At 43.0% G+C, this 922,746-nt stretch carries 826 protein-coding genes, 11 tRNA genes, 2 other RNA genes, 9 pseudogenes and 1 riboswitch (2 of these 849 cut by a window edge); of the genes and pseudogenes, 467 read left to right on the top strand and 381 right to left on the bottom strand.

Annotated elements, in window-relative coordinates; all coding sequences use genetic code 11:
• Window positions 1–380, top strand: the 3' end of a protein-coding gene (gene hemH / locus H1R16_RS04755) for a ferrochelatase (RefSeq protein ID WP_181887800.1). 652 nt of this gene lie to the left of the window's left edge; the window shows 380 of its 1,032 coding nt (coding positions 653–1,032); the start codon falls outside the window, past its left edge; it ends in the stop codon at window positions 378–380.
• Between the two features lies 1 nt (window position 381).
• Here hemH and H1R16_RS04750 read toward each other — a convergent pair whose 3' ends face one another.
• A complete protein-coding gene (locus H1R16_RS04750; RefSeq protein WP_181887663.1) occupies window positions 382–1,587 on the bottom strand; it encodes a type IX secretion system plug protein in 1,206 nt (401 codons plus the stop codon).
• Between the two features lie 93 nt (window positions 1,588–1,680).
• On the opposite strand from H1R16_RS04750, the gene H1R16_RS04745 reads away from it, so the two are divergent.
• Entirely contained in the window at window positions 1,681–2,319 is a 639-nt protein-coding gene (locus H1R16_RS04745; protein ID WP_181887662.1) for an MBL fold metallo-hydrolase, read from the top strand.
• Between the two features lie 32 nt (window positions 2,320–2,351).
• Here H1R16_RS04745 and H1R16_RS04740 read toward each other — a convergent pair whose 3' ends face one another.
• The gene (locus H1R16_RS04740) at window positions 2,352–2,909 is read right to left on the bottom strand and encodes a thioredoxin family protein (RefSeq protein ID WP_181887661.1); all 558 of its coding nucleotides are present in this window, start codon (window positions 2,907–2,909) and stop codon (window positions 2,352–2,354) included.
• A gap of 5 nt (window positions 2,910–2,914) precedes the next feature.
• Window positions 2,915–3,829: a tRNA (adenosine(37)-N6)-dimethylallyltransferase MiaA gene (miaA, locus tag H1R16_RS04735; protein ID WP_181887660.1), complete on the bottom strand. Its 915-nt coding sequence runs from the start codon at window positions 3,827–3,829 to the stop codon at window positions 2,915–2,917.
• A 107-nt stretch (window positions 3,830–3,936) separates the two neighbouring features.
• Here miaA and H1R16_RS04730 point away from each other — a divergent pair, with 107 nt between their 5' ends.
• The 12 genes from H1R16_RS04730 to H1R16_RS04675 all read left to right on the top strand — a co-directional run bounded on the left by H1R16_RS04730 (window position 3,937) and on the right by H1R16_RS04675 (window position 11,778).
• The gene (locus tag H1R16_RS04730; RefSeq protein WP_181887659.1) at window positions 3,937–4,794 is read left to right on the top strand and encodes a YicC/YloC family endoribonuclease; all 858 of its coding nucleotides are present in this window, start codon (window positions 3,937–3,939) and stop codon (window positions 4,792–4,794) included.
• A gap of 21 nt (window positions 4,795–4,815) precedes the next feature.
• On the top strand, window positions 4,816–5,379 hold the full coding sequence (gene gmk, locus H1R16_RS04725; RefSeq protein WP_181887658.1) for a guanylate kinase: 564 nt from the start codon (window positions 4,816–4,818) through the stop codon (window positions 5,377–5,379).
• A complete protein-coding gene (locus tag H1R16_RS04720; protein WP_181887657.1) occupies window positions 5,376–6,107 on the top strand; it encodes a Rossmann-fold NAD(P)-binding domain-containing protein in 732 nt (243 codons plus the stop codon). Before gmk ends, H1R16_RS04720 begins: the two co-directional genes overlap by 4 nt.
• A 1-nt stretch (window position 6,108) precedes the next feature.
• Window positions 6,109–7,128: a quinolinate synthase NadA gene (gene nadA / locus H1R16_RS04715; protein ID WP_181887656.1), complete on the top strand. Its 1,020-nt coding sequence runs from the start codon at window positions 6,109–6,111 to the stop codon at window positions 7,126–7,128.
• 114 nt (window positions 7,129–7,242) lie between these two features.
• Entirely contained in the window at window positions 7,243–7,605 is a 363-nt protein-coding gene (gene folB / locus H1R16_RS04710; RefSeq protein ID WP_181887655.1) for a dihydroneopterin aldolase, read from the top strand.
• A 102-nt stretch (window positions 7,606–7,707) separates the two neighbouring features.
• Window positions 7,708–7,781: transfer RNA gene (locus H1R16_RS04705), tRNA-Cys, on the top strand.
• Window positions 7,782–7,912: 131 nt separating this feature from the next.
• Entirely contained in the window at window positions 7,913–8,452 is a 540-nt protein-coding gene (locus H1R16_RS04700) for a glycine zipper domain-containing protein (RefSeq protein WP_181887654.1), read from the top strand.
• 116 nt (window positions 8,453–8,568) lie between these two features.
• Window positions 8,569–9,660, top strand: coding sequence for a chorismate synthase (gene aroC, locus H1R16_RS04695; RefSeq protein WP_181887653.1), 1,092 nt, complete (start codon window positions 8,569–8,571; stop codon window positions 9,658–9,660).
• 1 nt (window position 9,661) lies between these two features.
• On the top strand, window positions 9,662–10,225 hold the full coding sequence (locus H1R16_RS04690; RefSeq protein ID WP_181887652.1) for a thioredoxin family protein: 564 nt from the start codon (window positions 9,662–9,664) through the stop codon (window positions 10,223–10,225).
• A gap of 2 nt (window positions 10,226–10,227) precedes the next feature.
• Window positions 10,228–10,788: a TlpA family protein disulfide reductase gene (locus H1R16_RS04685; RefSeq protein WP_181887651.1), complete on the top strand. Its 561-nt coding sequence runs from the start codon at window positions 10,228–10,230 to the stop codon at window positions 10,786–10,788.
• A gap of 226 nt (window positions 10,789–11,014) precedes the next feature.
• The gene (locus tag H1R16_RS12350) at window positions 11,015–11,212 is read left to right on the top strand and encodes a YkvA family protein (RefSeq protein ID WP_318028043.1); all 198 of its coding nucleotides are present in this window, start codon (window positions 11,015–11,017) and stop codon (window positions 11,210–11,212) included.
• 110 nt (window positions 11,213–11,322) lie between these two features.
• A complete protein-coding gene (locus H1R16_RS04675; protein ID WP_181887649.1) occupies window positions 11,323–11,778 on the top strand; it encodes a DUF1801 domain-containing protein in 456 nt (151 codons plus the stop codon).
• A 9-nt stretch (window positions 11,779–11,787) separates the two neighbouring features.
• On the opposite strand, the gene H1R16_RS04670 is transcribed toward H1R16_RS04675, so the two are convergent.
• The 8 genes from H1R16_RS04670 to H1R16_RS04635 are packed head-to-tail and all read right to left on the bottom strand — an operon-like array spanning window position 11,788 to window position 18,062.
• Window positions 11,788–12,159 (bottom strand): DUF7009 family protein, encoded by a 372-nt coding sequence (locus H1R16_RS04670; RefSeq protein WP_181887648.1) that lies wholly within the window; start codon window positions 12,157–12,159, stop codon window positions 11,788–11,790.
• Window positions 12,160–12,175: 16 nt separating this feature from the next.
• A complete protein-coding gene (gene fdhD, locus H1R16_RS04665) occupies window positions 12,176–12,997 on the bottom strand; it encodes a formate dehydrogenase accessory sulfurtransferase FdhD (RefSeq protein ID WP_181887647.1) in 822 nt (273 codons plus the stop codon).
• Between the two features lie 13 nt (window positions 12,998–13,010).
• Entirely contained in the window at window positions 13,011–14,096 is a 1,086-nt protein-coding gene (locus H1R16_RS04660) for an NTP transferase domain-containing protein (protein WP_181887646.1), read from the bottom strand.
• Between the two features lie 20 nt (window positions 14,097–14,116).
• Complete coding sequence (locus H1R16_RS04655; RefSeq protein WP_181887645.1) at window positions 14,117–15,118, bottom strand: hypothetical protein; 1,002 nt, start codon at window positions 15,116–15,118, stop codon at window positions 14,117–14,119.
• Between the two features lie 37 nt (window positions 15,119–15,155).
• Entirely contained in the window at window positions 15,156–16,463 is a 1,308-nt protein-coding gene (gene murA / locus H1R16_RS04650; RefSeq protein ID WP_181887644.1) for a UDP-N-acetylglucosamine 1-carboxyvinyltransferase, read from the bottom strand.
• Window positions 16,463–17,113 (bottom strand): DUF4290 domain-containing protein, encoded by a 651-nt coding sequence (locus H1R16_RS04645; protein ID WP_181887643.1) that lies wholly within the window; start codon window positions 17,111–17,113, stop codon window positions 16,463–16,465. The genes murA and H1R16_RS04645 overlap by 1 nt, the downstream gene beginning before the upstream one ends.
• Window positions 17,114–17,169: 56 nt before the next feature.
• Window positions 17,170–17,580, bottom strand: coding sequence for a thiol-disulfide oxidoreductase DCC family protein (locus tag H1R16_RS04640; protein ID WP_181887642.1), 411 nt, complete (start codon window positions 17,578–17,580; stop codon window positions 17,170–17,172).
• Between the two features lie 2 nt (window positions 17,581–17,582).
• On the bottom strand, window positions 17,583–18,062 hold the full coding sequence (locus H1R16_RS04635) for a heme-binding domain-containing protein (RefSeq protein ID WP_181887641.1): 480 nt from the start codon (window positions 18,060–18,062) through the stop codon (window positions 17,583–17,585).
• Window positions 18,063–18,200: 138 nt separating this feature from the next.
• Here H1R16_RS04635 and der point away from each other — a divergent pair, with 138 nt between their 5' ends.
• The 3 genes from der (at window position 18,201) to upp (ending at window position 20,628) form a co-directional block, all read left to right on the top strand.
• Window positions 18,201–19,511 carry a ribosome biogenesis GTPase Der gene (der, locus tag H1R16_RS04630; protein ID WP_181887640.1) on the top strand — a complete coding sequence of 437 codons (1,311 nt, stop codon included), beginning with the start codon at window positions 18,201–18,203 and terminating at the stop codon, window positions 19,509–19,511.
• Window positions 19,512–19,563: 52 nt separating this feature from the next.
• The gene (locus H1R16_RS04625) at window positions 19,564–19,884 is read left to right on the top strand and encodes a four helix bundle protein (RefSeq protein WP_181887639.1); all 321 of its coding nucleotides are present in this window, start codon (window positions 19,564–19,566) and stop codon (window positions 19,882–19,884) included.
• 93 nt (window positions 19,885–19,977) lie between these two features.
• Window positions 19,978–20,628: a uracil phosphoribosyltransferase gene (gene upp, locus H1R16_RS04620; protein WP_181887638.1), complete on the top strand. Its 651-nt coding sequence runs from the start codon at window positions 19,978–19,980 to the stop codon at window positions 20,626–20,628.
• A 16-nt stretch (window positions 20,629–20,644) separates the two neighbouring features.
• Here upp and H1R16_RS04615 read toward each other — a convergent pair whose 3' ends face one another.
• A complete protein-coding gene (locus H1R16_RS04615) occupies window positions 20,645–21,298 on the bottom strand; it encodes a ComF family protein (protein ID WP_181887637.1) in 654 nt (217 codons plus the stop codon).
• Window positions 21,299–21,398: 100 nt separating this feature from the next.
• Here H1R16_RS04615 and H1R16_RS04610 point away from each other — a divergent pair, with 100 nt between their 5' ends.
• The 11 genes from H1R16_RS04610 to H1R16_RS04560 all read left to right on the top strand — a co-directional run bounded on the left by H1R16_RS04610 (window position 21,399) and on the right by H1R16_RS04560 (window position 33,095).
• Window positions 21,399–21,848, top strand: a complete 450-nt coding sequence (locus H1R16_RS04610; RefSeq protein ID WP_181887636.1) for a 6-pyruvoyl trahydropterin synthase family protein — start codon at window positions 21,399–21,401, stop codon at window positions 21,846–21,848.
• A 280-nt stretch (window positions 21,849–22,128) separates the two neighbouring features.
• Entirely contained in the window at window positions 22,129–22,953 is an 825-nt protein-coding gene (locus H1R16_RS04605; RefSeq protein ID WP_181887635.1) for a UDP-2,3-diacylglucosamine diphosphatase, read from the top strand.
• Window positions 22,940–23,320 (top strand): GxxExxY protein, encoded by a 381-nt coding sequence (locus H1R16_RS04600; RefSeq protein WP_181887634.1) that lies wholly within the window; start codon window positions 22,940–22,942, stop codon window positions 23,318–23,320. Before H1R16_RS04605 ends, H1R16_RS04600 begins: the two co-directional genes overlap by 14 nt.
• A gap of 134 nt (window positions 23,321–23,454) precedes the next feature.
• Complete coding sequence (locus H1R16_RS04595; protein ID WP_181887633.1) at window positions 23,455–24,498, top strand: LuxE/PaaK family acyltransferase; 1,044 nt, start codon at window positions 23,455–23,457, stop codon at window positions 24,496–24,498.
• Between the two features lie 14 nt (window positions 24,499–24,512).
• A complete protein-coding gene (locus H1R16_RS04590) occupies window positions 24,513–25,052 on the top strand; it encodes a hypothetical protein (protein ID WP_181887632.1) in 540 nt (179 codons plus the stop codon).
• Window positions 25,053–25,132: 80 nt separating this feature from the next.
• Window positions 25,133–25,867: a DUF4230 domain-containing protein gene (locus tag H1R16_RS04585; RefSeq protein ID WP_181887631.1), complete on the top strand. Its 735-nt coding sequence runs from the start codon at window positions 25,133–25,135 to the stop codon at window positions 25,865–25,867.
• A gap of 473 nt (window positions 25,868–26,340) precedes the next feature.
• On the top strand, window positions 26,341–28,278 hold the full coding sequence (locus H1R16_RS04580) for an ABC-F family ATP-binding cassette domain-containing protein (protein ID WP_181887630.1): 1,938 nt from the start codon (window positions 26,341–26,343) through the stop codon (window positions 28,276–28,278).
• A 47-nt stretch (window positions 28,279–28,325) separates the two neighbouring features.
• Complete coding sequence (locus H1R16_RS04575; RefSeq protein WP_181887629.1) at window positions 28,326–28,652, top strand: hypothetical protein; 327 nt, start codon at window positions 28,326–28,328, stop codon at window positions 28,650–28,652.
• 75 nt (window positions 28,653–28,727) lie between these two features.
• A complete protein-coding gene (locus tag H1R16_RS04570; RefSeq protein WP_181887628.1) occupies window positions 28,728–31,115 on the top strand; it encodes a TonB-dependent receptor in 2,388 nt (795 codons plus the stop codon).
• Window positions 31,116–31,126: 11 nt separating this feature from the next.
• On the top strand, window positions 31,127–31,672 hold the full coding sequence (locus H1R16_RS04565; protein ID WP_181887627.1) for a hypothetical protein: 546 nt from the start codon (window positions 31,127–31,129) through the stop codon (window positions 31,670–31,672).
• Window positions 31,673–31,757: 85 nt separating this feature from the next.
• Complete coding sequence (locus H1R16_RS04560; protein WP_181887626.1) at window positions 31,758–33,095, top strand: trigger factor; 1,338 nt, start codon at window positions 31,758–31,760, stop codon at window positions 33,093–33,095.
• 86 nt (window positions 33,096–33,181) lie between these two features.
• Here H1R16_RS04560 and H1R16_RS12295 read toward each other — a convergent pair whose 3' ends face one another.
• Window positions 33,182–33,307 carry a hypothetical protein gene (locus H1R16_RS12295; RefSeq protein ID WP_259370316.1) on the bottom strand — a complete coding sequence of 42 codons (126 nt, stop codon included), beginning with the start codon at window positions 33,305–33,307 and terminating at the stop codon, window positions 33,182–33,184.
• Between the two features lie 278 nt (window positions 33,308–33,585).
• Between H1R16_RS12295 and H1R16_RS04555 the strand changes: the two genes are divergently transcribed.
• The 6 genes from H1R16_RS04555 to H1R16_RS04535 all read left to right on the top strand — a co-directional run bounded on the left by H1R16_RS04555 (window position 33,586) and on the right by H1R16_RS04535 (window position 37,977).
• The gene (locus H1R16_RS04555) at window positions 33,586–35,160 is read left to right on the top strand and encodes a hypothetical protein (protein WP_181887625.1); all 1,575 of its coding nucleotides are present in this window, start codon (window positions 33,586–33,588) and stop codon (window positions 35,158–35,160) included.
• Between the two features lie 5 nt (window positions 35,161–35,165).
• Window positions 35,166–35,624, top strand: coding sequence for a hypothetical protein (locus H1R16_RS04550; protein WP_181887624.1), 459 nt, complete (start codon window positions 35,166–35,168; stop codon window positions 35,622–35,624).
• A gap of 95 nt (window positions 35,625–35,719) precedes the next feature.
• Window positions 35,720–36,709, top strand: a complete 990-nt coding sequence (locus H1R16_RS04545; protein WP_181887623.1) for a T9SS type A sorting domain-containing protein — start codon at window positions 35,720–35,722, stop codon at window positions 36,707–36,709.
• Between the two features lie 85 nt (window positions 36,710–36,794).
• On the top strand, window positions 36,795–36,917 hold the full coding sequence (locus H1R16_RS12290; RefSeq protein ID WP_259370315.1) for a hypothetical protein: 123 nt from the start codon (window positions 36,795–36,797) through the stop codon (window positions 36,915–36,917).
• Window positions 36,918–36,988: 71 nt separating this feature from the next.
• Window positions 36,989–37,282 carry a transposase gene (locus tag H1R16_RS04540; RefSeq protein ID WP_181887622.1) on the top strand — a complete coding sequence of 98 codons (294 nt, stop codon included), beginning with the start codon at window positions 36,989–36,991 and terminating at the stop codon, window positions 37,280–37,282.
• The gene (locus tag H1R16_RS04535; RefSeq protein ID WP_181887621.1) at window positions 37,279–37,977 is read left to right on the top strand and encodes an IS3 family transposase; all 699 of its coding nucleotides are present in this window, start codon (window positions 37,279–37,281) and stop codon (window positions 37,975–37,977) included. Before H1R16_RS04540 ends, H1R16_RS04535 begins: the two co-directional genes overlap by 4 nt.
• Before the next feature lie 263 nt (window positions 37,978–38,240).
• Here the strand turns inward: H1R16_RS04535 and H1R16_RS04530 are convergent, their stop codons facing one another.
• From H1R16_RS04530 to H1R16_RS04520, 3 genes are read right to left on the bottom strand one after another with little or no spacing between them, the layout of a single operon-like run.
• Window positions 38,241–38,885: an MgtC/SapB family protein gene (locus H1R16_RS04530; RefSeq protein WP_181887620.1), complete on the bottom strand. Its 645-nt coding sequence runs from the start codon at window positions 38,883–38,885 to the stop codon at window positions 38,241–38,243.
• 22 nt (window positions 38,886–38,907) lie between these two features.
• Window positions 38,908–39,492 carry a DUF3109 family protein gene (locus tag H1R16_RS04525; RefSeq protein ID WP_181887619.1) on the bottom strand — a complete coding sequence of 195 codons (585 nt, stop codon included), beginning with the start codon at window positions 39,490–39,492 and terminating at the stop codon, window positions 38,908–38,910.
• 11 nt (window positions 39,493–39,503) lie between these two features.
• On the bottom strand, window positions 39,504–40,400 hold the full coding sequence (locus H1R16_RS04520) for a DUF6427 family protein (RefSeq protein WP_181887618.1): 897 nt from the start codon (window positions 40,398–40,400) through the stop codon (window positions 39,504–39,506).
• A 41-nt stretch (window positions 40,401–40,441) separates the two neighbouring features.
• On the opposite strand from H1R16_RS04520, the gene H1R16_RS04515 reads away from it, so the two are divergent.
• Window positions 40,442–40,672, top strand: coding sequence for a hypothetical protein (locus tag H1R16_RS04515; protein ID WP_181887617.1), 231 nt, complete (start codon window positions 40,442–40,444; stop codon window positions 40,670–40,672).
• Window positions 40,673–40,748: 76 nt separating this feature from the next.
• Here the strand turns inward: H1R16_RS04515 and H1R16_RS04510 are convergent, their stop codons facing one another.
• From H1R16_RS04510 to H1R16_RS04490, 5 genes are read right to left on the bottom strand one after another with little or no spacing between them, the layout of a single operon-like run.
• Window positions 40,749–41,186 carry a universal stress protein gene (locus H1R16_RS04510; RefSeq protein ID WP_181887616.1) on the bottom strand — a complete coding sequence of 146 codons (438 nt, stop codon included), beginning with the start codon at window positions 41,184–41,186 and terminating at the stop codon, window positions 40,749–40,751.
• Between the two features lie 58 nt (window positions 41,187–41,244).
• Window positions 41,245–41,853, bottom strand: coding sequence for a fumarylacetoacetate hydrolase family protein (locus H1R16_RS04505; protein ID WP_181887615.1), 609 nt, complete (start codon window positions 41,851–41,853; stop codon window positions 41,245–41,247).
• 15 nt (window positions 41,854–41,868) lie between these two features.
• Window positions 41,869–42,291, bottom strand: coding sequence for a putative signal transducing protein (locus H1R16_RS04500; RefSeq protein ID WP_181887614.1), 423 nt, complete (start codon window positions 42,289–42,291; stop codon window positions 41,869–41,871).
• Window positions 42,292–42,296: 5 nt separating this feature from the next.
• On the bottom strand, window positions 42,297–43,061 hold the full coding sequence (locus H1R16_RS04495) for a 3'-5' exonuclease (protein WP_181887613.1): 765 nt from the start codon (window positions 43,059–43,061) through the stop codon (window positions 42,297–42,299).
• A gap of 24 nt (window positions 43,062–43,085) precedes the next feature.
• Complete coding sequence (locus H1R16_RS04490; RefSeq protein WP_181887612.1) at window positions 43,086–43,799, bottom strand: CDP-alcohol phosphatidyltransferase family protein; 714 nt, start codon at window positions 43,797–43,799, stop codon at window positions 43,086–43,088.
• A 91-nt stretch (window positions 43,800–43,890) separates the two neighbouring features.
• On the opposite strand from H1R16_RS04490, the gene H1R16_RS04485 reads away from it, so the two are divergent.
• From H1R16_RS04485 to H1R16_RS04435, 11 genes are all read left to right on the top strand, one after another.
• Complete coding sequence (locus H1R16_RS04485) at window positions 43,891–45,819, top strand: LTA synthase family protein (protein WP_181887611.1); 1,929 nt, start codon at window positions 43,891–43,893, stop codon at window positions 45,817–45,819.
• 132 nt (window positions 45,820–45,951) lie between these two features.
• Window positions 45,952–46,371 (top strand): DUF2147 domain-containing protein, encoded by a 420-nt coding sequence (locus H1R16_RS04480; protein ID WP_181887610.1) that lies wholly within the window; start codon window positions 45,952–45,954, stop codon window positions 46,369–46,371.
• Between the two features lie 107 nt (window positions 46,372–46,478).
• Window positions 46,479–47,462, top strand: a complete 984-nt coding sequence (locus H1R16_RS04475) for a pyruvate dehydrogenase complex E1 component subunit beta (RefSeq protein WP_181887609.1) — start codon at window positions 46,479–46,481, stop codon at window positions 47,460–47,462.
• Between the two features lie 96 nt (window positions 47,463–47,558).
• Window positions 47,559–49,550, top strand: a complete 1,992-nt coding sequence (locus H1R16_RS04470) for a KUP/HAK/KT family potassium transporter (protein ID WP_181887608.1) — start codon at window positions 47,559–47,561, stop codon at window positions 49,548–49,550.
• Window positions 49,551–49,619: 69 nt separating this feature from the next.
• Entirely contained in the window at window positions 49,620–50,093 is a 474-nt protein-coding gene (locus H1R16_RS04465; RefSeq protein WP_181887607.1) for a Fur family transcriptional regulator, read from the top strand.
• Window positions 50,093–51,826: an OstA-like protein gene (locus H1R16_RS04460; protein ID WP_181887606.1), complete on the top strand. Its 1,734-nt coding sequence runs from the start codon at window positions 50,093–50,095 to the stop codon at window positions 51,824–51,826. The genes H1R16_RS04465 and H1R16_RS04460 overlap by 1 nt, the downstream gene beginning before the upstream one ends.
• A gap of 240 nt (window positions 51,827–52,066) precedes the next feature.
• Window positions 52,067–53,653 (top strand): hypothetical protein, encoded by a 1,587-nt coding sequence (locus H1R16_RS04455; protein ID WP_181887605.1) that lies wholly within the window; start codon window positions 52,067–52,069, stop codon window positions 53,651–53,653.
• 15 nt (window positions 53,654–53,668) lie between these two features.
• Window positions 53,669–54,226, top strand: coding sequence for a DUF6705 family protein (locus tag H1R16_RS04450; RefSeq protein WP_181887604.1), 558 nt, complete (start codon window positions 53,669–53,671; stop codon window positions 54,224–54,226).
• Window positions 54,227–54,265: 39 nt separating this feature from the next.
• Entirely contained in the window at window positions 54,266–55,441 is a 1,176-nt protein-coding gene (locus tag H1R16_RS04445) for an aspartate aminotransferase family protein (RefSeq protein ID WP_181887603.1), read from the top strand.
• A gap of 75 nt (window positions 55,442–55,516) precedes the next feature.
• Window positions 55,517–55,903 (top strand): START-like domain-containing protein, encoded by a 387-nt coding sequence (locus tag H1R16_RS04440; RefSeq protein ID WP_181887602.1) that lies wholly within the window; start codon window positions 55,517–55,519, stop codon window positions 55,901–55,903.
• 71 nt (window positions 55,904–55,974) lie between these two features.
• The gene (locus tag H1R16_RS04435; protein ID WP_181887601.1) at window positions 55,975–56,784 is read left to right on the top strand and encodes an aminotransferase class IV; all 810 of its coding nucleotides are present in this window, start codon (window positions 55,975–55,977) and stop codon (window positions 56,782–56,784) included.
• 140 nt (window positions 56,785–56,924) lie between these two features.
• Here H1R16_RS04435 and H1R16_RS04430 read toward each other — a convergent pair whose 3' ends face one another.
• Complete coding sequence (locus H1R16_RS04430; RefSeq protein ID WP_396652425.1) at window positions 56,925–57,473, bottom strand: YqgE/AlgH family protein; 549 nt, start codon at window positions 57,471–57,473, stop codon at window positions 56,925–56,927.
• 44 nt (window positions 57,474–57,517) lie between these two features.
• On the opposite strand from H1R16_RS04430, the gene pdxH reads away from it, so the two are divergent.
• Entirely contained in the window at window positions 57,518–58,162 is a 645-nt protein-coding gene (pdxH, locus tag H1R16_RS04425; protein WP_181887599.1) for a pyridoxamine 5'-phosphate oxidase, read from the top strand.
• A gap of 67 nt (window positions 58,163–58,229) precedes the next feature.
• Here the strand turns inward: pdxH and H1R16_RS04420 are convergent, their stop codons facing one another.
• Window positions 58,230–58,514, bottom strand: coding sequence for an HU family DNA-binding protein (locus tag H1R16_RS04420; RefSeq protein WP_158064704.1), 285 nt, complete (start codon window positions 58,512–58,514; stop codon window positions 58,230–58,232).
• A gap of 396 nt (window positions 58,515–58,910) precedes the next feature.
• Here H1R16_RS04420 and panD point away from each other — a divergent pair, with 396 nt between their 5' ends.
• A complete protein-coding gene (gene panD, locus H1R16_RS04415) occupies window positions 58,911–59,261 on the top strand; it encodes an aspartate 1-decarboxylase (protein ID WP_158064703.1) in 351 nt (116 codons plus the stop codon).
• Window positions 59,262–59,348: 87 nt separating this feature from the next.
• On the top strand, window positions 59,349–60,335 hold the full coding sequence (locus tag H1R16_RS04410) for a lysylphosphatidylglycerol synthase transmembrane domain-containing protein (protein ID WP_396652432.1): 987 nt from the start codon (window positions 59,349–59,351) through the stop codon (window positions 60,333–60,335).
• Between the two features lie 56 nt (window positions 60,336–60,391).
• Here the strand turns inward: H1R16_RS04410 and H1R16_RS04405 are convergent, their stop codons facing one another.
• On the bottom strand, window positions 60,392–62,407 hold the full coding sequence (locus H1R16_RS04405; RefSeq protein ID WP_181887597.1) for a M3 family metallopeptidase: 2,016 nt from the start codon (window positions 62,405–62,407) through the stop codon (window positions 60,392–60,394).
• Window positions 62,408–62,508: 101 nt separating this feature from the next.
• On the opposite strand from H1R16_RS04405, the gene H1R16_RS04400 reads away from it, so the two are divergent.
• From H1R16_RS04400 to rpoN, 8 genes and pseudogenes are all read left to right on the top strand, one after another.
• A complete protein-coding gene (locus tag H1R16_RS04400) occupies window positions 62,509–63,027 on the top strand; it encodes an SRPBCC family protein (RefSeq protein WP_228451097.1) in 519 nt (172 codons plus the stop codon).
• Window positions 63,028–63,092: 65 nt separating this feature from the next.
• On the top strand, window positions 63,093–63,542 hold the full coding sequence (locus tag H1R16_RS04395) for a copper resistance protein CopD (RefSeq protein ID WP_181887596.1): 450 nt from the start codon (window positions 63,093–63,095) through the stop codon (window positions 63,540–63,542).
• Window positions 63,543–63,631: 89 nt separating this feature from the next.
• Complete coding sequence (locus H1R16_RS04390) at window positions 63,632–64,081, top strand: hypothetical protein (RefSeq protein WP_181887595.1); 450 nt, start codon at window positions 63,632–63,634, stop codon at window positions 64,079–64,081.
• A gap of 63 nt (window positions 64,082–64,144) precedes the next feature.
• Window positions 64,145–64,675 carry a nitroreductase family protein gene (locus H1R16_RS04385; RefSeq protein ID WP_181887594.1) on the top strand — a complete coding sequence of 177 codons (531 nt, stop codon included), beginning with the start codon at window positions 64,145–64,147 and terminating at the stop codon, window positions 64,673–64,675.
• A 97-nt stretch (window positions 64,676–64,772) separates the two neighbouring features.
• A pseudogene (locus H1R16_RS04380) lies at window positions 64,773–65,351 on the top strand (30S ribosomal protein S16); the annotation flags it as partial.
• 297 nt (window positions 65,352–65,648) lie between these two features.
• The gene (rimM, locus tag H1R16_RS04375; protein ID WP_181887592.1) at window positions 65,649–66,191 is read left to right on the top strand and encodes a ribosome maturation factor RimM; all 543 of its coding nucleotides are present in this window, start codon (window positions 65,649–65,651) and stop codon (window positions 66,189–66,191) included.
• Between the two features lie 115 nt (window positions 66,192–66,306).
• Window positions 66,307–67,755, top strand: a complete 1,449-nt coding sequence (gene asnS / locus H1R16_RS04370; RefSeq protein WP_181887591.1) for an asparagine--tRNA ligase — start codon at window positions 66,307–66,309, stop codon at window positions 67,753–67,755.
• A 92-nt stretch (window positions 67,756–67,847) separates the two neighbouring features.
• Window positions 67,848–69,323, top strand: a complete 1,476-nt coding sequence (gene rpoN / locus H1R16_RS04365; RefSeq protein ID WP_181887590.1) for an RNA polymerase factor sigma-54 — start codon at window positions 67,848–67,850, stop codon at window positions 69,321–69,323.
• Between the two features lie 105 nt (window positions 69,324–69,428).
• Here the strand turns inward: rpoN and H1R16_RS04360 are convergent, their stop codons facing one another.
• Window positions 69,429–70,109 carry a beta-carotene 15,15'-monooxygenase gene (locus H1R16_RS04360; RefSeq protein ID WP_181887589.1) on the bottom strand — a complete coding sequence of 227 codons (681 nt, stop codon included), beginning with the start codon at window positions 70,107–70,109 and terminating at the stop codon, window positions 69,429–69,431.
• Window positions 70,102–70,605, bottom strand: coding sequence for an RNA polymerase sigma factor (locus H1R16_RS04355; protein ID WP_187350463.1), 504 nt, complete (start codon window positions 70,603–70,605; stop codon window positions 70,102–70,104). The genes H1R16_RS04360 and H1R16_RS04355 overlap by 8 nt, the downstream gene beginning before the upstream one ends.
• 140 nt (window positions 70,606–70,745) lie before the next feature.
• Here H1R16_RS04355 and rnpB point away from each other — a divergent pair.
• Window positions 70,746–71,053, top strand: an RNA gene (gene rnpB, locus H1R16_RS04350) — RNase P RNA component class A.
• A gap of 34 nt (window positions 71,054–71,087) precedes the next feature.
• Window positions 71,088–72,203: a T9SS type A sorting domain-containing protein gene (locus H1R16_RS04345; RefSeq protein ID WP_181887588.1), complete on the top strand. Its 1,116-nt coding sequence runs from the start codon at window positions 71,088–71,090 to the stop codon at window positions 72,201–72,203.
• 113 nt (window positions 72,204–72,316) lie between these two features.
• On the opposite strand, the gene H1R16_RS04340 is transcribed toward H1R16_RS04345, so the two are convergent.
• Window positions 72,317–73,186 carry a PPK2 family polyphosphate kinase gene (locus H1R16_RS04340; protein ID WP_181887587.1) on the bottom strand — a complete coding sequence of 290 codons (870 nt, stop codon included), beginning with the start codon at window positions 73,184–73,186 and terminating at the stop codon, window positions 72,317–72,319.
• 78 nt (window positions 73,187–73,264) lie between these two features.
• Complete coding sequence (locus H1R16_RS04335; protein WP_181887586.1) at window positions 73,265–73,747, bottom strand: DUF1573 domain-containing protein; 483 nt, start codon at window positions 73,745–73,747, stop codon at window positions 73,265–73,267.
• 126 nt (window positions 73,748–73,873) lie between these two features.
• Here H1R16_RS04335 and H1R16_RS04330 point away from each other — a divergent pair, with 126 nt between their 5' ends.
• The 6 genes from H1R16_RS04330 (at window position 73,874) to H1R16_RS04305 (ending at window position 80,350) form a co-directional block, all read left to right on the top strand.
• Complete coding sequence (locus H1R16_RS04330; protein ID WP_181887585.1) at window positions 73,874–76,492, top strand: valine--tRNA ligase; 2,619 nt, start codon at window positions 73,874–73,876, stop codon at window positions 76,490–76,492.
• A 9-nt stretch (window positions 76,493–76,501) separates the two neighbouring features.
• The gene (locus H1R16_RS04325; protein ID WP_181887584.1) at window positions 76,502–77,140 is read left to right on the top strand and encodes a DUF4241 domain-containing protein; all 639 of its coding nucleotides are present in this window, start codon (window positions 76,502–76,504) and stop codon (window positions 77,138–77,140) included.
• Between the two features lie 54 nt (window positions 77,141–77,194).
• Window positions 77,195–78,103, top strand: a complete 909-nt coding sequence (locus tag H1R16_RS04320) for a ribokinase (RefSeq protein WP_181887583.1) — start codon at window positions 77,195–77,197, stop codon at window positions 78,101–78,103.
• A 64-nt stretch (window positions 78,104–78,167) separates the two neighbouring features.
• Window positions 78,168–79,016, top strand: a complete 849-nt coding sequence (locus H1R16_RS04315) for an alpha/beta hydrolase family protein (RefSeq protein ID WP_181887582.1) — start codon at window positions 78,168–78,170, stop codon at window positions 79,014–79,016.
• 22 nt (window positions 79,017–79,038) lie between these two features.
• Window positions 79,039–79,716, top strand: a complete 678-nt coding sequence (locus H1R16_RS04310; protein ID WP_181887581.1) for an HD domain-containing protein — start codon at window positions 79,039–79,041, stop codon at window positions 79,714–79,716.
• A gap of 40 nt (window positions 79,717–79,756) precedes the next feature.
• Window positions 79,757–80,350, top strand: a complete 594-nt coding sequence (locus H1R16_RS04305) for a hypothetical protein (protein ID WP_181887580.1) — start codon at window positions 79,757–79,759, stop codon at window positions 80,348–80,350.
• Window positions 80,351–80,398: 48 nt separating this feature from the next.
• Here H1R16_RS04305 and H1R16_RS04300 read toward each other — a convergent pair whose 3' ends face one another.
• The 4 genes from H1R16_RS04300 to H1R16_RS04285 form a co-directional block, all read right to left on the bottom strand.
• The gene (locus H1R16_RS04300) at window positions 80,399–81,595 is read right to left on the bottom strand and encodes an efflux RND transporter periplasmic adaptor subunit (RefSeq protein ID WP_181887579.1); all 1,197 of its coding nucleotides are present in this window, start codon (window positions 81,593–81,595) and stop codon (window positions 80,399–80,401) included.
• A 453-nt stretch (window positions 81,596–82,048) separates the two neighbouring features.
• On the bottom strand, window positions 82,049–83,317 hold the full coding sequence (locus tag H1R16_RS04295; RefSeq protein WP_181887578.1) for an ABC transporter permease: 1,269 nt from the start codon (window positions 83,315–83,317) through the stop codon (window positions 82,049–82,051).
• Between the two features lie 70 nt (window positions 83,318–83,387).
• On the bottom strand, window positions 83,388–84,620 hold the full coding sequence (locus H1R16_RS04290; protein ID WP_181887577.1) for an ABC transporter permease: 1,233 nt from the start codon (window positions 84,618–84,620) through the stop codon (window positions 83,388–83,390).
• Between the two features lie 143 nt (window positions 84,621–84,763).
• Window positions 84,764–85,456 carry an ABC transporter ATP-binding protein gene (locus H1R16_RS04285; protein ID WP_181887576.1) on the bottom strand — a complete coding sequence of 231 codons (693 nt, stop codon included), beginning with the start codon at window positions 85,454–85,456 and terminating at the stop codon, window positions 84,764–84,766.
• Between the two features lie 383 nt (window positions 85,457–85,839).
• Here H1R16_RS04285 and H1R16_RS04280 point away from each other — a divergent pair, with 383 nt between their 5' ends.
• The 3 genes from H1R16_RS04280 (at window position 85,840) to H1R16_RS04270 (ending at window position 89,665) form a co-directional block, all read left to right on the top strand.
• Window positions 85,840–86,814: a ribonucleotide-diphosphate reductase subunit beta gene (locus H1R16_RS04280; protein ID WP_181887575.1), complete on the top strand. Its 975-nt coding sequence runs from the start codon at window positions 85,840–85,842 to the stop codon at window positions 86,812–86,814.
• Window positions 86,815–87,236: 422 nt separating this feature from the next.
• Window positions 87,237–87,575, top strand: a complete 339-nt coding sequence (locus H1R16_RS04275) for a hypothetical protein (protein WP_181887574.1) — start codon at window positions 87,237–87,239, stop codon at window positions 87,573–87,575.
• A 431-nt stretch (window positions 87,576–88,006) separates the two neighbouring features.
• Window positions 88,007–89,665, top strand: coding sequence for a ribonucleoside-diphosphate reductase subunit alpha (locus H1R16_RS04270; RefSeq protein WP_181887573.1), 1,659 nt, complete (start codon window positions 88,007–88,009; stop codon window positions 89,663–89,665).
• Window positions 89,666–90,412: 747 nt separating this feature from the next.
• On the opposite strand, the gene H1R16_RS04265 is transcribed toward H1R16_RS04270, so the two are convergent.
• Entirely contained in the window at window positions 90,413–90,709 is a 297-nt protein-coding gene (locus tag H1R16_RS04265) for a hypothetical protein (RefSeq protein ID WP_181887572.1), read from the bottom strand.
• Between the two features lie 369 nt (window positions 90,710–91,078).
• On the opposite strand from H1R16_RS04265, the gene glyA reads away from it, so the two are divergent.
• The 43 genes from glyA (at window position 91,079) to H1R16_RS04055 (ending at window position 136,378) form a co-directional block, all read left to right on the top strand.
• The gene (gene glyA / locus H1R16_RS04260) at window positions 91,079–92,347 is read left to right on the top strand and encodes a serine hydroxymethyltransferase (RefSeq protein WP_181887571.1); all 1,269 of its coding nucleotides are present in this window, start codon (window positions 91,079–91,081) and stop codon (window positions 92,345–92,347) included.
• Window positions 92,348–92,502: 155 nt separating this feature from the next.
• A complete protein-coding gene (locus tag H1R16_RS04255; RefSeq protein ID WP_228451096.1) occupies window positions 92,503–92,796 on the top strand; it encodes a four helix bundle protein in 294 nt (97 codons plus the stop codon).
• 268 nt (window positions 92,797–93,064) lie between these two features.
• Window positions 93,065–93,526, top strand: a complete 462-nt coding sequence (locus H1R16_RS04250; RefSeq protein WP_181887570.1) for a regulatory protein RecX — start codon at window positions 93,065–93,067, stop codon at window positions 93,524–93,526.
• A gap of 1,383 nt (window positions 93,527–94,909) precedes the next feature.
• Entirely contained in the window at window positions 94,910–95,989 is a 1,080-nt protein-coding gene (locus H1R16_RS04245; RefSeq protein WP_181887569.1) for a hypothetical protein, read from the top strand.
• A 55-nt stretch (window positions 95,990–96,044) separates the two neighbouring features.
• A complete protein-coding gene (locus tag H1R16_RS04240; protein WP_181887568.1) occupies window positions 96,045–96,773 on the top strand; it encodes a YciE/YciF ferroxidase family protein in 729 nt (242 codons plus the stop codon).
• Window positions 96,774–97,268: 495 nt separating this feature from the next.
• The gene (locus H1R16_RS04235; protein WP_181887567.1) at window positions 97,269–97,505 is read left to right on the top strand and encodes a hypothetical protein; all 237 of its coding nucleotides are present in this window, start codon (window positions 97,269–97,271) and stop codon (window positions 97,503–97,505) included.
• Window positions 97,506–98,095: 590 nt separating this feature from the next.
• The gene (locus H1R16_RS04230; protein ID WP_181887566.1) at window positions 98,096–98,470 is read left to right on the top strand and encodes a hypothetical protein; all 375 of its coding nucleotides are present in this window, start codon (window positions 98,096–98,098) and stop codon (window positions 98,468–98,470) included.
• Window positions 98,471–98,522: 52 nt separating this feature from the next.
• Window positions 98,523–99,530 (top strand): TQO small subunit DoxD, encoded by a 1,008-nt coding sequence (locus tag H1R16_RS04225; RefSeq protein ID WP_181887565.1) that lies wholly within the window; start codon window positions 98,523–98,525, stop codon window positions 99,528–99,530.
• Window positions 99,531–99,914: 384 nt separating this feature from the next.
• Window positions 99,915–100,178 (top strand): hypothetical protein, encoded by a 264-nt coding sequence (locus H1R16_RS04220; protein WP_181887564.1) that lies wholly within the window; start codon window positions 99,915–99,917, stop codon window positions 100,176–100,178.
• Between the two features lie 252 nt (window positions 100,179–100,430).
• Entirely contained in the window at window positions 100,431–101,147 is a 717-nt protein-coding gene (locus tag H1R16_RS04215) for a polysaccharide biosynthesis/export family protein (RefSeq protein ID WP_228451095.1), read from the top strand.
• A 4-nt stretch (window positions 101,148–101,151) separates the two neighbouring features.
• Window positions 101,152–103,488: a GumC family protein gene (locus tag H1R16_RS04210; RefSeq protein ID WP_181887562.1), complete on the top strand. Its 2,337-nt coding sequence runs from the start codon at window positions 101,152–101,154 to the stop codon at window positions 103,486–103,488.
• Window positions 103,489–103,492: 4 nt separating this feature from the next.
• Window positions 103,493–104,467: an SDR family oxidoreductase gene (locus H1R16_RS04205; RefSeq protein WP_181887561.1), complete on the top strand. Its 975-nt coding sequence runs from the start codon at window positions 103,493–103,495 to the stop codon at window positions 104,465–104,467.
• A gap of 38 nt (window positions 104,468–104,505) precedes the next feature.
• The gene (locus H1R16_RS04200; RefSeq protein WP_181887560.1) at window positions 104,506–105,795 is read left to right on the top strand and encodes a nucleotide sugar dehydrogenase; all 1,290 of its coding nucleotides are present in this window, start codon (window positions 104,506–104,508) and stop codon (window positions 105,793–105,795) included.
• Window positions 105,796–105,826: 31 nt separating this feature from the next.
• Entirely contained in the window at window positions 105,827–106,858 is a 1,032-nt protein-coding gene (locus H1R16_RS04195) for a polysaccharide biosynthesis protein (protein ID WP_181887559.1), read from the top strand.
• Window positions 106,859–106,958: 100 nt separating this feature from the next.
• Window positions 106,959–107,453: a cupin domain-containing protein gene (locus H1R16_RS04190; protein WP_228451094.1), complete on the top strand. Its 495-nt coding sequence runs from the start codon at window positions 106,959–106,961 to the stop codon at window positions 107,451–107,453.
• A 14-nt stretch (window positions 107,454–107,467) separates the two neighbouring features.
• Window positions 107,468–108,586, top strand: a complete 1,119-nt coding sequence (locus H1R16_RS04185) for a polysaccharide biosynthesis C-terminal domain-containing protein (RefSeq protein ID WP_181887558.1) — start codon at window positions 107,468–107,470, stop codon at window positions 108,584–108,586.
• 296 nt (window positions 108,587–108,882) lie between these two features.
• A complete protein-coding gene (locus H1R16_RS04180) occupies window positions 108,883–109,185 on the top strand; it encodes a GxxExxY protein (RefSeq protein ID WP_318028044.1) in 303 nt (100 codons plus the stop codon).
• Window positions 109,186–109,534: 349 nt separating this feature from the next.
• Entirely contained in the window at window positions 109,535–110,743 is a 1,209-nt protein-coding gene (wecB, locus tag H1R16_RS04175; RefSeq protein ID WP_181887557.1) for a non-hydrolyzing UDP-N-acetylglucosamine 2-epimerase, read from the top strand.
• A gap of 45 nt (window positions 110,744–110,788) precedes the next feature.
• Entirely contained in the window at window positions 110,789–111,976 is a 1,188-nt protein-coding gene (locus H1R16_RS04170; protein WP_181887556.1) for a UDP-N-acetylglucosamine 4,6-dehydratase, read from the top strand.
• 44 nt (window positions 111,977–112,020) lie between these two features.
• Window positions 112,021–113,538 (top strand): lipopolysaccharide biosynthesis protein, encoded by a 1,518-nt coding sequence (locus H1R16_RS04165; RefSeq protein ID WP_181887555.1) that lies wholly within the window; start codon window positions 112,021–112,023, stop codon window positions 113,536–113,538.
• A complete protein-coding gene (locus H1R16_RS04160; protein ID WP_181887554.1) occupies window positions 113,535–114,461 on the top strand; it encodes a glycosyl transferase in 927 nt (308 codons plus the stop codon). The genes H1R16_RS04165 and H1R16_RS04160 overlap by 4 nt, the downstream gene beginning before the upstream one ends.
• A 1-nt stretch (window position 114,462) precedes the next feature.
• A complete protein-coding gene (locus H1R16_RS04155; protein WP_181887553.1) occupies window positions 114,463–115,587 on the top strand; it encodes a DegT/DnrJ/EryC1/StrS family aminotransferase in 1,125 nt (374 codons plus the stop codon).
• On the top strand, window positions 115,587–116,771 hold the full coding sequence (locus tag H1R16_RS04150; protein ID WP_181887552.1) for an ATP-grasp domain-containing protein: 1,185 nt from the start codon (window positions 115,587–115,589) through the stop codon (window positions 116,769–116,771). The genes H1R16_RS04155 and H1R16_RS04150 overlap by 1 nt, the downstream gene beginning before the upstream one ends.
• 13 nt (window positions 116,772–116,784) lie before the next feature.
• Window positions 116,785–117,318, top strand: a complete 534-nt coding sequence (locus tag H1R16_RS04145; RefSeq protein ID WP_181887551.1) for a GNAT family N-acetyltransferase — start codon at window positions 116,785–116,787, stop codon at window positions 117,316–117,318.
• A gap of 89 nt (window positions 117,319–117,407) precedes the next feature.
• Window positions 117,408–119,144: an HAD-IIIC family phosphatase gene (locus H1R16_RS04140; RefSeq protein ID WP_181887550.1), complete on the top strand. Its 1,737-nt coding sequence runs from the start codon at window positions 117,408–117,410 to the stop codon at window positions 119,142–119,144.
• On the top strand, window positions 119,128–119,352 hold the full coding sequence (locus H1R16_RS04135) for an acyl carrier protein (RefSeq protein WP_181887549.1): 225 nt from the start codon (window positions 119,128–119,130) through the stop codon (window positions 119,350–119,352). Before H1R16_RS04140 ends, H1R16_RS04135 begins: the two co-directional genes overlap by 17 nt.
• 225 nt (window positions 119,353–119,577) lie before the next feature.
• A complete protein-coding gene (locus tag H1R16_RS04130) occupies window positions 119,578–120,177 on the top strand; it encodes a polysaccharide deacetylase family protein (protein WP_182035791.1) in 600 nt (199 codons plus the stop codon).
• Window positions 120,178–120,197: 20 nt separating this feature from the next.
• Window positions 120,198–121,115 (top strand): UDP-3-O-(3-hydroxymyristoyl)glucosamine N-acyltransferase, encoded by a 918-nt coding sequence (locus H1R16_RS04125; RefSeq protein ID WP_181887547.1) that lies wholly within the window; start codon window positions 120,198–120,200, stop codon window positions 121,113–121,115.
• A gap of 1 nt (window position 121,116) precedes the next feature.
• Entirely contained in the window at window positions 121,117–122,394 is a 1,278-nt protein-coding gene (locus H1R16_RS04120; protein WP_181887546.1) for a glycosyltransferase, read from the top strand.
• Complete coding sequence (locus H1R16_RS04115) at window positions 122,384–123,496, top strand: EpsG family protein (protein WP_181887545.1); 1,113 nt, start codon at window positions 122,384–122,386, stop codon at window positions 123,494–123,496. Before H1R16_RS04120 ends, H1R16_RS04115 begins: the two co-directional genes overlap by 11 nt.
• Before the next feature lie 92 nt (window positions 123,497–123,588).
• Window positions 123,589–124,644, top strand: a complete 1,056-nt coding sequence (locus H1R16_RS04110; RefSeq protein ID WP_181887544.1) for a nucleotidyltransferase family protein — start codon at window positions 123,589–123,591, stop codon at window positions 124,642–124,644.
• 129 nt (window positions 124,645–124,773) lie between these two features.
• Window positions 124,774–126,072 carry a glycosyltransferase family protein gene (locus H1R16_RS04105; protein ID WP_181887543.1) on the top strand — a complete coding sequence of 433 codons (1,299 nt, stop codon included), beginning with the start codon at window positions 124,774–124,776 and terminating at the stop codon, window positions 126,070–126,072.
• A 165-nt stretch (window positions 126,073–126,237) separates the two neighbouring features.
• Window positions 126,238–127,002: a formyl transferase gene (locus H1R16_RS04100; protein WP_181887542.1), complete on the top strand. Its 765-nt coding sequence runs from the start codon at window positions 126,238–126,240 to the stop codon at window positions 127,000–127,002.
• 3 nt (window positions 127,003–127,005) lie between these two features.
• Window positions 127,006–127,962, top strand: coding sequence for a polysaccharide deacetylase family protein (locus H1R16_RS04095; RefSeq protein ID WP_181887541.1), 957 nt, complete (start codon window positions 127,006–127,008; stop codon window positions 127,960–127,962).
• Window positions 127,959–129,188, top strand: a complete 1,230-nt coding sequence (locus tag H1R16_RS04090; RefSeq protein WP_181887540.1) for a glycosyltransferase family 4 protein — start codon at window positions 127,959–127,961, stop codon at window positions 129,186–129,188. Before H1R16_RS04095 ends, H1R16_RS04090 begins: the two co-directional genes overlap by 4 nt.
• Before the next feature lie 238 nt (window positions 129,189–129,426).
• Window positions 129,427–130,371 carry a glycosyltransferase family 2 protein gene (locus H1R16_RS04085; RefSeq protein ID WP_181887539.1) on the top strand — a complete coding sequence of 315 codons (945 nt, stop codon included), beginning with the start codon at window positions 129,427–129,429 and terminating at the stop codon, window positions 130,369–130,371.
• A complete protein-coding gene (locus tag H1R16_RS12230) occupies window positions 130,368–131,030 on the top strand; it encodes a hypothetical protein (protein WP_228451391.1) in 663 nt (220 codons plus the stop codon). The genes H1R16_RS04085 and H1R16_RS12230 overlap by 4 nt, the downstream gene beginning before the upstream one ends.
• Window positions 131,031–131,084: 54 nt before the next feature.
• Window positions 131,085–131,723, top strand: coding sequence for a glycosyltransferase family protein (locus H1R16_RS12225; RefSeq protein ID WP_228451390.1), 639 nt, complete (start codon window positions 131,085–131,087; stop codon window positions 131,721–131,723).
• Window positions 131,724–131,725: 2 nt separating this feature from the next.
• Window positions 131,726–132,910, top strand: coding sequence for a glycosyltransferase (locus H1R16_RS04075; RefSeq protein ID WP_181887538.1), 1,185 nt, complete (start codon window positions 131,726–131,728; stop codon window positions 132,908–132,910).
• Between the two features lie 5 nt (window positions 132,911–132,915).
• On the top strand, window positions 132,916–133,992 hold the full coding sequence (locus tag H1R16_RS04070; RefSeq protein ID WP_181887537.1) for a GNAT family N-acetyltransferase: 1,077 nt from the start codon (window positions 132,916–132,918) through the stop codon (window positions 133,990–133,992).
• 17 nt (window positions 133,993–134,009) lie between these two features.
• On the top strand, window positions 134,010–134,900 hold the full coding sequence (locus tag H1R16_RS04065) for a polysaccharide deacetylase family protein (protein WP_181887536.1): 891 nt from the start codon (window positions 134,010–134,012) through the stop codon (window positions 134,898–134,900).
• A gap of 282 nt (window positions 134,901–135,182) precedes the next feature.
• Window positions 135,183–135,791, top strand: coding sequence for a sugar transferase (locus H1R16_RS04060; protein ID WP_181887535.1), 609 nt, complete (start codon window positions 135,183–135,185; stop codon window positions 135,789–135,791).
• Complete coding sequence (locus H1R16_RS04055; protein ID WP_181887534.1) at window positions 135,788–136,378, top strand: acetyltransferase; 591 nt, start codon at window positions 135,788–135,790, stop codon at window positions 136,376–136,378. Before H1R16_RS04060 ends, H1R16_RS04055 begins: the two co-directional genes overlap by 4 nt.
• A 134-nt stretch (window positions 136,379–136,512) precedes the next feature.
• Here the strand turns inward: H1R16_RS04055 and H1R16_RS04050 are convergent, their stop codons facing one another.
• Window positions 136,513–136,758, bottom strand: coding sequence for a helix-turn-helix domain-containing protein (locus H1R16_RS04050; protein ID WP_181887533.1), 246 nt, complete (start codon window positions 136,756–136,758; stop codon window positions 136,513–136,515).
• Window positions 136,759–136,839: 81 nt separating this feature from the next.
• Here H1R16_RS04050 and H1R16_RS04045 point away from each other — a divergent pair, with 81 nt between their 5' ends.
• Window positions 136,840–137,232: a VOC family protein gene (locus H1R16_RS04045; protein ID WP_181887532.1), complete on the top strand. Its 393-nt coding sequence runs from the start codon at window positions 136,840–136,842 to the stop codon at window positions 137,230–137,232.
• Window positions 137,233–137,773: 541 nt separating this feature from the next.
• Here H1R16_RS04045 and H1R16_RS04040 read toward each other — a convergent pair.
• Window positions 137,774–139,606, bottom strand: coding sequence for a helix-turn-helix transcriptional regulator (locus tag H1R16_RS04040; protein WP_182035789.1), 1,833 nt, complete (start codon window positions 139,604–139,606; stop codon window positions 137,774–137,776).
• Window positions 139,607–139,821: 215 nt separating this feature from the next.
• Here H1R16_RS04040 and H1R16_RS04035 point away from each other — a divergent pair, with 215 nt between their 5' ends.
• The 20 genes from H1R16_RS04035 to H1R16_RS03940 all read left to right on the top strand — a co-directional run bounded on the left by H1R16_RS04035 (window position 139,822) and on the right by H1R16_RS03940 (window position 165,430).
• Window positions 139,822–140,040 (top strand): hypothetical protein, encoded by a 219-nt coding sequence (locus H1R16_RS04035; RefSeq protein ID WP_181887530.1) that lies wholly within the window; start codon window positions 139,822–139,824, stop codon window positions 140,038–140,040.
• Window positions 140,041–140,089: 49 nt separating this feature from the next.
• Window positions 140,090–143,683, top strand: a complete 3,594-nt coding sequence (locus H1R16_RS04030) for a hypothetical protein (RefSeq protein WP_181887529.1) — start codon at window positions 140,090–140,092, stop codon at window positions 143,681–143,683.
• 4 nt (window positions 143,684–143,687) lie between these two features.
• The gene (locus H1R16_RS04025) at window positions 143,688–143,909 is read left to right on the top strand and encodes a hypothetical protein (protein ID WP_181887528.1); all 222 of its coding nucleotides are present in this window, start codon (window positions 143,688–143,690) and stop codon (window positions 143,907–143,909) included.
• Between the two features lie 427 nt (window positions 143,910–144,336).
• A complete protein-coding gene (locus H1R16_RS04020) occupies window positions 144,337–145,494 on the top strand; it encodes an aminotransferase class V-fold PLP-dependent enzyme (protein ID WP_181887527.1) in 1,158 nt (385 codons plus the stop codon).
• Between the two features lie 68 nt (window positions 145,495–145,562).
• Window positions 145,563–147,497, top strand: coding sequence for a polysaccharide biosynthesis protein (locus tag H1R16_RS04015; RefSeq protein ID WP_181887526.1), 1,935 nt, complete (start codon window positions 145,563–145,565; stop codon window positions 147,495–147,497).
• Between the two features lie 1,325 nt (window positions 147,498–148,822).
• Window positions 148,823–149,869 carry a Gfo/Idh/MocA family protein gene (locus H1R16_RS04010; RefSeq protein ID WP_181887525.1) on the top strand — a complete coding sequence of 349 codons (1,047 nt, stop codon included), beginning with the start codon at window positions 148,823–148,825 and terminating at the stop codon, window positions 149,867–149,869.
• Between the two features lie 79 nt (window positions 149,870–149,948).
• Entirely contained in the window at window positions 149,949–150,737 is a 789-nt protein-coding gene (locus tag H1R16_RS04005; protein WP_181887524.1) for a polysaccharide biosynthesis/export family protein, read from the top strand.
• A 21-nt stretch (window positions 150,738–150,758) separates the two neighbouring features.
• On the top strand, window positions 150,759–153,125 hold the full coding sequence (locus H1R16_RS04000; protein ID WP_181887523.1) for a GumC family protein: 2,367 nt from the start codon (window positions 150,759–150,761) through the stop codon (window positions 153,123–153,125).
• Window positions 153,122–154,246 carry a non-hydrolyzing UDP-N-acetylglucosamine 2-epimerase gene (wecB, locus tag H1R16_RS03995; protein ID WP_181887522.1) on the top strand — a complete coding sequence of 375 codons (1,125 nt, stop codon included), beginning with the start codon at window positions 153,122–153,124 and terminating at the stop codon, window positions 154,244–154,246. The genes H1R16_RS04000 and wecB (H1R16_RS03995) overlap by 4 nt, the downstream gene beginning before the upstream one ends.
• The gene (locus tag H1R16_RS03990) at window positions 154,239–155,555 is read left to right on the top strand and encodes an oligosaccharide flippase family protein (RefSeq protein ID WP_228451389.1); all 1,317 of its coding nucleotides are present in this window, start codon (window positions 154,239–154,241) and stop codon (window positions 155,553–155,555) included. Before wecB (H1R16_RS03995) ends, H1R16_RS03990 begins: the two co-directional genes overlap by 8 nt.
• Before the next feature lie 20 nt (window positions 155,556–155,575).
• Window positions 155,576–156,664 carry a glycosyltransferase family protein gene (locus tag H1R16_RS03985; protein ID WP_181887520.1) on the top strand — a complete coding sequence of 363 codons (1,089 nt, stop codon included), beginning with the start codon at window positions 155,576–155,578 and terminating at the stop codon, window positions 156,662–156,664.
• Between the two features lie 77 nt (window positions 156,665–156,741).
• Complete coding sequence (locus H1R16_RS03980; protein ID WP_181887519.1) at window positions 156,742–157,782, top strand: EpsG family protein; 1,041 nt, start codon at window positions 156,742–156,744, stop codon at window positions 157,780–157,782.
• The gene (locus H1R16_RS03975; protein ID WP_181887518.1) at window positions 157,757–158,575 is read left to right on the top strand and encodes a glycosyltransferase family A protein; all 819 of its coding nucleotides are present in this window, start codon (window positions 157,757–157,759) and stop codon (window positions 158,573–158,575) included. Before H1R16_RS03980 ends, H1R16_RS03975 begins: the two co-directional genes overlap by 26 nt.
• Entirely contained in the window at window positions 158,565–159,749 is a 1,185-nt protein-coding gene (locus H1R16_RS03970; RefSeq protein ID WP_182035787.1) for a glycoside hydrolase family protein, read from the top strand. The genes H1R16_RS03975 and H1R16_RS03970 overlap by 11 nt, the downstream gene beginning before the upstream one ends.
• A gap of 13 nt (window positions 159,750–159,762) precedes the next feature.
• The gene (locus H1R16_RS03965) at window positions 159,763–160,884 is read left to right on the top strand and encodes a glycosyltransferase (protein ID WP_181887516.1); all 1,122 of its coding nucleotides are present in this window, start codon (window positions 159,763–159,765) and stop codon (window positions 160,882–160,884) included.
• The gene (locus H1R16_RS03960; protein ID WP_187350462.1) at window positions 160,881–161,774 is read left to right on the top strand and encodes an NAD-dependent epimerase/dehydratase family protein; all 894 of its coding nucleotides are present in this window, start codon (window positions 160,881–160,883) and stop codon (window positions 161,772–161,774) included. Before H1R16_RS03965 ends, H1R16_RS03960 begins: the two co-directional genes overlap by 4 nt.
• A gap of 3 nt (window positions 161,775–161,777) precedes the next feature.
• The gene (locus H1R16_RS03955; protein WP_181887515.1) at window positions 161,778–162,755 is read left to right on the top strand and encodes an MraY family glycosyltransferase; all 978 of its coding nucleotides are present in this window, start codon (window positions 161,778–161,780) and stop codon (window positions 162,753–162,755) included.
• Entirely contained in the window at window positions 162,752–163,297 is a 546-nt protein-coding gene (gene rfbC, locus H1R16_RS03950) for a dTDP-4-dehydrorhamnose 3,5-epimerase (protein WP_181887514.1), read from the top strand. Before H1R16_RS03955 ends, rfbC begins: the two co-directional genes overlap by 4 nt.
• Window positions 163,298–163,420: 123 nt before the next feature.
• Window positions 163,421–164,725, top strand: coding sequence for a 30S ribosomal protein S12 methylthiotransferase RimO (rimO, locus tag H1R16_RS03945; protein ID WP_181887513.1), 1,305 nt, complete (start codon window positions 163,421–163,423; stop codon window positions 164,723–164,725).
• Window positions 164,726–165,052: 327 nt separating this feature from the next.
• Complete coding sequence (locus H1R16_RS03940; RefSeq protein ID WP_181887512.1) at window positions 165,053–165,430, top strand: septal ring lytic transglycosylase RlpA family protein; 378 nt, start codon at window positions 165,053–165,055, stop codon at window positions 165,428–165,430.
• 74 nt (window positions 165,431–165,504) lie between these two features.
• Here the strand turns inward: H1R16_RS03940 and H1R16_RS03935 are convergent, their stop codons facing one another.
• The 6 genes from H1R16_RS03935 to H1R16_RS03910 all read right to left on the bottom strand — a co-directional run bounded on the left by H1R16_RS03935 (window position 165,505) and on the right by H1R16_RS03910 (window position 170,469).
• Window positions 165,505–166,035, bottom strand: coding sequence for a hypothetical protein (locus tag H1R16_RS03935; protein WP_181887511.1), 531 nt, complete (start codon window positions 166,033–166,035; stop codon window positions 165,505–165,507).
• A gap of 1 nt (window position 166,036) precedes the next feature.
• Window positions 166,037–166,489: a hypothetical protein gene (locus H1R16_RS03930; RefSeq protein WP_181887510.1), complete on the bottom strand. Its 453-nt coding sequence runs from the start codon at window positions 166,487–166,489 to the stop codon at window positions 166,037–166,039.
• Window positions 166,486–167,298, bottom strand: a complete 813-nt coding sequence (locus H1R16_RS03925) for a lysophospholipid acyltransferase family protein (RefSeq protein WP_181887509.1) — start codon at window positions 167,296–167,298, stop codon at window positions 166,486–166,488. The genes H1R16_RS03930 and H1R16_RS03925 overlap by 4 nt, the downstream gene beginning before the upstream one ends.
• Before the next feature lie 24 nt (window positions 167,299–167,322).
• Window positions 167,323–167,952 (bottom strand): NUDIX hydrolase, encoded by a 630-nt coding sequence (locus H1R16_RS03920; protein WP_181887508.1) that lies wholly within the window; start codon window positions 167,950–167,952, stop codon window positions 167,323–167,325.
• A gap of 359 nt (window positions 167,953–168,311) precedes the next feature.
• Window positions 168,312–169,871: an Rne/Rng family ribonuclease gene (locus H1R16_RS03915; protein ID WP_181887507.1), complete on the bottom strand. Its 1,560-nt coding sequence runs from the start codon at window positions 169,869–169,871 to the stop codon at window positions 168,312–168,314.
• Between the two features lie 301 nt (window positions 169,872–170,172).
• A complete protein-coding gene (locus tag H1R16_RS03910; RefSeq protein WP_181887506.1) occupies window positions 170,173–170,469 on the bottom strand; it encodes an HU family DNA-binding protein in 297 nt (98 codons plus the stop codon).
• Between the two features lie 47 nt (window positions 170,470–170,516).
• Between H1R16_RS03910 and mutY the strand changes: the two genes are divergently transcribed.
• The 5 genes from mutY to H1R16_RS03885 all read left to right on the top strand — a co-directional run bounded on the left by mutY (window position 170,517) and on the right by H1R16_RS03885 (window position 175,682).
• Window positions 170,517–171,557, top strand: coding sequence for an A/G-specific adenine glycosylase (gene mutY / locus H1R16_RS03905; protein ID WP_181887505.1), 1,041 nt, complete (start codon window positions 170,517–170,519; stop codon window positions 171,555–171,557).
• 73 nt (window positions 171,558–171,630) lie between these two features.
• The gene (gene gldD, locus H1R16_RS03900) at window positions 171,631–172,191 is read left to right on the top strand and encodes a gliding motility lipoprotein GldD (protein WP_181887504.1); all 561 of its coding nucleotides are present in this window, start codon (window positions 171,631–171,633) and stop codon (window positions 172,189–172,191) included.
• A 38-nt stretch (window positions 172,192–172,229) separates the two neighbouring features.
• Window positions 172,230–173,150, top strand: coding sequence for a PfkB family carbohydrate kinase (locus H1R16_RS03895; RefSeq protein WP_181887503.1), 921 nt, complete (start codon window positions 172,230–172,232; stop codon window positions 173,148–173,150).
• 80 nt (window positions 173,151–173,230) lie between these two features.
• Entirely contained in the window at window positions 173,231–174,595 is a 1,365-nt protein-coding gene (locus H1R16_RS03890) for a peptidylprolyl isomerase (protein WP_181887502.1), read from the top strand.
• 103 nt (window positions 174,596–174,698) lie between these two features.
• The gene (locus tag H1R16_RS03885) at window positions 174,699–175,682 is read left to right on the top strand and encodes an NAD(P)H-dependent flavin oxidoreductase (RefSeq protein WP_181887501.1); all 984 of its coding nucleotides are present in this window, start codon (window positions 174,699–174,701) and stop codon (window positions 175,680–175,682) included.
• 106 nt (window positions 175,683–175,788) lie between these two features.
• Here the strand turns inward: H1R16_RS03885 and H1R16_RS03880 are convergent, their stop codons facing one another.
• Complete coding sequence (locus tag H1R16_RS03880) at window positions 175,789–176,079, bottom strand: rhodanese-like domain-containing protein (RefSeq protein ID WP_181887500.1); 291 nt, start codon at window positions 176,077–176,079, stop codon at window positions 175,789–175,791.
• A gap of 65 nt (window positions 176,080–176,144) precedes the next feature.
• Between H1R16_RS03880 and queG the strand changes: the two genes are divergently transcribed.
• Both queG and H1R16_RS03870 read left to right on the top strand, forming a co-directional pair.
• On the top strand, window positions 176,145–177,086 hold the full coding sequence (gene queG, locus H1R16_RS03875) for a tRNA epoxyqueuosine(34) reductase QueG (RefSeq protein ID WP_181887499.1): 942 nt from the start codon (window positions 176,145–176,147) through the stop codon (window positions 177,084–177,086).
• A 297-nt stretch (window positions 177,087–177,383) separates the two neighbouring features.
• Window positions 177,384–178,061: a TIGR02117 family protein gene (locus H1R16_RS03870; RefSeq protein WP_181887498.1), complete on the top strand. Its 678-nt coding sequence runs from the start codon at window positions 177,384–177,386 to the stop codon at window positions 178,059–178,061.
• A 33-nt stretch (window positions 178,062–178,094) separates the two neighbouring features.
• Here the strand turns inward: H1R16_RS03870 and H1R16_RS03865 are convergent, their stop codons facing one another.
• The 6 genes from H1R16_RS03865 to H1R16_RS03840 all read right to left on the bottom strand — a co-directional run bounded on the left by H1R16_RS03865 (window position 178,095) and on the right by H1R16_RS03840 (window position 182,446).
• Window positions 178,095–178,598, bottom strand: coding sequence for a hypothetical protein (locus H1R16_RS03865; RefSeq protein ID WP_181887497.1), 504 nt, complete (start codon window positions 178,596–178,598; stop codon window positions 178,095–178,097).
• Between the two features lie 59 nt (window positions 178,599–178,657).
• Complete coding sequence (locus tag H1R16_RS03860; protein WP_181887496.1) at window positions 178,658–179,992, bottom strand: hypothetical protein; 1,335 nt, start codon at window positions 179,990–179,992, stop codon at window positions 178,658–178,660.
• A 30-nt stretch (window positions 179,993–180,022) separates the two neighbouring features.
• Window positions 180,023–180,553, bottom strand: a complete 531-nt coding sequence (locus H1R16_RS03855) for a YceI family protein (protein WP_181887495.1) — start codon at window positions 180,551–180,553, stop codon at window positions 180,023–180,025.
• Window positions 180,554–180,961: 408 nt separating this feature from the next.
• A tRNA-Leu gene (locus H1R16_RS03850) sits at window positions 180,962–181,043 on the bottom strand.
• A gap of 65 nt (window positions 181,044–181,108) precedes the next feature.
• Window positions 181,109–181,873, bottom strand: coding sequence for an MBL fold metallo-hydrolase (locus tag H1R16_RS03845; RefSeq protein ID WP_181887794.1), 765 nt, complete (start codon window positions 181,871–181,873; stop codon window positions 181,109–181,111).
• 72 nt (window positions 181,874–181,945) lie between these two features.
• A complete protein-coding gene (locus H1R16_RS03840) occupies window positions 181,946–182,446 on the bottom strand; it encodes a CinA family protein (protein WP_181887494.1) in 501 nt (166 codons plus the stop codon).
• A gap of 86 nt (window positions 182,447–182,532) precedes the next feature.
• On the opposite strand from H1R16_RS03840, the gene H1R16_RS03835 reads away from it, so the two are divergent.
• The 6 genes from H1R16_RS03835 (at window position 182,533) to H1R16_RS03810 (ending at window position 188,212) form a co-directional block, all read left to right on the top strand.
• The gene (locus H1R16_RS03835; RefSeq protein WP_181887493.1) at window positions 182,533–184,038 is read left to right on the top strand and encodes an FAD-dependent oxidoreductase; all 1,506 of its coding nucleotides are present in this window, start codon (window positions 182,533–182,535) and stop codon (window positions 184,036–184,038) included.
• A gap of 9 nt (window positions 184,039–184,047) precedes the next feature.
• Window positions 184,048–184,278 carry a hypothetical protein gene (locus tag H1R16_RS03830; protein WP_181887492.1) on the top strand — a complete coding sequence of 77 codons (231 nt, stop codon included), beginning with the start codon at window positions 184,048–184,050 and terminating at the stop codon, window positions 184,276–184,278.
• Between the two features lie 9 nt (window positions 184,279–184,287).
• On the top strand, window positions 184,288–185,133 hold the full coding sequence (locus H1R16_RS03825) for an aldo/keto reductase (protein ID WP_181887491.1): 846 nt from the start codon (window positions 184,288–184,290) through the stop codon (window positions 185,131–185,133).
• Between the two features lie 10 nt (window positions 185,134–185,143).
• A complete protein-coding gene (locus H1R16_RS03820) occupies window positions 185,144–186,142 on the top strand; it encodes an SDR family oxidoreductase (RefSeq protein ID WP_181887490.1) in 999 nt (332 codons plus the stop codon).
• A 171-nt stretch (window positions 186,143–186,313) separates the two neighbouring features.
• A complete protein-coding gene (locus tag H1R16_RS03815; protein WP_181887489.1) occupies window positions 186,314–187,750 on the top strand; it encodes a TonB-dependent receptor in 1,437 nt (478 codons plus the stop codon).
• Between the two features lie 12 nt (window positions 187,751–187,762).
• Window positions 187,763–188,212 (top strand): GAF domain-containing protein, encoded by a 450-nt coding sequence (locus H1R16_RS03810; protein ID WP_181887488.1) that lies wholly within the window; start codon window positions 187,763–187,765, stop codon window positions 188,210–188,212.
• 12 nt (window positions 188,213–188,224) lie between these two features.
• On the opposite strand, the gene H1R16_RS03805 is transcribed toward H1R16_RS03810, so the two are convergent.
• The 3 genes from H1R16_RS03805 to H1R16_RS03795 form a co-directional block, all read right to left on the bottom strand.
• Entirely contained in the window at window positions 188,225–188,962 is a 738-nt protein-coding gene (locus tag H1R16_RS03805) for a helical backbone metal receptor (RefSeq protein WP_181887487.1), read from the bottom strand.
• A 9-nt stretch (window positions 188,963–188,971) separates the two neighbouring features.
• Window positions 188,972–190,303, bottom strand: coding sequence for a magnesium transporter (gene mgtE / locus H1R16_RS03800; RefSeq protein WP_181887486.1), 1,332 nt, complete (start codon window positions 190,301–190,303; stop codon window positions 188,972–188,974).
• A gap of 81 nt (window positions 190,304–190,384) precedes the next feature.
• On the bottom strand, window positions 190,385–190,942 hold the full coding sequence (locus tag H1R16_RS03795) for a pyruvate decarboxylase (protein ID WP_181887485.1): 558 nt from the start codon (window positions 190,940–190,942) through the stop codon (window positions 190,385–190,387).
• Window positions 190,943–191,114: 172 nt separating this feature from the next.
• Between H1R16_RS03795 and rpsO the strand changes: the two genes are divergently transcribed.
• Window positions 191,115–191,384: a 30S ribosomal protein S15 gene (gene rpsO / locus H1R16_RS03790; RefSeq protein ID WP_158064597.1), complete on the top strand. Its 270-nt coding sequence runs from the start codon at window positions 191,115–191,117 to the stop codon at window positions 191,382–191,384.
• 46 nt (window positions 191,385–191,430) lie between these two features.
• On the opposite strand, the gene H1R16_RS03785 is transcribed toward rpsO, so the two are convergent.
• Window positions 191,431–191,790, bottom strand: coding sequence for a DUF4260 domain-containing protein (locus H1R16_RS03785; RefSeq protein ID WP_181887484.1), 360 nt, complete (start codon window positions 191,788–191,790; stop codon window positions 191,431–191,433).
• A 160-nt stretch (window positions 191,791–191,950) separates the two neighbouring features.
• Here H1R16_RS03785 and H1R16_RS03780 point away from each other — a divergent pair, with 160 nt between their 5' ends.
• Window positions 191,951–194,293, top strand: coding sequence for a polyribonucleotide nucleotidyltransferase (locus H1R16_RS03780; RefSeq protein WP_181887483.1), 2,343 nt, complete (start codon window positions 191,951–191,953; stop codon window positions 194,291–194,293).
• Between the two features lie 735 nt (window positions 194,294–195,028).
• On the opposite strand, the gene H1R16_RS03775 is transcribed toward H1R16_RS03780, so the two are convergent.
• Window positions 195,029–195,481: a transposase gene (locus H1R16_RS03775; protein WP_181887482.1), complete on the bottom strand. Its 453-nt coding sequence runs from the start codon at window positions 195,479–195,481 to the stop codon at window positions 195,029–195,031.
• A gap of 428 nt (window positions 195,482–195,909) precedes the next feature.
• Complete coding sequence (locus H1R16_RS03770; protein ID WP_181887481.1) at window positions 195,910–197,163, bottom strand: hypothetical protein; 1,254 nt, start codon at window positions 197,161–197,163, stop codon at window positions 195,910–195,912.
• A 182-nt stretch (window positions 197,164–197,345) separates the two neighbouring features.
• Here H1R16_RS03770 and H1R16_RS03765 point away from each other — a divergent pair, with 182 nt between their 5' ends.
• A complete protein-coding gene (locus H1R16_RS03765; protein ID WP_181887480.1) occupies window positions 197,346–197,681 on the top strand; it encodes a HopJ type III effector protein in 336 nt (111 codons plus the stop codon).
• Between the two features lie 190 nt (window positions 197,682–197,871).
• Here H1R16_RS03765 and H1R16_RS03760 read toward each other — a convergent pair whose 3' ends face one another.
• The gene (locus tag H1R16_RS03760; protein WP_181887479.1) at window positions 197,872–199,248 is read right to left on the bottom strand and encodes an RtcB family protein; all 1,377 of its coding nucleotides are present in this window, start codon (window positions 199,246–199,248) and stop codon (window positions 197,872–197,874) included.
• Between the two features lie 119 nt (window positions 199,249–199,367).
• Here H1R16_RS03760 and H1R16_RS03755 point away from each other — a divergent pair, with 119 nt between their 5' ends.
• From H1R16_RS03755 to H1R16_RS03720, 9 genes are all read left to right on the top strand, one after another.
• Window positions 199,368–200,366: a helix-turn-helix transcriptional regulator gene (locus H1R16_RS03755; RefSeq protein ID WP_181887478.1), complete on the top strand. Its 999-nt coding sequence runs from the start codon at window positions 199,368–199,370 to the stop codon at window positions 200,364–200,366.
• A gap of 793 nt (window positions 200,367–201,159) precedes the next feature.
• Complete coding sequence (locus tag H1R16_RS12285; protein ID WP_259370314.1) at window positions 201,160–201,282, top strand: hypothetical protein; 123 nt, start codon at window positions 201,160–201,162, stop codon at window positions 201,280–201,282.
• 147 nt (window positions 201,283–201,429) lie between these two features.
• On the top strand, window positions 201,430–202,347 hold the full coding sequence (locus H1R16_RS03750; RefSeq protein WP_181887477.1) for a lysozyme family protein: 918 nt from the start codon (window positions 201,430–201,432) through the stop codon (window positions 202,345–202,347).
• 104 nt (window positions 202,348–202,451) lie between these two features.
• Complete coding sequence (locus H1R16_RS03745) at window positions 202,452–204,128, top strand: formate--tetrahydrofolate ligase (protein ID WP_181887476.1); 1,677 nt, start codon at window positions 202,452–202,454, stop codon at window positions 204,126–204,128.
• 190 nt (window positions 204,129–204,318) lie between these two features.
• Window positions 204,319–204,906 carry a hypothetical protein gene (locus H1R16_RS03740; RefSeq protein ID WP_181887475.1) on the top strand — a complete coding sequence of 196 codons (588 nt, stop codon included), beginning with the start codon at window positions 204,319–204,321 and terminating at the stop codon, window positions 204,904–204,906.
• Window positions 204,907–205,000: 94 nt separating this feature from the next.
• Window positions 205,001–206,053 (top strand): glucokinase, encoded by a 1,053-nt coding sequence (locus tag H1R16_RS03735; RefSeq protein WP_181887474.1) that lies wholly within the window; start codon window positions 205,001–205,003, stop codon window positions 206,051–206,053.
• Window positions 206,054–206,200: 147 nt separating this feature from the next.
• Window positions 206,201–206,794, top strand: a complete 594-nt coding sequence (locus tag H1R16_RS03730) for a YceI family protein (protein WP_181887473.1) — start codon at window positions 206,201–206,203, stop codon at window positions 206,792–206,794.
• Between the two features lie 58 nt (window positions 206,795–206,852).
• A complete protein-coding gene (locus H1R16_RS03725) occupies window positions 206,853–207,503 on the top strand; it encodes an alpha/beta hydrolase family protein (RefSeq protein WP_181887472.1) in 651 nt (216 codons plus the stop codon).
• A gap of 192 nt (window positions 207,504–207,695) precedes the next feature.
• A complete protein-coding gene (locus H1R16_RS03720; protein WP_181887471.1) occupies window positions 207,696–209,114 on the top strand; it encodes an L-serine ammonia-lyase in 1,419 nt (472 codons plus the stop codon).
• Between the two features lie 71 nt (window positions 209,115–209,185).
• Here the strand turns inward: H1R16_RS03720 and H1R16_RS03715 are convergent, their stop codons facing one another.
• The 3 genes from H1R16_RS03715 to tsaE are packed head-to-tail and all read right to left on the bottom strand — an operon-like array spanning window position 209,186 to window position 211,216.
• Complete coding sequence (locus tag H1R16_RS03715) at window positions 209,186–209,554, bottom strand: DUF4258 domain-containing protein (RefSeq protein WP_181887470.1); 369 nt, start codon at window positions 209,552–209,554, stop codon at window positions 209,186–209,188.
• A gap of 3 nt (window positions 209,555–209,557) precedes the next feature.
• Window positions 209,558–210,751, bottom strand: coding sequence for an alanine dehydrogenase (locus tag H1R16_RS03710; RefSeq protein ID WP_181887469.1), 1,194 nt, complete (start codon window positions 210,749–210,751; stop codon window positions 209,558–209,560).
• Between the two features lie 57 nt (window positions 210,752–210,808).
• On the bottom strand, window positions 210,809–211,216 hold the full coding sequence (gene tsaE, locus H1R16_RS03705; RefSeq protein ID WP_181887468.1) for a tRNA (adenosine(37)-N6)-threonylcarbamoyltransferase complex ATPase subunit type 1 TsaE: 408 nt from the start codon (window positions 211,214–211,216) through the stop codon (window positions 210,809–210,811).
• Window positions 211,217–211,307: 91 nt separating this feature from the next.
• On the opposite strand from tsaE, the gene dnaG reads away from it, so the two are divergent.
• Complete coding sequence (gene dnaG / locus H1R16_RS03700; RefSeq protein ID WP_181887467.1) at window positions 211,308–213,224, top strand: DNA primase; 1,917 nt, start codon at window positions 211,308–211,310, stop codon at window positions 213,222–213,224.
• Between the two features lie 91 nt (window positions 213,225–213,315).
• On the top strand, window positions 213,316–213,999 hold the full coding sequence (gene clpP / locus H1R16_RS03695; RefSeq protein WP_181887466.1) for an ATP-dependent Clp endopeptidase proteolytic subunit ClpP: 684 nt from the start codon (window positions 213,316–213,318) through the stop codon (window positions 213,997–213,999).
• 79 nt (window positions 214,000–214,078) lie between these two features.
• Here the strand turns inward: clpP and tpiA are convergent, their stop codons facing one another.
• From tpiA to H1R16_RS03675, 4 genes are read right to left on the bottom strand one after another with little or no spacing between them, the layout of a single operon-like run.
• Entirely contained in the window at window positions 214,079–214,840 is a 762-nt protein-coding gene (gene tpiA, locus H1R16_RS03690; RefSeq protein WP_181887465.1) for a triose-phosphate isomerase, read from the bottom strand.
• An 18-nt stretch (window positions 214,841–214,858) separates the two neighbouring features.
• Window positions 214,859–215,206 (bottom strand): tellurite resistance TerB family protein, encoded by a 348-nt coding sequence (locus tag H1R16_RS03685; RefSeq protein ID WP_181887464.1) that lies wholly within the window; start codon window positions 215,204–215,206, stop codon window positions 214,859–214,861.
• Window positions 215,207–215,244: 38 nt separating this feature from the next.
• A complete protein-coding gene (locus H1R16_RS03680; protein WP_181887463.1) occupies window positions 215,245–216,339 on the bottom strand; it encodes a BT_3928 family protein in 1,095 nt (364 codons plus the stop codon).
• Between the two features lie 5 nt (window positions 216,340–216,344).
• Window positions 216,345–216,911 carry a DUF1599 domain-containing protein gene (locus H1R16_RS03675; RefSeq protein WP_181887462.1) on the bottom strand — a complete coding sequence of 189 codons (567 nt, stop codon included), beginning with the start codon at window positions 216,909–216,911 and terminating at the stop codon, window positions 216,345–216,347.
• Window positions 216,912–216,988: 77 nt separating this feature from the next.
• Between H1R16_RS03675 and folP the strand changes: the two genes are divergently transcribed.
• Window positions 216,989–217,834 carry a dihydropteroate synthase gene (gene folP / locus H1R16_RS03670; protein WP_228451091.1) on the top strand — a complete coding sequence of 282 codons (846 nt, stop codon included), beginning with the start codon at window positions 216,989–216,991 and terminating at the stop codon, window positions 217,832–217,834.
• On the opposite strand, the gene H1R16_RS03665 is transcribed toward folP, so the two are convergent.
• Complete coding sequence (locus H1R16_RS03665; protein ID WP_181887461.1) at window positions 217,831–218,067, bottom strand: hypothetical protein; 237 nt, start codon at window positions 218,065–218,067, stop codon at window positions 217,831–217,833. The two genes, folP and H1R16_RS03665, sit on opposite strands and share 4 nt — an antisense overlap.
• Window positions 218,068–218,110: 43 nt before the next feature.
• The gene (locus H1R16_RS03660) at window positions 218,111–220,549 is read right to left on the bottom strand and encodes a hypothetical protein (protein WP_181887460.1); all 2,439 of its coding nucleotides are present in this window, start codon (window positions 220,547–220,549) and stop codon (window positions 218,111–218,113) included.
• Window positions 220,550–220,646: 97 nt separating this feature from the next.
• On the opposite strand from H1R16_RS03660, the gene H1R16_RS03655 reads away from it, so the two are divergent.
• Entirely contained in the window at window positions 220,647–221,246 is a 600-nt protein-coding gene (locus H1R16_RS03655) for a DUF5715 family protein (protein WP_181887459.1), read from the top strand.
• Between the two features lie 54 nt (window positions 221,247–221,300).
• Here the strand turns inward: H1R16_RS03655 and alaS are convergent, their stop codons facing one another.
• Window positions 221,301–223,958 (bottom strand): alanine--tRNA ligase, encoded by a 2,658-nt coding sequence (gene alaS / locus H1R16_RS03650; RefSeq protein WP_181887458.1) that lies wholly within the window; start codon window positions 223,956–223,958, stop codon window positions 221,301–221,303.
• Between the two features lie 272 nt (window positions 223,959–224,230).
• Here alaS and H1R16_RS03645 point away from each other — a divergent pair, with 272 nt between their 5' ends.
• From H1R16_RS03645 to H1R16_RS03635, 3 genes are all read left to right on the top strand, one after another.
• Window positions 224,231–225,583 (top strand): AAA family ATPase, encoded by a 1,353-nt coding sequence (locus tag H1R16_RS03645; protein ID WP_181887457.1) that lies wholly within the window; start codon window positions 224,231–224,233, stop codon window positions 225,581–225,583.
• A gap of 150 nt (window positions 225,584–225,733) precedes the next feature.
• Entirely contained in the window at window positions 225,734–226,846 is a 1,113-nt protein-coding gene (gene prfB, locus H1R16_RS03640; protein WP_181887456.1) for a peptide chain release factor 2, read from the top strand.
• 65 nt (window positions 226,847–226,911) lie between these two features.
• Entirely contained in the window at window positions 226,912–227,604 is a 693-nt protein-coding gene (locus tag H1R16_RS03635) for a DedA family protein (RefSeq protein WP_181887455.1), read from the top strand.
• A 24-nt stretch (window positions 227,605–227,628) separates the two neighbouring features.
• Here H1R16_RS03635 and H1R16_RS03630 read toward each other — a convergent pair whose 3' ends face one another.
• The 4 genes from H1R16_RS03630 to H1R16_RS03615 all read right to left on the bottom strand — a co-directional run bounded on the left by H1R16_RS03630 (window position 227,629) and on the right by H1R16_RS03615 (window position 231,768).
• A complete protein-coding gene (locus H1R16_RS03630) occupies window positions 227,629–228,492 on the bottom strand; it encodes an alpha/beta hydrolase (RefSeq protein WP_181887454.1) in 864 nt (287 codons plus the stop codon).
• An 81-nt stretch (window positions 228,493–228,573) separates the two neighbouring features.
• A complete protein-coding gene (dnaJ, locus tag H1R16_RS03625) occupies window positions 228,574–229,698 on the bottom strand; it encodes a molecular chaperone DnaJ (protein ID WP_181887453.1) in 1,125 nt (374 codons plus the stop codon).
• A gap of 73 nt (window positions 229,699–229,771) precedes the next feature.
• Window positions 229,772–230,311 (bottom strand): nucleotide exchange factor GrpE, encoded by a 540-nt coding sequence (locus tag H1R16_RS03620; protein ID WP_181887452.1) that lies wholly within the window; start codon window positions 230,309–230,311, stop codon window positions 229,772–229,774.
• A gap of 119 nt (window positions 230,312–230,430) precedes the next feature.
• Window positions 230,431–231,768: an Nramp family divalent metal transporter gene (locus H1R16_RS03615; protein WP_181887451.1), complete on the bottom strand. Its 1,338-nt coding sequence runs from the start codon at window positions 231,766–231,768 to the stop codon at window positions 230,431–230,433.
• A 350-nt stretch (window positions 231,769–232,118) separates the two neighbouring features.
• Between H1R16_RS03615 and dnaE the strand changes: the two genes are divergently transcribed.
• Window positions 232,119–236,756 (top strand): DNA polymerase III subunit alpha, encoded by a 4,638-nt coding sequence (gene dnaE, locus H1R16_RS03610; RefSeq protein WP_181887450.1) that lies wholly within the window; start codon window positions 232,119–232,121, stop codon window positions 236,754–236,756.
• 127 nt (window positions 236,757–236,883) lie between these two features.
• Complete coding sequence (locus H1R16_RS03605) at window positions 236,884–237,543, top strand: response regulator transcription factor (RefSeq protein ID WP_181887449.1); 660 nt, start codon at window positions 236,884–236,886, stop codon at window positions 237,541–237,543.
• A 110-nt stretch (window positions 237,544–237,653) separates the two neighbouring features.
• Here the strand turns inward: H1R16_RS03605 and H1R16_RS03600 are convergent, their stop codons facing one another.
• From H1R16_RS03600 to H1R16_RS03575, 6 genes are all read right to left on the bottom strand, one after another.
• Window positions 237,654–239,153, bottom strand: a complete 1,500-nt coding sequence (locus H1R16_RS03600; protein ID WP_181887448.1) for a carboxypeptidase-like regulatory domain-containing protein — start codon at window positions 239,151–239,153, stop codon at window positions 237,654–237,656.
• Between the two features lie 4 nt (window positions 239,154–239,157).
• Entirely contained in the window at window positions 239,158–240,528 is a 1,371-nt protein-coding gene (locus H1R16_RS03595; RefSeq protein ID WP_181887447.1) for a CsgG/HfaB family protein, read from the bottom strand.
• An 18-nt stretch (window positions 240,529–240,546) separates the two neighbouring features.
• Entirely contained in the window at window positions 240,547–240,957 is a 411-nt protein-coding gene (locus H1R16_RS03590; RefSeq protein WP_181887446.1) for a curli production assembly/transport component CsgF, read from the bottom strand.
• 5 nt (window positions 240,958–240,962) lie between these two features.
• Entirely contained in the window at window positions 240,963–241,679 is a 717-nt protein-coding gene (csgH, locus tag H1R16_RS03585; protein ID WP_181887445.1) for a curli-like amyloid fiber formation chaperone CsgH, read from the bottom strand.
• Between the two features lie 10 nt (window positions 241,680–241,689).
• Window positions 241,690–242,091, bottom strand: coding sequence for a hypothetical protein (locus H1R16_RS03580; protein WP_181887444.1), 402 nt, complete (start codon window positions 242,089–242,091; stop codon window positions 241,690–241,692).
• 567 nt (window positions 242,092–242,658) lie between these two features.
• Window positions 242,659–243,318 carry a hypothetical protein gene (locus H1R16_RS03575; protein ID WP_181887443.1) on the bottom strand — a complete coding sequence of 220 codons (660 nt, stop codon included), beginning with the start codon at window positions 243,316–243,318 and terminating at the stop codon, window positions 242,659–242,661.
• Window positions 243,319–243,698: 380 nt separating this feature from the next.
• On the opposite strand from H1R16_RS03575, the gene H1R16_RS03570 reads away from it, so the two are divergent.
• From H1R16_RS03570 to H1R16_RS03510, 13 genes are all read left to right on the top strand, one after another.
• A complete protein-coding gene (locus H1R16_RS03570; RefSeq protein WP_181887442.1) occupies window positions 243,699–244,298 on the top strand; it encodes a TetR/AcrR family transcriptional regulator in 600 nt (199 codons plus the stop codon).
• Window positions 244,298–245,635, top strand: coding sequence for a TolC family protein (locus tag H1R16_RS03565; protein ID WP_181887441.1), 1,338 nt, complete (start codon window positions 244,298–244,300; stop codon window positions 245,633–245,635). Before H1R16_RS03570 ends, H1R16_RS03565 begins: the two co-directional genes overlap by 1 nt.
• 7 nt (window positions 245,636–245,642) lie before the next feature.
• Window positions 245,643–246,698 (top strand): efflux RND transporter periplasmic adaptor subunit, encoded by a 1,056-nt coding sequence (locus H1R16_RS03560; RefSeq protein ID WP_181887440.1) that lies wholly within the window; start codon window positions 245,643–245,645, stop codon window positions 246,696–246,698.
• A gap of 23 nt (window positions 246,699–246,721) precedes the next feature.
• A complete protein-coding gene (locus tag H1R16_RS03555; RefSeq protein ID WP_181887439.1) occupies window positions 246,722–249,877 on the top strand; it encodes an efflux RND transporter permease subunit in 3,156 nt (1,051 codons plus the stop codon).
• Between the two features lie 212 nt (window positions 249,878–250,089).
• Entirely contained in the window at window positions 250,090–252,966 is a 2,877-nt protein-coding gene (locus H1R16_RS03550) for a fibronectin type III domain-containing protein (RefSeq protein WP_181887438.1), read from the top strand.
• A 744-nt stretch (window positions 252,967–253,710) separates the two neighbouring features.
• Window positions 253,711–256,554 (top strand): fibronectin type III domain-containing protein, encoded by a 2,844-nt coding sequence (locus H1R16_RS03545; RefSeq protein ID WP_181887437.1) that lies wholly within the window; start codon window positions 253,711–253,713, stop codon window positions 256,552–256,554.
• Window positions 256,555–256,847: 293 nt separating this feature from the next.
• Window positions 256,848–258,935 (top strand): Ig-like domain-containing protein, encoded by a 2,088-nt coding sequence (locus H1R16_RS03540; protein ID WP_181887436.1) that lies wholly within the window; start codon window positions 256,848–256,850, stop codon window positions 258,933–258,935.
• Between the two features lie 243 nt (window positions 258,936–259,178).
• On the top strand, window positions 259,179–262,457 hold the full coding sequence (locus tag H1R16_RS03535) for a T9SS type A sorting domain-containing protein (protein WP_181887435.1): 3,279 nt from the start codon (window positions 259,179–259,181) through the stop codon (window positions 262,455–262,457).
• A gap of 275 nt (window positions 262,458–262,732) precedes the next feature.
• Window positions 262,733–266,407, top strand: coding sequence for a fibronectin type III domain-containing protein (locus tag H1R16_RS03530; RefSeq protein WP_181887434.1), 3,675 nt, complete (start codon window positions 262,733–262,735; stop codon window positions 266,405–266,407).
• 260 nt (window positions 266,408–266,667) lie between these two features.
• Complete coding sequence (locus H1R16_RS03525; protein WP_181887433.1) at window positions 266,668–268,956, top strand: T9SS type A sorting domain-containing protein; 2,289 nt, start codon at window positions 266,668–266,670, stop codon at window positions 268,954–268,956.
• Between the two features lie 240 nt (window positions 268,957–269,196).
• Entirely contained in the window at window positions 269,197–271,614 is a 2,418-nt protein-coding gene (locus H1R16_RS03520; protein WP_181887432.1) for a GEVED domain-containing protein, read from the top strand.
• Between the two features lie 280 nt (window positions 271,615–271,894).
• Window positions 271,895–274,633: a T9SS type A sorting domain-containing protein gene (locus H1R16_RS03515; protein WP_181887431.1), complete on the top strand. Its 2,739-nt coding sequence runs from the start codon at window positions 271,895–271,897 to the stop codon at window positions 274,631–274,633.
• Window positions 274,634–274,746: 113 nt separating this feature from the next.
• A complete protein-coding gene (locus H1R16_RS03510) occupies window positions 274,747–276,852 on the top strand; it encodes an Ig-like domain-containing protein (RefSeq protein ID WP_181887430.1) in 2,106 nt (701 codons plus the stop codon).
• Between the two features lie 185 nt (window positions 276,853–277,037).
• On the opposite strand, the gene H1R16_RS03505 is transcribed toward H1R16_RS03510, so the two are convergent.
• Complete coding sequence (locus H1R16_RS03505) at window positions 277,038–277,910, bottom strand: ion transporter (protein WP_181887429.1); 873 nt, start codon at window positions 277,908–277,910, stop codon at window positions 277,038–277,040.
• Between the two features lie 48 nt (window positions 277,911–277,958).
• Here H1R16_RS03505 and H1R16_RS03500 point away from each other — a divergent pair.
• Window positions 277,959–279,057: pseudogene (locus H1R16_RS03500) on the top strand (Nif3-like dinuclear metal center hexameric protein).
• 3 nt (window positions 279,058–279,060) lie between these two features.
• Window positions 279,061–279,840: a zinc ribbon domain-containing protein gene (locus H1R16_RS03495; protein ID WP_181887427.1), complete on the top strand. Its 780-nt coding sequence runs from the start codon at window positions 279,061–279,063 to the stop codon at window positions 279,838–279,840.
• A gap of 68 nt (window positions 279,841–279,908) precedes the next feature.
• Here H1R16_RS03495 and H1R16_RS03490 read toward each other — a convergent pair whose 3' ends face one another.
• Window positions 279,909–281,690, bottom strand: coding sequence for an AMP-dependent synthetase/ligase (locus tag H1R16_RS03490; protein ID WP_181887426.1), 1,782 nt, complete (start codon window positions 281,688–281,690; stop codon window positions 279,909–279,911).
• A gap of 130 nt (window positions 281,691–281,820) precedes the next feature.
• Here H1R16_RS03490 and H1R16_RS03485 point away from each other — a divergent pair, with 130 nt between their 5' ends.
• From H1R16_RS03485 to H1R16_RS03470, 4 genes are all read left to right on the top strand, one after another.
• Window positions 281,821–282,963 carry an acyl-CoA dehydrogenase gene (locus H1R16_RS03485; protein ID WP_181887425.1) on the top strand — a complete coding sequence of 381 codons (1,143 nt, stop codon included), beginning with the start codon at window positions 281,821–281,823 and terminating at the stop codon, window positions 282,961–282,963.
• A 43-nt stretch (window positions 282,964–283,006) separates the two neighbouring features.
• Window positions 283,007–283,408, top strand: a complete 402-nt coding sequence (locus H1R16_RS03480; RefSeq protein WP_181887424.1) for a hypothetical protein — start codon at window positions 283,007–283,009, stop codon at window positions 283,406–283,408.
• 49 nt (window positions 283,409–283,457) lie between these two features.
• The gene (locus tag H1R16_RS03475) at window positions 283,458–283,694 is read left to right on the top strand and encodes a hypothetical protein (RefSeq protein ID WP_181887423.1); all 237 of its coding nucleotides are present in this window, start codon (window positions 283,458–283,460) and stop codon (window positions 283,692–283,694) included.
• Window positions 283,695–283,778: 84 nt separating this feature from the next.
• Window positions 283,779–284,156 carry a hypothetical protein gene (locus tag H1R16_RS03470; protein WP_181887422.1) on the top strand — a complete coding sequence of 126 codons (378 nt, stop codon included), beginning with the start codon at window positions 283,779–283,781 and terminating at the stop codon, window positions 284,154–284,156.
• Window positions 284,157–284,242: 86 nt separating this feature from the next.
• Here the strand turns inward: H1R16_RS03470 and H1R16_RS03465 are convergent, their stop codons facing one another.
• The 11 genes from H1R16_RS03465 to H1R16_RS03415 all read right to left on the bottom strand — a co-directional run bounded on the left by H1R16_RS03465 (window position 284,243) and on the right by H1R16_RS03415 (window position 297,682).
• Window positions 284,243–285,418, bottom strand: coding sequence for a hypothetical protein (locus H1R16_RS03465; protein WP_181887421.1), 1,176 nt, complete (start codon window positions 285,416–285,418; stop codon window positions 284,243–284,245).
• Between the two features lie 174 nt (window positions 285,419–285,592).
• Window positions 285,593–286,324, bottom strand: a complete 732-nt coding sequence (locus H1R16_RS03460; RefSeq protein WP_181887420.1) for a hypothetical protein — start codon at window positions 286,322–286,324, stop codon at window positions 285,593–285,595.
• Window positions 286,325–286,568: 244 nt separating this feature from the next.
• Window positions 286,569–288,476, bottom strand: coding sequence for an acetate--CoA ligase (gene acs, locus H1R16_RS03455; protein ID WP_181887419.1), 1,908 nt, complete (start codon window positions 288,474–288,476; stop codon window positions 286,569–286,571).
• Between the two features lie 145 nt (window positions 288,477–288,621).
• A complete protein-coding gene (locus H1R16_RS03450) occupies window positions 288,622–290,520 on the bottom strand; it encodes an AMP-binding protein (protein WP_181887418.1) in 1,899 nt (632 codons plus the stop codon).
• A gap of 10 nt (window positions 290,521–290,530) precedes the next feature.
• A complete protein-coding gene (locus H1R16_RS03445) occupies window positions 290,531–290,893 on the bottom strand; it encodes a response regulator transcription factor (protein WP_181887417.1) in 363 nt (120 codons plus the stop codon).
• On the bottom strand, window positions 290,893–293,544 hold the full coding sequence (locus H1R16_RS03440; protein ID WP_181887416.1) for an ATP-binding protein: 2,652 nt from the start codon (window positions 293,542–293,544) through the stop codon (window positions 290,893–290,895). Before H1R16_RS03440 ends, H1R16_RS03445 begins: the two co-directional genes overlap by 1 nt.
• Window positions 293,537–293,731: a hypothetical protein gene (locus H1R16_RS03435; protein WP_181887415.1), complete on the bottom strand. Its 195-nt coding sequence runs from the start codon at window positions 293,729–293,731 to the stop codon at window positions 293,537–293,539. The genes H1R16_RS03440 and H1R16_RS03435 overlap by 8 nt, the downstream gene beginning before the upstream one ends.
• Window positions 293,732–293,791: 60 nt before the next feature.
• Window positions 293,792–294,019 (bottom strand): DUF6814 family protein, encoded by a 228-nt coding sequence (locus H1R16_RS03430; protein WP_181887414.1) that lies wholly within the window; start codon window positions 294,017–294,019, stop codon window positions 293,792–293,794.
• Between the two features lie 86 nt (window positions 294,020–294,105).
• Window positions 294,106–295,704 (bottom strand): MFS transporter, encoded by a 1,599-nt coding sequence (locus tag H1R16_RS03425; protein WP_228451090.1) that lies wholly within the window; start codon window positions 295,702–295,704, stop codon window positions 294,106–294,108.
• Window positions 295,705–295,792: 88 nt separating this feature from the next.
• The gene (locus H1R16_RS03420) at window positions 295,793–297,112 is read right to left on the bottom strand and encodes a hypothetical protein (protein ID WP_181887413.1); all 1,320 of its coding nucleotides are present in this window, start codon (window positions 297,110–297,112) and stop codon (window positions 295,793–295,795) included.
• A 153-nt stretch (window positions 297,113–297,265) separates the two neighbouring features.
• Window positions 297,266–297,682: a transposase-like zinc-binding domain-containing protein gene (locus tag H1R16_RS03415; RefSeq protein WP_181887412.1), complete on the bottom strand. Its 417-nt coding sequence runs from the start codon at window positions 297,680–297,682 to the stop codon at window positions 297,266–297,268.
• A gap of 255 nt (window positions 297,683–297,937) precedes the next feature.
• Between H1R16_RS03415 and H1R16_RS03410 the strand changes: the two genes are divergently transcribed.
• The 6 genes from H1R16_RS03410 to H1R16_RS03385 all read left to right on the top strand — a co-directional run bounded on the left by H1R16_RS03410 (window position 297,938) and on the right by H1R16_RS03385 (window position 305,298).
• Window positions 297,938–298,828: an aspartate carbamoyltransferase catalytic subunit gene (locus H1R16_RS03410; protein WP_181887411.1), complete on the top strand. Its 891-nt coding sequence runs from the start codon at window positions 297,938–297,940 to the stop codon at window positions 298,826–298,828.
• A 121-nt stretch (window positions 298,829–298,949) separates the two neighbouring features.
• Window positions 298,950–300,056 carry a carbamoyl phosphate synthase small subunit gene (locus H1R16_RS03405; RefSeq protein WP_181887410.1) on the top strand — a complete coding sequence of 369 codons (1,107 nt, stop codon included), beginning with the start codon at window positions 298,950–298,952 and terminating at the stop codon, window positions 300,054–300,056.
• Window positions 300,049–300,408 carry a four helix bundle protein gene (locus H1R16_RS03400; RefSeq protein WP_181887409.1) on the top strand — a complete coding sequence of 120 codons (360 nt, stop codon included), beginning with the start codon at window positions 300,049–300,051 and terminating at the stop codon, window positions 300,406–300,408. The genes H1R16_RS03405 and H1R16_RS03400 overlap by 8 nt, the downstream gene beginning before the upstream one ends.
• A 34-nt stretch (window positions 300,409–300,442) precedes the next feature.
• Complete coding sequence (gene carB / locus H1R16_RS03395) at window positions 300,443–303,625, top strand: carbamoyl-phosphate synthase large subunit (RefSeq protein WP_181887408.1); 3,183 nt, start codon at window positions 300,443–300,445, stop codon at window positions 303,623–303,625.
• 376 nt (window positions 303,626–304,001) lie between these two features.
• The gene (locus H1R16_RS03390) at window positions 304,002–304,601 is read left to right on the top strand and encodes a hypothetical protein (protein ID WP_181887407.1); all 600 of its coding nucleotides are present in this window, start codon (window positions 304,002–304,004) and stop codon (window positions 304,599–304,601) included.
• Window positions 304,602–304,710: 109 nt separating this feature from the next.
• Window positions 304,711–305,298, top strand: a complete 588-nt coding sequence (locus tag H1R16_RS03385) for a DUF2911 domain-containing protein (RefSeq protein ID WP_181887406.1) — start codon at window positions 304,711–304,713, stop codon at window positions 305,296–305,298.
• On the opposite strand, the gene H1R16_RS03380 is transcribed toward H1R16_RS03385, so the two are convergent.
• The 4 genes from H1R16_RS03380 to H1R16_RS03365 all read right to left on the bottom strand — a co-directional run bounded on the left by H1R16_RS03380 (window position 305,299) and on the right by H1R16_RS03365 (window position 306,980).
• A complete protein-coding gene (locus H1R16_RS03380; protein ID WP_187350461.1) occupies window positions 305,299–305,811 on the bottom strand; it encodes a GNAT family N-acetyltransferase in 513 nt (170 codons plus the stop codon).
• A 66-nt stretch (window positions 305,812–305,877) separates the two neighbouring features.
• Entirely contained in the window at window positions 305,878–306,093 is a 216-nt protein-coding gene (locus H1R16_RS03375; RefSeq protein ID WP_181887405.1) for a DUF2007 domain-containing protein, read from the bottom strand.
• Window positions 306,094–306,162: 69 nt separating this feature from the next.
• Entirely contained in the window at window positions 306,163–306,675 is a 513-nt protein-coding gene (locus tag H1R16_RS03370; RefSeq protein WP_181887404.1) for a hypothetical protein, read from the bottom strand.
• 220 nt (window positions 306,676–306,895) lie between these two features.
• Window positions 306,896–306,980, bottom strand: a tRNA-Ser gene (locus H1R16_RS03365).
• A 367-nt stretch (window positions 306,981–307,347) separates the two neighbouring features.
• On the opposite strand from H1R16_RS03365, the gene H1R16_RS03360 reads away from it, so the two are divergent.
• The 5 genes from H1R16_RS03360 to H1R16_RS03340 are packed head-to-tail and all read left to right on the top strand — an operon-like array spanning window position 307,348 to window position 314,249.
• On the top strand, window positions 307,348–307,791 hold the full coding sequence (locus H1R16_RS03360) for a transcriptional regulator (protein WP_181887403.1): 444 nt from the start codon (window positions 307,348–307,350) through the stop codon (window positions 307,789–307,791).
• Window position 307,792: 1 nt separating this feature from the next.
• Window positions 307,793–309,022 (top strand): efflux RND transporter periplasmic adaptor subunit, encoded by a 1,230-nt coding sequence (locus tag H1R16_RS03355; RefSeq protein ID WP_181887402.1) that lies wholly within the window; start codon window positions 307,793–307,795, stop codon window positions 309,020–309,022.
• A gap of 9 nt (window positions 309,023–309,031) precedes the next feature.
• Entirely contained in the window at window positions 309,032–312,178 is a 3,147-nt protein-coding gene (locus H1R16_RS03350; protein WP_181887401.1) for an efflux RND transporter permease subunit, read from the top strand.
• A gap of 40 nt (window positions 312,179–312,218) precedes the next feature.
• Window positions 312,219–313,634: an efflux transporter outer membrane subunit gene (locus H1R16_RS03345; protein ID WP_187350460.1), complete on the top strand. Its 1,416-nt coding sequence runs from the start codon at window positions 312,219–312,221 to the stop codon at window positions 313,632–313,634.
• 27 nt (window positions 313,635–313,661) lie between these two features.
• Window positions 313,662–314,249 carry a Crp/Fnr family transcriptional regulator gene (locus H1R16_RS03340; protein ID WP_181887400.1) on the top strand — a complete coding sequence of 196 codons (588 nt, stop codon included), beginning with the start codon at window positions 313,662–313,664 and terminating at the stop codon, window positions 314,247–314,249.
• A 44-nt stretch (window positions 314,250–314,293) separates the two neighbouring features.
• On the opposite strand, the gene H1R16_RS03335 is transcribed toward H1R16_RS03340, so the two are convergent.
• Window positions 314,294–315,160, bottom strand: coding sequence for a sigma-70 family RNA polymerase sigma factor (locus H1R16_RS03335; RefSeq protein ID WP_158064467.1), 867 nt, complete (start codon window positions 315,158–315,160; stop codon window positions 314,294–314,296).
• Window positions 315,161–315,447: 287 nt separating this feature from the next.
• On the opposite strand from H1R16_RS03335, the gene amaB reads away from it, so the two are divergent.
• Window positions 315,448–316,998: an L-piperidine-6-carboxylate dehydrogenase gene (gene amaB / locus H1R16_RS03330; protein ID WP_181887399.1), complete on the top strand. Its 1,551-nt coding sequence runs from the start codon at window positions 315,448–315,450 to the stop codon at window positions 316,996–316,998.
• A gap of 71 nt (window positions 316,999–317,069) precedes the next feature.
• Entirely contained in the window at window positions 317,070–318,407 is a 1,338-nt protein-coding gene (lat, locus tag H1R16_RS03325; RefSeq protein WP_181887398.1) for an L-lysine 6-transaminase, read from the top strand.
• Window positions 318,408–318,440: 33 nt separating this feature from the next.
• On the opposite strand, the gene H1R16_RS03320 is transcribed toward lat, so the two are convergent.
• Window positions 318,441–319,583: a methionine aminotransferase gene (locus tag H1R16_RS03320; RefSeq protein ID WP_181887397.1), complete on the bottom strand. Its 1,143-nt coding sequence runs from the start codon at window positions 319,581–319,583 to the stop codon at window positions 318,441–318,443.
• A 232-nt stretch (window positions 319,584–319,815) separates the two neighbouring features.
• On the opposite strand from H1R16_RS03320, the gene typA reads away from it, so the two are divergent.
• The 4 genes from typA (at window position 319,816) to H1R16_RS03300 (ending at window position 325,286) form a co-directional block, all read left to right on the top strand.
• Window positions 319,816–321,621 carry a translational GTPase TypA gene (gene typA / locus H1R16_RS03315; protein WP_181887396.1) on the top strand — a complete coding sequence of 602 codons (1,806 nt, stop codon included), beginning with the start codon at window positions 319,816–319,818 and terminating at the stop codon, window positions 321,619–321,621.
• A gap of 796 nt (window positions 321,622–322,417) precedes the next feature.
• Window positions 322,418–323,329, top strand: a complete 912-nt coding sequence (locus H1R16_RS03310; protein WP_181887395.1) for a hypothetical protein — start codon at window positions 322,418–322,420, stop codon at window positions 323,327–323,329.
• Between the two features lie 349 nt (window positions 323,330–323,678).
• On the top strand, window positions 323,679–324,782 hold the full coding sequence (locus H1R16_RS03305; RefSeq protein WP_181887394.1) for a DUF262 domain-containing protein: 1,104 nt from the start codon (window positions 323,679–323,681) through the stop codon (window positions 324,780–324,782).
• A gap of 3 nt (window positions 324,783–324,785) precedes the next feature.
• Complete coding sequence (locus tag H1R16_RS03300; protein WP_181887393.1) at window positions 324,786–325,286, top strand: endoribonuclease; 501 nt, start codon at window positions 324,786–324,788, stop codon at window positions 325,284–325,286.
• A gap of 90 nt (window positions 325,287–325,376) precedes the next feature.
• On the opposite strand, the pseudogene H1R16_RS12220 reads toward H1R16_RS03300, so the two are convergent.
• Window positions 325,377–326,977 (bottom strand): annotated as a pseudogene (locus tag H1R16_RS12220) (IS1182 family transposase).
• A gap of 310 nt (window positions 326,978–327,287) precedes the next feature.
• Here H1R16_RS12220 and H1R16_RS03290 point away from each other — a divergent pair.
• The 19 genes from H1R16_RS03290 (at window position 327,288) to H1R16_RS03200 (ending at window position 346,661) form a co-directional block, all read left to right on the top strand.
• Window positions 327,288–327,908 (top strand): hypothetical protein, encoded by a 621-nt coding sequence (locus H1R16_RS03290; RefSeq protein ID WP_181888006.1) that lies wholly within the window; start codon window positions 327,288–327,290, stop codon window positions 327,906–327,908.
• A gap of 133 nt (window positions 327,909–328,041) precedes the next feature.
• Window positions 328,042–329,172 (top strand): hypothetical protein, encoded by a 1,131-nt coding sequence (locus H1R16_RS03285; protein ID WP_181888005.1) that lies wholly within the window; start codon window positions 328,042–328,044, stop codon window positions 329,170–329,172.
• A 332-nt stretch (window positions 329,173–329,504) separates the two neighbouring features.
• A complete protein-coding gene (locus H1R16_RS12395; protein WP_182035785.1) occupies window positions 329,505–329,783 on the top strand; it encodes a DUF3784 domain-containing protein in 279 nt (92 codons plus the stop codon).
• Window positions 329,708–330,217: a hypothetical protein gene (locus H1R16_RS03275; protein WP_182035783.1), complete on the top strand. Its 510-nt coding sequence runs from the start codon at window positions 329,708–329,710 to the stop codon at window positions 330,215–330,217. Before H1R16_RS12395 ends, H1R16_RS03275 begins: the two co-directional genes overlap by 76 nt.
• 132 nt (window positions 330,218–330,349) lie before the next feature.
• Window positions 330,350–330,832: a hypothetical protein gene (locus tag H1R16_RS12210; RefSeq protein WP_228451386.1), complete on the top strand. Its 483-nt coding sequence runs from the start codon at window positions 330,350–330,352 to the stop codon at window positions 330,830–330,832.
• 450 nt (window positions 330,833–331,282) lie between these two features.
• Window positions 331,283–331,726 carry a hypothetical protein gene (locus H1R16_RS03265; RefSeq protein WP_181885675.1) on the top strand — a complete coding sequence of 148 codons (444 nt, stop codon included), beginning with the start codon at window positions 331,283–331,285 and terminating at the stop codon, window positions 331,724–331,726.
• A gap of 331 nt (window positions 331,727–332,057) precedes the next feature.
• Window positions 332,058–332,606: a hypothetical protein gene (locus H1R16_RS03260; RefSeq protein ID WP_181885676.1), complete on the top strand. Its 549-nt coding sequence runs from the start codon at window positions 332,058–332,060 to the stop codon at window positions 332,604–332,606.
• 344 nt (window positions 332,607–332,950) lie between these two features.
• Window positions 332,951–333,376 carry a hypothetical protein gene (locus H1R16_RS03255; protein ID WP_181885677.1) on the top strand — a complete coding sequence of 142 codons (426 nt, stop codon included), beginning with the start codon at window positions 332,951–332,953 and terminating at the stop codon, window positions 333,374–333,376.
• Between the two features lie 453 nt (window positions 333,377–333,829).
• Window positions 333,830–334,045 (top strand): hypothetical protein, encoded by a 216-nt coding sequence (locus H1R16_RS03250; RefSeq protein WP_181885678.1) that lies wholly within the window; start codon window positions 333,830–333,832, stop codon window positions 334,043–334,045.
• Window positions 334,046–334,430: 385 nt separating this feature from the next.
• The gene (locus tag H1R16_RS03245; RefSeq protein ID WP_181885679.1) at window positions 334,431–335,930 is read left to right on the top strand and encodes a hypothetical protein; all 1,500 of its coding nucleotides are present in this window, start codon (window positions 334,431–334,433) and stop codon (window positions 335,928–335,930) included.
• 213 nt (window positions 335,931–336,143) lie between these two features.
• On the top strand, window positions 336,144–336,560 hold the full coding sequence (locus H1R16_RS03240; RefSeq protein WP_181885680.1) for a lipocalin-like domain-containing protein: 417 nt from the start codon (window positions 336,144–336,146) through the stop codon (window positions 336,558–336,560).
• A 192-nt stretch (window positions 336,561–336,752) separates the two neighbouring features.
• Entirely contained in the window at window positions 336,753–337,313 is a 561-nt protein-coding gene (locus H1R16_RS03235; protein ID WP_181885681.1) for a hypothetical protein, read from the top strand.
• A gap of 270 nt (window positions 337,314–337,583) precedes the next feature.
• Window positions 337,584–338,105 carry a hypothetical protein gene (locus H1R16_RS03230; protein WP_181885682.1) on the top strand — a complete coding sequence of 174 codons (522 nt, stop codon included), beginning with the start codon at window positions 337,584–337,586 and terminating at the stop codon, window positions 338,103–338,105.
• A gap of 912 nt (window positions 338,106–339,017) precedes the next feature.
• Window positions 339,018–339,461 (top strand): 2-dehydro-3-deoxyphosphooctonate aldolase, encoded by a 444-nt coding sequence (locus H1R16_RS03225; RefSeq protein WP_228451021.1) that lies wholly within the window; start codon window positions 339,018–339,020, stop codon window positions 339,459–339,461.
• Window positions 339,462–339,556: 95 nt separating this feature from the next.
• Complete coding sequence (locus H1R16_RS03220; protein WP_181885683.1) at window positions 339,557–340,663, top strand: M23 family metallopeptidase; 1,107 nt, start codon at window positions 339,557–339,559, stop codon at window positions 340,661–340,663.
• A 277-nt stretch (window positions 340,664–340,940) separates the two neighbouring features.
• Window positions 340,941–342,506 carry a glycoside hydrolase family 10 protein gene (locus tag H1R16_RS03215; protein WP_181885684.1) on the top strand — a complete coding sequence of 522 codons (1,566 nt, stop codon included), beginning with the start codon at window positions 340,941–340,943 and terminating at the stop codon, window positions 342,504–342,506.
• 69 nt (window positions 342,507–342,575) lie between these two features.
• Window positions 342,576–343,340 carry a TIGR02757 family protein gene (locus H1R16_RS03210; protein WP_181885685.1) on the top strand — a complete coding sequence of 255 codons (765 nt, stop codon included), beginning with the start codon at window positions 342,576–342,578 and terminating at the stop codon, window positions 343,338–343,340.
• Between the two features lie 16 nt (window positions 343,341–343,356).
• Window positions 343,357–343,896: a DUF1003 domain-containing protein gene (locus tag H1R16_RS03205; RefSeq protein WP_181885686.1), complete on the top strand. Its 540-nt coding sequence runs from the start codon at window positions 343,357–343,359 to the stop codon at window positions 343,894–343,896.
• A 134-nt stretch (window positions 343,897–344,030) separates the two neighbouring features.
• Window positions 344,031–346,661, top strand: coding sequence for a choice-of-anchor L domain-containing protein (locus tag H1R16_RS03200; protein ID WP_181885687.1), 2,631 nt, complete (start codon window positions 344,031–344,033; stop codon window positions 346,659–346,661).
• 160 nt (window positions 346,662–346,821) lie between these two features.
• Here H1R16_RS03200 and rsmA read toward each other — a convergent pair whose 3' ends face one another.
• A complete protein-coding gene (gene rsmA, locus H1R16_RS03195; protein ID WP_181885688.1) occupies window positions 346,822–347,592 on the bottom strand; it encodes a 16S rRNA (adenine(1518)-N(6)/adenine(1519)-N(6))-dimethyltransferase RsmA in 771 nt (256 codons plus the stop codon).
• A gap of 162 nt (window positions 347,593–347,754) precedes the next feature.
• Between rsmA and H1R16_RS03190 the strand changes: the two genes are divergently transcribed.
• From H1R16_RS03190 to rluF, 5 genes are all read left to right on the top strand, one after another.
• Entirely contained in the window at window positions 347,755–348,651 is an 897-nt protein-coding gene (locus tag H1R16_RS03190) for a cell division protein FtsX (protein ID WP_181885689.1), read from the top strand.
• A 1-nt stretch (window position 348,652) separates the two neighbouring features.
• Window positions 348,653–348,949, top strand: a complete 297-nt coding sequence (locus tag H1R16_RS03185) for a DUF3098 domain-containing protein (protein ID WP_181885690.1) — start codon at window positions 348,653–348,655, stop codon at window positions 348,947–348,949.
• A 30-nt stretch (window positions 348,950–348,979) separates the two neighbouring features.
• Window positions 348,980–349,795 carry an undecaprenyl-diphosphate phosphatase gene (locus H1R16_RS03180; RefSeq protein ID WP_181885691.1) on the top strand — a complete coding sequence of 272 codons (816 nt, stop codon included), beginning with the start codon at window positions 348,980–348,982 and terminating at the stop codon, window positions 349,793–349,795.
• A gap of 397 nt (window positions 349,796–350,192) precedes the next feature.
• On the top strand, window positions 350,193–350,894 hold the full coding sequence (gene truB, locus H1R16_RS03175) for a tRNA pseudouridine(55) synthase TruB (RefSeq protein ID WP_181885692.1): 702 nt from the start codon (window positions 350,193–350,195) through the stop codon (window positions 350,892–350,894).
• Window positions 350,895–350,923: 29 nt separating this feature from the next.
• The gene (gene rluF, locus H1R16_RS03170; RefSeq protein WP_181885693.1) at window positions 350,924–351,646 is read left to right on the top strand and encodes a 23S rRNA pseudouridine(2604) synthase RluF; all 723 of its coding nucleotides are present in this window, start codon (window positions 350,924–350,926) and stop codon (window positions 351,644–351,646) included.
• Between the two features lie 20 nt (window positions 351,647–351,666).
• On the opposite strand, the gene H1R16_RS03165 is transcribed toward rluF, so the two are convergent.
• The 3 genes from H1R16_RS03165 to H1R16_RS03155 form a co-directional block, all read right to left on the bottom strand.
• Entirely contained in the window at window positions 351,667–353,046 is a 1,380-nt protein-coding gene (locus H1R16_RS03165) for a helix-hairpin-helix domain-containing protein (RefSeq protein ID WP_181885694.1), read from the bottom strand.
• 85 nt (window positions 353,047–353,131) lie between these two features.
• Complete coding sequence (locus tag H1R16_RS03160) at window positions 353,132–353,476, bottom strand: MerR family transcriptional regulator (protein WP_181885695.1); 345 nt, start codon at window positions 353,474–353,476, stop codon at window positions 353,132–353,134.
• 44 nt (window positions 353,477–353,520) lie between these two features.
• A complete protein-coding gene (locus H1R16_RS03155; protein WP_181885696.1) occupies window positions 353,521–354,828 on the bottom strand; it encodes a DEAD/DEAH box helicase in 1,308 nt (435 codons plus the stop codon).
• A gap of 244 nt (window positions 354,829–355,072) precedes the next feature.
• Here H1R16_RS03155 and rpsA point away from each other — a divergent pair, with 244 nt between their 5' ends.
• Window positions 355,073–356,857, top strand: coding sequence for a 30S ribosomal protein S1 (gene rpsA / locus H1R16_RS03150; protein WP_181885697.1), 1,785 nt, complete (start codon window positions 355,073–355,075; stop codon window positions 356,855–356,857).
• 105 nt (window positions 356,858–356,962) lie between these two features.
• A complete protein-coding gene (locus H1R16_RS03145; RefSeq protein WP_181885698.1) occupies window positions 356,963–359,512 on the top strand; it encodes a T9SS-dependent M36 family metallopeptidase in 2,550 nt (849 codons plus the stop codon).
• A gap of 69 nt (window positions 359,513–359,581) precedes the next feature.
• Here H1R16_RS03145 and H1R16_RS03140 read toward each other — a convergent pair whose 3' ends face one another.
• Entirely contained in the window at window positions 359,582–361,378 is a 1,797-nt protein-coding gene (locus tag H1R16_RS03140; protein WP_181885699.1) for a hypothetical protein, read from the bottom strand.
• Between the two features lie 238 nt (window positions 361,379–361,616).
• Window positions 361,617–361,970 (bottom strand): 50S ribosomal protein L19, encoded by a 354-nt coding sequence (gene rplS, locus H1R16_RS03135; RefSeq protein ID WP_181885700.1) that lies wholly within the window; start codon window positions 361,968–361,970, stop codon window positions 361,617–361,619.
• Between the two features lie 281 nt (window positions 361,971–362,251).
• Between rplS and H1R16_RS03130 the strand changes: the two genes are divergently transcribed.
• Entirely contained in the window at window positions 362,252–362,956 is a 705-nt protein-coding gene (locus tag H1R16_RS03130) for a CoA transferase subunit A (protein WP_181885701.1), read from the top strand.
• Between the two features lie 424 nt (window positions 362,957–363,380).
• On the opposite strand, the gene H1R16_RS03125 is transcribed toward H1R16_RS03130, so the two are convergent.
• The gene (locus tag H1R16_RS03125) at window positions 363,381–365,165 is read right to left on the bottom strand and encodes an ABC transporter ATP-binding protein (RefSeq protein ID WP_181885702.1); all 1,785 of its coding nucleotides are present in this window, start codon (window positions 365,163–365,165) and stop codon (window positions 363,381–363,383) included.
• 120 nt (window positions 365,166–365,285) lie between these two features.
• Here H1R16_RS03125 and H1R16_RS03120 point away from each other — a divergent pair, with 120 nt between their 5' ends.
• Window positions 365,286–365,939 carry a CoA transferase subunit B gene (locus H1R16_RS03120; protein ID WP_181885703.1) on the top strand — a complete coding sequence of 218 codons (654 nt, stop codon included), beginning with the start codon at window positions 365,286–365,288 and terminating at the stop codon, window positions 365,937–365,939.
• 98 nt (window positions 365,940–366,037) lie between these two features.
• Window positions 366,038–366,400 (top strand): cupin domain-containing protein, encoded by a 363-nt coding sequence (locus tag H1R16_RS03115; protein WP_181885704.1) that lies wholly within the window; start codon window positions 366,038–366,040, stop codon window positions 366,398–366,400.
• Window positions 366,401–366,669: 269 nt separating this feature from the next.
• On the opposite strand, the gene H1R16_RS03110 is transcribed toward H1R16_RS03115, so the two are convergent.
• Window positions 366,670–367,443: an exodeoxyribonuclease III gene (locus H1R16_RS03110; RefSeq protein WP_181885705.1), complete on the bottom strand. Its 774-nt coding sequence runs from the start codon at window positions 367,441–367,443 to the stop codon at window positions 366,670–366,672.
• A 255-nt stretch (window positions 367,444–367,698) separates the two neighbouring features.
• Here H1R16_RS03110 and cphA (H1R16_RS03105) point away from each other — a divergent pair, with 255 nt between their 5' ends.
• Complete coding sequence (gene cphA / locus H1R16_RS03105) at window positions 367,699–369,960, top strand: cyanophycin synthetase (RefSeq protein ID WP_181885706.1); 2,262 nt, start codon at window positions 367,699–367,701, stop codon at window positions 369,958–369,960.
• A gap of 38 nt (window positions 369,961–369,998) precedes the next feature.
• The gene (locus H1R16_RS03100) at window positions 369,999–370,835 is read left to right on the top strand and encodes a cyanophycinase (RefSeq protein WP_181885707.1); all 837 of its coding nucleotides are present in this window, start codon (window positions 369,999–370,001) and stop codon (window positions 370,833–370,835) included.
• 112 nt (window positions 370,836–370,947) lie between these two features.
• On the opposite strand, the gene H1R16_RS03095 is transcribed toward H1R16_RS03100, so the two are convergent.
• Complete coding sequence (locus H1R16_RS03095) at window positions 370,948–371,760, bottom strand: SDR family NAD(P)-dependent oxidoreductase (RefSeq protein WP_181885708.1); 813 nt, start codon at window positions 371,758–371,760, stop codon at window positions 370,948–370,950.
• A 222-nt stretch (window positions 371,761–371,982) separates the two neighbouring features.
• Between H1R16_RS03095 and H1R16_RS03090 the strand changes: the two genes are divergently transcribed.
• Window positions 371,983–373,113: a cytochrome-c peroxidase gene (locus H1R16_RS03090; protein ID WP_181885709.1), complete on the top strand. Its 1,131-nt coding sequence runs from the start codon at window positions 371,983–371,985 to the stop codon at window positions 373,111–373,113.
• 15 nt (window positions 373,114–373,128) lie between these two features.
• A complete protein-coding gene (locus H1R16_RS03085; RefSeq protein ID WP_181885710.1) occupies window positions 373,129–373,617 on the top strand; it encodes a DUF4920 domain-containing protein in 489 nt (162 codons plus the stop codon).
• A 180-nt stretch (window positions 373,618–373,797) separates the two neighbouring features.
• Here H1R16_RS03085 and H1R16_RS03080 read toward each other — a convergent pair whose 3' ends face one another.
• Together H1R16_RS03080 and H1R16_RS03075 are read right to left on the bottom strand one after the other, a co-directional pair.
• The gene (locus tag H1R16_RS03080) at window positions 373,798–374,571 is read right to left on the bottom strand and encodes a sulfite exporter TauE/SafE family protein (protein WP_181886749.1); all 774 of its coding nucleotides are present in this window, start codon (window positions 374,569–374,571) and stop codon (window positions 373,798–373,800) included.
• 173 nt (window positions 374,572–374,744) lie between these two features.
• Complete coding sequence (locus tag H1R16_RS03075; RefSeq protein ID WP_181885711.1) at window positions 374,745–376,904, bottom strand: outer membrane beta-barrel family protein; 2,160 nt, start codon at window positions 376,902–376,904, stop codon at window positions 374,745–374,747.
• Window positions 376,905–377,132: 228 nt separating this feature from the next.
• Here H1R16_RS03075 and H1R16_RS03070 point away from each other — a divergent pair, with 228 nt between their 5' ends.
• Window positions 377,133–377,567, top strand: coding sequence for a hypothetical protein (locus tag H1R16_RS03070; RefSeq protein ID WP_181885712.1), 435 nt, complete (start codon window positions 377,133–377,135; stop codon window positions 377,565–377,567).
• Window positions 377,568–377,729: 162 nt separating this feature from the next.
• The gene (locus H1R16_RS03065) at window positions 377,730–378,299 is read left to right on the top strand and encodes a dihydrofolate reductase family protein (RefSeq protein WP_181885713.1); all 570 of its coding nucleotides are present in this window, start codon (window positions 377,730–377,732) and stop codon (window positions 378,297–378,299) included.
• A gap of 57 nt (window positions 378,300–378,356) precedes the next feature.
• Here the strand turns inward: H1R16_RS03065 and pncA are convergent, their stop codons facing one another.
• Window positions 378,357–378,962 (bottom strand): bifunctional nicotinamidase/pyrazinamidase, encoded by a 606-nt coding sequence (gene pncA, locus H1R16_RS03060; protein ID WP_181885714.1) that lies wholly within the window; start codon window positions 378,960–378,962, stop codon window positions 378,357–378,359.
• Between the two features lie 124 nt (window positions 378,963–379,086).
• Between pncA and H1R16_RS03055 the strand changes: the two genes are divergently transcribed.
• The 15 genes from H1R16_RS03055 to H1R16_RS02985 all read left to right on the top strand — a co-directional run bounded on the left by H1R16_RS03055 (window position 379,087) and on the right by H1R16_RS02985 (window position 395,212).
• The gene (locus tag H1R16_RS03055; RefSeq protein ID WP_181885715.1) at window positions 379,087–379,623 is read left to right on the top strand and encodes a YfiT family bacillithiol transferase; all 537 of its coding nucleotides are present in this window, start codon (window positions 379,087–379,089) and stop codon (window positions 379,621–379,623) included.
• Complete coding sequence (locus tag H1R16_RS03050; RefSeq protein ID WP_181885716.1) at window positions 379,623–380,081, top strand: DUF1569 domain-containing protein; 459 nt, start codon at window positions 379,623–379,625, stop codon at window positions 380,079–380,081. Before H1R16_RS03055 ends, H1R16_RS03050 begins: the two co-directional genes overlap by 1 nt.
• Window positions 380,078–380,458, top strand: coding sequence for a bacillithiol system redox-active protein YtxJ (gene ytxJ / locus H1R16_RS03045; RefSeq protein ID WP_181885717.1), 381 nt, complete (start codon window positions 380,078–380,080; stop codon window positions 380,456–380,458). Before H1R16_RS03050 ends, ytxJ begins: the two co-directional genes overlap by 4 nt.
• A 38-nt stretch (window positions 380,459–380,496) precedes the next feature.
• A tRNA-Ala gene (locus H1R16_RS03040) sits at window positions 380,497–380,570 on the top strand.
• Window positions 380,571–381,327: 757 nt separating this feature from the next.
• Entirely contained in the window at window positions 381,328–381,870 is a 543-nt protein-coding gene (locus H1R16_RS03035; protein WP_181885718.1) for a peptidoglycan-binding protein LysM, read from the top strand.
• Between the two features lie 201 nt (window positions 381,871–382,071).
• Window positions 382,072–382,614 carry a peptidoglycan-binding protein LysM gene (locus H1R16_RS03030; protein WP_181885719.1) on the top strand — a complete coding sequence of 181 codons (543 nt, stop codon included), beginning with the start codon at window positions 382,072–382,074 and terminating at the stop codon, window positions 382,612–382,614.
• A gap of 200 nt (window positions 382,615–382,814) precedes the next feature.
• Window positions 382,815–383,360 carry a peptidoglycan-binding protein LysM gene (locus H1R16_RS03025; RefSeq protein WP_181885720.1) on the top strand — a complete coding sequence of 182 codons (546 nt, stop codon included), beginning with the start codon at window positions 382,815–382,817 and terminating at the stop codon, window positions 383,358–383,360.
• A 197-nt stretch (window positions 383,361–383,557) separates the two neighbouring features.
• Complete coding sequence (locus tag H1R16_RS03020) at window positions 383,558–384,109, top strand: peptidoglycan-binding protein LysM (protein WP_181885721.1); 552 nt, start codon at window positions 383,558–383,560, stop codon at window positions 384,107–384,109.
• Between the two features lie 202 nt (window positions 384,110–384,311).
• Window positions 384,312–385,112 (top strand): Fn3-like domain-containing protein, encoded by an 801-nt coding sequence (locus H1R16_RS03015; RefSeq protein WP_228451022.1) that lies wholly within the window; start codon window positions 384,312–384,314, stop codon window positions 385,110–385,112.
• Window positions 385,113–385,121: 9 nt separating this feature from the next.
• Window positions 385,122–387,926: a collagen binding domain-containing protein gene (locus tag H1R16_RS03010; RefSeq protein ID WP_181885722.1), complete on the top strand. Its 2,805-nt coding sequence runs from the start codon at window positions 385,122–385,124 to the stop codon at window positions 387,924–387,926.
• Window positions 387,927–387,936: 10 nt separating this feature from the next.
• Complete coding sequence (locus H1R16_RS03005; RefSeq protein ID WP_181885723.1) at window positions 387,937–389,367, top strand: hypothetical protein; 1,431 nt, start codon at window positions 387,937–387,939, stop codon at window positions 389,365–389,367.
• A 28-nt stretch (window positions 389,368–389,395) separates the two neighbouring features.
• On the top strand, window positions 389,396–392,143 hold the full coding sequence (locus tag H1R16_RS03000; RefSeq protein ID WP_181885724.1) for a PAS domain-containing hybrid sensor histidine kinase/response regulator: 2,748 nt from the start codon (window positions 389,396–389,398) through the stop codon (window positions 392,141–392,143).
• A gap of 48 nt (window positions 392,144–392,191) precedes the next feature.
• Window positions 392,192–392,926, top strand: coding sequence for a sensor histidine kinase (locus H1R16_RS02995; protein WP_181885725.1), 735 nt, complete (start codon window positions 392,192–392,194; stop codon window positions 392,924–392,926).
• Window positions 392,923–393,570, top strand: coding sequence for a response regulator transcription factor (locus H1R16_RS02990; RefSeq protein WP_181885726.1), 648 nt, complete (start codon window positions 392,923–392,925; stop codon window positions 393,568–393,570). The genes H1R16_RS02995 and H1R16_RS02990 overlap by 4 nt, the downstream gene beginning before the upstream one ends.
• A gap of 1,120 nt (window positions 393,571–394,690) precedes the next feature.
• The gene (locus tag H1R16_RS02985) at window positions 394,691–395,212 is read left to right on the top strand and encodes an alpha/beta hydrolase family protein (protein ID WP_181885727.1); all 522 of its coding nucleotides are present in this window, start codon (window positions 394,691–394,693) and stop codon (window positions 395,210–395,212) included.
• A 190-nt stretch (window positions 395,213–395,402) separates the two neighbouring features.
• On the opposite strand, the gene H1R16_RS02980 is transcribed toward H1R16_RS02985, so the two are convergent.
• Window positions 395,403–395,582 (bottom strand): SLOG family protein, encoded by a 180-nt coding sequence (locus H1R16_RS02980; RefSeq protein WP_181885728.1) that lies wholly within the window; start codon window positions 395,580–395,582, stop codon window positions 395,403–395,405.
• 305 nt (window positions 395,583–395,887) lie between these two features.
• On the opposite strand from H1R16_RS02980, the gene H1R16_RS02975 reads away from it, so the two are divergent.
• The 10 genes from H1R16_RS02975 to H1R16_RS02930 all read left to right on the top strand — a co-directional run bounded on the left by H1R16_RS02975 (window position 395,888) and on the right by H1R16_RS02930 (window position 409,865).
• Complete coding sequence (locus H1R16_RS02975; RefSeq protein WP_181885729.1) at window positions 395,888–396,160, top strand: hypothetical protein; 273 nt, start codon at window positions 395,888–395,890, stop codon at window positions 396,158–396,160.
• Window positions 396,161–396,174: 14 nt separating this feature from the next.
• A complete protein-coding gene (locus H1R16_RS02970) occupies window positions 396,175–397,227 on the top strand; it encodes a hypothetical protein (RefSeq protein WP_181885730.1) in 1,053 nt (350 codons plus the stop codon).
• Complete coding sequence (locus H1R16_RS02965; protein WP_181885731.1) at window positions 397,227–399,818, top strand: HsdM family class I SAM-dependent methyltransferase; 2,592 nt, start codon at window positions 397,227–397,229, stop codon at window positions 399,816–399,818. The genes H1R16_RS02970 and H1R16_RS02965 overlap by 1 nt, the downstream gene beginning before the upstream one ends.
• On the top strand, window positions 399,812–400,969 hold the full coding sequence (locus tag H1R16_RS02960; protein ID WP_181885732.1) for a restriction endonuclease subunit S: 1,158 nt from the start codon (window positions 399,812–399,814) through the stop codon (window positions 400,967–400,969). Before H1R16_RS02965 ends, H1R16_RS02960 begins: the two co-directional genes overlap by 7 nt.
• Window positions 400,970–400,989: 20 nt before the next feature.
• Window positions 400,990–402,786 (top strand): DUF262 domain-containing protein, encoded by a 1,797-nt coding sequence (locus tag H1R16_RS02955; protein WP_181885733.1) that lies wholly within the window; start codon window positions 400,990–400,992, stop codon window positions 402,784–402,786.
• The gene (locus H1R16_RS02950) at window positions 402,773–405,250 is read left to right on the top strand and encodes a GmrSD restriction endonuclease domain-containing protein (RefSeq protein ID WP_181885734.1); all 2,478 of its coding nucleotides are present in this window, start codon (window positions 402,773–402,775) and stop codon (window positions 405,248–405,250) included. The genes H1R16_RS02955 and H1R16_RS02950 overlap by 14 nt, the downstream gene beginning before the upstream one ends.
• Window positions 405,243–408,293: a type I restriction endonuclease subunit R gene (locus H1R16_RS02945; RefSeq protein WP_181885735.1), complete on the top strand. Its 3,051-nt coding sequence runs from the start codon at window positions 405,243–405,245 to the stop codon at window positions 408,291–408,293. The genes H1R16_RS02950 and H1R16_RS02945 overlap by 8 nt, the downstream gene beginning before the upstream one ends.
• Complete coding sequence (locus H1R16_RS02940; protein ID WP_181885736.1) at window positions 408,293–408,988, top strand: M48 family metallopeptidase; 696 nt, start codon at window positions 408,293–408,295, stop codon at window positions 408,986–408,988. The genes H1R16_RS02945 and H1R16_RS02940 overlap by 1 nt, the downstream gene beginning before the upstream one ends.
• A 101-nt stretch (window positions 408,989–409,089) precedes the next feature.
• Entirely contained in the window at window positions 409,090–409,536 is a 447-nt protein-coding gene (locus tag H1R16_RS02935) for a hypothetical protein (protein ID WP_181885737.1), read from the top strand.
• Between the two features lie 14 nt (window positions 409,537–409,550).
• The gene (locus tag H1R16_RS02930; RefSeq protein ID WP_181885738.1) at window positions 409,551–409,865 is read left to right on the top strand and encodes a hypothetical protein; all 315 of its coding nucleotides are present in this window, start codon (window positions 409,551–409,553) and stop codon (window positions 409,863–409,865) included.
• 199 nt (window positions 409,866–410,064) lie between these two features.
• On the opposite strand, the gene H1R16_RS02925 is transcribed toward H1R16_RS02930, so the two are convergent.
• Window positions 410,065–410,472, bottom strand: coding sequence for a hypothetical protein (locus tag H1R16_RS02925; RefSeq protein ID WP_181885739.1), 408 nt, complete (start codon window positions 410,470–410,472; stop codon window positions 410,065–410,067).
• Window positions 410,436–410,942 carry a WG repeat-containing protein gene (locus H1R16_RS02920; protein WP_181885740.1) on the bottom strand — a complete coding sequence of 169 codons (507 nt, stop codon included), beginning with the start codon at window positions 410,940–410,942 and terminating at the stop codon, window positions 410,436–410,438. The genes H1R16_RS02925 and H1R16_RS02920 overlap by 37 nt, the downstream gene beginning before the upstream one ends.
• Window positions 410,943–411,056: 114 nt before the next feature.
• Between H1R16_RS02920 and H1R16_RS02915 the strand changes: the two genes are divergently transcribed.
• The 3 genes from H1R16_RS02915 (at window position 411,057) to H1R16_RS02905 (ending at window position 413,308) form a co-directional block, all read left to right on the top strand.
• Entirely contained in the window at window positions 411,057–411,233 is a 177-nt protein-coding gene (locus tag H1R16_RS02915; RefSeq protein ID WP_181885741.1) for a hypothetical protein, read from the top strand.
• Window positions 411,234–411,404: 171 nt separating this feature from the next.
• Complete coding sequence (locus H1R16_RS02910) at window positions 411,405–412,337, top strand: helix-turn-helix transcriptional regulator (protein ID WP_181885742.1); 933 nt, start codon at window positions 411,405–411,407, stop codon at window positions 412,335–412,337.
• 56 nt (window positions 412,338–412,393) lie between these two features.
• Entirely contained in the window at window positions 412,394–413,308 is a 915-nt protein-coding gene (locus H1R16_RS02905) for a WG repeat-containing protein (protein ID WP_181885743.1), read from the top strand.
• A 5-nt stretch (window positions 413,309–413,313) separates the two neighbouring features.
• Here H1R16_RS02905 and H1R16_RS02900 read toward each other — a convergent pair whose 3' ends face one another.
• Together H1R16_RS02900 and H1R16_RS02895 are read right to left on the bottom strand one after the other, a co-directional pair.
• Complete coding sequence (locus H1R16_RS02900; protein WP_181885744.1) at window positions 413,314–413,841, bottom strand: DNA-3-methyladenine glycosylase; 528 nt, start codon at window positions 413,839–413,841, stop codon at window positions 413,314–413,316.
• Window positions 413,842–414,055: 214 nt separating this feature from the next.
• Entirely contained in the window at window positions 414,056–416,095 is a 2,040-nt protein-coding gene (locus H1R16_RS02895) for a dipeptidyl-peptidase 3 family protein (RefSeq protein WP_181885745.1), read from the bottom strand.
• 236 nt (window positions 416,096–416,331) lie between these two features.
• Here H1R16_RS02895 and H1R16_RS02890 point away from each other — a divergent pair, with 236 nt between their 5' ends.
• Together H1R16_RS02890 and H1R16_RS02885 are read left to right on the top strand one after the other, a co-directional pair.
• Window positions 416,332–417,045 (top strand): 3-ketoacyl-ACP reductase, encoded by a 714-nt coding sequence (locus H1R16_RS02890; protein WP_181885746.1) that lies wholly within the window; start codon window positions 416,332–416,334, stop codon window positions 417,043–417,045.
• 813 nt (window positions 417,046–417,858) lie between these two features.
• Window positions 417,859–418,425, top strand: coding sequence for a YceI family protein (locus tag H1R16_RS02885; protein ID WP_181885747.1), 567 nt, complete (start codon window positions 417,859–417,861; stop codon window positions 418,423–418,425).
• A gap of 67 nt (window positions 418,426–418,492) precedes the next feature.
• Here H1R16_RS02885 and H1R16_RS02880 read toward each other — a convergent pair whose 3' ends face one another.
• On the bottom strand, window positions 418,493–420,088 hold the full coding sequence (locus H1R16_RS02880; RefSeq protein WP_181885748.1) for a peptide chain release factor 3: 1,596 nt from the start codon (window positions 420,086–420,088) through the stop codon (window positions 418,493–418,495).
• A gap of 124 nt (window positions 420,089–420,212) precedes the next feature.
• Here H1R16_RS02880 and H1R16_RS02875 point away from each other — a divergent pair, with 124 nt between their 5' ends.
• The 5 genes from H1R16_RS02875 (at window position 420,213) to ychF (ending at window position 424,416) form a co-directional block, all read left to right on the top strand.
• Window positions 420,213–421,046, top strand: coding sequence for a CPBP family intramembrane glutamic endopeptidase (locus tag H1R16_RS02875; RefSeq protein WP_181885749.1), 834 nt, complete (start codon window positions 420,213–420,215; stop codon window positions 421,044–421,046).
• 20 nt (window positions 421,047–421,066) lie between these two features.
• On the top strand, window positions 421,067–421,636 hold the full coding sequence (rdgB, locus tag H1R16_RS02870; RefSeq protein WP_181885750.1) for an RdgB/HAM1 family non-canonical purine NTP pyrophosphatase: 570 nt from the start codon (window positions 421,067–421,069) through the stop codon (window positions 421,634–421,636).
• Between the two features lie 72 nt (window positions 421,637–421,708).
• Window positions 421,709–422,626: a ribonuclease Z gene (locus H1R16_RS02865; protein ID WP_181885751.1), complete on the top strand. Its 918-nt coding sequence runs from the start codon at window positions 421,709–421,711 to the stop codon at window positions 422,624–422,626.
• A gap of 159 nt (window positions 422,627–422,785) precedes the next feature.
• Complete coding sequence (locus H1R16_RS02860) at window positions 422,786–423,148, top strand: RNA recognition motif domain-containing protein (RefSeq protein ID WP_181885752.1); 363 nt, start codon at window positions 422,786–422,788, stop codon at window positions 423,146–423,148.
• Between the two features lie 176 nt (window positions 423,149–423,324).
• Window positions 423,325–424,416 (top strand): redox-regulated ATPase YchF, encoded by a 1,092-nt coding sequence (ychF, locus tag H1R16_RS02855; RefSeq protein WP_181885753.1) that lies wholly within the window; start codon window positions 423,325–423,327, stop codon window positions 424,414–424,416.
• 106 nt (window positions 424,417–424,522) lie between these two features.
• Here the strand turns inward: ychF and H1R16_RS02850 are convergent, their stop codons facing one another.
• Complete coding sequence (locus tag H1R16_RS02850) at window positions 424,523–425,017, bottom strand: VOC family protein (protein ID WP_181885754.1); 495 nt, start codon at window positions 425,015–425,017, stop codon at window positions 424,523–424,525.
• Between the two features lie 150 nt (window positions 425,018–425,167).
• Between H1R16_RS02850 and H1R16_RS02845 the strand changes: the two genes are divergently transcribed.
• Together H1R16_RS02845 and H1R16_RS02840 are read left to right on the top strand one after the other, a co-directional pair.
• Window positions 425,168–425,635 (top strand): DUF2147 domain-containing protein, encoded by a 468-nt coding sequence (locus tag H1R16_RS02845; protein WP_181885755.1) that lies wholly within the window; start codon window positions 425,168–425,170, stop codon window positions 425,633–425,635.
• Between the two features lie 14 nt (window positions 425,636–425,649).
• Entirely contained in the window at window positions 425,650–425,994 is a 345-nt protein-coding gene (locus tag H1R16_RS02840) for a phage holin family protein (RefSeq protein WP_181885756.1), read from the top strand.
• A 76-nt stretch (window positions 425,995–426,070) separates the two neighbouring features.
• Here the strand turns inward: H1R16_RS02840 and H1R16_RS02835 are convergent, their stop codons facing one another.
• On the bottom strand, window positions 426,071–427,975 hold the full coding sequence (locus H1R16_RS02835; RefSeq protein WP_181885757.1) for a TonB-dependent receptor plug domain-containing protein: 1,905 nt from the start codon (window positions 427,973–427,975) through the stop codon (window positions 426,071–426,073).
• 102 nt (window positions 427,976–428,077) lie between these two features.
• Window positions 428,078–428,276, bottom strand: a riboswitch (cobalamin riboswitch).
• Window positions 428,277–428,368: 92 nt separating this feature from the next.
• A complete protein-coding gene (gene cdd, locus H1R16_RS02830; RefSeq protein WP_181885758.1) occupies window positions 428,369–428,848 on the bottom strand; it encodes a cytidine deaminase in 480 nt (159 codons plus the stop codon).
• A gap of 139 nt (window positions 428,849–428,987) precedes the next feature.
• Here cdd and namA point away from each other — a divergent pair, with 139 nt between their 5' ends.
• From namA to H1R16_RS02815, 3 genes are read left to right on the top strand one after another with little or no spacing between them, the layout of a single operon-like run.
• Window positions 428,988–430,034, top strand: a complete 1,047-nt coding sequence (namA, locus tag H1R16_RS02825) for an NADPH dehydrogenase NamA (RefSeq protein ID WP_181885759.1) — start codon at window positions 428,988–428,990, stop codon at window positions 430,032–430,034.
• A gap of 49 nt (window positions 430,035–430,083) precedes the next feature.
• Complete coding sequence (locus H1R16_RS02820) at window positions 430,084–430,374, top strand: DUF2752 domain-containing protein (protein ID WP_181885760.1); 291 nt, start codon at window positions 430,084–430,086, stop codon at window positions 430,372–430,374.
• A 19-nt stretch (window positions 430,375–430,393) separates the two neighbouring features.
• On the top strand, window positions 430,394–430,726 hold the full coding sequence (locus H1R16_RS02815) for a CCC motif membrane protein (RefSeq protein ID WP_181885761.1): 333 nt from the start codon (window positions 430,394–430,396) through the stop codon (window positions 430,724–430,726).
• 73 nt (window positions 430,727–430,799) lie between these two features.
• Here H1R16_RS02815 and H1R16_RS02810 read toward each other — a convergent pair whose 3' ends face one another.
• Both H1R16_RS02810 and H1R16_RS02805 read right to left on the bottom strand, forming a co-directional pair.
• Window positions 430,800–431,324 (bottom strand): DUF4136 domain-containing protein, encoded by a 525-nt coding sequence (locus tag H1R16_RS02810; protein ID WP_181885762.1) that lies wholly within the window; start codon window positions 431,322–431,324, stop codon window positions 430,800–430,802.
• Between the two features lie 6 nt (window positions 431,325–431,330).
• A complete protein-coding gene (locus tag H1R16_RS02805) occupies window positions 431,331–431,507 on the bottom strand; it encodes a DUF5522 domain-containing protein (RefSeq protein WP_181885763.1) in 177 nt (58 codons plus the stop codon).
• Between the two features lie 39 nt (window positions 431,508–431,546).
• Between H1R16_RS02805 and H1R16_RS02800 the strand changes: the two genes are divergently transcribed.
• Window positions 431,547–431,888 carry a hypothetical protein gene (locus H1R16_RS02800; RefSeq protein ID WP_181885764.1) on the top strand — a complete coding sequence of 114 codons (342 nt, stop codon included), beginning with the start codon at window positions 431,547–431,549 and terminating at the stop codon, window positions 431,886–431,888.
• A 49-nt stretch (window positions 431,889–431,937) separates the two neighbouring features.
• Here the strand turns inward: H1R16_RS02800 and H1R16_RS02795 are convergent, their stop codons facing one another.
• From H1R16_RS02795 to H1R16_RS02775, 5 genes are all read right to left on the bottom strand, one after another.
• On the bottom strand, window positions 431,938–432,612 hold the full coding sequence (locus H1R16_RS02795; RefSeq protein WP_181885765.1) for a hypothetical protein: 675 nt from the start codon (window positions 432,610–432,612) through the stop codon (window positions 431,938–431,940).
• 395 nt (window positions 432,613–433,007) lie between these two features.
• Window positions 433,008–433,484, bottom strand: coding sequence for a thioredoxin family protein (locus tag H1R16_RS02790; protein WP_181885766.1), 477 nt, complete (start codon window positions 433,482–433,484; stop codon window positions 433,008–433,010).
• A gap of 1 nt (window position 433,485) precedes the next feature.
• Complete coding sequence (locus H1R16_RS02785; RefSeq protein ID WP_181885767.1) at window positions 433,486–435,585, bottom strand: TonB-dependent receptor plug domain-containing protein; 2,100 nt, start codon at window positions 435,583–435,585, stop codon at window positions 433,486–433,488.
• A gap of 202 nt (window positions 435,586–435,787) precedes the next feature.
• Window positions 435,788–436,540, bottom strand: a complete 753-nt coding sequence (locus H1R16_RS02780) for a dihydrodipicolinate reductase C-terminal domain-containing protein (RefSeq protein ID WP_181885768.1) — start codon at window positions 436,538–436,540, stop codon at window positions 435,788–435,790.
• A gap of 233 nt (window positions 436,541–436,773) precedes the next feature.
• The gene (locus tag H1R16_RS02775) at window positions 436,774–437,553 is read right to left on the bottom strand and encodes a hypothetical protein (RefSeq protein ID WP_181885769.1); all 780 of its coding nucleotides are present in this window, start codon (window positions 437,551–437,553) and stop codon (window positions 436,774–436,776) included.
• Between the two features lie 127 nt (window positions 437,554–437,680).
• Here H1R16_RS02775 and H1R16_RS02770 point away from each other — a divergent pair, with 127 nt between their 5' ends.
• The 3 genes from H1R16_RS02770 to hemL are packed head-to-tail and all read left to right on the top strand — an operon-like array spanning window position 437,681 to window position 440,991.
• The gene (locus H1R16_RS02770; protein ID WP_181885770.1) at window positions 437,681–438,592 is read left to right on the top strand and encodes a 1-aminocyclopropane-1-carboxylate deaminase/D-cysteine desulfhydrase; all 912 of its coding nucleotides are present in this window, start codon (window positions 437,681–437,683) and stop codon (window positions 438,590–438,592) included.
• A 19-nt stretch (window positions 438,593–438,611) separates the two neighbouring features.
• On the top strand, window positions 438,612–439,664 hold the full coding sequence (locus H1R16_RS02765) for a glucosaminidase domain-containing protein (protein ID WP_181885771.1): 1,053 nt from the start codon (window positions 438,612–438,614) through the stop codon (window positions 439,662–439,664).
• Window positions 439,665–439,701: 37 nt separating this feature from the next.
• On the top strand, window positions 439,702–440,991 hold the full coding sequence (gene hemL / locus H1R16_RS02760; RefSeq protein ID WP_181885772.1) for a glutamate-1-semialdehyde 2,1-aminomutase: 1,290 nt from the start codon (window positions 439,702–439,704) through the stop codon (window positions 440,989–440,991).
• Window positions 440,992–441,042: 51 nt separating this feature from the next.
• Here the strand turns inward: hemL and H1R16_RS02755 are convergent, their stop codons facing one another.
• The 3 genes from H1R16_RS02755 to H1R16_RS02745 form a co-directional block, all read right to left on the bottom strand.
• Complete coding sequence (locus tag H1R16_RS02755; protein ID WP_181885773.1) at window positions 441,043–441,426, bottom strand: hypothetical protein; 384 nt, start codon at window positions 441,424–441,426, stop codon at window positions 441,043–441,045.
• Between the two features lie 184 nt (window positions 441,427–441,610).
• Window positions 441,611–442,792, bottom strand: coding sequence for a hypothetical protein (locus H1R16_RS02750; protein ID WP_181885774.1), 1,182 nt, complete (start codon window positions 442,790–442,792; stop codon window positions 441,611–441,613).
• A gap of 35 nt (window positions 442,793–442,827) precedes the next feature.
• Window positions 442,828–445,368, bottom strand: a complete 2,541-nt coding sequence (locus tag H1R16_RS02745; protein ID WP_181885775.1) for a TonB-dependent receptor domain-containing protein — start codon at window positions 445,366–445,368, stop codon at window positions 442,828–442,830.
• A gap of 192 nt (window positions 445,369–445,560) precedes the next feature.
• Between H1R16_RS02745 and H1R16_RS02740 the strand changes: the two genes are divergently transcribed.
• From H1R16_RS02740 to H1R16_RS02725, 4 genes are all read left to right on the top strand, one after another.
• Complete coding sequence (locus tag H1R16_RS02740; protein WP_181885776.1) at window positions 445,561–446,241, top strand: response regulator transcription factor; 681 nt, start codon at window positions 445,561–445,563, stop codon at window positions 446,239–446,241.
• 21 nt (window positions 446,242–446,262) lie between these two features.
• The gene (locus H1R16_RS02735) at window positions 446,263–447,297 is read left to right on the top strand and encodes a sensor histidine kinase (RefSeq protein WP_228451023.1); all 1,035 of its coding nucleotides are present in this window, start codon (window positions 446,263–446,265) and stop codon (window positions 447,295–447,297) included.
• A gap of 120 nt (window positions 447,298–447,417) precedes the next feature.
• On the top strand, window positions 447,418–447,996 hold the full coding sequence (locus H1R16_RS02730) for an IS1096 element passenger TnpR family protein (RefSeq protein WP_181885777.1): 579 nt from the start codon (window positions 447,418–447,420) through the stop codon (window positions 447,994–447,996).
• A gap of 99 nt (window positions 447,997–448,095) precedes the next feature.
• On the top strand, window positions 448,096–449,415 hold the full coding sequence (locus tag H1R16_RS02725) for an alpha-amylase family glycosyl hydrolase (protein ID WP_228451024.1): 1,320 nt from the start codon (window positions 448,096–448,098) through the stop codon (window positions 449,413–449,415).
• Window positions 449,416–449,431: 16 nt separating this feature from the next.
• On the opposite strand, the gene H1R16_RS02720 is transcribed toward H1R16_RS02725, so the two are convergent.
• Window positions 449,432–450,883: an FAD-dependent oxidoreductase gene (locus H1R16_RS02720; RefSeq protein WP_181885778.1), complete on the bottom strand. Its 1,452-nt coding sequence runs from the start codon at window positions 450,881–450,883 to the stop codon at window positions 449,432–449,434.
• A gap of 227 nt (window positions 450,884–451,110) precedes the next feature.
• On the opposite strand from H1R16_RS02720, the gene H1R16_RS02715 reads away from it, so the two are divergent.
• Window positions 451,111–451,557 (top strand): KTSC domain-containing protein, encoded by a 447-nt coding sequence (locus H1R16_RS02715; protein ID WP_181885779.1) that lies wholly within the window; start codon window positions 451,111–451,113, stop codon window positions 451,555–451,557.
• Between the two features lie 82 nt (window positions 451,558–451,639).
• On the opposite strand, the gene H1R16_RS02710 is transcribed toward H1R16_RS02715, so the two are convergent.
• From H1R16_RS02710 to H1R16_RS02680, 7 genes are all read right to left on the bottom strand, one after another.
• Window positions 451,640–453,094: a sigma 54-interacting transcriptional regulator gene (locus H1R16_RS02710; protein ID WP_181885780.1), complete on the bottom strand. Its 1,455-nt coding sequence runs from the start codon at window positions 453,092–453,094 to the stop codon at window positions 451,640–451,642.
• A 322-nt stretch (window positions 453,095–453,416) separates the two neighbouring features.
• Complete coding sequence (locus H1R16_RS02705) at window positions 453,417–454,556, bottom strand: vWA domain-containing protein (protein ID WP_181885781.1); 1,140 nt, start codon at window positions 454,554–454,556, stop codon at window positions 453,417–453,419.
• Window positions 454,557–454,667: 111 nt separating this feature from the next.
• Window positions 454,668–455,660, bottom strand: coding sequence for a 23S rRNA (adenine(1618)-N(6))-methyltransferase RlmF (rlmF, locus tag H1R16_RS02700; protein WP_181885782.1), 993 nt, complete (start codon window positions 455,658–455,660; stop codon window positions 454,668–454,670).
• A 90-nt stretch (window positions 455,661–455,750) separates the two neighbouring features.
• A complete protein-coding gene (locus H1R16_RS02695; protein ID WP_181885783.1) occupies window positions 455,751–457,070 on the bottom strand; it encodes an alpha-amylase family glycosyl hydrolase in 1,320 nt (439 codons plus the stop codon).
• 97 nt (window positions 457,071–457,167) lie between these two features.
• Window positions 457,168–457,725 (bottom strand): YdeI/OmpD-associated family protein, encoded by a 558-nt coding sequence (locus tag H1R16_RS02690; RefSeq protein ID WP_181885784.1) that lies wholly within the window; start codon window positions 457,723–457,725, stop codon window positions 457,168–457,170.
• A gap of 122 nt (window positions 457,726–457,847) precedes the next feature.
• Entirely contained in the window at window positions 457,848–458,600 is a 753-nt protein-coding gene (locus tag H1R16_RS02685) for a hypothetical protein (RefSeq protein WP_181885785.1), read from the bottom strand.
• Between the two features lie 81 nt (window positions 458,601–458,681).
• The gene (locus H1R16_RS02680; protein ID WP_181885786.1) at window positions 458,682–459,140 is read right to left on the bottom strand and encodes an Lrp/AsnC family transcriptional regulator; all 459 of its coding nucleotides are present in this window, start codon (window positions 459,138–459,140) and stop codon (window positions 458,682–458,684) included.
• 149 nt (window positions 459,141–459,289) lie between these two features.
• Between H1R16_RS02680 and H1R16_RS02675 the strand changes: the two genes are divergently transcribed.
• From H1R16_RS02675 to H1R16_RS02650, 6 genes and pseudogenes are all read left to right on the top strand, one after another.
• The gene (locus H1R16_RS02675) at window positions 459,290–460,507 is read left to right on the top strand and encodes an aminotransferase class I/II-fold pyridoxal phosphate-dependent enzyme (RefSeq protein WP_181885787.1); all 1,218 of its coding nucleotides are present in this window, start codon (window positions 459,290–459,292) and stop codon (window positions 460,505–460,507) included.
• Window positions 460,508–460,635: 128 nt separating this feature from the next.
• Window positions 460,636–461,226: a Crp/Fnr family transcriptional regulator gene (locus tag H1R16_RS02670; protein WP_181885788.1), complete on the top strand. Its 591-nt coding sequence runs from the start codon at window positions 460,636–460,638 to the stop codon at window positions 461,224–461,226.
• A gap of 93 nt (window positions 461,227–461,319) precedes the next feature.
• Window positions 461,320–463,053 (top strand): annotated as a pseudogene (locus H1R16_RS02665) (cbb3-type cytochrome c oxidase subunit I).
• Entirely contained in the window at window positions 463,053–464,042 is a 990-nt protein-coding gene (locus tag H1R16_RS02660) for a cytochrome c (RefSeq protein ID WP_181885789.1), read from the top strand. The pseudogene H1R16_RS02665 and the gene H1R16_RS02660 overlap by 1 nt, the downstream one beginning before the upstream one ends.
• Before the next feature lies 1 nt (window position 464,043).
• Entirely contained in the window at window positions 464,044–464,304 is a 261-nt protein-coding gene (locus H1R16_RS02655; RefSeq protein WP_181885790.1) for a hypothetical protein, read from the top strand.
• An 11-nt stretch (window positions 464,305–464,315) separates the two neighbouring features.
• On the top strand, window positions 464,316–464,717 hold the full coding sequence (locus tag H1R16_RS02650) for a cytochrome C (protein ID WP_181885791.1): 402 nt from the start codon (window positions 464,316–464,318) through the stop codon (window positions 464,715–464,717).
• A 4-nt stretch (window positions 464,718–464,721) separates the two neighbouring features.
• Here the strand turns inward: H1R16_RS02650 and H1R16_RS02645 are convergent, their stop codons facing one another.
• A complete protein-coding gene (locus tag H1R16_RS02645) occupies window positions 464,722–465,213 on the bottom strand; it encodes a YcxB family protein (RefSeq protein WP_181885792.1) in 492 nt (163 codons plus the stop codon).
• A gap of 203 nt (window positions 465,214–465,416) precedes the next feature.
• Between H1R16_RS02645 and H1R16_RS02640 the strand changes: the two genes are divergently transcribed.
• Window positions 465,417–465,983 (top strand): YciE/YciF ferroxidase family protein, encoded by a 567-nt coding sequence (locus H1R16_RS02640; protein WP_181885793.1) that lies wholly within the window; start codon window positions 465,417–465,419, stop codon window positions 465,981–465,983.
• Between the two features lie 23 nt (window positions 465,984–466,006).
• The gene (locus H1R16_RS02635; protein ID WP_181885794.1) at window positions 466,007–468,142 is read left to right on the top strand and encodes a catalase; all 2,136 of its coding nucleotides are present in this window, start codon (window positions 466,007–466,009) and stop codon (window positions 468,140–468,142) included.
• An 87-nt stretch (window positions 468,143–468,229) separates the two neighbouring features.
• Here the strand turns inward: H1R16_RS02635 and H1R16_RS02630 are convergent, their stop codons facing one another.
• The 9 genes from H1R16_RS02630 to H1R16_RS02590 form a co-directional block, all read right to left on the bottom strand.
• Window positions 468,230–468,730, bottom strand: coding sequence for a DUF6691 family protein (locus tag H1R16_RS02630; RefSeq protein ID WP_181885795.1), 501 nt, complete (start codon window positions 468,728–468,730; stop codon window positions 468,230–468,232).
• 13 nt (window positions 468,731–468,743) lie between these two features.
• Complete coding sequence (locus H1R16_RS02625; protein WP_181885796.1) at window positions 468,744–469,301, bottom strand: YeeE/YedE family protein; 558 nt, start codon at window positions 469,299–469,301, stop codon at window positions 468,744–468,746.
• Window positions 469,302–469,622, bottom strand: a complete 321-nt coding sequence (locus H1R16_RS02620) for a rhodanese-like domain-containing protein (RefSeq protein ID WP_181885797.1) — start codon at window positions 469,620–469,622, stop codon at window positions 469,302–469,304. It lies immediately after the preceding gene.
• A gap of 22 nt (window positions 469,623–469,644) precedes the next feature.
• A complete protein-coding gene (locus H1R16_RS02615) occupies window positions 469,645–470,442 on the bottom strand; it encodes a sulfite exporter TauE/SafE family protein (protein WP_181885798.1) in 798 nt (265 codons plus the stop codon).
• A 58-nt stretch (window positions 470,443–470,500) separates the two neighbouring features.
• Window positions 470,501–471,124: a Crp/Fnr family transcriptional regulator gene (locus tag H1R16_RS02610; protein WP_181885799.1), complete on the bottom strand. Its 624-nt coding sequence runs from the start codon at window positions 471,122–471,124 to the stop codon at window positions 470,501–470,503.
• A gap of 80 nt (window positions 471,125–471,204) precedes the next feature.
• Window positions 471,205–472,269 carry an ACR3 family arsenite efflux transporter gene (gene arsB / locus H1R16_RS02605; RefSeq protein WP_181885800.1) on the bottom strand — a complete coding sequence of 355 codons (1,065 nt, stop codon included), beginning with the start codon at window positions 472,267–472,269 and terminating at the stop codon, window positions 471,205–471,207.
• Window positions 472,256–472,894 (bottom strand): arsenate-mycothiol transferase ArsC, encoded by a 639-nt coding sequence (locus tag H1R16_RS02600; RefSeq protein WP_181885801.1) that lies wholly within the window; start codon window positions 472,892–472,894, stop codon window positions 472,256–472,258. The genes arsB and H1R16_RS02600 overlap by 14 nt, the downstream gene beginning before the upstream one ends.
• A gap of 54 nt (window positions 472,895–472,948) precedes the next feature.
• Window positions 472,949–473,413: a DUF6428 family protein gene (locus tag H1R16_RS02595; RefSeq protein WP_181885802.1), complete on the bottom strand. Its 465-nt coding sequence runs from the start codon at window positions 473,411–473,413 to the stop codon at window positions 472,949–472,951.
• A 21-nt stretch (window positions 473,414–473,434) separates the two neighbouring features.
• Window positions 473,435–473,773: an ArsR/SmtB family transcription factor gene (locus H1R16_RS02590; protein WP_181885803.1), complete on the bottom strand. Its 339-nt coding sequence runs from the start codon at window positions 473,771–473,773 to the stop codon at window positions 473,435–473,437.
• 207 nt (window positions 473,774–473,980) lie between these two features.
• Here H1R16_RS02590 and H1R16_RS02585 point away from each other — a divergent pair, with 207 nt between their 5' ends.
• Window positions 473,981–474,574 carry a DUF4142 domain-containing protein gene (locus tag H1R16_RS02585; protein ID WP_181885804.1) on the top strand — a complete coding sequence of 198 codons (594 nt, stop codon included), beginning with the start codon at window positions 473,981–473,983 and terminating at the stop codon, window positions 474,572–474,574.
• Window positions 474,575–474,655: 81 nt separating this feature from the next.
• Here H1R16_RS02585 and H1R16_RS02580 read toward each other — a convergent pair whose 3' ends face one another.
• The 6 genes from H1R16_RS02580 to H1R16_RS02555 all read right to left on the bottom strand — a co-directional run bounded on the left by H1R16_RS02580 (window position 474,656) and on the right by H1R16_RS02555 (window position 481,280).
• A complete protein-coding gene (locus H1R16_RS02580; RefSeq protein ID WP_181885805.1) occupies window positions 474,656–474,883 on the bottom strand; it encodes a hypothetical protein in 228 nt (75 codons plus the stop codon).
• 444 nt (window positions 474,884–475,327) lie between these two features.
• A complete protein-coding gene (locus tag H1R16_RS02575; protein WP_181885806.1) occupies window positions 475,328–476,002 on the bottom strand; it encodes a YceI family protein in 675 nt (224 codons plus the stop codon).
• A 64-nt stretch (window positions 476,003–476,066) separates the two neighbouring features.
• Complete coding sequence (locus H1R16_RS02570; protein ID WP_181885807.1) at window positions 476,067–477,134, bottom strand: AI-2E family transporter; 1,068 nt, start codon at window positions 477,132–477,134, stop codon at window positions 476,067–476,069.
• Between the two features lie 31 nt (window positions 477,135–477,165).
• Window positions 477,166–479,817: a cation-translocating P-type ATPase gene (locus H1R16_RS02565; protein WP_181885808.1), complete on the bottom strand. Its 2,652-nt coding sequence runs from the start codon at window positions 479,815–479,817 to the stop codon at window positions 477,166–477,168.
• Window positions 479,818–479,938: 121 nt separating this feature from the next.
• Complete coding sequence (locus H1R16_RS02560; protein ID WP_181885809.1) at window positions 479,939–480,484, bottom strand: NADPH-dependent FMN reductase; 546 nt, start codon at window positions 480,482–480,484, stop codon at window positions 479,939–479,941.
• Window positions 480,485–480,524: 40 nt separating this feature from the next.
• Complete coding sequence (locus H1R16_RS02555) at window positions 480,525–481,280, bottom strand: SDR family NAD(P)-dependent oxidoreductase (RefSeq protein WP_181885810.1); 756 nt, start codon at window positions 481,278–481,280, stop codon at window positions 480,525–480,527.
• Between the two features lie 504 nt (window positions 481,281–481,784).
• Between H1R16_RS02555 and H1R16_RS02550 the strand changes: the two genes are divergently transcribed.
• The gene (locus H1R16_RS02550; protein WP_181885811.1) at window positions 481,785–482,474 is read left to right on the top strand and encodes a DedA family protein; all 690 of its coding nucleotides are present in this window, start codon (window positions 481,785–481,787) and stop codon (window positions 482,472–482,474) included.
• Here the strand turns inward: H1R16_RS02550 and H1R16_RS02545 are convergent.
• Window positions 482,471–482,755 carry a hypothetical protein gene (locus H1R16_RS02545; protein WP_181885812.1) on the bottom strand — a complete coding sequence of 95 codons (285 nt, stop codon included), beginning with the start codon at window positions 482,753–482,755 and terminating at the stop codon, window positions 482,471–482,473. The two genes, H1R16_RS02550 and H1R16_RS02545, sit on opposite strands and share 4 nt — an antisense overlap.
• 169 nt (window positions 482,756–482,924) lie before the next feature.
• On the opposite strand from H1R16_RS02545, the gene H1R16_RS02540 reads away from it, so the two are divergent.
• Complete coding sequence (locus tag H1R16_RS02540) at window positions 482,925–483,308, top strand: hypothetical protein (protein ID WP_181885813.1); 384 nt, start codon at window positions 482,925–482,927, stop codon at window positions 483,306–483,308.
• Window positions 483,309–483,375: 67 nt separating this feature from the next.
• On the opposite strand, the gene H1R16_RS02535 is transcribed toward H1R16_RS02540, so the two are convergent.
• The 7 genes from H1R16_RS02535 to H1R16_RS02505 form a co-directional block, all read right to left on the bottom strand.
• A complete protein-coding gene (locus H1R16_RS02535) occupies window positions 483,376–483,858 on the bottom strand; it encodes an adenylyltransferase/cytidyltransferase family protein (RefSeq protein WP_181885814.1) in 483 nt (160 codons plus the stop codon).
• A 12-nt stretch (window positions 483,859–483,870) separates the two neighbouring features.
• A complete protein-coding gene (locus tag H1R16_RS02530; RefSeq protein WP_181885815.1) occupies window positions 483,871–485,001 on the bottom strand; it encodes a hypothetical protein in 1,131 nt (376 codons plus the stop codon).
• Window positions 484,998–486,122 (bottom strand): UDP-galactopyranose mutase, encoded by a 1,125-nt coding sequence (gene glf, locus H1R16_RS02525; protein WP_181885816.1) that lies wholly within the window; start codon window positions 486,120–486,122, stop codon window positions 484,998–485,000. Before glf ends, H1R16_RS02530 begins: the two co-directional genes overlap by 4 nt.
• Complete coding sequence (locus H1R16_RS02520) at window positions 486,119–487,207, bottom strand: glycosyltransferase (RefSeq protein WP_181885817.1); 1,089 nt, start codon at window positions 487,205–487,207, stop codon at window positions 486,119–486,121. The genes glf and H1R16_RS02520 overlap by 4 nt, the downstream gene beginning before the upstream one ends.
• A 417-nt stretch (window positions 487,208–487,624) precedes the next feature.
• Window positions 487,625–487,706, bottom strand: a tRNA-Leu gene (locus H1R16_RS02515).
• Between the two features lie 135 nt (window positions 487,707–487,841).
• Window positions 487,842–488,342, bottom strand: a complete 501-nt coding sequence (locus H1R16_RS02510) for an FKBP-type peptidyl-prolyl cis-trans isomerase (protein WP_181885818.1) — start codon at window positions 488,340–488,342, stop codon at window positions 487,842–487,844.
• A 173-nt stretch (window positions 488,343–488,515) separates the two neighbouring features.
• Entirely contained in the window at window positions 488,516–490,639 is a 2,124-nt protein-coding gene (locus H1R16_RS02505) for a type IA DNA topoisomerase (RefSeq protein ID WP_181885819.1), read from the bottom strand.
• Window positions 490,640–490,857: 218 nt separating this feature from the next.
• Between H1R16_RS02505 and katG the strand changes: the two genes are divergently transcribed.
• The 7 genes and pseudogenes from katG to H1R16_RS02475 all read left to right on the top strand — a co-directional run bounded on the left by katG (window position 490,858) and on the right by H1R16_RS02475 (window position 496,254).
• Window positions 490,858–493,188 carry a catalase/peroxidase HPI gene (gene katG, locus H1R16_RS02500; protein ID WP_228451025.1) on the top strand — a complete coding sequence of 777 codons (2,331 nt, stop codon included), beginning with the start codon at window positions 490,858–490,860 and terminating at the stop codon, window positions 493,186–493,188.
• Window positions 493,189–493,396: 208 nt separating this feature from the next.
• Window positions 493,397–494,029, top strand: coding sequence for an NAD(P)H-dependent oxidoreductase (locus H1R16_RS02495; RefSeq protein WP_181885820.1), 633 nt, complete (start codon window positions 493,397–493,399; stop codon window positions 494,027–494,029).
• 14 nt (window positions 494,030–494,043) lie between these two features.
• Window positions 494,044–494,478 carry a MarR family winged helix-turn-helix transcriptional regulator gene (locus H1R16_RS02490; protein WP_181885821.1) on the top strand — a complete coding sequence of 145 codons (435 nt, stop codon included), beginning with the start codon at window positions 494,044–494,046 and terminating at the stop codon, window positions 494,476–494,478.
• Between the two features lie 2 nt (window positions 494,479–494,480).
• A complete protein-coding gene (locus H1R16_RS02485) occupies window positions 494,481–494,906 on the top strand; it encodes an organic hydroperoxide resistance protein (protein ID WP_181885822.1) in 426 nt (141 codons plus the stop codon).
• A gap of 177 nt (window positions 494,907–495,083) precedes the next feature.
• The gene (locus H1R16_RS02480) at window positions 495,084–495,419 is read left to right on the top strand and encodes a hypothetical protein (protein ID WP_181885823.1); all 336 of its coding nucleotides are present in this window, start codon (window positions 495,084–495,086) and stop codon (window positions 495,417–495,419) included.
• Window positions 495,420–495,555: 136 nt separating this feature from the next.
• A pseudogene (locus tag H1R16_RS12435) lies at window positions 495,556–495,672 on the top strand (organic hydroperoxide resistance protein); the annotation flags it as partial.
• Window positions 495,673–495,804: 132 nt separating this feature from the next.
• Window positions 495,805–496,254, top strand: a complete 450-nt coding sequence (locus tag H1R16_RS02475) for a hypothetical protein (RefSeq protein WP_228451026.1) — start codon at window positions 495,805–495,807, stop codon at window positions 496,252–496,254.
• A 471-nt stretch (window positions 496,255–496,725) separates the two neighbouring features.
• Here the strand turns inward: H1R16_RS02475 and H1R16_RS02470 are convergent, their stop codons facing one another.
• The 17 genes from H1R16_RS02470 to H1R16_RS02395 all read right to left on the bottom strand — a co-directional run bounded on the left by H1R16_RS02470 (window position 496,726) and on the right by H1R16_RS02395 (window position 511,496).
• Window positions 496,726–498,255, bottom strand: a complete 1,530-nt coding sequence (locus H1R16_RS02470) for a SulP family inorganic anion transporter (RefSeq protein WP_181885824.1) — start codon at window positions 498,253–498,255, stop codon at window positions 496,726–496,728.
• Window positions 498,256–498,331: 76 nt separating this feature from the next.
• The gene (locus H1R16_RS02465; protein WP_181885825.1) at window positions 498,332–498,934 is read right to left on the bottom strand and encodes a TlpA family protein disulfide reductase; all 603 of its coding nucleotides are present in this window, start codon (window positions 498,932–498,934) and stop codon (window positions 498,332–498,334) included.
• Between the two features lie 63 nt (window positions 498,935–498,997).
• Window positions 498,998–499,126 (bottom strand): thioredoxin family protein, encoded by a 129-nt coding sequence (locus tag H1R16_RS12345; RefSeq protein ID WP_318028042.1) that lies wholly within the window; start codon window positions 499,124–499,126, stop codon window positions 498,998–499,000.
• Window positions 499,127–499,129: 3 nt separating this feature from the next.
• Window positions 499,130–499,294 (bottom strand): thioredoxin family protein, encoded by a 165-nt coding sequence (locus H1R16_RS12340; RefSeq protein WP_318028041.1) that lies wholly within the window; start codon window positions 499,292–499,294, stop codon window positions 499,130–499,132.
• Window positions 499,295–499,310: 16 nt separating this feature from the next.
• Entirely contained in the window at window positions 499,311–499,547 is a 237-nt protein-coding gene (locus tag H1R16_RS02455) for a hypothetical protein (protein ID WP_181885826.1), read from the bottom strand.
• 9 nt (window positions 499,548–499,556) lie between these two features.
• Entirely contained in the window at window positions 499,557–500,948 is a 1,392-nt protein-coding gene (locus H1R16_RS02450; protein ID WP_181885827.1) for an MBL fold metallo-hydrolase, read from the bottom strand.
• A 121-nt stretch (window positions 500,949–501,069) separates the two neighbouring features.
• Window positions 501,070–501,210 carry a helix-turn-helix domain-containing protein gene (locus H1R16_RS12390; protein WP_182035780.1) on the bottom strand — a complete coding sequence of 47 codons (141 nt, stop codon included), beginning with the start codon at window positions 501,208–501,210 and terminating at the stop codon, window positions 501,070–501,072.
• Complete coding sequence (locus tag H1R16_RS02440) at window positions 501,170–501,955, bottom strand: hypothetical protein (protein WP_182035778.1); 786 nt, start codon at window positions 501,953–501,955, stop codon at window positions 501,170–501,172. The genes H1R16_RS12390 and H1R16_RS02440 overlap by 41 nt, the downstream gene beginning before the upstream one ends.
• Window positions 501,956–502,004: 49 nt before the next feature.
• On the bottom strand, window positions 502,005–503,144 hold the full coding sequence (locus H1R16_RS02435) for an alanine racemase (protein WP_181885829.1): 1,140 nt from the start codon (window positions 503,142–503,144) through the stop codon (window positions 502,005–502,007).
• Window positions 503,144–503,590, bottom strand: a complete 447-nt coding sequence (locus H1R16_RS02430; RefSeq protein ID WP_228451027.1) for a GNAT family N-acetyltransferase — start codon at window positions 503,588–503,590, stop codon at window positions 503,144–503,146. Before H1R16_RS02430 ends, H1R16_RS02435 begins: the two co-directional genes overlap by 1 nt.
• Window positions 503,591–503,596: 6 nt before the next feature.
• On the bottom strand, window positions 503,597–504,499 hold the full coding sequence (locus H1R16_RS02425; protein WP_181885830.1) for a universal stress protein: 903 nt from the start codon (window positions 504,497–504,499) through the stop codon (window positions 503,597–503,599).
• A 177-nt stretch (window positions 504,500–504,676) separates the two neighbouring features.
• Window positions 504,677–505,528 (bottom strand): GLPGLI family protein, encoded by an 852-nt coding sequence (locus H1R16_RS02420; RefSeq protein WP_181885831.1) that lies wholly within the window; start codon window positions 505,526–505,528, stop codon window positions 504,677–504,679.
• A gap of 86 nt (window positions 505,529–505,614) precedes the next feature.
• The gene (locus H1R16_RS02415; protein ID WP_181885832.1) at window positions 505,615–506,268 is read right to left on the bottom strand and encodes a DNA alkylation repair protein; all 654 of its coding nucleotides are present in this window, start codon (window positions 506,266–506,268) and stop codon (window positions 505,615–505,617) included.
• A 96-nt stretch (window positions 506,269–506,364) separates the two neighbouring features.
• Window positions 506,365–507,750 (bottom strand): glycosyltransferase, encoded by a 1,386-nt coding sequence (locus H1R16_RS02410; protein WP_181885833.1) that lies wholly within the window; start codon window positions 507,748–507,750, stop codon window positions 506,365–506,367.
• 108 nt (window positions 507,751–507,858) lie between these two features.
• Window positions 507,859–508,509, bottom strand: a complete 651-nt coding sequence (locus tag H1R16_RS02405; RefSeq protein ID WP_181885834.1) for a response regulator — start codon at window positions 508,507–508,509, stop codon at window positions 507,859–507,861.
• Window positions 508,506–510,212 (bottom strand): ATP-binding protein, encoded by a 1,707-nt coding sequence (locus H1R16_RS02400; protein WP_181885835.1) that lies wholly within the window; start codon window positions 510,210–510,212, stop codon window positions 508,506–508,508. The genes H1R16_RS02405 and H1R16_RS02400 overlap by 4 nt, the downstream gene beginning before the upstream one ends.
• 225 nt (window positions 510,213–510,437) lie before the next feature.
• Window positions 510,438–511,496, bottom strand: a complete 1,059-nt coding sequence (locus H1R16_RS02395; RefSeq protein ID WP_181885836.1) for a hypothetical protein — start codon at window positions 511,494–511,496, stop codon at window positions 510,438–510,440.
• Window positions 511,497–512,025: 529 nt separating this feature from the next.
• On the opposite strand from H1R16_RS02395, the gene H1R16_RS02390 reads away from it, so the two are divergent.
• The gene (locus H1R16_RS02390; protein WP_181885837.1) at window positions 512,026–512,448 is read left to right on the top strand and encodes a hypothetical protein; all 423 of its coding nucleotides are present in this window, start codon (window positions 512,026–512,028) and stop codon (window positions 512,446–512,448) included.
• Window positions 512,449–512,744: 296 nt separating this feature from the next.
• Here the strand turns inward: H1R16_RS02390 and H1R16_RS02385 are convergent, their stop codons facing one another.
• The 8 genes from H1R16_RS02385 to H1R16_RS02350 all read right to left on the bottom strand — a co-directional run bounded on the left by H1R16_RS02385 (window position 512,745) and on the right by H1R16_RS02350 (window position 520,390).
• Window positions 512,745–514,337 (bottom strand): MFS transporter, encoded by a 1,593-nt coding sequence (locus H1R16_RS02385; protein WP_181885838.1) that lies wholly within the window; start codon window positions 514,335–514,337, stop codon window positions 512,745–512,747.
• The gene (locus H1R16_RS02380; RefSeq protein WP_181885839.1) at window positions 514,338–515,504 is read right to left on the bottom strand and encodes an HlyD family secretion protein; all 1,167 of its coding nucleotides are present in this window, start codon (window positions 515,502–515,504) and stop codon (window positions 514,338–514,340) included.
• Between the two features lie 12 nt (window positions 515,505–515,516).
• Window positions 515,517–516,827, bottom strand: a complete 1,311-nt coding sequence (locus tag H1R16_RS02375) for a TolC family protein (protein ID WP_181885840.1) — start codon at window positions 516,825–516,827, stop codon at window positions 515,517–515,519.
• Between the two features lie 91 nt (window positions 516,828–516,918).
• Window positions 516,919–517,752, bottom strand: a complete 834-nt coding sequence (locus H1R16_RS02370) for a helix-turn-helix domain-containing protein (protein ID WP_181885841.1) — start codon at window positions 517,750–517,752, stop codon at window positions 516,919–516,921.
• A 159-nt stretch (window positions 517,753–517,911) separates the two neighbouring features.
• Entirely contained in the window at window positions 517,912–518,679 is a 768-nt protein-coding gene (locus H1R16_RS02365; protein ID WP_181885842.1) for an META domain-containing protein, read from the bottom strand.
• A 139-nt stretch (window positions 518,680–518,818) separates the two neighbouring features.
• Entirely contained in the window at window positions 518,819–519,217 is a 399-nt protein-coding gene (gene uraH, locus H1R16_RS02360; protein ID WP_181885843.1) for a hydroxyisourate hydrolase, read from the bottom strand.
• Between the two features lie 16 nt (window positions 519,218–519,233).
• Window positions 519,234–519,755, bottom strand: coding sequence for a GlcG/HbpS family heme-binding protein (locus H1R16_RS02355; protein WP_181885844.1), 522 nt, complete (start codon window positions 519,753–519,755; stop codon window positions 519,234–519,236).
• A 65-nt stretch (window positions 519,756–519,820) separates the two neighbouring features.
• Window positions 519,821–520,390: a Crp/Fnr family transcriptional regulator gene (locus tag H1R16_RS02350; protein WP_181885845.1), complete on the bottom strand. Its 570-nt coding sequence runs from the start codon at window positions 520,388–520,390 to the stop codon at window positions 519,821–519,823.
• 319 nt (window positions 520,391–520,709) lie between these two features.
• On the opposite strand from H1R16_RS02350, the gene H1R16_RS02345 reads away from it, so the two are divergent.
• Window positions 520,710–523,721, top strand: a complete 3,012-nt coding sequence (locus tag H1R16_RS02345) for a DEAD/DEAH box helicase (RefSeq protein ID WP_228451028.1) — start codon at window positions 520,710–520,712, stop codon at window positions 523,719–523,721.
• Window positions 523,722–523,837: 116 nt separating this feature from the next.
• Window positions 523,838–524,614, top strand: coding sequence for a glycosyltransferase family 32 protein (locus H1R16_RS02340; RefSeq protein WP_181885846.1), 777 nt, complete (start codon window positions 523,838–523,840; stop codon window positions 524,612–524,614).
• Between the two features lie 5 nt (window positions 524,615–524,619).
• On the opposite strand, the gene H1R16_RS02335 is transcribed toward H1R16_RS02340, so the two are convergent.
• The 11 genes from H1R16_RS02335 to H1R16_RS02285 all read right to left on the bottom strand — a co-directional run bounded on the left by H1R16_RS02335 (window position 524,620) and on the right by H1R16_RS02285 (window position 535,110).
• Complete coding sequence (locus H1R16_RS02335) at window positions 524,620–524,847, bottom strand: helix-turn-helix domain-containing protein (RefSeq protein WP_181885847.1); 228 nt, start codon at window positions 524,845–524,847, stop codon at window positions 524,620–524,622.
• Window positions 524,848–524,850: 3 nt separating this feature from the next.
• Window positions 524,851–525,387: a DUF2975 domain-containing protein gene (locus tag H1R16_RS02330; RefSeq protein ID WP_181885848.1), complete on the bottom strand. Its 537-nt coding sequence runs from the start codon at window positions 525,385–525,387 to the stop codon at window positions 524,851–524,853.
• A 434-nt stretch (window positions 525,388–525,821) separates the two neighbouring features.
• The gene (locus tag H1R16_RS02325; protein ID WP_181885849.1) at window positions 525,822–526,184 is read right to left on the bottom strand and encodes a response regulator; all 363 of its coding nucleotides are present in this window, start codon (window positions 526,182–526,184) and stop codon (window positions 525,822–525,824) included.
• Window positions 526,185–526,195: 11 nt separating this feature from the next.
• Complete coding sequence (locus H1R16_RS02320) at window positions 526,196–526,762, bottom strand: chemotaxis protein CheB (protein WP_181885850.1); 567 nt, start codon at window positions 526,760–526,762, stop codon at window positions 526,196–526,198.
• Window positions 526,749–527,582: a CheR family methyltransferase gene (locus H1R16_RS02315; RefSeq protein ID WP_228451385.1), complete on the bottom strand. Its 834-nt coding sequence runs from the start codon at window positions 527,580–527,582 to the stop codon at window positions 526,749–526,751. The genes H1R16_RS02320 and H1R16_RS02315 overlap by 14 nt, the downstream gene beginning before the upstream one ends.
• Window positions 527,582–527,956: a response regulator gene (locus tag H1R16_RS02310; RefSeq protein WP_181885851.1), complete on the bottom strand. Its 375-nt coding sequence runs from the start codon at window positions 527,954–527,956 to the stop codon at window positions 527,582–527,584. The genes H1R16_RS02315 and H1R16_RS02310 overlap by 1 nt, the downstream gene beginning before the upstream one ends.
• A gap of 9 nt (window positions 527,957–527,965) precedes the next feature.
• On the bottom strand, window positions 527,966–531,541 hold the full coding sequence (locus tag H1R16_RS02305; protein WP_181885852.1) for a response regulator: 3,576 nt from the start codon (window positions 531,539–531,541) through the stop codon (window positions 527,966–527,968).
• Window positions 531,531–532,676, bottom strand: coding sequence for a hybrid sensor histidine kinase/response regulator (locus tag H1R16_RS02300; RefSeq protein WP_181885853.1), 1,146 nt, complete (start codon window positions 532,674–532,676; stop codon window positions 531,531–531,533). The genes H1R16_RS02305 and H1R16_RS02300 overlap by 11 nt, the downstream gene beginning before the upstream one ends.
• 152 nt (window positions 532,677–532,828) lie before the next feature.
• Window positions 532,829–533,716, bottom strand: coding sequence for a peptide chain release factor N(5)-glutamine methyltransferase (gene prmC, locus H1R16_RS02295; protein WP_181885854.1), 888 nt, complete (start codon window positions 533,714–533,716; stop codon window positions 532,829–532,831).
• Entirely contained in the window at window positions 533,716–534,474 is a 759-nt protein-coding gene (gene yaaA / locus H1R16_RS02290; protein WP_181885855.1) for a peroxide stress protein YaaA, read from the bottom strand. Before yaaA ends, prmC begins: the two co-directional genes overlap by 1 nt.
• Before the next feature lie 24 nt (window positions 534,475–534,498).
• The gene (locus tag H1R16_RS02285; protein WP_181885856.1) at window positions 534,499–535,110 is read right to left on the bottom strand and encodes an L-threonylcarbamoyladenylate synthase; all 612 of its coding nucleotides are present in this window, start codon (window positions 535,108–535,110) and stop codon (window positions 534,499–534,501) included.
• 87 nt (window positions 535,111–535,197) lie between these two features.
• On the opposite strand from H1R16_RS02285, the gene H1R16_RS02280 reads away from it, so the two are divergent.
• Window positions 535,198–535,270: transfer RNA gene (locus H1R16_RS02280), tRNA-Met, on the top strand.
• 581 nt (window positions 535,271–535,851) lie between these two features.
• On the opposite strand, the gene H1R16_RS02275 is transcribed toward H1R16_RS02280, so the two are convergent.
• The 13 genes and pseudogenes from H1R16_RS02275 to H1R16_RS02215 form a co-directional block, all read right to left on the bottom strand.
• Complete coding sequence (locus H1R16_RS02275) at window positions 535,852–536,568, bottom strand: DUF2071 domain-containing protein (protein WP_181885857.1); 717 nt, start codon at window positions 536,566–536,568, stop codon at window positions 535,852–535,854.
• A 38-nt stretch (window positions 536,569–536,606) separates the two neighbouring features.
• Entirely contained in the window at window positions 536,607–537,086 is a 480-nt protein-coding gene (locus H1R16_RS02270) for a hypothetical protein (RefSeq protein WP_228451029.1), read from the bottom strand.
• On the bottom strand, window positions 537,065–537,469 hold the full coding sequence (locus H1R16_RS02265; protein ID WP_181885858.1) for a DUF1801 domain-containing protein: 405 nt from the start codon (window positions 537,467–537,469) through the stop codon (window positions 537,065–537,067). The genes H1R16_RS02270 and H1R16_RS02265 overlap by 22 nt, the downstream gene beginning before the upstream one ends.
• A 132-nt stretch (window positions 537,470–537,601) precedes the next feature.
• A complete protein-coding gene (gene chrA, locus H1R16_RS02260; RefSeq protein WP_181885859.1) occupies window positions 537,602–538,732 on the bottom strand; it encodes a chromate efflux transporter in 1,131 nt (376 codons plus the stop codon).
• Window positions 538,711–539,112: pseudogene (locus H1R16_RS02255) on the bottom strand (DoxX family protein). The gene chrA and the pseudogene H1R16_RS02255 overlap by 22 nt, the downstream one beginning before the upstream one ends.
• A 48-nt stretch (window positions 539,113–539,160) precedes the next feature.
• The gene (locus tag H1R16_RS02250; protein WP_181885860.1) at window positions 539,161–539,784 is read right to left on the bottom strand and encodes a class I SAM-dependent methyltransferase; all 624 of its coding nucleotides are present in this window, start codon (window positions 539,782–539,784) and stop codon (window positions 539,161–539,163) included.
• Window positions 539,785–540,026: 242 nt separating this feature from the next.
• Window positions 540,027–540,332 carry a hypothetical protein gene (locus H1R16_RS02245; protein WP_181885861.1) on the bottom strand — a complete coding sequence of 102 codons (306 nt, stop codon included), beginning with the start codon at window positions 540,330–540,332 and terminating at the stop codon, window positions 540,027–540,029.
• Window positions 540,333–540,477: 145 nt separating this feature from the next.
• On the bottom strand, window positions 540,478–540,972 hold the full coding sequence (locus tag H1R16_RS02240; protein WP_181885862.1) for a DUF3592 domain-containing protein: 495 nt from the start codon (window positions 540,970–540,972) through the stop codon (window positions 540,478–540,480).
• A gap of 325 nt (window positions 540,973–541,297) precedes the next feature.
• Window positions 541,298–541,972, bottom strand: coding sequence for a hypothetical protein (locus H1R16_RS02235; protein ID WP_181885863.1), 675 nt, complete (start codon window positions 541,970–541,972; stop codon window positions 541,298–541,300).
• Window positions 541,973–541,976: 4 nt separating this feature from the next.
• Complete coding sequence (locus H1R16_RS02230; protein ID WP_181885864.1) at window positions 541,977–542,483, bottom strand: RNA polymerase sigma factor; 507 nt, start codon at window positions 542,481–542,483, stop codon at window positions 541,977–541,979.
• Window positions 542,483–543,538 carry an alpha/beta hydrolase gene (locus tag H1R16_RS02225; RefSeq protein ID WP_181885865.1) on the bottom strand — a complete coding sequence of 352 codons (1,056 nt, stop codon included), beginning with the start codon at window positions 543,536–543,538 and terminating at the stop codon, window positions 542,483–542,485. Before H1R16_RS02225 ends, H1R16_RS02230 begins: the two co-directional genes overlap by 1 nt.
• A gap of 466 nt (window positions 543,539–544,004) precedes the next feature.
• On the bottom strand, window positions 544,005–544,706 hold the full coding sequence (locus H1R16_RS02220) for a hypothetical protein (protein WP_181885866.1): 702 nt from the start codon (window positions 544,704–544,706) through the stop codon (window positions 544,005–544,007).
• 316 nt (window positions 544,707–545,022) lie between these two features.
• Window positions 545,023–545,649: a hypothetical protein gene (locus H1R16_RS02215; RefSeq protein ID WP_182035776.1), complete on the bottom strand. Its 627-nt coding sequence runs from the start codon at window positions 545,647–545,649 to the stop codon at window positions 545,023–545,025.
• A gap of 222 nt (window positions 545,650–545,871) precedes the next feature.
• Between H1R16_RS02215 and H1R16_RS02210 the strand changes: the two genes are divergently transcribed.
• The 7 genes from H1R16_RS02210 to H1R16_RS02180 all read left to right on the top strand — a co-directional run bounded on the left by H1R16_RS02210 (window position 545,872) and on the right by H1R16_RS02180 (window position 553,307).
• A complete protein-coding gene (locus tag H1R16_RS02210; protein WP_181885868.1) occupies window positions 545,872–546,312 on the top strand; it encodes a hypothetical protein in 441 nt (146 codons plus the stop codon).
• 49 nt (window positions 546,313–546,361) lie between these two features.
• Window positions 546,362–547,156, top strand: a complete 795-nt coding sequence (locus H1R16_RS02205; RefSeq protein WP_181885869.1) for a thymidylate synthase — start codon at window positions 546,362–546,364, stop codon at window positions 547,154–547,156.
• A 175-nt stretch (window positions 547,157–547,331) separates the two neighbouring features.
• The gene (locus tag H1R16_RS02200; RefSeq protein WP_181885870.1) at window positions 547,332–548,651 is read left to right on the top strand and encodes a serine hydrolase domain-containing protein; all 1,320 of its coding nucleotides are present in this window, start codon (window positions 547,332–547,334) and stop codon (window positions 548,649–548,651) included.
• Window positions 548,648–548,875 carry a DUF4252 domain-containing protein gene (locus tag H1R16_RS02195; RefSeq protein ID WP_181885871.1) on the top strand — a complete coding sequence of 76 codons (228 nt, stop codon included), beginning with the start codon at window positions 548,648–548,650 and terminating at the stop codon, window positions 548,873–548,875. Before H1R16_RS02200 ends, H1R16_RS02195 begins: the two co-directional genes overlap by 4 nt.
• Before the next feature lie 20 nt (window positions 548,876–548,895).
• On the top strand, window positions 548,896–551,403 hold the full coding sequence (locus H1R16_RS02190; protein ID WP_181885872.1) for a M1 family metallopeptidase: 2,508 nt from the start codon (window positions 548,896–548,898) through the stop codon (window positions 551,401–551,403).
• A gap of 277 nt (window positions 551,404–551,680) precedes the next feature.
• Window positions 551,681–552,232: a hypothetical protein gene (locus H1R16_RS02185; protein WP_181885873.1), complete on the top strand. Its 552-nt coding sequence runs from the start codon at window positions 551,681–551,683 to the stop codon at window positions 552,230–552,232.
• Between the two features lie 235 nt (window positions 552,233–552,467).
• Entirely contained in the window at window positions 552,468–553,307 is an 840-nt protein-coding gene (locus H1R16_RS02180) for an MBL fold metallo-hydrolase (protein ID WP_181885874.1), read from the top strand.
• Window positions 553,308–553,368: 61 nt separating this feature from the next.
• On the opposite strand, the gene H1R16_RS02175 is transcribed toward H1R16_RS02180, so the two are convergent.
• Both H1R16_RS02175 and H1R16_RS02170 read right to left on the bottom strand, forming a co-directional pair.
• Window positions 553,369–554,886: a carbon-nitrogen hydrolase family protein gene (locus H1R16_RS02175; protein ID WP_181885875.1), complete on the bottom strand. Its 1,518-nt coding sequence runs from the start codon at window positions 554,884–554,886 to the stop codon at window positions 553,369–553,371.
• A 74-nt stretch (window positions 554,887–554,960) separates the two neighbouring features.
• Complete coding sequence (locus H1R16_RS02170) at window positions 554,961–556,190, bottom strand: dicarboxylate/amino acid:cation symporter (protein ID WP_181885876.1); 1,230 nt, start codon at window positions 556,188–556,190, stop codon at window positions 554,961–554,963.
• A 72-nt stretch (window positions 556,191–556,262) separates the two neighbouring features.
• Here H1R16_RS02170 and H1R16_RS02165 point away from each other — a divergent pair, with 72 nt between their 5' ends.
• Window positions 556,263–557,183 (top strand): DnaJ C-terminal domain-containing protein, encoded by a 921-nt coding sequence (locus tag H1R16_RS02165; protein ID WP_181885877.1) that lies wholly within the window; start codon window positions 556,263–556,265, stop codon window positions 557,181–557,183.
• Window positions 557,180–557,479 (top strand): chaperone modulator CbpM, encoded by a 300-nt coding sequence (locus H1R16_RS02160; RefSeq protein WP_181885878.1) that lies wholly within the window; start codon window positions 557,180–557,182, stop codon window positions 557,477–557,479. The genes H1R16_RS02165 and H1R16_RS02160 overlap by 4 nt, the downstream gene beginning before the upstream one ends.
• Before the next feature lie 90 nt (window positions 557,480–557,569).
• Here H1R16_RS02160 and H1R16_RS02155 read toward each other — a convergent pair whose 3' ends face one another.
• Window positions 557,570–558,553, bottom strand: coding sequence for a PLP-dependent cysteine synthase family protein (locus H1R16_RS02155; protein ID WP_181885879.1), 984 nt, complete (start codon window positions 558,551–558,553; stop codon window positions 557,570–557,572).
• Between the two features lie 17 nt (window positions 558,554–558,570).
• On the bottom strand, window positions 558,571–559,800 hold the full coding sequence (locus H1R16_RS02150; protein ID WP_181885880.1) for an ABC transporter permease: 1,230 nt from the start codon (window positions 559,798–559,800) through the stop codon (window positions 558,571–558,573).
• 4 nt (window positions 559,801–559,804) lie between these two features.
• On the opposite strand from H1R16_RS02150, the gene H1R16_RS02145 reads away from it, so the two are divergent.
• Complete coding sequence (locus tag H1R16_RS02145; protein ID WP_181886758.1) at window positions 559,805–560,992, top strand: exo-beta-N-acetylmuramidase NamZ family protein; 1,188 nt, start codon at window positions 559,805–559,807, stop codon at window positions 560,990–560,992.
• The gene (locus tag H1R16_RS02140; RefSeq protein ID WP_181885881.1) at window positions 560,982–562,178 is read left to right on the top strand and encodes an aspartyl protease family protein; all 1,197 of its coding nucleotides are present in this window, start codon (window positions 560,982–560,984) and stop codon (window positions 562,176–562,178) included. Before H1R16_RS02145 ends, H1R16_RS02140 begins: the two co-directional genes overlap by 11 nt.
• Window positions 562,179–562,184: 6 nt before the next feature.
• Here H1R16_RS02140 and H1R16_RS02135 read toward each other — a convergent pair whose 3' ends face one another.
• From H1R16_RS02135 to H1R16_RS02125, 3 genes are read right to left on the bottom strand one after another with little or no spacing between them, the layout of a single operon-like run.
• Window positions 562,185–562,388 carry a hypothetical protein gene (locus H1R16_RS02135; protein WP_181885882.1) on the bottom strand — a complete coding sequence of 68 codons (204 nt, stop codon included), beginning with the start codon at window positions 562,386–562,388 and terminating at the stop codon, window positions 562,185–562,187.
• Complete coding sequence (locus H1R16_RS02130) at window positions 562,388–563,005, bottom strand: DUF3575 domain-containing protein (RefSeq protein ID WP_181885883.1); 618 nt, start codon at window positions 563,003–563,005, stop codon at window positions 562,388–562,390. Before H1R16_RS02130 ends, H1R16_RS02135 begins: the two co-directional genes overlap by 1 nt.
• Window positions 563,006–563,010: 5 nt before the next feature.
• Window positions 563,011–564,183 carry a thioredoxin family protein gene (locus H1R16_RS02125; RefSeq protein ID WP_181885884.1) on the bottom strand — a complete coding sequence of 391 codons (1,173 nt, stop codon included), beginning with the start codon at window positions 564,181–564,183 and terminating at the stop codon, window positions 563,011–563,013.
• A 456-nt stretch (window positions 564,184–564,639) separates the two neighbouring features.
• Between H1R16_RS02125 and H1R16_RS02120 the strand changes: the two genes are divergently transcribed.
• From H1R16_RS02120 to H1R16_RS02100, 5 genes are all read left to right on the top strand, one after another.
• Complete coding sequence (locus H1R16_RS02120; protein WP_181885885.1) at window positions 564,640–566,238, top strand: ice-binding family protein; 1,599 nt, start codon at window positions 564,640–564,642, stop codon at window positions 566,236–566,238.
• A 399-nt stretch (window positions 566,239–566,637) separates the two neighbouring features.
• Window positions 566,638–566,898: a hypothetical protein gene (locus tag H1R16_RS02115; RefSeq protein WP_181885886.1), complete on the top strand. Its 261-nt coding sequence runs from the start codon at window positions 566,638–566,640 to the stop codon at window positions 566,896–566,898.
• A gap of 32 nt (window positions 566,899–566,930) precedes the next feature.
• Window positions 566,931–567,365, top strand: a complete 435-nt coding sequence (locus H1R16_RS02110) for a hypothetical protein (RefSeq protein ID WP_181885887.1) — start codon at window positions 566,931–566,933, stop codon at window positions 567,363–567,365.
• An 8-nt stretch (window positions 567,366–567,373) separates the two neighbouring features.
• Window positions 567,374–570,256 carry an EVE domain-containing protein gene (locus tag H1R16_RS02105; RefSeq protein ID WP_181885888.1) on the top strand — a complete coding sequence of 961 codons (2,883 nt, stop codon included), beginning with the start codon at window positions 567,374–567,376 and terminating at the stop codon, window positions 570,254–570,256.
• A 4-nt stretch (window positions 570,257–570,260) separates the two neighbouring features.
• The gene (locus H1R16_RS02100; RefSeq protein WP_181885889.1) at window positions 570,261–571,520 is read left to right on the top strand and encodes an McrC family protein; all 1,260 of its coding nucleotides are present in this window, start codon (window positions 570,261–570,263) and stop codon (window positions 571,518–571,520) included.
• A gap of 188 nt (window positions 571,521–571,708) precedes the next feature.
• On the opposite strand, the gene H1R16_RS02095 is transcribed toward H1R16_RS02100, so the two are convergent.
• The 3 genes from H1R16_RS02095 to H1R16_RS02085 form a co-directional block, all read right to left on the bottom strand.
• Window positions 571,709–571,781: transfer RNA gene (locus H1R16_RS02095), tRNA-Phe, on the bottom strand.
• An 86-nt stretch (window positions 571,782–571,867) separates the two neighbouring features.
• Window positions 571,868–573,718 (bottom strand): lysophospholipid acyltransferase family protein, encoded by a 1,851-nt coding sequence (locus H1R16_RS02090; RefSeq protein ID WP_181885890.1) that lies wholly within the window; start codon window positions 573,716–573,718, stop codon window positions 571,868–571,870.
• A gap of 22 nt (window positions 573,719–573,740) precedes the next feature.
• A complete protein-coding gene (locus H1R16_RS02085; protein WP_181885891.1) occupies window positions 573,741–574,979 on the bottom strand; it encodes an aspartate kinase in 1,239 nt (412 codons plus the stop codon).
• Window positions 574,980–575,189: 210 nt separating this feature from the next.
• Here H1R16_RS02085 and fbp point away from each other — a divergent pair, with 210 nt between their 5' ends.
• Both fbp and menC read left to right on the top strand, forming a co-directional pair.
• On the top strand, window positions 575,190–576,209 hold the full coding sequence (gene fbp / locus H1R16_RS02080) for a class 1 fructose-bisphosphatase (RefSeq protein ID WP_181885892.1): 1,020 nt from the start codon (window positions 575,190–575,192) through the stop codon (window positions 576,207–576,209).
• A gap of 64 nt (window positions 576,210–576,273) precedes the next feature.
• On the top strand, window positions 576,274–577,308 hold the full coding sequence (gene menC, locus H1R16_RS02075; RefSeq protein ID WP_181885893.1) for an o-succinylbenzoate synthase: 1,035 nt from the start codon (window positions 576,274–576,276) through the stop codon (window positions 577,306–577,308).
• Window positions 577,309–577,338: 30 nt separating this feature from the next.
• On the opposite strand, the pseudogene H1R16_RS02070 reads toward menC, so the two are convergent.
• The 9 genes and pseudogenes from H1R16_RS02070 to H1R16_RS02030 all read right to left on the bottom strand — a co-directional run bounded on the left by H1R16_RS02070 (window position 577,339) and on the right by H1R16_RS02030 (window position 587,447).
• Window positions 577,339–578,339, bottom strand: a pseudogene (locus H1R16_RS02070) (alpha/beta fold hydrolase).
• Window positions 578,340–578,399: 60 nt separating this feature from the next.
• Window positions 578,400–579,161 (bottom strand): tryptophan-rich sensory protein, encoded by a 762-nt coding sequence (locus H1R16_RS02065; protein ID WP_181885894.1) that lies wholly within the window; start codon window positions 579,159–579,161, stop codon window positions 578,400–578,402.
• A gap of 84 nt (window positions 579,162–579,245) precedes the next feature.
• The gene (locus tag H1R16_RS02060) at window positions 579,246–580,361 is read right to left on the bottom strand and encodes an MBL fold metallo-hydrolase (protein WP_181885895.1); all 1,116 of its coding nucleotides are present in this window, start codon (window positions 580,359–580,361) and stop codon (window positions 579,246–579,248) included.
• Window positions 580,362–580,531: 170 nt separating this feature from the next.
• Complete coding sequence (locus H1R16_RS02055; protein WP_158064218.1) at window positions 580,532–581,065, bottom strand: lipocalin family protein; 534 nt, start codon at window positions 581,063–581,065, stop codon at window positions 580,532–580,534.
• Window positions 581,066–581,075: 10 nt separating this feature from the next.
• The gene (locus H1R16_RS02050; RefSeq protein WP_181885896.1) at window positions 581,076–581,594 is read right to left on the bottom strand and encodes a pyridoxamine 5'-phosphate oxidase family protein; all 519 of its coding nucleotides are present in this window, start codon (window positions 581,592–581,594) and stop codon (window positions 581,076–581,078) included.
• A gap of 124 nt (window positions 581,595–581,718) precedes the next feature.
• Window positions 581,719–582,363, bottom strand: coding sequence for a ligase-associated DNA damage response endonuclease PdeM (pdeM, locus tag H1R16_RS02045; protein ID WP_181885897.1), 645 nt, complete (start codon window positions 582,361–582,363; stop codon window positions 581,719–581,721).
• On the bottom strand, window positions 582,360–584,813 hold the full coding sequence (locus H1R16_RS02040) for a ligase-associated DNA damage response DEXH box helicase (RefSeq protein ID WP_181885898.1): 2,454 nt from the start codon (window positions 584,811–584,813) through the stop codon (window positions 582,360–582,362). Before H1R16_RS02040 ends, pdeM begins: the two co-directional genes overlap by 4 nt.
• Before the next feature lie 25 nt (window positions 584,814–584,838).
• A complete protein-coding gene (locus tag H1R16_RS02035) occupies window positions 584,839–586,419 on the bottom strand; it encodes an ATP-dependent DNA ligase (protein ID WP_181885899.1) in 1,581 nt (526 codons plus the stop codon).
• On the bottom strand, window positions 586,419–587,447 hold the full coding sequence (locus tag H1R16_RS02030; protein WP_181885900.1) for a ligase-associated DNA damage response exonuclease: 1,029 nt from the start codon (window positions 587,445–587,447) through the stop codon (window positions 586,419–586,421). Before H1R16_RS02030 ends, H1R16_RS02035 begins: the two co-directional genes overlap by 1 nt.
• A 133-nt stretch (window positions 587,448–587,580) precedes the next feature.
• Between H1R16_RS02030 and H1R16_RS02025 the strand changes: the two genes are divergently transcribed.
• The 3 genes from H1R16_RS02025 (at window position 587,581) to H1R16_RS02015 (ending at window position 591,531) form a co-directional block, all read left to right on the top strand.
• Complete coding sequence (locus tag H1R16_RS02025) at window positions 587,581–589,665, top strand: M13 family metallopeptidase (protein WP_181885901.1); 2,085 nt, start codon at window positions 587,581–587,583, stop codon at window positions 589,663–589,665.
• 152 nt (window positions 589,666–589,817) lie between these two features.
• Window positions 589,818–590,660, top strand: a complete 843-nt coding sequence (locus tag H1R16_RS02020) for an alpha/beta hydrolase family protein (protein WP_181885902.1) — start codon at window positions 589,818–589,820, stop codon at window positions 590,658–590,660.
• 43 nt (window positions 590,661–590,703) lie between these two features.
• Window positions 590,704–591,531, top strand: a complete 828-nt coding sequence (locus H1R16_RS02015; protein ID WP_181885903.1) for a TerC family protein — start codon at window positions 590,704–590,706, stop codon at window positions 591,529–591,531.
• 47 nt (window positions 591,532–591,578) lie between these two features.
• Here H1R16_RS02015 and H1R16_RS02010 read toward each other — a convergent pair whose 3' ends face one another.
• From H1R16_RS02010 to H1R16_RS01975, 8 genes are all read right to left on the bottom strand, one after another.
• Complete coding sequence (locus tag H1R16_RS02010) at window positions 591,579–592,400, bottom strand: flavin reductase family protein (protein ID WP_181885904.1); 822 nt, start codon at window positions 592,398–592,400, stop codon at window positions 591,579–591,581.
• A gap of 32 nt (window positions 592,401–592,432) precedes the next feature.
• Window positions 592,433–593,680 carry a fumarylacetoacetase gene (gene fahA / locus H1R16_RS02005; protein ID WP_181885905.1) on the bottom strand — a complete coding sequence of 416 codons (1,248 nt, stop codon included), beginning with the start codon at window positions 593,678–593,680 and terminating at the stop codon, window positions 592,433–592,435.
• A 74-nt stretch (window positions 593,681–593,754) separates the two neighbouring features.
• Window positions 593,755–594,213 carry a hypothetical protein gene (locus H1R16_RS02000; protein WP_181885906.1) on the bottom strand — a complete coding sequence of 153 codons (459 nt, stop codon included), beginning with the start codon at window positions 594,211–594,213 and terminating at the stop codon, window positions 593,755–593,757.
• 29 nt (window positions 594,214–594,242) lie between these two features.
• On the bottom strand, window positions 594,243–595,373 hold the full coding sequence (gene hppD / locus H1R16_RS01995) for a 4-hydroxyphenylpyruvate dioxygenase (RefSeq protein ID WP_181885907.1): 1,131 nt from the start codon (window positions 595,371–595,373) through the stop codon (window positions 594,243–594,245).
• A gap of 138 nt (window positions 595,374–595,511) precedes the next feature.
• Window positions 595,512–596,789, bottom strand: coding sequence for an acetyl-CoA hydrolase/transferase family protein (locus H1R16_RS01990; RefSeq protein WP_181885908.1), 1,278 nt, complete (start codon window positions 596,787–596,789; stop codon window positions 595,512–595,514).
• Window positions 596,790–597,032: 243 nt separating this feature from the next.
• Window positions 597,033–598,220, bottom strand: a complete 1,188-nt coding sequence (locus H1R16_RS01985; RefSeq protein WP_181885909.1) for a homogentisate 1,2-dioxygenase — start codon at window positions 598,218–598,220, stop codon at window positions 597,033–597,035.
• A gap of 109 nt (window positions 598,221–598,329) precedes the next feature.
• Window positions 598,330–598,872: a helix-turn-helix transcriptional regulator gene (locus H1R16_RS01980; protein ID WP_181885910.1), complete on the bottom strand. Its 543-nt coding sequence runs from the start codon at window positions 598,870–598,872 to the stop codon at window positions 598,330–598,332.
• A gap of 147 nt (window positions 598,873–599,019) precedes the next feature.
• Complete coding sequence (locus H1R16_RS01975; RefSeq protein ID WP_181885911.1) at window positions 599,020–600,111, bottom strand: TerC/Alx family metal homeostasis membrane protein; 1,092 nt, start codon at window positions 600,109–600,111, stop codon at window positions 599,020–599,022.
• A gap of 352 nt (window positions 600,112–600,463) precedes the next feature.
• Between H1R16_RS01975 and H1R16_RS01970 the strand changes: the two genes are divergently transcribed.
• The 7 genes from H1R16_RS01970 to H1R16_RS01940 all read left to right on the top strand — a co-directional run bounded on the left by H1R16_RS01970 (window position 600,464) and on the right by H1R16_RS01940 (window position 606,790).
• Complete coding sequence (locus H1R16_RS01970) at window positions 600,464–601,570, top strand: M14 family zinc carboxypeptidase (protein WP_181885912.1); 1,107 nt, start codon at window positions 600,464–600,466, stop codon at window positions 601,568–601,570.
• A gap of 98 nt (window positions 601,571–601,668) precedes the next feature.
• Window positions 601,669–603,087, top strand: coding sequence for an APC family permease (locus H1R16_RS01965; protein WP_181885913.1), 1,419 nt, complete (start codon window positions 601,669–601,671; stop codon window positions 603,085–603,087).
• Between the two features lie 55 nt (window positions 603,088–603,142).
• Window positions 603,143–603,682, top strand: coding sequence for a C40 family peptidase (locus H1R16_RS01960; protein WP_181885914.1), 540 nt, complete (start codon window positions 603,143–603,145; stop codon window positions 603,680–603,682).
• 12 nt (window positions 603,683–603,694) lie between these two features.
• Entirely contained in the window at window positions 603,695–604,132 is a 438-nt protein-coding gene (locus tag H1R16_RS01955; protein ID WP_181885915.1) for a PH domain-containing protein, read from the top strand.
• 56 nt (window positions 604,133–604,188) lie between these two features.
• A complete protein-coding gene (locus tag H1R16_RS01950) occupies window positions 604,189–605,001 on the top strand; it encodes a 2,3,4,5-tetrahydropyridine-2,6-dicarboxylate N-succinyltransferase (RefSeq protein ID WP_181885916.1) in 813 nt (270 codons plus the stop codon).
• Between the two features lie 14 nt (window positions 605,002–605,015).
• Window positions 605,016–605,681, top strand: a complete 666-nt coding sequence (locus H1R16_RS01945) for a glycosyltransferase family 32 protein (RefSeq protein ID WP_181885917.1) — start codon at window positions 605,016–605,018, stop codon at window positions 605,679–605,681.
• Entirely contained in the window at window positions 605,678–606,790 is a 1,113-nt protein-coding gene (locus H1R16_RS01940) for a glycosyltransferase family 4 protein (protein WP_181885918.1), read from the top strand. Before H1R16_RS01945 ends, H1R16_RS01940 begins: the two co-directional genes overlap by 4 nt.
• A gap of 21 nt (window positions 606,791–606,811) precedes the next feature.
• Here the strand turns inward: H1R16_RS01940 and H1R16_RS01935 are convergent, their stop codons facing one another.
• The 3 genes from H1R16_RS01935 to rpmI form a co-directional block, all read right to left on the bottom strand.
• Window positions 606,812–607,996 (bottom strand): M28 family peptidase, encoded by a 1,185-nt coding sequence (locus tag H1R16_RS01935; RefSeq protein ID WP_181885919.1) that lies wholly within the window; start codon window positions 607,994–607,996, stop codon window positions 606,812–606,814.
• 77 nt (window positions 607,997–608,073) lie between these two features.
• The gene (rplT, locus tag H1R16_RS01930; protein ID WP_181885920.1) at window positions 608,074–608,418 is read right to left on the bottom strand and encodes a 50S ribosomal protein L20; all 345 of its coding nucleotides are present in this window, start codon (window positions 608,416–608,418) and stop codon (window positions 608,074–608,076) included.
• Window positions 608,419–608,535: 117 nt separating this feature from the next.
• Window positions 608,536–608,733, bottom strand: a complete 198-nt coding sequence (gene rpmI / locus H1R16_RS01925; protein WP_034716458.1) for a 50S ribosomal protein L35 — start codon at window positions 608,731–608,733, stop codon at window positions 608,536–608,538.
• Window positions 608,734–609,126: 393 nt separating this feature from the next.
• Between rpmI and H1R16_RS01920 the strand changes: the two genes are divergently transcribed.
• Window positions 609,127–609,825, top strand: coding sequence for a hypothetical protein (locus H1R16_RS01920; RefSeq protein WP_181885921.1), 699 nt, complete (start codon window positions 609,127–609,129; stop codon window positions 609,823–609,825).
• 5 nt (window positions 609,826–609,830) lie between these two features.
• On the top strand, window positions 609,831–610,700 hold the full coding sequence (locus H1R16_RS01915; protein WP_181885922.1) for a hypothetical protein: 870 nt from the start codon (window positions 609,831–609,833) through the stop codon (window positions 610,698–610,700).
• Window positions 610,701–610,927: 227 nt separating this feature from the next.
• Here the strand turns inward: H1R16_RS01915 and infC are convergent, their stop codons facing one another.
• The 8 genes from infC to H1R16_RS01875 all read right to left on the bottom strand — a co-directional run bounded on the left by infC (window position 610,928) and on the right by H1R16_RS01875 (window position 617,370).
• A complete protein-coding gene (gene infC / locus H1R16_RS01910) occupies window positions 610,928–611,434 on the bottom strand; it encodes a translation initiation factor IF-3 (RefSeq protein WP_181885923.1) in 507 nt (168 codons plus the stop codon).
• Between the two features lie 98 nt (window positions 611,435–611,532).
• Window positions 611,533–613,470, bottom strand: a complete 1,938-nt coding sequence (thrS, locus tag H1R16_RS01905) for a threonine--tRNA ligase (protein WP_181885924.1) — start codon at window positions 613,468–613,470, stop codon at window positions 611,533–611,535.
• Window positions 613,471–613,598: 128 nt separating this feature from the next.
• On the bottom strand, window positions 613,599–613,796 hold the full coding sequence (locus H1R16_RS01900) for a hypothetical protein (RefSeq protein WP_181885925.1): 198 nt from the start codon (window positions 613,794–613,796) through the stop codon (window positions 613,599–613,601).
• Window positions 613,797–613,863: 67 nt separating this feature from the next.
• Window positions 613,864–614,478: a DUF4230 domain-containing protein gene (locus H1R16_RS01895; protein ID WP_228451030.1), complete on the bottom strand. Its 615-nt coding sequence runs from the start codon at window positions 614,476–614,478 to the stop codon at window positions 613,864–613,866.
• A 16-nt stretch (window positions 614,479–614,494) separates the two neighbouring features.
• A complete protein-coding gene (locus H1R16_RS01890; protein ID WP_181885926.1) occupies window positions 614,495–615,031 on the bottom strand; it encodes a thioredoxin family protein in 537 nt (178 codons plus the stop codon).
• 1 nt (window position 615,032) lies between these two features.
• The gene (locus tag H1R16_RS01885; RefSeq protein ID WP_181885927.1) at window positions 615,033–615,500 is read right to left on the bottom strand and encodes a pyrophosphohydrolase domain-containing protein; all 468 of its coding nucleotides are present in this window, start codon (window positions 615,498–615,500) and stop codon (window positions 615,033–615,035) included.
• Window positions 615,501–615,603: 103 nt separating this feature from the next.
• A complete protein-coding gene (locus H1R16_RS01880) occupies window positions 615,604–616,053 on the bottom strand; it encodes a hypothetical protein (RefSeq protein ID WP_181885928.1) in 450 nt (149 codons plus the stop codon).
• Between the two features lie 189 nt (window positions 616,054–616,242).
• Window positions 616,243–617,370, bottom strand: a complete 1,128-nt coding sequence (locus H1R16_RS01875; protein WP_396652431.1) for an acyl-CoA dehydrogenase family protein — start codon at window positions 617,368–617,370, stop codon at window positions 616,243–616,245.
• Between the two features lie 223 nt (window positions 617,371–617,593).
• On the opposite strand from H1R16_RS01875, the gene H1R16_RS01870 reads away from it, so the two are divergent.
• Entirely contained in the window at window positions 617,594–619,438 is a 1,845-nt protein-coding gene (locus tag H1R16_RS01870; RefSeq protein WP_228451031.1) for an endonuclease, read from the top strand.
• A gap of 30 nt (window positions 619,439–619,468) precedes the next feature.
• Here H1R16_RS01870 and H1R16_RS01865 read toward each other — a convergent pair whose 3' ends face one another.
• The 3 genes from H1R16_RS01865 to H1R16_RS01855 all read right to left on the bottom strand — a co-directional run bounded on the left by H1R16_RS01865 (window position 619,469) and on the right by H1R16_RS01855 (window position 622,825).
• Entirely contained in the window at window positions 619,469–620,812 is a 1,344-nt protein-coding gene (locus H1R16_RS01865; RefSeq protein WP_181885931.1) for an MATE family efflux transporter, read from the bottom strand.
• Window positions 620,813–620,874: 62 nt separating this feature from the next.
• Window positions 620,875–622,059 (bottom strand): sigma-54-dependent transcriptional regulator, encoded by a 1,185-nt coding sequence (locus tag H1R16_RS01860; protein WP_181885932.1) that lies wholly within the window; start codon window positions 622,057–622,059, stop codon window positions 620,875–620,877.
• A gap of 97 nt (window positions 622,060–622,156) precedes the next feature.
• Window positions 622,157–622,825 carry a YggS family pyridoxal phosphate-dependent enzyme gene (locus tag H1R16_RS01855; protein WP_181885933.1) on the bottom strand — a complete coding sequence of 223 codons (669 nt, stop codon included), beginning with the start codon at window positions 622,823–622,825 and terminating at the stop codon, window positions 622,157–622,159.
• Window positions 622,826–622,894: 69 nt separating this feature from the next.
• On the opposite strand from H1R16_RS01855, the gene H1R16_RS01850 reads away from it, so the two are divergent.
• The 4 genes from H1R16_RS01850 to H1R16_RS01835 are packed head-to-tail and all read left to right on the top strand — an operon-like array spanning window position 622,895 to window position 625,387.
• A complete protein-coding gene (locus H1R16_RS01850) occupies window positions 622,895–623,284 on the top strand; it encodes a hypothetical protein (RefSeq protein WP_181885934.1) in 390 nt (129 codons plus the stop codon).
• A 9-nt stretch (window positions 623,285–623,293) separates the two neighbouring features.
• Entirely contained in the window at window positions 623,294–623,968 is a 675-nt protein-coding gene (locus H1R16_RS01845) for a hypothetical protein (RefSeq protein WP_181885935.1), read from the top strand.
• Window positions 623,965–624,738 carry a sensor histidine kinase gene (locus tag H1R16_RS01840; protein WP_181885936.1) on the top strand — a complete coding sequence of 258 codons (774 nt, stop codon included), beginning with the start codon at window positions 623,965–623,967 and terminating at the stop codon, window positions 624,736–624,738. The genes H1R16_RS01845 and H1R16_RS01840 overlap by 4 nt, the downstream gene beginning before the upstream one ends.
• 4 nt (window positions 624,739–624,742) lie before the next feature.
• Entirely contained in the window at window positions 624,743–625,387 is a 645-nt protein-coding gene (locus H1R16_RS01835) for a response regulator transcription factor (RefSeq protein WP_181885937.1), read from the top strand.
• A gap of 136 nt (window positions 625,388–625,523) precedes the next feature.
• Here the strand turns inward: H1R16_RS01835 and H1R16_RS01830 are convergent, their stop codons facing one another.
• From H1R16_RS01830 to H1R16_RS01775, 13 genes and pseudogenes are all read right to left on the bottom strand, one after another.
• Window positions 625,524–626,213: an SIR2 family NAD-dependent protein deacylase gene (locus H1R16_RS01830; protein ID WP_181885938.1), complete on the bottom strand. Its 690-nt coding sequence runs from the start codon at window positions 626,211–626,213 to the stop codon at window positions 625,524–625,526.
• Window positions 626,210–626,935 carry a DUF72 domain-containing protein gene (locus tag H1R16_RS01825; RefSeq protein ID WP_181885939.1) on the bottom strand — a complete coding sequence of 242 codons (726 nt, stop codon included), beginning with the start codon at window positions 626,933–626,935 and terminating at the stop codon, window positions 626,210–626,212. The genes H1R16_RS01830 and H1R16_RS01825 overlap by 4 nt, the downstream gene beginning before the upstream one ends.
• Window positions 626,925–627,527 carry a hypothetical protein gene (locus tag H1R16_RS01820; RefSeq protein ID WP_181885940.1) on the bottom strand — a complete coding sequence of 201 codons (603 nt, stop codon included), beginning with the start codon at window positions 627,525–627,527 and terminating at the stop codon, window positions 626,925–626,927. The genes H1R16_RS01825 and H1R16_RS01820 overlap by 11 nt, the downstream gene beginning before the upstream one ends.
• A gap of 16 nt (window positions 627,528–627,543) precedes the next feature.
• Window positions 627,544–628,080, bottom strand: coding sequence for a type 1 glutamine amidotransferase domain-containing protein (locus H1R16_RS01815; RefSeq protein WP_181885941.1), 537 nt, complete (start codon window positions 628,078–628,080; stop codon window positions 627,544–627,546).
• Window positions 628,081–628,131: 51 nt separating this feature from the next.
• Window positions 628,132–628,662 (bottom strand): ferritin-like domain-containing protein, encoded by a 531-nt coding sequence (locus tag H1R16_RS01810; RefSeq protein WP_181885942.1) that lies wholly within the window; start codon window positions 628,660–628,662, stop codon window positions 628,132–628,134.
• A gap of 34 nt (window positions 628,663–628,696) precedes the next feature.
• On the bottom strand, window positions 628,697–631,255 hold the full coding sequence (locus tag H1R16_RS01805) for a copper-transporting P-type ATPase (RefSeq protein WP_181885943.1): 2,559 nt from the start codon (window positions 631,253–631,255) through the stop codon (window positions 628,697–628,699).
• Between the two features lie 76 nt (window positions 631,256–631,331).
• Complete coding sequence (locus H1R16_RS01800; RefSeq protein ID WP_181885944.1) at window positions 631,332–631,892, bottom strand: helix-turn-helix domain-containing protein; 561 nt, start codon at window positions 631,890–631,892, stop codon at window positions 631,332–631,334.
• A complete protein-coding gene (locus H1R16_RS01795) occupies window positions 631,892–632,287 on the bottom strand; it encodes an acyl-CoA thioesterase (protein WP_181885945.1) in 396 nt (131 codons plus the stop codon). Before H1R16_RS01795 ends, H1R16_RS01800 begins: the two co-directional genes overlap by 1 nt.
• Before the next feature lie 59 nt (window positions 632,288–632,346).
• On the bottom strand, window positions 632,347–632,421 hold the full coding sequence (locus tag H1R16_RS12385; protein ID WP_396652430.1) for a hypothetical protein: 75 nt from the start codon (window positions 632,419–632,421) through the stop codon (window positions 632,347–632,349).
• A gap of 553 nt (window positions 632,422–632,974) precedes the next feature.
• Window positions 632,975–633,115 (bottom strand): annotated as a pseudogene (locus H1R16_RS12380) (hypothetical protein); the annotation flags it as partial.
• Between the two features lie 870 nt (window positions 633,116–633,985).
• Window positions 633,986–635,767 (bottom strand): DUF4153 domain-containing protein, encoded by a 1,782-nt coding sequence (locus tag H1R16_RS01785; protein WP_181885947.1) that lies wholly within the window; start codon window positions 635,765–635,767, stop codon window positions 633,986–633,988.
• A 21-nt stretch (window positions 635,768–635,788) separates the two neighbouring features.
• On the bottom strand, window positions 635,789–636,232 hold the full coding sequence (locus H1R16_RS01780; RefSeq protein WP_181885948.1) for a BlaI/MecI/CopY family transcriptional regulator: 444 nt from the start codon (window positions 636,230–636,232) through the stop codon (window positions 635,789–635,791).
• Window positions 636,233–636,248: 16 nt separating this feature from the next.
• Window positions 636,249–636,884, bottom strand: coding sequence for a phosphatase PAP2 family protein (locus H1R16_RS01775; protein WP_228451032.1), 636 nt, complete (start codon window positions 636,882–636,884; stop codon window positions 636,249–636,251).
• A gap of 80 nt (window positions 636,885–636,964) precedes the next feature.
• On the opposite strand from H1R16_RS01775, the gene pdhA reads away from it, so the two are divergent.
• The 13 genes from pdhA to H1R16_RS01710 all read left to right on the top strand — a co-directional run bounded on the left by pdhA (window position 636,965) and on the right by H1R16_RS01710 (window position 654,928).
• Complete coding sequence (gene pdhA / locus H1R16_RS01770; RefSeq protein WP_181885949.1) at window positions 636,965–637,969, top strand: pyruvate dehydrogenase (acetyl-transferring) E1 component subunit alpha; 1,005 nt, start codon at window positions 636,965–636,967, stop codon at window positions 637,967–637,969.
• 76 nt (window positions 637,970–638,045) lie between these two features.
• Window positions 638,046–639,737 (top strand): pyruvate dehydrogenase complex dihydrolipoamide acetyltransferase, encoded by a 1,692-nt coding sequence (locus tag H1R16_RS01765; RefSeq protein WP_181885950.1) that lies wholly within the window; start codon window positions 638,046–638,048, stop codon window positions 639,735–639,737.
• A 95-nt stretch (window positions 639,738–639,832) separates the two neighbouring features.
• Window positions 639,833–640,501 carry an ABC transporter ATP-binding protein gene (locus H1R16_RS01760; RefSeq protein ID WP_181885951.1) on the top strand — a complete coding sequence of 223 codons (669 nt, stop codon included), beginning with the start codon at window positions 639,833–639,835 and terminating at the stop codon, window positions 640,499–640,501.
• Between the two features lie 77 nt (window positions 640,502–640,578).
• Window positions 640,579–641,256, top strand: coding sequence for a RadC family protein (radC, locus tag H1R16_RS01755; protein WP_181885952.1), 678 nt, complete (start codon window positions 640,579–640,581; stop codon window positions 641,254–641,256).
• Window positions 641,253–642,140, top strand: a complete 888-nt coding sequence (locus H1R16_RS01750) for a GNAT family N-acetyltransferase (protein ID WP_181885953.1) — start codon at window positions 641,253–641,255, stop codon at window positions 642,138–642,140. Before radC ends, H1R16_RS01750 begins: the two co-directional genes overlap by 4 nt.
• A 24-nt stretch (window positions 642,141–642,164) precedes the next feature.
• Complete coding sequence (locus tag H1R16_RS01745) at window positions 642,165–642,932, top strand: class I SAM-dependent methyltransferase (protein ID WP_181885954.1); 768 nt, start codon at window positions 642,165–642,167, stop codon at window positions 642,930–642,932.
• A gap of 103 nt (window positions 642,933–643,035) precedes the next feature.
• Complete coding sequence (locus tag H1R16_RS01740; RefSeq protein ID WP_181885955.1) at window positions 643,036–643,563, top strand: DUF7935 family protein; 528 nt, start codon at window positions 643,036–643,038, stop codon at window positions 643,561–643,563.
• 24 nt (window positions 643,564–643,587) lie between these two features.
• Window positions 643,588–644,199 (top strand): inorganic pyrophosphatase, encoded by a 612-nt coding sequence (locus H1R16_RS01735; protein ID WP_181885956.1) that lies wholly within the window; start codon window positions 643,588–643,590, stop codon window positions 644,197–644,199.
• Between the two features lie 149 nt (window positions 644,200–644,348).
• A complete protein-coding gene (locus H1R16_RS01730) occupies window positions 644,349–647,105 on the top strand; it encodes a sodium-translocating pyrophosphatase (protein ID WP_228451060.1) in 2,757 nt (918 codons plus the stop codon).
• 350 nt (window positions 647,106–647,455) lie between these two features.
• Entirely contained in the window at window positions 647,456–648,616 is a 1,161-nt protein-coding gene (locus H1R16_RS01725; protein WP_181885958.1) for a MotA/TolQ/ExbB proton channel family protein, read from the top strand.
• Window positions 648,609–649,316: an OmpA/MotB family protein gene (locus H1R16_RS01720; RefSeq protein ID WP_181885959.1), complete on the top strand. Its 708-nt coding sequence runs from the start codon at window positions 648,609–648,611 to the stop codon at window positions 649,314–649,316. Before H1R16_RS01725 ends, H1R16_RS01720 begins: the two co-directional genes overlap by 8 nt.
• On the top strand, window positions 649,313–650,056 hold the full coding sequence (locus tag H1R16_RS01715) for an HNH endonuclease (protein WP_181885960.1): 744 nt from the start codon (window positions 649,313–649,315) through the stop codon (window positions 650,054–650,056). The genes H1R16_RS01720 and H1R16_RS01715 overlap by 4 nt, the downstream gene beginning before the upstream one ends.
• Before the next feature lie 33 nt (window positions 650,057–650,089).
• Window positions 650,090–654,928 (top strand): AAA domain-containing protein, encoded by a 4,839-nt coding sequence (locus H1R16_RS01710; RefSeq protein WP_181885961.1) that lies wholly within the window; start codon window positions 650,090–650,092, stop codon window positions 654,926–654,928.
• Between the two features lie 806 nt (window positions 654,929–655,734).
• On the opposite strand, the gene H1R16_RS01705 is transcribed toward H1R16_RS01710, so the two are convergent.
• Complete coding sequence (locus tag H1R16_RS01705) at window positions 655,735–656,910, bottom strand: aminotransferase class I/II-fold pyridoxal phosphate-dependent enzyme (RefSeq protein ID WP_181885962.1); 1,176 nt, start codon at window positions 656,908–656,910, stop codon at window positions 655,735–655,737.
• A gap of 156 nt (window positions 656,911–657,066) precedes the next feature.
• On the opposite strand from H1R16_RS01705, the gene H1R16_RS01700 reads away from it, so the two are divergent.
• On the top strand, window positions 657,067–658,071 hold the full coding sequence (locus H1R16_RS01700; RefSeq protein ID WP_181885963.1) for a M28 family metallopeptidase: 1,005 nt from the start codon (window positions 657,067–657,069) through the stop codon (window positions 658,069–658,071).
• A 69-nt stretch (window positions 658,072–658,140) separates the two neighbouring features.
• Here the strand turns inward: H1R16_RS01700 and H1R16_RS01695 are convergent.
• The 3 genes from H1R16_RS01695 to uvrA all read right to left on the bottom strand — a co-directional run bounded on the left by H1R16_RS01695 (window position 658,141) and on the right by uvrA (window position 662,293).
• Window positions 658,141–658,212: transfer RNA gene (locus H1R16_RS01695), tRNA-Arg, on the bottom strand.
• Window positions 658,213–658,599: 387 nt separating this feature from the next.
• The gene (locus H1R16_RS01690; protein WP_181885964.1) at window positions 658,600–659,505 is read right to left on the bottom strand and encodes a CPBP family intramembrane glutamic endopeptidase; all 906 of its coding nucleotides are present in this window, start codon (window positions 659,503–659,505) and stop codon (window positions 658,600–658,602) included.
• 1 nt (window position 659,506) lies between these two features.
• Window positions 659,507–662,293 carry an excinuclease ABC subunit UvrA gene (uvrA, locus tag H1R16_RS01685; RefSeq protein WP_181885965.1) on the bottom strand — a complete coding sequence of 929 codons (2,787 nt, stop codon included), beginning with the start codon at window positions 662,291–662,293 and terminating at the stop codon, window positions 659,507–659,509.
• A 252-nt stretch (window positions 662,294–662,545) separates the two neighbouring features.
• On the opposite strand from uvrA, the gene H1R16_RS01680 reads away from it, so the two are divergent.
• Window positions 662,546–664,354, top strand: coding sequence for a TonB-dependent receptor (locus H1R16_RS01680; protein WP_181885966.1), 1,809 nt, complete (start codon window positions 662,546–662,548; stop codon window positions 664,352–664,354).
• 18 nt (window positions 664,355–664,372) lie between these two features.
• Here H1R16_RS01680 and H1R16_RS01675 read toward each other — a convergent pair whose 3' ends face one another.
• A complete protein-coding gene (locus H1R16_RS01675; protein WP_181885967.1) occupies window positions 664,373–664,813 on the bottom strand; it encodes a phosphohydrolase in 441 nt (146 codons plus the stop codon).
• 7 nt (window positions 664,814–664,820) lie between these two features.
• Entirely contained in the window at window positions 664,821–667,079 is a 2,259-nt protein-coding gene (locus H1R16_RS01670; RefSeq protein WP_181885968.1) for a cation:proton antiporter domain-containing protein, read from the bottom strand.
• Between the two features lie 269 nt (window positions 667,080–667,348).
• Here H1R16_RS01670 and H1R16_RS01665 point away from each other — a divergent pair, with 269 nt between their 5' ends.
• The 6 genes from H1R16_RS01665 (at window position 667,349) to H1R16_RS01640 (ending at window position 672,107) form a co-directional block, all read left to right on the top strand.
• Window positions 667,349–667,585, top strand: coding sequence for a YdcH family protein (locus H1R16_RS01665; RefSeq protein ID WP_181885969.1), 237 nt, complete (start codon window positions 667,349–667,351; stop codon window positions 667,583–667,585).
• 211 nt (window positions 667,586–667,796) lie between these two features.
• A complete protein-coding gene (gene dnaX, locus H1R16_RS01660) occupies window positions 667,797–668,882 on the top strand; it encodes a DNA polymerase III subunit gamma/tau (protein WP_181885970.1) in 1,086 nt (361 codons plus the stop codon).
• A 188-nt stretch (window positions 668,883–669,070) separates the two neighbouring features.
• Window positions 669,071–669,466, top strand: a complete 396-nt coding sequence (locus H1R16_RS01655) for a hypothetical protein (RefSeq protein ID WP_228451033.1) — start codon at window positions 669,071–669,073, stop codon at window positions 669,464–669,466.
• 19 nt (window positions 669,467–669,485) lie between these two features.
• A complete protein-coding gene (locus H1R16_RS01650) occupies window positions 669,486–670,565 on the top strand; it encodes a chorismate mutase (protein ID WP_181885971.1) in 1,080 nt (359 codons plus the stop codon).
• A 9-nt stretch (window positions 670,566–670,574) separates the two neighbouring features.
• Entirely contained in the window at window positions 670,575–671,507 is a 933-nt protein-coding gene (gene rsgA, locus H1R16_RS01645; RefSeq protein WP_181885972.1) for a ribosome small subunit-dependent GTPase A, read from the top strand.
• Between the two features lie 183 nt (window positions 671,508–671,690).
• Window positions 671,691–672,107, top strand: coding sequence for a nucleoside-diphosphate kinase (locus H1R16_RS01640; RefSeq protein ID WP_181885973.1), 417 nt, complete (start codon window positions 671,691–671,693; stop codon window positions 672,105–672,107).
• 117 nt (window positions 672,108–672,224) lie between these two features.
• On the opposite strand, the gene H1R16_RS01635 is transcribed toward H1R16_RS01640, so the two are convergent.
• From H1R16_RS01635 to H1R16_RS01625, 3 genes are all read right to left on the bottom strand, one after another.
• Complete coding sequence (locus H1R16_RS01635; protein ID WP_181885974.1) at window positions 672,225–672,524, bottom strand: hypothetical protein; 300 nt, start codon at window positions 672,522–672,524, stop codon at window positions 672,225–672,227.
• Window positions 672,525–672,598: 74 nt separating this feature from the next.
• On the bottom strand, window positions 672,599–673,249 hold the full coding sequence (rpe, locus tag H1R16_RS01630) for a ribulose-phosphate 3-epimerase (protein ID WP_181885975.1): 651 nt from the start codon (window positions 673,247–673,249) through the stop codon (window positions 672,599–672,601).
• Window positions 673,250–673,256: 7 nt separating this feature from the next.
• The gene (locus H1R16_RS01625; RefSeq protein ID WP_181885976.1) at window positions 673,257–674,339 is read right to left on the bottom strand and encodes a M28 family peptidase; all 1,083 of its coding nucleotides are present in this window, start codon (window positions 674,337–674,339) and stop codon (window positions 673,257–673,259) included.
• Window positions 674,340–674,392: 53 nt separating this feature from the next.
• Here H1R16_RS01625 and H1R16_RS01620 point away from each other — a divergent pair, with 53 nt between their 5' ends.
• Window positions 674,393–675,094 (top strand): DUF4294 domain-containing protein, encoded by a 702-nt coding sequence (locus H1R16_RS01620; RefSeq protein ID WP_181885977.1) that lies wholly within the window; start codon window positions 674,393–674,395, stop codon window positions 675,092–675,094.
• On the opposite strand, the gene H1R16_RS01615 is transcribed toward H1R16_RS01620, so the two are convergent.
• Both H1R16_RS01615 and mnmD read right to left on the bottom strand, forming a co-directional pair.
• Window positions 675,095–675,514 (bottom strand): NUDIX domain-containing protein, encoded by a 420-nt coding sequence (locus H1R16_RS01615; RefSeq protein ID WP_181885978.1) that lies wholly within the window; start codon window positions 675,512–675,514, stop codon window positions 675,095–675,097. It abuts the gene before it with no gap.
• Between the two features lie 26 nt (window positions 675,515–675,540).
• Window positions 675,541–676,233 carry a tRNA (5-methylaminomethyl-2-thiouridine)(34)-methyltransferase MnmD gene (mnmD, locus tag H1R16_RS01610; RefSeq protein WP_181885979.1) on the bottom strand — a complete coding sequence of 231 codons (693 nt, stop codon included), beginning with the start codon at window positions 676,231–676,233 and terminating at the stop codon, window positions 675,541–675,543.
• Between the two features lie 84 nt (window positions 676,234–676,317).
• Here mnmD and H1R16_RS01605 point away from each other — a divergent pair, with 84 nt between their 5' ends.
• Both H1R16_RS01605 and H1R16_RS01600 read left to right on the top strand, forming a co-directional pair.
• A complete protein-coding gene (locus H1R16_RS01605) occupies window positions 676,318–677,391 on the top strand; it encodes a branched-chain amino acid aminotransferase (protein ID WP_181885980.1) in 1,074 nt (357 codons plus the stop codon).
• A 186-nt stretch (window positions 677,392–677,577) separates the two neighbouring features.
• Window positions 677,578–678,615, top strand: coding sequence for a peptidylprolyl isomerase (locus tag H1R16_RS01600; RefSeq protein ID WP_181885981.1), 1,038 nt, complete (start codon window positions 677,578–677,580; stop codon window positions 678,613–678,615).
• Window positions 678,616–678,705: 90 nt separating this feature from the next.
• Here the strand turns inward: H1R16_RS01600 and H1R16_RS01595 are convergent, their stop codons facing one another.
• The 5 genes from H1R16_RS01595 to H1R16_RS01575 all read right to left on the bottom strand — a co-directional run bounded on the left by H1R16_RS01595 (window position 678,706) and on the right by H1R16_RS01575 (window position 683,859).
• The gene (locus H1R16_RS01595; RefSeq protein ID WP_181885982.1) at window positions 678,706–680,088 is read right to left on the bottom strand and encodes a M20/M25/M40 family metallo-hydrolase; all 1,383 of its coding nucleotides are present in this window, start codon (window positions 680,086–680,088) and stop codon (window positions 678,706–678,708) included.
• Window positions 680,089–680,120: 32 nt separating this feature from the next.
• A complete protein-coding gene (locus tag H1R16_RS01590; RefSeq protein ID WP_181885983.1) occupies window positions 680,121–681,362 on the bottom strand; it encodes a DUF1015 domain-containing protein in 1,242 nt (413 codons plus the stop codon).
• A 2-nt stretch (window positions 681,363–681,364) separates the two neighbouring features.
• Entirely contained in the window at window positions 681,365–682,327 is a 963-nt protein-coding gene (locus tag H1R16_RS01585; protein ID WP_181885984.1) for a D-2-hydroxyacid dehydrogenase, read from the bottom strand.
• Between the two features lie 37 nt (window positions 682,328–682,364).
• Window positions 682,365–683,423: a 3-phosphoserine/phosphohydroxythreonine transaminase gene (serC, locus tag H1R16_RS01580; RefSeq protein ID WP_181886762.1), complete on the bottom strand. Its 1,059-nt coding sequence runs from the start codon at window positions 683,421–683,423 to the stop codon at window positions 682,365–682,367.
• 85 nt (window positions 683,424–683,508) lie between these two features.
• Window positions 683,509–683,859 (bottom strand): 4Fe-4S binding protein, encoded by a 351-nt coding sequence (locus H1R16_RS01575; protein WP_181885985.1) that lies wholly within the window; start codon window positions 683,857–683,859, stop codon window positions 683,509–683,511.
• Between the two features lie 221 nt (window positions 683,860–684,080).
• Here H1R16_RS01575 and H1R16_RS01570 point away from each other — a divergent pair, with 221 nt between their 5' ends.
• A complete protein-coding gene (locus H1R16_RS01570; RefSeq protein ID WP_181885986.1) occupies window positions 684,081–685,115 on the top strand; it encodes an acyl-CoA reductase in 1,035 nt (344 codons plus the stop codon).
• A gap of 75 nt (window positions 685,116–685,190) precedes the next feature.
• Here H1R16_RS01570 and H1R16_RS01565 read toward each other — a convergent pair whose 3' ends face one another.
• The 4 genes from H1R16_RS01565 to H1R16_RS01550 form a co-directional block, all read right to left on the bottom strand.
• Window positions 685,191–685,439 (bottom strand): DUF6952 family protein, encoded by a 249-nt coding sequence (locus H1R16_RS01565; RefSeq protein ID WP_181885987.1) that lies wholly within the window; start codon window positions 685,437–685,439, stop codon window positions 685,191–685,193.
• On the bottom strand, window positions 685,439–685,747 hold the full coding sequence (locus H1R16_RS01560) for a thioredoxin family protein (protein WP_181885988.1): 309 nt from the start codon (window positions 685,745–685,747) through the stop codon (window positions 685,439–685,441). Before H1R16_RS01560 ends, H1R16_RS01565 begins: the two co-directional genes overlap by 1 nt.
• 20 nt (window positions 685,748–685,767) lie before the next feature.
• On the bottom strand, window positions 685,768–686,406 hold the full coding sequence (locus H1R16_RS01555) for a peroxiredoxin (RefSeq protein ID WP_181885989.1): 639 nt from the start codon (window positions 686,404–686,406) through the stop codon (window positions 685,768–685,770).
• Between the two features lie 98 nt (window positions 686,407–686,504).
• A complete protein-coding gene (locus H1R16_RS01550; protein ID WP_181885990.1) occupies window positions 686,505–687,728 on the bottom strand; it encodes a pyridoxal phosphate-dependent aminotransferase in 1,224 nt (407 codons plus the stop codon).
• 90 nt (window positions 687,729–687,818) lie between these two features.
• Here H1R16_RS01550 and rsmG point away from each other — a divergent pair, with 90 nt between their 5' ends.
• Both rsmG and H1R16_RS01540 read left to right on the top strand, forming a co-directional pair.
• A complete protein-coding gene (rsmG, locus tag H1R16_RS01545; RefSeq protein ID WP_181885991.1) occupies window positions 687,819–688,454 on the top strand; it encodes a 16S rRNA (guanine(527)-N(7))-methyltransferase RsmG in 636 nt (211 codons plus the stop codon).
• A 17-nt stretch (window positions 688,455–688,471) separates the two neighbouring features.
• Window positions 688,472–691,183 carry a PD-(D/E)XK nuclease family protein gene (locus tag H1R16_RS01540; protein ID WP_181885992.1) on the top strand — a complete coding sequence of 904 codons (2,712 nt, stop codon included), beginning with the start codon at window positions 688,472–688,474 and terminating at the stop codon, window positions 691,181–691,183.
• Between the two features lies 1 nt (window position 691,184).
• Here the strand turns inward: H1R16_RS01540 and H1R16_RS01535 are convergent, their stop codons facing one another.
• Window positions 691,185–692,789, bottom strand: a complete 1,605-nt coding sequence (locus tag H1R16_RS01535; RefSeq protein ID WP_181885993.1) for a S8 family peptidase — start codon at window positions 692,787–692,789, stop codon at window positions 691,185–691,187.
• A 53-nt stretch (window positions 692,790–692,842) separates the two neighbouring features.
• Here H1R16_RS01535 and H1R16_RS01530 point away from each other — a divergent pair, with 53 nt between their 5' ends.
• From H1R16_RS01530 to H1R16_RS01510, 5 genes are all read left to right on the top strand, one after another.
• A complete protein-coding gene (locus H1R16_RS01530) occupies window positions 692,843–693,979 on the top strand; it encodes a DegT/DnrJ/EryC1/StrS family aminotransferase (protein WP_181885994.1) in 1,137 nt (378 codons plus the stop codon).
• Between the two features lie 83 nt (window positions 693,980–694,062).
• On the top strand, window positions 694,063–697,959 hold the full coding sequence (locus H1R16_RS01525; RefSeq protein WP_181885995.1) for a response regulator: 3,897 nt from the start codon (window positions 694,063–694,065) through the stop codon (window positions 697,957–697,959).
• Between the two features lie 9 nt (window positions 697,960–697,968).
• On the top strand, window positions 697,969–698,325 hold the full coding sequence (locus tag H1R16_RS01520) for a response regulator transcription factor (RefSeq protein WP_181885996.1): 357 nt from the start codon (window positions 697,969–697,971) through the stop codon (window positions 698,323–698,325).
• Between the two features lies 1 nt (window position 698,326).
• Window positions 698,327–699,388, top strand: a complete 1,062-nt coding sequence (locus H1R16_RS01515; protein ID WP_182035772.1) for a HEAT repeat domain-containing protein — start codon at window positions 698,327–698,329, stop codon at window positions 699,386–699,388.
• Entirely contained in the window at window positions 699,385–702,798 is a 3,414-nt protein-coding gene (locus tag H1R16_RS01510; protein WP_181885998.1) for a sulfatase-like hydrolase/transferase, read from the top strand. Before H1R16_RS01515 ends, H1R16_RS01510 begins: the two co-directional genes overlap by 4 nt.
• A 36-nt stretch (window positions 702,799–702,834) precedes the next feature.
• On the opposite strand, the gene H1R16_RS01505 is transcribed toward H1R16_RS01510, so the two are convergent.
• The gene (locus H1R16_RS01505) at window positions 702,835–704,103 is read right to left on the bottom strand and encodes a YaiO family outer membrane beta-barrel protein (RefSeq protein WP_181885999.1); all 1,269 of its coding nucleotides are present in this window, start codon (window positions 704,101–704,103) and stop codon (window positions 702,835–702,837) included.
• Window positions 704,104–704,224: 121 nt separating this feature from the next.
• On the opposite strand from H1R16_RS01505, the gene H1R16_RS01500 reads away from it, so the two are divergent.
• The 6 genes from H1R16_RS01500 to H1R16_RS01475 all read left to right on the top strand — a co-directional run bounded on the left by H1R16_RS01500 (window position 704,225) and on the right by H1R16_RS01475 (window position 714,661).
• Window positions 704,225–706,441 (top strand): DUF4838 domain-containing protein, encoded by a 2,217-nt coding sequence (locus H1R16_RS01500; protein ID WP_181886000.1) that lies wholly within the window; start codon window positions 704,225–704,227, stop codon window positions 706,439–706,441.
• A 212-nt stretch (window positions 706,442–706,653) separates the two neighbouring features.
• The gene (locus H1R16_RS01495; protein ID WP_181886001.1) at window positions 706,654–709,380 is read left to right on the top strand and encodes a sensor histidine kinase; all 2,727 of its coding nucleotides are present in this window, start codon (window positions 706,654–706,656) and stop codon (window positions 709,378–709,380) included.
• 43 nt (window positions 709,381–709,423) lie between these two features.
• A complete protein-coding gene (locus H1R16_RS01490) occupies window positions 709,424–710,083 on the top strand; it encodes a response regulator transcription factor (RefSeq protein WP_181886002.1) in 660 nt (219 codons plus the stop codon).
• Between the two features lie 202 nt (window positions 710,084–710,285).
• Entirely contained in the window at window positions 710,286–711,305 is a 1,020-nt protein-coding gene (gene galE / locus H1R16_RS01485; RefSeq protein WP_181886003.1) for a UDP-glucose 4-epimerase GalE, read from the top strand.
• A gap of 1,511 nt (window positions 711,306–712,816) precedes the next feature.
• Window positions 712,817–713,467 carry a hypothetical protein gene (locus H1R16_RS01480; RefSeq protein WP_181886004.1) on the top strand — a complete coding sequence of 217 codons (651 nt, stop codon included), beginning with the start codon at window positions 712,817–712,819 and terminating at the stop codon, window positions 713,465–713,467.
• 540 nt (window positions 713,468–714,007) lie between these two features.
• A complete protein-coding gene (locus H1R16_RS01475; protein ID WP_181886005.1) occupies window positions 714,008–714,661 on the top strand; it encodes a hypothetical protein in 654 nt (217 codons plus the stop codon).
• A gap of 63 nt (window positions 714,662–714,724) precedes the next feature.
• On the opposite strand, the gene H1R16_RS01470 is transcribed toward H1R16_RS01475, so the two are convergent.
• Together H1R16_RS01470 and H1R16_RS01465 are read right to left on the bottom strand one after the other, a co-directional pair.
• Window positions 714,725–715,066 carry a hypothetical protein gene (locus H1R16_RS01470; protein WP_181886006.1) on the bottom strand — a complete coding sequence of 114 codons (342 nt, stop codon included), beginning with the start codon at window positions 715,064–715,066 and terminating at the stop codon, window positions 714,725–714,727.
• A 102-nt stretch (window positions 715,067–715,168) separates the two neighbouring features.
• Window positions 715,169–716,347, bottom strand: coding sequence for a hypothetical protein (locus H1R16_RS01465; protein WP_181886007.1), 1,179 nt, complete (start codon window positions 716,345–716,347; stop codon window positions 715,169–715,171).
• Between the two features lie 499 nt (window positions 716,348–716,846).
• Between H1R16_RS01465 and H1R16_RS01460 the strand changes: the two genes are divergently transcribed.
• Window positions 716,847–717,257, top strand: a complete 411-nt coding sequence (locus H1R16_RS01460; protein ID WP_181886008.1) for a helix-turn-helix domain-containing protein — start codon at window positions 716,847–716,849, stop codon at window positions 717,255–717,257.
• A gap of 190 nt (window positions 717,258–717,447) precedes the next feature.
• On the opposite strand, the gene H1R16_RS01455 is transcribed toward H1R16_RS01460, so the two are convergent.
• From H1R16_RS01455 to pnuC, 20 genes are all read right to left on the bottom strand, one after another.
• On the bottom strand, window positions 717,448–717,651 hold the full coding sequence (locus H1R16_RS01455) for a hypothetical protein (RefSeq protein ID WP_181886009.1): 204 nt from the start codon (window positions 717,649–717,651) through the stop codon (window positions 717,448–717,450).
• 378 nt (window positions 717,652–718,029) lie between these two features.
• Window positions 718,030–721,830: an ATP-dependent DNA helicase gene (locus H1R16_RS01450; protein WP_181886010.1), complete on the bottom strand. Its 3,801-nt coding sequence runs from the start codon at window positions 721,828–721,830 to the stop codon at window positions 718,030–718,032.
• A 69-nt stretch (window positions 721,831–721,899) separates the two neighbouring features.
• Window positions 721,900–728,787 (bottom strand): AAA domain-containing protein, encoded by a 6,888-nt coding sequence (locus tag H1R16_RS01445; RefSeq protein WP_181886011.1) that lies wholly within the window; start codon window positions 728,785–728,787, stop codon window positions 721,900–721,902.
• A 193-nt stretch (window positions 728,788–728,980) separates the two neighbouring features.
• Window positions 728,981–729,601, bottom strand: coding sequence for a hypothetical protein (locus H1R16_RS01440; RefSeq protein WP_181886012.1), 621 nt, complete (start codon window positions 729,599–729,601; stop codon window positions 728,981–728,983).
• Entirely contained in the window at window positions 729,591–730,784 is a 1,194-nt protein-coding gene (locus tag H1R16_RS01435) for a PglZ domain-containing protein (RefSeq protein WP_181886013.1), read from the bottom strand. The genes H1R16_RS01440 and H1R16_RS01435 overlap by 11 nt, the downstream gene beginning before the upstream one ends.
• A gap of 253 nt (window positions 730,785–731,037) precedes the next feature.
• Window positions 731,038–733,809 (bottom strand): DEAD/DEAH box helicase, encoded by a 2,772-nt coding sequence (locus H1R16_RS01430; RefSeq protein ID WP_181886014.1) that lies wholly within the window; start codon window positions 733,807–733,809, stop codon window positions 731,038–731,040.
• A gap of 4 nt (window positions 733,810–733,813) precedes the next feature.
• Window positions 733,814–735,118 carry a type II toxin-antitoxin system HipA family toxin gene (locus tag H1R16_RS01425; protein ID WP_181886015.1) on the bottom strand — a complete coding sequence of 435 codons (1,305 nt, stop codon included), beginning with the start codon at window positions 735,116–735,118 and terminating at the stop codon, window positions 733,814–733,816.
• Complete coding sequence (locus tag H1R16_RS01420; protein ID WP_181886016.1) at window positions 735,118–735,471, bottom strand: helix-turn-helix domain-containing protein; 354 nt, start codon at window positions 735,469–735,471, stop codon at window positions 735,118–735,120. Before H1R16_RS01420 ends, H1R16_RS01425 begins: the two co-directional genes overlap by 1 nt.
• A gap of 126 nt (window positions 735,472–735,597) precedes the next feature.
• Complete coding sequence (locus H1R16_RS01415) at window positions 735,598–738,231, bottom strand: DNA methylase (RefSeq protein ID WP_181886017.1); 2,634 nt, start codon at window positions 738,229–738,231, stop codon at window positions 735,598–735,600.
• A 61-nt stretch (window positions 738,232–738,292) separates the two neighbouring features.
• Window positions 738,293–738,727, bottom strand: a complete 435-nt coding sequence (locus H1R16_RS01410; protein WP_181886018.1) for a hypothetical protein — start codon at window positions 738,725–738,727, stop codon at window positions 738,293–738,295.
• Between the two features lie 2 nt (window positions 738,728–738,729).
• Window positions 738,730–739,116 (bottom strand): helix-turn-helix domain-containing protein, encoded by a 387-nt coding sequence (locus H1R16_RS01405; protein ID WP_181886019.1) that lies wholly within the window; start codon window positions 739,114–739,116, stop codon window positions 738,730–738,732.
• An 8-nt stretch (window positions 739,117–739,124) separates the two neighbouring features.
• Window positions 739,125–739,667, bottom strand: coding sequence for a hypothetical protein (locus tag H1R16_RS01400; protein WP_181886020.1), 543 nt, complete (start codon window positions 739,665–739,667; stop codon window positions 739,125–739,127).
• 26 nt (window positions 739,668–739,693) lie between these two features.
• Entirely contained in the window at window positions 739,694–743,353 is a 3,660-nt protein-coding gene (locus H1R16_RS01395) for a DUF6079 family protein (protein ID WP_181886021.1), read from the bottom strand.
• A complete protein-coding gene (locus H1R16_RS01390; protein ID WP_181886022.1) occupies window positions 743,350–743,751 on the bottom strand; it encodes a hypothetical protein in 402 nt (133 codons plus the stop codon). Before H1R16_RS01390 ends, H1R16_RS01395 begins: the two co-directional genes overlap by 4 nt.
• Before the next feature lie 365 nt (window positions 743,752–744,116).
• Complete coding sequence (locus H1R16_RS01385) at window positions 744,117–745,112, bottom strand: VapE domain-containing protein (protein ID WP_228451034.1); 996 nt, start codon at window positions 745,110–745,112, stop codon at window positions 744,117–744,119.
• Between the two features lie 181 nt (window positions 745,113–745,293).
• Window positions 745,294–747,816 (bottom strand): TonB-dependent receptor, encoded by a 2,523-nt coding sequence (locus H1R16_RS01380; protein WP_181886023.1) that lies wholly within the window; start codon window positions 747,814–747,816, stop codon window positions 745,294–745,296.
• Between the two features lie 168 nt (window positions 747,817–747,984).
• On the bottom strand, window positions 747,985–749,010 hold the full coding sequence (mltG, locus tag H1R16_RS01375; RefSeq protein WP_181886024.1) for an endolytic transglycosylase MltG: 1,026 nt from the start codon (window positions 749,008–749,010) through the stop codon (window positions 747,985–747,987).
• Window positions 749,011–749,344: 334 nt separating this feature from the next.
• A complete protein-coding gene (locus tag H1R16_RS01370) occupies window positions 749,345–749,716 on the bottom strand; it encodes a hypothetical protein (protein ID WP_181886025.1) in 372 nt (123 codons plus the stop codon).
• Between the two features lie 45 nt (window positions 749,717–749,761).
• Window positions 749,762–750,538 (bottom strand): diaminopimelate epimerase, encoded by a 777-nt coding sequence (dapF, locus tag H1R16_RS01365; RefSeq protein WP_181886026.1) that lies wholly within the window; start codon window positions 750,536–750,538, stop codon window positions 749,762–749,764.
• A gap of 54 nt (window positions 750,539–750,592) precedes the next feature.
• Window positions 750,593–751,276, bottom strand: coding sequence for a nicotinamide riboside transporter PnuC (gene pnuC / locus H1R16_RS01360; protein WP_181886764.1), 684 nt, complete (start codon window positions 751,274–751,276; stop codon window positions 750,593–750,595).
• A gap of 182 nt (window positions 751,277–751,458) precedes the next feature.
• Here pnuC and H1R16_RS01355 point away from each other — a divergent pair, with 182 nt between their 5' ends.
• The 4 genes from H1R16_RS01355 to H1R16_RS01340 all read left to right on the top strand — a co-directional run bounded on the left by H1R16_RS01355 (window position 751,459) and on the right by H1R16_RS01340 (window position 756,487).
• Entirely contained in the window at window positions 751,459–752,937 is a 1,479-nt protein-coding gene (locus tag H1R16_RS01355) for an amino acid permease (RefSeq protein ID WP_181886027.1), read from the top strand.
• Between the two features lie 41 nt (window positions 752,938–752,978).
• Complete coding sequence (locus H1R16_RS01350) at window positions 752,979–754,007, top strand: WD40/YVTN/BNR-like repeat-containing protein (RefSeq protein ID WP_181886028.1); 1,029 nt, start codon at window positions 752,979–752,981, stop codon at window positions 754,005–754,007.
• A 107-nt stretch (window positions 754,008–754,114) separates the two neighbouring features.
• A complete protein-coding gene (gene hemN, locus H1R16_RS01345) occupies window positions 754,115–755,494 on the top strand; it encodes an oxygen-independent coproporphyrinogen III oxidase (RefSeq protein ID WP_181886029.1) in 1,380 nt (459 codons plus the stop codon).
• 120 nt (window positions 755,495–755,614) lie between these two features.
• Window positions 755,615–756,487, top strand: a complete 873-nt coding sequence (locus H1R16_RS01340) for a tetratricopeptide repeat protein (protein WP_181886030.1) — start codon at window positions 755,615–755,617, stop codon at window positions 756,485–756,487.
• 203 nt (window positions 756,488–756,690) lie between these two features.
• Here the strand turns inward: H1R16_RS01340 and H1R16_RS01335 are convergent, their stop codons facing one another.
• Complete coding sequence (locus H1R16_RS01335) at window positions 756,691–758,049, bottom strand: PQQ-dependent sugar dehydrogenase (protein WP_181886031.1); 1,359 nt, start codon at window positions 758,047–758,049, stop codon at window positions 756,691–756,693.
• A gap of 205 nt (window positions 758,050–758,254) precedes the next feature.
• Between H1R16_RS01335 and secD the strand changes: the two genes are divergently transcribed.
• From secD to H1R16_RS01310, 5 genes are all read left to right on the top strand, one after another.
• Window positions 758,255–761,167, top strand: a complete 2,913-nt coding sequence (gene secD, locus H1R16_RS01330; protein WP_181886032.1) for a protein translocase subunit SecD — start codon at window positions 758,255–758,257, stop codon at window positions 761,165–761,167.
• A gap of 138 nt (window positions 761,168–761,305) precedes the next feature.
• The gene (locus H1R16_RS01325) at window positions 761,306–762,535 is read left to right on the top strand and encodes a TCR/Tet family MFS transporter (RefSeq protein WP_181886033.1); all 1,230 of its coding nucleotides are present in this window, start codon (window positions 761,306–761,308) and stop codon (window positions 762,533–762,535) included.
• Window positions 762,536–762,669: 134 nt separating this feature from the next.
• Complete coding sequence (locus tag H1R16_RS01320) at window positions 762,670–762,987, top strand: Sec-independent protein translocase subunit TatA/TatB (protein WP_181886034.1); 318 nt, start codon at window positions 762,670–762,672, stop codon at window positions 762,985–762,987.
• 4 nt (window positions 762,988–762,991) lie between these two features.
• Window positions 762,992–763,552 (top strand): phosphatase PAP2 family protein, encoded by a 561-nt coding sequence (locus H1R16_RS01315; protein WP_181886035.1) that lies wholly within the window; start codon window positions 762,992–762,994, stop codon window positions 763,550–763,552.
• Between the two features lie 4 nt (window positions 763,553–763,556).
• Window positions 763,557–764,372: a tetratricopeptide repeat protein gene (locus H1R16_RS01310; RefSeq protein WP_228451035.1), complete on the top strand. Its 816-nt coding sequence runs from the start codon at window positions 763,557–763,559 to the stop codon at window positions 764,370–764,372.
• 10 nt (window positions 764,373–764,382) lie between these two features.
• Here the strand turns inward: H1R16_RS01310 and H1R16_RS01305 are convergent, their stop codons facing one another.
• On the bottom strand, window positions 764,383–764,856 hold the full coding sequence (locus H1R16_RS01305; RefSeq protein ID WP_181886036.1) for a 23S rRNA (pseudouridine(1915)-N(3))-methyltransferase RlmH: 474 nt from the start codon (window positions 764,854–764,856) through the stop codon (window positions 764,383–764,385).
• Between the two features lie 30 nt (window positions 764,857–764,886).
• On the opposite strand from H1R16_RS01305, the gene H1R16_RS01300 reads away from it, so the two are divergent.
• Window positions 764,887–765,906, top strand: a complete 1,020-nt coding sequence (locus tag H1R16_RS01300) for a YihY/virulence factor BrkB family protein (protein WP_181886037.1) — start codon at window positions 764,887–764,889, stop codon at window positions 765,904–765,906.
• 2 nt (window positions 765,907–765,908) lie between these two features.
• Here H1R16_RS01300 and nhaA read toward each other — a convergent pair whose 3' ends face one another.
• The 4 genes from nhaA to H1R16_RS01280 all read right to left on the bottom strand — a co-directional run bounded on the left by nhaA (window position 765,909) and on the right by H1R16_RS01280 (window position 770,409).
• Entirely contained in the window at window positions 765,909–767,057 is a 1,149-nt protein-coding gene (gene nhaA / locus H1R16_RS01295; RefSeq protein WP_181886038.1) for a Na+/H+ antiporter NhaA, read from the bottom strand.
• A gap of 11 nt (window positions 767,058–767,068) precedes the next feature.
• Window positions 767,069–769,273, bottom strand: a complete 2,205-nt coding sequence (locus H1R16_RS01290) for a RelA/SpoT family protein (protein WP_181886039.1) — start codon at window positions 769,271–769,273, stop codon at window positions 767,069–767,071.
• 103 nt (window positions 769,274–769,376) lie between these two features.
• The gene (locus tag H1R16_RS01285; RefSeq protein WP_181886040.1) at window positions 769,377–769,742 is read right to left on the bottom strand and encodes a hypothetical protein; all 366 of its coding nucleotides are present in this window, start codon (window positions 769,740–769,742) and stop codon (window positions 769,377–769,379) included.
• Between the two features lie 133 nt (window positions 769,743–769,875).
• Complete coding sequence (locus H1R16_RS01280; protein WP_181886041.1) at window positions 769,876–770,409, bottom strand: DUF421 domain-containing protein; 534 nt, start codon at window positions 770,407–770,409, stop codon at window positions 769,876–769,878.
• Window positions 770,410–770,606: 197 nt separating this feature from the next.
• Between H1R16_RS01280 and H1R16_RS01275 the strand changes: the two genes are divergently transcribed.
• The 6 genes from H1R16_RS01275 to H1R16_RS01250 all read left to right on the top strand — a co-directional run bounded on the left by H1R16_RS01275 (window position 770,607) and on the right by H1R16_RS01250 (window position 776,004).
• A complete protein-coding gene (locus tag H1R16_RS01275; RefSeq protein ID WP_181886042.1) occupies window positions 770,607–770,867 on the top strand; it encodes a hypothetical protein in 261 nt (86 codons plus the stop codon).
• Window positions 770,868–771,096: 229 nt separating this feature from the next.
• The gene (locus H1R16_RS01270) at window positions 771,097–771,936 is read left to right on the top strand and encodes a 1,4-dihydroxy-2-naphthoyl-CoA synthase (RefSeq protein WP_181886043.1); all 840 of its coding nucleotides are present in this window, start codon (window positions 771,097–771,099) and stop codon (window positions 771,934–771,936) included.
• An 18-nt stretch (window positions 771,937–771,954) separates the two neighbouring features.
• On the top strand, window positions 771,955–772,578 hold the full coding sequence (locus tag H1R16_RS01265; RefSeq protein ID WP_181886044.1) for a PH domain-containing protein: 624 nt from the start codon (window positions 771,955–771,957) through the stop codon (window positions 772,576–772,578).
• Window positions 772,559–774,070, top strand: coding sequence for a PH domain-containing protein (locus H1R16_RS01260; RefSeq protein WP_181886045.1), 1,512 nt, complete (start codon window positions 772,559–772,561; stop codon window positions 774,068–774,070). The genes H1R16_RS01265 and H1R16_RS01260 overlap by 20 nt, the downstream gene beginning before the upstream one ends.
• A gap of 35 nt (window positions 774,071–774,105) precedes the next feature.
• Window positions 774,106–775,035, top strand: a complete 930-nt coding sequence (gene menA, locus H1R16_RS01255; protein WP_181886046.1) for a 1,4-dihydroxy-2-naphthoate octaprenyltransferase — start codon at window positions 774,106–774,108, stop codon at window positions 775,033–775,035.
• Between the two features lie 282 nt (window positions 775,036–775,317).
• The gene (locus H1R16_RS01250) at window positions 775,318–776,004 is read left to right on the top strand and encodes a metal-dependent hydrolase (RefSeq protein WP_181886047.1); all 687 of its coding nucleotides are present in this window, start codon (window positions 775,318–775,320) and stop codon (window positions 776,002–776,004) included.
• 2 nt (window positions 776,005–776,006) lie between these two features.
• Here the strand turns inward: H1R16_RS01250 and ffs are convergent.
• Window positions 776,007–776,104, bottom strand: an RNA gene (gene ffs / locus H1R16_RS01245) — signal recognition particle sRNA small type.
• A 47-nt stretch (window positions 776,105–776,151) separates the two neighbouring features.
• Here ffs and H1R16_RS01240 point away from each other — a divergent pair.
• From H1R16_RS01240 to H1R16_RS01205, 8 genes and pseudogenes are all read left to right on the top strand, one after another.
• Window positions 776,152–776,727 carry a DUF4199 domain-containing protein gene (locus H1R16_RS01240; protein ID WP_181886048.1) on the top strand — a complete coding sequence of 192 codons (576 nt, stop codon included), beginning with the start codon at window positions 776,152–776,154 and terminating at the stop codon, window positions 776,725–776,727.
• Between the two features lie 23 nt (window positions 776,728–776,750).
• Window positions 776,751–777,701, top strand: a complete 951-nt coding sequence (locus H1R16_RS01235; RefSeq protein ID WP_181886049.1) for a glycosyltransferase family 2 protein — start codon at window positions 776,751–776,753, stop codon at window positions 777,699–777,701.
• A 24-nt stretch (window positions 777,702–777,725) separates the two neighbouring features.
• Window positions 777,726–778,427: a GIN domain-containing protein gene (locus H1R16_RS01230; RefSeq protein ID WP_181886050.1), complete on the top strand. Its 702-nt coding sequence runs from the start codon at window positions 777,726–777,728 to the stop codon at window positions 778,425–778,427.
• A gap of 150 nt (window positions 778,428–778,577) precedes the next feature.
• Window positions 778,578–778,841: pseudogene (locus H1R16_RS01225) on the top strand (four helix bundle protein); the annotation flags it as partial.
• A gap of 95 nt (window positions 778,842–778,936) precedes the next feature.
• Window positions 778,937–780,655 (top strand): phospho-sugar mutase, encoded by a 1,719-nt coding sequence (locus tag H1R16_RS01220; RefSeq protein WP_181886051.1) that lies wholly within the window; start codon window positions 778,937–778,939, stop codon window positions 780,653–780,655.
• 56 nt (window positions 780,656–780,711) lie between these two features.
• Window positions 780,712–781,455: a 3-deoxy-manno-octulosonate cytidylyltransferase gene (gene kdsB, locus H1R16_RS01215; protein ID WP_181886052.1), complete on the top strand. Its 744-nt coding sequence runs from the start codon at window positions 780,712–780,714 to the stop codon at window positions 781,453–781,455.
• Window positions 781,456–781,492: 37 nt separating this feature from the next.
• Window positions 781,493–782,155 (top strand): histidine kinase, encoded by a 663-nt coding sequence (locus tag H1R16_RS01210; protein ID WP_181886053.1) that lies wholly within the window; start codon window positions 781,493–781,495, stop codon window positions 782,153–782,155.
• 11 nt (window positions 782,156–782,166) lie between these two features.
• Window positions 782,167–782,736, top strand: a complete 570-nt coding sequence (locus H1R16_RS01205; protein WP_181886054.1) for a glutathione peroxidase — start codon at window positions 782,167–782,169, stop codon at window positions 782,734–782,736.
• 15 nt (window positions 782,737–782,751) lie between these two features.
• On the opposite strand, the gene H1R16_RS01200 is transcribed toward H1R16_RS01205, so the two are convergent.
• A complete protein-coding gene (locus H1R16_RS01200; protein WP_181886055.1) occupies window positions 782,752–783,408 on the bottom strand; it encodes an NAD(P)H-binding protein in 657 nt (218 codons plus the stop codon).
• A gap of 79 nt (window positions 783,409–783,487) precedes the next feature.
• Between H1R16_RS01200 and H1R16_RS01195 the strand changes: the two genes are divergently transcribed.
• Window positions 783,488–783,841, top strand: a complete 354-nt coding sequence (locus H1R16_RS01195) for an MmcQ/YjbR family DNA-binding protein (RefSeq protein WP_181886056.1) — start codon at window positions 783,488–783,490, stop codon at window positions 783,839–783,841.
• On the opposite strand, the gene H1R16_RS01190 is transcribed toward H1R16_RS01195, so the two are convergent.
• Entirely contained in the window at window positions 783,838–784,758 is a 921-nt protein-coding gene (locus H1R16_RS01190; RefSeq protein ID WP_181886057.1) for a bifunctional riboflavin kinase/FAD synthetase, read from the bottom strand. The two genes, H1R16_RS01195 and H1R16_RS01190, sit on opposite strands and share 4 nt — an antisense overlap.
• Before the next feature lie 102 nt (window positions 784,759–784,860).
• Between H1R16_RS01190 and atpD the strand changes: the two genes are divergently transcribed.
• Both atpD and H1R16_RS01180 read left to right on the top strand, forming a co-directional pair.
• Window positions 784,861–786,369, top strand: a complete 1,509-nt coding sequence (gene atpD, locus H1R16_RS01185; RefSeq protein WP_181886058.1) for a F0F1 ATP synthase subunit beta — start codon at window positions 784,861–784,863, stop codon at window positions 786,367–786,369.
• Between the two features lie 76 nt (window positions 786,370–786,445).
• Window positions 786,446–786,727, top strand: a complete 282-nt coding sequence (locus H1R16_RS01180) for a FoF1 ATP synthase subunit delta/epsilon (RefSeq protein ID WP_158064034.1) — start codon at window positions 786,446–786,448, stop codon at window positions 786,725–786,727.
• Between the two features lie 49 nt (window positions 786,728–786,776).
• Here the strand turns inward: H1R16_RS01180 and H1R16_RS01175 are convergent, their stop codons facing one another.
• From H1R16_RS01175 to H1R16_RS01165, 3 genes are all read right to left on the bottom strand, one after another.
• The gene (locus H1R16_RS01175; RefSeq protein ID WP_181886059.1) at window positions 786,777–787,943 is read right to left on the bottom strand and encodes an alpha/beta hydrolase; all 1,167 of its coding nucleotides are present in this window, start codon (window positions 787,941–787,943) and stop codon (window positions 786,777–786,779) included.
• A 158-nt stretch (window positions 787,944–788,101) separates the two neighbouring features.
• The gene (locus tag H1R16_RS01170; protein ID WP_181886060.1) at window positions 788,102–789,376 is read right to left on the bottom strand and encodes an aminotransferase class I/II-fold pyridoxal phosphate-dependent enzyme; all 1,275 of its coding nucleotides are present in this window, start codon (window positions 789,374–789,376) and stop codon (window positions 788,102–788,104) included.
• A 103-nt stretch (window positions 789,377–789,479) separates the two neighbouring features.
• A complete protein-coding gene (locus tag H1R16_RS01165) occupies window positions 789,480–790,517 on the bottom strand; it encodes a PLP-dependent cysteine synthase family protein (RefSeq protein WP_181886061.1) in 1,038 nt (345 codons plus the stop codon).
• Between the two features lie 202 nt (window positions 790,518–790,719).
• On the opposite strand from H1R16_RS01165, the gene H1R16_RS01160 reads away from it, so the two are divergent.
• The 6 genes from H1R16_RS01160 (at window position 790,720) to H1R16_RS01135 (ending at window position 799,239) form a co-directional block, all read left to right on the top strand.
• A complete protein-coding gene (locus H1R16_RS01160) occupies window positions 790,720–794,205 on the top strand; it encodes a glycosyltransferase family 117 protein (protein ID WP_181886062.1) in 3,486 nt (1,161 codons plus the stop codon).
• Between the two features lie 83 nt (window positions 794,206–794,288).
• A complete protein-coding gene (locus tag H1R16_RS01155) occupies window positions 794,289–794,816 on the top strand; it encodes a DUF1697 domain-containing protein (protein WP_181886063.1) in 528 nt (175 codons plus the stop codon).
• On the top strand, window positions 794,813–795,685 hold the full coding sequence (locus H1R16_RS01150; RefSeq protein ID WP_181886064.1) for a hypothetical protein: 873 nt from the start codon (window positions 794,813–794,815) through the stop codon (window positions 795,683–795,685). The genes H1R16_RS01155 and H1R16_RS01150 overlap by 4 nt, the downstream gene beginning before the upstream one ends.
• On the top strand, window positions 795,666–796,475 hold the full coding sequence (gene kdsA / locus H1R16_RS01145) for a 3-deoxy-8-phosphooctulonate synthase (protein ID WP_181886065.1): 810 nt from the start codon (window positions 795,666–795,668) through the stop codon (window positions 796,473–796,475). The genes H1R16_RS01150 and kdsA overlap by 20 nt, the downstream gene beginning before the upstream one ends.
• Window positions 796,476–796,559: 84 nt before the next feature.
• A complete protein-coding gene (locus H1R16_RS01140; RefSeq protein ID WP_181886766.1) occupies window positions 796,560–798,740 on the top strand; it encodes a TonB-dependent receptor plug domain-containing protein in 2,181 nt (726 codons plus the stop codon).
• A gap of 10 nt (window positions 798,741–798,750) precedes the next feature.
• Entirely contained in the window at window positions 798,751–799,239 is a 489-nt protein-coding gene (locus H1R16_RS01135) for an SRPBCC family protein (protein WP_181886066.1), read from the top strand.
• Between the two features lie 239 nt (window positions 799,240–799,478).
• Here the strand turns inward: H1R16_RS01135 and H1R16_RS01130 are convergent, their stop codons facing one another.
• The gene (locus tag H1R16_RS01130) at window positions 799,479–800,837 is read right to left on the bottom strand and encodes a serine hydrolase domain-containing protein (protein ID WP_181886067.1); all 1,359 of its coding nucleotides are present in this window, start codon (window positions 800,835–800,837) and stop codon (window positions 799,479–799,481) included.
• A 192-nt stretch (window positions 800,838–801,029) separates the two neighbouring features.
• On the opposite strand from H1R16_RS01130, the gene H1R16_RS01125 reads away from it, so the two are divergent.
• The 5 genes from H1R16_RS01125 (at window position 801,030) to H1R16_RS01105 (ending at window position 804,652) form a co-directional block, all read left to right on the top strand.
• Window positions 801,030–802,079 (top strand): sensor histidine kinase, encoded by a 1,050-nt coding sequence (locus tag H1R16_RS01125; protein WP_181886068.1) that lies wholly within the window; start codon window positions 801,030–801,032, stop codon window positions 802,077–802,079.
• 3 nt (window positions 802,080–802,082) lie between these two features.
• The gene (locus H1R16_RS01120) at window positions 802,083–802,796 is read left to right on the top strand and encodes a LytR/AlgR family response regulator transcription factor (protein ID WP_181886069.1); all 714 of its coding nucleotides are present in this window, start codon (window positions 802,083–802,085) and stop codon (window positions 802,794–802,796) included.
• Between the two features lie 119 nt (window positions 802,797–802,915).
• Window positions 802,916–803,413 (top strand): hypothetical protein, encoded by a 498-nt coding sequence (locus H1R16_RS01115; RefSeq protein ID WP_181886070.1) that lies wholly within the window; start codon window positions 802,916–802,918, stop codon window positions 803,411–803,413.
• 179 nt (window positions 803,414–803,592) lie between these two features.
• A complete protein-coding gene (locus H1R16_RS01110) occupies window positions 803,593–804,156 on the top strand; it encodes a YciE/YciF ferroxidase family protein (RefSeq protein WP_181886071.1) in 564 nt (187 codons plus the stop codon).
• A gap of 49 nt (window positions 804,157–804,205) precedes the next feature.
• Window positions 804,206–804,652, top strand: a complete 447-nt coding sequence (locus H1R16_RS01105; protein WP_181886072.1) for a PepSY-like domain-containing protein — start codon at window positions 804,206–804,208, stop codon at window positions 804,650–804,652.
• 95 nt (window positions 804,653–804,747) lie between these two features.
• Here the strand turns inward: H1R16_RS01105 and H1R16_RS01100 are convergent, their stop codons facing one another.
• Window positions 804,748–805,623, bottom strand: coding sequence for a universal stress protein (locus tag H1R16_RS01100; RefSeq protein ID WP_181886073.1), 876 nt, complete (start codon window positions 805,621–805,623; stop codon window positions 804,748–804,750).
• A gap of 300 nt (window positions 805,624–805,923) precedes the next feature.
• On the opposite strand from H1R16_RS01100, the gene H1R16_RS01095 reads away from it, so the two are divergent.
• Both H1R16_RS01095 and H1R16_RS01090 read left to right on the top strand, forming a co-directional pair.
• Window positions 805,924–807,075, top strand: coding sequence for a zinc-dependent alcohol dehydrogenase (locus H1R16_RS01095; protein WP_181886074.1), 1,152 nt, complete (start codon window positions 805,924–805,926; stop codon window positions 807,073–807,075).
• Between the two features lie 30 nt (window positions 807,076–807,105).
• Complete coding sequence (locus tag H1R16_RS01090; RefSeq protein WP_181886075.1) at window positions 807,106–807,651, top strand: hypothetical protein; 546 nt, start codon at window positions 807,106–807,108, stop codon at window positions 807,649–807,651.
• A 112-nt stretch (window positions 807,652–807,763) separates the two neighbouring features.
• On the opposite strand, the gene cphA (H1R16_RS01085) is transcribed toward H1R16_RS01090, so the two are convergent.
• Window positions 807,764–810,391: a cyanophycin synthetase gene (cphA, locus tag H1R16_RS01085; protein WP_181886076.1), complete on the bottom strand. Its 2,628-nt coding sequence runs from the start codon at window positions 810,389–810,391 to the stop codon at window positions 807,764–807,766.
• Window positions 810,392–810,624: 233 nt separating this feature from the next.
• On the opposite strand from cphA (H1R16_RS01085), the gene H1R16_RS01080 reads away from it, so the two are divergent.
• The 3 genes from H1R16_RS01080 (at window position 810,625) to H1R16_RS01070 (ending at window position 812,796) form a co-directional block, all read left to right on the top strand.
• On the top strand, window positions 810,625–811,506 hold the full coding sequence (locus tag H1R16_RS01080) for a cyanophycinase (RefSeq protein ID WP_181886077.1): 882 nt from the start codon (window positions 810,625–810,627) through the stop codon (window positions 811,504–811,506).
• 45 nt (window positions 811,507–811,551) lie between these two features.
• Window positions 811,552–812,394 (top strand): isoaspartyl peptidase/L-asparaginase, encoded by an 843-nt coding sequence (locus tag H1R16_RS01075; RefSeq protein WP_181886078.1) that lies wholly within the window; start codon window positions 811,552–811,554, stop codon window positions 812,392–812,394.
• 132 nt (window positions 812,395–812,526) lie between these two features.
• Window positions 812,527–812,796 carry a YtxH domain-containing protein gene (locus H1R16_RS01070; protein WP_181886079.1) on the top strand — a complete coding sequence of 90 codons (270 nt, stop codon included), beginning with the start codon at window positions 812,527–812,529 and terminating at the stop codon, window positions 812,794–812,796.
• 16 nt (window positions 812,797–812,812) lie between these two features.
• Here H1R16_RS01070 and H1R16_RS01065 read toward each other — a convergent pair whose 3' ends face one another.
• From H1R16_RS01065 to H1R16_RS01050, 4 genes are all read right to left on the bottom strand, one after another.
• Window positions 812,813–813,628, bottom strand: coding sequence for a class I SAM-dependent methyltransferase (locus H1R16_RS01065; RefSeq protein ID WP_181886080.1), 816 nt, complete (start codon window positions 813,626–813,628; stop codon window positions 812,813–812,815).
• Window positions 813,629–813,681: 53 nt separating this feature from the next.
• Window positions 813,682–815,031 carry a histidine--tRNA ligase gene (gene hisS, locus H1R16_RS01060; protein ID WP_181886081.1) on the bottom strand — a complete coding sequence of 450 codons (1,350 nt, stop codon included), beginning with the start codon at window positions 815,029–815,031 and terminating at the stop codon, window positions 813,682–813,684.
• Between the two features lie 211 nt (window positions 815,032–815,242).
• Entirely contained in the window at window positions 815,243–815,689 is a 447-nt protein-coding gene (locus H1R16_RS01055) for an HRDC domain-containing protein (protein ID WP_181886082.1), read from the bottom strand.
• A gap of 84 nt (window positions 815,690–815,773) precedes the next feature.
• Entirely contained in the window at window positions 815,774–816,100 is a 327-nt protein-coding gene (locus tag H1R16_RS01050; protein ID WP_181886083.1) for a single-stranded DNA-binding protein, read from the bottom strand.
• Window positions 816,101–816,415: 315 nt separating this feature from the next.
• Between H1R16_RS01050 and H1R16_RS01045 the strand changes: the two genes are divergently transcribed.
• Window positions 816,416–817,360, top strand: a complete 945-nt coding sequence (locus tag H1R16_RS01045; RefSeq protein ID WP_181886084.1) for an ABC transporter ATP-binding protein — start codon at window positions 816,416–816,418, stop codon at window positions 817,358–817,360.
• A 26-nt stretch (window positions 817,361–817,386) separates the two neighbouring features.
• Window positions 817,387–818,697, top strand: coding sequence for an ABC transporter permease (locus H1R16_RS01040; RefSeq protein WP_181886085.1), 1,311 nt, complete (start codon window positions 817,387–817,389; stop codon window positions 818,695–818,697).
• Between the two features lie 76 nt (window positions 818,698–818,773).
• Here H1R16_RS01040 and H1R16_RS01035 read toward each other — a convergent pair whose 3' ends face one another.
• From H1R16_RS01035 to H1R16_RS01000, 8 genes are all read right to left on the bottom strand, one after another.
• Window positions 818,774–819,217 carry a VOC family protein gene (locus tag H1R16_RS01035; protein ID WP_181886086.1) on the bottom strand — a complete coding sequence of 148 codons (444 nt, stop codon included), beginning with the start codon at window positions 819,215–819,217 and terminating at the stop codon, window positions 818,774–818,776.
• Between the two features lie 58 nt (window positions 819,218–819,275).
• Complete coding sequence (locus tag H1R16_RS01030) at window positions 819,276–819,815, bottom strand: SRPBCC family protein (RefSeq protein WP_181886087.1); 540 nt, start codon at window positions 819,813–819,815, stop codon at window positions 819,276–819,278.
• Between the two features lie 13 nt (window positions 819,816–819,828).
• A complete protein-coding gene (locus H1R16_RS01025; protein WP_181886088.1) occupies window positions 819,829–820,200 on the bottom strand; it encodes a VOC family protein in 372 nt (123 codons plus the stop codon).
• Between the two features lies 1 nt (window position 820,201).
• Entirely contained in the window at window positions 820,202–820,612 is a 411-nt protein-coding gene (locus H1R16_RS01020) for a hypothetical protein (protein WP_181886089.1), read from the bottom strand.
• A 2-nt stretch (window positions 820,613–820,614) separates the two neighbouring features.
• Window positions 820,615–821,103, bottom strand: coding sequence for a hypothetical protein (locus H1R16_RS01015; RefSeq protein WP_181886090.1), 489 nt, complete (start codon window positions 821,101–821,103; stop codon window positions 820,615–820,617).
• 11 nt (window positions 821,104–821,114) lie between these two features.
• A complete protein-coding gene (locus H1R16_RS01010; protein ID WP_181886091.1) occupies window positions 821,115–821,570 on the bottom strand; it encodes a DUF1569 domain-containing protein in 456 nt (151 codons plus the stop codon).
• Between the two features lie 126 nt (window positions 821,571–821,696).
• Window positions 821,697–823,466 carry a TonB-dependent receptor gene (locus H1R16_RS01005; protein ID WP_181886092.1) on the bottom strand — a complete coding sequence of 590 codons (1,770 nt, stop codon included), beginning with the start codon at window positions 823,464–823,466 and terminating at the stop codon, window positions 821,697–821,699.
• 68 nt (window positions 823,467–823,534) lie between these two features.
• A complete protein-coding gene (locus H1R16_RS01000; RefSeq protein ID WP_181886093.1) occupies window positions 823,535–826,495 on the bottom strand; it encodes a tetratricopeptide repeat protein in 2,961 nt (986 codons plus the stop codon).
• Window positions 826,496–826,725: 230 nt separating this feature from the next.
• Between H1R16_RS01000 and H1R16_RS00995 the strand changes: the two genes are divergently transcribed.
• The 3 genes from H1R16_RS00995 (at window position 826,726) to H1R16_RS00985 (ending at window position 829,367) form a co-directional block, all read left to right on the top strand.
• The gene (locus H1R16_RS00995; protein ID WP_181886094.1) at window positions 826,726–826,944 is read left to right on the top strand and encodes a hypothetical protein; all 219 of its coding nucleotides are present in this window, start codon (window positions 826,726–826,728) and stop codon (window positions 826,942–826,944) included.
• A 360-nt stretch (window positions 826,945–827,304) separates the two neighbouring features.
• Window positions 827,305–828,990 (top strand): APC family permease, encoded by a 1,686-nt coding sequence (locus H1R16_RS00990; protein WP_181886095.1) that lies wholly within the window; start codon window positions 827,305–827,307, stop codon window positions 828,988–828,990.
• 47 nt (window positions 828,991–829,037) lie between these two features.
• Window positions 829,038–829,367, top strand: a complete 330-nt coding sequence (locus H1R16_RS00985) for a DUF962 domain-containing protein (RefSeq protein WP_181886096.1) — start codon at window positions 829,038–829,040, stop codon at window positions 829,365–829,367.
• Between the two features lie 15 nt (window positions 829,368–829,382).
• Here the strand turns inward: H1R16_RS00985 and crcB are convergent, their stop codons facing one another.
• The 12 genes from crcB to H1R16_RS00925 all read right to left on the bottom strand — a co-directional run bounded on the left by crcB (window position 829,383) and on the right by H1R16_RS00925 (window position 838,471).
• Window positions 829,383–829,745, bottom strand: a complete 363-nt coding sequence (gene crcB, locus H1R16_RS00980) for a fluoride efflux transporter CrcB (RefSeq protein WP_181886097.1) — start codon at window positions 829,743–829,745, stop codon at window positions 829,383–829,385.
• A gap of 27 nt (window positions 829,746–829,772) precedes the next feature.
• The gene (gene trxB, locus H1R16_RS00975; RefSeq protein ID WP_181886098.1) at window positions 829,773–830,714 is read right to left on the bottom strand and encodes a thioredoxin-disulfide reductase; all 942 of its coding nucleotides are present in this window, start codon (window positions 830,712–830,714) and stop codon (window positions 829,773–829,775) included.
• Between the two features lie 115 nt (window positions 830,715–830,829).
• Entirely contained in the window at window positions 830,830–831,138 is a 309-nt protein-coding gene (locus H1R16_RS00970; RefSeq protein ID WP_181886099.1) for an ATP-dependent Clp protease adaptor ClpS, read from the bottom strand.
• 11 nt (window positions 831,139–831,149) lie between these two features.
• Window positions 831,150–832,508: a hemolysin family protein gene (locus tag H1R16_RS00965; RefSeq protein ID WP_181886100.1), complete on the bottom strand. Its 1,359-nt coding sequence runs from the start codon at window positions 832,506–832,508 to the stop codon at window positions 831,150–831,152.
• Between the two features lie 163 nt (window positions 832,509–832,671).
• Window positions 832,672–833,529, bottom strand: coding sequence for an ATP synthase F1 subunit gamma (gene atpG, locus H1R16_RS00960; protein ID WP_181886101.1), 858 nt, complete (start codon window positions 833,527–833,529; stop codon window positions 832,672–832,674).
• Between the two features lie 70 nt (window positions 833,530–833,599).
• A complete protein-coding gene (gene atpA, locus H1R16_RS00955; protein WP_181886102.1) occupies window positions 833,600–835,177 on the bottom strand; it encodes a F0F1 ATP synthase subunit alpha in 1,578 nt (525 codons plus the stop codon).
• Window positions 835,178–835,195: 18 nt separating this feature from the next.
• Window positions 835,196–835,735, bottom strand: a complete 540-nt coding sequence (atpH, locus tag H1R16_RS00950) for an ATP synthase F1 subunit delta (RefSeq protein WP_181886103.1) — start codon at window positions 835,733–835,735, stop codon at window positions 835,196–835,198.
• A 1-nt stretch (window position 835,736) separates the two neighbouring features.
• Window positions 835,737–836,234, bottom strand: a complete 498-nt coding sequence (gene atpF / locus H1R16_RS00945; RefSeq protein WP_181886104.1) for a F0F1 ATP synthase subunit B — start codon at window positions 836,232–836,234, stop codon at window positions 835,737–835,739.
• 97 nt (window positions 836,235–836,331) lie between these two features.
• Window positions 836,332–836,526 carry an ATP synthase F0 subunit C gene (gene atpE / locus H1R16_RS00940; protein WP_012782425.1) on the bottom strand — a complete coding sequence of 65 codons (195 nt, stop codon included), beginning with the start codon at window positions 836,524–836,526 and terminating at the stop codon, window positions 836,332–836,334.
• A 100-nt stretch (window positions 836,527–836,626) separates the two neighbouring features.
• Window positions 836,627–837,733, bottom strand: a complete 1,107-nt coding sequence (gene atpB / locus H1R16_RS00935) for a F0F1 ATP synthase subunit A (RefSeq protein WP_181886105.1) — start codon at window positions 837,731–837,733, stop codon at window positions 836,627–836,629.
• Window positions 837,734–837,795: 62 nt separating this feature from the next.
• On the bottom strand, window positions 837,796–838,194 hold the full coding sequence (locus H1R16_RS00930) for a hypothetical protein (protein ID WP_181886106.1): 399 nt from the start codon (window positions 838,192–838,194) through the stop codon (window positions 837,796–837,798).
• On the bottom strand, window positions 838,184–838,471 hold the full coding sequence (locus tag H1R16_RS00925) for an AtpZ/AtpI family protein (RefSeq protein WP_181886107.1): 288 nt from the start codon (window positions 838,469–838,471) through the stop codon (window positions 838,184–838,186). The genes H1R16_RS00930 and H1R16_RS00925 overlap by 11 nt, the downstream gene beginning before the upstream one ends.
• A gap of 85 nt (window positions 838,472–838,556) precedes the next feature.
• Here H1R16_RS00925 and ffh point away from each other — a divergent pair, with 85 nt between their 5' ends.
• Window positions 838,557–839,924 carry a signal recognition particle protein gene (ffh, locus tag H1R16_RS00920; protein WP_182035769.1) on the top strand — a complete coding sequence of 456 codons (1,368 nt, stop codon included), beginning with the start codon at window positions 838,557–838,559 and terminating at the stop codon, window positions 839,922–839,924.
• 83 nt (window positions 839,925–840,007) lie between these two features.
• Here the strand turns inward: ffh and H1R16_RS00915 are convergent, their stop codons facing one another.
• The 6 genes from H1R16_RS00915 to H1R16_RS00890 form a co-directional block, all read right to left on the bottom strand.
• Complete coding sequence (locus H1R16_RS00915) at window positions 840,008–840,682, bottom strand: porin family protein (protein WP_181886109.1); 675 nt, start codon at window positions 840,680–840,682, stop codon at window positions 840,008–840,010.
• 142 nt (window positions 840,683–840,824) lie between these two features.
• A complete protein-coding gene (locus tag H1R16_RS00910; RefSeq protein WP_181886110.1) occupies window positions 840,825–841,439 on the bottom strand; it encodes an outer membrane protein in 615 nt (204 codons plus the stop codon).
• Between the two features lie 274 nt (window positions 841,440–841,713).
• Window positions 841,714–842,265 (bottom strand): porin family protein, encoded by a 552-nt coding sequence (locus H1R16_RS00905; protein ID WP_181886111.1) that lies wholly within the window; start codon window positions 842,263–842,265, stop codon window positions 841,714–841,716.
• 202 nt (window positions 842,266–842,467) lie between these two features.
• The gene (locus H1R16_RS00900) at window positions 842,468–843,040 is read right to left on the bottom strand and encodes a DUF3575 domain-containing protein (RefSeq protein WP_181886112.1); all 573 of its coding nucleotides are present in this window, start codon (window positions 843,038–843,040) and stop codon (window positions 842,468–842,470) included.
• Between the two features lie 125 nt (window positions 843,041–843,165).
• Window positions 843,166–843,672 carry an outer membrane beta-barrel protein gene (locus tag H1R16_RS00895; RefSeq protein WP_181886113.1) on the bottom strand — a complete coding sequence of 169 codons (507 nt, stop codon included), beginning with the start codon at window positions 843,670–843,672 and terminating at the stop codon, window positions 843,166–843,168.
• Between the two features lie 140 nt (window positions 843,673–843,812).
• A complete protein-coding gene (locus H1R16_RS00890) occupies window positions 843,813–844,772 on the bottom strand; it encodes a PhoH family protein (RefSeq protein ID WP_181886114.1) in 960 nt (319 codons plus the stop codon).
• Window positions 844,773–844,911: 139 nt separating this feature from the next.
• Here H1R16_RS00890 and H1R16_RS00885 point away from each other — a divergent pair, with 139 nt between their 5' ends.
• The 7 genes from H1R16_RS00885 to H1R16_RS00855 all read left to right on the top strand — a co-directional run bounded on the left by H1R16_RS00885 (window position 844,912) and on the right by H1R16_RS00855 (window position 851,692).
• The gene (locus tag H1R16_RS00885; RefSeq protein ID WP_181886115.1) at window positions 844,912–845,739 is read left to right on the top strand and encodes an SAM hydrolase/SAM-dependent halogenase family protein; all 828 of its coding nucleotides are present in this window, start codon (window positions 844,912–844,914) and stop codon (window positions 845,737–845,739) included.
• 62 nt (window positions 845,740–845,801) lie between these two features.
• Window positions 845,802–847,118 carry a dihydrolipoamide acetyltransferase family protein gene (locus tag H1R16_RS00880; protein ID WP_181886116.1) on the top strand — a complete coding sequence of 439 codons (1,317 nt, stop codon included), beginning with the start codon at window positions 845,802–845,804 and terminating at the stop codon, window positions 847,116–847,118.
• Between the two features lie 177 nt (window positions 847,119–847,295).
• Window positions 847,296–848,690 (top strand): chloride channel protein, encoded by a 1,395-nt coding sequence (locus H1R16_RS00875; RefSeq protein WP_187350421.1) that lies wholly within the window; start codon window positions 847,296–847,298, stop codon window positions 848,688–848,690.
• Window positions 848,691–848,760: 70 nt separating this feature from the next.
• Window positions 848,761–849,102, top strand: a complete 342-nt coding sequence (gene rpsF, locus H1R16_RS00870; protein WP_181886117.1) for a 30S ribosomal protein S6 — start codon at window positions 848,761–848,763, stop codon at window positions 849,100–849,102.
• Between the two features lie 25 nt (window positions 849,103–849,127).
• Entirely contained in the window at window positions 849,128–849,430 is a 303-nt protein-coding gene (gene rpsR / locus H1R16_RS00865) for a 30S ribosomal protein S18 (RefSeq protein WP_158064086.1), read from the top strand.
• Window positions 849,431–849,585: 155 nt separating this feature from the next.
• Window positions 849,586–850,110: a 50S ribosomal protein L9 gene (rplI, locus tag H1R16_RS00860; RefSeq protein ID WP_181886118.1), complete on the top strand. Its 525-nt coding sequence runs from the start codon at window positions 849,586–849,588 to the stop codon at window positions 850,108–850,110.
• Between the two features lie 223 nt (window positions 850,111–850,333).
• A complete protein-coding gene (locus H1R16_RS00855) occupies window positions 850,334–851,692 on the top strand; it encodes an aldehyde dehydrogenase (protein ID WP_181886119.1) in 1,359 nt (452 codons plus the stop codon).
• A gap of 12 nt (window positions 851,693–851,704) precedes the next feature.
• On the opposite strand, the gene H1R16_RS00850 is transcribed toward H1R16_RS00855, so the two are convergent.
• Window positions 851,705–852,442 carry a TrmH family RNA methyltransferase gene (locus H1R16_RS00850; RefSeq protein WP_181886120.1) on the bottom strand — a complete coding sequence of 246 codons (738 nt, stop codon included), beginning with the start codon at window positions 852,440–852,442 and terminating at the stop codon, window positions 851,705–851,707.
• On the opposite strand from H1R16_RS00850, the gene H1R16_RS12430 reads away from it, so the two are divergent.
• Window positions 852,428–852,718 (top strand): hypothetical protein, encoded by a 291-nt coding sequence (locus H1R16_RS12430; protein WP_455565273.1) that lies wholly within the window; start codon window positions 852,428–852,430, stop codon window positions 852,716–852,718. The genes H1R16_RS00850 and H1R16_RS12430 overlap by 15 nt on opposite strands.
• Window positions 852,715–855,006: a translocation and assembly module lipoprotein TamL gene (gene tamL, locus H1R16_RS00845; RefSeq protein WP_455565272.1), complete on the top strand. Its 2,292-nt coding sequence runs from the start codon at window positions 852,715–852,717 to the stop codon at window positions 855,004–855,006. Before H1R16_RS12430 ends, tamL begins: the two co-directional genes overlap by 4 nt.
• A 5-nt stretch (window positions 855,007–855,011) precedes the next feature.
• On the opposite strand, the gene H1R16_RS00840 is transcribed toward tamL, so the two are convergent.
• Together H1R16_RS00840 and H1R16_RS00835 are read right to left on the bottom strand one after the other, a co-directional pair.
• Window positions 855,012–855,566, bottom strand: coding sequence for a SanA/YdcF family protein (locus tag H1R16_RS00840; RefSeq protein ID WP_181886768.1), 555 nt, complete (start codon window positions 855,564–855,566; stop codon window positions 855,012–855,014).
• A gap of 77 nt (window positions 855,567–855,643) precedes the next feature.
• The gene (locus tag H1R16_RS00835) at window positions 855,644–856,780 is read right to left on the bottom strand and encodes a 2Fe-2S iron-sulfur cluster-binding protein (RefSeq protein WP_181886122.1); all 1,137 of its coding nucleotides are present in this window, start codon (window positions 856,778–856,780) and stop codon (window positions 855,644–855,646) included.
• Between the two features lie 27 nt (window positions 856,781–856,807).
• Here H1R16_RS00835 and H1R16_RS00830 point away from each other — a divergent pair, with 27 nt between their 5' ends.
• The 9 genes from H1R16_RS00830 (at window position 856,808) to H1R16_RS00790 (ending at window position 866,231) form a co-directional block, all read left to right on the top strand.
• A complete protein-coding gene (locus H1R16_RS00830) occupies window positions 856,808–857,368 on the top strand; it encodes a TlpA family protein disulfide reductase (RefSeq protein WP_181886123.1) in 561 nt (186 codons plus the stop codon).
• A gap of 107 nt (window positions 857,369–857,475) precedes the next feature.
• Window positions 857,476–858,396: an iron chelate uptake ABC transporter family permease subunit gene (locus tag H1R16_RS00825; protein WP_396652419.1), complete on the top strand. Its 921-nt coding sequence runs from the start codon at window positions 857,476–857,478 to the stop codon at window positions 858,394–858,396.
• Between the two features lie 23 nt (window positions 858,397–858,419).
• On the top strand, window positions 858,420–859,343 hold the full coding sequence (locus tag H1R16_RS00820; RefSeq protein WP_181886125.1) for an ABC transporter ATP-binding protein: 924 nt from the start codon (window positions 858,420–858,422) through the stop codon (window positions 859,341–859,343).
• A 163-nt stretch (window positions 859,344–859,506) separates the two neighbouring features.
• The gene (locus tag H1R16_RS00815; RefSeq protein ID WP_181886126.1) at window positions 859,507–859,959 is read left to right on the top strand and encodes a MarR family winged helix-turn-helix transcriptional regulator; all 453 of its coding nucleotides are present in this window, start codon (window positions 859,507–859,509) and stop codon (window positions 859,957–859,959) included.
• A gap of 51 nt (window positions 859,960–860,010) precedes the next feature.
• Entirely contained in the window at window positions 860,011–862,404 is a 2,394-nt protein-coding gene (locus H1R16_RS00810) for a 3-hydroxyacyl-CoA dehydrogenase/enoyl-CoA hydratase family protein (RefSeq protein WP_181886127.1), read from the top strand.
• A gap of 28 nt (window positions 862,405–862,432) precedes the next feature.
• Window positions 862,433–862,795 (top strand): four helix bundle protein, encoded by a 363-nt coding sequence (locus H1R16_RS00805; protein ID WP_181886128.1) that lies wholly within the window; start codon window positions 862,433–862,435, stop codon window positions 862,793–862,795.
• Between the two features lie 45 nt (window positions 862,796–862,840).
• The gene (locus tag H1R16_RS00800; protein ID WP_181886129.1) at window positions 862,841–864,019 is read left to right on the top strand and encodes a thiolase family protein; all 1,179 of its coding nucleotides are present in this window, start codon (window positions 862,841–862,843) and stop codon (window positions 864,017–864,019) included.
• A gap of 33 nt (window positions 864,020–864,052) precedes the next feature.
• Window positions 864,053–864,334, top strand: a complete 282-nt coding sequence (locus H1R16_RS00795) for a four helix bundle protein (RefSeq protein WP_181886130.1) — start codon at window positions 864,053–864,055, stop codon at window positions 864,332–864,334.
• Between the two features lie 118 nt (window positions 864,335–864,452).
• Window positions 864,453–866,231 (top strand): acyl-CoA dehydrogenase family protein, encoded by a 1,779-nt coding sequence (locus H1R16_RS00790; protein WP_181886131.1) that lies wholly within the window; start codon window positions 864,453–864,455, stop codon window positions 866,229–866,231.
• A 336-nt stretch (window positions 866,232–866,567) separates the two neighbouring features.
• Here the strand turns inward: H1R16_RS00790 and H1R16_RS00785 are convergent.
• The 3 genes from H1R16_RS00785 to H1R16_RS00775 all read right to left on the bottom strand — a co-directional run bounded on the left by H1R16_RS00785 (window position 866,568) and on the right by H1R16_RS00775 (window position 873,318).
• Window positions 866,568–866,639: transfer RNA gene (locus H1R16_RS00785), tRNA-Arg, on the bottom strand.
• Window positions 866,640–866,753: 114 nt separating this feature from the next.
• A complete protein-coding gene (locus tag H1R16_RS00780; protein WP_181886132.1) occupies window positions 866,754–867,326 on the bottom strand; it encodes a hypothetical protein in 573 nt (190 codons plus the stop codon).
• A 112-nt stretch (window positions 867,327–867,438) separates the two neighbouring features.
• The gene (locus H1R16_RS00775) at window positions 867,439–873,318 is read right to left on the bottom strand and encodes an alpha-2-macroglobulin family protein (RefSeq protein ID WP_181886133.1); all 5,880 of its coding nucleotides are present in this window, start codon (window positions 873,316–873,318) and stop codon (window positions 867,439–867,441) included.
• A gap of 59 nt (window positions 873,319–873,377) precedes the next feature.
• Here H1R16_RS00775 and H1R16_RS00770 point away from each other — a divergent pair, with 59 nt between their 5' ends.
• Genes H1R16_RS00770 through H1R16_RS00760 form a run of 3 tightly spaced genes read left to right on the top strand, consistent with a single transcriptional unit; the run spans window position 873,378 to window position 875,546 of the window.
• The gene (locus H1R16_RS00770) at window positions 873,378–874,133 is read left to right on the top strand and encodes a UbiA prenyltransferase family protein (protein ID WP_181886134.1); all 756 of its coding nucleotides are present in this window, start codon (window positions 873,378–873,380) and stop codon (window positions 874,131–874,133) included.
• Between the two features lie 3 nt (window positions 874,134–874,136).
• Window positions 874,137–875,216, top strand: a complete 1,080-nt coding sequence (gene recF / locus H1R16_RS00765; RefSeq protein WP_181886135.1) for a DNA replication/repair protein RecF — start codon at window positions 874,137–874,139, stop codon at window positions 875,214–875,216.
• Window positions 875,217–875,252: 36 nt separating this feature from the next.
• Window positions 875,253–875,546, top strand: a complete 294-nt coding sequence (locus H1R16_RS00760; RefSeq protein WP_181886136.1) for a hypothetical protein — start codon at window positions 875,253–875,255, stop codon at window positions 875,544–875,546.
• Here the strand turns inward: H1R16_RS00760 and H1R16_RS00755 are convergent.
• From H1R16_RS00755 to H1R16_RS00745, 3 genes are all read right to left on the bottom strand, one after another.
• Entirely contained in the window at window positions 875,524–877,557 is a 2,034-nt protein-coding gene (locus H1R16_RS00755; RefSeq protein ID WP_181886137.1) for a recombinase, read from the bottom strand. The two genes, H1R16_RS00760 and H1R16_RS00755, sit on opposite strands and share 23 nt — an antisense overlap.
• A gap of 14 nt (window positions 877,558–877,571) precedes the next feature.
• Window positions 877,572–878,216, bottom strand: a complete 645-nt coding sequence (gene mtgA / locus H1R16_RS00750) for a monofunctional biosynthetic peptidoglycan transglycosylase (protein WP_181886138.1) — start codon at window positions 878,214–878,216, stop codon at window positions 877,572–877,574.
• 67 nt (window positions 878,217–878,283) lie between these two features.
• Window positions 878,284–879,330, bottom strand: a complete 1,047-nt coding sequence (locus H1R16_RS00745) for an ABC transporter substrate-binding protein (RefSeq protein WP_181886139.1) — start codon at window positions 879,328–879,330, stop codon at window positions 878,284–878,286.
• Window positions 879,331–879,375: 45 nt separating this feature from the next.
• Between H1R16_RS00745 and H1R16_RS00740 the strand changes: the two genes are divergently transcribed.
• From H1R16_RS00740 to H1R16_RS00730, 3 genes are all read left to right on the top strand, one after another.
• Window positions 879,376–879,449, top strand: a tRNA-Arg gene (locus tag H1R16_RS00740).
• A 143-nt stretch (window positions 879,450–879,592) separates the two neighbouring features.
• A complete protein-coding gene (locus H1R16_RS00735; RefSeq protein ID WP_181886140.1) occupies window positions 879,593–880,132 on the top strand; it encodes a hypothetical protein in 540 nt (179 codons plus the stop codon).
• Window positions 880,133–880,205: 73 nt separating this feature from the next.
• Entirely contained in the window at window positions 880,206–880,937 is a 732-nt protein-coding gene (locus H1R16_RS00730; protein ID WP_181886141.1) for an ABC transporter ATP-binding protein, read from the top strand.
• Between the two features lie 97 nt (window positions 880,938–881,034).
• Here the strand turns inward: H1R16_RS00730 and lpdA are convergent, their stop codons facing one another.
• From lpdA to H1R16_RS00715, 3 genes are all read right to left on the bottom strand, one after another.
• A complete protein-coding gene (lpdA, locus tag H1R16_RS00725) occupies window positions 881,035–882,426 on the bottom strand; it encodes a dihydrolipoyl dehydrogenase (RefSeq protein ID WP_181886142.1) in 1,392 nt (463 codons plus the stop codon).
• A gap of 98 nt (window positions 882,427–882,524) precedes the next feature.
• Complete coding sequence (locus H1R16_RS00720) at window positions 882,525–883,169, bottom strand: DUF305 domain-containing protein (RefSeq protein WP_181886143.1); 645 nt, start codon at window positions 883,167–883,169, stop codon at window positions 882,525–882,527.
• 124 nt (window positions 883,170–883,293) lie between these two features.
• Window positions 883,294–885,723: an alpha-ketoacid dehydrogenase subunit alpha/beta gene (locus H1R16_RS00715; RefSeq protein WP_181886769.1), complete on the bottom strand. Its 2,430-nt coding sequence runs from the start codon at window positions 885,721–885,723 to the stop codon at window positions 883,294–883,296.
• A 486-nt stretch (window positions 885,724–886,209) separates the two neighbouring features.
• On the opposite strand from H1R16_RS00715, the gene H1R16_RS00710 reads away from it, so the two are divergent.
• Together H1R16_RS00710 and H1R16_RS00705 are read left to right on the top strand one after the other, a co-directional pair.
• Window positions 886,210–887,880: a C1 family peptidase gene (locus H1R16_RS00710; protein ID WP_181886144.1), complete on the top strand. Its 1,671-nt coding sequence runs from the start codon at window positions 886,210–886,212 to the stop codon at window positions 887,878–887,880.
• Between the two features lie 55 nt (window positions 887,881–887,935).
• Complete coding sequence (locus H1R16_RS00705) at window positions 887,936–888,355, top strand: hypothetical protein (protein ID WP_181886145.1); 420 nt, start codon at window positions 887,936–887,938, stop codon at window positions 888,353–888,355.
• Window positions 888,356–888,456: 101 nt separating this feature from the next.
• Here H1R16_RS00705 and H1R16_RS00700 read toward each other — a convergent pair whose 3' ends face one another.
• Window positions 888,457–889,434, bottom strand: a complete 978-nt coding sequence (locus H1R16_RS00700) for a polyprenyl synthetase family protein (protein WP_181886146.1) — start codon at window positions 889,432–889,434, stop codon at window positions 888,457–888,459.
• A gap of 113 nt (window positions 889,435–889,547) precedes the next feature.
• Between H1R16_RS00700 and H1R16_RS12335 the strand changes: the two genes are divergently transcribed.
• Complete coding sequence (locus H1R16_RS12335; RefSeq protein ID WP_181886147.1) at window positions 889,548–890,936, top strand: peptidoglycan DD-metalloendopeptidase family protein; 1,389 nt, start codon at window positions 889,548–889,550, stop codon at window positions 890,934–890,936.
• Window positions 890,937–890,952: 16 nt separating this feature from the next.
• Here the strand turns inward: H1R16_RS12335 and H1R16_RS00690 are convergent, their stop codons facing one another.
• The 8 genes from H1R16_RS00690 to H1R16_RS00655 all read right to left on the bottom strand — a co-directional run bounded on the left by H1R16_RS00690 (window position 890,953) and on the right by H1R16_RS00655 (window position 897,098).
• Window positions 890,953–891,834: a YncE family protein gene (locus H1R16_RS00690; protein ID WP_181886148.1), complete on the bottom strand. Its 882-nt coding sequence runs from the start codon at window positions 891,832–891,834 to the stop codon at window positions 890,953–890,955.
• Window positions 891,831–892,547, bottom strand: coding sequence for a YoaK family protein (locus H1R16_RS00685; protein WP_181886149.1), 717 nt, complete (start codon window positions 892,545–892,547; stop codon window positions 891,831–891,833). Before H1R16_RS00685 ends, H1R16_RS00690 begins: the two co-directional genes overlap by 4 nt.
• The gene (gene rlmN, locus H1R16_RS00680; RefSeq protein ID WP_181886150.1) at window positions 892,547–893,581 is read right to left on the bottom strand and encodes a 23S rRNA (adenine(2503)-C(2))-methyltransferase RlmN; all 1,035 of its coding nucleotides are present in this window, start codon (window positions 893,579–893,581) and stop codon (window positions 892,547–892,549) included. Before rlmN ends, H1R16_RS00685 begins: the two co-directional genes overlap by 1 nt.
• Window positions 893,582–893,620: 39 nt before the next feature.
• A complete protein-coding gene (locus tag H1R16_RS00675) occupies window positions 893,621–893,968 on the bottom strand; it encodes a four helix bundle protein (RefSeq protein WP_181886151.1) in 348 nt (115 codons plus the stop codon).
• Window positions 893,969–894,054: 86 nt separating this feature from the next.
• Window positions 894,055–895,104, bottom strand: a complete 1,050-nt coding sequence (queA, locus tag H1R16_RS00670; RefSeq protein ID WP_181886152.1) for a tRNA preQ1(34) S-adenosylmethionine ribosyltransferase-isomerase QueA — start codon at window positions 895,102–895,104, stop codon at window positions 894,055–894,057.
• A 103-nt stretch (window positions 895,105–895,207) separates the two neighbouring features.
• Window positions 895,208–895,885 (bottom strand): hypothetical protein, encoded by a 678-nt coding sequence (locus H1R16_RS00665; protein WP_181886153.1) that lies wholly within the window; start codon window positions 895,883–895,885, stop codon window positions 895,208–895,210.
• 33 nt (window positions 895,886–895,918) lie between these two features.
• Entirely contained in the window at window positions 895,919–896,617 is a 699-nt protein-coding gene (locus tag H1R16_RS00660) for a hypothetical protein (protein WP_181886154.1), read from the bottom strand.
• The gene (locus H1R16_RS00655; RefSeq protein WP_181886155.1) at window positions 896,610–897,098 is read right to left on the bottom strand and encodes a DNA-deoxyinosine glycosylase; all 489 of its coding nucleotides are present in this window, start codon (window positions 897,096–897,098) and stop codon (window positions 896,610–896,612) included. Before H1R16_RS00655 ends, H1R16_RS00660 begins: the two co-directional genes overlap by 8 nt.
• An 82-nt stretch (window positions 897,099–897,180) precedes the next feature.
• On the opposite strand from H1R16_RS00655, the gene H1R16_RS00650 reads away from it, so the two are divergent.
• Window positions 897,181–897,729: a hypothetical protein gene (locus H1R16_RS00650; RefSeq protein WP_181886156.1), complete on the top strand. Its 549-nt coding sequence runs from the start codon at window positions 897,181–897,183 to the stop codon at window positions 897,727–897,729.
• Window positions 897,730–897,816: 87 nt separating this feature from the next.
• On the opposite strand, the gene H1R16_RS00645 is transcribed toward H1R16_RS00650, so the two are convergent.
• On the bottom strand, window positions 897,817–899,811 hold the full coding sequence (locus H1R16_RS00645) for a S9 family peptidase (protein WP_181886157.1): 1,995 nt from the start codon (window positions 899,809–899,811) through the stop codon (window positions 897,817–897,819).
• 170 nt (window positions 899,812–899,981) lie between these two features.
• Between H1R16_RS00645 and ppk1 the strand changes: the two genes are divergently transcribed.
• The 3 genes from ppk1 (at window position 899,982) to H1R16_RS00630 (ending at window position 903,418) form a co-directional block, all read left to right on the top strand.
• Window positions 899,982–902,045 carry a polyphosphate kinase 1 gene (ppk1, locus tag H1R16_RS00640; protein ID WP_181886158.1) on the top strand — a complete coding sequence of 688 codons (2,064 nt, stop codon included), beginning with the start codon at window positions 899,982–899,984 and terminating at the stop codon, window positions 902,043–902,045.
• Between the two features lie 4 nt (window positions 902,046–902,049).
• Window positions 902,050–902,937, top strand: a complete 888-nt coding sequence (locus H1R16_RS00635) for a Ppx/GppA phosphatase family protein (RefSeq protein WP_181886159.1) — start codon at window positions 902,050–902,052, stop codon at window positions 902,935–902,937.
• Between the two features lie 67 nt (window positions 902,938–903,004).
• Entirely contained in the window at window positions 903,005–903,418 is a 414-nt protein-coding gene (locus tag H1R16_RS00630; RefSeq protein ID WP_181886160.1) for a hypothetical protein, read from the top strand.
• A gap of 673 nt (window positions 903,419–904,091) precedes the next feature.
• On the opposite strand, the gene H1R16_RS00625 is transcribed toward H1R16_RS00630, so the two are convergent.
• Window positions 904,092–904,940, bottom strand: a complete 849-nt coding sequence (locus H1R16_RS00625) for a hypothetical protein (RefSeq protein WP_181886161.1) — start codon at window positions 904,938–904,940, stop codon at window positions 904,092–904,094.
• Between the two features lie 166 nt (window positions 904,941–905,106).
• On the bottom strand, window positions 905,107–905,799 hold the full coding sequence (gene pepE, locus H1R16_RS00620; protein WP_181886162.1) for a dipeptidase PepE: 693 nt from the start codon (window positions 905,797–905,799) through the stop codon (window positions 905,107–905,109).
• Between the two features lie 466 nt (window positions 905,800–906,265).
• Here pepE and fsa point away from each other — a divergent pair, with 466 nt between their 5' ends.
• The 3 genes from fsa to H1R16_RS12375 all read left to right on the top strand — a co-directional run bounded on the left by fsa (window position 906,266) and on the right by H1R16_RS12375 (window position 910,938).
• On the top strand, window positions 906,266–906,919 hold the full coding sequence (fsa, locus tag H1R16_RS00615; protein ID WP_181886163.1) for a fructose-6-phosphate aldolase: 654 nt from the start codon (window positions 906,266–906,268) through the stop codon (window positions 906,917–906,919).
• Window positions 906,920–907,839: 920 nt separating this feature from the next.
• Window positions 907,840–909,228, top strand: a complete 1,389-nt coding sequence (locus H1R16_RS00610) for a flavin-containing monooxygenase (protein WP_181886164.1) — start codon at window positions 907,840–907,842, stop codon at window positions 909,226–909,228.
• A gap of 1,509 nt (window positions 909,229–910,737) precedes the next feature.
• A complete protein-coding gene (locus H1R16_RS12375; protein ID WP_396652418.1) occupies window positions 910,738–910,938 on the top strand; it encodes a PLDc N-terminal domain-containing protein in 201 nt (66 codons plus the stop codon).
• Between the two features lie 454 nt (window positions 910,939–911,392).
• Here H1R16_RS12375 and H1R16_RS00600 read toward each other — a convergent pair.
• From H1R16_RS00600 to H1R16_RS00580, 5 genes are all read right to left on the bottom strand, one after another.
• Window positions 911,393–911,465 (bottom strand) — tRNA-Met (locus H1R16_RS00600).
• 120 nt (window positions 911,466–911,585) lie between these two features.
• Window positions 911,586–913,172, bottom strand: coding sequence for a calcineurin-like phosphoesterase C-terminal domain-containing protein (locus H1R16_RS00595; protein ID WP_181886166.1), 1,587 nt, complete (start codon window positions 913,170–913,172; stop codon window positions 911,586–911,588).
• 3 nt (window positions 913,173–913,175) lie between these two features.
• Window positions 913,176–913,928, bottom strand: a complete 753-nt coding sequence (locus H1R16_RS00590) for a glycerophosphodiester phosphodiesterase (protein WP_228451036.1) — start codon at window positions 913,926–913,928, stop codon at window positions 913,176–913,178.
• Complete coding sequence (locus H1R16_RS00585) at window positions 913,925–915,379, bottom strand: SusD/RagB family nutrient-binding outer membrane lipoprotein (RefSeq protein WP_181886167.1); 1,455 nt, start codon at window positions 915,377–915,379, stop codon at window positions 913,925–913,927. Before H1R16_RS00585 ends, H1R16_RS00590 begins: the two co-directional genes overlap by 4 nt.
• A 44-nt stretch (window positions 915,380–915,423) precedes the next feature.
• On the bottom strand, window positions 915,424–918,405 hold the full coding sequence (locus tag H1R16_RS00580; protein WP_181886168.1) for a SusC/RagA family TonB-linked outer membrane protein: 2,982 nt from the start codon (window positions 918,403–918,405) through the stop codon (window positions 915,424–915,426).
• Between the two features lie 418 nt (window positions 918,406–918,823).
• On the opposite strand from H1R16_RS00580, the gene H1R16_RS00575 reads away from it, so the two are divergent.
• Both H1R16_RS00575 and H1R16_RS00570 read left to right on the top strand, forming a co-directional pair.
• Entirely contained in the window at window positions 918,824–919,993 is a 1,170-nt protein-coding gene (locus tag H1R16_RS00575) for a hypothetical protein (RefSeq protein WP_181886169.1), read from the top strand.
• Entirely contained in the window at window positions 919,993–920,859 is an 867-nt protein-coding gene (locus H1R16_RS00570) for a DMT family transporter (protein WP_181886170.1), read from the top strand. The genes H1R16_RS00575 and H1R16_RS00570 overlap by 1 nt, the downstream gene beginning before the upstream one ends.
• 8 nt (window positions 920,860–920,867) lie before the next feature.
• Here the strand turns inward: H1R16_RS00570 and H1R16_RS00565 are convergent, their stop codons facing one another.
• Window positions 920,868–921,821: a T9SS type A sorting domain-containing protein gene (locus tag H1R16_RS00565; RefSeq protein WP_181886171.1), complete on the bottom strand. Its 954-nt coding sequence runs from the start codon at window positions 921,819–921,821 to the stop codon at window positions 920,868–920,870.
• 282 nt (window positions 921,822–922,103) lie between these two features.
• A protein-coding gene (gene mnmE / locus H1R16_RS00560; RefSeq protein WP_181886172.1) for a tRNA uridine-5-carboxymethylaminomethyl(34) synthesis GTPase MnmE crosses the window boundary here: on the bottom strand, window positions 922,104–922,746 show its 3' end. 746 nt of this gene lie beyond the right edge of the window; the window shows 643 of its 1,389 coding nt (coding positions 747–1,389); its start codon lies off the right edge, out of view — the gene reads right to left on this strand; its stop codon occupies window positions 922,104–922,106.

The raw sequence follows: 922,746 nt of genomic DNA, 5'->3' as shown, positions 1-922,746 counted from the left end.
CGAGTCATCAGTTCTGCTACAGACATCAGTGTTTTAAAACCACCGAGACTGTCATCCAAAAACTGAATATACCAAAAGAAAAGACCATAGTGACTTTCCAGTCCAGACTGGGCAATGACAAATGGATTGAACCGTATACTGACGAGACCCTCGAAAATTTACCAAAGAAAGGCGTAAAGAATCTGGCCATTGTGTGTCCTGCCTTTGTTTCCGACTGCCTGGAAACCCTGGAGGAAATCTCTGTTGAAGGGAAGGAAGAATTCATGCATGCCGGCGGCGAGAATTTCCACTACATACCCTGTCTCAATGATGAAGACCGGTGGATTGAGGTGGTGAAGACCCTTTGCGAAGAGCGACTGGACGATTTTTTCCTGGTTTAAACTACCTTACCGGTGTCCGGAATTCGCCGTAACCCATCAGGCCGTCATAGTTGCGGCCGAACGGCGTATAGTACAGATAGGCCTGATAAAGGTTTTCGGTTTGCCAGAAGTTACCGTTGATCTCGCCAAAGTTTAACTGCCCGCCGGGCGCCTTTGTTGCCAGAATATAGTTGTAGAATCCCTGTTTCAGGTATATTTTTGCAACATACATTCCTCTGCTTTCATCGTAAACCATCTGGCTCTCTTTGCCGGCCGTAAAATCATTGAAGGCACCTAATACATAGATTTCCCTGTCCATCTTGTGTGATTCCAGGGTGAAATGTACCCAGGAATAATCGGCTTCGTTATCAGCATTCCGTTCTATTCCCACATCATTTCTGCGGAAATAAAAGGCGCCGTTCACATCGGGCTGGTATTGGTAGTTTTCTGGGTAGGCCCAAACCGGATAAAGATAGGTATAGTTGGTGCCCTCTATCTGCTCCGTACCCGATACCATATCTATCGCCTGATCTATAATCTTGTTGTCGAAATAATAAAACTCCATATTTCCCGGAAACGCAAGATTCATTTGCTGAAACATAATCCGGTTTCCCAAAGTTGTAGTAGGTCGCAGATTATGGAGAGACATATTTGAATTGTTGTTTTGAACCACCGAAAGACTTACGGAATTTATATTTTGAAGCAGTGCCGGTCCGCTGGCCTGAACCTCAACTCTCTGATTAACGTGGGGGTTTCTGACGTCGGTTGTTCTGCTTACAATCACTCCCACTTCTGCAGCTGCTTCCACCACAGAAAATCTTTTTGTAAAAACCGGTCGGCTGGCACTGTCTCTATAAACAATCAGCTCAAAATTTCCTGATATTTTAGGTTGAATTTTTTCATTTGGAAACGTCAGCGTATAGTTTGTATACTTCTGTAAAGTGTTGAATGAGTATTTAAACTGATCTATCAGCGCGTTCAGGCTTCCGTTCGCATATTCGGTAAAAAATAGTCCGTCTTCCTGCCAATTGCGGTCCAGATGCCGGATCGTGTATCTGTATGGAGTGCTTGAATTGGAAAAATCGTCAAACTTGAGTATGAGCCTGTCATTAAAACCGATTACCGGCGTCTCATCATTGGTCTGAGGATTGAAAAGCTGTATGCCGCGGATGTCCTGCCCGAAAAGGAAAGCAGACAGAAACATAAATGTTAAAGTTAATGATTTCATCCCCACGAAGATAACGAAAATTACACCAACCGCTGAAAGCCGGTTCGGCGCTAGTAAGGGAATTTGTACTTTTGCTTTTTATAAAATAACACAATGCTTCATATAAAATCTTTCGCCTTTAATCCGTTTTCCGAAAATACGTATGTCATTTACAATGATGAACGTCTGGCGTTTATTGTAGATCCCGGTAATTTCAGCGATGCGGAAACAGATCAGCTTCAGAATTTTATATCAGAAAATAAGTTAACAGTCCGGAATATACTGCTAACCCATGCGCATATCGACCATGTATTGGGTTTGCAGTGGTCGCACGATACGTATAAAGTTCCCGTGATGATTCACGAAATTGAGAAAGAGATCCTGGACCGCAATCCGATGGATGCCAACCGGTTTGGTTTCTTTTTTAAACCTTTCAGCGGCGAACTGGTATTCCTGAAAGAAAACGAGGTCATTTCTCTTGGCGATGATCAGCTTCAGCTAATACATGTGCCTGGACATTCGCCGGGAAGTATGGCCTATTACTCTAAAGAAAGCAGTCTGACTGTTTCCGGCGATGTTCTGTTCGAAGGAAGTATTGGACGCACAGATTTATATAAAGGCAATCACGAGCAGCTTATCGCCAGTGTGAGCGAAAAGCTTTTTACACTGCCCGATGAAACCAAGGTGTACAGCGGTCACGGTAATCCAACCACGATAGGATTTGAAAAGCAGTATAATCCTTTCTTCAGATAAAATAAACGCACCTAATCAGGTGCGTTCGGTTTTTATTTCCATTTGATGTTGCAGCCCATACTCGGCCGCTGCATTTCTTCCTGAGGTGCGCCCGCAAGAAGATTTTCGAAAGCTACGATCAAATCTTCACCGGTGATTTCCTTCTGATTACCCGGCCTGCTGTCGTCCATCTGACCACGGTAAACAAGATCCAGTTTGTCATCAAAAAAGAAGAAATCCGGTGTACAGGCGGCATCGTACGCTTTTGCAATTGCCTGGCTCTCGTCGTACAGATATGGAAAGTCGAATTTTCTCTCCACCTGAAACTCCGCCATCTTCTCCGGTGCATCTGCCGGATACTTTTCAGCATCATTCGCATTGATCGCAATGAACTCAATTCCTTTATCATTGTAATCTTCATAGAGTTCCGCCAGCTTGTCAATCACATGAAGTACAAAAGGGCAGTGATTGCACATAAAAATTACAAGGGTTCCTTTTTCACCTTTCAGTTCCTCCAGAGACTGAAGTTCATTGGAGTGTGATGGGTTAGGAAGTTCGAAGAAGGGAGCCTTAGTCCCCAGCTCAAGCATATTGGAAGGTGTATTTGCCATTACTTTCAGTTTTTTGGTTTGATATTGTGATTCAGAAGCAAAGATAAGGATTCCTGCAGTGAATTTTCGTAGTTTACCCATTGGATATCCTCTTCCTTCCGGTACCAGGTAAGCTGCCTTTTTGCAAACCTCCTGGAATTTTTCCTTACTTCGTCCAGAGCGAAATCAAGCGTCCACTGGCCATCTAAATGTTTGAAAAGCTCTGTGTAACCAACAGTTTGCAGTGCGGTGAGGTCGCGGTAGGGAAGAAGTGACTGAACTTCCTTCAGCAGGCCTTTTTCCATCATCAGTGTAACTCTTTCGTTAATGCGCTCGTAAATGATTTCCCGCGGCGCTCCAATGCCGATGCGGATCATTTCAAAACCGCGTGGCTCTGGTGGCTCTGCAATATTTTCAGTATAGGTTTTCCCCGTCTGCCAAATCACATCCAAAGCCCGGAACAGCCGGCGGTGATTATCTCTGTCCACGACCTCAAAGTAGGCCGGATCCTCTTTTTGAAGTAAATCCTGTAATGCTTCAATACCGTGTTCTTTAAAAATCGCTTCAAGTTTCTGCTGATTTTCCGCATTAGCCTCAGGCAGACTGTTCAGGCCTTCAATTACGGCTTTTTCGTACATCATGCTGCCGCCCACAAGAACGGCAACCTCATGTTTTCTGAAAAGTTCAGAAATCCGTTGGAGCGCGTCCCGTTCGTACTGACCAATGGAATAATAATCCTGCACGGAAAGGTTGCCTATAAAATGATGAGGTACCGCTGCTAACTCTTCAGCAGAAGGCGCGGCCGTGCCAATGGGCATTTCACGGAAGAACTGCCGTGAGTCGCAGGAGATAATTTCAGTGCCGAAATGTTTTGCAATATTTATCGCAAGCGCGGTTTTTCCTATACCAGTAGTGCCTACAATGGAAATTAACTTTTTCACACTGCAAATTTCCTTAATTTTTTTCAGAAATGCACGGTCCCGAATTAGCCGCGCCGAGTCCGCAGTTTCCCTCAATAATCTTTATCTTTGTTACCTAATTCTATTCTATGATTTTATCCATGACCGGCTTCGGCAGAAGCGAAGGGGTCTTAGAAGGCAAGAAAATAACAGTTGATATCAAATCTCTGAACAGTAAGTCTTTTGATCTGAATATCAAGATGCCGCAGCGCTATAAAGAAAAGGAGTTCGAAATTCGTAAGGTACTGAATGACCGTATTATGCGTGGTAAGGTAGACTGTTATATCAATCTGGAAACTACAAACACGTCCGGAGATACAAGTATCAATTCTGAACTTGTAAAATCATATATGTCCCAACTGAAAGCAGTTGCAGGCGATGGACCTGATTTTGAATATCTTAAGATGGCCATCAGAATGCCCGATGCTACCACAGCAAAGAATGACGAGGTTGATGACAGTGAATGGGTATTGATTAATCAGCTTGTAGACCAGGCTTTAACAAAATTCGAAGAATTCCGTAAGACCGAAGGCGATATTCTGCACGAAGAGCTTAAACGGAACATTCATAATATAGAAACCTATCTTTCCATGGTGGTGCCTTACGAAGGAATCCGTCTGGAAGCCGTGAAGGAGCGGTATCAGAACACGCTTAAGGAGTTCGGAAATATAGATGAGACGCGTTTTTATCAGGAATTGGCCTATTACACTGAGAAACTTGATATTTCCGAAGAAAAAGTGCGCCTGGTGCAGCACCTGAAGTATTACACCGAAGTAATGAAGAACGAAAACCTGAACGGTAAAAAGTTAGGTTTCATCTCTCAAGAAATCGGACGCGAGATCAATACGCTGGGTTCCAAGGCAAACCATGCAGAAATCCAGAAACTGGTCGTTATGATGAAAGATGACCTGGAGAAGATTAAAGAGCAGACCTTAAACGTTTTATAAAAAAATACTTATCGCAATCAGATGCAAAAAGTTATCATATTCTCAGCACCTTCCGGCAGCGGTAAAACGACTTTGGTAAAGCATTGCCTGGAAACTTTTCCGCAACTGTCATTCTCAGTTTCCTGTACCACGCGCCGTCCGCGAGGCGAGGAGAAAGACGGTGTGGATTATCATTTCCTTACACCCGACGATTTCCGTGCACGCATAGCCGAAAATGCTTTTGTGGAGTTCGAGGAAGTGTATGAGGACAAATATTACGGCACCCTGAAATCTGAAGTGGAGCGCATTTGGGACGAAAAAAAGATTGTCATTTTTGATGTTGATGTTAAAGGTGGCATCTCCCTTAAAAAATACTTTGATGATAAGGCAATATCAATTTTCATTATGCCTCCGTCTATTGAAGAGCTGGAAAGGAGACTCAATCTGCGTGCTACCGATGATGCTGAAACTATTGTGAGCCGTTTGGCGAAAGCAGGAGAAGAAATGACGTATAAAGATCACTTTGATGAGATTTTGGTCAATGACGATCTGCAGGTTGCCAAAGATGCCGTAGTAAAGGTGATTGAAAATTTCCTGGCCTCATGAAAATTGCCATCGTGGGTTGCGGTTGGGTAGGGGTTCGGCTGGCTGCTTTTTTGAAGGAAAAAAATCATCAGGTCATTGTGACCACTACCACAACGGATAAATTAGAGTATCTAAGGTTGGTAGCCCCGGAAGCTTATCTATTTGATTTTACTAATCCTCAGGAAGTTCCGGAACTTAACGCTGCAGATCTGGTGATTTTCAGCATGCCGGTGGCAAAAGACAGTTGGCTTGAAGGCTTCAGGAAATCGAAGTTTAATACAAAACAAACCGTCTTTTTTAGTTCTACCGGCGTTTATCCTCAGCAAAATGGTGTATTCACCGAAGATCATACTGAAAATCTGAGAGAAGATATTGTAAAAGCCGAAGAAACGGTACTGGCGAAATTTCCGCAAACCATAGTTCTCCGTTTGGGCGGAATAATGGGAGACGAAAGATCCCTGCAGAATTTCTACCGAACTAAATCCCCGGCGAATCCTGAAAAGAAAGCGAACCATATCCATTTTGAGGATATACTTCAGGCCATCGATGTTCTCATCACCAGCCCGCGCGGCGGCGAGACCTATAATCTGGTTGCTCCCGAGCATCCCACGCTTGGAGAAATTTTAAAAACTGGATCAGATACTACATCAGCAGATTCATATGATAACGGGCAACGAATCATAAGCTCTCAAAAGCTGATCAGCGATTTTAATTTTAAATTTAAACATCCCAATCCTAAATATTTCTAGTATGAGTACCGAATTTTTAGATAAAGCAAAAGCAAATCTTCCTGTTAGGGGATTCCTTAATATTGAAAATGTAGTCATTCCACAGGGCGAAGCTTTGGTGCAGGCCATTCTGGACCTTAAAAAGGAAAAAAATGCCGTAATTCTTGCGCATTACTACCAGCCACCTGCTATCCAGGATATCGCCGATTTTCTGGGTGACTCTCTGCAGTTGGCCCGTCAGGCAAAGGATACTGATGCAGATATGATCGCTTTCTGCGGTGTACATTTCATGGCCGAAGCTGCCAAAATCCTGAACCCAACCAAAAAAGTAGTACTTCCCGATACTCAGGCAGGCTGCTCACTGGCTGATGGCTGCAGCGGCGAAGGTCTACGTGCTATGCGTGCCAAACACCCTAATGCCCTTATCGCAACTTACATAAACTGTAATGCTGAAACAAAAGCCGAATCTGACATCATAGTTACAAGTTCCAATGCGGAAACCATTATCAGGTCACTTCCTGCGGACAGACCCATCATCTTTGCTCCCGATAAAAATCTGGGTGCATGGCTAACCAAGAAAACCGGTCGTGATATGATTCTATGGGACGGTAGCTGTATCGTGCACGAAGCGTTCTCCATGGAAAGGATTGCTACCCAACTTGCTCAGAATCCGGACGCTAAACTTATCGCACATCCGGAAAGTGAATCCGCAGTATTGGATTTGGCTCATTTCATCGGTTCCACCTCAGCGTTGCTTAATTATGTTGAAAAAGACGACAGCCAGAAGTTTATTGTAGCAACCGAAGAAGGAATTCTGCATGAGATGAAAAAGCGTGCTCCACACAAAGAACTGATTCCTGCATTGGTTTTTGATGAAAGCTGTAACTGCTCCGAATGTTTTTATATGAAGCGGAACACGATGGAAAAACTTTATCTGTGCATGAAGTATGAATTACCTGAAATCCTGATTGACGAAGAGTTGCGCCTGAAGGCATTAAGACCTATCGAGGCTATGCTTGAAATGAGTAAGACGATAAAGTAATATGTTGATTTGATGATTTGCTGAGGTCGGGGTGTTAAGGCAACCTGATCTGATGACAGAAACCACCAGCTTAAAAAAGTTCATCAAATATTAATCAATCATAAGAATAAGGAAATGAGCTCAAAAATACTGCTGGAAAATCTGAAGATATACGCTTACCATGGCGTACTTCCGGAAGAAACGCTTACCGGAACCTATTATTTGCTTAATGTTGAACTGCATGCCGATCTCTGGAAGGCTTCAGAAAGCGATGACCTTTTGGATACCATTAATTACGCTGAAATAAACTCCATTATCCATGAAGAGATGATGGTTCCTTCCAAACTGCTGGAACACGTAATCGGACGGATTATCGGCAGACTGGAGCGGAAGTATCAACAACTCACTTATGTTCGAGTTAAGCTTACCAAAACTAACCCGCCTATGCAGGGTGAGATGGATGGAGTAAGCGTGGAGATGGAAAAGAGTTTCATCTAAATCTGTCAGCTGTCGAATACGTGGTACAGAAGTGCTTTTACGAGATATTTTCAGAAATAATTTTTTAAAATTAAATAAAAGGCTATATTTGCACACCCAAATGGTTCTTTGGCCGAGTGGCTAGGCAGTGGTCTGCAACACCACGTACAGCGGTTCGAATCCGCTAGGAACCTCCAAACCAGCAGATTTCACTGCTGGTTTTTTGCTTTTAGGAACATTTAAACTATTTAACATTTCCTTAACAGTGCTTTGGTGCTACATTTGGCATGGTATGGCCGAAGAAGAAGTTGAATTAAAAAATTGAGTTATGAAAAATATAATTGCAGCAGGTGCAGTATCCCTTATGATGCTGACGGCCTGTCAAAAAGATGATAAATTAGCCGAAAAATCAGTTGAACAGCAGAAAATTGAATTTCAGCAGCGTCAGTTAGAGATCGAAAAGCAGAAATTAGCTATTGAAAAAGAAAGAATGGCTTATGAAACTCAAAAAAAAGCAGACAGTGTTGCACAAGTGCAACAGGCCCGTCAGGCTTCGGCCGCCTCTGCTAAAACAAATGTAGTGCGCGAAACGCGTACAGTTTACGTGGACAACACACCACGTTATTCCAATAACAGTGGATCCTCATCCGGTAATTCCGGTGCCGTTCAGCAGGCTCCCCAGAAACAGGGGATCAGCCATACCGCTAAAGGTACTGTTGTAGGTGCTGTTACAGGTGCTGCTGCAGGTGCATTGCTTAACAAGAAGAACAGAGGTGGTGGTGCCGTTGTAGGTGGTATTATCGGTGGTGCCAGTGGTTATGTGATCGGACGTCAGGTAGATAAAAAGCAGGGACGTATCCCTCAATAAATTATGTAGATTTAATAGTGAAAGCCGCTTTTTGCGGCTTTTTTTTTGGCGGGGCATCTACATATACCCATTCATTCTATGCAGGGCAACTCAGGGCTTTTCATTAACTTTGTGCTATGATCAATCTCGGAAATTTTCTAACCCTGTCTACATTTGGTGAGAGTCACGGTACTGCCTATGGTGGAGTGATTACTAATTTTCCTGCCGGACTTAAGCCTGATTTCCAGGAAATACAGCGTCAGTTGGACCGCAGACGACCGGGACAGTCCACGATTGTAACGCAGCGGAAAGAAAATGATTCGGTGAAATTTCTCTCGGGTGTATTTAATGGAACTACAACGGGTACGCCCATAGGTTTTATCATCGAAAATGAAAATCAAAAGAGTCAGGATTACGATCATCTGGCAAATGTCTACCGACCAAGCCATGCCGATTTTACTTACGACCGTAAATTTGGCATAAGGGATTATCGTGGCGGAGGCAAATCATCAGCCCGAGAAACTGTGAATTGGGTAGTGGCAGGTAGTCTGGCCCGGCAAATTCTGCCGTCTGATGTCCAGATTCAGGCCTACGTATCGTCAGTTGGTGAGATTTTCTGCGAAAAACCCTATCAGGATCTGGATTTGTCTAAAACAGATGACAATGATGTCCGCTGTCCTGATCCAGCCACTGCAGAAAGAATGATTACAAGGATTAAGGAGATTAAAAAAGAAGGCAACACGATCGGAGGGACCATTACCTGTGTGATTAAAAACCTGCCCGCAGGTGTTGGCGAGCCGGTATTTGGTAAACTCCAGGCCGAACTTGCAAAAGCGATGCTGAACATCAATGCCGCCAAAGGCTTTGAATACGGAAGCGGTTTTTGCGGTGCCAGAATGACCGGTATGGATCACAACGATTTGTTTAACGAAGATTTCACTACTAAAAGTAATCTTTCAGGCGGTATTCAGGGTGGAATATCCAATGGGATGGATATTTATTTCCGTGTAGCCTTTAAGCCGGTTGCGACAGTGTTACGCGACCAGCAAAGCGTGAACAGTTCCGGTAGTACCGTTACTGTCGCAGGAAAAGGTCGGCACGATGCCTGCGTTTTACCCAGAGCGGTGCCAGTGGTGGAAAATCTGGCGGCTTTCGTGCTTGCAGATCTTTTTTTAATCAACAAGCTGAGGAAATTCAATAATCAACAGTCTGAAAATAATAGAATTTAATATGGAAGAATACTGGAAAGCGGGCATTTCGTTTGAAGAATACTTAAAAATCGCAGAGGAGAGAGTAGAAGTGCCTAAGACAGAGGCGGATCATGAAATGATGGAGTACTATAAACTGGGTCTCCAGCGAATGAACAGAACTTTGAAAACACTTCATTTTGACCCACTTCAGTACGAAACATTACGCGAAAAGAATTTTCAGGGAAGAATTCTGATTATCTCCGAAGCCTGGTGTGGTGATGCAAGTGCTACTGTGCCGGCCGTGGTACGGTTTTTTGAAGGTTATAATGAGGTAAGGATTTTCCTGCGTGACAGCGACCCCTCATTAATTAATCAGTTCCTCACAGCCGGAACCCAATCCATCCCGAAAATTTTAATTCTAAACGAAGATTTCTCTGTAAAGGCAGTCTGGGGACCACGCCCAGCCTTCGGCAATGAGCTTCTTAAAAAATTTAAAACTCAGCCAGACACCTATCCACGGGAAGAGTTTTATAATGACCTTCAGGTATATTATGCCAAGAACCGGGGCACGGATGTCATTGATGAAATTTTAAAACTGATTTGAAAATGAAATTTTTACGAAAGAATTTAATTTTTATTATACTCCTTGTTGTTGCAGGAATTGCTGTTGCTGTACCCAACGTACGCAATTACATCCAGGAACAGTTTATTCCGGTCGCAACCGTTCAGGAGGCAGTAACTGTAGATGATGCTGACTATGACGTAAAACTGAAGGGAATAAACACAACCAGCACCAACCTGAAGAATTTCAAAGGGGAAAAGTTGGTTTTCCTTAATTTTTGGGGCACCTGGTGTAAACCTTGCCGCGAGGAATGGCCCTCTATACAGAAACTTTACGACTCCAAAAAAGATGACATGGATTTCGTGCTGATTGCCATGATGGATAAGGAAGAAGATGTGCGGAAATTCCTTCAGGAAAATAATTATACGGTCCCTGTGTACATAGCCGAAAGCCCAATTAACGGAAAGATCCTTCCAAAAGTATTTCCCACCACATTTATCCTGGATTCTAACGGCCGCATACTTCAAAGGGAGACTGCAACAAAGGACTGGAATACAGAGGCTGTGCATTCATTTATTGATAAATTTATTCCGGCGAAAAAATAATTTTATAAGTTTATTAACAGGTTTCAAACCACCATTGGCAGGTTAATTGTTTATTTCGTACCCTAGAAATACATAACACAATAATGAAATATTCTAAAATTGAACTGGCTAAGCAAGCCATTAAGCACAAAGGTTTTATAAAAAAGATTCCGGACATCATCCGAATGTTAATTATTGGAGAAAAGGACAGTATCCAGTCAATGCAATCGACATTATTTTACCGCTGTTGGGGCTTTTATATGTTATTTCTCCAATTGACCTTCTGCCAGAAATCGCTATTCCCGTACTTGGAGTGGCCGATGATCTGGCGGTTCTCTCATTGGCACTACCCAAATTACTGAAGGAAGTAGATAGATTTCTTCTTTGGGAAGCCGAAAAAATAGGCAATATCAGGAATATATCCGACGCTGAAATCATAGACTAATCACCATATATAGCCCGCTGAAGCGGGCTTTTTTTGTTTACTGCCTTATATGTTGTGGCCTGAAAGAATAAATAATAATGTAGAAAAAACTATTTTTATAAAAATTTACAATGAGAATAGAATCAGTAAGTGTGGAAGATTATCTGACTAAGGTACCGGATGAAAGAAAACCTGCAATGCAGAAACTTTATGAAACTGTGAAAGAAAACCTTCCGCCGGACTTTGAAGAAGCTGTAAGTTATGGGATGATGGGTTGGAATGTTCCGCTTTCAGTTTATCCAAACGGTTATCACTGCACTCCCGGCGAACCTCTGCCGTTTCTGGGTATAGCCTCCCAAAAGAATTTCATTGCTTTTTATCACATGGGAATGTATGCCAATCCCGAACTCCACGACTGGTTTGTAGCCGAGTATCCCAAACACTGCAAGCGCAAGCTGGATATGGGGAAATCCTGCATCAGATTTAAAAAACCGGACGAAATTCCTTTTGAACTTATGGGACAACTGGTACAGAAAATGACTGCTCAGGACTGGATTGACCTTTATGAAGAAAAATTGCGGAAGTAACCGAGTAGTTTAGCAGGAGGTTTTTGGATTATCATACATATCCGACTGATCTTCAGAAGTTGTGTCCAGACACTTAAGATCTTTTTCCACAAGCAGGAACAGTCCGCCTTCTTCACCGTTATCGACATAATCCTGCACTCCGATTTCGTCTGTATAGATCAGGATACAAAGTTTATCATGTGGCAGATGCACGGTCATGTTACCATCCGCAAATGTGCAGTGCATCTTTGGCGCTTCTGTATTCTTCTGTAAGATATAGGTGAAGATATTTCGCGGTGAAACTACTGTTGATTCTGTTACTTTACCTGTTTCCCTGAGTGCCTGTACATCTCTTTTAGTCAGTCGTAACCGAATGCTGTTTCCTTTTATTCTTATTTTCATGAGTTAAATATAAGAATTAGAACTTTACACGGTCAGCCCCTGAATAGATATTTGCGTTTCCGTTCTTTAGGAATCCGATCAGTGTGATGCCGAATTTTTCTGCAGTTTCCACCGCCAGTGAGCTGGGTGCTCCAATGGCGCACACCACAGGAATCCCAGCCATTGCGGCTTTTTGGATGAGTTCAAAACTCGCCCGGCCGCTAAGCAGCAGAATCCGGTCCTGCAAAAAGAAAGTTTCACCCTCTGATTTCAACAACTCAGCACCAATAAGTTTGTCCAGAGCGTTGTGCCTACCAACATCTTCACGAAGCGAGATCAATTCTCCCTGAAAGTCAAATAAGGCAGAGGCGTGGATTCCTCCTGTAGAATTGAAGGTTTCCTGAGCTGCCCGCAACTTATCGGGAAGCGTGAAGATGTGCTGCATATTGACTTTTGCATCTTTACGCCGGTCCGTTATTCTGCAAACCTGCATAATGGCCTCAATGCTTTCCTTGCCGCAAACACCGCAGCTGCTGGTGGTATAAAAGTTACGTTTAACTTTCTGCAGGTCGTGCGAGGCTCCGGGCTTAAGCCGGACCGTGATCTGATTCTCGCCCATGCTTTGGTGAGGTGGATTATTGAGGTCGTTAGCTGATAAAATGATGCCTTCGGTAAAGAGGAAGCCTGTTGCCAGCTCGCCGTCATTGCCGGGAGTTCTCATGGTAACAGAAAGCTGCGTTGTTTCGCCATTTGCGCTTACCGATATTTCCAGCGGTTCTTCCACTGCCAGCACATCATTCACTGAGGCGGTTTGTTTTCCGAAATTCTGCACTTTGCTGATGATTACGTCCTTGGTCATGCCTATTTTTTTTTTACGTATCGGTTAAACCGAGATGCTCCAGATGCGAAGTTAGCTTTTGAAATTCATCCTGAGTGTTTACGTTAAGCATAAAACTCATATCCGGCAGTTCCACCTTATCAGTGCGAATCGCTCTGAGAAATTTGTTTAAGGAATTTCCTCCGCCCGAAGTAAATTTTTTCAGTTTTGCTACCGCTGCCGGTTCCAGAATAGAAACCAAAGGCTCTGTGCGGCCCTCGATCGTGAAACAAACTGCTTCCGCTGTGAAGTTTCTTGCGTTATACAGCGCGATCAGATGCTCCGTTTTCAATAGCGGATAGTCTACTGCCACTATAAAACAGCCCTGATCCCGGCCCTCCATGCAACTAAGTATACCGGTGAGCGGACCTTTGCTGCTGTATTTTTCCTTATCTGTCACAAGAGTACCTGAATGATTTTCCGGCCAGCTTGCCACCTGATTTTCATTAACGGAAATCAAAACTTCATCACAGAAGAGATTCAGCATTTGATGCAGCAATTTCCATTGCGGTAAATCACCAAACTGCAAAACGGCTTTATCCATTTTCATCCGCGAACTTTCGCCACCACAAAGCACAATGCCAGCAAGGGGAGGGAAGCTATTTCCGTTAAAGAATAATCGCGGAAGGATTTTAGAATTATTAAGCCCGTATTTATTTACAAACTGTTCTGTGAGGGCGGCTCTGACTACGAACAAGAGTTTAGCACGGTGTGGTCCGTTATTCTGAAGAATTTGGGTTATAAGTTGGTGAAAACCCTTTTCCTGCTTCAGCTCAAGCGGTCCAGTTTCATCAATGATGATCCACTCAAGGTTGGATTGAAACAGACTGAGAACAGATTTGCCAGCCCAATCAAATGCGTCTTCGTTAAACGTGAATCGGCCAACTTTTAGAGTACCTTCCTGTGATTCCATCAGGCACTCGTCGCCTGAGCCAACATTTACAAAATGTCGTTTTCCGTTAATTACCGGAGATACTATTCCGCCAACATTGGGTGAATTTTTTGCCCAGTCGGCCAGCAAAGTAGTTTTGCCGGAGCCTGTGTCACCGGAGAAAATAAATATATTGCCACTGAAAGCCATCAGTTAAATATAATGAATTTTCAGTCTTCAGCGAACAGCGCGAGTGCCATCCACGTAAGAAGGAAAATCTTAATCTTTTTGAAAGGTGAGCGCTCAGCTTCGGCATAGGATAAAGCTGTTTTAGCATGGTTCCTGAAGGTAGGTACGAAGGCAAGTACAGCCTGAAGTTTTCCCTGTCTTTTCTCTTTTGTACTGTCTTTCCACCGCGTCAGAAAGTAGGTAAACAGCGGGTTTATAATCAGATAGATCAGTGCCAGCGCGGCCACTGTGCGCAGAAGTGAATACACCGCCTTATGAACCGAACCTGAAAATGCAAACACCATAACGATGAAAAAAAGTATCGAAATAATACCCAAGAGTTTCATTTTAGGGTTTTTCCGCCGTTTTGGAATTTCGGCGGCAGTTGCTGTTACAGTTTCAGTGTGCAACTGTTCTGCTCTTGTCCGGATGGCACCGGGAAATGATATGGAATATACTCCAGCTAGGATGCCTCCACAAAAATAGATCAGACAGTATCCACCCACAATAAGAAGGGGTAGGTGTTCCAGGCCCTGAAGCCCAAACTGCTTTGCCAGTGAAGTAAAAAATTCCTGAAAGGCCTCCCAAAGATTTTTACCGAAAATTAAAATCAGCATCAGAAGTTTCTGCAGGGCGCTTTCCATTAACGCAATAATACCGTAGAAAACAGATGACAGATAATTCACCCTGAAAAGCGAGTAGATAAGCGCGCCGGCCAGACCCTGAAACAGAACCGCGACATAAGCTGTGAACGGCGAATGCGGACTGGCAATGGCTTTTATGAGAACAACAGTTAGGGTAGCCTGCACGATGGTCCTGAACTTTCTTTCGGAGTGTGTCGCTATAAAAGTAACGATCATCACCGCAAAACTGCCCAGAATCAATCCGCTGAAAGGGAGTTTCATTGCGTGAAATATGCCGCCCAAACCGCTTTCGCTTACTGCCCAAAGTGCGGTAAGCCTGGTAATAAGGTTTGAAGCTGAATATTCCGAGGTCTTTGCCATTGACAAAAAAATGCAGCCTGATGCTGCATTGATGAATTTAAATCCTAATGATATCGGCACCGATTGCCCTGAGGCGGCCGTCTATATTTTCGTATCCGCGGTCTATCTGCTCAATATTCTGAATGATGGACTGTCCGGTTGCCGAAAGTGCTGCGATCAAAAGTGCATTGCCCGCTCTGATATCCGGGGAAACCATCGAAGTTCCGCGCAATGGTGATTCATGGTTGAGTCCTACTACGGTAGCACGGTGCGGATCACACAGGATAATCTGTGCACCCATATCAATCAGTTTATCTACAAAGAACAGCCTGGACTCAAACATTTTTTGATGTACAAGTACAGTTCCGTGCGCCTGGGTGGCAACTACCAGAACTATCGACAGTAAGTCAGGCGTAAAGCCCGGCCAAGGTGCATCTGAAACAGTTAATATGGAACCGTCTATAAATTTCTGGATTTTGTACTGTTCCTGAGCCGGAATGTAAATATCTTCACCGGATCTGTCCAACTGGATCCCCAGTTTTCTGAAGGTGTTCGGGATGACGCCAAGATGGTCCCATTCCACATTTTTAATGGTGATTTCAGACTTCGTCATAGCGGCCAGTCCGATCCACGAACCTATTTCCACCATATCAGGCAGCATGGTATGTTCGGTACCACCAAGATAATTAACCCCTTCAATAGTCAGTAAGTTGGAGCCTATACCGGAAATTTTTGCTCCCATACGGTTCAGCATATTGCAAAGTTGCTGCAGGTAAGGTTCGCAGGCTGCATTGTAAATCCTGGTCTCGCCTTTAGCGAGTACAGCGGCCATAATGATATTTGCCGTACCTGTAACGGACGCTTCTTCCAGCAGGATGAATTTCCCTGTAAGCTGCTTGGCTTTCAGGCAGTACCAGGCTTCTTCTTCATCATAACGGAACTCTGCTCCCAGTTCCACAAAACCCTGAAAGTGGGTGTCCAGACGCCGGCGTCCTATCTTATCTCCACCAGGTGTAGGCATATATCCCTCTCCGAATCTGGCCAGCATTGGCCCCAGCAGCATGATGGAACCCCGCAGTTTTGCGCCGTCTTTCTTGAATTCTGCAGATTTAATATAGTCAAAGTTTACGCTGTCGGCTTTAAATGAGTAGTCACCGTGAGCGTGCTTAGTAATCTTAACACCGAAGTCGGCCAGGATTTCGATCAGCCGGTTTACATCATGGATGTCCGGTATGTTTTTTACTCGGACTTCCTCCTCTGTAAGCAAAATGGCACACAGAATCTGTAGTGCCTCATTTTTTGCGCCCTGCGGAGTAATTTCGCCCTGCAACTGTTTTCCTCCCCGTATCTGAAATGTTCCGCTCATTATTTCCTTCTGTTTTGGTTCTGTTGGTTTCGGTGACGGTTAGGATTTTTTGAATGTTGAGTTGGCCCCTGGCCTTTCTGGTTTTTATTGCGGCTGGTACTGTGATAAATCTTGCTTTTTTCCAGCGATTCAAGCCCTGTCAGATCCAGTCTGTCTTCCGAAAGTTCTTTCAGATGCCTGAAGATCACATCATCCGTAACATGTTCTTTGTTGTAGATGTTATAGGACTTCTTCATATTGTTGGCAATGACTTCAATCAGTGCTTCTTTTTCCTCTCCCTCTTCAAGTTCAATGGCTTTCTCAATCAGTTGAAGTATGCTTTTGCCGTAAAATTTAAAATCGCCCTGCAACTTTGGATATTCCATCCTCTTTGGTTTTTCGGCCAGCTGTTCGCGGGTTGGAATAGGGTAGGGTGAGGTTACTTCCAGGTCATAATCTGCCAGAATAAAAAGGTGATCCCAAAGTTTATGTTTGTAATTGTCTTCATCGCGAAGCTGGGGGTTTCTCTGACCCATAAAATCCACGATTGCCACCGCCATTTCATCGCGCTCTTCTCTGTTCTCAAGTTCCTTGCAGCGCTCTACGAGCTGTTGTATAATGCGGCCGTATTCCGGCATATGAAGTTGTGTTCGGTCGGTGTTGTATTCCATAGCTGCAAATATAAGGTTTTGTTGGAAGTTAAATTCCGGAGCAGAAAACAATAAAATCAGGAAATGATTTTTTTACGTTGTTCGGGCGTGGGCAGCAAACAGCTTTCGGTAGCCAGTTTCTGCCTGTTGGCAGCTATTTTGTCGTAAATAACATCAGTGAGCGCTACCGGCAGAAAATTTAACCTGGCCAGGAATCCGTAAGTACCGCCAAGGATTTTAGCAATCTCAACGACAGCTTTGGATTTAACAAGGTAAAAGCCCTGTGGCTTCCATAAATACAGTGTGTTGAAATCCTGAGTTTCAAGACCTCTCTCTTTTAGAAATTCCTGCCCGAACGGGGACTGAAGTGAGGCAAACATAAAGCGGTCTTTCTCATCTTTTTCCAGAATCCACTGAACCCAAAAATTGCAGAAGCCGCAATCGCCGTCATAAAGAACATAATATTTTGTTGGATCGGTATTTTGCATAATTATTTTATCTCTTCCGGTGGCAGGTTGTTCTGCATCCGGATGTCATTTTCCATCAGTTTGAAATATTTTACAAGTTCGTTACGCTGTTCGGTAGTGAACTGTGCTTCAGGATGTCCCAGGACGTAAGAATCCAGCGGCATTTCTCCTGACTGCAGCATTTCAACGGTTTCATAAAGTTTGTGTGCCTGGCGTTTAGGCTCGTAGGTGGCAAAGGTGGAGAAATTCAGTTTTTTACGGCCCTCGTCTATATGCGACTTCAAAAACCATGCTACCGGCTGAATATTGGTATACCAGGGATATTTAGTTTCGTTGGAGTGGCAGTCATAACAACCGTTGCGGATGAGTGCCGCAGTGCTTTCAGGCGTATTCTTGATGGTCAGGAAGTCCATGCCCTTATTCATAGGAGGATTTTCCCTGTCAATCGGAAAAAACTGAATGATTATAAAGGCAACCAGAAGGACAACAAGTACTTTTTTCATATTGAAATAATCTAAGGTGAATTTACGAATTTAAAGGTAAAAAACCGGATATTCCGATTTAAACCTATCTTTGCAAAAATTTTTGGGCTTCAAGAGTTGAAGTAACCCATTAATAATTGTATTATTAAACAAAATTTCATGAGCAATATAGTTGCAATCGTTGGGCGCCCCAACGTAGGAAAATCCACACTGTTTAACCGTTTACTGGAAAGAAGAGAAGCCATAGTTGATGCTACTTCCGGAGTTACCCGCGACCGTCATTACGGAAAGTCGGACTGGAACGGGGTTGAATTTACGGTTATTGATACAGGTGGTTACGAGGTAAATACGGAAGATGTATTTCAGGAAGAAATCTCCAAGCAGGTACAGTTGGCAATTGATGAGGCCACCTCCATCATATTCATGCTTAATGTGGATGAAGGTCTTACGGATACCGACCAGGAAATTTTTGAAATGCTGCGCCGTTCCAACAAACCGATCTATATCACCATAAATAAAGTAGATTCCGCCAAAGAAGAATTGGCGGCCACAGAATTTTACCAATTGGGTATCGACAGATATTTCACAATGTCATCGGCTTCAGGTTCCGGAACAGGTGAACTTCTGGACGCAATTGTGAAGGAATTTCCAACAACCGATTATAAGGACCCGTTTGAAGGTCTGCCTAAAATTACGATTGCCGGCCGTCCGAACGTTGGTAAATCGACCCTTACAAACGCATTGCTGGATGTGGAGAGAAATATCGTTACCGATATCGCGGGTACTACCAGAGACTCCATTCAGACGCTTTATAATAAATTCGGCTACGAATTCGTACTTGTGGATACGGCAGGTATGAGACGTAAAGCGAAGGTAAAGGAAGATCTGGAATTTTACTCGGTTATGCGTTCTGTACGTTCAATTGAGTATTCCGACGTTGTCATTATTATGGTTGATGCCACCTTAGGTTGGGAATCACAGGATATGAACATTTTCGGTCTGGCACAAAAGAACCGTAAAGGTATTGTGATTGTGGTGAACAAGTGGGATTTGGTAGAAGATAAAAGTACCAATACTACCCGCGATTTCGAAAATCAGATCAAAGAGCGCATCGGCCAGTTTACCGATATTCCGATTCTTTTCGTATCCGCACTTACCAAGCAGAGGATTTTAAAAGCTGTGGAGATGGCGATGGAGGTTTATGAGAACCGCGCGAAGAAAATCAAGACTTCAAAGCTTAATGAAGTGATGCTCCCCGTTTTTGAACATACTCCGCCACCGGCAACCAAAGGTAAGTTTGTTAAAATTAAATATTGTGTACAGTTGCCCACGCCAAGCCCGCAGTTTGTATTTTTCTGCAACCTGCCTCAATATGTGAAGGAACCGTACAAACGTTTTGCTGAAAACCAGCTTCGCAAGCATTTTGGATTTACCGGTGTACCAATCGAGGTGTATTTCCGTCAGAAATAGGCAGATTTGATGATGTGTTCATTTGGTAATGTGCTGTTAAAACGGACAGCAAATGGAAGCCAGGAATGAAATATTAGAATTGAGTGTTCGATTCGCTTTAGACATCATTGCATTCACTGACGTTCTTGAAATCAAAAAGAAGTATGTAATTGCAAATCAACTGCTGAAGTCCGGCACTTCAATCGGAGCAAATGTTCATGAGGCACAAAGTGCAGAAAGCAGGGCAGATTTTATTCATAAGATGAAAGTGGCTGATAAGGAGGCAAAGGAGACTGGCTATTGGCTTTTGCTTTGTGAAAAACCACCGGGTTTACCTTCTGCTGAAAATTTGCAAATAAACTTACTCAGCATTCAGAAACTCTTATCAAAATAATATCAACTTCAAAAAAAGATATTTAGGTGTTTAGAGTGGAAGTCACTTGTATCGCATGATCAAATCATCCAATTATCAAATCATCACATCATTATGACTACAGTTTTATCACACCAATTTTCCCTCGTTAATACCTGGATTAATGAGCTCCGCAACGTAGAAGTTCAAAATGACCGATTGAAGTTCCGTAGGAATATGGAACGTATTGGCGAGATAGCAGCATTCGAAATAAGTAAGCATCTGGCGCAGAAAGAAATTGAAATTACCACACCTCTGGATAAAATTCGGGTAAAGGAAATTGCTGTACAACCTGTGCTTACAACCATTTTGCGTGCCGGCGTACCTTTGTTTCAGGGCATTTTAAATTATTTTGATAAAGCCGACTGCGGTTTTGTGGCCGCGTACCGTAAGCATGACGCGAATGATTATTTTTCAATTAAACAGGATTATCTAACCTGTCCCAATATTGACGGTCGGCCGCTTATCGTGGCGGATCCAATGTTGGCCACAGGTGCAAGTCTTATAGAAGCCATCAAGCATCTGCTCAATCACGGTAAACCTTCCCAGCTGCATATTGTAGCAGCTATTGCTTCAAAGCAGGGAATGGAAACTATCCGTGCTGAGTATCCGGACGCTTATATCTGGGTGGGTGTTGTTGATGAAAGTCTGACGCCCAAAGGGTATATAAGCCCGGGATTGGGCGATGCCGGAGATCTTTCGTATGGTGAAAAACTTCAGCGCTGATTACTCAATTCTTCCGTTACTCATCAACAGCCATTACAAGAACTGAAACGGTGTTATTACCGGCTTTCAGGATTTCCCAGGCTACCGAACTCATGGTATTGCCGGTTGTAAATACATCGTCAATGATCAGCAGGTGTCTGTTTTCAATTGTTTTCGTAACGGAAAATAAACCTTCTGTGCCGGTGCGGTGCAACTTGTCTTTTTTGGCCTGAGCCTTAAGGTAATGGTTACGTTTTACAAGTTGATGATCAAAGGCAATGTTGAAGTGCGCTGCCAGCGTCTCGGTGAAAAGATGAAGCTGATTATAACCGCGTTCACGAAGTTTTTTTGGATGTAAAGGCACTGTAATGATCAGATCCGGCGCATCATCAGCAAAATCCAGACGTTCACACACCCAGCCGGCTAAAACTTTTCCTACTATTTCCCGCTTGCCATACTTCAGCTGATGTACGATTTTCCGGCTCAGGCTGTCCTCTTCAAACTGCATCAGGGCGAAAGCATGTTTTACAGGGAAGAGCAGGCTGCATCTTTCGGTGAGGGAATTAGGTGTTGTGAATTCCTGATGTGTGAAATTTACCTGCTCTATGCAAATGCCGCAAACCAGCTCCTGTGCAGCAATAATTCTGTTGCACTGAAGGCAGCGGTTGGGAAAAAGCAGGTCAGGCAGCATCTTCAGCCAGTTTCACCATTAAAAGTACAAAATAATATTTTCGTTGGACCCGCGCTCTTTGCTGAAACGCATGTACTTTAACTTTCATTATCTTTGCCGCATGATTAGAATCACCAAGATATTCACTTTCGAAACCGCTCATGTCCTTTATAATTATGACGGTAAATGCAAGAACATGCATGGCCATTCCTACAAGTTATTTGTTACGGTAAAGGGAAATCCAATCAATGATTTAGATCATCCCAAAAATGGTATGGTGGTGGATTTTGGCGACATCAAAAAAATTGTAAAATCTGAAATTATTGATCTTTGGGACCATGCGGTGCTCGTGAACGGTGCTTCTCCACAGCGGGATTTGGGCGAGGATCTGGAGCAGAAAGGGCATAAAGTGATATTCTGTAATTACCAGCCTACCTGCGAAAATATGCTGTACGAAATAGCAGCCAAAGTAAAAGGCCGCCTTCCTGAAGGAGTTTCACTTGCTTATCTTAAACTTCATGAAACCGAAAATTCCTATGGCGAATGGTTTGCTGAAGATCAGAGCGAGTAAAGTAAAAAGAGCCAGGTAAAAAGAACCATGTAATAATGCCACGTAAACAATGAGGACAGATTAAAATGTGGTAGGTGCAAAATTTGACTGTAATGGTGTAATTCAGACCGTGGAGACCGACTAATGATCAGTAACAACCTTTCTGATCTCCGTGTGATCGTCGGGATTTTTCGCACTTTAGATTAACGGATAAAGGTTTTGAAAAGCTTAACCGTTTGCAGCTATCAACTTAGTGAACCTTGTGAAGCCTTTGTGCCTTTGTGGTTAAAGCGACTAAAAAATGAATAAAATAGATCTTCTTCCCGGAAAAAAAATATACTTTGCCTCCGACCAGCATTTTGGCGCGCCCAATGCCAAAGAGAGCAAGGTGCGCGAAGAGAAATTCATCCGCTGGCTTAACGAAATTAAGGCTGATGCGCAGGTGCTGTTTTTAATGGGCGACCTTTTCGATTTCTGGCACGAGTGGAACCACGTGATTCCCAAAGGTTACGTGCGGGTGTTGGGAAAGTTGGCCGAACTTAAAGACTCAGGAATTGAACTCTTTATGTTTGTCGGAAACCACGATCTGTGGATGAAGAATTATTTTGAAGACGAAATCGGATGCAGGGTTTTCTTTGATAAGCAATACTTCGAAATCAACGGTCACAATTTTCTACTCGCACATGGCGATGGCTTGGGACCTGGCGACAAAGGTTATAAAAGGATGAAAAAACTCTTCACCAATCCTCTTGCGCAGTGGGCATTCAAATGGCTGCATCCCGACATCGCGATGAAGGTGGCCATCTATTTTTCAACAAAAAACAAAATGATCTCGGGCGAGGAGGACAAGGAATTCCTGGGTGAGGATAAGGAGTTTCTGATCATCTATTCGAAGGAGAAGTTGAGAACGGAAAAGATTGATTATTTCGTGTATGGTCACCGGCATTTACCAATGGTTATAGATTTAAACAGCAATGAAAACAAAGCGAAATACGTGAATCTGGGCGATTGGATCTCTTATTTTACATATGGAGTTTTCGAAAATGAGTTTAAATTGAAGACTTTCGAACAGCCTAACCACAAAGTCCACAATGGTTTACACAAGGACCACAATGAACGAAAATGAAATTTCAAAAATTATTTTTGATGCAGGGCTTAAGGTTCACAAAGCCTTAGGTCCCGGTCTGCTTGAGTCTGCGTATGAAGAATGTTTGTATTACGAATTGTTACAAACCGGTCTTTACGTGGAAAAACAAAAACCAATGCCCCTCATTTATGAGGAAGTTAAAATGGATGTAGGATATCGTATCGACATCGTGGTTGAAAATAAAGTTGTAATCGAAGTAAAATCTGTAGATGCTTTAAACGAAGTTCATTTAGCTCAGGTCCTTACCTATCTTAAATTAAGTAACTGTAAATTGGGAATGCTTATTAATTTTAATACACTTTTGTTCAAAAATGGAGTCAAAAGAGTAATCAATGGCTATTTATAATCCTTGGTGACCTCTGTGTGAAATCCTTGTGATCTTTGTGGTTAAAGAAAAAAAGCTTGTTAACCCTGTGGTTAAAATGTCACACCTTAACTGTGCCCCTTTTGTAAAATCTTTGTGAACCTTGTGGTTAAATCATGCAAAATATTTTCAACATAAAAACAGAATCCGAATTCCGGCAGGCCTGCCTGGAAACATTCCGCTATCAATATCAATACATTGAGATCTACAGGAAGTTTGTAGGTTACTTAAACATTGATCCGCAAACGGTAGATGCTGTCGAAAAAATCCCCTTCCTGCCCATTGAAATGTTTAAAAATCATGTGGTCACTGACAGGAACTTGCCTGCAGAAAAGTATTTTCAAAGTTCAGGTACCACCCAGCTTAACCGCTCCAAACATTATATCGCTGATTTCAACCTTTACGAAGAGAGCATTTACCGCAGTTTCAGCACATTTATAGGCGCGCCGGAGGACTATATCTTTCTCGGCCTGCTGCCCAATTACTCAGAAAACCCACATTCCTCACTGATTTATATGGTCGATTTCCTGATGAAGAAATCCGGCAAGCCCGAAAACGGCTACTTTCTTTACAATCACGCGGAATTATTTGACCTTCTGTCACAGCTTTCTCTTCAAAACAAAAAAGTAATCCTTTTCGGGGTCTCCTTCGCATTGTTGGATTTCCTGGATTTCTGTAAAACTCCACCTCAAAACCACTCCAACACTCAAATACTCAACAACTCAAATACACTTACAGTAATAGAAACCGGCGGGATGAAAGGCCGAAAGGAAGAAATGACGAAAGACGAGTTGCTCAGAATTCTTCAAAAAGGATTCAGGACCGATAAGATATTTTCCGAATATTCAATGACCGAACTGCTGTCCCAGGCGTATTCGCTGGGTGAAAATATTTACGGAACACCTTCCTGGATGCGGATTTTAGTGCGGAATACTGAAGATCCTTTTTCCTATGTGGAAGCGGGCAGGACCGGTTCCCTCAACATCATCGACCTGGCCAACCGGCATTCCTGCAGCTTTATCGCTACGCAGGATTTGGGCAAAACCGTAAACGGTTTTGAGATGGCTTCATCAACTCCGTCTCTTCGCAATGACAAATTTCAGGTGTTGGGCCGCATAGACCATTCGGACATCCGTGGCTGCAGCTTATTGATCACATAATTTTAAATTTGAGCATGCTTAAAATAGAGGAACTTACCTATAACTTTATTTCTCAGTTTTATGATTTTGAGAAAGATTTGGTCCTGACCAATCATTTCCACTCCGATTGGGAGGCAGATATCCTAGTGGTAAATTCCGAAGGTTTTAGCCACGAATTTGAGATTAAATATTCGAAGAGCGATTTCAGGAACGATTTCAAGAAGAATTATCAGAACGCCAAAACAAAAGAGAAGTTCCTGAAACACGACAAGATTTCCTGTGGCGATTACATCTGCAATCAGTTCAGCTTCCTGCTGCCCATGGGACTCATTGACCCCAGCCAGGTGCCGGACCATTGCGGCATCATTGAGTTTTATCACAATCCCGACAAATGGGAAACAACATTTAATGAGGTGCGCAAACCGCGGCAGGTACATCAGGAAAAATTTTGGAACCTTGTAGATAAAGACCTTATGCTTAAGATGATGGCCAGAAACCTGTATTATAAAAAACTGGAGGCGAAGGGTAAGCTGGAAGAACTTATCCTGCCACCGGGCTTCCTGCAAAAGAAATAGTCAGCAGATCCCGGAAATGTAGCATTGGTTTTGATGTAAAGCAGGAGTAAAATCCTACCTTTACTTCTAAACAACTAAAAATGACGTCTAAAAAGTTTAAGATCATCCTTTGGTTCCTGGGCATTCTGGCTGCAGTTTTTCTCGTAATATTTCTTTACCAACTTACCCAAAGTGAATCCATAAACTCCATAATGACGCTGCTGATGTTGCTCCTGGGACTGATTCTGGGCGGAGCCATCGCTTTTTTAGCTTCAAAAAAACTGACTTTACAGCCACCCGTAATTACCGAAAGTTCGCACACCATTGCCGAAAGCATGCGCAAGGTCTTTAAGATTGTTTCTGCCGAGGGTCAGTTTCAGGAAATTTATAATTATGAAGAAACCACCAAGCTGCTCAATTTCATCCCTTCCAAAAAGAAGGCTTTGGTAATAGTTCAGGCAAAGATTCTGGTGGGGTATGATTTTGAAAAACTGAAGTGGGAAGTTGATGAGGGTACGCGCAAGGTCAGGCTGGTCGATTTTCCGGCACCGGAAATCCTTTCTACCGAAACCGACTATAAGTATTACAATATGGAGGAGCAGTTCTTCAACCTTTTCAGCAAGGAAGATTTAGCTAAAATCCAGCAGAACAGCAAGCATCAGGTCATAGAAGCGGCAAAAAAATCGCACCTGCCGCAAGTGGCTGCGGAACAAATGCGTACGCTGATGACCGAACTGTTAAGTTCCAAAAATTTCCTGCTGGAAAATCCCGGCAGCATTACCGAGAAAAAGAACCAGTTGGCATTAAAAGATGGGTCGGGTGTCGGACCGGCTTAATTAATATCTCTTAATTTAAACTGATATAGTAACAGGCCTGCCAGGATCCGTTACTAAATACTTGTACCTTACTTTTTCCCCGTAAAATAGTAATCCGAACAGTGCCGGGGCGCGCTTTTCCAGGACTTTGCTGTCCTTGCGAGGCGGACGTACTGGCCAAAGTCGCGACGGATGACGAAGCAATGCACATGGTGGCCAAAGCGGCCACCGGACTGCAGGCATTTTTTTGATGTGAAATTCTTATAATTTTTACAGTGAAATCTATAAAGTGACCTTTGCACAAACCTTCTAAATTTGTACACAGGTAATAAAGGCAAACCCAGTTGGCCATTATTGCTCACTCAAATAAACATTAAAAAATAAACAGGTATGAAAGCCATCCAAATTCGGGTGGCTTTTATTTTGCCCGAAAAGTGCTTCAAAATCACTACTTTTGCAGCCTGCAAACTTCACCCTAAAATCCACCATCAGTTATGCTGTCAGTTCAGGGCCTCGGCCTTCACCATTCAGGAAATTATCTCTTCCGCGACGTCAACTTTACCATAAAAAAAGCCGATAAAATTGGCCTGGTAGGAAAGAACGGCGCGGGTAAATCTACTTTATTGAAAATACTTTCAGGAGAAATAAACTTCTTTGAGGGGAGTGTAGTGCCGGATGGAAACATTACCATGGGCTTCCTGAAGCAGGACCTTGAATTTGTAAAGGGCCGCACCGTTTGGGAAGAGACCAAGCAGGCTTTTGAGCAGATCAACAGCTGGAAAAATGAACTGGAAGAGGTGAACCACCAGCTCGCCACACGCACCGATTATGAAAGTGATGGGTACCATGACCTCATAAGCCGCATGACCGACCTTAACGACATCCTGCATCATCATGATGCCTATAACCTGGAAGGCGATATGGAAAAGGTCCTGCTGGGTCTGGGTTTCCGGGCCGATGACTTTCACCGCCTGACCGATCATTTTTCCGGCGGATGGCGAATGAGAATTGAACTTGCCAAACTTCTGTTGCAAAATAATGACCTGCTGTTACTGGATGAGCCTACCAACCACCTGGATATGGAATCCATTATCTGGCTGGAAAATTTCCTCACGGATTACAGCGGCGCCATTGTCCTCGTAAGTCACGATAAGCAGTTTATGACTTCGGTGTGTAACCGTACGTTTGATGTAAACAACAGAAAGGTAGATGATTATAAGGCCAATTATTCCAAATACCTGGAACTGAGGAAGGAAAGACGCGAAAAACTGGAGCAGGCCAAGAAGAATCAGGATTCTGAGATTAAGCAGATGGAGGACAACATCAATAAATTCCGGGCTTCCGCTACCAAAGCTTCCTTCGCGCAGTCTCTGATCAAGAGACTGGACAAGCTGGAGCGTATTGAGCTGGACAATGAAGATGTTTCCAAATTCAATATCCGTTTTGTACAGTCGGTGGTGCCCGGCAAAGTCGTTTTTGAAGCTGAAAACCTGGGAAAAGCCTATGGCGAAAAGCAGATTTTTGATGAAGTTGATTTCTTCATAGAACGCGGCGACAGGATTGCGCTCCTGGGACAGAACGGACAGGGTAAAACTACGCTTGCCAAGATACTTTCCGGCGATATAAAGGATTATACCGGCTCCTGGAAATTGGGTCACAATGTTAATATTGGCTACTTTGCCCAAAATCAGGAAGAGGTGCTTACACCAAATAAAACCGTACTTCAGGAGGCGGAAGATGCGGCTACCGAAGAAACCAGGCCGCGCGTGCGCGATCTTTTGGGAAGTTTCCTTTTTACCGGTGAAGATGTTGATAAAAAAACGCAGGTCCTTTCCGGGGGCGAACGTAACCGTCTGGCGCTTTGTAAACTGTTGCTGAAGCCCTTCAACACGCTCATTATGGATGAGCCTACCAATCACCTGGATATCCAGTCCAAAGAGATTATTAAAATCGCTTTGCAGAAGTTTGAAGGAACGCTGATCGTTATTTCCCACGACCGTGAATTCCTGCAGGGTCTGGCCGATAAGATTTTTGAATTCCGCGACGGCCGCATGAAGGAGTTTCTGGGTTCTGTGGATGAGTACCTGAGCTATCGCGAGAAGGAAAGTCTGCGCGAGATTTCTATGGAGAAAGCCAAGCTTGAGGTGAAGAATCAGGAAATGAAGTCCAAAGCTGTCGCCGAACCTGAAGCAGTGGCTGCCCAGCAGCCTTCTAACGTGTTTGTGAGTAAGGAGCAGAAGCAGCTTCAGAACAAACTGAAGAAGACCGAGGAAAAAATAGGTGATTACGAAAAGGAAATTAAGAACCTGGAGGAAATTTTTGCCAAAAGCAATCCCAATGAGCAGGAACTTGCGAAGTATGAAGCACTGAAGGTCGAACTTCAGGAAAACCTTGATTTGTGGGAAGAACTTGCCCTGCAGGTTGAAGAATAAATAATTATTTTTACGTTGTGAAGTTAACAGGCATAAACAGACGCATAATGTCGGCACTCCTCGCGAGTGTTTACGTTTTCGTGGCTTTTTTTGCCGTACATCTGCATCAGCATAAGAGCAGTCTGGAATTCCGCGACTTCCAGTTGCAGAAAGCCGCTGACTCGCTTACCGATTCCGGGGCAGTGCTGGACTACAGCGACTGTTTGGCGTGCCATCTGCTGCACGACAGCAGCAACCTGGTTCCACAGGAATTTCAGTTCTATATCTACAATATAAAAGCTGTTCAGGAAACGACCTGTCAGGCTTTTTCCGATATTTCAACGCAATGGACTGCCGTAGTTACACTGCGTGGTCCACCGTCTGTTTTCATTTAACAAAAGTAAACGTATACCCAGACTCCTCCAGGAGCCGGGCATGCATTCATCCATTACTTACTTTAAAAATTTACAATGAAAACGACAATCAATCTGTTGTTAATCTTCTTTGGATTAACACTCTATACCGCACAAACCGGTTTCCGTGTACAGGGAACTGTGTTCGACTTCCATGACAAAACAATCCTTGCAAACGCAAAAATTACCCTGGGCAAACAGACAGCTCAATCTGATGCGCAGGGCAAATTTATTTTTGAAACGGTTCCGGCAGGAACCTACGATCTAAGCGTTACGCATCCTGAATGCAACCTCTTTTCTGAACAGATTACGGTAAACAAAGACCTTCACCTGACCATAAATCTGGAGCATCACGCCGAAATCATTGAAGAGATTGTTCTGCAGGGCGGTCACCGTTCCACAGGTTCTTTGGTGGTGCGAACGCTGGAAAGGGAAGAGATAACCCGTAACTCCAGTGAAAACCTGGGGAATGTTTTGAGCCGCATCTCCGGCGTGGGTGCGCTGAAGACGGGAAACAACGTAAGTAAACCCATCATCCACGGACTTTACGGCAGCCGGATCTCCATCCTTAATAATGGCGTGAAGATGGCCGAGCAGGAATGGGGAGTAGAGCATGCTCCCAATGTGGATATTAACGGTTTCGATCATATTGACGTGGTGAAAGGAGCGTCAGCACTAAAATATGGGAGCGATGCCATTGGCGGTGTCATTGTGCTTCAACCTGAAATCTTCCGGCGGGCAGATACACTCCGCGGACATCTGAACCTCTCCGGTATCTCAAACGGGCGCGGCGCTGCGTTTGATGCTGCGCTTGTAAAGACGTGGGAAAACGGTTGGTTTGCTGCGGCAAATGGCGGTTATAAAAAGTTTGGCGACCTGGAAAGTCCGGATTATCCGTTATGGAATACAGGAACGGTCGCGAGCTCTTTTAATTTACGTGCAGGAAAGGAAGAATTTATGAAGGGTTTCAGCCTCAACTATGTTCTTACCGATCAGGAAGTAGGCATCTACAGGGGATCTCACATTGGTAATCTGGAAGATTTCTACAGAGCCATTACTGGTGGCACACCTGTATATCAGCGTGATTTCAGTTATGACATTGATTATCCAAAACAGGAGATCCAGCATCATTTGGCCAGGATTTCCGGGTACAGAAGGTTTGAACATTTAGGTAAACTTTCCGCAGATTACAGTTTCCAGTATAACCGAAGAAAGGAATATGACATCCGCCGCGAAGCTTTTTCTGATTTACCGTCGCTTGACCTGGAATTGTTCACCAATCAGTTTAACATGAATCAACTGTTGGAAAGGGAAAAGTGGAGTCTGGAAAACGGAATTGACCTGATGTACCAGTATAACTATTCAAGTGCTGAGACCATGGCGAAACGACTGGTGCCTAATTATCACAGATACTCAGCCGGGGTATATTCAGTAATGAAGTATAAAGCGTCGGCCGCACTGAGGCTGGAAGCCGGTTTGCGTTACGACTATAACCGCTACAAGGTGAAAATGTGGTATGACCATCACGAGTGGGAAGACCGTTTTGAAGATCTTTATCCGCAGTTTTTCCAGTATGAAAGTGAAAGCGGACGGGCGTTCACGATACCGGTTTTGGATTTCCAAAACTTCTCTTATAACGCAGGTCTTGAATTTGGCAAAAGCAAAATGCTGAATATTAAGCTAAATTATGCTAAAGTAGCCCGTACGCCAAACATTGCGGAACTTTTTGCCAGCGGACTGCACCATTCAGCCGCGGTAATTGAAGTTGGCGACATGAGTCTCGAAAATGAAACCGGCCATCAGGTGAATCTGAATATCAGTTCAGAGCTTGATCTTTTAAATGGTCTGAAGTTTTCTGTAAATCCTTATTTGTTCACCTCCAACAACTTCATCAATCAGGTTCCCACAGGACTTCAGAATACGATCCGCGGTATTTTCCCGGTTTGGACCTATGCACAGATAAAAGCCGTTATGTATGGTTTAGACCTGGACGTGGAGTTGGGAATTACTAAAGATCTTCTGTACAAAGGAAGTTTCGCCTATGTGTATGGTGATGATAAAAGCAACGCTCAGCCGCTGATCCTGATGCAGCCGGCCAACTTCTCAAACAGTCTGGAATTCAGGCATAAGGAATGGCAGAACTTTTACATCAGCGTATCCAATCAAACTGTTTTAAAACAGGATAGATTTCCCTTATACAATCCCGAAATCACCATTCAGGAGGATGGAATTGAAATTACCCGCGAACTGGACCTTTCCACACCGCCGCCGGCGTATTCGCTCTGGGGTCTGCAGGCGGGCATCAACCTGCACAAAAATCTTTCTGCAGGTCTTACCGTTACCAATCTATTTGATGTGACGTACAGGGATTACCTGAACCGCATGCGATATTTTTCGCCGGAAATGGGCCGCAACATCATCCTGAATCTAAAATTTAATTTTTAATTATGTTACCAATGAAAATTTTACTCAAATATATTTTACCTGTTGTTTTACTTTTGTTTTTACAGTCGTGCAGCCGGGCTGATGAGAATGAAGACGTCTTTACGCAGGAGGAGATCTCGGCCATTGAACTTACTGTGGTGGACGAGCTTAGCGGGGCTTCCAGTACTTACACTTATATCGCGAACTCTGCCTTCCAGCCTGCGATCTTACTGCAGGATGGCAGAAGCTATTTGGTTTCTGTGGCCTTCCGGAACGGTGCGGAGGATATCACTGATGAAATTATAGACGAAAGGGATGAGCATTTTCTGATTTTTGGTTTTACCGATACAGATATCACACTTACAAGGTTGGATGATGATTTGAGGACAGACGGCAAACGTCTTGGCGTGAAGAGCAGATGGCAGGTTAACAACACTGTAACGGGCAGCACTCCAAAACTGAATCTGGCCCTGATCCATGATGCCGCTGATGTTTCAGAGGATCAGATGGGTACCGCATGGGGAAGTGTAACCGGTGGCGAAACGGACGCGGTGGCTGTTTTTTCCATTACCGACTGATTTTTAGCAGATTTTAGCATGGATATGCCAAATCTTTATCAAATAAAATTCATACTTTTGCAACTCTAAAAATTTCGATATAACAATGAATGTAACAGCAAAAAACCACGATGAGGTTAGTGCTTTACTTACCGTAACGGTAGACAGAGCAGATTATAAAGACAAGGTAGAAAAACAACTTCACAATTACGCGAAAAATGCGCAGGTACCCGGTTTCAGAAAAGGTAAAGTGCCTATGAGCCTGGTGAAGAGACAGTATGAAGCTCCTATCGCCTTTGAAGAGATCAATAAGTTGGTTAACGACAGTCTGAACAATTACATCAACGAAAATAATTTAAAAATGGTGGGCCAGCCGGTACCGCTTCCGGTAAACGATTTTGACCACACTGCTGAACAGCTTTCAGTTGCCTTTGAAGTGGGTTATGAGCCGGAAATGACCATTGACCTTTCCAAATATGAAGCAGCACACTACAAAGTAGAGGCTTCAGACAAAGAAATTACAAAGTCCATCGAAAACATGCAGAAGCGTTTCGCCGAGCAGGTTCCGCAGGATGACATCACTGATGACAGCTTTATCGCACTTGAAATCACTCAGGTAGTTGAAGAAGATGCTGAAGGTGCACACAACCACCCGCCAAAGAATGTTACCATCAATGCTGAAAGCAAGGAGGCATTTGACCTGGTGAAGTCCCTGAAAATGGACGGTTCTGTAAAGGTTTCTAAAGCGGACCTTACTGAAAAGGAAGAACTGGCCAAGCAGTTGGGCTTCAGCAAAGCAGAAATTGAGCATTTGCACCACGATGAGGTAGAGGTGAAAGTGAAAGATTTCTACGGACTGAACAATCACGAACTGAACCAGGAACTTTTTGATAAAGTGTACGGTGAAGGAAACATCAAGTCTGAAGAAGAACTTAAGGAGAAAGTAAAGTCTGAACTTGATGAATATTTCCAGCAGAACGCGGATATTCATTTCGTAAACAACATACTGGAGCAGATCACAGAGAAAGAAGAAGTTCAGCTACCTGAAACTTTCCTTACAAAGTGGTTGGTATTCAGCAACGAGAACATCAAAACTGAAGAACAGGCCAAAGGAGTACTGGAAAATGAAAGAGCTGCCATCAAGCACCAGATCATTGAAGGTAAACTGATGAATGACAACGAGATCAAGCTTGATTACGAAGATGTATTGGCTCAGGCTGAACAGTTGGTTAGAAACCAGTTGGCGATTTACGGAATTCACCACCTTCCGGACGAGGAGGTACAGAAATATGCTGTAGAAATGCTGAAAGACCAGGAGCAGGTACGTCAGATTTCTTCAGAAGTTGCAATGGCAAAACTGAAAGATGTGATCCTTGAAAAAGCGACTAAGACTGAAACGCCAATTTCTCATGATGAGTTTATGGAAATGGTGAAGCAGGGATAATATCCTACAAAGCTTATTTTAAAAAATCCGTCCGGCAGTTTACTGCCGGACGGATTTTATTTTAAAAACAGCTGTTTATAATTATCTTAGAAACTGAAATACTGCAAATCCCTGTTCTTAACAAGATAGTCTTCAAGCCTGCCCAGTTCCTTAGCCGAGATAAATATTTCCAGTGTCAGTGTCAGGCTTTCCCCTTCTTTTTCCAGGCTCAATTGGTTGGTCTCTCGCTAGGTTTTGATGTCAATTTGAATGGTAAATTCTTAACAAAACTTTAACATTTGTTTAAGTTTTTGTTTGCTTTTAATAAATAGCTTAGTGTTATAAAACATAATATAATGATAAACAAAAAAACAAACAAACAGGCAGTGTGCAGTTCCCTTCTAACGGCAGTTTGTTCTCTATTTTTAGCCGCCACGAGTTTGCTGGTTAATTCTTGTAAGGACGAATTTTTGAACCCAGAGCTAAAAACGAGGAAAACTTTACTTCTTCCATGACTGCCCGTACATTTTCCGGCGACTCTCTGATTTTACAAAACCCGTATTCGGTGACGAATATGGAAGATGCCTTACAGAAAATAAAAGATGAGAACCCAGATTTCCCTATCCGCGATTTTGCCATACAGGAAACGCACCGCTACCTGAAATTTAAACCTAACACGGAGGAAGAGGTAGGCTTGTTGAAGCAGGATTCGACCATTCATTATTTCGATTACCGTATGGATTGCGAATATGCCGAAGGCTTTCTGGAAAACAGGGTTCCTGATGCCGACTCCATTTCGGTGTATTATACCGCTGTTCCTATAGGTAAAGCCTTGCCCAACGTAGATTATGAGGTGCTGAGTCATCTTTATATCCCCGAGCAGGATGCCTATTTTGATGCGGTGGAAAATATGGAAAGTTATCCCATTACGAATGTGGTAGATAACACCACCGATTTGTTTTACCATTTGCTCTACAATGCTTTTGCCCAAACCGGAAACGAGGAAGAGCTTTTAGCAGAACCTGAACCCAATGCAAGAGGACTGTTTTCTATATTTGCAACAAAGTGGTACCCCAGCGGGAATATAAAAGTAAACGACGATGTGGCAGGAGTAAAACCGGTAACAGGTGCACAGGTCCTCATGCGGCAGTGGTTTACGGTAAGACAAGGGATTACTGACGGCAACGGAAATTTTTCCACAGGGGACGTACGCGGAAAAGCACGGTATGTTATTCAGTGGGAAAGACATAATTACAGTGTACGTGATGGATCTTTTTTTCAGGCAGAAACACACGGGCCGAATGTAAAGCAACAATCCTGGCATACGACTATAAGTGGTGGTAAGGACGAATATCATTCATTAATTCACCAAGCAGCGCATGACTTCTACTATGGAAATAGATTTGCTCTTATATCACCTCCAATAAATAATCATTTTTATAATTTTGGAAAACAGACCCAGATAAAAATTGCAGGTAGATTATCCAACTCTGGTCCGACTTCTTCTTATTCACATTTAAGAAGTGAAATTACATTTGGACTATCAGCTCAAGTTCATATAAAAGATTATGGAAAACCATCTGATCAAGTATATGGTACTACAATTCATGAATTAAGCCATGCTTTGCATTCTGTAAAAGATAGATCATCTTATAACGATATCGTACAAGACTCTTTTTTATCTGGAAACACACAGGTGAGAAAAAGGAATCGTAGATTATTGGAGAGTTGGCCAACTGCAGTGGAAATCTTGATGACATTAGAAAGGTATAAAGTAAGGTATAATATTACTAATTACAGCGTTTACTCTAATTATCAAATAATTAACTATCAGAAAAGAAAAATTTCAGAAGAAAACTTGTATACATCAGGAATATATGACATGACGGATGAGATAGATCAAAGAAGAATTTACGGATCCGAATATCCCATTGATCAAGTTAAAGGATATACTATAAAAGAGTTGGAAAATGCTCTGTCAGGAGCAAGGTATTGGAATGACTACAGGGATAAAGTTAAAGCAATGTACCCTAATAAACCTACAAGACCTTTTATTGACGAATTATTCGCTAACTGGCAAGATTAAATATTATGAAATCACTTATATTATTAAGTTTCATATTGCTGCTGAGTCAATGTAGAACAGATCAGGGAGATACAAAATATTATGAATATTCTATAAAAAACAAGTCCAACTCTAAAATTGACCTAATACCCTATTTTAACGGTCAAGTTAATTATAACTCAAAAATTTCAATTGTGCAGGATGGAAGTATTGCTTTAAAAAAAGAAGTTGATCCCCCTTACAATGACGGCTTGTTAATGTCAAGTTTTTTTGTAACTCCTACGTCTGGTATATTGACTCATGTAGAAGTTGTTTTTGATAATTCCAAAAGAGTTATTTATCAAGATTGTACAGAATCAAATCAATGCTTTAACCAGCCTAGGAATATTTATAATCCTATATATAACAATGAGCTAAAAGTAACATATATCATAACTCCGGAAGACTATCAGAATGCGATAAGTTGTGGTGGAAACTGTTATTAATTAATATTTTTTAAAAACCTCACGTTTAAAGCGTGAGGTAAATTCTTCAAAAAAAATTTTTATTTTCACACTATCAATCTATAAAAAAATATAATATGAAAAAAATTTTACAATCTCTGTTTGTAGTAATGCTGATGCCGTTCATGCACGCACAAATCTACAATTTCAGTCTGCTTTCATCACCTTATGTTGCACTGACGGCTTCAACTTCGGTTACAAACGGTACAGTTTGGACTTCGTGGTCAGGAATTAGCGCAACAGCAAATATTGGTTTCAACTTCGTAGCAAATGGTAACCTGAATACCAACGCGTTGCACTTTGATACAAATTTTGTCCCGACCGTTGTCTTTTCAAATCAGCCAAATCCCAATACCGGTTTCATTTTCGCCCCAATAATTGCTGATACTGCCGACAGAGGATTCGTAAGCGGAACTTCACAATCAAATATTTCCTACAAAACGGAAGGAAATGTAGGAAGCAGAATTTTTAAACTTGAATGGAGCAACATGGGCTTTTATAATGAAATTATCAGCGATAATGTTTCTTCCGATTTTATCAATATACAGCTTTGGCTATACGAAGGTTCCAATATTATTGAATATCGTTTTGGAGCAAGCAATATTTCCAACCCCGCGCAAAGTTTTGACGGCGATCCTGGTTTTGGCTGCGGTTTATATCCCCAATTCGACTTTAATACAGGGGAAATTATAGGAAGTGCTTATGCATTAAGCGGCAATGGGAGCAGTCCAACATTTGCTTACACGCCAAATTACGAAGTATATGTTACCTCTGCACCTGCAAGCGGTACTGTTTACAGATTTGCGCCATCCGCCCTTTCAACAAATGAAACAAACACTTCCACGGCGGCAGAAATTTTTCCTACTATTGTAGATGATAGCTTTAATATAAAACCAAGATCTGGTAGTAAAATTAAATCAGTTACCGTTTTTGACATGTCAGGAAGGATGATTATCAATACTAAAAAAACAGACAGAATTTCTATGTCCGGAGTCGCAAAAGGAATTTATAATGTTGTTGTGGAAACAGATTCAGGAAATACCTCCTCAAGAATTATTAAAAGATAACGTTAAATTTAAATGCTTTCGTGTCGCGGATATTTAATGCGCGACGTCTCTTTATAAATGCCAATGTCTTTAAAATCCGGCATTCATGAAAAACTCAATACTTTTATCGGGTAGAAAAATTACAGTTTGTATTGATATCTTTGAGAAACAACAAAATCCAAACGGTGATTTCGCACGACCACTTATGGAATTGGTGAAGCAGGGATAATATAATACCCCCGCAAATTTGGACCACTTGACTAATTGAAAAAAAAGTTTAATTTTAATCAAGTGAAAATTATGAAAAGAAGCAGAAGAAAATTCGATTCCTCTTTCAAGGCACAAGTTGCCGTTGAGGCACTGAAAGAGCGGCAAACACTCTCAGAACTGGCCGTTAAGTTTGATTTGCATCCCAATCAGATCTCGCAATGGAAGCAGGAGTTTTTGGAGAACTCCTCGCTTGTATTTGAGCAGAAAACCAAATCATCGACCTCTGGTAACGATGTGGATGTGGATAAGCTGTATTCCAAGATAGGGGAATTACAGATGGAGAAAGACTTTTTAAAAAAAAGTTTATCCAGGTTAGGTCTATGATTGATTCCAAGCTTTTAATTGACCGCAAACATGCTCTGAGTATCCGTAAACAATGTGAGGTTCTAGAAATAAACCGTTCCGGATTTTACTATGAGCCCAAAGGCGAACCGCAGGTGAATCTGGAAATCATGGAGATCATGGACAAGCATATCCTGGAAGAACCCACTGCCGGAGTCCTGACCATGCAATCCATGCTGGAGGACAGGGGAATCCACATTGGTTATGAGCGTGTAAGACGGCTGATGAGATTGGCTAGCATCAAACCAATCTATCCCCGCAGGCATTTAACGCAATGGAAAAAGAACGAATATATTTACCCCTATTTGCTTCGGAATCTCGCTATAACGGAGAAAAATCAGGTTTGGGAGATTGACATTACTTACATTCCCATGGCAAAGGGATTTATGTATCTAACAGCAATTATCGATGTTTACAGCCGCTATATCGTTGGCTGGGGACTGAGTAACTCGCTCGATGCCGATTCCTCTCTAAGGGTAGTAAAAGATGCGATCCGGGACCACGGTAAACCATCGATCCTGAACAGTGATCAGGGCAGCCAATTTACCTGCAGAGAGTACGTTGAGTATCTCAAAGACCAGCATATCCAAATAAGTATGGATGGCAAAGGACGCGCGCTGGACAACATTTATATCGAACGATTTTGGCGAACTATAAGTATCAGCACATCTATTTAAATCCTGCAGAATCCGGCATTGACCTTTTTATTGGTATTAAAAAATGGATTGAAAAATATCATTACAAAGCCCATCAGGGAATTGATAGAAAAAAGCCAGCTAGTATGTATAAAACGGCAGCCTGATTCAACTAAGAAATGATCAAAAGTGGTCTAGTGATGTCGAGGTATTTTATAATATACTATAAAGCTTATTTTAAAAAATCCGTCCGGCAGTTTACTGCCGGACGGATTTTGTTTTTGAAACAGCTGTTTCCAATTATCTTAGAAACTGAAATACTGCAAATCCCTGTTCTTAACAAGATAGTCTTCAAGCCTGCCCAGTTCCTTAGCCGAGATAAATATTTCCAGTGTCAGTGTCAGGCTTTCCCCTTCTTTTTCCAGGCCTATTTCGTTGGCTTCCCGAGCTATATTTGCAATCTCGCTTACAATTCCAGACTTGCCTGAAAAATTTTCTGAGGATATCTTAAGTTTCAGAATTTTGCTGTGATGCTGCGGCATCAAACTGCTGGTGAAATATTTTGCGGTGTTGATCACAATCATCGCTGCTAACAGAAATGTGAAAGCCATATAAATTTCACCAAAACCAATAGACATTCCCACGGCAGCGGCAATCCAGATTACACCGGCTGTTGTAAGGCCATACACATTAAAACCTTCCTTGAAGATAACGCCGGCGCCCAGAAAGCCTATACCGCTTACAATGTAGGAGGCAATCCTGGTTGGGTCGCCAACGCCGGAAAGTTTGTAGGAAAGGATGGAAAAAAGGGTGGAACCAAGGCAAATCACCGTAATGGTCTTCAGTCCTGCAGACTTGTCTTTCATCTCCCGCTCGAAGCCCAAAATCAGTCCTGCGGCTACCGAGAACAGTGCTTTATATACATCAAGGAGTTCAAAATGTTCAGACATCAAATCTTATTTAGTTAATTCTTCAGCTGCTGAATTCCTTCTTCCATTCTTCCGCAGCTTCCGAAAGTGTAAGGTAGAAGTTTTCACCATACTTACGGATTAACGGTGTTTTCAGGAATTTGTAAACAGGTACCTGCAATTCTTTGCCCAAAACACAGGCATCACTGCAAATTGGCCATTCGTGATAGTTCAGCGCCGTAAAAGTGGAGTATTCGGTTACACGGATCGGGTAGAGATGGCAGGAAATCGGTTTTTGCCAAACTACAGCACCGTCCTCATACGCCTTCTCGATTCCGCACTTGGTAATTCCTCTGTCGTCAAAGATCACATAGGCACATTCGGCACCGTTTACCATAGGAGTTACATAATCACCGTCATGCGGATCTATGGTCCAGGTTCCCTGTTCTTCCAGTGCTTTTACACCTTCGGGGCGCAGGTAAGGTTTTACCTTATCAAAAATATCTTCAAGGATTTTGGTCTCCTCCTTATCCAGTGGTGCGCCCACATCGCCTTCTACGCAGCAGGCACCCTTACATTTGGTTAAGTTGCAAACAAATTCTTCGGAAAATATTTCCTCAGAAATTAATTTATCGTCAATCTGTATCATGTTCGTAAAATTTATTGATAGCCGGCAATTTTAAAGGCAATCACACATCCAATGATTATCCACAGGCCCAGTTCTTTCTGCCACTCTCTTTTGGTGAAACGCAGAAAACGGCTTAATATGATGCTTGCCGGCAGCGCCAGCAGCAAAAGGTATTCATAGTGGTTTCCCATGTAAAGCACAACGGTGATTAGCTGTGCGATAAAGAAAAGGAGCATGAAGGAATATTTAAATTTGCTGATCGGGCTTTTCTTGTTGTAATGTATAAAGTGGTCAAAAATGGCATACGCCATCATTAGCATCACAGGCAGGAGATAAAGAAGTTGGTCATATTCCCTGTGAAATTTAAATGCTGTAAAAGGGAAGTAGGCATCATTCCATGAATGATAGCCCATGAAATTCATAACCGGGAAGTAACTCAAAGCAATTAGGATCACTCCGTAAATCAGGCGGAAAATATGCAGGCCGATTCGGTTAGACGTTCCAAGAATATGGAACAGAGCAAATATAGCCATGGGCCATGTAGCCGGCAGGAATATATAATTTACGGCCAGAATAGCGCCCACAATAAGGTAGGATTTCCGCCTGAAATCATCATTCATACTTGTCATAATGAGGATAAGGAACGAGTTGGTAAACAGTGCTACCGCAATTCCAATGTCCAGTCCGCCGGGGAAGAACGCAAAAATAAAAAATGTGTAAAGAAAGAGTGGCAGATGGGTTTGGTAGGTCAGACCGATTGTATTGAATCCAAAGTATCCCAGCGCGATTCCTGCAACTGTTATAAGGGTGGGTATCAGCGATAAACTGTTGAGGCTAAAAACATTAAATGCAACTACAGACAAAAGCAGGAAACCAATATAGACGGGGATTGAAAAAATATTGCTTTCTTTTGAAAGTAATCTGAACATTTTTCTTAAATTTGTGCAAAGTTAATCTAAAAAAGAAAATAATGACGTCTATATTCCTCTTCTTAAGCGATGTTTTCACCTGGGCCTTTGGTTTTTTTGAAGCTTTCGGTTATGTCTTGAACTGGATACTTTTCATCGTTGCATCAATCATTTTCATTTATTGGTGCTGGGAGCTTGTTGTTCCTTTGGGAAATAACAAAGACAGGGATTACAAGTCTCCTTCTAAGGTAAAACGTCCTTATTACGACACTGAAATTTACAAGAAAGGTTAAATAAATTGATTATAGATAAAAACCCGTTTTTCCAGGAAAAGCGGGTTTTTATTTTTGTTGAGTTTATCTGCTTAACTTACTTATGACAGGGAATCACTAATACAGGAACAGGCGAACTTTTAGTCAGGTCTTTGGTCAGGCTACCTACAAAAACATCATAAATGCCACTGCGGCCGTGCGAACCCATTACAATATATGAAGCATTTTTCTCCGCTGCATATTCCAGAATAATATCTCTGGCAATACCCTGGCGAAGCAAATGTTCACACTCCACACCCTGGGATGTTATCTGTTGCTGCATGCGGTCCAGTTGTTTCAGTTCCTCATTAATTTCGTTCTGCTCTACTTCGGGAAAATACTGAAAACCCATATCACCGATGGCGAAACCAATATCTGATGGAGCCACATGAATCAGAAAGATTTTCCCTCTGTTTTCTTTAGCAAACTTAACTGCCCCCGCTATAAGCACATCTGCTGTCTCTGTAAAATCAATCGGTAAAACGATATTAACCATGATGCAAAAAATTTTGTAGTTTAAAGTTAAGTAATTTTTGCGAAAGATGCAGGTCCAATTACTGAATTCTAAGATCCATTACCCGCTGTCCATCCAGAAATGCCTCCAGAATATCATTTTCTTCCACTTTGCCCACACCTTTCGGAGTGCCTGTAAAAATAAGGTCGCCTTTTTTCAGAGTGAAGTACTTTGAAACGAATGCGATGATTTCTTCCGGTGAAAACAGCATCATCGAGGTATTCCCGGCCTGTACCTCGGTTTTGTTTCTGTTAAGTGAAAAATTCAGGTTTTTGAGGTCGAAATCACCTTTGGGATAAAAGTTAGAGAGTGCTGCGGAACCGTCAAAACCTTTGGCAAGTTCCCAGGGCAGTCCCTTCGCCTTCAGTTCACTTTGCAGGTCGCGGGCAGTGAAATCTATTCCCAGACCAATTTCACTGAAATAATCCCCGGCCCTTTCAGCCTGAATGTATTTCCCCACTTTCGATATTTTAAGCACAACCTCCAGTTCATAATGAATGTCCGTGGAGAATTCAGGAATATAAAAATCCAGACCCTTCTTCAGAACCGCCGAATCTGGTTTTATAAAGATCACAGGTTTTTCCGGGACCTCGTTGCCAAGTTCCCGGGCATGCTCCGCATAGTTCCGGCCTATACAAATGATTTTCATAGTATTCTGTAGTTTTTAAGCTTTGAATTCGTGGTCGCAGTAATAGCAGTGATAAATATTGCTCCTTCCTTTCAGCGGCAGCCCGATAAGAAGCAGCGAAATACCGAACAGTCCACCAGGGTTCTCGTCCCGGTAAAGATGGTTGGATCCGCACTTGGGACAAACCATGTCGAATTCAGGATTTGGGATAGTGTGTTCCACATCGAGGCGTGATTGATCATTCTGCAGGAAATTTTCCAGGATCTCAGCTGCTTTCTCCCTCTGATCTTCAAATACCTGCAGCTGTATGCCACCCAGCGCCTGAGACAGGAGCCAGTCTGACTGAATGGTTTGCTCATTGGCAATAAAGCTTTCAATACCGTGATTCGCCAGAATCTGCTTGTCGCGGTTTGCCTCTATGCTGTTGCTGTAAAACTTGAATTTAACCAAAGAAGCCATGATCTCTAAAATTTGCTTCTGAGTTGGATGCCGGTAAGTACCTTTTTGGTATACAGCGGAAAATCGGCATTCTGGATCCAGCCGTAATAGCCCAGATCTTTCTGGAAAACATCCTTCACGCGCTGACCTTTATATTTTCCGAAGGTAAAAATCTCTTTCTCGTCCTCATCAAAAGCGATAAAACCCGCCAGGTCCGCAAATCTTGAATGGTGCGAAAATTCACTCAGTCCGGCAATTTCGTTTGGCAATTCCTCATAATGGGCCACCTGCGCGTCAAGCACTTCAAATGTGGCCAGTACATCAGCCTCTGCCGAGTGAGCGTTCGTAAGTTCCTTGCGGCAGTAAAACTTATAGGCCGCTGTAAGGTTTCTCGGTTCCATTTTGTGGAAAATGGTCTGTGCATCCACCAGTTTGAATTTACTGAGGTCAAAATCAATTCCTGACCGCAGAAGCTCTTCAGCCAGCAGCGGAACATCAAACCTGTTGGAGTTAAAGCCTCCCAGGTCGCAACCTGTGATCATTTCCATAACCTTTGGTGCGATTTCAGCAAATTTAGGTGAATCTTTTACATCGTCATCACTGATCCCATGTACGGCAGTAGATTCCTTTGGGATGTACATGCCGGGGTTTACGAGCCATGTACGGCTCTCGCGCGAGGCATCAGGATGAACTTTCAGTATGCTTATTTCAACAATCCTGTCTTTCGCCACGTTGGTTCCGGTGGTTTCCAGATCGAAGATGCAGAGCGGTTTATATAGTTTTAAATTCATTGTATTGTTGTTAATAAGAAAGCGTTATCTGAGCTGTTTCCGGAAAATCACTGAAATAACCATATAGTAAACTACTGCCAAAGGAATCCCCACAGTTCCAAATATAACAAGCAGCAGAATGCCACCAACTAATAAGGCGATCTTAGGATAATTATCTGCCGGTCTCATTGATTTAAACTTCATGGCAACCATTTTCAGAGGACTGACAAGCAGCCACGAGGACAGCGCCGTAAGAAGCAGAAGCAGCATCGGATTTTCAAAGAGGAAACTGAAACTTGCGTTTTCCATATGAGCATAGTAAAGTCCCAGGATCAAAACGGTGTTGGAGGGCGTATTTAGGCCTTTAAAATAGTATTTCTGCTCATCATCAATATTGAAAATGGCAAGTCGCAGACAGGAGAAGACAGTGATGAAGAAGGCCAGATACTTAATTTCGAACGGCAGCATTATGCCCATGAAATCATAGCCGAAGGGTTCCAGTGCTTTGTACATCACGACTCCCGGCAGTAATCCGAAACTCACCATATCTGCAAGGCTGTCCAACTGACCACCAAGGTTAGAGGCTGTTTTGGTGAGTCTGGCAATGAATCCGTCAAAGAAATCCAGGATCAGGCTTATGATAATACATACTGCAGCTGTACCGTAATTGCCGTCGAGTAATTGGATGACACCTATTGAGCCGGAAAAAAGATTCCCCAGCGTAAAAATGTTAGCGAGATTTGTTTTCAGAAAACCCATACCAGCAAAAATAAGCTTTTTATCCCGTTATCAACTTTAGCGTGCTGCCTGATATGTAATCGGGATATTAATTTAATGTAAATTTGCCGCTATGAATTTTTTCAGGGAATTTAGGTCCGGGGAAGTGCTGGTACTGGCTTACAGGCTTCTGCTCGTGTATTTCTTTTATCAGGTGGCGCGCCTGCTTTTCTATTTTTATAACAGTGATCTTATTAAAGTAGAAAGCCTGTCGGATTATTTTAATATAGCTTACAGGGGCATAGCCTTTGACACAACAGCAATCCTGTATGTAAATGCGCTCTTTATTCTGCTGAGCTTACTGCCGTTGGTCATTAATACCAAAGGTTATTATCAGAAAATACTGTTCTGGGTCTATTTCATTACCAATGGTATTGCTTACGGAATGAATTTCGGCGATTTTATTTATTACCGTTTCAGTCAGGCAAGGCTTACTACCGCAGCTATGCATGTAGCGCAGCATGAAACCAACCTGATGAAGGTGTTTTTCGTCTCTGTACTTCAGAATCCTTCTGTACTTATCCTGTTTGCTGTAATTATGGCTGTATGGGTTTGGCTTTACCGTAAAGTTAAGGTTGAAGCGCGCAAACCTGTTAGGTTGATTCCCTACTTTATTTTGTCGGTAATTGTATTGTGTTTAACAGCAGTGCTGGCCGTGGGAGGGATACGCGGAGATTTTAAACATTCCACCCGTCCAATAAATCTTGTAGATGCCAACCGGCATGTGAAAAACCCGGTGCAGGCTAATCTTGTACTGAACAGTGTTTTCTCATTTTTCCGTACGCTCGGAAGCAATAACTTTGAACTTGTTAAGTATGTTGATGACGAATTTATACAGCAAAATGTCCATCCTTATAAGCAGTATACACGTAAGGTGACCAACCGGCCTAATGTTGTGATACTGATTGTAGAATCTTTCGGCAGGGAATATTCCGGCGCATTTAACACTCATAAGGATATTGATGATTATATTTCTTACACTCCTTTCATTGACAGTCTGGCCGCTGAAAGTCTTATTTTCCCCAATTCCTATGCGAATGGCCGGCAGTCTATCCACGGGATGAGCAGCATACTTGCCGGAATCCCAAGTTTAACCGATGCGTTTACAAGTTCACCCTATTCCAATCAGAAGATTCAGAGCATAGTTTCAGTGTGTAATGAGCTGGGTTACGACACATCGTTTTATCACGGGGCTCCTAACGGCTCGATGGGATTCCAGGGTTTTGCAGGTATTTTAGGTTTTAAAGATTATTTCGGGAAGAATGAATACAATAACGATGCGGACTTTGACGGTATGTGGGCGATCTGGGACGAGCCTTTTCTGCAGTATTTTGCCAATAATACCGGCAAGACGCAACCGTTTATGTCTACAGTATTCACAGCTTCATCACATCATCCCTTTACAGTTCCGGAAAAATACATAGGTAAATTCCGCCCCGGCTCCGTAGAAATGCACATCCCGATGCAGTATACGGACATGGCGATCCGCAAATATTTTGAATCAGTAAAAAGCAAGCCCTGGTTTAAGAATACTATCTTCGTCATAACCGGAGATCATCCCAATAAAGTTCATTATCCCGAGTATGAGAAAATGATGAACCGTTTTGCCGTACCTATCCTTTTTTATTCGCCCAATCCGGAGTATAATCTGAAAGGAGTAAATATGGAGCTGGCACAACAGATGGATATTTACCCCACCCTGGCCGACCTGATTGGATATAACAAAAAAATCCGCAGTTGGGGCAGAAGCCTGGTGTCGGAGCAAAAGTTTGAGCCCTTCATCGTAAATTCTGATGCTGTGAACAACCAGATAATGACCAATGACTATATCTACAGATTTGACGGTAAGGAAGTGCACGGTATTTATGATATCAACGATCTGAATATGGACAACAATCTGAAGGGTAAAGTAAACAACCGTAAAGCGGCTGCCGGTGAGAAACTGGTCAAAGGCTGGTACCAGGATTATATGGACCGCGTAATTAACAGAAAACTGAAATGAAACGGCGGGCAGCGGCAATCTTGATTGGAAAAGACATAATCGCTGTGATGTGAATAATAAAAAAGTTGGAACTTAACATTTTTTGATTATTTTTATCAAAAGATAAATCAATACAAAAAATACTTATAGATTATGAAAAAGTTTGCTTTTGCTTTCGCAGCCCTTTTTGTGGGTGTACTTTCATTCGCACAGATTGAAGGTAAATGGAAGACCATAGATGATGAAACCGGTAAGGCTAAATCCATTGTAGAAATTACGAAAAATTCCAAGGGACAATATATAGGGAAAATCGTACAGCTTTTGGCGAAACCCGAAAATAACAGCTGTGTAAAATGTACGGACGACCGTAAGAATAAACCTTTGATTGGACTGGAAATAATCCGCGGACTGAATAAAGACGGCAACGAGTTTACAGGCGGAACCATTACTGACCCAAAAAGCGGCAAAACTTATAAATGTACAATCAAACGCGAAGGCGACAAGCTGAACGTTAGAGGTTATGTAGGTTTTTCTCTCATTGGAAGAACGCAAACCTGGCAAAAAGTAAACTAAGCATTCACGGCTTAAAATAATGAAACAGGGCTTCGGGCTCTGTTTTTTTTGTTTAAGGATTCAATAAAAATTCAGTAATTTTGTGCACTAATAAATTTAATGCAAATATGGCAGAATATACTTTCCGGGAAGTGATTGCGCAGGCAATGAGCGAGGAAATGCGTAAAGACGAATCCATTTTCCTGATGGGTGAAGAGGTGGCAGAATATAACGGAGCTTACAAAGCTTCCAAAGGTATGCTGGACGAATTTGGTGCTAAAAGAGTAATCGATACCCCAATTGCTGAGCTTGGTTTTACAGGTATCGCAGTAGGCGCGGCTATGAACGGCAACCGTCCCATCGTGGAATATATGACCTTCAACTTTGCCATGGTAGGTATAGACCAGATTATAAATAATGCTGCCAAGATCCGCCAGATGAGCGGTGGCCAGTGGAACTGTCCTATCGTTTTCCGTGGGCCTACAGCTTCTGCAGGACAGCTTGGGGCTACCCACAGCCAGGCTTTCGAATCCTGGTATGCTAACTGTCCCGGACTTAAGGTAGTGGTTCCTTCGAATCCTTATGATGCGAAAGGACTTCTGAAAACTGCAATTCAGGACAATGACCCGGTAATCTTCATGGAGTCTGAGCAGATGTATGGAGATAAGATGGAGATTCCTGAAGAAGAATATTACCTGCCAATCGGTAAAGCAGATATCAAGAGAGAAGGTACAGATATTACCCTGGTTTCATTTGGCAAGATTATGAAGCTGGCAATGCAGGCTGCCGAAGATATGGAAAAAGAAGGGGTTTCCGTTGAGGTAATCGACCTTAGGACTGTTCGTCCGCTGGATTACGATACGGTTCTGGAATCAGTGAAGAAGACCAACCGTCTTGTTATTTTGGAGGAAGCCTGGCCATTTGGTTCAGTAGCTACCGAAATTACTTATATGGTACAGCAAAAAGCATTTGATTATCTGGATGCGCCAATCAAGAGAATCACTACTCCTGATGCGCCGGCCCCTTATTCCTCAGCACTTTTTGCCGAATGGTTCCCCAAACTGGAAACAGTGAAAGCTGAAATTAAGAAAGCAATGTACATCAAGGCATAAAATAGATAAAAACTCTCGAAAGGGAGTTTTTTCATTTATAAATAGTCTCATAAACAGGTGGTTTAATAGAATACCTTTGCCGATATTTTTTTTGAAATGAATTCATTAGCTGGTGGTCATCAATTTGACCTTAAAAAACTCTCTTTTATGGGAGTTTTGGTCTCTCTGGGAATTGTTTTTGGAGATATCGGTACTTCGCCACTATACGTGATGAAGGCCATAGTTGGTGCGCGCGAAGATTCGGCTTCACTTCCTTTGGATGAATATATTGAAGGTGCACTTTCCTGTATCATCTGGACACTTACGCTGCAGACTACACTGAAGTATGTGATCATTGCACTACGGGCCGATAACAAGGGGGAAGGAGGGATTCTGGCCCTTTATTCTCTGGTCAAGAAATTCAGGAAGCGATGGCTGTACCTTATTGCAATCATTGGAGGGGCTACGTTGGTGGCAGACAGTGTGATAACGCCTTCCCTAACGGTGATGTCGGCGATTGAGGGGCTTAAAATCTATAATCCGGAAACTCCCGTGGTCCTCATAACCTGCGGTATCCTGCTGGTCATATTTGTGGTACAGCAGTTCGGCACCAGCTTCATCGGGAAATTTTTTGGCCCTGTAATGGTGATTTGGTTCCTGGCGTTGGGTATTTTCGGGTCTATGCATATCTCGGATCATATTGAGATTTTCAAATCTTTCAATCCCTATTACGCTTATCAGCTTATTACTCATTCTCCGAGTGCAATAGTTATTCTGGGTGCCGTATTTCTGTGTACCACCGGTGCGGAAGCCCTGTATTCTGACCTAGGCCATTGTGGAATTAAGAACATCAGGATAAGCTGGATCTTCGTAAAGGTGATGCTGATACTGAATTATCTGGGACAGGGTGCCTGGTTGCTGGACAATATTGATACGGTGCAGGCGAAAGGTCTCAATCCTTTTTTCGCAATCATGCCGGAATATCTTATCCTTCCGGGAGTGGTACTGGCATCAGCAGCTGCAATTATTGCAAGCCAGGCCGTAATTACAGGCTCTTTTACCATGTTTACCGAGGCCATGTCCATTAATTTCTGGCCAAACCAAAAGATTGATTATCCTTCCGGTGTTAAAGGGCAAATGTACATCCCACGTATTAACTGGGGCCTTTTGCTTATGTGTATCATTGTGGTACTCTATTTTCAGGAGTCCGGTAAAATGGAAGCTGCGTATGGTCTTACCATCACCATTACGATGCTTATGACCACTGTGCTTTTACTATTCTGGCTGAGACGTAGAAGGGTACACCCCTTACTCATGCTTCTTTTCGGTGGAACCTATCTGTTCATTGAACTTGGTTTTTTCAGTGCGAACGTCATTAAGTTTTTTGATGGTGGCTGGCTGACCATAGTGCTGGGTGGGTTCATCGGCGTTTGTATGTATGCCTGGTACAACGGCCGGCGAATCAAGAATAACTTTATAAAATTTGTGAGTTTTGACAAGTATGTTCCCATAATCAAGGAAATGAAACTGGATGAGACCATCCCTAAATACGCTACCAACCTTGCATATCTGAGCCGTGCAAAACGAGAAAATGAGATTGAGGCAAAGATCATTTATTCCATCCTTCGCCGCCAGCCCAAACGTGCGGACCATTACTTTATACTGAATATCGTAAATCAGGAAGACCCTTTCACATTCAAATACTCAGTGGAGGAAATCGTGGCGGGCACCATTTACAGGGTCAACTTTATGCTTGGTTTTAAGGTAGACCGTCGCATCAATGATTATTTTGATGATGTACTGAAGGACCTTATGGCAGAAGGTGTAATCCCCTCCCGAAGCAGTTATCCTTCACTGCGGGCCCACAATATTCCGCCTGACCTTAAGTATGTAATTATCGACAATACCTACATTAACGATACGCTGCTTACCATCAAGGAAAAGATTACGCTGAACATCTACAACTTCGTAAAATATATTGGCAGCGACGATTTCAAAGCCTGGGGTGTTTCAAGACACAATGTCGTAGTTGAATCTGCGCCGCTGCTGGACCAGCATATCATCGTAAAAAAAATACAGCAGGTTGATTTCAAAAGGTCGGAAGGCTGACGGGATACGCTTCCCCACTGTTTTTCAGTGTCAAAGAAAAAAGTGATAAATTTGCAGCAAACAGCAGCAATGGATTCCGTACAGAAAGATAAAAATGTAGAACAGATTAAAGATGTCCTTAGGCAATACCTTCAGGAAAAAGGATTCCGTAACACGCCGGAGCGCTACACCATTCTGGAGGAAATTTATTCCCTGGACCATCATTTCAATGTAGATGATTTGTATCTGCTTATGATGCAGAAGAAATATCACGTGTCCAAAGCCACCATTTACAATACCATCGAGATCTTTCTGGATGCCGGCCTCATCCGCAAGCACCAATTTGGCGAAAAGACCCTGAGCACATCATCCTACGAGAAATCTTATTTCGATAAGCAACACGACCACCTGGTAATATACAAGCGCGACTCCGACAAGGAAATTGCAGAAATCATCGAGTTCTGTGACCCTCGGATACAGGGAATCAAACAGTCTATCGAAGATGCCTTTGGTGTAAATATTAATTCTCACTCGCTTTACTTCTACGGTACCAAAAAAGATTGATGAAGAAACTTCTTGCGATTTTCCTATTTGCTTCGGTGCAGCTTATGGCGCAAATTACCACCAGGCCCACGGATCCTCTTGTAAAGGACCCTTTCTTCAGTCAGCAGCAGGCGCAGCAGAAGACAGGCGAGAAGGTAAAGCTCGTTCACGCCGATTTTGTAAAGAAAGACCCCACCAAGTTTAACGGAAATACTTTTTTTGAAGGAAATGTACAGTTTGACCATCAGGGTTCTGTAGTTACCTCCGATTTTGTGATCTGGTACGAAAAGGAGAATTTTGTAAAAGCACTTGGACATGTTAAACTTGTAAATGCCGATGGTTCCGTAATCACAGCCGGCGAAATGGAATACGACGGAAATACCCAGCGAGGTATCGCCAAAAAGGATGTGGTCCTTACAGATCCCAAACAGACCATCCGTACAGAAACCCTTTACTATGACAGGATTTCGAACAAAGCTTACTTCAATACCGGAGGTACCATCACGGATGGACAGGGTATTATGTACGCGAAGTCGGCTACCTATAATATCGCGACCAAACTCATTGACTTTACAGGTAATGTAAAGATCGAGAACAACCAGTATATTGTGGACGGCACCAACATCGTGCAGAACCAGAATACCAATGTGGCTACTTTTAACGGTCCTACAACCATCATTAACAGAGATAACCCGTCCAACAGAGTCTATACCGAAAGCGGTACCTACAACCAGAACACCAAGGAAGTATGGCTTAACAAAAACTCTACGATTTACTATAACAACAAAACGCTGGTAGGTGACAGGATGTACTTCAACCAAATCACCGGTTTTGGTACAGCTACAGGAAATGTAACCCTGAACGATCCGCAGGAACGCCGTTATATTAAAGGTGGTTATGGCGAAATTTACGAGAAAATCGATTCGGCCATGGTTACTGAGAGGGCCTATGCCGTAAAAATCCTGGAGAACGACTCCATTTACTTTTCAGCAAACCGAATTCTGGCCTACCAGAAAATGGACTCAACGAATGTAAAAAAGAGTTTCCTGCGCGCCTACCGTCAGGCACGTTTCTTCAAATCGAATATACAGTCCCGTTCAGACTCGCTCAGTTTCAATGAAACCGACGGTGTGCTGCATCTGGCCGGCAGTCCTATTGCATGGAGTGGAGCCAAACAGGTTTCGGGAGATAAGATTGAAGCCTATTTCGATACCGAAAATGAGTACATCGACTCGCTGAAGGTCATTGGAAACGCTTTTGCCATCAGTAAAGCCGATTCACTGAACCTGAAGGACGAATTCAACCAGGTTAAAGGTAAGCTGATGACCGTTTATTATAAAGAAAACCAAGTGAACCTGGCCAATGTCATTGGTAATGCGCAGGCAGTTACTTATGCCGACGATCAAAACGAAAGGACCCGCGAAACAGAAAGGATTGGCGTGGCACTTTCAACCTGTGGGATCATTGAAGCCCTTTTCGAAGAGCGGAGAGTTCAGATTGTATCCTGCAATATCGGTGCATTAACGGATATCTATCCTATGAGCAAGATCTCCAAAGAGATGAGGTTTCTGCAGGGTTTCAACTGGAATACTAAAGACCGCCTGCTCAAGTGGCAGGATATTTTCGTGGACACGCCCAACTACGAAGAAGTTCAGTATACTGAAGATAATCCGTTCTTCGATGCGGCACAGGCCGAAGTAGACCGCGCCCGCGCCGAAGAAGAAGCCAAGAAACCCAAAAGGGTCAGGAGGTAACTCCATCTTTGCACTTTCTTCTTTATTCTTTGTCTTTTGTCTTGTTTTCAGGGCGCCTTTTTCCGCCCTCCGTTCCCGCTTTTATTCCGCTTTGCTCCATAAAAAGAGCTCCACTCAGGTCGGGGCGCGGGTACTCTTGAGTTTTCAAAGAGGTGCAGTTCAGCGAAGTTTGGATCTCAAGGAAATTATTTTGAAAAAGTAAGTTGTGTATTAGCAACAACTAATACCTAAACTAATTAAATGAAGAACAAAATTTACTTACTCTTACTGTTTATGGTTCTTGCGGCTTGCCGTAGCGATTACTTGCAGGATGCAGAGCACAGGAATGTACAGCTTACTGAAGGTCTAATCACCAGGATTATCTCTCTGAATGAAAGTAAGCACAGAACAAGATTACTTTCGGAGTTATCCAACTCTAAGGAAATGCTGTCAAAACCTTCTATAAAAAACACTTTGGGAAAAACAGTGAATTACGGAGATAGTGTATCTATTAACACAGATCATGTAGTTTATATTGAGAATGGAAATTATCACAACTACATCTTCAAGATTAACAGGACGAACTCCCAAGTGAATGAACCTATTGAAAATTTACTTCTTACACCACTTCCTGATGGGAGCTATAAGGAATATTTAATTGAATATTTTATCACTGAGCAGGAGCAGCAGTTATTTGAAAGTGGAGCTTGGCCTATTCCACAAAATAAAATAAAAATGAGGCAACTTACATCAGGGACATACAACAATGGAGGGTTAATCCAAACCTTAAGCCTTCAAAACTGTCAGATGGTTTTTGTGGGATCTTATTATACCGTCTGTGATGGACGCCTAAAGCACAGTAATGGTGAAGCGTCTGCTCCCAATGGGCCATGTGAAGCTGACCATCCATCTACCTTTGTTATATTATATCAGGAACAGTGCGAAAGTATTGATGAACCGCCACCAATAGGCAGTACGCCAACAGTTCCCGGAACACCGGGTGATACTCCTGGCGGTGGCGGAGAAACGTGTCCAGATTGCCCTCCTACAGAACCAACAGAGTGTATACAGATTCCCACCGATCCTACCGACCCTTCAACCGGTATTGGTGAGAATGGCTGTACCCCTGTTTTACCGATAATACCGATTTTAACTGATCCCAAACCACAGACGCCGTGCGATAACACGAAAACATTAATGCAACGGCCGGAAATTAAGGCACATACTGAAAGCTTAGACAGTCAATCTAAGGCTAAAAATGAAAAAGGCTATAACGTAAGTATAACAGGTTTCGTATCACCATTGATTGATGGCGAAGAGCATCGCGTTAATCTCGGATCGGCTACCGGTCAGCAGGGAGGCGGACACAACCATACACCGGATGGCATCAAAATGTTTTCTGCTACCGATATTGGTGCAAAATTACTGAGCTACGTTGTAAATTATCAGGAAAGCGACTATCAAAATGCTTTCTTTCAAATGGTAGGGTCAGATGCAAGTGGCTCGTGCCCAGGTGGCTGGTGCTATAGGAATTACATTATACGTTTTACAGGTAATGCACAGGATTTAAATATTTTTTTAAAAGCTAATTATGATTTTAAGGAATTGATAAATCAACAAAAAAGAAGAGAACTGTATCTTCAAACAAATTCGTCGAATACAGTATCACCTTACAGCAATATTTTGACTAACGAAGGTCTTGAGAAGTTTTTCTTTGAAACATTAAAATTGATGAATAAGCAAGGTAAAGTGATGTTACAAAGAATTGAAAAAAATAATAACAATTATACGGTATCTAATATAACCCCAAACCCTGACGGTTCGATAAATGCTGTACCTTGCCCATAATTTAAAATTTTTACTATGAAAAAATTACTTTATTTAGCCTTATTTTTAATTTGTATAGCATGCAAAGCTCAAACTGTTGCTTTTAATACGAGTCTGGACGATATACCAGATGGAGCATATGTGAAAGATTTAAATAACGAATTAGACCCATTCATAGGAGAGTATAAAGTAACATATGAAGGAAGGGAGACAACTTTATTTATCAGTAAAGTTTCTCAAAAGCCAATCGCGTATGGAAATAAAAATTACTTTCAAGATGTTTTAATAGTGAAATTCATTGTTAAAAATTTCTCTGGTACCGTTTTACAGGATACTCAAAATATTGCAACAACAACAAATGAAATAGAAAGCATCACCTTTATTCCCCAAATTCAATCACTTGGTTTTTCGTATTCGGGCAATAATTGCAGCATTGGAAACGGATTGATCTATATGAAAAAGATCAGTCCTACTCAGATTTCCTGGACGTACAACCCCCAAACAACCGCCATTGATGACGTAAGCTGTCCGCCAAATGTGGACAAAAAGATTTACCTGCCTGATACCAAGGATTTAATCTTCACCAAACAATAATCGAAACCGCTACCCGGCGGTTTTTCTTATTTTTGCACCATGCAAAACGATTTCTTTAAATACCAGGCTCAGACCACCCAATTTGCGGCCGGTTTCGAAGTGGAAAAGGCCGAAGGGAGCTATATTTACGGCAAAGACGGCCGGAAATACCTGGATTTTGTAGCCGGAGTTTCTGCCAATACTCTTGGTCATTCACATCCCAAAATCATTTCAGCCATTAAAGACCAGGCCGATAAATACCTGCACGTTATGGTCTACGGCGAATATGCCCAGGAAATGCCCGTGAAACTCTGCAGATTGCTGGCTGAATCTACACCCGATCCGCTGGAGGTCACTTACCTCGTGAATTCAGGTGCGGAAGCGATAGACGGCGCCCTGAAACTGGCCAAAAGATATACGGGGAGGGAAGAAATCGTTTCCTTTCACAATTCCTACCATGGAAACACCCACGGCGCACTCTCGGTTTCAGGCAACGAATACCACAAACGCGAATTCCGGCCGCTGCTGCCGTTGGTAGACTTCATCGAGTTCAATAAAGAAGAAGATCTGGAGAATATTACGCACAAAACGGCTTGCGTCCTTCTGGAAACCATACAGGGAGCGGCCGGATTCATTCTCCCAGAAGGGGATTATCTGAAAAAACTGAAATCGCGTTGCGAAGAGGTAGGGGCATTGCTGATCCTGGACGAAATCCAGCCGGGTTTCGGGAGGACAGGTAAACTCTTTGCCTTTGAACACTATGGAATTGTACCCGACATCCTGGTCATGGGAAAAGGTATGGGCGGTGGCGTTCCGGTAGGTGCCTTTATGAGTTCACGCAGGATAATGGAAAGTCTGTCGCACTCGCCCAAATTGGGACATATTACGACCTTTGGCGGCAATCCGCTTATTGCAGCCGCCAGCCATGCTACTTTGAAGGAAGTTCTTGAGAGTGGCCTGATGGCTGAGGTTGCTGAAAAAGAAAAACTTTTCCGCGAATTGCTGGTACACCCAAAAATTAAAAATATCAATGGTAAAGGCCTGATGCTGGCCGTAAATCTGGGTCAGCCTGAGTATACGCTGCAGGTGGCAAAACGCTGCATGGAAGAAGGTTTGGTGGTCTTCTGGCAACTTTACCGCAATGAATACCTTAGGATTTCCCCACCCCTAACTTTAAGTTTTGATGAAATTCGCCTCGGTTGCCAAATAATTACCGACGTTTTAGATGAAGCGTAGAAAAATCATATCCATTCTGTTGCATGGTTGCGTTTTTAATTTATATATTGCGCAACAATAAAAAAAAAGAACAGTATGGCAAAGCAGAAAGTGCAGTACGAATATCCAATGCACTGTCTTTCAGAGATTTTATACGAATATCTTGCGAGTGCCGAAGGGCTCTCCGAGTGGTTTGCCGATGACGTAACTGAGAAGGGAGATGATTTCTTTTTTAGCTGGGGAGATGGCCCTGAAGAGAAGGCAACCCTGATCCGATACAAGCCCGAAAGTTTTGTGCGTTTCCGGTGGGAAGAGGATGAGGGGACCAAGAATTTCTTTGAAATGACCATTGTCATAGATGAAATTACAGAAGATCTGTCGCTTAATATCACCGATTTTTGCGATCCGGGCGATGAAGAGGAGAACAGACTGTACTGGGACAACCTGATCGAGAACCTGCAGATTAAACTGGGCGCAGCATAAAACAATATTCAAATAACTGAAAAACTATGGACGAGCGATCGTTCATTTTGTTTTTTATAAAATATACTGAAATGATTCAAAATACACCTTTGCTCCCTGTTAATGATTCACCGGTAAACCGTGCGTTCCTGCATGGTGATGCGGTAAAGGTTACTTTTTTCGTGCGCAACGGACAGCTGATCATGGCCGAAGAATGCTATTTTTTCCTGATGGCCTCAATGCGCAAGATGCGGATGAACATACCCCTTGGTTATACACTGGATTTCTTCCAGAATATCTTAACGGAGAACACACTGCAGCGGGGAATTCATGATGCCTCCGTTCATATGATGGTTTACCGCCAAAGCGGTACAGAAAAAATTGACAAAGTGCCTGTGGCTTTCCACTTAGATGTCGAAACATGCGGTGATGTGCTGCAGCTTCACGGAGGAATAGAGCTGGATCTCATTAAGGAAATCAGCGTAAACACCCATTTGCTGAGCAACATCAGAGTTCATTGCCCGGAGAATATTTATGCGGAGATTTACGCCCGCGATAATGATCTGGACGATGTAATCCTGCTGAATCCTCATAAACGTATTGCCCGCACGGTATCAGGAAACCTGTTGTTTCTGGAGGGTAAAATAATTAAGATACCGAAACAGTCGGAAGGGGCCTACATTTCACCTCTGATGGAAAATCTGGTCACCTTTATCCATAAAAATGGACTTGCCGAGATCCGGGAGGAAGAACTGATCGCCTTTGAAAGTCAGAAATCTGAAGAAATTTTGCTCGTATCAGATTCTAAAGGCCTCTATCCTGTTCAGAAAATCCGGAATAAAACCTTTACAAACGCACGTTTTGCACAAATCATTGAGCTGTGGCAGAGTTCGTTTCAGTAAGTAGTTTTTGAAATTGACAAACCCGGTAACCAACTTTTGTCAGGTACCGGGTTTTACTTAATGTGTTACCAACTAAACGCAAATTATGTAACATAAATTGTGCGTTGCTTGGTTAAATTATAACATAATTATCGTATTCTTTAATTAAGGGAGATATTCTGCGGTGCATTGGCCCAGATCAGGAATTCGCCACCCAGGTTCTGCATGATTTTTTTCCAGAGATTATGGTCATTGGACAGTGTGTAATCCAGGTCATAGATGTCCACAACAGTCCAGTACTTTCTCTGTACCTCGCCTTCCAGCTGCATGGCTGCCCAACCGGAGTAACCTGAAAATACTTTTACATCATTCACATCCAAACGATTACTGAGCAGTTGCTCAATAATGGTTTCGGTATCTTCGGTCAGATAATAGTTTTCGTTGATTTTTAGGTGATAATCATTAACTGCCTGGCCTTTTACAATAAAGAAGGTTTTATCGTTTTCTACAGGACCGCCTTCGTAAACTTCAACGTCAAAACCCAACAGCTGCGCAACGCCGCGGCTTACATCTTCATTCTTTTTATTAAGAATAAGTCCGAAGGCTCCGTTCTCGCTGTGGTCTACCATGAGCACAACCGACCTCGAAAAAATATCACCCGACACATCAGGTGTGGATATTAAAATTTTACCTTTGTAGGAATTCATCACATTTTCTTTTTGAAGCTTGGCTTCAATCAAAAATAGAAAAAATAATGGAAAACCTACACGATAAAAGGAAAATTTACGAACAGTCCGAATTACTGGAAAGTCAGATAAAACTGAATCCTATGGAGCAGTTCCGCGACTGGTTTGTGGATGCAGGTGCACATCCTGGCATCTCCGAGGCCAACGCAATGGCGGTGTCTACCGTTGAAGCCGACGGCTGTCCCCGTACACGCATGGTCCTACTGAAGTCCTACACCTGGGAAGGTTTTATTTTCTATACCAATTATAAGAGCCGCAAAGGGCAGGCAATTGAATCCACCAAGCGGGCTTGCCTCCATTTTTTCTGGCCCCCGCTGGAGCGGCAGATAATTATAAAGGCCGAGCTGGAAAGACTTCCGGAAAACCTCAGTGACGGTTATTTTGCATCCCGCCCGCGTGGAAGCCAACTGGGTGCGGTGGTATCACCACAGAGCGATGTCATTCCGGATAGAAACTATTTGGAAGAAAAATTAACTGCGCTGGAGCAGTTTTATGAGGGAAGGGAAATTCCCAGACCCGAAAACTGGGGTGGATATATGGCCAAACCTTATGAAATTGAGTTTTGGCAGGGTAGACCTAACCGCCTGCACGACCGGATTATCTATAATTTTCAGTCCGATTTTGACTGGACCGTCAAACGGTTGGCACCATAATCTGTAACTCTTAAAAGCAAAAAACCTCACCCTAAGGTGAGGTTTCAGTATATTAAATAATCTGAAATTATTTATTTCCGGAAACAGCAGTAGCCAGGTCAGCACCAGCTTTAAATTTCGCCACTTTCTTTGCAGCAATGTTAATTGGCTTTTTAGTTGCTGGGTTAATACCCTGTCTTGCAGCTCTTTCAGCTACAGAAAAAGTTCCGAATCCAACCAGCGAAACTTTACCATCCTTCTGCTGCAAAGTGTTCATTACGTTAGACATGAAGGATTCTAATGCAGCTTTAGCTGCTACTTTGGTGATACCGGCATCGTTTGCCATTGCCTCAATTAGTTCAGACTTGTTCATAATTTTAATATTAAAATGTTAGTATTTACTTGGTTATATAAGCAAATATAAAACAAAATTCAATATGCGCAAATTTTTAAGGATTAATTGAATAAACATTTATTAAAAGATAGGTAAATCTTAAAAAATGATAATATTGCTTTTGACGGTTTATAAGCGTTTGCACGAATCAGAAAATTGTCTCTTGCCCGCAGGTACAATGTTTTTAACTATCTGTACTTTTTTTATACTGTTTTATGAATTCCTAAAACATATTAATTATTTACCTGATGAGGCATAAGAGCGTTCAAATCGACATTAATCGGCTGGTTTCCATAGTATATTGCAATATCTGTTGGCGTTCTACGATAATATTCCGTTTGGAATTATATTGATAATTATTAATAAATTTGCAGAATGCTTATTGAAGTTTTTAAATCCAAGATCCACCGTGTCCGGGTAACCGAATCAGATCTTAATTATATAGGAAGCATTACCATTGATGAGGATTTGCTGGAGGCGTCCGGAATTATGGTAGGCGAGCGGGTATATATCGTTAATGTGAACAATGGCGAAAGGTTTGACACTTATGCCATTAAGGGCAAAAGAAAATCCGGTGAGGTTTGCCTGAATGGCCCTGCGGCAAGGAGAGTTCAGCGCGGCGACATTATTATCATCATAGCGTATGCCCAAATGACGCCTGAGGAAGCACGTGATTTCCAGCCTAAGATTGTGTTCCCAGATGAAAATACCAACCTTCTAACTTAACTTCATTATTTGGAAACATCGATCAAAAAAAATCCTGTGAAACTTATACTGACCATTGCCCTCTCGGTGGCAGTGGCTGTTTTTTTTATGTGGCTGGCGTTCCGGGGTCTTAATTTCGGAGAGATAAAAGGTTATTTTGCGAAAGCGAATTACTTCTGGGTAGCTGTTGCTGCTGTTTTCGGTATTCTGGCCTACTGGTTCCGCGCCATACGCTGGAATTTGCTGCTGGAACCTATGGGTTACCGCATTTCGAATTCCAATTCACTCTGGACCATTTCTTTTGGTTACCTGATGAACCTTACGATCCCACGTAGTGGCGAGCTTGCCCGGTCTACGGCTCTATATGGTGTGGAACAGGTTCCGGTGGATAAGTCTTTCGGTACCATTATTCTGGAACGTATCGTAGATCTCATCTGCATGATGGGTTTCCTGCTGCTTACTTTCATCTTTAAATACGAGGCTATATTTGCGTTTTTCAACCATGTTACCCAGAGCAATGACAGCTCGGCCCAATCCTCCAACTTCTGGATCTGGCTGATATTGACTGTCGGGGTCACAGGTGCTGTTTTGTTCTTTCTATTGCGGTCCGCACTGGAAAAAATTGCAATCTTCGGGAAGATCTATAAGATTGTGGACGGTTTGCTGCAGGGGTTAACGTCAATCTTTCGCCTGAAGCAGCCTGTACGTTTCTTTATCTATTCATTTGCTATCTGGATCTGCTATTTTCTGGCTGCTTACCTTGTATGTTTCTCACTACCTGAAACATCGGCATTCGGTGTGGCTGACGGCTTTTTCATCATCGTGGTTGGGACTTTAGGAATGATGATTCCGGCCTCGGGAGGGATAGGTGCCTTTCACTTCGCATTAAAAGTCGGAATAGGCGCACTTTTTCTTTCGGAAGGCAAATCATTTGAGGAGGGTGCTGCTGTAGGTCTGGCTTATGCCTTTATTTCGCATACCATGCAGTTGGTCATTATGGCGGTTATGGGCTTTATTTCGATTCCTGTCCTGGCTAAAAGCCGAAGCGAAGCGCTTCGTAAGAGAACATTAAACACGTCCGAAAAGGCAAGCTGATTTTCGGAACAGTTGTAAGATAAAAAGAGACGGCACCAAGCCGTCTCTTCAGTTTTCTATCCGAAAGCTCTTTTAAGTAAACTTTCTACTTTTGGCTCGCTTCCGCGAAATTCTTTGTAGAGTTCCATTGGGTCTTTTGTTCCGCCGGCCGCAAGTAAACGGCGGTATTTGGCCGCGGTTTCAGGATTGAAGATTCCGTTTTCTTTGAAATATTGGAAGGCATCCGCATCCAGGACTTCGGCCCATTTATAGGAATAATATCCTGCGGAATATCCACCCTGAAAAATGTGTGAGAAAGCTGGACTTGTAGCTGTCTCAGGATTTGCCGGGTAAAGATTTGTTCCCTCGGTTTCCTTCACTTCGAAAGTTTTAACATCACCAATCTTTTCCGGGGTGCTGTGATAGGCCATATCCAGTTTGCCCAGGCCAATCTGCCTTAAGGTTTGATATCCTTCCATAAAATTCTTGGAGTCTGAGATTTTCTGAATTTTATCATCCGGCAGCGTTTCGCCCGTCTGATAATGCCTTGCAAATGTTTTCAGGAAGTCTGGTTCGTAGCAGAAGTTTTCCAGAAACTGGGACGGCAGTTCCACGAAATCCCATTTAACTGATGTTCCCGACAGGTTAGGGTAAGTGGTATCGGCCAAAACTCCATGCAGCGCATGACCAAATTCGTGGAAAAGGGTTGTTACTTCTTGGAACGTGAGCAAACTGGGTGTTTCTGCGCTTGGTTTGGAAAAATTACAAACCACGGAAATATGCGGACGGATGTTTTGGCCTGCTTCTCTGTATTGGTTTCTGAAACTCGTCATCCATGCGCCGGCCCTCTTACCTTTCCGCGGAAAATAGTCAGTGTACAGTAGTGCCTTGAATTCGCCGTTTTCAAATATCTCATACGTTTTTACCTCCTCATGATATTTCTGTACGTCGTGGGTCTCTCTGAATTCAAGTCCGAAGAGTTTATCCGCCAATGTGAAGACCGCTTCTTCCACCTTTTCCAGCTGGAAGTAAGGTTTCAGTTCCTCATCGTCAATATCGAATTTCTTTTTCCTAAGTTTTTCCGCATAGAAACTGTGGTCATAGCTATGCATCTCATCAATCCCGTCAGCTTTTGCAAGTTCTTTCAGTTCGGCTATCTCTTTTTCAGCATAAGGTCTTGCCTTTTCCAGAAGTTCGTTCAGGAAGTTTAAGACCTGACCGGGTGATTTGGCCATCCTTTCTTCCAGCACAAATTCTGAATAATTTGCATATCCAAGCAAACGGGCTTTCTCCTGCTTCAGCGCTATGATTTCGCGGATAAGTTCCTGATTGTCAAATTCATTATTGTTAAAGGATTTCTTGCCGTATGCCAGGGCGAGTTCCTTTCGGAGGTCACGGTTTTCGGCATAGGTCATTGCCGGCAGATAGCTGGGGAACTGCAATGTGATCACATATCCATCCAGGTCCCGGGATTTTGCTTCTTCACGGTACTGCTGAAGAATGGCCTCCGGAATGCCTTTGAGCTCATTTTCGTCTGTGATGTGTTTAAAGTAGTTATTGGTTTCAGCCAATACATTTTGCCCAAACTGCAGCGATTTTTTAGAAAGTTCAATGCTGATTTCTTTAAATCTTTCCTTGTCGGCACCATTCAGAAGTGCACCGCTCCGTACAAATCCTTTGTAGGTGTCGTTTAGCAGCATCTGCTGTTCTTCGTCCAGATTATATTTTTCCTTTTCATCATAGACTTTTTTAATCTTTTCAAAAAGGACTTCATTCTGCGATATTCTTGCCGAATATTCAGTCAACATTGGTGATACTTCCTGGGCAATCTTCTGGATTTCATCATTTGTTTCCGCCGAATTCAGGTTGAAGAAAATTCCCGAAACCACATCCAACTGCTTTCCGGAATAGGATAGGGCTTCAATGACATTTTCAAATGTGGGTTCAGCATCATTGTTAAGGATTCCGTTTATTTCCTCTTCGGAGGTTTTTATGAGTTCCTGAAACGCAGGTAAAAAATGTTCTTCTTTAATTTCGGCAAACGGTGCTGAGGAGTGTATGGTTTGGAAGGGTTCTGACAAAGGGTTCTTCATTGTATAAATCTTAATTTAATAGAATTAATAAGCTGTAACATGCTTTTCGAGGTAAAAATACTCAAAATAATAATTTTACATTTGTGTTAAACTAATCAACTATGAAAACTTTCCTGAAGATCATCGTGGCCATCCTGGCTGTCCTTCTTATTGTCATGTTTGCCATTGGCAAAGATTACCATTTTGAAAAATCAATTACCATAAACGCTCCTGCCGAAAAAGTATACCAAAACATCAGTTCGATGAGATCTTTCAATAACTGGAATCCCTGGATGAAGCTGGATCCGAATATGAAAATTGATTATTCCGGGAACAGCGGACAGCTGGGTGACCAGTATTGTTGGGATGGAAACGATGATGCCGGCGCGGGTTGTCATATCATTACCGCATTGGTGCCTAACCAAAAACAGAGCACAAAGATGCTTTTTTCCAGACCTTTTGAAAGTGATGCTACATCCAATATCATATTAACTCCGCAGGGAAGTACCACCAAAGTGACCTGGGATATGGACTGCGAACTGGACTATCCGATGAACCTGATGTCCATTTTTATGGACGGCCAGATGGATAAGTCCTACGGTAGCGGTCTTGAAACACTGAAGCAGCTTTCAGAAAAATAAAATACCGTCTGCTGGCTATGATTCTGGTCATACCTACTTTAATCTACAGCATGTAACTTTGCAGAATGTCGCATCATTTCCTTTTAATTTTACATCTGCTCGGTGCCGCCGTTTGGGTAGGCGGACACCTTGTACTTGCTTTGGGTATCCTTCCTGAAGTCCTGAAGAAGCGTGATCCTGAACTCCTGCTCGCTTTCGAAAGAAAATATGAAAAGATCGGTATTCCCGCACTACTGATAATGGTAGTCACAGGAATTTGGATGGCATACCAGTTTGGGGTTGATGTGTCGCAGTGGTTTCATTTTGCAAATCCTGTAGAAACTGCCGTTTCGGTAAAGCTCACTTTGCTTTTCACGACCATACTTTTTGCATTAAGCGCCAATATCTTTGTACTCCCGAAGCTAAGTACCCGAACCCTGCCTGTTATGGCTTTTCACATCATCTGTGTAACGGTGATTGGGATCCTGATGCTTATTGTCGGCAGTTTTTTCCGCTACGGCGGCCTGAGCTTCTAAAATAAAAGTGCACATTTTTTGTTTTAAAAAGGATTAATTTTAACTGGTGAGATTCCGATTACGGATGACTGCTGTATTGATGTTTTTTTATGCAGAAGGCTGTTTACAACAAAAATGAGTTGCGTACGTATGTGCAGGAAATGCTGTCCGGCAAGGTGAAGACTCTTGAATTTTACCTGAATTTCACGCTGGAAGCCAGCCGCGACATTAAGAAAACAAGTAAGTATGATTCCATACGGGAAGAAATTCAAAGCGAGATTTACCATCTGGACCGTCAGATGGCTGCCCTTAAAAGTATGCAGCGCGAAATGCAGCGTGTCCTTAACAAAGGAACGGTAGCTGCAGGTGTGGGTTCACTTGTCATCACCAATAAGGCCAGATTTTATATTTCAGTTTCAGTGGGTGAATTCTTTTTTGAAGGTGACCGGTTTTACGCAATTTCAGAAAAAAGCCCGATGGCGCAAATCATGAAGGGCAAGAAAGCGGGGGATGAGTTTACCCTTAACAATATTCACCAGCGTATTGAAGAGGTGTTGTAAAGTGACGCAAAACTCCTTTTCTTTCATACATCCCTGTCGGTAAAAGTTCACTAATTTTGTCTGATGGATAAAAGTCAGATATTAAAAGAGATCATAGAATCACGGAAAAGCACTTTTCCAAAAGATTACACCGGGGAAACTCTTTCACCGGGCGTGCTTCAGTCCATACTGGATTCGGCGAAGTTCGTTCCTAATCACAAAAGGACGAAACCATGGCGTTTCCGCGTGTTTACCGATGAAGCCAAGAATGATCTTGGGATTAAACTTGCTGAGATTTACCGTGAAACAACAGCGCCCGCTTCATTCCTTCAGAAAAAATATGACGATATACCTGCCAAGGTAAATAAAGCCGGTGCCATTATCAGTATTTCGGTGGCGTTCAGTGGTTTGGTACCGGAATGGGAGGAGATTGCTGCGGTGGCAATGGGAGTGCAGAATATGTATCTGACCTGTACCGCTAATACTATAGGCTGCTATTGGAGTTCGCCGGGCCTGATCAGGTATCTGGACGGTTATCTGGAACTTGCAGAGAATGAAACGTGTTATGGTCTTTTCTATCTGGGAGCACTTGAATCTGAACAGAATGAAATCTGATATTTTTTTTTATTGCGTAAGTGTTCAATTCCACAAAATTGGTTATCTTTGCACACTTAATATTTAACGGGACGAGTTCCCACAAAATCAAACATTTATGTCAGTAAAAATCAGATTACAAAGACACGGTAAAAAAGGAAAGCCTTTTTTCCACATCGTAGTTGCCGATGCAAGAGCAAAAAGAGATGGTAAATTCATCGAGAAAATCGGTACTTACAATCCAATTACTAACCCAGCAACCATCGAACTTAATGTTGATGCAGCTGTACAGTGGTTAAACAACGGTGCTCAGCCTACGGATACTGCAAGAGCAATTCTTTCTTACAAAGGGGCCCTTTACAAAAAACACCTTATGGGTGGTGTAGCTAAAGGTGCTTTTGACGAAGCTGAAGCAGAGAAGAGATTCGGTGCCTGGTTGGAAACTAAAGAAAAGCAGGTAAGCGGTAAAACTGATGGTTTGGCTAAATCTAAAGCAGATGCTAAGCAGGCAGCTTTGGAAGCAGAAGCTAAAGTAAACCAGGCAAGAGTTGATGCAGCAGCGAAAGTTGAGGCAGATGCAAAAGCGGAAGCTGATGCAAAACTTGCAGAGGAAAAAGCAGCAGCTGATGCGAAAGCAGCAGAAGAAAAAGCAGCTGAAGATGCTAAAAATGCTGAAGCAGCAGAAGAGACTGCTGAAAAATCAGTTGTTGAAAATGTAGCAGAAACAATTGGTGGTGCAGCAGCAGCAGTAGTTGGTGCTGTAGATTCCGTAAAGGAAACTGTAGCAAATGTTACTGAGAAAATTGCAGATGCAGTAGCTCCTAAAAAAGAAGACGGTGAAGCTGCAGACGAAGCGAAAGCTTAATCTTATCTCACTGGATAAAGTACAGAAGACGCCTTTGAGGCGTCTTTTTTATTTTAAACAGTATATTTGCAATGCTGTTGGCGGCGTAAGGTTAACTCCGAAACCGTCAGCGAATCATAAATAATAAAAATGAAAAAAGAAGACTGTTATTATCTGGGAAAGATTACCCGGACCCACGGACTGGCTGGAAATGTAATTCTGAAACTGGATACCGATCAGGCAGATCACTATAATAAACTGGAAGGCCTATTTGTAGAAGTGAACGGTCTGTTGGTGCCCTTTTTTGTAGAGAAACAGCAGTGGAGCCGAGACAATACCAAAATTGTGTATTTTAAGAATGCCAACCTTGCAATGGCAGAACAACTGGTGAACAAGAATGTCTTTATGCCGCTCATCACTCTTCCTGAACTCACAGGAAACCAGTTTTATTATCATGAAGTCCTTGGCTTTGAAATCCGTGATGAGCAGGGCAATTCCTGCGGAACCGTTAAGGAAATAAATGACCAGATTGCGCAGCATTACTTTATTCTTGATTTGCAGGGTAAAGAGGTGATTATCCCGGTGATTAAAGACTGGATCGTAGAGGTCAACCGCACAGATAAGATAATCACGATGCAGCTTCCTGATGGTTTGCTGGAAGTGTATACCACCCCCGCAGTGAAAGATGAATGATAATTGTGCCGAAGGCAGATGAACATCTTCCGGGCGCACTACTTAAAATTAGACGAATCCAGCCCGCAAAAATGAGCCAAAAGTGCTATATTTGCTAGAACTGACTAAGACAGCAATGAAAAAAATGATCATTAAAGAACTCCTCGGAGACTACAAAAAAATACTTCATCACGATATTACTGTACAGGGCTGGGTGCGGGCATTCCGCTCCAACCGTTTCATCGCACTTAACGATGGATCTACAATGGCGAACCTTCAGATAGTTGTGGATTTCGAAAATTTTGATAAAGACACCATCAGTAAAATCAGCGTAGCCTCTTCACTGAAAATTACAGGTGAAGTGGTGGAAAGCCAGGGAAGCGGACAGGTCATTGAAATCATCGCCAAAAAAATTGTTATTTTAGGTGATAATTTTACTGAAGAGCGCGACAAGACCATCCTTCAGCCTAAAAAACATTCACTGGAAGTGCTTCGGGAGCAGGCTCATCTGCGTTTCCGGACCAATTTGTTTTCGGCAGTGTTCCGAGTTCGCAGTGCCGTTAGTTTTGCGATTCACGAATTCTATAACAAAAACCATTTCTTCTACATCAATACACCGATCATCACAGGCGCAGATGCCGAAGGTGCCGGTGAGATGTTTAGCGTAACCAATTTCGACCTCAACAATATCCCAAGAAATGAGGAGGGAGAAATAGACTATACTGAAGATTTCTTCGGAAAGAAAACCAACCTTACCGTATCTGGTCAGCTTGAAGCGGAAACTGCAGCTATGGGATTAGGCAGGGTTTATACCTTTGGACCCACTTTCCGTGCCGAAAATTCCAACACGACGCGTCACCTTGCCGAATTCTGGATGGTGGAGCCCGAAGTAGCCTTCAATAACCTTGAAAACAATATCGACCTGGCAGAGGATTTCCTGAAATACGTCATCAGCTATGTTCTGAAGAACTGTGCCGAAGACCTTGAGTTCCTGAACAGCCGATTTGCTGACGAACAAAAACAGAAGCCCGAAAAGGACCGTGCAAAAGAAGGTTTGATTGAAAAACTGGAAAACGTTATCAAAAAACGCTTTATGCGGGTTTCCTATACGGAAGCTATCGAGATCCTGATGAACTCCAAAGAGAACAAAAAGGGTAAATTCCAGTATCCTGTAGACCGTTGGGGAATTGACCTGCAGAGCGAGCATGAGCGCTTCCTGGTGGAAAAACATTTTGAAAGCCCTGTGGTTCTTTTCGATTATCCAAAGGAGATCAAGGCTTTCTATATGCGCTTGAACGATGATAATAAAACCGTTGCGGCTATGGATGTCCTGTTTCCGGGCATTGGTGAGATCATCGGTGGTTCGCAGCGGGAAGAAAGGCTGGATGTCCTGAAAGCGAAAATGCAGGATATGAACGTGGATGAGCATGAGCTTTGGTGGTATATGGACACCCGAAAATTCGGTTCCGTACCACATGCCGGTTTTGGTTTGGGTCTGGAAAGATTAGTTCTGTTTGTAACAGGTATGACCAACATCCGTGACGTAATCCCATTCCCGCGAACGCCCAAGAATGCAGAGTTTTAACAGAATCTTGTAAGAATATAGAATTAATCTGTAATCGCTGAAATTAATCAATCCCTACTTTTGCTACGCACAAATAATTTGCAGAAAAGAATATGCTGAAACAAAACCTTCAACTCAGACTCGGACAAAAACTTGCCCCCCAACAGATACAGCTTATGAAGCTCATACAGCTGCATACGCTGGAGTTTGAGGAAGAGCTGGAACGCGAACTGGAAGAAAATCCAGCACTTGAAAGAAAGGATGAAGATAATGACGGCAAGGAAGAGCCGGTTGCTGAATATGAAGATGAAGGAAACAGCAGTATTGATACTGATTTTGACGTAAATGAGTATCTTTTTGATGATGAACCCAGCTATAAGACCTCTTCCAGTAACTATTCGGCCGATGATGAGGAATTCGATAATGAAAGTTTGCTTACAGAAGGTCAGTCGCTTTATGATTACCTGCTGGAGCAAATCCGCCTGATTAACATTGAAAATGATGATCTTAAAATTGCTGAGTATATCATTGGAAACCTTGATACCGACGGTTATCTTCGCCGCGAACTGAAAGCAATTGTAGATGATCTGGCATTTTCTCAGGGAATTTATACTACAAAGGAAAATGTAGAGGATATCCTGGATAACTATGTTCAGAAACTGGATCCACCCGGAGTTGGTGCCCGTAACCTTCAGGAATGCCTGCTTCTGCAGATTGAGAAGAAAGTAACTGCCGATAAGGCGATTACTTTGGCGGCCAATATCCTCCGTAATCAGTTCGATGCCCTTACCAATAAGCACTACAACAAGATCATGCAGAAGTATGATGTGGACGAGGACGACCTGAAGGATGCACTGGACGAAATATCCAGACTTTCACCAAGAGTGGGCGGAAATTTTGATACACAAACGATCACAATCAACCAGGAAATTATTCCGGATTTTGTGATTCAGGTAAATGAGAAAAAAAATGGGGAGCAACCTGAGGTTATTCCTTTGCTTAACAGTAAGAATGCACCGTCACTTCGTGTATCCGATGAATATAAGGACATCCTGTCTACCTACTCACATGACAAGAAATCGGCGGAGCACAAGCAGGCAGCATTGTTTATAAAGCAAAAGCTGGATGCAGCAAAGTGGTATATAGACGCCATTAACCAACGTCAGAACACGCTTCTACAAACGATTACAGCTATTGTAAAACTTCAGAAAGAGTACTTTATCACCGGTGACGATAAGTCGTTGAGACCAATGATTCTGAAGGATGTAGCCGATATAACCGGTTTTGATATATCGACCATATCCCGTGTGGTCAAAAGTAAATATGCAGATACACCTAACGGAATCATCTACCTGAAAGACCTCTTCTCCGACAGTCTGACCAATGATGACGGTGAGGAAGTGTCAACTAAGGAAATTAAAATGCACCTTATGGAAGCCATAGACAGGGAAAATAAGCGTAAACCTTATACTGATGACGCTCTGGTAGGTATCCTGAAGGAAAAAGGCTACAATATTGCCCGCCGTACCATTGCAAAATACCGGGAGCAGCTTAATATTCCGGTAGCCAGGCTTAGGAAGGAACTTTAAAAATTTAACCATAAATAAATATCCGTCTCAGTTTGGGACGGATACTTTTTTTGATTTGTAATTTTTGCTGAATGTACTGCGGGGGCAATTAAACCAAAAATTTACTTATTCACCATCGGTGCTGTTTTCAATGTCTTTCAGCTGACTAAGGTTACGTCCCAGTTTCTTCATAATGATGCCGTAAACGATTCGGTAATATAGCCAGATCAGACCTACGCTTCCCAGTGTCGCAATACCAATTCCGGTAAGGAAACCAACTAAAGTAGGTTGCCCCAGAGTGATGTTCTGTACCGAAAGCGTACGGAAAATAAAAACGGTCAGAATACCTGTAAACAATATCAGCAAAAGAATATTGGCCAGGATAAAATGGTTTACAGTCCTGCGGAAAACTATGATTTGCAGAATAAATTTCTTAAGGTTAGCCTCCAGATTTATGCGACGGTAGTTTTGATAAAATTTTACAACAAAAAAGCCTGTAATCAGAAAACTCACAGCTTTCAGTAAATTATATAAGTGTGAAAACTCCTGCTGCAGTTCGGGCGTTTTTTGTACACCAAGTTTTTCTATGGCTGAAATGAAGCTGTTGGTTTCTTCACTTTTAAAGATGTAGAACACAGACAGCCCGGTGAAGAACAGGAATTCTATCACGCTGATCCACAGGATATATTTTACATAATTGCGCGATTTATGATTCAGCATTTCCAGAATATCAGAGTTGCCATATTTTGGCCGAACTTCCTGTTCCTGCCATGTTTTTTTTAAATCGTCTAAATTAAAGTCAGGCATGTTTCTCCATTAGTTCTTTTAATCTCTTCTTCAGGCGGTTCATTTTCACCCGTGCATTCACCTCAGAAATTCCAAGGTTTTCTGATATGTCCCGGTAGGGCAGGTCGTCCAGATACATCATTACAATGGCCCTTTCCACCTTTGGAAGCATTTTAATTACTTTGTAAAGCAATGTTATTTGCTGCTGTTTTTCTTCATCGTCCTCCAGATAATCATTGTAGTGAAAATCCATCAGTTCATCGGTCTTTGGAGAGCGGGTTTTTTTTCGGAACAAAGTAATTGCCGTATTCAGGGCTACCCTGTACATCCACGTGGAAATCTTGCTCCCGCCTTTGAATGTGTCGTAACTGCGCCACAGTTGTAACACAATTTCCTGAAAAAGGTCTTCTTCATCTTCCAGCGAGTTGGTATAGAGCCGCGAAATCTTAATAATCAGTCCCTGATTATCCTTTATTAATTTAGCAAATTCCTGCTCCTTTGTGATCACTGTTGGCATTATTTTCTGCACACGAAGATAATTATTTGATTCTATTCCGCTATTGCTGTATGAATCTTTTTTAGTTGATTAGTTCGTTCCCTGTCAGCGCGGATGTAATCTGTTGTGGCGAGTCGCAAATTTCGTATCTTTGCGCTCCACAAGAAGAGCAGCCTGTTGATTCCCGTTTAGGCGGGGGTAGGAAAGTCCGGACACCACAGGGCAGCAAAGCGGGTAACGCCCGCCGGTCGTGAGATCAGGACCAGTGCAACAGAAAGTATGTATATTAATTTATAGTGAAACCAGGTAAACTCTTTGCGGTGCAATGTTAAGTATATCATCAGTTAAGGGTGGCCCGTCCGTTGATGAGGGGTAAACAGCTAAAGTTTTGCAGCAATGTAAAGCGCAGATAAATAACAGGCAGCCGCTCCGGCGGTTACAGAATCCGGCTTACAGCTTTTCTTGTGGTTTTAATTATTTTTCGTATTTTTAATAAAAAAAATATGAAAACATTCTCTACTTTGTTACAATTAGCCGCGTTTTCCCTTACTATTTCTAATTTTAGTGCGCAGCAAAGCGTTTTAGTTCTCAACTCATCCACAGACACCGTCTACAAACTGGACGCTGTTACGGGTGCAGTAGTCAATGCCAATTTTATTTCATTGCCCAGCGGTACATCCAAAGGCATTGCCCAGGTAAATGACAAGATTTGGATTGCCGATCAGATTGCCGATGATATCTATATCTATAATTTTGACGGATCTCCGCATTCTACATTATTGGGCGATGTGGTGGGTTTGGACAATATTCGCGGGCTTAATGTTGTAAACAATGAAGTTTGGGTTACCAATGCCGGCAGCAATAACGGAGCTACCGCCAACTCAATACGCCGACTGTCGATGACAGGCGCCCCGCTGGGCTATTACACAACGGTAACGTCTCCTTTTGATGTGGTGGACAACGGAAGTGCTGCATTCGTTTCATCTTTTTCCAGTCCTTCCGAAATCCAGATTCTGGGATACGACGGGACTGTGATGGGTTCTCTGCTTCCCGGGCCGGTACTTGCAAACATCGAGCAGATGAATTTTAATTCTGAAGGCAATTTGGTGGTGGCCACATTTGCGAACCACAGCGCCTCTGGTAATAATCGCGGAATTTATGTAATTAATCCAACTACGGGCGCCATACTCAATTCCTGGCCTACACCAGGTTCCAGTGGCAACGCCGGTGTCCTGCAATTGGGGAATGGTAACTATCTCTACTCAAATGGAGCTGGTCTTCATATTCTTGATCCTACCACAGGAACACACAGTTCAATTTATACAAGCGGAGCATTTCAGTATATGGCTAAGATTAACGAAAGCCCACTCTCTGTACGCGAAGCACAAAATCAGGACTTTAAAGTGTATCCGAATCCTGCAGCAGATATTCTTTATGTAACGGCCAAACAGAAAATAAAGCATATAAATATTTTCAGTGCCGAGGGTCGTTTGGTCAGCCGTATTGAGGGCTCTGCAGATTCAATGGAAATTCCGGTTACCTCAATGACTCCAGGCGTTTATTTTATTGAGATCCATACAGGCAATCAGGTGAAAAGTTCGAAGTTCATTAAGAAGTAACTTCAGCCACCCGGCAGCTACAGAATCCGGTCAGCACCGATTCCTGTCATTTTACTAAAAATCTCATTGAGCAGAAATTAAGGTTTCTGCTTTTTTTTCTATGTACGTCTCAACTACTCACTTTCCAGCTGCTGTCTGGCGTTTTCCAAGGCTTTCAGGTCATTTTCTGATAGTTTAGGGAACTTCAGATTCATATCCTCTAAAGCATCAATGATAATCTGCACCGCAGCCACACGCGCAAACCATTTGTCATCTCCCGGAATTACGAACCATGGCGCATGATCTTTTGAGGTTTCATTTATGGCCTTCTCATAAACAGTCATGTAATTATTCCAAAGTGCACGCTCGGGTAAATCTCCCGCGGAAAATTTCCAGTTTTTATCTTTTTCCTCTATACGGTCCAGTAGTCTTTTTTTCTGTTCCTTTTTTGAAATGTTCAGAAATATCTTTATAATGGTGGTGCCGTTTTCAGCCAGGTGCTTTTCAAAATTGCGTATGCTTTCGTAGCGGTTATCCCAGAATTTATTATCAAATTCATCTTTGGATTTCCACACTTTTTCATTCAGATTGTATTCCGGGTGGACTTTGCAAACCAGCACACTTTCATAATGGCTCCTGTTAAAGATGCCGATTTTGCCCTTTGCCGGTAAAGCCATATAATGGCGCCACAGAAAATCGTGGGAATATTCCTTTTCACTGGGCGTTTTAAAGCTGGTGACTTCGCAGCCCTGTGGATTAACCCCGCTAAAAACATGTTCGATAAGGGAATCTTTGCCGGCTGCATCCATAGCCTGCAGGACAATAAGCAGTGATTTACTGCCGTCAGCATAAAGTTTTTCCTGAAGTTCGCGAAGTTTTATTTTTTCCTGCTCCAAAAGGTTTTTTCCGTCTGCTTTGGTCAGTTCGCCTTTGTATTCCGTATCCAGCTTACTGATATCCACAGCATCTTTAACAAGAAAATTTTCACTGAAGTCTGATTTCATATGCATTCTGTTTCAAATAAAGGTAACAAAAAAACCGCTCCAAAACTGAAACGGTTGTTGATTAGGGAAGGTGATTAATTAAGCAGTTGCTTTTTTGGTCTTCTTCACCATTTTTTTAGATTTTTTTAATGCTGCATTCTTCTCAGCTTCGGCTTTTTTCAGTTCAGCTTCAGTAAGAACTTTTGGTTCCGGAGCGTTCGGATCAACATTAACTTTAATGTGGATCACAGATCTCTGGTTTTCAGGGTCATTGGAGAATACCTCGATAAGTTTCTGAGTTGCGCCCAGATTTTTGGTATCGTAATGAACCTTAATCTGACCTGTTTTACCGGGAAGAATAGGCTCCCTGCTGAAATCAGGTGTAGTACAGCCACAAGAAGGCTTTACGCTGGAAATGATAAGGGGCTTGTCACCTGTATTTTTTACTGTGAAAACTCTGTTTCCGTCGGCACCTGGCTTAACAGTTCCGTAGTCAAGTACAGTATTGTCAAAAGTAATAGTTTGAGCGGATGCGAAAGCAACTGTTCCTAAAATTGCAAAACCTGCAAATAATTTTTTCATATTGATAATGTTTGATATGAATTTTGATTCAAATTAGATAGCAAAGTTAAAAATAAATTTAAATAAACTTAAGAAATTTTTCTTTTGCCTATTTTTGCAGCATTAACGCCAAAACTAGCGAGCATAATGCAGATTTCAGAAAAATACAGTCCCCGGGAAACTGAGTCCAAATGGTACAGTTACTGGCTGGAGAATAATTATTTTCATTCCGAACCCAACGAAAAACCACCTTATACGATAGTAATACCACCACCAAATGTTACTGGTATCCTGCACATGGGTCATATGCTGAACAATACCATTCAGGATGTGCTCGTACGCCGCGCGCGCATGCAGGGCTTCAACGCCTGCTGGGTACCGGGTACGGACCACGCTTCCATTGCAACAGAAGCAAAGGTGGTGGCAAAACTGAAATCCGAAGGAATCAGCAAATCAGATATTACCAGAGAAGAATTCCTGAAGCACGCCTGGGCATGGACCGATGAGTATGGAGGCACCATCCTGGAACAACTTAAGAAGTTGGGCTGCTCCTGCGACTGGGAGCGCACACGTTTTACTCTGGAACCCAAGATGTCTGAGCAGGTGATTAAATCCTTTGTTGATCTTTACAACAAGGGAATGATTTACCGCGGTTACCGTATGGTAAACTGGGATCCCGAGGCCAAGACCAATATTTCGGATGAAGAGGTAATCTTTAAAGAGCAGAACGGTAAACTGTACTACCTGAAATATAAGGTTGAAGGATCTGAAGAGTACCTTTCTGTAGCAACTACACGCCCAGAGACTATATTTGGCGATATGGCGGTTTGTGTGAACCCTGATGATGAGAGGTATGCGCATCTGAAAGGCAAAAATGTTATTGTACCAATAGTAAACAGGACAGTTCCTGTAATTGAGGATGATTATGTTGATATTGAATTCGGAACGGGCGCACTGAAAATTACACCTGCACACGATATCAATGACTACGAGATTGGTAAGCGTCATAACCTGACCATCATAGATTCACTGGACGATGATGCCAACCTGAATTCCCACGGACAGCATTATGCAGGCAAAAACCGATTCGAGGTGCGCAAGCTTATCGCGAAGGAACTGGAGGAGAAAGGTTTATTACTTAAGGCTGAGGATTATGTAAATAAAGTGGGGACTTCAGAACGTACAGGCGCTGTAATTGAGCCTAAAGTTTCTGTACAGTGGTTCCTGAGAATGTCTGACCTTGCCAAACCTGCACTGGATGTAGTAATGGACGACAAGGTGAAGTTTCATCCTGAAAAATTTAAGAATACCTATAAATACTGGATGGAGAACATCCGCGACTGGAATATCTCCCGACAGCTGTGGTGGGGCCAGCAAATCCCGGCTTATTTCTATGGCGATGGCGAAAATGATTTCGTTGTAGCTGAGAATTTCGAAGAGGCGCTGCAGTTGGCAAAAGAGAAATCCGGAAATAATAATCTGCAGTCTTCTGATCTACGTCAGGATGAAGACGCGCTCGATACCTGGTTCTCGGCCTGGCTCTGGCCTATGTCCGTTTTCAACGGTTTGCTGGATAATGACAATAAAGAGATTGATTACTATTATCCCACTTCCGACCTTGTAACCGGTCCGGACATTATATTCTTCTGGGTGGCCAGGATGATTATGGCTGGGCAGGAGTTCAGAGGCGAGGTGCCCTTTAAAAATGTATATTTTACAGGTATTGTTCGGGATAAGCAGCGCCGGAAAATGTCCAAGTCTTTGGGTAACTCACCGGACCCTATTGAACTGATTGAAAAATATGGTGCCGATGGGGTGCGTGTTGGTATATTGTTGAGTTCGGCGGCAGGAAATGATCTTCTTTTTGATGAAGAACTTATGCTGCAGGGACGTAATTTCGCCACAAAAATCTGGAATGCCTACCGCTTGATTCAGGGTTGGACCAAAGATGATGCTATAAAGGCTTCTGAAGCGGATAAGCAAGCCATCGACTGGTTTGGTCACCAAATGGATAAAACCATCCTGGAGATTGAGGATCAGTTTGCGAAGTTCCGAATATCAGACGGTCTTCACCTTTTGTATAAACTGATCTGGGACGATTTCTGTTCCTGGTATCTGGAGGCCATCAAGCCTGGTTTTGGCGAGTCCATTTCCACCGAAGTGTATCAGCAGACTATCGTTTATTTCGAGAGTCTGATGAAGCTGTTGCATCCATTCATGCCATTCCTAACAGAGGAGCTTTGGCAGAATATTGCGCCGCGTACGACTGAGGAGGCACTTGTAATTGCACAGCAGCCAAAATCAACGGAGTTTAGTTCTGAAATTCTTAACCAGTTTGAAACCACGAAGGAATTGGTAGCCGGTGTACGTAACTACCGTCAAAGCAAGGGGATTTCGCCCCGCGAGGCCGTAGAAGTTTTTACCAATGCTGAATCCTTTCCAAATAAAGATCTTATCATAAAACTGGCCAATATCTCGGCCGTACATTTTGCCTCGAAAACAGACGAGCCAAGTTTTACCTTCCTGGTGGGTGGTACGGAAGTGTCGATTCCACTGAGCGAAAGTCTGGATCTGGAAGAAGAGAAGCGCAAAACTGAAGAGGAGATTGCCTATCTTCAGGGATTCCTGAAATCTGTGGAAAAGAAACTTTCCAATGAGAAGTTTATGGCAGGCGCACCACAGCAGGTGGTAGATAATGAACTGAAGAAGCAGAAAGACGCACAGGAAAAAATTGTGCTGCTTACCAGCAAACTGAAAACTTTATAAGCAGCCATTATGAAGCATATAGAAAATATCAGCCGGCTCTTCACCAAGGATTTTGTGGAAAATCCGCTCATTGAATCATTTGAAGTCGGCGACATTCACCTGCCTAGCGGGCACCTGGTAGCATGCGATCCCGTAATCACCAGTGACATGGTTCCGTTTAACACGGTTTTCCCGAAGGGATCCTTTCCTGTACTTCTTCATAAAGAAAAAGAGAGCAACTGTGTAGCCTATGCTGAAATACGTTTCGGGAGTTCCGCAATAACATCCTGGAAAATGGCGACCACCGCCGGACAGGAATTAAAGGAACTTAAGGGTGAAGAAATCTTTGGTTATCCGGTAGAAAGCGGCATGGGCAGCTTTATGGATCTTGAAACTCAGGATTGCCTTAATCATCTGGAAAACACACTGTATCACAGGAAAGGTGCCGATTTCATGGGGATCTACGAAGAGTTTTTCCATGATCATTTTTTTGATGAGAACGGAGCCATAGATCAATATGCTTTCCTGAAACCGAACGACGAGCGCGGAGGTACTGTTTTCGCCTTCGAGGCAGGTTATGGAGAAGGTTTTTATGCAAGCTATATTGGTTTCAGCGGCGATAACCGGCCGGTAAAGATTGTAACCGAGTTCATAGAGGTTACCGGGTAGCATTCCGGCATACCATTGGTTTAGAATGATTACTTTTGTTATTAAACCTGAATCATGAATTTAAGTACTGAAAAACCAAAAATAGTTGTTGTAGGAAGTTCATCCCTGGATCTTGTATTCGCTACGGAACGGCATCCAAAGCCCAACGAAACCGTAATGGCCGAAAAAACTGAACGTTTTTTCGGTGGCAAAGGTGCTAACCAGGCAGTGGGTACTGCCCGTTTGGGAGCCAGTGTAAGTTTTGTGAGTTGTGTAGGTGCGGATGATGCTGGACGGGAGGTTTTCCGCAATCTGAAAGCCGAAGGAATCAATGTAGATCTTGTAAATGTAACTTCCGAAGCGGACACAGGTACCGCTTTTGTAACTTCGGCTGAAGGCCGGAATACGATCGTGGTAGTGCCGGGTGCTAATGTTTATCTTACTGCAGACCAAATCCAGAAAGCCGAATCGCTGATTGAAGCAGCTGACCTTGTTTTGCTTCAGTTGGAAATCCCCATGGAAGCTGTTGAATTTACAGTAGGCCTGGCACAGAAGTACAATACAAAAGTTCTGGTTTATGCGGCACCGGCTGCACGGCTTTCTGCCCAGGTACAGGATTATGCATCTTTTATTGTTGCCAAGAGCAGTGATTTGGCGATTATTTTTGGCGATGACAATGTGGAGGATATCCTGAAGCACAATCCGAACAAACTTTTTATACGCGATGATACCAACGTAACCACTTATTACAGCGGTTCGGAGATGAAATATTACCGAAATGACCATCAGGATATGCAGTACAGAATTGGGATGGGCGATGCGTTTACATCAGGATTTGCCGTGGCCTACTGCCATGGTAATTCAATTGGCGACTGTGTTCGTTTCGGCACTGATGTTTCGCTGAGAGTTGCGCTGAACCAGGGGTCTCAGGCAGGCTTGCCTTTTTTGGAAGACATGAGTTCAGATGCCTCCGAAATTATATAGCCTTGGGTTTCACATTGTTTTAACATCCCATTTCACAGCATTTTACATCTTCCTATAAAATTTAATGGAATCATTCACTCTGAAGACCAAGGACGGTTTCGGAATTTCTGCCACGTGCTTTCGACCTGAATTCTGCAGTAAAAAACTCCTGCTTATCAATTCGGCGACTGGCGTGAAGCAGCAGGTTTATTTTTCTCTAGCCAAATACATGGCATCCTTCGGATATACGGTTCTAACCTATGATTACCGTGGAATTGGCCAGTCCAAGCCAGCTTCACTGCGCTCATTCCGGGCCACAATGCGCGATTGGGGTTCCCTGGATTACCGGACGCTTACCGACTATATACAATTCCAGTTTCCTGAGTTCGAAAAATACTGTTTGGGTCATTCTGTAGGCGCCCTGATTTTGGGGATGAATCCGGAGTCCGCAATATTTAACAGATTTGTATTTGTAAGTACCCAGAAAGCATTTGTGGGTAATCTGGATTTTCGTACTGCAACTTTAGGTTACATAGGTTTCGCGCTGCTGCTCCCTGCGACTACAGCGCTGTGGGGCTATTTCCCGGCGCACCGTTTTGGCTTGGGTGAAAGTCTTCCGAAAGGATCTGCCCACGACTGGCGCACCCTGGTCATTAACAGGAAATCCACCAACAAACTGCTTGAACGGAACGGTGAAAACTTCGCCAGCTCACTGAATCAGGAGGTGTTGGTGGTTAGGGCCGAAGACGACACGTGGCTCACCGAGAAAGCCGTTAGAAAACTGATGGAGGAAACCTATCCGAATATGAATCCAACCTACCGCCTTTTAGCAACGACTGAGAGTAAGCAGGGGGAAATAGGACATATTAATTTCTTCAGGAGTTATAACCGGAACCTGTGGAAAGTTGTATTGGATTATCTGGAAAGGGATTGATAAATTATAAATTTAGATGCTGATGAATACAGGAATTGAGAGGACAGTGCGTTTTGTAAAAGAACAGTTAAAGGGTGCCGAGGCAGGCCACGATTGGTTTCATGTGGAAAGGGTGTGGAAACTGGCCGTAATCATAGCCCAATCTGAAGCATGTGACCGTGAGGTCGTGGAGCTGGCCGCACTTCTGCATGATATTGCTGATCCAAAATTTCACGGTGGTGATGAGCAGCTTGCGATTACCATTGCCCAAAATCATCTGAAGGATATTGAGCTGGATCCGGCTACTATGGAGTCTGTGCTTTACATCATCAGAAATATGTCCTTTAAAAACAGTCTGGAATCTTCTGATGAACAGCTTTCGGATATTCGCGAAATGAGAGTCCCGCTGCGGGAACTTCATGTTGTACAGGATGCCGACCGACTGGATGCCATAGGTGCGATCGGTATCGCGCGCACATTCAATTTCGGGGGTTTTAAAAATAATCTGCTGCATCATCCGCAGATGGCACCGCGTCTCCAAATGACCAAAGAGGAGTACAAAAAGAATACAGGTACCACTATCAATCATTTTTACGAAAAACTGCTGTTGCTGAAAGACCGTATGAACACTCAAAAAGGCAGGGAACTTGCAGAAGGCAGGCATACTTTTATGGAAACCTTCCTGCAGCAGTTTCTGGAAGAGTGGGAGGCAGCCCGCTGATAAAGCTCGTGCACGGCCAATTTGCTTATATTTGCAGCAGATGGAAAACTATACTTTTATCATTTTCTTGTTGCTGTGTCTGGCGTTACCGCTCTCGCTGATACGGAAGGGCAGTTTTGCTGTTTCGGCCAAAATTGCGCGCATGGTTATAGTACTGGGTGCCATGGCTTATTATACAGTATGGTTTGTTAAACGCAGTAAGTATCCGTTCGTTATGGATGCCATGGCAGTGCAGATCATTAACAAATTACCGCAGGCGCTGGATTTTTATGTGGTCCGTGTAAACAATACCGATTCAGCGGGTGAACCCTATAACCTGAAACATGCTGGCCGGATCCGACCGGAACATTACCAGCTGGAATATCTGAAGATGGATCATTCCGATGAATTCTGGATTGCAGGCTACCTCGGGAAAAAAAATATGGTCTACTTTTCCCAACATGCGGTACCTAACCGCGACAGCGACCAGGTGGTTGAGGTTCATAACTACATCAACCAGAGCCAGAAGCTCAGTAAGACCGCCGGTCTTCTGATAGACGCGCAGAAAATGAGGAATAACAGAAGCAGTGTGTACGTAACACTCAGCCTTCTGCTTATTTTCCTGAACGGGGTGCTGCTGCTGCGCAGACAATAAAAAAAATGCCCTGAAAATCTTCAGGACATTTTATTTATGCATAACGGTTTACTTACCTTTCTGTTCTTTCAGTGCTTCCTTATCCTTATTGCTTGGATTCCAGACTTTAACCTCAGCATTTTTATCAATGCCGGACTTGATCTGAACGTTGATGCCGTCGCTTGCACCCAGTGTAACATACACTTTCTTAAAGGTGCCGTTGGCCTGTTTTACTTCCACAAAGGGAACATCCTTCCCGTTTTTCTTCTCATACTGTATAAGCGCTTCATCCAGTAGGAGGGCATTCTTCTGAGAACTTAGCACGATTTCGCCATTGGCCGAAAAGCCAGCACGGATATATTCGTTGTTCGGATTGAAAACATCACCTTCCACCGGGAATTTTATAGTACCGCTTTGGTCTTTACCTTTAGGGGCAATCATGGTAAGCCGGCCCGGGAATTTCTTATTCTGCAAAGCTCCGATCACCACATTCATATTCATTCCTTCTTTCAGTTTTCCAGCCTGCGCTTCATCAATCTCTCCCTGAAAAATCAGTGAATTCAGGTCGGCAATGGCCGCTATCGTGGTACCGGAATTAAATGAATTGGCTTCAATAACCTGGCTACCTACTTTTACCGGTACTTCCAGTACGGTTCCGTTGGCTTTAGAGCGGATCTGGGTAGTGGCAAGGCTCTGCAGTTCCGGTGTTACGCCGGTTCTTGCGATCTGAAGGTTTTTCTGAGCCGTTGTAAGTTGCTGTCTCGCGTTTCGCAGCTGGATCTGCGCCGACTGCAGCTGCTGTTGTGCGGCCAGATATTCCTGTCTGGAAATAACACCCTGATTAAACAGCCTTTCCTGCATGCCGAACTGCTTTTGTTGGTTATCCAGGTTCAACTGTGCATTACTGATCTGAAGCTGTGCACCGTTAATTTCCTGCTGGGAGGCATTTACATTTTGGATATTCGGGACAATACGAATGGTGGCAATAAGCTGCCCTACAGTAACACGGTCGCCTTCATCAACCAAAACCTTATCCACAATACCCGACATATTTGGTTTGATTTCAATTTCCTCCCGCGGAACAATTTTTCCTGTAGCCATCACCTTGTCTTCCATATTCTGCACCATTGGTTTTTTGGTGAGGAAAGTCTCGCTTTGGGAAGAATTTGATTTGATGAGATAGCCGACGCCCGCAAAAAGCGCGCCCGCCACCAGAAGGCCCAGTATGATGTAGAGCACCCTTTTTCCGGTAATTTTCTTTTTCATATATCGTTTTATTTAATGTTACAATTTTTGGTACGCAGTTTCCGGCTTTTATCTAACCTGGGAGCACACAGAGCTTTTACAGAGGGTATAGAGGTTTTAATTTTACATACACATTCATCGCTTCTGGCTCTGATTTAACCACTAAGAACACAAAGGCTGCACAAAGAACACAAAGTTAAATCCAACTGCTCCCTTGTGCCATCCCGAAGGGATAAGTCCCAACACCCTCCGAAGTCTTTTTTTTCTTGCTTCTTCCTCCTAATGAGAGTCTGACATCTGATATCTAAAATCTCGGCTCTCAGTTCTTACTTAACCACAGAGAACACAGCGCTTATACAGAGTACACAGAGTATAATTCAAAATACATAATTCAAAATTCAAAATCTAAAATCTGACATCTTTAATCTAACCTATTAACTCTGTCTGATCTCCTTATCCACTTTCAGCTACCCGCTACTCACTGCGAAGTGCCTCAATAGGCTTAATTTTAACAGCTCGCTGTGCAGGGATCATACCGACTATAAGACCCAGGGTCACCATAATGCTCATTGCTGCAAAAACATTCCCATAATCTACTGTGGGATTGTAAAACGGGATATCTTCCTGGTTCCGTGTGATCATATCGAGAATCATCAACAGTAGAATTCCGAATATAAACCCAAGTATTCCGGAAGTGAGGGTAATTACCACGCTTTCCAGCAGGATCTGGTTACGGACCTCGGCCGGTTTTGCACCGATCGCCCGTCGGATCCCTATTTCCTTAGTTCTTTCCTTTACAGTGATAAGCAGGATGTTGGAGATGGCAATTACTCCCGCCAGAATGGTAAGCGTACCAACAACTATGGTGAGCAGCTGCATCCCGTCCAGGAAGCCGGTAAGTTTTTTAAATTCCTTGCCCAGATTAAAACTGCCGAAAGCGTTCGTATCTTCCGGCGATACGTTGTATTTCTGCTTCAAAACATCCTTTACTTTGTTTTCTACAATTGCAACATCTGCATCAGGCTTGCTCACAATGGAGAAGACATCTACTTTATCGCCGGCATTGAACATTTTCATGTAAGTAGTAAGGGGGATATAGGCGGTTTGCGCATTTTCCATGGGACTGGCCCTTTTCACCGAAAATACACCGATGACATTAAAGAATGTTCCCCGCACATTAATGCTTTGGCCAATGGGATTTTCATTTTTCTTGTGGTCAAAAAAGTTTTTGTAAATTTCCTCACCTATGACAATCACGTTTTTGTTAAGAGCCAGATCCGCATCATTCAGATACCTGCCGAAGAGCAGTTTTTTTTCAGAAATCTTATTGCCGATTGGTGAATCCCCGTTTAGAGAGTAAGTGCCGTTTTTGCCCGTTCGCGACATCAGTTCTCCCATACTTCCGAAACTTCCTCTGGAACTTTGCGGCGAAATATAATCTATCTCCGGAATCCGGGCGGTGAGTATTTCTATATCATTTCGGTCCAGCTCCATCTGGCGGCCTTTGGCAAAACCGGCGTACGGAATGTTCGTATTCTGTGCCCAAAGAAAAATACTGTTTGTGGCGAATCCGGAGAACAGTTTATCAAATCCATTCTCCATGCCTTTTGCGGCGCCCAGCAAAGATACGTACAGGAACATCCCCCAAGCCACACCAATCATGGTAAGGAAGGTTCGCAGCTTATTAGATCGAAGTGAATGATAGATCTCCTGCCAGGTGTCTTTTTTGAAAACGATATTCATCCGATACGGTGTTTCGACTTTTTTTTGTTATTGTACAAAGTATAATTTTCTAAGTACTGTTTCTGTAATATTATTCTGCTCTCAGGGCTTCAATAGGTTTTATTTTGCTCGCGCGGTACGAAGGTACAAAGCCGGCAATTAATCCGGCTAGGATCAGGCATACAAAAGCGACGATAATGAGGCCCCAACCTACACTCGGGTCTTTGATGAAATAAGCTTCCAGGCCGTCGCCGATAAGTTCGAGCGTAAGAACGCCCAAACCCACACCTATGAAACCCGAAATCACTGTAATGACAATACTTTCCTGAATGATCAGCGCAATAATGCTGTTGGGTTTGGCACCAATGGCTTTCCGTACACCAATTTCCTGGGTCCTTTCCTTTACGATGTAAACCATGATGTTGCTGATGCCGATGATGCCGGCCAGCAGGGTGCCCATGCCGATAAATCCCACTACAAGCGTCAGGATAAACAGGAACTGAAAACTGTTTTTGGTGTTTTCTGCATTGTTACGCACCCTGATGGCATTTTCATCATCGGGTGAGACTTTATGTCTGGCCTTGACCTGTTTTTCAATTTCCTCACCATACTCTATAGCCTGATCGGGTGTCAGGTTCTGGTTGTAGGTAAGCTGAATGGAGTTTACGGTATCAGAACCTTTTTTCATTTGCTGCAGCGTACTGATCGGGATGGTAATCATCCTTTCCTCAAAATCGCCGCCGCCTTCGTCAGAAAAAACGCCTATCACCTTGAACATGGTGCCGTTAATTTCCAGGTCCCTGCCAATAGGACTGCCGTCTTTTATAAGGTCGCGCTGTACCATCCGGCCTATAACGGCCACATTCTGCCTGCGCTGCAGGTCTCCCGGGCTTATATACCTGCCGTCCACCAATTGTCTGTTTTCAATAAATTTCTCGTCGCCGGTGGTACCGCTGATCTGATAGTTGCCGCTTTCACGGCCATACTTTACCATCATGCCCGTGCTGTATTTTGGGGCTGAGTATTCCACCTTGCCGGGATCTATGGCAATGATTTCATCATAATCATCGTTCTTGAAAACAACCTGCCTGTCCGACTGCAGTCCACCGTAAGCAACTGTTGTTTTCCCGGAAAATATAGCGATAAGGTTTTGGGCGTCGCGGGCAAAACCTTCGGTAAAGGCGTTTTTCAGTCCCGAACCGATGCCAAAGAGTACGATAAATATATACAGGCCCAACGCCACCGTAAAACCGGAGAGCACTGTTCTCAGTACATTGCTTCGTATGGAGGCGAATATTTCCTGCCAGCGGTCCAGATCAAACATGTTTATTAGAGGGGATTAGTTGTTGAGTGGTTAAGTAGTAAAATTGTTAAGTTGTTGAGTCGTAAGTTTGTAAAATCGTGAAGTTGTTTAGGCGTTCAATTGATTGGTAAGCTGCTATATTGGAAACTGGCAAATTATCAGATTTATGCGAGGACCCGCTGGGTGATGTACTCGTCGCTTTCAATAATGCCGTCTTTCAGGATTACATTTCTTTTCGTTTCGGCAGCAACGTCCGGCTCGTGGGTAACCACGATAATCGTTTTCCCCTCGCGGTTGATGTCCTGCAGCAGTTTCATAATATCGTAAGTAGTGTTACTGTCCAGTGCTCCCGTAGGTTCATCGGCCAGGATGATCTTGGGATCTGTAATCAGTGCGCGGGCTATAGCCACACGCTGCTTCTGTCCGCCGGAGAGTTCGTTAGGCAGGTGGTTGGCCCATTGTGCCAGACCTACTTTTTCCAGATATTCCATCGCTTTCAGGTTCCGTTCCTTTCGGTTCACATTCTGATAGTACAGCGGCAAGGCCACGTTTTCCAGGGCAGTTTTGTAGGCGATGAGGTTAAATGACTGAAATACAAAACCCAGAAAACGGCTTCGGTATTCCGCTGCTTTGACTTCGGAAAGGTCCTCAATTGGAATTCCGTCCAGGGTGTAAGTTCCGGAATCTTTTTCATCCAGAATACCAATGATGTTAAGCAGCGTAGATTTTCCCGAACCCGAGCTGCCCATAATGGAGACGAATTCGCCGGCACCGATTTCAAGGTTGATGCCCTTCAGGACGTGAAGTTTACTCTTGCCCGTATCATACGATTTATGGAGATTCTGAATACTTAACATATAACGGTTTGCTTGCTATATAAGTATCTGCAGGATCTTATTTGTTACAAAGCGCCCGTTTAAACGAATTCTGGAAGCTGTTTAATGTAGATCGCTTATTCCACTTGAAGAATTAAGAGTCTGTTTGATTTATGACATCTGATTTAGGCGAAGCGGAGCTATAAAAAGGCTGTAACATGCATCAGCAGACACTTCTGTGCTTTTGTGGAAAACTTTTACGTTTATACGTCAGCTATGCCTTTCACGGTAGGGAAGTATTATCTATTTTTGTTTTCGCCGCAAATCCTGTTGACTGTACCTTAATGACCTGACAGTCAGTTACATGGATAAACGGGTATTTATTATAATTACTATTTTTAACACGATATAAACTGAGTCACTTTATGGGGATTTTTGAAAAGAGAGTAAGTTATAAGCCATTTGAGTATCCGGAAGTACTGCAGTTTGTAGATGCGATCAACAAATCTTTCTGGGTGCATTCCGAAGTGGACTTTACTGCCGATGTGCAGGATTTCCAGTCGCAGCTGGAGCCACATGAAAAAAACGCTGTAAAAAATGCATTGCTGGCCATCGCGCAGATTGAGGTTTCGGTAAAGACTTTCTGGGGAAATCTGTATAACCATATGCCCAAGCCTGAGCTTAACGGCCTTGGTTCCACCTTTGCCGAGTGTGAGTTCCGCCACTCTGAAGCGTACTCGCGTCTGCTGGAAGTGTTGGGTTATAATGATGCGTTCACGCAGGTGATCGAGATTCCGGCCATTAAGAAAAGGATTGATTTCCTGAGCAATGTGCTAAAGCATGCCAATTCCACCACACCTAAAGAGTATGTGTCATCGCTGCTGCTGTTCAGCATACTGATTGAAAACGTTTCGCTGTTCTCGCAGTTTGCCATTATACTGTCTTTTACAAGATTTAAAGGATACATGAAAAATGTGTCCAATATAATAGCGTGGACTTCTGTGGATGAGCAGATCCATGCAAACGCAGGCATTTACCTCATCAACAAGATCCGTGAAGAGCAGCCGGAGCTGCTTACAGATTCTGATATCGACGATATTTACACGCTTGTCGATCATTCCATCCAGGTAGAAGAAGAGATCCTGGACTGGATCTTTGAGATGGGCGATCTAGATAATTTCAGTAAGGAAGACCTGCTGAACTTTATGAAGTTCCGTGTGGATGACAGCCTGAAGAAAATCAGCATGAAAACCCGTTATAACATCACTCCTGAACAGTTTAAGCCCATGGTTTGGTTTGAGGAGGAAGTCTTCGCGAACTCCATGGACGATTTCTTTGCCAAGAGACCGGTGGATTATACAAAACACGACAAGAGTATTACGGAGAACGATTTGTTTTAGGGATGGGTAAACCTTCAAGGTTTCGAAGAGTCAAGGCAAAAGTAAAAAGACAAATGTAAAAAGGTAAGGCGTAGCCAGGATTTCTGATTTTGATGAAAGAAGGAAGAGAAAAGAATAAAGATAAGGGGAGTGAAGACCTACGGTTTTTTAGTGTTCTCTTTGAAAATGTTAAACCTTGAAGGTTTAACAAAGTAACATGGAAATGAACTCGGAGCCGGAAGGAAGAGTTAAATGTTGACGCTGTGTTCTCTTTAGTTAGATTTCTGAGGAAATAATAAAGATTAAAGAACAAAGACTTCGGATGCCATGGCTTCGAACAGCTGATTTTCTGACATCTCAGGTTTTTATTAATAGTAAGTATATTGCCTAAAGCCTAAAGCCTAAAGCCTAAAGCGTATTCTTACAGCATTAAAAGAAAAACAATGATTAATATACAGGTAAAATATACGGTGAAACCGGAGTTTTCGGACACGAACCGAGAAAATATTGAACTCTTTTTGGAGTCTTTCCGGGAATTGGACCACACGAAATTCCGCTATCAGATCTTTGTGGAAGAGGACGGACTGACCTTTTGCCACCATTCGGCCTATCTGAATGAGGATATCCAGAAGCAACTCCTGGCTATGCCTTTATTCCTGGAATTTCAGCGTCAGCGCGACGCTAATTTGGCAGACACCCCGGAAATGAAGGTTCTGAAGTTTCAGGGAAGTGCCGGAAGTTTTGACAATGTTTTTGGGAATTTTGAGGATCCGGAGGGATAGGGTTAGAGCCAAGAGCCAAGAACCAAGGCAAAAGTAAAAAGTGAGGCGAGCGACATTTCCTAAACTTACATGGCTGTCATTGCGAGGAGCGGACGGAGGGAGCGACGTGGCAATCCCAAAGTAGGATCTGTTAAGAGGTTAGAAGGTTAGGAGGACAGAGCCAGGAACCCAGAGGCAGGAACCAGGATTTTGGATTTAGCTCTGTGCGCTCTGTGGTTAAATAAAACAGTGAACAGATCACCAGGCAAAGTAATAGCCCCGATCGCAGCGGCATCCTTTTTTGGTGACTGAGCGAAGCCGAAGTCACTAAAAAAGATACAGCGGAGAGCGGGCTGACAAATGAAAGACGGCAGTAAGCAAACTGCTTCAAAAAGATAGAAATTAGTAATAAATAAACAACGCGGGATTGCTTCGCTGCACTCGCAATGACGATGGAAGAACAAAAAAACGATATCTGGTGGCTCAATGAAGAGTCCGAACAAATGCTGAACCGCGGATACCTTTTGAAAGGTGAAACCGTGAAAGGCGCTATAGAACGTATAACCACTGCAGCGGCAAAAAGGCTCTATAAGCCCGAACTTCAACCCGCTTTTGAGGAAATGATCACCAAAGGGTGGATCAGTTTCTCATCACCGGTGTGGGCCAATATGGGTACGCAGCGCGGACTGCCGATTTCCTGTTTCAACGTGCATGTGCCCGACAATATTGAGGGCATCACCCATAAACTGGGCGAGGTGATTATGCAGACCAAGATTGGCGGAGGTACCTCCGGTTATTTCGGGGAGCTGCGTAACCGCGGTACTGCTGTTACTGACAACGGAAAATCGTCCGGAGCGGTTTCCTTTATGAAGCTTTACGATACTGCGATGGATGTGGTTTCCCAAGGCGGCGTTCGGAGAGGTGCTTTTGCGGCCTATCTTGATGTAGACCATGGCGATATTGAGGAATTTCTGTCCATCAAAGACATTGGAAGCCCGATCCAGAACCTCTTTACGGGTATCTGTGTACCGGATTACTGGATGCAGGACATGATAGACGGCGATATGGACAAGCGCAAGATCTGGGCACGTGTGCTGGAAAGCCGCCAGCAAAAAGGTCTGCCCTACATTCTGTTCTCCGATAATGTGAACCGGAACAAACCGCAGGTCTACAAGGATTTGGGCATGACGATTAACGCCAGTAACCTCTGCTCCGAGATTATGCTGCCTTCCAGTGAGGAGGAATCTTTCATCTGCTGCCTTTCTTCAATGAACCTGGAGCTGTATGATGAATGGAAGGATACCAACGCTGTAAAACTGGCCATTTACTTCCTGGATGCTGTACTTTCCGAATTCATTGAGAAAACGGAAGGCAACTATTATCTTACCGGTGCCAGAAACTTCGCGTTGAGACATAGAGCTCTGGGATTAGGTGTTCTGGGTTATCACTCTTACCTTCAGAAAAATATGATTCCGTTCGAAAGTTTCGAAGCTACTCAGTTCAATGCACGGGCTTTCAAACAGATTAAGGAACAGTCCCTGCAGGCATCGCAGGAGTTGGCCAATATTTACGGTGAGCCAGAAATCCTGAAAGGCTACGGCATGCGTAATACCACTACAATGGCTATCGCGCCTACGACTTCCAGTTCCGCAATTCTGGGTCAGACTTCTCCGGGAATCGAGCCGTTTGCGTCCAATTACTATAAGGCCGGACTTGCCAAAGGTAATTTCATGCGTAAGAACAAGTACCTGGCGAAGCTGCTTCAGGAGAAAGGAATTGACAATGAGGAAACATGGAGAACAATTATGCTGAACCATGGTTCTGTGCAACATCTGGCTGAGCTTACCGACGAGGAAAAAGCGGTGTTCAAAACCTTCCGAGAGATTTCTCCGATGGAAATTATCTCGCAGGCGGCGCAGCGTCAGCAGTATATCGATCAGGCACAGTCGCTGAACCTTCAGATCCCGTCTACAATGCCGGTGAAGGATGTGAACTATCTCTATATTGAAGCCTGGAAGAAAGGTGTTAAGACCCTGTACTACCAGAGAAGTTCTTCGGTTTCGAAGGAGATGATGGTGAATTTTGTGACGTGCTCATCGTGTGAGGCGTAAACAGAGACAGGAGATTGAGAGACTTGAGATAAGAGACAAGATTTCAGATGTCAGATTTGAAATTAGAGGAAAGAGAAAAGATGTTAGATTTCAGATATCAGATTTTGGATTATGAATTAAACTCTGTGTGCTCTGTAAAAGCTCTGTGTTCTCTGTGGTTGGATTAGAGAAAAGAATCAAGAGCCAAGAACCAAGATTTCTAATCTTGAGGAAAGAGAAAAGAGGAAAGAAAAAAGATAAGGCCGCGGAGATTTTTTGCGGCTTTCTTTGTGTCCTTTGTGGCAGATCTTTGCGTTCCTTGTGGTTAAGAGACAGGAGACAGGAGACAGGAGCCAAGAGACAGGAGACAGGAGCCAAGATTTAAATTTTGGATTATGAATTATGGATTTTGAATTAAGCTCTATGTGCACTTTGAAAGCTTTGTGTTCCTTGTGGTTAAGAGCCAGGAGCCAGGAGCCAGGAGCCAAGAGTCAAGATTTGAATTTTGGATTATGAATTTTTTTCTGTGATCTCCGTATAAGCTCTGTGTTCTCTGTGGTTAGGTAAAACCAGAAACCAGTAACCTAGAGCCAAAAGCTTTTTAAGCTGGGCAAAAATCAATGGACAAGTAAATGAAAAAACCGCAGAGAATTTCTGCGGTTTTTGTGTTTTGTACGGTGGGTTTTTCAGGTCCTGTTTTACATTAGAGCAGAGGCCACCAGCACTCCCTTTGGTAACCTATATGGTGACTGTAATTGCGGTAATTTCTTAGGCCAGAAACTCTATTTCTTTGTCCTTGAAATCAGTTCCGTCAACTAATTTGCCCATCGTCTTGATCATCTTGCGGCGGAGTTTGGCAAGTTTACGGACATTCTTGTCCTCGCTGTAATCAAAGATGCTGTCCTCAAATGAGAAGGTATCGCCTTTTTCGAAGGTAATATCATTTTTCTTCAACTCCTTCAGCAGCATCAGGTTCGTCATTGTTTCAAGCAATTCATGTTCCGTAAAGGCCAGTGTTTTAAGAGATTTAATAAGCTCCTTTTTGTATTTCTTTTTGAATTTCATCTGTAATTTTAAGTTAGTAAAGATATTCAATTTTTTTGGACTGCGAAGGCAGGAGTTCGGTGATTGAGTGATTGAGTGATTGAGTGGTTGGGAGTGGTGGTGTTAGGAGGTTAAGGTTAGGAGGAAAGAGGGTATAAAAAGTCAGGTGTATTCTTTTCGTCTTTCTTCTTTGCTCTTTCCCCTTGTTCTTTGTCCTTTCCTCGCCCTTCATTTCCACCATCGCGAAATTTTGCGTAAATTTGGAAAAAAGATTGAGGAGATCATCAAGCTATATAGCTGAGTTAAAGTTCGGTATGTTTGCCCTTTAGGAATACATCTTCATAACCTGAAATCTTTTATTGACACAGTTTAAAATTTAAAATTATTATAATGCAAGACCCAATTTTTGACCTCATTGAACAGGAAAGAAAAAGACAGACCCACGGAATAGAACTTATCGCCTCGGAAAATTTTGTTTCCGATAATGTGATGAAGGCTATGGGAAGTGTGCTTACCAACAAATATGCGGAAGGTTACCCGGGAAAGAGATATTATGGGGGATGTGAGGTTGTAGATGAGGTGGAGAACCTGGCTATTTCGAGAGCGAAGGAACTTTTTGGGGTGGATTATGTAAACGTGCAGCCACACTCCGGTTCGCAGGCTAATGCCGCTGTGTACCTGGCCGTTCTTAAACCGGGTGATTCCATCCTGGGACTGGACCTGTCAATGGGCGGTCACCTTACCCACGGAAGTTTTGTAAATTTTTCTGGTATACAGTATAACGCGAATTTCTACGGAGTGAACCGTGAGGACGGTCTTATTGATTACGATGCCATGCGTCAGAAAGCTCTGGAAGTAAAGCCAAAGATGATCATCGCAGGTTTTTCAGCCTACTCCCGCGACCTTGATTATAAGAAATTCCGCGAAGTTGCAGATGAGGTTGGCGCCACACTTTGGGCAGATATTGCACACCCGGCAGGACTAATTGCCAAAGGTTTACTGAACAGTCCTTTTGAACACTGTCACGTAGTGACCACGACTACCCACAAAACCCTGCGCGGGCCGCGTGGCGGACTTATTATGATGGGTAAAGATTACGAAAATACTTACGGACATAAAACACCTAAGGGGGAAACTAAAATGATGAGTGCCGTTCTGGACAGTGCTGTATTCCCCGGAACCCAGGGTGGACCTTTGGAGCATGTTATCGCTGCCAAAGCTGTTGCGTTCGGTGAAGCCCTTGATCCAAAATTCGAGGTGTACACAAAACAGGTAGTTGCCAATGCAAAGGCTCTTGCAAAAGCTATGATTGCCAACGGATTTGATATTGTAAGCGGAGGTACGGACAACCATCTTATGCTTGTAGACCTTAGAAATAAGAATGTTAACGGTAAGGAAACCGAAAAAGCATTGGTAAAGGCAGATATTACCTGCAATAAAAATATGGTTCCTTTTGATGATAAATCTGCGTTTACCACTTCAGGAATCCGTTTGGGTACTGCAGCTATCACCACCCGCGGAATGAAGGAAGAGGATATGGAAACCATTGCCAAACTTATCAATGATGTTGTAATGAACCTGAAGGATGAGGAGGTGATTTCCAGAGTCCGTAAGGAAGTTAATGAGCTGATGGATTCAAGACCGTTGTTTCAGTACTAATGTTGAGGTTAAGGTTGAGGCTGAGTTGAGGTTAAGGTTAAGGTTAAGCGGAGCGATCAACAGTTCATCCTTAGTTTTCATTTTAACCTCAAACCCTGCACTCAGCGGAGCTGTAATCTGAAGTTCAACCTAATACTTAAGCTTAACCTCATCTTATGTTCACTGATTTCACACAGATGCCCGTCTGGAAGAATGCAATGGAAATCGCGATTGAGGTTTACGATATTTCAGAGTCGTTACCGCGAAGGGAAGATTATGCGCTGACTTCCCAGATTCGCAGGTCAGCTGAAAGTATTTCTGCAAATATTTCAGAAGGATTTGGTCGCGGCGGTGATAAGGAGAAATCGCAGTTTTATAAGATTGCCAGAGGTTCAGCAATGAAACCAAAAGCCATCTACTGTATGGGAGCCGGGTACACTATTTCGACGTACAAAAAACGGAAAGCGTAATTTCAATGCTGGATTCAGTAATTTTTGAGCCCAATAAAATCATTAAAACGCTGGATAACAAGAGGGTAAAGTAAAAATAGGTTGAAGTTAAGGCTGAGGGTAAGGGTGAGGCGTAGGTTAGGGCTAAGGTTGAATTTGAGCAGTTTGGATGTAGATTTCCCCATTGTAATTTCATCTTGTCTTGGGCAGCGATAACGGTTTCTGTTTCAATATCACACCACCCTCAATAGTCGTAACCCACTTAACCTTAATCTTAACCTTTACCTGCATGCAACATAAATCCTATACATTTTCGGAGATTAAACAGAAGATGGTAAACTACTGCGTTTATCAGGACAGGTGCCATCAGGAGGTAGAGCAGAAGATGCGCGACTTTCTTCTAATTCCGGAGGCTAAGGAAGAGATTCTGCTTTATCTTATGGAGGAGAATTATCTTAATGAAGAACGTTTTGCACGAAGCTACATCCGCGGTAAGTTTTATATAAAATCCTGGGGAAGGAACAAGATTCTGAACCACCTCAAATTCAAAGGGGTGCCCGAGAAACTGGTGCGCAGCTGCTTCGATGAGATTCATCCTGAGGATTATGAGAAGACCCTGCGAAAAATCTATGATTCATATTTTGAAAAGCAAACCGGCAAGGAATACCAGCGCAAATCCAAAACAGTAAAATATCTCATGGGACGTGGGTTTGAGTACGGTGAGATTTTGGAGGTGGTTGGGGAGTCGTAAAGCTGTTGAGTTGTAAAGTTGTAAAGTCGTAAAGCTGTTGAGGTGTAAATTTCCTGTAAAACTTTTTGAGCACAGGGGTTTTAACCACAAAGAGCACAAAGTATTCACAAGGTGCACAAAGGGTTTCGAGGAGGAGAGCCAGGGCAAAAGGAAAAAGGAGGAAAGATGAAAGAGCAAAGATGCTAGATATCAGACATGAGATTTTAGACGTTAGATTCCAGATATCAGATATCAGACTTTTTTAGAACCAAGAACCAGGAAGCAAGATCTAACCACAAAGGTTATTTTAAGGAACACAAAGGGGTTTTGAGGGGAGAAGAGCCAAGGCAAAAGTAAAAAGTAAAAAGTGGGTTTAAATTTACCACGGAGGCACAGAGGAGGCGCAGAGGGAACGGAGGAAGAGCCACGGCAAAAGGGAAAAGGAAAAAGTGCTTCCGACGGTGTCCGAAGAGACCCCTGCGGGACGTAAGAGCCAGGGCAAAAGTAAAAAGTAAAAAGTGGGTTTAAATTTACCACGGAGGCACAGAGGAGGCGCAGAGGGAACGGAGGAATTACGAAGCAGATTCTTGTTTGTTGCTTTTAATCACGGATTTTTTTAACCACAAAGAGCACAATTTTTTTTTAAGGAACACAAAGGGGCTTCGAGGGGAGAAGAGCCAGGGCAAAAGTAAAAAGTAAAAAGTAAAAAGTGGGTTTAATTTTACCACGGAGATACGGAGGAGGCGCAGAGGAATCGGAGAAAGAGATAAGGCAAAAGGAAAAAGGAGGAAAGAGCAAAGAGCCAAGATGCTAGATATCAGATTTTAGACGTTAGATATCAGATATCAGATTTCAGACTTTTTTAGAATCAAGAACCAAGAACCAGGAGCAAGGTTTCAGATTATAGATTTGAATTAGCGCTGTGTGCTCTGTAAATCCCGATTTAACCGAAATTGTAGAACTTATACTGTTAAAATATGTTAAAACATTTCCTTGTTATAGGAAAGTAATATATAGAAATAATTAATTAAATATTTATATTATTCGAAAGGCAATTTTATAGAATTTTTAGCACCAAACTGTCTGTTTAGGAGGTTGAAAAACTTGTGTTAAAATAAATTCTGCACTTCTCTACAGGTTCTTTTTTCAATTTTTTAAAGGCGAAGATGACAGTTCGGATACGACCGGAACTGTTATGGTTGGCATTATAATGGGATTATTCCTCAATTTAAGGTGGATTAACTGCATATTGCATAATTGCATTGTCGACACAGAATTAGCTTTTGTATTAAACATATTTTAATTATTACGTATTATGTAGCGTTGATATTTAACATAAATAATTTGTGATTGCTTAAATGCTATATTAATTTAGCAAAACCAAAACAATCAAAAATTATTATTATGAACAACAGAAGAAATTACGGTAATGAAGACAACTGGTCTTCACGCGGTGGAAACGAAAATCAGAGGAACGAGAATTATGATAGTCGCAGCTCCCATGCTGGGGGGAACGGTTCGCAGCGAAACTCTGGAAATGAGAGCTATTATGAAGGCAGTGGCTTTGGACAGGAGAACCGGCACGGTGCACAGGAAGGGCGCCACAATGACCGCTATTCCAATGACTGGGACAATAACGACAATTCCTACGACAGAGGAAACAGGGGGATGTCGGGTGAGTCCAGCGGGATGAACCGCGGATTCGGACGGTCGGAAAGCGACTGGGATGATGAGTCCAGATGGGGGAACCAAGGTTTAAACTACGGCGGTGGCTCAGAAAACAGCCGCTATTCCAACAGTGGAGGTAACCGTGGCAGAAATAATCAAAATGACTACGGCCGTGATCAGTGGGGTTCCGGCAGAGGCGGTTCGCACGGCAGTGACGACAATAACAGGTACGGTTCGCAGGGAAATTTTGACAGCGGGCGGCAAAGTTCCGGTGGCGGATACGGCGACTCCCGAAATCAGGACTACCGCAACTCTGGGTCACAAGACGACTGGGATTATGGCAGGGGCGGCTCACAGGAAGGCGGTCATGCGCATTTCGGAGGTGCACACGGCGGAAGCCGCGGAAGCGACAGTTTCGACAGGCACCATGACTCTCAGTACGGCAGTTCCTACGGAGACCGCAGGGGACGTGGCGGCAATGAAATGTATGGAAGCGAAGGATACAGCAGCGGCAGATCCGGCAGTGACGGTTCCTACGAACGGCAGCAGGGCAACCGTGGTGGTCAAGGTTCGCAGTCCTGGCAGTCCGGCCGGGGCGGGTCCGGCGGCAGCAATGCCTCCAGCAATGAGTATTCCGGTAACCGCGGTGGCTGGGGTTCGGAGCATGACCAGTCTTCATCGCGTGGATCTTCTGAGAACTGGTCGGACCGAGGCAATACGGGCGGATACGGCGGCTCGCAGGAAAGGTCAGGACGCCGGGGTGGATTCGGAAGCCGGAGCAATGAGAACGGAAATAACAACAGCAGCCGTCATTAACTATATCTGGCCGGCTGCGTGAGCAAGCCCGCCTTTTTTCATTAAAATTACTACAATGAGCAATACAAATCAAAAAGACAGGCTATCGGGAACTACTCCTGCCGAAACGTCGGCGGAATCCGCTAATAAAGATGAGCAGACTACCAGTTCAGAAAGCAATAAGACGCAGCATGAGGAAAAACAGGATGGCAGCAACAGTACATCATCTGCATCAGCTTTAGAGACAGAAAAAGACGGTCCTCTTTATAAGTTCTTCACCAATGGGCTGAAGGATATTTATTTTGCTGAAAAGGAAATCAAAGAGGCTCTGAAGAAAATGCAGGAAGCTGCTACCACCGAAGAGCTGAAGGAGGCCTTTGAAGATCATGAACTGCAGACTATGAAACATATTTCACGTCTGGAGAAGGTTTTCCGCTTGATGGGTGAAGATCCTGAAGCGAAGAAGTGTGAAGCCATACTGGGCATTCTGCGTGAGGGTGAAACCGTAACAGAAGAGACCGAAGAGGGAAGTATGACACGTGACGCGGCATTAATCATTGCTGCCCAGAAAGTTGAACATTACGAAATAGCCAGTTATGGTGGCCTGGCGGCACTTGCCGAGACGCTGGGGCTGAGTGATGCTTCCAACCTTTTACATAGAACACTGGAAGAGGAGGAAAGGACGGACCATACACTTACCGACATAGCTGAAAGCTTTATCAATTTCGCCGCAAAAGAGGATGATAATGAGGTGCAAGAAAGCGGCTCCCGCCACAAAGGCAGCAGGCAGACAGCGGGTTATTGAATTTAATTTAGATAATTGATTAAGCAGGGACTTCGGAAGGAGTTCCTGCTTTTTTGATTTCAGATATGGTTGGATGAAAGATCAAAGAAGCTATTCATCAGATATCAGATTTCAGACTTTTATTTAGAGGCGAAAAGCAGGATTTTGAATTTTGGATGTTGAATTTTGAATTATGGATTCTTCCTAGTGTACGTGGGGTCATCTTTGTGTGCCTTGTGGTTGGATTAGATGGTGGATATCAGACATGAGATTTTAGACGTTAGATATCAGATATCAGACTTTTTTTTAGAACCAGGAACCAAGATTCAGATTATAGATTTGAATTTAGCGCTGTGTGCTCTGTAAAACCACTGTGTGCTCCGTGGTTATATAACCCCGAAGGGGTGTTATTTTTATAAATTAAGGAAACTCCGATGATTAAGAACCCGACGGGATGATATTATAATTGCCCGGTTGCAGGGATTTTTAACCACAAATAGCACGAATTTTCACAAGGTGCACGAAGAAGAGGGGAGAAGAGCCAAGGCTATAGGAAAAAGGAGAAAAGATGAAAGAGCAAAGATGCTAGATATCAGACAGGAGATTTCAGACTTTTTTAGAACTAAGAACCAGGAAGCAAGATCTAACCACAGAGTTTACAAAGGTTATTTTAAGGAACACAAAGGGGTTTTGAGGGGAGAAGAGCCAGGGCAAAAGGAAAAAGGAGGAAAGATGAAAGAGCAAAGATGCTAGATATCAGACATGGTATTTTAGACGTTAGATTTCAGATATCAGATTCCAGACTTATTTTAGAACCAAGAACCAAGAACCAGGAAGCAAGATTTCAGATTATAGATTTGAATTAGCGCTGTGTGCTCTGTAAAACCACTGTGTGCTCCGTGGTTAGATAACCCCGAAGGGGTGTTATTTTATAAATTAAGGAAAATCCGATGATTAAGAACCCCGACGGGATGATATTATAATTACCCGGTTGCAGAGATTTTTAACCACAAAGAGCACGAAGGTTTTCAAAAGGCACAAAGGGTTTTGAGGGGAGAAGAGCCAGGGCAAAAGTAAAAAGTAAAAAGTGGTTTAATTTTACCACGGAGGAAGGGAGGAGGCGCAGAGGGAACGGAGGAATTGCGAACCGGATTCCTGTGTGTTGCTTTTTTTGCTTCCGTTTTTAATAGGAATGAGCCCACCTTGCTTAAGGCAAGGTTTATCTACGCAAAATATTCGAGGCCGTATTCCCCGGAACGGAACCCGGTCCATGGGCAATGTCAGAAATTAAGTTGTGCCGGTTTGCGAATGCTGTTGAAAAATTATACTGTACCTTTGCAGCAATGCCAAGACGGGGACTATACAAGACCATTTGCCGCCAGCTTATACTGTTGGGCTTCCTTATTTTTGCCAGCAGTCCGTGTTCCGTAAAAGAGGTCTTGCTCAATACAGCAAATTCCGAATATGCCAGACCGCTGAGTAACACAAAGGCCACCGTTCCTGGTGGTTACTGCGTGTATTTCCCGGGTGATCTTCTACCAACTTCGGCTGTTTCTAAATCCAAAGCAAAATCTCAGGACCAACTCTCTGATTTTGTATTCAATCAATCTTTTGAGGTATTTTCACCCACGGTTTATAACCGGTACTCAAATATATTTTCAGGTGACAGTCCACCCCGATATATTTTATACAAACGTCTTAAAATTTATACAGCATAGGGTTATTCTTACACGCTGCTAATTTTTTACGTTTAATAAAATATAACATTCAATGAAAATTTATACTGAAAGTACGGCCACTCCGGCTGGACTTATTACATTATCCCTGCGGTGGGTTATAGGCTGGACTTATTTCTCGGCATTCTGGCGACGCTTGATTTTAGATAATAAACTTATACCCGATGAGGCAGGTTATATAGGAGAAAAGTTTAACCATTTTCTGCCCAACGCGCTGGGCATCAAACCTATAATTGAATATCTGGTGTCTCACCCTGATGCTTTGCAAACCTCAATGGTTGTCTTTACAATGATTGAAGCGATTGTGGGCTTGCTGCTGATATTAGGGCTGTTTACACGGCTGATGAGTATTGGTGTCTTCTTTCTTGCTCTGGGAATTCTGCTCGGTTCGGGTTGGTTAGGAACCACCTGTCTGGACGAGTGGCAAATCGGAGTACTCGGGATCGCAAGCGGTTTTGTTCTTTTTCTGTCGGGCAGCGACCACTATTCACTGGACCGTATTCTAATTAACAGATCTGTTAGCTTTACAAACAGGAAATGGTTTGCTTTCCTGGGTTCGGGCCGGCTTCCTGTAAAAAATACTGCGCCAAAAGTATTGGCTATGTCCCTCATTATATTCGGACTGACGCTCTTTACCAATCAGTATTTTCACGGTGGTGTATTTGGCACTCTTCATAATAAGTCTGTCCGACCTAAGGTTGAAATTTCCAATATACAGCAACATGGTGACCAACTCTCTTTTCAGCTGTTCCGGACCGAAGGTGCTGACGTATACGGTTCCTTTTTGATTGCTATACAAATTGTGGACGGCAATGGTCACACCGTTAAAGACATGGATCAAAATCAATTAGCTGAATTCCCAGCGGAAAACATCCGAAATTATTATGTGGCAAAGATTAAACCGGGGAAGCACAGTTTAATTTTACCTTTAGGTGCCAAGGCAGATCTCAGCATCAGCCTGTCCGGGCTTCCAATCGGAGATGACTATATGCTAAAGCTGGTTGACATCAGTGGTATTGAATGGTCTGTTCCTATTAAATAACGTTTCATCCTAACAAGAAGGCGGGCTGTCATTTGAGTATGACAGCCCGCTTTGTTATCAGTTCAACAAGTTTCAAATTTCAGTTCAGGACCCATACAGAGCAAAGATTTTAGATGATGGTGTTTGGCTGGCGGTTTAGTGGCCGGGAGAAATTTAAATGGTCAGCATACCGATTTATTCGTGATGCATTAAAACTTACAAGAACACATTATAGAGCGGTTATAAACAGAGTTCGATCCTTTAATTCATCATAATGGTTAATAGATTTATATAGTGAGCATATTTTCAAAAATTTGTTTGCCCATTTTTGACCAAAACAGCTTTGTTTTGAAAATAACGCAAAATATCTAGCAGATTAATGCTATTTTTGTCACAAACTAAATAATGATGTTATTAAATTTATTCCGTACACGTGAGAAAAATCTTATGTTTGGCGAAGATGAGTGGACCAAAATGGAATCCAAAAACAGTTATCTTCTTTCTTTGGACCTGGGCCGTCTCAGAATCCGAAACAGTACCCGTTTTGTTCTTTTTGTCCTACAGGGCAGCCGCTATGTTTTTCTGTCCGAAGGTTCCGAAATTGTTAAGGGAACCAACCTTCAGTATATATCCCATTTTCCCTTTGAAGGCAAAGTCCTTATCAAGTAACATCCATCTTCCTTCCGTAGCTACTTTGTCGGGTCTTCTCTTTGCAGCGTTTCCATCTCCACCTTTGCTGTAAATATCTGGCATTATGCATTTTCATTTTAACCACCAAAAAAATGTTTTCGGCACGAACCGGCATTCGGCATACTTTATATATCTTTGCATGAATTTACGTTTATGATGAAAAATAGTTTATATATTCTATTGCTCTTGCTGTTATTTAGTTCCTGCAAGCCAAAGGAGAACATGGTCTATATGGACACGGACCGTGCGCTAACGGAGCAGCAGGTTCAGCAGGCGGTTTTTGAGGGCTCCCGCCTTCAGACCGGTGATCTGCTTGATATTAAAGTGACTGCTTTCGATGAATATGCGGTGCGGCCTTTCAACCTGCACTCCATGAATCAGGTGAGCACGCCGGGGGAATCTCAAAACACTCAGGCTGCGCAAACGGCTCCGCAAGGCTACGTGATTGATAATGAAGGGTATCTTTCATTTCCGGTATTAGGACGAATTTTTGTAAAAGGCATGACTATGGCGCAGCTGCGTACCGATCTTGAGCAGCGTTTGAGGCAATACCTTTCGGACCCAATGGTTTCGATACGCCAACTCAATTTTAATATAACTGTTCTTGGTGAGGTAAAAAGTCCGGGCCAGTATACCAGCCCTACGGATAAGGTAACTGTGTTTCAGGCATTGGGCATGGCCGGAGACATGACTGATTTTGGTGACCGTACTAAAGTAAGGATTATCCGCCACGAGGATGGTGCTGATGCCACCTATGTGCTGGATTTTACCGATAAGAATATTACAGCATCACCTTACTACTATATGCAGCAGAATGATGTTCTGTATGTGGAACCCGATGACATCAAGAAAAAGTCTGCCAATGTAGATCCGAACCGTAATCTGGCCTTTCAGATAGGAGGTGTAGTTCTGGGTCTTGCTTCGATACTGATTACCTTATTACGATAACCGAATGGATTTAACAGAAAAACAAGAGCAGCGAAAAGACAGCGGCGAAATTAAAAGGCAGATTCAGCGCTATCTCCGCTGGTGGCCTCTATTTGTAATCAGTGTATTGCTGGGACTTACACTGGCGTGGATCTATTTACGCTACACCACGCCTCAGTATATGAGTAAGGCTTCGCTGTATGTAAAGAGTGATAACGGTAAGCAGGGTGGGCTGACAGGACTTTCGGATTTCCAGAACATGACACTGCCTTCCGGAATCATGAGTAACGAGGTGGATAATGAACTTTCGGTTATCAAATCAAAACCACTCCTTTATAATGTGGTGAAAGCATTGAAACTGGAGGTGAGACTGGTAAACGAAGGTAACGTAAAGGAAGCTGATCTTTATGAGAACAGTCCGGTTCAGGGAGAAATTAATTCGCTGAAGAACCAAAGGTCTTTCAGCAGTGCGACGTATACTGTTGAACCTGCAGGTACTGGGTTTGTTCTGAAAGCCGAGAAGAAAGAGTTTCGTGGTACTTTTGGTAAACCGCTCGTTTTGGATTTCGGTTCCATAACCCTACAAAGAAGGCAGGAAGTAGTATTCAATGCCCCTTTAAAACTTATTATTACCCATCCTAAACTGGTTGCAGACCAGCTGGAAGCTTCCATTGCAGTTGTCATTCCACAGAAAAAATCGTCAATTATGGAGCTGAGCCGTGTGGGTATCAAGCCTCAACGTTCCGAGGATATTCTTAATGAATTGATCCGTCAGTACAACGGCGACGCCATCAAAGATAAGAACGCTGAAGCAGTTGCGACTGCCAATTTCATTGATGAAAGGCTTGACCTGATTACCAAGGAACTGGGTGGTATTGAAAGCCGTAAGGAAAACTTCAAGGCTGCCAACAAAATTGCTGACCTTCAGGCACAGGCTGAGTTAAGTATGCAGAATGCCAGTGAGAACACAAAGAAGCTCATGGATATTGGAACTCAGCTGGAAATGGTTGATTCGGTACTCCGAATTGCCAATTCATCCAATAATGATCAGCTCCTTCCTACAAATGTTGGAATGCCATCCGGCCTGGACGGTGTGATTGAGGAATATAACCAGTTGGTACTTACACGCAACAGGACTCTCAGACAGGCAACACCTTCCAACCCGGCAGTACAGCAGTTCAACAGGGATATAAGTTCGATGAGGAATCTTATCAGGGATAATTTAAGAAAATCCCGTATGAGTCTGCAGGTTGCCAGAGGGCAGGTTCAAAATCAGATTAACGAGTCGGGAGTGGCTATCAGTAAATTTCCTCAGCAGGAAAGGGTATTCCGTGATATCGAAAGACAGCAAAACTTAAAAGAGGCCCTTTTTCTTTACCTTCTTCAGAAAAGAGAAGAAACATCTATCGCCCTTTCTGTAAATACTCCTAAAGCGAAAGTAGTTAATCCTGCTTACACGCTGGCTGCACCTGTAGCCCCTAAAACCAATACGATCTATTTGATTGCTGCACTTATCGCACTTGTAATTCCAGCGGCATTCCTTTATACTAAATTTGCTCTTGACACTTATATTCACAGCCGCCGCGACATCCGTCAGTTGTTGCCCGATATTCCGGTAGTGGGCGAGATTCCGCATGCGGACGATGGTGAGGGAGCCCTGGTAAAGCAGAATGACTTTACCTCATTTGCTGAATCCTTCAGGATTATGCTTACAAATATGAAGTTTGTACTGAGGAAACCGGAGCAGGACAAGGCCGCGGTAATTATGGTCTCATCTTCAGTAAAGGGCGAAGGTAAAACTACTATTGCTGTAAATACGGCTCTTTCGCTTGCCCAAAACCGCAAAGTACTTCTGATAGGAGCGGATATCCGTAATCCACAGTTCAAGAGATTTATGAATCTGTCCTCTGTGGGGCTGACCGATTTCCTGGCCTCTGATGATGTGAGTGCCGAAAGCTATATTGAGCAGTCTGCACTGAACCCGAAACTTGATGTAATCCCAAGCGGAAGTATTGCACCAAACCCGACAGAACTCCTAGCTGATCCGAAATTTGGAGTGGCTGTTGAAAGCCTTAAGGATCGCTACGATTATATCGTGATCGATACGGCTCCAATGCTGATGGTTAGTGATACCTTTAACCTCCTTGAATATATGGATCTGATGCTTTATGTAATGCGGGCTGAACATACAGACAGGGATATGCTTGAATTTGCAGACCAGATTCGCCGCGAGAATGCACAGGGAAGATTTGCAGTTATACTTAACGATGTGAAAGATATGCATTTAAGCTACGGTAATAAATATGGATACGGATATTATACTGAAGGTCCGCGTAGAAAAAAATGGTACCAATTTTTTTAAATTAATGAAAAGAATACTTATAACCGGTGGAGCCGGGTTCATTGGTTCCAATTTATGTGATTATTTTATTAGTAAAGGATACGAAGTTACCTGTTTAGATAATCTGTCCACTGGACACCTTCACAACATCTCAGAATTAGTTTTACACCCCTCCTTCACTTTTATTCAGGGTGATATTAGGGACTTAGAAACTTGCAAAAGGGCCTGTGAGGGAAAGGATTTTGTTTTACATCAAGCTGCTCTGGGTTCAGTTCCCAGATCAATCAACGATCCCATAACCAGTAATGATGTAAATGTCAGCGGTTTTTTAAATATGTTATGCAGCGCACGGGATGCTAAAATCAAACGATTTGTATATGCCGCCTCCTCATCCACATACGGTGATTCTAAAAGCCTTCCTAAAGTTGAAGATGTAATCGGAAAGCCCCTTTCCCCCTATGCAATAACCAAATATGTTAATGAACTCTATGCTGACATTTTTTCCAAAACATATGGATTAGAATGTATTGGTCTACGATATTTTAATGTTTTTGGTCGCAGACAGGATCCAAAAGGAGCATATGCGGCTGTGATTCCAAAATTTGTGATTCAACTGATGAATCACGAATCACCTACAATTAACGGCGGTGGCGATTACTCCCGCGACTTTACGTACATCGATAATGTAATCCAGATGAATGAACTGGCAATGCTGGCAAAAGATTCACACGCTATCAATACTGTTTATAACACTGCGGTAGGTGATCGAACAACAATATTAGAAATGACTGAGCTACTTAAGGAGTTTCTTGGAGAGTATGATCCTGCAATTAAACAGATCGACATTTTGCACGGTCCGGTGCGTCCTGGAGATGTCCCACACTCAAAAGCCAGCATTGATAAAGCTGCAGAATTATTAGGGTATGTGCCCAGTCACAATTTCGCCAAAGGTCTAAAAGAGGCAGTCAGCTGGTATTATGAAAATCTGAAGAGTACTTAAGGTATCCAAATTAATAATGAAAACACAAAAAGAAAAGAATGACGCATAAAGTAGCGGTTATCGGTCTTGGCTATGTCGGCCTGCCCCTTGCACGATTATTTGCAACCAGATATCCTGTAGTTGGTTTTGATATTAACTCGAAAAGAGTAGCAGAACTTAACAATGGATTTGATGAAACATTAGAAGTTTCGCCAGAACTACTACAATCCTCACTAATTAAAAAGCATCCGTTTGCAGCTGAGGAATCTACTGTTGGATTATTTTGTACAGATACTATCAATGATATCGCACAGGCAAATATCTATATTATAACTGTACCGACGCCTGTCGATAAAAATAACCGTCCTATCCTAACTCCACTTATAAAGGCAAGTGAAACTGTAGGCAAGGTGCTTAAAAAAGGAGATATTGTAATTTATGAATCTACTGTTTATCCCGGTGCTACAGAGGAAGATTGCATTCCGGTTGTTGAACGGGTAAGTGGAATGACGTACAATGTTGATTTCTTTGCCGGCTATTCTCCAGAAAGAATTAATCCAGGTGATAAGGAACATACTGTAGAAAAAATTTTAAAAGTGACATCGGGTTCTAATAAGGAGATTGGCGACATTGTCAATAATCTTTATGGAACTGTAATCACAGCAGGTACTCATCTTGCACCTACAATTAAAGTAGCCGAGGCTGCGAAGGTGATCGAAAACTCCCAACGAGATATTAATATTGCCTTTGTCAATGAATTAGCTAAGATTTTTAATCTCATGGATATTGATACCCACGCTGTATTAGAGGCCGCAGGTACAAAATGGAATTTTCTTCCTTTCAAGCCCGGTTTGGTCGGCGGTCACTGTATTGGGGTAGATCCCTATTATTTGGCTCAGAAAGCGCAGGAGTACGGTTATCACCCAGAAATTATTCTGGCTGGAAGAAGGATAAATGATTCGATGGGCGAATACGTGGCATCACAGGTTATCAAAACTATGATAAAGAAAGGTATTGAGATGCATGGAGCAGAAATTTTAATGCTCGGAGTAACATTTAAAGAGAATTGCCCGGATGTCCGAAATACACGAATCGTTGATGTTGTGAAGGCCTTGGAAAGTTACAGTATTTCCGTGGCAATATTTGATCCATGGGCCAATCCGGAAGAGGTTGCTCATGAATATGGACTGAAATGTACCCGAGAAATTCCATTGCAGCGTTATGACGCAATTGTTTTGGGGGTAGCACATCAAGAATTTACTAATCTGGATCTTAAGTCGCATCTGAAGCAAAAACATGTCATTTATGATGTAAAAGGCACGCTGGCCGAGAGCGATTCCCGATTATAAAAGATTGAATAACCCCATTGAAAACACACAGATGAAAATTCAGAATAAAGTATTACTTATTACCGGCGGTACGGGCTCTTTCGGGAGTGCAGTACTCAACCGTTTCCTTCATACGGACCATTTCCGCGAAATCCGGATTTTTTCCCGTGACGAAAAGAAGCAGGATGACATGCGCGTCCAGTATAAAAACGATAAAATAAAATATTATATAGGCGATGTCCGGGATTACGCAAGTGTAGAACCTGCGACCCGCGGTGTTGATTATGTCTTTCATGCGGCCGCCCTTAAGCAGGTTCCTTCCTGCGAATTCTTCCCAATGCAGGCAGTGAAAACCAATGTGGAGGGAACGCAGAATGTTATCAGAGCGTCTGCTGTTAATAAGGTGCAGAAGGTGATATGTTTGAGTACAGACAAAGCTGCATACCCGATCAATGCGATGGGGATTTCAAAAGCCATGATGGAGAAGGTAGCGGTTGCCGAGTCACGCAGCCTTACTGAAACTGTGGTTTGTCTTACACGCTACGGAAACGTTATGGGCTCCCGAGGTTCTGTTATTCCTCTTTTCCTTAACCAAATAAAGAAAGGTGAGAAAATCACGGTTACCGATCCCAATATGTCCAGGTTCTTTATGTCTCTGGAAGATGCGGTAGATCTGGTGCTTTTCGCTTTTGAAAATGCAAATCCCGGTGATCTCTTCGTGAACAAGGCACCTGCGGGTAAGATTGGTGATCTTGCACAGGCTCTGATGGAGCTTACAGGGAAGGAAGTTCCTGTGAAGGTAATCGGTACCAGACACGGAGAGAAACTTTATGAAACCCTCTGTACGCGCGAAGAAATGCTTCATGCCGAAGATATGGGAGACTTTTACCGGATTCCGGCCGATAACCGCGACCTTAATTACGCAAAATATTTTTCTGAAGGCGAACGCGATATTTCCAAAATAGAAGATTATCACTCCCACAACACAGAACAGCAGGGCGTGGAGGGACTGAAAAAGTTGATTTACACGCTGCCGCTTATACGTAAGGAAGTGTTTGGGGAGGATCCTGCTTTTTATGTGTAAGGGGTGATTGGTTGTTTGGTGCCCTGATAGCTATCGGGGGGTGAATGGTGATTGGAACTGGAAATCAATTAAATACAAGGAAAAATTAGTTAAAATATAAATGAACAGCCGTAAAGAGCAGCAAGAAACGCGTCTCCCGCAAACAGGCACCGGTGTACAATCTCCTGACAACGGCCCTGTGCAACCCACCCTCCTGAAAGGAAACCGCCACCAGGACCCGCGCGGTACCCTGCGGTATAACAATGATTTTTCACTTCCCGGCGTCCGAAGGGTGTATACCATTCAAAATGCAGATACCGATTTTGTACGCGCCTGGCAGGGGCACAGGATTGAGCAGCGCTGGTTTTCAGCTTTAACAGGCAGTTTTCTTATAAAACTGATTTGTGTAGACAACTGGGATAATCCATCGGCAGACTTAGAGCCATCAGAATTCCTGCTGGAGGCAGATACACTGGATGTACTGCATGTGCCACCCGGCTATATATCGTCCATCCAGGCCAGACAGGACAATGCCATGCTTCTGGTTTTTGCAGATTACGAGTTGGGCGTGAGCCAGGACGAACACAGGTTCCCGGCAGATTATTTTAACAAATGAGAAAACACACATTGATGAAGAAAATTGGAATTACAGGACAAAACGGATTCGTAGGTTCCCACCTTTATAATACGCTGGGTCTTACGCCGGATATGTTTGAAAGAGTAGATTTCCAGAAAGATTTTTTTGAGGACGAGGAAAAACTGGACGCCTTTGTTGCGCAGTGCGACGTGATCGTACATCTGGCCGCCATGAACCGTCATCCAGATCCGGAATTTATATACAGTACCAATGTTTCGCTGGCGCAGCGCCTTGCAGATTCTCTGCAGCGCACCGGCTCCAAGGCACATGTGCTGTTTTCCTCCTCTTCCCAAGAGGAGAGGGACAACCTGTACGGCAAATCGAAAAAAGAGGGCAGAAAACTGCTTGCAGACTGGGCCAATACGAACGGGGGAACCTTCACCGGAATGATTATTCCGAACGTTTTCGGACCGTTTGGGCAGCCCAACTATAACTCCTTTGTGGCTACATTCTGTCATAAGTTAACGCATAACGAAACACCAACCATTGATGTGGACGGTGAGGTGAAGCTTATTTATGTGGGCGAACTTGTGCAGGAAATTTTAGATCAGATCGCATCAGGCACCACCTCTGAAGAATATATTGTTCCCTCTACAAAAACAATCAAGGTTTCGGAAGTTCTGCAGAAGCTTGAGGAGTACAGAACACTTTACTTTGAAGGCGGTGAAATTCCGAAACTGGAAACAGCCTTTGATTATCAGCTTTTCAATACCTACCGTTCCTATATAGACCACAAAACCCATTATCCTGTAAAATTTACACAGCACACCGATCCCCGTGGCGCATTTGTAGAGGTGATCAGACTTGGAATTGGCGGACAGTGCTCGTTTTCAACCACTGTACCCGGGATTACGCGTGGTAACCATTTTCACACACGGAAAATTGAAAGGTTTGCAGTTATAAAAGGAAAAGCTTTAATTCAGCTGAGAAAAATTGACAGCGACGAAGTTATGGATTTCTATCTGGATGGCAGCGAGCCCGCTTATGTAGATATGCCCATCTGGTATACACACAATATAAAGAACATAGGCAACGAGGAACTTTATACCATTTTCTGGATCAATGAACCGTTTGATCCCGTAGACGCAGATACGTACTTCCTGGAGGTATGATTTCACACAGATTACCGCAAATTTTCATTTTGATTTTCGCGGATGGCCAATATATAACTGCTGAGAATTAATTTATAGAATTATGGATGAAGAAGAAATGTCTTATCTGATTAGGGATTGTATATTTTTGGAAGTGTGATTTCACGCAGATTGCCGCAAATTAGGCAGCAGATTTTCGCGGATGCTTTGATAAAACTGACTTGAGTGCAAGTTTTTAAAATATGAATGAAAACGAAATTTCATATATAATTAGAGGTTGTATATTTAAAGTTTATAATGCAGTTGGTCCCGGATAGCTGGAATCAGCGTATGAGAAAGCACTTGCTTTTGAGCTGGAAAATGCGGGGTTAAAAATAATGATGCAGGTGGGGTTGCCGTTTCAGTATGAAACAATAATTCTGGAGGTAGGGTATAGGATAGATATTTTAGTAGAAGATAAAGTAATCATAGAAATCAAATCAGTTGAGGCATTAACCGATGTTCATTTCAAGCAGCTTACAACCTATCTGAAACTATCCGGAAAAAAGTTAGGATTATTAGTTAATTTTAACACCTCAAAAATCGACACTTCAATAAAAAGAATTGTCAATAATTTATAGAAAAATTGAACTGAATAAATCTGCGCTCACCTGCGGAATAAATCTGTGAGGATCAGCGAGAAAAATAAGAGTGTCTTTGGAACTGGCTGCGTAGTTTCACGCAGATTGCGCGGATTATTAAAGCAGATTTTCGCTAATGGACATGACTGATATTATTTAGTAACTAGAATTATCTCACTACCTATTTAAGACGTTACGCGAAAAAGTTAGGAATATTGGTTAATTTTAACACTTAAAAAATCGACACTTCAATAAATAGAATTGTCAATAATTTATAAAAATTACAACTGAATAAATCTGCGTTGATTTGCGCAAGCAATCTGCGGGAATCAGCGAGAAACAAACAATAATGAAGAAACTAAAAGTAATGACGGTGGTGGGGACCCGTCCGGAAATCATAAGATTATCCCGCGTCCTTATGGCCCTCGACAATTCTGAAGCTATTGAGCATATCATCGTACACACAGGACAGAATTATGACTACGAGCTTAACCAGATTTTCTTTGATGATTTAGGCCTCCGTAAGCCTGATTACTTTCTGGAAGCCGCGGGCAAAACAGCCACCGAAACCATAGGAAATATACTTATTAAGATTGATCCTTTGCTGGAAGAAGTGGCCCCGGATGCTTTTTTGGTTTTGGGTGATACCAATTCCTGCCTCTGTGCCATTCCTGCCAAGAAGAGACAAATCCCGATCTTCCATATGGAAGCAGGGAACCGCTGCTTCGACCAGCGCGTGCCGGAGGAAACCAACCGCAAAATTGTTGACCACACCGCCGATATCAACTTAACTTACAGCGATATCGCCAGAGAATACTTACTGAGGGAAGGATTACCGGCCGACCGTATCATTAAGACGGGGTCGCCCATGTTTGAGGTGCTGAACCACTACCTGCCTAAGATAGAAGCCTCTGCAGTACTTGATAAACTGGAATTGGAAGAAGGAAAGTATTTTGTCATATCCTCGCACCGTGAGGAGAATATCAATTCAGAGAAAAACTTCCGCGGACTGATGGACTCGCTGAATGCCATTGCTGAAACTTACGGCTATCCGGTAATCGTATCCACACACCCGCGCACCAAGAATATGATCGATAAAATGAAGCTGGAAATGCATCCGCTCATCCAGTTATTGAAGCCTCTGGGTTTCCATGATTATAACGCGCTTCAGAAAAGATCCTTCGCTGTTCTTTCCGACTCGGGTACTATTTCCGAGGAATCTTCTATCCTTAACTTCCGCGCGCTTAACATCCGTCAGGCACACGAAAGACCGGAAGCCATGGAGGAAGCCAGCGTCATGATGGTGGGGCTTTCGCCGGAGCGCATCCTGCAGGGCATCATACAGTTACAGACACAGGTCGTTGGTTCAAGAAATACGCATACCACCAACCACCAATCACCAACCACCAATCACCAACCACCAATCACCAGTCACCAGTCACCAACCCCCAATTTCCGTCCCGTTGCCGACTATTCCATGCCGAACGTTTCGGAAAAGATGGTCAGGATCATCCTTAGTTATACCGATTATGTGAATAGGGTAGTTTGGAGTAAATAATCCATTTCAAAGCAATTACAGTAACAAAACACAAGAAGAGAAAAAATGAATATACTTCAGTTAATAGGCAGGGAACACGAACTTTTTAAAGAAGATATTTCCGCCCATTCCGGTGAACTGGAACAGGCCGTTTCCGGCAGCAGATTCCTGGTTTTAGGAGGTGCCGGATCAATCGGACAGGCTGTGACCAAGGAAATCTTCAAAAGGAATCCGCTTAAGCTTCACGTAGTAGACATCAGTGAGAACAATATGGTGGAACTGGTGCGTGACCTCCGGAGTACCCACGGCTATATTGACGGTGATTTCCAGACTTTTGCGCTGGACATAGGATCTGTGGAATATGACGCCTTCTGGAATGCTGACGGCGGATACGATTATGTCCTGAACCTGTCAGCACTGAAGCATGTAAGAAGTGAGAAAGATCCTTACACCATGATGCGGATGATTGACGTGAATGTATTCAATACGGAAAAGACCATCAGGCAGTCAGTGGAAAAAGGGGTGAAGAAGTATTTCTGTGTCTCCACCGATAAAGCGGCCAATCCAGCCAATATGATGGGTGCCTCTAAAAGAATAATGGAGATGTATCTGATGAAACTTTCTGCAGAAATCAATATCTCTACCGCACGTTTTGCCAATGTTGCGTTTTCCGACGGATCATTGCTTCACGGTTTCAACCAGCGTATCCAGAAAAGGCAGCCCATCGTGGCGCCAAACGATATTAAGAGATATTTCGTAACACCCCAGGAATCAGGCGAACTATGCCTGATGTCTACCATTTTTGGTGAAAACCGCGATATCTTCTTTCCAAAACTCAGTGAGAACCTGCACCTCATCACCTTCTCGGATATCGCGACACGCTATCTGGCAGAATTGGGTTACACGCCTTATCTGTGCAGTTCTGAGGACGAAGCGCGTGAGTTGGTGCATACCCTTCCCGCCCAGGGACAGTGGCCCTGTCTGTTTACAGCCAGCGATACTACAGGTGAAAAGGATTTCGAGGAGTTCTTCACCGACCGCGAGGAGCTGGACATGGACCGTTTCCCTAATTTAGGAATTGTAAAAAACGAGCCGCTTTACGACCGCGAGCTTATCAATCATTTTACAGCCACAATCAAGAATATGAAAGATAAAGCTGCCTGGACAAAAGATGAGATCGTTCAGCTTTTCTTTACCATGATTCCGGATTTCGGTTATGTGGAAAAGGGAAAGTACCTGGATTCAAAAATGTAATCAATTTATTCCTGGTACCCCCAACTAATAGCCAAAATTAATTCATGCAGAACAGCAGCAGGCAAATAAAGATCGGAGGAATGATCTCCTACTTTACCATTGCCTTTTCCATAATAGCCGGCCTTATCTATACCCCCTGGATGATTTCCATCATCGGCCAGGCAGATTTTGGGCTGTATACACTGGCCACTTCACTGGTTACTATGGTTACCATTGACTTAGGGCTTTCTGCGGCAGTTACCCGTTTTGTGTCCAAGTATAAGGCACAGAATGATACCCACGGTATTTCCAGATTCATGGGTATTGCTTACAAACTTTTTATTGGCCTGGCAGTCATCTTCCTTTTGCTGCTTACCGTAATGTACTTTAATGTAGAGCATATTTTTGTTAAGCTTAATCCGGATGAATTAGGAAAAGTTAAGGTTCTTTTGGCGGTAGCGGGACTTTATTCGGTCATTTCCTTCCCATTTCAACCTTTGGACGGTTTACTGTTCTCCGGCGAATGGTTTATTTTCCATAAAATTACCGGTCTTGTCCATAAAGTTTTAAATATTGTCCTGATGGTAGGCGCACTGATAATGGGCTACGGACTATATTCTCTGGTGGTAGTTAACGCGGGCCTGGGAATTCTGCTGATTATCTGGAAACTTTATTTCCTGAAGAAAAAGGATTGGACGCCTATCAACTGGAAGGGATTTGACTCTGTATTAGTGAAAGAGATATTTTCTTTCTCACTTTGGGTGATGGTGATTTCCATTGCGCAAAGGCTCATCCTAAATATTACCCCTAGTGTGCTGGGCATGACGTCTGGCAGTAAAGAAATCGCCATATTTTCAGCAGCGATGACCATTGAGGGTTATGTCTGGACATTTGCGACTGTATTTGGAAGTATGTTTCTACCAAAAGTAGCTCAGATCATCTATAAAGATGATGGCGGTCCGGAAGCAATTCAGGAACTCATGATCAAGGTAGGCAGAATTCAGTTTATTATGCTGGGCGCTATCGTATCTATATTCCTGGTGGCGGGTAAGGGGTTCTTTCTGAACTGGCTTGGTGCTGATTTTGAGCGATCCTATCTGGTTGCGGTATTTCTTATACTGCCGGGATTACTTACGATACCACAGGAAATTGCATCCACTGCATTAGTCGCTTCCAACAAAGTTAAGTTTAATGCCTATTCCAAAATCATTATTGCTGCAGTTTCTGTAGTTTTATCTTATTTACTTTCACTTAGGTTCGGATCTACCGGGGCCGGATTTGCGATTTTTATTGGGAATATTGTCGGTGGCGTAATTGTGATGAATATTATTTACGTTCGGGTATTGAAAATCAATATCTGGAAATTTTTTAAACAGTGCCAAGTCAAAATGGCATTACCATTTATATTAGTAGTTTTTATTGGATTAGCTTTAAACTATTTTTTTCCTTCCATATCATGGACCGCTACAATTGTTAAATCAGTTGTTTTGGGATTAATATATTGTTTTGCAGCCTATTTCTTAGCTTTGAATAACTATGAGAAAGACCTTGTTTTGGGCGTAATTAAAAGAAAGATACAATGATGAATACAGATTTTAACGTACCTGTTTTGCTTATAGGTTTTAACCGGCCGGATGTAATGCGCCAGTCGTTTGAATATATTCGGAATGCACGGCCTGCAAAGCTTTACGTGGCAATCGATGGTGCCCGGGACTATAAAATGGGGGAGGACCAACTCGTTACTGCCGTAAAGGAGATCGTATCTAAAGTGGACTGGGAATGTGAAACCCATTACAGGTTTAATGATCAGAACCGTGGTGCAGAATTAACAATATCCTCTGCTGTGTCCTGGGTTCTGGAAAATGAGGAATTCGTTATCGTTTTGGAAGACGACATTATTGCACCCATGTCATTTTTAAAGTTTGCGCAGGATATGCTGCTCCGCTACAGAAACAGCAATGAAGTTTATATGATAAGCAGCTGTCAGACCACCCCAATTGATATGCCGAATAATGAAGATTATCTCTTCGGGATTTACGGACATATTTGGGGTTGGGCTACCTGGAAAAGAGCCTGGAACCGCTTCGATTTAAACGTAGATGATTTCGATAAGTATCTAAATAACGAGGAACTTTCAAAACTGACCCAGAATGAAGAGGAAAAAAAGTTATGGCGTTCTACCTTAAAAGAAATGAAAAAAAGAGGTGCCGGTAAAAATACCTGGGATATCTGCTGGAGCTATATCCGGTTTAAAGAAAACGGCTTATCTATAATACCAAAGGTGCATCTGTCCTCAAACATTGGTGCGGAAGGTCTTCACAGTAAGGGCCAGACCGCCGAACATTACAGGCCTTTTGATGCTAACTTCACCGCAAAGATTCACCCAAAGGAAGTTGCGCGGAACCTCAATTACGATAACTATCATTTTAATAACCATATTAACCGGCGTCCCAACATCGTTCAGCGTGCGGTCGGTAAAATTCTAAGAACACTCAAACTCAATTAGTATGTACAAAATCCCGCTTTTCGACCTTAACTTCGACGAAAAAGAAGAACAGGCTGCCCTGGAAACCATTCAGTCCAAATGGATCTCTACCGGTCCAAAGACTGCCGCTTTCGAGGCGAAGTTTGCCGGTATGCTTTCTGTAAAGCATGCCATCGCACTGTCCAACTGTACCGTAAGTCTGCATCTTGCACTAAAACTTGTGGGCGTGGAGGCTGGTGATGAGGTCATCTGTCCTTCGCTTACCTTTGTGGCCACCGTAAATGCCATCCGCTATGTAAACGCTGTACCTGTTTTTGGCGATGTGGTGAGCTATGAAAATCCTACGATCTCTGCCGAAGACATCAGAAAAAAAATTACACCTAAAACCAAAGCCATCATCGTAATGCATTATGGCGGATTTGCCTGCGATATGGACACCATAATGGCCATTGCCAAAGAGCATGACCTGAAGGTGATTGAAGATGCCTGCCACGGACCGTTGGCCGAGTATAAACGCCGTAAGCTGGGTACAATCGGCGATGTGGGCTGTTTCAGTTTCTTCTCCAACAAGAATATCAGCACAGGTGAGGGCGGTATGCTGATTACCAATAACGATGATTATGCTGCCCGCACCAAACTGCTGAGATCTCACGGAATGACTTCCATGTCTTACGAAAGAGCAAAAGGTCACTCAACGGCTTATGACGTAGTCGAACTTGGTTATAATTACAGGATGGACGATATCCATTCGTCAATTGGTATTGTGCAGCTGGATAAGATTCAGGCCGACCTGGAGAAAAGGGCAGAAGTAAGGACAGCGTACCTGAACGCCCTGAATGATGTATCGGGAATCATTATACCGTTTGCAGATTACACCGATTTTAACTCCAATTATATCTTCCCGATCGTACTTACTGACGGCGATGCCGAAAGAAGGGATGCCATACGCGCACAGCTGGCTGAAGCAGGTATTCAGACCAGTATGCATTACCCTGCAGTACACCATTTTTCCATCTATCAGGAATTTGCCAGCGAATTGCCGGTAACCGATTTTTTGGTCGACCACCTTATCACTCTGCCTATGTACTCCAAACTTACAGTAGAGCAGGTAAACTATATTTCGGAAACACTTAAGAAACTTATCTGATGAAGGATAATATCCTTGTTTTTGGGGGCGGAACCCTGCAGTGCTCCATTATCAACCGCATTAAACTGGCGGGATATACCAGCATCGTAATCGATCCCGATCCGAATGCACCCGGAAAAGAACTGGCAGATGTTTTCATCCCGGTGGGCGGTCAGGATTATGACGCCACTCTGGACCTTGCAAAACAGTACCGGCTAAAGGGGTTAGTTACCGCAGCTACGGACAAGCCCATCCTGATGATGTGCCGGATTGCGGAAGAACTGGACCTGCCTTTTCCATCGTACCAAAGCTGCGACACGGTACTGGACAAGGCTAAATTCAAGGAATTTCTTAAGGAAAACAACCTGCCGCACGCCAAAGGTCAGATGTTTACCGGTGAGGTTGATGTTAAAGGTTTAGATTTTACCTTTCCCGTAATTACAAAACCGGTGGTCAATTCAGGCAGCCGTGGCGTCATCAAAGCTCACAATAAAGAAGAGCTGGCGCTGGCCATTAAAGAAACACTGCAGCATTCCCGTGATGGCAATTACCTTATTGAGGAATATATCGAAGGTGATGAGATCAGCGTGGAAGCCTTGGTACAGCACGGTAAAGTGCATATCCTGCAGCTTACCGACAAAATTGTGACGCCACCGCCGTATAATGTGGAATTGGGTCATATCCAACCTTCCCGCTTTATGGAGTTGAAGCCTGAAATCGAAGCCCTGATCCAGAAAATTGTTGATTATAGCGGATTGAACAACTGTGCCTTACATCCTGAACTGAAAATTAACAGTGGTAAAGTAACGGTGATTGAGATCGGACCCCGCCTGGGCGGCGATTTTATCACCTCAGATTTGGTACCTTTGTCCACAGGAGTAAGTATTGAAGATCAGCTTCTGCGTATCGCTACCGGGCGTGATATTGAATTTACGCGGAAAGAGGCAGCGGCAATGGTGTCTTTCTTTGATTTTGGAGAAAGATTTACAGTAAAAAATGCTCTGGACAAGGAACTGATTCTAAAGGATTTTCCAGGCATTACCTCTCTGCATTTAGATAAGAAAATAGGAGAAGAAACCAACAGGATCACTGACAGTCTAAACAGATATGGACATCTGATTTTGACAGGTACTCATCGTGATAATCTGTCGGAGCAGAAAGATAAAATTACTGCTCTTATTGATCAGTGCTTATTCGGCAATTAAAAAAAACACAACTATGTTAAAAGGAGAAAAAGTAATACTTCGGCCTCTAAAAATAGAGGATTTAGATAAAACCCATGAGTGGCGTAATAATCTGGAACTGGTTAAGCTGACACAGGGAATCCGCTTTCCAAAAACAAAGGAAATGGATCGGGAATGGTTTGATTACGTGCTTAATGATAAAAGTAACAGAAATATTTATCTGGGAATTGATGAAATTGAATCAGGTGAATTTTCTGGAATTATATCACTCAATACTATCGATTGGATTTCTGGTACCTGTACTTACGGTTTGATTGTAGGCGATAATGAGAAGCAGGGTAAGGGTTATACTAAAGAGGCGGCTAAGCTTCTGTTTAGATATGCCTTTAATGTCCTGAACCTTAGGAAAATTCAGGCACAAATAATAGCTATTAACAGACCCGCAATTATACTTCACAAATTAATGGGTGGGTTTAAGCAGGAAGCTCTGTTTAAGGAGCATATATATGCAGACGGGAAATATGAGGACATGGTTATTATGGCCTTATTGAAGAATGACTTTAAATAAAAACAGCAGCTCAGAAAACTGCCGGTTCAAAGCTGCGATTAATTATGCAATACAAAGAATGGTAGTTGAAACAGAGCAAAAATACTAATATGGAAAATTTAACCTATTCGGAAATATTGCAACAGAATGTGGCATTAAGAAAAAATCTGGAAGCGAATCCAGGTTATAAAATTTCAGTCCTGTCCAACATTATCGTTCATCAACTGAAGGAGATAATGGAGTATGATTTACGGTTGGAAAAAATTAATGCTTCGCTGGAATTTGGCGATTTCGATAATATTGTTCAGGACAGTGCAAAAGTAGAAGATTCAAATGCTGTCGTAATATTTTGGGAGCTCTGTAATTTGGTTGAAGGCTTATATCTGAAAATTGAACAATTGACTGAGGAACGCCTTGAAGAACTGGTGCAGAAAACCTGTTTGGAAATAGATTTGACATTCAGAAACTTAAAAAGTTCTTCCCTGGTAATATTCCATAAGTTTACACCTTCAGTATTTTCATTCCAAGCAGTACCAAACAGTAATTTGGAAGTGTTAGCGGATAGATTAAACAGTTTTGTAGTTGAAAATAAGCCGGATAATGTCATCCTTGTGAATATTGAAAAGGTATTTAATAAAATCGGTCTGAACAGAAGTGTTAATTTTAGACATTTTTACTCATCACAGGCGCTCTATAGTATTGATTTTTTTAAAAATTACGCACAACTTGTAAAACCAATTTTCACAGCGGCAAACGGTAAAACGAAGAAGGCACTGATCTTTGACTGTGATAACACACTTTGGAGAGGGATCCTTGGTGAAGATGGTTTTGAGAAGATTCAAATGTCTGCCCATTTTAGTCCAGGTGTAATATTTCACGAAATACAGAGTCTCGCAGTAGCACTTAGCCGAAAGGGTGTATTAATAGGCTTATGCAGTAAGAATAATCCGGGCGATGTGGATCAGGTGGTGCAAGAGCATCCTGACATGCTGATCAGAGAGGAAATAATTACAATTAAAAAGGTCAATTGGACTGATAAAGCGATGAATCTTCGGCAAATCGCTTCTGACCTTAATATAGGTTTGGACAGTATTGTATTTGTAGATGACTCCTCTTTTGAAACCAATTTAATAAAAGAACAAATCCCTGAAATTACAGTACTCCAGGTACCTGAGAAAATCTATGAATATCCGGATATGCTGCGCTCTAATTTGGGCTTGTTCTTTAACAACAATGTAACACAGGAGGATTTACTTAAAGCAAAAATTTATAAAGAGCAGTCAGAAAGGGAAGATTCAAAAAAGAGTTTCTCAAAGATAGAAGATTATTTAACATCATTGGATTTAAGTGTTAAAATCTTTAAAGATGATAGAGAACTTATACCAAGAATGTCACAACTTACCCAAAAGACAAACCAATTTAACCTGACTACAAAGCGATATACTGATATCGATATCCAAGGCTTTGTTGCATCCGGCGATTATGCGGTTTACGCCTGGTCTGTTTCCGATAAATTTGGTGATAACGGTCTTACAGGTCTTAGTATTGTGGATTTAACCAAAGAACTGCTCCATATTGATACCTTCCTGATGAGTTGCAGAATAATAGGCCGAAATATTGAATATAAAGTGATGGATTACATCATACGTGATCTCAGAAATACGAACTATGGTTCAATTTCAGCCATTTATACAGCAACACCAAAGAACATGCAAGTTGCAGAATTTTATGAAAACTGCTCTTTTGATAAGGAGAATGGGAGTGACGGAGCGTACAAATTAAACTTAGATAACTACAGGGAAAGTAATATTAATTATATTAAAATAGAAAATGGAAACAAGAATTAAAAATGTAATGGCCTCAGTGTTTGAGATGCCTGCTGAACAAATAAACGCCGAGTCATCCCCGGATAATATCGAAAACTGGGATTCGCTAAAGCACTTAAATTTAGTAGTCGCTTTGGAGGAGGAGTTTGATATTGAGTTTGATGATGATGAAGCTCTGGAATTGATGAGCTTTTCCTCAATCTACGACCTGGTCAAAGCAAAGGCGTGAGCAACAGCAGTAAATGAGATTAATCGGAATCAAAATCTTTTTAAGTAATAGGAGATGAATTATAGCGAAAAATATAAATTCAGTGATTTTACCCTTAGTAATTACTGCCGATTACTATCTCTTGGGTTAGCAAATTATGAATTCCGGTCATTTGATCAGGAATATGTACCAAGATCAATACTTTTACGGCATGATTTGGAATTTTCGATCCCTATCGCGGTGCGAATGGCGGAAATTGAGGCCGAGTTGGGTATTAAATCAACCTATTTTATCCAGCTGCACAGCGAATGGTATAATCTGCTGGAAAGAAGAAGTTTTGAAGGGATTAAGCAAATTCAAAGCCTTGGGCATCAGTTAGGTCTTCACTTCGACAGTCGCTTCTGGAACATTACCGATGAATCGCAACTGGACAAAGCTATTGAATTCGATAAAGAGATTTTGGAGAAGTATTTCGACACAGAACTGAAAGCATTTTCATTTCATAACAATACTGATTTTACCCTTTCCTGCCGCAAGGAGAAATATGGTGGACTTCTGAATGTGTATTCTGATTATTTTAGAGGCAAGTATGCATATAATGCGGACTCTCTTGGTCACTGGCGTTTTGAAAGGATGGAAGACCGCCTGACAGAGGCTAAGGAATTAGCACTGCAACTTCTGTTTCACGACGGCATGTGGCAGGAGGAAGTGCTGCCGCCGCGCCAGCGTGTATTTAAAGTAATAGATGACCGTGCAAAATGGATGAAAGAAACATACGACATTCACCTGGCTGCCATCGGTCAGAAGAATATTGACTGGGATGGCGATATAAACGGTAACGACTGAGTAAAAAAACACAAACAGAAATGACAGTAAAAAAAATAAGCCTGGAGCAAATACTGAATGCTCTTCAAGCAGTTAGTCCAACTGTTCACGGTCCTGTGGAAGATGTGTTCGCAGATCATATTGCAGACCCAAAAAAAACGACAGCTACGACGCTTGATTGGGTGAACTCCATTAAAACTAATAAACAGGAAATCGCCGAGGGTACGCCCGCAAAAGTGATTCTGGCAGACGCTGAAGTAGTATACAGTGATGCTATGAAGGCTGCCGGGAAAACCCTTATTATAGTGCCTAATCCCAAGATGGCTTTTTCCCTGGTAGCTAACGAGTTTTTTGTGGAAAAGGAAGAGCCGGGTATTCATCCGACGGCAGTTATCCATCCCGAAGCCGAAATTGGTCCAGACGTTTATATCGGGCCTTACGTTCATATCGGCAAAGCAAAAATCGGTAAGGGTACTGTAATTTCTGCCTATGTGAGAATTTATGATAAGGTGACGATCGGTGAAAACTGTTTCTTCAAGGAAGGTGCTGTAATAGGGGGCGCCGGTTTCGGTTATGAGAAAGACAGCCAGGGCAACCGTTTCCGTTTTCCTCAGATTGGCGGTGTGATCATAGGTAACTACGTGGAAGTGGGCGGGAATACCTGCATAGATCGCGGCGCATTATCTGACACCGTTATAGGCGATCATACCAAAATTGATAACCTCTGTCACATTTCGCATAATGTGGATTTGGGCAGGAACGTAATGGTCATCGCCTGCTCAGAGATCTCCGGCTCCTGTGTCCTGGGGGATGATGTTTGGGTAGGTCCCAATACCTCCATCCGCGATCACCGCAAGGTGGGAGCGGGCGCACTTTTGGGCATGGGCTCGGTAGTGGTAAAAGATGTTCCTGCCGATGAGGTTTGGACAGGCAATCCCGCAAAACTGTTAAACAGGTAGTATGGCGGGTAAAATTAAGGTCGCCATGATCTGTTCCTTTTCCAACCCGATGGTAAGGAAACATTATTCCACAAAGGTAAATCCGCTGTTGCGCTACATTCTGGCTAAAAAAGGCCAGTCCACCAACGAGAATATAGATTCGGCGGTCTGGAACACCAACGCGATCCGGGAGTTCGAGAAAATTGAAGAGGTGGAACTTCACGTCATTACTCCGGTACGCTATCTCTCTGAAAAAGAAGTGCAGTTTACAATAAACGGCATCCATTACCATTTCTTCCGGGAAGAGAACAGCGGACTCATCAGCCAGATTTACTATCAGCTTGTCACCAAACATAAATCCCTGTTTCCCGGTAACCGCAGTTATATTAAGAAGTATATCCGCAAGATCAAACCGGACATCGTGCACGTGATCGGTGCGGAGAATCCCCAGTATTCCCTGGGTCTGCTGGATGTACCTGAAAATATACCCACTATACTGCAGCTGCAGGCTTTGCTGGAAAGGCTGGTCCCTGTAACTCAGGAACCTCTGGAGAAAGTTAGTTTTGCTTATAAAGGAAGACTGGAAAGACAACTGATTCAGCGGGCAGATTATATAGGAACGGAGGTTAAGGAATTCCGGGATTATATACTTAGTGAAATCAAGCCGGACGTCCGTTTTCTCAATATATCCATAGCCATGGGTAAGGATATTGACCTTAGTGAAACAGAAAAGCGCTACGATTTTGTTTATTTCGCAGCTGGAATAAATAAGGCCGGTGATGATGCGCTGAAAGCTTTTGCCATCGCCCAGAAAAAACATCCTCAAATTACGCTGCATTTTGTTGGTGGTTATGACGCCGCCTTCCGCAAAGAACTGGATGATATTATTGAAGCCAATGGACTTCGGGAAAATGTTACCTTTGCAGGCAGGTTACCTACGCTGGACGATGTGATTACAGAAATACGCAAAGCCAAATATGCGCTGCTGCCTCTAAAAATGGATTTTGTACCAAATACCATTCGTGAAGCCATGAGCAACGGGCTGCCCGTAATTACAACGGTTACAGAAGGTGGTACCACAGAACTTAACAGAGAAAGCGAGACGGTTCTGCTGAGTGCACAGGGAGATTACGGCGCGATGGCTGCTAATATAGACCGTTTACTAGCAGAACCGGAACTGCCAGAAACGCTGAAAGGCAATGCCGCGAAACTGGAAGCGCAGCAAACCAATAATTATGAGATGATGCTAAAGTGGACTGAAGCTTATAAGCGCATTAAACGTGACGTAAATGAGTATTAATTTTATAATCTTTCCTCTTATTATTCTTCTGGGATTATTTCTGGGAGCCGCTGACAGTGCCAGAAACAGAAAGACCTTTATCATCCTTGTCAGTTTTATACTTCTTCTGGAAACCTCCCTTCGCAGCTTAAGTGTGGGTTCTGATACCATGAATTATTACGATATTTATAATGACGTGCAGGGCAAATCGTGGGGTATGATATGGGATGAATTTATTGGGAGGTATTTCTACAACACCAACGAAAGTGATATTGGCTATTGGATCTTTCAAAAAATGATAAGTATGGTCGCAATAAACTGGCAGATGTTTGTCTTTATTGCCAACCTGTTCTTTTTTGTACCGCTGGGCAGATTAATGTACCGATACAGCAGCAGTATGACAGAACTTGTATTTGCGTACATTCTGTATGTAGCAATGTTTCACATTATTTCGCTCTCCGGCGGCCGCCAGTTATATGCCATTGGTTTGAGCATAATGGCCTATATGTCTATGACGGAAAGAAAATATAAAATGGCCTTGCTTTATATTTTTCTGGGCATGTTTATTCACATGACTGCCCTGTTATTTCTTTTGCCTTTACTGCTAAGCAGAATAAATCCTAAATATCTCAAAACAATACACTTGTTTTCTTTTGCGATGGTTCCTGTCGTGCTTATTTTTACCAATCAAATTATAGTGCTCATGGGATCAAGCATTGGGGTTGATAAATATGCCAACTATGGGATGAGTGAAGTGCAGGGGGGGGCCACCACATTTATGTCCCTCCTGCTGCTGGTGTCACTTTTTTGTTATTTAACAATTAAAAAGACGGAACTGCAAAACAGCCGTGCGTTGGCAAATATTTACCTAATGCTGCCCTTATTCACCTTTTTTGGGCCGCTTATTTATTCCAACGGGTCCATGATCCGCATCAGCATGTATTTTCATCTCTATATAATGCTGTTGATCCCTTTGGCCGTAAACAGATATACTAAAGGCTTTCCACGGACTGTAACTTACAGTGTACTGATCATTGCTGTTATGGCATTAGCTCTTCGGGATGGAGGTCTTATCTATTATTTTTATTGGGAAGAGCCTCATTTGCTGTACAATTTAGGTTAGATCTTTTAACCTGTACAGGACATGGTACAAACCAGACTATTGCTGCGGTGCACGCCAGGTATAAACAGTAACACAAACATGAAAATAAATAAATGAACAGAAAGACTTTAGACCTCAGCATTGATTCCGGAAGAACGATACTTCAGGTACTGGAAAAAATGGATCACGAGAGAGTAAAATCGCTTATTGTAAACAGGGAGGACCGTTTTTTCGGAATGATTACCATTGGTGACCTGCAGCGAGCTATTATAAAAGGTCACAGCCTGACGGAAGCCATTGATCCCATTGTTGATACCCATAAAATATATGCGACAGTAGATGATGATATGGAGGTTGTGAAAGCCAAAATGCACCGTCTGCGCGCCGAATTCATGCCTTTAGTCTCCGCTTCGGGTGAACTGCTGGACGTTTATTACTGGCAGGATCTCTTTGAGATGCACCAAAGTGAAGCCAGGGAAAAAATTGACCTGCCCGTAGTTATTATGGCCGGCGGCCAGGGTACCCGATTAAGACCTCTTACCAACGTGATTCCAAAGCCGCTGATCCCGCTCAATGAGAAAACCATCCTGGAGTTGATCCTGGATCAGTTCTGCGCCATAGGCTGCACCAGGTTTTATATGTCAGTTAATTATAAATATGAGATCTTAAAGTACTATCTTGATAATCTGGAAATCAAATACAATGTGGATTTCTTTAAAGAGGAAATACCTCTCGGAACCATCGGCAGTGTGTCACTGCTTAAAGATAAGATTACAACTCCCTTTTTTGTCTCCAACTGCGATATCCTTATAGACCAGGACTACCGCGATGTTTATGATTATCATGTAAGGAACAAAAATAAAATTACAATTGTTGCAGCGGTAAAGACTTACCGTATCCCATACGGTGTGGTGGAATCCGGCGAGAACGGCACGTTGGAAAGCCTGTCTGAAAAGCCGGACATCAGCTATATGATCAATACGGGGGTCTACCTGCTGGATCCTGAACTTATAGATGACATCCCAGAAAACCAGTTCTTCCATATCACTGAACTTATTGAAAAGACCCGCAGCGCCGGTGGCAGGGTAGGCTGTTTTCCGGTAAGCGAAAAATCGTGGACAGATATTGGCGACTGGAGCGAATACCTTAAGTTCATAAAGAAGAATTAGCAGGTTTCAACACATCAACAGTTACAATATTAACTCTTACCTGCTAAAAAAGTAAATTGTCTGATGCTCAAATCATAAATCTAACTATAAATATTAACTTTTTTAAGTTAATTGACATTGTCTAATGGAATGGAAGAAAACAATAAGAATATTTTAGTAATTTCCGTACATACATGGAATGATGAAGGAGGATCAAACACACTTCAGAATCTTTTTAAACAGTTTGACCCCGCCAATATCTACTCCGTATATACGAGAGCTGATTTTCCTAAATCAAAATTCTGTAATAATTTTTATCAGATAAGGGAAATCTCACTCCTACGTCGTCTATTCATTCGTAAAGAGAAAGTTGGTAGTGTTGTGCCTTCTAACAGCGCTAAAGAAAATGTTAAAACTTTGCAGGAGAATAAGGTCAAGAAGATATATAAACAAGTTAGCAGTCCACTATTCACTTTTATGCGGGAATTGCTGTGGCTCACCGATTATTGGAAAGAAGAGTCGCTGAAAAATTATATAAAGAATTCTAATGCCGATACTGTTTTTATTTTGGTCTCTTCGGTCATTTATTCAAATAGAATTGCATTATATGCTAAAGAACTTTTACCAAAAAGTAAAGTAGTTATTTATTTTGTGGATGACAGTTATACATACGCAGCTGCTGCAAAATCATTTTTTGGAATATGGCACCGGTATATGTTGAGAAGCACACTAAAAAAACTAGTACAAAAAGCATCTGATGTATTTGTTATTTCACCAAAAATGAAACGGGAGTTTGATCGATCATTTAGTATAAGCACCAAAATATTGACTAAAAGTATTGATCCAATTACTATAAAAAATTCCACAAATAATTTGTCAAATAATAAAATAATTAAACTGCTGTATGTTGGAAACTTATTGTATGGGAGAAATACTGAATTGTTTAACTTGGCCCAACACATAAGCGAATATAATACAAAATATGGAGTAAAATTCCAGTTTGACATTTACACGCAAACGACCCCGTCTACCGCAGATATTAGTAAATTTAATAAGTATCAGAATTGTTCACTTAATAAACCAGTTCCTTACTCTGAGGTAGAACGACTACAATCACAATATGATATACTGATTTATCCAGAATCCTTTCGAGCTAGATATATAAGAATTACAAGGTTATCTTTTTCGACAAAAGCAACAGACTATTTAGCTAGTGGAAAAATGATATGGGCTATTGGTCCCAAACATATTGCCCCTATGGAATACTTCGCTACTAATCATTGTGCACTAGTGTCCACTTCCCGCGCAACCATTTTCAAGGATCTGGGAAAAATTGCAAATGATAAAGTGAATAGTGAGGAATTGATAAAAAATGCTAGAAAATGTTGCATGTTATTTCATGATGAGGAGCAACAAGGATTGATATTCCGCAACGCAGTTTATAATTAGTTGTACTCTGTAAGGGTTAAGTGAACAATATTTTACGTATTATAAATTCGAAATTACGACACAACTTCTAATATCTTTCTTTAATTTATCAGATAGAGTTCGAGAAGTTTATAAATTTCATTGATGTTGGTAAACAAAACATCATGCACCATAATTTAGTAGCAAATGAAAATAATAATGCTTGCTGGTAAAGGCAAAAGCACTGCTTACATATACAACGGAATTACTCAAAATATTGACATCGAAGCTGTCTTGATAGCAGATGCAACTCCTGCCATACAGCTTATAAAGCGTCGCATTAAAAAGTTAGGGTTTGTAACAGTGATCAACCAACTGTTGTTTCAGACTGTACTGAGCAAAACCATTGCCTTTTTTTCAAAGCGACTTATAGAATGCCGAAAAAAACAGTTGAACCTCAGGGATCAACCTATTCCTGCTGAGAAGATATTGGACGTAGGTTTTGTAAATTCAGATATCTGTCTTAAGACAATTATAGATCTAAATCCAGATGTAATTATAGTAAATGGTACTTCTATTATCAAGAAAAAAATTCTTGAAGCAACGGATGCAATATTTATTAATACGCATGTAGGTATTACGCCACAGTATAGGGGAGTACATGGCGGTTATTGGGCATTGCGTAATCATGATAGCCAAAATTTTGGTGTAACTGTTCATAAAGTAGATTCTGGCATCGATACAGGTGATGTTATTTATCAATCTACATGTGCTGTTACAAAAAAGGATAATTTTTTAACATATCCTTTGTACCAATATGCATTAGCTATCCCATTACTAGTGAAAACCATTGAAAATATAAAACGGAACCAACTCGTGACAGCTAAAAAAGAAAATGTGAAAAGTAAATTGTATTATCACCCCACAATGACTGATTATATTTATGGTTGGTTTAAAGATAACATTAAGTAGAGCATGAAAGGTAAATTTATTATATCATTAGATTTTGAGCTTCACTGGGGAGCAGTTGAAAAATGGGATCTTAAAGACATGTCTCAATATTTTTTGAATACAAGAACTTCTATCCCAGATGTGCTAAGACTTTTTGAAGAAAATAACATAAATGCGACTTGGGCGACAGTAGGATTCTTATTTGCTAAAAATAAAGAACAACTGCTGGAGTTTGCACCATTGCAAAAACCTTCTTATAATAAGAGTAAACTCAACTATTATAACCACTTCGACCAGATTGGTGATAATGAAAATGAAGACCCATATCATTATGGCTATAGTCTAATAGAAAAAATAGTAAAATCGCAAGGCCAAGAATTGGCTACGCATACTTTTGCACATTATTATTGCACCGAAGAAGGTCAAAATGTTGAGCAGTTTAGCGCGGATTTAGTGGCGGCGCAGAATATTGCGCAGCATAACTTTGGGGTAAAACTGAGTGCGTTGGTATTTCCAAGAAATCAATATAACAATGAATATCTTGAACAGGCAGCGAAGAATGGCATCAAGGTAGTTCGCTCAAATCCGGATGTTTGGTTTTGGAAAAATCAGAAAAGGAAGGAGGTTCAGTTGTTTAGGGCATTAGATACACTTGTTCCAATTAGTAAAACTCTGGCGTTTGAAGAGAATCAGGTAATACGCAAGAATGGTATCACAGAATTGCCTGCAAGCCGATTTTTTAGACCTTATGTACATCGAGAGAAAGTTGTACAAAATTTGAAACTTTATAGGATACTGAATGAAATGACTCATGCTGCAAAGAATAATTTATGCTATCATCTATGGTGGCATCCACATAATTTCGGAAACAATGTACAGACAAATTTAATGCAACTTGCCATAATTATTAAACATTATCGCAAACTTAATGAAGATTTTGGCTTCCTCTCAGTAACAATGGAAAGTTTTAAGATACAATGAAAAAGCTAGTAAGAATCACCACGGTACCCATTTCCCTTAATAAGTTACTGGGACCGCAGCTGGAGTTTATGGACAATCATTTTAATGTAATTGCTGTATCTGCCGATGAGGAAAAACTGCGTGAAGTGGCTTCAAAATACAAGGTAGATTATCATCACGTAGAAATGACCAGGGAAATCACTCCTTTACAGGATTTGAAAGCCCTCTGGAATCTCTACAGATTTCTGAAAAGGGAGAAACCTGCCATTGTTCATACCCACACTCCCAAAGCCGGTACGGTAGGTATGCTGGCGGCAAAACTGGCTGGAGTGCCTCACCGTCTGCATACGGTGGCCGGTATGCCACTAATGGAAACAAGTGGTTTCAAAAGAAAGGTGCTGGATTTTGTAGAAAAAATTACCTACGCAGCAGCTACAAAGCTGTATCCAAACTCCAAAGGACTCTGCGATTTTATCCGGGATAACAGATATACCCACGATGAAAAATTAAAGGTGATAGCTAACGGCTCTTCCAACGGAATTGATACCACCTATTTTTCACCGGAAGCTATTAAAGAAGAGCAAAGCCAGAAAAACCGGCAGCGCCTGGGACTGAAGGGTACGGATTTCGTGTTTGTATTTGTCGGCCGCCTGGTGGGTGATAAGGGCATCAATGAGTTAGTTACCGCCTTTAAGCAATTGGAAACAGATGCCAGAGAGGCTGCTGATAATGGTAGACATAAAGAAAAGTACTGCGACTGTGCCCTCTGCTACTCTTCAAACAATGCGAAACTGTTACTGGTGGGTCCACTGGAAACTGAACTGGATCCGCTGTCTCCTGAAACATTGGCGGAAATAGAATATAACCCCAATATACTGACCGTGGGCTATCAGTCTGATGTTCGGCAGTTTCTGGCTATAAGCAATGCCCTTGTGTTTCCGAGTTACCGCGAAGGATTCCCGAATGTGGTGATGCAGGCAGGTGCCATGCAGTTGCCGGCAATTGTAACCGACATTAACGGTTGTAATGAAATTATTATAGAAGGAAATAACGGAACAATTATTCCCGTTAAAGATGCGGTGGCTTTAAAGACAGCGATGTACAGAATGCTGGCGGACTGCAAGTGGCGGATTAATCTGCAATTTAATTCCAGGGAAATGATCACCTCGCGCTACGAACAGAAGGTGGTGTGGAAAGCACTTTTGCAGGAATACAAATCACTGATACATCTTAACAATAAAAACTAACTGGATTCAGTACGGATAGAAATTGTTTGTTTTAGTAATGAGCTAAGCACTTGATGCTAAGCATACCGATGATTAATATATAACTCTTTTTATCTAGTTGTTTTTTGCGATATTCCTCATGGGCATGTAGCCAATACCCGCTATTTTGTGCCCTTCAGAAATCTTCCTTATATTTAGTATTGGAAACATAGCCGTATAGGATTATCTTCGGCACGTATTTGATAACTTTATTGGAAGAATGGAAAACATAGTCATATCTGTTATAGTACCTGTCTATAAAGTAGAAAAATACCTACACAACTGTATCAAAAGTGTTTTAAACCAGTCTCATTCCAATTTGGAACTGATTCTGGTGAACGACGGGTCGCCGGATGGCAGCCGTCAGATTTGTGATGAGTTTGCGGCGAAAGACCGCCGCATCAAAGTTATTCACAAAGAAAATGGTGGTCTCTCCAGCGCACGTAATGCCGGGCTGGAGGTGGCCACAGGCGAGTATATCAGTTTTTTGGACAGCGATGATTTCTGGCATGAGGATTATCTGAAAATCATGCTGAATCTGTGTCTGGAGCATCATGCGGATATTGCACAGTGCGCGCTGACACGCGGCAGTGCTTCTGTCTTTCCTGCGGACAGGCATAAAGAAAAAACGCACACCTTTGACAATCATTCCATATTCCTGCAGGGCGCGGCAAATATTATCGTGTGCGCAAAACTTTACAGGAATCATGTAATCGGTGATTTAAGGATGCCTGAGGGGCTCATTAATGAGGATGATTTCACCACCTGGAAATTCTATTTTAAAGCAGATAAAATTGCAGTTACCTCCCGGCCCCTTTATTATTATACCATAAATGATTCGAGTATAATGGCTACGCAGGGAAAAAAACCCAACCTTAATTTTATAGAGGCTTATAAAGAACGTATTGAGTTCTTTCAGGATACTATGCATAAGGATCTGGAAGACTGTTCACGGGCTCACCTTTGCAAATCCATGCTGCTTTCCAGCATAAACAGTAATTTAACCGAAGACCAGAAATTTACGGTGCAGCAAACCTTTACCGCAAACTGGAATAAAGTGAAAGCGTCACCTTATGTACCGCTTAATCTAAAAGTGCTGTTCTCAATGTATTCCGTCACTCCAGACATTACCCGCAGTCTTGTGAAAAAACTGTATAAGGCATGAGTAAACTGAAGATTCTGATCATAGCCGATGAGGTTTGGAATGACCGGATACACGGTAATAATGTGCTTACCAACTGGTTTACAGGTTTCGACGCGGAGTTTGCGGAAGTTTACTGCAGTCCCGGTGCGCCTTCCAATCCGGTATGTACACGTTATTTTCAGGTTACTGATGCTATGATGGCAAAATCACTCATGGGCAAACGGGCCGGTCATGCGTTTGAAACCGAAATCCTGGAAATGCAGGCCTCTGAAGTTGCTCCTGCCGCAGAGCCAATACCTGAAAAGTTTTACAGTACGATGAAATCCCTTGCCGGCGAGCCGTTAAGAGCCGTGCGCGATATGATATGGCTTACCGGCAGATATAATCAGGAAGCATTGAAAAAAATTATTGATGATTTTCAACCTGATGTAGTTTTTTGTCCGCGTCTACTTTCGCCTAAACTGATGCGGCTTGAGAAAATCATATCAAAAATGACCACGGCACCTTTCGTGGCTTTTACTGCAGACGATGAAGCTTCGATGATGCAGGTAAGCTACTCACCTCTTTATTGGATTAAACGCCTGCTCTTTAGATCGGCCTTTAAAAATCATGTAAAATTATATAAGCATTACTTCACTTTTTCAGCGGAACAGGCCTGTGACTACAATGCTCAAATATGACATTTCATTTCTACATCTACCCTTTATAAAAGTGGCGATTTCAGCCACAACTTTGTGAAAAAAGAAGTGAACGATCCGATCAAACTTGTGTATGCCGGCCGGCTGTACTGCAACCGGTGGAAAACACTTGCAGCAGTGGCCGACGCCCTAAAAGTAATTAATGTTGATGGCATCCGGATGACGCTCGATATCTATACCCAGGAGAAGGTAACGGATGAGCACCGTAAGGAAATCCTGACATCGGAGGCGGTGAAAATTCATGACCGTGTATCACCTCAGGAACTGACGGAAATTTACAGAGAGGCCGATGTAGCGCTCCATGTGGAATCCTTTGAAAAGAAATACCGTTACGCAACACGGGTGTCTTTTTCCACCAAAATAATAGATCTCATGTCCTCCACCTGTGCCATCCTTGCTATCTGTTGGGACCGGCATGCCGGCTTTCAGTATCTGCAGGAGCATGATGCCGCTTTTTGTGTGGATGAGGTGACTAAAATTGAACCACAGCTTCTGCAATTGGCCATGCAACCCGAACTCATAACTGAGTATGCGCGGAAAGCCTGGAATTGCGGTAAGCAGAATCATCAGCGTGAGCTTATTCAGGATGAATTGATGAATGTTTTTAAAAGGATTATGCAACAACATAAAGGAGGCGCATTAATATCAGATAATTCTGATTCAGCTAAATTATAAGAATGCCGGAGATAATGAACCATAATTACCCACGCAAAGTAAGGGCACTTGAAATCATCAATCTGTTTTCTTCTGCCAAAATTTTTATTGGCGGGCAGTTTCGCTATTTTAAAGAACATGGTGTGGATATGCATCTGATATGCAGCCCCGACGCTGAACTGGATGATTTCGCAAAGGAGCAGCAGCTCAAAAGCTATGAGGCAATAGAGCTGAACCGCCAGCTCAGCCCGATGAAAGATCTGGCCGCACTTTACCGGATCTGTAAGTTTATTAAACGTAATAAAGTAAATGTCCTGATCGGGCATCAGCCAAAAGGTACATTGCTCACCGTATTGGCGGGCCGTATTATGGGCGTACCAAAAATCATACTCTTCGCACACGGGACTTTTTATGAAACGGAAACAGGGCTCAGGAAGGCAATATTCATTAATCTCGAACGGTTCCTGTCCTTTTTTTCGCACAAAGTTGTCTGTGTAAGTCCTTTTGTGATGCAGATTCGTGAGGAACTGAAAATTGACCTGCCCGGTAAACGTGTAATTCTGGGCAGTGGCACCTGTGGAGGGATAGATACTGAATCCAAATACCATCCCGACCTGATAATGAAGGAGCAGTTTCAAAATATACAGACTGGCTATGGTTTTCTTCCTTCCGATTTTGTAATTGGATTTTCCGGCAGGCTCGTTCGCGATAAAGGCATCATGGAACTTGTTGATGCCTACCGTATCCTTGTAGATAAACATCCGGAAAAATCAATTAAGCTGCTTCTGGTGGGCGATTACGAAGAGCGGGATGCGATCCCTGAATCTTATGTGAACATTATAGATGGTGATCCAAGTATTATAAAAACCGGATTTATTAGAGAAGGTATGGAGTATTATTACCCGTTAATGTCTGTACTCGTACTTCCGTCATACCGTGACGGTTTTGGACTGAGTCTGATTGAGGCTTCAGCCATGCAGGTACCGGTTTTAGCGAGTGACATTACGGGTTGCAGGGATGCCATAAAGGAAAATGTGAGCGGGCACTATATAAAAATTGAACCGTCAGACATTGCGTCAAAGATTGAAATGTATTTCGATGCCGGTTTGGCTGTAACTATAGGAAAATCAGGTCGCCAGTGGGTGCGGGAGCACTTTGATCATGAGGTTGTCTGGCCTCATATGCGGGAGGTGCTTCAAAGTAAATAACAGATATGAGTATGCTAGAATTTCAGAAGTTTGATTACAATGTGTCACTGGACCGGCAGCAAAAGCTGTTTGCTGAATGTTTCCCCGAGGTATTTGATGACGCGCACACCAGTATTTCTTATTCTACTGATAAGTATAAATGGCTTTTCCAGTCCTATCCCGCTGCCACCAAATCTTATGAGTACGCCGCGATGATAAAGGACGACTTGGTGGGCTATTATGCCGCGCTGCCCTTTGTTTATAAAATAGGTAACAGGACTTACAGTTCAGGGATGGTTTGCGGGGTAATGACCAGCCCAAAGCAGAGAAAAGCAGGGATATTCACCAAACTTGGTAACTTTGCAGCTGAAGAGCAAACGAAAGCCGGTGTGGATTTCAACCTTACATTTCCCATCCGCAAGGCGGTGATGCCCGGTTTTATGCGGATGGGTTGGGAAGTGGGTTTTGATATGCCTCTGTATATCAAATTCCTGAAACTGAACTCACTGTTGCAGCGTAAGAAATTAGGGGTGTTGGCTCCCGTGTTTAATATAGGTGCTGCACTGTACAGCACAGCATTCAGGAAAAAGAATAATGCGGATATTAAAATTGTTACGTTTAAAAAGTTTGAAGAGATCAGTGGGTACGGTGAGTTTGTTAAAGCGTATGAGCAGGCTACACCTAATACACTAAAGAAAGATGCTGCGTTCAGCAAGTGGCGTTATGGTGCGCCGGGCGCCGAATATCTGTTCCTTTGCGCTTACAGAGCGGACCGGCTTATCGGTTTTGTTTCACTGCGGGCTATGGTGCGGGAGGGCGTTCCTTCTTATGGCATCGTTGATTTTATGTACACAGAAGGAGTTTGCCTGAATAATCTGTACAACGCGATGGAAGAACGTGCAAGAGCAAATGGAATTGAAGCCATAATGACGATGATGAGTAAGTTCTCTGCAGGAAAATACCGTATATTGTCCCACGGTTTTTTAAAGAGTCCGTTTAAGTTCCATTTTATTTTCAAGAATTTGTCAGGAAAAATTGAACAGCAGGAAATGTTTAGTGAGAAAGACTGGCACCTTATGTTTGTAGATACAGATGACCTTTAATGAACAACACAACACAAATGAACATTCTTACTTTTGACATTGAGGAGTGGTACCTGGAGAAGGTCTACCATGGAGGCCGCGCGGAGAAATATGCTGAGTTCGACCGTTTTCTGAATATTATACTGGATTTACTGGACGAAGTGAATACAAATGCTACGTTTTTTTGTGTGGGAAAGATGGCACTTGATTTCCCGGAGATCGTTAGGAAAATTTTTGAACGAGGACATGAGGTGGGCTGTCATTCTGATAAGCATATGTGGCTGAACAAACTAAGCAGAGAGGAAACATTTGAAGATACCCGTACAGCTGTGGATGCTCTTGAACAGTGTACGGGTGAGAAGATTCTCAGTTACCGGGCACCCGCATTCTCCATAGGGAAAAATAACAGTTGGGCCTTTGAGGTTCTATGTCAGTGTGGCATTACGCGCGACGCATCCATTTTTCCGGCGGCACGTGACTTTGGAGGATTTGAATCCTTTAAGTATAAGGAGCCTACCTATATTTCATATAATAATCATACATTAAAAGAGTTCCCTGTCTCTACAGTTACATTGTTGGGAAGCAAGCTTGTATATTCAGGAGGAGGTTATTTTCGGTTTTTTCCGCTTTCATTTATCCGTAATCAGATGAGATCCAATTCTTATTCGATGACCTACTTTCACATCGGCGATTTAATACCGGAAATTAATAAATTAATGTCGCGCAGCGAATATGAAGAGTATTTTATGGAAAACGGCAATTTATTTAACCGGTACATAAGGTACCTTAAAAGTAATTTTGGCACCAAGGGTGCCTGTGAAAAATTAGTCCAGTTGGTTAAAGGAGTGAATTTTGTAAGTGTTGAGCAGGCTGATTTAGATATCGAGTGGAGTTTAGCTCCTGTAATGGATTTGACCGATCTGAAATAAGTACAGAGTAATCTCCTCTGTAATAACATTACCTAAAGATGGTGCCTTGCCCTGTACTATCACGTTATTTTATTAGAAATCGCAATGAAAATACGGAGCGAACTGATAATGAAAGCGAGTGTGAATGATTATATTTGCACATTAGTACTTACAGAGTCTCCTTTACAAATTCTAAAATGGCACAAAGTAACCATCAGTTAAAGCGGAATTGAATTGTTTTTCAAGATCCTAAATTGGTCAACTCGAGAAGAATCCGATAACTCTGCAGCCAACGACAACTCCATGTATAGAAATTATATTAAGCGCCTTCTAGATTTCATGACTGCACTTGCAGGCTTGGTTATTCTCAGTCCACTTTTAATAGTAGTTATAATCGGTCTTACTCTCGTCAACAGCGGCAAGCCATTTTTCCTGCAAAGGAGACCGGGAAAAGGGGGACGGATTTTCAAAATTGTTAAATTCAAGACCATGACGGATGGAAGGGATGCAGCCGGAAACCTGTTGCCAGATGCGCAGCGTTTGACTCCGGTCGGAAACTTTGTACGCAAAACTTCACTTGATGAAATTCCACAGCTGATTAATGTACTGAAGGGCGATATGTCCCTTATAGGGCCGAGGCCTTTGCTTCCGGAATATTTACCTTTATACAGCCCGCAACAGGCCAGGCGTCATGAAGTAAGACCGGGTATTACCGGTTGGGCCCAGGTAAACGGGCGGAATGCGGTAAGCTGGGAAGATAAATTTATAATGGATGTTTGGTATGTGGACCATGTAAGTCCAGGACTGGACTTACAAATTCTGATGATGACCGTACAGAAGGTTTTCAAATCAGAAGGCATCAGTGCTGAAGGACAGGCTACTGCAGAACGTTTTAAAGGAAATGCGATATGATTTTAATCGGTGCAAGCGGTCATGCCAAGGTGATTCTGGATATTCTTTTTAAGAATGAAATCACGGTGGACAGAATACTGGATGCCAATCCTCCCGTAACGGAGCTGTTTGGTGTTCCGGTAAACCTTGATGATGGAGCACAGCTATCAAAAGAAACCAAAGCCGTTATCGCTGTAGGTAATAACCTGATCCGCAAAAAGATTGCGGAATCCAGGTTGTTGCAGTATATGCCTGCGGTTCATCCCCGAAGTACGGTTTCCCCCTTTGCCAAAATAGGTACAGGTACCGTGGTTATGGCTAACGCGGTGATTAATCCAGACGCTTTAGTAGGAAAGCACTGCATTATTAATACCGGTGCAGTGATTGAGCACGACTGTGTACTGGAGGATTATGTGCATATTTCACCAAATGCCGCACTTGCAGGAAACGTTACTGTGGGCGAATGTAGCCAGATCGGTATTGGAGCTGTGGTGCTTCAGGGAATTAAGATCGGAAATAATGTTACAGTCGGTGCCGGTGCAGTGATTATCCGCGATATTCCTGATCGAGTAACTGTTGTCGGAAATCCAGGCAGGATAATTAAATAGTTTTGTGAAAGAGCCAAGGCAAAAGTAAAAAGGCAAAAACCAAAAGTGGTCCGAGCATCAAAAATCAAGAGCCAGGAATCAAGATTCAAAATCCAAAATCCAAAATTCCTAATCTAAAATCCACAATCCCCAATTTAAATCGGTTCGTCATCATTCAGCCTCTTCAGGAAGTAGGTAGGGGAGATGTGGTAGCGTTCCTGGAAGTTTTTGGAGAAACTCTGTGCGGTGCTGTAGCCAAGTTTGTTGGCGGTTTCCTGTATGCTGAGCTGCCGGGTTTTCGGCCTGCTTTTCCACATATGAATGACTTCATTTAAACGGAGTGTGTTGAGGTAGGCGTTAAAGTATTGTCGAAAATTACATTTTTGTGTGCTATCATTCATGCAGAAATCTATTCGTAAACGCCAAATCATGTATTTTTGCGGTTAATTTTATTAAATTAACATTAATAAAAAGTAAAAACTATGACCGTACACCATTATGGATTAGCGACTAAATCAATTGAAAAAAGTATCAAATCATTTATAGCCTTAGGATATGAAGCCTGTTCTGATATTATTTTCGACCCGCTACAGGGGGTTAATCTTTTATTTTTAAAAAATGAGAATGATCATTTTATCGAACTGGTAGAACCCGCGGCTACTGAAAATCCGGTTTCCAAAATCTTATCGAAAAATGGATCATCATTATATCACATTTGCTACACTGTTGACCACTTGGACCAAAAGATTGAAGAACTTAAAAGTAACCGTTTTAAGCTTGTATTACCTCCTACGCCCGCAGTAGCATTTGAGGGAAGAAAAATATGTTTTCTTTATCATCCAAGTTTGGGACTTATTGAGCTTTTGGAAAAATAGCTTTAAGGAATGTTCTTTTCCCTGCTGTGTACATGTGAAAATTATTTCGTCGCTTTCATATGAAGTTACTGCGATAGTTCATCTAAAAAGGAAGCCTTCTGCTAACTTGTTGGAAATCTGTTCGGATTATTCGGATTTAAAATGATAAGATGATATTGTTTCTAGACGCAAAAGCTAAGGATTTCTTTGTTCAGCCGAGAAGATGTCATATAGTCAGAAATGCTTCCGATACTTAATGCTTTGTTTCCTCTGTGCAACCTTGGTCCAGTCTGTGGTTAAATGAGAGCTGAAAGCTGAATGCATGGAGCCAGAAGATAAAGACAAAAGTAAATAGTAAAGTTTGGAAGAAAGAGAAAAGGAGAAAGATGAAAGAACCAAGAATCAAGATAGGGTCGCGGAGATTTTCTTAGGCTTTCTTTGTGTTCCTTGTGAAAGTCTTTGTGAACTTTGTGGTTAGATGAGAGCTGAGAGCTGAGAGTCAGGAGCCAAGATTGATAATCCACAATTCAAAATTCAAAATTCAAAATCTAAAATCCCCAATTTAAATCGGTTCGTCATCATTCAGCCTTTTCAGGAAGTAGGTAGGGGAGATGTGGTAGCGTTCCTGGAAGTTTTTGGAGAAACTCTGTGCGGTGCTGTAGCCAAGTTTGTTGGCGGTTTCCTGTATGCTGAGCTGCCGTGTTTTCGGCCTGCTTTTCCACATATGAATGACTTCATTTAAACGGAGTGTGTTGAGGTAGGCGTTAAAGCTTTGACCCATGTTCTGGTTAAGCACCTTAGAAAGGTAAGAACTGTTTGTACCACACCGGGAAGCCAGGGCAGTAAGTGTCAAGTTCTTTTTCATATACCCCTTTTCCTGCTCGAAATGATGCAGTTTATCCACAATCTGCTCCACCAGCAGCGGATTGAGGTCGCCCACATTCTTCACATCATTCTGAACCGGCACTGTTTCTTCCGGCTCAAATTCTTTTTCCTCCACCACAGGTGCCGGCACCGTTTCGTGCAGTCCTTCAGTTTGCGGTTTGTAGGCTTCAGCTTCGTTCGGTTCTGCAGCTTGCTCTGCTTCACGGCCAGTGGCGTCGGCCTGGGGAATCGCCGAAAACTCTTCATAGAGCTTTTTATAATAATTTCTCCGGCGGTAGTAACGTAAGGCGATGAATATTGAAACACAGGCAATTAAGAGTGAGACACCACTTATAATCCCCGACTGTATCCGGTCGGAAACCAATCTGTTCTGCAGCTGTTCCTTCTCTTCCTGAAGAAGTTTATTGTCGTAGCGGCTGCTGAGCTGCTGGAAAAGTTCTTTATAGTTCTTTTCGTACAGGGTGTTGATCTGCAGCAGTTTATTTACATACTCCAGTTGCTTCTGCACATTGCCTGTATTCTTATGATATTCATAGAGTGTTTCAAAGGCAGGTCTGAACTGGGGGTCAATCTTACCGGTTTTCTGGAATTCTTCGTCCAGCATCGTAAGATATTTTAAGGCCTCAGGATGTTTGCCGGCCTTATAATAGCTCATGCCGAGGTAAAACTTCTCGGTGAGATGTTTCCAGTTATCCGAGTACAGGGTGAGGGCATGGTTTAATTTGCTGATGGCGAGCGGATAGTTTTTCCTGTAATAGGCGTCTATTCCTTCTGAACCTACGAAATAGGGCCGGAACTGCGGCATTTTTTCATCTTCAATAAAGGAAATGCCTTCTGCCACAAGCTTTTTATTATCTGCAAACTCGCCAAGCTTGGACTGTGTATCCAAAAGGGCGATAAGGGAGTGCATATAATAGTTTCGATAATCTGTATCATCCACATTTTCACCGTGGTTTTTCCTGAAAAATTCTAATGCTTCCTCAATTAATACCTTTGCTTCTTCATTCTGTCCGAGGTAATTTCGGATTCGTGCAATATTAAGGTTTAAAACATTAGCCAGATATGGACTGTTTTTTATGGACAGGTGTGTTTGCGCCTGCACATAACTTAGTAAGGCTATGTTATAATCTTCATTAAGCTCATGAAGTGTACCATTAGTCATTAAAGCATCGCCCAGGATATTAGGTTGACTAATTTCTTTTGCAGTACGGAGCATACTGTCAGCATAGGCCATTTTTTTCCGGTTAGCTGCGTATTTTGTACCCAAGACATATGCCCGGTAAATCTTTAAGTGATTATTTTCTGATTTCGCTTTCAGTGAGTACAGATCTATAAATTTCTGAACCTGGTCCGGTTCATACTGTACCGCTGAAATTTGTTTTTCCAGTTCGGAGTAAAGTGATTCATCAGCTAAATTCCTATTTTGCCCATTTACCACCATAGCGAAAGCCATAATCAAGCTAATGACTATGCGGGAGAAAAAATTACGGCTGTATTTTGATGTTTTCAAGCAGGGGGTGCTGATTACTATCGGTAAATATATAAAAAAGTTCGTATTGAGCGTACCTTAAGCCTATGTATTAACTTTTATCTAAGGGATTTATTTACCTATTTACCGTTAGATTTTTATAATAATACCATTATTTTTTATGATAATACCGCTCCAAACGGCTCATGGTTTTTGATTAATGAAAAAGAGCTATACATTTGAAAAAAATAATTGAAATGAAAAAATTAATTGCAATCTCAGCGTGTGTTAGTCTATTAGTATTATCGTCCTGCCGTAATGATCAGGCTGAGGAAATGTTTGAAGAAACGAATCCATCAGGTAATGTTTTTCTGGATGGAGGTGACTCTGCAATGTCTACAGCGAGAGATTCGGTCGCAGTACCTCCTACATCAATTATTGATGACAATGATCCTGTAATCCCGCCAAGAAAATAATTACGGTATGTTTTTGTGACCCCCATCAATCCCCCTTGAAAACTGAGCGATGAAATTTAATAACCAAAAACTCCGGAATTATGATCCGGGTGTAGGCGAAGAGCTGCTGGAAGACCGCACGAGACTGTGGATCAGCATACTTCTTTCCCAAGCCCGTGGACCCATACCCCCAGCTGACCTTTTGGATATGCTGCCGCTGGAGGTGCGCGAAGACCGAGCCTACGCTATGTCGGCTATCCGGCACCTTTACCGTTCCCTGGAAACGCTGGAAATAGGTCACGCTACATTAAGAGAGTTCCTGCTAAAAAGGCATTCTGCCTTTATGCTGGAAGGAAACGATTTGCTGCTGCAGTTTTCCCGTGACTATCCGGACCGTCCCTATTCCGTAGCCAATACGCTGTATCATGACGCGCTCTCAGCGTACCCGCTAAATGCAGTACTGGACTGTACCCAGGATTGGGCAGACCGGGCCGCACTGTACCACGTAAATCCTGAGTGGATTCTGGAGGATGTTAAACGCGCAGCAGAACTGGCTGTTAAAATGCAGCTGCCGGCGGAATCAGTTAGGCTGGCCCTCCTGTTAAAGAGATTAAACGTGCGGTACCGGACAACGTTTGCTGAATTTAGGGAAGAACTGGCCAGCGCCCTCATAGCGCAGAAAAAGTTTGGAGAAGTATTGCTGTACCTTACAAGGAATAACGCTTTACAGGTGACCGCGGACCGCGCCTTTCATTTTCTTGGTAAACTGTATGCCTGCGAAGCCTGGGCAGAGGCCGCACAACTGCGGACAGCCATAGACCAGCAGTTCCGAAGTGAACTTGATGACAGTTTACGGTCGGCCCTGTATTATGCGGCCATGGAAGCAAAAACACCCTGGAATGCACCTGTATTTGCTCCTGATCCCTGCACCTACCCGGATATGGAATGGAGTGCAGCGCAAACCGTACAGCTGATCTGGGATCACTGTGTGGCGTGGAATGACCCACTTATGCTAACCTACGGTGAGCTGTTAAGCAGCGGCGAAGACCTGGATAACTTACTGGACTGTGCTGAAGATCATTCAAGAATCGCTTCCTACGCGAAATCCCTATTGGAATTCGGGAGGGTTTTCGGCGGGGAAACTATGCAGCGTTTGCCGGTGAATGCAGTACTGCGTACCATGACCGCGAACCTGGAAGCAATGATCCGTATTTACGGAGCACCACAGTGTGCGTCGGAACGGGCAATACTAATCACACCACTTATTCATAACAGTACTGATACGGCATTGCTGCGTGACCTGATGACGCAGTATCTATATGAGCATACCTCCACCTCCCTGTGGACGCCCAACCGTGTGGACGTTGATTTCGAGAGCTATGAGCGCATGAGTCTGGCGGCAATTTGCAGAGGATACCTGCATGATGGCGCTATGCCTGAAGTAAAAGCCAAGAAGTGGCATGCGAAGTCGTGGCAAACAGATCTGCAGCAACTTATTAATGAAGTTTACTTTTTAGAGGGTGCAGCCCAATATCAGAAGGCCAGCCGAGGTATGGAAACAGAAAAACTGCAGAACTGTCTGTTACAGCTTGTTCCTACGATGCGATTTACTCTGGATTCCAGAAGCCAGTGGGAGCGAAGCTACCAACTGCCGGAGCAGGTATTCCCCCTACTTTGGGAAAAACTGATCTCCCTTACCCATGGACTTGTGCCTGATGACTTGCCTCAATTACTGCAGGAAATGTGTAACGGCTGCACCGGTCAGCTTGGCCTTTACAGCGAAGGATTCAGAAAAGTGATGGCAGCGACCGCTGTGGCACTGCTGCCGGCCAAAGTAGACAGAAAATTTGTGCTGCAGCTGATGGAACGGTGGCAGGAACATGTACTTTCCGGCATACAAAACCGTTGGGAAAGATGTGAAGAACTGATTAGCATAACAGAATGCTGCGGCCTCTATAATGATAAAGACAAAGCTGCCTTCAGCTGGCAGCGAATGCTGGAAAGTTCCATGGGTCCTTTTTGGCGTGGTGAATCCCAATTCGGTCTGATTACTGAAACTCTTAAGCATTTCCCCACCGCATCGGGTACGGCCCTTCAGAATTTTGCCGCCATCCTGGATTCTGCGGCCGGTGAGATGACGTTTCCCAATGCGGTAAAGCCTTTCAAAGAAGAGTTTGCAGGAATACTTACGGCAGCGGGAATGACGGAAAAAGCATTAGCGTACTATAAATTTGAAGTTTTACCACCACCGGAAGTAGTACTGATGAATGCAGAAAGTTCCACGTTTGATGCACCCACCCGTGGAGCAGGCTACCGCCCGGGAGCTGCCAATCTTCGTGAGAGCAGTGCACTGCTGGAAATTCTGGAACACCTGGACTGTGATCCCTACCTGAAATGGGGTTTGTGCAGTCTGTTTGTACCAACAACCGCAAGCGCGCGGGAAGTACAGTTGTACGGAAGCGGAATGGCAGATATCCTTAATGAAATTGAAACTTTAAAAGACGGCAAAACTGACCAGATCTGTGAAGACTGGACGCTCAGGCTTTCCCGATCTCTGGACCGTAAAACACTTCGCAAGCTGGCAGGCGTACTCATGCTGAGACTCTCGCCAACGAACTATGCCCGAATTGAAGGTTTTATTCAGGTCAATGAGCCCATGATCCTGGAGGATACGGGCAGCACAGGACCGTTTGAAGGTTCTTTAAACGGAGTGAAACATGGGGAAGAAATCGGTGTAAGCAGGCAGGGATCGCATTGGGTTCAGCATGTACTGAGTCCGGCGGACGATTATGGCTTTGATACCGAAGCACTTTGCTCTGGATTAGAGCAGTTACTGAATGCTGAAGCCGGCGAGTTGCCAGGTGAAGAATTGCTGGATGTCATCAGCAAACATTTCCACTACCTGGTCCGTCCTGATAAGGCTTCTACCGATAAATACAGTTGGCTGAACCGTTCAGAACAATCAGTTTCCGGTAGCCAGATGGCTTTGCGGCTGCTGATCTGGCACCTGAACCATCCCGACAATGCGGTAAGTATCCGTGCCGAAGAAACGCTGATCACCCTGGTATCCGCGGTTCCACAAACCGTAAAGGAGTTGCTGGAACAGTGTATAGAGGACCGACCGGAACCCGCGACTGAACTGTGCAGTATGGTTTTGTATCAGGCCTCTGTAAAATACCCATCTGTGACTGGTGCAGCACTGCAGAAGTTTCCATCAATCATTGGCAGTGCAGCAGCCATACGGCATTTAAGCATCCGTAAAAATTTAATGGATGCGGGAACTGAACTTAAGCGTGCGGGCTTTACGGAACTTAGCACTGCCGTACACAGCAACTTACAGGAGACTGTGGCGGTAGCAGGTGAACCCTATGTACCTCATCTGGCATTTGCATCACTACAGGATGTGCTGGATGACCTGCAGTCCGGTCATTTTCTGGACCAGCAGTTTTCAGAAAATATTACAAAACTAATGGGTGACTACTGTTTCCCCCTAACGCACAATAAGGTGAAGATGTCCGATTGGTATGTACGCCGGAGTTTTAACCGCGAACAGTGGCTTTCCGGCAGTTACAATCATTTTGTAAAGCATGCACTTAATAATGCTGTGGCACACAGGATTACGAGAGAAAATATAGAATCAGTATATGAAATTGTAAATGAATAATATTATGAACCAAAATAAAGACAGAAGAAGCGATACGAGAGCAGGATTGGAAAGGGAACTGAATATCATGTATGAAAATGCGGACAAAACAGGCTCGGGACGTATCTATTTTGAAAGCCGTGGAATAAAACACGGTGCCAATGGAAGACTGAATCTGAGTTCTCTGGTTACTGCGACCAATCAAGCAGAAGTGCAGACGGCTGCAAAACTAAGAATAACCGCCTAACCGGCCATAACAAAACCTTAGTTTATTATCCTGTCCGCAACCCCCATTGTCGGCAGGTAAATAAATTACTGTATTATAATTGTTTCAAAGGGCATTTTTAGGAATGCCCTTTTTTCCGCACTGTACTCAAAATTACTACAACAGGCATTACCGCGGGACATATCAGAGAGGGACTTTATGCCAGACAGATTAATCTTAGAGGATTTTATAATTTATTAGGGTAAAAAATGTAATTTTGTGGGCTTACAGTGAACTTTACTTTATAGGTGCATGATTGTAATCAAATCCGTTAGGAATACCTTTTTTGAAATTATGCCAACAGCGAGGCTGTTGGGCTTTCGCCCGTCCCCGCAAATTACTGTAGATTCCCTGCTCAGCCCGGCAAAGATTGCTGAGCTGGTGGCCCCATATTCTAAAAAAACACTTGATGAATCCTAAAATTTTACTCTCCACACCGCATATGGGCGGAAATGAACTGAAGTATATCCACCAGGCATTTACTGACAACTGGGTGGCACCGCTTGGTGCGAATGTTAATGGTTTTGAGTCGGATCTGGAAGAATATCTTGGAAACGGATCTCATGTAGCGGTAACGAGTGCGGGTACCGCAGCCCTTCATTTGGCTCTTGTCATGCTGGACATCGGTCCGGGCGACGAGGTATTCTGTCAGTCCATGACCTTTGCTGCTTCGGCCAATCCCATTGCTTATGTGGGGGCAACGCCCGTTTTCATAGACAGTGAAAAGGATACCTGGAATATATGTCCGGAAGCCCTGCAGGAGGCGCTGGCAGACCGTGCGAAAAAAGGAAAACTACCCAAAGCTGTGATCATAGTACATCTGTACGGCATGCCGGCGAAAATGGATGAACTTATTTCTGTCTGTAATGAGTATGGTGTCCCCATGCTGGAGGATGCTGCTGAAGCTTTAGGCAGCACTTACAAAGGAGTCAAATGCGGCACCTTTGGTCAGATGGCCATCCTTAGTTTTAACGGCAATAAAATCATTACCACTTCAGGAGGCGGCGCGCTGGTAACCAAAGATCCGTTGCTCAAAAAGAAAAGTATTTTCCTGGGCACCCAGGCACGTGATGCAGCAGCGCATTATGAACATACCCATATTGGCTACAATTACCGTCTCAGTAATATATCGGCAGGTATCGGCCGCGGACAGATGGAAGTTTTGGATGAAAGGGTAGCCGCCAGAAAAAGGAACCAGTCCTTCTATGCCAATCTTTTCAAGGATGTAGACGGAATTGAGGTTTTTACTGAACCTAATGAGGATTTTTTCTCCAATCACTGGCTAACTTCCATACTTGTGGATCCAGCGAAAACCGGATTTACCCGTGAGGACTTAAGGCTTAGAATGCTGAACAAAGGAATTGAGTCGCGTCCATTATGGAAGCCTATGCATATGCAGCCGGTATTCCGCGGCACCGATTTCTTCGGTAGCAGTGTTTCTGAAGAACTATTCAGAGACGGCCTCTGCATGCCCTCGGGCTCCAATCTCGGGGCCGCCGAACATGAACGTATTGCTGAAGCCATACAAACAATGGTGCCTGAAGTAGCGTGGTCTCCTTCTGTATAATTTAAAAAAAAACACACACAATTATTGATGAAAAACGATCTTTTAACCCAAACCTTAATACGAAGAATATGAAGCTTCGGAGATTTGGAAACAAAATATATGGCGGGGATACTTTAATTAACCTTACAGATATCCGTTATCTGCCGCGGTGGGTAGTACTGATTCTCGATCTGTGCTTTGTGGCCGCTGCTGTGTATTTTTCCTGTTATGTAATTGAGAAATTGACCTATAGTGTTCAGTCGGTATTTTACGGACGGAATTATATGTATTTTCTTATTCTGGGCATAAGCGTATTCTTCATGTTTATATTTCGCACCTTTACAGGGATTATACGCCATTCCACATTTATAGACCTGTTTAAACTGTTTATGGCCACCTTCTGCACTACTTTTAGCGTAGGTGTTGGAAGTTTTTTATTTTATCTGGTCACAAATGAGCGACTGATTTATATGTCCATTCCTTTTTCGGCCATATTCTTCACAACCTCATTCATTTTCCTCTTTATATTCCGCCTGGCGGTAAAGGAGTTTTTTTACTATGCCCGGGAATACCGGCGCAGTGCGCAGCGTACAAGAATCTGGGTACTGGGAATAGATGAACAGGCTGTGGCAGTAGCGCGTGCCGTACTGGATAACCCTAATCTGCCCTATCATATTGCAGGCTTCCTGACCCAACGGAATGATTCGGCCCGTGCCAGTTTGCTGGGTAAACCCATTTACAGTAAGGATAAGATTGAGAATACCAGCAAGGAGGACCTTATGCTGGACGGTATCCTGGTGGTAAAGGAGATGATGTCCAAGGAAGAGCTTAATCAGTGGGTGGCCTTCTTTTTGGAAAAAGACCTGCAGGTTTATAAAGCACCCACCCTGCAGCAATTGAGGAACAATGACCCTGATGCCTCAATAAAATCCCTTCAGATTGAAGACTTGCTGAACCGAAAGGCTATCAAGATTGAGAATGACGAGATCAAAAGCCGTCATTTCGGAAAGATCATCCTGGTAACGGGAGGAGCAGGTTCCATAGGTAGTGAGATTGTAAGGCAGGTGGCGCAGTACGAACCTGCACTTATCGTGGTACTGGACCAGGCAGAAACACCACTATACGAGACAGAACTGGAACTGAGAACGAACTTCCCTAAAGTTAATTTTAAGTTCGTGCTGGCTGATATCTCCAACCGACACCGCCTGGAGCCGCTTTTTCAAAAGTATCATTTTGCAATGGTCTATCACGCAGCTGCTTATAAACATGTGCCGCTGATTGAAGAAAACCCGCATGAATCCATCCTGGTCAATGTTCTGGGATCTAAAAATCTGGCGTTCCTGTCCAGCCGCTATGAGGTAAACCGTTTTGTAATGATTTCTACCGATAAGGCTGTAAATCCGACCAATGTAATGGGAGCATCCAAGAGAACTGCGGAACTTTACGTTCAGGCACTTCAGGAGGTGGATAATAATAAAACCAAGTTCATCACTACGCGCTTTGGGAATGTTTTGGGTTCCAACGGTTCCGTAATACCGCATTTTAAGAAGCAGATTGAAAAAGGCGGACCTATCACCATCACACATCCCGATATTGTACGTTATTTCATGACTATTCCTGAGGCCTGCGAACTTGTTATGGAGGCCGGTACTATGGGTAATGGCGGTGAGATCTTTGTTTTTGACATGGGTGAACCTGTTAAAATACTTGATTTGGCGGAGCGGATGATTAAACTTTCCGGCTTGGAACCCGACCTTGATATTAAAATTGTGTTCACGGGTTTAAGACCGGGCGAAAAACTTTACGAAGAGTTATTAACCGACGGTACCAAGACGCTGCAGACCCACCACGAGAAAATACTTATTTCGAAGGATGCCTGCCTGCCGTTCGATCAGATAGACGGGCTGACCAACTTAGTAATCAAAGCGGCCCTTCGCAGGGACAAAGTGGATGTGGTAAGAAACCTGAAGAATATCGTTCCGGAGTTCATAAGTAACAATTCCGTGTATGAGGCACTGGATTAAGGGGGTCAGAGGGTAGAGCCGGGATTCACGAGCCGAGACTGTAAAGTTGTAAAGGCGTAAAGGCGTAAAGTTGTAGGGGAGTTGGGAGAATTTACTGCCTGGCTCTCATTCAATCTTGGTTCTTTCCTCTTTGCTCTTTTATCTTATTTAACCACAGAGTATACAGAGGCTGAACAGAGGACACAGAGTTAAGTTACCCGTGGATTTTGGATTATTTATTTTGAATCAGACTTTAAAACCGTCTTACCTTAAAACAGATTGTTAGCCTTGGATCCTGGTAATCAGCTCATGTTTAACCACAAAGGCACAAAGAGTAGACAAAGAAAGAACCGCAGAAATCTCCGCGGCACTGTCTTTGTTCTTTCCTCTTTGCTCTTTTATCTTATTTAACCACAGAGTATACAGAGGCTGAACAGAGGACACAGAGTTAAGTTACCCGTGTATTTTGGATTATTTATTTTGAATCAGACGTTAAAACCGTCTTACCTTAAAACAGATTGTTAGCCCTGGATCCTGGTAATCAGCTAATGTTTAACCACAAAGGCACAAAGAGGACACAAAGAAAGAACTGCCAAAAATCTCCGCGGCACTGTCTTTATTCTTTCCTCTTTGCTCTTTTTTCTTAATTAACCACAGAGTACACAGAGGCTGAATGGAGGACACAGAGTTAAGTTAATTGTGAATTTTGGATTATTGATTTTGAATCAGACTTGATCAGCTTGCGTCCAACCGTCTTACCTTAAAACAGTTTGTTAGCCCTGGATCCTGGTAATCAGCTCATGTTTAACCACAAAGTACACCAAGGGTACACAAAGAAAAACCGCCAAAAATCTCCGCGGCACTGTCTTTATTCTTTCCTCTTTGCTCTTTTATTTAATTTAACCACAGATTATACAGAGGCTGAACGGAGGACACAGAGTTAAGTTACCCGTGGATTTTGGATTATTGATTTTGAATCAGACTTGAAACCGTCTAACCTTAAAACAGATTGTTAGCCCTGGATCCTGGTAAATACCTCATATTTAACCACAAAGGGCACAAAGAGGACACAAAGAGTACACAGAGAAAGAACCGCAGAAATCTCCGCGGCACTGTCTTTATTCTTTCCTCTTTGCTCTTTTATCTTATTTAACCACAGAGTATACAGAGGCTGAACGGAGGACACAGAGTTAAGTTACCCGTGGATTTTGGATTATTTATTTTGAATCAGACTTGATCATCTTGCGTCCAACTGTCAACCAAACTTCTGCCCTGATTTTGCTTCGTTCTGCACATTTTTATTTATATTTAGACCCCTGTAAGGGACGAAAGTTTAATGAGATAAAATGTCGGAGAAGATAAGGATTGCCGTAGTGGGATGCGGACATATAGGCAAGAGACATGCTGAGATGATCAGCCGTAATGAAGACTGTGTACTTACTGCATTGGTTGATGTAAAGCCCCAGGAAGAGTTGGGTATTATGCCTTATGGCGTTCCTTTTTTTTCGTCGCTTGAGCAGTTGCTGGCTTCAGATGCAGATCCTGATGTAATCACTATTGCCACCCCCAATGGCCTTCACTATAACCAGGCTCTCAAGGTCCTGGAATCGGGCCGTCATGTAGTTGTAGAAAAACCCGTAACACTTCACAGGGAACATGCAGCACATCTGATTGCGGTGGCTAAGGAACGTGACCGGAGACTATTCCTGGTGATGCAGAACCGTTATTCGCCCCCGGCTGTCTGGCTTAAGGAAATGATTTCAGGCCGCCAATTGGGAAAGCTTTATATGATTCAGCTGAACTGCTACTGGAACCGGGACGAGCGTTATTATGCTCCGGGCTCCTGGCGCGGAACCAAAGAACTGGACGGTGGCACCCTGTATACTCAATTCTCACATTTCATTGATATTATGTACTGGCTTTTTGGCGATGTGAAACATATTGATTCGTGGTTTGCAGACTTTAACCACAGTCGGCTTACGGAGTTTGAGGACAGCGGCATGATACGTTTAGAGTTTGAAAACGGTGCTATGGGGTGCCTGAACTTTTCCACTTCGGTATGGAACAGGAACCTTGAAAGCTCGCTGACCGTGATTGCAGAGAACGGTTCCGTAAAAATTGGCGGACAGTATATGGATAAAGTGGAAGTTTGTCATATTAAAGACTATGACATGCCGGAACTTGCTCCCACCAATCCGGAGAACGACTACGGGTCCTATAAGGGCTCGGCCTTAAACCATCATTTTATTTTCGAAAACATTGTGGACGTGCTTAGGGGAAATGCAGAGCAGGCCATGGATCCCGCCGACGGCCTGAGCGTAGTGGATCTTATTGGCCGAATGTACACCGCCGGACGGAGAACGTCGGCTTCCGGCCGGGGTCAGTTTAACTGAGCAACATGCGCGCAGAGCCAACAGATAAGCCTTGCCATTAAATAAATCAATATCGTATATTTGCCTCTTAACTTGAAATATGAACAGAATCATTGGTGTGCTGCTTTTTATGTTTTTCCTGCAGTCCTGTACGACGCGCAAGCCAGAAAAGCAAAGTGAACTGAATTATCTGCAGAATGCCAAGCAGATAGCAACGCAGGCAGCTTTAAATAATGCGCAGGCGACCATACAGAAAGGGGACCAGCTAGTCATCTTCGTTTCGGCCAAGAACATGGAGGTAGTAAGGCCGTTCAACCAGGGATATTACACAGCGCAGACCCCTGCTCCCACGGCTGCACCCAACGTGGAGCGTACCTATCTTGTAGATTCCGAAGGAAATATCGATTTCCCAATTTTGGGAACACTAAGTACTACCGGAAAGAGTGTGGAAACTCTAAAGGCAGAACTTAACGAAAGTATCTCACACTATGTAAAAAACCCTGTGATTACCGTCAGACTCGCTAATTTCAAGGTGACGGTACTGGGCGAGGTGGCCCGTCCGGGGCAGTACACTATTCCTGAAGGTCAGACTACGCTGTTAAACGCACTTGGACTTGCGGGAGACCTGACTATTTACGGAAAGCGTGATGATATCCTGATGGTTCGCAACGTAAACGGCGTGATTACCGAGGAAAGGCTGAATCTTCTGGAGGCCAACTTCATCAACTCGCCGTATTTCCAGCTAAAGCAGGGTGACGTGATTTATGTTTCGGCAAATCAAACAAAAGAAAAAGTAGCGCGGCTGGATCCCAACACAGGTACCTATATTGCCATAGCGGGCACCCTTATCGGCCTGGCGGGTATCTTCATCACCATTTTCAAGAATTAACATTTTTTTAGTCTGAACTACATGAGTGTAACATCAAATACAGAAGTGCAGACTTCTGAGGAGGTAAACATCAATGAAATTATAAAACCTTACCTCCGCAAATGGTGGTGGTTTGTGCTTTCGGCAGTCACTTTGCTGGCTATAGCCGTTTTTTATATTAAAACCGCTACTCCCGTTTACAATATAACCTCTACCGTACTTATAAAAGACACCAAGAAGGCGCCGTCATCAGATATGGCTATGCTTTCTGATCTGAGCGGAATGGGCTCCATGGGCACCAACAGCATTGAAAATGAAATTGAAGTACTCAAATCCAAGAAACTTATGCAGGATGTGGTTACTTCGCTGGGCCTGCAAACTGTTCTTTTAAATAAAAACGGTCTTACAACCACTGAACTCTACGGCTCGTCTGCTCCTTTAATTATTAAGCTTATTTCTGAGAAGAACAGTGACAAAAAATCATTTGCACCTCTTCTTCTGCGCCTTACAGGCAGTAAGGTCGAACTTGAATCGGAAGATCTGCCTAAACCTGTAGTAACTGGCTTAGGGAAAACAATCAGCCTGCCTTTTGCAAATATCATGATTCTTAAAAACCCCGAATATGATGCGGCAAATAAGGAGGACATTGGGGAACTGCAAATCATCTACAGGAGCACTGTCAAAACCGTGAACGACTTCCAGAAGATGACCCTGATAGACCTGGTGGATAAAGATGCAACTGTGGTGGAACTTAAACTGGATTATCCGGATATAGGTAAAGGAAAGCAAATCATCAATAAACTGGTAGAATCCTATAATGCGGATGCAATAAACGATAAGAATTCGGAATCCAAGAAAACGAAGGACTTTATTGATGACCGGATAAGGATCATTGCGAATGAACTCGGTGAGGTAGAAAGCCAAAAAGAGCAGTTTAAGGTAGCAAATAATATTACAGATATCCCCACAGAAGCCAGTTTAGCTTTAGGAAGTTCGGCCAATGCCCGGGCACAGCTCCTTGAAACAGAAACACAGCTTGCACTTACCGGTGACCTGATATCCTATATGTCTCGACTTGGCAATAACCAAACCCTGCCTTCCAGCGTTGGCCTAAGTAATCCCACCGCTTCGGCGAATATACAGGCCTACAACCAGCTTATACTGGAACGTAATAATCTGCTGGAGAACGCTACACCCCAAAACCCGCTCATTACAGACCTTAACCGTCAGATAGCGGCACTGCGGGCATCGGTGATGGATAACCTGATTAAGAACCGAACCGCGCTGCAGGCATCCAGAGATCAGATAGCCGGAGAGCAAAATGTCATAAGTTCAAAAATCCGCAGGATTCCAGCGCAGGAAAAACTGTTCCGAAGCATTGAAAGGCAACAGCAAACCAAGGAGAACCTGTACCTCCTGCTTTTGGAGAAGAGGGAGGAAGCGGCAATATCACTAGCCATAACGGCGCCAAAAGCAAGAATAATAGATAAAGCGTATCCATCAGAAAAGCCTGTAGCACCCAAGAAGATGATTGTACTGGGCGCTGCACTTCTTTTAGGACTTCTGGTGCCCTTTGTCTTTATTTATCTGAAGGAACTGCTTAACAATAAAATCCGCTCTAAGCATGATTTGGAAAAACTGTCGCATGCTCCAATTCTGGGCGAGCTGCCGCAGGTGGAAAGAGGGCAGAGTGAACTTGTGGGTCAGAACGACCTGTCGCCCATGGCAGAAGCTTTCAGGATTATTATTACCAACCTGAATTTCATGCTGCCGAAGAAGGACAGAGGAAAAGTCATTTTTGTCTCCTCGTCGGTAAAAGGGGAAGGAAAGACCTTTGTATCAGTAAATCTTGCCCTCACGCTGGCTACTCCAAAGCACAAGGTCCTTATAATAGGTTCCGATATCCGTAATCCACAACTGCAGCGCTACAATCCCGCGCGGAAGGGTTTGGCAGGACTTACTGAATTCCTTCATGATGAGGATACTGCAGTGAACGATATTATACATGTGAGCAGTTTCAATCCGTACTGTGACGTGATTTATTCCGGAAGCATTCCGCCTAATCCAACAGAACTCCTGTCGAGCGGCCGGTACGAGCAGCTTATAGAGCAGGTAAAACCGTATTATGATTATGTAATCCTGGATACAGCACCACTGATGCTGGTAACCGATACCTTCCTGTTTGCGGAGATGGCCGATGCCACGCTGTATGTGACGCGATCAGCGTATACCGAGAAAGGCCTCATTGATTTTGCCAATAAGCAGATTGACGCCAAAAAGATTAAGAACGTGGCTTTTGTGCTGAATGATGTGGAGAAATCCTACTTTGGGTATGGTAATAAGTATGGTTACGGATATGCGGCAGTGGAGAAAAGTTTCTGGCAGAGACTTAAGAACAGGATCCTATGAAAAAAATATTAATTATTTTCGGCACCCGGCCTGAGGCCATAAAGATGGCTCCACTTGTGAAATACTTTAGAACGCAACCGGGATTTCAAACAAAAGTTTGTGTTACTGCGCAGCATCGTGAGATGCTTGATCAGGTTCTAGACTTCTTTGAGATCAAACCAGATTTTGATCTCAATCTGATGAAACCTAATCAGAATCTTTATTCTCTAACTTCAGAAATTATATTAGGATTAAAAGAAATATTAGACAGTTACGTTCCAGATTTCGTCTTTGTACACGGCGACACCACCACGTCTATGGCCGCCGCGATCGCATCATTTTATTCAGGGGCTAAAGTCTGCCATGTGGAAGCAGGATTAAGGACCTTTAACAAAAAAGCACCCTTTCCTGAAGAAATTAACAGGCAAATTACGGGTAGGATTGCTGACTACCATTTCGCCCCTACAGATCAATCAAAAGCGAATTTAATTGCAGAAAACATTGATCCCAAAACTATCATTGTAACAGGAAATACTGTAATTGATGCCTTATTGTATAGCTCCCAAAAAGTAAAATTGGAAGATAGTGAAGATATTCGCAAGCTGCGAGAATTGTTAAATGACTCCAAAAAACTTATTCTGGTTACTGGTCATAGAAGAGAAAATCACGGACAGGGCTTTTTAAACATCAGCGGGGCACTCCGACAAATTGCAGAAGAACATTCCGAAATACAGATAGTCTACCCCGTGCATCTCAATCCAAATGTTCGGAAGCCAGTATATGACATGCTGAGGGGAGTTAGTAACATCATACTTATAGAGCCGCAATCTTACCCTGCGTTTGTCTGGTTAATGGACCGCTCGTATCTAATCCTCACGGATTCGGGCGGTGTACAGGAAGAAGCACCGAGTCTAAGTAAGCCCGTTTTAGTAATGCGTGACACTACAGAGCGTCCTGAAGCAGTGGAGGCAGGTACCGTGATTCTTGTAGGCACAGACAAAGACAAAATTGTTGCCGAAACACGGATGTTGCTAAAGGACGAGGCTCGCTATCAGCAAATGAGTGCTTTGCACAATCCTTACGGTGACGGAAATGCCTGTAGAAGAATTGTGGAATATTTAGCTTCCGAGTGCTGTGAGTAAATTGCTAAACCTTATCAATGGTAGAATTAAAGCAGTCTTATCTTCCGAATTAAATAAGAGAATTTTCCATCATAGTTTTTGGATACTTACTGGTAATATCCTGTCTAAACTTTCGTTGTTGGTGGCGACGATCCTCGTGACTCAGCATTTGGGTAAACACGAGTATGGTGAGTTTGGCATAATAAAGTCTACCATCCTGATGTTTGCTATGTTCGCCGGGATGGAACTTGGAATTACTGCCACCAAGTATATTTCTCAATATCGTTTTACCGACAAACAAAAGGTAGAAAGAATTGTTGGGTTATCAACTTTTTTTGCCCTAATCATTAGTATAATCATAGGAATATCGGTCTATTTTTATGCTCAGGAAATTGCGATGATGATTAAAGCTCCTCAAATAATCACTGAAATAAGAATAAGTGCTTTTATACTGTTCTTTTCGTCACTGAACGGCATACAGAGTGGTATACTTGCGGGTCTTGAAAATTTTAAACAGCTCTCAATCAATAACGCTGTTGCGGGCGTAGTTTCTTCAATTGCGATGGTTGTTGCTTCTAGATATCTTGGATTGCAAGCGGTTGTTGTAGCTTTTGGACTGAATTATTTGTTTCTTTTTATCCTAAATTTCCGGACACTGAACCGAGAATTTTATAAGATTTTTTCTATTAGTATTTTTAAGAAAGATAATTTTAAGGAGAGCCAAGTGCTGTGGAAGTTCAGCTTTCCTGCTATATTTGCCGGAATAATGGTAGGTCCGGTTACGTGGCTCTGTAATTATTTTTTGATTCAGGAACATAACGGTTTCGAGCAAATGGCTGATTTTGACATCGCTCACCAATGGAGAAGCACCATATTGTTCATTCCAACCGCTTTAGCACAGATTGCTTTACCATTACTATCACAAAGTGTAGACAGAAAAAGCGATTATAAACACATTTTGAATAAAAACATAAAGCTGAATTTTTTTATAGCTTTTGGAATAGTCACCATATTAATCCTGATTTCACCAGTAATCATCAGACTGTACAGTGATAATTACCAAGACGCGCTTGTTCCGCTCATTATTATGTTTGTTACAACGGGTTTTATTGCGGTAAATAATGTGGTAGGTCAAGCGATTGCAAGTCAGGGAAAAATGTGGCTTGGGTTGTTAGTGAATTTTATTTGGGCCGGAACTCTCATTGGCACTTGCATGCTTTTCGTGTCACATTTGAAATTGGGAGCAACTGGTTTAGCTGTAGCATATTTGTTAAGTTATGTAGTTCACACACTTATTCAGTTTTTATACATTAAAAAAATAGTTAGGTAAATGTTTTTAACTTGTACGGAATGGATAACAAAGAAATAGTTGTATTGCATAAGACTAGTGTATCGGACTTTCCGCCGATTTTATCATTATTAAGATACCTAAAGAAAAACGGTTACCGGGTTCATCTTGTCTTGGGTTACGAAAGAACAGAAGCCATGCGGCAAGAATTGCATGAGATGTGCGAGACTCTTCATATCACTAACATAGTTCCTTCAAAAAACAAGATACTTTACTGGTTGAAAATCCGAAGAACATTCTGGAGAATTATTAACGAAAACAATTATACTTCAAAACTTATTTGGTTACCGGCAGCAGATACTACCTTAGCTTTAGGCAGCAAATTACTGAACTGTAACTATGTTTTAAATTTGTATGAGCTGTTTGATGATGAACCCCTATATTTAAAGAGACTGAAGAAATTCGCGCTTAAAGCGAAAATGGTAATATGCTCTAATGATGAAAGAGCGCACATCCTTAGAGTCTGGTGGAAATTGCCACATACGCCAAAAGTAATTCTAAACAAACCCTATACTGGTATTAGCGGTAGAAATCTGCCGCTTCCAAAAGATATAGAAGACAAAATCAGAACTTTGGATGGCACCAAGATCATTATTTATCAGGGAATGATACGACCGGAAAGAGATTTGGAGGGCCTGTGCAAGGTCCTAACCGAACGTCCGGAATTTTCTCTTATTGTGATGGGGCCAGAAACACAGTATCTCCAGAAGCTTCTCGCTATAAATCCAGCTATACTTTATATACCTTTTGTTGCGCCGCCTTATCATTTACATATTACCAGCCATGCGCACATCGGTGTATTGTCTTATGACCACTCTAGCCTGAACAATATTTTCTGCGCTCCAAATAAGTTGTGGGAGTTTTCTAATTTTGAGCTTCCAATGCTTGGCAACAACATCCCTGGGCTTTACAATACCATTGAGACAAACAAGATGGGAAGATGTGCCGATTTTATTGATAGGGAATCTGTTATTTCTGCTCTGTCGGACATAATCGAGAATTATGATGATTATGCATCGCGGGCTTCGGAATTTTATAATTCCTATGATTACGATGCAGAACTTTCCAGAATTTTAAGCAAACTGGGTTAGAGGTGTGGTATAATCTGAACTTCGTTAATCAAACCGACGTATGCCGTTCTCAGTAATATAAAAAGCAGTAAAAAAACATGTTATACTATCTTCTTCCCTCGGTGATTTTAATGGTTATGGTGTCGATGATGTATATTTCAAAATTGAAATTAAAATCATACGCAACATTTCTGTTCTTAGCATGTTTGCCTGCTATTGTTATCTCGGTACTGAGTGGAGATTCCGGTACGGATAAGGAATCATATTACGGCTGGATCGGGAACAGCTTTAATGGAAACAGTGAGAAAGTTACTTATGAACCTGGCTTTAAGTACCTGAGTTTACTTCTATCTTATATCTATCCGAGCGTTTATTTTATTATTCCTGCAATAGCCTTACTGACTACCTTAATACTTATAAAATCCTATTCAAACAGTAAGTATCAACTGCTTATTTTTACCTTCTTACTTTTTCCCTACTTCTATTTTGATATGACTATGAATGGCCTTAGGTATGGATTGAGCTTTGCACTCGTTTCGTTGGCCGCACATCAATTAAGCAAACCTAAAAAGAATAGTTTTCTATTTTTTGTTTTTGCACTTCTTGCAGTCAGCATGCAATATTCCTCTTTTCTTATGGTGGTTCTTATCTATCTTTCACAAGTCAACTTTAAGAAAATCCATCTACTTTTTTTAGTAGTAGTGGGTTACGCGGTGGTAAGTATCCTGGACTTCGAGTATTTTGACAATAAGGTTGATGTTTACAATGACATAAGCCGTCCTTCCGGTATTTCGGGATTATCTCCGCTGATCCTCTTTTTTACTGTATTTTTATTTAACTGGTACCTTCAAAAAAAATTAAGTTGGATATATTTTGTAATTTTAGGGCTTGAAATTTTATCTTTTCTTTTGTCACTGAAATCCTATTCAGGTTTACGCTTTCAAACGCTGATGATGTTCACACTTTTAATATTTATCGCACATTTTCAGACAGTACAGGTGTTGCGGAAGCGCTTACTGGCTGTGTTTTTTATGATCGCCTGCCTTAGTCTTTCGCTGAAAATGCGAAATTTCATGAACGAAGAAAAATTCGTAGAAACACCATTTATTCCATATGAGTTCTTTTGGGAAAGAAGGTAATGGCTGTGTTTCAGTTATAATGCCTGTGTATAATGCAGAATTGACAGTACTCCAGTCTGTGCAATCAGTAGTATTGCAGTCTTATACTGACTGGGAACTGTATATTATTGATGATGGCTCATTAGATGATTCACCTAAAATTATAAAAGATTTTATTGCAGCATCCGACCAGGATATTCAAAAGAAAATTTTTTATACAAAGAAGGAAAATGAAGGTCCGTCTAAAGCAAGAAATCTAGGTATAGAGAAATCCTCCGGACAATTTATTGCTTTTCTGGATTCGGATGATATGTGGGTACGGGACAAACTTGAAATTCAAGTGAGATACGCTAACTTATATCCTGAGGTGGGTGTAATTTCCGGTGGTTACAACAGAAGTGTGGTTAAAACAGGGGGCAAGTTTGTTTTTATTTCATTCGCACAGTTGCTTCAGCGCAATTATTTTAATACTCCAACGGTTTTGCTGAGCCGTAAAAAGCTTGGTGAAAGCCGTTTCTCAGAAAACCAGAAATATTCAGAAGATTACAGGTTGTGGCTGGAGCTGACTTATAGATATAGAGGAATTTATCTTCATGAAACTGTCGCCAGAAGCATAACAGGAAAATTAAGTTACGGCATTAGCGGCCTTTCATCCAATTTATGGCTGATGGAAAAGGGCGAATTATCGAACTTCTATTTTTTATGGAAGACGAAAAGAATAAAGGGGAGCCAGTTTATTCTAACCAGTTCGTTATCTTTAATAAAATTTTTAAGACGAATATTAATTTTAGCGGTAAAACAAAATGATATTTAGATACATCTTGATAATTCTGCTACTTGGCACTCAAGGGTACGATAGCCAAGTTGATAATACTCCGTATATACAGAATCTAATCAATCAAGCCAGAAAAGGAAGCGTGATCGACGGGCAGAACAAAACATATTATGTTACTTCGCTATGGCTAAAATCCGACATAGAACTTAAAAATTTTGTCTTATATGCGATTCCCACACAAGAGTCTGACGTTAGCGTAATTAGCATTGGCAACGACCTGCATACTAATAAATACAATAGATCAACAGAAGCACAGGAAGCATTCGTCGCGTCTCAAACCTATCCCGGGATTCAGAATATTGTTTTGGATAATATCATAATCGACGGCAACAGAGCACTACAACCTGCATTGGAAGTAAGAGATGGGGGTAAGCACGGCATCTCTATCAAGGGCTTCAGCAATAATATCACAATAAAAAATGTGACTGCAAGAAACTGCGTCACTGATGGCATTGCGCTGTACCGAGGACTACACACTACTTTGGATAGAGGGGTTGAGGTTTTCGCAATCCGGAATATCCGCATAGATAACTTTCAAGCGTTTAATAATCGGCGACATGGAGGCTCCGGAGATTCTATAGAAAATTTCAGATGCACAAATTCCCGGTTTGAAAACAATGGCCTAGATGTTTGGGGTAAATTTTCCGGTGCAAAACCAGCCGTTTTTAATGGCAATGTTTACGGAAACGGATGGATTATGGAAGGTTATGGCTTAGGTTCAGGAATACGCAATATCATATTTGATCAGTGCTCTTTTATAAGCAACGCTGCCAGCGGATTACTCTTTTACGACGTGGCCAACTCTTCTGACCGTAATTTTATTTTCAGGGATAAAATTAAAATTCTCAATTCTACGCTAGACAGTGGTGTTCAAAATCCCACAGGAGACTTTGGACTGATCTTTACAAGCAATATAGAGAATAAAAAAAACCATATGAAACTGTACAATCAGGTGTTGGTTTCAAATACTACTATCACAGGAAAAATCTTATTGAGGTCTGTACAGAATGTACATCTGCTGGATGTAAATATCATAACTCGAGACGAAACGCACGGACTTCTCGATTACGCTGATAATGTTTCCTATCTCTTTACTACGAACAAAAAAACAATTTTCACCTGGGAACATTATAATGGTAAGAACATACAGTAAAACAATTATTTTCGTGATAACAGATTACGGGAGTTTTAATAATTTTTTGGCAGAGATAGCCATCGAGCTTTCGCGAAAAAACTATAAAATACATATATTCACCGGTAAGGAAAAAGTGATTAAAGTCGAGGATAAATATAACTATGACGAATACGGAATCTGTTTTCATTTTTTTAAATTTCCCCGCAGCTTTAACCTTTTTAATCACTTTAAGGTTTCCACTGAAATCCAGAGGAGTATAAAGGAAATTAATCCAGATATAGTGAGCATTCATTTCACAACTGGTATTTTTACAACAATTCTTAATGGCAAATTACCATATCGTACGATTGGCACTTTTCACGGTCTCGGCTATCCAACTATCGAAAATTTCATAAAAAAACAAATTTTTAAAGTCGTGGAGATTTTTTCGACAAGTAGGCTAGATCAGGTATGGGTGCTAAATAAGTCTGACCAGAATTTACTGAACACAATGTTTGATAATGTATTTCTGCTGCCTACTAATGGGCTAGGTTGTGACCTGACAAAATTTAATCCTGAAAATTATCGCAGCAGCAAAGGAAGTTTGAGAGAACAATACAATATAAAAGAATCTGATATTGTTATTTCTTTTACAGGGAGATATGTTAATTTTAAGGGTTATGATATAGTTATTAAGACCTTTAGATATCTTGAGAACAACTTTAAAAATATTAAGCTGGTTACCATGGGTGGACCAGATAGTATACATCCAACTGGTCTTAATAGGGAAGAGGAAGAATATCTTACCAATAACCCCAATATTATAGACGTTGGTTTCACAGATAACGTTCAGGAATTTCTTGCATTTACTAATATTTTCTTTTTTCCCAGTAAGAAGGAAGGGGTTCCGGTTTGTATCGTAGAGGCACTCGCTATGGTAATTCCGGTTATCACATTTGATGCGCGAGGTTGTAATGATCTTGTTCAGGACAATGTTACAGGAATTCTCATGCCTTTAGATGCGCAGCCCCAGGATTTCGCAGAAAAAATTAGCGAACTGCTTAAGGATGAAACAATTCTCAGTGAATTTCGCAGAAATATTGTCGCTATCCGTGATCAACTTTCGCGTAAGCACTTTTTGGAACATCAACTTAATTATTTCGAATCATTATGATAACCATCACAGGCGCCACCGGCTTTGTTGGATCCAATTTATCAGTTTTCCTGAATGAAAAAGATGCGACTGTGCTTCCGCTTTCGCTCAGGAATAGTGAGTGGCCAGAACTGCTGGACAGGAATTCGCAGGTGCTGATTCATCTGGCCGGAAAAGCTCATGATACGGCCAACGTAGCGTGTGATGACGATTATTATAAGATCAATACAGAACTGACCAAAATCCTTTTCAATGAATTTTTGGAATCCGATATCCGGGACTTTTTCTATTTCAGCAGCGTAAAGGCCGCTGCGGATACTGTAACAGGTATCCTGGATGAAAAGCAGAGGCCTGATCCTCAAACTGCCTACGGCAAATCCAAGCGACTGGCCGAGGAGTATTTGCTTTCGCAGCAACTGCCCGCGGGCAAACGTCTGTTCATTATCCGGCCCTGTATGGTACACGGGCCCGGTAACAAAGGCAACCTGAATCTGCTGTATAAAGTGGTATCACGTAATATCCCCTGGCCCCTGGCAGCATATGAGAACAGCCGCAGTTTTCTAACTATCGACAACCTTAATTTTCTGGTCTGGCAAATGATACAAAAGGAGTTGCCCTCCGGCGTATATCATTTTGCTGATGATCAGCCCGTTGCTACTAACAAGCTGGTTAAACTCATTGGGGAGGCCACAGGAAAACCTGTAAAACTTTGGAATATCCCGCAGAAATTAATATCTTTCGCTGCTCAAAGCGGAGACTTTCTGGCTCTGCCGCTTACCACGGAACGGTTAAAGAAACTGACTGAAAGCTACGTAGTAAGCAATGCTAAAATAAAGAAGGTATTGGGCATAGAAAATCTGCCGGTTGCCGCAGAAGACGGTCTTTTGAAGACCCTGAAAAGTTTTAATTAACAGATGGAGTATATCATCATCGCGGCTGCAGTACTGCTGTTCAGCCTTGTATATTTTCGGATTGCCAATCATTATCATATCGTTGACAAACCGAACAGGCGCAGCGCCCACAGTGAGGTTACCATTCGGGGTGGTGGTGTCGTATATCCATTCGTATTTCTGGTATACCTTGCGTATGGTCAGATTTTCTCTGAGGTACATCCGGAAGACTATATGCTTTTTGGTCTGGGGCTTTTTCTGGTTTGTGCCGTAAGTTTCATTGACGACCTTCGCGGTCTTTCCTCCAAAGTCCGGCTTATCTTCCAGTTTATGGCCGTGCTGTTCCTCTTTTATTTCATTGAAGCCGCACCCAATACTCCTGCTTTCCTTATTCCTGTTGCGGTAGTTGTTACGATGGGAGTCCTGAACGCTTTCAATTTTATGGACGGCATAAACGGGATGTCCGGTCTATACAGTTTGGTAACCCTTCTCAGTCTTTATTATATTAACAGTTCACTGACTGCATTTACCGATGCAGACTTCATCGTTTACCCAGCAATAGCCAGTATTGTATTTCTTTTTTTTAATTTCAGAAAGAAGGCTGTGTGTTTTATGGGCGATGTAGGAAGCATGGGAGTTGCCTTCTGGATTGCGGCACTTGCCGGAACGCTTATTATCGCAACCGGCGAACTGAAATGGATACTTCTGCTGGCCGTATATGGAGTAGAAACGGTAATTACAATTATTGAAAGGCTGCGTTTAGGCGAGAATATCTTTAAAGCGCACCGCAGGCATCTGTATCAGCTGTTTGCCAACGATAAAGGATATTCACATATTGCAGTGAGCGCTGCGTATGCGGGAATCCAGCTTGTAATTAATATATTAGTTATTTTCTCTGACCTGGCCGGATCTGTACTTATTCCTGTGGTCATGGTGCTTTCTGTTGCCGCTTATGTACTGGTTAAAAGGCAGGTCAAAAAACAAATATCCGGATCACTATGAAAATAAGACCCACTCCTCTGCAGGACTGTTATATCCTCGAGCCTTCCATTTTTACAGACGAACGCGGGTACTTCTACGAAAAGTTCAACGAAAAGAAATTTGAGGAGCTGACGGGTATGAACGGGCACTTCGTGCAGGACAATATATCAAAATCTTCTTATGGCGTGCTTCGTGGCCTGCATCTCCAGAAGGGTGATCATGCCCAGGCGAAACTTGTTTCCTGCCTGGAGGGAAGTGTTTGGGACGTTGCTGTGGACCTTAGGCCGGATTCAGCCACCTTTGGCAAATGGTACGGAATAGAACTCACCGCTGAAAACAAACTTCAGTTTTATGTGCCCCGCGGTTTTGGACACGGATTTTCTGTGCTGTCGGAAACGGCCGTTTTTGCCTATAAATGTGATAATTTTTATAATAAAGAATCAGAAGGCGGTGTGCTTTGGAATGACCCGGACCTGGCTATCGACTGGAAGCTACCTGCATCCGACGTTATCCTGTCTGATAAAGACCTCATTCAGCCGCACTTCGCTGAAAGAAATTTTTAATTTCATCTCTCTAAGAATCAGCGTCCTGATTCTTTTTTTTATTGCTAAATTTGCACGCCCGTATTCCAGGAGTTCAGATATGCGGCATAACCCCCGGACAGGTCCGGATTTAACAGAATATAGATGCGCACAAAATCAACAGGCAGGAAGAAAATCAATATTGTAACCCTTGGATGTTCCAAAAACGTGTACGACTCCGAAGTGCTTATGGGTCAGCTGGAAGCAAACGGTAAAGAAGTGGTTCACGAAGACCGCGGAGACATAGTGGTGATTAATACCTGCGGATTTATAGATAATGCCAAGGAAGAATCCATAAACACTATTCTGGACTTCGTGGAGGCCAAGAAAAGGGGAGAGGTGGAGCAGGTCTTCGTTACCGGCTGCCTTTCCGAAAGATATAAGCCGGACCTCATACGCGAAATTCCGGATGTAGACCAGTATTTCGGTACACGCGACCTCCCATTGCTGCTTAAACATCTGGGTGCAGATTACCGCCAGGAACTTGTGGGCGAACGTCTTACTACCACACCAAGACATTATGCATACCTGAAAATTGCCGAGGGCTGCGACAGGCCGTGTTCTTTCTGTGCCATCCCGCTTATGAGAGGCAAGAATGTTTCAACACCCATCGAGAATCTTGTAATTGAGGCTGAAAAGCTGGCGAAGAAAGGTGTCAAGGAACTTATCCTTATCGCGCAGGATCTTACTTACTACGGTCTGGACATCTATAAGAAACGTGCACTTGGTGATTTGCTGCTGAGGCTTGTAACTGTTGAAGGTATTGAATGGATTCGCCTTCATTATGCCTTTCCGACCGGTTTTCCGGAGGATGTACTGGAAATCATTAAGAATGAGCCAAAGGTTTGCAACTATATAGATATACCGCTTCAGCATATAAATTCGGACATACTTAAAGCAATGAAGCGCGGAACCTCGCATGAGAAAACCAATGCGCTGCTGGACAAATTCAGATTTATGGTGCCGGATATGGCCATTCGTACTACGCTTATTGTCGGTTTCCCGGGCGAAACGGAAGAACGCTTCCAGGAGTTGAAGGAGTGGGTCCGTACACAGCGTTTTGACCGACTGGGCTGCTTCACCTATTCCCATGAGGAAAATACCACGGCTTATGTTTTGGAAGATGATGTGCCGCAGGAAGTGAAAGAAGCCCGTGTAGAAGAAATCATGGAACTTCAGTCGCAGATTTCGTGGGAGAAGAACCAGGAGCGTATCGGTAAGGTGTACCGCTGTATCTTCGACAGGAAAGAAGGAAACTATTTTATTGGACGTACCGAGTTCGATTCGCCGGATGTGGATAATACAGTACTTGTAGAAGCCACAAACGAGGTTTATATCCCAATCGGTGAGTTTGCAGATGTTCTTATTACCTCTGCAGAAGAGTTTGACCTCTATGGTACGCTTGTTTAGGAAAATTCAAAAATCAGGCATTTTATTGCATAAAACTAAAAGAACTTCTGGTGATTCAGAAGTTCTTTTTATGTATTTAAAAGCTTAAAAGCCAAGTGTTTAATAATATAAAGCGGGCTTAAAATGAGTAAAAACAGTTAAAATTATTAACGTTTTAAGTCTCATTTTAACACAATTTAACAGTGTTTGTCAACGGCCTGTAAATAGGCGCTCGCAAGGTTCTTTAACATAAAATTAAGAGAGCATTAAGACAGTTTAACACTTTGATACTTGCAGGATTCAGATTCCTGATACCTTTGCCCCATCAAAACCAATAAAACCTTCAAAATGATGAAAAGATTATTTCTCGTAATCATAATGATGATTTCAGCTCTTGGCCTTTATTCTTTCAAGAATGATACCAATGATAACGATGAGGTGAAAACAAGTTATGCATCCTATTACCACGACAAATTTAACGGACGGAAAACCGCAAGCGGTGAAAAGTTCAGCAACTCAAAATTAACTGCAGCGCACCGCACGCTTCCTTTTGGTACTAAGGTGAAGGTAACCAACCTTAGAAATGACCAAAGTGTTGTAGTAGTCATAAACGACAGAGGACCTTTTACTGCCTCACGCGCACTGGACCTTTCCAAAGCGGCATTTGATGAGATTGGCAATCTGGACCGCGGTACAATGCCTATAGAATACGAAATACTTGATTAAATAATTGAAGATCATGTAAGAAGCCAACCCCAGACGGGTTGGCTTTTTTTATTTTTTAAAACATGTTGAAAGTATCAGCTAAGCGCAGTCTCACTGTAGTTCATCAGCGCTTCATAAAAAGCTTCTTCCATAATGCCGGTCTGCTGGCACAGTAATCTTACACCTTCCAGATGATCAAGCAGCTCCGGGTTGCTTATTAAGAGCGGTACAGGCCCCATTTCTGTCTCCAATGAAGTTGTGCCTGCCGCGAATGTATAAACACCCGCAGCATAAGCTATACGGCGGCTGTAAACAGAAGAAGTTTCCAGGTCAATGCTTTTTTCAGCCGTTTCGGGAAAAATATAAACGCCGCCGGCAACAATTGCGTTCAGCAGCATATCCTCTTCAGCCTTTAAGGTGTTTAGGAGGATATTGGGGTTGAATGAAGCGGCCGTTTCCGAATCTTCTGTAATCAGCAGTGCGAAATCGTTACAAGATGAGGGACTGGACCCGGATTCAATTACGTCAATTTCTTTCCCGTGGAAATCCTGTATGTACCGGAACAGAGAACCAGCAGCCCGCCCTAATATCAAAATTCGTGTTTTAGCCAGGTAGGACTCCCACATATCACTTAGCTGGTATTAACTGCGTTTTAGAAGCTATAAGGTCCTGAAAGGCCTTCACTACGCTTTCCCACCTTTGCTGGTGGGCAGGCATTATAAAACTTGCGTCCGATTTGCTGGCCGTATTGGATCCTTTTTTCACAACAATAGCAGTGGCGATATTGTCATAGAGCTTTTTCCGGTCCTCCTGTATCATGCGAAAGTTATTGGTGGTAAGAACCTCTTCCAATACCCTGATTTCTTCGGGTGACAATTTAAAATCCTTTTTTACTTTCTTTCCATGACCCTCGAAGGAATAATGGGCTGTATTTCCTTTAATAAGGAAATTTTCATAAACCGGAGCGTATCCACCGCTGCGTGAATAACTATAATCGAAATCGGAGTATTTTTTGTGAGCGTTACATGATGTTAGAAGTAGCAATACAAAAAGCGGAATTATCTGTCTGATTTTATTCATTGCAGTTCATTTATTTCGTTTTCAACCTGTTTTTTGGCCTTAAGCTCTTTTTCATATTCATGAAGTAGATTAAACTCTTCTGTCTGCTCAATGGCGGTCATGATTTTTACAAGAATCTGCTGTGCATTTTCGTTGTCATAGTCAATTTCAAGTGGCGCTTTGAATTCAAGAGTCGGCTTAACTCCGGTAACTTTTATCCGGAGTCCTTTTTTATCGAACGCCCGGCGGAAGCCATTTATTTTAATTGGGATAACAATTGGCCTTTGATTTTTTACGAGCTTGGCTGTTCCGCGGCGCCCCTGGGCAAATGCGGAGGTTGTTCCCTGCGGGAAAGTGATAACCCAACCATTGTCCAGAGCCTTCATTATATTATCCACTTCCTTCAGGTCCACGTGGCGATTCACGTTCTGTCCCTCTGCCCGCCAGGTCCTTTTCACGGTAATGGCTCCTGCCATCCTGAATATGCGCGCAAGGATTCCCGATTTCATGGTTTCCTCCGCAGCTACATAGTAGAAATCGACTTTGGGATTCAGCAGGTACACAGGATTCTTGATGGTATTGTGAAAGCCGTTATTCACCGCACAGAAAACATGATACATGGCCGCAACATCTGCAAAATACGTCTGATGGTTGGAGACGAACAGTACATTGCTGTCCGGAAGGTTAGCCAAATGCTCCGTACCGGTAATCTTGAGCTTGTTAAAACCGTTGAAACGGCGGTAGGAAATCATACCTACGATAAAGACGATCAGTCTTTTAATAATATACAGATTGCCAAAGGCATCAGTGAAAATATTTTTCTTCGCCATTATCACTAAACATAATCTGCGAATTTACAATTTTTTCAGCAATGTGCTGAATTCGCTTAGAATCATTGAAGTGGCGCCCCAAATCATATAACCGTTAAAGGATATTACAGGAACCTCTACACCGTTTGATCCGGGGAGTACTGCCATGGTGGGCTGCTCGGCAAGGTTTAAGAGTGATGAGACGGGAAATTCTATCAGTTCTACTGCTTCGGTTTCCTGCAGGATGAAAGTAGGGTTTTTGCGGGTATACGACACAAAGGGCCTCACATAGAAGTTACTTGGCGGAATATAGATTGGCGACATTTCCCTGATTGTTCGTAAATAATGCTGTTCTATACCCATTTCTTCTGAAGTTTCGCGTTTGGCTGTATGCTCAAAGTCGCGGTCTGACTCCTCCTTTTTTCCACCCGGCAGGGAGATCTGGCCGCTGTGCCGGTCGCGCTCATTCGTACTTCGGACGATAAGTGGGAAAAACCACTGGTTGTCCTTCAGGTAAAGAACTATGTTCACTGCCGCAAATTTAGGTGCGCGGTTCATTATCTCTTCATAAGAAAACAGCGGTCTGTAAGGTGGCGAATACACCGCATGCGCGTTCTCGCCTTCCAGTTCGGCCTGCTGAATCCTGGTGATCAAATCTCTTGCATAAAGTCCCATAGTACAAATTTAAGAAATTGAAGACAGATAACAGAAGGGCCAGGACTCAGGAACCAAGAGCCACTGAGTCAGGATTTTATATTTCAGACTGACAATTTAGCTATGTGGTGAAAGAGAGATGAAAGAGAAAAGAATAAAGATGAAAGATAAGCAAAAGGCTAATATTCACACTGCCTAACATTTTAACCTCCAACAGCGTACGACTAACTATTTTACAGTTTGCCACTTGATGTTAACAACTTCGGAGCGTTAAAAGAAATAAAAGTAACAGTTTAAAATACAAAATCAGCAAAAAAAAATCTCCCGCAAGGGCGGGAGACCATGTTCTATCAATTATCAGCAGATGAACTTTGCAGCCATCAGTTGGAATAGCTCATAAGCTCCTCCTTATCTGCGTTAATAAGTTTGTATTCCAGATATTTAAATGAATCACGCGGAATGATGGTTACCCATTTTTTGTATTTAAGGTACCATTTGGTCTGTATGCTCATAAGGCCTTTGGTAAGATAAGCTTCTACAAATGGATGCACATGCAGGAAAATCTTTCCCTTTTCAGTCTGCATCAGCGTACGGATCATCTCTTCCATACGTTCTACCACCACTATGGGTGCCAGGATTTCGCCGGCAGCATTAGGGTTTTCCTCTTTGGTTTCAATTTGGTTTTCTGGTCGGGTTCTCTGTCTGGTTAACTGTATAAGTCCGAATTTGCTTGGTGGCAAAATTTTATGTCTGGCCTTATCGCGGCTCATCTCGGTTTTCAGATGTTCAAAAAGCTCGCGTCGGTGGTCCGCATTTACCATATCAATAAAATCGACCACAATAATGCCGCCCATATCCCGCAGTCGCAGTTGGCGGGCAATCTCAGTTGCTGCCATTCGGTTCACATGCAGCGCATGTTCGCGGTTGCCTGCAGCTCCCGAGCTGATGTTGTTACCGGAGTTCACGTCTATAACGTGCAGTGCTTCGGTGTGTTCTATAACAAGATAGGCTCCTTTGGACGAAGGAATATTTACGTGTTTGCCAAAACTTTGCTTAAGCTGCTTTTCTACATTATAATACTCCAGCAGTGGAGTAGGCTTGTCGTAAAACTGGACGATGTTCTTCCTTTCCGGCGCAATGACTTCCAGATAGGCCTTCATGTCCTCCACCATTTCCTCGTCATCGCAAATAATAGATACAAAATCGGCATTGAAATTATCCCTTAGGATTGCAGAGGCTTTTCCTTCCTCGCTCAGGATTTTACCGGGAACTTTGTTCTTCTGTATATTGCGGAATGTGTTTTCCCATTTCTGAACCAGTTGGTTCATGTCATTGTGGAGCTCGGCCACTTTCTTACCCTCGGCTACGGTACGTATTATTACACCAAAACCTTCCGGTTTAATACTTTCAATAAGTGTCTTAAGGCGGTCACGCTCTTCGGCACTTTCAATCTTTTTGGAAATGGAAACACTTTTGTCAAAAGGAATCAGTACGAGAAAACGTCCTGTGAGGGAGATCTGTGTAGAAATCCGCGGTCCTTTTGTGGAAATAGGTTCTTTTGTGATCTGTAGGATTACACTGTCGTCCTTGTTAAGGACTTTATCGATGATGCCGTTTTTATTGATTTCCGGCTGAATTTCAAAGTTCTTCAGCGAAGAGTCCTGCTGCTTGCGGGCAATCGTATCTTTCAGGAATTTTTTGTAGGTCAGATACTGCGGACCCAGGTCCTGGTAATGCAGAAATGCATCCTTATCATAACCAATGCCTACAAAGGCAGCGTTCAGATTGGGAGCCAGTTTTTTCACTTTACCGATAAAAAGATCGCCTACCACAAAGTCGCTTTTGTCCTCCTCTTCGTGGAGTTCAAACAGACGGCCATCTTCCAGCAAGGCAATTTTGGACCGCTCACCTTCATGTGATATTATCAGTTCTTTCTTCATTTCATAGCTACTTGTATTTCATTAAAACATAAAACTCCTTAACCCGCCAGTACAATCAGTATACTTTTGTCTCAAGTACGGCTGACGGGAAATAGTTTTAAAACAAAAATATAGCTGGTGAACGTTTTATAAAAATAAAAACACCAACTATATCCTATATTATCTTAACAGAAAAGCTTATTTCTTCTTCTTGTGTCTGTTAGCTCTTCTTCTTTTCTTTCTTTTGTGTGTGGCTACCTTGTGTCTTTTTCTTTTTTTTCCGCTTGGCATATTGAATAAATTTTAAATATTATTACTCTTTTTAGTTATTGTTTACAGCTACTCTGGTTTTTACCTTTTCAGTGAAAGTCTTGGATGGCTTAAATGCCGGGATATTATGTGCGGGAATTTCAATTGCAGTGTTCTTGGATATGTTCCTTCCCGTTTTTGCAGCTCTGGTCTTGATGATGAAAGAACCGAAACCTCTTAAATATACATTGTCTCCTTTGTACATCGCACTTCTTATCTCGTGCATGAAAGCTTCTACAACTTTCTGAGTATCACCTTTCTCTGTCCCCAATTTAGTTGAGATGGTATTTACCAATTCTGCCTTTGTCATTTTCTTTTTTTCTTTTTAATTTTGGTGTGCAAATATAAAACTAATTTTTGAAAAACTACAAACAAAACGCTGATTTTCTTTACCTTGGTAAGGCGCTGCTGGCTTGGTACGGGATTTACGGACGCGATTTACCATTCAGAAAAACAAAGGATCCCTATAAGATATGGATATGCGAAATTATCTTTCAGCAAACGCGGATTCAGCAGGGCCTGGATCACTACAATAAATTTATTGAACGCTTTCCGGATGTGGCCTCCCTGGCAGCAGCCGAAACCGACGAAGTCCTTTTGTACTGGAAAGGGCTGGGATATTATTCCAGGGCACTGAACCTGCAAAAGGCTGCGGTGCAGATTATGACTGAATTTGGAGGCGTCTTCCCAGATAATTATAATGACATACTGTCGTTGCGTGGGGTAGGGCCTTATACCGCGGCGGCAGTGTCCAGTATCTGCTTCGGCATGCATATCCCTGCCGTTGACGGGAATTTCTACCGGGTGCTTTCCAGGGTTTTTGCAGATGATACCGATATTTCACACAGCAGCTCCTTTGCTTACTTTTCGGAACTTGCTCTCAGGTTGATGCCACCAGGTGAAGCCGGAACCTTTAATGAAGCTGTAATGGACCTGGGATCGGAAATCTGCAGGCCGCGAAATCCGCTTTGTGACCAATGTCCCCTGCAGAAAGACTGCCGTGCATTCCAGCTTGGCCGGACAGCAGAATTTCCTGTGAAAACAAAAAAAACGGCTGTTAAGGAACTTAAACTTACCTACTACTTTGTCAGATTTGGTAATGAAATACTGATTCGCCGGCGAGCTGAAGATCATATCTGGAAAAAGCTGTACGAATTTCCGGATGAAGTGCCGGTCAACTTACTGCCGGTTGTAATGGAAACCAATACTGTATATCATAAACTGTCTCACCGTAATTTAAGCATTGATTTTGTTGATGTTTTTCCGGAAAAACGTACAGAATTTGAGGCGTTGGCGCAGGCTGGCAGCTATCAGATCGTAACGCTGGAACAGAGCTTACTGCACTCTTTTCCGAAGCCTCTGGAGAATTATATTGCGGCGCAGGTTGCCAGGCCCTGATTATAGTGTGTTTTTCAGAACTTCTTACTGGCTGATGCTTCCGGATTACGTATAAAAAAGGTATTTTTGCCAAATGTTTAAAAAACTAATTCTTCTTTTACCAGCAGTACTGCTGGTTTCATGCGGTAAGGATTCGGTTCCGAAGCCCAGGGGAGACCTTCGTCTGGAGTATCCGGAGCCAAAATATGTGAAGTTTGCGGAGCCCTGTCCTTTTACATTTGAATATTCAGATTTTTCTGAAATTACCGATGCCAAAAAGCAGAGAAACTGCTGGTATTACATTAACTATAACGGGATGAAGGGCAAGGTTTTCCTTACTTATTACCCCATTAAGGGCGACTTCGAAGCTCATGTAAAGGAATCGGAAAAAATGGTCTATGAACATACCGTAAAGGCCAGTTCAATCGAGACCAAGTCTTTCCAATATCCGGAGAAGAAGGTTTTCGGAAATTTTTATGAATTAAAAGGGCAGAGTGCCTCCAATCTTCAGTTTTATATTACAGACAGTACACGGCATTTCGTAACAGCGTATCTGTACTTCAACTCGCGGCCAAAACCCGATTCCCTGGCACCGGCTGTAGATTACGTGAAGCGGGATATGCTGCACCTTATCGATACCTTTGAGTGGAAGTAGCCCCGCGCAACCTTAACAATAATAAACAAGAACAGATAATGAAATTACTCGTAGTAGGCAGTGTGGCCTTTGATGCTATAGAAACTCCTTTCGGAAAAACAGATAAAATTCTTGGTGGAGCTGCCACCTATATCGGCCTTGCCGCTTCTCTTATGAAAGTAAAGTCCGGTATTGTATCCGTTGTTGGTGGAGATTTTCCGGATACTTATATGAACTTGCTGCAATCCCGGGGCGTAAACACAGAAGGTATCGAAGTTATTGCTGACGGCAAGACTTTCTTCTGGAGCGGTAAATATCACAACGACCTTAATTCCCGCGATACTTTGGTCACCGAAGTGAACGTGCTGGAAAACTTTGATCCAAAAATACCTGCTTCAATGGAGGATGCCGAAGTTTTGCTGCTTGGAAATCTTCACCCGGGTGTACAGCTTTCAGTGCTGGAGAAAATGAAAAACAGGCCAAAGCTTGTAATTCTGGATACCATGAATTTCTGGATGGATTCTGCAATGGAGATCTTGATGCAGATGATTGCAAAAACAGATGTAATCACGATCAATGATGAGGAAGCCAGACAGCTTTCCGGTGAATATTCCCTGGTGAAGGCGGCTAAGAAGATTCATGCAATGGGTCCGGCCTTTGTGATCATTAAGAAAGGTGAACACGGAGCGCTGCTTTTCCACGATGACCGAATCTTTGCCATCCCGGCCATGCCGCTGGAGGAGGTGTTTGATCCAACCGGTGCCGGCGATACCTTTGCCGGCGGTTTTGCCTCTTATTTGGTAAAGAAAGGCAAATTTGATTTCGAAACTATGAAATCCGCACTTATCGCAGGATCTGCGCTGGCATCCTTTACAGTGGAAAAATTCGGTACCGAAAGGCTGCAGGAAATTACCGAAGTTGAACTTGGGGAACGGATTCTTCAGTTTAAGGAACTTACAACATTCGAAACCGAGGTTTAAATATTAAGAAATTATTATAACAAAAAGTTAAGCATAATTGAAGCAGAGTTCTAAATTTGCAGATTGATTAATCACGACTTATGACAAACAAAATAAAATTTTCCCTTATTCTGGGAATATTCTTCACCTTTTTATCTGTGTCCTTGTCGGCTCAGCTGGAAAAAGGTAAACTGGTAGACGGTATTGCAGCGGTAATCGGAAACGAAATTATCCTGGAATCCGATATTGAGGAACAGATAAACTATGCCGCCCAGCAGGGAACGGCTGCGGCTAATAAATGCCAGGTGATGGAAAGCATCTTAAACAATAAAATCGTTGTTTACGAAGCGAAAAGAGATACCCTGATTGAGAACCGTACTGAAGCCATTAAGGAAAATGCCAATCTGAAATATAACCAGATTTTGGGACAGTTTCCGGATGAGAAAACCATGCTTGCAGCCTATAAGTTCCGTACAGGATACGAAATGAAGACTGCAATTGAAAAAATAGACAGCGACCAATATTATGGTCAGGCAAAGTACCAGAGCATTACCCAGAAGGCAGACGTTACCCCAAATGAAGTTACCGATTTTTACAATACCTATAAACTGCAGCTGCCTGAGGTTAAAGATGAGGTTACGCTGGCTCAGATCAGTATCTATCCTAAACTTACCGAATCTCATAAAGAGGAAATCATAGGCAGACTGAAAAAGATCAAGCAGGATATCCTGAACGGCGAAAGTTTCGAAAGTCAGGCAAGGATTTACTCAGAAGATCCGGGTTCGGCACCTAACGGGGGACTGATGAAGAATATTTCTAAGGGACAGATGGTGAAACCGTTTGAAGCGGCCGCACTTAACCTTCAGGAAGGTGAAATATCTGATCCTATAGAGTCTGAATTTGGCTATCACATTATAAAACTTGAACGCAGAGCCGGAAAAATGTACGATGCAAGACATATCCTTATTGCTACTACACCCACTGCCGACGAGATTGAAACCGCCAAAAAAGAACTTGACGTCATCAAAACTTCCATTGAGCAGGGTAAAATTACCTTTAAGGATGCGGCTTTCAAACATTCAGATGATAAGAGAACAAAATTCAACGCCGGAATATTAACAGATAATGCCGGATCCGACCGTATGGAAAGACTGTCACTGTCTCCTACGCTTGGTTATCAGGTTGCCGGTCTTAATAAAGGCGATATCACTGATGTGTTTGAAGATGAACTGAACCGGCGCAAAGCGGTGAGCATTGTAAAGATTGAAGAGGTGATTCCAGCGCACCAGCTAACTATTGAAACCGACTATGACCGCATTAAGCAACTGGCCCTGAACAAGAAACGTAACGAAATGGTAGAGAAATGGATTAAGCAAAGAATACCAAATATCTTTATCTCGATAGATAACCGGTATGCTGACTGCAGTTTCCAGCCCGAACTTAAGAAATCAATATTGACGAAATAATAAATGTCTCCGAAAATTTTTCGGAGATTTTTTTGTCTGAAAATCGCGCCTTTAGGAATGTGTTGGTCTTCTTTAAACCGTATATTTCTTTTATTTTTGTTGAATGAGCAATTTTATTGACTTCGGCGTAGCCGAAAAGATGTATCGGGAATCCCAAAACAGGATTTCCAGACTATTCAATATAAAGTATCCCATCGTGCAGGGTGGCATGATCTGGCATTCAGGATGGAAACTGGCCTCTGCAGTCTCCAATTGCGGTGGGCTGGGTCTTATAGGTGCCGGCAGCATGTATCCGGATGTGCTGCGGGATCATATCCGTAAATGTAAAACAGCAACGGACAGGCCGTTTGGTGTTAATGTTCCGATGCTGTATCCGAACCTGGATGAAGTTATTGATATTATTCTGGAAGAAGGAGTGGAAATCATATTTACATCGGCCGGTAATCCTAGAACTTATACCGAAACCCTTAAGAAAGAAGGGTTGAAAGTGGCCCATGTTGTCTCATCAACCAAGTTTGCGCTGAAATGCCAGGAAGCCGGAGTTGATGCAGTTGTAGCTGAAGGTTTTGAAGCCGGCGGTCATAACGGTCGCGACGAAACCACCACCTTATGTCTTATCCCTAATGTTCGCAAACATATTGATATACCACTTATAGCCGCGGGTGGAATCGCGCTCGGTTCACAGCTGAAAGCTGCTATGATATTGGGTGCCGACGGTGTGCAGATTGGGTCCCGTTTTGCAGCAACTGTGGAAGCAAGTGGTCATGAGGCATGGAAGGAAAAAATTACGGGACTTAATGAGGGCGATACACAACTTACTCTAAAAGAGCTGGCACCCGTACGCCTGGTGAAGAACAAGTTCTTTAGGGATATTGAAAGGCTTTATGAGACCGGAAGAGACACGGAAGCACTTACTGCCACTTTGGGCCGGGCCAGGGCAAAGCGCGGGATGTTTGAGGGCGATCTAGAAGAAGGCGAACTGGAAATCGGTCAGGTCTCTGCAGTAATCGATGAGGTATTACCCGTTGAGACCGTATTTGCACATCTGCTGAAGGAATTTGAAGCAGCCGGTAATCCGACACTTTAGAATGACTTCTATTATAAAAAAAACCTGCTTCAATGGTGATGCAGGTTTTTATACCTATGAATTACCTGTTAAAGTAATCTATAAGTGCAATTTGCGATAATTTCTCTTAGTTCTGCTCCAGAGCGGTTTTCATATCACCGTAACCACCGCCGTTATAGACGTTGGTCATGCCCTGCGATTTGAAATAATCCACTGCTTTACCGCTGCGGTTACCGCTTCTGCAGAAGAAGATGATGTTTCCGTTCAGATTGGTAATTTCCTGCTTGCGCTCTTCCAGTTCGCCAAGTGGAATATTACGGGCATCTTCAATCTTGCCGTCCATTTCCAGTTCCATTGGTTCGCGCACATCGATCAGGTGGTAGTCGCCGGAGCCTAAAATTTCGTTTATCGAATCCATTTTAATAGTTTTAAAATTGTTTGTAATCTCACAAATGTAGCAAATTATGTTAAATTTGCCTTCCAATGCACTCCTCAAACCAAGAAAAACTTTCACAGCTTGTTAAATCCAAAGCAAAAGCATTCGGATTTCAGAACTGCGGCATCTCACGCGCCGGTTTTCTTGAGGAAGATGCCCGCCCGCTGGAGGAATGGCTTAAAAAGGATTACCATGGTAAGATGGGTTATATGGAGAACCATTTCGACAAAAGACTGGACCCAAGTCTGCTGGTGCACGGCGCCAAATCGGTGATCTCACTCTCCTATAATTACTTCCCTGCGCAGAAGATTCCCAGTCATGATAATTTCAAGATTTCCAAATATGCCTATGGTCAGGATTATCATGAAGTTATCAAAGAAATCATGGCTGAAATGGTGTCGGAACTCCGTACAGAGATTGGCGACTTCAGTTGCCGCGTATTTACAGACTCAGCGCCGGTGCTGGAGAGGAGCTGGGCCCGTAAATCCGGTATAGGCTGGGTGGGTAAGAATGCAAACCTGATTACCAAACAGAGTGGTTCATTTTATTTTTTAGCCGAAATTATTTCTGACCTGGACCTGGCAGAAGACCACCCGACCACTGACCACTGCGGCACCTGTCGAAAGTGTATCGACGCATGTCCTACAGACGCGATCGTATCCGATAAAATTATTGACGGCAGTAAATGTATTTCCTACGCAACGATCGAACTCAGGGAAGCGATTCCGGACCACTTCCGCGACCGTATGCAGGACTGGATGTTCGGTTGTGATATTTGCCAGGATGTATGTCCGTGGAACCGTTTTTCTGTACCACATTCGCAGGAGAAATTCGAACCAAATGAAAAGCTGAAGAATTTTACAAAAAAAGACTGGCAGGAACTGGACCAGGAACTTTTTTCTGAAGTTTTCCGTAAATCACCGGTCAAAAGAGCCAAATTTGCAGGTTTGAAACGGAATATTTCGTTTCTGGGAAGTTTAGAAAGTTAGAAGTTTAGAAAGTTAGAAGGTGCCAACGACCAGACCAGTCTTAAATCGTTAGATTGGTAAATTGGTCCAAAGTCTGAAATCTGAAATCTGGTGTCTGATATCTTGACTCTTGAGTCTTATCTAACCACACAGAGCACAGAGTAGGCACAGAGAGCACGAAATTAAAATCCCTAAAATTGTGTTGTTGTTAAATCGTAAATCCGTGAAGCCGTAAATTTGTTAAACCGTTAGATTGTTAAATTGTTACACAGGCTGAAATCTGATGTCTGAAATCTGAAATCCCGACTCTTCCCTACTATGAAAAAACTCTTACTCACCATACTTAAAATTATCGGCTCTATTGTAGCCGTTGTGCTTGTTTATGTTGTTCTTGCATTAGCGTTACCTTTGATTCCTGTAGGGGCGGATGAGGTTTCAGAATCTAAAACAGTAGAGGTATACCTGCTGACCAATGGAGTGCATACCGATATAGTGGTGCCCGTTACCAACCAATATATGGACTGGCGGACAGAAATCCCTGTCAGTGATACAAAAGCAGGTTCCGGCAACTTTAAGTATCTGTCAGTTGGTTGGGGCGACAAAGGTTTTTATCTGGATACACCCACCTGGGCGGAACTCAAGGTTTCCACTGCATTGAAGGCAGCATTTTGGCTCAGCGAATCGGCCATGCACTGCACTTTTTATAACAAAATGGTGGTGGGTAAAGATTGTAAGCGGATTATGATCACTGCCGGGCAGTACGCCGAGCTTGTAAACTTTATCAAAAATAAGTTTGACCGTGACGCTTACGGAAAGCCGGTCTTAATACCAACTGATGCCGTATACGGCAGTAACGATGCTTTCTACGATGCGAAAGGAAGTTACAGTTTTCTGGATACCTGTAATACCTGGACTAACAGAGGGCTTAAAGTTGCCGGACAAAAAGCTGCATTGTGGACGGCTTCTGACTTTGGAATCTTCTACCACTATAGGTAACTGACTGGTCCTTGGCGAATATGCTTTGCCTGTCTACAAATTTTTCAGTTTCATTGTAAGTTCCAGGTGGTCTTTTACCACAATGGTGCCGCCCATTTTGGTGGGAGGGACAATTCCAAAATCGCTGAAACGTACTGTTTCATTGCCTGTAAGCATATTTTTATTCTCGAAGAAGGTTACAGTATAAAAGCGTTTACGGTTCAGAATCTTTACTTCCACTATGGCGCTGTAGTAACTGTTTGCGTTTTTTTTGAATTCAATAAACCGTACCGTAAAATGCGGATGCTGCTCAGAATTTAAAATTTTACGGAAGTCGTTGGTCATCATCTTATTCCGGCAGTCGAAATCGGCTACCTTAAGCTGAAGGACTGGAAGTTTGGTTTCGGAACTGAAACTGCCTGCCGGTTTGGCAATGCTTGTGTTGGTACACTTAAAAGTGTTCACGTTGGTCTTTCCCAGGATTTCCACCGTGTTTTCCTGAGCCGGTAACAAGCCGGAAATCAGGAGCAGAATGAGGATTACCGTATTTTTCATCATTTTAAAGGTATAAAAAAGGGACAAATTAATGTCCCCTTCACTGAAAATTGAATTTAATATTAGAAACCTATGGTCGCTTCAACCATCAGTCCTTTGAATTCGCCGCCTCTTAGTGCGCTTGTTGCACCCCAAACTGCGCTGTCGTTATAGTTTTGCTGAACGTACTCTACCTTTGCCAGGATGTTTTTCGTCATGAAATAACCACCGCCAATGTTGAACCGGTCAATCTTTCTTTCGTCGGAAACGTCGTCGTCCTTACCGCTGATGGTATTGTAGCGGCCACCTACGTAGAACTGCTCCTTGCCGCCAAATCTGTAAAGTAATTCTGCTGCAAGCTGCGTGTAGTCGCCATCAGTTGGTCTCATGGTCATCCCGCTGGCTTTGTTTCCTGTTACGTGTTCAAAAGCTCCGAAGAATTCCAGTCCCTGGTACTTAACGAACGGGTTGATCTGTACCGCTTTCATTTTTTTGAATCCCGGGTTGAAACGTCCAGTTGCGTAGTTGTTGGTTCCCATAAGGTCGTTCTGGGTAAGCAGGGTGTAGTAATATCTTGATCCTGCACGGTCGGAGCTGTAAAGGTAGCCACCTGTGCTAAGTCCGTTGGTCTGGATGAAGGATCCTGTAAGTCTCACTCTAAGGTCGGTGCTTACCTGCTTGTCCCAACCAATCTTTGCATAAACTGAAGGAGAGTTGGAGTTGGTTCCTTTTACGGCTGTTTGGTTCAGTTTACCGTTGGAAACCCCAAGCATACCAATGAAGTTATTGTATAATAAGTAACCTTCACCAAAAGCTTCCGTAGAGAAATTGTCCATGATGAAGTTTCCTACGAACGGGTTGTTAATGGCTTCAGCATTATCAGTTCTTCTGAAATGGTAATCACCGTAGTTTATTTCGTCCATACCCACCTTTACTCTGGCGTGCTTCATAATGTTTGCCGCAAAACCTTCGGAAATGAAATCCAGGTCATCTACCTGAATGTATCCTCCTTTTACCCACGCTTCGTTGTGGTGGCGTGCAGAAAGATAAGTTCTGAGGTGCATTTTAATCCCTTTTCCAAGATAAGCGTTGATATCCAGATTAGCTGTTGGCAGGTTGAAGTCGCTGCCCATTACCTGAAGTGTGTTTGGAACAGCTGTAGTTCCCACATTACCCAAAGAAGGTGCGTTGGTACTGTGATCCAGAGCCTGGAACTGAAGTGCGAAATCGCCGCCTACAGAAACTTTAACGCCGTCGTAGGCAGGTGAAGTTCCTTTTGGGTCTTCAAATACGTTACGCTGGGCTTTTTCCGGTGCCAGATAATCACGCATTGAAGTGCTGGTATCTTCCTGAGCGATTAACGCTCCGCCTGACATGAGTAAGGCTAATACTGATGTTTTTAAAACTGAAGTTCTCATTTTGCTGATATTTTAATGTTTATTAATTGACTAGTTGGCAGTAATGTTTACAGTAACTGTAATTGCATCTCCTGTTTTTACTCCCATGAATCCCGGTCTGTCCATACCGTAATCAGAAAGGTTCATCTTCTCCGTACCGGTTATGGTGTAGGAAGCACCGTTTTTAACTACTGTTACAGGAATAGAAGCGTTTTTGGTTACCCCTGCAATTGTCATTTTTCCGGTTACAGCCCCTTTTCCGATATTCATTGAAGTTGCGGTAAAGGTGATGTTGGGATGTTTGGAAGCCTGAAGTGCATCATAAGCCTTGTTATCCATCATCTTTCCTTTGGTACTTTTCAGGTTTTTTGCGGGCATTACAAATTTTACGTTAGTAATGGTGTTTCCGCTTACATTTCCGCTGAAGGTAGCAGTATTAGAGGTCATTGTCCAGTCATGCATAGGGGAAGTTCCGTCTACACTGACTTTTACACTCTTTCCTGTGATTGCCTGAGCGTTTACCAATCCGGTGATTAGTCCGAAGGCTAAAACGAGGAGTTTGATTGTTGCTAAATTTTTCATGATATCTAATATTAAATTGTTATTCTCTGTTTCAATTTTCTTATACAAATGTACAGCGATAATTTGCAATTCTTCATTTACAGTTACTTTTTCTTACATGATTAATATCAAATACTCTTAATAAATTAAATTAGATTCAATTTTAGCCGGTAAAAACTGTGAAATAGGTAAATTTAATCCCCTGTTGGAGTTCTATTCGCAACTGTATCGCAGAAAGATTGTGGAAGTTTTAAATATGACGAATGTCAGTATGACGGATATCAGCCTGATAACTGCATTTTTCACATTGAAAATGACTATTTTATCGTAAGTTCAGCAAAAAAAAGGGTAATATTTTAACTGTCAGTGAATTGACAGATACTTAGCAGATACATAAAAAAAGCAACCTGTAAACAGATTGCTTTTTTGTACCCAGCGCCGGAATCGAACCGGCACACCTTGCGGTACTAGAGTTTGAGTCTAGCGCGTCTACCAATTCCGCCAGCTGGGCATCAATTTGGTGTGCAAATATAAGATAAAAATTAAATCCTTAAAATTTAATTACTGCAATTTGTGCTAAAATTCCAGCACAAGGCCGTCTGTTGCGAGATGAATGCCGTCCGGCAGAAGCGCTTCCTCCACATCATGCAGTCCAAACATGTGGCTTATATGAGTAAGGTATAGATTACGGGGTTTCAGTTCACTGTGGAGTGTACGAATGTCTTCCAGAATGAAATGGGCCGGGTGAGGTTCTGTTTTTCTGATGCAGTTCAGGATGAGGAAATCAAGATTCATGAGATTTTCCTTTTCTTGGGGACTTATATAACTTGCATCAGTTATATAGGCAAGATTCTTTATTTTGAAACCGACTATCTCCAGTTTATGATGCAAAACGTGAACAGGTTTTATATCCACATCAAACAGGGAAAAGTCACTGTTAATTTCGTGCAGTTCAAAAGATGGAGCCCCCGGATATCTGACTTCAGCAAAGGCATAGGGAAATCGGCTCTTTACTTCCTCCGCCACACGTTTTTGACAGTACAAAGGCATGTCAGTCCTGTTGCGAAAAATCAGCGGACGTACATCGTCCAGGCCAATAACATGGTCGTTGTGTTCATGAGTCAGCAGGATAGCATCCAAATGGTCTTCATTGTTCAGAATCATCTGTTGCCGGAAGTCGGGCCCGCAGTCAATCAGTATTTTTCGGCCGCTTTCCGAAGTTATCATTGCAGATGAGCGGAAGCGCCTGTTTTTTGGGTTGTCAGAAGTGCATACTTCACATTTACATCCAATTACCGGAATGCCCTGGGATGTCCCTGTGCCTAAAAATTTAAGTGTCATCATATTCAACTCATGCGTGGTGCACAAATGTATAGAAAAAGAGCCTGTTCACGAATCACTTTGCCACCACCTTTACATTTTATTTAGAATACTAATCAGATTGTGGAGGAGTTTTTCAGTGTAGATTTGCTGGTTATCAGCTAAGGTAGCTCCAGTCTTTCCGGTTATTTTTTTGGAAAGCAAAATTTCTTCACCGGCAGCTATGGCTATATAGGCAAAACAGGAATCGATTCCCTCTTCGGGTACCGTACGTGCGTAGCCTGTGATGGACAGGCCAATTTCCGAATTGAATTTTGATGAGACGGCTATCGCCATTTGTTCTGCAATCTGTTTTGAAACGGCATTGCATGCCTCTGCAGCTATAGGATTCACCTGCAAATGGATGGCCTTTTGTGCACTGTTATAAGCCGTTATGCCACCCTGGAAGAAACCCATGGCGTTTTCCGCCTGCGAAATAACATTCTGAATTAGTCCGGCAGTACAGCTTTCGGCGACTGCCAATGTTAACTTTTTTTTTAACATCTGCTCACTCAGTTGGGCAAGATTCTTGTTGTCAGTAAGGTCGTTTTCCATACGAAAAGCATAATTAAAATTTTAACTCAATCAAGCTACGCTCACTCCAAAGTGAACGCGCAAGTCATCAACAAAAATAATTCCAAATGAAAAGAGACGGTCGTAACAAAAGCCTTTGGGTAAACGGACTTCATATCCACGAAAATTCACCAGTAGAACAGGAATTCTTTGATGCTGTAATTGTAGGTGCAGGTATTACAGGACTCACGCTGGCACTGGAACTTCAGCAGCGGGGGAAAAACTGTTTGGTGCTGGAGCAGAACAATATCGGTTTTGGGACCACTGGCGGAACCACCGCACATATCAATAATTTTTTTGATGAATCCTATGACCGGATAATCAGCAAATTTGGAGAAGACCGCGCCCAAACGATAGCAGATAACGCCAGCCGTGTCTCGGGCATCATTAAAAACAATATAGACCGTTACGGTATAGACTGTGAATATGAGGAATGCAGCTTTTATCTTTTCAGTGCCGAGAAAAAGCAGGACAGGCAGTTGGAGAATATTGCGAAAGCTCATGATGCGCTGGATATTCCGACAATGGAAGTCGATACTGTTCCATTTACTGTGCCCTTCCGTAAAGCTATTGAGATTAAGGGACAGGCGCAGTTTCACCCGCTGAGATATATTGAAGGTCTGGCGAAGGCATTTCAGGAACTGGGCGGTAAGTTGCTCACTGGATATCTGGTTACCGATTATTCTGTTGCTGAAGATAAATTGAAAATAACAACATCCGGCGGACTTAGCTTTATGGCAGAGGATCTGATTTGGGCTACTCATATTCCTCCTGGAATTAACCGTTTCAATGCTCTTTGTGCACCTTACCGGAGTTATGCGCTGGCTGCCAAACTTCCTTATGAGGTCACGGAGTTCGCACAGGCCGCTGATCTTTATGATCCTTACCACTATATGCGCTATCATAAGATCGGACATGAATCTTATATAATAGTGGGCGGTTTCGACCACAAAACGGGTCATGAAGAGGATACTGAAAAACCCATGGCACAGCTTGTAGAGTATACGCGGGAACATTTCAAGGTCTCTGAAATCTCAGCAACCTGGTCTTCTCAGTTTTACGCCCCGGCTGATGGGCTTCCCTATATTGGCAAAATGCCTGGGGATGATCATGTATATGTGGCTACAGGCTATAATGGTAACGGTATGACGTGGAGCACACTTGCCGGAACCGTTCTGGCCGATCTTATAGAAGGCAAGGATAATGAACTTGCTGATATTGTTTCACCTTCACGTATAGAAATAGCGGCCAGTGCCAAGGAATTTGTAAAGGAGAATATAGATGCTGTATTCCATTTGGTAAAGGACCAGTTTACAAGTGATAAAAAGGCCGAACTTGATGGTATTGAGAAAGGGGATGGACAGGTCATTGATTATAACGGTAAGAAAGTTGCTGCTTTCCGGGACGATTTGGGGGCTGTTAAGCTTCTGGATGCCCATTGTCCGCATATGGGATGTGTTGTTAAATTCAATAAGACTGAAAAAAGCTGGGACTGTCCCTGCCATGGTTCCCGCTTTGATACAGAAGGAGCCGTACTTACGATTCCTGCGCAGCAAGGCCTTAAACAGTTATAAAATAGAACTATGGAAAATTCAGAAATAAAGACACCGCGGGGTACGTGCACAACAATTCCGGGTGAGAGTACCACAATAAACCATAATTTGGGCACAACCGACATTATTGTAGCATTGTATAATGTGGCCACCGGCAATGAATTAAACAGCGGAATTACAATTGTAGATGAGAATTCTGTAAGAATTACAACCGCCAGCGGCGCACCGGATCAGATCCGCGTGGTAATTATGGGTTTTTAATTCCGACAAATGACAGAGAGTATAAGGCTGAACGACGGTTTATTGCTGCCACCTGTCGGATTCGGAACCTACAAAGCAGAAAGTACAGCTGAGGCAGTGCGCACGGCGGTTGAGTGCGGATACAGGCTTATAGACACTGCATCGGTCTATGGCAATGAAACGGAAGTAGGGCAGGGCTTAGAGTCCTCCGGAGTGAACCGCGGTAATCTTTTCGTTACCTCAAAAGTATGGCGTACAGATTTGGGATATAACGCAGCAAAAAAAGCCTTTGAAGCTTCATTAAAACGACTTTCTCTGGATTATTTGGATCTTTATCTCATCCACTGGCCGGCGAACTCCAGGAATTTTGATGATTGGGCAGACGTAAATTCAGAAACGTGGTGCGCACTCGAAGACTTACAGCAGGAGGGCCTGATAAAATCTATCGGAGTAAGTAATTTCTGGCCGGAGCATCTGGAAAAGCTTTTGAAGAGGGCACGCGTGGTACCCGCCGTAAATCAATTGGAATTTCATCCCGGTTACCAACAGCGTATAATTATTGAACTATGCAGGCAGCATAATATTACGGTTCAGGCCTGGTCACCGCTGGCGCGCGGACGGCTCGCTGAAGATGAGGTTTTAAACGTGGTGGCGTCCAAATATGGTAAAAGCGTTTCCCAGATTATATTGCGCTGGACCGTGCAGCAGAATATCATCCCAATTCCAAAGTCGGCCAACAGTAACCGTATCAAAGAGAATATTGACATTTTTGATTTTGAACTCAGTGCCGAAGATATGTCCCATATCAGTGCGATACCCCAAAAAGGATTCAGCGGCGAAAGGCCGGATTTATGGCCTGACCGTCAACGTACGTAAAATTAAACTTATGAAAGATACTTACACCTCAACCTTAAACGGTAGAACAGTCGTAATAACAGGAGCCAGCAGCGGAGTTGGCCGCGCAACAGCGGAAGCATTCGCACGCGAGGGCTGCAATATAGTATTGGCGGCACGTGGCCGCGAGGCACTCGACGAAACAGCACAACTTTGCCGTGACCTTGGAGCCGTGGCCCTGGCGGTGCCTACAGATGTGTCAGTCGCCACCCAGGTTCAGCAGCTCGCTGAAACAGCACTTCAGTTCAATGGCCGGATTGATGTTTGGGTAAATAACGCCGGCGTGATGGCCACCGGTATGCTGGAGGATATGCCGGTAGAAGCCATAGACCAGATTATCAAAACCAATCTTCTGGGATACCTGCACGGTGCGCATACTGTAATACCCGTATTTAAAAAGCAGCAGGACGGTGTACTGATTAACAATATTTCAATTGGTGGCTGGATGCCCGCACCGTACGGAACTGCATACTCTGCGTCTAAGTATGGGGTACGCGGCATGGTGGAAAGTCTGCAGGGCGAAGTGTCCAATTTCCCGAATATTCATGTTTGCGCCATGTATCCAGCGATTCAGAGGTCTACCGGAAATATGCATTCGGCAAAATATTCAGGATTCAGTTCCAAAATTCCGCCAATTTCGTTTGATCCGCGCGAACTTGCCGCCGCGATGGTACAGACAGCCAAGTATCCCCGTAAGGAAGTATACACGGACTGGTCATCTGTTCTTTTTAAAACAGTGTACAGGATGTTTCCAAAAACGGTAATTAACACAGGTTCTGCCGTTATGCGTCTGATGATGAAGAAAGATACCAGTGGGACCAACGGAAATATCCTTAACCCTTCTGCAGAACCGCACCGTATTTATGGTGAGACCATGCTGCCGCCACCATCCAGGACTTCCAAACTTCTTATGGTGTCAGGGTTGTTGGCAGCCGGTGCTTATATGCTTTGGAACCGGTCTCAACCCGAGGGCAAAAAGCAACTCAAGTAGAGTCCCGAGCAATATGGTTTCACTGTTACTGCCCGCTGACGGATATCGCAGCATCACAGAACTCAGTGCCTGCTGCGATTGGGGAGTTTAGCAAGTCACGGTTATAAGCCTGTGAAGCCTTAGCGGTTTGCAGAATGCCCTAATTATCCGTAATTTTGCAAAAAAATTACAATGTCTTTAATCCAGCAAAAACTAACTCCAAAGCAGAAAGCATTAGCCATTAACCTGGATTCTAATATATACGGGACTTTTGCAGAAATAGGTGCAGGTCAGGAAACTGTACGGCACTTCTTCCGGGCCGGCGGCGCTTCCAAAACGATCGCAAAGGCAATGTCCGCCTATGACAAGGATTTTTCAGATGCTATTTACGGTAAAGAAGCTCATAACCGCTATGTAACACAGCATAGGCTGAGAAAGATGTTGCGGTACGAAGTTTCACTGATTGAAGAGCGGCTTTCGCGTGACGATAATCCCGGCAGAAGGTTTTTTTCCTATGCCAATACGGTAACCACAATTAATTTTGATAAAACCCTTAAAGGGCACGGCTGGGTAGGTGTACGCTTCCAGCGTGACGAGGATGAAGGTTACAGCGAAGTGGTTCTGCATGTGAAATTTAAGGAAAATAATACCACTCTACAGCAGGAAACACTTGGGAATTTAGGTGTAAACCTTATTTACGGTGCTTTCTTTTATAACGATAATCCACGCCGGCTGATCTCCTCTTTATATGATGACATCGCACTGGACGACCTTGAAATTGATATGATTGACTTCATGGGACCTGCATTCGCTTATGTTGATAACAGGCTGATGAGCCTGCAGCTGGTGAAAAACGGTATGACGGACGCGGTGATTTTTACGCCTGGCGGAAAGAATATGCTGCCGGCAGATCTGCTTTACCGTAAGAATATCTTTGCGGTACGTGGCAGTTTCAGACCTGTAACCAAGGTAAACATAGACATGTTCGAAAGCGGACTGAAAATGTTTATGGAAGATGCAGACTGTACCGAGAAGGAGACCGAAGTTCTTTTTGAGATCACAATCTCCAACCTGAAAGGTGATGGCGATATAGACGAGCGTGACTTTCTGGACAGGGTAGATGTGCTTGCGAACCTGGGGTACACAGTCATTATTTCGAACTTCTCAGAATATTACAGGCTTATCAATTATTTTGCGGGATATACCGGCCTTAAAATCGGTATCGGAATGGGTGTAAACAACCTTCTGATGGTGTTCGACGAGAATTATTACAAAAATCTTTCCGGAGGAATCCTGGAGGCCTTTGGCAAGTTTTTCCGAAACGATATGACGGTTTATCTATATCCTTACAAAGACCCTGAAACCCATGAAATCCTGACTTCCAATAACCTTAGGGTCAATGAAAACCTGAAACAGCTCTATAAGTTCTTTAAACACAATAACAGGATTAAGGATATTGAAACTTATCAGCGGCAGTATGCGGAGATCTATTCCCGCGAAATATTGCGGATGATTTCCGAAAACGAAAGCGGTTGGGAAGTTCAGGTACCGGATGGCGTAGCCGATCTTATAAAGGACCGCGGCATGTTCGGATATAAGAACGAAGTAGAATTAAAGGAATTTACCTAAATTTAAAGTACCATGTCTGAAATAAAAAAACGCCTTTCCACTATACTGGAAAGCCCTCATTTCCCTACAGAAGAAAAACTTCAGAAGATCTGTCATCTGCTGGATCAGGAGATTCATTATTTTAACTGGACAGGTTTTTACTTCCGTAACGGTGATAAAGATGAACTGATCCTGGGTCCTTATGTAGGGGCAGAGACAGATCACACGGTCATTCCTTTCGGAAAGGGAATCTGCGGACAGGTGGCGGTTTCCGGCGAAACATTTGTAGTTCCCGATGTCCATGACCAGGACAATTATCTTTCCTGTTCCATTGATACCAAAGCGGAAATTGTGGTTCCTATTATTAAAGATGGCGAGAATATAGGACAGATTGACATCGATTCCCACAAGCTTGACCCTTTTACAGCTGAAGACCGTGAAATGCTGGAGTGGTTATGCGCCGAGGTGGCGAAAATCCTGTAGTCTAATGTGGTCTTAGTCGAAAGGCTCCTCTAATCCGCCTGTCAACTGGTGGAAATAGGAACCGTATTGCAATATCCTGGTGCCGTACCATGAGAAGGCTTCGCCATCAGCAAGCATTATAGTGGCGTTCGGAAGTTGTTCCTGCAGCTCAGCAATATGCTTTTGTTTGAAAGGATAGGGTTCCGATGACAGAAGTACAAGTTCTGCAGTTTGGAGTTCAGAAAATTCAACTGTTGGATATCTCAGCTGTTTTCCGAAAATATTCAATAAACCAAGACGGCTCATTATGTCGTGGATGAAGGTGTCGCCACCAACGGTCATATAAGGATCTTTCCAGATAAGGTAGGCGGTCGGGATGGATTTTCCGGGTTTTATTCCACCGAAAATATTATCTGTCTTTTGGATGAAGTGTGTGGCTTCATCAGGTTTGTGCAGCACCTGCCCAAGTTCGTGCAGGAAAGATTTGTGATCTTCCAGAGTCTTAATGTCTGTTACCCAGACCCTGAATTCTTTTTCGAGTTCAAGTACCTGTTCCCTGTCATTCTCCTCTTTATTGGCGATGATAAGGTCGGGTTTCAGCGCTTTAATTTTGTCAGGTCTAAGATTCTTTGTGCCACCAATGACCGGTACTTCTTTCACCCGATCTGCCGGATGGATACAGAATTTTGTTCTGCCCACGATTTCAGAATGATCCAGACCAAAGTCGAAGAGGGTTTGGGTGATAGACGGAACAAGTGAGACAATCCGCATAGCCGTGTTTTAAAGGATTTTACCGGTCAGGAAGAGACCTGCAATTGAAAAATAGATAATCAGACCGGTTACGTCTACAAGTGTGGCAACAAATGGTGCCGATGAGGTTGCGGGATCGAGTTTGAATTTCTTCAGGATAAAAGGCACCATTGACCCGGAAAGTGTACCCCAGAGAACGATCATGGCCAAGGAAATCCCGGCACTTATACCAACGAAGAACCAGTGTTCGCCATAGTCGAACCAGCCCCATTCGTGCCAGAGCATGATTCTGAAAAAACCGATTATTCCCAAAAATGTTCCCAGGACCAGTCCTGTGGTCACCTCTTTTTTCATCACCGTCCACCAGTCTTTGAGTGTAATCTCCTGAAGAGCCATGGCACGGATAATAAGCGTGGCGGCCTGCGATCCGGAGTTACCGCCACTGGAAATAATTAAAGGGATAAACAGAGCCAGCACCACGGCTTTTTCAATCTCATTTTCATAAAAGCCCATAACCGTAGCCGTGATAAGCTGAAGGAAGAAAAGTACGATAAGCCAAAGTCCTCTTTTCTTAATCATCTCGAACCAATGGGTTTGGATATAAGGGTCGTCCAAAGCGTCCATACCCCCGAATTTCTGAATGTCTTCGGTATTTTGCTGTTCTACCTGATCCAGGATATCATCAATTGTCACAATTCCAACCAATACGCCGGCTTCGGTGATAATTGGCAGTGCGTTTCTGTCGTATTTTTCAAAATACTGAACCGCATCTTCACGTGAGGTCGTAGTCTTAATGGCTACAAAGTGATGGTCTGTAAGTTCGGAAACAAGCTGGTCCTCATCTGCCAAAAGCAGGTTACGGATGTCCAGGTCATCAATAAGATGGTTACGTTCATCTACTACATACAGGTAATTGAGCGTCTCCACTTTCTTGCCTACCTTCTTGATTTGCTCGAAGCATTTCTTTACTGTCCATTCATTCCGGATCTGAATGTAGTAGGGCGTCATCATCCTGGCGATACTGTCTTCATCGTAGCCCAAAAGTTTGAGGGCAATGCGCCTTTCCTGCGGATTCAGCAGGTTTATGGAATACTTGATGAGCTCGTCCGGGAAATCCTCAAAGAGTTCGGTCCTGTCGTCGGGAGTCATGCCGTTCAGGATCTCGGATACTTCCTCGTTACCGATACTGCGTATGGTTTCCTCCTGGAAGTCGGCATCCAGGTGGGAAAAAACAGCGGCTTTAAATTTCTTGGGAACTTTCAGGAACTCCAGCAAACGTTCATCCGCGCGCAGGTCGCTTAACCTTTCGGCGATATCCGCGGGGTTTATTGAAATCTCATTATCGTTTACAGTAGTATTCACTGCTGCAAAAATAGCTGAAATATTCCGATAATGTACAGTCTGGCAATGTGCGTGATTTTGTGTCCCGCGCTGAAATTTGGTTTATTTCTTACGTTTTATATTCTGACTCAACTCTCTCAGTACACCGTTGGTCCCGATGCGGATCGAGTTTTGTGCAGAACCCATGATTCGGGCATTTTTGCGGAAGGTGTCATACGAGCTTTCAGAAACAAAATTTCCTTCAGCATCATAGAGTTTCATACTTACAACCACCTGGCTGGAAAATACAAACTGCCCCAGACCTACTTTAAAAAACTTTACATGTGGAATTACCGCGTGCGTTGCGTTGTTATTGATGCAGATTTCCCGAATGGTATTGCGGTCGGCATCCTCATAGGTCACAGGCATATCCACACGAACCATCCTGCGGTTGCGGTTATTTACATAACTGTCCGATACTGCTGAAAAGAAAGCTTCGTTGGTTGCGTCCTTAATCTCGGCAACATCGGGATAGATAGAAGGAGTAAAATAAATGATATTCTGGCTTTCACGGTTGCCTGTACGCTGCTCGGTATTTATTACAATATCCTGAGCTGCAATTTCGGATAACCCCGTAATAAGCAATAAAATAAAGGTGGAAAGTGTAAATCTGTAAAACATGATAGGATATGTGCAAATATACAGCCAAGCTTAACATGTAAAACATCTTTTTTAAGAAAATATTAACGTTTTAATTTATTTTTGGTTGAATGAATTAAATCTAAGATTGCCAGTTCATAAAAAAGGTGTACTTTTGCACCTCGATACATAATAATCATTAAATAATATTTGCATGTACTTAACATCAGAGAAAAAAGCAGAAATCTTCGCTAAACACGGAGGAAAAGCAGAAAACACAGGTTCTGCAGAAGGTCAGATAGCACTGTTTACCTTCAGAATTAATCACCTTACAGGTCACCTGAAGGCTAACCATAAAGATTTCAACACAGAGAGATCACTTGTAAAGCTGGTAGGTAAAAGAAAAAGACTTCTTGATTATCTGAAAGCTAAAGATATTACCAGATACAGAGCGATTATCGCTGAACTGGGAATCAGAAAATAATCTTTCTGCCAAAACAAATAAGCAACTCCGAAATGAGTTGCTTTTTTTATGTCCTTTTTTTTCCGATTTTACCTAAATGCGTAAATTGAAAGCTGTCCGTATACTTCAATCCGTAACCCAGCAGGCGGTCAAACGAGGAATGGGAAAACATCATGATACCAGCCAACTCCAGTTCTGCTGTTGAAAAGTAACTTCCGGCTAAATAAAGTAACACCGCCACGCCGAAATGATGGAAGAGATTGTAAGTCCACGCGCCGGCTTTGGGGCCAAACAGATAGGCCGCCATTGAGACATCCGGCAGAAAGAAGAGTGCTGCAAACCACCACCATGACCAATCTGTGGCCGCAAAGGCGCAAACTCCCAGAAGCAGAAGTGCGGCGTACTCCAGGTTCAGTATAAACTTCATATCGTTTATCAATGAGTCCGTATGAATATCAATCCGTTACCTGTCCCTGTACTTTCGCTGAAAATTTAATGTAAAAAACCGTATATTTGCTCTCGAAAATTTAAATAGATTAAATAAAGTAACCGCACTCAATACGGAGTGCCCAAGACGAACAGATTTTATGAATGCTCCACAAGCAATTATTGAAAAAATTCAATTAAAGGATGGTAGAGAGATCACCATCGAGACAGGGAAACTGGCCAAGCAGGCCAACGGATCTGTAGTAGTAAGAATGGGCGGAACGATGCTTCTGGCAACCGTTGTAGCCAACAAAGATGCAAGCCCGGGCGTGGATTTTCTTCCACTGACGGTAGATTACAGAGAGAAATTCTATTCAGGAGGTAAAATCCCCGGAAACTTTTTCCGTAGAGAAGCCAGACCATCTGACGAGGAAATTTTAACGATGAGACTGGTAGACCGCGTTTTGCGTCCGCTTTTCCCGGACGATTTCCACGCTGAAGTTCAGGTGATGATTTCCCTGATTTCTTATGATAAAGAATGTATGCCTGAAGCACTGGCTGGTTTAGCCGCTTCTGCTGCCATCGCAATCACGGATATCCCGTTCAACGGACCGATGTCTGAAGTAACGGTAGCCAGAATTGACGGACAGTTAGTTGTAAATCCAAGCAGGGAGAATCTGGATAAAGCAGACCTTAACATCCTTGTAGGTGCTACCAAAGACTCTATCGTAATGGTAGAAGGTGTGATGGACGAGATTACCGAAGAGGAAATGATCGAAGCCATTAAATTCGCACACGAAGAAATTAAAGTTCAGGTTGAAGCGCAGGAAAGACTTGCTGAAAGAGTAGGCAAATCTTTACCGAAAAGAGAATACACCCACGAAAACCACGACGAAGAAATTCGTGAAAAGGTTTGGAAAGATACTTTCGACAAAGTTTACGAAGTAGCCAAGACACCTTCTGCAAAAGAAGAAAGACACGATAACTTCAAGGCTGTTCTGGAGGAGTTCTTAGCTCAGTATTCAGAAGAAGAACTGGAAACAGTTAAGCCGTTCGCCAAGATCTATTTCCACGATGTGGAGAAAGAGGCAATGCGTCAAATGATCCTGAACGAGAAAATCCGTCTGGATGGCCGTACGCCGGAAACTATCCGTCCGATCTGGTCAGAAGTGGATTACCTGCCGGGAGCTCACGGATCTGCAGTATTCACCAGAGGTGAAACTCAGTCTTTAACAGCTGTAACTTTAGGTTCAGTGAAAGATGCCAATATGGTAGATTCAGTGGCCATCAATTACGACGAGAAATTTTTCCTTCACTATAACTTCCCACCATTCTCAACAGGTGAGGCAAGACCTTTAAGAGGTACATCAAGAAGGGAAGTAGGACACGGAAACCTTGCACAGCGTGCGCTTTCCAGAATTATTCCGGCAGAAAACCCATATACGATCCGTATTGTTTCCGATATCCTTGAATCTAACGGTTCATCTTCAATGGCAACGGTTTGCGCCGGAACATTGGCTCTGATGGATGCGGGTGTACAGATCACGAAACCGGTTTCAGGTATTGCTATGGGATTGGTAACTGATCCTGAATCAGGTAAATTCACTGTACTTTCTGATATCTTAGGAGACGAAGATCACTTAGGTGATATGGATTTTAAAGTAACCGGAACGGCAGACGGAATCACGGCTTGCCAGATGGATATCAAGATCCAGGGACTTTCTATGGACATCATGGAAACGGCATTGAAACAAGCGAGAGAAGGCCGTCTTCATATCCTTGGCGAAATGTTGAAGACCTTGGATGCACCAAGAGTTGACGTTAAACCGCACGCTCCGAAAATGGAAGTACTCGAGATTCCTAAAGAATTCATCGGTGGCGTTATCGGACCTGGCGGAAAAATAATTCAGCAGATGCAGAAAGATTTCCAGACCGTTATTGCGATCGAAGAAATCGGTGAGATCGGTAGAATTGAAATCTCCGGCGTAAGCAGAGAGAATATCAACGCGACCATCGCAGCCATTAACGAAATTACTTTCGTGCCGACTGTAGGCGAAGTTTACAACGGTAGAGTAGTGAAAGTAATGGATTTCGGTGCGTTCGTAGCAATTGCGAAAGGCACTGAAGGTTTGCTTCACATCTCCGAAATCGAGTGGGCAAGACTTGACAAAGTTCCTTACAACGAGGGCGATATGGTGGAAGTGAAATTCATGGGTTATGATGACCGTAAGAAAATGAAGCTTTCAAGAAAAGTACTTCTCGAAAGACCTCCAAGAACTGAACGTAAGGAAGGTGAAGGCGATAACCGCGAAAACCGCGACAGCCGTCCGCCAAGAAACGACCGCAGAGACGGTGGCGACAGAAGAAGAGACGACAACTTCAACCGCAGCAATAACAGACCCGAGCACAGTGGCCGCCAGACTGAAAAACCAGCAGGAGAAGACACCTTCAAGCCGCTGAACGAAAGTGAAAATACAGACGATGTGAAGCCGGAAGGTTTTTAATCTGAAGACACGATAATAATGAAACCACCTCGATTTGAGGTGGTTTTTTTTGTACCCCGAATTGCATTCGGGGTGAAGCATATGCGACTCCTTCGGAGTCGCGCGATGTGCACACCGTATTGTGCTTCGCTGCCAGCCCCGCACCCCGCCACCCCGAACTGCGTTCGGGACTACACGAATTCGACTCCTACGGAGTCGGCGATGTGTGCAAACCGGAATATTGCGATGCCTTGCCACTATGTCGCTGCTTCGTTACCTTCCCCGAACTTCGCTGCTCTTGTACGGGGCTACGCAAAGTAAACTCCTACGGAGTTTGTGTGTGCAGCCATCAGCTCTATAGGAGTTGCACTTACGTCGCACCGAACGGATATCCGGGCTTACGCATCGAGCGTTCACCACCCGACTCCGTAGGAGTCGAAGGTTCATAACCTGTACAAGCGAAGCGCCGTGCGGTGACTACGCGCCCACGTCAAACACACACACACAAACACACACACACACACACGCACACACACAGCGCCGCACACACCGACTCCGTAGGAGTCGAACGTGCATATCTTCGAACACCGTTCGGGGAAACCGTGACGTAGGGAAACCGTGACGTAGGGAAACCGTTCGGGAACACCGTTGGCAACTCTGGGTTGTGGTAGGGAAACCGTTCCGGCGCGCTGGACCCACCGTCCGCTGCGGGAGTCACACGCCACCCGCACCACCCACACCGAACTCCGTAGGAGTTCAATTATCAACCCAGAACCATTTGATGTCATCTTCGATTTCGGCGTCCTTCCACAAACGGTGAATTTCATCCTGGAAACTTTCGTTTCTGTGGTGGGTCTGCTGGTTTTTAATGTAGTTAATCAACATGTCTTTCTCCCTGATGGAGTAGGTGAACGCGCAATACTTAATGCCCCACCCGCGAAAATCCGGGAAAAGACCGGATTGTTTCATCCATTTCGAGGAAGCTACTTTAATATCTTTCACCAGATCCGCCAGGGCGACGGAGGGATGCAGGTCAAAAAGGATGTGCACGTGTTCTTCCATGCCGTTAATGCGGTATAGAACGCAGTTTTTGTTTTTAAGAATACCCCAGATGTAACGGTACAGTTCCGGGGCCTGGCTTAACGGAATTGTTTTACCGCTTGCTTTAGTACGGAAAACGAGGTGATACAGAATTCGGGTGTATGCCATGGCAAAAATTTCTGCTTATTGTGATGGAACAACCTTAAGGGACGCTATCGATACAGAACAAGCTTGTCAAGGTTTAAAACCTTGACAAGGTTAAACGCCGTGATCTGCTGGAGGAGTTTCTGAAGGTTCGCCACATTGCGCGCGTACTTCTGAGTGTGATGCCATCTTGTTGTGTTTTAGGTTGTTGAGAAGTAAATGTAGAAATTATTTTGGGAATGGCTGAGGTTTTTTTTTGTTGGTTGGGAAAAAAAAACTCCGAAGTGGGGAGACTTCGGAGGGATGTGTTTTGGTAAGCTTAAAGTTGGGAGGGTTTGCGGAGCTGGGGTATTTGTAAAGGCAGACTTATTAGCCAAACTTTTTCTGCCCGCAAACACAAATCTAATTTGAAGTTTCAAGCCTGCTTGTAAAATATCATTTTACAGTAGATTTTATAAGCCAATTTCTTGTCTTAATTCCTCAATATTTTGATCTGATAACCAAATCAAAAATCCTTTATCTACGATATTTAGCTTGAGATTACTATTATCGTAGTCTATAATAATTGGTATGGTATTCTTTTTTACCTGAAGGGAGGCAATTGACTTTAAAGCCTGCGTCAAATTTCCAGGATTTAGGTCTTGTTTTCTAGGATGTTCTGCTTGCAGTAATGTGTTAATTTCACTTCTTTTTAGACCTTTTTCTAACCTATCAATATCTGCTTTTAAAATTGCATACATTATCCATTTGTGCATTTCTAGTTCAGTAGATTGAAAACCCTCTGAAATATTAGTAATCAAATTATTGTATCTACCAGAATGTTGGGAAATTACTTTTGAAATTATTGCATCTAAATTTCCGCAATTAATTTCTATTTTTTCTTCGCATTGTTCTCGTACTCCATTTTCTATGCATAATTCATAACACACTTCTTGTACAATGTAAACATTATTTAAACTCTTTTCAATTAAACTCTTTTTATAGATTTCTGCGATTTCGATATTTAGCAGATCACAGCCAATTTGCATTAATAACATTAAATTTTCATCAGTCCACTCATCCGCATTAACAGATTTTATTCTTCCAGATAAATCTCCGTTCAAAGCGATAAGTCTATTTTCTTCTAACCACACACCAACTATAATAAATGTTATGTCCGAATTTTCATGAAAAGCTTTAAGTTCTATAGCAAAATCAACTTGTGTTTCGTCTTTTAAATAATGGAAATCTTCAATAACTATATACTTATCGAATTTCATGCTTTTTAACGCCTTAATTACGTCATTAACATCTTCAGGATCTAATTCTAAAGGTTTGTATTCTTTTGCATTTCCTTTTTCGCCTTCTGCTTCAGTTTCAAAATTCGCTTTCCCGAATAAGTCCCATCCAAATCCAACTTTAACTTTAGCCTTACCATTTATAGTTTTGGTTTCAGAAACTTGTACTGTAAATCCTGCTTGCTTTAAGATATTGACATTTAGACTATATAAGTCCATTCTGTGATCACAATGCACAGTAATATACTCATTGTCTTCAAGATTCTTCTTCCGCAGACAAGTTTTTCCTTGTTTTGAGCTTCCAAATATGACAATATGGTGTCCTCTGTTTAAGGAATCTGTAAACACAGTATCTGCTTCCCTTTGAACATAATTTAAAGGAACTTCTCTCTGAATACCAAAAACGTCTTTAGTCAAAAAATTATCCATACTCTTGTATTAAAATTACCGCTAACTTCTATATAAATCATATTATAATGCCAATAAATTTGTTGCGTTGTATTGATCCATGAATCTAATATTTGTTACCAACCAAATATATGCAAGTTTCGATAATTATGACTCACGAAGATTCGCTAAATAATTGGAACCACGAAAAATAAAAAATTAAAATGCTCCTAGACCAACTCAAAACCTCCCCCGAAACCATCAACTTTAAAGAAGTGCTTGCCTACATTGACCAGCATTACACCTTCAGCCCAACAAAATTTACCAACGCTAATGCGCTGAATGAAGCGGGTGAAAATAACGGTTCGTGCAAGATTTTCAGTTTTGCAAAACTTAAAGGGCTGAACGAAGAGGAAACGCTGGCGCTGTTCGGGGATTTCTACCGGACGGGTGTGCTTCAAAATCCTGAGGGTACAGACCACCGGAACATCCGCAACTTTATGCTATCCGGCTGGGAGGGAATTGCTTTTGAAGGTGAGGCATTGAAAAAAAGAGACTAGATGCCACATGTGATAGCAAGAAATCTTGCAATTGTCTGAAGGGTTGTCGCAGTAATATCGGGATGAAGCGCAGAGTAGTCCTGAAAGTTTCCGGTAAACTGGTGAACACCTGGTGATGGAAAGACGTAATGTTTCTAATGAGGTAAAATCTTTATTTATACTTTAAACCACCGATGATCCGGTGGTTTTCTTACTTTCTGAATTTCTTCTTCTTTTTCCAGGGTGCGTTTTTCCTGATGTCGCCGGCCATAATACAGCCGTAGGGCATCACTTCGTCTATGACTTCGCAAAGACCAAATTCTTCAATCTGAGACCGTACAGCGGCGGCACTTTTGTAGGCGCTGGGCAGCTCGGAAATATCGATGTCTTTGGTGAAGAAACGAACATCCAGACCTTTGGTTTCCTCATGGAAAATTTCCTCAGTCGTTTTGTGCGCCAGTGACTTCTTATGCTGGGTGCGGCTGAAGTTCCGTCCCGCTCCGTGCGGTGCGAAGCCCAGGTTACGGCTGTTGGTTTTGCCCTGAACAATAAGTACGGGTTCGGCCATGTTCAGCGGTATAAGGCGTGGCCCGGTAACGTCCGGCATAAAGCGGTCCTCCAGTGGCGTGGCACCTTTTGCATGGTAGAAAGTATCGCCGTCCCGGAACACGAAGTTGTGCTCGTTCCAGTATCGGTCCTGCGCCTGCACGCCAAGCTTCTCCATGGTGGCGCCGTGAATGTTTTCATGGTTTTCCTTGGTCCATTTGCGGATCAGCTGCAAAGCTTCCCAGTATTCCTGACCTTCGTCCGTTTCAAATGGGATCCAGGCGTTTTCGCGCAGGGTGGCCGGTGAAAGTTCATCGCGGAAACGGTTGGCCACCTTCATACCTTTATCGTAAAGCCGGGCCCCGGGTCCGCGGGAACCGTGGTGGGTGATAAGTATGGTGTTCCCTGTCTTCTTTGATGTTCCTACGAAAAGGAAATGGTTTCCGTCGCCCTGGGTACCCATATGCGAGCGCGCCGCACTGATGAGTTGTTCGTCTTTCAGGAAATCATTCTGCCTGAAAGCTTCCAGCAATTCCATTGAAACGGGCATCTCTGTGGAACGGTCGCGGCCGCCTGGTCCGAAATGGGTAATGGAATGGGCGGCGTCCAGTACTTTTTTAGGATCGGCATTACCCAGATCGGTAAGCATCACGGAACAGCAGATGTCGGCACTGTGAAATCCGGGGTGTATCGCTTTATGCGCAGCTACCACTCCGCCCACGGGAATATTTCCGTCGGGACCTGTGGGGCAGGCGTCGGGCATCAGGGCGCCGGCAATTAGGGTTGGCGTTTTCAGCAACGTCTTCATGGTCTGCACCACCTTCGCTACATTGTCGGCTTCATTCTCATTTTCGGCCCTTATGTTTACGGCGAAATCCAGTGATTCCTGTAACGGCAGAGGTTCGGGTGAATTATATTGTGCTAAGTATTTTATCATTTCTGAATGTTCAAGTTGGTTATCATTAATATGGTCCAAAGCTTCCGCAAACCATTTTTTCGGCCTGTAGCCTAAGTCGATCAATTCCTTTCCTGTTATTTTCATAGGTTTATTTTATAGTGCAAAGTAATACTCCTGCTGCGCAGTCATTTTGCGCACTTAAAAAATTTTTCTATTTTTATTACTGTCAATGCGAAAAGCAGGCTCAAAAAAACTCACAGGCTATGGCTTCAAACAAAAATGCGCTGATACGCTATAAAACCCTGGACCGCTGTCTCCGGAACACGTACCGGAAGTACACTTTGGAAGATCTGATGGAAGAATGTTCTGAAGCCCTTTTTGAATATGAAGGAAAGGAATCTTTTGTAAGCAGACGAACCGTTCAGCTGGACCTTCAGAATATGCGGAGTTCCAGGTTTGGTTACGAAGCACCAATTGAAGTGTTCGACAGGAAATATTACCGCTACAGCGACCCGGATTACAGTATTCATAAGATTGAGGTAAACAGCAGCGACCTGTTGGCCATGAACAATGCCATACAGATCCTGAAGCAGTTCAAGGACTTCTCCATGTTTAAGGACATGGACGGGGTGATACAGAAGCTTGAGGATTCGGTACATTCCGCGGGTCAGAAGTCGGTGATTCATCTGGACAAGAACGAGCAGCTAACAGGTCTGGAATTTATAGATCCGCTTTATCAGGCCATCATCAACGGGCAGGCGCTCAGGATTCTCTATCAGAGTTTTAAGGCCCGGGATGCTACCTATCTCACTGTGCATCCGCAACTTCTGAAAGAGTATAACAACCGCTGGTTCCTGATCTGCTGGCATAAAAACAGGATGTTCAACCTGGCGCTGGACCGCATAAAAGAGGTAGAGACCGACCTTAAGACCGAATATGAATATAAAGACTTTGACGCCGACAGCTATTTTGCCGATGTGGTAGGGGTAACCGTTTTGGAATCGCAGCGCCCTCAGGAGGTCGTTTTTAAAGTAGATCACAGCAATGCACCTTATATAAAGACTAAACCCATTCATCACAGTCAGCAGATTCTGTCTGAAGATAATGATGGCATAACCTTCAGCATCAGAGTTCAGCTAAATCCGGAGTTGGAGCGTGTTATTTTAGGTATGGGCAGTTCGCTTACTGTAATTAGTCCGGCCAGCCTGCGCACCAGGATTTTAGAGAATCTAAAGACGGCGGTGGGTAACTATGGGGAATAGTTACGAGCCCGGATGCAGCATTTCTGATTTAGAGGAAAGAAGAAAGAGAAAAGAATAAAGACACTTCGGCGGAGATTTTCTGCGGATTTCCTTGTGTTCCCTGTGAAGGACTTAGTGTACTTTGTGGTTAAGTGGGCCAAGAATCAACATGTGAGACTGCAGATTTTGGTAAAGATGAAAGAACAAAGAGAAAAGAATAAAGATATTGCGGCGTAGATTTTCTGGGGATTTCTTTGTGTTCCCTGTGAAAGACTTAGTGTACTTTGTGGTTAAGTAAGCCAAGAATCAACATGTCAGCCTGCAGATTTTGGTAAAGAGGAAAGAAGAAAGAGAAAAGAATAAAGATATTGCGGCGGAGATTTTCTGCAGATTTCCTTGTGTTCCCTGTGAAAGACTTAGTGTACATTGTGGTTAAGTGAGCCCAGAATCAACTGTCAGACTGCAGATTTTGGTAAAGAGGAAAGAACAAAGAGAAAAGAATAAAGATATTGCGGCGGAGATTTTCTGCGGATTTCCTTGTGTTCCCTGTGAAAGACTTAGTGTACTTTGTGGTTAAGTGAGCCAAGAATCAAGAGCTAGGAGCCAATATATAAGATATCAGATGGGAGATTGAAACAAAGAGGAAAGAACAATGAGTCAGATTTTAGTTAGATTTCAGACTAACAATTTTTTATGTACCAATTTACCAGCGTAGCAATTTACGATCCCTATTAACCCAATCATGTTCCAGTATCTATTCTAATTTTTTTTGGCGCACATCTTGTAAAGCTATCCTCAACAAAAAATCACTATTATGAATCCAGTACTGTTAAGAAGAATCCTGATGTGGGTTGCACCGTTGGCCATTGGTTATTTCATGAAGAAATATGAAGCCAGACAATCCAAGAAAAGCGCGCAAAAAGCTGGAGCCAGATAGCTTCAAATAATTTAAATCATTAACCGGACGAAATTAAGTCCGGTTTTTTTTTATTCAATAAGGGTGTTTTACCTTATATACTCTTCATGCTCCTTTATAATTTTACAAGGTAAAAGCGTTTCAAGAATAACCCTTAAACCTATAGCCATGCCTCAAAATCCATTAGAAACCAGAATTAAGGCGATCCAGAAAAAGCTCGCTGTAAGTCTAACCGGTACTTATGATATGGAAACCTGTAATGCGCTGGAGAAAGTGCTGGGCTTACTGGTATCAGACCTTTCTCTTCCCGACAAAAAGAAAAATATACAGAAAGGCCTGGGATTTACGGGACGGGATATTGACGGTATCTTCGGTGTGAATACTACTACCCGGATAGAGCTGTTCCTGGACGAAAAAGTTCCGCCTTTGCCAAAAGGTGCCAGTATGGTCATTTCAAAAAGTTCGCTGCAGCTGGTTCTGGAAAGTGAAATCTCTTCCAAATCCATGTACAATTCCAAATATAAATTTCCCATCTGGCCTCATGGTGCCAGTGGCGTTACAATAGGCATTGGGTATGACATGGGTTACAGTACGAATGCGCAGTTCGAAAAGGATTGGCGTGCGCTGCTGGGAGATGCAAAATTTAACAAGCTCAAACCGGCTGTAGGTTTACACGGCGAGCGGGCACGTGCCGCACTTACCTCATCAGTAAAATCCGTTGAGATTCCTTACGACGATGCGCTGCAGGTGTTCTATGCGACTTCTGTTCCGGTTTACGCCCGGTCTACTGCCAAAGCTTATCCCGGGGTGGAACTTCTGCCACCCGATGCTCAGGGTGCTTTGCTTTCTCTGGTTTATAACCGCGGCGCCAGCCTGGAGGGACCAAGGCGTTCCGAAATGAAGAAGATTGCGGTTTGGGTGAAAGTAAAAAACCTTTCCAAAATAGGAGCTGAAATCCGTGCGATGAAACGTTTGTGGGCCGGAGATCCAAAGATGAAAGGCCTGCTTACGCGCAGGGACAGAGAAGCTGCTTTAGTAGAAAACGCGCGCTATTTCCTGAAACCCGATGAGTATATTTTTGCGTAAATCTTTACTTTCTCCACGGGGTATCATGATTTAAATCTGCTGTAGCCATCCTTCTATTTTGAAGTTATTTGGTTAAATTTGGTAGATAACCAAAACAATTGACCATGAGCTTCCCTACAGATTTAGAAATTGCCCAGAATGCTGATATTCAGCACATCAGAAAAATAGCTGCCAAAATCGGAATTGCAGAAGACGACCTGGAGTATTACGGTAAGTACAAAGCCAAAATTCCACTGTCCTATATTGATGAACAAAAGGTGGCTCAATCCAAACTAATCCTTGTATCGGCAATAAACCCCACTCCGGCCGGCGAAGGAAAAACCACGGTATCTGTAGGTTTATGTGACGGTTTGAACAGAATCGGTAAAAAAGCTATAGCTGTTCTGCGTGAACCGTCCTTAGGTCCCGTTTTCGGAATAAAAGGAGGAGCGGCCGGTGGCGGTTATGCGCAGGTAATTCCAATGGTTGACATCAACCTGCATTTTACAGGCGATTTTTCGGCTATTGAAAAAGCGAACAATCTGCTGGCCGCACTTATCGATAATAATATTCAGAACAGGAAATTTTCACTCAATATCGATCCGCGTACCATTGTGTGGAAACGGGTAATGGATATGAACGACCGTGCCCTCCGGAATATTATCATAGGATTAGGCGGAACGGCAAGCGGAGTTCCCCGTGAAGATGGTTTCAATATCACACCGGCTTCTGAGGTCATGGCTATTCTTTGTATGAGCGAAAATTTCGAAGACCTAAAAACCAGGCTTGGAAATATTTTTATAGGCTATACTTTTGACAAAAAACCAGTGTATGCCAGAGACCTTAAGGCCGAAGCTGCCATGGCCATCCTGCTGCGTGACGCCATAAAGCCCAATCTGGTGCAGACGCTGGAGGGAAATCCCGCCATCCTGCACGGCGGACCTTTTGCCAATATTGCGCAGGGAACCAATACAATCATAGCGACAAAGACAGGCATGTCGCTGGCAGAGTATACCGTTACCGAAGCCGGATTCGGTGCCGACCTGGGTGCCGAGAAGTTCCTACATATAAAATGCCGTTCGGCCGGTTTCAAGCCTGCTGCTATGGTGATCGTGACAACAGTTCGTGCCATGCGCTATCATGGTGGTGCAAAAAAAGGCTTCTTCGAAAGTCCTGACCTGGCCTCGGTACAGTTGGGTATTGATAACCTGAAGAAACATGTTGAGAATTATATTAAACTTAACCTGAAGCCGGTGGTTGCGATAAATCATTTTGCCACAGATTCTCCCGAAGAAATAGCTTTTATTCAGGAGGAGTGCAGTAAGATAGGTGTAAAAGCTATTGTGGCCCATGAATTCACACAGGGTGGTGCCGGTATGACGGAACTCGCAGAGGAAGTCGTGAATGCAGCCGAAAACTACGGCAACGATTTCCAGATGCTGTACGAGGTTAATGAAAAGGTGGAAGTTAAGATTGATAGGATAGCTACGGAGATTTATGGCGCGGATGGTGTGGTGTATTCAACAAAAGCAAAGAATGACCTGAAAGTAATTTGTGACCTTGGGCTGGATCATCTGCCGATCTGTATGGCAAAGACCCAGAAATCACTGTCCGATAATGAAAGAAAGATCGGCCGGCCTGCGGGATTCAAGATTAACGTACGTGAATTTGAATTTGCGGCAGGGGCGGGCTTTATCATTCCGATTCTTGGAGATATGATGCGAATGCCGGGACTGCCAAATGTTCCTGCGTCAGAAGGTATGGATATAGATAAGTTCGGAAATATAACCGGCCTCAGCTAGATCTTTTCACGGTTCATAACGTACTGGCAGAATTAAATGTTTGTTTAAATAAATATGTGGTATAGTTAATTGAATATCAGTTTTTTAGATTTATAATACTATGTTGTGAGGAATATTCTCAGTAGTTTTGGCATACTTTTTACAAGATACCAGCCAACATAAAAAATCAACAACATTAAAATTTAAGATTATGAAGACGATTACAAAAGCAGTATTGGGATTTGGTATCCTTGCTTCCGGACTTACATTTGCGCAGGAAACAGAAAAATTTGATAATCCAGGCATGAAGAATATGATTAAGATTGGTGCAACTGTCGGAATCGCAGTCCCTCAGGAAAATGCATCCGCAGCAGTAGGACTGGATGTTGCCTATCAAAATCTGGTTACTCCGGGATTTGGACTGGGTGTAGCTACCGGTTATACACATTATTTCGGTAGAAGCAACGGAGGTATGGAAAACAATGATTTCGGTGTAGTACCGGTTGCAGGTCTTATCCGTATTTATCCAAAAGATACAGGTTTCTATTTCGGAACTGATCTTGGTTACGGATTTATAGTAGGTGATGAGGCTGTAGCCTCAAATGATATCACAAATACACAAAGACCGGATGGAGGCTTATACCTTAAGCCGGAAATCGGATACCACAATAATGACTGGAACTTCTCTTTACACTACCAAAAAGTATTTACGGGTGATAACGGTGAGATAGGCAGTCAGAAATTCAGTGCAGGATCTTTAGGTCTGGGTGTTTCTTACAATATTCCGTTGGGTCAATAATTTAAGCCCGCACATTTATAAGCCTTTTCAATTTTATTTGAAAAGGTTTTTTATTTATTTAAAACATTTTTATCTTTGATCAAATCACATACATATGGTCGCAAGCGCAAATTTTCCATTATACCTCCCAGGTATAAAGAGCAGCAATAATCAGGGTATCAGCATTCTGTCCGCCGATGTGCGGGAGAAGGAAACCGTGGTTGCACTGTACAGGACCGAAGGCGAAAAGGCTGTACATACCGCCGAAAAGACCTATCAGACGGTAGAATTCAATTCTTTCTCTGAAATCATCAACCTTTTTGTTCAGGAAAATCAGCTATCAGATATTAAAAGGCTTGCGGTGGGTGTGCCAGGACCTGTGATCAATAATCAGGGAATATCAGTGAGGCTACCTTGGATCCTGGATCATAATGAAATCTCCGAACGCACCGGAATCTCCCAGGTTTTCCTTATTAATGACCTGGAAGCTACTGCTTATGGTTTGGCTGATCTTTCGCCATCCTGCCTGATGAAAATATTTAAATCCGACGTACTTACCACAGGAAACGTGGCCATATTAGCACCGGGCAGCGGTTTGGGTGAAGCAGGACTGTTTTATGACGGAGAACGCCTGCGGCCGTTTGCTACGGAAGGAGGTCATTCCGAATTTTCGCCGAGGACCAATGTGGAGGTGGAATTCTATCAGTTCCTGAATAAAATTTATGGTATCGTAAGCTGGGAAAATGTGCTTTCCAGAAATGGGCTCTTTAATATATACCGTTTTCTGCGTGATGAGAAAAGGCATCCCCAGTCTGAGAAACTGCTGGCCAGACTTAGAACGGACAGCGATTTTGCTACCGTGCTGTACGAATCTGCAGTTGAGGACAACGAGCAGATCTCGCGAATTGCACTGAATACCTATCTGGAGTTCCTGGCCCGCGAAGCAAACAGCCTTGTCCTGAAGTTAAAAGCTACGGGCGGTCTGCTTATTGGTGGCGAACTTCCACTTCTGTTTAAGGATTATATTGATAAGGACAGACTTTACCAAAAGTTCATGATAAGTGATAAAATGGAAAGAGTAATGAAGGATATTCCTATTTATATGATACTGAGCGATAAAATGGTACTTACGGGTGGGGCCTACTATGCCGCATTTTCAACAGATTAAACACTTTTGTATTTAACATAATGATTAAACTTCAATCCAAGGGTTGAGGTTTTTTTGTTGGTTAATTATTGGAACAGCACCAAATGTTAAAAAACTTATAATTATAGAGCAGAATTGTTATATTTGTTTATTGATAAAAAAGAAAGAATGAGAAAATTATTTTTACTGACGTTATTATTGTTCAGCGTAATTGTATTGGCGCAAAGAAAAAAATCCAAAGGCGTACAGATTTCTAAAGTTCAGACTTCCGATATCCGCTGGTGGGGTTACAAGGTTGTGAAAAGTGAAGCAACTACCCATTCGGGTTTTGTAAAACTAAAAAGCGGAAAGTTTATTTTTGAAGATAAATTACTGACCGGCGGTGAGTTTACTCTTGATATGCGAAGCCTTACCAACACAGATCTAACAGGTGAAGATCAGGAAAAGCTGACCAATCATCTAAGAAGTTCCGATTTTTTTGATGTGAAAAAGCACCCTACAGCTAAATTTATTATCACGAAAATCCTTCCTTCTAAAAATACAGAGTATAACTACCTTGTATACGGTAACTTAACCCTGAAAGGAACGCGCAAAACGATTTCATTCCCTGCAAAGATCCGTACCAACGACCGTTTTGTTGAATTTGAGTCGGCTAAGTTTTCACTTAACCGTCAGGATTATAAAGCATTTTACAAATCGTCAATCCGCGACTACCTGATCAAGGATCAGATTGATGTTCAGATAAAGCTTACAGCTAATTAAGAAACATAGTAATATCAATTATTGGAGCAGAATTTCTGCTCCTTTTTTATTTTTGTGTATGGATCGCAGCAAACTTTATATTATAAGTGGTCTGGGTGCAGATTTCAAGGTACTGCAACGCCTGCAGTTTCCGGAGCATCTGGAAGTTGTCTTTCTGGACTGGCTCATACCGGTAAAGGATGAGCCGTTTGCAGATTATGTATGGAGAATGGCGGAGCGCATAGATGATTCCGAACCGTTTTACCTTCTGGGGTATTCATTTGGCGGCATACTTGTTCAGGAAATTGACAGGATAAAACCAGCAGAAAAAATCGTTATCCTTGGCAGCATTAAATCATCTGATGAGAAATCAAGGATTATCAGACTGGGAAAAATGACTCGGATACCTCAATATTTGCCTCAGCAGTTTTATAATGGTGGAACGATAAGGCTCTATTCTTACTTCCGAAAGATGTTTGACCGCAAAAATCCTAAAATCCTTCAATACTTTACGGTGCGGGACGCTTACTACCTGAAGTGGTGTGTGGCCAGGATCGTGGAATGGCAGGCACCCGCAAATCCCAAGGTTATCCAGATTCTGGGGGACAGTGACATTGTCTTTCCGGTTAAAAATTCGCGTCCGGATTATATTATCCGTGGCGGCACCCATCTCTTTCCGGCAACCAAACATAAAGAAGTTTCGCAGCTACTGGCAAAGATACTTACATAAAAATGCTCATTTCCGTTGGAAAATGAGCAAAAACACAAATGATGAAAAAAAGGTCTTTTTGCTGTAGCAGCAATCATGTAAAAGTACGCTGATGCAGTTTGCTGAGTTTATATTATTTTGCACGGATGTTGTATAATACACCTGTAAGTATTTCCTTTTTAGGACTATATTTGCATAACAATACTATTTAAAATGCAGTCAATTTCGGTTTTTGAAATCATAAAAGTAGGCATTGGCCCTTCCAGCTCACATACAATGGGACCCTGGAATGCAGCCGAAAACTTCCTGCGCCAGATCCGCGCAGACTATCGCCTTTCGGACGTAGCTGAGGTGTACGTTGAGTTCTTCGGATCATTGGCTAAGACAGGTATAGGTCACGGTACAGATATCGCCGGTATGCTTGGACTGTCCGGTGAAGATTATCAAAAAATTGATACCACTACAATTAATGAAAAAATAGACAGGATACGTACAGAAGAGTTGTTATATCTGGGCGGAGAGAAGACGATTCCGTTTGTCTACGGCAAACATTTAATCCTGAATATGAAAAAGTCCCTTGATTTCCATCCCAACGGAATGATTTTCCGCGCGGTCTTTGCCGACGGGTCCGAACTTATTCAGGACTATTACTCAATTGGCGGTGGTTTTATAGCGACCAAAAATGAGAATTCAATGGAAAAAAGCTGTATAAGGACACTTTATCCCTGTCACAGCGGTCGCGATGTACTGGAAAATATTAAGAAACTTGGACTGTCCAGCGTTTCAGATCTGGTATTTCTTAATGAGGAATCGTGGCGCAGCCGTGAGGAAACAGAAAATGCAGCCCTTTATATTTGGGATCAGATATGTGAATGTATCTATAAAGGCGTCAACCAAGAAGGTATTCTCCCGGGTGGCCTGAAAGTCTCCCGCCGGGCGGCTGCCCTAAACCGTAAACTGTTGGGCGACCTGCAGTACAGCACTCAGGAAGAGTGGCTTGAATATGTTAAAAGTGCCGATGGCACCTTTACAACGATCAATAAGTGGGTTTCCTGCTTTGCTCTGGCAGTTAATGAAGAGAATGCCGGCTTTGGCCGTATTATTACGGCACCGACCAACGGGGCCAGTGGTGTGATCCCTGCTGTTCTTATGTACGCGCAGGCCTTCACACAGCATAATACTAAAGAAGACATTATCCGATTCATTCTGGTAGCAGGTGAAATAGGAACCCTATTTAAGAAAAATGCTACCATTTCCGCTGCAATGGGTGGCTGTCAGGCAGAAGTAGGCGTCTCTTCAGCAATGGCCGCGGCAGGACTTACCGAAATTATGGGCGGCACCCCTGCCCAGGTTTTAATGGCGGCCGAGATTGCAATGGAACATCACCTGGGACTAACCTGCGACCCTGTGGCCGGGCTTGTGCAGATTCCGTGTATAGAACGTAATTCCATGGGAGCCATTAAGGCTATTACGGCAGCAAACATAGCTATTGAATCTGATCCGGAAAAGGCGCGCGTAACCCTGGATGAGGTGATTCAGAGTATGTGGGAAACCGCTCAGAGCATGAACGACCGTTTCAAGGAAACCTCAGAAGGCGGCCTCGCAATTGCGGTTAATGTAGCTGAATGTTAATTTGATACGTACTTATAATAAGAAAGCAGGCCGGTGATTCCAGCCTGCTTTTTTCGTTAGCACGGTTTAAGCTAAAGTTCTTTCAGTTCTGAAAAGGTAGCTGATTCTTTACATTTTTCAAAAACTAGTTCATAACGCGGATTTTTTTCAGGATAGACAACCGTGTACTGCGGACAGGGCTTTTGCTGGGCTTTACTTCTGTCAAAGTCGACATGTCCGTTAGTCACGATGCTGTCTCTCAGAAACTGTTCGCTTACTTTCTGGGATGCCATCTGCTGGCGGAAATGATCTGTGTAGGTGAAATCCTTGGAAAGGGTTTCTGCGATTACCCGGCTGTTTGGCAAATAACCACTGCAGCTTACGCCTTTCTGATTCAAAATGAAAAATACGACTATAAGTCCGGGCACAAGGCCAATCAGGAAAAATTTAATTTTTCTCAAGTTTTAAAACATTAATAAGTTAATATCATGATAGGGAAGTCCGAAGAGGTCACAGATCACTTTTTTAGTATGCCGGCCGCGGTACATGTATAGGCTTTGTTTCATCTCATTTTTATGGATGAACATATTCTCAATGCCGCCTTCTTTGTCATAGCTCAGCAGATAACTCAGGAAAAAGTTGGAAATCGCCTTGCTCGTTGTACGCGGAATCCGGGAAGTCAGGTTAGGTAACCCGCAGTGAATAACGCCGTGCTTTATGATATAGGGATCTGCAAGGGAGGTAATTTCGGTGGTCTCTACAACCTTGCCATAATCCACAGTTACGTCTATGATAACGCTGCCTTTTTTCATCTGAACAACCATGTCTTCCGTCACCACAGGCTGCATGCACGTCCGGGGCAGTGCTCCAATCACCACATCTGCGCGCCTCACACTTTTTGAAAGTTCCTTGGGATCAATTATGGAAGTTGGGACCCGTCCGTCTATCATCATATGAAGGCGGCGAAGTTTGGAAAGCGAATTGTCAAATACTTTTACGCTGGCGCCAAGGCCCAGAGCGGCTTTAACCGCAAATTCGCCTACAATACCGGCACCAATGACCACTACTTCAGTTGGTCTTACGCCGGTGATTCCGCCCAGCATATTCCCGTTGGAAAGTGCCAGCAGTTCCGAGCTGTAGAGGATAGAGGCAGTGCCCGCAATCTCACCGATGAGCCTTACCAGCGGTAGTTGCTTGTATTCATCGGAGATAAATTCAAACGCAATCGCATTGATTTTCTTTTCGGCAAGTTTGCGGAAGTATGCGGGTGAGCGCAGATTAATCTGTAATGCAGAGATCAGATGAGCATTAGGTTTCAGCATATCAATCTCATCTTCACATGGCGGGTTTATCTTTAAGACAAGGTCCTGACCAAAGGCTTCGGCGGCACTTTGAGTGATGCGGGCCCCGGCTTCGGCGTATTGAACATCTGTAAAAAAGGAACCTTTTCCACTTTCAGATTCTATAACGATTTCATGGCCGTGGTTTACCAAAACCTGTACAGCATCCGGGGTTAAACAGGTTCGGCGCTCATTTAAAGAAGTCTCTCTGGGAACGCCAATGGTGAATTTGGATTCCTTTTTCAAGACTTCCAGTTTCTCCTCCACAGGCATCAGTTCCTCTTCTCTAAATGGAGTAAAAATGTTTCCGCTGCTCATTCTTATTTGCTTGATTAGTGGTTATAATGCAATATTATTCAGGTACAAAGATAGGCCTTATTTAAAAATTACTTTCCTGCCCGTATCGCTATTTTCAATTAGCATTTCATGGTGAGGTACGCCGGTAAATTCCGGGGCGTAAATTTCCGGCCACTCTATAATGCAGAGCCAGGCATTGTCCAGATACTCGTCTATTCCAATATCATATACTTCCTCAATTGTTTTCATCCGATAAAGGTCAAAGTGAAATATACTTCCCTGGTTTACACTGTATTCATTAACAATCGCATAGGTGGGCGAAGAAACTTCATCCTTACTCCCAAGCGTATTCAGGAGATATTTAGTGAAGGTGGTTTTTCCTGCACCCAGATTGCCCTTCAGCAGAAGGATGTTGTACTCCAGCGATTGGGCGACCTGATCTGCAACCAGCTGCCATTCGTCTACATTGTTGACTGTCCATTCCATACCAGTAATTTAGGGTCAAAAGTAAGGATTTTAGAGGAGGTGGTATAATGCCGGGGCCCTGTTTTACAAAGTAATTTGCTATTTTTACCGAATGATTTCCAAGCAGACCATCGATAAAATATTCTCCACCATCCGGGTAGAGGAAATCATTGGTGAGTATGTTCAGTTGAAACGTGCAGGTTCCAATTTTAAAGGGTTAAGCCCGTTCCACGACGAAAAATCGCCCAGTTTTGTAGTATCGCCCAGCAAGCAGATCTGGAAGGATTTCTCTTCCGGTAAAGGGGGTACAGCTATTTCTTTCCTGATGGAAATTGAAAGTTTTACCTATCCGGAAGCGCTGCGCCATGCCGCAAAAAAGTATGGGATTGAGATTGAGGAATCGATCCAGGAGCAAACCGAGGAGCAGAAAGCTGCACAGACGGAGCGTGACCTGCTTTACAAAATTCATGAAGTAGCAAATACTTTTTTTCAGGAACAGCTTTATGATACAGAGGAGGGCAGGAATGTAGGTTTGGCTTACTTCCGCGAGCGTGAGTTGAAGGACTCAATCGTGAGGAAGTTTCAATTGGGTTATTCGCCGGAACAGAAAGATGCATTCACAGAATATGCGCTGGAGAAAGGATACTCAAAGGAAATACTGTTAAGTTCCGGCCTTTCCATCTTTCCGGATAATACGCCGGGCGGAATAGACAGGTTTCGGGAGCGTGTAATATTTCCCATCCAGAGTTTTTCCGGTCGGGTGCTGGGTTTTGGAGCCAGGCTGCTGAGAAATAATGTAAAGACAGCCAAATACCTTAACTCACCAGAAACAGAGATTTACCATAAGTCTGCCGTACTTTATGGACTGAATCACAGTAAACAGGCAATTTCCAAAAACAACCTTTGCCTGCTGGTGGAAGGGTATATGGATGTTATTGCCATGCATCAGGCCGGAATAGAGAATGTGGTTTCCAGTTCCGGGACTGCACTTACAACTGCCCAAATCAAACTGATAAAAAGGCTTACTGAAAACGTAACCATCCTCTTCGACGGTGATGCTGCCGGCATTAAAGCAAGCTTCCGCAGCATAGACCTTCTTCTTGCCGAAGGCATGAACATACGTGTACTCCTGTTTCCGGATGGTGACGACCCGGACAGTTTTGCCCGTAAGCATCCGCAGCAATATGTAGAGCAATTTATCCGTAACGAAGCCAAGGATTTCATAGCATTCAAATCCGAGATCCTGCTTAAAGATGCCGGCAATGATACTATTAAAAAGGCGGAGGCAATTAGAGATATAGTAAAGTCGGTCTCATTTGTGACCAACGCGCTGAAGCAGGAGGTCTACCTGAAGGAAATTTCCGGTAAATTTCGTCTGAGCGAGCAAAGTCTCTTTAATGAACTGGGACTTCAGAAGCAGGTTAGTCAGCCGCAGTTTAAATCGGAACCTGCAAAGCCGGCGGCCAAAATGGAACTGGTTCCGGAACAGGCGGCCAATGTAAATCCACTTCTTATTCTGGAGGAAAAGCTTGTTGAACTTATGCTTAAATACGGTGATCAGGTTCTTCAAAGAACAACCGAGTCGGGTGAAAATTATGAAATAACGGTTATTGAGGAGGTGATGGACCATCTGTCTGAAGACGGTTATGAGATACAGTCTGAAATCAACCGAAAAATTGTGCAGGAAATTGCGGAGGGAATTTCGCAGAATGAGCTAAGGTCAGGAAAATTTTTCTTTGGACTTATGGATGAAGAACTTACAGGTCATGTTGCAGACGCGCTTTTCGAACAGTATGAAAACAGTGACTGGAGCAAACATAATATTTACTTCAGTCAGGAAGAGGAAGTGGTTCCGAAACTGTTAAAGGATGTACTGATTCGGCATAAAAGAGAATTTGTGGTTCACCTGATCCGCGAGATTAAAGATTCGCTTGCTGATGGGGGAGACCATACAGAAGACTATATTAAAATTGTAAAACTAAACGAACTCCGCAAGGAAATGGATATCGAACTGTACCGAATATTGTGACAGTTTGGCTATATTTATGCGGGGTATGATTTTTGGAAATCCTGTACCGCGGCTCGTATGCTGCATCACTTTAACAAAATAAAAATTAAATATGGATATTAAAAAAGATTTCAGGGATTTCTCGGTAAAGCATTTGGGAAACAGCGGTTTGGCTACCGATCAGTATATGGGTATGTTTAATCCAACTAACCTTACGCCTTATATTATGGAAGAAAGACGTCTGAACGTTGCTCAGATGGATGTTTTCTCCAGACTGATGATGGACAGGATAATCTTCCTGGGTACCGGAATTGACGATCAGGTTGCTAATATCGTAACTGCACAGTTGCTTTTCCTGGAAAGTTCTGACGCTTCCAAAGACATACAGATCTACATTAACTCACCGGGAGGCAGTGTTTATGCAGGTTTGGGGATTTACGATACTATGCAGATAATCAAGCCTGATGTTGCAACCATCTGTACCGGTATGGCCGCAAGTATGGGTGCGGTACTTCTAGTTGCTGGTGAGAAGGGTAAAAGATCGGCCCTGAAGCACTCCAGAGTGATGATTCACCAGCCAAGCGGTGGAGCACAGGGTGTTGCTTCGGATATGGAGATTAACCTGCGGGAGATGCTTAAACTGAAAAAGGAACTTTACGACATTATTTCCGAGCATTCCGGACAGACTTACGAATGGGTGGAGAAAGCATCGGACCGTGATTACTGGATGACGAGTACTGAAGCCAAGGAATACGGCATGGTAGACGAAGTTCTTCAGAGAAAAACTGAGAAGTAAAAGCACCGGTTTATGCAAATAAATAATCCGTTTCAGTAATCTGAAACGGATTATTTTTATTACAGTATTCAGGAAATGGTTAGGAATTGAATCCCTCGATTATTTTCGCAAAATCATCCATTTTCAGAGCTGCACCTCCAATAAGACCTCCGTCAATATCAGGCTGGGAGAAAATTTCTTTCGCATTGTCCGGTTTTACAGATCCACCATAAAGGATGGAAATCTCATCGGCAACTTCCTGACCGTATTTTGCCGCAATCAGGCTTCTGATGTGGGCATGGATTTCCTGTGCCTGTTCCGGGCTGGCAGTTTCGCCGGTACCGATAGCCCAAACCGGTTCGTACGCAATAACTACTTTCTTAATCTCATCTGCCGAAAGTGTAAAAAGAGCTTCTTCTGTTTGGTTCTTCACCACATCCAGATGCTGTCCGGATTTTCTCTGATCCAGAGTTTCTCCGTTACAGTAAATTGGAATCAGTCCCAAATCCAGCGCCATCTTCACTTTTTTATTACAGGCCTCGTCGGTTTCACCATGATATTGTCTGCGTTCCGAGTGACCTACAAGGGTTCCTGTAGCTTCAATGGACTCCAGCATGGCTGCAGAAAGTTCACCAGTATAGGCACCGCTTTCCTGCCCGCTCATATCCTGTGCAAAAACGCCGATTTCGTTGTTTTCGTAAAGATCCCTGGCCATCATCAGGTATAGGGAAGGCGGAGCGATCCATACGTCGCAGTTGGTTGCATTATTTTTTTTATACTCCAGTAATTGAAACATAAGTTGCTGCGCTTCAATTACATTTTTGTTCATTTTCCAGTTTCCTGCAACAATGTTTTTTCTCATAAGTGGTAATTTTAAAACTTAAGAATTCCAGTGGTTTTTTAAAAGGCTGTAAAATTGATGTTCTTTCTCGCTCACCTCGTCATCGGCTTTGATTAGAGATTTTGCAAATTCCTTAAAGTTTTCCCGCTCTTCAGGTGTAGAGTCGTCCAGGAAACATTTTGCATGGAATTCAAAGTGATCTTTCCATTCTTCAGGTCTTAAAGATGCGATAATATCCAATTCGTCATCAAGGTTCATACGGAAAGGAAATTCCTCTGCCAGATATTCCTGAATTTTAAGGCCTTCTGCCGGTGCAAATTCATTGTCTACGGCAGACAGGATCATCAGAAGGTGGTAGCCGGCAATCGACTTATTTGATTTTAGCATTTTGTATATTTTTATAGTTTATTATTAATGTTCAGCAATTAATCTTTCAGGAAATCTTCAGCCGACTTTTTGTCAGTAATTTTCCCTTTGTTTAAGATAAGAACGGACGGATTGCTGCGTGCAATTGTCTTGATTGCGGTGCCGTCCATCAGTCCGTTTGATATCTTGTTAAATGTTTTCGGCGATGTGGAAACTCCCAAAACAAAGGTTCCTTGCTGCTCCAGGGCCTTGCTTTCGGCCTTTGCAATAACCTCCGGATCTGCATGTGCCGGATGGTAGCAAAATATCAGTATGGCTCGCGGAGCTTCCAAAACCTGTGCCGTAAGGTCGTTCCCGCCTGTATCTTCAATGCGGAACTTAGCTATTTCGGAAGAGTAGCCTTCTTTCACCAGTTTGGATTCGGTTTTATCTTCCTGAATTTTCCACGGTGAGCCTTCTGCCCAATATTTTCTGTCCAGTATATATTCTCCGTCGTCTACCTGTTTTATTTCGGAAGTTTGGGTATTCAGCAGGGTGTAAAACGTCTTGTACACAGACGGATCCGCGTCTATTTTTTTTCTTTCAGCGTTGATATCGGTTCCTATACTGTAATCGCGAAAATCCACGAGAGGTTCATGCGCTATACCCCAGTAGATAATAAAAACCATTATCAGGGACGCTACAGAAAATGCTATATTTTTAGGTGAACTTTTACCTTCCGGTTCATCAAGTTCATTGCGGTACATCCACCAAAGAATCAGCAGTCCAACCAGAAGCGCAATGTCTTTCCAGAAACTTTGCCATGGCAGCATTTTGAGCGCTTCTCCAAAACATCCGCAGTCAGTAACCACATTAAAATAGGCGGAATAGAATGTCAGAAATCCGAAGAAGACACACAGTGCGGTAAGGGCAGCAAGTGTAAACTTCAGACGTGTCTTAAGAAGAAGCATAAAGCCTAAAACCAGCTCAAGAACAACAACCAGGATGGCCAGTGGAAGCGCCTGTTTTTCCAAAAACGGCATGTTGAAAACCGCCGGCGAAAAATATTCCTCCAGTTTGAACGAGAAGCCCACAACATCCACGGCTTTTACAAAACCTGAAATCAGGAATATAAGAGCAACAACAATGCGCAGTAAGTGGCTGAAATAATTCATTATTTTTAGGTTAAGGTAAATTCTGTTTTGCTGTTTTGTTCTTCAAGTCTGATCAGAGCAAAGACGGCGTAGTTCAGCATGTCATAATAATTTGCATCCAGGCCTTCAGAAACCAATGTCTGCCCGCCGTTATCCTCAATCTGTTTGGTGCGCAGCACTTTCTGATAAATAAGATCGGTAATTGAAGAAATCCGCATCTCTCTCCACGCCTCGCCGTAGTCATGGTTTTTTTTCTCCATCAGGGCCAGGGCGCTGTCGGTAAACCGGTCATAAAGTGTTATTATATCATCCGTATCTTCGTCCAGAGAATCGGTTACGCCTTTTTCAAGCTGGATTAGGCCGATAACAGAATAGTTCACAATGGCAATGAAATTCTCTTCCTGAGTTTCACCTACCTTTGAAAGTCCGCTGGTCTGGAAATTCCTGAGGCTTTTTACTTTGATGTAAATCTGATCCGTGAGCGACGGTGTCCTGAGTACCCGGAATGAAGGTCCGTAATCGCTAAGTTTTTTAGTGAAAAGGTTTCTGCAGGATTGGATAACGGAAATGAACTGTTGAGAGGTATTTACCATTTTTTTCTAAACTCCTCAAAGATACAAAATTGCTTTCAGGTGGCTGGATTGCGCATTTAGTTTTTTACTTTTGCCCTATGAATACTGCACTTCCGGCCATGCCGCACAGCATTAACTGCCGCGGTAAACTTGTAGACCTTTCCCGACCGCTCATTATGGGAATCCTGAATATGACACCGGATTCATTTTCCGACGGGGGCAAATTTAACAGTGAAAAGTCGGCGCTGCTTCATGCCGGGAAGATGATGGGGGAGGGAGCGTCTATCATAGATATTGGACCGCAGTCTACACGGCCAAAGGCTGATTTTCTGACCGCGGCAGAAGAGATTAAAAGGCTTGGCAAAATTATCTCCCTTATAAAATCTGAGTTTCCGGAACTGCTTATCTCTCTGGATACTTTCTATGCCGAAACGGTGAAATTTGGTTTTGACGAGGGCATTGATATTGTTAATGATATTTCTGCAGGCCAGTTTGACAGTCAGATGATTGAAACAGTATTAAAAACCGGTCTGCCGTATATTTTAATGCATGTTAATCCGGATTACGCCAGCATGCACGAGAAAATAAAGTACGATGATATTACCTGCGATGTAAACCGTTTTCTGCTTGAAAAGGCAGATGAATTGTTGAAAACAGGGATGAAGGATATCATCCTGGATCCCGGCTTTGGATTTGGAAAGGGTATCACCGACCAATACAAACTGCTGGATGAAAGCCAGTACATCGGCTTAGGAAAATTCCCTGTGCTTATCGGGATTTCCCGCAAATCATTCATCTACAAACAGCTTGGAAAAGGACCTAATGAGGTCACAGAGGAAACTCAGCAGTTGCACCGTAAAGTTCTGGAAAAGGGGGCCAGCATCCTGAGGGTTCATGATGTTGCGGCAACCAAAGTAGCCGTAGATCAGTTTCTCCGCAACTAGTTCATGCCCGATAACTTATCGGCATATTCCTGAGCGAATTTTTCTCTGTCTGCGTTCAGTTTTTCCAGACTGTCCGGCAAAACGTAGCTGAACAGCACCTTTTCTTCATCATCAAGAAAAATAAGTTCCTTTTCTTCACCATCAATCATTTGGGAAAAAATTTCCCACATTGGTGTATCCCGCAGCTTCAGCATTTCAAAAAATCCGGTGGCTTTAATCTGTACAGTCTTCATGCCGCAAAAATAGGTATTTGGTGGTACCCAGCCAACCGGTCAATTAGAAACCAAGCAGTTTGAATTTAAGCTGTACCGCAAAATTGTCCGAAAATTTCGGCGTATTGTAGTAGCCCACCCGGTAAAAGAGTCCAAGGTTAAAATAGCTTGAAAGGAAGTTATTCCATTCCAGTCCTACTTCCTGATACAGGTGATCCAGTTTCTTAAACTCAAACTGATGGAATTCAGGATCCTTCATATTTCCGATGACGCTTCGGTGTATCACATCGAAACTGGAAGAGTTTTGCCCGATGCTTTTGAAATACCAGGGAATACGGTGAGTGAAATACTGCCCGATAAATTTGTCGTTAAAGTACTGGCCTCCCTTCATTGTAGAAAATCCAAGATAGGAGGTCAGATTAAACTTGAAATTGCTGCTTCCGGCTAACCCGTTCATTGTGTAGTGGTGCCAGATGGGTGCATCGCCGAGCATAATTCCTCCGTAAATACGGATTCCGGTAACGCCCAACCGGTTTTTGAAATTATGATTGAAGAGCATGTCCAGTTTTCCGAACGAAAAATCGCCACCCAACGCTTCAAATGCCTGCTCATAGTTAAGGAAAAGTTCGGGGTATTTTTTTTCTGTGGTGAATTTACCCTGCGGCGTCATGATGTTTTTGGAGAAAGGGGAAAATTTGAGCGACAGAAGCGCAGAGGTGTTTTCAAATTCATTTCCGAGACCTTTGTAGCTGTACGGAAAAGCAGACTCCTCAGATTGTCTTCTTACAGCAAGTTTCATACTTACTGAATTGGAAACATCGTAGTCATAGGATAGTTTTGCTCCTTCGAACAGATAAAAACGGTCGTTGTTGATCGCGATGCCGGAGTTGTTCAGTTTCATCCGGAAATCCCAGAAATTCTCGCTGAAGCGGCCGGCTGCCATTACGTCATTGTAATATTCGGCACGGATCACTGATGTTCTTTCCAGTGAAGTAGTAAAGTCAATACCTGCACCATACTTAATTCCGCGGTCCTTAAAGCCATATGCAATGTAGGCATCAGGAGAAATGTAAGGATTGAACTTTTCGTTCAGTTTTGCAGCTATTCCCAATCGGATTCCCTCGTATAAATTATAGCCGATAAGCTTTCCAAGATCAAAGTCTACCTGGCGGTAGCGGAATTTTCCCCGCGCCAGTCCCGCAAGTTGCCCGGCTCTCCGGTCAATATTGTATTTTTGGCCCAAACTGTCTATCACTTCATAAGTATTCTGTTCGCGGGAGGATAAGGGTTCCTTTCTGTACTGCTGAAGCAGGCTGCCGTCCGAATTTTTCACTGAAAATGTATATCCGCGGAAGTCGCTTGCCTTATCATCGGTTGGGGATTCGTGATCAAAATAGGCAGAGGTTACAAATGCATAAGTGCGGAAGTTATCCGGTGTTTTATCTTGTGCGGCAGACCTGTCACTAACCTTAGCCTTACTTTTATCCTTGGATTCAGGCTCCATGTTCATATTCGTAAGTTTCATTTTAAGGTTCTCCGACTGCAGGAACCATTTGCCGTATATGAGTTGCCAGATGCTGGTGATGGTGCCGTCGCTTTTAATTTTGCTGTTGCTTTCAATCTTTTTCAAGCCGTAAGTTGCCGCATCAACATATAGGTAGCCGTTAAATTTGCGGCGCTGAACGGGTTGGCGGTAGGTGACCTCGCGAAAACTGATCACGTAGTTTTTCCGGCCTTCAATATCAATGGAATCGGTGAGGAAATAACGGTAAAGGTTACGGTTCTCCTCGCGGATTTCCTTTGGCATCCGGTTACGGTTACTCTGTACAGCCATCAGTTCATAAAGTGGCTCATTGAGGCCTGCAACACGGTTATCCAGGACGTTTATCTTTTCGCCGTACTTTTTGCTGTACAGAAATTCCTGCGCTCTTTCCCAGAGGAAAAGTTTGCTGTTTGCAAAAACTTCCTTTACAGTTACAGCGGTATCCTCAGGCTGCTTTTTTGTCATGGAAAAACGGTCCATCATTTTCATCATGGAACTGAGGGACTGGTTATAATACTGCAGACTGTCTTCGTCTATATCTACCGAAATCTTTTCATATGATTTATAACGGTACGAGTCCAGGCTGGAGGGCATATTGTCTGCATAACTGTCATTAACCAGCTTCAGGATCGCAAGAGCGCGGGGATCACTTTTATCGGTGATTATTACTTCTTCAATAGATTTTGTATTCGGATCAGTTTTGGAAAGTCCCACCTGTATCACCTTATCAACAACGGCATTTTCCCGATCGTAACCGCTCGCTTTAATGTCGATCTGGCGGCATTTGGTCCGGAATGTAAGTTCGCCCTTCGCATCGGTATAGCCCAAAATCTGATCATTACAAAGTACAGCGGCACGCCTTACCGGTACTTCTGTGCCGGTCTCTGAAACCATGATTTTAGACTGTGCCAGGTGCAGAGCCGGTAATAAACACAGGATTATAAGTAAATAATTTTTCATTTATATAATGTAAGTTTCGGTTAGGAACATCGGTTTCCGGACAAAAGTAAATAAGAAATCGCAAAAATTTCCGTTATCAGTATTTTTAAGACAGTACATGAAAAAAATCTTTCTGATGTTAATGCTCACAGGCTCTGCGCAGGTTATTATGGCTCAAAAGTGCTATAATCTGGATGAGCTTTTGCGGACAAAAGTCCATCCGGTATATGAAAAGCATTTGCAGGCATCAAGGAAGTTTAATATCAAAGTTTTAAAAGATACCAAAACGCTTACCAAATACAAGCAGAATGGTAAACTATCTCCGGTAAAATCGCTGGGGAAAGGGTACAGGATCCAAAATTTAAGTCACAGTAAGCCTGTTCTGGTTCATGAAGCTAAAAATACGCTAAAGGAAATCGCAAAAAAATTCAGCGCAAAAAGTAAAGGCAGTACGCTTACACTGACCTCTATGACACGTACGCTGGAAGACCAGTGCCGGCTCCGAAAGGTTAATCCGAATGCAAGCGTGGGACTGAGTTCGCATAACTACGGCAATTCCTTTGATATTTCATATGTGCGTTTCAACGACCGGCTGGCGGTAAACAGCCGTCTGGACAAAATACTTGAAAATGTACTAAAAGAGTTTGAAAAGTCCGGCAAAATTTACTTCATTAAAGAAAAGCAGCAAAACTGCTATCATATAACGGTCAGGGCTTAAGACCACAACTAAAAATTCCCGGCAGTGACCGGGAACTTTGTTGATAATTATGTTTTATAGTGCCAAAGCTTTTTCATAGGCACGCTCCAGACCGCTCATATCTTTACCTCCGGCCGTTGCGAAGCCGGGATTTCCGCCACCGCCGCCCTGAATTTCTCTGGCAAGGTCTTTCACGATATTTCCGGCGTGGTATTTTCTTTCCAGATTCTGGGAAACTCCAACAGTAATCATTGGTTTTTCTCCTGCATCGGAAATAATTACGATCAGTGCATCTTCCGTTTCCTTTTTAAGCTGGAATACGATGTCCTTTACACTGGCCGCGTCCATGGATACTTTTTTTACAAGCAGTTTCTTATCTCCCGCAACAGTGAAATCATTTTTCCAGTTTGCAGTTTCGCCTTTGGCTTTCTCTTTCTTATAGCTTTCCACTTCGGATTTTAAACCTGCGTTTTCCTCCAGCAGTTTTTCCACTGCTTTAGTCAGATCTTTGGTCTTCAGCAAAGCTGAAATCTGCTTTACTTGTGTTTCCAGATTTCGGAAATATTCCGCGGATCTGTCGCCGGAAATAGCTTCAATCCTCCTGATGCCGGCAGCGGTAGAACTTTCGCTCTGTATTTTAAAATGTCCGATCTCGCTGGTGTTGCTCACGTGCGTGCCTCCGCAAAGTTCCCGGGAAGTTCCGAACTGGATCATACGTACACTGTCGCCGTACTTTTCGCCAAAAAGAGCCATCGCGCCTTTTTCCATGGCCTCAGCAATCGGGATATCACGGAATTCCTCCAGACTGATATTTTCTTTTATTTTCGAATTTACTTTCTCTTCTACAAGAGCGATCTCCTCCTCACTCATTTTTGAGAAGTGTGAAAAGTCGAAACGCAGATAGTCCGGACCTACATTTGAACCTTTCTGTTCAACGTGCGTGCCCAAAACCTCACGCAGGGCTTCATGCAGCAAATGCGTTACGGAGTGGTTGGCCTGGGTGTTTTTTCTTTCAGAAGTATTAACTTTCGCATAAAAAACCGCTCCGGCGTCTTTAGGCAGCTCTTTTATCAGTGAAACGATAAGGTTATTTTCCTTTTTGGTTTCCAGTACTTCAATAAGGTCTGCACAGCTGGTGACATCTGTAAGGCTTGGATTAGAAATGTCAAATCCTTCGGTATAGCTTGGTATAAGTATGCCTTTATCGCCTACCTGGCCACCGCCTTCCGGATAGAATGGTGATTTTGCCAAAACAATCTGGTAAAATTCACCGTCTTTGTTTTCAACTTTACGGTAGCGGGTGATGTATGTTTCTGTTTCAGTTAGGTCATAACCCACAAAAGCTTCCTGTTTTTCTTCCAGAATCACCCAGTCATGCACTTTCTGAGCTGATGATTTACGGGAGCGCTGCTTTTGTTTTGTCATTTCCTCATCAAAGCCGGGTTCGTCTACAGTCAGTCCTTTTTCTTCGGCGATGATGCGCGAAAGGTCTGCCGGAAAGCCGTAGGTATCATACAGTTCAAAAACTTCTGCGCCGGGGAGCGTTTTCTCGTTTCTGCTGAGTGTTTCGTTTATGATGAGGTCAATTCTCTTCAGCCCATGTTCAATGGTCTTCAGGAAGGAAGTTTCTTCTTCGCGAATCACTTCGGTAACCAGTTTTTCCTGTTTTTCCATTTCGGGGAAAAAGTTGCCCATTTCGTTTTTCAAAACAGCAACAAGCTGGTACAGGAATGGCTCCGTCATGCCCAAAAACCGGTATGAGTAGGAGATAGCCCTTCTCAGGATACGGCGGATCACGTAACCCGCGCCACCGTTAGAAGGTAACTGTCCGTCGGCAATCGCAAATGAAACCGCACGGATGTGATCTACAAGTACGCGGATGGCAATGTCCTTTTCGTCTTCTAGTACCCCTGTATATTTTTTACCGGAAACTTCTTCCACTTTAGCAATAAGTGGCGTGAAAACATCGGTGTCGTAATTGGATTTTTTTCCCTGCAGGGCCATACAAAGCCTTTCGAAGCCCATGCCCGTATCCACATGCTGAGCCGGAAGTTTCTCCAGGCTGCCGTCTGCCTTACGGTTGAATTCCATGAAGACGAGGTTCCAGATCTCCACAACCTGAGGGTGGTCATTATTTACAAGTTCCAGTGCGTTAACCGCAGCCTTCTCTTCTTCACTTCTAAGGTCTACATGGATCTCGGAGCAGGGACCGCAGGGTCCGCTTTCGCCCATTTCCCAGAAGTTATCTTTCTTATTTCCGTTGATGATCCGGCTTTCGTCAATATGCGCTTTCCAGAAATTATATGCATCCTGGTCGCGGCCCAGATTTTCAGTGGCATCGCCTTCAAAGATGGTCACGTACAGATTTTCCTTTGGAATCTTATAGACCTCAGTCAGCAGTTCCCAGGCGTAATCAATAGCTTCTTTTTTGAAATAGTCTCCGAAAGACCAGTTTCCCAGCATCTCGAACATCGTATGGTGGTAAGTGTCACGACCTACATCGTCCAAATCATTATGCTTTCCCGAAACGCGCAGACATTTCTGAGTATCAGCGATGCGTGGAGCTTTAGGTTCTTTGTAACCTAGGAAATAATCTTTGAACTGGGTCATCCCGGAGTTAGAGAACATCAGGGTGGGGTCGTCTTTCAATACAATTGGAGCTGACGGTACGATTAGGTGACCTTTGGCATTAAAGAAATCTAAAAACTGCTGGCGGATCTTTTGTGAAGTCATAGTTTAGGATTTATGCTGAAAGCAATGGGCTCAGGCATTTTTTTGTAAGATGGCAAATTTAAGGAAGATATTATATATTTCGGCGAAAAGTAACTAAAATCAGTACCGCTTCATCAGGAAAGAGCAGTATCCATAAAAATTTAAAAGTGCATTATCAACGTTAGCATGAAACTGTCAGGGAATAATAATTGCTCATGACAAAGCGAACAGTTTCTTTTTTCAATCATACCTTTATCAGAAAAAGGAATATTATGTAATCTTACCAAATCTGTATGAAACTCAACGAACTCGCAAAAGACCTGAATATATCCACCGAAAGCTTTATGAAATTTATCCAGGATTTCGATCTTGAACTTTCGGAGTGTATGTCTACACAAATGGAAGTGAAACCAGACTTTGAGCGTTTCGCACGCGAAAACGCAGATTTCCTGAAACGGTATCAGGCCGATCTGGACCACAGCAAGTCGGTTAGTGATATTGCTCAAACCATAAACCAACCTGAGGAAAAGGTGGAGGAAATCATAAAAAAAGAAAAACCAAAGCTGTATGACAACGGTATCTTCCGCTCTTCGGTGTCCAGTTTTGGCATCGACAATAAACTGGGTGGTAATTACAAGTTTGTCTATGATTACTTCGGTAAGAAATCCGGTTTGAAGGAGCGGGATTTCATTGGCTACCGGGATCTTTTCTTTTACATATCCAGAAGTCTGGAACCTTTTATTAACAAAGAACAGATACTGAACTGGGGTATACACAAGCCGGCGGGAATAATCCTTTACGGCCCTCCGGGCAGTGGAAAGATTTTCTGGGCCAATAAAATTGCCGAAATCATCGGTTATACATTCACTGAAGTAAAAAAGCATTACCTGGGTACATCATTTGTGGACGGGCGGCAGACCAGTTTCAACGATTTCCTGATCCAGATGATGAAGGACGAAAAGGTGCTTCTTTTTATGGATGATTTTGACCAGATTATGCGGCAGCGCAGTGAAAAAGTGTCGGTGAACTCCTGTGATGAAGCTACAAAGGAAATCATCCTGCACTCTGTAAGCCGGTTTGAGGAAGAAGATTTATTGATGATAGGCTCCGCAAACTCGCTGTCACTAATTGACAAGGAGGTACTGGCACCCGGCAGGTTCGATGTGCTGATACCGGTATTTCCGCCCAATGCACGGGAAAGGTCGGAAATGATACTTTATCATATGACCGAAAATCTACCCGAAGATTCACTTCTTTTGAAAATTTTGCGGAATAATAAGGCGGATCACAGACCATTTTGGACTGAGGTGGCTTCACAGATGAAAGTTTTCAGCAATACCATGATCGTGGACTTTACCCAAAGCCTTAAAATCAGGATCAGAAATCAGTATCTGAAAGACAGCAATGAAAGTATGAAACTGGACACCAAACTGCTGAACAGCGCATTGCGCGATGCAAGGGTTAAACTTACCGATGAATATCTGGACCGGATAGAACAGTTTATCATAGATGTCTCCAATACTAATTTCGACGATTTCCCCACACGGGTACGGCAACTCAGTAAGGAACTTAACAGCTATAAAATCGTAGAGAAACCAAGGAAGACAATCGGGTTCACCCATAATACGGACGACCCGAAAAAATAGTACTCAATGCGGCCACACAATGCCTTTAATACTGTAGTACAATTGCTCAGAGCAACTTTACGTACAGTGGTCCAGTAATTATGCGTTATACCGGATTGGTATATCTGATTTGCTTAATAAATCTTAAATTTGCCCACCTAAATTCCCCCTGTGATTACACAAGAACAACTTAAGCCTCTAAAGTCCAGAATTGAAGACCTGTATAAATACCTGCAGATCGAGAAGAAGAAGATTGAAATAGCCAATGATGAAGAGAAAACTGTTTCGCCGGAATTTTGGGACAATCCAAAGGAAGCAGAAGTTTTCATGAAGCAACTTCGCTCCCGCAAGAAATGGGTGAATGATTACGAAGAAATTTTCAGCAGATTTGAAGATATCCTGGTTCTTGCTGATTTCGCTAAAGAAGATCCCGATTCAGAAAAGGAACTGGACGAAGCCTATCCGGCTCTCGTAGAGAAAATTGAAGATCTGGAATTTAAAAATATGCTTTCCAATGAAGGCGATGAACTTTCGGCAGTACTTCAGATCACGGCCGGCGCCGGAGGTACAGAAAGCTGCGACTGGGCTTCGATGCTTATGCGTATGTATACAATGTGGGCAGAGAAACAGGGCTATAAACTCCGGGAACTTAACTTTCAGGAAGGCGATGTAGCCGGCGTGAAAACCGTGACACTGGAAATTGACGGCGAGTTTGCCTTCGGTTACCTTCGCGGCGAGAACGGCGTGCACCGCCTGGTACGCATCTCACCTTTCGACTCCAATGCTAAGCGCCATACGAGTTTTGTGTCGGTGTACGTTTATCCTCTCGTAGATGATACCATTGAGATCAACATCAATCCGGCAGATATCTCCTTTGAGACCATGCGCTCAAGTGGTGCGGGTGGGCAGAACGTAAACAAGGTGGAGACGGCAGTAAGACTAAGACATGCACCTACTGGAATCATCATTGAAAACTCCGAAAGCCGTTCGCAGCTTCAGAATAAAGAAAAGGCGATGCAACTGCTGCGTTCGCGCCTTTACGAAATGGAACTTGAGGAAAGAATGAAGGCCCGGAACGAAATCGAGGCCGGAAAAATGAAAATTGAGTGGGGCAGCCAGATTCGCAATTATGTGATGCATCCGTATAAACTTGTGAAAGATGTACGGTCGGGATTTGAGACATCCGACGTAGATGGTGTGATGAACGGTAATATTACCCCCTTCCTGAAAGCCTTCCTTATGGCTGATGGTACATCAATTTCTGATGACGACATGACGTTCTAAGTTTTGGGAAACTTTAACAACGCATACATTCTCAAAAAAACATCTCGTTTATTATCTTTGCGAATATGGAACACTTTGAGAGCTGGCGGGACCTTTTGAACCCCGAATTTTATATAAAGATGGGCGGATTCTGGCTCATTTTGTTCATCGTCTTTGCAGAAACAGGTCTCTTTGTAGGTTTTTTCCTTCCGGGCGACAGTTTGCTTTTTGTATCCGGAATTTATGCTGTTGAAATTGTGAACGAAAGTATCGGTTCTACCGGTAATGATCTCCTTGATACTACAATTTTGGCCTCGTGCATTGCTGTTGCGGCTATTATCGGAAACCAGGTAGGTTACTGGTTCGGCAGAAAGGCCGGACCTTCACTGTACAAAAGAGAAGACAGTTTCTTTTTCAAAAAGAAATATTTGAAACAGGCACATGATTTTTTTGAACAACATGGTGCCCTGGCTGTGATTATGGCAAGGTTTCTTCCTGTAGTCCGTACATTTACCCCCATTGTGGCCGGAATTGTGAACATGGATAGGAGAAAGTTCCTTTTTGATAATGTTGTGGGAGCCGTTCTCTGGTCCTTTTCGCTGATCTTTGCAGGACATTACCTGGATAAACTTTTCATTGAACAGTTTGATATTGACCTGAAGGCACATCTGGAACTGATCATCCTTGTTATAGTTCTTATAACAACTTTACCGCTGGTAATGAAGTTTTTCTTCAACAAGCATAAGGACCCGGACTTTGATCCTCAGAATCCTGAATAAAAATTAAGACCTGCTTTCCGCGGGTCATTTTTTTATCCAATCCAGAATGGCTGGCAAGATGATACTGTCCCGCTTATATTTGCTGAAAAACCGTGGGGTGTGACCTGTATTTTTCATATATATCAGCCTGTGCGGCACACCTTTGCGCGAAAGCATGGAGTCCAGTGTAATTGCCTGGTTCCGGTTTACAAGATAATCTGAATCGCCATGAAAAAGAAGTGTAGGAACATCCGATATATGATAAATGGGGCTGGCTTCCTTAAAACTGTGTGAGATGTTTTTACGGCTGAATTTGCTGCCCACCATCGTTTGCAAAGTCGGTGCGCTGTACCAGCTGTGCAGTGACCTGGTGTATTTTGAACTGTAAAAATCAGTTGGGGCACTCAGACTGATGATCTTTTGAGTCTTTTGAGGATTTTGGTAACCATAAAGCAGAGCCAGGTGGGCACCGGCGCTTTCGCCCAGCAGGATGTAGTTGTCCGGCCTCAGATTTGCTTTCGGCGCCAGCGTGTTAAACTTTTTTTGAGCCAGGGCGATATCTTCCAACTGCTCCTTATAGGTAATTCTGTGCTTTGTGGAGGCATGCCTGTAATCAATATTTATGGTTGGAATCTTATGGTAATGCAGATATTTCTGAATCATGATCATATGCTCCTTGCGGCCATATTTCCAGGCGCCACCATGAATAATCATAACCGTTGGACTGCCCGGCATATACTGTGCTGGCAGGAAAATATCCATTACCTGCTTTTTATGGATTCCATACGGCAGGTTCAGGACTTTTTGCTCGCCGTAATTCCCAACCCATACCCGATACTTATTATTGCAGGACAGCAGCGTGCCTACCGTCATCAGGCCCAAGGTATATCTAAGTATTAAACGATTCATTTTACCACAGTATTAATACAAAACTAGTAATAAATGTCATGTAAAAAATTAAAGAGACCTTATGGCCTCCTTAATTTTACTTCAGTTGAAAAGATCTCTTACCTTATCAAAAAATGTTTTTTCCTTGCCCGAAGGTTCTGCCACCATTTCGCCGCGCTTAAGTTGGTTCTCAAAAAATTCGCGCTGTTCTCCCGAAAGGTTTTGAGGTGTCCATACATTTACATGCACGAACATATCACCTTTACCGTAACTGTCAATACTTGGCAGTCCCTTGCCATTTAAGCGGAGAATTTTGCCGGATTGTGTGCCGGGGTCCACCTTAATCTTCACTTTGCCGCCGACTGTAGGGATTTCCTTTTGAGTTCCCAGTGCAGCTTCAGCAAATGAAATGTATAATTCCTGGTGCAGATTGTCTCCTTCACGTTTGATCGCTGAATCGGTTTCTTCTTCTACAACCACCAACAGGTCACCAGGCGTGCCACCGAAAGGTGCATCGTTTCCTTTACCTCTCACGTTAAGCTGTATACCCTCGCGGGCTCCGGCAGGAATGTTAATCGTTACTTCTACATCATCTTTAATAAGACCCTGTGAATTGGCTCCGGCCGGAATTTTATCGGCAACTTTCCCGATTCCCTGGCAGGTTCCGCAGTGGGTTTGGGTCTGCATCTGGCCGAACATCGTATTCATGACCTTCACCTGCACACCGCTACCGTTACAGGTGCCGCATGTTTTGCTGGTGGCTCCCGGTGCAAGTTTCATTTTCTTAACCTTGATGGTCTTTTGCGTTCCGTTCACCATTTCCTCCAGGTTCAGTTTGATCCTGACGCGAAGGTTGCTGCCACGCAGCTGTTGGCGCTGTGCGCTACCACCGCCAAATCCGCCTCCACCAAACTGACCGCCGAAAATATCTCCAAACTGACTGAAGATATCTTCCATATTCATTCCGCCGCCGCCAAAGCCACCACCGAATCCTCCGGCTCCGCCCATACCGGCGTGCCCGTATTGGTCGTAACGTGCTTTTTTATTGTCGTCGCTAAGTACTTCGTAGGCTTCTGCAGCTTCTTTAAACTTTTCTTCAGCCTCCTTATCGCCAGGATTTTTATCCGGGTGATATTTCAGAGCCATTTTGCGGTACGCTTTCTTTATTTCATCAGCCGAAGCACCTTTGGATATTCCCAGTACTTCGTAGTAATCTCGTTTAGACATGTTCTGTTGTATGTTTCTTCCGGTTACAGAATCAGCTGTGGCTTATGCCCGCTTTTATATAACCGTGTGATTGTTAGTTTCCGGTTACTACTTTTGCAAAACGTATTACCTTATCGTGGAGGGTATAACCTGTTTCAATAACGTCGACTATTTTACCCTTCAAATCGTCGCTAGGCGCAGGGATCTGGGTTATGGCTTCATGGAAATCCACATTAAAATTATCGCCAGCCTGTACGGTCATAGGCTTAAGACCTTTTTCGGACAATCTGTTCTGGAATTTCTGATAGATAAGTTCTACACCCTGCAGCTCTGCTTCCAGACCGCTTTTACTCATTTCCTTAAGCGCGCGCTCGAAATCGTCCAGGATACCCAGCATAGAAACCATCATTTCCTGATTTGCAAACTGGAAATAATCCATTTTCTCCTTTGCAGTTCTTTTCTTATAATTTTCAAATTCTGCAAACAAACGGATATAACGGTCTTTTTCTTCTGCCAAAAGTTCTTCTGCATTTTTCTCCGTTGTCACATTTTCAGTGTTCTGTTCTGTATTTTCAGTACTCTGCTCCTCAGCTTCATTAAGCACTTCCTTCTGAATATCTTCGTTTTCCGACATATTTTTAAAATTTATACCATCGGATTCACAAAGATATTGCCAAAGGTACTTAGAGGACAATTCGGCAGGATTTGTAAATCCTTAATCGGCCTTACTGTTGAAATTCTTCAGAAAGAAATTCAGCCCATAAAGAATGTTTCATAAAGCAAATAAAGATTCAGGATTATAATGATAAAGGCGATGATCCAAATCAGGATTTTAAGCCAAAGTTTATTCGCAAATTCGCCCATTTTCAATTTGGAACCTGTAAACATAACAAGAGGTACTACTGCAAAACTCAGTTGCATAGACAGGATTACCTGGCTTAAAAGGAGCAGGTCTGTGGTTCCGCGCTCTCCGTAAATGATGGTCACTATCAGCGCAGGAATAACGGCGATCAACCTTGTAACCAACCGCCGCAGCCAGGGTTTGAGCCTGATATTCAGAAAACCTTCCATTACGATCTGTCCTGCTAACGTTCCTGTTAATGTTGAGTTCTGCCCGGAGGCCAATAGCGCTACAGCAAAAAATATACTGGCCAGGGTAGTCCCCAGAATTGGAGCAAGCATTTTGTGCGCGTCATGGATGTCGGCCACGTCACGGTTTCCGGTGGTATGGAACGTTGCCGCTGCCACAATAAGGATGGCTGCATTGATGAAGAAGGCCAGTAGCAATGCTACTGTACTGTCTATTGTAGCAAATTTTATGGCTTCCTTTTTACCTTCAGAAGTCCGCTCGTAGTTTCTGGTCTGAACAATGCTGCTGTGCAGGTACAGGTTATGCGGCATGACCGTGGCGCCAAGGATACCTATGGCAATGTACAGCATGGAAGGATTTGTTATAACCTCTTTTTGCGGTACAAGTCCACTCAGAATTGGAAAAATATCTGGTTTGCTAAGGATAATCTCATAAGCAAAACAGCCTAAAATAATGAAGATAAGTCCTGCTACAATACTTTCGATCACGCGGAAGCCTTTGGCCTGGAGGAATAAAATTAAAAAGACGTCAACAACTGTGATTACTACACCCCAGGTAAGTGGAATGCCAAACAGGAGATTAAGAGCTATGGCTGAACCTATCACTTCAGCAAGGTCACATGCAGCGATAGCAATCTCACACAGAACCCAAAGTATAAAATTTACAGTAGGACTGAAGTGGTCTCTACACGCTTGCGCAAGATCCCTTTCGGCTACTATTCCCAATTTTAGAGAAAGGTGCTGAAGGATGATCGCAAAAATATTGGAAATCAGAATGACAGACAGAAGCGTGTATCCAAACTGGGCACCTCCTGCAATATCGGTGGCCCAATTGCCCGGATCCATATATCCCACGGCAACCATCATTCCTGGGCCCGTGAAGGCCATCAGCTTTCGCCAAAAACCGGCATTCTTAGGAATGTTGATGCTGGAAAATACCTCAGGCAACGAGTCGGCTGAGCGCTCCCGTCGCCAGGCTTTTGGATTTGAGTTGAAAAACATTTCGTTCTTGTTAGATTAGTCTAACAAAAATAGGTAAATTGTACTTATGATTAAGAGAATGTTTAAATAATGTTAAACCCAGACCATTAATCTATTTATCCAATTATCGTTTTAGTTTCTTGAACTCCTATATGAATTAATCAATCGCACAGAAGTAAAGATTATTTGCAACATTGTTCGGTGGGCTGGGCAAATTACAATGGTGCAAATGGCATTTACTTTCAGTTTTTATTCTCAGCATTTCAAATTCAACAGTAATTTTCCAATCTCTTTCAATGTGAAATATCACAACAAGCTAAGTTTTTTTTAAAGAAATTTTAAGCTAATTTTACCGAAATTTCATCTGAATAATGTTCTTAATATTCGATACTGAAACAACCGGTTTACCACAAAATTTCAATGCTCCGATTTCCGATTCGCAGAACTGGCCCAGAATGGTTCAGATTGCGTGGCAGCTACACGACCGTAATGGTAATTTAATTGAAAATCAGGATTATATCATCAAGCCGGAAGGTTATGATATACCCTTTAATGCGACCAGAATCCATGGTATCTCCACAAAAATGGCTCATGAACTTGGGCGTAATCTGGGTGAAGTATTACTGGAATTTCAACAGGTGCTGGAGAGGGCTGAGGTAGTAGCAGGACACAATATAGATTTCGACTACAAGATTGCCGGTGCAGAATTTTTCCGGCTAGATATTCAGAACAATCTGCAGGAAAAACCTGCGGCAGACACGATGGAGCTTGGTACTCCGTTTTGTCAGTTGGGCGGCGGCAAAAACGGCCGGTATAAATCCCCAAAACTGGAGGAGCTGTACGAGAAACTTTATGGTAATCGGTTTGATGAGGCACACAATGCCGCTGCCGACGTAAATGCAACAGCGCAGGTCTTCTTTGAGATGATCCGTATCGGGATTGTACCCGCACAGCTTCTGCGAATAACCGACCACGAACTCCAGGAATTTATTACCGGTCATCCCGAACCTTTTGCACCGTTCCCCATCGTGATCAGGCGTCAGGTTGCTGCCTTTAAGAAGAAGAAAACGGTCGATTTTGGCGAGTCTGACGAAATCGAACTGGGCGAATACTTTAACTTCCATAACCACAGTATATATTCCTCGCTTCAGGCTTCAACCAATATTTCAGATTTGGTCAGCAAAGCCTTACAGAATGATTTTCCGGCTGTAGGTCTTGTTGATCTGGGGAATATGATGGGTGCTTTTAAATTTGTTTCTGAAGTGGAAAAAGCAAATGATACCATCAGGAAAAATTATGAGGAATATATTAAACGGAAAGAGAAGGCAGAAGCGGAAGACCAGGAGTTTTCGATGATTGAGCCCCGCCGTAAGCCTCTCCTTGCGGTAATCGGATGTGAATTTTATATATCAGACCGGCCGGAGCAAAAGCAGTTTACCAAAGACGATCCAGACCGAAGAACACATGTAGTATTGCTGGCAAAAAATTTTGACGGTTACCGTAACCTCGCAAAGTTATCCAGCCTTGGATATGTGAACGGTTTTTATTTCGGTGTACCGCGTATTTCCAAAGCCATGATCTCTGAGTATAAGGATAATCTTATTGCCCTCACAGCTGGGGCTGCAGGAGATGTGCCTAATACCATACTTGAATTTGGGGAAACAAAAGGGGAGGAGGCATTCCGGTGGTGGAAGGAAACCTTTGGCGATGACTTTTATGTGCAAATTCAGAACCACCAGGTGGACGAAGAGGAGCACTTGAACGAGGTTCTCCTGCAGTTCGCAGATAAATATGAGGTGAAGATTCTGGCACAGAATGAAACGTTTTACACTGAAAAGGAAGATGCTCATATCCAGGATATCCTGTATTGTATCAAAGACGGTGAAAAGCTAAGTTCTCCTGTGGGCCGTGGTTTCGGCAAAAGACGCGGTCTGCCGTCAAGGGAATTCTACATTAAGGATCCTGATGAATTAAGACAGGCATTCAATCAGTTTCCCGATGCATTTGCTGCTTATTCAGAACTGTTAGAAAAATTTTCGCCATATACATTAAAACGTGATGTACTTCTGCCTGAATTTGATATTCCAGAGGAATTTTTGCGTGAAGATGACCTTCTGGACGGCGGAAAGCGCGGTGAAAATGCCTATTTGCGACACCTTACGTATGAGGGTGCCGCTAAAAGATATGAAGTAATAACGGATGAGATACGCGAACGTCTTGATTTTGAGCTGGAAGTAATTGCAAAGACAGGTTACCCAGGTTACTTTCTGATTGTTCAGGATTTCTGTAACGAGGCGCGTAAAATGGGCGTTTGGGTAGGCCCGGGGCGTGGCTCGGCGGCCGGATCGGCTGTTGCTTATTGCACCGGTATCACCAATGTGGATCCCATCGCCTATGATCTGCTTTTTGAGCGTTTCCTAAATCCTGAAAGGATTTCGATGCCTGATATTGATATCGATTTCGATGACGAAGGACGTGACAGAATTATAAAATGGGTTGTAGACAAATATGGCAAAACCAATGTTGCGCAAATTATTACCTATTCGGTATTAGGAGGTAAATCCGCTATCAAGGACGCCGGGCGGGTGCTGGATCTGTCTATTCCTGAAACCAATAATATAGCCAAGTTAGTCCCGTCCACACCGGGTATGAATATAGCCAAAGCTTTTGCCAAGTTCGAAAAGCTGGGGGATGAAGACCGGATTCTGGCTCAGGAAATGAAGGACATTCTGGCCAACCCGGAAGACAGCCGTTATGAGGTGCTTGCTGCAGCACAGAAAATGGAAGGGTGCATCCGCAACACCGGAATTCATGCCTGTGGTGTAATCATCACACCTGAAGATATTTCCAATCTCGTACCGATTACCATTGCCTCCAAAGATGCGGACATCCTGGTGTCACAGTTTGATAACTCGGTTGCTGAAAATGCGGGGCTGCTGAAGATGGACTTCCTGGGGCTCAGGACGCTCACGATCATCAAACATGCCATTAAGCTTATCAGTGAAAGACATGGAATTGATATCAATCCGGATGAAATTCCACTTGATGATGCCCGTACGTACCAACTCTTCAAGGAAGGCCGAACTGTTGGGATATTTCAGTATGAAAGCCCGGGAATGCAGAAGTATATGCGTGAGCTCAAGCCTACCAAGTTTGCCGATCTTATTGCAATGAATGCCCTGTACAGGCCGGGTCCTATTAAGTACATTCCAAACTTCATTAACCGTAAGCATGGGACAGAGGAAATCGTATACGACCTTCCTGAAACAGAGGAATATCTGAAGGAAACCTATGGTATTACGGTATATCAGGAGCAGGTAATGCTGCTGTCGCAGAAACTGGCCAATTTTACAAAAGGTGAGGCTGATACTTTACGGAAAGCTATGGGTAAAAAGGACCGTGCTACTTTGGATAAAATGTATCCAAAATTCCTGGAAGGCGGCGAAAAAAACAACCTGGATGTAGACAGACTCAACAAAATCTGGAAGGACTGGGAGGCATTTGCAGAATATGCGTTTAACAAGTCCCACTCTACATGCTACGCGCTTATTGCCTATCAGACAGCATATTTAAAGGCAAATTATCCAGCTGAATATATGTCCAGTGTGATGACGAATAACCTGAATAATACCAAGCAGATCACCATGTTTATGGAAGACTGTAAAAATATGGGGGTTGATGTTTTGGGGCCGGATGTAAATGAATCACAATACGAGTTTTCGGTTAATGACAAAGGACAGATCAGGTTCGGCCTGGGTGCTATAAAAGGCATAGGCGAGGGCCCAAGTGAGGCAATAGTTATTACCCGCAAAGAACAGGCGTACAGCGATATATATGATTTTTTCCAGCGGATACCTTCATCCCAAATCAACAAGCGGGTGGCGGAAAGTTTGGTAATGGCGGGAGCCTTTGATGAGGTGGATAAATATCACAGAGCGCAGTATTTTGACATCGATAATAATGGAAAAACAAATCTTGAAAGACTTCTTCGCTATGGCCAAAGTTTCCAGGACAGCCGTAACGAAATTGAAAATTCACTGTTTGCTGATTTCGCAGAAGAAGTCAGGATTGAGCCGCCAAAAATCAATCCCGCGCCAGAATGGCCAAATATGTACCTGCTGAACAAAGAGAAGGAAATTATTGGTTTTTATCTTTCTGCACATCCATTGGACGAGTTTAAATATCAGTACCGTTTTATACAGGGTGCACTGGGACGAAACAGTATTTTGGGTGGTCGGCCTGAAGACGGATTGCAAACACTTGATCCTGTAATTATTCCTGTAGAAATGGGTGATGAAGAAGGTGATGAGGTTGTAGATCTGATTATAGATGACGGCGATGAAATTGTGGAAGAAGAGCAGAAAAATGTGGAGGCAAAAGGGAATTTCAACTTCCTGAATCTTGATGAAATTGATGCTTTTCGGGATAAGGTTTTTGGTCCGGACCAGATCCGTCTTTTTGAGGAAATCCAGGATTACAGGGAAAAGCAGAAATTCAACAATAATTCAAAAGAGTACATGGTGGCAGGACTCATAACAGAATATACCGTCCGGGACGGACGTAACAGCGGGGAAAAGATTGCATTTATAACGCTGGAAGACTATTCCGGCAGTTACTCCTTCCGGCTTGGAGACCGCGATTATCTGCGTCTTCGGGATAAGATTGATGTACAGCGTTTTCTGATTTTTAAGATAAAATTTACGATTTCCAGGGATGGACGCGTATTTGTAAATGTTACGGAGGTCAGCGAACTGAAGGAGGCTTTTGAGCAATTCGCTAAAAGTATGACGGTGGTGCTTGATGTAAATCATCTTCGGCGCGATGATTTGGAATTTCTTAAAGAAACCCTGAGCGGCCTCAATGGAAACCAAAAGCTGGGCTTCTACGTTAAAAATCCAGAGGATCAAAGTCATCTGGAGGTCCTGAGCCTGCAGACCCATGTAAATATCAGCGGAGACCTCATCGAAGTCTTTAATGAAATGCAGCGACACGAGGTGTTTTTAAATTAAATATTATTAAACGCCTATCGGTGTCGTTGAACCTTTATAATTGTTAATATTATGAAAATTAGCGTAAAATATCATTAATAAATTAGGCTGGTGTTGTAATATTTATTAATTTAGTAAAAACAACACAATGATGAAAAAAGAAACAATTATTTACAGTGAACATGGGCTCTGTCTGAGTTTTATGGTCAATTCCCTTCGGGATCAAGGATTTCATGATCAGTATGAAATCCTTAAAACCAGTTCTTTAAGCGAGGTTCGGGAGTTGGTAAGCGAAAATTCGCATATCCTGCTGCTGTATTTAAACAGCATGAATATGGTGGAGGCTCTGGACCTGGTGGAAAAGGCACTTTCAATTAATGCGGATTTAAAGATTATTGTTATTTCAGTTAAGTCTGAAATGAAAATGGTGAAGAGATTCTTTGACAGGGGGGTTAAAGGTTATCTTGGAAGAGACACGGATTATGAAGAGTTTCACAAGGCTTTGGCACAAATCATTGATGGACATGTGTACATCAGTAATGATTCAAAAGAAGCTTTGGTCAATTTTATATGCAGTGTGGATGATGAAAAAGAAAAATCAGGTCCCCGTAACAGCGAACTTACCGCACGTGAACTTGATGTGCTTAATCTAATCTGTGATGGTTTACGTACGAAAGCGATTGCAGAGAAGCTTTTCATCAGTACGCACACTGTGGAATCGCACCGCAGAAATATACTGCTGAAATTTAACATCAACAGTTCTTCGCAGCTGGTGAAATATGCTCTTGAAAACAGCCTGGTAAACTAAATTGTAGTACCACATAAACTCATAAAGAAGGCAGAGGATTCTAAATCCTCTGCCTTCTTTTTTTAAGAAAAAAAGTTGAGGAATTTCTTCCTCAACTCCCCTTGAAAACATCACTCCCAATCCGGCATTTCTGCGTTCGGGAATAAAGCTGTGCGTTCATTATCCTGCAGGGTAATTTTATAAATATTCCTGGGGGATATATTATCATTAGATGTGTTTGTAAAGATGATTTCGGCATTATTTGGCGAGAATCGCGGATCCAGGTCGTTCGTACCGCTAACTTTGGAAGTTACCGCAGACCAGTCCTTTCGTGTGTCATTCTGCAAGTTGTACACGAAGATCCGGCTGTCCAGCTGGCGGTAATTTGGTTCCTGATGACCGGATACATCGTACGTATAAAGCAATTGATTTCCGTCTACCGAGAAATTAAGGCCGCCTGCGGCTCCGGAAACATTTTGCAGGACTGTATGTAGGGTATTTCCGACCATGTCGATTACATAAATCTTTACATTATACCCATGGACGTCATTTGTTTTAATCGCAATCTTGCTGCCGTCATAACTCCAGTCGCACTCTGTGATGAAACTGCCGTCCGGTGTGGTATAGATAAGTTGCAGCCCACTGCCGTCTTTATTGATTCGGTACAGATTGTTGAAATTTGGGTAGATGAATTCCTGTACATTGCTTCTCCAGGAAAAATCCAGTTCATTGCTGTTAAAGCCCGCCACAGGAACGGTTGTTACCTGGAAAACATCGGAACCGTCTGGCTTGGCTGTAAACAGATGAATGTTACCTCCCACATTTCTGAGAAATGCGACCAGATTGGCATTTTGGTTCAGACGCGGACGGTAACTGCTAAGTGTAGTTGGAGTTAGTGAGAAATTCACATTGGTTTCATTAGACGAAACAATATAATAGTTTCCGTTGCTGTTCTTTTTAACATAGTGAAAACGGTTGTTGGGCATTGCGCTTGTCTTGAAACGGAATACTGTACTGTTTGCCGGTGGATTTACACCATCGCTTACCTGTACCTGCCAATAATAGGTAACTCCATATTTCAGATTTTCGAGATAATAGTGATTCGCTGTAAGATCATTTATTTCAATAATGTTCTGGTCGAAGTCGTTTTTTACAGTTAACTTATACTTCAGCACATCGGCAGTATCAGGGTCGGTGCTCGTCCATGAAAGATCCACTGCTAAAGGCTGATCTACTGCATTATCAATTGGGCTTATCAACTGAGGCACTGTTGGCGGGGCATTGTTGGACGTGTCGTCACTCATTTCAAAAACAATGGATACAGTTTGCTGATCACTCTTTAAATTTACTCCCTGTAGGTTCGCCAGGTAGCCGGTTATTTCTGCGCGTACAGAGTAATCGCCCAGCGGAACGTTCTCAATCAGGAAAGAACCGTCATCTTTCGTAAACACAGTTTCGGTAGAAGGACTTGTAGAAATCTTTACATTCTGTAAAGGTTGGTTGGTGCCTTTTTTTATCACTACACCTTTAATGTTACCAACCTGTGCCTTATCAATAAGTTCTTCACTGCACGAGATCATAAGAAGTGAAAGAATAAGTGCAATAATGCTATATATAATAATGTTTTTCATGGTTTTATTTTTTAACGTTTTTGTTGCCGAAGTAAAAATTTAAGCCTGCTCCTACGCGCACCGCATGGTCCTTCCTGGACCCGCGGACCAGGTCGTCCCAGTCGTCGGTAAAGCCAAGGTCATATTGGGCCATAAGACGTACGGCCAGATTACGGCTCATAAGATATTCCAGTCCGCCTCCTAACTGTGCTTTGTATCTTGGATTATCGGGAAACAGAACCATGCCCGCACCTGCATATACAAAAGGCGAAAACTTGTACTTTGGCATCATCAGATATTCCAGATTGAATTCAGATGTTAAACCTGACTTGCTTACAATGCCGGTGTTTTCCAAGGTCATCACGCCCACATTAAGCTCTGCATTCAGGTGGTTTGTCAGGAAGTGCTTGTAACCTATCTTGCCTCCTAAAGTAGTTTTGGCTCTGGTATAGTCTCCTTTAATCTGGAGCGCATCTGCATAACCAAAAATGGCGCTTCTAGGCCGCTGGCTGGAAAGTGCACTGCCATCTGCGAAGCGGTCATTAGTTATTTTCTTCTCGCTTTTGTACGCCGCAATAATATTGGTAAAATCGTTAGGGTCTTTTAGCTTGCTGGCCCAAAGATTATCCTGAACTCCTTCAATTATTAGTGACAGGACGGCCTTTTCAATAGCCTCCGTTACCGCCAGATGTACCGGTTCATTCTGTGTAATCCCTATATCTGACTCCATTAACCGTTCAGTATCAATAAACCTGAAGAAATTGCCGTTCACGCTTGTTGACAGGATTGTTTTGGATGTATAAACAGTTTTTAATATTTCCCCTGTTGCAGTGGAAACAGCACGTAGATAAACCGTGATTCTGTCCTGTCTGTATTGAGCACTTGCACCCAGTCCAAAATACCTGGCTCCTACACCACCTGTCATCACATTTGTATCGTAGGAAATAACACCACCTTCCAGGATTATGCCCGCAAACAATAGTGGTGGTAATAATGCAGCATCTCCTTCAGACCCTGAATATTCTTTACGTGTACTGCGGATTATCTGTCTTTCATTCAGTAAGTTTCCAATGTTTTCCCGCTCTATGGCCTTAAACCAGCGGCTGTCTTCCAGCGCTTTCAACAAGATTGTTGTAGTTCCCTGTGGCACTGCTGTACTCCAGCTGGCACCGTTTTCAGCCGCTTTATACTGGCCGGTTTGATCTCTGAATTTATATACTCCAACGACAACTTTGTCTTTAGGGGCCGGTAAGTTTCTGATTTCTGGCGTGTAAGGGGTTATTTCGCCCATCGTTGATTTCTCCCTGTCTGTAGGAATGCTGAAGAGGGTACAGCTAACCAGAAAGAAGGAAACAAGGCAAAGTGATGCCTGCTTTATTTCGTGATATGTTTTCATGTGTTTTCAAGGTTTTTGTTAGCTTCCGGGAATCAGGATCTCAGACTGTTCACCGGTGCTGGTATTTAGAATGTTGATAAGAAGCCCCTGACCTGTCTGGATGACTTCAAGATACATCGAACCAAAGACGTAGGTACCGGGTTTTAAATCACCGTCGCCAAACTGGTCTCCCATAAGTTTTCTTGATATTTCATTCAGAAGCTGTCTGTTCAGGTTATCTGTAAAGTTGTTTAATGAATTTAGTGAGGATAACCCCCGACTGCTTGAACTGTTGTCAAACTGATTTTGTGCACTGGCCGAACTTTGAAGCCATTGGTAATTAAATGTTTCTCCTCCAAAGGCAGGGTTGATTGGCTTGTACACAAACTGTTGAGCATTCGTATAGCCCGTTACGAAAAATATTAGAAAGAGATATATTATTTTTTTCATGGTTATTAGTATTTAAATTCTTTTTCACGAAGATTTTGGTTAGCATTATAGTCTGCCAGGTAATTCAGGGCACTTTCTGCTTCTTCCTCCAGGGCTTCTTCATCTGGTTTTGAGAGAAAACTGTAAATTACCAGGTCATCCACAGTAACGGTTATCCTGCTGTTTCGTCCAAATGAAGGAAGTTCTGTAATTATGACTGTGCCATCATACTTTTCCGGTATTTGGTTGTACTTTTTAAAAAATGATTCATAAAACAGCTGTCCCATACGGGTTTTCGTCTCGTCAATTGTAAGCCCGCTTAACTCCAGGTCTTTTTCCGGTATAAAGGTTACCTCAGCTGTAAACTGACCCGCATTGATTTCCAAACTGTCTTTCGCAACTGTGCGGTCAGACTCTTCATCTTTTAGGAATAAAAAGATCTTAAGCCCATCACTTTTAGCTAAGTTCACATTGGTTTCAGAGAGTATTCGGGTTTCGTTGGGTTTTAAAGAGAATTTCCCGCTTTGTTTATTGGATGATGTTCCTGACTTTCCTTTTTTCAGGGTTATAAGTATGTAATTCAAGTCCTTGAAGGTCTGTGAGCTGCTTATTGCTGCCGCTTTTATTTTAATCTGACCTTCATTGTTTTCTGTGATTATTTTTCCCGAAACGTTTTCCGCTGTCTGGGCGTGGAAGATTGTACTGAGAAAAAGAACACTCAGAACTGCGAGGAGAGTTTTCATTTTCAAGGGTTTAGTTGTTTCTCATAAGAATTGTCATGTCATCAGCATTAATATTCATTTTCATTCCGTCTGAGATGCTGTTGCTGCCTTCTATATTGATGAGATTGTTTGAACCTCGAATAGAAATATCGGCTTTTCCAGGATAAGAATTGATGTTCTGATACAGGGTGGTATTATTATCTCCCAGCTGGAAAATATTGATCATTGCAGCTGAAGTATCAGTAATTTCAATAAAGTTGTTATTCCCGATTTGCGCAGCAACAGTTGTTGAGGCTGGGTTTAAATTGGCCGTTGCTATCTGTCCGTAATAGTCCAGAACATTATTGCTGTTGATTTCGTAAAGCGGAACTTCCTGTGCAAAACTCATCTGTAGGTTCAGCAGAATTAAAATGAACGTTATTGCTTTTTTCATGATTGTAGGTATTTGGACTAGAACTGCCCGTATGTCGTTCTACACATGGACGCCGGCGTAATCCAGTTCAGCTTGCCGGTATTATCAGTGAATGAATTAACTGAACCTGACTGCTTAGTCAGTTTCGTTACATAGTGTCCTGGATCTGATTCGTAAATCTGCTCCCTGTATGGAAGTGGAGGGGGTTTTGCAATTACAGACGTTCCGGCTGGAGGTCTTTCTGCGCTTGTTCTTTTTTTCATGTTTTCAAAGGTTTAAGGGTTTTTATATACACAAATTTAGCCTATGATTATATATCGCAAATCCCCGCTGGAAGGGACTTCCTAAATCTCCCCAAAAACAGTTAGATGATGGGGTAAATAACCTATTGACATTAATTTAAAAACAAGACACTTGAAATTTTGTTCTCATTCCGGTTTGTCATTCTGAAATCGCATTTCAGTCAAATGTAAATCTCCATCCAATACTTAAATTACATGTTGGCAGAGGAACAGTTTTGTAGTGAAATTCAAAGCAAAAAAAATCCGTCCCAATTTGAGACGGATTCGCAATTTATATCAGGATTTATTAATCCATTTGGGTAACTGTCATTACATTTCCTGTTCCATTCTGGAAACCGGTGTGCATCTGATTGGTTCCCATCTGATCAAGCTTAGCCTTGTTTTCCCAACCATCCTGACGGTGGTAATTCTGATTTGAATTTCCGGTTTGCCAATTTTCAATTCTGTTGTCATTACCATACTGCTCAGTAGTAGCTACGTTACCAACAGTGTACTGTTGCACCCCTGAATAGTTTCTGTCACCAACCTGAGTCATGTATGACCTGTTACTAGTATCCCATTGCAACTGCAAAACTTCGTTGTCAGTACCATTTTGTCTGCTCCACGCAATCTGGCCACCTAGTGCCTGCTTCTGGTTAACTTTGGCCTTGTTTCTTAAACCAACCTGCCATGCATCGTTGCTGTTGTCATAACCTTCCTGATCAATCTCCAGATAGTTGTCGGTTCCTTGACTCACAGCGACACTGCGGTTTAAATAACCGTCCTGTGCAATGTAAGCCTTGTTAATAGTTCCGTCCTGAAGTAAATTGTTGTCGTTCTGAATTCCATCCTGTAAAAGACCGGAGACGTTTTCAGTTCCATACTGTCTGGAATAATCAACATTTGATTGTGCGTAAGTAAAACCTACTGCCATTAGTGCAATTGCACCTGTAACTAATTTTTTCATGTTTAAAAAATTTATTTGGTTAGTTTGTGTTACAAATGTAGTATCACCTTAGATGCAGCAAATCCCTTCAACTGTGGATTTCGTAAATATCAGCAGAATGCGTTAGATAAACGGGGTTATTCACGGTAATTCCTTAGTCAATTTATAATTAGACAAATCCTTAGACTCCACATTTTGTGGTGATTACGTTTTTCTTCTCATTTCACAGAATTAGCTCAAATTATCGGCTTTTTACAAATTACCTGGACTTTTTAGAAACTTAGAAAGGTTGGTTGGTCATTTTATCTATAAAATCTATTATAATTATCGTGAATAAACTAGGAAACTAATTTGGTTTATAAGTTTCCTAAAGCGTATCTTTGCCCAACCAAAATCACATAATGGATAAAACTTTTCTGGAAAAGGTTGCGGAACTCTTCATAGAGAACGGTGCAAAAACCCTCACAATGGATGATATCGCAAAGGAATTTGGGATGTCCAAAAAAACCTTATATCAAAAATACTCTAATAAGGAGGCTCTGCTGGAAGATGTTCTGGAGTATAAACTTACTGAAGTCATCGAGAAGCTAAGTGAACTGGATTATCAGATTGAAAATGCCGTGGAACGTATGTACTGCCGTGATGAGCAGATAGAGAAGGCCGCCAGATCCAATAATTCACTTTTGATCCGCCAGTTATTAAAATACTATCCTGCAATTTTTAACAAACACATGATGAATTTTTCTGAAAGGTTCAGTTCGGTGCTGGTGCAGAATATAAAGCGTGGCCGTGAACAGGGTTTTTACAGAATGGACTTCGATGCGGACCTTTATGCCAGTATTTATTTCCAGATGGTCATGTCCTATGACAGTTCACCGTTCCTGGATACTACAAAGACAGACAGGACAGAGTACAGTAATGTAGCGCTTAATTTTTATATGAACGCCATTACCACCGAGCTTGGGAAACAACAGTTAATAAAATATAACAATTTAAAATAATGAAGAAATTAATTTTTGGCTTTATACTGTCTGCAGGACTGCTTAATGCTCAGGATGCTGAACTTCTGACACTGCCGGAGGCAATAACTTATGCTTTGGAACATAAAGCTGAGGCCGAGAAAGCCCGATTGGATATCCGTAAAGGCGATGCACAGATTGCAGAAGTGAAATCCAATGCGTACCCAAACATCAGTTTTAACAGTTCCACCAGTTATAACCCTCTGCTGCAGGAATCCGTTTTGCCGGGTGAGATATTCGGAGCACCGGGTCAGCAGGTGAAGGTGGCCTTTGGCCAGAAGTGGACGTCAAGTAATATGGTACAGCTCACACAGAACCTCTTCAATCAGTCGGTTTTTGTAGGCCTGAAAGCAGCCAGATCAACTAAGGAATTTTATCTGATCAATGCGAAATTGACCGAGGAGCAGATCATAGAGAAAGTGGCCAATGCTTACTTTCAGGTATATCAGGCGGATCAGATGCTGACTAATGCCAAAAGCAACCTTGAAATTACTAACCAAACTATTAAAGTAATTAAAGGATTATATGATGCAGGATTGGCCCGCAAAATTGACTATGACAGGGTAGTGGTGGCACGAAATAACGTAAGTTCCGGAGTAAAGCAGCTTGAAAATACGGTCGATCTGGCTGAAAACGCACTCAAGTTTATGATTGGGATGCCTATGAATGAGGAAATAGAACTTCCGGAGCAGACTTTTGAACCTTCTTTGCTGCCGGACCGCAGTGCAGACTTTGCAGCCCGTACCGAAATTCAGCTGGTTAACAAGCAGATTGAACTGCTGGAATGGCAGAAAAAAGCAACGGAGGCCGAATATTATCCTACGGTAGCACTTTCAGCAAACTATGGATTTCTGGGGCAGGGCGATAAAATGCCCTGGTGGAACGGTAAGGAAAATGGCGTATTCTGGTCCGATATGGCTTCTGTAGGTCTTAACATACGGGTTCCTATTTTCAACGGTTTTGCTACAAAATCACGTGTGGAACTAAACATGATTGAAATTGAAAAGGCACAGGCAGATTTAAGGGAAACGCAGTTAGGTCTGGATCTTCAGCATAAAAACGCAGTCACTGAACTGGATAATAATATGACCATGATTTCCATGCAGGAAGAAAATGTGGTATTGGCAGATCAAGTACTTTCCAATACGCGCAGCAATTACCAGCACGGTTTGGCCACCTTAAATGATATCCTGGATGCTGAGCGTGATCTTACCGAAGCAAAGAATAATTTAACAAAAGCTAAACTTGATTATAAACTCGCTGAGATTGACTTGCTTAAATCTCAGGGAAAATTAAAAACATTAACAGATATTAATTAATTAAACTATGAAAAAGAATACAATCATCAGCATACTGGCCGTTCTGGGGATCGGTATCGTATTTTACTTCATCCTTCAGAATAATAAAAAGAAGAATGAGGAACAGGTAGCTGTAGTAGCAGAGAAGAACACAAATGTGGCGGTGCGTACCACGCTTGTAAAGCAGGAGGAAATAAGCGGTGAGTTTATGGTGAACGGTACCTTTCTTCCGAACAGACAGGCACAGGTTTCAGCAGAAATGGGTGGGCAGCTTATCTCCCTTAATGTAAGAGAGGGCAGCTATGTACGTGCAGGACAAAGCATTGGAAGGCTGGCAGGCGAGAAGCTTAATGTAAATGTATCGGGTGCCAAAGCCAATCTGGATAATGCGGTAATGGCCCTAAACCGTTACGAGCAGGCATATAAGACCGGTGGTGTAACCGCACTGCAGCTTGATCAGGCAAGATTGCAGGTTAAGAATGCCAGAACCCAGCTTCAGTCTGCAAACCTGCAGTCTGGCGATACCAACGTAATTTCTAAAGTGAGCGGGATCGTAAATCAGAAGTTCGTAGAGGTAGGAACTGTGCTTAATCCGGGTACACCTATAGTAGAGGTGGTGGATATTTCCTCTGTTAAACTTAAGGTTGATGTAGATCAGTCCCTGGTGAGTCAGTTATCCGTAGGCAGCAGCGTAAAGGTACAGCCTGATGTAATTGAAGGTGCCCTGGACGGAAGAATCACCTTCATTGCGCCATCAGCTTCCGGAGCGCTTAAGTTCCCTGTAGAAATTACTGTTCCTAATTCCTTCAACAAACTGAAAGCAGGAATGTACGGAACTGCAGTCTTCAGCAGAAGCGGCAGTGGCAGTGTACTTACCATTCCACGTGAGGCATTTGTAGGCAGTGTAAGTGATAATACAGTATTTGTTGTCCGCAATAACGTAGCCCACCTGACCAAAATTCAGGGCGGTGTAAATTACGGAGACCGTGTAGAAGTGATCAGTGGCCTGAAAGCAGGAGACGAAGTTGTTACCAGCGGTCAGATCAACCTGACGGACAAAACGCCTATCCGTAAACTGATATAATAATCGAGTAAGCATATATATAAATGAAATTAGCAGAAGTATCGATTAAACGACCCAGCCTGGTGATTGTAATGCTCGCATTACTGATCATTGGAGGGCTTTTCAGCTACTCGCAGCTGAACTACGAACTTATCCCGAAATTTGAAGTGAAGGTAGTAACCGTCGCTACGGTTTATCCTGGTGCATCACCTTCGGAAGTGGAAAATACGGTTTCACGAAAGATTGAAGATGCCGTGTCGGCACTGGAGGGTGTCAAGAAAATACAGTCCAAGTCCTATGAAAGTCTGTCGGTAGTCATCATTCAGTTTAATAATGATGCCGATGTGGATTTTGCCCTAAACGAGGCACAGCGTAAAATTAATGCCATCCGCTCAGATTTGCCTGAGGATATAGATGAACCTTCACTTACCCAGTTTTCACTGTCGGACATGCCGATTGTTAGGATGGGGGTTACCGGTAACCTGACCGAGAATGAATTGTATGACCTTATTGACCAGAGAATTCAGCCGGTCTTTTCCAGAATCCCCGGGGTATCCAATGTAGATATCGTTGGTGGCCAGGAAAGGGAAATCAGAATCAACCTCAACCAGGCCAAAATGGAAGGGTACGGAATTACAATTCCGGAGGTACAGCAAACTATAACGATGTCCAACCTCGATTTCCCTACCGGAAGTCTGAAGACGCGTGAAAACAGTACGCTGATCCGTCTTGCGGGTAAAATCAGTTCTGTAGAAGAACTGCGGAACCTGACCATCTCATCCAAAAACGGACAGAATATCCGTCTTTCAGATATCGCTGAGGTTCAGGATACGCAGAAGGTAGCCGATAAAATCGCCAGGATTAACCAGGAAAATACAATGATGCTCCAGGTGCAGAAGCAGACTGATGCGAATGCGGTAGAAGTGAGCCGTCTGGTTCAGGAGAAAATTGCACAGATTGAAGAGCAGTATAAGGGTAACAACATTAAGATTACTGTAGCCAGTGATACTTCTACCTTCACTTTGGCCGCTGCGAATGCTGTAATTAAAGATTTACTTATCGCCATCGCGCTTGTAGCGTTTGTAATGATGTTCTTCCTGCACAGTTTCCGTAATGCCCTTATCGTAATGGTAGCCATCCCGACTTCGCTTATTGCGACCTTTATAGGGATGTACATTCTGGGTTACAGTCTTAACCTTATGAGTTTGCTCGGACTTTCGCTGGTTGTTGGTATTCTTGTGGATGATGCGATCGTGGTTATCGAAAACATTCACCGCCACATGGAAATGGGTAAAAACAAAGTCCGCGCGTCTTATGACGGTGCTAAGGAAATTGGTTTTACCGTGACCGCAATTACGCTTGTAATCGTGGTGGTGTTCCTGCCGATTGCGATGAGTTCCGGTTTGGTATCCGACATTATCTCGCAGTTCTGTGTTACCGTAATTATTGCTACCATGCTGTCTTTGCTGGTATCCTTTACGGTGGTGCCATGGCTTTTCTCTCGCTACGGCAAACTGGAAGTGATAGAAAAAACCACATTCTTCGGAAAGATCCTGTATAAATTTGAAGACGGCCTTACCTGGTTTACACACAAGATCGAGGGTATCTTAAAGTGGAGTTTGGTAAACAAGCTGAAAACCTTCGCCATAACCATTGTGCTGTTTATCAGTGCTATTGCGATGGCGGTAATGGGTTATATTGGTTCGGACTTTTTCCCGGGTACCGATAAAGGAGAATTCCTGGTGCAGATCGAGATGCCGAAAGATACCTCGCTGGAAGAGACTAACTTCATTACCCAGGCAGCTGAAAAGCACCTGGCTAAAAAACCGGAGATCGTGAAGATGATTACCTCTGTAGGTTCGGTAAGTGGGGGCATGGGTGCCATGCAGTCTACCAATTACAAATCTGAGATCAGTGTAGAACTTGTTCCTAAAGCAGAACGTGCAGATGATACCAAAGTGTACGCTGCCAAACTGAAACGCGATCTGGAGAAGGTTTTGGTAGGAGCGAAGGTCACTACGGTTCCTGTTGGATTTATGGGAGCTGAACAGGCTCCGCTGCAAATGACAGTTACGGGTACTACAATGGAAGACGCGATGGCTTACGCCAAAACTGCCGAGGCACAATTGAGAACAATAGACGGAGCTTCTGAAATTAAGCTGAGTGTGGAAGAAGGTAACCCTGAAATTTCAGTTACGGTAGACAGGGATAAAATGACTTCACTTGGACTGAATGTAGCCTCCGTGGGTCAGACCCTTAGAACGGCATTTAGTGGTAATACCGATAATAAGTTCCGTACGGGTAACAATGAGTACGATATCAATATCATTCTTGATGAAGCCAACCGAACCAGTATTGACGATGTAAGAAATATCAACTTCGTGAATCAGGACGGTATGAGAATACAGCTTGCGCAGTTTGCAGATATCAACTTTACCTCCGGACCGGCATTGCTGGAAAGATATGACAGATCTCCTTCGGTTACCGTACAGGCACAAACCGTAGGTAAGACCACGGGTACTGTGGCTGCGGAATGGGAAACCAAGATGGCCGAAATTAAAAAGCCTGCCGGTGTAAACTGGGTCTGGGGCGGAAACATGGAAAACCAGAGTGAAGGTTTCGGAACCTTGGGAGTTGCTCTTCTTGCCGCTATCATGTTAGTATATATGATTATGGTGGTGCTCTATAATGACTTCCTGAAACCGTTTATCGTACTCTTTTCCATTCCGCTTTCATTTATCGGTGCACTTTGGGCGCTGGCGCTTACCAATCAGAGTTTAAATATCTTTACGATATTAGGTATCATCATGCTGATTGGTCTGGTGGCCAAGAATGCAATTCTTCTTGTCGATTTTGCCAATCACAGGGTAGATAAAGGTGAGAGTATCGAGAATGCACTTATCCAGGCCAACCATGCCAGGTTGAGACCTATCCTTATGACCACTATAGCCATGGTATTCGGTATGTTGCCAATTGCACTCGCCTCCGGCGCCGCTGCAGAGATGAACAATGGTTTGGCTATCGTAATTATCGGAGGTCTTATTTCCTCCCTGTTCCTGACCCTGATTATTGTCCCGGTGGTATACCTTATTATGGTACGACTGGAAAACAGGTTCAGCAAAAAAGAAAAGACTGATTATGAAGAGGAGATGGTTGCAGATTATAAGCATATCCATCCGGAAAATGAGTTGGAATTTTAGAAACGGTAACTCTATAACAGCACCCCTGAAAATTTTCTTTCAGGGGTGCTTTTTTTTAAAATAATTCCATAAGTGCTATTCTAGGCATAAAAACAGGGTCTTGAAATTTGTTGAATTCGCATCATAATTACCTTCTGTTAGCTGGTTTACGGGCTTTTTGGCGCTTTATTTTGAAAATCCTATATTTATAGCCAACCAATTAATTAAAGCTTATGAGTAAAAATTACAGAGAAAAAACGAGACTTTTGAGGGGCAGAATACGCAGTATGCTGGCCGGTTTGAGTGTGTTACTGCTTTCGGCAGCTATTGGGACGAAATTACAGGCACAGGTAAGTGCCTATTTATTCTCTCAGAGTATGGGAACGTTTACTCCGATTACAGGAGGAACAGTATTAGGAACAGCTACAGGAAATACATCAACTACTAATCTTAACAGTCAGGTTTATTCTGTAACTCTACCTTTTGCATTTAATTTTAACCAGCAAAGCTACACGGAGTTAAATGTCTCTACGAACGGCTTTGTCACCTTTGGGGCTACCGCGCCAAGTGCAACTTTATCTTCACCTATCTCATCCTCCATCGCTTATGAGGGCGCCATTGCAGCGTTTGCACGCGACTTAACATCTTTCTATAATATTGCAGGACGCACCGGAAACATCAGTTGGGAAACAGTCGGTACTGCTCCAAACAGGGAAGTGGTTATCCAATGGACGGATTTCAGACCAACCAATACCACTTCAACGACGAGTGTGTATTCATTTTCTTTCCAGATAAGACTGCAGGAGACTACGAACATTATTTCCACGGTATATACCAGCGGATCATATTTAGTAGGTTCCACCTCATATTCATCATCCGTCAACCAGATCGGTCTGCGGGGAGCCACAAACTCCGATTTTAATAACCGGTATAACCCAACCGGAACTTTATTCATTAATTCTGAAGCAGGAACCTCCAACGGTTTGGATCAGTCTTTCAGCACGGTAAATGTTCCCCCCGGAATGCCCACGGACGGCCTTACCTATACCTGGACACCGCCTACCTGTTATTCGCCGGTTTCATTTACACCCGGACCAGTGACCGTGGGTACAGCAGTGGTAAACTGGACGGCGCCTGCTCAGCTTCCTGCCGCCGGTTACGATATTTATTATAATACTACCGGCGTTGCACCGGATTCATCAACGGTATTGGATGGAACAAATTCTTTATCTGTATCAAGTTCGGCCCTTTCAGCTACCCTTTCCGGGCTTAGCTCCGGCACTCAGTATTATATCTGGATACGTGGTAAATGTTCCTCCACCGATTTCGGAAACTGGTCATCAGGAATTACATTGAGTACCGAGTGTGTACCCTTGAATGCGCCTTATACCCAGAATTTCGACACTGCACCCGTCGGTAGCAGTACCAATAATACTGCTCCGGTGTGCTGGACCTATTCCGAAGAATCAGGGTCTGCTGCTTACGGTTATGTATCCACCAGTAATTCAGTTTCAGCTCCGCACAGCTTTTATATGTACAACAGCTCTGACACTACCGGTAATATTCTGTTGATTTCACCTCAGACATTAAACCTGGCTGACGGAACAAAGTGGGTGAAATTTTCAGCCAGGGGAAGTGGCAGCGCCTCTATCCTTGAAGTAGGAACCCTGGACAGCCCATCCAATCTGGGCAGTCTTTCACTTTTAACTACAATTCCCTTAACGAATTCGCATCAGGAATATACGGTAGTGATTCCTGCCGGCACACATCAGTATTTGGTATTCAGACATGGGCTAGGCGGTACTTACCGTGGCATCTATATGGATGATATCACCGTTGAAGATGCTCCCACCTGCTTTGAACCTACTGCACTTTCTGTAACTGCAGGAAGCGTAACCGGTACCGGTGGTACCATTAGCTGGGCGGCTCCCTCCACGCCGGCTACCGGATATGAAATCTATTACAGTACAGATCCTACAGCTCCTGTAGCCGGTACCGTACTGGACGGTACCAACTCACTCTCTGTGGTTGGCACAACCGCAACCCTTTCCGGACTTAATCCATCAACAGTATATTATGTATGGGTAAGGTCTGTGTGCTCGGCTTCGGACAAGAGTGTCTGGACACCCACCGCGGTAACAATGGTTACTCTTTGTCAGCCACCGGGTATATCTGCCACAACAGTAACACCGGTACCCGTATGTGTAGGCGGAACGGCTACCATAACCGCAACGGCAGATGCTGGGGCACAGATTAACTGGTATGCAAATGCTGCGGATACAACTCCGTTAGCCACGGGAACTACCTTTACTACGGGACCACTGAATGTGACCACAGATTTCTATGTGTCTTCCGGATCAGGAAGTACGGGAAATGTGGGTCCGGCAAGTCCATCATCACTTGGAACCATCAGTGCCTCTAATTATGCCATCGGTACCTATTACCAGATTTTTGATGTTGTTACGCCAGTTACTTTAAACACTGTAGATGTTTTTCCCGCCACTACTGTAGCCATCGGTACTGCATCTTCAATTGAGATCAGGGACAGCAGTGGTGCAACTTTGGTTTCAGTTCCGTACACAGTTTCGGTGAACGATGGAGTGACACCACAAACTGTAGCTCTGAACTACCTTCTGCCGGTCGGCACGGGTTACAGGATCGGGCAGGGAGTAGGTATTAATCTTCAGCGTAATACTTCCGGTGCCACCTATCCCTTCACTTCACCCGCGATCAATGTAACGGGAAATAACTTTACCTCCGGTCCTGACTACTGGTACTATATCTATAACTGGAATTATTCAACTGGTTGCGAGAGTGCTAAATCTGTAGTAACTGTTACGGTGGACCCTAACTGTACAATGGGAACCTCTGAGGCAGGAAACACTAACGAACCGGTGATCTATCCTAATCCATTTATGGATATTGTAAACATCTCCGACGTGAAGGATTTGAAAACTGTCACAGTGCTTGATATGTCAGGCAGAATGGTGAAGACTATTGCCAATCCTGGACGACAGATTAATCTTTCTGAATTGAAAGCCGGAATGTATATCCTTAAACTGGATTACAAAGATGGGACTTCCAAGTCAGTGAAAGCAATTAAAAAGTAATCTTATTTATATTGGATCTTGAGCGGCCTCCAATGAGGCCGCTTTTTTGTGGAATTCTAAGCTACTGCTGCTCTTTTTAGTTAGGTAAAATGATCCCCCAGATTTCACAGCTGGCTGAAATTATAAAGCAGATCACAGTGAACTACATAGCGCGGAGGGCTGAAGATAGGGTTTAGTGCCCAGATAGGGTTGTTTTTTATCAGTTCAGCACCCACGAAGACGGTTTTTAGCTGCTAATCTTTCTCCACCTAAAAACATATATTCAATGGTCGGGCCATCGCAGTTATCGGGACTAATACGAAGGAGAAAGCGGATTAGATGGGAGAGAGGGCTACTAGGTACGACCGTATTCATGCGGAAAACAAGTGGGATTTCACAACATGATAAATGACAGAATTTGATAATGCACCTGAATCTTTCTGGGTTATGTTCTAAAGAGGCTTTCTTCAGTATTTTAGAAAGTGCCAAAAATTAATAAGCATTCATTGCTGTAGCCTGTTCAGCATCTTTGGTCGCGGGATAAATTGTAGTCATACGGGCATTTTGCCGGGAAAGCCATTTTTTAACAGTGCATTTTTAATCTGTAAAAATATGCGCATAGACCTCTGCTCCCAGTTAATTACAGCAGATTATTCTTTTTCCTAATTTATCTTAAAAGCATTGGTTGTTTGAGATTATGATACTTGAATTTATCCATATGTAAAATATTTCTTATATTTAACTTGAATATTTAAACTTAATAAAATGATAAAATTTTACCAGGAAAAGAATCATGGACTTCGGAAAAGGGTAAGCACCCTTCTTACCGGGGTCGGTGTACTACTGCTCACATCAGCTACCGCGCTCAATATGAATGCGCAGGTCAGTGCTTACAGCTTTGCGCAAAGTAGCGGTGTGTTTTTTCCGCTTACCGGGGGAACAGTTTTAGCAACTGCCACGGGAAACACTTCAACTACGAATCTGAACAGCGCGATCTATCCGGTTACGCTGCCTTTCAGCTTTCAGTTTAACAATCAGAGTTACACCTCTCTGAATGTTTCAACAAATGGCTTTATCACTTTTGGTGCTACGGCCCCAACAACAAGTTACTCCACGCCAATATCCGGATCGACAGCTTATGATGGTGCAGTTTCGGCTTTTGGGCGGGATATCAGTTCGTTTTATGATGTCGCAGGCCGTACTGGAGATATCCGCTGGGAAACCTTAGGTACTGCTCCTAACCGTGAGGTAGTAATACAATGGACCAATTTCCGGCCAACAAGTTTAACCGGAATCACATCTGTTTACAGTTTTTCATTTCAAATCAGGCTTAAGGAGACTAGCAATGTAGTTGCTGTAGTGTATTCGCAGGGTGATTATCTGGTGGGTTCTACATCTTATTCGTCGGCAATAAACCAGGTAGGGCTTCGCGGTATGACTAATGCCGATTTTAATAACCGGTTCAATGCAGCTGCTACCCCTTATACCGGTTCAGTACCAGGGACCAGCAACAGTGATGACCAGGCATTCAACACTACTGTTGCGGTTCCAGGCATGCCCTCAGACGGATTAACTTATACCTGGACTCCTCCTACTTGCTACGCACCTACTACCATTGCCTTAGGTGCTGTCGGCCTTAATGCAGCGCAAATTGACTGGACTGCATCCGCGCAGGTTCCTGCCATGGGGTATGAGATTTACTTTAACACAACAGGCGTTGCCCCTGATGCTTCAACTGTCTTAGACGGTTCCAACTCTGTAAGCGTTGCCGCTGGCTCACTTTCAGGAACCATCTCCGGACTTACTTCCGGGACACAATATTATGTTTGGGTTCGAGGTAAATGCAGCGCAACAGACAGCAGTAACTGGTCATCTGTACTAAGTTTTGCAACAACCTGTAACGCAGTGTCGGCACCTTACTATGAAAGTTTTGATTCTACTCCCGTAGGTTCCACCACAAATCCAAATGCGCCTGCGTGTTGGTCTTATCTGGAAACTGCAGGCTCTGCAGGTTCGGGTTATATTAGTACTTCAAATGCACTTTCAGCTCCTCATAGTTATGTGCTTGCTAACGGAGCAGATACTACGGGTGATGTAATGCTGGTTTCTCCTCAGACTTCCAACCTTTCCGACGGGACCAGACAGGTTAGATTTTCGGTTCGTGCAGGTGGCAATAACTATACTATGGATGTAGGAACTCTATCCGATCCGTCAAATCCCGGAACCTTTAATGTTATATCTACTGTTTCGCTAACCCAAACCTATGTTGAACATATAGTTGCTCTGCCTGCAGCTTCTAACCAGTATGTTGCATTCAGACATGGTTTGGGCGGAAGCAGCCGTACGGTATATCTGGATGATATTTTCGTAGAGAAAATACCGACCTGTTTTGAACCTACAAATCTGGCGGTTACTGCCGGATCCGCCACAACTGACGGAGGTGTTCTTACTTGGACAGCACCCACCACAGTAGCTGTGAGTTACGAACTTTATTTCAGTACTGATCCCACAGCTCCGGTAGATACTACTGTACTGAACAGTTCAAATTCCCTCTCTGTGGCTGGTACTACAGCAACCCTGTCTGGATTAGCTCCGGCTACAATTTATTATATATGGGTAAGATCTGTGTGCTCTGCTACGGATAAGAGTGTCTGGACTCCGGTATCGGTTACGCTTGCGACGTTATGTCAGACCCCATTAATCACCGGCACTACAGGAACTGTAATTTGCAGCGGTACCGCAACTTTAAGTGCCACGGGCTCTGCCGGAACTACGCTTAACTGGTATGATGCCGCAACAGGAGGAAACCAGGTAGGTACAGGGGGTACTTTTACTACACCGGCACTAACCGCCACTACAAACTATTGGGTATCAGCTGCTACATCAGGAAGTCCCACATATGTTGGTCCTGTATCTCCGGCACTATTGGGTACCAGCTCCAATACCAATACAAATTGGAACCTACTGTTTACTGTTTCATCTAATATTACGTTGAATTCTGTTGATGTGTTTTCCGGCACCGCAGGTCAGGCCGGAGTTATTGAAATTCTGGATGCAAATGATGTAGTTGTGGGTTCTTATCCTTTTACAACTTCAGGAGCAGGAGCATCCACACCACAAACAATCCCCTTAAATATAGCATTAGCTCCCGGTAATTATTCAATGAAGAGAACAGGAGCAGCTAATCTGTATCGAAATTCAGTGGGTGCCACTTTTCCATACAGTACTCCGGAGTTAACGATTACCGGAACGACATTTGTAAATTATCCTGCGTACTATTTTTATTTCTATAATCTGAACTTTACAGGCTACTGCGAATCACCAAGGACAATGGTTACTGCCACGGTGGACTGTACCATGGGAACTTCGGAAGCACACAGCGCTGGAGATGTGAAAGTATATCCAAATCCGTTTACTGAGGTTATAAATATTTCAGAGATCCGCGATGTACAGTCCATTACGGTTCTGGATATGTCCGGAAGGCTGGTAAAGACTTTAGACAGACCTGCAGCCCAAATTAATTTATCTGAATTAAACGCTGGATTGTACCTTATCAACCTTAAATATAAGGATGGCTCTTCGAAGAGCATAAAAGCAGTGAAAAAGTAGTAATTTTTATACTGCTATAAACAGTGCAGGAGGCTGTCTCAGAACGAGGCAGCCTCTTTTTTGCAATATGTAAATGGATTTATATGATCTGAATTTTTATCGTCTTGCGGACTCCCTTGAAAAAAAAGAGATTCCATACTGAGTCCTAATCTCGTATACGTAAAGAAGAGATTGTGTCTAAAATTTTGCGGATAAATTCATGAATGGAGTGTTGCCATGACCTTTTAATAAAAAAGACCAGGTTTATGGTAAAAAAGTTTATCTTTATTCGCTAATTAATAATAAAAATATAGATGGAAAAATTTTACATGATGAAGGGTATGCCACAAAAAAGGCGCTCTTTTTTTGCCGGTATTTTATCGGCAGTTTTGTTCACGATTGGGGGAAATGTGCTACACGCACAGGTGAGTTCTTACGCGTTTCAGCAGAGCAACGGTACTTTTACGCCGGTAACGGGCGGGACGGTTCTGGGTACCGCAACCGGAAATACTTCAACGACCAACCTAAACAGTGCTATCTATCCTGTTACACTGCCCTTTGCCTTCCAGTTTAACGGGCAGAGTTATTCTGCGCTGAACGTTTCAACAAACGGCTTTATAACCTTCGGCGCCACGACTCCTATCGCCAGCTATTCCACACCTATTTCGGGCAGCACTGCTTATGAGGGTGCGGTGTCGGCATTTGGCCGGGACATCAGTTCCTTTTTTAATGTTGCCGGACAGACTGGTGATATCCGTTGGGAGACCATAGGAACAGCGCCAAATAGAGAAGTGGTGATCCAGTGGACTAATTTCCGACCAACCAGTGTGGCTACCATCACAACCGTATATAGTTTTTCCTTTCAAATCAGATTGCAGGAAACCTCTAACAAGGTTGCTGTGGTATATAGTTCAGGATCCTACCTTGTGGGTTCCACGAGTTATAGTTCCGCAGTTAATCAGGTCGGGCTTCGCGGAGCAACAAATACAGATTTTAACAATAGATTCAATGATACCTCCACATCATATAACAGCTCGGCAGCAGGTACTGCAAATGGTGATGACCAGGCCTTCCACACAGTAAATGCCACACCAGGAATGCCCGCTTCGGGCCTTACTTACACCTGGACTCCACCGTCCTGCTATCTGCCTTCAAGTCTTCAGGTTACTCCTGGATCTCCCACTACCAGCAGTGGGGTGATGACGTGGACTTCTTCCGCAAGTACCGCATCCGGATACGAATTGTATTACAGCACCACTAATGTAGCACCCACTGCCTCGACTGTTCTGGATGCAACCAACTCTGTATCTGTTTCCGGCACCACTGCGACCATTTCAGGACTTACCCCATTAACCACTTATTATGTTTGGATCAGAACGGTATGCTCTTCCACAGATAAAAGTATCTGGTCTCCTGTGGCAATTACCTTAAGTACACTTTGTTCGCCACCAGCAATTACCGGTACCAGTGTTACTCCCACTCCGGTGTGTCTGGGTGGAACGGCAACTTTAACTGCAGCCGCAGATGCCGCAGCCACCGTATACTGGTACGCGGATGCTTCCACAACTACGCCGCTTAGTACCGGACCTACCTATACCACACCTGTCCTAACTGCAACCACCAGTTATTGGGTATCGGCGGGAGTAGGTTCAACGGGAACCGTTGGTAAAGATGTGCCTGTATCCACCAGCACCAACAACGGGTTTAGTGACGTGGGTTTAATGTTTGATGCGTTCAGCAATTTTACACTGGTATCGGTAGACGTATACCCTGTCTCTACTACCTCCACCTCCGGTACAGTTACCATTGCCTTAAAGAACTCGGCAGGGGTGGAACTACAGTCTTACACAGCAAATGTTACGGTATCTCCAACCGGAGCACTGAATACTATACCACTTAATTTTGCAGTACCTTCAGGCATTGGCCACCGTTTAGTCGTGACGGCAGCTTCAGGAATGACAGGTTTGATCCGTGAAAGCAGCACCGGTTTCGCTTATCCTTATATCTTGCCTGGTTTTGCAAGTATTAATTCGGCATATACTTCCGGTGCGTCCAACCTTTATTATTATTATCTGTACAACTGGTCTGTATCCGCCATATGCGAATCTGCACGGACTATGGTTACTGCCACTTACGACAGTACCTGCACCATGGGAACTTCTGAAGCCGATAGCGCTGGAAGTATCAAAGTGTATCCGAATCCGTTTACTGATGTAGTAAACATTTCAGATGCGAAAGACCTGAAATCAGTTTCTGTACTCGATATGTCCGGCAGAATGGTGAAGTCCGTGGCCAATCCGGGAAGACAGCTCAATTTAGGTGAGTTGAAATCCGGAATTTATATTCTTAAGCTTGATTTTAAGGAGGGATCAGTGCAAAATATTAAAGTAATCAAGAAGTAATTTCTTCTATTTTTGCTTATTGATCAGACAGCCTTCGGGCTGTCTTTTTTTATTCAACAGCTCCATTGCCTTCACACCCCATCACCTCTGTAACGAATGACAAAAGTTCAAACATATGGTTATTTTAATAGACTTCTTCTATCGGATAAGGTGCGTAGGTATAGTTAATTCAAATAATGTGAAATAAAATTGCGTTTTTTAGATTTTAATGTATATTTACGTCTTAATACAAACAAAAAACAGATGAAAAAATTCAGACTTTTTTATGCTCTGCTGATAGGCCTCATGTCTAGTCAGCTGTATGTTGCGCAGAATTTTACGCTACCGGATTGTTCTTCACCATTGGGATCGAACATTTATGGACCAATGAACAGTGTGACAACTGCTAACAGTAAAAACCGAACCGCCTTTATTATTCCGGCCAGCCAACTCTTGGATGTTGCGAACGGAACGCTAACGTCAACCTATTTTAAGAGGTTTTCATCTACCACTACTTTGCCAGCGGGAACCACTTTCAGTATTTACCTGAAGAATACCCCTGCTGTAGATTTTGCAACTGCACCTTCATGGTCTGCAGAAATCACCACGGCAACCCTGGTGTACACTGGAGATCCGTCTGCCATTGTGGGAAGCACTGCAGGATATAAGCAGTTTCCGCACACCACCAATTTTACTTATACAGCGGGCAGTAACCTTGCGGTATTTGTGGAATATGTTCAAACTACCGGTCCTACTGCCGCAATAACCTGGGAGTATGAGTACACCGGACCATGTATTAATACCGGTAACAGTAACACAACACGGTACCTAAATACCACGGGTGCTTTATCTGATGCTCTGACCAATGCAAATTACAGACGTCCAAAAATGGCCTTCGATGTGCTGGCTACTGCGCCACCAGCGTGTACAACCATCACTGCTCCAAGCGCCGGTGCTGTAAATGTAGTTAACGGAAGTTCCCTGACGTGGAACGCGGCTGCATTTGCTGCGGGATATAAACTTTATATTGGAACGACCCCTGGTGGGACTGATATTGTGAACGGTACAAACCTGGGAAATGTAACCAGCTACACCTTTACCGGATTGCTGCCTTCTACTACCTATTATGCCCGAATTGTCCCAACCAACGCAATTGGAGACGCTACTGGCTGTACTGAAATCTCATTTTCAACGCCGGCCACGCCTTCAAATAATGAATGTGCAACAGCTGTGGCATTAACCGTAAATGCAAACGACGCCTGCGCAGCACCGGTTGCCGGCAATACCTTAGGTGCCACCGAATCAATGGCAGCAGCACCCTGCACTGGTAATGCAGACGATGACGTGTGGTATTCATTTGTGGCAACCTCCACTTCGCATATCATTTCATTATCCAATGTGGTGTCCACGGGCGCAACTGCTACAACAGACATGTACTATCAGGTACTTAGCGGCGCATGCGGAACAATGACAAGTATTCTCTGTTCAGATGCCAACGCTAATCTGGCCGGCGGACTGACCGTTGGGCAAACCTATTATGTACGGGTATACACTGTAGCAGGGCCCGGTGGCAGTGCAAGTTTCAGTATTTGTGTAACTACACCACCACCACCACCGGCAAATGATAACTGTATTACTGCAGTCGTCCTTATTCCAAGTGCTATATCAACGTGTGCCACTCCGGTTTCCGGAACCACCCTTGGTGCCACGGATTCAGGTGTAGCGGTTACCCCGTGTACCGGTACTGCTGACGATGATGTCTGGTATTCCTTTGTGGCCACCAGCACTTCCCATATGGTAGTAGTTTCCAATATTCTGTCTGTTGGAGCGGTTAATTCAACGTCTTTCTATGTACAGGTGATGACAGGTTCCTGCGGTACCCTAACCAGCGTAGCATGTGACACTACTGCAGCAACCCCGGTTTCACTGACTGCCCTGACTGTAGGTCAAACCTATTATGTCAGACTGTATAACTCCAATATTGGTGTGACTTATGCGAATTCCTTTGATATCTGTATCATTACCCCAGTGGTTCCTGCTAACAACGATTGTGCAAGCGCGGTCATGCTTACAGCAAGTTCCACCGGTACCTGTGCTGCGGCTGTATCAGGAACTACATTAGGTGCCACTGCCTCTGCGGATGCTCTGGCACCCTGTACCGGTACCGCTGATGATGATGTTTGGTATTCATTTGTTGCCACAAGTACAGCACATACTGTAACCCTTTCCAATGTGGTTTCGGTGGGTACCACTTCCAGCACCTCACTCAATCTTCAGGTACTTGGAGGAACCTGTGGTTCGCTGACAAATATCCTGTGCGACACCACAGCTGCTTCACCGGCAGTACTAACCGGCTTAACGGTTGGTAGTACATATTATGTGCGGGTTTATAATTCTGGTACCGGTTCATTGACTAATGCCAATTCATTCGATATTTGTGTAACCACATCTGCGCCTGTACCGGCCAATGATGAGTGTGCTACAGCCACAACATTGACTCCAAGTACTACGGCTGCATGTACACCAACAAGCGGAACGACTGTGAGTGCAACGGCCAGTACCGGAACTGCACCTACCTGCAATGCGACAGGAATTGATGATGATGTTTGGTATAAGTTTACAGCAACTTCTGCAACTCACATGGTCCAGGTTAATTACAGCGATAATGCGACTACCACTCAGGTGTACTCAGGAACGTGCGGCAGTTTAACTGCTCTCAGTTGCTTCGGCGGAGCCTTTGGAAATTCCAATGTACTCATGACCGGGCTTTCCGTAGGAACCGAGTATTATGTACGGGTATTTTCAACTTCAGCAGTTTTGGGAGTGTATTCCAATTTCCAGATTTGTATTACAACACCATCTGTACCAACCAATGATACCTGTGCGGGCGCTACTGCAATAGCATGTAACGGAACTGTGACCGGTAACAATGCCCTGGCGACAGATGATACATTACCTGCTTCCGCCTGCGGAAGTGCCACGGGAGCTAACTTCAAAGGAGTGTGGCATACCCTCACCGCCACGTCAAACGGCCCGATTACCCTGAGTGCCTGCGGGACTGAGTTCGATGCCTATTTGCGGGTATACAGTGGTGACTGTACTACACAGGTATGCGTTTCTAATGTATCGGGCACTGGGTATGCCGACTCTGGCTGTCCTGCACCGAATCTTTATAACGCGCCAACACTTACCTTTACTGCAACTGCGGGAACAACTTATTATATTCTTCTTACAGGCTTTGCGGCAACAAGGATAGGAAACTACAGCATTACTGCCACCTGTTCTACTTTAAGTACTTCGCAGGTCATAGCAGGTGCTGAAAAAGTAACTGTTTACCCTAATCCGTTCACCGATATGGTCCATATCTCCGATGTCAAGGATTTAAAAGCGGTAACTGTAGTCGATATGTCCGGAAGAATGGTAAAAACAATTGCCAATCCGGGTAGACAGATCAACTTGGGTGAACTGAAATCCGGCCTCTATATCCTGAAACTGGATTATAAAGGCGGAACTGTGAAAACAGTGAAGGTAATTAAGAAGTAGTTAGAAATCAGTTAAATATTGGAAGCAGTCGTTTTGAAAACGGCTGCTTTTTTTTGTGTTTTGTAGGTTTTGCTTACAATTGATTAATCATTAAAATACTCACAATTGAAATTATAAATACATAATTGATAAATTCGTAAATTATTATCTCATTTAACTTAGTTACAATTATATATTTAGTTAAAATTTTTTATTTTATAAGTTAAAATTAGCGGTATTGTATGTATTTCAATAAATGATGTATATTTACCCTCGAATTTAAACTTTTAACATTTATGAAAAACTTTTACAAAAAAGTACCGCGCACTTCCCGATGGCGGTACTTCAGCAGTATGTTGCTGATGGTTCTTACCGCGTCGCTCGGTAATGTGAAAGCGCAGGTCAGCGCATACACCTTTTCGCAAAGTAATGGTGCTTTTTCAAGTATTGCAGCCAGTGGTACGGTGGTAGCGGGTAGTGAAGCTACTACATCAACAACCAACGACACGTCGGGTTGGACGGTTACTATACCTTTTGATTTCAATTTTAACGGTAACAACTACAATTCAGTTTATGTGAACTCTAACGGCGGAGCTACATTTGGAGCTGTAACGAACACCGGTTCTTCACTTATATCTGCTACAACAGCTTATGATGGAGCTATAAGTGTAATGAACCGGGATTTGTGGGGAGCTTTCATTACTTCCGGTGTTACAACGAACGGATCAAATGTGATAACGAATGTGGTTTCAATGCAGGGGATTGAAGTTGGCAAGGCATTAAATGCTGTTAACGGAATCCCAACAGGTGCAACCGTCACCGCATTTGATGCAACTGCAGGAACCATCACAATGTCTGCACCTGCAACCAGTAGTTCAAGTGCAGCTGTGGTTAGATATGGCAGTGGCATTGTTTATACTGCTACCGAAGGTACTGCCCCGAACCGGGTGTTTGTGATTGAATGGAAGGGATATAATGATTATGGGAGTGCCGCTTCCGATAGCAATCATCTGAATTTTCAACTGAGGCTTGCCGAAACCAGTAATATTGTGTCAGCGGTTTATGGACCGTCCTATATTTTTAGTACCGGTTCCAAAACAAATCAGATTGGTTTACGAGGGTTTGCTAACTCTGATTATAATAACAGGGCAGGCACTGTGTCCAACCCTTGGAATGCGACAAATGCCGGGACCAGTAATTCTGCTACCGTTGCAAGAAACAATACCAATTTTCCTGCTTCTGGTCTCACTTTCAACTGGACTCCTCCAATCTGTATAGCGCCGGGCATCGTAACATTTGGAATACCGTCATCCAGCTCAGTATCTTTAAGCTGGCCTGCTTTACCGGCTGCATCCAGCTACACTATTTATTATAGCACAACCAATACAGCGCCTACAGCTGCAACGGTTTTAGATGCTACTAATTCAGTTACTGTTACAGCTCCTGCTTCAACGGGTACTATTGCAGGTCTTAACCCTTCAACCCAGTATTACGTATGGCTTCGGACTAACTGTACTGCCCCTGATCAGAGCGTCTGGTCAGCCAAAGGGAGTTTTGTTACAGCATGTCCTGCGGTAACTGCACCATGGACTTATACTGTTGAATCTGCTGCAAATACTACAAGTGCAGTTATTGCAGACTGTTGGTTCACAAACCCCGGCGGAACTACAACACTTTACAGGTGGAATGTTGATGGGTCGGGTTCTACGCCTTCTTCAGATACAGGGCCTGCATCTGCATATAGCGGCGTTAGGTATTTTTATACTGAAGCATCAGAGGGTTCAACCGGAAGTATTGCGGAACTGTACACTCCAAATGTAAATGTAACCGCATTAACAAATCCTTCATTACAGTTTTACTACCATATGTATGGAGCCACCATGGGAGCTTTGCATGTGGATGTGTTTGATGGTGCTGCATGGACCAATGATATGCTTGTTTTAACAGGCCAGCAAAACACTTCTTTAACAGATCCCTGGAAGTTAGCGATTGTGGATTTAGGTGTTCTCAACATCACTGGTGATGTAAAAGTCCGCTTCAGAGCAGTTAGAGGAACTGATTTCTATGGAGACTTGGCCATTGATGATATTAGCTTTATGGAAGCACCTAGCTGCTTTATCCCTACAGCTTTAACAGTGGATTCATTTACAGCAGTAACAGCCACTGTATCATGGACAGCACCTGCTAGTGTTCCTTCCGCCGGCTATAATGTGTATTACAGTACTGTTAATACGGCTCCAACTGCGTCCACTGTTCTTGATGCTACAAATTCTGTATCCTCAACTACAGTGTCCGCAACAATTCCGGGTTTAGTACCAAACACTACTTATTATATTTGGGTAGCATCCAACTGTGGGACGTCACAAAGTACCTGGGTTGGTCCTGTTAGTATTTACACAGGTTACTGTTCACCAGCTCCAAGTTCTGTGGACGGACAGGGAATTATCAATGTAACCTTCGGTTCCGGAACAAATGTGGTGAATAACACCACTGCCGCAGAAACCGGAAATTATGGAAATTACAGCGCCATGGTAGGAGATATTCCCGCAGGTGTTGCTTCGCAGGTAAATATTACCTACGCTACAGGTTATTCCTACGGCACAAAAATCTGGATCGATCTTAATAATGATTTGATTTTTAATGACGCCACGGAATTGCTGTACACAGGTTTGTCAACATCAGCTGATCCGACCACTTTATCAGCACTGATTACCATACCTGCTACAACTGCGCCTGGTACTTACAGAATGAGAATTGGGGGTACCGATAATGATGCTGGTCCTAGCTCGTCGTGCTATACAGGTACATATGGTGCTTTTGAGGATTATACCGTAAATGTCACTCCTCCACCATCCTGTTTGCCTCCAACCGGTATTACCGTGGATGCCGCATCAATTACCTCAACAGGTGCGAATGTTAATGTAACTGTATCCTCACCAGCTCCGGCGAATGGCTATACAGTTTACTACAGTACAGTAAATACGGCTCCAACCTCGTCCACAGTATTAGATGCAACCAACTCTGCCGGAAGCACCACAAATACAGTGGCGTTAAGTGCGCTTACTCCATCTTCTACTTATTTTGTGTGGGTTCGTGCCAACTGCTCTGCTACCGACTTGAGTGATTGGGTAGCCGGACCGTCTTTTAACACATTATGCGCACCTGTAGCTGCACCATATACACAATCGTTCAGTTCAGGATCTTTGCCTAACTGCTGGTCTAATGTGAATCCAACCAGTACCTCTACGAACGCAAATGCTTTCTGGAAATTCTCCGGAACTGCAGATTATGGTGCTGTTATTGCAAACAGCACTAAGCCTGGAGGCACTTTCGCCTGGGTAGACGCAAGTTCACCTTACACCGGTGAGCATACAGTGCAGCTGATCAGCCCTCAAATAGACCTCACGGGACTTACAAATCCTTACCTGCAGTTTGAATGGTTTAAAAATCATTTGGATGCACCAGCAGGTTCATTGCCAAGCTATGACAATAATAAACTGCTTGTGCACGTAACAACCGATGGAACCACCTGGACGCAGATATTTGCGGACGATACAAATTCCAGCGTATGGCGTACTGTAGGAATTCCTCTGGCGTCTTCCTATGTAGGTGCTACAGTAAGATTTCGCTTTACTGTGGACAAAGATGTAGCTGGAAACGGATACTTCTATGATGATCTTCTGTTAGACGAGATTTCTGTATTGCAGAATCCAAATCTTGCTACAGGTGAGGTAGTTTCCAACACTAAGGAGGTGAAGGTGTATCCGAATCCATTTACAGATGTGGTGAACATCTCCGATGTGAAGGACCTGAAATCAGTTTCTGTAGTAGATATGTCCGGAAGAATGGTAAAAACAATTGCCAATCCGGGAAGGCAAATCAACCTAAGTGAACTTAAGGCAGGTCTGTATATCCTAAAACTGGATTATAAAGACGGAACTGTACAAACAGTGAAGGCAATTAAGAAATAATTCTTAATATTTTATTAAACTTAAGGCAGCTGGAAACAGCTGCTTTTTTTATGCAATAAGTTTTCGTCAATAGAGATAACAAATGCTGTATGCCGCAGTATAGATGTACAGCATTCATTTAAATGTAAACATTTGTTTATGTTATTGCGTATTAAATATCCGTTACACGTTTCTGATAAAGGTTTTTTGATTTTTAACGAAAATTATTCATTTTTATAAAAAAGATGTATATTTAGTTTCACATTATAAAAAACAAGATTATGAAAAAACTCTTTATCATTCTGACGATTATGCTGCTTTCAGGCGTCGGGCTCAAAGCCCAGAACGACTGCGTTACAGCGGTTCCGATTGCATCCCTGCCGTTTTCCAGCGGCACTCAGACGACCTGTGGCAAGGTAAATGATTACCCTGCGGGGTCCTTTTGTAATGCGAGTTATGGCGGCGGCGAAGACTATGTTTATTCTATTGCTGTGACCACAGCACCTGTCACTTTAAAATTTACTATGGGTGGGGCGGCTACGTGGAAAATAGTATCTGTGCACTCTGCGTGTCCTCCTACAGCTGCAAACTGCCTGGGGTCTGTTGCCTCGAGTACAGGAGTGGGTGAGGGGTTCATTCACATTCCCAGCAACGGTACGTATTATGTTTATGTGGATACCTGGCCAGCTCCGGCATGTGGAGAGTTTACGCTGGATATTTCAGTTGCGCCACCGGCGCCGAATTGTGCCACTTTAGCGGCTCCTGCCAATGGTACCGTGCTTACGACCAACATCCCTACATTGTCATGGACACCGGCTGCAGGAGGTCCGGTACCAACAGGGTATAAAGTTTACCTCGGTACTGTTAATCCGCCTACAACAGTGGCAGCCACAGTTAACTTTCCTGCCACTTCGTATACGCCTACCGTTCCGCTCTTATACAGTACAACTTATTACTGGTATGTAGTTCCAACTGAAGGGGGTAACGATGCCCTGGGTTGCAATACAACAATTTGGTCCTTTACCACGCCAGCTGCGCCAGCCGCACCAGCGAATGACAACTGTACTGGAGCTATCATGCTCACGGCCAATGCAGGTTCCAGTTGCGCATCGGCGGTAGCAGGCACAACACTATCTGCGACCAGCTCCGGAGTTCCCCTGGGCACCTGTACCGGAACTGCGGATGACGATGTATGGTATTCTTTCATGGCTACCTCTGCAACACATAACATAGTGATTTCAAATGTTGCATCTGTTGGTACAACCTCATCTACATCTTTGTATTCGCAGGTATTCAGTGGTAGTTGTGCAGGTTTAACCAGTCTAATATGTGATACGTCTGCAGCCACTCCAACTGCCCTAGTCGGATTAACAATAGGAACCATTTACTATGTCCGGGTATATAACAGTAACACCGGATCTACAGCCTATGCAAACACCTTTAACATTTGCGTTATCACTCCCGTAGTGCCACCTAATGATAACTGCGACGCTGCAGTCGTGCTTACGCCCAGTGCTTCAGGGACCTGTGCAACTCTTACTGCAGGGACCACTCTGGGCGCAACAAGTTCAGGTATTGCGCCAGCGCCGTGCACCGGTACAGCCGATGATGACGTATGGTATTCATTTGTTGCCACAAATGTTACCCATTTGGTGAACCTGTCTAATGTGGTTTCCGTCGGTACCGGTACAAATAGCACCTCGCTGTATCTGCAGGCCTTCAGCGGCGCATGCGGTACTCTTACAAGTATCCTCTGTGATACTTCGGCGGCAAGTGCGGCCCAGCTAACCGGATTGACGGTAGGCAATACCTATTATGTGCGGGTTTATAACAGCAATGGTGCGGGCTATGCCAATTCGTTCAATATTTGTGTTACCCTCCCGCCTTCCCCTCCTGCAAACGATAATTGCACGAGCCCGGTTGCACTTACACCCGGCGCTACTTTTGCACAAAATGCACTTACAACGACCAGTCTTGGTGCAACCACCGACGGCGCTCCGCAGTCCTGTCAGACCAGTGCGGATAATAACGTTTGGTATTCCGTAGTAGTTCCAGCATCGGGTAGCATTACTATTGCTACAGGACCCGTAGCCGGATCGCCGATGACCGATACTGTCCTGAATGTGTTTAGCGGAACCTGCGGTACACTTACTCCGGTTACCGGTGGTTGTAATGACGATAATTTAGGCGACGCTTTTTCCACCGTAAACCTTACAGGACAAACAGCAGGGTCTACACTCCTCATCAGCGTACTGAAATGGAATGGCGGCTCTCCGCAGGACGGACCGTTCCAGATCTCAGCCTATGACGGATCTCTGGGAACTCTTGATCCTGCCGCTGAGGTTAAAGAAGTGAAAGTGTATCCAAATCCATTTACGGAATTCGTTCATTTTGCAGATGCAAAAGATCTCAAATCAATATCCGTCATGGACATGTCCGGTAGAATAGTGAAAACCGTTTCAAATCCGGGACGACAAATCAGTTTAGGCGAACTGAAAGCCGGACTTTATATCCTGAAGCTGGATTATAAAAACGGAACTTCCAAATCTGTGAAAGCGATTAAGAAGTAATTAGTAAATAGTATTTATGAGCTGTCTCACCAATGGGTGGGGCAGCTTTTTTTTGTTATCTCAGATTCAGCTGTTATCGGTAAACAATCACGTAATCTAATCTAAATTTTTTATCTATTAAAATATGATATGTTAATCATTTTGCAAAATACCCGTATAATAAATAAAAAAAAGGCTTAAATTCCTGGGAATATTAAATAGATTTTCTATATTAGCTATAAATACAAAAAATTTGATAAAATGAAGAGAATTTATCTATTGGCGGCACTGGGCTTAACCATGGCGCAGTTTTCAGCACAAACTTATTGTCTCCCGGAGTTTGCAAGTGGCTGCAGTGGGGGAGATATGATAGACAGCTTTACGGTCCCGGCGGCAGGATTCGCCCATACTGATACGGGTTGTTCAGCGGGATCCTACGAAGATTTTAGCAGTACCCTCACTTTAACCCTACAGCCTTCTCTGCCGTACGATTTTACAGTTACCCACGACTATAGCGGTCAATATGTGAGCATTTGGGCCGATTTTAATAATGACGGAACCTTTGATCCCACAACGGAATTAATAGGTTCAGGTTCAAGTGGATCAGGAATGCAGACAGCTTCCACGATTACTGTACCGGCAGGCACTCCTGTAGGCACTTACAGAATGCGTGTAGCTGATCGTTGGAATAGTGCACCCATTCCCTGTAACGTATCAGGATATGGAGAGGCACATGACTACACGCTGGCCGTTACCGCCCCGCCCAGCTGCATAGTCCCAGGGAATTTTGCAGCATCAAATATTTTACCTACTTCAGCAGTGCTGACGTGGACTGCACCAACCACTCCTCCTGCTAATGGCTATACGGTGTACTACAGCACTGTAAATGCGGCGCCTACCGCTACTACGGTTTTGGATGCCACCAATTCCTTGAGCACCCCTAACCTGACCGCAACTTTAAATGGCCTTAATCCAACTACTACCTATTATGCATGGATCCGGACAAATTGTACAACCACGGATCAGAGTATCTGGGTTGCTTCAACAGGTTCCTTTACTACGCTTTGTGCAACATTTACTCCAAACTACAGCAATGATTTTAGCACTTTTCCAGGTGCGTGCTGGTCTCAGGCCACCGGTGGTGCACCTGCTACAGGACCAGGAACCGGAACAAGCACTTATTGGTATGATGATGGATTCCTTAACAATGGAAATACCGGTGCAGCAAAGTTCAATATTTATTCCACTGACAGAACAGGATGGCTGATATCCCCGGTATTTGATTTGTCAGCAGGTGGTTACCGTGTTAAATTTGACTATGGCGTTACCGAATATGCCGATATTACACCAAGTGCGCTGGGTTCTGATGATTTGGTTCAATTCCTAATTTCCACTGATGGCGGTGTAACCTGGACTGTTCTTCAGACCTGGGATGCCACCAATTCCCCATCCAACACTACGAACACTTATACCTATAATCTGACCACCTATACTGGTAACAGTACTCGGTTCGCATTATATGTAACTTCGGGTACCACAAATGATGCCGAGGATCTGGATTTCTTCACAGATAATTTTGCGGTGGAGGCCATCCCAACCTGTGACAGTACTACAAATATACTGGTAGATGCTGCTACGGTTACCGCTACCGGTGGATCCATCACATTTACTCCTTCTGTCAGTACGCCAGCCGGCGGTTATCAGGTGTATTTCAGTACTGTAAATAGTGCACCTACCGGTGCAACCGTATTAACCCCTGCAAATTCCGTCACTACGGCTTCGTCACCGGCTATTATTACCGGCCTGTCCGCTGCGACCACGTATTATGTTTGGGTTCGCTCTGTATGTTCAGCCAATGATATGAGCGTCTGGACAGGAGGTGTTCAACTAACAACTGCCTGTGCGACCATTACCCCAGCATACACCAATGATTTCAGCGCATTCCCGGGCGTCTGCTGGGAGCAGGCTTCAGGAGGCACTCCAGCAACAGGACCTACAGGTACAAGTGCGAACTGGTATAATGACGGCTTCCTGAACTCGGGCCCAAGTGGTGCGGCAGGAATTAATCTTTATTCGGATTTCACGACAGGCTGGTTAATGTCCCCTACATTCGATCTTTCTGCAGGACCTTATACCTTAACATTTGATTATGGACTTGTTGAATGGGCCGATACCACATCCGGAGTACTGGGCAGTGACGACCAGGTTCAGGTCCTGATGTCTACCAATGGTGGATCCACCTGGACAGTACTGCATACCTGGGATGCTTCCTCTGCGATCAGTAACACCTCCACAACGTATGCTTATGTGGTAAACGGAGGTACAAACCAAACCAAATTTGCTATTTATGCAACCGAAGGAAGCACCAATGACGCCGAAGATGTGGAATTCTTTGTTGATAACTTCGGACTTGCAGCAGGCGCTTTAGGAGTTGGGGAGATTACTGCAGATAGTAAAGAGGTAAAAGTATATCCAAACCCATTCACCGACGTTGTGAACATCACGGAGGCGAAAGACCTGAAATCAGTGACCGTAATTGATATGTCCGGAAGGTTGGTGAAAACAATTGCCAATCCTGGAAGACAGATTAACTTAAGTGAACTGAAAGCCGGACTTTATATTCTGAAACTGGATTATAAAGACGGAACGTCCAAATCTGTGAAAGCAATTAAGAAGTAATTTAAACGAACTAAACGGGAAGGACAGCTGGCAACAGCTGTCCTTTTTTTTGTGGTTAAATTTAACTGTTATCCGCGGCGCACAATCCCAGATTCGCAAAAAATTATAGATGGCGTTAGATGTCCCGCTCTCCTGGAGTTAAAAAAAAGTAATTATTCTTCAATGTAAATTAGATACTGAAGTAATTATTACTTAATAATATTTGCATTAAATAAACACTTTAATTAGGTGCAATGTACTAAAATGTTATAAATTAGCTTAAACCAAATAATTCACAATTATGAAGAAAGTATTACTATCATGCTTTTTGTCCCTCGGGCTCGGAGCATCTGCACAGACCTACTGCACGCCGTCGTATTCGGATGGATGTGATGATGGAGACCAGATTAACAGTTTTTCAATTCCTGCTGCAGGCTTCAGCCATGTGAACACAGGATGTTCTGCCGGCCAGTACGGTGATTTTCATTCCACCCACACCATAAATTTGTCCGCCTCGGTGGCGTATAACTTTACGGTTACACATGACTACGGCTACCAGACTGTTAGGGTATGGGCTGATTTTAATAATGACGGCAGTTTTGATTCATCTGAACTCATCGGCAGCGGGGCCAGTCCTCAAACGGGTGCCAGCACTCAAACTTCATCTACAGTAACCGTCCCCGCGTCGACGCCTTTGGGTAACTACCGCCTGAGAATAGCAACAAAATACGATTATGACGGCACCGAACCGCCGGAACCTTGCGATAATACGGATGGTTTTGGCGAAGTACATGATTATACCCTGGCTGTTACTGTGCCGCCGTCATGCGTAGCCCCAAGTGCCCTGAACACAACTACTGTTTCCAGCTCAGGCCTGCAGGTAACGTGGACGGCTCCTGCAACGGCTCCTGCTAACGGGTATGATATTTACTATAGCGCAACGAACACACCGCCTGTTGCTGCAACAGTCCCAAGTAGTAATGCTGCGTCTTCACCTGCAGCGTTGAGCAGTCTTGCGCCGGCAACCACCTATTATGTTTGGGTGCGCTCCAGATGCAGCACAGCCGATCAAAGTGTCTGGGTTGCCGCCGGATCCGCAGCGACATCGTGTGCCCCGCTTGCTGCTCCTTTCTATGAATCTTTCAGTTCCGGTACTTTACCTAACTGCTGGACAAATATAAATCCTACCACTACTTCTACCAGTACCAATGCATTCTGGAAATTTTCCGGAAATCCCGAATATGGAGCAAGTCCGGTAAATAACGGAAGAACCGCGGGTACCTTTGCCTGGGTTGATGCAAGTTCACCCTATACAGGAGAACACCAGGTCCAGTTAACCACTCCTGAAATTAATTTGACAGGACTTACCAATCCGTATGTTCAGTTTGAATGGTACAAAAATCACCTTACTTCTGCTACAGGAACCCTGCCTCCGTATGATAATAACAAGCTTACGGTACATGTGACCAGCGACGGCACTACCTGGAACCAGATTTTTACCAACGACACCAACGCCAGTAACTGGAGACTGGAAGGAATTCCTTTAGGTGCTGCGTATGCAGGAGCCACAATTCGTGTGAGGTTCACCGTGGATAAGGATGCTGCAGGAAACGGTTATTTTTACGATGATCTTCTGTTGGATGAGGTGCGCGTGATGGAAACACCTACATGCCTTCAGCCTACCGGAGTCGCAGTTTCGAATGTGACCAGTTTCAGTGCAGATTTTGTATGGAATGCCACTGCCCCCGTTCCTGGCAATGGTTATGATTTCTATTACAGCACAAGTAACACCCCGCCTACTGCAGCCACAGTGCCAACCGCTGCCGGACTTGCCACACCTGCGTACTCGTTGACTGGTCTATTACCTTCAACCCTGTATTATGTTTGGGTTAGGTCCAATTGCAGTAGCAGTACACAGAGTCTTTGGTCTGCCGGCCCTTCTTTTACAACAATCTCCTTCTGTCCGGTAGTAACCGCGCCTGCTAATGGAGTTACCGGAGCTTCCCTTACTCCAACAATAACCTGGAATGCGATGCCCGGTGCTACCTCCTATATAATAACAATGGGATCAACGTCAGGCGGAACAGATATACTTAATGCTGTTAATGTGGGTAATGTAACTACTTACACGCTTACTGCACCACTTGCGAACAGTACAACTTATTATTATACAGTTAATGCGAGTAATGGCACCGTACTTTCTCAGTCCTGTGCTGTCCGGAGCTTCACTACAGTTTGTGCTTCAATTCTCCCAAATTATACAAATAACTTCAACACATTCCCGGGTAGCTGCTGGTCTGTAGCTTCGGGCGGTAGTCCTGCAACTGGTCCTACGGGTACTGGAAGTGGCATTTCCTTTAACTGGAGGGCTATGGTTTTCCTTACCGGAACAACCGGCGCCGGCGCTACTTCAATTAATCTCTACAGTTCCGGTCGTGCCGGTTGGTTAATCAGTCCGGTCTTCAATCTTTCTGCAGGCGGCACAAAAACTCTGACGTTTGATTACGGGATTACCGAGTACGGAAGTGCAAATCCAAGCCCTATGGGATCAGATGACGTTATAAATGTGCTGATGTCCACTGATGGTGGTGCAACCTGGACTACAATCCAAACCTGGACCGCAGCAGATAATATAGATAACAGTTCGCATCCATACAGCTATACTATACCGGCTGCTTCTGCTACTTCCCAGGTGATGTTTGCCTTTTATGGCACGGACGGAACAGTTTCCGATGGCGAAGATTTCGAGTTCTATGTGGATAATTTTATGATTACCGACAGTTCACTGTCCACGTCTGAAATCATAACAGATTCAAAAGAGGTAAGAGTTTATCCAAATCCGTTTACTGACGTTCTTAATATAACAGATGCGCAGAACCTGAAATCGGTTTCGGTTGTTGACATGTCCGGAAGATTGGTGAAGACTATTGCCAATCCTGGAAGACAGATTAACTTAAGTGAACTGAAAGCTGGACTTTATATCCTGAAATTGGATTACAAAGACGGGACTTCCAAATCTGTGAAAGCAATTAAGAAGTAAATATTTTAAACTGAAGCGGCGATTTTCGCCGCTTTTTTTTATTTTTCTGCAATGTAATGGTTGCTAGATCAGTAAGATAAAAAAGCAATGTAATCTAATTTAGAATTTATAATATGAGAAAAATCGATCAGCGAAGTAGTAGTCCCCAAACAACTCGGTGGGGAAAATTTTTGACAGTTGTGCTGGGACTGCTGGCAGCGTTTAATGTACACGCTCAGGTGAGTCTTTACAACTTTACGCAAAGTACTGCGGTATATACCGAAATTACTACTCCGACGGAGTTGGGTAAAGCCGTTGACAATACCTCCGCAGGTAGTCTGAACAGTAATGTGTACAATCTGACGCTCCCGTTTACCTTTAATTTCAACGCGCAGGATTATACCAATCTAAACGTTTCTTCAAATGGTTTTATCACCTTTGGAAGTACTCCGCCGGCGGCCACTACCACGACTCCGATATCGGGAAGCGTTGCGTACGAAGGCGCAGTCTCCGCCTTTGGTGGTGACCTGAATTCGTATTTCGACACTACGAATGCGGGATCAATTACCTGGGGTACAGAAGGAACAGCACCAAACAGGATTGCAGTCATTCAATGGCGTAATTTCAGACCGGTAAACAGTACATCCACCACCAATGTATATCTCCTGTCATTTCAGATCAGGCTGCATGAAAGTTCCAACAGAATATCTGTAGTGTACGGAGGCGGACAGTATCTTACAGGATCCACCGCTATTACTGCTACCAGACAGGTCGGTCTAAGGGGAGCCGGTAATTCAGATTATAATAACAGGCTCAGCAGTACTTCCGTACTTTTTGATGCCTCCACTGCCGGCACTGCCAATAACAGCACACAGGCAGTGAATACACAGGTAAACCCGCCGGGAATGCCGCCGTCCGGACTTACCTATACCTGGGATCCTCCTACATGTCTCATGCCGTCCGGTTTGAGTGCGGGTAATATAACCCAGACGGGAGCTTCACTAACATGGAATGCTTCGGTGACACCTCCTGCCAATGGCTACGATATTTATTATAACACCACCGGCACCGCACCTGTTGCCGCAACATCACCTGCTGTTTCGGGTGTTACAGGTCTGGGTTATCAGCTTACATCTGCTCTCACTCCAGCTACCACCTATTACGTTTGGATACGCTCCAATTGTTCGGCCGGCGATCAAAGTGTCTGGACAGTGCAGCCCGTAATTTTTTCAACCAGTTGCGTGCCGCCCGCTATTTTGCAGACAACCGGTGACACTGTATGTCTGAATGAACCTGCAGTGCTTAATGCGACTGCACAGGCAGGCGCCACTGTAAACTGGTATGCGTCTTCAGCAGGAGGGTCGCCATTAGCGACGGGCAATGTCTTTACTACGCCTGCCGTTACTGCCACCACGTCCTATTGGGTAAGCGCTTCACAGGGTGCCGCAGGACCTGTCGGGAAAACCGCACCGGAAACGGGAGCGACCGGAGGAGCTGGTACCACATTATTTGGATTGGTATTCGATGTGTTTGCACCCGTAACTATTGAAACAGTAACCATTTACCCTGTAAGCGCAACTTCAGCCACAGGAACAGTTATTATTGATGTACTTAATTCCGCTGGAGCAATCGTGCATTCTGCTACAGTAAATGTTACAGGTTCGCCTGTTTCGGCACCTGTCCCGCAAGTAGTGAATTTAGGATTTGCAATTGCTCCCGGTATCAGTTATAAAATGAGACCACGCAGTATGAGCGGATTCTCACAACTCTTGTTTGACCCCGCTGCTGTGGCGCCTACCGGAGGATATGCATATCCGTTTACTTTCCCGGGACTTCTAACAATAAACACAAGTACTCTTACAGCAGCTAATACTCCGCGAAATGACCTGTATTATTATTTCTACAACTGGCAGCTTTCTTCGGTATGTGAATCAGCCCTGCAGGAAGTGATAGCCACGCTTGATTCTAGCCCAAACTGTAGTATGGGTGTTAGCGATCTTGCGGACTCGTATGTACCAATCGAGATCAGTCCGAATCCAATGACAGATTATGCCACTGTTAACACAAAAGCTACAGTTACAAAGGTGGAATTCTACTCAATGACCGGTGGTCTGGCCCTGTCTCAAAGCGGCAGAACGATCACAACTGTAGATGTGCGCAGACTGGCTGCCGGAAATTATGTGGCCGTACTGACATTACAGGACGGAACTCAATATTCAAGAAAAGTGATTAAAAAGTAAAAGCTTTCGTATTCACTAAAATTGAACGGCCTCTTTTTGAGGCTGTTTTTTTATGTCTGAGGAAACCAAAGCAAATTGAGATTATTTACAATTTTATGGAGTGTTTTTTTGTCGCTCGGACGGGGACAGTTGAAATTATTCTCGGTATTAAAGTGTGTAAATACCTAATGGAGTTGCTTCAGTACCTACTGATTTCCCACATTTCGTCCAGGGATTGCGGTCTTTTCGCCGCAGCGTTTGCAGTAATTCGCATCATCGTCAATATCATCATTCATGCAGCGGCTGCATACTTTTTCAAAATTCTGTCTTTTATTTCTCATTTCGGCGGTCACTATTCCCGTAGGAACAGCAATTATCGAGTAACCGGCAAGCATCAGAAGGATGGCGAAAAATTTACCCAGCGGGGTAGTAGGTGATACATCCCCGTAGCCTACCGTAGTTACAGTAACTACAGCCCAGTAGATGCTTTGCGGGATACTTTCAAAACCTTCCTTGTGTCCTTCTACCATGTACATCATGGAGCCTACAATCACCGAAAATATCATCAGGAAAAGCAGGAAGATGTAAATTTTACGCGAGCTGTTCTTCAATGCACGTACAATAAGGTAACCGTCATTCATGAAATCCAGCAGGTTCAGGATCCTGAAAATACGAAGGATACGCAGCATCCTGATGATAAGGAAAAACTTGGTTACAGGCAGCAGAAGGCTCAGGAAAAAAGGAACAATTGCAAGTAAGTCAATGATTCCGAAAAAGCTGAAAATATATTCACGTTTATTACGGATTGTGATAATCCGAAGAATGTATTCGGCAGTAAAAAAAAGTGAAATCGTCCATTCCAACACAACAAACAGGGTGTGGAATCTGAGGTCAAAGGAGGGTACACTCTCCATCATAACGATGAAGGTGCTCAGGAAGATCAGGATGAGCAGGCAAATGTCAAACAGTTTACCTAAAGGAGTATCAGCACGGTAGATGATCCTGAAAAGCTGCCGCTTCCATTTTTTTCTCTCCGGAATGAAATCGTGCTCCTTTTCAATGGCGTTGTGCGGTTCCATATGGCTCTGTTTGGAATTTATCCTTATTTTCGTTACAAACTTAATGAAATGAAGTTAAAGGAGGTGATTTTTGAAATTGAAAATATATTTTCAATGAAACAGGCGGAAGCCTTTGATAATGTGGGTCTGCTCTGCGGTAATCCTGAAAGGGAAATTACAGGAATGCTGGTGTGCCATGACGCGCTGGAAAGTGTAGTGGATGAAGCTGTAGAGTCAGCTGCGAACCTGATCATTACTTTTCACCCAATCATATTTTCAGGTCTTAAATCGCTCACCGGCAAAAACTATGTGGAAAGGGCTGTTATGAAGGCCATAGAAAATAGGATTGCCATTTATGCGATACACACAGCATTCGATAATGATTATTTCGGCGTCAATTTTGGGATCTGCCAAAAGCTGGGGCTTAAAGACCAGAAAATACTCATGCCAAAAAAGGAAAATCTGAAGAAGCTGGAGGTCATGGTTCCCAGTGAACACGCTGATGCCGTCAGAGAAGCTCTTTTTTTCTGCCGGAGCAGGCGGAATTGGATTCTACGACCAGTGCAGCTTCAGCCATACCGGCACCGGAACATTCAGGCCTTTGCCGGGTTCCGATCCCTTTTCGGGTAGCCAGGGCTTCCGCAGCAGCGTGTCGGAAGAAAAGCTGTCGGTTATTTTTGAATCCTATAAGCAGAGCAGAACCGTTGCGGCGATGAAGAAAGCACATCCCTATGAGGAGGTGGCCTATAATATTATCCGGCTGGAGAATGAAAACCAGTACTCGGGCCTGGGCCGCTACGGCGAATTTGATGAACCGATGAGCAGCGCAGACTTCCTGCGGTTTGTAAAGGAAAAATTTAACCTTCCTGTAATTCGCCACAGTAATTTGGTTTCGGAACAAATCAAAAGGGTAGGTGTATTGGGCGGCAGTGGTGCCTCCGGAATAAGTGCAGCACTGGCAGTTGGTTGCGATGCATACATTACAGGTGACGTGAAGTACCATGATTTCTTTGGTGCAGAGAATAAAATGGTGATTTGTGATATCGGTCATTATGAATCGGAACAGTTTGTAACTCAACAATTATTTGACATTTTGTCGGAAAAATTTCGTAAATTTGCAGTCTCAAAATCAATCAGGAATACCAATCCTGTTAATTACTTTTTATAATATATGGCTAAGAAAAACGTAGAAATTTCTGTTGAAGAAAAATTAAGGGCGCTGTATGACCTTCAGATTATTGATTCCAGATTAGACGATATCCGCAACACCAGGGGAGAACTTCCTATTGAAGTGGAAGATCTGGAGATTGAGATCGAAGGTTTGGAAAAAAGAGCGGAGAAGTTTCAGGCTGAGATTAAAGAGCAGAACGACGAGATCAATACCAAGAGGGAAGTAATTAACCATGCTAATTCCCTTATTGAAAAATATAAATCGCAGCAGGATAACGTACGCAACAACAAGGAATTTGAATCCCTGGATAAGGAGATTGAATTTCAGGAACTTGAAATCCAGCTGGCTGATAAAAGAATCAATGAGTTTGAGGCCAAGATCTCCCATAAAAATGAGACTATGGACGAGCTTAACAACAAGATCGAGCAGTTGAAGAGTCACCTTAAATTCAAGAAAGAAGAACTTGAAAACCTTGTGGCTGAAACACAGAAAGAGGAAGATTTTCTTGTTGAGAAATCAGCAGAATTCTCCAAGAATATCGATGAGCGTTTGTTGGCTTCTTATAACAGGATCCGTTCGAGCTCCACAACCGGTCTGGCTGTAGTGGGTCTGGAAAGAGGCGCGCCTAAGGGTTCATTCTTTACCGTGCCGCCACAGAAGCAAATGGAAATCGCACAGCGTAAGAAAATCATCATTGACGAGCATTCAGGAAAGATCCTTATTGATGATGAAATGGTAAACGAAGAAAATGAGAAGATGCAGGACATCATCAAATTCTAGTTTTGTTTTCCAATATATAGTAAAAAAGCCCGCTGCAGCGGGCTTTTTCAATATTAATAATTGATGTCCTATTTACTGTTATGACCATACATACTGTTGTACAGGTCTGAAAAATGTTCCTTAATCGCTTTCCGCTTCAGTTTCATGGTAGGGGTGAGCAGGCCATCGTCAATAGACCAAACTTCTGGTGTAAGTTCGAATCTTTTGATTTGCTCCCAGCTGCCCAGTTTGGTATTCAGATAATCAATTTCCTTACCTATCCTGTCTTTAAGCTCCCTGCTTTGTGAAATCTCCTGCGGCGTGCTTCCTATGTCCAGTTTGTGACGCTCGGCCCAGTGTTTGGCAAAATTAAAATCAGGCTGTACAAAAGCACAGGGCATTTTTTCACCGTCGCCAACTACCATAATCTGCTCAATGAATTTTGAAGCCTTTGCCTGGTTTTCGATTACCTGCGGTGCGATATATTTCCCACCGGAGGTCTTGAACATTTCCTTTTTACGGTCAGTGATCTTCAGGAAGCCCTCATTGTCTATATGTCCAATGTCACCGGTGCGGAAAAATCCGTCCTCCGTGAAAACTTCGCTGTTAAGCTGTTCATTCTTAAAATAACCTTTGAATACGGACGGACCTTTTACTGTGATCTCACCATCTTCCTGAATTTTCACTTCCAGATTATCCAGTACATGGCCTACGGTTCCGATCTTCATCTTTTCAAAAGAGTTAACAGAAATCACGGGAGATGTTTCAGTAAGTCCATAACCTTCCAGAATCGGAATGCCCGCATTTTGGAACATTTTGTTAAGCCTTTCAGAAAGGGCAGCAGAGCCTGATACCAAGGTGATGATGTTACCACCCAAGCCTTCTCTCCATTTGGAAAATACCAGCTTATCCGCAATTACCTCCAAAAGTCCGGAGGGCTTGCCAATGTTTTTTTTGTTCTTGTTTACACCCAGCGCCCACAGAAAAATCTTGGATTTCAGACCACCTGCGCTGGTGCCTTTATCGTAAATCTTATCGTATACTTTTTCTATAAGGCGCGGTACAACGCTCATATAATGAGGCTTGACTTCTTTAATATTATCGCCCATTTTTTCGATGCTTTCGGCGAAGTAAATGCTGAAACCGTTATACTGAAAAAGGTAAAAAAGCATCCTCTCAAAAATATGGCAGATGGGGAGGAAGCTCAGTACTCTGGAATCTTTATAGTCCAGCCTTTTGTCGCGGGGAATACGCTTGTCTGAGGCCAGAACATTCGAAACTATATTAAGGTGCGTAAGCATAACCCCTTTTGGTTTGCCCGTGGTTCCGGACGTGTAAATGATGGTCGCAAGATCTTCCGGATTTATGGTTGCCGAAAGATCTGTTACCTCACGCTGGTTGGCTTCGTCACTACCCAGGTCCAGCACCTCCTGCCAGTTAGCCGCCCCTTCAATAGAGTCGAAAGTAAAGATGCCCTGCAGCGAAGGCACTTCCGGTTTGGCAGTTTTAACCTTCTGCAGCAGATCGCGGTCTGAGACAAAGCAGTATTTAACCTCGGCATCATTAAATATATAAACATAATCATCGGCAGAGATTGTAGGATAAACCGGCACGCTTATAGCGCCAATCTGCGAAATGCCCAGATCCATCACAGCCCACTCTGTACGGGTAGCAGTCGTTATCAGAGCGATCTTGTCGCCGGGCTTAATTCCCAGTTTCAGAAGTCCGCGGGAAATTCTGTTTCCAAGGTTCACATACTCCTTACTTGAGGTTTTTTGCCATTCCCCGTTATATTTTGTGACAAACATATCGTCCTGCGGAAATTTTTCAGTGGCGTGATGTGCAATATCAAATAATCTTCTGATGGACATACTGTAGTTTTTAGGTTAAATTCTCAATCGTATTGGTAAATATATTCTTTTTCGGCCAGATCTCCAATATGAAACAAATTTCCATGTTGGATCAAAAAACCGTAAATTTGCAGGCAAACAAAAATCCATTATGAACTTTAATTTATCAGAAGAGCATTTGATGATACAGCAGGCAGCCCGGGACTTTGCACAGGCTGAACTGCTGCCCGGTGTTATCGAAAGAGACAATGCTCAGAAATTTCCGCACGAACAGGTTAAGAAAATGGGGGAACTCGGTTTTCTTGGGATGATGGTGGACCCTAAATACGGCGGTGCCGGTATGGACAGCATTTCCTACGTTTTGGCTATGGAGGAGATTGCCAAAGTTGATGCTTCGGCGGCTGTAGTGATGTCAGTAAATAACTCTCTGGTATGTGCCGGTCTTGAAAAATACTGCAACGAAGATCAGAAAATGAAATATCTGTACCCGCTGGCCAGCGGTGAGGTGATCGGAGCTTTCGCTCTTTCTGAGCCTGAAGCCGGTTCGGATGCTACGTCCCAGAAAACTACGGCTGTAGATATGGGTGACCATTATATCCTGAACGGAACCAAGAACTGGATTACAAACGGGGGCAATGCCACTTATTATATCGTTATTGCACAAACCGATCCTGAGAAAAAACATAAAGGAATTAACGCTTTTATCGTAGAGAAAGGATGGAAAGGTTTCGAGATCGGTCCGAAAGAGGACAAACTTGGAATCCGTGGGAGCGATACGCACTCACTTCTTTTTACCGATGTTAAAGTACCTAAGGAAAACAGAATTGGTGAGGACGGATTTGGATTCAACTTTGCTATGGGTGTCCTGAACGGCGGGCGTATCGGTATCGCTTCCCAGGCTTTGGGTATCGCTTCCGGGGCGTACGAACTGGCACTGAAATATGCTAAGGAGAGAAAAGCATTCGGTACGGAGATCATCAACCACCAGGCTATTGCCTTTAAACTTGCTGATATGGCTACGCAGATTACTGCAGCCCGAATGCTGTGTCTGAAAGCTGCTTTTGAGAAAGATGAAGGTAAAGATATCGGTGAAATCGGAGCTATGGCAAAACTGTATTCCTCACAGGTCGCTATGGATACTACCATTGAAGCAGTGCAGATCCACGGCGGATACGGTTATGTGAAGGAGTACCATGTGGAGCGCATGATGCGTGATGCAAAGATTACCCAGATTTACGAAGGAACTTCAGAGATCCAGAGAATCGTTATCTCCAGAAGCATCGCTAAGAAATAACTGATTTAAAAGTCAGTCCTGAGAACCACATAAAAAGACAGCTATGGCCGAATATCAGTTTGAAGAGAAAAAAGGAGGTTACGGAAAGATCCTTATATGGGTGCTGCTTATTATTTTCCTTTTTGGCGGAGTATTCGTCTGGTATAAATACTATTTTGTATTTGGTGAAGGGGTGAAATCCGGCTATCTGAATTACGCGGTGAAGAAGGGCTATGTTTTCAAAACCTATGAAGGTAAGATTATTCAGGAAGGTTTTGGTAAAGGCCGGACAGGTGCGCTCACCAGTTATGAGTTTGAATTTTCTGTAGATGATCCCCAGGTTTTCAAACAATTGGAGGAAAACAGCGGAAAACACTTCGACCTTCATTATAAGGAGTATAACGGGGCCATTCCATGGCGAGGCAATACCAAATATGTGGTAGACAGGATTGTCAATATGAAATAAGAACAGCAATCCCTTCGAGAATTCGGAGGGATTTTTTTAAATTATTAAAATGAAAGAGTACTTTATAAAACGTGAAGGCATTATTCGGCTTTTGTCCCTGATCGCTATAACCATTTCGGTTTTTGTGGATCAGCCGGCCCTGAAAATTGGTTTGCTCGTGCTGGGAATCGGCGGACTGATAACCCTGGCCTGGTTCCGCAAACAAATGGTAACTTTAATTATTTTCTGCATCCTGTTTGTGGCTACACTAATTGTTTATTACCTGAAATCCACGGGCACCATCTGATCAGGCGCAAAGGCAAGTTTAACAAACCTTAACAGGACCTTTGCATTATTGTTGTACATCTGCAGTCAATAAACAATTAAAAAGATGAACAACCAAAAATTAGCCGGTCTGTGGATCGATACCGAAAAGGCTATTGTAGCCAAGAATCATGATGAACAGTCAGCATCAGAATTTTTTCTCTGCAATCCCGTGAAGCATGAAATTCAGCATGGAAACTCTAACGAGCATACTGGAAACAACGCTGAACAGACTAACAAGCGCAAATTTTTTAAGGAGATAGCAGAATTACTTGTAAATACAGAAAAGGTGCTTATTACAGGTCCCGGAACCATTCAGGAAGAACTAAAAAGTCACCTGCTTTCAACTCCTGAGTATAAAGATCTGGATATTACACTGCAAACATCCCAACAGATGGGTGACCAACAAGTGTTGGAGACTGTAAAATCGCATTTCGGAAATTAATTTTTCTTACATTTTTGCAGAATCCCTTCAGCGACAACTGAAGGGATTTTCTGTGTATCCGTAAAAGGAGCAGTACCATTATTAATTTATTTGGGGCGGTACTTCTCATAGGGATCTGTATCGGTTTTTTCAGCGGGTGGATTAACTTCTTCGGCCTTTTTTACAGGATGGGTTTCAATAAATTCCTCCTGTGGCACCTCCTCTACATAAGGTTTAGGTGTTTCTTCAAATTGCCTGTTTTTGTTTCTGCCACGCATAAAATACCAAATCAATGCACCGATGACGAGCACCGGCCAAAAGGGTAACAACGCAAGCAGGACTTTGCCTAAAACATCAAACCCTTTCATAAACGCTCCGGAAGCACTGTTGTCATTTGTTGGTGTAGAATCAGGCTCTTTTTCCGCCAGGATATCGGTCATGGCTTCCTGACGCTTCTCACTCAGGATAAATTCCAGGCTGGACATACGGTTTGGGTCGTAATCAGTTCCGGAACTTTCCACACTTCTGGTAGTCAGCGTGCCCAGGCGGTCGGGTAAATGAGTGGCTGCTTCATCAAAATATTGGGTCGGAATCGTCACGCGGATCACCTGCTTCCTGTCGCCGTTTATATCTTCAAATTTTTCTGAAACAATACCTCCCTGAAACCTTTTTAGCGCCAGCGAAAGGTCATCCCGTGAGTTACTGAGGTCATACACGGTGATTTCCATCACACCCGTTTTTGTAATCGGATTTGTAATCATTGGAGCGGCTTCAGCCACAGATGGCGATACTGTATTATTGTCTGGCGCAACAGATTTTTCCTCAGCCTTTTCCTCAGTCTTTTCAGGCTGCGTACTTTGTCGGGCCGACTTAGAAACCTTGTCAATAGTCTTTGAGATGGTGGAAAGCACATCAATCGGGTTGGAGGTCTCCTTAAGCACTCTGCCTGCAGAATCAACTGTCTTAAGTACATCGGAACCTTTCTGGATATCCCTTCTGGCATTTTTAAGTACGGCATTCAGGGAGTCAAGGCTTTTCGCGTTGTCCTGAATCACTTTGCCAACGCTTTCCTTGGTCTTTTCAATCTCCGGAACGATAATCTTATTGAATTTTGCGGTATCCCTTACAATTTTAGAAATGGAATCCAGCGTACGAACGCCGTCGTTGGCACGCGTAAAGAGGCTGTCGGCATTTTTTATGGTATCACTGGTTTGCTGCATCTCCGATTTGGAGCAGGAAATCACCGCAGTTCCCAAAGCCAGTGTGTATAGTAAGTTTTTCATTTATAACAGATAACGGGTGCAGTTAATCAAAATGTATTCCTAAGTTGAGTACTAAGTAATTATGATATCTAGACAGTTTCACTTAGACCATCTCGATTACTTTCAAGTCCTGCGTCATGCCATAATTGCTTAAAGGTTAATATAATTTTCCCACCAAATAGTTGTTTACTGAAATTATTGAATTAGCAGCCGAATGTTTCTGGTTCTGTCTTCAATCTTTTGAAAGTACTCATCATATTCAACTTTTTGGGTTAAGTCCAAAAACAATACTTTTTTACGAAAACTGTTAATCTTAACTAATTCAATCTTATTTAGCGTGAACCTGCCATCACCTAAATAATAACTTAGATTTCTATCGGATTCAGTGTCGAAGATCTCTAGCATAAAATCATTATAACGTACAAAAGGAGCTACAATAAAAGACTTATCTGGCGAAAATTGAGGTTCATTAAATACATGATAAATTTTTTTGCTGTTGATATTTAACAGGTAATAGCCACCGCTATCCATAAAATAGTATTTGAAAATATAAAATTCATCAAGTTTAGAGTCAAGCATTAGGTTGCCATCAACTATAATTGATGTAGAATCATTATCTCGTTTTGTACCGGCTGTACATATTTTGAAAACCCTCGGTTTAAACGTCTCTTTTTCAACTTTTAAGCATTGTCCCTCGATATAACCAGGGAATAATTTACTTAACTCCTCAAAATCAGCTTTACCTGTTATTTTTATTGGTTGCAGTAATGGCAGCGAATTTTTGATTACTTCCTTATAATAATTTTCGCTGTAGGTGCTAATTACAAAGCTGCCTTTAGATTCTATGTTCTGCTTGAAAAATTCCAACTTTTGAGCTGGCAATAGTTGAAACAGAAGTATGAGTATTATTATAGTATTTTTGTTCATCAGCTAATGTTTGGTTTATTTGATCGTTTGCCCAGTGTCGGAGTATTTAAATTACTTACGATTGCTGGTTTTCTCATGAAACTCTTTAATTATTCCTTTCTTTAAGAGAAAAATAGCGCATCGTAAGGAATATATTGATTACTGTAGTTGATTAATTAGGTCTGAAAGTACTAAAATATCATAAACAATCGGGTAAGAGGATTTTATACAAATCAATAAATTACCAACCACCAACCACCATTCACTAAATCCTCTCCTCTTTTATTTCCTCCACAATCTCCGGATTCAGCAGGGTAGAGGTGTCGCCAAAGTTGGCAAAATCTCCTTCTGCAATTTTCCTTAAAATCCTCCGCATAATTTTGCCTGAACGTGTTTTTGGCAAGGCAGACACGAACTGAATCTTATCCAGTTTAGCAATCGGTCCCACTGTATCGCTGATTACCTGGTTAATTTCCTTTCTCAAGTTGTCGCGGTCGCGGCTCTCGCCCACATCTTTCAAAATGACATACCCATAGAGCGCGCTTCCTTTGATGTCGTGCGGATAACCTACAATCGCCGATTCTGCCACCGCAGGATGCTGGTTGATGCTGTCCTCTATGGGTGCAGTTCCGAGGTTGTGCCCGGAAACAATAATCACATCATCTACACGTCCCGTAATTCTGTAGTAGCCCACTTCATCGCGCAGGGCACCGTCGCCGGTGAAATATTTACCCGGAAATGCCGTGAAGTAGGTTTCCTTATACCGCTGATGATCGCCCCAGATCGTTCTCGCGATTCCGGGCCACGGAAAACGGATACAGAGGTTGCCGTCAACCTGATTTCCGGTGATTTCATTCCGTTTATCATCCATCAAAACCGGCTGAATTCCCGGAAGTGGAAGGGTAGCGTAGGTCGGTTTGGTTGGCGTTACAAACGGAATCGGCGAAATCATAATGCCGCCGGTCTCAGTTTGCCACCAGGTATCCACAATCGGGCATTTCTTTTTGCCCACATGGTCGTTGTACCAGTGCCAGGCCTCATCGTTAATGGGTTCGCCCACGGAACCTATAATGCGCAGACTGGAAAGGTCATGTTTCTCTACCCACTCATAAGACTCCTTGGCCAGCGAGCGGATTGCAGTCGGAGCTGTGTAAAACTGGGTGACTTTGTGTTTTTCAATCACTTCCCAGAAACGGTCGGGTTCCGGGTACGTAGGAACACCTTCGAAGATTACCGTCGTAGCGCCGTTTGCGAGCGGTCCGTAGAGGATGTACGAGTGCCCTGTGATCCAGCCAATGTCCGCTGTGCACCAGTAAATATCGTTTTCCCTGTAATTAAATACGTTCTTGAAAGTATACGCCGTGTAAACCATATAACCGGCCGTGGTGTGCAACATGCCTTTGGGTTTTCCAGTGGAGCCGGAAGTGTACAGAATGAACAGTGGATCTTCGGCATCCATTATCACCGAAATGAAATCTGAAGCGGCTTTTTCGTAAAGCGGTTCCAGCCAGAAGTCGCGTCCTTCCTTCATTTTTACGTTGCCGCCGGTTCTTTTCACAACCAAAACTTTCTCCACAGTCGGGCAGCTTTCCACGGCTTCGTCGATAATTCCTTTGAGATCGATGGCTTTGTTACCGCGGTAACTTCCGTCCGAACAGATTATCAGTTTTGCCTGGCAGTCATTCACACGTGAAGTCACCGCCGAGGCAGAGAATCCAGCAAATATCACCGAATGCACTGCTCCCAGGCGCGCGCAGGCAAGCATCATCACGGCAAGTTCAGGAATCATCGGCAGATAAATGCAGACCCGGTCGCCCTTTTCAATGCCCATATCGCGCAGCACATTGGCCATTTTGCAGACTCTGTCGCGCAGTTCGGAATACGAAATATGCTGTGCCTCTTCGGTCGGATCGTTGGGTTCCCAGATAATCGCGGTCTTGTCGCCGCGGGTGTTCAGGTGGCGGTCTATGCAGTTCTTGGTGATGTTGAGTTTGGCATTTTTAAACCATTTAATTTTGGCCTCATGCATGTCATATTCCACCACTTTTCTCCATCGCTGGTACCACACGAAGTTTTCGTCAGCAATTTTATCCCAGAATTTCTTGGGGTTTTTGATCGATTTTTTATACTGTTTAAAATAATCCGGTAGATCATCTATAAAATAATTTTTCATAATTTTTAATTTTTTATTCTGCTTTTATTCAGGAGCTTTTTCCTGCTATGCGCTCATACTCCTCCCCGCCTGCGGCGGGTGCGGGGTAACCGCTCCTATCAGGGCTAAGGAGCCTGGGTAGCCAAATCCTGTTCAGGTATCTAAGTTAGATTTTTTCTTTTTTATACAAGTCCATCATTTGCTGAAGTTCTTCCACAATGGATTCATCATCTATGGTGGATGGCATCTGGTATTCCTTCCCATCCAGCATGGTGCGGATCAGTTTTCTTAAAATTTTTCCGGAACGTGTTTTCGGAAGTCTGTTTACGACCATGGCATTCTTAAGACAGGCCACTGCGCCTATTTTCTCTCTTACCAAATTCACAATATCCTTTTCCAGCTGCTCCTGATCTGCTTTGGAGCCCGATTTTAAGACCGCGATGGCAAAAGGAACCTGACCTTTCAGATCATCATCAATTCCCACCACGCAGCATTCGGCGACCTCCTTGTGCGCCGATACCACTTCCTCCATTTCTGAGGTGGAAAGCCGGTGTCCGGCCACATTAATCACATCGTCCACGCGTCCGGTAACGAACACATAACCGTCTTCATCTTTAATCGCGCCATCACCGGAGAAATAATATCCCGGAAACCTGGAGAGATAGCCGAATTTAAACCGTTCGGGATCGCCCCAAACTCCGGTCATGGCTCCCGGAGCCAGCGGAAGTTTAATAACCAGATATCCTTCGTGGTGCGCTTCCAGTTCGTAACCTTCTTCGCTGAAAATTTTGATGTCATAACCGGGAATTGGTTTTCCTGCGGAGGCTCGTTTAATTTTAACATCTTCCACACCGGGCATTAAGCCCAACATCGGCCAGCCGGATTCGGTTTGCCACCAGTGATCAATTGCGGGAACGCCCACAAATTCCTCGTACCAGTCCAAGGTAGCCACATCGCAGCGTTCGCCGGCCAAAAACTGGGTTCTGAGGGAAGATAAATCGTATTTCTTTACAAACTCGCCTTCAGGATCTTCTTTTTTAATAGCTCTGATTGCCGTAGGAGCGGTAAACATGACCGAAACTTTATGTTCCTCAATGACACGCCAGAAAGTACCAGCATCCGGAGTGCCAATAGGTTTTCCTTCAAAAATAACCGTAGTGTTTCTATTGATGAGCGGAGCATAAACCGAGAAACTGTGGCCCACAGCCCAACCGATATCAGAGGCGGCCCAGAAGGTTTCGCCTTCATTTGCGCCGTAAATATTTTTAATCGCAAATTTCATCGCGACTGCATGACCTCCATTGTCGCGAACCACGCCCTTTGGTTTTCCGGTGGTTCCAGAGGTATAAAGAATATAGAGTGGGTGGTTAGATTCTACGGGGACACACTCCACAGGTTCCGATTCTGCGATCAGTTTATCAAAATCAGTCAGACCGTCAGCTTTATGATTAATTCTGTTGCCCAACAGTTTGCGGTCGAACGCAACAATATGCTCGGGTTTGTGCTCGGAAAGTGAAATGGCTTCTTTAACAAAAGGCAAATACGGAATCCGGCGCGCCACCTCCATACCGGAACTTGCGGTAATGATGGCTTTCGGATTACAGTCATCGATCCTGATGGCCAGTTCTGTAGGTGCAAAACCACCAAAAACCACGGAATGCGTTACGCCCAATCTCGCACATGCCAGCATGGCAAATAATGACTCGGGAATCATAGGCATATAAACAATAGCGGTATCGCCTTTTTGCAACCCTAAGTTTTGCAATCCTCCCGCCAGTTTAGCAACCTTTTCCCGAACTTCGCTGTAGGTGTATTTAATGATTCTGGAGGTTACCGGTGAATCGTAAATAATAGCTGCCTGATCGCCGAAACCATCATTAATATGCTTGTCCAGAGCCAGATAACAGGTGTTTAACTCTCCGTCTGTGTACCAGGTCGGATAGTTTTCACCGTCGTTCGTAAGTATTTGGGTCGGTTTTTTGAACCATTCAATATTTTCGGCCTGTGCTGCCCAAAATTCTTCTTTATTGTCCACACTTTCGCGGAACATTTCCTGCGCTTTCATATTTTCAGTTTTATTTAATTAGATTTTCTACCTGTTCTGTAAGTTTTTTAATGGAGTAGGGCTTTGTAACGTACGCATCGGCACCCAGTTCCAATCCTTGGGCAATATCGCCCTCACCGCTTTTTGCTGAAAGGAATATGACTTTTATATTGGAATAAGCTTCGTTCTTTCGGATTTCTGCCAGGGTAGTATATCCGTCCACGTTCGGCATCATAATATCGAGCAGAATAATATCCGGAATTTCGGTTTTCAGGATTTCCAATACTTCGGAGCCGTCCCGCGCGATAAATACCTCGTAACCTGCTTTGCGGAAGGCATATTCCAGCGTCATTATAATTTTATGTTCGTCGTCTGCAATTAGTATCTTTTTCATTATGTATCATTTTTAGTGGGCAAAAAAATCTCGAAGGTTACCCCGATTTCTTTGTTTTTAGCTTTAATGGTTCCGCCATGCGCATTAATTATCCGTTTACAAATTGCCAGTCCCAAACCGCTCCCTACAGGTTTCAGGAGATTCTGATTTTTACTTTGGTAAAACTTTTCGAAAACGAACTCCAGATCTTCTTCCGGAATCATTTTTCCCGTATTGAAAACCGATATCTTTAGTCTGCCTTCTTTTTCCTGCAATTTAGTCTGTATCATTCCCTGTTCATTGGTGAATTTCAGTGCGTTCCCCAGGATATTCTGGAACACCTGAATCATCTTCATCTCATCATATTCATAAGTTTCATTATTAAGTAAATTCACTTCGGAGTGGTGCAGGTGTTTCTGATCAAACAGGTGCAGTAAAGGTTTTAGTGATTTATGGTAGGTTTCAACTATGTTTTTCCTGTCAATATTAAGCGGCATAGTTCCGGCTTCCAGTTTATCCAGGTACAGGATGTCATTAATGATTTCGGCAAGCCTGTCACTTTCGGAAATAATATTGCCCAAAAAGTCTTTTTTAATCTCTGCAGGCATATCTTCATCATCCAAAAGCAATTCGCTGGTTGCGCGGATGGCGGTAAGGGGAGTGCGCAGTTCGTGTGCTACGGAATCCAGAAAATCGTCTTTCTGTTTGTCTTTTATCACCAGTGTTTCATTCGCATTCTGCAACTCTTCCGAAAGTTTGCTCAGCTGTTGCGAATGCTCGGTGAGCTGCTTGTTCATGGAGATGTTCTCTTTTGATTCTTCCAGAATTTTAAGAACCTCAGGCAAGGTAATTTTATCCTCCTGAGTTACCCCTTCAATTAATATTTTAGCTGAAGCAGTACCGATTCTTCCGCTGAGTAAATTCTCTGAAAACTTAATGAATCGCGAATCTGCACTGTCGTTTTCATCAGAAATATTGTACTTTAGATTAAAGATCTTCAGCGCCTGTCGGGTTTTTTTCTCACCTAAAAAGCGGGTCAGAATTTTGCGGATATCGGAAATGTTGGCGGTGCCTTTCCAGATATAGGCGTTTTCATGATTCTGAATATAATCGTTAATGTCAACATAAAGTTCCGCAAAGTTTCTTTCTCTGTAATTACCCGCGGTGAGGGACGAAACGATCATAAAAAGTCCACTGTTTATAAGCAAACTCCAGAAAAAAACATTGGCAACCGGCGAAAGATAGTTCAGTTTAAAAAAATTAAATACTGCTGAATTCTGATAAGTAGTTTCGAAATAATGGGGCAAAATAAGATTGAAATAACAGATCAACATACCCACAATTAGGCCACTTACCGCGCCGGAGAAGCTCCCCCGCCGCCAGAAAATCGCACCAAAAAATGAAGGTGCCAGCTGTGCAATCATCACAAAAGCAATAAGTCCCACAGAAAATAAGGATGCACTGCTAATGAGGAATTTGTAGAACAGGAATCCAACGATAATCAATGAGAAAATACTGAATTTGCGGATATTGACGATCGTTCTGTTGTTGGAATATTCGGTCTCGGTTTTCAAACTGTTTAGCCAGCCGTAGGGAATAATAATGTTATTGGACAGCATTATAGACAGTGAAATACTCGAAATAATAATCATGGAAATACAGGCACTCAAGCCGCCCAGAAATACCATTCCGGCAATTAGTATATTCCCGAATTTCTGCGGAATAAGGATCGAATAAAACTCCGGATTAACATTTTCGCCTAAAAATAGGATCTTGCCACCCCAAGCGATCGGAAACACGAAGATATTCATCAGCAATAAATAAAGCGGGAATAACCAAATCGCTGTTTTTAGGTGCTTTTCTGTTCTGTTTTCCACGATGGTTGTGTGAAACTGCCTTGGAAGCATGAAAATCGCCGTCATGGAAAGCATGCTCATCAGAAAAAAATTAAAGCCGCCTTCTAAACCGTTGATGGTATTTTTCTGAGCAAAATCAGGAAGTTTGGAAGCTTGTTCGTAGATATCATTAAAACCGTTAAATACGCCGTACACCACAAAAATCCCCAGTACAATAAAGAAGATCAGTTTCAGGAAGCTTTCAAACGCTACTGCAGAAATAATCCCCAGTCTTTTTTCGGAAGCATCCACATATTTAGTTCCGTAATAGGCGGAAAATATGGCGATAATCACCACGACATAGGTTGCGGTATCAAGAAAAATATTATCCGAATTTGCCGTAGCTGTCATTAAATGAAAGGTATCGGAGATCGCTTTAATCTGAAGTCCGATGTATGGAATTACCGCCAGCATACATACAATTGCGACCAGTGCTCCCAGAAACCGGCTGTTACCATAGCGCAGAGAAATGAAATCGGCAATACTGCTTATTTTATGAACCCGCGATATCCTGATAATTTTGGTATTAATATAAATCCAGGAAGGAATGATGATTACCGGACCTAAGTAAACTGCCAGATACTCCAAACCCTGGTTGGAAGCCACGCCTATACTGCCGTAATATGTCCACGCCGAACAGTACACCGCTAATGAAAGGGAGTAGATGTAAGGATTGTTTACCCAGAAATTGCTCTTCCTTTTTTCCGCCCAGAAAGCGATAAAGAAAAGCAGCCCCAAAGACAGGATGACGAGCAAAAATAAAATCGGACTACTCATTATACTTCCGGAATATTAAAAATGACAGTAAGCTGGAGGCAAACCATACCGCAAAAAGGTAGGCATAAATAGCTGGCAGGCCCATGAAAGACTTTGTGCCGTTGAACAGAAGTAAAACCGGTGCATTGAGCATCACAAATAATGTGATGCTCAAAATAACCAGTTTTTGTTTGTGTCTGTTTTTCATTTGGAAATTTGGAAAGATCAGTATATGATTTAATGGCCATTCATCTTGGCATGGGCCGCTTTAGATCTTATCCTCAGAATATTCCCCTTTGAATGAGTACCAGCCAAAAACGGCCAGTCCGCCCACGATGATAGGCACCAGAATGACCAGGATAATCCATCCAAAAACGTTGTCTTCCTGCTTGTCCGACATTATTTTCGGAAGTCCGAAGACTGTTAAACCATAGTATGCTACCACCACTGCGAGCAGCAGCCATACAATTCCTAATATTTTTTTTACTGAATCCATTTTATTGTTTTTTAAAGTTAATGAAATTCCGGAAACCGTGAGGCTGGTTTAGCTTGAAGGGATCTCCGGAAGCTGTCTTATTCTGTTTAATGCTGGTCTTCTTCCAGACTTTTGTTCTTGGTTTTCAGGTATAGCGTACCAATGACCAAACAGACGGCGGCTACAATAATCGGATACCAAAGTCCCTGGAGATACCATTCCGGATGCCCTGCATCTTTGCCCGAGGTCACCAGGTAAGTTGCCACGGCCGGCAGCAGTCCGCCGAAGATTCCGTTACCGATATGATAAGGCAGCGACATGGAGGTGTAGCGGATGCGGATGGGGAACATCTCCACCAAAAATGCTGCTATAGGACCGTAAACCATTGTTACAAAGACCACCTGTACAAACACCAGGAATATGAGTAACCATCGGGTATCCGGATTCACCGTGATGCTTTCTTTTACTAAAGGCGCTTCCGCTTTTCCGTTGGTTATTACCGGTCCGGTGGCAGCCCAATGTACTATACTGTCGCGTTTCAGTAAGGTGCCGTCGGTAAAGGTTTTTTCGGTATGAAAACTGATAAGGCTGTCGCCGGCAATTTTTTCATGTGCAATGGCGGTTCTTTTCTCTACAAGACCTTTGGGTCCCAGCACCTTTTCTTCTATGTTTACGGAATTGTACATTGTTTTGTAGATGGGTCTGTAGGCGATGATGGCGATCAACATACCAATCATCATAATGGGTTTTCGTCCTACCTTATCGGACAGCCACCCGAAGAGAATAAAGAGCGGAGTTCCCAGGAAGAGCGCCAGAGCCATCATAGAATCTACCTGCGCCGATTCGAGATTCATTACTTTCTGCATGAAACTCATGGCGTAAAACTGACCGGTGTACCAAATGACACCCTGACCCATTACGGCTCCGAATAAAGCTAGCAATACAAATTTAAAGTTGAGTTTGTTACCAAAACTTTCTTTCAGCGGATTGGTTGAGGTTTTTCCCTCTTTTTTAGCCTTTGCGAACAGTGGTGATTCCTTCATGTTTCTGCGGATCACATAGGATACACCCACCATCAGGATTGAAATCCAGAACGGAATTCTCCAGCCCCATCCGTCAAATTCTTCAGGAGTTAAAGATGTTTTAGTTACCAGAATTACAATCAGTGAAATGAACAGTCCGGCGGTTGCGGTAGTCTGAATCCAGGACGTCCAGTAGCCTCGTCGGTGAGGCTGGGAGTACTCGGCAACATAGGTTGCAGCGCCACCATATTCGCCACCCAGGGCAAGTCCCTGTAAAAGTCTGAGGATTAAAACCAGTACGGGAGCCGCATAACCAATGGTTTCAAAGCTGGGTACACAACCGATCAGGAATGTGGAGAAACCCATAATGAGTAGGGTAACAAGAAAGGTGTATTTTCTGCCGATGATATCTCCCAGTCTGCCAAAAAACAGTGCACCGAAAGGTCTTACTACGAAACCTGCTGCAAAGGTGGCCAGGGTAGAGAGAAATGCCGCAGTGGGGTTATCTGCCGGGAAGAATTTTGTGGCCAATACCACTGCTAAACTTCCGAAAATATAGAAGTCATACCATTCAATAAGAGTTCCTAAAGATGAGGCCATAATAACGCCCCAAATCGTTTTGTTCTTTTTTTTCTCTGCGACGTAAGCATCATGCTCGTGCTGGGTTTTAAATTTTTTGCTCATGACTGTATTTGGTTTTTTTTATTGAAATTTCTCTTCGATCAAGCGGGTAAGGTTTTTCTTAAGATTTTTTGTGCGGATACTCTATAACCTAGAAAGAGTACATAACTCTAAGTGTACCGCGCAGATTTCCAACAGCTTTCATGTTGTTTTCTGCAGTAGCTGTGCGGCTTGTATCACCCCAATTCGCTGCGGTATATTCCACTTCCGGGGTAATGTTGAATTTGTTCTGCTTGAAGTCCACACGAGCAGAGGCGCGCCAAACATCATCCAGAATTCTGCTGCCGGACATGCCTCTCACATAAAGATTTTTGTAGCCGGCATCAACTCCGGAATTTTTGGTGTAACCGAAAAACGCACCGGGTGCTATTTTAGGATGTGCACTTGCAACGTCGAACCAAAAAGCGGAAGTTTTAGTGGGTTTGTAAGATTCGGGATTATTAGGGTTGTCATAGCCTGCAAAACCTCCAATCATTACTAAGTGATGCAGGTTTCCACCAGTGATGCCGTAGGCTTTGGCAATAATCTTATCGTTGGCATACTTAAAATAGCCGAAAAACATTTCTGAATTTACATGCTCATCTGAGGCTAAGCCACCAGACTCTATAACAGGCTTTAAGGATTGATATTCCGCACCGGCACCGGCTGTAACGGTTTTGCCTTTGTATTGCAGTTGTCCATGAACTGTTGGGATTGCGGAATTGAAGGTAGCGGAGTTCGTGGAAGCACCCAGCGCATTTGCCGTTTGAAATTCACGGTCCTTATAAGCTACAAGACTGAAGGATAATTCCGGTGTGATTTTCTGAGTAACCTTTACCTGTCCAGCCCAACCAAAAGGATTGAACATAATTCCGGTATTGAAATTAGCAACCCCTGGAAAAACTTCGGGAACAAATGTGGGATACCAGGTCTGCCCGAAAGTGACGGCTGTTTTTGGCCAGGTAAGGGTCGCGGAAGCATGCCGCAAACGAAGCAATCCCGAACTTCCGGAGCCTGCTGAGGTTTTATTGAGTTCAGTATTTCCGAAAAAGTCGGCCTCAATATTTCCGGTGGCTTTTGCTCCCCACACATCCTGACCTCTGAATCTGACGCCAACACGTGAAGTAATTGCCAGAAAATTGCTTGCACCGGTATCATTAATGTCCTTTCCGTTGGCATCCAGCTTTTCATCCAAAGGATACAGATTAAGGTTATATTCTCTGGAATAAGCAGATTGTCGGCTGTCGAAACTGTATTCTGTTCTAACCCAACCGTAAACGGAGACGTCCCACTCTTTAGGTTTCTTGGCTTCAGCCTCCAGAGCTTCAATTCTTTTTAAAAGGTCTGAAGTGGAACCCGTGTCCTGTGCTTTCAGCGGAATATTCAGTAGTAAAACTGGAAGGATTCCTAATAAAACGGTGGATTTCTTCATTGGGAAATAATTTTTAGTGTGTTTCTTTGACAGAACGAAAGTGAAACTAAAAATCTATTTGAAGAAATTCAATATATATTTATGCTAAAGGTATAGTTCGAAATGTTGGAGTATTGATCCTGTTAACCTGAGGGGATTTTATGTGTTTGTATCTTACTTTTTGAAACGTTCCCACTTGATCATCATGTATTTATCGCCAAATTCAGTAATAATCAGTCCGGAACCTTTAAGGTTATCTTCCAGTTTCATGAAATCCAGCAGCTCACTCTGCTTAAAGACTTTGTACGTGGTATGAAACTCCGAATGTGGCGGCCTCTTAATGTTGTATTTCTTAATCCAGGAACTTATTGTAACATGCGAAACACCCAGGATTCGCTCAATCTCGCGGTAGGAGAGTCCTTCCAAATAGAGTTGTAACGCCTTGGTAACGTAATAGTCATCAATCTGTTTCCCCAGCTTTTTTACTGTGAAATAGTAATTGCAGTTGCGGCAAAGGAACCTTTGTCTTTCCTTTACGATACCGCTTTTAACCACATTTTCCTGCAGACACTTAGGACAGATGTTGCTCATAACTATATCTTTTTAGCAAATATATATCAAATTAGCATAATGATGTATGTTTTTTGTCACGTTGGTTTACTATGGACTCTATTTTAGCCCAATACTGTTTTTATTTTCCGATATAAATTATATCTTTGCAGCTAATGAAAAGAACATTTCCATTAGACGATTTACACAAAGGCAGCGATGCCGGTAACTACCATATTTATTTTATTTAACGAAGTCCTTTGGCTTCGTTTTTTTTTGACCTTAACTTACAGAACTATGCTAACAACCACAGACTTAACGGTAGAAAAGATCAACTCTTTACTGAAAACCGCGGAAGAATTTGCTCAGGGCAACACGCTGAAGGCTGCTGACGAAATTTACGTCTCCAACCTGTTCTTTGAAGACAGCACACGTACAAAAACAAGTTTTGATATCGCACAGCGCCGGTTGGGACTTAACGTAGTTCCGTTTGATGTAACCTCCAGCTCTGTAAACAAAGGTGAATCTCTTTACGACACCGTACGCACCCTGGAAAGTCTGGGCATTAATCTGGCAGTAATACGCCACGGAAAGGACAAGTACTATGAGGAACTTAAAGATGTCAAGTTAGCGCTTATCAACGGTGGCGATGGCAGTGGAAACCATCCTACACAAACTATTCTGGACCTGATGACCATTCATCAGGAATTCGGAAAATTTAAAGGCCTGAAAGTGGGCATCGTGGGCGATGTGAAACACAGCCGTGTAGCCAATTCAAACGCTGAAGCCTTAAGGAAGATGGGTGCAAAAGTCTATTTTTCCGGTCCGGAAAAGTGGTTTGACGAGGGCACGATTATCAATGGTACCTATCTGCCCATAGACGACCTTGTAAAGGAAGTGGATGTTTTGATGCTGCTTCGCATCCAGCATGAAAGACACGGTGAAAAAATGAAAATTTCACTGGAGTCATATCATAAAAAGTTCGGTCTCACCCTGGACCGCGAGAAAGCAATGAAGAAAGAAGCAATTATTATGCATCCGGCACCCATTAACAGAGGCGTTGAAATCGCAGATGAACTTGTGGAAAGTGTCCGCTCACGTATCTTTAAGCAAATGGAAAATGGTGTATATGCACGTATGGCAATCTTGAAAGAAGCGCTGGAAGAGAAAGGGTTTAAGTTTAAATAGAAATTAGATATCAGATATCAGATGTCGGATGTCAGCAGTCTGATATCAGGGTTTATAATAAGCAGGAATAAGAGTTTTTCAGTCTGAAATCTGAAGTCTGAAATCTCACATCTAAAAAAGAATGAAAAAGAAATTAATATTAGAATCAGGGGAGGTGTTTCACGGTACCGGTTTTGGGGCCAACCTGGAAACCGATGGCGAGGTGGTGTTCAACACCGGTATGACTGGCTATCAGGAGCTTATTTCGGATCCGTCCTATTGCGGACAGATAGTTTGCATGACCTATCCGCTCATCGGAAATTATGGTATTAACCGTGACGATTACGAAAGCATTGAACCAGCGATCAAAGGACTGATTGTAAAGGAGCTATGCGACCTGCCCTCCAACTTCCGTAACCAGCTTACCCTGGACGAGTTTTTTGCCAAGAAGAACCTGTCAGGTATCAGTGGGATCGATACAAGAAGACTTACCCGCATCCTAAGAAGCAAAGGTGTGCTCAAAGGAAAGATAGTGAGCAGTGATGCAGATGACAGTACAGTAATTGAGAGCCTGAAGAATACCACTTTCCCAACTGATCAGGTTGCCAGCGTTTCTACAAAAACTGCTTATGCAAGTCCGGGAAGAGGGCTGAAAGTGGTGCTTGTAGATTTCGGCTCCAAACTGGGGATTCTTCGCGAGCTTACCCAGCGTGACTGCGATGTTACTGTTGTCTCGCAGGATGTAACCGCTGAAGAAATCCTGCTTATGAACCCGGACGGTGTGATGCTGTCCAATGGTCCCGGTGACCCGGAAGATGTAAAAGGTGCTTCAGAACTCATCAACGGTTTGCTTGGTAAAGTTCCGATTTTCGGAATCTGCCTGGGCCACCAGCTTATCGCACTGGCATGTGGAGCGAAAACTTTCAAACTGAAGTTCGGTCACCGTGGTGGCAACCATCCGGTGTTGGACCTTCAGAAAAATAAAGTGGCCATCACCTCGCAGAACCACGGTTATGCCGTAGATCAGGAATCATTGAAGAACACTGACCTGGAGGAAACCCACATCGCACTGAACGACAGAACCAATGAAGGACTGAAACATAAAATCCACCCCTGCTTCTCCGTACAGTACCACCCCGAAGCCAGCCCCGGCCCGGAGGATGCCAATTATCTGTTTGATGAATTCCTGGAATTAATGCATGGCTTTAAGAGCCAAGAGCCAAGAGCCAAGAATCAAGAATATGCATAATTTTGAGAGATTGGTTTTCTGGCAAAAGTCTATTGGCTTTGCAAAAAAGATTTATCTGACCTCGCAGAATATTGCTTCTGACGAAAAATTTGGTTTAATCTCTCAAATGAAACGCGCTGTAGTCTCAATTCCTTCAAATATAGCGGAGGGCTCGGGTAGAAACAGCGACAGGGAGTTCAACCATTTTCTGGCAATTTCACTTGGTTCTGCCTTTGAGATCCAGACGCAACTGATCTTGGCCAAAGAACTTGAATTACTGAACGCAGAGACAGCCAATGAACTATTAAATGAGGTGTCCGAAATTCAAAGAATGATATACTCCTTTAAAAATAACCTTCAATTAAAGTCTTGAATCTTGGTTCTTGGCTCTTGAATCTTAAATAAAAATGAAAAGAAACGACATAAAAACTATACTTGTTATCGGCTCCGGTCCAATTATTATTGGGCAGGCGGCAGAATTTGATTATGCCGGAACCCAGGCCTGTTTGGCCCTTAGGGAAGAAGGCTATAAGGTAATCCTTATCAATTCCAACCCCGCCACTATTATGACGGACGTTGAAATTGCCGATAAAGTGTATATTGAGCCTATCTCACTCCCCTTCGTGAGCCATATCATCCGTAAGGAGCGTCCCGACGCGCTGCTGCCCACACTGGGCGGACAGACCGGCCTGAACATGGCTGTGGAATTGGAGAAATCCGGAATCCTGGAGGAGTGCAAAGTGGAAGTATTAGGTACCAAACTATCAGCCATCAATCAGGCTGAAGACCGTGACCTTTTCCGCGAGCTTATGCGCGAACTTAACGAGCCTGTGCCGGACTCAGACATTGTAAATACCGTTCGGGGCGCTCTTGAATTTGCACATAATATCGGTTATCCCGTAATCGTACGTCCTGCCTTCACCATGGGTGGAACCGGCGGCGGAATTGCCCATAATGACGATGAACTTAAGGAAATCGCTAGTTTCGGACTGAAATATTCGCCTGTAACCCAGTGTCTGATCGAAAAATCAATTGCTGGTTTCAAGGAGATAGAATATGAGGTGATGCGCGATAAAAACGATAACGCCATCGTGGTCTGCAATATGGAAAATATCGACCCCGTGGGTGTCCATACCGGAGATTCGATCGTTGTGGCGCCTTCGCAAACACTTTCCGACCGTGAATATCAGATGCTGCGGAATTCTTCACTTAAAATTATCCGTGCTTTGGGAATTGAAGGTGGCTGTAACGTGCAGCTGGCTCTGGATCCGCACTCATTCGACTATTATATCATTGAAGTAAACCCAAGAGTTTCCCGTTCATCGGCATTGGCCAGTAAGGCCACCGGTTATCCGATTGCCAAGATCGCAGCTAAAATTGCGGTAGGACTTACCCTGGACGAGATCATGAATCCGGTAACAGGAAAGACTTACGCATGTTTCGAGCCTGCTCTTGATTATGTGGTAACCAAATTCCCAAGGTTTCCTTTTGATAAATTCGAAACTGCCGACCGCCGACTTTCAACTCAAATGAAAGCTACGGGAGAGGTAATGGCCATCGGCCGTAACTTTGAAGAGTCTTTGCAAAAGGCCATCCGCTCACTGGAAGCAGGCCTCAGACATATCGGTCTGAAAACAAAACAGGCAGAAGCGTTGACCGAAGAAGAAATTGAAAGACGGATCCGCGTTTGTGATGATGAACGTCTTTTCATCATCGGCGATGCTTTAAGAAGAGGCTACGATTGGGAAAAGATTGTGGAGTGGAGTAAAATCGACAAGTTTTTTATCTGGAAGATCAAGAAACTGATCGACTTCGAAAAAACAATAACCGATAATAAATTCAATACCGAAATACTTCTTGAGGCCAAGAAATTAGGCTTCGCCGACTTACATATCGCCCATCTTTGGGAATCTGACCAGAAGGCTATATTCGATTTCAGAAAGAACAACGGTGTTATGCCGGTGTATAAAATGGTCGATACCTGTGCCGCTGAGTTCGAAAGTGCTACACCGTACTTTTACGGAACGTATGAGGAAGAGAACGAAAGCATCCCTTCTGACCGCGAGAAGGTTATCGTTCTTGGCTCCGGACCAATCCGTATCGGTCAGGGTGTGGAGTTCGACTACGCGACAGTTCACTCCGTATGGGCAATAAAGGAGATGGGTTACGAGGCTATCATCATCAACAATAATCCCGAAACTGTTTCCACAGATTTCTCTATCTCGGATAAACTTTACTTTGAGCCGCTTACCGAGGAAGATGTAATGAACATCATAGAACTTGAAAAACCTAAAGGTGTAGTAGTGCAGTTTGGCGGACAAACAGCAATTAACCTGGCTGATAAGTTAGCTGCTCACGGTGTTCAGATCCTCGGGACTTCACTGGAAGACCTGGACCGCGCCGAAAACCGTAACAAGTTTGAAGCGGCCCTGCAGGAAATGGGTATTCCGCAACCGTTGGGTAAAACCTGCTTCACAAAAGAAGAAGCGCTAGTGATTGCCAATGAAATCGGCTTCCCGGTATTGGTAAGACCAAGTTATGTACTGGGCGGCCGTGCGATGGAAATCGTTTACGACGAGAAAGAACTGGATTACTACATGACCAACGCCGTAAAGGAAAATTCGGAGCACCCGATTCTTATCGACCGTTACCTTACCGGTAAAGAGGTGGAGGTAGATGCCATTTCCGATGGTGAAACCGTCGTTATTCCGGGGATTATGGAACATATTGAGAGAGCCGGTGTTCACTCCGGTGACTCCATCGCTGTTTATCCGCCTCAGAACATCACCCAGCAGCAGATTGATACTCTTGTTGATTACACCGAAAGACTTGCGCTGGGCCTCAATGTAATTGGCCTTATGAACATCCAGTTTGTTCTGGCCGATGGCGAAGTGTATGTGATTGAGGTAAACCCAAGGTCTAGCCGGACAGTACCTTTCCTTTCAAAGATCACTGAAATACCTATGGCCAATCTGGCTACGAAGGTTATTCTGGGTCAGAAACTGAAAGATTTAGGATTTGAATCCGGTTTAGCACCTGTAAAGGAAGGAGTTTATGTAAAAGTTCCGGTATTCTCCTTCTCGAAACTGACCAAAGTGGACATCTCCCTGGGACCGGAGATGAAGTCTACAGGTGAAGTAATGGGTAAAGACACCACGCTGGAGAAAGCACTGTACAAAGGCCTTATCGGTTCCGGCCGCAAGATGCCGCTGCACGGCGCAATCCTGTTTACCGTGGCCGATAAGGACAAGGAAGACGCTTGTGAAATCGCCAGACGTTTTCAGGAAATTGGCTTTAAGATCTGGGCCACCGAGGGAACGGCCAACTACTTTGAAGAACGTGGTGTGCGCACTAAGATCGGTTACAAGATTGAGGAAAACCCGGAGATCAATCTCATCGACCTGATCCAGACCGGCAAGGTTCAGTACATCGTAAACACGATGACCAAAGGAAAACAATCCGAAAGAGACGGTTTCCAGATCCGGAGAACTTCGGTGGAGAACGGTGTGCCGTGTCTTACGTCCATGGATACTGTAGAAGCCATTCTGAAGGTGATTGAAAGCATGAGCTTTAAGATGGAGAAGATGTAAATCTAATGAGATATATAAATCAGGACGCGCCCCACAGGGCGCGTTTTTTTGGTTGGAATGTTGGCGAAATAATTCACGAAAGGGAATTAATTAAATTCCCGTATGATACTTGTTTTGTATAATTAAAACTGAGGTGTTGGCCTGACGTTTCCCAAATTTGTAGATTGGTTAAATATTTATCGTAACTTTTTGTTACCAAATTTATATTTGAAACATTAGCTGAAAATCATAAGTCAATGCATTTAATATAAATTACCGGGTAAATGTTAAGTTCAAGGTAGTCTGACCACAATATCAGATACCAAGATTATTAACGAGAATAACTTTGCCAAAGTTCCAAACTTTGGCAAAGTTGAACTCTAATTGAAAGAAAGTGATGGACATTAGATTAGACAACCTGGAACCTGGATTCTTTTATCATATATTCAATCGCGGCATTAATGGTGGGGAGGTATTTTTAAATGATGATAACAGGCTTTTCTTTCTCCAGAAAGTTTCATTATATCTTTTACCCGTTGCTGAGATATATGCCTACTGTCTGATGCCTAACCATTTTCATTTCGTGATAAGAATAAAGGAGTGGACTGAAAACAACTTTGCCAAAGTTCCAAACTTTGGCAAAGTTGAGCAGGGTCTCCATGCAGAGAAGTCAATAGCAAGTAAACAGCTTGCTAAGCTGATCAGTAGTTACACGCAAGCTTTTAACAAGGACCACAATCGGCACGGAAGTATATTCGAAAGGCCTTTCAAAAGAAAGCGTATTACTTCGGAGGATTACCTTCGAAAAGCTATAGTATATATTCATAGAAACCCTATAAATATAGGCGAAAACATGGAGGAGTATCGATTTTCGTCCTTTAGGAGAATCATCTCAGAATCAAAAACAGCAGTGCAGGCAGATGAAGTCCTGACAGTATTTGGAACAGTCGACAATTTTAAATATCTACATCGTTGCGAAAATGATTACGAAATATAACTTTGCCAAAGTTCGAAACTTTGGCAAAGTTTTAAGCCAGTAAAAAAACTCCGACTGAATGTGGTTCTCCTTTCCTGCGAAATTTTCTATCTTTAAAAAAAAATATATCATGAAGAAACTATTAGTAAGCGCATTTATTGTAGCCTCCTTTTCGGCGTACGCGCAGTACAGCCTGCCCGCAAAGAGCCCGAGACAGACGGTTGAGCAGCAGTTTTCAACATCAAAAATTACAGTGGATTATGGCAGGCCCGGCGTTAGAGGACGTAAAGTTTTAGGCGAACTTGTGCCTTACGGAAAGGTGTGGCGAGCCGGTGCCAACGGTGCTACCAAAGTAACTTTCGCACAGGCTGTAAATTTTGGCGGTAAAACAGTACCCGCCGGAACCTATGGTCTGTTTATAAACCCAACCGACAAGGAATGGAAAATCATTTTAAATAAAGATGCCCAACAGTGGGGCGCTTATGAATACGATGAAAAACTGAATGTATCGGAGGTATCCGTGCCGGTTCAGAAAATGACTGAAAAGCAGGAATGGTTTGAGATTGAACTTAACCCTGTTGATGATCATGCCCTGGATATGGTGATTAAATGGGACATGACCAGGGTGACGGTTCCGGTGAAGGTGGCCAAGCCTGAGGCGGTTTCACGGATAGTGGAAAAACTGCGCGAAATCAATACGATTGAGCGTGAGAAATAGTTATCGCAATAATTTCTCAAAAGCTTTGCGTGCGCTGCCGCGGAAGTACACTTCGCCACAGTACACGTAATCCAGATTATTAAAGATTTTCAGCATGGCTGCGTTATCATAATTGGTATCGGCGCGGATGCTGAAAATTTTGTTTTTAAGCGCAAGATGCTCAACCTCTTTCAGAATGGAAGTTGCCACGCCGGTTCCGGCCGTCTCACGGGCTACCGCCAGGCGGTGAACTACATAGAAATCACCATCGCTATGCCACTGGCCCTCAATTTCATCGTAGGCCGGTTCAGTGTTTAGAATAATGGCTACATATCCAATGAGTTCGTCGCCGGAATCATAAACATAACCCTGGTCCTGCGCAATATCGTTTTCTACGGTTTGCAGGTTAGGGTAGCCGTCCTGCCACTGCGCGGAGCCCTGTTCTTTTCGCAGTTGTATGGCGCCGCTCAGGATGTCCCAGATTATTGGAGCATCGTCTGGATTTGCTTTTCGGAGGGTGGGAGTAAGAGACAATATAAAAGTAAAAAGTAAAAAGAAACAAGTAAAAAGAGGAAAGAGAAAAGAGGCGATGGTGACTATCTATTCGCTTTGGTTTTCCTGAAGCCAGGCGTCGATGATTTCAAAAGCCTTCGCTTCGTCAGGAAGATCTACAAAAAGGGTAGCCAGACCATTATCTTCCTTGGGATGATCTGCTCCGGAATCTGTGACGGCTATTTTTGCATCTTCCAGCAACGCCTTTATTATGCTGATTTCCTTTTCTGATTCACTTTCAAAAACGGGCACCGGATTTTTCATAGATTGAATTTTTGAGGACTAATTTAGCGAAAATTTCTAATGCTGAATAGTAGGCTTTGTGAACTTGCTTTAAAATTTATTCTCCAGTAAATCCTTGGCTAAACTGGCAGTCTTTAATTTTTTGTTATTTAAAATGTATTTTAGGTCTGACGCATTGTCTACCATAAGCTGCCTGTTATAATAATTGATGTGCTCCAAAATTCCGAATACATTCGCAATAATGGCCCACAACATTAAATTACCGTTCAGCGTCCAGTTATTAAGATAAAGTTGGATCACCAATACCAATGGTATCAAAGCAATCATCACAAGATTACTCCTTTTTGAGTTTCTGAAGAAGTTTAAATTTTTATTCCGGTCAAAAGTCCGTCCTGTGAGCGTATAAAGTTTCAGCTTCCAGTAATGTTGCCCCTGATACAAAATGGAAATACAAAGTACCAGACCATACAGCAGAAACAGTATATCGGAAAACGGTTTGTTAAAAATCAGCCAGACCGCGATTAATGGAAAGGTGATAAGCGCGTGCATCATTTCCATTGGATAATACCATTTTAACCTCTTAATCAAATTTCTTTTAGACATATTAAAACATATTAATTTCAGTTTTTCCCGAAACAAGGCGTTAATGGGATCTACTTTGCGGAAATGGAAAGCTTAGCTTGGGGCGATCCTATTCGGGAATGTGCAAAGAAAGCCAATGCGCCCGAAACGCTTTTTTTTTATTTCTGCCCACTTTCAAAAGCTGAACTTTTGACGCCAGCGAAATAAAAAAAACCGAAACGTGAGTTTCGGTTTTTCTTTGCGGAGAAAGAGGGATTCGAACCCCCGGACCTGTTACAGTCAACAGTTTTCAAGACTGCCGCAATCGACCACTCTGCCATTTCTCCAGGTTTTGGTCTGCTGTTTTCAGTGGTGCAAATATAGACTTCTTCCCAAAACCTGCAAAATATTTCTGTAAAAAATTTTTTGTCGGTTGAGGTGGTGCCTGGTGACTGGTAGTTAGTGGTTGGTCAATGGTGGTTTGGAGTGGAGGAGTGTTTTACTTTTCCTCGCGACAGATAATTAAATTACCCCGTAACCATGTCGCCAGTAGCCAAATACTCAAATACTCAAATACTCAATTACTCAAATATTCAAAATTCATAATCCAACATCCACAATTCAAAATTGACGCTAACTGATTTCATCTATTACTACAATATGGTTCGGTTTTTCCCGAACCATTTATTACTTTTGTGGAATAAGCCCGATTTAATGCCCAAAACCCTGAAGATTGACCAGCAGATTTTCCAGAATCTGGTCACCTTTTACAGCGAAACTTTTAACCTGCCGCCACTTGCGGCCAAGATTTATGCCTACCTGCTCTTCGACTTCGAGAAGAAGGGAATCAGTTTTGATGAGTTCGTTGAGATTTTCTGTGCCAGCAAAAGTTCGGTTTCGTCCAATATCAGCATTCTGTTTACAATGCAGCTCATTCAGGATTTCAATAAAATCAACGAAAGGAAGCGCTATTTTGTGGTCAACGATAACTTCCTGAAGTTGCGCTATACCCAAATCATTGAGCGCCTGAGCAAGGAAATTGAAATTCTGGACAGTATTCAGGAATTCCGCGGGCAAAGTGATGATAAGTATATGGTGTACAAAGAGCTTATGACCACCAACATCAACAATATCAAGAATTCATTAAGCAAACTATAAAATGCAGAACAAAATAATACTTTTCAGTCTTGCAGCCCTGGCTGTGACTGCGTGCAAGAAAACCGACGACAAACCGCCACAGGGTCCGAAAGCAGTTTCTACAGTACAGGTAGAAACGCGTAATGTGACCGCCTATTCAGAATATCCGGCCTCCATTCAGGGTCGTGTGAACAATGAGGTGAGAGCGAAGATTCAGGGTTATATAACGCAAGTTCTGGTAGATGAAGGTCAGTATGTAACCAAAGGGCAGCCGCTTTTCCGTCTCGAAACCAATTCATTGAGTCAGACCGCAGCCGCTGCTAATGCCGGAATCGGTGCGGCGCGCTCCAATGTTTCTGCCGCACAAGCCAGTGTGACTGCTGCCCAGGCCGGGGTAAACGCCGCAAAGGTTGAAGTGGACAAACTTCGTCCGCTGGTCGAGAAAAATATTATCAGTTCCGTACAGCTGCAAACCGCACAGGCCAACCTGGCCAGGGCTCAGGCCCAGCTTCAGCAGGCCATCGCCGCCAAGCAGCAGGCCGGTGCCGGTGTTTCTCAGGCGCAGGCTACCTATCAGGGTGTGCGCGAAAACATTAACTATTCTGTAATCCGATCTCCGATTTCGGGTGTGCTGGGCAAAATTAACATGAGAAACGGAAGTCTTGTAGGACCGTCTGACCCGATGCCGATTTCCACAGTTTCGGACACAAGCGGTCTCTACGCTTATTTCTCCATGAACGAAAGAGAATATCTTGACTTTCTGAAAAACTCATATGGTTCGTCAATGGCAGAAAAGCTTAAAAATATGCCGCTGGTGGAACTTGTTCTTGCCAATGGCGAAGTCTACAAGGAAAAAGGCAGGATAGAAGCGGTGACAGGGGCTATTGACCCTGCTACCGGAAGTATTCAGTTCCGTGTGTCGCTTCCTAATCCTGATAAACTGCTGAGCAATGGCAACAGTGGAACCATCCGCGTTCCGCGTCTTTACGACGGTGTTTTGGTAGTTCCGGAGAGTGCCACCTACGAGCAGCAGGGCCTTGTTTATGTGTATAAGGTAGAGAAGGATACTGCTAAATCCGCTGTTATCGATGTTACAGACCGCGCCGGAAATATGGTCATCATTAAAAGTGGTGCCAGAAAAGGTGAAACTGTAGTAGCTGAGGGAACAGGTGGACTGAAATCGGGAACTCCTGTAAAACCAACACCGGTTAAGTTTGACGACATTGTGAATTCGATAAAGCCAATATTCTAAGTAACTGGTATGATTAAAAAATTTATAAACAGACCGGTACTTTCCACGGTTATATCCATCCTGATTGTCATCCTCGGTATCCTGGGTCTTGTGGCCCTGCCGGTGACACAGTATCCGGATATCGCGCCGCCAACGGTCCGGATCTCGGCCAATTATACGGGTGCCAATGCGCAAACCGTGATGAACAGTGTAATCATTCCGATAGAAGAGCAGGTGAACGGGGTAGAAGGAATGGATTATATTTCCTCTTCGGCCGGAAACAACGGTTCGGCTTCTATTCAGGTATTTTTTAAACAGGGCATCGACCCGGATATTGCCGCGGTTAACGTGCAGAATCAGGTGCAGCGGGCTTTGCCTTTGCTGCCTTCCGAGGTTACACGTTCGGGTGTGCAGGTGAACAAACAACAGACCAGTGCGCTGATGTTCCTTTCCTTTTATACCTCCAATCCCGATCTGGATGAGGTATGGCTGCAGAATTATATGAACATCAACATTATTCCGGCCATAAAAAGGGTCAATGGTGTTGGTGATGCTTCGGCTTTTGGCGGAAAAACCTATTCCATGAGAATCTGGCTGGATCCTGCTAAAATGGCGGCCTATGGATTGGAGCCCTCAGAAGTTTCAGAAGTCATCAGTGAGCAGTCACGTGAGGCAGCTGCCGGACAGTTGGGCGAAAACAGCGGGAGCTCCTTCCAGTACGTAATTACCTACAAAGGAAAACATGACGAGGTGGAAGAGTATGAAAACATTGTGGTACGTGCTCTGGGCAACGGTGAATATCTTAGGCTGAAAGATGTAGCCGATATTAAACTGGATGCGCTTTCCTACGGCGGTATTGGCGAAAATAACGGCCGACGTTCGGTAAGTATGGGTATTTTCCAGACTCCGGGCTCCAATGCTCAGAATATCATTAAGGACATTAAAATCTTACTCGAGGAAACCGAAAAAACACTTCCCGAAGGCATTGGCTACAGCATTAACTTTGATACCAATGACTTCCTGGAGGCCTCCATCAGTAAAGTAATCACAACGCTTATTGAAGCCTTTATTCTGGTATTTCTGGTAGTATTTCTTTTTTTGCAGGATTTCCGTTCAACCTTGATTCCGGCCATTGCGGTACCTGTGTCCATTATCGGAACTTTATTTTTCCTGAATTTACTGGGCTATTCGCTGAACCTGCTTACGCTCTTTGCACTCGTTCTCGCTATCGGTATTGTGGTGGATGATGCCATTGTGGTAGTGGAAGCCGTTCACGCGAAACTGGAACAGGGATATACCGATGCGAAGAAGGCAACTGTTTCGGCCATGGACGAGATTACCGGTGCTATTATTTCCATCACGCTGGTTATGGCGGCGGTATTTATTCCGGTTACATTCCTGCAGGGACCCACAGGGGTTTTCTATCAGCAGTTCGGTATCACGCTTATCATTGCAATCCTGATTTCTGCAGTAAACGCTTTAACGTTAAGTCCGGTTTTATGTTCCCTTTTCCTTAAGCCGTCGGCACATCATCATAAAGCTTACTCTGACATGAATTTCGGGCAGAAGTTCTTCGCGAAATTCAATATTGGTTTCCGCGCGGTGACAAATAAGTATGGCCGGTCCTTCGTATACCTGCTGCGCCATAAGTGGATTACCCTGCTTATATTTGCCGCCGGTGCCCTGACATTCTGGTGGGCCAATTCCACAATGCCTACAGGGTTTATTCCGAAGGAAGACCGTGGGATTATCTTTACCGATATCCAGTTGCCTCCGGGTTCCTCCATGGAGCGTACCTACAATGTGCTGAAGGATCTGCAGGAAGAAGCGCGGAAAATTCCCGGTGTTCAGAATGTAACTTTTACAGCCAGCCGTGGATTTATGTCAGGACAGGGTTCCAATGTAGGGCAGGCTTTTATAAGACTTAAACCTTTTGACGAAAGAGGTAAAGAAGACGGTCAGGATGTAGAAACTATTACCAAAAAACTTTTTGGTTTGGCTGGAAATTATCCGGATGCTAAAATCGTATTTTTCTCACCACCAAGTGTTCCCGGCTTCGGTCAAAGCGACGGTTTCTCGGCAGTGCTGCTGGATAAATCAGGTGGAGAATTAACAGAGCTTAATGCGGTGACTCAGGAATTCATAGGTTCACTTATGCAGAGACCGGAAATTCAGTTTGCCTCTACAAGTTTTAATACGAATTATCCACAATACGAAATGGTGATCAACGTGCCGCGTGCCAAGGAAAGTGGTGTATCAGTAAATAATATCCTGAGTACCATGCAGGGTTATATCGGTGGGATTTATTCTTCTGACTTTACCAAATACGGTAAGCAGTTCCGGGTAATGATACAGGCGCTTCCGGACAACAGGAAATCTCCGAACAACCTGAACGGACTGTATGTAAAGACCAATAGTGGAGCTATGGCACCTATATCGCAGTTCCTTACACTGCAACGTTCTTTCGGTCCGCAGTCTATTGAGCGCTATAACCTTTTTACCTCTGTAAGTATCAGCGGATCTACCAATCCAGGATTTTCCACGGGAGATGCCATTAAGGCTGTACAGGAAACAGCTGGCAACCTTCCCGGTGATTATGATGTGGAATTTACCGGCCTTACCAAGGAGGAAATGAGTGCCGGGTCTCAAACCTATATCATCTTTCTGCTTAGCTTCATTTTTGTCTATTTCATCCTGGCAGCGCAGTATGAAAGTTATATCCTTCCGTTTGCGGTGATCATCTCATTACCGCTGGGGGTAATTGGAGCCTACTTTGGACAGCGGGTTTTCGGTCTGGAAAACAATATTTATTTCCAGATTGCCATCATCATGCTTATCGGTCTTCTGGCCAAAAATGCAATTCTTATTGTTGAATTTGCCCTGCAGCGCCGTCATCATGGTGAAACTCTTGCCATGTCTGCCATTAATGCAGCGAAAGCCAGGTTAAGACCTATCCTGATGACTTCATTCGCCTTTATTTTTGGGATGCTGCCGCTGGTATTTGCAAGCGGTATCGGATCGGTGGGTAACAGGTCCATCGGAACCGGTGCGGCCATGGGTCTTCTGATTGGGACCTTCTTCGGACTTCTGGCCATTCCCGTGCTTTTTGTAATCTTCCAGGCGCTGCATGAAAGAATAGTTCCTATAAAAGAGGATAAAGTCAACTTAAGCGAATAGTATTTACGGTTTTAGCCTTAACAGAGTTAAATTATAACTGATGACAAATATTTTAAAAATTAAATATACAGTAGTATCCCTTTCAGCGGCTTTGGTACTGACCTCATGCGTTGCAAAACAACCTTATGACAGGGAAGTTCTGGGTGTGAACGAGAACGTTTTCCGTACAGACCGCATTGCTGTCGACAGTTCCAGTATTGCTACCGTGTCCTGGCGGGAAATCTTTACAGATCCTTTGCTTCAGAATCACATACAGAAAGGTTTGGATAATAACCTGGACATCAGGATCGCTCTTCAAAATATTTCAATTGCCGAATCTTATCTGAAACAGCGCAAGGCTGCTTATCAGCCTACGTTGTCTGTAGGGCCCAGCTACACCTTCCAAACCCAGTCCCTGAATACTCAGATGGGACAGATTGCCGGCGGAACAAGGCGCTATATTAACGTATTAGGACTGGCTGGTGATGTTTCCTGGGATGCGGATTTGTGGGGAAGGCTTAAAGCCGAGCAAAAGGCACAGCTGGCGGCTTATCTGGGAAATGTTGCCGCACACCGCGAAGTTAAGACCGATTTGGTGGCGGCTATCGCATCCGCATACTACCAGTTGCTTACTTTTGATGAGCAAAAGAGGATTATTAACGAAACGATAGCATTGCGAAATAAAAACCTGGAAACTACCAGAGCTCTTAAGGAGTCTGGAATCCTTACAGAGGTTGCTGTTCAGCAAAGTGAAGCGCTGGTGTTTAATGCCCAGGCACTCCTGCTTGATATCGATGTGCAGATTTCAATCCTCGAGAATACGATAAGCCTTCTTATGGGTGAGCCGTCCCAAAGTATTGCCCGCTCCTCCATCAGACAACAGCAAATGCCCGCCAGTTTCCCTCTGGGGTACTCGGCCAGCCTGCTGTCCAACAGGGGAGACGTCATGCAGGCCGAAGCGCGCCTGATCCAGGCTTACGAACTTACAGATGCTGCTCGTGCAGAGTTTTATCCGAGTTTGCGGATATCTGGAAGCACAGGGTTGCAGAGTATTGAACTTGATAAATTTTTCAGTATCAACTCTATTTTTGCTACAGTAGTTGGAAGTCTGGTGCAGCCTGTCCTCAACCAGAGGCAGATCCGGACAAATTATGAGGTCAGTCTTTACAACAGACAGATTGCCTATCTGAATTTCAGAAAATCGCTGCTGAACGCCGGCAAGGAAGTTTCGGACGCACTGAAAGTCTATGAAACCCAGGATCAGTTTATCGCCCTGAAGCAAAAGGAAGTTGCCGCTTACCGCAACTCGGTTAATTATTCTCAGGAACTTGTAAATTACGGAATGGCCAATTATCTGGAAGTGCTGAACTCCAGTGTGAATGCACTTAATGCAGAACTGAACATTTCCAATGCACAGTATACAAAGCTGAGGTCGGCGGTGGAACTGTATCAGGCACTGGGCGGCGGATGGAGATAATTCCTTATATTTGGTTAAAATTACATCATGGACAATATTGAACATTATCTTTCGGAAGTACTGGAGATTCCGGTAGCTGATGTTTCCATGTGTGGATCGCACTATACGGTGCGTAATTTCCAAAAGGGGGATTTGCTCTTAAGTGCGGGTGAGGTTTGCAGGTCCACTTATTTTGTAGAGGAAGGTTTGCTGCGGATGTTTTCCACAGATCAGAACGGTAAGGAACACATCATTCAGTTCGCACCGGAGAAGTGGCTGATGTCCGACCGGAGTTCACTCTATTTCAATGAAAAGTCCAATTATTATATTGAGGCTGTTGAAAATTCGAAAGTGCTGCTGCTGACGCCTGATTTTTTTCAAAACCTCAACCTTCAGTTCCCCGGCACCATTGCGAATAATGACCTTCTGTTACAGAAACACATCCGTAACCTTCAGAACCGCGTGAACTCTTTGCTTTCTGATACGGCGCAGGAGCGCTATCTGGATTTCATCAAGATGTATCCGGACCTTATGCAGCGCGTACCGCAATGGATGGTGGCATCTTACCTTGGTATTACACCTGAAAGTCTGAGCAGGGTGAGGAAGGATTTGGTGAAAAAGAGTGCTGATAAATAAAAAAGGAACCTTTTGAGGTTCCTTTGAAGTTGTAATCGGTTTGGTTATTTACCCAAATAAGATTTCAGGATCTTACTTCTGGTATTGTGCTTAAGTCTCTTGATCGCTTTTTCTTTTATCTGACGGACTCTCTCTCTTGTAAGGTCGAAAGTTTCGCCGATTTCTTCCAAAGTCATCGGATGTTTTCCGTTCAGACCGAAATAAAGACGTACAAGATCTGCCTCTCTTGGAGTAAGCGTCTGTAAAGCTCTTTCAATCTCAATCTGCAGGGATTCCAGCATCAGGTCTTTGTCCGGACTTGGCGATTCACCGGATCTCAATACATCATAAAGGTTGGAATCTTCTCCTTCTACAAGCGGTGCATCCATAGAAAGGTGTCTTCCGCTGTTTTTCATGGATTCCTTAATGTCCTCTTCGCTCATATCCAGCACTTCTGCCAGTTCTTCCGGGGATGGTGGTCTTTCGTTCTCCTGCTCCAGGTGAGCGTAAGCCTTGTTGATTTTGTTGATGGAACCAATCTTGTTTAGAGGAAGCCTCACAATCCTGGACTGCTCTGCCAGTGCCTGAAGGATAGACTGTCTGATCCACCAAACTGCGTACGAAATAAATTTAAAACCTCTGGTTTCATCGTACCTTTTGGCGGCTTTCATCAATCCCAGGTTTCCCTCATTGATAAGGTCGGGAAGGGAGAGTCCCTGGTTTTGGTACTGCTTGGATACGGAAACCACGAAACGAAGGTTGGCCTTAATAAGTTTTTCCAGTGCGGCACGGTCGCCGGCGCGGATCTTTTGTGCTAAATCAACCTCTTCGTCGGCGGTAATCAGTTCTACTTTTCCGATTTCCTGAAGATACTTGTCCAGTGACGCGGTTTCCCTGTTGGTAACCTGCTTGGTAATTTTTAACTGTCTCATGTACAATAAACACCCGTTTAACGTCGGGCTCTAATTACATATACGTTATGCAGCCCTTAAAGGTTACAAATATTTAAAAAATTGTGGGCTGATTTCGTCTCATTAATATTTGTCTGTGTCCTGCCGGTTTACGTGATTCATAATCCATTGGTTATGATACTGAATATAAACTAAAGATTAAGTCTGAAATGTGCGGTGTAGACCCTTGTTTCGCCAAATCGCGTAAAGCATTTTTTTGCCGTTCCACCAAATCTGCGTATCTTTAAGCGCATATGAAAACAGATAATATGAGTAAAACACATAAGGACTACGGTATTGGGCAGTCCCTGAAGAATTTAGGAATTTCAAGTGAAAATATAGGCGTTTCCACAGGAACGCAAACCTTTGCAAACGGAGATGTCATTGAAAGTTATTCGCCAACGGATGGCCAGCTTATCGCCAAAATTAAATCCGGATCGGTAGAAGATTATGAAACTGTAATGGCTGCCGCCAAAGCTGCTTTTCCGGAGTTCCGGTTAATGCCGGCACCGAAAAGAGGAGAACTTGTAAGACAGTTCGGTAATAAATTAAGAGAGAAAAAAGACGATTTGGGCAAACTCGTTTCCTATGAAATGGGCAAATCCCTTCAGGAAGGTTTAGGCGAGGTTCAGGAAATGATTGATATCTGCGACTTCGCGGTAGGTCTTTCCCGTCAGCTGCATGGCTTTACGATGCACTCCGAAAGACCTTTGCACCGTATGTATGAACAGTATCATCCGCTTGGAGTTGTTGGGGTGATCTCAGCCTTTAACTTCCCGGTAGCTGTGTGGAGCTGGAATACAGCCCTTAGCTGGATCTGCGGTAATGTAACTGTTTGGAAACCGTCTGAGAAAGTTGGCCTTTGCGCTTTAGCCTGCCAGAACATCATTGCTGAGGTTCTGAAAGAAAATGATATGCCTGAAGGGATTTCAGGAATGATCGTTGGCGATCATACGATCGGTGAGAAACTGGTTGCTGATAAAAGAACAGCGCTTGTATCCTTTACCGGCTCTACCCGTGTCGGACGAATGGTAGGAACCAAGGTGGCTGAGCGTTTCGGAAAATCCATCCTGGAACTTGGCGGAAACAATGCCATCATTATCTCCGAACATGCGGATCTGGATATGTCCATCATCGGAGCTGTATTCGGAGCTGTAGGAACTGCCGGGCAGAGATGTACTTCTACAAGAAGACTGATCATTCATTCTTCGGTTTATGACGAGGTTAAAAACCGTCTCGTTAAGGCTTACGGACAGCTTAAAATCGGGAATCCACTGGATGAAAATAACCATGTAGGACCGCTTATTGACACCGATGCGGTTTCACAGTACATGGAATCTATTGAAAAGTGTAAGCAGGAAGGCGGAAAGTTCATCGTGGAAGGCGGTGTGCTGGAAGGCGGTAACTATGAGTCCGGCTGCTACGTAAAGCCATGTATTGCTGAGGTTGAAAACAGTTTTGAAATCGTACAGCACGAAACCTTTGCACCTATCCTTTATATCATGAAATATGATGATCTGGACGAAGCTATTGAAATGCAGAATGATGTTCCGCAGGGACTTAGCTCAGCAATTATGACACAGAATCTTTGCGAAGCCGAACTTTTCCTTTCGCATTCCGGATCAGACTGCGGTATTGCCAATGTAAACATCGGTACTTCCGGTGCTGAGATCGGTGGTGCATTCGGTGGTGAAAAAGAAACAGGCGGCGGACGCGAATCGGGATCTGATGTCTGGAAGTATTATATGAGAAGGCAGACCAACACCATCAATTACAGTACGACTTTGCCGCTGGCTCAGGGTATTAAATTCGATATCTAAAAAAAGCAGCCATCAAATCACAAAATATTATTTCACTTAGCTATCGCAGCTATCAAAACAATCAGTAAAAAATGAACAACACAATCGCTCAACAACCGGAGACTACCAATAAAGTAAAAAACACACTTGCCAGACACATCCTTGCCGACGGCTTCGATTTCGTTATGGATATTGAAAAATCTCATGGTTCCTATATCGCCGACAAACGAAGCGGGACGGAATTCCTGGATATGTTTTCTATGTTCGCCTCAGCATCTATCGGCTATAATCACCCATATCTCGTACAGCATTCCGACTGGCTGGGCAGGATGGCCATTAACAAACCAACACTTGCAGATGTGTATTCCGAAGAATACGCGGAATTTATGGAGGTTTTCGAAAGAGTAGCCATTCCGCAGGAGTTACAGTACTGTTTCTTTATTGAGGGAGGAACTTTGGCGGTAGAGAATGCCATGAAGGCCTGCTTCGACTGGAAAACGCGTAAGAATTTTGAAAAAGAGCTGACTGTTGAAGGTGATATCTGTATCCACTTCCGTCAGTCATTCCATGGACGCAGCGGTTATACGCTCAGTCTGACCAATACCTCAGACCCAAGGAAACATATGTACTTCCCGAAGTTTGACTGGCCCAGAATCATCAATCCTTATTTAACTTTCCCGGTAACGGAGGAAAATCTGGAGACAACAATCAAGAATGAGCACCTGGCGCTTTTGAATATTGAAGAAGCTATTTTGGCAAATCCAAACAGGGTAGCCTGCATCATCATCGAACCCATTCAGGCAGAAGGTGGCGACAACCATTTCCGCGATGAGTTCTTTACAGGTTTAAGAAAACTGTGTGACGAAAACGAGGTACTTTTGATTTTTGATGAAGTGCAAACCGGAATTGGAATCACGGGTAAGATGTGGGCGTTCCAGCATTTTACATCTAAGCCGGATATTATTTCCTTTGGAAAGAAAGCGCAGGTGTGCGGGGTTCTTGCCAATAAGGAGAAGTTTGATGAGATTCCCGACAATGTATTCCGCGAAAGCTCCCGTATTAACTCTACGTTCGGTGGAAACTTCATCGATATGATGCGTTTCAAGCTGGTACTGGAAGTAATTGAAAAAGAAAACCTTTGTGAAAACGCCAGGGTAGTAGGTGATTACCTGCTGACAGGATTGCAGGATCTGGTGGCAAAATATCCGCAGCAACTTTCAAATGCCAGAGGCAGAGGGCTTATGTGTGCCGTTGACCTTACGGATGGTGCGCAGCGCGATGCAGTACGCGACGAACTGTACCGCCAGAACCTGATTATTCTGGGTTGCGGAGACCAGTCACTTCGTTTCCGCCCGCATCTGAACGTAACCAAAGAGGAAATTCAGCTGGCGCTGGATAAAATTGAAGATGTAATCAGTCAAATAGCGTAATATACGAAGCCGGAAATTTTTTTCCGGCTTTTTTTATAAAAGGTTTCTAAGGAATTCGGCGGCGTTATCTATGGTCTCCTCTTTTTTAGCAAAGCAGAATCTCACCTTACCGGTATTCTGCCCGTTATGAAAAAACGCCGAAACAGGCACGGTACACACTTTTTTCTCCTTCGTAAGCCAAACAGCAAAATCTCTGTCACCCAAATCTGACAGATTATGGTACTCCATGGTCTGGAAATATCCACCCTCTGCTTTCCCGGTAATCGTGAAAGGCAAACCGCTGAAGGCTGAGATCAGATAATCCCTTTTATTCTGCATCATCCGGCTGTTCGCAGCTGCGTCAAAAACTTCCAGATATCCGGCCAGTGCGTATTGAGCAGGAACATTTACACAAAAACTTAAATATTGGTGCACTCTGAGGAAGGCATAGTTCAGTTCTTCACTTGCCAGTACATATCCAACTTTCCAGCCTGTTGCATGGAACATTTTGCCAAATGAAAACACAGCATAACTCCGGTTGCGGAGATGCGGATGATGCATCACGCTCGTGAATACATTTTCGTCATAGCACAGAAGGTCGTAAACTTCATCCGAAATTACGATGATCTCCGTATCCTTTACAATTTGCCACAATGCTTCCCAATCCTTTTCTGTCCAGATATTTCCTGAGGGATTGTGCGGCGAATTTATAATGATCGCCCGGGTTTGCAGCGTAACCGCATTTTTTATCATTTCAAAGTCAGGTCTGAAATCTTTATCCAGGCTAACAAACACCGGTTTACCTCCATTAACCTCTATGGCCGGCACATAACTGTCATAGCTGGGTTCCAGAACAATCACATCGTCGCCGGGTTTCAGTATTGTTGCCAGCGCACAGTAAATACCATAGGTGGCACCGGGTGTGATGATGATTTCGGAAGAATGTAGGTCCAGAGGTTTCTTTCTGCGCGCATTAAAAGTCACCAGATTTTCCGTAAGAAGCGGAACGCCGGTAAGCGGTGCATACTGATTATGATTATCCGAAGTTGCCTTACCCAGTAGTTCTTTAAGTTTTGGGTCGATTTCAAAGTCCGGGAAGCCCTGCGACAGGTTTACGGCGCCGTATTGCTGCGCCAGGGCCGTCATTTCCGAAAATATGCTGATGTCTTTACCACTGTGCTTCCGCTCAATTGTCATATAACTTGTTTTTACCAAATGTACATTTTTTTTTACCTAATCTTTCCCGATATTTGTTAGAGAATCAATACTTCTGTTTTAAGAGCAAAGAGCCCTGTTTCACATTGTCCGTTCATTTTTCTTTCTCCTGAAATCATTTCATTATCAATGTATTAACTCACTTTAAATCTTTTAACCATATACTTTCCACTCTCAAATAAAAAAACTACTTTTGCACCGTCAAAAAATATTTATGCAAAACATTAGAAATATCGCAATCATTGCGCACGTTGACCACGGTAAGACCACTTTGGTTGACAAAATTATTCACGCAACCAGCATTTTCAGGGAAAATCAGGAATCAGGCGATTTAATTATGGATAATAACGATCTTGAAAGAGAGCGTGGTATTACCATTTTATCCAAAAACATATCGGTGGCTTATAAAGACACCAAAATTAACGTAATTGATACCCCTGGTCACGCCGACTTTGGTGGTGAGGTAGAAAGAGTCCTGAAAATGGCCGACGGTGTTTTGCTTTTGGTAGATGCCTTTGAAGGACCAATGCCACAGACGCGTTTCGTATTACAGAAAGCACTGGAACTGGGTCTTAGACCGGTTGTAGTAATCAATAAAGTAGATAAACCAAACTGCCGTCCGGACGAGGTTCATGACCAGGTGTTCGACCTGTTCTTCAACCTGGACGCCACAGAGGAGCAGCTGGATTTCCCAACTTTCTACGGTTCTTCCAAGCAGGGATGGTTCAACACTTCCCTGGAGCAAACCGACAATATTTTCCCGCTTCTAGACGGAATCCTGCAATATGTTCCGGCACCGGAAGCTAAAGAAGGCCCCCTTAGAATGCAGATCACTTCCCTGGATTTCTCTTCATTCCTTGGTAGGATTGCCATTGGTAAGATCACTCAGGGTTCTGTAAAGGAATCCGAATGGATAGGTCTGGCGCAGGAAGACGGTACCATCATCAAAGGAAAAGTAAAGGAACTTTATGTTTTCGAAGGTCTGGGCAAGAAGAAAGTTCAGGAAGTGAAAGCAGGTGATATCTGTGCAATTGTTGGATTTGACAAATTCCAGATCAGTGATTCATTTGTAGACCTTGAGAATCCGGATCCGTTGCCACGTACAGCGATTGATGAGCCTACCCTTAACATGACATTCTCCATCAACAACTCACCGTTCTTCGGGAAAGACGGAAAGTATGTAACTTCCAATCACCTTAAAGAAAGGCTGATGAAGGAGCTGGAGAAAAACCTGGCACTTCGTGTGGAATTAACTGAAGATGCCAACACATTCCTGGTATTCGGACGTGGTATCCTTCACCTTTCCGTTCTTATCGAAACGATGAGAAGAGAGGGTTATGAAATGACCATCGGTCAGCCTCAGGTGATCCTTAAGGAAATTGACGGTGTGAAATGTGAGCCTTATGAATCTTTGGTAGTAGACGTTCCGGAAGAGTACGCTTCACGTGTGATCGACCTTGCGACGCAAAGAAAAGGGGATCTTCATATTATGGAAACCAAAGGGGAGATGCAGCACCTGGAAATCGAGATTCCTTCCAGAGGATTGATCGGTCTGAGATCGCAGATGCTTACGGCTACAGCCGGTGAAGCTATTATGGCGCACCGTTTTACAGAATATAAGCCTTATAAAGGTGCTATTCCAGGAAGGCTTGTAGGCGTATTGGTTAGCAAGACTCAGGGTCCGGCTACCGAATATTCCATTGCAAAACTGCAGGACAGAGGTAAATTCTTTGTTGATCCGGGTGAGGAAATCTACGGCGGTATGATTATCGGCGAGCAAAACAAGCCGGGCGACCTTGTTGTAAACATTGTAGAAGCCAAGCAGCTTAACAACATGCGTGCTTCAGGAAAGGATAAAGACGGAAACATCGCTCCAAAAACCCTGTTCTCACTGGAAGAATGTATGGAATACATCCAGGCTGATGAGGCCATTGAGGTAACTCCAAACTTCATCCGTATGCGTAAGAAAGTCCTTTCTGAAGAAGAAAGAAAGAGAATTGAAAGAAACGCGAAAGGATAATTCCTTCCGTATATATCATTTGTGCCCCGGTTTACCGGGGCATTTTTTTGTTGTTTAGCAGCGAGACCTGTTATTTAACAGCAGCATGAATGTCTTCGTGACGTGTCTTCCTGAGAAAAACGAAGTGGTTTTTTGGAGTGTTTCTGTAAGCAATTTTGTGTTTTGAAGTAGTACTTCAATTATTCAGAATACGCATGAATTGTAATAAAGCACAATGTTCACAAATACGCTTATGATTGCTAACCGGCCTGTCATCAGGCACAGGTTTGCTGAACAGTAAGTTTTAAAGAAAGGTATTAGAAAACTTAGCGATTTTATTTAGCTGAAAAACTTACCGGATGTCCCGAGGCTTTATAATACTACAGCGAATGACTTGCGCTGTAAAGCGATATCTTTTTCTGAAAAGTCCAAATACCCTATGCGCATTTTGGGTATGTTAATATTTGCAAATAAATGTGGAAATTCTATTTGAACAATATAAAATGCGCACTTCGAATATAGGCATAAGGCTTTAATATTCAGGAAGTTATTTGGACTGCATAAGTTTTTTGTATAAGGGGTGCATTGCATCAGATAATATACATATATTTACGTGATGTGCAAAAGTTTCCGCTCCGCTCCAACTTTTGCACATCGAAGCGCGGATTACATCCGCAGCTGTGTCAAAGCGTTTTCGCTGTCGCAAAAACCTTCAACACATCTGCGGATTGGCAAAATTCCCTCAGGAAAGCAAGCTTTCAGAGGAAACTTCGCCAATCCGCGCTTCGTTATCTGCTATACAATTCAAAGCGCAAATATGAAAATAATATTAGGTTTTTTACTTTTCTTAATTATTAATAAATATAAAGGACAAGAATATTTACAATATTATCGAATAATAAATGATGCGGAGATATCAAGTTTGGACAGAAATTTTGAGAAGGCAGACATTCTGTATCAAAAGGCATTTCAGTTGGTTAAAAAGCCTTTTAAAGAAGACTATCTTTTTGCTGCGATTAATTCCGAAAGGCTAAATGAAGATGAAAAAACTTTTCGCTATTTAAGCATAGGAATTCAGAATGGATTAACTCTTAGTAGGATTACGCCCAAATTATCCTCTTTTAAGAAATCTGTGTATTGGAAAGTTCTAAAAAACAGATATATGAGTTTACATGAAAAACATTTGCAGACCCTAAATATTACCTTAAGAAAAGAAATTGAGGAAATGATTAAAAATGATCAAAAAGTAAGAAATCCTATTTTTGGAACCAATAAAAAAATGAAAATTATAGATCTCCAAAATTTTCAAAAACTCAAAGAAATTATTAGATTAAATGATAATAAATGGCCGGGCTTCTCTATGATTGGAGAAATTAGCCCAAAAGGGAAATATGATGTAACTGATAACATTGTGTTAATCTCTCTACATTTTGATAGAGAACAGACTGAACAACTTCAAAGTTATATGCTTGAAGCGGTGCTGAACGGAGAAATGTATCCATATCAGTATGCAAGAGTTATAGATTATACAATTGGAAATAACCTTAGTAAGGTCGCCGAAAACTTCGTCAAAAATAAAAACTATATTGAAACTTGTTTTTTATATGGAACTTATTTAAATGCTAATATTTGCGATTGCAAAAATGCTGAAGCGGAAAGAGTAAAGATTGGTTTTGAACCATTAAAAGATTATTATAGAAAAGTTAAATCTGGATATAAATGCCTTTAGCCAGGTACATCAGATAACAAGGCATTTCTATTAGCGGGGCGGAAGTTTCTATCATCAAGATTTTTGCTAATTGTTCAATTTTTTATATTTACCAAGACTTGTTATAAAAAGTCCCCGCCAACAGAAATACCCAACCGATGTGCAAAAGTTTCCGCTCCGCTCCAACTTTTGCACATCGAAGCGCGGATTACATCCGCAGCTGTGTCAAAGCGTTTTCGCTGTCGCAAAAACCTTCAACACATCTGCGGATTGGCAAAATTCCCTCAGGAAAGCAAGCTTCCAGAGGAAACTTCGCCAATCCGCGCTTCGTTGGCAGTAATTATAAAACGACAAAACATCAAGACGAAATATGGCAAATAAACTTTTAGAATTAGACGAACAACTTGAAAAGTTAGAATCTGAGCAATTAGACACGGACGACAATAATGAAGTACCACCAGACGATATTGTTGCGTTTAATGAATTGCGTTCTTGTGCCGACTTGTTGCGTATGCACAAAGAAGGTCAATTAGACATTCAACCAGACTTTCAACGCGAAATCATTTGGTCTCCCACTATGCAAACAAGGCTAATTGATTCACTTGTGAAGCAGCTTCCTATACCGAGTTTGTGTATTAGTCTTGATTACAAAACACAAGAACGATTTGTTATAGACGGACTTCAACGAATTGCAAGCACAGTTAAATTTCTTGACACAGAACCAACCAAAGAATGGAAACTTGCAAAATTGGAAGACATTGACGACAGAATTTCCGGAAAAAGCAATCTTACCATAAAAAGTAAATATCCTGACTTGTTCAACAAGGTAGAAAACACAGTTATCCCAATAACAGTGCTTCGTTGTAATTACTCAAAGAAAAGTCATATGGAATATCTTTTTACGATTTTTCATCGCCTTAATACTGGTGGAGCAAAACTGACAAATCAAGAAATTAGAAATTGTATATACAACGGAACATTTAATGCGTTCTTAAAAGAAGCTGTTGAATATGAAAACTACTTAAAATTATTCAGTGTTGATAGTGAAAAGAAAGACCGTTTTGCTAATGAAGAACTCGTTTTGAGATTTCTTTCTTTCACATACAATCTTGAAAAGTATAAAGGACAACTTTCAAAATTTCTCAATGATTTTATGGATTCATATCGTAAAACATCACCAGAAAACATTGAAAAATTCAGAGAACTTTTTCAACGAACAATAGATTTGATTTATACAAAAATTTTAGGCTCAAAACCGTTACCAACACTTAGCAAAGCCACAACAGAGGCGTTATTTGTTGGTGTTGCTAAAAACCTTGAAAACCTTGAGAGTGAAACATCTGATAAATTAAAAGAGAGATATACATCTTTAAGAGAAAATGAATTGTTCTCTGTCAATAGTTTAAAAGAAGGCTTAGCTCAAAAAGATAAAGTCATAACCCGTTTTAATAAATCTATTGAAATATTTGGATAATTTATGATTGCAGTTTCTTACATAGATAACACCTTAAAGGAGTTAGATAAATTATACAATACTTCTTCTAGTCAAAAAAAAGCAATTTATTTTTCAAAATTAGCACTCATCGAACTTTGTGGTTGGATAGAAGAAACAGTTGACGATATTGTTCTACGACATTCTAAAAGACATTTAAAAGAAACGGACAATAAAACATATTGTAAAGAGTCAATAGTTAAACCTAATTATGGTTTTGAATACAAAAGAAACATTCGTCCAATGTTAATTAGTTTAATTGGACTTATAGAAGTTGAAAAATTAGAAAAGGAACTTGAAAAAACTGGGCAAATAACAGCATTGAAAGGACATCTTGGGAATATTAAAGATAGTAGAAATTTAGCGGCACATACTTATTTGAAAGGTGTAACAAGAAATTTTAATGCGCCTTCAAGAACAATTGGAGACTTTAATAGAATAAAACCAATACTTGAAAAAATTGACCAAGAACTTAGAAAAAAATAACTACTGCCAACATCGGTAACCGTTGCGCAACCTAAGATTTAAGCGTCACGGTCGGACAGTTCAATAAAAAACAACCTCTTTTAAAGCGATTTAAAGGAGGTTTTTGTTTTCAGCGGTAAAAGTTTTCGGATTTTCCGGTGGCTTAAATTTGAACAGGTGAAGCCGTGGCGAGGAGGTACCGCCAAACCCAAACTTCCCTTTTGGAAGGTTCATGATTTGAATGTTGCGGTGAATTTTGCGGGTAATAAACTTCAGGTATTTTTTCAGGTTGTAGGTCAGCGCAGCCATCAGGACGTGTTTGTTGGCTTGACTCATGCCGCGGGAATTAATCCGTTTCATGTTGTGATGGTTGATGAGGGTTCCCAGCACCGGCTCTACGCGCGAACTCCGCCGCTTGGTAAGGAAACGTGTGTAATTGGGATCGCGCCGCAGTTTTTCGTGCGTTTCATCGTACAGGGGTTTGTGGATGCTGTCTTCTATCTTCTTGAACTTCGTGACCTTGCCGCAACACTCCGCTCTCAGCGGGCAGTCACTACAGGCGCGCTCGCTGCTGCGGTAACTCTTCTTTCGGTAACCCTTGCTGTCGGTCAGGATTCTTTTGAAGGGCAAAACGGCATGGTTTCCGCCTTTTTGGGTGCAGTGGTAATAATCTTCTTCTTCACTTTCTCCTTTTACAAATTCAAACCCTTCCCGCTCGGGCTTGTATTGCCCGAAGTTTGGGATGTAGGCATTGATGCCTCTTTCTTTGCAGTACTTTAAAGACTCGCCGCTGCTGTAGCCGGCATCGGCTAGGACTTCTTCGGTCTGCATTTGGTTAAGGGAAAGATTTTCAAGCGTCTGGTTCATAATCTCCGGGAAGATCACGCTGTCTTTGCTGCCCGAAGTACTCGCGCAGGCGCCGGTAATTACATGATGCGCATCGTCCACAGCCAGCTGTCCGGAATAATTTAACTGGCGTGCTTTACCGGGTTTTACCGAGATTTTCGCATCGGGATCGGTTGGGCTGTAATGGGTGTGGTTGCTCAGGTATTTGGGGCGGATGGTATTGCCGTCCTCGTCTTTTCTTTCGCTTCTATTGTTGCCGGGCATGCCTTTGTAGGCTTCTTCTTTCCAGGCGTGGTGCTGCTCCACCAGTTTCTTTGGGTGGATGTGGTTTTAAATGCGCTGTTTTCTTCCAGCTCATCCACGAACGCCGAAGCATCCTCCAGAACTTCTTTTTCCACCAAAGAGTCCATACTTGCATTGGCTTTGATGAAGGCCGAGTCCACGGCCTGCCGTTTGCCCCGGACCATTCCTTTCTCCACACAAAGCGAAAGGACTTTCCTGAAGAGTTCCAGAAAAAGTTCCTCACCAAAAAGCTGCCGTGTACGGCTCAGCGTGGAATGCCAGGGAAGTTCCTCGTCCAGGTCATACCCCAGAAAGAGGCGCACATCCAGGCTGTTGCTGCAATACCGCAGTAAAGCCCGGTCGCTGTTGATGTTGTTGAGATAGCCTACCAGCAGGATCTTAAAGAAAACCACGGGATCAATGCTGGCCTGACCTTCTTTCCCGTAATAGTTTCTGGTGGCTTTGTAGAGAAAATCCAAACCGAGTTCAGACTGGATTTTCCTGTAGAAATTATCTTCCGGCACCAAGGCGTCCAGACTCAGCTGATAGAAGATCTTCGGTGTGAATTTTTTCTTTCCCTGCATAATTAAAATTAGAAAAAATATTCTGCATATACAACTGTTTTTCAACTATTTATAACAATATAAATGCGGTTTAAGCTGCAGTCCACCCTTTTTAAGTATATTTGATTGAAGTTGTGCAACAGGCACAAGGGTTTTGCAATAGTGGGGCGAAACTGCAAAGTTCAACGGCAGTTCTTCGGTTCAACTTTTGTGCAAAATTGAAGATTTGTGCTTCGATTGCCCCACCATCGCAAAGCCCCGAAACGTTAGCGGTCATGCTTTGACGACAGTGAAAACCGAACAATAGTGCGAGAAATGAACAAACCAAACAATGCCTGAATTAAGTAACATACAGACATATGAAAAGCTAAACGGTGCGGACTATCAGTTGATACTCGATAGGTTCAAATCTGTTTTGCAACGGCTTGACTTATGGAATGATGAAGTCAAGCAAGCGTTTGACGAATTTGTATGGAAAGTTGAAGATGACGGTTTTGTTTACTCTTCAATTACTCAACTCGGACATTTCAAAACAAAGTTCTCTGACATTTTAGTTAGACCGCTTGTAATGGTTTACACTCCAGTGATAGACAAAACAAATACAGACAATTGGATTGCGTGCGACCTTTTAATTGAAGCGGAAAAGTTGCGGAGTTTTGAAACTGGTAACTATCACAAAACGACCTACGACTTTGTTAAAGCCCTGACTTTGGAAATGCACAAAGAATTTAAGCAGACAGGAATTTACTTCACAGATGAGGCACAGGACGGACAGGACTTTGACGGATTTCGTAATATCAACAAAGAAAAACTTTGGCAGTTTGACTATGCAATTATTCCTTTGACTTTAGAGCAAACATATTCTACGCCACCGTTGACACATAAAATTATTCGCCACAACAACTATTTAGAAGCATGGTATATAGACAGATGGAAACCAAACGAAAAATAGCACGAACCGCTAACAGCACCTACAAGAAATTGGCGGTTCTGTGCTTAAATGAAGCTTTGTGCTTCGTATCAAGTGCAGTGGTGGCAGACAGTTTTCGTCTCCGAAATCGCCAACTTCTTGTAGCTGCAAAACGATGTGCAAAAGTTTCCGCTCCGCTCCAACTTTTGCACATCGAAGCGCGGATTACATCCGCAGCTGTGTCAAAGCGTTTTCGCTGTCGCAAAAACCTTCAACACATCTGCGGATTGGCAAAATTCCCTCAGGAAAGCAAGCTTCCAGAGGAAACTTCGCCAATCCGCGCTTCGTTATGCACAAGGCTAAGAAACCTCAAACAAATATAGAAAGCTTGACAAAAAAAGAATTGAAATACGAACGCAGACTAATTGCTTTTATCGACATACTCGGTTTTAAAGACATTGTAAAGCAATCCGAGACCGACACTTCAAAAATTGAATTAATCTATTCGGTTCTTGAATACTTAAAGGATTGGGAAAAGACAGAAAAATGGGACTTGAAGTTCGTTGAAATTGAAGAAAGCGCACAATATAAAGGTGTGAATAATTTTGACCTACGTGGAAAAACAAATACAACTACATTTTCCGACAGTATTGTTGTTTCTGTTAAGGTTGACGATAATGTCAATGAAATGGCATCAACGTTAATAGTTAACCTAGCATATATCGGAACTGTGCTTTTAGAAAAAGGAATTCTATTTCGTGGCGGACTGACAATTGGAAATATTATTCACGTAGACAATGGTACTGTTTTCGGTCAAGGATTAATTGACGCATTTATGCTTGAGACTCGAAGTGCCAAATATCCAAGAATTGTTCTTTCGGACAAGTTACTGAATGAATTAAACTACCCTATAGAAACAAAAAGAAATAGCTATCCGTATCACCAATATTTAGACAGGTACGATGACGGTTGTGTTGGTTTTCACCAATTAATATACTATCAAGTAATAGAAATTTGGACTGAAATGACACCTGAATTATTAACTGAATCACTAAGCAAAGTGCGTAAAGTTATTATAAACGGACTTGACTCAAGTTTTGAGAAACCGGAAGTTTTTGAAAAATTTAAGTGGCTGAAAGAACAATATAACAAATTGATTATTCTTAATGACTTCGATTTCGAGACAAAAACCGAAGAACATATAAAGCAAAAAATAAGAGAACTTAATGACGGAATTGCAGGTCAAAACATTCACTATTCTTACACCGACAACTTCTATGAAAACCGTAGAAATGACAAGGGCTGAAAAAAGCCCAGTGCATAACAGGCGTTTGGCTCAATGGCGGGTGCCGTGAACATTCTACCTCGCATCAACTTTTGTGGTGTATTGACAGTTTTGTGCTCCGAAATCCGCCACTGCGCCAAGCGCCAAAACGATGTGCAAAAGTTGGAGCGGAGCGGAAACTTTTGCACATCGAAGCGCGGATTACATCCGCAGCTGTGTCAAAGCGTTTTCGCTGTCGCAAAAACCTTCAACACATCTGCGGATTGGCAAAATTCCCTCAGGAAAGCAAGCTTTCAGAGGAAACTTCGCCAATCCGCGCTTCGTTGGCCACAATTATAAAAAACTGACAGACAATGGATATACTTAATTTGATAGTTGGATTATTCATGATTGGGATTGGATTTTTAGTTAAATCCGCACCCGAATTGATTGCGGGATATAACACTATGCCCAAAGACAAAAAGAAAAATGTTGACATTGAAGGTTTATCGACTTTTATGCGCAATGGATTAATCATTATAGGATTGTCAATTATAATCGGATATTATTTATTCAAATGGATTGGTTTTACAATGATTGCCAATTCAATGATTTTGATAGTGACTTTAGTCGGGGTAACAATTTGGTTATAAATGCTCAGAAATTTGACAAAAACAAGACTAAGAAATCTAAACTGACATATTTTATTCTTGGATTGGTATTTTTATTCGTGATTGGGGTAATAACTTATGGATTTATCCCTTCAAAGACAATTTACGATAATGATACGATTCGATTTTCAGGAATGTACGGATTTGATATAAGTATTGGCGAAATTGATAATGTTGAGCTTTCTAATGAATTACCGACAATTAAAATGCGGACTAATGGATTTAGTTTCGGTAATATCAAAAAAGGGTTTTTCAAGCTTGATAAATTTGGCAAAAGTAGATTGTTAATTCATTCTGATTTATTTCCATATTTGATAATGACCAAAAATAATGGGGACAAAATTATCATCAATTTCAAAGATAAAATTGAAACAGAAAAGACATTCAACAAGATTAAAACAATGATAGACAAATAAATAACTGTGGCCAACATACAATATAGCCAATAAGGGTTTCAGAGGTATGCGAAGGTTTGTAGCCCGCTTCAACTTTTCGTGTAACTTGACTGGAAATCGCCCGCAAACCCTTACTGGCCATATTGTCAAACGATGTGCAAAAGTTTCCGCTCCGCTCCAACTTTTGCACATCGAAGCGCGGATTACATCCGCAGCTGTGTCAAAGCGTTTTCGCTGTCGCAAAAACCTTCAACACATCTGCGGATTGGCAAAATTCCCTCAGGAAAGCAAGCTTTCAGAGGAAACTTCGCCAATCCGCGCTTCGTTGCCGGCAAGCCATCGGGACAGGACAGAAACAAAAATGATTTAATAATGAAAACGGACACTATTGACAAGCAAAATGAACAAAAGAGAAATTGGGTGACTCATCCGACAAAGAGAAACCTTTTGATTATCGTGACAATGTGGTTTGTGGGAAATAGTTTATTAATTCTTTCAACGACAGACCTATTTACAGAGAGTTTTTTCAATAAGAAATATATAATTATTTATGCCATGATGATTATGTCTACGTGGACAACTTTCAAAGTCATTCGAAACTATTCCAAGACAAGAGAAACAATTGAACAAACATAATTAACAACTACGCAGACAATTTTGTGTACATCGACACAGACTTATCTCCGCGACAATAACGAAGGGAAATACAAATATGGACTGACCATTACGTCACAGTGGACGAAATGGCCAGCCGGCAACAAAATGTTTGCTTAATGGCGGTCGACAAAGTCGACCTTAGTGTTGCGCTTTTTACTATCTTTATTCCCAGCGGACAAATCCTGCGGATTTATCCGCCACTAAGCAAACACCAAAACGATGTGCAAAAGTTTCCGCTCCGCTCCAACTTTTGCACATCGAAGCGCGGATTACATCCGCAGCTGTGTCAAAGCGTTTTCGCTGTCGCAAAAACCTTCAACACATCTGCGGATTGGCAAAATTCCCTCAGGAAAGCAAGCTTTCAGAGGAAACTTCGCCAATCCGCGCTTCGTTATCTGCAAGCCATAACAAACCGCCAACATTGAGATTTTGAAAAATAAATATCTTCTTACCTCGTCAATTGCTTTATTTTTAGCAGTACTCTTTTATTTTTTTGTTTTATACTCTCCTGAAAGACAGATTAGAAAAACTGTTGCTGAATATTGGGAATGTCTTGATCACAACCACTTCAACGAATCCGTTGAACTATTTACTTACGGAAGTGAATATTATGGTATGATGTCAATGCAATTTTACCAGTTGAAAAAAAACTATCCAAAAATCAAATCTCAAATAACACCCCTTAATGAAGTTAAAATACAGGACACTATTATTTTCGGAACAAAAAGAAAATTTGTCAGATATAAATTTGTAAACAAAAATCCCGAAATCAAGCCAATGAAAATTACTTTTATCTTTTGGAGGAAAACTGGATACGACAAAATTCACAGTCCAATTTATTTAAAAAACTTTATGGATTGGGGTGATAAATAGAAACGCCTGCAGATAACAAGGCATTTCTATTAGCGGGGTTGAAGTTTACATTTTGAAGAGTTTTGCTAATTGTTTTTTGATATATTTACAAAGACCTGTTATAAAAATCCCCGCCAACAGAAATACCCAACCGATGTGCAAAAGTTTCCGCTCCGCTCCAACTTTTGCACATCGAAGCGCGGATTACATCCGCAGCTGTGTCAAAGCGTTTTCGCTGTCGCAAAAACCTTCAACACATCTGCGGATTGGCAAAATTCCCTCAGGAAAGCAAGCTTTCAGACGAAACTTCGCCAATCCGCGCTTCGTTACCAGCAATTTTACAAAGACCGGTATGAAATATATAATTTCATCTTTATTATTAATATTCTTGAACGGTTGTAAAAATTCGGCAAAAGAAGAAAATAGCGAATTAAACCAAATAGTAAAAGCAGTAACATTAGACGCTAAACCTTTTAACGATTCTAACATCTTCATTAAAGATTCACTAAAGCAACTTGTAATTTACATTCCTACTAAAGATGAAATAGAACAAAGAATTCCCCCACCTCCACCTGGCAAAACAACTAGTATTTTGCGTTTACTAGACTTTAAGAAAAATTATACAAAAAATGATTCTTTAAAATTATTAAGCCAAAATAATTATCCGTTAAAGAAAATAGTTCTTGATAAATCAATAAATCCGAATATTAAAATCTGGAATAAGAGTTCTAAAGAAAAAATATTTTTATCCTTTTCCAATCCAATATATTTTGAGGATAATTTCGCGTATATTGAAGTTGGATATTATGAATATGGATTTAGTTCGGGCAGAGCATATTTGTTGAAAAAGCAAAATGAAGTCTGGAAAATAATTGGCGAAGAACCCTTGTGGATAACATAAAAACTGCTGGTAACACGGTATTTCTACAAGCGGGTATGAAGTTTTCATCGAAGATTATCGCGATTAATTCAATTTTTAGAAAGTAGAAGGTTTTCGTATTTTTAGCCCGCCTGCAGAAATACCCAACCGATGTGCAAAAGTTTCCGCTCCGCTCCAACTTTTGCACATCGAAGCGCGGATTACATCCGCAGCTGTGTCAAAGCGTTTTCGCTGTCGCAAAAATCTTCAACACATCTGCGGATTGGCAAAATTCCCTCAGGAAAGCAAGCTTTCAGAGGAAACTTCGCCAATCCGCGCTTCGTTAGCCGTCATTTAAAAAAAAGCACGTTCCTAAATAGAAATACATGAAAACATTAATTACTCTTTTGACGCTTTTTATTTTATCAAGTTGTAATTTTAATAGTACTTATCAAAATCGTGAAAATGATAAAATTGATGCTGAAAAAATCACACACAAATTTTATTATTCCCAAACTTATGGAAACAAAAATGACGCTCTAAACCTTTTCAGTGAAAAATTTTTTGCAGTAACAAACAGAGATAAATTGAATGAAATGATTTCAAGTTCTGAAAATGATTTTGGAAAAATTACTGAATATAATCTTAAAAATTGGGAAACGTTAATAGTTAAAGGCAGCAATCCTAAAAGCGAATATCTTCTGACCTACGATGTAAGAAGAGAAAAGGAACCAACGCAAGAAACTTTTTCAATGATTAAAGAAAACGGGATAATTAAAATTATCGGTTATAGAATTACAAAATTATACTGATATAAAACGACGGCTAACATGCTATTTCTATTAGCGGGGTTGAAGTTTATATCATCAAGGTTTTTGCTAGTTGTTCTTTTTGTTATATTTACAAAAACCAGTTATAATAATCCCCGCCAACAGAAATACCCGGCCGATGTGCAAAAGTTTCCGCTCCGCTCCAACTTTTGCACATCGAAGCGCGGATTACATCCGCAGCTGTGTCAAAGCGTTTTCGCTGTCGCAAAAACCTTCAACACATCTGCGGATTGGCAAAATTCCCTCAGGAAAGCAAGCTTTTAGAGGAAACTTCGCCAATCCGCGCTTCGTTAGCTGTAATGCAACAAAAATCTCGTCAAGTAACATGTAATTGAAATTTTATTATTCTCTGAAAAAATTAGGAATGAATTAAAAATTTTAAAACGTTCCTAACGATGTGTTAGCATTAAAAACTCAAAATACTTGAACTTATTTATGAATGAAAATGTACAAATAATTTTAATTATTCTTTCTTCCATACTTCTAATTAGTTGGACAATTTTTGACGGTCTAAAATTAGGTCGAAAAATCAAACGCAAAAAAGCAGCTGATAAAAAAGATGAAATCAAAGCACTTAGAAATTACGGGAGCGAAAATATGCTAATAAGCTCATTAGAAATTATCGGTAGTTTTTTGAAGAAAATATTTTAAAAAGCACTACAGCTAATAACTAAGCTTTCGTTGGGCTTGAAAAGCCAGCAATGAAAGCCCGTTAGATCCTTCTCTGCGCTCTGGACAGGCTCACCTTCGGTAGCTTTTCAGCGGGATTTCAGCAGTCTATAGAGTTTTCGTTTTAAGAATTTAGATATACAAAGCAGTTTTTAGAAGGACTGCTTTTGTGTCAATTTAAATGACCCGCTTATCTCCGCTGCCATAATATCTGTGTTTGGGAAAGGAAAAAAGAAAAATGGCCGCAGTGAAAATGATACAGAAACAAATCACTAAATTTGGTCTGACTGACAAAGATATTAACATCGCATTTGGTGATAAATCAACATACTAAATTAACGTAAGTCAGAATATTAAAAACTATGTAATGAAACATATTATACTTCTTTTTTTTTTTAATTTCATATTTTTCTCTTGCAGAAACGAAGAAATTGAATCTACAAAACCAAAGTTTGAAATAACAGTAAATAATGTAACGAATAACAGCATATCTATCAATTACAATATTCAAAATATTAATTCAGAAAAATACCTGATTTGCAGTCAATCTGAAGATTTTGATATTCAAAATTATCAAGTAAAAATTCCTATTCAAAGTAATGAAGGAACTTTAACTGTTAGCAATCTTATAGCTAACAAGAAATACTATATAAAAGGATGGTATGCTTCGGGTTACAGTAACACAATTACATCAAATACAAAGGAATTTACGTTTACCACTACTACTGACAAAAATTTAGGATTAAATCCTGATAATGGAAATTTTATATACCTAATGCATAGCGAATTAGATCCTAGCAAATCTTATCTCTACATTATAACCAGACAAATTCAACAATATCCCACTCAGGCAAAAAAAATAGTATTACATAAAATCGATTTAAACGGCAATTTATTATGGAGCAAGTTAATTCAAGATTCAGATTCTCCTAGCGTAAGTCTAAAACATAATGGTCATAAAATTCAATTTTTATCAGATAATAATATTGCAGTTATAACAGGAAAATCAAATCAAAAAGCAACAATAATTACAAAAATTAATCCAATAAACGGCGATGAAATATGGAAAAAAGAATTTCCTTTAATTGATGCTGACGGATATCAAGGTACTACAATCTTTGGTTATTCATATCATAATAATGTAATTAAGATTATTACTGGACCAGGAGATTGGCATAATTCTGAAGAAGTATTTATTGATAATAATGGGAACGTTCTTTCTCAAAGAACAATTATTCAAAATCCAAATAATCAAGGAGTCAGCAATGGAAAATACATGAACGATGGCTCTGTAGTTTCAATATCCGCACAAAATAAGTCATCTCAGAATACACTTTGGACAGTTGAAGGTTGTATTAGAAAATTCGATTTTTCTAATTCAACATCAAATACGCTTTGGTCAAAATATTATGGTGATTATGGTGGAGATGATGGTTTTGAAAATTATTTTATTAAAAATAATCACTTTTACATTGATGGATTTTATGGTGGCAATAGTGGTTATTCTGATAAACAACATTGGATTTTAAAAACAGATTTTGATGGTAATATAATTTGGCAAAATAAATTACCTGCAAAACAATACTTTATATATCAAGGCTTGGATTTTTTCTCGGATAATCAAAAAAATTTATACTCGCTAATGAATGAAATAGCCACACAGTACAATGTAATTACTTTAACAAAATTTGATGAAAATGGAAATTTTATTTGGGAATGGAGTGACGGAATTGGATATAATACTGATCCATTTATTGCAAACCGTGCATTTGAAATAAATAATAATGAATTTATAATTCTTGGTGATCGTTCAACAAATCAAACTGGTATTGGCCATATTAGATTATTAAGAATTAAAGTTGATTAAAAACTACGGCTAATAACTAAGCTTTCGTTGGGCTTGAAAAGCCCACAATGAAAGCCCGTTAGATCCTTCGCTGCGCTACAACTTTTGCACATCGAAGCGCGGATTAGCAAAATTCCATCAGGAAAGCAAGCTTTCAGAGGAAACTTCGCCAATCCGCGCTCCGTTACCAGAAAGTGTATTAAAAATTCCGCTTAAAAGTAGATTTTACGAAACATGTTTATAAAATTTTATAGCGCACTTGCAATCCTGTTTGTTTTAAGTAGTTGTACTTCAATTAAAAATAATGCTGTTGGAACGTGGAAATTAATTGCCGAAATAAACTCTGAAAATCCTTATGCAAATAGGTCATCATTGAAAGAAACAAAAATCGTAAGTGATGGGTTATTGACTCTAAATAAAGATAGTACTTTCACTTCAAATCTAAGTTTATGTAATGGATATAATGAAGGCGGAATATATGCTTCTAAAGGAAAATACACTTTTAAAAAAAATAGAAATCCTGACAAATTATTTCGGATAGAATGTCCAGGAATTTATCCTATTCATTATTTTATAATTAAAGAAAAAAAGTTGGAGTTGTATTTTCCATCTTTTGGGAGTGGTTACAGAATTAAAATTTTCGAAAGATAATTTATTATTGAACTAACAATTGGGCAAAACACCTTCTGCTTACTTGGTATTTCTATAAGCGTGGGTGGAAGTTACATTATAAAGATTTTCGCTAGTTGTTCATTTCGTTATATTTACATAAACCCAGTTGTAATATTCCCGCCAACAGAAATACCCAACCGTTGTCCGCAATTTTCCAAAAATCCCGCTTAAATGAAATATTTGATTATCATTTTTCTTTTCACTGTTTATGCCTGCAAAAAAGATACTGACAGAGTGGAGGAAATGTCTGCAAATAATGGTAAAATTTATGTGAAGAAATATTTCAAAAATAATTCAAAAAGTAAAATGGAGGTTTATGATAAAAACACCAATAAACTTCTAACCGTCACAGAATTTGACAAAGAAACAATTACAAAAATTGTAGAATTTTATCCAAATCTGAGGAAAAAATTAATAGCAACACTTTTGAAAGAACCTAATTATTTTGGAGTGAAAAATTATTCGGAAAATGGAAAAAAGGAAAGTGAAGGCTCTCTTCTATATAATTATAAAAACGCTAATTTAAGTCCAGTGAGTGATTGGTTGTTTTACAATAAACAAACAGGTGAAATTGATTCAATTGGACATTATTTTAGTGACGAAGAAACTTCCTTACTTGTGGAAGTGGAAAGAATAGAAAACAAAAAAATAACTACGATTAAATATTTCGAAGTAAAGCCAAAAGATACTTTGAGTGATTCAATAACTTGGGAAGTGAAGAGGATCCGCTAAAGAAACTGCATACAATAACTAAGCTTCGTCTTATCCGAAGGACACGAAATCGAAGGGTTCGCCGGAGCCAAATGAATTAACAATCATCAATTCCATTAAAAAAGATAATAATTAATTGATAAAGCCCGTTAGATCCTTCGCTCCGCTAAAACTTTTGCACATCGGAGCGCGGATTAGCAAAATTCCCTCACGAAAGCAAGCTTTCAGAGGAAACTTCGCCAATCCGCGCTCCGTTACCAGCAACCCTAACGGACGACAAACGACAACTTAGTGAAGAAGAAAAAATATATCGGACAATTAGTTTCTGTAAAATTCACAGACAGAATAACACCCATTTATGGTTATGTTGTTGACTACAATGACGACTGGACTTTAATGAAATACAATCCTGTCGACTACATAATTGACGGCTACATTATTTTCAGACACAAAAACATTGAAGGTTGTCGCAGGGACACAGACGAAAAATGGAGAGAAAAAGTAATTAATTTAAAAGGACTTCAACCAACGGACAAAGACATTATTCCGCTGACCGACCTTGAAACAATTCTAAAATATTTAACTGACAACTTTGGCGTTTTTCAGGTTTATACAAAATCAGAAACAGCTTGTTATTTAGGACAACTAAAATCCATTGACAAAAAAGAACTTGTAATGGACGACTTAAACCCAAAAGGGAAATGGGAAGGGCAAATGAAATTAAGAACTAGCGACATTAGAACAATTGAGTTTGACACAGACTATATCAACTCACTTAAACTTGTTTCGACAACTAAACCGACAAAGAAATAATGAGCAGACTTCACGACACAGAAAGAAAGGCAGCTGGTAACAGCACATTTGCAATAGGCGAGGTTTCGTGCTCCGCAGACAGTTTTGTGGTAGCCGAAAGTTTTGTGCTCTGAATAAACATTTGTGCTGAAAAGGCCGCCCATCGCAAATCTGCAAAACGTTAGTGGTCAGTTTCGAGCGATAGTAACCAAAAGAAAAAACATCCTAAAATGGAGAAAATACAATTACATTCAAAATTTACATTTTTAAGACAATATATTCTTCCAATTTGGATAATAATTTTAGGTTTATTTTTCCTTTATTCATCAATCGTTGAAAAAAAATGGATTGCTGCAATAATAATTTTATTCGTAATTAATGGAATTGTATATACGGTTAGAAAATTTTTATTCCCTTAGAAAAATGTTTTCCTCGATAAAGCAAACGCAAAAATTTTAGTTGAATACCGAAATGAAATTATTGAAATTCCTGTTACACAAATTCGCAAAATTGAGGAACAAAGTAGACTCGGAAAAATAATTAACGTTCAACTAAACTCGAAAATGAATTTCGGTTCTGAATTCATATTTATGCCAAAAAACAAAAATGTGATGCGTGAAATATTGGAAACGAAAAAATAATTAAATAAAAACCGAACTGCTAATAACAAAGCTTTCGTTTCGCTCCGTACAGGCTCACCTTTGGGAGCTTTCCGCCGCCTATGTTGAACCCGTCAATCACCTCCGTAACGTCTGTTTCTGCATTAGAAAAGATAAATCGTCACAGCCAAAAGAATACAGAAGCAAATCACTACATTTGGTCTTGATCGCCAAAGATATTAAATCACACCTGGCAGATTATTAATAGCATAATTTAACATAGTCAGAATTTTAAACAGACTGTACAATGATAAAGCATATAATATAAAAACATATGAATAGATACATTTACTTAACATCTTTGTTAGTGTTGTTTTCGTGCTCAACTTCGAAACAAATAGTTAAAACTAACTTGATAGATCATCAGACATTTGAATTACTTGAAATTTCTGATGACCCTACGTATGGATATTCGGAAAAAAACCCAATTCAAGTTGGTGGAGTTGATAACCAATCAGGTCCATTAAATGAACGTCGATTTTTGAATGCTCTGGCGGGTCCAAACGGTGAAGAAGTGGTGTATTTTAGATCAGGAAGTTGCTGTCCAATTAAAAGCAAAAATGACCCATTAGGATTTGGACAAGTGATGTTAGATAATTATCGACTAGCTTGGAAAGGTTCAAACGACACTGTATCAATATATATTAATATGTACGACTATGGTTCACTTAAAGCTCCTAAAGGATTTACAATCAAAAAATTAAACATCAGCAAATAACTAACCTTCAGCTTCGCACCGTTCGGCAGCCTCGGGTCGTCTCACTCCGCCTTAATCCATTCCCTCTGCGGCTGAATTTTTGCTTTAAAGCCAGCATGTACAGACTGAAACCCGCAATTTTTCTGTTGATTATTCTGATGACTTTCACTTCCTGCGATGGTCTGAAAGAATCGATGAGTAAAGTTTTTGATACCTCTGCGCGTACAAAGTACGAAAGGCAGTTTTCCGGCCCGGACAGCTTAATGACGAAGTGGAAAGGAGAATACACCCGGGCAGCCGGAAACAGTCTTGAAATTTCAGACGGTTTTACTTTTACAGCATTTTCAGCTAATAATGACCTGCACGCCTATGGATATTCTCTGCCGCTAACTCAGGGAGATGATTTAAGGATAACGCTGAGAAGTCACAATCCCCAGACTAAGTTTTTTATTGATGTGTACGGCGCGGATTCTTCGGCCGAAACTCCGAAAAGTGAACTCCTGAAAAACGGTCAGTTTACCAAAGTTATAGAACGTACAGGCGTTTACAGGATAATTATTCAGCCAGAAATCGTGCATCAGGGTGATTTCACGGTCAGTATTTACACACAGCCATCACTGGGTTTTCCAGTGGCCGGGAAGGGTAATAAAGATGCCCGGAGTTTTTGGGGTGCCGACCGCGACAGCGGCGCCCGAAGTCATGAAGGTGTAGATATATTCGCAAAACGCGGAACACCGGTTGTGGCCGCAACCGATGGATATATAACCAGGACAGGAAACTCCGGCCTGGGTGGCAAACAGGTCTGGCAGCGCGACGGTATTTTTGGCTATTCATATTATTATGCTCATCTGGACAGCATTATTACTGCAGACGGCCGGCAGGTAAAAGCGGGCGATACCCTCGGCCTTGTAGGCAGTACCGGCAATGCGGAAGGTGGGGCGCCCCATTTGCATTTCGGTATTTACGGCAGTGGAGGAGCTGTAGATCCTTTTCCCTTTATCCGCCAGAGAACCGCACCTAAAGCAACAGAGGTAGCGCGCCCGTCAGGCTCTGTCGTAAAAGCCGGCACAAATATACGGTCGGGACCAGACACTGATTATGAGATCTTATCTGTAACCGCCGAATTATCCGAAGCAAAGGTTCTGGCAGGCAACGGAAAATGGTTTCACATCCGGTTGGAGAATGGAGCAGAGGGTTTTGTGAGCGCTTCCGGAATCAAATGATTATTCCGACTATCATAATCATAACTCTTTGGTTACGGACCAAATATTTTAAAATTTATATATTAGCTTAAACAAAATAAATATGGATACTGATTTCAGCTGGGATTTATTCCTTTTTCAGTCTGCTTTCTTCATCGTTGGACTGTTTCTGTTGTTCTTTTTAGTGAAATTTGCCGTACGTCTCTATAAACGGCTGCAGTAAGTATGTACTGTTTACAGATTTCTGCACCATGTCCACGCCAGGTACTAACCGTTTTTTAAATAGTATTTTTGTCAGATGAACGTCCGCCATCTTAAACTATCTCTTTTTCTTACAGTCGCAACTGTTGTTTCCTGCGCCACACAGCAAACTGATATAAGTTCAACATCAGGGGCTGGATCCAACGGTGCGGTTAAAAATGCACCTGTAAAAACAGTTACTGCGCCGGTACCTGTGCCGGTGGTTTTACCGGAAGTTAAGCGTGAGTTTCGCGGTGCGTGGATTGCCACGGTAGCAAACATCAACTGGCCTACACGAAATAACCTTAGTTCTGAGCAGCAGAAGGCTGAGGCCATCCGCTTGCTGGATCTTTTGCAGGACCTCAATTTTAATGCGGTTATCTTTCAGGCGCGCCCGTCTGCCGATGCGCTTTACAATAGTTCCTACGAACCCTGGTCCTACTTCCTTACGGGACAGACCGGTAAAGGACCTGGTTATGATCCGCTGGAATTCTGGATCACCGAATCTCATAAAAGAGGTATGGAGCTGCACGTCTGGCTTAATCCCTACCGTGCTTTTCATACTACAGGTGGTGCAGTGACCGCAGAATCAATGGTGAAAAGAATGCCGTCAGAAATTGTTAAGCTTAGGAACGGAACCTATTGGTTCGATCCGGCAAATCCCAAAACACAGGATCATGTTTCCAATGTGGTAAAAGATATTGTAAAACGATATGACATAGACGGACTTCACTTTGACGACTATTTCTACCCCTACCGCGAATATAACGGTGGCAAAGATTTTCCGGATGATAAGTCCTGGAATACCTATCTGGCTTCAGGCGGAACACTCTCACGTGCCGACTGGCGCCGCGGGAATGTGAACAAGTTTATCAAACGCATTTATGATGAAATTAAGGTTGAAAAAAACCATGTGAAGTTTGGTATATCACCATTCGGGATTTGGAAGCCGGGTTTCCCTGCAGATATTACCGGATCCTCCCAATATGATGAGCTTTTTGCTGATGCCAAACTTTGGCTGAATGAAGGTTGGGTGGATTATTTTTCGCCACAGCTTTACTGGAAGGAAGAGGGACCGCAGCGTTTCAGTTCGCTTCTTAAATGGTGGGATTCCGAGAATCTCCGTAAGCGTCATCTCTGGCCCGGACTTAATACTGTAGGAATAAAAGGGGTGTCTGATAAATCTGCGGAAATTGTAGGTCAGATTAAAACTTCAAGGAATATTTTAAAGGAAAGTGATGGTGAAATCCATTACAGTGTTGCCGGATTGCTGCAGAATCCAGAGATGGTTAATGCTCTGAAAAATGGTCCTTACCACGATAAGGCATTAGTTCCGCGTACACCCTGGCTTAAAACAACTATTCTGGACAAACCGTTGCTTAAATATTCAAACGGCGGCTCAACAGCCCTGGTCGAGTGGTCCGCAAAAGATATGCAGAAAGTGAAACGCTGGGTACTGTACACCCGATACGGTGACCAGTGGGAAACTGAGATTCTTGACCTGGCAGACCGGTCCCGCAGTTTGGCACTAAATAAGGCAGGTAAAAAGCTGCAGGCTGTAACAGTCCGTGCAGTGGACCGTTTGGGTAACGAAAGTGCTTACGAAGTAAAGTCAATAGATTAACAGCAAGTACTTGCGCAGTTCATCTGTATATAGGATAAGCGGTGATTATTTGTCCGCTGTAAACAAAGTATGAATTTTACTGAACTGAAGGATTTCCTGGACCTTAAGGCCGATCTTTATAATCACCCGGATTTTATTGAAAACGATCCTATTCAGATTCCGCACCGTTTCTCCTTAAAACAGGATATAGAAATCTCTGGATTTCTAACCGCTACCATTTCCTGGGGCAACCGTAAATCTATACTGAAGTCGGCAGGTAAGATTCTGGATTTTATGGATGGTTCTCCCTATGATTTCGTTAAGAATTTTAAAGAGGCAGACCTGCTGCCGCTGACGGAAAAAAGCATACACCGCACTTTCAACGGCGAAGACCTTAGTCACTTTATCCGGAACCTGGGGCGGATTTACCAGCAAACTGATACGTTGGAAGACCTGTTCCTGCTACAGGAGGGCGAGACTGACTTTTACCACAGCCTGGAACGTTTCAGAACCGATTTTCTTGGAATAACCAGTCACCGCTCGGCCAAGCATGTCAGTTCTACATACAAAAATTCTTCGGCGAAGAGACTTATGATGTACCTTCGCTGGATGGTCAGGCAGGACAGCCGGCAGGTGGATTTTGGACTGTGGACACGCCTGAAACCCGCGTTTTTATCAATACCGCTTGATGTTCACACAGGTAATATGGGCAGGCAGCTTAAACTGATTTCCCGTAAGCAGAATGACTGGAAAACCGTAGCCGAAATGGATGTAATGTTGAGGAAAATGGACAGTGCCGATCCTGCCCGCTATGATTTTGCACTTTTCGGGATGGGCGTAAACGGTGAATTTTAACAAAAGGAATTTAACAATGAAAGTAACAGAACGAGCCGCTGAGAAGATAACTGTATTGGAAGGAATCGCAAACGCAGTGATGTGGTGGATTGGGTCCATACCATCTCTTATCGTTCATACCCTTTTGTTTCTTACCGCTTTTATGCTCCCCATTTTTAATCTGGTAGATTTCGATAAGATGCTGCTGGTACTGACTACTGTACTTTCACTGGAAGCCATTTATCTTGCCATCTTCATCCAGATGTCTGTGAACCGCAGTTCCGAACATATTGAAGTGCTGAGGGATGACGTTATGGAGATTCAGGAAGATATTGAAGATATACAGGAAGATATAGAAGAGATTTCCGAAGACATCGAGGAGATCAGTGATGATATTGAGGATATTCAGGAGGACATTGAGGATATCGCGGAAGATGAAGATGAGGAAGCTCCCATTGAACGTGCTAAAAATGTGATGCTGAAAAGCCATGTAACCACAAATAAAACAGCTATCAAAACATTGCGTGACAAAATTAAAGAATTGGAAGACCAGATTGAGAATCTTAAAACCGAGTAATACAGCCTTATTCAGGGCATAATAAATATGTTGTCCGTATCATATCAGCTGCATTGCCGGCTTTTTGTAAAATTTACGGTGCTGTGACAGGCGATAATCAAAATATATACTATATTTGTTTAAAACTTGTCAAAATGCTTAATTATCGATTAAAAAACTACTTTAGTATTTCTTTTATTGCGCTGAGCCTGCTGACCACTACCTCAGTGTTTGGTCAGAAAACGCGGCCACCGGCAATGAAAGAAATAAATCCATTAGCCAAAGCCGGGGATTTCATTGATGTGAATGTGGCCCCTTATCCAGAGTCCAACTTTACCCCCGCTCAACTCGTAACAGATGTATTAGTGGGCGCGTCGCCTACGTGCGGGACTCCCAATATTTCGAACGTGACTATTTCGCCGAATCAGCCGGTAACGGATAATAATCGTTTTTGGGGCTATTTCAATAAAGGAACGTCGCAGTTTCCATTTGATGAAGGGATCGTACTGACAACAGGATTTGCACGTAAAGCCGGGAATCTTGCCGAAACTTTCACACTTGGCGATGTTACAGGAACAAACAGTGATCCGGACTTGGTAGCCGCAACCAATCCATCAGCAGCACTTCATAATGCTGTAGTTCTGGAATTTGATTTCGTACCAGCCAGCACACAAATGAAGTTTAACTACATTTTTGCCTCAGAAGAATATGATGGCGGGTTCCCCTGTCTGGGTTATGATGATGCATTTGCTTTACTTCTGAAACCAAATACACCGGGGGCAACCTATACAAATATTGCAGTACTTCCCGGAGGAGCCGGCCCGGTAACAGCCACTAATATCGTTCCTGCAAGCTTTTCATGCGGACCGATTAATGCGCAGTACTTCGGCTCGCTGCCTCCTAACCAAACCAATTATTACGGCCGTACCATACCGCTGGAAGCAACAGCAACAGTTATTCCGGGTCAGTCCTACCATATTAAGATGGTAATTGCCGATGCCAGGGACAGTGGCTATGATTCAGCTGTATTCCTGGAGGCCGGCTCATTTGATATTGGTGTTCAGATTCTTAACCCAAATGGCGTTGCCTTACCGGCAGAGGTGGAAATGTGTGATAACACGCCCCAGTCCCTTACTGCTTCAGTACAGGTACCGGGAGCTACATATCAGTGGTCTTTGAACGGTAATATCATTTCCGGGGCTACCAATCCTACATATGTGGCAACTGCACCGGGTGTCTATTCGATCCAGGTTTTTGTTCCCGGAAATCAGTGTCCTGGCGAGGCTTCAGTGACTATCCTTGGTGGAACTTCTCCGGTGGTCAACAATATTACCTTTACCCAGTGTTATGCACCGGGTAATGTAAATTTCAACCTGAATCTTACTACGACCGCTATAAGCAGTACGCCTGGAGTTACGTACGCCTTTTATGAGGATCTGGCAGATGCTCAAGCTCAGAATGCGAACGTTATTGCAAATCCGGGAGCCTTTTCAAGTCCTGGTAACGTAACAGTTTATGCTTTGGTGAAATCAGGATTCTGTCCTAAAATAGCTGAAATTCAGTTGGTGAAGGCTCCACAGATTACCGTGGATATCGCTCCGCCACCAGCCATTAACTGTACGAATCCGCAGGTAACCTTGCTTGCGACCAGTTCTACCTATCCGGCAGGCTCCGTATTCAGTTGGGTTGCAACAAATGGTGGATATATTTTCTCCGGCGCCAATACACTTACACCGGTGGTGGCTGCAGGTGGAAATTACACATTGACCATTACAAAAGCTTACCAGCCAGGAGATGTTGTATGTTCTGCAACAGGAACGGTAACGGTTCAGGAGAACTTTACCCCACCTACGGTTACTGTATCGGCAAGTGACATGAAAGTGTGCGCAGGCTATCCTGTAGTGCTTACTGCCACGGGGGGTGCCACCTACGTATGGAACACCAATGCTTCACCGTTAAATGTGATTACCGTGGCTCCCACACAGACTACAACTTATACGGTTTATTCAGTTGGTGCAAACGGATGTCAGTCTACCAATCCTGCAACAATAACTATCGAAGTAATTCCTGCTATAACCACAACACTGCAGCCTGTAGCTGGTCAGATTTGTGTGGGCGACAGCATCATCCTGGATGCAGGTGCAGGCCCGGCATATACTTACGAGTGGAAGGATGAAGATGATATAGTTATCGGAAATTCGCAAACCGTAACAGTAGATGAAATGGGGATCTATACGGTAACTATCGGTAATGGAGAATGTACAGCAACCTTCTCAACACAGGTGGTGCAGGCACAGATTCCACAGGTGATCAATGCAGATTTCCAGACCAATACACTTACCCTTACGGCCAGTAATCCTAGTAACGGACCGCTTGAATATTCTATTGACAACGGATTTACGTGGCAGGATTCCAATGTATTCACTAACGTGGCTGCAAACATTACCCTTAACCTTCAGGTTCGTGTGAAACATACAAGTTGCGTAGGGGAACTGCCTTTCTTTACGCTTCACATACAAAATGTGATTACGCCAAACGGAGATGGTGTGAATGACGTACTGGATCTTAGCGGAATCAGCCGCTACAAAGACTTCGGAGCTTCAGTATACGACCGTTACGGAAAAGAAATCTGGAGAGCGACTAAAGATGCAGCTATCTGGACAGGAAGATTCCAAAGTAAGACATTGCCAACTTCTACTTATTGGTATCAGGTTAAGTATGAGGATCCTGCAAACAAGAATCCAATTAACAAAACTGGCTGGATCATGTTGAAAAACAGGGAATAAATCAAATCACTTTATAATGAAGGCTGTCTCACAATGAGTGAAGACAGCCTTTTTTTATTTTTGTTAAAGAAGACGGGAAGGGAAGGCCGCCGGGTCCCGCACTTATTTATTACCTAATACCTTAGCTCGTTAAATTCAAAATAGTATATACCGGGATAATTTATTTCTGGCTTTTCCAAAGACTTGCGAACGAAATAAAGTCTTCAATAGAAAGTTCTTCAGCTCGTTTATCCATGAACTCATGATCCTGAAGAACTTCCGGAATTTCCAGTATTTTCAGCGAGTTGGACAGCTTTTTCCGTCTTTGGTTGAAGCCGGCTTTAACGATCTGTTTGAAGAGATGTTCGTTGCCCTCCAGACCTGGCTTTAGATTGCGTGTGAGTCGGATTACGCCTGATTTCACCTTCGGCGGTGGGTTGAAGACGTTCTCGTGAACGGTGAAAAGATATTCAACATCATAATAAGCCTGAACAAGGACCGACAGTATTCCGTAGCTTTTGGTCCTCGGTACAGCTGCCGTCCTTTCCGCCACTTCCTTCTGAAACATTCCCACCATTTCCGGAATGATCATATGATGGTCTATGATCTTAAACAGGATTTGAGATGATATGTTATACGGGAAATTGCCGATAACGGCGGTTTGCTGTTGACCCGAAAACTCAAAATCGGTTTTCAGGAAATCCCCTATGAAGGTTTGGTCTTCAACAGTGCCGTAATTTTTCTTCAGGTAAGTGATGGATTCTTCGTCAATTTCTGCAAGAAATATTTTGCGGTCTGTTTCCAGCAGGTACTTGGTCAGTACACCCATACCTGGACCTACCTCCACGATGGTTTCATAACCGGAACCGGTAAGACCGTTCACTATGTCTTTTGCAATGTTTTCGTCCGTAAGGAAGTGTTGTCCGAGGTGTTTTTTTGCCCGTACGCTCATGTAGTTTTATTTTTATTGGGAAGTATGCACCTTAAAGCGGCTGCTGTACTTTAATGAATGGATGCTTACTTCGCTGATTTTGTGTTTTCTTAACACTCATTTTTCAGCATCGCCGGACAAATTTCGGAAGTTTTTTTCTATTTTAGCCAAAAATTTTGATGAATGGCGAGAACAGTGGAGGATTTTAACAAAAGAAGGCTTAGGTCTAGTAACATCACTGTGGTTGTAAGTATTGCGCTGGTGCTTTTTCTGGTCGGACTTTCCGGTCTGATTCTGATAAACGCTCAAAAATACTCCGATTATCTCAAGGAGCAGTTGGTGGTTAATGCTTATTTCGACCAGGATTATGACGCAAAGGATTCCCTGAAGCTCGCAAGTCAGGAGCTGGAAGCTGTGGAGAAGATTAAGGCACTTGCACCTGTAAAGAAAGCAACTTACATCAGCCGTATGCAAGCCAGCAGGGAAGCGAGGGTCAGTCTGGGTATCGATACCGAAAAACTTTTTGATGCGCATATCTTTCCGTCTTCTGTAGAGATTGCGTTAAAACCGGAATATGTGGATCCAGCTAAAGTAAATGACGCCATAAAGCAAATTTCCACAGTACCTGGTATCGTGGATGTGAAGAACAATTCGGAATCACAGCAGATTTACGAAAACCTGAACAAAATTCTGAAATGGATTCTTGCTTTCTCCATTCTCTTTCTGATTCTTGCAATAGTACTGATCAATAATTCCATCAGGCTGAAAATATTTTCAAAGAGATTTATCATCAAGACCATGCAGCTTGTAGGCGCTAAAAGAAGGTTTATCCTGATGCCTTTCGTGAAGGAAGCTATATTACTTGGTGTTTTAGGGGCTGTCCTCGGAATCATGGCTCTGTTCGGAGTATGGTACTATTTTACATCAACAATCCAGACACCATTTGTTCAGGATACCAACCAATTTGTGCTGCTTGTAGGATTAATTGCACTTATCGGAATATTCATCACTGTACTGAGCACAATATTCGCAACCTGGAGATTCCTGAGGTCTAATATCGACGATTTATACTATACTTAAAATGGCAAAGAAAACAGCAAAATTCTCCGCTGACTCTTTCGGTACGACCGAAAACAAACCCCAAAGTCCATTTTACTTTGGTAAGGAAAACTACAGATGGATGTTCATAGGTCTGGGACTTACAATCCTGGGATTTCTGCTGATGATGGGTGCCGATGCCAATACTGTAGACGGAAAATTTGATCCCAACAGCTGGAATGAAGATATTTTTTCCTTCCGCAGGATTCGTCTGGCGCCGTTTCTGGTGGTTGCCGGATTTGCCGTTCAGGTATACGCTATCCTGAAGCGGAACAGGTAATGCCTGCAAATTTCTAAAATCAATTTTTATATGGATTTAATCAGAGCAATTGTAATTGCAATTGTGGAAGGACTTACCGAGTACCTGCCTGTATCATCTACCGCTCACATGATCTTTACAAGTTCACTTTTCGGTATTCAGGAAGACGAGTTTGTAAAGATGTTTCAGGTTTCAATACAGTTTGGGGCTATTCTGGCGGTCGTGTTTCTTTACTGGAAGAAATTTCTTGACTTCTCTAACATAAAATTTTATCTGAAGCTTGCTGTAGCCGTAATTCCCGCTTTGGTCTTAGGTTATCTTTTTGATGATATGATTGAATCGGTTCTGGGCGATCCAGTACCTATTGCGGTCGTGCTTATTCTGGGCGGTATTGTACTTCTCTTCGTTGATAAATTCTTTACTACCCATACGGTGCATGACGAAAAGGAAATCACTTACAAGAAGGCCTTTACCATTGGTCTGTGGCAGTGTTTGGCCATGATGCCGGGTGTAAGCCGCAGTGCCGCTTCCATCATAGGAGGGATGCAGCAAAAACTTACCCGGGTTGCAGCCGCCGAATTTTCATTCTTCCTGGCCGTTCCCACCATGCTGGCAGTGACCACCTATTCTATTTTCCTTAAGAAGTGGAACCACCACGGTGTGGACCAGAAAGGATACGAAATGATTTTCGCGAGTTCGGAAAACACGATGAGCTTTTTTGTTGGGAATGTAGTTGCCTTTGTAGTGGCTGTGATTGCCATTAAGTTCTTTATTGGTGTCCTTACGAAGTACGGTTTCAAGCCCTGGGGCTGGTACCGCATCATTGTGGGAATTGTATTGCTGATTTATTTTACACAGTTTCAGTGATCAGCAGAAAGCTTTTTCGAAGCAAAATAGTGTATTGGATATCTGCTGTATTCTTCACACTTTATGGATTTCTCTCTATAGTAAGTGTTATTTCTAAACTACGGGATGGAACGGATTATTCCATAATATCATTTGCTATACTAATGGTTTTATCCATTGTGATTGCTGTAATGGTGTTTCATAAGGAGAAGAACACGATTCGTATGATAAATCTGTTTATATGCTTGCTTATTCCTGTTTCCCTATGGGATAGCATTAGCATTTACGAGACTCACTATATATATCATCCTGAGGTCTTATGGTCAGTGTTAGGTATGATTGTTTATCTTTATTTTGTAAACAAGTTGAGGTATAATCATCGTATAGCAGACGAAATTAATGAGATAGGAGCAAACAAATGAACACAGAAGATTTACTTGCCGGACAGGTTATTTTACTCGACAAACCGCTGGACTGGACGAGTTTTCAGGCGGTGAATAAACTCAAGTACAAACTTAAGAACGAATTCAAACTCCCGAAGAAGTTCAAGATCGGTCATGCCGGCACTTTGGATCCGCGCGCCACAGGTCTGCTGATTGTATGCACAGGAAAATTCACCAAGAACATCCAGGAAATTCAGGATGCACCTAAAGAATATCTCACCGAGATCAAAATTGGCGTTCAAACCGAATCTTACGACACCGAAAAGCCGGAAATACTGCCTCAGGACTTTTCACATATCTCAGAAGAAATTATCAACGAAACTTTAGGTAAATTTGTAGGCGAGATTGAGCAGAAACCACCCGTTTTTTCGGCCATAAAGATTGAGGGTCAGCGCGCCTACGATCTTGCAAGGAAGGGGCAGGAAGTGGAAATGAAAGCAAGGAAAACGACCATTCATTATCTGAACGGAATTGAGATAGACCTGCCGTTTGTCCGCTTCACAGTTGGATGCTCAAAAGGAACCTACATCCGCAGCCTGGCGCACGATATCGGTCAGGAACTTGGAGTGGGGGCGTACCTTACCAACCTCCGCCGCACGAAGATCGGGGATTATTCGGTTAAGGACGCCTCTGAAAAAATGCTGGAGAACGACTTCCGCTTTTCTGAAAATACATAATTATAGTATTAATTCCTGATTTCTCAAACATGGAAAAGACCCGCATCAACAAATATCTTTCGGAAGTTGGCTTCTGCTCGCGTCGGGAGGCCGACCGCATGCTTGAGCAGGGCCGAATCACTGTAAATGGCACTGTTCCGGAAATGGGAACAAAAGTCTCGGACCAGGACGAAATTCTTGTTGACGGAGTTTCCATCCGCAAAACTGAAGAAGATCATGTTTATATTGCTTTAAACAAACCTGTAGGAATTGTTTGTACTACCGATACAAAAAGGGAGAAAGACAATATCATTGACTTTCTGAACCATCCGAAAAGGATTTTCCCAATCGGTCGTCTGGACAAACCCAGTGAAGGTCTTATTCTGCTTACTTCCGACGGTGACATCGTAAATAAAATCCTGCGTGCACGTAATAACCACGGAAAAGAATATATAGTAAGGGTGGACAAGCCTATAACTCCGCAGTTCCTGCACAAAATGCGCAACGGGATTCCCATCCTGGGCACAGTCACAAACAAATGTGAAGTGGAGCAGATTGATACGCTCTCTTTCCGCATAGTCCTTACACAGGGGCTCAACAGGCAGATACGCCGTATGTGCGAGTATTTGGGATATGAAGTAAAGAAACTGAAAAGGATTCGTATCATGAACATCAAACTGGACCTGCCGGTAGGAAAATGGAGGGACCTCACAGAAGCGGAGCTGTCCGAACTTAACTCTCTTCTTAGTGATTCGCCAAAAACTATAGACTAATCTTCCTTCTACACCGTGGCTCATTTGAGGTACAGCTTCATTTTTGCCAAATATTCCGGTTTCGCATTGACCAGTTTCCAGATTTTCTTTTCATCTGAATTGCTGAGTCTGTAATAAATGATTTTATCTGCTGAATATCTGAAATAGGGATGTGTCTTCAGCCAGCTTTCAGGCGCTTCGGCCAAAGTGTACCTTTCCACTTTTGAAAGGTTCAGTGGTGATATATCAATTAATTTTTGTGCAAGTTCACGGTCGATGTCATAACTTTCAAAAACCTGATTTTTCGCCGCAAAGCCTCCAAGCTTTTTACGGAAGGAAACGTAGTTTCGCGCGGCTCTTTCATCAAAACCAAACTCAATGAGCTGGTCAGCGGTTATTTCGTTAATGTCAACTTTGCTGAAATCTGTTGCAGGCCCTGAAATCTGACCTTGGTTGCCTGCAGAACCGTTCCGTTTGCCTATATTTTCTGGATTAAGGTGGATGAAAGGCTCCAGTTCTGCAAATTTCTGTTCCGAAATCACAAAGCAGTTTCGGATGTCCTCCTTGGTTTTAAAACTGCCTTTCAGTATCCGTTGACGGTAGTTCATGATTACATTTGCCTGTTTCTCGGAAAATCCCAAGCCTATCCAGCCCTGCATATCCAGCAGGTTAGGATCGAACTCCGATATTTTAGTTGCCACTGTATTTCGTGCTTCAGAACGGGAGAAACCGTTTCGACCTCCGGAAGCCGCATTTGTAGCCGTTCCCTTTTCCGGCAGTATCAGATAAGGTTCAAGTCTGGCGTAGTTTTCTTCGCTTATAATAAAGCATTCTTTAAACTTCTCTTTGCTTATGAAACTTCCACCCAGATAGGAGCGGTATTTAAGAATTGCAGAAGCCTGTTTTCCGCTGAAACCAAGCTTTTCCCAGTCCTGCTGGCTATAGGTGTCCGGATTAAATTTCCCTGGTATTGTAATCGTCTTTTTGGATGAAAAGTTGGAACGCCCGGGTTTATAAGAGAAGCCTGCATTTCTCACGGCCGATGTCCCTTTTTCCGGCAGCAAAAGATAAGGTTCCAGTTCTTCGTACCTGCTATCGGAAACGGCGTAGCATTTTTTAAACTGTTCCTTTGATGTAAAGGTGCCGCCAACCACCTGTCTGTACTTAAGAATAGTGGCAGCCTGCTTTTCCGAAAAACCAAGCGCCATCCACTGACCTGCATCAAGCTCATTCGGGTCGAATTCCGAAAGCACAATGCTTTTACCGGATTCAACCTCTGCAAATTCAGGAACGCCGTGACGTTCTGTTTCGGCAGGTATACTGCCTCGGTATGCCGCTAAAGCTGCGACAACCGCCAATACAAGAATGCAGATAATTATAAAGTGCTTCCTGGCTATTGTGAATTGTAGGGTAGAGTTCATCTGTCTAATTTTATGTAAAATTAGCAGCGCTCTAAATTGATTTTCAAGGGGAAAACACCTTATTTTTTACGGGAAAAACACCTTTTTACTGCTCGGGTTTATCGGATAGGGATTCTTTAAGTTTTTGAAGTTCAGCTTTCACAAATTCAAGACGGTCAATGATCGATATTGTTTCGGAAATCTTGCTGTTAGTGGTCAGTGCCACACGCGCGCCGTCCAGAGTATAGCCTTTCTCCTTAACCAGATGATAGATGATCTTAAGATTTGTGAGATCTTCCGGAGTGAAATAACGGTTACCTTTTTTGTTTTTCTTTGGCCTGAGGATGGGAAACTCCTGTTCCCAATAACGGATTAGGGACGTGTTCACATCAAAAGCACGTGCAACCTCACCAATGGAATAATAGAGTTTGTCCGGCAGGTTAATCTTCATAACAGAAATGTGTCTTTTTCAAAGATAAATAAATTCAGCTAAAATCAATATGCTACTTCCATTTTGACCTTTTTGCCTTTTAACTTCTCATCCTGCAGTTTCTTCAGTACCGCGTTCACCTTTTTCCTGTCTACTGCCACATACGAAGTTGTGTCCTTTACTTCAATGATTCCTATATCCGACATTTCGAGACCGCCTTTCTTAATCAGATAGCCCACAACATCCACTTTATTTACTTTGTCCTTCTTTCCGGCACTTATATAAATGGTTTGAAAGGGTGTAGGTGAGGGTACCCGGTTGCTTTCGGAAACATTTTCTTCGGGTGTGTTACTTTTTATAAAAGGAAAATTTTCATCTTCGGTCATGATAAGGTAGGAGAAACCCTTGGCATTCATCCGTGCGGTACGGCCGTTACGGTGTACAAAAGCGTCTTCTTTGGGAGGTAACTGATAATGCACAATAGATTCAACCTCCGGAATATCCAGGCCGCGTGCAGCCAGGTCAGTCGTAATCAGAATTCTGGCCGAGTCATTACGGAATTTCAGAAGCGCACGTTCACGCTCGTCCTGTTCCATTCCGCCATGAAAGGTCTCGCGCGAAATTCCTTTTTCACGCAGAAGCTCCGAGATCCTGTCTACTGCATCCCGGTGGTTACAGAAAATCAGGGTTCTTTTATTTCCGATTTTACAGATCAGCTGGAATAAGGTATCCAGTTTTTCCTCGGAGGTGGTCATCACCTTTCGGAGCTGAACATTAGGTTTGGATTCGTGTACCTTCAGGAAATTAATCTGCTTAGGTTTACTGAGACCTGTGAAAGACGGTATCTGCTCCATAGCTGTGGCGGAAGTCAGTATTCGTTGTGACAGATTAGACATAGACTGAACAATGTATTCCATATCTTCCTGGAAGCCGAGTTCCAGAGACTTGTCGAACTCGTCCAGTACAACTGTTTTTATTGTTGAAGGATCAAAATTGTTATTTCGGATATGATAAGTTATCCTGCCGGGGGTCCCGATTAGGACAGCCGGTGCCTGGGTAAGATTGTTTACTTCGATCTTTTTGTCGTGTCCGCCATAGCAAACGGTGACTTTATGATCGCTTCCTATGGATTTGAACACCTGCTCAATCTGCAGGGCAAGTTCGCGGGCCGGAACCAATATCAGCGCCTGAATGCCGGATTTGGAAGGGTTCAGGTCTCTTAAAATTGGTAAAAGAAAAGCCAGGGTTTTCCCGGAACCGGTGGGCGATAACAGGATGACGTCGTTGCCGTTTTCGGTCGCAGTATAGGTTGATTTCTGCATCTGGTTCATGTCAGAAATCTGGAGTTTTGTATAAATAGGTTGTAAATCCATGTCGCAAAGATAATCCAATCCTTTCGGTAAACTGTACACCTGTAGACACTCCTTTTTGTGTACCGTTTATTTTAGCGCATATTAAAGAATAAGTTATTGCAGATCCTGCTTATTTTTGTACTTTTGCAAAACTTTTTGTGCGGACTTTTGGCAAAGTTAAAACAGTAACAACTAACATCTTCCGTATTTTTCATCATGCACATTAAGCCAATGGTTGAAAGAGAAGGGATACAAATTTTTTATTATGTCTGAAAATAAAGACGCGGTTCTTATGAACCAAAACGTAACACCTGAGCAGTTTGACTGGGATTCTTTCGAGTCCGGACTTGATGCAGATGCAAGAAAGGAAAAGAGCGATCTTGAAGAAATCTACAACGGATCTCTTACCAGCCTTGCAGACAATGATGTATTGACAGGTAAAGTAGTTAGACTGACTGACAAAGAGGCGATCGTTGACATCAACTTTAAGTCAGAAGGGGTGATTTCGCTTAACGAATTCCGTTACAACAGCGGCCTGAAAGTAGGTGACGAAGTTGAAGTAATGGTAGACAGAAGAGAGGACAAAAGCGGACAGCTTCAGTTATCTCACAAAAAAGCCAGAACACTTAAGGCTTGGGACAGAGTGAACGAGCTTCACGAAACCGGCGAAATCGTAAACGGTTACGTAAAATCAAGAACAAAAGGTGGTATGATCGTGGATATTCACGGTATCGAAGCCTTCTTACCAGGATCTCAGATTGATGTTAAGCCTATTAAGGATTACGATCAGTTCGTAGGTAAAACAATGGAATTCAAAGTGGTTAAGATTAACCCGGAGTTCAAGAACGTTGTTGTATCTCACAAAGCGCTTATTGAAGCGGATCTTGAAGGTCAGAAAAAAGAAATTATCGCTCAGCTTGAAAAAGGTCAGGTTCTGGAAGGAACTGTTAAGAACATCACTTCTTACGGTGTGTTTGTGGACCTTGGTGGTGTTGATGGACTTATCCACATCACTGACCTTTCATGGAGCCGTGTTAACCATCCGTCAGAAATTCTTGAAGACGGTGCAACGGTTAAGGTGGTTATCCTTGATTTCGATGATGAGAAAACAAGAATTCAGCTTGGTATGAAGCAGCTTGAAGCTCACCCATGGGATGCGCTTTCTGCCGACATGAAAGTTGGAGATAAAGTAAAAGGTAAAGTTGTTGTCCTTGCAGACTATGGTGCATTCGTAGAAATCGCTCCGGGTGTTGAAGGTCTGATCCACGTTTCCGAAATGTCATGGTCTACTCACCTGAGAAGCGCCGGTGATTTCGTAAAAGTTGGTGACGAGGTTGAAGCAGAAGTTCTTACACTGGACAGAAGCGACAGAAAGATATCTCTTGGTATCAAGCAGCTTAACAAAGATCCTTGGGAAAATATCGAATCTAAATACCCTGTTGGTTCCCAGCATGTAGGTACCGTTAGAAACTTTACAAACTTTGGTGTTTTTGTTGAATTGGAAGAAGGAATTGACGGTTTGATCTATATCTCCGATCTTTCCTGGACTAAGAAAATCAAACATCCATCTGAGTTCTGCGCAGTAGGAGACAAGCTGGACGTTATCGTTCTTGAACTTGACACTGCTTCCAGAAGACTTTCTTTAGGACACAAGCAGCTTCAGGAAAATCCTTGGGATAAGTTTGAAACCAAGTATGCTGAAGGAACTGTACATTCAGGAAAAACCACAGATGTATTCGACAAAGGAGCTCAGGTTCAGTTTGAAGATGCAGAAGTTGAAGCTTTCTGTCCGTCCAGACTTCTTGAAAAAGAAGACGGTTCTAAAATCAAGAAAGGTGAAGAGGCTCAGTTCAAAGTAATTGAATTCAACAAAGAATTCAAGAGAGTTGTAGTTTCCCACACAGGAATTTTCAGAGACGAAGAGAAGAGAAATACACGTGAGTCTAACTCCAGACCACAGGTAACTTCTACAGGTAACGAAGAGAGAGCTACTCTTGGAGATATCGACGCTCTGGCTGAACTTAAAAAGAGAATGGAAGGCGGCGAATAAGCTTTTCAGACTTTATATACTTAACCACCTCGTAAGGGGTGGTTTTTTTATGACTGTAAGTGTGAGTATCGCTAAATATTGTAAATTCGGTATTATTTCGCGACTATGAAAAAACGTATACTTTCGGCTTCACTTCTGCTTACTTTTGGTTTTCTGCAGGCTCAGGATCACCGGAGAATAATAGGAGATTTTCTCTGGAAAGATCCTTCGGCACGCAGTACCGGCCGGATTCCGGACTTTGTTATTCAGCAGGAAGATTATTCCAGGTCCATGAAGGGTACGGTAATTAAAATGCAGCAAACAGTTAATGAGATCCCTGTCTACAACAATGTCGCTACTGCACTGGTGAAAGAGGGTAAGGTTACCTATTTCTCTGATAATCTGGCGCAGTCATACACTGTTCTGAAGCAGAATATAAATCTGAAAGATCCCCAAACGCTATTGCATTCAGCTTTTAGTCAGCTGAATATTCAAAATCCGGAATTGTATCAGGTAGCGGATTTTAATGATTCTGATACCGGAAACGTTGCGAAGCACCGCCGGGTATACTTCAGTAAGGATGGAACTCTCATTTTATGTTATGAGTTTCATTTTCATGAAGCCGGCAGCAGTACGTATTGGGATATTCTTGTTGATGCTGCTACGGGAAGTATTCTGCATAAGCAGAACCTGACTTTATCCTGTACATTTAATCACGATGGAAAATCTAAACCCGCTGCACCGGCAGGGATTGATGCGCACAATACAGCTAAGTTCTCTGCCGCTTCGCCGGACAATGCCTCCTATAATGTGTTTGCCTTACCGGTTGAAAGTCCCAATTTCGGCTCGCGCTCAATTGTATCGAATCCCTGGTTTGCGGATGCTTCGCCCGAAGGTTGGCATTCAGACGGTAGCGGCCACTATACCACAACCCGTGGTAATAATATCTATGCTTATGATGATGTTGCCGGCAGTAACAGTCCCGGTTTCTCTCCGGATGGCGGGTCGGGGAGAATTTTCGATTTTCCTTTTGCCACCGGCCAGCCGGCACAAAACAGCCTTTCCGCGGCCATCACCAATGTTTTTTATACGGCGAACAAAACCCATGATATCTTTTACAGATTGGGATTCACTGAGAGTGCGCGTAATTTTCAAACCAATAATTTTGGCAAAGGTGGTGTTGGGAATGATGCTGTACTGGCTGAAGCTCAGGACAGTTCGGATCTCAATAACTCCAACTTCTTTACTCCGCCCGACGGTACCAATCCGCGAATGCAGATGTTCCTCTGGACGCCTTCATTTGTGCAGCGGCTTTTCTACAACAGTCCTGCAAGTGCAGTTCCGAGGCAGCCCAACACCAGGGTAGCAGAATTCGGTCCTCAGTTAACGCCGGCAGGCATTACTGGTGATGTTGTTCTTTCGCCTGTTATTGATGCATGTACGCCACTAATGCCTACATCCATGGTAGGCAAAATAGGCCTTGCCGAGCGGGGAAACTGCAATTTTACTGTTAAGGTGAAGAATATTCAGGAAGCGGGAGCTGTAGGAGCGATTATCTACAACAATCCGGGAGCAACAAATTTTGGTAATATGGGCGGAGCAGACGCCACAATCAGTATTCCGTCGGTTCTGATTGAAAATCCTGAAGGTGAATTTATTAAATCCACACTTTCCAGCGGAACACCTGTTAATGTCACGCTTAAGCATGATTCGGCTACGGATCAGTATGCTGATGCGGCTTTTGACAACGGAATCATTATCCACGAGTATGCTCACGGAATCACCAACCGTCTCACGGGAAATGGATACTCCTGCCTGAACAAAGAGATTTCCAGCGAGCAGATGGGCGAGGGGTGGTCCGATTTCTTTGCTCTCATGCTTACCAACCAACCCAATGCAACCGCTTCGGTACCAAGGTCAGTTGCCACTTATGCCGGGGGACAGAACGCCGCCGGAATTGGCATCCGTCCGCAGTTTTACTCACCGGATTTCGGGATCAATAATTATACATACGCCAGAACAAACGGTATGGAGTTCCTGGAAGATGGGGTAATGACGCCGGATGTCCATTCTATTGGATTCGTTTGGGCCACCATTTTATGGGACCTTCACTGGAAATATGCTGAAAAGTATGGCTATGCTGCCGATGTGATGACCAGTTCAGCCAGCGGAAGTACACGAGTCCTTCAAACGGTAGTGGACGGAGTTAAGCTTCAGGAATGTAATCCGACTTTTCCGTCTGGTCGTGATGCCATAATTGCTGCCGATATAGCCAGCACCGGTGGCGCAAACCGCTGTATGATCTGGGAAACATTTGCCAAACGCGGTGTGGGATTAGATGCATCGGCAGGCAGTAAAGGCAGTATAAATGACCAGACTGAAGATTTTACCATACCTGATGAATGTAAGACCGGCCACGTGCCGGATAGCGGATTCACTCTTTATCCGAATCCAGCTGATAACCGATATTACATCAACTTCCCGATAAGTATGCTTGGGAAGATGAGTATTGAAGTTTATGATTCATCCGGCAGACTGGTAAGTTCACAGGAAAAACTTGTGGTGAATGTGAAGCAGCAATTCTCCTCCAGTCACCTGCTGAATGGGGTATACTTCATAAAGATTAAAGGCACCGGCGGGGATAAGGTTTTGAAACTCGTAGTGGCAAAGAAGTAGTACGACCGAGGTCAAAAAAAATCGGCGGGACCATCATTGATCCCGCCGAAACTTTTATAAATATTGGTTTTAAGAAGCCTGCATCTTCAGCAGTACAGATTCACATGAAGAGAGTTGCGCCTGAATCAGCGGTCTGTCCTTGCTGAAAAATTTTGATTCAGCAAAAAGATCTTTATAGTACGAGATTCCAAGCAGAAGATTGGATTTAAAAGCTTCCCATTTCTTGATTTGCTGTGCTGTCATTTCCCCGCCGGTTTGCAGCTGTGCGGACAGGTTTTCAATATAAAGATTCAGTTCTTTAAGCATAACATTAGGACGTTCCGAATGGTTTTCAGCGGATTTTTCACCATAAATATGCTGGATCATCTCTTTCAGCGAATAGGTTTTGGAGAAATAAGCAATATTGGGTCCCGGACAAACTACAACTCCCTGTGCCTGACCTTTCACCGGCAGACCAAGTTCAATATAGGATGAGTTAGCCAGGCCTACACACAGACAGGATTTTTCGGTAATTGTTCCGAAAGCATTGTTGTAATTTTCTGGCGAAAGTTCGGTTTTACGCTCATTCAGTTCCTCTATTTTTCTGTCCTGATATTTACGGGAGGCAGTGCAGATTCCTTCAGCCTCATATTCCTTGCTGAGTGCCAGATATTTTTTGGGGCAGGAACTTCCGGCCTTACCGGAGTCTGCACGTTTGCTTTTAAGTATTTCGTTGCTGGTTCCGCGCAGCGTATTAAACGGCACGCCCAAAGGTGAGATGTTGCTTAGGTACAGATCTTCTTCTTTGGCTTTTGCAAGGAGTTCTCTGGTTTCCGGATCTACAGATGTGGCTTCCGGCACCAACAGGAAGGGTGATCCCCAGCCCACAGAATCCATTTGGTAGTGTTCCAGCAGGAACTGATGTTCTTCTGCAGTACCTACGCCTCCCTGAACGGTATATTTCACCTTTGGAATTTCTGACGGAATAACTTTACCTTTCGCTTCCAGCGCCTTCACAAGCAGGTCGTAGGCAGTATGTTCAAGTTCAGTACGGCGGCTCCTGAATTCTGCCAGAATGGGACCCATCAGATGTCCTTCTGTCGCAAACGCATGTCCGCCACAGTTAAGACCGGATTCTATTCTGAATTCCGAAATCCAGATGCCTTTTTTAGCCAGAAGATTAGCCTGTACGGTAGCCGAACGGAAATCACTTACCTTCAGGATTATTTTCTTGTTAAAGGCGCCGTTCTCATCCGGATAGAAATCGTCAAAAGCTTCGATATAACTGTAAAGACGCGGATTCATTCCTGCGGAAAATACCACCGATGACTTCGTTGTACTCGCGGCAAATCCGCGCAGCGCGGCATGGGCATCGTTGTAAATAACAGGTAGCTGTTCCTTGCCGCTGAAGTTGTCCTTGTCCACCTTTGTCATGATATTTACATCGATGCTGCCCGGACTGAAATACTCGTCCAGGACCGACCTTATTTCGCTGATGTTCTGTTTTCCCGCGGTTACCGCCTGCTGCAGTTTCTGTTTTAAACCGGAAGTGGAAGGTAAGATGGACATAAACTCCTCCAGTTTACTCTGTTTCTCGGTAAGCTCCTGCTTATAGCTTTCAAATTTTTCAGTGATCACAGAATCCATCATATTCAGATAATTCGTGATGCGCTTTGCACGGAAATCCTCCATCTTCTGTGTAACTTCCTGATAGGGACGTTTAAATTTGCCTGAATAGAAAGCGTTCATTTTTTCAATCAGGTCATCATCCATAATGGAGATTACAGAATCAATCCCGTACTGGGCAACGCGCAGTGGGCTGTCGATAGTGAAGGCCAGACCCATTACGGGGATGTGAAAAGTGTGGGCATGTTTAATGTCTGTCATAAAAATTTCATGGTTTTATTAATGTAGCACTGGAATACACCTTACATTGGCATACCAGTTAATAAATATGTTATGGTTTACACAAATATATCCAATCCTCAGGCTCCGGCTAGAAATACCTTAAATGACATTTATCTGTTTGCGGTAATTTATACCTGTTACAATTAATTTCTGAGAATATAGTAAAACGAAAAAACCACCGGAAATTCCGGTGGTTTTCTTATTATAACAGTCTGAATTATTTCTTGTAAGAAGCGTCCTTAATTCTCGCTTTTTTACCTCTAAGGTCGCGGAAGTAATAGATTCTTGCTCTTCTAACTTTACCTTTTCTGTCAATTTCAATTTTCTGAAGTGCTGGAAGATTGATTGGGAATACTCTTTCTACACCTACATCACCGCTCATTTTTCTGATGGTGAAAGTCTTTGTAGCACCAGTTCCTCTTAACTGGATTACGGTACCTTTAAAGAACTGAGTTCTTGTTTTAGCACCTTCCTTAATTTCGTAATAAACGGTGATGGTGTCACCAGCTTTGAATTCCGGGAATTCTTTTTTAGCAATGTACTTCTCCTGTACGTACTTTAATAAATCCATTTTTATAAATAAAAAATTTTTGTCAAGCTAAGCAACATTCACGTCCTTCGTCAGAGGTTGGTTAACAGGCTGCAAAAATAGAATAATTTCTGCTCCCGGACAAAAAGTTATACAATAAAATACGTAAATCCATCCTGATTTATAACTTTTTGCAGTTTCTAACCTGATATTGGAGACTTCAGCTGACTTCTTCCTGATTGAATTTTCCAAACAGCGGTTGCAAGGCCGGTAAAATTCCGAAAAAATCCTTAATTTTATTGGCAGAAAAATCAGACCTTAATATGATCGATAAAAGAGTAAAGAACGCGCAGGAAGCCATAGAAGGTATTAAAGACGGAATGACCCTGATGCTGGGTGGATTTGGTCTTTGCGGAATCCCGGAAAATACCATCAGTGCATTGGTGGAGAGCAATATCACCGATTTGACCTGTATATCCAATAATGCCGGAGTTGATGATTTTGGGTTAGGACTTTTGCTGCAGAAAAGGCAGATTAAGAAAATGATTTCTTCCTATGTTGGCGAGAATGCTGAGTTCGAACGTCAGATGCTTTCCGGTGAACTGGAAGTTGAACTTGTTCCGCAGGGAACACTGGCCGAAAGAAGTCGTGCAGCCCAGGCTGGCATCCCCGCATTTTACACTCCTGCCGGTTACGGAACAGAGGTGGCCGAAGGCAAGGAGACTAAAGAATTCCACGGCAAGATGCATATTCTGGAGCACGCGTTCGAAGCTGATTTTTCAATCGTAAAGGCCTGGAAAGGTGATCATGCGGGTAACCTGATATTCAAGGGATCGGCCCGTAACTTCAACGCACCTATGGCAGGTGCCGGCAAGGTAACGATCGCTGAAGTGGAGGAGTTGGTAGAACCCGGACAACTGGATCCCAATGAAATCCATATTCCCGGAATTATGGTTCAGCGCATTTTTCAGGGCGAAAAATTTGAGAAAAGAATAGAACAGAGAACAGTTAGAAAGCGCGAAGCGTAAATTGATTTATACTACAATACAAGGGAACGGGCTTTCGCCCGTTTTTTTTTATGGGAGCTATTAGTCCTCATCCGATCAGTCATAATGCACAGAGACCTTATTCTTTAGGATTATCAGGGGTCGTGATTGATTTTAGCAGTGCATAAGCAGCAATGCTAATATAGATGGTAACGCCCAGTATATGATGTAGTATGTATTATCCTGGGACGCATCCCAATTCCGCAGGTATCTGTACAGCACAATCAATCCTCCAAGGATCATCCAGATCGGTATAACTCTATTTTACTTTGCTTTCATGGCCGGCATCTTTTTAATAAAGATATTGTAAAGTTTTCAAAGCTAGAGCTATTTCGCATTTTCTATTTTTTTGTATATAATTGAATTACTTTACTGCATTAGCTAACACAGTCTTTTAACCGGTGTCCTACTTTCTTTCACCAATCTGCTGTCTCCACATCGCATAATACAGACCTTTCTCGGAAATAAGGTCCAGGTGCGAACCGGTTTCAATTACATTGCCGCGTTCCAGAACATAAATGCGGTCTGCATGCATAATGGTGCTCAAACGGTGGGCAATAAGTACGGTAATCTGGTCTTTTTCGCGCGAAATATCCCTGATGGTCGCTGTAATTTCCTCTTCGGTAATGCTGTCCAGGGCAGAAGTAGCTTCATCAAAAATAAGAAGGTGTGGTTTGCGTAAAAGTGCTCTTGCAATGGCAATACGTTGCTTTTCGCCGCCACTAAGTTTTAATCCGCCTTCGCCAATTACGGTTTCAATCCCGTTTTCTGCACGCTGCAGAAGTCCGGTACAGCTTGCCTTCTTCAATGCCATGTTCAGATCTTCCTCTGTAGCTTCGGGATTTACAAACAATAAGTTTTCGCGGATGGTGCCTGCAAAAAGCTGTGTATCCTGGGTTACGAAACCAATCTGATTCCGCAGCTCATCAAAGTCAAAGGCTTTGCCGTCTTTCCGGTTGTAAAGTATGTTTCCTTCTTTCGGCCGGTACAGTCCGACAAGGAGTTTTACCAGTGTGCTCTTTCCCGAACCACTGGGACCCACAAATGCAATGGTTTCGCCGCTTTGCACCCGAAAAGAAATTCCGTTAAGCGCTTTATAGTGTGCGGTCTTATGCTGGAAAGCAACTTTCTGGAATTCCAGATCCTCAATTGCGCCAATGTGTTCCGGTTGTAATGGTTTTTCCTCGGCGGGTTTCTCCATCAGCCTGTCGAAATTGTTCAGTGAGGCCTGGGCCTCGCGGTAAGAAATAATGATGTTTCCGATTTCCTGCATCGGCCCGAAAATAAAGAAGCCGTAAAACATTAGTGACAGGTACTGTCCGGGTGTCACAATGTCCCGGAAAATAAGGAACAGCAATGTGAAGGTGATCATTTGCTGCAGGAAATTAACCATAGTTCCCTGTATGAAACTTAACGAACGGATACGCTTTACCTTTTTAAGTTCCAGACCCAGAATCTTATAGGTGTTGCTGTTCAGCCGCTTAACTTCCTGTCCTGTTAAACCCAGACTTTTTACGATTTCAATGTTCCGCAGACTTTCGGTGGTGCTGCCCGCCAGGCTGGTTGTTTCGCCCACGATTGTTTTCTGGATGTTCTTGATTCTTTTGCTGAGCAAATTTGTAACGAAGGCAATCAGGAATATCCCAACAGTGTATACCGGCATGATGGACCAGTGCAGCTGGATGGCGTAAATGGATACGAAGATGATGCTTACCAGTATTCCGAAAAACACATTGATGAAACTGGTGATGAACTTCACCGTGTCCTCCCGAACTTTGGTCAGGATGGACAGGGTCTCACCGCTCCGCTGGTCTTCAAATTCCTGATAGGGCAGCGCCATGGAATGCTGCAGTCCGTCAGTAAAAATCTTGGCACCGTATTTCTGGGTGATCACACTAACTGTATAGTCCTGCAGCGCCTTCGCTATCCGGCTAACCATGGCTGTACCTATAAGTAGTCCCAGGAAGTAAAATACTCCGTTATACACCGCACTGCCGTACAGATACTCGTTCAGTGTCCGTGGAAGTGTGCCTTCGGCATCGAAAGTATGCGGATGGGTTACAAGTTCATCCAGGATATTACCGGTGATGGCTGGTGCGAACAGCGAAAATACCTGATTTATAGTTGTTAGCAGTAGCGACAGCGCAATCAGCCATTTATGTGGTTTAAGGTAATGGAAGAGGGTTTTCATTCAGGAATAAAAGTATGTGCAAAAATACTTATAAATCCGCTTTAACATACTACCAACTAAATCTGCGGGGATTTCCGTATTATTTCCAAATTGAGTAAATTGCCCTGAAAAAGTAGAAGCATGCTCACAAAAGAACAAATCGCACAGAGAATATCGAAAGAAGTTAAGGACGGTTATTACGTAAACCTGGGAATAGGGATTCCAACACTGGTGGCCAATTATGTGCCTGAGAATATTTCTGTGGAGTTCCAAAGTGAAAACGGTGTTCTGGGTATGGGGCCTTTTCCCTTTGAGGGCGAGGAAGATGCAGACCTCATCAATGCCGGAAAGCAGACGATTACGACCCTCCCGGGAGCCTCTTTCTTTGATTCCGCTTTCAGTTTCGGCATGATACGCAGCCAGAAAGTAGATCTTACCATACTGGGAGCCATGGAAGTTGCTGAAAACGGCGATATTGCCAACTGGAAAATTCCGGGTAAGATGGTGAAGGGCATGGGCGGTGCGATGGACCTTGTAGCCTCAGCGGAAAATATTATCGTGGCCATGATGCATGTGAATAAAGCCGGTGAAAGTAAAATTCTGAAAAAATGTACCCTGCCTTTAACAGGGGTAGGTTGCGTAAAGAAAGTAGTGACCGAACTGGCAGTACTGGACATTACGCCCAACGGATTCAAACTGCTGGAGCGTGCTCCGGGTGTAAGTGTGGAAGATATTGTAAAAGCAACCGAAGCAGATCTGATCATTGAAGGTGATATTCCGGAAATGCAGTTCTAAAGCTAAACTGATCATACAGAAGATCCTTTTCATAATTGAGAAGGATTTTTTTGTTAAATTTGAAATGGCAGGCAAAAAGTAACCGGCTTTCATTCACGATGAAGAAATATAAAATCCAGAAATCTCCGGTCGTAGTACCAACCATTGACGGAAAACTAATTCAAGAGATCTGGGGTAATTCCACCGACAACCCGGAAATCTCCATTGCACATATGGTAGCACCACCGCATTGGAGTGAGCCACACCAGACTCCCGGTTTTGATGAATTTACCTACATCATTAAAGGAAAGAAGCAGTTCGAAATTGACGGTGAAATCCTGGTCCTGGAGGCTGGCCAAAGCATCAGAATAGAAAAGGGCGCGCGCATCCGCTACAGCAATCCGTTTGATGAAGAGTGTGAATACTTAGCCATCTGTCTTCCGGCCTTTTCAATGGATTTGGTCAACCGTGAAATGGAGTGATTTAGTAATCGGGTGCTGGAGTTCCGCAGGACCGGCAAAACCCCGAAGGGGTGACATTATTATAGACCGGCAAAACCCCCAAGGGGTGACATTATTCTAACGTCATCAATATCGGATCGGTTCAAACCCCGAAGGGGTGACATTATTATAGACCTGCGCAAAACCCCGAAGGGGTGACATGATTACAACGCAAAAATTTTCAATATCCTGAAACGCGGCAATCGGGATATTTTATTTATTTTCAACCTCCTCACCGGCATTCTGCAAATTTAATTCTGCGCCGCATTTAATTCAACCATGACCGGACAATGGTCGGAATGCTTTACCTCTTTTAGTATTACTGCGCGGCTCAGCCTTTCCTTCATGCTGTACGTCACGAAATTATAATCGAGACGCCATCCCTTATTGCGCTCGCGTGAATTCTGCCTGTAGCTCCACCAGGAATAATTATCAGGCTGGTCATTGAAGAACCGGAAACTGTCAATAAGTTCACATTCATCAATAAATCTCGATAGCCATTCACGCTCTATAGGAAGAAATCCGGACACATTTTTAAGACCGGCAGGGTTGTGGATGTCTATCTCTTTGTGGCAGATGTTGAAATCTCCGCTAATGATTAGGTTTGGGATTGTTTTCCTGAGTTCCTTAATATAGTCCAGGAAATCATCACAAAATTCAAGCTTAAAACCTAACCGGTCCGCGTTGGAGGCAGAGGGTACATAGACTGAAATGACGGAGAACTCCTCAAAATCTGTCCGGATAATCCGACCTTCATTATCATAATGCTCGATTCCACAACCATACTCTACGTGCTTCGGTTTTATTTTCGAAGCAATGCCAACTCCGGAATATCCTTTGCGCTGCGCACAGTGCCAGTAACTGTGATAACCCAGCTTTTCCAAACTTTCAATATCTATTTGGTCATTACCCGCTTTGCTTTCCTGTATGCAGATGATATCAGGATCCGCAACTTTCAGCCAACCCAGGAAATCTTTGGTAAAAGCTGCGCGGATACCGTTCACGTTGTAAGAGATGATTTTCATGTCTGCAAAAATACGGAAGACTTCTAATCCCTCACTAATTATTTTATTTGCATAAGTGGGCCAGGAGCATATTTTTAACCTTGAGCTGGCACTTTGTTTGATGACCGTTAGCCAGAACATAGGGGTTTACGATAGATCTTTTTCGGTTAACGGAGATCTTTGTCTTTACCCGGTAATTTGGTTTTATGCGTATACCAGTTACAAATGTGCAGGGTTTTTCAGCAGCAGATGTATGTATAAATTATTTTTTATAACATGAATCAAACATCTAATACCATACAGACTAAAAAAGGTGAGGATATACCCCAAAATCCTCTGCAGTTGAACGGTTCGAAGTACTGCAGCTTATCTGGCAGTACATTAGCAAAACTTCGGTCTACGGCACGGTTGGGGCCCAGTACGCTAAGTATAATAAAAGAAGCGGAAAGTCGTGGAATACCTTGGCGGCGGATGAATGACTGTTCAAAAATCCTGTTTGGTTACGGAAAGAATCAACAGATTATCCGCGCCACAATTACCGGTCAAAGCTCATGTGTGGCAGTAGAGCTGGCTGACAGTAAGTATGAAACCAAAAAGATACTCCAAAGCGCTGGAATACCGGTGCCCGAAGGGCAGGTTTGCAGCAGTCCGGATGATCTGCGCAAAGCTTTAACCTGTTTAGGTTTCCCTCTGGTAATTAAACCAATGAAAGCCAACCATGGAAAAGGAGTTTCTGTTCAAATTAGTGATGAAGTAAGGGCAGATGAAGCATTTTTGTATGCGCAGAAATTTGGTTCTGAGGTTATTGTGGAGCGCTGTATATCGGGACATGATCACCGTTTGCTGGTCGTGAACGGTAAATTAGTGGCAGCAGCCCGACGAATTCCAGCGCACATTAGAGGCGACGGGACTTCTACGGTCCATCAGCTTATTACCAAGGTGAACAGCCAGCCGGAACGGGGAGACGGACACGAAGCCAAATTGACTAAAATCATCTTCGACTGCGATACTGTGAAAATTCTGCAGCAAATAGGATATAATGAGGATACAGTCGTGCCCGCCGGGGAGACTGTTTATCTGAAATCAACGGCCAACCTCAGTACAGGCGGCATTGCCGCTGATGTGACCGATGAAGTGCATTCGGAGAACCGTTTTATTGCAGAACGTATCGCGGCCCTGATTGGCCTCGATGTATGCGGAATCGATATAATCGCTCCCGATCTTAAAGCACCGCTGTCACATAACGGGGGCGCTGTAATTGAAGTAAATGCTGCGCCTGGCTTCCGTATGCATCTGAAGCCCTCTGTTGGTCAGCCACGTAATGTTGCGGCAGCAGTGGTAGATATGCTGTACCCTCCGGGATCCGAAATACGTATACCCATTTTCGCGGTCACGGGTACAAACGGTAAAACCACTACCACCAGACTTCTGGCGCATATAGTTCAATCTGCAGGACATTCGCCGGGCTATACAACTACCGATGGTATTTATATTTCCGGGCATAAGATTGTGAGCGGCGACTGCTCAGGTCCATCAAGTGCTTCCATAATTCTTGCAGACCCCCTTGTAGATTTCGCAGTGTTGGAAACCGCGCGTGGGGGAATGCTGCGTTCCGGTCTTGCCTTTGACTATTGCGATGTAGCCATTCTGACCAATATCGCCGCAGATCATCTCGGTCTTAGGAATATTAATACACTGGAAGAACTCGCTGAAGTGAAGGCTGCTCTGCTGCGGAGTGTAAAAAAGTCCGGCTGGGCAATACTTAATGCCGAAGATGAGCACTGTGTCCGGGTGGCCGGAACCTTGGACTGCAATATTGCGTACTTCGCTCTGGACAGCAGGAACGCAGTTATCCGGCAACATATTAAGGACGGTGGTTGGGCAGTAACCGTTGAGCAGGAAAAAGTTGTTGTCCATCATAATCGTCGGTCCACCATTATCGCCACTGTAAAAGAAATTCCCCTTACCATGTGCGGAACTGCCCGGTGTATGACTGCAAACGTACTGGCCGCTGTGGCCGCTGCATTTTGCTATGGTTTTAGTGTTGGTCATATTAGGATGGCGCTCAAAACATTCCTGCCAGGGCCGGATCAGACACCTGGCCGGATGAATTTGTTTCAGGTCGGTACTTGTTCTGTCCTCGTGGATTATGCTCACAATCCTCACGGTATGAAGGAAGTACAGCATTATCTCAGCCACATTACCGGACGCCGGAAAGTAGGCATTATTGCAGGGGTAGGCGACCGTAGGGACTGTGACATCCTGGAGCTGGCAGAAATCGCGGCCAGGTGCTTTGACCATATTATTGTCCGTCAGGACAATGATCTGCGCGGAAGGTCTTTAAACGAAATGAACCTGCTGATGGTTCAGGGAATCAGGCAGGCAGACACGGGGGTGACAGTTGACCTTATTCCAGACGAAAAAGAAGCCATAAGGTATGCTCTGGCAACAGCACAGGAGGGCGATTATATTGTGGCGCTCAGCGACAATTATAAGGAGGTTATTGAAGTAATAAGCAAATCGGTAACGGACAGATAAGCACTGTTTATAGTGTATGTTATTTAACCAGTATAAATATGAAAGGAAAAGTATTGGCAATAGGAGGTGCCGAAAATCAGAAAAGCAGCAGAGACCGGTTTTCAGACACAACAATTCTGGAACGTTTCATTTCAGAATCACGTCTTAAAAAACGTTCACGTATAGAAATCATTACCTCAGCATCATCTATTCCGGAAGAAATGGGCCGGGACTATTTAAAAGCCTTCGCTAAACTTGGCGCAGAAAATTGTGGTGTTTTAGTCATGGAGTCACGCACTGACGCCGAGAATCCCAAAATACTGAAACGTCTGAAGGACGCGGATGCGGTGTTTGCTACCGGTGGATCTCAACTAGCGCTGACTTCCACAATTGGAGGTACTGCATTTTACGCCCTCCTTATTGAAAAACTTGAAGATTCCGATTTTTTATATGCCGGGACTTCTGCGGGTGCCGCGGCCGCTTCGGAAATTATGATAATTGAAGGTGGAAGTACAGAAGCGGCGTACAAAGGCGAGGTCATTGCGACCACGGGTCTGCGCCTGATTAATAATATTGTTTTTGATACTCATTTCATAGAAAGGGGCCGCATTGCCCGGCTCTTTGAAGTTGTCGTTAGTAACCCCAACATACTCGGGGTTGGCCTGGAGGAAAATACAGCCCTGCTTATTCACCGAGACAAGATGGAAGCTATAGGTCCGGGAATGGCGATCCTCCTTGATGGCCGCACGATCTCCAAAAGCAATCTGTTAGAAGTAGTTACCGGCGCTCCTCTTTCTATAGAGAATATGACCCTGCACCTGATGAGTCAGCATGATATTTTTAATTTAAAGACGATGCAGCTAGACATAAAAAGTCCGCCGGAGGCGGAGGTATAATTGTGTAAAATCTTTATTGATTTCGATGCTGAGGAACAGTTTACCTGTTTGTAATTATTTTAAAGATGAAATTCAGGGTGCAACACCCTGAATTTCCTTGTAAATATGTAATCTACTGCTTTGCAGGTTCCTCGCCATCCGCTGGAGCCTGATCTTTATAACTTTTCTCAGCTAGTTTGGAATCAGGAGTAATAGCTGCGGAAGCAGCCTGGAGTTTATTTTTTAAGCCCGCGATAACCATGTCATCATCTGCCATCAAAGCATCATAACCCGCTTTGGCTACATCCGCAGGATCCGCCAGTTTCCCTTCTTTCACAATTTTGGAATCAAGCATCTGCGCTTTTCTGAAGAAATCTGTGTCAGTAGGCCCTGGCAGGAGAGCGGTTACTACAATGCCATGGTCTTTAACTTCTGACCGCAGGGCTTCGGTGAATGACTGTACGAAAGCTTTAGTACCGTGATATACAGATTGCCATGCGCCCGGATATTTAGAGGCTATTGAAGAAGTGTTCAGTATTTTTCCGCTTCCGGCTGTAATCATGTCTTTAAGGAAAAGTTTTGTAAGAATAACAAGGCTGCATATGTTAAGATGGATGATGGACAGCTCCATTTCCAACTCGGTGTCTTTAAATTCTCCATACCAACCATGCCCGGCATTGTTAACTAATGTGTCTACCACCAGGTTTCGGGCAGTAATTTCCTCATGGAGCTGTTTAGCCTGCTCCATATCAAAAAGGTCTTTCGAAATGGTGATGACGTCAATATTGCCAATATCCCGCAATTCCGCGGCGGCCTTTGAAAGTTCGTCTTCATGCCGCGCTGCAATAATCAGATTGTGGCCGTCTTTGGCAAAACATTTCGCCAGTTCCAGCCCGATACCGGTACTTCCGCCGGTAATAAGGGTGTAGGTTTTTTGTCTTTCCATTATGTTTGTTTTAGGCTGAAAGTCAACAGAAATTATGCCATCAGAACAGTTGAAAATCTGCTGATTTTAATTGAAAATATGAATACTATATGCTTAACAAACCCACCTATTTCGGTATAGAAATGCTATCAGGAAATTTTCTAACTTTGCACTCCAGTTACAGGACCGGATAAACTACAGTACAAATACCATCGCTTTGGGCTGGTTTTTTTGAGGATAGATATGAAATACTTTCTTGTTATTTTGGCCGTATTGGGCATACTTTACTCTTTTTCCGGAACAGAAAAGATAGAACGTACCTACTCAGCTATCGATCTTCGGGAACTGTACGGGAGTGGTGATCCCACCCGCTGGCCGCAGGCGCATCTTTTTGATGAAGCTATTGAAGGGTTTCAGGATATCGGTCCGCTTCCCCAACCTGTATTCCCAAAAGATAATCCCTACTCCAAGGAAAAGGAAGAACTGGGCAAGATGCTTTTTTTTGATCCGCGCCTTTCCGGATCAGGGCAGATTTCCTGCACCAATTGCCACGATCCTGAAATGATGTGGGCCGACGGCCGGCGTGTCTCTTTCGGCCACGATAAGCAAACCGGAACACGTAATGCACCCACAGTGCTCAATATTGTCTATGCTACCCAACTTTTCTGGGATGGACGTGCAAAAGACCTGGAAGCACAGGCCAAAATTCCGATTGAAAATCCGGTGGAAATGAATATGCACAGCCGGCTGGCAGTACGCAGGATTGCGAAAATCGAAGGGTATAAAGACCTCTTCAAGGCAGCTTTTGGAGATAGTAAGGTCAATGAAGACCGGATTGTAAAGGCAATTGCCACTTTTGAGCGCTCGCTGGTGAGTCCGCCCAGCCGTTTTGATAAGTTTGTAAGCGGACAGAAGAATGCGCTTTCTGATTCCGAAGTTCGCGGACTGCACCTGTTCCGTACCAAGGCCAACTGCATCAACTGTCATAATACTCCTTATTTTTCCGATCAGAAATTCCATAACCTGGGTCTTACTTACTTCGCAAGGGAATATCAGGACCTCGGTCTTTATGAAATTACGAAGAAGAGGGAAGATGTGGGGAAATTTAAGACACCCACACTAAGAGAGATAAGCCAAACGGCACCGTATATGCACAACGGACTGTTTCCGAATATCCGCGGTGTCCTGAACATGTATAATGCCGGAATGCCTGATGAAAAGGGCAATAAGCAGGATCCGCTGTTTCCGAAAAAATCCGGGATGCTCACTACTTTAAATCTTTCTGAAGAAGATTTTGTAGATATTGAAAACTTCTTAAATTCGCTTCACAGTTATAAGTATAAAATGAGGGCTCCGGTCCTCCCCACCAAATAATTTAAATTTAAATTCATGAAAAAGTTATTATTGGCCACAATGGTCGCCGTAATGGGAGTTGTCGCCAGCGCGCAGCAGAAACTGAATATTCCCGAAGCCGTAAAAGGTCAGCAGTACGGATCTGGGGTCACTGAAGAGCAGACATTCGATGTGTACAGCACCGGCAGGATAAAGAAAGCTCTGGAAAAGTCCGATAAGCTCGATGATATCATTATTCAGGCTAAGGTGAGCGAAGTGTGCGAGAAAAAGGGCTGCTGGTTAACACTTGTAGATAATGACACGCGCTTTTTTGTAAAAATGAAGGATTATGCTTTCTTTCTGCCTCAGTCAATGGTAGGGAAAACGGTTCTTTTACATGCAAATGCTGAAAAGAAAACAACTTCTGTTAAGGAACTGCAGCATTATGCTGAAGATTCGGGAACCAGTAAAGAAGATATCGCCAAGATTACAGAACCACAAACTGAAATCCGTGTGCTTGCACGCGGCATTAAAGTCGTGGATTAATCTTTTTAAATTCAACGGAATCAGAAACGTCTTCTTTGAAGGCGTTTTTTTATGCCGAACAGTCAGCGGAACATCACTTTTACGATCAGACCTTCAACAGTTTCAATCTTCTTACGATTTCAAATTCCCATGTATTTGAACTTTTTAAACCATTTGAACAACTTAAACCCATTAACTAACCTAAAAATCCACCACCAGCACCTCATACCCAAACCTTCCGATGGACAGGATCAGGATGAAAATAAAGAGATAACGGATAAACCAGTTGCCTTTCCTGATGGCCAGCTGCGCACCTACCAGCCCTCCTGCAGCATTACAGACTGCCATGGGCAGGGCAATGGCCCAAATGATTTTACCTTTTATAAGGAAGAGGCAGATGGAGCCGGCATTGGTAGCCAGGTTAATGAGTTTTGCGTTGGCATTGGCTTTCAGGAAATCCATTCCCAGCAGGGTCACGAACGCCAGGATGAAAAAAGTGCCCGTAGCCGGACCTATGAATCCGTCGTAGAAACCCACCGCAATACTCGCGATGCAGCCGTTGATGATGGCCGTGTGGTAAGGCATCTTCTTCTCTTTAGCATTGCCGAAATCCTTTTTAAAGATGGTGTAAATGGCCAGGACTATCAGCACGAAGAGTAATACCGGTTTCATAAACTCATTGCTGACTACAGTTAGAAGCTGCGATCCCAGAAAGGCTGAAATAAAAGCCAGCAGCGCCATGAAAATAAGAAGTTTCCAGTCTATTTTCACTTTTCGGAGGTATTGCGATGTTGCCAGAGCTGTCCCGCTGAAGGCCGGAACCTTCAGCGAACCTATCACCGTTGCTACCGGGATATTTGGTAAAAAGGCCAGAGCCAGCGGCGTCTGTATCAGTCCGCCGCCGCCAACTACAGCGTCAATAAAGCCTGCAGCAAAGGCCGCGAGGCAAAGGTAAATCAGGATTTCTGTTTCCAGCACGTCAGCAATTTTAACATGCAAAGGTAAACCTTAATAACCTTCCGCGGGATGACCGGCGAGCTGCACTTTTTAGATGCAACAGAATGCATAGGGCATGACCTGCATATTTCCTTTAAGTTAATAGCCATATTTACAAAAGTAACAGTCGTAAGTCGTCTCAGCAAAAATTCTTACTGGCCTTTACCTCCGCCACTTTCCTTTTCCACATTCGTTTTGCTGCTTTCCTTAACCTTCTGGTTACCGAACCTTTTAACAAAAGTAAGGTGCGCACCATACCAATCCCATTTATTTACACTTCGGAATGTACCGATGGGGGAATACGTGATGAAATCATTTCCGGGCCGGCGGAAGATATTATTGAACCGGATACCGGCTTCCATCTGTGTGGCAGGAAATAGTTTGGTGGCTCCAAAGCTGTGGAAGAAGTTCATTTTATTGCCCATGGAGTTACCCCAGTTCTGGGAGTGCAGACCCATCCATCCGTTGATGTTGATATTTTTGCTGAAAAGATTGGTATACGAAAAATTGGTTGAGCCGCTAAAATTGGTAATGTAATCCTGCAGACCCACAAAGTTATTACGCTGCCTGAAATCACTGTTGTCCACATAGGTAAGTCCCAGGTTGAAATTTACATTCAGTTTGTTTTTCAGGAAGTTCTGATTGGTATTGGCATAAAGGGAATAGTTGTTCACCCGACCGTAAAATGTAGCCGGCATCATGATTGTCTTTCCGTCTTCCACTGTGTACGAGGTCCAATAATCCTGGTTGGTAGAATTGAAGTTTGCCGAAAGGAAATATTTCTTGTAAAGACCCAGCTTCAGCCCGAAACGGTCGTTGGGGTTAGGCTCCAGTTCCATATTTCCGCGCTGGTAAATGCCGTTGTCTGAAGGCATCAGAAAGGGATTGAACTCTGTAAACCAGGGACGCCATAAACTGTGCTTGTAGGTAGCAGTAAGATTATAGTTTTCGTTAAAGGAGTATTTGACGAGCAGGTCCGGCAACAGGGCGCCATAGGAATCGGTCCTTTCTACAGCGCCAACATCCTGTTTAACAGTGAAGTTAATATGCTCATAGCGTAATCCTATCCTGGTTTCAAGTTTTTTGAAGAACGTCTTGCTGAAGTTGGCATAAAGCGAGTTCAGGTTTTCTTCGTAGCGAAAGGTATTCGTCCTGGTATTATCCGGTATCCAGGCACTGCTTTGCTGATTAAAATAGTCAAATGGCATCACATTGTTCCGAAAATTCATTTTCCCGCCAAATTCAAGCAGATTGCCATCCTTATCAACCGGCTGTGAGTAATCCAGTTTCACATAATATTCACGGTTCAGGTTTTCGGAAACTGTTTTTATTCCTTCATAACCGGCCGGATCCCAAAGCGTGCTCTGTATTCTGGTACTTTCATTACCGGAATAGTTGATGCCGGTATTAATATCCAAAATCCTGTTTTTCACTTTATCGTAGTACTTGTAGAAGAGATTGCTGCCCGCAAAAAGGCTGCTGCCGTTTGCATTTATGTTGTTGGTGTATGAATTCTGAAGTACATCGTTCAGGAAATACTGACCGTCAGCCACAGCATCATAGCTGTTTTTGGATCCGTAATACTGCGCCACAAGTCCAACGTTGTTCTTTTCATCCAGTTCTAACTCAGTCGTGGACGTGGCTGATGGCGATTTTCCGTGGCTGTTGTTTTCTGCACTGATTCTGGTAAGCGAGTTATCAGCATAGATAAAGTTTTCGTTAAAAGATTCGTTTACACTGTTGGTGTTATTGAAACTTCCGCTGAGGGACTGTGTAAATCCTTTCCGGTGGTAATTAAGATTGGCATTGGAAGACTGCGAATTCTTAAAACTCTGCGAATTCCCTAGTGAAACGCTGCCCTTTATGCCTTCATTCTCGCTCCTTTTCAGCACAATATTGATTACTGCACCGCCGGTTTCATATTTGGCAGATGGGGTAGTGATCACTTCAATCTTCATCAGATTATCTGCGGCAATGGTCTTCAGGTATTCCTTAAGTTCCTTGCCTGTAAAAACCGATTTTCTGTCATTGATGTAAACGGTTACTGCATTTCCCTCAGCCTGAACATTGTCATTATTGTCAATGTTCACAAGCGGTGTCATCCGCAAAACATCCCAGGTACTGTTCCCGGTAAGGATGGAACTGTTGGCTACATTAAATACCGTGCGGTCCGCTTTGCTTTCAATGGTAGGTTTTCGTGCAATAACTACTACCTCTTCTATACTTTTGGTTTGTACAGTGTCGGCAACAGTCTCCTGGGCCGAAGCCAGGATCCCGCAAAGCAGGATGGCGGCAAATAATTTTTTTTTCATTGGCTATAGTTTGCCCTCAATTAGACAACCGAAGGTACTGTCCTGTTACATTTGGTGACGGAAATTTGTCGTAGCGGCAGCTTACCGGCCCATAATTTTCAGAGGAGAGGGACAATGGAACCCGGAGGGTGAGTTGAAAAGGGTTTTTTAGTCATACACTGTGTTTTGTTATTCTGTATCAGCAGACTAATCCGGAATATGCTAACTTTACCCCATTAAATACTAAAGATGAAAATTAAATTGATTGCTTTCTCCGCACTATACGCAGCAGCTACGTTGGTACAGTCCTGCAGCAGCAACACCACCCCCGAAATGCAGAAGTACGAGGCCCGTCAGAGTATACTGGAAGTGAACACCAGGATAAACGAGCTGAAGATGGAGTATGAAAAGGAGCGCGTAAAGAACGAAAACCTGAGAAAGGAAGCCCGTGAACTGAGTGAAAAAGCAGAGACCAAAACAGACCGTTTCAGCGTAGGTAAAGATGCGGAATCGGTAGCAGACCGTGCCGCGAGTACCCGTAAGTCATTGAAAAAAGCGGAAAAAGCCGTAAATGAACTGCTGAAAAGTGACCGGAAACTGGAAAAGCTACAGCAGAAAATTACAAAGGAGCAGGGAAAAGCAGCAGGACTGGAAAGACAGATTGAGTACGTGAAACCTCAATAGGTTGCATATGGTCAGCTAACATTGAGTTTTAAACGCGTAACGATTGTCCTTTTTCTTTTCTGACATTTTATCCACTTTGAATTTGCGGTAAAGTTCAGTTTCAGTAGTTTGTCGGGGCGGTTAACCATTCTCAATTGCTTTCGGAAACCAATCCAATCTGCCATGAGAAAAACAATAGCAGTCATTAACCTGACCCTGGACGGAGTCAGCGACCATACAGCCGGAATTCCGGACTCGGAGCTGCATCAGCATTATACCGCTTTGCTTAATGAGTGCGGTGTAATACTGTACGGCCGCACGACGTACGAACTTATGGAATACTGGCGGGAAATACTTGAAAAACCTGGGGATGATTCTTCAATGAACAGTTTCGCTCAGGCCATTCATCATATTCCAAAAGTGGTGTTTTCGCGCACACTCAGAAATTGTTCGGATATGTGGGAAACAGCACAGGTGGCAACACGAAGTCTGGAAGATGAGGTAAAAGCACTGAAGAAGGTGGCTAACAAGGATATTCTGGTGGGCAGCCCCAGTCTGATCATTCAGCTTTTGAACCTGAACCTGATTGATGAATGTCAGTTTTGCATTCATCCTGTTATAGCGGCCAGCGGCGCGCGCCTTTTTGATAGTGTCAGCCGGAGAACGCTGCTGAAATTACTCAAGGCAAAAATACTCGGTAACGGCTCGGTAATCCTGTACTATGAACCGGTCAGCAATCATAGCACAGGATAATGCAGCCCTTTTTCGTTAAATTTTTTAGATAGGGATCTGTGTCTGATTAACAGGTGCTTATCCCAGTACTGTTACGGAATTTTCAAGCATTTCATAAATGGCGTCGCGGCCGTTTTCAGGCTTTACATTCACCGCTTTCGTGCCGTGAAAATGAAGGCAGGTAATAAAGCCGGCCTGTACGGCATCAAGACAGGTGGCCTTCACGCAATAGTCCAGAGCCAAACCAGCAATTTCAACAAGTTGAATATCGTGGTATTTCAGGAAATCCTCCAAACCGGTTTTCATAAAATGGTTATTATCCTGAAAGGCACTGTAACTGTCGAATTCTGCATTTTTTCCTTTTTGAATGATGTGTGTCACTTTAGACTGGTCAAGATCCGGGTGAAACTCTGCGCCTGCTGTGCCCTGCACACAATGGTCGGGCCACATAAACTGAGGGATTCCGTTCAGGTTGATTTTTTCACCAACTTTCCGGTTATTTGTGGAGGCAAAACTTTTATGGTCAGCAGGATGCCAGTCCTGACTAAGGACCACCTGGTCATATTGGTTATCTTTCAGTAAAAGATTTATGTAAGGGACGATCTGCCCGGCACCCGGTACGGCCAGCGCACCGCCTTCGCAAAAATCATTCTGTACATCTACTATTATCAGGGCTTTTTTCATTCGGTTAAAGTATAAATTAATTCGCTTATCTTGTAAGCAGCAACTGGCGCTGCTCTTGTTAAATTTACGGCGGTAATCGCAAAAGTTCAGCCAAAGCGTTTACAGATGCCAAAACGTCCAGCTTATGAATAATATGGAAGAATACAGATTCCCATTGGGAAAATATGAACCCGCAGGAGAGATCAGTGATGCCGATGTAGACGATTACATCCGTGTCCTCAAGGATTTTCCCGGCCGCCTGAAGAATATCGTAGAGTCCTGGACAGACGATATGCTGGATACGCCCTACCGCCCGGGTGGATGGACGGTCCGGCAGTTGGTGAATCATATGGCCGACAGCCATATGAACAGTTATATTCGGTTTAAACTTGCACTTACCGAGGATAACCCCGTTATTAAACCATATAATGAAGCCAGGTGGGCCGAACTACAGGACAGTTTTACGATAGACATTAAACCGGCATTGCGGATCCTGAAAGGCTTGCACCAGCGATGGGTATATGAGTTGAAAGCTTTAACCAACCGCGAACTGGAACGCACCTTCGTGCACCCTGAGCAACAGAAAAAAATAACACTTCGTGAGAGTCTGGCTTTCTACGCCTGGCACTGCAGCCATCATCTTGCCCATATTGAAAATCTGAAAAAAGAGAAGGGCTGGTAATGCTGAACAGTCTGCACCGCCTCTGTGACCAGGACGAACTTAAGCAGCGTCTTTCCTGCCTGGCAGAAGATGCTTCTCCCACATGGGGGCGTATGAATGCCACGCAAATGCTGAAGCACTGCCGCCTTGTGCTTGAGATTCCACTGGGGAAAGTTACGGTTCCGGCACCGCCGCGCATCATACGCTTCATTGGGATAGTGACTAAAAATGAAATGAAACTTTTCAACAACGGTATTCCCCGCAATATGCCTACTTTTGCTGAGTTGCGTGCTTACGAATGTGCAAATTTCGAAAGCGAAATGGTAGAACTTTTGCATACTCTGGATCAGTACTGCGAATTTGCAGATGCTGAAAAACTTCCGGATTTACACCCATTATTCGGCAAGATGCAACCAAAAGACTGGGGTTTTCTGGAGTACAAACATTTACATCATCACTTAAAACAATTTGGATTATGAGTTTACTAAACAGACTATTCGGAGGGAATGACAGTCAAGGGGAAGAAAAAGACCGGGCTTTTTGGAAAATCCTGACTTCCGAACAGATGCTGGAAGATGCTGTAAAGAAATCGCATGAGAAAAAGGTGGTGCTGTTCAAACATTCCACCAGATGCTTCATCAGCCAGACCGTTTTGAAAAATTTTGAAAGGGAAGTGAAATCGTCTGATAAGGACGCCGAGTATTATTTTCTCGATTTGCTGGCCTTCCGTAATTTGTCCAACAGGATTTCCGAACTCTTTGATATTGAGCACCAAAGCCCGCAAATGATTGTGCTGGAGAACGGCAAGGCCATAAAAAATGCGTCTCATAACAGTATTTCGCTGGATTTAGTTTAGATATTTAAAAAAAATAAGTATTATTGCAGAACCAAAACGGGGGATTAGCTCATCTGGCTAGAGCGTTAGACTGGCAGTCTAAAGGTGGTCGGTTCGATCCCGATATCCTCCACAATAACTACGGCACTTACAGGCAACTGTGAGTGTTTCTTTTGTGCTTAAGATCGCTGGAGATAATTTATGTGAGAATTGTGCAATTCGTTGCGCCTTTGTGTTTTATAGAACCAAGAACCAAGAGCCAAGATTTCCGAGCTGCGTTTGCGACTTGACGATGATACTCCTTTGCAACTCTGTCCGCTCTCCATGTTAAAAACGTCTCGCCTGAATTCAAAATTCAACATCCATAACTCAAAACCGCCGTGCTCTTCGTGCTTTCTCTGTGTCTCTGTGGTTTATAGAACCAAGATTTCAGACCTCAGATTTCCGACTTGCTTTTTTGCGGTTTGACGATTATACGCCATTGCAACCCTTTACGCTCTCCGTGTTAAAAACGTCTGGCCTGAACTCAAAATTCAAAATCCAACATCCATAATTCAAAACCGCAGTGCTCTTCGTGCTTTCGCTGTATCTCTGTGGTTAGATGGTTAGAAAGTCTACCCGGTAATTCAAAATCCAAAATCCACAATTCATAATAAAGAACGTTCTACTACATCCTGCTAACTGTTTACGTATAACTTTTAAATTAGTTGACCCGATGCCTTCATAAATTTATTACTAAAACTGCAAGAAAGTGCATTTATACCGTAAATATTTACAGCAAATTTCATCCATAAATGCTTTGTGAATACAGATAATGTTATTAGATTTGATTTAATGAACATCCTAAGGATATATTAATCGGAATGACGCCTTATTTTAATACTCCCTGCATGAAAAAACAATTCCTTTTTGCTTCGCTGGTTCTGATAAAGGTCGCATTAGGTACAAATCACGTACAGGCGCAAAATTCTGAGTCGGTTACCGCGGCAGTCAGCATTAATTTAGCTGACGTTATTTCAATGGATGTGGGAACTGCCGCTTCAGAAGGAAGTGTTAATTTCAATTATGCGAATACGGCAGATTATAATTCTGCCCAGAATGTGACTGTTCCCAACAGTTTGGTTATCATTTCATCCAAAAACTTCGACGTTAAGGTAAAATCTGAGGGCGCCAATTTTGTAAGTGGCTCAAACGCTATCCCGGTTGATGTTCTAAAGGTAAAGGCAGTATCAGGTGGAACCTTAATGGGAACTATGAATGAGGTTACATTGTCAACTGCTGACCAGGTATTGGTGAGTAATGCGGCTTTGGGATACAGACAGTCTTTAAATATTGCCTATTCTATTTCAGCCGAAAAAGCCTCAAAGGTCCTCCTTGGAAAGCCTAAGGGAACTTACGTCCAAAAGGTTATTTATACCGCCACAGCATTATAAGCAGAAAACAAAGTTTATACAGCCCTCAGCACTTGAAGTGTTGAGGGCTTTTGTTTTTAATTGCTTTGCGATAATCTGTGTAGTTATTTTACTACACCAACTTCCAATTTCCACTACAAAGAAGCTTTGATCGCCGCTGTAAATTTGCAGTATCAAAAGAGAACAACTAAACAAACAGTAACAAATCAAATTAAAAATATCATGAAAAAATCATTCGCAATCGCAGCCTTAACCTTTGGAGTAATTGTATTAGGAACTAACACTGTTCAGGCTCAAAACACGACCGCCACTACAACAGCTACAATTACACTAGGTGATGTAATTTCTATCGACGCGGGAAGTAGTGCGATTGGTGGAACAGTGGCTTTTAATTATGCTACAGCGGCAGATTATAATTCAGCTCAAACAGTTACTCAGGATAACGCGATTAAAGTAACGTCAACAAAGAACTTCACTGTAAATGTAAAAGCGGAGGGTGCGAATTTCCAGAATGGAGTCAACCTAATTCCGGTAAATGTTTTAACGATTAAAGCTGCAACTGGAGGAAACATGGCAGGAACACAAAACACTGTAGTGTTATCTACAACTAATCAGCCGTTAATTGTAAATGCGCCACTTGGAAGCGCCAGAACGTTGAACATAGATTACACCATTCCTGCGGCGAAATCTTCATCTTCTGATATCTTAGGTAAACCTGCAGGTGTATACACTCAGAAAGTTATTTATACCGCCACAGCATTATAATTAAGCACCAATATTTATATGAGCCCTTGATACTTTATAATGTAGAGGGCTTATTTTTTAAGCGAGTACCGAATCTGTAGTTATTTTACTACATCAACTTCCAATTTCCACTACAAAGAAGCTTTGATCGCCGCTGTAAATTTGCAGTATCAAGAGAGAACAACTAAACAAACAGTAACAAAATCAAAATTAAAAATATTATGAAAAATTCATTTGCAATCGCAGTCTTAACATTCGGAGCAATCGTATTAGGAACCAACACTGTTCAGGCTCAAAACCATAATGCTACTACAACCGCAAAAATTACCCTGGGCGATGTTATCTCTATCGACGCAGGAAGTACTGCAATTGATGGTGCAATTGCCTTTAACTATGCTACCGCAGCGGATTATAACACCGTACAAACTGTGGCTCAGGCGAACGCTTTGAAAGTAACTTCAACGAAGGCATTTGATGTAAAAGTAAAAGCAGGTGGTGCAGATTTTCTAAATGGAACCAATAAAATTCCGGTTAATGTTTTGACAATCAAAGCCGCTGCAGCTCCCGGTTCAATGGGTGGAACAAAATCTGATGTTAACTTATCTACAGCCGACCAGACTTTAGTGGCAGATGCTCCACTTGGAAGCGCATTAACGTTGAACCTGGATTATACCATTCCTGCAGCGAAATCGTCTTCAGCTGACATTCTGGGAAAACCCGCGGGAACTTATACACAAACAGTAATTTATACTGCGACCGCTAAGTAAGCACACTAATCAACAGCATTTTACGCCCTCAGCATGCAAATGTTGAGGGTTTTTAATTGGATAAATAAGCCATGTAGTTATTTTACTACATCAACTTCCAATTTGCACTACAAAGAAACTTTTAAAGCCGCTGTAAATTTGCAGTGTTCAAAAGAGGACAACTAAACAAACAGTAACAAATAAAAATTAAAAATATCATGAAAAATCAATTCGCAATTGCAGCCTTAACTTTCGGAGCCATCGTATTAGGAACTAATGTTCAGGCGCAGAATTCTACCGCTACTACAACTGTAAATATTACCCTAAGTGATGTGATCTCTATCGACGCGGGAAGTACTGCAATTACGGGTGTGGTTGCATTTAATTATGCTACTGCTGCGGATTACAATTCAGAGAAAACAGTTCCTCAGGCAAACGCTTTGAAAATAACTTCAACTAAGCCCTTTAATGTGAAAGTAAAAGCCGGTGGCGCGAATTTCGTTCACGGCACCACTGCAACCAACATCATCCCAGTAGATGTTTTAACAATTAAAGCTGCCAGCAATGCCGGAACCATGGGCGGAACAAAAAGTGCTGTAGTTTTGTCTTCATCAGACCAGAATTTAGTTACAAATGCTCCACTTGGAAGTGCCTTAACACTGAACCTGGATTATACGATTCCTGCAGCGCAGTCATCATCTGCCAAGATCCTGGGTAAACCGGCCGGAACTTATACGCAAACTGTTACTTATACTGCCACTGCTTTGTAATTAAAGTCAACTGACACAAGCCCTCAGCATGTTAGGTGCTGAGGGTTTTTCTTTTTAAAAGTCGTGTAGTTATTTTACTACAATCACTTCCAATTTGCACTACAAACAAACTTTGTTGACCGCTGTAAATTTGCAGTGTTCAAAGAGGACTTTTATTTAGGTTTCAGTAGTTTTGGCAATTCTTTATTTTAACAAAATTATCATGCGCAAGTTTATTCACCTTTTCACTTTCTTCCTTATCCTCGCAGGTACCTCGTCACTTTTGGCACAGAGTATCTCTATGTCGCCTACGCGTCTGTTTTTCACAGGTAATCCCGGGGAAAAAGTAACACAAACGGTTACGCTTCACAACAGTTCGGATAAGGACTATGTTTTTAACCTCAATTATAAAGATTGGGTTAGGGAAGAAGACGGCAATAAAGTTTATCTTGAGGCAGGCAGTTCAAAAATTTCAAATGCTGCCTGGGTTTCCACACTCGAGAACTCCGTAACAGTTCCCGCGGGAGCCAAAAAGGAGATTACTGTAACCATGCAGATTCCGGCTAACGCGCCAAAGTCGGTTACCAACAGCATGTTATTTTTTACTCAGCTTCCTCAGCAGGCCGATCAGGCACGTGTTCAGAACGGAATTGGTATCATTACCTTATTTGAAGTGGGACTTCATATCTTTTATACGCCACCGGGAAACAGCGTAAAAAGTCTGGATATTACCAATATTGCAGAGGTTAGTACTGATAATTCAGCAGGCAGAAAGGTAGCCGTAAGCATTCAGAATGACGGAAACACAATTAACGATGCCACGGTGGAATTTGAACTGACCGACACTGACACCGGTAAGGAAATAAAACTACCTGCCATTTCAATCTCCATGCTGCCAAATACCAATCAGCTGGTTAAGTTTTCTTTGCCAGAGAATATTTCAGGAAACTTCCTGGGCGTAGCCATCATTAAAATGGCAGGCTCCAATGATTTACGTGTAGGCGAAAAAAACTTTAAATTCTAAAATCACGTGTTGAGACCACAAAATGAGATACCAGCTTCGGTCCTTAGAAGAGCAGCCTTTTTCTTGGCCTTTGTTCTTCTGAACTTTTCTTTCGCCTTTGCGCAGGAAAAGAAGGTGGTGGAAATTCATTTTGAAAATGAGACCGTAACAGTGGAGAAAGGTTCCACTTTTACCAATTTTCTGGTTATTCAGAATAACAGTTCTGAAGAGATTACCATTCAGAATATAATGCCTCAGGAAAAATATCCGGGTTTGCTGTTATATCCTAAAAGTGATTTTACTCTGGGTGCCGGTCAGTCCAAACGTCTGCCGGTAAAACTCATTGCCAATCTGGAATTCATGAAACTGAGATCCAATGAGATCAGGTTCAATATTTCTTATACTGCTTCAACGTACGCCCAAACTGAGAGTGCTTCTTTCTTTGTTAAAAAAGACGAAAACAAAAACATCGCGGTTTACACGGCTTCTTACGAGAATTTCATCAATCCTGCCGAGCCACACTCTTCCATTCGGCTATATGTGGAAAATCAGGGTTACAGTAAACGGACCGTTAAAATCGATCTGCAATCCATTCCCGATGGCCTGGAGATGATACCTGCACAGCAAACGTTATCTCTGGAAGGTCTTGAAAAGCAGATGGTTGAAATCAGAATCGCGGTAAGAAAACAGAATACACTTTTCCCGGAATTCAACATTAATGCGGTAGCAACCGATCTTGCCGATAATGAAATCGTGGGCAGCAATACTGTTCATCTTGTAATTTTGTCAAACAACAGACAGATTGCACGCGGAAACGAAACCGTGAGCGGAAGTAATTTTGCCGAAGTGGGTTACAACGAAAACAGTTCAGGTTTCAATTATCTTCAGCTACGCGGAAACACAGCGTTTGCGGTAGCTCCAAATATGAGCGCACGGCTGAATCTGGGGGCAGATTATTTTCTTGAAGAAGGACGTTATAACCTCTATGATACCTGGCTGGAAGTTGAGAGAAAAAATACGGTTCTGCGTGTGGGAAACATTAATGGCAACGATTACGATTATGCCGTTTATGGCCGCGGTGGCAAAATTTCAACCAGGCTCGGAACAACCGGTCAGGTGGAGATTTTGGCTGTGGAGAATAACTTTAACCTTTATGGTAATTACTTCCAGCAGGCAGAAGGCTCTAAAATGGCAGGTGCAAAGTATAGTTTTGGAAACGGTAAAACATTCAATGGTAAAGCTTCCTATATATTCGACCATGATCCGCGCTTTGGTGTAGACACACAGGTAGCCAATGCGGTTTCCTCTTTTTTAATTACTGAAAAACAAAGTGTACGGGTGGAGGCGGGCTTAAGCCACGAAAAAGGCCTAACCAACAAAGACGAAAATGCCGGTGCTTCCATGGGATTTAATTACAGTGGCACACTGGGAAAATGGGATATTCAGTCGGATAATTCATTTGCCACAAAAAGTTATGCAGGCCTTAAGCGTGGGTCATTTTTCTCAAACCAGCGTGTTGGTCTCCGGGTTACAGACTCGCAGCGCGCCTTTGTACAATATCAGAACTCGCAGGTGGACCCGGAATTTCTGAGCTTTCAGAGTGCACCTGTTCAAGCCGGAAATGCCGAAAATGTCCGCTATTACTTCAACAGTACCGAAGCTTTAGGAACAGGTTACCAGGTTTCTCTTAAGGATTGGAATTTCCTGATAGCTCCTAAGGTCGAAAGACAGAAAACAGCCAATTTTTACAATTCGCAGGAGCTCTTTTCTTACCGTTTGGAAACAAATATCGGTACTGCATTAGGTGCGCACGGATTAAATCTGACCGCAGAATATTCCTACTCGAAAGAGAACGAAAATCCCGATTGGTTCAACAGTCTTAAAACGACGTTATCGTACAGGTATAAATCCTTTTCATTGAACGGAACCGCGCAGTGGAACGCCACCAATGTCTTTGATCTGAATTCCTTTTACGATGTGGACCGTAATTTTGCCAATTACAACGTATATGCCTCCTATAATTTTCAGATGCTTGGTAATGATCTTATTGGATCATTTTCGGCCGGCACCTCTTATTCTGAACTTTATAAAAACCTGAACAGCAATGTAACCGGAAATCTGGAATATAAAATTTCACCTTCTTGGTCGTCTACAGGTTATTTTAATTTTTCGGGTTATAAATCCAATGCGGCTTTTGGAAGCAGCGGCAGTTATTACCAGTACCGTGTTGGAATCAAAAAATATTTTGCCTCAGCCACCGCTCCTGGAAATCATAAAGTAACTGTCCAGTTGTTTGAGGATAAAAACTATAACGGGCTTCTGGAAGCAGGCGAACCGGTACTTGCCGGTGAAATTGTGAAACTGGACAGTTTTGTGGCAATGACAGATAAAAACGGAAAAGTGGTGTTCCAGAATGTGCCCCAAGGCACTTACATACTTAAGGTAAACGAGAGCGCCGGTGCCCGCCTTATGATGGATCCTGTAATGATGGTAAGCAGCAATATTAACCGTAAAGTAGGTTTGGTGAAAAACATCAGGCTGACTGGTAAACTGACAGAGATTAGGCAGGCTTACGATGTTTTGGAGACTGATGTAACAGGTATCGTGGTGTATGCGAAAAGTGAGGACGGCACGGTACATACCTCTGTTGTAAACCAGAATAATGAGTTTGAATTCTTCCTGAAAGACGGAAAATACGAAGTTTATATCGAAAATGACAAATACAGCTACACGCAGCCTGTACAAACTGTTCAGGTAACCAAAGAAGGTTTTACAGATACCGTGGTTTTTGAATATAAGAAGAAAGACACCACCATAAAGGTGAAAAAGTTTTAATTTTAGAGATATGAAAGCAATCAGGGGTTTTATAATAGTGATCTTTACCATCTGCTGCGGGTCAACAGTGACGAAAGCGCAGGATGTGTACCTATCAATTCCTGAGGATAATATTTTTAACAGGTCTGAATTTACTTCATTGCCCACAACTGTAATGAACACAAGCAGAACAAACTGGGATTATGCTTTTTTTGGATTAGGTCCGGTAAGTCCTACATTTACCTCTACGTCAGGTGCAAATTTTATTCAGTCATCTTCCTCATTGACCTTACCCAATACTGTTCTTCTTTGGCAGCTGGAAAGTATGGGCGGTCAAATGCCATCTACTGGATATTTGGGTTATTTACCGGGGTTTCAGTCCTTTAGTACAGGGGCGGTAAGATGGTTTGAGCCGCCGTCATCGGTACTTGGCGGCGGATTTAACCGCGGAAATATTAATTTCACGTTCAAGATTCCTGCAGCTCAGTTTGCTGCGAACGCATTTCAGGCGGGTAATTACTCCATGAATATTACTCAGAATTATGATTTTACACCGCGTAATTTCAGAACTGTTTTAGTTATTCCGGCCTCCGTCCGATGGCTAACAGCCTCTCCCACAAAGTATATTGAAATATCTTCTCTGAATGACTACCGGATTACAGGCACGCGGGTTTTGGGAAATTTAGGTAATGCCGAAATCGGGCATACGGTTGATTTTAATTTATGGGCGAAAGCTGCTGCAAACAATATACAGTTCGTTTCCTCCAAAGGAACCCAGGGAACCAGAAATATAGCCACTATTAAATTGGGCAGCAATGGCTCAGCACTTACAACCAAAGCTTTATCGTCCACTTTTCAGAATTTTTCGGCGGCTAATTTCAATGTAATACCCGGAAACAGAAACAGTTTCATTCCGGAACTTTATGTTTCTGCAGAAGATCTTAAAACCCACTTTTTTGAAGCCGGAACGTATACTTTTGAACTGAACTTTAGTGCCAGAAGTACAGATAACTCAATAAACAGCCTGCAAAATACCGCCGTTCAGTTAAAGGTGCTTCCACGGTCTGAGATCACCATCCCAAGTTCCGGACAAAATGTAAATTTCAACTTTAATACCGCTGCCCATTACGCCAATGGGCAGTCGCAGACGATTCAAAAACAAATCAAATTGTCCAACAATGAGAGTTTCGAACTCTACGTAAAGTCAGACGAAAATTACTTTAAAAAAGGCGGCGTTCAGACCGCCATTAACTCCAATATTTTACAGATTGGGCTGGAGGGAAGTTCTGCAAACGTGCCCCTATCCAAAACCCCGCAAAAAATACTGACGAACGGAACCCCGGTATTGGACCGCGAACTCAATGTTAGATACACCATTCCACCCGCAGGTGCTCAAACTTTGGTCGGGAAGGAAAGCAGCACTTACTCTGTCAATGTCTACTACAGTTTTACAGCAATTTAAGTACACTTCCTAACAATATCTTCTCCTTATGGACAACCTCAATTCTACTAATCCGGACCAATCCGCGACTGATAAATTACATACGTTCGAGAAAAAATATGCCGATGTTTTTGAGTTTTTGGTTTTTTCGGCCGCTAAAATGACCAACATGGAGCATTGCAGTTTGAGTATTACCATAGAAGAGCAGGTTTATATTCTTGCTTCTACCGAGGCGTCTGTTACCAGAATTTATCCCGTCAATCCTCATTTTGAAATGAATGATGACGATTCTGTTTATCTGCCTGAACATGCGGATCTTAAATTCCGTAGAAGTTATCCCGTTTCGGGTCTTGATGGCAAGATGACCGGACATCTGAATTTATTTGCCAACCAGGTGCAAGACTTTGATGACGAAGTTCAGCAGATCATTGAAAAGGTTGTAAGGCAGGCCTCAAAATGGTTTTTTTATAAAGAACAGGAACAGCAGCTGAACAGTTATGATGCACTTTTCGAAACCTCGAACGATTTGTTGGGCGTTTTTTCGTTGGACGGAAAATTCGTGAAATTAAATCCGGCCTTTTCGAAAATGCTTGGATGGAGCGACGAACAGTTTATGAGCAGAGGTTTTATCGAATTTGTTCATCCGGAAGACAGGAAAAATACTTTACAAGTAATAAATACATTGGCACAGGGTGATTCTTTAGTGAACTTCACCAACAGATACATCATCAAATCCGGAGCGGTGAGATGGATAGAATGGACCTGTACTCCTGAACTGCAGTCCGGATTGGTGTACACCATCGGAAGGGACGTTACAGAATTTACCACCAAACAAAAATTACTCGAAAGAAATGAACAGAAATACCGTGATCCTTTTGAAAAAAACCAGGGAATAATCAGTATACATGATGACGAAGGTTATCTTTTGGATGTAAATGAAGCCGGCCTTAAGGCTTCTGGTTATTTACGAGAAGAGTTGAAGCACCTTAATCTTTACGATCTCATCATCCCGGAAAAACATCAAAATGTAAAAGCGTATCTGAGCCAGATCAAAACTTCAGGTCAGGCAATAGGTGAAATGACCATCCGTAAGAAAAACGGAGAAAAAGCAGTTTGGCACTTTATGAGTGCGATAGACGAAGATGTGGATGGTAAAGTACAGGTAATTGCTAATGCAGTGGATATCACTGAAAGAAAAAAAATGGAAAATGAAATTGTTGCCGCAAAAGAGTTTGCCGAAAAAGCGTATGTGCTGAAATCGGAGTTCGTGGCCAACATGAGTCATGAGATCAGAACGCCTTTAAATGGAATTATCGGCTTTACAGAACTCCTTCTGGAAACCAAACTGGACGATACACAGAGGCAGTATCTCGACATTATCAACCAGTCCGGCGTGTCGTTGTACAGCATCATCAATGATATTTTAGACTTCTCAAAATTGGAAAATCAAAAACTTAAGCTCAACCTTGATAAAGTGGAGATTGAAGAACTGGTTTCAGAATCCTTCAATATGGTTGCGTACAGCAATACCAAAAAGCAGCTGGAAATGCTTATTGATATAGACGATGCCATCCCCAGATATATCTGGACGGATGAGTTGCGCCTGAAACAGGTGTTCGTAAACCTCCTGAGCAATGCATTAAAATTCACCGAAGAAGGAGAGATTGTTTTATATGTTCGGGTTTTAGATGATTTGGACGGTGGAAAGAAACGGTTTCGGTTTGGAGTCCGCGATACCGGTATCGGAATCAACCGCGAAAAACAGGCGGAAATCTTCAACGCCTTTTCGCAGGAAGACGGTTCTATTACCAAAAGATATGGCGGTACAGGTCTGGGACTAACGATCTCTAACCAGATTTTGGAACTGGCCGGTAGTATTTTACAGCTGGAAAGCGAGCAGGGAAAGGGCAGCGATTTTTTCTTCGATATTGATTTTGATACCGAGCAGGAGGAATATGATCTTAGCTTAACTGATATCAAGCGTGTGCTGGTGGTAGACGATAACGAAAACAACCGCAAAATCCTGAAAAGGATGCTGGAACGTAAAAATATCGAAGTAACGGAATGCGACAGCGGCCTTAAAGCCTTGCTTTTAATCATGGACAAGTCCGAATTCGATGTAATTATTATGGATTATCATATGCCGGTCATGGATGGTGTGGAAACCATCAGGAAAATGAAAGAAATTATGCCGGAAGCTACCCACGCAGCACCGTATATTGTCTTGTACAGTTCGTCCGATGATGGTAATTTACAGGAGGCGTGCGACGAGCTGGAGATAGAAAACAGGCTTGTCAAACCGATTCGCATGAAGCAGATGTATCAGGTTTTAGCGGGCTTAAAGAATTCTGAAAAGAAAAAACCGGAGCAGGTCAAGATTGTCGAAACTGAAGTCCTGAAGAACGAAGTAAAAATCCTGATTGCCGAGGATAATACAATTAATATGCTGCTCACCAAGACCTATTTAAAGGATATTCTTCCGCAGGCTTTGATCATCGAAGCCAAAGATGGGGTGGAAGCAGTTGAACTTTACGGGAAAGAGAACGCGGACCTTATTTTAATGGACATCCAGATGCCCAATCTCAACGGTTTGGAAGCCACCAAAAAGATCAGACTGCTGGAAAGAGATGTTGAAATCCCAATTATTGCACTCACGGCCGGCGGTCTTCCGGGCGAAAAAGAAAGGTGTTTGCAAGCCGGAATGTCAGATTTCTTAACCAAACCTTTGTTAAAACAAAGCCTTTCGGATATGATCAGAAAATGGTTTGGCAAAGAAATGGATAAGGGCAACGCATAAATGAAGCTTTAAATAATATTGAAGTATTTTTGCATTCCTGCCTTATTTATGAATGACACTATCAACGACCTGCATTCCAAGATCGAAAACCTGAAAAATGAGATCAGTTTTAAGAACGGACTGATTTCCATTTTGTCGCATGACTCCAGGTCAATGTTCGGTAATTTTCTGTGGCTCACCGCAGCGCTGGAACAGGAAACCATTACTAAAGAAGATTTTTTTAAGATGTTGCCCCAGGTAAAGAGCGATGCGCAGAAAAACCTGCAAACCGTTCAGGACAGCACCGCCTGGCTGAAAACACAGTACGGTGATTTTAAAATAAAACCTGAGAAAATCGCCGTGATCGGACTCTTTCAGCATCTTGAAGAAAAATACGCTGGCGGTTTAAAAGAAAAAAACCTCAGTTTCCGTTTTCAGGGCGACACCAGTGCATTTATTGAGACAGACCGAATTCTGATTGAATTTGTGCTGGACAAGATTCTAAATAACGCGGTGAAATATTCAATGCCCGGCCAGGATATTTACTTAAATGTAATTACAGAAGAAGCTCAGGTGATACTTTCTGTGACCGACTCCGGAACGGGAATGGACGAAAAGTTTTTAGCAAACATTTACACTTATGATAATCCCGTATTCCAGGGAACCGCGGGCGAGACAGGCGTGGGGTTGAGTTTGAAAATTGTTAAAAATTTCATATCCTTGATGCAGGGAAGCATTGAAATCATTTCGTCTGCAGATAAAGGCACCACTGTATCCCTTTTTTTACCAAAAATGAATGAATGAAGGAGTTAAAAGAAAATGTACGCATTATAGTAGCAGATGATCACGGTATTGTTCGTATGGGTTTAATACAGACGCTTAAACGTCTCCTGCCTGAGGCTGTAATTACCGAGGTGGAGGATTTTAAATCGATGTACAGAGTCATTTCGGACCAACAGCAGGACCTGGCCATTATGGATGTTAATATGCCTAACGGTACTGTTCAGGAAGCCATAGATTTCATAAAAATTAAGCAGCCCAAGCTGAAGATTCTCATATTCTCCTCCCAGGACGAAGAATTATACGCTTTGCGCTATCTGAAGATGGGTGCTGGTGGTTATCTGAGCAAGCAAAGTCCTGGCGCAGCCATTGAGACGGCTTTAAACTCAATGCTCACCACCGGCCGCTATGCCAGTGAAGCCGTAAAGGAAGCCATGTTTTTTGAATCTGTGAGTGGCAACACCAAAACTTCCCCTGTCGAAATACTCTCTGACCGTGAACTCCAAATTGCCAACAAACTCGCCGAAGGGCTTCCGCTCAAAGAAATTTCCAATCAGCTGAACCTTCATTCATCCACCATCAGCACCTATAAAAACCGGCTCTTCGAGAAACTTCAGATAAAGTCCATACCTGAACTTGTTGAGATTCTCAGGATGTATAATCAGTAAGAAATGAGATGTCAGACTTGAGATATGAGATATCAGATATCAGACATCGCACATTATTTTACCGCCGTAAGGTTGGGTTATTAGAAAGTTGGAAGGTTAGAACGTTTATGCACAGATCCAAAATCCAAAATCCATAACTCAAAATCCTTAATCCAAAATTCACCACCTCCGTGCTCCCTGTAGATCCTCTGTGTCGCTGTGGTTAGATCGAACCAAGAACCAAGAACCCAGATTTTAGACATCAGATTTCAGATTTCAGACCTTAGAAATTGGATATTAGGTACCGCCGTAATTTGCGTTGTTGAAAGATTAGAAAGTTTGAAGGTTAGGATGTTATAAAGTTGACGGTCCACAGATTTAAAATCCAAAATTCAAAATCCAAAATTCACCACTCCGTGCTCGCTGTACATCCTCTGTGTCTCTGTGGTTTAGTAGAATTAAGAGCAAAGAACCAAGAACCAAGATTTCAGACTTGCGTTATATGACTTAACGACTTAACGATTTTGCGCCCTTTTCAACCCATTGTTTACTAGGTAGTTATATAGAGCCAAGAGTCAAGATTTCAGACTTCCGTTTTGCAACTTAACGGCTTGACGATTTTACGCCTTTTTGAACCTTTATGCTCTCTGCAGTTAAATTTCCTGGCGGTAATTCAAAATCTAAAATTCAACATCCAAAATTTAAATCTCCGTGCTCGCTGTACATCCTCTGTGTCTCTGTGGTTTATAGATCCAAGATCCAAGAACCCAGATTTTAGACATCAGATTTCAGATTTCAGACCTTAGAAATTGGATATTAGGTACCACCGTAATTTGCGTTGTTAAAAGATTAGAAAGTTTGAAGGTTAGGATGTTATAAAGTTGACGGTCCACAGATTTAAAATCCATAATTCAAAATCCAACATTCAAAATCTCCGTGCTCGCTGTGCATCCTCTGTATCTCTGTGGTTAAACAGAAAAGGGCATAATTGGACAATAAATCGGCAGTTGCGTTTTCTTAATATTGTGATGTTGCGACGGCGGCGATGCTACACCATTTTTAAACGTCACATCCTGTCGGCATGCACATGTATTTTTGTCAAAATGATAGTTTAATCAATGATTAAGATATAACAAGCAGTATGAAGAAAACACTTTTATACATCCACGGCTATGGATCGGACCATAATTCACGCAAGTTCCTGGACTTAAAAAATTATTTTGGCCAAGAATATACTTACCACTGTTTGGAATGGATGGTGGAATCCGATATTAAATACCTGCTAAGGCTGGCTTTGAAAAAATGTGAGAACATCAGTCAGCTCGCCATCATTGGCGATTCCACTGGTGCTAACCTGGCTTATCAGCTGCGGGAGTTGCGCAAGGTGCCTGCGGATCAGCTTATCCTCCTTAGTCCGCTCCTCGATATTACTGCGCGTTTACGGGATATCCCGTTTCCAAAAGCATTTGAGGATCAACTTATAAAAATAACCAAACCGCAAAATGCCCTGATTATCGCCTCACGTGAAGATGAGGTAATTAACCAAACCGGCATTTTTAACCAGACCAATAATCAATTTGTACTGCATGAGGTAAAGGACGGGCACAGACTTCAAAAGTTTCAGGAGTATTTGCCGGTGATAAAAAACTACCTCAGCAAGTAAAGTAAGTTCCAGATTTATCATGAAGCGCCCGCTTAAACCTTTTAAAATTCGCTTTTGGAATCTAAAAAGGGAATGGACCCGGCATTCCTTTTCTTTATTGCTCAACCTGATTGTATTTAAAAGTATAAATAATTTTGCCCAGTTTTTCCGCTTTGTTAAGTGCATCCCGGGTGCCGTGCGAACGTCCGTCCTAAACAGCATATACAATATCTGAATTTTCAATGATCTCCGAATTTCTTACACAAGGTGCGGCACGACCAAACATTTTATAATCCGGACGGTACACCACCATGGGACGCCCAATGTCTTTAGCATACCGCTCAGCCAAGGTATCGGCACCTTTTGCACCCCCGGACACGATGCATTCCACAAAACTTAATCAAAATCCATAATTCAAAATCCAAAACCCATAATTCAAATTCCATATTCAAAATCTCCGTGCCCTTTATGCATCCTCTGTGTATCAGTGGTTAAGCTGTCAGCTAAAATCCAAAATTCAAAATTCAAAATTTCAAATTCACAATATTAACCGTCATCCTTTGTCTTTGTACCTGCCTACATTTGTATATAAACGCCACGGAAAGTCCGCTGACGGTGCAGATAATACAATCTTTACTCCTTACTGTTTTCCAGCTGGCTGATTTTAATTAGATTTGTTAAAAACACAAAATAACAATGATGAAACCGGAACTTTATTTCAGCGGCAGCTATACCATTGATCTGTCTCAGATCAAAGCCATCAAAAAAGATTACGACACCGTAACCATCATCTTTGAATTGAAAACCCGCGCCGAGTTCGGGATTAATCCCTTTACAGAAACGGAAGAAATAATTCTGGTTTCTGAAACTCCGGTTTCTACGATGCCCTACAGCAGTACCGACTCCATGAATGCTTATTATGACGAAGTGGTGGTGGCGTGGAAAGAGTATCTGATTGAAAATTCCTAAATCTGTAAATCCTTATGAAATATATCGAAAATCTCCTACAGGAAATGACGGTGGCACAAAAAACCCCTTTGCAAAAAATATTAGGTCTAAAAGATACCAATTCCGAAGAAATTCTTAAAAAGCTTTCGAAAATATTGCTCCCGGCAAAAGGATTATGGCAGGATCCTATTAATTACCGCAGTTTTATGGAAAAAATTGCTGTGAAAAATAATTTGTCATTTATCGCTCATAAAAACATTCCTGAATTAGAAAAAAATCTTTATCTGAATCTTTTTAAAACCGAATATCAAAAACTATCTGATGTTGAAAAAGAGCAGATGGCTGTCGAAATGGAAAAAGCTGGATTGGACCGGAACCAAATTGCGACATTGGGAGGTATATCTGCTTTAGGCGCCGCACAGCTTTCCGGGTTTGGAATTTATATACTTGCTTCTTCTACGGTTGGAGCAATCAGCTCCGTCTTGGGGATTACCCTTCCATTTGCAGTATATACAGGCATGTCGTCAGCAATTTCGTTTGTTATTGGTCCTTTGGGCTTCTTAGTGATGGGAGTAATGCTTTACCGGAGTTTCAGACATGTGAAGAGTTGGGAAGAAGCCGAAGAGATTTTCCGGGCGTCCTGGAAAGAAATGGTAAATCTCGCAAAGGGAGATTATGACCGTGCTACTTTAGCTTTTAAATATATAGCCGCTTCCAGAATCGTACTCGAAAAAACTTTTAATGAAGAATCTGCGGAGGTGAAGCACCATATAGAGCTGGAAATAAAGCAAATTGCATCAATACAGGAAGAAATTACCAGAAAAACTGATGCGATTAATGAGATACATAAGTCTGTGGGCATCCAAAAAACCAATGCCCGAAATCTAGAATATGAAATAAGACGCAAGGAGCAGGAACTGCAGTTGGTTAATAATAAACTCGCCAGTCTGCATGGGCAGATTTCTAATGTTGAACGTGAAAAGAATAATCTCCGAGATAAAACGACTTTAAAACAAAATGAAATTCAGTCGTATAACGAAAAGATTAAACAGATAAAAAACAAAACAGATAAAATCAACACCCTTTAATGGCCATTAAAAAATCCGAATTATACAGTTCCCTGTGGGCTTCCTGTGATGAACTCCGCGGCGGTATGGACGCCTCTCAATACAAAGATTATGTACTTACGATGCTTTTCGTGAAGTACATTTCCGATAAATATAAAAACGATCCCTTTGGAGCGATTACGGTTCCCGAAGGTGCCTCGTTTGATGACATGGTCGCCCTGATCGGCAATCCAGAAATCGGCGACAAGATCAATAAGCAGGTCCTGAACCCGATCAAGGAAGCCAACAAGCTTAATGAATTCCCCGATTTCAACGATGAGTCGAAACTCGGTAAAGGCAAAGACCTTGTGGATACGGTGTCAAACCTAGTGCGGATCTTCAATGATCCCAGTCTGGACTTTTCAGGCAACTCAGCGGAAGGAGACGATATCCTGGGAGACGCCTATGAATACCTGATGCGGCATTTCGCCACGGAAAGCGGAAAGTCCAAAGGGCAGTTTTACACGCCGGCGGAGGTTTCGCGGGTTCTTGCAAAGGTTATTGGCATTACTCCAAATAATTCCACCCACCAGACCATGGCATATGACCCGACCTGCGGCTCGGGCTCGCTACTGCTGAAGGTGATGAACGAAGCCGGAAAGAACATCGACCTCTACGGACAGGAAAAGGAAACCACGACGGCCAACCTTGCGCACATGAACATGATCCTGCACGGTGCGGAAACGGCAACTATTATTGCCGATAATACTTTGTCGCGGCCTGCTTATACAACTACAATTCCGGTTGATACTTCTAAACCTATAAAAGAAGATGGAGTTTCAATTTTATCAGGCACAACGAACTCAGCTACGATTTTAAAACAATTCGACTATGTGGTGGCGAATCCGCCTTTCTCGCTGAAAAGCTGGAGCAACGGTGTAAATCCCGACAGCGATGAGTTTAACCGGTTTTCGCTGGGGGTACCGCCGGAAAAAAATGGCGACTATGCCTTCCTGCTGCACATCATCCAGTCGCTGAAATCGACAGGAAAGGCCGCGGTGGTGCTGCCGCACGGCGTGCTCTTCCGCGGAAATGCCGAAGGCGAGATCCGTAAGAATATCCTGAAGAAGGGCTATATAAAAGGCATTGTCGGTTTGCCCGCCAACCTCTTTTACGGCACCGGAATTCCCGCCTGCATCATTGTGCTCGATAAAGACCATGCCGCACACCGCAAAGGCATCTTTATGGTGGATGCGAGCAAAGGTTTTGTGAAAGACGGCAACAAAAACCGCCTGCGGGAACAGGATATCCGCAAGATTACGGATGTATTTATCCAACAGGCCGAAGTACCCAAATACAGCCGCATGGTCTCGATGACAGAGATTGCGGATGCCAAAAATGATTACAACCTCAACATCCCGCGCTATATCGATACGCAGGAAGCCGAAGACATTCAGAATATTGAAGCCCACCTGCAGGGCGGCATCCCGCTGGCAGATATTGAAGTCCTGAAAGCGTATTGGCAGGTATTTCCGAACCTCAACAAAACCCTCTTTTCGCCTTTGCGCGAAGGTTTTGTAGAACTTCAGGTGCCGTCTCAGGAGCTTAGGCAGCGCATCTTTGACCATCCCGAATTTGTCGCCTTCAATACGGCCGTGCAAAAGGACTTTGATAAGTGGCTGAAGGCACAAAAGAAAATCTGGAACGAACTTGCTGAAGGCAGTCATCCCAAAGAAGTCATTGACGGAGCCAGCGCTGAGTTGCTTGAAACCTTTAAGGACAATGCCCTGATCGATACCTACGACCTTTACCAGCACCTGATGCAGTACTGGAATGAGGTGATGCAGGACGATGTGTATTCGATAGCGATGGACGGCTGGAAGGCGGGTAACGAATACCAGCGCCTGGTGATTAAAGCCAAGCCCGATAAAAACGGCAAGACCAAGGCCGATAAGGAAGTCGCAGGGCTAGCCGGACTTGAGGGCCGCATGATCAGTCCGCAGCTGTTGATTTCGGTGTACTTTCAGGAGGAGCAGGCGGAAATTACCGCGCTGGAACAGGCCGTGGAAAATGCCAAAGCGAGAATGGCTGAAATTGAGGAAGAGCAGAATGCAGAGGACGGACTGTTTGCCGACCTCGAAAAAGTCAACGCCGCGGAAGTAACAAAACTGCTTAAAGAATTGAAAAGCCGTAAAAAAGCCACTCCGACTTCGCTCAGTGAACGGAGTGGGAAAGAAACCCCGCTTGCGATGGTCGCAGAAGAACAGGCTGAGTATACCAGGACCGTCAATGACACCGAAGTTCTCAAAGATTATCTGGAGCAGGACAAAGTGGCGAAAGATGCCGCGAGAAAGGTAAAGGAACAGCTTGCCGCGCTTGAAAAAGCCGTGGAAGCCAAATATCCTACATTGAGCGAAGCCGAAAGTAAGGAAATTGTGATTACGCGCAAATGGCAGGCGCATCTGCAGCAGGCGTTGCAGCAGGAGCAGGAAGGCATCAGCCAGAATTTGACGCAGCGCATCAAGGATTTGGCAGAACGCTATGCCACACCGCTGCGCACGCTGGCAGCTGAGGTACAGGAAGCCTCCGCAAAAGTGACCGCGCACCTTCAAAAAATGGGCTGGGTATGGTAAAGGGCATGAAGCAGACGGAGATTGGGTTGATTCCGGAGGATTGGGAGGTGAGAGAATTAGGAGAAGTTGGAGCTGTTAGAATGTGCAAGAGAATTTTCCAGCACCAGACCGTGGAGTACGGAGAAATCCCTTTCTTTAAAATCGGAACTTTTGGGAAAGAGCCTGATGCATTTATCAGCCGAAAATTATTTGAAGAATTTAAAACTAAGTTTAGCTATCCAAAAGTAGGTGATATACTAATTTCTGCGGCAGGTACTATAGGAAGAACCGTAGTTTATGATGGAGAAGAGCGATATTATCAAGATTCTAATATAGTATGGATAGATAATGAAGAACACATCATATCTAATCACCTACTGAAATATGTTTTAGATATTGTGAGCTATAATACTGAAGGGGGAACTATTCAAAGATTGTATAACAATATTCTACGAAGCACCAAATTTGTTTGTCCGCCCCTTCCCGAGCAGGAGGCCATAGCCGGCGCTTTAAGTGATGCCGATGCGTGGATTGAAAGTCTGGAGCAGCTCATCGCCAAAAAACGCATGATCAAACAGGGCGCCATGCAGGAACTGCTGACACCGAAAGAGGGGTGGGAGGTGAAGAAGTTGGGGGAAGTTTTTAAATTAAAACAAGGTGTACAATGTGGAGTTGAAAAGCAATTTAAAAACCATAGTAAAGGGCTTGTTAGATTTATTCGAATTGTAGATGTCACGCAAAGCAATACTGAAGCAAGATTCATAAGTGATCCTGGAATTGAGCACCGTCTTAATTTTAACGACCTATTTATGGTGCGGTATGGAGCACCTGGTGTTGTTGGATTTAATTATGAAGGAGTAATTGCAAATAATCTTTTTAGATTAATTCCAAAACGGGAAATTGTTAATTCATATTTCAAATATTTATTTGATTTCATGAAACCCACTCTAGAAGAGATAAGTAGTTCGTCTACAATGGCCGCTTTGAATTTCACAACGTTAAATAATGTCGACTTATCTTTTCCATCCCTTATTGAACAAACGCGCATTGCCACCATTTTATCGGATATGGATGCCGATCTGGCAGCCCTGGAGCAGCAACTCCACAAAGCCCGCCAGATCAAACAGGGCATGATGCAGGAACTGCTGACGGGGAGGGTGAGGTTGGTGTGAGGGAAAATAAAAATAAAGGAATGACCATAGAAAATAATTTAGAAATTTCGGAATTGCTAAGTCTCTCAGATATCGAAAAACGATGTCCCAGTATTATATATTACATTGCAGATTATCAGCGTGGTTACCGATGGCAAAAAATACATGTATTACAATTATTAAAAGATATTGCAGAAAATCCAGCTGGTAAAACATATTGTTTACAGCCAGTCATGGTTGCGCGGGATTTGCAAAATAATGAAAAGTACGAAGTTATTGACGGACAGCAGCGCATTACTACAGTTTTCATTATTCTGAAAGTACTTGAAAAAATGGGTGTTTCAAGGACGCCATTGCAGATAGAATATGCGACAAGAATATCATGTATCGCATTTCTAAAAAATATTAATATACATGATCTTGTTTTTGATGAGAGTCAAATTGATAAACAATGGAATCTACTGCCAGAGGATCAAAAAAATGTTGATAATTACAATATTTTCTCCGCCTATCAGAATACTGCACAATGGCTGCACGATAAACATAAGTCTGGTAGGGATTTTCTGAATGAATTTCATTCAAAGCTTCTTCATGATCTTAAAGTAATTTGGTATCCCGTATTAGTTAACGAAACTTCAAATGCCAAAAAACTTTTCCGCGATTTGAACAGCGGAAAAATTAGATTAACGTCAGCAGACTTAATACGTGCTCTTTTCGTTCTCAATTTTCAGAATGGAAAAGAAAATATAGCACAAAGAAATCAGAATAAAACAGAGTTTTCCAATCAGTGGAACTTGATTGAACGAAATCTGAATAATGATTCGCTATGGTTTTTTATTACCAGCGGAACGGAAGAAAAATATCTCACAAGAATAGGGCTGCTGTTTGATATCGTTACCGAAAGTCCTGACGAGAATATATACACTTCTTATCTAAAATATGCTGAGAAGAAGACGGCGTTGGAGTGGCAAAAAATAGTCGATATTTTTCAGAAAACAAAAGAATGGTACAATCATGAAAAATACTATCATCGCATTGGTTTTTTGGTGAATTCAGGGTTGAACAGTTTTTATGAAATTGCCAATACATATTTGAAAGAATACCACAATAAACCGAAATCGGAGTTTTATAACTATTTAAATGAAATGGTTCTTGATTATATCAAAATAAATAATTCCGACGCAATTAATTACAAAAAGAACCGCGTGGCGTGCAGAAATATTTTAATGTTGTACAATATTCTGCTACATGAAAAGGACTTTCCAGGACAAAAATTTCCATTTGATAAGTATGTGAATGAATCGTGGAGCCTAGAACACATTCATCCCCAAAACCCCCAAGATTTTAAATCATTAGACGATTTAAAATTCTGGTTGGAAGATACTCTCAAAATTCTGTCCAACAAGGACAAAACAGAATTAGATGAAAACGCAGCATTACCAATTATTAATATTATCAATAATTTGCTCGAAAACTTCTTTGAGTACACATCGTATACAGAAAAACTTAGAGAGAAAGTACGGGAAATACGAGACAGTGTAGAAAATGAAACCAGGGTCCATTCAATTGGAAATCTTGCTCTGTTAGATAAAGGAACAAACAGCAGAATAGGGAATGGTGTTTTCCGCGATAAACGCGATGCTGTGCTAAAAATAGTAAAAGTAACCGAAGAAAATAAAAGACTGGAACTTGAAAAAAATTATGTTCCTTATGGAACTACTAACTGTTTCCTTAAAAGACATACTTCCAAAGACACACTCCAAAACGAGTATTGGAGTGAGAATGATATGGAGCATTATGCTGAAAATGTAAAAATGATTTTAAATGGGTGCAAATAAATATACATTTAAAGAATTACTGGACGAATGCACAGTGGAAATTCCGGTATTGCAGCGCGATTACGTTCAGGGAAATAGCAAAAATAAAAAAGCAGAAACTATAGGAAAAGACTTTGCAACTTTTCTTGTTTCTGAACTGCGAAAAGAAAATCCTGCAGAAATTTTACTGAGTTTTGTTTATGGTAAGAAAGTGAATGATGACGAAGCGGATACTGTAGAAAAAAATCGTGAAAATCTTGAGATGCTATTGGAGACCGTTTCACAATTTGCAGGACAAAACGGATTTGTACTAAGCCGGGAAATCCGCAGAAAAGATGAGCAGAGAAATACTTTTGTGCCTTTCGACGGTCAACAGCGTTTGACGACACTGTTCCTGCTGCATTTCCTTGTGTACGTCTATGTGCGAAATGATGCGGAATGGCTAATGAATTTTTTATATAAAACACGAAATACGTCGCGAGATTTTCTGGACGCATTGCGCCACAACAAAAACGATTTCAGAAAAGAAAACTGGAATCAGGATTTCACACAATATATTGAAGACAGGCCGTGGTTTTTTGAAGAATGGAAAGAAGATCCTACAGTAGCAAGCATGATATCAATGCTTGAGAAATTCAGAAGTGAAATTAGTAACAATAATTTAGAACAAAGCATTCACAATATATTTAAAAATCTTGAAGCTGAAAGCATTCTTACTTTTGATTACCTTGACATTGAAGAACATGATCTTGATGACATACTATATATAAAAATGAATGCATCAGGACTTGATTTAACCGATTTTGAAAAATTCAAATCCTGGCTGATTGAAACCGTAGAGGAAAGTAATTCCCAACGTGACAAAACATGTAAGAATCCAATAAAGTTGTCCGTGTCAGACTGGAAAGAACAACTAGATACAGATTGGTATGACCTTTTTTGGAAACATAATAAAGGAAATACCGATGCGTCTCTCTATAGTTTCTTTAAGCAGATGATTCTATTCAAAGTAATTTCACAAAAAATTCCATTTAAAACACCGAAAGAGGACGTAGAAGTAGCAAGAAAAAAACTTGAGGACAAGAAAAAAGAAATTTACTCTGTTTTGAATAGTAATGAAACAGTGCAGTTTGATTTTTTTTTAAAGAATAGACTGATTAGTAATGAGTATTTGAATTTCATTTTCAATATTTTGAAATTTCTACTTTCAAAAGACTTTGTCAAGGCTGAAACTGTAATTTTAAAATACTGGAATGATACTTTTTTTCAAGAGATTAAATCATTTTCCGAAATTCTTGTTAATAGATTTACTTACAGTTCGGCAGATAATAAAGATCGTTTTAATCTTACTGACAGAACTTTTGTTTTTGCAGTTTTACACTATTTCAACATCTTATCCGAAAAAGGGGAAAGTTATGACGATGATCGGTTCCGGGATTGGATACGTGTTATCAGAAATCTCGTGTATAATTCTACGATTGATGATCCGTCAAGGTTTTTTGAAGCGGTTCAAAGTATCGTGGATTTTGGGGATAAATGTTTGATAGCAAGAGATCATCTAACGCACGAGAAATTTATTGCCTTTTTTTCTGAAATTCAAAGGAGGGAGGAAGTTAGAAAAAATTCATCTGATTTTGTGTACTGGCAAGACGATTTTGTAGAAGCTGAAAAAAATAAATATTTTTATGGGCAGATTGCTTTTCTTATCGACATGAGTACCAGTGAGGGAGTTCCCAATTTGGAAAGCTTTAGAAAATATTTTAAAGCATTGGCTAAAATATTCTCAGAGGAAAATCTTAAAATGCAGTTTCTAATTAGCAGAGCTTTTTTAACTAAATCAATAAAATGGATACCAGGACATGAGACCGACCGATGGTTACTATGTCGTAATGCCTTTGGAAACGCGCGTGAAAGGAATGAGAATTGGCGTAAAGTTTTTAATCATGAAAATATAGAACAAGGGACGGAATTTTTGAAGGGTTTTATCAATGATAATCTGTCTGACCTAAATCTGGAAAATATTATTATGAAACGGAAATCTTCAGTAAATGACTGGAGAAGATTATTGTTGGAATATCCAGAAGAATTACAATACTGTTCACAAGGTCTTATTAAGTACAACGAGGGAGGAAATTATATACGTCTATTAGGTTCATCGCAGATAAATCATAACCATAGAGAATTGCGTACATCTATCTTGTTCAATCAATATTTAAGAAAATTTTTTGCCCTCGACGATAATGATTACAAGCATCAGCGCTCAGATGTGGGATGCTATATTGAAATGAAACACAACGAAGCATTATTACGCATAAGATTTGGTTATAAAACACATGTTTTTGAAGTCTTTGAAATTACTTTAAAGGAGGATGATACCAGTGAAGAAAAGACAATTCCACCTGAAGATTTAAGCAACATTTACCCTGAACTGGATCAACAGATAAAAAAAATGAATACTTTTATTGTAAAACAGAACCATGATTAACCCCATCGAACGCATTACCCAAAACCGAATTATCAAGCTTTTCAAAGATGAGCTGGGCTATGTCTATTACGGCAACTGGGAAAAGCGTGAACACAACAGCAATGTGGAGGGAGAAATCCTGGAGCGCAACCTTCTCAAGAGAGGCTACGCTGAAACACTGACGGACAAAGCGGTAAAAGAAGTGTATGACATGGCAACGACCAACGCAGGGAACATCTACACCCGCAACAAGGCCATGTATTCTCTGCTGCGCTATGGGGTGAAGGCAAGACCGGAACTGGGTGAGCAGTTTGATACGATCTTTCCTATCGACTGGCTTAACTGGGAGCAAAATGAATTCGGGATCGCGGAAGAAGTGACGCTCACCAAAGGGGAACACACACGGCGTCCGGATATCGTGCTCTACATCAACGGAATCGCCGTCGGGGTGTTGGAACTAAAACGCGGCACCACTGATGTGGCGGAAAGTGTGAACCAGTCGATCTCCAACCAGAAACTGCTGTTCAACGAGTGGTTTTATACTACGGTGCAGCTCATTATGGCCGGCAACAATACCCAGGGTCTTCGTTACGGCACCATTGAAACACAGGCAAAATATTATCTCGCCTGGAAGGAAGATGAAGACGATAATGAAGGATACAAACTGGACAAATACCTGAAGAAACTCTGCGACAAGGAAAGACTCACCGACCTGATCTACAACGGGGTGGTCTTTGATGCAGGCGTTAAAAAGTTGCCGCGGCCCCACCAGTATTTTGGGCTGAAGGCTTCGCAGGACTTTGTAAAGAGAAAAGAGGGTGGAATTATCTGGCATACCCAGGGTTCCGGGAAATCGCTTATGATGGTGATGCTCGGCAAATGGATTCTGGAGAATGTGCCGAACTCGCGCATCGTGATCCTGACCGACCGTACCGAACTGGATGATCAGATTGAACGCGTCTTCAAAGACGTCGGCGAAACCGATGTGGCCAAGACCAAATCCGGCAGGGAACTGCTGCACTTTCTGACCTCCTCGCGTCCGCGGCTGGTGTGCTCCCTTATTCATAAATTCGGAAACCGGAACGAAACCGATTTCGATGCTTTTATCAAAGAACTGGAGGAGAATCCGGTTCAGACCCAGGGCGAAATCTTCGTCTTCATCGATGAATGTCACCGTACCCAAAGCGGCAAACTCAATCAGGTGATGAAAGCGGTGCTGCACAATGCGGTTTTCATCGGATTTACGGGAACACCGCTATTGAAGCAAGACAAGAAAACTACGATGGAAGTCTTCGGCAGATACATCCATACTTACAAATTCAATGAAGCGGTAGAAGACGGCGTGGTGAAAGACCTCATGTATGAAGGCCGGTCCATCGAACAGAACCTGACTTCGCAAACCAAAGTAGATCAGTGGTTCGAAGCGAAAACTGCAGGACTGAACGACTTCCAGAAAAATGAACTGAAGAAAAAGTGGGGAACAATGCAGAACGTCCTCAGTTCAAAAAGCCGCATGGAGAAAATCGTAGCGGATATCCTCATGGACTTCACCACAAAACCCCGCCTTAAATCACAGATGGGAAATGCTATTCTGGTGGCGTCAAGTATTTATGAAGCCTGTAAATACTACAATCTTTTCCTGAATACGGAATTGAAAAACCGCTGTGCCATCATCACTTCCTATAATCCGAATGCCAGTGATGTTTCGCTCGAAGACACAGGTGCCGACAATGAAACCGACCGCCAGTACATTTACAATACCTACACCGAGTTGCTAAAAAACGTAAGCCCTAGCGGTAATAAGTCGAAGACCGAAACGTATGAAACGGAGAGCAAGGAGCAGTTCAGAAAAGAACCTGCCCGCATGAAACTGCTTATCGTAGTATCCAAACTGCTGACGGGTTTTGATGCGCCGCCGTGCTCCTATATCTACATCGACAAGAAGATGCAGGACCATACGCTGTTTCAGGCCATCTGCCGCGTAAACCGGCTGGATACTGAGGACAAAGATTATGGGTATATCGTGGACTATATGGAACTTTTTGGTAATGTGACCGATGCCATTAATGTCTATACTTCAGAACTCGATTCCGAAGGCTTTACCAAAGATGAGGTGGAAGTGCAGCTGAAAGACCGCCTTAAAATCGCTACCGACCGTCTGATGACTGCACTGGAAACAGTGGAAAGCATCTGCGAAAACGTTTCACCGCCAAAAAGTGATCTGGAATATATCCATTATTTCTGCGGAAACACAGAGAATCCTGATGACCTGAAAGCCAATGAATATAAACGGATGGCGCTGTACAAAGCCATTGTAGAGTACATCCGCGCCTACGCCGGACTAAAGGCTGATTTCGCGAATACTTCATTCAGCGAGGCAGAAATTAAACGCTTCCATCAGAAAATGGAGGATTACCTGAGTCTGCGCGAGATCATCAGAAAGGCCAGTGGTGAGACCATTGACCTGAAAGCGTACGAGGCTGATATGCGTTTTCTGATTGATACCTATATAAGAGCGGAAGAATCAGAGAACATTTCACCTTTTGAAGATATTTCGCTGTTGGATCTGATAGAGACCAATATGGATAAAGCCATTGACACTTTACCGCTGGGAATAAAAGGAAACAGGGAAGCAGTGGCAGAGACCATTGAAAATAATGTGCGGAGCAAGATTGTAGAGGAGCATCTTCTGGATCCAAAATACTTCGACCAGATGTCGGTGCTTTTGCAGGAACTGATTGAGCGCCGGAAAGCGGAAACCATATCCTATCAGGAATACCTTAAAGAAATGGCGGAACTTATCCGTCAGGTGAACCAGGGGAAGCATGACGATATACCAACTTCCATAGACACGAAAGGTAAGGTGGCCTTATACCACACACTCGAAAACGAAGAACTGGCATTGGTCTGCGACCGTGCGGTGCAGTATGCCAAGCAGGAAGGATTCCGGGAAAACCTTGCAAAGCAGAAACTTGTAAAAAAAGCCATTTTTGAGGTTGTTAAGGATGTGAACAAAGTGGAGGAAATCTACAAAATCATTGAAGCCCACAAAGAAGATTACTGATGAAGACCGAGCTGCTGCAGATTGGTTCCGTAGAAATTGAGGTGAAATTTAAGCCAATCAAGAACCTTCACCTGAGTGTGCATCCGCCTTATGGTCATGTGACCATCTCATCGCCGGAGATCTATGATCTGGAGAAGGTGAAGATTTATGCGGCTACGAAACTCGGTTGGATTAAAAAAGAGCAGAAAAAGTTTTTGACCCAGGAGCGGGAGGAGCCGCGCGATTTTATCACCCAGGAAAGTCATTTCTTTTTCGGAAACCGTTATCTTCTCAAACTCATTCCAGCCACACGGAATAAGGTTGAAATTAAGGGAAAGAAGCTGTTTCTGTATACTACGGATCCTGATAACGCCGCATTAAACAGAAAAACGCTGTATTCCTTTTACCGTCGTGAACTCAGGAAAAAAATTGTAGAATTCACCGCATTTTATAGTGGACAAATGAATATTGATATTCCAGAGTTTAAAATCCGAACCATGAAAACAAAGTGGGGCAGCTGCGCCACCGATTCCGGAAGACTTTGGTTTAACATTGAGCTAGCGAAGAAGCCATTGGAATGCCTTGAATACATAGTGGTTCACGAAATGGTACATCTGATGGAGCGTAATCACAATAAGCGTTTCGTGCTGTTGATGGATCAGTATTATCCAAACTGGCAGGTGCAGAAAAAGGTGCTGAATGAGTTGCCATTGTAATGACATAAATAAAGTAATTTTCCACCACTTGCAGAATTTTCAATTGGCCCTGATAACCGCCATACCTTGTCCCTCAACTCTTTCATCTTTGCAATTCACAAATGATGAAAACAAAGATGTATAATCCTCAACTTTTTGAAACCAGAGCTGCACTGCTGAATTCACTTCTTACCCTCAACGAGCTGGAAAGCCGGAGGCAGAAGGCAGAAGCTGATCAGGATTATCACCTGATGAAATCAGTAACCTTGGTGTTGGATGGACTAAGAACAGACATAGAGAATTTGGCAGACAGGCATCGGGAACTTGAAGCAGAATTGAATGTTGAATCGGTCTTCGGTGAACTGAGTGAGTTTATTTTACCCAGGACCGAACCGGATTTCTGTAACAGCGATGTTTTTCAGCGTATACTGGACGGAATTAACGAGTTATTTGATTCCGAAATGAAAGAACTGTCCCGAAGAAAAGACCGTGAGAACTACTTTGAATTGGTGGCAATTCAGCAGAAATTCAGCACCCGACTTAATTATGATGGAGATGAAGTCCGTTAAAAGTTTAAAGAATTATGAGGCGAACACTTAAGGCAAATCAAACTCAACATGATATCCCGGAATCGCTCGAGTCCTATCTGAATAACCAGGGCAATCTTTACCCCCGTAACCAGGAAGAAGCTATGCTGGAAGCAATATGGACAGAAAATGATGAGGCGCCTGCGTTGACTAAATCTTTCCTTCAGAAATTGTATAAACTCAAATACTCGCAGGAGATGCCGTCTGAGGAACTGGGCGAGCTGGCTGTTTTCATTATTCACTTTGTTCGGAAAACCCCAAAAGACCGGTTAGCTAAGTTTTTGGCTTACACCCTGAACAGTAAGATTTAGGAGGTTAATCACAGAACGCTGTAATGATATCTGCCAACGGGCGGTGGGTTTCTTTTTTTGTCCCAGCCGGCTTAACCTTGTCAGGGTTTCAAACCCTGACAAGGTTTCTTTTTACAACCTACATTCGTTCGCAGGGCTGGTGTTATAGAACTAAGATTCTTTCAACGTGTCGTAATTTGACCTTGGTTTACAAAGTAATTTAACGGACCCAAATCAGCTTATCTATCCGTTCGCGGATTTCTGAACTATCGCTGTCAGCCGGTAAATCGTACTCAACAGGAATTCGCTTTCCGGAACGATCAGCGAAAAAATGGCGCTCGCCTTCGCTGAGGTTTTCTGTATTCCAGTATCTCGATATTTCTGCCCTGCCGTTTTGTGGATTATAATTCCAGATTTTTACATCGGAAACAAATGGATGGATCTGCTTTTTGTTACGGACAATAAGGCGGAATTCAATCTTTTGGTGGGCTCGTGTACAAAACTTAAACATTTCAGCCGGAAAGGCTTGGTCGTGACCAAAAAAGGGAGGATAGAACAAGGGTTCTGCCTCGCCTATGCAATAACCGTCACCTACAATCTCAGTATATTCATACTCAAAATCCAGCACTGTTTCCTGCTGCCAGTTGATGACTCCGTATTTGCCGTTCCTGCAAATAGCGATTTCTTTATTGCTGAAGTTGCTGATGTATTATAGTCAAAGGGCAGGAGGATTTCATTACGCAGGCTGAGGATGCCGTACCTGCCTTCTTTTACGGCGGTTACTTTTCCATCGGCCGGAAACTTACAGTCGTCATACTCCAGAAGGATCAGCGTTTTATTGGAGCGGCTTATCAGTCCCCATTTTCCGTTCTGCCTCACCCTGGCGTATACGTCAGTAAACACTGCGAAATGGTCATAAATGAGCGGAATGATAACTTCTCCATTTGGGTTAATGAAGCCTCCCAGGCCATCAACATAAACAAATCCGTATCCGCATTCATCGAAATAAATAAGGTCTTCCCAACAGTTAGGTTTGTGGCCGTGTTCGTTGCAATAAATAGGGGTAGGCTCAGTCTGGTGGAGTTGAAGGGTTTGCATTTCAGACATTTTTTATCAATAATAGCAAAGTTGCCGGCCAAAGAAAGGCCTTTATATAATTCTTTAAAGGTCGCATTTCGGCGTTACCTGATTTTATCTTTGAATAAAAACAAAATGAACAAACTGATTTCACATTTCTTTGAAAGGGTGCCTGAGGACGAACCTACATGCGCGCTGGAGTATTCAATTGGCGAAAAGATATTGAGGACTTTTTATAAGAGTCTGCTGATTGCCATTCCGGTTGGTTTTATAGTGTTGGTTACTTCAGTTCTGGTTGCGGCTATTGTGTAGTTAAAAGATACAAGGCAATAGGCAAAAGGCAAAAAGGCTTCCGACGGTGTCGGAAGAGATCCCTCCTCCGTCGGGATGACAGCGACGGAAGAGGAAAGACAAAAGTAAAAAGTTAACCGTCTCAAAATGTCGTTTTGCTGCTGTATATTTACAGCTTAATAAACACAGATTATGGCAAAGAATGAACAGATCCTGAGACTAAAACTGATTGAAGTTCTGTTAAGGGAAAGGAAAGAAAACGGCGCTTCTTATGAGGAGATTGAGGCGTACCTTGAAAAGCAATTTGCTTCGAAAGACCTGGGTTCGGAACTCAGGTTCAGTAAAAAAACTTTTGAGCGCGATAAGAAAGCCATCTCCGAGATTATGGGATTTGATATTTCTTATTCCAGAAAGAACAATGCGTACTTCATCGGTGATGAGGAATTGGAGCAGTCGCAGGACAGCGTCTTCGATAACCTTTTGCTGGTGCAGGCGTACCGTGCGACTCGTGACCGCAGCGACATTATGTTTTTCGAAGACAGGAAGTCCAGGGGTTTGCAGCACCTTCATGGCCTGGTGCACGCGATTATAAACCGACGGCTGATCAGCCTTCGCTATCAGAGTTTTTCGGAATCGGAGGGAAAGGACAGGGTGCTGGAACCTTATGCGCTTAAGGAATTCCGTTACCGCTGGTATCTTTTGGCGCGGGATTCCGACAAAAATGATTCAGCCCAGCCCAATGGAATTGTGAAGGCCTATGGACTGGACCGTATCTCCGGTCTTGAGATTAAGAAAACCACTTTCCAAAGGACCGGTTTTGATGTAAAGGAGGAGTACCGCAATCTTTTTGGAATTATTTCGCCAAATGACCATAAACTGGAGGAAATTGTGCTGAGTTTCGATGCCCATCAGGGCCAGTATATCAAGTCATTGCCGCTGCATCATTCGCAGGAAATTATTCAGGATGATGAAACCGAACTCCGAGTCCGTCTCAACATTTATCCTACTTACGATTTCAAGCAGGAAGTATTGTCGTATGGTAACCGCGTACGGGTCATCAGTCCGGCCGGTTTCCGTAACGGGGTTAAAAAAGAAATTCAGGAGATGCTTGCGTTTTATGAGTAATCATCCTCACGATGAGTAAAGATTTATAGTTTAATCCATTTTTAAAGATAATTCAAATGATGAAAAAAATATATCCTTGGGAAGTCAATGATTTCTCAAGCCCAGGCGATGAGGTGCCACATCACACAGAATGGGACAAGGTAACCGATTTTGATGAGGAAGGCTACGGCTGGGTGAGTACCGATAGTGGCTGGGGCTTCGTCAACCGCGATGGATATCTCGTTATTCCGGATGAATATGATCTGACTTTTTATCCGCACTTCCAAAACGGTCTTTGCAGGGCGATCAAAAATGGGAAATATGGTATTTTTGACCGTGATAATAATGCGGTAATACCTTTTATTTATGATACAGTGTTCGGAGATTTTGACAAAAGTGATCCTGTTTTGGCGGCATCCCTAAACGGGAAATGGGGTTTAATGGATTTAAAGCAAAACGAAATACTGCCTTTCGTATATGATTATATTACTGGCTTTAATGATCATCACATTGCTGTCCGATTAGGCGAGTACTTCGGAGTGGTTGATTACGGGCAAAATACGGTAATGAATTTTAAATGGGATTATCTTCATCTTCTGGATGGTAATTTTTCCGTTGGAAAGGCGCTTGAGATTTATTTTGATAAAGATAAAATAGATTCTCTGGGGAGTTACAGTTCTGAAAATTATAAGGATGTAGGACACCGCTACCAGAAAATAAAGTATGGCATCATCAACAGGGACGGAAAAGTGATTTATCCCTTTATATCTGATTCACCCATACAGGTATTCAATCCCGCCAGCGGGCGTGCAAAAATCTCTTTGAATCACTTTGAAAATCCTGCTGCAGACGTTGACTACCTTAGTTTTGTAGCCGATATGGAAGGTAACCGAATACCGTTCGATCCACCTATAAAAGAGGAGGAGTGGATTGATGCTTTCCACAAAAGCTGTCATGAACTCATTTGGGGCAAAGGCACCTGGCCATATTAATCACCTCAGCTAATTCCCGGCTCCAGCACAAACCGCCACGGCATATTCTTCCAGATCTCACCGGCATAATCTACCCCGATACGGGGACCTGCGCTCACACGCCCTTCCATCACAGTGTCTTCGATCCACAGCCGTTCCGAAGTGGCCAGGTCTTCGCCATAAAAGCTTTTATCGAGTTCCAGCAGATTGCCGATTCGCCCCGGTCCGCTTACAGTACTAAGACCGCGGATAAGCACCGCTTCAGGCTGCCCGGCCTTTCCGGTGACGATGTTCAGCAGCCAGTAGCGCCCGTATATCAGGTAAACATAGACTAAGCCGCCTTCCCCAAACATCAATTCCGTGCGCGGGGTCCGGCCTTTGCTGGCATGACTTGCCAGATCGTCGCTGCCGAAATAAGCTTCGGTTTCCGTGATCTGCGCACGCAGTTCGCGCCCGTCCGGAAATTTACGGACCAGGGTTTTACCCAGGAGGGCCTGTGCCAGATGTACTGCACTATGTTTTTGAAAATAGGAGTTAGGAATGCGTTTAGCCATTTGCAGAATAGGTAGAAGGGTGAAATGATGATAAAATCGAGTAGAAACCTTCAAATTATGTACCCTTCGAATATGTTGCCACACCCTTTATAGTTGGTAAGATCATTTCAGAAGCAAAAAACCGCTTCATCACGGGATGAAACGGTTTGGTAAGTTTGCGGTTATAATTTGCCGGACTCCCGGATTTCAAAAGGTGGCCTCAGCCTCCGCATTTTTAATTCTGGTCCGGCAGGAAACTGTACTCTTTAGAATAGCGCAGCATCTGCTCCGCAAAGGTTTCCGGATATTGCAACACATAATCAGTTACATTGCCGGCGCTGTTTTTAACCGGTGTAATATAAGGATTCACAAAACCGCGGTACGGCGCCTCCTTATACTGCGCGTTGCGCGCCAGCACTTCTTTGTGGATGGTCTGATCTACTTTAACACCGTAATTTTCAACAAGCTTCTGGGCGGCATTGTAATCGCCTTCCGATTTAATGCGCTGTGTCTCACGCAGCAACTGGCCGAACAGATCGTGCAGTTTATCGTAGTCGGTAATATTGAAATAGGTCTTGCCGTTTCGTGTAATTTTTTCAATCACATTGTCATTTTTCCCCTTTTCATAAACCCATGCGCTCACCCACTGGCGGTTCCGCATATGCGATTCTTCAATGTCAGCTCCCGGTTCCAGACGTACCAGTTGCATCATAAGCCCGTTGCGGATATAATTGTCATAAGAAGCTTTGCCCACGCCTTTCCAGTCATCCGTGAGTCCGAGTTCCTGAAGTTTTGGATTGTAAAGGAAGTAGAGTCCTACAAGGTCAGCACGGCCTTCTTCCAGTGTTGATGCGTAGCTTTTCAGCGTCTCTTTAGGCGTTCCCACACCCGGATTGAGCTGACCTGAAGCGTGGCCCACTACCTCGTGAAGGGCAGTGTGCAGTTTGCTGGAAAGTTCGCCATACTTCTGTGCGAGGCGCAGTTCTTCGTCATCATTCACGAATTCCTTAAGACGTCCGGAACCGGCTGCTTTATCATACGCGTCGATGATATTTCCGAGTGAAACGGATTTTGAACCGTGTTCAGCGCGGATCCAGTCCGCATTCGGAAGGTTCACACCGATGGCCGTGCTTGGTGATGCATCACCGGATTCCGAGGCTACAATTACCGTCTTATAGCTGACGCCTACCACATTTTTCTTCTTATGTTGTGGCATGAGCGGAGAGTTGTCTTCAAACCACTGCGCCTGCTTTGAAAGGACTTCCATCTTTTTGGACATGTCGAAATCCTTTATCTGTACCACGCTTTCATAAGAGCCTTTGTGCCCCATGGGGTCGCTGTACACTTCGATGAAACCGTTGATATAGTCAATGTTCCCTTCAGTGGCATCCACCCAGGCTACGTTGTAATCGTCCCAGGTTTTAAGGTCGCCGCTTTTGTAATATTTAATGAGCAGGTCTAATGCATTTGCCTGCTTCTGGTTTTCAGCCGCGCCTTTTGCTTTTTCAAGCCAGCCCGTGATCTGGTCGATGGCCGCGCCGTACATGCCGCCGCTTTTCCACACCTTCTCGGTCAGCTTACCGTTTTCTTTAACGAGTTTGGAGTTGAGTCCTGTTGAAAGCGGCCGTTGCGGATCCTTGCTTTTCATATTGGAGTAAAAGCGGTCTGCTTCATCAGCGCTGATGCCGTCACCGTAGAAATTAACGGCTGAACCTTCCAATAGTCCTTTGCTGAGGTCCAGGTTCACTTTTTTGCTGTCTTTATCATTAAAGAGTACATCAGCCACGGCTGTATTCAGCGTAGTATTGGTCTCTTTTAAAAGTTGATCCAGATAGACGCGGGAAAATGCCGGCTTCATCTTGTCGTTGGAGTAGTGGTGGTGAATACCGTTCGCGAACCAGATGCGTTTAAGATAAATCTCAAAGTTCTGCCAGTCCTGTGTGGTTTTGTCGCCCTTGTAATTCTGATAAACCTTTTCCAGGGCCCGGCGGATGGTCAGGTTGTTTTTATAGTTCTGGTCCCAGATGATATCGCGGCCTGCGTAACCGGCCTGGCTCAGGTAGTACACGTATTCTTTTTCTTTTAAAGTCAGATCATTCCAGCTTGGCACGTCGTACCGCAAAACTTCAATGTCTGCAAAACGGTCAATGCTGTTCTGTCCCTTTGGGGTGCTCTGTTCCTGAGGTGCGCTTTCAGCGGCGGCATTCTGTTGTGCCGTGCAGGATAATACCAGCGTAGCAGCCAGTGCGAGCAGCGTTATTTTGGTTCTGTTCATATTGATTATTTTAACAAAGATATTTATTTCAGTTGACTCAGTCGGACGGTCGGTACCGTTCCGTCTGACAGCTTTGAGAATTATCAGAATATTTAGGCAGTAATATCCAACATAGTGCGCTGAATTATCGAAATCGGTCTTTCAGGATTAAATGACATCGCGCCGCTGACAGGATTCAGGAGGAGACTTTTTTTTAACCGGCGTTGAATCCGTAAATTTGTGCAAAATACTTTATTATGAATTTAAAAGGTAAAAATGCTGTGATTACAGGTGGCGGACGAGGACTGGGTAAGGCAGTTGCCACAGCGCTGGCCAATGAAGGCGTTAATATAGGCCTGACCGGCCGTAATGAAGAAAACCTGAAAACAGTAGCCGCTGAGTTGAAGGCTCTGGGTGTAAAAGCAACCTACGCTGTGTTCAGCGTCGATGACGAAGCGCAGGTAAAAGAGGGTATCGAAACCCTGGCCCGCGAACTTGGTGGTATCGATATTTTGGTGAATAATGCCGGTATAGGCGATTTTGGGAAACTGAATGACATGTCCACTGAAACCTGGGAGCAGGTGATCAAAACCAATCTGTTCGGAGTGTATTACGCGGCAAAAGCCGTATATCCTTATATGAAAGAGGCTGGTGCGGGCGACATTGTAAACGTAGCTTCAACCGCCGGACTCAAAGGCGGCCCGAACATGTCGGCATATGCCGCATCCAAAGCCGCAGTGATATCGCTTTCCCAATCCATGATGGCGGAATGGCGCAAAGAAAACATCCGTGTCATCACCCTCACGCCAAGTACCATTGCCTCAGATATGTCCATCCAGGGCGGACTTACAGACGGTAATCCAGATAAAGTGCTGCAGCCGGAAGATTTCGCCGAGTGGGTACGCGATATCCTGAAAATGAACCGCCGCGCGATGATTGCCAGCGGCTCTATTTTCTCTACAAATCCGTAACATTGAGGAATAAGAGTACGGCTGCTTAACCCACTTGAACTTTAATCCCTGCCTTGGTGACAGATTTTTAATGTTGAATTTCTAATGTTGAATTCAGCTGGACTTTTTACGCACATTAATTACAAAGGCATATAGTTTTGCACATAGAGCACAAATTATATTTTGGAACTTTCGTAATCGCGTAATCGCGTAACCCCATAACCTTCTAACTTTCTAACCCTCTTCCTCTTGTCTGATATCTGATGTCTGATGTCTGAAATCTGATATCTGAAATCTTATGTCTGAAATCTGATATCCGAAATTTTGGTTCTATTAAACCACAGAGACACAGAGGATGCGCGAAGGCCACGGAGAGCGCAAAGCTTTGCAAAGGTGTAAAAGTCGTCAAGTTGAAAACTCAAATCTGTAGTCTGAGATTTAAGGTCTGACATAAGAAGTCTAAGATCTGAAATCCTGCGTGCAGAATCTGCTTTGGGTTGGCCGCGTCGCTCCCTGCGGCCGTTCTTCGCAAGGAATGTAATGTAAGTCTGGTGAAAAATTTTGTCACCCCTACATTGTTATGTAATTATAGCGTACCTACGGTACGCCCTGCACTTCCGTGCAATCATGCCTGCGCATATACTATTCTTACGGAATATTTTTCTGGAAGTACCCTGAATCTTTCTGGTGTCCCGAGTCTGAATTTGAAATCTGAAATCTTTTTTTCTTGGCTCCTCGTACCTCGCATCCCGAACACGTTCACAACCATCCCCTTTGCCATTCCTCCCGGAAACCGTATTTTTGCTCCATAATTTTAATAAACAATTCAGAAAAATGAAAAAACTGGCACTTGCATTCGTAATGCTTTCTGCAGTAGCTACTGCTCAGACCAAAAAAGTCCTGACCTCAGATATCAACTGGTGGGGCTATAAAGTGGCTAAAACCGAATCTTCGTCCCACTACGGCGACCTGAAAGTGAAAGAGGGAAATGTGCAGATGAAGAATAACGCCATTACCGGCGGAACTTTCGTGCTGGACATGAACTCCATCAACGCTACAGATGTTACCGGGACCACTCAGCAGAAACTTAACGGCCACCTGAAGAACGGCGATTTCTTTGAAACAGATAAATATCCTACAGCGGTATTTAAGATCAGCAGTGTGAAGAAATCCGGCAACGCCGCTTTTCCGCATCTCGTAACAGGTACACTGAACGCTAAAGGAAAAACCAATGAGGTATCGTTTCCGGCAAAGATCGCAATGAATAAGGGAGTGCTCACATTCTCTTCCGATAAATTCTCTATCGACAGACAGAAATGGGACATTGCTTACCAGTCTTCAATGAAGGATGTGGTGGTAAAAGATGATATTGACCTGCAGATTAATTTTACAGCGAAATAATTTTTCTGCAAAGCAAAAACAGGCGGCCCCATTTATGCGGCCGCCTGTTTTTTTTATCTGTCTTTAATTAATGATCCCTGAACTCACTTACAAAATGCAGTTTTACATTCGGGAATTTTTCCTGAGTCATGTGGATGGTAAATGACGAGTCGGCCAGGAAGACCGGTTGGTCATACTTGTCACGGGCCAGGAATCGCTGCTTCAGTCTGGCGAACTCTTTGAACTCTTCCGATTTTTCATCAGCTTCTATCCAACAGGCTTTGTGAATGGAAAGCGGTTCATAGGTACATTTCGCACCATATTCGTGCTCCAGCCTGTACTGGATTACTTCATATTGCAGGGCACCTACGGTTCCGATGATTTTCCGTCCGTTCATGCCCATAGTGAACAGCTGCGCCACACCTTCATCCATAAGCTGGTCTATACCTTTAGCCAGTTGCTTGGCTTTTAGCGGATCGTCATTATTTATATAACGGAAGTGCTCCGGCGAGAAGCTCGGCACTCCTTTGAAACTTATTTTTTCGCCGCTCGTGAGTGTATCACCGATCCGGAAATTGCCCGTATCATGCAGTCCTACGATGTCACCCGGGAAACTTTCGTCCACAACTTCTTTTTTATCGGCGAAGAAGGCATTTGGCGAGGAAAACTTCATCTTCTTGTTTTCTCTTACCAGCAAGTAGTTTTCATTTCGTTTAAAAGTACCCGAAACAATCTTCACAAAGGCCAGACGGTCGCGGTGTTTGGGGTCCATATTCGCGTGGATCTTAAATACGAAACCTGTGAAATCTTTTTCTTCAGGTTTTACGATGCGGGTTTCACTTTCCTTGGGCTGGGGCATGGGGGCAATATCGATAAACGCGTCCAGAAGTTCACGTACCCCGAAGTTATTCAGTGCCGAACCGAAGAAAACAGGCTGTAAATCCCCGTTCAGGTAATCCTCGCGGTTGAATTCCGGATAGACGGACTGTATAAGTTCCAGTTCCTCGCGTAAAGTAGCAGCGGCTTTTGCACCGATTACTTCGTCTATTTGAGGGTCAGAAATATCATCGAATTTTATGGTATCGCCTACGCGCTGTTTCTTTTCTTCAACGAAGAGCTGGATATTGTTTTCCCAGATATTATAAATCCCCTGGAAATCGGACCCCATACCAATCGGCAGCGAAAGCGGCACAACAGTTAAACCCAGTTTCTGCTCAACTTCATCCAGAAGATCAAAAGCATCCTTACCTTCGCGGTCCAGTTTGTTGATGAAGACCAGCATCGGGATATTACGCATGCGGCAAACCTGTACCAGCTTTTCGGTCTGTTCCTCAACTCCTTTGGCTACATCGATCACTACAATTACCGAGTCTACGGCTGTAAGCGTTCGGTAGGTATCTTCAGCAAAATCCTTATGCCCCGGTGTATCCAGGATATTGATTTTATGGTCACGGTAGTTAAATGCCAGTACCGAGGTCGCCACAGAGATTCCTCTCTGTCTTTCAATCTCCATAAAGTCGGACGTAGCACCTTTTTTTATCTTATTTGATTTTACGGCTCCCGCTTCCTGTATTGCTCCACCAAAAAGGAGAAGTTTCTCGGTCAGCGTGGTTTTACCGGCATCCGGATGAGAAATGATACCGAAGGTTTTCCGTTTTTGTATTTCTTTGATTAAATCTGACATATAGAAAATTGTGGCTGCAAAAATCGTGATTTTTAATGACATGTGAAAGTTGTAAGCTAGCGCGGCATCAATCCGGCTCAGCTCTTATTGTCAAAACCTTATATTTGCCGAAAATCATTTGCCAATGCCCGAATTAACCGATAAAGTTGAACCTCACTATACTTTTGGATGGCGGGGCGCTGTAGTACTTATTATGGGCGCAATGCTGCCGGTGATCCTCCTGAATGTAGGCGTTTTTCTTGCGGAAACTGTATTTGGCGTTCACATTCAGCAAAACGATCTTTACCTCATTCTTTCCAATGCAGTTCTTTGGATGGGTGCCATCTGGGCATTTGATTATTTTGAATGCCGCGCGGTCACAGGTCGGCCACTGAGGTTTAATCTGGATCCGATGAACATCAGAACTTATGCTCTAATCTTTCCTTTAATGTTCGGCATGATGCTTATCGCCGAATTCCTGAGCGGTCAGCTGCCCGTTACAGGTCCTTTTTTTGGACCCATGTATGAAGTCTTTACAGAGCTAATGGAACAGATGACGCAGAATACAGTCACTTTAGTGATACTTGCGGTAATCATGGCTCCTGTTTTTGAAGAGGTTGTATTTCGCGGAATCATACAGAAAGGTCTGATCAATAAAGGAATGAAGCCCATGACGGCAATTTGGATATCCGCTGTGGTCTTTGGGATTGTTCATGCCAACCCGTGGCAGTTTATAGGCGCCGTTCTGCTGGGTTATGTGCTCGGAATGGTGTACCACCGGACGAAATCACTGCTGATGCCTGTACTGCTGCATGCCTTTAATAATTTGCTTTCGGTGCTTCTGCTCACTTACAGTGATACTGAAAGTTTTTCGGAAGCTTTTGCGGTGTCAGAATATTTGTTACTGGCCGTGGGAATTTTAATAGTTGCACTGTTCCACTACCTGTTTGCCAAAAAGTACAGCCAGGCATTAAACTAATCTAAACCAAAACCCTCCCTATGGAATTACTCGTTGCCACGCATAATCAGCATAAAAAAGAAGAAATACAGCAGATCCTGCAGGGTCTGTTCGAAGTAAAAAGCCTTACAGATTACGACCTTCATGATGAGATTGTGGAAGACGGCCAAACCTTTCATGAGAACGCGCTTATAAAAGCTAAATACTGTTTCGATAAAACAGGTATCCCAAGTTTGGGCGACGATTCCGGTCTGGTAGTAGACGCCCTGGACGGCAGACCTGGAATCTATTCAGCACGTTATGCCTCTAACCATGATTTCCCGAAGAATATAGCCAAAGTTCTGGAAGAAATGGATGGTAATACCAACCGAAGTGCCTATTTTGTGACCGTTTTGTGCTATTACACCTCGGAAGGTGCTCAGTATTACGAAGGCCGCGCTTACGGTAATCTCCTTACCGAAAACAAAGGCAGACAGGGCTTTGGCTACGATCCGATTTTTGTTCCCGAAGGTTACGGAATGACGTTTGCTGAAATGGAACCGGAACACAAAAACCGGATCAGCCACCGCAAGCAGGCTCTGGACGCTTTTTTGGCCGATATGGAGAAGTAACTTTAGGACAATTCTATCTTCAGTCACGGCATAAATCTTTCATATATTTACGCGTTTTAAATTACTTTAACCTTGAGTACCTTTCTGACCATTTTGGGATACAATTCTGCAATCCCGACTGTAAATTCTTCACCAACTGCGCAGTTCCTGGAGATGGAGGAACGCCATTTCCTCATAGACTGTGGTGAGGGTACGCAGGTGCAGCTGCGCAAAGCTAAGGCGCGCTTTTCCAAAATCAACCATATATTTATTTCGCACCTCCATGGTGACCATTTCTTCGGATTGCCGGGACTGATATCTTCATTCCGGCTGCTCGGCCGGGAAACGCCTATCCACATTTATGGACCTAAAGGCATAAAGGAGATGCTGGAAACCATCTTCCGCATCTCGCAAACGCACAGAGGTTTTGAAATCATATACCACGAGTTGGAAAGTAAGGTTTCGGTTAAGATCTATGAGGACAACCGGCTGGAGGTTTTTACAATCCCACTGGATCATAGAATTTACTGTAACGGCTACCTTTTCCGCGAAAAGCCAAAGGACCGACATCTGAATATGGCGGAAATCGCCAAGTATCCTGAAATTGAGATTTGCGATTACCATAATCTGAAACTGGGTAAAGATTTTACGCTGAGCGACGGTTATATACTGAAGAATGAAAAACTGACCCTGGAACCCAGTAAATCCGTGAGCTATGCCTTCTGCAGCGATACGCGCTATCTGGAAAGCATAGTGCCTGTAATTGATGGGGTAGACGTGCTTTATCATGAGTCCACTTTCCTGCACGATTTGAAGGAGATGGCCGACTATACGGGGCATACTACTGCGCTGGAAGCCGCCAGGATTGCGCGGAAGGCTAACGTCGGTAAACTGATCCTGGGACATTTCTCCAACCGATATGGAGACCTGAAGGTATTTACGGATGAAGCACGAACCGTCTTTTCCGAATCTTACCTGCCAAAAGCACTGGAACCTATAAAAATTGGCTAAAGCGCATGCCGGACAAACTTTTTAATAAGTATAATTTTATTTTGATAAATAAAATATTATTGTATCTTGCAGCAAATTATTTAAAGAGAAATTCAATCAAAGTTCCTTTGTTCATTGTTGGTTTCCGCTTAACTAATCAACATTTTTATTTATATTATTATGAACATTTTTATTTCAAATCTTAACTATTCAGTAGTTGAGTCCGAGTTGCAGGCGTTATTCGAAAATTATGGTGACGTAGATTCTGCAAAAGTGATTTCAGACAGAGAAACCGGTAGAAGCAGAGGCTTTGGTTTCGTAGAAATGCCAAACAATGAGGAGGCATTAAAAGCAATCGAGGAACTTAACCAAAAGGAATTCAAGCAAAAAGTACTTAACGTATCCGAAGCTCGTCCGAAAGAGGACAGACCAAGAGGTTTTGGCGGCGGCGGTAACGGCGGTGGCGGTTATAACAGAGGCGGTGGCAACAGCGGCGGCGGTTATAACAGAGGTGGCGACAACGACAGAAGAAGAGAGTGGTAGTTTTATACCGCACATGATATATAGAGTCCGGCTTTGCCGGACTTTTTTGTTTTACAGTACATTAATTGCCGGCCAATGCGATTTTCAATTCACAATATATCCCTATCTTTGCACACATTATTTTTAAGGTTGAATCCGGGCTTCCGGCCAGACCGAAATTTTCTAATTCCTCTTTTATGAAATGTGGTATCGTAGGACTTCCGAATGTAGGTAAGTCAACTCTTTTTAACTGCTTAAGCAACGCCAAAGCACAGTCTGCCAATTATCCATTCTGCACCATAGAACCCAACCTGGGAACTGTTTCTGTGCCGGACGAAAGGCTTTTTGAGTTGGAAAAATTAGTGAATCCCGAGCGTGTGCTGCCTGCAGTAGTGGAGATCGTGGATATCGCCGGTTTGGTAAAAGGTGCGAGTAAGGGAGAAGGTCTTGGAAACCAGTTTCTGGCCAACATCCGCGAATGTGAAGCCATTATCCATGTTTTAAGATGCTTTGAAAACGGAAACATCATCCACGTAGAAGGTTCTGTGGATCCGATGCGCGATAAAGAGATCATTGATATCGAACTTCAGCTGAAGGACCTGGAAACGGTTGCTAAGGCGGTGGATAAAGCCAGGAAATTCATTAAATCCGGTAAAAAGGAGGACGTCCTGAACTATGAAACACTGCAAAACCTGCAGAAATTCCTCGAAGACGGACGCAACGCCCGGGAATTTGAAACCAATGACCATACAAAAGCCATTATTGATGACGTACAGCTGCTTACCAACAAGCCTGTACTCTACGTTTGTAATGTAGACGAAAATTCAATTAAGAACGGTAACGAATGGATTGCGAAGATTGAGGAGATGGCTAAGCGTGAAAATGCTGAGGTTGTTGTTCTTGCCGCTCAGATTGAAGCCGATATCAACGAACTGGAAACATTTGACGAAAGGAAAATGTTCCTGGACGAGATGGGTCTGGACGAACCGGGTGTAAATAAACTGATCCGTAAAGCCTATGACCTTCTTCAGCTGCAGACCTATTTTACGGCAGGAGTGAAGGAAGTCCGTGCCTGGACCATCGGCAAAGGGTGGACAGCACCGCAGGCCGCCGGCGTAATCCATACGGATTTCGAAAAAGGATTTATCCGCGCCGAGGTTATCAATTATAACGACTATGTAACCTATGGTTCCGAAGCCAAGGTAAAGGAAGCCGGTAAAATGGGCGTTGAAGGCAAAGAATACATCGTTCAGGACGGCGATATCATGCACTTCCGTTTTAACGTGTAATTATTCTTCAAAACAAAAAAATAAAGCCACTGGAAATATTTCCGGTGGCTTTGTTATGCATAATCCAACCTATGCGGGACACCGGACTTTTGATTTCAGAATAAAATTATATTTCCAACTCAGACAGCAAATCCTGCAGGTCAAGCGGCCGGGTGTACATTTCCAGTGAGCCGTCGGCTTTTTGTGGCCATAACTCAGGAGCACGGTCCCAGTAGAGCTCTACACCATTGCCGTCGGGGTCATCCAGATACAGCGCCTCAGAAACACCATGGTCGCTGGCGCCAGTGAGCGGATAACCTGAAGTCCTTAACCTTTTGAATATCTTTGCCAAATCCTTTCGCTCGGGATAGACAATCGCAGTATGATAAAGTCCGACACCCTCGCGCGGAGCATGTGGCATGTCTTTGCTGTGCCACGTATTTAAACCGATATGATGGTGATAGCCACCTGCCGATATAAATGCGGCCTGCTCGCCGTACATTGTTGTAATTTCAAAGCCCAGCAATCCACTGTAGAATGCCAGGGCGCGCTGCAAATCGGCTACCTTCAGGTGCACATGTCCAATTCTGGCGCCGTCCGGAATAATGTAATTGGTTTCCATTAGTAGTAGTGTTTACTTGATACATCAAAAGGGATGCAAATTAATACCCTCAAAAAAAATGCTTAGTTTTAAGATGTGATAAGTAACAGAATCAGCATCAATATCAGTTTAAGTATACCGCCATGGCAGAAAGATTGCATACAGTTTAGCATGTTTTCAAAAATATACGCTTTTATCTTCCTGTTCTCATTTTCGCTTTTCTATACACAGACCCGTGGCGATCGCGTTCTGGGCACCTGGCTGGCAACAGATCATTCGGTCGCTGTTGGTATTTTTAAATCCGGTAGCGAGTATAAAGCTAAAATTTTATGGTTCGATCCTGATTTGGGAAGCGGCACTCCGCTGCATACCCGTTTGGATCACCGAAATCCAAAACCGGAACTTCGCAAAAGAAAAATCATAGGTATGGAAATCCTGGAGGGCCTTGTATACAATGCAAAGAATCAAATATGGGAGAAAGGAAAGATCTATGATGCCAGTTCCGGAAAGTTTTGGGATTCCACCGCCCACCTCACCGCAGATGGTCTGCTTAAGGTGCGTGGATTCTGGAAGTTTTCCTGGATGGGCAAAAGTCTTACCTTCAAAAGAACAAATCTTACTAACTTTACGAAACTATAAAATAACTGTAAACTATGAGGATTATTATCAATTTACTAGTAACCGCCGTGGTTGCCTTTTTCCTGACTAAAATTCTTTCCGGTGTACACATTGACGGGTTTTCCACAGCCATTGTCTTTGCCATCGTACTGGGCATTCTTAACCTGATCGTTTCACCCATCCTGAAACTGCTTGGACTACCGCTTACGATCATCACGCTCGGACTTTTTTCACTGGTCATTAACGCCGTTGTAATCCTGATCGCCGACTATTTTATTGACGGTATGCACATAGACGGGTTCTGGTGGGCCTTTATATTCAGTATTGCACTGTCCCTGATTACTTCGCTGGTGAGCGGTATTTTCTCCTCGGACGACTGATCAGACTAAATAGTAAACAAATGCGCGGCGCAAAAATGAAATTTTGCGCCGCGCTTATTTACCTGTCAGTAACTCATCAGAACCTGTAACTGAAACCTGCGGTGTAGTTTCGCCTCTTGGTGGTAAATCCTACCACATCAGTGTAGCTTGTGTTAAACAGATTGCCGATATTCCCGAAAACTTCGAAGGATTTCCCAAGTTTCTGATTTAGATTCAGGTTCAAAAGGTGATAGGCATCAAGATTAACATCTACGCGCTCAAAGTTCTCATTGAAATAATAATCGGTACGTTTGGAAACAAACTGATGCGTAAGTGCTATACGTGTACCTGCCAAGGGTGCAATGTCAATATAGGAATTCACCCGGTTCTTTGGTACCCTCAGTCTTGTTGCCTCTTTTTCCTTTTCAACAAAACTGTAGTTACCGCCTAGTTTAACCTGATCAGTAATTCTGTAGTCAAAGCCCAATTCAAATCCCTTAATCAGGTTTTCGTCTACATTGACAAAATTACCTGTGAAATCAGGATTCGTTACATAAGCAAAAACATCTTTCTCCTCAGTCAGGAAAGCAGTAGCGTTAAAAACCATGCTACGGTCTTTGTTTCCAACACTCAGATCAACTTCGTGCGTGCTGTTCCGCTCCGGTTTTAGATCAAAATTTGCAGTGGTATACGGCAGTGTACCGTAGGTCTGGTATAGGGTAGGTGCAATAAACGCAGTTGCGAATGAGTAGCCCAGTTTGTAATACATGCTCCCGCTTTCCTTCAGGTAATAGGGATTTACACTGTACACAAAATGATTTCCGAATTTGGAATTGTTGGTCATTCTCGAACCGGCATCCACGTGGAAGTCCATATAATTTACACTGGCTTTGGCGAAAATATCAGTGTTATAAAGTTCAGTATCCGCTTTAATAAGGTCTTCCTGCATTTCAGAACTTCCCCATGGCAGGCTGCTTGATCCCAGTTGCTGTCTTTCGTGCTGAACTCCCGCTGTGATGCTGAAACGGTCGGAAATTGTATAGTTATTGAAAAGCTCGGCGAAAAGGTTGTTGCCACCGTAAAAATATTCGTCGCGGTAAGCGTCATTCGCATAGCCCTGAATCGTTCTGTCGGTGTTGGTATACCGTAAGTTGGCCACCAGCTGACCTTTGTCATACTTAAAATCTGCATTGGCACCAACGAATTTCTGGTTATCATCACCACGACTCATGCCGTCCGCAAATGCTCCTGCATCATACTCGAAAATATGGTGGTTCCAGCCCGCCTGCATGTTTGCACTTACGCGCGAACCCCGGTAGCCTACGGTTGCAGAGGCATTTTGTTTTTCAAAACCGTCTTTGTCAAATCCCGGACCTTCAGCGGACGAAAAACCATCTGACTTCTCATTGAATCCGGAAAGCTGATAGTTAAAACCGCTGATATTCCCACGCACAGCTGCATTTTGGGCAAATGTTCCGTAGGAACCGCCTCTGGCCGAAACTTCACCTTCCACAGTTTTCTTTGAGTTCTTTTGGGTGCGGATATTAATTACGGCACCGGCTGCATTGGAACCGTACAGAACAGATGATGCTCCGCTCAGTACTTCTATGCTCTCCACATTTTCAAGCGCGAGCAGCCTGAGGTCCGTGGCACTGTAGTCATTACCGGTAACATCTTTTAGCGGCACACCGTCCAGCAGAACAAGGATATTGCCTAATTTTCCGCCTCTGATCTTGCTGAATTTAGGTTCCTGTGCATTGTTTGCACTTCCGCTGACCTGGATTCCCGCTACCTGCTGCAGCACTTCTGCTACATTCTGCCCCTGAAATTTCTCCAGGTCCTCTTGGGTCAGCAGTTTCACATTCTTGCCGGTCTTGTAAAGCTGCTGCGGCACCTTGGAAGCAACGGTTACTTCGTCAATCTGGGTTACATCCTGTTGTTGGGACATTGCGTGCGAACTGACGACAAGCAAGGCTCCAACAAAAATTACTCTTTTCTTCATGAAAAAAATTTAAGTTAAAGTAAATGCCTACCGGAAAAAATAAAGTGTAAACGACCGGGGGGAAACCCTCAGTAATCCGACTTTTCCTCCGAAAGCGATTAAAAAAAAACAGTATTTCAGCAAGGTCTCCTGACTTTCACATTTGTTTTGCCTTCCCGTTTCCAGTGGCATTTGTTAAACAAATATTTTGCTTTTAGAGGTCTAAAACCTCTATTGGCGTGTGATTTACAGTTGCGGGGACAGTTCACGGATTGCACGTGATTCCCTTTTCTGAAAGTGGCGCAAAGATAATCTTTATTTTAGGTTGAAGAATATATGAGCCGCAAAATGTCGCACAGGCAGGCACAACTGGCGGAATGTCAGAGGAATAGAATACTGTTTTTGTTAAATAATTTACAGAAAACTAGAGTCAAAGGAGAAAGGAAGCAGGTCGCGAACTGATGAAGTCTTGAAGATTTGACCGCTGAGTGAAGTAAAGTAGATTTCTATTTTTTCTCCCTGCAGAGCTTCATACTCCAGAATGGACTGCCGGCACGAACCGCAGGGTGGGATAGGGGTGGATCCAAGAGGCGAATCGGGAGCGCCTATTACAAAAAGTTTTTTCATTTTCACGCCGGGATAGTTTGCGGAAGTCCAGTAAATCGTGGTTCTTTCGGCGCATAACCCTGATGGATATGCCGCATTCTCCTGGTTGCTTCCGGTAACGATTTCACCGTTTTCCAACAGGACCGCGCAGCCCACCTTGAAGTGAGAGTAGGGCGCATACGCCGATTCCCTTACTTTTTTGGCCGCCTCGAACAGTTGTTTTTCGGTCTCATTCAGTTCGGAATAACCGGCGATTTCCTCAAACAGGATCTTGATTTCTTTTTGCATGCAGTGAAAATAGGAAAGTAAAGGTAACTGTTTTTACTTTAAAATAGGTGCAGTCGGTAGATTGCCTCAATTGCGGTGCAATTCGCAAATTCCTGCCGTAATCACTAACTTTACACTTTAACAAAAATTAAATTCAGATATGCTTTATACTCCGATAAAATTCCGGAACCTTGAACTGAAAAACCGCTGGGTGATGTCGCCCATGTGTATGTATTCCTGTGAAGATGGTTTGGCCAGTGATTTCCATACCGTTCACTATGGCAGCCGCGCTCAGGGCGGTACAGGGCTGCTAATCGTAGAGGCCACCGGCGTGGTGCCCGAAGGTAGAATCACTAACGGTTGCATGGGTATCTGGAATGATGATCAGGCAGAAAAACTTAGGAAGATCGTAAATTTTGTACATGAAAATTCAGGGAGTAAGATCGGTATTCAGCTGGCTCATGCCGGCCGAAAAGCATCTACCTGGAACGGAAAGCAAATCTCTCTGGAGGAAGGTTGGGCAACGGTAGCACCTTCTCCTATTCCTTATGAAGAAAGTGAGCGTACGCCGCACGAGCTTACCGCTGAAGAAATTGCCGGTCTCGTTCAGGCTTTCCGCGATGCTGCGAAAAGAGCCCTTGATGCCGGTTTTGACCTTATTGAAATCCACGCCGCGCACGGCTATCTGATTCACCAGTTTCTTTCGCCATTATCCAATGTCCGGACAGACAGTTATGGCGGCAGTTTTGAGAACCGCAGCCGATTCCTGCTCGAAATTGTTGAGGCTGTTCAGGAGCTCCTGGACGATGATCATCCGCTGTTCGTGCGCATTTCTGCTACCGAATATGCCGAAAACGGCTGGGACCTGGAGGAAAGTGTGCAGCTTGCGAAAATTATGAAGGAAAAAGGAGTGGATCTGATTGATGTTTCAAGTGGCGGAAACATTCACGGTGCACGTATCTCCGTCTTTGATGGCTACCAGGTTCCTTTTGCCGAAAAGATTAAAAAAGAAGCAAATATTCCTGCCGGTGCTGTGGGTCTTATTACCAGTGCCGCACAGGCGGAGGAGATTCTTCAGCAAGAAAAAGCCGATCTTATTTTTGTGGCCCGGGAAATCCTGAGGAATCCCTATTTGGCGATTCAGGGCGCGCTTGATTCCAACGCCGACTGTCCTTTTCCGCACCAATATGAACGTGCGAAGATTTGATGTGTCAGAAGCAAAAAAAGTTGTATTATTGAAAGCATAAAATTTAAAGATGGCTGCGGAAGATTATATGGTTTCCTGCCTGAATAAAAAGATATTCGGCATTGAGTGTTTTGGCTGCGGCGCACAGCGCGCGATGCTTATGGTTTGGGAAGGCAGATTTGCGGAAGCTTTCCAGCTGTTTCCGGCAGTATATACGCTGATCGTTTTCGGTATTACTGTAGCCCTGCATTTTCTGGATAAAAAAAGAAATTATGCTTCTGCGCTGGTGATCATGGCCATTCTGAACTCAGTAATCATGGTTATTTCTTACTTTATGCGCAATGATTTCCTGTTTAAATAAACAACTTAAATAATAAACTATGAACGAACAGAAACTACCAAATTCCACGCTTGTGCTTGTACTGGGTATCATTTCCATCCTGGGATGCTGCTGCTACGGTATTATTGGACTGGTGTGCGGCATTGTAGGTCTTGTGCTGGCTAAAAAAGATGAAGCACTGTACCTGGCCAATCCAACACTTTACACCGATTTTCAAACCTTGAAGACCGGAAAGATTCTTTGTTATGTGGGTATTGCACTGAGCGCTCTTACAGTAATTTACATGGTAATCCTGATAATGACTGTTGGACTGGACGCACTTTCAGACCAGGAGCTTATGCAGGAAAGGTTACGTGACCTGATGGGTCAGTAAAGAAAGTACTGTCAAAGTAAAAGACCGCTCCAGTCAATGGGGCGGTCTTTCTGTTTACTATAAAATACTGTTGCTATTTTTTTGGCGGATAATTGGCCATTATTTCAGCTACAATTTGCGGAATTTGTTTTTGCTTGGATCGCGGTGAGTCTACCGAAATACCACTGCCGATTCCCTGCCAAACCAGTTTGTTGGATTTGGCATCTATAAGGTCAATGATCAGTGCACCTTCGTTATGGTTGGAAGTCCACGTGCGGCTCATGCCTACGCCCCAACCGAAAGGTCCGCCCCACCCGTACATGCCGTAAGGATTCCTGCTTTGGATGTCTTTAATCTTTTTGTGGTTAGCTTTCACATTAATAATGAGATCCGGGTTTTCCGAAACGCTGAGCCCTTTGGTTTGCAGTTGGCGGGAAACTTCGTTCAGAACACGGTCTTTGTCAATATCGTTAAGCTTAAGGTCATCAATTCTTAATTTATAGGTTCTGTAAGTGTTGAAGCTTGCGGTTTCAGCATAATCGGAACGTACGTTGAAAGGGCTGCAGGAAGTAAGTCCCAGCGTAGCCGAAGCTAGAATCAATAGAAGATATTTTTTCATAACTGCTTATTTTTTAATTGGTTTCTTGAAGGTGTCAGTTTTCTTATCGTATCCGTACGGGCAGTGTTTGCAGCCGCTTTTGCAGCAGTATCCGCGCTTCAGATGATAAGTTTCGGTAAAGACTTTATAACCCTGTTCGTTATAATAAAAGTCCTCGTTCTCTTTGATTGGATTGATTGGCATTGGTTAAAAAAGAAAAGCTGAAAATTTTATCTTTGTGCCATGATCATTATCTGGACATGGCTTCTCAAAAATACAAAAATTTCAGGGATCACCCTTTATCCCTTTATTTTCCTGAGAAATCCTGAGCTCCGCCGCAACCGAACCCTGCTGAACCACGAGAAAATACACCTGCGCCAGCAACTGGAACTATTTATCGTTTTCTTCTACCTTTGGTATGTCCTTGAGTATTTTTACTGGTATATGCGGCTCCGTAACGGCCACCGTGCTTACCAGTCCATTTCCTTTGAACGTGAAGCCTACAGCTATGAACACGACTTTAACTACCTGCGCAGACGAAAACTTTGGGGATTCTGGAAGTTTGTAGGAAAGACTTCAGCTTGAATAAACCCCAATGGAGTTGTATGGCAAGCCCAAAATGAACTGACCGTGATTATTCGGTTTCCTCCTCTTTCGGCAAAAGGCATTCGCCTTCAAATTCCGGAGCTAAGATATCCTGTTTGTTTAACCAATATTCTGAAGTAATCAACGTAAAACTTATGGAATCTTCTGTATTTAATTCCCAGATAACCGCTTCTGCTTCAGTAAATTTCTGGTCGGTGCTCATCTGTTCGGTAAATAACCTTTTGATTAGATTTCCGTCAGAAAGTCCATTATTAAAAGATTTAAGTACCATCTCCTTTGTAATTTCTCCCTCATAGCCCTCGCTGGAAACCATGGAAAAATCTGCCACTATTGCTTTTGCATTAGGGAATTTCCCGTTATATGCCTTATGCAGCAATTGGTTAATATTAAAGAGATCGTAATGCAAATCAATTTCCGGGTACTCTTCAGATACTTTGTCTAAAAGCATGTCATTGGATATCTGAGCGATCTGACCTTCATTCAGTCGTTCAGAAAGTTTATAGTTTAAAACGATTGCGGCCGCTTCATTCGGTTCGAAATCTGTAATGGCCATCTGCAGCATTTCGTTTAGATTCTCCGGTTTCAGGGTGCCCGCATCAGGAAAATTAAACCGTTCCATTAAATTGATATAGTCCTGATTCTGCCAATACCCCGTAATCTCTTCTACTGTTTTAATGCTCTCTACTGTAATTTTGAACTTCATCTTTATTTATTTCCCTACCTACTCTTAAGCTTTTCGGCATACGCTCCTTTTAAATGGTTGGTCATTTTGATTTCAGCACTTAGGTCGTGCCCGTAGTTGAACAGAGCCATAAGCCGGCCAAAAGTTGGTTTTGCACGCGATTAAGTTTTTTTGTGCGCAGAAAGTATATAACTGGTGTTTATCCCGGATGAAATGTACAAATAGTTGAACCATTCATAAAGCTTGAATTTGATTACAAGGTCATTTAGGGCAGGCAAACGTAGAGTTGAATAGCTATCTCACAGTTGTCGTACCTTATCTGTTAATCAAATACAGTTAAATAATGTTCACACCAGTCATTGCCTGTACCCTTTGCTCCAGCGGATTTCCAGCTGGGAAAACTTAGTAACTGACCATCACTTTTTGAAATGGCCCAGTAACTCCAGCAGTTCATGACTTTTCAGATAGCCGCTGTACCGGTACAGAACTTGATTATTTTCATCAAGAATAACCATCGTTGGGTAGGAGAGTTTTCCGTTTACGGCACCCAAATGAAACGCCAGCTCATGTGTTCCGGTGCCCGCGCCCGTGGGTGCAAACCAGTAGGTTTTTCCCTCCCATTTAATTGGTTTCGTATACCCGCCATTGAGTTCTGCAAAGTAAAAACCTGACTCAATCTTTGTGGCTACGTTAGCATTACCGAAGACCTTTTTCTTCATCAGTCTGCAGTAGCTGCACCAGTTGGCAGTTATAAATATAATCAGCGGACGGGCCGCTTCGGAACGGCGGATTTGTGCTTCTTCCAGTGCATGTTTATCAGTGCTTTCATTATTGCTTTGCGAAAACATCATCGTAGGAAGTAAAAACAGAATAAATGCGGCAGCCAATTTCATATCAGTCCAGTTTAAACCTGACACCCAGGAATCCACGTATTCCCTGGTTGGGTGCGTACACATAGGTGGGATCAAAGGTGAGTGCGTACGGATTTTCCGGTGTGGCGACTGCCTGGCCCGAAGGATCGAACACCACGTTTTGGTCAAACGGGTCATGGCTTCGCGCGATCAGGAAAGGGTTTCCGCGGTTCGGTGTCCAGTTCAGCAGGTTTTTTATCCCAGCATAAATTTCCCACTTCTTCAGGCCATCATAGGTTATCTGCATATTCTGTATGCTCCACCACGGTGATCTGGGTTTCCGTGGGTCCAAAGCGCCTAAAAGCGGCAGGTGCATGGGACTGTATACGTTTCCGGTATAATCCAGTAACAGATTAGAATTTCGGATCCTGTAAGATATAGCCCATGTACCGGTAAAGTTCTCAGTAAGCAACTGATGTTTTCGCACGTCGTTTTCAGTTAGTGTGTTGTCCATAAGTGTCGCACCCAGGATCAATTTCACACCGCTGCTGTGGTTCAGGTCCGCATTCAGGCTCAGTCCGCGACTTACTGCATGGCCTTTCAGATTATCGTAAATGATTTTGTTAAAGTCGGTTTCGTAATCAGGCACTATCCGGTTGGTAAAGTAAGTGTAAAAAGCTGTTGCTTCCAGATTGATAAACGTCCCTGACTCCTGATAGATTTTCTTTGTGTAATTTAGATTGGCGTTATAGGATTGCTCAGGTTTCAACCCGGTCAGGATCAGAATGTCCCGTGACCCTGTGAGTGCTGCATGGTCTTCCGTAAAGAGATTAACCACACGGAAGCCGGTTCCGGCATTGAATCTCAGGATATTCTCTTCGTTAGGTGCCCACTTGTAAGCAAATCTTGGCGTGAGGATGGATCCGTGGCTTTGATTATAATCATACCGAAGACCCGCCAGGACACTGTGACTGCTGTTGAGTTTTATTTCATCCTGGATAAAGACGCCCGGCAAAAGCACTTTTTCGGGCTGATTGGTATTGGATTGATTTACCGTGGCCGGGGTATTGTCATCATAATAAGTGTAACGCACTGCTGCACCTGCAAGCAGGTCATGTTTTCCAAAAAGGCGGTCCCAGGCCAGCTGTCCGAAGGCGACTTTCTGATTCGCAATATAACTTAACGTTCCGTAGCGGCTGTCCTGGTCATGGTTTACAAAGGAGAAACCCAGATTCATGCTCTCCCGAACCGGTAGTTGGTAGGCGCCAAAGAGTTCTCCACGGTTAGTATAAATGCTCTCGCCATAAATTTCGTTTCCGCCGCGGTAGGAACGGTTCCAGCGTACATCGCCGCCCCAGCGGTCTTCGTACAGATATCTTGCCGCAACGCTGAAAAGTCTGTTTTCAGGACGCCTGAAATCCCATTTCTGAAATACCGATATCCGATTCTGAAGCGGAACATCGGTAAACTGATCTTTGTTGTTATCAGTGGTCTCATTAGAACTGTAATAATTGACGCCGGTGAGCACGCTGATGCCTTTTCCTGCCTTCATACGGAACCCCAGATCAATATTATGCTCAGACCAGGTGGTCGACATCACGTCGGCGCTGAAAGTCGGTGCGTTTTCCGCTTTTTTGGTGATAATGTTAATGATGCCACCCACCGCTTCACTTCCGTAAAGCGAGGAGGCGGGGCCTTTCACAATTTCAATCCTCTCGACCAGGGAATTTGGAATTCCGGTGAGACCATACACGGTACCCAAAGAACTAACCATTGGCATTCCGTCAATCAGTACCATGGTATAAGGGCCTTCCAGACCGTTGATGTGTATGTCGCCGGTACTGCAGATATTACAGTTCAGTTGTGGCCGCACTCCATTTACATTCTGAAGCGCATCAAAGATATTAGGTGTTGGATTTTTCCTGAAGAATGCCGGTGAGTAAACCTCTACCGGTATTGGACTGTCTAACCGCCTTACCGGTTTCATAGTGCCGGAAATTACCACCTCGTCTATTGAAGAAGCGGTCTTTTCCGCTATCGTATCTGGAGTGGAGACTACCAGCGACGTGCTGTCTGCTGGAATGCTTTGAGAATAATACATCACCGGCAGAAATACCATTTGAAAGAGTAACCTTAATTTCATCTGTAAAGTTTGAGTTGTAAATCTACAAAAGTTAGACAACTCTAACAAATAGAAATTGCTTTACTGTTTTGGTGCTGACAGCAAAATATTTACATCAGTGATTAAGGCGAAAATGCTGTTGATTTAGGCATCGGTCCAGTATCGTCCCAAAGAGAAAGTAGAAGTCACGCATTCTGGGTAAGCAGGAATCGGACGATTTTATCTAATTCGTAGAGAAATACGGCAGTAGAATGTCCTCGAAATTATAAAGGCCACTGGTTTTGTCGGTCAGGTTACCTGCCACAAACAGCACTCCGTTACCAAAGGCATCCCGTGAAATGGATTCATGCGTAAGTCTTACCGTTTGATAGGGGAAGCCAAATACCACCTCATGCTTGCCCACGATTCCCCCTGCGCGTACAGAGTTGATCTCTGACTTCTCAACATCTAAAGCTTCAGCAATCTTGGCTGCAGTTCCGGAAATTCCGTCCTTTTCTTTAAAATGTTCTTCAACGATCACGATGTCAACATCAGGAGCAATTTTTTTCAGGAATTTGGCTGCGAACAGCAGATAGTTTACGCCCAGTGTTATATTTGGGCTCCAGAATACCACCGTTTGAGCAGCGAGCTCTTGCAGCAACTGCAGTTCCTCTTCTTTATAATGGGAGACTGCAGAAATGATTTTGATGCCACGCTCCGCTGCATAGTGACCATAGGTGTGAATCCCTGAATCCGAGGAGAAGTCGATAATAATATCCACAGGATGTTTATCCAGAAGGTCGGGCACGGTCATGCTGGCACTGGAAACGATGAGTCCGGAATCCTCAGAATCTACGCCAAGAAATTCGGCTGCATTTCTGTTTTCGAGTAGGGTACTGCGTTTGAGCACCCATTGCAGCTGAAAATTTTTATTTTGCAGAATTACATTTGCAACTGCTTTTCCTGTCTTTCCAAAACCAAGTAAACCTATTTTCATATATCTCTTTTTATACCGTTACGCAGGGGTTATTTCACTAAACGCTTCGTAAATATAAGGATTTGAAGTTTTATGACGAATTCAATTCCCGTTGGAGAGTTGTGCATGTTTTCGCCTACTGCATGCTGTCGCCTGACAATTCGTTAGAGAATTAGGTTCTATAAACAGGAAATCTGGACGTTGAATTTATAAATGCTTTTACAATTGCAGTATAAATATCATTATCGTAAATATTACTTCTCAGGCAACCATAATCCCACAGGATTATCGGTTGATATTAGTCCCTGCATCGTATTATTACCGATAAGTGATTTATTAGCCTGAAAGTGAATATTGTATTCCTTAAGTTTTAAACCAACTGAAACTAGCGTAATTGGTGATTCTTGCCTTAATTTGCCGGAACAAAACTCGCCCACTTTATTAACTAAGGAACTTACATCAGGAATCTCTACAAATGAAATTTTTATAAAGTTTCCGTTTGTAAAATCAACCTTTAAAGATTTACCGTTAGGTGGACATTCTACATCTTTTATGTGCTTCGCTATCTTCCAGGAATTATTCTCGATACGGAAGTATGTCTGTTGATCGCCATCAAACAGTTCGATGTTTAAAGCTTTAAATCCTTCATCTACATTCTCAAACCATACAAGTCGATTTTTGCCTAAGGCTATTTCTGCGTACTTGTTCTTATAATAAAAGTTCCCGCCTGCGTTTAGTAAAAATTCATTTCTTAAGTAATTAAATCTACCACTAATTTCTTCGTGATTTATTGTGCTATTGCGCCTTTTTAATTCGTGGAGCTGTTTTGTTGTCCATGCACCACCATCCGCTTGTCGATGGTGTAGGGGACAAAGTGCAATCATACCGTTTACTCTATGATGATTTTCCAAGTGCCATGGCGGATCAAAATGATGATATTCCAGATATGGAACGCTACAATTTTCTGCCGAGCACATGAATTTGGATTCATCACGTAATTGCTTGATGACACTTTTGGGAGGATATCTATTCATAATCTTAATTTACGAGCTCTAATTTAGCTTAAAGTTTAAATAGTATTCAGTTGTCTCCATGAAGCGGCACTTTTCAATTTCCGTTCTATTTTCTTTTTGATTGCAATCTTTTTCCCAACTTTGCCGGATGATTTTTCCTGAAACGGACATCCCAATTACCGAAATTCCTCTGGAAAACAGCGATGTGCGCCTTTTCATAAAAAGGGAAGATCTTATCCATCCTGAAATTTCAGGGAATAAATACTGGAAACTTTTCTACAATATCAACAGATATATGGCACAGAAGCCGGCAAATCCACGTTTGATTACTTTCGGTGGAGCTTTTTCCAACCATATTGCCGCAGTTGGTGCACTGGGAAACAGCGAAAATATACCAACAACCGGAATTATACGTGGTGATGAGCTAGCCGATAAATGGCAGGATAACCCAACACTGAGTTTCGCCGCGGCAAAGGGAATGACCTTTCGGTTTGTTTCCAGACAACAATACCGCAACAAGCCGGAACTGACTGAAATGCTGCTGCAGGAATTTCCGGAAGCCGTGGTGATACCGGAAGGAGGGACCAATGAATTGGCTGTAAACGGCGTCCAGCACATGCTGAATGAGCAAACAAAAAGTTTTGATTATCTTTGCTGCGCCGTTGGCACCGGCGGTACTGTGGCCGGGATATCAAAGTTTGCAACAGCAAATCAGAAGATCTTGGGATTTAAGACAGTAAATGATAACTCGCTTGAGGAGTCTGTATTAAGTTTTTCAGGTAAAAGAAATTTTACGCTGATTAGCGGAATAAATGATGCTTACGGCAAAATAACTGACGAAAATATTCGTTTTATAAATGTTTTTGCAGAGAAATACGGTATACAGCTGGACCCTGTGTATACAGGCAAGCTGATGCAGCATATTTTTGACCTGATAGAAGCAGGATATTTTCCTAAAGGAAGTAAAATTCTGGCTTTCCATACAGGTGGAATGCAGGGTATAGAAGGGGCAAATCTCCTGCTGAGCAGGAAGGGCCGACCACTAATTAAAACATATTAAGTTGAGTAAACAACCGCTTATGAGAAAAATATTTATTGCTTTAGCACTGATTATTTTATCACAAATTCAGGGCCAAACCTGGACCACCGACGAACAATATATTCAAAGATTTGCACCGTATGCGGTAGAGGAAATGGAAAAGTTTAAAATTCCGGCCTCAATTACCTTGGCACAGGGACTTCTGGAAACCGGTGCGGGACAAAGCCGGCTTGCAAAGGAAGGTAATAACCATTTCGGAATTAAATGCAAGGATGAATGGACGGGGAAAACGATGAGGCATAATGATGATGCTCCAAACGAATGTTTCCGCGTTTATGAGGATGTGCGCCAAAGCTACGAAGACCATTCACGCTTCCTGGCCGAAAGAAAATACTACGTCAATCTTTTTAAACTCGACATCAAAGATTATAAGGGATGGGCGCACGGTCTGAAAAAGGCTGGTTACGCCACTAATCCAAGATATGCCCAAATCCTTCTTTCAATCATAGAAAGACACAAACTTTACGAGTACGATAATACCGACTCCAAATCTGTCTATGCAGCTTTGCTAAGCAGATATCCGTCCCTACAGGACGACCGTACTTTCCTGGCACAGATGAACCCAGGCCGGAAGTCAACGGCTGACAGCCAGGCTAAAACTATTAAGGTACGTTACGAGCAGACATCCTATGCAACGCAACAGAAGAAAGTTCAGCAACTGAAGAACAGCGATCTTCTGAAGGAGGTACTGGTCAAGAATCATCCCAACGGCGGAATGAAATACCTTGTAGTTCCGGCGGATATGGATCTTATGCAGATTGCTGATAAATTCGGCATCAGCGAAAGCCGCCTGATGAAATGGAATGATATGAACAGCGGCAAACTGAAGCAGAACGATATCGTTTTTCTGGAGTCTAAAAGTGCCGAAGGAAATGTTCCTGCCTATAAAGCCGAGGTTGGCGAAGATATGCATGCTATCGCCCAGAAATTCGGCGTAAGGCTGGATAAACTTTTGGCCAAAAACCGTATGGAAGACGGTAAGAAGGTCCGTGCCGGAGACCTTGTATTCCTGCAGGGACGCAAGCCAAGATAGTTGAGAGGCCCTTTTCACATTACTTAAAAATAAACTGATGATATATCAAAGAAGTTCTGCGCTTTTTACCGAAGCGCAGCGCTATATTCCGGGCGGCGTTAATTCGCCCGTCCGTGCTTTCAAATCTGTGGGTGGAGTGCCAGTCTTTATGAAATCTGCAAAAGGAGCTTATCTTACAGATGAAGACGGCCGTACTTATATAGATTATATCAATTCCTGGGGACCTGCGATTGTAGGCCATACCCATCCGGTAGTTCTGGAGGCGATCCAGAAGCAGGCTGAGAAAGGATTTTCCTTTGGTACACCTACAGAATTGGAGACTGAAGTCGCCAGATTCATAGTGAATAATGTTCCCAATGTAGAGCAGATCCGTATGGTATCTTCCGGAACCGAAGCCTGTATGAGTGCGGTCCGTTTGGCCAGAGGTTTTACGCAGAGAGATAAAATCGTAAAGTTCGAAGGATGTTATCATGGACATTCCGATTCTTTCCTGATTAAAGCGGGAAGCGGTGCGGTAACTTTCGGCAATCCGAATTCACCGGGGATCACCCAGGGAACAGCCAGGGATACTTTACTTGCACGTTATAACGATATTGAGCAGGTTCAGGATCTTTTCCGACATAACGAAGGTGAAATAGCCGCAGTGATCATTGAACCTGTGGCTGGGAATATGGGCTGCGTTTTACCTGAAAATAATTTCCTGCAGGAACTGAGAAAGGTATGTGATGCAAATGGTGCCTTATTGATTTTCGATGAAGTAATGACCGGTTTCAGACTGGCTTTCGGTGGTGCGCAGGAGGCGTTTGGCGTAAAAGCGGACCTGGTGACTTACGGAAAGGTGATAGGCGGTGGACTTCCGGTAGGAGCTTTTGCGGGAAGGAATGAGATTATGGACCATTTGGCACCTAAAGGTGCGGTATATCAGGCCGGAACCTTAAGCGGAAATCCATTGGCCATGCGTGCAGGATTGGAAACGCTTAAGCTTATAAAAAATGATGCCGGTTTCTACGACCGCATCAACAAAACAACGGAAACCCTTGATTTTGAAATTGGTAAGATACTGAACAGTAAGGATATTCAACACCGAATTAACAGGAAAGGTTCTATGATGAGCGTTTTTTTCCATATTGCCGCTGTTTCAGATTTTGATGAGGCGCAACGTGCCAACCATTCGCTTTTTAACAATTTCTTCCATCATATGCTGAAAAACGGAATCTACCTGCCGCCAAGTGGCTACGAAACCTATTTCATCAGTGATGCAGTGAAAGAGGAGGAAATCAATCGAACTCTGGAGGCTGTTCAAAGTTTTGAATACTCAAACAAATAATAAAACCGGTTCCCCTGGGAGCCGGTTTCGTTTTTCTCATCATCAAAATATCTAGCGGGAGGCTATGGCGATCTGAACCGGCAACACATAAATATACGTTCTTTCGCGCTGTCCCTTAAACCGGAACTGCAGGTCACTTAATGCATTTTCAAGGTTTTTGTTGATGTATTTGCAGCTGCTTTCGGCATGTACGTTTTCGATTTTCCCGGTAGCCGAAATTTCAAACTTCACTACGGTATTAGTTGTGCCTTCGGTAAGTTGTGCATCAGCAAAATCGAAATTCTGCTGTATTATGTTCCTGAGTTGTGTAAAATCTTCATTATTTGATATCCTGACTTCCTCAATTAAATTATTTTGCTGTGCTTTTACAGATCCTGCAAAGCCCAATAACAGTAAAGTTACCAGCGCTGCTGTTTTAATCATTCTCTTTTTCATATTTCATTTATTTTGGGTCCTGCATATTTATTAATTCAAAGTAAGATAATTATTGTTGAATTAACAAAAGATTCATATTAAATTAACATTGGAGCCGAAAAAGTTAATATAGGATTCTGTTTAAAACGAAAAAACACCGGATGTTCCGGTGTCTTGGTGATATGAATGAAAGAAAAAAAGTTCGTTAAAACAGTCCGCTCCAGCCTGTAGCCCATGACGGGAGTCCTGTCCCGTTGCTTCCTCCTGCTCCTGTAGCTGCAGCATTTACAGTAAATGTGCCCGGAAGTACCGGCACAGTAACACCAGGAGTGGTACCTACCGCCGTAGCTTTCGCTGATGCTTCGGTTTGTACATTGTCAAATTTGACGTTGGTAATTTTGCCACCACCGTTGAAGAAGGTCACGGACTGGTCATGTTCTACATTGATACCGGTTTTCCAGCCCGAAAGAACAACATTGTCTATTGTTGCATAGGTTCCCTCTCTAAGCTTTATCCCGTCAGCCTCACCTGTAAGTGCGCCTATGAATGTTGCGTTCTTGATTGTAGGGTTCGATCTTGGGTTTGCATCTCTGTTGTTTGAATTGTTATCCGCTTCAATCCCTCTATTCCCTGTATTGTCCGCTCTTCTTTTGGTATAAACTCCGCTTACAGTACCGTTCCAGCCTTCTGTCCAGTCGAAAGCATCATCTTCATTACCTACAGAAAGGATATTGGTTGCATTTACAGTTCCGCCAAAGAATTCAATGCCGTCATCCGAACCGTTTACAACAGCCAGATTGTTTATTTGAGTACCATTGCCCACTGCGAACAGAGAAAGTCCGTTAAACTCTTTTTCAGCGGTGAAGATGGCTCCGGCATATTCTATTCGCACGAAGTTCAGCACGCCGGAGTTATCATTGGCTATGGTTCCGCCGTATGTTGCATTTCCTACTTCAGACATTGCTGTGGTTCCTTTATTTATTGGTGCGCGTCCGCAGATAACAACACCTCCCCAGGCACCGGGAGTAGCATTGGATGCCGTAAATACTACAGGAGCAGCGGCAGTACCGTTGGCAAAGATTTGTCCGCCCTGTTCCACTGTAATATAGGCTGATGTTCCGCCTGTGGCCTCAATTCTTGTTCCGGCAGGAATGATCAGCTTGCCGCCTTCTTTTACGCTTACCGCGCCGGTAAGTTTATAGACTTTAGAGGGATCCAGGGTAACCACATTTCCTGAAGTGATTTCTCCTTTGAAATTGCCCGGTTCAAAACTTCCTGCAGGTGAAGTGATTATGGGATCGTCGTCATTGCTGCAGGACTGCACTGCCAATGTGCTGGTGCTCAGAATAAGTGCTGCTGCCATTACTTTCAGATTGTTCTTTTTCATAGTAAAACTTTTTTTAGATTATTTTGGTTTTAATTTTAAAACTGATAGGATATACCGATTCCGGCGCTGATTCCTTTTTTGTAGTCCCTTACCACTACATCACCGTTGCCGTTGGCCTGAACGCGGGTGAAGTTTGTGTTGAGTAAATTTTTTGCACTGGCCGAAATGCCCAGACCGTTATTCAGGGAGAACCTTACCGTAGCGTCCAGAAGGTTCACGGATTTGTCTACCAGGTTTCCTTTGCTTTCATAACCCAAGGCATAAATATTATCCGAAATATGAGAGAGGGAGAGTACCACATCCATTGTGTTACGGTTCCACTTCTGCTCCCAGCCAAGGTTAACGTTGGCAAGAAAATCGGAAGCGCCCTGCATTTTGTCTTTTGTGCTGATAAATGAGACAGCAACCCTGGAGTTTGGGTTTTCCCTGTCTACCTTCCCGGCATCCAGTTTCTGTTCTGTGTTCAGATAAGTGGCATTCATAAACGTGTACAGTCTTGAATTTCCGTGTGTATACAGATCTTTTCTGAATTCGGCCTCTACACCGAAGATCATTCCGCTGTCGCCAGTATTAACAAACGAAACTGAATTGGAGGAGGAGTTTACAGTCACCCTGGAAATGGGATCTGTAATGTATTTACCAAATACTGTGGCTGATATCAGTTCGCCTCTTTTAGGGAACCATTCCCATTTAATGTCCAGATTGTAATTATCTGCCGGGTTCAGGTCGGTATTTCCAAAGCTGAGTTCATCTATATCTTCGTATTCAAAAGGGGCAACTTCCAGCAGAAGTGGGGTGGTATAGGTCTTTGATGCGGAGAGTCGGAGGTTGTGCAGGTCGTTCAGACTGTATTTCACGTTCAGCGCAGGCAGAATCTTAGAATAGTTCTTATCTACATCACCGTCCTGGATACTTGTATTATACAGAATCGACTGCTGCAGGTTTTCGTAGCTTACACCCAGCTGGGCAGTCAGCTTTTCGCCTGCTTTAAATTCAGCATTGGCAAAGGCACCGTGATTCATCACTTCAGACTGATAATATTGTGGAACCAGGGCCATCTCGTCGGCACCAACAATTCCGCGGAAAGTTCTGATGTCGAAGAATGCACCTGACTGGTAATTGTCATAGTTAAAGAATGCACCATAATCTTCGGGAGTTACATAATAATTTCCCGGTGCCAGTTTTACACGAAAATTGTACTGTGTAGCTCGGAAATCAGAATCCTTGAAACGACCCCGATATCCTACTGTAAACTTCAGCATGTCATTTAGCTGATAGTCTCCGTGAATATTGCCCACATAATCATTCTCCAGTAACCGGTCGAAATACCTGTGATTTGCACCGGCATTTCCGGCAATAAAGTGATATAAACCGGTGTTCCTGTTTTGAACCGAGATGTTTTGCTGTCTGTCGGGTCTTCTGCTGTCCAGGCGGTTGTAGCCAACATTCCACGAAAGTTTAAGAGGTTCGGTAATGCGGTGCTCACCTGCCACCTGGTTAATCCACAGGTCATTGGTTTTGTAGGCAGCCCTCCTAAGGTGGGCAGTTTCATTTGCGCGATCCTCATTGGTGTCCCGAATATAGCCTTCGTAAAATCCGAGTTTCTGCTCAGTAGTATGTATATAGTTGGTGGTCGCTTTTACAGTATGATTGCTGTTGATGCGGTAATTTAGGTTCAGCAAACCGGTTGTGTTGGTATCGTAGGTAAATTCCTGACCCAATAGGTCTTTTAATGGTGCTCCCGAATTATCAACTGAACGTACGATGCCTTCAGTAAAATTGTAATCATTGTCAAAGTTGCCGAATCCGAAAACACTCAGTTTACCTTCTTCGCCAATTGTGAAAGACCTGCCAAAGTCCACCCCAAGGGATGAATTGATGGGAGTAAATGTTTCTTCGTTCTGCCAGCCTGTATTAAAGGCGTAACCGAATTGGGCAATTTTAGCATTTTTGGGTTTGTTAATTTGCTTAAAGCCCAGATAGTCCGGCCCGTTCTGTAGGTAAAAGTTAGGCTTGGAAAACGCATTAAAATTAACCGATGAACCTATATTTACTTTAAAATAAGGCTTTCCGGTGTATATTTTAGACACGATGTCCACATTGGCCCCGGCCATATCGCCCCAAAGTCTGGGATTGTATACTTTTTCGAGTCCTACGAAATCAATCATATCTGTCTTTACGATGCCGAGGTCAATATTTTTATAAGCCGGGTCATTGGATGGGATAGGCAGACCATTCATAGTTGTAGAGTTACTTCTGTCGCCCAGTCCGCGAATGAAAACCTGACCGCTGCCTTCCTGTTTTTGAGCGCCGGTCGCTTTGGTTACTGCCACTGATACGTCGCTGACGCCTTGCTTCTCCAACTGTACAGCGCCAACTCTTTCTATTACTTCAGCCGATTTTCGCTGCAGGCTGATCAGGTTGCTTTCAGCACCTTTTTTTATGCTGCCGCGAAGGACTACACCTTCGATCTCTTTCTCTTTCTTAAGCGAGTCATTCGGAGCCTGCTGGCCGGAAAGTGCCTGTGCGGTTCCCAAAAGGAACATTACTCCTGCACTTAGTTTAGTGATTTTCATTTCTTGGTTTTAACTTGTTTTTCTTTCAGTGCAAAGGTCTTCTGAACTCGTCGAAATGCTGTATACGCAGTTTTAAGTTTGTTTTAATAAATGATGAACACCTAGATGCGAATGTTAACTTTGCGTGAATAAAGGCCCTCCACCCAAGCCACGTATTAATTTTTAGTAATTTTGAAAGGATAAAAGCTGAAGATGAGTACTAAAAAAATTTTACTGATTGATGATGAACAGGACATCCTGGAAATCCTGTCTTATAACCTTGAAAAGGAAGGTTATGAGGTGGTTACTGCCAGTAGTGGTGAAGAAGGTATTGAGATAGCCCGCAAACTGGTGCCGGACCTGATTCTTTTGGATGTCATGATGCCCGGAAAAGACGGAATTGAAACATGCCAGGAACTCAGACAGATTAAATCTCTTCAGAAAACACTCATTGTTTTTCTGTCCGCACGCAGTGAAGAATTTTCGCAGTTGGCAGGATATCAGGCCGGCGGAAATGATTATATTGTAAAAATCATCAAGCCAAAAGTTCTCATTTCCAAAGTAAATGCGCTGCTGCAGTTAACTTCCCACGTAAGTGAAAAAGCAAAGCTGATCGAGGTTGGAGATCTTGTTATAGACAGAGACAACTTTAAGGTGTCACGAAACGGCCAGGCTTTTCTTTTGCCAAAAAAGGAGTTTGACCTTCTTTACCTGCTGGCCTCCAACACGGACAAAGTTTTCAAACGAGAAGAAATACTGGATCAGGTTTGGGGCAGTGACGTTGTAGTTGGGGAAAGGACGATTGATGTCCATATACGCCGGTTGCGGGAGAAATTGGGACTTAACGCGATCCAGACACTTAAAGGAATTGGTTACAAACTCATCGTAGCTTAACATTTACCGAAAATTATCAAATTGAAATTCAGGGAATTAACATTCATTGCCTCACTGTTCATGACGCTGGTGATGGTTTTTGTGGCGTTGGCATTCAATCTCTCGCAGGTTCAGCTGGCCGAAGACCGGGACCGTTTTTATCTGGTTATGGGACTCTGTGTCATAATCATGTTAGGCATTAATTATTTCGTGCTCGAATTCCTGTTCGGTTACTATGGCAAAAAGCAAATCAAACGTATAAGTACAATTCTCCCGCAGGGTATAATTCCAACGGACGAGAGTGAAATGAGCTTTACTCAGTTAGGGGAGAAAGTTTCAGAACTCTCCCAAAGAAATGCAAGCGAGATCGATACGATGAAGGGCATGGCCACGTACCGGAAGGAATACATCGGCAATGTATCACACGAGCTCAAAACTCCGCTGTTTTCCATTCAGGGATATGTGGAAACACTGATTGAGGGGGGAGTCGAGAACCTGGCCATCCGCGATAAGTACCTGGACCGGATTGATAAATCGGTGGAAAGACTGCTTGATATCGTGAAAGACCTGGATATGCTGAACCAGTTTGAGTATGGCGAGATCAACCTTAATATAACCTCCTTCGACCTGAACCTCCTGATCCGCGAGATCATGGATATGCTGGACCTGGAAGCGGAGAAGAAAGAAGCACGGATGCAGCTGCAGACCTCACATACCGTAATTATGGTAAGGGCAGACCGGCAGCGGATCAGTCAGGTACTTATCAACCTCATCTCCAATGCCATCTACTATTCCAACCGCGAAAATGCCCTCATAACGGTACGTACCAATAAACTTCGCTCCAAAGTGCTTGTTGAGGTAGCCGATAACGGAATGGGGATCAAGAAAGAGCTACTCCCAAGAATTTTTGAAAGGTTTTACCGCGTTGAATCTTCCAGAAGCCGCCGGGGCGGAGGTTCCGGGTTAGGTCTGGCTATCGTAAAACATATTCTGGAAGCTCACAATGAAGCCGTATCCGTACACAGCGTATATCTGGAAGGGACAACTTTCACTTTTATGTTGGAAACAGAGCCTTAAACAGCGTGGAATGTAGTAAAATATTTTAAAAAAAAAGATTTTTAAAACTTTTCGCTCCGCTCACAATTATCCTATATTTGTACCGTTAACATTCTGAAAAACTAATACAAGAAAGCGATAATGGTTTATAAAATCCGCGTAATTTTAGATACCAAGGACAACATTTTCCGTGATATCGAAATCAAAGGAAAGCAAACACTCTGGAACCTTCATTTAGGCATTAAAAGTGCCTTTAGCCTTCAGGGCGAAGAACTTTCTGCCTTCAATCTGCTGGAGTCAGACGGCACCATTATAAAGTCAGTTCCGCTGGAAGATATGACGGACGAAGGGGATGGTGAGATCATGTCAGACGTCTATATAGATGAAGCCTTTGAGACCGATGGCGACCGCGCTCAGTTTCAGTACGGACTGTTGGATCTTTGGGAATTCTTCTGCGAACTGGTGGAGGTTGTAGATGAAAAACCTGCAGTAAACTATCCAATCACCGTTTTCCGTTTCGGAGCCGTACCACTAAAGGCTCCCGGTAAAAGTAGCGGTAAGAATAAGAAACCTGTGATGCCATTATTCAACGATGATGACGATTTTGCCTTTAACGACGATTTTGAAGAGGGCGATTTCGCCGATGAAGATGATGATTTTGATGATGAAGATGCGCTGGATTTTGCGGATGAGCCTCTTGATGACGACGATGAAGATTAAGAATTAACCATATCCCTGCAGATGCAGGGTTTTTTTGTTCTTTATTTTTAAGTACTAATTATTAGATTTGTGTAAGACATTACAAAGTGATAGCAAAGTTTGCGGAAAGCAACTGTAAATAACTACCTGATTCCATTTCCAATGACTATACCATGTACGTGGAAACACACTACCAATATTTACGAAGTAAACCTGCGTCAGTACACTCCTGAAGGTACCTTCAAAGCATTTGCGGCACAACTTTCCCGGCTGAAGGATATGGGTGTGGAAACCCTCTGGTTTATGCCAATCACTCCCGTCGCACAGAAAAACAAGAAAGGCAGCCTGGGCAGCCAGTATGCTGCCGCGGATTACACTTCTATAAACCCGGAATTTGGCTCCCTGAAAGATTTTAAAGATCTTGTTGAAGAGGTGCATAGTATGGGTTTTAAAATCATAATAGACTGGGTGGCCAACCATACGGGCTGGGACCATGTGTGGACACTTTCGAATCCTGAATTCTACCGGAAGAATCCCGATACCGGTGATTTTCAGACTGCTTCCGGTATGGACGATATTATTGAGCTGAATTATTCAAATCACGAAATGCGGTTGGCAATGATCGAGGCCATGAAATTTTGGGTGAGGGAAACCAATATAGACGGTTTTCGCTGCGACCTTGCCGCCTGGGTGCAGCTGGACTTCTGGCAGCAGGCCAGAACTGCAGTAGAACAACTGAAACCATTGTTCTGGCTTGGCGAATTTGATGAACTCGATCATCCCGAATACGGAAAAGTCTTCGATGCCAGCTACGTTTGGAACTGGATGCACAGGACTAAGGACTTCTGTGACGGTAATCTTAGCTTCGTCGAGCTCAAAGATCTGCTCGTCAGATATTCAGAAATCGGCGACGGATCCATGCGCGCCTGGTTCACATCCAATCATGACGAAAACACATGGAACGGCACGGAGTATGAAAAATACGGGATCTTTGCACAGGCGCTGGCTGTATTTTCAGTGACCTGGAACGGCGTGCCGCTCATCTATAACGGGCAGGAAATCCCTTTACGCACAAAAAGGCTGGAGTTTTTTGAGAAGGATACAATACCCTGGACGGACACCTTTGAACTCCATGATTTTTATAAGAAGCTCCTGACTCTGAAGAGCACTCATCCGGCTTTGCGGGGTGGCGATTCGAACGTGTGCACGTATTTGCTGAAGACTGCTGTTGATGACAGGGTTTTGGTTTATATGAGGGTAAATGGCGAAGCCTCTGTGCTTACTGTGATTAGTTTTTCCAGGGAACAGATAAGTTTCAATATTAACGGTGAGTCTCTGTCTGGAACTTACACTGAACTTTTTACCGGTTCAAAAAAGAATTTTTCCAGCGACACAGGTTTTGTTCTGGAACCTGGCGGATTTTCAGTCTTTTACAGTTAAGCTGTAATGTACTGTACTAAAATTCCCTGTTTCTTTTCAGGACTTTACCCCGCGGTTCATCAGCAGCATAAAGCGCCAGTTCCGAATGCAGGAAATCAGCTGCGGCGGCCGAATCTTCAACCTTAACGGCACTTCGCTGCAGCATTTCAAGCTCAAAATTTATGAGAACACTTTTTCTGATACCTTTTTCACGCCAGTCTTTTTGTCCGGAACAGCCTTTCGCAATCGCGCGTGCCAGGGCCAATGCATCCAGCAAAGCCTGGTTGGCTCCCTGACCTTTGAATGGGCTCATAGGGTGAGCTGCATCGCCGATAAGTGTGACGGAATCTGCCTTCGCCAAATGCTCCGGAGTGAGTAGCGCACGGTCATAAACCGGATAGCCTGAAATCTTTGAAACTTCGGTTGCCTGCAGAATCTGCGGGATAGGGTCGTGCCACGGTGTTCTTCTCAAGGCTTCTTCTTTTAACGCTTCAGCCCCGTTCAGCCTTAATTTTTTAGCGTTATCTTCGGAAATAGGGAAGCTGAGCTGCCACATCACCGATGTTTTATCGTAAGGCATTATATAAATGCGCTCCTTGCCATTAGCCGTCTGGAAAATGGTAGCCGAATCCAAAAGCATACGGTCGCAGTCTGTAATGTCATCCAGCTTACAGATACCCAAAATCACAATGCAGCCCAGATAACGGAGCGACAAAATGTCTTCACCGATCAAAAGTCTTCTTACGGCACTTCGTATACCGTCGGCACCGACCACTAAATCTGCTTTTTCGGTAATTTTATGATCCTTAACGTTAAAATGCAGGTCGATTTGTTTATCAGCACTTTGACTAAGTGCTGAAAGTTCATATCCCCATTTTATATTGTCTGTGTTCTGCAGCTGACTCATCAGTGCTGCCCGTAAGTTTTGGCGAGCAATATGGACGTTGGTACGTCTGCTACCGGCTTTTTCGTTTGTTCCCAGCCATTTCCGCATGCCCCATTCACCAACTATATCACCTGCCGGAGTGTGAACTACATGTCTTGTAGAGACTACACCTTCTTCGAGTTTTATTATTCCGAAGCCATCCATCGCTTTGCTGGCCTGTTGCAGGGTGAGTCCGTAGCCTTGCGACCTGTCGCTGAAACTGTTGTCTTTTTCGTAAAGTATGAAAGGGATTCCGCGGTGCAGGCAGGCCACCGCCAGTGCAACACCACCGATGCCGCCACCAATGATGGCCACATTTGGGAATTTTTCGCTGTCGGGAACAGGAAACGTTTCTGAAGCCAGTAAACCCGTGCCGGAACAGCTGAAACAGGTAGATAGATGAGGCTCAGGTTTTACGGGACAGGGACCGGTAGCTCCATCACTGCGCCATTTTTCCAGAGCTTTTTCATATCGGATCCGCACACTCTTTCGAATGCGCTGCTTTTTCTTTCCCATACCGCCGCAGTCATTGCAGGCGATCCGGTATATTAATTCCGAATTCATTTACTATTTGAAGAAGAACAGGTGACAAGACCTTTTGTGGGGTTAAAAACAGTGCGCAAAGGTATTCATTCTGCAAAAATAAATCTGTAATTTATTATCATTCCAGCTATTAAAAATTAAAAGCCTAATTTTGCACTCCGAAATTCAGACAGGAACTGTGGTTGTCATTTCAAACAGCAATATGCCGAAAGCCTCTCTTTATTCAACAAATCACGATATTATTTTTTATGAAAAGAATTGGCGAACACCGCAAGCTGCTTGGCGTAGACAAGATGGTAACCCTGAAAGAACTGAAAACCATTTACAGAAATACAATGAAGGAGGCACATCCTGACAAATTTGTGAATGATGAAAACGGTCGCGTAGAGGCAGAAGCCACAAGTAAGTCAGTAATTGAAGCCTACCACTTTCTGGTAAGTATTAACCCGGAGACTCAGGAAAAATACAAAGAGGAGTACGGCGAAACTACATCCAAATCCAATATCCAGGATTTTGAGTACGAAAAGCAGATACTTAAAATACAGCATCTGAACGGCAAGATGTACGAATACATCGGAGTTCCCCGCAACACTTATATTAAAATGGTAAATGCAGATTCTCCAAGCAGGTTTGCCAGACGTCATATCTATGGAAACTTTATCCACCGAAAGGCTGGTGAAGCTATGGCGGACTAGTACCTCTGTGCAGATACAATTTAAACCTCTTCCGAACATTGTTGGGAAGAGGTTTATTATTATAATGAAACCTTAATTTTGTTTATCTGCTGTAATATTTGCCAATTCCGGGAGCATCGTACGTGAAGCTGTTTTCAGCTTCAGATTTGTCAAGTTTCTTATTCACAGTAAGTGCCCAAAGAACAAGTTCCATGCAGAAATTGCGTTCGGTGTCGTTCAAATCTCCCGTATTTTCATCTACCAGTCTAACCAGTGGCTTAACAGTATTCAGTTTGCCGTTGTAGTCCCTGTCGGAATCACTGTAGTTCAATTGCAGCTGATTCTCATCAAACCACTGAATAAGATCGGTATAAGGGGTTTTCACACCTTGTTTCTCAAGTTTGCCAATTCTTGGGAAAATCGTTTCAAACTGGCTCATCACGGCCTGGTCTATCAGGATTTTTGCCACATGGTCGGCACCTTCCTGTTCACCTTCGTACACGAGTTCAATTTTTCCTGTAATAGACGGAATTACGGACATGAAATCAAGTAAACGGATTGCAGTACGCTCCAGATTACCTTCAATAAGGCGAAGCTTGGCCGCAGCCATCAGGTTTTCCATCGCGCTGATCGTAAGCCTGGCGCTCACTCCACTTTTGGCATCAACAAACTCACTGTTCCGGGCGGCAAAAGCGATTTCTTCCAGCAGGTCTTTAGCTAATTCGGGCACTTCGATAGTTTCCCTGTCGCTCAGCGATACGCGTGCTTCCTGTTCCGTAATTTGTCTGGCTAAGGCTATGGACTGAGGGTAATGCGTGAATATTTGCGAACCGATTCTGTCTTTCAGCGGAGTAACTATGCTGCCGCGGTTGGTGTAATCTTCCGGGTTCGCTGTAAATACAAACTGAATATCCAAAGGCATCCTGAGTTGGAATCCGCGAATCTGGATGTCGCCTTCCTGCAAAATGTTGAAAAGTGACACCTGGATACGCGCCTGCAGATCGGGAAGCTCATTAAGAACAAAAATGCAGCGGTTGGCACGAGGAATCATACCGTAATGTAAAACGCGCTCATCTGAATACGGAAGTTTGAGTGTCGCGGCTTTTATTGGGTCAATATCACCAATGAGATCGGCAACATTCACATCCGGTGTGGCAAGTTTTTCAAAGAAGCGATCGTTACGGTGAACCCAGGAAATGGGAGTGTCATCGCCCAGCTCATCAACAAGGTCACGGGCGTATTTTGAAATAGTCTGGAATGGACTGTCATTAATTTCTGAACCTTTTACGATTGGCATATATTCATCCAGCAGGCTTACCATCCTTCGGGCAATACGCGTTTTTGCCTGGCCGCGCAGACCCAGAAGATTAATATGGTGTCCGGCCAGCAGCGCCTTTTTGAGTTGAGGAATAACAGTATCTTCATAACCCCAAAGCCCTTCAAATACAGGCTCCTTCGCCTTTATCTTTGCAATAAGGTTATGCTGAATTTCTTCACTGATGGTTTTATGCGTATATCCTGATTTCTTTAATTCGCCGAATGTTGTATTTTCTTTCATGCTGTATTTTTTTTATTGAGATGTTAGAAGTTAGATGTTAGATTTCAGACTGTTGAATTAAGAGCCAAGAGTCAGGATTTGCAATTTTGATTGTGAATTATGGATTTTGAATTTGCTTTGTTTCCTCCGTCTGTATACTCCTTGTGGGCATTATTGTTAAATCAGAACTGACCGCTGAACGCTGAATTGAATGCGGAGTGCAGGATTTCAGATGTCAGATTTCAAATGGGGAACGTGCATTGTATTCATTTTACAAACTTTTCATTCTCATTTCTAAATTCTAACTTCTAACTTCTAAAATCTAACATCTGATATCTAGAATCTAAATCCTCCTGATTCTGTTTCTTTCATAATCCTCAAAAATCATCTCACCCAAATTGGTTAATCCCGTAAGGAACGCCTTACCCTGGTTCTGAGCTGTGAAGGCTTCCACAAACCGCCGCAGATAGAGATCCTGTGCAATCATGAAAGTGGTGATAGGAATCTTGAGCCGGCGCGCCTGAGCAGCTTTGTTCAGGCATTGGTTCACGATCATCTCGTCCAGGCCTACGCTGTTCATATAAAATTCTCCTGTTGGCAACTTTATACAGCTCGGTTTGCCATCGGTTATCATAAAAATCTGTTTGTTGGTGTTCCTTTTACGCCGCAGGATGTCCATGGCAAGTTCCAGTCCGGCAACTGTATTTGTATGATACGGACCAACCTGAAGGTACGGAAGGTCTTTTATTTTAATAGGCCAAGCCTCATTACCGAAGACAATGATATCAATAGAATCCTTTGGATATTTCCGTTTGATAAGTTCCACCAGCGCCATGGCCACCTTTTTGGCCGGAGTGATGCGGTCTTCGCCATATAGAATCATAGAATGGCTGATGTCTATCATCAGCACGGTACTCATCTGTGCCTTATGATGCGTTTCTTCCACCATAAGATCATCTTCTGTCAGCCTTAAATCTGCGATGCCGTTGTTGATCTGCGCATTTTTAAGACTTTCAGTCATATTGATGTTCGAAAGTTCATCGCCGTACTGAAAGTTGCGGTTTTCGCCATCCCTTTCGTCGCCTACACCCGCTTTCGAAGTCCGGTGGTTTCCGATCCCGGTTTTTTTCAGTTTGCCGAAAATCTGATCCAACGCGAACTCACGAAGTGCTTTTTCAAGTTTTGGAGTAACAATATTTTTGCCTTTACCGGTGCCCGCGTTGCCGTCTTCGGGTTTAATCTCTTCCTTAATATATCCCCGTTTTTTTAAGTCTTCTTCGAAATCTTCAACAGTATATTCGTCCGTGAAGATATCATACTCTTTGTCCAGCATCTCCAGCCACTCAAAAGCCTCTTCCAGGTCGCCTGATGTATGAGTAAGCAGATCTTTGAAAACATCAAAAATCCGGTCAAAGTTTGAAACCTCTTCCGGACTGTGTTTTTTAAAAATAAATCCTTTCCTGTTTAGATGGATACGGCTCATAATTGTACTGATGAAGTTCAACCAAGTTAGGAAAACTTATTCCTTTACAACCCATGAAAAATAGATAATGGGTATATCCGTCATGGATTAAATCCTGAAAACCTGTTGAATTTAGTCATCATTATTTAACTCTTTAACGCTTTTGTCCTCTGTTTTATTATCTTTCCAACGGCTTTCCCGCCATTCTTTCTGTTCTTCTCTTGTCAGGAAAGTCCAGGCTACAATGCGGCTTACTTTGTTGCCTGTGCCCATCGGAATTGTTTTCCTGTATACAATCCCGGCTTCTTCCAGGGCGCTGTATACTTTTTTAAGGTTAGATTCCTTTGATACCAGAGTGGTAAACCAATAGCAGTTTTTTCCAAAAGTTCGGCTTTCATCAATCATTTTTCGGATGAAGGCTATTTCGCCACCTGGATAAATGAGTTCCTGACTGATTCCCGCAAAATTGAGATCTGTATCTGTGGGTTGCTTACCTGTGAGGTTACGGACCTTTCTTTGTGAGCCTTTTTCAGCTTCATCGGCAGAGGAGTGAAAAGGTGGATTACATAATGTAAAATCAATCCGTTCATCTTCACCTATAATTCCCCTGAAAATATTTTCAGAATCAGACTGCAGGCGGATAGCAACCTTTTCCTTTAGCTGCTCATTTGTCTCAACAATACTGCTTGCTGAATCTGCAGATTTTGAATCTGCATCGGAGCCGATAAAGTTCCAGCCATATTCAGTGACGCCAATAATTGGGTAAATACAGTTAGCACCTACGCCCACATCAAGGACAGTAATTTTTTCACCTTCCGGAATGTTTCCGAAATTACTCTGACCAAGCAAATCGGCCATATAATGAGGATAATCCGCGCGTCCCGGAATTGGTGGGCAAAGGTTTTCAGCCGGGAAATCCCAGTTCCTGATGCCGTAATAATGATTTAGTAAGGCTTTGTTCAGCAGTTTTACGGCTTCAGGGCTGGCGAAATCGACAGAATCGTCGCCATATTTATTTGGTTTAATATGGTTTGAAAGTGCAGGCTCAGCCTCTTTCAGCGCATTTAAGTCGTAACGTTCACGGTTTTTATTTCGGATATGAAGTCTCGTTTTCTCTGTGGACATGAATTGTATTTTGAAGTTTACAAAGATGCGGCTTAAAAATTAAAATTCCCGAATCTGGGCGGACTATGATGAGGAAAGTTAGCAGTTACCCTAATTATGCAGAACCAAAAAGTCCCATGGTTTCATCTGTAGCCTTAACCTATCCGAAACTTCAACCTGCATTCCGGAGAAAAGAACGTTGTAGATGCCGGTGTCGTAGGAAGTTTCAAAATTTACCTGAACTTCGTTTCCACTCAAATTAAAAAAGGCCAGTACTTTATCGCCAATCTTCTCACGTACAAATGATATAACCTCATCCGGTCTGTCGTTCATTATCCGCACCATTTCGCCACCATGCCTTCCGTTCCAGAGTGCTTGATTTTGGTGTTTGAGGCGAAAAAGAGTTGTATATAGATCTGCATTTTGGTGTGCCTGCCAGTCTATTGGGTCCTTATCGAAAAATTTAAGTGACCGGTTTAGCCCAGCTTCCTGGCCGTTGTGAACCATTGGCATTCCATCCATCAATATGGTGAACACTGTTGCGGACTTCAACGCAGGACCAAAGTTCGCTTCGGTTGTGCCTTCCCAGGCATTTTTGTCATGATTGTCGATGAAATTCAGCCTGATGCCTTCTTTTGGAAAAATGGAGACATGCTCTGCCAAATACGCTTCGGCCAGGGTTTTGGCATTGCTGCGCCCCCGAGCAATCTGGTGCAGATGGTTCCATAAGGTCCAGTTGTAGGTGGCGTCGAAGGCTTTACGGTGCAGCTCTTTATCCTCGGCTTCTGCCAGCATGAAAACCGGCTTGATGGCATCCAGTTCCGCTCTGGCATTTTCCCAGAAATCAACAGGCACAAAACTGGCCACATCGCACCGGAAACCGTCAATATTAAATTCCCTGACCCAATATTTCAGTGCTTCGGTCATGTATTTCCGGAGTTCCGGCTGGCTGTAATCAAACTCGATAATATCATCGTAATCCCGCCATAGTGTGGAGCGGAATTTGCCGTTTCTGGCCTTAACATACCACTCCGGATGTTCAGCAGCAAGGGCATTGTCCCAACTGCTGTGGTTGGCCACCCAATCCAGAATGATATACATTCCATGTGAATGAACAGCCTGAACTAAACTTCGCAGGTCCGCTTCAGTTCCAAACTCCGTGTTGACTTTTTTATAGTCCTGAACGGAATAGGGACTGCCCAGGTTTCCTTTCCGGTTCACCGCGCCTATTGGATGTATAGGCATTAACCAAATAATATCTATCCCTAATTTCCTGAGTCGTGGCAGTTGCTCTTCGACCTCTTTAAAAGTTCCTTCAGCGGAAAACTGCCTGGTGTTCACCTGATAGATTGTGGCATTTTTTACCCAGTCCGGATTTTCTATCCGGACATATTTTTTTGGCTGATAAGAATCGGGTGATAATTGGTTCATGATTAGTAGACTGGAAGCAACATTACATATCAAAATTAAGGCAATATTAATTGCGAAGGCGGCAGAATGTAATAAATGATTAAAAATCTGCGAATAATTACTGCAGCCTCTCCTGTTTCAGACTCGCTTCAATAACCTTCTTCAGACGGTCAGTACGTGTAGTTTCCCGTTTTGCAGTCATTATCCAGTGAATAATCACTTTACGGTAGGAGGGAGGCTGCTTACAGAAGAACTCCCAGGCCACGGGATTATCAGCAAATATAGTTTCCATTTCTGTCGGAAATTCCTCCGCAGGTTTTTCATGCGAATAGATACCGGAACGGCTGTCGTTTTTTTTGCTGAAAGCTTTAAGTCCCGCTGGTTCCATAAGCCCTGCGGCGCTTAGTTCCGCAACTTTTCTAACGTTTACGGCACTCCAGATGCTGTCTGGCCGTCGGGGAGTAAAACGGATCGTATAGCTTTCAGTATCAACAGACTTGCGGATGCCGTCTATCCAGCCAAAACAGAGGGCCTGGTCTACAGATTCTGACCATGACATTGATGGTTTTCCACTTCTTACTTTGTAGAATCCAACAAGAAGTTCCTTTTCTTTGTCATGGTTTTTAGCCAGCCAGGCACGGAATTGCGTGGAACTTGCAAAGAATTTTACTTCCATAGACCAACTTTCTTACGAATGTAAATAAATTCTGGCAGTATACATCTTTATAAAAACTGTGGTTGCACATGTTTTTTAAACCGATGCGATTAACTACTCTTAGAAAAACTTATCCCGGGCAATTAGCCGGCACTATTTGCTGCAGGCGTTTTTTTTCTGCCGTCCCAGATGCTCACGAGTTTAGCGATAATCACATCGCCACCGGCGTAAAAAAATACGGCACCCATAGGAGGATTGGCTGCAGGGATTGCGCCAAAGGTTTCGGGAACCCATTTCCAGCAGTTAAAACCTGTACCCAACAATTCGATAAAAATAACACAAAAGGCTATGAAGTAATAGAGCGGGTCATACTTCTTACGCCGCAGAATTAAAAAGAAAAATACACTGAAGATGAGTGTAAAAATATCATTAAAGAAAAGGACCGGTATGAGGAAAATCAGGATAAAAAGGAGGGGAAACACCTTCTTTAGCAGAGTTTTGTTAGTGAGTGCCCACCCGGTATTCGCATAAATATAGCCTGAGGCGTATACTATTGCATGTCCGAGAGGCACATAAAGAGGTATATGGACAGTGCGGTAGTGATACATTCCAAGCAGGCTGCAGAATATAAGTTCTCCGATATAGGAGATTATCACCATTGTGAAAATTAGTTTTCTGAGTTCAGTTCCGGAAACATAAAAGAGCCAAAGAAAATAAACTAAAGTTAGCCCATTTGCCAGCCAGCGTCCGTTGAAGCCGTAATCATTCAGAAACAAATCAGAATCCAGCCAAAGGACCAGGGGTGTCAGGATCAGGAAAAGCCACCCGGCCATTGTCATATTTGCTTTGGTCGGACTGCTATTGATGAAAAGTTGGAAGGATTTAAAATCTTTCAAGGGTCTGCGTTGCGTTTAAGCTGCAAAAATAGGATTTCTTTGTGATGAAGGGTGTTTCGTTTTTGTGCCACCAGGAAAGCGTTACAGTGCAACGGTCGTGGTTGTTTTCACTTCCTTAATCGTAAACGCGCTTTGTGTGCTGGCGATATGCTGCAGGTTGGTTAGTTTACTCACCATAAATTCACGGTACTCAGATATATCTTTTACTATGATTTTCAGGATATAATCGTAATCACCACTTACATGAAAGCACTCCAGGACCTCCGGGAATTTGCTGATTTCACGCTCAAACTGAGTAATGAATTCCTTGCTGTGCTGGATCAGTTTCACATGACAAATCACCAGAAAATCGCGGTCAATCTTTTTCCTGTTTACCATTGCCACATATCCGTCAATCACTTCAAGTCTTTCAAGTTTTTTAATTCGCTCAAATACGGCAGTTACCGAAAGACTGAGCTCCGTCGCAAGGCTTTTAGTTGTTCTTTTTGAGTTTTGCTGCAGTAAATTGAGGAGTTGTCTGTCTTTATGATCCAGATTCATCGGAAAAATTTTTGGTCCGGGAATATTTTCTTTTTCAAATATAGAATATAAATCTACATAGAAACGAATCCTAATTTAATTTTTCTGATTATTCTCATCTACATTGTTTATTAGATTGGATTTTGACAATTTTATGGAAAATAGAAAATATGAAAGAATTCAGTGCAGTAAACAACATTCAGGACCTTCAGTTCTTCGGAGAGTTCGGTGGTGTAAATCCGTCCATTTCGGACAGTTCTACTTATACATTCCTTACGGCCAAAGCCATGTCGGATACCTTCGAGGGGAAAACAGAAGGTTGTTATTTATACTCCCGGCATACATCTCCAAGTAACCTCTATCTGTCTCAGGCACTTGCGCAGATGGAAGGAACCGAAAGTGCGAATGTAACAGCATCAGGGATGGGGGCCATCACATCCGTATTACTTCAGGTGTGCAAGTCAGGAGATCATATTGTTTCCAGCCGCACTATTTATGGCGGAACGTATGCATTCATGAAAAATTTCCTGCCTGGTCTTAAAATCGATACTTCTTTTGTTGATATTACCAATCTTGAGGCAGTAGAAGCATCCATCACCGAAAATACCCGCATGATTTACTGCGAAACAGTAAGTAACCCACTTCTTGAAGTGGCAGACCTTACCGCACTTTCAGAGCTTGCGAAAAAGCATAATTTGCAGTTGGTGGTCGATAATACATTTTCGCCGCTCATGGTATCGCCAAATTTGTTGGGTGCTGATGTTACTATTCACAGTCTCACCAAGTTCATAAACGGTAGCAGCGATGCGGTAGGCGGTGCAATATGCGGAACAGAAGATTTCATTAACCGGCTGAAAGATGTGAACAGCGGGGCGTGCATGCTGCTAGGTCCTACCATGGACAGCCTGCGTGCTGCAAGTATTCTTAAGAATCTACGGACTCTTCATTTACGGATGAAAAAACACAGCGAGAACGCACAGTATCTGGCTGAAAGATGGGAAGAGGATGGACTGAAGGTAAAATACCCCGGTTTGCAGAGTCATCCGCAACATGAGCTTTTTTCAGAAATGATGAATGAAGATTACGGCTTCGGCGGTCTTATAGCCCTGGACGTAAAGACTGTTGAGAAGGCAAATGAACTTATGGAAGCCATGCAGGAAGCTAATCTGGGTTATCTGGCTGTAAGTCTTGGGTTCTATAAAACACTTTTCTGTGCTTCCGGTACATCTACATCATCCGAGATTCCTGAGGACGAACAAAAGGAAATGGGTCTTTCACCAGGACTCATCCGTTTTTCCATCGGTCTGGACCATGACATTGAGCGCACCTATCTTAAGATGCGGGAATGTATGGAGAAAACCGGTGTGTTGCAGCTTGCAAACAGCTAAACTTAAGCTTCCGAAAGGGAGCTTTTTTATTTTATTTACCGGCGGTCCGGTTGTCAGCTGTTGAGGCAATTGTACTGTTAATTCGAATGGCGGTGCCTGCTCTTCAAATCAATTCGCTATCTTTAAGCATGATTCCTGCAGAACTGTTAAAAAGTTATGATGCTACGGTCCACACGTATGAAACCGGCGATTATATTTATGAAAAGCACTCGTTGGGTCTGCATTATTTTCAGATTGTTTCCGGACAGGTAAAGCTGAGCAATACCAGTGAGGACGGTAAGGAATTTATTCAGCATATCTTTGAAACAGGCCAGTGTTTTGGCGAAGCCTTACTGTTTCTGGACAGGTCTTATCCTACCGACGCAGCAGCGCTGAGCGCGAGCACCGTGCTGGAGCTTCCAAAAGACCGCTTTTTTGAACTTCTGCATGCTCATCCTCAATATTCGCTGGCCATTAACAGGACTCTGGCACAACGGCTTTATTATAAAATGCTGATGTCCCAGAATCTTTTCTCCAAAGACCCGCACGTCCGTCTCAGCGGTCTGATGGATTATTTCAAACAAATGCACTCCACCTGCACAAGTCTTTATTGCCTTCCGCTTACCCGGCAGCAAATGGCAAACCTTACCGGACTTCGGGTGGAGACGGTAATCCGTACAGTGAAAATGATGGAAAAGGAAGGGCAGCTTCAGATAAATGACCGTAAAATTTACTATTAAAACAGGAATGCTCTTATGATTAAGGTCATAAGACGATACCGTAAGTCCGTGTACATTTAAGGATCCCAAAGCAGTGGATCTTTAACAGACATCATGGACAAACTTCTGAACGAGCCAGGTTTGCAGCTCACCATCATTCTCCTTTCCGTACCCATTATTTTTGCGCTGATCCTTATGCTGGTCAGAATCAACCGGATCATTTCAAACACTTTAAAAACAAAAGAATTAAAAGGCATCTACAAAAAGATCAGAAACCTTCAACCGACCGAAATCACTCAACTGGAGGAGCGCCGCCTTGAACTGGAGTTCCAATTGGCAGGAGACGAACTTTCGCCGAACAGAAGTGTTCAGGATCCCAAAGGCTTGATAGATCAGGCGACCGAAGTGCATGACATCCGTTTTCTGCATACCAAGAGGGAATCTAAAGGGAAGGTACAGATTCCGGCTGAAGAGAGGCAGCTCATTCTCTGGTATCTGGGCTGTGCCATCTTCTGGCTTTTCGTGGGTACTTCCGTGGGATTCTATCTTGGAATAAAATTCGTTGCCCCGGATGCCGACCACATCAGTTGGTTAAGCTTCGGGAGATTAAGACCCGTGCATACCAATATGGTCTTTCGGGGTTGGGCTTCCATGGCAATGGTTGGCTTTTCCTATTATGTGGTTCCGCGTGTCGGGAATACAAGGATTTTCAGTCTTAAATCCGGATACTATACGCTGATTTTAATGAATAGTGCAGTACTCCTGGGCAGCATCCTGCTCGTGGCCGGTGTAAACAACAGCGGCGGCGAATACAGGGAATATATCTGGCCGGTCATGGCGCTTTTTGCGGGCGGCATCATCATTACGGTGTATAATCTTTTTAAGACCATTGCGTTCAGGAAGACCGAAGAGATTTACGTCTCCAACTGGTACATCGTCTCAGCAATGATGTTTGTAATTACGATTCTGATTGTTGCCTATCTTCCCTTCTGGCAACAGGGCCTTGGCGAGACCATTGTTCAGGGCTATTTTATGCATCAGGGCGTGGGCATGTGGTTTATGTTCCTTAACCTCGGACTTATGTACTATTTTCTGCCTCAGGAACTGAACAGCCCCGTTTATTCATACAGCCTCAGTATTCTGGCCTTCTGGACCCAGATTTTGTTCTATACCCTTATTGGTACGCATCACTTTATCTTCAGTGCCATTCCGTGGTGGATGCAGACCGTGGCGATTGTGGCCAGTGTAGGGATGGTGATTCCCGTTGCCGCCGGCAGCGTGAACTTTATGATGACGATACGCGGCTCCTGGCACCGCCTGAAACTCAGTTATGTGCTTCCGTTTTAGGTGGTTTCGATCATCTTTTATTTTACAGGTTCCATGCAGGGAACCGTGGAGGCCTTCCGAAGTACAAACCTGCTGTGGCATTTTACCGATTTCACAGTGGCCCACTCGCACCTTACGATGTACGGCATCATCACGTTCATGCTGTTTTCTTTTACCTATACGTTGGTTCCGCGAATAACCTCCTACCAGCCGCCAAGTCTCGCGGTGGGCCTCCATTTCTGGCTCGCGCTTATCGGAGTACTGGTGTACACCATTTCGCTGATGATCGGCAGTACGTTGAAGGGTATACAGTGGATGGATAAACAGCCCTTTATTGAAAGTGTGGTTACGATGGTTCCATACTGGCTGTGGCGCGCGATCGGAGGCACCATGATGTGGATTTCGCATATTGTATTTGCGTACAACTTCTACCGGATGATCAAACCCCGAAGGGAAATCTACCTGCCGCAAACTCCGGCAGATATGCTGGAAATCATTCAACATAAAAAAGCGAACGTCTGATGGATTTCTTTAACAACCATAAAAAACTGTTCTCCGCCGCACTGACATTCTTTCTGGTGCTCACGCTGATTATCTGCATTCTGCCGGCGCTGAATAATGAAAAAATTAACCAACCTTTACCCGGTACTGCAGCACTCACTGAAAGTGAGAACAATGGGAAAGCTGTTTATATAAGAGAAGGCTGCGTAGCCTGCCATACTCAGCAGGTACGGAATGTGGACATGGATGCGGTATTTGGGTCGCGCCCCAGCATGGCTGCAGATTATGCCCGGAACCGGAGACTGAATCTTTTTCAGAATACCGCCACCCTGATGGGAACGGAGAGAACAGGACCCGACCTTACAAGTATAGGAACACGGCAGCCCAGTAAAGAGTGGCAGTACGCTCATTTATACAACCCACGTTCTGTGGTTCCGGAATCCATAATGCCGTCCTACAAATGGTTGTTCCTGGTAAAGGAGGATCTGGGGCCCGGCGATGTGGAGGTGAGTGTGCCTGCAGCCTTCAGGGCAGGGCTTACCGGGAAAATAATCCCATCAAAGGATGCGCAGGATTTGGTCGCATATCTGCTGAGTCTGAAGCAAACCGATTTACCTGATAATATAGCATCTGGAGAATTTTTATATAAAAAAGAGAAGGGAACTACAGCAAATGCCGGCGGGAGAACTCTTCCTGATGGAAGTGCACTGTTCACAGCAAATTGTGCAAGCTGCCATCAGGCGGGTGGCGAAGGTTTGCCGGGCGCTTTTCCTCCGCTGAAAGGAAGCCCCGTGGTGCTGGGAGACAATCTGGAGCTTTTTGTAACCATCATTATGAAAGGGTACGACCCACGGCCGGAATTTGCCGCAATGCCGGCGGTGGGTGCCAACGCAGGGCTTAAACCCGAAGAAGTAGCCGCACTCATCAATCACGAACGCAGCAGTTGGGGAAATAATGGAGATCCCGTAACCGCGGAACAGGTGCAGGCCATAATGGATAAAATTGAATAAGATGAAAAACACGCTTTTAACACTTATAATCTTATTGCTGGGCTCGGCATGGTACAGGGCCTGTGATGCCTGCAAACTGCAGCAGCCCGAAATTACTCAGGAACTTACCCATGGAACCGGCCCCAGTTCGAACTGGGACTGGGTAATCGTGATTATCATTGCCGTCATTACGCTGTACACCCTTTTTTACTCACTTAAATACCTGATTAAGCCCGGCGAAAAAAGCAGCAAACACATCAAGAATACCGTACTGGAATTTTAAAAAATAAATAAATGCCTGAACACAATGCCTTGGTTCTGCTGTATATAGACGATGAATCCAATCCTGTGGCCGAATTGCAGACCCCGGTCATATTTAACCTGGATACCACAAAACTGACTGACGGTTTTCATACTCTGAAGATCGTGAGTAAATTCGACCGGAAGGAAGGTGTAAAGGTGATAAACTTTTCCGTGCGAAACGGGCCAATCATTCATATAGAAGGACTTTCCGATAATGAAACTGTAAGCGGAACCTTGCCGTTGATGCTTAATGCCTATGATACCGGAAGGAACCAGAGTTTTATCATTAAAGGAAGCGAAAATCCACGCACCATTCCCGTTTGGGTCTGGGTAATTGCGCTGGTATTTGTTGCCTGGGCCGCTTTCTATCTGGTGACGAATTTTAGTCTTTGATTTATCATTTATGTTGGTTCTTTTCGGCCTTTGCCATAATAGACCGGAGCCTGGTAATTTCCTCCTCGGTCAGACTTCTTTTAGGGATGATGATCGCCGAAAGGTTATTCTGGTAAATCAGGAACCATCTTTTCAGTTCACTGAATCTGTAAATCTGCACCCACTGGATCTCCATGTAAAAGCTTTGTCCACGGATTTTAATCAGGTCGTCAGTAATCTCCATATCCAGCGTTTCCCGTAGCTGGTTGCTGGAATGATAATTACTGTGTATCGTAATGAAAACAATGAAAGGTTGTACCACAGCGATGAGAATCAGCGTAATGTATTGGTAAATGATTGGTGTAGGAAGCGTAGTTATGTGAAGGTGATGAATGATTATCCACAGAAGCAGGATAACAGCTACTCCAATCAGCACACGAAGCATCGGTTTTTGATAGGTAAGTTTGAACATCAATTGCAGATACTGCATAAATGATACATTGGTTTTCAGCTTCATCCTCGCAGATTAGTGGTTTTTATTCTTTATTGCAAGTTTTGTTCCCACTTGTCCTGAGTTGGTCCACATGCATAAATTCATCTTCAGCCGAATGAAAAAAAGCCTTTTTGGTTTGATAATTGATGCTCTTCGGGAAGCGGATTCAGTTCACTGAGTCTGTTTCTAAAGTGCTCAAACACAAACATTAACAAAATATTAATTCAATGGAAAAGAAAAAACCGACAACAGAGAATGAGTCTGCGAAGGCTGAAGCTATGCAGCTGCGAGACCTTTTTATAGATGGTCTGAAGGACATCTATTATGCAGAAAATGCATTGGTAAAAGCCCTTCCGGAAATGTATGAGAAAGCTTCCAATCACAAACTCAAAACTGCCATTAAGGATCACCTTCTGCAGACCCAGCAGCAGGTTGTGCGTCTGGAGCAAGCGTTTGCCTCCATGGACATGAAAGCAGAAGGTAAGAAATGTCCGGCTATTGAGGGAATTCTGGAAGAAGGACGTGAAACAGTGGCTAGCGCTGCTGAGGGTCCTGTACGCGATGCCGCAATTATAGGCAGTTCACAAAAAGTGGAACATTACGAGATTGCCAGCTATGGTACACTATGCGCCTATGCAAAAGTTCTTAACGAAAGGCCAGCACTGGATCTGCTTCTGCGTACGCTGGGTGAAGAAAAGAAGTCCGACTGTCTGCTCACCATCATCGCCGACACCAACCTTAATTCGCAGGCAGCTGGCGGCAAGCATCAGTCCAAAGACCTTAACGCCGTTTAATCCAAACTCCAATCACAGACATTATGAAAGTAAACGAACAGGAGCCATTCGAGAATGGAGCCAACCCAAAACTCGAACAGTTAGGAAAATATAAAGTGGATGATCATGGCGAATTTATGACCACAGATCACGGCGTAAAGATTAATGACGACCAAAATACCCTGAAGGTCGGTGAGCGTGGTCCGTCCCTCCTGGAGGATTTTATCTTCCGCGAAAAAATGACTCATTTTGACCACGAAAGGATCCCGGAAAGAATCGTTCATGCGAGAGGTTCCGGTGCCCACGGGGAATTTCAGCTTTATAAATCAATGGCAAAGTACACCAAAGCGAAATTCCTGAATGATACCGGTATAAAAACGCCTGTATTTGTACGCTTTTCCACAGTACAGGGAAGCCGCGGATCTACGGATTTACCACGGGATATTCGCGGATTTGCCGTGAAATTCTATACTCAGGAAGGTAATTATGATCTCGTAGGTAACAATACGCCCGTGTTCTTCATCCAGGATGCAATGAAGTTTCCGGATCTTGTGCACGCGGTGAAGCCGGAACCGGATAATGAGATTCCGCAGGCGGCATCGGCCCATGACACGTTCTGGGATTTTATTTCTTTGATGCCCGAAGCGATGCACAATATTATGTGGCTGATGAGTGACCGTGCGATCCCAAGAACCCTCCGTTCTATGGAAGGATTCGGTATCCATACTTTCAGATTCATAAACGAAGAAGGCGAATCTCACTTTGTTAAGTTTCATTGGAAACCACTTCAGGGAGTGTTAGGACTTGCCTGGGACGAAGCTCAGCGACTGGCCGGGAAAGATACCGATTATCACCGCCGCGATCTTTGGGATGCCATCGATCAGGGACTTTACCCTGAGTGGGAACTTGGTGTTCAGATTGTTAAGCAGGAAGATGAGCATAAATTCCCGTTTGACCTTTTGGATGCCACCAAAATGATTCCGGAAGAAATGGTACCGGTGGAAATCATCGGAAAGATGACACTAAACCGAAATCCCGACAATTTCTTTGCTGAAACGGAGCAGGTGGCCTTCCACCCGGGTCATATTGTACCGGGTATCGATTTTACTAATGATCCTTTGCTTCAGGGCAGGTTATTCTCCTATACCGATACCCAGCTGTCCAGATTGGGTGGCCCTAACTTCCATGAAATACCGATTAACCGCTCGATACCGGATGTAACCAATAATCAGCGGGACGGTATTCACCGTATGCAGATCCCCAAGGGAAAAGTGTCTTACCATCCAAATTCCATGGCTCAGGGATGTCCGTTCCAGGCCATGATGAAAGAAGGAGGCTTTACTTCGTTTGAGGAACGCGTCGATTCCAACAAAATCCGCAGGAGGAGCAAGAGTTTCTTCGATCATTTCAGTCAGCCCAAACTTTTCTATAACAGTATGACCATACATGAGAAGCGACACATTCAGAATGCTTTCTCATTTGAACTTGGTAAAGTGCAGCGTGTGCCGATCCGCCAGCGTATGGTGGATATGTTATTGGAAGTTGATGCTGATCTGGCCAATATGGTAGGCGAGCATCTCGGCCTTGTACCACGCAGACTGCCACAGCCAATTACGGGAAGCATACCGGCCGACGGAGATCCGGCGGAACATCATTCCATCGAAGTTGAACTTCCTATTTCCGAAGCCCCGTCAGTAAGTATGGCGAATAAACTTCCGACAAACATTAAGGCCAGAAGAATTGCACTGCTTACTGCGAACGGAGTGAATGATGACGCATTTACCAAAACTCAGAAAGTTCTTTGTGAACTTGGTGCCATTGTACAGATCATCGCACCGCGACATGGTTTCGTAACTACTAAAAAAGGTGATGAGTATCCGGTATGCGACAGCCTGCTGACTACAGATTCAGTAATCTTTGATGCTGTTTATGTAGCTGGGGGCGACAGTGTGAAAACCTTAATGGAACACGCGGGTGCAATTCATTTTATTGCTGAAGCCTACAAGCACTGCAAGCCAATTGCTGCGGATGATAACGGTACGGAGTTGCTGAAGAAAGCCATTCCGGGGCTTAAAGATCCGGAAGACGGTATAGTGACCGACGGAAATCTTGAACAGTTTGTAGGGGATATTATCCTGCACAGGTTCTGGGACCGGGAGATGAATCCGATTCCAGCCTAGTTTTTAAACATAAAAGTAATCCGCCAATCTGAAAAGATGAGGCGGATTTTCTGTTTAATCTTAGGTGATTATGAAGGTCATTCATTTTTAATGAGGTAATTTTTCACGGAAATATCCGTAAATCCAGGTCCCGGCAATAGCACTCAACAGCGTGACGGCAACAGCTGTGGCGCCGGTACCTATCTGTGCGAAAAGCGGCCCGGGACAGGCGCCGGTAAGTGCCCAGCCCAAGCCGAAAATCAGCCCACCATAAATCTGTCCTTTATTAAATTTCTTGTCATGGAATACGATTTCCTCTCCGTAGATTGTTTTTGCCCTGAATTTTTTAATCAGAAAAATAGAAGCCATGGCCACAAGGATTGCCGAGCCGATGATTCCGTACATATGAAAAGACTGCAGCCTGAACATCTCCTGAATCCTGAACCAGCTGATGACTTCGGCTTTGATGAAAACTATTCCGAAAAAAACACCCACTGTCAGATATTTAAGGTTGTGGTACCAGCGGTGTTCCAGCGCACTTTCGTTCACGCACATGGTATCCAGTGACCTTACTTCAAGGTCGGCATTATTGTATGTTGGTTTTTGCATTTCCTTTTAAATTTTAGAGTGATAAGATCAGGGGTAAAATGAAGTTGGCCATAATAAATCCTCCAATCATAAAAAAGACGGTAGCGATAAGGCTTGGAAGCTGAAGGTTGGCAATGCCCATAATGGAATGTCCGCTGGTGCATCCGCCTGCATAGCGGGTTCCGAAGCCTACCAGCAAGCCGCCACCCACCATCATGATAAGGCCGCGCGCGGTGAATAGGGATTCCCAGTTCATAAGTTCAACCGGTACCAAATTGCTGTAATCTGTGATGCCGTAGCCTGCCAGTTCCTGCACAAGATCGGGATGAACATTTACCGCCTGTGGGCTGCTTAATAATGTTACGGATATAATACCGCCAATGAGAATACCAAGTACAAAAACCAGGTTCCAGATCTCTTTTTGCCAGTTATATTTAAAGAAAGGGATACCCGATGGCAAACATGAGGCACAGATGTGACGTAGCGAAGAGGAGATTCCGAATGATTTATTTCCGAGAATAAGCAGGGCAGGAACTGTGAGTCCAATCAGTGGTCCGGCCACATACCATGGCCATGATAATAAATCTGTCATTTAATTTTGCTTTAACAGGTTTTGAATATTATGTAGGCTGCCGCCGTTATATACCTTGGAAACACCTGCCTGATCCAGAATGATTTTAGCCTGGCTGCTTCGGTTGCCGCTGCGGCAGAAAACGACGATGTTTCCCTTTCCGGCAAAACGCCTCAGATCTTTCGAAACAGTGTTCAATGGGATGTTCACAGCGCCCTTAACGGAGCCACCCTGAAATTCTTCGCGGGTGCGCACATCTACAAGTAAAGGCTTGTTTTTCATGATTTCCTTAAATTCAGACCTATCGGGAGCTGAAAAAAGATTTTTTAATAAGTTGAACATATTTATAATATTTAAATTTTAATTAAAAGTCTGTAATTTCCTTCAGGAGAATATACACGCCCATTAGCAGGACAAAATAGCCAAATGCAGGCTTTAATTTTTTGCCATCGGTTCTGGCCGAAAAATACATGCCCGCAAAAAGTCCGGCTATGGCCAGTAAGGCGATTTTTATGATTAAGGCCCACTCGATGCTAAACTGCGTGATGGAAACACTGAATCCAAAAAGTGAATTGACCGCGATGATGAATAGGGAAGTACCGATGGCTTTTCGGATGTCCAAACCCAACAAGTTTACCAGCGCGGGGATAATGATAAATCCGCCACCGGCGCCCAGCATTCCGGTAGTTAGGCCTGTTGCAGCACCATAGGCCAGGATAGCAAGCACATTTTTTTTAACCGGCCTTTCTTCGTCACAATCTTCTCCCCGGCATTTTTTTATCATACTGTAGGATGCCGCTACCATTAAGATGGCAAAGGTGATCATCAGGAACATATCCTTACTGAGCAGCCAGTTATCCACAAATAGTATTTCCTCCGGCACGGCGGGAAAAATATATAAGCGCGTAAGATAAACTGTAATTACAGACGGCATACCAAAGAACAATGCGGTACGGAGATCTACCTGCCCTTTGCGGAAAAAAGAAACCGAGCCCACCATGCTGGTGACACCTACTATAAAAAGTGAGTAGAACGTCGCTATAGCTGCATCCAGCCGAAAGAGATAAACCAGCACCGGGACCGTGAGTATGCTGCCGCCGCCGCCAATAAGCCCTAATGAAATTCCGATAAGAAGTGAAGCTGCGTAACCCAGTATTTCCATGATGATTTTTTGATGCTGCAAAATTGCATCATCCGGAAAACGCACACCGCTACTTAGGTTACATTAGCGTGATTTTGTTTCGGCCCAGCTGAAGGTGCCCGTGTTCTTCAAGCTGTTTCAGGAGCCTGGAGACCACCACACGTGCAGTGCCCAGTTCATTGGCCAGCTGTTCATGAGTTACCTGGAGGGTATTGCTGCCTGTAACCTGCTTCTTTTTCTGCAGCAAATCGAGGAGCCGCTCGTCTACTTTTTTAAAAGCGATGGCATTTACAATCTCCAGAAGTTCTTCAAACCTCTTATGATATAGTCTGAAAATATAATCCAGCCATTCCGGATATTCCCGAATGAACAGGGATACCTTTTCCACAGGAAGAAAAAGGATTTCCGCATCTTCTTCCACTTCGGCGCGGACTTTACTTCTTTCATCATGAAGTCCTCCCAGAAAGGACATAATGCAGCTTTCACCGGGTTTTATGTAGTACAGAAGTATTTCGCGACCGTCCTCTTCGGTACGCATCACCTTAAGTGTCCCGCGTGTAACAATCGGAATGGCCCGGATAAGTGAGTTCTCGTCCAAAATCATTTCTCCGGCCTTATAATTGCGCACCGTGCTGAACTGAGTAAGTTTGGAAATCAGTTCGGGTGCGTTTTTTAATTCAATAATCTGTTCCAGTGATTGCATACCTCAAATATAGCCAATTTAAGGAGCATGTGACGGTCTTCCTTTTTAATATTATATGCAAAAATAGCTGAAGACTGCAACTAACTGTTTTTATACCACCTTTTTTTCAGCCAGAAAGCTACGCTCACCAGGGCAATCAGGGCGGGTACTTCCACCAACGGGCCAATTACCCCAGCAAATGCCTGACCGGAATTGATACCGTAAACGCCTATGGCTACGGCAATTGCTAACTCAAAATTATTTCCCGCAGCAGTGAAGGATATAGCTGCATTTTTGGAATAATCGGCGCCCAGTTTTTTACCTGCAAAAAAACTGATCAGAAACATGAGTGCAAAATAGATAACCAGGGGTATTGCGATTCGAAGTACATCAAATGGAATCTGTACAATCATTTCGCCTTTAAGGCTGAACATGATAACAATCGTGAACAGCAGCGCGATTAAAGTAATTGGAGAAACTTTTGGAATAAAAGCGCCGTTATACCATTCCTCACCTTTGGCTTTTAACAGAAAATATCGGGTCAGAAATCCCAGGACAAAAGGAATTCCCAGATAAATTGCCACACTTTCGGCGATCTGAACGATTGTGATATCGACCTCAGAGCCGGTGATTCCGAACAGTGGAGGTAAAACCGTAATGAATAGGTAGGCATAAATACTGTAGAAAATCACCTGAAAAATACTGTTGATGGCTACAAGTCCTGCGGCATATTCGCGGTTTCCTTCGGCAAGCTCGTTCCACACCATTACCATTGCGATGCACCTGGCCAGGCCGATCAGAATCAATCCGATCATGTATTCGGGATAACCGTGCAGGAAAATGATGGCCAATGCAAACATGAGAATAGGACCTATCACCCAGTTCAGTAGCAGGGAAAGCCCCAGGATTTTCGTGTTTTTAAAGACTTTCGGAAGTTCGCGGTACCGCACCTTGGTGAAAGGTGGGTACATCATGAGAATCAGACCGATGGCCAGCGGAATATTGGTAGTACCGTAGGAAAAGGTATTGATCACAGTAGAGGAATCGGGAAAAAAATAACCAATCGCCACTCCCAGAAACATGGCAAGGAAGATCCAGAGCGTAAGGTTTTTATCCAGAAAAGAGAGTTTTTTTCTTTCGTGCGGTGCACAGTTATTTACCGTCATAGGAGTTTTGATTTTGAGTTGAAACAAGACTCATTACATAGTGCATTTCGGCAGCAATCTGCATACTTCTCTCCAAATATATTTGGTCCATATTTGGTCCGCCATCGCTGCTTTTGGGATCCTCGAAGGTGATGGGTATACGCTTTTCTGCTCCGGCAATAAATGGGCAGCCCAAATCTGCACTGGAGCATGTCATAACCGCTGCAAAACCGGATACCGGATTGAAGGCATCATCATACTTTTTTGAAAAGCAAATGACCGGGTGTGCGTTCTCTGAGCATTTTACCGCATAGACCGGATTCTCGGTTTCAGAGAGTTTCTGGATTTCCATTCCCTGACTGCGGAGGGTCTCAGCTACTTTCGGAAACATGGCTGTAGCCTCGGTTCCACCGGAATAGCAGTATAGGTTTTTAATGTTAAAATGTTCAGCCATCACCTGTGCCCAGATCTGCGAAAAGTGGCTTCTTCGCGAATTGTGGGTGCAGATGAAGTTCAGGTTGATCCTTTCACCCGCATCTGCCTTTTTCTGAATGAACTCAGCAAGAGATTGCAGGATTTTCTTTCGTTCTTCGGAAACAGGCATGATGGAAATGACCTCAATAATTTCTTTCAGACTTTTAAGCATGGTTTATTTAATAAAGTTTTTGTGGAGTTTACAATACTTAAAAACTTTTAAAATCTAGCAGCAACCGGATCCCGGAGCACAGCTTGCGGATTGAAGTTCGGAAAGTTTCATCTTGGTTTTTGGCTGTGGAACCCCGCAGCTGTCCTCGGCAAGGCATGCCGTAGATGTGGCAGTAAGCACAAATTCCCTACCGTTAAAGTTCAGTCCAAATTTACCGATTGTGCCCTGCTGATATTCCACTTCAATTTCAGCATCCTCCAAACCAAGTTTATCTTCAGAAAGGGCAATGATCTTTTTGAGTTTCTCGGCTTCCAAACGGTGGTCATTGTCGGTAGAGTACCAAAGCTGAAAATTAACTGCTTTTTCGTCGCGGATGGTGCCACCACAGTCAATAAATTTTTTGCTGATCTGTCCCACTTCTGTAACATGGAAATGATCCGGCACCTGTTCTCCGTTTTCCAGTACAAAATGAAGTTCCGGCAGGGTATCCAGGATGGTCTTGATTTCTGAAAGTTTCATGATAATTATTTTTATAAATTGTTAATTCCCGCAGCAATTGTTTTCCAGTATTGCTGTGGCGTTAAATATTTCTTTGAAATAGATTTCTAATTTTTGAATTGTTTTTTTGTTGATGCAGTAATTAATTGCTTTCCCCTCAATGGTACCCTGAATGATATCCGCGTTTTTCAGTTCCCTTAAATGCTGCGAAACAGTTGCCTGCGAAAGAGGCAGATGGTTCACGATATCATTACAGATGCAGGTGTTAGTCGTAATCAGATATTCAATAATCGCAACACGGGCAGGGTGGGCGATTGCCTTCAGCAGAATTGCTGTCTCGTTTTGACTTTTTGTGTAATGCTCTGTTTTTGTAATTCCCATAATAACATTGCTTGTTTTACATTGCAATATTACGATATGATTTTTGTTTTACACTACCGCGATTGCAAAGTTTTTATGAATTTTTCCTTTCCTGATCTGAAAAGTGATCGCTTCAAACATAATTGCTTTTCTATTTTCTTTTGGCAAAATTGTTGATGTGCTTAAAAATCAGCGTTCTAAGACATTAATCCCACAAAATATATTATTATGAAGAATTCAGTTTTAGCACTATTCTGTGTGGCCGCATTAACGGCCTGTAAGAAAAATGAAAGCACAGTAACAGACACTTCAACCGACAGTGTGGATATGGTGTACCCCATGGACTCTGCCATGACCGACACCACTATGGTTTCCGGAACCACTCAGATGAATGAGCAGGACCGTACCTTTGCAAACGATGCTGCAAAAGGAGGAATGATGGAAGTGATGGTTGGTAATCTGGCGGCCGGTAAGGCTACTAATGCCAAAGTGAAGTCACTGGCGGAGATGATGGTTCGCGATCACAGCAAAGCCAATGACGAATTAAAATCGTGGGCTACAGGTGCCGCATTTACATTGCCATCGGCTGTGGACGATAATCAGAAAAAAGAACATGATGATCTGCAGGCCAGAAGTGGCGCGGAGTTCGACAGAGCATATGCAGATATGATGGTTAGGCATCACACCGAAACCATTGAAAAATTTAAGCAGCAGGCATCAGGGGGCAGTGATTCTTCTTTGAAAGCATTCGCCGAAAAAACACTTCCAACCCTGGAGCATCACCTTATGGAGGCGCAGGCGACCAGGGATGCTGTTAAATAAATAATACTGTAGAAATTAATTTATATATGCCCCTTCAACTTTTGTTGGGGCATATTTTATTTTGTACCGAAATTGTTTTTCTCATGCTTCTGAAGGCTGCTGATCAACACGGGCGTTCTGTCGGGATACAGGTGCGAGCAGGAGGTAGAATATCCAGGCAAACCAGGAAATAAAGATAACTCCCAGGATCCAGGCAAGTTTTTCACGGCCGCGAGTTCTGTTGGAAGACAGTATTATAATAAAAGGCAGGAGCCAGACAAACAGCAGAAGACCTACTATCACGATAGTACTCAGATCATAAGCATCCATAGCATTGGTTTTTAAGAGTTAGATATATACATGCAAACTATTATCAAATATAACGATTACATTGTAATTCCATCTCAGCTATTGCTTGTATTTTGTAAAAATTTAATGTATTATGTTTTTTTTATAATAAAATATTTATGATCAATGGACTGCGGATTAATTAACGTAGTAATCCATTTTGAATTCATAAGCGTTTCACAGTACTTTTTCAAGTAAAAAAGGGTGTTTTTCCTGTTGCGGGTTATTTATGCATCAGGTACATTTGTATAGGATCAATAACCGTGAAAACCTATTGAAACTAATAACCATATTAATAGGAACCCTAAAGTTTACTTTGGGGTTTTTATTTGCTGATATTATCTGCCTGACATACCATCATCCATCACTTTTATAAAGTAAAGAAGGCCACGGTAACGCGGCCTTCTTTACTGTATTTGTCAAAAATTATTTTGCAGCAACAATATTCAGTTCCAGATCCACTTCCTGAGAGATCATCCAGTCCTTTGCATCACCTTCAGTACCATAGGTAAGTCCCCAATCCTGACGGTTGATGGTGAAGTTGGATACCATTGTAAGACCACTTTCAGTAACTTCTACTTTCGCTGGGAAAGAAACGTTCACTGTTTTGTCCTTAATGGTAAGATTTCCGCTCACAGTTTTATTGGCACCTACAACTTTGCTTTCTGTTCCGGCAGCTAAATCTTCAACCTTCGTGATGTCAAATTTTACTGAAGGATACTTCGCAACATCAAAGAAATCCTCATTTTTCAGGTGCGCATCCAGGTCGGCTGATGTTTTGCCATCGCTCATCGCAGAATCTACCGCCTTAGGATCTGTCGTAAGGGTGTTGATGTCTGAGGTAAGGGAACCGGCCGTAAGTGTTCCGTTTTCCACCGTGAATGTTCCGGCGGCCTGGGTGGTTCCAAAACGCGGATTCAGACCTCCTTTGTGGTAAGCCGTCCATTTCACTGTACTTGCAGTTGTATTTACGGTAAATGTGTCACCCACGGAAGCAGCCACAGTCTGTTCACCTGAAGTTGTAGCGGTGTCTGTCTTGGATTCCTTACATGCGGCAAGCGTCAGAACTGCGCTAAGTGCGAAAAGTGATAATTTTTTCATTGTCTTAATTTGTTTAATGTGCGGCAAAGATACAGTGAGCACCGACGGTCTTACTTGACCTATGTTAAGAAATGTGATCCTCGGTGTCCGGACCGGTATGTTCCTGCAGGTCCTTTAGACTCCGCTCCATTTCGAAAACACGGTAAAGGATTCCCGGCAGGGACAGCAGGACCGGCCCAAAGACAAGTCCCATCACACCAAAGAGCTGCAGACCCAGCACGACTCCAAATACGGTAATGAGCGGATGGATGTCTGCCATTTTCTTTAAAAGCGTAAAACGCAGTACATTATCAATTCCGCCAACTAATACAAGACAGTATACCGCAAGCAGGAGCCCGTTGTGTACGTCGCCTGTGGCAATTTGGTAGATGCAGACAGGGATATAGATGAGCATGGTACCCAAAACCGGGACAATTGAGGCGGCACCCGTAAGAAGGCCCCAAAAAATGGCATTTTCCACACCAAAGATATAATAGCCCACCATGGCTATAACTCCCTGACTGAAACCCAGGATAGGAACTCCATACGCATTGGACCTGATAAGGGCCGCAGTGTGACGGAGCAGGTATTTTTTGCTCCCTCGTGAAAGGGGAAGCAGTTCCTTAAGCCGCTGTTCCATATCGCGGGACTGCCTAAGCATGAAGTACAGAATAAACAGCGCCACGAATATATTTCCAAAGGTCTGGCCTACCCAGTTTAAGGTAGACGGAATGTAGGAAATAACCTTATTTACGAGCTGGAGAATTCTTTGATCAGAGAACTGAAGGTCAAAACGTTTCAGGAATTCGTTGTTTTCCAGGAACTTGCGAACGGTATTGTAATTCTCTATAATCGCATCATGGTCGCTTATCAGTTCGTTGATTTTGGGGATCAGGATTTCGATAAGGATCCACAGCGGCACGGCAAAGGAGATGACAATCAGAAACAGGATGAGCGTTATGGTAAGGTTGCTGTTCCAGTTCTTCTTTTCGGTAAGATTCAGGTAAAAGCGCCGGGTGAGAATATAAAGCGTGACCGCTCCCATAATTCCGGACACAAAGTACTTTAACTCTATCAGGATAACCGCAACAAGAAAAAGTGAGATGAAGAGAAGCGTTTTCTGTACGCTTATTTTGCTGAACAGTTTTTGCATAAAAAATTAGGTTAGGTGAGATGAAGCATCATTATTTTCGGAGTAGTCGAAGTATTTTGATGATTTCAAGAGCAATTAAGGGCAGAAGACCCAGTGCGGCTGCCATGATCCAGCCTCTCGCATCAAGCATATGTAATTTAAAAGCATCGCGCAGAACCGGAATAAACATAACCATCACCTGTAAGAGCAGGCCCATCAGGATGGCGCCAATAAGATATTTATTTCCAAAAATCGCTGTCTTATAAAGGGGTTTTTTCCTGTTTCTCAGACCCAGCGAGTAAAAAAGCTGTGAACAGACGAGTACCATGAAGGCCAGAGTCCGGGCATTTTTCACCACCTCCTCCGGAATTTGGTCATCCCACGGCATATAACCAAGTTCATGGTAGCCATACCAATACCCAAACGTGGTGATGAGTCCAATAAAGATTCCACCGGTTATGGCAGATCTGCCGGCACCGTCTGAAAAGAAATTTTCATCTACCGGGCGTGGCTTTTCCTTCATAACCTCCGGATCGCCCTTGTCCATCCCCAGAGCAATGGCCGGCAGCGTATCAGTAAGAAGGTTGATCCAAAGCAGTTGGGTCGCAATAAGCGGGGAGGGCCAGCCTGCAAGCAATGCCACGACCATCAGAACTACCTCGCCGAGATTACAGGTCAAAAGGAAAATGACCGATTTCCTTATATTGCTGTAGATGTTACGGCCCTGCTCAATGGCTTTAACGATAGTGGAAAAATTATCGTCGGTAAGAATCATGTCAGCAGCTCCTTTGGCTACATCAGTCCCAGTTATTCCCATGGCCACGCCAATGTCTGCAGCCTGCAGAGAAGGCGCATCATTTACGCCGTCGCCGGTCATTGAAACGGTGTTGCCTTTGGCTTTCAGTGCATGTACGATACGAACTTTGTGCTCGGGCGATACCCGGGCGAAAACCGAGTAGTGCTCCACTCTGTTATTTAGTTCTTCTGCGGTGATGTTCTCAAGTTCGGGCCCGGTAATTACCTGACCGGATTCCGTGGCAATATCAAGGTCTTTCGCGATGGCCAAAGCGGTATTCCTGTGATCGCCTGTAATCATCACTGTTTTTATTCCCGCTTCTTTAGCCATTTTTATAGATGGTTTTACCTCATCGCGGGCAGGATCCATCATACCTACAAGTCCGAGCAGAACCAGATTGTTCTCCATATCCTCCCGGCCGGTGTCGGAATCTGCCGGTTTATAGGCAACTGCAAGTGTGCGGAGCGCCAAATCGGACATCTGCCGTGCGGCCTCACTGAAATTCTGCAGGTCATTATCTGTGATTTCGCGTCTATTGACGTTAGCGTAGACATGTGTGATCTTCTTTTTCAGACTTCCCAAGGCACCTTTACTGAAGACTTTATAATCATCATCTTCAGTGTGCACAAGTACCGACATCATCTTACGGTCACTGTCAAATGACTTTTCATCTTTCCGCGATGTTTTTTTTGCTAAATGCACGCGGTCTATTCCAAGACTGTCGCCCAGTGCAAGCAAAGCGACTTCTGTGGGGTCTCCTGTAGCATCTTCATCCTGCAGCGTGGCATCGGAGCAAAGGATCATTGCTGTTGCCGCAAACTTCACGGTGTCGGTTGCTGCAACTGTGCCGTCTTTTTCCAAATCATAAAGACCATCTGAGGTGTAGACCTGAGTCACCGTCATTTTGTTTTGGGTTAATGTGCCGGTTTTGTCGGAACAGATGATGTTTACAGATCCCAGCGTTTCGACTGCCGGCAGTTTCCGGATGATCGCATTTTTCCGGGACATGGCGGTAACACCTATGGAAAGAACGACGGCCACAATCGCAGCCAGTCCTTCGGGGATTGAAGCTACAGCCAGGGAAACGGCCGTGAGGAACATCTCACCCAGATCCCGTCCCTGCAGCCAGGAAAGTGCAAAGATGAAAACGCAAACGGCTACCGCAATTTTACCCAGCATCTTCCCCAGTTCGTTGAGCCTTTTTTCAAGAGGAGTTTTGGAGTAATCTTCATTTCCGATGAGGTGGGCAATCTTTCCGACTTCTGTATCCATTGCGGTGGCTACGGCAATACCAATTCCGCGCCCGTAGGTTACTGTGGACGACATAAAAGCCTGGTTATTCCTGTCACCCAGTGGAGTTGCGGGATCCGTGTGAACTGCACCCGCATCTTTTGTGACAGGAAGTGATTCGCCGGTAAGTGCCGATTCCTCAGTCTGCAGGGTCACCGCTTCTATAAGTCTGAGGTCGGCAGGAACAACTCTCCCGGCTTCCAAAATAACAATATCACCGGGTACAAGTTCTTCACTGCTGATTTCGGAGACGTGCGAATTGCGCTTTATCAGGGCTTTGGGTACCGAAAGCTGTTTCAGGGCGTCTATGGCTTTGCCCGCTTTTACTTCCTGGAATACGCCGATGGCTGCATTGATAAGTATTACGAGCAGGATTATTACCGAATCGATATATTCCGCCATAATAATTGTAATTATTACTGCGGCAAAGAGCACGTAAATCAGCCAGTCATTGAGTTGTGAGATGAAAATCTGAAATACTGATTTCCTTTTTTTCGACTCAAGCCGGTTGGGTCCGGAGGATTTTCGGCGGATTTTAGCTTCCGCGTCTGTAAGGCCGGTTTGAGGATCTACATTAAGTTGATTTAAAGTTTCGTCAATGGATTTCGTAAACCACATATTCTGCTGTTCGGAGATGATACCTTAAAATTAGGCATAATTATGAAACCGGCGCTGAATGTTTGAGCATAAAAAAAGCCTTATCAGGGAAGATAAGGCTTAAAGTGAGTTAGGGGAAAAGTTAAAATTTCTCAACCCATTGTTGAAAAGAGTCTATAAAGGAAGTCAGGAACTTTGCGGTATCCTCCTTCAGTGTCCTGCCATCTTCCGTAAAAATTTCCGCCGAATTTCCTATATAGGCTTCGGGCTGCTGCATCAGGGGTACATCTACAAATACGAAAGCCTGACGGATATGATGATTGGCGGCCAGCCCACCCAGCGAACTTATGGACGAGGTCACGACAGCACCCGGTTTTCCCGGCCATACGGAACTGCCGTAAGGGCGGGAGCCCACATCAACTGCATTCTTTAGTGCTCCGGGAATGGTACGGTTGTACTCCGGCGATATGATCAGGAGGCCGTCTGCACCCTTAATCTGCTCCCGAAAAGTTGTCCAGGCTGCCGGTGGCTCCTGGTCCAGGTCTTCCGTGTATAGTGGTAAGTCTGCGATCTCCACGATCTCCATCTCCAGTTTTCCTTCGGATAGCCTGATCATTTCTTCAGCGATTTTTCTGTTATAGGATTCCTTCCTTAAAGATCCCACAATTACTGCGATTTTTTTTGACATAATATAGTGATTGATTGGTAGTTAAAGATTGATTTTTTAGCTAAACAGCAAGATAGCCGCCGTCTACAGGGTAATAGGATCCGGTGACAAACGAGGAGTCATCGGAGGCCAGGAAAAGCAGCATAGCAGCAATTTCTTCGGGTTGACCTAATCTGCCGAAAGCATGTTTGGTTTCCAGAAAACTGAGTGCTTCTTTGCCCATGGATTCTTCATTGACCATTCCACTATATACAAAACCAGGACCTACCGCGTTGATGCGGACATTCTCCTTGGCATATTCCCAGGCCACAGCTTTGGTTAATCCCACCACACCGTGCTTGGCCGCCACATATCCGCTCGAGGTGGCAAAACCCGCCTGGCCAAGTATCGAAGCAATATTGATAATGCTGCCGCCGCCGTCCTTGACCATTTGAGGCGCCTGATACTTCACGCCATAAAAGACGCCTGAGAGGTTGATATCAATCACTTTTTTCCAGCCCTCAATAGTCATGTCACCGGCTTTATTTATCTCGCCGCCTATACCTGCATTATTTACGGCAATGTCCAGTCTACTGTATTTTTTCACCGTTTCCGATACCAGCCTTTCATTGTCTTCAGGGCTGGACGAATCTGCCATTACAAAAAAAGCTTCGGCGCCCATACTTTCAATTTCGGACACGACCTGCTTACCATGCTCAGCATTGATGTCACTTACAACCACTTTGGCACCCTCGCGTGCGAACAGCAACGCAGTTGCCTTTCCGATACCGGAGCCTGCCCCGGTGATCATTGCTACTTTGTTCTCTAATTTTTTCATTTCGTTATATTTTATTGATGGATTAATGATTTAGTAGGTGTATCCAAATTTAGTGATTACGGTTCTGAAATCTCTTGATGTAGATCAAGTAAGAGGGGATAGAGTCCCGGAACTAAAGCAGCAGGTGTTTGAAACAAGCAATGAACTACAAAAGTTAATGTAGGTTGTGATAAGTATGCATTTGCGGTTTGATTACGACAGCACGTGAAATAACAGCAGGTAACGTGAAGTATTGGATTACGCTTTACCACTGTTATTAAGCGCCTCAATTCGCTGTCATCAAAGGTTTTTGGGTTAGAATTAGTTTAAATTCAGCTTTTATAACCCAAAATTAAAGCAAGCTTTGCAAGTTCCCGTGAATGTTCAGTAATGGATTCCCTTGATCAGCGATAACGAACTGAACTAATGAGAAATATCTAATAACGCTGCATATTTATCTTGCGGGAGTGTCTTTACCTTCAATTCTTTGGCGTATTTTTGCAGCCATCTAAACCTGCACTGAATATGGAGTTTTTACAAACTGTACTGGATTTTTTCCTGAACCTGGACAAGCATCTGTTTACCATGATTATGGACTATGGATCATGGATCTACCTGATTCTTTTCCTGATTATTTTTGTGGAAACAGGATTAGTGGTAATGCCTTTCCTGCCGGGTGATTCCCTGCTTTTTGCCGCAGGAACTTTCTGTGCCGGTGTCATTGGCGCAACCGGCGAGACTGCCAGCCTTAACCTTTGGCTTATTCTGGCACTGCTCACTGTAGCGGCAATCTTAGGAGATACACTTAACTATTATCTCGGAAAAAATGTGGGATTAAAAATGCTGGGTCTAAAAATTGGAGATAAGCAGCTCGTAAATCCAAAATACATTGACCAAACTCAGGCCTTTTACAGCAAAAACGGCCCGAAAACAATTATCATAGCCAGATTTGTACCTATTGTGCGGACATTTGCGCCTTTTGTAGCAGGAATCGGTTCTATGAATTATTCAACATTTATCAAATACAATGTTATCGGAGCTGTTGTTTGGGTGTGGAGTCTGACTTTGATGGGATATTTCTTCGGGAACCTGCCTATAGTACAGGAAAACTTCGAAACAGTAGTCTTTGGAATTATTGGTATTTCGCTTTTGCCGATGGTATGGGAATACGTAAACGCTAAATTTTTGAAAAAGAAAAACAATCAAACCCTTTAATCGCCCAACAACAGAGTATTCCGCGATTCCGCTTCCTCAATGAAAGCTTCATAAAGTTTGATATCCCGCTTTTTGATGCTGTCCAGAAAACCTGTGGCAAACCTTCTTTTGCTGTCGTGCTGTATGGCATTATAAATGTCTACAGAATCGGTTCGTGTAAGTCCTTTAGTGGATTTAAGTTCTTCATTCTCCTGCCGCAACTGTTCTACTTCGTTTTCTTTGCAGGAAGTCAGCACGAGCACGAAAGTCGCCAGGCCAATAAGTACAGTAATTCTTTTCATTATACAATATTTTCAGATGCTGATACAAAAATGCTACCATGACAGCAGTGCTGTAATCTAAAGGCACTCACGACCGACTCAGACGCCACCTGCATTTTTACGTTTCATATCTTTGCACAGTAATTTAAAACCTTTTATAACGGCTTATATCAATAATCATCTTTAACTCATGATTGACAAGAATTTTTACCTGGAAAACCTGACCGCTTTCGATTTGATGATAGGCTCCGACCGCGCCGAGGCAGAAAAAGTAATTTTCAGAGTGTACTGTATTCTGCAGCGCGACAGGATATGGTTGTCCAACGTGGCTCTTCCGGAAGAAATAGATCAGGAAGATGTGGATATGCTTCACGACATAGAAGAAGAACTGGAGGTTCTGGATCAAACTTATAATTTCCGCTTTCAGGAATTTCATGAGATGGTCCTTGAAAATCTAGGCGCTGAAAATAATGCGTGGGCAGATCTGGACGACGAAGACGAAGATTTTGACGACATCTTCGATGACCTGTATGATGATGAAGACTTAGATGAAGATATTGAGGGGATTAACTAGGAACATAACAGATATCATTTTACAAATGGCAGCGCAGGAAATTTTTCCTGCGCTGCCTTTTGTAAAGTTATGAAATAGCTTCTTTATGTACTCCGTTTTGTTTGGGAGTGTCCTTATGTGTTTTCAGATCTTCCAGTCTGTAAATTTCTTTACGAAGGTTGGTGCTGGAAAAGCGGTGACGCCTTTCATTGAAATAGAGAACTATATTGTTCTCTTTACAGTACTCGCGACCCGTGAAATCCTTGTCCTTATATTCAGAACCTACAATCCTTACATCAATACAATAAAGCTGAAGGATATCTTGCAGATCCTTCTCGGTCGTATAAGGAATAATTTCATCCACATATTTGCAGCCTTTCAGCTGAATATAACGCTCCACCACAGTTTGTGTTGGTTTGTTTTTCTCCGGTCTGTCTATTGTAGGGTCAGTTTGCAGACCAACGATAAGGTAGTCACACTGTGCACGCGCTTCTGCCAGCATTCGTACATGTCCTGCATGAAGCAGGTCGAAACAGCTGAAGGTAATACCGGTAATTTTTGAATTTTCCATAATAGCTAAATTTTAGTAGTTAACGGGCTCGCGTTGAGTATGAAATTCTGGCTGCCGTCTCAGTTCATCCACATATGCCATGTCAGGTATTCGGTTGCACTCGGCATCCAGATCAAAAATACCGCAGTTACTGTAGTAAGAGAGGTCATCCCAGTCTGGGCGGTCAGTCACAGGATAGATACATATCCCATGGAAGTCTACACCCATTTCTGCAGCTATCCGGCTTTCGTTTGCAATTTCAGCGATCCACTCTGCGCGGCCCTGCCCAAAATGACCTGTTTCTGAAATAAACATAGGTTTGCCATATCTTTCATAGGCTTTTAAAAGCAGTTGATGTACAGGAATCCTTTCATCCATATCATCCGGCCAGCACAGGCTGTCGCCTTCGCCGCGCCACTGACAGTTCCAGTAATAATTAAAGCCCAGGATGTCCAGAAACTCTTCCTGTCCTCCCAATTCCGGACACATACGTCCGCCAATGATATCCATTGCTTCAAACTGGTATTCATTCCGCTTCTGCAGCTCAACAGGGCACCCCCCGTGACTGTGAATTTCAATAAGAGGTTCCACCAGTACAATTCTGCAGTCGGGAACTTCGTCTTTCAAAACGCGGATACCCTGGATTGCTGCTTTACACAGGTGGTATTTAATATCCCAACCATTATGTGTGGCAAACGGAACCGTACCCCTGTTTTCGCCGGAAAGCCACGAAAGGAAACTTATTTCGTTTATAGGTACAACAAAGAGTTCCTCACTGCTGTTTTCTGTGTAGAAGCGGGCGAAAGCGCGGCAGAGTTGCTCAAATCTTGGTGCAAAATGCGGATGTGTAGGAAACAGACCGTCAGGATAACCAAAATGGATAAGGTCCCAAATCTGCTGTATTCCGGAATTCTGGGCAGCTCTCATCCTTCTTAAAACTTCAGAGAAATCGTAAATTCCCGGACTTTTTTCAATATTACTCCAACAAATGCCTTCGCGGACTGTAAAGATACCCAGCTCCGTTAGTAAAGCATAATCTTCCACAATACGAAGATCATGCTTTGTTTCCTGAAGCAGATTAACCCGCTCGCCGTGACGGTTTATATGGTCTGCACATTCAAAACCTCCCTGCCAGTAACTTTTGAAGATTTGCGGACTTCTCATAATGCACCGGCTTTTGCATGCTCAAGTGTTTTGTAAAGGTCCAGTGCATTCTTAAATGCCTGATCCATATTGAAGTACTTATAATTTGCCAGTCTGCCTACAAAATATACATCTGTTAGTTGGTCTGCCTTGGCTTTATATTTCTCGTAAATCAGCTGATTCTTTTCGTTTGGAACAGGGTAATACGGATCACCTTCGTCCACGGTGTATTCCTTTACGATGCTTGTTTTATCTGATTTCTGATTTCCGAAATGCTTGTGTTCTACAATACGGGTGAAGTCCACCTCGCGACCGGGATAATTCACCACAGAATTTTCCTGATAATATTCTGCATCAATATGCTCAGTCACAAAATTAATGGACCGGTATTCCAGCTTTTCAGTAAGTTCTTCCTCAAATTCAAAGAAACGGTCTACCGGCCCGGTGTAGAACAGTTTTTCGTAACCTTCATATTGGTCTTTCACATCAAAATAATCGGTATTCAGCAATACAGTAATATTTGGATGGTCCAACATGCTTTCAAATACTTTAGTATAACCGCCTTTGGGAAGGGCCTGATACTTATCTGAAAAATAACGGTCATCGTAGTTGCTTCGCACGGGAATACGCTCCAGCACAGAAGCATGCAGTTCAGCCGGATATTTGTCCCATTGCTTCTTTGTATAATGTTTGAACATTTTATCATACAGTACCGGTCCTACGCGGTTTAAGACAGCCTCTTCACCGTTTGTCGGTTGGTCGAAACTTATTCGGTTCTGCTCAAGCCACTGCTTCATATCATCTTCTGTTTCCAGTTTTTCGTCAAAGAGGATATTAACCGTAGAAATATTTACAGGAATCGGTACGGTTTTACCGTCTACACGCGCGATTACTCTGTGCTCCCATGGATACCATTCGGCAAAACGGTTTACATATTCCCAAACTTCGTCATCATTTGTATGGAAAAGGTGTGCTCCGTATTTGGATACCAGTATTCCGTTTTGGTCGTAATGATCGTAGCAGTTGCCAGCTATATGGTCTCTCTTTTCAATAATAAGCACTTTCTTGCCGGCATTCGCATAGCGTTCTGCAAGGGTGGCACCGGAGATACCTGCCCCTATAATAAGGATATCTACCTTCATACAGCAAGGGTTTTTTCGATTATTGACCCCATTTTACGTGCAGTGCGGTCCCAGGATGTATTATTTAGTATCTCGGTGTATTCATTGCTGAACTTTTGCATAGGATTCATAACGGCACTGTAGAAATCCTGTTCGTTTTCTATCAGCATAATGCAGTGACTGTAGTCCCTTTCTACGTCTTTAATCCTGGTGGAAATGATAGGTTTATTGGCTGCCATATACTCCAGCGTTTTTGTTGGACTGATGAATTTGGTTGAATCATTTAGTGCAAACGGCATCATTGCAATGTCAAAATGCTGAAGATACGCGGGCAGTTCTTCATAAGATTTCATGCCCAGGTAATAAATATTGTCCGCTTTAGGAAGATCCTGTTCGCCAATTTTGCAGAGCGGGCCCACCATGACGAATGAGGTTTCTGGAGCCAGAGCTGCTGTGTTTTTCAGAAGCTCAAGGTCAATACGTTCATCAATAACACCGTAATAGCCCACGATCCTTCCGGGGATATCTTTCATGTCAGAGGGTCTTTCCGTTGCGTCTTTGTTTTGTCCCGAAAAATGCTCAATATCTACCGAACTTGGGAAGCAGTGAACATTATGATGCTTCTTTACCTTTGATTCATACAGGGATTTTCCACCTGTATAAACAACATCGGCAGCGGCAAGCAGTGCTTTTTCCTGATCCACCAGTTCCATTGAGGCACCGCGGAAAAGGGTAAGTTCGTCCATACAGTCATACACTACCGTTTCAAAATCGAGGTGCTCCAGTACTGAAACAAAGGCCGGGGAATAGAACCAGCCAACCTTATAGTTGTTTTTCGGCAACTTCTTTCGCAAATATGCGCCTATATCATTCATGCTGTTCACCGGCGGTCTGCATACATGTACATTTGGATGAACTTCCTTTATTTCAAAAGGACCTTTACCGTTAAGACGTGTAGGTACTGGTTCCTCTATAACAAGGATTCTGAAATCCTGTGCCAGCCGGCTGATTAAATGTTGGGGACGCTGATAAACAAAGTCCCAGCGAAGGTGGCAAAAGACGATCATATCATAGCTCGCCGTTTGCTGAAAATCATGATTAACCATAGTTAGTATATTCTATTGTTTTAATGTTCACTTGTAAAGACGAGGAATATACAGGACTCCCCAACAAAAAATAATTTGCCGAAGAGGACGTAACCTGTCATTATTTACATTCCATTTTACTGGATTTTTATCCGCAGGACGCCGGCAAGAATTGTTAAGTTTTCTGCATCAATTTAAATGCCAACAATGGATTGGATTACATAAAACTATTATTGTAATTAATATTACGTTAAAATACTTAAAATAGACTAGCTGAAGTAGCGGAATAGTGAAAAGTTTGGATGATTCCCAATCCAGATCATTGTAGCGTAGCCAGGTTTAGGTCGGATATAATGGAATTTGCGGTGAATCCAAGATGAAGAAGTCTTGAATTCCGGGCAATAGAAAAGCCCTCATTTAAAATGAGAGCTTAGAATGTGCCCGGAACAGGACTCGAACCTGCAAGCTTGTGGGCACCCGCACCTGAAACGAGCGTGTCTACCAATTTCACCATCCGGGCATCGGATTTTGTGAGGCACAAAAATAGTTAAATTTTGGAAACTACCTAAATAATTTTTCAGGAATGACAGTATTATATCCTTTACAGAAAAGGCTCCGACAATGTCGAAGCCTGTATTTATTGATAAAGGGAAACTTAATGTCCTGACTGTCCGTCTACACCGTGGGCATGCCCGTGCGACAGTTCTTCCTCCGTTGCAGGACGGGTTAGTACAACTTCTACATCAAAATTAAGCGTTTTTCCCGCCATCGGATGATTAAGGTCTACTGTAACAGCATCATCTGCTACCTCTGTAACTACTGCACTCAGGTGGTTTCCGTCCTGGTCCTGCAGGGGAAGGATTGCACCGATTGGCGGCATTCCGGACTGTACGAACATTTCTGCCGGAAGTTGCGTTGATGCGTTTTCAGCCTTCTCTCCATACCCTTCCTGAGGAGTGAGTGTAAATGTTTTCTTGTCGCCTGCAGCCAATCCTTCGATTTCCTGTTCAAATTTAGGCAGCATCATTCCTACACCATAAATGAAGGTAAAAGGGTTTTCGGCGTCCGTTTTTTCGATGAAGGTTTGCGCTCCATTTTCTTCAATCGCATTCAAAGTATATTGAAGTGCAACTACGTGGTTTTTTTCTATTGTCATTGGGTAAAGTTTGCAAAGGGAACTGGCCCCTTTCATTATAAATAAAACGGCCTGCTGGCCGCAAAGGTGCAAAGGTAATATTTTTAAACAATTCCGGATTTTACAGGAACTAAGGATATTGCGGAGTAATTGTTCTGTGTTAAAAGGGGTCTTATTTTATTAAAGTATAAGCTTTATCTGGACTGGAGTTCCACTTTGCCATCCTCTCCAAGTGCAAGAAAACCCTCAGTGATGCCTGACGGATGCCCGGTGAAGCCTTTCAGTTTTCCTGATTTTCCTTTAACAACCACATCGTGAATCTGTTTCTCTGTAAGCTTTTTTCCGAAGCAGACAAAAGGTATTTTGAATCCACATTCACGGTGCTGAACGCAGCCAATGGCCGTCCTGCCCTTAATCAGGCGATTTTGCTGGCACTTGGGACAACTTATTTCATTCCATTCAATGACGGTGGTTTTACGGGGAATCTTTTCTTTCTTTTGCGGAACCGAAACTTCCTCAAAGGAGATGCTTCTGGCTTTTTCACTGATTACTTTCCGGGTAAGATCTGTAACCATTGCCACCAGTTCCTCCCGGAAAACATTGGCTTCATATTCACCGCTTTCTATCTTTCTCAGTTTATATTCCCATTCGCCCGTGAGTTCAGGACTTTTCAGAACTTCATCGTCTATGGTATCTATAAGATCCATGCCGGTACGCGTCGCAAAGATGTTTTTCTTTTTTCTTTCAATGTATTTTCTCTTGAAAAGAGTTTCGATGATGTTCGCACGTGTTGAAGGTCTGCCTATTCCGTTCGCCTTCAGCATATCGCGCAGTTCTTCGTCTTCCACCTGCTTGCCTGCAGTTTCCATGGCGCGCAGTAGGGTAGCCTCGGTATAAGGTTTTGGCGGCGTTGTCTTTCCCTGATGTACAAGCGGTTTATGAGGACCAGTTTCTCCCGCTTTAAATTCGGGGATTTCCTGCTCCTCATCCTTTGCCTCAACCCTGGATTTATCCTGAAGTTCCACCTTTTCCTTTGCATAAACTGCTCGCCAACCCGGTTCCAATACCTGTCTGCCATTGGTTTTGAAAGGTATTGTTCCTACTTTTCCTTCCACTAGGGTGTTCGAAATCTTACATTCAGGATAGAATACAGCAATAAACCGCTTCGCAACAAGATCGTAAATCAGTTTCTCTTCACGCGCCAGGTTGCTGCCGGGTGTCACTTCGGTGGGTATTATAGCGTGGTGGTCGGTTACTTTGGAATCGTCGAACACGGCCTTTGTTTTCGGTAGTCCGCCTTCCAGAAGCGGCGCCGTAAGGTCACTGTAAAAATGCATGGCCCGCATGATTCCGGCAATTTTCGGATAGAGACTGTCCGGCAGGTAGGTAGTATCTACCCTTGGATAGGTGGTGTGCTTTTTTTCATAGAGACTTTGGATGTACTTTAATGTATTTTCGGCAGAGAAGCCATACTTGCGGTTAGCTTCTACCTGAAGAGCGGTAAGGTCAAACAGACGGGGATTTTTCTCTTTACCTTCTTTTATTTCAAACGAAACGATTTCAAAAAGATGCTGTTTCAGGTAGTCCAGACCTTTTTCTGCCTTTTCTCTGGTCTTAAGTCGGTCTATGGCTGCACTGAAGTGGACAGCGCGGTAAACCGTCTTCAGTTCCCAGTATTCTTCAGAATTAAACGCATCAATCTCCTTCTGTCTCTGTACAAGCATCGCCAACGTAGGTGTCTGAACCCGGCCGATGGACAGTACACCACGGTTACCGCCAAATTTCCTCGTAAACAGTCTGGTGGCATTTATTCCCAGAAGCCAGTCGCCCACAGCTCGCGCATTTCCGGCTAAATAAAGGTTGTGATAATCCTCAGCAGGTTTCAGGTTAGCAAATCCTTCTAGGATAGCTTCCTCAGTTAGGGACGAGATCCAAAGCCGCTGCACAGGTTTCTTACAGCGGGCTTTCTGCAGTACCCAACGCTGTATAAGTTCTCCCTCCTGGCCGGCATCACCGCAGTTAATGACCTCTGTACATTGATCTACAAGCTGCTCGATTACCCGAAACTGCTTTTCCACTCCGGGATTAGAAATAAGCTTAATGCCGAAATTCTTTGGGATGATAGGCAGGAAGATCAGGTCCCAGGATTTATAATGCGGACTGTAGTCGTGGGGTTCCTTTAAGGTACAGAGATGGCCGAAGGTCCAGGTCACCAGATATCCGTTGCCCTCCATATAACCCTGCCTGGACTGGTTGGCACCCAATACTTTGGCAATATCTCGGGCGACACTGGGTTTCTCGGCGATACATAGCTTCATATTCTGCAACATTAAGGACAGCTGCAAATTTCAGCAATTTTTCTCAATGTTCATAAATCAAAAGATATTCATCATAACTCAAAATTAAGCGTCAATAGATAAAATAAATCACTTGAATCCTATCAATTCAAATGGTCTATTGGCAGTATGAGGATTAACTATGAAAAATCTGCCCTGCCGCTTGTTAATAATATTAACTTTGGTAAAAACAATAAGATATGATAAACTCAGATGGAAGATGTCCGCATCATGAAGGGCAGAAAGCTCAGGAAGCGATGGAGCAGGCAAACCAACCAGTACAGAACGATCCTCAGCAGGGCGAAACAATTCACAGTCAGAACGAAGAAAATCCCATACCGGTCGCAGGTGCCAGTTTAGGCAACAGTGGTAAATGTCCTGTTATCCATGGCTCCAATACGGAGGAAGCAAAAGATGTAATGAGCTGGTGGCCTAAATCATTGAATCTGGACATTCTTTCACAGCACGACCGTAAGACAAATCCTTTTGGTGAAGAGTTCAGTTATGCTGAGGAATTTAAAAAACTTGATCTTGAAGCTGTGAAATCCGATCTTAAAGCTCTGATGACCGAAAGTAAGGAATGGTGGCCCGCCGACTGGGGGCATTATGGCGGTCTGATGATTCGTATGGCCTGGCATTCGGCCGGCACCTACAGAACAGCCGACGGCCGCGGGGGCAGCAACACCGGCAGTCAGAGGTTTGCACCACTCAACGCATGGCCGGATAATGTGAATCTGGATAAAGCAAGACGTCTGCTTTGGCCCGTCAAGAAAAAATATGGTAATAAACTCTCCTGGGCCGACCTTATAATCCTGGCCGGAAACATGGCTTACGAATCCATGGGCCTGAAGACCTTTGGTTTTGCTGGTGGCCGCGAAGATGTTTGGCATCCTGAAAAAGATATTTATTGGGGCTCCGAGAAGGACTGGCTTGCCCCTACGGGCAGCGAGGGCAGCCGCTACACCGGCGACCGGGAGCTCGAAAATCCTTTGGCTTCTGTGATGATGGGCCTTATATATGTGAACCCTGAAGGTGTAGACGGGAATCCCGATCCATTGAAGACCGCGGCAGATTTAAGGGTTACCTTCAGCCGGATGGCCATGAATGATGAAGAAACCGCAGCACTTACCGTTGGCGGCCACACTGTAGGTAAATGCCACGGTAATGGCGACGCGTCTGCACTGGGTGGTGATCCTGAGGAAGAAGGTGTTCATGCGCAGGGCCTGGGATGGCTTAACCCAAAAGGCAAAGGACACAGTGAAGATACGGTGACTTCCGGGCTGGAAGGGGCCTGGACCACCAATCCCACGCAATGGGATAACGGTTATCTGGACCTTCTGCTGAATCATGAATGGAGACTTACTAAAAGTCCGGCTGGTGCCAATCAGTATGAACCGGTCAATTTGCCTGAGGAACTCAAACCGGTAGATGCACATAACCCAAATATTCGCAGAAATCCGATGATGACGGATGCCGATATGGCTATGAAGGTAGATCCCGGCTACCGCGAAATTGTGGAACGCTTCCATAACGATTTTGAATATTTCTCAGATACATTCGCGCGTGCCTGGTTTAAGCTGACCCACCGCGACCTCGGCCCCAAATCAAGGTATCTGGGTCCTGATGTCCCGGCCGAAGACCTTATCTGGCAGGATTCGATTCCGGCCGTTAACTACACGCTCAGCGACGGGGAGATCAACAGCCTTAAGGAACAGATTCTCAACAGCGGTTTGTCCCGTTCGGAACTTATTACCACGGCATGGGACAGCGCACGTACCTATCGCGGTTCCGATTACCGGGGTGGTGCCAATGGTTCCAGGATACGTCTGGAACCACAGAGAAGTTGGGCAGGTAACGAACCGGTAAGACTGAATAAAGTTCTGGAAATACTTGAAAATATCCGGCAGACTTCCGGTGTAAATGTGAGTATGGCAGACCTTATTGTACTGGGTGGAACTGCTGCTATAGAGCAGGCCGTACGTGAGGCAGGTTACAATGTTGAGGTGCCGTTTTTACCAGGTAGGGGAGATGCCTCTGAGGAAATGACCGATGCAAGGTCGTTCGACGAGATGGAAACCGTTCACGACGGTTACCGTAACTGGCTGAAAGCCGATTATGTAGTATCTGCCGAGGAACTGATGCTGGACCGCACTCAGCTGATGGGCTTAACGGCACCAGAAATGACTGTTCTGGTAGGTGGATTACGCGTTCTTGATACCAATTACGGAGGTAGTCAGGACGGTGTTTTTACAGACAGGCCCGGAACGCTTTCCAATGATTTTTTTGTAAACCTGACAGACATGAATTTTAAATGGGTGCCTGTAAATGATAACCTGTATCATATCACCGACCGGAAATCCGGAGCTGTGAAGTGGTCAGCCAGCCGTGTGGATCTTGTCTTTGGTTCCAATTCCATTCTGAGGTCATATGCCGAATTCTATGCACAGGACGATAACTGGGAACGGTTTATAAGGGATTTTGTAAAAGCTTGGACTAAAGTAATGAATGCCGACCGTTACGATTTAAACTAAACTTTATCCCCCTCATATCTGAGGGGATTTTTGTTGATTTCAGGAGTGCCTCTTTTCGATTCTGCCTGCGTTCCGGAATCTTGATAGATACTGTCTACTATTCGTTTATGACAATTTAATTGTGCACAATATTAATTCAGCATACCTTTGTGCCATTCAAGGCCAATGCTTGAGTACAGAAAGTTATTAATCAACAAAATTTAAATAAATGTCATTACTAGAAAATTTAAACTGGAGACATGCGGTAAAAGCGTACGATCCGAACAGAAAGGTTTCAGAACAGGATCTAAACAGTATCCTGGAAGCGGCGCGACTGGCGCCAACTTCCTCCGGACTCCAGCCTTTCCGCGTAATTGTGGTGGAGAATCAGGAGTTAAAGGAAAAGATGGTTAAAGGAGCTCTTAATCCTGAAGTAATGCGCGACAGCTCTCATGTACTGGTGTTCGCTGCGTGGGACGAGTATTCTGCTGAGAAAATTGATGCGGTATACGACTATCATACAGATGTTCGGGAACTGCCGCGCGGCCGTTTTGGAAGTTACACAGACCTCCTGAAGCAGCTGTACGGCGCACAGACACCGGCTGAGCATTTTGCCCATACCGCCAGACAGACTTATATTGCACTTGGACTGGCGATGGCACAGGCTGCAGAACTTAAGATAGACAGCACACCGGCCGAAGGCTTCAGCAATGATGTTGTTGATGAAATCCTGGGACTTCAGGAACTTGGACTTAAGAGTGTAACTTTGCTTTATCTGGGCTACCGCGACGCCGAAAAAGACTGGCTCTCCACAATGAAGAAGGTTAGACTTCCAATGGAGGAGTTCATCATCAGAAAATAATAAAAATTTGGAATATGGGTACCGCTGACTCACTTCGTCTGGACGGGCAACTGTGCTTCCCGCTCTATGCTCTTTCCCGGGAGATTACGGGCTTGTACCGTCCGCTGCTGGAGGAATTGGACTTAACATATCCTCAATATCTGGTGATGCTGGTACTTTGGGAACAGGATGGTCTGGCGGTTTGCGACCTGGGCAACCGTTTGTTGCTGGACAGCGGTACGCTGACACCACTTCTGAAAAGACTGGAATTAAAGAATTTTGTAGCTCGTAAACGGTGCAGTAAAGACGAACGCGTAGTGCATCTCTTCCTTACTGAAATTGGCAAGGCGCTTCAAGCGAAAGCCATGGAAATTCCGGCCAGAATGCTTGAAAATATTGATGTTGAAGAGAACGAACTTAACGCGTTGAAAGCAACACTTAACAAAATCATTAACCAAATACAAAAATAGATATGAAAACACTGTACACCACAAGCGTAACTGCTACCGGCGGCCGCGATGGCCATGTAAAAAGTGACAACGGACTGATTGATATGGAGGTCCGCATGCCAAAGGCCCTGGGAGGCGCCAATGATGATTATGCTAATCCTGAGATGCTGTTTGCCGCAGGTTATTCGGCCTGTTTTGACAGCGCGCTGAAACAGGTAAGCAGACTTGCAAAGGTAAGAACCGGTGAAACTTCTGTAACCGCAAAAGTCAGCATTGGCCAGATTGACAATGGTGGTTTCGGTCTGGCGGCTGAACTTGAGGTCAACGTTCCCGGAGTATCCCTGGAGGAAGCGCAGTCACTGGTGGAAAAGGCACATCAGGTCTGTCCCTATTCCAATGCGACACGGAACAATATGGAAGTAAAGCTTACGGTGACGAACAACGGATAAACAACCGCATTCATTATCCTTTTGGAAGAAATTCTGAAGGGATTTTTTGTTTTTTAGATCGTTGATTTTCAGGAAATAAAATCCCTTTAACCTGGTTTGTGGAATGGGGAGTTCTTATTTCCGCACGGTAAGTGGTCAAATACCTAAACTTTCTTAGTTTTGGTGAAAGTTTATTTTATGAAAAAAGGAATTTATTTGCTATTAACGTTTTCTGTTTTGATTTTTATAGCTTATGTTTTTTTGAATCAAAAAGAATTTATGTATTCCGAGACAAGCCCTGATGGCAATTATGAGGTAAAAGTTTATACAACAAAAAGAATTTTTGCCGCTACAGGAGATGGTGGAATGAGCAGTAGAACAGCTTTTGTTGTTCTTCTAGACAAAGAAGGGAATGAAATAGGTAATTCTGGAGACGATCCGTCTTCTTACAGAGAGATTGAAATAGATTGGGAAATAGGCAAAAACAGGTATGTGTCCTATGGAAAGGGGCATGGAATTGATTTCAAAAAATAGAAGATTTATCCTGACCTGATGCCGCTAATTTGCAACCGTTGACTTTCCTGTCTTTAGGAAAATCAATATTTTCTTTTGCATCTTTGAAAGTTGTGCGATAAAGCTTAAAGATCACGGATTATAAATCCGCGACAGCGGGGTATCCATTGAAGTAGCGCAGTGACTTGTAGAGAAAGCGCATGAAGTTGGTCCTTACTCCAATGCTACACGGAACAATATGGAAGTAAAGCTTACGGTGACGAACAACGGATAAATAACCGCATCCATTAACTTAATCCTTTTGGAAGAAATTCTGAAGGGATTTTTTGTTTTGAAACGTTATATTTTCCTCTACTATAATTTTCTATATTTGAAACAGTGACCTTTCTTCGTTAATTAATAATCGATGTCAATTCATACAGTTCCTATGAGATTTAAAGATGAAAACCTCCGTCTTTCCGACTTTGACCGCGAAGTATGGATCGTGTGCCCTGCCTGCGAGAAAAAAGCTGTTGCCGCAGTGGATCAGGACCGCTGCACCGCGCGGCTTTTATGCACTTTTTGTGGCTGCAAGCGCGAAACAGTAACCAAAATTGGATATGCGAAGGTGTCCTTGCCGGCACATTCCTGGTTTGGTGCAGACCTGTGGCTGCAGGCGCCATTTCGTGATGAGGTATTTTTCGCCCTAAACGGTAAACATCTTGACTATCTGGAACGGTATATTGCGGCAGACCTTCGCGAGCATAAAGACCGCTCTCATTTTACCCTGCTTGAAAAGCTCCCAAAATTCTATCATGAAGCAAAAAACCGCGACGGTCTACTGAAACTTATAAAAAAACTGAAGATTAAGCAATGAAGGGATCTGTGAAAGTTGTACGAATATAGTTAAAGGGTCACCGATTATTAATCCGCGACATCGGGTTTCCTTCATTGGCCGTCAATGATATCAACGGCACTTCCGCTTCGCAAAGACAACTGTGGAGTACTCAATACGGCAAACCAATGTCACCATACTGCTCCTGCCAAAATGACCTAGGAGATTTTTGCGTGAAGAAAAAATAACGGAGTGCCGTTAAGAAAATTCTTCTGTTCGAAGCGCGAGGCAAACCGACTTTATACACCCAATTATTGATTCGCGCAAGTTTAGAATTTTTAGGCACGTAGTTGTTTTTTTAGCAAAAAGATCCAGGTCTTGATTTTTTTGGTTACTTTTTTCATCAAGGAAAAAAGTGACATAAGAAATCAATGTTTCATTAGGATCCGTGAAAGTTGTGCAAATAGAGCTTAAAGGGTCACGGATTATAAACATTGGGATTATCCTTCCAGCCTACACCGGCACACGGTACGTAGGATCTTCCACTACATTCACCTCAATAATAGCTTCGGCATTTTTTAGCAGGGCACGGCAGTCCGCGCTTAAGTGTTGCAGGCGAACTGTTTTGCCATACTTATGATAGCGTTTGGTAAGGCTGCTTAACGCTTCGATGGCCGACATATCTACCACGCGGCTTTCAGCAAAATTAATAATCACCTCCTGCGGGTCATTCTGCGGATCAAATTTTTCCGTAAAAGCTGCAATGGAACCAAAGAATAAGGGACCGTAGATGTCGTAATGCTTCACACCGTTTTCATCTGTATGCTTGCGGGCCCGGATTCTTTTCGCATTGTCCCAGGCAAAGACTAAAGCCGAAATAATTACACCGATTAACACGGCAAGCGCCAGATTGTGCAGTACCACCGTAATTGCGGTCACCACAACCATCACGAAGATGTCCGAACGGGGCATACGCCTTAGAATCTTCAGGCTGGCCCACTCGAATGTGCCTACAGCTACCATTATCATGACGCCCACAAGTGCGGCAACGGGTAGTTTACCAATTACCGGTGCACCCACCAGAATAATAATCAGGATAGTTAATGCCGCTACAATTCCTGAAAGTCTGGCTCGGGAGCCGGCCGAAAGGTTTACCAGCGTTTGGGCAATCATCGGACAGCCGCCCATTCCGTAGAAAAATCCATTCAGGATGTTAGCGCTGCCCTGGGCTACACACTCCCGGTTACTGTTTCCTTTGGTTCCGGTAATTTCATCCACTAAATTAAGCGTTAGTAAACCTTCGGTAAGTCCTACAGCGGCCATAATTGCTGCGTAGGGAAATATAATCTGCAGGGTTTCCAGCGTAAACGGGATCTGTGGAATATGAAACGGTGGGAGTGTACCACTTACCGAAGCGATATCCTGAACCTGTTTGGTGTCAATGTTAAAGCCGATCACCAGCAAAAAAACAACCGTAATGGCCGCCAGCGAGGCGGGTATTTTTTTTGTGATTCCGGGAAACAAAAGTACCACAGCAACAGTTAATGCCACCAAAGCAGCCATAACGTACAGGGGTGTTCCGCTAAGCCACGTATTCTCTCCGTTCACCACAGTGCGGAACTGCTCAAACTGGGACATGAAAATAATGATGGCCAGACCGTTCACGAAACCGAACATCACAGGCTGCGGTACCAGCCGCACAAATTTTCCCAGTTTCAGCAGACCTACGGCAATCTGCACCACGCCGGCCAGCGCCACGGCACCGAAAACATATTCCAGGCCGTGCGATTTCATCAGAGCGATAAGTACGATGACCGTGGCGCCGGCACCACCTGAAATCAAGCCGGGTCTGCCGCCAAATACAGCCGTGACCAAACCCATAATGAAAGCTCCGTAAAGACCTACCAGCGGCGGGAAACCTGCCAGGATCGCAAACGAAAGTGATTCGGGGATCATGGTCATGGCGACGGTAAGGCCAGCCAGTATTTCGGTTCGGTAATTTACTTTCTGGCTAAAATCAAACAGATTGAGTACACTTTTCATTTTTCAGGAATAATCCTGCAAAAGTAAGAGTTTTAGTGATGTTTGAGCACCGCAGGCATACGGCTTTTCAACAGTATCATTCTGCCAGCATCGCATCAATTTTTTTGTAGAAGGAGTCCTTGCTGTAATCGGCCATTCCGGTGTGATGCAGCCGGATTTCACTTTTTTTATCCAGCACCACGGTGGTCGGCAGTGAACCTGTATAATAAGCCGGCGGAATGTCAGATGCCGGCACAAGTAAGGGCAGTGTAAAGTTTTGCTTATCCAGATAATTTCTGCCTGCTGCTGCCTGATCGTCCAGATTTACCGTAAGGAAAACCACATTCGGATCGTCTTTATACCGGTCAAAAAACTTCTGGACAGACGGAAATTCTGCGCGGCAGGGCGGGCACCACGACGCCCAGAAATTCATAAAGACCACTTTGCCCCTTAATTCCTTTGTACTTACTATACGGCCATCTTCGTCCTGAAGTCTGAAGTCCGCAATTTCGCTTGTACTTTTCTCATTAGATTTTTTACTCTGATCCTGAAGTGTGAGATTCATGACACCTGTGGATATTACCTGCCGCATAAACCATGTCTTTGCGTCAGGACTGATCAGTATTACGGCCAGAAAAGCTGTGAGTAAGGCGGTGCTCCAGTTTTTTTTAAGCCATTCTTTTGTTTTTTCCTTGTTCATAATGTAAAAAAGAAACTGCAAAAGAGTTAAGATCTCCGCTGCAGCTCCTGATATTGGTGTTTGTTAATAATTTTCGCTGATGAGGCGCTCCAGTTCGTGGGCAGGAATTACACCGGACTGTTTCCAGCGGACTTCTCCATTCCTGAAAATAATCAGCGCAGGAACACTCCTTATTCCAAACTGAGCCGCCACTGCCTAGTATTTGTCTACATCAACTTTAATGATGGTTGCCCGGTCGCCGATTTTCTTTTTCAGTTCCTCCAGAATGGGAGCCTGCATCTTACAGGGACCGCACCACTCAGCGAAAAAGTCTACAAGAACCGGCTTGTCCTGAGCGATCACTTCATTGAATTTTGACATTTTTTTGTGTTTTTAGTTAAACAACTTCCTCATAATCTGTTTCCTTCTGTGTTTTTGCAGTTACTTTATCTGCCTGTATTCCGCAACCTCCGTTGCTGCAGCAGCCTATATTTAGCATAGGCATGATGATAAGTACCGCGGCTGCGGCTACCATAAACCAGTTCTGCGATCGCAGAGCTTCAGTCAGCAGAAGGAGCCCTACTGCCAGGCCTAATGCGCGGAAAAGAGTCCACTTTTGGAAAATCTGCAACATCGTCAAATATTATGAAACTACAGGATTGCCTTTTTCCTTCCATTCCTTCATTCCACCGGAATAATTTTTCACATTTCTAAAGCCGTTTTTCCTCAAAACAGAATAGGCTACAGAGGAACGGTCACCGGCCTGACAATGGATCACCACCTGCTTATCACGGCTTAATTTATCCACATGGTCCGGCAGGGTGCCTACGAAGTTATTCTCGGCCCCTTCTACATGACCCGCATCATATTCGCTTTTTCCGCGAACATCAACAATTTGAACCTCCGGTTTTCCGATATAAGATTTGAATTCTTCAATATCAATCACATCAGCCTTTTCAAGTTCAAGTTCAGAAAGTTTTCCCGCCGGGAAATATCCCTGTATGTTATCCAGTCCAATGCGCATCAGTTTACGGGTAATTTCCTCCATGTCACCTTCTTCAGCAATTAAGATGAAGGATTTTTTATAGTCAAGAAGCCACCCTGCCCACGTGCTCAGGCTGTTGTTATTCTGAATATTAAGGCTTCCCGGGATAAATCCGTTTGCAAAATCTGTTTTATTACGCGTATCTACCACTGTTACCCCGTTTTGCAAAGCTGCCGTCAGTTCTTCGCTGCTCAGTTCGGTGTGTTTGGGCACTTCAGTAAGCAGTGGACGCTCCACTTTATTCAGTTTCTTCATCATCGCAAAATACTTTGGAGGTTCAGGCTGACCTTCAAGCAGATATTCTACAAAACCATCCTCATCATTTTCATACTGGAAAGCCCAGTTGCGTGTTTTTTCATAACCTACAGTGGAACTTGGTACCGCACCCAGCGCTTTTCCGCAGGCTGACCCCGCGCCATGTCCAGGCCATACCTGAAGGAAGGATGGCAGCTGTGCAAAATCCTTTACGGAAGCATACATCTCATGAGCACCTTTCTCCTGGGTTCCTGTATATCCGGCAGCTTTCTCCAGTAAGTCCGGCCGTCCGATGTCACCTACAAAAACAAAGTCTCCTGTAAAAATCATCACCGGTTCGTTGGTAGCAGGATGGTCTGTTAACAGAAAACTGATGCTTTCGGGAGTATGTCCGGGCGTGTGCAAAACTTGGAGGGTTAGGTTACCTACCTTTATCTTATCACCGTGCTTCAGTCCTTTGTGCGGAAATTCATATTGCCAGTCCGGGCCACCTTCATCAGAAAGATAGATCTGCGCGCCCGTAAGCGCTGCCAGTTCCCTGGAGCCTGCCAGAAAATCGGCATGTATATGGGTTTCGGTAATGTGGGTGATCTTAAGGTTATTTACCTCCGCAATCTGCAGGTAAGTGTCCACGTCGCGCTTGGCATCAATAACGATGGCTTCTCCGGTTGCCTGGCAGCCAATCAGATAACTGCCCTGGGCTAAACTTTTGTCATATACGTGTTGGAAAAACATAATGTATCTTTTTTTAAATGTTAATTAACTGATGATTTCAATGAGGCAAAATTAGTAAACAGGAATGCTTCAGAACGTAACATAGGTTACTTTCGGCAGGGTAAGTTTAAGGAGAGCCGGATTACTGTTCAGAGACGAATTTCTGGCGGAAACGGTTGGGACTTTCTCCTGTAGTTTTCCTGAAATATTTTCCAAAATGGGATTTATCGGTGAATCCGAGGTCAAAAGCGATCTCTGTAACGGAAAGGTTCGTGTTCAGCAACAGCCTTTCGGCCTCCAGGGATCACGCGGTTCCGGATATACTGCTCGGCAGTAAGATCCATTCGCTCTTTCACTATAGAGTTAAGGTAATTTGGAGTGATGTTCAGCTTCCCGGCATATTCGGATGTTCGCTTCAGCTGCCTGAAATTCTGATTGACCAGCGTTTCAAATGATTCCACATAAGCCAGAGTACGGTTGGTTTTGAAGCCGATATAATTTTCGCCGCCACTGGCGCGGATATACTTAAGCATCATGACCTTCAGCAGGAGGCACACCACCTCCCTGGCTAAAGCCTGCTGCCTGCTGCCTTCGGCAATGATGTCGGTAACAGTACCCAGAAATTCGGTAAACTCTTGCCTCCTGAACTTAGCCACGGACGGCAAACCGCTAAATGCGGTATCATTTTTAATCCGGTGGTTTCCGGTATAGATCAGGTTATAAAAAGATCTTGTAAATACAATCATTCTGGCGCTGAAGGTTGATTCCATCTCCAAACGTCCTACCTGGTTATAGTTGATGAAAACTACGTTGCCACGCGAAACAGGATGGCAAGTACCGTCCAGTGTAACTTCTGCCTTTCCGGCAGTTGTAATGAGCAGCGCGAAAAATTTAGTTTTAAAGGAAACCGCTAAAATCTCCAGCGCTTTCTCACCCGATAGCGGAAGTATACCAAAGTCGCCTGAGATGTTCACAGGACAACGTAAGGAACTGATATTGATTGTTCTAATAGTGGCAGAATCAGGCATAGATTTCAGTCAAACAGCCGAACGCATTCAAAGTTAATGCACAGGTGGTCTATGTTTGACTAATATAGGAAAATCCGTTTGATTTTCTTGCCTTTTTTCCAGCGGCTGAATTTGAAAACGGCATTACTTTTTTGTCTACATAGTCTGAGTTCATTGCACGCAGTACCGCCATATAATTCATACTGAACTCCAGCGTGTCACCTACGCGTATGCCATATGAATTATCTTCAAGATCCAGAATCAGCATGTCTGAACTGGCACCTATAATGCTGATAACCTGAAGTTTAGGCATGATATTGTTAAAATCCGTATCCAGCAGGCCCACATCTACAATAGCCCGTACCGAACTGCGGTTCCTGTCTTCCTCACTGAATTCAGGAGTGTCGCCGGTGAGGTTGGTGCCGGCAGTACCGGTAGGAAGCACGGGCTTTTCCGAAAGTTCAATAACCTCGGCACTCAGGGTAAAAACATCCGGACACATACCCGGAATAAGCCGGTCTGCATAGACATCGGTGCCAAAGAACAGCGTTTCACCAATCCTGAAATGATTGACGGCCGTGGGAACCTCATTCCGGAAAAGAAGTGGCAGGGTAACCGAGGATCCGCCTGATATATACGGTATTTTCCGGCCGAATTTTTCTTCCAGTATATTCCGGCACCAGGCCAGGGTCTTCAGCTTGTCCTCGTCGGGCAAAATTCCGTTCAGACAGCAAAGGTTGGTACCAAGACCCACAATTTCAAGATGGGGCAATTCCAGAACTTCTTCATAGAAATCCATCAGGTTTTTAAGCATAATACCCTCGCGCAGTTCGCCCATTTCCACCATAAGAACTACGCGGTGCATTTTGTTTTGAATCACAGCTTCGGCGGACAAGGCCTTCATCGTTTCAATTTCCGTATTGAAACTTACGTCTGCAAACTCCACTATGCTGCGGGCCAGCCTTTTGGCAGGGGGTTTTATGTAAATGGTATTGGTTTCAGGAGATATTCTTTTAATGGCCTTCAGGTTGCTGAGCCTTGAGTCGCAGATTTCTTTATCCGTCATGGCCAGCAATACTTTCAGGAAGGTTTCGTTTCCGCACAGGAGTTTCCCGACAATTGCCCAGTCAATCTGGTGCTGACTGAACAATTCATCAAGAAAATTAAAATTATGAAAAAGGTGATCGGAATTTATTGAAATATAAGACATTAGTGTTTTTTTAACCTCATTTCGAGGTATTTACTTGTAAAACCTAATTTGTTGTACAAATGTTTTGCCGGATTATCCGGTTCGCAGTGCAGGGCAATGTCGCCCTCGCTTTGCTCAATAGCCTGCTGCATCAGCTTTTTGCCCAGGCCGGTGCCGCGGGTATTACGGTCTATGGCAATATAAACCAAAATGTTTTCAGGAATATAACCTCCCATTCCGGTTTTATTCAGGACCACGGCTCCAAGCAGACCTTCTGGAGTACCAGCTGTAATTACGAGGCCTCCCGGTTTTCCGTTGCGCCCCATGGCGTAGTGAATAGATTTTCCAATATCCTCTTTCTCATCACCATACTGATCCAGGTGGTCATGCAGAAATCTGACTATCTGCTGAATCTCAGCATCCGGTGCTGTGTGCTTTTCTGTATATGTTTTAAATTCTGTCATCATAAATATTTATCCGGGTATAGGCAGTGTGATATCGTATGAGCTGATTTCCACTGGATCCGGCTCTAAGTTTTTGGGTTTTACGAACAGCAGTGCTGTATCGGTACCGTTAATGATTTTTTTGAAGAAGTTTTCGGAAAATAATGTCTTCCATTTACCTTCATCTTCAAAATTCAGTATAACCAGGTCGCTGCGTTCGGCTTCTGTTGTTTGGCTTATCATTTCTGCATTGTCTGCCGTGAGCACAAGTTTTGATTTAAAATGCTCGCCGTTATTCTTCAGTTTCTCCCTCATTACCAGAAAGGCATCGCGTACAGCAGGCATATTTTCCATATTTCCTATTCCTATAAGGCTGATTTCACTTTCATTTCTCTTCGAAGTGGCCAGAGCAAAATCCAGTTTCTCCTCTAAATGATCCAATACACGGACGGGGAAAAGGATTTTTTTGAATTCATAATGCTTCAGATCTTCCGGCACCAGTAAAACCGAACAGTTCGCACGGTTTAAGATGGAGTAGGAGTGCGATCCCAGCAGTGCCTGCTTAAGTCTCTGTACACCCGATGTGCCTAAAACGATAAGGTCTGCGCCAATCTGCTTTACCAGTTCATTCAGCGAATCGCAAACGTCGCCTGTGGTAACCTGTGTTTCCAGCCTCAGATTTGGGTGACGGTCTGAAATTTCTTTTCGCAGCAGAGCCAGCTGGCGTTTGGCGGTCTCAATATTTTCGCCAACGCGTTCGCCGCCAATCATCTGGCGGCCGGTGTGGTCTATTATAAAATCTGCTGAGACCGTGTGGATGAGATGCATTTGAGCATCATGCCTCAGTGCCACTTCAGTGGCCAGGTAAACAGCATTCAGGGATTTATCGGTAAAGTCGGTGGGTACCAACAGTGTTTGTATAGGTGTATTCATCTTCATCATCTTTGCAGACAACAAAATTAACGAAATACAATCCGATCATTGTGTAAAGAACCCACGCAGTCGTGGTATGAATTACTTATTGATTAGATTTGTTTGCTCCTATTTAGTATCGGTCGGCAACTGTAAAAGCTTTCAGCAAAATATTTAAATGGCTCATTCTGATAATAATTAACGGTATAAGGTCAGGTCAATGAAATTGTTATTCTTTAGCAATTTTTCCTTCAGCCTGATTTCATTGTTGCGAATCATTTCTGCCTGAGGAATAATCTGGCCGGAACCATCGCTCATCGTAATCTTAATATCGGGGTCCCCCAATATCATACGTGTAGATTTTGCGGGATCTTTAAAATATATTTTCCAAAGTTCGTTAAACTTTTTTTCAGAAACAGGAGTGCCTTTCTGCTTCTCCTGCAGCTGCAAGTCCGAATGTTTATGGCTTCCTGCAAATGTAAATACATGATCTCCTTTAGAATCGGTGACCTCTAGGATAAGGCCTGGCAGTCCGGCGAATCTGTACGGACCGTCCTGAAAGGGAATTTCAGGAGTATACCATGCAGTCCACTGCCGGCCGCCAAGTGAACCTGTAGCTTTTTGAGCGTTTAGACCTTTAATGATCCTGGTTTCTTTCGAAATCAACCATTCCATTTTGGCTTCATACAGGATAGCCAGATGATCTGACCCTATTTTTGTATGCAGAGTAGTTCGGTAATCTGGATATTTTTTGGTTACACGGGTGCGGACTTTTGAACGATCACGGATATGCGTAAAATCTATATGTGTTGACTTTGACTGCATAGCCTTTTTCATTTCCGACTCCCTGATAGAGTCATACTGTGCTCTTTCAAAACTGTAAAAACGGGAGCCTTCCTTACCAATGTCCAGAACCATTAGTTCTTTTTCAGATTTACTGCGGTCCAGTGAGTCCATCTTAAATGTGTACTCGTAGAGAAAGCGGTGGCTCTGTGCATTGCAGGATATTGCGAAAAGGATGCAAAGCAGGGAGAATACAGTTTTTTTCATCAGAATTAATTATTAAGGAAAAGTAAACAAACTTTACGTTATATCTAAAAGAAACTAATATAAAACAATTACCGCAAAAATGTTGGTCATTTTTTTCCGCTTCGCTTTGCCAGCTCTGATTCAATGAAGGCCGGCAGATAATCCGGTGCGCAGTTTCGGGCAACAGGCATATCCTTATAAAGACCGATTCTTTCACCAATCTCAATACATTTATTTCGCTGTGTTTCGTCGAAGATACCAATCCAACCCGCGGTAAAGTTCATGGACCACTGCACTTCCGGTTCTTCGGCAGCCATACGTGAATCAATTGCAGCCAAAAGTTCCACTGTGTTTTCTGGAGGCTGCTGGCCAACCCATCTCAGTCTTCCCTGATGATACCAGAAAAGCCTGCGGTGAAGGGCAGAAGGATGATTTTCCCAGGAACTGAGCATTGCCAGCCCTTTTTTATCTTTTGTAAGCTGGTTAGCCATCAGCCAGTCGGCGAGTTGGGTATGGTCTTCGCCGGTGTGGCTGTCCATATCATGAATAAGTTGTTGGACCACTGTTTCAGTGAGTTCTTTCTTATCCATAATCAGAATAGCTAAAAGCCGTGGATAAAGTTCCGCGGTAGACCACAGTTCCATTGCCAGGGCATGGTTGGTTTTCAATTCTTTGGCTATTTTCCTGAGGTCGCCAAGTTTGGTGGCGGGATGGCTTACTTTCCGGTAGATTTCATCGGCGGCAGTGGTGAGTGGCTTCATAAGATAGTGATATGTTTAATCTGCATAAAAATAGAATTCCTCCTTCACTTTGGCAAACTGAAGGAGGAATTTATTGTAAAATGAAACTGCGCCGTATTATCTCGTCAGCCAGCCTCCGTTTTTCACTGTGGCAATGGCAAACGGGAAAATCCAGAAAAGACCGAAGAGATAGAATACACTGTAAGGATAAGCCCATAAGGCATCACCTACAGGGTATTTACGGCTGAAGAACAGCATCTGTATACTGGAAAATATAAAGGTGCCGGTGAGTGCAGAACTTAGATAGAGCAGGGGATGCGTAAGAAGGAAATACAGCATCAGAATCATCAGCGGATAAGCCAGGATAAGTTTCATCCATTGGTGCAGGAATATAAATCTGGCTCCGGCCCGGTTATTCTCGCGGAAGCGCGTAAACATAAACCGGTTCATCCGAAGTGTTTCCCTTACATTGCTGCGGCCCCAGCGGGTAAACATCTTGTGCAGCGTCTTAAAGCCTACAGGTGTATTTGTGAGGACTGCCGCATTTCTCTGGAACTGCACATCACGCCCCTGTTCCAGGATGAGGTTGGTCATGGCTCTGTCCTCACCGATGGTAGCATAGTTACCCATGAATTTCTGGTTCATCCATTCTTCCAGACAGTTATTAACTGAGTCCCGTCGGTAGGCCGAAAGTGCTCCCGGTGTACAGAGCACAAATCCTAGCGAACTTTCCGCGGCACGCATGAACTCAAAACTGAAAACGAAACTTACATTCAGCATCCGTGGGATCATGCCCTGGTTACGGTTCAAAACTTTTACGTTTCCGGCTACGGCGCCACAGTTGTCATTTACGGCAAAGGGACTTACGAGATTTCTAAGTGTATCCGGCTTTACCACGGAATCTGAATCAATGGTTACGAACACCTCGCCATTACCCGTTTTGAAGCCGTGGTAAAGAGCATGTCTCTTTCCTTTGTTTTCCGGTTGCTTCCAGATGGTGATGCTGTGGCCAATATCGTTTCTTGCACGTTCAATCCATGACCAGGTATCGTCTGTACTGCCATCGTCAATAGCGATTACCTGCATCTTATCCATCGGAAAATCACTTGCTGCAATACTTTTAAGTGTATCGTACACAAGGCTTCCTTCATTGTACGCGGGTACGATTACTGTGCACGTGGGCAGGTCATCGTCGGCCACTCCGGTAACCGGGCGATAGCGCACAAATAAAAAGGCGACAAAAAGCAGGAAGCATACCTGGAAGACCAGTGCCCCCAGCAGGAAATAGACCAGCAGTCGGCCCGGCAGTGTTTCCATACGCTGGAAATGCAGTTCTTCAAAGTAAGGATGGAAATTGTTTACGGCATAAATAGCGCTGAACATCAAGATTTGCGCTCCTATAAGTACGCCGAATTCTTTTTTCTTTAATGACCGTATCCGCGCTATAAAGCGTATCCGCCTGAACGGCGGGATGGTTTTATTTTGTAGGACTGTATTTTTCATATTTCCCTTTTCTTTAGTATATCCTGTAGATTGGATACAAAGAAAGGGGACCTGCGTTGTTTTTACGGTATGAGGGATACCGATGTTTTTCGGTGCTGATGTAGATTTTTATCTACGCGGCAGATCTCTGTGGATGCGCATGAGCTCTAAGAAATCAACAAGATTGTCTACATCAAGTTTCCTGAAGATCCTTTTCTTGAAGGTACTCACCGTATTCTGACGCAGTTCCATTTTGTTCGCAATTTCAAGGTTTCCCAGGCCTTCTGCCAGCAAATCGGCTACTTCGAGTTCGCGGCCTGTAAGTTGTGACAAAGGATCGGGACTCACAGGATCAAGAGCGGCCTGTGCAAGCAGCTGCTGAGTAAGCGGCGAAAGATAACTGCCTCTGTTCATCAGTTCCTGAAGTGCTGTGGCAATCTCGGGTTCCTCAGAGAGCTTACTTAAAAAACCATTGGCTCCTTCACGAAGAAATTTCAGGGAATGATGCTCCTCCGCTGAGCTTGTAAAAATAAGTATCCGCGCATCAGGCTGCAGTTTGCGGAATTCCTTTATGATGGTCAATGAATTGCCGTCGGGGAACTGGGCGTCGAGGATGGCAGCATCCACAGGATTTTCAGAGGCAATTTCAAGAACCTGTTCAAGTGTAGAGGCATGCCTGATTTCTGAATCGGGAAACAGGTCGCTGATTATGAATGCCAATCCCTGCCTTACGATCTGATGGTCATCGCCTAATAGAAAAACTGCCCTTCTTGCTGTCATGTATTGGGTTTGTCCAGGTTTACATAAAAGTGGATGGTAGTGCCTATTCCGGGAGAACTTTCAGCACTGATGCTTCCTCCCAAAAGTTCTACTGACTCACGGCACAGGTTCAGACCCAGGCCAGCCCCGATATTCTCCACGCCTTTGAAATTACGTCCCTGATAATAGGGTTCAAATATACGTTTTAAATCACTTTTGGAGATGCCGGCTCCGGTATCGGCTACAGTTACGTGCAGCCGGACCTTACTGTCCGGCGCTTCCGCAAGCCAGACTTTCACTGAGATTTTACCGTTCTCCGTAAATTTGTTCGCATTGCCGAGGATGTTTACAAACAACTGATAAATAAGGATATTGTCCGACTGAACTTCGGTACCTTCCGGTATTTCATTGTTTACTTCAAAGATGTTGTTCCGGGATTCAATATAGGGGCGGAATGCTTTAAGTATACGTTCTGTTTCACTGTACAGGTTGAAGTGCACTTTATTGATTTCCTGGCCGCGCTGCTGATTTTTAGCGTATTCCAGGATTTGTCCTGCCTGGATGAGCAGCGAGCTGTTAGTGTATTTCATGGACTGCAGGTACTCTTCAATACTTTCGTCATTATTCTTCCTGCTGATGCGGTCTATGAAGAGATTAATGATCTTAAGCGGAGCTCTTAACTCATGACTCAGCATTCCCAGGATGCGGTTCTTGAACTTCAGGTTACTCTTGATTTCCTCATTTGCAAGCTTAAGTTCACGCTGATATAGATAGGCCTGGCGGGTAAAATAGATGATGAGTGTAAGCACCAGGAACATAAGCAGCATAAGGCCTATGAGCAGGTATTTGCGCACCTTGCGGTTTTCAGAATGCTGCTCGTCAAACTGGTCCTGCAAGGTCCTGCTCAGGTCTCCAACCGCAAAAGTATAGACCTCCATCCAGTTGTTGCTTATCCACATCAACTGGTCATAGGTACGGTAGAGATTATCATTCTGCTTCATAGTGCTTTCCAGGCCGGCTTCATAAGCCCGCATTTCCCTGCGGTAATGCTCCTGTACATTCTGTACCACACTGTCCAGTTCGTTCTTGATCTTGCCGGTGTTTATGGAATCGCTGAGTTTTGTGGTAACTACAACCACCTCACGCTGCACTTCGGATTCGTTGTTTATTGCGTCCTTGAGGCGTGAAAGCAGAGGTTTTTTGGCAACAGTGTCTGCATGCGTTTCAATTTTAAGGTCATAATTGGTTTTGGGTGGTTCTATCTCAAAATCCTTCAGTATCAGTGGTTTCCGCTCTGTGCGGGGTTTCCGGGATTCGGCATAAACGGACTGTATCACCTCGTCCAGGTCGGGTAGGGTGTCCAGCTGCTTTTTTCTGGCCTGAATAAGTGCGGTAAACTCAGGTTTAAGTTGCCCTGATGCGGCGATGCTGTCAAGATTCCGGCTTAGTTTGCGCAGGGATGCAAAATAGGTATCCAGGTCTCTGTTATCCTGACTGTCGCTGTACTTCCGCAGATTATCCTGCGCCTCGAGCAGGTCGGCACGTGCCTGTCCGGCCACTCTTTCAAGCATCCGGCTGTCGCGCAACTGACCTTCAATGCTCTCCAGTTTTTTCTGGTTGAAGTATTCGTTATATATGAATACAGCAATGACCACCTGTATGATCAAGGTAGCCGCAATCAGTGAATAATGAATTAGCGGTCTGTGGTTTCTTGTATCCGTCATAAGCTGATGCTGTGCCCGGTAACCCGGTTACTGGGCGGCCTCCAGGTTTCTGTTTTCATACTGAAGACGGTTTGCACGGTGCGGTTATGCATCTTTTCCGGAACGAAGATACAAAATCCAAACCGGGTGCCCGAAACCGGGTTGGCGGCAAAGTGATCAGCCGTTCATGCAAAGGTTAACTTTTTCCTGAAGAGTCCACTTTACAGTTAACGCATTTCAGGCCTGTTACGAATCCGGGAAGTGGCTGTCCAGCCGGCGGAGTCGGGCGAAATGCCGGCGGCAACCGGTCATGGTGTTCCAGCCTTCTTTAAAGCCGTCGTATTTGGCACCACGGCGGTAATTGCTGCGCGCCACACGGTACAGGATGTTCCAGTGCCGCGCCAGGATCAGGCACGCCTGGGCAAAAGTGTTGCCGTTGCCATAAACGTGGTGAGGTTCGGCACCACAACCGTTATACTCAATGATGGAAAAGTTCTTTCCGGATTTCAGATCTTCAATGGAAGCACATTTAATATCATAACGGCCGTAATACAAGGTGTCCGAATAGGAACTTAGTTCATCAAACACATTAAGCAGGCGCTCATCTTTCTCATTTTCAAGACTGATCAGCGAGCACCCGCGGCTTAGGTTCAGTGCATAGCTCAGGCAAAAGGTCTCGCCTTTCTGCAACACCATATCCAGCTTATCGGCATGCTTGGCACGCATCTCGTCCAGACGGAAACATACGCGCGGACTGGCTGCCATAAGTTCGTCCACGGTGGAGTGACCGTCGCCGGTTATCTCCAGGAATTCCTTGCGGATAAAGCCGGTTATGGTGCCTTTTTTTTCTTCCGGCAAACGGTAATAGAAAACACTTACTTCCAGGGGGAATTCAATCAGGTCCTGAATGATATAGTCAAAAGGCATCAGTTCATGATAGGCCTGAAGGTCTTCCGGCCTCCGGATAATGCGGAACATAAATCCCATACGCCCGACATTGGGTTTCACAACAAAAGGGTAGGTGTAACACTCTGCCACCAGCCGCTCTACACTGGCGAAAGCCTGTCCGGCTCCTACAAGTCGGGTCTTGGGATAAGACCCGGGTGGGAGGTGGTCATAAATGGACATCTTGGTCACCCCTTCAAATCCGCCGAAAGCGAGTTTAGGATTGGAAGGTGTGAAGAACCAGAACGACCCGGCCCGCAGGCAGTTCCAGGCCCATACGGGCACGATAGGGATGTATTTTATACGCCAGTCCCAGCTTTCCCAGTGGCTTATTTTATAGAGGAGGTTGTTGAGTTGCATAAATTATTCAGGAATTCCGTCATCAAGCCTTTTTGTGAATAAAGGCAGGAGCTAGGGCTGGCTAATTTATGATTTTTGCTGAAATCTATGGGGTGTGTTTATAAGTATTTCTTTGTCAATACAGCCGCTGCGTAACCACCTTTCTTTGGTTCCGTTACAAAATCCTCTTTTGAAGGAGTTATAACTGTCATCAAGTACATTTTCTATTCCGGCTGCGTAGGTTCTGGCTGCTCAAAGTCTCCTGGCTTTAAGCAAAGTTCTTCTTCTTCATATTTCATAATTATTACCTTTGATCAAAGCAATGAAAACCGATTACGATATCAGGAAAGTACACGATTCATAAAAGCACCGTTTTACAATCTTATTTTAGGCGAAAAAAATGATGACGAAGGATTGGATAGAAGTGTGGGTGTAATTTAACGCAGTGCAGGAACGGCTCAGAGTCAGGAGATTGCGCAGCGTGAACGTAATTGGATCTTTTTATGGCAATGTAATCGATGCCAATTTAAATACACAATTAAAATAATCTATGGGAAAAATTTCCTCAAAACTTTTCTTGATGGGTTGCCTTATAGTAATTATTATGGCGTTTGCAGTAACCTACCTACTTGGCACAATGGAGGTTCGGTCAACCTTAACTCATTGCAAATATACAGTTGGTACTATGACAAGCGATTGGCATCACAGAAACAATAATGGGTTTGGAACTGATTTTAGTTATGAGGTAGAGGGTATTGTTTTCAATCGAATAACTCATTCTGATCTAAGGAAAGGAGAGAAATATTTGGTAATGTACGACTCATTAAATCCTTCCGGTTCTCTGTTACTCGACAAACATAAAGTACCTGCACGCATTGAAGCACCGTTCAAAGGATGGAAATTTAGTGAGATACCGATTGCGATTGATTCAAGTGATTTAAGCATGTATATTATTAAGTTGAATCTTGACTAAGAGACATTACTAATAAATCATAAGAATAGCAAATCACTGCCATGAAGCCGGTTACATCATCAAGGATCAGGAATGACCACATATCATAACGGTCACTGTTGCATATTGATATTTTTTCCCGGAAAAACTATCGCGACATCATCATTATTTATTTCAACTACTGCATTAAAAACAAAACAAAGGAAAGTAATGATTTTTGCAATTACAACAAAGTCAAATGACTTTCCGCACCTCTCGTATCACGCACACATAAATCCTGCTTCTAATTAACTTTGGCAACCCATCTTTTCTCAAAATTACTGATCCATTATCGCTCTGGTATTTGCCACTTTTGAAGTCCTATCTTTTCGGCTTCTTAGAGCACGCGAAAATCTGCCCCTGGTCCACCGGAATCTCGTAAACCGCAGTTTGCCGAAGTGGTGCTGAAGTACATATATCATCATTGCAATGGCAGCAATAGCAATCAGGCCGTAGATCCTTTTATTAGCCACAAGTACCGCATTAAGCTGGATATTCTTATAGCCCGACAGGGCCAATTGTGGTGACATCAGATTCCCGTCCATATAAACGGCCAGGTGGTTCACACTCTGCCACTGGAACTGATACTGCAGCCAGGCGAAAAATGAAGAAAACAGGGCTGTAGCGACGAAACTCCGGAAAACCAGAACCAGCCCTATGGCCTGCAGCATTTCATCCATTTCCAGTTGGTCCAGAATATAAAACCAAACGGCAATAAACAGGGCACTCAGTCCATAACCTTTCAGCGTCATGGGTAAAAGCCAGCTTTCATAATTAAGCTCCGGAACCATCATGAAATACATCATCACCGTATTCAGCAAAAAGGCTGCAATGCCGGAAAAAATAAACATCTTTATCGGTCGCTCATGTTTGAACCAAAAAAAAGCAACCACGCCGGCCAGGATCACTCCGGGTACCATCATGACGTTCAGCGAGGCATTGGTTACTATATCATAACCCAGAATTCCTACTGTAAACGTATTCTGCAGCGAACTGGTGCCCAAAAACACGCCCGTGAAAAGCAGCATCAGCAAGCCGCTCTGCACATTGGTTTTGCTGAAGATGCCGAAAGAAACGAAACTTCTCTTCAGCATAAGCTGTCTGAGCACCAGAAGTGTAAAACTAACGAGTGTACCCCAGAACGATATCCGGATACCCGCGGAGTCAAACCAGTTCAGCGTCTTTCCGAAAGACAGGAAATAGGACATGAAGAGAAATGTGCCGGCGAAAAACAACATGCTCAGCCAGTCGATCTGTGAGAAAGGCATCTTGCGGACAAACCGCTGGTTGTGCTGGAAGATCACGACAATCAGGATCATCAGCAGACATACCCCCGCTGTAAGCAAATGAACGTATTGCCAGGTCGTGTGGTACGCAAGTTCAGCGAGGTAATATCCTGCGATATTTCCGGTGGCAATTGAAAAAGGGTAGAATATGGCGTAGAACTTTCCCCTCTTTCCGTCCGGACTTAAAATAAACATGAGCGGAAGGATGAATTCCATCATCATGAACATCTTAAAGAAGCCCATAAGAAATGAGGAAGCCACAATGATTTCGGACCCATGGGTTGTGCCGATAACGAAAGAAAGCACTGCCGTTACCGCCAGCGAAACAGTCATGATTTCTTTGGTACGGAACCGCATCTTCACCCTTAATACCAACGGCATGGACGTGGCCATTCCGATGAAAGAAGCAAAATTCGCCATCATCATAAAATCCGGCAGTGTGCCCAGATCACCCACCATCAGGCTGATGTTCCCGGTGTTCACAGGATTGATGGACATGATGAGCGTGGTGAAGATAAGAATGAGTATAAGCTGCACCGGTTTGGGAACCCAGCTTTTATACAGCCCTTTGTTGTAATCAGACATCTAGTTGATTTTGTTTAAGGTCACATTTACGTTCATTCCGGCACGCAGCTGGTCCAGGTCTTCTTTTTTGCTGGCCGCCGTAAACTCAATCCGTACCGGAATCCGCTGCTGTACCTTCACGAAGTTTCCTGTAGAATTGTCCACCGGAACATTGGAATATTTCGCGCCCGTTGCGGCAGAAATCGCTGTTACTTCGCCCACCAGCTGCTTTCCGCCTAAAGCGTCCACAGTGATGGTAATCTTTTCACCAATCCTCACTCCGGGCATCTGGCTTTCAAGGAAATTTGCGGTTACCCATTTCTGGCCGTTCAATACAATAGTTCCCAGTTGTTGTCCGGGTTGTACCAGCTGCCCTTCATTAATGAGTCTTCGGCCCATAAACCCGTCATAGGGCGCCGTGATTACAGTGTAAGAAAGGTTGATTCTTGCCATATCCAGCATGGCGGCAGTACGTTTTATTTCGGCATCATTTACTCCCAGGCGGCTTCGGGTTTCACCGGTGGCCAGTGAGGCGGTGTTTTTCTGGCTGATGAGGGTCTCATAGGCAGCGCGGGTAGCATCGTATTCGGTCTTTACCTGGTCAAACTGCTGTCTGGTCACCGCTTCAGAAGCTAGAAGATTCCTGTACCGGGTCAGGTTCTGTTCGGCATTCCAGAGTCGGGCTTTGGCACCGGCAATATTGGCATTTGCCACATTCACGTTATTTGAAACCGTATTCACAGCAGATGAGGTCACATTTCTGGAAGCCCGGGCATTTTGGTACGCTGCTTCAGCCTGCGCAAGTTGGGTGCGGATTTCCCTTTCATCCAGGATCACAAGCGTGTCGCCTTTTTTTACTGCCTGGTGCTCACTGTATTTGATTTCTTTGATGTAGCCCGCAACTCTGGTATTTACAGGGTTAATGAACTCCTCGACCTGCGCAGAGTTTGTAAAATTATCTTCATTCAGGTGAAAGTAATTCGTAACCAGCCAGTAGAAACCGCCCGCTGCCAAAGCAAACACCATCATGTTGATAATGGTGGTCTTTACCCTGTTGGATTTTTTCATGGCTTTTTTTGAAAGGTTCTGAATTTTTTCCTCGTCTGGTTTCTGTTCGGGTGGAGTAGTGTTGATTTCTGTTTCGGTCGGTGGCTGAATTTTTCCGCTGTCTGTAGGGTTTTCTGACATCTTAAATAGTTTTTATAAAGTTCCGGTAGTTTTTAATAAGCTGTAATATTGGTACTGTACATTAATTTCGCTGTTCGCGTACTGGAGTTCGGCTTCCAGTTTGGCGTTGGTGGCATCGGTCATATCGGCCTGCAATGCCAGTTGGTTCAGGTATTTGGCTTCAATGATTTTATAATTTTCATTCGCCAGTTCTTCACTTTCCTTATAAAGTTTTGCCTGCTGCACAGCTTCGCGCCATTTCAGCCAGGCCGCATTGGTCTGTACATCCAGATTCTGCCGTTGGAGAACGAGAACGTTTTTAGCCTGATTCAGCTGAAACTTTCCGAGCTGTTCTTTTTCTTTAGTCTTATACAGATTGTCGATGTTGTAGCTGATGGAAACGCCCGTTTGCCAGGTATTGGTGTAGAAATCCTGCGCCGGCAAAGTGCTGGTTACAGGCCTGGCCATGCTGTAGCCGCCGAAAGCCGCTATGGTAGGCATCCTGTCGGTCCTGATGATTTCGATGTTCTTTTCGGACATGCTGATTCCCGTTTGCGCCGATTTCAGCACAGAATGGTTCTGGTGCGCCAACTCCTGAAAGTACGCTAATTCCTGTGCTTCAGTGGCTTCAGCAAAGGAAGCTGCCGGTTCTATAAGCACGTCCGGTGAGATTCCGATGGCAATAGCTAGCTGATAGTTGAGTGCGGCGCGGCTGTTGTCCAGTACCAGGATTCCCTGCTCCAGGTTCTTCAGCAAAAGTTCACCGCGGATGATTTCGTTGCGTGTTACCATGCCCTGTTTGTAGAATTTATTCACATTCTCCAGCCTCTGGGTGGCCAGTTTCCGATTGTTCAGGTAAACGTTTTTTTGGTTGATGATCTTCTGGATATCGAGATAGGTGGACATCACCAGAAATTTAATGTTCTGCGCATCTTTCTCATGATCCAGTTCCGCCAGTTGCTCGCGGAGTTCAGACAGCTCTATGGATTTCTTTACAAGTCCGCCCTTGAAGATCAGTTCCGAAGCCTGCACGCTGTACGAATTGCCGGAATGCGGCATGTTGACGGTGGCTACTTTCGAAAAGTCTTTGTCCAGAATCAGTGCGTCACCAAGATAAAAGGCATTGGCTGTGGCATTAATTGAAGGCAGTTTCTGCAGTTCCGCGATCCTGGTCTGCTGTCTGGCAATCTGTATGTTATCTTTCGAAAGTTGAAGTTGGGTATGGTTTTCCAGCGCCAGCTGCACCACTTCTTCCATAGTCAGGGTACGCTCTGTAAGCTGCGCGTTGGCGGTGGAAAAAAACAGACTCAGGACTGTTAGAGTCAGCTTGTATTTAAGGGTCATAATTTCCGTGATTTTTTACAGTACAAAGGTAGAGGCCCCGGCAGCGCTGTAAAATGACGGAAAGAATGAATAAAATGTTCAAAAGTAAGATTTATCCCCGGAAGCGTTTTCTGTAAACGTTGGGGCCTTCGCCGGAATGTTTCTTAAAGAAGTGCCCGAAGGAATACACATCACTGAACTTCAGGTCAGCAGCTATTTGCTGAAGTGTTTTATCCGTAGATGAAATCTGCGCCCTGGCCTCCTTCATCACGAATGCGGCAATGATCTGGCCGGCAGTTTGTCCGGTCACTGCTTTCAGGACCGCCGACAGATGTCGGGAAGTAATAAATTGTTTTTCGGCGTAGTAGGTAACCTCACGTTCATCCAGGTAAGAGTCACCTACATTTTTCAGGAACTGAAGCACAATTTCCTGTTTCCTGGATATCTTGTCCCTGGTAAAACGTGCCGACTGTGCAATCATATCCCCAAACTGATAAACGGTGGAAGAGAACAGGTGCCGGATGATTTCATCGCGGTGCGTGGATGCATCATTGCTTTCCAGTACCGTCTTCAGGAGGTCTGCATTTTTCCATATCCTTTCAAAGGGTTCGGGTTCCAGACCAAAATGTCTTACCAGTTCATTGCGGAAATAAACAAAGGCATTCAGCCGGTTGATCTTCAGCGGCAGCTTCTCAGTGTACTCTCTTGAAAAAGCCACCAGCAGAAGTTCCAGGTCCTGACTGATCTCAAGGATTTCGTACACGCGGCGCGAATCAATAAGCGCCACATGATTTCCGCTAAGCTCAATACGGTTTACATTTTCATTATAAACCACGCGGCCTTTTCTCAGAATTAAAAATGCGGGATTCTTCGGATGGTACGGATGTTTGATTTCTATATAATCAAAAATATTCTTCGCATTAAAAATTTGAATGGGCTGTTCCAAAAGCTAACATTTACAGCAAAGTTATTGAATTACGTACGGGCGATTTCATATTTAGGATGATGCGGCGAAAAAAAGCACCATTCACCGCAAATTATGCGGAGAACAGTGCTTGCCTGTACTGTGATTATGTAATGAAAACGTCTTTTACGCCACGGTTACTCAGAAATAGATGGCCTCAAAAACAGCCAGCGCGCTGTTGCCTTTCTTAAGGTGTAAGGTATCTCCGTTCAGTGTGTAACTGTCCGCGTTATGAAATACATTAAGGAAAGCCCGCTCATCCATTTTAAGTTCCGCGCAGGCCCTCATGGTGACGGCCATGTTTTCATTGAATAAAATCCTGTTGTTGTCTTTTAGCTCATAAGAACCGCTGAAGCCGTTGCACCCGCCAAAACCGCTGAGGCTGCCGTTGCTTCTCAGGATAAAATGGGCCTCACGTTCCTGGGCAGCTTCCATGGTCACAGGCTTACCGTCCAGTACGGTCAGTTTCCAGTATTTATTAAGAACGGGATTGGTGCTCATTTCCTCAAACACGGCCAATGGTGCCCTTCTACCCACATTCAGCATCAGTTTCCCGTCAATCAGCGTAAAGTTGTCTGCAGTGCTCAGTACTTCCAGGACATCTTTTTCAATATTCATGTCAGCAGGTGCACACATCATGCGCGAACTTGCCAATTGTGAGAATCGTATCTGCGTTCCGTTGGTGATAAAATAATTTCCAATCAGGGTGTTGCAGCCTGTTTTACCGCTCACTTTATTAGTTCCGTCCAGGCTAATATAAACCGGTAACGTGGCATTCATCTGCTGACCGTCCAGGGAGACAAGTTCCCATGTTTTATTTGCCGTATTTGAAACTTCGGTTTTTGTATTCTGCATAGGCGTACAGCTTGTTACAATAGCTGTCAGCACCGCTGTCATTAGTAATTTCATATGGTATAATTTTAAATAATTGCATTCATCAGAATCCCGTGCCGAACTTGGCGGTGAACGCGATTATAATGAATTAAAGTTGAAAATGGTTTGTAAACTCAACGGTCAGAAAGCGGCAGCCCAACCGCTGCTACCTTCCTTAGTTTCCTCTATAAGTGGAATAACCGTAAGCCGAGAGCGTAATGGGAACATGATAGTGTTGCTCATCGCGGATCTGGAAAACCACCTCAATAAACGGATAAAAGCTTTCTGTATTGTTATTTTTGAAGTAATCGCTTACCAGATAGGTTAGTTTAAAGATGCCGTTGGATGTATTTCCCGGCAGGAAATCGGTAATCCGTCCGTTGGCATCGGTGGTTTTTTCATCCACAAAAGTCCAGGTTCCGGCCACCTGCTTTTCCAGGCGGATCTTTACGCCGCTGGCGGGCGTTCCGCGCGACACATCAAGGATGTGACTCGATAACTGGTGGCTGTGGGTCTGGCCGAAAGCGAAAACCGACAGGACTGCAAAGATGGCAGTAAAAAACATTTTTTTCATATTGATCATTTTTGGATTATTTGGATGTTAAGATTCCTTTCTCGGGAATAGCGGCGGCACGCGCGATCGCATCGTCATTTTCGGGGCTGCCACCACCTGCCACACCTAGGCTGCCTATCACATTGCCGCGGTACCAAATGGGTACACCGCCACTCAGTAGCAGAAGTTCAGGCAGAGTGTTGAGGTTATTTGTATCAGGGTTGGCTCTGGCGTTCCTGAGTAGGGTAAGCGTTGCTGTTTTGGTGGATACTGCCGTGTAGGCCTTGCGCCGGGCGGCCTCGGTATTGTGAATACCCACACCGTCACCGCGCATAAGCAGGATAACGTTACCGGCGGTATCCAGCACCGCTAGGGAGACTTGCTTATTCAGTTGCGCGGCCTTTTCAGTACTGTTCTTTGCCAATTCCAGCGCAGCCTCTAAAGTCAGATGGTCAACGGATTTTACCAACCGGGCCTGTGGTGACGGTTGAGTCTCCGCACTGCGTTGTGCGAAGCTGCAGGAGAAAAAAAGGATGAAGAAAGCCGTTAGTATTTTCATACGTATTTTTCAGCAAAGGTAATACGCACCACCGGGAGAAATGTTGCTCCAGGTCAACGTTTTCCTTAAAGTCTGGATTTAATCCGGCTCAGGGTAGAGGGTGAAAGTCCCAGATAGGTAGCCGCCATTTTGTTGGACAGGCGCTGCAGCAGCAAAGGCTGGTGACGGATCACCCATTTTACCTTTTCTTCGGCATCAAAACTTTGGAAACCGTAGATTCTTTTCTGTGCGTTAATGAATCCCAGTTCCAGGATTTCAGTGTAGATGGCCGCAAAAGCGGGCTCGGTGGCCACCAGTTCGTAGAAATCGGCGCGGCCAATGCGTAGCAGATCCGAGGGCTCAATACTCTGCAGGTATTCATCTGCAGGCAGCTGGTCTATAAAGCTGGGCAGCGCGGTGATGAAGTTTCCCTCAAAGGCGAAGTAGCGCGAGCTTTCATTCCCGTCCTGATCTGTGGTAAAGATGCGCATGGAGCCCGAATTAATAAAGTAATAATGCCGGCACACCTCATTCCTGTCCAGCAGAATCTCCCGCCGCGCCGTCTTCACCGGGCTGAAGCAAGCACAGATGCGCTGCAGCACTGTCTCATCGGTTGGTTGTCGCGTGAGGATAAAGTGTTTCAGGGTTTTGTACATGCGAGGAAAATAAAGTTGTGCGAAAAACAAGGTATTTTAAATGAAAGCCTATCTAAAGAAATAATTGTTCCATTGTGAAATGATTTATTTATCATTGTAGGATATACGATCACCCACATATGGCGTAAATGGAAGGATCTTTTTTTCTTCACGCTTATTACAAATATTCACAACGCAAATGATGAATTTAGGAATTTATGAAAGCCTCATTACTGATGCCTTAAAGAACCGTCTCAATGATATTGATAGAAATTAATTTTATGTAGCAGACCAAAAGAAATTAGATGCGGATGAAGCAGTGCATTTCCTAGCGCTCCACTTGGGAGCAGCAATTAAAAGTGCGCTTAAATTAATTAAGGCCGAAAAGAAGCACCTATTAGTTGCTAAGCAAATTGAAATTACTAACAACATCCTTAAGTATCTGACGCAGGAAATTTCCCAGTACCAATTTATGGATGATCTGGTCTATGCTGAAGGATTGATTCTTGAGGGAGTTTTTGACAAATTAAATTCCAAGTACACCGATTTAAAGTTGCATTTAAGTGAGATCATGCCATTAACAAGGCTAACCCAAAGCGAACTGTTCACTGGGGGGAACGTTGGGCTGTCGCTTGATGCTGAATTAAAAAAGGAAATTCGATCTTCTGATAGAATCGATTTATTGGTTTCCTTTATCAAATGGAAGGCGATAGTCATCCTACGTGACGCGTTCCAGGAGTTTACCAGCAACGGAGGCAAGCTCCGTATCATTACCACGACTTATATGGGTGCAACCGACGCTAAAGCCATCCATGAGCTCAGTAAGCTTCCTAATACGGAGGTTAAGGTTTCGTATAACAATTCAAATGAGCGTTTGCACGCAAAAGCCTATTTGTTCTTCAGAAATTCCGGTTTCCATACCGGCTATATTGGATCTTCGAACTTTTCTCGTTCTGCATTGACTGATGGATTGGAGTGGAATGTCAAAGTAACTACCAAAGAGATCCCACACATCATTGATAAATTCCAAAAGACTTTTGAATCTTATTGGAACAATGCAGAGTTTGAATTATATGATGAATCGAAATTAAAACTCCTGGATGATGCGCTGCAGAATAATAAAATGGGCAAAGCGACACTGGAAGCTGTAAGATTTTTTGATTTAAAGCCTTATCACTATCAATCAGAAATCCTAGAAAAACTAAAAGTCGAAAGAAACGTACATAATTCTTATAGAAATCTTATTGTAGCTGCAACAGGAACTGGTAAAACCATGATTGCCGCCTTTGATTTCAAGAAATTTCTGGCAGAAAATCCCACTGCAAAGTTTTTATTTATTGCACACCGAATTGAAATCTTAAAACAATCACTGCACACCTTTAGAAATGTATTAAAAGACCAGAATTTCGGTGAACTGTACGGTAACGGTTATGAGCCTAAATATAAGAACGCTGTTTTTGCCACCGTGCAAACCTTAAGTAATTTGGATTTTGCAACTTACAGTTCGAAAGACTACTTCGATTACATAATTTTGGATGAAGCGCATCATGGGCAAGCCAGGACCTATCAGAAGGTCATTAATTATTTTACTCCTAAAATACTTTTAGGCCTTACTGCTACGCCGGAACGAATGGATGGTAAAAGTATTCTCCCAGACTTTAACAATAAGATTGCTGCCGAAATTCGCCTTCCTGATGCACTGAACAACAAACTTCTTTGTCCTTTCCAGTATTTTGGAATATCAGATTCCATAGATTATTCACGCGTTAAGTGGAGTAATGGAAAATATGATTCTACCGAGCTTACCCAAATGTACACATCTAGTGATATCAGGGTAGGTGATATCATCAAAAACCTTAATGATTATACGAAAGATCTTCACTCTGTTTCTGCCATTGGTTTTTGCATAAGTATTGAGCATGCAAAGTTTATGAAAAGCAGGTTTGAAGAAGCGGGATTACATGCTGAATATTTGGTTTCTGAAAACTCATCGAAACGGGAAGAAATTATCCATCAGTTCACTTCTAAGCAAATCAACTATCTTTTCGCGGTTGATATTTTCAATGAGGGGATCGATATTCCACAGATTGATACGGTATTGTTTCTACGGCCCACCGAAAGTTTAACGATCTTTCTTCAGCAATTAGGAAGAGGTTTGCGCTTATCGGATGATAAAGATGTACTAACGGTACTAGACTTTGTGGGGCAGGCACGGGATGAATACGACTTCGAAAATAAATTCCGTGCGCTTATAGGCAAAACAAATACTACAGTTCTCAAAGAAATCGAGCAGGATTTTCCTCATTTACCTTTAGGATGTTCGATTGTATTAGAGAAAAAAGCGAAAGATTTTATCCTTGAAAATATAAGGAAAGCGACCTCTATTAACAAACGACAATTGATCTCGAAAATCCATAAATTTCAATTTGATACCCATTTAGAACTAACTTTAAGTAACTTCCTTGCTTTTTATAATTTACGACTCCAACAAGTGTATAAAAATTATACCTTCAGTGAACTCGTGGAAGAAGCATTACGCAAAACTTGTGATAAACACAATTACGCTAATTATAAATCAATGCTTTCCAATAAACTTATGGCTACGGAATCGCTAAGTTATTTTCAGTTCATTTTGCAATTAATTGATCAAGATTTCCAGCTCGCCAACATGGAGAAGTCTGAGAATATTAACTTAATGGCCACCATGTTTTATTATGACTTCTATCAAAGCGCTTCCAAAGAGACGTCCCTCGAGGAAGGAATTAGAAAAATAGGCGACAATAAAGACATGGTAAAGGAGATTCATGAGTTCATTTCCTTCAAGATAGCGCAGATTAATTATGAGGAATTCCCACTCGAAGATTTTGCATTTCCTTTTCCACTGAAACTACATTCAAGGTATACAAGAGATCAAATTTTAGTGGCGATGCAATTAAGCACAGTAGAAAGTAAAAGTTCGAGCCGTGAAGGTGTGGCAGAAAACAAAGACCTTAAATGCGAGGCCCTTTTCGTGAACTTAAAAAAGTCAGAAGAAGATTTTTCGCCTACTACGATGTATGACGACTATGCGATTAATGAATCCTTATTTCATTGGCAATCTCAAAACCAGACCGCCGATACTTCAGAGAAAGGAAAGTCTTATATTAACCAGGAGGATAGGAAGAAGGCCATTCTTCTATTTGTGCGAGAATCAAAAACCGATGCCGATGGTTTTACACGGGGCTACGTGTTTGTAGGCCCTGTAAATTTCGTCGAATTTACAGGCTCCAAACCAATGTCGATCACCTGGCAACTCGAAAAGGAAATGCCACACTTTCTATGGCAAGAATCTGCGAAATTACAAGTAGGTTAAAATAAATCATTAGAAGTGGATAAGAATCGTAAACAATTAACTTTTCCCGTGTTGGATACCTGTTATATGTTTAATTTAGGTCCACTCTTTGCTCCCACCCATCCAAAATCAACCCCATGATTCCAAAGAAAATCCATTACTGCTGGTTTGGCGGACAGCCTAAGCATGAACTTGCCGAACACTGCATTGCTTCATGGAAGCGCATTCATCCCGATTTCGAAATTATTGAATGGAATGACGGCAATTCGCCGCTGGACGATAACCAGTATGTGCGCGAGGCGTATGCTCAGGGAAAATGGGCCTTTACCTCAGATTATGTGCGGTCTAAAGTGATGTATGAACATGGCGGCATCTATATGGACACCGATATGGAGCTGAAACTTCCGCTGGATGAATTCCTGAACGAGAAGGCCGTTTGTGGTTTTGAGGTGAAAGGCGTGCCGTACTCCGCTTTCTGGATGGCAGAGCCAAAACATCAGCTTTCAAAGGATTTTATGGACTGGTACAACCGCCAGGAGGGCTTCTTTGAGCGCATCAATACCGACATCTTCTCCGAAATGCTGGAAAAGGAATATGGCGCCGACCGCTACAGCGATACCCTGCAGGAACTGAAACACGGCGTGAAACTGTATCCGTCGGTGTATTTCTCGCAGGATCTGCCCCGGAATTATGTGAGTCACCATTTCAACGGTTCCTGGTTTGGCGGCGATGCTGAAAACACACATAAAAAAATGGTGAATGTCTACGGACTTCTGGAGCGACTGGTAAACTATCCTGATGCCGCAAAAGCTGTAAACAGCATCATTAACGAACATAAGATCATCGATATCAATAAAGTGCTGGATCTGCTTCCGAAGGAGAAGATATGGGAATACCTTAAGGAAAAACCATAAGATATCTAATCCGGTTTTGCTTTTTCATCCTCACTTACAAACTCCAGCAAATCACCGGGCTGGCACTCCAGCGCTTTGCAGATAGCTTCCAGTGTGCTGAAGCGCACGGCTTTGGCCTTGCCGGTTTTAAGGATCGAAAGGTTGGAGAGGGTAAGTTCCACTTTCTCTGAAAGTTCATTCAGCGACATTTTGCGTTTGGCCATCATGACGTCCAGGTTTACAATGATCGGCATGGCTTAAACGGTTAAGTCGTGTTCGTCCTGAAGTTCAACGCCTCTTTTGAAGATAGCAGAAATGACATAAATGATAGCGGCCATCAGAACAAATGCCTGGCTGTCGTTCCAAAACACATCCAGACTTCCGGTGCTGAACCCACTGCGTTCCACCTGTTTTGCAAACTGCCGCCCAATATAACTCAACAGTCCGATGGACAGGGTAAAGTAACTGATGGTTGAAATCTGTCGTGCCACGGTCAGCGTGAAGGGGTGATCCAGTTTCAGCGTCCAGGTAAGCTTAATTACCTCATAAAAAAGTACAGCCTTCAGCAGGGAAATGATCAGGATGAAACTGTAGAGACCATAATAAGTTGCGCTGCTTTGGTCGAAGATTCCGGTGAGGTCCAGTTTGTTGTAAAGCCTGGGCAGCATATCCGGACTGAAGATGCTGAATACGAAATTGACAATAAGGCCGCCGGCCTCAATGCTGAGGCCTACAAAGATAATCCAGGCTATAACCTGCAGGATAATGAACAGAATGTTATCGGTTTTAGACATGATTTAATGGTTTTAAGTAAAGTCAAAGCTAATTATTATTTATTGAAAAACAATAAATAAAAAACGAATAGCAATAAAATAATAGCGTTTACGTAGTGTGCCGTCAATGTCCTGTAAACGGCGGAAGACGAGTAGCGGTAACTGTTAAGCCAAAAAAAAGCAGCCTGAATCAGACTGCCTGTGTTAATATGACGGTTTATGACCGGCGTAATTTCCTAAACAGAAATCCGGCCGAAAACCACAGGACTGAAATAATGAGATAAAATATTGCCAGTACTGCCGCGAATTCTGCAAATCTCACAGCCATTTTCGGCTCCGTCGGGTCACCGTCCATAAGGTAAGACACGGTGGTTAGCACGAATGCTGCGCAAAAAAGTTTAAATAAGGTGTTTTTCATCATTGTGTTTTGGTAAAGGTTTGAGTATCCGCTGAAATTATGCTTCTGCATATTTCAGCACCGTCTTTTCAAAGGCCTCAATGTCGAACGGCTTGGCAATATAGTCGTCCGCACCCGCAAGTGCAGCAAGTTCGCTGATGTTGCTGTTGGCAGAGAAATAAATCACCGGAATGTGGCTGAGGTCCTCATTGCCTTTTATAAGCTTGGTAGCTTCAATCCCGCTGATGTCCGGCAGCCAGTTATCCATAAAGATCAGGTCCGGCATAAATTCAGTCACCTGTTCTACCACCTCATTGGTGGTTGGCGAAGTCTTTACCTCAAAACCCAAATCTTCCAGGATTTCGGTACAGAGTTCAAGGATCTCCACATTGTCATCAAAAATAAATACTTTCTTATCCATATTATTGTCTGTCAGTTAGTTAATGAATTAATATATCCCGGCATTTCGTCCGGTGTTAGTATGGCGTCGGCTTCTATCTGTTCCAGCGCGTGTGCAGGCATATAGTTAACCACCGCGGTGAGCGGATTCTGCACAAGCACTTTTCCGCCCTGTTGGGCAATGATCTTCAGACCGGCCGTACCGTCACTGTTCGCGCCGGACAGCAGAAGTCCCGCCATGTTTTTGCCGAAGACATCCGCAGCGCTTTCGAAACTTACGTCCAGCGAGGGTCGCGAAAAGTTCACTTTCTCCGAGGCATCCAGCGAAAAGGTACGGTTGTTTTCAATGAGCAGATGATAGTTGGGCGGGGCGATATAGATGGTGGACGGCTCCAGTGCGTCCTTTTCGTCCACCTCCTTTACCCGAAGCTGTGTTTTGGCGGCCAAAAGATCGGTCAGGATACTGTCTTTTCCCGGCATCCTGTGCAGCACGATGATCACCGGGAAGGGAAGTGCAGGATTGAGCCCGGGAAGCATCTTGAGCAAAACTTCCAGGCTTCCGGCAGAGCCTCCTATGATCAGTGCTTCACATTTTGTCATCGCCTGAAATTTTACGCCAGATTTTTTCACCTTTCAGCCTTTCAAAGTTTTTGGCAGTAGGCGAGAAATCCAGGGATTCCTTGGTGCCCAGGGCCAGGTAGCCGAATTTCTCCAGACTGTTGTCGAAGAGGCGGAAGACTTTATTCTGCAGCGGCCTGTCGAAGTAGATGATTACATTGCGGCACAGGATGAGCTGGAATTCGTTAAAGGAATTGTCCGTGACCAGATTGTGACTGGAGAAGATGATCTTGGACCTCAGTTCGTCATCGAGCTTACCCAGGCTGTAATTTGCCGAATAATAATCTGAAAAATTCTCACTTCCGCCGGCGGCAATATAGTTTTCCGTGTACAGCTGCAGTTTGCTCATCGGGATCATGGCCTGCGATGCATTCTCGAGCACCGTGTTGTTAATGTCCGTGGCATAGATCAGCGATTTGTTCAGTAGGTTCAGTTCCTTAAGGAAAATGGCTACCGAATAGGCTTCTTCACCGGTGCTGCAGCCGGCAATCCATATGCGGATGAAAGGGTAGGTGCCCAAACGCGGCAGGATTTCGGTGCGCAGTGTCCTGTAAAATGCCGGATCGCGGAACATTTCCGTCACGTTGATGGTTACCTGTTCCAGGAAACGCTTGAAATAGGCAGGATCTGTACGTATTTTATACCGGTATTCGGCGAAGCTTACAAACCTGTCCAGTTCAAAAAGTCTCACGATCCGCCGCTTCAGCGAAGCACGGGAATAGCCTGTAAAGTCGTAACCGTAAATTTCCAGCACATCGGAAAGCAGCATTTCCAGATGTTCATCAGCGTGTTCAGAAGTCACTAGTTCATTATTTGGTTAAGCAACTGCAAAAGTTCGTCCACATTTACCGGTTTCGAGATATATCCGTCGGCGCCGGCCTCCAGGCATTTCTCACGGTCGCCCGTCATGGCCTGCGCTGTTACGGCGATTACCGGAATATTTTTAAGGTTTTCCTCTGCTTTCATCCGGCCTATGGCCTCATAACCATCCATTTCCGGCATCATCATATCCATTAGCACTGCACCGATATTGGGATTTTGATCCATGAGGGCCAGTCCTTCCTTCGCACTCAGTGCGGAGAGACAGCTGTATTTCCTGGCCTTCAGCACCGCGCTTAGGGCAAAAATGTTCTTGCTGTCATCGTCAATGATAAGGATCTCTTTCTTTTCGTTCATTGGGAATGGTTAAATTTTATCGTACAGCCATACCCTAAGGAGGGAAATAAGCTGGTCAATGTCTACAGGTTTTGAAATATAATCTGATGCGCCTACAGCGATGCACTTTTCGCGGTCGCCCATCATGGCTTTTGAAGTGACGGCCAGCACCGGCAGGTTTTTATACCTGGGTGTAGCCCGGATTTCGCGGATGCTTTCGTAACCGTCCATTTCCGGCATCATCATGTCCATGAGCACCACATCGATCTCCGGATTGTTCTCCAGCGACGTCAGCGCTTCTTTGCCGTCCATGGCTGGGATTACCTTCATGCCGTGTACTTCCAGCGCTTTGGTCAGCGAGAAAATGTTCCTTACATCATCATCAGCAATCAGCACGGTTCTGTCTTTCAGGATATTCCGGAGTTCACCGGAGTTTACGAAGCCTACCGCCCCCTCATGCTTCTTTTTGTTTTTCTCCTCTACCAGATGCAGGAAAAGACCGGCTTCATCCAGGATACGCTGGTAAGAATAGGCGGTTTTCACCACGATGGAATCTGCGTATTTCTTGATACGGCTTTCTTCGCCCTGCGACAGGTTTTTACCGGTGAACACGATGATAGGCAGCTGTTCCAGACCCTGGCTTTGCTTGATGGTCTCCAAAGTGTCATAAGCATTACGGTCCGGCACGCCCATGTCCAGGATCACGCAGTCTATTTCGCGCTTATGCAGCGCATCTATGCTGTCCGTCACATTGGAGGCGATATCGGTGCTGATGTTATTGGCGGAAAGAAAATAGCTGAGGGCTTTGGCATGCTGCTCATTCTCCTCTACGATCAGTACTTTCCGCGGTCCTTTGTTCAGCGCCTGCTCCAGTTTTTGGAAGATGTCCTGCATCTGTTCCAGTGCGAAAGGCTTGTTAATGAAATCCACGGCGCCGCGCAGCAGACTTTCCTGCTTGAACTTCATGGATGACATGATGTGCACGGGAATTGGCTTGGTTTCCGGATTGGCTTTCAGGGCTTCCATCACCTGCCAGCCGTCCATGACGGGCAGCTGTATATCCAGCAGGATGGCCAGAGGTTGGTAAAGCTGTGCCATTTCCAGACCGGCATCTCCCCGCACGGCTACTATACCTTTGTAGTTCTTGCTTCGTGCGTAGTCCAGTAAGATTTTGGCGAAAGGCGTATCATCTTCGATAATCAGGATTACCTTATCACCGGAGTTGATGATTTCTCTGTCGTCTTCTATCGGTTGTGGAATATGGGAAGCGATATACCTTTCGGGCTGCTCTGCCACAGGATGTGTGGCTTTAGCAACAGGCTGTTCATCACTTGCAGCAACAGCGGTGGCTTTTGTGGCATCTACAGGTACGGCCAGTGTAAATTCACTTCCCGAACCTTCTGTGCTTTCCAGCGAAATCGCACCGCCCAGCAGACGGGCAAGTTCACGGCTGATGGAGAGTCCGAGCCCGGTACCTCCGTACTTACGCTGCGTGGATCCGTCGGCCTGCTGGAAGGCTTCAAATACAAGACGCATCTTGTCCTGCGCAATCCCGATTCCGGTGTCTATGACTTTAAAACTGATGCTGTTCCCGGAAGCGTCGCCTAAGACTCTGAGTGTAATGCTTCCCTCCGAGGTAAACTTGATGGCATTGGACAAAAGGTTTTTCAGTATCTGCTCCAGTCTTAATTTATCGGTCTGGAGGGTTTCTGCCACCCGCTCATCAGTTTCGATGATGAGTTCAAGATTTTTCTCTTTAGCCAGCGGCGAGAAAAGCATCTTCATGTCATAAGTGATGTCTGCCAGCGGTACTTCCTCAATTTCGAGCGTCATCTTGCCCGATTCAATCTTGGAGAGATCCAGAATTTCGTCAATAAGAGTCAGTAAGCCCTGTCCTGAACTTTGCATTACCTCGGCATATTCCACGTACTGACCGTCCAGGTCGTCGCTTTCGGTCATCAGTTTGGAGAGCAGCAGGATAGAGTTAAGAGGAGTCCGGAGTTCGTGCGACATATTAGCCAGGAACTCAGATTTGTATTTGGTGCTCTGTTCCAGCTCAATGGACTTCTGCTGAATGTCTATATTACGCTGCTCGATAAGCAGGTTTTTTTCTTCAAGAAGAGCGGTCCTTTCTTCCAGTTCCTGATTGCTCTGCAGCAGTTCTTCCTGCTGAACACGCAGTTCCTCTTCAGAAGCCAGCAGTTTCTGAGACTGGGCTTCCAGTTCGGCGTTTATATTCTCCAGTTCAGAATGCTGTGCCTGCAGTTCTTCGGACTGAGCCTGGGTTTCTTCCAGCAGTTCCTGCAGTTTGATGCGGCTTTGCGCGCCATAGAAGGCAAGGCCTACATTTCCCGCCACAGCTTCCAGGAATTCCAGTTCCCGGGCGGTATATTGATGAGTGCTGCCCAGTTCCAGAACACCCAGAGGGATATTGTAACGTGTAACGGGCAGGGCTACGATATTTCGCGGACGGGCTGCACCGCTGGTATAGCTTATAGTTACAGCTTCGTCACTGATGTCCTGCACCAGTATTCTTTTTGAGGAACGGAATGCTTCACCTGCTGTTCCTTCACCCAATTTAATTGATCTTTTCAGATCTGCATCAGCCAGTGCAAAACTTCCTGCCAGATGCAGTAGATTGTTTTCGTGCAGATAAAGTGCTCCCACGCTGCTTCCCGTGTGGTCGGTAATGGTTTCAAGTATATCCGCGGCCAGTCTTTCCAGGCTCTTTTCGCCCATCATCCTGTCATTAAGCGTAGCCACCGCGCTGCTCAGCCATTCTTTTTCTTCAAGTGTATTAAAGGAATCCTTTAAAGAAGCAGCCATACGGTTAAGAGGCCCGGCTACATTGCCAAGGTTCATTTGTGCATTCGCATCGGACAGGATGTCATAGTCACCGTTAGAGATTTGAGCGGTAACTTTTTCAATGGCACGCAGGCGGTTTTCGGTTTCCTCGTTCTTATCTTCCAGTTCCTGGGTGAGTTTGGACTTTTCCATGAAATCCTGATTCACCTTACGGAAGAACACCAATGTGATTGTTATGGCCAGCAGGGCAGAAAGGATGATCAGCAGGGGAGTATAGGATGCGAACCTGTCCATATTCTCGGTACGCGACCGCAGTACATTCTGCTCCGCCGACTGCATCACAGAAACCATATTCCGGATCTCGTCCATATATTTCTTGCCTTCCAGCAGCTGTTCAGAGGAAACCGGATTATTACCGCGCTTATAGTTCAGGTTCCGGTCCAGGATTTGGATACGGATGTCAATACTGTTGCGGAGCTTCTCCATATTACGGCTCTGCTCCGCAGATCCTGTAAGCTGTACAGAAAGCGCGGTGATTGCTTCGTTTATCCTGTCCTTGGCACGGTTATATGGTTCCAGGAAACGGCTGTCGCCGGAAAGGAGATAGCCCCGCTGGCCCGTTTCAGCGTCTTTTACCAGTGAAAATACATGGTCCAGGTCCTTAATGTTCCTGTTGGTTTCGCGAACCATGCCTGAACTGTCGATAAGGTTTCTGATACTTATAAACGACGCTGCTGAACTCACCAGTAACAGGAGGAGCGAAAAGCCCAGCCCGAATAGGAGATTTTTTTTAAAACTCATGCTGATATTGGTTGATTAATTCCTTGCTTGGATGCAGGGGAATATAATAGAAGAATTCGGAACCTTCGCCCAAAGTGCTTTTTACACCTATAGTTCCATGATGGCGGTCAATAATTTCCTGACAGATATAGAGACCTATCCCGAGCCCCTGGAAGCGTTCTGAAGTTTCCTCAATTCGGTAAAATTTATCGAAAATCTTTTCCTGGTGCTCCTCGGACATGCCGATGCCGAAATCACGCACAGAAAAGTAAATCCGGTCATCCTCCAGATGATAGTTAATGTGTATTTCGTCTGTATCAGGCGCGTATTTGATGGCATTCGTAATGAAGTTTACGATCACCTGTTCCAGGCGCATCTCATCTCCGAAAATCTCACATTCTATACTCCCTTTTTTAATGATTTTTACGTGAGGATTAGACTGCTGCATAATCTCCACAATATGGTCTACCACTTCGTTAAAGGCAAAATACCTTTTGTTGAACTTAAGTTTTCCGCTTTCGATTTTGGAGATGTCCAGCAGGTCAGCAATAAGCAGGTTCAGTTTTTCCACCTGGTTTTGCACCTTCCTCAGCCTGGTCCTTATGGTTTCTTTGTCGTGCTTATCCAGACTGCGCTCAAGCAGCTGAATATATCCTTTGATACTGGTCATAGGCGTCTTGAGCTCATGGCTGGCGATGCTGATGAACTCGTCCTTTTTGCGTTCAGCCTCCTTGCGGAACTCAATTTCCTCGCGCAGAGCGTCCTGCATCTGGTTAAGCGCACGGCTTTGCTCGTAAATACGGTAAAAGGTCTTCACCTTCAGCAAAAGGATATTCATGTCCACCGGCTTGCTGATATAGTCCAGACCTCCGGAAGAGTAGCCTTTGGTGATTAGATTAACGTTGGCACTGGCGGCCGACAGGAAAATAATGGCAGTTTCTCTGGCTCTGCTGTAACCGGAGATGGCTTCTGCCACCTCAAACCCGTCCATGCCCGGCATCTGCACGTCCAGGATAATAAGGACATACGATTTCTTGAGTATTTTTTTTAATGCCTCTTCCCCGGATGATGCGGTGTCGACTTCAAAGTCGTTCTTCTCGAGTACCCTTTTTAGGGAGATTATGTTTTCCGGTGAATCATCGACGATCAGAATCATTATATAACTGCTGTTTTATTTAAAAAAGATATCAAAGATAATGTTTTTGAAATTAGCTGTCGGAATTTCAGGCTTTTCTCTAACTGAAAACCATGAAATGTAAATCTGATAAGGTGATCACAGAACAGAAAGACTGTATCGCCAGCTCCATTTCAGATAACCACGCGGATAAACCGGTCGTTTCCGGACAAATCTTTCAGCAGCTCGGCCGACGGAAATTCCTTAAAAAGCTCCAGGGTTTCCGGGCCCAGCTTCTGGTTGATTTCGAGCAGAATGATGCCCTGTTCAGCCAGATGATGCGCCGAATCTGCAGCAATTTTACGGTAGAAAATCAAAGCGTCTTCCACTGGTGAAAAGAGCGCCATTTTTGGTTCAAACTCTTTTACAGAATCGGCAATTTCATCAGCTTCATCCCGCCCGATATAAGGAGGATTGGAAATAATCAGGTCAAACTTTCCCTGAAGTTCAGAATTCAGGTAATCCATGTGGATGAAATTGATTTCCGTCTCATGCAGTACAGCGTTTCCTGCAGCGGTTTGCAGGGCGGCTTCAGAATAATCGACGGCATAAACCACCGCTTCGGGAAACTGCTTTTTTAATGTAATGGCAATGGCGCCACTGCCGGTTCCGATGTCAATGATTCTTAACTGATACTTGCCGGAAGTATTATCAATCTCAGAACGTACATTACTCCGTTCCGTAAGCAACTGAAGTTCAGCCACAGCAATCTCCATAAGTTCTTCGGTTTCAGGCCGTGGTATTAGTACGTTATTGTCCACAACGAAGTTTAAACCATAAAACAGGGCCTTGCCAAGAATTTGCTGGTAGGGTACTCCTGCTCTCAGCTGCCCTAAGGCATCTTTAAATCTCCCCTCAGTTTCAGTTTCCAGAGGGTTTTGCAGAGCCGCACGCAGCTGCAGGCGGTTCAGACCCAGCCATTCTTCAGAGAAAATTTCAAACAGAACTTCGGTTTCGGAAACGGAATATTGTTGCGAAAGCTCCTCTTGGAAATCAGATTTAATATCCTTTAGCGTACCCATCAACGCGTAAATACAAGTTTGGTGGCAGTGGACAGGTCATCATCAAGCCTGTATCCTTCCATATTAAAAGCTTTCACGTCGTTCAGTGTTTTTGCACGGGTTTCGGCACAGAAGCGCACCATCATACCGCGCGCATGTTTGGTGTACACTACGATGGTTTTCAGTTTACCGTCTTTAAGTTCGAAAAAATCAAAATCGATCACCGGTGCCTTGAGTTTTTTGCGGTCGAGAGCTTTCACATATTCCGAACTGGCCAGATTGAGGATGATGTCTCTGGAAGTCAGCTCGCTGTTAAGTTGTTCGGTCAGTTTTTCACGCCAAAACTCATAAAGATTCTTATAATGTTCAAATTCAAACTTGCGGCCCATTTCCAGACGGTACAGCATGATCTTATCCGAGGGTTTCAGCAGACCGTAAAGTCCGGAGAGAATCCTGTAATTCTTCTGCAGGTATTTCAGAGAATCGCTGTCCATCGTTCGTGCATCCAGACCCCGGTATACTTCGCCGGTAAACGCAAAAATGGCCTGCGCTGACTCTTTTTTAGAGGGTTTTGGATTCCAGTTTTGGTTCCGCTCCCAGTTTTCATCGGCAAGTTTCTGCGAAATCTCCATGAGTTCTGACAGATATTTGGGTGATTTTTCCTTCAGATAGGAGTGGATATTAGCGGCATCTTCAATGAATGTTGGAGTAGTAGATTTCAGCGGACTGACAGCCGGTTCTACGGTCATAAGCTTGGCCGGTGAGGTGATGATTTTCATTAATGTCTTTCTTGTAAGATTGAATTACAGTTCTCCTTTTCCCTGGCGGATCAGTTCCGGCTCACCGCTGGTAAGGTCTACCACCGTAGAGGCCATATTATCACCGTAGCCACTGTCAATGACCAGATCTACAAAGCTGTCATACTTTTCAGCAATCAGTTCGGGATCGGTGGAATATTCCAGGACTTCATCATCATCCTTAATTGACGTAGATGCAATAGGGTGACCCAGTTTTTCCACAATCAGCTGCGTGATGGCATGGTCCGGCACGCGGATCCCGACGGTTTTATTGCCTTTATAGGCCAGTGGCAGACTTTTATTGGCCTCAAGAATAAAGGTGAAGGGCCCGGGAATCTTGCTTTTCAGGAAGCGGAAAACAGCCGTGTCTATTGGTTTTGTAAAATTGGAAAGATGGCTCAGGTCGTTGCAGATAATTGAAAAGTGCGCCTTCTCGAGCTTTATTTTTTTCAGCTGTGCCAATTTTTCCATGGCACGGATGTCAAAAATATTACAGCCAAGCGCATAAACCGTATCGGAAGGGTAGATGATGAGTCCGCCGTTCTTCAGCACGGTAACTACCTCATTTATTACGTTATCCTGTGGATTGTCGGGGTGTATTCGCAGAATTTTTGCCATATACAAAGTTACTGAATTAAGCTGAGAATGTAAATTCCCGTAATTAATTTTGAAATCTGAAAAAAAGTTGTATATTTGCAGTCATATCGCGGGGTAGAGCAGTAGGTAGCTCGTCGGGCTCATAACCCGGAGGTCGCACGTTCGAGTCGTGTCCCCGCTACTAAGCAAAGAGAATCACAAAAGTGGTTCTCTTCTTTGTTATGGATCCCGCAGATTTCATAGATTTCGCGAATTCTTAACTGTGCATTTCTGTGTAATCTGTTTAAATATATTTTCCCGCACGGATCTCACGGATTTCACAGATTGTTTTTGTTTAGTGCCCGCTGATATCGCTGATATCGCTGATTTATTATCTGTGCAAATCTGTGTAATCTGTTTAAATATATTTTCACGCACGGATCTCACGAATTTCACGGATTTTTTTGTTATGTTCTCGTAGATGCCGCAGATTTCGAAGATTCTTATCTGTGTAAATCTGTGTTATCTGTGTGATGTAATCAAGCGCGGATTCAAAAATCTTAAGGCTTTTATTCCCCCGCAGATGCCGCAGATGCCGCAGATTTCGCAGATTCTTATCGGTGCGAACTGTGTAATCTGTGTGCTGTAATCTTGCGCGGTCATAAACTATCTTTATTGCTTATCTCCCGCGGATGGCGCAGATTTCGCTGATTTTTATCTGTGCGAATCTGTGCCCTTACTTTTCGCACGGATTTTACATATTTATATGAGTTAAGTGCAAACCTACCGGGTAGTTCCCTTCACGCTGTGCCACTCATGCTCGATATTCGTCATAAGTAATGCGTTATCAAAACGTACTGAACCTTCAGGGAATATTTCTTTGTTTTCAAAAACACTTGATTTCACTTTGTGAACCTTTAATGGCTGCACTTCCCATTTGTAAGTGTGCAGGCGTAGTCCCTGGAACTTAATGCCGTAAGGTGAATATCCCAATTCTCCTTTTTTTAAAAATTCAGAAGCATCTTCAATAGTATCGAAAATAGATTTTTCACTGAATGAGTGTGTTACTGAAGCATTGACAGACACCTCTGTACCATCAGAACTTTTGAAAGCAACATTATAATCTTGCAATACTTCATGAACGTTGAATTTTGCCTGATGATGTTCGCCTGGAAAAATCCTTCCGCCCACAATGGTATTTAGTATAAGTGAGGTGTCCCTGCGTGGAATATAAACACCAGATTTTGTGAGCCCGTTGTCATCCCATTCCACAGCGATTCTATGCGCGCCATTCTCCGAGTTGACGCCCATAAAATTATAAAACCCTTTGGGTTTAATGTGCTTCAGCCGGATTAAACAGATTCCGACAATTGCTCTGTCCTTATACGGTTTTGGCCGAAAAGGATAAGGTAAAATCTTTTGTACTGCTTCTGGGTCCGCGGAATAGTTCACTAAAATCCGACGGTCAATGTAGCCGTGAATGGTTGGTATTTTAAACATTAATTTATTTTTTTTGGGAAATCGTTTTTAAAATTATTCTATATTCCATCGAATATGCCGGCAACAAATTGCCCCAGACCATCTGCGGCTAAGCCGAACACTTCTCCAAAATCCAACCATGATGCGTCAATTTCCATATTTTCAAATATTTGATATCCATCGCTAATAGAAAGGCCGTTCAACATCTCGGATTTCATCTCCGCATAGTCGCAATGCTCGCCTGTGGCTTCGTGATGCCGGTCAAAATCTTCATGTGACGAAAAGGTGCTCATGCCCCAGCAGGAAAAATCCAGACCTTCGTACCACTTGCTCTTTTTATGCGCCTTTTCCACTTCCTCGGTTTTGTAATACATCTTAGTGCCATACTCTCTGACCAGAATTTGACCAATATCTGTCAAATACTCTTTTTTATCAGCAGGTGCTGCCGGGCAATTTGTACTCATAGTTGTGATTTTTCTTTCATTTTTTGTCATCAAATTTTTGTCTAAGCGTTGCTCTATTCTTCCGCCGCAATCCATTCAATAATGATTTCCAGAAGTTCTGCCTGGCTATCTTCAATCTCATGCAGATTTCGAAAGGTCATTATGGCGCGGTCATTTTCCCTCCAGTCAAGTAAATTGCTTTTATGAGCGATAAGTCTTTGTTCAGGTTGCTCCTTTTTTTTGGCACCGCGGTGAAAAATTAACTGAACAGGTCGAGTGGGAGGCTGGATTTTCATTGTAATGCGGTCTTCACCACCCACGCTGTAATTGGGTCCGTTCCACTTGATGTTCTCGGTGAGCGATCTGCTGGCAAACAGGATTATGTTCCGTAACTGATCAATACCAGCTCTGGAAGGATGGTGCATCTGATCCAGGAATGTGGTGACTTCTTCGTTCAGGTTAATGTTTCCGTAGGACATAGCGTATTGTTTTTCTGAATGACGTCGCCTGCAAAAAAAAGCCTCGTCATCCCGGTTTGCGTTAGATAAATGTAGCAATAATCCAGCTTGGCCAGGTTAATTTACATTTTACCGGGAATAAAAGTGCAGCAGTCATATTAACGTGAGCAGATATCCCAATAGTGAACCCCCTAATACGACAAAGGCGCTGTTAAGTTTACGGTAACCAAAAGCCACAAGAATGCTAACTATGGCAATCAGAATGGTGCGCCATCCGGCAATGGTTTCGGCGGCCATGTCTATACACACCGCCGCAATAAGTGCAACTGAGGCAACATTAACCGCGCCCAGAAAGGCTGGGAAAAGCCGGGATCCGCGCATGTATCTTACCACAGGACCAATGAGTGCCACAAATACAAAAGACGGCAGGAAAATGGCCAGGGTAGATACAATGGCGCCGGTAAGGCCATTGATCTGATAGCCGATAAAGGTAACCGAAGAAAAGACCGGTCCCGGCGTAAACTGGCCAACAGCTATGGCATCAATAAGCTGCTGGCGGCTGAGTAGTCCGGTAGCTACAAGCTCAGTGTCCAGGAATGCAAAAAGTACGTAACCACTGCCGTAAAGTACAGCGCCTATCTTCAGGAAAATCCAGAACAGACTGGTATTGGTAGCAGAAAGAAACGTCGTTGACGGAACCGCCAACAAGCTCAAAGGAATCAGACTCTGAAAGCCCTTCTTACCGCCGTCCTGCAGCCAGGCCAATAAAAGGGCAGTAAATCCCGCGCCAAACATCAGATAGATTTCGCTAATGCCTGCCAGCGCTCCGGCCAGGACTGTAAGGCCTATTATAGTGAGTTGCAAAGATTTGAGCGAGGTGCGGGCCAATGGAAAAACGGCACCCAGGATAATAGCGATAATAGCGGGTTTTATACCGTAGATAAAAGGCTGTACGGCCGGAACCTGCCCGTATTGTTTGTAGAGCCAGGCAAATATTCCTGTGATCAGGACGGCGGGCAGGATAAAGCAGAGTCCGGCCAGGAGCAATCCCTTCCAACCACCCTTTTCGTGACCGATGTGTATGGCCAGTTCTGTGCTGTTGGGCCCCGGAATGAGGTTGGTGGCGCCTACGAGGTCCAAGAAGTGTGCTTCGGAGAACCATTTTCTTTTTGTGACTACTTCTTCCCGCATCATCGCTATATGTGCGGCGGGACCCCCGAAACCGATGAATCCCAGTTTCAGGAAGACGGCGGCAATTTCTCTCAGTATTCTTTTGTCGTCCATTCCGTAGTTATCATTTTATCCAGGGACCAGCGTCCAGCGCCTTTCATCAACAAAAAAATACTGCCCAACAGCATGGCCCAGTCGGTTCTGGCGGCATGCGCCATCTCCCAAAAACCCTTGTCCGCCAGGATTTCCATTTTTGTGCTGGTCAGAGCGACCACCATAATGATCATCAGCGGAACGGTAGCGATTCTTGTAAGCAACCCGAGCAAAATTAACAATCCACAAAGGATTTCCAGTCAGCCCACCAGATTTCCCAGGAATTCCGGCTCCGGCAGGCCGATTTTCTTAAACCTGCCGGCACCACGCACACCGGGAAAAAGGAATTTCTGCAGACCTTCGGACAGGAAAACGGCGCCCACCATCAGACGGATCAGCATGGTAGTGGGAGATTGGTCGGTGTAAATAAGTCGTCTAAACATCTGATTTTAAATGGTTTTCCGAAAACTGCAGAAGACAAAATTCTGTACAGTATCGAACGGTGTCGTGTGATCGGCCGTAAAGCAGCTGATTTTCTCAAAACCATCATGAAAAACTTCCGACAGGGATTCCGCAGTATACTGCCTGATCTCTATTCCGCTGCATTTTTTGGGACCCAGTTCAGAAAATGTCCCGATTACCATGATACCGCCGGGATTTATGTTCTCGTGTGCTGTTTTTACATATTTATTGATTTCATCTTGGTCGGTCAGGAAATGAAATGCCGCCCTGTCGTGCCAAAAATCATACTTCACGGTCGGATTGAAATCCGAAACGTCCGCAACAAGCCACTTTACCTTATCAGCCTGTTCGCCCAGCCGCTGTTTTGCCCGGTATACTGCCGCCTCAGAAATATCAAGTACTGTAATATCCTCATACCCCAGCGTGAGCAGATGGTCGGGCAGCAGGCTGTCGCCGCCGCCAATGTCAATTACTTTTGCAGTTTGGGGCACATTATACTGTTTGAAGAAATCCAGTGAAGTATCCGGTTTTGGCTGAAACCAGCTAACGTCTTTCAGTTCCTTAGTCTGGTAAATGTTTTCCCAGTGTTTTTTTCTGTCAAAATTTTCCATAATTCTTCCTTTGATAGGTGTACTAAGAACTGCGCATATTCCTGATTAAACGGACAGTATGCCGCACCAGGCAATTGCGGTTGTCTAAAATAGAAAAACAGCCTTAGAAATAGGGTATCGGCATAAATAATTATGGTCCTGAAGGAGGTTAAATTTGATAAACAGGCACTAATCTTCTTATAACTACCCCAAGCCAGGCAATAGAATAGAAATATTTGCTTGTGTCTTGTCTTTCTGCTTTATCACATTAGCGTAAACAAATACCAAAAAGCAAGCAGGAAAGAACTTACTGCCAACAGTTTGTATATCAGGTGCTGCTGCTTCAGGAAAATCCAGCCGGCGGCTGAGCAGGCAAGCACAAAGAAGAAAGTGGAAAGTTTTGAGTTGAAAAAGGGTTGCAGAAAATTGGGGAAGTGGTTGATATAAGCTTCCCTAAGTTCCGGAAAATCACCCTGATAATTTTTCTTCCAAAAGATAATCCAGTCCAGCAGCACCGATACAGCACCGATGAAGAAAACAAAAGCCGGAAAAAGGTAATTTTTGTTCATGACATATGATCAGGTGCAATTTTAGTATAGACTACCAAAAAAGCTTCCGAAGGTGAGCCTGTCCAGAGCGCAGCGAAGGAACTGACGGGCTTTCATTGTTGGCTTTTCAAGATCGACGAAAGCTTAGTTATTATCTGCAGTTGTTTTATTTGTTATTAAAATTCATTTCTATAATTTCTAAAAAGCCAAGTGTTCCTATTATTGCAAAAAGAGCACCCACTAAAATTAAGATAATTATTCCCATAGCATTTATACCTTTTTGATCAGCAATCAAGAATTCTTCAGGATTTTCAGGATTATAATTTATCTCGATTGGTTTTTTAATGTATTTTTTGAATGTTCTAAATTTATTGATATCACTAGAAACGTAAAAATATGGTTCGGTTTCAATTGTTTTTCCATTTTTTGTAGAAAAATTTATTGTTGGAGTTTGATAACCTTTTTGTCCTCTTGTATATTTTATAACTTTTCCAGTTGTTACAATTCCATAATTTTTCACAATTCTGAAAACTCGATAATAATCAATTCCAGCATAAAAAATAACAGAACCCAATATGATAAAACAAAAAGTAGGTTTCACAAACATACAAATTGCAAAAACTCCTATAATGTAATACCAATATTTTTTTAAAAATTTCATTTGTTTATGGAACTTTTAGGACAATTGCAGATAATGACCGCCCGGCTTTGTCGCCGTTTCGGGGAGGAGCCAAAGGCTCCGCACCGGAATGCGTCAAAGGCGGCAGTTGGGAAAGCGTCGTGCGAATGCAACGATGGTTTCCCGACTGACGGCGGAGCCGGGCGGTCATTGGGAAAAATCGTCCCAAAGGGCGATTTTTCCCAACGGTTGCGAGCAGGAATAGTTGCCGATGAAAGCGAACCGCGTACTGTCGGCAAGATAAAACATTGTTCGTGAAAACAAAGCTCCAACTACCTGAAAACTCGGCAATTATTTTTGCTTGCTGTTAGGTGCTGGCGTTCTTGTCGGTCTTATATTCTTCTACCTGTTCCAATAATTCTATTGACTTCATCAATGGTGTCCATTCCTTTCCATTAAAAATGAGCTTAAACCACTTTTTATTCCTATTCTCGTATTTAATATTGAAGAATAACCAAATGGCAACATAAGTGAATAAAACAGTAGCTATTACCGTCATTGCCCATTGCAATAAATTCCAATCTGTGAGCATTGTTTCGTGCCACCAAAAGGTGGTCCAGACAGGAAGCTGTAAAAAAAGGATACGTGTAACCCATAACGTTGATATTTTCAGGCCTGCCAATTTTTTCTGTGTTTTCAAAATCGGGTCAGTTATATCCACTTGGTAAATTGTAATTAACTGATAGAGATAAATCCATAATGCAATAGCTGTAAGCAAAATTTGAATGGTAGCCGAAAAAAGAAAAAACTTATTGGCTTCTGAAAAGGCATAAAAGTATATATGACTAAGAATAATTGCCCCTAATCCAACCCAAATGATGCCAACCAACAGCGTAAATATTTTAATAGGTTTCATAGACCCTAAAAAATTATGAACCGTTATCCGGGTTATGTCTTCTGTGTTTTTACTGTTTATCACAAAACTTTCTTCCAATTTTTCATTGGTTGTTTGCCAAAGCTTTTTTAATTCCAATTCGTTCATTTCTTTATGATGTTAATTGTGAAAACCGTGTTTTTAATTTGTCCTTGATGCGTCCTATTTTCGTTCCTACGTTACTTACGGATAGTCCTAATATTTCCGAAATTTCAGCGTGGCTTTTGTCTTCCAAATACAATATCATCAGGGCTTTGTCTATCTCTTTTAGTTCGCTGATAAATTGCTCTAATACCTTCAGTTGTTGTTCCGTTTCCGCTTTGTCTTCAGTTGGTATTTCTGTCATTTGCTCGTTCAGTACCGTAAATCTGTTTGCTCTTGTTGTGCTTTTCCGATAAAACGAAATAGCTGCATTCAGAGAAATACGGTACAACCACGTTGATATTTTAAACTGGTCATTGTATTTGTGAACGGATTGCCATATCTGTATCATCATTTCCTGTATCAAATCCTGTCGGTTGTTTTCGTTTCGGCAATACACACGGGCAACCTTGAACAAAATGCCTTTGTGCTGTTCAATGATTTCCTGAAAAAATTGCTGTTGCTCCTGTTTATTCATTATAGCTTTGAAAACCAATCTTTGATAAAAATAAAAGATTGTGCGTTATGTTTTACACCATTGTGTGAAGCTTTATCAATTATCTGAAATTCTCCATTACTGTTTTCAAAAATGACTTTTTTAGTAGCTTCTGATGAAAAAACTTCGTCTTCGCTACCCATTACAACAAGCATTGGTTTATTTACTGCTTTCAACCCTGCCACATAGTCATCAGGTGTCATACTTTTATTTGCTCGATAGCTATATTTTCTCAAAGGAACAGCTTCAGGCAAATTGAAAAACAGTACAGGTAAGCTGTCATAATCGTGATTGCCAATTTCATTCAGCATAGTCAAGCCAATTATTCGCTCAATATGGATTTTCATAAATGGCTCTTCGGCTATGTTTTCGGAGGCTTGTCCTTGCTGGAATGCAGGTGAGTTATGCCCAATAAGCGGTGCGAAAAGTAAAAAGCCATCAGGTTGTTCGTATTGCTTTTCCATTACATAGCGTAAAGCCACACCGCCACCCATAGAATGACCTGCAATAATGATTTTTCCATTTGCTTTTTCTTTGCGGATTATCTTTATGATGTCTGCCAAATCATCCACATATTGGTTGATATAATCCACATCACCGCTATTACCTTCCGATTGTCCGTGGCCCCTTAAATCTATGGCATAAATTTCCGCTGGGGTTGCTTCCTGTAAAAGTCCTGCCGTTTTGTTATACAGATAAGCACTGCTTCCCACTCCGTGAATAAGTACGATTGTATTTTCAGACCGATTGGGAAACCTGTAAGTAGAAATCTGCTTGTTATCTCTTACGGTAAAAGAGCGGATTTCAGATTTGTAAAGCTGCTCAAATCCCATATCTGCAATTAATGCAGGGTCTGGTTCGGGTTGTTGGTCTGTAGGCTTAAATGTCGGTTCAGGTATATGAATTAGTTTTGTAGCATCATTTGTCAAACTGTCTTTGTTGCCACCGAAATACAAATCCAACATACTTTGAGCGGAAACAGAAGTACTCCCTAAAAAAAGGAAAGTTAGAAAAGCATGAATTTTAAAATTCTTCATTTTGCGATTTTTTAGTAAAACTTGTTTCTCTAATTATTCGCAAGCCTTTTCAAAAAATCACAGTTGTCAGGAAGTTTTTTAATTTTTTAGATTGTCAGATAAGGTTGTTTGGTTTTTTCGTCAGTTTGTTTTTAGCACGGTCGTCAGTTACGCTTGCACCTAATGACCGCCCGGCTTTGTCGTCGTTTCGGGGAGGAGCTCAAAGGCTCTGCACCAGAATGCGTCAAAGGCGGCAGTTGGGAAACGGCGTGCGAATGCAACGATGGTTTCCAGACTGGTGGCGGAGCCGGGTAGTCATTGGGAAAAATCGTCCCAAAGGGCGATTTTTCCCAACGTTTTGCGACTACAAGAAGTTGGCGATTTCGGAGACGGAAACTGTCTGCTAACGCTGAAATTGAAACGAAGCACAATGCTTCATTTAAGCACTGAACCGTCAATTTCTTGTAGGTGCTGTTATAAGCTGTTTTTATTCGTTTTTCCATTCTCTTTTTGTCCGTGAATAACCCAAAATATCTGCACCGTTCCCAAAACTTCTTATTATCAAAGTGTCTCTCGTAATGGCGATAATTTTATTCTTGTACCTTATTGTTGAGTCGCTGTCTTGCAAAATAAGTGTGTCATTATCCAAGAAATAATTACTATAAAGAACGCTGTCAATATGATTGTCTATAAAAAGTGTCTTCTCATCAAACTTTAACGTGTGATACATTGTCCACTTATTAAGATACCAATTTCCTTTAATGTCTGCTGTTGTAATTTGTTTTGTTGCACAAAATTGTTCTTTGGGAATTTTCCAATATTTTGAAACTATGTTTATGTCTTGATTTAACTTGAAATAAGTTGCTGTTGTATTGTCGTCCTTGAATTTTTCAAAAACCTGACCGTTTGTCCGGTAGCTTATGAGTTGCCCGTCTTTAAGTCGAATTTTTATTACATAACAACTGTAAAATTTGGTTACTTCTTCTTTTTTGTCAGCGAAGTCTGTTAGAAATTCTAGTATTAATTTATCGTCAAGTTTTATGCTGTCAACTCTGTCTCCAATGTATGGGTGAGTGGTCTTAATGAGTGCAACACTTTCAACATTGTCTGGATTGATTTTGTTTGTCCGTTTACAAGTTGTGACTAAAAGAAGTGCTAAAATATATGTTGTTAATTGTCGTATTGTCATGTCGTTCTAAAATAGCTTACAATGACCGCCCGGCTTTGTCGTCGTTTCGGGGAGGAGCCCAAAGGCTCCGCGCCGGAATGGGTTAAAGCCGGCAGTTGGGAAAGCGTCGTGCGAATGCAACGATGGTTTCCCGACTGGCGGCGGAGCCGGGCGACTTTTGCCAACGGTTGCGAGCAGGAATAGTTGCCGATGAAAGCGAACCGCGTACTGTCGGCAAGATAAAATATTCTTCGTGAAAACAAAGCTCCAACTACCTGAAAACTCGGCAATTATTTTTGCTTGCTGTTACCAAACGTAGCAATATACCTTTTATAATCTACTCTTGAAGCAGCTCTTTAGGAATGAATTTTTCTAAGAGTGTTTTTATTTGTGGATTATCAACTAGTGCGAATTTCCAAACTTTTAAATCTGCCGATTTGGCGACAACCATTTTGGGGACGTTAATTTTGAAAAATCCAGTTGTCTCATTATAATTTACATTATTTTTTCCATATTTACTATGAAATGTAGCTGAGAGCATTTCAACGTAATTTTGTTCTTCTTCTGTTGATCGCTTAGGTTCGCCCGGGTCTTGTTTAAATTTCATTTCAATTGCAGAAATAGTATGGAGACGGATATAATGCGACCCATCAATAATCTTTAACGGTTCCACTTTCGTAATCAAAGGTAAACCTGCTTTGAATTCAATTGACGACATATTAAAGACCGATTCCATCAAGCTTTTCATTTGTTCTCGTGGAATAATATCAAATAAGTCTTCGTTTGTATAGTTAAGGGCTTCATCGATTTTCTGATCAATGACTAATTGGCTATATTCAAGAAATTGTTGTTGGACGACATTTTCTACAGTTTGGGAATTCGCCGTTGTAAATACTAGAAATGAAATTAAAAAGAGAAGTTTCTTCACTGTAAAATTTTTTGTTGCTGTTTGTTGAATGTGCATTTGAATTCGTTTGGTCGGCTATGTTTGGTAACTTGTATATATGTATCACAAAATCATACATATACAACCGCCAGGCGGGAGATAGGTATCACAAACGTCATACTTTTCATTCAAATATATACAATTAACTGCATACGGAAGATACTTATAATGCCCGGCAATCATTCCCAGGACTTTAAAAAATCCTTAAATTGCCCTCCACAGCCACTATTTTCATAACTTATGGACAAAACCCAACTCGTAAACACCGTAAAAGAACGCTTGGCAGCGAAGGCAGAAACGCTGAAAGGGCTGATTTCCCAAACGCAGGAATCCAACTCGGAGACAAAAAGTTCCATGGGCGATAAGTACGAGACCAGCCGCGAGATGATCGCCCAGGAAATCCGCAACCTGCAGCGGCAGCTCAGCGAGGTTCATAACCAGATGGATGCACTTGTTAAGCTAAACTCTGCACCCTCAAAATCAGTGGAGTTGGGCGCCTTGGTGGAAACCGGTGCAGGGATATTTTATATTTCGGCACCGGTAGGCCAGCTGGAAGTTGATGGGAAAAAAATTATGACACTTTCGCCCGAAGCGCCGCTGGTAAAGGCCATGCAGGGTTGCAGATCCGGCGATACATTTTCACTCAATAACAGCACTCAAAAGGTTGTTGGTATCGATTGAAATTCCGTATTTTTGAGGTTTTCTACAGTCTAATATTCTATTCCTCCTCATGCGTAACTACCAGGATCTTCTTCAGCATATCATCGACCACGGAACCGACAAAACTGACCGTACCCGTACAGGTACGCGAAGTGTTTTTGGCTATCAGCTCCGCTATGACCTTAGCAAAGGCTTCCCGCTGGTGACCACCAAAAAGGTGCATCTGAAATCGATTATCTATGAACTGCTGTGGTTCCTGAAAGGCGATACCAATACTAAATACCTCACGGACAACGGTGTTTCCATCTGGAACGAGTGGGCGGATGAAAATGGCGACCTGGGCCCTGTATACGGCGCGCAGTGGCGCAGCTGGACCGGTGCCGACGGTAAAGTGGTGGACCAAATCAGCGAGGTGATTGACCAGATAAAAAAGAATCCGGACTCCCGCCGGCTTATCGTTTCTGCCTGGAATGTTTCCGAAATCCCGAATATGGCGCTTGCGCCCTGCCACGCCTTGTTTCAGTTCTATGTAGCCGACGGTAAGCTGTCGCTTCAGCTATATCAGCGCAGTGCCGATGTGTTTTTGGGCGTTCCCTTCAATATCGCCAGCTATGCTTTGCTGCAAATGATGGTGGCGCAGGTTTGCGGCCTGGAGGTCGGGGAGTATGTACACACATTTGGCGATGTACACATCTACAACAACCATTTTGAACAGGTAAATAAACAGCTTTCGCGCACGCCACGCACTCTGCCCGTTATGAAGCTTAACCCCGACGTTAAGGATATCTTCAGTTTTGATTTTGAGGATTTTACACTGGAGAATTACGATCCCTATCCGGGCATTAAAGCTCCGGTAGCTATTTAAGCACGTATAAACAACTCGCGGGTGTCCAGTTGTTATATCATTCCCTGACAGGGTTTGATAAAGTTTGACCTGTTTATTCAATACATAATTGTTTCATCGTAGATTTTTTCAGAATTTTTGTTTGTAACTTAAGGTATATCTTACAGACTAATATTCTACATCAAAAATCCACATTATGAACAAACTTGCCACACTTTCAGCGGTCTTAGCCTTTTCAGCGGTCTTTGCGCAGAGTTTCAATACTCAGAAGATGAACAGTTTTATGCAGGCTCTGGACCAGAACCGCAAATTTATGGGAACTGTTGCCGTAGCAGAAAACGGAAAGACTGTTTACAGTAACGCATTCGGGTATGCTGATGTGGAGAATAAGGTTAAGAATACACCTGAAACCAAATTCAGGATCGGTTCCATCAGTAAAACCTTTACCTCTGCTTTGGTCATGAAGGCGGTGGAAGAGAACAAGCTGAAACTTGACGATAAACTTTCCAAATATTACCCTCAAATAAAGAATGCCGATAAAATTACTCTGGAACATCTGCTGAATCACCGGAGCGGTATTCATAACGTTACCGCGTTGCCTGATTATCTGACCTGGAACAGTAAAGCAATTACACCAAAAGATATGGTGGCCAAAATCAGTGCAGCCGGCAGTGACTTTGAACCAGGCAAAACAATGAGTTACAGCAATTCCAACTATGTTCTGCTGAGTTACATTCTTGAGAGCACCTACGGAAAGAGCTATGCTAAATTGCTTGAAGAGAAAATTACAAAGCCGCTTGGCCTTAGCAATACGTATTTCGGCAAAACCATAAATCCTTCCGATAAGGAAGCCTTCTCTTACGTGTTTGCTGAAAATTTTGTTAAAGATGCCGAGACAGATATGTCAGTACCAACCGGCGCAGGCGCTGTGGTATCCACTACCGGTGACCTGCTGACTTTTGCAACAGCACTGTTCAACGGAAAAGTTGTTTCCGCGACAAGCCTGGAGAAAATGATGAAAATGACAGACGGTTATGGCTATGGTCTTTTCTCTGTTCCGTTTAACGGTCTTACGGGTTATGGTCATACTGGTGGTATCGACGGTTTTACTTCTGCGCTGTATCACTTCCCGCAGAATAAGACGACTTACGTAATGCTGTCTAACGGCAGCGCCTTCGACAATAACAGGATCGCCATCGCCGCATTAAGTGCTGCAACCGGAAAAGATTTTGATATCCCCACATTTAAATCAGTTGCCGTGAAGGCGGAAGACCTGAGCAAACTTACAGGTACCTATTCTTCAACCCAAATTCCGCTGAAAATTGATGTCCGTACCAGAGACGGGAAACTGTTGGCCCAGGCTACCGGTCAGGGTGAATTTGCTTTGGAAGCCCAAAGCGCGACGGTTTTTACGTTTGAAGCTGCCGGAATTGAACTTCAGTTTGATCCGTCCAAAAATGAAATGATCCTGGTACAGTCCGGCATGAAAATCCCCTTTACAAAAGATAAGAAATGAAATACCTGAAAGTAATTCCAGACGGGAATACCGATACTGATAAACTTCAGGAGGTACTTCTGAACATAAAAGGTGTTAAAGTCGTTGAAACAGTAGATGAGGAAAATCCTGAGAGTGAGCTGAAAAAAGCATTCAACAAAAGTAAGGAGCAGCTTAAGAAAGGAGAGTATGAAAATATTGTAAATGATATTTTCGATATCCTGATCAATCCTAAAACAAAATAAATCCAACCCAATTTTTTTATATGAAGAAATTAATTGTAGCGGTTTCGTTACTCGGCATCCTTTTTACGGGACAGCTGAATGCTCAGACCGAAACCTCCGGCAGAAATGAAGTTTACCGTGCCACCCATACCAAATCGACCGAACTTAAACATACCAAACTCCGTGTAAATTTTGATTACGCAAAAGAGCAGATGAACGGCGAAGCCTGGATTACGGCATCTCCTTATTTTTATGCTTCCGATTCCCTGGTTCTGGATGCAAAAGCAATGCTTATCCACGAAGTAGCTCTGGACAGAAACGGAACAAAGTCCCCGCTCAAATATTCGTACAGCAATGATATGCTGAAGATCAATCTGGACAAAAGCTATAACAGGACTCAGGATTATACGGTTTACATAAAGTACACGGCCAGACCTAACGAAGTTACCCAAACAGGAAGTGCTGCAATTACTGATGCGAAAGGGCTTTACTTTGTAAATGCTCAGGGCGCAGATTCGGACAAACCGGTGCAGATCTGGACTCAGGGTGAAACCGAAGCCAGCTCCGCCTGGTTTCCAACCGTAGATAAACCTAACCAGAAAACCACTCAGGAAATCTATATGACAGTGCCTGATAAGTATGTGACTTTGTCTAACGGCCTTATGAAATCTTCCGTAAAAGACGGCAAAGGAATGCGTACCGACCACTGGGTGCAAGACAAGAAGCACGCACCGTATCTTTTCTTCATGGGTGTAGGAGATTATGCCATCGTAAAGGATAAATGGAGAAATATTGCGGTAGATTATTATGTTGAAAAGGAATATGAGCCTTACGCAAAGCAGATTTTCGGGAATACGCCGGAAATGCTGGAATTCTTTTCCACCAAATTGAAATACGATTACCCCTGGTCCAAATATGCGCAGATCACTGCCCGCGATTATGTATCCGGTGCCATGGAAAACACCACAGCGGTGTTGCACCAGGAGGCTGCCCAGCAAAAACCTGGTGACCTGATTGATGAAAACCGCTGGGAAGATGTAATTGCACACGAAGCATTTCATCATTGGTTCGGAAATATTGTTACTGCTGAAAGCTGGAGCAACCTTACCGTAAATGAATCTTTCGCCAACTATTCCGAGTACCTCTGGAACGAACATAAATACGGGAAGGATTTCGCCGATTATACGCTGATGAAAGCTGCGCAGGGATACTATGCAGATCCCGCGAACATTACCAAAGACCTTGTAAGGTTTAATTACCATTCCAAAGAGGATATGTTTGATGGCGTTTCCTACAACAAAGGCGGTTCCACCCTTCATATGCTCAGGAATTATCTGGGCGATGAAGCATTTTTTGGCGGACTGAATGATTACCTGAGAACCAATGAGTACGGTACTGGCGAAGCCTCACAGGTGCGGCTTTCTTTGGAAAAAGTGTCTGGCAAGGATCTGAACTGGTTCTTTAACCAGTGGTTTTACGGCAGCGGACATCCCAAAATTTCTTATACAAGTACTTACGAACCTGTTAAAAAACAGGTAACAGTTACCTTAAGCCAGAACCAGGCAGGTGACGCTTTTGAATTTCCGCTGGCTGTGGATGTCTATGAAAACGGTAAACCCACACGAAGGAACGTTTGGGTGAACGCGAAATCACGAAATATCTTCAGCTTCCCGGTAACTAAGAATCCGGATTTCATCAATCTGAATGCAGACGGTGTGCTGCTGGGGGAAATTACTGAGAACAAAACTCCGGAACAGTTTTTCATGCAGTATACTGCTTCCAAAGAGTTTCTCAGCCGTTATAAAGCAGTGGACAATGCGGTGGAAATTTCATCCGACCCGGCCTCATTGAAAACACTTACTGCTGCACTGAAAGACGCGAACTTCCGAATCCGGATGCGTGCGCTGGCTGGTCTTGATTTGTCAAAAGCAGATCACAGCAAGGCGGCCCTTGTTGAGGTTGAAAAACTAGCCTCCAACGATCCTAAAACGCTGGTGCAGGCTGCAGCCATATCTGCCTTGGCAAAGACCAGGAACAAAAAGTACCTGCCGGTATTCGAGAAAGGAATAGAAGCTGTTTCCAATTCTGTTAAAGCCAGTTCACTGGCCGCCATTGCCGGAATAGATCCTTCAAGAGTTGCTGCCCTGGCCGATAAGATTGACCTGGAAAGCGCAGGCGAGGGGTTGATGACTGAGCTTCTGCCGCTTATTGTTAAAAATAAGATCGAAAAGCAAATGCATGCGATTGCTGCTACAGTTGCCTTTTATCCTTTCATCAAGTTCCAGAACCCCGAACTGGGTGCCAGCGCTGAGGAAGGTTTTAACTGGATTATGACCTCAGACAATCTGAAGGCCACCGGGAACCTTACCAAAATCCTTATTCAGGCAAAAGGTCAGATCGCACAGAACCCTCAGGCCAAAATGATGATCAGCCAAATGTTGAAAGACGGACTTCAGAAAAAAATGAGCGTGCTGAAAGCCAATCCGGGCAGCCCAACGATCAATCAGCAGGTAGATCTTATCAACAAAGCGATTGAGGCGTATAAATAAGGATTATTGCCCGTAAAATGACAGAATCACTATTCAGCATTTTGTCATTCCGCAGGAATCTATACCGCGGACACTCAGATTCCTGGGATTCCTGCGGAATGACAAATACTCTGTTTTTGTGTGGTTGTGATAAAGAGCTGACAATCAATTATTTAATTAGAGTTTTGCAGTTTAACCAAATCATGCAATGAAACAAGTTCGTGTAAAGCACGCACGAATGCTTAATAATTAGGAAGGAATAACTTGCATATATTCTAGAGGTAGCAGAAATGTTAAAATGACAACGTTTAAAATATTCACAGAATCTGAAAAATATGTCTGGACCAGGAAAAGAATTCTATTTGGAATTTCTTTACTTTCTTTCGGAGTTCTAGCAATTAAAGTTTACATATTAAATGATGATAGATTCTTCAACGATAAAACAGCACAGGTTTTTGGTTTAATTTCTGTTGGTGCAATGGGTTTAGGGTTAATAAATTCTTTTTTTCCAGAACAATTAAAAGGAAAATTGGAAGGTAAACTCATTTTTGATCTTTATAATATTGTAATTAATGATCAAAGTTACAATTTAAGCGAAATTAACTCAATTCAGATTAGCACAGGTGCTTCTAAAGGACAATTAATTTCAAGCGGGATTTCTGTTTTTTCAGACAGATTTTCAAACGGGATAAATAATGAATTAATAGTGACTTTAAATTCTGGTAAAACCATAAGGTGTAACTTTCTAATTGAGGACGAAAGAAAAATTTTCCAATTAACTGACGTCCTTAAAAACTATGTTGATGAAGGTAAATTATCAAATGAAAATTTTGTTGAAATAAATAGATAAACAGCACTCCTGCTAAAAACTAAGCTTTAGCTACGCTCAGTTAAGCTGCGCCCCTGATTGCTGGTTAAAAGAACAAGAAGCGTAACGCGGAAACTTTTGTAGATTAGAATAGATTGCATAGTATCCCACTGCCATTCATTCTGCGTAGATTCTTCGCTGGTCAGAGCTTTACAATAAGCTATAACCTTTCGTTCCCACGGCACTTTATTTGCCGTTTTTCATAAAAATCACAATTATGAAACAAAGTAAAGACAATAAGATCATCCCGATGACATCCGTGGACAGCGGGAAACTGCGTGAAGTAAGACCGGACGTGGCCTATTACACTAATCAAATTGTAAATCTGGTAATGATTGGCCACCCGGATTCGGACTGGGTACTGGTGGATGCCGGAATGCCATTCTCCGGCCGCGAAATTCTTAAAGTTACAAAGGAACGTTTTGGTGAAAACAATCCGCCAAAAGCAATTATCCTGACCCATGGACATTTCGATCATGTGGGGAGCATTGTGGATTTGGTGGCGGAGTGGAAGGTGCCCGTATACGCGCATCCGCTTGAGTTTCCTTTCCTGACCGGACAGCAGGCTTATCCGGAGCCTGATGTTAGCGTGGAAGGAGGCCTTCTGGCCAAAATTTCGGCTTATTATCCGAATGAACCTGTAAACATTCAGGACGTTTTAAAGGAAATTCCGGAAGGCTCTGTACCTTTTCAGTCCGACTGGCAATGGATACATGTCCCGGGACACTCACCGGGACAGATTGCACTGTTCAGGAAATCAGACGGCGTGCTGATATCTGCAGATGCGCTAATAACTGTTAGACAGGATTCAATGTACAGAGTTCTGGTGCAGAAGGAAGAGGTTTGCGGCCCACCGGTTTACCTGACTGCTGACTGGCCTGGTGCTTTAAATTCAGTCCGAAAGCTTGAAGCGCTGAATCCAACCACACTTGTACCCGGTCACGGTACCGCTATGAGTGGCGATGAGCTGAAGTCCGGACTTGAACATCTGCTGGCCAACTGGGAGGAAGAAGCTGTTCCTGACTATGGAAAATGGGTGAAGCAATCCGATACATAAAATCAAGAAGAAAGGCCATTCCTGAGGAGTGGCCTTTGTATTTGCGTTATAACAGTTAAGACTATTCCATCTCACCCTTTAAATTTACCGTATCGTAAAGATCGGTTCTTCGGTCACTCATGGTTCGTACGGCTCCGTAGTGATGAAGTTCCTTAAGTAAGTTGAGGTCTACATCCACAATCAGCGTGGTTTCGGTGTTTGGCGTGGCTTCACCTTTAATTGCATTGGATGGAAAGGCAAAATCTGATGGTGTGAATACCGCCGCCTGTCCGAACTGGATGTCCATATTGTTCACCCCCGGCAGATTGCCCACACAGCCAGCTATGGCCACGTAACACTCGTTCTCAATGGCTCTGGCTGCCGCACAGTGCCGTACCCGTGTGTAGGCATTTTGGGTGTCTGTTAGGTAAGGAACGAAAAGGATTTTCATGCCCTGATCGGCCAGGATCCTGGGCAGCTCCGGAAACTCCACATCGTAGCAAATCACCAAACCTACTTTTCCGCAGTCAGTATCAATCACCTTGATTTCATTGCCGCCCTTCATACCGTAGAATTTCTTCTCATTGGGAGTAATGTGTATTTTGCGGTGCTCGTCTATCTTACCGTCGCGGTGAAGCAGATAGCTTATATTGTAAAGGTCGTCATTCTCCACAATCGGCATCGAGCCGGCTATGATGTTGATGTTGTAGCTGATGGCAAATTCAGAAATCTTATTCTTGATCTCTTCCGTAAGTTCGGCCAGTTTAAACATACTTTCCCTTTCCGAAAGATGGTTGAAAGGTGCCAGCAGAGGAGTATTGAAGAATTCAGGGAACATAATGAAATCAGACTTATAATCGGCCATCACATTTACGAAGAATTCCACCTGCTCGTAAAAGGCATCGATGGTCTTGAAATGTCTCATCTGCCATTGAACCAGGCCAAGGCGGATGACGGAATCCTGCATCGTATTAGGCTGGTTGCTGTAATAAATATTGTTCCACTGCAGAAGTACGGCATTTTCCTTGGAATGGAGGTCTTCCGGCAGGTAATTTTTCAGGATACGTACGGGCAGGAAATTGTTGGACAGCTGAAAACTCAGGACAGGATCATATATCTCCTTATTCCGCACTTTCTGTATGTACTCACGAGGTGACAGTTCGGCGCTGTGCAGATGGTAGTTGGGGATTCGTCCGCCTACCATAATGGATTTCAGGTTACGGGTTTCGCAAAGTTCCTTCCTAACATCATACAAACGGCGCGCGAGCCGTAATTTCCGGTATTCGGGATCCACAAACACCTCAATCCCGTACAGAACATCGCCCGTATCAGAATGCGTGTTAAACGTGTAATTACCGGTGATCTCCTTGTAGGTATGATCGTCTCCATACAGTTTATACTGAACGATAAGCGCGAGCGATACAGCTGCTATTTTACCGTCTACTGTAATACAGACCTGTCCGTCCGGGAAGATCCGAAGCAGTTTCTGAATGCTTTTTCTGGACCAGATGCTTTCAGACATTGTAGGATACGCTTTCTGCATGGTTTCCCGCAATTCATCATAATCTTCTATAGCCAGTTTCCTTATATCTATCTGCATAATTTTATTTTTTTTGGAAGGTCAATTTACGATTCCGCACGCAGACCCAAAAATTATTCCATGTTGAGTTATGGTCAAAGAGGCAACTCTTCACCCTCAGTAAACTTGTCGCCCGAAATCCTCGTAACCAGCATAGCTGCGACAGTGTCGCCGGTAGAATTTAACAGCGTAGCCAGCGGATCAACCAGTGTTCCCAGAATCATCACTGCCGGAATGGCTTCCACCGGAAGCTGGTAAACCGATATCATAAGCATCTCGCCTACGTAGCCACCGTTCGGGATTCCTCCGGCGACAATGCTAACGAATACGGTGATTCCGAGCGCCAGCATTAAATTCATCGGATCAAAGAAGTCCTGACCGATAATGAGAAAAGCGACATAAATCTTGATGATGGACGACATAGAAGAACCGTCCTTATGCAGAGTGCTGCCCAAAGGAATTACGATATTAGCTATTGTAGAAGGTACGCCAATCCGGGAGGCAGCCTGCAGGTTAGCAGGCATTGTAGCAAAGCTGCTGCAGGTGGAGACGGCGGTTAGACCCGGATAAATATTATTTTTCCAGAATCTGCGGATGCCCTCCGTGCCTTTCGCCATAAAAGCATAAATGGAAAAGAAAACAATGAAATAAACGGTGCCGGCGGCATAATAAAGTCCCAGCGGCTTGGCATAGAAGCCGAAAAGCTGTGGGCCAACAGTTGCTACCTGATAGGCGAAATACGCACCCAAACCTATGGGAGCAGCTTTCATCACCATTAACAGCAGTTCCTTCATCACTTCGTAACCGGAAGCCAGAAAAAGGCTGAAAGGTTGGCCTGCCGCGCCGCTTTTGCGCGCTGCCATTCCGGTGAGAAAGGAGAAGATGAGCAACGCCAGCATATTCCGTCTGGAAAACAGCTCTGTGAATTCGCCCACTGAGAAAAACCTGACCAATCGGTCGCTCCAGCTATCGTCTGAAGAGGCTTCCGGCAGAAGTTCACCTGTGGAAGGCAGCGCTTCGGTAGGGAAGAAGTAAACCACACCTACTGTAAAAATAGCAGCAATAAGGATGGTAAAAAGAAAGGTACCGGCCATGCTGAAAATAATCCTGCCGAAACGCGACTGCTGCTCCAGTGACGCAATGGAATTGGCCACCGCGAAAAATACCAGCGGTACTACACTTACGAAAAGGAGATTCAGGAAAATATCGCCCAGCGGTTTAAGATATTCTACTGCCTGCGGCCAGAAAATTCCCAAAAGACTGCCCGCAATTATCCCAGCCAGTAAAAGCAGAATGCCTGAATAGTTTTTCAGCACTGTATTCATAAAGACTTTTTTTTCAAAGTTAATTGAAATTATGTTGTAAAATCTGTAATTTTGAGGAAAGCCCGACATAAAATGGCATATATAGATTACTACAAAATACTTGGAATAGCCAAAACAGCTACGCCCGAGGAGGTAAAAAAGGCCTACCGGAAACTGGCCCGCAAGTATCACCCGGATGTGAATCCGGGCGATAAAGAGGCCGAGAGGAAGTTCAAGGAAATCAATGAGGCCAATGAAGTCCTGAGCAATGCCGAAAACCGTGAGAAATATGACAAATACGGCGAGCACTGGCAGCATGGCGAAGAGTACGAAAGAGCACAGCAACAGCAACACAGGCAAAGGCAGGCGCAGGGCACCGGTGATTTCGGTGGATTTTCAGGTGCTGATTTTGGCGATGGCGAAGATTTTTCGGATTTCTTCCAGAGCATGTTCGGTGGTAGCGGCGGCTTCAGGAATGCACGTGGCTCTGCCTCCGGGAAATTCAGGGGGCAGGATATTTCGGCAGAACTGCAGCTTCATTTGAGAGATGCCGCACAAACGCATCAGCAAACATTTGACATCAACGGTAAGAAAGTCCGGATCACCATTCCGGCCGGAGTTCATGACGGGCAGAAGATCAAACTTGCCGGGCACGGTAATCCGGGTTACAACGGCGGACCAAACGGTGACCTTTATATCACTTTCTCTGTTGCCGAAGATCCGTACTTTAAACGGAATGGTGATGACCTGGCTGCTGAGGTTACTATCGATCTCTATACTGCCATGTTAGGGGGCGATGTGAAGGTGAAAACCCTGGACGGTGAGGTAAACCTTAAAGTTAAACCGGAAACACAGAACGGCACAAAAGCCCGGCTGAAAGGTAAAGGATTTCCGGTCTACAAAAAGGACGGGCAGTATGGCGACCTGTATGTTAGCTACAATATTGAGCTGCCGAAACATCTGACGGAGCGGGAAAAGGAACTGTTTACAGAACTTCAAAAATTAAGGAAATGAGCCAGAGAATATCACGTGAGGAGCTTGTAACGCTCTACAATATAGAAATCAATTTTTTTGATGAACTTGAAGCATCCGGACTTCTCCGAACGGAAACGGTGGATGAGGTGAAGTACTTATATTATGAGCAACTGCCGGCTTTCGAGCGCTTTGTAAACTGGCATTATGATTTGGAAGTGAATTTGCCCGGCCTCGAAATCATAAGCAGGTTGCTGGAGCAGATTGAAACACTGCAGGCGGAGAAAAGAAGCCTGTTTTATAATATTCAGAGTAGGGAAGACCAGCCTAGATCATAAATGTTACAGCTATTTAATTAAAACATACTCACTAAAAACCCCTTCAGCAAAAGCAAAAGGGGTTTATTATGAAATCTTACTTTCTTAAAATTAATCCAGCCAGCCCATCTGTTTCATCCAGTCATCATTATAGATCTTGCCTACATAACGGGAACCGTGATCGTGCAGCAGCACTACAATGATATCGTCCTCAGTAAACTGGTCCTGCATCTGCTTCAGCGCAGCAATAGCACTACCGGCTGAATATCCGCAGAAAATACCTTCTTCCTTGGCAAGTTTCCTTGCATAAATGGCACCGTCCTTATCCGTCACTTTTTCAAAATGGTCAATGACGCTCATGTCGTAGTTTTCCGGCAGAATGTCTTCACCAATACCTTCGGTAATGTAAGAATAGGCGTTTTCAGGATGAATTTCGCCCGTTTCGTGAATTTCCTTCAGGATAGAACCGTAGGTATCGATACCTGTAATGTGGATATTTGGATTGCGCTCTTTAAAAAATCTGCCGCAACCTGTAACTGTACCACCTGTTCCGGCTCCGGCCACGAAATGCGTCAGTTTACCCTCGGTCTGTTCCCAGATTTCCGGTGCTGTCTGTTCGTAATGCGTTTCGCGGTTAGAAAGATTGTCGTATTGGTTTACATACCAACCGTTTTCTGTCTGCTCTGCCAGACTTTTGGAAACTGAATAGTAGGAGCGTGGATCGTCCGGCGTCACATCGGTAGGACAAACAATAACCTCGGCACCAACAGCGCGCAGGATGTCACACTTCTCCTTGGACTGCTTATCGTTGGTGACAAAAATACATTTATAACCTTTCACGATAGCTGCCAGCGCCAGTCCCATACCGGTATTTCCGGAAGTTCCTTCTACTATTGTTCCACCCGGTTTCAGACGTCCGTCTTTTTCGGCATCCTCAATCATTTTAACCGCCATACGGTCTTTCACCGAGTTGCCTGGATTAAAGGTTTCCACTTTCGCCAAAACCAAAGCAGGAAAATCTTCGCCTAAAACTTTATTGAGTTTTACCAGAGGCGTATTTCCGATAGTTTCAAGTATATTATTTGCAAATTTCATATCTTAATTTAATTATTTTATGTGTATTTAATCGATTTCACCGGTGATATCTTACTTATAAGATAGCTTGGGAAAATCATCGCAAAGGCTGATACCAACAAAATTCCGGCGGAGATGACCACTGGGATCAGCGGGTTAAGATCTACCGGCACCGTGCTGATGTAATAGTTTTCGGGATTAAGCTTTATAATACTGAAAATTTTCTGAAGTCCCAGAAGTGTGAAGCCGATCAGGTTCCCAAAGATAAGTCCGGGCACCATAATGAGCAGCGTGTAGTAAATGAAAAGCGTGCGGATCTGCCCGTTGCTGGCGCCCAGCGTTTTAAGCAGACCAATGGAATTCGTTCTTTCAATAATGAGGATCAGCAGAACCATTACGATATTGATGATCACCACACTGAGCATAATAACGATGATCACCGCAATATTATTGTCGAAGATATTGATCCAGTCTACGATTTGCGGGTACTTTTCAGTGGCCTTCTCGGTATAATTCTTCAGGCCCACACTGCGGTCTATTTCTGGTGTTTCCTTTTCTATATCATTAACATCCTTCAGAAAAATATCGATGCCGCCTACATCATTCTTCTCCATGTCAAGGATCTTACGTGCATGGTTTATGTCGCCCAGAATAAACTGGTCGTCTATCATCTTGATATCTGTCTTGTAAATACCTATTACCTCAAAATTCCTGTACAGAGGCTGCTGGTTCTGCTTCGAAAAAATGGCAACAATACTGTCCTTCACGCCCAGGTGAAGGTCGCTGGCAATCTTTTCCGAGATCACAACTCCGTTGTTATAGCCATCTTCCGTAACCTTTGGAGTGTTTCCTTTTACAATGAATTTCTTAAAGCGCTCATGGTCAAAATCCTTTCCGATGCCTTTCATTACCACGCCGGCAAAGTTGTGCTCATTCCGAAGGATTCCGCTCACGCTTACGTAGTTCTGCGCTGTAGCTACATCCGGATTTGCACGTATTTTTTTCAGGTCCAGTCCCGTGCGGTCCAGCACAGATGAATCATAGGACGAGTTGGAACGTTTGGATTTTATGTTGATATGTCCGCTGAAGTCGGCCATGCGCAGTTTAATTGCTTCTTTAGAGCCAAAGCCCACCGACACCGTGATCAGTGAAACGATGATGCCGAGCGCTACAGAAAGCCTCCCAATAAAGATGATAATCCGTGAGAGATTATTTTTGTTATCTTTGGAAAAAGCTATTTTTTTGGAAAAATATAACGGAAACTTCAAGCAGATGATTTTAGGTGCCAAAATTAGAGATTTAGTTCTTATTTGCCTAATATTTTTAGCAATTACCCCCATAACTGCCCAAAACACAGACTGTTTTCTGGCTGCGGCAGACCGGCCTCAACTTTATCTTCCTCTTCTTAAAAATAAAAATGTAGGTATTGTTACCAATCAAACGGGCTTGCTGAAAGACCGCACGCATCTTGTGGATTTCCTGGTGAAGAACGAAATAAAGATGAAGTCAATTTTTGCGCCCGAGCATGGCTTTCGCGGAACTGCCGATGCGGGTGAACACGTGAAAAGCGGTATGGACGCAAAGACGGGGATCAAGATTGTGTCCCTGTACGGAAATAATAAAAAGCCCACTGCGGAACAGATGAAAGGTCTGGATGTTATTCTTTTCGATATTCAGGACGTTGGCGTCCGCTTCTATACCTACATCTCCACACTTACTTACGTAATGGAAGCAGGTGCCGAGAATAATGTGGAAGTCATTGTGCTGGACAGGCCTAATCCGCATGACGGTTATACCGACGGACCGGTTCTGAAAGATAAATTTACCAGCTTCGTCGGAATGCATAAGGTGCCGGTAGTGTACGGACTTACAATGGGCGAATACGGAAATATGGTGAATGGTGAAAAATGGCTGAAGAACGGTGTTCAGGCCAAATACACAGTCATACCGATGCAGGGCTATAACAAGACAAAGCGTTACGGCATGCTGGAGAAGCCGTCGCCAAACCTTCCCAATGAAAAATCGGTAAACCTTTATCCAAGTCTTTGTTTTTTTGAAGGTACCCAGGTTTCTGTGGGTCGTGGTACCGCGCTTCCGTTTCAGATCTATGGTTCGCCCTGGACTAAAAATTTGCCTTACCAGTTTACACCCAGACCAACTGAGGGCGCCAAAGACCCTTTCCTGAACGGAAAACTTTGCTACGGTGAGAACTTATCTGATAACAGTGAAGATTTGCGACGGATTAATCTGGAGTGGTTGCTGAAGGCTTACAGAGAGTATAAGAGCCCACAGCAGGATTTCTTCCTGAAGAATCTCTTTTTTGATAAACTTGCCGGCACCGACGAACTGCGCAAACAGATTATTGCCGGAAAAACGGAATCTCAGATACGGGCGAGCTGGCAAAAGGATCTGCTGGATTTTGAAAAGATCCGGGTGAAATATTTGATATATGAAGATTAAGTCACCAGCTTTTAATGCAGGAAGCTCTTTTTTACGGCCATGTGCCCTTATTTTTCTCCTTCTTTTTGGTGCTCTGTCTGCGCAACACCCCCTAAATACAGGCAACATTATAGAAAAGCAGTATCTGGAAAAAATTTCTTTTGAATACCGCGACGGATTTATGATCGTCGATGTGGATTACAATGGCGAAAAAGCTAAATTCCTGTTTGATACCGGTGCTTCCAATGTGCTTTTTGGCGATAAAGTGGAAGGCACGAGTAAAAGTGCCGTAGTTTTATCAGATTCTAATGCCAATACCACTTCCGCTGAAGTGCTGTTTAATCAGAAGTTTAAGATTGGTGATCTCGAATTTACCGAAATGAATTTTATTCTGTTTCCGGGCGAAAACATACTGAAGACCTGTTTTGCTGTAAAGGGAATTATTGGTGCCAATTCCTTCCGGAATTCAGTGGTTCAGATAAATTACGGTACACGCGAAATAACCGTGACCGATGCTGTTTCTAAGTTAAACACCCGTGATTTTCAGAGAATGAATATGGTGCCGAACAGAGGTGGTCAGGTGTTGCCGTATGTTTACTTTGACTATAAAGCCAGCCAAAAAATTGAGGTAGCTTTTCTCCTTGACAGTGGCTTTTCGGGTGCTGTACACTTTTCAAAAGAGGCAAAAGACCTTATTGGTAAGTGGGGAGGAGTTGCGGAAACCGAAAGGGGAAAAGGCTTTGTATCGCTTTCGCTCATCGACAAAAATGAAAATGAAGATTTGGAAAGGGTGCGGCTGAAAAAACCGCTGATGTTTGCTAACTTAAGTTTTATCAACGATTATATTGTAGTTTCCAAAGACCATAACAGTAAAATAGGAAACAAAATACTTGAGAAGCTGAATCCCATCTTTGATTTCAGAAAAAGCCAGGTATATCTTTTAACTAACGAGGATCAGCTTACCGGAAAGAAAGAGAATGTTTCGGTTATTTCAGACGGGATTGCACTGCGTATTGCCGCATTATGGGGAGCTGCGGCCGACAAAGCGAAACCGGGTGATACCGTGACAGAAATTGACGGGCAAAGTCCCGAAATCTTAAGCCGGTGTGAAAGCTTAAGGCAGAAAGAGAAGTTGCTGTCGGGTAAATCTAAAATGAAAGTCAGGAGTCAGGTTACAGGACAAACGATTCAGCTTGAGATCCGTTAAGGAATATTAATCAAAATCATGATGCGTATCGTCCTTGCGGTTCCGATACACAAACCACATTCCGATTGTTAGTCCTACTACACCCGCCACTGCGGTCATTAAAGCGCGTTCCAGTCTGTCCGCCTCCGGGTTGCCAATGTAATTCATAAGGAACAGAATCAGGAAGGTTACTGTGGCAACAATAAGGTATTTATAGCTTTTTATATTCATTATCTTAATTTGTAGGAAATCATTACGCCGCCGCGGTACGGAATCCACTCGCCGCTGCGGTTCCAGCCCGTCAGCTCGTCATATCGTATCCCCAGTTCTTCGTGGTATCCCCTGTACAGGCTTTGTGCATTTCCGCCGGCAACAAAGAGGTCAATATTCCATTTTTCCGAAAGCTGAAACTGGTAACCTGCAACAGCCCCTATTAAAACGGCGTAACCGTCCTGATACAGGTCCGATTTGTTATAGATTGGTGAGTCGGGAGTTAGCTGATAAGGTCCTTCTCCCCAGTAATTTGGCTTTTGAGCAATAAACCGGAGTGCGCTGATGTTCAAGCCCACGTACCAGCGCCGGAAAGCACGGTCAAAATAATATCTGCCGTCCATCCCTAACATGTAAAGCTGTGCCTGGTGACCGGAAAAGGATTTCCAGGGAGAAACTAAAGCATCCGCCTGCAAGGTGAATTTATTATGAAGCTGATATTCTGCGCCCACATTCAGTACCCCAACAGGTAGCAGCACAGCATTTCCTTTTACGTACAGGGATTTGGAATCCTCAGTATCCTGCGCAGAAGCAAATATCACCGTAAAGCATAGGAGGGCAAAACAAAGTCTCTTCAAATGTATTAGTTTAATTCGGTAAGTAACTTCTCGGCCGCACTGCTGTCGACACCTCTTTGTTTGGCTAATCGTACAGCGGCCTCAGCATACATTCTGGCTTCCGCATTCTTACCGGATTTCTGGTAAAGTTTAGCCAGGATATAGCTGTTCTCCGGCGTTTCACGCATCTGCACGGAGCGTTCGGCCCATTGCTGAGCAGTTCTCAGCGCATTTTGGTCCGTGGCTTTTTCAGAGAATATCCAGGCGGCTTTCAGCTGTTCTGTGGGATCAGCCTTTTCGTTGAGTTTAAAATAGGCCAGCGCCGCAGCCTGATAGGCCGGGAAATTTTCGGTCTGTTCGTAGAAGTCCAGCTTACGGCGGTTTAGTACCTTCTCAGCCTCTTCTTTTCCGATCATCACTTCAGCCTGACTTAGAAACTGAGTGTCATTTACTGTTTTGGCTTTCAGGTTAACCGAAGTATCCCAGAGTTTCTGGATCTTCAGCTGATTATCAAACTGTTCAAATGTCTGCGCTGGAAAGTGCTGCGTCAACGCTTTTTCATTTTTTTTGAAGATGCTGTAATTGGCATCATCCACACTTTTAATTGCGAACAAAAGATAGCCTACCTCTTCCTTGGTAAACTCTGAAGTCTTTTTGTTTTTGAAATATCTTTCAGAGGCCTGCTTAGCAAAATCATAATCAGACTCCGCATGAAGTTTAATAATGCTGATGAGGAAGTCAGGGTCTTTTTCGCCCTTTTCAAAACGGCTTTTCATGGAGCCCATGTTTTTCACGGCCGCGTATGCTTCTTTACCCAGTTCCAGAAATGTACTTTCCGGCATATATCCCATATTGCGGGAAACCAACTGCCCGTCACCGTTGATGAAAAGGTAAGTAGGATAAGAGCGCACACCGTAGCGTGCCGCCAGCTCCAGGCCTTCGCCCTTTTCCATGTCAAATTTTCCGTTGATGAAATTGGCGTTGTAAAAATCGGCCACCGGTTTTAGGCTGAAGACGTTTTTATCCATTAGTTTGCACGGTCCGCACCACACAGCCATGGCATCGATAAAAATAAGTTTATTTTCTTTTTTGGCTTTCTCCAGCATTTCGCCGAAGTTGTTTTTCTGAAACTGTATGCCGTCCTGCGCGACTACAATTATGGACATGAGCAGCGCAAAAGCTGCAAATATATTTTTCATTCTTTAATCTAAAGGTTTGGAGAGCGAAGATAATTAATATTTTTTGTACAGCCATGTAAGTGAATCTCAACTTATATACCGGCAGGGATATAATTTACAGTCCCCTGCCTGTCTTTTTATGCAGGATTATTTAAGTTGCAGCACATTTACCACACGCTTAAGATTTTTTGTTTGCTGAAACTGATGCAGTTCATATTAAAAGAAAGTTCCAACTCTGGAAGATGTATACTTTAACTCTTATCATTCCTAATTACTTAGTGTTTTAAAGACGGTTTTTTATTTTTGAATATTATTTAATAAAAGTGGCTTTAAAATAAAAGAAAAATGTTAATGATTTCATATGAATGAAAAGTGATTAAAAAATAAATATATATTTTATTAAAATACTAATATGTGGCATCATTATAGTTTACCTTTGCCTGTTCGGTAGACTCATATCGGGCTAAAAATAAAAAAATGAATAAATTATTACTTTTGGCAGTTACGGTTGCCTCGATGTTCGGTTACCAGGCTAGCGCCCAGGCACCAGTACTTGGAGCAGTTTCGAATTTTGCCGTGTTTTCAACCACAGGAGCGGTAACGAATACAGGCTTATCTATTATTACGGGAGATGTGGGCACCAATAATGGCGGACTTACCGGTTTCGGAAATGTGGATGGAGTGATGCATAATGGTGATCTGGCAACCGCCGCCGCCGCGGCGTCACTTACCATCGCTTACAACCAGCTGAATTCTGCTGTTCCTACTCAGTTTCCGGCTGCATTACTTGGGAATGGACAGACGCTTACTGCCGGAATCTACTCCATTGGGCAAAGTGCTACGATCAATGGAATGCTGACTCTTGACGGTGGAGGAAACGCTAACTCTGTCTTCATATTTAAGATTCAGGGATCTCTCTCTTCGGGTGCTGCCGCTCAGGTGGTGCTTACCAATGGCGCTCTTGCCTGCAATGTCTTCTGGAAAGTAGAAGGGCTTGTGGACCTTGCGACAAATACGGCGATGAGGGGAACAATCGTTGCCAACAACGCAGCTATCGTCCTTAATACGGGTGTAACGCTGGAGGGCCGTGCGCTATCCACTACCGGTGCTGTGTCAGTATCAGGCGTTACTATTGCTAAACCTCTGGGATGTGGTTCTCAAACACTTACGGGGCCACTGCCACCGCAGTTAAACAGCGTTGCCTGTTATGCTGTGTTTTCCGGAAACGGAGGGGTTGCCAATGCAGGAGTTTCAACTCTTACCGGTGATGTGGGTACCAATGTAGGGCTAACTACAGGTTTTCAGGCTGGTAATGTGAACGGTACAATACATCCGAGTCCGGATAGCTCTACTGCACAAGCTGCAGCAGACCTTAGTCTGGTGTACACTTACCTGAACATACTTCCTACCGATATTGAACTTCTTTACCCAGCCGCATTTGGTCAGGGTCTGGTACTTACGCCGCATACCTACCAACTGAACGGTGCCACGGTACTTACAGGAAATGTGTACCTGAATGCACAGGGAAATGCTGATGCTGTATTTGTAATCAAAATTAACGGAGCTTTATCTACGAGCACTTACGCTAAAGTTATTTTACAGAACGGTGCACAGGCGAAAAATGTTTTCTGGAAAGTAGACGGAGCTACAGATCTAAGTGATTATGCAGAGTTCAAGGGAACAGTCATTGGGAACAATGGCGCAGTAAACCTTGCCACAGGCGTAGCAGTAGATGGTCGTATGCTTACCACCAGCGGTGCTGTAACTACTGCCGCAGTTGATGTTCAAATGACGGCGGGATGTGGTGTCCTGGCAACAAGTTCTGCTAACGCTGTTAGCCTGAACGCTAAGCTGTATCCTAATCCCTTCAACTCGGTTTTAAATGTAACTCTGGAAGGGGTGGATAACGGATCAAACCTTAAGCTGTATAACGCGGCTGGTTCAATGGTAATGGATGTGCGTCTGTCACGCATGACAACTGCACTGCCTGTAAGTCTTCCGGCTGGTGTTTACTTTTACCAACTTACCGGTAAGAACGGTAAGCAGCAGGGTGGTAAGCTGATTTCAAAGCCATAATATCATATCATTAATTACCAATGCCCTGCTTTTTGCGGGGCATTTTTTGTTATGGCGCTTCCGGTGAAGAAACCCTTTTTCACCCACGCTTCCTGATGAAATATGGAAAAATCTTGTTGGACAATGCTCAGGATTTTGGCTCCGCCAATTAATTATCTCCTCCAGTCAACAAAATTCCGTAAACAACAGTAAATTATCAATAAAACACTTTATTTTTGAGCGTGCCTGGGAGCGGGAAGCTTACAATGGATTAAACTGTCCTTTGGGTAAAAGATTATATAAAGTTTGCATTAATTTCTCCTACAGAACCTAAACACAAATGATTTTTAAAGATATATTGGGATAAGGAAGTAATTAGATTGCGCGGCACCTCTTATATTACGCTAAATTTAAATAAAAATGAAAATTAACGAATTGTTCTACGAGTATGATTATTTCGGGGTTAATAATGAATTGAGAGACGGAATTACACTAACTCCTTATGAATCAAAAACACTCTTACATGAAGACTTGGAAGTTGTAAAGAATCTTATTAAGGACTCCCTTAATGCAATTGAAAGTAAGAAAGAAAACGATATTGTAATAATTTTTTACACTACTACTGATGGCGATACGAGCACAGAATGTGGACCTATATTCTGGAACAGTGGCAGCCGTTGATAGAAAATGAGATCCTTAGTAACAAATTTGAAATGCTTTACCAATCTGAAATGTTTGTTTATAGAAGGGATGAGATCCTATACAATGAAAATAAAGTTGTTGAGTCATGGAACGACATTATTGAAAACTTCAGATCATTTCAGGAAATAGATAATTTGGAACCATCACGGGTCCTGCAGTATTACAGGTCATTTTTTCACTGGTATTATTGGCCAGAAGAAGGTTTATTTGCTCCAAGTAAGTTCTTAGGATATAAAAATTCCACTATAGGTTCTTATGATTCCTCAGGGACAGGTGGAGTGACACAAAAAGTCTTAGCAAAATATTTTAACAAACTTGACAGAACCTCAGAGGAGTTTAAAAAGCTTTTTACTGAGTTATCCCAGATATCGAAAAACAATTTTGGCAAAGATCTAAATGATAAAGTTCTGAACGGCACTGGGGGTATTTATGTGCCTAAACAATAACAATCTCAATGAATGAAGTAGTAATTCACAGCCTGGTAGATCGGTACCTTACAATTATAAGTGTAGTTGGAGAACCGAATGAGTTATATAAATATGATGCGATAAACTATTTTCAGGAGAATTGGAATTTGGAAGATCCAAATTTTGCCGAAATGATCAAAACTTCTTTTAGTCGTGCAGGCAATCTCTTATACCAGAATTCCTGGGATTTCATATACAAGACTGCAAAAGAATTTCCAGAGGAAGTACGTGAAATGTTTGATAGCTTATATGATGAACGTCTACCAATAGATAGCCGAATATTAAATTTTCAAATAGCCTCCGATCAGATTTTGGTTAAAATGCGGCAGGTTCTTCAAAAAGAGAATTTTAATGCTCAACAAGATGAAAGGACACTCAGCGCTTATCTCAGCTTCCGATATCCTGAGAAATACAGTTTATACAAATATTCCTTCTTCAAACGATTCAGCAAAGAATTTAAAATAAATAATAGTACATCTCAAAATGGATTTCTTTTAACATACTATTCATTACTGCCAGTGTTTCGCAAGGTCATATCAGAGCGCGCTGACTTTGCGAAGATATATAGATCTTACTATAAGCAACCTCAGTGGGATGACATGAATTTAATGATTCAAAATATACTTTTTGTTAATTACCGAAGTGACTTAACAGGTTTGTATAATGACGTTCTGCAACCTTTCAGTAAAGGCAATTTAATAGCTTATTTCAATTATCTAGATCAGTTGATTATTGAACACGGAATAATCCAAGGGACGCAAAAGTGTGTGTTTAGTTGTTCTGATAAACAAATCAATTTTATAGTGGGCCAGAAATATGTATGGTCTCTCAAATCGTCAACTCATGGAGAAACTTTTAAGGTTATAGGAGAAGGAATGTTTGGAATACATTCAGAAAAATTTCAAAGTTCAGAAAATTCCTTTCTTAACCATATTACGGATACAAAGCTACTTGAAAAACATAAGAAAGGTATAGATCGAGCAATAGTTGAAGTTTTTAATAAAACTATCCGATCGGGCTACTTAAAGAATAATGATGGTTTTATCGAAAGATTGGCATTTGATAAGGATTTTCGATCTAAAGTCATCGGGGGAGAATTTTCACCTTATTCTAATAAAGGTGAAAATTATTGGCTATTCCAAGGAAATCCCGACTATTATGACGTTGTGAGTGCGTTAACCGATTCCTCTATCACAAGTTGGAAAGTAGCAGCACATAAGGATAAGATTAAAGTTGGTGATAAGATAATACTATGGCTTAGTGGTAACAATTCAGGAGTTTATGGATTAGGAGAAGTTACCTCAAGTGTAGGTAAAAACCCCGTCATAGAAGAGGAGCTTAAGTATTACAAGAGTGCATATGACCCTAATGAAGATCGTGTTGACATAATTATTACTCACAATTTTGCAAAGAATCCTGTTTTGTCAAAAATAATAAGGGAAAACAATAAATTAAATTCACTTAAGGGTGGAAATCAAGGAACCAATTTCTCTGCTACGAGAGAACAATACGAGGAACTTATACGAATCTCAAATCTACAGACAACTACAATGAATTATCCTCTCAATCAAATTCTCTTCGGCTGCCCAGGATCAGGGAAGACATATTCAACTAAAAAACTTGCGGTTGAAATTATTGAAGATCGTATGTTTGGAAATACTAAAGATGATCGGGACGAAATTCTGCGACTATATGACCATTACTCCAATGGAAATCAGATTAGGTTTACCACCTTCCATCAAAGCATGGGTTATGAGGACTTTATAGAGGGAATTAAGCCAAAGACAGTTGATAACAAAGTCTTGTATGAGGTGGAAGATGGAATATTTACAAAAATTGCGTCTAAGGCGCAGGATAATTGGTTGAACGCCCAGTCTGCCCGACAGAATAGTATTCCATTTGAGGATGCACTCCTGAGATTAAAAAGTGAATGGGAAGAAGATAATTCTATTAAATTTCCACTAAAAACTCAGGGTAGTGATTTCACCATCATTTCTTTTAATGAGAAAAACTTAAGATTTAGAAAGTCGAGCGGAGGTACTGGTCATACCTTAAGTTTTAAAACAATGAAGGAACTGTTTTATGGCGAAAGAGTTTATTCACATCAGGGTCTGGGGATTTATTACCCATCCATAATTGATAAACTTATTTCGTACACTAACGATTCCAGTTCATCAAAAAGTCTTGACCGCTTTGTGCTTATCATGGATGAAATAAACCGCGGGAATATCTCTTCAATTTTCGGTGAACTGATCACACTTATTGAAGATGATAAACGCTTGGGGAGTAGGGAGTCTATAGAAGTAACTCTACCTTACAGTAAGGAAGGTTTTGGAGTACCACCTAACTTGTACCTTCTGGGTACCATGAATACTGCAGACCGTAGTGTTGAAAGTCTGGATACTGCCTTAAGACGCAGATTTTCTTTTACTGAAATGAAATCTGATCCGCAAGTTTTAGTGTATGGACATGAATACTCTGGCAAAATTCCAAATACCAATATTGATTTGATTGTTTTGCTTGAAACCATCAATAAACGTATCGAACTCTTAGTAGATAAAGATCACCAAATAGGCCATTCTTATTTTATTGGGGTTAATACAGTAGAGGAGCTTAAAAGGACCTTTAAAAACAAAATTATACCACTGTTGGAAGAGTACTTCTACGGAGACTTCGGAAAGATAGGCTTGGTGTTGGGAGATCGTTTTGTATTTTCTTCAAGTACACAGGATAACAAGAAGATACTTGCAAAATTTAAAGGATACGATGATGTTGAGTTTCTTACAGAAAAAAAGATCTACACCTTCGCTGATGTTGATACATTAAGTGTCTCAGATTTTATATCAATATATCAGGACAACGCAGAATAATCTAATGGATCGCAAGAATTTCCTGCAGGTATTTGAATACCAAAAGCTAAGAATTGGTGAAGGGGGTTTTTCTCAGAATCACCTTACTTCACTTGTGAAATTCAATGAGAGGAATGGTAATAAGTATTTCACTCCTATTTTTAATGGCGTTCAGTTCAATAGTTATGTTGGCGTTTTACAGGTAGATGGGTTAACGATAGAGATTCTCCCGAAAGCCGACAGTTCAGAATATCCGAACAAACAACTTTGGCAAAGTGTGTTGCTAAATATGCTCAGGGTCTGCAAAAAGATTCAGGTGGATACCGTATCTGAAACAGGGTTGAAAAGAAAGAATAATTCTATCCTTGATGTTTACTTTGAAATTTTCCTTACGGAAGTTGAACAGTTGGTGAAGAAAGGTTTAATTAAAAAATACAGGCGCATACAAAACAATCAGCTGGCACTAAAAGGAAAATTGGTTTTTTCTAGAGATATACAGAAAAATTTAATTCACAAGGAAAAGTTTTATTGTGAGCATCAGGTCTACGATAAAGATCATCAAATTCATCAGATCATCTTTCAGGCTCTCTCAATAGTCGATTCATTGGTAAATACCAATCTTAGTGACAAGGTAAAAAGGTTGTTATATGAATTTAGCGATTATGAAAGAAAGAGTTTCACGGCAAAACAATTTCACGACCTGAAGCTGGATCGAAAAACCCAGTCTTATAAGCGATCGCTGGATATTTCTAAGATGTTAATTTTGAATTATTCTCCCAATCTAAATTCAGGTGAAGAGCAGATGCTTTCCCTACTGTTTGATATGAATAAGCTGTGGGAGGAGTACGTATATCGTATTTTACGGAAACATACTGATTCCGATTATTATGAAATCAATGCACAGGCACAGGATAAATTTTGGGAGCATAAAACCATTAGGCCCGATATAGTAATCAGAGATCTCAGTAGCATGCAAACCTATGTTATAGATACCAAATGGAAAATTGTGGACAGTAACAATCCCGCAGATGATGATCTAAAACAAATGTTTGCCTACAACCTGCACTGGAAAGCTACTAAAAGTATTCTATTGTATCCTTATGTCGGTCAGAAAGACTCCAAATTCGGACGATATTACCATGAACCATACCTTGAGTTGGAAGATGGCTTTATAGCCGTAGAAAACTATTGCAAAGTAGGATTTCTATCGGTCGTTAACGATGGCGTATATACGGATACTAGATTATTGTCAGATGAAATATTTTTAAAGTTTGATTTGAAGTAAACTCCACCATTACGGTCAATCAAATACAGCTTTATTTTTTTATTTCAAACCGTAAGGTTCCGTATTATCCTACGCGTCTTACACCAAGTAAAGCACGAGCTATCCTAGCACAGTTGGCAAGAATTTTTCAAAATCCTCCTAATACAAAAAATCACCTACAAAATTAATTGTAAGTGATTGATTTAAAGTGGTTTCTCCAGGGATCGAACCAGGGACACATGGATTTTCAATCCATTGCTCTACCAACTGAGCTAAGAAACCGTTAACTTCTGTTGTTTTAAGTGCTGCAAAAATAGAATCTTTTTCCATGCGGCGCAAGTATTTTCGCGCTTTTTATCATGTTTTTTCTAAAGTGCCTGATTCTCAGTTTTATTATTTTCCTGCTCCTTGCGCATTTCTTCGCTCATCTCTTCCAAAACCGGCTTTATGGTACTGGCCGGAAGGTCGCTGATGCGGATATACATGAGTCCGTCTATGGCATCATTGAAATTTGGGTCCACATTGAAGGCCACAACTTTCGCATTTTGCTTGATATATTTCTTAATCAGGACAGGAAGCCTGAGCTCCGGTTCCAGGTCATCGATTATTTTGTCCAGCTTATTAAGGTCCGATTCCACTTCGTCCAGAAAAAGGTGCTTGTCGCGGTCCCTCAGCTTGATCTTGAACTCATGCTTGGGATGTATGTACTGTGCCACCGCAGAGTCGTAATAATTGGAGCGCATAAATTCTATGATCAGCGATTTCGAGAAATCGGAGAACTTGTCGGAGATGCTTACACCGCCCATCAGGAACTTATGGTCCGGATTGCGCAGACAAACATGCACGATACCCCGCCAAAGCAGGAAGAGGGGTAGCGGCTTCATCTGATACTCCTGCAGGATGTAGGCGCGACCCATTTCTATGACCTTGCGGAAGAAAGGATGGATTTCCTGGTCAAATTCAAATAGGGAATTGGTGTAGAAGCCTCCCACACCATGTTTTTTCATTATTTCCCGGCCCAGACCCATGCGGTAAGCACCCGCGATTTTCTTCGCCTCACTGTCCCAAAGGAAAAGGTGATAGTAATGCTGGTCGAATTCGTCCAGGTCATAAGGGAGGTTGCAGCCTTCGCCAATAGCCCGAAAGGTAAGCTCGCGCTGGCGGCCTATCTCACGCATAATGGACGGGATTTCGTCATAGCCGGCAAAATAGACCTCGTAATTACCGTTACTGAAGAACATCTTGTCGTTGGCGCGCAGCGTTTCAATCTCCTTTACGATATCTTCAGTCGGAGTTTCGTCTATGATATTCTGAATAATGTTTTCCTCCTTCAGCAGCAGCGGAAACTTAATATTCAGATTGGGCAGTTTCAGGATGTCCGGCAGCGATTTCCGTCGCTCATAATAGGACTTAAGCATATAGACCTTACGTTTCAGGAATTCGCCGAGTTCCTCCGCATCTTCCTGCTCGTCTATTACCTTTACAGAAATAGGCTTTCCTATCCGCATACGGATGGGCTTGTCGCGCTGATGCATCATTTCCGATGGCAGCAACAAAGTTTGCAAATTGGGGTGCATCTTTGCCAGCCGGTAAAAGACAGTGCTGTTTTTAGCGTGGAAGTACATTGGAACGACCGGAACTTTCGCCTTGCGTATGAGTTTAATGGCGGGCTTCTCCCATTCCTTATCCAGGATTTCGGCAAAAGGATTGTTTTTGTTGGAGACTTCACCGGCGGGAAATATCCCGACACAACCGCCTTCAGCCAGATGTCGCAGGGTTTCCCGCATTCCGCCTGAGCTGCTGTGAAGCTCTTTACGTTTTTCAAAGGGGTTTACCGATATCACATAAGGTTCCATAGGTTTGATCCGTGACAGCAGGAAATTGCCCATGATCTTAAAATCGGGACGGATTTCGGACAGGATCTTGGTCATCAGGATGCCGTCTATGGCGCCCAGCGGATGATTGGCTACGAGGATAAAGGGTCCTGTTTTCGGGATTTTCGCTAAATCTTCGGCAAAGACAATGTATTTAAGGTTCCGTTCGCGTACGAAAGCATCAAAAAACTCCTTGCCCTGCTTATCTTTTACTTTGTCGTAAAGGTTGTTCACCCGATCAATTTTGGTCAGGCGCATAATGGCTGCTGACAGTGGATTTTTAATGAAACCCAATCTGTTCATGCCCGATGCATTTATTAAATCCTGTCTGGAAATTAAGCTCATGTTTTTTGGAATGGGTTATTAGTTATTCAATCACCATCTGAACCGTATTCCGTGAAATCTGTTCAAGAAGTATCTGCCTGTCCGCGCAGTATCGGTTTATTTCGTTCTGCTCCACATTCCTTACGGTGAAAAGTGATACGCCGCCGCGCAGATCTATTTTGAATTCAGCACTCAGTTCTTTGTTGAATTCCTCAAGGTTGCCGTATTTGTCTTCCAAGCAGAGGGCCAGGGAGATGGCCGTATTCTGCATCAGGGATACCTTTATTTTGTGTTTCGCCAGCACATTAAAGATCTGACTTATGTGTTCTTCGGCAATAAAGGAAAAGTCACGCGTGGAAATATGCGCCAGGTGCTGATTTTCCTTAAGAATAAAAGAAGGTAATTTGCTGCTGCCCGCGGTACTACTCACCTTTGTTCCAGGTTGTTCCGGCTCAAGAAATGATTTTACATAAAAGGGTATATTTTTTTTCTGGAGTGGCTGCAGTGTCTTGGGATGAATTACCGACGCTCCGAAATAGGCCATTTCAATAGCCTCTTCATAGGAAATAGTGTCCAGGAGCTGCACTTCACTGAATTTCCGCGGGTCTCCGGTCATTACACCCGGCACATCCTTCCAGATGGTCAGTGCATCGGCATCCAGTCCATATGCGAAAATGGCTGCACTGTAATCCGAACCTTCACGGCCCAGGGTAGTGGTGAAATTATTGTTATCTGAGCCTATAAAGCCCTGAGTGACATAATTTTCATCTTTATCGAGTCTCCGTATATTGTCTACAGTCGTTTCCCAGTTCACGGTACCTTCCCGGTACAGTCCGTCTGTTTTAATAAATTCGCGGGCGTCCAGCCATTTGTTGGAATATCCACAGGAATTGAGGTATTCGCTTACTATTTTGCTTGACAGTAGCTCGCCTGTACTTACAACCTGATCATAAACATAACTGTAATCAGGCGATTTGTTCTTTTTTAGAAAATCCAGCAAGTCAATCAAAATCGCCTGCAGTTCCTGTAAAATTGCCGCATCACCTTCAAAAAGCTCCCGTGCCGTATCCAGATGGTTTTTCGCAACGGCATTTGCCGCCGTGTGGTAATCACCTTTATTAAAGTATAAACTGATGGCATTCTCAAGCGCGTTTGTTGTTTTACCCATGGCTGATACGACCAGCAGACAGGCATCTGTGCCCTGACTGTTCAGGACCGTGGCAACATTTCTAACTCCGTTTGCGTCCTTTACAGATGCGCCTCCAAATTTAAATACTTTCATTTAATATACTGGTAATCAGTTGGATAATTTGTGGATTGTGGTAGTGTGCAGGTGGGGGAAATAATTTCCAAAAATAGTGTTTTTGACTGAAAAATGAAAATGACCACCGATTATGCCTGGCCATCCATATCAGGGTGAATCATTTTCTGCGATATACCTTTAATATTCAAAGAAATTTCCGAAATTTGTTGCAAACTCAAAAACCCACAAATGTCAGAAAACGCATTACAGACCCTCGGCGAATTTATAATTGATAAGCAGGACGATTTTCAGTATTCCACCGGCGAATTTTCCCGCCTTCTAAGTGCCATCAGGCTTGCATCCAAAGTGGTGAACCGTGATGTAAATAAGGCTGGTATCGCAGATATAGTTGGTCATGCAGGTATGACAAATATCCAGGGGGAACAGCAGCAGAAACTGGATGTGCTGGCAAATGACATCTTCATCACTGCTTTGTCTCAGCGTGAGGTGGTTTGTGGAATTGCTTCTGAAGAAAGCGATGATTTCATTGATATTAAATGTGGCCCAAACGGACATTTAAGTAAATACGTTGTTCTTATTGATCCTCTGGACGGTTCGTCAAATATTGATGTGAATGTTTCAGTAGGCACCATTTTCTCCATCTATCGCCGTGTAACTGAGCCGGGAACTCCCGTTCAGCTTGAAGATTTCCTTCAGAAAGGGGTAGATCAGGTAGCTGCTGGTTATGTGGTTTACGGTTCTTCCACAATGATCGTCTACACTACCGGAAACGGCGTGAACGGATTTACACTGGACCCGAGCCTGGGAACGTATTACCTTTCCCATCCTAATATGAGATTTCCTGAGAAAGGAAAAATATACTCTATAAACGAAGGAAACTATTCAAAATTTCCGCAGGGAGTTAAAAATTACCTGAAGTACTGCCAGATGATGGAGGGCGACAGGCCGTACACTTCCAGATATATCGGATCTTTGGTTTCGGATTTCCACAGGAATATGATAAAGGGGGGGATTTATATCTATCCATCTTATGCAAACGCGCCCACGGGTAAACTTCGTCTGTTATACGAATGTAATCCAATGGCATTCCTGGCCGAGCAGGCCGGGGGCAAGGCCTCCGACGGTTTCAACCGTATTATGGAGCTTGAACCAACTGAGCTTCACCAGCGTACGCCTTTCTTCTGCGGTAATACCGAAATGGTGGAAAAAGCGGAAGAGTTTATGCGCATTGATGTGGTAAAAGATTAATAAACTGATTTAATGAATACTGGAAGGCGCGAAATTTCGCGTCTTTCTTTTTAAACAGAATCTTATGAAAAAGGCTGAATACTTTAAATATATTTTAGAATTTGAGACTCCCGGCGGTACTTCACGCGGTGTATTGCATACCAAGGAAACCTTTATCCTTACAATTACTGAAGACGGTAAAACGGGAGTGGGAGAGTGTGGGATATTCCGCGGACTCAGCTATGATGATGTGCCCGATTACGAAGAAAAACTGAAGTGGCTCGTTGAACACATCAATGAAAATGAAGAATTTCTGAAGGATGAACTGCTGCATTATCCTTCTATTTGGTTCGGTTATGAACAGGTGGTCCGAAATCTGGAATTTGGAGGAAATATTTACTTTCCGTCTGAATTTACGCAGGATTCAGCCCCGATCCGAATAAACGGTTTGATCTGGATGGGTAACGCCGAACATATGCGAAAACAGATCTCAGATAAACTGCAGAAAGGTTTCAAATGTTTAAAGTTAAAAATAGGTATTGACTGGCCTTCCGAAAGAGAAATCCTAAGACAGTTGCGGTCGGAGTTTCCGGGAAACCAGCTGGAAATCAGGGTTGATGCCAACGGTGCCCTTTCATTTGAACAGGCCAAAACGGTATTGCGTGAACTGGCGGAGCTGGATATTCATTCCATTGAGCAGCCCATAAAGGCCGGTAATATTTCGCAGATGGCTGAACTTTGCCGCATAACTCCCACACCCGTCGCGCTGGATGAAGAACTGATTGGAATTGTTGACAGTATTGAAAGAGAAGAACTTTTAAATCAAATAAAACCGCAGTTTATTATCCTGAAACCGTCTCTTATCGGAGGGTTTTCGGGCTCCGACGAGTGGATTAATACTGCTGAAAAATTAGGTATAGATTACTGGATAACTTCAGCGCTGGAAAGTAATATCGGACTTAACGCAATAGCGCAGTACACGTATACGAAGCAAAATCCGCTGCCTCAGGGCTTAGGTACCGGTGGGCTTTTCACTAATAATTTTGAAAGCGCGTTGGTTTTAAATGGTGATTTACTTCGGTTTAATGCTTCTGCAGGCGTTATAAAACTCCCTGAGTAACGGGCAGCAAATGTGAATCCTTCTACTTAGTTACTTCAGGTATTTTAAAACAGGCTGAATAAAACGATCGAAAACCTCAATATGTGGTGAATGTCCCACATTCTCAAGTTCAACCAATGTTGATCCTTTTATTTTCTTCTGGGTTTCTTTGCCCAGAATGTGGTAAAGGCCCATTTGCGGCTGAAGCTCTTTAGGTGCATTTGCCTTTCCAATTGCGGTGCGGTCTCTTGTACCGATAATGAGCAGGGTGGGTGATTTTATCTTTTCAAAATCATCTACTACGGGTTGCGTGTAAATCATGTCCGTGGTTAAAGCCGCATTCCAGGCGGTGACTGGGAAATCTTTGTGTATGGTCCATCCGGCCAGTAAATTCAGCCATTTATCATATTCTGGCTTCCATTTCCCGTCATAATAGAACTTCAGCTGATAATCCCTGTAACTTTCGTAAGTGTTTTTAAGTTCAGCTGCATATAGTTTATCAATACTTTGATAAGGCGAAAAATTACGGTAATCTTCCAGGCCTATCGGGTTGGCCAGAATGAGTTTTTCTACCCGGTCCGGATACATTACCGCCATCTTTGTAGCCAGCATTCCACCCATTGAGTGACCAAGGACTGCAAATTTGTCAATTCTAAGCTCATCCATAATGGCTTTTGTGTTTTCGGCTAACTGTTGGAAACTGAACTGATACTGTTTTGGTTTTGATGATTTCCCAAATCCTATCTGGTCCGGCATGACAACCCTGTAACCTTCTTTCTGAAGCGACCTGGCAGTTTCCTCAAAATAATAGCCGTTAAAGTTTTTTCCGTGCACAAGTACAACTGTTTGCCGTTAGCTTTTTCGGGTTTAACATCCATATAAGCCATGTTAAGATTCTGCCCCTGAGTTTTCAGTTCTTTATACTGAACCGGAAAAGGATAGGTAACTGTACTGAGTTCCGCATCCAAAGGCTTTAGAGCAGATAAAACCTGCGCCTTAAAGAAGACTGACAAAAATGTAAGTAAAGAAAATAACAGTATTCTGATATTCATGGGGAAACTTTTTTCAAAAATACGTACAAATATCAATTTGGCCTATTTGCGCTTAATATATCAAACTGACTTTCTGCGGATCATATTAAAAAGACTGCTGCCGAAAAGAACCGCAGCACAAATCATTGCACATATATAAATGGTTGATGAACTTTCACTGTTAGCCTGCGCTATTGCCATAAAAGCCCAGGTCCCCACAATTGCGAATAAAGGCGAGTTTTTTCGCCATGTCATCATCAAATGAATCACGGTGGCAACAGCAATTAGGATGACAGTCCATAACTCGCCGGATATTCCCAGGCCATCCCAGCCAATTTTGCCCAGCCAGGCAGCAGTAGCTACGATGAGTGCTACACTCATCCAACCTGCATAAATCTGGAAAGGAACATTAACGAACCATTTTTTTGCAGGAGTTTCGCCAAAATTTAAAGTTTCAAGGAGTATTTTAGTCAAAGAAATCATGGCAATGACCAGGATTACGACGGACAGGCCGCTCCAGCCGTTCAGCCACACTACAATCCAAACACAGTTGGCTATGCAGGAAACCACAAACCACCAACCCACTCGTTCAATGATGCCGTCTGCATCGTTTTTATCCGGCTTAAACAGACTTCTGCCGGTATAGATCACAAAAGCAAAAAGCAGCACGTATATTAGTCCCCAGATGGAAAATGCATAGCCGGCGGGAGTTATTGATGTATTGTACTGATCGGAAACATCACCAATAGTTTTCCCGTCAAATATGCCGGTGTTACTTAGATAGTTGAAGATAATGGTGAAGACCAGCGCAACGCCGTTTGCAATCTGTAGTGTTCTTTTCATGAGCCGTATTTTAAATACATCCCGGCTGGTTATCCTAACGAACCCGAATGGTTTCCAACAGGCAGAAAAAATCATTCCAAATGCTTATTCATAGGCTTCCCACCACTTCTTGTATACTCTGGCATCGTCCTGCCAAAGAACCTTGTCGCCAATTTCAGGTGTGATGATCCTTAAATTTTCGGTGTTCAGTTCCGTAATCCTGACCAACGGTTCGCTCCAGGAATGCACCGCTAAGGCAAATTTTGAATTGTGAACAGGTATCATCCGTTTGGCGTTGAGTTCTTTCATTGCCTTAATATTCTCTCCGGGCAGAAAATGAATATAACGCCAGTCTCTGTTATATTGACCATTCTCCAGAATAGCAAGGTCGAAACTGCCGTATTTAGCGCCAATCTTTTTATAATGGTCGTCGTAACCGCTGTCACCGCCGATGTATATTCTCTGTGTAGGTCCCTGTACAACGAAACTTGCCCACAGGGCCTGGTCCCGCTTCAGGCCACGACCGGAAAAATGTCTTGCCGGCTCACAGTGGATGCTGAATCCATTTCCCAACTCAGCATCTTCAAACCAATCCAGTTCGGTAATGATTTCCGGATCGAATCCCCAATATTCAAGATGTTCCGCAGTTCCAAGGCCTGTGGCCACTCGCCGTGTTTTGTGCTGAAGTTCCCTGACCGTTTGATAGTCGAGATGGTCCCAATGGTCGTGAGTGATGATAAGCAGGTCCAACTCCGGTATGTCGTCTGCTGTATAAAGGTCGCTTCCTTCAAAGGCTTTTGTGGTGAATGTAAAAGGTGATGCGTTACCGCTAAAAACCGGATCCACCAGTATTTTCAGGCCATCCATCTGCATGTAATATGATGAATGCCCCATCCATATAAAGACATTTTCGTCAGTAGGCAATGCCTTCAGATTCGTTTTTTTCATAGTGAATCTTCGGGCCGGTTTCAGCTGGTCCTTTTTTCCAAAAAGGAACCGGAACATCACCTCCGGCATCGATGTGTCTTCAGCAAGCTGTGGCGTATTATTCAGATTGTCGAACCTGCCGTTTTTATAATGCGGCGACTTTTGGATGCGCTCCAGGCGGGCACCCGACGGTATCTTCCCAAATTTCGGCTGATTAATAATGATGAAGGCTGCTGCTACCAAACCGGCGGTTATTACCAATATACTTATCATGATTTTGCTTAGGGTCTTCATTTATTTGAGTTGGTTTGCCGGAATGAGACAAGTGTCACACTGTGAACCTGCAAAAGTAATTCAAACAGACCAACAATTCATTAACTGATCCAACCTCTTTCTTAATTACGGTTTTGCAAAAAAAAGCGGGTGCAATTTGCTGCACGCCGCTCAATAACTTTAACAGTTTCTTAATCGTGTTTTACCCAAATAAGATCTTCAGTTTGGTACCCTATACTTTTGGCTTTAGCCAGAAATCTCTGTTTTATATCGTCCGGAATGGTTTTTTCTCTGGAGAGGATCCACATATTATCCAGACTGTCACCAATAACCAGGGCATATCTGTAATCTTCGAGGTCAATCACATTATACCCAGCCCAGAATGGTTTGAAGAAGGCTACTTTAAGACTGCCCACCGTAGCGTCACCAACCGGCTTTGCTTCGCCTTCAGATTCTTTCCACTTGTCCTTTTTATAGTCATATCCGCGGTTAAGGACACTTATATTTCCGTTGTCTTTGGTGCCATATTCAGCGGTTACATTATTCAGGTTTTTTTCCCACGTAAAATCCAGTCTGGCAATTTCGTACCACTTACCCAGATACCGCTCTTTGTCAAAGTTCCTTACAGGCTCCGCACCTGCAGGTATTTTAGCTTTGCATGAGTTAAAGACAAATAATCCAATCAAGCCAAGAGAAAGGGGAATCAATATTTTCTTTGAATTCATAATTTTTATATTAAACCTCAAGCTTTCCTTCTACACCTCCATCTTCCATTTTAGCACCTGTAGCTGCTACGAACAGCATCTTCGCCATTGCAACAACTTTATTGTCCTTGGTTTCGTAATAGTAGGAGTCCACAGGCTTCACTTTAATTATGGTAACTCGTGGATCATCTTTACCGTCAAACCATGCATTGGCGAAGGAAGTCCAGTATTTGTCAATAAGTTCTTTGTCTTTGTGGATGGTAGCAGTGCCTAAAACATAAAGGTATTCATAACTGCTGTTATTCTGAAAGTAAAGCTGCACTCTGGCATCATCGGATATCTCTTCATTTTTTAAGCTTTCAGAGGAACTGATAAACCACAGATTTCCCTGATCGCAAACTTCCTGCAGCGCCATCGGGCGGGTATGAGGCGTTGATTCATTAATCTTCGTGGTAAAAAAACAATTGCCGGCACCTTCGGCCAGCTCTTTTAATTTTTTAATCGCTTCTTCGTTGGATAAATTCTCTTTCGGTGAAATAGCATCTGACATAATCGTGATTTTTATTGTTAAAATGATTTGGTTGAGGCTTTCGGAACAATTTATATTCCTTTTGCCAGCTAAAAAGCTGACAAATGGTAATTTTATAAATGGCACAGGAAATTATACAAACTTATTACATCTCAAAAATAAGTTCTTCGGTAAAGGGTATACAGTTAAAGTCGCCGCAGCTTTTAGTATCCAAACCGGTAAATTTGCTGAAAGCCGGTAGTACAAGCTGCCTGTCGGTGTAGCGGAAGCACGGTAGACTAACATATTTATTCCTTTCAAGTTTCACAGTTACACCAGGATGCAGGTGCCCGGAAATTGTGAAATAATCTTCGTCCTCATTCGGAACATGAATAAAATTGAAGGGTTCGATGATCAGATGGTCTTCGTGGATTTCTGCAGGCAGTTGGGACATGAATTCGGATTTTATATCGTCATGATTTCCCTTAATTATAATGATCTTAAGATGCGCAAATTCCTGAAGCCAGGTCTCGAAAATCTGAAAATCGGCATTTCGTCCTACATGAAGGAAATCGCCAACAATAATAAGCTCTGCAGCCTCATAATGAATAAGTAATGCACCTAAACGCGTAAGGTCATCTGTAAGGATACCGGAAGGAACTGCAATACCATTTTTGCGGAAATAGGAGGTTTTCCCAATATGAAGGTCACTTATAATGAGTGCCCGCTTTTCAACCCAGAAAAGTGCTCTCTGGTTTGTGAATATCAGTGTTTGGCTGTTGATGGTTTTAGTCAGGGATTTCAGCGTCATTTCCTCATCCTTTTTTTCATGGATTCCGCCTTAAGCCTCAAAATTCTTGCCGACAGGTCTTCGCTGCTTAAACTTTGACGCAAACTGTCCACTTTTATTGGAAAACTCAGTGGCGTGAAGGCATTTGACTCCTTTAAAATGATTTCGCTTTCATGAATACGGTTAAACGCAGTGGCCAGACGTGCTTCATCAATCTGCTGGAAGAAAACTTCGGCGTAGGCCTGTTTTAGAAGCAGGTTCTCCGGGTCATAGTCTTCCAGAACATTAAAGATCAATCCGGCAGAGGCCTGCAGGTTCTTGTTGTTCTTTTGCTGTCCGGGATAATTTCGGATCACCATTCCCGAAATCACAGCGATGTCACGAAATTTCCGTCTCGCCATCTCGGTGGAATTTACGGAACTGAGGACGTCCTGAATGAGGTTTTCTTTGCTGAGGATATCATGAATGTTGTTTTCATCCACAGGAATTTCCAGTTTTGAAAAAAGTTCAAAGCCGTAATCATTCATGGCCATGGAGAAGGATATCGGCGATATTCTGGAAATCCTGTAGGCAACCAGAGCGCTCATGATCTCGTGCATCAGCCGGCCTTCAAAAGGATACATGAAGAGGTGGAAACCTTCGCGGGTCTTTATTTTTTCAACAAGAAATTCATGCTCATTGGGAATGTGCGAGTTCTCCTGCTGACTAACCAGCAAAGGATGCAGAAAAATAAGTTCCTTTTCTGACGATTTGGCATTCAGTGATTCGGACAGTTTTTCCCGCAGAAATCCACTTAAATAAGAGGACAAAGGCAGCCTGCCACCCAAATAACTTGGAACAATTGCTTTGCCGGATGAATTTTTAACATACACCGTCATTTCTTTGATGTGCGAAACCTCTAAAACGCGGCCGGCCAACACGAATTTATCGTTTTTGTTGAGTTTCGAAATGAAATATTCTTCAATCATCCCGATATAACCGCCTCCAAAAAACTTAACCTTCATCATGGAGTCGCTCACGATGGCGCCAATATTTATCCGGTGTAGCATGGCAATCCTTCTGGAAGTCACTTTGTAAAGACCGTCCTGAATGACCACCTTATGGTATTCCTCATAGTTTTTAAGTTTGCCGCCTACGGTGATGAATGAAAGGAGCCAGGACCAGTCGTCGCGGGTGAACTCCCGGTAAGCATGCGTCTGCGAAATCTGACGGTAAGTTTCCTGTTCCTCAAAACCGGTGCCTACCGCCAGCGTCATTACATATTGAATCAGGACATCATAGCACAGTACAAGAGGTTCACGCGGTTCTACCTGTTTCTGTTTGACAGCCTCTTTCAGTGCTGCCACTTCAATCAGTTCCAGTGAATGTGTGGGAACGAAGTAGATTTTTGAGGTTTCAAAAGGAGAGTGGCCGCTGCGACCAGCACGCTGTAGAAAACGTGCAATACCTTTACTGGAACCGATCTGAATTACGGTGTCCACCGGCTTAAAGTCTACTCCTAAATCCAGAGAAGATGTGGAAATCGCCGCTTTCAGATAGCCTGACGAGAGATTTTCCTCTATCCAGATACGGATATCACGGTCCACAGAACTGTGATGGATAGCCAGCTGTCCTGCAAACTCTGGATTTGCCGTAAGCAGAACCTGATACCACATTTCTGCCTGGCTGCGGGTATTGGTAAAGATCAGTGTAGTTTTACTTGCGAGAATGATGGGGATGATCTTATCCACGAGTTTTGTTCCCAGGTGACCTGCCCATGGAAGTACCTCTACATCATCAGGAAAAACAGAATGGATTTCGATTTTCTTTTTTTCGCGGGCAACTACTTTGGTTTTTTTCAGGTCGTAGGGTATAAGCACCTCCATCGCCTGATCCAGGTTGCCGATTGTAGCTGTAATCCCCCAAATCCGAAGTTTTGGACTGTAACCTGTAATCCGGCTAAGCGCCAGCTCCGTCATAACCCCACGTTTTGAGCTGAGCAGTTCGTGCCACTCGTCCACTACGATACAGTTGAGGTTTTTGAAAAAATTAGGATGATTTTTCTGAGCTAAAAGCAGGTGCAGACTTTCAGGAGTGATAATGAGCACATCGGGCATTTTTTTTGTCTGCCGGGCGCGTACGTCTTTTGGTGTGTCGCCATTCCTTACGTCCACTTCCCAGTCTAATCCAATATCTTCCAGCGCTTCTGTCATTGCTTTTGCAATATCCTTGGCTAAGGCGCGCAGTGGTGTAATCCACAGAAGCTTCATGCCTGAGTGGTACTGATCCGGACGGTTCATAAAATCAATAACTACAGCCAGAAAGACGGAAAAGGTTTTACCAAAACCAGTTGGCGCGACAACCATACCCGAGTATTTTTGCGAGTATTTATACCAGGTTTCTGCCTGAAAGGTGAAAGGTTCCATGTCGCGGGACTCCATCCACCGTTTTATAATCTGGTAACCGTCGCTGTTCCTGAATTTCTCTGTCATCTGTAGCCGGATTTGCCGGTTGCTGTTATTGGATCAGTTTCTTAATTTCTTCAATATCGTCAATTTCGTCCACTGTTTTGTCGCGGCGCCAGCGTACAATCCTCGGAAACCTGAGTGCAACTCCGCTTTTATGCCTGTTGCTGAACCCAATTCCCTCAAAGGCGATTTCAAAAACAAGTTCGGCCTTCACGGTGCGAACAGGTCCAAATTTTTCCACTGCATTTTTATTGACAAATTTAGAAACCTCCATTATTTCTTTGTCAGTAAGTCCGGAATAGGCCTTGGCGATGGTTACGATTGAATCGCCGCTCTTCACGCCAAACGTATAATCGGTATAGTAGCTGCTGCGCCTTCCGGAGCCTTTTTGTGCATAAATCAATACTGCATCAATTGTAAGCGGACTCACTTTCCATTTCCACCAGTCTCCTTTCTTACGCCCGGCGTGATATTGTGATTCCTTTTCCTTCAGCATTAACCCTTCGGAATTATTATCACGTGAACTTTCACGAACTTCGGCCAGTTCTTCCCATGTGGTGGCTTCCAAAACCTCAGAAAGGTGAATACTTCCCGTAGGATTGTTCATGATGAGGCCTTCCAGTATAACGCGTCTGTCTACCAGCCGTTTTTCGCGGAGGTCTTCGTATTCCAGTTCCAGAATGTCATATACAAAGATCTGAACCGGCAGTTCTTCAAGCATTTTCTTTGAAATGGTTTTTCTGTTCAGTCGCTTCTGCAGTTCGTTGAAGTTAAGGACTTTATCGTCTTTTACTACTAAAATTTCTCCGTCAATCACAAAGTTGCCGGTCATTTCCCGAAGTGCTGATACCACTTCAGGAAACTGCTCCGTAACCAACTCTTCACCACGTGACCAGATAAATATTTCGTCATTTCGTTTGATAAACTGCCCGCGGATACCGTCCCATTTAAACTCGGCCTGCCACCTTTCGCGTTCTCCCAGGTCCTGTGGTTCCTTTTCGAGCGGATAGGCCAGGCAAAAAGGGTAAGGTTTTGATTCGTCCGGGTTGATATCAGTTCCCTGTATCAGGTTTTCAAAATCAACTTCATCAATATTCCATTTGCCCATAATGCTGTGCATCAAAATATTTGCTTCAATTCCGGAGTATTTCGCCAACGCGTTGATAAGCAGTTTTTTGGATACTCCGATCCGGAAACTGCCGCCAATAAGTTTGTTAAATATAAACCGCTCAAGATGATTAAGACCATTCCAGGATTCAATGACGTAGGTTTTTTTCTCTTCTTCTGTAAAATCTTTAAGGGCAATCAGTTCGACCATCCACTGTGTCAGTGATTTTTCGATGCTTTCGGCAGGATTGGGAAGTATGAGTGAAAGCGTTTCACCCAAATCTCCCACGGACGAATAGGCTTCTACGAAGAGCCATTCCGGCAGCCCGGTTAGTTCCAGGGCCCACTGCCGAAGAAGATTGGTATTGACTGGACGCTTCGGCCTTTTACCAGTGAAAAGTGCGAGAAACCATAATCTGTCACTGGAATCGGCTGTCTGGAGGTAATGTACCATTGCATCGATTTTTGCATTGGTCTTGTTAGTGCTGTCCAGTGTGTTTATAAGAAAAGCAAAATCCTTCATCAGCTTTCTTCTTTAGTTATGATTTCCTTTTCTTCCATTTCTTCATCGCCGAAAATCGTCTGCAGTTCCACTGCATCAATTCCAAGTTCGCGCAGGTATTTTGAGAAAACGGCAGTCTGCCCGTGGGTAACATATACTTTTTCGGCCTCTGTGGCTTTTACAGTCTTCAGCAAACCGGTCCAGTCGGCATGATCGGAAATGGAGAAGCCCGCATCAGCCGAACGCCATCTTCTGGATCCCCGTACCTGCATCCATCCCGAACAGATGGAGGTAGCACGGTCCGGAATTTTCTTTATGACATTGGAATCCAGCAATGCAGGTGGCAGAATCACAATCTCGCCTTTCACAGCTTTTGCACCTTCGACAAAGTCAATGGTTTCGTAATCGGGAAGCTTAATATCCACTGACTCCATTGCCTCGTTAAGTCTGGCGATGGACTGATGAACATATATTTTACCGCTGCCTTCAACTGATTTCATAATACGCTGGGCTTTACCTAAAGAGTATCCTATAAACACAGATGTTTTTCCGTTTTGTCTGTTTTGGTCCACCCACGTCTGCATAAGGTCTGCATAATCTGCAGGTGGCAGCCAGTTATAGATGGGAAGGCCAAAAGTACTTTCCGTAATGAATTCATTACATCTTACCAGTTCAAAAGGTGTTGAGAGGCCGTCGTCATCGGTTTTATAGTCACCGGAAAAAACTATGACATAACCTTTGTAAACCATTTTAATCTGTGCGGAACCCACAATATGTCCGGCTGGATGAAAAGAAACAGTCACACCATTTATATTTATTTCTTCGCCATAACCAAGACTCTGGATCTCAATATCAGGTCCAATCCTGTGCTTAAGAATGGGTTTGCTGAAGTGGTGGCAAAGGTATTTTTTCATTCCCCATCTTGCATGGTCGCCGTGGCCGTGGGAAATTACCGCCATATCCACAGGTTTCCAGGGATCGAGGTAAAATTTGCCGGGCACACAGTAAATTCCTTTGTCGGTAAAGCGGATGAAGGTTTTCCTGCTCATCTGAATTTAAAATAGTTTATTTTTTTAAAGCTGCAAAGGAATGAGCAAAATCTGAACCTTTCACAAAATCACGTATAATTTCTGCCCAAAAATATTCGTTATATTTGAACGATTCAATCAAAGTTATATTCAAATGAAAAAAATAAGTATAGGCCTTTTGGCTTTGTCCGGAGTAGTGTTTCTTAATTCATGTACTGCCACAAAGACAGCAGAAGCACCTGCTGCTGAAACTGTTGCACCGGCGCAGCCTGCATCCGTAAAAGAGGAAGGTCTCAACCTGTCGTATATGGATACGACAGTAAGACCACAGGATGATTTCTTCAGCTATGTGAACGGAAACTGGGTGAAAACAGCAGAAATTCCGTCCGATAAAGCAAGCTGGGGAAGTTTTAATGCACTTAGGGAAGATGTAGATGTAGCTTCACTCGGCATTTTAAATCAAATTCTGAATGACAACTTTGCCCCGGGTTCCGAAGGCCAGAAAATACAGGCGCTGTACGGAACGTTTATGGATTGGCACAAGCGCAATGCCGACGGTATCAATCCAATTAAAAATGATCTGGCCAGGATTGACGGTCTTAAATCAATTGCCGATCTTCAGAAATTTCTCATTGAAGCTACCAAGACCGGTGATAACCCGTTTTATGCCTGGAGAGTAGGTGCGGATCTGAAGAACTCGAACATGAACGCAGTATATTTCGGCGGACCAAGCTTGGGTCTGGGCCGTGATTATTATCAAAAAGAAAGCGAGTCCAACACCAAGACGCTTGCTGAATACAAGAACTATATATCCCAGCTGCTCACTGAAACCGGTCATAAAAACGCCGTACAGACCGCAAACCAGGTGGTTGATTTTGAAAAAAAACTGGCTCAGAATCTCCTTACCAATGAGCAGAACCGCGACGCAAACCTTCGCTATAACCCCAAGACGGTTGCAGAACTTCCGAAACTTGTAAAGAACATTAACCTTGCAGACTATCTGAATAAGGCAGGTGTAAAGACCGATAAAGTAATCGTCTCTGAACTGAAGTACTACCAGAACATGGACTCTTGGATGACGGCAAAAAACCTTCCGCTGATCAAGGAATATATGAAAGCCAGACTTGTAGCCGGAAACGCCGGTAACCTTAACAAAAAACTGGACGATATCAACTTTAATTTCTACTCCAAATACCTTCAGGGCCAAAAGGAACAGCGTTCTATGGACAAGCGTGGATTAGGAGTTGTAAACGGTACCTTGGGTGAAGCCTTCGGAAAACTTTATGTTGAAAAGTACTTCCCGGCAGAAGCCAAAGCCCAGATGGAAACCTATATCTCCTACCTGAAGAAAGCTTTCCAGCAACACATCAGCAACCTGGACTGGATGTCTCCTGAAACCAAAGTAAAAGCGCAGGAAAAACTGTCCAAGTTCAGCGTGAAGATTGCCTATCCTGATACCTGGAAGGACTATTCCAAACTGCAGCTAACGGCCAGCAACGACGGCGGCAGCTATTATGGGAACCTTCAAAAGGTAACTGAATGGAACTATGCAAAGAATTTGAATAAGGTAGGTAAACCGGTTGATAAAACGGAGTGGGGAATGGCTCCGCAGACCGTAAACGCTTATTACAGCGGGTCAAATAACGAAATCGTATTCCCTGCAGCCATCCTGCAGCCGCCCTTCTTTAATTTCAAAGCCGATCCGGCAGTGAATTTTGGTGGAATTGGTGCGGTAATCGGACACGAAATCTCACACGGTTTTGATGATTCCGGTTCCAGATTTGACGGCGACGGTAACTTAAACAATTGGTGGACAGATGCCGACCTTAAGAATTTTGAAAACAAGGTAAATCAACTGGCCGATCAGTACAGCAAATACGAGCCTGTGAAAGGGACTTTCATAAATGGTAAGTTTACCAGCGGCGAGAATATCGGCGACCTTGGTGGAGTAGCAGTGGCGTACACGGCACTTCAGATGTATCTGAAAGACCACGGCAATCCGGGACTAATCAGTGGTTTCACGCAGGATCAGCGCTTCTTTATGAGCTGGGCTACCGTATGGCGTACAAAATCTACAGAGCAGTATATGGTAAATCAGGTGAAGACCGATCCGCATTCTCCAGGCTATTTCCGGGCTTTCGGACCATTGGTAAATCAGGATTCCTTCTATAAAGCATTTGATGTGAAGCCTGGCGACAAGCTTTACAGGGCACCGGAAGAAAGGATTAAGATTTGGTAAATAAGACAGTCACTCAGTTTAACTGGGTGATTTTTTTTGGGCGTGACCCTGGCAGCGGCGGCTTCGCCGCCGCTGCGTGACGCATCGGGAATTCCCTGCTCCAACCATCTACATTTGCACGAAATTTGAAATGAAAATCACTTTTAACTCTCATGAAAATCAATATTCAGAAAAACGTCATCATTAAAAATCCGCAGACCCAGGATTTCCTCGCCGATGCCTGTTATCCGGAGACCACTGACAAACTTCCGCTGGTCATTTTTGCCCACGGCTACAAAGGTTATAAAGACTGGGGTGCCTGGGACTTAATGGCCGAAAAAATAGCGCAAGCCGGATTTTATTTCGTAAAATTCAATTTCTCGCATAACGGCACCACGCTGGATAACCCAACTGAGTTTGCCGACCTCGAAGCTTTTGCAAACAATAATTTCAGTAAGGAAATGCTGGATTATGAGGCGGTCATTGAACATTTCGTACGTAAGCCCGAAATCAATCCGGAAAAAGTAGCTCTTGTCGGCCACAGCCGTGGTGCCGGAATTTCCGTCATTAAAGCTTTTGAAGACGAACGTGTAAAAGCATTGGTTTCACTGGCCGGTGTAAGCCATTTCGGCTACCGTTTCCCCTCCGGAGACCGACTTACAAACTGGCAGGAGAGCGGCGTCATGTATTCAGAGAATGCCCGCACCAGGCAGCAGATGCCACATTATTTTCAGTTTTACGAAGATTATAAGCAGAACGAAGACCGTTTTTCGGTCCAGTACAGCGCTCAGCATCTGGAGAAGCCAATGCTTATAATTCAGGGCACAGATGATGCAGCGGTGAAGGATAAAGAAGCATATCTGCTGAACGAGTGGTGCAAAGGCTCAGAACTTATTATTCTGGACGGTGCCAATCACACATTTGGAGCCACCGAACCCTGGACGCAGGCAACTTTGCCATCGGATCTGCAGACGTCGACTGATAAAATAATTGAATTTTTAAAAAATAAATTATAATTCGCCTCCATCATTGGTTATTTTTGCACCAAACTATTAATATATGGAATTGTTCTCGCTTCTTGAATTACCTAATTTCGCCGATCCCCAAATATGGGTCAGTCTGCTTACCTTAACGTTTCTTGAAATCGTTTTGGGGGTAGATAATATTATATTTATCTCCATTATAGCAGATAAACTGCCTAAGGAAAAACAGCGCTTCGCCCGAAACCTCGGTTTGGCCTTTGCCATGATATTCCGCATAATCCTACTGCTGATGATCAGTTGGATTATCGGTCTTAAAGAACCTGTACTCAATTTAGGCTGGTTCAATGAACCCGGCACCGATTTACCGCTGGCGCTCAGCTGGAAAGATATTATCCTGCTTGCCGGCGGTATATTCCTGATCGGTAAAAGTACGATGGAAATTCATGCAAAGATGCGTGGCCATGATGACGTGCCAAAACCAAAGTCCAGCGCTTCCAGCTTAATGACGCTTATTATTCTGCAGATTATCCTGATTGACATGGTTTTCTCGCTGGATTCCATACTCACAGCTATTGGTTTGGTGGATAATGTGATGCTTATGATTATCGCTGTGGTAATTTCGATCGGTATTATGATGGCTTTTGCTGGGCCGATCTCAGCCCTTATCAACAAGTATCCAAGCCTCCAGATGCTGGCACTCTCGTTCCTGGTGGTTATTGGCGTGATGTTGGTGGCAGAAGGGATCCATCAGCATGTAAGCAAGAACATCATTTACTCATGTCTGGCTTTCAGTCTTATTGTGGAAGTCTTGAACATCCGTTTCAGGGATAACCAGAAAGAGAAATACCTGAAACTTAATCCGGACCTTAACAAGGATCTCAGCATCCGGGAAAATGAGGAGTAATTAATTTCATAAAAAAAGCCGCTTTCGAGATGAAAACGGCTTTTTTATTATTGTTTTAAAAGGTCCCAGGCCTCTGATATTTTGCTTTCTTTAAGCAGGGTTTGAGCCCTTGTATGAACTTCCTCATCGGCAGAATAGTCGCCATCCGGCAGCCCCTCAGTGTTGGCCAGCATTCCCAGATCGTTTCCGGTGAAAATGCTGCTGTGCTTTAACGCATCCGGAAGTCTGTCGAAGCCAATCCCTTTGGTAACTAATGGTTTTGGAACCTCAAAAAGGTTGGTTTCATTGTTGCGGGAATACCAGTTTCCGCCTAACCGCGCCACTAGATCCAGCTTAATCTGGTCCAGGTTGCCTTCTTCATTCAGATACTCCTCACGTACGTGGATCTTGATAACCTCGCAGATCACCAGGTTTCCGGCACCGCCCTCAGTTCCCAAATGCTTAACCTCAAGTACTTTACATTCCAGGTTTACAGGACATTCTGCAATAAGCTTAGGCTGCACCAAATCTGCCTCCTTCATCGTAAGACCTGCCTTTACAAACTCATTGACTTCCTTTTCATATTCAGTTGAAGCAAGCGAAATCTGCTGTACAATGTTGAAATTCACAATACCAATGACCACTTCAGGAACCTGCAGAACATTTTCCAGTGTATGTTTCGTGGTATTGTCGCGCACCCTTCTAGCGGGTGAGAAAATCACCACCGGCGGGTTGGAACTGAAAATATTGAAAAAGCTGAATGGACTTAAGTTCACCTGCCCATCACTGTCAATAGTGGAAGCCAATGCAATCGGACGCGGCGCAATGGCCGTTTGCAGAAGTGTCTGTAGTTGAACGCCGTTTAGCTCGTGCGGAGTGATACTTTTCATTAATAACTTTCTAATAAGATTTACTACTGTATTTAAACTGCGGGAAGAATCTTTCCTGCTACCTCACCAAAACCAACCCTTACGCCGTCTTTTTCGGCGTAGCCACGCATAATTACAGTGTCGTTGTCCTGGATGAACTTCCTTTCTTCACTGTTTTCCAATTCCAGGGGATTTTGCCCGCGCCATGTAAGTTCCAGCATAGAGCCGAAAGAACGCGGATTTTCGCCTGAAATGGTTCCGGAGGCATACATGTCACCAACTTCCACGTTACAGCCGTTTACGGTATGGTGTGCCAGCTGTTGAGCCATATTCCAGTACATATATTTGTAGTTGCTTTGCGAAATCAGGGTTTCAGTTCCGTTTTCGGGCTGGAGGTAAACTTCGAGGTTTATATCGTAGTTTTTGTCTCCGTCAAATTTCAGATAGTCCAGAACTTCAGGTTCCTGAACGGGTGATGCAGTGCGGAAACGGTTAAGCGCTTCCAGCGTTACTACCCATGGCGAAACCGATGATCCGAAATTCTTTCCTAAAAATGGTCCGAGCGGCACGTATTCCCAGCTTTGGATATCCCTGGCCGACCAGTCATTAAAAATGACCATCCCAAAAATGGCATCTTCAGCCTGAGCCGTGGTAATGCTTTCGCCCATTTCTGTGTTCTTATTAACGATGAAAGCCATCTCCAGTTCAAAATCGAGTTGCTTACAGGGTCCAAAAACAGGCATATCTGCGTCGGCAGGCTTCATCTGACCTTTCGGACGGATAATGTCTGTACCCGAAACTACAATAGAGGAGGCACGCCCATGGTAGCCCACCGGCAGATGCTTCCAGTTAGGCAGGAGTGCGTTGGCAGGATCGCGGAACATTTTCCCAACATTGGTGGCGTGCTCGATGCTGCTATAGAAATCGGTGTAATTAGGTACGTGTACCGGCATCATCATCTTTACATGATCCAATGCATAAAAGCATTCTTCTATACTTTTGGTGTCGGCAGAAAGTGCTGAACCCTCGAGAAGGAGCTCCTGAAGTCTCAGTCTTACAGCAGAGGTAACCGGCTTTCCAAGTTCTATGAATTCGTTAAGTGTGTAGGCTTCAAATATATTATCTGTAAGTCCTTCAATATCATTAAAATATCCAAAATCATAAAGTGTAGCCAGATCAATAACCATATCGCCGATCCTAGTGGCACAGGCAATATACTCCTGACCGAAAACAGCTACTCCAAACGGAATATTATAGATAGAAAAGTCCGAACTTTCGGCGTATTTTATAAAAGATTGCATAGTGTATCAGTTAAGGAAAAGGTTCCAAGTAATAAATTTCTTCATACTTCGGAACCTTTATGTTTTAAATTATTTTATTTTTTGTTGGAACCGGTATCTTCAGTCCAGTAGTCTCCAGTATGAATGTCCTTAAGGTAAAGGGCCTTATCACGAATGACCAGTTGCAACGTCTTGGTAACCGGCAGACCGATTCTTTCACCTTCCAGTTTGTCTGCTCGCAACGAGATCATATTATGAGTCGTTCGTACAACATCGCCGGAAAAAACATTGGATGAAGACTGACCGGTTGCCTTATCATCAAAAACTTCAACAAAGGTCAGCTGGTCTCCGCTTATCGAGATGAAATTACGCTCCGTATGATCCGCAAAATCTTTAATCAGGACAAACTTTTTGCCGTCCACTTTAATTTTACTCAGATCTTTATTGGCGCTGCGGCGCTCAGCGGTACGGTCCAGAATTTTATTCATAGTTGAAAACTGTGCATGCACGGAAACCGCAAACAGCAAAGTAACCGCGATAAACAGTCTGAACATTCCTGAAGTCTTATGATACAGCATAAAGATTAAAGATTTCCTCTTCTTTCCTGCTCCTTTTCAAGGGCTTCAAAAAGGGCTTTGAAGTTTCCGGCACCAAAACTCTGGGCTCCGTGTCTTTCGATGATCTCAAAGAAAAGGGTTGGACGGTCTTCAACCGGCTTGGTGAAAATCTGAAGCAGATAACCCTCTTCATCACAATCAATAAGGATACCGAGTTCTGAGAGTTTTTTAATGTCCTCGTCAATGGTTCCAACTCTTTCCGGCACCATATCGTAGTAAGCATCGGGAGGCGCAGGGAGGAATTCGATACCGCGGGCTTTCAGTTCCGTAACAGTATGGATAATATCCTTGGTGGCCACAGCGATGTGCTGTACGCCTTCACCTTCATAGAAATCAAGATATTCCTCTACCTGAGACTTTCTCTTGCCTTCAGCAGGCTCGTTGATCGGGAATTTTGCAAAACCGTTACCGTTACTCATCACCTTAGACATAAGAGCGGAGTATTCAGTATTGATCTGCTTATCATCAAAGCTAAGGATATTCACAAATCCCATCACCTTCTCGTACCATTCCACAGTGGGAACCATACGGTTCCAGTCTACATTACCCACGCAGTGATCTACATACAGCAAACCGACCTCTGAAGGATTGTATACGCTTTCCCACTTTTGGTATCCCGGCATAAAGGCACCGTTATAGTTCTTACGTTCTACAAACATATGCACAGTTTCGCCATAGGTATAGATACCGGACATACGGACCTCACCAAACTCATCAGTCAGTGTTTGCGGTTCCATATAAGGTTTTGCACCTCTTTTTGTTGTTTCTTCGAATGCGGAATAGGCATCATCAACCCAAAGAGCAAGTACTTTTACACCGTCGCCGTGCTTTTTCTGATGTTCACAGATAGGAGATTCAGAGCTGAGGCCGGAGGTAAGCACCAAACGGATTTTCCCCTGCTGGATTACATATGAAGACCTGTCGCGAACCCCGGTTTCAGGTCCTGCATAAGCAACCGACTGAAAACCAAAGGCTGTTTTATAGAAATGTGCTGCCTGCTTCGCATTTCCAACATAGAATTCGATATAATCGGTTCCGTTAATCGGCAGGAAATTCTCTGCCTGCGCTATTTTTTCCGCAAAAGTAAGTGTTGACATGTTATCTGATTTTTGAAATGCCAATTTACGAAAATTTAAAATGCTACAAAAATTACAGTTATAAGCCTGGATTAAAGATGTTACTGAATGACGCTGCCTGGAAAGTAAAATCCCGCATTAAACGGGATTAGTCAGTATTTAAAGACATTTAAAACGTTCAAAAGTCGCTCGTTCCAGCATTTCCCGGTCGTCCGGATGAGAGATTTCGATCAATGCCTTCGCCCGCTGTCTCAGGCTCTTACCATACAGGTAAGCGGTTCCGAATTCTGTTACCACAAAATGGATATGTCCGCGGGTGGTTACCACGCCGGCACCCTGTTTCAGGTAAGGGACAATTCGCGGCACTCCCTTTTTTGTACGGGAAGATATGGCGATGATAGGTTTTCCTCCCGGCGACAGGGCTGCACCACGCATGAAATCCATCTGTCCGCCAATCCCGCTGAACTGGAACGTACCGATGGAATCTGCACAAACCTGGCCGGTCAGGTCAATTTCTATTGCAGAGTTTATAGCCACCATTTTTTTGTTCTTCATGATGTTGATGGGGTAGTTCACATGTTCCACATCCATGAAAGCGAAGGAAGGATTATCGTCTATATAATCATAAAGCTTACGGGTCCCGAAAGCGAAACTTGTGATAGTCCTGTTCAGGTGTGTACCTTTATATTTATTGTTAATTATATCATTGGCTACCAAATCTACAATTCCGTCACTGATCATTTCGGTATGTACACCCAGGTCTTTGTGGTTATGAAGACACTTCAGCACCGCATCCGGAATGGTACCGATTCCCATCTGAAGGGTAGAGCGGTCGTCTATAAGTTCAGCTACATTTTTTCCGATTAAAAGCTCTTCATTTCCCACCTTTGAACCGTAGTCTACTGTAAGCAGTTCCTCCTCATGCCAAACCATTTTATGAATTTTGCTGAAATGAATCATCCCGTCGCCATGAGTTCTGGGCATCCTGGGATTCACCTGGGCGATGATGATTTTTGCAGTATCCACAGCGCTTCTGGCAACATCGACAGAAGTACCTAAAGTGCAGTATCCGTGCTGGTCGGGTGGCGAAACGGTTACCATGGCAACATCCAGAGGCAGGTGACCGTTCTTAAAAAGAATTGGAATTTCGCTGAGGAAAACCGGAACAAAATCTCCCTGATCGGAATTAACTGCCTGACGCACCGGCGTCGATACGAAAAGTGAATTTATATAAAAACTGTCTTTATATTCGGGTTTGGCAATTTCAACTTTACCCTGCTGCGTGATGGAGACAAATTCCACATCCTTTAGGCGGGAGGCCTGTTTTGCCAGTTCGTCTATAAGATGATTGGGAGTACATGCACTTCCGTGGGAAAAAATTCTGTCGCCGCTCCGGACAAGTGATACCGCTTCTTCAGCGCTTACATATTGGACCATACTTTAATGTTATGTTGCTGTGAATATTGCTCAAATTTACTCCTTTAAGCGCAGACTCAAAATGAGTAAACTCAGTTTTCAGGTTATTTTAGGAATTTTCTTGAAGTGACCAATTTACCATTTGAAATGAAAACATCAATCAATTATGCAGGAATAGTTGAAATATTATCAGACAGATCCTATATTCCTACGTAAAACCCAGACATTAAAAAGGCAAACTTAAGCAGTTTGCCTTCAGTGTTGTTACTCCTGGCTTCGGTCTTCCAAATGGTTCTCTTCAGTCTCCAACCAGGAGGTCAGGTAGGAGGGATCTTCCACTTTCAGGGCCTCTTCCGTAAGCTGTAGTGGACGGAATGGATCGACCATTACCGCATACTCTTCAGTGAATTTTTTGCCGATGCTTCTCTCCATAGCACCGGGGTGTGGTCCGTGAACAATGCCGCCGGGATGGAGTGTAAAGTCCATAAGGTCAATATGGTTACGGCTCATAAAATCTCCTTCGGTATAGAAAAGAACTTCGTCCGAATCAATATTGGAGTGATTATACGGCGCAGGTACGGCCAGCGGATGGTAGTCATACATTCTGGCCACAAAAGAGCAGATTACAAAATTATGAGCTTCAAAATTCTGATGGATCGGCGGCGGAAGATGAATCCTCCCCGTAATAGGTTCAAAGTTTTTGATGTTGAATTTATAGGGATAGAAATATCCGTCCCAGCCTACCACATCAAAAGGGTGCGTGGCATAAATGAAATCCCAGATCTGGTTTTCTTTTTTTACTTTGATAAGGAATTCGCCTTTTTCATCTGTGGGTGCTACAAAAGTTGGCGCAACAATGTCACGCTCGCAGAATGGTGAGTGTTCCAGCAGCTGACCGAATTCATTCCTGTATCTTTTAGGTGTATAAATAGGAGAGTGGCTTTCGACTACCATAAAAACGGTTTCCTCGCTATGCAGCTCTACCTGATAAATGGTCCCGCGCGGAATGATGAGATAATCTCCGGCTTCAAAATCAATGTTCCCGATAAAGGTTTTTAGTATACCCGTTCCGTTATGCACATAGAGCATTTCGTCGCACTCAGCATTTTTATAGAAATACCCGGTTGATTTTCTCGGCTTTGAAAGACCCATTTTCAGGTCATTATTCAGCATCAAAATCTTACGGCTGTCCAGAAAATCATCTTCAGGAGTTACGTTCATCCCCTTGAACATTCTGGGGGTAACGTTTTTTTGAACGGCTATCTTTGGGGTAACATCTTTTGGAGTCCCGATGCGTTTAATCTGGGTCGGCCGGTGTATATGATATAATAAGGACGAGATGCCATGGAAACCTTCGGTTCCGAAAAGCTGTTCATAATAAAATTTTCCTTCACCGGATTTGAAAACCGTGTGTCTCTTCGAAGGTATATTACCCGACTGAATATATCTCATGGCTGCTTTTTTTGATTTCCGTAAATTTACGAATATTTCCCAAAAACCGTTGCACCCAGAGTACCCGCCGTTCTGTTCAGAAAATTAAAAACAGGTGAACCTCTAATTTTTAAGGTTCAAAACTCTCAAATTTGCCGCTTTCGTAGAACAGCACAATACGCTTTACCTTATCCGATTCATTATCAGTGTTTTGTAACAGGCCCTTTTCTGCGGTCACCGCTAATCGCTGAGAATCGCCTAAAATTTCTGAAGCGGGTCTTTGTGCGGAAATTCGGGATTCTGAAGGCGCCTGCAAATTTTGCTCAGCGCCGGGCTCAATCCTGTCTTCACTTTCTGTGGAACCTAAATAATCTCCTTCAATCATATTAAAGAGATCCGGAAGGGAAGTGGTGCGGGGTTTCTCTTCCGATTCCGGTAATTCATCAGATTGCAGCTTTTTCAGCATTTCACCTTCACCTTTAATGATCCAGTCCCACTGCAGTTCCGGAAAACGTTCTTTTACCTTGATCAGGAAGTCAAGAGATGGTTTATTCCGCCCCGCAGTGATGTGGGAGATTGATGACCGCTGCACATCTACAGTTTCTGCAAACTCTGAAGCCGTGTAGCCGGAGTATTCAATTATCTTCGAAATCCTTTCGTTTAGCTCAGTCATCAGGTATAATTTACAATTACAAATGTAATAAATAAGTTTACAATTATAAAATACAAATGTAAATCCAAAACTCCAAAATTATTTTACAAAAGTAAAAACCAACCCTTACGAGTTGGTTTTACAATGATTACAGTTTTTAGTTGTAAATTAGTGTCTCTGATGGTCATCATGCTCAGGATCATATTTTAATTTTCTTTCTTTTTTCTTCTCCGGAAACAGTAGCGAAGCACCAATGCTTATTGCAAGGATTGAAACAATTATTAACAGGGAATGAGAGGTCTCAAATCCCCAGCCTTCAAGGAAGCTGTGGAAAATCATCTTTAAACCGATAAACGTCAGTAACGCCGAAAGACCTATTTTCAGGAATCTGAACTTATCTAAAATACCAGCCAGCAGGAAGAACATGGAACGCAGTCCGATGATGGCAAAAATATTTGAGAAGAATACGATATATGGATCCTTTGTAACAGAAAATATTGCCGGTATACTGTCTACAGCAAAGATAAGGTCGGTAGCTTCTACAATAAGCAGTACAATGAACAGTGGAGTCATCTTGCGAACTCCATCTACTGTAACCCAAAACCGGCTTCCTACAAACTGGTTATGCACCTTGAAATAACGGTTGGCAAACTTAACGATAGGGTGGTTCTGCGTATCAATCTGTTCGTCCTTGTCTTTCTCGAGAAACATCTTAATACCTGTAATAATCAGGAAGGCACCAAATACGTACATTATCCAGCTGAACTTGGCAATTAGTGCGGCTCCCACGAATATAAATATAAACCGCATTACAATGGCCCCCAGGATTCCCCAGAATAATACGCGGTGATAATTTTTGGGTGCAACACCAAACGCGGTAAATATCAGGATCATCACAAATATATTATCAACCGATAAGGCATATTCCACAATATATCCGGTTAAATACTCCAGACCCAGATTCTGGTTATAGAGCTGTATTGAATGCTCCAGGTCTTGCGGAATTATTTTTACAGGATGATTGTGACGACTGATTACGGACTGAAGTTTCTCCATACTGTCTATACCATGCAGTAGGTGGCCGTAGGTGATCAGTACAAAGTAAAAGCACATGGAAAGCGCCACTACGAAAAAACTCATGAGTCCAGCTTTTTTCATAGTTACTACTCCGCCGGATTTTCGGCCCATGCTAAGGTCAATGGCAAGGATGATCAGTATAAAGACCAGGAATCCTGCAAGAAATAAAGTTTCGTTACTCATATAAAAATTTAAGCGTCAAATATAGCGAAAAACTGAAATTCAAAATAGTTTACATCTGTGTATTCTAATTCCGACTATAGGCTTTTCAACAATTTACATGTTTGACATTTTTATGCATTATCCACTAAATAAGCGCCCTTTATCACTTAAAGTACATCTCAATTTTAAGTTCATGTAAATTTTTTTACAACCTGATTTTCAATATATTACAATATTTAAATATTAATTATTCAATTAACATTTTTATCAACAGACAAACTGGCAATTGACAGTGTTTAATGTTTTTACAAATGTAAACGTGTTGTTTTGAGCAGAAAATAATTATTTTTGAGAATTGTAAACTTTTTGCTGAATGAAATTCTTAGATGCGTACCGCAGGAACCCCAATTTCCCAAACCGTTATATTCCGCCTGCAGGGCTGGCAGAATTTCTACAGGACAATCTCAGCGATTACAGCAGGATAATCGGTAAATCGGTTAGGGGTAGGCCTATTTATTTGACCTCCTTCGGAAAGGGACCTATAAGAATTCTGGCTTGGTCTCAGATGCATGGTAACGAAAGCAACTCCACACATGCCATGCTGGACATGCTGGAGACCTTTAAACATCATCCCCTACTCCACAGTAAACTGTATAGCCAGATATCGCTTGATTTCATTTTTATGCTCAATCCCGACGGCTCTGAAACCTGGGAACGGCGAAATGCGCAGGACCTCGATATGAACCGAGATTTTCTGAAGCTGGAAACGGCGGAACTGCCCTTGTTGAAAGACATCGCCTTGACCGGTAACTATGATTATGCGCTGAACCTACATGAGCAAAGAACAATTTTCACTACAGACGGAACGAACCCGGCCACGCTTTCCTTCCTTTCGCCATCGGTAAGTACCAATAGGGAAATTACAGATGTACGCAGGAAGTCTATGGCTGTTATCGCGGCTGTTTACAGCCAACTCAATATTGATTTACCAAACCAAATAGGAAGATATACAGACGAGTTCTATCCCTCCTCTGTGGGAGATAACCTTAGCAAAGCCGGACTGCCCACCATTCTTTTTGAGGGCGGCTATTATCCTGACGATCCCCTTCGCCAGGTAAGCAGGAAATATTACACTGTAGCACTTTATGAGGCCTTATCTGCCATTGCCCGGCTCAATGGTGCAGTAGATGGATTCGAAAAGTATTTTGAAATCCCTGAAAACAGAGAAACCCACTATGACCATATTTACCGTAATGTGCGCTTAAATACTCCTTTTGAATGTATACTGGATATTGCCGTGCAGAACAGGGAGATTTACCGCACAGGCGATGATGAAATTTCTTTTGTCCCTATAGTTGCAGCGGTAGGTGACTGTAAAGGAAAGAAAGGCTGGAAAGAAACAGACTGCAGTGGAAGAGAGTTCCGTTCTGCTTCTGTTTATCCAAAGGTTGATGAGGAAGTTCAGTTTGAAATTGTATAGACATCAGGAATTATATTTTTTCCTGGATGCCTTAATTTAATTCTGCAGTCGGTCTTCATTTAATTCTATATTTACCTGTTTAAAACCAGGAAAACCAAATGAAGAAAAAACTGAAACTTTGGGACGGTATCATGCTCGTTATGGGTTCCATGATTGGCAGCGGTATATTTATAGTGAGTTCAGACATGATGCGGAATCTGGGTTCCGGTTACTGGCTCGTGGTGGTGTGGGTTATTACAGGAATCATGACAGTAGCTGCAGCAATTTCTTATGGCGAACTGTCTGCCATTTACCCCAAAGCCGGAGGTCAGTATACCTATATTTCTGAAATTTTTGGCAAAATGCCCGGCTTTCTGTACGGATGGGGTCTCTTTACAGTGATTCAAACGGGAACTATCGCCGCAGTTGCCATGGCCTTCGGCAAGTTTGCAGCGTATTTAATTCCGTGGCTTAATGATTCTGAGCCTATTTTCCAAAATGGCGGATTCAGGATAACCTGGGTACAGATTCTAGCCATCGTCATTATTCTTCTGCTTACCTATATTAATACACGTGGAGTAAAAAATGGAAAGCTTCTGCAGAATGTCTTTACCGGATCCAAGATTTTAGCCCTTCTCGGACTTATTATTTTTGGCTTTATGCTGATAAAAGATTCACAGTGGACAGCCAATATGAGTTTCGGATGGGCGGCCTTTCAGGATCTCGGCAAAGAGGTCGGCAATAACCTGCTTCCGACCGGATGGACAGAAATAGGAGGAATGGCCCTGATGGGCGGTATCGCTGCGGCCATGGTGGGATCGGTTTTCAGCTCAGTGGCCTGGGAGAATGTAACCTTTATGTCCGGCGAAATGGAAAATCCTAAAAAGAACGTGGTCCGGTCAATGGTTTTGGGAACCGCAGCCGTTATGATTCTTTATATGCTCGTTAATTTCGTTTACCTGAATGCGTTGGACCGGGACGGGATTGCTTTTGCTGATAAAAACCGCCCTGCAGTTGCGGCTTCGGAGGTGATATTTGGAAGTGTTGGAACTGTAATTATGGCAGTATTGGTTATGATTTCCACATTCGGGTGTATAAACGGCCTCGTTCTGGCTGGCGCACGGGTTTACCAAACCATGGCGAAGGATGGGCTTTTCTTTAAAAGCGCTATTGAAAACAACCGGTTTGATGTACCGGCTAAATCACTTTGGATGCAGGGAATCTGGGCATCGGTGTTGGCACTTTCCGGACAGTACGGCGATCTTTTGGATATGATTTCTTTTGTTATCGTACTCTTTTATATGATTACCGTTTTTGGCGTAATCTGGTTAAGGTTTAAGCAACCCAACCTTGAGCGTCCGTACAAGACTTGGCTGTACCCCGTTACGCCTCTGATTTACCTCCTGATCGGTGCCATGTTCTGTGTATTGCTTATCATTTACAAGCCGCAATATACATGGCCGGGTTTCCTTCTGATCCTGATTGGAGTGCCCGTGTACTGGTTTATTAACAAAGGAAAAAAGGGAACTGCAGAATAATCTTAAAAGGTTTCAGTTCAAATTATCTATTTTTGAGCTGAAAACTGACTGAATAATGAAGCAGATATTGTCTTTACTTATGGCTATGGCCATAATTATCTCGTGTGGTACCGCCAAAAAGCCTGTAAAAAGACCTGATCCTTACGTAAAACCGGTGACAAAAGCTGCTGAACTCCGTTCCCTGATGTCAAAGTATAACGGTAAGACCACCAGGGAAGTGGAGGAACTGCTGAAGGATGCAGAAAAATATTTGGGTGCCCCTTATAAATATGCCGGAAACACATCATCCGGCTTCGACTGCTCAGGTTTGGTCTGCAAGGTTTTTGACGAAAACTCCATGAAACTTCCACGCCGTTCGGAAGACCAGGGAAAGGAAGGAAAAGAGGTTGATATTTCAAAAGTGCAGCCCGGGGACTTATTGTTTTTCGCGACATCAGGTGGAAGCCGCATCTCGCATGTAGGGATTGTACACCGTATCCTGAATGACGGTGAGATCAACTTTATACATTCATCCACATCCAAAGGCGTGATTATCTCTTCATTGAACGAGAAGTACTGGAACCAGGCATATCTCTTTGCCCGCAGGGTTCTTTAATAGAAAAGTAGTATGAAAAAGTACAGAACGAAATATGGCCTGGAACTGATTGCGTTCATCTTCCTCGTTTTTGCCTCATTTATTTTTGTGCCGCACGAAAATGCTGCGGACTTGGATCTCCTCTTGATTCCTGTTATTTTATTTTTTCTCTTCGTTTTTTTGGGCATTAAATATTCGGTGGATGAAAAAGATGTTACAGTTCACAGTTCCTTTTTTTCAAGAACCAAAATTCCTGTTTCAGCCATCCGTAAAATCAGGGAAACCAACAATCCGCTTAGTTCACCCGCCGCATCTCTGGACAGACTTGAAATTTTCTACAACAAATTCGACAGCATAATTATTTCGCCGGTGCGAACAGAAGAGTTCCTGAAGGATCTGCTCGCAATCAATCCAAAGATTGAAGTGATCCGTAAGCCAAAGCGGAACATCTTCTCAAAACTTGCGCTTTGAATTCATTAATGCAGATTCAATTTGTATTTTTGCAGATATAAATATTAAACTAAGATATGTCACTACAACAGAAGATAGAGGAAATTTGGGAGAACAGGGAACTGCTGGAAAATGAAGACAGCAAAGCGGCCATCCGTGAGGTGGTTTCGCAACTGGATTTAGGTAAGCTGCGCGTAGCAGAACCTGCACCAAACGGCTGGACTGTAAACGAATGGGTGAAGAAAGCGGTAGTGATGTACTTTCCCATCCAGAAGATGGAAACCATAGAGGTGGGACCATTTGAGTTTCATGATAAAATCCCGTTGAAGACCAATTATGCTGAAAAAGGAGTGCGCGTAGTACCGCATGCCATTGCCAGACACGGCAGCTACGTGGCCAGCGGCGTAATTTTGATGCCATCCTATGTAAATATCGGCGCTTACGTAGATTCCGGGACTATGGTAGATACCTGGGCAACGGTGGGAAGCTGCGCGCAGATCGGCAAAAATGTACACCTGAGTGGTGGCGTAGGAATCGGAGGAGTGCTGGAACCGCTTCAGGCTGCGCCGGTGATCATTGAAGACGACTGTTTCATCGGTTCCCGCTGTATCGTTGTGGAGGGTGTCCATGTAGAAAAAGAAGCTGTTTTGGGTGCTAATGTGGTACTTACAGCATCAACAAAAATAATTGATGTTACCGGCCCGGAGCCCGTTGAGATTAAAGGCAGAGTTCCGGCCCGCTCGGTAGTGATTCCGGGAAGTTATACAAAGCAGTACCCTGCAGGCGAATATCAGGTTCCGTGTGCGCTGATCATTGGTCAAAGAAAGGAAAGCACGGACAAGAAAACCTCGCTGAATGATGCTTTAAGGGATAACAGCGTAGCCGTTTAACCGCCAAGATATTTATGCCAATTCCTAAAAATATTTTTCAGACCTTTAAAACGGGTGATCTTCCGTGGATCACCCGGTTTTACATTTCCCGGATGAGGAAGAAAAATCCGGGCTGGAATTATCATTTTTACGATGATAAACGCATTCTTGGCTTTTTTGAAGAGGAATTCCCACCGAGATATCTGAAGGCCTATAAAAGCCTGACTATTGGTGCAGCCAAGGCCGATTTTTTCCGCTACGCTGTGCTTTACCGATATGGCGGTGTCTATCTGGATATCGACAGTTACGTGAAAACTCCATTTGATAAATTTCTGCAGGAAGACGATGACTTCATCATTACTCACGAGGGAAATCCGGGACTTTACTGCCAGTGGGGACTCATTTCGGCCAAAGATCATCCATTCCTGAAGAGAACCCTGGAGAAGGTGGTGGACAATATTGAAACTCACCGTTATCCCAACGATGTGCACCGGACTACCGGTCCAACAGTCTACACCGAAGCAATCAATGAGGTGCTGGAAGAAAAACCGGACACGCCGCACCGGCTGCTCGGAACGGATTTTAACGGCCACCTGAAATTCAAGTATAAGTTGGGACGAATTTTTCTGTATGGTAAGAAATCGGAACACTGGAAGAAAAAGCAGATGTCTCAGGACATTATAAAACCCTCAGGCGAATGAAAATTGCCTATGATGCCAAACGTTTTTTCCATAATTCTTCAGGTTTGGGTAACTATTCCCGCGATCTGGTGCGGATTTTAGCTGCTCATCATCCCGAAAACAGTTATCTGCTGCTGGATTCAGCGCCAACGGAAAAGGGAAGTGAAATCACGGCTTTACAGGGAGTTTCTGTGGTACAGACAAAAAAAAGTTTCCTTTCCAGGCAGCTTAAAATGGGCCTGGAAGCTCAGCAGGCCGGTGCAGAAATTTTTCACGGACTTTCCGGTGAATTACCTCTCAAGTGGAGTTCTGATTCAACTATAAAAAAGGTAGTGACCATCCACGACCTTATTTTTCTGCGCTATCCCAATTACTATTCCTGGACGGACCGTAAGATCCATTTCTGGAAATTTAAAAAAGCGGCAGAAAATGCTGACCTCGTCATCGCGATTTCCGAACAGACCAAACGTGACATCATCAAATACCTTAAAATTCCTTCAGAAAAAATTAAGGTGGTTTATCAGGGTTGCCACGAGGCTTTTAAGTCGAAGCCTGATGAAGATTTACAAAGCTCATTAAGAACGAAACATCAGCTGCCTGAACGTTTTATGCTGAGTGTCGGTACCATAGAGGCCAGGAAGAACCTGCTCAATACCATAAAAGCGGTAGTAGGCACGGGTATTCCTTTGGTGGTTTTGGGAAAGACAACATCATACTACAAAAAAGTAGAAAAATTCATCAGGAAAAATAAAATGCAGGATCAGGTTCAGTTTCTGGAAGGACTGACTATGGCCGAACTGGCTGAACTCTATAAAATGGCCGATATATTTGTTTATCCCAGTTTATTCGAAGGCTTCGGAATCCCGGTAATTGAAGCTCTTTTTTCAGGTACCGCCGTCATTACGAGCAATACCAGTTCACTCCCTGAAGCCGGCGGTCCCGATTCAATGTATGTAGACCCACTAAATGTCCCGGACCTGAAGTCTAAAATTACTTTCCTATGGAACAGTGAAGCCGAGCGCGAACGCAGAGCTGAAAAAGGGCAGAAATATGCACAGCGGTACACCGACAGTCGTGTGGCAGAAGATCTGATAAACGCTTACGAAAGCCTTCTAAACAAAAAATCCTGAGCGTAACTCAGGATTTTTGATTTATCTTTTAATCATTATTTTTTTTGAAGAACTCTGACCGTCGGTCTGCAGTTTTCCAACATAAACTCCGGTCGGTATTCCGGAAACATCAATCTTTTTGGAATCCTGAACGCGAAGTACGGATTTGCCGCTCATATCGGTAAGCTCAAAAGTCATCTTACCGGATTCTGAACCGGACGCTTTAATTTCAAAATAATCCCTCGCCGGATTTGGGTAGACGGTCCAGTCGCTGGCTGCATGCTCTACACCCGGTTCCGATACTGAAAGTGTGGTTGAGGCTATAGCGAAATGCTGGACTGCTCCCAGGGCTGCCTTGGTTACATTGAACAGAAATACAGGATCCATATTGGCAATAATATCACCGGAGGTGTGAGGATAGGGGTTATTGTCACCATAACCTTCGTAAAGCCCGGTAATCACTTCACCGTTGTTCTGGAAAGGTATGTAATCTGAGGAGTAGGCCGGAGCAACGCCGGTGTTGGTCTGCAGCGTAGAATATAAGGCCACACAGTTTTTAAGCTGCTGGGTAACCGATGCTGAAGACGCGTTATTAGCTGCCGGTGAATTGTTGGTGTCTTGCTCACAGAAAATCGTGTTGTGCGTCTGACCAGAGGTTCCGCCCACCTGATCCAGGTTGAAAACAAGCCTGATGTTCATTTTTGGACTGGTAGCGTTCACTACATTATTCACATAATGCTGACTTCCGTACAAACCCTGCTCCTCACCGGAAAAGTGAATGAATTTTATGGAGTATTCCGTAGGAACGTCTTTCATAATACGCGCCATTTCCAGGAGAGCATTAGTACCGCTGCCGTTATCATTGGCGCCCACACCGTTTATGGTATCAAAATGAGCAATCACCAGCACGAAGGTATTGGGATAAAGCGTACCTGTTTTGGTAACCTCCAGATTTTTGGATGTAACGCTGCCGATATTGAAAGGATGTTCGATCACCTGAGAGGTGGAGTAGCCGAAGGCGGCATATTTACTTTTCAGCCAGTTCAGTGCGTTGGCATTATTGGTACTGCCTGTGGTCTTGGTTCCAAAGCTCACAAAGTCCTGAAGTCCGGAATTGATATTGCTCTGTGAAACCTGGCTTACACGTGCACCGTAGGCCGGTATAAAAGTTTGTGCCTGTGCCAGTGTAACACACAGAAATACAAATAGATACTGAAGTTTTTTCATGAAAGAAATTGTGAGGCAAAAATATAAAAAAATCCCGAACAAAGTCCGGGATCAGATATTGATAACAAAATTTTACATTATTTAATTTGATCTACAACAGCTTTGAACGCTTCAGGGTGATTCATTGCTAAATCGGCTAAAACTTTTCTGTTCAATTCGATGTTGTTTTTCTTAAGAGCTCCCATAAACTGAGAATAAGTCAGTCCGTGTTCTCTTGCACCAGCGTTAATTCTGGTAATCCAAAGTGCTCTGAAGTTTCTTTTCTTCTCTTTTCTGCCACGGTATGCATACTGCATCGCCTTTTCCACGGCATTCTTAGCTACAGTCCAAACGTTTTTTCTTCTTCCGAAGAAACCTTTGGCCAACTTCATTACTTTTTTTCTGCGGGCTCTGGAAGCCACCGCGTTTACTGATCTTGGCATAATTTAAATGTTTTTTTTTGAAAAGGGCGTCCGCCGCGGCAGATCTTAGGTGCACCGTTTCAGGGTTAAATTTTGTTGAATTTGTTAATTCTTATAAACCGCTTTGATTTATAAAAACTACTTTAACGCTAATTGGCGAAGTACGCTTTTCTTGTCCACCTCGGCCACGTAAGAAGTTTGCGTAAGATTTCTCTTTTGCTTGGTCTCTTTTTTGGTCAGAATGTGGCTTTTGTAAGCACCTTTTCTTTTAATCTTCCCGGTTCCGGTAAGCTTAAAACGCTTCTTAGCACCTGATTTAGTTTTTAATTTTGGCATTTTGCTTAATTTTATCTGTTTGTTATCAATATCTGTTTGGTCTTCATCCCGCACTTGCCTGAGCAAAGCACAGTTTTCAGACTGCAAAAGTACGACTTTCTATGCAATTACAAAGCATTTACTTAGTTTGATTCCTGATTAGAGTTCGTTTTTGGGCGTGTCGCTTCAGTCGCGCACTGCGCTGCGCTGCGTTTGCTCCTTCGCGCCGGGCTCTGCACTCATACTCCTCGTCCCGGGCGCCTGGCGGCGCCCGGGCCTGCGGGGTAACCGTTGCGATCCCTCACGCGGAGAGATTAATACATCCATAAGCTATCCGGAGGTAGTGAAACTTTGTATATTTGAATTCTAACAAACTCTGACCATCAACACATAAGCAACCGTGAAGACCTGCCAATGACCGTATTTTCCTATCATCTTGTAAAACTCCCAACTATTGCAGCAATTAAAATGCTGTTTTTTCCCATCAAGCCAGCAGATACCAAAGGGCTTATTCATGCGGAAGTAATGTCCGAAATGGTTTTAGGGTCCCGCTTGCTTTCAAAGTCAAGATTCTTTAACCGAAAAATTATAGTGTTTGCACAGTGGGAAAATGAAACCTTCCTGGATGATTTTCTCCGCTTAAATGAGAGAGGAAATCAGATTGCAGAGGGCTGGCACATTCGTTTAGAGTATCTCAGAAAATGGGGAAGCATTTCAGGATTTCAAGTACCCGATATGCAGAAAATAATTAATGAAGATAATCCCATGGTTGCGGTGACTATTGCCAGGATGAAGTACAGGCAGATTCCCAGGTTTCTGAAGTGGGGCAGACCAGTGGAAAAGCAGGTTCGGGATAATGCTAATACAACCTTATCTTTAGCTTCGATCCGGTATCCAAATCTAATTTCTACATTTTCAATTTGGAAAACGCAAAAGTATATGACGGATATGGTTAGTGGGCACAGCAACATGTCACGTCCCAAAGCACATCTACACGCAATGAAGGAGCGGGAAAGAAAAGACTTCCATTTTGAGTTTACCACAATGCGTTTCAGGCCAATATCTGAACATGGAGAATGGGATGGTCATTCATCCTATATTCCAAAGAGCTGAGACAAATGAATGTAGCATATCGTATGCAGAAATTCCAGGACTGGATTACTCAACAATGGGTGATCAGCTTCGGGCGCAGAGTTAACCCTTCGCAGAATTTATGGCTTATGGGTCCCTTTGGAGAAATAAATGGTATCGGTGAGAAATTTATTGAGCAATTGACAGAAAGAGAAAACTTAGAAATTGTAAAAGACTTCGAATCTGCGGGATTGCTGGATTCAATTAACAATTTAAATTTATCTGTACACGAGATTTCTAGCTTGTCTAAAAATGTGATTGATTTTTATGAGAACACCTCTGCATATAGATTAAAGTTCAAAGTAAAGTGGAATCCGGTTTTCAAACTATTTGGTTACTCAGTAAACCGACTCTTCAGTCAAAGAATTAACCAGTTGAATATTCCCGTAAATAGAATCCATAAGTCTGAAGATCTTACAAGTGAAATAATAAAATTGGTTTGCAGGGAAACCGGAGAATTAAAATATACGCTGTGGTTGCGTAAATTCAGGTTAACAGGGAAAATTATTTATTCAGGGATTTACAGTACGTGCAAAGTACCGTCCGGTAATACTTGTGTTAAAGCTGTTTTTCCTCTCCCAAAAGGAAATGCGACGGTAATTTTACAACCATCAGTAGGGGATAGTGGCGAACCCATTTTAAACTCATCCGGGGAGCGCTTTGGCGATGCGGGATTTTACTTTTTGCTGAATGATTCTAAGGGAAATTTCTGGAGCAAATATATACCATCATTCACAGACAAACTGACTGTAACGGAAAATAAAGGAAAGCTAAGGGCGGTACAAACTCTAAAATTATGGAATATAACCGTGTCAACTTTTGAATACGATTTGGAAAAATACCATTATGGAAGATGATGGTGAAACTGTTTAACATCCACATCAATCAGTCGCTAGAAAATTGGAAGAATAGGAAGACGATCCTATTTGAGAAATTGAAAATGTAATTAAATAGGCAGGCGAGGGTAGTAGCTTCGGTAAGTGATCCCCAAGGTTTTATAGCAAACAAAAAAAAGAGACTCCTTCAAGTCTCTTTTTTATATCTTCGATGTAAAAGCAAATTATCACATCTTAAAATTATCTAATTATTTCGCCGGCTTCTTAGGGCTCATCATCATAATCATACGCTTGCCTTCAAGTTTTGGCAGTTGGTCTACTTTGCCTACGTGTTCCAGTTCCTGGGCCAGTTTCAGCAACAAGATTTCTCCCTGATCCTTAAAGATGATAGAACGGCCTTTGAAGAAAACATAGGTTTTCAGCTTTGATCCTTCTTCCAGAAACTTCTCGGCGTGCTTTTTCTTGAATTCGTAATCGTGGTCATCTGTTTGCGGACCGAAACGGATTTCCTTAACCACCACTTTTACCTGCTTGGCTTTAAGTTCCTTGGTCTTTTTCTTCTGCTCGTAAAGGAATTTTTTATAATCCAGAATCCGCGAGATATACGGTTCTGCCTTGTCCGAAATTACAACAAGATCAAGTTCCTGTTCCTTAGCAATTTCCAGTGCTTTTGCCAGCGGATAAACCCCCGGTTCCACGTTATCGCCCACCAAACGGACTTCACGAGCCCGAATTTTTTCGTTGATCTGATGCAAATCTTCCTGCACCCTTCTTTGTGGGCCTCTACCTCGGTAATTAAATTTCTGTGCTATTGTTTTAAATTTTAAGTTATTCTTTATTCAAATATCCGGAATTACGCTCCGAACTCAGCGTTGAGTGCCGAGGCATTCTTAAAGTAAGCGGTGAACTCCTCAATGGTCATCGTCCCCAGGTCACCCTCGCCACGTCTCCTTACAGATACTGTGCCGGACTGTTCTTCATTTTCTCCTACGATAAGCATGAACGGATATTTGTTGATCTCCGCATCCCGGATCTTTTTTCCGGTCTTTTCATTACGGTCGTCAATCAAGCCGCTAATATCGTCATTTTCCAATAAATGTGAAACTTTTTTAGAATATTCTAAATATTTTTCTGAAATAGGAAGGATAATAAACTGATCCGGTGCCAGCCAAAGAGGAAAATCTCCAGCCGTATTTTCAAGCAGTATGGCAATGAAACGTTCCATGGAGCCAAAAGGTGCACGGTGAATCATTACGGGCCGGTGTTTTTCACCATCGCTGCCTATATAAGTAAGGTCGAAACGTTCCGGCAGGTTATAGTCCACCTGAATGGTTCCTAACTGCCATTTTCTGCCTAAAGCGTCCTTCACCATAAAGTCCAGTTTCGGACCATAGAAAGCGGCTTCACCGTATTCGACAATGGTGTTCAAACCTTTGTTTTTAGCGGCCGTTATTATTGCGTTCTCCGCTTTTTCCCAGTTTTCATCGCTGCCGATATATTTTTCTCTGTTCTCCGGGTCTCTAAGCGAAACCTGGGTTACAAAATCTTCGAAACCAAGGTTCCGGAAAACATACATTACAAGGTCTATCACGCCTTCAAACTCGGTCATCAGTTGGTCGGGTGTACAGAACAGGTGAGCATCATCCTGGGTAAATCCGCGCACTCTGGTAAGACCGTGAAGTTCTCCGGACTGCTCGTAACGGTACACCGTTCCGAATTCAGCAAAACGCTTTGGCAGGTCGCGGTAAGACCACTGACCTACTTTATAGATTTCGCAATGGTGAGGGCAGTTCATTGGCTTCAGCATAAACTCTTCGCCTTCATTTGGAGTTTTTATTGGCTGAAAACTGTCGGCACCGTACTTATCCCAGTGACCGGACGTCACGTAAAGTTCCTTGGAACCGATATGCGGTGAGATTACAAATTCGTAACCTGCTTTTTTCTGTGCGTCGGAAAGGAAGTTCTCCAGTTTTTTTCTGAGGGCGGCACCTTTTGGAAGCCAAAGCGGCAAACCGGCACCTACTTTGTCAGAAAAAGCAAAAATACCAAGTTCTTTTCCAAGTTTTCTGTGGTCGCGGCGCTTGGCCTCTTCCAGCCTTTCCATATATTCGGTAAGGTCCTTCTGTTTTGGGAAGGAAATTCCGTAAACTCTTGTAAGTTGCGGGTTTTTCTCATCACCTCTCCAGTAAGCTCCGGCAGCGTTCAGCACTTTTACAGCCTTCACGATTCCAGTGGACGGCAAATGTCCGCCACGGCAAAGGTCAGTGAAATTATCATGGCTGCAGAAGGTAATCTGACCGTCTTCCAGATTTGATATAAGTTCGGTTTTGTAAGGGTTGTCTGCATATTCTTTCAGCGCGTCGGCTTTGGAAACAGGATAGAGGCTGAAGGTGGAGTTCTTTTTTGCGTTCTCCAGCATTTTTTTCTCAATCTTCTCAAAATCCTTTTCACTCAGGGTTTCATCACCAAAATCAACGTCATAGTAGAAACCATTTTCAATGGCAGGACCAATGGTGAGCTTTGCGGCCGGGTAATAATCAAGTATGGCTTGGGCCAACAGGTGAGCAGAGGAGTGCCAGAAGGCTTTTTTGCCAAGATCATCATTCCAGGTAAGCAGCTGAACCGTGGCATCGGCATCTATGGTTGTTGAAACTTCAACCTGTGTACCGTTTACCACCGCGGAAATTGTGTTTCTTGCCAAACCTTCCGAAATAGATTTTGCCACCTCGAGCGGTGTTACCGCATTCTCAAATTCTCTGATGCTTCCGTCCGGAAGAGTGATCTTTACCATATACTTTAGACAAAATTAAGATGCAAAAATACGAAAATCCGCATCAACTGCACAGCAGCACGCGGATAAATTCCGTCCTGAAATATGGGCTCTAAAACTGCATATTACGTGACCAAAAAAAGCGGAAATCAATTTCCGCTGTGTTCATCATTATTGTGGGTTTTCCCGTCTTTATGTGTTTTTGAGGTCTCCCGTACTTCCTTTTTCATACTGCCGCCGCTTTTTACTTTTTCGGATGAAGCAGGCACGTTTTGATAATCCTGGTTTTCCTTCTTTACGTCTGATTTTCCGTCTTTGGATCCGCCAACATTTTTTTCTTTTTCCATGGTAGTAAATTTATTGATCAGAAGTCTGAAAATTCAGTGCCAATCTATCTGCGATTGCAAATTTTCATTATAATTTAGACAGGTCCGAAAGGTCCAGCGTTCGGGTTTCATCTTCAATGGTGTAGTCCAAAGCCTTTGCGAGTACAAAAATACTGTTCAGATTATCCATCAGCTGCTTCCGGCCTTCGCTGCGCAGCCTGTTTTGGTCTACGCGCTTGTAAGCATCATCTTTAGCGGCTTTTGTAACCTTTTTGATTTGCACATCATCAATCCTGTTGAAGAAGGAATCGTCCATAGACTGTATTTCCACTACAGGGGTAATCCGGATATCGGCCGGCGGAATTTCCTTAATGATCAGCTTCCTGTTCACAGAATCCACTTCCATCACCAGTTTGTTCAAATTATAGGAAACCTGGGCATTGGTCTTGGTAAATGCCATTATCTCATTCTCGGACATTTTTCTGCCAAAGACTTCAAAGGCCACCTTGGTTTTCTGCATTGTTGAGAAATCCTGCTCCATGACTACCATTTTATTCATTTTGGTAATCTGGTTTTTCAGAATGTAATAATCGTTACGTGTTTTTTCCTCCACTACTTTGGTGCAGCGACGGAACATGAGAAAAATGATCAGCATGGCGGCAGCGCCAATCAGGATTCCTTTTATGACATTTGTATTCTTCAATATATAAATCTGTTACCTATTTACCTTTCAAAATCTGCAGCAGGTCACGTTCAAGATAACCGGATAACGGGGATTCTGTAATTCGACCCAGCTCCTGAGCATCTTTGCTGAGGATAACTGTGGGTACCTTCTCCACTTTGAAGATGGCATGTTCGCCGCCCGGAGTCTGTTTCTTTCTGTCGGTCGCAATGATTGTCAGTTTTTCTACCGGAAAGTTAATCTCATTCAGGATTTTAATGAGCCGTGGAAATTCGCGGTGACTGTCGGAGCACCAGGTACCTACAAAAACGGTCATGTTTATATTGTTCCAGTTATGATTCCGCAGTTCAGCAATGGATTTACTGTCCAAGGCATATTCAAGATATTCTTTGCCGAACCAGTCATTATAAGGTGCGTTATCGAACTGGGTCAGCATTTGGGGACCAAGAAGCATCTTACCGTCGCCTTCGGTTACGGTTTCCACATTTAGTTTGGCCTCCGTCTGGGCTTTACATGCCTGGAAATTCAGGAAAAGCGCACCTGTTATAAGAATGGAGGTAATTATTCTGTTCATTTTAATTTTCTAAGATTGTTTTAAGGTCTGCGGGAGAGTAGTGTACACTTTTCAGCACTTTATTGTCCGATTTACGGTGTACGTTGAATTTATCACCGGATTTTTCATAAAAGCTTTCTTCTCCTTTGTCTTTGTAATACTTTACGGTTTCCAATGCCTGTTCTTCATCTGCACAAGCCTTGGACATATTTGAGCGCTGCACCTCGGCAAAAAGCTCCGGAAATTTCTCTCCCAAACCAAATTCCAAAACCGCGCCACTAAGTACATATTGCAGATCGCAAAGTGCATCGGCAATCTCAACCAAATCATTATCTTCAATAGCCTGCTTCAGTTCGTTGAGTTCCTCCTGCAGTAAGGCGACGCGCAAATCACATCTTTCCCTGGGCGGTATCTGTGGCCTGTCCAGCACAGGTGCATTAAATGTATTGTGAAACTCAGCTACCATATTCAGACTGTCAATTTTTTCCATTCAGTAAAATTTTGCCAAAGGTAAAGATTCTGTTCAGGTACCTGAAATAATTTGACTGCCTTTTAGGATTTCTGTTTTGGCCGGAATAAAAATGATTAAGGTTTCATTCACAGAGTTGCATTGGAAAAACCCGTCCGTCAGTATTATACATTGTTCCCGTGTAACAGCCGTCCTGACCGGATTCCAGAACACATTTCGCGCTCAGAACACCTTTGGTGTATTCATTAAGGTGTAATTCATTTTGGTTTAGTGTCCCTCTGAGGTCATAGATTTTTTGCGGTCGAGCATTATAATAGTATGAGCCGGCTACCGAACTATTATTAAATGTTAATGTAAATACCGCCTGCATTTTACCCACCGTGCCGTTCAGGATTTTTTCGACCTTCTGCGCGCGGAGGGCAACAGCGGATTTTACTTCCTCTCTATTGCCTTCAGCCGATAAATTTCCGGTTTTAAGTGCGTATATCAGGCCACCGACAGCAGTGATAAGTGTGGCAACTGCAGTAATTGTGGCTGCTAATGAGGGTTTGCCGGAAATATTTTCAGTCGCCATGGCATTTGCTTTTAAGATATAAATGTAATAAATATTTGAAATTTAAAATCATCCCTTATTTTTAAAATTTCAGACATTATTTTCAAGCAGAATTTGTGAGCCAGAAACATTCACTTTCCGCATTATTTCCAATAGTATCCAACAAAAAAAGCACCTCTGCGAGGTGCCTGAATAAATTGTTTGCTGTGTTTATTTGGATATTTCTCTGCCGATCACCAGTTTCTGGATTTCGGAAGTTCCTTCGCCAATAGTACAAAGTTTTGAATCTCTGTAGTATTTTTCTGCAGGGAAATCCTTTGTATAACCGTAGCCGCCAAAGATCTGTACCGCGTTATTGGCAATACGTACACATGCTTCAGAAGCGTAAAGTTTTGCCATCGCCCCTTCCTTAGTCATCGGTTTCTTTGCGTTTTTAAGGTTGGAAGCACGCTGGATAAGAAGTTCTGCCGCGTCAATTTCTGTAGCCATATCAGCAAGCATGAAATTGATAGACTGAAAACTGTTGATCGGCTTACCGAACTGATGTCTTTCCAATGAATATTTAAGGGCTGCTTTGTAAGCACCGCGCGCTATACCAAGGCTTAATGCTGCGATGGAGATACGTCCGCCATCCAGGATTTTCATTGCCTGCTTGAAGCCTGAACCAACTTCGCCAAGACGGTTAGCATCCGGTACACGAACGCTGTCAAAGATGAGTTCCGCGGTTTCAGACGCTCTCATGCCCAGTTTGTTTTCTTTCTTTCCTGAAGTGAATCCAGCCATTCCTTTTTCCAGGACAAATGCCGTAGAATTGTTTTTGGCTCCTTTTTCACCTGTGCGGGTCATTACTACTGCAATGTCACCGGAGATTGCGTGGGTGATGAAGTTTTTAGCTCCGCTGATGATCCAGTCGTCACCGTCTTTTACCGCAGTTGTGCTCATTCCACCGGAGTCTGATCCTGTATTGTGTTCGGTAAGACCCCAGGCGCCGATAACCTGACCTGAAGCCAGTTTTGGAAGCCACTTGTGGCGTTGCTCTTCCGTCCCGAATTCGTAAATATGATTGGTGCATAAAGAATTGTGAGCCGCAACGGAAAGGCCGATAGATGGGTCAACCTGAGATATTTCGTCCAGTATAGTTACATATTCATGATAGCCAAGACCGGAACCGCCGTACTCCTCGGGAATTACGATACCCATGAATCCCATTTCACCAAGCTGGTGAAAAAGTTCGACAGGGAATGTCTGACTTTCGTCCCATTCCATGATATTTGGTCTAATATTTTTTTCAGCAAAATCTCTTGCAGTTTCTGCTACCATTTTGATGTTGTCTTGCATCTGGATATCCATAAAATTGTTTTGTCGCCAAATATACTTAAAATGTAGCCGAATCGGAAAAAATATTTAGCGTTTATCCGGTATTAGGCTGTAGCCAGGCTTTAAAGATCAGATGTGGGCGCATATGCTGACGACAGTTTCAGATTTTCACCTCCATATATTTGAAATTCTTACTTTTACACTTTAAATCCAGATGAATAAACTTGCCTTTTTAACCAGTTTTATGCCAGCTGTACTTTTCTCACAGGTGCCGCCAGGTTACTATAACGGAACTGCTGCGCTGTCGGGTTATGCACTCAAGACCAAACTGCACGAAATCATCGCCAGAAATTATAACTGGAATTATGGTGATTTGCCAGCCTACTACGGTCTTACCGACCTGGACCGTTATGATGATCATGACATCACAAATACCGATATATTACTTGATATTTATTCTGAAGTTCCCGGTGGCCCGGATGTCTATGAATATACTGTAAGCCAGCTGATCGGTTCAGCATCAGCCGAAGGGAATGGCTACAACCGGGAGCATATTATTCCGCAAAGTACATTCGACAGTTATTATCCTATGTATTCAGATTTACATTTCGTGGTTCCTACGGATGCCCGCATTAACCAGTTGAGGAGTAACTATCCGCACGCCATAGGAGGAGGTACAACTTTCTACACCTTTACAAATTCATCAAAGATTCAGAATGATAATACGCCGGCCTATGCCTACACGGGTAGGGTATATGAGCTTGTGGACGCTTATAAAGGTGATGTGGCCCGCATGATACTGTACTTTTCTGTAAGATATGAATCGAAGTTAAAGTCATTTAATTATGCTACCGGTTCGGGACCGGCAAATGATACCAGCGTATTAAACGGTACTGCAGAATACGCATTTGATCCCGGTTATCTTGAGATGCTGAAACAATGGCACAATAATGACCCGGTTTCTACGCGGGAAATAGAGCGGAACGAGGCAGTTTACAGTATCCAGAAAAACAGAAATCCCTTTATTGACCAGCCCGGCTGGGTAGATTTAATTTGGTCTGAGACTCCGGACAGTATTCCGCCACAAGCACCGTCCAACCTTACGGTGACAGGCACAGGAGCACATTTTGTGAGTTTGAGCTGGACTCCGGGTCCCGACACAGATGTTTTAGGCTATCATGTATATGTAAACGGGAATCCCGTCCCCACAACAAGTACCAAATCCACCACTGTTACACTTGACCGACTGACTGCTGAAACGACATATTCTTTTACTGTTAAGTCATATGATAAGGCTTACCTGGAATCGCCACACACCAATCAGATTTCTGCCACTACACTATACAGCGATTCTTTTGCCAAAGACCTGATGATCACCAAGTTTATTGACGGCAGCGGATTTAATAATGCGGTAGAAATTACCAATAACACCGGTCACGAAGTGAACCTTAACAATTATAATTTAAGAATCCAGTTTTATAATTCTGTAAACGGTAACTACTATTTTTCTGAAGCGTTTCAGCTGGAAGGAAAGGCTGCGGCGGGGGAAACGTTCGTTGTCCGTAATCCACGGGCGACCTTCAACTGCTACAGCAATGAACAGGCTAAATTTGTCACTGCTTCAGATCCCTTAACATATACTGGGACGCAGTATGTGGAGTTGGCATACAATGGTAACGCGACGGTTGATGCGATTGGTTCCAAAGATGTCTTTAACAGTTTGGGAGATGTATCACTGTACAGGCAATACACAACTCAGCCGAATACCGTTTTCACACCGTCAGAATGGCAAAGCTATCCTACGGATTACTGTCAGAACCTGGGGACATTGGCGGCTTCTGAGGAAGGCTATACTACGGCCGGGCAAGATATTGTTATTTACCCAAACCCTGTAGCCGATGTGCTGTATTTCGCAGGGCAGGATATAAATAATGCGTCAGAAGCACAAATTTTGGATTTTTCCGGTAAGCTTTTACAGACCGTAACACTTACCGCAAACAAGGTTAGAAGAATTGACGTCACATTCCTTCAACCGGGTGTCTATATTCTGAAGCTGGGTGACCAATCTTTCCGGTTTATCAAGAGGTAGGAAGCTGGCTTAAGGAGGCAGCCTGCTGTCTTATTTTTTAGCCGACAGTCTGTTGAACCTTACTACAAGCATCACTGCCGAAATGGTGAGTCCAAGACCCAGGGCAATCCACATTCCGAACGCACCCATTTCCAACGTTATGCAAAGGAAATATCCGAGAGGGATGGTGATAATCCAGTAGGCAATAAATGTAAGTATGCTTGGGATCTTAACATCCTGAATACCCCGAAGTATTCCAAGCGCTGTTACCTGTACTCCGTCTGAAAGTTGAAATAAGGCGGCAATAATTAACAGTTGGGACGCAAGCAGGATAACTTCTACATCTTCTTTCCTGGTAAAAAATGTTGGCAGAATTTCCCTGCCGAAAATAAAGAACAGACCGCACACCGTCATAAAAATAAAGGACAGCTTAAGGTTGTTAATACCCAGCCGGCGCAGTTCTACAAAGTTCTTTTCTCCCATTTTGCGGCCTACCATAACCGTGGAGGCCACACTGAAACCGATACATAAGTTAAATGTAAAGGAGGCCATACTTAATGCGATCTGATGTGAGGCTATATCGCGGGCACTCACCAGACCGCAGATAAATGCAGCTCCGGCAAATGCGGTTACTTCAAAAAACATCTGCAATGCAGTAGGTAAACCCAGTTTCAGCATTCGGCTGAACATTTTAATCCGCAATTCATTTATCTTAAGCGTAAATGCTGTGATATAGCGTCGGGTGGTCTCATGCCTGCGCAAGATGAAATAAAGCATAACCAACATAAAGATCCTGGCAACAAGTGTGGCAATGGCCGAACCTTTTACTCCCATAGGCGGGAAGCCGAACATGCCTTTTATCAAAATGTAGTTAAGGCCAATATTTACAATATTGGCAATAATTGTTGCGACTGTAACACCCACGGTATACCCTAAGCCTTCGGATACTTCTCTCAGGGTTTGAAATGCCATAAACGGCAATACGCTAAGTGCCATCATGAATAAGTAATCCTGGGTGTCGGGTATGATTTCAGGAGGCTGATTCAGGTAAGGAAGAATGGGGATAAAGCCCAGTAATAAAAGCATTAACAGTATTCCTACGCATAGATTCAACACAAAACCGTGACGGAATACGGAGTTGATCCGCTGGTGTTTTTTTTGGGCATGTGCCTCAGATATAAGCGGTGGAATTGCAAATGAGATTCCCAGTCCAAAAACAAATACGGAAAAGAATACGGCATTGCCCAGTGAAACAGCGGCAAGTGCCTTGGCACCGAGCAGGTTGCCCACAATTATATTGTCAAAAAGCTGTACCGAAACCTGCCCAAGCTGAGTGAGCATTACCGGTACTGCAAGTATAAGCGCTTCTTTGGTGTATTTTCGGTTAAGGAGCATTAAAAAAAGTTTGCAGTAAAATTACTGCAAACTATGATTATAACGTTGTGTGTAATTGAAAATTATTTTCGTACGAATGCGGCTACATCTTCTGCCGTTACTGTATTGCCGCCCAGGATAATAAGTCGCTCTACAATATTACGAAGCTCACGGATGTTCCCGGTCCAGGAGAAGCTTTCAAGACTTTTCAGTGCACCTTCTTCAAAGAATTTTGGAGCAGTTCCCTGTTCATCGGCCAGCGCTTTGGCAAAATAATCAACCAAAAGTTTGATATCTTCTTTTCTGTCGTCCAATGGCGGAACATAAATTTCTATAACTGAGAGACGATGATAAAGGTCTTCCCTGAATCTGCCTGCTTCAATTTCTTTCTGCATGTTTTTGTTTGTAGCAGCAAGGACACGGACGTCTACTTTAATTTCCTTGTCGCTACCTACTGGTGAAACCTTGCTCTCCTGGAGCGCGCGAAGGACTTTAGCCTGCGCGATAAGACTCATATCGCCAATTTCATCCAGAAATATGGTTCCGTTGTGAGCAAGTTCAAATTTCCCCTGCTTATCTTTTATAGCACCGGTAAAAGATCCTTTTACATGTCCGAAAAGTTCACTCTCAATCAGTTCAGACGGAATGGCGGCGCAGTTTACCTCCACCATGGGTCCGCGGCTTCTTTCGCTTTGTGAATGTATGGCGTGAGCAACCAGTTCCTTTCCTGCACCATTGGGACCGGTAATCAGGACCCTTGCGTCGGATGAAGCCACTTTCGCAATCATGTCGTGTATTTTCTTCAGGGCAGGGCTTTCACCAATCATCTGGTATTTCTTGCTCACCTTTTTCTTAAGCGTTGAATTTTCCTTCTGCAGCGTTTTATTCTCTTTTGCGAGTTTTTCCTTGTTCAGGGCGTTTTTAACACTTGTAATAAGACGGTTGATGTCAATTGGCTTCGAGATAAAATCATATGCACCTTCCTTAAGGCAATCCACAGCGGTATCAATATCCGCATGACCCGAAATCATAACAAACGTGGACTCAGGTTTTACCTGCAGGGCTTGCTTCAGCAATTCTGTACCAGAAACCTTGGGCATCTTAATATCTGAAATGATAAGGTCAAAATCCTCTTTCTCAATATATTTAAAGCCTTCAAGCCCGTCGGCGGCTATAATAAATTCATGTGTTGGTAATTCGTCTGAAAGAATACTTTGAAGCACACTTGAAATAGCGGTTTCATCTTCTACGATAAGGATTTTCTGCATAAGAGCTAGATTGAATTATTTTAATGTTAAGTTTGGATGTGTAACAAAAACCGTTCCTATTGGGTAAGGAGCTTCCTGTGAATATTTTCCAGTGTGATTAGTTGCTGTAATCCCGATCGCCACATATGGCAGAACCCACACGCACGGAATTGGAGCCGCATTCTATGGCCAGCCTGTAATCGCTGCTCATACCCATTGAAAGAGTCTGCAGTGGATGCCGAACTGACAGTTGATCGAAAAGTTGTTTCAGGGTGCTGAATTCCCTTCTGATAACGGACTGATTGTCGGTAAAGGTAGCCATCCCCATCAGGCCGCAAATTTCCACGTTCGGAAAATGCCCTTGCGTCCATTTCTGGAAAAGTTCTTTGGCTTCAGAAATTTCCAGTCCAAATTTAGTGTCTTCGGAGGCAATCCGTACCTGTAGCAGAACATTGATTTTCCTGTCATTCTTTTCTGCCTGCCTGTCTATTTCCTGCAGAAGTTTTTCACTGTCCACACTTTCAATCAGATGGATGAAGCCTGCAATCTGCTTTACTTTGTTGGTTTGAAGATGTCCAATGAGGTGCCATTGAATATCTGCCGGCAACACCTCTTGTTTAGAAATCAATTCCTGCACCTTGTTTTCACCGAAGCTGCGGTGTCCGAATGAATATAGTTCCTGTAAGGTTTCCGCGGGATGGGTCTTTGTAACTACAATAAGTTTGACTTCCGGAGGTAATTGTGTCCGAAAAAAGGTATATCGGTCACGAATTGAGGCAGAATTCATAAAAAAGGTGTTTTTCCTGTTTTGTAAACCTCAAATATACCATAAATTTGTTTGAACACTAAAACACAAATGATGGGTAATTTACAGGATCACCTCCTCACACTGCAGGAGGAACATCAACTTGTTGCGACATACAAGGAAAATAATTATGCGCTGATTAATGCTGAACGGCCTGAAGATGCACCGGACACCCTGGAATGCAGTTTTGAACTGAGTGTTGTGCAGAGTTTTCTGGACTATGTAAAATCTCATGCGGAGCATCAGGGAATTTCCGACGTGAGGATCACGGTTTGTTTTGGTCAGTACCCGGTGAGTAATTTCAGCTCCCGCCTCAATACAAAGTATAATGGTCAGCAGACAGTCTTTCTGCGCGGTGACGACGGCTCGCAGCCCAACTGGACCCGAATTGAAGGCATAGACGCCCTGGATTACTCAAACATTTGCCCACCAAATTTCTAGCTACTTACTATGGATCTGATCAAAGATTTCGGTGGTACGGTGATAAACCTGCTGTACCTTTCAATCATTATTTTAATGCTTTATTACCGTAAGCATCTGGGCAAACACATCGGTATTGTGATTGCCGCGATGACTGTAACATTACTCACAGAAACAACAACTGTTGTATTGCAGCGAATGCATATCATTAAGTTTACTACACCGTATTATGTGGTAGGTATTATCGGTATTGTCTACCTGCTTTTCCTGCTTTATTTTTATAAACTTATGCAGAACCCCCAGCTGAAGAAAATACAGTTGGGAATTGTAGCTGCACATATAATTAACTTTTCTGTTTCGGCTGTACTGAACGAAAACTTTTTTAATGTTTTTCCTGATATCACCAATTTTACAAGTATTTTCCTGATTTTGGTTTCACTTTTTATCTTTCTGAATGACACTTTTAATTCAGATAAGATACTGCTGATTAAAGCCTTCTTTCCGTTCTTTGTGGCTGTGAGCCTGACTTTTATCTATGTTGGTCTTGTGCCTATTCTATTTTTCAGTAACAGGATTATTCTGGAAACTGAGAAACTGATTTTCTACATTATGCTGTATTCCATCAATATAATAGGTTATTCAATTATGCTGGCGGGAATTTTTTTTGCCAAGAATCAAAAAAAAAAGCATAATTTAATAGTATGAAATTTGAAGGTGCAGAATTACTGATTATTTTTTCTTCATTAATAATCCTCATGGTGCTCATCATGATGGTTCTCATCTATGTGGGTTTCCTGAGAAAGAAGTCCGAAATGATACTTCAGGAACAGGAGAAGGAACTGAAATTTGCACAGGAACTGGCTCTTTCGCAAATAGAAATGCGGGAGCAGACGCTTCGGTATGTGGGCCAGGAACTGCATGATGATATCGGGCAGAAACTTTCCGTAGCCAAACTTCTAAACAATAAACTGAGCTCCCAACTGCAGCTTTCCGAGCGCGAATTCCTGAAGGAAATAAATGACCTTCTTGGCGAGTGCATCAGCGATATCAGAAATCTTTCCAAAACTTTTATATCACATCACATCGAGCATATAGGGTTAATTGAGTCTATAGAGCGCGAAGTGAGGAGAATTAAAAAACTGGATTTTATAACGGTAAACTATATCCACAACGTTAAGGAGATAAATATTGACCCAAAGCATTCCCTGATTCTTTTCCGGATCATACAGGAATGCGTAAATAATGTTTTGAAGCATTCGCGCTCCAAAAAGCTGGACATTGTACTGGACGACTGCATAAAAACACTTGAAATCCGAATCATTGATCAGGGAATAGGAATTCCTGAAAACTCCGGTGAGGACGGCAGCGGCCTTAGAAATATTACAAACCGTGCGCAGGTTATAAACGCCGACTTCACAATTGATACGGTGAAGGACCAGGGCACAGAAGTTAAAATTGTTTACCCGAAAATCTGACAATATGTACAGAATTAAAATTGCAATCGTTGATGACCACAAGATGGTCTCCAAAGCTATTGAAGATATGATTTCCGCAAATCCTAAATATGAAGTGGTTTATAACTGCTGTAACGGAGACGATTTTATTGCAAGCCTTACTAAACGAAATATGGATCCGGATGTGGTGCTGATGGATATTAATATGCCATTTCGTGACGGTGTGGAAACAACGGCCTGGCTTCACCGCGAAAAACCTAAGGTAAAGGTAGTTGCGCTCACGATGGAGGATAATGAACATACCATAATCCGAATGATGCGTGCCGGTGCCAAAGGTTATCTTCTGAAAGATATGTCGCCGGAACTTCTTTTTGAGGCTATTGAAACTGTTTACAGTAAAGGCAGTTTTTACACCGATTATCTTACGCAGCGTCTTATGAAAGTGAAAAATGAGGAAGATACTGCCCGGAATATTCTGGATGAACTTAAGGCGAAAGAAAAAGAGTTCCTCAGGCTGGCGTGCACGGAAATCACCTACAAGGAGATTGCAGATAAAATGTGTATGAGCCCGAAAACTATAGACGGTTACCGGGACAGCGTATTTGCCAAGATGGATGTAAAAAGCAGGGTAGGACTTGTGCTCTTCGCACTAAAACATAATATGATTTAAAAAGTAAAGTGTATTCGGGTGTTTTACCTCTTTCTTATTCTGGAAGTTTGGATTAAATTTGAAAACAGAACACCAAAACACAAATGATGATTTGAGGCCGGCTTTAGCCGGCTTCTTTTCGTTTAGTCAACCTGCGCTAATTACGTATTTTTCGTAGTCTTGGCAGAAGGAGGCGCATACCTTCGGTGGCGGTGGTGCGATAGAAATTATCGGCATTTGTTATATTAAGCGTTAAATGAGGATCTATGACGAAAAGTTCGCAGTCGCCGGGAATATAATGAAGCAGGCCGGCTGCAGGGTACACCTGCAGTGAGGTTCCAATCAGAAGAAACAGGTCGGCCAGTTCTACAATTTTTTCAGCCGCAGCCATCTCGGGAACTTCTTCGCCAAACCAGACAATATGCGGTCTTAATTGATTTCCCCGCGAATCTGTATCTCCAATATTCAAATCCGCTGTCCACTCCATCGGTTCGCTGCCTGGCAGTACGGACCTTACTTTTTTCAATTCCCCATGCAGGTGCAGCACATTACTTGAGCCGGCACGTTCATGAAGGTCATCAACATTCTGAGTTATAATCCGCACATTAAAATCCTGCTCAAGTTCGGCTAATAACCTGTGTGCTTCATTAGGTTGAACGGCGTTCAGCTGTCGCCGCCTTTCATTATAAAAGTCAAGGACAAGTTGTGGGTTACGTTCAAAACCTTCAGGTGAAGCAACATCTTCAACGCGGTGATTTTCCCACAAACCGTTACTGTCACGAAAAGTCCGGACTCCGCTTTCGGCTGAAATCCCAGCACCTGAGAGTACAACCAGATTCTTTTTCACTGTAATAAGTTATTTAGGTGAAGAGCATTCTTTAACGCTGCAGTTCCCCACGTATTGTTGAAAAAAACATAGAATTCACGGCCACTGGCTTTAACATTCTGTAGAATATCAGAAAGGAAATCTTCGCTGTATTCAGACTTAAACATTATTGGGACTCCGTGTAACCTGTAATAAGCCATATTCGGATGAACAGTGATCACATCATCAGGAATTTTACCGGGATAGCTTACACCGGCAAACACGATTCCGCGGTCTGCAAGAATTTTTGCTGCATCGCTGTTCCACCAAGATTCATGACGAAACTCCACTACACTGATAAATCCTGCAGGTATACCCTGCAGGATTAAATCGAGATTTTGTTTATTGTAATGGAAACCTGGCGGGAACTGGTACAGGAAGCCCGCTAACTTTTCGCGGATTCCGTCCGTAATATAATTGCAGAAATCCAACGTATCCGGCGCCGTTTCAACCATTCTCCTGATATGGGTAAAATCTTTCGGAATCTTTATGAAAAACTTAAACCCGTCATTCGTCCGGTTATACCAATTCTCAAGTGTTGTTCCACGGGGTTTACGGTAAAATGTGGAATTGATTTCTACTGCGTTAAACCTTGACGAATAATAAGTAAGTTCATCTTTGCCTGCCAAACCTTCCGGAAAGAAGAATCCTTTCCAGTCTCGTCCGGTAAAGCCGGCGCAGCCGACGAAAACATTATTTATCATTTTTAATCAACCCTGCTGTGAACGAACTCCACTGGAATTCGCTGGCAATGAACATCCCGCCAACAGCAACCAGCCCATTTCTAATTTTATCCAGCAAGCTGGCATTTTCCATATTTGGCGTTTCATTACGGCCATGAACTTCGGCACCTACAGTGTTACCTTCACGCCAGATGAGAAAATTTGATGTTGCTTCTTTATCAAAAAAATGAGCGGTGGAATTTTCCGGAACAGTGGGATTCGCCACCGGGCGAACTCTTATGTAAGCGCAGTCGCGGTTGTCGGTGGCTTCATTTTCAATTTCCTCAATCTGTACCCAGTCATAACCGTCGGGCCCGGTATTATGAAGTCCCGGCACCTTTATAGTCATATAATCTCCTGTCTCAGGTGACCTCAATAAAAGCTCTCCTTTGGAATCGCGCAAAGCAAATTCAGCTTTTTCCTCACCGGCAAACAGTTCCCAGGAATTAATGTCCAGAAAACGCTTCTTTACGGTTATAAAATGCTTTTGCGCCATGACAGGAGTATCAAAGGTAACCTCAGAACTGGTATCTGTTTTGGCTCCTTTTCTTTGTGGTGGAATCTTCTCGTGCATGATGCTGAATTAGTATTTATTTAGCGAATTCCTGAACAATCCTCTCATTAAAAGCGGGAAGATCATCCGGTTTCCGGCTTGTGGTAAGATTTCCGTCTGTTACCACTTCCTCATCAACCCAATTTGCACCTGCATTAATAAGGTCTTTGGAGATGGCATTATACGAAGTCATTTTGCGTCCTTTCACTTCCTCCGCATTAATAATGGTTTGAGGTCCATGGCAGATCGCTGCCACAGGTTTATTCTGCGTAAAGAAATCCTTCACAAACTTTACCGCATCCTGGTCTGCCCTCAAACTGTCGGGATTTATTACGCCGCCCGGTAGTAGCAATGCATTAAAATCATCAGCCTTAACATCTTTTACCATATGATCTACATTGACAGATGTGCTCCATTCGTGGTCTTTCATCGCCTTAATCTTCCCTGATTTAAGGGAAATGATTTTAACCTCAGCGCCGGCAGATCTAAGTGCTTCTACGGGGCTGTCCAGTTCGGACTGCTCATAACCGTCTGTCGCTAATACTGCAATCTTTTTGTTTTCTAAATTTGACATAGGTTTTCTTTTCAGTTAATATTTTGATATACTTGGTTATGTTGGGCTAGTTTATTTTGCCTTTAGGTTTATCTCGGATTTTGCCAGTTTAGTCAGGTCCTTATCACAGGCTTTTTCTTCCCTCAAAGTAGTAAGCATAAGCTCCATTACTTCTTTATTTCCGAGAAGTTTGGCGTAAGTGGCCAACGTGCCATAGGACGCGATTTCGTAGTGTTCCACTTTTTGAGCTGCTGCAATGATACCTGCGTCACGTACTGCACCAGGTTCGGTTTCCTCCAAAATACCAGCTGCTTCCTTTATAAGGCCGTCCATTGCGTCGCATTTTACAGCTTCAGGCTTCAATTTTAAAGCCTTAAATGCTGCTTCCAGCCTGTTTACCTGCTCCCTGGTTTCTTCCAGGTGTAGGTTGATTGCATCTTTCAGTTTTTTCGAGGTGGCATTTTTTGCCATTTTCGGTAGGTTTTTTACCAAAGCTTTCTCAGCCCAGTAAAGGTCTTTCATGCCGTCTACCATAAAATCTTTTAGTTTGTCTGCCGCATCAGCTTTTGCAGCTACTTTTCCATTGGTTGTTTTCTTAGCCATAATATTCTTAATATTTAGTGTTTCGGTATATCAGTTAGGACTTTTTTATATTGATATCAACAGAATTTAACCTTAATGAATTTAAAATAACGGATACTGAACTTAAGCTCATTGCCGCAGCTGCGATCATTGGACTCAATAAAATACCGAAGAAGGGATAAAGTAATCCCGCTGCAATCGGGATGCCAAAAATATTGTATACAAAAGCGAAAAATAGGTTTTGCCTGATGTTTTTAAGGAGCTGTTCACTTAAGATCCGGGCTTTTGCCACGCCCAGGATGTCGCCTTTCAGCAGTGTGATTTCAGCACTTTCTATTGCCACGTCGGTTCCGGTGCCCATGGCAATGCCAACATCCGACTGTGCAAGTGCCGGGGCATCATTGATTCCGTCACCAGTCATTGCCACCACTTTTCCGCTTTCCTGAAGTTTTTTAATATAATTAAGTTTATCCCCGGGCAATTGCGCTCCGTGATGTTCTGCGATGCCAAGCTCATTCGCTACGGCCTGTGCAGTATGTTCATTATCGCCCGTCAGCATAATGACTTTAATTCCGTGCTGCTGCAGATAGTTCACAGCATCTGGTGAAGCAGGTTTAATCCGGTCTGAAAAACTCAGGACTCCTAAGACTTCAATACCTTTTGCCAGGAAAGAAACCGTTTTTGCCTGTCGCTGATGTTCAGCAGCGTAGTCAGATGCCTGCTTCGGTAAAGTCACACCAAATTGCTGTAGAAGGGCAGCGTTTCCAAGGAGAACAACCTCGCTGTTTATTTCAGCCTTCAGACCCTTGCCGGCAATATTCTCAAAATGTTGAACTGAAGTGGCTTCTAATTCCGCTGCTTGCCCATCTTTGTGCGCCCTAAGGACCGCTGCGGCCAATGGATGTTCGGAATTGCTGTTAAGTGCAGCAGCAAATTTCAGGATTTCCTCCCTGCTGTATTTATTTACTGCAAAGATTCCGTCTACGCTCGGTTTTCCTTCAGTTAGAGTGCCTGTTTTATCAGTGATCAGAACCTCAACTTTTTGCATCTGCTCCAGGGCCTCCGCATTTCTGATCAGGATACCGTTCTTCGCGCCTTTACCAATACCTACCATTAGGCTCATCGGCGTGGCCAGTCCCAATGCACAGGGACATGCAACAATGAGCACGGCTACGGAATTCAGAAAAGCCATGGTAATTCTGTTTTCGCCTCCCCAGATCAGCCAGCATATAAAGGTAAGTACAGAAATCGCAATTACAGTGGGAACAAACACACGGGAAACCTTATCTACAAGTTTCTGGATTGGAGCCCGACTGCGGCTTGCATCATGAACCATCTTTATGATTTGCGCCAGAAGCGTTTCATCTCCAACTTTTTCGGCCTCCATTATGAATACGCCGTTACCGTTGATGGTGCCGGAATTTACGCGGTCGCCCTCATTCTTTTCAACAGGTATCGGTTCGCCGGAAATCATGCTTTCATCAATGCTTGAAGCACCTTCAGTTACTTTTCCGTCAACAGGAATTTTTTCACCCGGCTTCACCTTCAGCAAATCTCCAATTTTAACATCGGCAAGTGATACATTTGTTTCCTGGCCATTCAACATCAGGGTAGCTTGATCAGGAGACAGGTTCATCAGTTCTTTAATAGCACTGCCGGTTTTTTTATGCGCCCCCGCCTCCAGCAGCTGACCCAAAATCACAAGTGTAAGAATGACACATACAGCTTCAAAATAAAGTGGGATACTTCCGCTATGCGTCATCTCATGAGGAAAGATTCCGGGTGTAGCCAGTGCAACCAAACTGAACAGGAAAGCCGCAGCTATTCCAAGTGCGATCAAACTGAACATATTAAGGTTCCATGTTTTGAAGGAAACCCAGCCACGCTTCATAAGGAACCATCCTGAATAGAAGAGGACCGGCAGGGTTAATAACAGCTCCAATATGGCCTGCACCCGGTGCGAAAATGGAAAACTGATCAACATGCCGCCCATTGACAGAATAAAAACAGGTACGGTGAAGACCAGTGAGGTAATAAACTTCTTCTTTAAAGTTTCGTATGTTTTGTCCTCTCCTCCCACCGCAGCCCCCGGAATCTGCACGAGGTCCATGCCACAAACGGGACATCCCACGTTGCTGTCATACAGTTTATCGCCCTCACAAAACATTGGACAGTAGTATTTCCCCGCATTGCCGGCATTAGGTACCGTAGATTCAGCACGATGATCCGTATTTGCCGAATTATGGTCAATTATGCTTCCTGCGGCATTTTGTAGTAAATCAGCTGTAATTTTCTCTAGGTGCATATGGCAGACCGGGCATCCAACATCTGAACCATAGGTTTTGTCTGTTTCGCAAAACATCGGACAGAAATACTCCCCAACTTTTTCACTGAAACTTTCCGGAAGGTTGGTTTTAGAAAATGTTTGTGGCTTATCCCGGTAATCGGCACGTTCTTCTATAGGTACCAGGAACATATTGCAGACCGGACAGCGTTTCCCGGGGGAAAAGTAAACTTTTTCGCCCTCACATTCCATAGGACAATAATAGACGGAACTGGGTGATATTCTTTCTGAGGGATGAATATGATTTTGCTTTTTATGTTGATTTTCCATTTTGGCTGTTTAAAAACCAAAGATGCTGAAATCCACATAAAAACAGTTACAAGCACGTAGTTTAAGCTTATAAAATTCAGATTTTATCCAAAGGTATGCGCTGTGGAAGGTCTTTTGACTTAAAAGCTGTTGGACTGTATCCTGTTATATTTCTGAACTGGGAAGAAAGATGCTGCACACTCCTGTAACCTAATCTGTTGGAAATTTCAGTAAGCGTCAGCTCATTATATATCAGCAGTTCCTTCACTTTTTCTATTTTCTGATGGATAAAGTACTGCTCCAGTGTCATGTTTTCCTGCTGGGAGAATGTTTTTGAAATGACGGTATAGTGTTTATGGAACTGCGCTGCAAGGAATTCAGAAAGGACAAAATCTTCCCGAATATCCAGTCCCGCAATCAGCAGAATAATCTCGTTTTTTATCTGCTCTGTGAGTTTTTCTGCATTGGTCTTCAGAAGTCCAAAACCCTGCATTTCCAGTTGCTGTTGCAGAGCGGTCAGTTCAGATTCATCCAGGTCTGCAGCAGTTTCTGCACTTCCCAGATGAATATGTTCCACCGGAATAGTAAGGTCATCAAAAATACTTTGCACTGCTGCGATACAGCGGTCACAAACCATGTTTTTAATGAATATCTGCATTATAATTTATCCTTGAGTCTGTCGGAAATAAATTCAATCTTAGTTTTTCCGTGCCTGGTTGGTTTCCCGTCTTCGTTTACGCCCACAAAAGTAATCCTGTCTATGGTAATGATCGTTTGGCGTGTCATCATATTCCTTACATGGCAGGCCAGCGTAATAGAAGTATGGCCAAAACTGGTGGCCTCTATCCCAATCTCAATGATATCACCCTGGCGGGCAGAACTTATAAAGTTGATTTCGGAAATGTATTTGGTAACACAACGCGGCGTTTCCAGCTGTACAATAGCATAAAGTGCGGCTTCCTCGTCTATCCACTGCAGAAGTTTTCCGCCGAACAGCGTATGATTTGGGTTCAGGTCTTCGGGTTTAATCCACTTTCTTGTATGATAATTCACTTTTGTCTGGTTTTATTATTTAATAAATATTGAAAAGCGGTTGCAACTTTGGTTAGTCTTTACCTGATAATAATTTTATGCGAAAACTTTTGCCCGTCTGAAATAAATACCATCATATAAACTCCTGCAGGGATATTCAGTCTGTAACTGTTTTTTCCTTTCTGAACTACCGCGGAATGTATCAGCCGGGCCTGAAAGATCTGTAATATTCATATTTCCGGCAGCGGCAGATTCAAAAACAAAATTACCGTCACTCGGATTGGGATAAAGTGATGTCTTAACTGCCTGTGTTTCGGAAACTTTAAGTACCGCACAGTTAAAGGGTGAATAAATTACAGGACCCAGCGCCGGATCATCTGCCTGATGTGAAATCACACTTTCAACCATCATATCTGTAGAAAGTTCAGTCTCGCGCCAGCAGTTAAATTTGGCCTGTATAGTATTTGGTGTGTTGTTGAACAGTGCATATGTATTTCCACCGTTCCCGTTATCCTTAAAGATATTAAGTCCCGGATTCACATTTCCGGGAGTATCACTTCCCAGGTTTACACTGGCATTGGACAGCAGGGTGATGCCCCACAGATTTCTTCGGATTTGGTTTTGAGTTATGTAGAGCTGATCCGTTGTAGCAGTTAGCGAAATACCACTTCCGCCACTGTTGGGAAGGTTTTGCGAATCGTTATCCTCAATAATATTTCCTTTTATTATACCGGCAGAACTGCTGCCTGCGACTGTAATTCCGTAACGGTTGTCTTTTATTGTGTTGTTAATGATCTTAATCCTGTTGGTGCCTCCGATAAGCGCTGAGGCAGAAATCCCGCCCACCATTGTAAGAGCGCGGTTGCCCAATATTGTATTATTTACGATTTTAATGGAATCTGTACCGCCCGGACCCATGTTGATCTGAGGTCTGTTGGTGTTGAGTTTAGAATTGCCGAAAAGATAATTATTTTGGAAAACTGCAGAAACTGTAGCATTGGCAGCCGACGAAAAAGCAGGATAATCATTTGTAAGAAACTGTGAGTTCTGCACCACAGGGCTTCCGGTAGAGAAAGACATCGTACCGCTTGTAACCAGACCGGCTTTGAAATCCCTTACGATGCAGTTGTCCATGAGGAAATTACCTGTGGAAACACGAATTCCGCCACCGTATTCCAGCGTTGTGTTTCTCATAGCTACAGTGGAGCCGGCATCGAACTGAATACCGTTAAACACCGAGGTAGGTGTGCCCGAAGTTATTATCAGGTTGGTCGCTGTAGTGTTATAGGTTCCTGTGACTGTCAATTTTATACCCGGATTTATGGTAAGTGTGGTGTTTTCATCCATCAATAAAGTATCTCCGCCTGCGATAGTCACATTTGCAGTCATTGTGTACGAAGTGCCATTATTAGTAAGAACAGTTGGTGCTGCTGCAGAAAGGCTGGTTAGGGTATAGGTAATTCCCGTTCCCGGACTGGTGAACTGTGCATTCAGGATCAGCGAAAGGCAAATTGTAAGTAGTAGAGAAATTCTTTTCATAACGATAAGTTTTAAATGACCGAAATAAGAAAATGAAGCGAACTAAATAAGAGGATAATCAAACTAAATCTGCGTAGTCAGCTGCAAAAAAATCAGGTAATAAAGGTAATGATTTCCGGCGAATAAATATTTCGCTTTATATTTCCACAGCGAAACGCTGTTGCAGGATAAATCAGCTTTCTACTTAACCTTAATCAGCATGAACGCATCCGTGAAATAATATCGGTTTGGGTTGGCCCCGTCACAGGAAAGGTTTAAAAATATTACTTTGATCTGATATTTTTTAAAATCCGCGATGGTTGAGATTTCTCCTACGGCAATGCGCTCCGTGTGTGCAGGATACTGAGCTATCTTATTTTTTATAAATGGCAGAAGATCGAAGGTTTCATCGCCGTTTACCTTCAGTTCCAGAATCTGGTTTTTTCTGTCCTGACTGTTGGAAAAAATTATCCGGTCACCATTAACAGATAAAGAATTGTCCTCATGGGGATTTTCGAAACTGTTTAGTTTGACAACATATTGATAACCTTCAGTTGAGTATGCCTTAACAGGTGAGTAAATCTCCCGGCGTTTATCTGTGCTTATTTCGGGTGCTACATTTTTAAAAAATCCTGACACCATTCCGTTAATATTTCTGAACGGTTGGCTTTCTTCGCTTCGTTCTAAAGAACTGAGCTGTGATTTATCCATATAATGATATAGTAGAGTGCGGTTGCCCCTCTGGTAGAGAAAGTTAAACTTATCGGCGATCTCGCTTACTGTCTTGGAAGGTATTTTTTTGCTGAAGTCAATCTTGCCGTTCACCAATAAATTATTGGTTGCCAAAAGACCGGTAAGCTCATTTTGCTGGCTCCTTTTAGATACAGCCAGTGCATTGAAATAAGGCAGGACAAGGGAAAAGAGACCTAATGTGAAAAGTGATACAGGAATAAACCGGATACTTCCGTTCTTAAAAATGATATAATAAATGACTACTATTGTAAGCCAAACAGCGATAAGCAGCACATAGTAACGGGGTTCCGTATAACCGTACTCCAGAATCCGGGTGAAAACAGCTGTGAAAAGCAGGATGATGAGTGGAGCCAGAGTATAATAGAAGGCCCTGCTGAAACCTTTAACCCAGGACTTCTTGCCGTCCTCTTTTAGCGGGAATACCAACAGAAGGGCAAATATGCCGATAACAGAATAAGCAATGATGAGGTAGGAAACCCATCCCCGGGGAAGTTCCCAATTGATAAGGATCTTTGCGGAATAGAAATAAAGGATAATCACATAAATGAAGAGCAGCGGAATAAGTACATACTGTGTAAAGAATTTAAGGATTTGCGGATATTTATCATCTCTTTCCAGTTGAGATAAACCGCGACCATTAAACAGCAGGAATATAAAGCAGCTGCCTGTAATAGACAAAACAGCTAAGGTTTTTGGATAGAGCAGTTCATCAAGCGCAAGATCAAAAAGTTGGTCTACAGCAAGTATGGCCAGCATCACACCACCCGTAAGGACACCGGTAAAGACAGCGGTTTGAAAAAGATTGATAAAAAGATTCTTATTGTATTGCCAGAAGTTCAATTCCTTACTTTTCCTTATAAAGGGAATAAAAGAGACAAGCAAATGACTCAGGATAAATGTCGGGATCAGGATAAAGGCATACATCTCTGTAAAGTCCTTCTCCTTTGCAGGCAGAAAAAAATAAAAGCCTGTCAGAAAAACCAAAACTGCAGTTTCCAGCACCAAACCTTTCCCAATCCGCTGAGCCAGCATCTTTGCACCAAACAGCAGAGAAATACCCAAACAGGAAGTAATTATGAGCTTAGTAACCCAGAAACTGTTTTCCGGACCTCCATGTTCAATTGCCGTCACCGCTGATACTGCTGCAATAACAGCCATTGTAATAATCAGTGGATACCGGAAAAGGGTGTCACCGGCCAGGCCCCAAATTTGTATTAATTTTTGTTTCATTAGTAGATTGTCTGGGTCCAATTACTTTTTCTTTTTCTTTTTCTTCTTTGCCGATTTCAGGATTTCATCGGCAATCTTAAAGCGTTGCTTCTTTTTTTTCTTCTCAGGTGTCGAAACTGGTTTTACTTTAGATTTCACTACTTGTGGCTGCAGCATTTTTTCGTCCTCAAGCAAGCCAATCAATTCTTCTGTTGAGTTGTTACAGAACTGCTTCAGGAAATTCCTCAGTACGAAACTCCGGTAATCCTCATAAGGAATGACCACGGAGTATTTAAAGATCCTTCCTTCTTTTTCAGTTGTGAGATAACCCTTTTCAACCAGTATTTTTAGATAGGTGGAAACCGTGTTCTGATGAGGTTTAGGCTCAGGATGTTCCTCCATTACATTCTTCATATAAAAAGAGTTTAGTTTCCACAGTACGGTCATCAGTTTTTCTTCGGCGGTAGTCAGGCTGTTTATGTTCATTAGATTGGCTTCATTGTTATACACCCGCATTCAGCAGGTTGTCGGTATAAAGATAGGCAAAAGATGCCGTGAGAGCCAACGCAGTACCCATCAGGACTTCGCTGACGGTATGTCTCTTCAGGACTACCCGTGTAATTCCCACCAGAATGGCAATTCCGCACCAAATGAGTCCTACAGGTGAATCAAACGTATAAAAGAGTGCAGCAGCGTAAAAGTTCAGGGCAGTATGCATGGAGCTTTTAATATAAAAATTGCTTATCTGCATCATGATCAGGAGTACAAAAAGGAAGAGTATGGTAAGATCAATCTGTCCGTCCATAAGGTAATTTATTGCAACATAAAGGAGCAGCGCCAGCGCGATAATCATATAAAGGCTCTTCCGCTGATTGCGGTTGGATACATCCATATTGGTGTAATTTCCTTTCTTAACATTCCAGTAAATCCAGATGGTTATGGGCAGGATTAAAATGAAGAGGATAGGCAGAAACTCCAGGAGTGCCTGCTGCCAGCCGTAATGCAGATAACTGTAATATACATAATACAGGAACAGTGAGGTGAGCGGATTAAAAAAATTGGATATGAACCTGGAAATGAGGATCAGCGGCGATGAGTTTGTGGTAGGTGGGGTCATAAAATAGAACTGCGTAGTCAAAACTAACTATTTTACGCTGAATCTAATGTTATGCCGAGCCAAAGATTTTTCCTATTTTTGCCTGATAATTTTCGCTTAAAATGAAAGAATTTTCGAAAGAAGTTTACCTGCAGTGGTACAATGATATGACCATGTGGAGAAGGTTTGAGGACAAATGCCGCTCGCTCTATCTAAAACAGAAAATCAGAGGGTTTTTACATCTATACAATGGTCAGGAAGCAATTCCTGCCGGTTTTGCACATGCAATGGACCTTACTAAGGACAGTATGATCACCGCGTACAGATGTCACATACATCCAATGGCTATGGGTGTGGATCCTAAACGGATTATGGCCGAACTTTGCGGTAAGGCTACAGGAACTTCCGGGGGTATGGGTGGATCTATGCACATCTTCAGTAAGGAGCACCGTTTTTATGGCGGCCACGGAATCGTAGGCGGTCAGATCCCATTAGGAGCCGGAATCGCTTTTGCGGATAAATATTTCGACCGTAAGGCCGTAAATATCTGTTTCTTTGGCGATGGTGCTGCCAGACAGGGTTCGCTGCATGAAACTTTTAACATGGCGATGAACTGGAAACTGCCTGTAGTATTTGTTGTAGAGAACAACCAGTATGCAATGGGTACTTCAGTAAAAAGAACTGCCAACCACGAAGATATTTATAAATTGGGTCTTGGTTACGAGATGCCATGTATGGCCGTAGATGCCATGGATCCTGAAAAAGTAGCCGAAATTGCTTACGAAGCCATCGAAAGAGCCAGAAGAGGCGACGGGCCTACGTTTATTGAAGCACGTACTTACCGATTCAGAGGTCACTCCATGTCAGATGCCGAGCATTACAGAAGCAAGGACGAGGTTGAGCTTCACAAGCAGGATGACCCAATCCAACTTATTAAGCAGCGAATTCTGGAGAAAAGCTGGGCTACCGAGGCAGAACTTGAAGATATTGATACCAAGTCCCGCGCTTTCGTGGAGGACTGTATAGAGTTTATGGAAAATTCACCGTACCCGGATCCTGAAAAGATCTACGAATACGTGTATGCTCAGGAAGATTACCCATTCCTGGACAAGGTGGAAAATAACTAGATTAATCCAATAAGTGATGCTCTGCTGAAATTTGACCGCAGGGCATTCACTTTCAACACATATCACATAAATAATTATGGCAGAAGTAATTACAATGCCCCGTCTGTCCGATACCATGACGGAAGGTAAAGTTGCAAAATGGAACCTGAAACTCAACGATCCCGTAAACGAGGGTGATGTTTTAGCAGAAATTGAAACAGATAAAGCCGTTCAGGATTTTGAATCTGAGGTGAAGGGAGTACTTCTTTACATTGGTGTAGAGGAAGGACAGGCCGCACCGGTAGATTCTGTACTTGCCATTATTGGGGAGCCTGGCGAGGATATTTCTTCATTAACTGGCAAAGGAAGCACTGGCGCAACTTCGGAAAAGCCTGAATCTGGTTCGGCATCAGGAATTCCCGAAGATTTTAAAACTGAAAATGAAAATACCGCAGTAGAAACTACTGAGCCTGTCGAGAAAGAAGGCGGATCTTCAAATGAAGGAACTTCTTCAGCTTCGGCTGAAATTCCAAAAGGTGTAGAAGTGATTACAGTACCCCGCCTGTCGGATACCATGACTGAAGGGAAGGTGGCCAAGTGGCATAAAAATGTAGGCGATGAGGTAAAGGAAGGCGATATTCTGGCTGAAATTGAAACCGATAAGGCTGTACAGGATTTCGAATCCGAATTTAACGGCACACTTCTGCACCAGGGTGTTGCTGAAGGTAACGGTGGTCCTGTAGATTCTGTTTTGGCGATCATCGGACCTGTGGGAGCAGATGTGTCGGCAATTCTTTCGGGAGGGACCACAAAATCTGAAAATAAAGCAGCTGCTGAAAAACCAAAAGAAATTAAAGAGGATACGGCAACAGCGGAAGTATCACAAAGTAATGATGGCGAGCGTCTTGCTATTTCACCCCTCGCCAAAAAAATGGCAGCGGAAAAAGGAATAGACGTTAACCAGCTTCAGGGTTCAGGCGAAAACGGCAGGATCGTGAAAAAGGATGTCGAATCTTATACTCCTGCTAAGCAATCTTCTTCTGCAGATCAGGCGAAAGCAACTCAACAGGCTTCTCCTGCTACGAAAGTGGCTGCTGATTTCGTTTCAGGTGAAACTACCGAGACACCTAACTCACAGGTACGGAATATAATCGCAAAACGTCTTGCTGAAAGTAAATTCTCGGCTCCTCATTACTACCTGATGGTGGAGATCAATATGGATAAGGCAATTGAGGCCCGTAAAGAGATCAATTCACTGCCGGATACAAAGATTTCATTTAACGATATGATCATCAAGGCCACGGCTATGGCATTGCGCAAGCATCCACAGGTGAACTCTTCCTGGGCAGGCGATAAAATCATTCACCATGGCGACATCAACGTTGGGGTAGCCGTAGCAATTCCGGACGGTCTTGTGGTTCCTGTGCTCCGCAACACGGATCGTATGAACTACCTGGAGATATCTTCCGCTGTTAAGGATATGGCTTCAAGAGCAAAATCAAAAGGACTGAAGGCAAACGAAATGGAAGGTTCTACCTTCTCTGTCTCAAACCTGGGAATGTTCGGTATCGAAACTTTTACCTCCATCATCAACCAGCCGAACTCAGCAATTCTGTCCGTTGGGGCAATTATTGAGAAACCGGTGGTTAAGGACGGACAGATTGTAGTGGGCAATACCATGAAACTGTCCTTGGCATGTGACCATAGGGTAGTTGACGGTGCAACCGGAGCCCAGTTCCTGCAAACGCTGAGAACTTATCTGGAACAGCCGCTCACTTTATTGCTGTAACAGTAATTTTAGATAAACTGATAAACCCTCCCTGATTCCTTATCTAGGAGGGTTTTTTAACAAAGATTCCAAAAAATATAAGTACTTTTGAGACCATGATCAGAGCAAAAAATATTCATAAATCCTACGGCGACCTGGAAGTTTTGAAGGGAGTCGATATCCATATAAAAGAAGGAGAGGTTGTATCTATTGTGGGCGAGTCCGGTGCCGGAAAATCTACTTTGCTCCAAATCCTTGGAACGCTGGACCTTCCTTCAAATCCAGATAAATATGGAACCCAGATCGCTCTGGACGGTCAGTCTTATATCAACATGAATGACCGCGAACTTTCGCGTTTTCGGAATCAGAATATCGGTTTCGTTTTTCAGTTCCACCAGCTCCTGCCCGAGTTTACAGCGCTGGAAAATGTGCTGCTGCCTACACGCATTTCGGGCCGTAATGAAAAGGAGAGCCTCGAAAAAGCATACAGACTTTTTGAAGACCTTCATATTGCAGACCGAATTCACCATAAGCCCAGTGAAATGTCGGGTGGCGAGGCGCAGCGGGCCGCTGTTGCACGTGCCCTGATCAATTCGCCGAAGATTATTTATGCCGATGAGCCTACAGGAAACCTGGACTCCAAAAATGCGGATGACCTGCACCGGCTGTTCTTTGACCTTCGGGACAAGTACAACCAGACCTTTGTAATTGTGACGCATAACCCTAACTTGGCGGAAATTACAGACCGGAAACTGGTCATGAAAGACGGACAGATTCTATATTAAAATTGCAGCTTTACGCAAAGCTTACTTAAATTTGATAACTTTATATCTTTAATAATTAAGTTACAGGATTCAACAAAATGTCTCTTAAACACCTTGCCGAAGACGACAGGCCCCGCGAGAAGTTCTTGATGAAAGGCAAAAACGCCCTGTCTGATGCTGAACTTTTGGCCATTATAATGGGCAGCGGCAACCGCGAGGAAAGTGCTGTGGATCTTGCCAGACGCATCCTGAAATCTGTGGGTGAAAACTGGCACGACCTGAGCCGACTGAGCATTGCTGATCTTTGCAAATTCAATGGGGTGGGTGAGGCTAAAGCCATTTCAATCTCTGCAGCGCTTGAAATAGGACGAAGGCGTGCGGCACAGGAAGTGCCGGACCGTAAACAGCTGGTAAGCAGCCACGAGGCTTTCCTTTTTCTTAAACCCTACCTTGGCGATCTTCAGACCGAGGAATTCTGGGCAGTCTTTGTTAACCAAAATAACAAAGTGCTTCATTTCTGCCAGCTTACAAGTGGCGGTATCAATTATTCCGTGGTGGATGTGCGGATTCTTTTTAAGACAGCTTTGGAGCAGTTTGCCACAGGAATCTTCATCGCACATAATCATCCATCCGGTAATCTGAGGCCAAGTGAAGAAGACAAAAAAATTACCAAACAGGTGGTGGAGGCCGGCAAACTTCTGAATGTGACATTAATCGACCATCTGATTATCAACCAAAATTCTTATTTCAGTTTCTCAGACGAGGGTATATTATGATAAAACACCTTACATACCCTGAAATTGATTTCGTTAAATATGAAGTATGTCTCGCAAATGCCAAGCAGAAAAATGTTTTTGCGCGAAAGGAAATCCTTGATTTTTTATGCGAAAGCTGGGAACTGCTTGTGTTTAATGACTACGATTATGTAATGCCGCTTCCGTTCAGAAGACGTTTGAGGCAGAAGTTCGTTACTTGTCCGATTTTTTGTCAGCAGCTAGGAATTTTTGGTCAGGATGATAATTCTAGAGTTAATGAAGAGTTCCTGCAGTTTACCCTCAAGAAATTCAGCACTTATCTGTATTCCTTCAACGCCGAAAACACTTTTAACAGAGCGTTAATTCTGAGAAAAAACTACTCTATACCCAGCGGACCCTATGATGTACAGCGCCGGAAATATTCAAAAGGCAGAAAATCCGCAGTTAAGTCCGCGGGCCACCTACAGTTTAAAAAGGTTGAATTTAACAGTGATAGCCTTAATTTTGTAAGTCAGTTTCATAAAGGGCTGGCCAAGCAGTCGGATCTGGAGACAATGATCAGTTTAATGACTTTTCTGGTGAAAAAAAATATGCTTAGGCTGTATGGTGCTTTTCTGGAGGGTAAACTGCTGACGGTTGCGGCGATAATTGACGACGGAACGGCGATTTATTTATTGGCCCTGGTGAGCGATGAAAAGTTTAGGAAGGAAAATCCAGCCTCATTTTTGGTGGATAAAATCCTTGAGAAGTATATTGAAAACCGTAGTTTCAGCTTTATGGGCAGTAACGTGCGAAGTATCGGCATCTTTAACAGCAGTTTCGGTGCGGACCTCCAGGAGTATCCGGTAATTCAATTTTCAAAAAAAGAACTGGCAGCTTCGTGGCTCAAATCGCTGGTGAAATAAATTTGGCCAGTCAAGACAAATTTAATGATGATTAAATCTTTATATCAGAAAATATTTTCGGAGAAAACCCGCTACAATTTCCATATCAATCTGCGGAAAGCCAAAGCATTTTTTCTTTCAGGAAACAGCTTTTACTGTCCCTGTTGCAGTAAGTCGGCCCATAGGTTTCTGGAGAAGGGCAACGGTATTGAAATTCGCAGTAACGCCGTTTGTCCGCACTGTGGCTCCCTGGAAAGGACACGTTTGCTTTTCCTTTATCTAAAAGACAATACCCAAATCTTTGAAAATAACCCGCATGTACTCCATTTTGCGCCGGAAGATGCTCTGAAAAAATATTTTACAACCAATCCAAATTATATTGATGCAGACCTGAACCCAAATCTTGCCACGCATCAAATGGACATTACGGAAATTAGCTTTCCTGATAATTATTTTGATTTTATCATCTGTTCGCACGTACTGGGTCATGTACCAAACGAGCAGAAGGCACTGCAGGAACTCTACCGGGTCCTGAAAAGTGGCGGAAGTTTGTTTCTCCTTTCACTTATGAATTTGGATGCGGAACACACGCTGGAAAACCCGGATTTCAATTCTCCTGAACAGAAAGTTCGTCATTACGGTGAAAAAGACCTGGAGAGACTCTATGGGAATGATTTTGCCGACAGGATTAAAGCTGATATTGTCCGGATTGATAGAATTGATTACCGCAGAGAATTCAGCGAAGAAGATCGACAGAGGATGGCCCTGGGCAACGGCCGCAGAGAACTGATCTACCTGGTTACAAAGAGTTGAGCAGAAGCGTCACCATTGATAATTGAGGCTGGGTTTCATTCCTCAAAAGCATCTGGTAAAATCTGCCTTTTATTTATTACTTTTGCAGTCTCAAATTTTATGGATGTTCAACTTCAGCAGTTATATTAATTCACCGTATTTTCCCTACCTGTTTGCGGTGGTGCTGGCTATACCTTTTCTCGTTCTGCTAAGGCAGTTCGTGTTCGAGTATATTAAGATGAAGAACCAGGAACTCAAGATGCTTTCAGTAAAAGGCAATGCCCAGAACAAGAGCCAGGCCTACGAGCGAATGGTTCTGTTTCTGGAAAGGCTGAAACCTGCCAACCTGGTTACGAAATTTGACAGCGATCTGGCCAAGCACGAATACCTTTACCTGCTGGAAAAATCCATAAATGAAGAGTTTGAGTACAATGCTTCACAGCAGATTTACATTACATCAAACTCCTGGCGGGACACGGTGGAGTCCAAAAATGCGATGCTGAAGATGCTGCACGATACCTACGAAAGTTTAGGCGAAAATGCTGACCTGTCGGATTTTAAGACCATCTTCCTCATGAACTACATGAACGGTCCCGATTTTATTTCAGAAAACATAGATGCACTTAGAAGAGAAGTTCTTCTGGTGACCTGATACTATTTTAACATTCAAATGATAATGATACCAAATTTTAAAGCACATCCCTGGCATGGCATCTCTGCCGGTGCCGACGCTCCAAACGTTGTAAACGTTTTTGTAGAGATTGTTCCAAGTGATACCATAAAATATGAGGTCGATAAGGCCAGCGGTTACCTTAAAGTAGACCGTCCGCAGCAGTTTTCGAACATTATTCCCGCACTTTATGGTTTTGTACCAAGGACGTATTGTCATAATGAAGTGTTGAAGCTTGCACTGGAAAGTGGGGCTGAAGATGTAACCATGGGCGATCATGACCCTTTGGATATCTGCGTACTTAGCTCACACAATATCCATTCCGGCGGTATGCTGATGGAGGCCATCCCAATCGGCGGTTTCAAGATGATTGATAAAGGTGAAGCTGATGATAAGATTGTAGCTGTAATGGTGGGCGACCATGCTTTCGGGCATTTCCGCGATATTGCAGAGTTGCCTCAGGCCGAGGTGAAACGTCTGATGCACTACTTCCTTACCTACAAAAACCTTCCGGATGAACCTGCGAAATGCAGGATTCAGGAAGTGTATGGTGCTGCTCATGCCAAAGAAGTTGTGGAAGCTTCCAGAAGAGATTACGCCAGCAAATTCGGCGGGTAGTATTTTATGATCCAATATATTGAAGACAGGTTTTTTGCCTGTCTTTTTTTTTGGCAGTCCATAACATATATTTTTCGAAACCTACCGCTGTTATCATGTTTTTATTATCTTTAATTCTTATTAACCAAACATTAAAAATATAAACTATGATGGATTTGTTTTATTTGGTGCCCATATTCGGCATCATTGCCCTGATTTACACTTTTGTTCAGAGTGCCTGGGTGAGCAAGCAGGATGCCGGCAATGAGCGTATGCGAACGATCAGCGGCCACATCGCAGATGGGGCCATGGCCTTTTTGCATGCCGAGTACAGGATCTTAACCTATTTCGTAATTGTTGTAGCCATCCTTCTGGCACTGATGGGATTTTCCAACAGTAATTCCCACTGGACCATCGGAATCTCATTTATTTTCGGTGCGGTGCTCAGCGCTGCTGCGGGATACATCGGGATGAAGATCGCTACAAAAGCAAACGTAAGGACTGCCGAAGCTGCCAAAACCAGCCTTGCAAAAGCACTTAAGGTTTCCTTTACCGGCGGTTCGGTAATGGGAATGGGTGTGGCCGGGCTTGCCGTTTTAGGTTTAGGTACCCTTTTTATTATATTAAAACAGATATTCGCACCCGATTCGGGCGTGGACAGCCACGAGATGGAACGTACCATCGAGATCCTTACAGGTTTCTCCCTGGGTGCCGAAAGTATTGCACTCTTTGCCAGGGTAGGCGGTGGTATTTACACCAAAGCTGCCGACGTGGGCGCCGACCTTGTAGGTAAGGTGGAAGCTGGAATTCCCGAAGACGATCCGCGTAACCCAGCCACGATTGCCGATAACGTAGGCGATAATGTAGGCGATGTTGCCGGTATGGGTGCCGACCTTTTCGGCTCCTACGTAGCCACGGTGCTTGCGACTATGGTTTTGGGCCGCGAAACATTCTCTCAGGATGCCTTTGGTGGTTTTGCACCGATCTTACTTCCTATGCTTATCGCCGGTACTGGTGTCATCTTCTCAATGATTGGAACTTTGTTCGTAAAAATAAACGATAACGACGGTGCATCTACCTCCAACGTTCAGAGTGCACTTAACCTGGGTAACTACGGAAGTATTGTTATTACGGCAATATCTTCCTATTTCCTTGTTAATTACCTGCTTCCGGAAACCATGGTTCTCCGCGGACACGAGTTTACGAAGATGGGCGTCTTTGGTGCCATCATCGTAGGTTTGGTGGTAGGTACGCTGATGAGCATCATCACAGAGTATTATACCGCCATGGGCAAGCGCCCGGTGAGCAGTATCGTAAGGCAATCCTCCACCGGGCATGCAACCAATATTATCGGAGGTCTTAGCGTAGGTATGGAAAGTACACTGTTGCCCATCCTTGTTTTGGCCGGTGGTATTTACGGCTCATTCCTTTGTGCCGGACTTTACGGTGTAGCTATTGCAGCTGCCGGTATGATGGCGACAACAGCGATGCAGCTGGCTATTGACGCGTTCGGACCAATTGCTGATAATGCCGGTGGTATCGCCGAGATGAGTGACCTTCCCAAAGAAGTTCGTGAAAGGACGGATATCCTGGATGCCGTAGGGAACACAACTGCCGCTACGGGTAAAGGTTTTGCAATTGCGTCTGCCGCGCTTACCGCACTTGCACTTTTCGCAGCCTTTGTAGGTATTGCGGGAATTGACGGCATTGATATTTACCGTGCAGACGTACTTGCCGGTCTGTTTGTAGGCGCTATGATTCCATTTATATTCTCGTCACTTGCCATTACAGCCGTAGGACAGGCCGCTATGGCAATGGTGGAGGAAGTTCGCCGCCAGTTCCGCGAAATTCCGGGAATCCTGGAAGGTACCAGCGAGCCGGAGTATGAGAAGTGTGTAGCTATCTCTACTGATGCATCCATTAAGAAGATGATGCTTCCGGGAGCCATCGCAATTGTTTCACCACTACTGGTAGGTTTTATTTTCGGGCCTGAGGTCCTGGGTGGCTTCCTGGCGGGCGCCACGGTTTCCGGAGTACTTATGGGAATGTTCCAGAACAATGCCGGTGGCGCGTGGGACAATGCCAAGAAATCATTTGAGAAAGGCGTTGATATTAACGGTAAGACTTTCTACAAAGGTTCCGAACCGCACAAAGCTTCCGTAACCGGGGATACCGTGGGTGATCCGTTCAAAGACACGTCCGGACCGTCCATGAACATTCTTATCAAACTGATGTCTATTGTTTCGCTGGTTATAGCACCTACACTGGCCATTATGCATGCAGATCAGATTCGCGATAACCGCGCAGCTAAATTAGAGGCACTGCAACTGGCCTCCAACGGTACTGCTGTAAACGGCGCACACGTTGCGGCACCTGCCGTACCGGGAGCACCGGGCGTAGTTGCCGTAATGCCTGAGCCTACAGGAATGCTTAATGCCGATGGTGATTTTGTGTATGATACGGGAAACATCACACCGGTAACCTTACCAAACGGACAGGTGATTAATTTGGGTGAAAACAGCCGGTTGAACTATTTCGCACAGGGTCTTTCACAGAATGACCAAACCTTGCTGGATGAAAACCGTTGGTTTACCGTAGAAAACCTGTATTTCGTAAGCGGCAGTAGTGATTTGAAACCCGAATCTCAAGAGGCCATTGAGAATATCTTCAAGATGATGGAAGCCTACCCTAATCTGAAAATCAAGATGGGTGGTTACACCGACAATACCGGCAATGAAGACACCAATATGAGACTGTCTAAACTCCGTGCCGATACTGCAAAGTTGAAGCTGATGGAATTAGGTATTGCTGCCGACCGTATTGAAACAGAAGGTTACGGACCTCAGTTCCCGGTTTGTTCCACAGACGAAAGCGACGAATGTAAGGCGATGAACCGCAGGGTAGATATCAGGGCTCTGGCACTTTAAACTACCGGAATATTGTATAATTAGCGTCACCGATTGGTGACGCTTTTTTTTGATCATTGCTGGAAAAATTTTTAGCTGTTCGGCCGCCTTTATCAGCGTTTCATGCTGCTTGGCAAAACCTTCGATGATTCAAAATAAATGTTTATATTCATTCCGTGTAAATATTCGGTCAGTCACATTGCGAAACTGATAAATAACCATGTTGTTTATATCACATTTCAGTGACGGATCCCGCGGTAGCGGGCAATTGAGAATGGCTCAAAGTTAGGAGACTTTGCGCAGCGGGTGACCATCAACCTTTACGATAAAACGTCAAATATTTTTATGAATTATTCGAATAAACAAATAATATGAACTACGAACTTTTAATAATGATTGGCGCAGGCTTTATAATGCTTGCCTTCATAATCTACTACGAAACGTTGATTTCAAAGGCAAAGTCACCAGAAAGCCGAAAACTGATAAATTACTACGAACTTGAAAATGCGCCCTCAACATTTGTTACTATCGGTCTTTTGGGTACTTGTGCCGGAATTTTCCTTGGGCTTCTAAATTTCAATACTGATGCTGGTCAAATCAAGTCTAGCGTAAAAGATCTTCTTTCAGGATTACGCTTTGCATTTTTAGTAACAATTATCGGTCTAATATTTTCACTTTTTTATAAGCAAAGAGTAAACAGAATTCTCAATATATATGGAGATATACAACCACCTGCCTCCCCGGAACTAGAGGAAATGCAAAAATCAAATATGCTTTTAGCAGATTTAAGCCGAGGAATTTCAACATTGAACAGAGCATTTTCTGACGATCTAATTTCCAAAATTCAAGAGTCAAATAAAAAATTGGCTGATAATCTTTCAAAATTTGGAGAAAATTTGGCTACTTCAAATCATGATGCTTTGATTGAAGCATTACAAGAAGTTTGTGAAGATTTAAACTCCGGTTTTAGAGATACTTTAGGACTGCTAGTAAAACAGAATTTCTCGGAATTAACTAACTCTATTGAAAGTCTTAATAATTGGCAAAAAGAAAACAAGGCATATATCGAAAATTTTGCAGAGCGATATGAAAAAATTGTTCAGCACACTAACGACATTAACACTAATTTAGAGAAAATTGTAAACACTAACGCAAATCTTTTATCTCAAAACAGTTCCCTCTACGACATTGTAAATGCTTTAAATTCTGTCATGGTTAAGGATGAAAAATTTGTCCAAATAACTTCTAATCTTAATGAGGCCTCCGCTACGATAAAAAGTAGTGTAATTGAATTTAACTCCGAACTTCAAACTACTAGAACCCAGCTGCAGGCTATAGCCAATCTGCGTGTTAATATTGAACTTCTGATTGCAAAATTAGCAGAGTTAAAACATATTGATGCAGAGGAAGAAAGATTATACATGACGGGTATTTCGCAAACGATGGCATCGATGGATGAAATGTTTAAACGTCACTATGAGGCAATTCCAAGATTGATCGACCAAAACTTAAAAGCAGTAGCAAATGGCTAGACCGCGTTCTAAAGGAGATTATAACTTCATCGCCTATTCTGATATCATGACGGGATTGGCTATTATCTTTTTATTCATTGCAGTAGCCTACATTTTGGAAGGTATATCAGACAAAATAGTAAAAGATGATATTTATAATGCTATTGGAGAGGATCTAAAAAAAGATTTCAAAAGTAAAAATGTGGAACTTGATAAAGATATGTCCCTTAAATTTTTGCAAGATAACATCAATAAAACGGATGAGTTATTTCAAATTGGTTCTGCTGAAATGACACCGTCATTCAAATCTAAAGTGGCTGATATTTGGCCAAAATACCAACAGATTCTTTTGAATAAAGACAATTTGCCATACATAAGTGAAATTAGAATTGAAGGTCACACAGATACGATTGCACCGAAGAAGGATCAAACAGAAAGTTACTTGTACAACTTAAATTTATCATCTGCCCGGGCACAATCTGTTCTTTCCTATATCCGTTCGTTGGAGAGTTACAACTCTTTGCCTCCTGCACAAAAAGAAAAACTGGATTTTCTACTTACTGCAAATGGTATGTCTTATTCTAGGGCATTAAATTCAGAAGGCGAAATTTCGGCATTAAGTAAGACAGATCAGTCAATTGATTTAAATAAATCTAGAAGAGTTGAGTTTAGAATCAATACATCAAACGAAGAACTTCAAAAAAATCTATCTACGAAATGATCTACGATTTTAGAAAAGGGCATTCCGCACAGTATTTTTCAAAACTGCTCACAATTAATTACGACTTTGATGTAGAAGAAATTACATTATCACGAGAGCAGTTGCAACAAGATGAAATTGGTTATTTCAAAAGAACTAAAAACAATGGCATGGTACGTCTTGGAGCATTTCTACCTCAATATAAAGATATCACCTACGCATCCACCCCGGCACTACATATCTATCAATGTGAAACAACTGAGGAAAAAGGTTTTAAAATGCAAATAGCAAATTCCTCACGAAACAATTATTGGTCCAGGGACAGGAGTAAACACGTTCAGGCGGAACTTCAGATTTGTAAGGTGTGTGCAAAACACCTTCGCAACCACTATAAAATTTCAATGGGTACTAATACCTTCAATAATTTTATCTTAGCATTAGAAGAAAGTAGCAGAACAAAACAAACGTTGGTAGATTCTTCAGGTTACATTATAAATTGGCGCCAGGTCTCCCATTGTTTTCGGGATTTGAAAAGATTTACATGCGAGAAATGCGGTTATAAAGCCAACAATGAACAACATTATAAGTATCTGCATACTCATCATATTAGTGGTGTTAAAACAGACAATCAGCGCAGTAACCTCCAGTGCCTTTGCGTAAAATGCCATTCAGAAGTTGACGATCATCATCAAAAGAAATTTGCTCTAGAAGGATTATCACAACTATTGGAGTTTGAACAAATCCGCGCAAACATAAATTAAAAATAGTTCTAGCGAAACTCTAGAATAAAAAATATGAAACTATCATTACCATTTCTACAAGAACTTCAAAACCGCTTAAAAGTTGGTAATAGATTATCTACCCACCTTAACGCCTTGCCAAAAAAATCTGGTTACAAACTTGATTTTAATATTTTATCAGTTATTGATGAAAATATACCTTCGGAATTTTTAGAGAAATTGCTTACAAAGGCAAAATTTAATTTTGAAATCTCTTGGAAGGATAAGGAAATAGACTTGTTCAATTTAAGTACCGGCGAACAGAAAAAGTTTACAACCATTAGTAAAACTTTTACCAATCTCTTTAACCAGGTTAAAGTTATTAAACAGGAAAAAGGTGTCGAAACCTTTGGTTTTGGATTTCCTTTATTAATCCGGAAAGATCGAAAGGATAAGAAGTTAACAGTAGCGCCTCTCATTATTTGGAAACTTACTTTGCAACGTTCCAAAAAAAATGATTCCTGGATTATCATAAAAGATGAAGATGCTACAATCTATTTAAATGAGGTGTTAATCAACCACCTTCAGGCAGATTCTGAAATCTTATTAGATCCGCTAAGCGCTGAAATGCTAGAAGATGGGATAATTTCAAGGCAAGAGTTATTGAAGGTTTGTAAAGATGTTTTAATAGCAACAAACATTTCTAAAATCGCAGATATTGATCAAAAGTTAGACGAAATTTTTTCTACAATTACGTCAATTCCCACAGAAGAACATTGTGAAAACCTTGCCTTAAATGATACGAACAGTATTTTATCTTGTTCCGGCTTGTTTTCATATTTTGAAATACAAAAACATAGTATTATTAAGGATTATGAAGAGTTGCTAAAATTGGCAGGTACAGAGATTGTTCAAGACCCTCTGGAAGATAACATTTTTCAATCTGTAACATCCATCAAAACAGATCCATCTCAGCAATCATTTCTTAACTCATTGGCTACTGTTAGAAATACAGTTATTCAGGGGCCTCCTGGTACAGGAAAAAGCCAGACGCTTACAGCCCTACTTATAAATGCTTTGGAAAATGGCAAAAAAAGTATTGTAGTTTGCGAAAAGCACACAGCATTAGATGTACTTCAGAAATCATTGGAAAAGGTTGGTTTATCTAATCACACCGCAATGATAGTAGATGCTTCGAAGGCTCGGCAATCTATTGTTTCCTCTCTCCGCAATAAGATTCCTCATCTGCGGCAACTTGCCAATGCAAGTCCTAATGCACCATTTCGCTATAAAGCGTCACTTAATCTAATCAATAAAATTATTGAGGAAATTAATGTACAACATGAAAGTATTGGTCAGGAGTTATTAGCGAAATATAATTGGACGCATATAGTAGGTAAATATTTACAGAACCATCGCCATAGTGGTAATGATTCACTTAAAATACGATCAGTAGCGCCGTTTAAATTCGACTATGAAGAATATATTCATTGGAGAGAAATCCTGCAAAATGGTCAGGAGATTTACCGTGATTACTTAGAGAATGGAAAAATTACAATCATTAACAAGGAAAAGTATTTGTCTACAAACTCTTATAAATTCATTGCTGATCTAACCGAAATATTAGATTCGTATGAAGAAAAACTGGAAAATTTATCTTTTTTAAAAAATTCTTTGTTTGAGCAGTTTGTTAGGGACAGAAATCAAACTGTATTCGCACAAAAAGACAGCATTGAATCCTCTATAAAAAATCTGCGAGCATCTAAACTAGAATTACCTGCCTTACTTCAAAATCTTAAAGATGAATATATTGCAAAAGAAAGAAATGATTTTGATTTAGATATTTCGCGATTTAGCAATTTGGTTCACAAACTCTATGATGTAGCGATTCGTAATCAAAACAATCAAGATTTTCTTGATGAAAATAAACAAAAGTCAATTTTTTACAAAATTGGTAGCGTGTTCTCGCAAGAAAAAAAACAAACCCTTGCTGATACAAAATTTTTTAATGAAGGATTTAGAACTTTGGTTAATTCTGTTGCATCATCCCCAAATTTTGAACCGTTTTATAACAGTAGAGAACTTCAAACTAACCTGAATTCGCTGTACGCTTTTAAGAGAATTTTTGATAGTAAAATAGCGGAATTTAATAGAAATGCTGAACAGAATTTTAATTCTTTAGACTTAAATTATCTACTTACTTTTAACAGTTCAGCAAGCATTGCAGAGCATATTGATTTACTAAAACAACGTAAATTTTTATCTACAAATCAGCATAATATTTTAGATAGTCTATCGGTAAGCATTAATAATTTTTTCTCTGATAGATGTATAAAGTGGGCAGATGTCAAACAAAAATTAGATAATGCTCCTGATTTTAATTTTGATTTTAGTTATGATGCCTCACATCTTGATATAGAAACTTCGTTATGCAGAATAGAAAAACGTTTGGCTATTGTTGTAGAATCAATCACAACTACGGTTGAATATGAATTTCTAAACGGAGATATACTAAAAGATAAACATTTGTTTTCCCACCTAGAATCTTACCAAGATTTACAGGATAAACTAAATTCGCTTTCTAGCAGTATTGCGAGCGATAATTATCTGTATAATTTTCAACCGTCTGCAAATCTTAACGCTTATGTTGAGTATGTATCACAACGACTAAAAGAGGTCAAGGAGATTAATGCTAAATATCCTAATGCGTTTACAAGTGCATACAAATGGTTTAATTTTTTTGAAAAACGTTCAAAAGAGGAACAAGAGATTTTCAAGCAAATTCTAAATGAGGAGAATTGGGAATATTATTTCTTGTCATACTATTTTGACAGGCTATTGAAAGAAAAGGCTTCCGATACCTTACCTACAGAGGAGTCTCAATTGAAAAAGTATATTAAATCGTCAAATGATTTTAGTGCTTCACAAATTGAAAATATTAATAATATTTGGTATGGAAGACAGCAGAATACTGTAAAATTGTTTAATTCTAAATCTCCTGATTTTCAAGTAAATAATTTATTTAATCTGCGTGGTTCTGCAGGTAATAGAAGATATTCTCTCCGTTACATCATTGAAAAAGACATTGATCTTTTTACAGAATTGAACCCAATCATTCTTACAACCCCTGATGTTGCATCAAACTTATTTCATAATAAAAATGGTTACTTTGATTTTGTTGTATTTGATGAAGCCAGTCAGTTACGTTTAGAAGATAATTTACCTGCAATTTTGAAGGGTAAACAAATTATAATTGCAGGAGATGAACATCAGATGCCACCCTCATCTTTTTTTGATAAAAAACTAATTGCAGGGGAACTCGATAGCGAAGAAGATGATGAGGAACAACAGTTTGCAAATAAGGATAAGACATCAGTTGAGTCTGCTCTTTTATCTTCGATATCTCTCCTTGATGCTGTTACAGAACTAAATTTCCAAAATAAACATCTCAATTTTCATTATCGTTCACAGCATCCGTATTTAATTGATTTCAGTAACTATGCATTTTATGCCCAAAAATTAGTTTCACTACCTATTTCAAGTCATTATACACCAATTACTTATGTAAATGTCCATGGGGTTTATGAATCTAATACTAATGAGAAGGAAGCGGAAACCGTACTCTCAATTTTAAAAAATAATATTCACAAAAATTCCGTGGGCAAATATCCGTCAGTCGGAATTGCCACTTTCAACATCAAACAGAGAGACTTAATACAAACCAAAATTTTACAGATTAAGCAAGTTGGCAAGGATAAAGATTTTATAAAAAAATTAGATGAATTTGAGAAGGACGGTATGTTCATAAAAAATCTTGAGAACATACAGGGAGATGAAAGGGATATAATAATTATGTCCACCACCTATGGCACTACTTCTGAAGGAAGGTTTACAAGAATGTTTGGACAATTGAATAACCAAAAAGGCTATAAATTACTGAACGTAATTGTGACCAGGGCAAAATACAAAAATTACATTATTACATCGATTCCTGAAGATCACATTCTGAATTACAAATCAGATTTAGCAACTGCTGGCACTAACCACGGCAAGGCTCCGCTCATGGCATATTTGGCCTATGCAAAAGCAGTATCAGAAAAAGACGATAATGCACGTATCTCAGTGTTACAAGCGCTTGCTCATAATAATCCTGCATCTTCAGATAGCATTTCATCGCAGGAAGATAAATTAGAATCATATTTCGAGGAAGAAGTTTACAACCGATTATTAGAAACGGAGTTTAAAGACTTTATTAAATTACAACACAAAATCGGCGGTTTTAGAATCGACATGATTATTGATTTTAAAATCTCAGGAATACCTGTTATTGCCATCGAGTGTGACGGAGCAAAATTCCACTCTAGTAATGAAGCATATCTTTATGATTTCCATCGTCAAAAAATTCTAGAATCTCATGGTTTTAAATTCCACAGAATATGGAGCACAAATTGGTGGCGTAATCCAGAGTACGAATTGCAGAAATTAATTGATTTCATTAATGAGGTAAGGAGTCCGAAACCAATAGATATGTTTGCCCAAGGATCAGATTCGGAAAAACCTTTTACAGATGACATTATCGTAGAAACTGATGATGACAATTCTCCGGAAGTAGAACCTCAATTACCGCAGGAAAGTATTGATTCATTATTTCCTGAAGAGGATATTATTTTAAAGGAAGAGAGCAAATCAGTTGTTGAAATTAATTCAACCGTAAAAGTGAAATACAACAATAAAGCCGAGGTCTATGTATTTAAAATAGTTTCTCCACAAACCATGTCAACAAATCAAAAAAGTGGTATACGCGAAGTTTTATTTACACAACCATTAGCAAAATCAATAATGGGCAAATCGATCGGCGATATTGCAAGCATCGAGGGAGTTGATAATTTTGTGGAAATTTTAGGTATCGAATAATTTTCACTAAATCGCATTGACTCCTGCAAATACTTTTTATTTTTAGTGAAGAAATTTTACAAATTAATTAATAAGCAATTATAAATAAATAGAAAATGATCTTATCATATTCCCAATACCTATATTTCGACGGAGAAACCGAAAATCCTTTTACAAGTGCTGAACATAGAGAGAGAAGAATGGATATATTTTGGTTTTATGAAAGGCAACATTTTAATGCCAGTAAACTTGATCCAAATATATACACTGTCAAAAGTTATATTAAAAATATTTTAGTTCATTCTTTGGATGAGGATAAGCCAGAGTTACCACATTATCAGATGTATTTGTCAAACTCGCCAAAAAACAAACCAGAACTTGGCTTCTAATTCAGTTGTTAAGACCATATTAGTTATATTCAATATTATTTAGCATCTGAACCGGCATTCAGGTATTTTACATAGAAACCAGCTTTGAGAATCAATTAGGCAAGGGAATAGTCTCGTCTCCAAAAAAACAAAGTGCAGAATACGATAGAAAAGGCGGAAGAGGGCGGAAATAATTTACACGGCACCACTACGAAAATCCCTGCTGCAAAATCCCAAGTCCCAAGTCCCCAAGTGCCCTCATTTTAAGCCCATTTACTTATCTATTGTTGCCTTATAAAATTAACTGACCTTTCTAATCCGCGCTACCGCGCGATTCCAATCGCGTGACTAAAATAGTAATCCAAGATTATTTAAAATCAACCCTTCCGAATCTGCTGGGAACAGGTAGGCAAACTTGCTCCATCGGCCATGTCACCGTCTGTTGAAGATTTTTTGTTCTCAAACCGTTTCGGTGCTTAAATTCTTCGCGAAAAATTCTTTCAACTGTTCTGCTGCCCGGATCAGCGTCTCATCCTTTTTTGCAAAGCAAAACCGTAACTGTCCCGTGTCCCTGCCGTCATGATAAAAAGCGGAGTAGGGTACACAGGCCACCTTTGCCTCACGGATCAGCAATTCGGCAAACTCACGGTCGGTGTAAGGAAATGTCTGCCGGCAAAAGCTTAAGGTCTGAAAGTAACCGCCTTCGGCTTTTTGTAGAATTTCAAGAGGTAATCCTGTAAACAGTTCACAAAACAAATCGCGCTTGGCCCGGAACAATTCCCTGTTCTGATTTACGTCGAAAACCTGTAGAAAATTCCCCAGCGCAAACTGCGCATGGGCATTCACCGTGAATGTGAGGTATTGGTGAATCTTTCTGAACGCTGCGGTGTACTCCGGCGGCGCGATGATATAACTGGCTTTCCACCCGGAAATATGAAACATTTTTTCGAAGGAGTAAATGCAGAAGCACCGCTGCGCGATTTCCGGATGGTGGCTGGCACTCAGGAATTCGCAACCGTCATAACATAAGAGGTCATACACTTCATCAGAAATTACAATGATATCCGTATCCTTAATGAGCTCCCAAAGGAGATCCCAGTCGGTCGGATCCCAAACCTTACCGGTCGGATTATTAGGTGAATTGACGATGATGGCTTTTGTACGGGGAGTGATGGCTTGCTGTATAAGCTCCCAGGGAATTTCTGAATTGGGCATCTGTACAAAAACCGGCTGCGCGCGCCTGATTTCCACTGCCGGAACGTAGGTATTGTAACAGGGTTCAATAATGATCACCTCATCGCCGGGTTCCAGAAAGCTTGCAAAGGCCACATACATTCCGTAGGTGGCTCCCGGAACCAGCGTTACTTCATCTTCGGTAACAGAAATTGGTTTTGGCCTGTTCAGATTAAACCTGATCAGCTTTTCCTGCATAAGGGGCAGTACGCAGGCTGAAGCATAGGCATTCATATCATGGTGGATGGCCTGCTGCAAAAATTCAGTCAGCCTGCTGTCCGGAGCATAATCAGGCGAACCCTGCGCCAGATTAATGGCCCCGTACTGTTCTGCTTTCGCGGCTAGCTCCGAGAAAATATTCAGATCATTACCCGAATGCCGGTCCTTAAATTCAATGGCCAAAGTAAATTTTTTTTTTATTACTTATAAAAGTACTGATTATTATGACTTGAAGAGGATTTAACTTCATATAACCGACTGAAATTCAGTAATAAAGTTATGCCGTGCATCGCACATACATATCGGATAATTTTCTATCTTTAGAAAAATTTAAAAAGAATGAACAGAGCTTTTACCGCAATTGCTGCCGCATTTATACTTACCTCCTGTGCCAGTTCGAATCTATCTTATGATGGACGCGCCTTCAAAACCAGTTCTGAGAGTATAACTGAGGCGGATTTAAAACGACATCTTTATGTTATTGCATCAGACGAGATGGAAGGCCGCGAAACAGGTTCTGAAGGTCAGAAAAAAGCCGGGAGGTATATGATAGCAGAGTATAGGAAAATGGGTGTGTCTCATCCAGAGGTGCTGAAGGATTATTACCAGAAAGTTCCGAAAGAGGCACTGAACAGCCGCCGCGGTACATTGCCGGATTCTGAAAATATCCTGGCATTTATAAAAGGCAGTGAAAAACCGGAAGAGATCATCGTGATCTCCGCACATTATGACCATGTAGGCATCAAGAACGGCCAGATTTACAACGGTGCCGATGACGACGGCAGCGGTACAGTGGCTTTAATGGAAATTGCTGAAGCCTTTAAAAAAGCGCAGAAAATGGGCAAATCTCCGAAACGGTCGGTGCTGTTCCTGCATGTTACCGGCGAGGAGCATGGCCTTTTAGGTTCGAAATATTATGCTGACAATCCTGTATACCCTTTGGCAAACACGGTGGTGAACCTCAATATCGATATGATCGGTCGCAGCGATCCCGAAAATGAAGGTAAGGATTATTTGTACGTCATTGGCTCCGAAATGCTGTCCAGTCAGCTGAAGGTGATTAACGAGGCCGCCAACAATGCCACCCAAAAACTTGAACTTAACTATAAATATGACGACCCTAATGATCCGCAGCGTTTGTATTACCGCTCCGACCATTATAATTTCGCAAAAAACGGGATTCCTGTAGCTTTCTTCTTTGATGGTGTGCATGCAGATTACCATCAGCCTACTGATGATCCCGAGAAGATAGATTACAAATTGCTGCGTAAACGTGCCCAACTCGTATACGCTACGGCCTGGGAACTGGCCAACCGCGAGGCCAGGATTGTGGTGGATAAGTAGGCTTCCGCGAAACTAAATAATAGAACATAACAAAGCCGTTTCAGCATATGAAACGGCTTTCGTTGTAAGTAGCCTCACCAGGAATCGAACCTGGATCTAAAGTTTAGGAAACTTCTATTCTATCCGTTGAACTATGAGGCCTTTTGGTGCGCAAATTTACAAAAGTTTTGAAAAAATTACCGCGAAAAATATTCAAATCTTCTGGGGACTAAATTGGTAGCTGCCAATTCACCAGGCGATTACTTATTCAAAAAAGAATCCGCTCTTTAGGAACGGATTCAGCAGATAAAGACATCTCATTTTTTAATTAGACAACAAAAAAAGAGAAGCCGACGGTGCTTCTCTCAAAATATAGTAAGTTTAATAGTTTCAGTCCGGGATGTGGCACTTGTCCTCATATCGTATTTAATTTACTGTAAATGTAGGATTTAAATCAATACGGAATATGAACCCAATGTTAAAATTCACATTTTACCAACATATTTTTGTGGATAAGTGCCAGTCAGTAAGGTTAATAGCGGGGAGAATTTACTTTTTTGTAATCTCAAATTCCTCTTTAAGAAGTTTGATCAGTTCCTGCTCTGTCAGGCCTTTTTCAGATTTGAAATAAAAATGGACAAGTTCATTGTCCAAAACTTTATGCCCTTTACCAATAGTCAGTTCTACAAGAGTCTGTAAATCAGTATTTGTTGCCTCAATCATCAGTATTTTTTCGTCAACAGTTTTTTGATGTGTAATTGTTGTACTGCTGCTTTCCTTACAAAACAGACCTTCAACCCGAAGTTCGTAATCACCGTTTTTTTGGTTGATATACTCAATATTTTCGTGTAAAAGATAAGGAACAGTGATTACTACAAAATTAAAACAGGCATGGAATAAAATAGCCCAAAAGAATCCCAACCGCAGACGTATATAACCCATAAATAGTCCACCAATGGACTGCGATAAGATAATAATTGGCAACAAAACCAGGAAAAGGGCATTCCACTCGTTTTTATAGTTAAAAGAATGCACAAAGCCAAACAGTATAGCCACCAGATAAAAAATCACTGCGAAATTCCGTTTCCAAAAATTAAAAAATACCGGCTTGCCTGCAATTTTGTCAAGAACACGGAGTACATAATTTCTTTCATACTTCAGTGGAAGCCTGAATAGAATTTCTTCCAAAATCGGTGCAGCAACGACCGCCATAAAGAGCATCATGCCGATGGAAAAGTTGCGCAGCAGGCCCGCCGCTTCAATTTTCATGATGTATTCGTGTACGAAGCCTAATAAAGGCACTATAAAAAGAGCATTTAAAAGTAGTATGGTAAAAAACAGCACCGTGAAGATCCTGTAGCGGTCGTTTGTACTTATCTTTTCAGAAAAGCGGTCCCTCGGACTTTTTAAAAAATGTAAGAAGTCCTTTAATGTTTGGCTAATATCATTTATCATTCTACAGTTTTTCCTTCAGAAACCTTGCGGTATGGGATTTTTTGTCTTTTACAAGGTCTTCCGGTGTGCCGGCGAAAACCACTTCACCACCGTGCTTGCCCGCATCGGGACCAATGTCAATGATATAATCTGCCGACTTTATAATATCGGGTTGGTGTTCTATGACGATCACGGAATGTCCCAATTCAATTAAAGCCTGAAGAGAAACCAGCAGTTTATTGATATCGTGGAAATGCAGTCCGGTGGAAGGTTCATCAAAGATAAAAAGGGTTTTATCGGTTGTGAATCCTTTCACCAGGAAAGACGCCAGCTTAATCCGCTGTGCCTCACCACCGGACAGGGTGGAGGAGCTTTGTCCCAGCTGGAGGTAACCCAAACCTACATCTTGTAGCGGCTGTATCTTGGTTACAATCTTTGTTTCTTTATTATCGGAGAAGAATTCCAGTGCCTCATCCACAGTCATGTGCAGGATATCGGAAATATTCTTGTCGTCAAACTTCACTTCCAGAATTTCACTTCGGAACCGTGTACCGTTGCAACTCTCGCACAGCAGTTCAATATCGGCCATAAACTGCATGGATACATTGATCACACCTTCACCTTTGCATTCTTCACAACGGCCGCCGTCCACATTGAACGAGAAATGTTTTGCTTTGTAACCCATCATTTTCGAAAGCTTCTGCTTTGTGAAAAGCTCCCTAATGTCGTCATAGGCTTTCAGGTAGGTAACAGGATTGGAGCGTGACGATTTACCGATTGGATTCTGGTCAATGAGTTCGATGTTTTTAATGAGCTTTTTTGGGAAGTCTACACTGTCATAGTCGCCTTTTTTACCACCCATTCCCAATTGGATCTGGATCTCATTGGTCAGGATTTCCTTCATCAGGGTGGATTTCCCTGAGCCGGAAACGCCAGAAATTACAACGAGACCTTCCAGCGGAACCGAAACATCAATGTTTTTCAGGTTATTTTCACGAGCGCCTTTTATCTCGATAAATTCCTTTGCTTTACGGCGCTTCTTAGGTGTTTTTATTTCCAGCTTTCCGGTTAGGTATTGAGCCGTAAGTGAGTCTGATGACTGAAGTTCGTCAAAATGACCGGCAAAAACAAGTTCACCACCCAAATAACCTGCTTCAGGACCAATATCAATAATATAATCGGCCGCGCGCATGACATCTTCGTCGTGTTCTACAACAATAACGGTATTTCCCAAATCCCTTAAATTCTTAAGTACACCAATCAGGTTTTCAGTGTCTTTACTGTGCAGACCGATCGAGGGCTCGTCCAGGATATAAATGGATCCCACCAGTGAACTTCCCAGACTGGTTGCCAGGTTAATACGCTGGCTTTCACCACCCGAAAGCGTGTTGGAGGTACGGTTCAGGCTTAGGTAACCCAAACCTACTTTCTCCAGGAATTCCAGTCTGGTCGTAATTTCATACAGCAGTCTTTTTGCAATTTCGGCATCGTGTGCACTTAATTTCAGCGATTTTACCAGCGGCAGAAGCTCATCCAGCGGCAGTTCAATCATTGACTGGATATTGTGTCCGTCAATTTTTACCCATTGGGTTTCCTCTCGAAGCCTGAGTCCTTCACAGGTAGGGCAGAGGGTTTTACCTCGGTACCGTGAAAGCATCACCCGGTACTGGATCTTGTAAAGATTGCCTTCCACCATTTTGAAAAAGGCGTTCAGCGAGGGGAAATTGGCCGAACCGTCGCCCTTCCAAAGAAGGTTGCGCTGCTCTTTGGTTAGCTGGAAATAGGGTTTGTGAATCGGGAATTCGCCGCCCACCCATTTAATGAATGATTTTTTCCATTCGCCCATACTTTCTCCTTTCCAGGCTGCCACAGCATCCTCAAAAACCGACAGATTTTTATTTGGAATTACAAGGTCTTCGTCAATGCCGATCACTTTTCCATAACCCTCACACTGCGGACAGGCACCGTAGGGATTATTAAAGCTGAAGAAATGAACATTGGGCTCCATAAATTCCATTCCGTCCAACTCGAATTTATTTGAAAATTCGTGTACTTCACCGGTCTCAATATTTTTAAGCGAACTGTATCCGTGACCTTCGTAAAAAGCCATTTGTATAGAGTCGGCGAGTCTTTGCAGGAAATGCTCATCATCCTCATAAACGAACCGGTCTATTACGAGATGGATTTCCATTCCTTTTTCGGGAGTAAAGCCGAAACTCTCAAGATCTTCTATTCCCGCCACATTCCCGTTTACCTCCAGTCTTGTAAAACCGGTGACCTTAAGGGAGTTTAGAGTCTGGGTAAAGGTGTCCGGACTGAACTGCAGCGGTGCACGAAGCAGAAAAGCGGTTCCTTCAGCCTGTTTTATAAAGTTGATGACATCAGTAACGCTGTCTTTGCGGACTTCCCGCCCAGAAACCGGCGAAAATGTATGTCCTATTCTGGCAAAGAGCAGTTTTATATAATCGTAAATTTCGGTTGATGTACCTACTGTAGAACGCGGATTGGACGATATAACTTTCTGCTGAATGGCGATGGACGGTGCCAGCCCTTTTATACTGTCAATTTTGGGTTTCTCCAGTTTGCCCAGGAACTGCCTGGCGTAGGAACTCAGACTTTCCACATACCTGCGCTGGCCTTCGGCATAAATGGTATCGAAGGCCAGGGAGGATTTCCCGCTGCCCGAGACTCCGGTAATGACTACAAGTTTGTTTTTCGGAATGCGTACATCTATGTTCTTAAGATTGTTAAGATGCGCATTCTTAACAAAAATTTCTTTCTTTATATCTATGTTTTCGGATGTATCCATGTATGAATTTGAGGACTACAAAAATACATAAAATTTAAGTGTAAACCTTCCGGACTTTAGGCAACAGAAAAGGGTAAACCGTCGCAGGAACGGTATCCAATTCGGTGGGAATTAGTACTGTTAAATTTATATCTGCGGTATTTCCTGTGTTCAGGATCACCCAACTTTATTTATCTTTGCCGCTTCCAATTCAGGGCTGTTCCGCAGGTAAAGATGCGGAATCTGTCACTATATTATCAATGCAGGTGTAAAATGAGGTTAAAATATTTTGGATTTCTGTGCCTCGGTATGATAAGCCAGATTTCAGCCCAAACCGGAGAATCTGAAATAAGTGAAGTTTTCATCCACGGCAAGTTCCTGGATCTTCCGGTTACAAAGGTGAGTGAGAACATTACTGTAATTAACAGAGAAGAAATACGCAGTTCTCCAGCTACAAGTGTGGAAGAAGTTCTGGCTCAAATCACAGGTTTCGATATCAGAAGGAGAGGCGGTAACGGTGTGCAGGCAGATATTTCACTGCGTGGCAGCAGCTTTGAACAGGTATTGATCCTCGTAAATGGTGTGCGGATGAACGATTCCCAAACGGGGCATAACTCCATGAGTGTTCCCTTCGATCTGGCATCTGTAGAAAGGATAGAAGTGATTAAGGGACCGGCAGCGAGGCGCTTTGGCCAAAACGCTTATGCCGGAGTAATCAATATCGTTACAAAACCTGCTGCTGAAGATACGACCACAGTTTCTGCGAGTGGCGGCGATTTTGGCACTTATTCACTGGGCCTTGGCACCCACATGAGCACTGAAAAAGTCGCGCATTTCGTACAGCTTAACTCATCCAGTTCCGAAGGCTACCGGTACAACACCGATTATAAAATCAACAATATATTTTATCAGAATCAATTCCGCGTTGCCTCCGCAAATGTGCGCTTTCAGGCAGGAATCCAGGAGAAGAAATTTGGCGCCAACGGTTTCTATGCTACGGCGGCAGCTACAGACCAGTACGAAGAAACCCAGGCTTCTGTTGTAAGCTTAAGTGCCGACCGAAAATGGGACAGCTGGACCTTTAACTCCAATATTTACTGGCGCCGCGGACAGGATATTTACGAATATGTGCGCGGCAGGCCCGAACTGTACCGTAATATCCACATCGGCAATAATATCGGTGGTGAGATTAATACTACCTTGAATTCGGCATTGGGAAGAACGGGACTTGGCGTTGAGATCCGAAAGGAGTTTCTGGCTAGTAATAATCTGGGCCGTCGTGAACGTTTCATTACCCAACTGTTTCTGGAGCATCATTTTTCTTTTTTTGACGACAGGATGGATATCGCGCCGGGTATTTCATGGTCCGCGTACGACCGCGAAGGTAATTTCCTTTATCCCGGAGTGGATGTTGGTTATAACCTGAGCCCAAATCATAAAATTTATGGAAACGCAGCAAAAGTTAGCCGAATTCCTACCTTCACCGACCTTTATTATCTGAGTAAAACCGAGGCGGGGAACCCGTTTCTGCAGCCCGAGCACGCTTTTTCGGCAGAAGTAGGTTACCGTTACCACAGGAATGGTCTGGAGCTGAAAGCCAGTGGTTTCCTGCGGGATACAGACAATTCCATTGACTGGGTTAAAGCCAGCGAAAACGAACTTTGGCGCGCCGAAAACATCGGAAGTATTTATACGCAGGGAATTGAACTGGAACTCCGCCAGCAACTTAATTCATTCGTTCAGTCCTGGTCGTTGGGTTACACTTTCCTGGACAGCAGGGCAGAGAAACTGGAAAACCTGTGGTCCCGCTATATAATGGAAAACCTGAAGCATCAGGTTGTGGCGAAAATGGAGAATAAACTTTACAAAGAGCTAACCGCTCAGTGGGTTTACCGCTATAATGAAAGAGTCACAACGGGAAGTTATCACCTTCTGGATTTAAAACTGAACTGGCAGTATAATGACCTTCAGCTGTTTCTACTTATAAATAACCTTACATCAACCCGGTATACAGAGACCTTTGGTGTACCTATGCCGGGCAGATGGTTTCAGCTTGGATTTAATTACCGTATCGGTTTATAAGCGGACTGCTATTTAAAATCAGTATTTCTCCTTGAGATAGAGGTAGGCCTTCAGATACTTGTTAAGTCTCTTCATATCTTTCTCCGTTATCGGTTTGGTGAACCGTCTAAGGTCCATATTGTCGCGCAGGTCATTCAGCTTAACCGCTACGGCCAGTGGTGACCTTTCCGTTTGTTTGATGAATTCGGTATAATCCTGGTCGGAGGGAGTTTTCGTAAGGCATTCCACAGCAAAAACAATATGATTAGGGAAACCTTCCTGCAGCAGATAATCCAGACTGATTTCCGGACAGTCTTCTATCACATCGTGCAGTACGCCTACGATTTTTTCGTCGTATGTTTTGCCGTAATTCATCACCCTCATAATATGCCCTATATAAGGCGCGCCGAATTTATCGGTTTGGTTCCTGTGGGCTTTTGTCGCGATGTTTACAGCTTTGTTCAGAAGTTCCTCTTTCATCTGTTATTTAGATTTCCACATTTAGTTTTTCAATTTTCTTCCGGTTACCTACCACCCAAACGATATCGTCCAGCTGCAGTATTTCAGACGATTCGGGGTTCAGGATACGTTCATCTCCTCTTCGTATGGCAATTACAAGTCCGTCTGTCTTGTCGCGGATGCCTGATTCCTGTATGGTAAGGCCTTTCTTGGGTGAATGATGGTTAATCAGGATTTTGCCAAGTTTAATGTGGTCAATATTCTCTTCTTCAATAATTTCCTGACTGTCAAAAACCTCTTTAAAGATCTGGAACTGATCATCGGTGGCAATGATGCCTACTTTGTCATAAGGCATGAGGACCTGGTACCGGTCCGGCGTGTGAATGAGTTTACCGCCACGGCGTATATAGCCGATATTGATTCCATATTTCTCCCGCCACTGCAGGTCTACCAGACTTTTACCTATATAATCGGCCAGCGGCTTTACTTCAAGTTCAATAATGTGTACGTCCCAGGCAGCCAGACTCTCCTTTATATTGGAAGTGCCGGCAAGCGTGGCTACAGCTTCAGGGTGTCCCATCTCCGAACGGTCATTCAGGTTGGTGATAAACCTTCTTTCAATACGGCTGTAAAATTTGTTCAGCCTGTTGGAGAAGATCACCATCAGGACAATCGCCACAGGAATCGTAATGAAGAATGATATTGTTGTTGAGGCAAAACGGTCCAGGAAAAAGCCCAGGATACCGATACCAATGGAAAACCGGACAATTTCAATAATAAGCAGCGGTCCGCGGCTGTATTTGGTCTTGGTCCAGAGTTCACGGTAAGCCACCGAGTTGGGTCTCTTTACCATTAGTGCCCAAAGGAAAGGAAGTATAAAAAGTACCGGCAGCCCGTTTCCTATAATATTTTTCAGGCTGTTGCTTTCCAGGTTATCGTTGATGGCCGGAATAATAAATCTGGCAAAAAGCAGATAAATGGCCATGATAATGATTCCGTTGATCACGATGATCCTTGCATAGCTGGTAAGGATGGTCTTCCAGCTGTTTTCGGCCTGGATATTCTGCGTGTTCGAGGAATAGCGGTTGATCTTTTCAATATATTTAGGCGGAACTACCTTCACCAGCCATTTATAAAACGGTTCAGAAAGTTTGATCAGGTAAGGCGTTGTAAATGTTGTGATGGCCGAAACACCTACTGCAACCGGGAAAAGGAAGTCTGAAATTACCCCCAGCGAAAGTCCAAGTGTGGCCACAATAAAGGCAAATTCGCCAATTTGAGCCATACTCATCCCCACCTGAATGGACTGTTTCAGCGGCTGTCCCGATATTAATGCACCCAATGCCGAGCTGAACAGTTTGCCAAAAATAGTTAGGATGGTAACGATAAATATTGGCCAGGCATAAGTGATCATAGCTTCATAATCAATCATCATACCTACGGATACGAAAAACACCGCGGCAAAAAGGTCTTTTACTGACTTTAAGGTATGCTCCACCTTCTCCGCGACGGTAGTTTCAGCAATAATGGATCCCATGACGAAGGCACCAAGTTCTGCCGAAAAGCCTACTTTTACAGCAATCAAAACCATACCCAAACAAAGGCCAATGGAAAGGATAAGCAGGATTTCATCATCAACAAGAGGCTTGATTTTCTTGAGCAGGGTAGGTACCAGAAATATACCAAGCAGGAACCATAAAATAAGAAAGAAAAGCAGCTTTACAACGGTAAACAGGATCTGTGTACCTTCAAATTCTTTAGTTACAGCAATGGTGGAAAGCAGTACCATAAGCAGAATCACCACGATATCTTCAACCACAAGAACACCAAAAACCGTCTTTGCAAAGCTTTTTGTCTTGACCCCAAGCTCGTCAAACGCCCTGATAATGATGGTTGTAGACGAGCTTGCCAACATACCGCCGAGGAACATACTGTCCATGATGCTCCAGCCGAGCCATCGCCCGGTAAAATAACCTGCGATCGTTATGAAGATGATTTCAACAAAGGCCGTGACCGAAGCCGAACCGCCCACATTCATAAGTTTCTTGAAACTGAATTCGAGTCCGAGACTGAACAGGAGAAATATCACACCGATCTCTGCCAGGGTCTTAATATTGGCACTGTCCACAACCGAAGGGAAGATGTTCAGGTTAGGGCTCACCAGGAAACCCGCGATAATATATCCCAGTACAAGAGGCTGCTTGATTTTTCTGAAAATAATAACGACAAAAGCCGCCACTATCAATATCAATGCTAAATCCTCTATCAACTTTGGTAGGTGTCCCATTTTGCGTAAATCTGTATTTTCCCAAAAGTAAGGAAATGCTTAAGTTTTTCAAAGGAATAATTCATCAAAATTGCATTATGTGCAACTCCATTAAATTCCGTCGTTTTTATGTTGAAGGGCAGTACACCAATCATCCGGCACATGAAGCAGAGACCTTACGGAGCCCTCCCAAAATCCAGCTATTTTTTTGCTGATGATATGTTTCATATTGACTGACGACGAAAAAGTGTTTAACTTTAGTCTGTAATAATCCACAAAAAGTTTACACCATGGAAAACCACATTTTAACTAACGAGTTTCCTGAGTATGTGCAGAAAATCGCAGAGCTGAAAACCAACGACGATGCATTCCGTAAGATGTACGTCAACTATGAGGAGGTGAATGCCCTCATTCAGCATTATGAAGACGGCGAAGTTAATCACACCACGGATGAGCACCTTACTGAACTTCGCAGGAAGAGGCTGCATCTAAAGGATAGTATTTATTCTTATCTGCACTCCAACTGATTTCCGGATTACAATTACCGTGGCGGCTTCTAAAGGCCGCTTTTTTTTGTCCCGGAGAAATACCTTAAAATGACTCCTGAAAATGAGCCTTTATTCCTGAATCATCAGGTACGATAATACTTACCTGAACCACCTGGTGGGGTGCGTGACACCTGCTGGTTTTTTAAATTCAGGTTTTGTAGTTCATAATATTTCGCTTATTTTTGACCCCATGGAAAACTTCGTTGTTTCAGCCCGAAAATACCGTCCGCAGGAGTTTGATACTGTTGTGGGGCAGGCGCATATTACGGATACGCTGGAGCACGCTATTGAGGAAAACCAACTTGCCCAGGCGCTGCTTTTTTGCGGTCCTCGTGGGGTAGGAAAAACCACCTGCGCCAGGATTCTGGCCCGCAAGATCAATGAACGGGACGGCGCAACTTCCGAAGATGGATTTACCTATAATATTCACGAACTTGATGCTGCTTCCAATAACTCCGTGGATGATATCCGTGACCTTATAGACCAGGTTCGCTTTGCTCCTCAGGTAGGAACTTACAAAGTTTATATTATAGACGAGGTACACATGCTTTCGTCAGCAGCTTTCAATGCCTTCCTCAAAACCCTGGAGGAGCCGCCCGCACACGCCATCTTTATCCTGGCAACAACGGAGAAGCATAAGATCATCCCGACCATTCTTTCCAGATGTCAGATCTATGATTTTAAAAGGATAACAATTGAAGATATTCAGCAGCATCTTCGCAAGATCGCCGAAGCCGAGAATATACGATATGACGATGATGCGCTTTATCTTGTAGCTCAAAAGGCTGACGGCGCATTACGGGATGCCCTTTCGATATTTGACAGACTTTCCACATTTACCCAGAAAAATATTACACTGCAGAAAGCAGCAGAAGTTCTGAATATCCTGGATTACGACCAGTACCTGAACATCGCTGATCTTGCGCACGAAAATAAGATTCCCGAAATCCTTACAGCTTTCAACGAGATTGTAAAGAAAGGATTTGACCCGCATCTTTTCATTGCCGGTCTCGGAAGTCATTTCCGCGATCTTATGATGGCACAGAATCCAACCACGCTATCACTTATTGAGGTAGGCGAAAAAACCAAAGAGCGTTTCGGCGAGCAGAGTCGGAAATGGTCTCCACAGCAACTGGTGGACAGTATTGAGATCTGTAACCATGCGGATATCAACTATAAGAATTCTAAAAATCCGCGGCTGATGGTTGAAATTGCACTTATGCAGTTAGCCAGCCTTACCGCAGCGAATGCTCCCGTCAAAAAAAAAAATTCCTGATTTTAGCCCCGCGGGTTGAGAGAGAAGTCACGCAGGTTCAGGAAAAACCAAAAGAGGTACTACCTGAACCGGAAATACCTGTTATTCAAAAAGCGGAAAAACCTGTAATAAAGGCTAAACCTGCTACACCGTCCAGATTCAGCATCACCCGAAAGCTGACAGTTGAAGAAGAAGAGGAGAAAAAGACGATGGTCCAAAGTCCGACAGAGGAGTTGCCCAACAGTCATTTTACTGAAACTGACCTTCAGACCGAATGGAAATGGTTTTTGGACCAAATTCAGCAAAAAGATATTGTAATTTACAATGCGATAAGCGGTTTTAAAGTCCATAAGGAAGATGAAGACCTTATCCGTATCTTTTATCCCTCGGATACGGCAAAATCTGAATTCGACAAAGTATCCCACGATTTCCTGAATCACTTTCGGCACAAAGTCCATAACTACAGATTCCGCGTGGAATATAAAATGGATGCTGTAAACCTGAAGAAAGAAATAGTAACCAAACGCAGCCTCTTCGAAAAATATGTACAGATCAATCCGGTACTGAAAGAACTTGATGACCTGTTTAAACTTGACCTTAGTTAATAACCACTTTTACAAATAGATGCAGTTAACCGATATAAAAAACGACTGGATTTCTCAGTTTAACCACCCGCTGGTGATTGCAGGTCCCTGCAGTGCCGAGAGCGAGACGCAGATGTTGGAAACGGCAGCCCGGATGAAAGAAGCCGGTGCAGCCGTACCGGTGTTCCGTGCCGGAATCTGGAAACCACGCACCAAGCCTAACGGTTTCGAAGGAGTGGGCAGCATGGGTTTGGGATGGCTCCGAAAGGTGAAGCAGGAATTCGGTTATAAAACAGCAACTGAAGTGGCCAATATGCACCATGTACAGGCAGCTTTGGAAGCAGACGTTGATGTTTTATGGATTGGTGCCAGAACTACTGTGAACCCTTTTGCCGTGCAGGAAATCGCAAATGCGCTGCAGGGTACAGACAGGATTGTGCTTGTAAAGAATCCTGTTAATCCTGATCTTGCACTTTGGATCGGTGCTCTGGAAAGACTTGCAGGTGCCGATATCCATAATTTAGGCGCGATACACCGTGGATTTTCAACCTACAGGAAAACAAACTACCGCAATATTCCCAACTGGCAAATCGCGCTCGACTTTAAGAATCAGTTGCCGAATATACCGTTGATCATCGATCCGTCCCACATCTGCGGGAACCGCACCGGACTATCATCAGTAGCTCAGGAGGCTCTGAATTTAGGCTATCAGGGTGTGATGATTGAGACCCACTGCAATCCGGATGAAGCCTGGAGTGACGCCAGACAGCAAATTACACCGGAAACTCTTGCTTCATTACTGAGCGGACTTGTAGTTCGGAATGAAGAATGCGCAGGTTTTGACGAAGAACTTGAAAGGTACCGCACACTTATTTCCGATGTAGACTATCAGGTGATTGACCTTCTGTCACAGCGGATGAAACTTTCAGAAAAGATAGGTATGCTGAAAAGTGACAATAACCTCACGGTTTTCCAGCCGGACCGGTGGAAAGCCGTTACAGAATACGCTAAAAGGAAAGCTGAAGAAACCGGAATGTCCCAGGAATTTATTGAAAGTATTTTTAAGACCATTCATGAACAGTCTGTGGTGGTGCAAAACGACATCATGAAAAGCAAATAAGCGGAAAGTATGAAAGGACTTGTTATAAAATCTACCGGCAGCTGGTATCAGGTAATGGACCATGACACCAAAGAGGTTTATGAAGCGCGGATCAGAGGGAAATTTAAGCTTATTAAAACGCGTTTAACCAATCCGCTGGCTGTGGGTGACCATGTTGAGTTTCAGCTGGAGCAGGATAATGTAGCCTGGATTACAAAGATTGAAACCCGCCGCAATTATTTGATCAGGAAGTCGGTGAACCTTTCAAAGGAAGCCCATATTATTGCTTCCAATATCGATATCGCCTGCTTTATCTATACACTCAAGTTTCCGGAGACCTCACTTGGTTTTTTAGACCGTTTCCTGGCCTGCTGTGAGGCCTACAATATTGAGCCTCTTATCCTGATGAGTAAAATGGATACCCTCAGTGAAGGTGAAGCGGAAATCATACGAAACATAGAAGAGATGTATCATACCATCGGCTATGAAACCCTTCAGGTGTCGTCCTACACAAAACTTAATCTGGATATGCTGCAGGACCGACTTAAAGACCGGGTTTCAGTAGTCTTCGGACACTCAGGAGCCGGAAAGTCCACACTGGTAAATGCTTTTCAGCCAAACCTTAACCTAAAGACAACGGAAATTTCTGAAACACATCTTAAAGGAAAGCATACAACCACTTTTGCACAAATGCATTTCTGGGATTTTGGCGGCAGTGTTATTGATACGCCTGGAGTACGCGAATTTGCAATGATTGATGTGCTGAAAGAGGAGGTGCAGCATTATTTTCCGGATATTTTCCGAAAATCAGATGAATGTAAATTCTATAACTGCCTTCACATCAATGAACCTAAGTGTGCGGTATTAGCAGGAATTGAATCGGGTGAAATTGAAGAGACCCGATATTCAACCTATATTAAGCTGATGGAGGAGGCAGACGCCCTGGAGCAGGAAGGTTTTTAGAAATAAAAAACCCAGCCGAAGCTGGGTAAAAACTAATAACCATGAAAACTCAAATTAAACATGAGAATCTGATTTTAGTGAGCAAGTTGCGTGCCAAAAGTACAGTCAGGTTTAAATAAAGTTTTTTTTCTGATGAATTGATTAAAAGCGTAAATTTGCGCTCGAAAATAAATATATAGATATATGTCAGGGATCACATTTACGATGATTAAGCCGGATGCAGTTGCAGACGGGCACATAGGCGCAATTTTAGGAAAAATTGCCGAAGCCGGATTCAAAATTAAAGCGCTGAAGCTTACCCAACTTACATTAGGCGACGCTAAGAAATTTTACGAAGTTCACAGTGAGCGTCCTTTTTACGGCGAGCTGGTGGAATTTATGAGTTCAGGTCCTATTGTTGCCGCAGTATTGGAGAAGGAAAATGCTGTTGAAGATTTCAGAACGCTTATTGGTGCTACCAACCCTGCTGATGCTGCAGAAGGTACAATCAGAAAAATGTTCGCAAGAAGTGTAGGCGAGAATGCGGTACATGGTTCAGATTCTGATGAAAATGCACTTATTGAAGCTCAGTTCCATTTTTCCGGCAGAGAAATATTCTAAGTTATAATTTAATTTAGTAAATATAAAAGCCGTACTGTTCAATTAGAAAAGTACGGCTTTTTTTGTCAATAAAAATCAGGCAAAAACGCTGAAATTTATATCGTACAGTGATCTGTTTTACAAATTATCGGTGTCTGCAGTGTCGCTTTTCATCTTGTCTTCTCTTACGGCCTCGCTTATATCTTCGCTGGCCTCAGTGCGCGATATAAAATAGTGTGCGCCATATTTACCGCTTATCCGGGCTGCCCAAATGATACCGCTAATCAAACCGAGAAGGATGCACGCTCCGAAAAGCACTGCTCCCGTTTGGCTGCGGTCCGTATAGAGATAAAGGGCTAAGCCCAGCACGGATCCAATTAGCAGAGGCGAGAGCACGATCTTGAAGAACGAATAACCTTCAATAAACTTTTCAAACATGGCAGGCGTTTATAAATAATACGCCCGCGCAAGTGATTAAGTTACAGTTTAGTATGCTCCTTCGCTTTAATCAGCTATATTTTCAGTAGCTCGATAGTCTTTTCCGGGTTTTCGCTGCTGAAAACAGCATTTCCGGCTACAAGAACGTCGGCACCGGCTTCAAACAGTCGGGAGGCGTTCTCCAAATTGACACCACCGTCCACCTGAATAAGCGCTGTTGAATTATTGTTAAGGATAAGGTCTTTGGTTTCTGAAATCTTCTTGTATGTGTTTTCAATGAATTTCTGACCGCCAAATCCGGGGTTCACACTCATCAGCAGTACGAGATCCACCTCAGAAATAATGTCTTCCAGCATCAGTACCGGGGTTGAAGGATTAAGAACCACTCCGGCTTTTGCTCCATTGTCCTGAATTAGTCTGATGGTACGGTGCAGGTGCACACATGCTTCATAATGAACGGAAACGAGGTCGGCACCGTGCGCAATAAAATCTTCCACATACTTTTCCGGCTCTACAATCATAAGGTGCACGTCCACAAACTTTTTCGCATGCTGCTGTACAGTTTTCATCACAGGAAAGCCAAATGAAATGTTCGGCACAAAGCGCCCGTCCATAACATCGATATGCAGCCAGTCTGCCTGGGAGTTGTTCAGCATGTTAATATCCCTTTCCAGGTTACCGAAATCTGCGGACAGCAGGGAAGGGGCAATCATTTTGTTCTTCATTATATATTTACTTAGCGTGATATTTCAAATTCATTTCAGGTTCAATTCGAAGCAGTGTTTCGTAGATGAGCTGGATTACATTGGCAACATCTTCTTTGGAAACCATTTCCACGGTTGTGTGCATATAGCGTAGTGGAAGTGATATCAACGCCGACGGAACACCACCATTAGAATGGGCAAAGGCGTCGGTGTCTGTACCTGTGGCACGGCTGGCAGCCGCACGCTGGAAGGGTATTTCTTTAAGTTTGGCCGTATCTACTATGAGTTGGCGAATGTTGTGATGGACACTTGGTGCATAAAACACAACAGGTCCGTCGCCGCATTTCTGGTCGCCCTCTTTTTTCTTCTCGATCATCGGGGTAGTGGTGTCATGAGTAACATCCGTAACGATGGCGATATTGGGTTTCAGTGTTTCAGCAATCATATGTGCACCGTACAGACCCACTTCTTCCTGCACCGAATTGGTAACGTAAAGGCCAAAAGGCAGTTGGTTTCCGTTTTCCTTAAGAAGGCGCGCCACTTCCGCAATCATAAAACCTCCAATTCTGTTATCCAGAGCACGGCACACGAAATAGCGGTCATTCAGTTCAAAGAACTCATCGGGGTAGGTAATCATACAGCCTACAAAAACTCCCAGCTCCTCAACCTCCTTCTTAGTAGTAGCACCACAGTCAATAAATATATTTTCAAGCTTAGGGACCGGTTCATCTGAACTTATACCTCTGGTATGGATAGCAGGCCAGCCGAAGACTCCTTTCACAATTCCTTTTTCACCATGAATATGTACCACTTTCGAAGGTGCGATCATTTGGTCGGAACCGCCGTTACGGATCACATAAATCAGGCCGTCGTCCGTGATGTAATTTACGTACCATGAAATCTCATCTGCATGAGCTTCAATTACCACCTTGAAGGGTGCTTCAGGATTTACAATTCCGTAACAGGTCCCATAATGGTCAAATTCAACTTTATCAACATACGGTCGAATATAATCCATCCATATTTTCTGGCCGTCGTGTTCGTAACCGGTTGGAGATGAAGTATTTAAATATGATTCTAAAAACTTAATTGATTTCTTGCTGAAATTCATGGAAAGGGAATAATATTTGCGTTAGTTTGTGGATTTTTGAGACTGTAAAAATAATGAAAATATATCAGACCCTTTTGGTCTTTCTCCTGTTTGTAACGGTGTCCGTAAAGGCGCAGGACACGATAATGGTAAAATCTCTGAGTGAATATCCCCAAGATCAACTAAAGGTGGATGAATTTGGTCAGAAGTACTTCTACGATGAAGATCAGAAAGCAAAAATTTATGAAATCAATGGTGAGACTGTTGTAATTATGGATGAATTGGTGCTTAAGAAAGGCCCTGTCTTTAATAATCAGCTGGACCGCAATTATTATTTTTTCCTTAATAAAAAGCTGGCCCGTGTTTACCCGCTTTTTGTAGCTGCACTTGCGCAGTACAATGGAATCCAAGCTGATATCGCGACCATGGACCGAAATACACAAAAGAAATATATTAGAGAACGTCAGGCAAATCTGGCTAATCAGTACGAAAAACAATTGCGTGATTTAACAACAACTGAAGGTCGTGTCTTTGCTAAACTGATGCACCGCGGAACTGGCAAAACAGTATTCGAGATTATCCGGGAGTTACGTGGTGGCTGGAGCGCCTTTTGGTGGAATGTAAAGGGAAATATTGCCGAAGTTGACATCAAGGAACCTTACGATCCCTACCGCAACCGCACGGACCTTTATATAGAGTCGCTTCTTCAGTCCAACTGGAACTATGGTTACCTGCAGCCCTATCCTGGCGCGCAGAACTACAGAGTCACAAAGTGATTATCCGGCTAACCTTTCTTTAAGCTTGTCAAAAGCTATCCTATCTACAGGGAGTGGAAAATTATTTTCCGGTGTATCAACTGGCAGCCATTCTACTTTTTCAATGCAGGGGTCCATTATAAGGAAGTCGGTTTCATCTAAAATTTCTACCATATAATAAATGGTAAGAAGCTGTTCGTTTTCCCGGAAGCGTGAAACTTCAAAATTTTCCTGAGTATACAGATGTCCGATAACGCGTATCTTCGCATTCAGTTCCTCTTCAAACTCACGGTGCAGGCAGTCCAGTACGCCTTCGCCATATTCCAGCCCGCCACCGGGAAACTTCATAAGGTGTTCACCTGCATATTCTTCATGAAGCACCAGTACGCTCCCGTTTTTTATAGCGCACGCATAAATCCGAACGTTCGTCTTATTGATCATTAACTATAGTTTGGTCTAAAAGTACATTATTTTTTGGTTTCGGTCAATTTTTTCCAGGCGATGAGCATCTCGCGTTTTCCCGGTGGTCCTGCCTTTTTCTCCACTTCAAAATCCAGTGATTTCAGATTCCGGCGTACCGATCCTTTACTGGAGTAGGTTGTAAGCAATCCGCCGGCGCTCATTTTATTGGCTACAGCAGCAAAAAGGGGCAGCTCCCATAGGTCTGGCTGTACCCGCGCACCAAAACAGTCATAATATACCAGGTTAATTTTTCTGAGTTCTATAGTTGGCAGGTCGTGAAAATCGCATCTTATCTTTTTGAGGGTAAAGTTGGGCAATATTTCTACCTCCGCCTCCCAGTCTGCCTCATGGATTTTTTTATAAAACTGCTTTAACTCGTCACGCTCAAAAAGTGTATTATAGCCCAAATCTTCAACCTCAGACATTGTTACGGGATACTTTTCAAGCGCGAAATAGTTAATTTTATGATTTTTATCAGTTTTTAAAAACTCATTAATAGTTACTAAAACATTCAAACCTGTTCCAAAACCCAGTTCTAAAATATTAATTTCGTAATCATCAATCAGTTTTAATCCATTATCTATAAATACATGTTTGGCTTCCTGAAGGGCACCATGATGCGAATGGTAACTTTCATTTAAATCATTGATATGCAATGTTTTACTGCCGTCACTGGTGACTTTTACTTCTCTTTTCAACTTATTTTTTTCCAAATTTAAACTAAAATATGTATATTTAAAAAATTATTTAGAGTTGTAAAACACGTTTAAAAAAATTAAGAAATGATAATCCAAAAAACCGAAAATTCAAGGATTTCTTCCTTTGATCCAGAAAACTACTCATTCGGAGACCACTTCACAGACCATATGATTATATGTGAGTATGAAAACGGTGCCTGGGGTGAGGCAAAGTTAATGCCTTACGGACCTCTTCCATTTTCTCCGTCCAATATGGCTTTCAATTATGGCCAAGCCTGTTTTGAAGGTATGAAGGCGTATAAAGACAGTAGTGATGAAGTATACCTTTTCCGTGTAAATAAAAATTTCGAGAGGATCAATAAATCCGCTAAGCGTCTTGCAATGCCTGAAATTCCTGAAGAGGTTTTCGTAGGCGGTCTGAAAGCGCTTATGGATATAGACCGAGCATGGATTCCTACAGGAGAAGGAAAATCACTTTACATCCGTCCGCTTATATTTGCTACTGAGGAAGGTTTGAAGGCCAGGGTATCCAATAAATACATGTTCGCAATCGTAGCTGCACCGGCTACAAGTTATTACAGCGCACCGGTTTCTGTTAAGATCTCAGATTATTATTCCCGTGCGGCCAGCGGCGGCGTTGGATTTGCAAAAGCGGCCGGCAACTATGCAGCATCTTTCTATCCTACACAACTTGCTAACGACGAAGGTTACGAGCAGATTATCTGGACTGACGACAGTACGCACGAGTATTTTGAAGAAAGCGGTACGATGAACGTGTTTGTAAGAATAGGCAATACTATATATACACCTCCAACTTCTGAAAAGATTCTGGACGGCGTTACAAGAGACAGTTTCATTACACTGGCTAAGCATAAAGGCATTGACGTAAGGGTAGAACCTATTGCAGTAAAAGATGTTCTGGCAGCTCAGAAAGACGGAAGCCTTAAGGAAATTTGGGGTGTAGGAACCGCGGTTGTAACTACAGCTTTTAAATCTTACGGGTATCAGGGCGAGAATTTTGAACTTCCTGTACTTTCGGAAGAGGAAAGCTTTGCGCTTTCGCTGAAGAAAGCTCTTGTGGACATTCAGACCAATGCGGCTGAAGATCCTTTCGGCTGGAGAGAGAAGGTTGAAAAAGATGTACTTCAGACTGTATAATTAATATACTTTTAAGATCAGGGTCAGGCATTCTTGCCTGACTTTTTGTTTTATTATTTGGGCCGAATTCCGTATTTTCGCCATGCTTTTAGCATTAACTTTAATAAAACAGGAATGTTCAGGAAATATACAATTTTGGCAATAGCGGGATTAACGCTATTTAGCTGCACACCAATATATAAAAAGATGAATGTAGACAAACAAACGTACGAAGGTTTGAATGACGGGCTTTATGCTCACCTCCAAACCACCAAGGGTAACATGATCGTAAAACTGGAAGATGTGAAATCGCCGGTTACAGTGGCTAACTTTGTAGGGCTTGCCGAGGGAACTATTGCTAACAAATCCAAATCAAAGGGAATTCCATTTTACGACGGTACTATCTTTCACCGTGTGATCTCGGATTTCATGATCCAGGGTGGCGACCCCCAGGGAACAGGTATGGGCGATCCGGGCTACAAGTTTGCTGATGAGAAAAACGACCTTAAGCATGATGTGAAAGGGGTACTTTCCATGGCGAACTCCGGTCCAAACACCAACGGATCCCAGTTTTTCATCACTCAGATACCGACACCATGGCTGGACGGAAAACATACAGTTTTTGGAAAAGTGGTAAACGGTGTGGACGTTATCGATACCATTGCAGCAGTAGAAAAAGGGCCTCAGGATAAGCCTAAAACGGACATCGTTCTGGAGAAGGTTTCAATTTTCAGCAAAGGCGACAGATACAAGAACTACGATGCTACAAAGCTTTTCGAAGAGGGTAAAGGTAAGATTCAGGAAAATAACAAGACGTTTCTTTCCAGAATGGAAGAAGAGAAGGCAAAAAAAGAAGCTGAATTCAAAGCCAATCAGCAGAGACTGGTAGATGAAATGGCCGCTGGTATGCAGAAAACTGCATCCGGTCTTTATTATAAGATTACAAAAACCGTTGCGGGTAAAGAGCCTAAAGCAGGTGATATGGTTGCTGTACATTATGCAGGCCGCCTGATTGACGGAATGGAGTTCGACAGCTCATACAAAAGAGGTGAGCCTCTGGAGTTTCCGGTAGGAACAGGACGCGTAATCAAAGGATGGGACGAAGGTATCCTGATGCTGAAAGAAGGCGAAACCGCTACTTTGCTTATTCCTTCTGACCTTGCTTACGGTCCAAACGGTGCCGGCGGAATTATCCCACCAAATGCGTGGTTGGTTTTCGATGTGGAATTGGTTAAAATTAATTAATCAAATCAATTAATATAAACAGGCTGTCTCTTTCGGGACAGCCTGTTTTATTTTTGTTACCACCCGGAAAACTATAATATGGTTTTTTCATTACCAGTTTTGGTCTATCATATAAACCATCTGTGCCATAGCCACGGCGCCCAGGTTAAGTTCACGTTTGTTTACTTTGTCAAAAGTGTCCTGGCTGGTATGATGGATGTCGAAGTAGCGCTGCATATCCGGAACAAGTTCTGCCAGAGGCACTCCCAGTTTTTTGAGGGGCGCTATATCCTGTCCGGAAGTTTCCTGGGAGAAATCGTACACTCCGTAAGGCAGGAAAAGGTTTTTCCATGCAAATACGAGCCGCCGTCGCTGCGGAATCATATCCAGTGAAATCCCGCGTGGCGAATAGCCACCGGCATCGCTTTCTATGGCGAAAATATGTTTCTCACCGGATTTTTTTACGCCAGCTGCATAGGTTTCGCCGCCATGTACGCCGTTTTCTTCATTGGCAAAAAGAACAAAACGCAAAGTATGCCTGTTTTTGATTTCCAGTTTTTTAAAGACCCGCAGTACTTCAAGAACCTGCACCACGCCGGCACCATTATCATGTGCCCCCTCAGAAATATCCCAGGAATCCAAATGGGCTCCGATTACGATTACACTGTTGTCCTTATTCCCCGGAATCTCAGCAATCACATTATGGTTGACCTTTTCACCTTTGGTTGCAGAAGTTGTGTTAATTTTAACTGTGACGGTCTGCTTCTTCAGCAACTGTTCCAGTTCATCTGCACTGCGGGCACCGATGGACAGAGCTGGAATCTTGTTCTTGTCCAGTACGTCATAATATACACTTCCTGTATGCGGCACATCGTCTGAAGCCGACGTTGCCGAGCGCGTAAGCACAGCTTTTGCCCCTTTCCTGCTGGCCAGGGAAGGTGTAGACCAACGGTATTTTCCCGCAATAAGATAGGCTTCATTTGGGTTAATGATGGTTTGGTCAAAGCCGTAATTGAAGAAAACAATCTTATCCTTCACATCACTCGGAAACATTTTGGCAAATTCAGCCAGGTCTTTGGCGAAAATAATTTCGCCTGTGAGGTCTTTACCGGCGGTGCCTTCAGATGTTCCTAAAGCCAGCGCCGGCAAACTTTTCCAGCTGCCACCGGCTGTCTTTATCTGTACGCTTTCGCGGCCACGTTCCCAGATGGGGACCATAACATCCTGCCTCCGGACAGTGGAAGCACCATTCTCCGCAAATTTTTTCTCTGCCCAGATAACTGCTTTGTCATATGCCGGGGTTGCGGCAAAACGGGGACCGATGCCCTTCACCAATTCGCGCAGGTTTTCGTAAGCATTGCTGTTCAGCATAACTTCATCGGAAATCCTGCGGAATTCACCTGCGAAATCTACCCTGGGCTGTGGAGCAGGTTTACGCTGGGAAAGTAAAATTCCACCCAAAAAGAGTGGAATGATAAATATGGTTTTTTTCATTTTTTTCCTTTCAGGAACCAAAAATAAGAAATTTACTTCATGTCATACATGACCAAAGCAGTAATGAGCTTCGGTTCAATATAAGTACATTTGGGCGGCATGCTAATCCTGTTGTCCGAAATCTTAAGCATCTCATTGAAACTCACAGGATAGACACCAAAACCAATCTGCCCTTCGTCCAGGTCAGCCTCAGCCTTCATTTTGCGGATACCTTCCACAGTTGAATTTCCTTTAACGTATTTTATTCGGTCTGAGCTGTCTGTATTTTCAATTGCAAGGATATCCTTCAGGACATATTTATCCAGCAGGTGATGGTCCAAATTATCTTTGGAGACATCAGCATTACGCAGACTGTGCTTTACGTGCAGTGAATAAAATTTCCCATCCATGTACATTGAGATGTGGAATTTCTGTGAGGGATAATAAGGTTCTTCGCCTTTATCATGTATATCGAAATACCGGTCCAGTTTCTCCAGGATCTGTTCGCTGGTAAGTCCGTTCCTGTCCTTTACAATCCGGTTATAATCGTGGATCTTAATAGACTGATTGGAAACAATGAAGCTAAAGACATAATTATAGGCTTCAGTACCTTTATGCTTTTTGTTTTTCTCCTTATGATTTTTCGCGTTCAGAGCTGTAGACCCGATCCTGTGATGTCCATCGGCAATATAAAAAGAGTCAATTTGCTCCAAAACTTCCTTGAACTGCTGCATTTTCAGACGGTTGTCAATTTTCCACACCTTGTGGCGGATGCCTTGACTGTCATAGTAATTAAGCAGAGGTACATTTTTCTCCTCATGGTTCATCAGCAGCTCCACTTTGGAGTTGGCCGGATAAGTTAGAAGTACAGGTTCGGCCTGCAGGCTCACTTTATCAAGGTACTGCGCTAATTTTTCCTTTTTCTGCGGGATAGTACTTTCATGCCTTTTTATTTTTCCGTCCCAGAAATCCTCCACAGAGACAAGGCCGAGCAGGCCGCGGAAAACGGTTTTATCGGGCTTAATCTGTTCATATAGATAGTAGGATGAGGCGTCCTGAATCAGTTTCTTTTCATCCAGAAGTTCTTCAAAATTCGTCCTTATCTTTCTGAGGTTACGGTCAATATCTTTGGATTTGCTTACAACATACGGCTTGATCATCTGTACATAGGAGTAGTCCTCCTGCGCTTTCCTGTTGATCTCTTCCTGCGTAAAATTATCCAGCGGATGTGTGGGAAAAACATCCAGAAAGTCTTCGTGCGGACGGATGCCGCGAAATGGTTTGAATATAGGCATCGTTACGCAATTGAGTTCTTAATTGCGATGATCTGCTCAGCCAGCTCAGTGCCAATCTTTTCCTGCGCATCCAGCGTGTTACCGCCAAGGTGCGGAGTAAGCGAAAGATTGGGATTCATAAGTAAAGGCAGTTCGGGAGTCGGTTCATTTTCAAAAACGTCCAGTGCCGCACCGGCAATCTTGCCCGATTCAATGAAATCGAGAAGCGTTACTTCGTTTACAACACCGCCTCTGGCCGTATTCACGATATAAACACCATCCTTCATCATCCCGAACTGAGGTGTATCTAAAACATAGCCCTCAGTTTTAGGTGTGTTAATGCTGATGAAATCTGTATCCTTCAGAAACTCTGCATAGTCAGTAGTGGAAGTAATATCAAAACTTACTGTTTGGCCGTCAAAAAAGTTCAGGCTAAGTGTTTCAGTCCGTGGTTTTCGGGTAAGCACTTTCACCTTCATCCCCAGTGAAATTCCCATCTTAACCACCTCCTGGCCTATGCCGCCAAAACCAATCACACCCAGCGTCTTGGCTTCAAGTTCGGAGGCATTGCTGTAAGATTTTTTGAGTGCGTTAAACTGTGTATCGCCTTCCAGCGGCATCATACGGTTGGATTCGTGCAGAAATCTTGCGAGGCTGAAGAAATGAGCAAAAACCAATTCGGCTACAGATCGTGAAGAAGCATTTGGTGTATTTATGACATAAAGACCTTTTTCAATTGCGTATTCAACATCAATATTATCCATGCCCACGCCGCCGCGTCCTATAATTTTCAGTGTAGGACAGGCATCAATGAGATCTTGTCTAACTTTAGTGGCGCTGCGTACAAGCAGCACGTCTACTTTATTATCGTTAATGAAACCGATCAGATGTTCCTGTGATACTTTTGCGTCCACAAGTTCAATGCCGCCTTCTTTAAGTTTATTTTCTCCTGCTTTGGAAATTCCGTCGTTAGCTAAAACTTTCATAAATTTTGGAATATAGAGGGTAAGTTTTATTATTCGTTTACAAGGATTTCATTACATTAACAAGAACCTCTACACTTTCCAGTGGCAGTGCATTGTACATACTGGCGCGGTAGCCACCCAGACTTCGGTGTCCGTTAAGTCCGCTGATTCCCGCAGCTTTCCAGGCGCTTTCGAATGCTTCTTTTTTGGACTCATCCAGAAGTTTAAAGGAGATATTCATCACGGAACGGTCTTCCGGAACGCAGAAGGTTTCAAAAAGGGGGTTTCTGTCGATTTCTCCGTACAGCAGTGCTGCTTTTGCAGTGTTTCTTGCCTCAGCCGCGGCAATTCCGCCATTATTTTCCAGGTGCTGCAGTGTAAGCAAAGTGGCATATACCGGAAATACCGGAGGGGTGTTGTACATCGATTCTTTAGAGATATGCTGCTCATAATCCAGGATGGAAGGTATGTCGCGACCCGTCTGGCCCAAAATACTTTTCTTTACCACTACCAGGGTTACACCTGCGGGGCCCATGTTTTTCTGCGCACCTGCGTAGATCAGGTCAAATTGGGAGTAATCTACCACGCGTGAGAAAATATCGGAGCTCATATCGCACACCATCAGTGTATCAACCTTTGGGAATTCCTTCATCTGCGTGCCGTAGATTGTATTGTTGGATGTGCAGTGGAAATAATCGTAGCTGCTGTCCGCGGTGTACTCTTTTGGAATAAATGAGTAGTTAGATTCTTGAGAAGATCCCAGGATATCTACCGTACCGAATTTCTTTGCTTCCTTGATTGCGCCTGCCGCCCATGTGCCTGTATCGAGGTAAGCAGCCTTACCGTTTTCAGATTTCATAAGGTTAAAAGGAACCATAGCAAACTGAAGGCTTGCGCCTCCACCCAAGTAGAGCACCTCATAATCGTCGCCAAGGTTCATAAGTCTTTTTACAATAGCACGTGCTTCATCCATTACGGCTACAAAATCTTTACTGCGGTGAGAAATTTCAAGCAGTGAAAGTCCGCTGCCGTTGAAATCCAGAATTGCTTCGGCAGATTTGGTAAAAACTTCCTGAGGTAAGATGCAGGGTCCTGCGCTAAAGTTGTGTTTTTTCATCATTTAATATTTTTGTTGTGTATTTTGTGTACTGTCAGATGGACAAGGCGAAAAAAAAGCCCACCAAAAATGAGCGGGCTTAAAATTATTCTCCGTGTAAGAAGGCTTTTTTCTCCAGTAAACTTTCAGGGGATTCCACATGATCCTCATCCGGTACGCAGCAGTCCACCGGACAAACAGCCGCACATTGAGGCTCCTCGTGGAAGCCGATGCACTCGGTACATTTATCGGTTACAATAAAGTAAACATCGTCGCTCACGGGTTCCTGCGGCGCATCTGCATCCACAGTAAGACCCGACTTCATAACCACACGTCCGGAAAGCGCTGTTCCTTCGGAAGCTTTCCAGTCCACAGCTCCTTCGTAGATTGCATTATTAGGGCATTCCGGTTCGCAGGCACCACAGTTTATACATTCATCTGTTATTTTGATAGCCATAGCTACTTCTTATTTTAAATTTGGTGCAAAGTTACGAAAAATAGTGCATCCAAAAGCGTAAAACCGTACTGTACAACTGATTTTTCACCAGTAAAATCACCGGTTTTAATCAAGCTCTGTAATCTAAAGTGAAATGGAAGCCCCTCTTCCGTTCCGTTCGGCCTAAATTGGTTAATTTTGCACCTGTATGGGTTGTAACATTCGGCCCGCAATTAATTTATATGAATCAAGAAAACCAGATTGCAGGACTGTGTGAAGTTAGCGCGTTTATACAGAATTTTCTGGCTAAGGAACCGGCGGACTATAACGAAACAGACCTGGATTTTAAAGCCGTTTTGAAGAAATCAGAGAACGAAAATCCATGGTTTACTCAGGAAAATCAGCGTTTTGCATTGAAGCAGTGGAGCAGCCTGCTTACCGAACAGAATTTAAAAGAGTGGCTTTCGGATTACAGGACGGCTGAGCAATCCAAAAGAGTAGGACTTATCCTGGCCGGGAATATACCGATGGTTGGTTTCCATGATGTTCTGGCCGTGGTGCTGAGCAATCATATTCCGGTAATCAAACTATCGTCCAAGGACAGGCATATGCTGCCGTTCCTATTGGAAATGTGGAATGAAAAGTCAGGAGGGACTGTTCCGTTTGAAACTGTAGAAAGGTTGCAGGATTTCAATGCTGTAATAGCCACAGGCAGTAATAATACGGCGCGATACCTCGAATTCTACTTCAGAGAACATTTAAGCATCATACGCAAGAACAGAACTTCTGTTGCTGTGCTGAGAGGTGACGAAACACCCGAAGAACTGCAGCTTTTGGCTGAAGACATTTTTCGCTATTACGGACTTGGCTGCCGTAATGTTACGCGGATCCTGATGCCGGATGATTTTCTGGTTGACAGGCTTTTTGAGAACTTCATAGGTTTCAAAGATGTCATTAACCATAACAAATACGCTAATAATTACGAATACAACCGTGCGGTTTATCTGCTTAATCTTGAGCAGTTCTGGGACAATAACTTTGTGATGCTTAAAGAGGATGATAAACTTTTCTCACCGCTTTCCGTTATCAATGTTTCGCGCTACACTGATTTGGATGATGTAAAAAAATTCCTGGCCAAAAATGAGCAGGATATTCAAACCGTCGTTGCAAAGTCAGAACTTGGACTTAACTCGATAGGCTTTGGTGAGGCTCAGAATCCCGGTCTGGACACCTATGCCGATAACGTGGATACTATGCGCTTCCTCGAGGTTATATAAGGTTTAATACCTGTAACTGTAAATAAAAAAGGACCTCAGCTTAGCTGAAGTCCTTTTCTGTTCTAAACCGAAAAGTTATTTGTCGATGGAGCCCATTACTTTCTGGGCAAAGCTGTTTAGTGCGTCTTTCTCGCTCATGCCATTTTTTACATTGGCATGCGCCTCCAGAGCACCGCAGATATTGGTGATTAGTTCTCCCACCACATTCAGATCTTCTTCTGTAGTACCTCTGAATTCTGAAAAAGATTCCAGTACCTCCAGCGTGGCCTCCAGATTTTCCGGGGTTTGATTTTGGTAAAACTGTCTTATAACAGGTAATTTCATTATACTAGCTCTTTAAAAAGGTTAATAAGGCTGTCCTGCTGATTGGTTTGTACCTGGTTAAGCAGTTCGCCATCTTTGAACACTGCAAAAGTTGGCAGATTGTCCACCTTCGCCAGCTTTCTGCTTTCCGGTAACTTTTCCGCATCTACATAATAGAATGGGATATCATCGTTTTCGGCAGCCAGCTTTTTGAACTTAGGCTTCATAATCCTGCAGTTTCCGCACCATGTGGCGCCGTACTGTACTACAACTTTTCCGTGTTCTGCAATTTTTTCCTGAAGGATGTCTTCAGTCAGTTCTGTATACATATCTTCAAAAAGTTTAAATGTTAGTTCTGATGTTTGGCAAGGTATTCTGCTGTAGACTCGCGGTTAGCGTTCATAGCATCTTTTCCTTCTTCCCAGTTGGCAGGGCAAACCTCACCATGCTTCTGTACGTGGGTATAAGCATCAATAAGTCTTAGATATTCCTTAACGTTTCTGCCAAGAGGCATATCGTTTACAGACTCATGGAAAATTTTACCGGTCTCATCAACAAGATAAGTAGCTCTGTAAGTTACATTGGAACCTGTAAAGGTTTCGTTGCCTTCTTCATCGTACTCAAAATCCTGATCTACGATTCCTAAAGTGTTGGCTAACTGACGGTGTGTATCTGCAAGGATAGGATAAGTTACGCCTTCAATACCTCCGTTTTCTTTAGCTGTGTTAAGCCATGCGAAGTGCACCTCGTTAGTATCGCAGGAAGCACCGATTACTTTTGTATTTCTTTTTTCAAATTCGCCTAAAGCTTCCTGGAAAGCGTGAAGTTCTGTTGGGCATACAAAGGTAAAATCCTTTGGGTACCAGAAAAGCAGAATTTTCTCATTGTTCTTAGTTGCCTCCTCGAAAATGTTAATTTTCAGATCATCACCCATTTCAGACATTGCATCTACTGTAATGCTTGGAAATTTTCTTCCTACTAATGACATAATTTTAATTATTTATTGTTGTTAATTTCGTAATACAAATGTACGGAGTTCCGTCTATTAAAACAACAGGTTTCAATTTATAAAAACTATCAGGATGATTAGAACGCATTTATTTCATCTACTGAACCAATTACAGATTCCTGCAGGCACTTTTTTATTCTGCGCACGGCCTCTCTAAGGTCAGCTTCAGAAGCTGCATAAGAAAATCTTAGGCATTCAGGGCTGCCGAAAGACACTCCGCCCACGGATCCTACATGAGCATTTTCCAATAGATACATGGCCAGATCATCTGAATTTTCAATTTCCTGCCCATTCAGCGTTTTTCCGATATAATAGGAGATGTCCGGAAATAGATAGAAAGCCGACTTCGGCAGCAGAACTTTGAATCCCGGAATGTCCTTCATCAGATCGTAAAAAATATCTCTTCTTTTCCGAAATTCTTCAATCATATATCTGAATTCTGCAGGATCGGTATTAAGTGCGGCTAAGGAAGCGCGCTGGGCTACGGTATTGGCGCCACTCGTCATTTGTCCCTGAATTTTCTCGCAGGCCTTGGCCAGCCAGTCAGGACATGCGGAATAACCTATACGCCATCCAGTCATAGCGAAGCCTTTGGACATACCGTTGATGACCGCTACCTGATCGTAAATTTCATCAAAGGCGGCAATGGATTTTGTTGTAGTTTCGTAGTTGATATATTCGTAAATCTCATCAGAAATTACGGTTATATGAGGATGTTTGGCGATGACCTCAGCCAGAGACTTTAATTCGTCATAAGTATAATAGCTGCCTGACGGATTGCAGGGCGAACTGTACAGCAGTACTTTGGTCCGCGGAGTTATAGCTTCTTCCAGCTGTTCTGCGGTAATCTTGAAATCATTTTCGTAGGACGTATTAATGACGACCGATGTCCCGTCCATCATTTTCACCATTTCGTCGTAGCTTACCCAAAAAGGCGCTGGCAGGATCACCTCGTCGCCTTCATTCAGTACGGCTGCCAGTACATTAAGGATGGCCTGCTTAGCACCGTTGGATACACAGATCTGCGTGGGCTTGTAATTTAAACCGTTATCGCGTTTAAGTTTTGCTGCAATGGCTTCGCGTAGCTCCAGAAAACCCGGCACCGGCGAATAATGACTGTAATTCTGGTCTATGGCATCATGCGCGGCCTGTTTTACCTTTTCAGGCACATCAAAATCGGGTTCACCCAGCGTAAGGCTTATAACGTCGGCTCCGTTTGCACGCATCTCACGCGCCTTATTACTCATTACAAATGTTTGGGAATAGCCCAGGCGTTTTAACCGGTTTGATAGTCTGTCCATAGATGAATTGTGATTCATACAAAGATAGGGTTTGTAAATTATTTTGCCGGGCGCAAAAGGAAAAGTATTTTTGTGCGAAGAATACTAAAAATGTCTGCAGATCTAATTTTAAAATATTTTCCTGAACTCACGGAAACCCAGAAAAAACAGTTTGATGCGCTGGAAGGCCTTTATGCAGACTGGAACGAGAAAATCAATGTCATCTCCAGAAAAGACACAGAATCGCTATATGAAAAACATGTACTGCATTCGCTGGGAATCGCTCAGATCATGGAGTTCGCACCGGGCACCAAAGTCCTGGATATCGGTACTGGCGGTGGCTTTCCAGGCATTCCGCTGGCAATTCTGTTTCCCGGCACACAATTCACGCTTATTGACAGCATCGGTAAAAAAATAACTGTAGTTCGGGCAGTTGCAGAAGCTCTGGAACTTCAGAACGTGACTGCGATCCATGAACGTGCCGAGAAACTGAAGGAAAAGTTTCATTTCGTGGTGAGCCGTGCAGTAACGCAGATGCCGGAATTCCTTAGATGGCTCCGCGGGAAGTTTGAAAAAGAACAGTTTAACGAAAAACATAACGGTGTGCTCTATTTAAAAGGAGGTGATTTGGGTGAGGAACTTGCCGGCCTGCGTTGTGAAGTTCATTTGCTGAAAGATCATTTTGAAGAGGAATTTTTTGAGACCAAAAAAGTGGTATATTTATCCAAAGGGAATTTTGCTTCCTGATTTTACATCAAACTCATATGCGCTTTTTAGATAAGATTTTTACAGAACTTCTTAAACAAAACCCTGATTTATCAGGGTTTAATATTGTACTGCCGGGTAAGAGACCTATTGTTTTCATCAAAAGGATTCTAATGGAAAAGGGCTACTCCGGATTTCTGCCCACTTTTCATACTGTAGAAGACCTGATCCTGGAAATCTCCGGAAAACAGAGACTGCAGGGCATCGGCCTCTGGCTTTTTGCTTTTGAAGTTTACAGTGAGCTGAATCTGCTGCCGAAAGATGATTTTTCAGGATTTGTAAAATGGTTTCCTACGGTGTTGAAAGACTGGGACGATATCCTGAAATTTGCCGACAGTGATTCCGCGGTTCTGGAGTATATGTTTGATGAAGAGCGTATAAAAGCCTGGGCTCAGGATCTTGGTGAGCAGGAAGATATGCCTCGCAGGAAATACCTGACCTTCTGGCGTAATATGAACATTTTCTTACCAGCACTGAAGCAAAAGCTCCGTGAGAAAAACTGGGCTACCTCCGGGATGATCCATGAGGAGGTGAAACATAAAATTGAGTCCTTTGCAAAGGAAACGGAGAAGATATTTGTGTTCTGTGGCTTCAATGCATTTACAAAAGTAGAGGAACAGCTTGTACGCAGTCTCTTGCAGTGGGACAGTGCGCAGGTATTTTTTCAGGGCGACAGTTATTATGTGGATGACGAAAGACAGGAAGCCGGAAAGTTCCTGCGCGAGCACCGAAAATGGAAAGAGTTCAATAACGTCCGCGATTTCCGTTGGATTGAAAACGATTTCCAAAAGCCAAAAAATATTAAAGTATACGAAGTTTCAGGGAATATCTCGCAGACAAAGATCCTTCCGGGTATCCTGGACGGCATGAAGCAAGCAACACCTGATCTGTCTGATACCGCTATTGTTCTGCTGGACGAAAATCTTCTGCCAGCAACGCTGGATGCATTGTCTGAAGTTGAAATTCTGAATATAACGATGGGCTTCCCGCTGCGTAATCTGGGATTCAGTAATGCGGTAAAACATCTTTTTCATCTGCATAAACAACTGGAAACCAAGTCGGGCTCATACTATTATAACGACTTGTTTTCTATTCTGGAGGAACTGCCACACTCCGGCAGAGATCTTGAAATCATAACAGAATTCAAATCCTTTATTGAGTCCAGAAATATTGTTTATCTGTCCGAACGGCTGCTTCGGGAGCATTTAAGTGAGCTGTCTTACTTCAGTCTTTTCCTGCCACCAGCGGATGTACAGTCATTCCTGGATTTGATTATCGATTTCTGCTTCAACCTGAAGTTTAATGATTTGGATGATATTCAGTACGAGAACATTTCGCATTTTGAAAAGTCGTTCCGAGTGATACGAAACCAACTTGCTCCATACCGCTTTCCCGTAAAAATGGAAACTCTGGAAGTTTTGGTGAACCAGCTGGTCAATTCTGAAGCTATCGATTTTCAGGGCGAGCCGCTGCAGGGCTTACAGGTAATGGGGCTGCTGGAAACGCGTTTACTCAATTTCCGGAATATAATTCTGCTTTCAGTAAATGAAGGCAAACTTCCTTTGGGCAATACCCAGAACTCTTACCTTCCGTTTGATGTAAGAACGCATTTCGATCTTCATACTTTTCTGGAAAATGACAGCATTTATGCCTACCACTTCTACCGCTTGCTGCAGGATGCGGAGAATGTCCACCTTCTATTCAACGCGCTTAGCTCCGGCGTGAATACGGGTGAAAAGAGCCGGTTTATTACCCAGTTGGAATTTGAGGATCAGTTCCACTCAATAGAACATGTAGTTATTGAAAATGCTTCCGAACCTATGAGTAAACGACCTGTTGTTATAGAAAAAACGACGGCTGTAATGGAGCAGCTGGACATTTGGAAATCACGGGTTTCGGCAACACATCTTACAGGTTATCTTTATAATCCGCTTGACTTTTATCTTACCAAAGTGCTTAAAACCAAAGAAGCCAGCCAGATTGAAGAAGAGCTTTCAGTGATGAACTACGGTAACCTTGTTCATTACGCCCTTCAGATTATTTACGAAGGTGTTGGCAATGAGATACTCAAAGAACAGGATCTGACTTTTACTGATGACCAGCTACTGGAGGTGATTAACAAATCTATTGAGAATCTGAATCATCAACCTGAGTTTTATGACAAAGGCATGAACTATATTCATAAGAATGTAGCATTTCGGGCGGTAAAAAAAGTAGTGCAGCATGACCGGGAGCTGATTGAGAGTGGACACAAACTGCGGATTATAGCATTGGAGCATGAATTTCAGGATGTTGATTTTTACCTTGATGAAAACCACAGCAATAAAGTTTCCTTCTACGGTTTTATAGACAGGATAGACGAACTGGACGGCACACTGAGGATCATTGACTATAAAACCGGAAAAACCAGGGAACTGAAAGTTTCTCTAGACGACAAAAACCGTGAAGATTTCTTCTTTAATGATTCCAAAAAACAGGCGCTTCAGCTCTGTATCTATAATTATGTAATTAATAACCTTCCACAATTTGAAGGACGAAACGTGCAGACTGGAATCTGGAGTTTTGCGGAAGTAAGCAAAGGAGTGGTCCCGCTTCAGTTTGCAAAAGGGGAGTTACAGGACGCAATGGTCTCGATAAAAAACCTGATACTTGAAATCCTGGATCCGGAAATTCCTTTCACGGAAGCCGTACATGAAATCCTGGATCTTTAATCTACTTTTTAATCAGTTTTTCAGAATAGTGAGACTTAGCAGTCTTTATGTTAAGGTAATAAATGCCGGGACGCAGGCTGCCAACTTCAAGAGTGTTATCCACAGGAAGTTTTCTGCGGATTAGTCTGCCGGCTGGATCGTAGATCTCGATTTTCTCGATTTTTTCAGACGTTTGGAAAAGTACCCGGTCCCGCGCAGGGTTTGGGTACATGCGGAATGTTACCAAAGTGGTAGATTGGGTAGACAGATACTGTTGCAATGCATTGCCGAAATTCAGTATTCCGTAGCCCATCTGCGGATTCGTCCCTGGAAAAAGAGATGCAGTTTGCCTCAGTAAAGATCTCAGATATTCGCGCGAAGTTCCCGGCGCAGTTGCCTGCAACAGACAGGCAATACCTCCCGCTGCCAGCGGTGAAGCCAATGAAGTGCCGCTAGCCGATACAGTATTGTTATTAAATACTGTGGCTGTTGTGGTGCCGCGCGCGCTTGCATCAGGTTTCACCACGCCTGCCGAATTTGGCCCGTAAGAGGAGAAGTCCGAAGGATTTCCGCTGGAGTCTACGGAACCGATTGTAAAAACCTTTTGGTTGTCGGCCGGTGTGCTGATATAGTGCCAGGTCAGTGCCCCGGAGTTTCCCGCTGCGGAAACAACAAAAATACCTTTCTCCGCTGCAATTTGTGCTCCCCGGGCGATGAAGGAAGTAGTGCCGTTCATATCAGTATAGGTATAATTGTAGCGGGAGTCGTCAAAAGTGGTGTATCCCAGTGAAGAATTTATCACGTCTACACCTTTCCGGTCGGCTTCCTCCGCGGCCATGATCCAGTAAATCTCTTCCTGCGGAATCTCCACTGAAGCATCTTCGGTGGCATAGAGATAAAGGTCCGCATCCGGTGCAGTACCTACAAAGGACTGGTCAATATAGCCACTTATTGCACCAAGCACATAGGACCCATGAGGATTGAAAGAAGTGTTGTAGATATCGGTATTCTTGCTGATGAAGTTGTAGCCGCCTTTTATCTGACTGTTGTTCCACAGCCGCTGATAAGCGGAACCTATATCTACCGTAGGGAATCCCGTGTCCAGCACCGCAATGGTTATCCCGGCACCCGTGTACCCGGCGAGATGCAAACTTTTCAGATTAATCTGTTCTGTCTGCGCCAGCGCCGTACCGTAATTAAAGACAACAGCAGGCCCCTTGGCTGTACTGGGGAATTTATTCTGCGAAGCAGGTCCTTTAACTATTGCATTGGAGTTTCTGGCAAAACTCTCAACAGACTGTACAAAAGGCTGATTCTGAAGCTGTAGTATCTGGTTTGCGTTAGCCATTACTGCTACACCGTTCAGCCATTTTGAATAATCTGCGACCTGGAAACCCATATTTTGGATATTCTGCAGGTAGGTGGGTTCAACAGGCGCGTCCTGGTCGTTCAGCGGAATGCCCTGCGCGATCCGGCGGCTCAGTGATTTCTGTGTAAGTTCGGACAGCGGGTTGGCGTAAAAAGCAGACTTGTTTGGTTTGTCGGCAAAGTATACAAAAACAAGTTCGGACTGTGCATAAATGCTGGCCGAAAGTAGCAGGAGCAGGGTACAGCTAAACTTTTTCATAAATTTCTTTAGATATATAAATATATGTAAATTTACACCATATTGTATTTAGTATGAAGAAAATTCAGATGGTAGATCTGCAAACGCAGTATTTCAAGATAAAAAGCGATGTAGACAATGCAGTCCTCAATGTGCTGGAATCTGCCGCATTTATAAACGGACCCGAGGTTAAATCCTTTCAGTCCGAACTGGAAAGCTATCTGGATGTGAAACATGTTATTCCCTGTGCCAACGGAACCGATGCACTTCAGATTGCACTTATGGCACTTGGCCTGGAGGAAGGTGATGAAGTGATTACCGCAGATTTTACCTTTGCCGCCACTGTTGAAGTCATTCACCTGCTGAAACTGAAAGCTGTACTTATTGACGTTGATTACGATACGTTCACAATGGACACGGAAAAGCTGAAGGCAGCTATTACACCACGGACAAAAGTGATTATTCCGGTACATCTTTTTGGTCAGTGCGCAAATATGCAGGATATTCTTAAGATTGCCGAAGCGAATAAGCTGGAGGTTATTGAAGATAATGCTCAGGCTATCGGTGCCGAGTTTACCTTTGCCGGAGGGCGCGCACATAAGGCCGGGACTATGGGTACAATGGGTACAACATCATTTTTTCCGTCTAAAAATTTAGGCTGTTATGGCGACGGAGGAGCTATCTTCACCAACAGTGACGAGCTGGCGCATAAACTGCGCGGAATAGTGAATCACGGTATGTACGAACGGTATTATCATGACGAAGTGGGCGTAAATTCCCGACTGGACAGTGTTCAGGCTACCGTTCTGCGGAAAAAACTGCCTCTGTTAGACGGTTATAATGAAGCCCGCAGAAAAGCGGCCGATTATTACGATGAGGCATTTGCGGATCAGCCTGATCTTCTTACACCGGTGCGGGCAGACTATTCTACACATGTTTTTCATCAATATACTTTAAGGATTCTAAACGGTAAGCGAAATGAACTTCAGAAGTTTCTGGCTGAAAAAGAGATTCCTGCCATGATTTACTATCCGGTCGCATTGCGGAAACAGAAAGCTTATTTTCAGGACAGTGACCCCGCCGACTTTAAAAATACAGATCTGTTACTGGATCAGGTACTTTCGCTGCCCATGCATACAGAGTTGGAAGAAGAGCAATTGAAATACATTACGGACTCCGTTCTGGAATTTATGACAGCCCAACAGCATTAAATATTCTTCAAATTTTCTCATGCGCCCAGCCACAGGTACGCCTGACTATTACGGCTTAGCCATCCATACCTCACAATTTATATATGAAGCAATTTCCCCTTCCAGCAAATGAAGAGGCAAGGTTGAATAAACTGGCCTATTACGATCTGGTAAATTTGGCCGAAGATCAGGATCTTGATGTTTTTTCTGAAGCCGCCAGCCTTATTACGGACTGTCCTGTTGCTCTGATCGGGGTGATGGAGCGCGATGCGCAAACGGTACAGAGTTGCATTGGTCTGGACTTTGAGCGGGTGGACCGGGGGGATACGGTTTGTCAGTATACTGTTGAAAGCGGTAAAACACTTGTTATCAAGGACACACTGCGGGACGAACGTACGTCTTCCAATGAACTTATCCTGGCTGGAGGTATTAGGTTTTATGCGGGTATTCCTCTTTTGGATGATGAGGGTCTTGTACTCGGGACACTTTGCGTAATTGATTTTAACCCGCGCACGCTAACTTCACAACAGGTTGCAGCACTGGAAAAAATAGGGGAAGCAGTTGCAAGACAGCTAATGACCAAACGCAGGCTGGCAAATGCCGAATATTTTGAGCAGTTATTTTCCGTCACTAATAACCTTATCTGTGTTTTGGATAATAATTTTAGGGTCAAAAAAGTCAATTCTGCATTTAGAGATACCTATGAATTTAAAGACGAGGTCTCAGGAATAAATTTTCTTGAGATCTTAAATGAAAACAGTGAAGAATTGGCACTGAATGAGCAGCAGCTGGACAGTAACGGCGAGTACTCCTTTGTCAGCCGTATTGCTTCCGGCATAGGTGAAACCTTAGTGATTGACTGGTTTTTCAAGCGTAATCAAAGCGGCACTGAAATATTTTGCTTTGGCCGGAATATAACGCAGCTGGTGGAGGATAGACAGCGGTTGCAAAGGTCTGAAAAAAGGTTTCGCAGCTTCTTTGAAAATGCCATCGGTTTAATGAGTATGCATGATGTGGAAGGCAATATACTGGCCGTGAACGAAAAAGGACGGGAAATGCTCCAGTATACCTCAGAAGAAGCCAGAGAACTAAACCTGCGTGACCTTGTACCTCAGAGCCGTTGGTTTGAACTTAATGAATACCTGCAGAGAATTACACAGAATGGTGAAGATTCCGGCTATATGGTGTTGCATTCACGGGACGGTCAGGAATTTGTCTGGATGTACCATAACATGGTAGAGATGAATGAGGTGGGTGAACCTTATGTGCTGAGCACCGCTCTGAACGTTACCGACAAAATGGCACTTGAAAAAGACCTGGTCTACACCAAGAAGATCCTGGAGCAGACCAGTGCTGCCGCAAGGGTAGGTGGCTGGGAAGTAAATCTGATTACACAGAAAACGTATTGGTCCGATACCACCCGTGAAATTCACATGATGGCACCTGGTTACCAACCGGACCTTAATTCGGCGCTTGGGTTTTATACCGAAGAAAGCAGGGAAAAGGTGACTGATCTTTTCAACCGTGCCATCGGAATGGGAGAACCTTATGATGAAGAGCTGGAAATGATCCTGCCAGATGGCAAGCGCATCTGGGTACGGTCTATTGGTATCCCCGAATTTGAGAACGGTGTATGCCGCAAGGTTTTCGGAATTATTCAGGATATTGACGATGCCAAAAGGACTTATTTGGAACTGGAAAAGAAGGAGGCTATGCTGCAGTCGTTCATCAGTGACGTTCCGGTTGCTGTGGCCATGTTTGACCAGGAACTTAAATATCTTTCTGTAAGCCGTTGCTGGACCGAGGAGTTCTCCATGGACGTAGAGGCTATTACAGGCCGGAATATATTTGAAGTTTCACCTAATATACCTGCACAGCGTGTGAAAATATATATGGACGCACTGTCTGGTAAATCGTATAAAAACGAAAATCTGGTAGTACCAGTGTCAAACAAAAGCGAACCGCAAAATTACAGTCTGGAGGTAGGACCATGGTACCTGGCCAATGAGGTAATAGGAGGCGTTATTGTAACAGTGCAGAATGTTACCGAAAGGGAAAGAACTACAAGAGAGCTGAGGACAGCTAAGGAAGCTGCAGTAATTGCAAGTAAAGCAAAATCTGAATTCCTGGCTAATATGAGCCACGAGATCCGTACACCTCTTAATGGGGTAATCGGATTTTCAGATCTATTGCTTAGAACTCCGCTTAACGAGATGCAGACTCAGTACCTCAACTACATAAATGAATCCGGCGAAAGCCTTCTTTCAATCATCAATGACATTCTCGATTTTTCTAAAATCGAATCAGGTAAGTTAGAACTGATGATTGAGCGCACTCATGTGTACGACATGGTGGGTCAGGTAATGAATGTTATTCTTTTCCAGTCACAGAAGAAAGATCTGGAACTTCTCCTCAATATTGAGCCCGGAATTCCGGAAATACTGCTAATGGATGAATCCCGGATTCGTCAGATACTTATTAATCTTCTGGGAAATGCGGTTAAATTCACTTCCAAAGGTGAAATTGAGCTGAAAGTGCAGAAATTGCATATTGAATCAGATCACATTACCCTACGATTTGCGGTGCGCGATACGGGCATTGGAATTCCTGATGATAAGCAGCAGCGAATTTTTGATGCTTTTACACAGGAAGACAGTTCTGTAAGTAAAAAGTATGGCGGTACGGGCTTAGGGCTTACCATTTCAAACAATATATTAAAGTACATGGGAACATCGCTTTCATTAAAAAGTACTTTAGGAGAAGGTTCGGAGTTTTATTTTGATATAGAAGTACCTTATGAAGAGGGCAACGCCGAGGAGGATGAGGATATCGCTGAACTTGGTATTAAAAGCGTGCTCATTGTGGATGACAACGAGAATAACAGGATTATCCTGCAGCATATGCTGGCCTATAAAGGTATTGATTCCCGATTGGCCGCAAATGGAATGGAAGCGCTGCAAATCCTGATGGCAGGTGACCGTTTTGATATTATTTTAATGGATTATCATATGCCGGTCATTTCCGGACTGGAGACGATTACGAAAATCCGTGAGCTGTTTAAGGAACAGTCCGAGGTTTCTCCGCTGGTCGTTCTCCATACTTCATCCGAAGAGCATGAAGTCATCAACTCTTTCCGACAGAATGAGAACAGCTTCTGTCTTCTGAAACCTATCAAATCAAAAGACCTGTACAATACGCTGAAACAGGCTGTAAGACATTCAGATGAACACACCGCTGCTCCTCAGCCCGAAACAAATGATGCCCTATTGACCGGTCTGAAGGTTCTGTTGGTTGATGACAATCCTGTAAATATGGTTCTTAACAACCGGATGATGCAGTCCCTGGTTCCTGAGGCCACATTTATTGAGGCTACTGATGGGAAACAGGCACTGGATTATTGCCGTGACCAAATATTTGACCTGATTCTTATGGATGTTCAGATGCCTGTGATGGATGGTATTGAATCCACGAAGATGATTCGCCTATTGCCGGACCAGAAGCCCGTAATCATTGGTGTTACCGCAGGCAATGTATTGGGTGAAAAGGAAAAGTGTCTGGCTGCCGGCATGGATGATTTCCTTACAAAACCGCTGCGCCAGGGCGAACTTCTGGAAGCCCTCAAAACTCACATTTACGGGAAATCTGATGAGGATAACGCAACAGTCACTGCTGAACTTCATCTGGATATGAAGCATCTGGAAGAGCAGATGGGCGAGGATGAAGATTTCCGGAATATGTTTCTTAATTTGGTGGTTCAGGAAACCGAAGCCTCAGGAACTGCTCTCGCAGAAGCCTGCCAAAAAGGAAGTGTTGAAGAAATTAAAAAAGTTCTGCATAAGTTAAAGGGAACTGCAGGTACTGCCGGACTTTTCAGCCTGGCAGAGATTGCCGCACGATGGGAAAATACCGTAGAGCGCAATCCAGACTATGCCACTTTAGAGACCGAAATCCGTTCCGGCATCATGTCTGGCCTGGAAACTATAAAAAGATTAATAAAATAAAAAGAGAATATGCCGATTTTAATTGCTGAAGATGATGAACTGATTTTGAAAACAATCGAACATAAACTGATGAAGGAAGGATATGAGGTTATTCTGACCCGAAACGGTAAAGAAGCTATTGATACAATTCTGTCTACGGATGTAGATCTGGTTATCACTGATATCATGATGCCCTTCGCTTCGGGTGTGGAAATTCTTTCGGCTATAAAATCTGCAGGAAAAAAAGTTCCTGTAATTATGCTTTCGAGCATGGGACAGGAAGATGTCATTCTGAATGCTTTTGATCTTGGCGCGGCCGATTTTATCGTTAAGCCTTTCAGTCCAAGTGAATTAATGCTGCGGGTTAAGCGGATAACAGGATCCTGATATGTTGCTCAGTATTTCCCTGCATTTTCTTGTAATAGCTTTTATCATACTTCTTGGCGTGGTTTTTCTTTTAATTTTGGCAGTTCTTGTTTATGGTTTACTTCAATACAGGAGGCAGGTTAGCATTCAGTCCTGGACCGCAGCCATTGATTCCGAAATTGCCGATGCCATCGTGAATAGTGGTGATGTAGCCAGGCATTCCAAAATATCAGACGCCACGCATAAATCCGGTTTTCGGCGGGTTTTTCTTGAAAAACTGGTGAGTGCAGAAAAAAAGTTTTCCGGTGGTGCAGGTCATGTAATCCGATCCCTTTTTGAGGTGTACGGTCTTGAAAAAGAAAGTTTATGCAAACTAAAGAAGAAGCGGCCTTATATGATTGCGGGCGGAATTCAGGAATTAACTGCCATGAAAGTGGAAAAAGCGCTTCCTGCAATTTCACAGCTTCTTCAGCATGAATCGCCTCAGGTGTATCAGGAGGCACAGTATTCTGTTGTACGATTTGAAGGTTTTGATGGTTTGACGTTTCTGAACGATGCGCAGGGAATACTTTCAGAATGGCAGCAACTGCGGTTGCTTAATTCAATTCCAGCCGTTCCGCAGGATGCCGACAGTAAAATTCGCCAATGGCTGCAAAGCGAAAATTCGTCAGTTATCATTTTTGTTCTTCGTCTGATCCGTAAATATCAGTTACTCAACATGTATACCGATGTGTTACAGTTATTAAGTCATAGGGAAACAGAAGTCCGCAATCAGTCAGTACAGAGCCTGCAGGCGTTGGAAAACAGCGATACCCTGCGGCATCTTGAGACCTCCTACGACCTGCAGCCCGAACCGGTTCGGATAGAAATTATGAAAGCTGTGATCAAAATGGGAGACCGACGCGCTGCTGAGTTTTATACAGAAAAATTGCTTAGTAGTGCTTCCGCAGGTGTAAAAATTCTGGCTGCACAGGGACTGTGCGATTTAGGAATGACCGAACAGCTTATCAGTATGAGTTCCCAAGCAGATATTTCAGCTGAGCTGAGTTCAATTATAAAGCACGCCTTACAGGAAAAGATATGACAGAGTTTTCCCACATTGTATATGAAGCTGTAATATGGTTTTTCCTGCTTTACGCGACTGGTGTACTGCTGGTGTACAGTTGGATGGGTATCTATGCGCTGGGAGCAATTCTTCAGTATAAACGCGAAAATACCTTTACAGACTACAGCATCATTGCCTCCAACCCGAACGCGCCTATATTCAGCCTCATTGCACCGGCATACAATGAAGGGATGACAATTGTGGAAAATGTACGTTCACTGCTTTCACTGTTTTACCATAATCTGGAGATTATCATTGTTAATGACGGAAGTAAGGATGATTCCATTCAGAAACTGATTGAAGCCTATGAACTGGAATGCATATCCTTTTTCATACAGGGAGATATTCCAACAGCTGAAGTTCGCGGTGTTTATAAAAGTAAAAACCCCGCTTTCAAGAAACTTATTGTAGTTGACAAAGCAAATGGTGGTAAGGCAGATGCACTGAATGTGGGTGTAAACATTTCCGGTGGCGACTATCTTGTCTGTATTGATGTAGACTGTATTCTGGAGCAGGATGCTATACTGAAACTTGCTAAACCTTTCCTGCAACAAACGGATAAAAAACTCATTGCATGCGGAGGTGTGATCCGTCTGGCCAATAACTGCCGGATTGAGAACGGTAAAGTTGTCGAAGTAAATTTGCCCCGCACTTTGTTGGGCAGGACTCAGGTTCTGGAATACATCCGCGCATTTGTACTGGGCCGGATGGCCTGGTCGCGCGCCTCGGGATTAATTCTCATTTCGGGTGCTTTCGGTGTCTTCGACAGGAAAATTGTGTTGGCCTGCGGTGGTTATGATAAGAATACGGTAGGTGAGGATATGGAATTGGTGGTCCGCATGCGCCAATACATGGAAGAACGCAATGAAGCTTACGAAGTGATTACCATTCCGGACCCGCTTTGCTGGACGGAAGCTCCTGAATCCAAAGAAATTCTTGTAAAGCAGCGTAACCGCTGGATGCGTGGTACTATGGAGACCCTATGGAAACACCGGAAGATGATGTTTAACCCAAAGTACGGAAAACTGGGCACGGTAAGTTTACCTTACTGGTTCACTTTTGAATTTCTGGGACCTCTTATTGAATTTGCAGGATACTTCTTCTTTATCCTTTTTTTAATTCTCGGAATTATTAACTGGTCATTCTTTCTGGTCCTTTGTGCGCTGGTCATTTCTGCAGGATTTTTGTATTCTTTTTACGCCATTCTGGTAGATCTGGTAAGCCGACAGGTCTATACCAAACGCAAAGATTTCCTGTCCCTGATAAGCACAGCACTCCTGGAGCCCTTTTATTTCCATCCCATCGTAGTTAAGGCCGGTGTGAAAGGGTTCGTAGATTATTTCAAGAAGTCACATTCCTGGGGCGAGATGACCAGGCAGGGTTTTAACCAGGAGGTTAAGAATTTGCCCTGGGGTAAAAGAATGCTTGCCATCCTCAAATTCGGACTTCAGTCCTGGGGAGCAGTTTCGTCAGTATTTATTATTTTCTTTTTACTTACAGTTGGAGCCGAATGGGTCTGGTACCATTATGCGTTCGATACTTTTAAAACAGAACTCATCGCTCTTCCGCTGCTGCTGGACAATTTGCTTTTTGCTTTCCGGATACTGTTAGGTTTGGGAGTTGGGTATCTGCTGCTGAATTTTGTGAAAGCAGGTTGGGCCAGGAATTTCGCCCTTATTCTTTTCAGTGCCATGATCATATTCCAATTTGTGCTCTTCATCTATTTCTCGGAATCAGGGAGTATGCTGGGCGCCGATATTCAGTTCTATACCAAAGCGGAAATAATGCAGACACTGGAATCAGGCGGCATGCTGAGTTTAAAGAACATGCTGATTATGCTGATTCTGGCTGTTACAGCTATTATACCCTTTTACTTTGCCGGCAGAACTTCTTTTAAAACGCCAGTGGCCGGGATAACAATCCTGTCATTGGGAATTCTGTCCTTTTTTATACCGCGGCCGCTGGGTATGACTTCGGAGTTTAATGAATTCGGGCAGATGGCCGCAAAAAGCAAATGGGAAAATTTTTTCAGCTCCAACAGTAATAATTACCTTAACCGTCCGGAAATCGCGGGTCTTTTGGGTCAGTCGGGAAAGTTTAATCCTCATGCAGAAATGCTGGACAAAGATTACCCTTTCTGGAAAAAAGAGGATACACCTGACTTCCTGGGACCGCTCCTTACCAAATCAGATAAGACTCCTAATCTCGTACTTATCGTTATGGAGGGCTTCGGTCATGCTTACACCTCACATGACGGTTATATTGGTAACTTCGCACCTTTCCTGGATTCGCTTTCGGGCAAAGGTCTGGTTTGGGATCAGGCGCTGAGCTCTTCCGGACGAACTTTCGGGGCACTGCCAACGCTTACGGGATCACTCCCGTTTGGTCAAAGCGGATTTCTCGAAATTGATAAAACTCCGCCTCACTTCAATCTTTTCAATGTCCTGAAAAAGAACGGTTTTACTACGGGCTTTTACTATGGTGGGCAAGGTCAGTTTGATAAAATGGACCGTTTTGTTAAGTTCAGCGGCGCTGACAATCTTATTGACCAGACTTCATTTTCAAAAGGCTACTCCAAATTACCGTCTAAAAATGGTGAGAGTTGGGGCTATGAAGATCAGGCGGTTTTCAGCAAAATGCTTGATACTCAGCCTGTGCAGAACCGACCCTATTTCAACACGGTTTTCACCCTGTCTACTCACAGTCCTTTCCTCATTAACAGTGCAGGTTACTACGGGAAAAAATTCAATGCTGCCCTGAAATCACCTAAACTTAATAAGCAGCAGCGCGACTTGGCGGCAGAGCATAAAAAGCAGTTAACGGCAATGCTGAATGCAGATGATGCCCTGAGAGAGTTGTTTGCGAACTACAGAAAACGTGCAGATTTTGCCAATACCATCTTTGTGATAACAGGCGACCACAGTATGCCGGAGGTTATCCTCCAGTCCAAGATTGACCGGTTCCGGGTGCCGTTGGTTATCTATTCAGATATGGTTAAACAGCCGAAACGCTTTAACTCTATGGTCAGTCATTTTGATGTGGCACCCACGCTTCTGGCTTATTACCGGAATAATTATAATCTGAGCACGCCTAAAACCGTAGCCTGGATTGGTGACGGTCTGAAAGGCTCCGCAAACAAGGCGGGAAGTGGCATACCGATCATGAAAAGCAAAGACCAGCTCCAGAATTTCGTTTTCGCAAACTACCACCTGCAGGACAAGCAGGTCTTTCGCCTTACAGATATGCAGGAGGACCCTGTATCTGATCTAAAAGAGCGTAAAAAAGTACTGAGTTACTTTAATAATTTCCGGGGGATGAACAACAGCTTCACCTCATCAAACAAACTGATACCGGACAGCACAGTGGTGAATTTCTTCCGAAGCCGTTAAACAATCAGATAGTAAAGAATATTCAGCAGTAAAAATCTAAAACCGTTTCGTATAAGCCAAAGTGACATCTACCTGATTCCCGCGTGTATTGGGTCTGTACTCCTGATTGAAATACATAGCGCCTAAGGAAAACAGGTTCGTTGTTTTAACCGAAAAATTATATTCTGCGCCAATTTTATAGGTTTTCAGTTTATAGCTTTCGTTTTCCAGCAGGTTACTGCGGTTATCGACCGGACTGATTCCTGTTCCTGCCTGAAAAGAGATATAATCGGCTGCACCTTTGGTATAGTAACGTACAGTACCGGTGTAGGAGTGAGAAATATTATTGTCGCCCGGTGTGATATACGTTCTCAGGTTGAACCAGAAATTCTTATAATATTTACCCACCGCGGCCGTGTAAAGCCAGATATTATCGGAAAAATAAAGCTGGCGGTAACCTAATTCAGCCTCAAAACTTTTTGGGAGATTGGCGTTTAATGACACGCCTGTTCTGTATTTGGGGAAGATCCCGACATCACTGGAGTATCCTGCCCCCAAATAGAGATAGAACATATCTGAAAGCTTTGGATAGGCTTCAAGTTCTGCCTGCGTACCTGTTTCGCCAAATTTGTTGGCAATATTTCCTTTCAGTATCACCGATCCTATTGGTGTTACGCGCTTGTAACTTATTCCCACGGTGTGCCAGTCCTGGGCGAACTGTTTGTCGAAGTGTGTATAGCTGTATGTAATTCCGACAGCGTTTTTGGAGGTAATCTCGTTAAGCCTCACCAGTAATTCCCGGGCCTCGGTATTTTCAGGGTTAATCTGCAGAACTCTGTTGGCAGCTTCTTCAGCCTCAAGATGTTGATCCGAGCTGTTTTGAACCTTTGCTTTCAGAAGCCATAAAGCCTCCGAATCCGGATTTTGAGTGGTTCCCTTGTCCAGAATCTCCAGGGCCTTAGTGTTGTCATCATTCCAGTATTCCAAAGAGGCATAAGCCAGGTAGAAATCGGCATCTGTTACCTGTTTTTTATCCAGATCGGTAAACACTTTGCGCGCATCGGCCGGGTTGTCATTCCATGTATACAGTCGGCCCAGAAAAACAGCGATATCTGTATAGTCGGGCGATTTTTCCAGTGCCTGCTCAGCAAGCGCAATAGCTTTCGGATAATCTTTATTTTCAAATGCGGTTGTGCGTGCCTGCGTGAACAGTCCGTCCGAACTGACCTCCTGCTGTGCAAATGTGCTTAAAGGTAACAGGCAGAAAGCAGCTGCGGCGACTGTTTTTGCAGGAGAAGAAATAAAGGAAATATGATCTGAATTCATGAAGATGTTTTGCGGAACAAATATATTGAACTTTTAGGTTAATAAAGTCCCTTTGGTATACCATAACGATATTCGCGCCCGGTACGGTTTATAATGTTACTTTTGCGCCTTAGCAAATTAAATGAAAATCTTTTATGTTCTTATATTCCTGTTTCTGATGCCGGGCGATTCAGCAGCACAGAAATCCTCACTGGACGTTGTGAAAGGGGGAAAATCGGATTACGTACTACTTGTACCTTCAGAAGCTACCGAAAATGAAAAGAAAGCCGCTGAAATTCTGCAGCATTATTTCAGGAAAGTTACCGGCGCGGCACTTCCGGCTTCCAAAGATGCGGGAGACAGGCCTGCCATCAGTATTGGCAGGACAGCTTATGTGCCTCAAGCTTTATCAAGCGATTCATTTACTGTTTCGGATAAGGGCAAACATATAATTTTGGCGGGAGATGGCCACCGAAGTATACTGTTTGCGGTTTATCATTTCATTGAAAACTATCTGAACTGCCGGAAGTGGGCACCGAACGAACCAGCGGAATGTCCGCAGACCCGTAATCTCCGTATCAGCCTGCCGTTAGCCGTTAGCCAAAGTGCTTCATTCCCGTACCGCGAGGTATATTCAACAGCGGAAACAGATCAGGAATATATGGACTGGTATAAGCTTCAGAGTCTGGATGACTACTGGGGTTTATGGGGTCATTCTTTTTCTGTGCTGGTTCCGGCCGAGAATTTTAGATCTAATCCCGAATATTTTGCTATATCAAAGGGAAAAAGGACTTCACAGCAGCTCTGCCTGTCTAACCCCAAAGTACTGGAACTTACCCTTCAGAAACTTGAGGTATTATTTGCGGATGACCCAAATAAGAAATTCTGGTCAGTGAGCCCAAACGATAACGGCAGTCATTGCGAATGCGACCGCTGCAGCGCAGTTAACTCAATTGAGGGCGGTCCGCAGGGTTCCCTGATTCGGTTTGTAAATAAAATTGCGGTCCGTTATCCGGAAAGAACGTTCACCACACTGGCTTATGGTGCTACGGTAAAACCACCACTTCAGACCAAACCCGAAAATAATGTAATTATTCTGCTCAGCAGCATAGAAATTTTCCGAAATAGTCCGGTAGCTACTGAAAAATCTGCGGCAGGTTTCAGAAATAATCTTGAAGGCTGGCTGGCTAAAACCCCTAATGTGTTTGTTTGGGACTATCATACACAGTTCACCAATTACCTGGCACCGTTTCCCGATGTTTTGAATTCAGGCGGGAATTTGGATTATTACAGTAAAAGAAAGGTTCAGGGTGTATTTGCTCAGTTGGGGGGCCGCAACTACGTTGATCAGGGTGAACTGAAAACTTATATTCTTGCACGGAAACTCTGGAATGCTCAACTGAATGAAGAACGATTAACCGACGAATTTTTGAGCGGTTATTACGGCAAGGCGGCTCCCTTTGTAAAAGATTATCTTCTACATTTAAAATCAAACCTGGATCAGTCCGGACGCAATCTTGATATTTACGGAAATCCGGTTAGTGAACATAATTCCTATCTCGCACCTGAAAAGCTAAAGGAATACTATCTTATACTGAAAGACGCCGGTAGAGCAGCCGGTACGGAAATTATCCGGAAGCGCCTCAGGAAATTAAGTCTTTCATTGGACTATACCGTTCTTCAGCAGGCGAAATTATTTGGCAAAGAAGCGCACGGAATATATACGGAACGCAAACCCGGTGAATGGGTGGTAAGAGAAAGTCTGAAGAAGAAAATTCGGATGTTCGGAAAAAATCTGAAAGCCTATGGTATCCGGGAACTCTCTGAGAACGGCCAAACTCCTGAGTGGTATGTAAAAGAATGGGCTGAAACAGTTAATAAAGAGTTGCCGTCCACGATCGCGACCGGTGCTGTGGTCCGCTTTGAAAAACCCTGGATTTCTGACTATCCTGCAAAAGGTGCAGCTACTTTAACCGATGGGATGTACGGAATGCGTGATTTCAGTTTAAACTGGTTGCTCTTCGACGGTGGTAATACGATAACCATCGATTTGCTGAAAGAAACTACCGTTTCAACCATTTCTTCTACTTTTCTGGAAGACCAGAGGCACTGGATTATCATGCCGAAAACAGTACGGGTGGCCGTCTCTGCAGACGGCTCGCTCTATAAGGAATTTCCGGCATTTAATTTTGCGGCTTCTGAAAGCCCGGGCGCTTCAATACATCCGGTGAATATCACTGTTGATCAAAAAATAAGGTATATCAGAGTGTCCTTCGATACCTTAGAACATTTACCGGATTGGATGAGTCATCCTACCAAAAAACCTCTGGTTGGCATCGATGAAATTTGGGTGAACTAGCAACTGTGTTTGCCCAGGTTCTTAATCTGAGGTAATGTATTGGCAGATGGAAGCGTTGGCAAAACATATATGTTACAATAACACAGGTAGAAAAACTGCAGGCCTTGTACCAAACAGCGAAACTTTACGAAATTATCAGCTACGGAGGCATAAATGTTATAAATATTTCATCAAACAGTACCGTTTTTCAGCTTTAATTGTTAAATTTAACTATGCAAAGTGGTACAATTGTTACCCATAAATACCCGAATTCCAGATGGCAGCCATCCTTTGGCGCGCTGCTTATACTGTTTATTCTGTGCTGGCAGTCCGGCAATGCGCAATATGCTTCCGTAATTGAAAATATTACGGAAAATGAAGGGCTGCCAACCAATTATATTTTCAATATTACACAGGATCACAATGGTTTTCTTTGGTTAGGTTCGGACAAAGGATTAATTAAATACTCCAACGGCAAATTTCTGACTTACGACGCCGACAATAGTGGCCTGCCAGGAAATTATATCCATCATGCTGTGGCTGATGGGAAATCGGGGATGTTCATTTGTGCGGCAGGAAAAGATCTGGTATTTTTCGATACCAATAGAACGCGGGTTACACACAGGTACCATAACCTTGGCCGGAAAGGCTTGACTTATGGATTATACCGGTCTGATGTACATCCGGACTTTACAGTATTTGCAAGTGAAAGTGAGCCATTTATTTATGCGATTAACAGAAACCGTTTAACAGAAATAATTAAAATCTTTGCCCAAAAGCAAACGGATGGCAAAGGTGCGGAACAGTATTTCAGCCTGATAGACGGCCGCAGAGTCCTGGTGGCTACCGGCAGGTTCAAAAATGAAAAAACGCACGTGATGCAGAGCGGTATTAAGTACAGCCCAAAATTTGGTGTCGGGATTGTGCGCTCAGCCAAAGGAAATGTTCTGGATACTATAAGTGAGAAAAACGGACTTGAAAGCCATATGCTTACGGACTTTCACAGAACAGCGGATGGTCACCTTTATTTCTCTTCGCTTGGCGGGGGATTTTCCTTTATAAGAAACGAAGGGCACCGAAAAGCCTACCCTCTGGAGAACGGAAAGGTGAGAGCTATAGGCTTTCACAATAATAAATATTACGTTCTGTCCCGCGGAAGTGTTTTTGTACTAAACTCCAGAAAAATTGAATCCAGGCTATCGCTGGGCCGTGACGCACTGACGCTGTTTATTGATAAGGACCTGCTGTATGCAGGAACATTTAAAGGATTGGTCATTTACAGATTAGGTGAAAAGGACATCAGGCTCTTAAAAAGCATACCCTTTACCGACGGAATATCCAGGATATTCAAAACCGCTGACGGGAAAACAGCATTCTCTTCCTACGGAAACGGAATGTTCATTCAGGAAGGTGAGGAATTCCGGAATATCCGGCTTCCGGTTTTCAACAATATTGAAAATTTATTCAAAGGGCAAAAAGGAAATTATTTTGCCACATCTTATGAGTCCGGCTATACTGAACTGAACAGTGATCTGCAGGCCGTCAAAAGTTACAGCAGGGAAAACGGCCTGAACTCCAATAATATAAACTACCTCTTCAGCGAGAAGGATACTTTGTGGGTAGGTTCTCCAACAGGTCTTTCGGGCAGATTAAATAATAAACAATTCCAGAGCCTAAGTGCTGAGCAGGGTTTCTCCGGCCACCAGGTAAAGTGTATCTTCCGCTGCAAACAGGGAAGGTTATGGATCGTAACCAACAGGATGATTATGGAGAAGGTGAAAGAAGAACTGCGGCCATTTGGTTCATTCAGCGGCTATGGCGGTAACAGTCCTTACATCACCTATGCACATTATATCCCCGAAAAAGATGAACTGCTGATTGCTACAAAGAACAGACTTTCTGTTTTTGCAATGCGTGAAATGGAACCTAACAGAAAAGTTGAAACACCAGTATTAAAGCATATTGAGGCAGACGGAAAAGTAATAACCCCCTCAAACCATGTGGAGCTGCAACACGATAATCTGCTTACTGTTTTTAGTTTCCGGACGGTGGATAAGGATTTTCTGGATTATTCTAAACTGTATTATAAGCTGGGTGGTGCAGACTGGCTTCCGTTCACAGACGGTAATCTACTGAAAATTACGCACCAGAGTTCCGGCCGGCACCTGCTTCAGGTGAAGAGCAGAAACCAGGATGGCTATGAGAAAATGTATCCGGCTGACATTCAGATCTGGGTACAGCCGCCTTTCTACAGGAGTTGGTGGTTTGTCCTGAGTGCGATTCTCACCCTTGTAGGCGTGAGTAGTTTTGTAGTTTATCAGTATTACCGTTCAAAATACGAAAGCAAACTGCATGAATCCAAATTAAATGAAGAGATTGAAGATGAGCGCCGCCGTATAAGCCGCGACCTGCACGATAATATAGGTGCCTATACCACCAGCCTGATTATGCGGATAGAAAATCTTGAGCAAAAGCATGGCGACCGTATTGGGGATCTAAAAGATATCCGTGAAATCTCCTATCAGATTATGAGTCTGCTGAGACAGACCATTTGGGTGCTCAAGATGCGTGAAACCACAGTAGAGAACTGCTACGAGGGTTTATTAAGCTACAGCACACGTTATTTTAAAACCGTGCCGGACATTCAGTTAAATATTACCGAAAATATTGCTGTAAACCGCAGCATGGAATCTTCCAAATCCATCAGCGTGTTCCGTATCGTTCAGGAAGCTTTGCACAATATTGTAAAACACTCGGGTGCTGATAGGGTAGATATCCATTTTGAGAGTACCGATAAACTCCGTCTTACCGTGCGTGACAACGGTAAGGGATTCAGTGATAATGAAAAGTCGAACGGATTCGGAATAAGCAATATGAAAGCCAGGGCCAATGAGATGGGATTTGAACTTAAAATGAAGACCGGACCGGAAGGAACCGAAATTACTATTGAAGAACAATAGCAGAACCGGTACAAACAGTATATTAGCACTATAAAACACAGATATGATAAAAGTTGCAATTGTAGACGATAATGCACTGAACCGTAACACTATAAGGGAAAAGATTACAAACACCAATATTGTAGTGGATTTTGAAGCCAGGAACGGTGATGATTTCTTTGGGCAACTGGAACGGATTCCAGCGGCAGATTATCCGCAGGTGGTTTTAATGGATCTGGAGATGCCTGTATTGGACGGCATCGCAGCGATTTCGAGCGCCGTGATCCGGTATCCCGGAATCAAATTTATCGTCCTCACTATTTTTGAAGATAACGAAAAGATTTTTGAAGCCATAAAAGCCGGTGCCAGCGGTTATCTCCTTAAAGAAGACAAAGGAGTGAACATTATAGAGGCCATCCGCAATGTAGTGGAGCATGACGGGATTCCTATGAGTCCGGCCATCGCGCGGCGCGCCATGAAACTGCTTAGTGACGGTGTGCAGCCGGAGCAGGCTGTGCAGACACCCAAAGATTATCAGCTCAGCGACAGGGAAACCGAAATCCTGACTGAAATCGTAAAGGGACTTTCGCCGGTGCAGATTGCCGAAAGGCTGTTTATAAGCCCTAATACGGTGCGGACCCATGTAAACAATATCTACAAAAAACTGCATCTTAACTCGCGGAGCCAGATCATCAATCTGGCCTATAAGAATAAATGGATTTAACTGTGTTGATATTAAGAAATAAAAAAAATTACGTAACTATACGTATTGGATGAAATAATTCCAGATGATACATTTGTCCTAACCAATCAGATAGATAACCCTTTTGGGTGAGTAATTTTTTTTCAATTTTTTTATTTTTGGAGAAGTGTCCTGAATTTTTCGGGGCACTTCTTTTTGTATATTTGCCCAAAGCACAATTTTTATGACAATTCTTGTAACGGGCGGCCTTGGCTATATCGGTTCGCATACTGTAGTGGAACTTCTGAACAGCAATTTTGAGGTCGTGATCGTAGATGATCTTTCCAATTCTGAAAGGTTTATACTGAACAATATTGAGGAGATCACCGGAAAGAAACCCATTTTCTATCCCTTTGACCTCAAGAGAAAAGAATTGCTCAATCAGGTTTTCGATGCCCACCAGATAGACGGCTGCATCAATTTCGCTGCCTATAAAGCGGTAGGCGAGAGCCAGGAAAAACCGCTGGACTATTACGAGAACAATCTTTTTACGCTTATCAATATCCTGCAGGAATTTAAAGTCCGGAATATCTCGAATTTCATTTTCAGTTCGTCGTGTACCGTGTACGGTCAGGCCGATGTTCAGCCTATTGACGAAAGCACCCCGATGAAAACGCCCGAATCATCTTATGGCAAGACCAAACAGATGGGCGAGGAGATCCTTAAAGATTTTGCTGAGGCTCACCACCGAAAAGTATCCCTTCTGCGTTATTTCAATCCGATTGGTGCCCATCCCTCTGCAAAACTGGGTGAACTTCCTTTGGGTATACCAAATAACCTTGTGCCTTACGTGACCCAAACGGCCTCGGGAATCCGTGAGAAACTGAATATCTGGGGAAACGATTATCCCACCGAAGACGGGACCGCCGTCCGTGATTATATCTATGTAGTCGATTTGGCTAAGGCCCATGTTCAGGCGCTTCAAAAACTTATCTCATCGGGTGAGGAGAAGGTCATCGACATATACAATCTGGGCACCGGTAAAGGATCCTCAGTTCTGGAAGTCGTGCAGGCCTATGAACGTGCCAATGGTGTAGAAGTTCCCTACCAGATCTGTGACCGCCGAGCGGGCGACATCACAATCGCCTATGCCAATGCCAACAAAGCAGAGCGGGAACTTGGCTGGAAGGCCGATACTCCGCTGGAAGAAGCTCTGAGAACGACCTGGCAGTGGCAGAAGTATCTGGAAAGTAGAGAAGTGTAGCGGGGAGGCGTAAAGCTGCAAAATCGAGAAGGCGTACAATGGTAAGAAGTTTATTTGCGGTAAGCAATCTGAATCTAACCACAGAGGGCACAGAGGCTTCACAGGGAACACAGAGTAAATCTGGAACCGTTCGTTACTTCTTTATCCTTGCGTCTAATCTAACCACAGAGGCACAGAGGCTTCACAGAGGACACAGAGTAAATCTGGAACCGTTCGTTGGTTCTTTATCCTTGCGTCTAATCTAACCACAGAGGTACAGAGGCTTTACAGAGGGCGCAGAGTCAATCTGGAACCGTTCGTTACTTTTTATCCTTGCGTATAATCTAACCACAGAGGCACGGAGGCTTCGCAAAGGGCGCGGAGTAAATCTGGCATCGTTCGTTGGTTCATTTTTCGTTTTAAAGTCTTTACTCTTAGTTCTTTGTTCTCGCTCATCTAACCACAGTATAGAAGTTAGAGGTTAGAGGTTCGAAGGTTAGAATAACCCCGAAGGGGTGTAATAATTATAGATTTAAGTATCGTTCCAGCATTGAAACCCCGAAGGGGTGAAATTATTCTTCTCAAATACCGGGGCAGTCCTGTCAGGGAGCGGACGAAGGTAGGGACGCGGCAAATCCAAAATTGGTGTTGAGGAAACGTGAGAGGGTTTAACCCGTGAGTGAACAAATTAAGGATAATCACGTCACATTTTTTTCTTCAACTATGCGGGCTTCAATTGCGTTCAGCTACCCAAATAGCGTTGTAGAGGTGTCGGTGCTCCGGGATTAAGAGGCTGCTATTTGAAGTTCACCGGCACGAAGTGAGGACACTTCGCGCAGCGTGCTTCTGAGAACACTTCGCGCAGCGTGGTTCTGAGAACCGTGTCAAGTTTTAAACCAAGATACGGTTAGTTTGAGTAAAAAGAAAAACAAGACCACAACGGTTGATCATATCATCCTTAATTATGCGGGTGTATGTTCCATAGGAACATTATCTGTGTAGCGGTTGAGATCAGGATGTTTTGGCGTGCCGTAGGTACGCTATAATCGAATAACCCCGTAGGTTGGCTTAATCTCCGCGCAACTTTACAATGCCATCGTTCCAATTGCGACTGCGCGAGCTATTTGGGCAATCTCAATGTGGGTTTTGAGAGCCGTGTCAAGGTTTAAAACTTTGACACGCCCCATAGGTGGAGGTTAATGTGCGGATGCGGACGCGGAATGTCTGATGGTTGATTCCTATTGTTGTCGGCAGGCGTACTATAGACGTAAGACCCATGTATACCCGGGGAGGATACGGGTTATCAGTGAAGTATCCGGCTGGTATGTATGCTGCAACTACGGTGCAAGGTGTGGGAAGTCTTTAGGGAAAGGGGCTGGAGAGAAATTAATGAGTTAAAACATGCAAATTTCCGAAGGAGAGAATATATCGGTCCATTAAAATCTGCAGCAGGATTAAATGTAGTAAATATTTGGCATTTAAGTCAATACTTTCTGTAAATTTATGCTGTTTTGTATTAATACGTCTTAGCTATGGGAAAGTTTCATACCCTGTTTAAAATTAGCGGAAAGGTGGGCGGGTACGTTTATTATGTGCTAAACGGAAAGCAGGTAGTAAGGAAAGCCGCGGGAAAAAGGAAAGGTGCAAAGACCAAAGGGGAAGAGGAAAGGGTTCTTTACAATACTGAATTCGGCCGGGCTTCAGCAGCTGGAAAAGTCCTGAGGCAGGCTGTGGCGGAAGAGCTTCTGAAACTCAATGACCGGTATCTGTACCAGCGGGTAAACAGGCTGATGCTGCAGCTGCGGAGTTTTGACCCATGCGCGCCGGGTGAAAGGACGGTAGCCGGCGGACTGGATACAATAGACGGACAGGCGCTGTTGGCCGGTTTTCATTTCCATAAAAAACACGCTGCATTTCCGAAGTTACTTAGCGCAAAGCGGAAGGGCACGCAAATAAGGATTGAGGTTTCGGAGGTAAGCCACAGACCCATGGAACTGCTGGAAGTTCAGATCAATTTTAACAAAGGTGTTTTCAGAAAGCATTCTCACTCGTATCCGGACGGGATTGCAGAGCGCGAAGTAATTGTTAAAAGACAGTTCAGAAGCAGAAAAGGATTTACGGATCTTGTTATGATTTCTGGCGATGGTTTTTTGCAGGGGGCAGTAATCTTAGAATCATATTAATAAGTACAGTTATTTGTAAGGATTATAACCACTCTAATTAAAAGATAACAAAAGATAATTCCGGCAAACCTATGTCCCTCCCGTTTACGCTGCACCGACAATTTCTTTAAAATGTAAAAGTCGACAGGCAGATCGTCCGGAAGGCATGGGCGGTCAATGAAACGCTTTCAGTGAAATTTGCCTTTGGATACTATTCTTACATATACAAAACATTAGTCCGAACCAACCCCAGATTATGACCAAAGTGGATTTTGTATATATTTGCTTTTGATCAAGGAAGACGATTGCTGCTGTGGGGAGCAAATAACAATCCTCTTTTACAAAAACAGAATTTTAGTAAACAGCATTTGTGACCCCTGATAAAAGCAGTTCTGTCGTATCCATGGGACAAAACAAAAAAAATACAGAAAAACTTATGAAGTAAATTGAAATTGCGGGCCAAAAATGAGCTTAAGCGCAGTACATACCTTATATTTACAAGGACTTATAATAATACCCCCTGCAGACTGAAATCATAAGCAGGGGCTCAATAAAAAAATTATGAAGCATTTATTTGCGTTACTATTCATCTGTACAGTTCAGGTTTTCCCTGCACAAACCAATAATAAAGAGTTTCAGTTTTATGCTTTGTATGAGGATTATTTAACCGGTAATGCAATGCAGCCAGGCATTGCCGGCGAAATAAAAGAAATCAGTGATCAATACATACAATTTTCAGATTACAGATACATTGACAATAATAAGAAAGCAAAAGCTGCAGCATCTGCCTGGGCATTATCAGACGGCAAAAATTTATATTTTAATATGATGAACGCAGGTGTTATTTACAGGAACAATGTTTTCGCTAAATTCGACTTCATCAATGACAGGTATATGGTCGTATTGCTGGATGAAACGAAAGAGAGCAAAGCAATCGGGTATAATAACCCGTATGGAGGAGGTTTACTTGGCGCGGCATTAAACATAAAACCCAAAAGCACATGGAAGGATACTAAAGGTAATTCTTATAAAATACTTTTAGTTGATAAAAAGAATCCGTACCCACTAAAAGGTAATATGGCTCACAGAATGATTGTTCCAATTGTAGATACCGGAAAGATACTTGAATTATCTAATAATGAACCTGCCATTATGGAAAAACTTAAAAAGAACTCCTTTTTAACAGAGGACTTCATTGAGTTAATCAGCCGTTAGTCCGGATTAAGATTCTAACTTTCAGTTTCAAAACAGAAGACAACAGCCGCAGCAGTTTCAGTCTTATTCAAGGTTTTTTACTTTAATAATGCTGGCCAGTTTTTCCGAAAGGCGGGTCAGAATCTCATCCATCACCGTAAGTTCTTGTGAGCTTAGCCTACCCACCAGGTCAGAGTACCGCAAATGGGAGTCAATATGTTTGTGGAAATCCTGGCCGATCCTGCCAAACAAATATTCCAGCTCGTTCAGAGAGGGGACTGCAAAGAGACAGAGTTGCCAGGTATCCCAAGCGGAGGTCCATTTGGGCAGGTAGGCATAGAGTGAACTGTAGGTAATGAGCCTAAGCAGCCGCAGATAACCCTGTGCGAAAAGGTGAAACAGGCCTTCACTGTTATCACCCTGCATATGTGACCGCAGGTGGAAGTACTGTGCAAGGTGTTGTTTAACTCCCCTGTGATACAGCTCAGATCACCATAAGTAGCTTCATAAGGAACTTCCCAGTGAAGTTCAGGAAGCATGTCCGATGAGGAAAAAATCCTGTTGGCAGGCGACATGATCTGCTGTATAAACTGCTGATGGAAAACAAAGGTTTTCCTGAACGGTGATGCGACGGTGCGCCAGAATAACCACAGAAACATTATTCTGAGTACGTGCCGCCACCGCCTGCTGTATACTTTGAATGCTCGTGTTTCCTATGCGCTGCCCTATGACAAAAAGATAATAAACGGTGGCGGGAACGTGGGCATTTATCTGAAAGGTTTCCGCTTTGTGAAATAGAAAGACTTCTTCGGGTGCCGCTATTTTTATCAGGATGTCCCTCACGATGATAAGCTGCGGATCGTCCAGCTGTTCTTCCCGGGCTGGGGAAATCACCGCTGTCGGTCCGGGTTCTTTCCGAACGGCAGATTTGAGTTCTATATACCGGGCGGCTACCCGGTTATACAGTTGCCGCTCTACAATTTTAATGGACTCATATAGGGCAGTGTTGATGTAGGTTTCGTCATTGTGCGCTACTTCGATTGCAGCTTGCAGCTTGTTGATCAGATAGTAGTTGGTTCCGTTTTGGCGGACAAAGAGTTTCTGCAGCTCCGGTATATAAGGAATCAGGATGGTTATTCTGGTGTGCAGGCTTTCATCCGGATAGAAATCACCCGCATACAGCTTTTCCAGATACCGCAGGTCATGTTCAAAGATCGTAATATAAGTCAGGTAGGTACTGATGGGTGAATTGAGGTTATAAAACCGCCCAGCTTCCGAGAGAAGCATATCGCGGTCGTCATAATAGGATTCCTTAAAGGAAGAGAATTTCTTCTTGAAAGCTTTGCCGCCGGCGTAATTGCTGAAGAGCCCCGCGAACCTCTCCTGACACCAAACAAGGAACGAAGGTCGGTAGTAGCAGTATGCAAAAGGATTTCCAACTTCAAAAAACCGTTCAGCACGGTGGAGGCTGCTGATACTGACAGGCGAATGGTCGGCCGTCTTCAGCACCCATTTGGCAGTGCGCAGTGCGTCGGCGGCGGCTTCTGTCTCTGTAATTAAAAGCAGGCGTTCGCTGCCCGGTATACCATGAGGAACCCGGTAAACCGCTAATAAACAACCGTCGCGGGCCGCCTGCTTTAACCGGTTAATCAGGACTTCATCATGGAGTCCTGCAAAATTTGAGTGAGCTGATTTTTCCATCATCATTTGTTTTAAGATTAGTAAACAAATTTGAGAGGGTGCGTGCAGGTATTCAAGTTAGTGGCGGAATAAAATATCCCCTGGCGTGCACGGCAACAATTTAAAGATTGATTAGATGCTGTACTATCCGCCGTTAGAGAAAATCTTTACCACCGTTTCGATGCGAGGATAATACAGATTCGTAATTCCATGGTGAGATTAATCAGACCGGAGCAACGACTATCCTGCAAATTTCGATTTAAAAGCGGGCAAGGGATCTGCAAGAGCAGTGGGTGAAAGGGGCTGTCAGACCGGTGGTTCCCCAAAATTTAGAGTTTAGGTTTATTCTTTTTCGTTTTCCATGACTCCAATTATTATGAATACGATGTATAAAGTGCCGCAGGATCATTTATCCGAAGAAGGGATAAATTATACGTCAGAATAGTATAATTCCCGGATGATTTTTCAATTTGAATTTAGACTTTAAAGGTAATAACCTTATCTTTAGGCTCAGAAAACTATAGTCATGGAACAGAAAATACATCAGGGACGCAACGTAAAAAGATTCAGAGAAATGCTGGGCATTAAGCAGGAGGCGTTGGCCTTCGACCTGGGTGAGGACTGGAACCAGAACAAAATATCTCTGCTCGAACAAAAGGATGTGATCGAAGATCCGTTATTAAAGAAAATATCGGAAGTGCTGAAAATCCCGGTGGAGGCTTTTCAGAATTTTGATGAGCAAGCTGCGATTAATATTATTGCAAATACAATTAATAACAATGATAATTCGGTAATGCATTCTTTATATATAAAAGATGCCACTATCAATCCAATCGATAAATTAGTTGAGTTGCACGAGGAAAAGATTGCGTTGTACGAAAGGATGCTGAAGGAGAAGGATGAGATGATGGAGCGACTTGAGAAACTTCTAAAATAATAACAATCCTGAGGCCTCTCAGGATTTATTTTGTGATTAGCCTTTCTAAGCAGACATAATCACCCGCAGAAAATTATATTCTTCTTGTCTAATGGCTGCACGGCAATGGAATCTTACAAATGCCAGCAGGAGCACACTTAACATTAGTCATAAAGTCCCAGAGATTCAACCTCAGGCTGAACTGATGACATCACGGGCAGCAGCTGCCTTTGGTGGGCAGAAACGTGTCAAGGGCCTGGAGGTTAGTGCAGGTACAGTTCCGGTCATGTAATCTGTGATCGGTATAGGGTACCATTTGGGAATTGGAGGATTTGGCCAAAATATCCAACTCTACGATGTTGGCCGTCGTCATACTGATTGCCTGTACCGTGTGTGAATGTTCAAAATCTGCCATGCCTGCGCCAAATTTAAGTTCGCTCAGCTGGTTCTGTTACTGGGAGTGCTAAAGACATTTTTTTAAGGCGTTTAATCCGTACTTTAGACTGACCGCAAAAGGGACAAATGTACAGGTACAAGACCACTTCGTCCCGCGGACATCACTTCAATCGGGCACGAAGTGAGAACACTTTGTGTAGCGGGGAGCCGGAAGGCGGTGGCTCCTGAGGGCTTGCCCGAAGGAAAGGAAAGCATTTTACATAATTTCCAATTATAGGCACTATGGTGCTGGTTTGCACGTAACGTAACGCAGCGAAGCGGAGAGAAGGGCAACGTTATTGCGGCTGGCCTGTGCCTATAATTGTCATTATGTTACTTGCTGCGGCTGGGCGGGGGTTTAAATTTCGAGGATATATTTTTTTATTATGTCATTAATTGATTGTGAATTGATTCCTCCATTAGGATTTTCTTCTGTAATGATTAGTATCTTTTCGTTTGTTTCATTAGATTCTTCAAATAAAACAAAACCTTCCTCTTTATACGCTTTTAGTTTTTGTAGCCATTTTTCTCGATAAACTTCATTTGACATCATCCCCAAATGCTCCCAATAAAACCGTTTACCTGTAGTCAGATTATCAATCGTAAAATCAGGTTTTATCACTCTATCTGGTTTAGTTAGGACAAGTTTGTCTTCGTAGGCATAAGTAAGATTATCGTTATATTTATGAAGACAGTTCGCGATAATTACTTCATTTTTACTTATCATTGGCTCCCCCCGTTCACTGATATTAATGTATCGAGCATCATACCATTTTTTTTCAATTTGCTTAATGTCTGGCAAATTAAATAAATCCGTAAATCTCTTTGCAGTTGCTGAAGCTTCTGTGGAAACAAGCTTAATAAAATCTCGGAAATCCCCCTGATGAAAAATGATTATTTTATCTTCCTGTCTTGTCAAAGCTGTATAAAGTAATTCTTTACTCATTATCGCGCCTTTTGAAGGCATAACAAAGAAGACCTTCTTGAAACCACTCCCCTGGGATTTATGTACGGTAATAGCATAGGCCAATTCAAATGAATATTTACTTTCCGGGCCCAAATCTTTTTCTTTAAAAACATAACTATAGCCAGGCTGTGTCGAAAACGCTATCTCAATTTTAAAATCTCCTTTTTTAACACTGCTTACTCCCCGATATTCACCCGTAAGAATTCCGATCTCCCCGTTGGCTATGTAATTTAACGCCTCGTTTTTTGAAGAATACGGATTTATTTGCTGCCAATTCTCCCAAGTTGTATTCTTTAGATTTATGACTTTATCACCATACACAATGTTATCATCCAAGACAGGCTTTGCAATTTTTCTTTTTTGGAAAAAACCGTTTGCTCCGTTTTGAATATTCAGTGCGTCAGCAATATAGGAACTCCTATATTTTTTTTGAAAAAATTTATTGATTTCCTTTACACCATATCCGTAACCATTTACAGGTGATAAAACCTGCCATTGTTCGATTGCTTTTTCAGATATGCCAGCTTTAAAGTAAACCTTATTATTATAAAGGGTTCCGCCGATTTTTTGGTTAAAAGAGTTTTCAATATCTTCTGGATTAAGTTCGAGTTCTTCAGTTACCGCACTTTCGAACTTTTCCCTAAAATCCTTGCTATCATACCATTTAACCAACCTAATATGTTTGGAAGATATTTTACCAGAAGATACTGCATGGAATACTTCCAAATCCTCTTTTGTCGGGTTATCGCCAAAACATCTGCTTAATTCCACGTCCCATCTTCTATCTTCAACTGTCGTCTGACGGCGGATTTTCTTTAATTCAGCGTACGCATCTGCTGAAAATATATTTTTTTGGGGGAAGTTTTCCGGTTTGATCTGGTTGATAATATCAACAAACGGACGTCCCGTTCCGATTGGTGGTAATTGTCTATAATCCCCAACAAGAATTATTCTGTCAACGGGTCCTAAGGAATCAAAAAGCGCTGCTAATTGCTCCTCGGTCAACATTGAAGCTTCATCTATAATTACATTTTTATAATTTGAGGATCTTAATATCCCAGGGTTAATATGATAATTACCTGATGCGGCATCATAACGGTGAGGATGAAGAAATTGGGCCAAAGTTTTAGCATTTGAGCCTAATTTCACCCTGGCTTTTCCGGTAGGAGCCAACTTAAGCAGTCCACCATTTTTTATTTCAGGCAACTGTTCAAAAATTTCTAATAACGTAGTTTTACCTGAACCCGCCGGACCAATCAATACGGAGAAAGAATAGTTCGTAAGTATTTTCAGCGCTTGAGCTTTTTCTTCACGAGCTAGTTTTTCATCCTCTTCATCTTGATCGGATTTTTTTAATTCATTGAAAGGAAGATGATTATTTACAATTTGTAACCAATCCTTATCTATATTATACGGTTTAGTTTTAATTTTATTAATATTTATACGCTGTCTAATTACTTCCTTCATCTGCTGCAATCTGTTCAATTTTAGAAAATGAATATGGTTGTCTTTAGAAGGAAGAATGCTCAAAACTTCCTGCCGAAAAAATTCTTCTTCCGCTATTGCAGTTAAAATGTCGGTACTAATTGGAAAGCTGTCGTTAACAGTCTTTTCTTTTATTCTCTCGATTACATTGTTGATAGGCAAGAGGGAATGTCCTTCTAAGGAAGAGTTTTCTAAAATAGATACGGTTAATGCACGCATCCTTCTGAGATCAAGATCATCAGTTAGCGCGCTTTCTGTTGGTAAAGGAAAAGCCTGCCTTATTTTTTCCGGGGGCAAAAGTGCTTTGTCAATTTGATTAAAAGTAAAATTTAAGCCTTTTTTTCGAAAAATTTCATAAATAAGATAAAGGTTGTTCTTAATGTCTTCAACCGACGCAGAATATGCATTTGGTTCAATAATATTTTTTGCCTGATCATTATTCAGCTGACATCTGCTGAGAAGTTTATACAATTCTTTTTTTGAAGCGGAAATATATTTCCAAACCTTTTGGGCAGTTGGTGTAAATAATGTAGCACCTTTTTTTCCAAAGTATTTTTCCGGATCCAAAATGCTTTCCTCAAAAACCATCCATGGATTGGTGGTTAGGATATTACCATCTTTCTTATTAATGTGATTTTCTATTTCCCAAGCAATTGTATTTCCATTTTCAAATTGCAAGGCAGTTAAGATTGAGCCCATTCCAGGAAATCCACCACGCATATCCCATATTTGTGAAATCTGTTCATCAATCCAATCTAATTCTGATGTGAAAGACTTCCCGAGAAGCTCTTGAGATTTTCTTAGACTTTCTGCAATATTTAATAAAGTATCAATGGCAGTATCGTGTTCTACTAATTCAGACGCATAAGAGAATTGAAAATGATCGCCAGCAAAAGCAACATAGTCGCGTAAGTCAATATCCGGGTTGTTTTTGTTTGCAAATTCTAATATTTCGTGGTAAGGCAACAGAAAACCATCGGGCTGTTTATCAGTTAATGTATGTTCAACGCATCTGTCCCAAGGATAACTCTTGTGGCCATTATATCCGGGTGGATATTCATACTCTAAAATATTCGACGGATTATTACGTACTTTAGCAACTCCCACAACGACGCGTTCATTCGGTTCGGATAAGGGCGTTTCTTTGCTATAAAAAAACACCAATGATTTTTCTTTTTTCAGGCAACCGAAAAAAGCATCAAGCAACACTTTTTGGTTATGAGGATGCTGCACCCATGTATTGCCATCAAATCCTAATTTAGAATCCACTTCCTTTTCAAGATCAACATCATAATCCAACTCATATAATCCGGCTTTATCAGAATAGTGAGGCCTTTCCGCAGATCCTTTCTTTTTCATCATCCAAAGAAAGGGAACTGCATTGAATGAGAAAGGCTTGTGAAAATATTTCATTGGAAGGAATTCTTTAAACAAAGAATTAAAATGTGACCAACTGTGACTCACTTCCCTTGAGAAAGGATGCGGCGATAGAAAAGTTCCTTTTTCAGCGACACAAGGCGGCATATTAGTACCATCAATAAGTTGGTCTTCTATTTCTATTGCAGCATCTTTTTTATTATCAATTAGCGGAAGGATACGACAAAACGAATTATCTAAAACATTGCAACATGTTTTTCCATTCCATTTATTATCGTGCCATGGAACTCTAGCTGAAATGTGGCGCGTTGGTAAAGTTTTATTGATCATTTTATTTATTTCATTTGTTACGTTTAAATGATGCACTTATATAAAGAATTATCATCACTTCTTTCAGATTTAAAAATTCAATTGAAAATCAATTGCAGTGGAAGCCTTTTTAATGTAATATTTCCATGTAGTATTATTAAAAACATTTATGTCGTCGTGTGTGGTGACATAAGAGTTTTTCTCAATAAAATTTACATTTTTAAACAGTAATTTTTCCACCGCGTCACAAGTAAGACATATGGCCTCTCGACGGTTTTCATTTTCATGAATTTCCATTAGACTATTAAGATGCGTGTTTTGGGTAATATCTTCAAATGGAGCAATCATTACTAAGTAATCTTCCGCTCTACTTATGGCTACATTATAGATGTACTGCTTTGTAAGAAGTGATTTTTCATGACCTGTATAATAGTAATTGTTGGGATTTACCACGAAGAAAACGATTTCGCATTGATCTCCTTGAAAACCATGAACAGTATCGGCAGTAATTTTCAGATTTTTTGAGAGATTGAAGTTTTCTTTCAATCGATTTATCAGAATAGCCTGAGCCTTGTAAGGAGTTATAATGCCGATGGTCCACACTTTGTCATCTTCCCGGTGATCGTCTAAGAATTTCAGAATCTCACATGTCAGTATGCAGGAATATAGATGGTACGAACTATAAATTAATCTATTGACCTTGTAAAGGTCATTATTTTGGTTTACGGGAATATTTACCAGATTAAATGTATCGCGCAGTATTTTTTTCCATTGCTCGGGAATTTTCTTTTGACTATCAGTAAGACGTTCATTATTAATATTTCCACCATAAGAGTAGTGGTTAAAGAGATTTCCAATTTCCGGAATACTTCTGTACTGAATATCGAGATAGGTTACTTTATCTATCTGACGAACTTCCTCATTCTGTTTATTTTTATCGAAGCTTTTAAGACCCATCATCTTGTAAATGTTCTCCTCCACAATATCTAATTCATCCAGGATACTATCATTAACTTCCGGTACAGGAGGAATTTGCATAGGATCGCCCGCAACCAATATTTTAGCTTGTGGGTTGCTTTCCGAAAGTTTCAGAAGTGCAAAAACCAAATACGGTAAGTTTACCATTGACGCTTCGTCCACCACAATGTAATCCCAGTGATTTTTAAAATTATGTAATCTTTCATTAGATTCGCCATCGAATAAGTCGTAGTAAGGCAAACGATGAATTGTGGAAATCAAAACCTTATTGTCATCCAGATCATCTTCAAACAATTTGTTTGTGTAATATTCTTCCGGTAGGTTTAAAGAGGTTTGACCACTTAAACGGAGGAAGCTGGTAAAACCATTCTTCAGTAGACGTTCAGCGATTACGTCAGCTGCCTTGTTCGTAGGAGTCATTATAAAAAAAGTTGCGGATGCGTTTTCTTTATTTTCTGAAATAATTCTTTGGCAAATATTGTGCGTTTTCCCAGTTCCCGGAGGGCCATACACATATTCAAGTGAAGGCAAAACTTCTTTAATATCTTCCCAATGCTTTAATTTTTCAAAAGCGATGGTTAATTTTTCCAACAGATCAGTTATTGGAGCGTACTCAATTTCCAGTTGGAAAACATTTCTGAATTTTTCCTCCGACAACTTCTCGCTCGTTTGAATTATAAGGTTCTGATGCTGTTTTGAGATGGAAACAAGGTTCAAAATTTCTTTTGTACCATCTTTGAAAACCATTTTGAAGGAAGGCTTATCAACATCATCAATACTGTCTGAGAGATAAGAGCTGTTGCCTGACAAGAGGTAAAATTTGTCTTTACCAGTGGTTTCAATGGCATTAAATGATATTTTTCTAAGCGGACGGTTGCTTGATTTTTCGTTAAAAGTTCCAAGTAATTTTAAATAAGTGTAGAACCACAGATATGAATATCTGACCAATCCTTCTTCATTATTATTCAAAGAAGCAATAAGCTGCTGTCGTTCTTCTTTCACGCCTTGCTGTTCAATGAACTTCTTTAACTGTACAATATTGTCGTCCTCAAGATTGTTAAGATTAATCTGCGACAATGAGTGAACAATGTTTGTAATAAAATCTTTCTTAATTTTTGATAATTCTTCAAGATCAGGAATAATATCACCATACTTTGCTTCTTTTTTTAACTGCTCAATGACATAATCTAAAGTATAATTTTTATCTATGTAAACTGTAAATGATATAAAACCATAATCCGAATGATTAATAATATTAACATAATAATCATCAATGTTCCTTGTGGCAAAACCAAGCCATTTGGGAAAGATTGGAATATCATAATTCACCGTAATTTTGTCGCAATATTTAACAGAAACAGCTTCTGCAGGTCTCCATTTTTCAGTAATAATTTTATCCTCTTCCTGACATTCTATTTCTTTTGAAATGGAATCATGAAGATACACTTCCTCAGAACTTTTATAATTTAATTGCGACAATTTTGGATATACTATACGATCTTCTTCAAAAAGTTCGTCTGAAGCATAAATGTTAAGATCATCAATGATAAAATCCTTATTAGCAATTTTTAAAACATGGTTTTGAGCAAAATCGAGTTTTAAAGTATCTCTGGAGGCATATACTAAAGAATATATGTATGTGTAATCTTGATTATGTACTATTCGAAGTATTTCGCACAAACAATCGATTTTTGATTTTTGCGTGACCAAGGAAAGATGATTGTAACTATAAGCGCAATGGGTGAAAAATAAATTTTTTAAGAACTTCATTAATAAATCCGGATGTATATCTTTTAATCGACTGATATCAAATTCATCAGTTTTTTTTGACTTGAAGAAATGTTTTAATTCTGACAAAGAACTTTCTTCTTCAGACAACCCTATCGCTCTTAATAAAGCTATTTTGTCATCATTATCCTTTAACCATTTGTTATATGCAGCTGGGAAAAGATCGTCGTTAAAGGTGCATCCCGAGTATGCATAGAACATTGGAGCAACGTTCCCTAAAAACTGTTTCCAATTATCAAAATAGAAATTTTCAGTAAAACTCTTACGCAAATTTAAAGGCAACTCCCGCCAGCCGGTGTACAAATACTCAATCCTTTCCATTTCGCTTTCAGATATCTTATCCGCAAACTTGTATGTGTAGGATAAATCTTTAATTAAAACATTAGGATCTGCACCATTTGTGAGCAGGAAAGTTGTAGAAATACTATCTTCCTTTTGCGGACCATAATTAAGAATGCTACTTGTACTTAGATGCAAGAGTTCAACTAATTCTGAAAATTTTTCATGGAGTATAAATTGCGGCTCAATAAACTTAGCGTTTTGATCTCCATGGAAATAATATTGACCTGATAATTTTTGCCACTCATTATTTGCGTTAAAAATATAAAATTGCGTTATCTCTTTTGTGGTGAAAACCTTTGAAAATAAGAGAAAAGCTAACTGATGGCTATTTTCGATTCTATAGGATGGGATGCTTTTGCAAAATACTTCTTTGAGCATTTCGTTATTAGATTCGCTTGTAATCTTAAAAAGTTTTTCAGAGGATTTCGCAGATATTATTCCCTCTGTTGCCGTTTTTCGATGGAAATCTGAGATGCGTTGAAACCAGATGTCTGAATCGATTCCCAATATGTTTGACTTGGATAATGCTATATCATTATTGTTAAGATCCTTAATGATTACTGTACTGGTGACACTATCAACATATTTTAAACTGATTTCTTCATCGCCATGTTTGAGTTTAATTTTAGCACTGATTTTATCTAATTCCTCGTCTGAATAGTTACCCGAAAACAGATCACCCAGTACGGCCACGTAATCATTCATCAGATCGGATTCAATACCGTCAATATGTATAATAATGTGGGGTATTGACTCCAGAAATGTCTTTTTTGATGACAGAGAAGCAAATTTCAATACGCTAAACAAGTCATTCCGACGTAATCCGGAATCGGTAAAATTTGAAATTATATGGCCCGCAATTTTTTGTTCGTTATATGCAACATCGTTTGAAAAGTCAACAAATTCAGAAGGTAGTAAAACAAAGGAATTCTTCAAATTCGACTTATTTACCGCCTCTAGAATTAGAGGATGGGAAACAAAAAATTGATGCAGCGAATTTCTAGATGAAATTGTGAATGAGTCTCTTTCTTTACTAATCGTATTGACATCGAAGAAACTTAATTCTAAGATTTTGAAGAATGCCAGTACTATTTTTATTTCCTCCTCAGATAGGTTTTCTTTATTTAATCTCGTTGGTATTTCCTGGTCTTCTAAATTAAATGAGCCTGCAGTGACAAATTTTAAATTTTCAATATCTGGAAGATAAGTATCAAAGTACTTAAGTAAAATGTCCTGATATTCCGTGTACTTTTCCGCAGCAAATTTCAGAAAAGCACTATTGTATAGAACAGGTTCAGCTTCAATTATTTCATTCTTATATTTAATGCATTTTACTTCTACCAGTGATGATTGTTCTTTTTCTTCCCACTTACTTAGGCTGTAAAGATCAGCTATATCTTTTGATATTGCATCAGTCAGCATATTATTCGATGCTAACCCATTAAATATTTTTTTCCAATAAGTGTAAATAATATTCTGATAAATATCTTCTTTTGATGTGATCAGAAATTGCCTGTATTCATCGAAATATTTATCTTTCTGTACCATATATGGTTCCAGCCATTGATAATCTGTTGATGCAAGAATATTCTTGAATTTTTTAGGTTTTCCTGTGTTATCAGAAAGAAGTTTAAGTTCTTTAATACGAGTGGTTATATTATCATCCTGAAACTTTCGGAAAGCGGTAAAAATTTGAAATTTCTCTTCCTCATTTAATCTGATTAAGAATTCATCGGCAATATGCCTAGAAAAAAATCTCGTCAGATCCGTATGGCCTCTTAACTGACTGTCTTTTTTCTGTTTGTAATTAAAAAATCTTTCAAACCTAAATTCGTCGATATTAGCAACGGAAATTTTGAGATTTGAACGTTCAAGTAAATGTCGGATCTCCTTAAGATTTTTATAAATTAGAAAGTAACCTTCTGATTCACGGTCTTCAAACTCATTCAAAGACATGAATGATTTATCTGAAAAATGAAGGAGGTCAATATTAAAAAGATTTGACTTTAAGAGGTCACTTTTTATCTCATCATCTGACAATAAAGCAACTTCTCTAAGAAAGGTTTTAGTTTTTTCATCATTATTATCCAGCCAACTGTTAATTCGTTGGTACTCAACCTTTGATACAGTGAGTAAATTATAAATCGTAAAATCTTTCAGTGCAAGTTTCTGGGAAGCTTTTATACAGATGTCTTCATAATTTTCATTATCCCAATAGAACCAATATTTATCACCATCTATATTATTAAAATCTACATCAAGATTAGTTTTTTTAATGAAAACGTCATCAGGTCTGTCGATGACCATATATCCTTCATCCCGATTATTTTTTTTAACCGGTATATATTTTAATAACAGACTATCGAGTTTATCCACAAAAGGTCGGTCGATCCATCTTCTCGTATTTGTAAAGCTTCTGCCCGAAGTTAATAGCGCTGCATAAAAATGCAGAAACTTTTTACTGTCCGCGGCATTGTCAGATTTCGAAAGCCGGGAAAGTGTATCATCTATCTTTTCTATTATAACTTCAAATAACCGTTCATTGATGCCCCCTTCATTTTTAGTTCCCTCATGTAAAAAAGTTCTGGATGCGCCCTGATAAAAGGCATTACAGTGTAAAATAAAATTAAAATTATGAACTTCTTCGGATAGCGGAAAATATAAATAAAAATTTGGAGCACCTTTAAAGTAATTACCAATACTATCGTATGGTCTAAAGCCAAAAAGTATTTCTATATCCGCATTTTCACTGAATTTGTTCTGCTGTTCTTTTGTTAAATCTGAATATTTATTGATACCGAATTTCGCGTATGAGAATTCATCCTGATCTAATTCTTTGGAAACGACTAAATTAATGTACTCCAGTTCAGGAAATGTGATTTCATCCTCATTATTAATTTTAACCGTGTTAAGAATTTTTTTTCTTTTCTTTTCCTCGTCATTTTCAGTTTCTTTAAGAACTGCCAGAGAAAACTTTATGCCCTCGCGCAAATTGTTCTGACCTAAGTGCGTATGTTTACCTTTACCCAATTTAATGAAGAAAATAGATCCTTCTTTGTATTGCTTTTCTGACAGGATATTTTGATGTTTCTTCAGCCATCTAGCAAAGGTTGAAAACTCCTCTTCTGAAAAAGGACTGGTGGTGCTTAAATCACCCTGAACTGATCGTGGTAACTCGCTGCGGTCTGCATTATGAGGTGCGCAGGGAAAACAAGCCACCAAAATTTTAAATAGCCAAGGATCATTAATTTGCAAATCTATATTCTCTACATTATAGTAGTTTTTGAACGCTTCAACTGTTTCAATTGGATCATTATCAATTATATTTTGAATCTCATAATTCTTCCAACTAAAAAGTACCGGTCCTGATTGTTCACCTATCAACTCTTCCAGACCATTATCTTTTCCAACAAGCCGATGCGCCAATTTGAATCCTATCCCAAACTGCCCTATGGTATCGTTGTCAGAAGATTTTGTGGAAGATCCGACATTTAATATTGACCGGACATTTTCGACCGAAAACATACTGCCATTATTCGCCACTAATAAATAATAATTACCATCGACTTCATCTTTCTCCCATACCATTGTAAAATGGCTGCTGCCTGCATCAACCGCATTTTGCAGGAATTCGTAAACCGCCTGTGTGTCCCTGGCCATTTCAAGGAAACTTTTCAGGAAGTTTTCTACCCCTTCCCGGGGAGTACTAAAACCATCTCTGTCACCATAGTACATCGTAAACCAGCCATACTTTTTAGAGCCGTTCTTGTCAACGTAATAATTTCCAACGAAATCCTCATCAAGTTCATCTGCAACCGGCCGAATTGATTTGTAATATCTTCGGTAATCTTTAATGTCAATTATTTTCATTTGTAGTGTTGAGTTAAGGTAGAAGTAATAACAATATCTTTCATCATTGTGTATGTTTTGTATTAAGTGTTCTTTTAATTGTGTATTATAAAATCAAGGCGACAATATAAAGGGTGTTATAGTCGCGCCAGTGCTTCGACATCCCTGTTTTTTCTACTAATTATGGTATGCAAAGGTTTTATCATTTTAAATTTCAGGCTTTTATGTAAATAAAGTACGGATCCATCACACTGCGTTCATGTAAATCAGTAATAAGGTTGACTGATACAAAAGATTCTTCAAACAATTTTGCCGATATGTCTGAACTGGGGGTAAATGATTCGTTCAATACATATATACCCATCTTTGGTCTGCGCAGCAGCCCGGCCTGGATAAACATCGGGACGACACTGTAAAGGCCGTTTTCCGTTGCCCTGTTTCCACCATATGTTGCAGATAGTGTGCGAAGGACTGTTTCTGTGCTTACCATTTCCTGGACAGAGAGGTACTTGCCAAATATCTGTAAAACATGGAATGAAAAGGGAAAGGCAGCATTGAGCAAGGAAATTAAGATTAAATTGCGGTCGTCTTTCTTTTTTAAAGCCAAAAGGATTTCTTCGTTTTTTTCCTGCAGCATTTTCTGCATTGGGTTATCGGTAATGATTTTACCTATTATCCGTAAAGCTTTCCGTATGCGGTTTTCTCCTTTAAATTCCAGTCGCAGCTGTTCCAGCATATAGTTTTCATGATAATTACCTGTGAGGTAGCCATGCAATGCGACTGCAAGAATCTCTAAGGGGATTCTCTGGTTAATATCTACCGATTTACTTTTCATTGCTGATCTTTACAAATGGAATTAAAACTTCAAGAATATGTGCACCGCCATGTGTCACCAGTGAAGATGCTGACGAAAAACTGAAGTTGTTTTTAAAATAAAGTGACTGATTTTCCTTAATTACGTTTTCTGTTAATCCAGGATTGTCCGATAACAGCTGATCTATCAGCCATTGATCGGTGTATTCCAGGTGACGCTGGCTTCTGCTGCCGGATTTATTTGTTCCGAGTTTTTCCCGCCCCGTTAAATTGCGCCAGCCCTGTGCCTGAATATTGCCATGATCAGAAGTGAGAAAAACTGTAAAACCGTTTGCCAGTAACTTTTGAACATCGTTTCTTATGTTGCTTCTCTGAATCCAATTTTCCGTCAGGCCTTTCAAATCATGATAGTCTGTTGATGCGTGCATCTTATCATCCAAATCTTTGTAAACGAGTGCCAATTTGGATAATACGTGTAAGCGGTCTTCCTGGAAGTTCTGATGGAGGTACGCAATTTCAAATTCGTTTGTTCCCTTTGATTTCCAGAAGTCTTTCCAAAGCTTTTCCTCACTCTGTGGACTCTGTTTATATTCCGGAAGCGGAGTACATCCTCTGAAAATTGCCTGTCGTGAAAGCTGTGTAATGGAGGGAATCCAGGAAAAAATTACATCATCAGTAATTTTAGCAGGCAAAACTTCCTTCAACATCATGTACTGCCACCATGACAAACCATCAATGACTATTAACGCTACTTTTTCATCCTGATAACTGAACGCCAAATGCTCAAGAATTTTGGATACAATCTTAGGTTTTTTTACCGCACTTGCGTTTTTAATCTGACTGTAGCCAATTGCGAGATAGTCCTGGAATGCATTATTGATTTCAGTGACGGAATTAATAACTGCAGTAAATTCTTCTGTACCTATTGTGTCTCTGACCGCCTCTGCAGTTCTCCTAATTACTACCCCCCAGTTGATAATTTCTTCGCTTAAATCCTGCTTTACCTGATACTCAAAACTTGCAAGGTCAAAAGGTTTGGCATATGGTGCTAAGGACTGCAGTTCTGCAATAAGCTGTTCGGTTTCACGGCGGCTGTGTTTTTTAAAAATCTGTTTTACAAATATTTTCTCCAAAATATCCAGTGGCTCGTTTATGACGGATGGGATGTGAATGTTCTTAAGATAATACGCAAGGTTCCATTCCAAAGGGAAAGATTTTAATTTTATATCCTCAAGGTATGATGTATTATCCTGTGAAAGGAGTAGGAGCCGATCCTCTGGTTCTCTTAATTCAAAATCAATGCGGTGTTTGAGGTTTGAACCTATTGAAACAGAAAATCCGGATTCTTTTAAGGCTGTCTGCACCTCTTTCCGGTACAAAAACCTGTCATTATTTTCCACGCACAAAACAGAAGACCCGTGGTCTTTAAAATCTTTAACGATATTTTCAATCAGTGAATTACCCATCAATGCGAACTATTATTAAGTTTTTCATTCCTGGAATTATTTTCTGGTTACTTTCAAAATCTCTCAGCCAGTCCTGATATTCTTTTTCCAGACGATTCATTTTTGAATTCCTGATATTTTCAATCCCTATTTTCTGCACCCTTAATTTCTGTGCTAAAAACGCTTTCTTCCGGTTTTCTTTTTTAACTTCTGCTGCTACCTTCATCTCAGCTACGGCCCGCTGAAACACTTCATGCAGAGCTACACCACTCACCTCAAGTAAATGCTGGGTCTGCAAGTTTTTCTCAACGGTAATGAAACGAAAAGCGGAATCCGGATCTAAGAGTCTATTCCAAATATCGTTTGCATAAACCGCATACTGCCTGCCGTTATCTGCGTGAAAGAAGCTCTGGTAATGGATACTCTGTTCCATGCTGTTGCGTGCAGAAACCTGCCACAAACTCCAATAGCCTGGTGTATCTTCTCCGTTTTCTGATCTTATCACGGGAATACCGGCAGCTGTATCAAAATCTGTCAACTGATTCAGGATGCTTTTAATCCAACCGTTTTGCAGGGTTAGATGCTCGACCTCGGGGTTGTTGACGGCAATTTCTGCATCGTAGGTTACTTTTTTGTTCTCATTCTTCAGGGTGATATCCGTATAGCCCTGCTCACTTTTCTGAAGTGAACCCTTATTCAAAATCACATTCTGGGTAACCAGAGCTTCCAGCCAGTATGGTAAAGGACTGTGTTTTATTTCTGCTGCTTTTCTACAATTGATGTCCTTCTCCTGTATCTGAGGAAGAATACCCTCGGTACTTTTAAATTCCTTAAGCTTTTTGCGTATCTCGTGTAACCACCTGTCGCCTGCAAATTCAAACTTTTCAGGATCGAGCAAGCTCTGAAGGTAGAGGCCATTTACTTTTTTCATGTCGATGGCAGAGTCCAAAACATCTGATGTTTTATCAATGCCGAGCTGGTGCAGTATGTTACTAAGTTTTTCTTCAATTACTTCATATACGCGGGCATCGACACTGTTATCTGTCAACATATTAAATGCAAGAACCGGCGACTTCTGTCCAATACGGTCCACGCGGCCAATCCGCTGTTCAATCATCATGGGGTTCCAAGGCAAATCATAATTGAAAACAATATGGCAAAACTGCATGTTCAGTGATTCTCCTGCTGCGTCTGTGGCAATCAACAGCTGGCTTTTCTGCCTGAAATCTGACAGTGCTCTCTTTCTCTCATCAAGATCCTGACTTCCATGAATGTGACTGACGATGTATCCTCTGTTGCGGAAGAAAGTAACCAGCATTTTCTGTGTGGAACGGAACTCTGTAAAAACGAGGATTTTAAGATTCCTGTCGTTTTCGAGTTGCTGCAGTTCCTCCAATTTCTTCAATAGGGATTCTGTTTTTGCATCGGTCTCGGTGTTCAGGCAATCCTGTGCCTGATCAATCAACTTCTGTAACTGTTCCTCTTCATCTTCCCATTCCTGATGATCCCTTTGGTATATGCCCTCGAGGTTCAGTGTGTCCCAGTCTTCAAAATCTGAAGCTTGATCCGCATCGATTTCAAAATCTCCGGGTTGTGACTGTTCCCCCGCCTGAAGCCGGTTCAGCCTTCCCTGCATCGCAGAAAGGATTGCCTGTGTGGAACTGCTGACCAGACGCTGAAACAGTATCATGATAAGGCCTGTGGCTTTATTGGAAGTGCGTTTTGAAGCGTTGAACCCCTGCCGTACATATTCTGTTACCGCCTGATAGAGCTGCATCTGTTTCTGATGGCGTTTTATATCCAGAAACACATCAAATCTGTTTGTTGTGCGGTGATTAAAAAGTCTGTTTCCTTCATAATCCACTGCCAGTCTTTTTTCGGTACGGATTACATAAGGTTCGAGCTCAGAAATTTCAGGGAGACCTTCACCGGCAAAAGCATCGGGATCCAACAGCTGCAATATCCGCCGGAAATGATCTGATTTTCCCCTGTGGGGAGTTGCGGTGAGCAAAAGGACATTGGGAACCGTGTTGCACAGTTCCTGTGCCAGGACATATCGTGACACGAGGCTGTTCGCTCCGCCCATCTTGTGGGCTTCGTCAATGATCACCAAATCGAAATCAGCGTCCAGAACAGCGTCCATCCTATACCGGTTGTACTCATCAATACGTTCCTGAGGCCAGCCCTGTCTGCGTTCCAGTGGCTTTAATGCATCGGTGGATACAATGATCTGGTTGTGCTGCTTCCAAAAATTGTATTCTTCGTCGGCATTGATGTTTGCAAATGTGCGCGCCATAGAAGTAATCATTTCGGAATCATAGAGATGAAACACTTCGTTGAAATGTTCTTTCAGTTCGCTCTGCCACTGCATCATTGAAGATTTCGGAACGATGACCAAGATCCGTTTTATCTCATCGCGGATTTTCAGTTCCTTTAGAATAAGGCCTGTTTCTATGGTCTTTCCCATGCCCACTTCATCAGCCAGCAGGAAACGGTTGTGACCTGACTTAATTACTTTTTCCAGTACAAGAATCTGATGCGGCAAAGGAATAAGACTGCTTTCGTAGGGCGCCAGAATATTTTTCCTGGCCATTTCATCTTTGATTTTAGCAGCAATTGCCACATACTGAATAAACGGCATGGAACAGGCGATCTGGCGGTCTTCCACCTCCTCAAGCGGAACCTCGCGAAATTCGCCGGAATCCAATAACCGTATCCAGGCAATCTGCTGTCCGAATACTTCTTTCTGCCCAATGATTTCACAGGGATTATCTTTGTACCACATCCCTTTACTTTAGGTTTAATAAAGTTTTGCCAATCTCATTGCGCAGAGAAGGAGTAACTTTGGTTTTGTCTGCAAAGGTTTTCCATTGGCTCACCACATCTGTTATTTCATCAATAATAGCTTCTGATTTTTTAGATTTTATTGATTCGCCCACTGTAATCAGATCTTGTTTTGTAAAGCCCTGTCTTTTTCCGTTAATGCTTAAAGCATGTTGACTTACCCACTTGCTATCAGGGCGATAAGCATGGCAAATGTCATATGCAGGAGCTAGTTCCCAATTAGCTCCCTCCCTAAGCAAGAATGAGAAATTTTTAGTATGATCGTCACAATTTCGTGCAATGACATTAAACACCATCCTTCTATACATCTGTTCGGCATCAGCATAAGACAGTTTTAATTCGCGCATGCACTGAAACAGCTGCTCGTAACTGAAACTGCTGACCAGATTATAATCATAGTGTTTCAGCGCACAAAAAGTCTGGACATGATGTTTTATGTTATTGCCTTCTCTGTCAAATCTTTTGGTCATAAAATGCGCCCGTCCATTTTCTTCAAACAATCGCGACGGCATCATTTCTATTCCACATGCGGTCGCCATTTCATAATATGCCATTTCGACACGACCATAGTCTGTACTGCTTCCCAACTGCACATCACTTACGCCATCAAGTTTTATGAGCCAGTGCTCAAATCCTTTTGGTGCTTTTGTCTGACCTGACTTTACAACACCCGTTTTTTCGTTCCAAGCTATGACCGCTTTTGGTCTTGCTCCTCCTGCTGATGTACCAATTTTTAAAATTTCAGCGACAGCCTGCTCTTCCTGTTTATTCAGATTTGTGGAAAACTCTTCCCGACGGTCGAGCATTTTTTTAGCAGTGGAAACCAAACTATCAAGTTCTATGTTAAATGTCTGTTTTGAGGTTACAAGCGAAGCTGGTTCAAATTCCAGTGCACCCATGCCCCTAGTTCCAATAAAACAGAGCATTTCTACCGGATTCATACTATCCTGGGGGCGGCCCTGTTGCGCCAGCCAAAGATTAATCAGTTGGTTTCCGTATCTATCAGGCAGTGCGTCTGCCAACAAACCCGGCAAACCTTTGAATGTGTCATGCTCTGCATTTTTACTCTTCCTTAATTCCGGAAAAGAAAACTGACTCCGAGGATTCTTCACTGACATTTTAAGGGGTGCCAGTTCCCAGCCCAATTTTTTAAATTCTGGGTCATATTCAAAAGTACTCAGTTCTGTTTCTGTGTCCCAAGCCACCGCTCCGACCAATTTTCCCCAAATTTTAATCTCCGCTACTTTCATTACCAATCTGTCTGTTCTGTATTTCCGTCATTATGCAATGTCCCCCTTGCGCGCTGGCGCTTTTCTTTTTGCAATTTTGCTAACGCTAAGGGGCTTACTGTCTGTTCTATCTGAAAAACATTCAGAACATGTAACTGATCCAAAATCCGCAATACCTGTATCAATGTGGCAAGGGTAACAGTATTACCCCGTTCCAATAAACTTAAGGTTGAGCGGCTGATACCGGCGGCAGTTGCCAGGTCGTCCTGTGTTTTGTTCTGTTGCAAACGCTGGTGCTTCACAAATGCGCCTATGAACTGCAAAAGCGCACTGTCGCTCCAGGATTCTAAATTTTTGATTGATTTATCATTCATAAAGCCGGATTTCTTAATATAACGATTGATTTATCATACAAATATAACAAATTATTTCGTTGCTGTATGTGTAGTAAATCATTCATTAATGCGTTTATCATCGTTTACCGAATGATTTATTCGTCGTTATACTCTTGAAACCGCTATATCGTAAAACTGGAGCAGGACTTCGTCTTCCATGAGGAGGTTATTCGGAATACGATCGCCTACTGTTACGATGGTGGTGAAGTCCTTGTCCTGGTAACACTGTTTGAAACCTGCGCGAAGGGCTTCGACGCGGACTTCCTTGAGTTTGCCTTTCGGTTTTGAAGCTTCGGCTCTGTAATCTTCAAAAATCTTCATCAGGCGTCTGTTACGCAGTTTCTCCAGATCGGCTTCATTCTCTGCGTCGGGAACGTACCACTTTCCTGCATCGTCTTTTAAGAAGTTTTCTTCAAGGATGGTACGCATTTCCGGGAGATTATCTCCTTTGCGCATGTTTGTGGCCACCTCTTTCATCCATAATGGGTGCAGATCCTGCTCAGTTTTTGGAGCCTTATCCAAAATATTACGGAGCCAGTAGATGGCATCCTGCTCACTGGCTACAAATATGCTTAGCTGGATAAAGTTGGGAACTTCCGCTTTCTTTTTTTCATATTCTGCAGCCTGTTCATGGGTGAAAAACATGCCGTCGCGTTCTATAAAACGCTCCCGGAGACCCTGCTGAAATTTACCCGCATCGATTGGAACCGGGAGCGAGCGCTGTACATAGAAGGAAATTAATCTGTCGAAAAGAATTTTTGGACTGCGTTCGATAATGGCGGTGGTTGAATTGTGCAGGGATAAGTATATAGGAAGATGATTTAAGTGTTCTAAAATAAAAGACCAAACATCTTGTTTCTTATAAATTTCAGCAACCAATTTTGTTGAGGGCTTATAGCACGTAATTACTAAATCCTGTTTTACTGCAACAGGACCTAACATGGCATGTAACCCACCTCTTGTTTTATTAAGAGCATCAACTTTTGCAACAATAAAACCAACTCTATTAATTCCATTTTGGATTATGTTCCAAATAGCAGATGATGTGTTCGAGAATTCAATGGTCATCCATGCATTTGGTTTCATAATACGATATAATTCACCAAATGATTTTACCATTAAATTATCATACTCAAATTTACCTTTGTTTTGACCTTTACTTTCTATAGCCTCTTCTTTATTATTTGTTAATACTTGAAGCCAAGCTTCTGAAATATTATTTAATTCTGAGTACATAATATTTGCGCCGAACGGAGGATCAATAAAAACGTAATCAATTGAATCGTTTTTAATATTAGATAGATCAGTGGCTGATTGTTGAGAAACTGTCTGTCTTGAGCAGACTTCCAATGCTTTGGTAATCTTTTTAAACTGAAATTCCATCTGATCAATGAAGTTGTTTTCAACGAATAGGGGCGGCAGATACAAGGTGTTTGCCATTGGGCCTACAAGGGCTCTACTTCCATGTTGAGGCATATACCTATTTAGCTTTGTTAACTTTGGAAGAATCGCAGTTAGCAAAAATAAGAAGTGATTTTTATGGTCGAAGTCTTGAATAAATTTTAAATATTCAGATATAAAACCTAATGTTCTACTGGTGTAAAAATGGTGAACATGTGTATACCCATATTTATCATTTCTCCTTGTTTCAACCCCTTCAATTAATGAAGCATTAGGTACAAATTTTTTATCAATAAAATCAGCCTCAGATCTTTTTATATCATTAGTGGAAGGTGCTTTTGTAAATCTCTTTTTGTTATTAGAATAATTTATAAGAATTGGTTTATAACATATTTGGTTTATTGCATCCCCTGTAATAGGATCAATTTTAGTCTTGTAAAGCGGCGTTAATTTACTCTTCTGTTCTTCATAACTACAATGAGGACATTTAGTTTTTTCTCTTAATTCATTATCACTCACATAAGCTGCAATATAAAAATCAAATTCTGTTTGGCATTGATTACAAGTGTACAGTTGTGAGTAAACAGTGTAATTAATTGTACCTTTTGCATTATGGTGTTCAACCTCGAAATACTCTTTAAATTGCTCTAAATGAGATTTCAGTTTTGAATAATAATGTAAAAAAGAATTCTTATCAAAATCTGAGTTATAAATATTTGAAATATGGGATGCGACAGAGGATAAATCAATATTGATTACCTTTCTTTTTCCTATAGCTATCTCTTTCTTAAATGTAGCGAAATCACTTTTGATTCTCGTAATTGCTTCTTGTTCTTGTGTAATATTTTCGCAAAATGATCCACCAACTCCTGTCATACCTGTTCCAGCGAATGTATCGATAATTATGTCTCCAGGTTGAGAATAGTAAAACAAAAATTTTGTTGTGATTTCGTGTGGTACTTTAGTATGATAAGAATGTGCATTGTAGATAGCGTGATTTTTGCCGGATTTTATGTCCTCTGGATATGGTGCATTAACTTCAAACTCTGCAGACCGCAGGCCCTGCTTTTCCATTTCTTTTTTCTCTTCTTCCCACTCAGCAATCAAATCGTTTAACCAGGGATTGGGGCAGGCAGTATAGTACGGCGGATCTGATAAGTTGATAATGTCCTCATCTTCGCCAATGGGGAAGCCTTCCATTTGTTTGAGTTCAGGCAGTTTTTTCCTGAGTTCTTCGCGAAAGTAAGTGCGGCGTTCATCTTCGGAGCCGAAAGTTTTGCCGAGTACGGTTATCGGTTTATTTTCAGTTTTATTGGAGGGGAAGAGATTTTCAGTCATGGCTATTTTTTTAAATATAAAAAATCCGGCTTTGGAACCGGATCTGTGATCTGTTGTTTCTTTACGGTTTCTGCTTCAGCAGTTTCACTGGGGAGACCACGGGAATGATAATATTAGGCAGCTTTGCAGCGTTCATTTTCTCGAGGAGAATCCCGCGTGAAGTGGATAAAGCAATCCCAAGGACTGTTGCCAGGATCATCGCTTTGAAGATGGGGGTTCCATCTTCTTTCAGGTCGTAAAACTGTTCCAGCTTTTCGACGCGGAAATGATAATCTGTGGTGAGGAAAAGCAATTCGTTACCCGCTTCATCTTTAAAGGACAATGCGAGTTCAATCTTCAGTTTTTCGTCTTTCAGATTATACGCCAGTTTGTGGGCTACTTCGAGCAAGCGCTTTTCTGTATTGCGAAATTCCTCTGCGTTCAGTCTGAACTCTGTGGTGTCCACAAGGAGCAGGTGTATTTCTTCAGCAACGATCTGCGGCTGTTTTTTTTCCATGTTTATAATGCAATTTCGTAGACTTCGCTCTGCACACTCTCTTTATAGGCCTGGGCTTTTGCGATATGTTCCTGAGTACCCGTCACTGCCCCGAGAAATACATATTCGTATTCCTTCACCGCCTCTGTATGAATGAGTTCTATCCCTAAAGCGGTTTCCATCTTCACGATGCTTTTTAGGGTTAGATTGTGCATGCCTGTCAGCCATTTGGATACTTCGGAGGGGGATTTTCCCATAGCGGCTGCAAGATCTGCAGCTTTCCATCCTTTTGCTTCGAGGGCAAGGCGGACTTTTTCGGTTACCTGCAGGTTCTTATCTATGAATTTTTCAATTTCCGGGTCGCCATATTTATCTAACCAATCTGTAATTGGAGTTCCTAACTTTTTCATATTATATTTTATTCCCATTCCAATAAAAAATCATCGTCGACTTCAATTTCAGCATCATCATTTATCCAACGAATGTTTTTTTCCCGGAACGCATTATTAATTAATTCAGACAATTTATTGGCCAATTTGAAATGGCCTCTTACGTTATCACAGTCCTTAGCCTTATCCGCTAATTTAATATCACCATTAAAAAGAAACACTACCGATCTATTTGCTCTCAGGCAATACAATCTTAAATTATTGGGTTTATTCTCATAAGTTTCTGCTTCTTCATTGTACTCTACATAGCCGGGCTCTCTATCAACGCCTTTGGGAGGTAAGGCGCCAGCATCAGCTGTCTTAGCCTCGTTTCTAAAATATTGGGTATCTGCGCCGTATTTATTACCAATTAATTTAATCCAGCTAAAAATGTGACTAAATTTTTCTTTATTTTTTACATTATGTGTGTCTCTAAACTGTATAAATAAAGGGTCCCCGCCATTTATTGACAGTGTGTAAAAGATGACTTTTCGAAACCTTTGAACCTCAATTATTTCTGCAAAGTTATTCACTTTTAAGTTAATTTTATATAGGTAAGCTATTTCAGGATAATGCGGATCTTCTCGCGTTCCTTTCCCTTTGTGATTACGTCTATGTATTCTTTGAATACCTGTACTGCGTCATCCGGAGTAAGTGGTCTGTTGAAGGTATTTTTAATCGCTTCAAAATCCAGTTCCACTTTTTCCAGTCCTTTGTGGAGATCCATTACTGCATTTCTTATCTGTAATGCATTGTCTTTTGACAGTTTGGTTTTCCCTGACTGGAAATCTGCCAGCAATTCCCGATCGTCCTGATCCAAGAGGCTGAATTTTCTTTTTACCATTGGATCCTCCATTGTTTCCAACAGGACATCTGTCCATTGTGTAAGGATCTCTGAAAGCTGGTGTTTCATTGATTCGACGGAAATTACCTGTCCGCCGGTGTATTCCAGAGGGTTGAAATCCTGGTATGGCACAGCAAGTACAGCGGCTTTATTAACTTTGGTGTCCGCCACTTTCAGCTGGTGCATGCTTGTGTTCCAGGCATAATACTGACCCGCGGAAAGAAAATCTGCATCCTTAAGAATTGTGCACACTGCAAGATTCTCAGAATTCAGGAGTGCCTGTTTCTGCGTATCATCACGTTCGCTTATCCTGTATTTGAGATACAGCGACAGGTACCATTCTGCATATTCATTTTTTAATTTACTGAGTTCACTCCTGAACTTTTCCATTTCTTTTTTACTGCCGGATTCTACTACCGCAGGAAGCTGCGCAACCGTATGGTCTATTTTTGCTTTAAATTCGGGATCCGTGACATATTGGCGCGCCTGCTGCAGATAAGAAAGATCTTCGTTCAGGAGGCCGAGTTCTGCCAGCTGATTCTCCAAGGATTCCACCGTGGTTTTTACCGGGAGGAGTCTGTTTAAGTCCTCTACTGTATAGGCAAAGTTTTTAATTTTTGCTTCAGATGTATAGCCAGCGAGTTTGTCACAGAGGCCGGAGAACGCGGTGAAGTGAATCCGGTAATCCGAAGCCTGGAGGGGAGAAATAATTTCAATCCCCTTGAACATATATCCCCCCTGAATTTTACTTAATAAAGAAACGGTGCGTTTTGCCCAGTCGGTTGCGGAGCCGACCAATGCCGTGTACGTGGAAGGATCCTTAAGATGGGCACTCAAATCCCTGCCGAGGAGATTGGTGAACAAGAGTTTCAGTGCTGCCAGATTGAGCCCTTTGGGCTGTTTGATATGAGTAAACGAATAGAAATCCTGAGGAAGCAAATCTTTGAGATCACTAAGGTTTGTTGAATTGATGCTTTTTCCGGAATTGAGTGTAATTTCAATTTCACCCAGTGCGGCCAATGCACTCATCACTACGAACTGCAGTTCCGCTTCGATGTGGTAATCTTTGGTGAGCCACAAGTTATTGCTTCGTTCTACGAACTCCATCATTTCGTCTTTGTTGAGGACCATACCATCACCTTTCGCCCTGAGCATCTGCAACAGACTCTGTGCATAGGGTGAATTGTCGTAACTGAGCATTCCGGGAATCCATAATCCTAAGCCCGACAGGATCCCCTCGCCATCACGGTTTGACTGCTCTGGATTTGCAATTTTAAGCAGCGCCTGTTTTACCAGCCGTATGTAATTGTCTTTAGTAACGGGTGTATTTAGCTGGGTAAATTTTGGATAATCCGGTCTTTCATTATCAAACCATTCCTCAAAGACCAATGAAGCCACTTCGGAAAAGACCTGTTCTTTTGAAGCCCCTGCCCCTGGTAAGGGGTAGCCACTCAAGGGAAGCTCTTTTCCCATATAGTCTACACTGGTGATCTGAACATATTCCTGATTGAAGAGATCACGGGCTTTCTTGTTCAGTTCATCAATTTTCTGCCGATAGATTGGTTTCTGGGAACTGTCTGCCCTTACTTCCAATGACAGGGCCGCCCCGTAGAGCGTCACTGCATTTTTAAACTCCGCAGAAAGGTTATCGAAAATAAAATATACTTCGTCCTCATCATGATTCCGAAGTTTCTTCTGAGCATCAAATATTGGCATGAAATACATGTAGAAATGCTGCCGCGGATGCGTTGTCGATTTCTCATTTGGATTTCCAAAGAAGATATATCCTTCGCGGTAGGTTTTGTGTGATTTCCACTCTACGGTGTGCTCCCAAATACGGAAACCTGTACGGTAGGTGTCATAGTCTAAAGGAAGATTAATTTCAAGGAATTTAAAGAAGTATTCATCTTTCTGAGCATCTGCCATCGTCGCGGCATAGTCTTTAATTTTCTGGTCAAAATTGATTCCTCCTTCAATCCTTAAGTGGTATTCGGCATTATCCGCATTCTTATCGAAATACTGGCCAGAAGTGGCAGTGATAATCTGTTGTGCGGCTGTATCAATTACATCAATAAGAAAATCCCTGTCTGAAGCCAATTTGTCCGTTAAGCATAAATCGTCGACTAGATGCTCTGCATTTGTGCCGTTCTGCTTCTGAAGCTCCTGCTGCAGCACCTTAATTGCACATGCATTTGTAATCCTTTTTGCCACTTCGATTTTCGATGCCCTTGCACCGGTAAAGTAGGTGTCAATTTTATCTCTTACTGTATCTGTTATTTCTTTTACTTTTCTGATATCAGGTTCCGACATTAAGGACTGATCCTTCTGCATATCCTCCCAATACCTGTCATAAGTCAGTATGCCTGGATTGTCTTTGGGAATTTCCATCTCCAATATTTCCTCGAACTGACCGGATAAAGTTTTCAGAATCTCGCGCTGACTTTTTGCAATCTTAATCTTTTCAAAATTCTCAAAGTATGTGGGATGAACCGGGAACAGCTCAATATAGTCCTGCGTCCTTGCATGCATATCGGTAAAAAGCTTGAGAAAGGGATCCAAGTGATCCTTTACCATTTGTTTCTGATGCTCATCTTTACGGAGAAGCCTGTTTTTAACAATGAAAGCTACGTCATCTTTTGTGATTTTTATGTCCTTGTATCTGTCTTTTACTTTGCGCAACATTTCAGAGGCAAACTGGAATTCAGGAGCATGATAAATCATTTCCTGGACGCCAAAAACAAATTTAAATTTTGAGCGGTCACATGCCTGACCCAGCGCCTGGAGGACGGTTAAGTCATCACTCAGCTTATCCGCAGTACCCCGGCTTTTTAAGTAAGCCAACATCTCATCAATAACCAACATTAAACCTTTATCCGGATATTTCTCCTCAAACTCAGCCATCATCAGCATGAGTTTTTCAAAGTAAGATTTTGGGCCGTGGCCGTCGAAAGAAAAATCAACGCCCACTGATTTAAGATAATTTGTTAACTGAAAAGTTATCACATCCCACAGACTTTCCCTGTTTCCCAATTCAAAACGCAATACCTTAAATTTTCCTGCAATGGGTTGTATTTTCGATTTAACACCATCATCGCTTACGAGATTTAGCAAGGTTTCATCTTCAGCGATCAGTGAAATCAATGACATTAAATGTGATTTACCTGTCCCGTAATTACCCACTACCTGAAGACCAAATATTTCGTTGGAGCCGTTAAAATCGAGATTACTGACCATTAACGGTACCAAATAATCTTTAAAAGTATCTGAAAATACGAATGATTTGATCAGTGCTTCCTGGTATTCTCTATCTGTAGTCCTACTAAACTTAACTACTTCGGTAATCGGTTCAAAACTTATAATGTCCTTATATTTCATATTGTGGTATAACTGAGGTTATTGATGTTTAGTTTAATTCCTTTCTCTTTGGTTAGGAAGAATAAATTGCCTTTTTCTATGATACCTTCCCATTTTATGAACAATATATTGTTTTGTGAAAATCTATCCACTATTTTAGGTATATCGAGATTAAGCTCCTTCTCAAAAAGTATCCCGATGTTTTTCAAAGCTAAATAATAAGTCTGATCATCCATTTGTAGGGTGTGTTGACTAAAGAGCAGCTCTAATTTGTGAAGTGCCAAGTTTGAGATGTCTTTTTTATCCTGAATATTTTGTAATGCTAAGGAAATTGCAGCGCCGAGATCCAGAAAAATCAAGTTTTCCGGTTCTTCTGTGAGTACAATAATCTTATTCCTTGATCGTTGCCCTAAATTCATATTTTTACATATACTGATAAAGATTCATCACTAAGAAATAGCAATAGCGCAATTTAATGAAAAAGAATGAAGTGTAAAAAGGGAGTAAGGACGTAAGCAAACTTTAGCAAAAGAAAATATTTATTTTTTAGTTCAAAAATTTACCTATTAATCTTAGGAAGTGGAATGCAGCACAATGAAATGGGTGTTTTAGTTTGCTTCGGAAGTTGTATTATTCATATGTTTTTTTTCAAGAAAAAATAAAAAAAAGTTTTTTGCCCAAAAGTGGTTACTGCCCTTACTGCCATAAAATAAAGAAAAGCAGTGCTTTTGGCACTGCTTTTAAAGGCTGTAAATTTTATGGCTGCTTTTAAAGAAAATGATTATTAATTCGGAAATCTGTACGGCAACTTTCCGACCTCGGAATTATCGGTTTCAATATGTTCTTTTTTCCGCGCTCTTCTGTCTACTTCATCAACATCCAGAACATTTACGACGTAGAAGTAGCTTTTATTTCTTACTATTCGTGTAAAGCCATGTTTTTTTAATGCTTTGCCCAATTTATTGACAGTTCCGTCTGTCACATTTATATTCGCAACCGTTGCCAGGCGGACCCCAATTTGAGAAGCATTCAGGAAAGCGTTTCCTGTTTCTCTTGTAGCAGGTTCAAACCAAGTCAGTAACAGTTCTTCTTCCGGGCTCATTAATTGGTACTGCTCGTTGTTCGCGTTAATGTCTTTGATTTCTTCCTGGTTGAACCAATGGCGGAAGCCTTTCTGGTAGAGTTTATATGCCTGAGCATAGCACAGGTTTATATCTACTTGATGCTGATATTCAATATGCTCGAGCTCGAAGCAGAGGAAGCGACGGGAGCCGGTGGTGTCGTTAAGGAACTGGGCAGTATTTACGCTGCCGGCGAAGCTGGCACGGCGTGGCATGTTGTCGTTGTTGTGGCCGTAGGCTTTTCTCATACGGATATGGGTTTTGGTGATGAGTTCTTTGAGGGAACCGATTTCAGTACGGTTAAGGTTTTCGAGCTCGTCCAGGTTGATGAGCATGCATTCTGCCAAATGGATTAGAGTGTCTTTATTATTAGGGTTTACGGTTCCAGAGAAGATATACTGTTTGAGTTGCCGGGGCATTAGTTTTTCTATCCAGGTTGTTTTTCCGAGTCCCTGTTTGCCTGAAAAGACGATTACGGCCTGGTTGATTTGCTTTTCGTCCAGAACACAGGCAACCATCGCCACAAACCATTTTTTGAAACATTCCTTCCAGAGGTCGGGTTTAGTAGTGGTAATCGTTAAGGCCAATTCTTCGATGTGGTCTTTATCACCCGTATATTCCGGCAAATTTTCGAAGTAATCTTTGAACGGATCGTACATTTCGCAGAAGTCGGAGTGCAGCAGGTTCCGGAGGGAGTTGATGCTGCAGCGGACCTTTGCTTTCTGGATTTCGCGAAGGATTGAATTTTCTTTGAAGTCGGAGATGTATTTCCAAAAAGCGACAACTCAATTATATTTATCAAATACCAAAAAAAAATCAGGACTTTCGTCCTGATCTGTGTTACATTGGGCCCTGCATGTCGTCGTCGCCCGAGGAGTTGTTGTTGATGTCCTTTTTGCGTTTTGGCTGTTCCACTTTCTCACCCTGCTTGAACCGGTAGGTGAAGGAGAGGTTGAAGGTGCGGGGATTCCAGCGCATCATAGACTCTCTTTCGAAGCCGGTACCAAAATTGGTAGATTCCCGTCCGCGGGTTCCCAGGATGTCCTGGATGTTGAAGGCCAAAGTGCCATTGCCGTCCAGCACCGTTTTGTTGGCACCAAAGTTAAGCACGTACATGGGCTTGGTGATGCTGGACGCGGTTTCCTGACCCCCTCTGTAGAAGCCCTGAAGCTGCATATTCAGGGTTTTGTCTACCTTAAATGTATTCGTAAGCCTGAATCTGGTAGAGAAACCTGAACCGTCAAAAGGTAATGGTTTGGCCATCGTGGTGGCGTCATAGTATTCACCTTCCGACTGATAACCGAAAAGATCGGCGCTGGCCATGATCTTCCACCAGGGCAGTAAATCTGCCGTAGCGTTCAGGTCCAGTCCATACTGATATTCATTTCCGATATTAAAAGGTTTTGTTATAAGAATTTTTGATCCCGGAGATTCACTCATTACCACAAACCTCGTTTCGTCCTTGGTTGAACGGTAGTATAAAGTGGGGTTGATTGTAATCTTACGCTTCTGGATGGCATAACCCAATTCGAATGAATCTATATACTCGGGGTTCAGGTCTTCGTTACCGCGGAAGAGGTTCTGGCGGTTGGCCAGGGAAGTCGGGTAGGGAATAAGGAACCATGAGCGGGGTCTGTTGATCCTTCTGGAATAGTTCAGTAACAGCTGGTTGTTGGTGCTGCCCAAATCATAGCTCAGGAAGGCACTTGGGAAAAATCCGATATAATTCTTGTCCTTGCTGGACGCATCTCCACTCAGGCTCAGGTAATCGATACCAATGTCTGAATGCTCAGCACGAAGACCTAACTGATAGCCCAATTTGTTCACCTTACTTTTGAACTGTGCGTAAGCCGCGTTAATCGTTTCACTGTAACCCGTGTTCCCGCTGAAACCATTCACAGTTTGCATTATAAATTGGTCATTGGTTTCACGGTTCAGGAAGTCGTAGTCATTGTTATTACTGTCAAAACGGTATCCGGCTTCGATTTTGGAAACCTCACCCACAGGCAGTTCATAGTCAATTTTACCGATCACCGCTTTATTGACGGTGTGGTTGTTTCCCTGAGACTCATAACGAGGTACCAGGTTATCCAGTTCTGTGGATTTCTCATTGGACCTGTTGTCGCTTTGCTGAACACTTAAGCTCAGGTAAATATTGTGACCGTTGTCATTAAATTTATGATCCAGTCCGGCATCGCCCTGAATGGTGAAGTTCCTGCTGTTACCAAGGGCATTGGTCTGTGTAAAATCATCCACGATACGTGCGGCATTGTAAGTGATATTGTCTACATTATTATCGCTGAAGCTTTTATAAGCTCTACCCATACCTGACAGGTTAAAGGAGGTACGGTCCGTAATATCTACAGAAAATCCGGCGGTAGCATTGTAGTTATCGTTCTCACTTTTGTTAAGTGAGTTTTGCTCGTAATAGGATGTGGTAGCGCCGGTAACCGGATCGAAGAAACGGGTGTTATTTTCATTACGGCCCTCGCCCTCGCGATAGCCACCACCGCCGTTCAGGAACCAGGTCCAGCTTCCTTTACGCCAGCTCAGGTTGGTATTCAGGTTGGTGGTGGGCAAGTAGCCTATACTGCCTGTCACACTTCCGTTGAAACCCATTCCTTTGGAATTTTTCAGGATGATGTTCAGGATACCCGCTGTACCGCTGGCTTCGAATTTAGAGGAAGGGTTGGTGATTACCTCAATACGCTCAATCTGGTCGGCAGGAATGGACTGAAGCGCGTTGGCACCGCTGTCGATTCCGAGAAGGGCAGAAGGTTTTCCGTTGATGAGGAAACGGACGTTAGAGTTACCACGCATGGAAACGGTACCGTCGGTTTCTACAGAAACTGAAGGTACATTGGTAAGTACATCCTGTAGATTTCCGCCTTTTGAGATGATATCTGTGGAAGGATCGTATACTTTTTTGTCGAGCTCTACGCGGTAAGGCCTTGTAGCCTGTACGGTAAGCGTAACGCCTTCAATTTCCTGAGTGGGTGCCACTACCGAACCGGTTTCCTCTTCTTCAATTGAAATGGTCTCCATTGTTCCGCCGGTCGTGATCTGTCTTGCAACGGTCGATTTCTTGAAATTAATGGCTTCTACAGTAACATCGTAATTTCCGGGTACAAGCTGCAAAGTATAGAATCCCTTGTCATCTGCAAGAGCAGCGTCGCTGAAAGCAGGATTTGCTTTATTTGTAAATGTCACCGAGGCGTAAGGCACAGGAGTATTTTCCCGGTCCACTACAGTGGATGTTATTGTAATTTTTTCCTGGGCAAATGCAAAAGCTGCCGCCGAGAGTACGAAGGTAAGTCCGAGGACTTTTCTGGTGAGAATCTGATTAATTTCTGTTTTTACCATTTTGTAAAATAATTTGCATGGGCAAAACTCTGATTATAGTGCCCGTTCGTTTTTTTTATATTCAAAAAAAATAATGTATTTCTGTGCGGATTTGAAAATCCGGTTAACCAATAAGACGCTCTAAAGTTAATTTTGTTAAAGCGTATTGCTGTTAATCTTTGTTAAAAGCTATTTTATTTCGCGGGAATTAAGCCAGGCCTGATAATCACGGGCGTTTTTCACATGCTCGGCATCGCTGGCTGTGAAGCGGTGGAAGCCAAAACGGTCCGGATCTGCAGCCATGAAAATGTAATTGTTATTTTCCGCATGCAGCACGGCATCCACTGAATTTTTATCGGTAATGCAGATGGGTCCGGGTGGTATGCCGGCGTTGGCATATGTATTATATGGCGAAGGGTGCCTGAGGTGCTTGTAAAGGACCCGGCGGATGGGCGTAGTGAAATTGGATTCTTTGTTAATGGCATAAATTACCGTAGGGTCACTCTGCAGTTTCATTCCTTTGCGGTAGCGGTTCAGATAGAGGCCGGCAATGGTTTTCTGCTCGTCGGGTTTCCCGCCGGACTCTTTATAAACGATGGAGGCCAGGGCATAAATCTGGTCTCGCGTCAGTCCGCTTTGTTTTTCTTTCTGAATCCGTTCGGCTGTCCAGAAGTCTTTGTACTGGTCATCAAATTTCTTAAAGAATTCTTCAGGTTTCACGGTCCAGAAAAACTGGTAGGTATCGATGAAGAAGTATTTCTTGAGGTCCTCGGCATTCCTGTAGCCTTTCTGAACGGCAATTTTATTAAGTTCGGTAACGAATTTCAGTGAATCGACCTCTGTTTTTCTGGATACACGCCCAACCATTTGGTAAACATCACCAAAATCACCAATCCGAAACGTATTTTCAGTCTGATTACCGGCTTTAATCATGTTTACAAGGTCCGTGTTACTGGTGCCGTTTTGCACGCGGTACCGTCCGGCGTGGAAAAAGCGGTCCATGCTTTTGTCTTTGGCTACATCAACAAAAGCTTCCCTGTTTTCAAGGTATGGAGCTATGGAATCCAGGATCTGGTTAAAATTGGCACCGGTAGGGATATGGAAGTAACCTTCTTTGGCTACATTATCGGCGAAGTATTTATTGTAGAAACGGATGCCGAAGAAGCCTCCTACGATTATAACGGCGATAATTAGAATTGCTGCTGTTTTTTTCATTTAGCTGGAATTTTGCTGAGTTTATACAACGAGAATTTGCGAGTGCAAAAATGCGGTATTTTTTGTTAGTGGAAGGCTTTATTCACTTCGATTCCGTCTATTTATTTAATCAGGATGTCACCTGCTGCGGGATTGGATTAACCAAGCTCCGGTGTTGTCCTTGTTTGCATTTTTAGTCCGGTAAGCGAATTTTGTGCCGTGGTGGCAACACCATGATTCATCAGAATAGAGGAACGAATATGCCAGCCGAGAGAAGAGTCTTTGTGACAGTTGACAGGTAATTAACGATCAGCCGGTCATTCCTTCGGAATGCAGACGATGAAAATAATCCAGGTCAGACTGAACGCAGTTGCCGGCCATTGCGAACAAGTTTCCAAAAGGTTTGGGAATCTGTGGGCTGCAGGATATCCTTTACATCCACTTCAGCAAAATCAAGGGACGGTAGAGCGGATACTTCAGAATATAAGACAGCCATCACATAGTCCAGCAGATCTTCAGCCGTAAATATGGTGCGGTAGTCATCGCGGATCGCGGGGCTTCGGGCGAAGCAGACGTTACCTTCGGGTTCATTTTCGGCTACAAATTCAAGACCTACTACTGCGGACCATTCATGAACTGCCGCAGAGTTAAGGCGAATGAGCGACTGAATATGCCGGCGGACCGCATCCCGTTTTTCTTTATCAGGAAAATTATGAGGAAGTTCCATTATCTAATAACTCGCTAACCAACGAAACCGGCTACGTTGGTATGACTAAATTGAGATCTTGCCGCTGAAAACCTGAACCGCAGGTCCTTCAAGCCAGATATCGGTGAACGAAGATCCGTGTTGTTCGGCGTAGATCTTCAAATTTCCGCCTAAAACTTTCACATTGACTGAACGAATATCTTTATCCTGCATCAGAACCAAGGCTGAGGCCGTGGCGCCGGTGCCGCAGCTGTAGGTTTCATCTTCCACACCGCGCTCATAAGTACGCACGAAAATGGAACTGTCCGAAAGTTTTTCAACAAAATTAACGTTGATGCCTTCGGCACAGTAAGCTGGACTGTTACGTATTTCATGTCCTTTGGTAAACACCGGAAAGTCCGGGACAGAATTCACGAACTGCACGAAGTGAGGGGAGCCGGTATTCAGGACTGAACTGTCGCCGTCTTTTTTGATTTCATCTACATCAATCATTTTCAGTTTTACGTTTCCGTTGCTAATTGCAGCTTCATGTAGACCATCGACAGCTATAAAGGTAGTTTTCTCTTCAAACAGATCCAGAAAATGAGCAAAAGCCACCAGGCAGCGTCCGCCGTTACCGCACATTGTACTTTCATTTCCGTCGGCATTATAGTACACCATTTTGAAATCGGCCTGCGGGTCATTTTCCAGAAGGATGAGTCCGTCGCCACCAATTCCAAACCTGCGGTCGCAAAGGTGTTTTATACGTTCACTGTTTTTGGGAAACTGAAGGTCACGGTTGTCTATAATCACGAAATCGTTTCCGGTACCCTGGTATTTATAAAACTGAACTGTATTCTGCATATAATAGATGAATTAAGCTAAGTGAAAGACTGTGCAATATACTCAATTCAGGATCTATTCGGATGATGATTTATGTGGAATGTCTGCGCGGACAGCGCCGTTTTTCCACTCCAGATAGCCGATGTAAGCCATTACCGTAAAGACCAGATACTGTACCGATGTTATTCCGAGGCCTTTATAAAGCATCATGGGAACGCAGATCAGGTCGCCAATGATCCAGAAAATCCAGTTTTCAATCTTGCGTTTGGCCATCAGCCACATGCCCACCAGGAAAATGGCGGTTGTAAGGACATCGAGCCAGTTGGCCCAGTCCAGATGCTGAAGTCCGGCGGCAGGATTTTCAGAAACTTCGTCGAGCAAAGGTTTATAGTAGTAGACTACTGTAATCAGAAAAAGACTTACTGCAAAAAGAACCGCCGAAAAGAGCCATTCCTTTTTTGCAGTCCATGAAACATTTACATGAATATGGTCTTCTGAACTTTTGGCCCAGAGAATCCAGCCGTATACACTCATAATGCTGTAATATACGTTGATGAGCATATCGCCCCACAGTCCGAACTGATGGAGAATATAAACGTAAAGCACAGTTGAGATGATGCCGGTGGGGTAGACCCAGATGTTTTTGCGAACCGAGAAGAAAACACTCAGCAGCCCAAACAGGGCGGCAGCGGCCTCCAGAACAATCTGGGAGGTTTCGTAACTCTCATACGGCTTGAGGAAAAGATCATGGAGATTCATGCGGGCCAAAGATAAAAATTCCGGAAGATAATCCGCACATAAGTGTTTGGTATCAATTGGATTATCGGCAGAAGAAATTGTAGTGGAGATATTTTTTGAAATTGAAGTCTGCATTAAAAAGCATATAAAATGTTAATTACTGCAAAATTTTTATACTTTCGTAAATTCTTAAAAAATTTGAAATGTCAAACCTCTGGAAAACAAAATCTCTAAGTCAGCTGCTCAGAACAGCGGAAGATTCGGAAAAAGGACTTCGAAGAACCTTAAGCGCCAGCTCACTTGTAGCGTTGGGAATCGGAGCCATAATCGGTGCCGGACTTTTCTCGCTTACGGGTATCGCTGCAGCCGATAATGCCGGGCCTGCGGTAGTATACTCGTTTATATTAGCGGCTCTGGGCTGCGCATTTGCCGGTCTCTGTTATGCTGAATTTGCTTCCATGATTCCGGTGGCAGGGAGTGCCTATACGTATTCCTACGCAACGATGGGTGAATTTATTGCCTGGATCATCGGCTGGGATCTTGTGCTGGAGTATGCGTTAGGTGCTGCTACCGTAGCTGCCTCGTGGTCGCAATATGTGGCCAAATTCCTCTTAACCTTCGGGATAGAAATTCCCAATGCTTTGCTGCACGGGCCCTGGGACGAAACACCGGGAATGCTGAATCTGCCCGCTATAATGATTGTCTGCCTGCTGTCCTTACTACTGATTAAAGGCACCAAAGAATCAGCGCTGATTAACAATGTACTTGTTATCCTTAAAGTGACCGTTGTATTGGTGTTCATCGTACTTGGCTGGGGCTTTATCAATCCTGATAACCACAGTCCGTTCATTCCGGTGAATGAAGGTGAGCAACTGGTTAGTCAGGGGTCAATGGGCTTCTTCGACTTTTTCCAGAGTGATTATTTCGGTCAGTATGGCTGGAGTGGGATTCTGCGGGGAGCGGGTGTGGTGTTCTTCGCGTTTATCGGTTTTGATGCGGTAAGTACCGCAGCACAGGAAGCAAAGAATCCGCAGAAAGGAATGCCTATAGGTATTATTGGCTCATTGGTTGTGTGCACTATTTTATATGTACTCTTCTCCTATGTGTTAACAGGGCTTGAAAATTATGTGAATTTCAGAGGTGATGCCAGTCCGGTTACTACCGCTTTTGCACGTACGGGATATACCTTCATCAACTCTGCACTTACCATTGCCATCATCGCGGGTTATACCTCTGTAATGTTAGTGATGCTGATGGGTCAGAGCCGTGTTTTCTACAGTATGAGTGTGGACGGGCTCCTGCCAAAGTTTTTCTCTGACCTTCATAAGAAGAGCCAGACCCCGTGGAAAACGAATATCATCTTCATGATCTTTGTAAGCCTTTTTGCAGGATTTGTACCTGTATCCGACCTGGGGCATATGGTGAGCATCGGAACCCTGTTCGCATTCTCACTTGTATGTATAGGCGTAATCGTGATGCGTAAGACGAATCCCGACGCTGTGCGCGGATTCCGAGTACCACTGGTACCGTTAGTACCTATTTTAGGCGTTATTATCTGCGTAACCTTAATGATAGGACTGCCGGGTGAAAGCTGGGAACGTCTGGCCATCTGGCTGGCCTTAGGTTTTGTTATCTACTTCCTGTACGGACGGAAACATTCTAAAGTAAATAATCCTGATTAATATTTGTCCCACCTTACGGTGGGATTTTTTATTTTTATACCATGCTAAAGAAATCAATAGTAATCCTTTTCATTATATCTGTCTTCTGTGTGAACGGGCAGCAGGTAAAAACTGAGATCCTGCTTGAAGATAAAATTTCCATCCGCGCACTGGAGATCTGGGACCATAAAGTTTGGTATTCCGGTACCGAATCCAAATTCGGTTATGTGAGTCTGGTAGATGCAAGGGATAAAAAGCAAAAGGTATTAACTGATGAAAAACTTCAGTTCCGCACGCTGGGCCAGAATAAAACAGATTTTTATGCCATTACTATCGAAAGTCCGGCATTGATGTTCAAGATAAATAAAAGGACACTGGCAAAACAGGTTGTATTACGGGACACTGCAAAAACCGCATTTTATGACGCACTGCATTTCGTAAATGATGATCTGGGATACGCCTTCAGTGATCCGGATACTGACCTGAATCTGAAACTCGCGGTCTCTAACCGCAAAGGTAAAAACCAGTGGTACATCACTGACCAAAAAGGCAAACCGAAAATGAATAAAGGCGAAGCCGCATTCGCCGCCAGCAATTCCAATATGGCATCGTCCAAAAACTACCTGTGGATTGCTAGCGGTGGTGCGACTTCGAGAATTTTCAGGCTAGACCTAAGAAATGAAAGTTGGTCCGTATTTAACACACCCTTTATCCAGGGAAGTTCCTCCCAAGGTATTTATGCCATCGATTTTTATAAAGACAAGTTCGGTATTGCCGTTGGTGGTGATTACACGAAACAATCCGAAAACATTAACAATATAGCAACCACCATAGACGGGGGGCAGACCTGGACGGTTCAGGCGTCAGGAAAAAACAGAGGTTACAAAAGCTGCGTTAAAATCCGGCCGCGCTCCGGGGGAAAAGATATTATAGCTGTAGGCGACCAAAACGTGGAACTATCCAGAGACTTTGGCAAGACATGGACTACCATATCCAATGAAAAGGGTCTGTATGTTTGCGAGTGGACTGACAGGAATACAATAATTTTTGCCGGAAAAGGCCGAATTTTGAAAATGAACTTGAAGCTGTAGCCTGCCAAATCTCATCAGCGTTAATTTCTCACCCGTAACTTATTTCGTATTTTTGCAGTCTGAAATCGGCAGCGACTGTACAGACATTTTTCATCAAAAAACTTCCAATGAATTCACTAATCGATAAATATAATATTCCGGGACCGCGTTATACTTCATATCCAACAGTTCCTTTTTGGGATGAAGAAGCATTTACGCCGGAACAATGGCAGAATTCGGTAATCCGCTCTTTTGGCGAATCCAATGATGCTGAAGGAATCTCGATCTACATCCACCTGCCGTTCTGCGAGCAGCTTTGCACCTTCTGCGCCTGCCACAAAAGGATTACTAAACAACACTCGGTAGAAACTCCTTACCTGGAAAGTGTGCTGAAGGAATGGGATCTTTATCTGGAACTTTTAGCCTCTGACAAGTCATCGCCGGACGCAAAACCGAAAATAAAGGAACTCCATCTGGGTGGCGGTACGCCGACTTTCTTTTCGCCGCAGAACTTAAAAACTCTGCTGGAAGGTATTTTTGCCAAAGCTGAAATTGCTGAGCATCCTGAATTTTCCTTTGAAGGTCATCCAAACAATACTTCACGCGAACATCTGCAGACCCTTTACGACCTGGGCTTCCGTCGCTGCAGTTTTGGTGTTCAGGATTATGATCCTCAGGTACAGAAAGCCATTAACCGCATCCAACCCTTTGAAAATGTAGAAAGGGTGACCAACTGGGCGCGCGAAATCGGCTATACCAGTGTGTCCCATGACCTGGTATTCGGACTGCCGTTCCATACTTGGGAGAAAATGGAATATACGATCCACCGGACCCTGGAACTGAAGCCGGACCGTCTGGCTTTCTATTCTTACGCTCACGTGCCGTGGATTAAAGGTGTTGGTCAGCGCGGATTTGATGAAAATGACCTGCCAAGTGGAGAAGAAAAGCGTAAACTGTATGAAAACGGCAAAAGATTGCTCGAAGAACTCGGATACATCGAGATTGGGATGGACCATTTCGCTCTACCGCACGACGATCTTTACCAGTCTATGGTTTCAGGCAACATCCACCGGAATTTCATGGGCTATTCATCCGGTAAGACTCAGCTGATGATTGGCTTGGGTATGAGCGCAATTTCTGATTCGTGGTATGCCTTTGCGCAGAATGAAAAGACTGTGGAGGATTATCAGAAACGTGTAGACGAAGGTAGGATTCCGGTATTCCGCGGACATATCCTGAATGAAGAAGACCTTAACATCCGCCAGCACATCCTGAACATCATGTGCCGACTGGAGACGTCGTGGAACTGGCAGAGCACTTTCCCCGAACTTCCAAACGCACTGGAAGCACTGCAGGAAATGCAGGATGACGGATTGGTGGAGCTCTCCGAAAATGCAATTAAAATCACGGAGAAGGGCCGGGCATTCACAAGGAATGTAGCCATGACCTTTGATTTACGGATGATGCGGAACAAACCGGAAACCCGGATTTTTTCGATGACGATTTAATTTGGGAATCCAATATAGAAATGAAAAAGCGACTTGTAAAAGTTGCTTTTTTTATTGAAATTGATATTTAATAAAGTAAATTTGAAATGTTCAATTTTCAGTAAAAACGTAAATAACTCTATGAAAAAAGCAATATCACTTATCATTGTATTTGTAAGTTTTAATTTCTATGGTCAGACTTTAGAGCAAAAAGCGGCGGAAAAAGCTTGCGAATGTGTCAAAAAAATAAGGACCTTAAATGATGAGAATTACATAGAATGTATCTCCAAATCATTGACAGAATCTTTAATAGAAACTGATCGTAAAGAGAATTTTAAGAAAATTTCGACTGTTGATGGGATGAAGAATACTTTATCTGAAGTTGACTCAATTGTAAAATTAATTTGCAGTATTGATCAAAATGCTCTACTTGAAGAAAAGACCAAACTGTATTATCGGTATTCCGAAAATTTAAATGCAACAAATTCCTATAAAATTGGGAAAGATTTTATGGATGCAGAAAATTATAAATTAGCAATTGAAGCTTTTCAATTAGCGTTAAAAAATGATTCTAATTTCGTCTTAGCTTTAGATGATATTGCAATGTCATATAGGAAAATCGATCAATATGAAGAGGCTATTCAATTTTATCAAAAATCCTTAGACATTTTTCCGGAAGGAGATTTTGCGTTAATGAATATTGCAGTAGTGTATAATCTAAAACACGACTACAAAACCTCAGGTGAGTATTATAAAAAGTTGATAAAATTTCATCCAAATTATGCTGAAGGATACTATGGTTTAGGGAGAAGTTTTGCGTTCTTAGAAGATTACGAAAATGCACTAACTAATATTATTAAAGCACATAAAATTTACGTAAAAGAGGGTTCACAGTACACAAAAGATTCACAACAAATGATACAAATTATTTTTAATGAAATGAAGAAAGGGGAGAAAGAGAAAGATTTTTATAGGATTGCTAAAGAAAATGACGTGAACACTAACCATTTTTAATCAATCTTACAGGTGATTCTTATCATGCGCTTAATGTGTCGACTGGCAGACTGCGTTTCGGAAGCTACCGACTGCGCTTGACGCACAGACCTAAATGCAGGACGACGGTTTGGTGGAGATTAAGGATAACAACATCAAAATCATGGAGAAGGCGCCCGCGAAAGATAACAACAGAGCCCGAGCAATTATAATACAATAATTTCTTATTTCACCATCAACTTTTCCGTAAACACCTTCACATTATCCGCGTAAATATTTACAAAGTAGATTCCCGGAACCAAACGCGAAATATCAACACTGCCGCCCTCGTTAAGTTTCGTTCTATGCACCATTCGGCCTTCAGCATTGGTAAAATCTGCTGTCCGATCTGTCCCGGTTACACCTTGTACGGATATTATTCCCGAGGCCGGATTCGGATATATTTTAACTCCACCAGCCACGTTTTCCTGAGTGCCGAGGGTGGTAGTCGTAACTTTATAAATTTTTCCGTTATTGATGGACCCCACATAAAGTTCTTTCTGTGCATCCTGACCGAAGGTAGAAAAGTTGTTTCCGCTGAAAGCCGTTGTCCATGTGACTGTATTGTCCGGACTCATCATTCCAATTTGAGCTGAGCAGTAATCAGCGAAGAAATATTTACCCGTAAATGCCGGATATAGTGCTCCCCGGTACACATAACCGCCGGTTATTGAGCATTTACCTCCCGAATGGTTATAGGTGGCTACCGGAAAGGTCATTGTGGAAGCTGCAGCACATCCGGCAGCATTATACGTTGAATTTCCTTCATAACACCGCCAGCCATAGTTAATTCCGGGCTGGGTGACCGGCATCCTGTTAATTTCTTCGATCTGGTTTTGGCCCACGTCGGCAAGCATAATATTGCCTGCCACATGGTCAAAGGAGAATTTCCAGGCATTTCGAAGGCCGTAGGCCCAGACTTCATCGGCGCCGTCCACTCCTATAAATGGATTACCTGCCGGAATATTATAAGGTCCTGTGGCGTTTACGTCAATCCTTAAAAGTTTGGCCAGCAAGGCGTTCTTATTCTGGCCGTTGTTATTAGGATCTCCGCCGCTGCCGCCATCACCGGTGGATATATACAGGAAACCGTCGGCACCAAAGTGAATACTGCCGCCATTGTGGTTGCTGAATGGTTTTGGGATATTCAGAAGTATCTTTTCCGATGTCGGATTAGCCATATTGGGATCGCCAGCGTTCACACTGTAACGTGAGACAGTAATATTGCCCGAAAGGTCATTATAGTATACAAAAAAGTACCCATTGGTACTGTACTGGGGGTGGAAGGCCAGTCCCAGCAGACCGCGTTCGCCGCCATAGGTAATTTTGCTGCTGATGTCCAGAAAGTTGCCGGCGTTTACAGCACCGGTAGACTGTACAATCTTTATCTGTCCGGTTTGCTGCACCACGAAAAGGCGTGTGTCATTGGCGTGAGTAATCTCGACCGGGGCTGTAAAACCCGTGCTGAATTCCTGAAGAGTAACGGTTTGAGAATGAATCAGGATACTGATCAGGAAAATACTGAGGTAGGAGAATTTTCGCATAATAACATCATTTATAATTATTTATGAATTTACAGCGATGTTCAGCAGATGATTTTACAATAAAATATTTAAAATTAATATAATGCACATTTTCTTGAAAGTCCTTCAAAAAACCGTAAAATAAAGAAGTGTAAATGTTAAAATAATGTGAAAAGTGCTAATAAAAACATTATATTTGCCGACTAAATTTTAATGTTGTATTATAATGCAAGGAAAAGGATTTATTACGCTTATAGCGGTTATTCTAGGCTTAATCTGCATCAACGAGCTGCTGCCCACGTGGTATACCAGTAAGGTTGAAAAGCAGGCTACAGAAATTTCGGCAGGTGATCCTGTGAAGTACCAAAAGGAGCTGGACCGGCTTTCCAAAGACACTCTTAATCTTGGGTTTACGAAACTCCACTACTCGGGTGCCAAGGAAAAAGAGATGAAACTTGGTTTGGACCTTAAGGGCGGGATTAATGTTCTTTTGGAAATCAACCAAAGGGACCTTATCAGCAACCTGACCAATTACTCTGAAAATCCAATCCTTATTGAGGCGCTGAACCGTACAGATGAAGTACAGAAGAATTCAACCCGCTCTTATATCGATAACTTTTTCGTTGAGTTTGATGCTGTAAATAAGCAGAAAGGTGCTAATCTTAAACTTGCAGACCCTGAAATCTTCGGTAATCCTAACCTTACAGAAATCAGGTTCAATACCAATGACGAGGAGGTTAAGAAAATCGTGCGCAACAGAATTGAGCTTTCTACCGGAACAGCTTACGAGGTTATCCGTACGCGTATAGACAAGATGGGCGTAACTCAACCAAATGTGCAGCGTGTACCCGGAACAGGGCGTATCTCTGTGGAGATGCCGGGTGTGAAGGACATCGACCGTGTAAAGAAAATGCTTCAGACTTCCGCAAAACTACAGTTCTGGGAAGTGCAGCAGCTTCAGGAGGTTGCTCCTTATTTTGAGCAGCTTTCCCAAATCATCGCCGTAAAAGGAGACTCGATCGGAGTTCCGAAAACGACGAACCTGATGAACCTGCTCCAGCTTAATACTATGGCTGCAAACGGAGTTGGTAACATTAAACTGAGCGACACAGCTACCATTAATAAAATATTAAACAGCCAGATTGCTAAGGATGCAAGGCCGGCAAATATTAAATACACAAATTTCTTCTGGGGTTACAAACCTGATGCAGGAAACGAGAATAACCTTGTCCTTTACGCTATCCGCAGCAACGCTTCACAAAAAGCACCTGTAGACGGTGCGGTAGAATCTGCAAACATCGGATATGATGATTTGGGCAGAGTAGTGGTGGACATGCAGATGGATTCCAAAGGTGCCAAGGACTGGAAAACTATGACCGAGAAAAACGTTGGAAAGCCGGTAGCTGTTACCCTGGATAACGTTGTATATACAGCGCCAAATGTAAACGAAGCTATTCCCAGCGGAAGAACACAGATTTCCGGAAACTTTTCTCAGGAAGAGGCTCAGGATCTCGTAAATGTACTTGGCGCGGGTAAACTTCCTGCCGGTGCAAAGATCGTGCAGGCTGAAGTGGTAGGGCCATCCCTGGGTGCTGAATCTATTCAGTCCGGTATGTGGTCATTCATTATTGCGTTCCTGATTATTGTGGTGTACCTGATTTTCTATTACGGTGGAGCGGGTGTTTACGCGGTTATTGCTATGGTCTTTAACCTGTTTTTCCTGATTGGAATTATGGATTCAGTAGATGCTACACTTACGCTTCCGGGTATTGCCGGTATTGTGCTTTCGATGGCCATGGCTATTGATGCCAACGTGATCGTCTATGAAAGAACGAAAGAGGAACTCTTCCTGGGCAAAAATATCAAGGAGGCCTATAAAGAAGGTTTCAACTTCTCATTATCTGCCATTATTGACGGAAACATTACTTCGTTGCTTACTGCAATTGTACTTTATGTATTCGGAACGGGTCCTATTAAAGGTTTTGCGGTAACCCTGGGTATCGGTATCCTGATGTCAATGTTTACCTGTGTACTTTTAACAAGGGTAATGATCTTCAACCGTCTTGAAAAAGGCAAAGGTCTTTCCGTTTGGACACCAATGACTAAAAACCTTTTCCGTAATACATGGATTAATTTCATCGGAAAGAGAAAGTTTGCCTATATCTTCTCAGCAATACTTACTGTTATCTGTTTGCTATCAATCTTTACCCAAGGATTTAAATTTGGTGTAGACTTTAACGGTGGGCGGAGTTATGTAGTGCGTTTCGACAAATCTGTTAATCCTGTGGAAGCTGATGAAAGTCTGCAGAAGATATTCGTTGCCAAGGACGGTGATCAGAACGCTGTTGATGTAAAGACCTTCGGTACGGACAACCAACTCAAGATCACTACCGATTATATGATCAATGAGGAATCTGTAGAAGCTGATATGGCTGTAGAACAAAAGCTGTTCGAGGGTCTTAAGCAGTTTCTGCCCGCGGACGCTTCTGTCAGGAACTTTAAAGGTGGTGAAGACACTACGTACGGGATCATCAGTTCAGTAAAAGTAGGACCTACCGTTGCCGACGATATTAAGTCCGGTGGCGCTATGGCGCTGTTAATAGCGCTTGTGGGTATCTTCCTGTATATTCTCTTACGATTTAAGAGATGGCAGTTCTCCACAGGCGCGATTGCCTCTCTGGTCCATGATGCTATCGTAATCCTGGGTGCTTATTCTATCCTGAGAAATATAATGCCTTTCAGTATGGAGATCAATCAGGACTTTATTGCGGCACTGCTTACAGTATTGGGGTACTCCATCAACGATACGGTAATCATCTTTGACAGAATCCGGGAATATTTAAAGGATAAAAAATCCCTTACTCTGGAGAATCTGTTTAACGATTCAATCTCCAGTACCCTGGGACGTACCTTTAACACCGCCTTTGCTACCTTCCTTGTAATCCTGGCCATCTTCATTTTTGGCGGCGAAAATTTAAGAGGGTTTATGTTTGCACTTCTAATCGGTGTAGGATTCGGAACGTATTCCACGTGGTTTATTGCTTCAGCCGTATCTTACGACCTTCTTAAGAAAAAGGGTACCAAGGCAATCGCTGAGGATCCCATAGTAGAAGATGTAGCCGGCACAACACGCAATTAATTTCATTTTATATATAGTGAATATCCCCATTTATGGGGATATTTTTTTTGCGTAAACTTGATCCGGACCACTTTAATTTCAGTTTCCGGAAGCTGATCTGGTTTCTGCAGTTTTAGATTAATTCTTACCTTCGCACCTGTGAAAAAAAATAATAAATCGGCAGCCATTGGGTTTATATTCATTACCCTTTTGGTTGATATTACCGGCTGGGGAATTGTTATTCCCGTAGTTCCGTCGCTGATAAAAGAACTGATACATGACGCAGATTTAAGCGTAGCCTCGCAGTATGGCGGCTGGCTGAGTTTCGCCTATGCCTTTATGCAGTTCCTCTTTGCGCCGGTACTAGGCAATCTGAGTGACAAGTACGGACGGCGGCCGGTCATATTATTTGCGCTGCTTGGTTTTGCACTTAATTTTTTCATCCAGGCCTGGGCGCCAACCATATTCTGGCTTTTTGTTGGCCGGATATTCTCGGGAGTTACCGGCGCAAGTATAACAACAGCGAGCGCCTATATTGCTGATATCTCTGATGACAGCAACCGTTCAAAGAATTTCGGGATGATTGGCGCAGCCTTCGGACTTGGATTTATCCTGGGACCGGTAATCGGCGGACTTCTGGGCCAGTTCGGTCCACGCGTGCCATTTATCGCTGCGGGTATCCTCTGTTTACTCAACTTCCTCTATGGAATCTTTGTATTGCCTGAAAGTCTGGGAAAAGAAAACCGGCGTAACTTCAGCTGGAGACGGGCTAACCCTGTGGGTACACTGCTAAATATCCGGCGGTATCCGGCCATACTGTATCTTATGATGGCCTGGTTCCTTGTTTATATTGCGGCACATGCTGTACAGACCAACTGGGCGTTCTTCACCATGTACCGCTTCAGCTGGGACGAGAAGATGGTGGGAATTTCGCTGGGTGTAATGGGAGCTGTCACCGCCGTGGTGCAGGGTTTCCTTATCCGCAAAGTCCATCCGAGGTTCGGTACTGAACGGAGCATACTTTACGGTATAATGTTATACAGCGTGGGAATGTTTCTGTTCGCATTCGCCTATGAGGAGTGGATGATGTTTGCCATACTGCTTCTGTATTGCCTGGGTGGTATAGCCGGTCCGGCCCTGCAGTCTGTCATATCTTCCAAGGTACCGGCTAATGAACAGGGCGATATTCAGGGGGCACTAACTTCTGTGGTTAGTATCACATCCATCATTGGACCGCCACTTATGACCAATGTTTTCTATTATTTCACTCATGACCAGGCCCCGTTTCAGTTTGCGGGTGCTCCGTTCTTTTTAGGTTTTCTGTTAATGGCTGCAAGTGCCGGATTTGTTTACTATGTTTTCCACCGAAAAAAAGCCCGTAAATCATAAAAAGTGCCGGTCTTTAGGGGTATCTCGGGCACAATGTGATTTCACCGAAGGAAACTGTAAGGCCAGGGTCTAAATTGTTAACCTTCCGGAATTTTCCTTTAATGTGTTGAGATTTGTTTTTGTATTTTTGCGCCATGGAATTAGGTTTCTCTGAAATTATCGTAGTTATACTCGCAATTATTGTTCTGTTCGGTCCGGATAAAATTCCGTCCATCGCACGCGACCTGGGCCTTGGAGTCCGCAAGATGAAGGGTGCAATGGAGGATATAAAGACCGAAATATTGAAGGAGACCGATAATCCCGTTGCTGAGATAAAGCGTGAGATTGAAAAGGTTAAGGAAGCCGCCAAGGAATACGATCCAACCCACGAACTGAGACGGGATCTGGACCTTACAGCTAAGAGCAAGACCGATCAGCTTTCCGATTCCCACCAAGGACCCGTAAGCCGCTAGCCCAATGCAGGAGTTAATAGCATTAGATAAGGAGATTTTTCTGTTTCTGAATGGTCTTGGAAATCACACCTTCGATAATTTCTGGCTGATGATCTCCGAAAAGTGGATATGGATTCCACTGTATATGGTGTTTCTTATTGTGCTTCTGCGCACTTATGGCTGGCGGGCTCTTATCTATATGCTGGTCTTCATCGCATTGGGCGTCGCAGTTTCAGATCAGCTGGCAGGTATTTTTAAGGTTGGGATTGCCAGACTGCGGCCATGTCATGATCCGATTCTGGAAAACCTAATGCGTGAGGTGGAGTGTGGCGGAAGTTTTGGCTTCTATTCGGCGCACGCGTCCAATACATTTTTTATTGCTAACTTTATGACGGTCATGCTGAAGAAGAAGTTCGGGTGGTTTCCACTCTTCCTTTTCCTTTGGGCCGCTATAGTTTCCTACAGCCGCATTTATCTGGGCGTTCACTTTCCACTGGATGTTCTTATGGGAGGTGGAGTAGGTTACCTTTTAGGCGGACTCTTTGCAGCATTAAGCCTTAAAGTGATCAACAAAAAACTCATTTGATGCGATGAAAAAAATCTCTACTTTTCTTACCCTTGCAATAGCTATAATGGGCTCAGCACAGCTGCAGGATTCCAAAGCGGCTGACGAATGCTTTAAAAAAGCCGATTACAAATGTGCAGAAGCTGGCTATGCTTCGCTTGCCGATAAGGAGCGGATAGGCAAACTGAAAGCGCAGTACTATAATAATCTGGGGACTTCCCAGCGCCGGCTCGGCAACCGCCAGCAGGCATTTGCTTCCTACCAGAATGCACTGAAAGCGGACCCCAATATTTTGGAGACCTATATCAACTTAAGTTCTATGCATGCGCAGTGGGGTAATAAGCAGAATGCTTTGGATTTTGCCGCGAAAGGTCTCTTACTGGACAGCGAAAATGCGGAACTGTTCCTGACACGTGCTAAGGTTTATGAAGACCTGAAGAAAAATGATCTGGCCGAAAAGGATTATCAGTACCTGATTTCCATTGCGCCCGAAAACCTTATTGCCCGAACCAACTATGCGACCTTCAAGATGAATTCCGGGAAGCTTGATGCGGCACTTAAGGATTATAATACGCTCATTTCTGAAAAGCCGGAAAGTCTGCTTTATAATAACAGGGCCGCCGTTTATCTGGCCATGAAAAAACATAAGGAAGCCACTGCTGATGTGGACAGGGCTATCAAGCTGGATCCAAAATTCTCACTGTCCTATGTAACAAAAGCCCGTATCCAGTTTGAGACCAACCGTGCTACAGATGCCTGCATAAACCTTGAAAAAGCACTGAAAACCGGTTTTGAGAAATATCTGATCAACGACCTGCTGAAAAAGTGCGAGGTTAAATAGGGCCGGATTGTCAGTCGTTGTGGTAAGGTTTACCCTGCAGGATCTGATCTGCCCTGTACAGTTGTTCCACAAAGAAAAGCCGTATCATCTGATGCGTAAATGTCATTTTGGAAAGTGAAAGCGTACCGCCCGTACTCTGATGAAGCTCCGGGGCAAAACCGTAGGCACCACCGATAAGGAAATTGATTTTCTTTACTGAAGAATTCATCCAGACATCCATTTTTCCCGCAAATTCACGACTTGTAAACTGTTTACCATTTTCGTCCAACAAAACCGTAATATCCGAAGATTCTATATAGTTCAGAAAAAGTTTGGCTTCCTCTTTTTTCAGCAAGTCAGGGGAGAAGTTTCCGGCGTTTTTAACATCAGGAATTTCAATAAGTTCAAAGTTCCAATGTCTGGGCAGACGGGTCATATAATAATCAATAAGGCCCTTTATTTCGGTGCTCGACGTCTTGCCTATACACAGTAAATTGATTCGCATTGCTTATATTTGTGCTGCAAATATAGTTGAATGACTTTTAGAACCCCACACTTCATAAGAAAAATTCATCAGTTCCTGGACGGCATCCATATTCCTTTTCTGGGCGTATCACTGTGGAAAATGTTCGATATTTATATTCAGGGGGTTTTCAAAAACAAAATTGGCCGGACTGCCGGCGCGATATCGTGGAATTTCGTCTTTTCACTGTTTCCCTTTATCCTCTTTCTGCTTTCCATAATGCCTTATCTGCCGTATTATGATAGATTGCAGTTTTACATATTTGATGTGCTTATGCACCGAATATTCCCCGGAAGGATTGAAGCAGATGTAATTGGGTATATAAAGAATACAATTATTCCAAACACAACTTCCATAAGTAAAATCACCATTATTCTGGCATTGTTTTTTGCAACCAACGGAACCTTTGCCCTTATTGATGGATTCAACGAAAATACGGACGAGAAACACCATGACGTAAAAGAGTTCATCACCGCATTCTTTATTACCATAGCTTTTATCAGCGTTATATTTCTGGCTCTCTTTGGGGTATACTATGCCGAACTTGTACTCAAGTGGTTTAAGCCGGCATATGATATATCATGGTTTGTAGATAACCTTTCCAAAATAATCGGGTTTATCTCGTTTCCCCTGTTCTATTTCTTCCTGCTGGCCTTGTTTTACTGGGTAGGCACTGTGAAAATTACCCGGTTTAAACAGGCCGTGCCGGGCGCCCTGCTTACAACCGTTCTTTTTGTACTCACTACCTATCTGTTTGCTATTTACGCCCGTAATTTTGCCACTTACAATGTACTTTACGGTTCTATCGGCACCATGATCCTGCTTATGGTATGGGTAAACGTGAATGTATATTTACTGCTGTTCGGCAATGAACTGAACCTGGCCATCCGGCGTGTGAGACTGGACAAACTGATTGCCGATGAACTGCAGAAGGAAATTCCAAAACCCATTATACATTTTGATAATGGTGAAGTAAATCAAGAACACCAGATTATACTTGAAACGCCAACGGACAATCATCCCAAGCTCTGAAATCAGGTTGTTTTTTTTCGTCCTGCCTGTCTCAGAATGAAATAACCTGAAACTCCGGAAATGGCCGAAGCTACCAAAATGGCAAATTTGGCTTCTTCCTGAATCTCCAGATGACCTTTATAAGAAAGCAGTGCGATAAAAATGGACATCGTGAATCCAATTCCTGCCAGCAGTGCTGTTCCAATCATCTGAGTCCAGTTACTGTCGGCCGGAAGTGAACTTAACTTTGTGCGGATAGCAATTCCTGAAAACAGAGTGATTCCAATCAGTTTTCCAGCTACAAGACCCAGGATAATCCCGTAACCCAGGGTAGAGAAAAGTCCCTCTACCATACCGCTTTTAAAAAGGATATTGGTATTGGCCAGGGCAAATAAGGGCATTATCAGAAAATTCACCGGAGTGTGCAGGCGGTGTTCCAGTTTCTCCAGCGGTGAAATTTCAGTATGAGATGCATTGGTTGGTATGGTAAAGGCAAGGATTACACCGGCAATAGTGGCATGGATTCCGGAGTGATGCATAAAATACCACAGGAATATCCCGGGAATAAGATAATAGATATGACGTGTAACCTTAAATCGGTTCAGAAAAATCAATAAAATTATGACCAGAGCAGTGAAAAGAAGGTAGATCCAGTGTATCTGCTCTGTGTAGAAAATTGCAATCACCATAATCGCACCTAAATCATCCACTATAGCCAGGGCAGCAAGAAAAATCTTAATAGAGGCCGGAACCCTGCTACCCAGCATAGCCACGATGGCAAGCGAGAATGCGATATCTGTAGCCATCGGAATTCCCCAGCCATTAGCATATTCTGTGCCTGAGTTAAAGAATGCAAATATAAGCGCAGGAACTACCATGCCTCCAATTGCTGCAAAAATGGGCAAAGAAGCATTCTTAAAACTTGAAAGTTCACCTTCCACAATTTCCCTTTTAATTTCCAAACCTACCAGCAGGAAAAATATAGCCATCAGGCCGTCATTAATCCATACGGAAGTACTGTATGGTCCTAATTGATACTGAAGAATGTCGGCAAAAGATGAACCGGCGCCGGAATTTGCTATAAGTAGTGAAATAATTACGCAGCCCAGCAATAAAATGCCTGATGACTGGCTACTTTGGAAAAATTTTTGAAAATAGGTGGTTAACTTCATTAAATCTGATTCTATATTCGTTGTACTTTAGAAATTCCGCTGATATTTTTAAGCTGCTTGAATGTTTCTTCTAGTTGGCTTCGGTTTTTGACTTCCAGATTGATGCTGCCGGTAAAAATACCGTCGTTGGATGCGATGGTCATACTCTTCATATCAATACTCATAGAGTTACTGATGACCTGAGTAATGTCATTGATCATACCCATCCTGTCCAGACCTTCAATCTCGATCTTAATACGGTTCTTGAAACTTTCGGCATTAACCCATTTGGCCTCCATCACACGGTAGTCATACTGTGCCCGCAGATTGATGGCATTCGGACAGTTGTCACTGTGAATTTTGATTCCTTCGGAAATGGTGATAAAACCGAAAATCTTATCTCCGGGAATCACATTGCAGCATTTTGCAAAAGTGTAATTCAGTTTCTCTTCATCCTTGCCGAAAACAATCATATCAAGATTGGTTTGCGCCGGCTCTTCGAAAGCAAGATTTTTAACAGGTGACTTTCGAAAACGATTCAGCAGATTATTGAAGACACTTTTACTTTCAATGTATTTTCTAAGATCGCCTGTGTCCAGCGTTCCATCCTGGAAAAAGAGGAAGAGCTCCTGCGACGTTTTCAGGTTGAAGAATTTCTGCATTCGGTTGATTTCTTCATCATTAAAAGCAATTTTTGCATGTCGCAGCTTACGCTGCAAAATCTCTTTCCCTTCGCTAACCAGGTGGTTTTTCGTCGAATTCAGGTAGCTCTTGATTTTTGATTTTGCTTTGGAGGTAACTACAAAATCCAGCCAGTCGGACTTGGGTTTTTGGTTTTGTGAGGAGAGGATATCCACCTGATCACCGTTCTGCAGCACATGTGATATAGGAACCAGTTTTCCGTTCACCTTTGCTCCCAGGCACCGTGTTCCAAGGTCGGAATGCACTGAGAATGCAAAATCGAGTGCCGTAGATCCTACGGGAAGAATCTTAATTTCGCCCTGAGGGGTAAACACAAATACCTCCTTGGAGTAGAGGTTGAGTTTAATATTATCCAGTAACTCTGTCGTTGTGAGATGCTGTTGTGTTTCCAGAACTTCACGGATAGTGGTCACCCACTTTTCAAAATTTTTCTCATCAGAATTCGGCCGGTATCCCTCCTTGTACTTATAATGCGCAGCCACACCTTTCTCGGCAATATCGTCCATTCTTTCGGACCGGATCTGAACTTCAATCCATTTTTTATCCGGACCCAATACGGTGAGATGCAGACTTTCATACCCGGTGGAACGTGGCTGTGTGATCCAGTCGCGCATCCGCTGCGGATTACTGTGATAGAGATCGGTTACGATGGAGTATATTTTCCATGCCAGGAACTTCTCATTCCTTGCATCCGATTTGTAAATGATGCGTATCGCATAGTTATCATAAACCTCCTCAAAAAGCACACTTTGCTTTACCATTTTTCGGTAGATGGACGATATTGCCTTTGCTCTCCCTTTAATTGTAAAACTCAGGTTTTCCTCCTTCAGGCGTTCTGAGACTTCATTGGTAAACTCATCTACATATTTGTGCCTTTGCTCATTAGCCAGTTCCAGTTTATGATCGATTTCCGCATATACTTCAGGGTTATTGTATTTAAGCGAAAGATCCTCCAGTTCCGACTTTATATTGTAAAGGCCCAGTCTGTGGGCGAGAGGTGCATAAATATAAACTGTTTCCGATGCTATCTTCTTCTGTTTGTCCGGACGCATGCTTTCCAGTGTACGCATATTGTGCAGCCGGTCCGCAATTTTAATCAGGATTACGCGGAAATCTTCAGAGAGTGTAAGAAGCAGTTTCCTGTAGTTTTCGGACTGAATGGAAATATTTTGGTGATTCATTATCGAAATCTTCGTAAGTCCATTTACGATTTTCGCTATCTTCTCCCCAAAAAGTTTCTCCAGGTCTTCATGCGTGTATTCAGAATCCTCAATAACATCGTGCAGCAGGGCACATGCGATTGATGTGGCGCCAAGTCCAATTTCATTGGCAACAATCTTTGCTACTTCTATTGGATGATAAATGTAAGGCTCACCGGACTTGCGCCGCTGGTCCTTGTGCGCGTCCAGTGCAATATCAAAAGCCTTCCGGATCAGTTTGTTCTGCTCCTCATCCAGAGTACGGTACGTATTGGAAATGAGGTCCTTGTACCGCGCCAGAATTTCCTGTTTCTCCTGTTCTAAGTCATATACCATCGTTGCCCATCTTTAGCAGACGAAAGTACAAAATTCTTACCTAACCAGCGTCAGCTAAAGCATTGGCGATAAAAAAACCTGCGCGGCAGCACAGGTTGTAAGATCATTCATTATGGAAGGACTGAATTTCGGCATTCATACCTTCATGGAAATGTTTATGCGCTCCGCTGCCTTTCGGCGAGTAGATTTGCTGCCGGGAATGGATTGAAATAATACGTCTGAGCTCGTCGGCATTATCTATCCTACCGCTAATCTCGTCCACATGGGTTACGCCGTAAAATTTAAAGATATTGGATGCCATCTGAAGGTCATATTCATCATTTAGCTTTACGGAAAGCATCAGAGGATAATCCTCTGAATCCTGTGCAATCAGTGCTTCAGGTTTAAAACCTGCGACACCGAAACTGTTTACTGCCTTCAGCAGAACATCGCGCCGCTGGAAAAATCCAATATAATTCGTAGAAGTCATCTCATAGTATTTAATTGGTTTACACAAAGTTTACATAAAATCAGCGTAATTTCCAAACTTTTATATCATAAATATTTTTATATTTTTCCAGTATCTGCTGACAATTCAGTAATTGTAACAGTTTATGTACTAATTATTTGCCCGGTTTTTTCTTTTTGTGATGAATATCTTCCTGCGTACTGAATTTAATGAAGGACAGTTGCCCTTCACCCTCCACAAATGCCTCCTTAACCTGGGAAATATCTTCGATGCCGTTTTCACGCAAGCCCGCCATTAGCTCATCTTTCGTCAGTAATTCTTTCCGCATGTTGCGGTAAAGAAGTTTTCCGTTCTGTACCACAGGAAGTGGCGACTGCTCAAACAGCTTGCGAAAAAAAACAGTTCGGTAAGTGAGCTGATTTACAATATAATTTATGAGTATAAAAACAGTAAGCATCACCAGTCCGTCACCCAATGTTGTGAAATCGCCCAATGCGTGAGAAGCACTTTCAGTGATAAGTAAGATAAAGACAAGGTCCATGGCTCCCAGTTCACCGGTAGTCCGTCTGGGGAGGAAACGCAAAACAAGAAGAATGAAAAAATAAAGAATTGCAGCCCTTGCAAAGGTTTCAAACAGTGGCATTTCCGGCATAAAAATACTTTGCCAGTCATTTGGAATCCATTCCATATCTGAATATTTTAGATTTATACCAACAGATAAGCATGAAGTTTGCATCTTATCGGGAAAACAACATCAATTAAAAGGCCAGCGCAGGCTAAACTTAATCTGCGCCATTCGGACCATATACTAAAAAACACTTTACATAATTTGTGTAATTGGTAATAATTCACTATATTACACTCTTAATCAAAAACAAATATTATATGTCGCAAACCACTTTAAGAAAATTCCTTAGGGAAAACATCAGTACAACAGACAATGTGAACCTTCTATGCTATGATGAGTTGAAGAAGATGTTTAAAGTCAGTGAAAACGTAATCAAAGAGGAGATTAAAATTATTCAGAATGCTGAAATCGCGAGATGCAGAAGGATGTTTAAAACCGAATTTTATCTTTACAAATGTCCGCGTCTTACAAGAATCGATTCGGAAACTTCCGGGCGCCGCAATTCTGTGAATTCTTAATGGAAACATTTATTAGAGCGAAGCCTCTTATTCCCCATTGGGGCACTGATTTTCCGTCTGTTAAAAAAAGCTGTCAAACTCTCTGTGCGGGCAGCTTTTTTCATTTCTCCAAGACAGAAAGGGATTCAGGAGCGAGGGCAACTATTTTAGAATAACCGCCCGTTCTTCCGGCGGCATATTGCTTTGGAAAAGCGTCTCAAAATCCATACCTTTACCGCAAATTATACCGATGAATACAGACTGGACCACCGTAAAGGAATACGATGACATCACTTATAAAAAAAGAGCAGGTGTAGCAAGGATTGCTATCAACAGACCGGAAGTGCGTAATGCTTTCCGACCTAAAACCACTTCAGAACTTTATGATGCATTCTATCATGTTTCCGAGGATTCCTCCGTTGGTGTAGTTCTTCTTACAGGTGAAGGCCCGAGTCCGAAGGATGGCGGTCATGCCTTCTGCAGTGGCGGCGACCAAAAAGCACGTGGCGAGAAAGGGTATGTGGGCGATGACGGGCGTCACCGTCTTAACATCCTGGAAGTTCAGCGCCTGATCCGTTTTATGCCTAAAGTGGTTATCGCTGTGGTAAACGGTTGGGCTGTAGGTGGCGGACATTCCTTACATGTAGTGTGCGACCTTACTCTGGCAAGTGAAGAACACGCGATTTTTAAACAGACCGATGCCGATGTAACAAGTTTCGACGGTGGTTACGGCTCTGCTTATCTGGCTAAAATGGTAGGGCAGAAAAAAGCACGTGAAATCTTTTTCCTGGGAAGGAACTACAGTGCCCGCGAAGCTGAAGCGATGGGAATGGTGAACGCCGTGATTCCACACGCGGAACTGGAGGATACTTCTTACGAATGGGCTCAGGAAATCCTGGGCAAATCCCCGATGTCCATCCGTATGCTGAAGTTTGCTATGAACCTGACCGACGACGGTATGGTGGGCCAGCAGGTATTTGCCGGAGAAGCTACAAGACTTGCCTATATGACAGAAGAAGCAAAGGAAGGCCGCAACGCGTTCCTGGAGAAAAGAAAGCCTGATTTTGGTGAAAACCAGTGGATTTCTTAACAGCATCAAATATTGACAATGTCCGAATTTAAAAATGATAAGGTGCTGGATCATGACCTGCCAAGGTTTGAGGAGGTGGAACTGACGCCTGTTTCTCCAAAATACCTGCAGGTGATTATCGTGAACAGCATTATCTTCTCACTGATAGTCATGGGGGCTGCCGCAACAGGATATTTTTTTCTGAAAGAAGTCCTTGCTGACTATATCTGGATGTTCCTCAGCATAATTCTGGGACTTGTACTCTTTAACTTTGGCTACCAGATCCTGGCATTTGGCCAGCGGAAATATGCCTTCCGCGAGCGGGACGTTATCTATCAGTACGGACTCATCAGCAAAAGCATCATCATTATACCCTTTAACAGAATACAGCACACTGCCCTGGAAGAAGGCTGGCTCTCACGTTCCCTGGGACTGAAATCTCTGACGGTATTTACCGCAGGTGGGGGTGGTTCGGACCTCTCCATTAACGGTCTTCCCAAAGGCATAGCCGAAAGCTTCAACCAACTTATTTTAACTAAAATTGACAGTGAGAAGGCTTTAAGTGATTCTTTAACAAATGATAATTTATCTGCAGTAAATCAGGATTATACTCACGATAGATCCACCCTTAACAGCAGTCCGCATGACGAACATCCCGTTTAGCATTCCCCGCCGGCAGTCTAAGATCGGAATCCTTCTGCTTACGCTCATCAACTTCGGGAAATTCCTGAAGGCCGCATGGCCTTTATATGTACTTTTCTTCATCCGTGATAAAAATCCGGGCAGCCTCGTTTTTTATATAGCGGGTACAATTACCGTTTTTCTGGTGATGTCGCTGGTGGCTTATCTTCAGTACAGAAATTTTTCTTACTTCATCAATGAGAAGAGCGGTGAGCTGGTTATCAGCAGCGGCATTATCAACCGGAAAAAAGTCAGCATTGAAAAAAATAAGATTCAGGAAGTTAATATCAATCAACCTTTAATTCACCGCCTGCTGAATATTTATAAGCTGGAGGTGGACAGTCCGGGAAGTGATAAAAAAGAGGTTACCGTAAATGCTATTTCACTTGAAAATGCGCGTGAACTGAAGGAATACCTTATGGATCACCAAACAGCTACTTTATTGAGCACTGAACCTGCGCCGGGAGCTGTTTTTAATAAAAAGGTGACCGAACGCATTACCATATCAATGGCATCCCTGATCAAGTACGGACTGACCGCTAATTATCTTAAAAGTTTCCTTGGCCTTGTAGGTATTGCCATCTATGTTGGTCAGAACGCTTTGGAGTTTATACGTGAGCAGTCAATTGAAGAGTACATCGTTAACAACGGAGCAGATCATGTAAAGACGGCTTTACTTCATCAGGTCCCGGTGCTTGGAATTTTTATGCTGGTTGCTGTTTTTTTTATACTGGGTATCATTGTAAACCTTGTGGTGAACCTGGTCATTTATTTCGGCATGAGAATCACCAAAGGTGAAGAGCGTCTATCACTTGAATATGGCTTACTGAGTACTAAAAATGCACTTATCAGCAGAAGTAAAGTACAGATGGTCACTGAAATACAGAACTTTCTGCAGAAAAAAGTAAATGTTCTGCAACTTCGGATCAGTCAGATATCGGGCGATGAAAATAATAAAGACAGTTATAACACCATTCCGGGCTGCAGCAGCAGGGAAAAGGAGGATATCCTCAACTTTGTCTGGACCCGGATTCCACATTTCAGCAACTCACTGAAGCCTGATTTCCGTAAGCTTATAGGGGGAAACCTGAGTTTTGTTGTAATACCGATAACTCTGCTATTTATGACGGGACGACTGGACGAATCTTATATAGGTCTTGTGGCCATTTATGCCGTGGTCGCAGAAGTATTGCTGATTATGGCTTTCCGGAACAGCCGGCTGTATTACAACGAGGACTTTATTTCGGTACAGTCCGGGATATGGGATATTCAGAAAAAAACGATTGAAACCGAGAAAATTCAGGCAATAAAGCTGAAGCAGTATTTCTGGCAGAACAAAAGTGATCTGGGATCTGCAACGTTCTTTACAGCGGGCGGAAAAGTAACTTTCCGCAGTGCGGGTTACAGTAAACTTCGCAAACTGGTTAATCACAGCCTGTATAAGGTAGAAAGTTCTGAAAAAAGCTGGATGTGATTCCGAAAAATAGTAATTAGAATTAAAGATAGTATATGACTGACTGGATAAAAGCCGCGAGGCTCCGTACACTGCCACTTTCGATGAGCGGGATTATTGTAGGCTCATTCATCGCCAGATGGCGGATTCTGGAGCAGGGAGGTACCTGGGACTGGCGGATTTTTGCTTTGGCAATGCTGGTAACCCTATTGTATCAGGTCCTTTCCAATTTTGCCAATGATTATGGCGACGGCATAAAAGGTACTGATGCACTTCGTGCCGATGAAGCTGAGCAGCGGGCAGTAGCTTCCGGCCGGATAACCGCGCAGCAAATGCGGAATGCAGTGATCCTTTTCGCCGTACTTTCCTTGTCTGCAACTGTGGTGCTTCTATATCTGGCCTTCTTCAGGGAGAATCTGATGAATGAATTCTACATCTTTGTAGCTCTCGGAATTACCTGTATTCTGGCAGCTGTAGGATATACAGTCGGCAGGAAACCTTATGGCTATCTGGGTCTAGGCGACCTGTTCGTGTTTGTTTTCTTTGGACTCGTGGCAGTATGCGGAAGTTACTTCCTGTTTACCAAAACCTTCCACTGGGACATGCTTCTGCCGGCCACAGCCATCGGAATGCTGAGCGCGGCCGTGCTTAACCTGAACAATATGCGCGATATGGAAAGTGACGCGTTAAGCGGTAAGAAAACACTGGCACTAAGGATGGGTTTCAGATACGCCATGGTATATGAGATCATCCTGCTGCAACTGCCTTTACTGCTTGTTTTAGTATTTATGATGATGAACGAACTGCAGAACCGTGGTAATTATTATGCTTATATATTCTTTATCCTGATGTTCCCCATGATGGCGCTGAGGAGAAGAATAATGCAGGTAAAAGACCCCAAGGAACTGGATCCGTTCCTTAAACAGATCGGAATCCTTACGCTGGTCATGAGTATTCTGATCGCATTCGGACTTAATTATTTTTAAGCGCAATAAAGATAAATAAAATGCTTGAGATCAAGCGTTATAATCACAAATGACGTCTTGTAGCAACAGTATCTTTGCAGCTGCAGATAAAAAGTTAAGTAGGGCACTCCGTAGGAGCGCTACCTTAGTAGCAGCGGGGAAATATGATGCAACGCGTTCCGTAGGAACGCTATCTGTGTAGCGGGAGAAACATGGTAAGATGCGGGGCGCTCCGTAGGAGCGCCCCCTAATTAAAAGATATACCGATAAAATTTTATTAACCAAACTACAAAACATATAGAAATGAAAATTCAGTACCTCGGACAGAACTGTTTTCTGTTCAGCCACAAAGGCAAGAATATCCTGAGCGACCCTTTTTACAATTTCGGCAAAGCTGAATCCGGCTTCGATTTGGAAGCACAGACCATCGACTACGTATTAATCACGCATGCCCATGGCGATCACACAGCCGATGTGAAGGAGGTTCTTCATCATCACCCGGACGCAAAACTTATTGGGCAACCTGAAATCTGTGCTTATTATGAGCATCCGCAATCCATCGACATGAATTTCGGCGGAACTACAAAAATTGAAGATCTTGAAATTTCTATGGTTCCGGCCAGTCACACCAGTTCTTTCCCCGACGGAAGATATGGTGGCGAACCGGCAGGTTATATGCTGAAAACATCAGATATAACAATCTATTTTGCCGGCGATACAGGCATTTCTGCTGAAATGGAAATCCTGCCGAGGTTTTTTGGTAAAATCGATCTGGCTGTCCTGCCCATCGGTGGCCACTATACAGTGTGTGCAGAAAAAGCAGCCTTTGCAGCCGCTGAATTGATTAAAACACCAAAGGTGATCGGATGTCATTTCGACACTTTTGAACCTATCAAAATTGACCATAAGGCCGCTGATATGAAGTTTAAGGAAAGGGGAGTGGAGTTGGTACTGCCAAAACTTGGCGAAATCCTTGAAATCAGGAAATAAAAAAATGGCAAGCGATCTACATCACACCGCTACAACCGTTTACCTTTGCTGCGTTCCCACCCTGGAGGATTCACAGGAGCTGGTTGTGTAGGACTTGCCGGTGCAAATATACAAATTTTTACAAAACTTCAAACTTTAATTCAATTTATGTCCAAAAATCCTGTTACCCTGGGTATCATTCTCTACGTTATCACCATGTTGATTTTCTTCGCCATTTACTTTATTAGCGGAGTAGACTACTTTAACAACAGCCTCATAGCCAATGCGTTTGTACTTCCGTTGCTGTACTGTGTCTTTGCTTATCTGTCGGTGAACAGCTACTGGAAATCGAAAGGCATAATTTCTTTTAAAGATGCCTTCAGCAAAGCTTTTACACCCATGTTTGTGGGCGGATTTCTGTCTGTAGTATCTATGTTTGTATTCCTGAACTTTGTAGATAGCGATGCCAAAGACCTTTTGAACTATCAGTACGTGGAACGCCAGAAAGCTGAACTGAACAAAGAATATGAGTCTGCCAAACAGGTGTTGGCAAAGAAGGAAGACATTGAAGAACTGGAGATTAAGTACCGACAGCGAATCCAGAGTTTTGAACCGGAACGCGTAAAGGATAAAGACATGCTTACCTTCAGGCTATTTTCGTCCTACTTTGCGGCAATCCTTATTTTTTACTTAATTTTATCGCTGTTTTTCGGAGCATTTTTCCGGGGCAGAACCACTAAATAATATATTCCATTTTATTCAACCCAATGAATTTATCCATCATCATCCCCTTACTAAATGAAGAGGAATCCCTGGAAGAACTTTTTTCCAGAATTGATACAGTATGCAGAGGCGCGAACCTGACCTATGAAGTTTGGTTTGTAGACGATGGCAGTACCGACCTGTCCTGGAGCATTATAGAAAACCTGAAAGTACAGCATCCCCAGATCAATGCAATCCGGTTTTCGCGTAATTACGGCAAATCCCAGGCGCTGCACGCCGCCTTCGAAAGAGCTCACGGCGACGTGATCATCACCATGGATGCGGATCTGCAGGATTTCCCGGAGGAGATTCCCGAGCTTTATCAGATGGTGAAAGAGGAGGATTACGATATAGTTTCAGGCTGGAAAAAGAAAAGGTTTGACAATGTGATGACCAAAAATCTGCCTTCTAAACTTTTCAATTCAGCTGCCAGAAAAGTTTCCGGCGTAGAGCTTCACGATTTTAACTGCGGCCTTAAAGCGTATAAAAAGCAGGTTGTAAAATCCATTGACGTTTATGGCGATATGCACCGCTATATCCCGGTGCTGGCCGCTAATGCGGGTTTCCGCAGGATCACGGAGAAAGAAGTTCAGCACCAGGCCAGACCTTATGGCACCTCCAAGTTCGGGACTGAACGTTTCGTACGCGGCTTTCTGGATTTGATTACCCTTTGGTTCGTAAGCCGTTTCGGCGGCAGACCAATGCACTTCTTCGGTGCGGTAGGTACCGTAATGTTCATCATCGGATTCCTGTCCGCTCTGTGGCTGGGAGTTTCCAAACTTATTGATGTGTCACGCGGAATTTACGGTCATCTTCTGACTGACAATGCGTGGTTCTTTATCGCACTTACAATGATGATTATGGGCTCACTGCTGTTTATCGCGGGCTTCCTGGGCGAAATGATTATAAGAACTACGCGCGACAATAAACATTATCATATAGACGAAGTATTGTAATGTACTGTAAAAGAAACCTGTAAAATGAAACACTGTTTTTTTATACTTTTGCTGCTCGGCCTGCTTTCCTGTGGAAAGATTTCGCCAAAAGGGGATATTGAAAGCCGTGATATTAAGGTGGAAGAGTTCACAAGATTAGAACTGAAGGGGAAGTTTCGGGTGTTCTATCTTCGGTCGCCGGATAATTTTGTGAATGTGGAAACCTATCCGAATATCCTGGACAATCTGCGAATCAACGTAAAAGATAAGACGCTTTTCATCGAGGAGAAAAGGGAGACTCAGGGAGTGGATTTTTACAATATAAACATTTACTCCAAATACAGCCCGGAGAAAATCGCAATTGCAGATTCTGCTGAAATGACCCTTTCCAGCGAGATTAAAACCGACAATTTCCGGCTTAACCTAAAAGATAATGCTAAATTTATCGGCTCTGTAAATACCCGCCGCGCTGAAATTGATTTGCGGAATACCAGCCGCGCCAATTTTCAGGGTAAAACGCGCGACGCGGTGATAAAAATTGCTGATACAGCCAATCTGATCGCCCCATACTGGATGATTACAAACCTGAATATTGACTCGCGGAACGGAAATTATGCTGAAGTAAATGTTAAGGATTCGCTGAAAGGAAAAATAGGCCATACAGCCAAGTTTCTTTACTATAACGATCCTATCCGTGCATTTAAAATTGACAAAACGGCAAATGTGCAGAATAAAGTGCTGGAGTAGAATGGAGCAAGGAAGATGGAAGTAGAGAGAAGGAAGAAAATAACGGTCTAACCTTAAACCATGAGTTTTAAATTTGACAAATTAATTATTTGGCAGAAAACAATGGATTTAGGAGAAGAAATCAATCAGCTGTAGGAAGCTTTACCCAAAAAAGAAATCTATAATCTGTCATCTCAAATATGCACCGCGGCAGATTCTATTGCTTTAAATATTTCCGATGGTTCTATTTTACAGTCGGCGGCTGAATTCCGAAAGTTTTTAGGATGTGCCATACGTTCGCTTGGTGAAGTGCTAACCTGTCTCTATAAAGCAAATAGGAGAACGTATATAAATGACGAAAAATTTATTAATTTATACAATCAAATTTTTAACCTGATGAACCAAATTGTAGCATTCAGAAACCAACTGAAATAGGGGTGTAGTTTTCGGGTAGGAAATGAATCCCGACTTCCCGCTTCCATCTTCCAGCCTTCAACTCTCATCATTCATAACCATAAACACAAAAAATAATGACCACATTAGAAAAAGCACAGCTCTGGCTTACCGATACTTTTGACGACGATACCAAATCAATCATTAAACAGTGGATTGCCGGAAATCCGGACGAACTTGAAGACTCCTTTTACCGCGAACTCGAATTCGGGACCGGTGGCATGCGCGGTATTATGGGTGTGGGCACCAACCGTTTGAACCGTTATACGCTTGGTCAGGCCACGCAGGGACTTGCCAATTATCTTAATTCACAGTTTGCAGGTGAGGAAATAAAAGTCGCAATCGCCTATGATGTGCGCAATAATTCCAAAGAATTCGGAAAGATGTGCGCCGATGTACTCACGGCCAACGGTATCAAAGTTCTGCTTTTTAAAGAACACCGCCCGACACCCGAACTTTCGTTCACGGTGCGCGATAAAAAATGCAATGCCGGAATCGTACTCACTGCCTCACACAATCCACCGGAGTATAACGGTTATAAAGTGTACTGGAACGACGGTGCGCAGATTGTTCCACCACATGATGCGGCCATTATCAAAGAAGTTTACGCAGTGAAATTTGAGGAGATTAAGTTTACCGGAAATGATGAACTTATTGAGTGGATAGGAGAGGAGCAGGATGCTGTCTATATCGACGCCTGTATTGAAAACTCGCTTTACCAGGAGGATAAAACAGGTTACGATAATCTGAATATCGTTTTCACCTCCATCCATGGCACCACGTATACCACTGTTCCTCAAGCTTTGAAGAAGGCCGGATTCACCAAAATTGACCTTGTAAAGGAACAGATGATACCAAGCGGAAACTTCCCCACAGTGGCTTCCCCGAATCCGGAAGAACCTGCGGCACTCGAAATGGCAATGGACCTGGCGCGCATCACCAACGGCGATATCGTGATCGGTACCGATCCGGATGGCGACAGACTTGGCATCGCGGTCCGCAACCTGGACGGCGAGATGCAGCTGCTGAACGGAAATCAGTGTAATACTATCCTGACCTATTACATCCTTGATCAATGGCAGAAAGCGGGCAGGATCACAGGTAAGGAATTCATCGGTTCCACCATCGTAACTTCAGATGTCTTTTTTGATGTAGCCGAAAAATTCGGTGTAGACTGCAAAGTAGGACTTACCGGTTTCAAGTGGATAGGCAAGATGATCCGTGATTTTGAAGGTCAGGAGAAATTTATATGTGGTGGCGAGGAAAGTTTCGGTTTTATGACCGGAGATTTCGTGCGGGACAAGGATTCCTGCGGCTCCATTTTGCTGGCATGCGAAATTGCTGCCTGGTGCAAAGCCAACGGCAAAACAATGTACCAGTACATGATCGAGATCTATAAAGAGATCGGGATGTACTATGAGGGGCTCATCAACGTGGTGAAAAGAGGCCGAACCGGGGCCGAAGAAATCGTGGAAATGATGCGTGAATTCCGCGAGAATCCGCCAAAGTCTATTGCCGGCTCGCCGGTTGCCGAAATCAAGGATTTCCAGGAGCAGTCCATGGTCAACGTGGCTACAGATATGAAATCCGTCATGGATGATATTCCAAAATCAAATGTCCTGATTTGGTATACGGAGGATGGGACAAAAGTTTGCGTTCGCCCGTCGGGGACTGAGCCAAAGATTAAGTTTTATGTCTCTGTAAAGGATTCCGTAAATTCAGAAGCGGAGTTCAGTTTAAAACTGAAGCAGCTGGAGCACAAAATTGTGCAGGTAAAAGCGGATCTGAAGCTTTAAGTGAATGAACCACGGCACAGAAAAAATATAAAACTTAACGTTAAAAGTTTACCCTGATGAAAATTATTGCCGTAATACCCGCCCGCTATGAAGCCAGCCGCTTTCCCGGAAAACTGATGCAGTTGCTGGGCGACAAAACTGTGATTTCTACCACCTACGGAAATGTAATTTCCACCGGTCTTTTTGATGAAGTTTTTGTGGCTACTGATTCAGAAATCATTTATAACGAAATATCAGCAATTGGTGGTAAGGCGGTGATAACGGGCATGCACGAAACAGGCAGTGACCGTATTGCAGAGGCTGTTCAGAATATAGACTGTGATATTGTAGTCAATGTTCAGGGCGATGAGCCTTTCCTTAAACTTGAACCTTTAAAACAGCTCATTGACGTATTTAAAAATGACCCGCTGTACCAGATTTCACTTGCGTCACTGAAAATCAGACTTTCGGACACGGAGGAAATTGAGAATCCGAATAATGTAAAAGTTATAACCGACCTGAACGGATTTGCAATGTATTTCAGCAGGTCTGTCATTCCGTATGCGCGCGAAAGATCTTTCGCCACAGAATATTATAAGCATATCGGCGTTTATGCCTTCAGAAAGTCGGCGCTGCTTCAGTTTGCACGTTTGCCCATTAGTCCGCTGGAATCTGCCGAGAAAATAGAGTGCATACGCTACCTGGAACATGGCATGAAGATCAAAATGATTGAAACTGATTTTATAGGCGTTGGAATTGATGTTCCCGAAGATCTTGAAAAGGCCAAACTAATCCTGAAAAGCCAGCAGATCGGTGAATAAATAATAGTATATATTTGAAAAATATTTGACTGACTGAATGAGAAAGATAATTGTAGTGCTGATGGTAATGGTGTGCGGAATGGTATCGGCACAAACCGCAAAGGAGATCATTGACAAAAATATAGAACTGACAGGCGGGCTGACCAACTGGAAACTCCTGAATACCGTAATGCTTCAGGGCAGAGTAACCCTCGGAATTAATGACGAATACCCTATTAAAATTTACCAGCAGCGACCTAATCTTACAAAGACTTCTATAATAGTCGGAAAGAAAGAAACCGCAATTGAAGGGTACGACGGTAAAAAAGGGTACGCCATGAATTACGCCAATAACAAACTCCAGGAGTATCCGAATTATATGGCTGCAAGCTTCGACAATGATTTCATAGACTGGGAAAGCAAAGGTTTTGAGGCGAAATATCTTGGAAAGGAGAAAGTGGGTAACATCTATTGCCACAAAGTAGAACTTACCAAAAATGTAAATACCTCCCTGTATTATTTCGATACAAAAAATTACCAGTTGCTGAAGGAAGTGAAGAAAGACGAAAGCCTGGTGTACAGCGATTATAAGAAAATCGGCAGTCTGATGATGCCTTTCAGGATTGAATCTTCATCCGCAAAAAAGGACAGCGATTATGTGATCCTGATCAATAAAATTGAGACAAACAAAGTCTTCCCGGACAACACTTTTAAATTCTGACACAATTAATCATGAAAAAAATATTCATCTTCCTTCTCGCTACAGGTGCGTTTTTGCAGAGCTGCACCAATATGAAAAAGGAACAGTCACCGGAAACATCAAATGCTATGAAAAGTATATACGATTACAAAGTGGAAAGCCTGGACGGCGGACAGATTGATCTCGCCGATTATAAGGGCAAGAAAATCCTGATTGTCAACACGGCTTCAGAATGTGGATTCACCTCACAGTATGCTGATCTGGAAGAACTTTCAAACACTTACAAGGATAAGCTGGTGGTGATAGGGTTCCCGGCCAATAATTTCGGCGGACAGGAACCGGGAACAAACGAAGAAATAGGTGCCTTTTGCCAGAAAAACTTCGGGGTTACCTTTCCGATGGCGGCTAAGGTTTCAGTAAAAGGAGATGATGCCGCGCCATTATTCCAGTTCCTGACCCAAAAAGAACTGAACGGTGTAAAAAACACCACCATCCTTTGGAACTTCACGAAGTTTCTTGTTGATGAAAACGGTAAGCTTATAGATTCGTACATCAGTACAACCAAACCAACCGACGGCGCCATTACAAAGCACCTTAAATAATACACAGAACGGCAATCAGCCGTTCTTTTTTGCTGCAAAACTGAAAATATTGCCCAGTTTGATCTTGGAATAACCGTTGGATTTTATCCGTGCCGCATTGATCATAGCTTTAGCCAGCACGGGAGTTGGCAAAGGTTTCTGCTGTTCCAGGATGCCCAGTTTATTGGCAAATTTAATGATCTTGCCGCCCAGCACTTCGCCTGTACGTTCCGAATCATGTCGGTCCAGCATGCCGGGGCTGAAGATGGTCAGTTTATTGAAATGCAGCTTTTTTATTTCCTCCTCCAGCTCACCCTTCATTCGGGAATAAAAGATCTTTGATTTTGGGCTCGCGCCATAGGCAGACACCAGAATAAAATCGTCCACACCGTTTTCTTTCGCGCTTTTGGCAAAGTTCAGTTGGTAATCATAATCCACTTTGCGCTGCGCCTCTTTGCTGCCAGCGTCCTTCAGTGTGGTACCCATACAGGAAAAGGCGACATCGCCCTTCACCAGATCTTTCCATTCGTTTGGTTTATCAAAATCGACAATATGTACGCTAAGTTTTGGATGCTGGAGTGTCAGGGGTTTTCTCACAAAAACAACCACCCGAGTGAATTCGCTGTCCTGCAGCAGTTGATTTACCAAATCTTTTCCGGTGGCGCCGGTGGCTCCTATAATGAGTGCTTTCATAAATTCTGATCTGCAGTTCTTAGTTCTTATGACTGAAATTTACGGAATTTTAATTAATATTGATGTGCAAGACCACATTATGGAAATTGACGAAATACTGGCATATTGTAATGCCAAAAAAGGAGTGAAAGAAACATTCCCCTTCGATAAGGAGACTTTGGTGCTTAAAGTAGGCGGCAAAATGTTCCTCCTGATCCCGCTGGAGCAGCAGCCACTGACTATTTCCGTAAAAACCGACCCGGAATGGAGCGCCGATCTGCGAGCCCAGCATCCTCAGATTACGGGTGCGTACCACATGAACAAGACTCACTGGAACTCGGTGGTGTGCGAAGGCCTGAAAAAGGAATTGATCCTACAGTTGATCGATCAGTCGTATGAACTTATCTTTAAATCATTGACAAAGAAAAAGCAGACAGAGGTACAGGGATCTTAAAAAGTGAATTTTTCAGTCAGTAGCTTATCCTCATCCAGTCTTTCAATCAGCTTTTCCAGGGATTCAAACTTAATTTCATCGTGCAGAAAGGAACGGAAGTTCACTGAAATTTCTTCACCGTAGATATCCTCATTAAAATCCAGGATATAAACTTCGGTGGACAGGGAAGTGCCGTTGACGGTAGGGTTGGTGCCGATGCTCAGCATTCCTTTGTATTTTTGGTTTTTTACAAAGACTTCCACGATATAAGCACCTTTTTTTGGCAAAAGCTTTAAGGGATCGGTCTCAATATTTGCCGTAGGATAACCGATGGTACGTCCTATCTTTCTTCCATTGACCACTGTTCCTGAGACCGAAAATACATAGCCGAGCATATCGTTGGCCTCCGTTACATTACCCGCCGCCAGTGCATTTCTGATCTGGGTGGAACTGATGTTTTTGGCGTGGTAATTCACAGCTTGCACCTGCTGGACTTCAAAGCCACATTCGGCAGACATTTCCTTCAAGAGATTAAAATCACCGCTTTTGTTCTTGCCGAAGGTATGGTCGTGACCAATGATCAGATGCTTTACATTCAGCTTTTCTACAAGGATTTGCTTTACAAATTCGGCACCGCTGAGATTGCGGAAATGTTCGTCAAATTCTTTCAGGAAAAGATGCTCCACACCGTTCTTTTCAAGTAGATAGATCTTCTCGTCGATGGTGTTCAGCAGTTTCAGGTCATCCTTCGGGTTGAATACCGTACGCGGATGCGGCCAAAAGGTGAGGATGGCCGACTGCAAACCCTTTTCATGTCCAATAGTATTGAGCTGGTTTATGATGGTCTGATGGCCGCGGTGCACCCCGTCGAACATACCTATAGACAGTGCCAGCGGTGTTTTTTCCTGGTATTCATATAAGTTTCGGACGATATTCAAAAGGGTGAAATTTAAGTGTTGCAAATATGATAAAAATCTTCTTTTGAACCAATTGCAGATTAGGGAACTTTGATTATATTTGCACAACGAAAAAATTTAGCAATGGCAAACCAAATTAAAGGAAAAATTTCTCAAATTATCGGTCCGGTTCTCGACGTCGTTTTCAGGGGAGCGGAGGAACTGCCGAATATTTACGACGCACTGGAAATAACCAAAACAGACGGCAGCAAGGTAGTTTTAGAAGTAGAACAACATATAGGTGAAGATACAGTAAGATGTATCGCAATGGATGCTACAGATGGACTTCAGAGAGGTCAGGAAGTGGTAGGATTGGGCAAGCAGATTACCATGCCAACAGGTGAAGGCGTATATGGAAGACTGTTTAATGTTGTTGGAGATGCCATTGACGGAATCCAGGAGGTTTCCAAAGAAGGAGGATTGCCAATCCACAGAGATGCGCCAAAATTTGACCAACTTTCCACATCAGCCGAGGTTCTTTATACCGGAATTAAGGTAATTGACCTTATTGAGCCTTATGCGAAAGGAGGTAAGATTGGTTTGTTCGGTGGAGCAGGTGTTGGTAAAACGGTACTGATCCAGGAATTGATTAACAATATTGCAAAAGGTCACGGTGGTCTTTCGGTTTTTGCCGGGGTAGGTGAAAGAACCAGAGAAGGAAACGACCTTTTGAGAGAGATGCTGGAATCCGGCATTATCAAATACGGCGACGAGTTCATGCACTCCATGGAAAATGGAGGTTGGGACCTGTCCAAAATTGATCTTGAAGAAATGAAAGATTCCAAGTGTACTTTCGTATTCGGACAGATGAACGAACCACCGGGAGCAAGAGCACGTGTTGCACTTTCCGGTCTTACCATTGCTGAATATTTCCGTGACGGTGATGGGCAGGGACAGGGAAGAGACGTTCTTTTCTTTGTTGATAACATCTTCCGTTTCACCCAGGCAGGTTCTGAGGTATCTGCACTTCTTGGCCGTATGCCTTCTGCGGTAGGTTACCAGCCAACGCTAGCGTCAGAGATGGGTGCGATGCAGGAAAGAATTACATCTACCAAGAACGGTTCCATTACATCTGTACAGGCGGTTTACGTACCTGCGGATGACCTTACCGACCCGGCTCCGGCAACTACATTTGCCCACCTGGATGCTACAACGGTACTGGACAGAAAAATTGCTTCCCTTGGTATTTATCCTGCGGTTGATCCATTGGCTTCAACTTCAAGAATCCTTACACCTGAGATCCTTGGAGATGAGCACTACGATACAGCACAGAGAGTGAAAGAAATTCTTCAGCGTTACAAAGCGCTTCAGGATATCATCGCCATCCTTGGTATGGAAGAACTTTCTGAAGAAGATAAACTGGTTGTTTACCGTGCAAGAAAAGTACAGCGTTTCCTTTCTCAGCCTTTCCACGTAGCGGAACAGTTTACAGGTCTGAAAGGAGCACTGGTTGACATTAAAGATACCATCAAAGGTTTCAACATGATCATCGACGGTGAACTGGATCAGTATCCTGAAGCAGCCTTCAACCTGAAAGGAACCATTGAAGAAGCTATTGAAGCAGGACAGAAAATGTTGGCGGAAAACGCTTAATCAGACACAAGATATCAGATCTCAGACCTTAGACTTTCTGAAATCTGAAATCTGAAATCTTCAAATCTAGATTGACATGAACATAAAAATTTTAACTCCGGAATTTGTAGTCTTTGAAGGCGAAGTGAAATCCGTTTTGCTTCCCGGAAAGAACGGTGATTTCCATATCAAGAAGGACCATGCTGCCATTGTTGCCTCTCTGATAAACGGAAAGATCAGAATCTTTACAGATTCCATCGGAGAAAAGTATGCGGAGAAATTTGTTCGCGAGAACGAAAAGGAGAACGTTTACTCTTTCAAAGTGAAGAGCGGGGTTATTGAATTCAACAATAACCAGGGCATCATTCTAGCAGAATGACTGAATCCTGAATCCGAATAAAACAGAAGCTCCAGAAATGGAGCTTTTTTTATGCCTGACTCTCGCCGATCTGAAAGTAGCGGTCGTGTTTTTTATGTAGATTCCTGTGTGCTATAAGTTCTTCGTGTTCGCCTCTCAGCGTAGCAAAAATATCGCGCTGCACCTCCGAACTGGTGAGATAACCCCAGTGGTCTGCAATATCTTGCAGCTTGCTTCCAAGATCATTTCTAGTGTGCGAACAGTCTACAATTACTACGTTATCCGGCAGGTTTTTTATGCCCACCGGTCCGTATTTGCCAAGTCTGGGCGAGAGGATGTTTTTGGATAGGGTAGAGATGGAAAGAACATCATCGCTTTTATGGATATATACCGAAATCCGGTTGGCCAGTTTGGTAAGTTTGTAAAGTGACTCATCTTCTTTGTCAAATGAATTTACTGAAATGTCGGAGTTCAGCAAAAGCACCTGGTCCAGGACTTTCATAATACCACTGGTTTTCATGCAGATTAAAGCGCTCCTCAGCAGCCGGTTTCCCATGGAATGCGCCATCAGATGGATGCGCTGCCCACAGAAATCGAGTTCGGGATCGGCCAGCACCTGTTTGATGAATTCATTGTATTTCAGCATCATCTTGTAAAATACCATTCCCGCGTCTATAGAGTTTCTCTTGTCGTCGATATAGGTATAGGGAAAAAGTGATTTTGAACCCGGCCAGCTCAGCAAAAGCAGGTTCTGCACCGGTGATTCGGGATTGTCAATGTACTGTCGTTTAAGGGTTTCAATGGCTTCCAACTCATCGCTGAACGTATACGAATACCCATGAATGAACACGAGCAGATCCCCTCGCTTACCTGATTTTGTTTCCAGCATGGTACTGTAGAACTCATAAAACATCCGCTGGCTGCCGCGTAACCGGTTCAGTTTGTCCTGTGAGGCCTTACCTTTGTGTTTGAGTTCCAGAAGAACTTCCTTCACCGGTAGGTAATCATAGTCAAAGTAATCAGACAGTATCTCATGTGAACTGTCAGAATGTGTTTTCAGGAGATTTTTATATTCCTTCTTGCTTATGCCATCGGCCAATGGCGGCTTAAAGCCCATAAATTTGGCGATGCGGAAACTGGAGGTGCCTGTCTGGCTTTCGAAACAGAATTTGGATACGGTTTTTGTTCCTTCCTTAACCTGAGAGATTTCCCGGTTGCTGATGATAAATACGGCCATGGTAAAAAGTTTTTGACGGTCAAACTAAGTTATACCAAAAAGAGGATATCAGCAATACGCTGGTTGTATCAGTTTATACGCTTTGTTTTCGGACCGGTTTAGAGCCAAAAAAACCGCCTTACTGGGTGTAAGACGGTTCCATAAATTTTTTATGAGGACTAATCTGCTTTAAAAGACAAACCCTGTTCCTCCAGTAGTTTCTTCTCCTGTTCTTTATACACACCGGAAGTCAATTTGTCATGGATCGCATCAAATGCATCCAGTGTTTCGTTGATTTCAGCATCTGTGTGCGATGCGGTTGGAATAAGTCTCAGCAGGATCATTCCTTTTGGTATCACCGGATAGATCACCACTGAAGTAAAGATACCGTAGTTTTCACGAAGGTCCTTCACAAGCATGGTAGCTTCTACTGTGGATCCCTGCATCATCACCGGCGTAACGCAGGTATTGGTATTACCCAGGTTAAAGCCTCGTTCAGCCAGACCATTTTGCAGCTTGTTCACATTTTCCCAAAGTTTCTCCTTAATCTCAGGTCTGGTGCGCAAAAGTTCCAACCTTTTCAACCCACCGATTACCATAGGCATTGTCAAAGATTTTGCAAAAACCTGAGAACGGAGGTTATATTTCAGTATTCTGATGATCTCTTTGTCGCCCGCAATAAATGCTCCGAATCCTGCCATTGATTTGGCAAAAGTGGAGAAGTAAATATCGATCTGGTCCTGGCAGCCCTGTTCTTCACCGGCACCGGCACCTGTTTTACCTAATGTACCGAAACCATGGGCATCATCAACCAAAAGACGGAAGTTGAACTTGGATTTAAGGTCGCAAATTTCTTTAATTTTACCCTGCATACCGCGCATCCCGAAAACACCTTCGGTAATCACCAGGATTCCACCACCGTTTTCCTCGGCTACTTTGGTGGCACGTGCCAGGTTTTTCTCCAGACTGGCCATGTCGTTATGCTTGAAGGTAAAACTTTTACCCATATGCAAACGCACACCGTCTACTATACAGGCGTGAGAATCTGCATCATAAACAATTACATCATGACGGGAAACCAAGGCATCAATTGTGGAAACCATTCCCTGATACCCGAAGTTCAGCAGGTAGGCAGCTTCTTTTTCAACAAATTCAGCCAGTTCGTTTTCCAGTTGCTGGTGTTGGGCAGTCTCGCCGGACATTGCACGGGCACCCATCGGATAAAACATTCCATATTCTGCAGCTGCTTTTGCATCGGCTTCCAGAACTTCAGGGTGGTTGCAGAGTCCCAGGTAGTCATTGGCACTCCAAAAAACAACCTCACGTCCCTGAAACTGCATACGGGGTCCTATAGGTCCTTCCAGTTTAGGAAATACAAAATAACCTTCTGCGTAATCTGCAAACTGTCCCAGTGGTCCGGGATTCTGTTTGATCCGTTCAAAAATATCTACCATTTAATTTGGGTTTATTGTAAAAATATTGGCTGCAAAGTTAGCTAAAATGCAACGTAAAAAAAAGCCTTTTGCACAAGGCAAAAGGCTGTATAAAAGAGATGTTTTATTTGATGTATTCGGTTTTGAAAACCTCGTCGTAATTGTGCACGCAGTTGTTCACGAATCCCTGTTGAGCCATCCACTCATCACTGTACACCTTGGTGATATATCTGGACCCATGATCCGGGAAGATAAGGACTACCAAATCGTCAGGACCGAAATTATTTGCTGCTGCATACTGAATAAGTCCCTGGGTTACGGCACCACACGTGTAACCACCCATAATAGCCTCTTTTAAGGCGATCTCTCTTGTCCGGTAGGCCGACATTTCGTCGTTAACCTTAACAAACTGGTCAATCTGATCAAACAGCAATGCCGAAGGGAGCAGATTCTTACCCATACCTTCAATCTGATAGGGCTTGATATCCAATGGGTTAATCTTACCGGTTTCATGGTAACCTTTAAGTATTGAACCATCCGCATCTACACCGATAATCTTAATATTTGGATTTTTCTCCTTAAGATATTTCGCTGATCCGGAGAGCGTACCACCTGTTCCTGTACATGCAAACAAATGAGTCACTTTACCTTCCGTCTGCTCCCATATTTCCGGACCTGTAGTCTGGTAATGGGCATCAATATTAAGTTCGTTGAAGTACTGATTGATATATACGGAATTCGGTGTTTCAGCTGCAATCCTTTTCGCGACCTCATAATAGGAGCGTGGATCGTCCGCGGGAACATTGGCCGGGCACACATAAACCTGAGCACCTAACGCTTTCAGATAAGCAATTTTCTCTGCCTTTGTCTTGTCGCTTACGGCCAGAATGCATTTATAACCCTTTACGATTGAAACCATGGCCACCGAGAACCCGGTATTGCCGGAGGTCGTTTCCACAATCACCGAATCCGGTGTCAAAATTCCCTTTTCCTCGGCTTTTTCTATGATATGCAGGGCAATCCGGTCTTTTGTAGAATGTCCGGGATTGCAGGACTCCAGTTTAGCATACACCTTTGCTGGGATCTCCCTGGTAACCGCATTAAGTTTTACCATGGGAGTATTTCCGATTAAGCCAAGAATATTATCGTAAACATTACTCATTAAAATATATTTTTTCTCTAAAAAACCATCGACAAAATTACAAAAAAAAAGTATTATGAAATAATTTCCTGCTGCTTTTAAAGCTGCTAAAATCTTTTAAAGGCGGCTGATTGCAGACAAATACTGCGCCACCACTTAATATTATCTTAAACGCAGGATAAATGGCGGAAAAATACTATTTTCGCATGATTTGTAAATTGTTATGAAAAACTGGACTTTTAAAAAATGGAATACCGTACTGGGCTGGGTAATATTCGGTATTGCCTTCGTTACGTATCTTTCTACAATAGAGCCTAATCTTAGTTTCTGGGATGCCGGAGAATATATCGCATCTGCTGTAAAACTTGAGGTAACTCACGCACCGGGTGCTGCTCTGTTTCAGCTCGTAGGTGCCGTAGCCGGATTATTTGCCTTCGGTAACGGTGCCAATTATTCGCTTATCATCAATTCTATGTCTGCACTTTTCAGTGCTTTCACCATCCTGTTTCTGTTCTGGACAATCACGCATCTTGTGCGCCGTTTGCTGAATAAAGATTTTGAAGAAGTGACCGTGCACGAGGAGATTTCAATTCTTTTTGCCGGCGCCATAGGCGCCCTTTGCTTTACATTTTCAGATACTTTCTGGTTTTCTGCCGTGGAGGGCGAGGTTTACTCTATGACCTCTATGTTTATTGCGCTTATAGTCTGGCTGATAACTAAATGGGAGAATGAATATGACCAGGCAGACAGTCAGAGATGGATTATCCTGATATTCTTTGTTGTAGGTCTTTCTGTGGGTGTTCACATGATGGCCATGCTGGCTATTCCCGCAGTTTGTCTTATTTATTATGCACGTAACTATGAGTTCAGCTGGAAAAACTTTGCAGTTGCAAACGTACTTACACTCATAGTCCTGATCCTTGTTTTCAAGATCATTTTCCCGGTAATTATGACCGTGTTCGGTAAGCTGGAAATTTTCTTTGTGAACGGTATCGGACTGCCTTTCCATTCGGGAACGGTGGCTGCGTTCATACTTATGGCCGCGTTATGCTACTTCGTACTTAATTACAGCAATAAGTCGGGGAACAGAATCCTTCAGACCGCTTCATTATCCTTAGTATTTATGATCATAGGATTCTCCTGCTGGCTTGTTATTCCAATACGTGCCAATGCAAACCCACCTATGAACCTTAACAATCCTGATACCGCCATCGGTATGCTGGATTATTACAACCGTGAGCAGTATGGTGACTGGCCTACCTTCTACGGTCAGAACTATACCGCCAGTCTGGACGCCAACGGTATCCTGAAAAATGAGGACGGAAGTTTCAAAAGCAAAAAGACCGGCGATATTTATGAGAAAGACGAACAGTCCGGCAGCTACCGTATCGTGGGCGAGCGTTTTAATTATGTTTACTCGCCAAATCATGTTGGTTTTATGCCGAGGATGTTCAACGATGATAAAAATGTAATGGCCAATTACATCAGTATGTATGGTGCACCTGATTTTTCCTTTAATTATGACAACCCAGACATTGCCGACAGTCCTGAGGCACGCAAAATATTTGACGAGCTGCGTGCAAAATATGAAGACGGCTCCATAAGCGTATCGGATTACCTGGAAGTACGTCCCTACAATCTGATTAATGTCCAGAAGCCCTCGCTGGCGCAAAACCTCGATTATTTCTTCAGTTTTCAGAATAATTATTATTTCTTCAGATACCTGATGTGGAATTTTGTCGGAAGGCAGAATGACCTGGAAGGCAATATGGAAAACACGAACGGAAACTGGATTTCCGGCATCTCTTTCATTGATGATGCCCTCCTGGGAGACCAGTCCAGATTACCTGCTAAATTCAAAAATGACAGTACCGTAGCTTTCTATTTCCTGCCGTTTATCCTGGCGATTATCGGATTTTTCTTTCATCTCAACCGTGATTTCGGACGTTTCTATGCCCTGCTTTCCCTGTTTGTTTTAACAAGTGTCGGAATTATTTTCTACACCGGTGTAAAACCCTTTGAGCCAAGGGAAAGGGATTATGCAATGGTGGGATCCTTTTATGCTTTGGCTATTTGGATTGGTTTGGGTGCCGCTGCTATTCTGTGGTATCTGCAGTCCAAGGTAAAATCCAATGCTGCTAACATTGTTGTAGGAATCCTCCTGCTTGGAATTCCGTTTATGATGGGTTTCCAGAACTATGTTCCGCATGACCGCAGCGAGCGGTATTCTGCTTATGATTATGCCCAGTCGGTTCTGAAATCTTTACCGAAAGACAATATCCTGTTCGTTTATGGCGATAATGATACTTACCCTGTATGGGGTCTGCAGGAAACAGAAGGCTTCCGCGATGATGTAAAGGTGGTGAACTTTACACTGCTTTCAACTCCATGGAATATTGACCAGGTGAAACGCCGTACCTACAATTCCAGCGCTGTGCCTGGAACCCTGAAACATGATGATTACCGCGACGGGACCAATGACCAGATTGTTGTTTTTGATGCGGAAAACCTTCAGGGTTTCATCCAGAATCAACTGCAGAACGGGGCCCCCGAAAGCATATTTGCGCCATTTACCAAATACATCACCCAGGATTCCATGACCGTAAAGGAGGCGGTGGAATTTGTAAAGATGAAAAGTCCGGAAAAGGATGAAATGCTGAAGATGCTCTTCGGACAGGAAAAATATGAGAAGTTCAATTTCATCCCTGTCTCCCGTTTCGTCATTCCGGTAAATAAAGCAAATGCTGTAAAATCCGGGGCTATAAAAGCTTCTGATTTGCCTTCAACAGTGGATAATATTACTGTTGAATACAGACGTGGAACCATGTTCAAGAATAACCTGATCCTGTTGGATATCCTGGCTAATTTCGACTGGAACCGTACAATTAACTTTTCCAACGGAGGGGTGTATGACAGTGAGAATATCTTTTATCTGGATGATTACCTGCAGTACGACGGATTCAGCTACAGACTTGTTCCAATTAAAACTTCAGTTAGGGAAGATGGCGAGATGGGCCGTGTAGACCCCGAATCACTTTATAATGTGGTGAAGAACTTCAAGTGGGGTAATTTTAAGAATACAGATGTTCACTTCGATCAGACATCAACCTCAAATATCATTGGCTACCGAAATTCAGCCGGAAGAGCTGCTGAAGCACTGGCACTTGCCGGACAGAAGGGGAAAGCACTGGAAATACTGGACCTCGCATCCCGTGAAATCCCGGTTTCAAAATACAGTGATCCGCGTTCACTTAGTTCCATTGCCTATGCCTATATAGTTGCAGGCGAAGAACAGAAAGGTCTTAAACTGGCAGAGCAGCTTAAGAAAGGAATTTTTGCGGAATATGACTATTATAACAGTCTGACTCCTGAGCAGCAGAAATTTGTGGGCCGTCAGATGCGTACCAACACAATGGAATACTCCATGGTGGTGGCCGCAGTGAGCGATGCCTATAACAAGAGCGGACAGCGCGATAAAGGTTATGCTTATCTGGTAAAATCTCTGGAACCTGTGGACAAACGATTCAACACCTTCATCAAAAATCTGGAGCAGATGGGTAAGGAAAAAGCATTCCGCGAAAGTTCCAAGATACAGCGTATTACGCCTTTCTACAGTTATCTTTTTGATGTGATGAAGCCATACGATTCCACGTATGCCAGCGAGAAAGAAGATCAGATTACCAGAGCAATGATGCAGGTAACCCAATAACAGAACACAGTTTAATTATTAGCGGACTTTTGTCCGCTTTTTTTATTGGTTATATTTGTACTTAAATCCTAAAAACAAGCTGTGTGAAATACTGTGCTTTTTTGCGCGGAGTGAATGTAAACGGAACTTCCATGAAAATGGCAGAAGTTTGCAGCGTATTTGAATCAGTGGGCATGGAGCAGGTAACTTCTGTACTTGCTTCCGGTAACATTCTTTTTTCATCAGAAAGAAGACCGGAAGTGCTTAAAACTGAACTTGAAAAAGCCATGTCTGCTCATTTCAATTATGACGCTTTTATGTTTCTTCGGAGTGAGGATGAAATTACAGCGATGCTGTCCAACAATCCTTTTGAAGCTGTAGCCGATTTTCACACCTATATATTTATCGGACAGAAAGACATCGAAAAAGAACTGCTCAGCATCTTCAGCAATTCGGCAAAAAGTAAAGATGAAAAAGGGCAGGTGGTAAACAGCACCTTCTATTGGCAGGTTCCCAAAGGAAATACCTTGCACAGTGCTTTTGGAAAGGTGCTTGGTCGGAAGTCGCTGAAGGATAAGATTACTTCAAGAAATATCAATACTTTTGATAAAATAATTAATAAACTGAAATGAAAAAAATCTTTATTGGGGCCATACTGTTTTGCAGTTCTCTATATTTTTCTCAGACTGTAAAAGAGCTGAACTTCAATACCAATGTTCCGGATTCAGAAAATAATTATGTAGCCGTTCCGCGCGAAGAAGAGGGCGGGGGATATGGTTTTGGGTATGTCTATTTTGATGAATATGCTGGATATACGTACAAAATTATTGGCAGTTTGAAGGAAGAAAACGGTAGATTAAAAGTAATTGAAAGCTATGACCAGAAGGTGGGATCACAAATTCAAAGAATCGAAAATCTTGGATATAAAACAGCCATAATACCAGCTTCAATGGTAAAACTTTTCGGTTATCCTGCCGAACCCAACTGGTTGCATAACTATAAATCAAACGCATCTGAAAATGAAAAGTCACTAAGACGGGCCAGCGTAATGAATGGTGCGAGATTTTCACAATTGGCACTTCCAAAATTATTAAAATTATATGATGCTAACTACAGGACACCCGAGTTGTTTTTTGAGTTGGCTTTTGCGTATAATGTTCTGAAAGATTTCGTCAAAGCAGAGAAAATCACGGCCGAAGCTATTAAAGCTGAGGCTGCGAACGATTTGGTACTAAAGGAGCACGTGTTTGCTTTATTAAATCAATCCAAAATTTCAGATGCCGAGAAGTTTATTGAAAGTAATTTAAAAAATTATACAACCGATTCATATAAAGCGGAGTCTTTAATGAACCTGATAGCATACAGCAATCACCTGAATCAGAAAAGTGTAGCTAAAAAATGGTTGGGGATCATCAAGCAGGAAATTAAATCACCGCAGTTTCAACAGAATATTCAAAAATTAGAACAACATATCAACTCCAATGATTCAACATCTAAATAACATCCATCATTCAGACTCTACAAACTTTTTCCTAATCGCGGGACCGTGTATCATTGAAGGTGAAGACATGGCTCTCAGAATTGCCGAGAAAGTGATTACCATTACCGATAAATATAAAATTCCTTACATATTCAAAGGGAGCTTCAAGAAAGCAAACCGCAGCAGGGTAGACAGTTTCACGACCATTGGCGAAGAAAAATCACTGGAAATCCTGAAAAAAGTAGGGGAGACTTTCAATATTCCAACTACCACAGACATTCACGAAAACGAACATGCAGCACTGGCGGCGCGGTATGTAGATGTTCTCCAGATTCCTGCTTTTCTGGTAAGGCAAACCGACCTTTTGGTGGCCGCCGCCAAAACAGGTAAATGCGTAACGCTGAAAAAAGGACAGTTTCTTTCCCCCGAAGCCATGAAGTTTGCAGTGGAGAAAATTACGGATTCAGGTAATACCAAAACAGCGATTATAGAAAGAGGAAACTCATTTGGATATTCAGACCTGGTGGTGGACTTCCGCGGCATCCCGACTATGCAGCAATATGCACCTGTAATCCTGGATGTAACGCATTCCCTTCAGCAGCCCAACCAGAGTTCCGGAGTTACCGGTGGCCGCCCGGAACTTATAGAAACAATAGCAAAAGCCGGAATCGCCGTAGGTGCCGACGGTCTTTTCATCGAAACCCATCCGGACCCCAGCTGTGCGCTTTCGGACGGTGCCAATATGCTCAAACTGGACCAGTTGGAAGCTCTCCTGCAGAAACTTACACGCATACGCGAAGCCATTCTGTAATTCAGTTAAATTTTTATAAATTTAGTTCCTAAAATTCGCGACTTGAGAAGACAGATTTTCCTTGCAGCCTCCATCCTGCCAATAATGTTTTATTCCCAAAAGGAAGATACACTACGTACACAGACCATTGAAGAAGTAGTTTTCCAGAGAAAAGGAAATGTAACTCAGGACGTTACCAATGTAAGCATTAATGCACGGCAGGCTGGCCAGATAGCCTCGGTTTCCGGCGGCATAGAAGGTCTGATTAAAACACTTCCTTCAGTAAACTCCAATACGGAGCTTTCTTCTCAGTATATGGTCCGGGGCGGCAACTACGATGAAAATTTGATCTACATTAACGATATTGAAATCTACAGGCCATTCCTTATCCGCAATTCCATGCAGGAGGGAATGAGCATCATCAACCCCGATATGGTTTCCACGGTAAACTTCTCGGCTGGTGGATTTGAGGCGAAGTACGGCGATAAAATGTCCTCCGCACTGAATATCTATTACCGGGAGCCTGAAAAATTTGAGATTTCCGGTGAAGCCAGTATGATAGGAGGGAGGCTTTCCACTGGTTTTGCTACCGGGAACAAAAAACTTACGGCCTTGGTTTCCGGAAGGTACAGGAATACCAATCTTATCCTGAATACCCTGAATGAGGAAACGGATTTCAATCCCCGGTATATGGATTTTCAGTCTTTTCTGAATTATCATATAAGCCCGAAATTCTCGATGTCGTTTATCGGATATTATTCCCAAAACGATTATGAGATGATTCCGAAAGCCAAGGAAGTTGAGTTTGGCAGTGTGAACCAGCCTATAAAAGTCAGCGTTTTCTATGACGGCCGCGAGGACGACAGATATAAAAACATGATGGGAACCTTTTCCCTGAATTACAGGCCAAACGAAAAATGGAGAATCCTGCTGGATAATTTCGCTTATCAGAACCGTGAGCGCGAATATTACAGTATTGCCTCTGCTTATGTTCTTGAAAGTTTTGATCCTGTAACGGGTGATCCTGTTACCTCGTACGATGTAGGCGGCCAGATCGATCATGCGAGGAATGACCTGATGGTCAGAACGTACGGCACTCAATTGCGGACACGTTTCTCGCCAAATATAAACTCCAATCTTGAAGTAGGTTTTAAGTTCGAAAAAGAAAACCTTCGCGACCTCACCAACGAATGGAGACTCGTTGATTCCCTTGGCTACAGCGTACCGCGTGATCAGGTTCTGCCGGGCGTACTGGATCCGTCCTCCATGGAACTCTACTACCATATTGCCGGCGATAATGCTGTAGAACCTACGCGGATGTCGGCTTACGCGCAGTATTCCAACAAATTTTACTGGGGTCGCAGCCGTGCTTATTTCAATGCAGGAGCCCGCGTAGCCAATTGGTCTTTCAATAAGGAAACCATTTTCTCACCGCGCGCGCAATTTGCAATTAAGCCGGACTGGGAATCTGATATGCTGTTCCGTGTAGCCGGCGGAATTTACTACCAGCAGCCTTTTTATAAAGAAATTAAGGACCTGGACGGCAGTTTCAATTCCGACATCAAATCACAGCGCTCCATGCAGCTTATTTTGGGTAACGATTACGAATTCTCCATGTACGACAGGCCGTTCAAACTTACAACGGAACTCTATTACAAGAAGATGGACGACCTCATACCGTATTTTATGGATAATGTGAGGATTCGATATTCAGGAAAAAACAATGCAGACGGCTATGCCTACGGTATTGATACGCGGCTTTTCGGCGAATTTGTACCGGGAATAGATTCCTGGCTGTCTGCAAGTTATGCGCGGACATTCGAAAATATTGACGGCCGGGGAGACATTGCCCGGGCAACTGACCAAAGATTCAGGTTTGCCATATTTTACCAGGATTATATGCCGAAGTTTCCAAAAATGCGTGTAAACCTGACCGGTATTTATGCTATGGGATTGCCTACAGGTGCTCCTATTATGTTTGATAATAACGGTTTACCAAGCCTGGAAACCCGTTACGATTACCAAAAAACACTACCTTCTTACAAAAGAGTTGACATCGGACTTTCCTACGTGTTTATAGATCCAAAGGAAAAAAACAAGTCCTGGGGCTTCTGGGAAAATTTTGAGGAACTCACGTTGGGTGTTCAGGTTTTCAATGCTTTCAATATTTATAATACTGTGGCCAACCAGTGGGTTACGGATGTTAGCAATAACTATATTTACCCCGTTCCTGTAAATCTTACAGGCCGTTTTTTCAATGCGAAGCTGGAATTCCGCATAAAATAATTATTTGCGGATGCCCAGGATTGAACTCAGCACCGAAATCAGCTCTTCAGTTCAAATCTGTTTTGATCTTTCACGCAGTGTGGACCTGCACAAACTCTCAACAGCAAAGACAGACGAAGAAGCTGTTGCCGGAAAAACCGGCGGACTTTTGGATCTGAATGAAACCGTAACCTGGAGAGCCACACATTTTTTTATACGTCAAAACCTGACTACAAAAATTACAGCACTGCAAAGCCCGATATATTTTGTTGACGAGCAACTTAACGGAATATTCAAATCGCTCCGGCATCAGCATATATTTACTCAGGACGGAGACAAAGTTATTATGACTGATATCTTCGATTTTGAGTCGCCGGCGGGAATTCTTGGTCAATTATTTAACAGGCTGATGCTCACAAGTTATATGCGGAAATTTCTGATGGAGAGAAATCAGATTATAAAACAATTTGCAGAATCTGATCGGTGGACAGAGGTGATGGATCCAAAGAATTATAAATAAGTATGGATTCTGATTTTTTCCGGGGTTTTTACTGCTATATTTTACTGCGTCCAGTTACAATTTAACATAATATAAATTATAGGCATTTTGTAGCACTGGGTAATTAGAGGCTACCAAGTAACTCTCTTCACCAAAATTATCCAAATAATGATGGAGACTGTATTTTTAAATAAGTGTTCTCATAAACAAAAATCCCCGGAAACAAACGCTCCGGAGATTTCAGTCAAAATAATGTAGAATTATAAAATCTTACTGCAGTTAATGGACTGCTGACCCTGAGTTAGTTTTAAACCCGTCACTTTACCTGATTTATCACGATCAAACTGAAGATTCGCGCTATTGTCAAACGAATAAAACTCATTCTCACCGATTCTTTTCAGCAATGCTGTTCGGCTCTGCTTGCCTTCCGATGCTTTGGAATACATGGACAGGAATAAATGATTCTTTCCGGCCTTACTGATACGGAATTTACCTACCGAGATAATGCCGCCAAGTTTAGCATTATATACGCCTTCATAAATATGGGTTGGCGCTGCGTTTTTATCTGTGTACGTCGTAAAATCCAGTTCTTTATAATTTTTACCGTAATATTTGGAAACAACAGCCACCACAATATCATTCAGTTTTACATTAGTACCGTTTGCCAGTACTGCCACAGTAAATTTATCTTCGGGAATATGCGCCAGGCCCGCATGAAATTCATCAATCCTGCCTGTATGGCCAAAACCGGCTTTTCCGAAAATCGGTGTACGGAAAAGTCCGTAACCTATGTGTGTTTGTGGGTTTGTTTGCTTCATAAGATCTACGGTCTTCATAGAAACAAGTTTACCGCTGAAGAGCGCCTTCATCATTTTGGCCAGATCCTCAGTAGTTGACACGATATTACCCGCGGAATATGTAAAACTTGGATGAGTATCGGCCTCGTGCGACCATTTTTCGCCGTCGAACTTGTAGGATGCTGCCCTTTTGGAGTACTGGGATGGATCAGTTTCGCTGTACGTATTGTACAGACCCACTTTATCCAGGATCCGTGTTTTCAGATTTTCCTGATAAGATTTTCCTGTAACCTGTTCTATAATATATCCCAACAGCAGATAGCCGGAATTACTGTACATGCTGTCTTTGCCCGGCTTAAAGTCAGGTTTGCCCTGCTGTATAATCTTCAGCATTGCTTCTTTTGTAAACACCTTGTCTTTACTGTCGTAATACTCATCCCACTCCAGGTAGTTAAACATACCGCTGGTATGGTTCAGCATTTGAGCAATGGTAATGCGGTCGGCATTTTTCACAGTAGGAAAATACGTGTTTAGTGTTGAACCGAGTTTCAGTTTGCCCTCCTCAACCAGCTGGAATATCATGACTGAGGTAAAGATCTTAGTAATTGATCCTATACGGTATTTTTCTTTTTCGCCCGGGAAGTTATTGAACTCTCCTTTATAGATAGTCTCTCCGTTTTTCTGAAGCAGGATAGATCCGGAAAATGCATTGTTTTTCTGATAATGGGTTAGCATACTGTCCAGAGAAGCTTTGAAGTCTGTTTTTTGTGCCGTAGTCGCGCCTGCTATTAGAAGACCGCTAATGAGAAATATTCTTTTCATAGTTTTTTTATGTAAATATCTGTGCAAACCACCTCGAAGCACTATTTTTTTTGACAAACTGTGCGAAAGTATGGACAAAAATTTCCATGGTCCAGAAGAGATGTTTTCGTCCCTACATTTTATAGGTTGATACAAATATTTTGGTACCCCAAGCCCAAAATATCTATTTTTACTGCATCAGACAACAAAGACATGCAATTAAACAGGGCGAATGAATTATCAAGGTTTTTTCTGAACCTGATTTTTTTCGGATTCATTCTCTTTACAAGTATAGACAACAGTCCGCATGAGGTATCTAATGCATTCATAATTATTTATACCTTTCTGCTTTTCGTACCAGCATGGCTGAATAATTTCCTGCTCCTTCCCTATCTCAGGCGTACGAGAAAAAGCAACCAATATCTGATTCTGCTTCTTATTTCATTTCTGATATCAGTTTTCCTGGGTGGATCTGTCCTGCGGTGGATATACAGACAATCGGGGACGTGCGGTTTAGGGAATTTCACTTCAATAGCTGTAACTTCCTCTGCGCCGGAGGGGTATCAAATATACCAGCCGTTTTTCGATATATTTCCGGGCATGCTTATCATCATGTTCGCTTTAGGCGCCGCTTATGCCGTGAAGGAATATATACTTACGCTTAGGAAAAATGAGATAATCAGTTCCGAACATACGCTGGCTGAACTTAATCTGCTGAAATCCCAGGTGAGTCCGCACTTTCTGTTCAATGTGCTTAACAGTCTGTACGCCCTGTCGTTAAAGATGTCGCCTGAAACCCCTGAGGTAATCCTTAAACTTTCTACTATTCTGCGCTATTCTCTGTACGATTCGCAGACGCGGGAAACTCCTTTATCTAAGGAAATTCATATTTTAGAAACTTATATCGGAATTGAAAATTTAAGATTACCTGCAACCGCAACAGTAACATTTGATCATAAGCTGCTTGATCCCTCGGCCAGAGTTGCACCTATGCTGATGCTGCCTCTTGTTGAAAATGCGTTTAAACACGGTATAGATTCAACAGTTGATGCTTCATTTATTGAGATAAATCTGCTTTGCAGTGATGGCTTTCTTAAATTTACAGTTAAGAATAATTACAAACCGGGACAGTCGGCAGGTTATGGGGGAATAGGGATTGAAAACATCCGCAAAAGACTCCAACTGCTGTATTCGGGGCGCCACTCGCTGGATCTGCTGCAGGATGCACAAACCTTTACTGCAACTCTGGAAATAAATCTTTAGTAAATGAAAATTAAATGTCTGGTTGTCGATGATGAAAAACTTGCACAGGAAGTTTTGGTACATCATATATCTAAATTCAGCAATCTTCAGTTGGAAGGCATATGCAATAATGTTATCGAGTTAATTCAGTTTCTGAACAAGCACACGGACATTGACCTTATTTTCCTGGATATCAAGATGCCTGAGATCAGCGGTACCGATTTCATTTCCATCTACAATAATCCGCCGGCAATCATTTATACAACAGCCTATGACCAGTATGCGCTTGATGCTTTCACCCAGAATGCCATTGACTATCTACTGAAACCAATCTCGCTGGACAGATTTGCAAAAAGTGTTCAGAAAGCATCAAAATTTATTCTCAGGGATAAAATTGCCACTCCTGTGGTGAACTCGGCCACAGAAAGTTTCTATGTAAAAAGTGACAAAAGGCTTGTAAAAATTAACGGTCCGGAAATGATTTTGATTGAAGGAATGCGCAACTATTTCTGCATACATACGGAGACAGACACTATTATGGTACACGGTACTCTTTCAACCATCGAGGAAAATCTGCAGCATCTTCCCTATATCTGCCGCGTACACAAATCTTTTTTTATTAATCTAAACCAGATCAGTTATGTGGAACAGCATGTAGTTTTGCTGAAGAACAGGAAATCTGTACCAATAGGGTTAAGTTACCGCGAACAGGTCTATCAGAAACTTAATATAATGTAAAACTGCAGGTATTAATCAATTCTAAAAAACGTGCTTAAGAGTAATATCCACCTTTATTCTTCCCGTACACTTAAGGGGTCCGAAAATTTTTTTCTATTTTAGCTTTAAGTTTTACAATTATGAAGAAAGTACTTTTAATACTGGGTTTTGCAGCCGTAGCTGTGGCCTGCGGGAAGAAAACGGAAAACAAGATCAATGACGTGTCCAACCGGGATTCTCTTGCCGTAAACGAAAGTGATATTCAGATAGATGAAATTCCGGAAAACTGTTATATGGAAACCACAGGTAAAGACTCTCTTTTTGTTAGAATAAGCGATAACCTGGGTACTGTAACCGGTAAAATGCATTACAAAAATTTTGAGAAAGACAGTTCATTTGGTCACCTTGTAGGTATGGCAGATGGTGACACCTTAAAACTGGAGTATAATTTCCAGGCCGAAGGCGCAACCTCTACACGTGAAATCTGGTTCCTTAAAAAAGACGGCAACCTGATTGAAGGCATCGGCGAATACAACGAAACCGGTGAGCAGTATAAAGACCCGAAACTCTTTAGATTCACCGGCGGACATACCCTCAAATCAGCTGATTGTAAAAGTATCGAGCGGAAATTGAAATAGATAAATTTTTAAAGAAGGATTTACACCAGCGTTTGCCATAATCTTCTGAAATTTACCAGGTGATGGTCTCTTGTACCCTTCACCTTTAGTTCCGTATTCATAACCATAACCGATCTTTATGGCTTTTTTAGGTCTGATATTTGTATAAAAACAGTAATCAAACAAAAAAAAGCAACATTATGAAAAAGACGACTGATGCCGGCAACGGTCAGGGAACACGTAAGGTGGAAGCAAAATCCTCCGCTGCCGAGGGACTAAAGGAGTTATTTATAGACGGTCTGAAAGACATTGTCTATGCTGAAAGAGCATTGCTGAAAGCCTTGCCAAAAATGATGAATAATGCTAGTGAACCTAAACTTAAAGCAGCTATTGAAGATCATATTGCAGTTACCGAAGGACAGGTGCAGAGACTTGAGCAGGTTTTTGAAATCCTGGGAGAATCTAACAGAGGTAAGAAATGCGAAGCCATTGAAGGCCTTATTAAGGAAGGCGAAAGTATAATGGAAGAAACTGAAGTTGGTCCGGTTAGAGATGCAGGTATCATCGCTGCTTCGCAGAAGATCGAGCATTACGAAATCGCTTCTTACGGCACTCTGGCAGCGTTTGCAAATACATTAGGTGAAACAGAGATTGTTGCCCTTCTGGAAGCAACACTGGCGGAGGAAAAAGAAGCTGACGCACTACTAACAGAATCTGCCTACAATTCGATAAACTTCGAAGCTGCGGAAGAAGATGAGAACTAATTAGTAAGGCTGCCCTTCGCAGCCTTTTTTTTAATCCCAAATCTGACTTATGAAAAATATAAACATGAAACTACGGTCTCTAACATTAGCCGCAGCGACATACCTGGTGATGTTAAGTTGCGACGAGCAAAAAATTGTAAAGCCGGCTGAACTTCCGGCCGAGGTAACTTCATATATTACAACCCACTTTCCCGGAACTAACATCGCTCAGGCAAGCACGGAACGCGACGGTCTGGGCAAGAATTACGACATCACACTTACAGACGGTACCCATGTTGAGTTTAACGGTAAGAGTGAAGTGACCGATTTAACGAGCACTAACGCTTTACCGCTGGCAGTTGTTCCTGCAAAAATACAGCAATATGTAACTGCAAACTATCCCGGCAGCTATATTACGGGCTGGGAATCAGACGGCAACATGCAGCAGGCGAAACTTGACAATGGTATAAAACTGGAGTTCGATAAGGCTGGCGGATTCAAACGAATTGATCAGTGATATATCCTCATTAACACAGGAGCCACCAGATAGCGGGTGGCTCTTTTATTTATGTTCATTACTAAATATCCAGGCTAAAATTTTAAAATCATCGGCTAAAACTGAGGAGCAAAGCGTTTAGGAATAATAAGCAACGGAATCCCGATCTTGGCAGCGTGCCGCGCTGCGTAACTTCCAAATATGAACCTGTCCAGAAAGCCACGGTTCTCGTGCCCCATCACCAGCATATCTAAATCTTCTTTTTTCAGATTTTCCAAGCCACTGTCTATGTTATCACTTTCAATTGATTTGAAGCTGACCTTGCCTTCAAGGTCTTGCATAAAGGTTTTCTGACGGGTATGATACTCCCGCGAATCAATCATCTCCACGAAGTTCGGAATGTGGGCAATCAACAGTTCGGCATCGAAAGAGGCGGCAAAATCAGCCAGGCTTTGTGCTGTACGTTTATCATCTTCCGTCATTTCGCAGGAGTAGGCAATTTTATTAAGAGTTCCGAATTTATAAGTGTAAGGAATAATAAGCAGCGGCAGTTTAGTGCGTTTAATCATATGGAGGGTGCTGTTGCCAAAAGCAAGCCTGTTAAGTTTTCCTGCGCCAGTCCTGCCCATAACAATCATTGGTATATCCTTGCCTTCTGCAGCGGCCAGCACCACGGCCGAAATATCACCAAAATCACATCCCCCGGCTATAACAGGCTTATAGTCACCAGTACTTTGAGCCAAAATATGTTCTGATTCAGTTTCCAGTATTGATATAAGCTGCTTCAGTTTGGTTTCACATATCTCCCGCATCTCAGGGAAATTTTTAACAGCTTGGGATATACCCCCTAAAGATGGATCAGGTCCTTCGGGCCGGAGCGCGTGGCAAAGATATATGTTGGCATTCGTATAAAAGGCGAGATTAAGTGCGTACAGCGCCGCATTCTCAGCAGGCTCCGAAAAATCGGTAGGAACTATAATAGTTTTCATCATCGGTAATTCTGTGTTGTTCAAATTTCACTTCCTTTCCTATCAAAGTTATGAAAACCAATATCGAAATCCACAGTATGGTTCATGATATATCTTGGTTTTATGTGTGAAATGAGTATACCACTACTCCACCTGCAATCCACAGCATTTTCAATAATGCTGATTTCAGTTTGACTGTGCGTTAAGGCTTCATTCTCATTCACAGCTAAGTGAGTTCATAAAAAATCATAAAAAAAGGAAACTAAGGCAATGGCGGTCTTGGTTTTGATGCAACTTTGATAATCACCATTAAAAATATTTACTATGTTAGCAATGAACTTTCGCGGGCCATTCCGCGTGCGCGCAGACCGCAATATGCCTGAACCGAAGATCGAACATCCGGAAGATGCAATCGTAAAGGTTTTACGATCCTGTATTTGCGGATCGGATCTTCATCTTTACCATGGTCTGGTGCCTGACACACGTACAGGCTCCACTTTTGGACATGAATTTATCGGCGAAGTTGTAGAAGTAGGTTCCTCTGTTCAAAAACTTAAAGTTGGCGACCGTGTAATGGTTCCGTTTAATATTGCCTGTGGCAAGTGTGCTTTCTGCAAGCAGGAGCTCTATGGCAACTGTCATGAATCCAACCCTATGGCTACCGCAGTTGGAGGTATCTTTGGATATTCACATACTGCGGGCGGATTCCAGGGTGGTCAGGCCGAGTATGCCCGGGTACCTTATGCGGATGTGGGTCCAACGGTAATTCCTGACTGGATGGATCCCGATGATGCTGTACTTCTTACCGACGTAGTTCCAACAGGTTACCAGGCGGCCGAAATGGGAGGCATCCAAAAGGGCGACACCGTAGTGGTTTTCGGTGCCGGACCCATTGGTATTATGGCGGCCAAAAGCGCCTGGCTGTTTGGTGCAGGAAGAGTAATTATAATAGATGAGCTGGAATACAGGCTTGACTTTGCGGCGAAATATGCACAGTGTGAAGCCTATAATTTTAACAGCATCGGTGACCCTGTAGTCTTCATTAAAACTCAGACAGATTCATTGGGTGCTGATGTTTGTATTGATGCTGTGGGGTGTGAGGCGAAGGGTAATATGATGAACACACTTCTGGGTATAAAGCTTCTTTTACAGGGTGGTTCCACTACCGCACTGCATTGGGCGATCAATTCTGTGAAAAAAGGCGGAATTGTTTCAATAGTGGGTGTTTACGGCCCTATTGATGCCTTGGTACCTATCGGAAACGTAGTCAATAAAGGTATTACAATCCGTGCTAACCAAGCTGCCGTGAAGCGTAACTTGCCAAAACTGATTGAGCACGTGAAAAATGGAATCCTGGATCCAAAACAAATCATTACGCACCGTATCCCAATGGAAGAGGTAGCAGATGCTTACCACATTTTTTCCAGAAAGCTGGACGGCTGTATAAAAACAGTACTGATTCCGCCAACAGCGTAAAAGTTCATTTAAACCTTAAAAATTACAAAAATGCTTACAGACGAAACAAAGCCATCAGACTTAAAAAAAAGTGAAGAGGCAGATTATAGCCATATAAAAGGTTGGGGAATAGATGCCGATCCTGAAAATGATCCGGTTTATCCCATGAAAAACCGCACAAACGAGGAACATGACGGATATGCCTGGGAAAGACCGGAGCAGCAAAATGACAATGTTGAAATGTTAAAATCAGTGGAGCGCCCGAATCTGACAGCTGTTTTCGGAACGGCGTCACCGCCCGAAGGTCTCAACGGTAAACTCAGACGGTTTGCTTTTAAATACAGTGAGTCCAGTTACGGAAGATGGTTGCCACTGGTGCTTGCCGACCGTGTAGGTGAAGTGGAAGGGATAATTGACGACCTCAAGAAGGGGCATGTGCCTAACATTTTTGCCGAACGCGGATGGGGCTCAGAATGGAAGCACAACAGAACCAGTTTTCTGCTGAAGATAGCTGCTGTGGCCGCAGTTGCTGCTGTAGCTGTCGCTGTCCTGTCCTCAGACAAAGACAAAGATGAAGACAATGACGATGGGCTTTAGCCAGCACAGTAATTAGGTGATGAATTCTTGAATAGAGAATATCGCACTTTTTTATAAATCAAATGAAAAATCCCGGATGTGAGTCCGGGATTTTTTGGCTTAAAACTTATTCTCAGTGAAGTCCTTCTTCCAGGATTTCTTTTTGCTGATATTCCTGGACCAAGTCAATCGCGTTTGATATTACATCACTTAACGCTGTTATAAAAGTTCCTTCTTCGGCAAGACTCATGGCATGTTTAAGTGCCTCAATCTCTTTAGGAATAATCTCAAAGCTTGGATTTTTGCCCGCCGACTGGATTCCGTCAATTACAAGACCGCAGATTTCATCTTCTGTCCGTCCGCGTAGGTGCTTCTCGTTACGTATAATAATATGGTCAAACATTCTGCCTGCAATTTTACCGCATTCACGGATATCTTCATCACGGCGGTCTCCAACACCGGAAATAATACCGATTTTTTTTGGACTGTCCACATTTGCCAGGAAATCCTCAATTGCTTCATAACCTGCAGCGTTATGTGCAAAGTCGATCATCACCTTAAAATTCTTGAAATTGAATATATTCAGCCGTCCCGGAGTGAGCTGTGCACTTGGGATAAATGTTCGGAGCGAATTTGCGATATCTTCAATCTCAAAACCATGAAGGTAGGTCGCCAAACTGGCAGCCAGAACATTTGCAATCATGAATTTGGCTTTGCCTTCCATTGTAATTGGAATGTTGTTCACCTTTGCAATCCTGATTTTCCAGTCACCTTTCTTAATCGTTACATATCCTTCTTCATAAACACAGCTCACCTTTCCTTCCTTGGCATACTTGCGCATATGAGGATTGTCCTCGTCCATACTGAAAAGTGCAACTCTTGCAGGAAGGTCATTCAGCAACCTCATGGAATATTCATCGTCCGCATTAAGGATGCACCAGCCATTCTTCTTCACACTGTCCAGCACTACCCTCTTCACACGGGTAAGGTCGCGAAGGCTGTGGATATCATCCATGCCCAGATGGTCCTCCTTTATATTAGTTAAAACTCCGATATCTGCCTGGCTGTAGCCCAAACCGGAACGCAGGATTCCGCCACGGGCAGTTTCCAGTACCGCAAACTCTACTGTGGGATCTTTAAGGATAAACTCGGCTGACATCGGTCCAGTGGTGTCACCTTTAGCCAGCATTGTATTCTGAATATAAATTCCGTCTGATGTTGTGAATCCTACACGGTAACCGTTATTTTTTACAATATGCGATATGAGTCTGGTTGTTGTAGTCTTCCCGTTGGTACCCGTAACCGAAATAATTGGTATGGTAAAAGGCTTGCCGGGTGGATAAAGCATGTCTACAACAGGTGCTGCTACATTTCTAGGCAATCCTTCACTTGGAGCCAGGTGCATGCGGAATCCCGGCGCAGCGTTTACTTCCAGAATGGCTCCGCCGCTTTCCTTTAATGGCTGAGTAAGGTTTTCGGCCATGATATCAATCCCGCAAACGTCCAGACCTATAATTTTGGAAACACGTTCGCACATCGTGATATTCTCAGGATGAACCATGTCTGTAACATCAATAGATGTACCGCCGGTGGAGAGATTTGCTGTGGATTTCAGATAAACGATTTCGCCTTTCTGAGGAACTGTCTCCAAAGTGTAACCGAGGCGGTCCAGAAGTTCGGTGGTATCCTTATCAACCGCTATTTCTGTAAGCACATTTTCATGTCCGTATCCTCGGCGCGGGTCCTGATTTTCCTTTTCAATAAGTTCTGAAATATTCATTTCACCGTCGCCTACCACATGCGCCGGCACCCGTCTGGCAGCGGCAACCATCTTATGGTTTATTACCAGAATCCGGAAATCGAAGCCTGTAACATATTTTTCAACAATAACTTTTGTTGAAACCGTTTTTGCATGCTCAAGTCCCAACACGGCAGCGTCCCAATCGCGAACATTGATGGACTGACCCCGACCGTGATTTCCGCTTAAGGGTTTCAGAACAATAGGATAACCTATCTTATCAATAATTTTGCGCAAATCCTCTACTTCCACAGCGATATCTCCGGATGGAACGGGAATGGCTGATTCCTCCAGCATCTTTTTGGTAGCTTCTTTATTACAGGCAATTTCAACCGCAATAGAACTGGTTTTGCCGGTAATTGTAGCCTGAAATCTCTGCTGATTGACACCGTATCCTAACTGTACTAACGAGTTTCTGCCCAGTCGGATCCATGGAATGCGGCGGGAAACAGCTTCTTCCACTATACTTCCGGTGGAAGGTCCCAGCCGTACACGCTCACGGATCTCACGCAGACTCTGTATACAGGCTTCAAGATCGTATTCGCTGCCGTCAACCAGAGCTTCAGCAATTTTAACTGATTCTTCAGCTGCAAAAAGTCCTGCACTCTCTTCCAGATAACTGAAAACTACGTTATAAATACCGGGAGTCTTTGTTTCACGTGTGCGTCCAAAACCGGTATTCATTCCAGCAAGGGTCTGTATCTCCAGGGCAATGTGTTCAATTACGTGACCCATCCAGGTACCCATTTCAATGCGGTGAAAAAAGCCACCCTCGTGACCTTCAGAACATCTGTGAGTTATCAGGGATGGCATAAGTTTTTCAATACGTTCGCGGAATCCCGGAACTTTATTGGTAGGAAAATTTTCAAGCTCCTCCAGATTAAGGCGCATCTGAATAAGTTTTTTTCTGCGGATGCTCCAAATGTTTGGTCCGCGAAGGGCCTGTATTTTTTCGATTTTCATGTGAATTAACGCTAACGTTTATTTATTTTTGAATGCTTTCAATATCAAAGATAATTGAAATCCGCGAAAACTTGCTCTGCTGGCTAAAATTTTTGTGGTTTTAAGGCCTACTGTTCAATTGCTCTTATCGTCCACGCAGTCGGGCGTAGGACTCAAATGTATCATCGGATAGGAACATAATCAGATTTTCAGATTAAGCAGAGCAGCTATAATTTTATATAAATTTGCACGGTATGAAGCCTGTAGGAAAATTAATGATCATCGGAGGAGCTGTAAATAAAGGCAGTTTTACAGAATCCGAGTACGAACAAAGTGTAGAGAAAAACCTGAATTTTTTTGAACGGGGCATCCTGCGAAAAATAATCAATGAAAGCAGGAATAAGGTAGATTCTGTAATTGAGGTCATCACCACCGCTTCGCAGATTCCTCAAATTGTGGGACCTGAATATAAGAAAGCTTTTGAATTTCTTGGCGCAAAACATGTAAATATCCTGGATATACAAACCCGTGAGCAGGCTAATTCGGATGCAATTGTAGCGCGTGCCAACAGTGCCGATGTGGTTATGTTTACGGGTGGTGACCAATTGCGTCTTACTTCTATTCTGGGAGGAACAAGATTTCACGATGCCATACTTACGAAATATCAGGAAACCGATTTTCTTTATTGCGGTACTTCTGCAGGAGCTGCTGCTGCCTCAGAGAATATGATCTATCAGGGCTCGAGTAGCGAAGCCTTGCTTAAGGGTGAGATTAAAACTACCCAGGGATTAGGTTTCATCGACAATGTAATTGTTGATACTCATTTCGTTCAGCGCGGCAGGATTGGCAGGCTTTTTCAGGCTGTCGTGAGCAACCCCAGAACATTGGGAATCGGTCTGGGTGAAGATACAGGTCTTTTCATCCAGGATGACTGTATGACCGCGGTCGGTTCCGGCCTTGTGATTCTGGTTGACGGCCGTTTTATCAAAGATACCAATCTTACCAATGTTAATCTGGGGGAACCTGTGTCCATAGACAACCTGATTGTACATGTAATGTCTGTGAACGACAGATTTAACCTGAAAACAAAAGAACTTACAATAGAGAATACTCAATACAGCCCAATTCCTACATAAGATTTTCGCTGGCAATAAATTATCCCCAATCCTAAAATATAATTTATGAAGATAATTATCCATGGCGGCTTCTTTTCTGAAAGCAGCCAATCTGAAGAAACGAAGATTGCCAAACAGCAGTCCCTGAAAAATATTATTGAAAACAGTTGGGAATATCTTCAGGATCACAATGCTGTGGAGACAGCTGTTTACGCGGTTTCACTGCTGGAGGATGATGAACTTTATAATGCAGGTACCGGCTCCCAGATCCAAAGTGACGGTAAAATACGGATGAGTGCTTCGTTAATGAACGGTGAAACCCAAAAATTTTCCGGCGTTATTAATATTGAATCTGTTAAGAATCCGATTAAGGTTGCAGAAGTACTTACTAAGGAAGAAGACAGGGTTTTGGGTGGAGAAGGTGCAAAGAAATATGCTGCAAAGCATGGTTTTGAAGATTATTCAACCGAAATTCCACAGCGGCGTGCGGAGTACGAAGAGAAACTTAAAAACGGCGGCTTGGGCACTGTGGGCTGCGTAGTTCTGGACAATGATGGAAAACTGGCGGCTGCAACATCGACCGGCGGGAAAGGCTTTGAACTTGTAGGACGCATTTCAGACTCAGCCACAGTAGCAGGAAACTATGCAAACAAATTCTGTGCGGTGAGCTGTACCGGCGTGGGTGAAGATATCGTAAGCAATGCCACAGCAGCTAAGATTGTAACACGGGTGACGGATAGGATACCGATTAACGAGGCTTTCAGCAGGACATTCCAGGAGTTGGCCGAAATTGATGGTTTTGCGGGAGCAATCGCTATTGACAGTGACGGCAATATTTTCCACCTGGAAAGTCATCCAACAATGGTATTTGCATCATTCGATGGAAAGATGTACGAACAGTTCAGCTAATAGTTAAAGTATAATTCTCCTGTTTTTTCAGAAATGGTTTTAATACAATTTTAAGAGATTGTAAAGTTCCTTTGGCATAGATTTTACAGTCAGTTGGGTAACATTTATTATTAACAAACAAATATTAAAACTATGAGCACTAGAAGAAATGGATTATTAGCACTTTTGGGCCTTGGAGCGTTTGCATTCTGGAAATACAAAAACTCTACACCAGAAGAGCAGCAAGCGGTTAAGGATAAATTTAACACCGCTAAAGACAACTTGGGTAAATTAGGTAACGACCTGAAGAGCAAAGCTTCTGATATGGCGTCTCAGGTTCAGAGTAAGGCAGGTGAGTACGCGAACAAAGCTGAAAATAAAGCCGATGAAGTTAGATCTGACGTAAACAGCAGCAGTCTTTAACTTCCAGAAAAATATTTTAGTAACTGTCTTCATTTTGAAGGCAGTTTTTTATTGCCGTAAGTGAAAAGACATGCGGGACTTTATTTCCGAACTGCGGAATTCTGTATTTGGCGGGACTAAATTCTTCATTATGCCTGAAGCACGGATATGGCGACCAGTCATACTCCCGGAACGAGGACAGCTGAAGTCCGTTTTTAAGAAGAGCTGTTAAAACTTCGGAAGTTGGATGATTCCAGGTAACTGATTTCTGAAACAAATCTGCAGACTGATCAGCATAAGTTCCGTGTTCCAACTCTACAATCATTTCCTCGTTGAAATAGCTGTATTTCACATGGCTGAAATCATCATCATACATCCAGATAAAAGGATGAAATTCCACAAAGACCAGTTTACCGCCGGGTTTCAAAAAATGCGAAATCACTGACGCCCATTTGTCAAGGTCCGGCAGCCAGCCAATGGTACCATAGCTTGTGTACACAATGTCAAACTTCTTATCCAGAACTTCCGGCAGTGCATAAATATCCGAAACCACAAACCGGGTATCTGAATTTGTCTTTGCCGACAGGTCGCGGGCTGCATCAATGGCTTTGTCCGAAAGATCAACCCCTGTAACCTTCGAACCCATGCGTGAAAGAGAGATGGAGTCCTGTCCGAAATGGCACTGCAGGTGAAGGATTTCCCGGCTGGAAACATCGCCTAAAATTTCAAGCTCTATAGAGTTTAGCGACGTCCGGCCAGCCAGAAATTCATCTACAAAATAAAAGTCTGACTTTAGATGATGCTCCACTTTAGCATTCCAGCTGTTGCGGTTTATGTCCAGATAATTATCCATAAATGAAAGTATTTCGACCTACGGAACAGGATTATCCAGAAGCCATATTGTTATTAAACAAGAAATTCGCGCAGTGCAACGGTCTGCTGCTCTCCGCTTAAGAGATGTTTCACCGTGATTTTGCTGTTTGAAATTTCCTCGCCACCATAGAAAACCAGATTTGGAATACCCTTCTTTTCAGCGTATGTAAACTGTTTCTTCAGTTTTGCTGATTCGGGATATAGTTCTGCCGAAATTCCTTTCAGCCTTAACTGAGCAATTACTTTTACAGCTTCCAACGCCTCCGCTTCGCCATAGTTTGCAAAAAGATACTGTACGCCTGTATTTTCATCAGCAGAAAAGAGGTTCATTTCCTCCATTACCAGATAAATACGGTCCAGGCCAAATGAAATACCGATTCCGGGGATATTTTTAACGCCAAAAACTTCTGTAAGGTTATCATATCTGCCGCCACCACCGATGGATCCCATTTCAACATCTTTGGCTTTTACTTCGAAAATTGCACCGGTATAGTAGTCAAGACCACGGGCCAGGGTAATGTCAAATTTCAGCTGTTCCGAAACAATACCCAGTTCAAGGCATTTGGTAAGCACAAACTCAAGCTCTTCCACACCCTTAAGACCGGACTCAATTCCCTGAAACTTCGTTTTCAGTTGCTGAACATTTTCCAGAGCATCATCACTTTGAGCGAACAGGAAGTCCAGTTTATCAATGGAAGCCTGATCAATATTCTTCTGAAGAAGTTCATTTACAACGCCCTCCTTCCCTATTTTGTCCAGTTTGTCCAGGGCAACGGTAAAATCAATCAGCTGATCCGCGATGCCGGCATACTCAGCCAGGCCAGTAAGCACTTTACGGTTGTTGAGGTGAATGGTCACAGGAATCTTAAGTTCCGAAAACGATTTAATATAAAGCTGTACCAGTTCAACCTCCTGCCAAAGGCTCTCGGAACCTACTACATCAGCATCACACTGATAAAACTCCCTGAATCTGCCTTTTTGCGGCCTGTCGGCACGCCAAACGGGTTGGATCTGGTATCGCTTGAAGGGAAATACCATCTGACCGTGATTCATGGCTACATATCTGGCAAAAGGTACTGTAAGGTCGTAGCGAAGGGCTTTTTCAGAAATTTGTGAAATTAGTTTTTGCGAATTCTTAGTATTCCAGTCTTCGTCTTTGGTTTTGGAAGCATAATCTCCGGAATTAAGGATCTTAAAAATTAAACGGTCACCTTCTTCGCCGTACTTACCAGTTAGAGTGGACAGGTTTTCGAAACTGGGCGTTTCCAAAGGCTGGAAACCGAAAAGTTCAAAATTCTTTTGAAGTATATTGATAATCTGTCTTCTCCTGATGACTTCTCCGGCGCTGAAATCGCGGGTTCCTTTCGCTAAACTTGGCTTCATTATTAATCTTTAGGTTATGGTTGCAGAAAATTATACTTCTGCCAAATGCAAAAATAATGATTTGTAAGCGATTGGCAGGTGAGTCCTCCTGAATTAACTTAGAAAACCTTTTCCATTGAAAATCGTAGGCATAATTTCTTCCAAAATAAGCGGTTCGACAGGTGTTTTGCAGGTGGAAAGGTTAAAAGGGTTCGGACAACGAACTTGTGCTTTAAACGGTTTCTACAAGACTGATAATTTCCTCGCCGTAATTCTCAATTTTATGTTTGCCAAAACCTTTAATATCCTGAAGCTCTTCTTTTTTGGCTGGTTTATATTTCGCTATTGAAAGCAGTTCCTTATTTGTGGCAATAAAATAGGAAGGCAGGTTTTGGTCTTTGGCTTTTTCATTTCGCCAAAGCCGCAGTGCATCCAGGATTTTCACTTCGTCAGTGTTAAGTTCGGTCTCAGTGGGCGCACTGTATTTTCTGGCCTGCTCTTCATTCAGGATAGGCTTTTTCTCCTCAAAATAAAGGATAACGGACCAGCATTCTGATTCTTTAATAAAAGCTGATTCGAACTTTAAAATCTGATGCTCTGCCAGAAACTTGTCCAGCTTTTGCTGGTCGGTGCGGATGAAGGCATCATCAATCCGGACCTTTAATACTTTAACTTTCATGACTTGGTGTTTTTAGTGGTTTTATTCTTTTTAAAACTGATCATGAAGCCGGATCACTATGCAGTCATCCGGCTTCACAATCGTTTATTTGCTTCCCAGGAGCACAAGTTCTTCTACGCGAATTTCGGTGATGTACATCTTCTGACCATCTTTGTCGTAGGAGCGGTACATTAGCTTGCCTTCTACTGCGATCTCCTTACCTTTCTGGACATATTTCTGCATGATTTCGGCAGTTTTTCCAAAGGCTACCAATGAATGCCATTGGGTCTCCTCTACTTTCTCGCCCATGGCGTTGGTGTAAAAATCATTTGTTGCGAGTGATACACTTGCCTTCATTCCTTTTTCAAAGTTGATAACTTCTACTTCTTTTCCTGTGTGACCGATTAGGGTTACTCTGTTTCTTAGTGACATGACTTTAAAATTTTATTGTTAGACATAGATAAGAGACTCACTGTTTTTCTCAAATCTCTGTTGCAAAGATTCAACGGCGAAGAAAATTTATTCGGTTAAAAAATATTTATTATCGTTTGTAGTCGTTTGAAAATGGATAAGTAACTGCTTTACAATGTTTTTAAGAAATCTAGTTTTACTGTTAAATATAAATTTAATAGTGAAAATTGGAGACCTGCAGGTTCTTAATGATCTACAGTCCTAATTTCATCGCTGTTTCACACCATTATTTTCCGTAACTTTCCCCATTAAATTATAAAATAATTAACCGCCGAAATGTTAAAAGCACACCAGGTTAAAAAGTCTTATGATGCGGGACGGAAAACCGCGCTTCAGGACTTCAGCATAGACGTTCCGACAGGCAGTATCTACGGACTGCTTGGCCCGAACGGAGCCGGAAAAACTACTTTCATCCGTATCATCAACCAAATTACCCAGGCCGACAGCGGTGAAGTTTTCATCAACGGTGAAAAACTGAACCCAAGCCACATTCGCGATATAGGATATATGCCCGAAGAGCGGGGTCTATACAAGAATATGACGGTAGGCGACCAGCTGCTTTATTTCGGTGAACTTAAGGGTATGAGCAAAAGTGAGGCTCTGTATGAAGCTAAATATTGGTTCGAACAGCTGAACATAGACCAGTGGTGGAAAAAGAAACTCAGCGAACTCTCCAAAGGGATGGCGCAAAAGATACAGTTTGTAGTCACGGTACTGCACAAACCCAAACTGCTAATACTGGATGAACCTTTTTCAGGCTTTGACCCCGTGAACGCAAATCTTATTAAAGACCAGATACTGGCTTTAAAGGAACGTGGCACCACTATTATCCTTTCCACACACCGTATGGAAAGTGTGGAGGAAATGTGCGATTATGTGGCACTTATTCACAATTCAAGAAAGATACTGGACGGAAAAGTATTCGATGTTCGGGAGCAGTTTAAGAAAAATATTTTTGGAGTTACCATTTCGGATGTTGATAAGCAGCAGTTTGAAAATTTCCGTACAGGTCATAGGATAGATAATTTCTCGATGGCAAATGAACTTGTTTCATTTGAAATAAGCAATAACGGAAACCAGAATCACCTTATCTCAGAACTTGTAAGAATAGGAAAAGTCCGTTCCTTCGATGAGAAGATTCCGAGCATGAACGAGGTCTTCATCACGGCGGTGCGTGATGGCCATACTGCCGATGCACCCGTTTCGTCCACAATCATTTAAGCCTGCAACACGCACATAACTTCAATATGAAGAATATTTTTTTAATCACCAAACGTGAATACCTTACACAGGTAAAGAAGAAATCCTTTATCATCCTCACCATTCTGGCTCCTATAATTATGATTGCATTCGGCGCTTTTATCGCGGTAATGCTGAAAGCCAATGAAACACAGTATACCGTAAATGTCATAGACAAAGGAGGGCTTTTCGCCGGCAAGCTGAAGTCAGATAACAAACTTAAGTATGTTTATGTGAATCCGGCCTCTGAAAGTCAGCTTGTACACGGACTGAAAGATATGGAGGAAACTAACGGTCTGTTGATCCTGGCACCGCTGGAAGAAGGCAGATTTAACCTTCTGGAAAAGAATTCCAAACTGCTTGTCAATGATAAGATCGGTTTTGAAACCAAGCAGCGTATTGTTGATGATCTTTCAGCAGTACTGCGTGAGGTAAAGATTAAACAGCTCAATATAGATGAAGAGAAGATTGTTCAGCTGGATAGAAATTTCGAACTGAAAAGCAGTAATGTAAACGATAAAAGCCAGGTGGACACAGACATGGATTTCGGTGTAAAGTATGGCCTTGGTATGGTGCTGATGTATGCCGTTTTTATGTTTATCATCATTTACGGCGTTCGTGTAATGAGAAGTGTGCTGGAAGAAAAAAACAACCGCGTTGTTGAAATCCTGATTTCATCTGTAAAACCATTTGAGCTGATGATGGGCAAGATCCTGGGTGTTACCCTGGTGGCGCTTACACAGTTCAGCGTGTGGATTACGATGGCGATTCTGGGCGCTGTATTTTTGAATACCGGTTTTGCCGCTATGAAAAACAACCTGCCTGCCGGAAGTGAGCAGGTAGTGGACAAGGTGGATTTTACCCAGATTGCAGGCGAAGTATCACATATCCTGCTGGAGATGAATGTGCCGCTTGTAATAGCTGTGTTTCTTTTCTTCTTCCTTTTCGGTTACATATTTTACAGTTCCATGTATGCTGCCATCGGATCTGCTGTAGATAATGAGACGGAAACGCAGCAATTCACGCTTTTCGCCATCATCCCGCTGATGATAGGCATGTACGGAAGCATTACCATCATTAATAACCCGAACGGTCCGCTCGGTTTCTGGCTGTCCATCATTCCGTTTACCTCACCTGTGGCGATGGTGGCGCGTATACCTTTTGGAGTACCTGTTTGGGAAATCGCGTTGTCTATGTTTCTGCTGATTCTGAGCACCTTTCTCATGGTATTTATTGCAGCCAAGGTTTACCGCGTGGGCATTTTAATGTACGGAAATAAAGCTACGATGAAGGAACTCTGGAAGTGGATCAGAAACTGATGATTTTACGAAATATTCATGATTTAGGTAATAAAAAAACTGCTTGATTTCTCAGCAGTTTTTTTGTTAGTACGGTTTATTGTTGAACCTTTTCAGGATCGTCATAATTCACCATCCAGTTAATGCCGAATTTGTCCGTCCACATTCCGAAATAAGCTCCCCAGAAGGTTTCGGCGTTTGCCATTGTCACCACTCCACCTTCCGAAAGCGCAGTTGCCAGACGGTCGGCCTCTTCGCGCGAATCGGTGTTTAGTGATAATGCGAAGTTATTTCCCTGCAGAAAACCGGACGACCATTCGCCACCTGTATCACTTCCCATAAGCATTGTTTCCTGGGAGATTGGTAAGGATACATGCATAATGCGGTTCTTTTCTATATCCGACATTTTTTCATTTCCTTCGGAAGGCATATCTCCAAATCTCCCGATGTAAGGAAATTCCCCACCAAACACTGATTTATAGAAGTTAAAAGCTTCCTCGCAGTTACCGTTGAAAGTTAAATACACATTTACTGTTGCCATAGTTTCTATATTTAATTTGATTACTTGTTTGTGATAAAGTCTTGCTATATAAAGGTATCTAACGTTCTTCGGATAGTACCTTCAACTTCTGCAGACCTGAGGTAAAATCGGGTCCCACCTGATCTTCCAGGTCCATAAAAAGCTTCATTGGGCTGAAAGGGAATGGAATTTCTGAGGTGAATCCCCTTATAACTTTGCTTCCGGACCCATTTGGCTGCACAATGATATACTCCATTGCTTCACTTTCATAAGGAGTTAAAAACTTCATTTCAATATCAATCCTTTTCGCCACAGAATCTACTTTCAGTACTTTAATACAACCCTTGCCAACAGCATCATTTCCTTCCCAGCACTGCTGCTCACCCGATTGACCTGTGCTGCCGGACCAAACTTTTTTCACATTCGGATCTTTTTCCTGCCATGGACTCCACGAATCCATAGCTCTCAGGGTATTTGTATTCTGCCATACCTTTTCCACCGATGCTTTTATGGCTGTTGATTTCTCAAACCTGCAGTCACCGGATATCAAGGTTGCTGCAATAAGCCAGAAAACAACTAATGCAGCTGCGATGTAGGCAGTAATTTTAAGGATTCTCATTGATTATTTAAATTTAACGGTGCTGGTCAAACATGATTAGATTTCCGTCTGGATCCTGTAATATGAAATGCTCCGGTCCTGAGGTAGTTTCATCAGCTTCCTTATCAAGTGATAAACCGGCTGATTTCAGTAGTTTTTGAATTTCCCGTACATCCTGAAAATTTTCAAGATTAGCGGCATTCTGGTCCCAGCCCGGATTGAAGGTTAAGATATTCTTTTCAAACATACCCTGAAAAAGACCGAGTACTGTGCTTCCATTACGTAAAATCAGCCATTTCTGGTCTATATTTCCGCCCATTTGTTCAAAACCCAGTTTTTTATAAAATTCATACGATTGCTGAATGTCCCGTACATTCAGGCTTACAGAAAATGCTCCCAGATCCATATCAGTTTTTTATTGGTTTTGAATTATCAGCCAGCCTGTAGCCTACCAACACGAGTGACCATACCAAAATACCTGCTAACCATAACCAGGCTGGTGTTGGCATTATATACATCATGTAAATGGATTGCAGCAGAAATATGAGACCGCAGATTACCGCATAAATCATCTTTCCGTCAGCCGTAACTTTAGTTGAAATATAGCCCGAAAGGAGCGCACCCACGGCGTAGGCCAAAACCACAAAGAAAAGTGCCATAAAAGGTGCGGTAGAAACGTAGGATGCCATAGCATCCATATCATTAGGATCCATACCTGCTGGTAGCGGGTAAAGTTTGTGTCCAAGAGTCTCTGTTAAGTAGATACCCAATCCGCCGGCCAGAACACCTGCCGGAACAGCTATAATTTTTTTGATCATGGTTATTTGTTTTTCCAGTTAGTTTTAAAAAGAAGTGTGGCGTCGCGACTCTGCCAACTACCACTAAATGAAGTCTGATGATCTCCGGTTGGATTACCCAAATCATTGACTGCGATGAAACCTGTTAAATCACCTTTGAATGCACCCGAATGTCTGCCGGCACCCTCTTCGGAAAGGCTGTAGTGTCCGGTGATAATCACTTCCGATTTTGTTTTCTTCTGCCCCGTTATTGTTATCACTCCGTTAAATGGCGTAGCGTTGGTTCTGACAGTTGAATATCCCGCAACATTGTAGACAAGATCAGCTTCTGTGCTTTGAGACGAGTGCGTAATATATAACTTAAGGTCTGTGCCGGTATTGATCTTTCCCTCATAATATTGCCCCCCGTTTATCCATACGGCTGAAAGATCAACACTTTGTGAGAAACTCAAACTGCAAATAAATAAAAGCAGTAAGGAAATCTTGTCTTTGAAGTTATTTTGAGCTAACATGATGCAAAATATTAAACACCAAACTGTTGCAAATGATGATTAAGATGTTTTGCCAGCATATTATTCCACTCCTGAGCAGTAAGTTTTCCGAAACTGGAGTTCTCCTTACCTTCAAACGCCTCGCGACCCAACTGCTGCACACGCTGGATATTACCAATCAGTTTCTTCTTCTCCGCTTCAAAATCACGTTCGCCGGAGATAATAAAAACTGGACTGGTAGGAATGCTTTGCTTATAAGGAATATCATTTACCACCTTCGGCTTCACAAAATTCTTAAGCAGAAATTTTGCGATCATCCCTGTTTTTTTCTGTTTATCGGCTTCGAAGATGAATGAATAAGGAACATTCATATGTGCCAAAACCTGATCTACCGTCATTTTACCCCATTGCCTTTCTGAATCCGGAGTAAGTTTGTTAATCCTTTCAATATAATTCTGAGCGTCCTTTGCGCTAAACACATCTTCCATAGTTTATTTAGTTTTTATATGGACAAATTTAAACCAATAAAGGGAATTTCATATCCAATACATAAAAAAACCGCCTCATAACTGATGAAGCGGTGCCTGTATGATCACAGAATGTTTCTTAGCAGATTAGAAAGTCACTTTTAGTCCTGCAAGGAATTGTGCGCCAAGAACCCGGTAAGCATTGTGGCTTTCATAACTGTTGTTCAGAAGGTTATTACCCATAACGAAAACACTTACATTGCGGTGCGCTTTATATTCTGCAGACAGATTCAGATCTGCGAAACCTTTTACTTTACCGTCCATAAATTCTGTAACTTCAAAATTGTCTGGCACCAGAGGATCCTGCTCAACAGCAAAGTAGTTTGTCTTCTGCTCACCTGCAAATAAACCCTTGAAACCCAGTAACAGTTTTTTGTCTAGAAGCGTGTATTTAGCACCCAACTCTGCACGGATCAATGGCTTATTCAGGATATCCTCGAAATTATTCAGTCGGTAGAAGTTATAGTTCACATTGCCATCCAGTACCAGGTTTTCCAGCGGAAAGTACTGCAACGATGCTTTTACCTCATTTACAGACCCATTATCATAGGTTGCGGAAAAAGTATTGGCAAAATCATAAGCAGGACGGTTCAGGGTATTTTCGGGTGTAAACAGACCATTGCTTCTGTAGAAAAGAATATCGTTTACCTTCGCAAAGCCCGCGGACACGTCGTACTTCAAATCCTGGCTGATATCACCACGGATTCCGAAATAGACTCTATACTTTGTTTCGGTCGGTCGGATGACCTGATCTGAAACCAGGTAAGGATTTTCCTGAAGCATAGAGGCATACGAGTTGTGTTGAAGTCCGCCGTCTACACCCAGATAGAGATTGGCCATCTCCGAGCCTGCAAAAAAAATCTCAGCCCTGGGAAACCAATAGGTTTTACTTCGGGAGGTAGATTCGGCCAGCAGGTTGTTCTGTGTTTTCGAATTAAGAAAACTGAAACCTGAGCCAATCATCAGGTAACTTTTCCCCCGGTAAAACGATAATTTCGGTTCCGCATATCCTTCAATGAAATTTGAGTTGTTCTGGCTAAGTAACTCAAAAGCAGTATCAAGTGTTTCCAGTCCAAGGCCCAGGTCTGCATGCAGTTTCACACCCTCCAGCGGGAAATTCATACCGTGCTTGGACAGATTCAGATCCAAACCACCATATGTTTCCTTCGCATCAAATTTATCAGAAAGGAAAGAGGTTTTCAGCCTGATATCGTTCAGGATTTCATTGGAATAATGGTCGTAGTAACCGTTAAGGGTTATATTCTGAACCTGCTGTTTCAGGTTGGTATTTGCATCAGGCTGCAGCGCATAAATACCGTAGTAATTATAATCATGTGAGCCAAAACCCGCAGTTGCGTTGAATTTTCCTTTTTCGCCATAAGAATTCAGGAATGCGCCCAAATCCACCCGACTGGAATTGCTGTCCCACGGATAGTCACCTTTTAGACCGCTTGTAGAAAGTACATGCGCATCTGTACCAACTTCGGTTTTACTTTCCAGGATGTAGGAAACACTACCGTCGAAAAGTACTTTCCCAAAATTTCCCATTCCGAACTGCAGATAGTTGTCCTGATAATCGGAACCTAATTGTGGGGAGATATCTTCGCCCTCAATAGTAGAAGTCGCAAAATCTGACGCGGCAGGCACGTTAGTCAGGTTATAGTTGACGGGATTCTGGGATTTTTCCTCCGGCGGATAGTTTTTAATGGTTTCTACAGAAGTTTTCTTCTTCTCTATCTTTCTGACTTCCGGCTCGCGTTTGCGGTCCAGAATTAGTTTTTCCTCTTTGATCTGAGAGAAAGCGACCTGTGAGATTCCCAAAAACAAAAGGGATATAATTTGAACTTTCTTATTCATAATTTTCAGTTTAACTGCCTGCGCATACATCCGGTGAAGGATGCGCTATATCGTTTTAATGGAAATTTCTATTTAATGAGTTTTTTAACTTCACGGGCTTCGGCTACAATCTCAGGCAAATCCTGGTAGTTGGCAATGATTTGGTCTACTGTATAACTTGCCTGATAATTATCTTTAAGACCTATATAGTTACGGGCCATCAGGACAAGCGCCTTAGCTCCCCAATATTCTTCTGCCGCATAATTGTTGGCCAGTTTGAAGATAGTTTCGTTAGAAGATTTATAAGACTTGACTTTGTTCTGATAGAAAGCCTTTGCATACAGTGCCTCAGCCGCCACTGCAGGATTGGAAGATTTTTCCAGCGCTGCATAAGCAGATTGCGCATCCTTGCCGCCGTTCATCAGGCTTCTGGCCTTTATCACCCTCGCGCTTTCAAGTACTGCCGGTGCATTTTTGTTGTTGGCAAGTACCAAATCTGCCAATCGTTCTGCCTCTTTAAAGTTTTTCTCGGATGCAAAAATCGTCATTAGTTCTACAATCGCAAAATTCCTGATATTCACGTTTTCGGAAGACATTAGTGGATTCAGATACTTTTTGGCTTCAGTAACATCACCCTGTGAAATGTAAATCTGTGCAATCCTTGTCTGTGCATCTTCCTGATAATCATTTTGAACCGATGCGACATCCTGAAGAGTAAGCAATGCTTTTGTGATATTGGAAGTTTGATAGTAGCTCTCGCCCAATTCGTATTGTGCCTGATATAAGCCTTCGCCTGTCGGATTCTGACTCAGGTACTTTTCATATAACGGAACGGCACGCGCGTATTCTTTTTTCAGGTAATGCTGCTTAGCTGTAGCCAGGTTAATTTCATCAAGTTCAGCCGCTTCTATCCTTACACCAAGCTGCTGTGCAAATGTCTGATAGCCGCTTATATCTCCGTTTTTCATATAGAGAGGACGTGAGGCCTGTACCACTTTGGACGCAAAAGCTGTTCCGCGGTATTGGGTACCCAGTTGCTGAAATTCAGCCAGCGCTTTAGCATCATCATTGCCGTCTATATAATTCTGCGCTCTGTAAATCTGTGCATTTGCCACAAGATCACGGTCCGGACTTTCTTTTACTACTCTGCCGAAATAGTCATTAGAGCTTGTATAATCACCATCGGTGGAATAAGCCACTCCTATTTCATACTGCGCATCATCCACATATTCCGAATTGGCATACTGGGAAATAAGCCCTTTCAGAACAGTAATTTTTTCTGCATTTTTGCCCTGGAAACCAAGTGCCAGACCTTTTTGGAAAACGGTATAGTCATTCACATTGGCCGCACTGTCATAAATAGCAATAGCATCTGCCAATTCGTTGTTGGCATAATGCGTATCTGCAAGTCTCAGTTCGGCATCGTTCCTAAATTCTGGATCAGGATTTTTCAGGTAATCTGCAAAATATTGCTTTGCTTTAGTGAAATCTCTCGATTTAAAGTAGGCATATCCCAAATCGTAAGAAAGCTGCCTTTTTTCCGGAAATGCCGGACCTGTAAGGACGTTTTCATAATGGCTGATTGCTGATGAATAATTGCCTTTCTGATAATAGGTCTGACCCAGCCAGTAATGTGCACGGCTGTTAAATTCTTTATTGATGTTGAATTCCAGGCTTCTTAAGAAATACTGTTCGGCAGCATCATAATTCCCTTTGTTGAATTCTTCAGTACCCAGCAGGTATGAAACTTCCTGATCAATTTTATCAGTTTCCGGGCTTGAGTTCTGAAGCTTATCTATAGCGGCCAGAGTTTCTTTATAATCTCCGGAATAGAGGTAGGATTTAACCAAAAGTCTCTTTAATTCAGGTGTTTTGGCATCAGAAGGATATTTATCGATATAATTCTGAATCACCTTTGGTGCAGCCTCAAACGGGTTACCTACGTCGTAACTTAATTTGGCATACTGTTCATGTGCCAGCTTCTGTACGGAACTGTCATAATCCATCTGATGTGCGGAACGGTAGGCCGAAAGTGCTTCCTGCTTCCTGCCGGTTTGGAGGTAAGCGTTTCCTAACTGGTAATATGCGTTTTGAGACAGGGCAGAATTACTGTTTATGAGCTTGTTATAATACGAAACTGCATCTTCATATTTCTGAAGCTCTGCCGCCACAAATCCCATCTGATAAAGGTCGCTTTCGCTTGGGTTGGATTTGCTTTCCACAAAACTTTTCAGGTGCGGGTACGCAGCGGAATAGTCCTTTTTCATAAAATAACTCTCCCCTATGATCTTGTGGACTTCAGCTTTGTAGGCTTCGGAAATAGAAGGATCGTCCAGCAAAGTTGTTCCTTCGGCAATGGCCTGGTCGTACTGCTTCTCATTGTAGTACATCTGCACATAATAAGGACGCACCAGTTTGGCGAACTTTTCGTCAGACTTCACACTGTCAAAATACTGAAAGGCTTTATTGTGCTGGCGGTCTGCATAATACAGGTGACCCAGCATATAAGCGATTTCCATTTTATTTTCTGTGCCGCCATTTTCATAAGCTTCCTCCAGCGCACGGATTGCGCCCGGGCTGTCGCCGGTCATGAATTTGGCATAACCAAGTTTGAGGATATAATCGGCGTTTTCCTGACGGGAAAGCTGATACTGATTCACATTCTGGAGGGTTTCGAGGGCCTTGTCAAAATCTTTTTGGGCAAGATAATAGTCCGCCAGTGGCAGGTTGGCCTGAGCAAAAAATGCAGATTCCGGATATTCTTTCATGAAGGCGGCAAGGCCTTTTTCAGCATGATTTTTCTGAAGTATGACCCCAATTACGTTGTCAAAGAACTGCGCAGCTTCTTTTTTGGAGGCAGTAAGATTATGGTTATAAAAATATTGCTGGGCATATTCGTATTGAGACGCGTTAAAAACCCTTGTTTGGTAAAGGTTTTCGGCCAAATTGTAGGTATAAGAACCGCGGTCACTGAAATATCTGGAGTGCTGAGCTTCGGCTAATCCAAAATAAAAAACGGCGCCGGCCAGTATCATTTTCTTCGAATTCATTTTTCAGTTTTAGGAAGGTTATTTTATCAACGAAAATATCGATTAGTTATTACCCTCACAAGTGTTATCGTTATTGTGGATATGTGGATAACGTTAAAGTAGCATAAAAATCCGGTGACTAAAATGATTAATATAAGGCTGATCCAGTTTCACACTTTGTTATGTAAGTATAATAAACGCTATTTGGTTAAGTAAAAATGAACTTAAAAGATTCTCCTAAAATACAAACTATGAATTCTCTGGTAGCTCTATTTCTTATGTTTAACATATTCACTTACACTCAACATAAAGTTTATGCAGTAACACCAGATCAACTGGCTTTTAAAATCCAATCTGGCGACAAACCAAGTATTGTTCAGTTCTGGGTTCCCAATTGTGAGAATAATATTGAAATCGTAGAAGGGTACAAAAATTTAATGGAAAATTATGGTAAGGCTATCAATTTTTAATTTGTTGGCATTACCAATAAGGAGGATTTAGTTCAGGAATTGATGACCAAAACAAATTACCCATTCGATTTTTACATCATCGATAAAAGTATTTCTCCGGAAAACTTGTATTTACGGAAGGAAACCTTCAATAAAACATTTACAGAAAAAATTTCTGCAAAAAAAAAGACTTTGTTACTGGATATTCTAGAAGAAAAAACAGCAATTTTTTATTAACCCGCAGTATTAAGGTTCGGAAATCAAGAATTAAACAGCTAAAATTTAATTAGTTTTAGTAAATGCTGACAACTTTGAGAAAAACCGCTTCCCGCAAGCGGTTTTTCTGTTATTTCATTACATTTGTTAACATCAAATAAACTTATGAACCAACTTTTCAGGAGAAAACACTACACCGAAGCCGACCATTCAACCGGTCTGAACCGCGTGCTTGGTGTTTGGGACATCGTATTTTTCGGACTGGCTGCCATCATCGGCGCGGGCAGTTTCAGCAGTTTGGGCGAAGCCATTTTCCGTGGTGGACCCGGCGTTATTTCGCTTTATATAATTTGTGGAATTGCCTGCGGTTTTACGGCTCTCTCCTATGCCGAATTTGCCAGCCGGATTCCCGTTGCTGGTTCCGCTTATACCTATGCCTACGCCAGTTTTGGCGAACTGATGGCCTGGATCATTGGCTGGGCGCTCATAATGGAATATTCGTTCGGGAATATTTATGTAGCCTTTTCGTGGAGTGATTATTTTACGGGATTTCTGGAGCGGCTTGGAGTGTTTGTGCCCGATTATCTGTCTACCAGCTATCCGGAAGCCAGGAAAGCCTTTGAAAACGGTTCCGAAAACAGGAATCTGATTAATGCCTGGACCAGCGCCCCTATCGTGGCAGGCTGGAAGTTCATTGTAGATATTCCTGCGATCCTTATTAATATCGCTATTACCGCTCTGGTATATATAGGCGTTAAAGAAAGTAAGAATTTCAACAATATGCTTGTAATACTGAAGATTGCAGTTATCATCCTTATTATATGCGTAGGCGTTTTTTATATTGATTCTGATAACTGGACACCGGTGGGTAAGGACGGTACCACCAGCTTCATGCCTAACGGTTTTTCAGGAGTGATGGCAGCTGTTTCCGGAGTTTTCTTTGCCTATATCGGTTTTGATGCGCTGAGTGTTCTTTCTGAAGAAACCAAAAATCCCCAAAAGAATTTGCCCCGCGGAATGATTATTTCGCTGGTGGTAAGTACTCTGATTTATATTGCACTGACATTAATCCTGACCGGATTTGTGGATTACCGCAAATTTGAAGGTGTGGGCGACCCGCTGTCCTTCATCTTCGCACCGGAAAACGGGAACATTCCGTGGATGGAATTTGTAGTTTCTGTTACAGCAATCATTGCCATTACTTCTGTACTTCTGGTGTTCCAAATGGGCCAGCCAAGGATCTGGTATGCCATGAGCCGCGACGGTCTGTTACCGAAAAAGTTTTCCACCATTCACGAAAAATACAGAACACCTGGCTTTGCTACCATAATTACCGGCATCGCAGTGGGATTACCCATCCTGTTTACCGACAAGTCATTTATACTTGATTTCACAAGTATAGGAACCATTTTCGCGTTTGTTCTGGTGAACGGAGGAATACTGCTTATGCCACGAAAAGAAAAGCTTAAAGGCCGGTTCCACATGCCTTATGTGAACTCCAGGTATATTTTTCCGATATTGTTTTTAGGCAGTCTTTCGGGGTTCTACTATTGGCAACCGGAATTTTTTGCCGATCTGCTGAAATGGAGCGACCCTGTAAACGGTGAATTCAGGATATCAGTAACCATTTATATCATCATCAATTTTATTCTGGTATATCTTTCGTTTACCCGTAACCTAAGCCTGATTCCTCTTCTGGGACTTACGTGCTGTTTATATCTGCTGACGGGGATGACGCATAATAACTGGTTCTGGTTTGGTCTTTGGTTTGCAGTGGGACTCATTATTTACTTCATGTACGGCATGAAGAACAGCAAACTGCAGCGTGACCTGAACGGTGATCTGAACTGACAGAAACACTGGTAAGTCGTGGCAGGTACCTACAGACGCAAAAACTTATGGGAAAACAAAAAATGACTTACGGCGAATTTTACGGATATTATCTTAGTCAGCATCAGAAACCCATGAACAGGGTGTTTCATTTTTTAGGAATTTTCTTCACGTTCTGGATTCTTATCTACATCATATATTCCGGGCAGGAACGCTTTTTTTGGTATCTACCACTTACGTTGCTGGCTTTACCAGCCTTTGGGCATGTATTCGAAAAGAATACGCCTACGGGAATTAAAGCGCCGGTGCGCACACTGATGAGTGACTTCCGGTTTTTCTTTGAACTGATTAGCGGAAAGGAGAAATTCCGTCCGAAAAACGATAATATTATCAGATAAATTTCTGAACAGGTTTTACAGACGGATCTGTGAACCCAGCCAAACAGCCAGCAATCCCAAGAGGATGCTGGCTGTTGTGTATAGGGCCAGTATTGTATAATTTTGATTTTGCCAAAGGGCAAGACCTTCCAGTGAGAAGGCAGAAAAGGTAGTGAAGCCCCCGCAAAAACCCGCGATAAGCAGTAACCTAAGTTCATTAAATTCTTTAGGGATTGCGGAGGATAATATTCCGATAAGCAGGCATCCCAGCATATTTACAGCAAAAGTTCCCAAAGGGAAACCACCCATATTCCAGAGTGACTGTGTACTTCTGGAAATAAGAAAGCGGAGTACGCTGCCCGCTCCTCCGCCTAAAAATATGATCAGGAGATATTTCATTTTATCCTGCCAGCGTGTTTACAATGTTTAGTGAAGTTCTGCAAGATATTTTTCGGCATCCATCGCAGCCATACAGCCACTACCGGCAGCCGTAATTGCCTGTCTGTAGATATGGTCCTGAACATCTCCGGCAGCAAAAACGCCTGGCAGGTTAGTATGTGTAGACCCCGAAACAGTTTTAATGTATCCGTTTTCGTCCAGAGAAATCTGTCTTGCAAAGATATCTGTATTAGGTTTGTGTCCGATAGCTATAAAAATCCCGTGAACATCAATTTTAGAAGTCTCCTGGGTGATATTGTTAATCACAACTGCTCTCTCCACAAGCGAATTCTCACCTTCAATAGCGATGAGTTCATGATTGAATTTCACTTCTATGTTAGGAGTGTTTTCCACACGGTGAATCATTGCTTTGGAAGCACGGAAGGTATCCTTACGTACCAGCATCGTTACTTTATTGGTAAGCTTTGCCAGATAGGTAGCTTCTTCTGCAGCGGTATCACCAGCACCAACTACGATAACATCCTTACCCTTGTAAAAGAATCCGTCGCAGGTAGCACACGCCGAAACCCCGCCGCCGGCATATTTTTTCTCATCGTCCAGACCGAGGTATTTTGCCGTAGCTCCGGTAGAAATAATCACCGTCTTTGCCAGAATTTCCCTTGTGCCAGCCCAAAGTTTATGGATGCCGCCAACTTCAGTCGCGAATTCAACTTTAGTGATAAGCTCATAATGAACTTTTGTGTCGAATCTTTCAGCCTGCTTCTGCAAGTCCATCATCATCTGCGGCCCTGTAACCCCATCTGCATAACCGGGAAAATTATCAACCTCTGTTGTAGTTGTAAGCTGTCCGCCAGGCTCCAGACCCGTAAAAAGTTCCGGCTTCAGATCGGCACGCGCTGCATAGATAGCAGCTGTAAAGCCTGAAGGTCCTGATCCGATGATTACACAGTCTAAAATATTCTGTTCCATTATTTCTCTTTACGTTTTTAGTTAATTTTAAAAATCAAAATTCGACATTTAAAAATGAAGAATCCCGCACAACCGATCTATTCTGTCGATCCTTTTGGCAAATTTATGTCTGCTTTCAAACTATTTCGCTGGTAAGGCCGCGTTCGGTCAGCTGTTCATGCATCGGCTTCAGCAAATCCATCGAACCTGTTTTTACTGTACATTTCCCTTTGTAATGCACCAGGATGGTACATTGCTGAGCCTGTTCCGCGGTGTGCTTGCAAACAGTTATAAGCGATTCTATAACGAAATCGAAGGTGTTCACATCGTCATTCCAAAGAATGAGTTTGTTGATCTCGTCTTCCTTTTCAAGCAGAAGTACATCTTCTTCATACTGTCGCTGCGGATTTTCGTAGTCTCTTACTGAATGGATGGTCTCCAACATGACTTTGCTATTTATAATTCGCCCAATTCTTCAGAAAGTTCATCCAGTACACTTTTTTCATCGTACACCAGTTCCACCATCTCCACACTTTTATTATTCATCTTCAAAATCTTGAAGTGATAGCTGTTCATTTTAAACTCCTGGTTTTCCTCCGGGATATCCTCCAGCTCATGAAGAATATATCCTGCCAGTGTGTTGAACTCACCTTCCTCGGAAAGCGGAAACTTTTTGGGAACAAACTCATTGATCTCATCTAAAGGCTGTGTAGCCTGCACCCAATACGTGTTTTCGCCCACCTGGTCCACTACCTTTTCCTCATCGTCCTCTTCATCCTGAATTTCGCCTACAAGTTCCTCCAAAATATCTTCCAGTGTAATAATACCTTCGGTACCGCCAAATTCATCTATAACAACAGCAAGATGCTGCTTTTTCTGCTGAAAAATCTTCATCAGGTCCGAGATTTTCTTACTGCCAACCACGAAGAAAGCTTCCCGCATCAAGCGCTCCAAATCCAGGTGCGTAATATTCCCTTTGCTTCTCACATATTCCCTGATGATTTCCTTAGTGTAGAAAATCCCGATCACATTATCAATAGAATCTTTATACACCGGAATCCTGGAATAACCGCTGTCCATAATCTGATTGATTACCTCTTCAATAGGATCTTCAATATCAATTGAAAGAATATTCTGACGCGGCACCATGATCTGCTTGGCAGAGTGGTCTGTAAAATCAAAAGCATTCTTAATAATTTCATAGTTTTCCTCCTGAATCTCACCCGAATCCGCGGACTGCTTCACCAGGAGCTGAAGTTCCTCCGTAGAATGGATCTCATGTTCCGAAGCAGGATGTATTTTCATCAGTCTCAGCACCGCATTGGACATATGATTCATGGTCCAGATAAACGGTTTGAATACGGTATAGAATACGCGAAGCGGCACAGCAATCGCCATTGTAGTAGCTTCGGCCTTACGGATCGCAATTGACTTCGGTATAAGTTCACCGAAAACAATATGCATTACGGTAATGATTAAAAAGCTTATGACCAGTGAAACGGTAGTTATTGTACTCTGCTCCGCTGCAATTTCGAAGTAGATAAACATTTTCTCGATGATATGGTGCATGGCACTTTCGCCCACCCAACCTAATGCAAGGGAGGCAAGCGTAATTCCGAGTTGTGTTGCAGAGAGATATTCATCAAGACGCTTGATGATGAATTCGGCCTGTTTCGCCATTGAGTTTCCCTCGGCGGCCTTAAGTTGAATCTGTGAGTAACGAACTTTAACAATTGAGAATTCTGCTGCTACAAAAAAGCCATTCAATAATACTAAGAATAAAGCCAGGAGCAGCTTAATTATGTCCGAATCCATTTATAAAATAAAATTTATGTCTGCAAAGGTATGTAAATTTTATAAATCATAAACTTGAAAGGCGTGCCAATGCCATTGATCAATTGTTCAACTTTGGCGGAGTATCTGGAATAAAAAAAACCACCTCATTACTGAAGTGGTTAATTATGTTTAATGTGAAATCTTACTTTGATTTCAATGCCTCCGCACCGGATACGATTTCAAGTATTTCATTCGTAATCGCTGCCTGACGGGCCTTGTTATAAGTGATAACAAGATCATTTTTAAGTGCCTGTGCATTGTCCGTAGCTTTGTGCATGGCCGTCATTCTGGCACCGTGCTCTGCAGCAACGGAATCAAGAATGGCTTTATACACCTGAGTCTTAATGGACTTTGGAATAAGACCTTCCAGAATTTCTCTGGCGCTGGGTTCAAAAATATAATCTGTATTTACATCTGAGCTCTTTTCAGGCAGTGCGATAGGTAAAACCTGCTCCGTACGAACTTCCTGCGTTGCTGCATTGATGAATTTATTGTAGATAACAAATACCTTGTCGAATCTGCCTTCGGAATAGTCCTTCATCACTTGCTCTGTAAAGCTGGCTACAACATCAAAACTCAACTGGTCAAAAACGGAACTGTGGTTCCCGTAAACGGTACGGCTTCTGCGCACAGCATCGAAAGCTTTTTTACCTACAGTAAGTATTTCCACTTCATGATTTACATTGCCAAGCAAAACGTTCAGTTCCTTTGTTACCGAGGAGTTAAATGCACCGGCAAGACCTCTGTTGGAAGTCACCACAATATAGAGTGCTTTTTTAACCTCACGCTCCGCCGTAAAGGTAGACACCTCTTCCAGCTCGGTTCCTGCACTTACGTTTTCAATAAGCTCAGTAAGCTTTTCGGAATAAGGTCTCAGCATAACGATTGCGTCCTGAGCTTTCTTCAGCTTAGCAGCAGCAACCATTTTCATTGCGCTGGTAATCTGCATCGTAGAACCGATTGAAGTAATCCGGCCGCGTATTTCCTTTAAGTTTGCCATTCTTTTATAAACTCAATTTTAAGAATCCTGATCTGCAGTTTACAAAACTGCAAATCAGGCACTTTCACTATTAATTATATTTTCCTACAAGGTCTGCAGCTGCACTTTTCAGTACGTCTGTAACCGCTCCGTCAATCTTTCCAGCTTTTATGGCTGCCATAGTTTCAGGATGCTTCGATCTAAGGAAATCTGTGTATTCCTTCATAAAAGCTTTCACCTTGTTCACAGGAACATTTCTCATCAGGTTCTCAGTACCGGCGTACACCATCGCTACCTGATTTTCTACAGTAAGCGGAGAATTTACAGGTTGCTTCAGGATCTCTACGTTCCTTTCACCCTTGGAGATTACGCTCATTGTTGCAGCATCCAGGTCAGAACCGAACTTTGCAAATGCTTCCAATTCCTTGTATTGTGCCTGGTCCAACTTAAGCGTTCCGGACACCTTCTTCATGGATTTGATCTGGGCGTTACCACCTACCCTGGATACGGAGATACCTACGTTAATTGCAGGACGTACACCGGAGTTGAAAAGGTCGGTTTCAAGGAAAATCTGACCGTCAGTAATAGAAATTACGTTGGTTGGGATATATGCAGAAACGTCGCCTGCCTGAGTTTCAATAATCGGAAGTGCTGTAAGGGAACCGCCACCTTTCACCATTGGCTTCAGGGAATCCGGCAAGTCGTTCATCTGAGATGCAATTGTATCATCCTTGATCACTTTTGCAGCTCTCTCCAAAAGTCTGGAGTGAAGGTAGAAAACGTCTCCAGGATATGCTTCACGGCCCGGTGGTCTTCTAAGCAAAAGGGAAAGCTCACGGTATGCAACCGCCTGCTTGGACAAATCATCATAAATGATAAGTGCAGGTCTTCCGGTATCACGGAAGAACTCACCGATAGATGCTCCGGCCATAGGTGCATATACCTGCATTGGAGTTGGGTCAGATGCATTGGCAGCTACAATCACTGTATAAGCCATAGCTCCTTTATCTTCTAATGTCTTAACGATCTGAGCTACAGTAGAACCTTTCTGACCTACAGCAACGTAGATACAGTAAACAGGCTCACCCGCATCGTAAAACTCTTTCTGGTTCAAAATGGTGTCAATGGCAACAGTAGTCTTACCAGTCTGACGGTCACCAATTATAAGTTCACGCTGACCTCTTCCGATTGGAATCATGGAGTCAATAGCCACGATACCTGTTTGCAGAGGCTCGTTTACCGGCTGTCTGAAGATTACCCCAGGTGCTTTTCTTTCCAAAGGCATTTCATAAAGGTCACCGGCAATTGGTCCTTTACCGTCTATTGGGTTACCAAGAGTGTCTACTACCCTACCCAACATTCCTTCACCTACATTAATAGATGAAATACGGTTGGTACGGTTTACAGTATCACCTTCCTTAACCATCTTGGATTCACCAAGAAGTGCAACACCAACATTATCTTCTTCCAGGTTCAGTACGATACCTTCCAGACCTGAAGAAAATTTAACCAATTCTCCATACTGCACATTTTCCAAACCGTATACACGGGCGATACCGTCACCGATCTGAAGTACGGTACCCACTTCTTCCACATTACTCTGTGTGTTGAAATTTGCTAACTGCTGCTTCAGTATCGCTGATACTTCTGCCGGATTTATTTCTGCCATTTTATGGTTGTTTTTGTCTTAATTTAATTGAAATTCTTTTCTGAGTTTCCCCAGCTTGGATCTTACCGAAGCATCAATCTGCTGATCGCCTACTCTTAGTATATATCCACCTAAAAGAGATGGATCAATCACTGTGCTGATCTCGAATTTATTGTCGTGATTAAGCAATGATGAAGATTTAAGCACCTTACTGATGTTCTCCTCAGAAAGTTGAGCTGCTGTAGTAAGCGTCACACGCTGTACCCCGTTAATCTCGTCTACTTTGTTAATGAATTCCTGAGCGATGTTCTGCATATGCTGCTCACGTCCCTGCTTGATGATAAGCTGAAGAAGGCTTTGGGTTACGGGAGAAAAATCCTTGAATATTTCCAGCGCAATGCTGATTTTCTTCTTGCCTTCAATAACCGGAGAAGCGAAAAAGTTCTGCAGTTCCTTAGATCCGGCAACTGTTTTCGCAAGGTCGCCCATTTCCGTATAAACAGAATCCGTACTACCGGCTTCCTGCGTGAAATTAAGTAGTCCCTGTGCGTAACGTTTTGCTACTTTACTTGTAAGCATCTTAGTTCAGGTTAGATTTGTTTAGGTAATTTTCAACAAGAGCGTTATGTGCACCGTCTGTACTCAGTTTGTCCTGAAGTATAGATTCTGCAATGTTTAATGACAGAGCACCAATTTGGTTCTTGATATCCGACATTGCCGCAGCTTTCTCAGCCTGGATAGACTGACGTGCCTGCTCAATCATCTTATCACCTTCAGTTTTGGCAATATCCTTAGCTTCAGTAACGATTCTTTCCTTGATCTCTCTGGCTTCTTTCAGAATGTTATCGCGCTCCATCTTAGCTTCGCGGATGATCATTTCGTTTTCAGCCTTAAGGTTCTGAACCTCTTCTTTTGCCAGCTTAGCCTGGTTCAGTGAGTCTACTATTGTAACCTCTCTTTCATTCACAGCGTCCATAATTGGCTTCCAGGCAAATTTGTGCAGTACAAAAAGCACAATTAAAAAGATCACCGACTGAATGATGAATAAGCCTGATGAAAAGTCTTCTAATAATCCCATACGAGTTATAATAAAATATTGTTCTTAATTCTTTTTCTAATTTTTTAAAAAATCACTTGCCGTAACCAACCGTTCCCGGCAAGTGAGTTGAAATTTCTTAGTTTACTGCGAACAATGCAGCAAATGCAAGACCTTCTACAAGTGCAGCAGCAATAAGCATCGCAGTTTGCAGTTTACCTGCCTGCTCTGGCTGACGAGCCATACCTTCCAAAGCAGCAGCACCGATTTTACCGATACCAAGACCTGCTCCAATTACTACTAAACCTGCTCCTACTAACTTAGGGATTTCCATAATATATAATTTAAAAAATTAGTTTAATTGTTTGTGGTATACAACTCAACGCTGCAGTACCAATTTACTTTTTACTTTTACCTTATTCCTTTGCTCTTAATCAGTGAGCTTCCTCATGGTGGTGCTCCTCATTGGCCATACCGAAGTACACTGCAGAAAGCATTGCGAAGATATAAGCCTGAAGGAAAGCTACCAGGATTTCCAGCAGATAAAGTACAAATGTAAGGAAAGGGAATGCGATACCTCCAATTATATTCTTGAAGACGTAGATCATCGCAATCAGCGACATTACTACAATGTGTCCCGCCGTCATGTTGGCGAAGAGACGGATAAGCAGTGCAAATGGCTTAATGAACATACCGATTACTTCAATAGGCATCATAACGATCTTCATAGGCCATGGCAATCCCGGCATCCAGAAAATGTGCTGCCAGTAATTTCTGTTGGCTGTAAACTGTGTAAGAAGGAACGTAATAATAGCAAGCGCTGCTGTAATAGCAAGGTTTCCGGTTACGTTAATACCGAAAGGCATCAGACCTAAAATATTCAGAAACAGAATGAAGAAAAATACCGTAAGCAAATAAGGCATGTACTTCTTGTATTTGGACCCGATGTTCGGCTTGGCGATATCGTCTCTGATAAATACGATAACAGGCTCAAAAAGTCGCGCTGCACCGGTAGGAACCAGTGAATTCTTATAACCGCGAGCAATAGAAGTGAATAGAAGTATCATTAACAGGGCAACGAAAAGTATTGCAAGGACACTTTTGGTGATGGAAAAATCCATCATCTTCGCGTTCGTCGCGTGACCATGATTGTCATAGGTTATAGTTCCTGCAGCATCGGTCTTATAAATCTTTTCATGGTATAATTTATAGTGACTGCCCTTACTTTCAACCACATTTTCGCCATGGTGAAAGGCCGAACTCATCATCGTGTGAAGACCGTTGTCATTATCGTAGAAAATTACAGGTAACGGAAACCCGATATGACGGCCGTCTCCGGTTACCATAATGTCAAAGCTGTGAGCATCCTTAACGTGATGTTGAATAAACTCCTGATTTTCTGCTTTTTCCTGCTCTGCGGCGGAAACTTCACTTACAACCTCGGTTGTGGAGTGTGCCTCCGTAGCTACAGCATCATGCTGCGCCGGCGAAAGGGAAAATGTAGACAAAAAACCAACTAAAAGGATAACTCTTTTAAGCATTACATATATCTTTTTAAAGTTGTGCAAAAATAGGATAAATAATCAGAATACAAAAAAGCAGACTACTGATTTTTTTCATCTTTTGGACTTGCCTCATAATCCACATCTTTAATGAGTTTTACGGCATACAGCGTTTCCAGAACAAGTGTCACCAGGTAAGGCACAGCAAAGTGAAGTTTATAGTTGGGTACTGAACTGAGGTCCAGCTGGTTCATTACCAGGAAAAGGCCCGTCATCTTCACCATCACCATCCCCAGAAATCCGAAACCGATATAGGTGGGATACATCCTTTTCATAATGCTCAAAACGGTAATCACCATTACAAAAAGCAGGGTAAGGAACATATAATAGCGTATGAAAACGGCTTCATGCCCTTTTTGCAGCCACTGAAAAATACCGAAATGAGTGATGAACATCAGGAAATACAGTACAATGTAAAGTGTATTACTGTTAATTTTCATTTTTCTGAATTTTATTTAACTGAGTTATTAGATTATAAAGTGCCACTGCCATGGCCGCGAACCCGATACCGACCGTAAGCAGGTTACTGCTCACTTCAAACCAGTCATTGATTTTTTTACCACCCCAGAAGCCCAGGCCCATTGTGGCCAGCATCTGGAAAACGATACCCGAATAGATTCCGTACTGTTTGAAACCTGAATGAAGGGCGCGCTCATCAGCACTGCCTTCCTTATTCGGTTGCTTCGGATCCTCCCTGTTCATTTTAAATTTCTGCAAAAGTACTGATAATTGACCGCGCGGGGAATTTACATTTTAAATATCATCAAATTTCTGTATTTTTGCACATCTTAAATAAAATACAATGTTCAACAGTTTACAGGATAAATTAGATAAAGCACTTCATAACATCTCCGGACGCGGCAAGATTACAGAAATTAATGTAGCTGAAACCGTAAAAGAGATCCGGAGAGCACTTGTTGATGCTGACGTTAACTTTAAAGTTGCCAAGGACCTTACGAAACGCGTACAGGACAAAGCACTGGGACAGAATGTCCTTACCTCGCTCACACCGGGACAGCTCATGACAAAGATTGTACATGACGAACTGGTGGAACTTATGGGAAGTACGCATGAAGGCATTAACCTATCCGGTAAACCTACTGTAATCCTTATTGCGGGTCTGCAGGGTTCGGGTAAAACTACCTTCTCGGGAAAACTCGCTCATTACCTGAAACAGAAGAAAAGCAAGAAACCATTATTGGTTGCCTGCGACGTATACAGGCCAGCAGCAATTGAACAGCTGAAAGTATTGGGAAGCCAGATTAGCGTTCCGGTTTACACCGAGGAAGGAGCGGTGAACCCATCCTCTATTGCAGAAAACGCTATCAAGTTTGCTAAAGAAAACAGTCACGACGTGGTGATTGTGGATACTGCAGGCCGTTTGGCAATTGATGAGCAGATGATGAACGAGATCAAATCCGTTCATTATTTCATAAAGCCGGACGAAACCCTTTTCGTGGTGGATTCCATGACCGGTCAGGATGCGGTAAATACTGCCAAGACCTTTAATGAAGCACTGAATTTCGACGGTGTTGTTCTTACAAAACTGGATGGTGACACCCGTGGTGGAGCCGCTCTTACGATACGTTCCGTTGTTGAAAAGCCTATTAAATTTATTTCCACAGGCGAAAAAATGGAGGCGCTGGATCTTTTCTACCCGGAAAGGATGGCCGATAGGATCCTGGGAATGGGTGATGTTGTATCCCTGGTGGAAAGAGCTCAGGAACAGTTTGATGAGGAGGAAGCCAAAAAGCTGCACAAAAAAATCGCCAAGAACGAGTTTGGTTTTGATGATTTCCTGCAGCAGATCAGTCAGATCAAGAAAATGGGTAATATGAAAGACCTTATGGGTATGATTCCTGGGGTTGGAAAAGCCATCAAGGATGTTGATATCAATGATGACGCCTTCAAACATATTGAAGCCAGCATTCATTCCATGACGCCTGACGAAAGAAGAAGACCTTCTATTATAAATACACAGAGAAAGAACAGAATCGCCAAAGGTGCCGGCAGGAAAATTGAAGATGTAAACGCACTGATGAAGCAGTTTGAGCAGATGGGCAAGATGATGAAGATGATGCAGGGGCCACAGGGCAAGCAGATGATGGAAATGATGAGCAAAGGAATGCCGAAGATGCCGGGAATGGGCGGTAACCTGTTCGGAAGGTAAAAAACCTGTTTTTACATATAAGAAAATAAAGGCTGCTCAAACGAGCAGCCTTAGTTATAAAATATTAGATAGGTAATACGAGGTTAAAATTTCCAGCCCAGTCCTACCTGAAAGAAATTCATTTTTGTTTCGGTATCGGTATCTTTCTCCAAATTGGACAAACCAATGTTATATCTGGCCTCTAGGAAAAGAGAACGGTAAACGGTATACTCTGCACCTATATGAATTCCGAAGTTTGTTTTTTCCAGGCTTCTGTCAAATTCGTTAGTAAGTTCATTTTCGTACTGGGCCAAAAGTGAGTTCAACATTGAATTCTCTTCTGCCGTAAGGTTTGGACTGTTTGCGTCTACGGTTACATTATTGCTCACAGTAAAAGCTGCATATGGTCCTGCAGTAAGACCCAGAGCAGGAGTTACGTAGTATTTTGCAGATACGGGAACAATGATCTGATCTATATTGAAACCCATATCCATTGTAAAACTCATTCCATCCTGCGCAAAACTTCCGCTATAGTTGCCACCCAGTTTCGCATATTGAAGTTCACCCTGAAGTGCAAACTTTTCAGTAAGCTGATATTCACCAAATGCACCTGCATAAAATCCGGATTTCCCTTTCTTGTCCATGCCGATACCTTCCAGCTGTGCTTCGTCAGAAGAGTTCAGAACAGAATTGGAATAACCTGCTTTCAGGCCAAAACGTGTCTGTGCATCAGTTGCCGCGAATAATGCCAGGGCAGCTGCTAAAAATACTTTTTTCATGATTTATTTTTTTTAAGTTGGCAAATATAATCCAAAAGGAGGTGAGCTGCCGGTTTTGCCTGCTGACTTTAATCATAACGCAACTGAACGCAAAAAATCCCGGATCAGAAGATCCGGGACTCTCTTTTGAAAATATTACAAATTAGAATTTGTAAACCAATCCTAATGTTACATCAGTAAAGTTAAGACCAAAGTTGAAAGTATCAACAGCTTCAGCACCTGCTACATCTTCTTTCATTGTAGAGTAGCTAAGTACACCTACAGCAGCTTCCAAAGCGAAGTTTTTGTTGATGAAATAGTTTACACCCGGAGCAATACCGAAGTTGAAACCGTTGTATTTAGTCTCAGTCGCAGCAGTGATTCCGTTGTTGTCTGTGTATTTTGCGTTAGCATAGTTCACGTTAAGTTCACCAAACAAAGAGAATCTTGAAGCCGGAGTAGTATAATATCTACCGAATACACCTGCAGTGATTGCATCAACCTCTTCAGAAACAACAACAGTTGCGAAAGTATCTTCCATTGTTCCGTTAGTGTAACCAACTCTTGCTCCAACAGCGATGTTAGGGCTTACGAAATGACCTACACTTGGAGCTACTGTGAAAGTGCTTTCTTCGAAATTGTTCTGCTTAGCAGAAGTGTAACCAATGGCACCGGTAATGAATGTATCACCTTTTACAAAACCTTCAACAGGAGTTTCTACCTGAGCGTTTACAGCTCCGAAAAGTGCTACTGCACCTACTAATAATACCTTTTTCATGTTCTTCATTTATTATTAAAAACGGTTGCAAAACTAAGTAATACTGAGCATCCGTGCGCTCTTGGAGCATATGATAAATATCAGTGTGTACAGCTGGCGCAGTGTGAAAAAATGTCTTAATATGCGCAAGCAGCCTGCAGGAAGTTTCTAATGAAGGATTTCTAAGATATTAGGAGTTTGGTCGGATTTTAGAATTTATATCCTAAGCCCGCCTGAAAAAACCCAACTTTCAATAATTCGTCTTCTAATCCACTGTTATTAAGATTTGATACGCCTATATTATATCTTGCGTCGAAGAAAGTCCGTTACCCAAATTGTACTCAGCTCCAATAAAAGGTGCAAAATTAACTGAGCCTATCTCATCATTCATATCGTCTCTTCCTGAATATGTACTCATTTCATCTGTTAAAGAGAGGTATTTAGCTGTCCATTCCTCATCCGCCGACAGAATAAAGCCCAAATTGAGACCCCCTGCAAGAGCGATGTTCTCAGAAAAATAATATTTTGCCATGAGGGGTATCTGCAGGGTTCCCAATTTTATATCTGTTTCGAAATTATAGTAAAACTCGGAAAAAAAGCCGGACATAGAATACCAGCCACCAAGAAGAGAATACAGAATCTCACCCTGCAAGGTAAATTTATTGCTTACTTTATGCTCAACCAGTCCTCCAATATAGTAGGTAGACTTACCTTTTTCTATTGTGGGCAGGTCAGATTCCTTTTGCAGCGTGGATAAGGAATATCCGCCCTTAATGCCAAATTTTGTGCTCTGGGCATTCATAACTCCGAAAAGCGCCACTGCACCCAGAAATATTATTTTCTTCATGATTTTGATCTATTATTAAAAAGGCTGCAAAACTAAGTATAAATTGTAATCGAATAATACCTTCTGAGTGTATATTAAGTTGATGGTGGGTCTGTAAATCCCATTTACGTTTTTCTTAGCGTTACTATGCAGCAGGAAACAAAATTTATAGAAAAGCCTGCTTCCATGGAAGCAGGCCTGATGTTTATATTTGGATTTCAGCTTAGAAAGTATACCCCAGACCTACAGATCCTGCTGGAAGGATTCCATTCCCTTTAAGCCCTGCAGTTGTAAAATCTTCGCCTGATTGGGTATCCGATTTATAATCGTAAAATTTATAGGATGCACCTCCGTTCAGATCCAGCGTGAAACCGGAATCAAAAACCCACTGATAGCCGGCACGAAGACCGCCACCAAATGCAGAAAAGTCTGTTTCTGAATTCACATCAGCATCAGCACCCATGTCTCCGAAGTTAAATCCGAAATCGGCTGAATTCATTTCTACCTTACCCGTGATGTAATCTCCGATTACTGCACCGTAAAAACCGGTTAGTGCTTCATCGAAATAGTACCGTCCCTGCAGTCCCCCGCCAAAACTTTCGTATTTGTAACCACCAAGTTTAAAACCACCGATACCAGCACCGATTACACCGGTAATATTATCAGAAAGTTTTCTTTCGTAAGTTACAAGATCCGAACCTCCTAATAATGCAGCCGGGTTAGCCTTGATTGAGTTTTCCTGAGCGCTTACAACGCCACAAAGTGCTACAGCACCCAAAAATAATAATTTTCTCATGTTTTTTAGTTTGTTTTTAACGGCGGTAAAATTAGAACTATTATTGACATAACAACATTCTTTTTAAAAAAATAAATAAAAAAAACCATCCCACTGGGGATGGCTGTATATCTGATGTTAAATTATCAGAATTTATAAGTAATACCAAATTTTCCGCCATTGAAAACGTTACCAACGTTTGCTTCAGCATTAAGGCCAAAGTTATTGGTAAAAAAATACCGTCCGCCAACCTGTGCAGAAAGTCCTGCTTCGCTGCGGTGAGGCTCTCTCCAGTCCTTATCGCCCGGGTGATCATAATCGAAGGTATTGAAACCTATTGTGGCTCCGGCATAGAAATCAAAATTGTTCGGTATCTGCATAATCCGGTTAAAGTGATAGTTTCCGTTGAAACCCAATCCAAACCATCTTCCATCAACGCCATAACCATAGTCTTTGGCGCCAAAACGTGCCTCAACTCCCAATGTGATGTCGTTATGGATACCGTAATCAAGTCCTGCATAAAGCCCCACATTGTCTGCATACCTGTGAGGAAATGCAAGACCTGCATTAAGCTGTAAATCCCCTTTTTGGGCCCTTTGGCCAGAAACTGATGCTGAAACTACAACAACAGCACATAATAATAGCTTTTTCATTTCTTCCGTTATTTATTATTTGATGGACAAAGATAGCAAATGCCAGCAGTTTGAGAAACGGTTACCTTAATGGTAACGGCATTATATAATAAATAAACGGCAGGATATAAGTTTGACCGTACACCAAAAAATAATCTGTGTTATTCTTCCTTGACACGCTTCTCTTCAGTTGAGTAAGCACTGATGATTTTGCGAACCACCGGATGTCGCACCACATCCTCTTCCGTTAAATGTACAAAACCAATCTCCTTTACTTCACTTAAAATCCTCATTGCCTCCTTCAACCCAGACTTCTGTCGCAATGGCAAATCTACCTGGCTTGGATCGCCGGTAATAATGAATTTGGCATTCATGCCCATACGGGTCAGGAACATTTTCATCTGCGAATGGGTCGTATTTTGGGCTTCATCTAGGATCACAAAGGCTTCGTCCAGGGTCCGTCCGCGCATAAAAGCCAGCGGTGCTACCTCAATAACCCTTTTCTCAATAAAACCTTCAAGTTTTTCATGTGGAATCATATCGCGGAGCGCATCATACAGGGGCTGCAGATACGGATCCAACTTTTCCTTAAGGTCGCCGGGCAGGAAACCCAGACTTTCACCTGCTTCCACAGCGGGACGGGTAAGGATAATCCTTTTAACTTCTTTGTCACGCAGTGCCCTTACTGCAAGTGCAACCGACGTATATGTTTTACCGGTTCCGGCCGGACCGATGGCGAAAATCATATCTTTCTTTTCACTTTCGCGCACCAGCTTTTTCAGATTTGTGGTCTTTGCTTTAATCACCTTCCCATTCAGCCCTTTTACAATGATATCTGTATCAAAGACCAACTGCTTTTCAGTTTCATCTTTTATATTAAGGATGTTCTCAACATCTTTAAGTGTTATAGAATGGTTTTGCGAAATAAAGCTTACCAGGTCGTCCAGTTTTGCACGCAGAACATCCAGAGCCTCCTGGTTACCCATCGCAAATATATGATGGTCCCGACCGGTAATTTTCAGCGTTGGAAAAGTAGATTTTATCACATTGAAGAATTGATTGTTTACTCCATAGAATATTTTTGCTTCAATGCCTTCAAGTTCATAGTTCATTTCAAACATTCAGTATATGTTATTGTGGTTAAGAATCTAAATTTAAAATTAATTTTTATAATCCCATGCTATTATTGCAACAATAAGGCCCTCTTTCTCTAATTTTTGGCTAAATTTGCCCTTCACCTGATTTTTTCCGTAGAAGCGAATGTCCTTAATTACATTAACATCTGATTATGGCTATACAGATTACCGTGTGGCTGCTATAAAAGGCAGGATCCTGTCGCTGAATCCTGAGGCCAGGATTGTAGATATATCGCATGAAATTCAAGCCTATAACCTGCAGCAGACTGCCTATATAGTGAGCAGTGCTTATCACTTTTTTCCCAAAGGAAGTATACATATTATTTCTGTAGACAGTTTTTTTCATAAGGACCGAAAATGCATTATTTACAAAGCAGATGACCATTATTTCTTAGCCGCAGACAACGGTGTGCTCAGCCTCATCTTTGCTGACATTCAGCCCGAAGCTGTGTATGAAATCACCTATAACACCCGATTCGACGATGTTGTGAATTTTACCACTCTTGATGTTTTCGCTCCGGCTGCGGTGCATCTTCAGAACGGAGGTCTTCCGGAAGTCATCGGCCGCAAATTCCTTACTCCAAAAGAACTTTCACTGCCCAAAGCGGGCAGTACAGATAACCTGATTTTCGGCGAAGTGCTTTATATAGATAATTTTGGAAACATTATCTCCAACATAAGCAAGTCCTATTTTGAGGAAAACATGAAAGGCTATGACGGGTTTACAATAAAATTCAGAAATCTGGCGCTGTCGCGGGTCTATAAAAGTTACACAGATATTGTAACCGACTGGAATCTGGAAAGCGAATCGCACGGAAAACCGGTAGCGGTATTTAACAGTGCAGGCCTGCTGGAACTCACCATTTACAAAGGAAATATAACCAATGGTGCTAAAACCCTCTTTGGACTTAAGGTGGGCGAGCGTATCTATGTCGAGTTTTACAGAGAGTAAATTACCGATTTCTTAAAATATTTGAATAATTTTATATATTTGTAAAAATCTAAATTTGAAAGATGGCAGAATATAAGTTGTTACTCCCCTCTATGGGCGAAGGCGTGATGGAAGCTACAATCATCAGTTGGTTGTTCAATGAAGGAGACACTGTAAACGAAGATGATTCTGTGGTGGAAATTGCTACAGATAAGGTAGATTCCGATGTGCCGACACCAGTTTCAGGGAAAATTGTAAAAATCCTAAAGCAAAAGGATGAAGTAGCCAAGATTGGAGAAGCCATTGCAATAATGGAAGTTTCCGGTGCGGGCGAAACTTTACAGCAACCACAGGAACCAAAATCCCATGACGAAGTATCAACACAAATCCCACAACTGTCGGATGAAGAAGTAAAGGAGCTTGAAAAACCTCTAGCCGCTTCAAACCAGGAATTTTCCGGTGACCTTTATCTTTCACCACTTGTAAAAAATATCGCTCAGCAGGAAAACATCTCCGAAAGCGAACTTAAATCTATAAAAGGAAGCGGACTGGAATCCAGAATTACAAAGGAGGATATCTTGGCCTATGTTTCCACGCGGGGTGCGGCACAACCACAGAAAGCTGAAGCGCAGCAGGCGGCCGCGCCGGCCAAAGCTGCTGCTCCAATCGCAGTTCCTGTAGCTATAGGCGCAGGCGACGAAGTTATCCAAATGGACCGTGTAAGGAAAATCATTGCTGATGCAATGGTTAATTCCAAGAGAATCTCACCGCACGTGACCTCATTCATTGAGACAGATGTGACCAATGTAGTGAAATGGAGAACCAAGCATAAGGATATCTTCGAAAAGAGAGAAGGCGAAAAACTGACCTACATGCCCATTTTTGTAAGGGCAATTGTAAAGGCGATCCAGGATTTCCCAATGATCAATGTTTCTGTAGATGGTGATAAGATCATCAAAAAGAAAAACATCAATATCGGTATGGCTACTGCCCTTCCGGACGGTAATCTGATTGTACCTGTAATCAAGAATGCTGACCAGCTTTCACTGTCAGGACTTGCCAAGGCCATTAATGACCTGGCTTACCGTGCAAGAAATAAAAAGCTTAGACCTGAAGACACTCAGGGTGCCACTTATACAATTTCCAATGTGGGTGGGTTCGGTAACCTTATGGGAACGCCTATCATTCCGCAACCACAGGTTGCAATTCTGGCTGTGGGAGCTATTGTTAAAAAACCTGCAGTTCTGGAAACAAAGGATGGAGACGTAATAGCAATCAGAAGCCTGATGTTTATGTCGCATTCTTACGACCACCGTGTAGTAGACGGTTCTCTAGGTGGCATGTTCCTGAAACATGTTCACGATTACCTTCAAAACTGGGATTTGAATACTGAGATCTAATTTTAGATATTGACAGATACTGAACCTCCGGTTATGCCGGAGGTTTTTTATTGAAAACATCCTCCGCTATCGAGCTGCCGCCCACGGCATTTCTTGTGGTCCTTTCTCATATAATTCCTACTTTTACTAATTATATACCCTGACGGTCTTAACTGTCCAAAAACTTTCTCTTTATCTATGGTGCGAACACTTATACGGTACAGCCGTGTCAGACTCAAACATATCTTTGACAATATTGAGAACCAAAGACTGAAGCGAAGCCTGCTGCAGGCCGTTCCCTTTTGGATTGCCTCTTTCCTTACAGGTGTAGCTGCGGTGATGTATGCCAAGATTTTCGAATGGGCCGAAGAGCTCCTGCAAATCATGCTGAAGTGGAATGCTTTATCCATTTTTGTGGCGGCACCCATTGCTTTTGTACTTTCCTGGTGGCTGGTTACTAAATACGCACCTTATGCCAAAGGCAGCGGTATCCCGCAGGTTATGGCGGCCGTGGATCTGGCGACGCCGGCACAACGCCATAAGCTGGGCTATCTGCTGAGTTTCAGGATCGTCCTTATAAAAGTGCTGTCAAGCACAGTTCTTGTTTTGGGCGGAGGTGCTGTAGGTCGCGAAGGCCCGACTATCCAGATAGCAGGTTCGGTATTCCGCTTTGTAAACCAGCTGCTGCCCAAATGGTGGCCCAGGATATCCATCCGGAATATGATTATGACTGGAGCCGCCGCTGGGCTTGCTGCGGCTTTTAACACACCAATGGGTGGAATTGTTTTCGCGGTGGAAGAACTTGCCAAGATTCATCTCAAATATTTTAAAACAGCCCTATTCACTGCCGTAATCATTGCCGGACTTACCGCACAGTGGCTGGCAGGATCCTATCTTTATCTTGGTTACCCAAAGACGGCGGGAGTCACTGTCTCTATTATTTTTCCGGTAATCGCCGTTTCCCTTGTTTGCGGTTTACTGAGCAGCAACCTGTCTTTGGTAATGTTACGGATCAACAAATGGAAGAAAAGACTAAAGACACCAACTCAAAACATTATGTTCCTTATTATAAGTGCCTGGATCATAGCCGCCCTTGCCTACTTTGTAAACTGGGAAGTTTTGGGTTCCGGAAAAGGAATTATGGACCGTGTTCTTTTTACAGACAATAAAACTGAAGCCTGGTATGTACCTTTCCTCAGAATGATTGGCCCTGCCCTGTCCTTTACCTCAGGAGGTGCGGGCGGAATATTTGCCCCAGCCTTAAGCGCGGGAGCCAGTTTCGGAGCTTTCTTCTCCGGCATAATGGATTTGCAGAGCAATGAAACCAATGTAGTGATTCTGGCCGGCATGGTGGCCTTTCTTACTGGTATAACCCGTGCACCTTTTACATCGGCTATTCTTGTACTTGAAATGACAGACCGGCACTCCCTGATTTTCTACCTTATGCTTGCCGGAATGGTATCATCACTTATTTCCTTACTTGTGAGCCGCCGGTCACTTTATGACAGTCTGAAGATTCTGTATCTGAATGACCTGGACAGCGAATCACAGGACGGGGTACACAGCGCATCAGGTAGGCGGAGAAAAACCTGAGGTTTCTTTGTGTATTCAATAATTTAAACTAATTTTGCACCTCGAAATAATTAATAATATTTTTAACATTATGAACAACTACGAGACTGTTTTCATTTTAACTCCCGTTCTATCTGACGCACAGGTGGAGGAAGCAGTGAAAAAATTTGAAGATCTTTTGACTTCACGCAATTGCGAAATTGTTGCCAAAGAAAATTGGGGACTTAAGAAACTGGCTTATCCTATCCAGCTGAAGAAGAATGGATTTTACACTTTAATTGAATTTAAAGGTGAAGGAGAAGTTGTGGCAGATCTGGAACTGGCGTTTAAGCGTGACGAGAGAATCATCCGTTTCCTTACTACCAAACTGGATAAGCATGCAATGGATTATGCAGTTACCAGAAGAACAAAAGTAAAAACTGCGAAAGTTTAATTTTTAACCCTCAAAATTACAGGAAATGGCAATAGACGATATGGCTAAACAAGCCTCAGCCGGAGGAGAATCAGAAGTAAAATTCCTTACCCCGCTTGATATCAATACAAAATCTCAGAAAAAATACTGTAGATTCAAAAAGTACGGAATTAAGCATGTTGATTACAAAGATGCAGACTTCCTTCTTCAGTTCGTAAACGAGCAGGGGAAAATCCTTCCAAGAAGATACACAGGAACTTCACTGAAGTACCAGAGAAAAGTTTCTTCTGCAATCAAAAGAGCAAGACACCTGGCTCTTATGCCTTACGTAGCAGATATGCTTAAATAAGACATCAGAACCCAGACAAGAGATTATAGACTTTTGAAAATCAAATTTTTACAATCTTGTTGCTGATTTAATTAATTTAATCTAACTATTTGGAATTTACATTGAAGACCCTTGTCTCCAGTCTCTGAATCTCCAATCTAAAAAGGACAACAACAATGGATATTATTCTAAAACAGGACGTTGAGAACTTAGGACTTGAGTTTGATACCGTAAGTGTAAAACCAGGTTATGCAAGAAACTTCCTTTTACCAAAAGGATATGCATTACTGGCTACACCAAAAAACAAAGCAGCTCTTGCTGAGACTCTTGAGTCCAGAAAAGAAGAGGAAGCTAAATTGGTGGCTGATGCTACAGCTAAAATTGAGCAGCTTAAGAAAACCGAACTTACCATCGCAACTAAAGTAGGTTCCGGTAATAAGCTTTTCGGTTCCATCAACAATGCTAACCTTTCTGAAGAATTGGCGAAAGCAGGTGTTACAATTGACAGAAAGTACATCAAAATTCCGGGTAACAACATTAAGAGCACAGGTAAATATTCAGCTCAGGTGAGACTTCACCGTGATGTTGAGTATACTTATGAGTTCGACGTTGTGTCTGACGCACCTCCAGCTCCTGCCGCTCCAAAACCAGAGCCAAAGAAAGTTGAAGCTGCAGCAGAAGAAACTTCTGAAGAAGCATAAAAAATACTTTTTAGTATTAATAAGACCACAGCGTTCGCGTTGTGGTTTTTTTTATTATTGAATTTTTACAGCAAAAAAGATGTTTAAAAAGTTGTAACTGTTGAAAATTATAAGTGCCTGATTCAGGCCAATTACGGCTTCCCTGTCACAGAAAGAATTACGTGGCAGGAATTTTGACACTTTTCGACAAAACATTTCCAATATTCTAAACTACGTTCCGCCCATGTTTGAGCAGATTATCATAAAACAACGCGAATTTTTCCGCACACACAAAACAAAAGATTTAGGTTTCCGCAAACATAAACTGGAGCAACTTAAAAAGCTGATTCAGAAAAATGAAGAATTACTTTATGAGGCAATAGCGAAGGATTTTGGCAAATCCAGGTTCGATACCTATACTACTGAGGTTTCATTCGTCCTAAAAGATATTGATTTTTACCTGAAGAATCTGAAGCGCTTTGCCGGTCCACGGAATGCAGGTACAAACCTTGTGAACCAGATTGCCACCAGCAGGATATACAGTGAGCCATTGGGAAATGTTCTTGTAATCGGTGCCTGGAACTATCCGTATCAGCTCTCACTCTCACCTATGGTCGCGGCTCTTGCTGCCGGGAATACCTGCATTGTTAAACCCAGCGAAATTGCTGCTAATACAATGTCCCTTATGGCCAGGCTGATTAACGAAGAATTTGCGGAGGACTATCTTTATGTAGCAGAAGGCGGAGTTGAGGAAACCACCGAAATCCTCAGCCATAAGTTCGATAAAATATTTTTTACAGGCAGCACCCGCGTAGGCAAGATCGTGTACGAAGCTGCTGCAAAGCATCTGACTCCAGTAACGCTCGAACTGGGCGGCAAATCACCGGCAATCGTTACGGCCAGCGCCGACTTTGATATAGCAGCCAAACGCATTGTATGGGGCAAATTCCTGAATGCCGGCCAGACCTGTGTTGCGCCTGATTACATTCTTGTAGATGAAAAGGTAAAAGACAAGTTCCTGGAATATCTGCGGAACTATATTACACAATTTGAATATGGTCCCCATGCCGAGCATTATACCCGCATCATTAACCTTAGGAACTTTGAAAGACTGACAGCAATGATAGATGCTGAAAAGATTTATCACGGCGGGAAAACCAATGCAGAAGATCTGTATATAGAGCCTACAATCCTGACCAGCGTGAACTGGAATGACAAAGTAATGCAAGAAGAGATATTTGGGCCCATTCTGCCCGTCCTGACCTATCAGTATTACCGGGAAGCAATAAATATGGTTTTGGAGCAGGAAAAACCACTGGCGGCTTATCTGTTTACAAATGAAAAAGATGAAAAGGAACTTTTTACGTCCCTACTTTCCTTTGGCGGTGGCTGCATAAATGATGTTATCATGCATCTGAGCAATGACAATCTTCCCTTCGGAGGTGTGGGAAATTCCGGAATGGGCAACTATCACGGGAAATATGGCTTTGATACTTTCTCGCATCAGAAGGCCGTGATGGGCCGTGTGACCTGGGGCGAACCTAACCTGAAATATCCGCCCTATACCGAAGACAAATTAAAGTGGATAAACAGGCTGATGTAGGACTCAGGCAACTCACCGGCCTTCTTTTGCTGAAAAAATTTGTCCCAGTATAATACCGGCAGCCATCGAAACATTAAGGCTTTCAGTAGCTTTAGAGTTTCCGAATCGTGGTATTGTAAGATTATGGCTGATTAAACTTTCGGTTTCCGGACGCATCCCGCTGCCTTCATTGCCGAGGATGATATTCATTCTCTCCGGAAAGGCGAAAGAATAAATGCTTTGGCCGTCCATATCTGTTCCCAGACTCATGTTTGGAGATTCCTTCAGGAATGCTGTGATATCTGTATAAATTACATTCACCCGGCTGAAGGATCCCATCGTGGACATTATTGCTTTGGGATTATAAAGGTCTACAGTATCTTCGGAACAGATAACCTGTTCAATACCAAACCAGTCTGCCAACCGGACGATTGTACCAAAATTTCCCGGATCCTGAATGCCGTCCAGCACGAGCTGCAGTCTGCAGTCCGGCACGAACTCCGTTTCAGGAATTTCAACCAGTGCCAAAGAATCACGTGGGTTCTGCAGGAAACTGATCTTCTTGAGTTCCGACTCGCCAATCGCCACCAGATTGGCATCGGGCATGTCCAGACCGCTTGGATTTATGGAAAATATTTCCCTAATTTTATAGCGTGAACTCCGCAGTTCACGTATAATTTTGTTACCTTCAACCGCAAATAAACCGTGCTTTTGCCGGTACTTTTTTCTGTCGAGGGACTGTAATATCTTTATTGTATGAGCCGTAAGCATTTAGGAAAATATCTTCAAAAATATCATATATTTTTATCTTCTGCAACCGTCATCCTCTTTCTCTATGCCTGCAGCACTACAAGCAAAGTGCCGGATGGCGAGTATCTTTTAACAAAAAACAACTTCAGATATGAGGGCGGAGAGGTTTTGGCGAATGAACTGCCGGACTATGTGAACCAGAAACCCAATAAGAAGCAACTTCTCTTCTTTCCTGCCGGTTTGTGGATGTATAACCTGGCAAATCCAAAATACGATACCATCCTGAATGAGTCATGACCTACCCTTCCGATATGAGGGACCAGAAACTTCGGGATTCGCTATTCACCAAATATGGCCACCCCGAATATGTAGGAAAAAACTTATTTCTGAACCGTTTCTTGCACAACGTTGGTCAGCCACCAGTAATTCTGGATGCCAGTAAAAGTGAAAGCAGTGCTAACTCCATCCGTAAAAGACTGGTGTACCGCGGCTATTGGGATGCCGAGACTAGATATACGCACGATCTTGATTCCGCTGCAAAAAAAGCTCAGGTCAACTATTTGATCAATCCCAAAGATGCTACACAGATCAGTGAGTATTATTATGATATTCCGGATGCACGTATAAAATCCATTTACGAGGAAGAACTTGCGGCCAGTACAATCCAATCCAAAACGATTCTGGATCAGGAAAAAATGGAATCCGAAGTGAAAAGGATCAACGATTTGATGCGCAGCCGTGGATTTTACCAGTTCAACGGTTCCGGACAGGAAATCTTCTTTATGGCCGATACTCTGACCAGCCGGAAAAACGTGCCCGTAACCATGGAAATCCACCGGGATTCTGTAGACACACCATACAAAACCGCTACCATAGGGAATATTGATGTTGCCGTCGTAGAAAATGCAAATGATTTCCCGCAAAATACGGTAAAGGATTCACTGCGGGGCATCAGGTTTCATATGCTGGACGACCAATTTAAAAGCAGCGCGCTTTGGCGTGCGGTAATCCTTAAAAACGGAGACCTTTACGACCAGAAAAACCTGGACCTGACACGCAGAAATTTTCAGGCAATGAATAATTTCAGTCTGATTAAGGCCCGGGATTCCCTGCGTCGGGGCGGCAGTACATCCCCAAATGACAGTATCATTGATGTCCTTTATCTGCTGAAACCGCTCCCTAAATACGAGTTGAAAGTCGCAGCGGACCTTAACTATTCTCAGTTACTGAATCTGGCGGCCTCACCGTCAGTAGACCTAACTACCAGAAACATTTTTGGTGGTGCTGAAAACCTGAATACGTCAGTTTCGTGGATTGCAGGCCGTGTGCGAAATTCCAAGGATCTGGACACCCGTGTTTGGGCACATGAGTTTTCAGCAAATGCAAACCTTAGCTTCCCAAGACTGCTCCTGCCCTTCAGTTATTATAAACTGATACCAAAAAGATACTCACCTTCTACATCTGTGAGTTTAGGTGCTTCGTTTCAAAAAAACATCGGTATGGACCGTGTGAATTTTAATACAGGTCTGAATTATTTTGCCAATGTGAATGACGTGATATCTCACCGGCTGACGATCTTTAATACGCAACTCAGCCTAACGCGCAACAAAGACCGCTATTATGAATATTTCCCACGTGACGGCGATGTGCGTAATTATATTTTTGAGAAATATTCACCGGCATTATATGATCAGTTTATAGCGGGTCAGATTTCCTCGGATGAATTTTCGGCCATCATCCTTAATGATCAAGGATTTGTAAATTCTCTTACTCCTGAGCAACTTAATTCCTATAATACTTTCAGGCAGTCGCTTGTAAACAAGGACAGGCAAACGCAGGATGTTCTTATTTCTTCATTCATCTATAATTTCATTTACAATGAAATCGGTAAAAAGGAATTTGACAATCCATTTTATTTCAACGGAAAGGTTGAAGTGGCAGGTAATCTTCTTAGCATGATCGCCCGCGCGGAAGCAGAGAAAGGCATAACTACCGGTCAGCAGAAGACACTTTTCAAACTTCCACTTTCTCAGTTTGTAAAATTTGACGTGGACGTCCGTAAATATCTGACATTTGGAAAACAGACCTTAGCTATGCGCCAGTTCGTGGGCCTGGGCATTCCATACGGTAACTCCAATCAAATGCCTTTTGTGAGGTCCTATTTTAACGGTGGATCAAATGACATCCGTGCCTGGCGCCCATTTGGCGGACTGGGCCCGGCAGATTCGCAACTTGATGAAAGAATCAGGACTTTTGTAATGGGCAATGTAAAACTGACGTCCAGTGTAGAATACCGCATGCCGCTTACGGAAATGTATGAAGTGGCCGTATTTACTGATGCAGGAAACATTTGGAGTCTAAAGAATACAGGATTTGGCGACCAGTTTAAATTCAACAGATTTTTGAAACAAATGGGTGTTGGCAGTGGCTTCGGACTCAGGATAAACGTAGCTTATATCACTGCACGTATTGACCTTGCTTACAAGATTTACGACCCCAATAAACCTGAGGGTGACCGCTGGAGATTTGACAAAATACAGCCGCTAAAACCTACGCTGAACTTTGCGTTTGGCTACCCTTTCTAAGGATATTACTCAGGAGATATACCCAGGATATAATGTACCACAGCTAAAACGCGCGCAAGAACTTCGCGCGACTGGTTGCGGTAGTAACTTTCGGGACGTGAGACGTCCTGAGCATCAAAACCAAGAGCATTTAAACTGTTATTCCGGGCAAAGAAAAGGGCCCTTAGGTTATGGAAACCCTGAGACACGATAATTACATCGTTCACCTTATAGACCTCTTTACAACGGGTAATGCTGCTGTGAGTGTTGAAACCTTTGGGATCTTCAATGATTATATTTTCGGGAACCCCTTCCTCATAAACAAGGAAACGTTTCATGGCTGCAGGCTCATCATAGCCTTTGCTTTTTTCGCCGCTTACTATGATCTTTTTCACTTTTCCATGATGATAAAGAAGTGCTGTAGCATCCATTCTCTTCAGGAAATAGGGATTTCCCGCACCGGATCTCATCTTGGGCGATGTACCCAGCACAAGCGCCGTCTCACGGGGCGGAACCTTTGATATCTTGGTGTAGGTCCTGCCGTTTGTCACTGAAAATACCCAAATATTTGCCAAAACCATGAGCAGAACCCCAATCTCAATAAGGGAAAAAAAAGTTCGCAGTATGTTAATGATTCTGTTCAAAGGTTGTGTTTGATTCAGTATGCTACGGTTTCAGCGTCAAAATTCAGGACAATTTTCTTACTGAGTGGTACAGCCATGCAGGCCAGTATTTTCCCCGACTGCTCTTCCTTCTCAGTCAGATATTCATTTTCCAGCAAATCTACTTCCCCTTCCTTCAGCGTACATATACAACTGCCGCAAATACCCGATTTACAGGAGTAAGGAACCGGATAACCCTGAATAAGAAGTTGCTGCAGAATGCGTAGGCGGTTATCATTAAGCGTTGTGACATAGTTTTGACGGTTCATCCGAAACTCAAGTTCAATATTTTCTACCAGTGGAAATTCCTTTTCCTGCGGATAAATGTCTTCATTATATTCCTCGAAAAGCTCAAAATGAATATTCCTTTTCAGTATTCCGTTATTGTAACATGCATTTGCAAGTGCCTTAATCATCTCGCCTTTCCCGCAAATCAGGACTTCATCCACCGCATCCCAAATAGTACTTTCCTCATCTGTATCGTCCAGATGAAGGATTTGGTTGATGATCAGTTTCAGTTTATGTTCGTCCAGCCTTCCCTTAAACAGATTATCCGCGGTTTCATCCTGCGAAAAGAAGTAGTAAACCTGAAACCTGTTTGCATGATTCTTCGCCAATGCATCCAGTTCGTCACGAAAAGCAATTTCGTCGGACCGCCGGTTGCCGTAAAAAAGGAAAAGACGCGTTCGCGGTTCCGTATGAAGGATATTTTTGAAGTGACTGAGTAAGGGCGTTATACCGATACCGCCTGCGAAACCGATGATGGTGCGGAACTCATGCGGCTTGGAAACCAGGGTAAACCTGCCCATAGGTTCGGAAACTTCGATTTCGTCGCCTACAGAATATTGCTCAAAAAGATCTTTGGTAGAACTTCCGTCCCCATTCATCTTAATGCCGAGCGACAGTTCTGCCTGATGTGGAGCAGAAGTCATTGAAAAGTCATTGATATAAGTTTGCTGCTTATGACGGTACTTTAAAGCTACGTATTGCCCGGATTGATATTCGTAATTTTTCTTCAGATGGTCCGGAATGGCAAACTCCAAAGCAAAGACAGAATTGGTCAGTTGCTGCTTTTTAGTTATTTTTAGCCGGTGAAAATCATAGTGCCTGGCGTAAGGTATTTGGTTTTCCATATTTATATCCAAAAATAGTAAAAAATTATGAAGAAGTTAGTTTTGGCGGTTGGGTTAGTTGCTGCAATATGCTCCTGTAATAAAAAGGAAACAGTAGTTGATAATACTGATTTCGCCACCGACAGTGTAACTGTACCGGAAACAAACGAACCCGCTTTAATCTATAAAGCGGTGGAATATTCACCCGCACAGATTTCAGACTTTCTGGCAGAAAAAGACAATGATACTTTATATGTGACCAATTTCTTCGCAACATGGTGTGCACCCTGCATGAGAGAGATACCGCACTTCAAAGAGAAGATGCAGGAACTGAAAGGTCAACCCGTAAAATTCACCTTTATAAGCCTGGACCAGAAAACCGACTGGGCTACAGATGTTAAGAATTTTGCAGAAATAAACGCACTTACCCAAAATGTAGTTCTACTGGACGGCAGCCTGCTGCAACCAGATTTTTTCAGTACAAATTTCAAAAATTGGGATGGTAGCGGAATTCCCTTTACTTTCATGCGAAAGCGTGGGCAAACAGATGAATATATGAGTATGATGACCAAAGAGCAGCTGGACGCAAAAATTGATTCATTTAAATAAAAAGACCTTTGGCGCAGCCTTCTTAATGCACAGTATAGCTGCCTTTCAAATATATGTCCAGTTTCAGAATCCTTTGTATAATAATAATCGCGGGCATTTTCATATCCATGCTCGTCAACCTGAACATCGGCTATATTGATCTGGCGATATCAGACTTTATCAATTCGGACTCAGACAATTCGCAGATTGCACAATTACGCGTTAACCGTGGGCTGGCTATGCTGCTGGCAGGCATTTCCATTCCAACATCTGGCTTTCTGTTACAGGAGTATTTCCAGAATCCGCTTGCAGGTCCATCAGTGCTTGGAATTACCTCTGTGGCGAGTTTGAGTGTGGCCTTCTATGTTTTTCTTTCCCGTGATTACCAGATTCCGGATTTTCTTCAGAACAGTTTCATAAGTATATCTGCAATTGCGGGCAGCCTGCTTCTGATGGTTGTACTTCTGGCATTTTCCGCAAGATTTACCGACAAATCTTTTCTGATCATTTTTGGATTTTTGATTTCCGCGCTGGCGGGTGCCGTGGTATCCGTACTTCAGCTGTATGCAGAAAATGAAAGTCTTAAAAGTTATATTCTGTGGAGTTTTGGCGCCAACAGCCAGGTATCTGCCAATCAGCTCTGGGTTCTCGCGGGCATTGTGTTAATCGGTCTGGCGTTAAGTTTCATGTCCATCAAACCGCTAATCGGAAATGCCCTGGGTATCGCTTATGCAAAAAGCTTTGGCGTTAACCTAAACCAGCTTAAACTGCTGATCATAGTAGCATCTTCCCTGCTTTCAGCATCCGTTACGGCCTTTTTAGGGCCTATCCTTTTTATTGGGATCGTTGTTCCGCATTTCAGCAGGATAATCTATAATCCTTCGCGACTGTGGCAACAGTGGATACTCAATATGATTCTGGGTGTCCTTATTATGGAAGTGTTTTCAGTTGCTTCAGAACTCACCCTGTTTCCGCTCAATGTAATTACATCACTGTTCGGAATACCTGTGATCTTAATGATGCTGATGAGTAAAAAGATGGCGGTTTGAAACAATACATTAATTAGGCAACTATGTTTCTGGAGTTACAACAAAGTACGGTAGGCTATAAAACACCATTAATTGAAGAGATAAGCACAGGCTTGGATCTTGGCGAAATTTGCCTTCTTGTAGGCAATAACGGTGTGGGCAAGACTACGCTCATCAAAAGCATACTTAACCAGACGCCATTACTTTCCGGAAGCATTTTGCTTGAAGAAAAAAGTAATATATCATTTTCTAACCGCGAACTGGCCAAAAAGATAGCGGTTGTCTTTTCCAAATCGCGGGTGCCTGCAAACTTCACACTGGCAGATCTAATTGGTTTTGGTAAATATATTCACTACCCTTATTATTTTAATTTAAGTAAAGAGGATCAAAATGAGGTTGAAGAGATTATTGAACGCCTGAACCTTACCCAGTATACGAATTTCCCTCTGCAGAAACTATCGGACGGAAACCTTCAGAAAGCTTTCATTGGAAGAGCTCTTGCACAAAATTCACCCATGATCATCCTGGATGAACCCACGACTCATCTGGACGAGGAAAATAAGATAATCATTCTTAAACTCCTTAGACATCTGGCGCGGACTAAGAATAAACTCATCCTTTTTTCGTCTCATGACTGGCGGCTGGCAAAAGAATTCGCCGATAAGATGTGGCTGGTGAATTCAGGCCGTATGGACTCCGGTATTACCGAAGAACTTCTGCTGAAACATCACGAACTGCTGAACCCTCAACTCTTTCATATGAGTTCCGGATTTATCGCCCCGCACATTTCAGCTCCCACCCTGGAGAAGGAAATGCTCTTCTCATACCTTCAGAAAAACTTCGCAAAAGATCTATCAAAATTTCAGTTTGAATATTTAGAATCATTTTGGACTGTTACAGTAGGAAATCAGCAGCAAATATGCACATCATTTGCTGAGATTGCACTTTTTATAAATAAACAAAGCTGATTCCGTACACCAAAAACCTACTTTCACGGCTTTTCCGTTATTTTTATATGTTTATCATAGGAAATAACTGACTGGTTATCAGACCTATGTCCATAAGATTAAAATATACTATGCATGCATAGTATATTTTTGTTATATTTGTGTAAACCACTTAATGGGAGATATGGAAAACAAGAATATGGAAAAAGTAGAAAATGTAGATCTCATCCTTAAATCTACCTGGCTGGCAGTTTCAAAAATGTATTCGGAGCTGGCGCATGATCATGATGCTACGGCCGTGCAGGCGCTTACACTTCTTAAAATTGATCCTAAGGAAGGCACCAGAAGTACAAATTTGGGTCCCAAGATGGCCATTGAGCCTACTTCACTGACGCGGATCATAAAACTGCTGGAAGATAATGGTTACATCTATAAGGAAAAAACCTCCAATGACAAACGGGAAGTTATAATTAAGCTTACCGAGAAAGGTCTGAACAGCCGTAACCTGTCCAAGGAAGCGGTAGTGAACTTCAACAAGGCGGTTATGGACAGGATATTACCAGAGAAAATGGATATTTTCAAAGAGGTGATGGGTGATATTCTTATGATAGCTAATAATCTGAATAATAAAAAATAAAAACTGTGAATACAGTTTCAGTTTTTTCATCAACACAAAACAATTTATAATATGAAAAGAAGAATCAAACACGTTACGGTTCTTGGCTCAGGGATCATGGGTTCCGGCATTGCCGCACATTTCGCCAATATTGGCGTGCAGGTGCTGCTGCTGGATATTGTACCTTCTGAACTAAGTGATGCCGAGCAGAAGAAAGGCTTGACCAAGGATGATAGGTCTGTCAGGAACAGGATTGCAACGGAAAATTTTGAAAAACTTAAAAAGGCCAGTCCGGCACTCCTCTATTCGCCTAAGTTTGCAGACAGGATTACCGTAGGTAATTTTGATGATGACCTTCAGAAAATTAAGAATACAGACTGGATTATTGAAGTGGTTGTTGAAAGACTGGACATCAAGAAATCGGTTTACGGGAAAATTGAACAGTTCCGGAAGCCCGGAACTTTGATATCTTCAAATACTTCCGGTATTCCAATCCATCATTTGGTGGAAGGCCGCAGCGACGATTTCAAAAAACATTTTGCAGGAACCCACTTTTTTAACCCTGTAAGATATCTTCCGCTATTGGAAGTGATCCCCACGCCGGATACCGACCCGGAAATTGTGAAATTCTATATGGATTTCGGCGCAAAGTTCCTCGGAAAAACAACTGTACTGGCAAAAGACACACCGGCATTTATCGCAAACCGCGTGGGTGTATTTTCCATGATGAACCTTCTTCATGAAGTAAAAGGACTTGGACTGTCTGTAACAGACATCGATAAACTCACAGGTCCTGTAATCGGCCGCCCGAAGTCCGCTACTTTCAGGACTGCGGATGTCGTTGGGCTTGACACTTTAGTAATGGTTGCCAACGGTGTGAGCGCCAGTGGCACCGAAGCTTCCAATTCTAACGACGTATTCAAGCTTCCCGAGTATATCCAGAAAATGGTAGACAACAAATGGCTTGGTTCGAAATCTGAACAGGGTTTTTACAAAAAGATTAAAAATGCCGAAGGCAAATCGGAAATCCATGGTCTGAATCTGGAAACCATGGAGTACGAACTTCAGGAAAAAACGAGCTTCCCTACGCTTGAGCTTACCAAAAACATTGATAAGCCTATTGACCGCTTCAAAGTTCTGATTACCGGTAAAGATAAGGCGGGCGAACTTTACAGAAAATCTTTAGGGGCACTTTTCGGTTATGTTTCTCATAAAGTTCCCGAAATTTCAGATGAAGTATATAAAATTGACGACGCTATGCGTGCAGGTTTCGGCTGGGAAAACGGACCGTTTGAAATCTGGGATGCGGTAGGTGTAGAAAAGGGAATTGACCTGGCAAAGGAAGCTGGCTACGAAGTTTCGGACTGGGTGAAAAATGTAGACACTTTCTATAAAGTTAATGAAGAAGGTCAATCCACCTATTTCGACAAAAATTCCGGTAACTATCTGAATACTCCCGGAAAGGAATCCTTTATCATCCTCGATAATATCAGGAGAAATAAAACCCTTTGGAGCAACTCAGGTTCAGCTATTCAGGATTTGGGTGACGGCATCATCAACTTCGAGATCCGTTCCAAAATGAATTCGCTTGGCGGTGAAGTTTTAGATGGTTTAAACAGAGCCATCGACCTTGCCGAAAAGGAATACGACGGTCTTGTAATCGGTAACCAAGGTGCCAATTTCTCTGTGGGAGCCAATCTTGCTATGATTTTGATGATGGCGATTGAGCAGGACTGGGATGACCTGAATATGGCGATTGCCTATTTCCAGAAATCAATGATGAGAGTTCGTTATTCCTCAATCCCTGTCGTTGTCGCGCCTCACGGAATGACTTTAGGCGGTGGTTGCGAGATGACAATGCATGCCGACCGTGTAGTTGCAGCTGCCGAAACGTATATCGGACTGGTTGAAACCGGCGTTGGCGTAATTCCAGGTGGCGGCGGAACAAAAGAGTTTGCCATCAGGACTTCACGCGAATTCCAGAAAGACGATGTAAAAAACAACAGACTCAGGGATATGTTTATGAATATCGCCATGGGTAAAGTGGCTACATCAGCTTATGAAGCATACGATATGGGCATCCTGGAGGAGCATAAGGACATCGTGGTTGTCGACAAAAACCGCCAGATCAAAACCGCCAAAATGCTCGCTTTAAGTTTAGCGGAACACGGATATACTCAACCTATCGAACAAAAAGTGCAGGTTTTAGGCAAAGATGCCCTCGGAATGTTCTTAGTAGGGACAGATCAGATGCTTACCGGAAAGTACATTTCTGAACACGACAAACTGATCGCAGATAAACTGGCAAACGTTCTTGTAGGCGGTAATCTCTCTGAACCAACCGTTGTAACCGAACAGTATTTACTCAACCTTGAAAGAGAAACCTTCCTTCAGCTTTGTGGCGAAAGAAAAACCCTGGAAAGGATACAGTACATGCTGCAGAAAGGCAAACCGCTTCGTAATTAGAAGTTAGACATTAGAAATTAGAAGTTAGATGAAAACACACCGATTACGGGATTTACTTATTTGGCAAAAGTCAATGGTTTTGGTTAAAGATATTTATTTATTAACTGAAAATATAACGGCTTCAGAGAACTATGGGTTGGTTTCGCAAATTAGAAGATCTGCTGTTTCAATCCCTTCTAATATCGCTGAAGGAGCGGGAAGAAATAATCCTAAAGAATTTTATCAATTTTTAGGAATTGCAAATGGTTCAAGCTATGAATTAGAAACTCAATTGCTTTTGTTAGTTGAATTAAATTTCAAAAGCGAGATAGAAATTCAGCCTTTACTAAATGTTTTAATGGAAATTCAAAAGATGATTTACAAATTCAAAACTAGCTTAATGAATGGTTAGATTCTAACTTCTAACTTCTCATTTCTAACATCTAAAACAAAAAAAATGAAACAAGCATATATAATTAAAGGCTTCAGAACAGCCGTAGGCAAGGCGCCAAAAGGCAGTTTGAGATTTACCAGACCCGACGTTCTGGCGGCAACCGTCATTGAAAAACTGATGGCCGCCGTACCGCAACTGGACAAAGACAGAATTGATGACCTTATCGTTGGTAATGCAATGCCTGAGGCGGAACAGGGACTCAATGTCGCGCGTTTAATTTCCCTAATGGGATTGAACACAGATAAAGTTCCCGGCGTAACCGTAAACAGATACTGCGCGTCCGGAAGTGAGGCGATCGCCATTGCTTCCGCAAAAATTCAGGCTGGTATGGCCGACTGTATTATCGCCGGGGGTACCGAATCCATGAGTTACATCCCGATGGGCGGTTATAAACCCGTTCCGGAAACCAATGTGGCGAAATCCCACCCCGATTATTACTGGGGAATGGGCTACACTGCGGAAGAGGTAGCCAATCAGTATAAGATTTCTCGTGAGGAGCAGGATCAGTTTGCATTTGAATCTCACATGAAGGCTTTAAAAGCTAATGAAGAAGGACGGTTTGCGAATCAGATTGTCTCCATTCCTGTAGAATATAATTTCCTGGATGAAAACCAGAAGATGCAGACCAAGAAATTCGATTTCAATGTAGATGAAGGCCCAAGGAAAGACACTTCTCTGGAGGGCTTGGCAAAATTGCGTCCTGTTTTCGCGAACGGAGGTTCAGTTACTGCCGGAAATTCTTCCCAGATGAGTGATGGCGCTGCTTTCGTTATCGTGATGTCCGAAGAAATGGTGAAAGAGTTAGGTCTTGAGCCGGAAGCACGTTTAGTTGCTTACGCAGCCGCGGGTCTTGAACCAAGAATCATGGGTATGGGACCGCTCTACGCAATTCCGAAAGCACTAAAACAGGCCGGACTCGATCTTAAGGATATCGACCTTATCGAGATGAACGAAGCTTTTGCATCCCAGTCAGTTGCAATTATTAAAGAACTTGATATGAACAAAGAAATCCTGAACGTGAACGGTGGCGCCATTGCCCTCGGTCATCCATTGGGTTGCACAGGTACAAAATTAACGGTGCAACTCCTGGATGAAATGCGCAAACGCGGCAACAAATACGGAATGGTCACCATGTGCGTAGGCACGGGCCAGGGAGCAGCAAGTATATTTGAACTAATCTAATAATTTTGGATTTTGAATTATAAATTTTGAATTATGCAGAGGGATAATTTGATAAGGGATAAAACTTTCAACTTCGCGTTGATGACCATACAATTATACAAAATCTGCAGAGTTCAGAATGAATATGTTCTTTCCAGACAACTGTTACGGAGCGGCACGTCAATAGGTGCAAACGTTCAGGAAGCATTGGCAGGATTTTCTGAAAAAGATTTCCTGTATAAGATGTCCGTGGCAAGCAAAGAGGCAAGTGAAACTCAATATTGGATTGAACTTTTATGCCGATCCGAACTGGTGAACTTTGATGCGCAGCCTTAAGCTGAAATTGACGGCATTGTGAAAATCCTAACCTCAATTGTTAAAACACTTCAGGAAAAACAACGAACCAAATAATTAAAAATCCAAAATCCAAAATCTAAAATTTAATATTGAAGTTATGAACTCAACCAAAAAAACACTGATCGGCGGCGATTTCCTGATTACGGAGACGCCTGCTAATGATATTTTCACACTTGAAGCACTTACGGATGAACAAAAAATGTTGCGCGACTCCGCTAAGGAATTTATAGACAGAGAAGTGGTGCCGCACCACGAACGGTTTGAAAAGAAAGATTACGCCCTGACTGAAGAAAAAATGAGGCAGATGGGTGAGATGGGCTTCCTGGGAGTTACAGTTCCTGAGCAGTACGGCGGTCTCGGTATGGGCTTTGTGACCACCATGCTGACCTGCGACTTTTTGTCCGGCGGCAACGGATCACTGGCCACGGCCTTCGGCGCTCATACCGGAATCGGCACACTGCCTATTCTGCTGTACGGTACCGAAGAACAGAAGCGAAAATATCTGCCGGACCTTGCCACAGGTACAAAATTTGGCGCCTACTGCCTTACAGAACCCGATGCGGGATCGGATGCAAACTCCGGCAAGACCAGAGCCAAACTTTCTGAAGACGGTTCACACTACATCATCAACGGACAGAAAATGTGGATTTCGAATGCAGGATTTGCTGAGATTTTCATTGTTTTTGCAAAAATTGATGACGATAAGAACATCACTGCTTTTATTGTAGAAAAAACCGGAACAGAAGGATTAAGTTTTGGCGAAGAAGAACACAAACTTGGGATCCGCTCCTCCTCTACCCGTCAGGTGTTCTTTAATGACATGAAAGTACCTGCTGAAAACCTTTTAGGTGAAAGAAACAACGGCTTCAAGATCGCACTGAATGCCCTGAACGTTGGCCGCATTAAACTGGCAGCCGCCAACCTGGACGGTCAGAGAAGAATTCTGGAACATTCAGTACGATACGCCAATGAGAGAAAACAGTTTGGCGTAGCCATTTCAACTTTTGGAGCGGTAAGAAAGAAAATTGCCGAGATGGCTACTGGAATCTTTGTTGCGGAGGCAGGATCCTACAGAGCTGCAAAGGACGTACAGGACAAGATTGATGAATTAATAGCTGGCGGAATGGACCACCAGGAAGCAGAATTGAAGGGCGTGGAGGAATTCGCAGTTGAAGCCTCAATCCTTAAAGTTTTCGTGTCCGACCTGACACAACACACAGCTGATGAAGGGATACAGATTTACGGCGGAATGGGCTTCTCCGAAGACGCTCCTATGGAAGCGGCCTGGAGAGATTCACGTATTTCCAGGATTTACGAAGGTACAAACGAGATCAACAGGCTTCTGGCCGTTGGCATGCTTATCAAGCGCGCCATGAAAGGTCAGTTGGATCTTATGACTCCGGCTATGGCCATCAGTAAAGAGCTGATGGGAATCCCGTCATTTGAAGTACCGGACTATTCAGAACTTCTGAGTGAAGAAAAAGCACTAATCGCCAACCTGAAGAAAGTGTTCCTTATGGTTTCCGGTGCTGCACTGCAGAAGTATATGATGGATATTGAAAAGCAGCAGCATCTTCTTCTTAACGCTTCCGAAATCCTCAACCAGATCTATATGGCCGAGTCGGCAGTGTTGAGAGCTGAGAAAAGTTTCGGAGCTGATTCTGTAGAAGTGGCCATGGCTCAGCTTAACCTTTACAAAGCCGCAGAAAAAATCATTATGGCTGCCAAGGAAGGCATTGTATCCTTCGCTGAAGGTGATGAGCAGCGTATGATGCTGTCCGGACTGAGAAGATTCACCAAGTACACCAACCAACCAAATGTAATCGCTTTGACCGAAAAAATCGCGGCACATTATGTGGCGAAAGGTCACTATTAGAATATCATTATGATAACACGGAGAAGTCCGTTTCCAATACATTGCGCCCCGGGAATCCGGGGCGTCTTTTTTTTAAAAGTTTATTCCACTTCAGATTCGTATCATATATGCGACCTTGTAGGCCAGTTGCTTATTATCCAGGTCTCTGAAATTGAAATCGGAAAAAATCAACTAAAAACAACGAATTTTAAAACGTGGTAGATCGGGATTTTTTATGACCTTCTAAAAATTGATTACAGGAAAAACCTCTGTCAATAACAGCAACAACTTTGTAACAGGGCAATGAAATATTATATTGTATTAAACAAAAAAACCACCCGAAATCGGGTGGTTTTGTAGCCCCATGAGGAATCGAACCTCAACCTGAAGAACCGGAATCTTCAATTCTATCCATTAAACTATGGGGCCTCTTGATCTGAACGTGTGCAAAAATAAACATTTTTACCGCAAAAACCGAATCAAATGTGAAAGGGTTTTTACTTAAAAAAAAGTTGTGGTGGTTCAAAAATCACTCACAAATAATCAGTCTTTCCAGCCCCAGGGCCTTTTATTGAATTCGATGGAATTGGTCAGGTCAAACTCGACCGAGAAAACCCGGTCGCTGCCTATCCTTCGGAGATTGTATGTGAAGGTCTTTTCGTCCATAGTTATCCACCATAGGTTCGTTGAGGCGTAAGGAATCCGGTTTGCCGTTTGCTGATCCGCCGGAAACATCTGTAGGGTTTCCATTCCCTGGTTTGAATTTTCGCCGCCGTATTGCGTAACCTTATCCTCACTACCGTCGGCGTGCCGGTGATCGTGCTTCAGCCTCAATATTGACTTTTCATTCTTAAATAAATCCCAGGTTCTGGACTGGTCGGCGCCTACATAAAACGGAATCCTGATCCGGTTGGGTTCACAGCTCAAGACCTGCATCACCAAACGCTGGCCGCTAAAGCCATCACCTTCTTTGGCCCCTGCAGTAATTTTCCCTTCGTAGGATTTTCCGCAATGTTTCTTTAAGTTATTCCAGAAAATTTCGCTTGGAGCCGTTTGATTCTGTGCATTAAATACACCAAATGCGATTGTAAAGACAAGGATAAAAAATTTGTCCATGGATCAGTTTTCTCAAATATACGGATTTAGAAAAGGCAAAAAAACCACCTCAAAAATTTGAAGCGGTTTTAATGATTAAAGTTTATCAAAGTGCAAAACTTTACGAAGTAATTTACTCAGCAATTGAAACTCTCGTTCCCATTGTATGGGCGTTCATCTGAGGTGCGTAATAATTCTGCACCGTCGTAATTCCGTTGCTAAAGGTTCCTGAGGCATTACAGATATAGTCGTACTCAAACACATACTTCCCTTTCGGCATATATTCGATATAGAAATTGGTTGATGCATCTTTTGTCGACTGATAATAACCCAATCCGTTTTTCCACTCATAACCGGAAATCACGTTTAGTGGCTCAAATCCGGCAGCGCGCATGTCCTTCAGGTGGATGAATTCCATATTCCTGTCGGTGTTCAGGATCATTCTTACGGTTACTTTATCGCCAACTTTCAGAGGTGTTGCAGCGGTTATTTTCTGAAGTTCCTCCCCATTTACGGTCTTTACTTTTTTGTAGAGTTCCTTGGTGATGGAAATATACGATTCGGACGATTTAATTTTATCAAGATCTTCATAATACTGCCAGAACAGTCCGCCCTGAACAACACCGGGGCCGGGTTTAGTAACGGTCACCGTTCCTAAGGTCTTGTCAATCTGTTCTGGCTTTACAGATGTTTTCACATAACCTGTGGCTTTGGTGTCCGGGTTTACAAGCTCCTTCCCTCCCCACACAATTGTTGCCTTATCACTTTCAGGACTTGTCCATGATTTTCCGGAATTCAGCATCGTAAAAATAACTTCAGCCGTTCCGCGCGAACTTCCCCAGGAATTCACTTCCTTCTGGGTCACGAGCCATATTTTCATTTCTTCAATGAAATCCGTATCGTTTGGAGTAAGCTTGTTAAAGGCTTCCAAAGCGCCGGCGTGGTTCACCGTTTTGGACGAATACCAACCCCAGTCGTTCAGGTTCTGTTTCCAGTACACGCCCTGAGTTTGGGTATCTGTAGAGGTTTCCTTTAAATACGTAAGGAATTTCTTCGACTCCGTTTTCATTCCAAATTTATTAAACAACAACGCCAGACGGTGTAGCCCAAAGAAGGTGAAATCAGTAATCTTCTCCGTCTTAGCTTTGGCAATCACTGCATTTTTTAAAGATGTTCCTTTTGCTTTCAGCGGATACTGAGCCTCCCAATAACTGCGGGTATCCAGATAATCCAGTACGAAATTATTCACCACAAATTTTTTGTCAATGTTCCCATACTTATTGACTTCCTGATCTACATAACCAATAAGTTTTAAAATCAGTTCTTTCTGTTCCGAACCCTGATAATCAGTCATGTTTCCTTTCAGCCATTCATTGATCCTTCCCAGATTTTTAAGAATATATAGTGAAGTATAATACGAACTTGGATAACCCTGATACCAGGAGAAGCCTCCGTCCGGATTCTGCAGCTGTTTCAGTTCTGCCCAATCCGTCTGAATGGAGTTCCGCATGGTATTGGCATCGAAAAGACGGGCCAGTTTCTGCATCTGCTCGGTTTCATCCTTACTGTCCAGAACCCAGGGAGTTTCCTCGAGCAATAATTGTTTCAACTCCTGATTCTTCTCAAGATTTGAAGTTAATAAACCTTTCTGCTGATATTCATCAAAAACCGTTTTAAGTTTCGGGTTGGCTTTAAAGATTTCTGCTGCCAACACATCCGCAAACCATTTGTTGAAAACCACATCCGCTGAACCGTTCTGATCGTTTTTGAGGCTTGGCAACGCAAACATGATTTCCCATATTGGGTTTGTCGTCAGCTCTAAAGTATTGGCAACGTTCGTGGCGGTTGTTGAATTGTTTTTAGCTAAATTTTCCAGCGTGAATGTTTTGGTCTGGCCTTCTTTTACGAAGATCGGAACTGCATCCGTCACCAACATTCTGTTTGGCAGAACCGCAATTGCTTTCTGCTCCCCATCAGAAAAGTTTCCGGCCTGAGCGATTACCTTAATGATAATTGAAGAAACGTCATTCGGAACTTTTAATTTCCAGTTGACAACAGAATTTCCTTTTTCAGCCAGTTCAAATGATTTCTGAGTTTCTTTTAAACTGAATTTCCCTGAAATATCTTCATTGGTAAACGCATCCAAAATCTGAAGCTGCGCCGTTCCACTAATTTTTTGATTTACCAAACTAGACAGCTTTGATTGCAAATTAAGTTCATCTCCTTCACGCAAAAATCTTGGATAGTTTGGCGTAACAGAAAATTCTTTCTGGGTAACGACTTCTTTTTCCAAAGTTGCCGCCCTTGCATCTTTCGTATGCGCCAGGAACATCAGTTTCCATTGCGTCAATGCTTCCGGTGAGGTAAATTCAAAGGTGACATTCCCGTCCTTGTCCGTCATGAGATTCGGATAGAAAAATCCGGTTTCGTTTAGGTTTTGGCGGACGGGTATTTTTGAAAGCTGACCTTCAACATTAACGGTAGATGCGGTAACCTCCTTCGGTTTAGTGATGGTCCGCGAATATCCCAAAAGAACAACTTCTTCCATATCTGCAAGTGCAGCCGAATCAGTCATGGGATTTGCATTGGGAGCTGATTCAGTTTTAGCCGCTCCCTGCACTCTCATCTCAGAAACAGCATAACGCCTTACCATCTGATTTCCATAAATTCCGCCATTAAACCATGCGAATTCAGGGATGCGGATTACATTTTGATTCAGATATGGTATCCGTTTGCTGTAATGTTCCTGCGCCAGGTTTTGGTCTATATCATAGGATATCATCCTGAAATATTTCCGGTACAGTTGCTGCCACGACCAACGGTTTACCGCAAACTGATCCAGCGACATGTCGTACATATTTGCCAAAACTTCTGCATTAATCTTCTCTTTATCATCTCCAAGAATTTTCACAGTCCATTTCTCTTTTGAATTCGGCTGAAGTTTATCGCGGAAAGTGACGGTTTCAATTCTTAAAGGTTTTTTATCGGAACTGATCTTAAGATTAATACTTTCGGTTTGTACATCATTGAATGCGACAATTTGAAACTGAACATTGACCTGATCAATACTTTCATCTTTTGGGAAAGTAAGGTCGTATTCCAAAACACCATTCCTAAGCTTCCACTGCTCAGTGATGGTTTCCCCGTTTCCATTCTGCATATATACGTTGACCAAAGCATTTGGGATGGCCGAATAAACATAAATCTTTACTTTCTCGGAACGCTTAAATTCACTTCTTGGCTGAAGTACTTTGAGGAAAGGTTTCTGGGTATCTACCAGAAATCTCTTGTCGAAAACTTCAAAGGTTTTTTCCGTTTTGATCGTGTCTTTCCCTTCAATATTGTAGAGTTCAAGACTGTATTTTCCGGCGGCGAGTTTACCCAAGTCAAGAGATTCATCAGTTTTCTGCACTCCATTCAGAATGACAGATTGAACAGCAGGTTCTTTCTCGTCAATAGAAAAGTAATCATGCGGGAATTTCTGGATGAATTCCTGTTTTGACAATTTAGGCAAATCCTGAATTTCATTTTGGAAATTACTTCTGAAGATCCTTTCAGGCGGCAGCAGCTTCGAAAGTTTAACCTGATAAGGTTTGTTCAGGTTCTGATCATTATAATTCTTAGTCTCAACCTTGACCTTAATATTCTCATCGGTGAAGCTGTCTTTAATATCATCAGCTTTAATATAATGCGACACGGAGGCGACTTTCACGTTCGTGGTTTCCGACTGGGTTTCGCCATTGATGTCGGTCACCGAAGCATTAATTTCATAATTATCCACCTGAATTCCGTCCAGGTTTTCATCCTTTTTAAGGTCGATTCTGATCGTAAATTCGCCTTTTTCATTGGTTTTTACATCACCAAGGATGGAATTCTCATTGTCGTTTCCGCGCGGATACCACCAAAAGTACATCCAGCGGATATTCTTCTTTTTGATTTCGTAGTTCACCGTAGCATTGCTAAGCGGAACTCCCGAAAACATCATAGCTTTTCCTTTGACTTCTATTGTCTGCCCATATTTATATTCATCTTTTACAGGCTCAAATGTCACCTCAAATTTGGGTCGTTTGTATTCTTCAACCTGAAAATATTTGGTTCCATCAATCAAGAAATCTGATTCTTCATTATCATTGTCAACCTCAATATAAAACTGTCCGTTCAGTTTTCCAAGCGGAAGCACGAATGAGCCGTTTACAGAGCCGAATTCATTGGTGGTGAGCTGTTGCTTACTTACTTCATCGCCATTTGCATTGTTTAGCGTTATGTTCAGTTTTGATTTTGGAACTACATTTTCTGTTTTAGATTTTCCGTTGAAAGCCGTTGCAATCACTTTAAAATAAACCGTCTGCCCGGGTCTGTAAATAGCGCGGTCCAGGAAGATTTGCGCAGTTTCGCGGTCGTTATTGTCCTCCCCACCATAATATCGGTCACCGAAAACCTGCATCAGGTTATAGTCATTGGTTTTTGGCTGCTGAACCAGATAATAGCGGTAGTATTCCTTACTTCCTGAATCAGGGAATCGGAAATTAGCAGCCTTGTCCGTATTTTGGTTGGTTGTTGTTACCGTTTTCGCACCGCTGTATTCATAGATTTTCAATCCTTCGTTGGAAATCGACTGTCCGTTTTCGCGGTTCACCAGCTTCAGCTGGTTGTCGACTAGCTTCCTGTCATCCTTTTTATCATATAAAATACGGGATTGGGTCGCAATGAAATAAAAATGTTCCTGGATGGCGCCATCCACAACGTATTCAGCCAGGTAAATTCCCGAAGGCAGAGGTTTGATTTCAAGTGAAGTTTTATGCGTTTTATAGTCTTTCAGATCCTGAAGCTCAAACATATCTTTACGAACTAAAGATTTCTTAACAGCGGCAAAAGTGTTTTTATCGTAGGAATTGCGCACATACTTCATGAAATTCTGTACATCGTCTTTTACTTCATAAATATTTAACGAAAACAGGCTTACATTCTTAGCCTCGGCAACCAGGTGTATTGGGCGGTTGGATTGGGTATGGTCCTCGAATTTGATGATTAACAAAGGATTGGTAATCTGGTTTTCGCGGTTTTTAACAGTATCGAGAAATTTAGATTTCGGATACTGTATCTTTGCAGAGTCAGCCAACTGTAAAGCCTGGGTAAACTTCTGCTCAGCCGAAAGTAAATCCATCATCTCAGCGATAACCAATACTTTGTAATCGCCATCAATGCCGGAATTTACAAGAGTCTGAAGCTGTTCAAACCGGTCTTTGCAATTCAGGAACTCACAGTTATAATTGATTTTTTGATGCCCAAAGTATAGTTTTGAATTGGTCGTGTTTTTCGCAATCAGTTCATCATAAAGAGTTATGATTTTTGCATGATTAACTTTAAGTTCATTTGGAGTAAAAAAGTTACTGTTCTTTAAAAACTCAATTTGATTCACCGTGTTCCAGTCAAACAGTGTCGGGAAGTAATCCAGATCTTCAGTGCCTTCAAAAATATCTTTGTATTTACCCAGCCGAACCTGCTGTAAAGCCGCTTTTTTGGTTTCGAGTTCAGCAAACTGTTTGGTCAGGAAATTCTTGAAATCGAGTTTGCTCCAGGTTTCAATCTGCGCGAAATCCTGATTGTTAATGTTCGTACGCTGGTTAATTTCCCATGATTCATTCTCGTAATAATCAATAAAAAATTCGCCCAAAAGCACCTCATAAAGTAATTTCTGTTCACCTTTAAGTTTATCGCCAAACGTAGAAAGTTTTGTAAAGAACTGGCTGGCCGAATCATTATTTTCATCGTCCTGTGTTTGGTTCACAATGCTGAATTCAGCTTTCAGCGAGCGTATAAGCTGGTTGGCATTGTCGTCTTTCATAGCCTGGTTCTGGATTTCTAAAATAATGGGAAGGTTGGATTTGTATTTGCCTGATTTATAGTTTTCTGATACCTTCTTCCATTGGTCGTCATAGTATTTCTGGCCGAAAAAAGATGAAAAGAAAGCGGTAAAAACGAAAAGGATAAAAACCTGGGTGAATTTATTCATATTTTGAGGATTGAATGTAAGTAGGATTGGGCAACTAATTATTGGTTAAATTTGCTCAAATGCAGTTTTTAAATTTAGCGAAAAAATACATCATTAACAGTCAACTGTACGTATCCCTGACGGGCACTGCCCTGGCGGTCTTCTTTATGCTGGAGCAGAACCTGTTACGCTGGCCCACGGTTTTGCTGATCTTCATCACCTATTTCAGCGGCTATCTGTATACCAAATACCAAAAGCACCGGCACTTTTCCAAAATCCTTGTTTTCAATATAATTTGCGGAGTTTTATCCGGGGCATTAATTTTACTGAATCACAATGAAGTCAGACTGCTGAAATGGCTCTGCATCGTCGCCTTGGGTTTACTCTACAATTCATTTTTTCTCGAGAATTTCATCCGAAAAATCCCTTTGCTTAAAGTATTTTACGTCGGATTTACGTGGGCGCTCGTTAACTCGTGGCTTATTTTACCGGAATTTAATCCTGGTATCTTCATCATCACGCTCCTTTTCATCACAGCACTCGTCTTTCCGTTTGACATCAGAGATATGAGATCCGACGATATTGTCACATTTCCGCGGCTAATTGGTGTTGGTAAGACAAAACTTTTGGCTTATACACTTACAATTGCAAGTGCGCTAACGGCATTTTTCAACCTTGAAACTGAATTCACTGCCGCCTTTCTGATAACCGCAATCGTAAGTTGTGTTCTTATTTATTTTTCCCATAACAAACGTCCGGATGCTTATTTCTCATTTGGTGTGGAAACGATGTCGGGTCTTCCGTTTTTAATTATAGTTTTAATGAAGTATTTTTGACGAATGGTTATCCAAAAACTTCAATTGATTCAATTTAAAAATCATTCCGAACAAACCTTCCAATTTTCCCCGCAGATCAACTGCTTTGTAGGCAATAACGGCGCGGGAAAGACGAATGTACTGGATGCCCTGCACTACCTGTCTGTGGGTAAAAGTTTTCTGGGCAATACCGATCTGAACAATATCCGGACGGACGAAGATTTCTTCACTGTGGAAGGCACCGTGCACGACGGCGAAAAGGAAAACATCATCAAAGTCCAGATGCCTCGTGAAGCAAAGAAAATCATCAAGAAAAACGATAAAACATATGACCGCATGGCAGATCATGTCGGATTTCTGCCCAGCGTTATCATTTCACCTTATGACTCGAACCTTATTTCCGATTCCGGCGAAAGCAGGCGCAGGTTTCTGGACGCCATGATTTCGCAAACCGATTCAGATTATCTGTTCAACCTGATCCAGTATCAAAAAACAGTTCAGCAACGGAATGCTTTGCTGAAAAGTTTTGCCAAAAACCGGTATTTTGATATGGACAGCCTGGAAATATACGATGATCCGCTAGTAAAATTCGGTACCGCAATTTTTGAAAAAAGACGCGGTTTTACTGATTCCATCCTGCCGCTTATCCAGAGCTATTATGAAATCATTTCCAAAGGAAACGAAATAGTGACTGTTGACTATGAGTCCGATCTTCGCGGAAATGACTTTAAATCGCTGTTGAATACTAATCGTGAGAAAGACCGTATTCTCACTTATACCTCACGTGGTATTCATAAGGATGACTTGATATTCAGTATGAATGGTGGTTCGCTGAAAAAGCAGGGCAGCCAGGGCCAGCAAAAATCATTTCTGATTGCACTGAAACTGTCCCAGATGAACCGTATAAAAGAGTTGACAGGCAAAACCCCCATTCTGCTTTTAGACGATATTTTTGATAAATTGGATGACACCCGCGTTTCACAACTGATAGAACTTGTAAACCGTGAGCATTTCGGGCAGATTTTCATTACAGATACTCACAAAGAAAGGACTGAAAGCGTGGTGAAGAAAATAAATGAGGAAAGCAGGATTTTTGAGATTTAACGCACTTATCAATCTCCAGCATTGAACCCCGAAACAATGAAGAAAAAAAACAGAGAATTCCAGTCCTCAGACCTGGTGAAATCATTTGCCAGGATACACGGCTTTGAAGAAAAACTGATGGCGTTTGAGGTAAAGGATTATCTGAACGAATATCTGAACGGCGATCTTTTTCAGGAAATAGAATCGGTGAATCTAAACCGTAAAGTCCTGGAAATAAAAATAAAATCACCGCTTTTAAGAAACGATTTCCGGCTTCGGAAAACCTTTTTTCTGCAAAAATTTCAGGAGAAATTCGGGAGCGACCATTTCATCGCTCTTGAGATTTCGTAGAGATTGTTTTCTCCACCATTTCCTTAGCGCGGCTGTCCAAAAATGAGCGTATGGGGAAGAAAAAGCGTAAAGGATTCTTAAGGAAATAGCGGAATATTTCTTTATAGATTTCCTTCACTTCACCAAAATTCACTTTACGCGAGCGAAAAGCAAGGACCATTGAAAGTCCGAAACTCACTGCAAAGTTGAAGAAGCCGATTAGGAACACAGTGATCACCGACATCCACAAAGTGTAGGAAGACACAGAAAACTCCATCCCATAAAGTCCCAGGGCCACATTACCTGCTGCGAATGTAATGTGACGGATGTCCAGATCCAGCCCCAGAAAAGAACCTATAGGACCAGTGGCACCCAGGCAGACACCGAACCAAAAGTTAGAAACAATGCCCGGCCAGTTTCTGGCGTAATAGCCTGAAGCTGCCTTGGCTATTTTAGGCCCCAGAACCTGAAGAATCAGTGGATTCTTGGCAATCCTTTTCGGAATCTGATAGAACACAGCGTTATTGGCAACATTGCCGGAAATTATACCTGAAATGAAGAGGTAGAAACCGGCTATACAGGCATGGAGAATAGCCTTGGAGTTAAACGGATCGTGATCGTTAAGAAGTTTGGCTGCTTTTTCGGCAGCAAAATTTTCCTGGAAAAGGACTTCAAGCCCATAGATGATGGCCAATGCAACCGGAAACGACCAGAGAACATTACCTACAAAAGCTATAAACTGCGAGCGGAATAATTTAGAAACAAGATGCGCAAAGTCGGAATAGTTTTTCTGTGTATTCTTTCCTTCGGAGAGCACCTTAGCCATGGTAGCAGCCGTCATAGCCGGCTGTTTGGTCGCCAGGGTAAACTTCATCAGGAAAATCATAATAAAGCCCATAGCATAATTCACGGAGTAAAGTACCGCATGTGCGAAATCGCTGCCCGGTATAAGTCCGTAAAAAAGCTTTAAGACCACAAGTGCTCCAACAATAACACCTCCTCCGCTGGACATCCAAAACATGCGGACATAATCCCGGAACGAGGAAGTGATGTAATGCGTGCCCGTTTGCGCGGTATGATTTGTAATAAGGTGGGACATCAGCGTACTGCTGTCTGCAACCAATTCTCTGAGATTATTTTTATGCGATTTATACTCCAGGATATTGAAAACCAAGTTTTTGGACTTTTGCAGAACATCCTTTTCATCATCAATTACCAACAAACTAAGTATATCCTGGATGCGGTTCAGTTGCTGCCTGATTTTGATAAGTGACTGGTTAATCTTGCCTGAGATTCCGTACTTCGAGGAATTCTTAAAAGCAATATCTGTAAAGTTAAGACACTGAGTAAGGTAAACCTTTACCTGTTTGTACTGCGCATCCTTTGATTTAAGTTGGAAATCAGGGTTTTCCCTGTATTCTTTGGTCAGTATATCCATTTCGTCCTGAAGTGCAAGAAAAGGATTATCAAAATTTTTATACTCCGGAGCCATATTGGAAACTTCCACGTCCAGAGCATTACCAATTACCCTCCATGCAAGTATATTCATTGCAAAGAACAGCTCACGTTTAACCGTTTTTTTAGTGATGAGTCGGGAAATTTCCAGCATTCGAAAGAACTCATCCATATCCTCTTCGTGAACGTTTCGGAAATAGGCCAGGTCATGGGATGTTCTTACAGATACATAATCGATAAGGTACCAAACGGTGTCCTCACTTTCAACCGGTGGCAGGATTTTATTGAGCATCCGTTTCCGGAATTCGGGAAAGAAAGCATTCTCCGACAGTATGTTAGCCTCTGTGAGTGACAGGTTAAAGGTTTTGCCGCTAAAAATATGATGGATGTAATATCTGAAATGCTCTAAAATCTCCGGATTCTCACGAAATTCATTTAGAACTGCACTAAAATCTGTCCTCCGCATGCTGTCCAGCAACTCGTGCAGAGGATCCAGGGATTTCGTTTCATTCCTAAAACTGAAATACTTTTTAAGTATAACAATAAACGTGTTTTTGCCTGAAGTGAAAATGCCCATCGTATGCAAAGATACTATTTCAGCGTTACATTGTTCATCTGACGCATAATCCAGCTATGCCGGTTCCGCAGGTATTTAGACGGATTATGCGGATCGTATTTCTTAGGATTTGGAAGAATGGTAGCAATCCAGGCGGCTTCACTTTTAGTAAGGTTTTTTGCATTTTTACCGTAGTAATAACGAGCCGCCGCTTCAATCCCAAACACACCGCGGCCCATTTCAATGGAGTTCAGGTAACGGTCCAGTATAACCTCTTTTCCCCATACTAACTCAATAATGAATGTATAAACGGTTTCCAGGCCTTTTCGGAACCAACTGCGTCCCTGCCACAGGAACACATTTTTAGCAGTTTGCTGAGAAATGGTGCTTCCGCCCTTAACCTTCTTGCCCTTTTCATTGTCCTTATAGGCCTTTTCGATCGCTTTGTAATCAAAACCGTTGTGGATAAAGAACTTCTGATCTTCCGCTGCTATAACGGCTTTTTTAATATAACTGCCCATTTCGCTGTAGGGAATGTAATCCCGTTCCAATTTGCCAAAGGTAATTACCCCTTCAATTTGGGTCACTGTAATGGGAGGATTTAAGAATTTACCCCAGACAATAAAGAGGATATTGGCCAGAATGAGGATGAAAATAAACTTTTTTATTTTTTTGAACATAGATTTAAAAGGGAGTTAGGGAAATATGTGGCATTCTTGTATGATTTTGCAAAAATAGGAATAATAACTACTTAAGTTCCTTGTGATAGGTTAAATCATAACCGGGAAGAAGATCTGGGTGAAAAATCCGGATATAATCTTTCAGTACCAGATCTGCCCTTACAACCCCACTTTCAAAATAATCATTAGACTTGCGACGTTCCTTCTGGGTAACCGTATAAATCTTACCGCTAGTAAAGACATTCATTTTGGAGTAGTTCAGGTTTGTACGCAGAAGATCCTGACGTGATTTGTGATTCCCCGCATTTACCCATACTTCCGCATTCTTCGACCTTGCATAAACCTCTTCAAAACTCAGTGCTTCAGATCCTTCACTTTTGCTGCCGGCATTGATATAATTGCCGTTTGCATCTTCAATTAACCCCGCAATTATACTATGTCCTCCCGGCAGATACCATTGACTGCCATACATCTCATTGGCCAGAACCGCAGGCCTGTTTTTTACTTCTGAAGCAAGTACAACCAAAGAACCATAAGAATTTTTGATTTTCTCATATTTTTTCTGTGCCTGCTCTTGCTGCCCCATAAGTTTGCCCACGACCAGCAGATATCTGGACTTGGACAAAGCATCCTTTTCCAGATATTCATCCAGGAAAATAACCGTGATGCCGTTCTTTTCCAGCAGTTCGTAAGTATTCTGGAAAACAGCTATCCTGTTGGTAAAAACAGCATCGGGTTTCAGTGCTATAATTTTTTCCACATTATATTTCTGCTCATTTCCTACATTCCGGATTTCTCCTGCATTTAGCAGCTGATGGATTTTTGGCGAATAAATATATTCCGGGCTGGATATGCCGGCAATGCTTTCCTCCATACCTAGTTCTGTAAAATAACCAACAAGACTCGCATTAAGCAAAACGACGCGTCGGTAAGGAAGTTTAGTTAGAGGCAAATTGTAAGTGGAACCTCCGGTCTCTAAAGTCAAAATATCTGAATTCTGCCTGTATTTCACCGTTTCCGATACCACTGTCCATCCTTCAGCACCCTCTACTGTCTTCTTGCTGCAGGCCAAAATGAAGAAAACTGCAATTATTTGAAAAATTTTTGCTTTCATTCTTCAAAGGAATCAAAATTTTGCTATATTTGCAAACCGAAAAACGGCCTCGTGGCGCAACTGAATAGCGCATCTGATTACGGCTCAGAAGGTTACAGGTTTGAATCCTGTCGAGGTCACTAAAGTCTGCAAGTTTTACTTCGCAGACTTTTTTTTATGCCGTATTTCGTTCAAAATAAATCTTTTTAAAAAAATTGGTACATTTGCTTCAGATACAAAAACACAGAGGCTGATAAATTTCTTAACCTCTTAAAAAAAGATAATGAGAAAAACAGTTTTACTTCTAACCACATTATTTTCAATTTCTGCATTTGCCCAGATTAAGGTTCTGAAAAATGACAACCTTATCGAGGTAGGCAAGGAAAATTCGGTAGCGCTCTATAAGAAGCAGAATAAGTATACCTTCAACTACCAGGATATCAATACAAGCAATCTGAATACTTTCAGGTCATTTTACTTTCATGACCTGAACAAAGATTTTGAACAGCTTTATAAACTGGTTTCTGACGGCTTCATAGACATGCCTATGGGCGAGATTCAGCTGGAACTGCCCAATGATATTATCGGACTCAATTTTGCGCGTAATTATGGGCAGACTACGGTGCAGTTCATACATTACATCAGCAAAAGCAAGAAGTACATTGGTAAGAGTCAGTTCCTCACAAAATCCCAGGTGGACAAAGTATTTGGCAAGGACAAAATAAAGGCCACTGCAAGAAGAGAAAGCACTGCCACCATAAAGCCTTTGTCAGGTTCTGCTGAAACAACAGCAAACACAGCCGCTGCCAAGAAGAAAAAATAATATACTATTCACTTTATTAGAAACCTGTTCTTCCCGAATGGGTTTTTACTTTCAGACTTATAAACAGTAAAAGATGTCACTAGAGATTATTAATCTGACCAAGAAATTCGGCCCACAGACAGCATTAAACAACATCAATCTTCAGATTGGCAAGAACGAAATTATAGGTTTGCTGGGTCCGAACGGTGCCGGTAAATCTACGCTGATGAAGTCCATTACCGGCGTTTTGGCTATTGAAGAAGGTGAGATACGGTTTAACGGACTGGATATTTCAGCAAACGAAATTGAAAGTAAGCGCACGATCGGTTTCCTGCCGGAAAACAATCCTCTTTACCCTGAAATGTATATTAAGGAATACCTGTCATTTGTTGCAGACCTTCATAAAATTCCTAAGCAGAGGATTGATGAGGTCATAGAACTGGTAGGACTTACACCCGAAAAATCAAAAAAGATAGCTCAGCTTTCCAAAGGTTATAAACAGCGTGTTGGCTTGGCTCAGGCTATTCTGCACTCGCCTGACCTTCTTATACTTGATGAACCTACCAACGGTCTGGACCCTAACCAGATTATTGAGATCCGAAATGTAATCAGAGAAATTGGCCGTGAAAAAACGGTTATCCTGTCTACACACATCATGCAGGAGGTAGAAGCACTGTGTTCCCGCGTAATTCTCATCCATAACGGAAACATTATCCAGGACTCACCGGTGGATGAATTTAAGGGCAAATACAACAGTCTGGAGGAAGCATTCGCAAGCTACACGTCTGAACCGGCAGCAACTTCAGTACCTGTTTCGGCAGAATAATCTAAAAATTTTTACAAAAAAAAAGAGCGGGAAAAATTTCCCGCTCTTTTTATATTTGCAACCTACATACTATGAAGAAGATGAAGGTTGATATTTATCAGATATGAATAACTTCACCATAAGCCGCAGCCGCGGCTTCCATAATTGCTTCGGAAACCGTTGGGTGCGGGTGAATGGATTTAATGATCTCATGACCTGTTGTCTCCAGCTTTCTGGCTACAACTGCTTCAGCAATCATATCAGTTACACCTTCACCAACCATATGGCATCCTAACCATTCGCCGTACTTGGCATCGAAAATCACTTTTACGAAACCGTCTGTATTTCCGTTGGCAGTTGCTTTACCGCTTGCAGAAAGTGGGAATTTACCAACCTTAAGCTCGTAACCCTGTTCCTTAGCCTGCTTTTCGGTAAGACCAACAGATGCAACTTCTGGGCTGCAGTAAGTACATCCCGGAATATTGCCGTAATCAATCTTTTCCACATGAAGACCTTTGATCTTTTCTACACAGGTAATACCTTCAGCAGAAGCTACGTGAGCCAGAGCCTGAGTAGGGAGAATATCGCCAATTGCATAGTAGCCAGGTACTGAAGTCTCGTACCATTCGTTCACAAGCACACGGCCTTTATCGGTTTGAATACCTACTTCCTCAAAACCCTGACCTTCAATGTTTGCAGCAATACCAACTGCAGAAAGAAGAATATCAGCTTCAAGCGTAATATTCCCTTTAGCCGTTTTTACGTTAGCTTTAACGCCCGCGCCGGAAGTATCAACACTCTCAACAGACGCATTGGTCATTATTTCAATACCGGCTTTTTTAAGTGATTTCTCAAGATGTTTTGATACGTCCTCATCCTCCACAGGAACGATGTTCGGCATAAACTCAACAACTGTTACTTTGGTACCCATTGAGTTATAGAAATCCGCAAACTCCACTCCGATAGCACCGGAACCAACCACAATCATTGATTTTGGCTGTTCAGGCAAATTGAGAGCCTGACGGTAGCCTATCACTTTCTTACCGTCCTGAGGCAGGTTAGGCAGTTCACGGGATCTGGCACCCGTAGCGATGATGATGTGCTCTGCCGAGTATTCTGTAGCTTTACCGTCTTTATCTGTAACGCTTACTTTTTTACCTTTCTGAACCTTAGCAGTTCCCATGATCACGTCAATTTTATTCTTCTTCATCAGGAAGGAGATCCCACCGCTCATTTTGGTGGCAACCCCACGGCTGCGCTGTATAACTTTTGAAAAATCGAAGCCTGGATTTTCAACCGCATTAAGACCGTATTCTTCTGCATGTTTCAGGTAATTGAAAACGTGAGCTGATTTCAGCAATGCTTTTGTTGGAATACAACCCCAGTTAAGGCAGATACCTCCCAGGTTTTCTTTTTCTATAATCGCAGTTTTAAAACCAAGTTGAGAAGCACGGATGGCCGTAACATAACCACCGGGACCACTACCGATGACAATAATATCGTAGTTCATGAATTAATAAATTTAATGCGAATTTAAGGAAAATTTCTCAACGGAGGATAAAGCCCTTTCAATTTAGGGTGACTCTTAAAAGTTAAAATTATAGCATCTTATTTACGCGAAAGCCATTGCTTCAGAAATTCAATTTCCTTTTGCTGGGTAGCGATAATGTTATCCGAGAGTTTCAACAGTTCAGGCTGCTTGCCGTACTTTTTATAAACTTTTGCCATCTCAACAGCACTTTGGTGATGTGGAATCATCTGCTCCGCATAGTCACGGTCCACGTCATTGTGCACCGGTAGTCCGGAATTCATCATAGGACCCATGGTTGCCATCAGTTCTCTCTGGAATTCTGCACTGTTAGCAGATTGGACTTTCAGATTATCAAACCTGTCCATCAGTTTCATTTCCTGCTGCTGAGTTTTAATTACCTGACGGCCAAAATTTTTCAGCTCCTCATCCTTACCCTTCCGGATCAGAATTTCCGACATTTCTACTGCCCCATCGTGATGATCCGACATCATTTCCGCAAAATCCTCATCATTATTTCCGGATAAGGTTTTAGAATGCATTTCGTCCATCATATCCTGCATTTCCTGCAGAATCTCATTCTGCTGTGCGGGCATATTACTGCCCGAACCGTTGTTCTGCACCTGTTCAGTTGCCGAATTGGTTTCTGTCTCTGTTTTTTTCGGATTTTCGGAGCATGCCTGAAGGATAAGTGCTGCAAATACAGTAAGTGTTGTTTTTTTCATAAGTTCTGATTTGCCAAAGCCATACAAAAATGATGCAGATTCTCAGTAAAGAACCGTTTGACCTTTTGCGCATAAAAATAGCGGACATAAATGCCCGCTCTTTTAAATTTTTATTATACCTGAATTATATTCCGGGAAATTTAGCCGGATTACTCTCGTTAAATACTCTGTAGACTTTCTCTACCATATCATCCACGCTTGGCTTACTGAAGTAGTCACCGTCGCTGGCGTAGGCCGGTCTGTGATTTTCGGCACAGATAGTTAACGGATCTGCATCAAGATATCTGAAGGCTTTCTGCTTCTCCATTACCTGCTGCATGATAAAGGCAGAGGTTCCACCTTCTACGTCCTCATCAATTACTACCAAACGGTTTGTCTTTTTAACACTTTTCGCAATTTCATGACTTAAATCGAAGGGAATCAGTGACTGTACATCAATTACTTCTGCAGAAATACCTACTTTCTCCAATTCTTCTGCAGCATCCATTACCAGTCTCCATGTAGATCCGTAGGTAACAATAGTAACATCCGAACCTTCTTTTGTAACCTCAATCTTTCCTACCGGTACTGTAAATTCGCCAAGGTTCTCAGGCTGCTTTTCCTTCAGGCGGTAACCGTTCAGACATTCCACAATTACAGCAGGCTCGTCACTCTGCAGCATCGTATTGTAGAATCCTGCCGCTTTGGTAAGGTTACGCGGAACTAATACAAGAATTCCTTTTGAAAGGTTGATGATTCCTGCCATTGGCGATCCTGAATGCCAAACACCTTCCAGTCTGTGTCCACGGGTACGGATGATTACCGGCGCTTTTTGGCCGCCACGGGTTCTGTACTGCACGGTGGCGAGGTCATCGCTCATTCCCTGCAGACAGTAAAGGATATAATCCAGATACTGAATTTCGGCTATTGGTCTCAGTCCGCGCATGGCAAGACCGATTCCCTGACCCAGAATCGTAGCTTCACGAATACCGGTATCAGCTATTCTAAGTTCACCATATTTTTCCTGAAGTCCTTCCAAACCTTGGTTTACATCGCCGATATTACCTGCATCCTCTCCAAAAACAAGGGTTTCGGGATACTTTTCAAATATTTTGTCGAAGTTGTTTCTAACTACTACACGGCCGTCTACCGTTTCGGAGTTTTCAGTAATGATTGGTGCGACCTCTTTAACATTAGTAGCTTTCCATTCGGACTGTGAGTAAAGGTGTGAGGAATAATTATCCTTTTCCACAGCAAATATTTCATTGTACTTAGTTTCAAGTGCCTGTCTTTCTGCTGAATCAGTTCCACGACTGATGAACAGAGCCTTACGTACCAAATGGAATATATCTTTTTTCGCAACTGCAATGATTTTCCCGAACTTAGCAGTTTCCGCTTCAATTTCCGAATGCTTTGTCTGAAGGGCTTCAACCAAAGGAAGTACAGTGGTCTTTAGATCAAGAATAGGTTTCTGATAGTTTTCCCATGCTTTTTTCTGACCTTCCTTCACGAACTTTTTCGCTTCGTCATCAATCATTTCCAGTTCTTCTACTGTAGCAAGCTGCTCCTCATTTCCTTCAATATCAATAGAATACTCCAGGATCCACTGGCGAAACTTACTTAAACCGTCAAACTCTCCTTCCCACTGCAGTCTTTCCTCATTTTTATATCTCTCGTGCGAACCGGATGTAGAGTGACCCTGAGGCTGCGTAACTTCTATCACATGAACAACTACCGGTACACTTTCCGTTCTGGCAAAATGCTCAGCTCTTGCGTAAGCATCCAACAATGAAGGGTAATCCCAGGCTTTTACCTGAATGATTTCACACCCCTGGTTTTCGCCGTCTTTTCTTTGGAAACCTGACAGCATTTCAGAAATATCTGCCTTAGCCCGTTGGTTATGAGTAGGTACCGAGATTCCGTAGCCATCATCCCAGATGGAGACAATCATAGGTACTTGAAGCGCACAAGCGGCATTCAATGCTTCCCAAAAGTGGCCCTCAGCAGTAGATGCATCACCAATAGTACCGAAAGCCACTTCGTTACCTTCATTGGAAAATTTTTCAGACCCTTCAAACTTTACCGATTTATATACTTTGGAAGCCAGTGCAAGCCCCAAAAGCCTTGGCATTTGTCCTGCTGTTGGAGAGATATCTGAAGAGATATTCTTCTGCTCCATCAGGTTTTTCCAGGAACCGTCTTCATTTAAACTTCTGGTGGCATAGTGACCGTTCATCTGTCTGCCCGCGGATGCAGGTTCACGTTCTATGCTTGTATCTGCGTACAGTTGAGCAAAAAAGCTTTCAACCGTAACCGCCTCAATAGCCATCGCAAAAGTCTGGTCCCTGTAGTAGCCTGACCGGAAGTCACCATTCCTGAAAACCTTGGCCATTGCCAACTGCGGCAACTCCTTTCCATCACCAAAGATTCCGAATTTCGCCTTTCCTGTTAGCACTTCGCGGCGACCCAGATACGACATCTCACGGGATATACGGCCTAATTTATAATCTTCAATAACAGACTTTTTAAAGTCCTGAAAGGATATTTGCTGAGTTTCAATATAGGTGGTTTCCATAAATATGAATTTGGACAAAGATAATAATTTTTACAAATTACAAATCATCAGAAAAAAGCAGATAATTTTAAACAGAATGTAACGCATTATGGTTTTAGCATTAAAGCCAACTATACATTATTAAGTATATAATAAAAGGCCTACTAAAATGACATTTAATATATGAATTGCATTGGATATTTCAATTTAATGTAACTGATGTATAAAACCAGACTTAAAATCAACTACGAACTTAGATTTAAAATCATGGAATCCAGGAAATTTAAAATTGTCCCAGCAGGACCTGTTAATGAGATTAAATATTTTAATTAATTATTATCTATTTTGTAAAATACTTTTGCATAACTTTATAATAGGTAAATTTTATTTCAAATTACTCAATAAAACACACTCTAAATTTTCACCCGGTAAATGTATTTTCAAAATCTGGGAGTAAGCTGAAAATCCCCATTCGAAATAGAGTAAGCACTACTAAAATTAATAGCTATGGCAAAATTAACCTTTGCAAAATTAAGGGAAGACCTTATTGCAAAAAATGCTACGTGGACTGCAATGGAAACTGCAGTTTCCAAACTCCCCGACTTGAAAAGAAAAGCACTGCTGGGCGTGGAACTTCCTGCAGGTTTCAAAATGCCTGCAGCGACAGCTTCCGTGTCCGCGGGTGCGCCGCTGGCCGGACTGCCCACAAAGGTAGATTGGCGCAACAGAAACGGAAACCATGTCACTGCTGTAAAGCAACAGGGCGGTTGTGGTAGTTGTGTATCCTTTTGCTGTGTGGCAGTTACCGAATCAATGGCATCCATAGAACATGGACAACTGCTGGATCTTTCTGAAGCCGATTCGCATTTTTGCTCTTCACACGGGGCTTCCTGCGGTGGCTGGTGGCACGACCAGTGCTTTGATCAGATTAAGAGCCGTGGTGTTTGCGACGAGGCTTACAATCCATATACTTCTGCGTTTTCTGGTAATGACATCTGGAACGGGACGCCTTCCTGCAAATCAGGTGCAGACCGAAACTCAAGAGCGGTTAAAATAACCAATATTCACACAGTCTCCACAGTACCAGCCGCAAAGCAGTACCTAGCCAATAGTGGACCTTTGGCCGCTATTATGGAAGTTTATACAGACTTCTTCAATTACAGTTCAGGTGTTTACAAAAAAGTATCAGGTGTCCTGGAAGGTTTACATTGCGTACAGGTAATAGGCTATGACGATGCTGCCCAATGCTGGATTTGCAAAAATTCATGGGGAGCCAATAATTTTGGTGAAGCTGGCTTTTTTAAAATTGCTTATGGACAATGTAAGATTGATGATTATCCCAAAATGGGCTGTACCGGTGTAAAATTACCAAAAACTAAAGGCTGGAAAGGTTATGAAAGCCTGGGGGGAAAAATTACCAGTAAACCAAATGCGGTATCCTGGGGTGCGAACCGAATTGATGTTGTGGCCCGTGGTTTAGACAGTGCTGTACACCACAGATGGTGGAACGGATCAGCCTGGCTCGGCTGGGAAAGTTTGGGCGGACTGATACACGGTGCTCCTGCAATAAGCTCGTGGGGTACAGGCAGATTAGATATTTTCGCGGTGGGAACCGATTACCAGTTATACCATAAATGGTTTCAGGGCGGCTGGAGCTCATGGGAATCCCTCGGAGGACAGCTTTCCAGTGAACCTACCGCAGTGAGTTGGGGACCAAACAGAATTGATATTTTTGCAAGAGGAACGGACTCCGCATTGTGGCACATGTGGTGGGACGGTGCCTGGCACGGCTGGGAAAGCCTGGGCGGGGTAATCACTTCTGCTCCGACAGTCTGTTCCTGGGCGAGCGGAAGACTGGATATTTTTGCGAGAGGAACTGACAATAAACTTTGGCACCGGTGGTTTGACGGTGGTTGGAGCAACTGGGAAAACATGGGTGGCGAACTCTTCGACAGTCCGGGTGCAGTGTCGTGGGGTAAAAACAGGATTGATATATTTTATCCGGGACGTTCTTACCGTATGATGCATCGCTGGTGGGACGGATCCAACTGGAGCGGTGAGGAAGATTTGGGTGGAAAACTTTCCAGCGGCGTGGGTGTAAGTTCATGGGCTGCCAACCGGCTGGACTGCTTCGTAAGCGGCATGGATTCAGCTATGCACCACAAATGGTATGACTAGAATCTCAATTTGCAGGAAGTCAGCGATGTATGGCTTCCTGCTTTATTTATTTTATATGAAAACACTTATAATTTTGACGTTTGCAGCCTTTGTGAGCTGCACACAATCAAGTAAAACGGCACAAGAGAAGCCCAGGTCAGCTACCTTTGAACAGAAAGAAAATAAAGAGATGGATGAAAATATAATCAAACTGAAAAACGGCGAATCCACAGATCTGTTTGTTCCCACCCGGGGGGCGGTTCCTGTACGTCTTGTATTCGAAATGAAACCAAAACAGATAGCTGAACTTGAAAGAACTGAATTGGCCCAGGAGAAAATGCCAAAAGACTTAAAGCCTGGCGACCCGATGCCCGCTTACTATGTACTTAGAGCAAAAGAAAAAGGCACAGGAGAACTAGAGTTCTTTGAGCAACCCTTGGGCGCTCCCGAGAGCAGCAGAAAATCGGTCAGGAAACTTGTGATTGTTATTGAATAAACTTCAACAGTACTAACTTCCTACTTTCGCACTAACAGTTCGTTTGCAAACATTTTTCATTAAAAACAGCATAAAATTTAAGTGGCGGAACAGCCAGACTACTAGAATTTTCTTTCAATCACATAGTCCAGCATTAGATGGAGTGAATGTTTGGCCTCGGAATCCGGAAATTCATTCAGAATGTTTTTCGCTTTAAGCTGGAAATCCTTCATCACACCCATTGCATAGTCCAGACCGCCTGAACTTTTAACAAACTCAATAAGTTCCTTCACACGAACTTTGTCATTGTTATAGCGTTTAATCGTGTTGAAGAAGTACTTACGGTCTTTCTCGGAGGCTGTTTTCAGAGTATGAATTAAAGGCAGAGTCATTTTCTGTTCTTTAATATCGATGCCCACCGGTTTGCCGATGAAATTGGAAGAAAGATAATCAAAAAGGTCGTCTTTAATCTGAAAGGCCATCCCGGTAAAGGTGCCGAATTCCATCATTTTTTTCGCCATATGCTCATCAGCATTATTCGAAAGTACACCTATTTCACAGCATGCCGCTATAAGTGTAGCCGTTTTCTGGCGAATTATTTCATAATAGACATCCTCGGTGATATCCAGCTTACGGGCTTTCTCCAGTTGCAGAAGTTCACCCTCACTCATTTCGCGGATAGTTCTGGCAATAACGGAAAGAAGATCAAAATCTTTGTGATCCGTGGAAAGAAGTACCGACTTGGAAAGAAGATAATCACCCACAAGCACAGCGATCTTATTTTTCCAGAGGGCATTTATGGAGAAAAAGTTTCGGCGTTTAAAGCTTTCGTCCACCACATCGTCGTGTACGAGTGTTGCAGTGTGAATCAGTTCTATCATCGATGCTCCGCGAAAGGTTTTTTCATTTACCGAGCCCACCAGCCGTGCGCACAGAAAAACAAACATAGGCCTCATCTGCTTCCCTTTTGTGGTAACTATAAAACGGGTTACTTTGTCTAGCAGTGGAACATTGCTTTGCATGGATTCATAAAACTTTTTTTCAAAAAGTTTCATCTCCTGTGCAATCGGTTTCTTAATTTCTTCTACAATATTGGCCAATTTTCTCCGGTTTGTGAATGACAGCTTTTGCTTTACAGCAAATATAATTCAATTATTAATTATATGCGGGCCATCTCCGGATTTTGTACATTTGATATACTAAAAACACAGATATGAAAACAAAAATTTTAACATTAGGACTGTTTGCTGCCCTGCAGTTTGCGGCGGCGCAAACCGGCGGCGGCGAATTTAAGTTTGAGAGTACCGAATGTCTGTCTCCAGAGGCGCGGGCCTCCATTCAGAAAATGATACAGACCAATCAAAAGAAACTTGTACAGGAAGGTAAGTTAGCATCTAAAAATGCGCTTCTAGCACCACTTTTTATCTGGCCGGTTAAGAAAAGCACCAATGCTCCCTATAATGAGGTATGGAGTATTTCCAATTATGTAGACCATAATTCAGCATATCCAAATCAGGTTCAGGATTATAACTGCGGAACCAGGACGTATGACACTGCTGGCGGATATAATCACGCAGGTATCGACATCTTTACCTGGCCGTTCGGCTGGTATCAGATGGATCATAATGAAGCGGAAGTAATAGCGGCGGCTCCCGGAGTGATTGTCGCGAAGGGTAACGGACAGTACGACAGAAACTGCGCCTTCAATAACCTTACATGGAATGCGGTGTATGTTCAGCACAGCGACGGCAGTATTGCCTGGTACGGACACCTGAAAAACAATTCCCTTACTTCCAAGAGCATTGGTCAGAGTGTAAATGCAGGCGAATATCTGGGAGTTGTGGGCAGTTCTGGTAATTCTACCGGCCCGCATCTGCATTTCGAAGTCTACAACAGCAATAGCCAACTCGTAGATCCCTATCAGGGGCCATGTAATACGTGGACTTCGGCCACACAGTCGTGGTGGCAGGTTCAGAAAAATTATAATAATCCAAAAATCAATTCCGTATCCAGCCACAGCGGCGAAGTAATTCTGAATAACGGATGTGGGGTTCAGGAATCCACTCTTTTCAAAAGCCAGTTCAGTACAGGAGAAGGAGTCTATATTTACACATTCCTTTCGGATATAGCGACTGGTTCACCCGTAAATATACAGTTATTCCGTCCCGACAATTCTGTGGCGTACAACCAAACCTTCAACATGCCTCAGTTTTACAGTGCTTCATACTGGTACTGGAACTTTATTCCAGCGACATTTAACCAGACTGGAAACTGGAAGGCACAGATTACTGCAGGCGGGTTCACACAAATGCACACGTTCAGCTATGGCGTGCTGGCAACTGCGGAACATGCTCCTAAGGGTTCTCATATAAAAATATTGAATCCGGTGAGGAATCAGGAACTGCAGATCGAATACCAGGGAAAATCCAGCCAGGAATTCACTATGGAAATCTACTCGATGGAAGGCAAGCTGGTTAAATCCGGAAAGGTATTTTTAAGAGAGGGTGTAAACAAATTGACTTTTGAAGCGCCAAAAGGAAACTATATATTCAAGATCTCCTCCGATAGCTTTGAGGAAAGTTTTAAAATCCTTAATTATTAAACCAAAAAGGCCGGAACTATTTTCCGGCTTTTATTTTTGAATGAGGCACAAAGTACAGGCCCTGTTTTACAACACCCAACGGAGTACGGAATGCTTCTGATGAAATGTAAATTCCTTGGTCATTTACTTCTACACCTTCAACCTGACCTACGGAAAAGGCTGTTCCCAGGTAGTATTTTTGAGGTTCTTTATTAAAGAAAATTCCCGGTCTGGATTCTGTGAAGATACTCAAAAACACTTCAGCCTTCTTAGTGTATCCCACCAGATAGAGCCTTTTATTATAATAAGCAGCATCGGTCACAAGAAAACCTGTTTTGTAACGCGATACTTTTTGTGCGGCCTGACCTTCATAAAATGCAGGGTCTACAATATAATGTGTTGTTGATCCCGAAGTCCACCCTTTGGTGAATATATGTAGATTTGCGTTAAGAAAGATCATTGCCTCGGCATCGAAATCATTATTGTGAAGGCGTGATCTGAAATCCGTCTGTTCAGGATAGTAAAAACCTATGGTCTTTGTGGAATCGGCAGCTTGGCTTTTGTCGTGAGGCATTTTTAATAACTTCAAATCTGTACGCGAACCCGCATTATTTCCAAAATCGCCAATATACAGATAGGTGGAATCTGTAGCTATTGCCTCCCAATCCGTATTCCCGAGTGGAGAGTTGATGATCGTTTCCACTTTTCCTGTGAAGGGATCAATGACGAAGATATCCGCGGTGTTCCCACCGTCATTCAGCGTATAAAGTTTTCCGTCATAAAATGTAAGACCAGAATTCTCCCTTAGTACATCGGCCAGCGTGCTGACTCTGTATTTACTGAGTGTCAGGAAATTAACTTTTTGGGCCTGCATGGACGCAAAAGTCACCAGCAGGATAATAGTGAATATCCCTCTCATATTTTTGGTCTCATAAGAACTAATCTAATCTTAATAAAGTCAAAAAGCAGTCCGCCCAAAAGTAAAAAACTACCCAGCAAGAGTGCCCTGAATCCCCATGAGCTGTACAGCAATCCACCTGTAACACCGCCTGCGAAGAACATCCAGATAATCGTCAGACGCAAGCGAATTGATTTCAGCAGTTTCTGCCGCCTGGATTTTCCTTTGTAGAAAAACAGCTGCGCAAATTCAATTCCCATATCCGTAAACAGACCGGTCAGGTGTGTCGTTCGGACAACTGCATTAGAAATTCTTGTAACCAAGGCATTCTGTAGTCCCATAGCAAACAGCAGCGCAAAGGCTATAATATCGGGATTTTGCTGTATCAACAGCGTACCCGACAGAGCTATTGCTCCAAGAATAAAGGCTTCGGTAAGTGCCGGAATTATATAGATGAGATTTTCGCGTCGGCGCGTATAAAATTCTACCAGCAGACTGGCGAAAAACGCACCGGCAAAGAAGAAGAAAATATATAGGCCTGTATGGAATGCCTGAACGATCTTTTGCTGGAAAGCTTCATCAACAAAGAATGCAAAATGCCCCGTAACATTGGTTGTAAGTTTCTTTACAGATAAAAATCCGACCACATTAACCAATCCTGCTACAAATCCCAGAAGTGAGGCAATAGCCAGATTGTGCTTTTCAGTACGGGCTTTACCGCGGTGGATAAACATTACTCACTGGATTTATTGGCCAACTGCCCACAGGCGGCATCAATATCTCCACCCCTGCTTCTCCGGATCAGCACGGTAATACCAGCTTTCTCCAGCTGACGCACATAATTGTCCTCGGCCTCTTTGTTACACTGGTCGTATTTGCCATCGCCAATCGGGTTGTACTGAATCAGATTGACTTTGGAAGACACCTGTTTGCAGTACCGGATCAGTGCCTTTATATCCTCATCTTTGTCGTTGATTCCTTTCCAGACGCAATATTCATAGGTAACTGTATTTCCGGTTTTCTGATACCAATATTGCAGCGCGTCCATAATGTCCGTAAGCGGGAACTTATCCGAAAACGGCATAATCTCATTTCGCTTTTCTTCGATGGCTGAATGCAGCGACAGTGCCAGTTTCACCCGTAGATCTTCATCCGCAAGCATTCTGATCATCTTCGGAATCCCGGAAGTAGAAACAGTAATACGCCGCGGCGACATACCCATTCCTTCGGGTTCAGTGATCTTTTTGATGGCTTCCACCACATTCTTGTAGTTCATCATGGGCTCGCCCATGCCCATAAAGACGATATTGGAAAGAGGTCTGTCAAAGTAGGTCTTACTTTGCTGGTCAATAAGAGCTACCTGATCTACGATTTCTGCCACTTCAAGGTTGCGCATTCTTTTCAATCTGGCCGTTGCACAGAACTCGCAGTTCAGTGAACATCCAACCTGTGAGGATACACAGGCCGTAGTACGGCTCTCAGTAGGTATAAGCACAGATTCCACCAGAAGTCCGTCATGTAGTTTCACACCGTTCTTAATGGTTCCGTCCTTCGATTTCTGCAGAAGATCTACTGAAATTGGATTAATTGTATATTCCTGCGCAATCCTTTCCCTAAGTTCGCGGGAAAGATTGGTCATTTCGTCAATGGAATGCAGGTTTTTGCTCCACAGCCAGTCGTAGACCTGTTTTGCACGGAAAGGCTTTTCGCCAAGGGTGACGAAATAGTTTTGCAGTTCTTCCAGGGATAAGGTGCGGATGTCCTTCATAATTAGCTAAGAGCCAGGTAAAAAGTTAGAAGAGCCAAGTTAAATCTTTGTATTATTTACTATTGCACCAAAAATTTTCTTGAGCTCGATGCTTTCTGTTATGAGCCTTTCTAAAGCATCATCATTATGATCAGCAAGTTCTTTGATGACCCGAAGCCAATAATTGGATTCTCTGGCTTCGCGCAGAGAAATTCTGACCTTATTTTTAAAATCTGCTCTGGATGAACCAGCCTGAGATTCTTCGTAATTCGCACCAAGTGAAGTAGCAGATTTTCCGAGTTGGAAACGTATCAGCCTGTATTCCGGATCAGATGGAAGTTTTCTACAAAACTTTAAACAGTCAATTCCGAATACAAAAGTACGCTCCAGCAAGTCATTGCCTCTCATGATTCTAAAAATTCAATTTTAAACTAAATCTCCAAAATACCACCACTGCACATGGCACCTATTACTTTTTACTTTTTCCTTTGCTCTTAAAGGATAAGCATTGCGTCGCCGTAGGAGTAGAATTTATACTCGTTTTTAATGGCTTCTTCGTATGCGTGCATCAGGAAATCTTTACCTGCGAAGGCTGCAATCATCATTAGCAAAGTAGATTTTGGCGTATGGAAGTTCGTAATCATTGCATTGGCAACACCGAACTCATGCGGTGGGAAGATGAATTTATTGGTCCATCCCTGGTACGGTCCGATCTTTTTGTTTGAAGATACGGAAGTTTCCAGAGCACGCATTGTAGTTGTACCTACGGCGCAAACTCTTCTGCCCTCTTCTACAGCCTTATTGATGATATCAGCATTAAGCTGGTCAATGATGGCTTCTTCAGATTCCATTTTGTGCTTGCTTAAATCCTCAACCTCGATTGGGTTAAAGGTTCCCAGGCCTACATGAAGTGTAACTTCAGCGAAATCGATTCCTTTAATCTCCAGCTTCTTCATCAGATGCCTGGAAAAGTGAAGACCTGCGGTTGGCGCGGCTACAGCACCTTCATGCTTGGCATAGATGGTTTGATAACGTTCGGCATCTTCCGGCTGTACTTCTCTCTTGATGTATTTTGGAAGTGGTGTTTCACCCAGTTCTTTCAGTTTTGCGCGGAACTCTTCGTAGGATCCGTCATAAAGAAATCGAAGTGTCCGGCCTCTGGAAGTTGTATTGTCTATAACTTCGGCTACCAAAGCTTCGTCTTCAGTAAAGAAAAGTTTATTACCAATCCTGATCTTTCTGGCTGGATCTACAAGTACATCCCAAACACGGGTTTCCTTATCCAGTTCTCTGAGCAGGAAAACCTCAATTTTGGCTCCTGTTTTCTCCTTGTTGCCATATAGACGTGCCGGGAAAACTTTTGTATTATTAAAAATGAACAGGTCTTTTTCATCAAAATAATCCACAACATCTTTGAACAGCTTGTGCTCGATAGTTTGCGTCTTACGGTCCAGTACCATAAGCTTGGCTTCGTCACGGTGTTCTGCAGGATGTTCTGCCAGAAGTTCTTCCGGCAAGTGGAAATTAAAGTCTGATGTCTTCATAAAATTTACGGATTTTATTAAAATTTAATCTGCAAAGATACGGCGTAAAAAGGCGAAAGTCAAGTAAAATGCTTTCTACTTGATAATCAATACATTACTCCAGCTATTTTGATTGCAAACGCAGAGCCTGCGGAACCGCGAGATCAATATTAACCGGTGTACTTTTCTGTATCTTATATTCCACCACATAAGAACCTTTTCGGCGCTGTGCTTTATAACCAATAATACGGTGACAGCACGCAGCATCTTCCAATTCTGCAGTAAGCGCATTTCTTACTGCATTCTGCACCGATGGATTATCCACCGTTGTTCCAAGGTCATTATACTTCGCTTTATCCAGTTTAACCTGAAAAATATAGTCGGTTTTGGTATCCGCTGCGTGAGTATATACTTTTAATTCGTATTCCAGTGGCGCGGTTGGGGTAGCAACTGTATGCAATGCGGAAGCCGGTGCACTGGTCTGTATTGAAGTAGCAGCCGTATGGACGTAGGAATTAGCGTATTCCGCAACGGAACTGGTGTCTGTATTGTAAATGTTGAAATAATGAAGCAGTCCCGCAACCGGATCATAAAGTGATGCAATATATTTCCCGCCGGTCTTCTGAAGGGGCAATTGGTCACCGCTTATAGAATTGACGAGGCGGTATTGTTTGATAATTTCCTGTTTTTGCCGGCCCTTGCTGTGTATAATGCTGCTTTCCTGAAAAAAATCAAATGATCTGTATTGTGCCAGGGTAATTACGGGGATAGAGATCAGGCAGGAAATTAGGATTTGTTTCATTGAAGATGTTTATATAATTGAAAGTGTTTATAATTACTTCTTTTTCAGGAACGAATTTTTGTAAACCACCTTTTCAGGTACAGTTAGCATCAACTCTACCGGCCGGATAGAGGTCCGTCGGTAATGGCGAGTATACCTGCCCGAATGATGGGCAAGATCTGCAATATAGAACTTTCTGCCTGCGGGCAGCTGAGATTTCAGACGGTCCAGCAGAACTTTCATTTCACCATTATTCTGTCCTGAAACTGTACTGTAAAGCAAATCGTCCTCAGAATCCTGCAGGCAAAGCTGTATTTTTTCATTCAGTTCTGCCTTTTCATTTTTCTTTATATAAGAAATTTCGTAATCAACATCAGTAAATCTTTTCACCTGGATGGAATTCATTTTAAAAGGCGTAGCAAAATTGATCTTCAAACTGTAATCATACTGATAGTGAATGCTGTCCTGCTCATTTATAATTTTAAAATAATGAAGTTCATCGGTACGCTCATCTTTGATACGTGCTTCATTTGGATATAATATTAGTAGATAGGAAGGATCCGCAGAATTATCATAAACCCAGGTTTCAGCAGACGTGGCCGCTGTTGCCTTATCTGATGTTTCATAAACTGAGTGGTAGTTAAAATGATACTTGCGCTGCGCCGTCACGGAAATTGCCAGCAGTACAAATACAGTCGTGAAGGTTTTTCGGGCCAAAGAAATTGCTGAAAGCGAGGTTGTGAATTTAAACATAATCTTTGATGAGAGTCCACGCTTCAAGTTTTTTCTCGAATCCGATGGTATGCAATGGACTTGTGGAGGGAAGTACAAAGATAGGAAGATCATAATCTTTGCCCACCATCTTTAAAAGGTTTTTGTGCGCTTTCTGACCATTGCAGAACACAGCTTTGATATTTGGAAACTCAGCTAACAGTGCTGGAATATCATTGCTTTCCTCATTTCGGATTTCAGTATCCAGACTGCCTTTCCGTTCGCAGGTTTCAATCACATCCCACAGTGCAATTTTATTATCTGTCAAAAAATCAAGCTTTTGCGCATAATTTGGCGTAAATTCGCCGCCGAATAATTGAAAGACAATTTTCCAAAAGTGATTCTGCGGATGTGCATAGTATTCCTGTGCTTTCAGCGAACGGACTCCGGGAACAGAACCTAAAATCAATATTTCTGAAGTTTCGGATATGATGGGCGGAAATGAGGCTATTCGAATGGTCATCAATCGGTTTTTAAGCAGTTTGAACTGCCGGAATTAAGTTGGAATAATAAATGCAGCAGTAAAAATAACAAAAAGAAGAATTATGAAAAAGTTGACCCTTGTTTTCACCGTAATGAGCATGTTCCTCCTGTACAGTTGCCGCGACATCATTAATTCAGTCCTGGATGCTATTCCGCCGTTTGACGCGCCATTTTCTGCCACAGTAACCGTACCTTTTGCCGCGGTAAGCAGTACCACATACACTACTACTCCACCCATTGACATGAACATTGATCTGGACCAGAAAATCAAGGAAATTTCTCCCAGTCAATCAATTAACAATATTAAGTCGGTAAAGATGAACACTTTGGAAATGGTGTATGTAAGTTCACAGGCAGGTGCAAAGCTGGATGCCATAAAAAATGCCAGAATTTATCTGCGAGCCCCAAATCAGCCGGACGTGCTTATTGCCACTGCTTATAACAATACCAACCCCGATATCATCACTTTTACAGTGGTGGATCAGGAACTGCTTCCCTATTTTCAAACTACTCAAAACTCACTGATTGTGGAAATAATGGCCAGCGCACCAACCCTGGATCTCATAACACTCACAATGAACTCAAGTTTTAAGGCCAAGGTACAGCTGTAAGAATTAAAGCAATTCAATTAGCTGTTCTAAATTAAATAAAGTAGGCTTCCGCGATACGGAAGCCTTCTTATTTATAGTATCAATGCACTAAAGCGTCTCCTTCAGCCACTCAAAGAATTCACGCTGCCATACCAATGCGTTGTGAGGATTCAGTACCCAGTGGTTTTCATTCGGGAAATATACAAACTTGCTTTTAAGTCCATGAAGTTTTGCCGCCTGGAAGGCCTGTTGGCCCTGTTCATATCCTACGCGGTAATCCAAACCACCCTGAATGATCATAATCGGTCTGTTCCATTTGTCCACAAAATTAGACGGGTTGAATTCGTTGTAAGCTTTTGGCAAAGGACTGTCTGTAGGCGTTCCGAGGTCCCAGTTAGCAAAGAAAAGTTCCTCTGTTGTGCCGTACCAGGATTTCATATCGAACAGACCGTCGTGTGCGATGAAGGTCTTGAATCGGTTTTGATGCATACCGGCCAGCATAAATACACTGTAGCCTCCATAACTTGCCCCTACAGCACCCACCCGGTTTTCATCCACATAAGGAAGTGCATTTGCGTAGTCTGTAGCTGCCAGATAGTCCTGCATTACCTGCCCACCCCAGTCTTTGGAGATCTGCTCGTTCCATTGCGTTCCCCAGCCCGGCATTCCGCGGCGGTTTGGAGCCACTACGATATAACCGTTAGCGGCCATCAGTGCAAAATTCCAGCGCGTGCTGAAGTACTGTGTAAGTGCAGACTGTGGACCACCCTGGCAGTACAGCAGTGTCGGATATTTTTTGCTGGCGTCAAAGTTAGGCGGGTAATGAATCCATACACCCATCTCCTTGCCATCGGTGGTTTTAACCATATGAAGTTCCGACTTTCCGGGCGTAATCTTAGCATAATTTTCCTCATTGACCTTAGTAACCTGTGCCATGGCGCCGGATTTCAAGTCTACCGAAAACAGATCAGCATTATGGTTAATATCCACCTTTGAAACCAACAGGGAATTTTTGTTCTGTGCATAGATGCTGTTCACGTCATGATTTCCTTTTGTAACCTGCTGTACTTTTGAAGTTTTCGGATTCAATGAAAACAGTTGACGTGTACCGCGGTAAGCAGTCGTAAAATAAACCGTCTTTGAGTCTTTTGCCCAGAAGACCTCTCCCACTACACTTTCGTCCCAGTTTTTGGTTAGGTTGTCCGTCTTTCCGGACTTCCAGTCCATGACCTTGATATTATTTTTATCGGCCTCGTAGCCATCTCTTTCCATAGAAAGCCACAAAAGAGATTTCCCGTCCGGCGAAAATTTCGGAGCTACATCGTACCCCTTATTACCTTCCGTAAGGTTTCTGGTTACACCTGTGGCAAGATCGTAAGCGAAAATATCAGTATTGGTAGACTGTGCGTATTCGGCACCGCTTAAAGGCTTGGTCACATACAGGAGCTGCGACGAGTCCGGACTCCAGATGAAATCCTCGGCACCGCCGAAAGGCCGCTGCGGAGAATCCCATGGCTTGCCTTCAAGTAAATCTTTTGCCTGATCCGCTTTATCAGAAACATTTACTACAAAAACATGGTTGTATTTCCCTTCGCTGAAATAGTCCCAGTGACGGTGATTCAGGTCTGTGTAAATATGTGCCGTAGTTTTGGGAACATCAGAATATTTGTCTTTTCCCAATACTTTTTCCACCAGCACTTCACGGCTGAAAGCTATTTTCTTACCGTCTGGCGAGATCACTACATTGTCAGCATTTGCAAGAGTGTAAAAATCCGTCCACGTTTTGCCGGCGTCTTTGGAAGCATAGATTTTATCGCCTTCCTGAGCATAAAGACCGTTCTTATCCCACTGGATCAGGCTTTTCTTACCTAGATCCAGCGCAGTAGCAGCATTGTTGCTGATGTTGAGGAAGTAGTTGGTTTTATTGTTCTTTTCGGTTTTAAGGTCGGTTTTGCCTACACTGTAAATCAGTGAAGACTGATCCGGGGAGACAGCAGTTACGGCTAGCTTATTAAGAGTCCATAAAGTTTCGGGGGTCATCACTTGCTGTGCGTTCATAAGAAAAGGAGCGGCCAGCGCCAGTACGGTATGTTTCAGTTTCATATTCTAATTTTGAAAAAGGTAAATTTATTAATTATATCCCGAACCGAAAAAGCGCGCCGGCTTTTCTGGATAACGGTAACAGAAAACTCCTTCCTAAATGTGAGTTTATGCTAATTTAATAGGGTCACTACGCGGATTTTGCTATTTTTGAAACAAAAGAAATTTATAGAATGGCGAATCAGTTCAATCCGAGAGACATTACCTGGCTTGCCTTTAATGAGCGTGTCCTGCAGGAAGCGATGGACGGGCAGGTGCCGCTGCATCTGCGTATCCGGTTTATCGGTATATTTTCCAATAATCTGGACGAGTTTTTCCGCGTGCGTGTCGCAGGACTGAAACGGGCCATGGATTTTAAACAAAAATTCATTACCGAGTCCTTTTACCAGCCACCCAGCAAGATCCTTCAGAACATCAATGAAATTGTAATCAGGCAACAGCTGGCATTCGATAAAACCTGGAAGAAAATCCAGGCAGAAATGGAAGAGCAGAAAGTTTTTATCCGGACGCCAAAAAAGCTGACACCCCAGCAGGAAACTTTCGTCCGGGAATATTTTGATGAGGTTGTGGAGAGTAATGTAATCCCAATTCTGCTGCATGAAAATACTCCTCTGCCTTATATGCGCGACAAATCACTCTATCTGGGCATCGCAATGCGCCGTAAGGAATGGCAGTATGAATGTAAATTTGCCATGATTGAGATTCCTTCCCGCGTGCTGGGCCGGTTTGTCATCCTGCCGGGCGATGGTGAAAAGAACGTTATGCTGCTGGAAGATGTAATCACCTTTAACCTGCCGCATATCTTTTCCTATTTTGGTTATGATGATTTTGAAGCGCACTGTTTCAAGGTGACCAAAGACGCAGAGTTTGACCTTGACAATGACATCCGTACTACTCTGGCCCAAAAAATCGAAAAAGGAATTAAGTCCAGGCGCAAAGGGAAGCCTACACGTTTCAGTTTCGACCGGAGTATGGATAAAGCGCTCCTGGAATTTCTTATCAGAAAACTGAATCTGACCAAGAAGGACAGTATAATTCCGGGAGGCAAGATTCACAACTTCAAACACTTCATGGATTTTCCTGATGTGTTTGGCGCTTATAAAAAACCTGAGGAAAGGACTTCATTTGAGCATCCGCTTTTTGCCGGCGAAAGAGTTACTGATGTCATCCTGAGGACAGATGTTCTGCTTACCTTCCCATATCACAGTTATACGCCCGTTATTGACCTTCTGCGAGAATCCGCTATGGATCCGCACGTAAAATCCATTCAGATTACGGCCTACCGGCTGGCCAGCAGTTCAAAGATCATTAACGCGCTGATTAATGCAGTAAGAAACGGCAAGGAAGTTACGGTAATGCTGGAGTTGCGTGCCAGGTTTGACGAAGAATCCAACCTGAAATGGAAGGAACTGCTGGAACAGGAAGGCGTGACGGTCCTGGTAGGAATCCCCGATAAGAAAGTTCACGCCAAGCTTTGCATCATTAAAAAAAGAGTCCATAACAAGACCCTGCAGTACGGTTTTATAAGTACAGGCAACTTTAACGAAAAAACAGCCAGAATATACGGGGACCATTTACTGATGACTTCGGACCGTGCGGTTATGGCTGATATGAATAAAGTATTCAGTGTCTTGCGCAAACCGAAGGAAGATTTTGTGCCCGCACTTGAAACCTGCAAAAAGCTTCTGTTGTGTCCGGTATTTATGCGTGAAAAAATTGAACAGCATATAGACCGGGAAATAGAGGAAGCGCGGGCCGGACGCAAAGCCGAGATGATCATTAAATCCAATTCACTCAGTGACCGTGGCCTGATACAGAAACTGTATGATGCCGCTAAAGCTGGTGTGACCATAAAACTTATTATCCGCGGAATATACTGCGCTGTGAATCAGAAGGATTTTAAGAAGAAAATTCAGGCTATAAGTATTGTGGATGAATATCTGGAGCATGCACGGGTCATGTATTTTTATAATAAGGGTTCAGAAGACACTTATATCTCATCTGCTGACTGGATGACGCGGAATCTGGATTACCGTATTGAAGCGGCAGTAAAAATTACCCAGAAAAACCTTAAGAAAGAAATCAAAGATCTTCTGGATATTCAGCTGAGTGACAATATTAAAGCCCGCGTTCTGGATAAGAACCTGCGGAATGAATATGTGAAGAAAGACGGAACGGAAATCAGGTCTCAGATTGAAACCTTCCGTTACCTGAAGCAAAAAACCTACAACACCTAAAAAAATGAGAATAGCCGCTATTGACATAGGAAGCAACGCCGCGCGCCTGCTTATTAATGAAGTACTCGAAACCGCGCCTGGCAAGCCGGAATTTACCAAGCTGAACCTGCTGCGAATACCTCTCCGGTTAGGAATGGACGTATTCAGCCACGGTATAATAGGTCCGGAACGCGAGAAAATGGTGGTAGACAGTATGCGCGTCTTCAGCGATCTGATGAAGATTTATAAGGTGGAACATTACCGGGCCTGCGCCACCAGTGCCATGCGTGATGCTGCAAACGGCAGGCAGATTATTGAAGCAGTTCGCGAAAACTCAGGTATCAAGATTGAAATAATAAGCGGCGATGAAGAAGCGGCGCTGATTTACGAAAATCACGTAGCCGAAGGTCTGGCGGAAGATTCGGCCTATCTGTATATTGACGTGGGCGGAGGTTCTACAGAACTGACCTTCTACGAAAACGGGAAGATGAGGTATAAGAAATCATTTAACATCGGCACTATACGTTTGCTGAACGGTCTGGTTACCGAGGACCACTGGAAAGAGATGAAGGAGGAAATCCGCAGGAATATTAACTCCAAGGATCCTGTAGTCGCTATAGGCTCAGGAGGCAACATTAACAAGATATTTTCCATGAGTAAGACTAAGGATGGGAAGCCCATGAGCACCTCCTATCTGAAGAAATATTATAAGGAACTGAGCGAACTTACAGTGGCGGAACGGATGACGAAGTTCGGGATGCGTGAAGACCGTGCCGACGTTATTGTGCCCGCACTGGAAATCTTTAACAACATTATGCAGTGGTCGGAGATCTCAAAAATTTTTGTGCCTAAGATTTCTGTGGCCGACGGTCTAATTCATAATATTTACGACAGTCTGCTGCAAAACCGGTAACCTAATTTTGAGTTAACAGGCTTTTTTCATTATATTTAAAATTTACACCAACTTCTAAACCTACACTATGAAAAATCTAACGATTACGGGAATTATAGTTCTTACAGTACTTGGACTGATCTTTATGGTGGTCATGCTGTATGGCTACCCTACCTACCGCGTATGGTCGCAGGAAATGGAAGGAAAAGCCGAATTTGCAAAAGCCGAACAGAACCGGCGGATTAAAATTGAGGAGGCTAAAGCCAACCTGGAAGCCGAAAAACTGAATGCCATGGCCGAGGTGGAAAGAGCCAAAGGTGCCGCTGCCGCCATCAAAATTGAGAACGGTGCACTGTCTGAAAAGTATATTCAGTATCTCTGGGTAAGGCAGCAAAACAACCTGAACGATAAAACTGTAATTTACATCCCAACGGAAACCAATCTTCCTATCCTGGAAGCGGGACGTGCTCCGGCTAAAGGCTTGCCTAAAGTTTCGGAGTAAGTTTCTATTGTGAATTGTGGATTTTCAATTTTGGATTTTGGATTGTCCGGAGCGGAATTTCAGATTATGGTTTTTCAGCTCCTGATCCTTTTAAGTTTATTTCTTGGAATTGGATTAGAATGAAGTATAAGCATTTGGACTGAGTGACCTTTTTTAGGATGAACCCAGAATTCCAAATAGCAATTGTTATAAAATCTGTTGCGTAGGAACAGCTAACAGTCACTTTGTCATACCGCATGAATCTCAAGTAATTGGTTAAAAGTCTATAAGACGTGTCCTTGGACTCCCAAAAAAAACGGTAGCATGCCGCTTTCATTTTTCTTTGTTCTTGCCACTTTTCTTTAACCACAAAGAGCACAAAGCTTTACACAAAGGGCACGGAGGTGTGGTGGGCGCAAGCCACGCTGATCCGACATTATTAAGGTTCTAATTTTGAACTGCCAATCGAAATCCTCTTGCTTGGACGGAACTTTTTCAAACACCACAAGAAAAGCAGTCCTTCTAAAAAACTGCTTCTGTGCTTTAAAATGTAAAATCGACAACTCCAAAGGCTGTCAAAAAGCTGCCAGACATTCCGTTCTACGGGCTTTCATTTCTTGTCCTGCGGAAACGACGACCCGAGGTGCAGCTCAAAGAAGCCTAATTAAAACTTTGTTGTTGGCGCCAGTTTTGTTTATGTTGTCTTGTAAATATACCATCCGTTTGCAATTTCTCTAATCATAATTATTCTATTTGGATTCATTTCCGGTAAATCTTTTTTGTCTTTTATATAAAAATAACCAACAGAGTTGTCAAGCATTCCACCAATTAAAAAATTGATACAGTTACCTAATTCGTAACCACCTGTCGCCACTGAAGAAATGAAAAGTTTATTAAATTCAGGTTTAGAGGTTTCAATTAGTTCCAAACTTCTATCTTCATCTACTTTTTCTTTTTCCAATTCAATTAAAGCGAGATTTTTGAGACGGTCAAATTCTGCTTGGTTTGTCAGAAAATGGTTTATAATATTTTCGTCTAATTCAAGTGTTAATCTTGTATTTCCCAACTGAAAATTGTAATCTTCTCTTGATTTAAACATTTCAAAGTCGTCATTTTTATTCTTTTTTGACTTTTCAATTATTTCGTCCACTTGTTGTGGAGTCATATTTTCAAGTTCAATTTTTATCTGCTCAATTAGTCCTGTCATTGCTAATCCTCTGAATGCTGTCATTTTCCATGACTTATCTTTTTCAAAGTGCAAATACGTGTCAAATCCTTTTCCAATTGAGTCCAACACAGTCATTCCTACAACTGCTGTTTTGTCTGTTTGTCCAAGTAATGTAAATTTTGTAATTGAACCGTCTGGTAAATCTTTTCCGTTTGGTTTGCCTTCATATTCGCCAGCAACATAATTCTCGATATTTGGTAAAGTCACTTTTGAACATATTTTTTTTGCTAAATCCAATGGTTCATAAGTCTGTCCATAAACTGTTGTAATTGTCAGTAGTAACGTCGTGAATATTATTATTTTATGTGTCTTCATAAATTCTGACTAAATTTTTAAATTATTCTAATGATATCAGCTGAGTATCATTTCAATATCTTTGGCAGTCAGACCAAATTAAGTGATTTCCTTCTGTATTCTTTTGGCAGCGTCATTTTTTTTTCCGGCAAGAAACAGTTAATCAAACGCGGTTGGAAGGCTTTAGTTAAGGTGTGCTTCCCGGCTCTACTTCATAAGGTTCCCGGCCTTGTTCGAAGATGCGGGTCTGCTCGGTGCCTTCGGTGGTGATGCGGTCGCCAATGCGCCGAATCCAGTTGCCCTCGCGCAGGCCTACGACTTTCAGGTCATTTTGGGTCAGGAACTCCAGGATGCGGGTTTCGCGGGTTTCGCCGTTGTGCTTCAGGTCTGGACTGGGATCCAGGTAATGGGGATTGATGTTGAACGGTACCAGTCCCATACAGCTGAAGCTGGGCGGATAAACGATGGGCATATCGTTGGTGGTTTTCATATTGATGCCGCCAATATTGCTTCCTGCGCTGGAACCCAGATAAGGTTTTCCGCTTTCCACATTGTCTTTCAGGAAATGCATCAGGTTTTCTTCGTGCAGGGTCTTTACTAACAGAAAGGTGTTGCCGCCGCCAGTAAAATAGCCTTTGGCCTGGTTAATGGCTTCAGCTTTTTCTGCAAATTCGTGCAATCCGCGGACTTTTATGTTGAGTTGGGCGAAGAATTCAGCCGCTTTTGCGGTGTAGTCTTCATGCGAAATGCCGCCCGGACGTGCAAAAGGGATGAAGAGGATCTCATCTATACCCTGAAAGAGCTGTTCAATTTCGGTTTTAATGTATTCCAGGTAATTGCCGCCGTAAAGCGTGGAGGTTGAGGCAAGGAGGATGTTCATTTGGTGAGAGTTTGACTGTTTGATGATTTGATAATGTGGTTATTTGATAATGTGGTGATTGGTTGATTAGTTGATGTGAGGGTTTGAGTGTTTGAGTGTTTGAGTGATTTGGCTATGTAGTGATAATGGTTTGATGGATTAGCTGTTTAGTAGTATAGTAGGGTTTTTCACCTTTTCGCCTACACCCTATAGCTTATGGCATCTAGCCGAGAACTGACTGCTGAAAGCTAACCGCCTAACGCTACTCATGCAAATTTACCGAAATTAATTTGGCTGGTTGCTCTGCCCGCCGGAAGATTGACGGCACGGGTTCATAGCCCGGATTGCAGCGGAAATCCTTTTTTGCGCTGGCATTGGCTGGCCGGCGAAAGATTGCAGCGGAAAGCCGGACGGCAGGTTCACTGAATCCCGAATCTTGTTGCTCCTGATAAATTGGATTATCTTTGCGGAAATCAAATTAAAAGTAATGAAATTTTTTATTGACACAGCCAACCTGGACCAGATTCGCGAAGCTCAAAACCTTGGAATCCTGGACGGGGTAACTACCAATCCTACCCTGATGGCTAAGGAGGGGATTGCCGGAACCAACGCGATTATGCAGCACTACCGCACGATTTGCGATATTGTGGACGGTCCTATATCCGCCGAGGTCCTGAGCACGACCTATGATGAAATGATAAAAGAGGGCGACGAGCTGGCGGCCATCCACCCAAATATTGTTGTAAAGATTCCGATGATTAAGGACGGCGTGCGCGCGCTGAAATATTTCTCAGACAAAGGTATAAAAACCAACTGTACGCTTATATTTTCGGCCGGACAGGCGCTGCTGGCAGCTAAAGCAGGTGCGACTTACGTTTCCCCTTTCCTGGGCAGGCTGGACGACATTTCCACGGACGGAATGGCGCTTATAGACGAAATACGCACCATCTACGACAACTACAGCTACGAAACCCAAATCCTGGCTGCCTCCATTCGTCACTCCATGCACATCATAAACTGTGCGAAAATTGGCGCCGATGTAATTACTTCGCCACTTGGCCCGATACTCAGTTTGTTGAGCCATCCGCTAACCGATAAAGGTCTGGCGCAGTTTGTGGAAGACAGCAAGAAAATGGCATAATGCTTTTTATAAAATTAGAAAATCCCGGAACGTTACGTTTCGGGATTTTTTTTGATTAGGGCCTACAGATTGGACAGAACTGCACAGATAAAACTAAATATGCGTATTCTGCGAAATTGCGGTCTTAAAAAATATTCTGTGAAAATCTCTGAAATCAGTGTGAAATTTTCCGCACACAGATTGCACAGATCTGCACAGATAAAACTAAATCTGCGTAATCAGCGAAATCTGTGGGCTTAAAAAAATCTGTGAAAATCTGTGAAAATCTGCGAGAGATTTTACGCACAGATTGCACAGATCTGCACAGATAAATTAAATCTGCGGGCTCAAAAAAAATTCTGTGAAAATCTGTGAAATCAGTGTGAAATTTCCGCGCACAGATTACACAGATCTACACAGAAAAACCAATATGAGTTTGCAAGATTTGCAGATTTAAAAAAATGAATGTGAAAATCTCTAAAAGCTGCGAGAGATTTTGAACACAGATTACACATATCTTCACAGATATATATTGTCTGCAAAATCCGTGAAAACGCGCAGATTATAAGTGAGTTGTTTCTCTATTCATGCTTAAATGTACATAAGGCGTGACTTTTTCCTTCTTCTTTTGGTTGCCGGTATTTGTAGCGGTTCACACTACATAAATGCTCTACCACAGCACTGACGGTTTTCACTTTCCCATTCCCGTCCAGCCCGCTTATCTTCTCCGTGATTTGTAATTGTGAAAATAAAACCGTATATTAGTCAAATTACTTATTATATCGTATGCCGGATGAAATCGTTAATTAATAAAATTAATTAAATCCGACTTAGAGTTTATACTCATCTTCTGCAATTTGCAGAGCCTCTACAAGCACAATAATCTATTAAAAGAATGCACTTCTTAAGTTGTATTCTTATTAACTTTTTAAATATTTTACATGGACAACAAAGAAAATTTACAGAACAAACGTATTGGTATTATTGGTGCAGGACCCAGCGGTTTGGCACAGATCCGTGCTTTCGAAGCGTTAAAAGAGCGCGGCGAGAACATACCCGAAATCGTTTGTTTTGAAAAACAGAGCAATTGGGGCGGCATGTGGAACTATTCCTGGAGAACCGGGGTGGGGAAATACGGCGAACCTATTCACGGCAGTATGTACAAATATCTATGGTCGAACGGACCGAAAGAATGTCTTGAATTTTCCGACTACTCTTTTGATGATCATTTTGAAAAAGCTATTTCTTCTTATCCTCCACGACCCGTACTTTTTGATTATATAGAAGGCCGGATTAAAAAAAGCAACGCCCGCGAGTACATCCGATTTGATACGACCGTACGTTGGGTCAGCTATGATGAAGACACCCGCAAATTCACCATTGTTCTGGATGATCTGAAAATCAACAAAACCTATTCTGAAGAGTTTGACTATCTAGTGGTCGCTTCCGGTCATTTTTCCACGCCCAATATGCCTTATTTTAAAGGTATCGAAACCTTTAGCGGAAATGTGATGCACGCGCATGATTTCAGGGGTGCAGACCAGTTTAAAGACCGGAATATTTTACTGATCGGAAGCAGCTATTCTGCGGAAGACATTGGAATCCAATGCTACAAACACGGAGCGGCATCGGTTACATTGAGTTACAGAAGCAATCCAATCGGTCATGACTGGCCGCAGGGAATCAAAGAAGTTCCGTTGGTTACGCATTTTGATGGTGACACGGCTTTCTTTAAAGACGGCACCAGCGAAGATTATGATGCGGTAATTATGTGTACGGGCTATCAGCATAAATTTCCCTTCCTGCCGGACGAGCTCCGCCTGAAAACCAAAAACAATTTATACCCGGACAATCTTTACAAAGGAATATTCTACAACAATCTGCCCCAGCTTATTTATCTGGGAATGCAGGACCAGTATTATACCTTTAACATGTTCGACACCCAGGCCTGGCTGGCCAGAGACTTTATGATGGAGCGCCTGGAACTTCCTTCTGAAGGTGAAAGACGTGTGGACATCGATACATGGCTGGACAGGAACAGTAAACTGCAAAGCAGTTTTGATGATGTTGATTTCCAGACCTACTACATTAAGGACCTGCTGTCGTTCACCGATTATCCGCACTTCAATTTGGATAAGATCGCCGCAATGTTTAAAGAATGGCTGCAGGACAAAGAGGAAAATATCCTTACCTACCGCGACAAAACCTACCAGAGTGTGGTTACTGGCACCATGGCCGAAGCGCACCATACCGACTGGATGGACGAACTGGACGACAGCAAGGAACGGTATTTATACGGCGCTGAGGAAGAAGAGCTTATTCCCGAGTAACTGTAACCTGCAATTATATTAAACTACACCCCTGCGCGCACGCGCAGGGGTTTTTTGCTTTTTAAGCGCACAGAACAGTCAAAAAAACAGCACCTATCCGTTAAACCTGTGCGCGAAAAAAACGCACTGATTCCACTCAGATCACCGATCTAAAAATTGTCTGTGCATATCCGTGACAGTTCTGCGAAAAAAAAAAGCACTTATTACGCAGATCTGCACAGAAAAAATTAAATCCACGTATTTTGCGAGATCTGTGCGCTTAAAAACATCTGTGAATTCCGTGAAATCCGTACGAAATTTTGCGCACAGATTGCACAGATCTGCACAGATAAAAGTAAATCTGCGTACTCCCCCAAATCTGCGGGCTTAAAGAAATCTGTGAAAATCTGTAATATCCGTGTAAAATATTCCGCGCACAGATTGCACAGATCTGCACAGATAAAACTAAATCTGCATAATCGCCGAAATCTGTGAGCTTTAAAAAGTTCTGTGAAAATCTGTGAAATCAGTGTGAAATTTTCCGCCCAAAGATTGCACAAATCAGATAAAATTAAATCTGCGAAATCTGCTGGATTAAAAAAAGTTCTGTGAAAATCTGTAATATCCGTGTAAAATATTCCGCGCAAAGATTACAAAGATCTGCACATAAAAACCAAATCTGCAGGTTAAAAAAACAGAACGTAATGACTGTCTTTAAATCATAAAATCCCGGAGGTGTCCCGGGATATATTGTTATTTGGTAATAAGTTCAAAGCGTTAATCCTTGCATCCATCTCTGCCTTTCTTCTTGCTGTATTTTGCGCCTGTTGGTTTCTTTCTTTTTCAGCTTTCTCGAAAAATGTCAATTTCCCATGTTAGAAAATTCAATAAATGGGAGTTCTCCTATCATGCAGCTTACATAGACTTTGTAATAATGGGATATAGAATATTTCTCATACAACAACTTCGTGGAGAAACGCCAGAAATACAAAGTCAACGTAAAAAAGATTATACTCACAAAAGGGAATATGACTAAATATATTTACTTGTTTTATCTTTTTTTAAAATTTTTTTTTATTTTATTTACTTTTTAATGTATATTTACTTATAGTTTTTATTAATATTATGCAGCAAATCTATACTATTGTCACGAGGACATTTGCATAGGCAATTACAAATAAAGATAGAACACTGCTTACCATGATGAATATGACGGCGAAGGGACATACTGAACACCCACACCCTCTCATTAAGGGAAAAGTCAAAAGATTCTGCTATTTTTTGAAGAAACAGGTAATCTCAGAAAATTGCTAAGAATAGCGAATTTACTGTGTTTAGTTAAAGAGACGGTTGCTTACATGAAGAAGGCTTGTAGCAAAAACACTACCTGCAGTATTAGCTGTGATTTAAGTTCAAATTATACCCTTTATAGGTATATTGTAGCATACGCTCATTGTACTGCTGGAGGCGATGCTCCTAAAGCTACCGTTATAAGTAACAGTATAAATTAATAAACAAAATTCCCCAGTTATGTTAACATTTTTTATTTTAACCGTAATATTACTTAATTTCACAATAACTATACTAATGTTACACAATGAGAAGGAAAACAGATTATTGTGGCATTTGATAGTATGCTTTTTTCCAATATTTGGGCCACTCATTTATTTTCTTTACAGATCATTAAGAAGGAAAATAACAATTGCTAAAGAGGTCCGTTTGTTAATCTAATTATTGGGGGAAATCCGTACGAAATTTCCGCGCGCAGATTACACAGATCTGCAGAGAAAAACCAAACCTGCGTTATCAGCGACATCTGCGGGATTAGAAAACATCTGTGAAAATCTGTGAAATCAGTGAGGTAATTAGCGCACAGATTACACAGATCTGCACAGAAAAATCAAATCTGCATTATCAGCGAGATCTGCGGGCTTAGCAAAGCGCTGTAAAAATCTGTGAAATCTGCGAGAGATTTTGCGCACTGATTACACAGATCTGCACAGATAAAATTAAATTTGCGTACTCCCCAAATCTGTGGGCTTTAAAAACATCTGTGAAAATATGTGAAATCAGTGTGAAATTTTCCATCCACAGATTGCACAGATAAAGTCAGCAATGTCCGTGCGATCTGTGGTATCCAAAAACAAAAAAAGAGAACCACTTTTGTGATTCTCTCTCTGCTTAGTAGCGGGGACACGACTCGAACGTGCGACCTCCGGGTTATGAGCCCGACGAGCTACCTACTGCTCTACCCCGCGATATGACTGCAAATATATGACAAAAAAGTCAGCTTTCAAAATTTTATACGTTATCCCATAAAAAAGCCGGCTGAAACAGATCAGCCGGCCCCGAAAGAAAAACTAAGAAAAAATTTGAAACTACGGAACCGGATTCGGCTCCTTCACTTCAAAGTTCTGTTCTGCGGTATGAACCTTACCATAACGGTCAGTAGCTCTTACCTGCAGTTTATGTGTTCCCGGTGCCAGCTTTCCCGGGAAAGGTGCAACCCAAAGATGTTTGGAGTTTTCTGGATTGGAGGGTCTTCTGCCCTGCAGAAGCTCGTTGGCCGAATCCCACTTAAACACAGACTGTAGAAACGATGGGTCAAGACTCTCCGTATAGTTCATTGGTTTCCAGTCACCCCCGTCCACACGGAATTCCACCAAATCGTTCTTACTGCCCATGAAGAAATTGGCTACTATCCTGGCTGAGTTCCTGCGACTTGCAATTACCTTCGGAACATAGAGACTGATCTGAAATTCATCAGGCATACCGGCAGCTTTATACTGTATTCTGTATTTGTTATCCTTGAAATCGATGAATGAGTATCCGCGATAAGTGCCGTCGCGCATTACGGAAGCCGGAACGCCGGTGGCATCCACCGTGCCCGAATACCAGTCGCCGGAAGTGGTTCCTACATTATATTCATGTAAGTCCGCCGCTCCTTCCCAACCGTCACCTTTTGTGTAAAAAATCTGGGTCTGCTTGTGGGTATGTGCCGACATCATCAGTACGTTTTCAAACGGCCTAAGCAAATCAAAGAGTCTTTTACGGTCTGAAAGCCGGAAATGATCATCACCTTCCCTTTCCGGCATCATCTGAATATGAAATGCCAACACTACCAATTTATTCTTAGGAACGAGTTTGAGGTTATTTTCGATAAATTTAAGCTGATCTTCCCGGAAGCCGGCCCAGTAACCCTTGCCGTCACGCGGATCGGGATACAGAATGTCGTCCAGGACCATAAAATGTACATTTCCGTAATTAAAAGCATAATTTGCCGGCCCAAAATTCCTCTCAAAAGTCTCATCAGAAAGATGATCCTCCTGGGCATCAAAATTCATATCATGATTTCCGATCACGTTATACCATGGCAAACCAATCTCCTTTATTGATTCAATATAAGGCTGGTGAAGAGTAAGATCGTCGCCCACCAGATCACCCAGACTGATACCGAACACTGCTTTCTTACGGTTATTTTTAACTTCGTTAATAATCCCTCTTCTGAAATAGTCAATCTCCTTCAGCGTGTAAGGTTGTGGATCACCAAAAACCAAAATTTGAAATTCTTTGTTCTCAGCACTTTTATACAGCGGAAAATTTAATTCTGCGGGTAGTGAGCCGGTGGGTACGCTTCCCTTATATTTAAAATCAGCAGGAGAGCCGTTGGGTTTATGATGATGATAAAATTGAGGCAGATTGTTAGCATCTGTCCTTGTGCGGTAATTTTCCGGCTTAATAACAAAGATGGTCTGGTCGCCGTACAGCGGCAGTGTGTACCTGCCATTTTTGTCGGTGAGGGCCACTTCTACCCCATTGGAAACAGCCACGTTACCTATTCCCCTTTCCCGTCTTTCTTTTTGAGCATTTGCATTGGCATCCTCAAAAACAAATCCGGAAACGGAAGTCTGCGCGAAGGTTAAAGTGGAAATCAGGAGGCAAAATGCCGGTATCTTTATATTCATGTTTTATAGATTAATTAGTTGGTCGGGAATATTGGTGGTTACGAAATCAATTCCCATAGATTTTAACTTCTTATAGGTTTCAATGTCATTTACTGTCCAGCTGTTGGTCATAAGTCCCAGTTTTCGGGCCTCAGCAATCCACTCTGGATGTTTCTCAAGCAGAATTTTATAATGATAGTCCAGGCCGTCCACATTTTCAAGCTTTAGCTGCTGTGGCGACAGATCTCCGTTCAGGTAATGCACCGGGTACCTAGGTTCCCGGTTCTTTATTTCACGGCAGATATTGAGGCTGAAGGAAATAAATTCTACCTGCTCTTCCGTTTTGGTTTTGGAAACCAGCTGCAAAGCTTTTTGCACCATCATATCTTCAAGAATCTTTGTTTTAGCCGGTTTCAGTTCCACAATAAGTTTCACACCGATAACACGTTTTCCCATTTCCAGATATTGCTCCAGGGTAGGAAGTTCCTCGCCATTGGCTAACCTTGCAGTACGTAATTTGGCAAGTGACGATTCTGAAACTTCCATTCCCGCATGGTGCTCATCATGATTCACCACCAAAATGCCGTCCGCAGTCATCCTCACGTCAAATTCTGACCCGTACACTTTTAAATCCTGCGCATTTTTCAGAGCCTCCAGCGAATTTTCTGTAGTGGATGGATTGGATTGGAAAAAGCCGCGGTGGGCAATGATTTGGGTTTGGGCGTTCATAAATTCAGAGCAAACGGTTAGTATCAGTAAGAATACATATTTCATCATTTGTTCCACCACATTTTAACGTTAATATCATCTCCGCCCATGGCCGCCACCGCCGCATTATAATTCTGTGAATTCATGATCCGCGGATTAGTGGGATACATCATGCGCTGTGGCATTTTGCCGTTGTTAAGCAATCCGCCGTTGTTCGGCATTGCTGGAAATCCGGTCCTGCGCTGTTCATACCATTGCTGATGATCTACAAAAAACAGGGCAAGATATTTCTGGGTCATGATCTGTTCCAGCGAACCGTTGTAGGCTACTTTTGGACTGGCAAAATAATTCACAGGAACTGTAGCTCCCCATTGTTCCAGTGTAGCTTTTACACCACTTTCATAGAAAGTTTGGGCATTGCCGGCAATAATCCCTTTCTGTGCAAATTCTGCCAAAGTAAACTGGAGTTCTGCGTATGGGTATACAAGAACTTTCATTGGAGCTTTGGCCAAATTCTGGTTCATATTGGAAGGCTGATAGCTAAAGACCGTTCCCGGAGCATAACCTGCCGGCGCACCAAAGTAACCTATATTCGGGTTGGGTGACGTAAGGCTTTTAGCCTGGGTAAAAAACTGGCTCAGCCTTGGGTCACCGTTATCTTTAAGTGTGTTTACAAAAAGCTCCCCCGCTGCTCTGTATGCGGTAAAGTCCTGAGGTCTGGCAATAGGCGCTATAAATGGAGCTACACCAGAAATATCCAGAACGGCACCATCCGCGTTGTTCTGGAATATCGGATAGGTAGCAGGATCATTCACAATCTCCTGAATCCTGGCGTAAACATTCACCTCACCGTTACGCTTCTGTATCCTGCTCAGCAGTCGCAGGGAAAGTGAATTCGCAAACTTTTTCCACTTCACCATATTGGCCGCTGAGGCTTCCCCGCGGTAAAAAAGATCTGTTTCGGCAAGAGGTTTGGTCGTGTCGAACATTGCGTTTGCCGTCTTCAGATCATCAAGAAGACTTAAATAAATATCCTTTTGGCTGTCAAATTTAGGCTTGTCAATATTCTCTTCCAGCCGCAGCGCTTCTGAAAAAGGAATATCCCCGAAAGCATCCGTCAGATTGGCGTAAATAAAGGCGTTCAATACCAAAGCAATGGCCTGGTAATTTTTCTGATCTTCAGCCACAGCAAAAGTGTGCATTTCTTTTACCTGCTTCAGCCATTTGTAACTTGTGTTCCAATAGCCGGCGCCCGTTCCTTCGGTCACATAATACCTGCTCACTGTATTGCCTTCGTTCGGGAACGGTAGGGCTACCTGCATGATCTGAAAGGTGAAATCATCTGCACGGTTATAACCGTACGAAGCCATTTCGTACTGAATGGGCGCCAGCATACTGCCCGCGGTGGGATTGATAATCTTACTCGTATCTGTGTTGATTTCTTCAAACGTACGGCCGCAGGAGTTTAATACAAGCACTGAGCAAAAGATCAGGCTCCCTTTTATAATGATGCGTTTCATAGTAATCTGTTTGTTTAAGTTGATGAAAAAAGTAATGCTTTAGGTTAAAATTTGACATTAAGCTGAAAACCGATTGTCCTCGCAGAAGGTAACTGCCCTATTTCCACGCCGGGAGTAATAGTGCTATTGTCCATCGTTGCAACTTCCGGATCAAACATTGGATACTCCGTCCACATCCAGAGGTTTTTGCCGAAGATAGCTACCGTGAGATCATTGAGTTTTAGCGGAGCAATCATGGCCTTAGGAAAAGAATAGGCAAGCCGGGCATCTCTGAGTTTAATAAAAGAAGTATCGAAAGTGTTGGTCTCCACATTTGCGCGGCGGTAGTAGTCCCCGTAATAAGCACTGAGGCTCACCGCTTTCGTATTCGCGCTGAATGTGCCGTCTGCATTCTGCACCACGCCTGCCCCCACAATGGTTCCGTCCGGATTGTCCCGACCCATCAGGGTATGTCCCAATTTGCCCTGTTCCGACATTTTATGATGAGTTTGGGAATAGGCCATTCCGCCATACTGACCGTCTATAGAAAAGCTCAGAGTTACATTTTTATACTGGAATTCATTCTGAAAACCGGCTCTCCATTTGGCAAAGGCATTCCCTACCTTTTCTACATTTGCCGGTCTGGCAGGCAAACCATTATCACCATATACAACCTGACCATCAGGCGTTCTTAGGAGTTTAAAACCATAAAGATCACCCAGGGAGCCGCCCACAACCGCATTAAAGTATACTACGCCGGCTACCGTAGCCATAGTGTAGGGCTCAGAACCCACCGCCTCCGGCAGGCTCATGATTTCATTACGGTTCAGCGACCAGTTGCCGCCCAGTTTCCATCGGAAGTCCTGGTTTTTAACAGGCGTATAATCCAGGCTCATCTCTACACCGCGGTTACGTATTTCTCCCGCGTTAATCCACCGGTGCGCATATCCGGATTCATACAGCATCGGGATACGGATAATCTGGTTTGCGGTATTGTTCTGGTAAAGGGTGAAACTGTAATTCAGTCGGTTCCGCAGAAGACCCAAATCCATTCCTGCTTCAATATTGGTATTGATTTCCGGTCTGAGATTAGGATTTGGAAAGGTAGAAGGCGTAAGCACGCCGCCGGGAATATCATCCATTTCGTAATACTTCTCCAGCTGATAGGGAGATCCGTCTATTCCTACCTTTGCCCAGGAGGCCCGCATTTTCCAGTAACTCAATGCCGGAGATCTAAGACCCAAGAGATCCGAAAGGATAATACTTGTACTTACAGACGGGTAAAAGAAAGAACGGTTTTCGGCCGGTAGTGTACTGCTCCAGTCATTTCTACCGGTTACATCCAGAAATACTTTATTGTCCCAATCCAGGGTAACTAGCGCATAGGCACTGTTCACCTGTTCGTCATACGGTTTTGGTACTTTGGTGATGAGTGATATGGCGTTTGTAAGTGTATACTGACCCGGAACTTTTAACCCTTCAGCACGGTAATCGTTCATAATATATTCATTGTAACGCATACTGGCACCCGCCGAAGCAGAAACATTGAATTGCCCGAAATTATTCTTATAGTTAAAGAGTACATCGCTGTTGTATTCCTGATTGGTAATATGCTGCTCTCTGTAAAAGCCCTTCAGGTAATTGGCAGAACTCCACGGCCGCTGGTTAGTCCGTTCTTCATTTAAAACCTCAATACCCGAGCGCAGCATCATGCTGAAGTTAGGATGGATAGTATAGTCAACCGTCATATTTCCGCTGATGTTGCGCTTGTCCACACCGTTCAGCATTTTGTAAGCAATCAGGTAAGGATTGTCTATAAATGAACTGAAAGGATGAATTTGGTCTACATCTTCCTGACCGTTTTTCCAGATGGGCTGATACCAGGCCAGATCCACGTTGGGATTTTGGAAAATCATAAAGTAGGAAATGGACTGGTTGTTATAACCGGTTGCCGGCAGATTGTCACTTTTAGTCCGGTTATAGGCCAGTTTTGTCGATATTTTAAGCTTGTCGCTTAACTTGTGTGAAAATGAGCCGGCGAAATTAAACCGGTTGAAACCTGTATTTGGCATCATCCATTCGTTGTCCAGATAAGTAAGAGATGTACGGAAGCTGGTTCTGTCATTGGAATGTTCTACAGCAATGCTGTTGGAATAAGTAGAGCCCACTTCCCAGAAACCTTTCACGTTGTCGCGGTAGGGACGCCATAGCTGCCTTTCCTGGCTTTGTCCCTGTACGGTGGGATCGTACTGGTAATAATACTGGCCCTCGAACTTAGGACCAAAGGCACTGCTGGTACCGCCGGTGCTTACCCCGTCTGCCGACGCACCGTAGGAATAGTAAAAGTTTCCGTTTTTGTCTTTCGCAAGAGTTCCCTGACCGTATTCATACTGGAAATCAGGCCACTTAAGTACCGAATCAAAACTGGAGTAAGAATTGAAAGTCACCTGCAGCTTACCGTTCTGGCTCTTACCCGATTTTGTGGTAATCATCAGTGCACCGTTGGCAGCCCGTGATCCGTAAAGAGCTGCTGCCGAGGCTCCTTTCAGTACGGTTACACTTTCAATATCATCCGGGTTTATGCTGTTCAGTCCGTTGCCAAGATCAATGGGCAGGTCGCCGCCGGAACCGGCACCATAGGCCGGGGTTCCTGTTCCGGAGTTTACCCGCGGTCCGTCACTAATTGGAATACCGTCTACTACAATAAGCGCATAGTTGTTATCCATAAACATGGATTTTTCTCCGCGAAGCGTAATTCTGGCAGAACCAAGCGGCCCGGCACCGGCGGTCTGCACTTTCAGCCCGGCCACTTTGCCTTCCATAGACTGTACCCAGTTGTTATTCTGTGTCTCTTCAAATGTCTCAGAACCTACAGTCTCAGCTACATAACCCAGGGATTTGTCCTGTCTTTTGATCCCCAGGGCAGTAACCACAACTTCTTCAATTTTTTGTTCTTTCAAGGTGTCCTGGCGGTTCTGTGCCGCCATTTCTACAGTTACGATGCCCGTAAGTACCAGTACGAGGATTTTCTGGATGTTTCTTTTCACGATGTTTTAATTTGCTGCAAAATTAGCCAGGGCGCCACAGGAAAGCTTTAACCCAGATTTAAGGCTTTGTGAATAAATTGATCAGTTACATTTAAATCAATTTTAACAGAATCATTAAAGCATTGGCAACCAGAGGCGATACTATGTTAAGCATTGGTAACATGCATTAAGTGTAGTATCACAGGAAATCAGAAGACGGAACAAATACAGGCAGAAAGCGAGATTCCGGACCTGGGGTCCGGAATCTCTATATAAAATTGTGTTTTTTGGTGATAAGGAAGGGCATTTTGCCAGCTGAAAAACAGACTGTTACGCCTTTCCTTATCTGTACTTCAAAATTACCACTTCTTCATGTGCGATATTTTGTCCAAATTTGCCCAGATTTACACAAAACAGATGAAAAAAAGTAATTTACAGAATGATCAATAAACTGAAAGAAGAATTCGAGAAAATATACTTCAGCGACATTGCCACAACTAAGGGATTGGAAAGTCTGGCCGTCAATATGGGCGTTTCCCGAAACTCACTACGCAGGTTTCTTGGTAAAATTAAGAATGAGAGCCAACTACGCGTATCTACACTTAATTTAATAGCGGTCCGCCTGGGCTACCGTAACTTTCAGGACTTCTGCGAGCGCTCCGGATCAGCTGCGCCTACACTGGATTTTGAGTTGCTGGACATTTACTACGGAACCGTAAAAGGAAGAGGTACATCATTAAACGAAACCCGTTTCCAGAAAGCGAATTACTATTTCGCAAAAAAAATTGTTTCGCACCCGGGGAACCTTACTGAATTTGTTAAAAGATTTGCTACAAACGAGGAGGCACTGGAATATGTGTTTGCGTGGCATCCATCGTACGAACATATTGCCAACCGGAACTATCAGGAAGCCTTACTTTACCTGGCTAAAATAAGCACGAAAGCTCACGTAAAGGTTTTCGCATATTCCTTTGTTTATTTCGGTAAATTTATGTCCGAAAACCTGTCTGAAGTTGAGGCAATAGAACTTATGAGTAAGATTGAAAAGCAGGTAGTTAAAATGCGAATGGAAGAATTTGAGGTATTTCCGGAAGCCCGATACAGTACCGTTAAATGTATTCACAGTCACGTTTTTGGAGATCCAAAAAAAAATAATCATTTCCCGCTGCTGCCTCACCCCGCTTTCGGATTTATCCACAGCAGGCCACTTATCGACCAAATTATTTACACCAGTTACGTAGGGAATATGCTTACAATTCTAAAGGATTATAACACCGCTGAGATGCTCATAGGCGAAGCTCCCACTGAGAAAGCGCTCAAGATCTTTGAAGACGAAAATCCTATCTTTAGATGTCACGTGCATCTGTACCGCATTACACGTGCGCTCCTTATGTTTCATTTAGGTAAGGAAAAGGAAGCCATGTACATGTTTGACCAATTGCTGGTTAATTCCACCGATGTAATGCGCTATTCTTTCGACAGTAAAATATATTTTGAACTTCAGTACTATAACCTGGGCTGTAAACTGTATCCAAAGCGTGAAGATTTTCATCAAAAGTACCAGCTGTTACTGCAAAGAACAAAGTTCAGTTATTTAAGCACTATTTAATGATCGCACTTTTAATCACTATTCTGGGTCACCTATTTTACGGTACCACTAACGTGATGTGGAAAAATCCACGTAATGAGATGGGCACCCTTCCACTTATCATAACCCGTAGTTTTTTCTCATTCCTTATTTTTCTTATAAGCTTTTTTGCACTCACCAATTTAGACCTAATTACAATACCAAAAATCACTTTTTGGGATTTACTGAGTACCGCGGCTATATGTGCAGTTAATTATTTCGGTTTATTTTTTTATCTGAAAAGCCTGAAGCATGCGCCGGTCTCCAGTACCATTGGTTTTGGAAAAGTGAGCCTTATTATTGGCGTTTTGTCTGCATACTTTCTTTATGATGAGGAGATTTCAACAGTAAAAATAATTATGTGCATCATAGTTCTTATAGGAGTTACTTTCATTGAAAGAGCAGCCCGCATCGGATCTGCTGTAATGTCTAAAGGTTTAATGTACTCAATTCTGTGTAAGTTATTCTGGGGTACGTCTTATCTTTTTGTTCCGTTTATAGATAAGCTGGGGCCTATCCTTTTTTGCGTAGTTCTGGAATTTATAGTTTGCACACTCAGTTGCCTTCTGCTGATCGGAAGCCGCAGCAAGTTCCCTTCCCATACGGTTAGCCGAAGAACAAAATTTGAGATCGGCATCCTTGTCGTGTTGGGAACCGGAGGTACGTTCTGCCTGAATTTCGCGCTGGCCAATATCAGCATTCTCCTGTTCGCGACATTGGCTTTAATAGAACCGATTCTGGGGCTCATCATCTCCAAGATTTATCACAAGGAAAGACTGACACCTCTGCAGTACGCAGGGGTCTGGATGGGTATAGTGGCAGCTTTTGTGTTGGGATTAACCAAGTAAATCCCGGGCTACTCCTTAATAAACCGTGTGCTAACAGAATTGCCGCCTTTATCTAAAGTCTGCAGGATATAGTTGCCGGTAGGAAGGTGAGCTACTTCCAGCTTTTGCAATCCTGAATCAGCAGACTGTACCAGAATTTTCTGCCCTACATAATTGAATATAGTAAATTCCACGATGTCTGTGGCAGACCTGATGTGAAGTACATCCTTTACAGGGTTTGGGTACACAGTCATTCCCGCGTCCAGGTCCACTGATTTTACACCAAGCGCATCAACAGAATTAATGCGTATGAATGAAAAGTTACCCTGAACCACCCCGGCTGTTCCCTGCCAGCACGCCGTATAAAGCGTTCCGTAGCCGGCAGTGCTTGTCCCGGTTGAATTGGTGGAACGCGAAGAATTGATATCGTTACCGGTATGCCTGATTTCTACTACGAGATTGGTTCCGTTGTAAAGGTACGGCGTATTAAAGTTGATAACATGACTGAATGCATTTGGATCAGAGCCAGAAGTTAAAGCTCCCGCAGGGACTACCAGAGCACCGGAACGCACCTGAGTTTGAGTACCCACTACATTAGCTGTAAAATCCAGCTGACGGTTAGGTGGCTCTACTCCGTTACTTAAGTAAACTTCATAACTGGCAAAAGTAGCATCTGTAGCCGGCCAGCTGGAGGTAGCGTTACTGGGCAGCCTGAAAGCGATTGACGTTAGGTACTTACCATTTAAGGAAGTGAGCAGTGTATCATCTATAATCAACTGATAAGTCCGTGCAGAACTTGCATATACACCTGTGAAGCCGGAACTGGCAGTGAGATCAGGTACCGTAACGGAGGTTTGTGCCACGGCGCCATGTGTTCCCATAGCAAGAAAAGCTACCGCTGCAAGCAGTTTACAGATTCGCCCCGGGTGCGAAGCTTTTGCGGATGAACTATTTTTTTTGATGCGAAGTAAATGTGCTTTCATACTCTTTGGTTTTGGTAATCATAAAGTTATAAAAAAAACGCCAAGACTAGCATAGAAATTTTAAATAGTGTTCAGATGTAGATTTTAAGTGATGTCTAATGAAGTGATAAAAAATGTTCAGCTTTCGTTCTGAATCAAGATCATGAGTATTTCATGATAAAGTGTATGCATTGCCACTGCTTAATATAATGTCGGGACCAGATTCAAATCTAACAAGCACTAAATTTTCAATCAGTTCTTTAACTGTACATTTTGATTATTTACCCAATTCCAACAATAAAGCTACTTTCCGATACAAAACTTGGAAAAAATATTCCCCAAGACCTCATCATTGGTAAATTCGCCCGAGATTTCGCCCAGGTATTCCAAAGCGTACCGGAGCTCGTAGGCCAGAAGTTCGGTATGAAAACTCTGGGAAACTGCATCCTTCACCCGTCGCACGGAATCGAGGGAGCGCAAAAGAGCCTCATGGTGCCGTTGGTTGGTGATGATGACATTGTTTTCGGACTGTTTCAGTCCTTCCACATAATCGATAAGCTCATTTTTAAGCTCTTCGATGCCCACTTTCTCACGGGCAGATATGGATAACAGCGTGACGTTATTTTCAGCTTCTAAAGCCGACCGTAAATCATTGTCAAAATTCTGACCTTTTTCTGAAGACAAATCAGATTTGTTATGAAGCAGAACAACTTTCAGGTCTTCGCGATACACTTCTTTTATGAATGCAGCCACTTCCTGCGGCGTACTGTCGAACTCGTCATAAAGGTAAAGCAGGATTTTGGCCGCCGCGATCTTCTCGTGCGCTTTCTGCACCCCAATGGCTTCTATGGTGTCGGTGGTGTCGCGTATTCCTGCTGTGTCGATAAAGCGGAAGGCCGTTCCGCGGATATGGAGGACCTCTTCTATGGTGTCACGTGTGGTTCCT

The organism is Marnyiella aurantia, assembly GCF_014041915.1.
GTDB lineage: Bacteria > Bacteroidota > Bacteroidia > Flavobacteriales > Weeksellaceae > Marnyiella > Marnyiella aurantia.
Note: the sequence above shows the minus strand (reverse complement) of the source record. Positions and strands in the feature narration are given on the sequence as shown.

Bases quoted from the DNA above. Each gene is read 5' to 3' on its own strand.
- H1R16_RS04250 (WP_181887570.1), top strand. From the start codon at position 93,065: ATGCAACATAAATCCTATACATTTTCGGAGATTAAACAGAAGATGGTA.
- H1R16_RS04090 (WP_181887540.1), top strand. From the start codon at position 127,959: ATGAAAAAGCTAGTAAGAATCACCACGGTACCCATTTCCCTTAATAAG.
- H1R16_RS03120 (WP_181885703.1), top strand. From the start codon at position 365,286: ATGCTCACAAAAGAACAAATCGCACAGAGAATATCGAAAGAAGTTAAG.
- cdd (WP_181885758.1), bottom strand. From the start codon at position 428,848: ATGCAAAAAGAAATCAAGATCCTGTTTGAGGAAATCGCCGGTTATTCC.
- H1R16_RS02425 (WP_181885830.1), bottom strand. From the start codon at position 504,499: ATGAATACACCTATACAAACACTGTTGGTACCCACCGACTTTACCGAT.
- H1R16_RS01875 (WP_396652431.1), bottom strand. From the start codon at position 617,370: ATGCAAGACAACATCAAAATGGTAGCAGAAACTGCAAGAGATTTTGCT.
- H1R16_RS01585 (WP_181885984.1), bottom strand. From the start codon at position 682,327: ATGAAAGTTTTAGCTAACGACGGAATTTCCAAAGCAGGAGAAAATAAA.
- H1R16_RS02860 (WP_181885752.1), top strand. From the start codon at position 422,786: ATGAACATTTTTATTTCAAATCTTAACTATTCAGTAGTTGAGTCCGAG.
- H1R16_RS02635 (WP_181885794.1), top strand. From the start codon at position 466,007: ATGAAAGTAAACGAACAGGAGCCATTCGAGAATGGAGCCAACCCAAAA.
- H1R16_RS03765 (WP_181887480.1), top strand. From the start codon at position 197,346: ATGCTCCTAGACCAACTCAAAACCTCCCCCGAAACCATCAACTTTAAA.
- H1R16_RS03445 (WP_181887417.1), bottom strand. From the start codon at position 290,893: ATGAAAAAGATACTAATTGCAGACGACGAACATAAAATTATAATGACG.
- rlmN (WP_181886150.1), bottom strand. From the start codon at position 893,581: ATGAAGGACATCCGCACCTTATCCCTGGAAGAACTGCAAAACTATTTC.
- H1R16_RS00645 (WP_181886157.1), bottom strand. From the start codon at position 899,811: ATGAAACTGAAACATACCGTACTGGCGCTGGCCGCTCCTTTTCTTATG.
- H1R16_RS03025 (WP_181885720.1), top strand. From the start codon at position 382,815: ATGAAAAATTCATTTGCAATCGCAGTCTTAACATTCGGAGCAATCGTA.
- nadA (WP_181887656.1), top strand. From the start codon at position 6,109: ATGAGTACCGAATTTTTAGATAAAGCAAAAGCAAATCTTCCTGTTAGG.
- H1R16_RS03885 (WP_181887501.1), top strand. From the start codon at position 174,699: ATGAGCAATTTTATTGACTTCGGCGTAGCCGAAAAGATGTATCGGGAA.
- H1R16_RS00805 (WP_181886128.1), top strand. From the start codon at position 862,433: ATGAAAACACACCGATTACGGGATTTACTTATTTGGCAAAAGTCAATG.
- H1R16_RS01855 (WP_181885933.1), bottom strand. From the start codon at position 622,825: ATGAATTCTGCCTCAATTCGTGACCGATATACCTTTTTTCGGACACAA.
- atpF (WP_181886104.1), bottom strand. From the start codon at position 836,234: ATGGGATTATTAGAAGACTTTTCATCAGGCTTATTCATCATTCAGTCG.
- H1R16_RS02220 (WP_181885866.1), bottom strand. From the start codon at position 544,706: ATGACAATACGACAATTAACAACATATATTTTAGCACTTCTTTTAGTC.
- H1R16_RS02330 (WP_181885848.1), bottom strand. From the start codon at position 525,387: ATGTCTAAAACCGATAACATTCTGTTCATTATCCTGCAGGTTATAGCC.
- radC (WP_181885952.1), top strand. From the start codon at position 640,579: ATGTCTCTTAAACACCTTGCCGAAGACGACAGGCCCCGCGAGAAGTTC.
- H1R16_RS01250 (WP_181886047.1), top strand. From the start codon at position 775,318: ATGAAAATTCAGTACCTCGGACAGAACTGTTTTCTGTTCAGCCACAAA.
- H1R16_RS04445 (WP_181887603.1), top strand. From the start codon at position 54,266: ATGCAAAACGATTTCTTTAAATACCAGGCTCAGACCACCCAATTTGCG.
- H1R16_RS03415 (WP_181887412.1), bottom strand. From the start codon at position 297,682: ATGAGCAACATCTGTCCTAAGTGTCTGCAGGAAAATGTGGTTAAAAGC.
- H1R16_RS00985 (WP_181886096.1), top strand. From the start codon at position 829,038: ATGGGAAAACAAAAAATGACTTACGGCGAATTTTACGGATATTATCTT.
- H1R16_RS02655 (WP_181885790.1), top strand. From the start codon at position 464,044: ATGAAAAACACGCTTTTAACACTTATAATCTTATTGCTGGGCTCGGCA.
- H1R16_RS02670 (WP_181885788.1), top strand. From the start codon at position 460,636: ATGATTCCTGCAGAACTGTTAAAAAGTTATGATGCTACGGTCCACACG.
- H1R16_RS03495 (WP_181887427.1), top strand. From the start codon at position 279,061: ATGGCTAAGAAAAACGTAGAAATTTCTGTTGAAGAAAAATTAAGGGCG.
- H1R16_RS03985 (WP_181887520.1), top strand. From the start codon at position 155,576: ATGGATAACAAAGAAATAGTTGTATTGCATAAGACTAGTGTATCGGAC.
- H1R16_RS04545 (WP_181887623.1), top strand. From the start codon at position 35,720: ATGAAAAAAATTTTACAATCTCTGTTTGTAGTAATGCTGATGCCGTTC.
- H1R16_RS02160 (WP_181885878.1), top strand. From the start codon at position 557,180: ATGAGCCAGAGAATATCACGTGAGGAGCTTGTAACGCTCTACAATATA.
- pdeM (WP_181885897.1), bottom strand. From the start codon at position 582,363: ATGACGCTGAAATCCCTGACTAAAACCATCAACAGCCAAACACTGATA.
- H1R16_RS02775 (WP_181885769.1), bottom strand. From the start codon at position 437,553: ATGAATAGATATCCTCCCAAAAGTGTCATCAAGCAATTACGTGATGAA.
- H1R16_RS01205 (WP_181886054.1), top strand. From the start codon at position 782,167: ATGAAAAAAATATTCATCTTCCTTCTCGCTACAGGTGCGTTTTTGCAG.
- H1R16_RS01960 (WP_181885914.1), top strand. From the start codon at position 603,143: ATGAAGCAGATATTGTCTTTACTTATGGCTATGGCCATAATTATCTCG.
- H1R16_RS02975 (WP_181885729.1), top strand. From the start codon at position 395,888: ATGATGAAACCGGAACTTTATTTCAGCGGCAGCTATACCATTGATCTG.
- H1R16_RS02585 (WP_181885804.1), top strand. From the start codon at position 473,981: ATGAAGAATTCAGTTTTAGCACTATTCTGTGTGGCCGCATTAACGGCC.
- rpsA (WP_181885697.1), top strand. From the start codon at position 355,073: ATGTCTGAAAATAAAGACGCGGTTCTTATGAACCAAAACGTAACACCT.
- H1R16_RS12335 (WP_181886147.1), top strand. From the start codon at position 889,548: ATGAAAACAAAAATTTTAACATTAGGACTGTTTGCTGCCCTGCAGTTT.
- ffh (WP_182035769.1), top strand. From the start codon at position 838,557: ATGTTCAACAGTTTACAGGATAAATTAGATAAAGCACTTCATAACATC.
- arsB (WP_181885800.1), bottom strand. From the start codon at position 472,269: ATGACGGTAAATAACTGTGCACCGCACGAAAGAAAAAAACTCTCTTTT.
- H1R16_RS00660 (WP_181886154.1), bottom strand. From the start codon at position 896,617: ATGTTTAAATTCACAACCTCGCTTTCAGCAATTTCTTTGGCCCGAAAA.
- H1R16_RS03335 (WP_158064467.1), bottom strand. From the start codon at position 315,160: ATGAGACAGTTAAAAATTACCAAGCAGGTTACCAACAGGGAAACCGCG.
- H1R16_RS00755 (WP_181886137.1), bottom strand. From the start codon at position 877,557: ATGGGCATTTTCACTTCAGGCAAAAACACGTTTATTGTTATACTTAAA.
- mltG (WP_181886024.1), bottom strand. From the start codon at position 749,010: ATGAAAAAAACAGCAGCAATTCTAATTATCGCCGTTATAATCGTAGGA.
- H1R16_RS01495 (WP_181886001.1), top strand. From the start codon at position 706,654: ATGCAAAGTGGTACAATTGTTACCCATAAATACCCGAATTCCAGATGG.
- H1R16_RS00995 (WP_181886094.1), top strand. From the start codon at position 826,726: ATGAATTCTCTGGTAGCTCTATTTCTTATGTTTAACATATTCACTTAC.
- H1R16_RS02305 (WP_181885852.1), bottom strand. From the start codon at position 531,541: ATGAGTTTTAAAAAAAATCTCCTATTCGGGCTGGGCTTTTCGCTCCTC.
- H1R16_RS04085 (WP_181887539.1), top strand. From the start codon at position 129,427: ATGGAAAACATAGTCATATCTGTTATAGTACCTGTCTATAAAGTAGAA.
- H1R16_RS02415 (WP_181885832.1), bottom strand. From the start codon at position 506,268: ATGAAGCCACTCACCACTGCCGCCGATGAAATCTACCGGAAAGTAAGC.
- nhaA (WP_181886038.1), bottom strand. From the start codon at position 767,057: ATGAAGTTAACCACCTATTTTCAAAAATTTTTCCAAAGTAGCCAGTCA.
- H1R16_RS02485 (WP_181885822.1), top strand. From the start codon at position 494,481: ATGAAAACACTGTACACCACAAGCGTAACTGCTACCGGCGGCCGCGAT.
- H1R16_RS00705 (WP_181886145.1), top strand. From the start codon at position 887,936: ATGAAAACACTTATAATTTTGACGTTTGCAGCCTTTGTGAGCTGCACA.
- amaB (WP_181887399.1), top strand. From the start codon at position 315,448: ATGAGTAAAACACATAAGGACTACGGTATTGGGCAGTCCCTGAAGAAT.
- H1R16_RS01950 (WP_181885916.1), top strand. From the start codon at position 604,189: ATGTCACTACAACAGAAGATAGAGGAAATTTGGGAGAACAGGGAACTG.
- H1R16_RS04160 (WP_181887554.1), top strand. From the start codon at position 113,535: ATGATGAATACAGATTTTAACGTACCTGTTTTGCTTATAGGTTTTAAC.
- H1R16_RS01915 (WP_181885922.1), top strand. From the start codon at position 609,831: ATGAATGTAGCATATCGTATGCAGAAATTCCAGGACTGGATTACTCAA.
- H1R16_RS02390 (WP_181885837.1), top strand. From the start codon at position 512,026: ATGGGAAAAATTTCCTCAAAACTTTTCTTGATGGGTTGCCTTATAGTA.
- H1R16_RS00635 (WP_181886159.1), top strand. From the start codon at position 902,050: ATGAGAATAGCCGCTATTGACATAGGAAGCAACGCCGCGCGCCTGCTT.
- H1R16_RS01510 (WP_181885998.1), top strand. From the start codon at position 699,385: ATGACAGAGTTTTCCCACATTGTATATGAAGCTGTAATATGGTTTTTC.
- H1R16_RS01005 (WP_181886092.1), bottom strand. From the start codon at position 823,466: ATGAATAAGAAAGTTCAAATTATATCCCTTTTGTTTTTGGGAATCTCA.
- H1R16_RS02040 (WP_181885898.1), bottom strand. From the start codon at position 584,813: ATGACAGAGAAATTCAGGAACAGCGACGGTTACCAGATTATAAAACGG.
- H1R16_RS01500 (WP_181886000.1), top strand. From the start codon at position 704,225: ATGAAAATCTTTTATGTTCTTATATTCCTGTTTCTGATGCCGGGCGAT.
- H1R16_RS03305 (WP_181887394.1), top strand. From the start codon at position 323,679: ATGGCAAATAAACTTTTAGAATTAGACGAACAACTTGAAAAGTTAGAA.
- H1R16_RS01115 (WP_181886070.1), top strand. From the start codon at position 802,916: ATGAAGAAAGTACTTTTAATACTGGGTTTTGCAGCCGTAGCTGTGGCC.
- H1R16_RS03565 (WP_181887441.1), top strand. From the start codon at position 244,298: ATGAAGAAATTAATTTTTGGCTTTATACTGTCTGCAGGACTGCTTAAT.
- H1R16_RS01885 (WP_181885927.1), bottom strand. From the start codon at position 615,500: ATGGAAAAAATTGACAGTCTGAATATGGTAGCTGAGTTTCACAATACA.
- H1R16_RS01655 (WP_228451033.1), top strand. From the start codon at position 669,071: ATGGTCCAAAGTCCGACAGAGGAGTTGCCCAACAGTCATTTTACTGAA.
- rimO (WP_181887513.1), top strand. From the start codon at position 163,421: ATGCGCACAAAATCAACAGGCAGGAAGAAAATCAATATTGTAACCCTT.
- H1R16_RS01625 (WP_181885976.1), bottom strand. From the start codon at position 674,339: ATGAATTTCAGCAAGAAATCAATTAAGTTTTTAGAATCATATTTAAAT.
- H1R16_RS02090 (WP_181885890.1), bottom strand. From the start codon at position 573,718: ATGAGCTTAATTTCCAGACAGGATTTAATAAATGCATCGGGCATGAAC.
- H1R16_RS03980 (WP_181887519.1), top strand. From the start codon at position 156,742: ATGTTATACTATCTTCTTCCCTCGGTGATTTTAATGGTTATGGTGTCG.
- H1R16_RS01265 (WP_181886044.1), top strand. From the start codon at position 771,955: ATGTCCGAATTTAAAAATGATAAGGTGCTGGATCATGACCTGCCAAGG.
- thrS (WP_181885924.1), bottom strand. From the start codon at position 613,470: ATGGTAAAGATCACTCTTCCGGACGGAAGCATCAGAGAATTTGAGAAT.
- H1R16_RS04605 (WP_181887635.1), top strand. From the start codon at position 22,129: ATGAATAAAATAGATCTTCTTCCCGGAAAAAAAATATACTTTGCCTCC.
- hemN (WP_181886029.1), top strand. From the start codon at position 754,115: ATGAATTCACTAATCGATAAATATAATATTCCGGGACCGCGTTATACT.
- H1R16_RS02740 (WP_181885776.1), top strand. From the start codon at position 445,561: ATGAGTACTAAAAAAATTTTACTGATTGATGATGAACAGGACATCCTG.
- H1R16_RS01825 (WP_181885939.1), bottom strand. From the start codon at position 626,935: ATGATAAATAATGTTTTCGTCGGCTGCGCCGGCTTTACCGGACGAGAC.
- rplT (WP_181885920.1), bottom strand. From the start codon at position 608,418: ATGCCAAGATCAGTAAACGCGGTGGCTTCCAGAGCCCGCAGAAAAAAA.
- H1R16_RS00795 (WP_181886130.1), top strand. From the start codon at position 864,053: ATGCAGAGGGATAATTTGATAAGGGATAAAACTTTCAACTTCGCGTTG.
- H1R16_RS04205 (WP_181887561.1), top strand. From the start codon at position 103,493: ATGAAAAGAATACTTATAACCGGTGGAGCCGGGTTCATTGGTTCCAAT.
- H1R16_RS04615 (WP_181887637.1), bottom strand. From the start codon at position 21,298: ATGCTGCCTGACCTGCTTTTTCCCAACCGCTGCCTTCAGTGCAACAGA.
- H1R16_RS01315 (WP_181886035.1), top strand. From the start codon at position 762,992: ATGCAGGAGTTAATAGCATTAGATAAGGAGATTTTTCTGTTTCTGAAT.
- H1R16_RS01160 (WP_181886062.1), top strand. From the start codon at position 790,720: ATGAAAAACTGGACTTTTAAAAAATGGAATACCGTACTGGGCTGGGTA.
- H1R16_RS02435 (WP_181885829.1), bottom strand. From the start codon at position 503,144: ATGTCTTATATTTCAATAAATTCCGATCACCTTTTTCATAATTTTAAT.
- H1R16_RS02550 (WP_181885811.1), top strand. From the start codon at position 481,785: ATGGAGTTTTTACAAACTGTACTGGATTTTTTCCTGAACCTGGACAAG.
- H1R16_RS02085 (WP_181885891.1), bottom strand. From the start codon at position 574,979: ATGAAAGTATTTAAATTTGGAGGCGCATCTGTAAAGGACGCAAACGGA.
- H1R16_RS04560 (WP_181887626.1), top strand. From the start codon at position 31,758: ATGAATGTAACAGCAAAAAACCACGATGAGGTTAGTGCTTTACTTACC.
- H1R16_RS02340 (WP_181885846.1), top strand. From the start codon at position 523,838: ATGATTCCAAAGAAAATCCATTACTGCTGGTTTGGCGGACAGCCTAAG.
- H1R16_RS02570 (WP_181885807.1), bottom strand. From the start codon at position 477,134: ATGCAAAAACTGTTCAGCAAAATAAGCGTACAGAAAACGCTTCTCTTC.
- H1R16_RS03605 (WP_181887449.1), top strand. From the start codon at position 236,884: ATGATGAAAAAAGAAACAATTATTTACAGTGAACATGGGCTCTGTCTG.
- gldD (WP_181887504.1), top strand. From the start codon at position 171,631: ATGTTTAAAAAACTAATTCTTCTTTTACCAGCAGTACTGCTGGTTTCA.
- fsa (WP_181886163.1), top strand. From the start codon at position 906,266: ATGAAATTTTTTATTGACACAGCCAACCTGGACCAGATTCGCGAAGCT.
- H1R16_RS04285 (WP_181887576.1), bottom strand. From the start codon at position 85,456: ATGTTAAGTATTCAGAATCTCCATAAATCGTATGATACGGGCAAGAGT.
- H1R16_RS01050 (WP_181886083.1), bottom strand. From the start codon at position 816,100: ATGTCACTAAGAAACAGAGTAACCCTAATCGGTCACACAGGAAAAGAA.
- H1R16_RS01945 (WP_181885917.1), top strand. From the start codon at position 605,016: ATGCCAATTCCTAAAAATATTTTTCAGACCTTTAAAACGGGTGATCTT.
- H1R16_RS04150 (WP_181887552.1), top strand. From the start codon at position 115,587: ATGAAGGATAATATCCTTGTTTTTGGGGGCGGAACCCTGCAGTGCTCC.
- H1R16_RS04210 (WP_181887562.1), top strand. From the start codon at position 101,152: ATGGATTTAACAGAAAAACAAGAGCAGCGAAAAGACAGCGGCGAAATT.
- secD (WP_181886032.1), top strand. From the start codon at position 758,255: ATGCAAGGAAAAGGATTTATTACGCTTATAGCGGTTATTCTAGGCTTA.
- H1R16_RS03615 (WP_181887451.1), bottom strand. From the start codon at position 231,768: ATGTTTTTCAACTCAAATCCAAAAGCCTGGCGACGGGAGCGCTCAGCC.
- H1R16_RS00595 (WP_181886166.1), bottom strand. From the start codon at position 913,172: ATGAATATAAAGATACCGGCATTTTGCCTCCTGATTTCCACTTTAACC.
- H1R16_RS00875 (WP_187350421.1), top strand. From the start codon at position 847,296: ATGGTGCGAACACTTATACGGTACAGCCGTGTCAGACTCAAACATATC.
- H1R16_RS02945 (WP_181885735.1), top strand. From the start codon at position 405,243: ATGATTAACCCCATCGAACGCATTACCCAAAACCGAATTATCAAGCTT.
- H1R16_RS04475 (WP_181887609.1), top strand. From the start codon at position 46,479: ATGGCAGAATATACTTTCCGGGAAGTGATTGCGCAGGCAATGAGCGAG.
- H1R16_RS02540 (WP_181885813.1), top strand. From the start codon at position 482,925: ATGATTGACAAGAATTTTTACCTGGAAAACCTGACCGCTTTCGATTTG.
- H1R16_RS02300 (WP_181885853.1), bottom strand. From the start codon at position 532,676: ATGATTCTGATCGTCGATGATTCACCGGAAAACATAATCTCCCTAAAA.
- hppD (WP_181885907.1), bottom strand. From the start codon at position 595,373: ATGTCAACACTTACTTTTGCGGAAAAAATAGCGCAGGCAGAGAATTTC.
- H1R16_RS04140 (WP_181887550.1), top strand. From the start codon at position 117,408: ATGGAAAATTTAACCTATTCGGAAATATTGCAACAGAATGTGGCATTA.
- H1R16_RS01470 (WP_181886006.1), bottom strand. From the start codon at position 715,066: ATGCAGGGTGATAACAGTGAAGGCCTGTTTCACCTTTTCGCACAGGGT.
- H1R16_RS04480 (WP_181887610.1), top strand. From the start codon at position 45,952: ATGAAAAAGTTTGCTTTTGCTTTCGCAGCCCTTTTTGTGGGTGTACTT.
- H1R16_RS03115 (WP_181885704.1), top strand. From the start codon at position 366,038: ATGAAGAAATATAAAATCCAGAAATCTCCGGTCGTAGTACCAACCATT.
- H1R16_RS03065 (WP_181885713.1), top strand. From the start codon at position 377,730: ATGAGAAAAACAATAGCAGTCATTAACCTGACCCTGGACGGAGTCAGC.
- H1R16_RS02395 (WP_181885836.1), bottom strand. From the start codon at position 511,496: ATGCAACTCAACAACCTCCTCTATAAAATAAGCCACTGGGAAAGCTGG.
- H1R16_RS04360 (WP_181887589.1), bottom strand. From the start codon at position 70,109: ATGCCTGACTTTAATTTAGACGATTTAAAAAAAACATGGCAGGAACAG.
- crcB (WP_181886097.1), bottom strand. From the start codon at position 829,745: ATGAAATATCTCCTGATCATATTTTTAGGCGGAGGAGCGGGCAGCGTA.
- katG (WP_228451025.1), top strand. From the start codon at position 490,858: ATGATAAACTCAGATGGAAGATGTCCGCATCATGAAGGGCAGAAAGCT.
- H1R16_RS02205 (WP_181885869.1), top strand. From the start codon at position 546,362: ATGCGTAACTACCAGGATCTTCTTCAGCATATCATCGACCACGGAACC.
- atpE (WP_012782425.1), bottom strand. From the start codon at position 836,526: ATGGAAATCCCTAAGTTAGTAGGAGCAGGTTTAGTAGTAATTGGAGCA.
- H1R16_RS01520 (WP_181885996.1), top strand. From the start codon at position 697,969: ATGCCGATTTTAATTGCTGAAGATGATGAACTGATTTTGAAAACAATC.
- H1R16_RS03910 (WP_181887506.1), bottom strand. From the start codon at position 170,469: ATGACAAAGGCAGAATTGGTAAATACCATCTCAACTAAATTGGGGACA.
- H1R16_RS01310 (WP_228451035.1), top strand. From the start codon at position 763,557: ATGAAAAAAATCTCTACTTTTCTTACCCTTGCAATAGCTATAATGGGC.
- H1R16_RS04155 (WP_181887553.1), top strand. From the start codon at position 114,463: ATGTACAAAATCCCGCTTTTCGACCTTAACTTCGACGAAAAAGAAGAA.
- H1R16_RS12290 (WP_259370315.1), top strand. From the start codon at position 36,795: ATGAAAAACTCAATACTTTTATCGGGTAGAAAAATTACAGTTTGTATT.
- H1R16_RS02985 (WP_181885727.1), top strand. From the start codon at position 394,691: ATGAAGAAAACACTTTTATACATCCACGGCTATGGATCGGACCATAAT.
- H1R16_RS01725 (WP_181885958.1), top strand. From the start codon at position 647,456: ATGAACTACGAACTTTTAATAATGATTGGCGCAGGCTTTATAATGCTT.
- H1R16_RS01980 (WP_181885910.1), bottom strand. From the start codon at position 598,872: ATGACTGAGCTAAACGAAAGGATTTCGAAGATAATTGAATACTCCGGC.
- ppk1 (WP_181886158.1), top strand. From the start codon at position 899,982: ATGGCGAATCAGTTCAATCCGAGAGACATTACCTGGCTTGCCTTTAAT.
- ytxJ (WP_181885717.1), top strand. From the start codon at position 380,078: ATGAGTTTACTAAACAGACTATTCGGAGGGAATGACAGTCAAGGGGAA.
- H1R16_RS02895 (WP_181885745.1), bottom strand. From the start codon at position 416,095: ATGAACAGAACCAAAATAACGCTGCTCGCACTGGCTGCTACGCTGGTA.
- H1R16_RS00970 (WP_181886099.1), bottom strand. From the start codon at position 831,138: ATGTTGGAGACCATCCATTCAGTAAGAGACTACGAAAATCCGCAGCGA.
- H1R16_RS00690 (WP_181886148.1), bottom strand. From the start codon at position 891,834: ATGAGAGGGATATTCACTATTATCCTGCTGGTGACTTTTGCGTCCATG.
- H1R16_RS02365 (WP_181885842.1), bottom strand. From the start codon at position 518,679: ATGAAATTACTAATGACAGCGGTGCTGACAGCTATTGTAACAAGCTGT.
- H1R16_RS04230 (WP_181887566.1), top strand. From the start codon at position 98,096: ATGCCAAGACGGGGACTATACAAGACCATTTGCCGCCAGCTTATACTG.
- H1R16_RS02230 (WP_181885864.1), bottom strand. From the start codon at position 542,483: ATGAATAAACAGGAGCAACAGCAATTTTTTCAGGAAATCATTGAACAG.
- H1R16_RS02695 (WP_181885783.1), bottom strand. From the start codon at position 457,070: ATGAACCAATTATCACCCGATTCTTATCAGCCAAAAAAATATGTCCGG.
- H1R16_RS00910 (WP_181886110.1), bottom strand. From the start codon at position 841,439: ATGAAAAAGGTATTATTAGTAGGTGCAGTAGCACTTTTCGGAGCTGTA.
- fahA (WP_181885905.1), bottom strand. From the start codon at position 593,680: ATGCAATCTTTTATAAAATACGCCGAAAGTTCGGACTTTTCTATCTAT.
- H1R16_RS01200 (WP_181886055.1), bottom strand. From the start codon at position 783,408: ATGAAAGCACTCATTATAGGAGCCACCGGCGCCACCGGAAAAGATTTG.
- glyA (WP_181887571.1), top strand. From the start codon at position 91,079: ATGCAAGACCCAATTTTTGACCTCATTGAACAGGAAAGAAAAAGACAG.
- H1R16_RS01480 (WP_181886004.1), top strand. From the start codon at position 712,817: ATGGGAAAGTTTCATACCCTGTTTAAAATTAGCGGAAAGGTGGGCGGG.
- H1R16_RS03535 (WP_181887435.1), top strand. From the start codon at position 259,179: ATGAAAAAATTCAGACTTTTTTATGCTCTGCTGATAGGCCTCATGTCT.
- H1R16_RS03970 (WP_182035787.1), top strand. From the start codon at position 158,565: ATGATATTTAGATACATCTTGATAATTCTGCTACTTGGCACTCAAGGG.
- H1R16_RS01670 (WP_181885968.1), bottom strand. From the start codon at position 667,079: ATGGGACACCTACCAAAGTTGATAGAGGATTTAGCATTGATATTGATA.
- H1R16_RS03890 (WP_181887502.1), top strand. From the start codon at position 173,231: ATGACAAACAAAATAAAATTTTCCCTTATTCTGGGAATATTCTTCACC.
- H1R16_RS00930 (WP_181886106.1), bottom strand. From the start codon at position 838,194: ATGAAAATTAACAGTAATACACTTTACATTGTACTGTATTTCCTGATG.
- lpdA (WP_181886142.1), bottom strand. From the start codon at position 882,426: ATGAACTACGATATTATTGTCATCGGTAGTGGTCCCGGTGGTTATGTT.
- H1R16_RS01340 (WP_181886030.1), top strand. From the start codon at position 755,615: ATGAAAAAAGCAATATCACTTATCATTGTATTTGTAAGTTTTAATTTC.
- H1R16_RS04295 (WP_181887578.1), bottom strand. From the start codon at position 83,317: ATGAATATCGTTTTCAAAAAAGACACCTGGCAGGAGATCTATCATTCA.
- H1R16_RS04010 (WP_181887525.1), top strand. From the start codon at position 148,823: ATGTCGGAGAAGATAAGGATTGCCGTAGTGGGATGCGGACATATAGGC.
- H1R16_RS04345 (WP_181887588.1), top strand. From the start codon at position 71,088: ATGAAAACATTCTCTACTTTGTTACAATTAGCCGCGTTTTCCCTTACT.
- H1R16_RS02555 (WP_181885810.1), bottom strand. From the start codon at position 481,280: ATGAAAAAATTAGAGAACAAAGTAGCAATGATCACCGGGGCAGGCTCC.
- H1R16_RS01640 (WP_181885973.1), top strand. From the start codon at position 671,691: ATGTCAGGGATCACATTTACGATGATTAAGCCGGATGCAGTTGCAGAC.
- H1R16_RS03490 (WP_181887426.1), bottom strand. From the start codon at position 281,690: ATGTCCATCAGAAGATTATTTGATATTGCACATCACGCCACTGAAAAA.
- H1R16_RS01390 (WP_181886022.1), bottom strand. From the start codon at position 743,751: ATGAATTTAGGGCAACGATCAAGGAATAAGATTATTGTACTCACAGAA.
- H1R16_RS04275 (WP_181887574.1), top strand. From the start codon at position 87,237: ATGATTAATATACAGGTAAAATATACGGTGAAACCGGAGTTTTCGGAC.
- H1R16_RS02530 (WP_181885815.1), bottom strand. From the start codon at position 485,001: ATGAGAAGTCCGCAAATCTTCAAAAGTTACTGGCAGGGAGGTTTTGAA.
- H1R16_RS03055 (WP_181885715.1), top strand. From the start codon at position 379,087: ATGAATAATATGGAAGAATACAGATTCCCATTGGGAAAATATGAACCC.
- H1R16_RS01505 (WP_181885999.1), bottom strand. From the start codon at position 704,103: ATGAATTCAGATCATATTTCCTTTATTTCTTCTCCTGCAAAAACAGTC.
- H1R16_RS03460 (WP_181887420.1), bottom strand. From the start codon at position 286,324: ATGAACAAAAATACTATAATAATACTCATACTTCTGTTTCAACTATTG.
- H1R16_RS01395 (WP_181886021.1), bottom strand. From the start codon at position 743,353: ATGAAATATAAGGACATTATAAGTTTTGAACCGATTACCGAAGTAGTT.
- H1R16_RS04540 (WP_181887622.1), top strand. From the start codon at position 36,989: ATGAAAAGAAGCAGAAGAAAATTCGATTCCTCTTTCAAGGCACAAGTT.
- H1R16_RS01055 (WP_181886082.1), bottom strand. From the start codon at position 815,689: ATGAAAGTTAAAGTATTAAAGGTCCGGATTGATGATGCCTTCATCCGC.
- H1R16_RS04185 (WP_181887558.1), top strand. From the start codon at position 107,468: ATGAAGAAAATTGGAATTACAGGACAAAACGGATTCGTAGGTTCCCAC.
- H1R16_RS04600 (WP_181887634.1), top strand. From the start codon at position 22,940: ATGAACGAAAATGAAATTTCAAAAATTATTTTTGATGCAGGGCTTAAG.
- H1R16_RS04390 (WP_181887595.1), top strand. From the start codon at position 63,632: ATGCAGAAGGCTGTTTACAACAAAAATGAGTTGCGTACGTATGTGCAG.
- H1R16_RS00820 (WP_181886125.1), top strand. From the start codon at position 858,420: ATGTTTCTGGAGTTACAACAAAGTACGGTAGGCTATAAAACACCATTA.
- H1R16_RS03960 (WP_187350462.1), top strand. From the start codon at position 160,881: ATGATAACCATCACAGGCGCCACCGGCTTTGTTGGATCCAATTTATCA.
- H1R16_RS00775 (WP_181886133.1), bottom strand. From the start codon at position 873,318: ATGAATAAATTCACCCAGGTTTTTATCCTTTTCGTTTTTACCGCTTTC.
- H1R16_RS03975 (WP_181887518.1), top strand. From the start codon at position 157,757: ATGAGTTCTTTTGGGAAAGAAGGTAATGGCTGTGTTTCAGTTATAATG.
- H1R16_RS02560 (WP_181885809.1), bottom strand. From the start codon at position 480,484: ATGTCAAAAAAAATCGCAGTAATTGTGGGATCTTTAAGGAAGGAATCC.
- H1R16_RS03275 (WP_182035783.1), top strand. From the start codon at position 329,708: ATGGATTGGTTTTACAATGATTGCCAATTCAATGATTTTGATAGTGAC.
- H1R16_RS04660 (WP_181887646.1), bottom strand. From the start codon at position 14,096: ATGGCTTTCAGTGGCAATATATTTATTTTCTCCGGTGACACAGGCTCC.
- H1R16_RS02165 (WP_181885877.1), top strand. From the start codon at position 556,263: ATGGCATATATAGATTACTACAAAATACTTGGAATAGCCAAAACAGCT.
- H1R16_RS01230 (WP_181886050.1), top strand. From the start codon at position 777,726: ATGAAACACTGTTTTTTTATACTTTTGCTGCTCGGCCTGCTTTCCTGT.
- rluF (WP_181885693.1), top strand. From the start codon at position 350,924: ATGGAAAAGACCCGCATCAACAAATATCTTTCGGAAGTTGGCTTCTGC.
- H1R16_RS00715 (WP_181886769.1), bottom strand. From the start codon at position 885,723: ATGGAAACCACCTATATTGAAACTCAGCAAATATCCTTTCAGGACTTT.
- H1R16_RS03845 (WP_181887794.1), bottom strand. From the start codon at position 181,873: ATGACACTTAAATTTTTAGGCACAGGGACATCCCAGGGCATTCCGGTA.
- H1R16_RS02430 (WP_228451027.1), bottom strand. From the start codon at position 503,590: ATGATGACAGAATTTAAAACATATACAGAAAAGCACACAGCACCGGAT.
- H1R16_RS04130 (WP_182035791.1), top strand. From the start codon at position 119,578: ATGGCGGAAATTGAGGCCGAGTTGGGTATTAAATCAACCTATTTTATC.
- H1R16_RS02325 (WP_181885849.1), bottom strand. From the start codon at position 526,184: ATGGATAAGAAAGTATTTATTTTTGATGACAATGTGGAGATCCTTGAA.
- H1R16_RS03095 (WP_181885708.1), bottom strand. From the start codon at position 371,760: ATGGAAAGACAAAAAACCTACACCCTTATTACCGGCGGAAGTACCGGT.
- H1R16_RS12210 (WP_228451386.1), top strand. From the start codon at position 330,350: ATGTGCAAAAGTTTCCGCTCCGCTCCAACTTTTGCACATCGAAGCGCG.
- H1R16_RS04530 (WP_181887620.1), bottom strand. From the start codon at position 38,885: ATGTCTGAACATTTTGAACTCCTTGATGTATATAAAGCACTGTTCTCG.
- galE (WP_181886003.1), top strand. From the start codon at position 710,286: ATGACAATTCTTGTAACGGGCGGCCTTGGCTATATCGGTTCGCATACT.
- H1R16_RS02780 (WP_181885768.1), bottom strand. From the start codon at position 436,540: ATGAAAATAGGTTTACTTGGTTTTGGAAAGACAGGAAAAGCAGTTGCA.
- H1R16_RS03300 (WP_181887393.1), top strand. From the start codon at position 324,786: ATGATTGCAGTTTCTTACATAGATAACACCTTAAAGGAGTTAGATAAA.
- H1R16_RS04170 (WP_181887556.1), top strand. From the start codon at position 110,789: ATGAATATACTTCAGTTAATAGGCAGGGAACACGAACTTTTTAAAGAA.
- H1R16_RS01620 (WP_181885977.1), top strand. From the start codon at position 674,393: ATGAAAATATATCAGACCCTTTTGGTCTTTCTCCTGTTTGTAACGGTG.
- H1R16_RS03735 (WP_181887474.1), top strand. From the start codon at position 205,001: ATGGTCGCAAGCGCAAATTTTCCATTATACCTCCCAGGTATAAAGAGC.
- H1R16_RS03165 (WP_181885694.1), bottom strand. From the start codon at position 353,046: ATGAACTCTACCCTACAATTCACAATAGCCAGGAAGCACTTTATAATT.
- H1R16_RS02010 (WP_181885904.1), bottom strand. From the start codon at position 592,400: ATGAAAAGTATCACTCCGCACGAGCTAAACGGCGTTCAACTACAGACA.
- H1R16_RS02495 (WP_181885820.1), top strand. From the start codon at position 493,397: ATGTCATTACTAGAAAATTTAAACTGGAGACATGCGGTAAAAGCGTAC.
- pdxH (WP_181887599.1), top strand. From the start codon at position 57,518: ATGGAAAACCTACACGATAAAAGGAAAATTTACGAACAGTCCGAATTA.
- H1R16_RS03155 (WP_181885696.1), bottom strand. From the start codon at position 354,828: ATGGATTTACAACCTATTTATACAAAACTCCAGATTTCTGACATGAAC.
- H1R16_RS03925 (WP_181887509.1), bottom strand. From the start codon at position 167,298: ATGGCGAAGAAAAATATTTTCACTGATGCCTTTGGCAATCTGTATATT.
- asnS (WP_181887591.1), top strand. From the start codon at position 66,307: ATGAAAAAAATGATCATTAAAGAACTCCTCGGAGACTACAAAAAAATA.
- H1R16_RS02015 (WP_181885903.1), top strand. From the start codon at position 590,704: ATGGAATTGTTCTCGCTTCTTGAATTACCTAATTTCGCCGATCCCCAA.
- H1R16_RS12340 (WP_318028041.1), bottom strand. From the start codon at position 499,294: ATGTCAAAATTCAATGAAGTGATCGCTCAGGACAAGCCGGTTCTTGTA.
- H1R16_RS02125 (WP_181885884.1), bottom strand. From the start codon at position 564,183: ATGAAAAATATATTTGCAGCTTTTGCGCTGCTCATGTCCATAATTGTA.
- H1R16_RS01105 (WP_181886072.1), top strand. From the start codon at position 804,206: ATGAAAAATATAAACATGAAACTACGGTCTCTAACATTAGCCGCAGCG.
- H1R16_RS03775 (WP_181887482.1), bottom strand. From the start codon at position 195,481: ATGGCATACACCCGAATTCTGTATCACCTCGTTTTCCGTACTAAAGCA.
- H1R16_RS01045 (WP_181886084.1), top strand. From the start codon at position 816,416: ATGTTAAAAGCACACCAGGTTAAAAAGTCTTATGATGCGGGACGGAAA.
- H1R16_RS02200 (WP_181885870.1), top strand. From the start codon at position 547,332: ATGAACAAACTTGCCACACTTTCAGCGGTCTTAGCCTTTTCAGCGGTC.
- H1R16_RS03425 (WP_228451090.1), bottom strand. From the start codon at position 295,704: ATGAGCAAAAAATTTAAAACCCAGCACGAGCATGATGCTTACGTCGCA.
- H1R16_RS04070 (WP_181887537.1), top strand. From the start codon at position 132,916: ATGAGTATGCTAGAATTTCAGAAGTTTGATTACAATGTGTCACTGGAC.
- H1R16_RS02490 (WP_181885821.1), top strand. From the start codon at position 494,044: ATGGGTACCGCTGACTCACTTCGTCTGGACGGGCAACTGTGCTTCCCG.
- H1R16_RS03515 (WP_181887431.1), top strand. From the start codon at position 271,895: ATGAAGAAAGTATTACTATCATGCTTTTTGTCCCTCGGGCTCGGAGCA.
- H1R16_RS02545 (WP_181885812.1), bottom strand. From the start codon at position 482,755: ATGAAAAGAATTACTGTACTTATTGGCCTGGCGACTTTCGTGCTCGTG.
- H1R16_RS01280 (WP_181886041.1), bottom strand. From the start codon at position 770,409: ATGGAATGGATTCCAAATGACTGGCAAAGTATTTTTATGCCGGAAATG.
- H1R16_RS03870 (WP_181887498.1), top strand. From the start codon at position 177,384: ATGAAAAAACTCTTACTCACCATACTTAAAATTATCGGCTCTATTGTA.
- H1R16_RS04300 (WP_181887579.1), bottom strand. From the start codon at position 81,595: ATGAAAAAGAAAATTACCGGAAAAAGGGTGCTCTACATCATACTGGGC.
- H1R16_RS02920 (WP_181885740.1), bottom strand. From the start codon at position 410,942: ATGCAAACCCTTCAACTCCACCAGACTGAGCCTACCCCTATTTATTGC.
- H1R16_RS02970 (WP_181885730.1), top strand. From the start codon at position 396,175: ATGAAATATATCGAAAATCTCCTACAGGAAATGACGGTGGCACAAAAA.
- dnaG (WP_181887467.1), top strand. From the start codon at position 211,308: ATGATTTCCAAGCAGACCATCGATAAAATATTCTCCACCATCCGGGTA.
- H1R16_RS03665 (WP_181887461.1), bottom strand. From the start codon at position 218,067: ATGAAGACTGTACAGATTAAAGCCACCGGATTTTTTGAAATGCTGAAG.
- cphA (WP_181886076.1), bottom strand. From the start codon at position 810,391: ATGAAAATCGAAAAAATACAGGCCCTTCGCGGACCAAACATTTGGAGC.
- rlmF (WP_181885782.1), bottom strand. From the start codon at position 455,660: ATGTCCACAGAGAAAACGAGACTTCATATCCGAAATAAAAACCGTGAA.
- H1R16_RS02475 (WP_228451026.1), top strand. From the start codon at position 495,805: ATGTCAATTCATACAGTTCCTATGAGATTTAAAGATGAAAACCTCCGT.
- H1R16_RS02610 (WP_181885799.1), bottom strand. From the start codon at position 471,124: ATGCAATCACTGGAACAGATTATTGAATTAAAAAACGCACCCGAACTG.
- H1R16_RS02285 (WP_181885856.1), bottom strand. From the start codon at position 535,110: ATGGCAAAAATTCTGCGAATACACCCCGACAATCCACAGGATAACGTA.
- H1R16_RS03185 (WP_181885690.1), top strand. From the start codon at position 348,653: ATGGCAAAGAAAACAGCAAAATTCTCCGCTGACTCTTTCGGTACGACC.
- chrA (WP_181885859.1), bottom strand. From the start codon at position 538,732: ATGGACGACAAAAGAATACTGAGAGAAATTGCCGCCGTCTTCCTGAAA.
- rpsO (WP_158064597.1), top strand. From the start codon at position 191,115: ATGTACTTAACATCAGAGAAAAAAGCAGAAATCTTCGCTAAACACGGA.
- H1R16_RS02850 (WP_181885754.1), bottom strand. From the start codon at position 425,017: ATGGAAACCAATTACATTATTCCGGACGGCGCCAGAATTGGACATGTG.
- tamL (WP_455565272.1), top strand. From the start codon at position 852,715: ATGACCTACCCTTCCGATATGAGGGACCAGAAACTTCGGGATTCGCTA.
- H1R16_RS04335 (WP_181887586.1), bottom strand. From the start codon at position 73,747: ATGAAAAAATTATTTGCAGGTTTTGCAATTTTAGGAACAGTTGCTTTC.
- H1R16_RS01120 (WP_181886069.1), top strand. From the start codon at position 802,083: ATGAAAATTAAATGTCTGGTTGTCGATGATGAAAAACTTGCACAGGAA.
- H1R16_RS01275 (WP_181886042.1), top strand. From the start codon at position 770,607: ATGTCGCAAACCACTTTAAGAAAATTCCTTAGGGAAAACATCAGTACA.
- H1R16_RS04105 (WP_181887543.1), top strand. From the start codon at position 124,774: ATGGAAGAAAACAATAAGAATATTTTAGTAATTTCCGTACATACATGG.
- H1R16_RS04020 (WP_181887527.1), top strand. From the start codon at position 144,337: ATGAATCCTAAAATTTTACTCTCCACACCGCATATGGGCGGAAATGAA.
- H1R16_RS03750 (WP_181887477.1), top strand. From the start codon at position 201,430: ATGCCTCAAAATCCATTAGAAACCAGAATTAAGGCGATCCAGAAAAAG.
- H1R16_RS00730 (WP_181886141.1), top strand. From the start codon at position 880,206: ATGTCACTAGAGATTATTAATCTGACCAAGAAATTCGGCCCACAGACA.
- H1R16_RS03830 (WP_181887492.1), top strand. From the start codon at position 184,048: ATGGAAAATTCAGAAATAAAGACACCGCGGGGTACGTGCACAACAATT.
- H1R16_RS04165 (WP_181887555.1), top strand. From the start codon at position 112,021: ATGCAGAACAGCAGCAGGCAAATAAAGATCGGAGGAATGATCTCCTAC.
- H1R16_RS02105 (WP_181885888.1), top strand. From the start codon at position 567,374: ATGAATGAAGTAGTAATTCACAGCCTGGTAGATCGGTACCTTACAATT.
- H1R16_RS00710 (WP_181886144.1), top strand. From the start codon at position 886,210: ATGGCAAAATTAACCTTTGCAAAATTAAGGGAAGACCTTATTGCAAAA.
- H1R16_RS04315 (WP_181887582.1), top strand. From the start codon at position 78,168: ATGGAATCATTCACTCTGAAGACCAAGGACGGTTTCGGAATTTCTGCC.
- H1R16_RS02800 (WP_181885764.1), top strand. From the start codon at position 431,547: ATGATCATTATCTGGACATGGCTTCTCAAAAATACAAAAATTTCAGGG.
- H1R16_RS01150 (WP_181886064.1), top strand. From the start codon at position 794,813: ATGAAAAAAATCTTTATTGGGGCCATACTGTTTTGCAGTTCTCTATAT.
- H1R16_RS01135 (WP_181886066.1), top strand. From the start codon at position 798,751: ATGCCCAGGATTGAACTCAGCACCGAAATCAGCTCTTCAGTTCAAATC.
- H1R16_RS01595 (WP_181885982.1), bottom strand. From the start codon at position 680,088: ATGAAAAAAACCATATTTATCATTCCACTCTTTTTGGGTGGAATTTTA.
- H1R16_RS02170 (WP_181885876.1), bottom strand. From the start codon at position 556,190: ATGAATACAGTGCTGAAAAACTATTCAGGCATTCTGCTTTTACTGGCT.
- rplI (WP_181886118.1), top strand. From the start codon at position 849,586: ATGGATATTATTCTAAAACAGGACGTTGAGAACTTAGGACTTGAGTTT.
- H1R16_RS04505 (WP_181887615.1), bottom strand. From the start codon at position 41,853: ATGAAAATCATTTGTATAGGCCGGAACTATGCGGAGCATGCCCGGGAA.
- pncA (WP_181885714.1), bottom strand. From the start codon at position 378,962: ATGAAAAAAGCCCTGATAATAGTAGATGTACAGAATGATTTTTGCGAA.
- H1R16_RS01765 (WP_181885950.1), top strand. From the start codon at position 638,046: ATGGCAGAAGTAATTACAATGCCCCGTCTGTCCGATACCATGACGGAA.
- H1R16_RS02135 (WP_181885882.1), bottom strand. From the start codon at position 562,388: ATGAATATAAAAAGCTATAAATACCTTATTGTTGCCACAGTAACCTTC.
- H1R16_RS01370 (WP_181886025.1), bottom strand. From the start codon at position 749,716: ATGGAACTTCCTCATAATTTTCCTGATAAAGAAAAACGGGATGCGGTC.
- H1R16_RS01810 (WP_181885942.1), bottom strand. From the start codon at position 628,662: ATGGCTAAGAAAACAACCAATGGAAAAGTAGCTGCAAAAGCTGATGCG.
- H1R16_RS01090 (WP_181886075.1), top strand. From the start codon at position 807,106: ATGCTTACAGACGAAACAAAGCCATCAGACTTAAAAAAAAGTGAAGAG.
- H1R16_RS02820 (WP_181885760.1), top strand. From the start codon at position 430,084: ATGGCTGCGGAAGATTATATGGTTTCCTGCCTGAATAAAAAGATATTC.
- H1R16_RS03555 (WP_181887439.1), top strand. From the start codon at position 246,722: ATGAAATTAGCAGAAGTATCGATTAAACGACCCAGCCTGGTGATTGTA.
- H1R16_RS03205 (WP_181885686.1), top strand. From the start codon at position 343,357: ATGAAAGTAACAGAACGAGCCGCTGAGAAGATAACTGTATTGGAAGGA.
- H1R16_RS04590 (WP_181887632.1), top strand. From the start codon at position 24,513: ATGCTTAAAATAGAGGAACTTACCTATAACTTTATTTCTCAGTTTTAT.
- dnaX (WP_181885970.1), top strand. From the start codon at position 667,797: ATGGAAAACTTCGTTGTTTCAGCCCGAAAATACCGTCCGCAGGAGTTT.
- H1R16_RS01065 (WP_181886080.1), bottom strand. From the start codon at position 813,628: ATGGATAATTATCTGGACATAAACCGCAACAGCTGGAATGCTAAAGTG.
- H1R16_RS01240 (WP_181886048.1), top strand. From the start codon at position 776,152: ATGTCCAAAAATCCTGTTACCCTGGGTATCATTCTCTACGTTATCACC.
- H1R16_RS01850 (WP_181885934.1), top strand. From the start codon at position 622,895: ATGATGGGTAATTTACAGGATCACCTCCTCACACTGCAGGAGGAACAT.
- H1R16_RS01815 (WP_181885941.1), bottom strand. From the start codon at position 628,080: ATGTCAAATTTAGAAAACAAAAAGATTGCAGTATTAGCGACAGACGGT.
- H1R16_RS02965 (WP_181885731.1), top strand. From the start codon at position 397,227: ATGGCCATTAAAAAATCCGAATTATACAGTTCCCTGTGGGCTTCCTGT.
- H1R16_RS02120 (WP_181885885.1), top strand. From the start codon at position 564,640: ATGAATAAATTATTACTTTTGGCAGTTACGGTTGCCTCGATGTTCGGT.
- H1R16_RS02630 (WP_181885795.1), bottom strand. From the start codon at position 468,730: ATGCAAAAACCAACATACAATAATGCCGACCTTGAAGTAAGGTCACTG.
- H1R16_RS03360 (WP_181887403.1), top strand. From the start codon at position 307,348: ATGCCCAAAACCCTGAAGATTGACCAGCAGATTTTCCAGAATCTGGTC.
- H1R16_RS00720 (WP_181886143.1), bottom strand. From the start codon at position 883,169: ATGAAAAAAACAACACTTACTGTATTTGCAGCACTTATCCTTCAGGCA.
- H1R16_RS03370 (WP_181887404.1), bottom strand. From the start codon at position 306,675: ATGTCTAAAAGAAATTTGATTAAGAGGTTAAAATGGTATTATCCAATG.
- H1R16_RS00570 (WP_181886170.1), top strand. From the start codon at position 919,993: ATGATCGCACTTTTAATCACTATTCTGGGTCACCTATTTTACGGTACC.
- H1R16_RS02110 (WP_181885887.1), top strand. From the start codon at position 566,931: ATGCTTTACCAATCTGAAATGTTTGTTTATAGAAGGGATGAGATCCTA.
- H1R16_RS03100 (WP_181885707.1), top strand. From the start codon at position 369,999: ATGAAAGGAAAAGTATTGGCAATAGGAGGTGCCGAAAATCAGAAAAGC.
- H1R16_RS01455 (WP_181886009.1), bottom strand. From the start codon at position 717,651: ATGGCAGATTTTGAACATTCACACACGGTACAGGCAATCAGTATGACG.
- H1R16_RS01170 (WP_181886060.1), bottom strand. From the start codon at position 789,376: ATGGTAGATATTTTTGAACGGATCAAACAGAATCCCGGACCACTGGGA.
- H1R16_RS04460 (WP_181887606.1), top strand. From the start codon at position 50,093: ATGAAGAAACTTCTTGCGATTTTCCTATTTGCTTCGGTGCAGCTTATG.
- H1R16_RS03785 (WP_181887484.1), bottom strand. From the start codon at position 191,790: ATGAAGTTTATACTGAACCTGGAGTACGCCGCACTTCTGCTTCTGGGA.
- H1R16_RS02025 (WP_181885901.1), top strand. From the start codon at position 587,581: ATGAAAAAAATAAGTATAGGCCTTTTGGCTTTGTCCGGAGTAGTGTTT.
- H1R16_RS00815 (WP_181886126.1), top strand. From the start codon at position 859,507: ATGGAAAACAAGAATATGGAAAAAGTAGAAAATGTAGATCTCATCCTT.
- H1R16_RS03755 (WP_181887478.1), top strand. From the start codon at position 199,368: ATGGCTTCAAACAAAAATGCGCTGATACGCTATAAAACCCTGGACCGC.
- H1R16_RS04050 (WP_181887533.1), bottom strand. From the start codon at position 136,758: ATGAATGATAGCACACAAAAATGTAATTTTCGACAATACTTTAACGCC.
- H1R16_RS02195 (WP_181885871.1), top strand. From the start codon at position 548,648: ATGAAATACCTGAAAGTAATTCCAGACGGGAATACCGATACTGATAAA.
- H1R16_RS02275 (WP_181885857.1), bottom strand. From the start codon at position 536,568: ATGTTTAAAATACCAACCATTCACGGCTACATTGACCGTCGGATTTTA.
- H1R16_RS04730 (WP_181887659.1), top strand. From the start codon at position 3,937: ATGATTTTATCCATGACCGGCTTCGGCAGAAGCGAAGGGGTCTTAGAA.
- H1R16_RS01220 (WP_181886051.1), top strand. From the start codon at position 778,937: ATGACCACATTAGAAAAAGCACAGCTCTGGCTTACCGATACTTTTGAC.
- H1R16_RS01865 (WP_181885931.1), bottom strand. From the start codon at position 620,812: ATGCTCCTTAACCGAAAATACACCAAAGAAGCGCTTATACTTGCAGTA.
- H1R16_RS04700 (WP_181887654.1), top strand. From the start codon at position 7,913: ATGAAAAATATAATTGCAGCAGGTGCAGTATCCCTTATGATGCTGACG.
- H1R16_RS03015 (WP_228451022.1), top strand. From the start codon at position 384,312: ATGCGCAAGTTTATTCACCTTTTCACTTTCTTCCTTATCCTCGCAGGT.
- H1R16_RS01665 (WP_181885969.1), top strand. From the start codon at position 667,349: ATGGAAAACCACATTTTAACTAACGAGTTTCCTGAGTATGTGCAGAAA.
- H1R16_RS04135 (WP_181887549.1), top strand. From the start codon at position 119,128: ATGGAAACAAGAATTAAAAATGTAATGGCCTCAGTGTTTGAGATGCCT.
- dnaJ (WP_181887453.1), bottom strand. From the start codon at position 229,698: ATGTCTAAACGAGATTACTACGAAGTACTGGGAATATCCAAAGGTGCT.
- H1R16_RS04455 (WP_181887605.1), top strand. From the start codon at position 52,067: ATGAAGAACAAAATTTACTTACTCTTACTGTTTATGGTTCTTGCGGCT.
- H1R16_RS03130 (WP_181885701.1), top strand. From the start codon at position 362,252: ATGATCGATAAAAGAGTAAAGAACGCGCAGGAAGCCATAGAAGGTATT.
- H1R16_RS12230 (WP_228451391.1), top strand. From the start codon at position 130,368: ATGAGTAAACTGAAGATTCTGATCATAGCCGATGAGGTTTGGAATGAC.
- H1R16_RS01820 (WP_181885940.1), bottom strand. From the start codon at position 627,527: ATGCACGAGAAGATTCCACCACAAAGAAAAGGAGCCAAAACAGATACC.
- recF (WP_181886135.1), top strand. From the start codon at position 874,137: ATGGTTATCCAAAAACTTCAATTGATTCAATTTAAAAATCATTCCGAA.
- H1R16_RS03450 (WP_181887418.1), bottom strand. From the start codon at position 290,520: ATGAAAGCGCAGGAAATGTTCCGCGAAAGTGTGGACAATAAAGAAGAA.
- H1R16_RS03375 (WP_181887405.1), bottom strand. From the start codon at position 306,093: ATGAAAAATCCGGTGCCCGTTTTTGAAAGTGAATCAGAAAAGGAAATC.
- H1R16_RS04265 (WP_181887572.1), bottom strand. From the start codon at position 90,709: ATGAAATTCAAAAAGAAATACAAAAAGGAGCTTATTAAATCTCTTAAA.
- H1R16_RS01270 (WP_181886043.1), top strand. From the start codon at position 771,097: ATGAATACAGACTGGACCACCGTAAAGGAATACGATGACATCACTTAT.
- H1R16_RS00915 (WP_181886109.1), bottom strand. From the start codon at position 840,682: ATGAAAAAAGTATTTTTAGCAGCTGCCCTGGCATTATTCGCGGCAACT.
- H1R16_RS03255 (WP_181885677.1), top strand. From the start codon at position 332,951: ATGAAAACATTAATTACTCTTTTGACGCTTTTTATTTTATCAAGTTGT.
- H1R16_RS02270 (WP_228451029.1), bottom strand. From the start codon at position 537,086: ATGGATTGCGGCGGAAGAATAGAGCAACGCTTAGACAAAAATTTGATG.
- H1R16_RS04145 (WP_181887551.1), top strand. From the start codon at position 116,785: ATGTTAAAAGGAGAAAAAGTAATACTTCGGCCTCTAAAAATAGAGGAT.
- H1R16_RS00855 (WP_181886119.1), top strand. From the start codon at position 850,334: ATGTTTGAGCAGATTATCATAAAACAACGCGAATTTTTCCGCACACAC.
- H1R16_RS03880 (WP_181887500.1), bottom strand. From the start codon at position 176,079: ATGGATTCGATAAACGAAATTTTAGGCTCCGGCGACTACCACCTGATC.
- H1R16_RS02595 (WP_181885802.1), bottom strand. From the start codon at position 473,413: ATGAAACTTTCAGAAATCAAGACCATCCTGGATACCCTGCCGGAACTT.
- cphA (WP_181885706.1), top strand. From the start codon at position 367,699: ATGAATCAAACATCTAATACCATACAGACTAAAAAAGGTGAGGATATA.
- H1R16_RS03855 (WP_181887495.1), bottom strand. From the start codon at position 180,553: ATGAAAAATTTAGCAACAATCAAACTCCTCGTTTTAGCCTTCGGACTA.
- H1R16_RS02625 (WP_181885796.1), bottom strand. From the start codon at position 469,301: ATGACAGATTTATTATCATGGCCATGGTATGTGGCCGGACCACTGATT.
- H1R16_RS02675 (WP_181885787.1), top strand. From the start codon at position 459,290: ATGAAAGAATTCAGTGCAGTAAACAACATTCAGGACCTTCAGTTCTTC.
- H1R16_RS00840 (WP_181886768.1), bottom strand. From the start codon at position 855,566: ATGGTTTTGGCAAATATTTGGGTATTTTCAGTGACAAACGGCAGGACC.
- H1R16_RS02375 (WP_181885840.1), bottom strand. From the start codon at position 516,827: ATGACCCTTAAATACAAGCTGACTCTAACAGTCCTGAGTCTGTTTTTT.
- H1R16_RS04690 (WP_181887652.1), top strand. From the start codon at position 9,662: ATGGAAGAATACTGGAAAGCGGGCATTTCGTTTGAAGAATACTTAAAA.
- clpP (WP_181887466.1), top strand. From the start codon at position 213,316: ATGGATATTAAAAAAGATTTCAGGGATTTCTCGGTAAAGCATTTGGGA.
- tpiA (WP_181887465.1), bottom strand. From the start codon at position 214,840: ATGAGAAAAAACATTGTTGCAGGAAACTGGAAAATGAACAAAAATGTA.
- H1R16_RS01730 (WP_228451060.1), top strand. From the start codon at position 644,349: ATGGATTTGTTTTATTTGGTGCCCATATTCGGCATCATTGCCCTGATT.
- H1R16_RS03550 (WP_181887438.1), top strand. From the start codon at position 250,090: ATGAGTAAAAATTACAGAGAAAAAACGAGACTTTTGAGGGGCAGAATA.
- carB (WP_181887408.1), top strand. From the start codon at position 300,443: ATGAAAAGAAACGACATAAAAACTATACTTGTTATCGGCTCCGGTCCA.
- H1R16_RS02905 (WP_181885743.1), top strand. From the start codon at position 412,394: ATGATGAAAAAAATATATCCTTGGGAAGTCAATGATTTCTCAAGCCCA.
- H1R16_RS01355 (WP_181886027.1), top strand. From the start codon at position 751,459: ATGTCAAACCTCTGGAAAACAAAATCTCTAAGTCAGCTGCTCAGAACA.
- H1R16_RS01260 (WP_181886045.1), top strand. From the start codon at position 772,559: ATGACGAACATCCCGTTTAGCATTCCCCGCCGGCAGTCTAAGATCGGA.
- H1R16_RS02065 (WP_181885894.1), bottom strand. From the start codon at position 579,161: ATGAAAAGAACACTACAGATTGCAAACGGCGTTGCGCTGGTCTTCACC.
- H1R16_RS00630 (WP_181886160.1), top strand. From the start codon at position 903,005: ATGAAAAATCTAACGATTACGGGAATTATAGTTCTTACAGTACTTGGA.
- rpoN (WP_181887590.1), top strand. From the start codon at position 67,848: ATGCTGAAACAAAACCTTCAACTCAGACTCGGACAAAAACTTGCCCCC.
- H1R16_RS03635 (WP_181887455.1), top strand. From the start codon at position 226,912: ATGGAACACTTTGAGAGCTGGCGGGACCTTTTGAACCCCGAATTTTAT.
- H1R16_RS04520 (WP_181887618.1), bottom strand. From the start codon at position 40,400: ATGTTCAGATTACTTTCAAAAGAAAGCAATATTTTTTCAATCCCCGTC.
- H1R16_RS03860 (WP_181887496.1), bottom strand. From the start codon at position 179,992: ATGAGAACTTCAGTTTTAAAAACATCAGTATTAGCCTTACTCATGTCA.
- H1R16_RS01070 (WP_181886079.1), top strand. From the start codon at position 812,527: ATGAGCACTAGAAGAAATGGATTATTAGCACTTTTGGGCCTTGGAGCG.
- H1R16_RS02405 (WP_181885834.1), bottom strand. From the start codon at position 508,509: ATGACAGCAAGAAGGGCAGTTTTTCTATTAGGCGATGACCATCAGATC.
- pnuC (WP_181886764.1), bottom strand. From the start codon at position 751,276: ATGAATCTCCATGATCTTTTCCTCAAGCCGTATGAGAGTTACGAAACC.
- H1R16_RS02890 (WP_181885746.1), top strand. From the start codon at position 416,332: ATGAATTTAAAAGGTAAAAATGCTGTGATTACAGGTGGCGGACGAGGA.
- H1R16_RS03955 (WP_181887515.1), top strand. From the start codon at position 161,778: ATGGAGTATATCATCATCGCGGCTGCAGTACTGCTGTTCAGCCTTGTA.
- H1R16_RS03835 (WP_181887493.1), top strand. From the start codon at position 182,533: ATGAAAAGAGACGGTCGTAACAAAAGCCTTTGGGTAAACGGACTTCAT.
- H1R16_RS02190 (WP_181885872.1), top strand. From the start codon at position 548,896: ATGAAGAAATTAATTGTAGCGGTTTCGTTACTCGGCATCCTTTTTACG.
- H1R16_RS01080 (WP_181886077.1), top strand. From the start codon at position 810,625: ATGAAGCCTGTAGGAAAATTAATGATCATCGGAGGAGCTGTAAATAAA.
- H1R16_RS01935 (WP_181885919.1), bottom strand. From the start codon at position 607,996: ATGAAAAAACTTCAGTATCTATTTGTATTTCTGTGTGTTACACTGGCA.
- H1R16_RS01380 (WP_181886023.1), bottom strand. From the start codon at position 747,816: ATGGTAAAAACAGAAATTAATCAGATTCTCACCAGAAAAGTCCTCGGA.
- H1R16_RS02245 (WP_181885861.1), bottom strand. From the start codon at position 540,332: ATGAACAAAAATTACCTTTTTCCGGCTTTTGTTTTCTTCATCGGTGCT.
- H1R16_RS01285 (WP_181886040.1), bottom strand. From the start codon at position 769,742: ATGACTTCTACGAATTATATTGGATTTTTCCAGCGGCGCGATGTTCTG.
- H1R16_RS03930 (WP_181887510.1), bottom strand. From the start codon at position 166,489: ATGAATAAAATCAGACAGATAATTCCGCTTTTTGTATTGCTACTTCTA.
- H1R16_RS02645 (WP_181885792.1), bottom strand. From the start codon at position 465,213: ATGAAGCTGAAAACCAATGTATCATTTATGCAGTATCTGCAATTGATG.
- H1R16_RS03310 (WP_181887395.1), top strand. From the start codon at position 322,418: ATGAAAATAATATTAGGTTTTTTACTTTTCTTAATTATTAATAAATAT.
- H1R16_RS01475 (WP_181886005.1), top strand. From the start codon at position 714,008: ATGAAGCATTTATTTGCGTTACTATTCATCTGTACAGTTCAGGTTTTC.
- H1R16_RS01675 (WP_181885967.1), bottom strand. From the start codon at position 664,813: ATGAAAGAGGAACTTCTGAACAAAGCTGTAAACATCGCGACAAAAGCC.
- H1R16_RS04525 (WP_181887619.1), bottom strand. From the start codon at position 39,492: ATGATACAGATTGACGATAAATTAATTTCTGAGGAAATATTTTCCGAA.
- H1R16_RS01740 (WP_181885955.1), top strand. From the start codon at position 643,036: ATGTTCAACTTCAGCAGTTATATTAATTCACCGTATTTTCCCTACCTG.
- H1R16_RS04440 (WP_181887602.1), top strand. From the start codon at position 55,517: ATGGCAAAGCAGAAAGTGCAGTACGAATATCCAATGCACTGTCTTTCA.
- H1R16_RS04465 (WP_181887607.1), top strand. From the start codon at position 49,620: ATGGATTCCGTACAGAAAGATAAAAATGTAGAACAGATTAAAGATGTC.
- H1R16_RS03035 (WP_181885718.1), top strand. From the start codon at position 381,328: ATGAAAAAACAATTCCTTTTTGCTTCGCTGGTTCTGATAAAGGTCGCA.
- H1R16_RS03435 (WP_181887415.1), bottom strand. From the start codon at position 293,731: ATGAAAAACAGACACAAACAAAAACTGGTTATTTTGAGCATCACATTA.
- H1R16_RS04220 (WP_181887564.1), top strand. From the start codon at position 99,915: ATGATGTTATTAAATTTATTCCGTACACGTGAGAAAAATCTTATGTTT.
- H1R16_RS03560 (WP_181887440.1), top strand. From the start codon at position 245,643: ATGAAAAAGAATACAATCATCAGCATACTGGCCGTTCTGGGGATCGGT.
- H1R16_RS01720 (WP_181885959.1), top strand. From the start codon at position 648,609: ATGGCTAGACCGCGTTCTAAAGGAGATTATAACTTCATCGCCTATTCT.
- H1R16_RS03340 (WP_181887400.1), top strand. From the start codon at position 313,662: ATGGACAATATTGAACATTATCTTTCGGAAGTACTGGAGATTCCGGTA.
- H1R16_RS03570 (WP_181887442.1), top strand. From the start codon at position 243,699: ATGGATAAAACTTTTCTGGAAAAGGTTGCGGAACTCTTCATAGAGAAC.
- H1R16_RS01015 (WP_181886090.1), bottom strand. From the start codon at position 821,103: ATGTTAGCTCAAAATAACTTCAAAGACAAGATTTCCTTACTGCTTTTA.
- H1R16_RS01975 (WP_181885911.1), bottom strand. From the start codon at position 600,111: ATGAGTAACGAAACTTTATTTCTTGCAGGATTCCTGGTCTTTATACTG.
- H1R16_RS02590 (WP_181885803.1), bottom strand. From the start codon at position 473,773: ATGGGAATTACAAAAACAGAGCATTACACAAAAAGTCAAAACGAGACA.
- H1R16_RS02215 (WP_182035776.1), bottom strand. From the start codon at position 545,649: ATGCACATTCAACAAACAGCAACAAAAAATTTTACAGTGAAGAAACTT.
- uvrA (WP_181885965.1), bottom strand. From the start codon at position 662,293: ATGGATACATCCGAAAACATAGATATAAAGAAAGAAATTTTTGTTAAG.
- H1R16_RS02915 (WP_181885741.1), top strand. From the start codon at position 411,057: ATGAACAAACTGATTTCACATTTCTTTGAAAGGGTGCCTGAGGACGAA.
- H1R16_RS03530 (WP_181887434.1), top strand. From the start codon at position 262,733: ATGAAAAACTTTTACAAAAAAGTACCGCGCACTTCCCGATGGCGGTAC.
- H1R16_RS01440 (WP_181886012.1), bottom strand. From the start codon at position 729,601: ATGAAAAGTAAATCGGTAGATATTAACCAGAGAATCCCCTTAGAGATT.
- H1R16_RS01445 (WP_181886011.1), bottom strand. From the start codon at position 728,787: ATGAAAATAATTGACATTAAAGATTACCGAAGATATTACAAATCAATT.
- H1R16_RS04640 (WP_181887642.1), bottom strand. From the start codon at position 17,580: ATGCAAAATACCGATCCAACAAAATATTATGTTCTTTATGACGGCGAT.
- H1R16_RS04515 (WP_181887617.1), top strand. From the start codon at position 40,442: ATGACGTCTATATTCCTCTTCTTAAGCGATGTTTTCACCTGGGCCTTT.
- H1R16_RS02520 (WP_181885817.1), bottom strand. From the start codon at position 487,207: ATGGTTAATCATGATTTTCAGCAAACGGCGAGCTATGATATGATCGTC.
- H1R16_RS01600 (WP_181885981.1), top strand. From the start codon at position 677,578: ATGAATGTAGACAAACAAACGTACGAAGGTTTGAATGACGGGCTTTAT.
- H1R16_RS02995 (WP_181885725.1), top strand. From the start codon at position 392,192: ATGAATGACACTATCAACGACCTGCATTCCAAGATCGAAAACCTGAAA.
- H1R16_RS00665 (WP_181886153.1), bottom strand. From the start codon at position 895,885: ATGAAACAAATCCTAATTTCCTGCCTGATCTCTATCCCCGTAATTACC.
- csgH (WP_181887445.1), bottom strand. From the start codon at position 241,679: ATGAAAACTCTCCTCGCAGTTCTGAGTGTTCTTTTTCTCAGTACAATC.
- H1R16_RS04555 (WP_181887625.1), top strand. From the start codon at position 33,586: ATGACTGCCCGTACATTTTCCGGCGACTCTCTGATTTTACAAAACCCG.
- H1R16_RS01410 (WP_181886018.1), bottom strand. From the start codon at position 738,727: ATGGAAAAAAAACAGCCGCAGATCGTTGCTGAAGAAATACACCTGCTC.
- H1R16_RS01425 (WP_181886015.1), bottom strand. From the start codon at position 735,118: ATGAAAGTAGCGGAGATTAAAATTTGGGGAAAATTGGTCGGAGCGGTG.
- menA (WP_181886046.1), top strand. From the start codon at position 774,106: ATGACTGACTGGATAAAAGCCGCGAGGCTCCGTACACTGCCACTTTCG.
- H1R16_RS00685 (WP_181886149.1), bottom strand. From the start codon at position 892,547: ATGTTTATCCACCGCGGTAAAGCCCGTACTGAAAAGCACAATCTGGCT.
- H1R16_RS03745 (WP_181887476.1), top strand. From the start codon at position 202,452: ATGAGCTTCCCTACAGATTTAGAAATTGCCCAGAATGCTGATATTCAG.
- H1R16_RS02155 (WP_181885879.1), bottom strand. From the start codon at position 558,553: ATGAAATTTGCAAATAATATACTTGAAACTATCGGAAATACGCCTCTG.
- H1R16_RS02355 (WP_181885844.1), bottom strand. From the start codon at position 519,755: ATGAAAATACTAACGGCTTTCTTCATCCTTTTTTTCTCCTGCAGCTTC.
- H1R16_RS03760 (WP_181887479.1), bottom strand. From the start codon at position 199,248: ATGAAAATAACAGGAAAGGAATTGATCGACTTAGGCTACAGGCCGAAA.
- H1R16_RS01680 (WP_181885966.1), top strand. From the start codon at position 662,546: ATGAGGTTAAAATATTTTGGATTTCTGTGCCTCGGTATGATAAGCCAG.
- H1R16_RS03420 (WP_181887413.1), bottom strand. From the start codon at position 297,112: ATGAAGAAATCCACCGTTTTATTAGGAATCCTTCCAGTTTTACTACTG.
- H1R16_RS03400 (WP_181887409.1), top strand. From the start codon at position 300,049: ATGCATAATTTTGAGAGATTGGTTTTCTGGCAAAAGTCTATTGGCTTT.
- H1R16_RS02755 (WP_181885773.1), bottom strand. From the start codon at position 441,426: ATGAAAAAGAGAATGATTAAAACAGCAGCGCTGGTAACTTTACTGTTA.
- H1R16_RS04290 (WP_181887577.1), bottom strand. From the start codon at position 84,620: ATGTTTGATCTGGACCGCTGGCAGGAAATATTCGCCTCCATACGAAGC.
- H1R16_RS02955 (WP_181885733.1), top strand. From the start codon at position 400,990: ATGACCATAGAAAATAATTTAGAAATTTCGGAATTGCTAAGTCTCTCA.
- H1R16_RS00905 (WP_181886111.1), bottom strand. From the start codon at position 842,265: ATGAAGAAAATAATATTTCTGGGTGCAGTGGCGCTTTTCGGAGTTATG.
- fbp (WP_181885892.1), top strand. From the start codon at position 575,190: ATGTCAGAAAACGCATTACAGACCCTCGGCGAATTTATAATTGATAAG.
- H1R16_RS01965 (WP_181885913.1), top strand. From the start codon at position 601,669: ATGAAGAAAAAACTGAAACTTTGGGACGGTATCATGCTCGTTATGGGT.
- H1R16_RS01990 (WP_181885908.1), bottom strand. From the start codon at position 596,789: ATGGTCCAATATGTAAGCGCTGAAGAAGCGGTATCACTTGTCCGGAGC.
- H1R16_RS04095 (WP_181887541.1), top strand. From the start codon at position 127,006: ATGAAAGGTAAATTTATTATATCATTAGATTTTGAGCTTCACTGGGGA.
- H1R16_RS02565 (WP_181885808.1), bottom strand. From the start codon at position 479,817: ATGTGGTTTACGAAATCCATTGACGAAACTTTAAATCAACTTAATGTA.
- H1R16_RS03520 (WP_181887432.1), top strand. From the start codon at position 269,197: ATGAAGAGAATTTATCTATTGGCGGCACTGGGCTTAACCATGGCGCAG.
- folB (WP_181887655.1), top strand. From the start codon at position 7,243: ATGAGCTCAAAAATACTGCTGGAAAATCTGAAGATATACGCTTACCAT.
- H1R16_RS01110 (WP_181886071.1), top strand. From the start codon at position 803,593: ATGAAAAAGACGACTGATGCCGGCAACGGTCAGGGAACACGTAAGGTG.
- H1R16_RS04420 (WP_158064704.1), bottom strand. From the start codon at position 58,514: ATGAACAAGTCTGAACTAATTGAGGCAATGGCAAACGATGCCGGTATC.
- H1R16_RS01320 (WP_181886034.1), top strand. From the start codon at position 762,670: ATGGAATTAGGTTTCTCTGAAATTATCGTAGTTATACTCGCAATTATT.
- H1R16_RS03825 (WP_181887491.1), top strand. From the start codon at position 184,288: ATGACAGAGAGTATAAGGCTGAACGACGGTTTATTGCTGCCACCTGTC.
- H1R16_RS01490 (WP_181886002.1), top strand. From the start codon at position 709,424: ATGATAAAAGTTGCAATTGTAGACGATAATGCACTGAACCGTAACACT.
- H1R16_RS02420 (WP_181885831.1), bottom strand. From the start codon at position 505,528: ATGAAAAAAACTGTATTCTCCCTGCTTTGCATCCTTTTCGCAATATCC.
- H1R16_RS03215 (WP_181885684.1), top strand. From the start codon at position 340,941: ATGAACGTCCGCCATCTTAAACTATCTCTTTTTCTTACAGTCGCAACT.
- H1R16_RS03020 (WP_181885721.1), top strand. From the start codon at position 383,558: ATGAAAAATCAATTCGCAATTGCAGCCTTAACTTTCGGAGCCATCGTA.
- H1R16_RS02875 (WP_181885749.1), top strand. From the start codon at position 420,213: ATGCCCGAATTAACCGATAAAGTTGAACCTCACTATACTTTTGGATGG.
- H1R16_RS01690 (WP_181885964.1), bottom strand. From the start codon at position 659,505: ATGATAAATGATATTAGCCAAACATTAAAGGACTTCTTACATTTTTTA.
- kdsA (WP_181886065.1), top strand. From the start codon at position 795,666: ATGATTCAACATCTAAATAACATCCATCATTCAGACTCTACAAACTTT.
- H1R16_RS02835 (WP_181885757.1), bottom strand. From the start codon at position 427,975: ATGAAGAAAAGAGTAATTTTTGTTGGAGCCTTGCTTGTCGTCAGTTCG.
- H1R16_RS03485 (WP_181887425.1), top strand. From the start codon at position 281,821: ATGAACTTTAATTTATCAGAAGAGCATTTGATGATACAGCAGGCAGCC.
- H1R16_RS01020 (WP_181886089.1), bottom strand. From the start codon at position 820,612: ATGATCAAAAAAATTATAGCTGTTCCGGCAGGTGTTCTGGCCGGCGGA.
- trxB (WP_181886098.1), bottom strand. From the start codon at position 830,714: ATGGAACAGAATATTTTAGACTGTGTAATCATCGGATCAGGACCTTCA.
- H1R16_RS01095 (WP_181886074.1), top strand. From the start codon at position 805,924: ATGTTAGCAATGAACTTTCGCGGGCCATTCCGCGTGCGCGCAGACCGC.
- H1R16_RS03180 (WP_181885691.1), top strand. From the start codon at position 348,980: ATGGATTTAATCAGAGCAATTGTAATTGCAATTGTGGAAGGACTTACC.
- H1R16_RS03815 (WP_181887489.1), top strand. From the start codon at position 186,314: ATGTCTTTAATCCAGCAAAAACTAACTCCAAAGCAGAAAGCATTAGCC.
- H1R16_RS01860 (WP_181885932.1), bottom strand. From the start codon at position 622,059: ATGCAGAAAATCCTTATCGTAGAAGATGAAACCGCTATTTCAAGTGTG.
- H1R16_RS04385 (WP_181887594.1), top strand. From the start codon at position 64,145: ATGGATAAAAGTCAGATATTAAAAGAGATCATAGAATCACGGAAAAGC.
- H1R16_RS03840 (WP_181887494.1), bottom strand. From the start codon at position 182,446: ATGGAAAACGACCTTACTGACAACAAGAATCTTGCCCAACTGAGTGAG.
- H1R16_RS04245 (WP_181887569.1), top strand. From the start codon at position 94,910: ATGAACAACAGAAGAAATTACGGTAATGAAGACAACTGGTCTTCACGC.
- H1R16_RS04320 (WP_181887583.1), top strand. From the start codon at position 77,195: ATGAATTTAAGTACTGAAAAACCAAAAATAGTTGTTGTAGGAAGTTCA.
- H1R16_RS02145 (WP_181886758.1), top strand. From the start codon at position 559,805: ATGATTTTAGGTGCCAAAATTAGAGATTTAGTTCTTATTTGCCTAATA.
- H1R16_RS03475 (WP_181887423.1), top strand. From the start codon at position 283,458: ATGAAAGAGTACTTTATAAAACGTGAAGGCATTATTCGGCTTTTGTCC.
- H1R16_RS04675 (WP_181887649.1), top strand. From the start codon at position 11,323: ATGAGAATAGAATCAGTAAGTGTGGAAGATTATCTGACTAAGGTACCG.
- H1R16_RS12430 (WP_455565273.1), top strand. From the start codon at position 852,428: ATGAGCCGTAAGCATTTAGGAAAATATCTTCAAAAATATCATATATTT.
- H1R16_RS02480 (WP_181885823.1), top strand. From the start codon at position 495,084: ATGAAAAAAGGAATTTATTTGCTATTAACGTTTTCTGTTTTGATTTTT.
- H1R16_RS02265 (WP_181885858.1), bottom strand. From the start codon at position 537,469: ATGTCCTACGGAAACATTAACCTGAACGAAGAAGTCACCACATTCCTG.
- H1R16_RS00735 (WP_181886140.1), top strand. From the start codon at position 879,593: ATGAGAAAAACAGTTTTACTTCTAACCACATTATTTTCAATTTCTGCA.
- H1R16_RS01750 (WP_181885953.1), top strand. From the start codon at position 641,253: ATGATAAAACACCTTACATACCCTGAAATTGATTTCGTTAAATATGAA.
- H1R16_RS01635 (WP_181885974.1), bottom strand. From the start codon at position 672,524: ATGTTTGAAAAGTTTATTGAAGGTTATTCGTTCTTCAAGATCGTGCTC.
- H1R16_RS04255 (WP_228451096.1), top strand. From the start codon at position 92,503: ATGTTCACTGATTTCACACAGATGCCCGTCTGGAAGAATGCAATGGAA.
- H1R16_RS03620 (WP_181887452.1), bottom strand. From the start codon at position 230,311: ATGTCGGAAAACGAAGATATTCAGAAGGAAGTGCTTAATGAAGCTGAG.
- H1R16_RS03355 (WP_181887402.1), top strand. From the start codon at position 307,793: ATGCAGAACAAAATAATACTTTTCAGTCTTGCAGCCCTGGCTGTGACT.
- H1R16_RS01025 (WP_181886088.1), bottom strand. From the start codon at position 820,200: ATGGATCTGGGAGCATTTTCTGTAAGCCTGAATGTACGGGACATTCAG.
- namA (WP_181885759.1), top strand. From the start codon at position 428,988: ATGCTTTATACTCCGATAAAATTCCGGAACCTTGAACTGAAAAACCGC.
- H1R16_RS04405 (WP_181887597.1), bottom strand. From the start codon at position 62,407: ATGAAGAACCCTTTGTCAGAACCCTTCCAAACCATACACTCCTCAGCA.
- H1R16_RS02235 (WP_181885863.1), bottom strand. From the start codon at position 541,972: ATGAACGAATTGGAATTAAAAAAGCTTTGGCAAACAACCAATGAAAAA.
- H1R16_RS04310 (WP_181887581.1), top strand. From the start codon at position 79,039: ATGAATACAGGAATTGAGAGGACAGTGCGTTTTGTAAAAGAACAGTTA.
- H1R16_RS04355 (WP_187350463.1), bottom strand. From the start codon at position 70,605: ATGCCAACAGTGATCACAAAGGAGCAGGAATTTGCTAAATTAATAAAG.
- gmk (WP_181887658.1), top strand. From the start codon at position 4,816: ATGCAAAAAGTTATCATATTCTCAGCACCTTCCGGCAGCGGTAAAACG.
- H1R16_RS02935 (WP_181885737.1), top strand. From the start codon at position 409,090: ATGATGAAAACAAAGATGTATAATCCTCAACTTTTTGAAACCAGAGCT.
- H1R16_RS01035 (WP_181886086.1), bottom strand. From the start codon at position 819,217: ATGGCAACAGTAAATGTGTATTTAACTTTCAACGGTAACTGCGAGGAA.
- H1R16_RS02650 (WP_181885791.1), top strand. From the start codon at position 464,316: ATGCCTGAACACAATGCCTTGGTTCTGCTGTATATAGACGATGAATCC.
- fdhD (WP_181887647.1), bottom strand. From the start codon at position 12,997: ATGACCAAGGACGTAATCATCAGCAAAGTGCAGAATTTCGGAAAACAA.
- rimM (WP_181887592.1), top strand. From the start codon at position 65,649: ATGAAAAAAGAAGACTGTTATTATCTGGGAAAGATTACCCGGACCCAC.
- H1R16_RS04635 (WP_181887641.1), bottom strand. From the start codon at position 18,062: ATGAAAAAAGTACTTGTTGTCCTTCTGGTTGCCTTTATAATCATTCAG.
- H1R16_RS03465 (WP_181887421.1), bottom strand. From the start codon at position 285,418: ATGAAAAACTTACTATACACACTGGCTTTGGGAACTGCGGTGATTTCC.
- H1R16_RS02690 (WP_181885784.1), bottom strand. From the start codon at position 457,725: ATGGAAGTAAAATTCTTTGCAAGTTCCACGCAATTCCGTGCCTGGCTG.
- H1R16_RS03810 (WP_181887488.1), top strand. From the start codon at position 187,763: ATGTCTGAAATAAAAAAACGCCTTTCCACTATACTGGAAAGCCCTCAT.
- H1R16_RS00835 (WP_181886122.1), bottom strand. From the start codon at position 856,780: ATGGAAAACCAAATACCTTACGCCAGGCACTATGATTTTCACCGGCTA.
- H1R16_RS12285 (WP_259370314.1), top strand. From the start codon at position 201,160: ATGAATCCAGTACTGTTAAGAAGAATCCTGATGTGGGTTGCACCGTTG.
- H1R16_RS04190 (WP_228451094.1), top strand. From the start codon at position 106,959: ATGAACAGCCGTAAAGAGCAGCAAGAAACGCGTCTCCCGCAAACAGGC.
- H1R16_RS01450 (WP_181886010.1), bottom strand. From the start codon at position 721,830: ATGATCAATAAAACTTTACCAACGCGCCACATTTCAGCTAGAGTTCCA.
- H1R16_RS03085 (WP_181885710.1), top strand. From the start codon at position 373,129: ATGAAAAAGTTATTATTGGCCACAATGGTCGCCGTAATGGGAGTTGTC.
- H1R16_RS02060 (WP_181885895.1), bottom strand. From the start codon at position 580,361: ATGAAGACCCTAAGCAAAATCATGATAAGTATATTGGTAATAACCGCC.
- H1R16_RS01540 (WP_181885992.1), top strand. From the start codon at position 688,472: ATGCGCTTTTTAGATAAGATTTTTACAGAACTTCTTAAACAAAACCCT.
- H1R16_RS01350 (WP_181886028.1), top strand. From the start codon at position 752,979: ATGCTAAAGAAATCAATAGTAATCCTTTTCATTATATCTGTCTTCTGT.
- H1R16_RS01210 (WP_181886053.1), top strand. From the start codon at position 781,493: ATGAGAAAGATAATTGTAGTGCTGATGGTAATGGTGTGCGGAATGGTA.
- H1R16_RS02180 (WP_181885874.1), top strand. From the start codon at position 552,468: ATGAAACAAAGTAAAGACAATAAGATCATCCCGATGACATCCGTGGAC.
- H1R16_RS03680 (WP_181887463.1), bottom strand. From the start codon at position 216,339: ATGAATTATTTCAGCCACTTACTGCGCATTGTTGTTGCTCTTATATTC.
- H1R16_RS04340 (WP_181887587.1), bottom strand. From the start codon at position 73,186: ATGAAATCAGACTTCAGTGAAAATTTTCTTGTTAAAGATGCTGTGGAT.
- H1R16_RS01800 (WP_181885944.1), bottom strand. From the start codon at position 631,892: ATGCAGATATTCATTAAAAACATGGTTTGTGACCGCTGTATCGCAGCA.
- H1R16_RS03030 (WP_181885719.1), top strand. From the start codon at position 382,072: ATGAAAAAATCATTCGCAATCGCAGCCTTAACCTTTGGAGTAATTGTA.
- H1R16_RS04510 (WP_181887616.1), bottom strand. From the start codon at position 41,186: ATGGTTAATATCGTTTTACCGATTGATTTTACAGAGACAGCAGATGTG.
- H1R16_RS02785 (WP_181885767.1), bottom strand. From the start codon at position 435,585: ATGAAATTAAGGTTACTCTTTCAAATGGTATTTCTGCCGGTGATGTAT.
- H1R16_RS02225 (WP_181885865.1), bottom strand. From the start codon at position 543,538: ATGAAGAATTTTAAAATTCATGCTTTTCTAACTTTCCTTTTTTTAGGG.
- H1R16_RS01030 (WP_181886087.1), bottom strand. From the start codon at position 819,815: ATGAGAATCCTTAAAATTACTGCCTACATCGCAGCTGCATTAGTTGTT.
- H1R16_RS04270 (WP_181887573.1), top strand. From the start codon at position 88,007: ATGGAAGAACAAAAAAACGATATCTGGTGGCTCAATGAAGAGTCCGAA.
- H1R16_RS04570 (WP_181887628.1), top strand. From the start codon at position 28,728: ATGAAAACGACAATCAATCTGTTGTTAATCTTCTTTGGATTAACACTC.
- rplS (WP_181885700.1), bottom strand. From the start codon at position 361,970: ATGGATTTATTAAAGTACGTACAGGAGAAGTACATTGCTAAAAAAGAA.
- acs (WP_181887419.1), bottom strand. From the start codon at position 288,476: ATGAAAAATTATTTTATAGATGATCTACCGGATTATTTTAAACAGTAT.
- H1R16_RS02680 (WP_181885786.1), bottom strand. From the start codon at position 459,140: ATGAATCTGGATCATAAAGACAGACAACTCCTCAATTTACTGCAGCAA.
- H1R16_RS01335 (WP_181886031.1), bottom strand. From the start codon at position 758,049: ATGCGAAAATTCTCCTACCTCAGTATTTTCCTGATCAGTATCCTGATT.
- H1R16_RS02185 (WP_181885873.1), top strand. From the start codon at position 551,681: ATGACAACGTTTAAAATATTCACAGAATCTGAAAAATATGTCTGGACC.
- H1R16_RS00625 (WP_181886161.1), bottom strand. From the start codon at position 904,940: ATGAAGACACATAAAATAATAATATTCACGACGTTACTACTGACAATT.
- H1R16_RS03430 (WP_181887414.1), bottom strand. From the start codon at position 294,019: ATGGATTCAGTAAAAAAAATATTAGGAATTGTATGGCTGCTGCTCGCA.
- H1R16_RS00610 (WP_181886164.1), top strand. From the start codon at position 907,840: ATGGACAACAAAGAAAATTTACAGAACAAACGTATTGGTATTATTGGT.
- H1R16_RS04060 (WP_181887535.1), top strand. From the start codon at position 135,183: ATGTATAGAAATTATATTAAGCGCCTTCTAGATTTCATGACTGCACTT.
- H1R16_RS12395 (WP_182035785.1), top strand. From the start codon at position 329,505: ATGGATATACTTAATTTGATAGTTGGATTATTCATGATTGGGATTGGA.
- H1R16_RS01420 (WP_181886016.1), bottom strand. From the start codon at position 735,471: ATGAATGATAAATCAATCAAAAATTTAGAATCCTGGAGCGACAGTGCG.
- H1R16_RS02140 (WP_181885881.1), top strand. From the start codon at position 560,982: ATGAAGATTAAGTCACCAGCTTTTAATGCAGGAAGCTCTTTTTTACGG.
- H1R16_RS01130 (WP_181886067.1), bottom strand. From the start codon at position 800,837: ATGAAAAGAATATTTCTCATTAGCGGTCTTCTAATAGCAGGCGCGACT.
- H1R16_RS02350 (WP_181885845.1), bottom strand. From the start codon at position 520,390: ATGTACAAAACCCTGAAACACTTTATCCTCACGCGACAACCAACCGAT.
- H1R16_RS02030 (WP_181885900.1), bottom strand. From the start codon at position 587,447: ATGAGCAGGAAAACCTTCATCCGCTTTACCGACAAAGGAATTTACTGT.
- H1R16_RS00990 (WP_181886095.1), top strand. From the start codon at position 827,305: ATGAACCAACTTTTCAGGAGAAAACACTACACCGAAGCCGACCATTCA.
- H1R16_RS04065 (WP_181887536.1), top strand. From the start codon at position 134,010: ATGAACATTCTTACTTTTGACATTGAGGAGTGGTACCTGGAGAAGGTC.
- H1R16_RS00810 (WP_181886127.1), top strand. From the start codon at position 860,011: ATGAAAAGAAGAATCAAACACGTTACGGTTCTTGGCTCAGGGATCATG.
- H1R16_RS02770 (WP_181885770.1), top strand. From the start codon at position 437,681: ATGATTTTTCCTGAAACGGACATCCCAATTACCGAAATTCCTCTGGAA.
- rpsF (WP_181886117.1), top strand. From the start codon at position 848,761: ATGAACAACTACGAGACTGTTTTCATTTTAACTCCCGTTCTATCTGAC.
- H1R16_RS02535 (WP_181885814.1), bottom strand. From the start codon at position 483,858: ATGGAAAATTCAAAAATTACCGGTATTACCTTCAGCTGTTTCGACCTG.
- H1R16_RS02210 (WP_181885868.1), top strand. From the start codon at position 545,872: ATGGACAAAACCCAACTCGTAAACACCGTAAAAGAACGCTTGGCAGCG.
- H1R16_RS03780 (WP_181887483.1), top strand. From the start codon at position 191,951: ATGAATGCTCCACAAGCAATTATTGAAAAAATTCAATTAAAGGATGGT.
- H1R16_RS01010 (WP_181886091.1), bottom strand. From the start codon at position 821,570: ATGGAAGATGTGTTTAGCGCAAAGGACGCTCAGAATTATATTGAAAGG.
- H1R16_RS02960 (WP_181885732.1), top strand. From the start codon at position 399,812: ATGGTAAAGGGCATGAAGCAGACGGAGATTGGGTTGATTCCGGAGGAT.
- H1R16_RS02100 (WP_181885889.1), top strand. From the start codon at position 570,261: ATGGATCGCAAGAATTTCCTGCAGGTATTTGAATACCAAAAGCTAAGA.
- H1R16_RS04500 (WP_181887614.1), bottom strand. From the start codon at position 42,291: ATGGCTTCTTTGGTTAAATTCAAGTTTTACAGCAACAGCATAGAGGCA.
- H1R16_RS02745 (WP_181885775.1), bottom strand. From the start codon at position 445,368: ATGAAAATCACTAAACTAAGTGCAGGAGTAATGTTCCTTTTGGGAACC.
- H1R16_RS04055 (WP_181887534.1), top strand. From the start codon at position 135,788: ATGATTTTAATCGGTGCAAGCGGTCATGCCAAGGTGATTCTGGATATT.
- H1R16_RS04035 (WP_181887530.1), top strand. From the start codon at position 139,822: ATGAAAAAATTAATTGCAATCTCAGCGTGTGTTAGTCTATTAGTATTA.
- typA (WP_181887396.1), top strand. From the start codon at position 319,816: ATGCAAAACATTAGAAATATCGCAATCATTGCGCACGTTGACCACGGT.
- H1R16_RS00850 (WP_181886120.1), bottom strand. From the start codon at position 852,442: ATGCTTACGGCTCATACAATAAAGATATTACAGTCCCTCGACAGAAAA.
- H1R16_RS04585 (WP_181887631.1), top strand. From the start codon at position 25,133: ATGACGTCTAAAAAGTTTAAGATCATCCTTTGGTTCCTGGGCATTCTG.
- H1R16_RS01075 (WP_181886078.1), top strand. From the start codon at position 811,552: ATGAAGATAATTATCCATGGCGGCTTCTTTTCTGAAAGCAGCCAATCT.
- H1R16_RS04240 (WP_181887568.1), top strand. From the start codon at position 96,045: ATGAGCAATACAAATCAAAAAGACAGGCTATCGGGAACTACTCCTGCC.
- atpH (WP_181886103.1), bottom strand. From the start codon at position 835,735: ATGCTTACAAGTAAAGTAGCAAAACGTTACGCACAGGGACTACTTAAT.
- H1R16_RS01835 (WP_181885937.1), top strand. From the start codon at position 624,743: ATGTACAGAATTAAAATTGCAATCGTTGATGACCACAAGATGGTCTCC.
- alaS (WP_181887458.1), bottom strand. From the start codon at position 223,958: ATGACTTCACAAAAGATCCGCCAGCAGTTTTTAGATTTCTTTAATGCC.
- H1R16_RS12375 (WP_396652418.1), top strand. From the start codon at position 910,738: ATGTTAACATTTTTTATTTTAACCGTAATATTACTTAATTTCACAATA.
- H1R16_RS02400 (WP_181885835.1), bottom strand. From the start codon at position 510,212: ATGACGGATACAAGAAACCACAGACCGCTAATTCATTATTCACTGATT.
- H1R16_RS03285 (WP_181888005.1), top strand. From the start codon at position 328,042: ATGTGCAAAAGTTTCCGCTCCGCTCCAACTTTTGCACATCGAAGCGCG.
- H1R16_RS04400 (WP_228451097.1), top strand. From the start codon at position 62,509: ATGAAAACTTTCCTGAAGATCATCGTGGCCATCCTGGCTGTCCTTCTT.
- H1R16_RS04435 (WP_181887601.1), top strand. From the start codon at position 55,975: ATGATTCAAAATACACCTTTGCTCCCTGTTAATGATTCACCGGTAAAC.
- H1R16_RS01460 (WP_181886008.1), top strand. From the start codon at position 716,847: ATGGAACAGAAAATACATCAGGGACGCAACGTAAAAAGATTCAGAGAA.
- H1R16_RS03510 (WP_181887430.1), top strand. From the start codon at position 274,747: ATGAGAAAAATCGATCAGCGAAGTAGTAGTCCCCAAACAACTCGGTGG.
- H1R16_RS01525 (WP_181885995.1), top strand. From the start codon at position 694,063: ATGAAGCAATTTCCCCTTCCAGCAAATGAAGAGGCAAGGTTGAATAAA.
- H1R16_RS03505 (WP_181887429.1), bottom strand. From the start codon at position 277,910: ATGGAACCGCACAACGCCATTGAAAAGGAGCACGATTTCATTCCGGAG.
- H1R16_RS03525 (WP_181887433.1), top strand. From the start codon at position 266,668: ATGAAAAAACTCTTTATCATTCTGACGATTATGCTGCTTTCAGGCGTC.
- H1R16_RS01530 (WP_181885994.1), top strand. From the start codon at position 692,843: ATGAAGAAAATTCAGATGGTAGATCTGCAAACGCAGTATTTCAAGATA.
- H1R16_RS00890 (WP_181886114.1), bottom strand. From the start codon at position 844,772: ATGTTTGAAATGAACTATGAACTTGAAGGCATTGAAGCAAAAATATTC.
- H1R16_RS04325 (WP_181887584.1), top strand. From the start codon at position 76,502: ATGAAGCATATAGAAAATATCAGCCGGCTCTTCACCAAGGATTTTGTG.
- H1R16_RS03645 (WP_181887457.1), top strand. From the start codon at position 224,231: ATGAAACTCAACGAACTCGCAAAAGACCTGAATATATCCACCGAAAGC.
- H1R16_RS02990 (WP_181885726.1), top strand. From the start codon at position 392,923: ATGAAGGAGTTAAAAGAAAATGTACGCATTATAGTAGCAGATGATCAC.
- H1R16_RS02910 (WP_181885742.1), top strand. From the start codon at position 411,405: ATGGCAAAGAATGAACAGATCCTGAGACTAAAACTGATTGAAGTTCTG.
- wecB (WP_181887522.1), top strand. From the start codon at position 153,122: ATGAAAAAAATATTAATTATTTTCGGCACCCGGCCTGAGGCCATAAAG.
- H1R16_RS04655 (WP_181887645.1), bottom strand. From the start codon at position 15,118: ATGGCAAAGACCTCGGAATATTCAGCTTCAAACCTTATTACCAGGCTT.
- H1R16_RS02000 (WP_181885906.1), bottom strand. From the start codon at position 594,213: ATGTTCAGACTGTTTATCGCGGTTACTTTGCTGTTTGCGGTTTCCGTG.
- H1R16_RS03000 (WP_181885724.1), top strand. From the start codon at position 389,396: ATGGACAACCTCAATTCTACTAATCCGGACCAATCCGCGACTGATAAA.
- H1R16_RS02710 (WP_181885780.1), bottom strand. From the start codon at position 453,094: ATGAAAGAAAATACAACATTCGGCGAATTAAAGAAATCAGGATATACG.
- H1R16_RS02880 (WP_181885748.1), bottom strand. From the start codon at position 420,088: ATGTCAGATTTAATCAAAGAAATACAAAAACGGAAAACCTTCGGTATC.
- aroC (WP_181887653.1), top strand. From the start codon at position 8,569: ATGATCAATCTCGGAAATTTTCTAACCCTGTCTACATTTGGTGAGAGT.
- H1R16_RS02950 (WP_181885734.1), top strand. From the start codon at position 402,773: ATGGGTGCAAATAAATATACATTTAAAGAATTACTGGACGAATGCACA.
- H1R16_RS04485 (WP_181887611.1), top strand. From the start codon at position 43,891: ATGAATTTTTTCAGGGAATTTAGGTCCGGGGAAGTGCTGGTACTGGCT.
- H1R16_RS03710 (WP_181887469.1), bottom strand. From the start codon at position 210,751: ATGAGCAGCGGAAACATTTTTACTCCATTTAGAGAAGAGGAACTGATG.
- H1R16_RS03385 (WP_181887406.1), top strand. From the start codon at position 304,711: ATGAAGAAACTATTAGTAAGCGCATTTATTGTAGCCTCCTTTTCGGCG.
- H1R16_RS04685 (WP_181887651.1), top strand. From the start codon at position 10,228: ATGAAATTTTTACGAAAGAATTTAATTTTTATTATACTCCTTGTTGTT.
- H1R16_RS02715 (WP_181885779.1), top strand. From the start codon at position 451,111: ATGAAAAGAATTGGCGAACACCGCAAGCTGCTTGGCGTAGACAAGATG.
- H1R16_RS02335 (WP_181885847.1), bottom strand. From the start codon at position 524,847: ATGCCGATCATTGTAAACCTGGACGTCATGATGGCCAAACGCAAAATG.
- H1R16_RS04580 (WP_181887630.1), top strand. From the start codon at position 26,341: ATGCTGTCAGTTCAGGGCCTCGGCCTTCACCATTCAGGAAATTATCTC.
- H1R16_RS01920 (WP_181885921.1), top strand. From the start codon at position 609,127: ATGACCGTATTTTCCTATCATCTTGTAAAACTCCCAACTATTGCAGCA.
- H1R16_RS03600 (WP_181887448.1), bottom strand. From the start codon at position 239,153: ATGAAAAACATTATTATATATAGCATTATTGCACTTATTCTTTCACTT.
- H1R16_RS03250 (WP_181885678.1), top strand. From the start codon at position 333,830: ATGAATGAAAATGTACAAATAATTTTAATTATTCTTTCTTCCATACTT.
- H1R16_RS04610 (WP_181887636.1), top strand. From the start codon at position 21,399: ATGATTAGAATCACCAAGATATTCACTTTCGAAACCGCTCATGTCCTT.
- H1R16_RS04495 (WP_181887613.1), bottom strand. From the start codon at position 43,061: ATGAATTTAAAACTATATAAACCGCTCTGCATCTTCGATCTGGAAACC.
- H1R16_RS04100 (WP_181887542.1), top strand. From the start codon at position 126,238: ATGAAAATAATAATGCTTGCTGGTAAAGGCAAAAGCACTGCTTACATA.
- H1R16_RS01415 (WP_181886017.1), bottom strand. From the start codon at position 738,231: ATGACTGAAAATCTCTTCCCCTCCAATAAAACTGAAAATAAACCGATA.
- H1R16_RS02805 (WP_181885763.1), bottom strand. From the start codon at position 431,507: ATGCCAATCAATCCAATCAAAGAGAACGAGGACTTTTATTATAACGAA.
- H1R16_RS03350 (WP_181887401.1), top strand. From the start codon at position 309,032: ATGATTAAAAAATTTATAAACAGACCGGTACTTTCCACGGTTATATCC.
- H1R16_RS00675 (WP_181886151.1), bottom strand. From the start codon at position 893,968: ATGAGAGGCAATGACTTGCTGGAGCGTACTTTTGTATTCGGAATTGAC.
- H1R16_RS00965 (WP_181886100.1), bottom strand. From the start codon at position 832,508: ATGGATTCGGACATAATTAAGCTGCTCCTGGCTTTATTCTTAGTATTA.
- H1R16_RS01385 (WP_228451034.1), bottom strand. From the start codon at position 745,112: ATGTACGATCCGTTCAAAGATTACTTCGAAAATTTGCCGGAATATACG.
- H1R16_RS00585 (WP_181886167.1), bottom strand. From the start codon at position 915,379: ATGAAACGCATCATTATAAAAGGGAGCCTGATCTTTTGCTCAGTGCTT.
- H1R16_RS03075 (WP_181885711.1), bottom strand. From the start codon at position 376,904: ATGAAAAAAAAATTATTTGCCGCCATCCTGCTTTGCGGGATCCTGGCT.
- H1R16_RS04720 (WP_181887657.1), top strand. From the start codon at position 5,376: ATGAAAATTGCCATCGTGGGTTGCGGTTGGGTAGGGGTTCGGCTGGCT.
- H1R16_RS04395 (WP_181887596.1), top strand. From the start codon at position 63,093: ATGTCGCATCATTTCCTTTTAATTTTACATCTGCTCGGTGCCGCCGTT.
- dnaE (WP_181887450.1), top strand. From the start codon at position 232,119: ATGTTCTTAATATTCGATACTGAAACAACCGGTTTACCACAAAATTTC.
- H1R16_RS00895 (WP_181886113.1), bottom strand. From the start codon at position 843,672: ATGAAAAAGCTATTATTATGTGCTGTTGTTGTAGTTTCAGCATCAGTT.
- rpe (WP_181885975.1), bottom strand. From the start codon at position 673,249: ATGAAGAACAAAATGATTGCCCCTTCCCTGCTGTCCGCAGATTTCGGT.
- H1R16_RS03245 (WP_181885679.1), top strand. From the start codon at position 334,431: ATGAAACATATTATACTTCTTTTTTTTTTTAATTTCATATTTTTCTCT.
- upp (WP_181887638.1), top strand. From the start codon at position 19,978: ATGACTACAGTTTTATCACACCAATTTTCCCTCGTTAATACCTGGATT.
- H1R16_RS02020 (WP_181885902.1), top strand. From the start codon at position 589,818: ATGAAAATCAATATTCAGAAAAACGTCATCATTAAAAATCCGCAGACC.
- H1R16_RS01125 (WP_181886068.1), top strand. From the start codon at position 801,030: ATGCAATTAAACAGGGCGAATGAATTATCAAGGTTTTTTCTGAACCTG.
- H1R16_RS03235 (WP_181885681.1), top strand. From the start codon at position 336,753: ATGAAATATTTGATTATCATTTTTCTTTTCACTGTTTATGCCTGCAAA.
- hisS (WP_181886081.1), bottom strand. From the start codon at position 815,031: ATGAAGCCAAGTTTAGCGAAAGGAACCCGCGATTTCAGCGCCGGAGAA.
- H1R16_RS04075 (WP_181887538.1), top strand. From the start codon at position 131,726: ATGCCGGAGATAATGAACCATAATTACCCACGCAAAGTAAGGGCACTT.
- H1R16_RS01140 (WP_181886766.1), top strand. From the start codon at position 796,560: ATGTTTTATTCCCAAAAGGAAGATACACTACGTACACAGACCATTGAA.
- H1R16_RS02320 (WP_181885850.1), bottom strand. From the start codon at position 526,762: ATGACAAAATGTGAAGCACTGATCATAGGAGGCTCTGCCGGAAGCCTG.
- H1R16_RS03920 (WP_181887508.1), bottom strand. From the start codon at position 167,952: ATGGGACTTTATGCAAGAGATTTGATCACCAGGATTCAGCAGGCCGAA.
- H1R16_RS04025 (WP_181887528.1), top strand. From the start codon at position 143,688: ATGAACCAAAATAAAGACAGAAGAAGCGATACGAGAGCAGGATTGGAA.
- H1R16_RS01785 (WP_181885947.1), bottom strand. From the start codon at position 635,767: ATGAAACAAAAATTAATACAAATTTGGGGCCTGGCCGGTGACACCCTT.
- H1R16_RS03660 (WP_181887460.1), bottom strand. From the start codon at position 220,549: ATGAAAAATTATTTACTTATAATCCTGTGTTTATTACCGGCTCTGCAC.
- H1R16_RS02730 (WP_181885777.1), top strand. From the start codon at position 447,418: ATGGTTTATAAAATCCGCGTAATTTTAGATACCAAGGACAACATTTTC.
- H1R16_RS03575 (WP_181887443.1), bottom strand. From the start codon at position 243,318: ATGAAAAAATTAGTTACAGGTGCAATTGCACTAATGGCAGTAGGTTTT.
- H1R16_RS01760 (WP_181885951.1), top strand. From the start codon at position 639,833: ATGATCAGAGCAAAAAATATTCATAAATCCTACGGCGACCTGGAAGTT.
- H1R16_RS03290 (WP_181888006.1), top strand. From the start codon at position 327,288: ATGCCTGAATTAAGTAACATACAGACATATGAAAAGCTAAACGGTGCG.
- H1R16_RS02795 (WP_181885765.1), bottom strand. From the start codon at position 432,612: ATGAAGTTCAAAATTACAGTAGAGAGCATTAAAACAGTAGAAGAGATT.
- H1R16_RS01555 (WP_181885989.1), bottom strand. From the start codon at position 686,406: ATGTCATTAGTAGGAAGAAAATTTCCAAGCATTACAGTAGATGCAATG.
- queG (WP_181887499.1), top strand. From the start codon at position 176,145: ATGCACTCCTCAAACCAAGAAAAACTTTCACAGCTTGTTAAATCCAAA.
- H1R16_RS02705 (WP_181885781.1), bottom strand. From the start codon at position 454,556: ATGAGCCGTATCCATCTAAACAGGAAAGGATTTATTTTTAAAAAACAC.
- H1R16_RS01570 (WP_181885986.1), top strand. From the start codon at position 684,081: ATGAATCAAGAAAACCAGATTGCAGGACTGTGTGAAGTTAGCGCGTTT.
- H1R16_RS02580 (WP_181885805.1), bottom strand. From the start codon at position 474,883: ATGGATGCTTATGATCTGAGTACTATCGTGATAGTAGGTCTTCTGCTG.
- H1R16_RS02640 (WP_181885793.1), top strand. From the start codon at position 465,417: ATGGAAAAGAAAAAACCGACAACAGAGAATGAGTCTGCGAAGGCTGAA.
- H1R16_RS03470 (WP_181887422.1), top strand. From the start codon at position 283,779: ATGAACAACCAAAAATTAGCCGGTCTGTGGATCGATACCGAAAAGGCT.
- H1R16_RS03480 (WP_181887424.1), top strand. From the start codon at position 283,007: ATGGCCGAATATCAGTTTGAAGAGAAAAAAGGAGGTTACGGAAAGATC.
- rsmA (WP_181885688.1), bottom strand. From the start codon at position 347,592: ATGAGCGTACGGGCAAAAAAACACCTCGGACAACACTTCCTTACGGAC.
- H1R16_RS03440 (WP_181887416.1), bottom strand. From the start codon at position 293,544: ATGAGTAGTCCGATTTTATTTTTGCTCGTCATCCTGTCTTTGGGGCTG.
- H1R16_RS04120 (WP_181887546.1), top strand. From the start codon at position 121,117: ATGGCGGGTAAAATTAAGGTCGCCATGATCTGTTCCTTTTCCAACCCG.
- H1R16_RS04490 (WP_181887612.1), bottom strand. From the start codon at position 43,799: ATGGGTTTTCTGAAAACAAATCTCGCTAACATTTTTACGCTGGGGAAT.
- H1R16_RS03190 (WP_181885689.1), top strand. From the start codon at position 347,755: ATGGCGAGAACAGTGGAGGATTTTAACAAAAGAAGGCTTAGGTCTAGT.
- H1R16_RS03050 (WP_181885716.1), top strand. From the start codon at position 379,623: ATGCTGAACAGTCTGCACCGCCTCTGTGACCAGGACGAACTTAAGCAG.
- H1R16_RS03675 (WP_181887462.1), bottom strand. From the start codon at position 216,911: ATGGTAAATACCTCTCAACAGTTCATTTCCGTTATCCAATCCTGCAGA.
- H1R16_RS03540 (WP_181887436.1), top strand. From the start codon at position 256,848: ATGGAAAAATTTTACATGATGAAGGGTATGCCACAAAAAAGGCGCTCT.
- wecB (WP_181887557.1), top strand. From the start codon at position 109,535: ATGAAGAAACTAAAAGTAATGACGGTGGTGGGGACCCGTCCGGAAATC.
- H1R16_RS01745 (WP_181885954.1), top strand. From the start codon at position 642,165: ATGATGATTAAATCTTTATATCAGAAAATATTTTCGGAGAAAACCCGC.
- H1R16_RS02250 (WP_181885860.1), bottom strand. From the start codon at position 539,784: ATGGAAAATTTTGACAGAAAAAAACACTGGGAAAACATTTACCAGACT.
- H1R16_RS00590 (WP_228451036.1), bottom strand. From the start codon at position 913,928: ATGATGAAATATGTATTCTTACTGATACTAACCGTTTGCTCTGAATTT.
- H1R16_RS04450 (WP_181887604.1), top strand. From the start codon at position 53,669: ATGAAAAAATTACTTTATTTAGCCTTATTTTTAATTTGTATAGCATGC.
- H1R16_RS01175 (WP_181886059.1), bottom strand. From the start codon at position 787,943: ATGGCCGTATTTATCATCAGCAACCGGGAAATCTCTCAGGTTAAGGAA.
- H1R16_RS04645 (WP_181887643.1), bottom strand. From the start codon at position 17,113: ATGGAATACAACACCGACCGAACACAACTTCATATGCCGGAATACGGC.
- H1R16_RS02385 (WP_181885838.1), bottom strand. From the start codon at position 514,337: ATGTCTGATTACAACAAAGGGCTGTATAAAAGCTGGGTTCCCAAACCG.
- H1R16_RS03545 (WP_181887437.1), top strand. From the start codon at position 253,711: ATGATAAAATTTTACCAGGAAAAGAATCATGGACTTCGGAAAAGGGTA.
- H1R16_RS01040 (WP_181886085.1), top strand. From the start codon at position 817,387: ATGAAGAATATTTTTTTAATCACCAAACGTGAATACCTTACACAGGTA.
- H1R16_RS02465 (WP_181885825.1), bottom strand. From the start codon at position 498,934: ATGAACAAGGAAAAAACAAAAGAATGGCTTAAAAAAAACTGGAGCACC.
- H1R16_RS03895 (WP_181887503.1), top strand. From the start codon at position 172,230: ATGAAATTACTCGTAGTAGGCAGTGTGGCCTTTGATGCTATAGAAACT.
- H1R16_RS01565 (WP_181885987.1), bottom strand. From the start codon at position 685,439: ATGAAATTACCTGTTATAAGACAGTTTTACCAAAATCAAACCCCGGAA.
- H1R16_RS00790 (WP_181886131.1), top strand. From the start codon at position 864,453: ATGAACTCAACCAAAAAAACACTGATCGGCGGCGATTTCCTGATTACG.
- H1R16_RS04015 (WP_181887526.1), top strand. From the start codon at position 145,563: ATGAAGCTTCGGAGATTTGGAAACAAAATATATGGCGGGGATACTTTA.
- H1R16_RS02790 (WP_181885766.1), bottom strand. From the start codon at position 433,484: ATGAAATTGGCTGCCGCATTTATTCTGTTTTTACTTCCTACGATGATG.
- H1R16_RS01180 (WP_158064034.1), top strand. From the start codon at position 786,446: ATGAACATAAAAATTTTAACTCCGGAATTTGTAGTCTTTGAAGGCGAA.
- H1R16_RS03685 (WP_181887464.1), bottom strand. From the start codon at position 215,206: ATGCTAAAATCAAATAAGTCGATTGCCGGCTACCACCTTCTGATGATC.
- lat (WP_181887398.1), top strand. From the start codon at position 317,070: ATGAACAACACAATCGCTCAACAACCGGAGACTACCAATAAAGTAAAA.
- H1R16_RS03410 (WP_181887411.1), top strand. From the start codon at position 297,938: ATGCTAACAACCACAGACTTAACGGTAGAAAAGATCAACTCTTTACTG.
- H1R16_RS02930 (WP_181885738.1), top strand. From the start codon at position 409,551: ATGAGGCGAACACTTAAGGCAAATCAAACTCAACATGATATCCCGGAA.
- H1R16_RS03210 (WP_181885685.1), top strand. From the start codon at position 342,576: ATGAATTTTACTGAACTGAAGGATTTCCTGGACCTTAAGGCCGATCTT.
- H1R16_RS04470 (WP_181887608.1), top strand. From the start codon at position 47,559: ATGAATTCATTAGCTGGTGGTCATCAATTTGACCTTAAAAAACTCTCT.
- H1R16_RS03740 (WP_181887475.1), top strand. From the start codon at position 204,319: ATGAAGACGATTACAAAAGCAGTATTGGGATTTGGTATCCTTGCTTCC.
- H1R16_RS01940 (WP_181885918.1), top strand. From the start codon at position 605,678: ATGAAAATTGCCTATGATGCCAAACGTTTTTTCCATAATTCTTCAGGT.
- H1R16_RS04740 (WP_181887661.1), bottom strand. From the start codon at position 2,909: ATGGCAAATACACCTTCCAATATGCTTGAGCTGGGGACTAAGGCTCCC.
- H1R16_RS02810 (WP_181885762.1), bottom strand. From the start codon at position 431,324: ATGAAAAAATATCTTCTATTGATTCTAGCTTCGGCTACGCTGGGACTT.
- H1R16_RS01465 (WP_181886007.1), bottom strand. From the start codon at position 716,347: ATGATGATGGAAAAATCAGCTCACTCAAATTTTGCAGGACTCCATGAT.
- yaaA (WP_181885855.1), bottom strand. From the start codon at position 534,474: ATGAAAATCATCACCTCACCGGCCAAGCTTATGACCGTAGAACCGGCT.
- glf (WP_181885816.1), bottom strand. From the start codon at position 486,122: ATGAAGGTAGATATCCTTATTATAGGGGCAGGTATCTCCGGTGCCACC.
- H1R16_RS02455 (WP_181885826.1), bottom strand. From the start codon at position 499,547: ATGTTGCAGATTTTCCAAAAGTGGACTCTTTTCCGCGCATTAGGCCTG.
- H1R16_RS02505 (WP_181885819.1), bottom strand. From the start codon at position 490,639: ATGAAGCTATGTATCGCCGAGAAACCCAGTGTCGCCCGAGATATTGCC.
- H1R16_RS00745 (WP_181886139.1), bottom strand. From the start codon at position 879,330: ATGAAAGCAAAAATTTTTCAAATAATTGCAGTTTTCTTCATTTTGGCC.
- ychF (WP_181885753.1), top strand. From the start codon at position 423,325: ATGAAATGTGGTATCGTAGGACTTCCGAATGTAGGTAAGTCAACTCTT.
- H1R16_RS00825 (WP_396652419.1), top strand. From the start codon at position 857,476: ATGCTCGTCAACCTGAACATCGGCTATATTGATCTGGCGATATCAGAC.
- H1R16_RS02055 (WP_158064218.1), bottom strand. From the start codon at position 581,065: ATGAATTCAAAGAAAATATTGATTCCCCTTTCTCTTGGCTTGATTGGA.
- H1R16_RS04305 (WP_181887580.1), top strand. From the start codon at position 79,757: ATGGAAAACTATACTTTTATCATTTTCTTGTTGCTGTGTCTGGCGTTA.
- H1R16_RS04215 (WP_228451095.1), top strand. From the start codon at position 100,431: ATGGACACGGACCGTGCGCTAACGGAGCAGCAGGTTCAGCAGGCGGTT.
- H1R16_RS02885 (WP_181885747.1), top strand. From the start codon at position 417,859: ATGAAAAAACTGGCACTTGCATTCGTAATGCTTTCTGCAGTAGCTACT.
- H1R16_RS03005 (WP_181885723.1), top strand. From the start codon at position 387,937: ATGAAAGCAATCAGGGGTTTTATAATAGTGATCTTTACCATCTGCTGC.
- H1R16_RS01300 (WP_181886037.1), top strand. From the start codon at position 764,887: ATGACTTTTAGAACCCCACACTTCATAAGAAAAATTCATCAGTTCCTG.
- H1R16_RS01970 (WP_181885912.1), top strand. From the start codon at position 600,464: ATGAAATTCTTAGATGCGTACCGCAGGAACCCCAATTTCCCAAACCGT.
- H1R16_RS03125 (WP_181885702.1), bottom strand. From the start codon at position 365,165: ATGAAAACCCTCTTCCATTACCTTAAACCACATAAATGGCTGATTGCG.
- uraH (WP_181885843.1), bottom strand. From the start codon at position 519,217: ATGAAAAAAATGTTTTTTACTGCCATCTTTGCAGTCCTGTCGGTTTTC.
- H1R16_RS01870 (WP_228451031.1), top strand. From the start codon at position 617,594: ATGCCAGCTGTACTTTTCTCACAGGTGCCGCCAGGTTACTATAACGGA.
- H1R16_RS04550 (WP_181887624.1), top strand. From the start codon at position 35,166: ATGAAATCACTTATATTATTAAGTTTCATATTGCTGCTGAGTCAATGT.
- atpA (WP_181886102.1), bottom strand. From the start codon at position 835,177: ATGGCAGAAATAAATCCGGCAGAAGTATCAGCGATACTGAAGCAGCAG.
- H1R16_RS01305 (WP_181886036.1), bottom strand. From the start codon at position 764,856: ATGCGAATCAATTTACTGTGTATAGGCAAGACGTCGAGCACCGAAATA.
- folP (WP_228451091.1), top strand. From the start codon at position 216,989: ATGAATACTGCACTTCCGGCCATGCCGCACAGCATTAACTGCCGCGGT.
- H1R16_RS02510 (WP_181885818.1), bottom strand. From the start codon at position 488,342: ATGACAATAGAAAAAAACCACGTAGTTGCACTTCAATATACTTTGAAT.
- H1R16_RS02310 (WP_181885851.1), bottom strand. From the start codon at position 527,956: ATGAACGAAAAGAAAGAGATCCTTATCATTGACGATGACAGCAAGAAC.
- panD (WP_158064703.1), top strand. From the start codon at position 58,911: ATGCTTATTGAAGTTTTTAAATCCAAGATCCACCGTGTCCGGGTAACC.
- der (WP_181887640.1), top strand. From the start codon at position 18,201: ATGAGCAATATAGTTGCAATCGTTGGGCGCCCCAACGTAGGAAAATCC.
- rpmI (WP_034716458.1), bottom strand. From the start codon at position 608,733: ATGCCAAAATTAAAAACTAAATCAGGTGCTAAGAAGCGTTTTAAGCTT.
- H1R16_RS02440 (WP_182035778.1), bottom strand. From the start codon at position 501,955: ATGCCTGATTCTGCCACTATTAGAACAATCAATATCAGTTCCTTACGT.
- rdgB (WP_181885750.1), top strand. From the start codon at position 421,067: ATGGAATTACTCGTTGCCACGCATAATCAGCATAAAAAAGAAGAAATA.
- H1R16_RS00900 (WP_181886112.1), bottom strand. From the start codon at position 843,040: ATGAGAAAATTATTATTTTTGGGTGCTGTAGCACTTTGTGGCGTTGTA.
- H1R16_RS03935 (WP_181887511.1), bottom strand. From the start codon at position 166,035: ATGTGGGAGTCCTACCTGGCTAAAACACGAATTTTGATATTAGGGCGG.
- H1R16_RS01805 (WP_181885943.1), bottom strand. From the start codon at position 631,255: ATGGAAAATCAACATAAAAAGCAAAATCATATTCATCCCTCAGAAAGA.
- rsgA (WP_181885972.1), top strand. From the start codon at position 670,575: ATGAAAGGACTTGTTATAAAATCTACCGGCAGCTGGTATCAGGTAATG.
- H1R16_RS00655 (WP_181886155.1), bottom strand. From the start codon at position 897,098: ATGACCATTCGAATAGCCTCATTTCCGCCCATCATATCCGAAACTTCA.
- H1R16_RS03110 (WP_181885705.1), bottom strand. From the start codon at position 367,443: ATGAAAATCATCTCTTACAACGTGAACGGTATCCGCGCAGCTTTTACC.
- H1R16_RS01605 (WP_181885980.1), top strand. From the start codon at position 676,318: ATGATAATCCAAAAAACCGAAAATTCAAGGATTTCTTCCTTTGATCCA.
- H1R16_RS03220 (WP_181885683.1), top strand. From the start codon at position 339,557: ATGTACAGACTGAAACCCGCAATTTTTCTGTTGATTATTCTGATGACT.
- pdhA (WP_181885949.1), top strand. From the start codon at position 636,965: ATGAAAGAATTTTCGAAAGAAGTTTACCTGCAGTGGTACAATGATATG.
- H1R16_RS00880 (WP_181886116.1), top strand. From the start codon at position 845,802: ATGGCAGAATATAAGTTGTTACTCCCCTCTATGGGCGAAGGCGTGATG.
- H1R16_RS01100 (WP_181886073.1), bottom strand. From the start codon at position 805,623: ATGATGAAAACTATTATAGTTCCTACCGATTTTTCGGAGCCTGCTGAG.
- H1R16_RS03145 (WP_181885698.1), top strand. From the start codon at position 356,963: ATGAAAAAACGTATACTTTCGGCTTCACTTCTGCTTACTTTTGGTTTT.
- H1R16_RS03345 (WP_187350460.1), top strand. From the start codon at position 312,219: ATGACAAATATTTTAAAAATTAAATATACAGTAGTATCCCTTTCAGCG.
- H1R16_RS01890 (WP_181885926.1), bottom strand. From the start codon at position 615,031: ATGAACAGAATAATTACCTCCATTCTTATAACAGGTGCGCTTTTCCTG.
- H1R16_RS04595 (WP_181887633.1), top strand. From the start codon at position 23,455: ATGCAAAATATTTTCAACATAAAAACAGAATCCGAATTCCGGCAGGCC.
- H1R16_RS04110 (WP_181887544.1), top strand. From the start codon at position 123,589: ATGAACAGAAAGACTTTAGACCTCAGCATTGATTCCGGAAGAACGATA.
- H1R16_RS01590 (WP_181885983.1), bottom strand. From the start codon at position 681,362: ATGCCTATATTCAAACCATTTCGCGGCATCCGTCCGCACGAAGACTTT.
- H1R16_RS01650 (WP_181885971.1), top strand. From the start codon at position 669,486: ATGCAGTTAACCGATATAAAAAACGACTGGATTTCTCAGTTTAACCAC.
- H1R16_RS00650 (WP_181886156.1), top strand. From the start codon at position 897,181: ATGAAAAAGTTGACCCTTGTTTTCACCGTAATGAGCATGTTCCTCCTG.
- H1R16_RS04625 (WP_181887639.1), top strand. From the start codon at position 19,564: ATGGAAGCCAGGAATGAAATATTAGAATTGAGTGTTCGATTCGCTTTA.
- H1R16_RS03730 (WP_181887473.1), top strand. From the start codon at position 206,201: ATGAGAAAATTATTTTTACTGACGTTATTATTGTTCAGCGTAATTGTA.
- H1R16_RS02840 (WP_181885756.1), top strand. From the start codon at position 425,650: ATGAGGATTATTATCAATTTACTAGTAACCGCCGTGGTTGCCTTTTTC.
- H1R16_RS01985 (WP_181885909.1), bottom strand. From the start codon at position 598,220: ATGAGATATATTCAGTCGGGTAATATACCTTCGAAGAGACACACGGTT.
- H1R16_RS03595 (WP_181887447.1), bottom strand. From the start codon at position 240,528: ATGAAAACATATCACGAAATAAAGCAGGCATCACTTTGCCTTGTTTCC.
- rpsR (WP_158064086.1), top strand. From the start codon at position 849,128: ATGGCAATAGACGATATGGCTAAACAAGCCTCAGCCGGAGGAGAATCA.
- H1R16_RS03200 (WP_181885687.1), top strand. From the start codon at position 344,031: ATGCTTAATTATCGATTAAAAAACTACTTTAGTATTTCTTTTATTGCG.
- H1R16_RS04670 (WP_181887648.1), bottom strand. From the start codon at position 12,159: ATGAAAATAAGAATAAAAGGAAACAGCATTCGGTTACGACTGACTAAA.
- H1R16_RS04045 (WP_181887532.1), top strand. From the start codon at position 136,840: ATGACCGTACACCATTATGGATTAGCGACTAAATCAATTGAAAAAAGT.
- H1R16_RS02450 (WP_181885827.1), bottom strand. From the start codon at position 500,948: ATGTTTTTCCAACACGTATATGACAAAAGTTTAGCCCAGGGCAGTTAT.
- H1R16_RS01405 (WP_181886019.1), bottom strand. From the start codon at position 739,116: ATGAAAAAGTTAGGAACTCCAATTACAGATTGGTTAGATAAATATGGC.
- truB (WP_181885692.1), top strand. From the start codon at position 350,193: ATGAACACAGAAGATTTACTTGCCGGACAGGTTATTTTACTCGACAAA.
- H1R16_RS02815 (WP_181885761.1), top strand. From the start codon at position 430,394: ATGAACGAACAGAAACTACCAAATTCCACGCTTGTGCTTGTACTGGGT.
- H1R16_RS04195 (WP_181887559.1), top strand. From the start codon at position 105,827: ATGAAAATTCAGAATAAAGTATTACTTATTACCGGCGGTACGGGCTCT.
- H1R16_RS03320 (WP_181887397.1), bottom strand. From the start codon at position 319,583: ATGACAATTGAGCGGAAGCACAGTGGTAAAGACATCAGCATATTTTCG.
- H1R16_RS01560 (WP_181885988.1), bottom strand. From the start codon at position 685,747: ATGTATACAGAACTGACTGAAGACATCCTTCAGGAAAAAATTGCAGAA.
- H1R16_RS00770 (WP_181886134.1), top strand. From the start codon at position 873,378: ATGCAGTTTTTAAATTTAGCGAAAAAATACATCATTAACAGTCAACTG.
- H1R16_RS02845 (WP_181885755.1), top strand. From the start codon at position 425,168: ATGTTTTCAAAAATATACGCTTTTATCTTCCTGTTCTCATTTTCGCTT.
- H1R16_RS01880 (WP_181885928.1), bottom strand. From the start codon at position 616,053: ATGGCGACTGAAAATATTTCCGGCAAACCCTCATTAGCAGCCACAATT.
- mtgA (WP_181886138.1), bottom strand. From the start codon at position 878,216: ATGTTCAAAAAAATAAAAAAGTTTATTTTCATCCTCATTCTGGCCAAT.
- dapF (WP_181886026.1), bottom strand. From the start codon at position 750,538: ATGCAGAATACAGTTCAGTTTTATAAATACCAGGGTACCGGAAACGAT.
- H1R16_RS01430 (WP_181886014.1), bottom strand. From the start codon at position 733,809: ATGTGGTACAAAGATAATCCCTGTGAAATCATTGGGCAGAAAGAAGTA.
- kdsB (WP_181886052.1), top strand. From the start codon at position 780,712: ATGAAAATTATTGCCGTAATACCCGCCCGCTATGAAGCCAGCCGCTTT.
- tsaE (WP_181887468.1), bottom strand. From the start codon at position 211,216: ATGGAATGGACAGTCAACAATGTAGACGAATGGCAGCTGGTTGCAGAT.
- H1R16_RS01735 (WP_181885956.1), top strand. From the start codon at position 643,588: ATGATACCAAATTTTAAAGCACATCCCTGGCATGGCATCTCTGCCGGT.
- serC (WP_181886762.1), bottom strand. From the start codon at position 683,423: ATGAAAAAACACAACTTTAGCGCAGGACCCTGCATCTTACCTCAGGAA.
- H1R16_RS04410 (WP_396652432.1), top strand. From the start codon at position 59,349: ATGTGGCTGGCGTTCCGGGGTCTTAATTTCGGAGAGATAAAAGGTTAT.
- H1R16_RS04115 (WP_181887545.1), top strand. From the start codon at position 122,384: ATGAGTATTAATTTTATAATCTTTCCTCTTATTATTCTTCTGGGATTA.
- H1R16_RS02600 (WP_181885801.1), bottom strand. From the start codon at position 472,894: ATGCTTAAAAGTCTGAAAGAAATTATTGAGGTCATTTCCATCATGCCT.
- H1R16_RS01000 (WP_181886093.1), bottom strand. From the start codon at position 826,495: ATGAATTCGAAGAAAATGATACTGGCCGGCGCCGTTTTTTATTTTGGA.
- pepE (WP_181886162.1), bottom strand. From the start codon at position 905,799: ATGAACATCCTCCTTGCCTCAACCTCCACGCTTTACGGCGGCAATTAC.
- H1R16_RS02900 (WP_181885744.1), bottom strand. From the start codon at position 413,841: ATGGCTAAACGCATTCCTAACTCCTATTTTCAAAAACATAGTGCAGTA.
- H1R16_RS01840 (WP_181885936.1), top strand. From the start codon at position 623,965: ATGAAATTTGAAGGTGCAGAATTACTGATTATTTTTTCTTCATTAATA.
- H1R16_RS03770 (WP_181887481.1), bottom strand. From the start codon at position 197,163: ATGGATAATTTTTTGACTAAAGACGTTTTTGGTATTCAGAGAGAAGTT.
- H1R16_RS00800 (WP_181886129.1), top strand. From the start codon at position 862,841: ATGAAACAAGCATATATAATTAAAGGCTTCAGAACAGCCGTAGGCAAG.
- H1R16_RS03240 (WP_181885680.1), top strand. From the start codon at position 336,144: ATGTTTATAAAATTTTATAGCGCACTTGCAATCCTGTTTGTTTTAAGT.
- H1R16_RS04745 (WP_181887662.1), top strand. From the start codon at position 1,681: ATGCTTCATATAAAATCTTTCGCCTTTAATCCGTTTTCCGAAAATACG.
- H1R16_RS03865 (WP_181887497.1), bottom strand. From the start codon at position 178,598: ATGATGAAAAATACGGTAATCCTCATTCTGCTCCTGATTTCCGGCTTG.
- H1R16_RS03820 (WP_181887490.1), top strand. From the start codon at position 185,144: ATGAAAGATACTTACACCTCAACCTTAAACGGTAGAACAGTCGTAATA.
- H1R16_RS01290 (WP_181886039.1), bottom strand. From the start codon at position 769,273: ATGGTATATGACTTAGAACAGGAGAAACAGGAAATTCTGGCGCGGTAC.
- H1R16_RS04750 (WP_181887663.1), bottom strand. From the start codon at position 1,587: ATGAAATCATTAACTTTAACATTTATGTTTCTGTCTGCTTTCCTTTTC.
- murA (WP_181887644.1), bottom strand. From the start codon at position 16,463: ATGAGCGGAACATTTCAGATACGGGGAGGAAAACAGTTGCAGGGCGAA.
- H1R16_RS01900 (WP_181885925.1), bottom strand. From the start codon at position 613,796: ATGGAAAAAGAAAAAAATGTTGGCGGATCCAAAGACGGAAAATCAGAC.
- H1R16_RS01575 (WP_181885985.1), bottom strand. From the start codon at position 683,859: ATGGCTATCAAAATAACAGATGAATGTATAAACTGTGGTGCCTGCGAA.
- H1R16_RS00760 (WP_181886136.1), top strand. From the start codon at position 875,253: ATGAAGAAAAAAAACAGAGAATTCCAGTCCTCAGACCTGGTGAAATCA.
- H1R16_RS04535 (WP_181887621.1), top strand. From the start codon at position 37,279: ATGATTGATTCCAAGCTTTTAATTGACCGCAAACATGCTCTGAGTATC.
- H1R16_RS03160 (WP_181885695.1), bottom strand. From the start codon at position 353,476: ATGAAGATTAACCTGCCGGACAAACTCTATTATTCCATTGGTGAGGTT.
- H1R16_RS04565 (WP_181887627.1), top strand. From the start codon at position 31,127: ATGAAAATTTTACTCAAATATATTTTACCTGTTGTTTTACTTTTGTTT.
- H1R16_RS03795 (WP_181887485.1), bottom strand. From the start codon at position 190,942: ATGTTTTACAGATTTACACTTTCCACCTTTATTTTATTGCTTATTACG.
- H1R16_RS01780 (WP_181885948.1), bottom strand. From the start codon at position 636,232: ATGAACATAAACAGCCTGACTACCGCCGAAGAAAAACTGATGACCGTA.
- H1R16_RS01615 (WP_181885978.1), bottom strand. From the start codon at position 675,514: ATGATCAATAAGACGAACGTTCGGATTTATGCGTGCGCTATAAAAAAC.
- H1R16_RS00830 (WP_181886123.1), top strand. From the start codon at position 856,808: ATGAAGAAGTTAGTTTTGGCGGTTGGGTTAGTTGCTGCAATATGCTCC.
- H1R16_RS04005 (WP_181887524.1), top strand. From the start codon at position 149,949: ATGAACAGAATCATTGGTGTGCTGCTTTTTATGTTTTTCCTGCAGTCC.
- H1R16_RS03405 (WP_181887410.1), top strand. From the start codon at position 298,950: ATGAAAAAGAAATTAATATTAGAATCAGGGGAGGTGTTTCACGGTACC.
- H1R16_RS03225 (WP_228451021.1), top strand. From the start codon at position 339,018: ATGAATAGATACATTTACTTAACATCTTTGTTAGTGTTGTTTTCGTGC.
- H1R16_RS02620 (WP_181885797.1), bottom strand. From the start codon at position 469,622: ATGTTCAACTTATTAAAAAATCTTTTTTCAGCTCCCGATAGGTCTGAA.
- H1R16_RS03630 (WP_181887454.1), bottom strand. From the start codon at position 228,492: ATGAATCGTTTAATACTTAGATATACCTTGGGCCTGATGACGGTAGGC.
- H1R16_RS01955 (WP_181885915.1), top strand. From the start codon at position 603,695: ATGAAAAAGTACAGAACGAAATATGGCCTGGAACTGATTGCGTTCATC.
- rfbC (WP_181887514.1), top strand. From the start codon at position 162,752: ATGAAAATAAGACCCACTCCTCTGCAGGACTGTTATATCCTCGAGCCT.
- hemL (WP_181885772.1), top strand. From the start codon at position 439,702: ATGATATATCAAAGAAGTTCTGCGCTTTTTACCGAAGCGCAGCGCTAT.
- H1R16_RS00885 (WP_181886115.1), top strand. From the start codon at position 844,912: ATGTCCTTAATTACATTAACATCTGATTATGGCTATACAGATTACCGT.
- H1R16_RS00565 (WP_181886171.1), bottom strand. From the start codon at position 921,821: ATGAAAGCACATTTACTTCGCATCAAAAAAAATAGTTCATCCGCAAAA.
- H1R16_RS01710 (WP_181885961.1), top strand. From the start codon at position 650,090: ATGAAACTATCATTACCATTTCTACAAGAACTTCAAAACCGCTTAAAA.
- H1R16_RS04330 (WP_181887585.1), top strand. From the start codon at position 73,874: ATGCAGATTTCAGAAAAATACAGTCCCCGGGAAACTGAGTCCAAATGG.
- atpB (WP_181886105.1), bottom strand. From the start codon at position 837,733: ATGCTTAAAAGAGTTATCCTTTTAGTTGGTTTTTTGTCTACATTTTCC.
- atpD (WP_181886058.1), top strand. From the start codon at position 784,861: ATGGCAAACCAAATTAAAGGAAAAATTTCTCAAATTATCGGTCCGGTT.
- H1R16_RS03720 (WP_181887471.1), top strand. From the start codon at position 207,696: ATGCAGTCAATTTCGGTTTTTGAAATCATAAAAGTAGGCATTGGCCCT.
- H1R16_RS03805 (WP_181887487.1), bottom strand. From the start codon at position 188,962: ATGCGGATTGTCTCACTTGTTCCGTCTATCACCCAAACCCTCTTCGAC.
- H1R16_RS03725 (WP_181887472.1), top strand. From the start codon at position 206,853: ATGGATCGCAGCAAACTTTATATTATAAGTGGTCTGGGTGCAGATTTC.
- H1R16_RS04575 (WP_181887629.1), top strand. From the start codon at position 28,326: ATGTCGGCACTCCTCGCGAGTGTTTACGTTTTCGTGGCTTTTTTTGCC.
- H1R16_RS01550 (WP_181885990.1), bottom strand. From the start codon at position 687,728: ATGGACAGACTATCAAACCGGTTAAAACGCCTGGGCTATTCCCAAACA.
- H1R16_RS02940 (WP_181885736.1), top strand. From the start codon at position 408,293: ATGAAGACCGAGCTGCTGCAGATTGGTTCCGTAGAAATTGAGGTGAAA.
- H1R16_RS03590 (WP_181887446.1), bottom strand. From the start codon at position 240,957: ATGAAAAAAATAATATATCTCTTTCTAATATTTTTCGTAACGGGCTAT.
- H1R16_RS03655 (WP_181887459.1), top strand. From the start codon at position 220,647: ATGAAAAAAATCTTTCTGATGTTAATGCTCACAGGCTCTGCGCAGGTT.
- H1R16_RS02470 (WP_181885824.1), bottom strand. From the start codon at position 498,255: ATGAAAAGTGTACTCAATCTGTTTGATTTTAGCCAGAAAGTAAATTAC.
- H1R16_RS01535 (WP_181885993.1), bottom strand. From the start codon at position 692,789: ATGAAAAAGTTTAGCTGTACCCTGCTCCTGCTACTTTCGGCCAGCATT.
- H1R16_RS00575 (WP_181886169.1), top strand. From the start codon at position 918,824: ATGATCAATAAACTGAAAGAAGAATTCGAGAAAATATACTTCAGCGAC.
- H1R16_RS02750 (WP_181885774.1), bottom strand. From the start codon at position 442,792: ATGAAAAAGAACAATCTGAAAGTAATGGCAGCAGCACTTATTCTGAGC.
- H1R16_RS01515 (WP_182035772.1), top strand. From the start codon at position 698,327: ATGTTGCTCAGTATTTCCCTGCATTTTCTTGTAATAGCTTTTATCATA.
- H1R16_RS04225 (WP_181887565.1), top strand. From the start codon at position 98,523: ATGAAAATTTATACTGAAAGTACGGCCACTCCGGCTGGACTTATTACA.
- H1R16_RS03260 (WP_181885676.1), top strand. From the start codon at position 332,058: ATGAAATATATAATTTCATCTTTATTATTAATATTCTTGAACGGTTGT.
- H1R16_RS03070 (WP_181885712.1), top strand. From the start codon at position 377,133: ATGAAAATTAAATTGATTGCTTTCTCCGCACTATACGCAGCAGCTACG.
- H1R16_RS01195 (WP_181886056.1), top strand. From the start codon at position 783,488: ATGGAAATTGACGAAATACTGGCATATTGTAATGCCAAAAAAGGAGTG.
- H1R16_RS03390 (WP_181887407.1), top strand. From the start codon at position 304,002: ATGGACATTAGATTAGACAACCTGGAACCTGGATTCTTTTATCATATA.
- H1R16_RS03140 (WP_181885699.1), bottom strand. From the start codon at position 361,378: ATGACAGACATTAAACATGCCCACACTTTTCACATCCCCGTAATGGGT.
- H1R16_RS02660 (WP_181885789.1), top strand. From the start codon at position 463,053: ATGGATTTCTTTAACAACCATAAAAAACTGTTCTCCGCCGCACTGACA.
- H1R16_RS01700 (WP_181885963.1), top strand. From the start codon at position 657,067: ATGAACAGAGCTTTTACCGCAATTGCTGCCGCATTTATACTTACCTCC.
- H1R16_RS04030 (WP_181887529.1), top strand. From the start codon at position 140,090: ATGAAATTTAATAACCAAAAACTCCGGAATTATGATCCGGGTGTAGGC.
- H1R16_RS02175 (WP_181885875.1), bottom strand. From the start codon at position 554,886: ATGCAGATAGATATAAGGAAACTGGCTATAGAAGATTATGATGAATTG.
- H1R16_RS02240 (WP_181885862.1), bottom strand. From the start codon at position 540,972: ATGAAATTTTTAAAAAAATATTGGTATTACATTATAGGAGTTTTTGCA.
- H1R16_RS03915 (WP_181887507.1), bottom strand. From the start codon at position 169,871: ATGAAGAAAGAACTGATAATATCACATGAAGGTGAGCGGTCCAAAATT.
- H1R16_RS02410 (WP_181885833.1), bottom strand. From the start codon at position 507,750: ATGAAAAATACAGTCCTACAAAATAAAACCATCCCGCCGTTCAGGCGG.
- atpG (WP_181886101.1), bottom strand. From the start codon at position 833,529: ATGGCAAACTTAAAGGAAATACGCGGCCGGATTACTTCAATCGGTTCT.
- H1R16_RS01235 (WP_181886049.1), top strand. From the start codon at position 776,751: ATGAATTTATCCATCATCATCCCCTTACTAAATGAAGAGGAATCCCTG.
- menC (WP_181885893.1), top strand. From the start codon at position 576,274: ATGAAAAAGGCTGAATACTTTAAATATATTTTAGAATTTGAGACTCCC.
- queA (WP_181886152.1), bottom strand. From the start codon at position 895,104: ATGAAGACATCAGACTTTAATTTCCACTTGCCGGAAGAACTTCTGGCA.
- H1R16_RS00780 (WP_181886132.1), bottom strand. From the start codon at position 867,326: ATGGACAAATTTTTTATCCTTGTCTTTACAATCGCATTTGGTGTATTT.
- H1R16_RS04280 (WP_181887575.1), top strand. From the start codon at position 85,840: ATGGGGATTTTTGAAAAGAGAGTAAGTTATAAGCCATTTGAGTATCCG.
- H1R16_RS02575 (WP_181885806.1), bottom strand. From the start codon at position 476,002: ATGAAAAAATTATCACTTTTCGCACTTAGCGCAGTTCTGACGCTTGCC.
- H1R16_RS01715 (WP_181885960.1), top strand. From the start codon at position 649,313: ATGATCTACGATTTTAGAAAAGGGCATTCCGCACAGTATTTTTCAAAA.
- prmC (WP_181885854.1), bottom strand. From the start codon at position 533,716: ATGGGTACGCTAAAGGATATTAAATCTGATTTCCAAGAGGAGCTTTCG.
- H1R16_RS03940 (WP_181887512.1), top strand. From the start codon at position 165,053: ATGATGAAAAGATTATTTCTCGTAATCATAATGATGATTTCAGCTCTT.
- H1R16_RS02115 (WP_181885886.1), top strand. From the start codon at position 566,638: ATGAAAATTAACGAATTGTTCTACGAGTATGATTATTTCGGGGTTAAT.
- H1R16_RS02615 (WP_181885798.1), bottom strand. From the start codon at position 470,442: ATGGAAATACTGGGTTACGCAGCTTCACTTCTTATCGGAATTTCATTA.
- H1R16_RS02720 (WP_181885778.1), bottom strand. From the start codon at position 450,883: ATGAATTCGGAATTAATATACCGGATCGCCTGCAATGACTGCGGCGGT.
- H1R16_RS02035 (WP_181885899.1), bottom strand. From the start codon at position 586,419: ATGAAGGATTTTGCTTTTCTTATAAACACACTGGACAGCACTAACAAG.
- H1R16_RS02380 (WP_181885839.1), bottom strand. From the start codon at position 515,504: ATGTCAGAAAACCCTACAGACAGCGGAAAAATTCAGCCACCGACCGAA.
- H1R16_RS02050 (WP_181885896.1), bottom strand. From the start codon at position 581,594: ATGTCAGATGCTATTTCACCGAAAGAGAATTTATCCAACGAAGAAGCG.
- H1R16_RS03580 (WP_181887444.1), bottom strand. From the start codon at position 242,091: ATGAAAAAAGCAATAACGTTCATTTTAATTCTGCTGAACCTACAGATG.
- rsmG (WP_181885991.1), top strand. From the start codon at position 687,819: ATGTCTGCAGATCTAATTTTAAAATATTTTCCTGAACTCACGGAAACC.
- H1R16_RS04200 (WP_181887560.1), top strand. From the start codon at position 104,506: ATGACGCATAAAGTAGCGGTTATCGGTCTTGGCTATGTCGGCCTGCCC.
- H1R16_RS01845 (WP_181885935.1), top strand. From the start codon at position 623,294: ATGGATCTGATCAAAGATTTCGGTGGTACGGTGATAAACCTGCTGTAC.
- H1R16_RS01165 (WP_181886061.1), bottom strand. From the start codon at position 790,517: ATGAGTAATGTTTACGATAATATTCTTGGCTTAATCGGAAATACTCCC.
- H1R16_RS02765 (WP_181885771.1), top strand. From the start codon at position 438,612: ATGAGAAAAATATTTATTGCTTTAGCACTGATTATTTTATCACAAATT.
- H1R16_RS04125 (WP_181887547.1), top strand. From the start codon at position 120,198: ATGACAGTAAAAAAAATAAGCCTGGAGCAAATACTGAATGCTCTTCAA.
- H1R16_RS03090 (WP_181885709.1), top strand. From the start codon at position 371,983: ATGAAATACTTTCTTGTTATTTTGGCCGTATTGGGCATACTTTACTCT.
- H1R16_RS04000 (WP_181887523.1), top strand. From the start codon at position 150,759: ATGAGTGTAACATCAAATACAGAAGTGCAGACTTCTGAGGAGGTAAAC.